Source organism: Flavobacterium sp. KKT103 (assembly GCF_055640565.1).
Genome location: NZ_CM145766.1, coordinates 2768229 through 3690974, shown reverse-complemented (window position 1 = coordinate 3690974; position 922746 = coordinate 2768229). Strand labels below are relative to the sequence as shown.

Genomic DNA, 922746 nt, shown 5'->3' with positions numbered 1-922746 from the left:
GTTTGTTCAATAATTACTTCTACTTGTCAAATGGAAGTACTACTTTAAAATATTTTAAGGACACTGGCTAAATTGCAAGAGGTATACATCTAATTGAAGCACGAATTGGTTGATTCTATTATTCAAAGTCTAACGGAGTGGTTTAATAGTGTGTTATTATGTAGTTGGCTGCATAGTGACAAAAATAAAATACCCCAAGGAATTTAATTTCTTGGGGTATTTTTATGATGTTATTTTATAAAATCTATTTGCAAAACATTTTTTTGTTTTGAACTGCACTTTGGCTTCCTAGCTTTATTGCTGCTGCAAAGTCGGCACAGGCGTTTTTCTTGTCGTTTAAGCGATTGTATGACAATCCTCTTAAATTATATGATATGTAATCTTTAGGATTGATAGAAAGTGATTTGGTGCAGTCACTGACTACGCTTTTGTAATCATTAAGTTTATAATTGATGTTGGCTCTTGTCGTATAAGCATAGGCCAATTCAGGATTTAATTCTAAGGTTTTGTTGACGTCAGCTAATGCACCTTTAAGATCATTTAAACTTAGTTTAGCAAGTCCTCTATTTAAGTAAGCCTCTTCAAAAGCTGGTTTTTTATTTATGGCTTTGGTAAATTCAGCAATTGATCCTTTGGCATTTCCAGCATTTGATTTACTCATTCCTTGATCGAAATAATCTTCGGCTGTTTGACTGTATCCAAAAGCAGTGATTAGTAGGAAGGAAAATAATAATAATTTTTTCATTAGATAGTAGATTGGGTTATGTAAAATTAAGTCTGTTAAAAAACAGTTGGGGTTATAAAACTACTAAATTTAATCAATTTTTGAGCCAAAAAATTAATATTTTTTAAAATTCCGATATGAGAATAGGATAGAATGTGGGGAATTCGTTTTGCTGACTATCGATTTAAATTGGATCAGGAAAAAGGAAAAATGGATAATTTTAGTGCAATTATAAAATAAAAAAAAACATTAAACTACTGTTTGTTAGTAGTTTAATGTTTTTAAAGTGACCACGGCGGGATTTGAACCCGCACGCCCTTGCGAGCACCAGCCCCTCAAGCTGGCAAGTCTACCGTTTCTCCACGTGGCCTTAAAATAAAAAAGGTCATTCGCGATGGCGAACAACCTTTTGTGACCCGACTGGGGCTCGAACCCAGGACCCCATCATTAAAAGTGATGTGCTCTACCAACTGAGCTATCGAGTCAATGCTTCAAGGAAATTATGTGTTGATCACTTTAATTGTGACCCGACTGGGGCTCGAACCCAGGACCCCATCATTAAAAGTGATGTGCTCTACCAACTGAGCTATCGAGTCATATTCTTTCCTTGAATGCGGGTGCAAATATAAGGACTTATTTTTAATTTTTCCAAGCATTTTTATTATAAATTTGTCTTTTTTTATCAATATATCTTAACGTCTTAATTTATAAGGTTTTATTCTATGTCAAAAATTGTGTTATTAGGTTATATGGGTTGCGGAAAGTCGACTATTGCGGGAAGATTGTCAAAAAATATCAATGTTCCCTTTGTGGATCTTGATCAATATATTGAAGAAAAAACAAAATTGTCCATAAACGACATCTTTGAACAACGAGGTGAGATCTATTTTAGAAAATTAGAGCATGAGCTATTTAAGGAACTATTGGCATTGCCGGATTCCCTTATCATAGGTTTAGGAGGAGGGACGCCTTGTTATGCCAATAATCATCAGTTCTTGCAACAAGATGACGTAGCATCTTTTTATTTAAAGGCATCTATAGATACTTTGTTCAATAGATTGTCAGTAAATAAGAGTAAAAGACCTTTAATTGCTAATAAATCGAATGAGGAGATGAAGGAGTTTATAGCTATGCATGTTTTTGAGCGTAGCTATTTTTACAATCAGGCTAAATATACGATCAGTGTCGATCAAAAATCTGCGGAAGAAATCTGTAATGAAATTACGATTCTACTAACTTAAATAAGCGTAACTCGTATTATCGGGTTCAAAAACTACCTGAACATGCTCTAGTAGGGAAGTTGATAGCGATATTCCTTTAAAATCGGCTTTAACTGGATACTTTTTGTGATTTCTATCTACAAGTACCGCCGTTTTGAATTTTTTCAGAGGAACCTCTAAGAAATGACGAACGGCGTATATCAATGTTGTTCCGGAGTTTAATACATCGTCAATTAATATAAGTCCTTTATTAGCGTATTCTTCTTTGCTTAATGAAGTGGAAATCGGAAGTTCTGGCTGCTGCTTATTGATCTGTACTTCGCATAAGAGAACTTCGAGAGTTGAAATGCTTCGTAGTTCAGCTGCTATTTTTTCGGCAAAAAGAAAGCCATTATTAGCTATTCCTGCTAGAACTACTTCTTTCTCATCTATAAAAGTCTCATAAATTTGAAAAGCAATTCTTTTTATTTTATGTTCAATTTCTTGATTGGTTAAGATGATGTTTTTATCCATAGCTTTTAATTTTAGTTATTTGGTTTTGCTTTTTACAAATCGTCCTCATCTGAGTGAATTTCATTTCCAAATTCATCAATATCTCTTCTGTCTTTCTTGGTAGGTCGCCCTGTACCGTTTTTGCGATAGTGGTCTTTTGAAAGTTTTAATAGTTCCAAATGTTGGTACACTTCTGCAGGCGTGTCATTGCGACGGTAAATATCAACCAGCTTTGCACTGACCCTATTGTCCGGAATGTCAAGAACGGTTATTATTTGTGTGATTTGATCTTTTCGAAACGTTATTTTATCCGTTGGAAAAACTTCTTTCGATGGTTTGGCTACATTGCCATTAACGGTAACATGATTCTTTTTACAAGCTTCTGTTACCATATTTCTTGTCTTGTAATATCTTACGCACCATAAATATTTGTCTATTCTCATAAAATTTCTAAAATAGGAGTTAAATTGTTTACAAAAATAAATCAATATTGTATCTTGCGCACTTAAAAATCAGCAATAATGAACAAATTTAGGTATTATTTTATTTTATTAATTACAACAGTCTCTTTATTTTCGTGCTCGAAAAGTGATACTCCAGAAATTACCCCTCCAAGGGAATATAGTGTACAATATGCTACTGATCTTGCAGATATCGAAGAATACTTAAATAACTATTATATAACAGTTACAAATAATCCTGGTGCGCCTGACGATCAGGATGTTGTTTTTACTAAAATTCCTGCTGGAGGAACGCAAGACCCTATTATGTCTTATAAAGACAAAACTACCTTTCCTAAATTGTTGAGTAGAGAGGTAAAACTTCATGACATTACTTATAAATTATATTATTTAGTTTTAAGAGAAGGAGTGGGGGAATCTCCCAGTAATGTGGATGAAGTGTACACAACCTATAGAGGAGAATATTTAGAAAATAAGGCAGTAGATGGCATTTCAACGCTTACTACAACTAAATTTGAAGAATGGAAATTTGAACCACAGAGAGCAAATTTAATTGGTTATATTAGAGGTTGGAAAGAAATATTTCCTCAATTTAAAACAGGAACTTATACCTCAAATTCGGATGGTTCAATTTCTTATTCAAATTTTGGAGCAGGTGTGATGTTTATACCTTCGGGATTAGCTTATTATGCTGCAGGAAATAGTAGTATTCCTGCTTATGCTCCGTTAATATTTACTTTTAAACTGTACGAAATTCAACGATTGGATCATGAATTTAATATTTCAAATAATACGCCTACCCCTGACGGAATTCTGTCATATCAAGAAGACTTAGATGGAGATGGATATATGTGGACTAAAGGAGAATTACCTACAGGTGCAGTGAATCCAGATGACACAGATGGCGATGGAATTCCAAATTTTCTTGATGTGGATGATGATGCAGACGGTATTGGAACTAGAAAAGAAATTTCGGCAGCTGATGGTACAATTATTCCTTTTGCAATTATTCCTGATTGTAGTGGTAATACAACCAGTACAACTAGAGTTAGAAAACACCTAGATAAGAACTGTCACTAATACGGTATTTTTATAAAATAAAAATCCCATTCACTTTATTGTGAATGGGATTTTTTTATGTCTGTTGCAAATAAAAGCGATCTGGTTTTGTTAGTTTTGTTTCAAATAGTTTTCGCCACAGACTTCAAGAAAGTGGTGGCAGTTTGATAAAGCGGTGCTGACTTTAATTTAAAATCTAAATTATTATCTTCGAAAAATCAGCTTGCAATGTTTTTCATGTAGATTTTTGCAGATTTGGTAGATTTTCAAAAGAGTTAGGTAGAATTAGAAAGGTGAACAGGATTAATAGTTCAGTTTTTTTTAAAGGAAAATAAAACCTTCTATTATTGAGTTTAAATGTGTTTTTTTTGTCAAATGACGCTAATAAAAAAGCCGTTAACTTTATCAGTTAACGGCTTTTTTTATTTGGATAGAAATATTATTTTCTTTTGATCACTCTTTCTACAGCTTCAACAATGGCTTGATTGTTTAGTTTGTATTTTCCCATTAATTGGTCTGGTGTTCCAGATTCTCCAAAACTATCATTAACAGCAACAAACTCTTGTGGAGCTGGGTTGTTTAATGCTAATACTCTAGAGATGCTTTCGCCAAGACCTCCAAGGATATTGTGCTCTTCAGCAGTAACTACACATTTAGTTTTAGCCAATGATTTTAGAATTGCTTCTTCGTCTAATGGCTTGATAGTATGAATGTTGATTACCTCGGCAGAGATTCCTTTTGCTTCTAATGCTTCAGCAGCAATAAGTGCTTCCCAAACTAAATGTCCTGTAGCAACAATAGTTACATCAGTTCCTTCGCTTAATAGGATTGCTTTTCCTATTACGAAAGGCTCGTCTGCTGGCATGAAGTTAGGCACTACTGGACGTCCAAAACGCAAGTAAGCTGGACCATGGTGATCAGCAAGTGCAAGTGTAGCTGCTTTAGTTTGATTGTAATCACATGTGTTGATTACAGTCATTCCAGGTAGCATTTTCATTAATCCAATATCTTCAAGGATTTGGTGTGTGGCTCCATCTTCTCCTAATGTTAATCCAGCATGTGAAGCACAGATTTTTACATTTTTATCAGAGTAAGCTACTGATTGACGTATTTGGTCATAGACTCTTCCTGTAGAAAAGTTAGCAAAAGTTCCAGTAAAAGGAATTTTACCACCAATAGTTAATCCTGCTGCGATTCCAATCATGTTTGCTTCAGCAATTCCAATTTGGAAAAAACGCTCTGGGTGATTTTTTTTGAAATCATCAAATTTTAGTGATCCAATTAAATCCGCACAAAGGGCAACAACTTTTTCGTTTTTTTGACCTAATTCAGTCATTCCCGCTCCAAAACCTGAACGAGTATCTTTACTTCCTGTATTTGTATATTTTTTCATTTTCTGTATTGAAAGATTAAAAAATTGAAAGATTTTGAGTGGTAATTCAAAATTTGCAATTCAAAATTTAAAATTATTAATAGTCGGCTAAAGTGGATTGATTTTGCTCTAATGCATTTTCTAACTGTGCATCGTTAGGAGCTTTCCCATGCCATGCATGCGTGTGCATCATGTAATCAACGCCATTCCCCATTTCGGTATGTAATAATACGCAAACTGGTTTTCCTTTTCCTGTTTTGGATTTGGCTTCGTTCATTCCAGCTAGAATAGCCTCTAAGTTGTTTCCTTCTTTGATGTCAATTACATCCCAGTCAAAAGCTTCAAACTTAGCGCGAATACTTCCCATTGCTAGTACTTCATCAGTAGTTCCGTCAATTTGTTTTCCGTTCAAATCAACAGTTGCGATTAAGTTGTCTACTTTTTTAGCAGAGGCATACATAATTGCTTCCCAGTTTTGACCTTCTTGTAATTCACCATCACCATGAAGTGTGTACACTAAATGACTGTCATTATTTAGTTTTTTTGCTTGAGCAGCACCAATTGCAACAGATAACCCTTGTCCTAATGAACCCGATGCGATTCGAACTCCAGGTAAATTATCATGCGTAGTTGGGTGTCCTTGTAATCTCGTGTTGATTAAACGAAAAGTTGCTAATTCCGAAACTGGAAAATACCCGCTTCTTGCTAAAACGCTGTAAAAAACAGGAGAGATGTGTCCGTTTGATAAAAAGAATAGATCTTCTCCAATTCCGTCCATATCAAATCCCTCTTTGCGCTCCATCAAGTTTTGGTATAAAGCGACTAGAAATTCAGTACAGCCTAATGATCCTCCAGGGTGTCCTGAATTTACAGCATGTACCATTCGAAGAATGTCTCTTCTTACTTGGATAGTTAAATCGTTTAATTGTTGTGTGTTAGGCTTCATTTTGTGTGTAAAAGTTAAACTATTGCAAATGTAATTTTTATTTTTTCGGAACACAAATGAAATGCAATTTAGTTATCAGGAAACAAGCTAAGTTATCCGCCTGCATTGGGAAGAGACTGGTAGTTACATTTGGTTTTAGAGACTAAAATTTTTAAAATAGATTGCTAATTATTACCTTGCAACTATGTATGAACAATTGGCTAAAAGCATCGGTGAAAAAGTAGTATTGAGCACATCTGAGTTGGAACTGTGTAAAACTTTTTTCATCCCTAAAAAGCTGCGTAAAAAGCAAACTTTATTATTAGAAGGCGACGTTTGTTCGTACAATGCTTTTATCGAGAAGGGGGTTTTACGCTCTTATTCGACTGATGAAAAAGGTAATGAACATACCATGCAATTCGCTTTTGAAGGCTGGTGGATTAGTGATTTGTCAAGCTTTTTATTAGGAAGTGCCTCGACCTACACCATTGAAGCACTTGAAGATGCTGAGCTGTTATTACTAACCTATAACGCTAGGGAAGAGCTGATGCAGCAGGTACCTGTATTTGAACGCTATCAAAGAATATTGCTTCAAAATGCGTTTATAGCTTTACAATCAAGAATTAACGGTGCATTGAATGCTTCTGCTGAAGAAAAATATATCAATCTCACCATTTCCTATCCGGACATCATTACTCGTGTGCCACAACATATGATTGCTTCCTACCTTGGGCTAACTCCTGAAACACTTAGCAGGGTGCGCAAGCAAATTAACCTACGTAAATAAATACTGATCACTTTTCTTGATGTAGATCAATACCATTTCTTATTCCACGTCAAGGAGGTTTGGTAGTCGGTAGTTGTAGTTTTGCCTTATCAAAATCATAAAAATGCAAAACGTAAAAACAATTGCCGTTATTGGAGCCTCTGACAAAAGAAATTTTGCTGTGCTAAATGAGCTAGCCACTCGTTACCAAATGTTATTATTTGATACTAATGAAAAAGCGCTGAACGAAATTTATCAAGCACTGCTCATTCAAAATCGATACGCTACGATTGAACAAATGCCTTGTGCTGTCAATGCTAGTTGGGAGGCTGACATTATTATTCTTTCGGGTTTTTGTACCAATGATGCCGATACCGTTCAAAAAATTAAAAAGGTAGCTACTGCTAAAACGATTATCATCATGGAAAATGATGATGAGTTTACCAAATCTATCAATTACCAAGTGAGTTTTGATCTTATTTTTCCACATTCGAAGATAGTAGAAGTCATAAACATTAATAGTGATGACAGTCAGGAAAAGGAATTTCTTTTAGAGGGTCACGATTCGAGTGCGTTGGATACCGTTTCACACATTTTTGAAGGAATTGGTTTCAATACCTATGTTTCACAAATTAACTAGTGAGGTGTTTTACTGTTTCTAGTACAAACTTAAACTGCTTACTTATTTTAGAATGAGATTGAGATAGCGTTATTATTGGTGATGCAATGCAATAACGATTTTAAAATCAAAATCTCATTAATAACAGAAAAGCCTCAACATACCGTTGGGGCTTTTTGTGTCTGTATACCTTTTTTCAGGATATTTTATTTTTTAGGCTAGTCCAGCCACCTCCATTAAAAACATTTTGAAAGCCATTTGATTGCAGGATACCTTTTGCGGAAGCACTTCGCATACCTGAGGCACAACAGGTGATAATAACAGTATCTTTTTTGAATTTTGTTACCTGAGTATTTAATTCGTTCAAAGGGATGTTAATTGAGTTTTCAAGATGTCCTTGCTTGTATTCTTGAGGAGAACGAACATCTATAATAATGGCGCCTTGCTCAACTAATGCTACGTAATTAGTGGCAGGGCCAATTCCGAAAATTTTTTTAATGAGGTTGATCATTGCTGCTTTTTATTTTGATTTTAGATAATTTACTTCAAGCCAGGATCCGCCATTGTAACACTCAATGCCATTTTGCGTAAGAAATTGTTGCGCTTGACCGCTGCGATTTCCTGAAGCGCAACACAAAATTAAGGGTGAGGCTAATTTTTTTATCTCTTCAAGTCGCTCTGGGATTTCATTTAGTGCAATGTTTATAGAATCTACCACATTGCCTCCCATGAATTCAGTATAGGAACGAACATCTATGACGGTTCCTTTATTTTCTTTAATTAATTTTTCTATTTCCATTTTAATTTAGATAGTTGTACAACAAACAGTTGTTTTTTTTACAAATTTAATACTGAAAATTTGAAAGGACTGTAACATTTGTTACCCACAGCATCGATTGATAGGAATTAATTGAATGATAATGTACTGGAAGTGATAAAATGTACTAGCACTACTGATTATGTTATCGTAACTGCATCAATCTTTTTGCTTTTGATCATCCATTTGCTGCAGCAGTCTTATAATTTTATCTAATTTATCAACTTCAATCGAATTTAGTTTGGATGTAAGTGCTTCGATCTCAAGTTTGGCATCAATATTCGTTTGATAATCAGCTTGCGCTTGCATTCTATCTCTTTCATTTTGTCTGTTTTGAGACATCATAATTATCGGTGCGGCATAAGCTGCTTGGGTCGAAAAAAGTAAGTTCAGTAAAATGAAAGGATAAACGTCCCAATGCTTAACATAGGCAACCATGTTTAAGACCATCCACAAGGTTACGAGAATAGTTTGAATGATTATAAATCGCCAAGAACCCATTCCTTTTGCTACAGCATCGGCTAGTCGACTTCCAAATTCAAGTGTTTCAAAATGGCTTTGATGCCAGTTTTTAGTTTTGCTCATGATTCTGTTTTTTAAGTTGTTTGTTGTTTTTGTTGCATTAGATGAACTAAATCCTGCATTATTTGCTGTCCTTCATCCCATAATCCCAAATTTGATGCTGCATTGATATGCCCTTTGTCACCTATATTAACAAAAGCGCTTTGCCATTTTTCTGCTAGAAACCTTGCTTTATCTATTGTAATATAAGGGTCATTAGTACTAGTTATTAAAATTGAGGGGAACGGAAGCGGTTCAAGCGGTATTGGTGCAAAGTTCCAAGTTTCGGGAGGCGTATGATCACAAGAATCTACATCTGCAGGAGCGACTAATAATGCTCCTTTTACTTTTGGGTCATAGCGGTGTTTACTCCAATGGGTTATTAAAACTGCCGCAAGACTGTGTGCGATTAATACTATTGGACCTTCTACCTGTGCAATTGCGCTATCAAGGCTATTGAGCCAATCTTGCAAGTCAGGTAAATTCCAGTTTTTTTGATTCACTTTTTGCGTATTGGGCAGTTGTTCCAGCCAGTGATTTTGCCAATGTCCCGGAGATGAGTCACCTAATCCAGGAACTATTAATAAGGTATGCGTCATTTTAATTTATCTTAGTAGCGAAAACAAGTTGTACAAAGCTACACAATAAGAGTCTCTATTTTAATATAATTTATGCTTTTTACATAGCATATAAATCAATTTTTATTTGGCTTTAAGTCAATGCATAAATATTAGTTTTATCTTTGGTAAAAAAAGTTATGCGCTATTGTTATCCATTTATGTTTCTTCTTTTTGTTTTTACAATTTATAGTTGCAGTACAAAAAAAATAACCGATGTTTCCTATTTACCTTCCTCAAAATCGGCTGTTGCAGCTACACCTAAATTAAATGTTTTCGTACCGAGAAAAAGCAAGAAGGAATCTCCAATCTTGATTTTTGTGCATGGTGGATATTGGAATAGTGGACGAAAAGGTACCTATGATTTAATGGGACGTAATTTTGCTCGAAAAGGAGTAGTCACCGTTATACCGGATTACACTTTGAGTCCCAATGCTAGTTACGAAGAAATGACTGCTGAAATTGCAGCCGTGATCAAATGGGTTCAATTAAACTGTAAGGATTTTAACGGAGATCCTAAACAAATCTTTATTACCGGACATTCTGCCGGAGGTCACTTAGCGGCTTTAGCGGTTATGAATCCTAAATATGGTATTGAAGTCAATGCAATTTCAGGAATTATACTGAATGATGCGGCTGGTTTAAATATGAAAGATTACTTAGAAAAAAATCCACCAACCGAAGCCTATAATTATATCAGCACATGGACCACAAGTCCTGAAAAATGGAAAGATGCTTCTCCTATTTATTTTATAGATAAAAATACGCCTCCATTTTTAATTTATGTCGGAGAGCAAACCTACGGTTCTATAAAAACAGCAAATAAACAGTTTTTAGAAGCTTTAAAGCCGTTTCAACCCAATGTAAGTCCGATTTACATCAATAAAAAGCATGTTCCAATGGTAACACAATATTTTTATCCGTGGAATGATCGTATTGATGAGGTGATTAAATTTATGGATATGCAAATTAATAAAAAGTAATAGCAGAAGGAGGTAGGGTAAATTTCTTTTGAGTTGTCTTACTTATAGATTGAGAATAAAAATGTTAATCTATAAAACGATACAGTTATGAAAACGATACAATCCTTATTTCTAGTGTTAGCCTTTACTGTTATGACCACGGCCGAGGCGCAAACGACTAAAGTAAATGCTAAAACGCAAGTTGAAGTTAAAAACACTACTGCGTATTATCAGCAAAAGGCGAGAGAAGATGCCCGAATAGAACAAGAATTTAGAGCTGAGAGTAAACGAGAAGAAAAGGCTTTTTGGAAAGAACAAAAAGAGTATGAAAAAAATTTAAAGTCACAAGACAGGCGCGCCTACCGTGTGTATATTGAGGCCAAGAACGATGCGTATGCAAACCATTATCATACTTGCAATGGTAGTTGCCCTCATTCTGATTACTATTACCAGCAAGCGGGATATTATTATTATGAGTACCGTCAACCTCGATATAGCGGTACATCAACTAGAGCAACAATCAATACCAATATAGGAGTCAGTACACCTGCAGTTAGATTGGGATTATAGTACGATAGAGCGGTACAATCGAGAGAAATCTGCTTGCATAGTTTGTGCAAGCAGATTTTTTTTGTTTAAAAGTAAATCAATTGAACACTTATTATAAAAATAGAATTAAGCTTACTTGCTAATTCTTATATAAATTTTAGGCTGTTCTAATTTTCAAGTTGCCTAATTAAACTATCTTTGCCCACTGAAAAAAGCAATTATGAAGTTTGATTTATTACATAAAGACCCGCTATCTAAAGCTAGGGCAGGAAGCATTACTACAGATCATGGGGTGATCGAAACTCCAATTTTTATGCCAGTTGGAACGGTAGCCTCTGTAAAAGGAGTGCATCAACGAGAATTAAAAAACGATATTAACCCTGATATTATTTTAGGAAATACCTATCATTTGTATTTACGTCCGCAAACTGAAATTTTAGAAAAAGCGGGTGGATTACATAAATTCATGAATTGGGATCGTAATATCTTGACAGATTCTGGAGGATATCAAGTGTATTCCCTATCGGCAAACAGAAAAATAAAAGAAGAGGGAGTTAAGTTTAAGTCTCATATCGATGGTTCTTACCACTTTTTCACACCCGAGAATGTAATGGAGATTCAGCGTACCATTGGTGCTGATATCATTATGGCTTTTGACGAATGCACGCCTTATCCATGCGACTACAATTATGCTAAGCGTTCTATGAAAATGACGCACCGATGGTTAGACCGTTGTGTGAATCATTTAGAAAAAGTGCCGGTAAAGTATGGTTACGATCAAGCCTTTTTTCCAATCGTACAAGGAAGTTGTTACAAGGATTTACGTCAACAATCAGCTGAATATATCGCAAACTCCAACCAAGTTGGAAATGCAATTGGTGGACTTTCAGTAGGGGAACCTGCCGAGGAAATGTATGCTATGACTGAGGTAGTGTGCGAAATATTGCCTGAAGACAAGCCTCGTTATTTAATGGGTGTTGGAACTCCAATCAATATTTTAGAAAATATCGCGCTTGGTGTTGATATGTTTGATTGCGTGATGCCAACTCGAAATGCTAGAAACGGAATGTTATTTACCGCAAATGGTACGATTAACATCAAAAATAAAAAATGGGAAGATGATTTCTCTCCAATTGATGAAATGGGAATTACCTTCGTCGATACAGAGTATACGAAAGCGTATTTACGCCATCTTTTTGCAGCCAATGAATTTTTAGGAAAGCAAATTGCAACCATACACAACCTTGGGTTTTATATGTGGTTGGTTCGTGAGGCTAGAAAACATATCTTAGCGGGAGATTTTAGACCATGGAAAGAGATGATGGTTAAAAACATGAATCAACGATTATAAAAAAAACGTTTAAAGTTGTTTTGTTCAAAGTTGATAAATGGTAGTGCTAAAGCATTGCATTTTAAAATTTGAATTTTGAGCTATTAAACCTCATACCTTACACTTTTTTATATGTTAACAATAATAGACCGGTACATCCTAAAACGATACTTAGCCACATTTGCCGCTATGTTATTGATGTTTATCCCTATTGGGGTAATTATTGATGTTTCTGAGAAAATCAATTTCATGATTGAGAATAAAATTCCTTTTCTTGATATTGTAGTTTATTATTATCACTTTACCATTTATTTTGCGAACAGTCTATTTCCTATCTTTTTGTTTTTATCCATTATTTGGTTTACCTCCAAGCTAGCTAATAATACTGAAATCATTGCAATTTTAAGTTCAGGAATTTCATTTACACGGTTTTTAAGACCCTATTTAATTGGTGCTTCGATAATATCGGCTTTCGTTTTGCTGATGGGTTTTTATGTAGTTCCGGTATCTAGCGAAGGTTTTAATAATTTTAGGTATACCTATTTAAGAACCGGTGGAAAAGAACAAATGCGCGGTAAAAGCACGGATGTATACCGACAAATTAACGATAATGAATTTCTCTATGTGAATAGCTTTAATGCGGAGTCGCAAGTGGCTTTTCAATTTGCTTTAGAGAAATTTGATAAAGAAAAATTAGTTTCCAAAATTACGGCTAGCAGAATAAAATGGAATCCAAAAGACAGTACCTACACGATGTATGATTACACTAAAAGGACTGTGGGAGTACTTGGAGATAAAATCGAAAAAGCCGCAGAGAAAAAAACAAAGTTTAGTTTTGAATTGGAGGATTTAACACCAGTTATTTATATTGCTGAAACGCTAAGTTTAAATAAACTAATCACCTTTATTGATAAAGAAAAGGCTAGAGGTTCCTCGAATATCAACATTTATATGGTGGTGCTTTATAAAAAATTTAGTGTACCTGTGTCAGCATTTATTTTGACGATAATTGCGGTTTCAGTATCAGCCATGAAGCGAAGAGGAGGTATGGGAATGAATCTAACGATTGGTATTGCGGTGGCTTTTGGTTTTGTCTTTTTTGACAAAATTTTTGGTGTGCTAGCAGAAAAATCTACTTTTTCTCCCTTTTTAGCCGTTTGGTTTCCTAATTTTGCTTTTGGAATACTAGCGATATTTTTACTACGCAATGCAAAACGATAATCTCAAAAGTTATTTAAACCTACATTTAATTGTATTTATTTGGGGTTTTACGGCCATATTAGGAGCGTTAATTACCATTAGTGCCGATGCTATCGTTTGGTACAGAATGCTTTTTGCGGCATTGTTTTTAGGATTTTTTCTTCTGTTTAAAAAGAAACCTTTTCGCATTCCAATTCGCTCTTTTTTGAAACTAATTTTTGTTGGATTACTAATTGCGTTACATTGGATTTTCTTTTTTCATGCTATTCATGTTTCCAATGTATCGATAACTTTATCTGTTTTTTCCCTAGGAGCTTTTTTTGCTTCCATCTTAGAGCCTTTGTTCTATGGCAGGAAAGTGCTGTGGTATGAGGTTTTTTTTGGGTTAATTATAATTGCAGGCCTTGCTTTAATTATGAATGTTGAGGTTAGCTATTTTGCGGGAATGCTCTATGCTCTTGTATCCATTATTTTAGGTGTTTTGTTTACTTTGATGAATGGTAAATTAATTGAGAAACACGATTCAGCTATTATTGCATTCTACGAATTTTTATCGGGAGTGTTCTTCATAACTATCTATTACTTGTTTCAAGGGAAATTTTCGGTATCTTTTTTCCAGCTAACATTCAATAACTGGATGCTTCTTTTAATCTTGGCGTCAGTTTGTACCGCCTATGCTTTTACCGCTTCTGTGAAAGTAATGGAAAAATTAAGCCCGTACACCGTTATGTTGACTACTAATTTGGAACCCGTTTATGGAATTATTTTAGCTTATTTTATCATTGGAGGAAAAGAGAAAATGAGTGCCTCTTTTTATATTGGAGCTATAATTATTATAATCACTGTAATCTTAAACGGAGTCATAAAACATCGACAGAAGAAAGCTTTAAATCGAGTGCAGCAGTAACTATCGATCAATAATTTAGGACGTTATAAGTACCCTTATTCAGCTATTAGACCAAGCGTCAATTTTTGAAATAAATGTGTCAAGTTTTACTAATTAAATACGTATACCATGCAAAAACATTTGCGATTTAACGAATATAAAGTATTGTTGTACAGACTCTCACTTGCTTATTTGTTTTACTTTATTGCCCGAGTATTGTTCTATTTATACAATGCAGACTTGTTGCGGGTAGAGTCTTTCTCTGATTTTATGGCATTGAGTTATTATGGATTAGCATTTGATACTACGGCAATCCTTTATGTGAATCTGTTATTTATTGTTTTCTCTTCGCTGCCGTTGTGGATAAATACTAATAAAGGGTATCAAAAATTTCTTTTTTATTTTTACTTTGTTACTAATTTACTGATCTATGCGACTAATTTTATAGATTTTATATATTACAAATTTACCTTTGCAAGAACAACGATTGTAGCCTTAGATGTAATCAAGCATGAAACTAACAAGTCTAAATTGTTTTTAAACTTTCTTTTTGAGTATTGGCATGTTTTTATTTTGTTCATCATAAGCGCTATTTTATGGATTTATTTGTACAAAAAAGTTACCGTTAAAAGCTTTAAGCCTGTCAAAATAATACCTTATTTTGGTTTCTCAATAATTGGTTTTTTAGTAATTGCGCTATTGACCATTGGAGGAATTCGAGGAGGTGATTTTAAGAAGTCGACTCGTCCAATTAATTTATTAGATGCCAGTCGTCATGTGAAAAACATCGTACACTCCGACCTAGTTTTAAACACACCTTTTGCCATTTTTAGAACGTTATTTACTAATGGTTTTGCAAAAGTTAAGTACGAAGGAGTGAATCAACAGGTTATTGATCGTGTGGTACAACCTATAAAAACCTATACTAATAACCCAAAAACTAAACCGAACATTGTTGTTTTTATTATCGAAAGTTATGGACGAGAATACATAGGAGCTTTTAATAAAAATAGTAATATCCCCAATTATAAAAGTCATGCTCCGTTTATAGATTCCTTAGCACAGCACAGTATGATTTTTACAAATGCGTATGCTAATGGTAGACAGTCTATTCATGGGATGTCATCTGTACTTGGGGGAATACCTTCGTTTAAGGATGCGTTTACTTCTTCGCCGTATCCTAAACAAAAGATTGAGTCGTTAGTCTCAACGCTGAAGGGTGAAGGCTATGATACCTCATTTTTTCATGGAGCTGCTAATGGTTCTATGGGATTTTTAGGCTTTAGTAATATTTTAGGCATTGATCATTATTATGGAAGAACTGAGTTTAATGATGATTCACAGTTCGATGGGTTTTGGGGTATTTGGGATGAGCCTTTTTTACAGTACATGGAAAAAACATTAGATAAAAAGAAAACACCTTTTTTCGCTTCTGTTTTTACGGTTTCTTCGCACGAGCCGTATAACATTCCTCAAAAATACAAGAGCCGCTTTAAAGAAGGTGGCGTTCCCATTCATAAATGTGTTGAGTATACTGATTTTGCTCTGAAACGTTTTTTTGCGGAAGCGAAGAAAAAGCCATGGTTTGAGAATACTATTTTTGTTTTGGTAGCGGATCACTGCAACCAAATTTTCTATGATGAATATCAAAAACCAATGAATAGATATGCAGTTCCTATCCTAATATATAAGCCTGATAGTAAATATGTAGGTGTAGATAACGATTGGGCACAACAAATAGATATTTATCCAACTTTGCTTGACATGATTGGGTACGACAAGCCTTTTAGAAGCTGGGGTCGCAGTTTGTTTGATAAAAAATCAAGTCAGCCATTTGTAATTAATTCTACGGGAACTATTTATCAGTTTGCAAAAGGCAATTATATCTGTACTTTTGATGGTAAAAATGTACTTGGCTTCTATGATAAAAATGATAAAGCACTGAAGTTTAATTTGATTAAAAATCGAAATACCGAAATGAATGAAATTGAATTGCATTGCAAAGCATTTATCGAAGACTATATGAATAGAGTAATGGATAAAAAACTCACAACTAACTAACAATCGTTTTTATAGGTAATAAGCTTGATTTTAAGCACTTTGAACCTTGTTTATAGTGCTTTTAGTTAAATGTAAGTTGTTACTTTTGCTTTAGTTAAAGATGGCCAAACGTATCAGTTGATAGTTAAATTAAAAATAAAGGGTTGCAAACGATTTAAAATTTTATATTTGCAGTTCCGAATAAAACAAACAAAACGCACAGATCCTATGGAATATTTAGATTTTGAGCTTCCAATAAAAGAGTTAGAAGAGCAATTAGATAAGTGTCTAGTTATTGGACAAGAATCAGATGTTGATGTTACAAATACGTGTAAGCAAATCAACAAGAAGTTAATTGAAACCAAGAAAACTATTTATAAAAACTTGACAGCATGGCAACGTGTTCAACTGTCTAGACATCCTAACAGGCCGTATACCTTAGATCATATCAATGCGCTTTTTGGAGAAACGTATCTAGAACTTCACGGGGATAGAGGTTTCAAAGATGACAAAGCAATGATCGGTGGTTTAGGAAAAATAGGAGGTCAGTCTTTTATGATTATTGGACAACAAAAAGGGTACAATACTAAAACACGCCAATATCGTAATTTTGGTATGGCTAATCCTGAAGGATACCGCAAAGCTTTGCGTTTAATGAAAATGGCAGAGAAATTTGGTATACCTGTAGTAACCTTAATTGATACTCCTGGTGCTTATCCTGGACTAGAAGCTGAGGAGCGTGGACAAGGAGAAGCAATTGCAAGAAATATTTTTGAGATGGTGCGTTTACAAGTGCCAATAATTACCATAATTGTAGGTGAAGGTGCTTCTGGTGGAGCTTTAGGAATAGGAGTTGGAGATCGTGTGTACATGTTAGAAAACACTTGGTATTCAGTTATTTCTCCGGAATCTTGTTCTTCTATTTTGTGGAAAAGTTGGGAGTACAAAGAGCAAGCTGCCGAGGCTTTGAAATTGACTTCTACCGACATGAAAAAACAAAAATTAATTGACGATATTATACCAGAACCATTAGGTGGAGCGCATTACGACAGAGCCACTACCTTTAAAACTGTAGAGCAATATATTTTAAAAGCGTATGATGAATTAAAAGATTTATCAACAGCTGATTTAATAGCTCAAAGAATGGATAAATACACTAAAATGGGTGAGTTTAAAGAATAATCATTCAAAACAGAAGATACAATCCGAAGCCTCGCCGTTTCGGATTTTTTTTTGGTTATGAACAAAAAAACAATACTTATAAACAATATTTTGTAATAACTCAACACTGATTTTTTTTAATTTTGTGTTACTTTCGCTCTATGGAAAACTTCAAAAATATAAATCCGGTTAAGGTAGATAAGTCTACGATTATAAGCCTTGAAAAAGGAAAATTACAACCTCAAGCTATCGAGCTAGAAGAGGCCGTTTTAGGCGCCATGATGATTGATAAAAAGGGAGTTGATGATGTAATAGATATTCTGCAACCAGATGCTTTTTACAAGGAAGCACACAAACATATTTTTGAAGCGATTGTGCAATTATTTACAGATACACAGCCAATCGATTTATTGACAGTTTCCGCACAATTAAAAAAGAATGCAAAATTAGAATTAGCTGGAGGTGACTTTTATTTGATTCAACTAACACAAAAAATATCTTCATCTGCCCATATTGAATTCCACTCGCGTATCATATTACAAAAGTTTATTCAAAGAAGTTTAATCCGAATTTCATCTGAAATTATCGAAGATTCCTATGACGAAACTACAGATGTATTTGATTTGTTGGATAAAGCAGAATCGAAATTGTATGAAGTAACGCAAGGAAATATCAAGCGTAGTTCAGAAACGGCTCAAAGTTTAGTTTTACAAGCTAAAAAACGAATTGAGGAAATTGCAGGACAAGAAGGTTTAAGTGGTGTTGCAACCGGTTTCGATAAACTAGATAAATTAACCTCAGGATGGCAACCTAGTGATTTGATCATTATTGCGGCCAGACCTGCAATGGGAAAAACTGCATTCGTATTATCTATGGCTAGAAATATGGCCATAGATTTTAATATGCCTGTGGCGTTGTTTTCTCTAGAGATGGCATCAGTACAACTAATAACACGTTTGATTTCATCAGAGACCGGACTGTCTTCAGAAAAATTGCGTACCGGTAAACTAGAAAAGCACGAATGGGAGCAATTGAGTACTAAAGTAAAAAATTTAGAAAAAGCACCCCTTTTTATTGATGATACGCCGTCTCTCTCTATATTTGATTTACGTGCTAAAGCCAGACGTTTAGTTTCTCAGCATGGAATTAGAATAATAATTGTCGATTATCTACAGTTGATGACAGCCGGAGGTAATAGTAAAGGTGGTGGAAATAGAGAGCAAGAGATTTCGACTATTTCGCGAAATCTAAAAGCGTTAGCCAAAGAACTAAATGTCCCTGTAATCGCACTTTCGCAGTTGTCTCGTGCCGTTGAAACCCGTGGATCTAGTAAACGTCCTTTGCTATCTGACCTTCGTGAATCTGGAGCTATTGAGCAAGATGCCGATATTGTTTCCTTTTTATACCGTCCTGAATATTATAAAATAGATGAATGGGATGATGATGAAGCTTCGCCTACTGCCGGGCAAGCTGAAATAATGATTGCTAAACACCGTAACGGAAGTATCGAAAATGTTCGATTGAAGTTTATTGGTCACCTGGGTAAGTTTGATAACTTAGATGATTATGGTAGTAGCTTTGATGATTTACCCTCTTCAATGAATCAAGATGAAAGCGCATTTATTACTAAAAACTTACCGTCGGCTCATGATGCATTTGGAAGTAATTTTAATGATGATGAGGATGATGACGAAATGCCATTTTAACAATTTCGTTTATGATTATCAAGTGTTTACCTGTTATGTTAGTAATTTAGTTCGATAAAAGGGTTATGAAAAGTTAAATTTTTGTAGTTTAGCCTTACCTACTGTTTAATTTTTAAAGACTAACCAACAAAACCAAAAAAATGGCAGAAGAAAATATACCACAAAATGTAGCAGTACCTTTAAAAACTGCTAAACAATGGACGAAAAATCATAGAGATAATCTTGAACTTGAGGGTACGAAAAAAAAAGTGAATTCGTACTTAATTACTAGAGAAACTTTAGAAATGGTTTTAAAACTGAATACCACTAAAGTGAGAGCCTATGTAGGTTTGACTGATAAAAACGAGAATACACTAATTTTTGTGGGAGCTGAATTAGAAGAAGGAAGTACTACGTACCGTGATGTTTTTGGCACTGAATTTTTAGGATCAGATCCAGATGAATCGCCTGTTGTATATGATTTTTCAGAACCTAGTCCTCCTGGAAAGCCGGATGGGTTAAGTCCACTATCTTAATTTATAAAATTGCACGAGTTTATAGTCAATACCGGATATATCATTTTATTTATTAATGTGGTGCTTTACTTGAAAGATTTTCTCCAGAATGGTAAGTCTTACAAAATATTTACTTTTTATCTTATCGGAACAGGTTTAATTCAAATACTTTCAAAAATATTTTTGAACTTGTATGCCAATAATTTATTTCTATCACATTACTATTTTATTGGTCAATTTATCTTATTGAGTTTGTTCTTTAAGAGTTTGTTTACTAACCGAATTCAAAAATCGGTAGCCAATTGGATTTTAATAATTGGATTGATCCTTTTGGTCATTCAGTATTCCATAAATCCAGCCGTTTTTTATAAATTTAATTTATTTGAAATATTTGTAACCTCTTTTTTAAGTATCATTTTGGCAGCGATGCATTTGTATAATTTATTAGCAGAGGAAAAAGTATTTTATTATACTACTATAGGCATATTGCTTTATTTAAGCGGGAGTACTATTCTTTTTTTTGTGGGTAATATCACAGCCATTTTAAGTGAAGAATATCAATTTTTACCTTGGACACTCAATGCCTTTTTGGTAGTTATATACCAGCTTTTTATTTTATTTCAATGGAGAAAAATAAGCGACTCTAAGAAAATTATAACTAATAATGAGAATAAACCAATTTAATGAGCAAGAGATCGTTACAATCATTTTGTATACGTCGCTTTTTTTTACAATTATTGCTATTGGAGTAATTGTGTTTTTCTATTTTTCAAGAAAAAAAATCGTTCAAAAAGAGCTAGAGAAAAGAGATCTTGAAATAAAACACCAAAAACAGCAATTACGAGCTATACTTATTACGCAAGAAGCAGAACGGCAAAGAATTGCACAAGATTTGCATGATGATATTAGTTCTAAACTTAATATTGTATCTTTAAACAGTCATCTTTTAACTCGAGCTGGATTATCAGAAAATGATATTATGGAAGTCACAACTAATATTATCAATATGACGGATAAGGCTTTACAAAGTACACGACGTATTGCTCACGATTTATTACCACCAGTTTTAGATAAATTTGGTTTAGATGCTGGTATACAGGAGCTCTGTTCTGAGTTTAATAGTAGTAAAGCTGTGAGAGTAGTGTATGCCAATACTATTAATTTTGATGAATTAGGAAAAGATAAGAGTTTGCATCTATTTCGTATCCTGCAGGAGTTAATTAATAATTCTATTCGACATGGTTCAGCAAAAAACATTTCGATTGCATTTGATGAAGCTACGGGGAATAGATTGTGTATATACAGTGATGATGGTCGTGGCTTTGATATGAATAATAGCGATAATCAAAATGGTCTTGGTATGAAAAACATCCAAAGTAGGGTGGATTTTTTGGAAGGATCAATTGTAATTCAGTCTAAGTTGGGTGGTGGTATTAATGTGAATTTATCTTTTTAAAGTATGAGTGATCCTATAAAAATAGTTCTGGTAGATGATGAAGTGCTTTTTCGAAAAGGTATTTTGTTTTTGTTACGCAGTCAAGAAACTTTTGAAGTAGTTCATGAAGCATCTAATGGCTTAGAATTGATGGAATATTTACAAAAAACCGCTACTTTACCGGATATTGTTATGACTGATTTAAAGATGCCCTTGCTAGATGGCGTCGAAGTCGCTAGAATTATTCATAAAGACTTTCCTTCAATAAAAGTAATAGCGCTTACTAGTTACGATTCAAATAGTTTTATCGCTAATATGATTGATATTGGGGCAGCTTCTTATGTACTTAAGAACGCTACTCCAAATGAGTTGATTAAAACAATTAATGAGGTAGCATCTAAAGGCTTTTATTACAATGAAAATGTTGTAAAAGTAATTCATGAAAATGGTGTAACTAATAGAGTTAGTAAAAATAGTTTTACTAACCATTTTTTGACAAATAGAGAAATAGAGGTATTGCAATTGATTTGCGAACAAAAAACCACCGTTGAGATTGCTGAAACCTTATTTATAAGTCCAAGGACTGTTGAGGGACATAGAAACAATCTTTTACTAAAAACAGAATCTAAAAATATTGCAGGACTTGTATTTTTTGCAATTCAAAATAATATTGTAACTGTTTATAACTAATATGCTATTAGTGTCTTATAAAATAGATGGCCATTATATAGTAGGCTACTATAGATACTATTAGTACGCAAATTCCAATTCGTTTTAATGTAGTCATGGCACTGTTATTCATTTTCGGTTATTCTTTGCAGTTATTTTATATTCCGCTAAGCTATAGAAATCATACAACCTAGATAAGAGTAAAAACACTTGGTTTCGTAGTTTTTTTACAATAATTTTCCACAGTTTTTTTCTTGGAGTAGGCTACAATTGCTTACCTTGTTTGCAATTTTAGGAAATGGACACTTTTCAAATATTCTAAAATATTTACTTAAAAATCTATGACAAACTACAAGAAAATATTGCTTTTGCTACTTCTATTGAGTACTACCCTAACACGAGCTTCTTTTATTTTGTTGCCAATGGATGAATCGACGCAACAAAATCATTTAAAAGCATATGGAATTACTTTTTGGTGTTTAACCAAAGAATATAAAGCAAGCTGGTTATTAAATTATCGTGGTGGTTCATTTTTACTTCCGGACGTAGCCGAAATTAGAAAAGAATGTCAAATTCGAGGGGTTAGCTACGAGGTACTATCTAATGCCGAGGAGGAAAATATACTCAATTTAATAGCGAGTCCTTCTCAAAATATGGAAACGGTCATTCTCGAAAAAGCGCCAAAAATAGCGGTTTACACCCCAAAAGGGAAAATGCCTTGGGATGATGCCGTTACCTTGGTTTTGACCTACGCTGAAATTCCATTTACTGCAATTTATGACGAGGAGGTTTTAAGTGATCAACTCATTCTCTATGACTGGTTGCATTTACATCATGAAGATTTTACTGGTCAGTATGGTAAATTTTTTGGATCTTACAAGAATGTACCTTGGTATATAGAACAAAAAAAAGAGAGCGAGAATTTAGCCGCTAAATTAGGCTTCTCTAAAGTATCACAGGAAAAAGGTGCTGTTGCAAAAAAAATTCGTGACTTTGTTATTGGAGGCGGTTTTATGTTTGCGATGTGTTCAGCAACGGATAGTTTTGATATTGCCTTAGCTGCAGATGGTGTAGATATCTGCGAGCCTATGTTTGACGGAGACGCAAGTGATCCTAATTACCAAGCTAAAATTGACTATAATAACTCCTTTGCTTTTAAAGATTTTATATTAGAGCGCCGACCTGAAAAATACGAGTTTTCAGATATCGATATGACCGAAGTTAGAAAACTACCTATGGAGAAAGACTATTTTAGTTTAATGGAATATTCGGCAAAATGGGATCCTATACCTTCTATGTTGTGCCAAAATCATACTCAAATTGTAAAAGGATTTATGGGGCAAACCACTTCTTTTAATTCTAATGTCGTTAAATCTAATGTACTAGTTATGGGAACATGCGAGTTAAATGGTGAAGCACGTTACATTCATGGTGAAAAAGGAAAAGGTATGTTTACCTTTTATGGAGGGCACGATCCTGAGGATTACCAACATCAAGTGGGAGATCCAGCAACCGTTTTAGATTTACACCCTAACTCACCGGGCTATCGACTTATTCTGAACAATGTTTTATTTCCTGCAGCGAAAAAAAGGAAGCAAAAAACCTAATTCTCACTTAGCTATTTTCTAATCAATATTTTATAAAAGAATGAAATTTGCCTCTGTTTTAAATGAAATTCAAAAAGAAATACAATCATATCCCTCAACAGGAGCCGTTACTACCACTATTCCAGAGTTGGCGAAAGTAAATCCAGATAAATTTGGTATTCACTTAACAACAATCGATAATGACAATTACCAGGTAGGGGACAGCCAAGAACGATTCTCTATTCAAAGTATATCCAAGGCGCTTACCGTAGCTTTAGCCTTTTCATTTTTAGATGAGAAAGTTTGGGATAGAGTGGGAGTTGAACCTTCAGGGACTGCATTCAATTCATTAATACAATTAGAATATGAAAAGGGAATTCCAAGAAATCCTTTTATTAATTCGGGCGCTATTGTTATCGCGGATATACTTTTATCTTGTTTAAAAAACCCTAAAGAAGATTTTTTAGATTTCATAAAAATGATTTCAGGGAGTTCAGTTATAAGGTATAATAATGCTGTTGCCGAATCTGAAAAAGATAATGGTTTTAGAAATGCAGCTTTAGCTAATTTTTTAAAATCTTTTGGTAATATTAAAAACGATGTAGACCAAGTGCTAGACTTTTATTTTCACCAATGTGCGATAGAAATGAATTGTGAAGAGTTAGCCAACTCTTTTTTCTTTCTAGCAAATGAAGGTAAAACAAAGGCTGGACAGCAAATCTTAAATAAAAGTCAGGTTAAAAGGTTAAACGCTTTGATGCAAACCTGTGGGTTTTATGATGAGTCAGGAGAGTTTACTTATAAAGTAGGTTTGCCAGGAAAAAGCGGAATTGGAGGTGGCATAGTAGCACTTTATCCTAAGCAATTTGTTGTTGCTACTTGGTCACCAAAGTTAAATAAAAAGGGAAATTCAGAGTTAGGCATGTTTGCTTTGGAAGCACTAACAACTAAAACAGGACTGTCTGTTTTCTAGTTTGATACTTTTTTTAAAAAGTAAAATGGTTGTTTATTTTAAAGGCTAGATTTTAAATGTATTGCGGTAAGCAATTTTTAAATTAAAGCTACTTATTAGTGCTATAAATTAATTTGTCTAACTTCTTTATTTAGCATCAATACTGCTGTAAAAACTAGTTAATGTTTGTTTATGGTTAGGCGATAGAGATAGCCGTATTCGTCTGTAGCTATGATTAGTTTTTTAGTTGGTGACCACTCTGCAATTATTTCAACTGTAGTACTATCTGCTCGCTTTAGGGAACCAAAGCCCGCTTTTCCTTCAATTAAAACTTCTCCCTTAACTAAGTTTCCATCTTCATCTGATCCTGCTACGGTGTAGTTAGTATGGTTTTTCACCTTATATTTATTTTTTTTAGTTTTTCTTTTTGTAGGTACTGTGTCTGTAGTAGTGTTGTCCATAGTATGATGAGCAATTTCATCTTTAGTTTTGGTGTATTTATATAGTGTTACTTCCTTAGATTTGTTTTTGCATCCTAATAATCCAATCACCAAAAATACGGTTAGAAATGAATATCGTAAGGTTTTCATGTATCGTAAATAATAACAAGCAGTACTAAATTGCTTTAGTGTATGAGTTGTATTGTAGTTGTACATGGATTCAAAGTTGAGTTGACTAGTGTTAGTAGCTTAAATTTTCACCCAATTGCTAGCTATCCATTCAGCAAGTTTTTCTTTGTTACTTTCGTTTTCGATTGTAGTATGCTGTAAAAAAGCTTCTACTTTCTGAAAGCTAGATTTGGTTTTGGGAACTTTAAAGTCCAGTAGGAACTGATTGCAAAATTGGATAACTTCTATTTCTTCCAGCTTATTAATAATTTTGCTGTGGCGAATAGACTCTTGTTCTGCTTTATCAATTGTAGTTATAGTTTGGTAGTAACCGGAATATGCTAAATCTTCATTGTTAAATTTGTACATCGTTTAGGAGTTTATTGGTTCTATTGAGCAAATTTAAATAGTTTTAATTTCATTTCATTACGGTAAACCGTAACGAGCAATGTTTTTTAAATTAAGATTTTAGTATTTATTATAATGACAAAAAAAATCCCAATCGTTAGATTGGGATTTTTCTATAAGTAAGTAAGCTTAAATTGAGTTGATAAAACGTTTATTTTACTTTATTAAGTACTGCTTTGAAAGCTTCTGGGTGGTTCATAGCCAAATCTGCAAGAACTTTACGGTTCAATTCGATATTGTTCTTTTTCACTTTACCCATGAATTGAGAATAAGACATTCCTTCCAATCTAGCTCCAGCGTTGATACGTTGAATCCATAAAGCACGGAAATTTCTTTTATTCACTTTTCTGTCACGGTAAGCGTAGCACATTGCTTTCTCTACCGCATTCTTAGCAACTGTCCAAACGTTTTTACGTCTACCAAAGAAACCTTTGGCTTGCTTCATTATTTTTTTTCTTCTTGCTCTTTTAGCAACTGAATTTACCGATCTTGGCATAATTTTTATGTGTTTTTGTAGCAGGCGGCTTGAATTAAATCAAAAGCACTTAATGGCCATACTCCAAGGTTATTTAAATTGTTTTAACCTAAAGAATGTCTTTAGTCTAAGGTTTGAAAGTCACATGTCAAAAGTCTAAGACTTTCTAACTTTCAGACTTTCTAACTTTCGACTTATTAGATAATTCTTAATTGTTGTTTGATGCTTTTCATATCTGTTTTGTGAACTAACGCTGAATGTGTCAAAGCTAATTTACGTTTTTTAGATTTTTTAGTCAAGATGTGACTTTTAAAAGCATGCTTTCTTTTAATCTTTCCAGAACCAGTAACTTTAAAACGTTTCTTGGCGCTAGATTTGGTTTTCATTTTAGGCATTTTTTCCTAGTGTTTTAATTTATTCTTACTTACTTATCTTTTAGTCTTAAAGTCGAAAGTCTTATAGTCATAACGTATAAACTTTAGACAATACAACTTTCGACTTTGGACTTAATTATTTCTTCTTCTTCGGAGCAATGAACATAATCATTCTCTTTCCTTCAAGAACAGGCATCGCTTCTACTTTACCATACTCTTCTAAATCAGTTGCTAATCTTAACAATAAGATTTGCCCTTGATCTTTATAAATGATAGAACGACCTTTAAAGAAAACGAATGCTTTTAATTTAGCACCCTCTTTCAAGAATTTTTCTGCGTTCTTTCTTTTAAATTCGTAATCATGCTCATCTGTTTGAGGTCCAAAACGAATCTCCTTAACAGTAACCTGTGTAGATTTAGCTTTCAGGATTTTATCACGTTTCTTTTGCTCGTAAACAAATTTCTTGTAATCCATGATTTTACAAACTGGCGGCTCAGCATTTGGTGAAATTTCAACTAAATCTAGTTCAAATTGATCCGCTAAACGTAAAGCTTCCGAAAGTTTAAAAACTCCTGGCTCTATGTTTTCACCTACAAGACGTACTTCTTGCACTCCACGAATAAGATTGTTTATTCTGTGGGCATCCTTTTTTTCTACGCGAGGTTGATAACCTCTGTTGCTTCTTATTGCTATGACTTTATAATTTAAGTTAAACTGTAAATACTTTTAATGTTTTTTTGATCTCTTCATCCACTATAGCAGCGAATTCTTCAATGGTAACGGTAATATTGCCTTTTCCTTCTTGGCCATGTCTACGGATAGATATAGTTCCATTTTTCTCTTCTTCTTCACCTACAATCAGCATAAAAGGGATTTTTTGCATTTCGGCATCCCTAATCTTTTTACCAATAGTTTCACTACGGTTGTCAATGAGCCCGCGAATTTCGTGATTTTCTAGCAAATCTAAAACTTTTTTGGCATATATTTCATATTTCTCACTCAAAGACAATATAATAGCCTGTTCTGGCATTAACCATAGTGGGAAATTTCCTGCTGTGTGTTCTAAAAGTATTGCTATAAAACGTTCCATAGATCCAAATGGCGCTCTGTGAATCATCACAGGTCTGTGCAATTCATTGTCTGATCCTTTGTATGTCAAATCAAAACGTTCTGGTAAGTTGTAATCTACCTGAATCGTACCTAACTGCCATTGTCTTCCCAAAGCATCTTTCACCATGAAATCCAACTTAGGACCGTAAAAAGCAGCTTCACCGTACTCAATTACCGTGTTTAAGCCTTTATCTGCTGCAGCGTTGATAATTGCGTTTTCTGCTTTCTCCCAGTTTTCGTCAGTACCAATGTATTTTTCTCTATTCTCTTTGTCTCTTAATGAGATTTGAGCAGTAAAGTTTTCAAATCCTAAGGAACCAAATACATAAAGGACCAAGTCAATTACTTTTTTGAACTCTTCATCTAGTTGTTCTGGAGTACAAAAAATATGCGCGTCATCTTGAGTAAACCCACGTACACGGGTTAAACCATGTAATTCTCCACTTTGTTCGTATCGGTAAACAGTACCAAATTCAGCATAACGCTTAGGTAAATCTTTATATGACCAGGGTCTTACATTATAGATTTCACAGTGGTGAGGGCAGTTCATTGGTTTCAATAAAAACTCTTCTCCTTCATGTGGTGTGCTTATCGGTTGGAAACTATCTGCACCGTATTTAGCATAATGTCCTGAAGTTACGTATAATTCTTTCTGACCAATATGCGGTGTAACCACTTGTTCGTATCCCGCTTTCTTTTGTGCTTTTTTCAAGAATTGCTCTAAACGTTCTCTCAACGCGGCTCCTTTTGGTAACCATAACGGCAAACCTTGACCCACTTTTTGAGAAAAAGCAAACAATTCTAATTCCTTACCAAGTTTTCTATGGTCTCTACGTTTTGCTTCTTCAAGCAAAAGTAAATATTCAGTTAAGTCTTTTTGCTTAGGAAACGAAGTTCCGTAAACACGGGTCAATTGCTTGTTTTTTTCGTCTCCTCTCCAGTAGGCTCCCGCAACGCTCATTACTTTCATGGCTTTGATAATTCCGGTATTCGGAATATGACCACCGCGACATAAATCAGTAAAGGTATCGTGATCACAAAAAGTAATCGTACCATCCTCAAGGTTGGAAATCAGCTCTGTTTTGTAAACATTGTCTTTATATATTTCTAGAGCTTCCGCTTTAGATACCGGGCGCAAATTAAATTCATGCTTACCGCGTGAAATTTCAAGTACACGATCTTCAATTTTCTTAAAATCTGCTTCCGTTATTTTTTGATCTTCAAAATCTACGTCATAATAAAACCCATTGGCTATGGCAGGTCCAAGAGTCAATTTAATACCAGGATACATTTCCTCTAAAACTTGAGCCATTACGTGCGAAGTCGAATGCCAGAAAGCTTTCTTTCCACCTTCGTCATTCCAAGTATATAAAACAAGACTACCATCCGTTGTCAAAGGAGTGGTCGTTTCAATGGTGGTACCATTAAATGATGCCGAAATCACGTTTCTAGCAAAACCTTCGCTAATGCTTTTAGCCACTTCCATCGGAGTCACATCTGCTGCGTACTCTCTAATTGACCCATCGGGTAAAGTAATCTTAATCATTGTTTATTAATTTAAGAATGCAAATATAAACCATTACAAAAACACATCCAATATATATGTGTGGATTGTTTCATTATTATTAGGTTACGATGCAGTATGTTAAATGTGGTTTTGGTATTGGTAGAAAAGGGTTGCTTTTTGGAGCTATTTCCTGCTATTCGTTTCAATCTTTTACGGGGATAAAAATCCCCATAAAAGGATTTCCACTGCTATCAGGGCTAGGAGAGTAGCGGTGTAAGTGATAATCTGTTTAACAGACGAACAGCTCTAATTCATTCTTGGAATCTAGTTCATTCTTTCCATAATATAAAAGGAACAAATATGTGTGATCATAACCGAAGAACACACTACAGCAGTCAATCTGAAGAAATCTGTATCATCTGTGCGCCAATAAAATCCAATTATAATTACAGTATATATAAGAATAGCAAGAAGTAGAATACATATAAACAGTAAAGCCTTCAAATCCGCGTCATCCGCGTTCCAATAAAATCCAAGTACAAACATTATATATAAAAGGTACAATTGATAGAGTATACATAAACAGTAAATCCGCTAAATCCGTGTTATCCGCTTTCCACTAAATTCCAAATACAATTACATTATATATAAGAGGTACAATTGATGGAATACACATAGACAGTAAATCTGCCAAATCCGTGTCATCCGCGTTCCAATAAATTCCAAATATAATGACAGTATATATAAGATGAACAATTGATAGAATATATATAAGCAGTAAATCCGCCAAATCCGCGTTCCACTAAATTCCAAATCCAATTACATTATATATAAGAGGAACAATTGATAGAATACACATAAACAGTAAATCCGCCAAATCCGCGTGCCAATAGAATCCAAACTTAACCACAACCTACATAAATAAGAATAGTTATAACAACAGCTCACGGTAAAAAGTAAATCTGCATCATATGCGTTCCAAATAGCTCCAAACTCCAAGAACAATTGAGTAAAACCCCAAACAATACCTTGTATTTGCTCATTCTGTATTCCTTTTTTCCTACAATTATAAATTGTATCAATTCTTTGGTAGTTGTAATAATATTGTTTTCAGTGTTTTAAAATATAAGGTAATAAAAAGATAAAAAAAAAATGGTTGTAAAGTATTGTTTAACGCTAAAGACTCACTACTTTTGCACCCGCAACAACGAAGATGTTCACTGACAGACTGACAAGTAAATGAGATATTAAGAGGAAGAAATTTTTCAAAAAAAATATCAAATAAAGCTTGTGAGATTAGAATTTACGTTTTACATTTGCATCCCGCAAAACACGGAAAGTTCCTTGAGATACTGGTAAGAAAGAAATAGAAATTAACAGAAATAAAATTCTAAAATAATTTTAAATTTTTCTTGCGAGTTCAAAAAGAAGTAACTACTTTTGCACCCGCTTCGAGAGTCACGATAAGTGATGAAGGAGAGGAAAAAAAGATACACACGTTCGTAGACATATTGAATTGACAGCCGTTTTAAGAGAAATCTTGAAACAAAAGAATATGAGTAATGAGATCGAGAGATTAAAAAATGAACCGATAGATCTTCAGTCAAAAATAAATAGCTTAGTAATAAGCAAATAATATACGATGAAGAGTTTGATCCTGGCTCAGGATGAACGCTAGCGGCAGGCTTAACACATGCAAGTCGAGGGGTATAGTTCTTCGGAACTAGAGACCGGCGCACGGGTGCGTAACGCGTATGCAATCTACCTTTCACAGAGGGATAGCCCAGAGAAATTTGGATTAATACCTCATAGTATTATAGAGTGGCATCACTTTATAATTAAAGATTTATCGGTGAAAGATGAGCATGCGTCCCATTAGCTAGTTGGTAAGGTAACGGCTTACCAAGGCTACGATGGGTAGGGGTCCTGAGAGGGAGATCCCCCACACTGGTACTGAGACACGGACCAGACTCCTACGGGAGGCAGCAGTGAGGAATATTGGACAATGGGCGCAAGCCTGATCCAGCCATGCCGCGTGCAGGATGACGGTCCTATGGATTGTAAACTGCTTTTATACAGGAAGAAACCACTCTACGTGTAGAGTCTTGACGGTACTGTAAGAATAAGGATCGGCTAACTCCGTGCCAGCAGCCGCGGTAATACGGAGGATCCAAGCGTTATCCGGAATCATTGGGTTTAAAGGGTCCGTAGGCGGTTTAGTAAGTCAGTGGTGAAAGCCCATCGCTCAACGGTGGAACGGCCATTGATACTGCTAGACTTGAATTATTAGGAAGTAACTAGAATATGTAGTGTAGCGGTGAAATGCTTAGAGATTACATGGAATACCAATTGCGAAGGCAGGTTACTACTAATATATTGACGCTGATGGACGAAAGCGTGGGTAGCGAACAGGATTAGATACCCTGGTAGTCCACGCCGTAAACGATGGATACTAGCTGTTGGGCGCAAGTTCAGTGGCTAAGCGAAAGTGATAAGTATCCCACCTGGGGAGTACGAACGCAAGTTTGAAACTCAAAGGAATTGACGGGGGCCCGCACAAGCGGTGGAGCATGTGGTTTAATTCGATGATACGCGAGGAACCTTACCAAGGCTTAAATGTAGATTGACCGGTTTGGAAACAGACTTTTCGCAAGACAATTTACAAGGTGCTGCATGGTTGTCGTCAGCTCGTGCCGTGAGGTGTCAGGTTAAGTCCTATAACGAGCGCAACCCCTGTTGTTAGTTGCCAGCGAGTCAAGTCGGGAACTCTAACAAGACTGCCAGTGTAAACTGTGAGGAAGGTGGGGATGACGTCAAATCATCACGGCCCTTACGCCTTGGGCTACACACGTGCTACAATGGACGGTACAGAGAGCAGCCACTGGGCAACCAGGAGCGAATCTACAAAACCGTTCTCAGTTCGGATCGGAGTCTGCAACTCGACTCCGTGAAGCTGGAATCGCTAGTAATCGGATATCAGCCATGATCCGGTGAATACGTTCCCGGGCCTTGTACACACCGCCCGTCAAGCCATGGAAGCTGGGGGTGCCTGAAGTCGGTGACCGCAAGGAGCTGCCTAGGGTAAAACTGGTAACTAGGGCTAAGTCGTAACAAGGTAGCCGTACCGGAAGGTGCGGCTGGAACACCTCCTTTCTAGAGCCTTAATTGTTAGTTGATTTATCAACACGTTAGGGAAAAAGACGAAAAGAGCTAAAGGTTTTTTAGTTTTAAGATTTTATTACTCTTGCTGTTAATTTATAAAAAAATTGAATAAAAGAATTTAAGAATAAGAGTGTCTCGTAGCTCAGCTGGTTAGAGTACTACACTGATAATGTAGGGGTCGACAGTTCGAGTCTGTCCGAGACAACTATTTACCTTAAATAAGGAAATTCTAGAGTTGAAAAGCAACAAAAATTAGTGCTAGTCACTAATTACTGTTCACTAGTCACTCATGAAATGGGGGATTAGCTCAGCTGGCTAGAGCGCCTGCCTTGCACGCAGGAGGTCAACGGTTCGACTCCGTTATTCTCCACGAATTTGGTCATAAAGTCCAAAGTCGATAGTCCAAAGTCCTAGACTTTAAGACATTTGACTTTACGATTTTAGACTAAATAAAGTTCATTGACATATTGAGATAAGAAAAATATTAAAAAGTAGAAAGCATTTTACTTGTTTATCATTAGGCAAGTAGAAAGAACGGCATTCTTAATTGAATGTTGGTACAATAAGCAAAATAAGGGCGTATGGGGGATGCCTTGGCTCTCAGAGGCGATGAAAGGCGTGATAAGCTGCGAAAAGTTACGGGGATTGGCACACACAATATGATCCGTAAATACCTGAATGGGGCAACCCACTAGATTGAAGATCTAGTACACCGATAGGTGGGCAAACCCGCTGAACTGAAACATCTAAGTAGGCGGAGGAGAAGAAAACAAAAGTGATTCCGTAAGTAGTGGCGAGCGAACGCGGATTAGCCCAAACCAATGTTGTTACGGCAATGTTGGGGTTGTAGGACCACGACATTTTATGTATGAAGAATTAGAATCTACTGGAAAGTAGAGCCATAGAAGGTGATAGCCCTGTATAAGTAATGAATATAATAGATAGTGGTATCCTGAGTAGGGCGGGACACGAGAAATCCTGTCTGAATTTGGCGGGACCATCCGCTAAGGCTAAATACTCCTGAGAGACCGATAGTGAACCAGTACCGTGAGGGAAAGGTGAAAAGAACCGTGAATAACGGAGTGAAATAGATCCTGAAACCATACGCTTACAAGCGGTCGGAGCCCTTTCGTGGGGTGACGGCGTGCCTTTTGCATAATGAGCCTACGAGTTAACGTTGCTGGCAAGGATAAGTGGTTAAGCCACGGATCCGTAGCGAAAGCGAGTCTGAATAGGGCGCTTTAGTCAGTAGTGTTAGACGCGAAACCGTGTGATCTACCCATGGGCAGGATGAAGCGCTGGTAACACAGTGTGGAGGTCCGAACCGGTTGACGTTGAAAAGTCTTCGGATGACCTGTGGGTAGGGGTGAAAGGCCAATCAAACTCGGAAATAGCTCGTACTCCCCGAAATGCATTTAGGTGCAGCGTTAGTTATAAAGTTATATAGAGGTAGAGCTACTGATTGGATGCGGGGGCTTCACCGCCTACCAATTCCTGACAAACTCCGAATGCTATATAATGTTCACTAACAGTGAGGGCTTGGGTGCTAAGGTCCAAGTCCGAGAGGGAAAGAACCCAGACCATCAGCTAAGGTCCCCAAATATATACTAAGTTGAAAGAACGCGGTTTGTCTGCATAGACAGCTAGGATGTTGGCTTGGAAGCAGCCATTCATTTAAAGAGTGCGTAACAGCTCACTAGTCGAGCGGACGAGCATGGATAATAATCGGGCATAAGTATATTACCGAAGCTATGGATTTACAATTTATTGTAAGTGGTAGGGGAGCATTCTATCAGGGTAGAAGGTGTGTTGTAAAGCATGCTGGACTGGATAGAAAAGAAAATGTAGGCATAAGTAACGATAATGCGGGCGAGAAACCCGCACACCGAAAGACTAAGGTTTCCACAGCTATGCTAATCAGCTGTGGGTTAGTCGGGACCTAAGGCGAACCCGAAAGGGACAGTCGATGGACAACGGGTTAATATTCCCGTACTACTGTTAACTGTGATGGGGTGACGGAGTGATGAAAGTGCCGCGAACTGACGGAATAGTTCGTTGAAGTACCTACCTATAAGGCCCGCAGGCAAATCCACGGGCTTTGGGGAAATACGATAGTACTCGGCGTCTTCGGACAAAGAGATAGTGCACCTAAGGGCTTCCAAGAAAAACCTCTAAACTTCAGGTTAATAGTACCCGTACCGCAAACCGACACAGGTAGTCGAGATGAGAATTCTAAGGTGCTCGAGAGATTCATGGCTAAGGAATTAGGCAAAATAGACCCGTAACTTCGGGAGAAGGGTCGCCAGCAGCAATGCTGGCCGCAGTGAAGAGGTCCAGGCGACTGTTTATCAAAAACACAGGGCTCTGCAAAATCGTAAGATGAAGTATAGGGCCTGACACCTGCCCGGTGCTGGAAGGTTAAGAGGAGATGTTATCTTCGGAGAAGCATTGAATTGAAGCCCCAGTAAACGGCGGCCGTAACTATAACGGTCCTAAGGTAGCGAAATTCCTTGTCGGGTAAGTTCCGACCTGCACGAATGGTGTAACGATCTGGACACTGTCTCAGCCATGAGCTCGGTGAAATTGTAGTAACGGTGAAGATGCCGTTTACCCGCAGTGGGACGAAAAGACCCTGTGCACCTTTACTATAGCTTAGTATTGACCTTGGATAAATGATGTGTAGGATAGGTTGGAGACTGTGAAGTGGCGTCGCTAGGCGTTGTGGAGTCATTGTTGAAATACAACCCTTTGTTTATCTGAGGCCTAACCCCGCGATTGCGGGGGACATTGCTTGGTGGGTAGTTTGACTGGGGTGGTCGCCTCCAAAAGAGTAACGGAGGCTTCTAAAGGTTCCCTCAGTACGCTTGGTAACCGTGCGAAGAGTGCAATGGCATAAGGGAGCTTGACTGAGAGACATACAGGTCGATCAGGTACGAAAGTAGAGCATAGTGATCCGGTGGTTCCGCATGGAAGGGCCATCGCTCAAAGGATAAAAGGTACGCCGGGGATAACAGGCTGATCTCCCCCAAGAGCTCATATCGACGGGGGGGTTTGGCACCTCGATGTCGGCTCGTCACATCCTGGGGCTGGAGAAGGTCCCAAGGGTTGGGCTGTTCGCCCATTAAAGTGGCACGCGAGCTGGGTTCAGAACGTCGTGAGACAGTTCGGTCTCTATCTACTGTGGGCGCAAGAAATTTGAATGGATCTGATTCTAGTACGAGAGGACCGAATTGGACTAACCTCTAGTGTATCTGTTGTCACGCCAGTGGCACCGCAGAGTAGCTACGTTGGGAAGGGATAAGCGCTGAAAGCATATAAGCGCGAAACCCACCATAAGATGAGATTTCTTTTAAGGATCGTGGGAGATGACCACGTTGATAGGCTATAGATGTAAAGGCAGTAATGTCATAGTCGAGTAGTACTAATAATCCGTAAGCTTATGTACACTTTTCCTGCGGGGTAACCCGCAGGGAGAAACTTTCTCCCTTCGACTTCGCTCAGGGCAAGTCAAGATTAATACTTTTTTCTTTATCTCAATGTGTTAAGATATTATGTAATGTTAATTAGCAAATAGCTAATTTACCCATTGCAAAACGACCTTAAGGTGGTTATTGCGGCGGGGCTCACCTCTTCCCATCCCGAACAGAGTAGTTAAGCCCGCCTGCGCAGATGGTACTGCAGTTATGTGGGAGAGTATGTCGTCGCCTTTCTTTTTAAAAACCCTGATTCAATCGAATCAGGGTTTTTTATTAATTTTTTATACAAAAATTAAGGTACCTTAGCTCAGATGGTAGAGCAATGGACTGAAAATCCATGTGTCCCTGGTTCGATCCCTGGAGGTACCACATCATGCTCGGATGGTGAAATTGGTAGACACGCTGGACTTAAAATCCAGTGAACAGCAATGTTCGTGCGGGTTCAAGTCCCGCTCTGAGTACTAGAAACTTCAATTAGTTAATTCTAATTGGAGTTTTTTTTTATCCCACTGTTAACGATGAAATTGTTCTTTTTAAAAAAGTAGTGTACCGTTTTCTCTTTATCGGAAATATGTAGTTGTTTTGTTTGATTCTCTTAGAGTTTTGCATAAGTTATTTTCGTGAAATTATTTTAAATGTTGACTTATAGATTTGGCGGTTATAGTATTAGAAATGCTTCAAGTTATGTAAAAAGATATTTACTCCTTCATTGGCTCTTTTTTATTACACTTTTATAGACAAATTTTGGCTTTTTATTCTGCTTTGGTAGGTTGCTGACCTTATTTTATGTGATGCTATGGATATCAAAAATTTGATTTGTTCCCCTCGATTTGTTGTATTGTGTAGTTTTTATCGTTGTATTAATTTAACGTTAAATGCATTTTCTTTTAAGATTTATTTAAGCTATGTTTCTATTTTCCCATATAATAATCCTTATTTTTGTATTCAAAAAATAATTTAAATGAAAAAACTTATTTTGTTTTTGGCAATAGCGATGTTGTCAAATTTACAAGCGCAAGAAAGACCTAAATTGGTCGTTGGTATCGTTGTGGATCAGATGAAAATGGAATATTTGTACCGATTTTCAAATGATTTTTCAAATGATGGTTTCAAAAGGTTATTGGGGAATGGATATACGTTTCAAAATATGCATTACAATTATATGCCAACGTATACTGCCCCAGGACATGCTTCTATTTATACAGGAACAACTCCATCAGTTCATGGAATTGTGAGTAATGAATGGTTTAGTAGAAAACTAGGTAAGGAAATGTACTGTACTGATGATGCAGATGTTACCACCATTGGAGATGGAACGAAGGATGAAGGTGAAATGTCTCCAAGAAACTTGTTAACGACTACAATTACTGACGAGTTAAGATTGGCTACTAATTTTCAAGGTAAAGTTATTGGCATTAGTTTGAAAGATAGAGGTGCTATTTTGCCTGCTGGTCACTTTGCTAATTGGGCTTTTTGGTATAGTAAGACAGGTGCTTTTATTTCTAGCTCTTTTTATGGTCAAAAATTACCTGATTGGGTTCAGAAATTCAATGACGAAAAGCATTATATGCCATACATTAATAAAGGATGGGACTTATTGAAGCCAAAAGCTACTTATAATGAAAGTTTGGAAGATAATAATCCGTATGAAGGAAAATTATACAATAGTGCTGCTCCTGTGTTTCCTTATGATTTGAAAGATATGTATGCAAAAAATGATGCTGGTGTCATACGATCTACGCCTTTTGGAAATAATCTTTTAGCTGAATTTGCTATGAAGGCAATCGAAAAAGAAGAATTAGGAAAAGACAATATAACCGATTTCCTTACAGTTAGTTTTTCTTCAACAGACTATGTAGGTCATTTATTAGGTCCTAGATCTATGGAATTGCAAGATACTTATTTAAGATTAGATCAAACCATAGCTGAGTTTTTGAATTATTTGGATAAAACGGTAGGTAAGGATAATTATTTGTTGTTTTTGACTGCCGATCACGCAGGGGCGGAAAATGTAAATTATTTGAAGGATAACAAGTACAATGTTAGCAGTATAAACCCAAAGGATATTCGAACTAATTTGAAGGATTTTAGTATGAAAACTTTTGGAGCTGATCTAGTTTTAAATTATTCGAGCTTTAATTTATTTTTCAATAAAGACATTATCAAAGCTAAAAACTTAGACTTAGCTGTAGTAAAAGCAAGTTTTAAGTCGTACTTGATGACTCAAGATTATGTTAAAAGAGTATACACTGAGGAAGAGGTATTGAACTCGACTGGTAATGATTATTATTTAAATTTTATTGCAAAGGGTTATGATGTTACTCAAAATGGTGATTTAATCATTTTGGATAAACCAGGGTATATTGAATATCAAGGTACCGGTACGTCACATGGTACGACTTATACCTATGACACTCATGTTCCAGCCATTTTTTACGGATGGCACATTAAAAAAGGAGAGTCTTATGCTAAAAAAGCAATAACAGAAATAGCGCCAACCATTGCTCAAAAAATTAGAGTAGCGCTTCCAAACGGTACTGAAGCTCAAGTTTTAGAGGAAATTTTGAAAGATTAATTATTTATAGGACGAAAAAAAAGGTGTATTTTAAAAATACACCTTTTTTGTTTTTATACTTGAGCAGTTGCAGGTAATGGAATTTGATTCTTCAACAAATCTTCAAAAGTTTCGTGGGCTCTAATTAAATGGCCTTGTCCGTTCATCCATAAAACCTCTGCTGGTTTGTATCTTGAGTTATAGTTCGAAGCCATTGAATAACAATAGGCTCCTGCATTTCTAAAACTTAAAATATCACCCTCTTTAATTTCCTGAATTCTGCGGTTATTAGCGAAAGTATCTGTTTCACATATATATCCAACTACGGAGTAGAATCGTTCCTTACCCTTAGGGTTTGAGATGTTATCAATATGGTGTTGCGAACCGTATAACATTGGGCGAATTAAGTGATTAAAACCGCTATCTACCCCAGCAAAAACTGTTGAAGTTGTTTGTTTAATAACGTTTACTTTCACTAAAAATGAACCCGCTTCGCTTACCAAAAATTTACCTGGTTCGAATATTAAGGTTAGGTCTTTACCGTACTCCACGCAAAAAGCATTAAATCTTTTAGATAGTTTTTTACCTAATTCTTCAATATCTGTTTCGATATCGTCTTTTTTGTAAGGTACTTTAAATCCGCTTCCGAAGTCTAGGAACTCTAAGTTTTTGAAGTTTCTTGCTGCATCAAATAATATTTCGGCTGCATACAAGAACACTTCAATATCAAGAATGTCAGATCCTGTGTGCATGTGGATACCCACAATATTCATTTTAGTGTTTTCAACAATACGTACAAGATGTGGTAGTTGGTGAATTGAAATTCCAAACTTACTATCAATGTGTCCTACAGATATATTAGTATTTCCTCCCGCCATAACGTGTGGGTTGATGCGTATACATACAGGAACATGAGGATGTTTTGTTCCAAATTGTTCTAGTATCGAAAGGTTGTCGATATTGATTTGAACTCCCATTGCATGTACCTCTTCAATTTCTTCAAGTGATACACCATTAGGTGTATAAAATATTTTTTCTGGATCATATCCTGCGTGCAATCCTAATTGGACTTCTTGAATAGATACGGTATCTAGTCCTGAACCCATTTCTTTTAGTAACTGTAGTATTGCCACATTTGACAATGCTTTCATTGCATAATTAATACGCAACTTTTCCACCTTAGAAAATGCTTTTGTTAATCGGTTGTACTGCGATTCTATTTTATCGGCGTCATAAACATATAATGGACTGCCAAATTGTTCTGCTAATTGTAGAAGGTCTTTTGATTGCATTGTATTTAATTTTAAGCAAATTTATCATTCTTCAGTTGTATTCACAAGTTAAATGGGTATATCTAACAAAATATAACAATAAGTTACAAATTAAACATTAGGTATGGTTTAAGTCTTGTTTTCGGGTGAGGGATGGCAGCGTATAGCCCACAGTCCCGTTTTTTAGGGACGAGGACTTGCAGCGAACAGCCCGACCATACAAGAACGCTAGTGGCTGTATGGGCACCTCCAAAAACCAAAAATGACTGTTTACTAGTTTAGTTGAACAGTCATTTTTATTTTATAGACTAGGTAAGTCACCAGTGCCTTTGGTTGGTAAATTGGTCGATCCCATTAAATAAAGGTCAACGGCTCGTGCGGCTTCTCTTCCTTCAGAAATTGCCCAAACTATTAGTGATTGTCCGCGTCGCATATCACCAGCAGTGAATATATGAGGTACATTTGTTTGGTAATTTGTTGCCTTATAGTTACTTCTTGGATCGAGCTCAAGTCCTAATTGATCGCTTAGCGTTTTCTCTGGTCCCGTAAATCCTAGTGCTAATAAGGCTAGGTCACAAGGCCATATTTTTTCGGATCCTTCTTTTTCTACTAATTCTGGTCGGTTTCCTGCTGTCATTTTCCAAGCTACCTCTACTGTTTTTAGACCTACTAATTCTCCTTTATCGTTGGCGATAAATTCTTTGGTATTGATTAGCCAGTTTCGTTCGCATCCCTCTTCGTGTGATGAAGATGTTTTTAATTGCAAAGGCCAATAGGGCCAAGGCGTACTATCGCTACGTCCTACAGGTGGCTTAGGCATTATCTCGAAATTGGTAACTGATTTAGCACCGTGACGATTGGATGTTCCGATACAATCTGAACCTGTGTCACCACCTCCAATAACGATTACATCCTTGCCGGTAGCTTTTATTTGATCAGCTATAGTTTCTCCATATAATACTTTCGTTTGCTGACTTAAGAAATCCATTGCTTGAACTACGCCTTTAGTTTCTATTCCTTTTGTAGGCAAGCTTCTTCTTTCTGTAGAACCACCGCATAGCACAACAGAATCAAATTGATTGAGTTCTTCAACAGTGTAGTTTACACCAACGTTCACATTAGTTTTAAAAACAATTCCTTCGGCTTCTAGGATGGCTACACGCCTGTCGATGATTCCTTTTTCTAATTTAAAATTTGGAATTCCGTATCGTAACAATCCACCAATAGCATTGTCTCTTTCAAAAACGGTAACCGTATGTCCTGCTCGGTTTAGTTGTTGTGCAGCCGCTAATCCTGCTGGTCCTGAGCCAATAACTGCCACTGTTTTACCCGTGCGTTGCACAGGAGGTTGTGGTTTAATCCATCCTTCAGCAAAACCTCTTTCGATTATATTTTTTTCAATATTTTCGATAGCTACAGGTTCTTTTATGATTCCCAATACACATGATTTCTCACAAGGTGCAGGGCATAAGCGACCAGTGAACTCAGGAAAGTTATTGGTAGATTGCAAAATGGCTAATGCATTCTCCCATTCCTCCTGATGCACCATATCATTGAAATCAGGAATCAGATTCCCCAATGGACAGGAGCTATGGCAAAACGGAATTCCGCAATCCATACATCTCGATCCTTGTTCTTTAATTTCGTCTTTTGCTAAAGGAATGGTAAACTCATTATAGTTTGAAACCCTTTCCTGAACTGCTATATTATCTTCGTTTATTCTATCGTATTCTTTAAATCCACCTATCTTTCCCATAACTATGCTATTAGTTCTTCAATTTTCTTTTCTTCTGCTAATCGTTGCAATGCGATTTTATAATCTCTTGGCATTACTTTAATGAAATGCTTTTGCTGATTATTCCAGTCTTCCAAAACGCGTTTTGCTAATGGGCTATTGGTATACATCGAATGATTTTTAATCAATCGTCTAAGATGTGTGATGTCTTCTGAATCTAATGTTTCTAAGTCCACCATTTCCATATTGCAAAGTCGGTTTTCAAATTGTTTCTTTTCGTCAAAAACATAGGCAATTCCTCCGCTCATTCCAGCGGCAAAGTTTCTACCTGTTTTTCCAAGAACCACTACTGTTCCGCCCGTCATGTATTCACATCCATGATCTCCAATTCCTTCTACAACAGCTGTGGCACCTGAATTACGGACACAAAAACGTTCACCAGCTATTCCATTAATGTACGCTTCACCAGTGATGGCGCCATACAATGCCACGTTACCAATGATAATGTTATCTTCGGGTTTAAAGGTAGCAGTAGGAGGTACCTTAATAATTAGTTTTCCTCCAGAAAGACCTTTTCCTAAGTAATCATTACAGTTTCCGTGGATTTTGAACGAAAGACCATTGGTCGCAAAAGCACCAAAACTTTGTCCTGCAGAACCTTCGAAATCGACCAGAATAGTGTCCTCAGGTAATCCTTGCGCTCCATAAATTTTAGAGATCTCGTTACTTAAAATAGCACCTACAGATCGATCAGTGTTCTTAATTTTGAAGGTTACTCTCGTTTTTTCTTTTCTGTAGATGGACGGTATAGCTTCTTTAATAATTTGGAAGTCAAGAACATTTTCTAGTCCGTGATCTTGAGTGGTTGTATTGTGATTAGGTACCGTTTTAGCTTTTTCTGGTTTGTATAAAATCGTTGATAAATCTAAACCGCTAGCTTTGTAATGCTTTATCGCTTTATTGACATTTAGTTTTTGCGATTGACCTACCATTTCTTTCAAAGTTCTAAAACCTAACGAAGCCATGATTTCTCTTAGTTCTTCGGCAATGAAATACATGAAATTAATGATGTGCTCCGGTGTTCCTTTAAAGTTTTTTCTTAATTCAGGATCTTGAGTTGCAATACCCACTGGGCAAGTATTCAAATGACAAGCACGCATCATGATACAACCGGAAGCAACCAAAGGTGCAGTAGCAAAACCAAATTCTTCTGCTCCAAGCAAGGCAGCAATTGCTACGTCTCGACCTGTTTTTAACTGGCCATCACATTCTAAAACAACGCGACTCCTAAGGTCATTTAAAATTAAGGTTTGTTGTGCTTCAGCAAGACCAAGTTCCCAAGGAATACCCGTATGTTGCAAAGAAGTTAAAGGTGCAGCACCTGTACCTCCATCGAATCCAGATATTAAAATCACATCGGCTTTTGCTTTGGCAACACCTGCGGCGATGGTTCCTACACCAACTTCAGAAACTAGCTTTACGTTTACACGAGCTTCGCGATTGGCGTTTTTTAGGTCGAATATTAGTTGAGATAAATCTTCAATAGAGTAAATATCGTGATGTGGTGGTGGTGAAATTAGACCAACGTAGGGCGTTGAATTTCTTACTTCGGCAATCCATGGCACTACTTTTTCTCCAGGAAGTTGCCCTCCTTCACCTGGCTTAGCGCCTTGTGCCATTTTTATTTGAATCTCTTTGGCACTAGTTAAATAATTAATTGAAACACCAAATCGGCCAGAAGCCACTTGCTTGATAGCACTATTTTTGGAGTCTCCATTGACTTCTTTTTGAAAACGTCTTGGATCTTCTCCTCCTTCACCAGAATTACTTTTACCACCAATTCGGTTCATGGCTATGGCAAGGTTTTCATGAGCTTCTTGACTGATGGAACCGTACGACATGGCACCCGTTTTGAATTTCTTTACGATTTCTGTCCAAGGTTCTACTTCATCAATTGAAATTGGATCCAAGTTATTGAACTCAAAAAGCCCTCTAATTGTCATCAATTTTTCACTTTGGTCATTGACCATATTAGAGTACTCTTTATAACTTTCAGGACTATTCAAGCGAACTGCTTGTTGTAACTTAGCTATAGTTGTTGGGTTGAACATATGTTTTTCACCTGTTCGTCTCCATCTGTAAATACCTCCAATTTCAAGGGATAGTAAACTAGCTACCTTAGAATTTGGAAATGCTTTTTGATACCTCTTTTTGATTTCCTTTTCAACTTCAGTTAAGCCTATTCCTTCAATTCGAGAAGGAGTGTATGGGAAGTATTTAGTCGTAAATGTTTTGTTTAATCCTAAAATCTCAAAAATCTGAGCCGCTCTGTACGAGTGTAGCGTCGAGATTCCAATTTTATTCATAATCTTTAATATTCCTTTTGCAATTGCTTTGTTGTAATTAGCAATGGCATAGTCAGGATCAATATTAGTGATGTGTCCCGTCGAGACTTGTTCTCTAATGATTTCGTTTACCAAATAGGGGTTGATAGCACTTGCTCCGTATCCGAAAAGTAGAGCAAAATGATGCGGCTCGCGGGGTTCAGCAGATTCAATTATGATTCCGAATTTAGATCGAACCCTTAAAATGTTTAAAGAGTGGTGAATGTACGAACACGCTAGCAACATAGGAATTGGAGCCATCTTGTCGCTCACACCTCTGTCTGAAAGTATGATGATATTGTGTCCTTCAGAAACCGCTTTAAAGGTAGCTTGCACACATTGTTCCAAAGCTCTTTCTAAACCGTTTACACCTTTATCAATCTTGTAAAGCGTTGATATTGTTGCTGCTTTAAAGTCAGGATGATCAATATTGCGTATTTTATCTAAATCTTCTTTAGAGATAACTGGATTTTGAATTTTTAGCTTTTTACATTGCTTAGATTCTATCTCAAAAATATTGAAGTCACCACCAATTGCAAGACTAATATCAGTGATGATTTCTTCACGAATACCATCTAACGGCGGGTTGGTAACTTGCGCAAATAATTGTTTGAAGTAGTTATACAATAGCTGTGGTTGATCTGATAAAATAGCTAATGGAGTGTCATTCCCCATGGAACTAATCGCCTCAGCACCTTTTGCTCCCATTGGGGTAATGATCGTTTTAAGATCTTCGATGGTATAACCAAAAAGGCGTAATCTAGTTTCGTAATCTAGGTTTTCAGTAGGTGTAGTATTATTGGTATACGGAATTTTAGCTAATTGTAATAAGTTCTCGTTTAACCATTGTCTGTAAGGGCGTTTGGTTACAATAGCATTTTTAATTTCGTCATCTTCAATAATACGACCTTCATTCATATCTACTAAGAACATTTTTCCTGGCTCCAAACGACCGTGCTGAATTACATCTACTGGATCTACATCGAGCACTCCAATCTCTGAAGACATGATTACAAATCCGCTTTTTGTCAAAGTATAACGGGAAGGACGCAAACCATTTCTATCTAATAATGCTCCAATAACATTACCATCAGTAAAAGGAATCGAAGCGGGTCCGTCCCAAGGTTCCATAATGCAAGAATTAAACTCATAGAAAGCTTTCTTGTCATCTGACATGGTTTGGTGCTTTTCCCAAGCCTCAGGAACCACCATCATCATGGCTTCGGGTAAAGATCTTCCTGTCATTAATAGTAGTTCGATAACCATATCCATCGACGCTGAATCTGATTTTCCTTCTAAAATAATTGGAAATAATTTTTTAATATCGTCACCAAATACGTCGCTTTGCATTAACTCTTCACGAGCACGCATTCTGCTTATATTCCCACGCAAGGTGTTAATTTCTCCATTGTGACACATGTATCTAAACGGCTGTGCTAATTCCCAAGACGGAAATGTATTGGTAGAAAAACGCTGATGTACTAGTGCAAGCCTAGTCACTAAATCAGTATCGGTTAAGTCAGTGTAATATCTACTGATGTCTTCCGGCATCAATAATCCTTTATATATTATGGTTGTTGTAGAAAGGCTTGAAAAATAAAAACGATGGCTTTCGGATATTTTAGAATTGATAATGGCATGTTCTCCTATTTTACGGGCCGCGAATAATTTAGCATTAAATTGTTGCTCTGTCAATTCTAAACCATTTTTACCAATGAAAACTTGCTTTACTGTAGGCTCTTTTTCTGCCGCAATTTGTCCCAAATTAGAAATATCAACAGGTACATCTCTCCATCCTAAAACTTTTAGGTTTTGGTCACTTACCGCTTTTTCAAAACTGAGGATACAAAAATCTGTTTGGTTTTTTTTCTTTGGCATAAAAACCATACCGACAGCATATTCTCGAACTTCGGGAATTTCGAAATCGCATACTTTTTTAAAGAAGTCATGCGGAATATCAAAAAGTATCCCTGCACCATCTCCTGTTCGTCCGTCTGCACTTACGGCACCACGATGTTCTAATTTTATTAAAATATCTAATGCTTTATGAATAATGTCATTAGATTTAATTCCGTTTAAATTACAAATGAATCCTGCGCCACAATTGTCATGTTCAAATTCTGGCAAATAAAGGCCTTGTTCTTCTACTTTCATGCTATTGTTTTTTTTATACAAAAATAAAGATTTCGTTATGTATAATGCATCAAAAACAGACTAAACACTAAATTTTTACGGTAATATGATATTTTTAGTAAATAAATGATAATACTGTTGTGGATGCGCTAGTGAATTGTCGATTTACTAATTTGAGCTTTATAATAGTAGTGTAACGGAATAACAGCAAGGCAGTCGATTGTTATATTAATCAAGTTTACATCGTTTTCGTTGTTTTTTATTCTAATCTTGATTGGAATTGTTAAATCCGCTTTTTGTGTTTTCAACTTGTTTGGTTTCATTGTTTATATTTTAGAATTTTAAATAGATAAAACATTTCTCAGTTTAGATGAATTTTGTTATTTTTGCGGTACTTATATTCTGAAATAACTTCAGGATTCAGACAAATTCTATATTATGAACATACACGAATATCAAGGAAAAGAGATTTTAGCTAGCTACGGAGTTCGCATTCAACGTGGAATCGTTGCTAATAACGCGGTTGAAGCTGTTGCTGCTGCAAAACAATTAACTACTGAAACGGGAACGAGTTGGTATGTTGTAAAAGCCCAAGTTCATGCAGGTGGACGTGGAAAAGGTGGAGGAGTAAAATTGGCCAAAAACTTGCAACAAGTTGAAGAGATTTCTGAGCAAATTATTGGGATGCAATTAGTTACGCCTCAAACATCTGCTGAAGGTAAAAAAGTACGTAAAGTGCTAATCGCTGAGGATGTTTACTATCCTGGGGAATCTGAAACTTCTGAATTTTATGTTTCTGTTTTATTAAATAGAGCTAGTGGTCGCAATATGATTATGTATTCTACTGAAGGTGGAATGGATATCGAAGAAGTTGCTGAGCACACTCCTGAATTAATTTTTACTGAAGAGGTAGATCCTTCTGTTGGACTTCAAGGTTTTCAAGCAAGAAGAATTGCTTTTAACTTAGGTCTTTCTGGAAATGCTTTTAAAGAAATGGTGAAATTCATCGATTCTCTATACAATGCTTACGTTGGATCTGATGCTTCAATGTTTGAAATTAACCCAGTATTAAAAACATCTGATAATAAAATTTTAGCTGTTGATGCTAAAGTTAATATTGACGATAATGCTTTATACAGACAAAAAGCATACGCTGAAATGCGCGATGTTTTAGAAGAAAACCCAATTGAAGTTGAGGCTAAAGAAGTAGGATTGAACTACGTTGATCTTGATGGAACAGTTGGATGTATGGTTAACGGAGCTGGTTTAGCAATGGCAACTATGGATTTAATTAAGTATGCTGGTTTTGAGCCTGCTAACTTTCTTGACGTAGGAGGAACTGCTGATGCAAAACGTGTTGAAACTGCGTTTCGTATTATCTTAAAAGATCCTAATGTAAAAGCAATTTTGATTAATATCTTTGGTGGTATCGTTCGTTGTGACCGTGTGGCTCAAGGAGTTGTTGATGCTTACAAAAATATGGGTGATGCTATTAAAGTGCCAATCATTGTTCGTTTACAAGGTACTAACGCAGCAATTGCAAAAGAATTAATCGATAATTCAGGAATGCCAATTTTATCTGCTGTTGAATTTCAAGAAGCAGCTGACCAAGTAAAAGCAGCACTTTCTTAATTTAAGAGCTATTTATATATTAAAAAATCCTGAGTGTGAGCTCAGGATTTTTTTATGTCTTGTTGTGAGTGATTATTCATTCACCAAATGAATTTTAATACTAGCTCCCTAATTGTTGCAGTGCATCCGATTCATAAATGGCAAAACCTTTTTTGTTTTTTTGTGCCAAAGCAAAAAGAGCCTTCGCAACTGTATTTCCTTGAATGGGCTTGTATTTTTTTAAGTTTCCCAAAAGTAAAAATGAAAACGTTTTCATTAGAACTGCTCCAATTCGTTCGCCAAATCTGAATTCTTCCCTATCTCCTAATAATAATGAAGGCTGAACAATAGAAACACTTTCGAAATCTGAATTTTTAAGAAAGGACTGAATTTCACCTTTGGTTTTTAGATAAAAATTAGATGAATTTTCGTTAGCACCAAGTGAAGATATCAGTAGAAACTGTTTTACACCATTTTCTATTGCAATAGTCGCAAATTGTCTAGGGTATTGGTAATCTACTTTTCTAAACGCTTCTTTGCTTCCTGCTGTTTTAATTGTTGTACCGATAGTACAATAGAAATCATCCCCTTTTATAAGGTCTTGATAGCTTTTAGGCTGATCGAAATCTACTATATGTTGCCTTAATTTTGGATGTTTTATTCCACTATCGCTTCTTACAAAAGTGACTACATTATTATAGTTTTCACTTTCTAATAAGATTTCTAATAGATGTCTACCAATTAATCCAGTGCTACCAATAAGTAAGGCAGTTTTCATAGACTATTTATTTTTACCAAAATTAAATTTGACTTTTTCTACCACCTGAACTTTATTATTTCCTTTTGGGAATTGTTTTTTCGAAGGTTTCTTTGCAGGTGATTTAGATTTTGTAGGAGCTTCATCGCCTCTAGCTTTCTCTGCATCTCTTGGTTTAGCCTTAAATTCGGGTCTTTCTTTAGCTCCGTCTTTAGCAGGAATTTGTGCTTTATGCTTTGCTAAAACATCCTTAGGGTTTTTAGGGTTTTCCTTAGTTCCTCGTAAATGAATAACTAGCCCGTTAAGGAAGTTACGCAAAACTTGGTCACCACATTCCATATAGTTTTCATGCTTTTCGTCGCGGAAGAAAGCACCTAATTCTGATTTTGTAATTCTAAAGTCTACAAGCTCTAAAATTTCAACTATTTGATCATCACGTAACATTAGCGCTACACGAAGTTTTTTAAAGATATCGTTATTTGTCATGGATTTATTTTTTACAAAGGTACGTTTTTATAGTAATTCAGCAGTTAATTATTTAAGATGCTTAGTGTAGTCGTACTCCAGTGCCGTTAACGTCAGTATATTCTATTTTACCGTTTGATATGGTAACACCTTTTGCAATGTCTTCCTTTAGTAGTAAAGCGCCATCCATGTCAACATAATCAAGTAAAGGAAGCAAATGCGCAATTGCCGATATACCCACAGTTGACTCGGTCATGCAGCCTACCATGGTTTTTAGTCCAAGTTGGCGAGCTTGTTCAATCATTTTTTTTGCAGGTGTAATGCCGCCACACTTCATTAATTTGACATTGACACCATGAAAGTGGTTGTGGCATTTAAGTACATCTGTTTCGATAATACAACTTTCGTCTGCTACTATGGGAAGAGCTGATTTTTTAAAAAGTTCTGCATGTCCATCCCAATTATCTGCTGGTAGTGGTTGTTCTAAAAATTCTACGCCTAATTTTTTTAAGGAAACGGAATTTTCCAAGGTCTGTTGTACTGACCAACCACAGTTTGCATCAATTCTAAAAATGGCGTCGGTATGCTTTCTTAGTTCGGTTACAATTGCCAAATCATCTGTAGTGCCTAGTTTAATTTTATAAATTGGCCATGGTTTCTCCTTCATTTTTTGGACCATTTTTTCGATGGTATCAATCCCTATTGTATAATCTGTCAAGGGATTGTTATGAATAGAATAGTTCCATAGTTGGTACAATTTCTTATTTTGCCTACGAGCATATAAGTCTGTAAACGCTACATCTAAGGCGCACAAGGCAAAAAGATTATCCGTGAAATGAGGTTGCATTGTATTCCAAAACTCCTCTGGTTTACAATTAGAACTAGCGGCTATTATCGTCTGTACTTTTTCTAAATCGTTTACAATTCGTGCTGTAGTTATATTGTAATACGGATTAGAAGTTGCTTCGCCATATCCTGAAATACCGTCACATTTTAATTCCACAATAACTGTGGGCTGTATGTCGATTGATTTTCTAGAAATGCTAAAGGTGTGTTGTAGCTTTAAGTCGAAAGTCCTAATGATTAATTCCATGCTATTATTTACTTTGTTTTAATATTTTAGCCATTGAATAGCTTGAACGAAGCCATCGCGCCAAAGTTTTTCATTATGTTGTCCCCCTTTGACAATTTTCTTCTCATTGAGGTTTAAGCAATAGCATCTTTTTGAATTTAGTAGCGTTTCCATTTTATTTAAATCGGTCACCATATCATCACTTTCTTTATCGCCACACATGAAATAGATTTTACTCCTGATTTTATTCTGGCTTTGTGTATAATTATAAATTTCATTTGAAAACCAAAAGGAAGGAGAGAACACTCCAGCTTTTCCAAAAACTTTAGGGTATTTTAAGGTTGCATAAAAGGACACTAATCCTCCTAATGAACTTCCCATGATGATGGTGTTTTTTGCCGCAATTTTGGTTCTATAGGTAGAATCTATATGAGGTTTTAAAGTTGTTACGATAAAATCTAGGTACTCATCTGCCTTTCCTCCTCCATATTTATCATTTTTGAAAGGGGTAAGTTCCTCCATTCTTTTTTCGTTTCCATGCTCAATACCCACTACAATAACTTGTGCTTGCAAACTATCTAATTTTTCATCTACATTCCATTCACCAGCATAAGATGCTTTGGCATCAAATAAATTTTGAGCGTCGTGCATATAGATGACACTGTATTTTTTATTGGAAGCAGTATAACTTTTAGGAAGATAAAGCCATATTTTTTTAGTGGTATGTAATTGTGGTGCATTAATGGTAAAAGTAGCTACTTGCGGACTTAGTTGCTGTTTTTGTGCAGTGACAGTCGTAGCAAATGCTAAAAGGAAGAATAAAATAATGTTTTTAATGCTGCGCGGTTTTTGTAAATTCATTTAGAAAAGGATATTTTAGCTAAAAATAGCAAAAACATGGATATTGAAGAAGAAAAAAAGAGCTTACTTTTAGAAATGATTGCATTTGCAACGGTTGATGGTCACTTGCATAAAAAGGAATATGACTTTCTTTTTTTGATAGCGAATACATTAGCGATCAAAAAAGGGGAGTTTAACGATTTATTCCATCAAGAAGCACCACAAAAAGTCTTGCAATCGGAATTTAAACGAATTCAACATTTTTACAGATTAGCTCTTTTAATGCATAGTGATGGTGTTTTGCACGAAAAGGAGGTAACAACAATTTATCAAATAGCATTAGCTATGGGGTTAAACCCTACCGCGACTAAACGTGTTTTAGAAAAAATGAAAAGGGCACCTTACACTACAATTGAGGCAGGCGAGCTGCTACAAATATTTAAAGAACAGCATAATTAACTAAGCTGCTCTTGTAGTTTTTTGATATCGTCACGTAATTTAGCAGCTTGCATGAAGTCCAATTCCTTTGCTGCTTTTTCCATTGATTTTCGCTTTTCGCGAATGATTTTCTCAAGCTCAGGTTTAGACATATAAGCAGTTTCTGGCTCAGCAGCAGCATCTACATTAAGGCCTAGTTCATATTCTACCAAAGGATTTTTGATAAAGGCACTCTCAATTTTTTTGTTAAGTGCTTGAGGGGTTTGGTTATTAGCTGTGTTAAAGTTGATTTGCTTCGTACGACGGTATTCTGTTTCGTCAATAGTTTTTTGCATGCTGGCTGTTATTTTATCAGCATACATAATTGCTTTTCCATTGATGTTTCGCGCTGCTCTACCAATAGTTTGTGTTAACGAGCGATGACTTCTAAGGAAACCTTCTTTATCTGCATCTAAAATCGCTACTAATGAAACTTCGGGTAAATCCAAACCTTCACGAAGCAAGTTCACACCAATTAAAACATCAAAAATTCCTTTTCTTAAATCCTGCATAATTTCGATACGCTCCAAGGTATCCACATCTGAGTGTATGTAGCGGCATCTGATATTAACTTTTGTCAAGTATTTTGCTAATTCTTCGGCCATTCTTTTGGTCAAAGTGGTCACTAGAACGCGCTCATCCAGTTCACAGCGAACTTGAATTTCTTCAATTAAATCATCAATTTGATTTAGACTTGGTCGAATTTCGATTACGGGATCTAATAATCCAGTAGGTCGAATGACTTGCTCTACAACGACACCTTCTGTTTTTTGTAGCTCATAATCAGCTGGTGTTGCAGACACATATATTACTTGATTTTGCATCGCCTCAAACTCTTCAAATTTTAAAGGTCGGTTGTCCATGGCGGCGGGTAACCTAAAACCATACTCTACTAAGTTTTCTTTTCGGCTTCTGTCACCTCCATACATGGCGTGTACTTGCGACAGTGTGACATGGCTTTCATCGACAACCATTAAATAGTCTTTAGGGAAATAATCTAGCAGACAAAAGGGTCTGGTACCTGCTAAGCGTCCGTCAAGGTAACGGGAATAATTTTCGATTCCCGAACAATAGCCTAATTCCCGAATCATTTCTAAATCAAAATTAGTGCGCTCTTCAAGTCTTTTTGCTTCAAGATGTTTTCCTATTTCTTTAAAATAATCTACTTGCTTAACTAAGTCTTGTTGAATTTCCCAAATTGCACCTTGAAGGACATCGGGAGAAGTAACGAACATATTGGCAGGGTAAATCGTTAGTTTTTCAAATTTTTCAATTACTTGAGCTGTTTTTACATCAAACGATTCAATTTCTTCAATTTCATCACCAAAAAAGTGAATTCTAAAAGCATCATCAGCATAGCTAGGATATACTTCAACTGTATCGCCTTTAATTCGGAAATTTCCGGGAGTAAAGTCGGCTTCAGTTCGAGAGTATAAACTTTGCACTAAGCTGTGTAGTAATTTTGTTCTAGAAATCGTTTGATCTCTTTCTATTGCAATAACATTTTTTTGAAATTCAACTGGATTACCAATACCGTATAAACAAGAAACAGAAGCAACCACTAAAATATCGCGACGTCCAGACAGTAGGGAAGAGGTGGTGCTTAATCGCATTTTCTCTAGTTCCTCGTTAATGGATAGATCTTTTTCAATAAAAACTCCCGTAACCGGCATGAAGGCTTCGGGCTGGTAATAATCGTAATAGGAAACAAAATACTCTACCGCATTATTTGGGAAAAATTGTTTGAATTCTGAATACAATTGCGCTGCCAAGGTCTTGTTGTGAGCTAAGACTAAAGTTGGTCTTTGCACTTCTTGAATCACATTGGCAACCGTAAAAGTTTTACCTGATCCCGTTACACCTAGAAGGGTTTGGAACTGATCGCCATCGATAATTCCTTGTGTTAATTTCTCGATCGCTTGTGGCTGATCTCCTTTGGGTTGGTAATCGGATACTACTTGAAAATTCATGTTTAGGGAGGCATTTTTAGTCCTACAAAGTTACGAAGTTTATCTTCATTAAAATAGGAAAGTAAATGCCAAAAAAAAAACCATTCGAGTTAACGAATGGTTTTAAAAATTTAATGAAGTATTTATCTAGAAACTAAAACTTAATCTAGCAAAAACAAATCTTCCGTTTTGACCAAATTGAGATACGTTTCTTGAATACGTAAATTGATTTGAATTAGATAAATCGATAGTTGTGGGAGCAGCAGTATAATCAATTGCTCCGTTTACTAATCTAGGTCTGATCGCAGTTGTAGGACCAAAATTGGTATCAGGATAAATATCCAAGATATTATTGGCACCAACAACAATTTTTGCAGATTTGGTAAAGTTGTATGCAACAGATAAGTCTGTTATTACTTTTCCTCCCCAAACTGGATGTTCTGTCTCCACAACTTGTCCATTAATTATGGCTCCGTCTATTTTCCCATCTCCATTGGCATCAACGGTGTTTGGGTCAGTAACTGCTCCAAAGTATACATTTCTCAAAAAGAAGTCAAACTTTTTAACTGAAAGGGAGTTGGTTAAATTTGCTTTTACTCTAGGAACGGCCTCTTCAAGATATACTCTACTAGTTTCAGAATAATATCTATTAATTTGACCATTAGCCTCTAATATTGGAGAAGCCTTAATAGCGCCTACTCTTCGTGTATTTGAGATTGTACCTGATAAATCAGTTTTTAACGTTAATCCGTTTCCAATAATTCCTTTGTGGCTAATTACAACATCCAAACCTTTTGATTGTGTGTCAATTGCATTCGCGAAAAAAGTAGCGGCAGTTGCATTGGCAGAATCAAACAAAGCATTTAATTGAGCAGCTGGAGTTCCAGCAGCTGGAGTTCCTCCGGGTCTAGAAAACTGATCAGTAAGTACCACTCTATCATTGATTTTTACAATGTAAGCATCTGCTGTTAATGTAATTTTCGCTTCTGGAATTTTCGCCGTGAAACCAATACTTGCGCTTTGAGACTCTTCTTGTTTCAATTGCGGAATTCCTAATAATTTAGCTGCAGGAGAATCGTTACTGAAAGTTCCTACTTCAAAAGGTACACCACCTACGAATTGAGTAGCAGTCGAATTAAAGTAAATTTGGTGTAAGGAAGGTGCTCTAAATCCTGTTGAAATTGCTCCACGAATATTTACATTGTCAGTTACTTTGTAACGAGAAGCTAATTTGTAATTAGTTGTTCCACCAAAATCAGAATAATTTTCATATCTCAATGCTCCGTTCAATAACCATTTTTCAGTGACATCATACTCTAAATCGGCATATATAGCACCACTGCTTCTTCCTTTATCAACTGCATTGGCTGGTTTGAAACCGGGGAAAACTTGAGATGCCCCTGGGCGAAGTTCTCCTGCATTTGATCCGGTATAATAAAATGAAGAAACTTTAATGTTGTTTGGAGTAGCTGCAGTAACCACATTTCCGTTAATATCGTAAGTATTGTAAGATTCTGGTTGTCCTTGATTGATTTGAAAATTTTCATGTCTGAATTCTGCTCCAAATGCTACGTTCAGTTTGTCAAACTTCTTACTGATATCGAAATTAGTGGTGTTTTGAGAAAAAGCTAAACCTCCAGCATCAAATTCCGTTGGTGAATTTTCTCTTAACGTCGCGTTGGATGTATTTTGAATGTTATAATCAAATGCATTTCTTCCAAAAGTATTACTCAAATCAAAATTCCAAGATTCAAATATCTTACCTCTAAGTCCAGCTGCTGCTGATACATCGTTTATTGTAGAGTGTATTTCTGGTAAAAATCCATTTGGATATAAACCAGTGTAAGCTCGAGATTGGTTTGGTCTTCTGTAAAATCCTGCCGCTTCACCAGCTCTGTAACTAGTTCCTCCAAAAGCATATACTTCTAGGTTTTCATTGATAGGGTAGGCTGCATTTACAAAAAATTGTGCGCTTTGTAGCGAGGATTGCCCAACTTTCATGTTAAAATCACTTCGCTGTAATTTTCTGTAAGCTAATTCTCCATCAGTTGCATCAAAATTTAAAGCAGTTTGCATCGCTCCAATAGTCATGGCGTTGCTAATTGCTAATTGTTGTGCTGGTGAAAAATAAGTAGGTACGTTGCTTTTGATTAACGTTAATATTTGAGCTGAATTAGGAGTATTGTTTATATTACCAAACAAGGCATTAATATTAGTTCCTCCTTCAATAGCTCTTTGTTCAATAGCATTGTAAGCATTAAATATATTTCCAGTTGCATCTTTGGCTCTGCCTGTTTGACCTCTTACTTGGAAACTCGCTGTAGCATTGATAAAACTTTTTTCTTTTCCAAGACTAGTTCCATAGTTTAAATCAATTTGGGCATTATTACCATCATTACCACCTCTATGATCGTTTGCCCCTTTTGAAAAATGGCTACCACTAAACAAAGCAATGTCAAATTTGTTTGTTGCTTTTTTTACATTGATGTTAATTACACCCGCAATAGCATCAGAACCATATTGAGCTGAAGCACCGTCTCTTAAGACTTCTATTTTGTCAATAGCAAAAGCAGGGATTGCATTTAAATCAGTACCAACAGCGCCTCTACCTGGCGAACCGTTAATATTTACAAGAGAAGAAGTATGTCTTCTTTTTCCATTCACTAAAACTAAAACCTGATCAGGACCAAGGCCTCTTAATTGTGCTGGGTCAATATGATCCGTTCCATCAGCAACTGTTGCTGTGTTTGAAGTAAATGAAGGAGCTACCATATTTAAAATTTGGTTTAGATTCACTTGTGCCCCTTGTGATGCTATTTCCTTCATACTAATGATATCAATAGGCACCGCTGATTCAGTTACAGTTCTTGGCGCACTGCGCGATCCAAGTATAACCACATCTTGTAGTGTTTCGCCATTTCCTACTAAAACTACATCTATGGTTTTTCCGGTAACTTTAATTTCTTTTGTTTTCAAACCTACATATGAAAATTGTAAGGTTGCTCCAATGTCAGTTGAGATTGTATAATTTCCATCAATGTCCGTAGTAGTACCTTTATTCGTTCCTTTTACGATAATAGTTACCCCAGGAAGTGGTTGTCCATTTTCATCAAGTACTCTACCTTTGATAATTTCAGCATCAGTACCCGTAAAATAGTAGTTTGCTTTGTTGCCTTCCTTTTGTAAAACAATTTGATTGCTTACCTCACTGTAATTAATTTTAAGCGGTTTTAAAACTCGAGTTAGGACGCTAGATAAGGCTTCGTTTTCAGCAAATAAATCTACTTTTTGGTTCATCTGTGACATTCTAGAATTGTATGAGAATTTCACATTTGATAGTTTTTCAAGTTTATTTAAAACAACATCTAAGTTCAAATCAGTTACTGAGATGGTGATCTTAGTATCTAGTTTTTTTTGACCTCTAATCGCACTTGCAAAAGTCACTGTAGAAAAGACAAAAGCTAAGATAAATTGGAATAAAGTTATTTTCATAATTTGAATAAATAGTCGTTGGTTTAAGACGGTTTTTTTCATAGTTTTGGTTAGTTTTTATTAATACTCGTTAGTTGGGTTAAAGAAGAACAAAGCAAGCACTCTTTACAGGGAGTGAATTGCATTATTTAATGGCGTCGAGGATGTTACAGCATCTTCGGCGTTTTTTTTTAAATTAATAATTCATAGGCATTCTTTTGTTAGTTGCATCCATTGGATAATATTATAATTTGATTTCCATTCATTTCGTAGCTTGTGTTGTTTCCGAGACTTCTGCATATAATTTTTAATTTCTCGGGCAAGGGTTGATCATTTAATGAGGTCGTTAAATAGCAGTCTTTTAACTTGGCTTGTGGATAATCGATATTTACTAAATAGGCTTGTTCAATAGTTTTAAAAATTTGAGATACCGGAATATCAGTGAATTCAAACCCTAACTGTTCAATATTGCTCGTTGAGCTGATTAGAACTTTGTCTAAAGTAATATCAACGATTTTGTTAAAAGTTGCATTTTTACGAACAAATCGCATGGCTTGATTGGGTAAAAGAACGATCAACTTATTTTTTTGATTTGTAATTTGTTCATTAGGCATCACTTTTACTTTTCCAGTGCGAACAACCACTTCCACATTTGGTTGGTCAGCATAAGCTTTTACCTTAAAACTCGTTCCCACTACTTTGGTCACAATTTCATTTGCATAAACAAAGAATGGTTTTTTAGGATTTTTACTTATTTCAAAAAAACCTTCTCCAGACAGATATACTTTTCTTTCATTGCCTAAAAATTCTTTTGGATAGCTAAGTTTACTATTGGGTTGCAATAGCACAGAACTTCCGTCAGACAACGTTATGATTTGTGGTTTATTTGAGTTATTTGCTTGCTCTACTAAACCATCAGCATCACTTTCAATTAATTTATTATAGATCAACGGACTATTGTTGTAGTTCGTACTGCTTTTGTAAACAAAGCCAATTGCGAGACATAAAACTAGTAGTGCTGCGACTCTGCCAATCCAATTGCTTTTCCACGGCTTAAGCTGCATTGATAATGGCGCTTTAGCCTCTTTTTTATCTATTTTATTCCAAGTAGCATCTAATGCGTCTTGAATATCAGTTGAAGGAATATCAGTTGGGGCTACGTGCATGGCCAGTACCCATATACGTGCCTCCGCTACCAATTTAGCTCGGTTAGGGTTTTCTAATGTCCACTCTTCCCATTGATCCTGGTTTTTGTTGGTACAAACCCACAATCGGAAGGACTCATTAGCAATTAAATGCTCTATTTCGGTGTATTTATTTCGATCTTGCATTAAAAAATATACTGTTACAATTATATAGAGGACCCTTTTATCAAATGATACTCACTTAAAATTGATTATTTTCAATATTTTTTTTAATTACAAAAAAACCTGTAGTAAAAGGAAGAGAATAAGAGTGCCGTTTTTAAAACCTTCGCGCATGCTAAGGATTGCGCGATGAAGTAAATTATTGGCTGATTGGTAGTTAATACCTAGGGTAATTGCTACCTGTTCGATAGGGAGATCTTGATTAAAGCGCAAATAAATGGCCTCTTTTTGACGCGAGGGCAGTGCATTAATTAAACGGTTTAAATGCGTTACTTGACTTTTGGATATTTCATCAATTATGAGATGATGTTCAATAGAAAAATCAATTAAAAATGGAATGTTGTCAACTGAACTACCAAATGTAAAAATTTTGTCTCGTACTTTTAGTTTTGTAATTCTTTTGCGAACGCATGATAGTAGATACGCTTTAACTACTACATCTTGATTTAAATTGTCACGGTATAACCAGATATCTGTAAACACATCTTGAATGCAATCTTGTACTTTATCAGGAAACGGATTAAAAGAATTTCCGTAGACTACGAGTTGCGCATAATGTTTTTTAAAAAGGAGTGAAAAAGCATTTTCGTCACCTTTTAATAGACTTTTCCATAATTTGGTGTCATCTGGGTTTTCGATATGTAAACGCTGTTTTTGCACAGATTACTTGGTATTTATTGACGGCAACAAAAGGCTGATTATTAGTCAAGGCATCAAATTCTCTCTTTGCTCAATACTAGAAAATATATAGATAGTACCTTTCTTTCGGTTGTCTGCGACAATCTACTTTGCTTTTGGACTGAAATTGGACTCTATTTTGTTCTTTAATTTTTGCTTCTCGGGCTTTTAATGTTTTATCAAACGTACATAATTTTAAGTTAAAAATTAATTTTAAACTGATAAAATTTAATTTTAAGCTAATTATTGTTAAGTAATAGCGTTATTTTTAGAATTATGTTTTAATTTTTATTTTAATTTGAGAATGTAATAAAATAGAAAGAGGCTCCTCCCTAAATAGTGTACTATTTAGGTGGTTAAAAAATAAGCTATCCTGTGGTAGGATTCAGAGGTGGATTAAAAAAGGATTCAGTAGCTTCTATAAAATTAAAACTTCCATTCTTTTTGCTGGGTTTCGCTTAAAAAAGTCCAGGCAACGATACGGCTAATTTTTTGGCCTTGAGCCATATCTATCGTTTTAATCGCTACCACATTTACTTTGTTCAGTGTTTTGTAAATACTAGATAAATGGGATTGCTTTGAAACTAGTGTTGTAAACCAAAAACATTGTAAAGGATATTTAGCACTTTCGAATATCATTTGAGTGATAAATCCAAGCTCGCCACCTTCACACCATAATTCGGCATTATGACCTCCAAAATTCAGCACTGGTTGTGTTGTTTTTTTGCTTTCTAAATTTGAGATCTTTCTGATTGTTCCCTTAGTAGCTTCTTCTAATGATTTATGAAATGGCGGATTACAAATGGTAAACGTAAATTTATCCTCCCTAGTGATAATATTCTTAAAGATAAATCTTGATTCAACTTGTTGTTGTAAGCTGATGGCGTCAATTAATTGTGGATTGTTTTCGATGATACTGCTGCAATTTTCGATTGCCTTTTCATCGATATCAGTTCCTAAAAAGCTCCATCCATAAGTTGTGTTGCCAATAAGTGGATAAATACAATTGGCACCAACTCCAACGTCAAGACCAACTACAGTTTCTCCAAGTGGAATAACACCGTGGTTGCTGCTTGCTAATAAATCTGCTAAATAATGAATATAGTCTGCTCTACCAGGTATAGGAGGGCACAGGTAAAAAGGCGGGATATCCCAGTTTTTAATATTGTAATAGCTTAAAAGCAATGCTTTATTTAATGCTTTAACCGCATCAGGATTACTAAAATCAATAGTTTCGATTGCGTGCTCGTTGATAAAAACAAATGGTTTTAATTCAGGTGAATTTTTTAATAAAAATTCGAAATCATACCTAGAACGGTGTTGATTTCTTGGGTGTAGGTTCGTTTTCTCTGTAAGCTGCTTTGACATTGATTTTATTATTTCTTGACAACATTAAATGCTACTTTGTCAAAATTTGTTGCAAGTTATATAAAAAGAATGCTTTACTCTATTTATTGTGCGGTAGTTTTTACTTATTTTGTTAATCGTTGCATTCCATAAGTAATAAATCACCCTCGAGATGTTCTATGACGACTAGGCCATCTTTAGCAACGTGATTACTACTTCCTGTTTGATAGCCTATCGTAAGGGTGTCATTTGACAAAGGATAAAATAAATTTTCAGATCGAATGCCGGTTACTTGACCGACAGGGATTAAAGATATAGGAGTCGTTGCGGTATACCATTTTTCAAACTTTTTTGGTAACAAAAATACTTTAGAATGATCATCTAAAATGACGATTTTAAGCTTTTCACGATATCGAACGATATTTGTGAGATTAGTTATGGTATGATCGGCGCGTTTTCCAGTTGCCCAAACTACATTTACCGCTGGAATTTTCCTTTCGATTAAATAATCAAAAGCTTTTTCTAAATCTGTTTTATTTTGGTCTGGCGTATGGACAATTTCTAACGGATATTGTTGAATTTGATACACACTAGGATCGAAATCACGATCAAAGTCTCCTAGTAAAACATCAACTTTAATGTCCAATTTCATGACACGCTCCATTGCCGAATCTAAAACAATAACAACTGGAGACCATTCTAATAATTGTCCTAACAATTCAGGATTACAGGAGGAACCATTGGCAATGATTAATGCCGGTTCTTGATCATCGCGAACAATGTGGTGTGAAGACAAATTGATTGATTTTTTAAGTTAACAGTTGTGCGGTAACAAATATACTGATTGTTTTATAGTTTCAATAGTAGTTGTCGCTGTCTAATAAGTGTTCATTCGATTTATTGAATGGTATATTCTCTTTTGTCTGTTTCGCCTAGAGAGAAATACCCTAAAGGATAATTATCAGGATTTTGCGCATTGATAATATTACCGCGAACAGTAGCTGGAGGACTTTGAAACGGACTTCCTCCTCCATTATTGGCAATACTTAATAAAACACTCAAATAATTATAGTATGATTTAGAAATACCAAAATGGGTTACATTGATCTTGTCTCCTTTTTTGACTTTATCGCTAAGTGATACGCTGAAAAAACGATTCCCTTGATAGAAAGTGTCTTCATCTACATAAAAATTTTGGAGTACTTGACTAAAATAATTATAGTTGTAGAGGTAGTAATTACTTTCATTTGGAGGATCATCAAAATAGGTTTTGATTTCGATATTATTCCCCGTAAAACCTCCTTTGTTGTTTTGAATTATTTCCACAATAGGCGCTACTGATTTTAAGACTTCAGTTGCAGTATAGGTCTGACCATTACTCGTAACTGTCAGCGTATAGGTTTCGTTTAATTTAGGTACGAAATTCGTGCAAACATATTCTCCGGTCCCAGTTAGTTCCGTAAAGATAAAGTTGACATTTGAGCTGTTTTTTACAATAACAGTTGCTCCAGAAACAGTAGGAATTACAGTATTGTAAAATCCCGTTGTGGTAGTTAACTTTATTTTTTGGAAGTTTCCGGTGGTTCCTTTTTGCCAGTTAATGGATGCCTCAATAACAATCCTTGGTGCTGCGGTAGGTAGATCGAGTTGTACTACCTCTTCGCAACTGCTTAAAAATAATAGGGAAAGAAATAGTACAAGTAAATGTGATTTTTTCATGATTTTAGAATTTGAAATTATAACTAACAGCCGGTACAATTCCGAAAATTGATGTTTTTACTGCCTCATTTGCTCCTGTGTTTTCATTTTGTCTAAAATTAATTGAAGCAGCATTTTTTCTGTTATAAATATTATAGATGCTAAATACCCATTCTCCTTTCCAGTTTTTACCCTCGTTTTTAGTAGGGGTTAATGTAGCCGAAACATCTAAATGATGGTAAGCAGGAAGTCGGTTTTCGTTACGTAATCCATAACTAGGAACTGCTATTCCTAAATAGGTGTATTGGCCATTAGGATAGGTAACTGGTTGCCCAGATTGCAATGCAAAATTACCACCAAAAGACCATTTTTTGTTGAGGTTGTAGCTCGTGGTTACCGCTAAATTATGCAATTTGTCATAAACAGAGTTGTACCAGTTTCCGTTGTTAATTCCGGATTCGGTTGCCGTTCTTCCCGGAGTTCGTTGCTCTGATTTTGAAATGGTATAAGAAACCCATCCATTAAAGCGTCCTTCATTCTTTTTTAACATTAATTCTAAACCATAGGAACGTAATTGTCCATTCAATATGATTTGCTCAATAGCTTCATTTGCAATCAAATCCGCACCATCGATATAATCTAATCTATTTTTCACTTTCTTGTAATAGGTTTCGACTTCTAGTGAATAAGTGTCGTCTTTGAAGTTTCTAAAATAGCCAATCGCAACTTGATCCGCTAATTGTGGTTTGATGTAATTGTCAGCAGGTAACCACACATCCAGTGGAGTGGGAGATGAGGTATTAGAAATTAGCTGGAGATACTGTGACATTCTGTTATAGCTAGCTTTGATAGCTTGGTTGTCATCTAACTGATAAGCTACGGCTAGTCTAGGTTCTAGGTTTTTGTAGGTTTGTATGACTTTGTTTTTGCCAAAAAACTGAGTAGAAGTAGGAGTCGCTTTTTCGTATAACTGTAAGTCATCATTAAATGTAACAGGATTATTATTGTCGTAATAATTTACAGTAGAAGCACCAAGTCTATAAAACATGCTGTATCGTAAGCCGTATGTAAGGCTTAGTTTATCAGTTACATTTTGTTCTGCACTTAAATAGGCTGATGGTTCAAAAGCATATTTTTTATCGAGTTGATCAAAATTAATTCCTGAGGTGGTGTTTGAAGGTCGAATAGTTCCCGGATTAAATTCGTAATAAATTCCGTTTACACCATAACTAAGTTTGAAACTATCAGAGATATAGTTTTTGAAATCATACTTAATATTGTAGTTCTTGATTCCGGAGTCCCATTGAAATCCTACAAAGTCTAGATTAAGTCCATAGTAGTAATCACTATATATTAAGGAGAGGTTCGAAAATAATTTGTCTGAATACAAATGGTTCCATCTTAAATTTAAAGTAGTGTTACCGTAAATATTGGTAAAGCTATTGTTCAACGAAAATACATCTCTACCAAAATAGCCCGATAGATAAACGCTGTTATTAGCGTCGAATTTATAATTTAACTTCATGTTTAAATCATAAAAGTAGGCTGCATTATTTTTTTGTTCTTCAGATAATTTTAAAAAAAGATGAGCGTACGAGCTGCGTCCACCAATTAAAAAAGCACCTTTGTCTTTTACTATTGGACCTTCTACAAGAATTCGGCTTGAAATTAATCCAATTCCACCATTGGCATGAAACTCTTTACTGTTTCCATCTTTTTGATAAATATCTAATACAGACGATACACGACCACCATAATTGGCGGGTATTCCTCCTTTGTACAATTTTAAATCTTTGATAGCGTCCGGATTAAAAACAGAAAAGAACCCGAAAACGTGGGATGAATTAAAAATTGTGGCTTCATCCAATAATATTAAATTTTGATCAGCACCACCTCCACGAACGTTAAATCCGGAAGCTCCTTCACCAGCATTGGTTACTCCGGGAAGTAGAAGCAGCGATTTAAGAACATCGACTTCTCCAAGAACGACTGGCATTTTTTTTATCGATGAAATAGAAAGTTTGTTTAAGCTCATTTCCGGTGAACGAATGTCAGTGTTGTATTTTTTATCGGTAATGATGACTTCTCTAAGCTCTTGTCCGTCTATATTTAGATTTATATCTAATTTTTTGTTGTCAAAAAGTTCAATTTGCTGGGAAGCCGTTTGGAATCCGATGTAACTAAATAGTGCCTTGTAGGATCCAGTAGGGAGAGTTATGGAGTAAAAACCGTACTCATTAGTTGTGGTACTCGATTTTAATTCAGGGAAATAAATGGTAACCCCAATAAGTGTTTCATTATTACGACTGTCAGATACAGTACCGCTAACGGTGAATTTCTTTTTTGTCGTATCTGTAGTGTTTTTTTCCTGCGAAAATGCAGTAACTGCTGATGTTAAACAGAGCAACAAATAAATGATTTTTTTTAGGGACATGTTTTTTATTTAGATGTGCAAATTTGATTAAAAGATATAGAAATAAGGTTTAAACAAAATTTAAATATACGTTAATAAAAAAAGACAACCAATTGAGGTTGTCTTTTTTAGAAGTATTGTCTTGAATAGCTTATGCTATTTTTGCTAGAATTGCATTGAAAGTTGCACTAGGACGCATAGCAACACTTGTTAAAGCAGGATTAGGTTGGTAATAACCGCCAATTTCTTGTGCTTTACCTTGTGCATTAATCAACTCGGCATTGATTGCAGCTTCGTTAGCATGGAATTCTTGAGCTATAGGACTAAAAGTTGCCTTTAATGCTGCATCTTTATTTTGTTCTGCTAAGGCATCAGCCCAGTACATCGCTAAGTAAAAGTGAGATCCACGATTATCTAGTTGACCTACTTTTCTAGCTGGAGATTTATCATTTCTTAAAAATGCATCATTTGCCTGATCTAAGGTTTCTGATAAAACAATCGCTTTAGAGTTGTTTAAAGATTGTCCTAAATGTTCTAGAGAAGCACCTAGTGCTAAAAATTCTCCAAGAGAATCCCAACGAAGGTAACCTTCTTCAGTAAACTGCTCTACGTGCTTAGGAGCTGATCCTCCTGCGCCAGTTTCAAATAATCCACCACCATTCATCAAAGGAACGATTGATAGCATTTTAGCAGACGTTCCTAATTCTAAAATTGGGAATAAATCTGTTAAATAGTCACGCAATACATTTCCAGTTACTGAGATCGTATCTTCTCCTTTTTTGATGCGCTCTAATGTAAAACTAGTAGCTGCAATAGGATTTAATATACGAATGTCCAGTCCAGTCGTGTCGTGATCTTTTAGGTATAAATTTACTTTTTCAATTAATTGTCTGTCGTGTGCTCTGTTTTCGTCTAACCAAAAAACAGCTGGTGTACTTGATAGACGTGCTCTGTTTACAGCTAGTTTTACCCAGTCTTGAATAGGAGCGTCTTTTGCTTGACACATTCTAAAAATGTCTTTAGCTTCAACTGCTTGTTCCATTAAAACAGTTCCTTTTGTGTCAACAACACGAACAACACCGTTAGATGTCATTTGGAAAGTTTTATCGTGAGAACCATATTCTTCTGCTTTTTGAGCCATTAGTCCCACGTTAGGAACGCTTCCCATTGTTGTTGGGTCAAAGGCACCGTTCTTTTTACAGAAATCAATTGTAGCAGTATAGATTCCAGCATAAGAACGGTCTGGAATAATAGCTAACGTATCTTGTGATTTTCCATCTTTATTCCACATTTGTCCTGATGTACGTATCATAGCAGGCATTGACGCATCTACAATAACATCAGAAGGAACATGAAGATTGGTAATTCCTTTATCAGAGTTTACCATAGCAAGAGCTGGACCATTTTCAATTGCTTGCGCAATGGCTGCTTCAACTTCAGCTTGTTCAGGACGTCCAGCTATTTTAGCATAAACATCACCTAAACCGTTACGAGTATCAACTCCTAAGTCTGCAAATAAAGTAGCGTATTTTTCAAAAACTGCTGCGAAGTAAACTTCTACAATAGCTCCAAATATAATTGGATCTGATACTTTCATCATTGTTGCTTTCAGGTGAACTGATAACAAGATGTTTTTTTCTTTTGCCTCAGCAATGGCTGTTTTTACAAATGATTTTAAGGCCTGTAAATGCATTACAGAGCTATCGATGATTTCGCCTACTTTAAGCGGAGTGCTTGCTTTTAATACGGTAGTTGTACCATCTTCTCCAACAAATTCTATTTTAACATCCGTTGCTTCGGCAATAGTAACTGATTTTTCACTTCCGTAAAAATCACCACTTCCCATGGAAGCAACTTCTGTTTTTGATTCTGATGACCATGCTCCCATAGAATGTGGGTTTACTTTAGCATAGTTTTTTACTGCTTTTGGTGCTCTACGATCAGAGTTTCCTTCACGTAAAACAGGGTTTACAGCTGAACCAAGTACTTTTGAGTATTTTAATTTTGTTTCCTTTTCCACATCAGTTTGTGGGTCTTCAGGGAAATTTGGTATTGCGTATCCGTGTGACTGCAATTCAGCAATGGCTTCTTTTAGTTGTGGTACGGATGCAGAGATATTTGGTAATTTAATAATATTAGCTTCTGGTGCAGTTGCTAATTTTCCTAATTCAGAAAGAGAGTCTTTTACTCTTTGTTCTTCGGTTAAAAATTCTGGGAAATTAGCCAGAATTCTTGCTGCTAAAGAAATGTCTTCGGTAGTTATTTCTATACCTGCTGTAGCTGTAAAAGCTTGAACAATAGGTAAGAAAGAGTAAGTCGCTAATAAAGGTGCTTCATCTGTTAAGGTGTAAGCAATTTTTGATTTCTGTGTCATTATTACTATTTTATAATCGTATCCGTAGTGTCTAGGATGTAGAATGTATGTTTTGCTAAAAATTAAGCCTCGCAAATATATGAAAATCACACTAAAAACGAATAGCGTTTGGGTGACAAAATAGGGAATAAGTTAAGAACTAACGAGATATTAGTAAATTGTGATTTTTAAACTTAATTTTTAGGCATAAAAAAAGGTCCCAACAGTGTTGAGACCTTTTATGATAAAGAGACAGTAAACTATCTTCTTTTGTCTTTGATTTTTGCTTTCTTACCAGTAAGTTGTCTGAAGTAGAAAATTCTAGCTCTACGAACTGAACCTTTTTTGTTGATTTCAACTTTTTGTAAAGCTGGCAAGTTCACAGGGAAGATACGCTCAACACCTACTGCACCTGACATTTTACGGATTGTAAAAGTTTCAGTACTTCCAGTACCTCTTCTTTGGATTACAACTCCTTTAAAAAACTGAGTTCTAGTTTTTTCACCCTCTTTAATTTCGTAGTACACAGTGATAGTATCACCAGCTCCGAATACAGGGAAATCTTTTCTTGTAACAAATTCGTTATTAACGAAATCTACTAAATTTGCCATTTTAAATGCTAATTATGGTTTTTGAATTAGAGCAACATTCACGGATCTCGCCAGAGGTTAGTCTAAAGTGGGTGCAAAAGTAATTAAAAAAGTTTAAAGATTAAAGTTTTTTTGTTTAAAGTTAAAACTCTATTCCTCTAGTAAGTCCGGTCTTCTAGTTTTAGTATGCTCATACGCCATGTCTTCACGCCATTTGTCAATTTTAGCAAAGTTTCCACTAGTTAAAACTTCTGGAACTTTCCAACCTTTGTAATCAGCCGGGCGTGTGTAAATAGGTCCTGATAGTAAGCCATCTTGAAAACTATCCGTCAAGGCTGATGTTTCATCACTCAAGACACCAGGGATTAACCGAATTAATGCATCAGATAATACTAAAGCTCCTAATTCTCCGCCAGATAATACATAATCGCCTATCGAGATTTCCTTAGTAATGAAATGGTCTCTCACACGCTGATCCACTCCTTTATAATGACCACATAATATGATGATATTCTCATACATCGACATGGTGTTGGCCATTTTTTGATTTAGCGTTTCACCATCAGGAGACATATATATAATCTCATCGTAGGTTCTTTCACTTTTCAAATGGGTAATACATGCATCAATAGGTTGCACTGTCATAACCATTCCCGCTCCGCCGCCGTAAGGATAATCATCAACGCTTTTTTGTTTGTTAGTCGTATAATCTCTTAGGTTGTGAAAATGAACTTCTACCAATCCTTTTTCTATGGCGCGTTTCATAATAGAAGCTTCAAAAGGACTCCTTAATAATTCAGGTAAAACGGTAACAATATCAATGCGCATAATTTTTAGCTCTAAGTTTTAAAGTGCCAAAGGTACAAAGTTTTTTAATGGGAAATTCCGAACTACGATAGGCTATAATAGGAACTAGTTTAAAATAAGTTAGCCTCCAGAATTTAAATTCCAAAGGCTAACTAACTTTTGTGTCGTGATGCAGTTTTACTGCTTTTACATTAATTTACTAAAGAATACAGCATTCCAAAGTAATTTTTCAGTTCCTAACCAAAAGGCTCTAAAATTAGTGTTGTCCGTAAAAATGATTATTTTTCCGCTTCCTTTTCGTATCGATTGAAAAGGAACAGATTCCTTTAACAACGCCAAATTAGGATTTGAAATATAGCCGCTTATTAGTGGCGATTTAGTGTATTGAATAGGGTTTTCATAGCTGTTTTTATTAGGCTCGATCATTATGGAACTGTTTCTAAATACAGGAAGAGTGTTTCTAGGCATTCCAAAGTTAATTGGATGAGACAAATCTAATTTGGTTTCAAAAATAGCACCTGCTACCAATTGTGCTCCTCTAAAATCATCCTTTTGTTCAAAGCTTATGTTTTTAGCCTCTTCTTTATTCGTTTTAAACGTAAGTTCAATTACTTTAGCAGTATTGAGCCATTTTATGGCATCTTGATACGCAATTAGTGTACCTCCATTTTGTACCCACTGTTCTATTTTAGTAGTCGTGTCTTTCGATAATCCACCATAATTACCATTCACTAGAATTAAGGTATTGTAGCGGTTTAAATTCACATTTGGTAATTGATCTACATCTAATTTGGTCAATGGCATTGCTGCTTTTTGATCAAACATATGCCATATTTCTCCGGCATCGGCAGGATCAACACCTTTACCAACCAACATGGCAACCTTTGGGGTTTCTAATGTTTCAAAATTGGGGTTTCCTAGATTTATACCATCAGTAAAACCAGTTTCTACAGCTGTAATGTTAAAGGTGTACTCGCTAATGATTTCGTTCAAATAATTGTTTATTTCGGTCGAACTCATGTCTTGATTTTGAACAGGGACAAATAAACTGCCATATCCAAACGCTTTTCCTTTGTGTATAAATGGTTTTGAGGTAGTTTTTACTCGTAAGCCTTTTGATAATAATTGATTTAATAATTTGGGTGATTTATGGTCCGTCCATTCGATTAAGTAGCCAATATCACTTTTAGCATTTACAGTTCCAACTTTTAAAGTCGGTTCATATTTTGCGCCTGCTGCAGCAAGTGAATTTACTCCTTCAAAATTCACATTGAAAGCCAAATCGAAACTCCAAGCCGAAATATCATAAAATAAACTGTCTTTAAATTTAGTTTGACGATCAAAAATAGCATTGATCAGTTTTGTGTTTTGCTGCTCAACAGGAATGATGTAACTCAAGTCCTTTTTGAATTTTTTATTGTTGATGGTGATGTCGTTATTTAAAGCTAGCATTTCTATTTTATGCTGACTTAAAATTTTCGCCAGTTCATTTACTCTTGTAGCATCTTTTTCGTCTCCAACCACATAACCTTTGAATTTACTTTTTTTGCTTTCAGCTCTAGCATTGTTGTAAAAATCACGTTGGTATTCTAGCAAATCAGTACGCATCTCTGAGGTTGCTTGCAAAGTAGATAAACTAGTGGTGAATTGATTTCGAATCGTAAACGGAAAAGTGATAATTCCGTTAGCACTTTCTTGGGCATGACCTCTCGAACTCGCTTGCTCAAATAAGATTCCTACCGAGCCGTTGATGTCTGGGTAAGAAGATCCTTTTCCGTAATAAAAATCATCGTAGTTTTCTTCAATAAAATACGAACTACCTATTTTGTCTAAAGCTTTAGCATGGTAACTTGCGATTTTCATCGTCAATTTCTGATTCAGTTCTGGAGTCAAAGGATTGGTTCTTGTAGGTTCTCCAGGCTGAAAAAAATAGGTCGAATTGGTTCCCATCTCATGGAAATCACATAAAACGTTGGGCATCCATTTTCTAAAAGTCTTGATGCGTGCTTGACTTTCGGGTAGCTGTACCGGAAGCCAGTCTCTATTCATGTCAAATAAATAATGATTAAATCGTCCGCGTGGCCATCCCTCATTAAATTCACGATCATTTGAATCCGTAACAAGATTCGTGCTTTTGTTGCTGTTTACCCAAGTTGAGAAACGCTGAATTCCATCAGGATTAAAGCAAGGATCTAATAAAATCACCGTGTTTTCTAATGTTTTTTCAAGCTCAGCACTTTCGCAAGCCGCTAAATAATACGTTAATGCTATTGCCGCTCCTGATCCACTTGATTCGTTTCCGTGAATGGAGTAGCCTAAGTAAACTACGATAGGCATGTCTGCAATTTTGGTTTGGTTGTTCCCAGTCAAATTAGCTAGATGTTGCTCATTAATTTCTTTTATACGTGCTAAATTTTTTGGACTCGAAATAGTCAACAATTGCAAAGGGCGGTTTTCAAAAGTATAGCCCGTAGTTTCAATAGCAATTCGATCAGATACTTTGGCTACTTCTTTCATGTAGTAGGCTAGCTGTGTATGATCAGTATGCATTTCGCCTAATTCAAAATTGAAGATGCTTTTAGGAGTGGGGATGTTTTTGTTGTAGGTTACATTTTGAGGTAAATAATAGTCTAATGTAGGTTGCTTTTTTTGCTGCGCACCAGCGATAGCAGCGATTAAAAAAGTAAAATAATAGAGATACTTCATGGTTATTGGTATTGATTTGGTATTAGTTATATATTAAATTGTCTCAGGTGGTGATCCATGTGATTCCACATTAATTTATTCCAGTCTTCATACGTCAGCTTACCCCAAAAAGGATGATCCATAGTTCTAACAGATTCGGTTCCTTTTTCAAAACGTTTAAAATTACGAATCAATTCTGATTTGGCATTTTCAAAGTCGTACGGATCTACAAAAATAAATTCCTTGGCAGTAGGACTGTTTTTTTTAAACTCAGAGTTGAAGACCTTGTTTTTCATCATTCGGCCTAAAAGTCTAAAGACGAAATTCACTTTGACCTCTTTTTCTCCAAAAGCGACCAAGATAGCGGCATTGGTATGTTGGCACATTTGAGTAGCGTTCATTTTACCCCAAACAGCTTTGCTATCTGGTCGTAGATTTGAAATCCTAGCAATCATGGCTTGGTTTTCAGTTGGATCAAAAATGGATTTCATAGGAACTCTTTTTTAGAGAAAAACAAATATAGGACTAATTTCCGTACTATTAGAATTCTTGAAAAAGCCCAGCTTACTGCCAAATATTAATTAGACTACTGTTTTCACAAACCTATTTTTTGCGTACTTTTATGGCGAAAATTAAATCAATCTAATTTATGAAGGCTTTTTCAAAGATAATTATATCTGGTAGCGTGTTGATGGCAGTTGCATCGATGCAAACAGTCCACGCTCAAAATAAAAATGTAAAAATGACGAATCCGTTGTTACAAAAAAGTACGTTGCAATACCAAGCACCGCCCTTTAATCTGATAAAAGATACAGACTTTAAACCTGCTTTCGAGTATGGTCTAGCGGTGCACGACAAGGAAATCATGGCGATTGCTAACAATCCAGCCAAGCCTACTTTTCAAAACACCGTATTGGCATTCGAAACTGCAGGTGTTGACCTAAAAAGAGCCACTAGTCTTTTTTACAATTTAACAGGTTCGAATACCAATCCTACTTTACAAGCATTGCAAGCGGAATATGCTCCTATATTCTCTGCTCACAGCGATAAAATGTACTTGAATACTAAATTGTACAAGCGTTTTAAAGCAATCGATATAAACGCACTTAAAGGCGAGGATAAAAAGCTTACGCAATACTATTTAACAGAATTTGAATTGGCAGGAGCTAATTTATCTGATACCGATAAAGAAAAAATGAAAGCCATTAATGGAGAACTAGCCAGTTTAGGAACGGAGTTTGGAAGCAAGCTTTTAATCGCTCGTAAAAACGGTGCTGTTCTTTATGACAATGCTTCTGACTTAGATGGATTAAGTGCTAACGAAATTGCAGCTGCCAAGGCCAAAGCTACTGAAGCCGGTCATGATGGAAAATATTTAATAGGATTATTGAATACAACACAACAACCTTTGCTGCAAAGCATGACCAACAGAGCTTCTAGAGAAAAATTATTTAAAGCATCTTGGACTCGCGCTGAGAAAAATGATGATGGCGATACGCGTTCTGTATTAGAAAAAATGGCCAGACTACGTTTGCAAAAAGCAAATTTAATGGGCAAGAAAAATTTTGCTGAGTGGAAAATTCAAGATCAAATGGCACAAACGCCAGAGCGAGCTATGAATTTATTAGCAAAAATCGCTCCTCCAGCTGTTGCTAAAGCTAAAGTAGAAGCTAAAGAAATTCAGGATCTAATTGATGCTCAAAAAGGCGGATTTAAATTAGAGCCTTGGGATTGGAATTTTTATTCTGAGCAAGTGCGTAAAGCCAAATATGATTTGGACGAAAGTCAAGTGAAACCCTACTTTGAGTTAACAACCGTTCTTGAAAAAGGAGTTTTCTTTGCTGCTAAAAAAATGTACGGTATTACTTTTAAAGCGCGTCCAGATTTACCAGTATATCACCCTGATGTTGTGGCTTACGAAGTTTTTGACAATGACGGAAAATCAATGGCGATCTATTACCTAGATTTCTATACGAGAGACAATAAAAATGGTGGTGCATGGATGAGCAACTTTGTGGATCAATCGCATTATCTAAAGCAAAAACCAGTAATTGTTAACGTATATAATTTTGCAAAACCCGTAAACGGAAATCCATCTTTAATTAGTTTTGATGATGTGACGACTATGTTTCATGAGTTTGGACATACCTTACACGGTTTATTTGCGAATCAAAACTATACCAGTCTTTCAGGAACAGCCGTACCTCGTGATTTCGTAGAATTTCCTTCTCAAATCAATGAGCATGCCGCTTTAGACCCTGAAGTATTGAAAAATTATGCGATCCACTACCAAACTAAGGAAGTGATTCCGCAAGAGTTAATCGATAAAATTAAAAAAGCCGATACGTTCAACAAAGGATACGATGTGACGGAGCTTTTGGCTGCAGCGACTTTAGATATGAACTGGCATACCGTTGCGAATGAAGCCGATTTTAAACCAACATTAATTTTTGAAAAAGAAGCTTTAGAAAAATACGGATTGTTAGTTAATGAAACACCTACACGATACCACACGCCTTACTTTGCACACATTTGGTCAGGCGGCTATTCAGCAGGTTATTATGCTTACACTTGGTCAAAAACACTAGATTACAATGTGTATGACTGGATGAAAGCTAACGGCGGTTTGACAAGAGAAAACAGCGAACGTTTTAGAAAATACATTCTATCAGTTGGGAACAGCGTCGATTTAAACCAAGCCTTTAAAGAATTTATTGGCCACGACATGGAAATCGAACCGTATTTAAGAAACGCAGGACTTTTAGCCAAATAGCATCTTAGTAAACTATTAAAAAATGACATTCGTAATGGATGTCATTTTTTTTTGGAGCAATTCCAGCTGTACACTATATCTATCGTGCCGAACCCCGGCACAATAGGATGCCGTTTCCATCTGGGCTAAAAACAAAAGTAGAATACATACCAAATTGGGTTGTAAATTGGCAATTTGGTTTACCAGAATTACAAATTTTATAACCTTTTCATGAAATTTTGAAACTACATTTTGGGTTTAGCAATCGTACCTTTGTCTTACACATTAAAAAAGAAGAAATGAGTTTAGAAAATACGATCAGTTTACAAGAAACTTTAGATAAAGCAAAAAATGCATGGGAAGCTAAAGCACCCGATCAAATCAAGGAAATATATGCTGAAGGAATAGCGGATGTAGTACGTCAAAACTTAATTGCGACCGCCAAGAAAAATGACGACATCGCACCTGAGTTCGCTTTAACAAATGCAACAGGTAAAGAGGTTAAATTAAGTGATTACCTAAAAAAAGGACCAGTGGTATTAACCTGGTACCGTGGTGGATGGTGTCCGTATTGTAATATGACTTTGCATTATTTGCAAGAGCAATTACCAGCGATTCAATTAAAAGGAGCAAATTTATTGGCATTAACACCAGAGTTACCCGACAAATCCATGTCGACTGCTGAGAAGCACCAATTACAATTTGAAGTACTAAGCGATGTAGGGAACAAAGTTGCAAAGGACTACGGAATCGTTTTTAAATTAACCGATGACGTGGCTACTTCATACCAAAACGGATTTGATTTGCACGGTTACAACGGTGATGAATCGAATGAATTGCCATTGGCAGCAACTTATGTAATTGGCCAAGATGGTACTATTGTCTATACTTTTTTAGATGCTGAATATCGCAATAGAGCAGAGGCAACTGAAATTTTTAAAGCGCTAGACAGTTTGCAACAATAAGGTATCAGTAATAAATAGGTCAAACCTCATTAGTGACAATCTAATGAGGTTTTTACTTTAATCTACTTTTATAGAATTATTAGCTTTTGTTTAGAATAAAATATTGTAAAACACGACTTACTTTTGCAAAATGGAATTATCAAGAAAAAATGTCCTGTTTATGGCCGTTGCAACAGGACTAATTGTTGCCAATTTATATTATTGTCAACCCCTTATCATATTAATCGCTGACGAATTCAAAATTCCACATGCCGATGCGGGTACAATTGCCTACCTCACGCAAGCGGGCTACGCCATTGGCTTGTTTTTTATGGTTCCCCTTGGTGATAAATTAGAGCGAAAAACACAAATCCTCTACACTACATTCGCCTCAGTTATCGCTTTGATAATCGCGGCAACTGCTCAAAGTTATCTTATATTAGAAATCGCCTCCCTTTTAATCGGAATCACTTCAATTGTTCCTCAACTTATTTTACCACTAGCTGCGTCTCTAAGTGCTCCTGAGAATAGAGGTAAAGTGGTTGGAACGATCATGAGCGGACTCTTAGTTGGGATTTTACTGTCACGAACATTGAGTGGTTTTATAGGAGAAGTACTGGGTTGGCGCGCCATGTTTTGGATTGCAGCAGGGCTTTGTATGTTGCTGTTTTTTATAATCAAAAAACAATTTCCTTACAATAAGCCTGTTTTTCAAGGATCTTATGGTAAGCTAATCGGTTCGCTATTTACCTTAATTAAGGAACAACCATTGCTTCGTGAAGCTACATTGATCAACGTTTTTAGTTTTGCGCAATTTGGTGCTTTTTGGACTACGATGGTGCTATTATTATCTGCTGAGCCTTTTAATTTCAATAGCGCGACTATCGGTTTATTTGGAATCGTGGGTGCCTCGGGAGCATTAGCGGCTCCTTTAGTAGGTAAGTTGGGAGATAAAGGAAGTTCGAGAGTAGCCGTTGGATACGGTTGTGCTTTAATTGCTTTGAGTTTTATTGTTTTTTACTTTTCAGCGGTAAGTGTTGTCGGGATTGTTATCGGAATCGTACTTATTGATATTGGTTTACAAGGAGTTCATATTTCTAATCAAACAAGAGTGTATTCAATCATGCCCGAAGCTAGAAACAGAATGAATACCGTTTTTATGTCGTTTAGCTTCTTAGGAACAGCGGCAGGTTCGGCATTTGGATTGTTTTTGTGGCAATTTGGAGGTTGGCATGCCGTAGCTTTAGGTTGTTTGTTGTTGTCCTTTTTGGCATTCTTAGTATATGCTTTTACCTATAAAGCCAAAGCAAAACGGGTAGAAAGTGTAAAGGGATAAAAAATTAATTTGTAAATTTGCAATTCAATAAAAATAATTAAAGATGGAAAACGGAATATATGCTAAATTCAACACCTCAAAAGGGTCAATTTTAGTAAAATTAGAGCATGAATTAACTCCAGGAACTGTAGGTAATTTTGTAGCTCTTGCAGAAGGAAACATGGAAAACAAAATTAAACCTCAAGGACAAAAGTTTTATGATGGTTTAAATTTCCATAGAGTTATTCCTGATTTTATGATCCAAGGTGGTTGTCCTCAAGGTACAGGTACTGGTGATCCAGGATACAAATTTGATGATGAATTTCACCCAAGTTTGAAACATGACAGACCAGGAATTTTAGCAATGGCGAATTCAGGACCAGGTTCAAACGGATCACAATTTTATATTACACATGTACCAACTTCTTGGTTAGATGGTAAGCATACTGTTTTTGGACATGTTATCGAAGGACAAGATGTTGTTGATGCAGTTGCTCAAGGAGATAAATTAGAATCTTTAGAGATTGTAAGAGTAGGTGCAGAGGCAGAGAAATGGAATGCAATTGAAGCTTTTGTAAGTTTAAAAGGAGCACGTTTGAAAAAAATGGCAGCTTTAAAAGCAGAATCAGAAGCTAAAATGGAAACATTAGCTGCTGGTTTTGAAAAAACAGAAAGTGGATTGCGTTACCAATTCATCCAAAGAGGAGAAGGAAAACAAGCCGAAGCTGGTAAAACAGTAGCGGTTCACTATGAAGGTTCATTAGAGACTGGAAAAGTATTTGATTCTTCTTACCCAAGAAAAAAACCAATCGAATTCAAATTAGGTCAAGGTCAAGTGATCGAAGGATGGGACGAAGGTATTGCTTTATTGAAAGTTGGAGACAAAGCTCGTTTTGTTATCCCTTCTGATTTAGGATACGGACCAGCAGGTGCAGGAGGAGTGATTCCGCCAAACGCTACTTTGATTTTTGACGTTGAATTAATGGACGTTAAATAAGAATTACTTTTATTTTAATTCTATTGTAAAAACCGTTTCAAAATTTATTTTGGAACGGTTTTTCAGTTTTTACCAGTTAAGCATTCGCAAAGTGAACGAATAAATCGTAATGGAATTTATATCGCACGGTGATTTTAATAGTGTTTTGTTCAGTTGGTTTACGCTACCGTTAAATAGGTGTTATTTGGCAGTTTTTTACCATCAATTTTAATAGTAGAATAATATTGTCTTAATTACTAAAAATGGAATAAAAAATACTTTTGGACATAATAATTATTAATCCAAATTCCATTTAAAATGAATATTAAGTACTCTATTGCACTACTGTTTTTGTTTGTTATTTCGATTGTCAATGGTCAAACTAAAGGTAGTTTACGAGGGACTATTGTCTCAGATCAAGGAAAAAATATTAAGGGTGTATTGGTAACAATCAAGGGCCAAAAGCAAAGCGCTTCTTCAGATAGTAATGGAGAATTTGTTCTGTCTGATTTAGAAGCCATGACCTATCAAATTTTATTAGCGCGTGATGGATATCTTCCATTAGAGAAAGAAATTCAGATATCTGCAGGTTCTAACTCCGTTAAATTTGAATTAGAGGAAATGCCTGCCATGTTAGAGGGTATCACGGTAACCGCTCAAAAAAGAGAACAAAAAAATAAAGATGTTCCCATTGCTATAACTTCTTACGGAAGCGATTTTATAAATAAACAAGGTACTTTCGAATACGATGCCTTATCAGACTACGTTCCGGGATTTCAAGTTCAAATTCAAAGTGTTAATAATCCTGGTGTTGTAATTCGTGGTATAACGAGTGATAGTGGAGATTCTCGAGTGGAGCCTAGAGTTTCTATTTTCCAAGATGGAGTTTCAATTAGTAAATCAAGAGGATCTGTAGTAGAGCTTTTTGATGTAGAACGAGTTGAGGTTTTAAAAGGTCCGCAAGGAACATTATTTGGTCGAGGAGCACAAATTGGAGCCATGCACATTATCCAAAATAAAGCCAAAAACGAAACCTCGGGCGCGGTAAAATTAGGATATGGCAATTTTGAGCAAGTTTTAGCTAATGCTTATGTCAATACCCCACTAATTAAAGATAAACTGTTTTTCAGAGCTTCAGGAATCTATAATGCTCGTGAAGGATATATTAAAAACCTTTCTGGCGGGAACTTAAATGGAAAGCAAACACTCGCTTTTAGAGCCGCTTTTAAGTATGTTCCTTCAGAAAAAACAAAGATTGATTTAATTGCCAATTGGCAACACGATACACCTCCCGGCACTTCGTTCAAAAGTGGTGCTTATGCTCCAACAGGCGGAGATACAAATCCAAACACCTTTGCTGATTTAGAACGTGGAGAAGAATTGGGAGTGGATCGAACTGTAAAAGGAATTACTGCGATTGTAAATCATGAATTTAATTCTAATTGGAATTTAACCGCGACAACTGCTTACCGTGATTTTGATTCTAATGAGGCTTTTGACGCAGATGGGACAGCAGCACCTGCTTTGTATTTTAGAGAAATTGCCAAAGGAGAACAGTTTAGCCAAGAATTGCGTTTTAACTTTGATACTAAATCAAAATTTAGAGGATTTTTTGGAACTAATTTCTTTGCCGAAAACGGAAGTCAATACGTCCCTTGGGAGGTAAATGAGCAAAGTTTTGCGATGTTACTATTAAGCCCTGCTACTTTTGTAGTAAACGGTCAGCCTCAATATTTACCTAGCGTACCTAATAATCCAGCAACTTTTGGACCTTTGGCTGGAGCACCATTTAATCCGAGTAATTTTGAATCCAACACCAATTATTCACGTAATTATTCAGGAGATATTTTTGCAGATGCATCTTATGATTTATCGTCTAAGTTTTCAGTAACTGCTGGTTTGCGCGGTACATGGGAGAATGCAAATGCAGGTTACGAAGTGAGAGACGCAACAACGCCATCTAATGTTGGTTATTTGACAAGAGTCTATCCAAATAATTTGTTTGCTACTACAAACAATCAAAGAATTGTAGCTAGTAAAAACTTTACCTCGATGGTAGGTCGTTTTGCTCTAAATTACATGGTAAACGATAATATTACGTTATTCGCAACCACTTCAAGAGGGCGAAGACCTAATGTTATAAATATTACAGCAGCGCGAACAAAAGTCCTAGCTAATGAAATTGTATGGTCCTATGAATTAGGAGCTAAATCATTATTTTTAAATAACAAATTACAATTTGATTTTAGTGCTTACATTTATGATTATTCTAATTTTCAAACAAGTGTAACTTCCTTTGTAAATGGTATCTTTACAACAGCAACGCAGGATAGTGGTAATGCGTCATCGTTTGGTTTTGAGACGGCTTTTCAATATGCAATTAATAAAAGCACTAGTTTTTTCGCTAACTATGGCTATATAGATGCTTCGTTCGATGATGTAGATTCCAATGGAAATCCACAAGCTCTAGCTGGAAATACTTTTAGATTAACGCCTAAGCACTCTATTTCTGCAGGATTTGATGTTACGCCAAGAGTAAACAACAGATTAGAATTGTTTTTTAGACCATCATTTACATATAAATCAAAAGTGTTTTTTGAGGAAACTAATTTGCCAAATATTTCGCAAGCGGGATACGGAATTTTAAATTCTAGAATTGGAGTAATCATAGACAAAAAATATGAATTAAATTTTTACATGAATAACGTAGGAAATAAACAATTTATCGTAGATGCTGGAAATACAGGACAAGCTTTTGGTATCCCAACTTTTATAGCAGGTCCACCACGATTTTTTGGTATGCAAGTTTCAGCTAAATTTTAGTAACCACAATCTAATCTCTAAAAGATGATAATTAAAAACATAAAGAATACAGTACATGCCTTGCTATTTGCTGTTGCTTATTCACTTACAACAAACGCTCAGCAAACTGCAGTTAAATACGATTTAAATTCAATCGATGAGGTGATTTCTAAGCAAGAAGCAGTTGTGTCAGGAATCAAAGCTGGAAACGAAGCTGCAGTAACTTGGGCAAATCCTAATTCTCATCAAAAAACAAAAATTGCATTTGTTTATTTACATGGTTTTGGAGCCAGTAAAAGAGAAGGGCAACCGGTAATGAAAATGCTATCTGAAAAATATGGTGCTAATGTTTACGAAGCCCGATTAAGTGAACATGGAATTGATAGAGTCAATGCATTTGAATACCTAACTCCAGAGAATTATGTAGCTTCTGCTAAAGAAGCTGTTGCTATTGGTAAAATGTTAGGTGAGAAAGTAATTGTAGTTAGCACTTCGACTGGTGGTACATTGAGTCTTACTTTGGCTGCAGCCGATAAAGAAATTGCGGGTCTGATACTGTATTCCCCATTTATAGATGTACTTAGTCCTCAAATGGAAGTTTTGTTAACAGTTGAAGGTAAGGCTGCTTTTGTTAAAATGAACGGGAGCGAAATTCAAAAGCAAAATAGACCAGCAGAGGAAGCTAAATTTTGGTCGACATCCTATCATGTAAATGGCTATGCGGCTTTGATAAAAATGCTGAAAGACAATATGACAACGGCGACGTTTCAAAAAGTGAGTTGCCCTGTTTTTGTAGGCTATTATTATAAAAATGAGCAAGAACAAGATAAGGTCGTATCTGTCCCAGCTATTCTAAAAATGTACGATAGCTTAGGAACACCACAAAATAAAAAAGAGAAAGTTGCTTTCGCAGAGGTTGGAAATCACGTGATCGCATGTGATATGAGATCTAAAGATTGGGAATCGGTTTACAGTGAAACAACTCATTTTATTGACTCACAGTTACTAAATAAATAAGTATGAAAATAGCACGATTTATTCTAGGAGCGCTACTTATTTCGAATTTTGGCTATACCGTAGCGCAATCGAAAAAAACAACCACTATCGCGCAGCCTATCACTTATGATTTTGATTTGCAAGGGCACAGAGGTGCACGAGGTTTGGCTCCTGAAAATACCATCCCTGCATTTAAAAAAGCATTGGAGCTTGGGGTCAACACTTTAGAACTAGACGTCGTGGTTTCTAAAGACAAACTACTAGTGGTTTCTCACGAGCCTTGGTTAAACGATCAGGTTACTTTGGATGCTAATACTAAGAAAATCAGTAAAGAAGAGGGCTTAGCTTACAAGATTTTTGAACACACTTACCAAGATCTTAGTTTGTACGATGTTGGAAGCTTAGGAAATGCCTTATTCCCACAACAAGTAAAAGAGAAAGTAAGTAAACCTTTGCTTAGCGCAGTGATTGCTTACGCAGAAGCGATAAATCCTAAAATCAAGTACAATATTGAAATTAAAAGTACTCCAGATGAGGAAAAGAATGGCTACCAACCCAATATTGAAGAATTTGCTGATTTGCTAGTGAAAGAACTGAAAGCGACATTACCAATAAATCGTGTAATAATTCAAAGTTTTGATCCAAGAGTTTTGCAATATCTCCATAAAACTTATCCTGAATATACGTTGGCCTACTTAGTATTTGAGAACGATTACAAGAAAAACAGTGCTGATTTAGGGTTCATACCTCAAATCTACAGTCCTTATTATGCTTTGCTTACTCCAACTGAAATAGCAACGATGCATCAAAATGATATGTTAGTGATTCCGTGGACGGTAAATGAGCCCGAAGATATGAAGCGCTTACTAGCGATGGGTGTTGATGGTATTATTACTGATTACCCTAACTTAGCATTGCCTTTTAGAAAGTAGCATTTCTAAATACAAATAATCAATATAGCATAACGCCTCAGAATTAATTTCTGAGGCGTTTGCTTTTAAAACGCTATTTTTATTTCCATTTGATACCACAGCCAATACTGGGTTTTTGGTTAGGATTTATAGTTCTGTTGTACACGATTCCATCAATGGCTCCTCTCAAGTCGCTTCCACTTAGCGGGATTCCGTTTCCGGGACGGCTATCATCTAATTGTCCTCGGTACACTAAGCTATCTTGATTGTCAAATAAAAAGAAATCGGGTGTACAAGCTGCAGTGTACGCTTTGGCCACAGCCTGACTTTCATCATATAAATAAGGAAATTCAAAATTATTCTCGAAAGCATATTCCGTCATTAAAGCAGGACTATCTTGCGGATAATTTTCGACATCATTACTAGATATGGCGATAATACCCAAACCTTGAACTCGATAATCGTTAGCAATCATCACCACTTCTTCAATTACATGATGGACAAACGGACAGTGATTACAAATGAAAAATACTAGAGTTCCTTTTTCACCACGAAGGTCAGCAAACGAGAAAGTTTCCTTACTCCAAGTCCGATCGGGTAAATGAAAATTAGGAGCTTTTGTTCCAAGTGGTAACATGTTTGAAGCTGTTTTAGCCATTGCAAATTGGAATTTGTGGGTTGAACCTTAAAGTTAGTGAAAAAGACTCGTTTTTATGGAAAAAGGATTATTTTAGTTGGCAATAAGTTCAAAAGAGAAAGTGATGGAAAATAATTTAAGTTGGCAAGAGTTCGAAAAAATCGAAATGCGCGTTGGAACCATTCTATACGTCAATGATTTTCCCGAAGCAAGAAAACCCGCCTACCAACTGACCATCGATTTTGGAGAAGCTATTGGAGTTTTAAAAACATCAGCTCAAATTACAAAACGATATACCAAAGTGGATCTAGTCGATCGCCAAATTGTTGCTGTTGTAAATTTTCCTAAAAAGCAAATTGGGAAGTTTATGAGTGAATGTTTAGTGCTTGGTGCCGTAGGCGAGGACGGTGATGTGATTTTACTCGCACCCGATTTTAAAATTCAAAACGGACTGCGAATTGGATAGTGTTGTAGTTCCTAATGCAAACTAATAACTTTTGCAATGCGCCATTTTTCATTGGTCAACTGCCACATGATAATGAATTTACTGGTTTTTGAAGGAGTTCCTGTAGGTTCCTGATTATTATGAAATTTATGCAGTCCAATTTCGACAGCTCCGTACCCTTGTATGGGATAAACTTCGATGCTTCCTGCAACCAATTCTCTGGTTACTTTACCACAAATATTTTTTTTAGTTCCGTCCAGTACCTCTTGTTTGGAAGTCATTAAACCTCCTTGATCGTGATAGAATTCAAGTGAATCAGCATAAATAGCAGCTTGCTTGTTCATATCACAATTGTTGTAGGCATCAAAAAAAGTACTGTCCATTGCAATAATCGCATCGTATAGCTGTTGGTCTTCGATCGCGTATTTGTAGGGAGTTTGTGCTACGGTTTCTTTTTTAAGAGCGCAGGAGGTGGTAAATAAAATGATAATCAAGTAGATAGGTAGTATGTGTCTATTCATTTTTCCTTGTTTTTGATGTTTAAATTTTAAATTTAATTCACTATATAAATTAGTAATTAAGCCTCATAGTCAATTGATTACGATTAAGACTCCTTTTGTGCTTTTTCAGAAACTTGCCATATTTTTATTTTAATTCGGGTACTAAAGCCTAATTTCTCATATAATTTTACAGCACCAACATTGGCTTCAGCAACATGTAAAAAAGGTGTTTTTTGCTGTTCGAAAATAACATTTGTAGTATGAGCTACTAATTGTTTAGCATATCCTTTACCAATATGGTCCGGATGGGTAATAACCGCACTTACTTCTATAAAGTTATCCATTTGCATGCGTTCTCCCGTTATGGCTATTAATTGGTTCTCCTTAAAAATCCCGTAATAATTACCTAAATCGGCTGTTTTAGATTTGAAATATTCTGGATAAACCATTCGCACCAATTGTAGTAGTGCTGCTCTATGGCTTTGATCTAATTTTACAATTTCCTCCGTATATGTAATTGCTATTCTGTCTCGAATGATCATTTGTAAGCATAGTAATTCGTGCTTGATTTGTAATGATTTTGGAAGTTTTGGTTTCACACCAAAAACAAAAAAAGAGGGAACCGACTTGGCATAAGTCAACAAATCAGATTCGTTGTTTGAAGGCGCATTAAACACTGCAAAAGCACAATACTCGGGATTATAAAAATGAGTTGTACCAGACTTTAAAACAAGGTTTTTATGGCTTTCAGCCAATGAGTACCAAACAGGATTATCAAGTTTATATTCTGTATTCATACTAAACGTTTAATTTTCTATTGGCAAGCTATCACTTTGTCCCCATTCGGTCCACGATCCATCATACACTGCTCTCGCATTTGTGGAACCAATTATTTCATAAGCAAGATAATCGATGCAAGCAGTGATTCCTGAACCGCAGCTAAAAATTATTGGTTTCTCTTGATTAGGTAAAATAGTTTTTAATTTTTCTTTCGATAGAAAATATCCGTTTTGAACAAGGTCAGTATAAGGAACGTTTATGGAACCAGGAATATGTCCGCTACGCAGTCCAACTCTAGGTTCAGGAGTTAGTCCTAAAAAACGATCATTGGAGCGCGCATCAATTAATAATGCATCTTGAGTTTGAATATTAGCTAGTACATCTGCGGTATTTTTGACCATGGCTGGATTAAAATTGGATTTAAAATCACCTTTTGGATAAATTTTTATCTCATTTTTTTCTATGGGGAGGTTGGCTTTTACCCAAGCAGGTAGACCGCCATCGAGCACCCATACGTTTTCGTGCCCCATGATTTGAAATAACCACCACGCCCGCGGACTAGAATAGATACCCAAACTATCGTAGACTACAATTTTACTTGTGGAATTAATGCCTAATTTTTGAGCAGCATTCTCAAATGCTTTTGGTTCAGGGAAGGTGTTAGGCAAAGGATTAGCGGTATCGCTAAAATCATTTTTTATATCAAAAAAGCGAGCTCCTTCAATTTGAATATCGGTGAATTCAGGAAGGACGTTAGCTTGATTAACTTGTTGGCTCGCATCCAAAATAATTAAATCTTTATCTTGAAAGTTATCGCTGAGCCATTGTATAGAAACGATTGTGTTTTTCATAAGTGCTATTTTAATGTGATGAGGTACGTCTTTTATTCCATTTATAAATTTCAATCCAAAGAACTGAAATTAGACTGACTGCTATACAAATCATAATTTGAGAAATAGAAAGTGGTTCTACCTCAAAAAAATCAGCTATTGGACGTATGTAAATTATCATAGCGAGCATAATCAAGGTAATGGAATTCACAAATACCATCATATTGTTTTTGTTTTTCAAAGAACTGAAAACCGAATAAAAGAAGGAACGATTGACCAAAGAGAGAATCACATTCGAGAAAACCAAAGTTGAGAAAACCATCGTTCGAGTTTCAATTTCGGATCCACCATTTTGCACTGTCAATTGATAAATAAATAATATTCCTAGCGTAATTACTATTCCTTGAATAATACTAATAGCCATTTCTTTTAAGGATAAGAAAGTTGATCCTAACTGTCGTGGCATTTGTTGCATGCTGTTTTTTTCAGCAGGTTCATTTTCGTAAACGATAGAGCACATGGGTCCCATTACTAATTCTAAAAAGATCACATGAACTGGTGTGAAAATATCGGGATAGATCCATCCGAGAAATAAGGGTAAGGATACTGTAAGAATGATAGGAATATGAATACTCACAATATATTGAACCGCTTTTTTAAGATTCGTATAGATGCGACGTCCAGCAGCTACGGCTACAATCATTTTTGAAAAATCATCATCAACCAGAATTAAATCAGCAGCTGATTTTGCGATTTCAGTACCTTTTTTTCCCATAGCGACGCCTATGTGGGCCGCTTTCAGCGCGGGTCCATCATTTACACCATCTCCAACCATGGCAACGATTTGATTGTCTTTTTTAAGTGCATTGATTACCGCTAATTTTGCCTCAGGAAACATTCTTGTTAACAAAGTTGTTTCATGAATGGCTTGGATCATTTCATCTGATGGTAAAGCCATGATTTCTTCTCCCTCTAAGCAGCGATTGGAATTTTTAATTTCAGCTTTTGCTGCAATTGCAGTTGTCGTCGCGCTATTGTCTCCGGTAATGACTTTTACATCCATTCCTGCTTCATAAAATTGTTTTATGATTTTTTGGATATTTGCTTTGGGAGGGTCGTAAAAAACAACAAGCCCAACAAATTCAAAAGGTAATTGAGTTTGCTTTTCAGGAAAAGTTGTTTCGCTAAAGTCTGATTTGGCGACAGCTAGGATGCGGTATCCTTTTGCGGCTAGATTATTACTGATGGTTTGTATTTTATCCGACTTTGTTTCGCTAAGATGTGAAACTTTTAAAATAGCTTCAAGAGCTCCTTTGGCAGCAATTATTCTCTGACCGTTTTCACTTTGAAAAACGTGAGTCATCATTGGTGGTTTCCCTTCTAGCGGGTATTCGTGAATCATTTGAAATGAAGAGCGAACATCAGTAGTAGACGTTTTTTTATAAACAGTATGAAGGGATTTTTCCATTGGGTCAAACGGAACTGGTTCGCTAGCCCACATTGCGATTTCGATGACTTTCTCTGCTGATGGGTTTTTCCAATTTTCTTGCTCATACAATGTATCGGATTCGAATGAATAAACCGATTGTAGGCTCATGGTGTTCTCTGTAATTGTCCCAGTCTTATCGGTGCAAATTACCGTTGCGCTACCAAGCGTTTCCACTGTTCTTATTTTTTTAACGATTACACCTTCTTTCATTAAGCGATAAGAGCCTAGTGCCATAAAAGTAGTAAAAGCGACAGGGATTTCTTCGGGCAGGATTGACATAGCGAGCGTCAAACCTTTGAGTAAACTGTTTAGAATGTCCTGCGTTTTATAGTAGTAAACACCCCAAACCATTAAAAAAATAATGATTCCGATAACAGCCATTCCTTTTACAAATTTTTCTATTTGAAGTTGCAAAGGAGTAGCCTCGTCTTTGATGTCAAGGATTGATTGGCCCAATTGCCCAATTTTAGTCTTGGGCCCGATTTGTGTGACTTTGTATACCGCTAATCCTGACGCTACGAGCGTTCCGCTGTATACTTTGTTGTCCTTGCTTTTGTCTGATTTAAAAACAGCATAAGGCTCACCGGTTAGCGATGATTCATTAACCGAAAAATCATTACTATGTACTATTTCGCCATCAGCATTAATTGTATTGCCTTCCTCGGCGATTACTAAATCATGGAGTACGATGGCAGTCGTAGCGATTTTTTGAGCAAGTCCATTTCTATAAACAGTACTTAAGGGTTCATTAAGTTTTTCTAGTGCTTCTAACGCTTTTCTGCTTCGATTGTCTTGGTAAAAAGAAATTCCTGATACGGCTACAATGGCCGCTAACATAAAATAAGCTTCACTGTTTTCGCCTAAAATAAAATAGATAATAGCAACTGCAATCAGTAGAATTAGCATTGGTTCTTTGAACAGTTCTAAAAGAGCCGTCCACCATTGATAAGTGGGCTTGTGTACTTGTTCATTAGTGCCCGATTGTTTTCTTGAATTGATGACTTCTCCATCCGTAAGGCCTACGATAGCATCAGGTATATTTATTTTTTTTGACATTGGGCGGCATATTTTGGATCCTAATCAAATATACTGCTTTTAATTAATTTGCTAAAGCAGTACTGGGCCTAGTTTTGCAAGAATGATTCTATTTTAGCAAGCTGTCAAGATAAAAAAAAAGTCTACAAATCAATTGATTTACAGACTTTAAGTAAATTGTTTTTTATTTTTTATGCTTTTTCAGCGGTATCAACTATTTTAGTAGCAGTAGCATTGTGCAGTACTATTTGTGGAAACGGAATTTCAATTCCTTCGTTATCAAAAGCGACCTTCAAACGCTTCCGCAATTCACCGCTTACTTCCCATTGTTTGCTGGGTAATGTCTCCCCCAAAATCTTTAGCATAATAGCCGAGTCAGCAAAATCATTGACACGTAAAAATTGAGGAGCGAGTAAAATAGCGGACTTCCACTCTGGGTCATCTGCCAATGTTGTTCCAACCTTGTTAATTACGGTTATGGCCTGTTCTAAATTCGTGTTGTAGCTTACACCAATATCGAGATTGATTCTAGAAAAATCTTTGGATAAATTAGATACTTTTTTGATCTCTCCATGCGGAATATGGTGTACCGTTCCGTCGAGGTCTCTCAAGGTAGTTTTGCGTAAGCTAATTTCTTGAACAGTTCCACTAGCGTTATCAAAACTTACCACATCACCCACGCGGTATTGATTTTCTAGAATAATAAAAAGACCCGAAATGATATCTCTGATGAGGTATTGCCCTCCAAAACCGAAAGCCAAGCCAACTATTCCGGCTGCAGCCAAAATGGGTGCGATTTCTACACCAAACTCCTCTAAAACCATTAATGAGGCAATAATAAGTAAACCTATTCGTGCCGTGGTATTAAAAATTTGGATCAAGGTATTCTCTCTTTTCTCTTCTGCATCTTGAGACGAAATCCCGTCTGGTCGAACGGCAATTCGTACTGCTTTGGTTATAAAACCTGCTATGACTTTGTTGAGAATTAAAGTGCCTATAACAATAAATATTATTTTCACGCCACTAGTTAAAACCCATGGAATAACAAGTTCAGCATATTTATCTACGTATTTATGTACGATTTCATTCATGTATAATTCGTTTTAAAATATTGATAAAAGTAAAAAGTCCAAAAATCAATTGATTGTTGGACTTTTAGTTAAGTAAGAGCTTTAATTTATAGATTATAAATTAAATATCGTCAAAATCAATATCAGTGAAACTAGATGTTTGCGGTAAAGCTTCCTCATCCGAAACTACTGTTTCAGCTGCATATTCCTTTTTAAAATCTTTTTGATGTCTTTCTGAAATTACTTCTTCTCCTTTGTGGTTTAAAACATAAGAAGTCATGTCCTCTAGAATTTCTGCGAAAGCAGCAAAGTCCTCTTTATACAAATAGATTTTATGTTTTTTGAAGTGAAAAGATCCGTCCTCTTCAGTGAATTTTTTACTTTCGGTAATGGTAATGTAATAATCGTCGGCTTTAGTTGCTCTTACATCAAAAAAATAAGTTCTTCTTCCTGCGCGTAAAACCTTAGAAAAGATCTCTTCTTTTTCTAACATGTCATGTTCTCTCATAATCCGTTCTCTCAATTAAATGGTTGTTAATTAGTAACCAAAAATCTTAAAAATATATCTATTATCCAACAATTAAAGCAATTCTTTTTCTGAAAGTTGCTTTAAATACAATGACTTGTAGTACCCTTCTTGATTTATTAACTGGTTATGAGAACCTTGTTGAATGATTTTTCCGTCTTCAAGAATTAGTATGGTATCCGCATTTTTTGCGGAGGATACGCGGTGGCTAACAATCAAGGTTGTTTTGTCCTTGCAAATTTCAAATAAATTATTCAATATAGCTTCTTCTGTTTCGGTGTCAACGGCTGATAAACAATCATCAAAAAGCAAGATTGGAGGGTTTTTTATGATTGCACGAGCAATGGATACACGTTGTTTTTGCCCACCTGAAAGAGTAATTCCCCTTTCGCCTAAAACCGTATCATATTGTTTGTTGAAGCCCATGATGTTTTTATGAACTACCGCACTTTTAGCAGCAGCCTTAACTTCTTCTTCAGTAGCGTTTTCTTTACCAAATTTGATGTTGTTTTTGATACTGTCAGAGAATAAAAAAGCGTCTTGAGGCACAATTCCAATGCTGTTTCTTAGGTCAAAAAGGTTTAAAGAACTAATCTCTTTTTGATCTACTTTGATCGAACCAGATGTAGTATCATACAATCTTGAAATCAACGATAGTAGGGAGGATTTTCCAGAACCTGTTTTACCTAGAATTGCAATTGTCTCTCCTTTTTTGATCGTAAAACTGATGTCTTTTAAAGCCTCAATTTTAGTATCGTTATAGGTAAAACTTACGTTCTCGAAAGCGATCGAACCTTCTATTTCTGACTTGTTTGTGTTGTTGTTTTTAATTTCAGGTTCAATTTTCAAGAATTCATTTAGTCTTTTCTGAGATGCTTCGGCCTCCTGCACCATCGAAGACACCCAACCTAAGGAGGCAACAGGCCAAGTTAACATATTGACATATAAAATAAATTCAGCAATGGTACCAATACTTTTAATGGTTCCGTCGATATACATGATACCTCCAAAATAAATAACGACTAGGTTACTAATCCCGATTAAAGCAATCATTAAGGGTCCAAATAACGATTGTACTTTGGCTAGATTTAAGCTTTTGTTTTTGCTTTCTAAAGCCAAATTTTCCATGTTGTTTTGGTGCTGTTCCTCAAGAGAATAAGCTTTTATGACACGAACACCTGAGAATATTTCTTGTGTGAAACTAGATACTTTCGATAAATATTGCTGAAAAATGGTACTTCGTTTATTGATTTCGGAACTTAGTTTAAAAATTCCATAGGATAGCAAGGGTAACGGAAGTAAGGTGTATAAAGTTAGTCGTGGCGAAACATTGTACATATATACAATGACAATCGTAAAACGAATAATGGTGTTGATAGAATACATTACTGCCGGACCTACATACATACGAACTTTGGACACATCCTCGCTGATGCGATTCATTAAATCGCCAGTTCTATTTTGTTTATAGAAATTTTGAGAAAGGTTTTCGTATTGTTTAAAGACTTCATTTTTTAAATCGAACTCAATATGGCGCGACATCACGATTAAGGTTTGGCGCATAAGGAAGGTCAAGAATCCTGCAATTATCGTCGTTGTAATGATGAGCAAAATATTAGAAATTAATTCGTCTTTTATCACAGCTGAACTGATGCTTTTGTCTTTAGAAAAAGTTTCAATAACCTTAAAAGACTGGCTAATCAATTTAGGAGTGAACAACATGAAAATTTGTGCAATAATGGTAAATACAATTCCTAGTGAAAAGCTGTATTTGTATTTGACGAAATATTTATTTAAATAACTTAATTCTTTCATTATAATCAGGATATTCGTTTGTGAATATCTTATTTTTTTGGGGTTAATCGTTGTTTTTTATGCTGCTTTTTAAAAGATAATTTAATTTCCAATCTGACGATAACATAAATAATTGGAACTAAACTTCAATATATTCATTTTTTATGTATTTTTGACTCGTCTTTTTGACAAATTCATAAAATTAATATTATAAAAATTAGCACTATGGATGCAACTTTCGCAACTGGAAAGGAACTTCAAAAAATGGATCCCGTTTTTGGACAGTTATCATTTGATGATCACGAACAAATTGTATTTTGCAATGACAAAGATACAGGTTTAAAAGCAATTATTGGTATTCATAATTCGGTTATGGGACCTGCCTTGGGAGGAACTAGAATGTTCGATTACGCTAATGAATGGTCTGCTTTGAATGACGTTTTACGTTTGTCAAGAGGAATGACTTTTAAAGCGGCAATCACAGGTTTAAATATTGGTGGTGGTAAAGCCGTAATTATGGGTGATGCTAAAACACAAAAAACACCTGAATTGATGCGTAAGTTTGGTGAATTTGTACATTCGTTAAGCGGAAGATACATCACTGCCGAAGATGTAGGGATGGAAACGAAGGATATGGATACAGTTCGTGACGTTACTCCTTATGTTACTGGAATTTCTATTGAAAGAGGAGGAGCAGGGAATCCTTCGCCTGTAACTGCTTTTGGAGTTTACATGGGAATGAAGGCTGCCGCTAAACATAAATTTGGATCAGATTCTCTTGCCGGTAAAAAAGTATTGGTTCAAGGTATTGGTCACGTAGGAGAAACTTTAGTTGAATATTTGACTAAAGAGGGTGCTATTGTTACTATTGCTGACATCAACGAAGAAAAATTATACGAAGTAGGAGCTAAATACAGTGCTACTATTTACACAGGAGAGGATTTATATACTGCCGATGTAGATATTTATGCACCTTGTGCTATGGGAGCAACTATAAATGATGGTACTGTACATAAAATTAAAGCTAAAGTGATCGCAGGAGCGGCTAATAACCAATTAGCAAATGAGGATGTTCACGGTGCTATTTTACAAGAAAGAGGAATTTTATATGCTCCTGATTTCTTAATTAACGCAGGTGGAATTATCAATGTATATGCTGAACTAGCGCATTACGACAGAGCTGAAATTATGTCTAGAACAGAGAATATCTATAATACGACATTGGAGATTTTAGATTATGCTGTTGCAAAAGGAATAACAACGCATCATGCAGCATTGAATATCGCTCAAAATAGAATCGATCAAAGAAAAATAGAAAATAGTAAAAACTAATTTCGTCATTTAAATACAATAGCCATAGTTTTCGATTTCCATTGAAAACTGTGGCTTTTTTATGATTATATCATTTAAATAAGAGGGTTTGCTTTTTTTGTAATCGTTTAATTTTATTTTGAAAAAGGAAATTCTTATTTTTGCAGTCTAATTTTATAAAAGTTCTTACAAGGTGGTAAACAGAAGACACATTCGCGTTAAGGTTATGCAATCCATTTATGCGATGCATCAAAATGGTTCAGATAATTTAGAAAAAGAAGAGAAGTTTCTTTTTCATAGTATCGATAATATTCAGGATTTATACCTTACAATGATTTCTTCCTTAATGGAAATTTGCAAAAAAGAAACTGAGTTTTTGCATAAATCAAGTTTAAAACATCTTGCAACTCCTGCAGAGCGCAAGCCAAACGAAAAATTTATTAAAAATCGTATTTTCGAAATTCTTGCCGAAAATAACTCTTTAAGTATTGCTTTAGAAACACGCAAAATCGATGCTTGGCACTTGCACGAGGATTACATCGCCTTGTTGTTAAACGCAATTAAAGCAAGTACTTTTTACCAAGAGTACATGAGTAATCCATCTAGCTCTTTTGAAGAAGACAGACAACTAATTGGTGATTTGTTCACGGAAGTTATTGTTCCAAACGAAAAACTATATGAATTTCTTGAAGACGATAAACTAACTTGGATAGACGATATCCCAATGGTAAACACACATATTATCAAACAATTGAGAGGGATGAAACCAATCGAAGATGATAATTTTAGAGTGCCTAAATTGTATAAAGACGCTGAGGATAAAGACTTTGTAAAAGATTTGTTTAGAAAAACAGTCTTGAACGAAGCGGCTTTAGCAAAAGAATTTGAAGATAAAACACCCAACTGGGATAGTGATCGTATTGCTGAGGTGGATACTATTATTTTAAAAATGGCTATTTGCGAATTTTTAAAATTCCCTTCTATTCCTGTAAAAGTGACGTTGAATGAATATTTAGAATTAGCTAAAGAGTATTCTACTCCAAAAAGTAGTATTTTTATCAACGGTATTCTAGACAACTTGGTAAAAGAATTAGAAGCCAATAAAAAATTAATTAAAGCCGGTCGCGGTTTAATGTAAGACTAATAAATAAAAAAGAGAATTTAAATTATGGAACAATTAACTCAATTTGCACCGTTTTTATTAATGTTTGTGGTAATCTATTTCTTTATGATTAGACCACAACAAAAAAGAGCTAAAAACGAAAAAGAATTCGAAAGCGCTTTAAAAGTAGGTGATAAAATCGTTACTAAAAGTGGTCTTCATGGTAAAGTTGCTGAACTTGCTGAAACGACTGTAGTTATTGAAACAATGGCTGGAAAGTTGAAAATGGAGCGTTCTGCGATTTCTTTAGAAATGAGTGCAGCAGTAGCTAAGAAATAATTTAGCGTATAAATAGCATAAGAAAGTCCCGTTAATAACGGGACTTTTTTTATTTGTATTTGTCGTTCAATCCTTGGTTTTGTAAGATCAGAGGTTTAATTTTTTCAAAGCGAGAGTGTTTTGTTTCTGCTCTCTTTGCACTAACAATATATTCAATAAATTCTTGCTGTTTTGAAATTGTAAAGTTTTGAAAGGCTGTTGCCAAAGCAGGATCATTACTTAATTCTAAACTAAGCTCTGGCGAAACTAGTTTGGTCTTTTTTTCGGGTTTGCTACTGATACCTGAATTTTCATTAGCAATGGCTTCCTTAATATAGAGCAAAATAGTGGCTTCGTCAACTTCTTTTATGTTTTGAAATCGCCATTGACGCAGTGATTTTGTTACTCCTTCCTGCGCATTAATTAAAACATTGAGTTGGTCTTTTAAAAATACGCCATTGTAAAACCAAATACCAAAATAACTTTTAAAGCCTCCGATACCAAGAACATTTTTACCGTTTAAAACATAAACGGGTCCTCCCCATTTAGTAGTTTCTACTAACTCAGTTTTAGCAATAATAGCTTTAAGTAAGTCTAGCTCGGCTGTCCAATTATTGTTTTTATCCCAAATATGTTTTTTAGGCTCGGAGGTTTCCATTTATTTTTTTCTTTTCGAAACGGCTAAACCGTAGTTTGGTAAAGCAGTTAATTCGGCAATTTTTACAATTACTTCTACCGCTTTTTGCATACTTTCTACAGGTACGTACTCATATTTACCGTGAAAGTTATGTCCACCAGCAAAAATGTTTGGACAAGGCAATCCCATGTAGGATAATTGACAACCATCAGTTCCACCACGAATGGGTTTGATTAAAGGTTTTATGTTCACTTCTTTCATTGCTTTTTCAGCAATGTCTACAATATGTTTGACAGGAACTACTTTTTCCTTCATATTATAGTATTGGTCTTTGATCTCTGTAATTACGATATCTTCTCCAAATTGCTTAGCAAATTTTTTGTTGATTTTTGCTGTAATTTTTTCGATTAATTCCTTACGTTTTTCAAACTTTAGTTTGCTATGGTCTCTGATAATCAGTTCTAAGACCGTTTCTTCAATACTTCCAGTTAAGTGATGTACGTGAAAAAATCCTTCATAGCCTTTAGTTTCCTGTGGCGTTTCTTTTTTAGGCAAGGCGTTGATAAAGTCATTTGCAATTAGCATCGAGTTGATCATTTTGCCTTTGGCATAACCCGGATGCACGCTTTTACCTTTGAAAGTAATTTTGGCTCCAGCTGCATTAAAGTTTTCGTACTCTAATTCTCCAATTTGGCTTCCGTCCATAGTGTAGGCCCATTCAGCGCCAAATTTAGCAACATCAAAATGGTGTGCTCCACGACCAATTTCTTCATCAGGAGTAAAACCTACTCTAATTTTTCCGTGCTTGATATCTGGATTATTGATTAAGAATTCCATTGCCGTCACAATTTCGGTGATTCCAGCTTTATCATCTGCTCCTAATAATGTAGTTCCGTCAGTTGTAATTAAGGTTTGCCCTTTGTATTGCAATAAATCCTTGAAATAGGTAGGTGATAATATGATGTTTTGTTCAGCATTCAATACAATATCTTTTCCGTCGTAGTTGGATACGATTTGCGGTTTTACATTCGCACCTGTGAAATCTGGAGTAGTATCAAAGTGCGATACGAAACCTATTGTAGGTACTTCGTGCGGTACATTACTAGGTAGAGTTGCCATGATATAGGCTTTATCATCGATGGTAACATCTTGCATACCAATCGCTTTTAATTCTTCAACCAATTGATTCGCTAAATCCCATTGTTTTGCAGTACTTGGGGTTGTAGTCGAGTTCGAATCTGATTCTGTGTCAACAGTTACGTAACTGATGAAACGATCAATAATATGTTGCATAAATTTGTTTTTTTATTAAGGCTATAAAGGTACTATTTAAGACTGAGGTTTTAAAACGCTAATTTTCAATAGCGAGGTCTTTTAGTTTTTGGTGCTATTATTCAGTTTTTGTTGCTGGCTTACTTTTAGCTCCATATTTCATGGCTCTTACTTTCGTATTGCCATTTGCTTTAAGCGTAACCAAAAATAAGTTGTCGTAGTCTTCGTCTCCAATTGAAGCGAACGGTTTTAAACCACCAGCCGCTTCGATAGTTTCTAGGATGGTATTAGAATGACCTACGATCAAGATGGTTTTTCCTTGGTTGCTTTTTACAATTGTCGGAATTGCTTCTTTCAAATTTCTGGAATCATAGGACTGGATGTTAAGCTTTTTATTAGTTGCTGTTGGTTGTGCAGTGGCTTTCGTACGCTTATAATCGGTAGAGTAAATAACATCTATTTTCTTTTTTTGCAGGATTTGTGCTAAAGCATCTGCTCTTTCGAGTCCTTTTGTCGTTAGTAGTGGATCTCTCTCTTTAGGATTATCAGTCATTTTTTCGGCATGACGCACGATATATATTTTAGTTGCTTTTTTGCTTTGAGCAAAAAGAGATAGAGAAAGTAGTAGTAATAGTAAGAAGATGTATTTTTTCATTGTTTTTTATTTATAGCTGCTAATTTATTGCTAAATATTCACAAAATAGCGATTCAAAACGGCTTTAACAGCTTCTTTAATTTTTGAGTATAATTATTTATTTATCGGGTAGATAGTTCTATTTTTGCATAACACAACTACTACACCATGTATAAACAGCTTATTCGTCCGTTATTTTTTCTTTTTGACCCTGAAAAAATACATTATTTCACCTTTTCATTAGTTCGTTTTACTTCTAAGATACCGGGATTGGCATCTGTTTTTCGTTCGTTATATTTAGTAAACGATACCCGATTAGAAACAGAAGTTTTTGGTTTAAAGTTTAAAAATCCTGTTGGTTTGGCTGCAGGCTTTGATAAGGATGCCAAATTGTACAAGGAGCTGTCTAACTTTGGTTTTGGTTTTATTGAAATCGGAACGTTAACACCCAAAGGACAAGAAGGAAATCCTAAAAAACGCTTGTTTCGATTAAAAGAAGATTCGGCAATCATTAACCGAATGGGTTTTAATAATGGTGGAGTTCTCGAAGCAGTTGAGCGATTGAAAGCAAATAATGGTGTTTTAATTGGAGGAAACATTGGTAAAAACAAACTAACACCTAACGAAGAAGCAACCTCTGATTATGAAATATGTTTTGATGCGCTTTATGATCATGTAGATTATTTTGTGGTGAATGTGAGTTCGCCTAACACCCCTAATCTACGCGCTTTACAAGACAAAGAGCCGCTGACACAATTGTTGCAAACTTTACAGAATAAGAATTTGGCTAAGCCAAAACAAAAACCAATTTTGCTAAAAATAGCACCTGATTTAACCGATGAGCAGTTGTTGGATATTATCGATATCGTTGCCGATACTAAGATTGCTGGGGTTATCGCCACTAATACTACAATCTCTCGAGAAGGTTTGCAGTCAGTGAACAAGTCGGAAATGGGTGGGCTTTCAGGAAAACCGTTAACGAAGCGCTCGACGGAAGTGATTCGGTTTTTATCTCAAAAAAGTAATAAAGCCTTTCCAATTATTGGAGTAGGCGGAATCCATACTGCCGAAGATGCAATTGAAAAATTAGAAGCGGGAGCGAGTTTGATTCAATTATATACAGGCTTTATTTATGAAGGTCCTGCTTTAGTTAAGGCAATTAATAAAAAGATTTTGAAAGGAATGTAAAATACAGATTTTAAAATTGATAATAAAGCGTACTTCTTATTGCAGAATACGCTTTTTTTATTTGTTTAAATTTTCATAATCATAACCTTTGCCTATTTATTTGTTTTCTTATCTTTGAAAATATATGAAGCCAGTAAAAATTATAGAATGTCCGCGCGATGCCATGCAAGGCATTAAGCCATTTATTCCTACCGAAAGGAAAGTTGCTTACATACAATCCTTATTGCGTGTGGGTTTTGACTCCATCGATTTTGGAAGTTTTGTTTCTCCAAATGCGATTCCGCAAATGGTGGATACAGCTGAGGTTTTGGCGCAACTGGATTTATCGCAAACCAGCAGTAAACTTCTAGCCATTATTGCAAATACTAGAGGTGCTGAATTAGCAAGCCAACACCAAGAAATACAATATTTAGGTTTTCCGTTTTCTATATCGGAGAATTTTCAGATGCGAAATACGCATAAAACAATTGCAGAATCGTTAGTAACTTTGACCGAAATTTTAGAGATAGCTGATCAAACGAATAAAGAGGTCGTAGCTTATCTTTCTATGGGATTTGGGAATCCATACGGTGATCCATGGAATGTAGATATAGTAGGAGAGTGGACGGAGAAAATGTCCAACATGGGCGTTAAAATTCTGTCTTTATCTGATACCGTAGGAAGCTCAACTCCCGATGTCATTAGTTATTTGTTTTCTAATTTAATTCCAAAATATCCTGATATCGAATTTGGAGCGCACTTACACACCACTCCTGATAAATGGTTTGAAAAAATCGATGCTGCCTACAAAGCCGGTTGTGTTCGATATGACGGCGCAATACAAGGTTTTGGCGGCTGCCCAATGGCCAAAGACGATTTGACAGGAAACATGCCTACCGAAAAATTACTATCGTATTTTACAGCAAATAAAGTAGAGACTAATTTGAATCCGTTGAGTTTTGAAAGTGCATACAATGAAGCTTCCAAGTTATTTGGAGAGTTTCACTAGTTGCAGTTTTAGCTAGCGAGTCAAGTAACACAATAACAATGCAATTCATTCGTTTTTATACAAGAAACTCCCTATTTATTCAATTTTATAGTTAGATGAAATACTACCGCATTGTTGTCTTTTTTGCCTTTTTAAGTTCCCTTTTTTTGGTGAGCTCTTGCTCAAGTGAATTGGATTTTAACCAAGTTAACGATGCGAAGCTCGAGCCTGTCTTTATAGCTAATCTCTCTTATTTTGATGTGCAACCTAAAGATTTTTTTGTCAGTGGACAAGAGCAAGCCATTGCATTTGATGCCGAGAATTTCGATGTTTTTAGAGATAAATATTTTAAAAGTTACTTGCGAAAAGCCGACTTTTATTTTGAAGTCGAGAATACTATTACAAGATCTTTTAGTCTTGATATTGTTCTATTCGATCAAAACGATCAAGTGCTTTATATAAAAACGCTTGCTATTCCTGCGTACACGGGCACAACAATTAGAGTAACTGATACCGATATTTTTGAAAATGCTAAGTTAGACTTACTTAAAAGAACGACTAGATTAGGATTTGGTATTGTAAAAAATGCAGGCACACCATTAACTGTAAATAGCCCAGGTAATTTAATATTGCGATCTACTGCAACAGTATATTTAGTAATACAATGAGAAAAATCTATATCACACTACTTCTTTCGTGCTTTGTTACTTCCTTTTCTCAAAACAAGCAATTATTGTATAACTTCACCGCCATCCCGCAGTCCTTGATGACTAATCCGGGAGCTGATGTCAAATATAAATATTATTTTGGTGTTCCATTGCTCTCTGCTATATCCGTGCAAGCGGGCTCTTCGGGATTTTCAGCTTATGATTTATTTGCTAACAATGGTATCGATTTCAATACTAAATTACGTAACGTAGTTTACAATGCATCTCGCAATGACATACTAACGATTAATGAGCAAATCGAACTATTTAGTGGCGGTTTTAAGCTAGGCGATTGGATGAAAAACAAAGGCTATATTTCCTTTGGTATGTATCAAGAGTTTGATTTTGTTAGTTATGTTCCTAAAGATATAGCCATTTTGGCGCTAGATGGTAACCAAAATTACTTGGGTCGTCCCTTTAATCTTGGTGATTTGAGCTTAAAAACAGAAATGGTATTGGTGTTGCATGTAGGCTATCATAAAAATGTAAGCGACAAATTAATTCTAGGAGCTAGAGCTAAGATTTATTCTAGTCCTTTTAATGCTACATCCACTAAAAACTCCGGTTATGTACTTACCACTCCTGGTGCGACTACGTTTTATGATCAGGTTATTTACTCGGATATGCAGTTAAATACAAGTGGAATTTCTAAATATATTGCTAAAGGATACGAGGGAGACGCCGCAGCCGATTTTCAGAAAAAAGCACTTTTTGGAGGAGACTTAGGGTTAGGGCTTGATCTTGGGTTTACGTATTACCCTCAAAAAAACAAACAGCTTACGGCTAGTGTAGTGGATCTGGGTTTTGTGTCACACAGTAAGGATGTGCAGTCATTTACGTATAAAGGAGTTTATCAGTACAAAGGAATAAATCCAAATTTCAACGGAACCACCACGCCTGAAAATGTGTACCAAGAATTCAATGAGGCTATTCCGCTTGATACCTTATACAATAAATACACTACTTTGCGACCAATAAAAATCAATGCTTCCTATCAATATTCGTTTAATGATGATCGAGGAGGAGAGGATTGTAGTTGTACTACCAGCGCATCTGCTTATAAAACAGCCGTAGGAGCGCAACTATTCATGATGTCCGTACCGCGGGCACCTTTAATGGCGTTGACAGGATATGTAAAGCACCGTCTTATCAATGGTCTAGACCTGAAAGCGACCTATACGGTGGATTCCTTTTCTGCTAAAAACATTGGTTTGGGCATGGCAATAAATGCTGGTAAATTCAATATGTATGTCTTGGCGGACAATTTGTTGGAATATCGTGATTTGTCCAAAGCTAATAGTCTATCCTTTCAATTTGGATTCAATTTCGTGTTCAAAGACAGCAATGACCCTCCTTAATTCATGTTGTAGGAGCTTTTTCCAGCTCTCCATTTCAAGCACACTATCACAATCCTCTTTTTAAATACTTGTAAAAGAGCTTCCTTTGGTCGCTTTTTACAAGCAATAAAAAGGTAGGATTCTAATTAGTGTGGCTTTCCATTCCTATCTGGGCTATGAACATCCCGCCTTAAAACACTATTCGAGAGTGGTCTATCTTGATAATCCAAAATGAAAGTAGAACTATTCAAGATAATTTTGTATATTTGCACGCAATTCAACAAGAAATTGCACCATGATAGCACACAACTCCAAGATTATCGGCGAAGGACTAACTTACGATGATGTTTTATTAGTACCTAACTACTCTAATGTGCTTCCCCGCGAAGTAAGTATCAAATCAAAATTTTCACGAAACATAACGCTTAATGTTCCAATTGTGTCCGCAGCTATGGATACCGTTACGGAGTCAGCTATGGCTATTGCTATGGCACAAGAGGGCGGAATAGGTGTTTTGCATAAAAACATGACGATCGAGCAACAAGCTGCCAAAGTACGTAAAGTAAAGCGTGCCGAGTCAGGAATGATAATCGATCCCGTTACTTTACCATTAACTTCTACAGTAGCCGATGCAAAAAGCGCTATGAAAGAATACGGTATTGGCGGAATCCCAATCGTGGATGAAAATAAAAAACTAAAAGGAATTGTTACCAATAGAGATTTGCGTTTTGAAAAAGTAAATTCAAGACCTATTGTTGAGGTAATGACCAAGGAAAACTTGATTACAGTTGCTGAAGGTACTTCATTGGAACAAGCCGAAGTAGTACTACAAGGATACAAAATTGAAAAATTACCAGTTGTAAATGATGATTATAAACTAGTGGGTCTGATCACTTTTAGAGACATCACTAAATTAACTCAAAAACCTATTGCTAACAAAGATGTTTACGGGCGTTTGCGTGTTGCAGCTGCTATAGGTGTTACAGGTGATGCAGTTGAACGAGCGGCAGCACTTGTAAAAGCAGGTGTAGATGCCATCATTATTGATACAGCTCACGGTCATACGCAAGGTGTTGTCAATACACTTAAAGAAGTAAAAACTAAATTTCCTCAAATAGATGTTATCGTAGGTAATATTGCAACTCCCGAAGCAGCTAAATTTTTAGTAGAAAACGGAGCTGATGGCGTAAAAGTAGGAATTGGACCGGGTTCAATCTGTACTACGCGTATCGTAGCAGGTGTTGGTTTTCCTCAATTCTCAGCTGTTTTAGAAGTAGCTGCAGCCTTAAAAGGCACAGGTGTTCCTGTTATTGCTGATGGTGGAATTCGTTACACTGGTGATATCCCTAAGGCTTTAGCCGCTGGTGCCGACTGTGTAATGCTAGGTTCATTACTTGCAGGTACAAAAGAGTCTCCAGGAGAAACTATTATTTTTGAAGGTAGAAAGTTCAAATCGTACCGCGGAATGGGTTCTGTTGAAGCAATGGAAACCGGTTCAAAAGACCGTTACTTTCAAGATGTAGAAGATGATGTTAAAAAATTAGTTCCAGAAGGAATCGTAGGTCGTGTTCCTTACAAAGGAGAACTAAACGAAAGTATGCTGCAATTTATTGGTGGACTTCGCGCCGGAATGGGGTATTGTGGTTCAAAAGATATTCCTACTTTGCAAGAAACAGGACGTTTTGTTCGTATTACTGCTAGTGGAATCAACGAGAGTCATCCGCATAACGTAACGATTACTAAAGAAGCGCCTAATTACTCAAGATAAGAAGGTTCTAAATACATAAAAAAGGCTGTCTAAATTCTATTTAGACAGCCTTTTTCAATTTGAGGTGCAATCATTTTATTTTTTAAATATTTTCTCAAAAGCATCATAAACAGCTAAATGCAAAGCATCGCCATGATTTTGCTTTTCAAAAAAGGAGTAGAAAACCGTCGTATTGCTCTTTTTTTGATTGTTGATTTTATCATACAAAGCGCTAGCGGTTCGTTCCATAATAGCGCCTTCTTTTCCTACGGCAATATAAATTGATTTTTTCGAGCTGTAGGTCGCGGGTTGTACTGCTAGAAGTGACTCATTATCCCACCATAAACTTGGACTCACAATGATATAATTGTCAAATAAATTCGGTTTTTTAAACAAGATTTCAGTGGCTAAAAGACCGCCTAGGGATTGCCCGATTATTGTTGTTGGGCCTGAAGTTTTATAATTTGTAGTTATATACGGTTGCAATTCTTTTTCAAGAAACTGAATAAAATTAGCCGATTTACCTGAAGTAGGTAAATCTGTTTTATCCTGCTTATTGGTTGTAGGATAAGTAAAATCTTTTTTTCGGTCAGTGTTTGCAATCCCAACAATAATAGATTCAGGAACCATATTAATCCACGAAAAAGAACCAAATTGCACTATGCCCGCAATATGTATAAAGTCTTCATCTAAGGAACCGTCAAGTAAATATATGACAGGGTACTTCTTGCTTGCATCGGTGGAATAGTTTGGTGGTAAATAGATATTCAGAATTCGGTTTTCATTCAGGATATCCGATTTCAATTCAACCGTTTCGCCCAAAGTGATGGGATTGGATGTATTGAGTTTGAGTTCTACTTGTGACCAAGTAGATTGACTCAAAAGCAGAATAAAACAAATCGCAAGTACTTTTATTGGAGCCATTCCTTTAATTTTTTTTAAAATGTTATAATTCACTGATCTATTATATCAGGTGTTTTTGATTGTACTAAAGCTAATGCGCTTTGTCAATCACGATTTTTTCTCTTTATTAAAAAAGGGAAATTCAAATAAAAGTAATCCCACTCCTATAGCGCAAATCGCACCAGCAATAAATCCAGAGGCTGTAAAGTCAATTGCCGAAAAGTTGAGGATCAGTCCTATGAGCAATAAAATTACTCCAATTATTTTGTTTTTAGTCATTTTGCTTTAGTTTTTCACGTAAAAAAAGCGGATTTTTCAAATTAGAAAAACCCGCTTGAATGTGTGCTGAATTGCACTTAGATAATTTTTAATAAACTTGTAATCAATAATTAGTACTTGTAAAAGAACAGTGTACTATTTAAAAATCACTTTGTTTTCGACCCTAAAGTGAAGTTCTAGAAATTTCAATTCCGGCTGGAAAAGAGATGTTCCCTTGTTCCTCTGCTGTAATATAAATTTCTTTTACTTTGAATGGCGTTGTTGCTTTTAAAACGGCTTTGCTTCCGTTTTTACTATTCAGTTGTCCTAAGTTTTTAGTCCCATTATCTTCCGTACTGATCCATACAACATAACTGCTTCTGGGTGGAGTCAATCTTTCGGCACTAGCTAAATTTTTAGCTGTAACTTCGATTATGGTGTTCTTATTCTTGTCTGTTTTAGTTTTTGCTACAATTTCTGCGGCTGGTGTAATTACCGATGTTGGGAAAGTCGCTGTTGATGCACATGAAGTTAATACTAGTACTAATGCTCCTGCAACTAAATGTTTTATTTTTTTCATTTTTTATAATTTAATTATTGTTCAAATTTAAAGGTCTTGAAACACTACCTTGGTTTGTTTTTTAGGCTGAATCATCGCTATTTTTTAGAGAGAAAATACTACTTTTTTATCGCATGAAATAGTATGAATCGCCTTGTATAAAGATAAGAAATATAACTGACAATTCCTAAAAATCTGGGACTGTTTCATTGGTTATGACGCTGTAAATTCTGGTTTTTATCACGATACCCAACGGGCTGCTTTTTTTTGAAAGTGATTAGATTGAAAGATCGTGAATTTCGGTCTGTTTTGCGTGAGGGATAGAAGTGGAGCTCTTTGTGTTTTCGTTTGTAAAACGAAAATACAAAAGCGGGAACGCATAGCCCGACCTTTACTAAAAACAGGACATGCAATCCTGTTTTTAGTAAAGGTCACGCCCAAAAAATAAATTAGAAATTGTTATACCAGCAAAGTGTAGTTGACTTTTTATTCTTTAAATAGATTAGCCATCAGTTTTTTGTTACCAACGATCCACAAAATATCATTTCTTTCTAGAATAATATTCGATTCGGGATTCAGTAAGCGTTTACCGTTTCGCTCGATTCCTACTACCAAACCGTTGGTTAGTTCACGTAATTTAGACCTACCAATACTTAAACCAATAAAATCTTCGTTTTGAAGTTCGATTTGCTTTAGTATCACCTCGTTATTAACTTTCTTGGGGATTTCGATTTCGTGCTTTCTTAAAAACTCCGCAAATTCTTTTACTTGCTCATCTGATCCAATAACGCAAATCTCGTCACCGGGGAACAACCGTTCGGTTTTATTGGGCACTTCAATCATGATTTCCCCACGTTTTATAAAAGCAATATTTACGCCTACTAACTCTCTAATACGGACTTCTCGCAAGGTTTGTCCAGCTAGATTAGATTCCTTCGCGATGGTAAATGTACTCATGTGCCCGTCCCAAGGCGTCAGGTTCGCATAGCGGCGGTCAATTTTCTTTTCTTCTCTATCGTTGAGGTTTTTCAAGAAATGACTTTCTATTTTATGGTATTGCTTGTGTAGTTTCTTAGGGAAAAAGAAATAAATAAGTAGCGCAATTACCAATGCAAAAAAGGCAACAGTAGGGGAGAAAAAGATATTTAGCAGAAAACCAATGTAAAATACCGCTAGTCCCATCCTAAAAAAGATAAGCATCAAGATTGGTCCGCGGTACTTTCGTTCCTTGTACAAAATCTCAACCTCCTTTACCGCAACACGGCGTAAAGATAATGCCCATAAAAAGGGTGAAATCACAATGATGGTAATGAGTGCTGCAATTGCATTTCCGAATTTTGATGATTCTACCAAGGGCAGAATGTATTTGCTCGAAATTAAAATGATCGAAGTAATGATAATTGTATGTAGCACAATTTGCAATAAATGCGTTCTTATAACAATTTGCCATGTACTTACGGATCGTATTGCTTGTGCATTTGAACTGTATCGCTCGATGCGTTTGGTCCATTTTCGGGGTAACGCTTTTTCCAAATAGCTAGAAAACGGAACCGCCAATTTAACCATAAACGGAGTCGTAAACGTGGTAATTGCTGATACCGCCACTACAACAGGATATAAAAAGGAACTGGTTACATTCATGGTCATTCCTAGCGTTGCAATGATAAACGAGAATTCCCCTATTTGCGATAAACTCATTCCGGTTTGTACGGATTGCTTTAAGGGTTGTCCTGAAATTAAGGCACCAATTGTAGAACTTATAGACTGTCCAAAAATGGTCACTAACGTCAAGATAAATACAGGTACGGCATATTCAACAAGAGTTGTTGGATCGATTAACATACCTACTGATACGAAAAACACAGCCCCAAATAAATCCTTTACGGGTTTGATTAAGTGTTCGATTCGCTCTGCTTGTGTGGTTTCTGCAATGATAGATCCCATTATAAACGCACCTAAGGCAGGAGAAAAACCAACATTAGAAGCCAAAATTACCATCATCAAACACAAAGCCAGTGAAATTATAAGTAGCATTTCATCAGTCAATAAATCCTTTGCTTTTTTTAATAAAGTGGGAATAAAAAAGATACCACCAATAAACCAAGCGGTCAGGAAAAAGATTAGTTTAAAAACCGAATACAGCAATTCACTACCCGAAAACTGCTGGCTAACAGCAACCGTAGACAGTAAAACCATCATTAAAATCGCAACAATATCTTGCACGATTAGCGAGCCAATCACGATACCGGCAAATTTTTGGGCTTTCACACCCAACTCATCAAAAGTTTTTAAAATTATAGTGGTCGAGGAAACGGATAAAATAACGCCTAAAAATATAGAATCCATTTGTTTCCAACCCATCCAACTCCCAATTAAAAAGCCCATCAGGACCATGACAATAATTTGGGTGACGGCCGTAATCGAGGCCGTTCCACCCACTTTCATGAGTTTTTTAAAGCTAAATTCGAGTCCAAGGCTAAACAGTAATACGATAACACCAATTTCAGCCCACACTTCAACACTCTTAATGTCCTTGACCGAGGGGAAAAAATGAAAATGATTTCCAGCCAGGAACCCAGCAATCAAATACCCAAGAACGAGTGGCTGTTTAATTTTTTTAAATAGTAGCACGGCAATCCCGGCAGTCATTAGGATCAATCCTAAGTCGCTTATTAAGGGTTCTAAATGGGTGGTAGCTTCGGCTACGGTTGCTGCAGTACTCATAATTTTTATAGGGAGCTAATCCAGCTTTTCATTGCAAGCTTTTAGTCAAAAATCTTTTTTATTAGGCTCTGGCAGGAGTTTCCTTTGGTCACTCGGCCATGAGCCATAAAAATAGATTTTTTTCCTGCAAGGCTTTTCATTGCAATCTGGGCTATGTTTACGTTACTATTAAATTTCTCGGTGGCAAATCGTTTTGCCATTCATAAAAAAAGCTATCCATAAAGATAGCTTTTTTTACGAATTCTAATCTGTTTTTTAGATTCCTAAAAAGTTGCTAGGTGTAATTTGTAATAATTCGGTTTTAATAGCTTCTGAAACGTCTAGCGTTCCAATAAACTCGTGAATCGATGCTTTAGTAATGGCCTCGTTCGTTCTTGTCAACCCTTTTAAGGCTTCATACGGATTTGGATATCCTTCACGACGCAAGATCGTTTGAATCGCCTCTGCAACTACTGCCCAGTTTTTTTCTAAATCTTCATGAAACTTAGATTCGTTAAGCAATAATTTATTCAATCCTTTCAAGGTTGCTTCAAACGAAATGATAGTGTGTCCCATGGGTACACCGATATTTCTTAAAACAGTACTGTCAGTCAAATCACGTTGCAAACGAGAGATGGGTAACTTAGCCGAAAGGTGTTCAAAAATTGCATTAGCAATTCCTAAATTTCCTTCTGAGTTTTCAAAATCAATAGGGTTTACTTTATGTGGCATAGCCGATGAACCTATTTCACCTGCTTTTATTTTTTGTTTGAAGTATTCCATCGATACATAGGTCCAAATGTCTCTGTCTAAATCAATAATAATGGTATTGATTCTTTTTAAGGCATCAAAGAATGCTGCAAAATGGTCGTAATGCTCAATTTGTGTTGTTGGGAACGAGTGGTGTAACCCTAAAGTGTCTCCCACAAATTTTCCTCCAAATTCTTTCCAATCAATTTGTGGATACGCTACATGATGCGCATTGTAATTTCCGGTTGCTCCACCAAATTTGGCGGCAAAAGGAACGTGAAACAACAAACGCATTTGCTCTTCTAAACGTTCTACAAAAACACCAATTTCTTTACCTAAACGCGTAGGTGAAGCGGGTTGTCCGTGTGTACGGGCAAGCAACGGAATGTGTGCCCATTCTTCACTTAATTCTTTTAATTTAGCGATCAATCCAATTAATGATGGCATATAAACGCTCTCAAAAGCTTCTTTAGTCGAAAGCGGAATCGCAGTATTATTGATGTCTTGTGATGTTAATCCAAAATGGATGAACTCTTTGTATTGTGATAATCCTAATTTTTCGAATTTATCCTTGATAAAGTATTCTACCGCTTTTACATCGTGGTTGGTTACTTTCTCAGTTTCTTTGATCCAGAGCGCATCTTCGGTGGTGAAGTTTTTGTAAATAGCACGTAAACTTTCAAATAAATCGGTATTTACAGTCGCTAGTTGTGGTAACGGAAGTTCGCACAAAGCAATAAAATATTCAATTTCAACTAATACTCGGTATTTTATTAGCGCTTCTTCTGAGAAAAAAGGCGCCAGTGAAATGGTTTTACTTCTATATCGTCCGTCGATAGGCGAAATAGCATTCAATTCGTTTAAAGTAGTCATTGTTGTGTTATTTGTTGTAAAAGCACAAATATAAAGCATTAAGGGCACAATCGAAAAGGAATAGTTTTTTAAATCAAGTCCATCAGCTCCTTTTGTAATTGTTGCATTCCTTTCGAAGCAATTTCGGGAATTAGGTGCAAGGGATTCCTTAAATTCGGTATTTTGATGGGTTTAGGGTCTATGTAGTAAACGGGAGTTGTCGCTTTAGTGAAATCGATTAAACCAGCTGCTGGATATACTTGTAAAGAAGTACCAATAACAGCGAAATAATCAGCAATTTCAGTGAGTTCAACCGCTCTTTCTAAAGCGGGAACTTCCTCACCAAACCACACAATGTGCGGACGCAATTGATTTTGGTTTTCATCAAAATCTCCAAAGTTTAAATCTTCGCTCCAATCTAAAATGTAATTGGGATTTACCGTGCTTCGAACCTTTAGTAATTCACCATGCAAATGCAATACCTTCGTGCTTCCTGCGCGTTCGTGTAAATCGTCGACATTTTGAGTGATGATTTGAACATCAAAATCACGTTCTAGCTCAGCCAAAAGGATATGTGCTGCATTAGGAATCACTTCTTTCAGTTGCTTTCGTCTTTGATTGTAGAAATCGAGAACTAAAGCGGGGTTTTTGTGCCAGCCTTCTGGTGTGGCAACATCGAGTACATTATGCCCTTCCCATAAACCGTCGCTATCGCGAAACGTTTTTATACCGCTCTCTGCACTAATTCCTGCTCCGGTTAGTACCACTACTTTTTTTTTCATTTTCTTGTAATTTGGGCGTGTTCGCCGCGGCGAACGGGCTTTCTGCTTTATCTTTATGGGGAAAAGAGCCCATAAAGGATGACGCGGCAATCCCTCACGCGAATTCGATATACATTGTTGATTTGCAATACAATAAAGTCAATCTTATTTTGAATGCTTCGATTATCTCTATTAGAGTTACGAATTTATGCTTTTATCGGACTGTATTTTATAAATTTGGGTTAAAATTACTTTTAAAACAAAGTGTGATGAACAAAGTAGGTGTCCTTTTCTTATTTATGTGCAGTTCGGTTTTATTTTCTCAAAGCACTAAGTCTCCTCAGCAGGTTGTAAAATTTGAGGATGATTCTTTAGATTTAAATTTCAGTCCTTTTAAAGTCAATGGACTAACCTATGATTTTTCGAAACGAGATACGCCATTCTCTCTTTATCATCCCATGCCGGGACTAAATGTTATGAGCCTTAATTCAAGGTATTATTATTCGATGGACAATACAAGTCGGTTACTGGGAATTGAAATGAAGGAGTACGAGAAAGAACCTATTTTTCCCGATGTAAAAAAAACAACTTTGGGCGAAGCGGTATTTTTACAAGTGATGAATTCGTTGTTTGATAAATAAAACTGATTCTTTTTGCTAGTTTTGCAGCAAATAAAAACAAATATGATTGACTTAAAGTATCTTGAATTTCTCGAAAACATTTTAACAGACAACCGAAAGGAACGTTTTTTAAATGTACTGGAAAACCGAACGAATCATTTTACGATTGCTGTTGAGGATATTTTTCAAATGCACAATGCTAGTGCTGTGATGCGGAGTTGTGAGGTTTTTGGAATTCAAGAACTTAATGTTATCGAGGAGCGATACGGAAAAAGTATTGATAAAGAAATTGCCATGGGTGCCCAAAAATGGGTCGATATCAATACATTCGATTCTGTTAAGAGTTGCCTTGATTCTATAAAAAGTAAAGGATACCAAATCATAGCCACTACACCACATGACAATGATTGCTTACTTGAAGATTTTGATATTTCGAAACCGAGTGCTTTGTTTTTTGGTACGGAGCGCGACGGATTATCTGAGGAAATCATGCAGCGCGCTGATGGTTTTTTAAAAATTCCGATGGTGGGTTTTACCGAAAGTTTGAATATTTCAGTTTCGGCAGCGATTATCATTCAGAATCTTACCAATAGATTGCGACGATCAACGATTGATTGGCATTTATCTGAGGAGGAAATGCTGGTTAAAAGATTGGCTTGGGCCAAAAGTTCGATAAAAGATATCAAACGAATCGAAGCGCGTTATTATGAAGAAAATCCGCGATAAGAATTGTATTTCGTTTGCTGCCCCAGATAGTAGCGGTAGCCCTGACTGCAAAAGCAGTTTTTTATGGGAACAGTAGAGCGACCAAAGGAAGCTCCTACTGTGACCTAATAAAAAAAGCTTTTTAAAGGAAGGCTTTAGCGTATAGCTGGAATAGGCACATTTTAATAGAAAGAACCTTTAACTAGTTATTGTAACTACTTATTATGGCATATAAAAAATCCCCAACTACAGTTGTAATTGGGGATTTTTGGATTAGTATCAACTTAAAAAAGGTTGTTTATTTTGCATCAAAGCGATCTGCGTTCATCACTTTAGTCCAAGTGGCTACGAAATCGTGAACAAATTTCTCTTTGTTGTCATCTTGCGCGTATACTTCAGCGTAAGAGCGTAGGATAGAGTTCGAACCAAAAACCAAGTCCATACGAGTGGCAGTCCATTTTACAACTCCTGTTCTACGGTCACAAATGTCGTATAAACCAGGTGTTGTAGGTTTCCAGCTGTTACCCATATCGGTTAGATTCACAAAGAAATCAGTCGTTAAAGCACCTATTGTATTCGTGAAAACACCATGTTTAGTATTACCAAAATTGGTACCTAACACTCTCATACCACCAACAAGAACTGTCATTTCTGGTGCGGTCAATCCTAATAATTGGGTGCGGTCAAGCATTAATTCTTCTGGACTAACTTCAAAGTCTGCTTTGGTATAGTTACGGTATCCATCTGCGATTGGCTCAAGTGGCTCAAAAGATTCGGCATCGGTCATTTCATCAGTAGCATCTCCACGTCCTGGCGTAAATGGTACCGTCGTTGGAAAACCGGCTGCCTTCGCTGCTTGTTCCACTCCTAAGTTACCAGCTAAAACAATGGTATCAGCAATACTAGCTCCAAATTCAGCAGCGATAGGCTCCAAAACTGAAAGCACATAAGCCAATCGTTGCGGTTCGTTTCCGTGCCAATCTTTTTGAGGTGCTAGACGAATTCGTGCTCCGTTAGCTCCACCACGCATGTCCGATCCACGGTAGGTGCGAGCACTATCCCAAGCGGTATTGATCATGTCTTGTATTGATAAACCTGAAGCAGCTATTTTACTTTTTAATGCATCGACATCGTAATTTTTATTTCCAACCGGGATTGGGTCTTGCCAAATTAAATCCTCTTGAGGTACATCAGTACCGAAGTATCTCGCTTTTGGTCCCATGTCTCTGTGCGTTAATTTAAACCAAGCACGAGCAAAAACATCAGAGAAATACTGTTGGTCGTTCATGAATTTCAAAGAGATTTCTCTGTAGATTGGATCTACTTTCATCGCCATATCTGCATCAGTCATAATAGGATTCAAACGGATTCCTGGATCTTCAACATCAACTGGCTTGTCTTCATCTTTAATACTTACGGGCTCGTATTGCCAAGCACCTGCTGGGCTTTTTACTAATTCCCATTCATGGTTGAATAACATTTCGAAATAGCCACCATCCCATTTAGTTGGGTTTGTTGTCCAGGCTCCTTCGATTCCGCTAGTTACTGTATCACGTCCTTTTCCGGTTCTTGTAGGATTGCTCCATCCAAAACCTTGCTCTTCAATAGCACCGCCTTCAGGTGATTCGCCTAAGATACTTGCATCACCATTTCCGTGTGCTTTACCTACGGTATGACCTCCAGCTGTTAATGCAACAGTTTCCTCATCATTCATTGCCATTCTTAGGAATGTTTCACGAATATGAGCAGCTGTTTTTAATGGATTTGGTTGGCCGTTTACTCCTTCTGGGTTAACATAGATCAATCCCATGTGAACTGAAGCCAATGGTTTTTCCATAGTTGACGGGTCTTCTAAATCAGCGTAGCGTTGTTCACTTGGAGCAAGCCATTCTGTTTCAGATCCCCAGTAAATATCGATTTCTGGGCTCCAGATATCAGGACGTCCAAAAGCAAATCCGAAGGTTTTTAAACCCATATTTTCGTAGGCGATTGTCCCAGCAAGTACCATTAAATCAGCCCAACTTAATTTATTTCCGTATTTTTTCTTGATAGGCCATAACAATCTTCTTGCTTTGTCTAAGCTAGCGTTATCAGGCCAAGAGTTTAATGGAGCAAAACGTTGATTTCCTGTTCCACCTCCACCACGACCATCATAGGTACGGTAGGATCCTGCTACGTGCCAGGTAAGACGAATCATTAATCCTCCATAGTGTCCCCAATCAGCAGGCCACCATTCTTGACTGTCCGTCATTAAAGCATGCATGTCTTTTTTAAGAGCTTCAATATCTAATTTCTTTAACTCTTCAGCGTAATTAAAGGATGTACCAAGAGGGTTTAATTTAGTGTCATTTTGATGTAAAATGTCTAAGTTAAGCGCATTTGGCCACCAGCTTTTTACAGCTCCTTGACTTCCTGTATTGGAACCGTGCATAACCGGACATTTGGCTGCTGCCGCAGAATTATTTCCTTCAACTATTGTTGTACCATCTGGAGCAGGAGTTTGTCCGTGGTTTACGGGACATTTACCTTGCTCGTTATTTGTGTTATTTTCCATATTTGTTTTTTTAGTTTGTTATTATCGTTGCATACAAATTTAACCTAATTGTGAATGTAAAAGCGCTGTCTCTAATCTTGATATTTTATAAAACAATAAAGAAAAGCTATTATAGATTTTTATTTAATAGTCTACTTATATGATTATAAAAAAGACATTCTCTCAAAAGTAACGAAAATTGATGAATTTGGAGTTACGATAACGTTAGGAATTGCAGCTGTTTTTATTTTAGAGGCATCAATCTTGTAAGCTTTAAAAAGGAGAGGTGGAGCAATAGGGTTCAACCTAATTATCGTTTTACTAGCCCTGACTGCAGCGGAAAGCCTACGCAGGTTAAAAACTACTTTTTTCTAGTGGTGGCAGAGCGACCAGCGGAAGCTCCTGACAGGGCTAAGAAAAAGAGTTTGAAACCAAGTAGCTTGAAGTGAAAGGCAGGAGTAGCTACAAATAAAAAATCCCCAACTACCATAGTAATTGGGGATTTAGCGTTTTATAAATGAGAAGTGTTATTTTACAACAACCCATTGTCCGGTTGCTACTAATGCTTCTGCTTTTTTATATTTCATTTCTTGCGTTTGACCGTTAGCAACATTTTGAATAGTTACAGTATCGTTGCGATTGATTTTAGGCATATCTCTAACGATTGTCTCTGTTACTTGACGTTGCTGTGTTTCCCCAGCTTCGCGATTCATGTTTTCGCTGTTTGGAATTTCGTCTTTGCTTAGTTGTAAGTTTTCTTTTGGACGACTTACTTCTCTCGCTTCTTGAATTTCAGGAGCTGTTTGTTGCGGTAAATCTCCTTTGAACAAGAAGGAGATTACCTCTTTATTAATACCATTAAGCATACCGTTGAATAAGTTGAACGCTTCGAACTTGTAGATAAGCAATGGATCTTTTTGCTCGTGAACGGCTAACTGAACTGATTGTTTCAATTCGTCCATTTTGCGTAAGTGTTTTTTCCAAGCTTCATCAACTATTGACAAGGTGATGTTTTTTTCAAAATCAGCGATTAGTTGCTTTCCTTCAGTTTCATAAGCACGTTTTAAATCAGTAACTACGTTCAATGATTTTACACCATCGGTAAACGGAACTACGATACGCTCAAATTGATTGTCTTTGTCTTCGAAAATGTTTTTGACGATAGGGAAGGCTTCTCTAGCGCTACGCTCACATTTTTCGTTGTAATATTTCAATGCTTCTTTGTATACTTTTCCAGTTAGCTCCATTTCTGTCGCTTTTGCAAATTCACCTTCGCTAACAGGAGAGGTGATTGAGAAGTAACGAATTAAATCAAATTCGAATGTTTTAAAATCATTGACCGCTTTTGTATTTTGAACGATTAATTCGCAAGTGTCGTACAACATGTTGGCGATATCTAATTTTAGACGCTCTCCAAACAAGGCATGACGACGACGCTTGTACACTACTTCACGTTGTGCGTTCATAACGTCATCATACTCTAATAAACGTTTACGAACTCCAAAGTTATTTTCTTCTACTTTTTTCTGAGCGCGCTCGATAGACTTAGTCATCATAGAATGTTGAATTACTTCTCCTTCTTCTAATCCCATTCTGTCCATTACTTTAGCAACTCTTTCAGAACCAAATAAACGCATTAAGTTGTCTTCAAGTGAAACGTAGAATTGTGAACTTCCCACATCTCCTTGACGTCCTGCACGTCCACGTAACTGGCGGTCAACACGACGCGAATCGTGACGCTCCGTACCTATGATTGCTAATCCACCTGCTGCTTTAACTTCAGCAGATAATTTAATATCGGTTCCACGACCCGCCATATTGGTTGCAATAGTTACAACTCCTGGCTTACCTGCATCTTCAACGATTTGTGCTTCTTGCTTGTGCATTTTAGCATTCAATACGTTGTGAGTAACGCCTCTCATCTTAAGCATACGGCTTAATAATTCAGATATTTCAACAGAGGTTGTTCCAATTAATACTGGACGACCTGCTTTTGATAATTCAGTTACATCTTCGATAACAGCGTTGAATTTTTCACGTGTTGTTTTATAGATAAAGTCTTCTTTGTCTTGACGCGCCATTGGTCTATTCGTTGGAATTTCAACAACATCCAATTTATAGATTTCCCAAAGTTCTCCAGCCTCAGTAACCGCTGTTCCAGTCATACCACCTAATTTGTTGTACATTCTGAAATAGTTTTGCAAGGTTACCGTTGCAAATGTTTGAGTAGCGGCTTCAATTTTCACATTCTCTTTAGCCTCAATCGCTTGGTGTAATCCATCAGAGTAACGACGTCCATCCATGATACGACCTGTTTGCTCATCTACAATCATGATCTTATTGTCCATGATTACATACTCTACATCTTTTTCGAATAAAGCGTATGCTTTAAGTAACTGTGTCAAAGTATGGATACGCTCACTTTTGATACTGAAATCTTGAAACAAAACTTCTTTTTCTTCCGCTTCAGCGTCTTTGTCTAATTTTTTCTTTTCGATGTTAGCTATCTCAGTACCAATGTCTGGTAAAACGAAAAAGTCAGCATCAGTATCTCCTGAAAGGTGCTTAATACCGTTATCAGTTAACTCTACTTGATTATTTTTTTCTTCAATGACAAAATACAACGCTTCATCAATTTTATGCATTTCACGGTTGTTGTCCTGCATGTATTGATTTTCTGTTTTTTGAAGCAATTGCTTGATTCCTTCTTCACTTAAGAACTTAATTAAAGCTTTGTTTTTAGGCAATGCTCTGTATGCTCTTAACAATTGGAAACCACCTTCTTTAGTGTTTCCTTCTTTTATTAATTTTTTAGCTTCGGTTAAGAAACCAGTCGCAAGTTGACGCTGTAAACCTACAAGATTTTCGATTTTTGGCTTCAACTCATTAAACTCGTGACGGTCTCCTTGAGGAACTGGTCCAGAGATGATCAAAGGTGTTCTTGCATCATCAATTAATACCGAATCCACCTCATCGACAATGGCGAAGTTGTGTTTTCTTTGTACTAAATCAGCTGGTGAATGTGCCATGTTATCTCTAAGGTAATCAAAACCAAATTCGTTATTGGTACCGTAAGTGATATCAGCATCGTATGCTTTTTTTCTACCTTCAGAGTTAGGTTGGTGATTGTCAATACAATCTACCGTTAAACCATGAAATTCAAATAATGGAGCTTTCCAAGTACTATCACGTTTAGCTAAGTAATCATTTACCGTTACTAAATGCACACCATTTCCAGTTAAAGCATTTAGGTATAATGGTAAGGTTGCCACTAAAGTTTTTCCCTCACCCGTTTGCATCTCTGCTACTTTACCTTCGTGAAGTACCATACCACCAATTAATTGAACATCGTAGTGGATCATGTCCCAAGTAATTTCTTTACCTGCGGCGTTCCATTTGTTGTGCCAAATTGCAGTATCAGCTACAAGTGTAACGTACGGTTTAGTAGCTGAAAATTCACGGTCAGCAGCAGTAGCAGTAACAGTGATTTCTGAATTATCTTTAAAACGTCTCGCTGTTTCTTTTACAACTGCAAAAGCTTCAGGAAGAATATCCATTAATGTTTTTTCTGAAACAGTATAGGCTTCTTTTTCTAAAGCGTCGATTTCACTGTAAAGATCTTCTCTTTTGTCAATGTCTTCGATTCCTTCAACTTCTTTTTTAAGAGCTGCAATTTTAGCATCAACACCTGCTCTCGCTGTTTTGATTGTTTCTTTAAAGAAAACCGTTCTACCTCTTAATTCATCATGAGATAAAGCGATAAGCGTGTTTTCAAAAGTTTTAATTTTGTTTAAGTAGGGTTGCAAAGCCTTTACGTCCTTCTGGGATTTATCTCCTACAAAGGCTTTAATTATGCTATTTATGAAACTCATAATATTATATATTTCTAATTAGTGTATCTCGTTGTAAATTTAACCAAAAAAAAAGCCTCTTTTGAGACTTTTTCTTGGTTGTTTTTTTTTAATATTCATCCTCATTCCAAAGATAATCTTCGTCAGTTGGGTAATCTGGCCAAATCTCTTCCATTGATTCGTATATCTCGCCTTCATCTTCAATAGATTGTAAGTTCTCTACTACTTCTAGTGGAGCTCCTGCACGTATAGCGTAATCAATAAGTTCGTCTTTGTTAGCAGGCCACGGTGCATCACTTAAGTAGGATGCTAATTCTAATGTCCAATACATCTTTTGTCGATTTAGTTTTGTGCAAAAATAAATTTTTTACTGAAAAAGACAAGTAAAAAATCATTTATTTTCAAAAAAAGTTAAGAACGTTTTTTTTTAGTGGTTAGTATTCCGTGTTACGTCATCAGTATTCAGTTCAAAACGGAACACTTTTATTGCAAACAGTATACTATTTCCTTGGAATCCATTTCACTTCCTCGGCTTTAAGGTCAAAAGACAACTTTCGTGCCAATACAAAAAGGTAGTCAGAAAGTCGGTTTAGGTAAGTAATCGCTATCTCAGCAATGGGCTCATTATGGTTCAAATGAACAGCTAAGCGCTCTGCGCGGCGACATACACAACGAGCTATATGACAATGTGACACAGTTGTATGTCCGCCTGGAAGTACAAAATGCGTCATTGGTGGCAAATCAGCTTCCATTTTATCAATTTCGTTTTCAAGAAGTTCGACATCTGAATCTAAAATGCCTAATTTTTGCAATCGAAGTTCTCCATTTTTCATGACTTCTTTTTCCTGTGGTGTTGCTAAAATAGCTCCAATAGTAAAAAGGCGATCCTGAATTTCAGCTAATATGGTTTTATAGTGTGGATTCATTTCTTGATCACGAACAAGTCCTATGTACGAATTCAATTCGTCAACGGTACCATAACTTTCAATTCTGATGTGGTCTTTAGGGACACGCGTTCCGCCAAAAAGTGATGTCGTTCCTTTGTCTCCTGTTTTAGTATATACTTTCATTTGTTTTTTATTGCGTTTCTAGACTATAGCTAGTTGTTTCTTGATTTCTAGGATTTATTGGGGTACAATCACTTGCATTTCATCTTTTGGAAGGCAAGTATGATTTTTGTTTTTAGAACATAAAAGAATCAACCTTTCCATTTGCCTCCTTTATTATTCGCCTCAAAGATAAAGTATTGGTGCGGAAAGAAAAAAATCATTTCCATGTATATCGTTTCCTATTAACAAAAAAGCCATTCTTTCGAATGGCTTTTTGACTATGTAGTTTAGATAGTTAGTATCCAAAAATTTCTTCTAATGAAAGTTTTTTTACTTCTCCTAGCTTTTGCATTTCTTCCAGCGGGATGTTTTTTTCCGAAGCAACTATCGCGTAGGTGTATGGTTTTTTAGAGATATTTTTACTTTGAAATTCAACAATATCATTCATGTTGATTTGATCTACTGTACTGTAACTTTCTTTACGAATGTCTTCGTTTAGTCCAAGTTCTTTAGCTGCTAAGTAGCTAAAGATAATATTGTCTTGAGTTATTCTCTCTGTTTCAATATCTTTTTTTACCTGCGTTTTAGCTAATGCTAGATTATTCGTTAATTCAGGCATTGTCGTTAACAATTCATTCATGCTGTTAGCAGCATCTCTAAATTTATCAGCTTGACTTCCAACATAGCCCATGTAGTAATACGAATCATTTTTCTTTTGAGGAGTAATGTAGTATCCAAAAGTGCTATACGCTAATGCTTTACTTTCTCTAATCGTTTGGAATACGATTGATCCCATTCCGCCACCAAAATAATTATTAAAAACGGTAACTATAGTACTTTGCTTTGGATCGTATTTGTCCGTGTTTCTGATCCATCTTGTTTCTGCTTGTACCATATCGTAGTCAGCAAAAAGTACTTGGTTTTTAGTTTGTACTGCTTGTTTGAATTCTTTTGGTGCTTCAGCCACTGCAAATTTTGCTGGGATCGTATGTATTTTTTCTAATTCGCTTACCAAAGATTTAAGATCTTTTGGACCATAATAAATTACCGTTTGTTCGTAATTGTTTATGTTTTTGATTTTTTGAATCAACTCAGCAGAAGTAACAGCGGCCAATTCTTGGTTAGAAAAACTGTTGTTGAATTTGTTCTTTGGTCCGTACATTGCATAACTTGTCAAACCTTGTAGGATAGCATTTTTATTTGCTTTTGCATCCGTTCTTGATTTGGTGATTCGTGCTAAAAGTGCTTTTAAAGCCGCTTCATCGGGTTGAACGTTATTAATAACTTCTTCGTACAATTGTACGGCTTTACCAAAGTTTTCTTGTAAACCTTCAATTGAAACCGTAGTGTATTCCTCATTTGAACTTACATTAAAGCTACAAGCGATAGTATAGAATGCTTTTGCAATCTCTTCAGATGATTTTTTATCGGTACCTAAAAAACGAATGTATTGAGTCGCCAATGATTGCTTTAAATCATTTAGAGTTCCTATTTTATATCGGTATTTTAGACGAAAAATTTGATTATCAGTATTTGGAACGTATAAAACAGTAGCAGCTCCAATGTTCGATTTTTGGATGTCTTTATCAAAATTAATAAAGATTGGTTTGCTAGCATTGCTTGGCATTGCATCTATTCCTTTTACAAATGGAGACTGCTTGTCTGCATTAGTTGCAACAGGCGTAATTTGTGGTTTTTCGATTTTCTCAGCAACTGTTTTTTCTCCTTTTCTTTTAAAGATAGCCGCATAGTTGTCTCCAAGGTACTTATTTGCAAATGCAACAATGTCCTCTTTCTTAATTTTAGATAGGTTATCAACGTATGCAACCTGATCTTTCCAATCTTGTTCTGCAGTAAACGCATCCATTAGGGTGCTTGCTCTATCAGAATATTTTTCAGTTTCGTAAATTTTCTCCTTTTTGATATTATTGATAATAGAGGTAATCAATTGATTGTCAAAATTTCCTTTTTTAAGGTTTTCGATTTCAGCTAAAACAAGCGTTTTTACTTCTTCAAGTGATTGCCCTGTAGTTGGTGAAGCTGATAAATATAAAATTCCGTGATCGATTAAAGTGTAGGTAAAGGCACTTGCATTTAGTAACCTCTGTTTTTTAACTAAGTTTAAATCCATTAAACCGGCTTTACCGTTAGTCAATATTTTACCAACTAAATCAGCTAACAATACATCTTTGTCTTTGTTTCCCGGTAACCTGAAACCAATTGTTAAATTCTCAGCATCAGGACCAACAATTTCTTTAATGATTGGAGCTGTGATAGGTGCTTCATTTTCAAACGTATATTTTTGAAATGGTTTTCCTTGCATTTGACCAAATGTCTTGTCAATTTTAGCAATTACTTCATCAGGATTAAAATCCCCCGACATTATGATTCCCATATTGTTAGGAACGTAGTATTTATTAAAATAATTTCTGATTTCAACTAACGAAGGGTTTTTTAAATGCTCAACTGTTCCAATTGTAGTTTGAAGACCATAATTATGTTTCTTGAACAAACTAGCAAATAATTCTTCAAAAACCTTACTGCCGTCGCTGTCTAATGATCTGTTTTTTTCTTCGTACACAGCTTCTAATTCTGTATGGAAAATTCTAAAAATAGGATTTCTAAAACGCTCTGCTTGCACGGCTAAGTATTTGTCTAATGAGCTACTTGGAACATCATCCGTATAAACGGTTTGCTCAAATGAAGTAAAGGCGTTAGTACCTTGAGCTCCCATTGCACTCATCATTTTATCGTATTCATTAGCAATAGAATATTTACTTGCAACACCTGATATAGAATCGATCGCTTGGTATATTTTCTTTCTTTTTGCTTCGTCTTTCGTTTGGTTGTATTGCTCGTATAGGTCTCCAATCTTATCCAACTCAACTTTTTCTTTTGGCCAATCTTGGGTTCCGTATTTGTCAGTACCCTTAAACAACATGTGCTCCAAATAATGCGCAAGTCCAGTGTGAGTAGCTGGGTCAGTTTTACTTCCTGCTTTTACTGCTACATAAGCTTGGATTCTTGGGTCTTTGTTTGTAGGACTTAAAATAACTGTAAGGCCATTTTTCAGCGTATAAAAACGTGCTTTTGCCGGGTCATTTGATACATATTTGTATTCGTACCCATTACTTTTTTGCTTTTTCCATTCAAATGGACTTTGAGCTACTGATACAATACTTATAAGTAGAGTGATCAAAATTAGAATTGTTTTCTTCATTGGTTTTTTATTCTTGATTGTTGTTTGTAATCGTATTTAATTAGGTGTTCTTTTAAATGGAATTCGATTGCGCTATTTGCTCCACGATACTTTCGGCAAATCGATCCAAAGCACCTTGAGACAATTGAAGGTACAAATCAGGTTCGATACATTCCACTTCCATTAAGTGTAGCTGCTCATTGATTAGGATACCATCTACTCTCGCATAGAGTAAATCATCAGGGAAGCGATCGACTATTTTTTGAGCTTGGGCAATCAAATGGCTATCTGGGTGAATCAAAGTGTAGATGCCACCAAATTGTACCTGAATTCTAAAATCGCCATCGACTGGTTTTTTATTTACTGCATGCGAGAATCTCTTATTGAAAAAAATAAAAGAAGTCTCTCCTAATGTCTGAATTTCAGGCATGAATTCTTGTAGCAGCAATTCTTTATCCGATGCAATCTCGCTATATTTTTTACTAATAGGACCAAGTTGATTCGTGTCAAAAACTTCTGTTAGATACGAACCCGCCGAAAATGCGGGTTTGATTACCGCTTTTTTCCAATGGGAGGGAAGTAGGCCTTCCAAATTCAAAGCAGCAGTTTTATTAACGAAAATAGTGGGAAGGATCCGAACTCCTTGCCTTTCCATTTCTTGTAAATAGAATTTGTGTTTGTTTTGCTTTATGATCGCAATGGAATTCAACGTTTTAATTCCTAATTTTTCAATTTGATCAAGCCAAGAATTAAATTGGGCTTCTTTTTCAAAATAATCCCAAGTGTTCCTAAAAATTAGAAAATCAAAATCAGTCCAATTTGTTTTAGGTTCATCCCAAACCATAGGAATAGCTGTGATATTATGTTTGGCTAACGCCGCAATTAGGGGTTGGTCAGGTAGGTTTAAATCGGGGAGTTGACTACAAGTTAGGATTGCAATTTTCATGGATGCGATTTGCTAATTATTTTTCTTTTCGTGTGTCACTTTCTACTACCCCATCACGTAATCTAATAATTCGATGCGCATACTCAGCGATTTCCTCTTCGTGGGTAACTAAAATAACCGTATTACCATTGGCATGAATTTCATTGAACAGTTTCATGATTTCTACCGAGGTTTTACTATCCAAGTTTCCAGTAGGTTCATCGGCTAGAATAATTGACGGTTTATTGACTAAGGCTCTTGCTACTGCAACCCGCTGCCTTTGTCCTCCTGATAGTTGGTTCGGATGGTGATCCATACGATCGGCTAGTGCCACTTGAGTCAGTACCTCTTCTGCTCTTGCTTTTCGTTCGGATTTTGAATAGCCTGCATATATCATTGGTAGGGCTACATTATCTAAAGCAGTTGTTCTAGGCAATAAATTAAAAGTTTGAAATACAAAGCCAATTTCTTTGTTGCGAATTTCAGCAAGTTCATCATCTTTCATCTTGCTGACATCTTTGCCATTTAAAATGTAGCTACCAGATGTAGGTGTATCTAAACATCCTAAAAGATTCATCAGAGTCGATTTTCCCGATCCAGATGGGCCCATTAAAGCAACATATTCTCCTTTATTAATCTCTAAATCTATTCCCTTAAGTACATAAACAATTTCTTCTCCTAGAACAAAATTTCGTTTAATATCGGATATTTTAATTAATGGCTTTTCCATTTTTTAGGCTAGTTAATGATTTATTACTGTAGACTTTCTTAAATGATAAAGTACGTCTTCTGTATATTAGTTGTGGGATTTCATTTTTTGTTACAATTTTTACCGTTTTTTTTACTTACAACTTATAAGATAGTTGCTACAAAAGCAATTAGAAGAAGGATGGGCGTTTTGGTACTAACTGTGATTCCGATTTTTTTCTTGTTCCTTAATTTTATAATTACACTATTTTAATTAAATGTTATAAAATTATAATATTTAACTCTGTTTATCATAATTTTATCAATTATTTACAACATTGTAATGTTTGTATTGAATATAATTGAATTCGATGTACATTTGAATAATATTAACCTTTAAATCAACAAATATGAAAAGTAGTAAATTAATTTTAGGAGTAGCAGTGATTGCATTAAGTTTTACATCTTGTAAAAACGAAAAAGAAAAAGAAGCAGAAAAAACAGTAGAAAGCTATGTTGTATATGTGGATTCATTAGGGTCAGTTGCACCAGCTGACGCAAAAATGAACTGGGAATCAATCGATGCGACCTACACTGTGAAAATGAATCAAGCTGAAACAGCTTTGATGGATATTAAAGAAAATAAAGAAGCTACTGAGAAATTAGAAGCTAGTAAACTAAAATATGAGGCTATGAAAGCGTCAGTTCAAGCTCAGCTTGCTGCTGAAATGCCAACCCCTAAACAAGCCATGCGTAATGCTTTATTTGGAGAAGGAAAAATTGGTGAAGACATGGATTTTTCATGGGTAAATGCATCTAATATCTTAGGGGTTTATGATCAATTCGTAAATACTGTACAAGATAACAAAGACAAGTATTCACGTGAAGACTGGGATGAAATTAAATTAATGTATGAAGCATTAGATAGTCGTAAAAATACAGTTGAAAAAGAAGGTCTTACCTCTTCGGATAACAGAAAAATTGCAGGCTTGAAATTGAAATTTGCTCCTATGTATACTTTAAATAGAATGGGCGCTAAGTCAGAAGAAATGGAAAAAGCAAAACTGTAATATATTGGTTTTAATTCATGAAAATGACAGTCAGAGATGGCTGTCATTTTTTTTGTGCTATACTCTAATGACAAAATGTTCTTTGGGCTGTTCTTTTCTGAAAAAAACGAATCCCCATTGAAAAGTGTCAATTGTCACCGTAACTAACGGATTATCTTGAATTATTTCCCAAGCTTCTTCCATTTCTACTGACCAGTGGATGTCATCAAATATCCAAACTGTATCGTTTGTTATAGTGGGTACTAATTTTTCAAAATAATCCAATGTTGCCTTTTTTGCATGGTTACCATCAAAATAAATCAGGTCAAATTTTTGTTGCTGCAGCGTAGGCTGTTCTAAATACAATTCAAATGCTGTAACAGCCGAATGAATAGTACGAAGCTCAAAATTTTTAAATTGTTGTTGGGCAATTCGAGCTGTCTCAGGACAACCTTCAAGGGTAGTAATCGCCGCCTTTTTGTTTCCTAAAGCGAGTGATGCCGTTGCTAGCCCTAACGAAGTACCAATTTCTAAAACAGCTTTAGGCTGAAAATAATTCGTAACTCTTAAAAGTAATTCTGACCGTTTTTGACTTATCCCTGCTGTTTTTGCGATTTGAGCAATTGGTCTATAATTCGATTTGAAAACTTTGGACCCTGCACCAAAATCCATTACCGTAATGGAATCAGAATTAGTCAAAAGTGATTTTCTATATTTTTTTAGAATGGAATACTCAGGTTTACTTTTCTTGTCGTAAAAACATTTAGTGATTAAGGTAAATACAAATGGGGAATGAACTGCATGTTCATTTTTAGAATACCAAAGGAATTTTAAGTAGGATTTAATCTGAAATAACATAATAGGGTGCTTCGAATGCACAAAGGTACAAAGATTATGATGTTTACTTAGCTAGATTTTGAAGTTAAAATAGAGTGTAAACTTGAAAATGAAGTCCTTCAAAAAAAACTATATTTGCGCTCTTAAAATAAATAGATACGATTTCAAAAGATAATGAACGAAGAACAAATAGATGAAGTAGGAATCACATCGGATGAAATTAACCGTTGCATTGCCATCCTTTCGCAATTAAACAGCGATACTGATCAAATTTTTAATATCCCTAAAGAGCAGCGTACCGCTTTGATTAAAGCCGCAGGTCAGTTTTCAAGACCGGATCGCGATGAATTAGCACGACGTAAAAAAGATGGTGTAAAAGCGAATAAACGCAAAATGGAGAAGCGAGATCGCACGGCTCGTAAGGAAACCGGAATTCGTTTTGCTCGGGAGTCAGCGGTATTTATGGCGCCCAAATTATTGGCTGCAGCTGAACTAGAAAACAAAGAGACCTTAGAGTTGGAAACTCCAAGGCAATGCTATGTGTGCAAAATTGATTTTACCAAAATGCACCATTTTTATGATACCATGTGTACAGACTGTGGCGATTTTAATTATGCTAAACGCTTCCAAACTGCTGATGTAAAAGGGCAGGTTGCTGTAATTACGGGGTCACGATTAAAAATAGGATATCATATTACCTTGATGTTGTTGCGTGGTGGAGCCACTGTTATAGCCACTACTCGTTTTCCGGTGGATTCGGCTTTGCGTTTTGCCAAAGAGCCTGATTTTATGGATTGGGGCGACCGTTTAAAAATCCATGGTTTGGATTTACGACACATTCCTTCGGTAGAGATTTTTTGTAATTTTATTGAACAAAAATACGATCGTTTGGATATCTTAATCAATAATGCAGCACAAACTGTGCGGCGTCCTGCTGGGTTTTATACCCACATGATCGAAAATGAAGAACGACCAATTAGTGATTTACCAAAGCAAGCGCAAGAGCTGTTATTGGATCATTTAAATTGCCTAGATGAATTAAAAGCGTTGACCTCTGGCGCTTCTTCAAATGACAATATGCCCGTAACTTGGCACGGACCCGAGCCTGGAATTGGTTTAAGGGCTTCCGCCAAATTATCTCAAATTCCGTATTCATTTGATAATGCGTTAGTAGCAACCGAAGTTTTTCCGGAGGGAGAACTCGATGCCGACTTGCAGCAAGTAGATTTGCGAAAGACAAACAGCTGGAGATTAAAGTTAGGACAAATCGAAACTACGGAAATGATCGAAGTACAGTTAGTCAATTCGGTTGCGCCTTTTGTACTCTGTAATCGCCTATCTGAAGTGATGAAGAAAGACAATACTGGCCAGAAGCACATCATTAATGTTTCGGCCATGGAAGGGAAATTCCATCGTTTTTTTAAAGAAGCGAGACACCCACATACCAATATGGCTAAAGCAGCCCTGAACATGTTAACGCACACTGCTGCGGGAGAATTGGCAAAATCAGGAATTTTCATGAATGCCGTTGATACGGGCTGGGTAACCGATGAAGATCCTGCTGAATTGGCCAAGATGAAGCAAGAACAACAAGACTTTCAACCACCATTAGATATTGTTGATGGAGCCGCACGTGTAATGGACCCTTTATTTGACGGAATAAATACAGGAAAACATTGGTGCGGAAAATTCTTGAAAGATTACGGTCCGATTCCCTGGTAAAATTATAGACAGCGGTCTAGTGTAGTATATCAAAAGAAAACCACAGCTTAACTTTAGTTTTGCTGTGGTTTTTTAGTTTGCTGTAGAAAATCAGACTAATTAGCTGCTTTAAATCGTTTCATCTCCTCGAGAGGTTCAATGGCATTATAGTCCTTCCAAATTTTTGGATCGTATGATTTAATTGTGATATACTTGAAATCATCTTCTTTAATTTTTGTGATTTCTGATGCCGCAATTGGAGAGCGGGAAAGATTTAAAAATTCTGTTTTCGAACTCGAATTCCCTTCAACTTTAATATCTAATGACAGTACATCTTTGTCCTCGCGAGTTAATTCAATAAATTTTAAGGGTCGATTTATATAGAAATATTGTCCTCTTTCAATGGTAGCATACTGCAAGTAATAACCGTTTCCTTCCTTTTTTTTCTTGTAAATAATCGTTCCTGTACTTTTATTTTGGGAGGCTTTTATTCCTAAAAGTAGTTTTAAATTTAGGCTATTTAGTTTTTCACCTTCGTCCAGGGTGTAATCCGCTCGCAAGACGGCATAATCATTTTCAGAAACATATAATTTACCAACGTATTTCGCTTTGCTTCTTCGAGGTTTAAAACTAAGAATGTACGCAAATTCGTTTTCGGCAGTATAAGTAGTGCCCTCATAGGTGTAGTCATAAAGTTCGGGTCTTTTTATAAAACTATATTTCTCACTCTGTGAAAAATTATTCCCTATCAAAAATGAATTCAGATTGTTTTTAGTTACGGTTAATTGTGTTTTGACTTCCTTATTCTTTTTTTGATCTCTCTTTTGATTCCAATCTTTTCGCATCGAAATCGAGTCTCTAGATCCAAAAAGACCACTTTTAACACGGTAAAATTTTGTAGAATCTAAATGTTGTAGCATCATGGTCATTGCCTTTTTCTCTAAATCTTCAGATGAAACTGCGCTTCCTTCTTGTTTAAGTTTAGTTGCTTTCAACACATCTAATTTGGATAGAAATGATGTTTTGGTGTCTTTCTTAACGTTAGTAGTGTAGTAATTGCAAAGGATATCAGTAAATTCCTTAGGAGGATTACGAATCATGCCATTAGAGAATGATTTAAGATCTGAATTCACTTTTACAAGGGCTTGCTTTGTAAAACCGGTAGATTTATCAATTTCGACCTCTATTATTTTTGGGTTAAAAGATTCTGAGTTGCGATAGAACAACACATCTTTTGAAGGACTGCCATCGCTTACGTAATTGTTAGATAAATTGGCCTTTACATTCGCCATGATTTCATAAGGATTTGGTTTTTTGTTAGAAACATTTACATCATTAAGTTCAAAAATGCTTGGTGTTAGTGCAACTATATAATCATTATTTTTTAAAGTAGTTACGGTTATTTCTTGGTTTGCATAACCTAGGTAGGATACCAAGAGTAAGGTGGAGTCGAGACTGTTTTTTTCTGAAAGTGTAAAATAACCCTCTGCGTTAGAGATCAAACTTTCGGATTTATTGATTAGGATATTGGCATAGGGAATGCTCTCTTTCGTGTTAATATCAATTATTTTCCCTTTGATGTTTTGCGCTAAACTAAATTGCAGTGATAATACAAGTAATAGTAAGCTGATGCTGATTTTTTGCATTTGTTAAAATGTTGATTAATGATAGATGATTTATTTAAAAGATTGTTTTTATTTCGGTTTTTAGAAAAAAAAACGAACCTTTCGAGATTTCAAATATATATGATATTCCACTATTAATCAGAGCCTTTATGCTAATTTGTTGTTAATTTCTTACGGTCTTAAAATTGGTAATTTGTGATAAAATAGCAATCCCTACTACTTTAGTTCTTTATTGACTATAGGTAGTAGGGATTACAAAGTTGTATTTTAGAATAAGTAAGGAATGCTTATCCTTCCATCTTAGCGCTTAGTTCGAACCAGCGTTCTTCTTTAGCTTCCATTTTATTGATGAGGTTTTGCAATTCATTTCCTTTTTTCTCGATATCGGCCTCAGCCACTTTGCCTTCTGAGAATAAAACTTCGATTTTAGCTTTTTGCTCTTCTAGGTCTTTGATTTCTCGTTCTAGTTTTTGGAATTCTTTTTGTTCATTGAACGTTAAATTTCCAGTAGGGTTGTTTTGCTTCCAATCTTTCTTTTCGGCTTTGTTTTCTTCTTTTTGAGCCACATCAGCACTGTCTTCATAGGCTCTAAAATCAGAGTAGTTTCCTGGGAAATTCTCCACAACACCTTGACCTCTAAAAATAAATAAGTGATCCACGATTTTATCCATAAAGTAACGGTCATGCGATACTACTAAAAGGCAACCTGGGTAATCTAGCAAAAAGCTTTCTAGTACATTTAACGTTACAATATCGAGATCGTTAGTTGGTTCATCCAGAATTAAAAAGTTGGGATTCTGAATCAAAACCGTACATAAATATAACCGTTTTAATTCACCACCACTTAATTTCTCAACATAATCGTATTGCTTTTTAGCATCGAACAAGAAACGTTCTAACAATTGAGAAGCCGAAATCATTCGCCCTTTCGAAAGCGGAATAAATTCTCCGTACTCCTTAATGATGTCAATAACGCGCTGTCCTGGTTTTGGATTGATTCCGCTTTGAGTATAGTAACCTATTTTAATAGTGTCACCTACAATCACTTTCCCGCTATCAAGAGGTAAAGTTCCGGTTAGTAAGTTTAAGAAAGTAGATTTTCCTGTACCGTTTTTACCAATGATTCCGATACGTTCGCCACGCTGGAAATCAAATGTAAAGTCGTTCAGAATTACATGATCTTTGAATTTTTTAGAGATTTTGTGTAGCTCGATAATCTTGCTACCCATGCGCTCCATGTTTATTTCAAGCTCTACTTTGTTTTCTTTACGGCGGCTTTGCGCTTTTTCCTTGATATCGTAAAAATCGTCTTGACGCGATTTCGATTTCGTTGTTCTCGCTTTAGGTTGGCGACGCATCCACTCTAGTTCTTTTACAAAAAGGTTCTGCGCTTTGTCCACACTTGCGTTTTCAGAAGCGATTCGTTCTTCTTTTTTCTCTAAATAATAAGAGTAGTTTCCTTTGTATTGGTATATTTTTCCGTTGTCTAATTCGATAATTTCATTACATACGCGCTCTAGGAAAAAGCGGTCGTGCGTAACCATAAACAAGGTAATGTTTTCTTTAGAAAAATAGCTTTCTAACCATTCAATCATCTCTAAATCCAAGTGATTGGTAGGCTCATCCAGTATCAATAAATCAGGTCTATTAATCAAAATAATAGCCAGTGACAAACGTTTTTTCTGACCTCCTGATAGGTTTTTAACCTTTAATTTAAAATCTTCAAGTTTTAACTTAAAAAGGATTTGCTTGTATTGCGTTTCAAAATCCCAAGCATTATGTTGGTCCATTCCGTCAAAAGCTTTTTGATAGGCTTCCTCATCTTCGGGGTTTTCCAGTGATTTTTCGTAGGCTTCAATTACTTTCAAAGTTTCGTTGTCAGAAGCAAATATGCTCTCTTCAATCGTTAGTTCGTCTTGCAGGTTATTATCTTGCGATAAAAATGCCATTCGAATGCTTTTACGCAAGATAACTTGTCCCGTATCAGGTTCATCAAATCCATTTATGATATTCATAATGGTGGTTTTTCCTGAACCATTTTTGGCAATAAAAGCAATTTTTTGGTCTTTGTTAATTCCAAAAGACACGTCTTTGAAAAGCGTACGTTCTCCGAACGACTTTGAAATATTCTCTACTGAAAGGTAATTCACAATACTAATTTTTTGCAAAAGTAAGACTTTAAATATCGATTACCGAATTGTTTAAACTAATTGGTGGTTTTCTAGTTAATTAATTTAAGATGTTAGGATAAGTACCTTAAAATATTAGTGTCAAATCAATTAACTCTTTATCTTTGGTGCATGCAATTATCAGTAGTTATTCTCAATTATAATGTTCGCTATTTTCTAGAGCTTTGCGTGCTAAGCGTGCAAGATGCTCTGAAAGGTATCGATGCCGAAATCATAATAGTGGACAACAATTCAAGTGATGGTAGTTGCGAAATGCTAAAAAATCATTTTCCAGATATTAAACTAATTGAAAATTCAGAAAATGTTGGTTTCCCAAAAGGTAATAATATAGGAGTCGCTGTCGCTAAAGGGGAGTATGTTTGTATTTTGAATCCCGATACCGTTGTTGCCGAAGATACTTTTAAAAAAGTGCTGGCTTTCGCCAAAGAACAAAAGGAATTAGGAATAGTAGGAGTAAAGCTTGTTGACGGTTGCGGTTCGTTTTTACCAGAAAGTAAGCGCGGTGTTCCAACACCATTTGTTGCTTTTACTAAAATGGCTGGTTTATATAAAATGTTTCCTAACTCAAATTTATTTGGAAAATATTATGCACAACACTTACAGCAGGATCAGTCAGGCGAAGTTGAGATACTCGTAGGTGCATTTATGTTGCTGAAAAGAAAGTTATATCAAGATCTACAAGGTTTTGACGAAAACTGTTTTATGTATTCGGATGATATTGATCTCTCTTATCGAGCAACTTTACTAGGTAAAACTAACTTTTATTATGCAGGAACTACTGTCATTCATTTTAAAGGAGAAAGTACACTTAAGGACGGCGTTTATATGCAGCGATTTCAGGACGCTATGCAGTTTTTTTACAAAAAGCATTTTAAAGTTTCGGTACTTTTTTCGCTCTTTATGAAAGTAGGAATCTTTTTGTTTGCACTTAAAAAGAAACTAGAAGGCAAGCAAAAATATAAAAGAGAGGTAGCAACTTGGCATTTGTATTCCAATAATGAAGATGTTGCTAAAAGTTTATCAAAATTTGAACGTAAAAAAGTCGTTTTTCATGATTTGAAAACAGAAAAAATGGTAATTTCGTCTAGTGTAATAAACGATGCTAGTGCTCAAATTGTGATTGATACCCATGCTGTACAGTTTAAAGAATGTATAGCTTTTGTGGAATCTGTAAAAAACAAAGGATTAACATTTAGAATTTTACCAAAAAGTACTAATTTTTTAATAGGAAGCGATAATTCTAACGAAAGAGGAGAGATTATTAAAATATCGCGATAAATTATATTTACTGTAATTTATGTTTAAAAAATTTAGTAAATTCGCAAACTGAAAACATAAATCACCTGATAGGGTAACAATATGGCAAGATTTGAATTAAAACTTCCTAAAATGGGAGAAAGCGTTGCAGAAGCTACAATTACTAATTGGCTTAAAGAAGTTGGAGATAGAATTGAAGCGGATGAGGCAGTACTCGAAATTGCAACTGATAAAGTAGACAGTGAAGTTCCTTCTGAGGTTTCGGGAGTATTAGTTGAGCAGTTGTTTGGAAAAGACGATCTAGTTCAAGTAGGCCAAACTATTGCTATCATTGAAACAGAAGGTGGAGAAACTACTTCAACTGCTAATAATGCGGTTGCAGAAGCGGTTGCTGCTGTAGAGCAAACGGTGGAAACTGCTAAAGATACAGTTGCTGCACCCGTAGCTTCAAGTGATTTAGATACTTCAAAGTCAGATAAATTCTTTTCTCCATTGGTAAAAAATATCGCTGCTGCAGAAGGAGTATCGGTTACTGAATTGGACGGAATTTCTGGTACCGGAAAAGAGGGTAGGGTTACTAAAAACGACATTTTAGATTACGTAAAAGATAGAGCAAGTCAACCTGCTGTTAAAGCTGTCGAAACGCCAAAACAAGCTCCAGCGGCTGCGGCTCCAGTAGCTCAAAAAGCAGCTCCAATTTCCGTTAACGGAGGAGATGAGATTGTTGAAATGGATAGAATGCGTAAGTTGATTTCGGGTTATATGGTGGCTTCGGTGCAAACTTCGGCTCACGTGCAATCCTTTATCGAGGTAGATGTTACCAATATCGTTAAATGGAGAGAGAAAAATAAAAATGCTTTTGAAAAAAGAGAAGGAGAGAAGTTAACGTACACTCCAATTTTTATGGAAGCAGTGGCAAAATCATTGAAAGATTTCCCAGGTTTAAATATCTCTGTTGATGGAGATTACATCATCAAAAAGAAAAATATAAATTTAGGAATGGCAGCCGCTTTACCTAATGGGAATTTAATTGTTCCCGTAATTAAAAATGCAGATCAACTGAATTTAGTTGGGATGGCTAAGGCAGTTAATGACCTTGGAAATCGTGCTAAAATGGGTAAATTAAAACCAGACGATACACAAGGAGGAACTTATACGGTAACGAACGTAGGTACTTTTGGAAGTGTTTTTGGAACACCTATTTTAAATCAACCACAGGTAGGTATTCTAGCTCTTGGTGCTATCAGAAAGGTACCAGCAGTTATCGAAACTCCTGAAGGAGATTTCATAGGTATTCGTCAAAAAATGTTCCTTTCTCACAGTTATGACCACCGTGTCGTTGATGGAGCTTTAGGAGGTGGTTTTGTAAAAAGAGTTGCTGAGTATCTTGAAGCATTTGATGTAAATAGAGATTTGTAGATCAAAACGATAATTATTTAGAACCCGATAGAATTTAAGATCTATCGGGTTTCTTTTTTTAAATTGAAAATCAAAGAAATTTGAGACTGCTTTTAAGTAGATTTATTCCGTGATTTTTGCTCTAAAATTAAACGCAAACCTATATATTTGTAATCATACAATATTTTAAAATGGAATTAAAACTCAATAAACCAATTTGCTTTTTCGATCTTGAAACTACAGGAATCGATATTGGAAAAGATAGAATTGTCGAAATATCAATATTTAAAGTGTTTCCTAACGGAAATAAAGAAAGTAAAACGTGGTTAGTGAATCCTACGATTCCTATTCCTCCACAAACGACGGCGGTTCATGGTATAACCGATGAAAAAGTGGCCAATGAGCCTACTTTTAATGAATTAGCTCCGGCAGTTTATAATATGATTAAGGACAGTGATTTAGCTGGTTTTAACTCGGATCGATTTGATATTCCTTTATTAGCAGAAGAACTACTTCGCGCTGGTGTTGATTTTGATATGAAAAATAAGGTTTCAGTTGATGTGCAAACTGTTTTCCATAAAATGGAAGAACGTACATTAAGTGCTGCTTATAAATTTTATTGTGGTCAAAGTCTAGAAAATGCACATTCAGCAGAAGCAGATACCATGGCGACTTACGAAATATTGAAAGCACAATTGGATCGTTATCCTGAGCTGGAGAACGATATGAAGTCATTGTCAGAGTTTACCACACGCAAGAAAATTGCTGATTTTGCAGGAATGATTGCTTTTGATAAAGATGATGAGGAGATTTTTACTTTTGGTAAACACAAAGGGGTAAAAGTGAATACGATTTTAGAGAAAGAACCGGGTTATTTCAGTTGGATACAAAATGCTGATTTCCCGTTGTATACTAAAAAAGTATTGACAGCAATAAAGCTCAGAAAATTAAATACGAAATAGGGTTCTAAGGATATAAGTTAGCAAGATTCTAAGTTTTTTAATTTTGGTATAGTAACTTAGAGACGCTACAACCCAGCAACGATAAAAAAATGAAAATAATTTGCATTGGTAGGAATTATGTTGATCATATAGAAGAATTGAAAAATGAACGTCCGGCGGAGCCTGTTGTGTTCATCAAACCGGATTCGGCTATTCTTTTAAAACAACATCCGTTTGTGATTCCGGAGTTTTCAGAGGATATTCACCATGAAATCGAAATCATAGTTAAGATAAATAAGGTAGGTAAGTATATCGAACCTAAGTTTGCTCATAAATACTATGATGAAATTAGTGTAGGAATTGACTTTACTGCCCGAGATTTACAAGCAAGCTTGAAAGCAAAAGGATTGCCGTGGGAAAAATCAAAAGCATTTGATGGATCGGCTGTGATTGGTGATTTTTTGCCAAAAGAGCAGTTTAGTTCGTTAGAAAAACTTACTTTTGAATTAACTAACAATAATAAGGTTGTTCAGAAAGGAGATTCGAGTTTAATGTTGTGGAATGTAGATGAGTTGATTGCTCATGTTTCTCAATATTTCACACTAAAAATTGGAGATATTATTTTCACAGGTACTCCAGCTGGTGTTGCAGCAGTGCAATCAGATGATGTTTTAGAAGGATTTTTAGAAGGAAACAAACTATTTAGAATACAAGTAAAATAATGGCTTTAAATTACAACCTTTCCAAAGTGTACGCGCTTTCGGATAACGATCCAGAATTTGTAAACGAAATTCTAACTTTATTCGTAACTGAGGTTCCCGATGATTTGGCTCAAATCAAAGAAGGAATCAAAAAGAAAGATCACAAGCATGCTTATGCTTACGCGCATAAAATTAAACCTACTTTAGATCTTTTAGGTATGAATGTTGCTTTTGAGGAAATTCTTCAAGTTGAGGCATGGACTAAAATTGAAGGTCGCCGCAGAGATATTGAGCACACTTTTGATAGCATTAAAACTCAAATTAAAGAAGCAATTAAGGAAATCAAAAAAGATTTTGATTTGTAAAGCTATAACTGAAAAGAATAAAATATAAATTCAACATCCTGATAGTCGGTATGTTGAATTTTGTTTATATAACAAATCCTATTTTTAAGTAGCCATGAAAGCAACCATAATAACTATCGGTGACGAGATTTTAATTGGGCAAATTGTTGATACTAATTCGGCTTTTATTGCCAAATCACTAGATAAGATCGGGGTAGAGGTCACGGAGATGATTTCTATTAGCGACGATAAAAATCACATTTTAGACACTTTTGCAAAACTGCAAAACAAGGTTGATTTAGTTTTAATTACCGGTGGTTTAGGGCCAACAAAAGACGATGTGACCAAAAAAACTTTTTGTGATTATTTTGAAGATGAGCTGATTGTTGATCAAAAGGTTTTGGAACATGTAACAGAGTTGATTGAAGGAATTTTTAAAAGGCCAATCAATCAAATGAACAAAGACCAAGCGCTTGTTCCCTCTAAGTGTACCGTGCTGCACAATGCTGTAGGAACCGCTCCTGGAATGTGGGTAAAAAAGGAAAATACTGTATTTATATCCTTGCCAGGAGTGCCTTATGAGATGAAATATTTGGTGGAAAACGAAATTATTCCAAAAGTAATTCGTGAATATGAACGACCATACATTATTCATAAAACAATTTTGACCCACGGACAAGGTGAGAGTTTGGTAGCGGAGCGAATAGAAGAATGGGAAAATAGCTTGCCTGCATTTTTAAAATTAGCGTATTTACCTGCACCTGGTAGAGTGCGATTACGACTTTCGGCTAGAGGCACTGATAAGGCTTTTTTAGAAAACGCCATAGAGGAATATGTAGTTTCGCTAGATGCTATAATTAACGATATAATTGTAGGATTTGAGGAAGAGAATACAATTGAAGTAGTTGTTGGAGAATTGCTTACAAAACAGCAAAAGACAATTGCTACAGCCGAAAGTTGCACGGGAGGTAGTATAGCCTCGCTTTTATCTTCGGTTCAGGGCTCTTCTTCGTATTTTAGAGGAAGTATTGTGTCCTATGCCACGGCGGTAAAGACAGATGTATTGAATATTTCAGTGGATTTAATAGGTGAATTTTCAGTAGTTAGTGCTCAGGTCGCGTCAGCTATGGCATTGAGCGTAAAACAATTGATGAAAACTGATTATGCAATAGCGACCACTGGTAATGCGGGACCATCAAAAGGAGATTCTGATGCAGCAATTGGGACGGTTTTTATCGCACTTGCTACACCAAATGATGTAATTGTGGAAGAATTTAATTTTGGCCAACCCCGTGAAAAAGTGATAGATAGAGCTTTGTATAAGAGTTTGGAAATGTTACATAAAGAAATTTTAAAAAAACAGTCGTAATTTTTTTGCTTCATCCGTTTATTTTTCTTTTCTTTGCACCCTGATTTTGAATAACGATAAAAGATAAGTATAATGTCAAGAGTTTGTGACCTTACAGGTAAAAGAGCGATGGTAGGAAATAACGTTTCTCACGCTATGAATAAGACTAAGAGAAAGTTTTCTGTAAACTTAGTTAAAAAGCGTTTTTATCTTCCAGAAGAAGATAGATGGATTACTCTTAGAGTAGCAGCATCTACGATAAAAACAATTAACAAAAATGGAATTGACGCTGTTTTGAAAAAAGCAAAGTCTGAAGGATTTATTAAATAATCTTTTTCCAAAATAAATATATAGCAAGATGGCAAAGAAAGGTAATAGAATCCAGGTAATTTTAGAATGTACAGAGCACAAAACTTCAGGTGTTGCAGGTACTTCAAGATACATTACAACTAAGAACAAAAAAAATACTCCAGACAGATTAGAGATTAAGAAATTTAATCCAGTTTTGAAAAGAGTAACTGTTCACAAAGAAATTAAATAATAACAGCATTTTAATTAAGGTCTTACAGTAGTTTTACTGAAGATTTAACTAAAATACAAATAACATAGAATCATGGCAAAGAAAACCGTAGCATCGTTACAGACATCTTCTAAGAGATTATCAAAAGCCATCAAAATGGTGAAATCTCCAAAAACTGGTGCATATACATTTGTGGAAACAATTATTGTACCTGAATTAGTTGATGAATTTTTGAGTAAAAAATAATTCATTACAGCAGTATATAGATTAGCTACTTTCTTTCGAAAGTAGCTTTTTTATTTTTATCTTTACCCATTAGAAATACTATTGGATTCTTATTTCCAATACTTCATTTTTTATACCACTGATACAATGAGTTTTTTTAAAAGAATATTTTCATCAGAAAAGAAAGAAAGTCTAGACAAAGGTCTAGAAAAAACTAAAACAACTTTTTTCTCTAAGTTAAGTAAAGCAGTTGCCGGAAAATCTAAAGTCGACGATGATGTTTTAGATAATTTAGAAGAAATCTTAGTTTCTTCGGATGTGGGCGTTAATACTACTTTAAAAATTATAACTCGAATCGAAGAACGTGTCGCAGCAGATAAGTACTTAGGAATTGATGAGTTGAATCGTATCTTGCAAGAAGAGATCGCTTCTTTGCTTTCTGAAACGAATACTGGAGAAGCGACTGAGTTTGTTATTCCTGTTACCACTAAACCGTATGTATTAATGGTGGTAGGTGTCAATGGTGTGGGTAAAACAACAACCATAGGTAAGTTAGCCTATCAATTCAAGAAGCAAGGATATAATGTAGTGCTTGGTGCAGCTGATACTTTTAGAGCCGCTGCAATTGACCAACTACAAATTTGGGCTGATAGAGTAGGTGTTCCTATTGTAAGACAAAATATGGGTTCTGATCCTGCTTCAGTAGCTTTTGATACTTTGCAATCAGCTGTAGCTCAAAACGCAGATGTCGTTATTATCGATACTGCAGGTCGTTTACACAACAAAGTGAATTTAATGAATGAGTTGACTAAGGTAAAGCGTGTTATGCAAAAGGTAGTTACCGAGGCTCCTCACGACGTACTTTTGGTTCTTGATGGTTCTACAGGTCAAAATGCCTTTGAGCAAGCGAAACAATTTACTGCTGCTACCGAAGTGACAGCATTAGCTGTTACTAAACTTGATGGTACTGCTAAAGGTGGAGTAGTAATTGGTATTTCTGACCAATTTAAAATCCCAGTAAAATATATAGGAGTTGGTGAAGGAATTGAAGACCTACAGGTTTTTAATAAATTCGAATTCGTAGATAGTTTTTTCAAATAATACGCCGTCTCATGAAGAATGTAAGTCCAATTCAATTGTATTTTATCAGTCTAATTTGCTTTGTTTTAGCAAATGTATTACGCGATAAACTTGATTTTGCCTATGGAGCCTTTTTAGGAGCCGGCCTAGTTTTGTTTTTGTTGGGTGTTTACAAGAAAATTAGCGCTAAATAATTATTGATACAAAGCATTTATTTTCTCCCACAATGTTTTGTCAAAATCAGACAATGCTAGATTTACACTGTCTGCAGCATCGCCCATTCGTATGACTACCATTTTTTTACTTGGTATTACGTAAATTTTTTGGTCGTTTTTACCTAAAGCCATGTACATGTCATTAGGTCCTGTTGGGATCAGGCTTCCCGGAAATTCTAACTGGGACTGTGGAAGGTGGTAACTTGATTTACCGTTTAACCACCATAAATAGCCGTAACTGTTGTTTATGTTTTGTGAAGTTGTTGTAGCAGCCGCGCAATAATCCTGGTTGATGATTGTATTGTTTTCCCATTTCCCGTTGTTCAGCATTAGTAATCCAAAACGTGCCATACTGCGTGTCGTGCTAAAATACACGCTATTGTTGTCGATTGTAAGCCAAGTACCATCCATTCCTATTTTGTCTCTTAATTTAGTATTAAAGTAGTTAGACCAAGTTTGCCCGCTGGCTTGAGCCACTACGTCTTGTAGTTTGACGTACACATTGTGGTACGCCCATCGTGTACCGGCATCAGCTTTGTATAGTAAATTGCTAGGAGTTACACCGTCACCATTTGTGATGTCTTCAATTCCTGAGGTCATCGTAAGCAAATTTTTGCAGGTTATTAGGTTCTCTTTGGCTAGCGGTTCACTCGTCCAGCCTGTTCCTAGATAGGTAGCTACTTTTGCATTTAGATCAATACTATTTTCTTGTGCTGCTATGCCTGTCACTGTACTTGTTAATGTTTTTCCCGCGCTTGCCCAATACCAATTAGTGGTAGCGGTATGGGAATTAAAATAGTTTTCCATTACGATACGGCCGTTTACTAAAACGATAAAGGATTTAGTGTGTTTTTGATCGAGGTAGTCAAGTAGAGGTTGTACAGCAGCTTGTTTCCAATTTAAACTTGCTATTGTTTTAGTCTCCCAACTGTCTGATCCTATTGGAGGAAAGTACATGCTCTCCGTACTACTTTCTGTTTTTAAAGGTTCCTTACTACAGGCGAAGCAACAAAGTAGGAATATTAGTATTGCAGTATATTTAGTCATGATAATTGTAGTTGTTTGATGGTTAGACCAAAAATAGCCAAAATAGTTTACTATATTTTTCTTTTGCTTTGCCTTTTTTAAGAGTAACTTTGTAATAAGGAGAAACGTGTTATAAACCGAAATCCCCTAGCCCCGATGGTAGCGGCATCCCGAGTATATATTGCGGAAGAATGGAGCAATTTATGCGAGGATATAGCGAACAGCGGGAAATAGCTCCTAAAAACCAAATGTCTTTTATTTAAATACAGTTCCAATGAAAACTAGTTTTAAAATTTTGTTTATTTCCTTATTGTTTGTGGCTTGCAAACAAAAAATTGAACCCGCAGATATCGCTAAAATTAACGGGTATTGGGAGATTGAGAAAGTTGTTTTTGACAAAGGAGATGATAAGGATTATTCGATGAATGAAACCTATGATTACTTTGAAATTAAAGACAATAAAGGCTTTAGAAAAAAGGTAATGCCACAATTAGACGGTACTTTTTTAGTAAATGATACGCAGGAAGCGGTGGCAGTACGTTTTGTAGATGACAAGGTGTTTTTGGACTATAAAACACCGTTTATGAAATGGAGCGAGGAAATTATTGCGCTTACTGATGCCGAATTAGTAGTTGTAAATGCCGATAAAAAAGAATACCATTACAAGAAAACAGAAGCAATAAATTTATTAGGAGATGGCGAAAAGAACAAGTAATCAAAGTACGATTGGTGATGTCCTGAAACAAATTATTCAGGTTAATAAGTTACAGCCCGGCATGGATCAAATTGATGTTAAGGATGCTTGGAAGAACTTGATGGGTAATGGCGTTAACAGTTATACGCGTGACGTTATCTTGAAAGGGAGTACGCTTTATGTAGAGCTGACATCGGCGGTTTTAAGGGAAGAGTTGAGTCATGGTAAATCAAAAATTATTACGATGATTAATGAGGAATTACGCCGTGATGTGGTAAAGGATGTAGTTTTGAGGTAAAATTTAATATACCGTAGAGTCATAAAAAAATCCCGTCATGCTTATGCAGACGGGATTTTTAGTATGGTTGATTTTTAAATTTAAGTTTAAAAATCGTGTATGTTAGCAATAAATTAGAACTGCTCTCTTCCTGCAAAATGGAAAGCACCTTCGATAGCTGCGTTCTCATCACTATCAGAACCGTGAACTGCATTTTCTCCAATTGAAGTTGCGTATGCTTTACGGATAGTTCCTTCAGCTGCTTCAGCAGGGTTAGTAGCTCCAATTAAAGTTCTGAAATCTTCAACTGCATTGTCTTTTTCTAAAATAGCAGCAACGATTGGTCCTCTTGACATGAATTCAACTAATTCTCCGTAAAAAGGTCTTGCAGCGTGAACAGCGTAAAATGCTTGAGCATCAGCAACTGTAAGTTGAGTTAATTTTAAAGAAACGATTTTGAAACCTGCATTAGTAATCATTGCAAGAATGTTTCCGATGTGTCCGTTAGCAACAGCATCAGGCTTGATCATTGTAAAAGTTCTATTCGTAGCCATTTTTTATGTTTTTTTATATTTTGTGCAAAAATACTATTTTTTTATTAGAATTGTTGTAAAAAGAGCTGATGAAATTACAGAATTGTAATTGTAAAATTTTGATCTAACGGTTTTAACTGCTCAAGTAAGGTTGGAATCAGCTTTTCGCCGTATTCTAAATAAAATTCAGAGAAATTCGTTTGGCGCTCCTGCAGACTTTTATTTGGGAAAATTTCGTTTTGTAAGTCGGTAACGCGCTCCAAAACATCGGCTAATTTGCGTTTTTGAGCGCTAAGTAGTCGTTTTTCTAAATTATCTAAGCCTTTAATTTGTTTGGTCTCTTGTGCTTTTACCGCTCCTGCAAAAGATTCGTCTGTGTGTTTTGTTATCGCATGCAGTGCTTCAAACTGATATTTCAACTGCTCTTTAAGCGGAGACATATCGATTGAAAATTCAGATAACTGTTTGGTTTGGTTCTCAATTAGCTGCAATTGTTTCGCAAATAAATCAGACCAGGTTAAATGCAATTTAGCTGCTTTTTTAGCTTGCTTTTCGGTTACCAGTACTACTGAGTTTCGGACCAACAGCATCGGAAAAGTAACATTTACAGCATCAAAAAACGATTTAAGTTCCAACCAATAAGCGATTTCACCACCGCCGCCAATGTAGCATAAGTTGGGTAAAATTACTTCTTGATACAACGGACGCATAATTACATTAGGACTAAAACAGGCTGGATTGCTCTCTAGAAGTGCTAAAATTTGATCGGTTGTAAATTCGATTTTGGTATTATTTACTTTGTAAATACCGTTTTCTAGAATAATACGTTCCCTGATCGTGTCCTCGATATAAAATAGGTTTATTTCGCGAGGGTTAACTTGGACGTTGTATTCTTGAAGTTTTTCGGTCGTTTCTAGTACGGCCTTATGTGATGTTTGTTTTAGTAATTCTTCTTTTATGTACGGAATGAAATTACGTTTTAAGTCTTGATTATCGGCATCTAGGATTACTAGTCCGTGCTGTCCAAAAAGGGTATTAGCCAAGTAACGTGTGGCATCAGCGAGATTATCATGATCTAAATACGACTGCGTGAATACTTTTTTTAGGTGTTCAGCATTTGTGCTCGTGCCGAGCTCTTGCTGGTAAATCTCAAAAAAGTCAGCTAAGCCCTCAGTCGCAAGGCGTCCTACTGGACCGGTACTGTTTTTATTCCAACGGAATTTTTTCCCTTTAAAATTAAAGTAATTTATTTCCTCAAAATCATGGTCTTCAGTAGCCATCCAATACACGGGTACAAAATTGTGGCCAGGATGTTTGACTTTTAATTCCTTGGTGAGATTAATAGTTGAAATGATTTTATATAAGAAATACAAAGGACCGCTGAACAAATTGAGTTGATGTCCAGTTGTTACTGTAAAAGTAGTATCGGATTTTAATAGTTCAATGTTTTGCGCTGTCAAAGGCGAAATCTCGATTTTCGAGTACTGTTTTTGAAGTACATTTGCAAGAGCTACTCTATTTGCAGGAGCAAAATTGGCTGCTTTTTCTTCGATTTGTTTTTCAAAATTTTCTAGAACAGGAAATCGGTTATATAGTGTGTGTAGCGTATCTTTTTGATTCAAATAATCATTCATCAATGGGGAGAAATATCCAGAATCTTGATAGCTGATACAGTCTGTTGGCATGTGTTATTTTGTTTTTGTAAAAATACCAAAAATATTGGAACTAAATGTTTGTTGATTTCATAAATAAAAGTCAATTTTGAGACTACTAATTAAACCACCTTTATCCAATGAAAGAGGATCCTAAAAAAACAAATTCGGTAAAGCATGTACTTTTTGGCAGCTTAATTGGTACAACGATAGAGTTTTTTGATTTCTATATTTATGCCAATGCAGCAGTATTGGTGTTTCCACAATTGTTTTTCCCCGGTACTGATAGTTCGTTAGCTACATTGCAATCCTTAGCTACATTTTCGATTGCATTTTTATCGCGACCGCTGGGCTCAGCATTTTTTGGACATTATGGCGATAAAATTGGACGTAAATTTACGTTGGTTGCCGCATTGCTCACTATGGGGATTTCAACTGTAGTGATAGGATTGCTTCCTAGTTATGCGAGCATTGGCGTGGCTGCACCTATACTTTTGATGGTGTGCCGTTTTGGTCAGGGAGTAGGTTTAGGAGGAGAGTGGGGAGGCGCTGTATTGCTAGCTATTGAAAATGCACCTCCTAATAAAAGAGCTTGGTATGGTATGTTTCCGCAATTGGGCGCTCCAATAGGATTGTTGCTTTCTGGGGGAACTTTTTTACTGTTAACAGATAATTTGAGTCCTGAAAATTTTCTTGATTATGGATGGAGAATACCATTTATTGCTAGTTCATTGCTCGTGATTGTTGGTTTTTATATTCGATTAAAAATCACTGAAACTCCTGCTTTTGAGAACGCAAAAATTGCAAAGGAAAAGATTAAAGTGCCATTTCTTACAATAATAAAATCGTATAAAAATCAATTGATTTTTGGTACTCTTGCTGCTATAACAACCTTTTTAGTGTTTTATTTAATGACCGTTTTTACTTTGAGTTGGGCAACATCAGACTTAGGTTACTCCAAAAGAGATTTTCTACTAATGCAGTTATTTTCGGTTTTGTTTTTTGCGCTTTTTATACCTATTTCGGCAGTATTAGCAGATAAAGTCGGTCGTCGTAAAATGTTGATAACTGCTACAACAGCCATTGCCATTTTTGGTTTCAGCTTTTCTTATTTCATGAATTCTGGAAGTCCTGCAATGATGATTTTCTTTTTATGTACCGGTATGACTTTGATGGGGTTTACCTATGGTCCTTTGGGTACGTTTTTGTCTGAGCTGTTTCCAACTGCTGTTCGATACTCTGGCGCCTCATTGACTTTTAATTTAGCAGGTATCATCGGTGCTGCTTTTGCACCGATGATTGCTATTTGGTTAGCCACGCATTACAGCTTGACTTATGTGGGCTTCTATTTGACTTTTGCAGCTATTATTTCTTTGTTTTCTCTATTAGTTATTAGTAGAAAAGAACATCAATTTTAAAATTATATCCAACGGTACAAATCGCTAAAAATAGGGTTAGTCGTCTACCGTTTCATACTAAAATGGCCTTTATATTCTTTACCGTCTGCTCTCGTTACAATAAACCAATAATCGGTTGAGGGTAATAATTGGCCATTGTAGGTTCCGTTCCAACTTTCGTTTTGATTTAGGGTAGTTATTAATTTGCCATAGCGGTCGAGTATTTTTACATTTAGTTGCGGTTCATTTTCAGAAAAGCGAATACTCCACGTATCATTAAAGTTGTCGCCGTTGGGTGTGAAAAACTTTGGATACATCAATAAGTAAACTTCATCTGCAACTGTACCACAACCATTTTTATCTTTTACATAAACAGAATATTGCCCGCTAATTATGTTTAGGAATTCATTGCTATCTTGAAATTTACTACCATCAAGTGAGTATTCATAATCACCTTCTCCAGTTACAAACACCTTTATCATATTTTGATTATCGGTCCAATCTCGTGTTTCGATGCTAGTTATAACGGCAGCAGTAGATTTATTTACAATAAATTTTTTAGTACTAGAACAAGAAATAGTATTGTAGTTATTAGTAACCATTACCGAGTAGTTTCCAGGATTGTGAATTAGGATTGTAGCCGATGTTTCACCGGTGGACCATAGATAATTGTCATAACCCTTTCCCGCATTTATTGTAATCGAACTTCCTTCGCAAATAGGCATTAGATCTTGAATAGGAATAATAGGTTTAGTATACAATATTAGATTTAATTCTACCACTTGATGGCAACCATTTTGGGAGTCGACACGGACAAATAAGGTTTGTGGACCTGTTGGTAAAATATAATTAGTAATCGAATTGATTCGACTATTTATAATTTGATTTTCAGCGGCCACAAAAGAACTATAATAAGAAAAGTTATTGCCTATAGGATTTGCAATTAAGTTTTGGTTGTAATTTGAAAGATTTATTGTTTCTTTTCCATCGTTACCCTCATCACAAAATTCTACCGAGTAATTTGTAGCATTCAACGTATTGATTAAAAATGTGTTTACTGCTAGCTTATTGACACTCTCGCAGCTGTTCACTGTTTGTGAAGCATAATAAGTAGCATTATCAGCTATTAAAGAGGTGTTTGGTAATTCATTATTGGATACATCGTACCATTTTATATTCGCACCTGTAATTTCAATGTCGTTCAATGTTGCACTTTGTGTACTACAAAAAATTTGATTAGCATCTCCTGTTGGTGTAGGTGTATTTTGAATAGTAATTAAAATAGGAGTTCTTTCACTTTCGCAACCATTAATCGTTTGCGAAGCGTAATAAGTTATTCCGCTTTGTAGTTGAGTTGTGTTTGGTAAATCCGTTCCATTCGTCAAAGCATTAAACCATTTTATGCTTTGGCCCGCAATTGTAATGTCGCTAATTGTTGCATTTTGTTCGATGCAAAAGGTTTGTGATGAAGTAGCTGTCGGGTGTAAAGTATTGTAGACGATTACCGGAATCGGTCTTCTTTCACTTTCACAACCATTAACAGTTTGGGATGCAAAATATAATGTCGTATTTTGAAGTACAGTTGCACTAGGGATATCTGATGAATCTGTTAAGTTTTTATACCATTTTAAGTTTTGACCTAAAATAGAAATGTCTGATAATTTAGCATTTTCATTTAGACAAAATTCCGCATTTAATAATGTTGGCGCTTCTGGGCTCGGTATAATATGTGCTGTAATTTCTAATCGGTCAGTACTTTCTGGACAGTTTCCATTTTTTTGCGTTGCATAATATTTTTTATTATTAAGTATAGGTGTTGTGCTTGCAAGTGGCGTAGTCGAATTTGCAGAATCATACCAGATTATTGAACTTGAGTTTGGACTAATAGAACGAATTGTTGGATTGGAGGCCGAACAAAATGTTTGGTCAATATCTCCAACAACCTTAGCACTATTACATGGCCCAAGTTTTAAAATAAATCCATCATAATTTATTGTGGAAATATTTATTGTATTAAATGTATATTGATTTGTTATTGAAGGGTCAAAATCACAAATCCACATGAAATCTCCCATTAAATAGTTATTATTGTTTACTATTTTTATTTTTTTAATTCTCAAAAATTCACAATTATTATAGGGACTTAGTTTTGGGTTTTCGTCTCCTAATTTAATAGCACTATCAAAATTTCTATTTGCATCAAGTTTTAAGTAAAAAGCTTCCCCTTTATATCCATTAGATGTTAGATTATATGTACTAATGGATGGGTTCATATCCAAAGTGTTGCTAAAAGTTCCTCCAAAGAAGTAATTGCCATTACTATCAGTTGTGACCGCAGTAAATGTAACGTCACCATCTGTAGGTTTATGAAATAGCTTTACATCAACAAAATCTCCATTCAGATTTAAAAAGGTAATAAAACAGTTATTTGCTGAAATACTTAATACATTAGGAGAGGGGTCTACATCAATTGTATCATAAGAGTTTTTTTCACCAAGAATTACAATACCATTATTGGAAACATGAAATGTTTTTAGTCTTTGATTTTTGAAATCTTTTTGCCAGATGATTGAGCTGTTTATGTTGTCTATATTGTATAAAAAACAATCATTAGATTTTTTTAGAAGCAAATTGATGTTTCCATCAGGTCTGACAATAACTTCATTATTTGAATTGCTATTTGTATTAAACTGTTTTACCCAGTCAATCTTACCATTATTATTTATTTTAAGAAGATAATCATCAACACCATTTGAATTTAAATTCGAGTTTGGGTTACTTGAATCAATAGTGAAATTACCAAAAAACCAACCACTGATAAAAATATTGTTTTGATTATCTAAATCAAATGAATAAACATACAGGTTATTGCTGTTTCCATAATTTTGGGGGATCGATATTGTTGATAGAATCACGCCATCTGGAGAAAGTTTTATGATTTTAATAAATGAATTTGTAATATTTGAAGTACTACTAAGTTCTTGCAAAGTTAATAAAGCATAAATATTTCCATCAGTACCTATTTTAACATCAATTCCTTCGTTATTTCCTTGGAAGGGACCTTTGCTTAGGTCAAAAGTCAACCCCCAAATATAATTACCGTTTACATCCGTTTTAATTAAATAAGCTCCTTTAAAACTACTGTTGGCATTGGTATAATCAATAATTTCTTCTCCTGATTGAGTTGGGTCAAGATCAAATAATGGAGAATTAGTGCTACCAATAGTATATGTGTTTTCAGCGCTATCAACCGCAAGTCCATTTGCAAAGTCATTATAGTCAGTAGTAATACCTTTTATTTGTCTAGCCCATTGAAAATCTTGCGCAAATCCAATAATTGAAAAATTTAAACTAAAGAATAAATAAAGTAAAGTTTTTTTCATAAAATTTTTCTTGCTAAGCAAATATATAAATCTCAAGTGGGAAATTAAGATATGAAAGGTGTTAAAATTGAATTACTTTTGCACAAAACATTCCCTATTGAAAATAAAACTCTTCTTAATAGCACCGCCTTTTACGAAACTGAATACGCCTTAATCACCAGCTTGTAGAAAAGGGTATCTCATCGAAATAGATCTAGATTCTTAAGAAGCTGACTAGGTATCGAAATTATTTTAAAGTTATCCTAAAAAAATGTTCAAAAGTAATATTCCTAGTAGCTTACCAACTAGAAGAGATCTCCCCTAATTCCAAACTGTTTATCGCTTTTAAGAATAGTATTTAAGAACCATTGATCATTTAATTACCATTCTGCTCGGCAAAAATCTAATTTTGGAATGACAATTATCTTAAGAAAATCAGTTGCTATAAGCTCCTATTTTTTGTGCTTAGAAGATTTAACTTAGACTTTTATAATTCTTCTGCTACCAAAGTGATAAATAGTGGTTGTATAATAAGGAAATTACTTTTTCGTAATGATCATAGTCTATCGTTTCATACTAAAATGGCCTTTGTATTCTTTTCCGTCAGCTCTCGTTACAACAAACCAATAATCGGTTGAGGGTACTAATTGGCCATTGTAAGTTCCGTTCCAACTTTCGTTTTGCTTCAAAGAGGCTATTAATTTGCCATAGCGGTCGAGTATTTTTACAGATAGTTGCGGTTCATTTTCAGAAAAGCGAATACTCCACGTATCATTAAAGTTGTCGCCGTTAGGTGTGAAAAACTTTGGATACATCAATAAAAAAACAGTATTTGTAGTAGTTCCACAACCATTTTTATCTCGAACCTGCACCGTGTAGGCACCACTTAGCAAATTAGTAAATTGGTTGCTACTTTGATAGTTCTCGCCATCGATTGTATATTCAAAATCACCTGTACCCGTTGCATAAACCGTAATCATGTTGCTGTTATCGGTCCAGTCTTTAGTTTCGATAGAGGTGACGGTGGCAATTGACGATTTTTTTACGATGAAATCTTTAGTGCTAGAGCAATTAATTGTTCCGTAATTTTTAGTGACCGTAACCGATAAGTTTGCAGGATTTGTAACAACTATTGATGGTGTTGTTTCTCCCGTAGACCATAGGTAGGAATCGTAACCTGAACCAGCATGGATGGTTATGGAGGTGTTCGCGCAAATTGGGACAGTGTCAGCGATTGTAATAATTGGTTTAGCAACTACCGTTAGTTTTAAAACAGCTATAGCATAACAAGCGGTAGCAGAATTAATTCGAACATAAATAGTAGTGGTTCCTAGGAGTATTTTGTAGGTGGTAGGATTCACTATTTTGCTATTGGCTAGTTCATTTTCGGCTCCATTCAAAGTAGAATAATAGGAGAAGGAATAGCCTGATGTTGATGTAATTAAATTGGTATTATAAGAACTAAGATCTACGATTTCTTTAGAATCGTTTAAATCATCACATAACATTTCATCATGATTTTTAGCTGGTAAAGTTGTGATTAGTACTGCTTGTACCGCCAAACGATTTACACTTTCGCAACCGTTTTCAGTTTGTGTGGCATAATACGTACTGCCATTTTGCAGCAAGGTAGTGTTAGATAGTAAAGTTCCATTAGCAGCAGCATCGTACCATTTTATTGTAGATCCCGTCGCAGTAACGTTTGCTAGAGTAGGATTTTGACTACTACAGAAAGTTTGATTTGTATTACCAGTTGGAGCAGCCGTGTTTTTAATTGAAATTGAAACAGGAACTCTTTCGCTTTCACAGCCATCAATAGTTTGAGAAGCGTAGTAAGTAATTCCATTTTGTAATGGAGTAGCATTTGTTAAAACAATTCCAGCTGTAACTGTATCATACCATTTGATATTTTGACCCGCAATGATGATGTTATTAATTGTTGCATTTTCCTGAATGCAAAAGGATTGCAGGGCAGTTGCTGTGGGTTTTGCTTTAGCAGTGATTATAACAGACTGATTTTGTGAGCTACTATTTCCGTTACCATCATTATAATTCCATATTACAGTATATGTTCCGGCTACACTATATGAAAGTGGGCTTGATGTAGTTGCCGTAATAGAACCGGCACACTTATCTGTAGCAGTTGGTATTATTGTTATCACAGTGTTACAATCCCCATTAATTACTGGAAGAGTCGCAAGATTAGGAATGGGTGCTTCAATGTCTCCTATAACAACCTTTACCTTTTTAGTATCATCGCATCCGCCCGTACCCGTAATGGTGCAGTAGTAATCGCCGCTATTGGCAATTGAGGTATTTGTTATTATTGGGTTTTGATCTGATGAAGTAAAACTATTTGGACCTGTCCAAGCATAAATTGTTCCACCGGAAGCTTTTAGTTCTAATGTTTCGCCAATGCAAATAGGGGAGTTACTCGATGCGATAGGATTTGAAAGGCAATCTTGGAATTTAGCAATAAAAGTGTTGCCTGCAGTCAAAGTTGGATTCTGAGTGCCTGAAGTCCCAAGGTTAATGCTTCCTGTTGTTACTCCAATAACATATATTTTTCCATCGGCAAAATGTATGCTTTTTATATAATCTTGATAAGAGCCTCCGTAGTACGTTCCCCAAGTTTGGTTCCCGAAAGTGTCAAATTTAGCAATGAATCCTTCATCAGAGCCGTTATTTGCTGATTGAAAACTACCTACAGTTGCTATTTTTGTTTGACTTCGAGTATCGCCAGCAACAAAAATATCTCCGTTTTTTGCAACGGTACTTGTGACTCCATTATCAATACCTTGAAACTCGTCAGAGCCGTAATAAGTTCCCCATTCTCTAACGCCTTGAGAAGTAAATTTTGCAATAAAAGTATCTACACCTCCTACGGATTGGTTTTCTTTAAATGATCCTATAGTCGAAATGTTATTAGTACTATTGGTTATTCCAGAAATGTAAATGTTATCAATAGCATCTACACCTAGACCGGTTATTCGATCATAATAATCATTTACAGAAATGCCAAAGGAAGCATTACCACCGTAATACGTACACCATATTCGTTGTCTAGTGGCATTAAATTTTGCAACATATCCATCCATGAAATTAATTTGTGTTTGATGTGCTCCAGGACTTGAAATGTCAGGTTGATTAGAATCCAGAATTTGGTATTGACCTGCAATAATTAGATTATTAGCACTATCAATCGCGGAGTAATTTACTTTAGCTGGAAAGTAGCTTCCAGAAACTCTAATTCCCAATGGAGAGAAAGTAGCAAAAAAACCACAACCACGAAATGCATCATTGTTTGCAGACTGATATGCTCCTGAAGTTGCGATCTCCTCAGTACTATTTGTTTCTCCCGCAATCACTGCATTTTGTTGGTTGTCAATACTTATCGTATTAATGATATCGTTGGATATTCCCCCAAAAAATGTTCCCCAAAGGCGTTGACCATTTGAATTAAATTTAAGTAATATGCCGTCTGTTGAAAAATTAGGGTTTGTCGTTTTATGAGTACCAGCTGTGGCAAGGTTGTCTCCATTGGTATAAAAAACAGATCCTCCAAGATATATTTCATTAGTTGTATTAATTGCTAAGTCAAATATTCTAGCACTATTTACATATGTTCCCCATAGTCTAACACCATCAGGTGTAAATTTAGCAAGAAAAGAGGAATCCCAAATTGAGGCTATGCTACTTTGAAACGCTCCTGTAGTAGCTATATAATCTGCACTTGATGTTTCACCCGAAATAATAACATTTTCGAAGGTATCGGTTTTTATTTTTTTATTTAAACTTGAAGTACCACCTCCATAATAAGTTCCCCATAACCGTATTGGAATAGGATCAATAATTACTGTTTTATTGGAGAAATTATTGTTTGATTCAAAACCATAAATATTATTTTTTATTTTTTTGTAACTGATAGCAATGTCTTTTTTGCCTGTTTTATCTTCTGTCCAACTCGATGGTAAGGTTTCATCCATCGCACCAAAACGAACATTCATTCGGATTTTATTATCAATTATTTCTGTTTTGGCACCATTAAATTGGAGCTGAATGTCGGATATTTTTCCTTTTGGATGCACTACGAAATTGTATTCGACTGTTTTTGTAGCATCTGCTGGGATAGTGAAAACGACGTCAATATTGGGATAAATGTTTTTGTATGTTAATTGTTTGAAGCTGTGAACTCCTAGTACTCCTTCGGGAATGTTAGGGATATTGTAATAGTTATCAAAATCTTTTGATTCTTGTTCTTTAATAAATACAACATTAGAATTTGAATTCACAAAATCGATATCAACCCGATGAAAAACACGTTCGATAGTGCCTTCAGTTTCTTTTTTTTCTTTTTCAGGAATTCGATTTAAAGTTTGAAAAGGTACCGAAGGTGTTTTTTTTACTTCATAAATATCATAGGAGAAGCCGTTTTTTCTTAATTGTACGTTTAAACCATTCGAATTCAAAAGGAACTTTACCGCAAGGTTTGATTTTCCTTTTTGGTCAATAATCTGTCCTTTATTTTCCATAAAACCAATAGATTGGTTTGTCGATTGAGAAAATACCGAACTGATAAAAAGTAAGCATAAAAAGAAAAAATATTTTTTCATAATGATCATAGTCTATCGTTTCAAACTAAAATGGCCTTTGTATTCTTTTCCGTCAGCTCTCGTTACAACAAACCAATAATCGGTTGAGGGTACTAATTGGCCATTGTAAGTTCCGTTCCAACTTTCGTTTTGCTTCAAAGAGGCTATTAATTTACCATAGCGATCAAATATTTTTACAGATAGTTGCGGTTCATTTTCAGAAAAGCGAATACTCCACGTATCATTAAAGTTGTCGCCATTTGGTGTAAAAAACTTTGGATACATCAATAAGTAAACTTCATCTGCAACTGTACCACAACCATTTTTATCTCGAACTTGCACCGTGTAGGCACCACTTAGCAAATTAGTAAATTGGTTACTATTTTGATAATTATCGCCATCGATTGTATATTCAAAATCACCTGTACCCGTTGTGTAAACCGTAATCATATTGCTGTTATCGGTCCAGTCCTTAGTTTCGATGGAAGTAATTGTTGCTATAGTTGATTTTTTAACTACGAAATCTTTGGTGCTAGAGCAATTAATTGTTCCGTAATTTTTAGTGACCGTAACCGATAAGTTTGCAGGATTTGTAACAACTATTGATGGTGTTGTTTCTCCCGTGGACCATAGGTAGGAATCGTAACCCGCTCCAGCATTGATGGTTATGGAGGTGTTCGCGCAAATTGGGACAGTGTCAGCGATTGTAATAATTGGTTTAGCAACCACCGTTAGTTTTAAAACTGCTACAGCATAACAAACGGTAGGAGAGTTGATTCGAACATAAATAGTAGTGGTTCCCAGGAATATTTTGTAGGTAGTAGGATTCACTATTTTGCTATTTGCTAGTTCATTTTCGGCTCCAGCCAAAGTGGAATAATAAGAAAAGGAATAGCCCGCGGTTGATGTAATTAAATTGGTATTGTACGAACTAAGATTTACAATTTCTTTAGAATCATTCAAATCATCGCACAGTATTTCCTCATAATTAGTAGCTGGTAGCGTTGTGATTAGTGTTATTTGTACTGCCAAACGATTGATACTCTCACAACCGTTTTCAGTTTGAGTGGCATAATACGTACTGCCATTTTGCAACAAGGTAGTGCTAGATAGTAAAGTTCCATTAGCTGCAGCATCGTACCATTTTATAGTAGTTCCTGTAACTGTTAAATTAGACAAAGTTGGGTTTTGACTGCTACAGAAAGTTTGATTTGTATTGCCAGTTGGTGCAGCCGTATTTTGAATCTGAATTGTTACTGGGGCTCTTTCGCTTTCACAACCATCAATAGTTTGAGAAGCGTAGTAAGTAATTCCATTTTGTAATGGAGTAGCATTTGTTAAAACTGTTCCAGCTGTAACTGCATCATACCATTTGATATTTTGTCCCGTAATGATGATGTTATTAATTGTAGCGTTTTGCTGAATACAAAAGGATTCACGAGCAGCTGCAATAGGCTTTGGAGTAAAATTTGTAAATGGAATTATCTTAGCGGTACTACTATTGGAAGTACAACCAATGCTACTTTTTACTTTTATCAAATAATCCCCTGGCGCGAGGTTTGTTTTTGTGGGGTTTGTTGTCCAAGTTATTCCATTATCGAAGCTGTACGCTGAAGCTACATCAGTAATTGTAATAGCTCCCTTAAGATTATTACAATCAGGTTGGGTAGTAGTAAAATCAGGATTTTTAGGGTAATCGGTAGGTGCTTCAATTTTTATTGACACTGCGGTAGAAGCACAGTCATTACTGTTTTTTACGCGTACCAAATAAGTTCCAGGAGCAAGATTTCCTGAAAATGGGTTGGTTGAATAAGTGACGCCATTATCAAAACTGTATTTTGCAGCCGTACTTGAAATCGAGATTGTTCCAAAAGGATTGCTACAACTTACAGGTTGGGTACTATTTAAGGTTGGTGGTTGCGGTGCGTTTGGTGGTTCATTAATATTTGCATTGTATGGATTAGAAGCGCAACCATTGATTGATTTTATTCGGATTGCGTAATTCCCAGGTAGTAAACTAGCCGAATTGCTACTGCCCCAAGTTACTCCGTCATCAAAGCTATATAATTCTGCAACAGTTGAAATTGCTATTATTCCTTTAGCTGTGTCGCAACCGGAGGGATCTTTTACGATTACTTGTGGAGCTAACGGAATTGTTGGAGCTGTTTTTATAGTTACAGGAGCGCTAAGAGAAATGCAGGCCGAATTGTATTTAATCTTTAAATTATAAGTCCCTGCAGATAAATTAGTTTTCGTGTTAGCTGTTCCAAATGTTAATCCATCATCGAAGCTATATTGATCAGCTACTGTTTCAATTACTATCGAACCAGTAAAAACGTTACAGTCCGGCTGCACCACCTTATAAGTAGGTGCTGGAAGTGCTGTAGGTAGTGAAATAGTCACTTTAGCAGCTTCGGAAATACAGCCTGATGCACTTTTAATTTTTACAAAATAGATTCCGGGGGATAGATCTGTTTTTGTATTCGAATAAACATAAGTTAAACCATTATCATAACTGTAAGTTGCTGCATTTGTCGTGATTGTAATAGCACCTTTCGATGTGTTGCAATTGGGTTGTACTTCAGTAAATGTAGGAGCGGCAATTGTAGTTCCGGAACTTAAATTTACAATAGTAGTTGCCGATTCGCAACTATATGCATCGATTTGGATTTTAATAATATAGGTACCTTCTCCAATATTTATTTTTTTTGGGTTTGTCGTCCAACTATTTCCATTGTTAAAGCTATAATTAATACCTTTTGTTGTTATCGTAATGCTACCGTCAGTAGCAGCACATGATGAGGGCTGAACAACAGTAACAAGGGGAGCGGCTGGAATATAGGGAGGATTATAAATATAAACAGATCTGCTATTGGAGACGCAACCTAAATTATTTTTGATCAATATATTTTGATAGCCAACTGCTACATTTTTTTTCACAGGATTAGTAGTCCAAGTTAATCCGTTATCAAAACTATATTGATCGGCTAAACTACTTACTATTATTGTTCCCAAAGGATCGCTGCATGTAGGCTGTATGACTACTGTGTTAGGTGTAGGTAAGAAGAATTTATCTATCTGATACATTTGTGATCGTGATTGACATCCAAATACATTTTTAATCAAAACTGTATAAGTTGCTGCTGTAGGATTTAGTAGTATAGGATTAGTGGTCCACGTTTTTCCACCATCAAAACTATAAGTATCAGCAGCTGTGTTAATTGTAATACTTCCACCATTTCCACAAGATGGTTGAACGACGGTTACTTTTGGACTAGTCAAATAATATGTATTAATTTGTAATGGGATAACAGCTGATACGCAACCTAATGCATTTTTTATAATTATATTGTAATAACCTGATGTTAGTCCTGAAAGCTTTGGGTTTGTTGACCATGTAGTCCCATTATCAAAACTATAGGAACTAGCTACTGTTGCAATTGTGATACTACCATTTGTTCCGCAAGTTGGTTGAACAATTGTAAAATCGGGGTTTGGTAAATAGAACACATCTATGAAAGTGGTCAAATTATAAGGATTAGAGGTACATCCAGTACTGTTTTTAATAGCTATTCGATAGTAACCAGGATTAAGATTATTAAAAGTTGGATTAGTGCTCCAAGTGATACCGGCATCAATACTGTATTCGGCTGCTGAAGTGGTAATTGTGATACTTCCCCCATTTCCGCAGGTGGCTTGAGTAGTGGTATAAGTAGGTAGTGGCAAATAAAATTGGTCAAGTCGAACACCAATATAGCTAGAAGTACATCCTTGAGTATTTTTTATCTGCGGGTAATAATAGCCATCAGAAAGGTCGCTAAAAACGGGATTTGCCGTCCAAACTTGGCCATTTATACTGTATAATGCAGCAGGAGTTGTTATTGTTAAACTACCTTTTGTACCACATGAAGGTTGTACTAGGGTGTACTTTGGTAGTGCTAAATTATCAGTACTTAAATAAACGCTTGCTATTTGAGATTCACAGTTTAATTTTTTGACAAGTAAATAGTAATTTCCGCTACTTAAATTATTGAATATAGGATTTGTACTCCACGTATTACCATAATCGATACTGTAGAAATCTGCTGTGGAATTAAATGTTATATTACCAATTTTTCCACAACTTGGATTCGTTACGGTATAATCTGGATCCGGAAAATTAGGAGTATTTATTGAGACACCCACATAATCAGATATGCATCCTAAATTATTTTTCAATGCAATATTATAGTATTTGAAAGAAGTGAGATTGGAAATAGATGAAGTGGTTCCCCAAGTATTACCACCATCAAAACTATAAAAATCTGCGATCGTATTTATTGTAATACTTCCTGCGGTAGTACATGTAGGCTGTATAAGAGTGTAGGTAGGAGCTGCTATTTTTGGATTATAAAGATAGATAGTAGTAGGATAAGAAGTGCAGCCAAGGCTGTTTTTTACAATAATAGTGTAATATCCAGCTGCTAATGATTTAGAATTTAAAGTTGTCCAAGTAACTCCATTGTCAAAGCTATAAAAATCAGATAAAGTGTTAATTGTTATTTTTCCATTGGTACCGCAGGTTGGCTGAATACTGCTAATTATTGGTGAATTTAAATAGGGCTTGTACAAGGTAATATAATTTGCAGCGCTAATGCAGCCCGCACTATTTTTTGTTTTTATTGGATAGGTTCCATCTGGTAGATTTGCGGTGTTATTGGTTGTCCAAGTAACTCCATTGTCAAAACTGTAAAAATCAGAAATAGTAGTAATTGTGATGTTTCCATCACTTCCACAAATTGGTTGTTCTGCACTATATTTAGGGTATAGATATTCGTAATCATTTAAATATACATAACTGAAATATGAAGTACAACCCAATGCATTTTTGATGCCTAAAGAGTAGTTACCTGCTTTTAAATTATTTGATTGGTTATTGGTCACCCATGTTACCCCACCATCAAAGGTATAAAAATCAGAAACGGTCGTAATAAGTATACTTCCCAGTTCACCACATGCCGGCGGAGTTACTTCGTAAGTTGGATTTACTAGGCTGTTACTACTAATTAGTACATTGTTAGCTGCAGAAATACAGCCTTGTGCATCTTTGATTCGAATTTTATAATTGCCAGAAGTTAAGTTGTTAAATGTGGAATAAGTAACCCAGGTGGCTCCATCATCAATACTGAAAAAAGCAGATGAGTTGGTAATTGTTATGCTACCGACATCTCCGCAATACTGTGGATTAGTATAGTTGTAATTGGGAAATAAATTAGAGGCTCCTGAAATTAATACTTTTTGGGAGTACGAGGTGCAACCATTAACAGTTTTTATCATCACTAAATAAGTACCAGGAGATAAATCAGCTTTAGTGTCATTTGTACCCCAAGTTACTCCATTGTCAAAACTATATTCTGATGCTGGCGAAACTACTTTTATGCTTCCTGTGATACTAAAACAAGAGGGTTGGGTTATTTCTAAAACAGGTAAAGGAGCAGTTTGACTCGGTTCGATTGTCGCTGTAGCCTCGCTACTACATCCAAAAGAATCAGTAACGACTACTGAATAATTTCCGGTAGCAGTCACTGTTATAGTTTGAGTTGTTTCTCCATTATTCCATAAGTAAGAATTTCCAGAAGAAGCAGTTAATTTAGTACTCCCAGAACAGACATTTAATATACCTTTTATGTTGGCTGTAGGGTTTCTTACCTCCAGGCCTACAGCAATTATTTTATAACAGCTGCTGTTTTTGCCTACCCTAACATAAATGGTTGTGCTTGAACTTGGATAATTTGTAAAATTTGCAATAGCGTTTAAGTTTGCTTGTGCATCATTGTAATTAGAGTAATAACTAAAATTTAAACCAGTTGAAGATGCAACTACTAGTGTACTAAATTTAGACAGATCAAAATTTTCAGTTCCGTCACGATTGGTATCGCATTGTGTGATTTTTGCAGTAGTCAAATTAATGGCACAACTAGCGTCACAGTTTAAAAAAGAGATATCCCAACCTGGATTTGCATCAGTATCTGAGGCAGAATTAACTGTAGTCCCGCCACACGAATTTCCAGCAATTTCATAATCTACTTTTACACCAACATTATAATTTGCGCTTGTACTGTTTGGAAAAGCAGCTGTATCTAATGAGAAACAAAACTTTTTATTAATGGGATCTAAACTTGAAGTGGTTGACGTACTGTAAACAACCGCATTGGTACTGTCATAAACCGTTAACGTTATTTTTTTGACCGTAGCAGCAATTCCACCTGAATTAGGAATCGTGTAGGTCCCGCATACAGCAACAGGTAAAGTGGGGCAAACTTTGTTCAATGGTTCCAATTCAACTGAACCTTGAAAATTTTCCTCGGAATGTAATAAGCAAATATCATCTATATACATGTAGCCAAAATGCCCTCCTAATCCACATCGGGATGCCATAAATTCAACAGTAAATTCTTCGTTATTAGGTATTGATGAAATATCTAAAAAGCCAGATTGCCAATTAGCGGTGTATAAAGTAACATAATTTGAACTTTGTGAAGGTACTCTTGTAAAAATGCAATTTTTTTCATCTCCTACTAAACAAAATTCATTTACAACGACTCCGTTTTTATTAATAATCCGCGCTTTTACGAAAGCTTGATTATCGGCATGGCTATTATCATAAACACTTTGTAGTACAGCCTTGTAATTGAATTTCAGGTAATTTTCATTGTTAGTTTTGAATCTTTTACCTTGAACAATAGAACCGTAGGTGGAAGAACTTTCATGATTTATTTTTAAAGCATATTGATCAAAAGAGTTAATATTTCCTGCATAGTTATCAATATGATTCGATGAAACTCCCGTTGCCATCAAATTGGTATCATTAGGGTTGTAGCTATTGATTGGAGTATCGGCAGTATTCGAAATACTACGACATTGGGTTGGTCCTGCAGGATCACCAATGGTATATAAAAAATTCTTGATGTAGCTGCTGCCGCTTACAGTTTCTAATTGCTCGAAACCACCATTTGTACATATTTCAACCGCTTTTTGAGTAGCTGTTGTTTTTGAATTTAATTTAGCGCTTTTTAAAAACTGATTTTCTTTTTTACGTAGCTCCTCACGAATTTTTAAAAACTCAATTTGTTCGGCTTTACTTTGAATTAAATGGCCATTACTGTCTTCCAATAAGTTGCTATTACTAGAATTGCTTTGTGTATCTTGTGACATAACAGCAACTGACTGTTGTAATAGTATAAAAAGGAGTAGAGTTTTAAGCTTCACAGTAAAAATTTAGGAAACAAATGTAAAAAAAATTATACAATCTTTAACGTAAATTATTTCGTTTTTGTCTGAATTTTACATTTAATAAAAAAATGATATTTAGGAAACAAAAGGGTAGTTTAGCCCTTGTTTTTTCTTTTGTTGGAGATTAATTTAAAGAGATGTATTGCGAAAATACTTATGTTGAACTTTAGCAAATATCCCTTATTTTTGCACAAAACAATTCCCTCTTGAAAACAAAACTCTTCTTAATTACACCGCCTTTCACACAACTGAATACACCGTATCCAGCTACGGCATACATCAAAGGGTTTTTGAATACCATTGATGTGGAATCAGTTCAAGCGGATTTAGGTATTGAGGTGATTTTGAAATTGTTTTCGAAAGAAGGGCTTATAGATTTGTTTCAAATTGCTAAGGATACTAGGGAAGTCTCACCTAATTCCAAGCGAATTATGGCACTTCAAGAGGAGTATATCAAAACTATTGATCCAGTCATTGCTTTTTTACAAGGCAAAAACCCCACATTGGCGCTACAAATATGTCAAGAAGATTACTTGCCTGAAGCCTCTCGTTTTGCACAGTTGGAAGAATTAGATTGGGCTTTTGGAACCATGGGAACTCAAGATAAAGGGAAGCATTTGGCGACGTTGTATCTGGAGGATATCTCTGATTTTATTGTCGAATGTGTGGATCCTAACTTTGGCTTTAGCCGATATGCGGAACGTCTTGGTAGATCCGCTAATTCTTTTGATGAATTGTATGAAGCGCTACATCAGGAACCAACCTATATCGACTCTGTTTTACTTTCGATTCTAAAAGAAAGAATTGAAACTGTAAAACCTACCATATTCTTGATTTCAGTTCCGTTTCCGGGTAATTTATATAGTGCTTTTAGAGCAGCACAATGGGTGAAACGCAATCATCCCGAAATTAAAGTGTCCATGGGTGGCGGTTTCCCTAATACCGAATTACGTTCCTTATCGGATGCGCGAGTTTTTGAGTTTTTTGACTATATCACGTTAGACGACGGAGAAGCGCCAATCGAAGAACTTATAAATGCTGTCAGTTCGAACGCAATTGAGAAGCAGTATAAAAGAACTTTTCTTCTGGAAGAGGGAAAAGTAGTTTACAAAAATAATTCTCTAAAACCAGATTACAAACAAGCCCAAGTTGGTACTCCTGATTATTCGGATTTAGTGTTAGATAAATACATTTCGGTTATCGAAATCGTAAATCCAATGCACCGCATGTGGTCTGATGGTCGCTGGAACAAGCTCACCATGGCACATGGTTGTTATTGGGGGAAATGTACGTTTTGTGATATTTCGTTAGACTATATTAAAATCTACGAACCTGTGGCAGCTAATTTGCTTTGTGATCGAATGGAAGAAATGATGGAGCAAACTGGTGAAAATGGTTTCCATTTTGTTGATGAAGCGGCACCGCCTGCTTTAATGCGCGCTTTGGCATTGGAAATTCTTCGCAGAAAATTATCAGTTACTTGGTGGACGAACATTCGATTTGAAAAAAGTTTCACTGCTGATTTGTGCCTACTATTAAAGGCTTCTGGTTGTATTGCTGTTTCTGGGGGACTCGAAGTAGCCTCAGATCGATTGTTGAAATTAATCGATAAAGGCGTTACGGTGGAGCAGGTAGCTAAAGTCACGCGTAATTTTACGGAGGCTGGTGTAATGGTTCACGCATATTTAATGTATGGTTATCCTACGCAAACCGTTCAGGAAACGGTGGATAGTCTCGAAATGGTACGACAGTTATTTGAAGCTGGCGTATTACAATCAGGTTTTTGGCATCAGTTTGCCATGACGGCGCACAGTCCCGTAGGTTTGTATCCGGAGAAATTTGGTGTTGTCAAAGAAACCGAAGCTGTTGGAACCTTCGCCAATAATGATATCAATTACAAAGATAAAACAGGTATCGATCACGACAAATTTAGTTTCGGGCTCAAAAAAGCTTTGTTTAATTTTATGCACGGCATCTGCTTTGATTTTGATTTGCAGGAGTGGTTTGATTTTAGAATTCCGAGAACTACAATCAAGGATGATTTCATTGTTAACGCGCTTGAGGAAGCTAATGATTTTAATATCAAGCCTACAGCTAAAATCGTTTGGTTAGGCGGAAAGCCTGCAGTAGACTATTTTACCAAATCTAAAAAAGGAAATTCTTGGGAAATGGTATCGCTTACCTTTCATGACAAAAAAGAAAGTTTTACCATTCAAACTAATAAACTAGAAGGCGAGTGGTTGGTAAGTATGTTATCTAAAATGGCTGTTTCTTCGGCTAAAACCTATACTTTTCAGGAACTAAAAACTGATTTTGAGACTCAATTTGAAGATTTTGAACTGTTTTGGTACGCAAAGCCTATTCATACTTTGAGAGAATTTGGATTATTAGTCCTTTAAAATAATTTCAAAGTAACTATAGTAAATTAGCATAAAACTTTGGTTTTTAGTTTACGAAAACGTTTTCTTTTCCCTATTTTTACATTTATAAAAATTACACTAATGAGTGATAACTATAAAGTAAAAGTAAACGAGTCGCTTTCCTTCGATATCAACAAGGAATCAATTTTAAAATTAGATGCAGTTCCAACAGAGGCAAACCATTTGCACATTCTGCATCAAAATAAACCTTACAAAGCCGAAATTGTTTCAGCTGATTTCAATCAAAAATACTACACGGTCAAGGTAAATAACAACACCTATACTGTTGCTATTGCCAATGATTTAGACCAACTTATCAAAGACTTAGGTTTTGAGGTAGGCCTTACTAAACAAGTCAATGCAATCAAAGCGCCCATGCCAGGTTTAATTCTAGAAATTAATGTAGAAGTAGGTCAAACTGTAAAAGAAAATGATCCTTTATTAATTCTAGAAGCGATGAAAATGGAAAATAGTTTTCTTTCGCCTCGCGATGGTGTAATCAAATCGATTGCTGCTAGCAAAGGAGACGCTGTAGATAAAGGACAATTGTTAATTGAATTCGAATAAAGGATGAAAAAGATATTAGTTGCCAATAGAGGAGAAATAGCCATTCGTGTTATGAAAACTGCCCAAAAAATGGGTATTAAAACTGTAGCGGTTTATTCCACTATTGATAGAAATGCACCGCATGTAAAATTTGCTGATGAAGCAGTTTGGATAGGAGAAGCGCCATCGAATCAGTCTTATTTATTAGGAGATAAAATAATTGAAGTAGCCAAAGAGTTGGGCGTGGATGCTATTCACCCTGGTTATGGTTTCTTAAGTGAGAATGCCGATTTTGCTGAAAAAGCAGAAAAAAATAATATCATATTTATTGGTCCAAAGTCCAAAGCGATCCATATAATGGGTAGTAAGCTTGCGGCTAAAGAAGCGGTAAAACAATATGATATCCCAATGGTTCCTGGTTTAGATCACGCGATAACCGATATTGCCGAGGCTAAGGTTGTTGCCAGTGACATTGGATTTCCTATTCTGATAAAAGCCTCTGCCGGTGGTGGTGGAAAAGGAATGCGTGTGGTTGAAAATGAAGGAGAGTTTGAGTCGCAAATGAATCGAGCGATTAGTGAAGCTTTAAATGCTTTTGGTGACGGTTCCGTTTTTATTGAAAAGTATGTAGCTTCTCCTCGTCATATCGAAATTCAAATTATGGCTGATAGCCATGGAAATATTTTGTACCTGTTCGAACGTGAATGTAGTATTCAGCGTCGTCATCAAAAGGTAGTTGAAGAAGCTCCTTCATCAGTTTTAACTCCTGAGTTGAGAAAGAGAATGGGAGAAGCAGCTGTTTTAGTTGCAAAATCATGTGATTATTTGGGAGCAGGAACGGTTGAGTTTTTGTTAGATGAAAATAATAACTTTTATTTTCTGGAAATGAATACGCGCTTGCAAGTGGAACACCCAGTAACCGAATTGATAACTGGTTTGGATTTAGTCGAAATGCAAATTAAAGTGGCAAGAGGCGAAGCGTTGACCCTGCAACAATCCGATTTGAAAATAAAAGGACATGCGATGGAATTGCGTGTTTATGCTGAAGATCCTTTAAATGACTTTTTACCGAGTGTAGGCCATTTAGATGTGTATCAATTACCAGAAGGAAAAGGAATACGCGTTGATAATGGTTTCGAGCAAGGCATGGATATTCCTATTTATTATGATCCAATGTTGGCTAAATTGATTACTTATGGCGAAACGCGTGAGGAAGCAATTGAAATTATGATTAATGCAATCGATAATTACCTTGTAGAAGGGGTGCAAACAACCTTGCCTTTTGGAAAGTATGTAATGGAACACGATGCCTTTAGGTCAGGGAATTTTGATACGCATTTTGTGAAAAAGTACTATAATGCCGCTTCTTTGCAAAAAGGAATGGAACAAGAAGCTGAAATTGCAGCTTTAGTTGCATTGCAGCGTTATTTCGAAGATCAAAAAATAGTGCGCTTGCCCAATTAACGAAGCACAGATTGTGATGTTAATAAAGGGAGCCAAGTAAGCATTAAAAAATAGTAAGATGAAAGATAAAATAGAAATATTAAACGATAAAATTGCTCAAGCTCATTTGGGTGGAGGTCAAAAAAGAATTGAAAAACAACACCAAAAAAAGAAATTAACCGCTAGAGAACGTGTTAATTATTTGATGGATGAAGGTTCATTCGAAGAAATTGGAATGTTGGTAACACACCGTACTACTGATTTTGGTATGGAGAAAGAACAATATTATGGTGATGGAGTAATTACAGGCTACGGAACCATAAACGGTCGATTAGTGTATGTTTTTGCTCAAGATTTTACTGTTTTTGGAGGAGCGCTATCCGAAACGCATGCAGAGAAAATTTGCAAAGTAATGGACATGGCTGTAAAAATGGGAGCTCCTATGATTGGGTTAAATGACTCAGGTGGTGCTCGTATTCAGGAAGGAGTTCGCTCTTTAGGAGGATATGCGGATATTTTTTATCGCAATGTTCAATCAAGTGGAGTGATTCCGCAAATCTCAGCGATCATGGGACCGTGCGCTGGTGGTGCGGTTTATTCTCCGGCTATGACTGATTTTACCATGATGGTCGAAGATACGAGTTATATGTTTGTTACAGGACCTAATGTGGTAAAAACGGTAACAAATGAAACGGTGACCTCTGAAGAATTAGGAGGCGCAAGTACGCATTCGACTAAGTCTGGTGTGGCGCATTGCACTTCGGCTAATGATATAGAATGTCTTGAAGATGTGAAACGATTGTTGAGTTATTTGCCACAAAGCAATAAAGAGACGACACAAAAGTTGCCTTACACTTTAAACGATGAGGTTAGAGAACAATTAGAAAGCATTATTCCAGATAATCCTAACAAGCCTTATGATATGCATCATGTTATTTCGGGGATTATCGACGAAGATTCTTTTTTCGAAATACATAAAAACTACGCAGAAAATATAATAGTTGGTTTTGCACGACTTGGTGGCAGAAGTATTGGTATCGTAGCCAACCAACCGATGTTTTTAGCAGGATGTCTGGATGTAAATAGTTCAATCAAAGCTGCTCGATTCACTCGTTTTTGTGATGCCTTTAATATTCCGTTACTTGTATTAGTAGATGTACCAGGGTTTTTACCGGGAACTGATCAAGAGTGGCAAGGAATTATTGTGCATGGTGCTAAATTGTTATATGCTTTGAGCGAAGCTACTGTACCAAGAGTTACGGTTATTACGCGAAAAGCGTATGGTGGAGCGTATGATGTAATGAATTCAAAACACATAGGTGCCGACATGAATTTTGCTTGGCCTACAGCCGAAATCGCTGTAATGGGTGCAAAAGGAGCATCTGAAATTATATTCAAGAAAGAAATTAGCGAAGCAGATGATCACGAAGCTAAGCTAGGAGAGAAAGAAAAAGAATATGCTGATTTGTTTGCAAATCCTTATACTGCGGCACAACGCGGATTTATTGATGAGGTAATACTGCCTCAAGATACAAGACGAAAGTTATTAAAAGCCTTTAGTATGCTTGAAAATAAAGAGACTGTAGTACCTAATAGAAAACATGGTAATATTCCGCTTTAAGAAGAGTTCTATTCTAAATGGATGACCTTTTGGAATAATTTTTTTTAATTAGATTTTTAAATCAAACGCTTAAAAGCCCGATAGTTCATCGGGCTTTTTTTTGTGCCCTACTATTGCTGTATAGCTATACCATTTTGAAAAGGCATTCCTTTCATTTTGCTTCTTTTAAAAATACCCCACAATAAGTTGGGTTTTTTTTAATTGTTATTCTCAACACCCCTACTTTTAGCAGGGGTGTTATGTTTTTATTTGTAAAATTTGGTAAAAAATAGATACAAATTACAATTTTGAAGCACATATTGTTGTTTTTTATAGGGGTTTATCGAAATTTAGTATAAGAATATTTTAAATATTAGTTCTCAAAAATAGAGAATAGTTATTTTATTAGACTGTTTTTTGGTTATCAATAATTCTGCGCTTCTATTGGTAAAAAAGCAGTTTTAAATTATTGAGCTTGGATAAAAGTTGATAAATTCGTCTCAGAAAAATAAGTATTTATTTGTCTATTTATGTCTTTTTAAAGGCTTTAAAAGTTAAAATTAACAAATTAAAATCATAGATATTTACTTTTTTATGAATATAATGTAATAATGTGCTAGTGATGAATGTTGGAATATACTTGAATAATAACACAAAATAGCGAACCAATTAACTAACTACCAAACTAAATAAATTATGAAAAAAGTACTTACATTACTAGGATTGATTTTTACCACAACTGCCGCTTTTGCACAAGATAAACCATTAGAGATTACAGGATCGGCAGATGTGTATTACAAGTATGATTTCGCCAAAACAGGAAATATTAAGACTAGCTTTGCTTCTGATCAAAATTCTATTTCTTTGGGGATGCTTGATATCGCCATAAAAAAAACAACGGGTAAAACATCTTTCGTGGGAGAAATTTCTTTTGGGCCTAGAGGACAATTTCAATCGATTCCTAATGGTGATGGAACAGATCTCAATTCTTTTCACATTCAAAATTTATATGCAACTTATGCTGCAACGGATAAATTGAGTTTTACAGCAGGGTATATGGGTACTTTTATAGGTTATGAGGTAATTTCACCGCTGTCTAACTTTCATTACTCAACTTCCTATTTATTTACAAACGGACCTTTTCAAAATGCAGGTGTGAAATTAAATTATGCAATTTCGGATAAAGTGGGTATTATGGTTGGCGCTTTTAATGATGCATGGAACTCCTACAAAGCTGATCCAATTAAAGGATTAAATGCCTTTGGAGCACAATTATCATTTGCACCTACTGAAAATATTAGTACGTATTTAAATTTTATGGATGGATCCGTTAGTGGTACAATTGTCGATTTGACCGCCAATTTTCAATTGTCTACTAAATTTAAATTAGGTTTAAATGCCGCTGATTTTTCTAATAATGGTAATGTAGGATATACGGGAGTTGCACTATATCCGGGATACAGTGTAAATGATAATTTTTCATTAGGGCTTCGTGCTGAATACTTTAAGTATAAACTAGGATCGGGTAACACTGATTTAACAGCTTTTACCTTTTCGGCAAATTTAAAAGCAGGTGGTCTTACATTTATTCCTGAGTTACGACTGGACAGCAATTCGGATAAAGTATTATTCGTAGATTCGGCTGCTTTACCAGCTACATCAGCTTCTCAAGTTTCACTTGCAATGGTATATGGATTTTAAGTGATTTTGAAGGAGCTACTTACCACATATTCAAGAACCGTTTTTTTTTTTTTTTTTTTTTAAACTGTCAAAATTCTGTAAAGGAAGTTGGCAGTTTTTTGTGCTTGTAATGCTATATATTAAATGAAAAACGTCCTGACTTTTAGGAAGACAGGACGTTTTAAATCTATTATAAACTTGTATTATATTTTTTTGTAGATATTGTAAATCATATTCACTGTCTTTTCATCAAGTGTTGGCGTAGTATCGCTTTGGATATAATGCAACTTGAACGCCTTAATAGCAGCAGATAGATTTTTAGTGTCATACCCAATGATGCGCAAAGCTAATTCAGGGTTAAAGCCTTCTGGAGTGGGTGCTAAAGTGTCATCGGCCCAAATCCCAAAACCATTTTCCGCCAAGGTTTTCCATGGAAATAATGCGCTTGGATCAGACTTTCGAGATGGAGCGATATCTGAATGCCCAATAATGTTTTGTGCTGGAATTCCATATTGTTTTTGAAGTTTACTCAGCAAAGCCATTAAACTCGTAATTTGCGTTTCTGAAAACGGTTCACTACCATTATTGTCTAGTTCAATTCCAATCGAAGAACTGTTAATGTCAGTATCGCGTCCCCACGATCCTTTGCCGGCGTGCCAAGCTCTAAGATAGTCATTAAGCATTTGAACTACTGTACCGTCGTCAGCAACGATGTAGTGAGCACTAACTTGTGTTCGGGTTAATGAAAACGTTCGAATAGTTTGCTGAAGAGAGTCTTGTGCCGTATGGTGAATGATAATAAAGTTTGGTTTTCGTAAATTAAAATTTACAGTTCCAACCCATTCCGTCTTTATTCCGTTTTGCAAATCCTTTGGATTCATTCTAGATATTGAATCCTTAAAAGTATAGAGTTGCTTGGTATAGACACTGTCAATACTTATAATTGTCTTAGTGACAATGGGTAAAGGTTCGGGTTCTTTCCTACTAATTACCTCTCTAAAAGTGTTTAATTTCGAATCGTATTCTACTTCATTGGCTTTGCGAGGCTTAGAAGCACAAGACGCTATCATTAAAGCAAGTAGGAGGTAATAATAAATTTTATTCATATTTTATTTTATCTTTTCGTCGAAAAGAATGCTTAGTTATCTCTTCTTCTTGATTTTTTCTTCTCTGGCTTCTTTCTTCCAGTTGCACCAGCAGCGATCAAGTCTTTGTATTTTAGTTTTTGATCTTCGTTCAAAAACTCATTAATTTTTCTATTGGTAGTTTCAGATAGCGCTTGTAATTCTTTCGATTTTTGCTCTTGATTAGTTTCTGCTTTCAACAAGATTCCTTGCTCTCTAATACTCTCCGTAACTACGTTAGTAATCGCTATTTCTTGTAATTGATCTAGCTCTAACTCACTTTTGATATTAACCATTATTTTGGCTACCGTTTCTTCAATTGGTATTTCACGTGGTTTAGAGGGAGTCTGATTTTGATTCATCTGACTCATTTGATTCATTCTTCCATTTCCGTACCCATTGCCATATCCGTTTCCGTACCCATTACCGTATTGAGCAGTAATTGTGTTGGAAATCAATAAAAGTAATGCTGTAATAAGAGTTGCTTGTATTTTTTTCATTTTTTTCTGTTTTAATAAAATGAAATATAAAGATATCAAAAAATTAAATCGGTTCTCCGTATAAATCAAATTCTGTTGCTTCAATAATTTTTATCATTGCAAATTCGCCTGTTTTTACGTAGTGTTTTGATGCGTCAATCAACACTTCGTTGTCCACATCTGGACTGTCAAACTCTGTTCTACCTACAAAGTGACCACCTTCTTTTCGATCAATAATGCATTTGAATACTTGACCTACTTTTTCTTGGTTTAAATCCCAAGAAATTTGTGATTGTAGTTCCATGATTTCGTTAGCACGGTCTTGTTTTACGTTGTCCGGCACATCATCTTCTAATAAATAAGCGTGTGTGTTTTCTTCATGAGAATAGGCAAAACAACCCATTCTATCAAACTTCATTTCTTGTACAAATTCTTTTAAAGTCTCAAAATCTTCTTGCGTTTCTCCGGGGTATCCTACAATCAAGGTCGTACGAATTGCCATACCTGGTACTGCAGCTCTAAAATCTTTTAACAATTGTGTTGTTTTAGCCTGTGTAGTTCCACGGCGCATGGATTTTAAAACAGAATCAGATATGTGTTGTAAAGGGATGTCAATGTAGTTACAAATTTTAGGCTCTCTTTTCATAAGCTCTAAAACATCCATTGGGAAACCAGTAGGAAAAGCATAATGCAAACGAATCCATTCAATTCCTTCTACTGCTGCTAAACCTTCAAGTAATTCGGCTAAATTTCTTTTTTTGTAAATATCTAAACCATAGTAAGTTAAATCTTGAGCGATTAGAATCAATTCTTTTACCCCATCTCTAGCCAATCCTTCTGCTTCTTTAACTAATTTTTCAATAGGTTGCGAAACGTGTTTTCCTCTCATAAGCGGAATAGCACAAAAACTACAAGGTCTATCACAACCTTCTGCAATTTTTAAATACGCATAGTTTTTAGGCGTAGTTGTCAATCGTTCACCTAGCAATTCATGTTTGTAATCAGCACCTAATGCTTTTAGCAATTGAGGCAACTCAGTAGTACCAAAAAACTGATCTACATTCGGAATTTCTTTTTCCAAGTCTGGTCTGTAACGCTCAGACAAACATCCGGTTACAAAAACTTTGTCAACAAGTCCACGCTCTTTTTTATCGGCATATTCTAAAATCATATTCACTGATTCTGCCTTAGCATTATCGATAAATCCGCAAGTGTTAATAACGATAATGTTACCTTCACTTTCAGCTGGAGCTTCATGTTCAACTTCCTTACCACTTGCACGGAGTTGACCCATTAATACTTCACTGTCGTATATGTTTTTTGAACACCCTAGAGTGATTACGTTGATTTTATTCTTTTTTAAAGACTTGGTTCTCATAGATTTGTAAATTGGAGTGCAAAATTACGCTTTTTTATTCAAACAGCGCTTGTTTCCTTTTCTTTTAGTTTCTTTTTATGGAGCTAATCCCGCTGTACGCTGCAATCTCCCTCAGGATTGCTGTGTTCCTCGCTAATCCGTCGGGAGGATTTTCGCTGCCATCGGGGCTAAAAAAAACCGTCCCAATATCGAAATACGAGACGGCTAATTGTATGTTTTTCGATCTATTACAGTTCAAATAATAAAGTGAAAGAAACAGTGTTGTTGATTGTGTTTATTTGAGCTCCATCGGTAAAGCCTTGAGAGAAAAAGGCTTGCTGCGTATTTCTTTTTGCGTAAGCATAGGACACATCTAATTTAGTTGAGCCAAAATTATAACCCAAACCTCCTGAATAACCTGTCAAATCACCTATTGTAGTATTGTTTTTGTATGGGCTTTGTTCGTATCTATAACCTCCGCGCAGACTTAAACGCTCAATTTTATATTCGGCTCCAATTCGCAATTCTGCCGCATTTTGAAGTGAGTTGCTCATTTGCGTATTCAAACTCTTAAAATAAGGGTCACTATTAGGCTTGAATTTAGTATTAGAATAGTCTTTTACTGCATAATCAACACTTAACAAACCTACTTTTCCAAAAACATAGGCTAAACTACCAGTTACTTTACTAGGTGTTTGCAGTTTATAAGGAGCGTATATATTAGTGTAATTAGGGTCAACAACATCTGAGGGTAAAGATCCTGCATTGTTGGTACTTACAGCAATTAGTCTTTGTGATAACTCATCATTTACTCTATACCAAGTAGAGGACTCGTAGGTTAGACCCGCTCGAAGTTCTTTGTTTACTTTTGCAATAGCACCTAATTGAAATGAAAATCCACTTCCGTAGGTATACAAATCATTATTAAATTGCAATCTAGTAACTTTGTAATTGGCATCAAGGGGATTCGTATTTTCCTCATAAAAAACGCTCGATTGTCTCAAGTCGATAAAATGAGAGTTTAAGTTTAAACCTATGTATAATTTATCTTTGTATGAGGTAGAACCGTTGAAAGATAATTTACCACTGTATCCTGAATTAACTACTGTATTCTCCTGATAATAATTCCCTCCTGCAGCAACGTTAGAAGTGTAAGGGGAGTTGTTATTGTTACTATTTACTGCATTGATAACATATCCTTGATATCCTAGCATAGCTTGTTGTGCGGCAAAGCCATTTAATTGCGGAAATTGGTTGTTAGGTAAATTAGTTCCCAAAAATGAATATAAGCTTCGAATAGATTCACCAGGTTCTGTGTTTACGAACCCTTGCGGAACGGGTGCTCCGTTATTTCCGGTATTAGCATAGCTCAAAAAATAATTACCAACTGATCTTGTAGGGTTTGTACCTGCTGAAAAAAGAGAGTTATTGAAATTATTAGTGTTTTCAAAGTTCAGTCCTATTGCGATTTTTTTCCAATTACTATCAGGATTTTGATTATTAAATACAAATACGCCACCAGCCTGATTCAATTCTAATGAGTTATCTTTTTCAGTAGTGTTCGTTCCAAAATAATTAGAATCATTTTTTTTAACCGAATTGCTTACCGTAAACCCCACTTGGTTATTGACAAATATAGAAGATCCGGCAGGATTTATTCCAATAGCTGATAGATCACCACCTAGTGCGCCAAATGCGCCACTCATAGCTCTAAATCGCGCTGTTCCCGTAGTATTATCTTGGGAGTACCTTAAAGCATCTTTAATTTCTTGCGACTGAACTACACCGCAAGTTAGCGCTAGTAATAAGGCAAGGGATATGTTTTTTTTCATTGTAAGTTGAATTTAGATATTTAAAAATGGGGGAGTCACTTATCTACCACCTCTTCCACCAGATGATCTTCCGCTGCTAGATCCGCCCGATGATCTTCCTCCACCAAAGTCACCTCCTGATGATCTTCCGCTATTTGAAGATGGCGTGTATGATCTAGTTGGAGCCGAGTTGTTAGTAGGGGTATATGATCTTTCTGATCTTGTATTAGTTGATCTTCCTTGAGTACTTGAATTCTGGTTATCGGATCCTCCTCTTCTAAAAATAGGGGTATTAGTTCGTGAGCTTGGATTATAGCTATTGTTTCTTGAATAAGTACCGTTGTTGTTGTTTCGGTTGTAATCGCTACGGCTTATCTGATTGTTGTAGTTATTGTTTCTTGAGCTAAATGATCTATTGGTGTTAACAGTATTGTTGATTGAACCTCTGCGACCAGCATTGTAGGAGTAATTTCTAGTGTATCCTTGTCCGCCATAAAAATTGTTGTATCCGTAAAAGGCATTATTCCATCCAAAACCACCGAATCCAAATCCGTAAGGATAGCCCCATCCAAATCCACTACCGTAAAAGGCGTTATTCCATCCAAAACCACCACCGTAAAAGCCATTGTTCCATCCAAAACCGTTATTCCAACCAAATCCATTGTTAAAATAGGGGTTGCCCCATCCATTGTAACCAAGACCCCATCCCCAATTATTACCAAAGTTATTCGAGTAAATATTGATATCAGTTTGAGTGTAATTTGATCCCCATCCACCATAGTTTCCGCCGTTTTGTCCAGCATCATTAGGATTTTGGTAATCGTTATAAGAGTCTATATCGGTAAAAATCTCTGCAGACTGATTGTCTTCCTGCAATGAACTAAAATAGTTTTCGTATCGATTGTCCGTGTTGTCTACTCGTTGTCTTTGTGGCTTTGGGTTTGCAGTGTCTCCATATATTCCGTCTCCGTAATAGGAACTATTTTGATAGGATCCACAGGACACCATCAAAACACTTAAAACGACGATTACGCTAAAAAGAGCTGTTTTTCTGGATGAAAAAGTATTTGTTTTCATATCTATTTCTTTTTTTATTGTTGCACATTACAAAAATAGTTAGTTTTGCGGAACTATTTAGTTAAAATAATTAAAACAAAATTTGTGCCAAACTATTCATTATGAGCAAGAACCTTACTACCCGATCCGAAGATTATTCAAAATGGTATAACGAACTGGTTGTTAAGGCTGATCTAGCCGAAAATTCAGGAGTTAGAGGCTGTATGGTGATCAAACCTTATGGTTACGCTATTTGGGAAAAAATGCAAGCTGAGTTAGATAGAATGTTTAAAGAAACGGGTCATCAAAACGCTTATTTCCCTCTTTTTGTTCCGAAAAGTATGTTTGAAGCAGAAGAAAAAAATGCAGAGGGATTTGCAAAGGAATGTGCTATTGTAACACATTACAGATTAAAGAACGATCCAGACAAGCCAGGGAAATTAATGGTGGATCCTAATGCTAAATTAGAGGAAGAGCTAATTGTTCGACCTACAAGTGAGGCTATCATTTGGTCTACCTATAAAGGTTGGGTACAATCGTACAGAGATTTACCATTACTTATTAATCAATGGGCAAATGTGGTTCGATGGGAAATGAGAACACGTTTATTTTTGCGTACAGCAGAATTTTTATGGCAAGAAGGCCATACCGCTCATGCTACAAGAGTGGAAGCTGTTGAGGAGTCCGAGAAAATGATGAACGTTTATGCTGATTTTGCTCAAAACTTCATGGCAATTCCAGTTGTTAAGGGGTTAAAAACCGAAACGGAGCGTTTTGCTGGAGCAGAAGAAACTTATTGTATAGAAGCGTTGATGCAAGACGGGAAAGCATTACAAGCAGGTACTTCGCACTTTTTAGGACAGAATTTTGCTAAAGCATTTGATGTTAAATTTGCAAATGCCGAAGGAAAACAAGAATATGTATGGGGAACTTCTTGGGGAGTTTCAACTCGTTTAATGGGTGCTTTAGTTATGACGCATTCAGATGATCAAGGATTGGTGTTGCCACCTAATTTAGCGCCAATACAGGTTGTGATTGTTCCTATCTACAAGACAGATGAGCAATTGTCTGAAATTGCAGCTGCTGTTTCTGTATTGACAGCTGATCTAAGAAAATTAAATGTTACGGTTAAGTTTGACGATCGTACAACTCAAAAGCCAGGATTTAAATTTGCCGAATGGGAATTGAAAGGAGTGCCGGTTCGTATAGCTGTAGGTCCTAAAGATTTAGAAAACGGAACTTTTGAAGTAGCGAGAAGAGATACGTTAACGAAAGAAGTTAAGCCTAAAGAAGGTATTGCAACCTATATTAAAGAGCTGTTAGAACAAATTCAGAATGATTTGTTTAATAAAGCATTGGAATATAGAAATACACACATTACTGAGGTTGCAGATTTTGAAGAATTTAAAGAAGTTTTGAATAATAAAGGTGGTTTTGTTTCCGCTCACTGGGATGGAACAGCAGCTACAGAAGAGAAGATAAAAGATTTGACTAAGGCTACCATTCGTTGTATTCCTTTAGACGCGAAAGAAGAGGAGGGAACTTGTGTGCTTACAGGTGCTAAATCTACGAAGAGAGTATTGTTTGCTAAGGCTTATTAAATTTTTTTATTTTTTTTAGTTTAGGTATTGCACTTCTCGAAAATAGTTGTATTTTTGCATCCGCAATACAGAAGCAGGGCCCGTTCGTCTATCGGTTAGGACGCATGGTTTTCATCCATGTAAGAGCGGTTCGATTCCGCTACGGGCTACTATTTTTATTGTATTGCAGTGTTCCTTAACTTTAAAAGGAAAATGGCCCGTTCGTCTATCGGTTAGGACGCATGGTTTTCATCCATGTAAGAGCGGTTCGATTCCGCTACGGGCTACTACTTCAATCCTTGGATTGATAAAAACTTAGAGGAATGATGGTCCGTTCGTCTAGGGGTTAGGACGCCAAGATTTCGTCTTGGTAACAGGGGTTCGATTCCCTTACGGACTACTAAAAATTAGTAAAAGATAAAAATATAATAAAATGGCAAATCATAAGTCAGCTCTAAAGAGAATCAGAAGTAACGAAAAGAGAAGAGTATTAAACAGATACCAACACAAAACTACTCGTAATGCTATCAAAGCTTTAAGAATAGCTACTGATAAGGTAGATGCTACTGCAAAATTGTCAAATGTTATCTCAATGATTGACAAACTAGCTAAGAAAAATATCATTCATGATAACAAGGCGTCAAACCTAAAATCTAAATTAACTAAATTTGTTGCTACTCTATAGTCAACTTCTTTAGAATCATATAATAAAAAACCTCTTAGAAATAAGAGGTTTTTTTGGTTTTGTACCTTTTTTTGAGGTTATCCTTTTATTGCATCTTAGAACTCAAATATTCAAGCATATTTACGCTTATAGGTTTCGATAAGAAATCTAAAACCATAGGGTAGGTTTGTGATTTTTCTAAATCCTGAGGGTCTATTGTTGATGTTAGTACTACTACTTTTATATCATGAAATTTATGATAGCTTGGAGCGTTAAAAGCATCTAGGAATTCCCAACCACCCATGACTGGCATGTTAAGGTCTAGAAAAATTAACTTCGGTAAATCGATTGTATTCAAGTCAGTATTTTGTAAGTCGTCAAAATATTGCAATGCTTTTTCTCCGTTTTGAGCAGTAATTATTTCGTTTGAAAACTTAGTTTTAGCTACTACTTTTTTACAAAGCATCAGCGTTATAGGATCATCATCAATACATAAGATTCGATCTAACATGTTATTTATTTTTAAAAGTTAACGTAAAAGTGGTTCCTTTATTGACCTCACTTTGAATGCTTATACTACCTCCCATGGCTTCTACTTGTGATTTTACAAGATACAGTCCTAGTCCTTTACTGTCAGGGTAATCATGGAATCGTTGATAGAGTCCAAATACTTTTTCTTTATTTCTTTTTAAGTCGATACCAATTCCGTTGTCAGAAATGGTGATTATAGTGTTGTCTTTTAGTTGAATTGCTTCAATTGCAATGGTCAATGTTTTGTTTTCTGACTTGTATTTAAGAGCGTTAGTTAGTAGGTTTGATAGTATGCTTTCTAAGTAGGTTTTATTTATTAAAAGAGACGGTACAGTTTCAAGTTTAATTGATAATACAGGTTGGCTCGTTTCTATTTGAAAGCTAAGTTGTTTACATACGTTTTCGAATGATTCTGTAATGTTAACTGCTTCTTTTTGCACAGATGTTCTATCTTTTATGATCATCACCTTTGTTAAATCGTTTATCGTTTCGTTTAACAAGTTTGTTGATTTTTTAAAACCTTCTAATATTTCGGCTAATTCGATATCATCAATCATGATGTCTTCAATCAATAATAATAGTCCGGTTAGATTGGATATAGGTGCTCGTAGGTTGTGCGATGTGATGTAAGAAAATTGTTTTAGGTCCTTGTTGTTTTGAGTCAGTTCGCTAATTAATTGTTCTTTTTCCTTTTCTTGTCTTTTTTCCTCTGAAACGTCTTTTTGCATCGAAACCCAATGGGTAAGCTCGTTTTCACTATTGTAAATAGGGATCATAGAAAAACGCAGCCAAAATTGTTCCCCGTTTTCACGAATAGAGATGGTTTCAATTAGAGTTTCAGTTTTGTTTTGAATCGCATGAAGCATTTTTCGTTTTGCGCTGTAGTTGGCTTTTTGGCCTTGAAATAAGTCTGGTGTTTGTCCAAGTACTTCGTATGCAGTAAATCCTGTCATGGATGTGAATGCCGGGTTTACGTAAACAATTTTTGGAAATTTTTGATTACTTGTTTCTGCTTCTGTAATCATAATCGATTCCTTTGTTTGGACGATTACAGTTTCTAATAGTTTAAGTCTTAGTTCTTCTTCCTTTTGCTTGGTTATATCTTGGATAGCTCCAATCATTCTAACTGCTTTGCCGTCTTCGTCCTTTAATAAGAATCCTCTATCGAGTACGTATTTATAAGTGTTGTCAGCGCATCTAAAACGATATTCATCCTGCCATTTTTCTGTTTTTTGTTCAATAAAGGAATAGAGTTTAATAGACATTTTGATGCTGTCTTCGGGATGAATATTTTCAAACCACCAATTGGATCCAATACCAATTTTTTTTGGGTCGTACCCATAAACTGCATTAATACCTTTGCTCCAAATCATTTCGTCTTCTTGGATTTTCCAATCCCAAATAGTGTCACTTGTTGCTTTGGCAACAATGTCGTATTTTTCGTTAGACTCCTTAATGTCTCTATTGGTTTGTTCTAGTTTATTAAAAAAATCATTATTCCTAGCTTCGTTTTTGCTAAAAATGTATTTGAAGAGTAGTGCGGTTGAAATAACGAATAATATATCTTTACAGAAGTTTAAAGTGGGGTACTTCGTTGTTAATGAGAAGTGTACTTCAATTTTATGAAAAATCACAACCACAAACAATGCTGCCAATAAGTAGATTACAATGATTTGGGTAGTTTTATTTTTCATTACTCAAATATAATTAAATATTGTTAATATCAAATGATAGCAATCAACTTATTTTGGCACTATATATATGTCTAAAAGGTTAATAATAGGTAAAGTATTCGTGAAACGTTTTTTATATGAAAATAAAGTGTACCTTTGCAGCCATTAAAAATCACAGATGGAATCTATTAGAAACATTGCAATTATTGCCCACGTCGATCACGGTAAAACAACTTTGGTTGATAAAATTATGTATCACTGTCAGTTATTTCGTGACAACGAAAACACAGGTGATCTAATCCTTGATAACAACGATTTAGAGCGTGAAAGAGGTATTACCATTACTTCTAAGAATGTTTCTGTTCAGTATAAAGGAACAAAAATTAATATTATTGATACTCCTGGTCACGCCGATTTTGGTGGTGAGGTAGAGCGTGTATTAAATATGGCTGATGGAGTATGTCTTTTAGTAGATGCTTTTGAAGGTCCAATGCCACAAACACGTTTTGTATTGCAAAAAGCAATTGATCTAGGTTTGAAACCTTGCGTTGTTATCAATAAAGTAGATAAAGAAAACTGTACTCCTGAAGAAGTTCACGAAAAAGTTTTTGACTTAATGTTTGAATTAGGTGCGAAAGAATGGCAATTGGATTTCCCAACTGTTTACGGTTCGGCTAAAAATAACTGGATGTCTGACCATTGGGAAAACGTAACTGATAATGTTGAAGCATTATTAGATATGGTTATCGAAAATGTACCAGCTCCTAAAGTTTCTGAAGGAACTCCACAAATGTTGATTACATCTTTAGATTTCTCAGCATTTACAGGTCGTATCGCTATTGGTCGTCTTGAAAGAGGTGTTTTGAAAGAAGGAATGCCAATTTCACTAGTAAAAAGAGATGGTACTGTAACTAAATCTCGTATTAAAGAACTTCATACATTTGAAGGTCTTGGACGTAAAAAAGTTACAGAAGTAATCGCTGGAGATATTTGTGCTATTATTGGAGTAGAAGGATTTGAAATTGGTGATACAATTGCGGATCATGAAAACCCAGAAGGTTTAGCATCTATTGCAATTGATGAGCCAACGATGAGTATGTTGTTTACGATTAACGATTCTCCTTTCTTTGGAAAAGAGGGTAAATTTGTAACATCTCGTCATATTCGTGAAAGATTAACTAAAGAGTTAGAGAAAAATTTAGCCATGAAAATGGGTGAAACGGACTCAGCTGATAAATTCATGGTTTTTGGTCGTGGTGTACTTCACTTATCAGTTCTTATTGAAACAATGAGAAGAGAAGGGTATGAGTTACAAATCGGTCAACCACAAGTTATTATCAAAGAAATTGATGGTAAAAAATGTGAGCCAATTGAAGAGTTAACAATCGATTTACCAGAAACACTTTCAGGTAGAGCTGTAGAGTTTGTAACTATGCGTAAAGGTGAAATGTTAAGCATGGAAACTAAAGGAGAACGTATGATTGTGAAATTCAATATTCCATCTCGTGGAATCATTGGATTGCGTAATCAGTTACTTACTGCAACTGCTGGTGAGGCAATTATGTCACACCGTTTCATTGGATATGAGCCTTTCAAAGGAGAAATTGCTGGACGTAACAAAGGTTCATTAATTTCTATGGAAAAAGGAAAAGCAATTCCTTACTCTATCGATAAATTACAAGATCGTGGTAAGTTTTTCGTTGAACCAAATACTGAAATTTATGAAGGTCAAGTAATTGGTGAGAATTCTCGTGCTGATGATATGTGTGTTAACGTAACCAAAGAGAAAAAGCAATCTAACGTACGTTCATCAGGAAATGATGATAAAGCAAGAATTATTCCTCCAATCATTTTCTCTTTAGAAGAAGCTTTAGAGTACATTCAAAAAGATGAATATGTAGAGGTTACGCCTAAGTCTATTCGTTTAAGAAAGATTTACTTAACTGAAACTGATAGAAAAAGATTTAAATTCTAATATTTAAGTTTTATATATAAAAGCCATTCTCACGAATGGCTTTTTTTATGGTCTATTACTACAGTAGTAATTAACTGCATACTCATGCGGATGTGGTTGCAAATAAGGGAGAGTAATTTAAGTTACGATTTGCTCATGTAACTATTGCAAGTGTTGTTTATTGTTACCTAATCTTTATGGGATTGTTACTTGGTGTTCAATGTTTTTCGGCATAAAAAATGCCCCATTAAGTTTGTAACTTGATGGGGTATTTTTTTTAAAATTAGTCTTTATCTTTAATTTGAGTTTATCTTTTTAGTGCGAAATGTCCTTTTGCCTCACGGCCATCTTCCAATTTGACGGTGTACCAGTAGTCATCTGCAGGTAATGGGCGATTGTTAAATGTACCATCCCATCCTGGACCAGCTGGATTTAATTGGTTTAATAATTTACCGTATCGGTCAAATATATAAATGATTGCTTTGGAATTAAATATTGCGTTGGCACCTTTTAATTTCCAAAAATCATTAAAACCATCTCCATTAGGCGTAAAGAATTTAGGTAGTCCTAAAATGGCAACTGATTTAGTAACTGTTCCGCAGCCGTTTTTATCTCTAACAAATACATCGTGTATTCCAGGAGTTACGTTATCGAAAAAATTAGAATTTTGGTAAAAACCAAATTCATCGTCTAAAGAGTATTCATAGTCTCCTTGGCCTGTAACTGTTATGGTAATAGTATTATTATCTGCTAGCTCTTCAACTTGTACATCGGTAATTAATGCTTTGTCTGAAGCTACAACGTTTATTGTTCTAGTTCTGCTACAACTTCCCCCTGCGGATGTTACCGTTACTGTATATTCACCTTCGGCATTAACGTCTAATGTTGGTCCTGTTTGACCATTGATTACTGCGCTGTTCTTTGTCCATACATAAGTATAATTGCTAGTAGGGCTTCCGTCTTGTATGCCTGCATCAAGTTGAACAAAAAAGGAAGGTAAATTAGAACAAACTAATTGATCGTCTTCATGATCATCGTTGGTGTCAATATCTGGTTTCGAGTTGACCACCAGCCTTATATGTGGTCCTAATCCGTAGCAAGCATTGTCTTGATTGCTATCTACTCGTACCCAAATTATTTGTTGATTTGGAGAATTCGTATTTCGATAGCTTGCTGGATTGGGTATCTTGTTTAATTCGGCTAATGCGTCCGCTTCATTCTCGTAATACGTAATTGTATATAGAGAACTAGGACTAGGCAACAGACCCAAGATTTCGGTATTTATGGCACTAAAATCAAATGTTGAAACGCCATCTTTATCATCATTTGCTGCATCAATATAATCATCACATAAGGCGATTGTTCTGCTAAAAGAGGCTGGTATCTGGGTTGTGGAAACTACTAATTTTAGTTCAGCTACGCTTGTACATTTGTTACTATTTTCTACTCTTGCCCATACCGTACTGTTGCCAGTGGTGTAACTGAGTGGATTGTTTATTAAAAAAGTACTATTATTTGCATTTGCTCCTGCCAATGATGTAAAATAAGTGAACTTCATAGCAGTAAAGTCAGGTGTGATTGTACTGTTTTTTTCGGTTAAATTAAAGTTGGAGATTCCGTCAGTGTCATCATCACATTGTACTAATGTAACTGGCGAATTTAAAATTGGTAATGTGTATACTGTGAGTGTAGCAGGATTTGAAGTCAATCCGCAAGTATTTCCAACCTTGCTTAAGGCTGCGCGGTATTTGTAACCATTCATAGCGTTGCTAATACTATTTATTTGTAAAGTAGCTGTAGTAGCACCAGTATATGTTGCGTTATTTACAATCGAGTTCCAATTTGTTCCATCTATTGAAACCTGCCATTGATAAGCTGTTATTGCATTTGTAGTAATACTAAAAGTTGCTTGATTAAGATTACATTCGAATTGATCTTTTGGTTGGTCATTTATTACTATCAGTGCTGCAGTAATATAGTTGTTGTTAGGAGTTGTATAGCCATCAATTCCACTTGTTACAAGTCCGTTATTATTTACGGTAATTGGATTATTTCCTAGTATACCATCATTATTGTTGTCAGTAAAGCCTGCTTCAGTAACATCGAAACAAGTATCAGCATCGCTATCTAAATCTATATAATTATACCAATTATCACTATCTGTATTTACAACTGTATAGTTTATTTTACCTGATTCAGGGCTAGTTTCTAAGCTATTGGAAAGTCCGTTTGCGCCAAAACTTGCTGCTAGGCCATCAATACGTCCGTCAGCATTAGTATCGATTGCTGAACTACCGGATTCTTTCAAATCATAAATTCCGTCGTTATCACTATCTAGATCTAAATAATCTTTGTGTGTATCGGCATCAGTATCAATAGGAATGAGTCCGGGTTCAAATGCATTATCCAATCCATCTTTATTGGTGTCAACGCCCGAATATTTTTTTAGTTCATTTCCTTGAGCTTCAATGGTATCAGGAATTCCATCGTTATCACTATCTAAATCTAGTAAATTTGGTATTCCATCACCATCGGTATCAACTAATTGATAATAATCTATTTGAAAAGTAGCTCTGTTAGCAATGGTTTCGGATAGATTTTTATGTGTTACTGTTACAGCATCAGTCAAATACGATTGGAATTTGAACGTTCCTGCGCCAGGAGCTAAGGCAACCGTACTGTTTAGTCGAAAGCGAATTTCAAATGAAGAGAATTCCTTTACCCCTGTTTCATATTGACCGTCATAATTAGTATCAATTAAAAGTTGACCGTTAGGGTCTGTTACAGTAATTGTTCTATTAGAGGGTACTTTAATGATAAAATCGCCATCACTTTTTAAATAATCTGCTGCAGGAGTATTTTGGCTTGCATTATCTTGACCAATATAATTGAAGGAGATGGAGTAGGGTTGGTTAAAATTTAAAGTGTAGCTACTGCTGTTAGTAATCCCTGCTGGTACTTCTGTCACAAAACCGTATGAAGGTTTTCCTGTGATTGTCCCTGTTCCTGTCTGCGCTCCTGAAAACTCTGTCCCAAGGAAAGGGTTGGATTGATTGAGTTGAATTTTGCTAGACTCTTCCGTATTGAGCAACCCATCATTGTCTAAATCGATATCGATATTGTTATTTGTTCCATCATTGTCAGTATCCTCTGCACATGTACTTACCGGAATCTTATCCGAAAAAATAGGAACAGTGCTTGGACAATTTACGATACTTCCTTGTACTTGGTAATAGCCTGGTTGAGTAGGTGTATACTGATTTGTAATTGCTCCCGGTATCGCTACATCATTAAAATACCACTGAAAAGTATCATAGGAGGACAGCGTACTAATTTTTAATTTGACATTTGGAATACAGGCTGAGTTTGCTACCGTAATTTTATCCATTACGATTTCAGGTTTGGTATCGAAGCCAGAATAATATCCACCATAAGTCGCATTATTATTCGTTCCAAAATAAGAAACATACACTTGTCGGGTAGATTTGACTGCAATGTTTCCTGACAAATTACTTACAGTGTAGCGCACAAAACCAGGGTTTCCTTTTACTGGTTCTGGAGTACTACTAATTGCATTATTGTTTATAGATACCGTTGCTCCTGCCTCAGTGACGATATTTAAACTTCCAGTATAGGATGTGCTTCCAATGGTTTGAATAAACGGAATATTGTCTACGATATTAGGAGTTGAACAGTTCAAGGGCGGAACAAAAAATAAATTTTGGTTTGCAGGACTGTCGGTTCCTGCAATACTTTGGTAAGCAGAAACATTTTTAGTCGTTCTTACATACAAATTTTTATCAGTAAATTTACTACCATCGATGTCAGCAAATTCTCCTTTATTTAATGTTTTAAATAGGGTGGTTCCATCTAAATATACTTCAGTATTGTCTTCACTGGCAATTAATTGAACACGCTCAATTTCGTCAGTACCAATACCTTTTACAAAAATATACTCTTTACCTGTTTTTTCTAATGGCACAATTTGGTCAAAACCAATATCTCTACCTATTCCTTGACCTGTATTACTAACTAATGTACTATTACTTCCTCCAAATGAGCCAGAATTTACCACGACAGGCTTATCAGATTCCACAAGGGCACCAATCATTTTTGAACTATTAGAAGGGGAGCTTGCAGAATTTTCTAAAGCTAAAACATAGCTTTCATTTTTATTAAGGGTAACTGTGATGTCCCCTGTTGTTACGACTCCGTTAGTTAAAACGGTTCCTACGGGGATGTTGGAAATTGTGATTTTAGTACTGTTTTCTGTGGCTAAAATGGAAGCAAAATTTAATAAACTACTATCATTAAGTGGATTTAGCATGGCGCCTAATCGGAAATTCTTACCAAGTGCACTATTTCCTTTGGAAACTAGTCCTCCAGCATGTGCATAGGTACTGCTGACAGCACTAAAGGCAGCATTTAAACGAACACTAACGTAAATCAGATCTTCAGCCTCTACAATAAATCCTTTTTTGGTTACTATGCCAATATTGGTTTTTGGAGTAATTAAGGTTGTGTTATTACCTTGCCCAATAGGAAAAGCAATAGGAGAGGTATTAGAAACTGTTCCACTTGAAATTGTAATCCCATTACTTGTAATTATATAATTAACATTGGTAACGGTTGGTGTTGAGATGTATAAATATTGGTCAGCTACTCCTATGTTATTCGAGCAACTCAACGGTGGTATGTAATGCGTTTTGCTAAATTGACTAAAAACAGAAAACGTAGCAAAAAGAAAGAATAATAATGTAATTTTTTTCATGGGCTAAAAATATAAAAATATTTTCTATCTCTTATCCCAAAATAGCTGTTTAATTAGTTCTCTTATTGTTAAAGTTTAAAACTATGTGTAATTTCTGTTTTTTCTCCCTCTGACTTTTAGTTTGATATTTCAAGAATTTATGCTCGCAATTGCAAATGTTTTCCCAAAAGGGTAAAAAGGCCTTATTGCAGCAATCAACGTTAATAAATAAGAAACGTATAGCTGATTATTATAAGTCTCTTTTTTTAAGCAGTTTATAGGAAAGTGCCGTAAAAATAAAAGACCAAGCTAGCACAATTACTATTGCAGAAAAAGGTACGCCATAATCTTTGATATCATCCACACCAAGTTGTGTTCCTATATTTTTAATCAAATTTAATCGCGTAAAAGGCTCTACAATAAGATTAGACATTGATTCCAAAGGAAAGAACTGTGTTATATATCCTCCTATTTTGCTATCTGGAAATATTTGAAAGACTAAAAGACCTTTAGCGATGCTTTCTATGATTCCCCAAATGAATAAAAATCCTATCGCAAAAGCAGAGCGTTTCACAAGAATTCCTAAAAATAAACAGAAGGAGAAAAAACCAACTAGCTTTACAAAAAAAGCGATGATGTATTCCAAGCTCGAAAAGACTATACTTGTTTCTGTATAGGATGAAAAACTATATCCGAGTAGTAAACTTAAAATGAATACAAAGATTGTCGAACACAGGGCGAAGACAATTATAGTGAGGAATTTAGAAAGAATAAATTCTTTTTTACTCATTCCGTCAATTAAATTTTGCTTTAAGGTTCCATAGCTATACTCATTTGCCATCATTGATACAATTACAATAGCAAGAAAGAATTTTAGCCATGCAGCAATATACGTGTTAAAATGCCATATAAAAGGGAAGTTAAAGATCCCCATTTCGGCAAAATGTAGTTTTATTGCACCAATTTCAAATTTTATGGAAGCTATTAAAGCAATAAATGATAGTAAGATAAAGTAGCATAGAGTTAGAACTTTGCTAGCTTTATTCATCCATATCTTTTGCAATTCTATTGATAGTAATCGTTTCATGAATTAGTTTTTATTATTTGATTTTGATTGGTTTGTCAATTCTAAAAATTGCTCTTCGAGACTGTTTTTACGTTTTACTAAGTAACTAAGGACGATGCTGTTTTCAAACAGAAAGCGGTTTAGTTCAGCAGCTTCAAGTGCAGCATTTAGGTAAACGTATAACTTGTTTTCTTCTTCTTTGATACTATCCACCGCAGGATGTTTAAGTAACACTGCCTTTAAAATTGCATTGTCATCGGCCTGTAGTTCAAAAAAACCTTCGTTAGCAGTCATTTCGTGAACGCTTCCTGCGTAGAGTACTTGACCTTTCCTTAAAACTAAAACATGAGAGCAAACTTTTTCGACTTCGTCTAATAGGTGAGAGGCAAGTAAAATGGTTGTTCCTTGTGAAGCAATTTTCTTTATAATATCTCTAATTTGATGAATTCCTTGCGGATCTAATCCATTAGTAGGTTCATCTAAAATTAAAATTTCGGGATCATTAAGTAATGCAGATGCAATTGCTAATCGTTGCTTCATACCCAATGAAAAAGAACTAAACTTACTGTTTTTTCGTTCTTGTAAGCCCACCAATTCTAGTTTTTCTTCAATTTTAGCGTAAGATATGTTTTTGATTTTACATACTAATTTTAAATTCTCAACCGCTGTCATGTAGGGATAAAAGTTAGGTCTTTCAATAATCGCCCCTACTTTTTTTAGAGCTTCGTGCGTTTCTATTTTGCCACCAAACCAGCTGTATTCGCCTGAGGTTTTATTGACTACGTTTAGAACAATCCCTAATGTTGTTGATTTCCCACTACCATTCGGCCCTAAAATACCGTAAACGTGACCTTTTTGTATATCAAATGAAACATCTTGCAGTGCTTGTAGACTGCCGTAACGTTTATTGAGGTTTTTAATTGAAAGTATTGTTTCCAAATTTTTGTCTTTTAGTTTTAAGTAAGACGAGTGATCGTACTAATTGTTACTATCATATGTAAACTTGGCTTTTTTTTGCTTTAAAATTCGGGACAATTTTAGCACAATACTAATCGTTGGTTTGCAATTCAATTTAGTACTACTATCTATAAATGATAATTTTAAGTTAGTTGATCCTTTTTTTTTGGAAATAAGTAGTTGGGTATTTATTCTTTTTTGGTTGTAAATTGGCGTAAATTTGCATTTTATACTATTTACCATGAGTGATTCTAATATACTTTTTAAAAAACCATCTTATCCAATAAACAAGTTACTTTTTGATTACCTAGAACGATTTGATCGTATCTCCAAGGTTTCAGTTTGTTATGATGATTTACTGCGGTTTTCAGGAGCTATTAATGTTTATGATAAAAATGATCAGGACACCTTGTGGGCAAGAGTTTTTTACAATGAGTTTGAAAGAAATGAAATTGACCTTAATCTTAAAAAAATATACTCGTTGCTTCACTCAGATGGTAATGTAGATATTATTAAGTTTTTGAATGTCGATGCGATTGATTACTGCACCTTTGGGAATTCAAAACCCTTTAGAGTAAAAGTGAGAAATATTCTAAATGATAATTACACCCATTTTTATGTCAAAAAAGCTGATGCTTCTCGTATTTATGGATTAGAATTAGAACATATTTTATCTCCTGATAAAATAAACTTTTTAGTGTACGAGGACACATTGATCGAAGAGCACATTATTGGTATTCCGGGTGATGTATTTATGGAAACGCTTTTAACGAGTTGTACAGAATCTGAGAAAGCGCAAATTGCCAAAGAGTTCGTTAAATTTAATGAACGTTGCATGATTAGACTTTTGGGAGATATGAGAGCTTACAATTATGTAATAGTTCCTATTCACGATTTTGATCAAGTGGTTTATAAAATACGCCCCATTGATTTTGATCAGCAGTGCTATGAAGGGAATTTTAAGATTTACAGACCTCAGTTTTTTAAAGAGAACTTACCAATGGTTAAGCTAGTTCGCGAAAAATTACAAGATAGTTCTATTGAGCAGTATAAAAATGAAGAGCGTGCTGCGCTAGCAAAAAGAATTATATCTGCTGAAAACCGTATCAAGAGAATTTTGAGAATTATGGGTCAGGATAATATTGCTCCACCAGAGCATATAGAACAACTTAAAATGGATTTATACCGTTACACTAACGATATGAATTTTAAAAATGCGAAACGAATGGGTAATGTATTAAGTGCAGCATTTAAGTTTATTACTAGAAACTACAAACATGCAAATCCATTCAAACCTGGTTTTTAATTGGTATGATTTAGTAAACAGCATTTCTAATAACAAATAAACTAGAGTAATGAGATTCCCCATTTTACTATTATTGTTAGTTTCTTTACTTTCATGTAAACAAGAGTCTATCATTTTGACTAAGCGTTTTGCTTTACCCAAAAAGTTAAAGGAAGTTTCTGGAATTATCTTTTCAGATAAGTCAAAACTTCTTTATGCTGTGGAAGATAGCGGTAATGATCATGTTATTTATGGCTTGAACAGTGAAGGTAAGCTTCAACACAGTATCAAGGTGGTCGATGCAACTAATGTCGATTGGGAAGATATTACTAAAGACCAGCTAGGCAATTTATATGTTGGAGATTTTGGTAATAATGACAACGAACGCAAAGATTTGTGCATTTATAAAATAGCTAAAGATTCCTTGGGCAAAACCGAAACTTTTTCGACCTACAAAATCTCATTTGCTTACCCGGAACAGACTAAGTTTCCGCCTAAAAAGAAGGAGTTATTTTATGATGTAGAAGCATTTTTTGAGCACAAAAATAATTTCTACCTTTTTACTAAAAATAGGAGCAGTTCATTTGACGGAACCTCTTTTCTCTATAAAATTCCTAATAAGGCAGGTTTTCACCAAGCCCAATTAATTGGAAAATTTAAAACGGGAGGCAGTTTTTCAGAAAATGCTATAACTAGTGCAACTCTTAGTCCAGATGGAGCAACCGTAGTTTTATTATGCCATGCTAAAGTATGGTTGTTTACCGATTTTATTTCAGATAATTTTCTTTCGGGGAAGGCAACTGAATTTCAATTAAATCACTTTTCACAAAAAGAAGCAATTTGTTTCAAGGACAACTCCACTTTACTAATAGCTGATGAAAAGACCAAAAAAATTGGAGGTAATGTCTATGAAGTTACCTTGCAGCAATTAAAAACCCAACCCTAGGCCAAAGGTAATACGAGCCTCATCATCAGCACTTTTAAAATAAGTAAGTCTAGCAGTTAATTTATTTAAACTGTTTAGCCATAAGCCGCCACCTACTGATTGGTGCCATTTATTTGAAGATTCTCCATCAAGCCAAACTCTACCGTAGTCATAGCCGCCAAAAACACCAAAAGACATTGGCACGAGGCTATTGTTTATATTGCCTAAGGAGTATCTTATGTCAGTTGATTGAAAAAAGGATTGATTACCTAAAAAGCGTTGGTTTCTAAAACCTCTTAGATCATAATCACCTCCTAAACTTGCCCCTTGATAAAACTCATAATTACTATTTAAAATGGCTTTCGCTTTCAATAAAGTGGCCACAATAAGTTTTCCTTTTGAATCAATTCGATGGTTAAAATTAAGCTTAGACTCTATTGTTGCAAAGTTGCGCTTGGTATCTTTTAAATTGATTTTCCAACCTCCATCTATAGAAAAACCCATACCCAAAGTAGGCAAGGAGGGATTGTCATAATTTTCGAAACTGTATTTTAGACTTGCTCCTGCAAATTGTTGGCTGTTAAAAACATCGGGTGATACTTGGCCAGGTATCGCAATAAAACGATTCATCGTTTGTTCAACATCATAACTTTCGAAACTCGTTTTTAAAACTACTGTACTTCCGTAAAGTCCTATTTTTTTAAGTTGAGGTTCGGCTTTCAGAATTCTAATTCGAACGCGGTTATAGTCCATTCCTTCTGCTTCCTGCGGATTAATTGTATTATTACCGTCTCCAAAGTAATTAATAGCAAAATTAGGACTCGTCACCTGTGTGGCTAAATCTAGATTCCACTGTCCTATTATTTTAGGTATTTGTAAGTTGTATAATAATTCGAACCCTCCTGTAGCAAAATAATAATTCCCTTTAAGGATGTGCTTCATAGTGTAAGGGCTTTGCTTAAAATGGTTGACGGTATAGTTTACGCTTGCGATAAATTTTAAACCATCATCAGGATTAAAGCCAATGGTAGGTATGCCAGAGAAAGCGTTGTACTTTGGCTTTTTGTAGTCGTATAAATTAGTAAGGTAATCATCAGTCAACAATTTTTTAGTTTTAGAATCGACATTGAAGGTATTATCTTTCGATTTAAAATCAATTATTTGAGTTTTTTTTCCTTTTGCGACAGTGTAAATATCATTATTTTGTCCCCCAATAAGTTTAATGTTGAAGTTTGATTTTGAACTTCCTGTTATTTCAAACTCATCATCATCATCTAAACCATAAATCCAAATGTGTTTAGTATTTGAATGGTTCAATTCCTTAGTGTACGACAACACATCTCCTTCTTTTTTTATACGATAAACGCTAACGATACTGTTGTTTTTTGAGAGATGATTGATGCTAAATTTATCTTTTTTATTAGTTCCAACAATAATAGCCGTTTTTAAAAGTACCTTGTTGTATGCAACTGCATATTTAGGCAATTGCGCTCGCCTTTGTTTTAAATTCAGTTTAATTTTTGAAATCGTATAATCCTGAACCTCTTTAGGAATATTGTCGAAGGCATGATCAATTGTCTCATTAGATAAATGATCTTGAATATACTTTGCTTGAGTTAACCAATCTTTTTCGGTACTATTTTTCAATAATGCAAGGTCGAGAGAATAGGCTTCTCTATTAAACCACTTCACGTTTTTTATATCCTCCTTAAAGGTTTGCATGTGTCGTAAAGCCGGAATATTCATTAAAACAGATAACAGTGCTCCATCAAATTTTGAAAAGGCTTGATCGCGATCTCGAGGGATTGGTTTGTAGACTACTTGATCTCCTTTTTTGTACTCAGCCCAGCGCCATTGATCATAATGTCTGTCCCAGTCTCCTATAAGTATGTCAAACAGCCTCGCTTTAATATATTCATCTTGATCGATAACATATTTTTCATCTTTATGAAGGTTTTCTAATACATCTTCAGTACTTAGGATTGCATCCGGTTTTCCGAAGGCTGTGAGGTCTTTTTGTCCGTCAGATGGTCGTTCTTCTACTAAATATAGCTCATCACCAAATTCATTATTAAATTCAACTAACCCTTTTTGTTTAGGAATATAGAGTAACTCAGGATTAGTATGTAAAACACCTATTTCTTGGGCAAGATTACCTACTCCAAGTGGGGCATAAGGATGAGCTGTGGTGTAAAAGTCATATAAGAACCCTTCGGCATAGGTATTCCTGAAATCGTCCTCGACATATTGATCCTTGAAAGCAACGCTTTGTAAAAAGCGGCCAACGCTCTTTTTTACAGCTCTCATGACATATTCTTTGCCTACAGAATCAACTAATCGCAATGATCTTGATTGATGGCCTCCTCCCGCTCTTACAGGGGTTAAGCCACCGTAAATGGTGTCGAGTCTAACAGTTTTAACATTGATGGGTAACCCGTAGTAGGCTCTGTAATGAGTTCCGAAAAGCAAACGGTAAAAACCACTTTTTTTGATCATTTCAGGAGTATAGACCGCACTTTTAATGGTAGATTTGATCGTGTCAGGATAGGTAATCACTACTTCTTTTTTAGGAAAAAATATTCTTTTTTTAAATAGTAGTTGCGTTTCTTTGGCTTCTCTACCAAAAAAAGAAACATTGGTTTCGCCGCTTTCGTAGACATCTACTATTGCGTAACCATTTTTACCATAGGAGAAATCATTTTCATTTATTGCTCTTGCTGCCTCAGATTTAGACCCAGCACCGCTAATTATTTGCTTAATATTTTCTTTCTCAACGTATTGTAAATTATGATCGTGTCCCGAAAAGACTACTACATTGTTATGACTTTGTAAAATAGTTTTTATACGCTTTGCGTACGTGTTGTATTGTTTATTTTGTAAATCTTGCGGGCTAATTCCAGATGTTTTTCTTACCAGGTTAATGATTGATCCCACAACTGGTAATGGTATGTTTTGTTCTAAAGGGAAAAGTTGTTTTCTAAGCGAGAATTGTCCTCCGTGAGTACCATTACTCATTAAAGGATGGTGCATCGCAATGAAAACTATTTTGTCTTTATTTTTAGTTAGTACGCTTTCTAATTCTTCAAAAAAAGCTTCTCGACTTTTTATAGGGCAATCATCATTTATTGTGGGTGATTTATCCCAATCCTCTAGAAACCATTGACTGTCTATCGTAACTAAGCAAATGTTGTCAGAGACAGCTTCATCCTCGATTGCACAACCGTTACGTGGCGAAAACGCTTTCTTTTCGTCTAAATAGGTTTGGACAATTTTCTCTTGTCTTTCTAAACCTTTAATCCCACTGTACCAGTCGTGGTTCCCTGGGATAAAAACAGTTTTTCCTTTAAAACCAGTTGTGATTTGCAGTTGATTTTTTAATTTGTTTAAAGCAATCTCGTAGTTTGCTTTGTCTTCCTCTGGAGGAACTCCTTTTGGGTATACATTATCACCTAGAAAAAGTAAGGTGCTTTTTTTTCCTGCTTTACTTAGTTTATCTTGTAATGATTGTAGTAATAGTTTGCTGTTTACTTGATCAGCGTTACCCGCATCACCAACTAAATAAAAGGTATGTGCAATTTTGGAGCTGTTACTTTCGTTATCGCTATTCGAGTTTTTATTGTTTTTACCAAGTTGCACCTGATTAGTAGCGCATGATTGCAGTAATAGGGTTGAGAAAGTGAAAAGAAGGGATATATTGCATTTGAAGATTCGATTAATTGGAAACAATTTCATATTTTAGTTGCGTAAAAAAAATTTAATGAATCTAATAGAACAAGCTGAAATTTTCGTTTGTAATTTACTCAAAGATAATCTTTCTGTTTCATATACCTATCATAATTTCAGTCATACTTCTGAAGTAGTGAATGGGGTAAAAAAGCTTGCTGTTGCTGAAAATCTCAGTGAATTAGATTTAGAGATGGTGCTAATTGCAGCTTGGTTTCATGATACAGGTTACACGAATGGATGCGATAAACATGAGAAGTCAAGTGCAGCTATTGTGACTGAATTTTTAAAAGAAAAAGAGAAATCAGCTGTATATATTTCTACCGTTTGCGATGTAATCGAAGCTACAACTTACGATCATATTCCTACTACAGTTCTCGCCAAAGTAATTAGAGATGCCGATTACCATCATTTTGCATCCAAGGATTATTTTGATTGTTGTGAATTGCTAAGAGAGGAATGGCGTATAATGCGTAATTTAGAATTTAGTGATTTAGAGTGGGCAAAGGAGAATTTAAAGGTTTTAAAAGACAATCATATCTATTACACTGCTTACGCAAAAACACATTGGGAACCGTTGAAACAAAAAAATATCCGTTTGATCCAAGAGAAAATAGAAAAATTAGAAGTGAAAAATAATAGTATTTCAAGGGTTGAAAAAGGTAAGAAAAAGAAATCTAAAACAATAAAGCCTGACAGAGGAATCGATACTTTGTTTAGAGTGACCTTGAGTAATCATACGCGACTAAGCGGAATTGCTGATAGTAAAGCAAATATTTTGTTATCGGTTAATGCGATTATAATTTCAATTGCTTTATCATCTATTATTCCAAAATTAGATAGTCCTAGGAATTCGCACTTAATTATTCCTACTTTTATTCTTTTGATATTTAGTGTGGTGTCTATTATTTTCGCTATCCTTTCTACAAGACCTAAGGTCACAAAAGGAGTTTTTACGAGGCAAGATATTGAAGATAAAAAAGTGAACCTTTTGTTTTTTGGTAACTTTTATAAGATGCCTCTGGAAGAGTACGAATGGGCTGTAAATGAAATGATGAAAGACAATAAATACCTATACAATTCCATGATAAAGGATTTGTATTTTTTAGGTATTGTTCTAGAAAGAAAGTATAAACTATTACGAATTACCTACAATATATTTATGGTAGGGCTTATTGTTTCGGTGATAGCTTTTGTCATAGCGTTCAACTCTTCAAGTATTTAGTTTAGTTCATCTAATAGTTCTTGATACGAATATTTTTTATCAGAGATTTGCTCTTTTGCATTAGCAACTTTTATTCTAATTGCTTTTAAACCAGAGACTCCTTGCAATTCCTCGACGTCAAATTGTTCAATTTCAGGTTCTAATATTTTTTTGAATTGTAGAAACTTAATATATTTTAAGTACTCAGCTTGCTCAAATGTATGAGAATAAACAATGGTTATTTTTTCTGATTGTGTAATTCGTTCTTGAGTACCTTTAATATGTGCTTTATCGATGCGTTTTTTTACGACTTCATAGCGCGCATTGTAAGTTCCATCTACATCAAATCGCTTTTCATCCATTCTGAAACGGATAGAAATTGGAGAGCTAAAAACAAGAATTAATGATGTCACATCTAGATTATAAGGTAAAGCTGATTTAAGTTGATGATGTTCCAACTCCATTTTACACATTGTTTGTAATTGCCATAACCTCAAATTATTTAAATAAAGTAAATCAAAAGGCTGTGTAGGTGTTATAGAGGCGCCTATGTACATGTTGTGCTCGACACCATCGGTTTTGAAACGTTCAAAATAATGCGGAAAAATAGTTTGTGCCGCAACTTGCTCTCGATCTATAATGCTGGACATTTTTTTATTGATAATAGACATAGCATCATCAAACTTTTTCCTAGAATGATAAAATAGCGCTGTTTTTGGATCTAAGTCATTAAAATATGCAGAAATTAACGGCAAAATTTCCTGGTCATCCTGATAAGTGGTTATAATAGGATGTATTTGATTTTTAATATAATTTTGAATCTGTTGTTCGGTATCTGCTTGTAATTCGGTCTCTAAACTGGTGATATAGGAATGCATTTCAAACTTTCTTTGCTCTATGATAGAAAGTTCATTAGTTGTTTTTAAAGTTTTAAAAATTTCCAATAGGCGCTCTAATTGTTGAATTAAATCCGTTTTAACGGTTTCATTTCGATGCTCGGAGGAGCTTTTAATATCAATCTGTCCGTAAAGAGGATATAATTCCTTGAAAACTATTTCTTTAAAAATGTATTCTTTATTAGATACATTATTTTGCAAATACTTGTCGACTTCTGTTTTAAATTTCCAATACACACTAGAATGAATAGCAGTATATTCTCTCTGAATTATGGCTTCGACTTGATTTTTTAAGTCACTATTGTATCGTTCTAATGTATCAACTATGTAAGGTAATATTAAGTCTAAGTTGTTTGCATTTAGTGAATTAAGTTCGCCTATTTGAGACGAAACTAATTCCATTATACCTAAAAGTTTGTTGCCTTTTATGACAGGTGCCAAAATGCAGCTTTGAATGCCTTGTGATAGTAAATGCTGTGCAAATCCTTGATTGCTTTCGGTCAGTCCAAAAGTCGTTACATTCGAAATGCTAAACGGCTTTTTAGACTCTAAAATGTTTTTGAGAGAGCATCCAAAAGTTGTGTTCTCACAATTAATTTCCTCATTATCGTTCAAAATAAAGCTTTCTATAGCATTACTATTAAATGGTGGCTTGGTAAACTTGTTGTCTTCCTTATTGTACATAATTAGACCCACCCTTAGATCAGGAATTTTAAAAATAGATCTAAAAATATCTTGGGTATTTTCGTCGATTTCGTTTTGCTGCTGCTCCGTTTTTAGTAAACTGCTTTTTAAATTTGAAACGGCACTTTCGACAGTTGCATTAAATAACGTTACAATTCCAAATCCCTTTAAAATCCAACTGTCTTGCGGAAATTTTTCTTTCCACAAATTTATATTGTCATAATTATCCCGAAGTAATTCAATGTCTTCTTTAGTTAATGCTACTGCTTTATCAGTGGGCATTATCTCTATAAAATCTACGTTATATAAAATTCGAAAATGTTTGTGGATACCATTAGCATCAGGAATGTCATAGAAAAGAGGTCTGCTAATATCGAAATGTTGCTTGTAGCAAGTGTTAAGAATTAGTATACAGCTCATGATATAAAATTCGTCACTGCTAAAATCCCTAATTGTCATGTCGAAAGAATCTCCAGCGTCTTTTAGAATTGTTTTAAACCTTTCCGTAAAATTAAATGTTAGGTTTTGAAAAGGAATGGTAACAGCCTTAATTTCATTATTGGTTAAAGCTGTAGGGAATAAATCAGCAAGTAAATTACGAATTAGATCCCTGTGTTGCTCTATTGTCGACAAGTCAGAAATTCCTGTCCTGAACTCAGGGATCGGCTCAATTTTAGCAAGTAGCGCTTTGGCGTAATTAGAACGATAATCAACATCAGATTCGGCAATGCTTTCCATAGACTCAATGAGTTTGTGAAAAGAAATCAGCGTTTTAAATGGACTTTCTTTGAATATATTGATGTTCATGGTAGGGAAATGTGGCTGCAAATTTACAAATAAACCAGCGTTACAGGTCTATGAAAGATACAAAAAAATCCCCAATTAAATTTTAATTGGGGATTGAAGTTATTACTAGTGTAGTTAATACAAAATGGTTTTTATGAATTAGTTTTTTTCTTCTTTATTGAAGTAAACTAGGTAATAATACATTTGTTTTTCCTCGTCCCAGCCTTTTTCAACATATTTCTCAGCACTTTCAGGATTGATAAAATCCATCTTGATCTGAATATTAGTATCCAAGTTGATTACATTTTTAATAGACTTACGCGCATCAGATACGGCTGCGTTTGCAATAGGAAATGATGTTACATCTTCGATACTGTATTTCTCACCTTTATCGACTTTATAGTTTTTAAACTCCGGAATCAAATCAGGATTGTCTAAGACTTCATTCAAAAAGTTAGTTTCTTCGAATTGATCGTTCTTTGCAAAATAATTTACCGATCGGTTCATGAACATTACTTCTTCTTTCTTGTCTTCAGCAGGAAAAACAACGTCTTTGGCAAAGTTTTGACAAAATTTCAAATACTTTTTAGTAATAAAATTTTCATCCTCAAAAGCATCTACTGATAGGAAGTGTTCTAACCAATAACGAGCATCATAACGGTTACTGTCAACAGTTAGGATTTTATAACCTTCCTCTTTTTTGTGATTAAAAATGATACAACCTTTGTCTAATTTACTCAAGTTTACCCCTTGTTGTAAAATCATTTCTAGGTGTGTTCCTTTCTCTTCAAACTGTAAAAAGTCGGCTTGTAATTCACTTTTAAAAATTCCGATAGCGTCTACTGGATTATTATCAATGTTTACATTTGTTAAATAAGTAACATAAACTTCTCCGTTTTTGATATGTGGATGGTTCGATTGCTCAAACAAATGCTTCGTGATTTTTTTTGACGTTTCATGCAAAGCAGATGGATTATCAAAAATTTCAGATGCATATTTAAACATGTCGTTGTAGTCTAAATCGACTTCATGAGCAAACTGATAGTAGTTTTCTTCTTTCTCTCTAAAAGGTTTCAAGAAAAATTCCTTCATCAATGGAACAATTTCGTCATTAAGACTAAAAGGTTGTTCTGATAAAAAAATAGCTTCGTTACGGCTTTTGTTTCCCACTCTGTGGATAGAAAGCGTCTCGATGTGCGTGTTAAATAGGTTGATCATTTGTTTATTAGTTTCAAAGTTTCAAAGTATCAGAGTTCCAGAGTTTCAAAGTGGTTTCGCTGTGCAGAATAAATTCAATTATAAAGTTGTTTTTATTTTCCGCGAAAAAGCACTTATCATTCTTTCAATTTCCCTACTGTCTTCGTATAATTTGTTAAATTGTGTTTGGTCTATATATTTTAAATTGTATGCAATTTCTATTTGCGTTTGCATTTCAAATAACGACGCAATAGCTATATTCAAAAATTTTAAATAATCTTTGTTTCCATGTCGACCATAACCTTCGGCTATGTTGCTTGGAATTGAAATTGCACTTCGCCTCAACTGCGAGGTGAGAGAATAGATTTCAGATTTAGGGAAATTATTAGTTACTGCATAAATATCAGTTACAACTAACATTGCTTTCTGCCAAATTAATAAGTCTCTGAAGGTTCCCATATATTCTTATCTACTTTGTGACTTTGAAGCTATGTAGCTCTGAAACTGTTCTAAGTCTAATTCCAATTCTCCTCAAACCCATAATCCTCAAAACTATCATCACCTTCGAACATATCTAGATCATCTTCATCTAATCCATCTTCATAATCGTTGGCATAGTCATCGGCATTATCAGCTTCAAAGTTTTTTTCCATGGCTTCATCAGGCATTTCACCATGTGAAAACAAAGTTTCAGGATAAAAATTACCCGCTTCTTCCTCTTCGATAGCAGCAAGTTCAACAAGGAATGTCCACATATTGATAAAATCATAAACGTAGATAATCTTTGTATTCTCGTCGTCTAAAATGTCCGATAATTTATAATCGCTCATTATTTTTTGTTCACCTAGAACATCTCCGGTGTCAAAAAGCGAAATTTCATCTTCCTGATTCCAAGTTTCATCACAAGTGTAAAAAGAGGCCACTTCCATACCGTCAAATCCAAATGAATTGAAGATCGCATTGTGTAAGTCTTCTAAAGTGTCTTCAGCAAGTATCGCGATATCTCTAAAAATATCTTCTTCGGCATCTAGAATAACTCTGAATTTGTAAACCATAATCTTTGTTTTTAATGAGAGGTCAAAGGTAAAATTTAATTTTAGATTTTACTTTTGGAATTGCGTTTTGTTGATAAGATTTTCTCTTAAAAATTCTTTTCGAACAGCCAATGGCTAATCTTACCAACTTGAATCTCATCGCTTTTTTTAAACGAAATAGTAGTAATTTATGAATGATTATTTGGCAACATAAAGCATCAAAAAAGCCTAATCAACTGATTAGGCTTTACTATTATTTTTTTGACTCTGAACAAAGTCCTACTATTTCATGAAACACATCATGCATTTCAGTTAGTTCTTTCACAATGCTTTCATTAGATCCATTACCCATAATTAGAGCATTCAAACCAATACTTTGTAATTTTAATTTTTCACTAGCTTCTAGGATTGCTTTTGTTTTAAATTCTGCAGGCTTGGGAGCGGTCAATAAAGCAGCAGCTTTGGTCATCATTTCTTCTGATCGTGCTTTTATAGGAGCTAAATTTCCTTCCTCAGCAGGATGAAAGGTGGCTGACATTACATCATGAAATTCTTTTATTGCGGGCCATTTATCAAATGTAGATTGTGCCGAAACCGAATTAGCCATGACAACTAATGCCAAAATTAAGAGTACTTTAAGCTTTTTCATTATCTTTTATTTAAGTTGAACATTGGATAACAAATATAGCACATTTTAGTTTTCTATATCATTAATTATTCAACCTCCGAATCACTTTTGCTGGATTGCCCACAGCAAGCACATTTTCAGGAATATCCTTCGTAACCACTGAGCCAGCACCTATAACTGATCCTTTTCCTATCGTAACTCCGGGACACAGCACCGTATTGCCACCTATCCAGCAATCATCTCCTATTGTTATTGGTAGTGCATTTTCTAGTGTTCGTCGCAAATCAGCCTCCAACGGATGCGTAGCCGTGTACAACTGCACATTTGGCGCAAAAAACACATTTGAGCCTATCGTAACCGGAGCAGAGTCCAGCACAACGCAGTTCACATTAAAATATACATTGTCGCCACAAACGATATTGTAGCCGTAATCACAATGAAATGGCGGTTCGATATACAAATTAGAGCCTGCGTTTGCAATCAATTCGGTAATGATTTCTCTCGCTTTTTTCGTAATTCGGTACTCCGTCACATTCAATCGGTGCAATAAATTCTTGGCACGGCGGCGGTCTTTTAGTAATGTCGCATCTCCTGAATTGTAGTATTCTCCAGCAATCATTTTATCTTTTTCAGTCTTCATTTTCTAATTTTATTTTGGGCATGCCCTCCGCAACCCCGATAGCCATCGGGGTCGGTCGCGCTATCCGTTTCAATCTTTTTTTCGGCTACAAGCCTCATAAAAGGATTTCCACTACTATCCCTCATGCAAACGAAGGCAGTAAACTAGCACGATTCGTTGTAAATATAATCTAAAATTAAAAGTGCAACAACTCATCCTCTTAATTCAACAGTTTAGTTTCATTAAATTTCACGAGAGTTGGTTTGCTATTACTTTTGGACAATCAAAATCAAACCAAATGAAATCACTTTTTACCTTTACCATTTTACTTTTTGCTTCAGCGGTTTTTGCCCAATCGACCCTTTCAGGAAAAACAGTCGACAAAAAAGGGAAACCTATCGCAGGAGCCAACATCTACATTGACGGTACTTACGACGGGGCAACTACTGATGAAAATGGACAATTTTTATTTACAACCACGGCAGTTGGACAGCAAACATTGGTGGCAAGCTTTTTAGTATATGAAACCACAAGAACAGTTATTAACGTTACTGATTTTAAAAACCAAACGATTGTTTTAAGAGAAAGTAGCAATACGCTCGATGCCGTTGTTATCTCTGCAGGAACCATGGAAACTGGCGATAAAGCGCGAGTAGCTGTTTTAAAACCATTAGATATAGTAACAACTGCAGGTTCAGCAGGTAACATTATTGCCGCGCTACAAACCTTACCAGGAACCCAAAGTGTAGGTGAGGACGGACGCCTTTTTGTGCGCGGTGGCGAGGCTAATGAAACCCAAACATTTGTTGACGGCATTCGCGTAGCGCAACCGTACAATGCGACAATTGGCAATGTGCCTACGCGAGGGCGTTTTTCTCCCTTTTTATTCAGTGGAATTGCGTTTTCAACGGGAGGCTATTCAGCTGAATATGGCGAAGCGCTTTCGAGTGTACTGCTTTTGAATACTTCGGATAATCCAGATCAAAACAAAACCGAAATTTCTCTTATGACTGTAGGTTTAGGTCTAGGAAATACCCAAAAATGGAATAAAAGCTCGCTAAGCATTAATGCTTCCTACATAAACCTAGCGCCCTATCAAGCCGTTATTCCTCAAAATGTGGACTGGAACAAACCTTTTCAGTCTTTGTCAGGTGAATCGGTTTATCGGTATAACTTCAATAACGGAATCTTAAAAGTTTACGCTGCTTTTGATTCTTCAAAATTGGATATCAATCAAGACAACATAAATACACCTAACAAAATAAGAGTTGGAATCAACAATGACAACTTTTATTTCAATACGTCATACAATGGGCGTTTTGGAACCGGATGGCAAGTGGTTACGGGTTTAAGTTACGGTTACAGTAAGAACCAAATAGGGCTTGATTTAGATAATGTAGTAAACGATGAGAATGCGGCACATTTAAAATTAAAACTAAAAAAGAACTTTTCTAATTATTTTAAACTGTCTTTTGGAAGTGATTATTTCATCACTAAATTCGACGAAAATTTCAAACCTAATTTAGGTACAGCAGCTAATACGGGGTATAATTCCGCTATTGGTGCGGTTTTTACGGAGGCAGATATTTTGTTTTCGAAAAAAGTAGCTGCTAAAGTCGGTTTACGAGCTTCGTATAATAACTTACTTGATGAAACGGCTGTAGCGCCAAGAATTTCGATGGCGTATAAAGTGTCAAAAAACAGTCAGTTTTCGCTAGCTTACGGAGATTTTTTGCAAAGTCCAAGTGTAGATTATATCAAATATTCAAAATGGCATCAGTTCGAAAGTGAGCGAGCGTCGCATTATATTCTTAATTTTCAATACAGTAAGGACAGTCAAACTTTTAGAGCCGAAACCTATTATAAAGCCTATGCTAATTTAGTAACATACGATACCCCTTCGATTGCTTTCAACTCCCTGTTTACAAATAATGGATCGGGCTATGCCAAGGGATTGGATTTGTTTTGGCGCGATGGAAAGTCCATAAAGAATTTAGAATATTGGCTTTCCTATTCGTATATCGATACCAAAAGAGAGTACAGGAATTTCCCAACGGCAGCCACACCTAGCTTTGTAGCAGATCATTCTTTGTCATTGGTTACCAAATATTTCATTACTGATTGGCGTTCTCAAATTGGTTTTACGAATTCCTTTAGCTCAGGTCGTCCCTACAATAACCCAAACGAAACCCAATTTATGAACGGAAAAACGAAGGCCTACAACAACCTAAGTTTTAATTGGGCCTACTTAATCAGTCAGCAAAAGATTTTATATTTCTCGGTATCTAATGTATTAGGAACTCAAAATGTTTTTGGGTACGATTATGCTCGAAATCCGGATAGTAATGGTTTTTACAATCGTAAAGAGATAATCCCAACCGCTGATCGTTTCTTTTTTGTTGGTTTCTTTTGGACAATAAGTAAAGATAAAAAAGACAATCAGTTGAAAAACTTATAATAAGTCTCAAGCCTAAAAGTCTTTAAGTTTATAAAGTGATAGTGCTGGCTTTATGACCTTCAACTTTACCAATTTTGACTTACTAAGCAATTCATCCTCAAAAACCGACAGTTCAGTACTGTTAAATTTATTTAGAGCTATAACGGGATTACTTTTGAACTATAAATAAATAACGTTTCAATCATCACAAAATAATTAATCAATCTTAAACCAAGAAATCATGACAAAATTAATCACTGCATTCACCGTATTTATGATCACTTTTATTTCGGCTCAAGGCCAACAAGCAATTGCTCCAGCAACTCCAGGACAATACGAACAAGGAATGGGAAAAGCATTCGGACTTTGGAAAGAAGGTAAAAGTACTGAAGCTTCCGATTTATTCGAAAGAATAGCTGCTGCTGAACCTACCAAATGGTTACCAAATTATTATGTAGCTTTGGTAAACACAACAACTGCTTTTGGTACAAAGGATAAAGAAAAAATCAACTTATTACTAACCAAAGCACAAAACGCATTGAGTTTAGAATTAGCTAAAGATCAAAATAATGCCGAGCTTATAGTGATGCAGGCCATGATCAATACCGCTTGGATTAGTTTTGATCCTATGACTTACGGACAAAAACTGTCGGGAGCAGTAATGGAGCTATACGGTCAAGCAGCAGCAATAGCGCCAAACAATCCAAGAGTTGTTTTTGGTAAAGCTGAGTTTGAAATTGGAGCAGCGCAGTTTTGGGGAACCGACACGAAACCGATGTGTGCGCAGATAGAAAAAGCTATTGGACTTTTTGCTACTTTTAAACCCGAAACGGCTTTTTCACCAACTTGGGGATTAGATAGAGCATTGGCAGCACAAGCTAAATGCAAATAACAAATAACAAATTCGATATAGTAAACTTTTGTTGGCTTAGTTCGAAAAATTAAAAAATTAGTAGTAATGCATACAGGAAATAAAGAACTTAGAAGAGCCTTAAAATTAACTTTAATTGTATTTGTCGTAATTCAACTTGTAAATATAATTCAAGGAAGTAAAGTTTCTTTTGGACCACAGTTATTCGTGCACTTTGTTTTTACAGCTCTCTATACTTTTTCATTGTATGGCGCAAATTATTATTTGTTTCGAAAGCTAGATTCAATTTTTATCGATAGATTCTCAATAAAGAGAATAGTAGTTGGTTTTGTAGGAACATTTATTGTATCTCTAATAGTTATTTTTTTAATGCACGTTTTTGAAGAAGTGCTATACAGCAAAAGATCTTTTGAAGAATTCTTAGCCACGGAGCGACCAATCAATTACCTACCCGCAATAATAATCACCTTTTTTGTTACGCTATCGATTTATGCAATTTCGTTTTACAAAGCCTATAACGAGAACAGGATAAAAGAACAGAAAATAATTGCTGGGACTGCAAATGCCAAATTCGAAAGCTTAAAAAACCAAATTGATCCTCATTTTTTATTCAATAGCCTCAACGTATTAAGTTCTCTCATAGAAGAAAACCCAGATAATGCACAACGGTTCACCACCTCATTGTCAAAGGTATATCGCTACGTTTTGGAACAAAAAGACAAAGAGCTAGTCTCGATTGAGGAAGAATTGGCTTTCGCCAAAACCTATATGAATCTATTAAAAATGCGTTTTGAAGACAGCTTGGATTATGAGTTGCAAGTAGTGAATCCTGATCCTGAAGCCAAAGTAGTGCCGCTGTCCTTACAGCTTTTATTAGAAAATGCAGTAAAACACAATGTAATCAGTGCTCAAAAACCATTACAAATTCGGATTTATATCGAAAACGGATTTTTAGTTATTCAAAACGACTTTCAAAAAAAGGAAGTGCTACAAGATAGGCAAGGGGTAGGATTACAAAATATTATTAATCGCTATGCGATAATCACGCGACGAAAAGTGATGATAGAACAAAATGAAAAAACATTTACGGTCAAAATACCTATTTTAACGAAACAAACTACTGTTATGGAAACAACATCAAATTACAATGAAAACAACGCTTATTTTAAAGCGAAGAAAAGAGTAGAAGAACTAAAGGGGTTTTATGGAAACTTAATTTCTTATTGTTGCGTGATACCGTTCTTAATTTTTATAAACCTAAAATTTTCGCCTCACTTTCACTGGTTTTGGTTTTCGGCTATAGGATGGGGATTTGGTTTGACGATGCATGCGCTACAAGTTTTTGGGTACAGCTCCAATTGGGAGGAACGAAAAATAAAAGAAATTTTAGAAAAAAATTCAACTAATAATAAATGGAAGTAATCATGAAAAACATAGATCAAGACGAACAACGATTTTATAATGCTAAAAAAAGAGTTGAGGAAATAAAGGGGTTTTATGGTAATTTAGCATCTTATATTTTGGTAAACCTAGGGCTTTTAGCACTAAATTTATGGACATCACCTAATCATTTATGGTTTTATTGGCCACTGTTTGGATGGGGAATTGGAGTTGTAATTCATGGTTTGAAGGTGTTTAATTACATGCCTTTTTTTTCTCAGGATTGGGAAGAACAAAAGATCAAAGAATTCATGGCTAAGGAAGAAGAAGAGAAAAGGTATAAAACAGGAAACAACTAATAAGTAAACAAGATGGGACGATATAGAAGAAGAATGTTTGACAATTACCAAGAAGAAGGCAACAGTCCTGACGAATTATATAACTTAGCGTACAAGCGTGTCAAAAGAATAAAAGGATTTTATATTCATGCACTGATATATTTACTTGTAAATGCAAGTGGCATATTTGTTAGAACTAATGGAGAACTTTTTCTTAATCCTCGTAATTTTTGGAGCTGGGAAACATGGGATACTACGATATTTTGGGGTATTGGTTTAGTAGCACATGGAATGTCAGTTTTTGGGCGAGATTTATTTTTTGGGTCAGACTGGGAGCAAAAAAAAATACAAGAGTTTATGGATAAGGACAAAACTAACAAGTGGGAATAGTGAATTTTTTCACTGCAAACCACTTAGAATAAACAAATAACGCACCTATGACCACAATCATAATCGAAGACGAAAAACCAGCTGCAAGATTATTGCAAAGAAAATTAGAAAAATTAAATATCGAAGTAGGAGTGATGCTACACTCTGTCGAAGAAGCTGTAGACTGGTTTTCGACAAACGAGCATCCAGACTTGATCTTTTTAGATATTCAATTATCAGATGGGTTGTCTTTTGAAATTTTTGAAAAAGTCGAAATTAAAAGCGCAATTATCTTTACAACGGCTTACGATGAGTTTGCTTTGCGTGCTTTTAAATTAAACAGTGTTGATTATCTTTTGAAACCAATAGATGAAGATGATTTAGAGTTGGCAGTTGCCAAATTTAAGGAGCGATTACCCAAGCAAGAGAAACTACAACTTGATTTTGACGAAATAAAGAAAATGCTTGCGAATCCTTTTGAAAAGGAATTTAAAAAACGATTTACGGTAAAAATAGGCCAGCATTTAAAGGTCATTGCAGTAGAAGAAATTGAATGTTTTTACAGCGAAAATAAAGGAACTTATATTCACACTTTCGATAATAGAGATTATCTGATCGAGACTACTCTAGAGGTCTTAGAGCAAGAACTAGATGCAAAGGATTTTTATCGCATTAGCCGCAAGTTTATCGTCCCTTTGAGAGCAATTAAGGAAATTGTAGTGTACAGTAACTCGAGATTGAAAGTGATTTTGCCATCGTATAAAGAGGATGAGGTCATTGTAAGTCGAGAAAAAGTAGTACACTTTAAAGATTGGCTTAGTAAATAAATAAGTCTAAAAATACAGCCGCCTCAATCATTTTAAAAATAATTGAAGCGGCTGTTTTGATTAAATTACTCGAATTTATTCAAATAAGGACAAAATCTCTTTTTTAGTTTTACCTAATTTCTGTTGCAATTTACCCCACATTTCGTCGTCTTGACCTTCTTCGAATAGCAAGTCGTCATCAGTGAGTTCAGCAAATTTTTGTTTTAAATTTCCTTTAAGTTCATTCCAGTTTCCTTTAATTTCTTCTGAATTTGGCATAATGTATAGATTTAATGATTACTAAATGTCTTCTACAAAGATGCCACTATATAATGCGAAAACTGTTACAGCTTTTTCGGGAAATGTTTCAGTATTTTCAGATTTTACTTCTGATTATCTAGCTTTTAATCTTAAAAACTGTTTTTCTAATAGCAATTAAAACAAAGATTAAAATCGAATACCCTATAAAGAACGGTATAATGTAGGCTACTAAATTAAGGGCTAGCATTACGGCAATAATCAGTAATTGAAAACCTAGACCATAGAGAGAAACAACTGTCATAAACCAGTTGGGAAACGTTTTTACTTTGTATGCATTGCTATCCATTAAGTGGATTATTTTATCAAAACCGCCGTACACCACGGTATAAATATTGAATAAAACATTAACCGCTTTTTGGCTCTCATTACCTAGTGCTTTTGGTGACTTGTATTCAAAAATTTTACTAGTTGTATCACCTCCAACCGATTTATTTCTCAAAATCACATAATAGTAGTTGTATAGCGTTCCTTGCAATTGGATACAAAAAAAAGCGCCTAAGGTCATTATAATCGAAGTTTCAGTTACGTACCAAATAGTCAGCAAAAAAAGAAAATTCAGAATAATATCAAACACACTATCTAAATAGCGTCCGGTATAAGAAGGCGTGTTTTTAATTCGGGCTAATTCACCGTCGGCAGCATCAATACCTGATTTTAGAATGATAAAAAACCCGGCTAAATAGTAGTGGTTTTCTAAAATACAGTAAATAGCTAATAACCCAGAAACACCAAAAAGTAATGTAACATGAATAGGAGTAAAGCGTGTGTTTTTTAATAGATTAGCGAGCAGAGTCCCAAAAGACCTTCCGTAATCTGATAAGTCAAGAAATTTATCTTGAGCAGCAAGTTTTGACATTTTAAGTTAATGAACGAGGAAATGCGACAATATAGTCAGTTGTATAAATGCGTTACAAAAATACCTTTTTGCTTTTAGCTTCTAAAATTAAATAAAATTGAATTCCAAATAAAAGTGTTGCCAAGACCACATGAATGGTTTGTGTTCCAAAAGGGAAATCAAAATAGTACATACTTATTCCGGATAAAATCTCAATAAATAGTAGAAATATAACCCAATTTAGTTTTGTGAAACCCAGCACTAATTTACGATTTAAAGAGAATAAATATAGGTTTGTAAGTAGCACAATGATAGAAAAGGAACGATGGATATAAAAGGCAATCGTCGGGTTTTGAAGCCACATGATTTCGGGAGCACCAGTTTCTGATATGTGGTCAACATGCTCACGAACAGTTGTTCCTAAAACGATTTGGATGATTGTTAGTGCTAATGATCCAATCAAAATCCAATTGAATTTTTGATTGTTTAGAAATGGCTTTCTGTCTTTTTGTACCGCGTAGATCACAATCAATTGAAAAGCAACAATCAAAAGCGCTGCCAACATATGGGTTGTAATTTTAAATGGATTTAAAACAGAATCGACCACGGTTTTCCCCAGCCATGCTTGGAATCCCATCAATACACAGATGAAAAAAGTCAAGAGAATTAGCTTTTTCTTTTCTTTCCAATATCCAAATGATAGGGCAAATGTAATCACGCACGCAATACCAGCCAATGCACCCACCAAACGATTGATGTATTCCACCCAAGTATGTAAAGGGTTGAAGATCGCATAGTCGTGCTTGGTATATTTATCCCAATTGGCATGGTCAAATTCCGTTTTCGCAACAAAGTCCGTCTTTGCAACTAAAAGAGCCTCGTCTTTTATAATCACTTGTCCTTTATCATATTCTTTTCCAGCCGTAAATAACAGTTCGCTTTGCTCGGTAGGCGGAATGTAGTATCCAAAGCATTTAGGCCAGTCAGGACAACCCATTCCAGAGCCTGTAAGTCTTACGAATGCGCCCGCAAAAATTACAAGGTATACAAGGACTAATGCTATTTGAGCCGATTTTAAAAAGTACTTTTTCACTGGAACTATTTTTATGTAAAATTATCTGTTTTAGACTGGGAAATAAAATGCACAAAAGTTAAACTTTCTTTAATCCTAACTTCTCTGCTTTGATAACCATGAAATCATAAGCTGCTTGGTATTCGTTTGGAATATCACCTTCTAATATCGCTTCTTTTATCGCTTCTTTTAATATTCCAATTTCTCTACAAGGTTGTAAATTATAAACCGCCATAATCTCCTCTCCCGAAATAGGAGGTTGAAATTGACGGACATGATCTCGTTCCTCTACTTCAACGATTTTCTTGCGAACAATATTAAAGTTATTATGGTATTTTTTGAATTTAGACGGATTTTTAGTGGTGATATCTGCCTCGCAAAGTGTCATTAAATTTTCAACATCTTCGCCAGCGTCAAATACTAAGCGACGTACCGCTGAATCCGTAACTGTATCTTGAGATAAAACAATAGGGCGCGAGCTCATGATGACCATTTTTTGAACAAATTTCATTTTGTGATTCAATGGCATATGCAAGCGTTCAAAAATTTTCTTTACCATTTTTCCACCTAAAAATTCATGACCGTGAAAAGTCCAGCCTTGCTTTTTGTTAAAGCGTTTGGTAGGCGCTTTTCCTATGTCATGCAGTAAAGCGGACCATCGCAGCCAAACATCATCCGTATTTGGACAGATGTTATCGACTACTTCTAGTGTATGGTAAAAATTATTTTTATGTGTTTGTCCTTCTATTTCTTCTACATTGTTTAAAGCAGTAAGCTCTGGCAAAAGAATATCGAGAAGTCCAGTTTTATATAAAAGTAAAAACCCAATTGATGGTGTGTCAGTCGAGAGTATTTTGTTTAATTCATCAACAATGCGCTCTCCTGAAATGATTTTGATTCGCTCTGCGTTTTTAGTGATTGATTGAAGCGAATTTTCTTCGATTTCAAAATTAAGTTGATTCGCAAAACGAATGGCACGCATCATACGCAATGGATCATCTGAATAAGTAATATCAGGATCAAGAGGTGTTTTTAAAATCTTTTTTTCAATGTCTGCAAGTCCATCAAAAGGATCAAGCAATTCCCCGTAGTTTTTGCTATTCAAAGAGATTGCTAAGGCGTTTATGGTAAAGTCTCGACGATCTTGATCATCTTGAAGTGTACCATTTTCGACCACAGGATTCCTGCTTTCAAAATGATAGGACTCTTTACGAGCACCTACAAATTCGATTTCAGTATCTTCAAAACGCAGCATAGCGGTACCATAGTTTTTAAAAACTTGTACTTTGGGTTTGTTAGGTAGGAGTTTAGATACTTTTAAAGCTAATTCGATTCCGCTTCCTACTGCGACCACATCGATATCTTTTTTAAAAGTTCGACCTAGAATTAGATCTCTCACAAAACCGCCAATTACATAGCTGTCAACATTCAGTTCTTGAGAGGCTTGGGAAATGATTTTAAATATAGGATTATGTAAGGCTTCTTTGTAATTCATAATTTTTACCGCAAATTCGCAAATTATTTTTTTGAATCTATTATGCGTTTGTACTCTAATGAAACTAAATTGAAATTAGCTAGAATTGCCAATTTGTTTTTAGAGACTTTTAAGTAATTTAAACATTGGTTATAGTGACTATTATTAAAACAATCCACAGTTTTTATTTCAAGAATTATTTTATCGTAAACAACAAAATCTGCATAAAACTTATGTTTTAGAGTTGTTTCTTTGTAGTTAACAGCAAACTCTTTTTCTCGCTGATAGGGTATGTTTTTTTGTTGAAATTCATACTCAATAGCATCTTTATAGACAATTTCAGAAAATCCTTTTCCGAGATTCTTATGTACTTCAAATAGAATTCCTACTATCGTATAATTTTCGTCTTTATAAATGTATTCTTCCATTCAATTAAAAAAATTAATTTGCGAATTTGCGGTAAAAAGTTACTTTCTTATCACTTTTACTTGAGAATCATTTGTCAACTTGATTATTGTTGAAGGTTTTCCAGCTATTTTATCCTTATGCAAATTTACAACATAGTCTACACCCTTTATAATTTCAGGACTTATTTCTTTAAAACTTTTAGGCGTAGGTTGGCCTGAAATATTTGCTGAGGTCGAAACAAGCGGTTTTTTCATTCGCTCCAATAATTTAAAGCAAAAAGGTTCCTTGATGATGCGGATTCCTAGTGTTTTATCAGACGCGATTAAATTTGGAGCCACATTTCTTGGATTATCAAGCACTAAAGTAGTGGGATTTTCAGAGAAATCCATAATCTGCCAAGCTACTTCTGGTACCTCTTTAAATACATTGTAGATCATCTTTTCTCCGTTCATCAGGACAATCATACTTTGCGTTTCAGCTCTTTGCTTCAATTTATAAATTTTGGCAACAGCCTCTGCATTGGTAGCATCGCAGCCTATTCCCCAAACCGTATCGGTAGGATAGAGGATAATACCTCCTTCTTTAATGACCTCGTATGCTTTTACTATTTCGTCTTGCATTGTAATTGTTTATATTTGCAAAGATATTAAATCAATACTATTCTAGCTTTATAAAAATCAATGCAACTTCTCCTCTATATATTAGTTTATCCGCTTATTTTAATTATTTCATTGTTACCGTTTCGACTGTTATACCTACTTTCGGATGCGATATGTTTTGTCATCTATCATGTGGCTCGATATCGTCGAAAAGTGGTTCGTGATAATATTGCCCTTGCCTTGCCGCATTTGTCCAAAGAGGAACGAGCGGTAATTGAAAAAAAATCGTACGAGCATATGTGCGATATGTTTCTTGAAATGGTCAAAACGTTATCGATTTCTAAAAAGGAAATGGAAAAGCGAATGGTGTTTAAAAATCTAGAAGCCTACTTAGACTTAGAGAAAAAAGGTAAAAGTATTGCTATGATGTTGGCTCATTATGCCAGTTATGAATGGGTTATTTTGATGAATTCAAAAATAACATATGAGGGTTACGGTATCTATAAAAAAATTAATAATATTTACTTTGATCGTTTGGTAGGCACAATACGTTCTAAATTTAATACGCATTTAATACACACCAGCGAAAGTTCAGCAATTATAGAGCACAACAGTCAAATAGGTAAAAAGGTAGTTTATGGATTCGTGAGTGATCAATCACCAATGGTTAAGCCAAAAACACATTGGGCACCATTTATGGGTGTTGAAGTTCCTGTGTATACTGGAGTTGAATATTTGTCCAAAAAGCTAGATATGGCAGTAATTTATTTGAAAGTTAGTAAGGTGAAAAGAGGTTATTATGAAGCCGAGTTTGAAATTATAGCCGAATCTACTCAAGGGATTCCTAATTATGAGCTTACTGATATCTTTTTAAGAAAAGTTGAAGCTCAAATAGTAGCAGCGCCCGAGTTTTATTTATGGACGCATAAACGTTGGAAACACAAGGACCGCAAGCCACAGTAATACACACATTCTAAAGATTTAAATTATGGAATCTAAAATTTCAGTAGTTATTATCACATTAAATGAAGAGCGAATCATTGAAAAATGTTTGTCGAAACTGTCTTTCGCTGACGAAATAATTGTGATTGACTCCGGTAGTCATGATGCCACTGTTGCCATCTGCGAAAAATTTGGAGCGCAAGTTTTCTATAATAAATTTGAAGGATACGGTGCACAGAAGCAATTTGCTGTTTCCAAGACGAAAAATAATTGGGTTGTATCACTTGACGCCGATGAAATCTTAGATGCTGATTTAATTGCTGCCATCCCAAAGGCAATCCAAAATGATAATGGCAATACTGTTGCTTATTATATCAAGGGGCAACATGTTTTTTTAAATAAAAAATTTAAATACGGAAGTCAAAGTAACCGCTATTATTTAAGGATGTTTAATAAAATTCATGGAAATTTTAATGCCAATACTGTCCATGAAAGTATTATTGTTAATGGAAAAACGAATAAGTTAAAAGGGAGTTTCTTGCATTATAGTTATGAATCTCTTGAGGACTATTTTACTAAATTTAACCGCTATACCAGTTTGTACACAAAAGGCAAGGCAGAAAAAAATAAAAAGTATTCTTTCCTTCAAATCATTTTAAAATCAAAATTCGAGTTTTTTAAAATTTACTTTATCGATCGCAATTTCATGAATGGTAAAGAAGGTTTTTATTGGTCCTATTTCTCATCAGCTTATACGATGACTAAGTTATTAAAAGCTAATGAACTTCATATTGGGAAGAACTAGGCTTTAGAACATTTAAAGTCAGAATTATTTCGTGTCTTTTTTTAAAAAAAAACCAACGGAATGATTAGTTACAGCTCATATTCTCTAATTTTCCATTTTCTAAAAGTTGTTAATTTAATTTGCATTTTTTCAATAAAGGATGCGTTTTTATACTGTAATTTTTCTGCTCCTAAATATTCTGGATTGATTTTAGTGTAGAGAGTAAGCAGCTCTTCATAAGTTCGATCCTTATAAGTTGTAAAAAAATCGGTTAGGATAGCTCTAAATTCTTTAAAGTACCAGTAATGGTGAATCAAGGGTTCGGCTTCGATAATAGCATTGCTTTTATTTTGTAGCAAATAGCTAAAAGCAAATTGCTCTACCACATGCGAGGGATTTTCAGGATAAATAGCATCTGTAATTGCTAACGCTTCCGCAAAAAGAGGATCGTTTTCCTGCACATTTGTACCTATTATACCGGCATTATACATAAGAACGTCTTCATTAAAACGGTATGTTTTATTACCAATAATGAGCTTGTGATTATTTTTTGTAAAGTAGAGGTGGAAATTTTTTAAATGCCTCATTGTACTGGCATTTATAGCGCCTTCTTTTATACTCATTACTGGAAATCCAGCCTGGATATTTTCAAATAAAGTAGAAATATTAGCCCTAAAGTAAGTATCACTATCTAAATACAATACGTTACCGGAGAACCGATTAGCAAAATCTTTTAGTAATTCTATTTTTGCGCGGTGTACAAAGTTAATGCTACCTTTCCATTTTTGAATCAGTTCCTTATCAAGCGAAATATAGGTTATACTTTGGGGTAACTTGCTTTTAAAAAACAAAATATTATCGGTGTACAGTACCACTTTATTTTCTTCTTCTTTGTGATGTCCATAATAGGAAAGCAATGCAAATAGGGCTTCATTCAAGAACTCATCACTACCATGAGTAAAAAATAAAATATAGTTCTGACTGTTCATGTTTTTAAATTGAGTAGAAATAGTAAGCGAATCTATGATAAAATTAATTAAAGAATGGGTTAAACGAATGAAAATATAGTGTAAAAAAACTATGGTATCGATTGTTACGGTTAAAGCAAAATAAGTTTGGCATGACAACTATGTACTAAGTACCTCTTTGTAAACTTCACAATACTCTTGAGCTGCTTTATCCCAGGTGAATTGCTCTGACCACGTAATACTTTCTAGTGCTTTTTCCTTTTGATAAAAATCAACAAGACCATCTTTTAATACGTTCTGCATGTGTTGAGGTTCAAAATTTTCAAAATAATAGGCAATTGTGCCTCCCACTTCGGGCAAGCTAGTTAAGTTTGATAGAAACGTTGGTTTACCCATTCTCATTGCCTCGATTGGTGGCAGTCCAAACCCTTCTGAAAGAGAAGGAAAAACGAAAGCTTCACAATTTTTATACAACCAATATTTTTGCTTATCACTAACAGGTCCTGTAAAGAATACTCTTTCGTGCACATTATACTGTCTTGCCGATTCAATAATTTTCTCTTTGTATTTTTCGTCGGCAATTTGTCCTGAAATCACTAAATATAGGTCGTTGTCTTGCAAAAGAGGAATACAAGTGTGAACATTCTTTTTTTCAGCAACAACACCTAAACTAAATAAATACTTTTGATTGAAATCAAAAGGCATTTCTTCTACGGTTAGTGCTTCAAACTTTTCTACCGCTACTCCGTTATAAATAATTCGGTATTTTTTATCAATTAGGTTCAGTTGCTTTTTAGCATCCTGATAGGCAAAATTAGAGATGAACGTTAGATAGTCAGCTCGATCGCAATTTTTTTGAATGGATCGCAAAGTGCGTTTTTTTTTCCAGTTGGGCTTGGAAGTGTATAAAAAGTTTAAATCATGAATAGTATAGACTAATTTGATCGATTTTAAGGGGATTCGTTTCGTTAATTGACTGGTGCTATGCCACAAGCTGAATTGAGCTTTAGGTTTTAAAAAAAATATATCCCACCATTTAATGTCTATAGTTTGCAGCTGTTCAGGTAGTTTAGTTTGTTTATGCTTGTAAAAATAAAAGTCGAAATCGTTACTTTTTACTAAATTTTTATAAAGATGCAAACAAAATTGATGCATTCCAGTAAAGGGATATTTTAAGCGGTCTACATCAACTATTATATTGTTTTTTAGCTTACTTTTCATCACGTACAACTTTTTCGTAAAGGGTCATTATTTCGTTTGCAATTAACTGATCATTGAATTTTTGAACAAATTCAAAACCTTTTTCGGCAATTTCGTTTCTTAAAGAAGCATTGCTTAAAAGCAGGTTAATTTTTTCCGCTAGTTCACTAGCATTATTGGGATCGATATATATACTGTTTGGACCACCAGCCTCAGGGAAAACTCCAAATTTGTTTGTTATTACGGGTACTTTAGAATACAAAGCCTCAATAATTGGGATTCCAAATCCTTCAAAGATTGAGGGATAAACAAATACTGTAGCCAATTGGTAGGTTATTGCTAGCTCTTTACTACTTAAACCTTTGAGGAAAATAACCTTATGACTGATATTATTTTCTTTACAATGCTTTTTGATGTCATCACTATATTTAGTCTCTTTTCCTACTATTACTAGAGTTGTGTCAAGGTTTTGAATAGCTTTAACAATTAAGAGTGCATTTTTTCGTTCTTCAATCGTACCTACATTTAATACGAATTGTTGGGGAAGGTCATATTTTTTAACTACTTCATTTTTCGCTTCGACTGTGTAATCGTTTTTAAAAACGTCTTGGCAGCCTTGGTATATCACTTCTATTTTTTTAGAATCAATACCCAAATAGGTGATTATATCTTTCTTCGTTTGTTCACTTATAGCGATAATTTTGTCGGCTGCATTCGCTGCTTTTTTGAATTTCATAAAATGAATCTTTCTATCAAAAAAGGAATACAAATGAGGATAACGTAGGAATATCAAGTCGTGGATTGTTACAACACTTTTAATATTGTTTGCTTTTAATCCCATAGGTAATTCTCCAGAAAGTCCATGGAATAGTACGATTTTATCTTGTAATAAATCTCTTATTATTCCTTTTTGACGCCAATAATTTTTGAATTTTTTATGAAGTGTATTTTCTGGGAACTTTTCGATTACGGACTTATTATTTGCTGTAAATAGTTGTGTTTTAGCTTCTTTTGGATTGTACAAATAGTAAGTATTATCAGTGAAATAATTACTTAATCCCTTGATAATGTCACGACTATAGTTTCCTAATCCGGTCCGATTATGAAAGACTCGTTTTGCCTCGTATCCAATTTTCATATTGTTTTTGGTTTTGCTTTTTTACTTCGAATATGCTAAAAAAAGAGATTTTTTTTTACAGTTAATTTATTTAATTGCAAACTAATTGAAATATATATTAATTTTAACTTTTTATTATCAAAATTAATAATTTTTAATAAATTCTACTGATGCCAAAACGGTTTTTGCTGCCAATAATGATGTACCACAGTATAGTTACTGATTGCAATCAAAGTGTTGATTTATCGATTTCGTTGAAAAAGTTAGAACAACAATTAGAGTACTTAGTGGATCAAAAGTTCACAACATTTCATTTCTCAGAATTAGAGCAATTAAAAAAAATACCTCCAAAAAGTGTTATGCTAGTTTTTGATGATGTGACTGAATGTCATTTAAAACATGCTTACCCTTTATTGAAAAAATACAATTTAAAAGCCACATTTGCTGTTCCTTTTAAATATATCGGTCAAACTGATAAATGGAATGACGGAACCAAGAATATTATGTGCTTGGAACAAATAAAAAGTCTAGATGCTACTATTGTAGAACTTGCTCAACATTCCTATGAACATCGCCCTTATAGTTCCCTAACTAAATTCGAAATCGATGAAGATTTCGCTAATTCTAATTCAGTTATTTCGAATGAACAATTAAAAGTAGCTCCTGTTTTGGCCTATCCTTATGGTAACTTTCCAAAAAAAGGACTTGCTAACCAAGAATTCAAAAAGTCGTTAGAAGAACATAATATTAAATTTGGACTTCGAATTGGCAACCGACCTAATTTTTTTCCTTTTAAGGATAATTATGAGATTAAACGAATAGATGTCAAAGGTCAGGATAGCCTACTTGCATTCAAAATAAAATTAAGAATTGGAAAAATAGGTTTGTTTTAAACTAAAAAGGATTTGGAGTTAACCAAATCCTTTTTGGATTTTTATGGTTTTATACCGCTACGTCGTATTCGCGTAACGCGTTATTTAATGAGGTTTTTAGATCAGTAGAAGGTTTGCGCGTACCGATGATCAAAGCACAAGGCACTTGAAATTCGCCAGCAGCAAACTTTTTAGTATAACTTCCTGGAATAACCACTGAACGAGCAGGAACAAACCCTTTCATCTCCACAGGTTCATCACCAGTTACATCAATAATTTTAGTAGAAGCTGTCAAACATACATTAGCACCTAATACTGCTTCTTTTCCAACATGAACTCCTTCAACTACGATACAACGAGAACCAATAAAAGCACCATCTTCGATAATAACTGGAGCTGCTTGCAAAGGCTCTAAAACACCACCAATACCAACACCACCGCTTAAGTGAACATCTTTACCAATTTGAGCACAACTACCTACAGTTGCCCATGTATCCACCATTGTACCGGCATCAACATATGCACCAATATTCACATAACTTGGCATCATGATAACACCACTTGAAATGAAAGATCCATAACGTGCAGATGCACCTGGAACCACACGAACACCTTTTTCAGCATAGTCTTTTTTCAACAACATCTTGTCGTGATATTCAAAAATTCCTGCTTCCCAAGTTTCCATTTTTTGAATAGGGAAGTACATTACCACCGCCTTTTTTACCCATTCGTTTACTTGCCATCCATCACCAACAGGCTCAGCAACGCGTAACGTACCTGCGTCTAAAAGTGCAATAACTTCTCTAATAGCATTAGTTGTAGTTTCTTCTTGTAGCAAAGCTCTGTTTTCCCAAGCTTGCTCTATAATTGTTTGTAATGAATTCATTTTTTTAAGATTTTTGACAAAGATATGTTTTTTAAGCAAAAGCAAAATAGAGATTTGTTTTGAAAATGTTAGAAATGTAACTTTAAACGACTATTGATTCTACCAGCTTTTCTTTTCAGGGTAGTAAGTTGAATTGTTTAAATGCTTAATTTAGCAGTCTCTAAAACAAAATAAATGCCAAGAATTCTCGCTATTGATTACGGACAAAAACGAACTGGAATTGCGGTTACTGACGAAATGCAAATTATTGCCTCAGGACTAACAACAGTTCCCAGTGCAACAGCAATTGCTTTTTTAAAAGACTATTTTTCAAAGGAAAAAGTTGAGGCTGTATTGATTGGTGAACCCAAACAAATGAATGGGCAGCCATCAGAAAGTGCTTCGATAATCAAAGGTTTTGTTACTCATTTTACCAATCATTTCCCAGAGATGAAGGTAATTCGTGTCGATGAGCGTTTTACTTCTAAAATGGCATTTCAGTCGATGATAGATAACGGGATGAAAAAAAAGCAACGTCAAAACAAGGCGTTAATTGATGAGATTTCAGCTACTATTATGCTACAAGATTACTTAAACAGAAAACCATTTTAATTCCGATTTAGTAGATAAAAATAACTACAAATATTTTTTTGTTAAATCTGTTTTAAACCACACTTTTATACTTTTTTTTGGAACTATATAAAGTATCTTTGCATTTTAAAAAAATGTGCTATGCCTGATACAATTATTCGTTCAAATACTGATGTCATTCTAATAGGAGCCGGAATTATGAGTGCTACTCTAGGACTGATGCTAAAAGAGTTACAACCAGATATTAAAATCGAGATTTTTGAGAGATTAGATATTGCAGCTGCCGAAAGTTCGGATGCTTGGAATAATGCAGGAACGGGGCATTCAGCCTTTTGTGAATTAAATTATACACCTGAAAAAGAGGACGGTTCTATTGATCCTAAAAAAGCAATAAGTATCGCCGAGTCTTTTGAAGTATCTCGTCAGTTTTGGTCTTACCTTGTTCAAGAAAATAAAATTACTGCACCTGAAAATTTTATAAAAAGAGTGCCGCATATGAGCTTCGTGTGGGGAGCTGAAAATGTAACTTTCCTAAAAAATCGTTTTGATACCTTACAAGCCAATCCTATTTTTAAAGAGATGACTTTTAGCACTGATTTTGCTCAATTGAAGGAGTGGATGCCATTAGTTATGGAAGGTCGCCCAGAATCAGGAGAAGTAGCAGCAACCAATATGCCTATTGGTACTGATGTAAACTTTGGTGAATTAACGCGCAGTATGTTCAATTACTTAACTAGTTTAGACGGTGTAACCATGCACTTTCACAACGAGGTTAGAAAAATTGACAAACGTGATGATGGTAGATGGAGACTAAAAGTAACCGATTTATCGTCAGGTGAAAAGAAAAAAATATATACAAAGTTTGTTTTTATAGGCGCAGGTGGTGGTTCTTTGCCATTATTAGAAAAAGCCGATGTTCCTGAAGGAAAAGGGTATGGTGGTTTCCCAGTAAGTGGGCAGTGGCTTAAATGTACCAATCCAGAGGTGATTGCTAAGCACGAAGCTAAGGTTTATGGTAAAGCAAGTGTAGGCGCACCACCAATGTCAGTTCCGCATATTGATTCTAGAATGATCGATGGTCAAAAAGCGTTACTTTTTGGACCTTTCGCGGGATTTTCAACTCGATTTTTGAAAAATGGATCCTATTCAGATTTACCGTTATCAATCAAACCCGATAATATTTACCCAATGATTGTTGCCGGGATTAAAAATATTCCGCTTACAAAATATTTGATTCAACAAGTAAGACAGTCTCCTAAAGACCGTATAAATGCACTACGAGAATATGTTCCAAGTGCTCGATCTAAGGATTGGGTTTTAGAACGCGCCGGCCAAAGAGTACAAGTTATTAAAAAGGATGAGAAAGAAGGTGGAATTTTAGAATTTGGAACGGAGGTAATCAATACTGCTGATGGTAGTTTAGCTGTTTTGTTAGGAGCTTCGCCAGGTGCTTCAACAGCGGTGTCTATCATGGTGGATTTAGTGGATCGCTGTTTCAAGGCTCAATTAGCAACTCCTGAGTGGCAAGCAAAAATGAAAGCAATGATTCCTTCATTCGGCCAAACTTTAAATGATAAACCAGCACTACTTGCTGAAATCAGAAATCATACAGCTACCGTTTTACAATTAAATAAGTAATTATATCATGAATCCCAATATTTTATTGGGATTCATTTTTTGTATCTAATAGTACTCTCGTAGTCTTTAAAATATTTTCAGATAAACTCGTTAGCCAAATCAACTGTTCGATTACGAGTTGAGCTTCCTCCATTTTTGATTTTATATCGGTTTTACCATCTGCTGAAGCTGTTGTTATTTCTTCTTCCCTAATAGAATTAAGTTCAATGAAGCGCTTTTCTGAATTAGTAGAAACAAGATCCAATTGGGATGGGGCTATAATCTCATTATTTAAAATCATAATCGCCGTATCTAAGTTGCGAGTAACAGCATCAACAACTTCATTAAATGCGGCTGAGGCTTCTGTCGTTTTATGTGATTGCATGTAGGTACCTAGCGAAGCAAGCGATGATAATAAAGAGTGATTCAGTACTGTTAGTTTATAAATCTGCTGTAATCTATTTTGCTTTGATTTAGGTTCTTGAATCATTCTTTGAAACGATGCCATTAAATTTCCTATTTCGACAAATGCTTCCTTTCGTGCTAATCGATAAGCGGTTGTAACCTCTCCTTTCTTGTTGTATAAAATCGAAATTTGATGCAAGTACGTTCTGTTTGCCCCGATGGCTTTACTAATGTAATTTGGCACATTTAAAAATTCCCAAGAAGGCCAAATGAAATAATTCGCAAAAAATGATAGTAAGGCACCAACAACGGTGTCTAAAATGCGATACTGAATGACATCAGTAATATTAGGCGTTAATATAGCGTAGATAAAAACCACATAAATGGTAACGAAGGTAGCTCCAATTTTATAGTTGCTAGGAGTATAAGTAAAACCCAAAAGCATGGCCAAAATCGCCAAACTAACGGTCACCCTGGTATCTTGAACAAATAAAAGTACTCCAAAAGCAATAGCACCTCCTAATAAAGTGCCAAATATGCGGTGGTAAGTTCGCTGTTTTGTTAGGCCGTATCCGGGACGCATAATCACCACAATGGTTAGCAAGATCCAGTAGGTATTTTGAAAAGGTAAAAATTGGCCAACAATAAAACCAATTAATATGGTAATTGTTAACCGTAGGGAATGCCTAAATACGGTCGAGGAAAAGCTTATGTTTTCGATTAAAGTACTCCACAAATAGGTGTTAGGAGCAATAAATTTCTCTAAATCTTTATCTCGGCCTTTTAGTTCATTTAGTGGGATGCTTTCTAAAAATGCACGCTCGATCGTTTTAATTTTTTCGGCTTGTTTTTCGGCATAATGCAACATATTCGTTAGCATTAAAGCTCCTTCTGCTACATCCTCAAGCTGTGACTGCTTTTCATATTCGGTTATAGCAAGCTGTAATTTTTGCAATTCCTTTAGTAAATTATGCTTAGGGGTATACTGGCTATTATTTTCCATGCTTTTACCTATTTTTTTGAGGCAAGAAGCGAGTTTATACGCAAGATTTTGATAGGTTTCTAAAACTTGAGGATGTGCATCAAATTTTTGATGTAATTTGTTATGATCAAATGAGGTGGCAACAGCTAATTCCATTATTTCCACAAGAGAAATAAAGGAGATAAGCATTTTTCTGTTTTGATTTGAAGAGCCTACATTGGTTCGGTTTCTTATCAAAACTTCTCTAATATTTTCGTGAATAGTATTTAATTCAACTTGATAAAATAATTGTTTTTTGGTAATGGCTTTTCGATCCGAGTTCAACTCCCACAAGTCGCCTCTTAATTTTAAATATTTAGCTGTTAATACGATGCCTTGTGCTATTTGGAGTTGGATATAACGATGGGGCCTTAGATAAAAAAAAGCCAATGAAATTAAAAGGTAAAATAACCCACCTAAAAGTAATAACCCAGAGTATTGCAGCATTTCCCAGCCAGTATGCAAATGTGCGAAAGCAAGCGATATTGCCAGTAAACCCGAAAAAGAAACCATAGTTGCGCGTTGACCATACACCGAAATCATAGACAACAGAAATAGGAGAACTGCTAAAACAGGATAAAAAACCCATGGGTAAGGCTGTATCAAATTAATGATAAGATTCATAGTAGCAACGGTAAAAGTAGCTACTAACATGCCGTTTCGTTTGTGTTTTAAACTACTAGGGATGTCACTAGGATAAGTCAAAATCGCTCCTAAAGCTATCGTGAATCCAGTAGCAAAATTACCAAGGTAGCTAAATAGTAAAGCGGGTATAACTGCTGAAAAAGTTACTTTTAGTGCATTGGTAAAATGAGTACTGTCAATAAATTTCTTGATATTGGCAATCATAGGGTAAAGATTATTTTCAAAGGTACGGATTGTGCGATTTATCCATAATAAAATTGGCAGTTATTATAACCTATTAACAAAAAAAGACTAATTGTTAAAGATCCGATTATTCATTCTCTAAAATTTTACTATTTTTGCGCACCATATTTTAGGCAGTAGTGCTGTTATTTATGGCAAATAAATCTTAATACAAGAATAATGATTTTACCAATTGTAGGTTATGGAGATCCAGTTTTGAGAAAGGTAGCAGAAAATGTATCTGTTGAGTTCCCTGACTTGAAAGATACTATCGTAAATATGTACGAAACCATGTATAACGCTAATGGCGTTGGTTTAGCAGCTCCACAAGTTGGGAAAGCGCTTCGTATATTCGTAATAGACACGACTCCTTTTAGCGATGATGAAGATCTAGATTCAACGGAGCAAAAACAATTAAATGGCTTTAAGCGCACTTTTATCAATGCTAAAATGATAAAAGAAGAAGGTGAACTATGGGCTTTCAATGAAGGTTGCCTTAGTATTCCAGATGTTCGTGAAGACGTTTATAGAAATCCTACAATTACTATCGAGTATTGCGAGGAGGATTTTGTAATGAAAACGGAAGTTTTTGACGGACTGATTGCCCGTGTTATTCAGCATGAATACGATCATATCGAAGGGATTTTGTTTACAGATAAGATTTCGTCCTTAAAAAAACGATTGATCCAAAAAAAGCTTAAAAATATTATCGAAGGGAAAACATTTCAGGATTACCGCATGAAATTTTTCGGTAAAAAAGGGAGATAGGAAAGGAGTCGGTACAGTTTTTGGAGCAGAACACAAATATAATTCAAATTGAATTCTTAATAAAATAAATAAAATGAATTTAGAAAAAATATTATCCATTTCAGGAAAGCCAGGTTTATATGTTTTAAAAGTACAAACGCGTACTGGTTTTGTTGCAGAATCATTAGCTGATGGAAAAAAAATATCAGTAAGTCTTAAAAGCAACGTAAGTTTATTATCAGAGATTTCAATTTATACGTATGAAGGCGAGAAACCTTTAGTAGAAATCATGAAAAACATTGCTGCTAAAGAAAGTAACGGGCCAGCTATCTCTCATAAAGAAGATAATGCTACTTTAATGAGTTATTTCAGAGAAGTGTTAGCTGATTTTGATGAAGAAAGAGTTTATCCTTCTGACGTAAAGAAAATTTTAAATTGGTACAACACTTTGCAAGCAAAAGGATTAGTTGTTGCAGAAGAAGTTTCTACTGACGCTGTTGTCGAAGAAGCTACAGAAGAAGTTGCTGCAAAACCAAAAAAAGACAAAAAAGTTAAAGAATAATTTTTCTTGAAACGATTAAAAATCCTGCTTTCTATACCGTTTAGAAAGTGGGATTTCTTATTTTTACCCAATAGCGAAATACCTAAAGATTTAAATTAAAACGACATGACCACAAGACAAAAGCAACTGGAAGCCTTTGGCAGATTATTAGATATCATGGATGATTTGCGCGAAAAATGTCCTTGGGACAAAAAGCAAACCATGCAAAGTCTGCGTCATTTAACAATCGAAGAAACCTATGAGTTAGGCGATGCCATTTTAGATAATGATTTAGTCGAAGTAAAGAAAGAGCTAGGTGACTTAATGTTGCACCTTGTGTTTTATACTAAAATAGGAAGCGAAACGAATGATTTTGATATCGCAGATGTTTGCAATGAAATATGTGAAAAACTAATACACCGCCATCCTCATATTTACAGCGATACTGTAGTAGCTGACGAGGAAGAAGTAAAGCAAAATTGGGAAAAGCTAAAATTAAAAGAAGGCAGATCTTCCGTTCTTGAAGGTGTGCCTAAAAGTTTACCAGCCTTAGTAAAGGCCAGTCGCATACAGGAAAAGGTACGAGCAGTAGGGTTTGATTGGGAGCAACCTGAGCAAGTGTGGGAGAAAGTTCAGGAGGAATTAGATGAGTTTCAAGTGGAAGTCAAGGCCGGAGATCAGGATAAAATGGAAGCAGAATTTGGCGATGTATTATTTTCGATGATAAACTACGCTCGTTTCCTCAAAATTAATCCCGAAGATGCATTAGAGCGTACCAATAAAAAATTCATCAACCGTTTTCAGTATTTGGAAAGTAAAGCTGGAGAATTAGGCAAACCTTTAATGGACATGACTTTAGAAGAGATGGATGTTTTTTGGGAAGAAGCGAAGCGGCTTCCCAAAAAATAGGAATCAGAAAATCTATGATTTTCATATGCTCTAAATTGGGAAGAAGCTAAAAAACTATAAGTAGTTATTTTTTAAAATTAGATTAAAATATAAAATGTCAGAAAACAAAACCGAATTAAAACGTTCATTAGGATTAATCGACGCTACAAGTTTAGTTGCGGGTTCCATGATTGGTTCCGGGATTTTTATTGTTACCTCGGCCATGGCGAGAGACATCGGGTCAGCGGCTTGGTTGCTAGTTATTTGGTTGGTAACAGGATTAATTACGGTGGCAGCGGCGCTTAGCTATGGCGAATTAGCAGGAATGATGCCTAAAGCGGGAGGACAGTTCGTTTACATCCAGCGTGCTTACGGTAGGTTGGTCTCTTTTTTATACGGCTGGACTGTTTTTACAGTCATTCAAACAGGGGTAATAGCAGCTATAGCGGTCACTTTTGCCAACTACTCAGCTATATTTTTCCCACGACTAGATGATGTTATTTTTACCGTTGGAAATAGCTTTGTGTTTACGAATAGTAAACTATTTGCTGTTTTTAGTATCATTTTACTTACTTATATCAATACTCAGGGTGTTCAAAGCGGAAAAACAGTCCAGTTAATCTTAACTTCAGCTAAGTTAATTGCGCTTTTTGCATTGATTGTTCTGGGATTGTATGTTGGTTTGCAAACCGATATTCTCTCAAACAATTTTGCTACTATGTGGGAGGCGAGTAAAACAGTTGTAAACCCAAACGGTACTATAACAGTTACTAAACTTACCGGTATGGCATTGTTGGGAGCAGCGGGAGCCACCATGATTAACTCTTTGTTTTCAAGTGATGCTTGGAACAACGTTACTTTTATCGCTGGAGAAATTAAGGAACCGAAAAAGAATATTCCGCGTAGTTTATTTCTTGGAACACTGATAGTAACGATTATTTATGTCTTGGCAAATGTAGCATATTTGGCTTTGTTACCGATGCAAGGAAGTCCAGGCGCAACAAAAGCATTTGAAAACGGAATCATGTTTGCCAGCAACGATAGAGTAGGAGCGGCGGCAGCGGGAATGATTCTAGGAAATGTGAGTGTATTTGTAATGGCTGCCTTGATCATGGTATCTACTTTTGGCGCTAATAGCGGATTGATATTGTCTGGAGGTAGATTGTTTTACGCTATGGCAAAAGATGGATTGTTTTTTAAACAAGCTACGGAGCTAAATAAGAATCAGGTTCCAGCAAAAGCATTATGGGTTCAATGTATTTGGGCAAGTGTATTAGCTGTTTCGGGTAAGTTTGGCGATTTGTTAACCTATGCTACTTTTGCTTCTTTATTATTTTATATTTTAACGATAATTGGAGTCTTTGTTTTGAGAAAAAAAGAGCCTAACATGGAACGTCCTTACAAAGCATTTGGTTACCCATTTATACCTGCAATCTATATTTTAGTTACGGTTGCTATATGTGTTACTTTACTAGTTTACGATACCTTCAATACCGGTTTAGGTTTAGGAATTGTGGCGCTAGGAGTTCCAGTATATTATTTAGTTATGAATAAAAAGTAAGTATCAGTCGGCTAGTTTTTTCAGCATGTTGTGATCTTTCAAAGCTATTTTCTTTCCGATTAAATCGATCAAATTACTTTTCTTGAAATCAGATAAAAGTCGAATACAACTTTCTGTAGCGGTACCAATCATGCTTGCTAATTCATCCCGAGATAGTTGAATTTTTAATGTGCCATCTGTGTTTGTACCAAAAGTGTTTTCTAGATATAATAAGGTTTCAGCAAGACGTTGCTTAACGGTTTTTTGAGCCATATTAACCATATGTCCGTCGGCATCTTTTAAATCACCGCAAATAGTTTTCATTACATTCATTGAAAACTGATTGTTTGTGTCAAAAAAACTCATGACCTCCGCTTTAGGAATAAAGCATACTTGCATATCCTCTAACGCCACTGCGCTTAGGTTAACAGGCTCTTCGCTGATCATAGAACGCTGACCTAATAATTCACCTTTAGTTACTAATTTGACAATTTGGTCTTTACCATTGGGACTTAATTTGGTTAGTTTACAAACACCGTCTTTTATGCAAAAAATACCATTAACATTTTCTCCTTCCTCAAAAATCACTTCTCCTTTTTTGATAACACGAGACGTTTTGCAACCAGCTAAATGAACTAATTGATCTTTGTTTAAAGCTTTTAAAGAACTAAATTCTCTAACAATACATTGTTCGCATTTACTCATTTTAAAGAAAATTTTTATTGTATCACAAATTTAGAGCTTTAATATGATATAAGTCATATATTTTTTAACAATCGTTTAGGTTCTTTGCGTTAGGTAAATGAGCAAAAGTATGGACACACATAACTGTTTCCATTGTGGATTAGAGAGTATAAAATCAGAAGAAATTATTTTTGATGATAAAATATTTTGTTGCAACGGTTGTAAAACAGTGTACGAAATTTTTAGTGTCAATGATATGACCTGTTATTATGATTTCGAAAATTCCCCTGGAAGTACACCACTAGACATAACTGGTAAATATGAATTTTTAGATAATGCAGCTATTATTTCCAAATTATTGGATTTTCAAGAAGCTTCAACCGCTGTGGTTTCACTTAGTATTCCTCACATTCATTGTAGCTCGTGTATTTGGATTCTGGAAAATTTACAACGTCTTCAAGAAGGAATAAGTACTTCGCAGGTTAATTTCCCTGAAAAAAAGGTTCGTATTACTTACAATCCTGAAGCGGTTTCTCTAAAAACGATAGTGTATTTATTAAGTTCCATTGGTTACGAACCTTACATTAGTTTGGAAAATTATGAAACCGGAAAAGAAAATGTTGATCGAAGTTTAACTTATAAACTAGGAGTTGCCTTCTTCTGTTTTGGGAATATTATGCTGCTTTCTTTCCCAGAATATTTCGAGGTGAAAGAGTTTTGGTTAGACAGTTTTAAGCCTTTTTTTAGAGCTTTAATCTTTGCATTATCACTCCCTGCGTTTTTCTATTCTGCTTCCGATTATTATGTTTCGGCTTATAAAAGCATAAAATCACGAATGCTAAATATCGATATTCCCATTGCATTGGGGATTATTGTCATGTTTATTAGGAGTACGGTCGATATTTTATTCGATTATGGATCAGGCTTTTTTGATAGTTTAACGGGTTTGATCTTTTTCATGCTTCTAGGGAAAATGTTCCAAATTAAAACGTATAGTTTTTTAAGTTTCGAAAGAGACTTTAAATCCTATTTTCCAATAGCAATTACTAGAATCAATAGTGATGCTTCTGAAGAGAGTGTGCCCATTTATGATATTCAAAAAGGAGATCGATTATTAATTAGAAATCAAGAACTTATCCCTGTGGACGGAATATTAATTAGCGATAAAACCGCCATTGACTATAGTTTTGTCACCGGAGAAGCAGACCCTATCACTAAAAACTCAGGCGATAAAGTGTTTGCTGGAGGAAAACAAATGGGCAAAGTCATTGAAATGGAAGTCTTGCATTCAGTTTCGCAGAGTTATTTAACCCAATTGTGGAGCAACGATGTTTTTCAGAAAAAATTTGAGAGAAACCACAAAACAATAACTGATACGATTAGCAGGTATTTTACTCCAGCATTGTTGTCTATTGCTTTTTTAGCCTTTGGTTATTGGATTTTTATTGATACTAATACCGCTTTTAATGTTTTCACCGCCGTGCTCATTGTCGCTTGTCCTTGTGCGCTGGCGCTGACCGCTCCGTTTACTATGGGAAATGTACTTAGAATAGTAGGCAAGCAGCAGTTTTATCTTAAAAACGCCTTAGTTATTGAACAATTAGCTGCAATTGATACGATAGTTTTTGATAAAACGGGAACGATTACGACTAATAAGAAATCAAACATAGTCTATGAAGGAGAGGCACTTTCGAATAAAAACATTGTACTGTTGAAAAATGTTCTTCGAGCGAGTAATCACCCTTTGAGCCGAATGTTATATGATCATTTGCCAGAGAGTGCAAAAATAAAAACTACTCATTTTGAAGAAATTACTGGACAAGGGATTCTAGCGACAATCGAAGGAGTTGAGGTGCAAATAGGTTCAGGGATTTTTGTCGAAAATAAAACAGAAACTAATAATTTACAAACAGCTGTTCATGTGAAAATTGAAGGTATTTACTTGGGGAAATACATTTTTAATAATCAGTATAGAGAAGGCTTAGAGTTGCTGTTTAAAAACCTTAAAGCGCATTATCAAATCAAAGTTTTATCAGGTGACAATGAAGGAGAGCGAGGGATTCTAGAAGAATTGTTACCTAAAGGGACAGAACTTATTTTTAACCAAAAACCTGAGCAAAAATTAGAATTCATCAAAGAACTTCAAGATAGTGGTCGCAATGTGATGATGGTGGGCGATGGATTAAATGATGCTGGAGCTTTAGCACAAAGTAATGTGGGAATCTCGATTTCTGAAAATGTCAATGTTTTTTCGCCAGCCTGTGATGCTATTCTCGAAGCCAAGCAATTCGAAAGTTTAGATTACTTTTTAAAACTTTCGAATAAGGCGATGCTAACAATTAAAATGAGTTTTGTGCTCTCGCTTTGTTACAACATAGTAGGATTGTCGTTCGCTATTACCGGAAAACTCGACCCATTAATAGCTGCTATTATCATGCCGTTGAGTACGATTACCATTGTGAGTTTTGTGACTGCAATGAGTAATTATTATGCGAAGAAATTAAAACAAAAATAAATTGCTAGAAAGAGCGGTTTTAGAGGTTAGTATGATAATTATCATATTTAGTACGGGAGTAACAAACTAATTTTGTTAACATAATTTTAAGGTATGAGTGTTATTTATTTATTGATAGGAATTAGCATCTGTGTCGCAATTGGTTTTTTTGTAGCATTTATTATTGCTGTAAAAAGTGGTCAGTACGACGATGATTACACGCCTTCAGTACGAATGCTATTTGACGACGAACTCAAGAAAACACCCAAAACAGAAATACAAACAATAAAAGAAAAACAAATTTAATTATGGAAATGCAGCAGTTTTATTATGACAACAAAATTGTAAAGAATTTCATTTACGCCACCATTCTTTTTGGTGTCGTGGGAATGCTTGTAGGGCTTACGCTTGCTACGATGTTTCTTTTTCCTAACTTGACTGACGGTATTTCCTGGTTGAGCTACGGAAGATTAAGACCTTTACATACCAATGCCGTTATTTTTGCTTTTGTAGGAAACGCATTTTTTGCAGGAATGTATTATTCGATGCAGCGTTTGTTAAAAGCGAGAATGTACAGCGATTTTTTAAGTAAGCTTCACTTTTGGGGATGGCAATTAATTATTGTAGCCGCTGCAATCACATTACCTTTAGGCTATAGCAGCTCAAAAGAGTATGCTGAACTGGAATGGCCTATTGATATTGCAATTACTTTTATTTGGGTAGTGATGGGTATCAATATGATAGGAACCATGATTAAAAGGAGAGAGCGTCATTTGTATGTAGCAATCTGGTTTTACTTAGCCACTTTTGTAACTGTTGCAGTGTTGCACATCTTCAATAACCTGGAGATACCCGTATCTTGGTTTTCAATGAAAAGTTATTCTGTATATGCAGGTGTACAAGATGCTTTAGTACAGTGGTGGTACGGTCATAATGCCGTGGCCTTTTTCTTAACGACACCATTTCTAGGACTGATGTATTACTTTATTCCTAAAGCAGCAAACCGCCCGGTATACTCTTATAGATTGTCTATTGTGCATTTTTGGTCTTTGATCTTTATTTATATATGGGCAGGACCGCACCACTTACTCTATTCTGCTTTACCTAACTGGGCTCAAAATTTAGGAGTTGCTTTCTCGATAATGTTACTTGCTCCATCTTGGGGAGGTATGATTAACGGATTGTTGACTTTACGTGGCGCGTGGGACAAAGTGCGTGTGGAACCAGTACTTAAATTCTTTGTAGTAGCGATTACAGGTTATGGTATGGCCACTTTTGAAGGACCAATGTTATCACTTAAAAACGTAAATGCTATTGCGCATTTTACAGACTGGATTATTGCTCACGTACACGTAGGAGCTTTAGCTTGGAACGGATTTATGGCTTTTGGTATGATTTATTGGCTAGTTCCAAGAATGACTAAAGGACCTTTATTTTCTACTAAATTGGCCAATTTCCATTTTTGGATAGGAACATTAGGAATCATATTATATACGTTACCAATGTACGTTGCCGGTTTCTTACAGGCTTCAATGTGGAAACAATTCAATCCAGACGGAACGTTAACTTACGGTAACTTTCTTGAAACTGTAACGCAAATTATGCCAATGTATTGGATGCGTGCAATAGGAGGTACTTTATACCTTGCAGGAATGCTCGTATTAGTTTATAACATTACCAAAACGATTATGGCTAATGAAACTATTGAAGATGAATTAGCTGAAGCGCCTGAATTACAAAAAATTAGTAGTAGTCGTATTAAAGGTGAAAAATTCCACCCTTGGTTAGAAAGAAAACCAATTCAATTAACCATTCTTGCAACAATAGCCATATTAATTGGAGGGGTTATCCAAATTGTACCTACGATTATGGTAAAATCAAATATACCTACAATTGCAAGTGTAAAACCGTACACTCCTTTAGAATTAGAAGGTCGTGATTTATATATTAGAGAAGGTTGCGTGGGATGTCACTCGCAATCAGTACGACCATTTCGTTCAGAGGTGGAACGTTATGGACCACAATCTAAAGCAGGAGAGTTTGTTTACGATCACCCGTTTTTATGGGGATCAAAACGTACAGGCCCTGACTTGTTAAGAGTAGGAGGTAAGTACAACGATAACTGGCACTTTAACCACATGTGGAATCCTCAAAGCACATCAGCAGGATCGATAATGCCAGGCTACAAATGGCTGTTTGATAATGAGCCGTTGGATATATCTGATATCGAAGCTAAAATGAGAGTCATGCAAACATTAGGGGTTCCTTATAGTGATGCTGAGGTTGCTAATGCTAGAGTTGCTATTAAAGAGCAATCTCAAAAAATTGAGGACAATCTAAATGCTGATCCTGATTTCGTGAAAAGCTATGCCGACAGCAAGAAGAAAGCTGCAGCAAAAGGAGAAGAATTTGTTCCAATGCATCAACGTGAGATTACAGCTTTAATTGCTTACATCCAGAGGTTGGGTACTGATATTAAAGTAAAAGATAAAAAGTAATTTACTAAACGTTCTAAGACTTTAAGGTGGCGAGTCGCTAAGTAGCTGCAATACCTCAGAAAATTAGAGTCTTAGGACCTAAGTAACTTAAAAACTAAAAATATGTTCGAACAAGTTAAGCACAACATGGAAACAATCTCGGGAGTAGAAATTTACCCGGTCATTTCGTTACTAATTTTCTTTAGCTTTTTTGTAGGTCTGGCCTTTTGGGTGCTTTCTTATAAAAAGGAAAAGATAGATGAAATGAGTCATATTCCTTTTGAAGAGAAACTGTAATGACCTAATCATTAGAGTTGAAAACCAAAACATAATTTAAATAAATAATCAAATCTAGTGGTAGTTTGCCTTTTAAATAGCTACGACCGCCCTAGATTTCAAAACAATTAATATGAAAAAATTAATCCCACCATACGTAAGAGTACTCGTAATCTTCTTTTTCGTATTTGGCGCAATGGAGTATTTCATAGATTCAGGCGAACAACCGGCATTTATTAGGTATCCTATGGTTTCTTTATTCTTATTCGTATTTCTATTTCTACTGATAGCGGTCGAAATTACACTGCAAGCTATTGAAAACATACTGTATCAAATGCTAAGTGAGGAAGAAAAAGAAAAAGCAGCACTAGAGGCTATGGCAAGTTATAAGGATAGTGCATGGTTTAAAAATTTGATGCAAAAACTAACTAGAACCGAACCTATCGAAAATGAACTTGATATTTTGTTGGATCATGATTATGACGGTATAAAGGAGCTAGATAATAATTTACCACCTTGGTGGGTGTATCTTTTTTATGCAAGTATTGTTTTTGGAGCAGTTTACTTAATTCGATTCGAAATCATGGGAGCAGACAACCAAGAAATGGAGTTGAAAAAAGAGTTGGCTCAAGCCAAAATTGACGTTGCAGAATACATGAAAACAGCTCCAGATTTAATGGATGAGAAAACAGTTACTGTCCTCACAGAAGCAGCTGAATTAGCAGAAGGAAAAACTATTTTCACTACTAATTGTGCTGCTTGTCATAGAGCAGATGCAGGCGGACAAATTGGTCCCAATTTAACCGATGATCGTTGGATTTTAGGTGGTGGCATAAAAAACATATTTCATACAATTACCAATGGAGGTCGAGACGGAAAAGGGATGATTGCTTGGAAAGGAACCTTGAAACCAAAAGAGATTCAAAAAGTAGCCAGCTATATTTTGTCCTTAAAAGGTAGTAATCCCGTTGATCCAAAAGCGCCAGATGGTGAGGTTTGGGTTGATGAAACAGCTACAACTCCTGCTGCTAAATAAGAATAGCCTCATTTGAACATATAAGTCATGTAAGTTTTTTGAACTATTTTGTTAATAATAAATAGTGATAAATATTTGAATAAGTTTCTTAGTAGTAAAAGTAAATCGCTTTAGAGGGCTTACAAGACTTATATGTTTTAAATTAAATACCAATCAAAATGTCAAAATTACCAGACGAAGCGTTTAGAGATACCATCGGAACCATTGATGAAGAGGGTAAAAGAAAATTTGTTTTTCCAAAAAAACCTTCAGGTAAATTTTATGATTACCGTAAGTGGGTTAGTTATTTTCTATTAATTATTTTAGTAGCTAATCCGTTTGTAAAAATTAACGGAAACCAGTTCATGATGTTTAACATCTTTGAACGCCGTTTTAATATTTTTGGTTTTCCTTTTTGGCCACAAGATTTCTACATTTTTGTATTATTCATGATTGTAGGCGTTGTTTTTGTGATTTTGTTTACGGTCATTTTTGGCCGCATTTTTTGTGGGTGGATTTGTCCGCAGACTATTTTTCTAGAAATGGTTTTTAGACGCATTGAATATTGGATCGAAGGAGATCGTGGTGCTCAAATCAGGTTATCAAAACAAGAATGGAATGCCGAAAAAATAAGAAAGAAAGGAGTCAAATGGTTTATCTTTCTAATTATTTCTTTTGCTATTGCCAATGTGTTTTTAGCCTATATTATTGGTAGTGATGCGCTCCTACAAATGATTGAAGAAGGACCAACAACCCACCTAAGTACCTTAGTTGCTTTGTTACTATTTACAGCTGTATTCTATTTTATTTTTGTGTGGTTTAGAGAGCAAGTGTGTATTATCGCTTGTCCTTACGGAAGATTACAAGGTGTTTTACTAGATAATAAGTCGATAAATGTAGCTTACGACTTTGTCCGTGGCGAAAAAGAAGAAGGTCGTGCTAAATTCAATAAACAAGAAGATAGAGCTAGTTCAGGAAAAGGGGATTGTATTGATTGTAAGCAATGTGTTAATGTATGTCCTACTGGTATTGATATTCGAAATGGTACACAGTTAGAATGTGTTAATTGCACCGCTTGTATTGATGAGTGTGATACAATTATGGACAGTGTGGGTTTACCTAAAGGGTTAATTCGTTATGCTTCTGAGGATGAAATTGAAAAAAATGAGCCTTTTAAGTTCACTGCTAGAATGAAAGGATACTCCGCAGTATTGTTAATTCTAATTGGCATTTTGTCAGGATTGTTGTTTCTACGAACAGAAGTTGAAGCTGTTATTCTTCGATTACCTGGTCAGTTGTTTGAGCACAAAGGCGAGAACATTAGTAATGTTTTTACTTACAAGGTGATCAATAAAACGGATAATGATTTTAATGATGTTCATTTTAAACTTGTTGGGATTAAAGGAACTTTAAAACTAGTTGGGAACCAACATTTCAAGGTCGTAAAACAAGGGATGACTAGTGGTACTATATTTATCGAAATCAACCAATACCTACTCGAAGAAGATAAAACAAAATTAAATATTGAATTGTATAACGGCGACAAAAAAATCGAAACTAGTACAACGAGCTTTTTAAGTCCGCGTAGTTTTGATTAGCACTACAAAAAAGACCAAAATACACTAAATCCAAATACAATGGAAAAGAATACAAGCAGTCAAATTAAAAGTCCGGAGGCTAGAAAAGGTTTCAAAATTAACTGGGGTGGTGGTATTGTCATTGCAATCGCGCTTTTTATGAGTTTTATACTCTACTTCGTTATTAAAGTGCAAATGAATTCTAAGTATGATAACGAATTAGTTGTTGAAGAATATTACAAGCACGACGCTAAATTTGGTGATGAGATGGTCCTAGTACAAAACGCTCATGATCTTGCTCAAAAACCTGTCGTATCCCAAACTAATGAAGGCGTAACTATTGTTTTCCCAGTAATTTATAAACCGGAAGCAATTAAAGGAAAAGTATCCCTATATAGACCGTCTATGAAAAATTTAGATTTTGAAATTCCTATTTCATTGTCTAATCCAACTTTGCTCATACCTAAATCAAGATTGGTAGGCGGTCGCTGGGATATTAATATGGAATGGCATTATGAAGGAAAAGCATACTTAACTAAGGAGACTATTTACATTAATTAGTGGCTAGTAATTAGTGAAGAGTAATTAGTAATTAGCGATTGGTAATTAGTAAATGAAGTGGGTTATAATTTAGATAAAAACATTTTGTTGACTTTCGATTTTCCGACTTCCAAGCTTTAGACTTAAAATATGTTATACACTGCTTTTATATTTGGATTGATTAGTAGTTTGCACTGCATTGGTATGTGCGGACCTATCGCTATGATGCTTCCTGTAGATCGTAATAACAAAGCCAAAAAAACGATTCAAATCATGACATACCATTTGGGCAGATTGACCGCTTATGGTACTATAGGGTTGGTTTTTGGTTTAGTGGGAAAAGGATTTTTTATGGCTGGATTACAACAAAAGATGTCCATTTTTATTGGAGTTGCAATGATTCTAATAGTTATAATTCCGGAAAGATCATTTGCAAAATATAATTTCTCGAAACCTGTTTTTCGATTACTATCAAAAATTAAACAAAATCTTGGAAGGCAGTTCAAAAACAAAAGTTATAAATCACTATTTACTATTGGTCTATTAAATGGCTTTTTGCCCTGCGGAATGGTTTATGTTGCCTTGTTTGGAGCCATTGCAATGCAAAGTGCTAGTTTAGGCGTGTTGTATATGGTTTTGTTTGGATTAGGAACAGTGCCTATGATGAGCGCAGTAGTTTATGCTAATTCATTTATTACACTACCTATTCGGAATAAAATTCAGAAAGCAATACCGTATGTAGCTGTCGTTATTGGTTGCTTATTTATTTTAAGAGGACTAGGATTAGGCATTCCCTATGTCTCACCTTCTACTATGAGTTTGTTTATACAAGCTAATCCCAATTGTCATTAAAAAAAAATTATTCAATTTAATAAAAACTAGATAAAATGGAAAGACACGATCTACTGCACGAATTCCCAGAATACACTGAGAAAATTCATGAAATGAAACTAAGCAATGCCCATTTTAGAAAATTATTTGATGAATACCATGAATTAGAACATGAAGTACACCGCGTTAATACAGATAATGAGGTGGTGACTGATGGGCATGCGCACGAATTGAAAGCGAAATTATTGTTTCTAAAAGATGAGCTGTACGCTATTTTGACTAAGGAGTAAATCGAGGACTTGCTTTTATCTCAGAAAGATAAGAAACCGCAAATTCACAAATTAGAAAGCTACTTAAGTATGCTAAATTTTCGAATTTGCGGTTTTCTTTTACAGTTATTTTCTTTTTAAAAGTAGATCAAATGCCATACCGAGTTTCTAAAATAAGGCTTACTATTTTTAAATTACTAATATTAAAAGATCAATTGTTTGGTAAATTAATCAAGCAAGCAATAGAGCGAAGGTTGAGCTACAGATAAAATTTAAAACCGCAAATTCACAAATTATAAAGCTACTTCAGTATGCTAAATTTTCGAATTTGCGGTTTTCTTTTACAGTTATTTTCTTTTTAAAAGTAGATCAAATGCCATACCGAGTTTCTAAAATAAGGCTTACTATTTTTAAATTACTAATATTAAAAGATCAATTGTTTGGTAAATTAATCAAGCAAGCAATAGAGCGAAGGTTGAGCTACAGATAAAATTTAAAACCGCAAATTCACAAATTATAAAGCTACTTCAGTATGCTAAATTTTCGAATTTGCGGTTTTCTTTTATTGTTATTTTCTTTTTAAAAGTAGATCAAATGCCATACAGAGTTTCTAAAATAGAGCTTATTATTTTTAAATTACTAATATTAAAAGATCAATTGTTTTGTAAATTAATCAAGCAATAGAGGGAAGGTTGAGCTAATGATAAAATTTAAAACCGCAAATTCACAAATTATAAACCTACTTAATTATGCTAAATTTGCGAATTTGCGGTTTTCTATTACCGTTATTTTCTTTTTAAATATACATCAAAAATCATACAGGTAATAGGCACAGGAAGTTTGCTAAATTTGCGGCTTACTATTCAATCTAAATAGTCATCGAAAATAAAGATGTTTCAGGCGCTTTTCTTTTCAAAAGAACATCAAAAGCCATACAGATATTACGAACATAAGGCTTGCCATTTTCAGTTACTTGTATACTGTCTTTCCTCAGGATTACCAAGCCGTCTCTTTCCATTTCTTGCAACTGAATTAGTATATCAGGAATCTCTTCAAAATAATTGTTTTTATTTTCCCATGAAGTTTCAAATTGACACATTAAGTTTAAAATATGTTTTCTAATAATCAAGTCTTCATTGGTTAAAAGATGCCCCCTGTAAATAGGTAGTTTGTCCCATTCTAACAGTTGATAATAATCCTCTAGACTCTTCTCGTTTTGAGCAAAACTATACCAACTGTCACTGATGGAAGAAACACCCAAACCAATCATTAGTTTCGTTTTTGAAGCACTATAACCCATAAAATTACGATGCAAGGAGCCACTTTTTGAAGCTTCGAATAAGCTGTCAGTTTCAAGAGCAAAATGGTCCATTCCTATTTCGTGATACCCATTTTTTAGTAAGAGCTCTTTTCCTATTTGGTACAATTCTCTTTTTTCTTTATCCTTTGGAATATCTTCATCTTTAAAACCACGTTGCCCGTTTCCTTTGATCCAGGGTACATGTGCATAACTATATAAAGCAAGCCTATCGGGTTGTAGCGACTTTGTTTTTTCAATGGTATCAATAATATCAGTACTAGTTTGAAAAGGAAGTCCAAAAATAAGATCATGACTTATGGAAGTATATCCGATCTCTTTTGCCCAAAAACTTACTTTTGCCACATTGTGAAAAGACTGTTCGCGATGAATTGCCTTTTGGACAATTGGTGAATAATCTTGCACACCAAAACTAACTCTTCTAAAACCTAGTTCATGTAATTTTTGTAGATGCTTGTATGTTGTGTTATTAGGATGGCCCTCAAAACTGAATTCGTGATTTGGCGCAATTGTAGCATAAGCCAAAATACCATTTATTAAATCTTCTAGATTTTTATTCGAAAAAAATGTTGGTGTTCCACCGCCCAAATGGATTTCTTTAATCATGGGCTTTTCCGGTAGCATTTTGCAATAAAGAGACCATTCCTTTAAAACAGCTTCGATGTAGGGATTTTCTACATCATGATTCTTAGTAATTCGCTTATGGCACCCGCAAAAAGTACACATGCTTTCGCAAAAAGGAAGGTGAATGTACAAGCTTATACCATCAGCACGATTACTTTCGTTGAATGATTTTTTTAATGTATCGATCCAGTTTTGATACTCAAATTCGGTTTCATTCCAGTAAGGGACTGTAGGGTAGCTAGTGTACCGCGGTCCTGGAACGTTATATTTTTGAATCAGGGATTTTTGCATGATCTATCTTTTTACTTCCTTCAAAAGTACTAGCATTACGCTAGATGTAAAATGATAATTATCATATTCAGTTGTTCCTATTTAGGTTGATCGTTTGTTTCAAGGCACAAAAAAAGCCTCAAACTACAATTAGTTTGAGGCTTCCTATTTTAAATTGAATCGTTTACTCTTGATTCAAACTGCGCAATTGCTTTAGCTTTTCTTTCCAAGTTTCTAAACTTTCTTTGTGAATAGCAATGTTCTTACGAACCTCTAAAACAATTGAATTCTCTTTTTTTGCATTTCTAGTATTAGTGAAAAACTGAATATTATTTTCCAATTGAAAAATTTCGTTTTGCACTTCCTCAATTTTACGCATGATAAATATTTTCTCGCCTTCTAATTTGCGCGTATCATTATTATCAGCTAAACTGTCGATTCTATTTGCAAAACGCATCATATCCGAATCTTTCTTACTCAAACTTAATTTATCAAAAAGAGCGTCTAATATTTTGTTGAATTTCCCTTCGATATGTCTTTTAGGAAACGGAACCTTTCCTATGTTTTTCCAGTTCTCAATATGCAATTTTATAGCATCAAGATCGGCTTTATGTTCTCCAACAAGTTGAAAATCTCTTATTTGTTCTAGGTATGCTTTCTTTTTTTCGAAAGCTTCCATTTCTTCCGCGTTATCTTCAGTTCTTTGTTCTTTCAGCTTATCAAAATAACCATTACAGGCCGCTTTAAATTCGCCCCAAACCTTATCAGAGTATTTGCGAGGAACGTGTCCTATTTTTTTCCAATCCTCCTGAATTTTTTTCATTAAAGGAGTAGTGGCAGCAAAGTCATCGCTCTCTTTTAACTCTTGTGCTTTAGCAACAAGCGCATTTTTTTTAGCTAGATTGTCATTTTGCTCTTTTTTAATATCCTTATAAAACGAGTTTTTAAAAGAATTGAAGTTTCTAACCGCCGTTTTAAAGGCGTCCCAAGTTGCTTCATTAACCTCCGCTGGCACTTTTCCTGCTTCAAAAAATGCCGTTCTTAGGGCTTCTACCTTTTCAATTTGTCCGAGCCATTGAGAGTGCGCATTAACTTTAATAGTAGCTAAGTTCTCAATTTGACTGATGATTTCTTTTTTCTTGGCTAAGTTTTCCAATTCAGTCCCTCTCATTTTTTCAAATAAAAGTTCTCTCTTGTCATGCATTTGCTTAGTCAAATCACTAAACTGATTCCATATTGCATCACGATGTTCACGTGAAACGGGACCTATGTCTTCCTTCCAAATTTTATGTAAATCTTGCAATTCTCTAAACGCCTTATTGATATCAGTTTCTTGAACTAATTCTTGAACGCGAGCAACAATCTTTTGTTTTAACTCTAAATTATGTTTAAAATCCAAATCTCTTGCTTCCCGGTCAAGGTGCAAGTAATCATAAAAATTCTCCACATGAAAATGGTAATTGTTCCATACGTGGTTGTACTTGTCCTTTGGAATCGGACCCGCATTTTTCCAACGCTCTCTTAATTCATTAAAGTGTTTTAAGGTGTCTTTAATGTTTTCATTAGGATTTATAAGCTCTTTCATCTCCTCTACAATTGCTAATCTGTTTTCTAGATTAGTTTGCAAATTGGATTGTAAACTCTTGAAATGCGCATTCTTATTGTCTCTATATTTTGAGTACGTTTGATCAAATTTTATTTTAAGAGGCGAGTGGTAGTGAAAATCCTCTGTAGTATCGGGGTTTTCAGCATGAAATTCTTCTTTTTTCTCTTCGATAAAATGATTGAATTTTGCCAGAAAAGCCTTTTTTATCTCCTCAACATGTTCCTTAATCGATTGTACTTTATCCGTAGCCACAAGCTCTTGTAATTCGTCAACTAGCGCTTCCATAGAAAGCGTTTCATAGGCAAGCATCGGAATTTCATGACGTTCTCTAAGGCTAGCATCTTCGCCTTCCTCAGCATTCGAATCGTCAATTGCAGTCAATGCTTTTTGATTCTCGTTTTCAACAACAGTAGTGGCATTTGCTACGTTTTCGGCAGTACTCGCTTCCGTGTTTACAACTTCTTCAGCAGTTATAGCATCCTCTTTTACAGCGTTTTGAGTTGGAACAGCTTCCGTCGATTCGCTTACTAAATTTCCATCTGCTTCGTGCAGGTTATCATTCGTTTCTTCTAACATTTTGTCAATGTTTAAGGTTTGTACTCAATTATAGGTAGCGAAAGATAGTAAAGCGGCAGGAACTTACAAAATAATTCCTTTATTTATAGTTGATATACACTCGTGCTCAGTGGTTTTTGGAGCTGTTTCCTGCTATCCACTGTATTCCCGATAAATAAAAACTACGGCTGAAAAAAGCCTTGTTTTATTAATATCGGGAGATGCCGTTCCTATCAGGGCTATGGGATAGTGCTGGAATGTACTTTTGGAGTTTTATAAAATGAAAAAGTCCCACCGAAGCAGGACTAAAGATTTTCATCTACGGCATATAGCCTTATTGTGATAAGATTAAAGATTAGAAATTTTAATCAGTTACAAATATATATAAATAAAGTTATACTGATTTACGGGAAACCGTAATTATCCTATTTATTTTCTTACTATTTTTAAACTTTCGCAAAAGGATATAGAAAGATGGCAAAAATATTAGGATTAGATTTAGGAACAAACTCGATTGGCTGGGCTTTAATTGATGATGCCGCAAATAAAATACTTGGAATAGGAAGTCGCATATTTCCAATGGGAGTCGAGAATTTAGGTGATGGAGATAATGAAATTTCTAAAAATGCAAGTCGTACAGGCGCAAGAGGCGTGAGAAGACAGTTTTTTAGAAGAAGGTTAAGAAAAAAGATTTTGTTAAAAGCACTTTCTGAGAATCAAATGTGCCCAATGACTACAAATGATTTTGAAAATTGGAAGCAAACAAAACAATTTCCTTCGGATAAGTTGGCTACTTGGTTTGCTTTAAATCCTTACGAATTGCGAAATAAAGCAATAAACGAAAAATTATCTTTAGAGGAAATAGGTAGAGTTTTTTATCATTTAATTCAAAGGAGAGGCTTTTTGAGTAATAGTAGAAAAGGTGGCTCAGACGATGGAGCTATTTTTAAAGGAAATGCCAAAGAAGGTAAAATCGGAATTACAGAAACATTAGAAAGTATTGAAGATAAAACATTAGGTTCTTATTTGTTTGAGATTTATCCTAAAGAAAACCAACCGTTCCAAGATGGCTTAGAGCGAATCAGAAACCGCTATACAACGCGTAAAATGTATGTAGACGAATTTGAAATGATCTGGGAAAAGCAAAAACAATTTTATTCTGAATTAAATGATGACTTGAAACAATTAATTGGAGGTCGAAAATTAGATGGTTACAAAGAGGACGGTATTTTATTTCATCAAAGACCTTTGCGTTCTCAAAAGCATTTGGTAGGAAATTGTTCCTTTGAACCTACGAAAACTAAATGCCCTCTGAGTGCCATACCATTTGAGCAATTTAGAGTTTGGCAATGGGTAAATACTGTGGAATATAACGGAAAGAAAATTTCACAAGAAGAAAAAGAAAAAATTGCGTTGTTTTTATATACTAATGAAAAACCTGATTTTAAAAAGATCAGAAAAGCCATTGGTAAAGAAAGTGCCGAGTTCAAATTCAATTATAAAGATGACGATAAAATAGTCGGTGCATACACGATTTCTAATTTATCTAATAAAAAATATTTTGGAAGCAAATGGTTTGAGTTTTCCGAAAAGAAACAAGAAGATATTTGGCATGTACTGTATTTCTTCGATAGTAAATCAAACTTAAAAGAATACGCTATTAAAAATTGGGGTTTTAATGAAGACCAAGCCATCGCTATTTCAAAATTCAATGTAAAAGATGGTTATTCTAGTTTAAGTCGAAAAGCAATTTTAAATATTTTGCCTTTTCTTCAAATGGGTTTTACGTATGATGTAGCCGTAGTTTTAGGTGGTGTAAAAAACACATTTGGTACCGATTGGGAAAAATTATCAGAGGAAAAACGAAATTATATTACCGATAATATTGAAGGAATTGTTCGTTCTAAAACGAAAGGAGGATTTATCGAAATTATTAAAGGAATTTTACGAGATGATTATGGTATTTCAGATAATCAAATGCGAAAATTATACCATCATTCCGCTACTATTGATAAAAATGAACTTTTAGAGAAATTACCAATTGGGAAAGAGGCGGATAAGGATATTCAAAAAATCAGAAACCCGATTGTTATTACGGCTTTGTTCGAATTGCGAAAGTTAGTAAACGAAATAATTGATGAACACGGTTCATTAGATGAAATAAAAGTTGAAATGGCTCGTGATTTAAAGATTTCTAAAACGCAAAGAAATCAAATTCGTAGAGATCAGAAACGCTTAGAAAGAGAAAATGATAGAGTAAAAGAACGTTTGCTTGAAAATAGTGTCAGGATAACGCATGATAATCTTTTGCTCTATAAGTTGTGGGAGGAATGTAAAAAAACATGTCCTTATACAGGGAAAGCAATTTCTATTACACAATTATTTTCAGGCGAAGTACAAATAGAACATATTCACCCATGGAGTAAATCATTAAATGATAGTTTTGCTAATAAAACGCTGTGCTATGCAGATGAGAATAGGAAAAAAGGAGATAAAACCCCTTTTGAGTTTTACGGTAGTGATGAATTGAATTGGTCTGGTATAAAAGAAAGAGCGTTAAAGTTATTTTCAGATACTAGGGAATATCCCAAAGCCTATCAAAAATTTAAACGCTTTGTTCAAGTGAAATTCGATGATGATTTTTCTTCGCGTCAGCTAAACGATACCCGATATATTAGTAAGGAAGCCAAAGATTATTTAACATTGGTTTGCAAAAAAGTGAATGTTTCGCCAGGTCAAATGACCGCTAATTTGCGACAAAAATGGGGATTAAATCATATATTGAACACTGAAGATGATTCTAAATCTCGCGCAGACCATCGTCATCACGCTATTGATGCATTAGTAATGGCTTGCGGAAAAACAAGCTATTTACAAGAATTATCAAGATGGAACCGATACAATAGAAAACCAGAACTTAAAAACTTTCCGTTGCCTTGGGAGGGATTTAATTTTGATGCCGAAAAAGCAGTTGAAAAAATCCTTGTTTCTTATAAACGAATTGCTAATGATATAACCGTTCGTTCTCACAAATGCGAGAAAAACGGAAAATCACATATAAATGTGGGTGTTGCTGCACGTGGGCAATTGCATAAAGAAACTGTTTTTGGCAAGAGAGATTTTAATGGAGAAGAAGCTTTTCATGTTCGTAAAGCAATAGATAGTTTAACCACGTTAAAGCAAATAGAAAAAGTTGTTGATGAAAGTACAAGAAATTTAATTCTAAAAAGAATTCAAGAATTGGGAGGCTTCGTCAAAGACAAAGTGCCTGCAAATACTTTTTTCATCGTTGATGAAAGAGGTATAAAGCAACCTCAAATTTTCTTGCCAAATAAAAATGGAGCTCCAGTTCCTATTTTGAAAGTTAGAATGAAAGAAAGTATCGGGAGGGCAGAAAAATTGAAAGAGAATGTCAATCAATGGGTAAATCCTAGAAATAATCATCATGTTTTAATTTACAAAGATGATAAAGGGAATCTAAAAGAAGAAGTAGTGACTTTTTGGACTGTTGTCGAGCGAAAACGTCAAGGTTTTCCAACTTATCAATTACCTCTTGATGGAAAAGAAATCATAACTACCTTACATACAAATGACATGTTTCTAGTAGGATTAAAAGATGATGAAGTTATTTGGGATAATCTAGATTATAGTATAATTAGTGAGAAATTATATAGAGTGCAAAAAACATCGAAAAAAGAGAAGGCATTTGAATTTAATTTTAGGGCAAGTATTGCTTCTTCTCTAGATAATAAAAATCAAGAAATTTCAGTACAGAGTTTTAAAAAATGGATTGAAATTAATCCAATAAAAGTAAAAATTTCAGTTTCAGGAAAAATTCACAAAGTGTAATTTAATTTGTCATTCCAACTTCTTTGTCATTCCGACGAAGGAGGAATCACATAACGAAAGCCTTGCATTAAATTTAATCTAAAAATTGTAATTATGAACAACAATATGATAGAGTTCAACGAGGGTTATCATACGTATTATGTTTATATAATTACCAATAAATACCGTTCCACATATTATATAGGAATGACTAATAATTTGGGTAAGCGATTACTTCAACATAAGGAAAATATAGAAAAAGGAATCAAAACTTTTGCATCTAAATACAATATTGAGTTTTTGGTATTTTACGAAAAGTTCACTTGGGTTCAAAAGGCAATCGAAAGAGAAAAAGAATTAAAAGGTTGGAGAAGAGATAAGAAGTTAGCATTAATTCGATCCTTTAATCCTCAATTTGAATTTTTAAACGATCGGTTTATGACTAAAAATAATCTATAATTTTGTCATTCCGAAGAAGGAGGAATCGCATAACAGTTGGAATTTGGTTCTTTTCCATTAAATTATAGTAAGACACTGTGTTGAATTTACTGGTAAAATGGCAAATTATATAGTGGTTTGTCATTGCGACGAAGGAGGAATTGTATAACAGTTGAAATTTGATTCTTTTGCATTAAATCATAGTAAGACACTATGTTGAATTTACTGGTAAAATGGAAAATTATGTAGTGGTTTGTCATTCCGACGAAGGAGGAATCGCATAACGTGAGCAACTGATGTGATTCCTCCTTTGGTCGGAATGACAAAAAAGAAAAGTTCTTTGACATAAAGTTTTGCAGTGTCTTAAACATCCAAACCACAACTGAAAGTTATGGAGTCCGCCCATCTGGGACGCGAGAACTTTCAGTTGTGGTTTGATTAAAGATTAGAAAACACGATATTTTTCAAAAAAACGTTATTAAAAACCTTCCAGTTGTGGTTTGATTAAAGATTAGAAAACACGATATTGTAGTTCAACAGTTTTCGTCTACTTGGACTGTTGTGGTTTGATTAAAGATTAGAAAACACGATATTGCTATTGAATGCTTCAAACGTAATGGCTGGTTGTGGTTTGATTAAAGATTAGAAAACACGATATTTTATTAAAGGTCAAAGTGGTTCAGATACTAGTTGTGGTTTGATTAAAGATTAGAAAACACGATATTGGACACACTGTAATACCATAGCTATGAACAGTTGTGGTTTGATTAAAGATTAGAAAACACGATATTACGGTGCTATCGAATCATGGGAACGTATTAGTTGTGGTTTGATTAAAGATTAGAAAACACGATATTATTAAAAACCTATTATGATCAAATGTTAGAGTTGTGGTTTGATTAAAGATTAGAAAACACGATATTCATACATGCCACCGATATACTTTGATAATTGTTGTGGTTTGATTAAAGATTAGAAAACACGATATTAAAACAATGCTGAAATAAAAGTTGCTCAACGTTGTGGTTTGATTAAAGATTAGAAAACACGATATTCCTGGGGATTTCCATCCCAAAGCTGTTTTCCGTTGTGGTTTGATTAAAGATTAGAAAACACGATATTTGAAGCCTATTGTTTTAGACGACAATATGAGTTGTGGTTTGATTAAAGATTAGAAAACACGATATTTTTAATTATAGTTCCAAATTCTCCTTCATAGTTGTGGTTTGATTAAAGATTAGAAAACACGATATTTATTTGTAGCAACAAATGCAAACATTCTGGGTTGTGGTTTGATTAAAGATTAGAAAACACGATATTGATTTACTTAATGGTGTAGTCGCAGGACAGTTGTGGTTTGATTAAAGATTAGAAAACACGATATTGAGATCAAGTTGAGCCAATAGGTCGCTAGGTTGTGGTTTGATTAAAGATTAGAAAACACGATATTAAAGATTTTCGACTTAAGCAGCTCTTTAGAGTTGTGGTTTGATTAAAGATTAGAAAACACGATATTGATAGGAAAATGATTCGCTATAAACGGAATGTTGTGGTTTGATTAAAGATTAGAAAACACGATATTTCGCCCCATATCAATTTCATTGCCTGGTTGTTGTGGTTTGATTAAAGATTAGAAAACACGATATTGAAATAGCTTCCGGATAATCAGGAGTTCTCGTTGTGGTTTGATTAAAGATTAGAAAACACGATATTTGCTCGTTTTGTTTCCAACCTTACCTACGCGTTGTGGTTTGATTAAAGATTAGAAAACACGATATTTCGTGGAAAGCAAATGAAAAACTACCACCAGTTGTGGTTTGATTAAAGATTAGAAAACACGATATTTCAAAGAGCTTTTAATGAATTATCAAAAATGTTGTGGTTTGATTAAAGATTAGAAAACACGATATTCTCCTTTCGTTTTTCCTGTAAGTAGCTCATGTTGTGGTTTGATTAAAGATTAGAAAACACGATATTAAGTTCGCATCAATAGTGGTGCGTGGAGTAGTTGTGGTTTGATTAAAGATTAGAAAACACGATATTAGAAGACAGAAACAAATCTCCTTGATCATTGTTGTGGTTTGATTAAAGATTAGAAAACACGATATTATTTAGCAACGACGCCCGTAGCTGGTAGGCGTTGTGGTTTGATTAAAGATTAGAAAACACGATATTATAAGAAAGACTCTAGTCGCTGCGGTTGCGTTGTGGTTTGATTAAAGATTAGAAAACACGATATTTTTGGCGTTTATGGTAAACAAAAGTTTTACGTTGTGGTTTGATTAAAGATTAGAAAACACGATATTGGAAATTATTAGTGTAGTAATGGCTATAAGGTTGTGGTTTGATTAAAGATTAGAAAACACGATATTCTTAGAGGAAATACAAAGGGGCTACTTAGCGTTGTGGTTTGATTAAAGATTAGAAAACACGATATTTAAAAACTAATTTGATATAATGGAAAACGAGTTGTGGTTTGATTAAAGATTAGAAAACACGATATTTCGCTTAGGTGCAACGATGAGCACGCTGTGTTGTGGTTTGATTAAAGATTAGAAAACACGATATTAAACTATAAGCGATCCGTCTGTTATGACGAGTTGTGGTTTGATTAAAGATTAGAAAACACGATATTTTTACAAGCAAAATAAATGGCTTCCAAATGGTTGTGGTTTGATTAAAGATTAGAAAACACGATATTGCCGTACGTATGGAATCGCTGAGGTTATCGGTTGTGGTTTGATTAAAGATTAGAAAACACGATATTAGTTGGCTTATTACCTTCTGATTTTCATAGTGTTAAAGGTGAATATCGTATAAAAAAATGCCTCTTTATTGGTTTGATATCCCAATATTGAGGCATTTTTTTGTTTCTAGTCCTAAAAAAGTTCTAATTGTGTGGGTTGAGGTGCTTTTGGTACTTCGGCTTTGCCCCAAAAATTTTGAATATTTCCAAATTGTTTGTCCGTTATCCTCAGTACACTTACTTTTCCTAAAGGTGGGAGTAGATTATGAATGCGTTTTTCGTGAACATCAGCACTTTCGCTGCTTGCACAATGCCGCACATATACAGAGTACTGCATCATCGAAAATCCATCTTTTAAGAGATTATTCCTAAACTGCGATGCATTGCGGCGGTCTTTTTTGGTTTCAGTTGGCAAATCAAAAAAGACAAACAACCACATTATTCGGTATCCGTTAAGTTCCATAATTTTGGATATTTTATTTTCTTACGATTTCCTGCATAGCATTGTTGCAGTGAGCTAGCCGTTTTTTGTAAAGCAACCATCAACGGACTCTTTTCGTTTTTAAAATAAACGGTTTGTGTCAAAACCTGTAATAGTTCTGCTTTAATAGCTGTGTTCAACTCTTGCTCTTTGTAGTTGAGCATAATTTGATGAACTTTCTCATCAATAAGAGGCCTAAAAGGTTCCATAATATCATCTGCTAGAGCAAAGGCATTGTACTTGCTTTTATGATGAATTCCTAAGGTATTCAGTAGTCCGCTACCTGATAACGCTCGTGCTGTCGCTGCTCGTAGTATGGCATATCCATAGTTTAGGAAATTATTAGGATAGGAACCGTAGCGTTCTCTTTTTATACCATCATTATCAAGATTAGGCTGCGGAAATTGTTTCCAGTATTGCTGTGCAGCAACGCCTTCCATATTGCTAGTGTCACCACTTAATACCTTGCTTGCTAGAAAAGATAAACTGTTTTTGGACTCAGTTAGTTTTTCAAGTAGTTCTCCTTGATTTTTTATTTTTTCAACAATAGTTTGCTGCCACAATTGTTTCTTTAAAGGTGCTGAGGCGTTGATTTGGTTTTTAAATATTTCTTGCTGAATATGGTGACTATTTAAATTGAGAAATAAGCCATTGGGTAAATGGTTTGTATTGCAAATGATAATTGCGGTATTATTTTCAATTAATAAATTGAGAGCTGGAATGCTAATATAAGTTTCGGGATGGTCAAGCACTAAGAATCCAATATCTTCAATTGGAATGGTACTTTCTTTACTCTCAGATTTCAGGACAAGCTGCAAATTCTTTGTGGTAATGGAGAATTTGTTTTCGATTAAAAGGGTTCTCTTTAGCATAATTTATTTTATTAATGATTTGGTAATCAGTTAATTTAAATAAATTGCACCTTTTTGTTTTACGGTAAACCGTAAATCTGAAAAAAAACTAAAAAAAACCCTGTTACAACCACGCTAGCATGCTAGTGCGGTTGTAACAGGATCAACTATTTTTTAAGCGAAATCTTATTTATTCCAAATTTTCCAAGATTTTTCGGCTTGGTATACGAGCATATCGTATCCATTTTTAGTAGTAGCGCCTTTTGCTTTTGCTTGACGCAAAAATTGAGTTTCCTCAGGATTATAAATTAAATCGTAGGCAATGTGTTTGCTTGTAAACAAATCGTACGGTATCGCTGGCGATGCGTCAATGGCAGGACTAGTACCAATAGGCGTGCAGTTAATTACAATTTGGTAATTCTCAAAAAGGAGTGCGTTGAGGCTGGAGTAGGCGATCGTGTTTTCTTTAGTTCCTCTTGAAACAAAGTTATAGCTTATGCCAAGTTCCTCCAATGCAAAGGCCACACCTTTCGATGCGCCGCCAGTTCCTAAAATAAGAGCGCGTTGATGATGCGGTTGCAAAAGCGGCTGCAAGGATTTTTTAAAACCATAATAATCGGTATTGTAGCCTTTAAGTTTTCCTTTCTTGGTGATTTTTATCGTGTTTACTGCACCTATTCGTGTCGCTTTTTTAGATAAAGAATCTAAATACGGAATCACTTCCTCTTTGTACGGAATAGTAACATTGATTCCTTTGATATCCTTACCATTAGCTATTGTATCAGGGAATTCACTAATATCGGCCAGATCAAAGTTTTCGTAGGTACAACCTTCGATAGCATCGTTTTTAAATTTTTCAGTAAAATAGCCTCTTGAGAAGGAGTAACTAATATTACGACCTAATAATCCAAAGCGTTTTTTAATTTGTTCGATCATTCTACCTTTTTATATTTGGCTATATACGTCTGAACGGCTTTATTGGTCCATACCACTGGGAATAAGTCTTCAATAAGCACGTAATTCTCGAATTTTAAACGCAAACCATTGCTTAAATGAAATTTAGCTTTGGTGTTATCTTGCATCATAAAATAGATTCCGGCCAAGCGGTATTCGACTTCGTTTTCTTCAGGATAAAAATCTGTCGCTTGCAATAACGTTTGTATTGCGCTTTCAAATTCTCCCAAGAATTGCAGAATATCTACCCAAAACAACCAGGTGTCTAATTCGGTGTCACCAAATTCAACCGCTTTTCTGAAACCAAATTCGGCTTCCTCAAAAAAGTTCATTTGTTTATTTATGGTTGCATAGCGCTTCCAATACAAGCAATTTTGGTTATCAATGGCGAGTGCTTTATTGACATAAAACAACGCTTTTTGATAGTTATTTTGACGTACATAAAAGTCAGTAATGGCAATCCATCCTTTGTCAAGCAAAGGGTCTTCATGTACAGTTTGGTTGTAAAACTGTAAGGCAAGAGCAGTATTGCCTTGTTTTTCATGGCATTTTCCAATGCGTAATAACGCGTACGAAGTAGCGTCATCTAGCTCTATAGTTCGAGTGTAACTTTCAATAGCCTCTTCGTGGCGACCAAGTCGTTCGTAGGCTTTCGCTCTTTCCATGAAGGCACCTAAAAATTCATCATCAATCAGTGTTGCGTAGTCAAAGGCACGAATGGCATTTTCATAATCTTTTACACCATAATATAAGCGTCCCATTTGGTGCCAAGCAATCTCACTGTACGGGTTTTTATCGATATAGGTATTTAGAAAAGCAATGGCGTCTAAATTTTGATCTAAAAACTCATAACAGTACACCACATTATACAAAGCCGATTGGTCTTCTAAATCTTCCTCAAGGCATTTAATGAAGTTCTGTTTTGCTAATTCAAAATCATCCATGAACAAGTACTCCATGCCTATTAAATTATAAACATCAGCGTAATCATCCGTAAATTGTAGCGCTATTTTTAGTAATTCAACCGCCTTTTCGTGTTGGTCTCTTTTCGAGCAAATATTAGCCTTTTGAATGTATATTTCTTCGTTATTAGGTTCAATTGCGTACAGTTCGTTTAAAAGCTTTTCGGCAATTTCTAATTTATCGTCATATACCAGCATCTCTACTTGTACCAGTTTTAGTCCAGTAGATTTAGGGTGTTGGTCAAGAGCTAGTTTCAGTGCTTTTTTGGCTAAAGCGGCCTTTCCCATGTCGAGATAATGAAGAATTATTTCTTCAAACTCTTCTGAGTCAAAAAAGAGTACTTTGTTGGTTTTCAACATAGACTCAAATTTGATTAGGGATTTGTTGTAATCTTCTTCTTCGTTGCTTAATTGCATACCTTGTTTTTTTGAATTTAGCCTACTTAAAGGTAGGTATCCTTACTATTTTTGAGAAGAAAAATTTTTATTGTTGTGAACAATTTAATTAACAATATTTTAAAGTCAATTGGTAGTGTTCAGCGTATTTATTTTTCAATCGTCATTAGGACTTCGTCCATCACTTCTATTATTATGGCGCAACCTTCTCTAATTTCTTCTTCAGAAATTGTTAATGGAGGAGTAATCCGAATGGCGCAACCTTCAAAAAGGAGCCAAAATAAAATAAGACCGCGGTCTTGGCATTTTAAAATAACTTCATTGGTAATATCAGGGCTGCTAGTCATTGCGGCTAGCATTAGTCCTTTTCCTCTTATTTCTTCTATCAAAGGATGTACCAAAAGAGATTTAAAAAGTTTTTCCTTTTCTATCGCTTGTTGCATTAGGTCAGTCTCGGTAATTTCCTGCAAGGTAGCAAGACATGCTGCCGCAATGACAGGGTGTCCGCCAAAGGTTGTAATATGTCCTAATTTTGGGTTATCACTTAGTAAATCCATCATTTCTGCCGAGGCTGTAAAGGCGCCAACGGGCATACCGCCGCCCATTCCTTTACCCATAGCTATAACATCAGGAACAACATCGTAGTTTTGGAAACCAAATAATTTTCCGGTTCGCCCAAAACCAGGTTGGATTTCATCTAAAATCATCAAGGCGCCTACTTCCGTACAGCGTGCTCGAACTTTCTTTAAAAAATCATTATGGGGTTGAATAAATCCTGCACCACCTTGAATGGTTTCCAATAAAACGCCAGCCGTTTTAGTAGTTATTTTTTCTAAATCAGCTTCGTTATTAAAGGTGATAAAATCGACATCAGGAATTAAAGGTCTGAAAATTTGCTTGCGTTCTTCGAATCCCATTACACTCATGGAGCCCATTGTGTTCCCGTGATAAGCGTTATGACAAGAGATTAATTGGCTGCGACCTGTAACGCGACGCGCTAGTTTTAGTGCGCCTTCGATGGCTTCGGTTCCTGAGTTAACCAGGTATGTTTTATCTAAAGGTGCCGGCAGCAGGGAAGCCATTAGTTTGCAATATTCTACTGCTGGACTTTGCGAATATTCGCCGTAGACCATCACATGCGAGTACTTGTCTAATTGATCTTTTATCGCTTGGTTTACTCTAGGAGGTTGGTGCCCTAGGGTGCAAGCGGATACTCCTGCAACAAAATCGAGGTATTTTTTGTTGCTTGTGTCATAAATATACGAACCTATCGCGTGTGAAACTTCCATTCCCAATGGGTATGGTGATGTTTGTGCTTGGTATTTTAAAAAATCGGTATTCAATTGTACTAAATTTAGGATTTTAGTGGTGCTTTTGCTTTAAGCAAATGCGTTGCTATTATTTAGGCTTTTTCTTCTTGTCATAGTCCGTAGTTTCTTTACGAACTTTCATTGGAGTATTTTTTTTGGCAGACTCAATTTTTCCCTCTTTGATCAATTTATCATTGAGTTCGTTTTCTTCATCAGAGAAGATGTCGTCTTTGGATTTAATGCGCTCACTACCTCGCCAAGCCAACCCTCTTAAAACCCTACCGGTTTCGGGTAATTCGGTTTCTGGAAAAATATCACCGTCAACTTGGTTGAAAAAAGTGATGGTTTCTATGGCTTTATTCTCAAAGATGAGGTTTATTTTACTACTCTTGTTTTTGTTGATTCCTATCAGTTCCTTGTCGTCATTGCGCATAAAGTAAACTACTTCTGTGTTTTTAACTATATCTACATCATGCAGTTGTCCTTCCTTAAACTTACCATAAAGGTTGAGCCCTTTGACTTGATTGTAGCCTGTGCCTAAGGTGTCCCGCGAGACGAGAAAGGTGTTGTTCAGCACTTTCAAGGAATCCAGTTCTCTTGTTGTGTTATTACCAATTAAGTGCATGAGATCACCTGTAATTTGGTTTTCACCATTCCATAAAATTGGGTTTCCAATCAATTTGGTCAAGGCATCTTTAGCGCTAGAGTGGATCGAATCACATTTTCCGCTCATGTCGGTTTTGTAAAAACGAACATTATTATATGCTCTAATGATGCGGTTATCTTCTTTCCCAGTTACCATTAATCGTCTTCCGTGAATGTAAACCGAATCATTTTCGACAAAGTTGATGGCTACTGCTCTTTTCGTGACAAACATGGAATCTTTTTGCTTGTAGACTTCGGCATAATGTCCTTTTACAATTCCTCTATTAATCGAGTCCGTGATTTTTACGTTGCGGGTTGCTGATGCAAATTCTCGGTTACGATCATAATACAAGCTGTCGCCTTGAATGAGTCGGTCATCATATTTTATATAGGATTTCCGCAGAAAATGGGCAAGGTTTTTTTTAGTATCATAAAAACCTTTTTCAGTATAAATATAATTGGATTTGCTCGTAATAGTCGATGGACCAAACAAGTAGGAATGACCTGAATTCGTATAATAATCCAAATGATTGGATTTAATAACATAGGTTTTATTAGTGATTGTTACCGCTGTCAAAAATTGAAACTTTTTTTGGGTCACATAATATTTCCCTGATTTACTAACTAAGGTATTCTCTTTATTAACGATCGTCCCTTTAGTGTTATAGTATACTTCTTGTGTGTTTCGGTCAAAATTAATAGTGTCTGTAGCCAAGGTTGCATCAGGTGAACTCATAAAAGCGTCACCGGTAGCAAATGCTTTTTTAGCATTACCGCTGTACTCAGCGTATTTACTGTTTAAGAAAAGTGTATCACCTTGTACCAATTGTACATTTCCAAAAGCTTTTATATAATTCTCCTTCTGAAAATAATACGCTTTGTTACAAGTAAGTACCACACCATCATGGTTAACGCGTACATTTCCGGTTAACAAAATGGCATCTGGAATGGCAATTTGATTGACATCAAAATAGTCTGAATGCTCTACATTAATTTTCTTAGGCGCTTGCGCAAAAGTGGATTTGCTGGCTAGTAAACTCAGTATAGCGGTAAAGAAAAAAACGAACTTCTTCAATGGATTTATTTTTTGTCAAATTTATGAAAAAGGAAACAATCCTACTCGATATTAGGATTTATTTATGGATGTTAGGAGGTTGGTCTTGTTATTTTACGAATTTGAAGCCTACAACTTATAAACATATAATAGTACTCACACGTTGTAGTACGCAAATACCATTTATTTGCCTCAATTTTAAAAGTACTAGTGCCTCTCATTTTAAAAAAATACATTAAATTTAAAAATTGGTTGATTCGGCTAACCTTAAGTAATGGTTGGGCAGAGATACTAATTTTGAAAACAAAAGGGAGTAATGAGGAAAAAAATTGTGATTGGAGTGCTGTCGCTAGCACTACTGCAGATAGGGTGTAAAATGAAAGATTTGAAAATGAAGGACCAAAAAGACAGGATAGGAGAAAAAAAAGTAGTAGTCTACCAAGTATTTACGCGACTTTTTGGTAATAAAAACACAACCAACAAACCGTGGGGTACCATTGAAGAGAATGGAGTAGGGAAGTTCAATGATTTTACACCGCTCGCTTTACAAGAAATAAAGGACTTAGGAGTTAATTATATTTGGTTTACAGGCGTTCCGCATCATGCCGTGATACGGGATTATACAGCGATTGGAGTTTCTAATGATGATCCTGACGTTGTAAAAGGTAGGGCAGGTTCACCATACGCAGTAAAGGATTACTATACAGTTAATCCAGATTTAGCAGTCGATCCAGCACATCGTTTGGAAGAATTTGAGTCTTTGATTGCTAGAACGCATGAAGCAGGAATGAAAGTTATTATTGATATCGTTCCTAATCATATTGCCCGTAAATACGAGGGTAAAAATAATCCCGAAGGTGTAACAGACTTTGGTGCTAACGACGATAAAACGGTTGAATACAAGCGTGACAATAATTTCTATTATATTCCGAATGCCAAATTTGAAGTACCTGATACGGCCCAACCTCTTAATGGAGAAACACATCCTTTAAGCGATCAAAAGTTTGATGAAAACCCAGCGAAATGGACAGGTAATGGTTCTCGTTTGGCGAAACCGGATAAAAATGATTGGTACGAGACGGTTAAAGTAAATTATGGCATTCGACCAGATGGTACCAAAGATTTCCCCGAGTTGCCTGCTGATTTTAGCACCAAGTCGGTTCAGGAACATTTTGAATTTTGGAAAGACAAAGAGGTTCCTGATTCTTGGAAGAAATTCAAATCGATTGCTTTGTATTGGACCGCTAAAGGGGTTGATGGGTTTAGGTACGATATGGCCGAAATGGTTCCTTATGAATTTTGGAGTTATATGAATTCAGCAATAAAAATGGCTAATGAAGATGCTTTTTTATTGGCTGAAGTATACAATCCTGCGGAGTACCGTAATTACATTCACCTTGGTAAAATGGATTATTTATATGATAAAGTTGAGACTTATGACAAGCTCAAAGAGGTGATTCAAGGTAAATCATGGCCAGATGATTTGACTCACATTCAAAATAATATGAAGGATATAGAGCATCACATGCTGCATTTTCTTGATAATCATGATGAGCAACGCTTGGCGAGTCCGGAGTTTGCTGGCTCGGGTGCAAAAGGCAAGCCCATGATGGTCGTTTCGGCAACAATTAGCACATCACCTACTATGATTTACTTTGGACAAGAAGTAGGAGAAGCAGGGAACGAAAACGCGGGTTTTGGTACTCATTCCAGGACCTCCATTTTTGATTACATAGGTGTCCCAGCTCATCAAAGGTGGATGAATGAAGGGAAATTCGACGGAGGTCAACTTTCTGATGGAGAAAAAGAATTGCGTGATTTTTACAAGCGACTCCTTAATTTTACTATTAATAGTTTAGCCTTGATGGGAGTTTATGAAGATTTACAGTTTTACAATCGACCAATTACAGCCAATTATGATCCGATGATTTATTCTTTTGCTCGTTGGTCAGAAGATGAAAAACTATTGATTCTCTCTAATTTTTCATCGGACAAAACAAGTGATTTTGAATTGAAAGTACCCGCATCACTTATTCAAAAATGGAGTCTTGCTGATGGTCGATATGTGCTTGTGGACCAATTGTATAAAGAAAGCAAAGTTGTTTTAGAGGTTGTAAATGGAGTAGGACTAGTTCAAGTTCATATTGCACCACTAGAATCTTTTATTTACCAATTAGAAAGCAAATAATTAAAAATGCAAAAAGCTGGTATCTGAAAAGAATACCAGCTTTTTAATAAGAAGTAGCAGCTAATATTTTCTTCGGATAGCTGCTTCGTAATTTTCGTTGATTTTTTTCCAATTGATTACTTCAAAAAACGAATCGATGTAATTGCGACGTCGGTATTGATATCCTAAATAATAGGCGTGTTCCCATAGATCAAGTGCTAAAATTGGAGTTCCAGGGACTAGGGCATTTCTCATCAAGGGATTGTCTTGATTTTGGGAACTAGTGACTTTTAGTTTTCCGTATTTGTCCACTACTACCCAAGCCCAAGCTGAGCCAAACTGCTTAGTTGCTTCCGCTTTAAAGCTGTTAACAAAATTATCGTAAGAACCAAAGTCTCTAGTGATGACAGCAGCTAAGGTATCCGATGGTACACCACCTGCATTAGGCGCCATAGAACGCCAGTACAAGGTATGATTGTAATAGCCACCTGCGTTATTGCGCAATTCAGTGTCGTTAGGATCTACTTTAGATAAAATATCTTCGATAGATTGATTTTCATATTCGGTTCCTGCAATTGCCTCGTTCAGGTTATTGGTATAAGTAAGATAATGCTTTGAATAATGCACTTCGAGTGTCAATGGCGATATAGTTGGCGCCAATGCGTCGTACGGGTAGGGAAGCTTGTCGAGTTGGAAAGAACCTTCCGCTGCCTTAACGTCATCAGGAAATCCAATGGTTACCTTTTCCTGAGCGGTTGGTAAAGGAACTTCTACCACTTCGGTCAGTTTTTTATCATTACAAGAACTTAAAAAACTAATTAATACAAGGCTTGTTAATGCTAAATTAATTTTTTTCATGGTGCTTGTTATTTCTTTAAGATGGCATTAATAATTTCAATATAATTTTCTTTAGCTTCATCGGGCGTAAAATGACTGATTTGCATCCAAGCGTTGATTTTAAAGGCATCTCTCAAATGATAAGCGGCGCTTTGCTGTAAGTCTACATGACCAAAAGTTGCTTGCTTGTAAAAGGCATAGAGACGCAATTGTACATCTTGCGGTAGGGATGCTTGTGTCATGAGGGAAGCCTTAGCTACTGCCTCTTGAAAGCGGCTATCTAAATCAGTATTAGTCATTATTTTTTACTGCGATTATTGTTTTACCTCCAATTGCTTTTTGGTTTAAAACAACATCAACTTTAGTTCCTAGTGGTAAAAAAAGGTCTACTCTTGAACCAAACTTGATAAAACCTGCATCAGTACCTTGTACTACTTGCATTCCTTCTTCGGCATAATTCACAATTCGTCTTGCTAGTGCACCCGCAATTTGGCGGTATAAAATCGCTCCAAAAGTATTGTTTTCAATTACTACAGTTGTTCTTTCATTTTCCTCACTTGCTTTAGGATGCCAAGCAACTAAAAACTTTCCAGGATGGTATTTACTAAACTTGATTATACCGTTCATTGCATAACGAGTTACGTGTACATTGATTGGTGACATAAAAATAGACACTTGTAAACGCTTGTCTTTGAAATATTCTCCTTCAAACACTTCTTCAATTACCACCACTTTACCATCAACAGGTGCTAAAATATGATTTTCATTCAGAATGAAAGTTCTTTTTGGGTTTCTGAAAAACTGTAAAATAATTATTAAAATCAATACTCCGCCACCTTGTAATAACCATTTAAGCCATTCGGTAGTGATAAAACGATCGGATAATAATAATACTGCTACAGTAAAAATCATTCCTAAAAAAATAGTCTTGGTTCCTTCTTTATGAAACATAATTTAAAATTTGGTAAAATAAAAATATTATTGGTGCTACAAATATAACACTATCTAGACGATCTAGTATGCCTCCATGGCCTGGCATTATTTTTCCGCTGTCTTTAACTCCAGCTATTCTTTTAAATTTGGATTGAACCAAATCTCCTATAGTTCCAAAAACACCTGCTAATAAAGCGATTACTGTCCAAATCAAAATTGATTTTTCGCTAAAACTAGGTTTAGGTTTAATATATAATTTAGATATCAAGTATCCTGCAAATACCGCGAATACTACTCCTCCTACAAATCCCTCTATTGTTTTCTTCGGTGAAATACGTTCAAAAAGTTTGTTTTTTCCAATTGACTTTCCTACGATGTAAGCAAAAGTATCGTTTGTCCAAATAATAATAAATAAACCTATGATAATTTTGGGATTGTAATCCTTAATACCAAAGGAAATCTTGGTAATAAATATAAAAGGCAACACGATATAACCTAGTAAATACAGATACTTTGAACTTGGGGTAATGGATTGTACTTTGTCATCAAATAAAAAGAAAAGACATTTAATTGATACAAATAGTGTTATGAATAGCAATACATTATTGAGTAAAGGAATATCGCAATCTAGTCTAGTATTAATTCCGAAATTTTCGCTCAAACATAATTCTGTTTCTAGTCGATAATAACTTATTAGTACAATAGCGCTGTAAAATAGAAAAACGATGGTAATGGGTATGATTTTTCTAACCTGAACTAAGGCACAAAACTCATAGGTGGCAATAAGTAGAAACACCCCAAATAAAAGTATAAAGCTTTCAGTCGAAAATAAGATGGAGGCGATTAATAAAATGATATATACAGCGCCTGATATCGATCTCTTTAACGTTTCATTCATTTTAAAGATCTTCTAAAAGCAGCAAATAAAGGTTTTTAGCGGAACTACCATATTGGGTAAAGTCCTCTTCTTTTGCTTTTTCAAAATATTTGATTGCTGTAATGTTAGTTGGGTAATTTCTTTCGTATTTTCTTTTGATAGCACTCAAGCTGTCGCTTTTCATGGCTAATATTTGGCTTGTTGTAGCATATATGATTATGTCTACAGGTAGCTCATTGGGCTTGTTTTGCTTAATTTGATTAGAGGAAAATAAAATAGATCCTTCTTCGGCAATTAAGTTTTCGCAAGATGAAAATAAAAATTTAGGATTGCGAACTTGCTTATAGATAAGCTTGTTTTCTTCTAAAATAGGGTAAAGTGTCGGGTCAAAACAAAGAACTTCACTTTCAAACCAATCGTTTTCTTCTAGTATGTTTTCGAATTGTTCTTTTACTTCAGCGACGTTTTCACAATATAAAAATTTACCACCATTTTTCTTAAAATGATAGATAAACTGTTCGTCTATAGACATATTGATTTCGGATGCAGCACCGTTACTTTCCTTTTCTTTCTCTTCATCTGAAGCAGAAATACTAGAACCAAAAATTTTTTTAAAAAGACTCATATCTTATTAAGGTACTTTATATGTGATTTGAAAACGTTCAAAGATAAAAAAATCTTAATTCAAAAGTAGCTTTTGAATTAAGATTTTATAAATATTGCAAAAAAGGACGTGTTATGACACCACTTCTTCAAGATTTTTATCGAAAGTACGTTTACCAAAAATGGCTTCTAAATCATCTTTAAAAATTACCTCTTTTTCAATTAGTATATCGGCAAGTTGATTTAATTTATCTTTGTTTTCTTCCAAAATGGTAATCGCTCTTTGATATTGGCTTTCGATTAAAGCTGAAATTTCCATGTCAATCACCTTAGCCGTTTCTTCTGAGTACGGTTTAGAGAAACTGTATTCGCTTTGTCCTGTTGAATCATAATAGGTTACATTACCTATTTTATCATTCAGTCCATAAATCGTAACCATAGCTCTCGCTTGTTTGGTTACTTTCTCTAGATCACTTAGGGCACCTGTTGAAATGCGATTAAAAGTTACTTTTTCAGCAGCTCTTCCTCCCATAGTAGCACACATTTCGTCTAGCATTTGGTCTGGACGCACGATTAGGCGCTCTTCAGGTAAATACCAAGCTGCTCCAAGACTTTGACCTCTTGGTACAATTGTTACCTTAATAAGCGGCGCTGCATGTTCTAGCATCCAACTTACTGTTGCGTGACCCGCTTCGTGAATAGCAATTGCTTTTTTCTCTTCGGGTGTAACAATTTTATTTTTCTTTTCTAAACCACCAACAATTCTGTCAACAGCATCAAGGAAATCTTGTTTGTCAACTGCTGTTTTGTTGTATCGAGCTGCAATTAATGCTGCTTCGTTACATACATTAGCAATATCAGCTCCAGAGAAACCAGGTGTTTGTTTTGCTAAAAAGTCTAAATCTAGACCTTCTACTTTTTTCAAAGGAGCAAGGTGTACTTTAAAGATTTCGGCTCTTTCTCTAATGTCTGGTAGGTCAACGAATATTTGTCTGTCAAAACGACCGGCACGCATCAACGCTTTGTCTAAAACGTCCGCTCTGTTTGTAGCAGCAAGTACGATTACGTTTGTATTTGTTCCAAAACCATCCATCTCAGTTAATAACTGATTTAAAGTGTTTTCTCTTTCGTCATTACCGCCTGACATATTGCTTTTTCCTCTAGCTCTACCTACTGCATCAATTTCGTCAATGAAAATAATTGCAGGCGATTTCTCTTTGGCTTGCTTGAATAAGTCACGTACACGTGATGCACCTACACCCACAAACATTTCGACAAAATCAGAACCTGATAATGAGAAAAACGGAACTTGTGCTTCTCCAGCTACTGCTTTAGCTAATAATGTTTTACCTGTTCCAGGAGGTCCTACGAGTAGTGCTCCTTTCGGGATCTTACCTCCTAAATTGGTGTATTTCTCGGGGTTTTTCAAGAATTCTACAATTTCTTGTATCTCTTCTTTCGCTCCTTCAAGTCCGGCAACATCTTTAAAAGTAGTTTTAACATCGGTTTTTTCATCAAAAAGTTTTGCTTTTGATTTTCCAATATTAAAAATTTGACCACCACCACCAGCGCCACCACCTGACATTTTACGCATTATGAAGATCCAAACTCCAATAATGATAATGATTGGTAATAAGCTAATGATTAAATCAGACCAATTGCTTTTAGCTAGGAAATTAAAATCTTTCAATTTTCCGTCCGCAACTGCTTTTTCCAGTTTTGTTTGAAAAATTTGATCGTTACCAATTTCAAACGTGTATTGAGGTCCTTTGTTAGGACGGTCAAAAATGTCTTTGGCAACTTGTTTATGTTCTTTCTCCTTTAGTGCTTCCGGTTTTAAGAAAACCTCTGCTTCTGTCTTGTTGTAAACAATTACTTTTTCAATTTGACCTTTTTCTAGGAATGTATTGAATTTAGAAGAGGTTAATTGGGCAGGCTCTTGCAAGCTTGAACTGCCAGTTATAAAGCTAATAAAAAGAAAAATTAGTAAAATGGCTGTATACACTAACCATGGACTAACTTTAAATTTATTAGGATTCGGATTATTTTCTTTTGCCATTCTATTTTTAGTATTTGTTAGCTATTGTGGTAATTTTTGCATCTCCCCACAAGCTTTCGATGTTGTAATATTCTCTAATTTGTTTTTGAAAAACGTGAACTACGATGTTTACATAATCCATAAGTACCCATTCTGCATTGTCAGATCCTTCCACATGCCATGGTTTATCTTTTATTTCTTTCGAAACTACTTTTTGAATTGAATTAACGATCGCGTTTACCTGTGTATTGGAGTTTCCATTGCAAATTACGAAATAGTCACATACAGCGCTATCAATCTCTCTTAGGTCGAGAATATCTATATCATTTCCTTTTACTTCTTCGATTCCCTTTATAATGTTTGCCAAAAGGTCATCATTATTTATTGTCTTTTTTGCCATGAAAAATTTTTATATAAGTTTGTAAAGTTACCATTTTTTGTCATTATTTTTGAACCTTAACATATAATTAAATTATGTTTAAAAATAACAACTCATGAAGTTAATCAAACTCGATGCCATAGATTCAACAAACGAGTTTATGAAAGAGCTCTCGAAATCCCAACAACTAGAAAACTTTACCGTGGTAACCGCCGAAAATCAGACCAAAGGTAAAGGTCAAATGGGTTCAATTTGGGATTCAGAAATAGGTAAGAATCTAACTATGAGTGTCTTTGTTAAGGAAACAATTTTAGATATCAACCACATTTTTACCTTAAACATTGCGGTAGCTTTAGCGATTTACACTGCTTTAGAAACAGTTAATATACCTGCTTTATCTATTAAATGGCCTAACGACATTATGTCATATAATTTCAAAATAGGTGGCGTTTTGATCGAAAATAACCTTAGAAGTGACGGATCTATAATTTCCATCATTGGAATTGGTCTTAATGTTAACCAAACTAATTTTGAAAATTTACCTAAAGCTTCTTCCTTAGCTGTGGTATCTAAAAAGGAACACAATAAGGAACAATTATTGTTTTTGATTGTGGAAAACCTCAAAACTAACATTAAACTAATAGAAGTTAATCCTCAAACGCTTTGGGATTTATATGCTAATTGTCTTTTCAAAAAGGGTGTTCCTATGCCATTTAAAGGAGGGGATACTAAAAATTTTATGGGCATTATTCAAGGTGTTTCCGCCTTGGGGAAGTTGCAAGTGGTTCTAGAAGATGATTCCTTGGTAGAATACAGCATTAAAGAAGTGCAAATGCTGTATTAAGACACTGTTTTTATCTCAAAAAACAACTTTTAGTACGATTGAAAAACAAAATTATACCTTAGTTAACAGTGCAATAGCGTCTATTTTCGCTCTCCAATTTGCTGTCTCCACATAGCATAATACAGTCCTTTTTCATCAATTAAATCGAGATGCTTTCCTTGTTCGATGATTTTTCCTTGCTCTAGAACAAATATTTTGTCGGCATGCATAATTGTTGATAATCGATGTGCAATTAATACGGTGATTTGATTTTTTTGAGATGAAATACTTCGGATTGTTGCGGTAATTTCTTCTTCAGTAATAGAATCTAGGGCCGAAGTAGCTTCATCAAATAAAAGCAATCTCGGCTTTCTCAAAAGTGCTCTTGCAATCGACAAACGCTGTTTTTCCCCACCAGAAACTTTAATTCCGCCTTCTCCAATAGTGGTATTTAAACCATTCTCTGCTCGTACTAATAAATTTTGACAAGCCGATTTTTGTAAAACATCATTAATTTCCTCATCTGTAGCATTCGGTTTTACGAAGAGCAAATTGTCTTTGATAGTTCCCGAAAACAATTGTGCATCCTGCGTTACAAAACCCAATTGTTGTCTCAGTTCAGTCAAATCAATTTCGTTGGCGTTTTTGTCATTGTAAAAGATTGCGCCATCAGCAGGTTTATAAAGCCCAACAAGCATTTTTACTAAGGTCGTTTTACCACTACCTGAAGGACCTACAAATGCGATTGTTTCGCCAGCTTTTGCTTCAAAAGAAATGTCCTGAACAGCATAACTAGATGCTGATTGATGTTTAAATGAAATATTTGAAAAACGTAAATGGTCTATAGCACCAATTGTTTTTGGATTAGTCGGAATCTCTTCACTTTTTGAATTCATTAAATCGGCAAAATTGTCCATGGACACTTTTGTCTCATTATAGGTAGCGATTACGTTTCCTAGTTCTTGTAATGGATTGAATAAAAAGAAAGAGAAAAACATCAAAGTGATTAGATCGCCAGGTAAAATAACCCCTTGGAAAATAAACATGTACAAAGCAAATACTAATCCAGTTCGCATAAAATGCACCGTTGTCCCCTGAATGAAACTTAAGGAACGAATAAAACGGATTTTTTTTAATTCTAAGCCTAATATTTTTATGGTAGTGCCATTTAAACGGTCTACTTCTTGATCCGTTAAACCTAAGCTTTTTACTAGTTCAATGTTTCGCAAAGACTCAGTAGTTGCTCCAGCCAATGCTGTTGTTTCTTTTAAAATATCAACCGATACTTTCTTGATTTTTTTACCTAAAAAAGAGCTAATTACAGCGATTACAGGTACCGTGGCTAGAAAAATAGGACCTAATAACCAGTGAATATTGACGGCATAAACGACCACAAAAATAATTCCTATTAGGGTTTGAAAGACCATGGAAATAGAAAGTGTAATGTATTTTTCACAATCAGATTTTACTTTTTGCAATCGACCTAGTGTTTCACCACTTCGTTGGTCCTCAAAGTCTTGAAAGGGTAATTGCAAAGCTTTTTGGATTCCTTCTGTGTACATTTGTGCACCCGTGCGCTGAATAATGATATTGGTAAAGTAATCTTGGAAATTTTTTGCTATACGAGAGATCATTGCTGCTCCTAATGATAAGCCTAACCAACCTAAAACTGCCTTAGTGAAATTGCCATAATTTCCATTGAAGTTGGCGACTCCTACACCACATTGATTGAGGAGTTTTCCAATAATTATGGAATCGAATAAAGAGAAGCATTGGTTAATTGCGGCTAAAAAAAGAGCCAAAAACAATAAAGGTTTGTGGGCTTTTAAATAGGTATATAGAATTTTCATCGGTATTTTGTATTATGGAAGTGCAAAACTACGACTATTGAATTCAAATAGAATTATCTAATTTAAAATTTAAGATAAATTAACAAATGTCAAAACTTATCTCATAACAAGATAGGTAAGCTCGTATTGGGTTTAGTAATTTTAGACTAAATAGTATAAGTAACGGAAATGATGCCATCCAACAGGTTTTTTAATAATCATTCTAATTTTCAATTGAAATAGTTTTTAACTCAAAATTAACTAGATTTTGTAAAATTATATTGCGCACAATATATATCTTTGTCAAAGTTTAAAAATAGCACTATGGATGATCTTTTAAAATTGGATGCTCAAGTTTGTTTTCCTGTATATGCGTTATCTCGTGAGATTACAAACTTATACCGACCGATATTAGAACAGCTTGATTTGACGTATCCGCAATATTTAGTTTTACTTGTGTTGTGGGAAAACAACACGCAAACAGTAAATCAAATAGGAGGTAAGTTGCAGTTAGACAATGGTACTTTAACACCATTATTGAAGCGATTAGAAGTAAAAGGCTTGGTTAATCGAACCCGCAGTAAGCTAGATGAAAGGGTTGTAGATGTGTCTTTAACAGTTGCAGGAAATGCTTTAAAAGACAAAGCTAAATGCATTCCTAAAGAGGTTCTGGAGGCATTAAATGTATCTGTAGGCGATTTACAACAGTTAAAAGATGCAATAGAGAAAATAGTAAATAGAAATAAATAATAAAATACACAAAATGAAAACATTATATACAGCAGAAGCTACTGCAACCGGCGGTAGAAACGGTCACGTTAAAAGTAGTAACGGAGTTTTAGACGTACAAGTAAGAATGCCAAAAGCATTAGGTGGTGCTAATGACGACTATACAAACCCTGAAATGCTTTTTGCAGCAGGATATGCCGCATGTTTTGACAGCGCTTTGAGTTTAGTAATCAAGCAGGAAAAAATTACAACAGGTGAAACGACTGTTAATGCAAAAATCAGTATTGGTCAATTAGACAATGGTGGTTTTGGTTTAGCTGGAGAATTAGCCGTAAATGTACCAGGAGTCACTCAAGAAAAAGCACAAGAGTTAGTAGAAAAAGCACACCAAGTTTGTCCTTATTCTAACGCAACTCGCGGAAACGTAGCAATTGATTTAATAGTAACTAATAACTAAAATTAAGTAAGATGGCATTAATAGACGATTTAAAATGGCGTTACGCTGCAAAGCAATACGATCCAACAAAAAAAGTAAGTCAAGAGAATGTAGATAAAATTGTTGAAGCGGCACGTTTAGCGCCTACATCATCAGGTTTACAGCAGTTTAGAGTTTTGGTTGTAAGTAATCAGGAAATTAAGGAGAAATTAAGCGCTAAAGTGCTTAACCCAGAGGTGATGGTAGATTGTTCTCACGTTTTAGTGTTTGCTGCATGGGATAAATACACTGCGGAACGCATTGATACCATTTACAATAAAACAACTGATGATAGAGACTTACCTAGGGGTCGCTTTGATAGTTACACGGATAAGATAAAAGGGATTTACTTAAATCAGACTGCCGAAGAAAATTTCGAACACACGGCTCGTCAATCCTATATAGGTTTTGCTATGTCTATCGCGCAGGCAGCTGAGCTAAAAGTTGATACAACACCTGCTGAAGGTTTTGACAATGCCTTGGTAGATGAAACATTAGATCTTGCTTCATTAGGTTTGCGAAGCGTAACTTTATTATATCTAGGATACCGCGATGCCGAAAAAGATTGGTTGGCTGGTATGAAAAAAGTACGTAATACTACGGATGAATTTGTAATCGAAATCAAATAATACAATCATTGCTACCGCTTTTGGGTTAGCCATGAATCATAAAAAGCCAAACTGGAGCAATCCAAGTTTGGCTTTTTATTTTTTTGTACAGTACTAAAATCGTGGACAATCCTTTACTTTTATTCAAAAATGTTTTGGGACAAAAAGACAACGAACTCCTATTTTTCTTTAAATAGAAATCCCAGACCCATACTTTTGAGCATTTTTTTTTCAAACTTCCAAAAGAATGTAAATTGTCCAAAAAGGGTTCCAATGGCTACAAGCAATACTTGGTAAAGCGGAAAAATAATCAACAATCGGATCAATATAAACCAACTTCCAAAATCTGCAGCAGTGATTCCTAGCCACAAACAAACAGGCTTTGAAATCCAAGCTGAAGTAGAGCCTGTAATAGCAAAAACGATAAATATAATGGCAAGCTGCAGGTTTGATTCAATTCCCCAGCGTTTCTTTAATTTCTTCATCCTTATAAATAATGATTACAAAGATAGCAAGTTTATCTAGAAGGAACATTGCCAAACAACCGTTGATTATTGGTATTTTGAAAATAAATCATGTAGTTGTAAATCAAGTAATTTACCTCATAACCATAATTCACGGTATAATCGTAGTTAATAGTCATTTCATACAAATTAGGGCTAAATCGATTTGGTTGAAGCACGCGACTGTTCCACTCCGTAATATACATTCTGTTTTTATTTTCTAGGAAAGTTTGCGAATGATAGCCTCTAGGGAAGGCGCGGGAGACGAGCCAACTTGTAAAGCCAGGATCTATAATGATAACCTCATATTCTAATTCTTCATTAGCAATTCTGATCGTATCTCCATGTATTGCTTTATTGTTTTCGGGAGTGTTGACCGCTTTTTTAGTTGTCGTACAGCTGATAATAATCAGCAAAATGAGGATCAACACATAAGTATACTTTCTCATAAGTAGTTGTTTTACCCTAAAGTTACAAAATATTAACTACCTATAACTCCCACAATAGTTAAATGTCTTTCTGTTGGTTTTTGGCCAGCCATCAAAAAGAAAGTGGTTATTCCTGTTTAGAAATAACCACTTATATATAAAACCGTGTTTTCCATGAAGGAATCACTGTTGGTTTTTAAAACGTTCTTTAGAATTATTTTATTTTCCAAAAAGACCACCTAGCATTCCGCCCAATCCGCCTCCTTTTTTAGTAACGGCATCCATTGCATCACTCATATCCACTTTTCCATCACCATTTTGATCTAAACCAAATTGCCCACCATATTTAGTGATTGCATCCATGATTCCTGCGTTCTCACCACCACCTGAAATAGCACCAATAATATCTGAAATTTCAAAACTAGAATCTTTAGGGTCTTTTGCTTTACCTACAAGGGAAGCTAGGATCTTTGGAATAATGCTGGAAGCAACTCCTGCAGCTGCACTACTATCTATTCCTAGTTTTTCACTTAAATTTCCTGAAAGTTGTTGGGTCAATTTTTGCACCGCTGGGTTTGAAGCATCCTTTGCATTATCTCCTTGAAAAAGAGCTGCTAATTGTGAAAGATCCCCATCTGCAACCATTTTTTGTAATCCTGTAACTACTGAAGAGCTAGCTTCATTAATTACAGCTTCATTTTTTTCGTTGGGAACCGCTGGATTATTTACTACAGTGTCTACTCCAAATTGTTGTGCTAATTGTGTTAGTTGTTCGAACATATATAATTTTTTTCGTTTTCTTAAAGGTACAAAAAAAAGTGGATTTATTACGTTTTTTTGTAACAAATCCACTTTAAAAGGGTAAAAAAATAGCTTAGTTAACCAATCAAGCTAATGATTTGCGAAGCTAATTCCGTTCCAATTCTATCTTGTGCTTCTCCAGTTGCAGCGCCAATATGTGGTGTCAACGAGATTTTAGGATTCATTAAAATTGGCATTTCTGGAGTTGGTTCGTTTTCAAAAACGTCAAGACCAGCAAACAATACTTTTCCGCTGTCTAATGCTTTTACTAACGCAACTTCGTCAATTACACCACCACGAGCGCAGTTTACAATACCTACATCCTTTTTCATCATAGCCAGTTCTTTTTCACCAATAATGTATCCATCTTGAGCAGGAACGTGCAATGTGATAAAGTCACTTTCTTTAAACAATGATTCTAAAGATTGAGACACAATTGTAGTAGTGATCGATTGTCCGTCAAAAAATTCCACTTTAACATCTACCTGAGGGATAAAACTGTCTGCAGCAATTACCTTCATACCTAACCCAAGAGCCATCTTTGCAGTAGCTTGACCAATACGACCAATACCAACGATACCAAGGGTTTTTCCTCTTAATTCAACACCATTTGCGTACGCTTTTTTCAAACCGTCAAAATTAGTGTCGCCTTCAAGAGGCATATTTCTGTTTGAATCATGCAAGAAACGCACGCCTGAAAACAAGTGAGCAAAAACCAATTCAGCCACTGATTCTGATGAAGACGCAGGTGTGTTAATCACGTGAATCCCTTTGCTTTTAGCATAATCCACATCAATATTATCCATACCAACACCACCACGACCAATTATTTTTAGTCCAGGACAAGCGTCGATAATATCTTTCCGAACTTTAGTAGCACTACGAACAAGAACAACACTAATGTTATTTTCGTTCACATAATTAGCCACCTGTTCTTGAGCTACTTTTGTAGTTATTACTTCAAATCCACCTGCTTCTAAAGCTAGAATTCCACTTTTAGAAATTCCGTCATTTGCTAATACTTTCATTTTTTATTTCATTGCGAGGAACGATGCAATTCCGCCCTCATATTACTTTTTTATTATTTTGTTAGGAGCTATTTCCTGCTATTCGTTTCAATCTTTTTATTTTTTAAAGAAAAAAATAAAAAGGATTTCCACTGCTATCAGGGCTAGGAATCCGCACGTTGAGGTGCTTTTATGCTACTTGTGACTCTAGATCTTTCATAACATCAACTAATACCTGTACACTCTCGATAGGCATGGCGTTGTACATAGAGGCTCTATAACCACCCACGGAGCGATGTCCTGGAAGACCGGATATACCGGCTGCTTTCCACATAGCATCAAATGTTTCCGCATGAGCAGCATCATTCAATAAGAAAGTAGCATTCATGCTTGAACGATCTTCTACAGCGGCAGCTCCTTTAAACAATGGGTTTCTATCAATTTCAGTGTAAAGCAATTCTGCTTTTGCCGTATTCAATTTTTCAACAGCTGCAATTCCACCTAAGTTTTTTAACCATTGTAAGGTAAGTAATGAGGCATACACAGGAAAAACAGGCGGTGTATTGTACATACTTTCTGCCTTGATGTGTTTCTCATAATCTAAAATGCTCGGAATCGTTCTTCCTGATTTTCCTAGAATTTCTTCTTTAACAATTACTAATGTTGTTCCGGCAGGTCCCATATTTTTTTGAGCACCGGCATAAATAATATCAAATTTTGAAAAATCTAAAACTCTAGAAAATATATCCGAACTCATATCGCATACAATAGGCATGTCAAGTGACGGAAATTCTTTTATTTGAGTCCCAAAAATAGTGTTATTACTAGTGCAGTGAAAATAATTAGCATCAGCAGGAACTGTGTATCCTTTTGGAATATGATTGTAGTTTTCCTCTTTTGATGAAGCAACAACAACTGTTTCTCCAAAAAATTTAGCTTCTTTTATGGCGCCACTAGCCCAAGTTCCGGAGTCTAAATAAGCTGCTTTACCCCCTTCTTTCATCAAGTTATAAGGAACCATTAAGAATTCCAAGCTCGCTCCACCTGATAAAAATAAAGCTTGGTATCCTTTTCCTTCCAATCCTAATAATTCTAAGGCAAGCGATCTAGCTTCATCCATTACGGCAACGAAATCTTTACTTCTGTGTGATATTTCTAAAATTGATAATCCCGACCCATTGAAATCCAGTATCGCTTGTGCCGATTTTTCAAAAACTTCTTGTGGTAAAATGCAAGGTCCTGCGCTGTAGTTGTGTTTTTTCATGGTGTAGTTTTGTCCAAAAAATTAAAAGGCAAATTTCGTCATTAGTACATTAAAAAGCGTTAATTTTTTCGGAATTATAAGGCTTATTTTTGTCATATTGTTAACAAAAACGATATCGTATCCACATTATCTGCGTAATCCCATAATTTGGGTTTTTGAGTTTGACCAAAAGGAATACTACTTTCCATTAGGTTGTTGCTAACTATGCATTGAAGTTGCTCGTTTTCAGACACTAAACGTTCTTCTAATTCGACTAATGTATCATAATATTCGTAAAAGACACTGGAAATAGGAGAGGCATGACTGGTATCCTCTTTTAACGTCAAGAAACCATTATCCAGTAATTTAAAATTACTCATTAAAAAAACGGCCTTGTTGTAGTCGTAATTATTAGCATATTTTTCATAATGAATCACATCTTGGTACTCAAAAATAGCTTCGAAAAAAGCATCAAACGAATACCCTTTAGGAACAAATAGCTTGGAAACATTGCGACATCCTAGACCAAAATACCTGAAAATATCTTCTCCTAGCGCAGTCAATTGGGCTTTAGTTTCGTTTCCGTCGAGCACTGCAACTGAATTTCTGCTTTTTCTAATAATAGAGGGTTTGTCCTTAAAATAATACTCAAAATAACGGGCTGTATTATTACTTCCTGTTGCTATTACAGCGTCAAAATTCTCTAATTTCCCTTCAACAAAGGTGATTTTATCGCTAAATTCCGGCGCTACTGCAATTATATATTTTGCCAAAAATGGCAGTAAATGTTGGTCGTTGGATGACGTTTTTATTTTAACATTATGACCAGCAATCAATACAGATAAAAAGTCATGAAAACCTACCAAGGGTATGTTGCCAGCAAGAATTAAAGCTACGGTTTTATTGGAATCCGACTTTAAATCGTACTTATTCAACCATTCAGTAAGTTGGTCTTCAGTTAAAGCAGCAGCCCACGATTGAATCGAAAAGTAAACCTGCTCGGGCGTGTACCAGCCATTATGTGATTGAGATAAGGCAATAAGGTCTTCGAATGCATCAAAGAACAAGTCATTGTGCAATACGCCAGCTATTTTACTGGAATTGTTTTCCGAAAATTGACTTAAGAATTTGCCTAATGCAACAAAAACACTTTTTTTTGTTTCTAATGTCATAATGTTTGCTTATGAATTGTTTTGATTGTAATTTTGCACAAAAATAAGCTTTAATAAGTCGAAAGTCAAAAGTCTTAAAGTAATTTGATTTGGTTTTTTTAACGCACAACATTTAATAAAAAGTAAAATGGCAATAATAATAACTGACGAATGTATTAATTGTGGGGCTTGCGAACCCGAGTGCCCTAATACAGCAATTTACGAAGGAGCTGATGATTGGAGATATAAGGATGGAACAAAGTTAACTGGTAAAGTAATTTTGCCGGATGGTACTGAAGTAGATTCTGATGAGGCACAAACGCCAATCTCTGATGAAGTATATTATATAGTTCCGGGTAAATGTACGGAATGTAAAGGTTTTCACGACGAACCACAATGTGCAGCGGTATGTCCAGTAGATTGCTGTATCCCTGATGATAATCATGTAGAATCAGATGAAACCTTGTTAAATAGACAAGCCTTTTTACATAACGAATAAAGGTCAATATCTTGTAAAATAGTAATCCCGAGTTTATAGCTCGGGATTTTTTTATGTCGTTGTTGTACATAGGACAAAAAAAAAAGGGACATCAATTGATGTCCCTTTTAGTATATTCTATAGGTCTTAGAATTTATAGTTCATTGATAAACTAAACATTCTACCTAACTGGCTAAATTGTGATCCATCATAACTAGTTATTGGATAACGGCCATTAAATGTGATGTTATTGTACTCGTTTTTAAGTGCTGCAGGGTTGTTAACAATTGCGTTTGCAGATGCTGAACCATCAGACTTAATCGTGAATTTAGGAACTACATTAAACATGTTATTCATGTTGAATGAGATTGTAACCTCTTTAGAAGCAGTCCATGTCACTCCTAAATCAGTAACTTGAGCTGTTTTAAAAGTTGTGAATAATCCAGGATTACTAAAGTCAGCTTGTTTGAATTTAGTAGAACCAAATGTGGTGTTATTCAATGAAATTCCGAAATCATTTATTTCGTAGTTTACACCTATAATATTTTTGAATTTAGGTCTAGAAGTAAACATTAAAGCATCCTGAGTCGCGTTAAATACAGTTTGACCAGCTAAAGCTCCAGTTAAAGCAGTTACACTTGCCGGGTTATTTACAGCACCATCAATTTTGTTTTGAATCGTGTAGTTACCAGATAAGTTAAATCCTAATTTACCTTCTCCAACAATAAGGTTTCTGTATTCAACTACATAGTCAATTCCGGATGTAACAGAGTTAATACCATTTACGAAAAATGCATTTCCACCTGTACCAAAATCAACTAGGTTTCCTAATACAATTCTATCCTTTACTTTGATAGTGTAATAATCTACTGTTAAGTTTAAGTTTTTGATTGGTCTAGCTCCAAATCCTAAAGATACATTTGTTGATTTTTCAGGTGTTAATTTAGGAACTCCATAAGCTCTAGCTGTTGTAGAAACGTTGTTTACAATTCCAGTTACTGCAATGGCACCACCTTGGAAAGTAGATTGTGATTTCTCAGTATAGATTTGGTGCAAAGAAGGAGCTCTAAATCCAGTTGAAACAGATCCTCTAAAAGTTAATTTATCGTCTTCAATGGCGTTTACGCTTGTACTTAATTTCCAAACATTAGCAGCTCCAAAATCACTATAGTTTTCATGTCTTGCTGTTCCGTTAACCAACCAACCTTTAACAACATTTGCACTAATATCAGCATAGAAACCAATATTGTATCTATTAAATTTTCCTGAATTCGCTGGAGTATTTCCTTGAAAAGAATCGGCTCCTACACCTGCATAGGATTGAAAATCACCGGCTAATATTTCAAAGTTTTCTGTTCTGATTTCTGATCCAAAACCCACAGATACATTATCTGAAACTTCTTTGGTAATGTCTAAATTCCCCACAATGTGGTTGAAACTAGTTCCACCTGGTTTAAAATTGTTTTGTCCAGTATATCTCGTTTGACTCGCATCAGTGTAAACAAAATCGTTTGGAGAGTGACTTCCTAAACCACCTACCGCTTGTAGTTGCTCCGGATTTAAATCACTATATTTCGATCTATTATGAGAATTAGTTACTGTATAAATTTGTGAGTTACCACCTATTGTTACAGAAGCGTCAGAAGTCCAACCATTTTTACTTGATTTGAACCCTAAAGTAGCATTGTAATCATTTAAATCTCCAATGAATGTTGGTACATATCCAACATAAGAAGCCGCAGTTCCATTACCAAATAATGATGGTAAATAAGGGAAATCAGAGGCTTTTCTCCAATATGGAGCTCTGTAATTAGCAAAAGAGTTTACTTTTTTGAAAATATAAGCAGCATTGTAATACATCTCAGTGTACTCACTTAATTGTGAACCTCCGTTTATTTCAAATTTAGCTGCAGCAGTTTCAGGTGCTCCGTTAACGTTTCCACCATCTGGTTTTAGGTTCAAGAAGGCTTGAGTAGTTGCTAATGGCACTCCCCAATAAGAAGCTTCGTCAGCTGCACTTAAAATACCTGGTCTATTCGCTAATGCTGTTTTTGAGAAATCAACAGTATAGTTTAAAAAACCTTTTTCACCTACAGTTGTTCCGTTGTTTACACTCACACCGTACATTTCACCATCTCCTTTTCCAGTGATTCCAGTACGTAAGGTTACAGATCCTCCGTTAGTACTTTTTTTCAAGATAATGTTCATTACCCCAGCAATCGCATCTGATCCGTATTGTGCTGATGCACCATCACGTAAAATTTCAACTCTCTCAATTGCGTCAGTTGGTATAGCTGAGATATCAGCACCAGTTTCACCACGTCCAGGAGAAGTTTGCGTATACACAAGTGAACTCATGTTTTTACGTTTACCGTTGATTAATATTAAGGTTCTACTTGGTCCCATATTTCTAATTTCATAAGGGTCAAGTAAAGAAGTTGCGTCATTCACAGGCGTTTGCACGGTGTTAAAAGACGGAATTTTGTATTGTAATGCTTTATCAAATGTAGCTTGTCCTGTCGAAGCTAGATCTTTAGAAGATAATACATCAATAGGTAGTGCCGAAGTTGTATTGCTTCGTGGAGCCGTTCTCGACCCTACAATTACAATCTCGTTCAATGCTTGTCCACCTTCTTCAGCAAGGACAACATTAATTGTTCCTTCGGTTGCTGCTTTTTCTACTTTGGCGTAGCCAACATAACTAAAAACTAATGTTGCGCCTTCTTTAACTTTGATCTTGTACGCTCCGTCAAGATCGGTTGAAACTCCATTTTGAGTTCCCTTTTCAACGATGTTCACTCCCGGTAAAGGAGCTCCTGAGTTGTCTTTTACTACTCCAGATACTTGTTTTTGAGCAAACAAAAAACTGACGTTTAATAGCAAAAATAACAGTGTGAATTTTTTCATAAATAATTTGGTTTTGTTTTGTAATATTACTTTGTTAGTTGGTATTATATCGCCAAATATAGTGAGTTTTTAACAAAATATTAGCTATTTATTGTGTTTTTATTTTAAAAGTAAAAGTAAACTGTAAAATATTTACTTTTTTATTGAATAAATAATATAGTTGCTTTTCGTTGCGATAACCGCAATATATTTTAAATTGCAGTCTGCTAATATTAATGGAATGATTTTGCATTCTACCTTATTTTAAATGGTATATTTGCACTTTTTTAAGGGAATTATTTAAAAACTCTTGGCAGGAAACTGCTACTTGTAAACTGAAATATATGAAAGCAGGAATTGTAGGATTACCTAATGTTGGAAAGTCAACATTATTCAATTGTTTATCAAATGCAAAAGCGCAAAGTGCTAACTTTCCTTTTTGTACTATCGAGCCTAATATTGGAGTGGTAAACGTACCAGATCCTCGTATCAATAAATTAGAGGAGTTAGTGAAACCAGAGCGCGTGCAAATGGCAACGGTGGATATTGTGGACATTGCTGGTCTTGTAAAAGGAGCTAGTAAAGGAGAAGGATTAGGAAATCAATTTCTTGGAAACATTAGAGAGTGTAATGCAATCATACATGTATTGCGTTGTTTTGATAACGATAATATTGTGCACGTAGATGGAAACGTAAATCCTATTCGTGACAAAGAAACAATTGATATCGAGTTGCAATTAAAAGATTTAGAAACAGTTGAAAAACGTTTAGAAAAAGTAAATCGTGCAGCCAAAACTGGAAACAAAGAAGCAATCACTGAGAAAGCACTTTTAGACCGTATTAAAGAAACGTTGTTGCAAGCAAAATCAGCTCGAACAACTGTTCCTCAAAACAATGACGAAGAGCTTTTAATGGAGGCGTTCCAGTTAATTACTGCAAAACCCGTTTTATATGTTTGTAATGTTGATGAAAATTCAGCGGTAAACGGAAACAAATATGTAGACCAAGTAAAAGAATTAGTGAAGGATGAAGATGCCGAGGTGATTATCCTTTCAGTAGGAGCAGAGGCGGATATCACCGAATTAGAAAGCTACGAAGAGCGTCAAGTTTTTCTAGAAGATATGGGATTGACTGAGCCTGGTGCTTCTGTATTAATTCGTGCGGCTTACAAATTATTAAAGCAACAAACGTATTTTACCGCAGGTGTAAAAGAGGTTCGCGCTTGGACCATCAATATTGGATCTACTGCACCACAAGCAGCTGGAGTTATCCACACTGATTTCGAAAAAGGCTTTATCCGTGCTGAGGTGATTTCATACGAAGACTACGTAGCTTACGGTTCAGAAGCGAAAGCTAAAGAAGCTGGTAAATTTAAAGTAGAAGGAAAAGAATACATCGTAAAAGATGGTGATGTAATGCACTTCCGTTTTAACGTGTAGTTCAATATAAATTAAGACATACAATAAAGGAAACCTGTAAATGTAAATTTTGCAGGTTTTTTTGTGTTTACTAATGACCAAGCTCTGCCAACTTTATGTAAGGACCTAATCCTGCTTTCCACTACAAGATTTTTCCATCTTCCCTTTTTTTCTAAGTCAAAAAAGGAGCTTCTTCTAGTCGCTCTTTTTTGCCAAGAAAAAAGAGGTAATCTGTTCAAAATGCTTTTCGTTTCAATCAGGGGTAAAAAAGTAAAATACAACTTGATTTTTTATGTTTTATATTTTTATGTACCTTTAAAATAAAAATAATTCTATGAAAATTATAGCCTTTGGCGCAAGCACCAGCAACAATTCAATTAATAAAAAATTAGCAACCTATGCAGCATCGCTTTTTGAAACTGCTATTGTCGAAGTTTTAGATTTAAACAAGTATACTATGCCTCTTTTTGACGTAGATCTTGAGATGACAATTGGAGAGCATGAGGTGGCGCAGGCTTTTTTAGATAAGATTAAAGAGGCTGATCTTCTGGTTGTTTCTATGTCTGAGCACAATGGGAATTACACTGCGGCTTTCAAAAATATTTTCGATTGGAGTACCCGAATCAATGCCAAAGTCTTTCAGGATAAACCCATGCTTTTAATGGCTACATCTCCTGGCGCTAGAGGAGGAAGCTCTGTTTTAGAGATTGCTAAAAATGCATTTCCAAGATATGGAGCACTAGTAAAAGCAACGTTTTCGTTACCTAGTTTTAATGAGAACTTCGATATGCAAAAAGGACAAATTTCTAATAACCAATTGGATAATGATTTAAGAGGAATCGTTAGTTTGCAGTTTTAGCGTCCTGTTTTTCCTTAAATAGCTCTTAATTAAGGTTGTCAATATCATTCTTAATAACTTTGGTGGTTGCTGCTTTTAAAATATATCGAGATATGCTATATTAGCACGAAATCCACAAAAATCAAATGTCAGATCAAAATCAATATACCGAAGATAATATTCGGTCACTCGACTGGAAAGAGCATATTCGCATGCGCCCTGGTATGTATATCGGGAAACTAGGTGATGGTTCTTCTCCTGATGATGGTATTTATATTTTACTTAAAGAGGTGCTCGATAACTGTATCGATGAGTTTGTCATGGGTGCAGGTAAAACGATCGAAGTTTCCATAAAAGACAAAACCGTTGCCGTACGCGATTACGGTCGTGGTATACCATTAGGAAAGGTGGTCGATGTGGTTTCTAAAATGAACACAGGAGGTAAATACGATTCCTTAGCCTTCAAGAAATCAGTAGGTTTAAATGGTGTTGGTACTAAGGCGGTGAATGCCTTGTCTAACTATTTTAGAGTAGAGTCGGTTCGTGAAGACAAGCAAAAAGCGGCAGAGTTCTCAGCAGGAAATCTAGTACTCGAAGAGGATATTATTGATACAACCAAGCGTAAAGGAACTAAGGTCACTTTTACTCCTGATGAAGCCATCTTTAAAAATTACAAGTTCAGAAATGAGTATGTAATCAAAATGCTTAAAAACTATTGTTATCTAAATACGGGATTAACAATTATATACAACGGTGAGAAATATTTTTCAGAAAATGGATTGAAAGATTTATTAGATGAAAATATTGCAATCGAGGACATGGTGTATCCTATCATTCATTTAAAAGGGGATGATATTGAAATAGCCATGACACATAGTAAGTCGCAATATAGCGAAGAATACCATTCCTTCGTAAATGGTCAAAATACGACTCAAGGTGGTACGCATTTAGTAGCATTTAGAGAAGCAGTTGTAAAAACGATTCGGGAATTTTACAATAAAAACTTTGAGCCTTCGGATATTCGTAAATCGATTGTAAGTGCTGTTAGTATCAAGGTGATGGAACCTGTTTTTGAGTCACAGACGAAAACCAAATTAGGTTCTACTGATATGGGTTCAGAGCCAGGAATGCCCTCAGTACGTACGTTTGTGAATGATTTTGTGAAAACAAAATTAGACAACTATCTGCATAAAAATCCTGAAACGGCTGATTTGCTATTGCGTAAAATTCTGCAAGCGGAGCGCGAACGTAAGGAGCTTTCAGGTATTCGAAAATTAGCGAAAGACCGAGCTAAAAAGTCGAGCTTACACAATAAGAAATTAAGAGATTGTCGTGTGCATTTGGGTGATATCAAAAATCCAAGATATTTAGAAAGCACTTTGTTTATTACCGAGGGAGATTCGGCTTCGGGCTCGATTACTAAATCGCGTGATGTGAATACACAAGCGGTTTTTAGTTTGCGTGGTAAGCCTTTGAATTCTTACGGAATGACAAAGAAAATTGTGTACGAAAACGAAGAATTCAACTTGTTGCAAGCGGCTTTAGATATCGAAGACGACATGGAGAACTTGCGGTACAACAACATCGTAATCGCAACCGATGCCGATGTCGACGGGATGCACATTCGATTATTATTGATAACGTTCTTTTTGCAATTTTTTCCTGAATTGATAAAGGATGGACATTTGTACATTTTACAAACACCATTGTTTCGCGTTCGAAATAAAAAAGAGACCATTTACTGCTATTCTGACGAAGAAAAACGAAATGCAATTGAAAAGCTAAAACCAAAGCCCGAGATTACCCGATTTAAGGGATTAGGAGAAATTTCGCCAGATGAGTTTCAGTTTTTTATTGGCGAAGACATTCGGTTGGAACCTGTAATGTTAGATAAAGCTACTTCTATTGAGAAATTATTGGAGTTTTACATGGGGAAAAATACACCAGACCGCCAAGAATTTATCATCAGAAACTTGAAAGTCGAGTTGGATGTAGCTGAGAAAGAATAAAATAAAAATAAAATAGCATGCTAAGTAAAAAACAAATAATATATGTGATTGCTGCCTTTGTTGGAGGTTTTACGGTTGCTTATTTTGTTATTAAATATTTGAAATCGTAGTTAGTTTGTAACATGGAAAATCAAGATATTCGTTGGAAACAAAGATTTGAACATTTCAGAAATGCCTTTAGACAATTAAAAAATGCTAAGGTGATTCAAAAGGAAAGAGCTTTCTCTGAATTGGAATTACAGGGCGTTATTCAGGCTTTTGAGGTTTCACAAGAATTGTCCTGGAAGGTGATGAAAGATTTTCTGGAGGAGCAAGGAAAAACGGATTTGTTTGGTAGTAAGAACGCTGTAAAAGAAGCTTTTAATGTGGGGATTATTTCTGATGGTGCAATTTGGTTAGATATGATTAAAAGTCGAAACTTGACTTCACATATCTATGACGAAAATGAAATTTTAAAAATCCTAGAAGTTATATTAAATGATTATATAGCTGTTTTTACAGATTTTGAGAATAAAATGAAAACTCTTTTGTAATGTTCGGATTGTATCCCCAAAGCTATAAAGAAATTATAGAAATCATTGAGAATTGCTTGTCGATTGATGAGGTAATTGTTTATGGGTCACGTGCCAAAGGAAATTATAGAGAAGGTTCAGATATTGATATTACCATTTTGGGCGAACCTGAAAAAGCGGATGTTAGCAAATTATGGCACGATTTAGATGATAGTTATATTCCTTATAAATTTGATATCTCTGTTTATAATAATTTGCAATCAGAGAGTTTAAAAGAGCATATACAAAGAGTAGGTCAGGTTTTTTATAAAAGAAAAAACTGAAATAAATTCAGATAAATGAAAGACGAAGAAGAAGACGATAACATTCCTAACTCAGACGACGAAAATAGCGCTGAACAACAAGCTACACCCGAAGGTCAAGAGGAGGAAATTATAAAAGTAGACGCCAAGAATTTTGAAGGTGGTCACTTTTATGACAATACTAATGATGAAGCAGATACCATTACCAAAGTCACAGGAATGTACAAAGATTGGTTTTTGGATTACGCCTCCTACGTTATTTTGGAACGCGCTGTTCCTGCGATTGAGGATGGGTTTAAACCGGTGCAACGTCGTATCATGCATTCTCTTAAAGAACTAGATGATGGTCGTTACAATAAAGTAGCCAACGTCGTTGGGCACACCATGCAGTATCACCCTCACGGAGATGCTAGTATTGGTGATGCTATGGTGCAAATTGGTCAAAAAGATTTGTTGATTGACTGCCAAGGAAACTGGGGAAATATTTTAACTGGAGATAGCGCAGCGGCATCAAGGTATATTGAGGCTCGTTTATCTAAATTTGGATTAGAAGTATTGTATTCTCCAAAAATTACCGATTGGGGTGTTTCCTATGATGGTCGTCGTGCCGAACCCAATAATTTGCCTGTAAAATTCCCGCTATTACTTGCACAAGGAGCAGAAGGAATTGCAGTAGGACTTTCGACTAAAGTTTTGCCTCATAACTTTAATGAGTTAATTGATGCTTCGATTAAAATACTAAAAGGAAAACCGTTTACTTTATATCCCGATTTCTTAACTGAGGGAATTGCTGATGTATCCAATTACAATGATGGCTTGCGTGGTGGTCGCGTGCGTGTACGTGCAAAGATTGCCCAATTAGATAAAAATACGCTGGTGATTACTCAAATTCCGTTTTCAACCAATACGACTACCTTAATTGATAGTATTTTGAAAGCCAATGAAAAAGGGAAGATCAAAGTCAAAAAAATCGAGGACAACACGGCTGCCAATGTAGAGATTTTGATTCATATGTATCCTGGAATTTCACCGGATAAAACAATCGATGCTTTGTATGCTTTTACAGCTTGCGAAACCTCTATTGCGCCTTTGGGCTGTGTTATTGAAGACAATAAACCGTTATTTATAGGTGTTTCTCAAATGTTGAAAATTTCCACAGCTAGAACACAAGATTTATTGCGTCAAGAGCTCGAAATTCAGTTAGAAGAGTTAAAAAATAAATGGCATTTTTCTACGCTCGAAAAAATATTCATTCGTGAAGAAATGTATATTGATTTCAAATTGTATTCGGATAGAGAAGCCTTGTACAAATACATGTACGATCGTTTTGAGCCTTTCTCGAAATCATTTGTACGTGCTATAACAGATGAGGATTTGCAACGATTAACGCAAATCCCGATGATTCGTATTACTCGTTTTGACTCGGATAAAGCCGATGACTTGATTGCGAAATTAGAGGAGGAAATGCGCGAAGTCGAGCATAATTTAGCAAACTTGACAGATTTTGCTATTGCTTATTTTGCAAAATTAAAAGAGAAATACGGAAAAGGACGCGAGCGAAAAACCGAACTTCGTGTCTTTGATGACATCGAAGCTACTAAAGTGGTGTTGCGTAACACCAAATTATATGTCAATAGAGAAGAAGGATTTGTAGGTACTAGTTTGAAAAAAGACGAGTACGTTACCGATTGTTCGGATATTGATGATGTCATTGTTTTTCTGCGTGATGGTAGTATGATGGTGACAAAAGTGGATGCCAAAACCTTTGTTGGAAAAGACATCATTCATATTGCCATTTTTGATAAAAGCGACAAGCGAACGATTTACAATATGATCTACCGCGATGGAAAATCAGGGCCGTCTTATATTAAACGATTCAATGTTTCAGGAGTGACGCGCGACAAACCCTATGATTTAACGAACGGAACTAAGGGATCGCAAATACTGTATTTCACTTGCAATCCTAACGGAGAAGCAGAGGTAATTACTGTTTTATTGCGCCAAGTAGGAAGTATTAAGAAATTGAAATTCGACATCGATTTTGCTAAATTGGCCATAAAAGGACGCGCTTCTAAAGGGAATGTAGCCTCTAAATATCCAATCAAGAAAATCGAAATTAAAGAGAAAGGTATTTCGACCTTACTTCCAAGAAAAGTATGGTATGACGAAACCGTGCAACGCTTAAATGTTGACGGAAGAGGAGAATTACTGGGTGAGTTTAGACCAAGTGATAAAATTTTAATTGTCCAGCAATCCGGAAAATTGAAAGTAGTTATACCCGAATTATCAACGCATTTCGAGTCTGATATGGTAGTTTTAGAGAAATGGGTTCCTAAAAAACCTATTTCGGCCATTTATTACGATGGCGAAAAAGAACGCTATTATTTAAAGCGCTTTTTAGTGGAAACAGAAAATAAAGAGGAATCTTTTATTACGGAACACCCTAATTCACAATTAGAAATCGTTTCAACTGATTACCGACCTGTAGCCGAAATTATATTTCCAAAAATCAAAGGCGTACAAAAGGATAGTATTACCATTGATGTTGCTGATTTTATTGCTGTGAAAGGATTTAAAGCCCTAGGAAACCAGTTAACTACTGATAAGATCAAACAAGTAAATATGCTTGATCCTTTGCCTTACGAAGTCCCTGTTGAGGTTGTTCCTGAAAAGAACAGCAATCCTGACGGAGATGATACTGATATACAACTGGATGAAGATGGCCAAGTCGTATTGTTTTAAAATAAAAAAAGCTCCCTCAAGGAGCTTTTTTTGTCTTTAGTTCTTCTTTTTATTAGCTTTCATATTCAAAACCTCGACCAATAGTGAGAAGGATATGGCAAAATACAAATACCCTTTAGGCACCGGCGTTACATGACTACCAAATACTAATGCATCAGCTAAATGTGCACTCTCGGTGATTAGCATAAAGCCAATCAAAATCAAAAACGATAGTCCTAAAATTTGAATTGACGGATGTGTATTTACAAATTTACCCACAGGAACTGCAAATTGCATCATGATTAAAACAGAAATTACTACAGCTGTAATCATGATGTATAAAGCGCCAGGAACGCCATTTGTCATTCCTACTGCAGTCAAAATACTATCAAATGAAAATACCAAGTCAATAAGAATAATTTGAAAAATGACGCTCCCAAATGACTTAGTTGCTGCTTTTCCTAGTTCTTTCTCTTCATGTCCTTTTTCATCTACTTTCTCTCTTATTTCATTGGTGCTTTTGTAAATCAAAAACAAGCCACCTAACAATAAAATAATACTCTGTCCGGTAACTTGTGCACTTAACCAACTAAAATTTATTGAAAACCAAGGCTCTTTCATGGCAATCAAGTACGAAATCCCTAGCAACAATGCGATTCGCATAAACATGGCTAAAAACATACCTATTTTAGTCGCTTTTTTGCGGCTTTCTACAGGCAATTTTCCCGTTGCGATAGAAATAAATATAATGTTATCAATTCCTAAAACAATTTCAAGAAAAGTCAATGTTAACAGTGCAATCCAAGCATCAATATTTAAAAATACTTCCATATTCAGTTTTTTTTAGTCGCGACTAATTTAGTTAGTTATCTATTTTTGTTACGGTTCCTCTTTGTTTCTGGTCGGATCCAATCATTCCAAACTCAAAAGTGTAAGTATCACCTGAAGTGCTAAGTATTTTCATTCCAATCGATTGCTCCTCGGCCTTATTTTTTGGGTGAAGCTTCTTTAAAACATATTCACAATCGCTAATCCATCGTATCGAAGCGGTGTCAATTTTTCCTTCAAATGTCTCAATTTCAATGCTATCATTGCGCTCAAAAAGTGTGGTTTTTTTCACACCATCGACCTCATATTCAAATTTAAATTTTCCCGTTTTAAAGTCTTTACAATTGTGTTCCTTGGTATAGCAGGAAGCTACAAGTAAAATAAGCGGCAGTACAATCAGTTTTTTCATTTTGTTTTTGGAGCTTAATCCTGCTATTCGTTTCAATCTTTTTATCCTGAAAAAAATCAGGATAAAAAGGATTTTCACTACTATCAGGGCTAGTTTACAATCGGTTTTTAATGGCTATTGAATTTTTATATCATATTTGTCCAGCAATCCTGGAATTCCTTCTGTTGAGAATTTTGCCTTGCGCATCGGGTTAAATTCGGGATCAATTTTGTAATTGTAAGCCGTCAAGAAATTGACTTCTTTCAGTTGCGTATCGTTAAAAATGGCGTTTTCTAAATTGCAATTTTCAAACGAGGAATTAGATAAATTGGTACCTATAAAACTTACTTCTTTTAGCGAACAAGAGGTAAAAGTTGTTTTAGGCATTTTTTTATTGGCAAAAGAAGAATAATCTAAGATGCAATCGTTAAAACTTACCCCAAACATAAAATCAGCACAGCTAGAAAACTCAATGCCTAACAACTTGCAATTCGAAAAATGAACGGTTTTTAAACTCGTATTTTCTAAACGGGTCATGGAGAGATTACAGTCGATGAACTCACAATCCATAAAACTATTAGTGGAGAAATTGCTATTCGAGAAATCGCAGTTTTTAAAAACACAGTCTTCAAACTCCCGATTACTGACTTTTTTGTCAATAAAAGCAACTTTTTCAAATGTTTTTTGAATATGAATCAGTTCGTCCATCAGTCGTTAAATAAACTTTTCATAATTATTTTTAATCCTTTGTACATGAAGTACATGGCGGCTATACAGGCAACAATTCCAATTCCTAAAATAAGGTAATGCCACACATTTTGTTGATTCATAAAAGCATTATAAATCAACGACGGACCAATAAATAGTAGGGGCAAAGCGCCTGCTAAATTTTGAATACCTTTCGATAGTAATTGTTTATTTGTTCCCATAATTAAAATGATAGTTGCATCCCTATCCCATTTTTGTTGGAAAGAATATTGATTTTCTCTATGTGGAAACCTACTTTATTGGGTGAGATCGCTTCGTTATATCCATCAATGGCTTTGTTTATTTTTTTAGAATGGCCTATTATTACTGGAATCGAGATAGCCGCTGATGCTAAACCAATAAAAGTCAAAGCAGATGGGTATACTTTATCTTGCGATAATCCAGTAGCTAAGTCAACTAAAACAAAACCAGTTCCAAAACCTAATAGAAAACCTCCTACAGATGCCTTTGTTTGACCTGCACTGTAACTCGCTAATAGTTCTGGTTTATCGCTAAGTAACTCCTTAACTTGAGAATTGGTTAGTTTAACATTGTTGTCATTGAAAACGCGTCCTTTTTTATAAGTTAGTTGCTGACTAAAAGCAAATGAGCAAAGGAATAGAAAGAACAAGGTGGTTAATTTTGATTTCATTTTTTATAAATTTAGATAAGTGGTTTATTGTTGTTGGTAAAAATCGACTGCTTTGCGCACACTGCCGTGCGTTGCGAGTAAGTCAGCAGCTTGGTCGTAATTCACGGGAATCTCACCCATGATCATTTTTATGCCACGATCGACTAGTTTGCTGTTGCTCAATTGCATATCGACCATTTTATTGCCTTTTACTTTCCCAAGCTGAATCATAGTAGCGGTCGAAATCATATTTAACACCAGTTTTTGTGCTGTTCCTGCTTTCATTCGAGAGCTTCCAGTTACAAATTCAGGTCCTACCACCACATCAACGGGAAATTGTGCCGTTTGCGACAGCGGACTAGCAGCGTTACAAGAAATGCTACCGGTAATGATAGTATTGTCGTTACATGCTTGTAACCCACCAATTACATAAGGCGTCGTTCCTGATGCAGCAATTCCTATAACGACATCGTTTGTATTTATGTTGTATTCTTGTAGGTCTAACCAAGCTTGTGTGGCATTGTCCTCGGCATTTTCAACCGCTCTACGAATTGCAGTGTCTCCACCAGCAATAATACCGTTTACTAAATCAAATGGCACTCCAAAAGTAGGAGGACATTCAGAAGCATCAACAACACCCAAACGGCCTGATGTTCCTGCACCAATATAAAACAAGCGTCCGCCTTCTTTCATTTTTGTAACCACTTGTGCTACTAAAACTTCAATTTGAGGTAATGCTTTTTCTACGGCAAGCGGTACAGTCTTATCTTCTTGATTGATATTAGAAAGCAATTCCTGTACGGACATTTTTTCAAGATGCTCATATTTAGACGGTTGCTCGGTAGTTTTTGTAAATGCCATTATTGTTTGAAGTTCAAGTTTTGAAGATTCAAAGTTACAAAGTTTTATCCTTTTGAAGGTTGTAAAAAGAAGACATTTAAGGATTTATTTTAGTGATTAAATCTCGTAATTGGTAATTGGAATCGATAGAGGAGAAGGAATTTAAAAACAGTGTCATTCTTGCGGGCACAAGTAGGAGGATTGCTAAAATATATTTTTTATGCCATCCTTTAATGCAGTTAGTACCCAAATTGCTGCAGGTAGAAAAACCCAGAACAAAGTAAAGTAAAGTCCAATTTTAAACATTTTTGGTCCGTAGGTAACAGTACGTTTTACAAATAGTTCTGTAATCCAACCCAAAGTATAGCCTATGTTACATAAAATGGCAAAAATCGGAATCATTATTGGTTCGTACAAATCTTCGCCTGCTACTAATTGAACTCGACCCGAAGCTGCCTTTGTCATAATAATTATACTTAATATACCGCCAATGAGAACAATGATATTGTATAAAATTCGTCTGATTTCCCACCAAAAAATTATTTGAAAGAAGGTTCTTTTTTCTGTTTTAACGGATACTAATTTATTTAAATACTTCATAGTAATTGTACCTCGCGGAATTAAGTTAAATTATATTGCGTTTTGCTTTTGTTATTATTTTGACTTCAATGATTTGGCTCCAAAATACAGGATAGGAATAAAAATCAAACCCATTGTCAGTGGCAGAAACCAGACTCCTAATCCTTCGGTTTGACCGTTAGCGTTTCTAATTGTTTGAAAAGCAATCAGGCCAAAAATAATAATAACGATTAGTTTTAAATAGCGCATTAAACGTGTTGCATTCGTATATTGATCCAGTGCATTTTCGGCGGTTAGTACGGTCGAGTAATTAAATAGATGAGGAAATCTATTTAGTATTGTTAATGCAATATAAAGAACTGTTGCAATGCACGGAAGAGTGAAAATCATCCACTTATCCCCAAAACCGTCAGCAACTCCAGCTCCATTAAAATGTGTGGGAATGGTTTTGGGTAAGTTGTCATAGTGGCTATACACGAAAATCCAAATGGCGAAAATCAAAAACAAACTACCAATTTCAACGGCTTGGTCGACTGGAGTTCGTTTTATGGTCAATTTTGGTCTTTCTTCCATGGATTTGAATTTAAAAATGGATCAAGTGTGGGTTCTAAATTATGAAAATTAGAGCAAATGTAGTACTACTGAGCTGCTTTTTACTGTCGGTTGGCTACAACTCACAGAATTCACACTATTTATCGACTAAGGTAACATGTAAATCTAGTTTCAGTTAATTTATTGTGCTGTCACTATTCTTCAGTTTTGCATAAATGTCTAAACTGATAAATTTTCCGTTTTTGATTTCACATTCTCTCATTGTGCCTTCAAGGTTAAAGTTTAGTTTAGCCATTGCTTTTTTACAATTTGTGTTTTTGGTTTCTACGATACCTTCAATTCGATGTAAACCCAGTTTGTCAAATCCATAATCGCATAGGAGCGGCATGGCTTCGTTCATTATTCCTTGTCCCCAAAAATCAGGTAGTAGCCAAAAACCAATTTCTGCTTTTTTATGTTCTTTATTTAAATTGTTTAAACCACCTGCGCCATAAAATATTTGATTGTCTAAGGAACAAATTGCCCACCAAATTCCGGTTTCTTCTTTTTCTAGGTCCGCAAAAAAATCCATCTGCTCTTTGGTTGCTTCTATTGTTTGATAACTTACACCGTAATACTGGATAATGTCAGGGTGAGAAAGTCCTTTGAATACATTTTCAATATCGCTGGCAACAAATTGTCGAAGTAAAAGTCTTTCTGTCTTAAGCGTCGGAAATTTAGCTGTCATCGCGTTTGTTTTATAGTAATTAGTACAGTTGATTTTAGCTTCTCTACCCTTAATTATAAGTTTTTTAGAATTGTTTTGCTTGAATGCAACTATCTCTACTTAAAAAATAAGCTTGCAAAGCTTGGTAGCATTAAAAAATAGAACTACCAATTTAAAACTTTTAAAGTAGATGGTAGCTTTTAATAACTAGATTTATAATCGATTGCAGGAGTTTAGTTGTGGTAGCCTGTTAGATCGCCATCAATTATTTTTGCTGTTGATAAAAGTACTTATCAAAGAAAAACGCGATATTACCACATATTTGGCAATCTCTTGAAACCGCTGTCAGCGGTTGTTTTATCTTATGTTCCGCTTTATTTCTGTTTTCATTTTTTCAAGTGTTGCATTACTAATCGCATCAGAAAAATGTCGATGAATATAAATGTTTTCGTGTTGATTTAACTCGTTTATATTCATTTTGCTTTTGTCTATTCCTGCTAATTTTCTGAATAATCCAGTTTTTATATTTAAAAATTTAAAATCTTCAAGTAAACCCCAAGCTACAAATATTGTTTTTTCAGAGTTACTTAAAAATTTGTCCAATTCGATTAAGTGCTTTCCATTTTCTGCGGAAATTAAATATTCTAAAAAGATTTTGTTGTTCGACTTTGCCATTCCAGTTGTCGGAAATCCAATAAGTTCAACAAATGAAATTTTGCTTGCCAAATTACTTTCTACGTTTAGTTTCGAGAAAATTTTATGATAACGTTTTCCATCTCCTTTATAATTCGGCAATAAAAATGGGTGATGAATATTGTAAGTTTCCCAAAAAGTTATTCCGTCAGATAAATATTCAGAAACGTAATTAAACATTTCTTTAGTTTCAACGTCAATTGCCCAATTGGGATCTCGTCCTACAAATAAAATTTGTGCATCTAAAGGATTTGCTCCTTGATAATTTCTTTTTGAATAAAGTTCATTAAGCAGTTTCGATGGATGCTTTTCGAATATAGATTTTTCCATTTTTCAATTGTCGTTATTTCTTTAAAAGTGCTGAATTCACTGGGATTATCAAAAAAAACCACTAACGGTTCACCACTACGAGATGGCTGGAATTTCGTAACCGCTCAATTTTCGGCTTAACGTAAACTTGATGCGAAACGTTAATTCCACTACATTCCATCTAGCTCAAAATGGCTGTTGGGCAATCATATTTATGACATATCACAATTGTTAGATTTGTAATAAACGCCATTATTCTTCAATTTAAAGTTTCCAATTGAGTCTATTTCGACTTTTATAGATTCCTTTGTTACGGGGCAACCTTTAGCTTTCATCATATATAATTCATATCCCTTAGCTGTCTTTTTAAATGAACCCGCTTTTTTTTCCTTATGGTCAAACCACAAATCATACATTTCTAAAATTAGAATTGCTTCTGCAAGATTATCAATTTTGCCAATGAATTTTTTCATTTCTGTTTCATCTGTGACGTAATGAACATCATCGTTTTCAATATATGTAACATATGAAAAACAAGTCCCTGGTAAACATTCATTAAAGAAACCTGATTGAGGAGGATAAAAAGTATAACTATTTCTAATTAATGTATCACCATATTTTCTAATCACCTCTTTTTTATTTTTATATAAATCGGGTCTGAATGTAGCATAATCCCAATAGATATAATCTTTATTTGGTTTTATCTGTTCGATTAGTTTATTTCTATCTAGATATTCATCGTTAATTTTAGTAAAACCATTTTCAATTCGGACAAAATTCGTACTACAAGAAATTAGACTAAAAAAAATTAATATTGATACTTTTTTCATTCCATTTTGGTTTAATATGTTGCCCAATATCTTGACGCCTGCCGAGGTTGGGGACTTTCGAAGCCGCGTATTTTCAGGTTAGTGTGAGTGTAGTAAAAAAGCTTTGATTATACTAAATTCCCAACCGTTTACAAACGGTCGTTAGCGGATGTTTTTTTAATTCCAAACTTTATCATAAGCTAATTTTGCAATTCTTTTAGATCTGTTATTAATATCAAAATCTATCCATTCTTGTTTTTGAGAGTTATGAAGTAAAAAATCTTGTACAGTCTTGAAGTTTGATTTTTGGTACTTAATTATTTTGTTTTCAAAAGTGTCATCTCCACAATTTTCATTTATTGATTTAGATAAAGGAAGAAGGTTACCTATTTGTGCATTTTGTTCAGTTCCATTATCATTGGCAATGTGTTCTATACTTAACTCGTTAATTAATAATTCTTTATTGTTTTGCTTTTCATATTCGATTCTTTGTAAAATATAATTGACAATACTTCGATTGCTTTTTAGATCATTATTCTTATGTGAATACCCTTTTATTATAAAATTTCTTTCAAAAATATCAAAAGTCGGTTTTTTACTTTCAAGTTCTTTAAAAAATGTTTCTAAAACTTCTTTTGAAAATTTATGTTTGATAATTGAAGGATATGTATTGTAAGTTTTCTCAATTCTATTTGCAGGAGTTGATGTAATTGCTGAGAATATAAAATGAAAGTTTTCTAATCTCCTCGTGTATTTTAATAGTTGAGCATCTGTAATTTTTCCGCAATTTCTATTATGATATAATGACAGCAAAATTGGTCTTACTTGTCTGTTTCTAAATATTTTAAAACTGTTTAGTGTAAATTCAGTTTCGTTTGTTATTTTATTTGAATTTGATAATGTTATTTCTTTATAATATTCTGAATTTTTTTCAAGATCATTTAAAAAATCCACTACGATGTCTTTATTTATTTGTGTTTTAAAATAGTAATAAATTTCATCTTCATCTTTTAACTTTTCATATGTTGAAATCCAATAGTGATTTAAAAAATCAGTAAAGCTGTTTTCACTTTTAGATACATCTTCAATGTTTTTTCTAATTTTTTCCCATTTTGCTTTTGCTTGATCTGTAGGAAAAGTTTTTGGAATTCTTTTTAAAATTAAATTCTTCATCCTATCGCCTAATTGTAATTGTTTACCTTTTGCATTGAGAATTTCAAAAACAGTATAACCATCTATTTCATTACTCACTGAAATTTCTATGACTTTTAAATTTAATAATTGATTCCTAAAGGCAATTAAGTATTCTATTTTTTCTTCTTTTGTGATACAAATCTTTATTTTCCTTCTTAAGAAGTCTTTAAAAAATATAAATGATTTTTCAACTCTTTTTTGTTGCTCATTTTGAGGTAATATAAAATCTCTTGTTTCTGATTTAAATAAAATAACTTCAGAATAATAAGGATCTAAATTCTCATTCTCAATTGAAAAATATTGATCTCCATCATCATTCTTTTTATATAAATAGGAATAAATGCCTTCGAATAATTTATTTTGATCAAGCTCTTCAAACAAATCATACAATACTGAAAGTATTATCGTTATTGTTGTCAATCTTTGCTGACCGTCAACAATGTATTCAATATCTTTTTTATGCTTCTCCAAGACACAACTACCTAAAAAATATTCAGTATTTTTATATTGATTTTCAGATTGATTAAATTCAATACAATCAACTATATCATTGGCTAATTCCTTCCATTGTTTTTCTTCCCAAACGTAATCTCTTTGATTTCGCGGGATCTTGAATTTTATTTCTTTTTTAGATAATATATCTCTTATTGTTCTTTCTTCTGCTTTGAATAATTCCATCTTATCCTCTTTTTTTAAATATTAGCTAAATCGGTAATAACCCCAAATATACACCTCTTTTTCAATGATTTTCGATTATCACTAGGTTTTTTCTGTCTTTTTTATTTTTGGGTAGGAGTAGTGGGTTGCGTGAGGGATAGCAGCGAAAATCCTTTTATTTTTTGAAAAAAAATAAAAGATTGTAGCGCATAGCCCGACCCGCTTTTTCGCGGGGCACGCCCAAATAAACTATAAAAAGTAAGCGAGCAGGATTCCGAGTAGTATCATCGAAACTTTGGCGATGTTGAATTTATGTCCTTCGCTGCTTTCGAAGATGATGGTAGAGGAAATGTGAAATAAGATTCCGATTACGACAGCGGTGATTTGGGTGGTGTATTGGTTGAATATTGGGGAATAGTCGGATACGAAAGTCCCTAGTGGTGTCATTACTGCAAAGGTGATCATGAATGCAAAAATAGCTTTGGAATTCAGCTTTGAGTTAATGAAAAAGGTCGTTAAGATTATAGCAATTGGCAGGTGGTGTATTGCGATTCCTATGGCGAGGTTGTCATCATGATGCCCTACGGGGAAACCTTCGAGAAAGGCATGAATACACAGGCTTATGAACAATAACCACGGTATGTGGGTCATGTTTTCCTTGCCATGTACGTGCCCGTGCTCAGCGCCCTTGGAGAAGAACTCTAGTATGATTTGAAATAAAATCCCTAGCATGATAAAAATCCCAAAAGATTCGTTCTTGCTTTTGTACACATCAGGAAGCAGGTGCATGACAGTTAACGACAACAGAAACGAACCACTAAAAGCCAAAAGCAGCTTAAGGTTGGTTTTTTTCTTTGGTTTAAGCACTAATGCAATGATATAACCTAGCAGTACAGAAAGTAGGGGTAAAAGGTAATTCATGATGTATCGTTATGATCGACGGTCGTATTGCTGCTGGAGACTGTTTACTTAAAAATTAAAATTAAACGCTCGCTATCGAGTTTATGGAATTTTTTTAGTTTGTAATCTCCAAAAATATCCAATAGGTATATACCGGCTTCTTCCATTAAGGCTTCAAAATCTTGTAAGGTTAGGGCTTTTACTTTTTCGAAAAAAAGATAGTCTTTGCCTTGATCCTCAAAAGCGATTTCTTTGATGATATGACCGTCCTTTAAGTAGCGTTTTAGGTTGAACGTGATGCCATCGACTACTTTAGTCTCTTCGGGAACTAGCGTGTGGAGTACGTTGTTTACGTTCATAAAGTCAATTACTGCAAAACCATATTCTGAAAGGCTTTCTTTGATTGCTTTAAGCGTTGTTAGGTTGTCCTCGTCGTTTTCGAAATAACCAAAGCTCGTAAACAGGTTAAAAATAGCATCGTATTTTTCCTCAAAAGGCTCGCGCATGTCGTGTACCTTGAAGTGTAAGCTGCTGTTGGCGTTTTTTTGTGCTTCGGTAATGCTGTTTTCAGATAAGTCAGCACCTAATACATCAAAACCTAATTGATTGAGATAAATAGAATGTCTCCCTTTACCGCAAGCTAAATCCAATACTTTGGCCTTTTCAGGTAAGTTTAAATAATGGGTTATGTTATCCATGAAAACCTGCGCTTCTCTATAATTGCGTTCCTTATAAAGAATATGGTAATAGGGCGTATCGAACCAGGAACTGAACCAAGTTTCCCCTGGTTGCTCTTGATTTATTGCATTTGGTTTTTGTTCTTCAGACATTTATCTTTTTCAATTTATTCTATCCAGCAAATTTAGTGTATTTTTGCAGAAAAATAACCATAAGCTAGAGATACAAAGCGAATCGAAGCGAGGAAGGTGTATTTTTAAAGCAAATTAAACTCGAAACAGGGAAGGGCTGTTTCATTTGACACAAACAAAATGGAAAATAATTTTAAGATGATTGCCAAAACCTTTTACGGTTTTGAAGAAATATTAGCAAAGGAATTACTGCAGTTGGGCGCACAAGACGTGGAACAAGGAGTAAGAATGGTGAGTTTTAAGGGTGACAAAGGATTTATGTACAAAGCCAACTTATCGTTGCGCACGGCATTAAAAATTTTAAAACCTATTTATTTTTTTAAGGCAAACAATGAGCAAGCTTTATATAAAGGAGTAGCCGGTGTGAACTGGTCAAAATACATTAATGCAAACCAAACATTTGTAATTGATGCTACGGTACACTCGGATAACTTTAATCACTCTGAGTTTGTATCTCAAAAATGTAAAGATGCAATTGTAGATCAGTTCAGAGAGCGAACGGGTCAACGTCCAAGCATTGATAAAGTACATCCTGATTTACGAATCAACATTCATATTGATAGAGACCAAGTTTCGGTTGCACTAGATACATCGGGTAACTCGTTGCACCAACGTGGGTATAGAACTGCTACTAACATTGCACCAATAAACGAAGTTTTGGCTGCGGGAGTTTTGTTACTTTCAGGTTGGGACGGACAAGGTGATTTTTTAGATCCAATGTGTGGATCAGGAACTTTCCTTGCTGAGGCAGCGATGATTGCTTGTAATATTCCGGCTAACATTAACCGCAAAGAGTTTGCTTTTGAAAAATGGCACGATTGGGATAATGAATTGTTTGACAATATCACGACTAGTTTGCTAAAACGCGTTCGTGAGTTTCATCATACCATTACCGGTTATGACAAAGCACCATCAGCGGTACAAAAAGCAAAGGATAATATTAAAAATGCCAACCTAGACGAGTACATCAAAATCGAAGAACGCAACTTTTTTGATACGGAGAAAACTACCGAAGGCAAATTGCATATGGTTTTTAATCCACCGTACGATGAGCGTCTAGACATTCACATGGAAGAGTTTTACAAAAACATTGGAGATACCTTGAAGAAGAATTACCCTGGAACGAACTCTTGGTTTATTACAGGAAATCTAGATGCCTTAAAATTTGTTGGACTTAGACCTTCTAGAAAAATAAAATTATTCAATGCAAGTATCGAAGCACGTTTGGTAAAATACGAAATGTACGAAGGTAGCAAGCGCACGAAATTTCAAGTAACCGAAGGCGATACTGAATAATACGGAAAGCAATAAGTGAAGTAAGAAGCATTAGAGCCGTTATTGTGGTACTTTAGAAAAGAATATGCCAACTGATAGCCATTATGACTTTTTACTAATCACTATTCACTATTCACTAATCACTAATCACTAATCACTAATTACTTTTGACTTTCGACTTTTGACTTTCGACTTTCGACTTTCAACTTTGGACTTTCAACTTAACTAACTTAAAGACTTAAATACAATGACAAGATTACAAATAAGAGCTTTTTTATACCAATTGGGATGCTTTGCTTCCTTGTTTATTTTGGCGCGTTATATAGTAGAACGCTATTCAGGTTTAACGGGTTTTTGGGTTCCTTTTATTGCGTTTGTGATTGGTACTTTTTTAGCACCAAAATTTCAAGCTGTGAAAACCAAAGACGGTGAGAAGTTATATATGAAATGGATTTTTATAAAAAGTGTAAAAGAAATAGGGTAGTGGTTTGTTAGTTGTAATGCAACGCTACAATTGAGGGAGTACGATACCTACATCATAAAAAACCGCAAATTCACGAGTGAATTTGCGGTTTTATTAGTTTTAGCCTGAAGCTAATTATTTTTTAGGAACCACCTTTTTTACCACTGGCGCGATTTTGACTTTCTTTTTATAAATAGGAAGGAAATACGAAACCGTGTAATTGAATCCAACACCAAAACTACCATTGTAGGTTTTGTTAAAGCCAGGAATGTATAAATTGTCAAAATTGTCCGGTTTTTTGTTGGTTACGAGTTGGTTTAATCTCAAACTAAACCCCATAAAAACATTATTAAAAACTTTGGCTTTAATTCCGGCTACGACTTCAATCCAACTAGCGGATAAGCCAGAGTAGGTTTCGGTAGAAGGATACGATGGTTTTTCACCAAAATAAGGATTGGAATTGTAAATCTTAAACGAATTCAAATCTTGACTAAAGGTACTAAAGCCATAACGCAAACCTATTGAGATGACGTTTTCCATATCAAGCCAGTTTTCGTAGGCATTATAGTCAAATCCCACTTTAAGGTACGATCCTTTGGAGGTGAAATTCAGTCGATCGTCGTCAGTTGTTTTGTTTTCATTACCTAATTCGGCAGCAAGGAAATACTTTTTAGTTAAGCGATAGTCACCTACAAGTTCAATGCCTTTGTATCCCTTGTCATAAAACGCTTTTGTCAAACGAAAAATATCAATACCTACTCGTAAACCGTAGCGGTCTGTCTTAACAGGTAGTGTATCAACGATTGCTACTGCTGCATTATTTATTGCTGCTGCGGGAAGTATGCCTTCGGATTCTGGTGCGTTTTTAGGTGTTTTCTTTTCTTGCGCCGCAACGACAAAAAAACAGAAAATCAAACAAATGCTAAAAATATATTTCAAGGTGTGTTTCATTTTCGGTTTCTATAGTATTGGTTTTTACGGCAATTGCGTTAATCCATTTGCCATCTGCAGGTACGACATCCGTATGGACAAAAGGCGTGATTGGATCAAGTAAGTAGGTGGTTTTAAAGCCACAAGCACGCGAAACAAATTCGTTTTTTCGGGTATAATTGAACTTGATAATGTCTTCATTAATGACCGCAGGATTAGCATTACCAAAATTCAAAATAAATCGAAAGGTAGTAGCGTCTAAATCGGTTTGCAACGGAATAGAAACAGTACTTCCATTAATCAAAGTGCTGCCACTAAACGTGATTCCTGTTGTTTTTCCTTCTCCTATAATAGTAAGATTCGTAACATTCTTGGCTACCGATGCGTTGTTTACATCATAAAAACGAATCACCAGCCGCGGTGTAGTGCTAGTGTTAGCATCACAAATATCATCCTTCTCGCAACTGGAGAAAGCGGAAGCCATGATTAATACTAGCAGAATTATTTTTTTCATATCTTTTTTTTGAAGTAAACGGTATTTAGTAATTAGTGAATAGTAATTAGTGAATAGTAATTAGTAACTAGTAAAGAGTAATTAGTAATTGGTAAACAGTAAAAATACTGTTCTTAAGACTAATCACTAAGCATAAAACAAAAATCACAAATCTTATCACTAATCACTAATCACTAGTAACTTATCACTAGCAACTAAACTAATCACTAATCACTTGTAACTAATCACTAATCACTAGTAACTAAAAACATTCTATCTCAATTCAAGAAGAACTACATTTTCAACGTGATGTGTTTGCGGAAACATATCTACAGGACGCACACGAGTTACTTTGTATTTCTCATCCATTAAGGCTAAATCTCTCGCTTGTGTAGCTGAGTTACAACTTACGTAAACCACTTTGGCAGGCGCAATTTTCATGATTTGTTCAATCACGTCTTTGTGCATTCCGTCGCGTGGTGGATCAGTGATAATAACGTCTGGTTGCCCGTGTTGCGCAATAAAGTCGTCATTAAATACTACTTTCATGTCTCCTACAAAGAACTCACAATTGTCAATATTATTACGCACAGCGTTTGCTTTTGCATCTTTAATCGCATCAGGAACACTCTCTACACCAATTACTTTTTTTGCTTTTTTAGAAACAAACTGAGCAATAGTACCTGTTCCGGTGTATAAATCATAAACGATTTCCTCTCCAGTTAAACCAGCGAAATCTCTAGTGATTTTATATAATTCGTACGCTTGATCGGAGTTGGTTTGGTAAAACGATTTAGCGTTAATGCTAAATTTTAATCCTTCCATTTCCTCTAGGATGTAGTCGCGTCCTTTGTATAATTTAATATCCGTATCATATAAGGTATCATTCGCCTTACTATTCACCACGTATTGCAGCGAAGTAATTTGAGGGAATTTCTCGTAAAGGTGATCCAAGATCAGCTCTCTATTGGCTTTATCGTTTTCAAAAAACTGAATCAAAACCATGATTTCACCAGTCGATGCCGTACGCAACATCAACGTTCGTAGTAAACCAGAATGTTCTCTTGGGTTAAAAAAGGTAAGTCCGTTAGCGTTAGCAAAATCACGAACTTCATTTCTAATCGCGTTCGATGGATCTTCCTGTAAATGACATTTATTGATGTCTAGAATTTTATCCCACATTTTCGGAATGTGAAATCCTAGTGCATTACGGTTTCCTAAATCTTCGGTACTCGCAATTTCCGCTTCGGTTAACCAACGGCTATTCGAAAACGAAAATTCCATTTTGTTGCGGTAAAAAAACTTTTTCTCTGAACCCAAAATCGCTTCGAATTCAGGTAATTCAATTTTTCCAATGCGCTGCAAGTGATTTTTGACCTCATTTTGTTTAAAAACAAGTTGTTGGTCGTAATTCATATTCTGCCATTTACAACCTCCACAAACACCAAAATGCTCGCAAACAGGTTCCACACGATGCTCTGAGAATTCATGAAAATGAACTGCTTTACCCTCGTAATACGCCTTACGTTTCTTAAATGTTTGCACATCTACCACATCGCCAGGCACGACATTAGGGATAAAAACAACCTTACCATCGGGAGCCTTTGCTACCGAAACGCCTTTTGCACCAGCATCAAGGACTTTTATTTGATGAAAGACAACTTTGTCTGTATTTTTCTTAGCCATGGCGCAAAAATAAGCGTTTGTAAACTTTTATAAATTTAATTTACCAAATATTTTCAAAAAAGGCTGTTTTTTATCTGAGCCTATTCCTGCTTTCCGCTTCAAATCCTCGGTTTGCAGGCAATAGCCCTAAGCTGTTGCAGGAGCTTCCTCCGGTCGCTCTGCAGCAGCAAGGGCTAGTAGGCCTGCCATCCTGCGGGTTTTCCGCTGCAATCAGGGGCAATGGATGACGGGGATTGCAACCCTTGTGCATCGATCACATAAATGAGATAATTATTTTTTGTAACTTACCATAAAATACAACTTATGAAAAACATACTTTATACACTACTGCTAACCTATGCACTTGGAAGTACATTGAACGTTAACGCTCAAAATAGGGGAAGTTCGAGAGTAGACAAGAACATTCCGTTAGTGGTTTCTGAAAGTTTCAATGCGATGTATGCAGAGAAAGATCCCGTTTGGTTTTCCAGATATCAAGGCGAAGGAGATCAAACGTTAGTGTACATTGCTAAATTTATCTTTGACAAACGCTATTGTCAGGCTATTTATGGAATCAACGGCAATCAAATTGCTTTTGCTGCCACAGTTGAATATAAGGAGTTGCCAGATGCTGCTAGAAACTACATGACGCAAAACTATCCTACTTTTGCCATTGCGGATGCCGTTTTAGTCACTGATGCTAATAAAAATGTTACTTATGAAATAGGGATTTATATCGAGGGTGATTATGTAATCCAAGTTTTCTCAAAGGAGGGTACGTTTATTAAAAACACAAAAGCATAATGGCAATGGTAGGCACTTTTACTTAACAACCAAGTTGTTGCTTTATTTTCGAGAATAGGAAGCCGTTTTAGCTAACAGTGTAGAGCTACATTTTCTTTTTTAGCAATTCATAATTTACAATGGTAAAAAAGTAAAAAACAACATCGGCAGTAATTTTACCAATAATCACTCCCGTTAACGCATTGCCTGTAAGCATAGGAAAGGTGTACATGCAAAAGGGGCGCACTACCAACAAGTCTAAAACTACGGGATAGCCAAATTCTAGAACTAAATTTTTAACCATTGTTACGGCTTTTCTCCAACTGTTAGTTGGTATTAAATTAGCGTTTGTCTTGTTTAGTTGCCTGTAGTTGATGCGTACAATAACGATATAAAAAGCAACATACTCCGCAAAAGTGATGTAATAGGCAGCAGTAATAGGATTGAAACCTTTGAGCAATTGTGAGCACAACAAAGCGGTTGAACTAGCAGCTAGTTCAGCATATTTGTAGCGGTTAAACCATTCCTTAAGTCGGATTTTATAGCGCATCTTGCTTTGTACAATTGAATAGCTAAAGTACGTTTTTGAATTCACAAAATGATAGCTAAGTAAAAAAGGAATTTCTTTTAATTTACGAAGGCGTCGGTTTTTCTTTTTTGCATTAGGGATAGTAGTGGCATCCTTTAGGGCATCGTTTTTTTACGATGCCCTAAAGATATAACGTATAGCCCGCCCTTATGCCAAACGGGATGGTGTTTTGGATTTTAGGGTTCTGGCATAAGGGAATGCCCAAAGCAAAAAAGTACTAATTTTTGAATAGTAATTTTAACGGCAAAAAGTAGGAATAAATCATAAAATATAAAGATAAAGGCAATATCTTTACGGGATTATTATTAAGCATTCTGTTTTATGAAAAAATTACTTTATCTATCGCTTTTATTTATTTCGGCGACGCTTATGGCTCAAGAAAATAAACCGAATTATGTTGCCGATAATTATACCAAAAAAGAGGTACACATTAAAATGAGAGACGGAGCAGAATTGTTTACCGTAATTTACTCTCCAAAGGATGTTTCTAAAAAATATCCAATCATCATGCAACGTACGCCCTATAACGCGGCTCCTTATGGTGCTAACGATTTTAAACGTAGTATAAGCCCAAGTGAAACGATGATGAAGGAAGGCTACATTGTAGTGTACCAGGACGTTCGTGGTCGTTGGATGAGTGATGGTTTGTACGATAATATGCGTGCTTTTATTCCGAACAAGAAAACGAAAAAAGATATCGATGAAGCATCAGATACTTACGATACCATTGATTGGTTGGTGAAAAACACACCAAATAATAACGGAAATGTTGGTGTTTGGGGAATTTCTTACCCTGGATTTTACTCGACTTATTCGTTGTTGAGTAACCACCCAGCTTTGAAAGCGGTTTCGCCACAAGCTTGTATAAGTGATTTTTTCTTTGACGATTTTCACCATAACGGCGCTTATTTATTGAGCTACTGGAAAGCAACACCTTTATTTGGAATCCAAAAAACAGAACGTACTACTAAAGCTTGGTACCAAATGCCAGAATTAGGAACTAAGGATGATTATCAATTTTTTCTTGATGCAGGACCTTTGTCAAACTTAGATAAGTATTACGGTAAGGATAATGAGTTTTGGCAACAGTTAAAAGACCACTCTAGCTACGATGATTTCTGGCAAAAGAGAGGGATTTTACAACACCTAAAAAATATTAAACCTGCTGTGATGACCGTTGGAGGATTTTTTGATGCAGAGGATTTATACGGACCATTAAATACCTACCAAGCAATAGAGAAAAGCAGTAAAAACTACAATACTATTGTTATGGGACCCTGGAGTCATGGAGACTGGGCAAGAAACTCAGCGAATGCTACTATTGGAAACATTAATTTTGGAGACAGTATCTCAGGTTTTTACCAAAAGAATATTGAAGCCAACTTTTTCCGCCACTTTTTGAAAGATAATGGTAAAGGTGAAAATAAATTGCCAGAAGCCTATATGTTTGATACCGGAGCTAAAGAGTGGAAAACCTATGATGCTTGGCCTCCTAAGAATACGGAAAAACAAGATTTTTACCTTCAAGGAACTAAATTATCTCGTCAAGGACAACGTAACTTTGCTTTTGAAGAGTTTGTAAGTGATCCTAAGAAACCAGTTCCTTTTACAGAGGATATTAATCAAAGAGGAATTACACCTAGAAAATACATGACCGATGACCAGCGTTTTGCTGCGCGTCGTCCAGATGTACTTGTTTTTGAAACTTCGGTTTTAGAGGATGATACTACGCTTGCTGGAGATATTTTAGCGAAGCTGCAAGTAGCAACTACAGGAACGGATGCGGACTGGGTTGTTAAAGTAATTGATGTTTTCCCTGCTGATGCAAAAGAGAATCCAGAGATGGCGACTTATTTAAAAATGAGTAATTACCACATGATGGTACGAAGCGAAGTAATGAGAGGTCGTTTTAGAAATAGTTTTATTACTCCTGAAGCTTTTGTTCCTAACGAGAAAACAGCTGTGACAATTAAATTGCAAGACGTTATGCATACGTTCAAAAAAGGACACAAAATCCAAATTCAGGTTCAAAGTACTTGGTTTCCTTTGATTGATTTGAACCCGCAAACTTTTGTAGATAACATTTTCTATGCAAAACCAGAAGATTTTAAAAAGCAAACGCACCGTGTTTACAATGATTCGACGATCGAATTTACGGTATTGAAGCCGTAATTGTAACTCTAAGTAATTATATTGCTCAAGAACCCCAATCCGTTTTGATTGGGGTTTTTTATTGGCGAATGATCAAGCAGGTTGTGATGGAGTTCGATTTTTGATTTCATACTGCAATCAAATTCAATTTCCCTTTAATTTAAATTTTAGTTAAATAAACGACTTCGATTTAATTCCCTTTTTATAATTCGTTAAATTTGGATGTAATCAAAAAAACTAATTATGAAAAGAAATGCAACCGCAGTATGGAATGGTTCCTTAAAAGAAGGAGCAGGAAAATTAACAACTCAAAGTACTACACTTAACAATACGCAATATTCTTTTGGTTCTCGATTTGAAACAGGAGTAGGCACAAATCCAGAAGAATTAATAGCAGCAGCACATTCAGGATGCTTTACCATGCAACTATCTGCCTACATTGGCGAGGCTGGGCACGAAATTGACAGTATCGAAACAAAGTGCGTGGTCGATTTCCAAGATGGTAGCGTAGTAAGCTCTCATTTGTCAGTGCATGCCAAAGTACAAGGAATTAGCGAAGCTGATTTTCAGGAATTAGTAACGAAAGCGGAGACAAATTGCCCGATTTCAAAATTGCTCAATACTAAAATTAGTTCAGAAGCGGTTTTAGGCTAGGTTTTCATCAGAATCGGGTTTATCCTGAATTTCAGATTAACGATAAACAAAAAAGGAGCTTAACACATTGTCAAGCTCCTTTTCTGTTTTTTTTAAATAGATTTTTGTTGTTAAAGCAGCTTATTTGCTTTCCTTAAACGTAATTTGAGAATGCTCGTAATTCATTTTACGCTTTTTTAATGTTAGTCCGTATTTTGCTTTTAGTTGTTTTTGTGTTGTTTCAAAATTAGCTAGAGAAAGCGTCAAGTCGTAAGTCGCATCATCATTTGTTTTATTGAAAAAGATATTTTTCCCATCTTTATTGAGGGTATAAACAAGTACTTCTATATTGCAATTTTTTAGGATGAGTTTCTCTTTACTGATGAAAATCTCATTTCCTTTTGGATTACCTTTAGATTTGTATTTAGCGAGCAAACTAGGATTTGTAATCTCTAAATCCCACACAGTAGTGGGGATTGCTTTTTTAGAAACAGCAAAGTTGTAGCCTTTCATCAACTGTTCTAATGCCATGCTTTTAATCTTTGTAGTATCCTTTGTTTTGTTTTTAAAATGAAAGTCTAATCGAGAATCCAGTCTATCGCTATTGTTTGTTTTTAGCAAACTTTCATTTGTATTTAGTAAATACGCGATAGTCGTTTTTAAAGTGGTATTTTCATAGGCTAAACTATCGGGATAGTCTCTGATGGCACTATCGCCGTGCTTGTCAAAGGTCTCCTGAATCGCAACAACATAATCCTTCGTACTCCTATCAACTTTTACAGCGCTTTGCGACATAGCTAATAATCCTATACCAACAAATACCGCATTGTGTAATGCGTGCATGAAAAACCCCATCTTAAAACCATAACGTACACGTAAATAACCAATAATAGATCCTAAAATGATTTGTGGAGCTACTAAAATTGGAGAAAGTAATAAAATGGTAAGAGAAAAAGGGAAATTAGCCAAATGCACAAAACCAAAAAGTAGTGCAGAGAAGTAGAAAATATACTTGTATCGTTTTATCCAAAAGGAATGTAGACTGCTAGCTGTTTTTTCGCGGTTAGTAGGCCCCCCTAGCGAGGCTAGTCCAATAATTGTTGTAAAAATGTAGTTGTGGCGGTATCGTAAGTAGGAGCGAAACAATATTTCTTCGAAGAAAGGAGCGACTATTACAGCGACAAAAAAGAAAACTGCAACCGGCATGGATTGCATTGCTTTTAGAACAGAATGGTCATTACTGTCAATCAATTTTAGGGATTCTAGGCCTTCCAAAAGAAGAGTAAAAGCTAGAACAAAAGGAATTTCAATAGCGAGTAACGAAAAGAGTAGTTTGATTTTTTGTTTCCAGGAAATTGATTCTCCAAGTTCGTCAATTGGATTTTTTAAAAATGAAATAAGATCAGTGCAGGCTGCTTTTATTGTGGGTGTCATAAATAAGTAGTTTAATTTACTCGTTTTCAAATATAGTATTAAGGTAAGATTATAACTATTTTTTTTGACAAAGAAATTAATAGCAATAAAAAAAGGCGTTACAGTTTGTAACGCCTCTGATGGTTATATTTTTTTCTGAAAGCAAACACTATCTTCAATTCCAATGTATTGACCGTAGTTGTCACTGATTTCAAAGCCATTTTTTAAATATAGCGCGATCGCTTCGGGATACCTTTGTCCAGTTTCAAGGATGCAACTGGTAAAATGATTTTCTGCTGCCCATATTTGTAATTGAATCAAAATTTGAGTTGCAATTCCTTTTCCGCGACCCTCGGGTGCTACATACATTCTTTTAATCTCAGCAGTTGCGTCTTGGTACAACTTAAAGGCACCACAACCCAAAGCTTGATCGTCTTCGTACGCTACAAGCACGTGCTTGATATGATCTGTTTTATTGAATTGAGCATAAAAAGTATGTTCCTCTCCATCTCTAATTGCAATGTCTCTATCGAGCGCTTGAATCAAATGTATAAAATCAGGATTATCGGCGGTTGTTCTAACAATTGTTATCATTTAGTCAAATAAATCAGAGGATAAATAACGGTCTCCGCGATCGCAAATAATAGCTACGATTACGCCTGATTCCATTTCTTCGGCAAGTTTCACAGCTGTAGCTACGGAGCCGCCGCTACTCATACCTGCAAAAACACCTTCTTCTAGTGCTAATCGTTTGGTCATGGCGCGAGCCTCAGCTTCGCTAACTTCGACAACGCGATCTACTTTTGAGGAATCGAAAATTCTAGGTAAATATTCTTGTGGCCATTTTCTAATGCCAGGAATTTGAGACCCGTCACTAGGTTGCGCACCTACGATTTGGATATTTGGGTTTTTCTCTTTCAAATAAGTAGACGTTCCCATGATTGTTCCTGTTGTTCCCATGGCTGCAACAAAATGCGTTACGGTTCCTTCGGTGTCATTCCATATTTCTGGACCAGTTGTTTTATAGTGTGCTTTCCAATTGTCATCATTGGCAAACTGGTTTAGCATTATATAGCCTCCCTCAGCCACTTTTTTATCAGCATAATCCCTAGAGCCCAAAATTCCTTCTTTGGCTGGCGTAAGGATCACAGTAGCGCCATACGCTCTCATAGTCTGCGTTCGTTCTTTAGTAGAATCTTCAGGCAGTATCAATTCGATTTCGATGTTCATTAACTGCGCAATCATCGCTAAAGCAATTCCAGTGTTTCCGCTGGTGGCTTCGATTAATTTATCGCCTTTTTTGATATCGCCACGTTCTAATGCAGAAGCAATCATATTGTAAGCAGCTCGGTCTTTAACGCTACCTCCAGGATTATTGCCTTCGAGCTTTAATAGTAATTTTACATTTTTATTTTTAACCAGGTTTACTGATTCTACTAATGGGGTGTTACCTATTAGGTTTAAAATATTTTGAGGTTTCATATTATTTGATCTCTTTAATTTTTACTTCTGTTGTTGTGGTGTTTAAAACCATAGATTTTGCAGGAATGGATTTGGTTACCCAGGCATTTCCTCCAATGATGCTTTTGCGACCAATAACGGTAGTTCCGCCAAGAATGGTTGCATTTGCATAAATACATACGTCTTCTTCTACTGTTGGATGTCTTTTTTCATCCTTCATATCCTTGCTTACACTAAGTGCTCCAAGCGTAACTCCTTGGTAGATTTTGACATTTTTAGCAATCACAGCGGTCTCGCCAATTACGATTCCGGTGGCATGATCAATGAAAAATGGCGATGCAATTTGGGCACCTGCATGGATATCCGTTCCTGTGATGCGATGCGCATACTCACTCATGAGCCTAGAAAATAGCAGCAAGTCTAGCTTGTACAACTCATGACTCAATCTATAGATTGCAATAGCATAAAATCCAGGGTAGGCCAAATAAACTTCTTCGATGCTGTTGGAAGCAGGATCGTTCTTGAGAATATAAGTTGCATCTTGATTGAGCTTTTCAAGAACTGAGGGTAGTTTTTCAAGAAAGCTATCCCAATACGAATCACAAAGAGCATTCGGTTTTTTGCAAGCGATAGCTGATATGTCCTTGAATTGTTTTTCTAATTCGTCAATACTTTGTTGTAAAGGGGCATTACTATCGAATAAAGTGTAGAATAATTTCTCAGTAAAAACTTCTGTCTTTGTTTTGATACTGTAATTAATTGTCGAGTGGCTTTTTAATAAACCAATATTTTTAATAATCAGATCTTTTGTCATGATTATGGGGTTGAAATGTTAGTAGAAATTGAAAATGGTGCTCTTTTTATTCAAACAATAAGTATTCCATCGGTCATTGAGCCCGTTATTTAATTTAGTGGTGGCAGGAATGGCAGATGCTTCTTTTTTTATTACAGAGTGAAACAAAGATACCGAACTCTTTTTAATATTGATTCAATTGTCGATTCTGATTTTAGGCGCTTTTCTATGAAAGGGTAATCATTGGAAGCATAATGATTTTTCGTTTTTTGAGACCTATGAAGTTTATTGGAAATTGGATTAGGTTTGAGATTTTCGATAATGATGCCAAACGGAATTTTATCGATCCCGATGCGCTGCACTTTTGAAAATACAGGAACCTCATATCCTATTGAAAATATTTTTTCAGGAGCACTAATGATGCTTAAAAATGTATCCCGCAATCATGAAAACAACATTGATCATCCCTAAAATCAAAACTAATTTTTGAGAAAAAATACGTTTAAAAAGGAAATGAAAAGGAATGGAAAGAAGGAAAAATAAGGAGGTAAAAATGGCGGGATACATTTGAAAAGAACGCTCAAAATCTCCTGCCAAAAGGAGTAGGAGTGACCGCTGAAAACCACAACCCAAACACTCCATTCCAAAGAGTGTTTTGCTTAAGCAAGGCAACATGTATTTTTCTAAATTCAAGCTATTTATTTTGGTCTAAAATTACAAAATATTTAGAAACCTTTTTTGATTAAAAACGAAGCCAATTTTAAATTTGTTACTTTTGGAATCTGATACAAATAGAAATGAAGAAAATTGTAATTTTAATAATGGTTGTTGCGATCATTGTTGCTTTTTATGAGCAGGTGAGTCCCGATAAAAATGTCTATGTAACGGTAGTTGCTATTGTTGTTTTTATGTATGGAATGATGCAACTGAGTGCCAAAACACCAAGTAAGAACCAAGAAAAAGAAGAAGATGATGATCAATAAAGGAGATAAAGTTTCAGTACTAGATGAGGCGGTAAACGGAATCGTAATTGCTACCAAAGGAGAAGAAGTAACCATTGAAACAGAGGATGGATTCGTGATGACATTTTTTGTCAACGAGTTGCTTAAGATAAACGATTCCAGTAATTTAATGGATTCTATTAAAAGAATTAATATAGATGAAATAAAAAAGGAAAAAGAGATTCCAAAACCACGTAGTTTTGTAAAAGAACGTAAAGATAAGCACGAAGTTTCGGTACCAGAATTCGATTTACACATCGAAAAATTAGTTCCTAATAAACGCGGAATGTCAAATTATGATATTCTGACTTTACAATCCGAAACTGCTAAACGCCATATTGAATTTGCGATAAAAAACAGGATCCCCAAGATTGTTTTTATTCATGGAGTTGGCGAAGGCGTCTTGAAAGCCGAGCTTGATTTCTTGCTAGGCAGGTACGATAATATTGATTTTAAAGAGGCCAATTATCAAAAATATGGTCAAGGTGCTACCGAGGTTTTTATCAAACAAAGTAGTCGATAACTAGACGTTTTAGTCAATAAAAAAGCGCTCATTTGTTTGTACAAATGAGCGCTTTTTTTTTGATGATTTGGAGGCGTTTTTTTTACCGTTTAATTGGTGGTTAAGAGGTCGCCAAAAACATAAATATCTCCTAGTAAAAAGTCATTATTTCCCTTCTTGAAAGTTACCTTTTTTAATACAATTGTATGCTTAAAAGTAGTAGGTCCACTAGTAGTTGTTGTGACCTCAATAATACCACTTGCGCCACTTACTCCGGCAACTGCATTCCACTCTTGACTCACTGTTGGACTCGTTGGAGTAAAGGTGTTACAAAAGTAGCTATTGGTCAAAACTCCACCGGTAAATAAACGATAAGTTAAGCTGTTAGTGGTAGCTGATATTAGCCCGGTTCTGGGTGTATTCAAGGGAGTAACTGCATTTGCAATCAGACTAGGATCGATATTAAGTTGCATCGCTTCGCTACTTGTAAAGTTGTAAACTTGATTAGATGTACTGCATTTATCTAAGGTTTGATCGAATAAAAAAGGCAAGGTTGTAGCGGTGGTTTTGTAATCTCCAAAGAGAAATGTTTCGTACTTTTGGTCTCCATTGCTTTTTTCAAAAGTCACATTTTTCAAAACGATATTATGATTGTACCCAGTTATGGTAGTACCATTGGTTGTAGTATTGGTTTCTTTGTTAGCGCTGGTGGTTATCACTATTTGGCCTTTGGTAGCTGTCCATTGGTCTGTTACAATAGGCGATGCTGGCGGAATAGTTTCGCAAATAGTGCTTGAAGTAACTACGCCGTTATAAAAGCGATAAATTACTCTGTTTGTAGTATTAATTTCAAGCGTTGTAGTAGACGTTTCATTGGTGAATGTAGTTGCCGGAATATCTAGAAGTAGCGCTTCTTTGTCTTTTAATTTGTAAATTATACCATTTGTACAACTTTCTGTAGCTTCGATATCTTCGAAACTAATATTTTCTTGTATTAAGTTACCATCATCACAACTGTTGATTGCGAAGGCAATACATAATAAACCTATAACTCTTTTCATGTTTTTTATATTTGTAACAAAAATAGAATTTTTAAGTGGTATCAAATGCAGTAGTACCTAAAATTGGTTATTTTAACAATTTATTAGTTATTAAATATGAAAAACGACGCAGTTGTACTGTTGATGCGATCCAACAAAAAGAACTGAAATCACTATCTTTGCCCCAGATTGAAATCGTATTCAAACTTTAATTTTTGATGTTGATTTCAATTTTGAACCTTTAATACCTATCCATGAGTAAAGTATATTTAGATAATGCAGCCACTACAGCAATTCATCCCTTGGTGATTGATGAAATGACTAAGGTAATGACCAATGATTATGGTAATCCTTCGTCTACTCATAGTTTTGGAAGAAATGCCAAGAGTATTTTGGAGTTGTCTAGAAAATCAATTGCTAAGCATTTTAATGTTTCAGCTCAAGAAATCATTTTTACTTCGGGTGGAACCGAATCGAATAACTGGATCCTTAGATCAGCCGTAGTAGATTTAAAAGTGAAACGAATTATAACTACTAAAATTGAGCACCATGCCGTTTTAGAAACGGTTTTAGCTTTGCAAAAGGAGTTTGGGATTCAAGTTGATTTTGTTTCGGTTAAACCAAATGGAGCAATAGATTTGACTAATCTAGTGGAATTGTTAGCTCAGGAGGTGAAGACATTAGTTAGCTTAATGCATGTTAATAATGAAATAGGAACCGTTTTAGATCTTGAAAGAGTAGGAGTGATATGCAAGGAGCATCAAGTACTTTTTCACTCGGATACGGTACAAGCAATTGGTAAAACGCCTATCGATTTACAAGTAATTCCCGCTGATTTTATCGTTGCCAGTGCGCACAAGTTTCACGGACCTAAAGGAGTTGGTTTTGCTTTTGTTCGAAAGAATTCGGGATTACAACCTCTTTTTCATGGTGGAGAGCAAGAAAAAGGAGTGCGTGCAGGAACTGAGGCTTTGCATCAAATTGCGGGTATGGCGAAGGCCTTATCACTATCTTATGAAAATCTAGAGCAGGATAAGAACTATATTTTAGGTTTACGAGCGTACTTGCTATCCCAATTAGATATTCATTTTACTGGTTATCAAATTAATGGTAGTAGAGACGGGTTTTACACTATGTTAAATGTAATGCTTCCTTTTTCCAGTGATAAGACGGCAATGATTTTATTTCATTTAGATATGAAAGGGGTTGCAGTTTCGCGAGGTAGTGCCTGTCAAAGTGGTAGCATCAGACCATCGCATGTTTTGGAACAAATGCTTACAATAGAAGATGTAAATAAACCGAGCTTGCGCATTTCGTTTAGTCAGTTCAATACTAAAGCAGATATCGATCAATTAATTAGTGCTTTACAATCGATTTAAAAGCTTTTACCTTTGATAATGTAAAAGGTGGTTCTTTTTGGTTCGATTATTAAAGAAAAGCAGCATTGTTTTTAAAATTAGTTTGATCTTGAATTAATTTTATGTTGACAATAGGAAATAAAAAAATCCGTTAGAAAGTACATTACTTTTTAACGGATTTTTCATAAAATTTAGTCTAAGATAGCTTCTTCTTGCTCTCGTCGTCTCTTGCTTAAGAGTGTTTCTCTTCTTTTTGCAGTTACCATTAGTCCAATCATCATTATAATGGCAGTTAGTAAAATAACCTGAATTATAAGGGACTTATTCACAATATCAATGGTGTGTTCAGGGGTAATTGATAAAAACAATAAAATGGTTATCAAACCTCTTGGAGCCACAAAAAGGAGCGGAGATAGCGGTATTTTAGAGATTTTCAATTGTATGAATCTCAGTATAAAAAGAATAGCAACAATAATCGCAGCCCATCCCAGCGTATCGGTATTGATTATCTCAGCCGTTTTAATTAAGTAACCAAATAGTAAGAAGAATAAGGCGCGTACTAAAAAGGTCGCTTCAATTATTAGCTCTTTAAATTTAGCAACCTCTTTATTTAGTAAATCCAAACGAAACCGTTGTGTCCATTGATACCCTTTTAATTCATCTAAATTCCCTATTGATAATCCAAAAACTAAAATAAAGATTAGAGCCGGAAGGTGGAAGATTTTAGAAACCTCGTAGATCAAAATTATTAATAAAATGATGGGTACGAACTTGATGTGATGGTCAATTTTATTCAGTAAAAATGATAATAAGATAGTTGCCACAAATGAAATCACAACTATTATAAGGATCTCAAGGCAAAAGTATCCAAACGTTTCTAATCCAAAAGTAGCATTAAAAGCAACAAAATTAAAGAAGATTACACCAAAAATATCCGATAAACTGCTTTCGTAAATAATAAATTCTTTTTGGTTTTTAGTTAAATTTCGCACACTCGGAATAGCAATTGCACTACTGATAACACAAAACGGAATCGCATTTGTTAAACAATCCTTGAAAGAATAGCCACCATAATAATGTAACATATAAGCTAAGGAAAATGCTAATACAATCAGCGGTAAAAAAGCCCCTAAGGATGATTTTTTTATCAATAAGACCTTTGATTTATTAAGTTCTAATTCTAATGAACCTTCTAATACGATCAATATTAATCCAATAGTACCTAAAATTGGCAAGGTAGCGCTTAAATCAGGCAGTTCGATATCCAGTAATAGTGTTGTTTCTCGAACAAACCATCCTAAAACAAGCAATAATATTACTGAAGGTATTTGAGTACGGGAGGCAGTTAAATCGAATAAATAGGCAATAAGAAGTAAAAGACAAAGTGCAATTATGATGGTCATAAAAATTTTTTTGTGATTTTGTAGATTTCCACTAGCGTTTTGATAGAAATCTTTTATTTGGGTTGTATTTCAGGCTCAAAATACAAAATAAACTGCTGCTTTAAAAGAATAAAATAGGTTGTTGTAAATTTTACTGATTCTTCTAATTTTTAATTTAGTAAGCAATAGGTGTTTATTCGTTTTTCAAGTCTAGTATATTCCATGTTTTTAGGGGTAAATGTACTATTTATTGTTGTAAACTTGACTTTTTTTTACGGACTTACTGCTGTTTTTTAGATCAAAATAAATTTGTGAGTAAAAATTATTTCATGAGTTGAGGCGTCATTACTCTAGTTTTTACTGGAATTAAATCATTATTATAAGTATTGATGGAATTTTTTTGAAATTACTAGTAGTTACTTAGGATACTATTTTCGTTTAATTATTTATCGAGCAATTTAGTTCATGCTTTAGTTCCTTTTCAATTTAATTGAAGTAATATTGAGAAGGTTTAGTTTTGTACACTAAAAAGTTCTGTTTCATTATTTTGAGCAATAAAAGTGTTTTTTATAGGAAAATCACACAAATGAAATCAACTACTAAATACTAAATTTGATTGTGATTTTCTAGAATTTTTTGCAGCTCACCATTGGTAATTGGTTTAACAATGTATCTATTTACTTCGTCGTATTTTTTAGCTTTTTCGACATCAGCGGGATCAACTGAGCTAGTAATAATATAAATAGTAATAGGATAGTCGTTAGGAATTTTAGTAAACTCTTCTAAAAACTGCCAACCATCCCAAACAGGCATGTTTAAGTCGAGAAAAATCACGTCGGGCTGAGGTTCATTAGCTAAAATAGTGTTTTTTAACTTGTCATAAGCCTCTTTTCCGTTTTCGTAAACGATTACACTTTCGCTAAAATTTGATAATTGCATGATTCTTTTTGTACCAAAAACAAAGATGGGATCGTCATCTATAATGCAGGCTATGTTAATTCTTTTCATAGTTAAAATATATTTTAAACGTGGTTCCAACGTTGACTTCGCTTTCGACTTCAATCTTACCATTCATGGCTTCTACCTGATTCTTACTAATAAAAAGTCCAATTCCCCTGGCATCTTTATTATTGTGAAATGTTTTGTACATTCCAAATAATTTGTCACGATTCTTCTTCAAATCAATCCCTATTCCATTGTCTTCTACGTGCAATACAATGTACTCGTCTTCGGTGGTAGTGTATACTTTGATGAAGCTATCAACCTTATTAGACTTATACTTTATACCATTTGTTACAAAATTTAACAAAATACTTTCTAAATAAGCAGGGATGACCTGTATGTTTAAAGAATCATCAATTGTGTTAATGATTTCAATTTGAGCATGCATTGCAAGACCTGCTACATTTTTAATGGTTTGTTCCATAAAATCATTTAAATTGACGTCTTGTAAATTTTCGCTTGTTGCGGTATTCATTAAGACAACTTCATTTAAATGAGTAATCGTGTTTTTTAAGTTACTGGAGGCCATCGTAAGCATTTCAATAAATTGATTGCTTTCAAGCTCAGGATATTCCTGTACATATAAATCTAGCATCATGGCAATATTACCGGAGTGTGATCGTAAATTGTGCGATACGATATGAGCAAAGTTTTTCAACCGTTCGTTTTGGTCTTTGGTAACTTCTAGTAAAGACTGAATTTCTTTTTCTGTTTTTTTGATATAACTAATGTCAGTCGCTATACCTAAATAACCATTCACTACATTATCCTTTTTTACAGATGTTACTGTAAGTTGCACGGGAAATTGAGTACCATCTTTTTTTACATATGTCCATTCGCGGGTATCAAATTCATTTTTATTGGCACCGTAGGTAAAAACGTCAAAGCCTTGAACGATTTCATTATTTTTCTCCTGAATTTCTCTTGATCTTTCTTCAACTTCTGAGGTAAGGTGAATGATTGCGGGAGTTTCCACATGTAGTATTTCGTCTTTGTTATACCCTAGAAGGTTTTCAGCTCCTTTGTTAAAAGTCCGGATGAGACCAAATACATCAGTTTCAATCAAGGCTACTTGGGTACTCGCTTCAAATAGCGCTTTCATTTTAGAATTATTGTCCTCTAATTGTTGCTCCGCTTTCTTTTGAGCCGTGATATCTATAATTTGAGAAATGAAATATAAAATTTCGTCGTCTTCTCCTCTTGCTGCCGATACCCCTAAAATGATGTTTATGATTTCGTTATTTTTTGAAAAATATCGTTTTTCCATGTGGTAATACGACCTTTTTCTGTGAATTAGCTCTTTTAGTAGTTCTAAGTCTAAATTAAGATCGTCTGGATGCGTAATGTCTTGAAACGTTTTAGTGAGCAACTCCTCTGATGAATAATTAAGCATTTCACATAATCGCTGATTGACCTTAAGCCATTTGCCCGTTTTATCAAGAAAAGCCATTCCGATGGCAGCATTTTCAAAATTTTCTCTAAAAGTTTGCTCGCTGATTTTTAACTGTTCCTCGGTCTTTTTTCTAGCGGTGATATCAGATGTAAACATTAAAAGTCCTCCAACCGTTCCGTTATCATTATACCACGGTTTTACAGACCAAGAAATCCATTGCACACTGCCATCTGCTCTTACAAATTTTTCTTCGTCTTTTTCTTCTGATTGGCCAAGAAGGCAGTTTGCGTGTATTTCTTTCCATTCATCGCTTATTTCTGGAAATAATTCATAATGCGATGTGCCAATGATTTCTTTGTCGGTTAAGTTATAGTCCTCTTGCCATTTTTTAGACGCAGCTAAATACTTCATGTTAGTATCCAACATAGCTATCGCGGTTGGAGTATGCCTAATGAAAAGTAAATTGCGACGTATGGATTTTTTTTGTTCGGTGATGTCGGTATGAATTCCATACATCAATAGTGGTTTACCATCAGGAGTCCAACTAATTATTTTTCCTTTATCAAGCACCCAAATCCAACTCCCATCTTTATGTTTGAGGCGGTATTCGGCCTCGTAGTATTCTAATTTTTTATCAAAGCAGTCTTGCATTTTTGAATTAGTATGTTGCAAGTCATCAGGATGAATTAAACTTTGCCACTTTTCAGTAGTTACTGGGGCTATTTCATCAAGTGTATACCCTAATATTGCAGCCCAAATTTCGTTGTGCACCGTTTCATCCGTTTGGATGTTCCATTGCCAAGTGCCAGAATTAGTGGACTGGATTATGCTTTGTAGTTTTTCTTTTTCTTGTTCTAAGGCTAGGCTAGCTTCTTTTACGACGGTAATATCTTGAAATGTGCCATATACTCTTTTACAAACCCCTTTTGAAAAAATGGCTTGACCTATTGATCGTACCCATTTAATGTTTTTTTGTAAAGTAACTATTTGAAGCTCTAAATTAAATGGAGTACCTGCAGTAACACAATTGCCAAAGGCTTCTTCGATTGTATTTCGGGAATCTCCTTCTAAATAAAAGTTTAACGCTGTTGCTACATCGGGTTCAAAATCCACCTCTGCCTCGTGAATTATCTTGGTTATGTGGCTCCATTCCAGCTTTGCTTTTACAATGTTTAAATCCCAATACCCAATTAAAGCTGCCTCATTTGATTTTTCAAGGAACTCTTCTTGCTTTTTTAGTTTTTTAAGGTATTTTTTTTCGTTATTGTTTAGTTTTGACTTTGTATAGCAGTTGATATAAGCAAGGGGAGTTCCTTGATTATTTTTGATCACTCTGCTTTTACATTGCATGGCAATCTTTGTACCGTCATTGTGCTGAAGATAAACTATGCCTTGTTCATCACTAGCAGTATCTATACCTAAGGGTTTTATTTGTTTTTGAGTGCTTTTGGTTGCGGTATAAAAAACTTCGGACTCATAACCTAAATTAAGCCAAAGTCTTGGATTAATCCATTGCTCTTTTGGATTTAAAGCATTTTTAAAGTGCAATCCATCGATAGCCCATTGCTGAATGAAATCAAAAATTGATTCATCATTTTTTATGTACTCTAAAAGCTGTTTCTTAGGGTTACTCATTATTACTACTTTACGACTTGAATATACTTTGATTCGTTTTTAATCGGTAAAAAATGGGATCATGTCAGTCCTGATTTTTTTTTACCACTAAAATGACTACAAGGTAATAAAATATTTTGAGGTTATCCGTAATTGTAAAAATATGTCAAGAATTAAATTTAAACACAACTAACTATTTGTATATGAGTTATTTTGGTCAATTGTTTGATTGTGATTGGATCGATAGTAAATGTTTTATTTAACTGACTATTAATGGGTTTGATTTTTAAAACGAAATTGATTTTTTTATCATATTTTGCTCTTATCGATGGGCAATTGTGCTCAATCCACAACATTAAAGTATTTTTATTGTAAATGTATTATTGTTACTTGATAGTGCTTTAAAATGTCCTATGGTTCTGTTTTGTGTTTTTTTTGAAGCGTGGTGGTACTTCAGTTCACATAGGGGCTGTAATTTTTATAAAAATTTTTGTAATAAAAAAACCGCCAAAATTGCTTTTGGCGGTTTGAATTTAATTATTTAAAAATAGTAGGGAAGTAAATTTTACTTTTTAATTAAGAACTTTACATCTTGTACTTTACCATTCACAATTGTTTTCAAGAAATAATTTCCTTTTGCTAAGTTTGATAATGTTAGAATTAGATCAGAATTACCACTTTTTACATCATGTGAAGTTTGTTGCATTACTTGTCCATTAAAATTGTAAACTACAAGTTCAACTTTTACATTTATTAAACTGTCAACAGTAACAGTAACAGTATTCACAAAAGGATTTGGGTATATAACAACATCCGTAAAAGTTGTTCTTTGATCAATTTGTGCGGAACAATTACCAAGTGTATCGCCATGCGCTAAATGGCTTGCAACTGCATTTTCATCAATGCAAATTGTTTTTCCATTATGACAGATCTCTACTTTAGGGTTTTTCGGGTTATTTCCGCATTTCACGTCGATTACTGTCACTGTTTTTTCCGTAGCAGATATACAACCATTGGCGTCTTTTACTATTAAAGTATAAGTAGTTGTAGTCTCCGGACAAACAGTTATACTTGGAGTTTTTGCTCCATTACTCCATTCGTAGGTATACGGTTTAACACCTCCAGTTACCTCTCCTGCAGCGAGTGTAGTACACGCATTTTTAGCGTACCCATAATATACTGTTGCATTAGCAGTAGTTGGAATTGAAAGTAACGTAGGTTCAGTGATCGTAAAACTAGCTGTTTTTTTATTGTTTAAAGCATCTGTAATTTCAACCGAATATTGTCCCGGATTTAGACCTGTCAATTCGCTTGTTTTTGCTCCTGTACTCCAAGTGTAAACATAAGGAGCGATTCCGCCTGATACAGTTACTTTTGCTGTTCCATTGGCCTCACCTTTGCACGTTACATTGGTGGAAGTTATAGCACCTAATGTTAGTGCCTTTAGTTGCAATCTTGCTGAAACAGGGAAGTGATCTGAAGCTGTTTTGGTATAATTAGCATCAAAAAACTCATAATGAACTCTTGCTGATCCGTCAATATAAAGGTCGGCTAGTTCATTAGATACCGTAATATGATCAATCATGTTTTCAAAAGTTGCATACGATCTAAATCCTTGTTCGCTTAATGTTTTAGTCAGAATTCTATATCGAGCAGTGTCCTTTACATAAGCGTCAAAAGTCGAGACTGTTGTTGGAACATTCGATACAGTAAAGTCTACATCATCGTTATAATCCCCTAACAATATCAAGTTTGCAGTCGGATACTGAGCATCTAGTGTGTCTTTCAATACTTCGACGTCAAATTTACGCATGTCATACTTACCTTGTTCACCGCCGCTTGTATTGGCTCTGGCATGTAAGTCAATTATGTTAATCTGTTTGGTTTCTCCACCAATGGTTACGTCAGCGATCATCATAAAAGGTAATCTTCCACTAGCAAAAAATCTTGATTTATCAGCATCTGGATAATTCGCTATAGCAGTTGTACTACCTCCATTGTAAAATGGATGAATTGTTTCCAATAAAACTTTAGTTTTCACTGGTTTCACTGTTTTATTTTTGTAAATAAAACCTACTTTCTGCTTTGGACTAGTGTTATCGCTAGGATATGAGGTCGCTTCTGATAAAACAAAACTATAATCGTTCATTTCACTAACCATTTGAGCGAAAAGTACATCATCAGATACTTCTTCTACAGCGTAGATATCAGCGTCAAGTTGCTGCAATACATTTTTAACAGCTTCTTTTTGGATCGCATCTGAATTTGGTTTTCCTTTTGCTGGTGAATTTGTTTCATCACCAAACCAGGCTACGTTCCAAGTTGCTACATCAAAAGTTTTATCCATTGAAATACTCAAGTCACTTCCTGTTTGTTGGTACTTATTAGCACATGGGAAGTCTGTTCTCATTCTTGGGAGTATTTGCTGGGTAGCGAAATAATTTGAAACAACACCTATAATCTCATTGCAGTTTGCAGGTTGTGCAAAGCCTACAAGTTCACTTACATCTGCGTCTAAACGCAATTGAGCCGTTCCACTAGCATCAGTAATATTGATACTAGAGTTTCCAAACATCATTTCTCCTGGCTTAGGGAAAGTAGTGTTTACAATTCGAACCAACTCCGCTGGGTGGTTTACCATTTCGTTTAACGTAATTGTTTTAACCTGTATTGGATTACTTGAAGGTCCGTTGTTAGTTACAGCACTTACCGGACTAATTTGAACTTGACCTGTAAAAGTACTTCTTGTTCCCGTGATAGTAACAGAATCTCCTATTTTGAACAAGCCCGCACCATGAACTGTTTTGTCAAATACAGCAATCGCACCTGTGGCATCTTGAATGTATGCGCTACCTGCAAATTGGTCTGAAACAGTCAATGTTCCTGTCACAGTTACAATTTCTCCATCGGCTTTTGCTCTAGCCTCAGCAATTGGTAATACTACAATTATTTCGCTTGCATTTCCAAAAAACTGTCCTTTGTTAATAGCTCCGTAAGTAGAATTTGCGGCTTGCCAAGTAAAATCAGCATAAGTAAACCCTGCTCCCGTTAATTGAAGTGAAGTTCCTAAAAGTGCAGTGCTGGCTTCAGCAATACCTATATCAGTACTTGTTAATCCAATCGCTGGTCCATTGGTAGCAGTAAAACTACCTTCGTAACTTAAAAACTGAATTACTTTTCCATTTGGATCTACTAATGCGATTCCGTCAGGAGATCCGTTTTGTAGATTAGGGATAGGGCTAAAAACAGTTCCGTAGCCATTTAATTGATCTGTTATAACACCAGATAGGTTTATAATTGGAGTGTAACTTTTTCCGTCAGATCCATTGTAAGGAACAAGGCTCCATCCTGTTAAATTAATACCGGCATATCCAGCTATTTCTACTCCTTCACCAACATCTGTTCCAGCGTTATCGTAATGAATTTCATTGATGAATATTAAATCACCAAATTTTTGTCCTTTATTGGTTTTACCAAAGGTGCTTACCGCAGCCTCCCAAGTAAAATCGCTATATTTTGTTCCTCGGCCAATTAACTGAAGTGAATTTCCAACTGTTGCCGTACTCGCTTCTGCAATTCCAATGTCAATACTAGTCTTACCAATCGCTGGTCCGTTAGTAGCCGTAAAACTACCTTCATAACTCAAGAATTGAATTACATTATTATTAGCATCAACCAAGGCTACACCATCAGGAGAACCGTTTTGAAGTCCAGGAATAGCTACTGATATAGTACCGTAACCGTTTAATTGATTTGGTATAATGCCTGATAAAGTTCCCACAGGATTGTACGTTTTACCGTCAGCACCGTTATAAGGAATAATTTTCCATCCTGTCACATCGATTCCAGCGATTCCAGCAATTTCGACACCTTCCTCAATGTCAGCACCTGCGTTATCATAGTGAATTTCATTTATAAACACAGCCCCCGCCGTTACAGGTATACTATTATTCAAGGTTTTTACAGCCACAGTATTGCTAGCTGCGGATGTGTTATCATCAGCATCTAAAGCTACTACTGTAAAATTATAGTCAGTATTTGCAGTTAAAGCAGTAAAAGTGAACGTAGTGCTTGTTGTAGCTGCAACTAATGTGGTTCCATCATAAATTTCATAAGATACTGCGGCAGCTACTGTATCCCAAGATAGGGTAGTGGTCGTTGCGGTAGTATTTGTAGCCACAGCATTTGCAGGAGCAGTTAAAGGAATTTTGATGGTCGAAAAAGACTGTCCAACATTGATAGCTCCATAGCTACTTGCGGTCATAGCTTGCCAAGTAAAATCACTGTATTGGGTCCCTTTTCCTTTTAATTGTAAAGATAAACCAACAGCTTCTGTACCGTTTTCTACAACTCCAATATCAATACTAGTCATACCGTTGGCAGGACCGTTTGTAGCAACAAATACTCCTTCATAGCTTAAAAACTGCACTGCTTTACCTGTAGCATCTACAAGAGCTATACCATCAGGAGATCCGTTTTGTAAACCAGCAATTGCAACGAAAACAGTTCCAAAACCATTTGATTGATTAGGGATTGTACCTGATAATGTTCCAATTGGAGTATACGTTGCGCCAGAACCTATCGCTCCATTGTACGGAACAATTGTCCATCCTGTTAAATCAGTACCTGCTGTTCCAGCGATTTCTACTCCCTCACCTACATCTGTTCCCACATTATCGTAGTGAATTTCGTTAATAAAAACGACTGAGGTTGTTGGAGCGGGCGGTGGTGTACCAGCCAACGTTTTAACCGCTACACTATTACTACTACCTGAAATATTTCCTGCAGCATCAAATGCTTTTACCGAAAAAGTATAATTAGTGTTAGCAACTAAATCTGTGAAAACATAATTTGCTGTTGATGAAGATGCTATTAATACGGTTCCGTTATAGATTCGGTATCCTAAAACCCCAACATTATCTGTAGATTGTACCCAACTTAATGAAGTACCAGTAGCTGTAGTGTTTGTAGCAAAAAGTGTTGCTGGTACAGTTGGAGCTTGAGTATCAATTTGAACACTACCATCAAATCTATTTTGCGCTTGAGGTCCGCCCCATATAGCTGTTGCAAAGGCGGGATTGTCAATAAAAGGATTACGATTACCTTGCACACCCTCCAAAATTGTATTTCTATTAAGCTCTACTTGAGATACTGGATCTTCAGCATTCCACTGTAAAAGCACATCAGGGATATCAGTACTAAAAGTTTGTGGTCCCACAGCAATCACATTGGGTAAACATTGATTACCATAACGCACATACATATACATTACCATTCGAGCTACATCACCTTTCCATTCATCACCTGGATACCAGTAAGTTCCGTTAATTAATTTAGAATTTCCAGTTCCAGCTCCAAAAGGGTAGTTGTTTCTTGTAGCATTTAAAGTAATGTCCGATGCACGCAAATGGTGCGCATCACTTCCAGGTCCTTCACTACCTAAATTAGGATTACCTAATGATCGTGCATAAACATGCTCTCTGTTCCAATTTCCTTGATTTCCCCCGTTAGCATCTTTTGCTCGAGTTCTATCATTTGTGATATCGGTATCGGTATCATTGTAACCATAAATCAACAATACCTTAGTAGGATCAGTTGGATCTAAGTCGGTTTGCTTTAAAGCATCCCATACTCCAGGAGTGTAGTTTAAATTTATGGTATTGCGACTTATTAAGGTAGCAAGGCTAGTTTTTAAAGTGTTTCCATTTTGGGTAATGTTGGTTCCGTTGTAATAAGAGGGAATTTGACCAAACGAAATGACACTTAATAGAGAGAATACAGCAATAAAAAATGACTGTCTTTTTAAGTAAAATTGCTTCATAGTTGAGGTATAAATTAATCGACCGTAAATATATTCATTATCACATCTTATTATGATAGATAGTATTAACAAATTGTTAAAATTATTAACAAAAAGTCTCCGTAAAAAATAGATAAATCAGTAAATTGAATAAATCAATAAGTATTTATGTATAAAACCGTTTGTTGAGCAGTTTGACTACTTCACTTTGACCGTCAATTTAAAAGATATACATTTGCAGTTGGATATCGGGAAAACTTCTATTTTAGTGTCTAGTTATGCCTTTGAAGCTGTTTATTTTACCATTGTATTATGGTAGTAAACAGTAGTAATCCAGCTATTACGCACTCGTCTTTTTTTTCAAAGCTTTTAATTCTACAAATGAAACAGTATTTTAACTTATTTGATTTTTCACAAAAAGTAAACTTTAAAACAGAAATCTTAGCAGGCTTAACCGTTGCTATGACTATGATTCCTGAATCACTTTCGTTTGCAATTTTAGCAGGTTTTCCACCATTAGTAGGACTATATGCTGCTTTTATTATGGGACTTGTAACCGCTATTTTTGGTGGTAGACCTGGATTGGTCTCCGGAGGCGCGGGAGCAACAGTGATTGTTTTGATTGCTTTAATGAAATCAAACGGATTAGAATATGTTTTTGCAGCGGTCGCTTTAGCCGGTCTAATCCAAATTTTAGTAGGACTATTTAAATTAGGTAAATTCATTCGGTTAGTTCCACAGCCCGTAATGTTCGGTTTTGTAAACGGCTTAGCTATCATTATTTTTATGTCTCAATTAGAGCAGTTTAAAACTATTGTAAATGGGGAGACAGTTTGGTTATCTGGGAATCCATTATACATTATGATTGGGCTTGTCGCATTAACAATCGCTGTTGTGCTATTATTTCCGAAGGTCTCAAAAGCAATTCCGGCCTCTTTGGTAGCGATACTCATAGTGTTTGGTTTGGTCTTAGGATTGGGAATACAAACTAAAACAGTAGCGGATATTGCTTCGATTAGTGGTGGTTTTCCACCTTTTCATATTCCAAATATTCCTTTAACTTTTGAAACACTACAATTAATTTTTCCTTATGCTTTAATAATGGCATCTGTAGGTCTTACCGAAGGCTTATTGACTTTGAATTTAGTAGATGAAATTACAGGTACCAAGGGAAAAGGCAATAGAGAATGCATTGCACAAGGAAGTGCTAATATTTTAAATGGTTTTTTCTTTGGTATGGGTGGTTGCCCTATGATTGCGCAAACTCTAGTTAATCTTTCTGCTGGTTCAAGAGCCCGTTTGTCAGGAATCGTTGCAGCATTTACCATTTTAATTATAATCCTATTTGGAGCTCCTGTTATCGAAAAATTACCAATTGCCGCTTTAGTAGGAGTAATGGTTATGGTTGCCATTGGTACCTTTGAATGGATTAGTTTCCGAATTATCAATAAAATGCCTAAGCACGATATTTTTGTTGGAATTTTAGTTGCTATCATAACCATTATGTTGCACAATTTGGCTTTAGCCGTATTAATAGGTGTAATTATATCAGCTCTTGTCTTTGCATGGGAAAGCGCCAAGCGTATTCGTGCCAAGAAGTACATAGATGACAATGGAGTGAAGCATTATGAAATATATGGACCATTATTTTTTGGTTCAACCACTGCGTTCGCTGAAAAATTTGATATTGTAAATGATCCAAAGGAAGTTATTATCGATTTTAAAGAAAGTAAAATAGCCGATATGAGTGCGATTGATGCTTTAAACAAAATTACAGAACGTTATGCAAAGATTCATAAAAAGGTACATCTAAGACACCTAAGTGCTGATTGCCGCCAGCTTTTACACAATGCCGAAGAAGTGATCGAAGTCAATATTATAGAAGATCCAACTTATAAGGTAGCAGTTGATTAAATAAAAATAGGCTTTGAATTTTTCAAAGCCTATTTTTATTTCTATTCTATTTTCGAGTGTTGATAATTGCAGATAGGACCTTTTCAAAAGGTACTCAATTCTGGTACTAAAATAGTAACTCTTTGGCAATAATATAAATCCCCATTACGAGTACAAACCAACCAAATGCGGGCTTTAGCTTACGACCGTCTATTTTTTTGGATAGGTAAGTACCAATTGCTAATCCTAATATGGCCATGGACGAAATTATGCCAAGAAAAGTATAATCTACTTCAATACCGCCAATAATATCGCCAGTAAAGCCAATCATCGAATTAATAAAGATGATAAATAGGGAAGTCCCAATGGCTTGTTTCATAGGTAGATTTCCAAAAAACAGGAGTGCTGGAATGATTAAAAAGCCGCCACCTGCACCTAAAAAGCCTATTATCAAACCAACCAACAAGCCAACGATTCCTAGTTTAACGAAATTAATTTCAGGAGATTCAATGGGTTTTTTTGATTTTTTTATCATTGAATACGAGGTTGCAATCATAAGAAAAGCAAAGACGACCATAATTAATAAATCCTTGGTTATGACAAAACTATCTACGGTTGCAAGTGTTGAAGGCAGCAATGGTAGCATTATTTTTCGAATGAATAAAAGAGAAATTATGGATGGGACAGCAAAAATTACCGCTGACTTCATTTTTAAATTACCTAATTTATAATGTCCAATGGAACCTATCATAGCTGTGAATCCTACAACAAATAAAGAATAGGTTGTCGATTGCTCGGGACTTATTTTAAACAAATAAACCAAGATTGGAACAGCAAGAATAGAACCCCCACCACCAATGAGTCCTAGAGAAAGACCAATAATAATTGATGCCAAATAACCTATATATTCCATTTCTACTTTTTTTTACAAAGGTTGCATGTATCTCAGCGGTATACAGTAACAATTGTCACACAAACACAATTTAGTGCAGGAGTTCGATGTGGTTGCGATGTAAAAGCACTAATCCTCTTTGCTCCATTTTTTTTAATAGGCGAGAAATAACTTCTCTGGAGGTATTCAATTCGGTGGCAATATCTTGGTGCGAAAATAGCAGATCGCGGCATTTACAAGCGTCGGCATGTCGTTTTAAATAAAATTCTAGTCGTTCATCCATCGCTCTAAAAGCAATGTTATCGACAACCTCTAAGACTTCCTCAAAACGTGTTCGATAGGTAAATAAAACAAATTCATACCAAGAGCGATGTTCCATCATCCATTTCTCCATCAGGGTAAGTGGTACCATGATAAGTTCAATATCCTCTACCGCTTTTGCCATGATATGACTAACCTGACTTTTACTAGCGCAAATCATTGATACGGCGCAAGCTTGCCCTGGTTGAATGTAATACATAAAAAATTCTCCACCATTTTCACCCTCTCGATAAATTTTTATTTGGCCTTTGGTCAGTAGCATGGTGTTGTTAATGTATTGACCTGTTCGCATGATTACTTCGCCTGCTTTAAAGCTATGAATTTTGGCATATGCTTGTATTTCATTCGATAGCTCTTTTGAAAAAGTGGGAAATAAGTCGCTTATGATTTCTAGCATCTTCTAATTTTTTTATTTTTTCGACAGATTTAGTGTAAATATACAGTAAATAAGGTTCTCATTTAAGTTGGATTTGAAAGCAGTTTGGTAAATCCTTTTGCCTTTTGATAATTATTGTATTAGCAATTATCCTATCGTTTTTGTAGACTATTTTTGATAATTGTTAAAACAATTTATAAAATGCTGATTATTAGTAGTGGTCGAAATCGTTTTCTCTTAAAAATTATTTAATTCGTATTGTAGCGTTTCTAACTTACCCAAAATCTTCGTATTTTTACAAAAAAGAGAACTATGAACTTATCACAAGAAGATTGGATTGCGCAACTTAATGCGGATGAAAATGCGGTACTATTAGACGTACGAACTGAAGAGGAATGCAACGATGGTATCATTGAAAATGCTAAAATTATAGACATTCATCAAGGTCAGGCTTTTATAGATGCTATTGAACAGCTAGATAAAACTAAAAATTACTATGTATATTGTCGTTCTGGAGCTCGCAGCGGAAAAGCATGTGAACTATTGAACGAAATAGGAATTGAAAATGCATACAACCTGACTGGCGGAATGCTAGCATGGGAAGGTGAAGTGGTACAACCATAAATAGAAGAGGCGCAAGCCTCTTTTTTTAATTAACTAAACGAAATAAAATGAATATCATTCCAGAAGAATTTCAAATTAAAGATTTATTAAATCAAGATACCTACTTACTAAATGGAGAATTAAAGAAATGGGAAGGGCAAACTTCTCCTGTTTTCTCAACCATTTCTTCTGCTGAAGAGTACATACCAACTATCTTAGGATCTATTCCTTTTATGGGCGAAAAAGAAGGCCTAGAAGCGGTTCATGCCGCTGATGCTGCCTACAATAACGGTCAAGGGTTGTGGCCTACTATGAGCGTTAAAGATCGTATTAAATGTATGACTCGTTTTGTAGTTCAAATGGAAGGAACTCGCGATGAGGTAGTGAAATTTTTAATGTGGGAGATTGGAAAATCTTTGGGTGATTCACAAAAAGAGTTTGATCGAACGGTCGAATACATTTATGATACAATCGAAGACTATAAAAAGTTAGATCGTGATAGCGCTAAATTCACCAAGAGTCAAGGTGTGAATGCCATGGTGCGTCGTGGTCCATTAGGTGTTGTATTGTGTTTAGGACCGTATAATTATCCTCTAAACGAAACCTTTGCTTTGCTAATTCCAGCCTTGATCATGGGGAATACAGTGGTGTTTAAACCAGCAAAGCATGGTGTCTTGTTACTATCTCCTTTGATGGAAGCCTTCCGAAATAGTTTTCCTGCTGGTGTCATCAATGTTGTTTACGGTAGAGGTCGAGAAGTAGCTTCGCCAATAATGGCATCCGGAAAAGTAACTGTATTGGCTTTGATTGGAAATAGTAAATCAGCAATAGCATTACAAGACCAACACCCAAATAAAAATAGACTGCGTTTAATTTTAGGGCTCGAGGCCAAAAACCCCGCGATCATATTACCGGATGCGGATCTTGATTTAGCAATTCAGGAATGTATTGCTGGTACCTTGTCATTTAACGGACAGCGTTGTACCGCTTTAAAGGTTTTGTACGTTCATGAAAATATAGCAGTGGAATTCAATAAGCGCTTTGCAGCAAAAGTGGATGCATTGACTTTTGGTAATCCTTGGGAAAAAGGAGTGATGTTAACGCCACTGCCAGAAAAAGAGAAACCAGCCTACATCCAAGAATTAATTGATGATGCGGTTAAACATGGAGCTAAAGTCATAAACGAAAAAGGAGGAGAGCACAGCGCAAATTACATCTTCCCAGCAGTTTTGTATCCTATTAACAAGGAGATGCGTGTGTATCATGAAGAGCAATTTGGACCAGTGGTACCTATTTTGACTTTTAATGATATTCAAGAGCCCTTGAACGATATGGCAGAGTCTAATTATGGTCAGCAAGTAAGTTTGTTTGGAAAAGATATCAAAACATTGGCTCCACTAATTGATACTTTAGTGAATTTAGTGTGTCGTGTGAACCTAAACAGTTCATGTCAAAGAGGACCCGATATTTATCCATTTACTGGACGTAAGGACTCCGCAGTAGGAACTTTAAGTATCCACGATGCATTGCGTTCGTTTTCAATTAGAACATTTGTAGCATCAAAAGACAATGAATACAACAACGAAATTTTACAAGCATTGTTAAATAGTGCTGAATCTAATTTCATTACCACTGATTATATTTTGTAAATAAACGTCAGCTCATAACTAGACCGCCCTTCCTTTTGGATTAGGCGGTTTTTTTATGCTTAAATCTTTCTTAGTATTTATTATAGAACGAGTTGATGCGGCTAAAGAAGGAATTCGTACAAGGTCCATACGGTTGTTTCCGCAAACATTTATATATTTACTGTATAGTTTCATTTTTTGATGCTATAAATGCTGATTTATTACCTAAAAACAACTAAAATATGAAAAAAATTATCGCGTTATTGTTTTTGTTTCAACTGCAGTTTATTGTGGCTCAAAACGGTACAGAACCTGTTTTGCTTACCGATATGTTGAAAATAAAAACGGTGAACAATGTCAGTTTAAGTCCCGATGCTAAGCTAGCTGCCTTTACAGTCACCTCAATTGAAGAGGACGATAAAAGTAAAATTGATTATAAATACAAAACACATATTTATACGGTAAGCACCACCGGAAAAGGTGCACCAAAGCAATTAACCTATGGAACTGATAGTGCAACTAGGCCTGTTTGGAGTCCTGATGGAAAAACAATTGCATTTAGTCGTGTAGTTGGTGAGAAAATGCAAATTTTTCTATTATCAATGGAGGGCGGTGAAGCCAAACAAATTACAAAATTCAGATATGAGGCAGCGAATCCCAAATGGTCACCTGATGGAAATAGCATATTATTTTCAGCTAGTATTCCACTGAAAGATCTTGTACGCGACTCAATTTTGAATCCAGCTAAATCAATTCCGACTTGGAAAATGGAGAAACCAGGTTTCGAAAAAAATGAACATGTAAGCGCCTCTACTGCAAAACCAAATCCCAATGGTTCGTTATCAGAAATTAGAGCTTTCTTAGAGAAAAATGCTGATGACAAAAAGGCTTTGGTATTGAACAAACTTAATTTTCAAAGTGAAACGAATTTGTCTTCGGACATCAATTTTAATCATTTTTTTGAAGTAAGTATTGGGAACAATACCGAACCAAAAGAGATTACAAAAGGGTTTTATAGTTTTAGTACGGCTGATTACACCCCTGATGGCAAGCAAATTATTTTATCAGGTGATGTAGATGAGGTTGAAAATGCAGATCGATCACAAGAAACTGAGATTTTTATGGTGGATGCCAATGGTAGTAATTTTAAAATGTTATTGGGAGAAGCTGGTAAAAGGTTAAGCGGAGCTACTGTGTCAAATTCAGGTAAGTGGATCGTGTTTTTAGCAAGTACTACCTCATTTGTTACCATACCTACTTTATCCCTAATGCCCATTGATGGAACTTTAAAGGACATTGTAACAGTTCCTTTTGATCGCAATATTTCCGATCTTACTTGGAGTAAAGATGACAAGTTTTTATATTTCACTGCTCAAATGAATGGTGGTAATGTATTACACAAATTAAATATTGCAACTAAAAAAATTGAAGTTTTATCCACCGTAGACGCGGGGATAACTAGCTTTGATGTAAATAATAATACACTAGTTTTTTCTAAAACTCAAGTTAGCAATCCTTCCGAATTGTATTTTGCCGATGCTAATGGTAAGAAAGAACAAAAATCAAGTAATTTTAATGATTGGGTTCTCTCTAAAAAATTATCATTCCCAACTAAAAAGACCTTTACCAATGAACAAGGTATGGCAGTAGAATATTGGGTAATGCCTCCTTCCAACTTTAAAACCGATCAAAAATATCCATTGCTTTTAGAAATTCATGGCGGACCTTCAGCAATGTGGGGACCGGGAGAGGCGAGTATGTGGCACGAATACCAATATTTTTGTAGTAAAGGGTATGGAGTGGTTTATAGCAATCCAAGAGGTTCTGGAGGTTACGGATTGGATTTCTTGAGAGCCAATATTAACGATTGGGGAACAGGACCTTCAAGCGATGTTTTAACTGCTCTAGATAAAACAGTTGCTGAAGGATGGGCAGATAAATCGAAGCTATTCATCACAGGAGGGTCGTATGCGGGCTATCTTACCGCTTGGATTATTAGTCACGATAACCGATTTAGAGCCGCATGCGCACAACGAGGAGTCTATGACTTAAACACCTTTTTTGGAGAAGGTAATGCCTGGAGATTGGTGCCTAACTATTTTGGAGGATATCCTTGGGAACCGAAAGTAAAAGAAATTTTAGCAAGGGAATCGCCTATAAACTATGTGCAAAACATAACCACTCCCTTTATAATTTTTCACGGTGGAAACGACAGAAGAACGGGTTTTATTCAGGCCGAAATGCTATTTAGAAGCTTAAAAGTTTTAGATCGCCCTGTTGAGTTTGTAGTTCATCCTGGAGCGACGCACGAAATTACAAGAAATGGAGATAACCGCCAACGCATGGATCAAATGCTGCGAACCTATGAGTTTTTCCAACGTACTTTAGAAAAATAAAAATAGTATTTTCTAATAGGATGCAATCCAATTAGAGGAAAATACCTTTTGCTATAAACGACAAATCCCTGCCGAATTCGGTAGGGATTTGTTGTTTTATAAGAGTATTATCTTTATTTTTCGATACACTCGGTAGTCGTGAATTTGTATTTTACATTTTCAAAATCAATTGGTTCTCCTTTTGCAAAATAAGAAGCACCTAATGAGAATTCGATTTTCCCATTACCTAAAATTAGTTCATCGCCGCTTTTCAAAAAAGCCATCGGGTTTTTAAAGGTCTTTTTTTCATTACTACCTTGAATAAAAGTATAGCTTGCAAATAAGGTATCTCCACGAAATTCTCCCACAATTTGACCTAATTTTGTTGGCATATTTTCGATTTTCATCTCGAGATCACCAGTAATTTTACCTTCTTTCAGTGTATTAATTTTTAGATTAAGAGTGTCTTGCTCGTAAATGGCTTTATAGCATTCAGTACTCACAGGGGTTTCGATTGCCGCTTTCGTAGCTTCGTCTGCTTTTTTACTGGCATCATTTTTACAACTGGTCAGTCCTATAACAGCTAGGAATAAGCCCATAATAGTAGCATTTTTCATAATAGTGTCTCTTATTAATTAATGATTTTAATAGTATTTTAGCTAAGATACAAATTTATTAAATGCCAAGCTATATGTATAGGACCAAAACTTTTTTTAGATAATCTGTAAAACACCTATCAAATCTCCTTTTTTACCAATGAATCTCTTTTTTTGAGTTTAGAGGTCATTGTTGACCCAACGGATGCGATAACTACGCAAATCACCGCTATAATTTCGTTAGGTGTCAAATATTCCTGTAAAAAAAGCAGACCGCAAACTGAGGCTGCCGCAGGCTCTAAACTCATTAAGATACTAAAAGTGCGCGCCGGTAATTGTCCTAATGCTTGCATTTCGAGTGTAAACGGAATAGCGCTGGACAGTAGAGCAAGTGCAATACCTAGATATAAAAAGTTAGGAATCATATGCTGAAATCCGTTACCTAAAATTCCAAAGGGTACTATTAATAAAGTTGCAAAAAGCATTCCTACTGCAACCGCTTCGCCGCCTTTCATTATTTTAGATATCTTTCCGCCTAATACAATGTAAGCAGCCCACAGTGCGCCTGCAAGTAAGGCAAATAAAACACCCAAAAGATCTACACCATTATCAGACCAGGGTGCTATTAAAACGATTCCTGCTGCTGCTAAAAGAACCCATAAATAATCTAATATTCTCTTTGAACCTAAAACCGCAACGACTAGCGGACCTATAAACTCTAATGTAACCGCTAATCCTATAGGAATGCGTTCTATGGCTAAATAAAATATCAAGTTCATTGCGCCTAAGGATAATCCGTAAGGAATGACCACTTTCCATTGTGGACTAGTTATCTTCAATAAATTGGGTCTGTAAACTAGCCATAGTAATAAAGCTGAAATTCCGATACGCAAGGAAGCAGTTGCCGCTGCGCCAAGTGCAGGAAAAAGTGTTTTCGCAATGGCAGCTCCTGATTGAACACTGATTATAGCAAAAAGAACAGCAGGTATGGGGAGAATGTTAAAAGTAATTTTTTTCACCTAGTCTTGTACAAAATTAAAATGTAAAACTACGAAAAATTGAATTAGCTAAGTAAGTTTTAAAGTGTTGGTATTCTGAATGTCACTTCATAATTTTCCAATTGCAATGGCATAATGCGGTTTTGTGCGCTTCAATTTATCTGTGTTTTGCTTACATTTGAAAAAAAGAAGGTATATGAGTTTCAAACAGGTCTTCAAAGCTAAATTAAGCTGGCTTCTAAAGGAGGAATCGACTTTTGCTACAGCAAAAAAATATACAAAAAGTCATTCTGTAGCAATTGAAGGGAAAGAGCTCTTGCACGTTTCCGCAGCGAAAGCGTTTAAAGGCGACCCAAGCTTGTACAATCCTGAAGACCTGCTACTAAGCAGTATAGTTTCCTGTCACATGATGTCGTATTTGTATGTATGTCAGCAAAACGGAATTGAGATTTTGTCCTATCAGGATGATGCAGAGGCCACTTTAGAGGTTTTAGATACTGGAGGAGGCCGATTTATTGAAGTTCGATTGTTTCCTACCGTTATTGTAAAAGAAAAAGAACAAATTGAACAAGCTGTACTGCTACATCAAAAAGCAAATGAACTCTGCTTTATAGCTAATTCTTGCAATTTTTCTATCGTTCATCAGGCCAGTTGCAATGCAATCTAGTACTTGTTTTTGATGTAAGAAGGGCGGTTAACAGAAGAATGTTTCCATTATTCAGAACGTAATTATAAATGCTTGCTTCCATTTTATTGATTGAAAGCAAACACCGTTTATTTTTTTGTTACTTTCACGTGCAAAGGACGGTTTACTTTCAACGAAAAATCACTTAAATATTTTTCCCATTGCTGCTTATTTTGAAACGGACTCCCTTTTTTCCATGCAAAACCCGCATAGTAAGCGATTTTATTGCTTTTAACAGCGATTGATCCGTATAAATTGCTCAAATCGGGCACAGTTGTTACATAGTGATCGAAACGGGTCATTTTTTTATTTGGTACCACTAATCCGCTTCCTATTTCGGAATCATCAATTGGTTCCCAATAACTTAACCAACCTTCCTTTACGTTGGTTCCTATGGTCCCTTTTTTATCATGAAGTGTAAGTCCAACTGCAACTTGAGGTGTACCAGTTATTGCTATGGTAAACTTGGAAAGATAACTACCCAAGTCGAGGGAAATAGTTTTAGTTTCGCTAATTTCTTTTCCGTTAGCATCCCAATTTGCATAGGTTAAAATGAAACTAGTTCGAATAGGTCCCGTAGTTATTGTTTTGTAGGATGTAAAGTTTTTTGAAAAATAGTAAGTCGAATCTTGTTGCACTGCGATTCCGCCAATACCGCGGGAACTCCCTACGTGAAAATTATCTAAACCTTCACCAGAATCAATATGGTAGGAACCAGTACCATTGGTTGTTTTTTTATACCATTTATTGATGATTGGGTAAGGAACGCGCTTAAGCCAAGCGTCAATACCGCTTGATAAAGTGCCTCCTTTGATGTTTTTTTCTATCATTTCTTGTGCGCGAGGGCCATAAGTACGAAAAGCTACTTTGTCATTTTCCCAAGCGTAGTCATCTGTTCGCTCTGGAACAAACCGAGAATAACAGCTGATGCTATCAACTACGGTTTTTTTATGTGAAACCAATTCTAAAATTGTGGTGCTCGACGCTTTAACAAATGGTTGAACCAAAAGCACATCCATTTCGCCATCTAAATTTTCATCAACGACTTGCGTTACTAAGAAAGAGGAATTTCCTTTTTCTTTGATACCAAAGTCTTCTAGTTTATCTGATTTTTTAAGTTGCAACTGCTTTTTTGATAAGCTGATGGTTTCAAAACTACGCGCAATTGGCAAGCTATTGGTGATGCTAATGGTTCTTTGCGTACGATCGTTTTGAGCAAGAGCAAACAAGGAACTAAAAAATACAGCGTAAACAAGCGACTTTTTCATCTTAATTTTCATTTGAAGGTTTGCCAATAGTGGCAAGAATACCACCATCAACATAAAGAATATGGCCATTAACAAAATTACTAGCGTTCGAGGATAAAAAAATGGCAGCACCCGCAAGGTCACTTGGATCACCCCATTTATTGGCCGGTGTGCGACTAATAATAAAATCATTAAACGGATTGCCGTCTACTCGAATAGGCGCGGTTTGTTCCGTGGCGAAGTATCCCGGACCAATTCCGTTGACTTGTATATTGTGCTTTCCCCATTCTGTTGCCATATTTTTAGTAAGCATTTTTAAACCGCCTTTTGCAGCAGCATAAGCACCTACACTGTTGCGACCTAGTTCACTCATCATCGAGCAAATATTTATTATTTTACCACTGTTTCGGTTGATCATTCCTCTTGCTACTTGTTTAGAAACGATAAACGGACTCACTAAATCAATATCGATTACCTCTTTAAAATCAGCTACTTCCATTTCTATCAATGGTATTCTCTTGATGATTCCCGCATTATTAATTAGGATGTCAATGGGACCAACCTGCTCTTCAATAGCAGCAATTGCTTCTTTTACATGTGGTTCATTAGTCACATCAAATTTAAATCCAAAAGCTTGAATCCCTTCCTTTTGCAAAAGGGAAACGGCGGCATCTATTTTAGTTTGCGATGAGTTGCCATTTACAATTATAGTTGCTCCAGCCTGACCTAAACCTCGAGCCATGGCCAATCCTAATCCGTGGGTACTTCCTGTTATAAGAGCAATTTTTCCTGATATATTAAATAATGAATGTTCCATTTTTAGTTATTTTAGGTCGGTTATCTTCGCAACATCCATATCAGCATAATCTAGATTCTCTCCTGCCATACCCCAAATAAAAGTATAGTTAGATGTTCCTGCACCGGAATGGATTGACCAAGGCGGAGAGATTATAGCTTGATGGTTATGCATCCAAACGTGTCTTGTTTCTTGAGGTTCTCCCATAAAGTGGCACACGGCTTGATTTTCGGGTATGTCTAAATAAAAGTATACTTCCATACGACGATCGTGTACATGCGCTGGCATGGTGTTCCATACGCTTCCCGTTTTTAACTCTGTCATTCCCATTTGCAATTGGCAAGTAGTTACGATTCCGCCTATTATCATTTGGTTGACAGTTCGATGATTAGCGGTTTCGACTGCACCTAATTGCAATTTGTTTGCTTGCTCGACACTCACTTTTACCGTTGGATACGTGGTATGTGCAGGTGCTGAATTTAAATAAAATTGCGCCGGATTAGTTGCGTCATCACTTGTAAAGACTATTTTTTTATTTCCTGATCCAATATATAAGGCATCTTTATGAGCCAGCTGATATTCGACTCCATCCACAACAACGGTTCCAGAAGCTCCCACATTAATAATTCCTAATTCACGTCTTTCTAAGAAATAATTGGATTTTAATGGGTCGATGGTTTCTAGTACTAAATCTTCTAACGGGACCGCTGATCCAGCGATGTACCTATCATAATGGGAGTAAGTAAGGTTGATTTGTCCTTTTTGCATTAAATTTTCGATCAAAAATTCAGTGCGTAACTCGGTTGTGTCGTATTTTTTTACAGCGCTTGGGCTGGAAGCATATCGCGTATCGTAAGTGGTTGCCATGATTGGTGTTTTTAAAATGTAATGGTTCTATTTTTTATTCCTGTTCAATTTGTTTTTAGTAGTAGGCTAATGTAAAGGAATTTGTAAAAATTCACCTTTAAAATTTTGATTCAAGACGGTCATTTCAATTGCTTTGCTATTCTCATCTGGAACAACCTCTATGGATGCTTTGCCATTAGCCATTTTTATCGCTTCAGTGCCGGTAGGCGTTCCTTGGTTTTTCATGGTTTTACCACCACTCAAACATTGAAAATAAATGCGATCTTCATAATCCAAGCATCTTAAATTTTTATCATCAATAGCCGTGGCCGTGACCAAGTAATTGCCATTAGCTAACTTTTCTGAGGATAATTGTAAGGCTGTTGCATTGGAATTCTTTTCAAACCTGTAATTTACAACAATAGTATCTTTTACGATGGTTCCTTTCAGATTTTTTCCTTCAGCAATAAGTATATTTTTACCCTCTGTAAATGCTACATCCCAAGTTAATCCACTAGCAGGAAAAAGCTTTATATCTCTACTTTTTTGACCTAAGCTTTTCCCGTTATGATACAAAGTGACTTGGTCGCAATTACTATATACGCTCTGAACTCTCGACTTTCCTTTTTCGCCTTGTCTTTCGGTCCAGGTATGAGATTCGATATAGGTAAATGGTTCTTTACTCCAATAACTTTTAAAAACGTAATACGCATCCTTGGGGTTTCCGGCGCGATCCATTATTCCTTTTTGATTCATGTATGGAATATCATCTTCTGGGCGCAATGGTGTTGCAAAATCCTTAAATGCCCACTGAACATTACCAACGAAATCAGGGTCATTTTCAGAGATATGTAGATGCCAATCAAATAAATCTACGATGTAATTTTCACTCCAATCACCAATTTGGGCAATGTTGGCCACTTTAGTTTGTACTATGGCTTCTTCCCATCCTTCTGCTTGAATTAAGCCTTCGCCAGTAATAGGTTTTTCGCTGTGACGGCCTACATGACTATCACCACCATATTCAGCGTGGATAAAATGCTTGTATTGTTTTTTATAAATATCTATTGCTTTTTGATAGCTTTTATAACTACCGGAATACCAACCAGACCAAATAGAAGGTGAAAAAACATCGACTATTTCAGCACCTTCATAATACTTTCTGACCGCTGTTTTCCGAGAGGGATCTAATTGATGGGCAATCGTGTTTAATTCGGTTAAAAAACTATTAGTTTTTTCAATATTGCCACCATCTTCAAAATCAGGTAACCAGTTCATCTCATTGCCTAACGACCAAATAATAATACTAGGATGATTGTAATTTTGATTAATCATTTCCGTGAGCATATTTTTAGCGTTTGTTTGCCAAGTTTCATTTCCTATTCCACCGCGACACCAAGGCAATTCATCCCAAACTAAAAGTCCTAATTCGTCGCAAGCTTTATAGATTTCAGGATCTTGCGGATAATGTGCAAGGCGAACAAAATTTGCTCCCATTTTTTTTATGGCTTCCATATCAGAGCGGTGTTGTTGATTGGACATCGCTGCTCCCACGCCAGCATGTTCTTCATGACGGTGAGTACCTCTAATCAATAATCGTTTACCATTCATATAAAACGGACCATGATCTTTGAATTCAAACCATCTCAAACCTACTTTCTCTGTTTGAGAATCGACTGACTTTTTATTGACCAATAATTGTGTTTCTACAACATATAAATTGGGATTTTCAGTATCCCACAGCATAGGATTATTGATTTTGCTAAAGGTTACACTCGCTTCTTTATTGCTAACAGCTACAGTTTTCGTAGCGATTATTTTTCCTTGCGGATTTTTCAAGGTCGCTTTTAATTGCGCTGTTTCATCATTTGTAATCACCGCCTTAATTTGAACGGTTGCTGTTGTGTTAGAAACTAGGGGAGTCGTTATTTTTAAATCTTGAACATGGGTTTTGTTAATTTCTATCCACCAAACATCTCTCGTTATCCCACCATAAATGAAAAAATCACTTTTTTGAGAAGGAATAATTTCTTTGTCATAACTGTTATCAACCCGTACCCATATTTCATTGTCTCCTACTTTAAGAAAAGAAGTTGCTTTTATCTTGAATCCAAGGTAACCGCCTATGTGCGTTCCTGCTAGTTGGCCGTTGATATATATTTTGGTTGTAATATTAGCCCCTTCAAAATACAAATAATAGTCCTTTGAGACATCTATTTTTTTAACTTCAATATTTTTTTGATACCAGCTCGCGGCCCTGCGGTAGCCCGGCTCTAAATCGGTTACATCTTCGCTATTCCATGAATGAGGAAGATTGATGTTTTGGGGAACTGTATTTTTTTTGATGGTTAAATAATCAGCTGTATTGTTTTCATAATACAACCAATCGTTATTAATGTTAGTGGTTTTTCTGCTAGTGCTGTTTGTGATTTCCTGAGCAGCAGCTAGTGAAAAAGAAAATACTAGGAAATAGAAAAGTATTATTGGCCTTAGGTTTGAATTCGCTGTTTTAATCATGATTTTATAAGTTTTTTAAACGTAATAATGCCTCTAAAAAGTAATAATCAGCATACACGATTGGTTCATCGATCTCGTCGTCTTTAGGTTTGTTTCCTGTGCTGTGACCTAAAATAAATGGTCCTTTTACCGAAGAATCAAGTACATACTTTGGCGTATTAAAAGCAGCAAGTACCTTTTTGGCATAGTTTAGATAAGCCGGATTTTGATCATATTGATACAATTCGAGTAAAGCGGAACTCATCACTGCCGCTGCGGAGGCATCAGTGGGAGCATTAGGTATCGTAGGGTCATTAAAATCCCAATACGGAATCCCGTCATTTGGCATGTTTTTATGATTAATGAAGAAATTAGCAGTGGCTTTGGCTTGTTTTAAATAGGCTTTGTCCTTTGTAAAGCGGTAAGCCATTGTAAAACCATATACAGCCCATGATTGACCTCTTGCCCATGAGGACGCATCATTGTATCCTTGATGGGTAACTTTCATTTTCGGCTTGCCGCTAATTGAATCATAAACAATGACGTGAAACGTACTGTTGTCCGGTCGAAAATGATTTTGTAAAGTTGTATTAGCATGGTTTATAGCTATTTTTTTATAGGTGTCATCGCCAGTTATTTTAGATGCTTCAAACAGAAGTTCCAAATTAATCATGTTGTCTATAATTACTGGAAACTCCCATATGTCGGCATTAAAATCCCAAGAACGTAGCGCTTTAACTTTTGGATTGTATCGCGTAATTAAAGTATTTGCACTTTCAACGATAACTTTTTCATAGGCTTCCTTATTTTCTTTACGGTACAAAATTCCTTTGCCGTAGCTACAGAAAATTTTAAATCCCATATCGTGTGTCGTGCGATTTAATTTTTCTTTTTCCATATACTTATTCCAAACTTCGGCTTTGTCCTTAAATCTATTTTCACCTGTCAAGGCATAGAGTTGCCATAAATTGCCAACAAAAAAGCCGCTAGTCCAATCTTTAGACGGTACTTTTTTTACTTTATTAGTTTGTAGGGACATGCTTCTAGGAAAGGACATTGAATCAGCTGAATATTCAACTAAGGAATTGTACCGTGCTTCATACAAGGGTGCTGTGGTTTTTAGACCCAAAGCGGTTTTATTAGTGTTGTTAATTTTACAAGAAACGAATAGCAAAACCATCGGAATAGTGGTAAGCAACATTCTAAATTTATGCATATTGATTATTTTTTGAAGATGGATTCCAATACGAATAGGACACATTTGTTTTTTATTTTTAGTGATGTTTTGTTTTTAAAAAGCAGCGATTGGTAATCGTAATCACTTAGTCACTTTTGTAAAAATTCAAATAGTATGTACCATTATTTTATGCCTACAAAAATCAGCTGTAGGACAAATTTAAAGGTTTTCGAGGTTGTGAAAATTCAAATAAAAGGGTACAATTGTACATTTATTAGGCTTTAGAGCTAATAAAATCAGTACTTGGAGTAATTAATCAATATCGTGATGAAATTTATCAGCATATTCCGTTGGCGTGATGCCATATTTTTTTTGAAAACATTTGGCAAAGTATTTCGGATTATTAAATCCTACTTTGTAACTGACCTGCGATACAATAATTTTATTGCGTTCTAACATTTGAGCTGCGGTCTTTAGCCTAATTTCATGAATAAATTCATTTGGAGTAAAAGTCGTAGCTGCTTTAATTTTATTGAATAATAAGGTTCTACTAATTCCCAGCTCAAGGCAAAATTTAGGAATGTCAAATTGCACATTCGAAATGTTTTCTTCGACTACTTTAAAAGCTCTTTTTAGCAAATCTTCATCTGATGAGGTTAGATTTAATTCTTGCGGCACAAAACCATCGGCACTGCTAAATTTGGTTTTTAAGCGGTTCGTGGCATCAAGGATGTTTTTTAGTCGGAGTTTAAATTCTTGTAGGTTAAAGGGCTTACTAATATAGTCATCGGCACCGCTGCTTAGTCCTTCAAATTTGTAGATCAGTGACGATCTAGACGTGAGTAATACAACAGGAATATGCGATGTTTGCGGATTTTCTTTAATTTTAGCACATAATTCTGTTCCCACCATTTCCGGCATTATTACGTCGCTAACTATAATATTAGGCATGAATTTCAGTGCTTTTTTCAAACCTGTTTTACCATTATCAGCGGTGAGTACATTGTAATCTTCTTTTAAAAAGTTTTTAATAAAAGAACGCAGCACCTTATGGTCTTCGACAATCAGCACTGTAGGTTTTGATTCGTCATAAACCAAGTCAGCTACATCATCTTGAAATACAATCGCATCTTGCTTTTTTAATTGCGACGTATATTGCGAAATATCGTCACTGATTTTAAAGTCCTTTATGATGTCGCTCTCTTTTAGATGTTTTTTGCCTTTTGGCAGAAACAAAGAAAAGACAACTCCTTGCTTCTCCTTATTGCGAACAGTTATACTGCCGTGATGCAGTCCAACGATATTTTTAACTATCGAAAGTCCAATTCCAGAGCCTTTAGAAATGTGGTGTGCATCTTGATTGTGTAGCGGTACTTCATAAAAAAGTTCAAATATTTTAGAAATATGCTCGGGAGCAATTCCCACACCTGTATCCTCGATATCGAAACGCATTCCCTCTTGCTCCTTACTCATACGAATAGTAATAGTTCCGCCAAGCGGCGTATATCGAAAGGCATTTGATATTAAATTATAAAAAACACGCTCTAATTTATAGCGATCGAAATAAATATAAATTTCATCATCAGTAGATTCAAAAGTATACGTATAGCCGCCATCCTTAGCAAACTCGATAAAGGAAAGGTAGATCTCTTTAGTGAATTTTACAATGTTACCTTTGGCCGCCTCGAGGCTGGTTTGATTGCTTTCTAATTTCCTGAAATCCATCAAGCGGTTGATCAAATCTAGTAAATGCGATGTACTGCTCTCTATCACCAAAAGCTTTTTGTACATTTCGTTTGTACCATTGTACTCGGCTAATATTTGCTGTAAAGGACCTGAAATCAGCGTTAGAGGCGTTCTGAATTCATGAGAAATATTGGTAAAAAACTCTAATTTAGCTTGATTGCTTTCTTTTATTCGCTCTGTTTCTTGGTACTCTAATTCTAATTTTTGCTTGAGCTTTTCTTTAGAATTAAAAATCCAAATTACAAGGTAAATTGTGCCTGCTACAACTAAAAAATAGAGTAGGTAGGCCCAAATGCTTTTCCAAGGTGCAGGTGTAATTTCAATTTGCAGTCGGGTAGGTTTGGTGTTCCAAATGCCATCATTATTAGCACCATATATTTCTAAAATGTAAGTACCTGCATTTTGAATAGCGAAGGAAACTTGAGGGTTTTTTGTAGTGGTAAAGCTGTTGTCTAATCCCACAAGACGGTAGCGGTATTGATTGTTTTTGGAACGAATGTAATTGGGAATTGCAAACGTTATGGTGAAATTAGATTGATCGTAGCGCAATTTTATTTTATCCGTGTACAGTAAATTTTTCGATAAAATTTCAGAATTAGGATCAGGTTTTACAAGCTCATTTTTGATGGATAAACTCGTAAGTAGGACTTGTGGAACGTAGCTGTTAAGTGCTAATTTTTTACTATTGAAATAGGTAACTCCCGAGGGTCCTCCAAAATAGTACTCCTCCTTGTTTATTTGTAGTGCCGCATTATCATTGAATTCATTACTAGCAACCCCGTCTTTTTGATCGTAGGTGATCATTTTTTTTGAAACGGTATTGTACTTAATTATTCCCTGATTGGTGGTAAGCCAAAGGTTGTGTTTGTCATCTTCAAGAATAGCATGAACGGCAGTAACGACCTCAGTTTTGGCGTTTATTTTTATGTTTTTAAACTGCTTACCATTAAGGATAAATAAACCTTTGCCTTTCGTTCCTACCCATATATTTTGTTGATGATCAGCAAAAAGGGTTAAAATATCATCTCCTGAAAGTGTTTTTGAATCGAAAAAATAGTTTGAGCCTATTTTCTTATTTCCAGAAGTTTTATTGGTGCTGAATAGTGTCAAACCGTTTTGTGTTCCAACCCAAACTTTGTCTTTTTGAACCAATACGGTTCTAATTCGGTTATTTGTCAAAGAAGAATTCTCAGTGGTATAGACACTAAATTTGCCTGTTTTGCTGTAATAGCGAATTAGTCCTTTTCCAAAGGTTCCAATCCAATACACACCAGCATCATCTTCGGTAATTGCATAAACGCCTGTGTCTTCTAGTACGGCTTGTAATTCGGGACTTATGGCTTTTGTATTTTGACTCTTGGTCAACGTGTTGTAGGCCATCATACCACTCGAAAATGTTCCAATCCACAGTGTGTGATCGTTAGAGTAGTGTAATGATTTGATATCGTTGCTAGCTCCTTTGGCTCCTGAATTTAAAAAAAGGGACTTGGTTTTGTCACTATTTTGGTCAAAAACAGTTATCCCGCCGCCTTCTGTTCCAAAATAGATAGTGTTGTTTTCATCTTTTGCGATCGAACTAACGACATCGAAACTTAATTTTTTTACGGTTGTGTGTTGGTTGTAGTTGATGAAATTCCCATTGGATGCATCCCATAAATTAATCCCCTTGTAGTAACATCCCATCCAAATAGAGCCATTGCGATCAGCATAGAGCGCTTTTACTTTATCAATGTTGGGGTTGGATTCATTGCCAATAGTTTCGATTTCGTTCTTACTATTTACTATTGCAATTCCGTTATAAGTACCAATCCACAACGAATTGTTGCGATCAATAGTTAAGGCTCTAATATCCATTCCGATTGAACTATTCGTGTTTTGGAAAGGGGTCAACTGTTCCGTACTGGTATTAAAATAGTGTAACCCTTTGTTTTTAGTACCAATCCATAAATTTCCTTTTTTATCTATTTGGGTGGTTTGAATAAAAAGGGCGGCTGCTTTACTTTTTTCTTCGGTTTTAAAAGTGTACCCTTTCTTTGTATTTGGAATAGCTTGGCAAAGACCTTTGGAAGTTCCAATCCATATTTTACCATTCGGACTGGTATTAATATTCAAAATGTAATTACTCGTAATAGTTGAGGAGTCTTGATTTTGATGGTAATAGTTACGAAATTGGTTTGTTTTTTTATTTAGAATAGCTAATCCTTTGGAGGTACCAATCCAAATTTCATGCTGAATTTCTTTAATCGACCAAATGGCATTGTTGCTTAAGGAATTTGGTTTTTGCGTATGAAAATAACGTTGAAAAGTATCAGTAGCAGGATTGTATTTGTTTAAGCCGTTGTAGGTGCCTATCCATAAAAAAACCATCTTTATCCTCAGTGATACATAAAATGTCATTGTTACTGATAGAACTGTTGCTGCTATCAGTTCTATAAACCGTAAACTTGCTACCGTCATATTTATTGAGGCCGTCACGTGTACCAAACCACATTTGGCCTAGTTTATCTTGGTAAATAGTAATTACTGCTGATTGCGACAGCCCGTCAGCTGTGGTAATATTTTTAAATCGGTAGTTGCTATTTTGTCCTATTGCACTAAAAACGAAGCACAGTAAGCAGCTAATTAAAAATATTCTTTTCATGTATGAGGTTGGCGCTTGATTAAAAGGGAAAGTTAAAAAAAATAAATTGATTTTAACGGTTCTTTTTAAAGCGTAGCATTTATTTAGTTCTCGCCTGTAGCTGGTAATCGTATAGCGATGGAACTGCAATCATTTCTTGATTTGTTAAACTAATTGTTGCATTTGGCTCGTATGAAACAGTATAAGTAGCATTACCATGTACGCCAATTAAAGAGGCAAAAGGCCCGTCTTTTAACCCATTTAAAACGATCGTTTTGTCTTTAAAACTTTGTGGAACTTGTACATTTAAATTCCAAAAGGCACTAAAAGCAGCATGTGACGGTTTCCAATAATCAGCTCCGCCACCTCCAAAAACAGGGTAACTATTGGAGCTATTAGGTTCAATATAAACGGTCGTGGCATCAAATAAATTTTGATGATTGAGTCCTGAATGCTGATCTAAAATTGGCGATTTGTAAACCGTGCAATACTGATAAACGTTTTTAGTCGAAAAAGTGTTGAAACTTAAAGGATGAACCGCCTCATTGTACACTTTTAAGTTTTTGATTAATATATTGTGAACGCCTCCCAAAGCTACTGTATAGTGGGCTAGATTTGTACCTTCGGTTGTGATATTTTCTAGGGTAGTGTTGGCGATTTCTTCGGTTAAAATTCCACTATCTGCGTTGTGGATTAGGACGTTTTTCACCCAACTATTAAATAATCTTGTTAAGAAAATACCGTTGTAACCCGGCTCCACATGATGTGCAACTCGTGGCGCATCAGGAAAAGTAATTCGGAAATTTTCGATTCCAACTTCCGATAGGTGTTTCCATTCGACTAATTGACCCGCATAGGCAGCCTTAATATCAATCATTAAGGGATCTTTTAACGTAATTTTATTTCCTTGGACCGCTACAACTTCGACTTGTTGTCTTACAAGTGGCAGCGTTGGAAATTGCCAATGATGGGAACCCGGTGTTACGGCTGCATTGTTGTATAACGCTTTTATAATCTCTCCGTTTTGGCCGTCTTTGTTAAACAATTGTAATTCGACTACATCTCCTTTTTTAATCGAATTGATGTCAGTGGCGGTAATGGTAAAATCACCTCTTTTTCCAGCGGTGATTTTAGCCAGGACATTGAGCTGAGGGTCGTATTTTTCTAAGTAGGATTTTACGCGTTCCCCAGGAATTTGAGTCCAAATCATTCCGCCTGACCAAGCGTATTGCGAAAACGGTAAATCGATGTTGTTCTCCTTTTCTCTTTGTCTTTTGTCAAAAGTAAGCAGGTATTCTCTCAACTCTGTCAATGATTCAGGATCTTTTAAATACATCATTGGTCGTGGACAATAGATTTCGGTACCATTTTGTTCAGTACCTGCACCGCGCAAAATAAAATTACTTCGTTCAATGTACAGGATGCTGCTTAGAATTATCTTTCCCGCTGGTAATTGCAGGACCACGTTTCCCGCAAGCGATTTACAGGATTCAATAGCTTTGAGTAAGGCTTTTGAGTCATCAAGATTGTCATTAGCAATAACACCAAAATCAGTTGCATTAACTATTGTGGCTTGTGGATTAGGAATTGATTTTTCGCCATATTGATAACCCGCGTAACTGAAATCAGGAATGTAAGTTCCAGAATTCTTTGCGAATAGTTGCTTCAAGTCGCTTTTGGATTGTGAATATCCCTTTAGTGTTAGTAGCGAGAGTACAACCAAGGCAAGCAAAAGTATATGGTTATTTCTTTTCATTTTAACTTTTTTAAAACGTATTTCCACTAGCCGATTTGGGTAATCGTTTTGCATTTATTTGATACTAAATTTAGAAATAGAATCCATTATAAATCTTGAACTGCTACGTAATTAGGAACTAACGTTTTCATAACACACCAAGCGGCAAGGTAAGCAACAGAGCAAATAACAAACATAATTGTATAACCCGTTTGAATATGGCCTAACATTTCATAATAATCAAAAAGGGCTCCACCTAGTTTAGATACTAATACACCACCAATTCCCCCAGCCATTCCTCCAATTCCTATAATGGAGGCGATTGCTTTTTTAGGGAACATGTCAGATACTGTGGTGAAAATATTAGCTGACCAAGCCTGATGAGCGGAGGCACCTACACCAATTAAGAGTACTGGAATCCAATAGGTGATGGCTCCCAAAGGCTGCGCTAAAAGCACAACAAGAGGAAATAATGCAATGATAAACATCGCTTTCATGCGGCCTTCGTAAGCATTATAGCCTTTGTTGATGAAGTACATAGGAAAATAACCACCATAAATACTACCAATCATGGTCATGCTGTATAAGACCGAAAGCGGCAAAGCAATTTCTGTTTTTACCAATCCAAATTGTGCTTCTAAATATTTTGGTAACCAAAACAAGAAGAACCACCAAATACCATCGGTCATGAATTTACCACAAATAAAGGCCCATGTTTGTTTGTATTTGAGCAATTTAAGCCAAGAAATTTTTTCTTTTTCGGTGTCTTGAGCTACTATTGGCTCTACAGTTTCATCTTCTAAAATATAATCCAATTCGGCTGCAGACAATCTTTTTTGATTCTCTGGTTTTTCATAGAAAAAATGCCAGAGAAACATCCACACAAATCCGATGGCTCCAATTATGATAAATGCACTTTCCCATCCCCAATGTTGAGCGATCCAAGGTACGGTAAGTGGTGCTAAAATCGCCCCAACGTTTGAACCTGAATTAAAGATTCCGGTAGCTAAGGAACGTTCCTTTTTAGGGAAATATTCGGCGGTAGCCTTAATAGCAGCAGGGAAATTACCAGATTCTCCAAAAGCTAAGAAAGAGCGTGAGAACATAAAACCCAATATAGATACCGGAACAGCTCCCAATCCCACCCAAACAAAAACAGCATTCATCGAACTACCAATTGGAATGGCATACGCATGCATGATTGCACCAATGGACCAAAGCGCTATCGCTAAGGAGTAACCCATTTTAGTTCCTATTTTGTCGATTACTCGTCCCGCGAAAAGCATTGAAATAGCGTAAACGAATTGAAATATGGCAGTAATATTAGCATAATCGGTATTGGACCAATTGAATTTCTCAGAAAGGGTTGGAGCCAAAAGACTAAGTACCTGACGGTCTAAATAATTTATGGTTGTGGCAAAAAAGAGTAGTGCGCAGATGGTCCAACGATAATTTCCAATGGTTTTATTTTGGGTATTCATAATTGATGGTTTAGTGGTTAGTGCTGGTTTTGATCATCTTACTCTTTGGTAAAACCAAAATAATCTACAGCGTTTTGACTGCATATGTTGGTAACTAATTCTCCTAGAAGCGCCATGTCATTTGGCAATTCTCCTTTTTCGACTTCCTCACCTAGAACATTACACAGTATGCGACGAAAATACTCGTGACGTGGAAATGATAAAAAACTTCTAGAATCGGTTAACATGCCTACGAACCGACTCAATAGTCCGAAATTAGATAGTACGTCAAGCTGTTTTTGAATGCCATCTTTTTGATCTAAAAACCACCAAGCTGCTCCATATTGCATTTTGCCTGCACTAGAACCATCGTTAAAATTGGCTATCATGGCAGCTACTACTTCGTTATCACGAGGGTTTAAATTGTAAACAATTGTTTTAGCCAAAGCATTTTCGAGACTTAATCGACCAAAAAATCGACTCATGTTTTCAGCAATAAGTTCATCACCAATAGAATCAAATCCTTGATCAGGCCCTAAAAGTTCCATCATTTTAGCATTATTATTGCGAATGGCTCCCACATGAAATTGCTGTACCCACCGTTTCTTGTGGTTCATGGTTGCCATTTTATTCAAGATGGATGATTTGTATTTTTCAATTTCTAATGGAGATAGCTGTAGTAACTGTAATCCTTTTTTGAATATAATAGCCACTTCTTCATCGGTAAACGGTGAGCCGTAGTAATTAGAATGTCCGTGATCCGATATCCTGCAACCTGCTTCATGGAAATAGTCGTGACGCGACTCAATTGCCTGTAAAAAGGTTACATAATCAGTAATTTCATAACCCACAACCGCTTCTAGCTTTTGTACCCAAGCAAGAAAAAGAGGTCCTTTTTCAATTTCAGTAGCCTTGTCGGGTCTAAAGGTGGGTAAAACTTTTATTTCAAATTGGGCTGATTTTAATAGTTTATGGTACTGCAAATCATCGGTTGGATCATCTGTAGTTCCAATCATTTTAACATTCATTTTAAGTAATAAATTACGAACGCTGTATGCGGAGGTTTGTAGTAATTCATTACAAGTATGATATATTCTTTCTGCTGATTCAGAGTTAAGGAGTTCTGTTATACCAAAGTAATTTTTAAGCTCTAAATGTGACCAGTGATATAAAGGATTCCTTAAAGTATAGGGTAGGGTTTGGGCGTATTTTTTGAATTTTTCTAGATCAGACGCATTTCCAGTGATGTATTTTTCATCAATTCCGTTGGCGCGCATGGCTCTATACTTGTAATGATCTCCTGCGATCCATAATTGCGTAATGGTTTCGAATTGGCGATTTTCGGCTATGTCTTTTGGAGACAAATGCGAGTGATAATCGTATATGGGCTGTGCTTTGGCATAGTCGTGAAACAGCACTTTTGCTGTTGCATTGTGGAGCAAAAAATCGGCAGTTATGAAAGTTTTTGACATAAGGTTTTTTTAAAGGCTTCTTTTTATTCCCATTTCTAATCCACGTAGTTCAGCTAGTCCACGCAAGCGGCCAATACCTGAATAACCGGGATTCGTTTTCTTTTTTAGATCATCAAGCATTTGATGGCCGTGATCAGGGCGCATAGGGATGCTTTTGTTATTTTTAATTTCAATCGCTATAATTTCCTTTACTACGGCATACATATCTACATCACCTTCAAGATGGTTAGCTTCATAAAAATTTCCTTGTTCGTCGCGTTGCGTGCTGCGTAGGTGTATGAAGTTCATTTTATCGCCGTGGCGTCGTACAATTCCAGCTAAATCATTATCAGCTCGCACACCATAGGAACCCGTGCACATGGTAAAACCATTGGAAGGAGAATCACAAGCAGCCATTAGCTCGATTAAATCTTGTTCCGTACTAACCACGCGGGGTAGACCTAATATTGGATATGGTGGATCATCCGGATGGATTGCCATAAGAATGTGGTGCGCTGCAGCAACCGGAATTATTTCTTTTAGGAAAAAGAACAAGTTGTTCTTCAGTTTTTGGCTATCAATACCTTCATACGCTTGTAATGTGAGCAGGAAGTCATCAACTGAATACGCTTCTTCGGCACCAGGTAATCCCGCTAATATATTTTGTTGGAGTTTCTTTTTTTCGTCTGCTGTCGCATTTTCAAAATAATGCGTTGCAGCGGTTATTTGATCAGCAGTATAGGACTTTTCAGCCGATGGTCTTTTTAAAATAAATAATTCAAATGCTGCAAAAGCAGTTATATCAAATCGCAATGCTTTTGAACCGTCGGGCAATTCGTAAGCTAAGTCCGTGCGAGACCAATCTAAAACAGGCATAAAATTATAGCATACCGTACGGATACCACATTGCGCTAAATTGATGATACTTTGTTTGTAGTTTTCGATATATTGTAAGTAATTACCGGTTTGTTTTTTTATATCTTCATGAACAGGAATACTTTCAATAACGGATAAAGTCAGACCTGCAGCTTCAACCTCTTTTTTACGCTTCATGATCTCTTCCATCTCCCATACTTGCCCGTTTGGAATATGGTGTAATGCAGTTACCACTCCAGTGGCTCCTGATTGAGCGATATCTTGAAGTGAAACGGGATCATTGGGTCCAAACCATCTCAGTGTTTGTTGCATGTTGTCTATTTTTAGCTATTATAGTTTGGGTTAAATACTTGAGGCACTAAATCCGCCATCTACTTTTAGGATTGTACCGGTTACAAATTGGGATAAATCACTACATAAAAATAGTAAGGCACCATCTAAATCTTCAGGATTCCCAAAACGTCCCATGGGTGTATGAGCTATGATTTTCAAACCTCGATCAGTTAGTTCACCATTAGGTTGTAATAAAAGTGCTTTGTTTTGCTCTCCAATAAAAAATCCGGGTGCAATGGCATTAACACGTATGCCTTCGCCATATTTTGATGCTAGTTCAACAGACATCCATTTTGTAAAATTATCGATGGCCGCTTTTGAAGCCGAGTAACCTACCACTCTTGTCAAAGGACGTTCTGCTGATGCTGATGAAATATTTATGATTACGCCATTTTTTTGCTTTGCAAAAATCTCTGAAAACACTTGTGAAGGCAATACCGTTCCTATGATGTTTAAATCGATTACTTGTTGTAAATCGGCTGTTTTTAAATCGTACATGTGTTGATCTGGACCTACGGTAGCACCCGGCATATTGCCACCTGCTGCATTGATTAAGATGTCTAGGCGTCCATATTTTTCTAGGATAAAATCTCTTATATCCTCCATTTCTTTTTGGTTCAAGACGTTTCCCTTTATGGCAAATGCTTTTCCGCCTTGTGACTCGATTTGGGTAACCACTCCTTGCGCTTTCTCCATATTTTGCCCAATGATACCTACTGTAACGCCTTCTTTAGATAAAACTTTGGCCATACTGCTGCCTAAAACGCCTGCACCGCCAGTAATAAGTGCTATTTTATTGTTTAAATTAAATATTGTATTCATGTTTTTTTAATGGTTTTGAAATCGATTTTTTTTCTTTAAAAGAAAGTAGTTTGATAATAATTGGAAATGAATAGTTGTCAAAAACCGAATTAATTAGGACGGAATGGTAAGTTTCCGAAGTCGAAATATGTTGATGATTAAATCATTAGGTAGTACGCTACTCTAACTTTATTAAAAAATGCTTTTTATAGCCTATCGGTTCTTAGGGTTTACATCACATTTATTTTTGCTGTTTCGCTGCTATTAGCAAGTGAATTGGTTGTAGTGATTCCCCAAATAAAAGAAAAAGATGTAGTTCCAAAACCGGAGGACACTCCTTTAGAAGAGGCAATAACTGCTTGATGATTTTTAATCCAGATGTGGTTCATTTGATTGTCACATTCTGTAAAATGGCAAACCGTTTGATTTTCGGGTACGTCTAGATAAAAATAGATTTCGGTTGTGTCTTTTTGTTCTTGGTATGGTTCTCTATTCCATATATCTGCTTTTTCTAATTCTGTTATTCCCATTTGTAATTGGTGCGTTTGAATGGTTCCTCCAATTAGGATTTGGTTGTTAGAATCGGGTAGTTCGTTATCAAATGATTTTTCGGCAGCAGATACAAGATTGGCATTTTTGTGGGTTGGATAGGTCGTTGGTGTTGTTGCAGCATTAAAATAAAACAAAGCTGGTTTGTCGATTGTTTCGCTGTGAAAAATAATCTCCTTAGTACCTGATCCAATATACAAAGATTCTTTAGGTCCTAATTGGTACGCTATACCATCTGCTACAACGGTTCCGTTTGCACCAATATTTATAATTCCGAGTTCATGTTTCTCTAAGAAATACCCAGAGTCCATTTGGTTATTTTGTTCTAGTTTTAACGGAGATAATGGTATGGCTGACCCAACAATAAAGGTGTCGTTTTCGTTAACAGTAAAGTTGATTTCTCCCACCTGCATGAGGTTACTAATAATAAGGTCAGTAGCCACTTGAGAAGAATGATGTCTTTTAACTACTCTAGAGGTTGTCGTAAATGGGTTTTCAATAGTTGTAGGCATGACGATTGGTTTTAGTTTTTGGCTCGTTATAGTTATTGTTATGCAACTAACTTACTGTTCTCAAAGTTATCGCTAATTAAAAATAACTGCTAGTGTAGCGGCATGAATAATTGTCCATATTTAGGTGTTTAAAAATACAAGTAGCTGATTACTAGTTATTTGTATTTATATTTAAGTACGGATAATAGAAGTTAGACTATTGGTAACAAATTTTAAAAATACTATTTGAAGGTATTGATGCAGTATTGTTTTTGAATTGTTCTTGTCCGACAATTTTCAGATTGTAGTGATTCAACTTAAATTGCAAAAGAACAGTTCAGTGTTTTCCTTATTCTAAATTCCGAATCAGGTATTAATTTTTAATTTCAATTAAGAGGCAGAATGCTTTAGTTGGAGTAAAAAGTGGAGTTTCCGTTTTAAAATTTTACTTCGAATATAAAGTATCAAATAGGAAGTGATTCCGAAAAATAAAGAACAGAAACACTGTCATAATTTTAAGATATGCTTTCGATCAGTATAGCTTTTGTGGCAGTAATTAAAGTTATTTCTAATTAGTTTTCAGGCGAGGAGTTATTTTTTATCATTTTTATTGTGGTATTGTTTTTGTTAAATGTTTTCAAAGAGCGATAAGGATGTACTCTTAATTCGAATTCAAGGAACAGATTAAAAACATTTTTTATGAAAAAAATTCTTATTATAGTATTGCTGCTGCTGTCAAGTATTTCTTTTGGTCAAAACAATAACTTTATCGTAGAGGATAGTCTTATCATTTGGCGTAAAGTGTATGTAGGTGTTGAGAATTTTTCAGAGTTAAAAAATAATCCAAGATTAGATTTCAAGACGGATAGTAGTGGATTTATAAAAAAAACTAATTTCGGTAATGATAGGTTGTATGAACTCGTTGGCGAATTCCGAATTGAATTTAAAGAAAACAGATATAGAGTATCTATTTTCAATATTCGTTTTTATAGAATTGGGTCGAATACAGTAGAGAATGCCAAGGACCTGGAAACCACCACTGATTTTTCTATTGAAAAAGTAGCACTTAAAAGAAACGGAACCGTGCGAGAGTATACCGTCACGGAGGAATTAAATCACCATTTTATAAATTTATTTACAATAAAGGCAAAAGATAAAACTGATTGGTAGCTTTTATACCAATGAGAATAGTACAGTCACCGATTAATCATTGTTACCTTTCGGATGGGTTCATTTTATATCTTGGTAAATTAATCTCATGTGCTTGCGGATAAGGTGCTCTTTGTGTACTACTCACATCTTCCTTCATGCGTTGTTGGGTGATAAATTGATGGTCTTTCGAATCCGAATATCTTGGGTCGGGCACAAAAGGGAGTTTGGCCATTTTTAAGATGGTAAGCGTTGGAAAATGATAATCGACTTCAACAGTACCTAGTAACAAATAGCAGCCACCACCCTGAAAAGGATATTCGATCAAGTTATCCGGAAAATGAGTGGTATCAAAATAAGTACCTTCATAGTCGATCCAAGTACCAAAATACATCGTGCCTCTAGCAGTAGGAACTTGTTTTCTCGAAATTAAATAGGCCAACATTCGGACCTGTTTTTTATGATGTTGTATTAAATTCTGCGCCATTACGCTTCCGCGAAAAGACGTCTGTAACAAGTCAAAAGGCGTAAACGAAGTGGGAAAACCCAAGAGCTCTATTTCGTCAAAAGCATCTTCAAATCGAGAACGCTCCAATTTAGGTAGTTGGTACTCCTTAACCGATTCTTGCAACAAGAGCATTTGATGATCTGCTGGAGCCGAATTAAACAGTAAACTCGCCAGAATGAGCAATTGGTTTTTGGTTTTGCCTGTTTCGCGAAAAGCACCTATAAAAATCAATAGTTTCAAACTTTCTAATCCGATTTTTACGCGATTACAAAAATCTTCCAAGGACAAATAATCGCCTTGCAATTCTCTTTCTCGCACAATTTCTCCCGCCAATTTTTCTGCTAAACCTTGTAAATGCATAAAACCCAAATAAATGTCATTGCCGTATAAAGTGGTAGTTAATTCGCTTTTATTCACACAAGGATTATGAATCGTTCCGCCCGCCATTCTCGCTTCGTGCACGTAGACTTCCGTGCGATAAAAACCACCTTGATTGTTGATGACCGCCACCATAAATTCAACCGGATAATAGACTTTGAGGTACAAACTCTGGTAACTCTCCACTGCATACGAGGCCGAATGCGCTTTGCAAAAGGAATAACCCGCAAAGGATTCTATCTGTCGGTAAATTTCTTGACTCAGCGTTTCGGGATGTCCTTGCTGGGCACAACTGGCAAAAAAATGGTCTTTTACTTTTTGTAATGCCGCCAACGAACGTCCTTTGCCACTCATTGCACGACGCAAAATATCACCATCGGCAGCAGGCAAACCACCGTAGTGCAACGCAATTTTAATCACATCTTCTTGATAAACCATAATGCCGTAGGTTTCGCCTAATTGCTCTTCGAATACTTTATGGAAATATTCAAATTGAGAAGGATTGTTATGCCTGAAAATATACTCTTTCATCATACCCGACTTGGCCACACCGGGACGAATAATAGACGAAGCCGCCACCAATGTTTTATAATTATCACATTGCAATCGGCGTAGCAATCCACGCATAGCGGGACTTTCGATATAAAAACAACCAATGGTTTTTCCTTGAGCCAAAAAAGTATTGGCCAATTTTTCATTTTTCGAAAGGGAAGTGTCTCGAATATTAATCTGAATCCCTCTATTTTTGGCGACCAATTTTACCGTATCATCAATGGTCCCAATACCACGCTGGCTCAGAATATCGAATTTTTCGAAACCAATCGCCTCGGCTACATGCATATCAAAAAGCACAATCGGAAAACCTTTTGGGGGCATTTCTAAAGGTGTGTAATTGGTAATGGGTTCTTCGGATATTATAATTCCGCACGAATGCATGCTGCGTTGGTTGGGATATTTTTCTAATAACATGCCGTATTCTTGAACCTCTTTGACCACGCTATTGCTTTGCTGCAACCGCATCGGGTTTTTGGCCAAATGGTCCAATTCTTCTTTAGGTAAACCAAAAACTTTACCGACTTCTCTAAATATCGAACGGTATTTGAACTCGACATTCGTACCACAAAAAGCTACATTTTCGTATCCGTAACGATTGAAGATGTATTCCAAAATCACATCACGTTCTTGCCAGCTCCAGTCAATGTCAAAATCGGGTGGACTCTTGCGGTTTTCATTCAAAAAACGCTCAAAATACAAATCGAGTTCTATCGGGCAGATATCTGTAATTCCAAGGCAATAGGCAATAATCGAGTTGGCACCACTTCCTCTGCCAATATGCAAAAAACCACGACTGTTGCTGTACCGAATAATATCCCAAGTAATCAAAAAGTAACCGCTAAACTGCAATTCGTGAATCACTTTGAGCTCTTTTTGCACTCTTTCTAGAGCAATTTTATCCTTTTTTCCGTACCGCCATTCCATGCCTTGATGCGCGAGAGTAGTGAGCAACGCAATATCACTCTCGCTCGAATTGGTGTAATGTTTTTTATTTTTTGGAGTCGCAAAATCGTATTGAAAATCACAACTATCCATAATCATTTGGGTGTTGGCAAGCAATTGTGGATAGTCTTTGTAAACAGCTCGCAAACGCTCCTCTTCCACCATGACTTCATAGGGCGTTGCAATAGCTTCAGGAGTTAATTTGGACAACAAAACATTGTTATCAATCGCTCGTAGAATTTTGTGGAGTTGGTATTCTTTTTTAGTTCGAAAAGTCACCGGTTGTAGCACCACCATTTTATCCAGACTTCCTTTGTAACCAAACAACTTCCCCACTTCTTCTGGGCGGATACCTATATATTCATTGGTTTTAAGTACCATTGGCGCTTTCGCGAAAGCGTAAATAACCATCACCGCTTCAAAGGCAGGAGCTTCAATAGGCAAAGGAGTTTTATCGAAATTGTGCTTGGTCAAAAACCGATTCATCTCTGCCAATCCACTCGCGTTTTTGGCTAAACCGATGTATCGAAATTCATTATCCGAACGAAAATCAATTCCGATTATTGGTTTAATACTTACCTTTTTACATTCGATAATAAAATCATAAATTCCCGTAACGGTATTGATATCGGTCAATGCCATAGCGGTAACACCTGACCGAACAGCCTTTTCGATCAAATCGTCAAGCGGAATCGTGCCGTAGCGTAAGGAATGAAAAGAATGACAATTGAGGTACATAATAGGTATAAAATGATATTTGTAATTTTTATTTAACACAGATTCCACAGATTTTCTCAGATAAATTGGGAAGAAATTCTGTTTTTGAAATGCTTCGTTGGGTTTGGGTTTTCGTCCGTCAGGTAATACTTGATTAATGCTTTTATTTCACGTTTATGAGTCAAGAAAAAATCTGCGAAAATCTGTGAAATCTGTGTGCTAATTTTTTTATTAAATAGCTACTTCATCATGATTACTATTTTTTATTTCACGCAGATTTAGCTGATTTTCGCAGATAAGTTTACTATATAATCTGTGTTCCAATTTATTTTAAAGTATTTCATTGAGAAAGGTTTTGCGTTTTATTGAAACGCTATCATTGTTGTTTTTTAGTAAAGGAGCTTCGACAAGCTCAGCCTGACAAACGATACTTGATTGATACTTTTTATTTCACGTTGATGAGTCAAGAAAAAATCTGCGAAATCTGTATAAATCTGCGTGCCAATTTATTTTTTACTTCTATTAAATAGCTATTTCATCCTGTTTAATGTTTTTTATTTCACGCAGATCTAGCTGATTTTCGCAGATAGGTTTACTATATAATCTGTGTTCCAATTTCTTTTAAAGTATTTCATTGAGAAAGGTTTTGCGTTTTATTGAAGCCTATCATTGTTGTTTTTTAGTAAAGGAGCTTCGACAAGCTCAGCCTGACAAACGATACTTGATTGATACTTTTTATTTCACGTTGATGAGTCAAGAAAAAATCTGCGACAATCTGCGAAATCTGTGTGCTAATTTTTTTATTAAATAGCTACTTCATCATGCTTACTGTTTTTTATTTCACGCAGATTTAGCTGATTTTCGCAGATAGATTTACTATATAATATGTGTTCCAATTTATTTTAAAGTATTTCGTTGAAAAACGTTTTGCGTTTTATTGAAGCCTATCATTGTTGTTTAGTAAGTAGGGCTTCGACAAGCTCAGCCTGACAAACGAAACTTGATTGATGCATTTTATTTCACGTTGATGAACCAAGAAAAAATCTGCGACAATCTGTGTAAATCTGCGTGCCAGTATGTTCTATATTTTTATTAAATAGTTATTTCATCATGTTTACTATTTTTTATTTCACGCAGATTTAGCTGATTTTCGCAGATAGATTTAATAAAAAATCTGTGTTCCAATTTATTTTAAAGTATTTCGTTGAAAAAAGGTTTTGCGTTTTATTGAAGCGCTATCATTGTTGTTTGTAAATAGGACTTCGACAAGCTCAGCCTGACAAGCGACACGTTATTTCATGGTATATTTTTATTAAAGGGGCTTCGACAAGCTCAGCCTGACAAACGATACTTGATTGATGTATTTTATTTCACGTTGATGAACCAAGAAAAAATCTGCAAAAATCTGTGAAATCTGCGTGCTAATTTTTTTATTTCACGCAGATTTAGCTGATTTTCGCAGATAAGTTTAATATATAATCTGTGTTAATCTGTGAAATCTGTGTTTAAATTTTAATCTGAATAAATCCATACGACAAACTAAAAATTACGTTTTAAAATGGTATTCTTCATATTCGGTTTTAAAGCGGCACCTGCACACCGCATCACCGCATCAAACCCATACCTACTTTTCATTTTATCCATAGCAGCATAAAGCGAAAGCATTTCCTGTGTGTCTTCAAAAAGGTCTATCTGATAGGTTCCGCGTACCAAACCACTAAAACGGACACCTACCAGTCGCAATCGCATTCGGCGTTGGTAGAGCACCTCAAACAAGCTTAAAACTTTCTTCGTCAGTAAATGATCGGCTGAGGTGTAGGCTATTTTGCATTGCTTGGTTTCGGTGTCAAAATTGGCGTACCTAATTTTCACTACTACTGTTGAGGTTAGCCACTCTTCGGATCGCAATTGGAAAGCCAGTTTTTCGACCATACCGCACAAAATTGCTTTGAGATGTGCCATATCAATCGTGTCTTGCACAAAAGTATGTTCGGTGGCAATCGACTTTCTTTCTGTATAGGGTTCGACAGGATTATTGTCGATTCCGTTGGCTTTTTTCCAAATTTCGACACCATTTTTTCCAATCATGCGTTGCAAAACTTCGGCTGGCATTTCGGACAGTGTTTGTATGGTTCGAATACCAATACGCGACAACGTCTGGAAAGTCACATCGCCTACCATGGGGATTTTCTGAATTGAAAGCGGATTCAAAAATGCCCGTACTCGATCTTCGGGAATGTCTAAATGCCCTTTGGGTTTTCCTTCGCCTGTGCCAATTTTCGAAACCGTTTTATTAATAGATAAGGCAAAACTTATGGGTAATCCAGTTTCTTTTACTACTCGTTCTGCGAGTTCATTCGTCCATTGGTAGCAACCATAAAAACGATCCATCCCGGTGATGTCCAAATAGAATTCGTCAATACTCGCTTTTTCCGTAATAGGTGATTTTTCTTGAATTACTTCGGTCACTGTGTGCGATAATTGCGAATAGCGTTCCATATCGCCTTTGATCACTTTGGCCTGTGGACACAATTTGAGCGCCATGGCTGTAGGCATCGCGGAACGCACCCCAAAACGCCTTGCCTCATACGAGCAGGAAGCCACAACACCACGATCACCACCACCAATTATTAACGGAATTCCTTCCAATTGAGAGTTGTTCAATCGTTCACAAGACACAAAAAAAGTGTCCAAATCCATATGTACAATTGCGCGTGCCATTTCGTTTTATTTTAGGTTACAAAATTAGCACAGATAAGAACATTTTTTAGTATATTTGTTGTTACAAATTATAACAAAGTTGTTATGTCCTTATTTTCAGACAATATCAGAGCCTTGCGAGTAAAGCACAATATCTCGCAAGAAAAAGTAGCCGCAAGCCTTTTAATTACAAGGGGTCGCTACGTAAAATACGAAGACGGAACCTCAGAAGCCCCCTATGAGATTCTGAAGAAAATCGCGCAATATTACCAAGTAAGTATCGACTTATTGTTATCGGTGGATATTCGGAAAGTAGAGGTCAGCGATTTGTTAAAACTCGAAAATAACCGACTCATTTTACCCATTCAAGTGGATCAAATGGGAGAAAACCGTATCGAAGTTGTTACCCAAAAAGTAAAAGCAGGTTACTTAAGTGGCTATGCTGATCCAGAGTATATCGAGCAATTGCAGCAAATATCTTTGCCGTTTTTGGGTGTGGGTAAATACCGTGGTTTTCCTGTTGAAGGCGATTCGATGCCGCCACACCAAAATGGCGATATTATAGTTGGGCGATATGTAGAACGCTTGGGCGAAGTACTCGATGGCAAAACTTATATTTTAATCACGAGAAGTGAGGGTATGGTGTATAAGCGATTGAATAAAAATAAAAAGAATGCCTTAGTGGTAGCCTCTGATAATTATTTTTATCCCGCTTATGAAGTGAAAGCTTCTGATATACTTGAAATTTGGGAATACCAATGTAGCATCGCTCGTTCTGATAAAAAAACAGAAGAGTTAGAAAGCACAACAATCAAAAATATGTTTGTTGAATTGAAGAAAGATATTTTAGAGGTGAAAAAAAATATCGGCCTGACAACCTAATAGTAGTTCAAAATCATTTCGACTAAAAAGCACAAGCATTAATTTAATAGCTGTTTTAGACTTGGAATAAACAAATTAAAAATGAGAAGGAATATATATAATAAATCAGATGTTTTAGGAATTATTGCGAGAGTTGAAATGCTGTCTTCAGATTCAGAAAGACTTTGGGGAAAAATGAATGTCGAACAAATGTTAGCACATTTAAACGCATTTCTTGAAACCGCATTGCATATTAATTCACCTGAGAGACTTTTTATCGGGAAAATCATTGGAAAGTTTTTTAAATCGAGATACATCAGTGAAAGACAATTTTCTAGAAATTCACCAACACATAAAAAATACATATTTATTAATGCTCAAGATTTAGAGAATGAAAAGCTACGATCGGTTGAACTACTTAAACAATTTTTTGATGGAGGAATCTCAAAATGTACTACTGAACCGCATCCGTTTTTTGGACACTTAACACCCGAAGAATGGGGAATTGTACAATGGAAACATTTTGATCATCATTTAAGACAATTTGGAGTTTAAAATTATAAACTTTAAAAATGTATGTTAAAGAAAGTACTCAAAAAGTACTAACATCTTATTGAAAGCTTCGGATATTCTTGAAATTTGGGAATACCAATGTAGCATCGCTCGTTCTGATAAAAAAACAGAAGAGTTAGAAAGCACTACAATCAAAAATATGTTTGTTGATTTGAAGAAAGATATTTTAGAGGTGAAAAAAAATATCGGTCTGACAACCTGATTCGGTTTGCGATCTTCTTTTTAGTAGTAAACCAAACCACGATCATCAAAGTCCACAAGGCTGAAGTGTAAAACAATAAAATTAGCCACTGATTAAATTGATTTCCACAGATTAGATTCTTTTTATCAGAATAAGATGTGGTAAAAGTTTTTTGAAACGATTTGCATCAAAAGGCATCGTTTCAGTTATAATTATGAACAATGAAAAACCAAGAATACGCAATAGTCGATATCGAAACTACCGGCGGGAATGCCACACACAGCCGCATTACGGAAATCGCTATTATCATACATGATGGCGAAAAAGTAATTGACCGTTGGGAAACGTTAGTAAATCCCGAAAAGGATATTCCGCCTGCTATATTTGCCTTAACAGGAATCACAAATGAGATGGTTAGTGATGCGCCTGTATTCGATTTAATTTCAGATAAAGTATTTGAGTTACTGTCGGACCGAATTTTTGTAGCACACAATGTAAATTTTGATTACTCCTTTGTTCGCCACGAACTAGAAAGAGCGGGTTTGAAATGGACTGCCAAAAAACTGTGTACCGTTAGAGCAGCTAGGAAAATCAGACCTGGATTACTTTCTTACAGTTTGGGTAGGCTTTGTGATTCTTTAGATATTCATCTCGACAACCGTCACCGTGCTGGTGGTGATGCCGATGCTACCGCTATCTTGTTCAGTCGTTTACTAGAATGGGATACCGATAAGGAAATGGATAAAATGATCAAAAAAACGGCTCCTGATCAGCGATTACCGCCTAATTTACCAAAAGAAGATTTTGAACTCTTGCCTGAAAAATCGGGTGTGTATTATTTTTATGATGAGCATAATAAGGTTATTTATGTAGGCAAAGCAGTCAATTTAAAAAAACGAGTAGCCTCGCATTTCAGCGGTCATAAAATCACGCCACAGCGACAAAATTTCCTTAGAGAAATTTATGCGATTACCTTTGAAGTATGCGGCACCGAGTTAATGGCCTTGTTGCTAGAATGTACCGAAATCAAAAAATTATGGCCCGTTCACAACAAAGCACTAAAACGCTTTGAACCTAAATTTGGCTTATTCGAGTACGAAGCGAGAAACGGTTATCGGTATTTAGCTGTAGGTAAACTAGCCAAAAATCAAAGTTGTATCGAAACCTTTGACACTATTTATGGAGGCATCAACTTATTGCAGGATCTCTCAAAACAGTTTGATCTCGATCAGCGATTTTGTAAGTATGGTAGTTTATCGGAAGGTGTTTTTTCAGCACAATCGGAAATTATACCCTTGCCAGAAATGGAGTATCATAACGACCAAGTACAAGCTGCAATTGATTTTCATGTTAACAATAGATCTAGTTTTGCTATTATCGACAAAGGTCGAAATAATGACGAGCGTAGTTGTATCTGGGTCGAAAAGGGACACTTTTACGGAATGGGTTATCTCGATACGGATGTAGCGATTAATGACCTAACTGAAATTAGGGATTATGTTACACCTTATCCTTCCAATCAATATATCACGGAATTGCTTTGTTCTTTTGCACAAAAATATCCTGCTAAAGTCCGAATTTTAATTGAAGAGTCTCATTGATTCTAAAGTAGTTATGCTGTTGCTTACATTGTTTATCACGCATTTAGTACTATTTTGGCTTACAAATTACCATTTTGCTCAAACTATACTTCGCTTACTTACGTATTTATAAAGTAGTTTAATGTTATAAATAATTTTAAGCTGAATGTCAGTTTTAATAAAGCCCTTCGTCTAACTAATCATGAGTATAATAAAGCATCTCCCTTCGCGAACAGCCATCCTTCTTTTTGCTCAAAGTGCTTCATTAGAAAGTACGGTAAAACCAATTGCTCATAGTAAAAAGCAGAATGACTTGTTGTGGAGTAAAATGAATCAAAAAGTTTTACAAACGATTCATAAAACAAAACTACCTTTCTTCATTTCTAATGAAACTGTCCAAGAGGGAAATAGTTTTGGCGAGAAACTAAGTACTGCTCTTGAAGCCGTTTTCAATCAAGGATTTGAAAAGGTAATTATCGTAGGAAATGATAGTCCGGGACTAACTGCAGCACTTATTCAAAAAGCGAACGTTTCGCTAGACCATAACGAACTTGTCTTGGGACCCAATTACAAAGGAGGTGCTTATCTTATAGGAATTTCTAAAGGTGTTTTTGATAAAGACTTGTTTGCTACTTTAGATTGGAAAACGTCGAAAGTATTTCAGCAATTAAAAGCATTATCAACTGAGCAATCCTTTATTTTAAAGCCTTTATCAGATTTTAATTCCTACGCTGATTTTAGCACAGTTACTATTGGTCTTTCCTATTTAAGCAAAATTAAAGACATCGTATTGTCTTTACTATTTTACCAATTATTCTTAAATCGATTTATCGATACCGCATACACTTATAATGTTCTTGGATTTAATTTTAACAAAGGCTCACCTGTTTTAGAATAATTACAAACCTTTTTTTAAAATTATAATTCAAAAACACACTTAAATGAAACAATTTTTCTTGTTTTTATTGCTGAGCATCACCACAATTGGGGTAGCTCAAGAAGACGTATCAGTCTCAATTATCGATTTCAATACACAAAAACCACTAGCTGATTTACAGGTTTTGCTTGTCAATAGCTCTCGTAACAGCAGTGCAAAGCAAATTTCAAATAGCCAAGGTAAAGTTACTTTTAGAGGCGTTCCTGCTTTAGATGGATACCAAGTAATTTTTGAAGGAACAGCTGTTTACGCCGCTCAAAAGTCGGACTTGATCAGTGTTCGTTCTAATCAAGCACCATCAGTATCCTTATTATTGATGCCTAAAGAATCCAATGAATTAAATGAGATTGTGATCACCAAAGGAGCTACAGCACAAATTAATCGTCGGGATGCCGAAGTTTCTTTTGAAATGAAAGCAGCCGAAATTCAAGAAATTCCGGTTGAGGGTCGCGATATTACTAGAGTTTTGTTTCGCTTGCCTAACGTGTCTCAAGCCACTGGGTTTTTTCCCGAAGCTGCCAATGTGAGTATCAACGGAGCTAGCTCAGGATACACCTCGTATTTAATTGACGGTTTAGATAATAATGAACGTTTTTTAGGAGGACAAAAATTTGCCATTCCGTCTGGATTTGTAAAAGATGTAACGGTTTTAACAAGCAACTTTTCAGCAGAATATGGAGTAACAGGAAGTGGAATCATCAATATTACGCCTCGATCTGGTTCTAATGAAACCACTGGCGAAGTTTTTTTCGTTAGTAGACCCGGTCCAGCAATTGACGGAAAGTCTAGTTTTGCTCAAAGAGATTTATCAGGAAATCAAGTTAAAAATGGTTTTGCGCGTTATCAAGTAGGTGCAGGAGCTGGTGGTGCGATAACCAAGGACAAAACGTTTTACTATGTGAATTTTGAGCACACAACGGATATAAAAGATAATTTACTGAATGTACCCCAATTAGGCGTTACTGAAACGGTTCGAGGAACGAATACTTTTGATTACTTTTCGACTAAAATTGATCAAATTTGGAGTCAAAACTTCAACTCTTCTTTGCGTGCTAACGTAGGTAGAGTGGCTATTGAGCGCCAAGGTGGTGGACTAGAAGGAGGTTCTACTTTTGCGTCAGCGGGAAATACCCAAGACCGTAATAGTATTTTATTGGCTTTGAAAAACAGCTATAAATTCGGGAATTTTTCAGGAGAAAGTAATGTGCAGTACAGCCGTTTTAGATGGAATTATGCTAAACCATTCAATCCTAATACGTCACAAGTAACTGTTTTGGGCGTAAATGACGAAACAATAGGGGTGATAGGAAATCCAGGTTATGTTTTTGATGCTATCGAAAACACGGTACAATTGCAACAAAAAGTGAAATATTATAAAGAGAATCATACTTTTAAAGCGGGACTGAATTTTATTAGAGCCGATCATCAATTGTATGGCGGAGGAAATCCAGTTGGAAATTATAAAGTGAAACTGAATCAAAGTCAAATAGATGCCATTAAAAATAGTGGAGTAGGTGGCGCTTTAAATGTGAATGATATTCCGCAAGATGTACAAGTTATAGATTATGTTGTCGAATTAAGACCGACCTCTTTTGGTACCAATCAAGATATATATTCGGCTTATATAGAGGACTTATGGTCGGTATCCAATAAATTGAATCTTACTTTAGGTTTGCGTTATGATTATGACAATTTGTCCAAAGGAGGAAGCGATAAGGGAGATTATAACAACCTAGCACCTCGTTTTAACTTTAACTACAAACTTAACAATGACAGCAGTTTGCGTGGTGGATTTGCGATTTCCTACGATAAAGTAAATTATGCATTGTACAGTGACGCTTTGCAGTATAACACGAATTCTCAAAGTTATAAGTTGCAATTAGAAGAGTTGAAGCGTTTAGGAATTTTACCAGCTGATACCAATATTGATAGAATAACTTATAACGGAAACTTAGCAGCTACTGTAACAGGCGTTAATTATTTACAAGGACCGTCAGCGACTGATTTGCAAGGACAAAGAGAAAATATATTTTCGAGAGAGCGACGAATCTTAAATCCCAATGGTTACAAAAATGCATATACTAAGGAATTTGCCCTAGGTTACCAATTGCAATTATCAGATGAGCGCATGTTTTTTGTGGATTTAGTTCACAATCGCGGACAAAATTTAACTCGTTTGCGAAATTTAAACGCTCCTGCAGAATATCCTATCGATCCTAATAATGTAGTTATTAGAACAGAAGATGAAGCAGATGCTACTCGACCAATTCCTATTTCGAATTTTGGTGCGACTATTAATGGTCAAAGAGTTACAGGAATAGCACGTAGCGTAATTGTGAGTGAAAACGAAGGAAAATCAACGTACTATGCAATGAGTTTGAATTACCAAAAAACAAGAGGTACTGATGATTATTCGTACCGCTTAAATTATACGTTGTCATCAAGTAAAAATGACACTGATGGAATTAACTTTAGAGCTTCTGATGGGAATAATTTTGCGAATGAGTGGGGACCATCAGTAAATGACAGGACACACAATATTAATGGTATTTACAGTTACTATCCTTTTAAAGGAACTACGGTTACCCTTGCAGGATTGTTACAAAGTGGCCAACCTATAAATAGAATACCACTTGGTTTTGGAACCACTGACTTAAATGGCGACGGAGCTAGCTTTTCCGATGCTTATCAAGGAAACAGTGATCGTTTCCCGGGAGAGAGTAGAAATAGCGACCGTTTACCATGGAATACTACCTTTGACTTAGGTATCCAACATCAAATTGCCATTGCAGGAAATAATAAGATTGAATTACGCGCCGACATTTTTAATGTATTGAATGCCGAAAATTTAAGTGGATACAGCAACAATGCAACACAAAGTAACCAGATTCAAGGTGGCTCAAGTGCAAGCGGATTGTTTACCCAAAGAAACGCTTCGCCACCAAGACAGTTTCAATTTAGCGTTCGTTACTTATTTTAAATAAAACAAATAGGGATGGAGGTATTCTCTTGAACTATGTATAAATTCGCGTTAGGGATAGCAACGGCATCTCCCAAGGCATAAAACAGGGCTTTTTTCAGCCTTGTTTTATGTCCATTGGGAATACAGTGAATAGCCCGACCCTTGTGGTAACGCCCAACTAAAAAATAAAATATGTTTGTACTAAATGCAAATGAGCCTACTGAATTAGCTGCTTATTTACAATCCCAAAATTGGATTGAACCTACGGAATCGATTGTTTCTATTTCTAAACCAGGAGAGGGAAATATGAATTGCGTCTTGCGAGTAAAAACGGCTGCGCGCTCCTTTATTGTTAAACAATCGAGAGGCTATGTCGAGAAATATCCGCAAGTAGCGGCGCCTGCTGAGCGTGCGATTACGGAAGGGGCTTTTTACGAAAAAGTAGCTACAGTTGCTGCAATTCAAAGTATAATGCCTAAGATTTTAGGGCTCGATCCTAAGTCTAATGTCATTGTTTTGGAAGATTTAGGAGAATCTAGCGATTATACCTCTTTGTACCAATTAGACCAAAAACTGGAAGCGGCCCAACTTACGCAATTAGTAACGTATTTGAATGGTTTGCACCAAAGTTTTCAAAAAACAGTCGTTGATGATGAGCTGGAAAATAAGGAGATGCGCAGCTTGAACTACGAGCACATATTTGAGTATCCGTTTCGAATCGAGAATGGGTTTGATTTGGATGTTATTCAGCCTGGTTTAAAAGCTTTGGCGTTAACTTATAAAAACGATGAGCAGTTAAAGCATAAAATAGGTACGTTAGGCTCGTTGTATTTATCGAAAGGAAAGTACTTACTCCATGGTGATTATTATCCTGGGAGTTGGCTTAAAACGGGAGACGGAATAAAAGTAATAGATCCCGAATTTTGTTTTTACGGCTTGCGCGAATTTGATTTAGCGGTTATGTTGGCCCATTTGTACATCACGCAGCAGGAAGAAGGAGTGATCGCATTTGTAAAAGAAAATTACAGTCAGTTTAGCGAGTTGAATTCGACTATTTTGAATGGTTTGATTGGAACTGAAATCATGCGCCGATTGATAGGATTAGCACAATTGCCATTGCAAATGGACTTAGAAATGAAGGCAGATTTACTAAGGTTTGCCAAAACTTTAATTTTAGAACAAGATGAAAAATAAAATAGTCCTTTTTGCTTTTTTGCTTACGGCAGCACTGCAAGCCCAAACAAAAGTTTGGTTCGACACTGATTTGATGATTGGAATGCCTGATAAAACACCACGTGAGGTCGATGATGGGATTACGCTAATCATGGCTTTGAAGCAACCGCAAATAGAAATTGTAGGGATTAGCTCCATTACTTACGTTGATTACAGTTACGATGTAATTCATAAAATATTGAAATGGCACAACAAAGGAGCTGCAATTCCAGTATACAAAGGTTCTCCAAACGCTGATGATATAGGTGTCGAGAATGATGGAACGAGAGCATTGTATGAGGCTTTGAAAAAAGAGAAGCTGACTATATTAGCTTTAGGACCAATGACTAATATTGCGACCTTAATCAAAAATCACCCCGATATTATTCCGCAAATCGAAAAAATATCTATTTGTGCTGCACGTACTCCTGGACTGCCTTTTAATCCAGGAAACGGAAAACTAAATGTGTTTGATTACAACTATGAGTTCGATTATAAATCGATGGATATCGTTTTAGAGTCGGCTATACCTTTAGTATTTGCAGGTTATGAACCAAGTTCGTACACCTTTATTGGGAATATCGATTTGGCTAGCTTAGATCAAAACGAAGAAGCGGATAAATGGTTATTCGATATCGTGCAGCCTTGGATGGAGAAAAACGAAAAGTTTTTTGGCGTTCGCGGCTTTATTCCTTTTGACTGTTCGACCTTAGGCGTTATTACGCATCCTGATTATTTTACCTATTACAAAGACATTCCTATTAAAGTCAATTATCGAAAAAATGATGCTTTGACTGTACAGCCTACCGTACCCTACAAAAACTTTTTAGAGGTGTCCTATAAATACAAGACAAAAAAGAAGGTTGATTATGCCATTAGAGCTTTGCAAGGTTTTGAAGAGAAGATTTTAGAAACGCTATCTGTCAAAAACTAACAAAACTTTAGGATTTGTTTGAAAACCAAGCTTGTGTAATAGTCGTAAATTACAAAATAGAAAGGCAGGTTACTTTATTGCAAAGCACAAAGACCTTTTAATCAATTGATAACTAATAGTAAACAGTATAAAATGAAAATAGTAAGTTACTTATTCGTGTTCTTTACAGTGATCAGCTGTACGAATGCACAAACAAAAAAATTGTCATTAGAACCTAAAAAAGGACAAGCAGTTGCTGTTTTTGCCGAAGGATGTTTCTGGTGTAGTGAACATGTTTTTGAAGCTGTAGTAGGTGTAAACGAGGTGATCTCTGGTTACAGCGGTGGGACAATGAAAAACCCATCATATGAGCAAGTTGGATCGAATAGAACAGGTCATGCGGAATCAATTGCTGTTTTTTATGATCCAAAAGTAATCTCGTACAAGGAGTTAGTAAATGTATTTTTTGCATCTCAAGATCCTACGACACCTAATCAGCAAGGACCAGATAAAGGGTCGTCCTATCGTTCCATTGCTTTTTATAAAGATGCGAATGAGAAAAAAATCATCGAGGATAAAATCAAAGATTTGACCGCTAAGAAAGTATTTCCAAATCCGATTGTGACAGAGGTAAAGCCAGTTAGTGATTTCTACGAAGCCGAAGATTACCATCAAGATTATGTAAAAAACAATCCCAATCAGCCTTATGTAAAGGGAGTTTCGGTTCCTAGATACAATAAGTTTAAAACAACTTATAAAGGAAAGTTAAAACCTAAAAGCTAAAATTATGAAACGATACCACCAATTAATTGCCACGATATTAATTTCCTTTAGTTTTATTGCTTGCCTGCAAGCAAGTAAAGGAAAGAAAGAAGCTGCAGCGACCGATAACAAAGTAGCAGTAGCGCAACAAGCTACTCTTTCGCTCTCAGACACTATTTTGAAAAAAGTAGTAAAAACGGATGCGGAATGGAAGAAGGAGTTGACTCCTAATCAATATTATGTATTACGTGAAAAAGGTACTGAGCGTCCTTTTCAGAATGAATACCATGACAATCACAAAAAAGGAACGTATTACTGCGCCGGTTGTAACTTGCCGTTGTTCTCCTCAAAAGCAAAATTTGATTCAGGTACAGGATGGCCTAGTTTTTATGATGTTTTAGACAAAAGTAGGGTAAACGAGGTAGTAGATAAAAGTGCAGGAATGGTGCGAGGAGAGATTGTATGTGCGCGTTGTGAGGGACATTTAGGACATCTTTTTGATGATGGACCTGATCCTACGGGATTGCGTTATTGCATGAACTCAGCTTCATTGAAATTCCAAGAAACAAAATAATGATTTGGTTAATTATTCGAAAAAAGGGCGTTTATTTCATCTGAAATAAACGCCCTTTTGGGTTGGTTACTATTTGATAGTATACAAATGTTGTGAGCTTCGTAGGATTTAGAAAACGTTAGAAATAGGCTTGGATCCCAAAAGATTGGTAATTTTATAAATGGCAGTTGTAGGCATTACTTTATTGTTATTTCATTGATTTTTTCCTGTTCTTCATGTCAACAGTTTTCTGTTTAATCCATTCAATCGAAAGGGCAAATGGTGCTGTGTTGTCGCTTGATGCTGTATTGTGTCCTAAGGTTGGGAACAAAGCGTATTCAAATGTTTTACCTTGAGCTTTGAGTGTATTTAATTGCTCGATACACATCTTAACGGGAATTTGGATGTCCTTTTCTCCAAAAAGCCATAGTCCGGGGATAGAAAGGGTATTCAGCGTAATTTTAGGATCAGTTGCAGTAAATTGATACTTGTCTTGGTCGAACAGGGTGTGTTCGCGAGCATCGGCATCCGTATGGTTTTCCCAAAAAGTAGTATTGCCGTTCGTGTAAAACTGAAAGCGAAGCTGCTCTAAAGTCGTAATCGTAGGGCAACTAAACAGAACCATAAATGCTACTTTTGGATTTTTGGTTGCTGCAATGGGAATAATCCATCCTGCTTGACTGAATCCAACTAATCCAATGGATATTTTTTTATCCTTCAAATGGGTGCGAAGCGTTTCTACTGCTTCGCTAGCATCCATGGCTAATAAAGTAAGATTACTATTTTCGATATTGTTGGTCCCAACAGATGGACCTACATATACACCTCCAGATGCTCCAACTCCGCGCTTGTCATAGGTCAAAACAGTAATTCCTTGTTTAGCTAGACGTTTAGCAAACTCCATTTCCCTTTTTACAGGATCCGACCCGTGAACAATAACGACTGCGGCAAACGAATTTTTAGGCTTAAGTATGGAGCCAGCTAAGGTTACGCCTTGACTTTTAAATTGTATCTCTTGAATAGTATAAGTATCCGATTGGGCAATTGCTATTTGTGATACTATAACTAATGACAACCAAAGAAGTAAGTTGGGAATAAAGTTGCTTTTCATTTGGTTTGAATTTGAATTATCTATTCAAGGGTATCACTTCTGTTGTTTTACTTTCAACGTCTTGGCACTATACGGATTTGGGGATTAAAGAGGCGAGTTTTTTCCATAAGCCAAATGCCCCGATTTCGTGTAACGGCTGTGCTTGTTGCACAACTGGCTTTTTGTTTAATTTTGGTTAGGTTTGATAAATACTTAATTTATAAAGTACTACAAATCAGTTGAATATAATTTTTAAATTTTACATTTTTTGACCAACATTACTTATTATTGAGTTGTGCAACAAGCACGGCTGTTACCAGCTGTTTTTTTAAAATTTCAATAAGACTTTTATATCTTCGGGTATTTGCTCTTTGTTTTCAATTTGTCCATAAAGCTTAAAAGCTTTCTGTTTCATTTTTTCGTCATTCTTAATTTCAGAAACTTTGAGTAAGCACAATGAATAATGAATTTTAAAGTTTTCATCTTTTTTGTATGTTGAATAACATTTTTCTAAATACTCTAAACCTTCATCGTATTTTTTGTTTTGAGATAACAAAATGCCTTTTAAGAATATAACTTCATCGTTTAATTTCGGATTTAATAATTTATATTTTTCAATTGCAATATTTATATTTTCTAATCCTTTATCTGTGTCTCCAAAAATAGGAGAGGTTAATGCAAATCCATAATAACCTTCAGGATTTTCAGGAAATAAAGTAATTAATTCATTGTATTTTTTTCGAGCAATTTCTAATGATTTTTCGTTACCAACTCTTAACCCTTCGGAAGCTAAATTTATTTTAAATTCTAATGTTTTTTTTGACAAACTATCTGCCATAATATAACAAGCTATTGCCTTTTCGTCATTTAATAATCTCAAAGTGTATCCTGTAAAAAAAATTGCATCACAAAAAGTAGTGTCAGCTTTATAAGCCTTAAAGAAAATATTTGAAGTTATTTTGAGGTATTTTTGGTCTAAAGATTTATTTAAATATAATGTTTCAATACCTAAATTAAAAAGCTTCATAGCTTCGGGATTTTCAGATTTGCAATACAATCTTTTGCCTTCAAAATAATCTTGTGAAAAAGTTAAGTTAGAGCTGATTATAAATAATGTTATAAAGATTTTTTTCATATTTATTTATTTAATTTCTGTGATTTTTTGGCAAAATAGCTGGTAATGTCCTGGCGCTACAAGATGTTTGGGATAAAAGACGCGAGATTTTTCCATTATGCACAAGTTTTCAAAGTACAAAACCATTTTCCTACTGCGCAAAATGCCCAAAATGTTTTGTAATGGCTGTTGGGGGATTTTTTTTATAGTTTTTTTTCTAATACATTTATTAATTTAGTGAAATTTGATAATGTTTCTTTCGAAAAGTTGAATTTCTTGTCTTGTAAATAAAGTTCTTGTAAACTTCGATTAAATAGACTTTTTGTAACGTTTGGTTTTTCTTCGCTAGGATATAATTCTCTAATCAAATTTTGACGTTCATCATCTTTAAACATTTTTTCCATTTCGTAATTTTCCCATTTATCGTCAATGTCAGCGTAAGTAATTATCAAGCTTTCAACAGATTTTCCAAATAAATCGATATATCTTTTCTTTTGTTTTATTCCTTCTTTATCAGAATCTAATAATATTAAAAAATTTGCTCCCCAACCCAAGTATAGGCTGACTAGAGTTTCAAGATTACTTGCACTAGTTCCTGGTACAATTTTTAATAATTTTTTTCTTTTTAATTGTATTTCTTGCATATACATCAGAGTATAGAAATCATTTTTACCTTCTGTTATAATTACCTCTGGAACCATTTCTAAACTTGATGGTTTATAATCTAAAACTTCAAGTATAGGTTGGAAATAATTATTTTGATTTGGATACTTTACTGCAAATTCTCTGTATTTATGAATTGAAATCTTAGTGTTTTTTGAATTGTAATTTTCTTCATTATCATAATCTATAGATTCATTTTTTATTACAAAAGTACTTTCTAACCATTTTGGATTTATCAAATAATGACTATGAGTTGTGTAAATTACCTTTGGTAATTTTTCAAAGCTTTTTAACAATTCTGTTTGAGCTGAAGGATGTAAATTTGACGCTGGCTCATCAAATAAGAAAAATGCATTTTTATTTACAGTTCTATACTCTCTAAATTGCGTTAATAAGATGTAAACGAAAAACCATCTAAATCCTAGAGAACGTTCAATAATTCGATATGTATCAACATCGTCTTTTATATTGAATTCTATATATGTTCCATTGACATCTTGCCCTGTATATAGTATAATCTCAGTTTTTGAGATTTCTTTATTGAATATTTGATTCCATTTTTTAAAAATAACTTCAGTAAGTTTTTTTTGCATTTTACCAATTAGACTATTAAGATTTCTCTTCTCTGATTCATCTGTAGAAACAATCCTTTTTATCAAATGATCATCAATATTTAAGTCATTTTCAAGCGAATCTAAAATATCTTGTATTATAGTTTGATAGAATAAATGTTTTTTTTCAGATAGTAGATTGTCAAGGTAAATTCGTTCAGGAAATTCAAATAAAAAATTTGGAAAATAAAGTATGCTAGGCATATTTTCTTTTATATATCTAAAAACAAATAACGCATCAGTATTATCTAACTTTTTAGAAATTTTTGCTTTTTTCTTTTTTCCAGATATCCTATATTCCCATAAATATTTGTCATTATCTTTTTGATGGATAGATTTTTGAAAGTAGTATTCTTGAGTAAATGAAATTTTATTATCAAAAGAAGTTATTGAAATACCTTCTTTAGCAAAGTCTTTGGTTAAATTCAAAATTTCTTTATCGTCTAGTTCAATTGTAGCAGAAATTAATATTTTACCATTAAAGTTATCACGCTTATTTATAGGAATTAAACTATGTATATCTTCAACTTGGTAGTTGTTTAGTTCGAGAGCATCCAAACGTTCTGGTTTGTAAGCAAAATAATTTATAGCTTCTAATATAGTAGTTTTTCCACTTTCGTTTAATCCAACTAAAGTATAAATATTACTTTGAGGATTTTTACTTAAATCAAGAGTTTGGTTCTCTATACCTTTAAAATTTTCGAATTTAAATTTGGTAAACTTCATTTTATATATTTGATTATAAGTATTTTGTGAGTTTAAATATCTGCCAACTTGTATATATCTTCTTAACGCCTGTAAGGTATTGTATTTGTTGGTACTCCTTAATTTTTAAAACCCTATAGTACAACATAAGTACAACAAATCAGAATACTTTTACTTGACTATAGATCCCAATATTATCAAGCTGTGCTTGGCGGTTCATCGTTTGATATTCTGCTAACTTGCCACAATAATATTGTTGGGTTGCTTTAGCATACCCATTTTGTAAAAGTAATTCATTTAAACATAATCCACTAGGCAAAATTACATACCCTAATTGCCTGTTCCAGTAGTCGTAATAGTTCTCCTGTTCCGTAATGATAGTTACAACCGTTTTAGGCGGTGCAACCGACAAAACGAAGTGCAAGGATTGCAAACCAAATTGGAGCAATAATTGGGCAGGCAAACTGCTTTTCTCTTCATCCTCCATCATCTTCCTATTTAGTTTTACTTCTGGTGCATCCAAGCCATAAAGACGGATTTCTTTTTTCATTTGAGTGAAACGATTGCAAATGATTATGCTATCTCCGTCAAGGACTTCTTCAATTTGCCAATGGGTTTCCACTATGTACGGTGCTTTTGCGTTGTATTGCATTGATTTTCAGTATTTTAAGTTATTGATAATCAAAGATAATACTTGAAATTTGTCTTATGAATTTTATCTAATTATTAATCCATTAAAACTTAAAAAAATGGCAAGACAGAAAGGTGTTATCAAGTATGTTGGAACTCTTGGAGATATCCGACATTTTAAAATTAAAGGTCAAGAAGGCTACTTTGCCGGAATGGTTGGTGGTCCAACTGGTGACCAAGTACTCTCAGCTCCAGAGTTCGAAAGAACTCGTGAGAATATGAACGAGTTTGGCGCGAGTGCCAAAGCCGGGAAATCGGTTCGAACTGGTTTATCTCAAGTGATGAAACAAATGGCGGACAGTCAAGTAACTGGAAGATTAACTTCTATTATGAAGAAAATCAATTTGGAAGACCAAACTGAAGCTAGGGGTTACAGAAAAATCGAAATCTCTACACAACGAAATTACTTGAAAGGTTTCGAGTTTGACAAAAACTCTTCCTTCAACGGTATTTTCAACGCTCCTTACTCCTTAACCCACGCGGTTGACAGAGCCAGTGGAGAGTTTGTAGTTGATGCGTTTAATCCAGCGAATTTGGTGAGTGCTCCATCAGGAGCAACACATTTCCGTTTGATTAGTTCTCTTTCCGTGGTTAGTGATTTTGAATACAACGCCACCACCAACAGCTACGATCCAATGGATGCAGCTTTGAATGAGGTAAGTGACATTCAATACAGTGACTTTTTGGACTTGTACGCTCCAGTTCCTGCCACTACAATTTCTGCAACATTACCAGGTGGAGTTCTTCCAACGGTAAACACCACAGTTTTGCAGTGTATCGGAATTGAGTTCTACCAACAAGTGGGACCAAATTACTACTTGTTCTCCAGTGGTAATTGCTTGAAAGTTGAGGATGCTTTTTAGAAAAACCTTCCGAAAATCCCTCACCAAAAGTGAGGGATTTTTTGTTTAATCTCAAATCTATCAAGACTATGGAAAGCAAAATAATAAGAGTAGCCCAGGGCAAAGAAAGCACATTGAGCCAGCTATACATTAACGGAATATTTCAATGCTATTTGTTAGAGGATAAAATTAGAGAAGTAAAAATAGCTTCTCAAACTGCCATTCCAAAAGGTGTTTTTAATTTGAAGTTGAACACTCACGGAGCTAAAAATGTGGATTACAAAAAAGCATTTGGAAAGCTTCACGAAGGAATGATTGAAATTACTGGTTTGCCAAATTTCAGCTTTGTTTATATCCATACCGGAAATACTATCAAAGAAACTGCCGGGTGTCCGCTTTGTGGTTTTGGTTTCCAATTCGTTGATGGCAATTTTCAAGTTACTCAAAGTGTTGCAGCTTACAAAATGATTTATCCAAAATTAGTAGCACTGGCAAAAGTTGAAAACAATGTAATAACTATTGAAAATAATTTTCAATTCTAAAAAGGCCAAAAAATGGAAAATATCAACATCATCGCCACACTTTTTGGAACGTTAATCACCTTGTTACTCTCGATTGTGGCTTATTTTATCAAGCAATTACACACTGATTTCAAGAGTATGGAGAAAGATTTGATTGAAGTAAAAACGATGGCTTTAATCATCAAAACAGAGTTCAAAAGTGGTAACGATTTATTGAACCAGAAAGTAGAATACATCGAAAAAAGAGTACACAATTTAGAATTATCAATATTTAAAAATCCAGATTATGAAAAATAATAAAATGAATTTAGTAGAAAGAACCTTGGCACCAACACCAAAATGGTTTAAAATTCTTCGCACTGTTGGAATTGCTTTGGCAAGTGTTGGCGGAATAATCATCGCTTCGCCTATTGCTTTACCTGTTGGATTGGTTTCGGCTGCTGGTTACTTGGTTCTGGGTGGTAGTATTATTTCAGTAGTTTCTCAAACTGCTGTAAAATCGGAAGAAGAACCGAAAATAAACCCTTAAAAACGGTTGAAAACAACGTTGAAAGCTCCATTTATTGGAGCTTTTTTTGTTTTTAGCAGTCAATAAAAGTAGATTGCTTTGCTTTTCTTCGGTTTATTTAAGTGGTGCAATCATATTGCACTTATGCGTTGGTTTGCTTGGGAATAAGGCGCAATCAATCCTAGTCCAGTTGGACCAGGATTGTTTTATTTTCTACAATAACGGTATAAAATGGCTCTACGAATGTCATTTATGAGCATCATATCCTCTTTGTATTGTTTTTCTTTTTTCTCCAGAAGTTTGAGAGCTGCAACATTTTTTTGGTGCTGCTCGTGCTCCACCATCATCAAACTGGCTTGTGGATTGAATTGTTTTTTGAAATCTGGAAGACGCAAAAACGAAATAACCGAACCTACTAAATACTGATGCCAGAATTTTGTTTGCCATAAACTATACGCAATGAAAAAAAGGCTTTCGCAGTCCTCTTCTTTTTGAAAAATGATAACAAAACCGTTAGTAAATGGCGTTTTTTGTGGCTTTCCGCTGTTCATCCCCTTGTTAAGTACAAATAAATGGGGTTTTGTGTAAATGGTGTCTTTTCGGTGGGTCTTGATGATGAAATTTAGCATAGCATTCGGCTTTAAAAATTGGTTAGATTTTCAATTTTCCACAGGGTTTCGGTTGAAAGACCAATGTGCTTCGCTACGCTCCGCCCATTAAATTTTTCAAAAGAAAAAAAAGGAAAAAAAAGAAAGCCATTCGTTCAAGTGGAGGGTTTCAAAAAAGCAAGTTTTTTTGATAAAATACTACCCGATACATCTTCGGAAGTGTAGGCGTGAAGGTTGAACAGAGTGTTGTTGCGAACCGTTATGGGTGGAGATTTTATCAAAAACCGGAGGCTTGAACTTGCTTTTTTGCAAACCTGGAACTTACCTTTGCTCTCTTTTTTTTTATTTTTTGTTTTGATTTCATTTACCAATCGTCATCGTATAATCGGAAGCTTTGCTAAGGAAAGGGAGTTGATTTAGAAGAGGATGGTTTTCGGAAAGGGTGTGGATTTTTAAAACAGAAAAAAGAAATATAAACACCATTCCTATTATTTTTCTGTTTTAAAAATCCATACTCTTTCTTGGACTTGATTTTGTGGGTATTGAAAATCACTTTACGGAGATTTTTAATTTTATAGCACAGGTTTTCAAGTGATTTTCAATACTTACAAAAACAATGAAAAAATAATACCTAGTGCGATGGGGCAGTAGCGCGGGCAAGTGTGTGGTTTTTTATTTGCTTACTGGGGTGGTTTTGATTGCTTTTGTGGAAAAGTCGATGCCATAGACTTGAAAGAAAGACAATGCTTCGGGCTAGTCAACATTATATTTAGGAACGGTATGGCATCGGCTTTTCCGCTGAAGCAATTACTTCTTATTTTCTGGCAAATAAAAAACCACACTCTTGCTGGCTTCTCTTGATTTTGTGGGTGTCGTCAATTGCTTATTCCTATGTCGTGAATGTTAGAAATGGAGGTGATAAGCGATTTGCGACACGCACAAAAACAATGCAAACACTTACCGCTTTAAACATCAAGTTGCTAAAAACAGTGACCGTGAACGTTCTTGAAACTAGGTAGTTCAGTAAAAGTTCTTATGAAATGGCGAACGTTGTTAAGGACAGTGGCGAAGGATGGTCTTTTTTATTGCAGGCCGGTGCGAGGAAGCAATAAAAAAGACTGTCCTGGAGCCACTGGCTAGCGCGTTGGGTGTGGCGGCTGTTTTACATAAATGATATTATAGCTTCATTGCAAAAACCAAAAAAACAATATAAAAGCTTTGTAATGAACTATAATACTCAATTATGTAAAACAGCTTGGGAAAAAAAATTACTGGCGCAAGTTGCGAAGCGTACGTGTTTTTGATAAAAACTGTGCCAGTAATTTTTTTTGGAGCGTTGGCAAAGGAGTGGCAACTGAAATGTAAAACGTCCTTTTACCACCGAACGAAAAAGAATGTTCTCGTTATTGGAAACGGAATTAACGAAATGAAGCAAACAAAGATGTGAGTTTAGGAATACTTGGACTAAACGAGGATTTTGTGCAGCTGAATGAGGTAATGACTTTGTTTTTATATAAAAAAGGATATTTGTTTTGAAAAACAAATATCCTTTGATAATTAAATACGCTAACTTCAGGGTTTTACAATGTCAATTTCAACGCATCGTTCAATCGCAATGCTACATTATCCCAATTGATGATATTAAAAAGGGCATCTACAAAATCAGTACGTTTGTTTTTGTATTTCAAATAATAGGCGTGTTCCCAAACATCAATAACCAATATTGGAATTGCACCCCATTGTGTTAGTTTTTCGTGGTTTTCACATTGTAAAATTACCAGACTATCACTATAAGGTTGGTAAGCTACAATACCCCAACCATTGCCATCAACATTTTTGGCAGTTGCAGCAATTAGAACTTTTAATCTGTCGAAACTACCAAAGCTTTTCTCAATTCGTTTCAGTAAATCTCCTTTTGGTAAGTTACTTTTATTAGTAAGATTTGTCCAAAATATGGAATGCAAAATATGAGACGAAAAATGATAGGATAGCTTTTTTGTCCAAAAATCAACTGTTTCCAAATTGTTTTCGTCCAAAGCTTTTTTTATCATTTGCAAATCTTTGTTTGCTCCTTTTACTGCTCCACCGTGATGAAAAGTATAGTGTAGATGTAAAGTTTCAGCATCCATATAAGGCTCAAGAAAATTTTCGCTATACGGTAATGTTTGATGAATATAATTCCCATTGGCATCAACCAATTTATCAATAGAATTGTCTGCTAAATTGTTAGCAAAAGCATTCGTAGTAGGAAGCACTAATGCTGCGGCTCCAAATAAGGTGCTGGATTTTAAGAAATCTTTTCTGTTCATAATACTAATTTTATAACAACCCCTACAACTGCTGCAACAGCAATAATATAAGGTTCTTGAATTTTCTTGATATAAAGTAAAGCAAAAATTGTTGCAATAGCTATTAGTGTTGTTGGAATATCCAAAATACTTCTAGTTGCAATTACACCAACTGCTCCCACCAAAGCCCCAACAACAGCAGCAGTAATCCCATCTACAAAAGCTTTGATAGATTGATTTTGAGCAATTTTTTTAAAGGATGGAGCCAAAGCAATCGTAAATAAATAACACGGTAAAAATGTGGCTAAAGCAGCAACCAAAGCACCCGGGAAACCAGCAACTAAATAACCAATAAAGCCCACAGTAATAACAACGGGGCCAGGTGTAATCATTGCCACCGCAACCGCATCAACAAATTGATGCTCCGTTAACCATTGGTTTTCTACTACGACTCCTGAATGTAAAAAGGGTACAATTGCCAATCCACTACCAAATACAAATGCTCCCGCTTTGGCAAAAAAGAGGGCAATTTTCATCAGAGTAGAATTGTCATAGCTCCAAAAACCAACTTGTAATAGGACAATAGAATTGGCAGTTTTACCATTAAACCATTTTGGTGGTGCTTTGACAAACATATATATAATTCCAGCCAACACAAATAATAAAACTTGTTCCTGTTGCGTAACCAATGTTACGACTATGGCAACTATAAAAAACAGCCACAATAACCAATTCGTTTTAAAAGAGGTTAAATTAAATTTGCCGATAGATTTTACCGTCAGCTTATAGGAACTCATTACAATAATACCAATAACAGCCGCACCTACGCCATAAAAAACGGCTTGTATCCAAGACAATCCTCCGTATAATTTATAAACGATTCCTAAAAGCACCACCATTATAAAAGAAGGTAAAACAAAGGCAACTCCTATCAACGTTGCTCCTAAAAAACTATAATGTACAAATCCAAGGTAAATCGCCAATTGCGCCGCTAATGGGCCTGGTGCTAATTGTGCTAAAGCTAAACCTTCTTTATATTCTTCTTCTGAAATCCATTTTCTATTTTCGACTAAATCTTGGTGCATATAGCCAACTAATGCTACTGGACCACCAAAACCAATTGTACCTAATTTTAGGAAATAAAGAAGTAATTCTTTTAAACTGTATGTTGGGTTCTCTTTCATATTTTTTTTTTAAAAGGCAATACCAAGTTGAATACCTGAAGTAAATGTAGCGGGATGATCATTGCCAAAACGTATTGGAAATGGAAGAGAAACATAAAAATTGCTGTTTGTATTTTTTATTACCGTTTTGGTTATTACTGGCGTAACACCAAATCTGCCACTAGTTTCAAAGGCGGCTCTTCCTGCAAAAGTGTAACCGTGTCCTAATGCTACCAATACTCCAGGATGAAACAATACACTATTCACTTTGCTTATTCCGTCTTCGGTTCTTACACTAGGAGCTATTTCAAAAGAAAATCCAATTTTGGCACTTTTCCAAATATTGATTCCTGTTGGAAAATTAACCGAATAATAATCTCTGAAATTTACAGCAGTTTCCTCGCTACTTATAGTGACTATAGGATGCATCACAGAAAAATATCCTGTTATTTTCGGATAAGTAGTTTGAGAAAAAATAGGGGAAGCAATTGCTAATAAAGCAAAAAGAATAGCGCGTTTAATTTGTATCATATTGTTTTAATTTATGATACAAAACTAATTATACTAAAAAGGTATAAATAGTATGCTGTTTACCTTTTGTATCTGAATTACTTTTCAGTGATTTTTTTTCGGTAAGAGGAAGGATTTTTGCCTGTACTCTGCTTGAATATTCTCGTAAAATGACTTTGATCTGAAAAACCAGTCATATAGGCTATTTCGGTAAGTGTATAGGTCGAATTTTGAATAAGAGTAATGGCTTTTTCGATTCGTAGTTTTCTAACATAATCTCCAAAATTGAGGTCTTCAAAATATTTGGAAAACTCTCTTGATAAATAGGAAGGATTAAGTTCTAAATCATTAGAGATTTTCTTTAGATCAAAAGTAAATTGGGTATCTATTTGATCCTGAATCATTGCTTTTAAATCTTTAACCCAAGCAGGCGTTTTCTTTTTATTTGTTTTTTCTTTCTTTAAAAATTTATGATAGACTTCGTGCAAGAGATTTTCAAAAGGACTGTTTTGTAAATGATTCTGTTTGTATAAATGGGTTGCCCAACTGTATAGCGCGTCATAAATAACCATTCCGCTTTCTAATAATTTATAGTCGTCCGTAATGTTATAGGAAAGCCCCGCTGAAATTGCCCAAAGTCCCGCAGATTCTTTTGCGATATCGTGCCTGTCTGTGTCAGCACCTCGAACAATATCCGCTATAATTAAAATAGCAGGGTCTTTAATCTCATACTTTTTCACGATATAGTCAAAAGTACTTTGCTCTTCGTAATGTGTGAATTCTACATTGGGAATATCAAATGGAATAGCATCCAATTCTTTTGATTTATCCAAAACTTCGCTAAATGGGACATAGATAAATTCAGCGTCTTCGTCAACAAAGTTTTTTATCAACCAAGGGGAAGCTATTCTATCAATTTTAGGTCGTTCTCTGGTAATCCATTTCATCTATGATTCTTCTAGGTGGTTTAATAAACTAATTGTGTTATATTCATTTACAAGGGTTTAGTTTGATACGTTCTTTTGCTTTACTAAACTCAATTTTTTCGGTTTTATTCAATTTTTGCAAAATATAGTTGTAGTCATAGTTTTGATTATCTAATTCTTTTTGTAAACTGTCAAAGATAGTCTTATGTTTTTCTTTTAGAATCGCAGCAATTTTAGCAACTTGTGTGTTTATTTTATTTTTTTTTGCAACTAATTTATTATAAGTTTCATCCTTGTTTAATTTTGATTTTAAAATTGTTATTTCATTCTTTAAAACTGCAATTTCAATATCACTTTTTTTAGTAATCTGGTCTTGTTTTTTCTCAAATTCAGGTGTGCTATTGTGCCCATATATCATTTCGTGAGCTTCAGAAACTTTACGACTTTCTTCAAGATATTTTATGGTATTTTTCCCTATTCTGCTTTCAAGTATTGCTATTTTATTTTCAATAGGTTTACTGATTTTATGAATCTCTTTTTTTAATGAAATTAAATTAACACTTAAATTTTCTAATTGCTTTATGCTGTCAGATTTATATTTTATATCAACTGTATTCCAAGCACATTTTGTGTTTTGATATTCTTGTAACCAACTTTCTCGATTATCAATACAAGACGTAACTAACAAAAAAGTGAATAAAATTAAAATTATTTTTTTCATTAGGCCATTAATTTAAGAAGTACATTATCAGGTTAGCATAAGTGAATTAGTGAAATGAAGCAAACAAAAATTGGCTATAGGAATACTTGGACTAAACGAGGATTTTGTGCAGCTGAATGAGGTAATGACTATTTTTTGCAGAAATCTCTAAAATAAATGATTTAGTAATTTTTCCTTTTGATTGATATGTTTATTTAATACGCGTAATAAAACTTGACACCTTTTGAACTTTATTTCCATACTGTGTTAATCTGTTTTTTGGATAGGTTAAATAAAGAAATCTTTCTGCTCTAGTTACTGCAACATAAAATCCATTTTCTTCTGATTCAAATTCGTTACCTCCTTTTTGAACTGCTCTAAAATCAGGAAAAGCACCTTCTGTTAAACCAATAATAAAAACTATTGGATACTCCAAACCTTTTACTGAATGTACTGTTCCCAATGTAATACCGTTTTGGTTATTACTAATATTAGTTATACCTAAAGCGATTTGAGTTTTGAAATGTTGTAAAGATTTTAAATCAACTTTTGTATTTCTTGAATATGTATTCCAGAGATCTCGAAAAGATTTAATATCAAATAGTATTTTATCTAATTCATTAATAGCTTCGTCTTTTGAATTTTCATATTTAAGAATAATATTTTCTTCAAGATTCTTTATTGCAGCTGAAAAATTATTAATCTCTTTATCTATTAATTCCCAAGCACTAAGTAAGAATAAGAAATATTCCTTGTTATCCTCTTTTAAAATATTATCATAGATTCGTTTAAGATTAGAAATCCCATTATTTTTATCAAGTAATTGAATGTCCTCTATTTCTAATATTTTTTGAATTTTCGAATAATGGATTAAGTCTTGAGAGTTTGTCAAAACACTTAATCCTAAATCAAATAGCGTAATGAATTCGCTACCGAAGTCTGTAACATCAGAACCTTTTTTATAAAAATAATTTAATTTCTTACCCTGTAAATTCCTTTCGTTTAGTTCTTTTTCAACACCTTGAAATAGGTATTTATTTCTAGCTAAAACAGCTATTTTATTTAAAGAGATATCTCCTTCAATTTCTTCATATTCTTTTTGCAGTAAAAATTCTTCAATTTTATCCACAATCCATTTAGCTTCTTCTTCAACATTAGCAAATTCTTTTATTTCAAAAATACCTTCTGGTGTTTTTTCATCAATTGATACCGAATTTGGTTTTATTTTATTTGCGATTTTTAAAACTGCTTTTGAAGAACGATAATTTGTTTTTAATTCTTTTTTTTCTGCCTCAAAATCAGTTAAAAACAATGAATTCATATATTTAATATCGGAACCATTAAAATGAAAAAGTGATTGATTAATATCTCCAACCATTAATACGTTTTTATGCTCACCATTACATAAAATCTTAATAAACTCATATTGTGCAAAATTCAAATCTTGAGCCTCATCTACAGAAATATATTTATACAATCGTCTATAAATTTTTGCAATCGAAGGACGTTTAGCAAAAATTTTACAGGCTAAAAAAATAACATCATCAAAATCAATTGCATTTTGTTTTTTTAATAGTTCTTGATATTCCCAATATATATAGCCAAGAGCATCGCTACTTTTTTCAATAGGGTCTATTAAATTTTTTTTCTGCTTACTTATATAATCAAGAACTTCATATATGAAATTTCTTTTTTCATTATCATTCTTGTTTAAGTAATGATTTCTCAAAGTAATATTATTTTCAAATACTTGAATTAACAATGCTTTTCTATCTTCTTCCTTATCGAAAAAATGAGGCATTTCATTTATACCTATTGAATATCCTTGTTTATTAATGATTTCTAGGCAAAAACTATGAATTGTACCAATAAATGAACGCTCCTGAATACCTTCAACATCTTCAAGTCTAGCTGCCATTTCTTCGGCTGCTTTGTTTGTAAATGTTAAGGCTAAAACGTGATATGAACCATCTTTAAGTAGATTTTTAATTCTTTCAGTTAACACTCTAGTTTTACCACTACCAGCTCCCGCTAATACTAACAAAGCTCCCTCTTTATGCTGTGTAATTTGGGTTTGAATATTTGATAATTTAACTTCCATATTATACTTCTTTTATGATTTTCAATTCTTCATTTATTAAATCGAATAAAGTTTTTATTTTTTTTGGAATTTTACTTTTATCGCCATCTTCGGTTATCGAAATTATATTTTCAGCTATTTGAGTAGCGTATTTTGTCTTTCCTCCTCTCAAGCAATCTATCAAAGCTCTTTTTATTCCTTCGTCTCCATTATAATCTCTCACTTTATTCTTTGATAAATTTTCCCCATTTAATTCTGGAATATAATTACTTACTAAATAATTATCGGTCATTTCAATGATATCAATGGCTTTATTTAATTCATCTATATATCCTTCATTAACAAGATAGCTCTCAAAATCATTTCCATTTTCTAAATCAAATAATTTATGTTCAAAATTAGTTTTTCCAAATACATCCTTGATTTGGTCTTTTACTTTTTTTACAGTATCCCCATCAGCATCACTCAATATATACCAAGGAATATTTAAAAATTTTGCTATTGATAAAAAGGGAGCATAATTGTTTTTTCCACCAACTCCTATAAAATTTAATCCTATCTCAAATGGATATCTATCTCCAAAATACTTTTCAGCAAATATTGGTAATGCTTGTTCTTCTGTTTCTCCTTCAAACAAAATAATAGCTTTAGCAAAAAGTAATTCGCCTCTTGTATTCATTACTTCTCTTCGTATCTTTCTAACTTGCTCCGAATTAATTTTACCTATTCTTTCTTTTTTTAATTCATTAATAATAGGAAAGTTTTTTCTTTTTAACTCTTTATTATCATTATCGCTTTTAATTTCTTCTAAAAGTACGCATATTTGATTATCTATTAAATCACTTAATTCTAAAGCCCCAATTTTTAAGCCATCGTCATCTTTATAAAAATGTCTTAAATCTGTTAATTTACATTGAGCAGCAATAAAAGGTGAATGGGTACTTATTATTTTTTGCCCTTTGATTTCATCTAACTGCTTATATAGATGTCTTTGTGCATTTGGATGTAGATGGGATTCAGGTTCTTCTAATCCTATGATTGGAAAAAAAGGATCTTTTACATTCTCATTTTTAGGATTCTCATTCCAAGAGATAAAAGCATTTAATGTGAGTACAGAAGCCCAGCTTCTTGTTCCCATACCGTGATAATCTAATGGTAAACTTTCCTTATCAGTATCTTTGAAATTTATGTTTAAATTTCTGCCAATATCCCTAATTTTTTTGTTGATTGGAGATATTTCTACACCGGTCCCTTGAGAATTTACTGTTTTATTTAGTTCTTGTAATGTTACTTTTAGATGTTCTAAAATTGGGCTTTCATTGACAATGTCAGAATTTATTTTATTTAGTTTACCTTCAATCTCTTTTATTTGAGCATCTTTTATTTCTAATCTTTCAGTAAGCTTACCTAAATATGAAGATCTATCTTTTAAATCTATTTGAATATCTCTTTGAGCATCAATAAAAAACAAAGGAATTGCTTCTATTTTTGGAAATTTAATTTTAGCAATTGTATTTTTCCAAGAACTAATAACTTCTTTGTCATCATTTAATGATACATAAGGTTCCCAGTTTGCCAATTCTAATGTTTCAAAAGAATATCCTTTTAATAAATCATAAAAACCTTTTGTTCTATAACAAATAAATTCATTGTCATCACTGTCTGTTTTTATATATGAGCCAAAGACTTTTTCTGCCCAATTGTCACTGAATACAGATATTCTTTTATTATTTTCAAAATCGAAAGGCACAATTCTAATGTCAATTAAAATATCTTTACTATCCACTTTTTCATTAGAACCATCGTCGTGAAAATCTTCTTTTGAAATACTTCTTCTATCAGCACCTAAAGCTAAATGCAATGCTTTTAGGAAAGATGTTTTACCAGCATTGTTAGCTCCTACTAAAAGTGTATTTGGTGCTAAGCTAACTTCTACCTCTTTAATTCCCCTAAAATTTGCTATTCTTACTGTATCAACAAGTATTGCCATATAAAAAGTTGTTTTATTTTATTTCTATTTTTAAAATATCATTGATTTTAACTCAAAAACAAAAATCATCTTTATTTTCGATTAAAAATATCTTACAAAGCTCCAATAATATCCAAGAAGTTTTTAGCAGTGTAACAACCTTCTACATTTTTACTTTCATAAACCATAAAATATTTATAGTTGTTTCCTGATTTTTCAGCCCATTTTTTACCTAAAACATTTTTTGCTTTGCTTTCGTCATTGTCCAGAAAATCGCCCTTGGTTTCTACTAAAATGATATTTTGCTTTTGCGTATAAAGAATGAAATCGGGGTAATGATTGTTGCTAAAACCGTTTAAGTAAAAACCTTTGTCTTTGGTTACGGAATTCCTGTGCCAAAACAAAACATTTTCTTGAGAAGCAATATCCATTATTAAACGTTGTTCAAAATTATTCATATCGCCTTCACGCTCATAAAGTGATTTGTCAATTTTGGCTCCTTCTTTGGTGTGAATTAATGTTTCCTTGAACTTGAAAGTTGGTTTCACAATAATTTTATTGGTATCCAACAATCTGCCGAATTCTTCTTTGGCGTGCTGGTTTGATAATTCTAAAATCTTGGCTTTTATTTTGTAAACGTAGTTGTATTCATTGTTTACTGCATCAATTATCTCTTCTGTGGAGAACTCGCTAAAGATGCGCTCGATGTATTTTTTGATTTCCTGTTCTGCAATTGGTGTCATATTACCAATTTTGCTTACCATTATACTTGTGATTTCTTTGACTTGTTTTTCTTTTGGTTTGGCTACAATGGTATCAATTAATATTTTTTTGGCTTGGACACTAAATTTAGAAATTACGGCATCTTTTCGAGCTTCATCGTAATCAACTTTTACAATTTCGGCACTAACACTGTTAAAGTCAATTTCAATATCCTTTGAAGACAATTTGAATGTGCTTAATAGTTGATCTCTATTCAAGAAAACTTCTCCTTGACTTAATTCATCAAAAACCAATTCACGACTTAACACATCGGTTTCTAATTTTTTGTAAAACTGTGGTAGCTCGATACTTTCTGCTACTTGATGAAAGTGTTCGACAATTTTGTAACGCTTTGGTTCTTTTCCCATTTCTCTTAAAAGGTATTCGGTACTATCTCCAGTATCTTCTGTTAATCTTGTCTCAAAAGCAGCTCCTTGTTCGATTGCTTTTTGTGTAATTTGATTGATTGTAGTATTTGCAACTGGTACAAATTCTTTTGCCATAGGATCGAATTCTATTGCATCAATATTGATATTTGTAATGTCATTATCATCAAACTGTTCAACGGTTTTATTTTCTTCTGACGAACCAAATAAATCCCTGTTTAAAGCTTCTTTGTCGGATATTGGAGCAACACTATTTTCTGTTATAATTTCTTCGGCATAATAGTCTTTATTACTAAAACCTGCGTCTTGTAATCCTCTGACAATATTGTCCAAGGTTTCGTTGAATTTAGCGGAAGCCGTTAAAACAAAAGACAAATTCAATAATGGTTCTTTGTGCTTTAAAACATAAGGCTGACGCAATACTCTACCTAAAATTTGTTCTACTTCTACTGCCGATGATTTGTCTGCTAATGATGCTAAAATATAGGCAAATGGGCAATCCCAACCTTCTTTTAAAGCATTGATGGTTATGATGTATCGAACAGGGCATTTTTCGTCCATTAAATCAATTCCTTTTAACTCGTCTAAACCACTAACTTTGATTTTGATTTGCTCTTCCGGAATTTTCAACTCTATCAATTTTTCTTTAATCTTGATGTAGGTTGTATTATCGCTACCCTTAATATTGGATTGTGCCTGGAATAAAATGATTGGTCTTATTTTTTTTCCACCTTCCAAGCTTTCTTGAATTGCCAGTTGTTCTAACTGTCTTTGCAAATGTAAAGCACTATTGATTACTTCCTCTTTTCGGCTGTGGTTGTAAACTATCACTGGTAGTTTTACCATATGCTCCTTTTTCAATTCAATAGCATTGACATAGCTTACAATATTGCTGTTCTTTTTGGGTGTAGCGGTTAAATCCAATACGAATGAAGGATTCAAATTTTGCAACATTTCTACACTCAAATCACTTTCGGCATTATGACTTTCATCAACAATAACCAAAGGATTTAGGCTGCGGATAATGTTTATCAAAGCACTTTCGTCAGTATCTGGCAAAACTAAATCTTGCTCTACAACTGTATCTCTAAATGCTTCCAAAGAACCGTTTTGTTGGTATATTTTTCGGTCGTCTTTTTTCTTGGAATTAATCCTTAAACTGCTAAAATTGAAGACGAAAATGTTTAACTGTTCTGAAACTGATGTTGGATTAAAATTAGCTCCTTGCAACAAACTTTCTTTTTCGTACACTTCTACACTATGATTGAATAAGGTGTTTAATTTTTGACGATACGGATGTGAAGCATCTGATAAACTTGAAGCGGTTTGTTGTAACAAATTGCTCCACGGCACTAACCAAACTACCGCTTTTGGTCGGCTGCTGTCGTAAGTGCTGAAAATAGAATGTATAGCGTTGCAGGCAATAAATGTTTTTCCTCCGGCTGTTGGTACTTTTATTGCAATGTGTGGGGTATTGAGAATGTTGTCTTTGTATGGCACCATTCCGCTATAAGTACCGTCAAGTTTTAATTCATAAGGACCAACTTTGTCTTCCCAATATTGCTTGAAAGCCGTTGCTGGTTTAGGATACTTTTGGAGGTATTCTAAAAATAATTTTAAATCTGTGATTACTTGTTGCTGGTAGGATTTTAACTCCATTTATGTTTTTTTATACTATTTATTTCAAAATTCAATGAAATTGAATTGTTTATATATGTTCTAGATCATCAATCCATTTGTTAAATCGTGGACATTTTGCTCTTATCTTATTTATTCCAATATCTTGTGCTATTAAACAACCGTGAGTTATTTTAGAATAGTCTTTGATTATTTTCAACAATCTCTTTGATGGTGCAGTAATACTACTGTCATTTATTAATTCTGGATTTTGATTGTCGTTTAAGGTTTGTACCAAATAATTATAATCAAGAAACTCATTTTCCTCAAAACCATTATCGAAAACATTAATGTCACAAAACAATAAGCCTTCAAATTCGTGTAACTGAATGTAAGGAATAAATCTTTGTTGGAATTGAGCAGGAATACTTGCAAGCATTCCTTGTTCCATTAAATCCATTCCAATGTTTTTATTGTTATGTTGATTAGCTTGTAACCAATTTGGATAATTATGATTGGCGTGAATTCCGTAAAAATCTATTAAAGTTGTAACAAATGCCGTTGGGTCTTGTTTTAAATGTGTTTCAATTTGATGTTTTAAAGAAGCCCAATTTACAATACCTCCCGCTGTTTTCTTTATTGTTGGATTTTGAACTACAATTCCAAATTGGATTAAATGTGGTTGTAAAATATCATTACAAAATTCTTGTTCTGTTTGACCTTCACAAACTATAATTAAACGTGCCATACTATACTTTTATAAAAGGTTGACCAGAATTAATAATGTTTCTTTCCCATAAGTCGCCCAATGTAAATTCTTCTAACCAAATTTTTAAATCTTCAGAATTTAATCTGCTAAAAACCGTTTGATTTTCTTCTATACTTCTGTCGATAACCACAACATCTTCTGGATTGAATTTTGCAATTAATCCTGGTGATTGTGTTGCAACAATTATTTGAGATTTACTTGAAGCTGACTGTATCATACCAGCTAATTTTCCTATTGCAAAAGGATGTAAACCTAGTTCGGGTTCATCAATAATAATTACTGATGGTGGAGTAGGCTGCATTAATAGAGCAACTAAAGCAATAAATCGTAAAGTTCCATCTGATAGTTGGTATGCTGAAAAATTACTTTCAGTATCGCCTTTATCTACCCAACGCAAAGCGATTTCATTTTCATCAAGTCGGCTTGGTTCAAGTATAAATTTTTCGATATAAGGCGCCACTGTTTGAATAGTTTTTTCTATCCGAATATAAATTTTAGGATGGTTGACTTTTAATAAATAGAGAAAAGCTGGAAGATTTCTTCCATCTTGTTTTAGATATTGATTGTCATTTATATCACATTCTCTCCTTAAAAAAGAAGTAGTAGAAGTATCGTGAAAATGGAATACTTGAATGTTTTTTAAATGTTCCCCTAAATAATTATTTCTATAAGAACCATTTTTAGGTATATTACTTTCTTCTAAATTGTAATTTATATAATAATTATTACTCAAATCTTCCCTCTTTACATTATATCCAGAAGCTTCTTTACCGAAGAACAACCCACCTTCTTTAGTTTGAATTAAATCGAAATAGTAAGCGTTATTGTTTCCTTTACCACTATTGAAAATTAATTTACCAAATAAACTTTCCGTCGTTTTTCTACCAAAATAGAGTAAGTTATCTGCTTTTTCTTCTTGAACGAATTTTTGTAATCTTAAATTGAAAATTGCATTTATTAGTTTGAAGAATGAAACAAAATTACTTTTCCCCACACCGTTACTCCCTATAAGAATATTGATTGGTTTCATTTCCAATTCTAAATTCTTAATAGATTTATATCCTTTTATTTCTAGATAGTCTATCATAATAATACTGTTTTAAAATCTTGTTATATCTCTTGGTATTTTTTTGAAAATGATGTGATGTTTTAGCATAAAAGCTGCATCGAGTAAGCAGTTGTCTGCGTAAATGATATACTGGCTGGCTTTGTGTTTTATTTTAGCCATAAAATCATAATCTACCGTTGTAACCGCATCTTTGGTGTAATAAAAATAATAATCGGTTTGATCTTTTGAACCTATGCGATAGTTTTCTTCCACAAGTGAATGAGCTGCTGGACTGTATGAAGTTCTAGTTTCGGAATACCAAATGTATTTTAAAATATTTTCTAATCCCACAGCTTCATTAAGTACATCATCTTCCAGAAACAAAGGTTCGCCTAGTTGGTAATAATTGAAACTACCTCCTGTGCCTTCGGTTTTTAAACCACTTTTTGAAGATTCTGAATTATCATAACCTTTTATTACCCTTTTTATTCTTTCTGCTGTGACAGTATTGGCGTAATCCTCCATTTCTATGAGAATGTATTTTCTGTTGCCACCATCTTCTTTGTTTAGATTTAATGCAGCGTGTGCAGTTGTGCCTGAACCTGCGAACGAATCTAATATGATATCATTTTGTGAACTAACAGATCTCAAAACTTCTGTTATTAGTTCTAATGGTTTGGGATAACTAAAAGCCTTTTTGTTAAAAACATCACTTAGCAAAGTTGTTCCATTTACTGAATAAAATGATTTTTCTATCCAAATTGTAGGTATTTGACCTCCAACAGTTTTATTATCTCCAAAGACTAGTGTTGGCACTCCTGCTTCACTTCCTGTTATCTCTAAAACACCACTTTCAATTTTTGTGATAACGCCACTTGGTAAGTATTGAATACTATATTCATTCAGACCGTTTATTGTTTTATTCGGACTAATTTTGATATATCCTTTATTCCAATCACTTACAAGACGAGATGGTATCAATCTCCAAACACATTCTTTACCCTTGCTAGTAATTGGCCATATTGCAACTGTTCCTTGAGGGGCTTCTTCATAGTTAAATTGAAAATCTTCTAAATTACCATTGTAAAAGCCACTTTTTATGCGCTCTTGTAAAGACTTACCAATTCCAAAAAGGCTGCCATCTTTTTTGTTTACATAAATTGGATATGTTTGATTAGGTCGCTGTGTTTTATCAAATGTTGCAAGTGTGAGTCCTTCATAAGGAGATCTAGTCTTACCTCCAGAAAAAAGTAAAGGATTTGGTGTAAAATCGTTAGGGACTATAAAAATTAAATATTCCTGCTGAAAGTTGAAACCTCCAGAAGGTTTGCCACCTGACGTTTGAACAGTAACGGTTATAATTTGTCTATTACCAAAGATTTCATTGCAAGCAAGTACTAAATTGGATACTTCGTGATATCCAATACTAATAACCAGTGCTCCATCCTTTGCCAAGAGTTTGTTTAATAATTTTAGTCTTGGGTACATCATACACAACCATTTGTCGTGGCGTGTTAAATCTTCTCCGTCTTTACCCACCACTTCGCCCAGCCATTTCTTGATTTTTGGATGGTTTACGTTATCGTTGTACACCCAACTCTCGTTTCCGGTATTGTATGGAGGATCTATGTAAATACATTTTACTTTGCCTTCGTATTCCGGCAATAAGCTTTTTAAGGCTTCGAGATTATCTCCGTGAATAATCTTGTTGCCGCTGTCATTAGGTTCGGATTGTTGTTCTCCATCAGCAAAGCCGTATTGAGGCTCTAGTATTTTGTAAGGTACGTCTTGGTGGTGATTGATTACTTTTTCTTTTCCTATCCAGTTTAATGTTGGCATTGCGAGTAGCTAGTTTTATTATGATTTTATTGTATTTGAATTGTGTTTACAGTGTCGACACAATTCAATTTTTTTCTTACAATAACATATTTTGCAACTTAGTTGCAAAATATGTTATTACCAATGAACAAACATACAAAAAAGCAATTTAATGTAAGTGGGTGTTTTTGGAATATCGTGGATAGGATAACCAAAAAAAGGATAAAACATATTTTTATTTTTTCACGAAATAAAAAACGGATTCAAGTGGCTGTTTGAGTGCAAATAGGTTGTAGTGTTTTATTGATTTGCTTTATTATTGGCTTATGTTACCCGATTGTTTAAAACTAAAAAAAGTAGTTTATGTTTTAGGTGTTTTTTGGTTATCCTATCCTATCCCTTATTTTAATGAAAAAAGGTGCAATTTGCACCTTTTTGACATTGTATTGATTTAATTGGAATCTTAGAAAGGAGTGTCGGATGAATTGCCTGTATTTTTCTCGTCTACTTCTTCATAAGTGAATTCTCTAATGGCGTAAACATATCCTGTTTTTATGCTGATTCTGATAAAGTTGTGTTTTTTGAGCGCTTTTCCAATTTTGTTTATAGTTCCATCATTGATATTTATTTTTGCTTTTTCTGCTAGTTTGGCTGCTATTTGAGAAGCGTTTAAAAATAGTGTTGCGTTTTCTCTTTCGATTGGTTCAAACCACGTTAAAAGCAATTCTTCCTCTGGGCTTCTTAGTTGGTATTGTTCGTTATTTTCGGTAATAGATTTAATTTCTTCCTGGTCAAACCAATGTCTAAAACCACTTTTGAAAAGAAACAATGCTTGTGAAAAAGCTAAATTAATATCAACATTGTGCTGGTATTGTATGTCTACTAACTCAAAACAAAGAAACCTTCTGCTTCCTGTACTGTCGTTTAAAAACTGTGCGGTATTGACACTTCCGGCAAACGATGCCCTTCTGGGCATTGTTTCGTTGTTATGTCCGTAGGCTTTTCTCATTCTTATTTGAGTTTTGGTGATGATTTCTTTAAGTGATCCAATTTCGGAACGGTTCAAGTTTTCCAACTCGTCCAAATTAATCAACATACATTCCGCCAGTTGGACCAAAGTATCTTTATTGTTTGGGTTTATGGTTCCAGAAAATAAATACTCTTTCAATTGCTTTGGAACGAGTTTCTCCACCCAGGTTGTTTTTCCTAATCCTTGTTTGCCACTAAAGACAATAACCGTGTGATTTATAACTTTTTCATCGAGAACACACCCAACCATTGCTACTAACCATTTTTTGAAACATTGCTGCCAAAGGTCTTGTTTTGTTGTGGTTATTGTATTGGCTAATTCGGTAATATAATCCGTCTTTTCGTCATAAGTAGGCAAATTAAAAAAGTAATCTTCGAATGGATTAAACAGCTCACAAAAATCGGAATACAATAAGTTTCGTAATGAAGATAAATTGGTTTTAATTCGACCTTTTAAACATTCTCGAAGCATTGAATTTTCTATAAAATCATTCATTACATTCCACTTCTTTTTACCGAAATACTGGAACTCTAATTTGCCTGAAACGATATTGTGCCGAAATACATATCTAGTTGATAAAAACAACTCTAAACGGTCTATTTGGGTTGGTTTTGGTTTGTCTTCGTCATCTTCATCTTCAGAAAAAGGTGTTGGGTTCTGGGTTTTAGGTTTTGGACTTTTTGAGTTTATTTGTTTTTCATTTTTGCCAAACTCTTGAATATTACCGTAAGCACTGTTGACCGCTTGTGTTACTTCTTTTTCGTCATAGCCAAAATCGATTAATATATATCCCAAAGCTTCTTGAAGTGAAACACCTTTTCGGTTTAGGTTACAGGCGAGTTGATGTACAAATACGTTGCGACTGCCTTCCACGAATTGTACTTTTTTTTCGGTGAATTTTATGCAGTGGTTGTAAATAGCATATTTGTCTTCGACTGGTTCTGGTTTTTGGTTTTTGGGTTCAGGTTGTGTTTCGGTTAAAGGCATTTCGACTGCGCTCAATGTGACAAATGTGGAAGCGTTTTCGTTTAGATATAGATTTTCATCCCAGGAATAAAAACATAGTCTTGTTACATCTTTGCCTGATTTGTCTATTTCCAGTTTTAAAAAGCTCTCGTAATGTGCTTGCACTAATAGAAACGCTTCTTTGTGATTGGCTTTTTCGGTATTAATTTTTACTAAAATTTTTAATCCGTTACCAGATGGACTTATGAAGCTTGCAAAAGTAAATTCACTTTGATTGGCCAAATGCTTTGCATTTTGCAAATCAGCAGCACTTAATTTGTCAATATCCAAAATGATACAATTTGAATAATCCGATAGGAATTCCAATTTACGACCACCAACAAACTTTCCTGAAGGCGTGAATGCTGGAAGTGATTTTTTGGCTTTGTTGTAAGCTTCAGTTTTGTTTTCGGCAAGTGATTTTCTCAAGTAAATTATGCCCGGTCGGTACTTTCCTGTTTTGATTTCTTCTAAAATTGTTGAAATTGTTTTGTGTTCAACAACCTCGTTGAAATTCTTGAAAATGGTTACCATATTTTTAATTTAATGGTTAATAGTTGGCGGTTGTTGGTTCTCGTTTATGTGAGTTTTGCAATCGCAAAACTCACAAGTTCCGTTGCAGCTGCTCATACTATCGTCCTTTAAAAGATTTGTTGTAATGCTCCGTAAGGAGCTTTTCAACATCAGAAAGTTTGTAGTAGATTTTGTTTCCAACTTGGCTAAATGAAATTTTGCCTTCGTCTCTCCAGGTTTGAGCTGTACGTTTTGAAATTTTCATCAGAAGCAGGAATTCTTGATTGTCCAGAAAGGTTTCTTTCTTAGGATCAGCCTTGATAGAGATTTGGCTTTGAATTGTGTCTAATTTGCTCATTAGATCTGTGAACTGGTCTTTTGTGAAGATAATTGCATCCATTTTTAAAAGTTTTAAATTGTTATGGTGCAAATGGAAGAAATAAAAAAAAGTCCGATAAGTACTTTTTAGTCCGATAAGACTAAATAGTTTGTAAGGTGTTGATTATTATATGTATTACAAATAGTGGGTTTTTACAAAATCGGACTAAAATCTAACTTTGATGTCATTGTTGGGGTCTTTGTCGGTGCGATTTGGTGAAAGATAGGTTTGAACAGTGGCTTGTGAAAGCGGTTCGCCTTTTTCATCATCAAATATTAGGCATATAATTTGACTAATATCTTTGATTTTTCCTTGAATATAAGGTTTGCCATTTGGTTTCACATCAACCATCATTTGTTTAAAAGCATTTGTAATTATGTTAGTTGGACCATTTAATTTGATTTTTTGAAATGGAATATTTGAACTGTTTTCAGTAGCTTGTTTTTCTTGATTTTCTTTTTCAAAATCGTTTTTAACCTTACGCATTATTTGTAATTGCTCAATTAATTGGGTGCATTGTTTGTCGTAAGGCTGCAACTTATTATTAAGAGAAACGATATCCGCTTGGTTGTATTCAAAGATTTCATCCATTAAATAAATAATCTTGTCGTTAAAATTATCTAATGAATTTATATAGCTTTTTGCTTCAAAAAAAGAAAAATACCTATCGTCAGTATCTGCGTTAATTTGTCTTTTTGTAGCTTTTATTTTTGTGCCAACTACTCTTAAAGATTGCAGTTCTGTTCTTTTTTTATCAATTAAAATGTATAATTTATTGTATCTACTCATTGCTGTTTTGGAGCTGAAAAAGGCTTCATTATTGGCTAATAATTTTTCGAGTTTACAAATCCATATCTCTGGGTTCTTCACCTGGTTAAATTGATAATCGATAAATGCAGGAAATTGGGATTGTTTGAGTTCTAGAATTTTTGCAATTAAAGCATTGCAATAGTTTTGAATGTTGATTTTGTCTTCAACGATTATATCAAATAAAGGATTTTTGGCCAGAGCCGCAGGCACTGCCAATAATTCTACAAACGGAGCTGTTTGCATATTTTGATCCTTTGAATTCAAATTTTAGTATGTTTTTTTTGGTATTCATTTAGTATTGAAAGGTAATTAAAAGCTGTTTTTTATTTGTTGCTTTTTGGAAGTCCTAGTGTTTTCAACTAGAGTTCGTTTATCACTCGTTTCGAATGCTTTAAAAATTACTTGTTTACTCTGATGTAAAGTTATAAAATAAAAAAAATCCTTGTTAAAGGATTTTAGTTGAAGTTATTAACAATCGTTTAAGGTCAATAGAATAAGCACTTGACAGATTTTTTAAAAAATATAGTTGTCTACTGCTTTGTCCAGTTCTTCGCTGATGATTTTAGCATATACTTGCGTTGTGCTGATGTCTCGGTGGTCCATAAGTTTAGAAACGTGCTCAATTCTCATTCCATTATTTAACGCATTTGTCGCAAAGCTGTGTCTTGATAAATGGAAAGAAAGGTCGAAAGGTAAATTTATTTTTGTACCCATTTTTTTAAGATGCCAGTTTGCCAATTTATTGAAAGCTGCTGTTTGAAAATAACGTTTTGCTTCGCTATTCAAATAGCCTTCTTTGTCCATAATAATCGGAAAGATAAAATCATCGTGATTGGCATTTACTTTTTTGTATTTTTCTAAAATATCGATAGCCACTTTTCCAATTTTGAACTGGTGTACTCTTCCAGTTTTACGAATGTGTTTGTTGATTTTATGTTCAGCTTCATTGTAATTGGAATATTGCATTTCGATAACATCACTAAAACGTAATCCTCCGGCATAAATAGAGAAAAGGAATAAATCTCGCCACATCATAGCTTTTTTTCCTTCTATGAGCTTTAAATTGGTTAAAGCATCAATCTGTACTTTATTAAGAAATAATCTTTTAGAAGAGCTGATTTTGAGGGTTATTTTGCTAAAAGGAAACATTGTTTCTGGAATTACTTCTTCACGAATAGCATCTCTGAATATGGTTCCAAGCACAATTATGGAAAGGCGTTGAGTTGTATCTCCGTTGCCTAAAGTATCTCCTAAATGAAATTTATAGTCGTTTAATAGTGCTACGGTAATTTCATCAAAATACACATCCTTTGTTCCCATATATTTTTCAAATTTATCAACCTGGGAGGTGTATGCTCTGTAAGTGGAATAAGAAACAGTACTTTTGATTTTCTCTAATCTCTTTCTTGCATATTCAAAAAAGTTTGGCACTTCTTTTCCCTTTATGGCTTCTTTGAGCTTTTTAACGGACACCGTTTTTATTTTGCGTTCCATATCTGCAACCTGACCTTCAGCATCTGCAATCTTTTGAGATAATGCAGCATTCATTCTGGCACTATTGGAATGGTTCTTTTTTACTTTCTGCTTTACTTCATCCCACTCGTTCTCTTTGAGCTTCACTCCAGCAGTGATAAATTTCGTTTTTCTATCTTTTATAATTCGGATATACAAAGGGCTGTGTCCGGTTTGGTCTACCTGATGTGTTCTTAAAATTAGTTTTACTGATGCCATAATAATAGGAATTTAGAAATGTTATACTACTTTTGTAAATTAATGCAAACGAGTGAAAGTGTTGTAAATAAAGGGTTTTCAATTGGGTGCATCGTGAGACGAAGGTACAACATTGGGTACAACAAAACAAGTATTTCGTTGCTTTTTGTTGCTTAAAATTGCATTGTTCATTTTTATAAAGTCAATGAATACAACACTTTAAGTGCAAATGGGAGGGTTGAATGAAAAGTTGTAGATAACTTGTATATATGAGCTACAGCGTAGAGCCAATCTACATGATTTTGTTTGTAAATGCGCTACTTTATAGCGCAGTACTAACAAATATATAAATAATAATTTTATTACAAATCATCAATAAGATATTTTAATTCTTCGACCAATTGATACATATCCATAAGTGAAAAAACTTACTGCATTTCCAGTAATAAATGTAGATTACTTTATTAAAATTGATAGTATGAATATAAAACTTAACTCTTAAAAGTCTTTTCAAACGAGGATTTTCAATGGATTGCTTGTTTTTCCGCGTGAGGGATAGCAGTGAAAAGCCCACAAACAAGTGTAGCGCTAGCGGAACTTGTTGCGGACTTGTAACGTATAGCCCGACCCGCTGCACCCATGAAATAAGGGTGTAGCGGGTCACGCCCAAAGTAAAAAATGATACATTAGTATGCGGCTACTAATTGCTCCGCCATGGCCAGAATATCGGCGGCGATAAAATTAGGTGGTGTTGCTAAGGAATAGATCGATTGTCCTTCGCGGGTGATGAAACCAGTGGCCAAGCCTGCCTGTGCCGCACCTGCGATGTCCCAACCGTGCGCCGCTACCAAAAGCATTTGCTGGGGTTGTACTGCCAATTTTTCGGCTGCCCATAAATAGGTTGCTGCGTCGGGTTTGTATTTGGATATGGCATCGATGCTGAGTACTTGCTCAAAATAATGCGTGAGTTGTGAGTTTTTTAGTTGCTCCTGCAAAGCGGCATCAGGGGAATTGGTTAAGGTGATTAATCGGAAACCGTGGTCCTTTAATAATTGCAATCCCTTGATAACATCAGGGTAGGTTTGCAAGGATTTTATGATGGATAAAGTGTCTTTTATTTGGTCCTGCGTAACGCTTACGTTTAGCGATGTGGCAGCCATATCGAGCGTTGCCGCGGCGATGGTGGTGAAATTATGGTATTGATTGATGCTGTTAGATACGGTGGAATAGTGGAGTAACATCCCAAACCAAATCCGGAAACCTTGCTCTTCTTGTAAAAGAGCATTGATGGCTTTTTTTAAGGGCGTCATATCGAGTAGGGTTTCGTTTACATCGAATACGATTACGGGCTTAGTGGTAGTAGGAGTCATTGTGGGGTGCTTTATTTATTTGTACCATTTTTTGATGGTTTCCAGTGCTGGCTTGCCTTGGGGCGTGTAATCGATATTGTTTTTCTTTTGTTTGTGGTACTCATCGGCATACCATTTCCAGGCAAATCCGCCAGCAAACCACGATTTTTGCGATAGGGTTTGAAACAACGATTCGTATGCATTGGCTTGCGCCAAATTGTTGGCCGTGTTTTGGCTTTCGGTCCAAGGCTCTTTGGCGGCTTGATCTGAATTGCGGTAGCCAAACTCGGTAAAAAGGATTTTCTTTTTGATCTTAGCTTGTAGTTTTTCCATTTTTACGATATGTTCTTTCCACGCTTTATTGAGTTCGGCAACAGTAGGCGTCACAGCATCAGACAATGGGAAATAGGCATCGATACCGATATAATCGAGTTCGTTCCAGAAAGGGACTTTATCAAAATCATCCCAGTTGGCAGCATAGGTGAGTTTACCGGTATATACTTTTTTTATTTTTACAATTAGTTGTGACCAGTACTGCGGACGCTTAGCAATGGAGTTGCCTAGCTCGGTTCCAAAACAGAACAATTCCATTTTCTCGGATTGTGCCAGTTGGGCATAGTCCAGAATGTATTTTTCATAATCGGCTTCCCATTTTACCCATTCGGCATCCGTTTTAAAATCCAGATTTCCGGTATAGAAGCCATGATTAATCCATAAATGCGGTTTGAGCATGACGGTCATTTTATAATCGTGTGCGAGTTTGTTGCTTGCGATAATACCCTCAGTTCGTTCGCCCCACCATTGTCGTTGATTATTGTACCTAATGGCAGCATTGTCTACATCGACAAAAGCATAGGGAATTAAGGAAACGGCGTTCACATTATTTGCTTGTAACTCCTCGAGTGTGGTATTTTTTAACTCTTTAATGGGAGCTACTAAGTTCATCCCTTTGTACTCTATCTTGACTGCACGAGGCAATACCGGCTTTGCGGTGCTAAAGTGAAAAAAGGCATAGCTACTACTAATAATTAATAGCGCTAAGGAAAGTAGGACAGCATTTTTTTTCATAAAAGTAAAGTTACTTATTTTAAAAGCCGAAACTAAATTATTGCCGAATTTTAAGATTTATTTAAAATACAATGCGGTTATGGTACCCATTTATCGCTAGGTTAGCGTGTTTTTTTATCAGATGTCGGTTTCGAATCTTGTAAGTTATATGATTTCAGTAGTTTAAAAGGTAGTTGTAGTCTTTGGCATTAAACAAAATTTTCTAAATGCGTTTCCCAACTATAGTTTGAATACTTGATTTTATAGGGAGTCGTATCTAATTCTAGTACTTTAGTCAGTATTTGCTTTATGCCCTTTGTTCCGCCAAAATCAGCTCGGTACCAAAGCATTAATTTTGAGGTTGTAATGGTTTTAGTGGGATGATCTACAGTTGTTTCTTGCTCAAGAAAGGAGTACATGGCATTATCGAGCTGCTGTTCTATTTTTTCGAAAGTGTAAAAAGCGATAGGAGGACAGCTCTTGGCACCGCAGTTTAAAGCAAAGTGAATGCGAAAATCGATTTTTTGAACTTCTAAATCTTTTAAAAGGTTGGATGCAAACGGATTTCGTAGGTAACCAAAACTCCATTTCCAACGGTTTTTTCTTAAAATTCCGTGCTCAATGTCGTCAAGGCTAAAATAGTTATGTGCAATGCGAATCACTTTAGCACTAAAAATGGTTTTGCGGTTGGCTGTTGCTTTGCTCGCTTCTAATTGATAAATAGCATTGTAGATATTGATCCAAAAGGTTTTTTTAGCTTGGTCCGATCGAAGCACCGTTTTGAGGAGCGCAAGGTTTAGGGTACTTAAAGTTGCTATTTCAGTAGTAGCATCACTATTCATTTTTACGTTTAGTAATAACTTTTCAGTTAGCAAAAGTGCCGTACTATCTGTTTCCATTGATGGCTTAAAATTAAGGTTAGTGTTATGCGAAACAATACAATACAAAGTGCTACTAGTGCCGTTTAATACCTTTAAAATAGCAACTAATCGATGAAATTCGAAGGGTTGGGTCCTACTTATAAATTGAAAACTGAATCATTTTGCAGCCGATAAAAGCTAAATGTAGTGCCACTAATGGTTAATTTAATGTTCTTTTCCGGTAGCTTCTATTTTTTAAACTAGGATCGTTGTGGTTTATCATTTAAAGAGCTAACACTAATACTAGAAAGGATAAAGTATTAAAGCGTATTGATTTTTTCTATGATTTTTACTTTTCTGTCTGCTGCTAATTCGCTTGCTTCAGTAGCATTCACACCAAACCACGAACCAATGAACTTATCAATTAGTTTAGATTGCTGCTCGTAGGCTTTACAGGTACTGCACATCGATTTGTGTACGAGTAACTGTGTTTTTTCTTTTATGGATAGGGTAACAATCTCTTGTTTATCGATTAATTCGGTAGTTTTATTACAGGAGTTTACCAATAGATTCATTAATTTTTTCGTCACCATTATGATCTGTTTTTAGGTGTTAAGCCCATTTTTCTTCTAAGCATTTTTTCATTAACAGTTTTGCTCTGTGTACTATTTGCCAATAATTAGACACTGTAATTGCTAATTCCTGACAAATAATAGCTGTTTTTTTATCAGATAAATATTTTGATAACAAAGCTGTTTTCCATTTTTGAGGTAAACCTTCCATACAGTCGTCCATCAAGGCGTTGAACTCTGGGTTGTCGAGTAACTCTACCTCATGCTCCCAAAACGGATTGACCTCAAAATTTTCCCAGCAGCCCGTTTCTCTAAAAACAGCATCAGATAATTCATAGGCACTATTTTCATTAATACTAAAGGTTTGCTTTGTAGTTTTAGCACTTTTGCGATAATAATCGATTATTTTATTGTTTAAGATGGCAAACAACCAAGTTTTAGGCTGACTCTTACCTTCAAATGACTCTATTTTATCGAAGGCAGCCAGAAAAGTTTCTTGTACTAAGTCCTCAGCCGTTTCTCTTGAAGTGGTTTTATGAAAAGCCCAAGCGTACAGTCCATCACTGAATTGATTAACCCATTCCTCTACTACTTTTTTAGTGTTTACTTGTGCCATTGTGATGCTTTTAAAAGGCTACTATTTAAGTTTTCAAATATACCTTTTTTTAAAACCTAAAAAATATTTTTTTTCGTGCAACACGTACAATACTACCGCACTATATTCAATTGCTATAAGCCAGAAGTTCTCTTTAAATTCTGGAGTTGCATACGCAATGTAGCTCAGGAAAATCGTTGCACTCCAAACCACAGGAAAGTTGTATTTTGTGAAAACACCAATCAAAATTAAGTTGGTGATATACCAAGGATGCACTGTTGTTGAGCAAAAGAAGTAAACGGTAAGCACTAACAGGAAGCTGTTGAAAAGCTGTACTGTATTGCTCTCTTTTTCTTTTAAACTTTGGTATCCTATAAATAAAATAATACAAACCGGTATAATTTTGCCAGTGATGTGAATAATGTTATAGCCCGTAATCCAAAACCCGATTTCTCTAATTATGTAGTAAATACTAGCATTGAATTCAAAATTCGTAAACCATAAACCAATAGTTTCACTGTAATTTTGAATGAGCGCATTGGAAAGAAAAGGCAGAAAGAGGAATAGGTTAACTCCTATCACTATGATATAAAAAAGAATGGCTTTGGTCCATCCTAATTTTTTAAGGAACAAGGGGAGTAACAATAGCGGCAATAGTTTTACCGATATGGATAGCGCCAAAATTACAGCAGCCGTTTTCCATTTATTTTGCTCTAGCAGATACATAGACCAAACGAAGAAGAAAAGCATCACGCCCTCAAAATGTAAATTTCCTGTAAGTTCAACGAGCACTAACGGATTTAAAATAAAGTAGAAAATGCGGTGTTTTTCTATTCCTAGGCGAACGAGTATTTTAGTTCCAAAGTATAGGGTTCCTAAATTGGCTGCGATTATAAGTAGGCGCATGGCAACAACGGTACTTAGTATGGAAGTACCACTACAAAAGGCTGCTATTGCAAATAAAAACTGGTTTACAGGCGGATAGTTAGAGTAATGCTCCGCGCTTAAACTTCCCATGCCATTGTATAAATCTTGCGCGTTAGGGATATTGAGATTCGGTTGTAAAATAAGGTCTTTAGGCAACTGCAGATACGGATTCATCTGCTGAATTAGCAAATGTCCATCCCAAATGAACCTAAAATAATCTTGTGACAAATTAGGCGAAGCCAAGAGAAACAAAAACTGAAATCCAACAGCCGTTAGAGTGAGGAATTTGAAATTGTCTTTTTGTATTTTTATAATTTCTAGAAAACAATAAAATAAAATACCAACAGCGATTATCAGGTGAAGGAATTGGGAACGATCTAGAAAATAAGCGATATACGTATACGCAAGAAGACTTATGATTGTTAAACCATAAGTCTTCTTGTAATTTAGATTAGACACCATTACTTGTTACCCAATATTGATTTAAAAAATACAAACCCAAAACCTAAAAATAACATTAAATGTAAGGCAATCAAGCTGTAATCGTCAAGACGAATGGCACTGTACATAGCAAAAAGGAAATAGAGGATAAGCATCCCTTCGGCAATGATGTTTTTAGAAATGGTTTTCGAGATGTAGGTATTTTGCTTCCATTTATCTTTTAACGCTTCGATATTTAATTTTGGAGTTCGGACAAATTCACTTTTTTTACCCCACAAGCCTTCTAAAACGGCAATAGTATTGTGAAAAGAGAAGCCCATTGCTATGGTGTAAAAGGTAATGAACAATCCCATATAACTTAAGAAGTTTTTAAATCCGCCGCCGTGAATACTTTTATAAGTTGCCCAATAACTGATAAAAAATAGGATCGAAGTGATGATAAAGAAGATAAGGATATCAAACACTTTACTAAACACACTGTATTCATTTTTGATATACAGCATCGGCACGCTTAAAATCGCCATGGTAAAAATCGCCAGAAACATCGTGCTATTGAGCAAATGCAACATACCGTGGGCTTTGGTTTTAAAACCTATTTCCTTAGATTGTAATACACGGGAAGCATTTTTGCTAAAATTTTCGGCTCCACCTTTATTCCATCTAAACTGTTGCGATCGAGCCGCACTAATTATAGCGGGAAGTTCAGCGGGAGTCACTACATTTTCTAGGTATTTAAATTCCCAGTTTTTTAATTGCGCACGGTAGCTCAAATCAAGATCTTCAGTTAATGTGTCACTTTCCCAATTTCCTGCATCGATGATGCATTGCTTTCTCCAGACACCAGCAGTACCATTAAAGTTAATGAAGTGTAATTTTGAATTTCGTCCTACTTGTTCCAGAGTAAAGTGTGCATCAAGTGCAAAAGCTTGAATTTTAGTTAAAACCGAATAATCGCGGTTCAAATGGCCCCAACGGGTTTGGACAACACCAATTTTTTGATTTTTAAAATAAGGAATTGTCAAGTAAAGCCAATTTTTTTGTGGCACGAAATCAGCATCAAAAATAGCTATAAATTCGCCCTTAGCAGTCGTTAAACCTTCCTTTAAAGCGCCGGCTTTATATCCAGTTCTATTCGTTCTTTGAATGTGTTTAATATCTAAACCTGTTGCAGCAAGCTGTTTAATGAGTGCAGCGGTTTCTATGACACTATCATCAGTACTATCATCTAGCACTTGAATTTCTAGTTTGTCTTGGGGATAGTTCATTTGCGCAATCGTAGTCAACAAGCGTTCAACTACATACTTTTCGTTAAAAATGGGTAACTGAATAGTAACCAAAGGTGTTTCATCAGGATTTTCAAGATTGTATTGCATAGAGGAATCCTTTTGTTTTTTACTTTTAAGGTAATTTAGCAAAAGGTTAAAGTGCGCTAAACTATATAAAAATAAGAGAACAATAGAGATGCTGTAAAGTAGGACTATGATATATGAAAGTTGTAACATTGTATTATTTAAAGGTGTATTTAAAGATCCAGCCTATTATTTTTAGCCCGGCCATTATGGTGCCCTTGACCGTTCCAGATACTTTTGAGACACCAATTCGGTTTTTATAGCGAACTGGAATCTCGATATAGCTCATTTTTTGCTTCAAGACTTTTAGTTGCATTTCTACCGTCCAACCATAGGTCTTGTCTTCCATTTTTAAAGCGAGTAATTTATCATATTTTATGGCTCGAAACGGACCTAAATCGCTGAATTTAGCTCTAAAAAAGTATTTCATTAATGTTGTAGCTAACCAATTTCCAAAAACTTGCTGAGGAGTCATCGAATGTTTTTCTCTCAAACTAGCTACTCGCGCACCAATTACAAAATCAAGACCTTCATTTTGAATTGGGGCAATAATTTTTAGTAATTCCTCAGGATAGTCGGAGTAATCACCATCTAAAAACACAATAATATCGGGTTTTGAGTCGCTGTTCGCGATATAGTCCATACCTTTTAGGCAAGCATATCCATACCCTTTTCTGCTTTCAGATAGTACTGTTGCGCCAGCTTTTTTAGCCACTTCAATCGTATTATCCGTCGAATTGTTACTGATAACAATAATTTCGTTTACAATGCTTGGTATTTCTTTAATTACATTCCCTATGGCTTTTTCTTCGTTATAAGCAGGAATAATTACTTTTATATGATTCATTAGAAGCTTAATTTATTGTCTTTTCTGAATTCTGAAAGGGACGTCCATTCTTTTATTTTTTTGCCCATGTCGTATTTTTCGGCTCTAATGATATTATTTTTTTTGTAAATTAAAGAAAACCCATTCAATTGATCGTTTTCGAATTCACTTTTTTTATCTAATTCTTTATTTGACTTATAAAAAATCCACCACTTACTTCTTTTATTGGCCTCGTAATGACCTTCTTCTTTTTTAGTACCGTTTTCATAATAGTAAAACCAGTAATCTACCTTTTGATTTTGGTTCAACCAACCTTCAGACTGCATTTTACCATTTGGGAAATAGGTTTTTTGATATGTTTTTTGAGCTGAAACTTGTAAAAACAAAAACAAAAATAGCAGATTAAATACTTTTTTCATTTTATTTTTTATTTAATAAATCCATTAAATTAACGTCGTTCCCAAGTAGAATTTCGTTTGCATTGATACGACCTTCAGGAGAGTCGTTCTCCAATTTTAGTACACCTCTAGGACAAACGGCAGCACAAATACCACAACCTACGCAAGAGGAGCGCACAATGTTTTCTCCTTTTTGCGCATAGCTACGTACATCAATTCCCATTTCGCAATAGGTAGAGCAGTTACCACAAGAAATACATTGCCCCCCATTAGTGGTGATTCTAAATTTAGAAAACAAACGTTGTTGCAATCCTAAAATTGCCGCCATAGGACAACCAAAACGACACCAAACACGGTTTCCCAAAATAGGGTAGAACCCAACTCCAACTACTCCGCTAAAAGCAGCTCCAATAGCAAATCCATACCATTCACGTAACGAATTTCCATCAATAAAAAGGATATTTCGGTTGCCTGAAAAATAGTTGATTAGCAAGGAGATAATGATGATTGCTACCAACGAAAGCATGGTGTAAATGGCATCTTCATCCAGATCTTTTCGTTTAAAAATGTATAAAGCACCCGTAAAAACAGTCAGGAAAATTACAATTCCCCAGATAAAATGATCTTTGGTGATAAAACTAATTTCAGGATTGTCAGATAAAAAGGTGAATAGCACGGCAATTGTCATCACAAATGAAAATACTAGCACCGAATGAATCATCCATCTTTCTATTTTCCATGCCGTTGTAGAGTTATTAGATAATTGCCTAAAACTGTCACCAGCGGTTTCAGCTAAGCCACCACAACCACAAACCCAAGAGCAATACCATCTTTTACCATAAAAATAGGTTAGGATAGGGGAGATGATAAAGATTAATGCTATTCCAAAAATCAACATGAACATCCCTAAATTGCCTCCCTCAAACATGGCTTTTAAATGCCAATCATTGAAAAAATAATAATTAAGCGGCCACATGTTTTTTAAATCTTTTGCAAAATAAGCTTTCTCAGGATTTAGTTTTTCTAAGATTTCAGGTATTAAAAAAGCAAATCCTAATTGGAAAAACATAACAGATAAAGTGCGGAAAAGTTGGTACTTATTATGACGGTATTTTAAAATAAATTTATAGCCAAGACCAAGAATAGCAATGGTGTACAAGGTTCCATAGACAAACCACTGGCTTGCTGCTTTACCATTTAAAACGACACTAAGCGGATCGAAAAAACCAACGATCCCCGTATTAGCTGCTCCGTCTTGACCCAATCCTAAATATTTAGGAAACCAATACAAAACAATATAAAAAGAGGTCAAAATAATACCTGTCATCCATGCCCAACTTCCTTTACTAGTGAAATCGTTGTGCCAAACGCCATTGTTTTTTATTCCTTCCGGTTGGTTTAAATAGGTTCGATTAGCATAAAGTACAATTCCAGCTAAAATCGCTACAATTGACCCTGCTAACCACAAACCTTTGTTAGGAAAGGAGACATTAAATAAGGCCAAGGCCATGATAAAAAGCCCAACTAATCCTAGTGTAATTCCTGCTTTTTGGACACTATCCATCTGCATGTTTTCATGAGAGGCGATAGATATATTTTTAATTGATTTACTCATCTTTTATATTTTTATAGCAGCAAATTCGCTGTTGAATTGTTGTTGGATGGCTTGGGTATACGAAGTATATAATTCAGGATCAAAGTTGGCAGCTTTTAAATTTGCAACCACATAATCTATTGATTCTCTCTTTGTTAATACAGCATCAAAAAATTCATGGCGCATTCGAATTCCAAATGTATTGATTCCTAAAAAGGTTCGGTCATTTTTATCAAATACCAAGCGGATTGCTTTTTTACCCAAGGTATGTTCCCAGTAAAAATGTTCTTCATTTTCCTTTGGCTTAGCCCAAACCCATCCATAAGTTTGGTATTCAATATCTAAAAATTTAGCCGAATTAAACCAATGTCCTGGTTTGTATTGTGTAGGTGTTCCCGTTAAAGTTTGCGCAAGTGCTTCGCCCATCATGCGGCCAGTGTACCAAACGGCTTCAATAGGTCGGCGTTGGTCAATAGCTTCGTGTTGCTCAGCACAATCTCCAATGGCATAAATATCTTTAATATTAGTTTCTAAAAAGCGATTCACTTTAATTCCTCTACCTAGTTCAATGCCAGAATCTTTTAAGAAATCTATATTAGGAGAAACGCCGGCGGTTAAACCTACAATCTCACATTCGATAGTTTCTCCTTTATCGGTAAGGATTGACTTCACATGACCATTTTCATCGGAAGTGATTTCCACTAAATTAGTGTCTAATCGCAGGTCGATGTGGTGTTCTAAAATATGACGGTTGATCATTTGGCTTTCGCCAGAAGGCAATACACCACTCCAAAACGAAGTTTCTCGTACTAAAAAAGTAACGGCAATGTCTCTAGAGCGAAGCATTTCGGCTAATTCAATACCTATTAGACCACCACCAACGATTACTGCTCGTTTAGTTGTGGGAGCCCATTTCTCTAGAGCTTCTAAGTCTTGTTTGTGGTACAGGCCTGTTACCCCTTTTAAATCTTGTCCAGGCCAACCGTATTTATTGGGTTTTGAACCTGTTGCTAAAACTAATTTGTCAAAATTTATGGTGGAATTGTTTTCTAGATGAACGGCTTTATTAGCAGTATTTACAGCAGTTACTAGTCCTTGAACTAAATTGATATTATTTTTTTTCCAAAAATCAGTTTCGTACGGTTGCGTATGCTCGAATTTCATGTGTCCCATGAAAACATACATTAAGGCTGTTCGAGAAAAGAAAAACTCATGTTCGGCTGAAACAATTGTAATTTTAGTATCTGATTTTTTTCTGATGTGTCTTGCTAGCGTAACGCCAGCAATTCCGTTTCCAATAATAACAATATGTTCCATATAAGTTGTTTTGGGTTGTTTTTTGACACCAAATTGTGTCCTTATTAATACGCTAAGGTGTTAGTTTTGTTGTCCTTTTTTAGATAGACTTAAAGTCTGAACCCGGTTTAAAATAGTTAGAGTCTACTTTAATAAATTGGATGTTTGATAAAGTTGCATGTCCCAACTCATCAGTTAAACCTTTCCCTTCTTTCCATCCATAAAACACCCATTTTGAGGCGATTGGAATACCGCTGATATTTTTATAATCTAGATATTGTATAGCATGTGGGTTTTTTTCTGCTTCTGCTTTTTCTGATTTTAAGGTAACGATATAGGCTGCTTTTTCTATTAAATTAGTTTTTGCATTGGCGTAAACAACATACCAATCATCAGGTGCATCGCCGGTGCCCGAAGTAAAAGTTAATTTTTCAGTAAGGTAGTTTTTGCTGTCTTTTTCGGTATTGTTGTAGGCTGTCCAAATGGTACCTTTATCGGCTACTTTATAAGGAAACAAGAAAAAATAACTCCAGGTGTAGGCATCAAATCGCACGGCTTCGGCATTAGGAAGGTCTTTAGAATAAAAAACTTTATCTTGATCAAACAGTATTTTTGCACCATTTGCATATTCAATGCTACCTTTGCTAGAGTTGGTAAGTAAAGTCATTTTAGCATTAACTCTCTCGGTTCCACCAAATTCTAATTTCAAATCAAATTGAATAGCTTCCTTTTCTAAAAAATCTTTAGTTTGGTGTGCTTTAGCAATTTGATCTGTAAAAACTAGTTTTTCTTCTTTGGGTTTACAACTAGAAATAACGAGCACGAAGGTGCATAAAAGTAAAGTTTTTATATTCATTTTTAAAGTAATTAAAATCTTGTTAATAAATTATTTTTTTATGGCTTAAAATACGTTCTATCTTGTGGAATACTACTGCAATTTTGAACTTTAACAAATATAATATTTAGTTGCCCTAGTACCTTAGAATTGTTGTTAATTATTTACTAATTTCCCTCTAAAATGGCTCTCTAAAATGGATGTATCTAGTAATGTTTTAGTTAGAAAAAATGAATTTAAAGTTTTGTTAGTCAATTGATTAGTTTAAATTGAATCGAGAGTAAAGTTTGGCAATAGGAGGTATGTTTTTTATAAAAAAAAAACAGTCGCAAAATAGGGTTTGCGACTGTTGATTTTAACAACCAAAAAGACGATCTCGGTTAGTGTTACATTAATTTACAAAAGTTTTATGGTACTAAAACTTTGTCTATGATGTGAACAACACCGTTCGTACATTGAATATCAGGAATTACCATATTTGCAGGAGTTGTGATTCCGTTACTTTTTACTGTAAATGTTCCGTTATTGAAAGCACTGTAAGTAAGAGTACCACCACCTGCAGTCATTGCTGTTAAAGCCGTTTGTTCAGATGTAAATTTTCCACTACCGATAGCGTGGTTCAATAAAACAGTTCGTAAAAAACCTGCGTCAGCTGCTGATACTGCTGCTGCATTTGGGAAACCTGCTGCAATAAACGCTGCATCAGTTGGAGCATAAATTGTGAAGTTTGCATTAGGATCAGAAAGAGTTCCCGCTAATCCAGATTTTACTACTGCTGCTACTAAAAAGGTAAGTTCTGGTTTTTTAAATACACCACCACCAGCAACTGCTTGTGCAGATGCAACGATGTTAGCACCAGTTGCAAGCATCACTTTGTCAATTGCATGAACCGTACCATTGCTAGCAGACACATTTGTCAAAATAATTTTTGAACCATTAATGTATAAGTCATTTCCTCTTGCAACGAAACGTCTTGTTAGACCTTGTAAAGCAGAACCTGAAGTTCCACCAGCCATAAATTGAGCAGAAAGAAAGTTTCCGTTTGAAACATGGTAAAGTAATGTGTTAGTTAAAAAGGTATTGTTTAATGCACCTAGGCTTCCTGCGTCAACTAAACCTAATCGTGCAAATGCATCATTAGTTGGAGCAAATACGGTAAAGTTTCCTGCCGCATCACCAGCATTTTTGTTACTCAATACTACTGCTACACCACCTTGGATAGCTGCTGCTTCAAGCGTACTGAAAGCTGGATTTGTTACTGCAATATTTGCAATAGTTGGTTTTTGGTCAGCATAATCGTTGTTACATGATACCAATGTTGCTAGTAAAGTAAATGCTAATAAAGCACTTTTTATATTTGAATTTTTCATGTTCTTAATTTAAATGTTCTTAATTAAAATTTATAGACTAAAGCACCGTAGTAACCTGTTGCTTTTCCAATATTTCTACCTTCTATAATAGTGCTTGCTCCACCGGCTACACCTATAGATTTGTAAAGAGGTGCATATAAATTCACACCCACTTTAGTGTAGTCTACTCTAGTTGCTGGAAAAAATCCTTGAAAACCTTCAGCTAAGATATCAACTCCACCGTTCGTTTTTTGGCCAGCTATATAAGCATCACCGTAAAATTTAGAAGCAGCATATCCTAATTTTAGTTCTGATGTTAAAGAATAAGGAACATCATTTGAAGCTAAATTGATGCCAAATTGTCCAGAAGCAAAAATTCCAGAATCCATTTTGAACATGGCAAGTCCAAGAGCATTAACAGTTGTACTTCTGTTTCCAATCGCGATAATCGACTGCAAACCTTCGTCAGCTCTGTAAGCGCTTATTGGTGTTCTCAATCCTACAGCACCAATTAATCGTAAAGAAGATTTTCCGAAGTTATGGTAGTAAGGGTTGTACTTTAAATAAAATGAAACATCTTGAAGACCACTTCTTTTATTTGAAAAATTAAGATTATTTAATACTTCTTGTGAAGCATTACCTTCAGCTGAAATGTAAGGAAGTGAGAAAACAAGATCTAATTTGTCAGATACACCATAAGTGGCATAAATGTTCGTACTGTTTATTTGAACTTTGTTAAAAACAGGAACTCCTTCTGTTTCCATTGGTACTAAATAAACTTTGTCGTATTGTTCCGAACTGTAAGAAACCGATATATTACCTTTTCCTTTTCCTTGCATAAATCCGCTAATAGGACTTTGAGAATGAGCTGTGTTCACATATCCAAATGCCGTCACTGCCAAAATGAATAATAGTTGTTTTTTAATCATAATATTTAATTGTTTTGTTATACTTACTATCATTTACGTGAATTAAATAGTCTTGGTTTTAAAAAAGATAAAAAAAAGATAAATATTTACTAAATAATTGTATTTCAGTAGTTTAAATATCGATTAAAATGCAACAACAGTTGTTTTAATAATTAAAAAGCAAATCAGTATCGGTGTTTTAACCTATTTGTCTAACGTACCAAACACTCATTTGTTTACTGATGTGCATTTCTATAAATTATGTTGGACCTGTAACTTAATTGGATGTAAAGTTTACAACTTAGTTGAAAAGCGGTTTGCAAATAAATTGTAGTATAAACCATTCCTGTATTTTTTATAATTGTTAGTCGCTCCCAAAAAAAAGTAAGACTATAAGCATGTTATAGTCTTACTTGAATTAGGTAAGTAGCAAAATGCAAATTTTTTGTAGGACATAAATTTCATCAGTCTCTTGATAAATCAATATTGATTTGTTAAAGGGCATAAAAATTTATTCATTCAAGTTCCAATTGTACTCTTTAAATGTTACTTGAGCGTTACTGCTGATTTTCGTACTACTAGATTGGTTCAGAAAATCGATTACGCCACCTTTGCTTTTGAAATCACCAGCAAACCAATCAAATATTTTTGAAACTTCGATTTTACTAGCTGTGATTGTATTTTTAGATTTATCATTGATAAAACTTTTAGTAGCAGTTTTTAATTGTTGCTCTAGTTTACCTTCAGTATAGGCTTCGTTTAGTAAGTTAGGGCAAGATACAGATGCACAATTAATAGCAAAGTGAATGCGAGGTTCGTCCATTTTACGAAGAATTTCATTCTCTATCCCCTCTAGGCTGTATTTTTTACCTTCTAGTGTAATAAATTTTTTACCCCAAGGATCATTGATGTTTTTGATACTTTTTGTAGGATAGTTATCAATTATTAATTTTACTGTAAATGCATTATAGGCATTAATCCAGTAAGCAAGAGTTGCACTACGTGACCAAGATTTAGTAGGTACAGCTGCTGCTAACTCACTTAAATAGGCTGATAGAGCTTTACTATCTTTTTGAAAACCCTTATAATTAACTGTTCCGTTTTTCGAAACATTTTTTTGTAGCAAACTATTCCAATTAGCATGGTTGATGGCTGCTGCTTCCATTTTTGATTCCGCAACCATTGTTTTAGTTTTTGCAACTGCAGCTACAACCGCTTCAGGTGCAGTTTTTTCAGTTATAGTAGCTGCTTTTTCAGTAATAGTAGTAGTTGCAGTTCCGTCTACTACTGCCGTCGTTACGGTTGCAGTATCTATTGTACTAGCTGTTGTTGTATCTGCGGCGGTGTAAGTCTCAGTTGCTGTAGGAGCCTCTGCTGCGTTATCTTTGGTTTTTCCACAAGAAAGGAGTGGTAAAAAAGCTATAGCTAAAAGTAAATTTTTCATAGGTTATTTTTTTATTAATGTTTAAAAAGAAAGAAATTGGTTTCTTGCTTAAGGGTTTTATTTTTTTAATGGATATAATTCTTGTTCAAGGAAATTTTGTGGAAATGTGGTTTCATCTTTAAAACCAAGTTCAATATCTCTACCGTTGGAAGGAATATAGTTGGTGTTGAAAATGTAATCCCAAATACTTAATGATATTCCAAAATTCACTCCGTATTTATTTGGTATTTCTTTACTGTGATGCCATATGTGCATTTTTGGATTATTGAATAAATATTTAAAATACCCATAGTCCCAACCTAAATTAGCATGATTTAGATGTCCGATAGCTATTGTTATGAAATGTACGATAAAAACGTCTTCAAGGTTTACGCCTCCTATTAATATAATTGGAATGTAGAGTAGCGATTTGTACACTATTGGTTCCATCCAGTTGTATCTAAAATGGGCTGCAAACCCCATTTCCTTGACACTGTGGTGCGTTTTATGAATTTTCCATAAGAAAGGTACACTATGCAATAATCGATGTACATTCCATTGTAAAAAATCGCTAATGATAAAAAATAAGAGCAAAGCCATTGGTTTAGACAGAGATGAAATAGAAATCAATTGAATGGACGCTAGTTCAAGACCAAAGCTTTTAAGAACATCATTAATTATTTCCTCTGTAACATTAGATAAAGCGATCAGAAGGATTAAGTTCAACAGAAAAAAGTTGAAAAACAGGTAAAACAAATCCAACCAAAAGTCCTTCCTAAAGATCGCTTGTTCTTTTCTCCATGGAAAACTTATTTCTAAAAGCCAAACTACCAGTGAAATGGCAATCAAACCATAAAAATAATTATCCCATTTCCAATACAAAACCTCGGTTTTTAAGTAATTGAAATAACCGCTGTACGAATTTATAAATAGCTCACTGTATTTTTCCATTTTTTGATATCTTAGCTTTGCTCTTGCTTGCTGCTTGTTTACTATTAAAGGATTTTACTACTTGTAAATTAAAAGTATTGCAGCTTAATTCTCATAAACTTTAATCCCTTTTTCTAAGTATTCACTCCATCTTTTATTGTAGGTATGAACACTGTCAGTCACTTTATTGTTGTTGTTCACTAAAGTACCTCCAGAATTTTTATACTCAAAAATTCCTCCGTATAAGTTGTAAACATTGGTATAACCTAATTTTACTAATTTTTCGGCAATTCGCTCGCTACGCACTCCAATAGAGCAATATACAACTATGGGAGTATTTTTATTTTCGATCTTTTTAGTAATCTTGGTTTTATCAAAATGGTTAAAACCAACATATATAGCATTCTTTAAGTGGCTGGTATTGTATTCCTTTTTTTCTCGAGCATCGACTACAATAGCTTTTGGTTTTGCTTGCAATTCCTGAACAGAAATGTAAGGAACCGAATTTTTGTTGAGTCTTTCTAGCTCTTTCCCAATCGTATTTTGAGCGGAACAAAATCCAGCAAGCAGGAGGGCAAATAAGGTTATTGTATATTTCATAATTGTTTTAGTTGTACGAACTGTTAGTATAGACGAAGGCTTTTATTAAAACTGACAACTACCTATAGTTTTTTTTTGCTTGCGCAAAATTATAGCAGTTGGAAGTACTCCTTCTTTTTTGAAATAGCTCTTTTTTTATAAGCTAGTTACTTTGTACAAAATTACGTTAAACTATACTGCTAAAGTGAGTTGAGTAGGAAATATTTAGAAGTTTAAATAAAACAAGGTCAAGCTGCCTCTTGTTTTTTTTCTTAAAATTTTCTAGTGCAAAGCGTTTAACAATATCGAATGATTTTAGTTTCTAAATGTCTATAACTAAGATACGAAATTGTACTAGCTTTAGTTTTGAATAGGTTTTAACTATCAGTAGGGTAATTAGTTCTAGTTGCTCGAAAAACTATGATGGTACGATATGAAATTGATAATAATAGTATTGTGGAAATAGAGTAGGGTTGGCTAAATTGATTCTAATAAACAAACGGCAAGAGTTTTCAAATTCAGGTGTACGAACATTTAGTTATTTATAATTGGAAGGATAGAATGCTGCTTTCCTATTGCTAGAATTGATCGCTCGTTTTATTTCAAACGAAATATGGACTCTTTGTGAGTCCAACTTGTTTTAATTGTTGTGGTTGTAAATTTTGGTTCTGATTTAGTTTCAGCTACTGTGCCTCGAATCTTTTTGCTGTTTCAGCTAAAAAAATCGCTAGCTTGTGGCTGAATTTTATTTGTCTTGTTGCTAGGCTTCAATCTGGAGGTTATTGATGATTAAGTTTTCATCAGTAGTAGCGTACTGAGATTAATTTCTTAGTTCCGGATTGTAGAAGTAATGATGTTTGAAAATAGGGATCGCTCAATGCAATTTATAATTAATGAGATGACCACTAATCATCCCAATTCCTCCAATTAAAACGAGAGGCGAATTGATAGTAAAAAATGCTTCTAGAATGACACCTACAATCACTGTAATTATGGAGCAACTTAGTAGCACTTTCACAAGTAGTGGACTCGTACTAAAAATTATTTTCACGACCACACAAAACGAGATAAAGGCAAAGAAAAGATCCAAATAATGATTACCAGTAAAGCCCATGGGCAATATTATTAAAAGCGGGAAAACCAGGCAATGTATTAAGCATAAGGTTGCGCTGGATATTCCTAAAAGATCAAAAACGATAGTTGATTGTTTTTTCATGACTGTTTTATAATAAGCACGCGGCGTAATTTGCCGCATGCTTATTTTTTAAAAATTAATGTGCAGCACTGTTTTCATGACCAAATAAGGTGATGCTGTATGGTGTTGCCGAAGTTTTAATCTTCGTGGTACTTAGTGTCGAAAGGTTGACTTGTAATAACTCTCCCGTTGCTGGCGATGTTATGTACACAAATCGCTCGCTTAAAACAAGACTTGGTTTTTGAGTTGCCGTTTCTGATAAAGCTGGAATTACATTTCCATTTTTTACGGTCTGTAAAGTTTTCAAATCAAATAAAAGGAATTCACCTGAATAGAGTAAAACACCCAGTTTTGATTGATTGTAACTTGCTTTGCACTGTACGATTTTAGTACTTTCGATTAAAGGGGTGATACTGTTCGAAACTACATCAATCATGTAGGCTCCTTTAGCAGCAGTGTATCCAACAAATTTTCCGGTTGTAGCTGTTTCTAAAATAGTTCCAAACCATGCGGTTCCAAAATTAGTGGGATGCGGAATTAACTTCTGATTTCCGTTACTTTCTACTACCAAAATTCCGCTTGCTGATCCAAATACAGAATACGTACCGTCAGATGCATTTCCGTGAATACCATTAGTGGTAACTTTTGCAGAATAGAGCGTTTTTCCAGTACGATCGATCACTTTTACTTTTTCGGGTAAGCTTCCCTTTATAGAATTATCTTTTTCAGTTACAGCATAAGTTCCATTACTAAAAGTTGCCATAGCTCCGTGATGTGCTAATAAACCTGCGTTAATAGTTGTAAAAGAAGCATTTGTAGCATGCACATCTGATTCTTTAGCTAATGATAGCGTACCGTCACCATCATTGAAAGTTAGGATTTCGCCTAACTTACTTTTAAAGTGGGTAGGTAACAGAGCGCTTCCGGTAAGTGAACCAAATTTAGGAGTACCTTTTGTGTCCACATGATCTCCGTGGTATTCAAACCCGCTATCAAAAGTTTCCACTGTATTGTTGGCTCTGTGAATAATTCCTGCATATCTCCCAGACTCAGTAGTATATAAAGCTGATTTTGCAAATTTCGCATCAAAGAAACTCGCTGTACCCTCTCGCGGATTGATTAAAGATAACTGCTTAGTAGTTTCATCAGAAACTAAAACTCTTAAATATTTATACTCTTGTGTATCTTCGAGCGCAACTTCGTCTACAGCATCATCATTGCTACAGGAATATAAAAGAGGAGCTAAAGTAAATAAAAAGAATAATTTATACAATTTGATTTTCATTGTTTGGAGGGTTAAATTGTTGGTTACTTACTAATTTATAAAACAGAGATTGGGAATGTAACTTCAGCATCTGTGCTTCCACCCGCATTGGTAATATCTCCTGAAGCGACATTGCTAGCAGACTTATTTGGTTGGTGACGCAAAGTAATTTTCAATGTTCCAGAAGCGGCATTTGTTGTTGTAAATACAGATTGTAAACCTACAGGCAGTCCGTTTGCATCTAAATTACTAGCTGAAGTACCGTAAGTAAAAGCATTTAAATTTCCTGTTTTTTGATAAAATACTTGATGATCAACCCCTTCTTCAATAATTTCGAGAGTAATATCATCTACAGGATTAGCTAATTCATTTTTAAAGGTAAGCACCCCATTGTAGGTTTTGTTTTTTTCGAAGCTACTAGACACAGTAATAATGGGAGCATTGGCACCTTCGCCATCTAAATCTTTGTACTGCAAGGTAATTGCTGTTCCGCCACCTACTGGAGTATAGATCGCTGTTACCGTTGTGATTAACTCTTCCTCGTTTACAGGTGCGTCAGTACTATCATCATTACTACATGAAGAGAAGGCTACAACTGTTGCCACGATAAGTGCATACGATTTCAACTTGTTTAATTTTTGCATTGTTTTCATTTTGTTTGAATTTAAATTAATGTTTATAAAGTTTAATAATTGAATTTGAGTTGAATTTGGAAGCTTCGGCCTATTTCATCAGCAAAAAAGCGCTGACGGTTTAGGTAGTCTCGGTACGAAACATCCATAATATTTTGAACAGAAAACGCTACTGTTGTACTCACTTTTTTAAAGCTGTTGAATTTCATCTCTGAATAGAAATGCAGTAAGTGGTAAGCGGGTGGAGGCGTACTGATATCTACAATTACAGATTGAAACTCATTGTTATTGATGATATTAGTACTAAAATTATTGTTGGCGTACCTATTTTGTCTCGTTACAATCTCGCTCTTAAGTTCTAGTAATAGTTCGTGCCATTTTTTCTTAGAAAAGGTAATTTTATTGTACAAGTTAAGCGGCGGCATGTCAATCAAAGGTTGGTTTTCAGTGCGATCATCTCCTTTTACATACGCCATAGCAAAACTATGCTGCCATGAATCGTTGATTTTCCATTGTGTTTGAAGGTCTATTCCAAGTAGTTTAGCATTTGTTTGCTCGTATTCCCAGACCGGAAAAGCGCCGCGAATTGTTGTCTCAAAACCCACAGGTTTTAGATAAATGTAATTTTGAATATAATTGATATACGGGTTTAGTTCGATAGAAAACTGATTGATTTTTTTTCGAATAGTTAGCGATAATTTGGTAGACTGTTCCTTTTTTAAATTCAAATCGCCTAGTTCGATTACTCCTGTTGAGTGGTGCAATCCATCACTAAAATATTCAGAAGGGTTAGGATTTCTTGAAGCAAAACTCGCATTGGCAAAAAAGTGCCAGTTAGTAGTAGTTTTCTTTTGAATCCCAGCACTTGCGGATAGATTGTGAAAAGTAAAATTCGGTTTTGTCAACCATTGCGTACCAAAATCTTCAGTTATAAATTCCGGAAACGTGCTATCATAACCGCGTTCTTCCCATCGTGATTTTTGGTAGTACTTAGTTGCATCAATTTTCGAAAAGTCATATCGCAAACCACCATCAATAGTAAAATCATTAGCCAAGTGGTAAGTTGCAATTCCGTAGGCACCTAAATCTATTTTATCATAATTAGGGATCAGTGGGCGTATTCCAGTTGCGGGATTAGCATAGTTGTTTTGAAAACTACCTGTAACACCCGTTTTTAAGTTCCAGTCGTGTGCTTTCTTTTGGAAATCTAAGGAAAGTGTGCTTGTTTTTAAATCCAAATCTAAGGCTGCGGTGGTATTAAACTGGGCGCGACGCACATCAAATTCCAATCTTCTGTTGTATTGATATGCATATTGAACCGCTAAGGAAGCCGATTCGTTAAAATAGTAATTGAAATTAATTTTGGCGATGTGGTGCGTTACATCCTGTTTTGGATTATTAATAGTATAAGAGAAATCATTTATAATCGCAGGAATTTTGTTGTTGATTGATTGGTAAAGATCATTCACATTTCCGGTATGGGAAGCGCTTAAAATTCCAATAACCGATTTGAAATAACTATACGATGCACTCACATTATACTTTATGGCGTCGTATTTAATATCTCCCGAAAAACTAGCTCCACGATTTGCAGTATTCGATAAAATATAATCAGGCGCTGTTTTGTCACCAATGTATTTAAGGGTAGTTAGTGCGTTATAGCTCCATCCGCTGTTATTACCTTTATGGATACTCGAACTAATCGAACCTCCTTTTCCATTGGTATCATAGTTCAGGATTGTTTTACCAAATAAAGTATCCTTCTTACTGCTAACAGGTTCAATTAGTACTAGTCCGCCAATAGCATCACCGCCATATTGTAAGGCCGAAGCTCCCTTAATGACCGTTATTTTATTAGCACTGTTAATGTCAAAATTGGGCGCATGTTCAGAGCCCCATTGTTGGTCCTCCAGTTTTACATTGTTATTTAAAATGGCGACTCTGCTGCCATATAAACCATTAATTATTGGTTTTACGACTGCGTTTCCAGTCTTTAGAGTAGATACACCAGCCACTTCAGATAAGGCATCTCCTAGAGATTGATTGCTGTATTTTTCTATCGTTTGTAGGTTGACAAGCTGAGCAGGGTTTGAGCTGTTATCCGTTTTTGCTTTTGCCTGAACAACAACCTCGTTTAATTTAGTGGTATTGATTTGAAGCCTAAAATTAAGGGTTAAACTGCTTTTCAAATCAACAATAGTATCTAAATTTTGGAAACCCAAGTACGATATCGAAATAGCAGTTTTTCCGAGAGCTAAATCGTCAATTACATAACTACCCGATAAATCGGTTCGCGTTGTTTTGTTACCAATATGTACATGGATATTTGAGGCATTTGATTGCCCTTCTAGCGTTATTTTTCCACTGATAGCGTGCTGCGAATAAATGGTATTGCAAAAAAGTATCAGCCAGAAAAAAATCAAAATTTTCTTTGACATTTGTTCGTTTTAAAATAGATAAAGCCGACCTACCTTGGTGTAAGGAGATTTGTTTTGTGTTATTTTAAACAGCTGGTGGTGCCCTCAAAGAGAAAAGACTACCGGTAAAGAAGGTGAAATTTTGAGTGGAGACTACTGCGTTAATAGTGTTGATAGCAGTAGTTTTAATAAACTGAAATAAGAAGAAATCAGTAGTGGTAAAGCAGCTAAACTGAAAATCACAAGCAGCACATTTTAAATCAAGTGTATGATTGTGTGTTACTTCAGCTTTGTTTGTAGAAGCTTTTTGGTTTGCAAATTGCTCTGTATTGATTTCAGATTGGTGCACATAAGAATGTATCGACTGAAACAGTACCGAAAACAGCACTGTAAGCGAGAGTACAAAGTTAATTATGGCAATTTTCTGTTTCATTAATCGTAATGCAATACTTTATTGGTGGTACATTTAAGTGAAGTTTTCTAACTACCTACTTTTAGCTTACCTTTGCTTAATGCAATTATGTTGCAAATATATAAATCTTATTCTTAAATGCAACCTTGTTGTGTTTAAATTTATATTCAAATGAAAAATACTAGAAACACCACAGCGAAAGCGGCAATTTTTGAACTAATAAAAAATTCAGAAGTTGCTTTATCACACGCTGAAATACAGGGCCTAAACCAAGATTCGTGTGATAGAGTGACGATTTATCGCATTTTAGACCGTTTGACTGCTGAGGATGTTATTCATAAAATTGTAACACCATCGGGTACTGTCAAATATGCTGCCTGCCATCATTCTGACCATAAAGAACATCACCACATTCATAATCACATGCATTTTAATTGCGAAGTATGTCAATTGGTTACTTGTTTAGAAAACGTAGAACCTGCTTTTAAACTACCAAGTAGTTACCAAGTAAAGCAGGTGAATTTTACAGTTACGGGAGTTTGTCCTTCTTGCAATGAAGAAAAAAAATAATATTTTTTTATTGTTTTTTAAGGAAGATGTAAGCGGGTTTTCACTCAACAGACTTGTCTTATTTTAAAATAACCATAGACAAGTACCATTTTAAAAAGGTAAATATTCCCATAAAAACAAAACCCGTGCAAACAGTGCGTTTTCAAGGGTTTTTTAAGGTACAAAATGGGGTTGTAAAAGAACTTTACATTTTTGTTATCAAATTTAAAGAAGGCTTTTACGGGAGAACTACTGTTTTTTTATCTGATATTCTAACAAAGTTTAGATTTATATAACGCAAAATGTATTTTTTGAAGACTGCAAAAATCTGATAAACAAATCGATACGTAATTAATTTTTAGTTAGGGGAGTTCCTGTTAGTAGTAACTATTTTATCTGGGCGGTAGACTGCCTTTGTATCAAACTTGTTTTAATGATTTTCGTCGAAAACTCGAATTCTGTTTTACTTTCCAACCTGTCAACAAGCATTTTTGTGGCCGTTTCGCCAATAAATTTCCCATGCTGACTTATGGTGGTTATGGTTGGGGTAACGTGCTGCGGTAATTTTCCGTTGGTAAAACAAATTAAGGACATTTCCTGAGGTATTTTATAGTTCATTGCTTTAACGAGTTCTAATGACTGTATGGCTGAACTTTCCTCTAAACACAACAATCCATCAATTGATTTATCAGCAAGAACGATTTTCATAGCGGTTTCTAAATCTTCATTTTTGGCAAGACGAACAATGATTTTTTCGTTTACGGGAATATGGTGATCTGTTAGTGCTTTTTTATATCCTTGAACACGCAGTTTTCCCACGCTTAAATTATCAATTACTGACACAACAGCAATATTCTTGCAGCCTGTTTTGATTAGGTGTTCCGTGGCATGGCGGGCTCCTTCAAAATCGTTAACGATTACTTTATCACATATGATTTCATCAGCAATCCGATCAAAAAGTACGATTGGAACCCCTTCATTTATGGCGTCAATTAAATGAGAGAAGTTTTCATTGACCTGTGTTTCCTCGGCAATCGAAATAATAAAGCCATCGATAGTACCACTTTTTAATAATTCAACGGTATGGACTTCCTTCTCATACGACTCGTTCGAAATGCATGAAATCAAGCTATAACCCAGTTCAGAGGCTTTTTCTTCGATACCTACAAAGACCTCGGTAAAAAAGCTATTCATAATATTCGGAATAATAATGCCTAATGTTTTTGTTTTTTTATTCAAAAGACTCAATGCTACTTTATTGGGTTTGTAGTGATGCACTTTGGCAAATTCTTGAATTTTTTCCTTGGTTTTTAAACTGATGTCGTGGCTATCGTTTAGCGCTTTAGAAACCGTTGCAATAGATACATTAAATTCGGCTGCGATTTGTTTTAATGTAATTTTTGGTATCATTTCGGATTGGTATTGGTTTTAAAAGCTGTGCTAATTTAGAATAAATTATAGTCATTTTCAATAATAATAAGTTGTTTTTATATCCTCTTTTCTTGCGTTAAACTAGTTGTACAAGAAAGTTACTTAAACCTTTACGTAACCAGCTCGTCCTTTCTCTTTTTAATTAAAAATAGCTGTATATCTAATGATATCAACAGTTTACATGGTTTTGGTTTTTGAGGTTTGTCTTGGGGTAAAATCGCAACTAAATTGCTGATAATGTATTTTTATACCTAAATAGTAATGAATAATATATTTTTGATAGCATAAAAAAAGAGATTAAATAATTATAATAGGATATAATTTGTATTACATAGGATTTGATATTGGAAGTTCATCAATAAAAGCAGCTATTGTAGAAATTGCTACCGGAAAAAGTATTGGTGTAGTGCAGGAGCCGGAAACAGAAATGGAAATGGTGGCCTTAAAAAACGGTTGGGCAGAACAAAAGCCAGAAGAATGGTGGATGCATTGCTGTAATGCCGTAGCCAAATTAAAAAAGAAATATGCTATTTCTAGAACGCAAATCAAAGGAATTGGGATTTCGTACCAAATGCATGGTTTGGTTTTGGTAGATAAAATTGGAAACCCTTTGCGCAAATCAATTATTTGGTGCGACAGTAGGGCGGTTGCCATTGGTAATGAAGCTTTCAATACCATTGGTACAGAAAAATGTAGTTCTCATTTACTAAATTCTCCTGCTAATTTTACGGCTTCAAAATTGAAATGGGTAAAGGACAATGAACCTGAAATTTACAGTCAGGTTTATAAATTCATGCTTCCTGGTGATTATATCGCTTATAAATTTTCGAATGTAATCAATACGACGATTTCGGGATTATCTGAAGGGATTGTGTGGGATTTTAAGAAAGATACTGTTGCTGCTTTCTTATTGGAGTATTATGGTATTGACGCTGCTTTGGTTCCAGATATTGTAGAGACTTTTGGATTACAATCTAAAGTTGACGATAAAGGAGAGCAAGAAAGTGGTTTGGCCGCAGGAACTCCTATTTTTTACAGAGCAGGTGACCAACCAAACAATGCTTTATCGCTAAACGTATTTAATCCTGGAGAGGTGGCTGCTACAGGAGGAACTTCAGGAGTTGTTTATGCTGTTACTGATAACTTGTCAGGAAAAGAAAGTACTCGTGTGAATAATTTTGCACACGTTACCTATTCAAGAACGAACCCTAGAATTGGAAAATTACTCAATATCAATGGAGCTGGAATTCAATACCGTTGGCTACTAAATAATTTGGCGGTTAGCTCTTACGAGGAAATGAATTTGCTGGCTGCTGAAATTCCAGTAGGTTCTGATGGAGTTTGCATGCTTCCTTTTGGGAATGGAGCTGAAAGAATGTTAAATAACAAAGATATAGGCACACGATTACTCAATATCAATTTAAACAACCATAACAAAGGACACTTATGTCGTGCAGCCTTGGAAGGAATTGCATTCTCCTTTGTCTATGGAATGGAGATTTTAAAAGGTGATGGTGTTGCCGTACATGTTTTGAGAGCAGGAAACGATAATTTATTTCGGTCTGAGATTTTTTCGAATACAGTTACGACCCTTATTGGTCATGAAATAGAAATTTATAATACGACCGGAGCAATAGGAGCAGCGAGAGCTGCAGGACTTCACGAAGGTGATTTTGATACATATGGAAAACTCATCATGGACAACGATCATGTGATGACTTACATGCCTTTTAAAGATAAGACACCCTATTTGGCAGCATTCGAACGTTGGAAAAAAGAACTAGAATTAATAATTAATAATTAATAAATAAAAGATAACATGGCGACTTTAGGAAATAAAGAATACTTCAAAGGGATAGGCGAAATCAAATTTGAAGGTAAAGAATCAGACAATCCATTAGCCTTTAAATATTACAATCCAGAGCAGATGGTTGCAGGAAAAACAATGCGAGAGCATTTTAGGTTTGCCATTGCATACTGGCATACCTTCTGCGGACAAGGTTCTGATCCGTTTGGACCAGGAACGCAACGTTTTGAGTGGGATAAATCAACTGATGCCGTTCAAGCAGCTAAAGATAAAGCAGATGCCGCTTTTGAATTTGTTACTAAAATGGGATTTGATTACTACTGTTTCCATGATTATGATTTAATAGAAGAAGGAGCAACTTTTAAAGAATCTGAAAAACGAATTGTTACTATTACTGAATATCTGAAGGAGAAACAAGCCGCTTCGGGTGTGAAATTACTTTGGGGGACAGCAAATTGCTTCTCAAACCCTCGCTATATGAATGGTGCGGCAACTAATCCTGAATTTGATGTTTTAGCACGTGCAGGCGGACAAATAAAACTAGCTCTTGATGCTACAATTGCTTTGGGTGGTGAGAACTATGTGTTTTGGGGCGGACGTGAAGGATATATGTCTTTGTTAAATACTGATATGGGAAGAGAATTAGACCATATGGGACAGTTTTTGAGAACGGCTCGCGATTATGCTCGTGCTCAAGGTTTCAAAGGAAACTTCCTTATTGAACCTAAACCAATGGAGCCTTCGAAGCATCAGTACGATTTTGATACCGCTACAGCGATAGGCTTTTTACGTGCTCAAGGCTTAGAAAAAGATTTCAAAATTAATATCGAAGTAAATCACGCAACACTGGCGCAGCATACTTTTCAACACGAACTTGACGTTGCTGCTCAAGCAGGGATGTTAGGTAGTGTGGATGCGAATAGAGGAGATTACCAAAATGGCTGGGATACTGACCAGTTTCCAAACAACATTCAAGAAACGACTGAGGCGATGTTAGTATTTCTAAAAGCGGGTGGTCTTCAAGGAGGAGGTGTTAATTTTGACGCTAAAATCAGAAGGAATTCAACTGACTTAGAAGATGTTTTTCATGCACACATAGGTGGAGCAGATACTTTTGCAAGAGCATTATTGACTGCTGATCGAATCATCACTTCTTCTGCTTATGAGAAAATGAGAAAGGACAGATACAGTTCATTCGATTCCGGAAAAGGAAAAGAATTTGAAGAAGGAAAATTATCAATGGAAGATCTCTATAAAATAGCACATGAAAACGGAGAACTAGCTTTAAAAAGTGGAAAGCAAGAATTATTCGAAAATATAATTAACCAATATATTTAATTTTTAGAAGCAACCTACAAGCATGGAGAGGTAGTTTACTGTACTGCTTCTCGATGCTTTTTTTAAGATTTAGTAAGCCAATCAAACCGATTTAAATTACTATAATACAACCAATTTAACTAACCATAAATACAAATACAATTATGTCTACAACTTCTAATTCGGCCTATTTATGGCGACTTACTTTGGTAGCAACGCTAGGAGGACTGCTTTTTGGATACGATACTGCAGTTATTTCAGGAACGGTAAGCTCGCTAGAAAAGTTTTTTGTTCTTCCTTTTGGACTGTCCGAGGCAGCGTCGAATGCGCGATTAGGCTTTTTAGTTTCTAGCGCATTAATAGGTTGTATAATTGGAGGTGTTTTTGGAGGTGTAATAAGTAAAAAGTTTGGTCGTAAAAACGGATTAATTTTAGCTGCAGTTTTATTTTTGATTTCAGCTTTGGGTTCAGCGATGCCGGAAATGTTTGTTCGACCAATAGGGCAAGCTGATCAATCTTTTTACACTCTTTTTATAATTTATAGAATAGTAGGAGGAATTGGTGTGGGACTCGCTTCGATGTTATCACCTTTATACATATCTGAAATTGCGCCTGCAAGCAGCCGTGGTAAGTTGGTTTCGATGAATCAATTTGCAATCGTTTTTGGGATGTTGGTGGTTTATTTTGTGAATTATTTCATTGCTCGTCAAGGAGATGCAAGTTGGTTAAATACCATCGGATGGAGATGGATGTTTGCTTCAGAAGTAGTTCCAGCGGTGTTGTTTTTAGTGTTTTTATTTTCAGTTCCGGATACTCCTCGATCATTAGTTTTACAAAACAAACCTCAAAAAGCGCTAGATGTGCTTGTAAAAGTAAACGGATTGGAGGCTGCGCAAATAATTCTGAAGGATATTGAAAATACTGTAGCCTCGCATTCTGGTAAATTATTTTCATATGGATTACCAGTGATTATTATTGGTATTCTTCTCTCTGTTTTTCAGCAATTTGTAGGGATTAATGTTGTGCTGTATTACGCACCAGAAATTTTTAAAAGTATGGGCTCGGGAACGGATACGGCACTATTGCAAACCGTTATTGTGGGAGCTATTAATTTAATATTTACCATTTTAGCGATACAAACGGTAGATAAAATTGGACGTAAACCATTAATGATTATTGGGGCATTAGGAATGGCAGTTGCTATGTTTGCACTGGGTACTTCGTTCTTTACACATTCTTTGGGCGTTTTTGCATTAATTTGTATGCTGGTATATGTGGCAGGATTTGCCATGAGTTGGGGTCCTGTAACTTGGGTGCTACTCTCGGAGATTTTCCCTAATAATATCAGAGGGAAAGCATTGGCAGTAGCTGTAGCAGTTCAGTGGGTAGCTAATTATTTAGTCTCTTGGACGTTTCCTATTATGGATAAAAACAGTGATTTAATTGCACTGTTTAATCATGGATTTGCTTATTGGGTGTATGGAGTTATGGGAATCTTGGCTACGCTTTTTGTATGGAAGTATGTTCCAGAGACTAAAGGTAAAACTTTAGAGGAAATGAACCAACTATGGGATAAAAAAGACAGTACTATTTAAACCAATCAACAATGCACTTTTAGGGTAATTGATGTAATTGCGAAACTGTTTTTTAGTTAATTAAGAAACAGAACAAAAATAGAACCTACGATTAAAGCAACTATGCCTAGCACAAAAAAAACAGACTATGATGGCTTCTGCAGAATTATATACAATCAAGAATAACATAGGAATGGAACTTGAAGTTTCAAATTATGGCGCGACAATTTGTAGTTTGAAAGTCCTAGATAAAAGGGGGATTCCAACCAATGTTGTGGTGGGTTTGGATCAAATGGAGGACTATTTTGATAGCGCTTATGCTGAGGCAAATTTGTATTTAGGCAGTAGTATTGGTAGGTACGCAGGGCGCATCTCTAAGGGTGGTTTTACGATTGAAAATGAAAGTTATAGTGTAGAAAATACAGATGGAGTTCATTTACATGGCGGTATAGGTTTTGATAAAAAGTTATGGGCCTTAAAAAACAAAACGGCTAATTCATTAATTTTAACCTACACAAGCCCACATCTTGAACAAGGTTACCCCGGCGCTCTTTCAGTTGAGGTACTATTTGAATTAAATGATGAGAATTGCTTTACGGTAGTTTATTCAGCAACTACAACTCAAGCTAGTCCGGTTAATTTAACGTGTCATCCTTACATTAACCTCAATGGGCATGGGACAATTTTAGAACATGAATTATGGATCAATAGTTCCCATCATTTAGAAGTAGATGAGAAACTATTACCAACTGGCACTATTTTAAATTCTACAAACACAGCATTTGATTATTCGAAAGCCTCAACCGTAAACAAGTCAAATTTCACTGGTTTAGACGATACTTTTGTTATGAACGAGGGCAATTTAAAGGCGAGACTAAGCGCGCCACTATCGGGAATAACAATGGCGGTATATCACAATCAGCCAGGAATGGTCCTTTATACTCCTAAGGAATTTCCGGAACTAAAGTTTAAAAATAAATTAGGATTAGGCCCTTTTCCTGCTATTTGTTTCGAACCTCAAAATTTTCCTGATGCACCCAATACTAGTACTTTTCCAAATTCAATTTTGCATCCTAATGCGGTTTACAAGAACAAAATTGTTTTTCAATTTGATGTAGTCCATTAGGATAGTAGGAGCTGAAACAATTTGTGGTAGTATGAATACGTTTCTACATAGAAACGTATGTCTTTTTAATTTTAAGGATAAACGATCTAGTTTTACATCAATTGTTGCTAAATATGCTTCAAATGTGGTTGTTGGTATCTGCTCCTCAGCCTTATATTTACCACCATGTATTTGTGTTTTTACTAAAAATTTGCTTTTATAATTATGATTTTATAAAATTTTTATATTTTTTACTGCGGATAGTGTTTTTACTAATAGGAAACTACAGTGCAACAAGTAAATTATAGTCAAAATAGCAATACATGTTGCATTTTTAGCTTCTTACGAGGGAGAAGTCCAGAGTTAGTAGGGTTTAATGGTAACTGATTTGATTTTAAAACTAAAGAATAATAAACTAAACTATAAACGAATGAATAAGCAAGTTCATACACTTGCGTTTGCCATGCTTTTTGTCTTGTCAAACGGAATTGCACAATCGAAAAAACATTTGGACACATCCAAACCAATTGAAGAGCGTATTACGCTTTTAATGAAAGAAATGACCTTAGAAGAAAAAGTAGGTCAAATGAATCAGTACAATGGTTCGTGGGATTTTACAGGTCCAAAACCGGTAGGCGGCTCTGAGGAAGAAAAATACATTCATATTAAAAATGGTTGGGTAGGTTCTCTTTTAAGCGTGCGTGGAGTTAAAGAAGTACGTGCAGTTCAAAAGATTGCAGTTGAAGAAACTCGCTTAGGGATACCTTTGCTTTTTGGTTTTGATGTAATTCATGGTTATAAAACATTAAGCCCAATTCCGCTGGCCGAGGCCGCAAGTTGGGACTTGTTAGCGATAAAAAACTCAGCTCGTGTTGCTGCTGATGAAGCAGCATCGTCCGGATTAAACTGGACTTTCGGCCCTAATGTAGACATTGCAAATGATGCACGATGGGGACGTGTAATGGAAGGTGCTGGAGAAGATCCCTACCTAGGAAGTGAAATCGCAACTGCCAGAGTAAAAGGTTTTCAAGGTGATCGATTGGACGATTTTACAACCATTGCTGCCTGTGCTAAACACTTTGCTGCCTACGGATTTGTAGAAGCTGGAAAAGAGTATAACATTGTCGATATGAGTAATTCTAAATTGTACAATTCGGTTTTACCACCTTTTAAAGCGGCTGTGGATGCAGGTGTACGTACTTTTATGAATTCATTTAATACCTTAAACGGAGTTCCAGCAACTGGAAACAGCTTTTTACAAAGAGATATTTTGAAAGGTGCATGGGGTTTTAAAGGTTTTGTAGTTTCGGACTGGGCTTCCATTGCTGAAATGGTTACACACGGATATGCTGCAGATGGAGCAGATGCTGCCAAAAAAGCGGCGATCGCAGGATCTGATATGGATATGGAATCACATATTTATGTGACGGAGTTGGTTTCTTTAGTAAAAAAAGGATTGGTAAAAGAGTCTGTAATTGACGATGCTACACGTCGCATCCTACGTGTAAAATTCGAATTGGGTTTGTTTGATGATCCTTATAAATATTGTGACGAAGCACGTGAGAAAGCAAGTATTGGAAATAAAGCACACAATGATGATGTCTTGGATATGGCAAAGAAGTCAATTGTTTTGCTTAAAAACGATAAAAATCTATTGCCATTGAAGAAATCAGGAGTAAAGATTGCTTTGATTGGTGCATTGGCTAGTGATAAAAATAGTCCTTTAGGTAGTTGGCGAATAGCGGCAGATGACGATACGGCTGTATCTGTACTTGAAGGAATGCAACAGTACAAAAACAATAGTTTGGTTTATGCTAAAGGAACAGAAGTTTCTACTAACAAGCAAGTTTTTGTAAACGAAGTCGAAATAAATTCTACTGACTTTTCTGGATTTGAAGCAGCAAAAAAAGCAGCAAAAGAAGCAGAGGTCGTGGTGATGGTTTTGGGAGAAATTGGTTTTCAAAGTGGTGAAGGTCGTAGTAGAACAGAACTTGGTTTGCCAGGGAACCAACAACAATTATTAGAGGAGGTTTACAAAGTGAATCCTAATATCGTATTAGTTTTAAACAATGGACGTCCTTTATCTATTCCTTGGGCAGCTGAAAACATACCAGCTATTGTTGAAGGATGGCAATTAGGAACACAATCGGGTAATGCGATTGCACAAGTGCTTTATGGAGATTACAATCCAAGTGGAAAATTACCGATGTCTTTCCCTAGAAACGTAGGACAGTGTCCTATCTACTACAATTCATACAGCACAGGTAGACCAGTAGATAAGGATAAAAATGTTTTTTGGTCCCATTATAGTGATGTCGAAAAAACACCTTTATATCCTTTTGGTTTCGGTTTGAGTTATACCTCATTCGAATATAAAAACTTGAAAATGAACAACAGTTCATATAAAAAAGGAGACAAGATTGAATTGTCAGTTGAGGTAACTAATACCGGTAGTGTTGACGGAAAGGAAGTAGTTCAGTTGTATATTAATGATGTTGCGGCGAGCATTGTTCGACCAGTAAAAGAATTAAAAGGGTTTGAATTAGTAGCTTTGAAAAAAGGAGAAACCAAAACGGTAAAATTCACATTAACAGAACAAGAATTAGGATTCTATGACAACCAAGGAAACTATTTAGTTGAACCCGGAGTATTTAATGTAATGATCGGATGGAATTCTAACGAGGGACTTACAAATAAATTTGAACTAAAATAGTAGTTAGAAAAGCACTTTGAACCGCTTATGGTTTTCAAAGTAGCTTGCCTACTACTGCAAATTATAACCTGGGCGCGATTATTTGTAATGTAAATAATCGAGCTCAGGTTTTTGACTTAAATGTAGATTTGGTATTTATTTTTAAACGAATTACTGTTTTTATATACAATATCGTTTTGCATCTTTTATTATTGTTATTTTCGAACAAAATTTAGACACTTACCTACCTATGACCAATAAATTACATTACGCTATTTGTACGCTATTTTTATTTGTCTCTGCATTAGTAGCCTCACAAAATAAATTTGAAAATTATCAATTTCAAAGTATCCCCGAGGCTAATTCGCAAAGGGCTATTTCATCTATTAATCAAGATGAAAATGGTTTCATTTGGGTGGGGACGAATGGTGCTGGATTATATCGTTACGACGGTGTGCATTATTACGGCTACGAATACAGTGCAAAAGTAAACGGGACAATCAATAGCAATTTAATTTATGCGACCTATGTTGATCGTAATAATAAATTATGGATCGGTACTGATGAGGGTTTATGCCTATACAATCGAGACCTGGATAATTTCACTAAAATAAATATTCAGGACGCTGTGGCAAAAGACTATGATGAGCCTATATCAGTCAAAACTATTGTGGAGGATAACCACGGAAATTTGATTTTAGGGACCTACGGTTTTGGTGTTTTTAAGTTAAATACTAAAACACTGCAAGTGGGTATCCTTAATTCAAGATTGCTAAAACAAAAAAATCTCCAAGTCAATTATTCTATAAAAAACAAGCAAGGAACAATATTTTTAGGTACTGGATTTGGCCTTTATTCCATTGATTCAAGCGGGAACGTAGCACAAGTCTACAAAGATAAGTTCAAAAAAGAGCCTATCAATTTCGAAATTGAAACATTGGCCTTGGATAGTTATGGTATGTTATGGGTGGGTACAACAAATCAAGGTTTGTTAAAAATTCAAACCGACATGGATAACTTTCATTACGATAACTATCTTGTTAGTAAAAATAAGATACTCTCCCTGATACAAAGTAAAAACGGAGATATGGTTTGTGGTACTGAAAATGACGGGCTACTTATCGTTAATCACAAAGGGCAAGTTGTAAAGCAATACTTGTATAGTAAATACAATAATTTCAGTCTCAAATCCAATTCTGTTTGGTCTTTGTACCAAGATAAAGAAAACCGACTGTGGTTGGGGTACTACAACAAGGGCTTAGGTGTTTTTGCTAAGCCAAACAATAAATTTAAAGCAGTTGAATCACTCTTAAATAATGAAAACTCATTACAAACTAGTTTTGTAACGGCAGTTGTGCGTGATAAAAGCGGAAAATTAATTATTAGTACAGAAGGAGGCGGTTTGGATATTTATGATCCAGCGACAAAAAAAATGATTCATGTTAACCAAAAAAACCAAAGCTATTATTCCGGATTATCTTCAGAGGATATACAGACTGTTTTCATAGATAGTAAACAAAATATTTGGGTTGGTAGTTGGAGCGGTGGGATCTATTTGCTAAAAAGCGGAAGCACTCGATTTATAAATTACAATACATCCAATACAGCAACATTGCGGTCCAATCGAGTATTTAGTTTCTCTGAAGACGCCTCTGGACGTATATGGATTGGAACTTTTATCAAAGGATTGCATTATTACGATCCTACCAATAATAGCTTCGTACATTGCGATACTAAACCATTTGTAGCCAGTGGACTTGATGTAGCTTACGTTCGAAAAGTATTTGTTGATTCAGATAACGATGTTTGGGTGGGTACTATTTTAGGATTATATAAAGTTCATGTTGAGAAACAAAATAGTTTTGTGGTTACATCCATGCGTGAGGCTATGATTAAGAATAGGACTAAACACAATAGTATTCAAACTATATTATCAGTGTATGAATCACGTGATAGAACGATTTGGATTGGTACCGATGGTGGTGGCTTGTTTAGTTACAATAAGAAATCCAAGTTGTTTTCCAACTACGATGATTTTCCAGGTTTTAAAGAGCGATCTGTACGTGCTATCATCGCTGATAATAGCGGTTGTTTGTGGGTAAGTGGTGGTATGGGCTTGACGAAACTCGATTTTAAAAATAAAAAAAGCACTAATTTTAACAAGGACGATGGTTTGATCGTTAACGAATTTAATAATAACGCAGTATTCAAAGACGATAGCGGACAGTTATATTTTGGAGGGTATGAAGGGATGAATTACTTTAAGCCCGAGCAAATTAAAAAAACGGATATATCGCCAACTTTGTATCTTAGTGACTTTCGAATTTTTAATAAATCGATTAATCCAAATGATGAGGATTCCCCTTTGTCGAAAGTGATCTCCCGTACCAAGGAAGTGATTCTTAACTACACGCAGTCAGTTTTTTCGATTGAATACGTGGGTATCAACTATAACTTTTTAAAGAAAAATCAATATGCTTATTACCTAGAAGGTTTTGAAAAAGACTGGAATTATGTCGGTAGCAATCGAGTGGCAACCTATACCAACTTAGCAGCTGGCACCTATGTTTTCAGGGTAAAAGCGGCCGATGCTGATGGATCGTGGTCAAAAAAACCTTTGGAATTAAAAATCAAAATATTGCCACCTTGGTGGAAAACAATGTGGGCTTACCTAATCTACTTTTCGATCATCGTGGGCATTGTTATCTATCTCAATAAAATTTACCAAAACCGATTCAAAGCCAAGCAAGCGATTGTATTCGAAAAAGAAAAAATCCAACAGTTAGAAAAATTAAACACTAAAAAACTACAATTTTTCACTAATATCTCGCATGAATTTAGAACGCCATTGACCTTAATTATTAATCCGTTAGAGGATTTGTTACGAACAAAAAAGTTACCTCCTGAGATTCACAGCAAGTTGGTTACCATCCATAAAAGTTCCGATCGACTTTCGAGATTGATTAATGAGCTGATGGATTTTAACAAGTTTCAATTCAATAAAGTGTTCTTACAAGTCAAGAAAATCGAACTCGTTGCTTTTACTGAAGAGGTAATTAGCTATTTTGATGAAGAGGCGATTGCTCGCAATATTACTATCGAATTTCATCCTTCTGTAGAGCGATTAGTCGATTGGTTGGATCCAAAAATGGTAGAGAAAATTATCTTTAATATTCTATCTAATGCTTTTAAATTCACACCCGATGATGGTTTTATCCGAATCGCAATAGATAAAGTAGAACCCGAAAACTTTTTGATTATTGATGGTGAAAAGGTACCCACTATTGCAATAACGATTAAAGATACAGGTTCAGGTATTCAGAAAAAAGATCTTAACAGAATCTTTGATCGCTTTTATCAAGTTAATAGCTTGAACAAAGTGTATTACGGCAGTACAGGTATTGGCTTAGAAGTTGTAAAAGAATTTGTAGAATTGCACAAAGGGTCTATTACTGTAGAAAGTCAAGTAGGTGAGGGGACGCAATTTACAGTTTGTTTTCCTTTAGGGAATTCTTTTTATTCCGATGCAGAGATAGTGGACGAAACCTATGTGATCGAAAAGCAAGCTTCAAAAAGGATATTAGCACCACTGACAAGTGATGAGGATGAGGAGAATGAAGAAGAAGAGATAGTAGAGAAAGTGTATACGGTTTTAGTAGTAGAGGATAATGCAGAGTTGCGAAATTATTTAAAACAAGAGTTAAGTAAAACCTATAAAGTGCTCGTGGCTTTAAATGGAAAAAAAGGATATGAAATAGCTGTTGAAAAACTTCCTGATTTAATCGTTACAGATGTTATAATGCCCGTAATGGATGGATTACAATTGTGTAAAAAGATTAAAGGGGATCTTAAAACAAGTCATATTCCGCTTTTGATGCTATCAGCAAAAGCAATGGTAAAAGACCGTTTAGAAGGTATTGACTCTGGAGCTGATTTGTATTTAAGTAAACCGTTTGAGATGGATATTTTGAAGTCAAGCCTTGCACAATTGATAACCAGTAGGCAAATCATGTTTAAAAAATTCTATAGCGGAATTACAAATAAAGGAAAGGAAAAAACGACCACATTGGATAATGAGTTTATTCAAAAGACATTGCAAATCATAACGGAGAACTTAAGTGATTCTCAGTTAAGCGTGGAGTTTTTATCGGCTAAATTATTCTTAAGTCGCAGTCAGCTGTATCGAAAAATAAAAACATTAACAGGAGTTTCAGTAAACGAATTTATCAGAAACGTGCGCTTAGAAAAAGCCAAAGAAATTATGACTAAGGGCTATTCGAGCGTTAGTGAAGTAAGTTATACAGTAGGTTTTACCTCACCATCCTATTTCACCAAATGTTATAAAATAAAATACGGCGATTTTCCTAAAAGGAGCTAAAAACACTCCAATCGTACCGATAGTAAAAAGGGTTTTAAATTTAATTTTAAACCCTTTTACTTTATATAAATATTACGAATCATTATAATTTAAGCCTGATAAAGTAAGGGTAATGAAAAAATAACACTCTTTTTTTTTCATAATGCTAATTTTAGCACTTTATTATCGAATATTATTGTCTTTCAGGTGCTTATCTTTTTGTTTTGAGCTGTTTATGCATCAAATGATTGTAAAAATGCATCATTTGTTGTTGTTTGAGGTATGGGTTTACAGTAATTTGCTTAAGAAATAAGTAGGATACTGTGTGCAGGCATCAGGTGTGTTTTAGCCTTGCAACCGCACAGTGAAAATTAATTCAAAACCAAACTAAAATAAACAGTAATCAAAAAGTAACCAATTTTATGAATCAAAAATTATTTAAAAAATTAGTACTACTAATTGTAATAATGTCTGGAAACTTGTTTTTCGCACAAACTATTAAGGGGGTAGTAACAGCGAATGGAACCACTTTACCAGGAGTGAGCGTTTTTGTTGAAGGAAGCAAGAACGGAACAAGTACTGACGCCAATGGAGCATTTGAATTAAATAATGTGGCCCTTAAAAGCACGCTAGTATTTAGTTATGTGGGATACAAGAATGTTGCCGTTAAAGCTAGTGCAACTATGAATGTGGTAATGGTTAGCGAATCTCAAAATTTAGAGGAAGTAGTTGTAATTGGATACGGAACATCGAAAAAGAAAGATGTGAATGGTGCCATTAGTTCTATTAAAGCTTCTGAGATAAAAGATAAGCCATTTACTTCAATCGATCAAGCATTAATTGGAAAAGCAGCAGGGGTAAATGTTACGCAAAACTCGGGTACACCAGGTGGTGGAATCTCTGTTCAAATTCGTGGAATCACTTCTATTAATGGAAATGAGCCTTTGTATGTAATTGACGGAACACCGGTATTTGCAGATAGAAACAATGACTCGTTTTCGTTTAGTGCATTGGGAGGTGGAAGTGGGCAAACGAAAAACTCTGCCTTATCTAATTTAAATATCGCCGATGTTGAAACGATAGATATCTTAAAAGATGCTTCGGCTACTGCTATTTACGGTGCCAATGGTGCCAATGGTGTTGTATTGATCACTACGAAAAAAGGAAAAAGAGGAAAATCGATCATTAGCTATGAATCTTACATTGCTTCTCAAGAAGCGTCGAAGTTTGTAGATGTTTTAAATTTGCCTGATTATGCTAGATATCAAGCTAAAATTTATCAATTAAACGGAGAACCAGTTCCGTTTCAATATCAAAGTCCTAGTCTTTTGGGTCAAGGAACAAATTGGCAAGATGCTCTTTTTAGAAAAGCGGCTATGTACAATCATCAATTATCGTTTTCAGGAGAAAAGGATGGAACAAGATATTATACCTCATTAAATTACTTTAACCAAGAAGGGATAGTCTTGAATTCTGATTTCAACAGATTGTCTATGCGTTTAAATGTAGACTCGAATGTAAAGTCTTGGTTGAAAATAGGAAACAACATGTCTATCAGTAAATCATCGCAACAAGTAGTTAGAAACGATGATAGAGGTGGTCTAGTAATGAATACGTTGAGACAGTCTCCTGAGTTACCGGTTCGATTTCCTGATGGTTCTTTTGCTGGACCAACAGGTAATGTAGGTTCATCGGCTAACGAAGCTACTAATCCAATTGCGTTATCACAATACAATAATGCTACTACTGAAAGATATAAAATAAACGGTAACATGTTTGCAGACTTTACACTGCTTAAAGGTTTAGTTTTCAGATCAGAAGTGGGTTATGACTTAAATTTTGGAAAAAATAGTGCCTTTGTACCTAAGTATACGCTTGGAAATGTAACAGAGTTGCTAAACAAATCCTTCAAACAACAAGATCAAAGTTATTATTGGAACGTAAAAAACTACGTAACGTATAATAAAACAATTAAGGATAACCATAATTTTACTGTTTTGTTAGGTCAAGAGGCTCAAGAAAGTAGGTACGAATATCTAAGCGGTTATAGAACTGGAGCTTTCTTAAACTCTGATTTCACTAATTTAGATTTGGGAGATATTGACACAGCATTAAATGGTAATGGTTCAGGTCGCTGGTCTATGGAATCGTACATATCACGATTAAATTATAGCTTTTCAAATAAGTACTCTTTTTCAGCTTCATTACGAGCAGATGCTTCTTCTAATTTTGGCCCTAACAATAAGTGGGGTTACTTTCCTTCATTCTCAGGAGGTTGGACAGTAAGTAATGAAGAGTTTTTTGAGCCGTTGGCAAAAACAGTAAACTATTTAAAAGTAAGACTAGGATACGGTGCAGTTGGAAACCAAAATATTCCAGCAAACAGGTACCAAACAATTTTGTCTCTATCTGCTTCACCATTTGGAGGTACTTCACCAACAATTGATAATTTAGGAAATCCAGACATCAAATGGGAATCATTAAAATCTTTGAACGCAGGATTTGAAGTTGGATTAGTTGACAACAAAGTTAAACTTGACTTTGACTATTACATCAAGAGATCATCAGATTTTTTAACGAAACAAATTAATGATGAGTCGAATCAAAGTGCCTTAAATTTCTTTTTGAATACAGGTGAAATAGTAACTAAAGGAGTTGATATTAGCTTAAACACTACTAATATTGAAACTACTGATTTTAGTTGGAACAGTTCAATAATATTCTCAAAGTATAATAATGAGCTTACTAGCTTTCAAGGCTTAGGTAAATCTTTACTAGGAAAAGTTCAATTCGACTTGTACACTATTACTAGAACAACTGAGGGTCAGCCCGTAGGTCAATTCTATGGGTATATCACCGATGGGATTTTTAGAAATGCCAAAGATTTGCAAGAAGGGCCTATACAAGAAGCTGGAACTGGGATAGGAGATATTCGATTTAAAGATCTTGATGGTGATGGAGAAATTACAGCTAGAGATCAAGCGCCTATTGGTAGTGCAATTCCTGATTTTACTTATGCCATTACAAACAACTTTAAATATAAGAATTTTAATCTTTCTGTTGTTTTACAAGGAAGTCAAGGAAACGAAATTTACAATTTTACCCGTCATTACATTGATGGTATTTATCCCGGTTTTGGAGATCGATATGGTAATGTAAGCACTCAAGTAAACAACGCTTTTGAGGTGGGTGTGAATGAAAACACGAATGTACCTCGAATTACACTTAATGACCCTAACGGAAATGGTAGGATTTCAGATCGTTTTGTTGAAGATGGCTCTTACTTAAGAATTCAAAATGTTTCTTTTGGATACGATCTACCTACTGAGATATTTGGTAAATCTATTTTTACTAAGGCTAAGATTTATTTAAATGTTCAAAACTTACACACCTTCACTAAATATTCTGGATTTGATCCTGCCTTAGGGAATTTAGATCAAAATGTAATTTTAAGTGGAATTGACTTAGGAAGGTACCCAGTTCCTAGAACAACATCAATAGGAGTTAATTTAGAATTTTAATAAAATAACCATAAAAAATGATTTTAACGTTAAAATAATAGTTATGAAAAAGCAATTTAACCACATTGTGATAGTATTACTGCTGGCAATAGTATCATTTACTTCTTGTACGAATGAGTTTTTAGATGCTCCGTCCGAGAATCAATTAACAGCCGCTGATTTACCGGAAGGAATCACTCCTTTTGATGGTATTGCTGAGAGCTTATATTTCAAGCCTTGGTTTACCTTTAATGACAAGTTTCTTATTGCGGTGGGAGACATGTATGCGGGAAATGCCTTTACCTTTGATGGAGCTTATTCTCAGTTTAAAGATGGACAAGTAACGTCACAAAATCCAATACTTACAGAGGGATATGTTTCTCTATTTTCAGTTGTTGATCAATCGAATAATTTAATGAAACTAGTCGAAGAGAGAAAAAGCGATTTACCGGAGGCTTCCTATAAAAATTCAATCGCCATTTCTCGATTCATGAGGGCGAACGCTTACTTTTATTTAGTCCGCACTTTTGGTGCAGTTCCAATCGTTGACAGAGCAGGAACAGCAGCGCAGCCAAAGAGGAATTTAGTAGCTGATGTTTACAAATTTATAAAGTTAGACTTGCAATATGCAATAGAGAACTTGCCAGAAACATCTGCTAAAAAAGGGTATGTAAACAAAACAGTCGCTATGGGAATCATGGCTAAAGTTCATTTGACTTTGAATGAATTTGTTGAATGTGCCGCTTTGACGCAACAAATTATGGGACGTCAATATTCATTAGTTCAAGATTACTCAACTTTGTTTAGTAGCCCTGAAAATAATAATAGTAGCGAGAGTATGTTTGCCTTACAGTGGAAAGCAATCGCAACACAATGGGGTACTCAAAATACAAATCAAGCCTATATTGTTCCTGCAAATTCAGGTATTACTGGTGGAGGAGATGGTTGGGGAGTATACTTGCCTTCGGTATCGTTAATTTCTAATTTTGAACCTAATGACGCTAGGAAAAAAAGTACGATCATGACCGATGGGGACTTTTATCCTGAATTACTAAAAAATAGTGGCGGATTCACCTACAAGAAAGTGTTGTCTTCTACGGGAGCTAATTTTAGAAAGTATATTGTAGGATCAGCAGCTGAAAGGAATGATGTGTTTTTTATGAGAACTTCGCAAAACACAAATATACTTCGATATGCTGATGTATTATTGATGCATGCCGAAGCGGTTTTAGCAGGAAACTCTTCTACCACTGTTGGATCAGCTTTAAATGCGTATAATGAAGTGAGAAAAAGAGCTGGTTTACCTACAAAAACAATACTTACAAGAGATGATTTGTTCAAGGAAAGAAGAATTGAATTTGCTCTTGAAGGACAGTACTTTTTTGATTTAAAACGTCGTGGATTAAGTGAAGCCTCTGCTATTGTTTCACAACAAGAAGTTGGTTTTTATTCTGATGATGCTAGAACTGATTTAATTTCTAGAAAAATCACACCAGGAGCTAACTATTTTGTTTTACCTCTTCCTCAATCGGCAATAGATACAAATCCTTCTTTGCTAGAAGCTCCAGTTCCTTATAACTTCAACTAATTCAAACACAATGATCAAAACAATTAAATATACCTTACTATCACTTTTTGCTTTTTCTGTTTTTACAAATTGTCAAAAAGACGATGTAGTCATAGCTGAAGTAGAGGCTATGGTTTCTGAGCCTGGAGATCTACTTAATCAAACCTTTCCTCTAAATAAAATTAGAGTAGAAGGAAACGGTTTGGAAGGCTTACAGAAAATTACACTAGACGATAAGATAAATGTGAGTTTCAACCCAACTTATAATTCTGATAAATCATTTATTTTCACGATTCCATTTGATGACAAATTAGGTAGTCGATTTGGAGTTCAACCGATAACATTTGTTACTGGAAAAGGATCAGTTACTAAGAATATCGAAATCTTGCAACCTGTTCCTACTATTGTAAAAACAAATCCAGCAGTTGCTAAACCAGGTTTCAGTTTGGAGATTGAGGGAACTTGGTTTTATAACGTTAGCGCAGTAAAGTTAGGTGGAACTTCGATACAATACGCAGTTGCTTCACCTAATACGATAATTATTAACCTACCTGCAAATGCAGTATCAGGCTCAGACCTTGCTATTACCACTCCAGGTGGAACCGTTAAAAAAACAATCCAATTCGAAACAGTCGTTCTTGTTGCTGATTTTGATGGGAACGGTGTGAGACCAGGTTCAGGATGGGGTGCTTATGGAGATGTTGCAACATTTAATGCAAGTACTGCTGGTGGGCCTACAGGCAACTTTGCTTCATTGTCTTGGACTGGTCCAGCAGTTAATTATTACAACGGTAGTAGCGGTGGAAATGGCGGTGGCAACGGAGTTAGTTTCTTACTTGCGACTAACAAGGATGCAAACAGAGCTTTCCTAGATATTAGCGTAAGTGCAGATGTTGTAGGTGCTCATTTTGCTATTCAATTAAATACAATTGATAACGAAAATTACGCCTATAATTTTAAAATTACCGATGTAAACTGGACAAATAAAACAATAAAAATTTCAGATTTCAAAGATAATTATGGATATGGTGGCAAAACAGCTGTGGGCTTAGATGCTTCTAAAATTAACGACATTAAAATTGGAGTTGTTCAAGGAGATACACCCACTCCTACCACTATTAAATTCGATAATATTAAAGTACGTTATCAGTAAGTAGCTTGACGGTAATGATTCTCTTCAATAGAATAGCAAGAAATGGAGCTAATTAGTTCCGATCCAAAAGTTGATCTACTGATTTGAAATAGTTTAGAAAAATAAAATAATTGTATGAAAAATAAATTTTTACTAGTTGTAACTAGCCTTTTCTTCTTCCTAAATTCCTGTGCTAAGGATGATAAATTAATGGAAGCAAATTTAAGTAACCCAATTGCAAATCCGGCAAAGGACATAACTGATGGTGGTTTTCGTGCCAAATGGAATTATGTTTCTACGGCGCCAAAATATCTTTTAGACGTATCAAAGTCGCCAAATTTCACTGATTTTGTTACCAACTATAATGCAAAGGTAATTACGGATCTTAATGAGTTGGTTGTAGGATTAACTGCAGGAACCCGTTATTACTACCGTGTTCGTGCTCAAAGAGATTTGATGATCTCAGGGTACTCCAATGTAATTACCGTGATCACAACAGGAACGAGTAGTACTCCAGAAGATCCCACTTTCTTGAAGGTTAAAGCAAATAAATTAGCCAATCCTTTTTTAATTGGAATGGCGATAAAGGCGAATCAGTTAAATGCGGGGAGCCAATACGACCTAATATTGAGAAATGAATTCAGTAGTATTTCAGCTGAGTACGAAATGAAAATGGATCAAATTTCGACAGCTAGTGGCGTGTACAACTGGACAGTTGCAGACAAAATTGTTGCTTACGGAAATACAAACGGAATCAATGTACACGGTCATGCACTTGTGTGGCATAACTCTGTTCCGTCATGGCTAGCAAATTATACTGGTACTGATGCGGCATTTGCTTTAGAAGTGAAAAAATACATTACTGATGTGGTAACACATTATAAAGGAAAAGTAAAATCATGGGATGTTGTCAACGAAGCTGTAGAAGATGATGGTACAATGCCTAATACCGTTTTCTTAAGAAGAATGGGACCTAATTACGTTAATGATTGTTTTAAATGGGCTCGTGAAGCAGCAGTTGCAGCAGCAGATACACAATTGTTGCTTTTTTATAATGATTATGCAACATCAGATAACATCAAAAAGCAAAATGCTGCCTATACAATAATTGATGGTTTGGTAGCAAATAAGTTGATTGACGGAGTTGGCTTTCAAATGCATAATACCATTTTTGCACCAAGTAAATCACAAATAGAAATAGATATCAATCGCGCCGTTTCAAAAGGACTTAAAATTCATATTTCGGAGTTAGACATGCAAGTAAATCCAGGTAATGCACCATCTAATTTAACGGCAACTTTTACCAATGAACTGCGATTTGCTCAAAAAGATAAATACCAAGAAATCGTAAAGATTTATAATGCACTTCCTGCAGCTAACAAATACGCTTTAACGGTATGGGGAATGAAGGACAATGAATCCTGGATTCCATTCAATGCTGAATTGAATCACCCTGGTAATGATTGGCCTTTATTGTATGATGCTAATTTTGGACTTAAAAGTGCTCATACTGGTTTTTTACTAGGTTTAGATTAATTAATTAAAAAAGATAAACAGCCTATTCATTAGGCTGTTTTAATTCCCCTTATATTTTAAATTCCCAATTATGATAATGAGAAAGAAGTTCGCTCTCGTATGTCTCTCTGTATTGGCATTTGCATGTCATAGTACTAAAGTAGCTGTTCACAAAGACGTAAATAAATCATTTGAAGAAAGAGCAAAATACATCGTTTCTCAAATGACATTAGAAGAAAAGGTATCTCAAATGAGTTATACCTCGCCAGCAATTGACCGTTTAGGTATCCCTGAGATGAACTGGTGGAACGAAGCTTTGCATGGGGTTGCAAGAGCAGGAACAGCGACCGTTTTTCCTCAAGGAATCGGGATGAGTGCGATGTGGGATCGTAGTCAAATGTTTCGAAATGCCAATGCAATTTCAGACGAAGCACGTGCAAAGCACCAAGAATTTGTGAGCCGTAATAAAAGAGGAATCTATCAAGGTCTGACTTTCTGGACACCCAATATCAATATTTTTAGAGATCCAAGATGGGGACGCGGAATGGAAACCTACGGAGAAGATCCTTATTTAACGGGTGAACTTGGTGTGCAATTTGTAAAAGGGTTACAAGGTGACGATCCAAAATATTTGAAACTGGTGGCTACTGCAAAACATTTTGTTGTACACAGTGGACCAGAAGGAGAACGTCATAGTTTCAATGTTAATCCAACCTCTTTTGACATGCTGAATACTTACAGTCCGCAATTCGAAAAAGTGATAAAAGAAGGACATGTATATTCTGTTATGTGTGCTTACAACAGTTTTGAAGGCTTGCCATGTTGCGGAAACAAACAGTTAAGTGATTTGTTGCGTGAAAAATGGGGTTTCAAAGGATATGTAGTTTCGGACTGTTGGGCTGTAAAAGACTTTTATGACAAAGGAGCTCACGAAGTGGTTTCTACCCGTGAAGAGGCAGCTGCCATGGCTGTAAAAGCAGGAACCGATTTGAACTGTGGCGATTCTTATCCTGCATTAGTAAAAGCGGTGGCGCAAAATTTAATCAGTGAGGCAGAACTTGCTGTTTCTCTGGAACGATTGGTTGTGGCTAGAATGCGATTGGGACTTTTTGCTCCAAAAGGTGCTGTAAAATTTGAAAGTATTCCGTTTAGCGTGGTGGATTCAGAAACCCATAGATTGTTAGCTTTAGAATCAGCTAGAAAGTCAATGGTTTTATTGAAAAACGAAAATAATGCGTTACCATTAAGCAAAAACCTTAAAAAAGTGGCTGTCATAGGACCAAATGCCAACGATATTGATGTGCTTTTGGGTAATTATAATGGGTATCCATCCAATGGAATTACGCCGTTTATGGGAATCAAAAACAAACTTCCAAATGCCGACGTTAAGTTTGCACAAGGTTGTAGTGTTGCTCAAGGTTTACCAAATTTAGAGGCTGTTCCTGCTTCGGTTTTATTTACAGATCAATCGCTAAAAGCCAATGGTCTGCAGGCAGAATATTTTTCGAATACAAACCTTGAAGGTACTCCTGTACACACACGTATTGACCAAAACATTGATTTTACTTGGAAAATTACTGCACCATTTACAGATATGGCTTATGATAAATATTCTGTACGTTGGACAGGATATATGTCGGTGCCAGAATCAGGACAATATGCTCTTGGTGGCGAAGCGTTCTCTGGAATGAAATTGTACTTAGACGGTAAATTAATTACAGAAAGAGAAGATGTTCACGAACCAAAAAAGATCTATGAATTTGTAACGCTTGAGGCTAAAAAAGTGTACCAAATCAAATTAGAATACAAGCAAGACAATACCGAGCGTGCTATTATGCGTTTCTTGTGGGACACACCATCAAACAGTCTAGAAGCTGAAGCAATAGCTTTGGCCAGAGAGTCGGATGTGGTTGTATTGTGCATGGGTTTAAGTCCAATGCTTGAAGGTGAGGAGATGAAAGTAAAAGTAGACGGATTCTCTGGTGGAGATCGTTTGGATATAAAATTACCAGCATCTCAAACCAATTTGATGAAAAAAATCAAAGAATTGGGCAAACCAATGGTCTTGGTGATGTTAAACGGTAGTGCCGTAGCGATCAATTGGGAGAACGATAATATTCCTGCAATCTTAGAAGCATGGTATCCAGGACAAGCGGGAGGAACTGCAATTGCTGATATTTTGTTTGGTGATTACAATCCTTCAGGACGTCTGCCTTTGACTTTCTATAGAGATATTAACGATATTCCTGCCTTTAACGATTATAGTATGAAAGGTAAAACATACCGTTATTTCCAAGGGAAACCATTGTATGATTTTGGTTTTGGATTGAGCTATACTACTTTCGAATATACTAATTTGAGTGTGCCAGTTGAGAATCCTACGACTAAAAATATTGATTTTACAGTAGATGTAACCAATACTGGTGCGGTAGCAGGTGATGAGGTGGTTGAGGTGTATTTTACAAATCCTCAAGGAGATCAATTGAGTACCATTCGTACATTGATCAATTTTGATCGCGTTGCTCTTAAAGCAGGTGAAACTAAAAAAGTATCGTTTTCAATTCAGCCAAAACAATTGGCGCAATTAAATGCGAACAATAGTTTTCAGCTTTCGGCAGGTACGGTCAACCTATCTGTTGGAGGTATGCAAGCAAGTCCGGAACGTTTGCAGGCTAAAAAAGTAATCGAAAAAAACATTAGAATAGTCGGTCAAACTGTAGTTTTTTAGACTCGATCGGAATAAATACTGTTGAACAGCTAGACTAGTTTGTTTTTATTTTTGAATAGTTATTAAAATGGCATTTGCAAAGAAATTTTGCAAATGCCATTTTTTTTAATTTTGCTCTTTATCGAGGGATACTTTCGTCTTTAAATAAAAAACCCTTGTAAATATTGCATTTACAAGGGTTTTTGTGGAGTCGCCGGGAATCGAACCCGGGTCCAAACAAGCAACTAAAGAGCTTTCTACACGTTTATTTCCTGATTAGATTTTCGATAGTGAGCTAGGCCAGAAACAGCCACACACTACTTATCTTCTTAATTTTGAAATCCACCCGAAGCTTATGGAAATCTAGGTTTATTTTTACGGTTCCCCTGAATAGAACGCCACAAACCAAGGCTTTCAAGGAGAATCCAGCTTTCCTATCTGATAGGAACGTGGCGTAATCGTACTATAATTCGGATTATGCAGCTAAAGCGTAGTTATTTTCGCCGTGTAAAATTGTAAGATCTTATATTTACGAGCAAGGTCTCAATGCTCGACGTGCTTACTGTTCAATTCGACTTGCTGTCAAAACCAGTCGACCCCAAATTTATTCAAAACTGATAAAAAATTTTGAGTGTGCAAAAATACAATTTTTAACTTGAATATTTGCAATTTATCTACTAAACCAATTACAAATATTATTCCGCTTTCTCGTCGTCCTCTAATTTAAAAGGATAATCGCCAAATAACTTCGATAGCTTACGCACTTGATAGGTCTTGGTGGTAAACTTATTAGATAAGGCAATTATAGTAACTTTCTCTTTTTGTAATGTTATATAGGAGGAAGTATTTCCGTGCCACCAGCCATTGTGAAAATAGAAATTTTGACCCGTTTTCCAATTGATAATTCGGATTCCTAGACCATAATTTTTTTCACCTGGATGCTCATTGCTGTATCCAGTATACACTAATTTTAAAAGTTTCGGATTCAAAAAATCAGGGGCATTGCGCGCTAGATCAAATTTTAATAAATCACGTGGCGTAGAATAAATGTTTTTATCGCCATACACCGCGTCTAGGTAGTCCTTGCCAATTTCTACTTTATTTCCTTTATAGGAGGTAACTGCCGTATCTTTATCGGTTTCGTAGTCAAAAACATAGGTGTTTTTCATCTCTAAAGGCTTGAATATCATGCGTTCCATTGCCTTTTTATAACTCATATTCGTTACCTTTTCTATAATAAGTGCTAACATGGCGTAATTAGTATTGCAATAACTAAAGCGCGTGTCAGTCTTAAATTCAAGACCAATGTTTTTAGTAGCCATTAATTCCAATATATCCTGATTGGTTAAGATTTTGTGTCTGTCCCAAATACCATCTTTTTTATCTGTAAAATAGGCATAATTACGCATCCCTGATCGGTGGTTCAAAAGTGTTTTAATCGTGACCTCAGGGTAAGGAAAGGTTTTTAAAATGGTATTTACCTTTTGATCTAATTTTATTTTATCAGCATCGATTAATTTTAAAATCGCTGTTGCGGTAATTACTTTACTAACTGAAGCAAGATGAAGTGGAGTAGTAGCGGTAATAGGTGTTTTATCTCTAAAATTAGCCATTCCTTCGTAATTCTCATAAATAATTTGGCCGTTTTTCGCAACCAAGAGACTGCCATTCATGCTGTTGTTAGGCCACGTTTTATTATAAAAATGGGTAATTGCATTTTTTTTAGTGCGCACATAATTAGCATCTAATTGCGCTTGTTTTTGAACCGCCTCCTCTAAATGTGGCATCGTATCTTGAGGCGCGTCTGAAGAAGTACCTGATTTATCATTATTATTGTCTTTGCAGGAGCCTAAAACTAAAAGTAGTAGTAGTAATTGTAGTATATTTGCCTTTTTTCTTAAAATCATCGTCATTGTGCTAGATTGGCAAATATATAGAATCAATCGGTTTTGGTATTGATTTTCAAAAATGTTAACAGTATTTTGTCAAGCACAGCCTGAAATTTGTATCATTTTGTTTATCAGTCGGTACCCATTTTTAAAAGACGATTTTTAATAAAAAAGGACTATAAAAAGGCTTAATTTGTTATATTTGTAACAATAAAATAGCTTTAAGTTAAATTAATTCATCTATTAGTATCCAGAAATTATGAAATTCGGCATTTTAAAAGAAAGAAAGAGTCCACCAGACAGAAGAGTTGTGTTTTCACCTGAGGCATTGGTGCAATTACAACAATCTTATCCATCAGCGGAACTGAAAGTTGAAAGTTCAGATATCAGAATTTTTACTGATGACCAATATGTCGCTGCAGGTATTGAAGTTGCGGATAGTCTTGTTGATTGCGATGTTTTATTTGGCGTAAAAGAAGTGCCTGTTGCTAGTTTGATTCCAAATAGAAGTTATTTCTTTTTTTCTCATACCATTAAGAAGCAACCTTATAACCAAAAGTTATTGCAGGCAGTTTTAAAAAACAATATCGAATTGTACGATCATGAAACAATCGTCGATGCTAATAACAGAAGGTTAATTGGTTTTGGAAGATATGCCGGTATGGTTGGGGCTTATAATAGTATTCGTGCATTTGGGTTAAAATTTGAATTGTTTAAATTACCTAAAGCCGAGACCTTAGCCGGAAAAGACGAAATGGTACGCCATTTAAAAAGACTTGTTTTACCTCCCATTAAATTTGTAATTACGGGAACTGGAAAAGTGGGTGGAGGAATAAAAGAAATTTTAGACGCCATGAAGGTCAAGCAGGTTACGGTTGATAATTATTTAACTAAAAATTATGCACAAGCAGTCTACGTACAAATAGATGTGATGGACTATAACAGGCGAATCGACGGTCAAGTTATAAATTGTAAAGACTTTTATACGAATCCAAAGCAATACGTTGGTGATTTTGAACGTTTTACCAAAGTGTCAGAAATAGTGATAACCGGACATTTTCATGCCAATGAAGCACCGGATATTTTAACTAAAGAAATGTTGCAAAGCAAAGACTGCAAAATTAAAGTAGTGGGAGACGTTTCTTGTGATATTAACGGACCTATTGCTTGTACCCTTAGACCTTCAACTATTGAGAGTCCTATCTATGGTTATTTAGCTTCTGAGCACAAAGAGGTTGATGTATTTCACCCTGCTGCGATTGTGGTAATGGCAGTAGATAATTTGCCTTGTGAAATACCTAAAGATGCTAGTGAAGGTTTTGGAATTATGTTTTTAGAACATGTTATTCCTGCTTTTTTTAATAATGATAAAGATGGCGTTTTGGCTCGTGCTAAAATGACCGAAAATGGGAAGTTGACACCTAGATTTAGCTATTTACAAGATTACGTAGATGGTAATTAATAAATAATTAAACAGACTTATAAATACTGAAATATCGATTAGGTATTCATTATTTATAAGTCTGTTTTTTTATACCATGTTTTCTGGTTTGACCCAAGCGTCAAAATCTGCTGCTGTGACGTATCCTAATCGTACAGCTTCTTCTTTTAATGTAGTTCCGTTTTTATGTGCCGTTTGCGCAATTTCCGCGGCTTTATAGTAGCCTATTTTTGGATTCAAAGCAGTTACTAACATTAAGGAATTGGATACCAATTCTTCAATTCGTTTGTAGTTAGGCTCAATTCCTTGTGCACAATGTAGGTCAAAAGAAGCACAAGCGTCAGCTAACAATCTAGCAGATTGTAAAAAATTTGCAGCCATGACGGGTTTAAATACATTGAGTTCATACTGCCCCTGCATTCCGCCGACTGTTATGGTCATATCATTTCCTATTACTTGCGCACATACCATGGTCAAAGCTTCGCATTGCGTGGGATTGACTTTTCCTGGCATAATTGATGATCCCGGTTCGTTTTCAGGAATGTGGATTTCACCAATGCCTGATCGCGGGCCTGAAGCTAACATTCGGATGTCGTTTGCTATTTTATTTAACGAGACAGCAATTTGCTTTAAGGCGCCGTGCGCTTCCACAATAGCATCATGAGCAGCAAGAGCTTCAAATTTATTGGGTGCAGTTATAAAAGGATGCCCTGTGAACTGTGCGATATAGTCCGCTACTTTTAGGTCATATCCCGTAGGTGTATTTAATCCGGTACCAACTGCGGTTCCGCCCAATGCGATCTCAGATAAATGAGGTAGCGTGTTTTGTAACGCTTTGATTCCGTAACTTAATTGTGCTGCATATCCTGATATTTCTTGTCCTAAGGTAATGGGTGTAGCATCCATAAGATGTGTACGACCTATTTTGACTATCTTCTTGAATTCATTTGCTTTATTAGCTAAAGTATCCCTAAGATTCTCTAGAGTGGGAAGCGTAAATTCTACTACCATTTTATAGGCAGCGATGTGCATGGCAGTAGGGAAGGTGTCGTTAGAAGATTGAGATTTGTTGACATCATCATTCGCTTTTACAAATGTTTCTCCTTCACCAAGTGCAAATCCTTGTAAAACATGGGCACGATTGGCAATTACTTCATTCACGTTCATATTGCTTTGCGTTCCTGATCCTGTTTGCCAAATCACCAAAGGAAATTGATCTAATAGTCCGCCGGCTAGTATTTCATCGCAAACTGCTGCGATAGCATCTCGTTTTTCAGGAGACAATACACCCAAGTCACAATTGGTGTAAGCGGCGGCTTTTTTTAAATAAGCAAAACCTTCAATTATTTCATGAGGCATCGACGCTGCGGGACCTATTTTAAAATTAGTACGGGATCGTTCCGTTTGTGCGCCCCAATATTTATCAGCTGGGACTTGGACCTCGCCCATAGTATCTTTTTCTATTCTGAATTTCATGTTTTGATGGATTTAAAATAATGAATTGCATTGAAGCGTGAAAGGAATTGGAATGCCCTAGCCCAGATAGCAATGGAAATCCCACGCTTTTTAGCGTGGATTGTAATGGATAGCTGGATAAAGCTCCAAGATAATCTCAAATTTACGGATTAATTGTATTTTATAAAAATTGGATTGGTTTTTTATTGCTATAAAAAAATATTACGCTTATATTTGTGGCTACATTCAAAATTCCGGAAAACATGTTTGAATTTTCACAGTATTTAGGCTTTTTACTTTTTTTAACGATCCTTACCATAGGATTCTGGTTAATGTTTTTTCTAGTTAGTTTCGTATCCTACTGGGTAGGTGGAGCGACTTGGGAAGCTTACAAAGAGAAGAAAGCTAAAAAGAAAGAAGAGCAATCAGCATAATTTGATTGTTTGATAGAAAAAGGACTCGTAATTACGAGTCCTTTTTTTTATGGCTATAAACTAAATAGAAAAGGACCCATTTTCATGAGTCCTTTTTGTTATTGTAAAATTATCCAGGAAATCCGCCACCATCATCTTCACGATTGGTTGGAGCATTTTTGTCTTTATCTGTTTTCTTTTTATTGATACGGTAAGTAAACGATAAGTTAAACTGTCTTCTTCTCCATTGCATTTCGCTTGTAGAGCTTACACTTGGCAAGTTAACCAGAGATCTCATTTTTCTTGAGTTGAAGATGTCACTAATGTTAAAAGCAATTGTTCCTTTATCTTTTAATACATCTTTACTAAGTGACGTATTGATACCGTACATTCCTAAGCTTCGTCCTTGCGCTGTTCGGCTAGGACCGTTGTAGGTTCCGCTCAACTGCCAATCGATTTTATATGGTAAAGTATATCTTGAGTTTACTCTTGCGAACCAGTTTGTCGCTTGGTTGTCTAAGTTTTGGGTAATAACTACATTATCTGAATTCAAATAAGTAAAATCTCCGGTAGTTTTAGAATTGAACAAGTTAAAACTACTGTTTAGTTTCCATTTTTTCGTCGGGCTGTAATTTAAAGTAAATTCAAGACCAAATTTTTGCTCTTTACCAATGTTAATTGGTGTACTTAAAATTACTGGGGTTCCTGTGTTATCTATTGGATCACCATTTATATCTAGGTCTGGATTTACAAAATCTCCATTTTCGTAACGTACAAATGAGAATACATTTTTAGTGTTTTCGACATACATCGAAGTATTAAAAGTTACCTTATCCCAACGATTAATGTATCCAATATCAAATTTATCAGTTAAAGAAGGATCTAAGTCGGGATTACCTTTGAAAATATTAATATTACTTGAGATGTTAGGGGTAGGGTCAAGGAAACGTCCTCTTGGTCTTGATAAACGCTTACTATAGCTCAATGATACGCCACTTTTGTCTGATATTTCATAATTGATAAAAGCACTTGGGAAAAAGTTATTGTACTTTTTATTGTTGAAATTATTTGCATTAAGTAAATTAATATCAATATTGGTGTCTTCCCATCTTAAACCAAACAAGTACGATATCTTGTTGACTTTAAATCCGTATTGGGTATAAATAGCATTGATTTTCTCTTTGTATTCTAAAATATCGGGACTAATTGTTCCAATTGTTGTTCCTGGAAAACTAAAATCCTTAGATAAGTCATTAAAGTTTCCTTTATATCCTGCCTCAAATTGACTTCCTTCTCCAATAGGTAAAACATAATCAGCTTGAAATTGTAATTGATTTTGTTCACTTATGTTGTTTGTGCCACCAGTGGTGTTTCTGTCAGGGAATGTATTATTGATGCCAATAATAGTAGAGTTATCAACATCGTCCTCCTTAGAGTACAAACCATCTAATGTTAATTTATGACCTTTGTCATTAAAATTTTTGATAAAGTTGGAAGCGAACTCAATACTTTTTCCACTAGCTGATCCAATATTAGAACGTGAACTAGAATTAGTAAAATTTCTATTTGCGTCAAAATTGTTGAAGTTAACTAAATCATCTGTAGTACCATTATTATCTCGGTAACTTACGGAGTTAGTCCAAAAAGTATTTGGAGTAATCGACCATTCAAAACCAGTTTTAGTGCTGATTCCTTTTCTTAATCTCTCTGTATCACGGGTTTCATCAATGAATCCAGTTGTAGAGCGATCTGTTGCAAAATACTGTGAATTTGTTTTACCACCTCCTTGATTCACTCTATAATTGTATCCTGTAGTTGTAAAATAATTCATTTTCTCGGTTTTGTAGTTGATATTTCCACTTAAACCGTAGGTTTCAGGATATCCTGTTGAGGCAATGAATGTTCCGTTTATCCCTTGATTTTTACCTTTTTTAAGGATGATGTTCAAGATACCAGCTCCACCTTCTGCATCGTAACGTGCAGATGGATTTGTAATTACTTCTACTTTATCAATTGCATCAGCAGGAATTTGGCGTAAAGCCTCAGCCATATTTAAAGCGTTAGAAGGACGACCGTCTATAAAGATACGAACGTTGTCACTTCCTCTTAAACTCACATTTCCTTCTACATCCACGGATACAGAAGGTACATTTTCTAGTACATCGCTAACAGTACCACCTTTTACAAGCATGTCTTGACCTACGTTGTAGACTTTCTTATCTAGTTTGATCTCCACTGTAGATTTTTCAGCTCTAATAACAACTTCATTTAGTTGTGAGATGTCTTCAACGAGTCCTAAAGTACCTAGATTAGTGTTTTCTACTAACTTTCGTTCTTTTAGATTTATTGATTTAAATGAAATAAACTCAATAATGATGTTGTACGTACCAGGAGTGACGTCAATATTGAATTCTCCTTTTGGATTTGTAATTCCGCCCGCAATCATTTTAGGGTTTTTACTGTTTATTAAAGTTACAGTAGCATACTCAAGTGGTTGCTTGGAAGTTTTTTCGATAATAGTTCCAGTAATTTTTACTTTTTCTTTAGCTGCAGTTGCATCCTGTGCAAATCCTGCTGAAAAACTAATAAATAAACTTAATGTTAAAAGGTACTTTAAAAAATTTTGCATTGGTTTTATGTTTTTTTTAGGATAAGACGCCAAAAGGTCTTTTTAGTTTAATAGACAATTCATAAATAATTGTTAAAAGAAATAAGGTTCTATCCAAGAAAAGCTGTAATCTTGTCTAAGTCCCTAGCCACAATGGCTTTAGACTCTTTTATTAGAATGGGTCTTTCGATTAAAATAGGGTGTAAAACCATAGTTTTTATGATATCTTCATCGGATAAAGGGTTGTTTTTATAATTTTCTATCCATATTTTTTCTTTTTGTCTTACTAATTCTATTGGCTTTAGGTTTAGTTTTACCAAAAGAGATTTCAGTTCTTCAACCGTAGGTGGATTGTCAAGGTATTTGATAATAGTATATTCTTTGGCAGTAGCTTCTACTAGCGCTAAAGCATTTCTTGATTTTCCGCATCGTGGATTATGGTATATTTGTATCATTGTAAGAAGGAATAAGGTATTTTTATTTTACAAAAGTAGCGGTTGAAAAGAGAAAAGTAGAAGAATAATTAAAATTTATCAGATGTTTATAGAACAAGGGGTGCGTAAAACTAATTATTTTAGGAAGTATTTAGTGGGATCGTTCTTAATTTTTATTGCCTCAATAATTGGTCAAGTACCTTTAATTTTGGCGGTTGAATATGAAACGGTAACTAACGGTCGTGAATTCCCAAAAGGTGACGCTTTAATGCATTTTTTTGAACCCAACCTCACACTGTTTTTATTACTTATTAGCTTTGTGTTTGCTTTATCTGCACTGTATCTTGTAGTCAAACATTTGCATAAGCAAACCATGTTATCGGTAACTACCTCAAGGGAAAAAATAGATTGGTCTCGAATATTTTTTGCTTTTTCAATCTGGAGCTTATTGACCGTCTTGTCAACAGTAGTCTATTATTATATTGCTCCTGAGGATTTTGTGTTTACTTTTAAACCTGTACCGTTTTTGATTTTAGTGGTTATTGGAACTTTGCTTATTCCTATTCAAACAAGCACTGAAGAATATGTGTTTAGAGGCTATTTGATGCAAGGTTTTGGTAATTTATCGCGCAATAAATGGTTTCCACTTCTGATGACTTCTTTGATATTTGGGGGAATGCATTATTTTAATCCCGAAGTGACCAAAATGGGGAATATCATTATGATTTACTACGTAGGAACCGGATTGTTTTTAGGAATTTTAACGCTGATGGACGAGGGTTTAGAATTAGCATTAGGTTTTCATGCAGCCAATAATTTATTAGGTGCTTTGTTGGTGACCTCAGATTGGACTGTTTTTCAGACGCATTCGATCTTGAAAGATATTTCAGAACCAGAGGCGGGAATGGATGTGCTCCTGCCGGTAGTGATTGTGTACCCAATTCTTTTGTATATCTTTAGTAAAAAATACCAATGGACCCATTGGAAAGAAAAACTAACTGGAAAAATTAAACCTATTACTACCAATTAAATGGTAAAACCGTACTAACATGGAAAAAGTATCCTACAAGAATGTTCACAATCGTTTTAAGCTAAATGGCGTTCATTTAAATAAGCAGGATTTATGCAGTTTATCCTATGCCTTGATCAAAGAAGGCGATGTTTTTGAGAAATCAATAGGTGATTTTTTATTAGATTGGTTTGACGAAAATTCATTTATCGACTTGCAAACCTCGGGAACAACGGGAGCTCCTAAATTAATTAGGGTGAAAAAGAAGAACATGGTGAACTCTGCATTGGCGACAGGAGATTTTTTTGATTTACAACCTGGTGATACCGCCTTATATTGTTTGCCAACACGCTATATTGCTGGAAAAATGATGTTAATCCGAAGTTTTATTTTGGGATTGGAAATCGATTTTGTCGCGCCTAGCTCGCATCCATTGGATAAAAATACCAAGCGCTTTGATTTTGTTGCCATGGTACCTTTACAAGCGCAAAATTCCTTGAAAGAGCTTAAAAATGTAAAAAAATTGATCGTAGGAGGTGCCAAAATGAGCAAAACACTCGAAAAAAGTTTGCTTAAAGTACCAACAGCGGTGTACGAAACCTATGGTATGACCGAGACAATTACGCATATTGCTGCCAAAAAGATAGGAGAAAAAGCATTCTCTATCTTACCCAATATTACCATTTCTCAAAATGATCAAAATTGTTTGGTTATCGACGCGCCCAAAATAACTGACGAACATATCGTTACCAATGATCTAGTGGAATTAATTAATGACCATCAATTTATTTTCCTTGGGCGTATCGACAATGTTGTGAATAGTGGCGGCATTAAATTAATTCCGGAACAGATAGAAGAACAATTAGCCGCTCATATTTCTGCTCGCTTTTTTGTGGGAGGAATTCCTGATACCGACTTAGGCGAGAAATTAGTACTTGTAATTGAAGGGGAGCAAACGGTTTTACCGGAAGCTATTTTCGAAAGTTTGGATAAGTACCAAAAGCCAAAAGAAGTTTATTATATCTCTAAATTTGTAGAAACAGATAATGGAAAGATTAAAAGGAAGGAAATGCTCGAGAGTCTTTAATTTTTCTTTACATCACAACTAAAAAAAGCATCACGATTCTAAGATCATGATGCTTTTTTGTTAGATGCAGTTCTTAATTTAACTTACTTTCTTTTTGGGCGGCATTCGCTTTATTGATTTCATTTACAATCCACTCTAGCTCGGGATCTTTACCGTCTATTTTATCTTGAAGTGTAGGTAGGATTTCCTTATCAGGATAAATACCGTGACCTAGGACGGGTGTTTTGTAGTACGGAACTACATTCATAACACCTATCCTTACTATTAATTGAGAATTGGGTAGTTTAAGTTCAGGCATGAATCCGGCTACTGTTCCGTTATAATCGCCTCCTGTTTCTTGGCCTACAAAGGTCGCTCGCCCGGATCCTTTTAAATTAGAGGAGATAATACTAGAAGCCGAGAAGCTTCCACCATTAATTAAAACATAAATCTTTCCTTTAAAAGCGGTTGCCTTTGGTTCCTTAACCTTAGTAAATGATTGGGTGTAATATTTCCCATCTTTCTCTTTTTTCACCTCGAACAAAGCATAGGTGTAAGCAAGTGGTGCAAAAATTATTTTGATTATTTTCTCAGGAATTGAATTAGTTTCAAAATAGCTACCTCTAAGTAAACTAGCTCTTGAAACTACTTCTGATTTATCCAAGAAAACAAAACTCGAGTCGGCTAGGTAGGAATACAACTCGGCGATTTCAGCCAATCGGCCACCACCATTATAACGGAGGTCTAAAATGAGTGTTTTCGTTTTACTATCCTGCAATTGCTGAAAACTTTCTTTGTAGAATGTTTTGTAGCTTTTGTTTTTAAAGCCTCTAATTTTCATTAGCGCCACACTGCTGTCTTTTGCAACAAAATTAAAGTTACGGGTAAAGTTTTGAGCGTCTTTATTATAGCCGTTAATTCGTTTTTTTCTTTTAAAGGCTTTTTGTGCTTCTTTTTGTGCTTGGGTTACAATTGGTTTTACTGTTGGAGTTTTTTGTTTTAAGGAATCCTGTTTTGGTTTTTCAGGATTTTTTCTAGCAATGGTACTACTTTTGATACTGTCCTTAAATTGAAACTGATAGGCTATACTGTCTTTAATACCTTGTTCAGCGGTGAAATAGGAGACTATTTTGCGGCTAGCAACATTAGTTTTATACGTAGTATTAAAGCCATCTGAGGTAAAATAGTGGTCATATTCGGTATTTAAATCCATAGGATTAAGTCCATTCATACTAATGATTTCGCTTCCTGCTTGAATCGATTTATCGTACGATTTGTTTTTAATAACATACAGTTTGTTATCAATGACATCCAACTCGAATTGCGAAATAGGACCAGTGCCCTTTTTTTCTAAAATTTTAGCTTCTTTTTTAGTAAATTTCTTGGTAGGAATATAAACTTGGGAATGTCCTTGACGCACTGCTGCTACCAATGGACTCAGTTTTTTGTAAAAGCCAAGCGGTTTTAACGGACTAGTAATTGTTTTTTTTACGCTATCGAATTTGTAGTCTAAAGCAGCTTTGTCGATGTATCCGTATAAATTAGGATGTAAACGTTGTAGTTGTAGATAAGTGTAATCGACATCTTGCTTCATTTTTTCCACTGAAATAAGTGTGTCTAGTTGAGCATTGTATTTTTTAACCGAGGAGCATTGTATGAACAACAGCACAGTTAAAACTAGCAGTAGTATTTTCTTCATATTATCCATTTTTTGAGAGTACTTTTTCATAGGCTCTTCGGGCGCTACCTCTAAAATAAACTTGTCCGCAATACTGGTAGCCTAGTTTTTCAAATACGGCTATCATTGCGAGATTATCAAAATTCGTGTCGGCTTTGACACTAACAATTCTATTCGCTTTTGCAAACTCCTCAATGTGTTGTAGTAGTTTTTTAGCGAGTCCTTTTCCCAATTGATTTTCGGCTATGGCGACTCTATGAAATACGACAAAATCACCATTGGTCAACCATTCGCCTTCAATATTGGCATATTCGAGTTCATCGTTAATTAAAAGTGCTACGTAGCCTACAATAGTATCGTTATCGGTAATCACATAGCCTGCATCTTTAGTAATATCGCTTTCAATCACGGTTAGGTTAGGGTAGCCGTCTTGCCACTGATTGCTTCCATCTGCTTTCCTGCGGGCGATGGCTTGTTGCAGTATTTCCCAAATCGCGGGAATTTCTTGAGTGGTGGCTTGTCTAAATTGGTATTGCATATTTTTAAATAAGTCCTAAAAGTAAGGAGATTAGGATTGGATTACTCTTTCTTATTTTTATTTGTTTTCATTCTTTCGTAAAAGAAATCAATTATTTTATTTTTCAAAGGATAATTTTCGTCCAAACAATCTTTATCATTAGCATCAACAATTATAAAACAGGCATAATAATCATTCCTAGTTTCTGTACCATCTGCTACGATACTAAATACTTCTTTAGTATTAAAAAGTGCTATATCGTTCCAGATTTTTCGATTAATATTATTTTGATGCAGTCCTTTGTCTTCCATAGTGCAAGGTCCAAAATCTAGAAACATGGATTTCATGGAATCCGAAGCAGAGTTAACGTTGTAAAACCGCAATTCATTGTAAGTGATCGTGTCTTTCTCAATAATTTTTGAGGATGTAGCAATTTTCACATTTCTGTATGCTGTTTTAGTTAGTGTTTCATGAGATGCCACTTTTGCGGTGCTACATGAAAACATGCTAAAAATTAATAGTAGTGCCAGTGGTACAGATTTCCAAAAAGAATGTTTCATGTTTTTATGTATCGTTTCTACATTTCAAAAATAAACTTAATTTATAAGATAAAAGATATAAATTTTACTGTTTTATTGATAGTTATTGATTTCTGAAAATTAGTAGTGTGTTGGATATGAAGAGACAGTAAGTTTTAGTGAAGAAAAATCTATTTTTTTTCAGCTCAGAAACTACTTGTGGGAATATTTTTAGATACTATTATATCAGTAGCTGTTTGCAATTACTTTCTTGAAATAAATGATATTGGGATTATTTGTTATGAGTTTTAATAGTAAGTTTGTTTTTTAAAACATATAATAACAGTACTTTATGATTCATAATGCAATTGAGTCTATTTTATTTTGTTTAGTATTTTTATCAGTTTGTGATCGGATATCTAGGTCTAAACTTAGGAATAATCAACAATATAAAACAGTTTGCTTTGCTTTTAAACTTGGGCGACCTCTTGTTATTCTTTAATACAGCGTACACCAGAGCCTATTCGGATAGAATTGGCAGTATACATAATGTTTTCATTGTCAGAAAGCTGAAGCAGGATTCTAGTTCTGGATCCAATAGGAAGGCTATTATTGACATTTGAAGTTGCCCAAGTACAGATCCCTTGCCCTAGCGTTGGACCTCCAAACACATTGATATAGCCATTTGGCAAACCATTGAATCCAATTGCATTCGTTCCGTTACCAGAACTAGGAAGCCAGCCTGTTGCTGATTTTAATGCCGAAGACTTCTTGCTATCAAACCCATTTATGGATAAGTAATTTTCTAACTCTTGAAAGTCTGTTTGAGAAGGGATCCGCCACCCCTTTGGTGCTAATTTCCCAGATTCGATTGCCCAATGGTTGTACATTGCTCCATAAAAGTCGAATGCTAATTCTTCGGCTACCACATTGTTTAAGTCGTTGGTATCTGCCCATTGATATTGAGGGTTTTGATTTGGTAAATCTGCCCAATCCATGCCAAATTTAAATTGCGTTATGGGTGTGCCATCGTTAAAGGTTGTAGTCTTGAGGTTTTCCAACATCCAAATTTGTTTTCCTATTTTGATGGTTTTGTACGTGTTTCCATCTGAGTCGACCACTGTTAAAACAGTTTCTGGATTGGTTATTTTTTCATCTTTGGAGCAACTAAAAAGTGAAGTAACTACTAGTACGAGAATCATTAATTTTTTCATAGTTTTTTTTAAAAAATTAGTTTTCACCAGTCTACTAGTACTTTGGATCTCGGATCACTGCTTTGAGATGGCTGAACATCGCAAATGCCTACGTTGCAATTCTAGTAAATATAAGTAAAAAGAGGCGATTTTACAAAACAACACCTATTGCCTAACTATTTTAAAAAGAAATGTATCGACTAATTAGCCTATTTTGAGTAGCTATTACAACTATTAGTATGGGTTTCATTTTATTTTTAATGTAACGTAAGGAAGTGCATTTATTCCATTACATCAATTTTGTAACCAATACCGACGTCGAGAATGGGATAGTCTTTATTTTTAAAATAGATACTCGGTTTTTCAATTTGTTTCCACTTGGGATTTTCTATATAATTAAATCGATACCAGGTTGTGGTCTCCTTTTGGCTCTCTACAATTGGAATGTTAGGTAAAATAAATTTCCTGAATTTTGCGTCCGGAAACTTCGAATTAACGTCATAAGGCATTTCAAAAATTAGGAAGTTGTTTTCATCAACTTTCCCAATAAATGTAACGGCAACATACAAACCGTTTTCGGGAATTTTAATATTTTTTTCAAAATTTGAAGTATAAGAATCTCTTATTAGTTCAGAGTTAATTACTTCATAGTTACTATAGTCATATAAGTTTTCACCCGGCATATCATTTACAGATTCTAACAGTTCTACTTTTATTAGCGTTTTATAGGGGTATTTTTTTTCAGGATAGATTGTCTTTGTTGCGTCATTTGACTTTGTAAATAAAGGAATCTCGATACTTTTTAAGTATTTTATTTTTTCATCATCAGAAGTAATCTTAAAGGCAAAAGTCAAACCTATTGCACTGTAATACATCATCTTGTAATCATGATGACTTTTCGGATTAGTCTTCAGTGTTTTAACTACCTTTAATTTTGAATTTGTTGCAATTGCTACATCATTTAATGCTATTATTTTTGGTTTTAAAAGCACGACTAAATCGGTTGTTTTTTTTAAGTCTATTTTTTTAGATTCATAAGAAACATGAGATATTTCTATAGACTTAATATTTCCGTCAGTAAGGAGTAAGCTACCGTCTTCACTCGAAAAAACACCAAACCCATTTAGGAAATCGATATTAGCATATTTAACTGGAAAGCTTGATATGCTATCCAAAATAATAATTTTTCTTTGCTGAGCATAGGAACTAGTAATTGTTAGTATTGTTGTTAATATAGAGATCAAGAAACTTTTCATGTTTTTTATTTTGGGTTGCGGACTGTGTAGAAAAAATGTTTTATTCGTTTCGAGCTAGATATAAAGCAGTATCTACTTGGTTTTAGGCTTAACAAAAATTTGATATTACCTATTAATTGTAAAAATTTTCAGTTAGTTCAAAACAGGTTTTTAAGGTATTTGCTATTGAATTGCTCTTATGAATTTTTTCATCTCGTCCATGGTGCCTACTGTAATTCTGGTCCATTTACCTTCTTCTTCATATATTCTTCCTCCTTCGATAGTATGCTCTTCTAATAATTTGAAATAGTCTTTGGTGTACTTTGCAAGAGAAAAATAGATGAAATTTGTATTAGAATCAATACAGTCGCAATTCAATTTTTTGAGTTCGTTGCTTGTAAATTCTTTGACATTGCCATTTAGGGAGTAGCAATTTGAGACAAATTGATCATCTTTAAGGGAAGCGATTGCAGCAAGTTTTGATAGTACGCTAACGCTATTATTGGTATTGGACTGTAAATTCATTAAGCTCTCAATTATTGTTTTGTTGGCAATGGCATAGCCAATACGCGCTCCAGCTAAACCATACATTTTAGAAAATGTTTTTGTGATAATTAGATTTTTGTGTTCGTTTACAAGACCAGCTAGCGATTGTTGTGGAGTAAAGTCCAAATAGGCCTCGTCAACTAGGATTACTGTGTTTTGCGGAATCTTACTGATAAATTCAATTAATGCTGTTCTTTCAAGGATTGTTCCCGTTGGGTTATTGGGGTTACAAATATAAATAAGTTTTGTTTCCTGATTTACAGCCTTGAACATCTCTTGTAAATCAATTTTCTTATCGGTTGTAAGCGGTACTTTATTTTTGACTAAACCAAAATTATCCAATGTATCGGTCCAATAATCATAGCTTGGGTCGGCGATCACGTAATTTCCTTTGTTAAGTGATACGAGTTTGGCAATCAAATCTAAGATTTCAGTTGAGCCAGCTCCTAGCAGTATGTTTTCAGTGGCAACACTATTTTTGTTTGCGAGGTCAGAAATTAGTTGATCTGCAATATCCCAATTGTAGCGGTTGCTGCTACTAGCATGGTCAACAAAAACTTTGCGGGCTAAAGGTGATGGTCCGTAAGGGTTTTCGTTGGAGCGCAGAAAAATTAAGTTGTTATTATCTGCAATAGATAAAATCTCCTGTGGAAAAGTAGGTGATGCATACGATTTTACGTTTGCTAATCCAATGCTTGCAACGCTTAATCCAACTTGTTTCAGCCAAAGTCTTCTTCTCTTTTCCATACTTCTTTTTTCTATTAGACTTTATATAGAGATGCTTTGTTACAGTTGTCAACTGTTAAAGTTGTAAGTATGGGTTTACTGCTTGAATGAGGTAATTTGCGTAAATAAATTTTTGTGTAGATACTAATTTTTGATCTAGCATGTTATTAAATTTAAATTTTGTGAAGACTTATCGCGTTTGCTACACCTTAGACAATTCAGCTGTATTATTATTTGTACTTTTCTGACAGTGAAATAGTAGTTTATAGTTGTAATAATTAATTGTCACTTTTTTTTAAAATCTTAAAACTTATTTTATGATGATCTTTTGTGAATAGGTTTTGCCACCAATCGTAAAGTTAATAAAGTATAGCCCAGTTGGATAACCAGTAAGATTGATGCTTTTCAATCCGTGTGCTTTAGAATTTTTGAAAAGTGTTTGGCCTTGAATCGTAGACACCGATATTGATTCTAAATCTTCAGTTGATTTAAAATTGAATATACCATTTGATGGATTTGGATAAATACTAAAATTGTTATTTTCAATTTGACTGGCAATGCCTAATGTGCCTCCAAATTCATACGCACCAATATCAATTGTACCTATAATTCTTTGATATCCAACGACATCTTTAGTTGGGAAATTTATTGTCTCTCCACGGAGTCCCTTCCAAGACAAAGGAAATATTGAATTGTTTCCTGCATTTATAAGCGGTGAATTCGTCTGTAATCTAAAATCATTAGATAATAAATCTGCAAATAAAGGATCAACATTGAGATTGTCTTTGTAGATAATTGGATTTCCTTCACTATGAACATTTAAGAGGCCGCCTTGTACATTACAGTTTTGGATTGTTTGGGTCCAATCTAATACAGTATTGAAAGTTTTAATTTGTGAACCAAGTGGACTTACATTATTCCAAAAAATGCTATTATAAATTTCATGTGAGGGTTTAAAAATGTACAGACCTCCACCAGCTGTTTCCGCGGAATTATTAACCACATTATTATTGAAAAATTTACCATAACCACTGTAATCCATATAAATAGCACCACCATACCATCGAGCGGTGTTGCTATGAAACACATTATTGATTAAATATGATGTACCATTTAAGTACACAGCCCCACCATTTCTTGAGCGATTTCCCGAAACTATATTATTAAAAAAAGTTAAATCATAATTAGACGAATTTATTAAACATCCCCCTTTGTATTGAGCATAATTGTTTGTAAAACTATTGGAGAGAATCTTTGGACTTGAATAAGCCTCTATTTGAATAGCGCCACCTTCGCCCCAGTGCAGCGCGTGCCCTGTTGCTATGTTATTTGAAAATTCATTTTCTCTTATAGTTGCATGACTATAATGCAAAATCATTGCGCCGCCACTGTAAGCTGCATTGCTGATAAACGTGCAATTTTCGATTAATGGATCGCAATTTTGAATGTACATTCCACCTCCAGAGCCTTCGGAATAATTTTCTTTTATAATACAGTTGCGCATCGTAAAACTGCCACCTGAAGTTTGAAATATATATAACCCACCTCCATTAAGAGCTCCACTGCTTGATTGTGCATATCCTTTGGTTATTGTTAATCCATCTAGAATTGTATTTTTATCTATATTGACATATTCACAAGTAATTACATGAATTAGATTGTCTTTTAAGTCATTAGGATTTCCTATCTCACCACTCAATATTGTTGGATTTGCAACCCAATCTCTCTGTTTTAAATTGGTTTCGACGCCGCTAAAGCCTCCATAAATTGCAATGTTTTTTTTTAATTTGAAAGTCTTGAATGTTGGATCTTGAGGAATCTCTTCATTTACATCTGTTGATGGGAAATAAGTACCAGCCGTAACCCAAATTTCTCCCGTTGCGGTTGTGTTTATGGCTGTACTTAAATCTGTAAATGCATCTTGCCAGCTTGATCCATTATTTAAACCAGTTGCATTTTGTTTAACGTATACAATCTGTGCAAAACTGTTCACACTTAAAACTAAAAATAGTATTATTAAAAGTAATTTTTTAGTCATTATTTGTTTTTTAAAAATTTTAAAATTTATTTTATGCAATTAATTTGATGAATAGTTTCGATTCTAAGCAAGCATTTGCAATATTGGTTTACATTGGTTCGAACCTCATAAATTAACTTTTATTAGTATTCAATATCTCATTAAAGATATTATTTGAGAATCTTTCAACTCAAAAAATTTCAGTGCCTAATTTTAGTGTGCTTTTACTCTATTCATTAAAATTATTTTTTGTCTCATCAAACGTTTTATTTTTGTAATATAAAATTTATTACAATTGATAAACTTGAATTCACCACATGTTTTGTCATCGTTCTAAATCTTTGTTCATAGTAGTTTTTTTTTGCTTAATCACTTTTGGGATTTCATCTTGTCTATATTCTCCATATTTTCTAATGAATTCACCATTAGGTTTTACAATAATATAATTTCCGCATCTTCTTGCGTTAGTGAAAACCAATTTTCTAATAAAATCATTTTTGTCTTCGATTACTTTTCTGTTTTTATAAACATACATTTTTTCTGAAATGAAAAACTGAACTATATCTTTATTCTTTTTTATAAATCGCTTATAAGCATAATCATTAGTATAATAGTCAATACATGAACCATTCAGTTCAGTTTCTGGTTTAATATAAAAATTCAAAATTAAAATTTTGGTCTCGTCAATTTTAACTCCAGAAAGAGTAGATAATTCTTCAATTAAGTTACTCTTGTCTTCAGAACTAATTTTTCCACTATCGATTTTTTGAGAGTAGAAATTTACAGAGAATATTAATAATGTAAAGAATATAACTTTTTTCATTTTTTTTATTTTGATTATTGAATTCTTCGATTTTTTGTGAAATTACCGCTGCCTAGCATACAACCCCAAATATACACGATTCTCCTCAATTTGTAAGAGAATAGTGTGAAAATTTAAGACGCTGTCACTTAGCCCCGATAGCAGCGGCATCTCCCGCCTTTTTTGGCGGGAATACAGCGTATAGCGGGAGAGATGCTGAACTGAAAAATAGGGTTCTGCTCCTAAATAAGAATAAAAGTGAATTAAACCTGAATTACGCCTAGGTTAAATGGTTTTTCGATAGGGGCGTGGTTGGCGGCTTCGATACCCATAGAGATCCAAGTACGGGTGTCTAGCGGGTCAATGATCGCATCCGTCCATAAGCGGGAGGCGGCGTAGTAAGGCGAAACCTGCTCATCGTAACGGGCTTTGATTTTAGCGAATAGCGCAGCTTCTTTTTCGGCATCGACTAGTTCACCACTTTTTTTCAAGGATGAAGCTTCGATTTGAGCCAAAACTTTGGCGGCTTGTGTTCCTCCCATTACGGCTAGCTCCGCGCTTGGCCAAGCAAAAATTAATCTTGGGTCGTAGGCCTTACCACACATAGCGTAGTTTCCGGCACCGTAGGAGTTCCCTACAATCACAGTGAATTTAGGCACTACGGAGTTACTTACGGCATTTACCATTTTGGCACCATCCTTAATGATTCCGCCTTGCTCTGATTTTGACCCTACCATAAATCCGGTAACGTCTTGTACAAATACTAATGGAATTTTCTTTTGGTTGCAATTCGCGATGAAACGAGTGGCTTTGTCAGCACTATCGGAGTAGATTACACCTCCAAATTGCATTTCGCCCTTTTTGGTTTTCACGACTTTTCGTTGGTTGGCCACAATTCCTACTGCCCAACCGTCGATGCGAGCGTAACCGGTAATAATCGTTTGTCCGTAACCGTCTTTGTAGGCTTCAAACTCTGAGTTGTCTACCAATCGATTGATGATGTCCATCATATCGTATTGCTCGTTACGTGCTTTCGGAAGGATTCCGTATAATTCTTTTTCGTCTAAAGCTGGTTTTTCGGCTTTCACACGGCTGAAGCCAGCAGTGTTGTAGTCTCCAATTTTATCAACGATATTTTTTATTTTGTCTAAGGCGTCTTTGTCGTCTTTGGCTTTATAATCCGTAACACCTGATATTTCGCAGTGTGTTGTTGCGCCACCCAAAGTTTCGTTATCGATGGTTTCGCCAATAGCGGCTTTTACCAAATAGCTTCCGGCAAGGAAAATACTTCCTGTTCCTTCTACAATTATGGCTTCGTCGCTCATGATAGGCAAGTAGGCACCACCAGCCACGCAGCTACCCATGATAGCCGAAATTTGGGTGATTCCCATGCTGCTCATTTGCGCATTGTTTCTAAAGATGCGTCCAAAGTGTTCTTTGTCTGGGAAAATCTCATCTTGCATTGGTAAATACACTCCAGCACTATCTACTAAATAAATGATGGGCAAGCGGTTTTCCATTGCGATTTCCTGTGCACGCAAGTTTTTCTTGGCGGTAATAGGGAACCAAGCACCTGCTTTTACTGTGGCATCGTTAGCAACGACTACGCATTGCTTGCCACGGATAAATCCTATTTTTACCACAACACCACCTGATGGGCAGCCACCGTGTTCTTTGTACATTCCTTCGCCTACAAAAGCACCAATTTCAATGGCTTTGGCTTTTGGGTCTAGCAAATAATCGATGCGCTCTCTGGCGGTCATTTTTCCCTCGGCATGTAATTTTTCAATTCTTTTTTCACCACCGCCTAATTTAACTTTAGAAAGGTTGTGTTTTAACTGTGATAATAAAAGTTTATTGTGATCTTCGTTTTTGTTGAAGTTTAAATCCATGTTGTAATAAGGTTATAAATAGTTGGTGCTAAATTACAAAATCAATCGAAATAATTTTTATTATTTAGAACCGATTCTAAAATATTTTCGCTTTAAACATAAAAAAACAGAAGCGAACTTCTGTTTTTTTATGAATATGATAAATTCTAGTGGTTTATTTCTTAGAATCATTAACTAGTCTTTTTAAAATGGCCCATTGTTTCAAGGCATCTCGTGCTTCGACTGCAGGATATCCTAAAACCGTTTTACCGGCTGGAACGTCACTTACAACGCCTGAGCCTGCACCAATTGTGGCTCCACTGCCCAAAGTGGTATGGTCTTTTATAGAAGCGCTTCCGCCAATGATAACGCCATCGCCTAAGGTTACTGATCCTGCTAAACCGCTGTGTCCTGCCATAATGCAAAAACGACCGAGTTTACTGTTATGTCCTATTTGTACTAAATTGTCAATTTTACAACCATCACCCAATACGGTAGAGCTGAATTTCCCTCTATCGACGCAGGAGTTAGCTCCAATTTCGACTCCGTTGCCTATGATTACGTTTCCTATTTGCGGAATTTTAACCAAACCTCTTTGCTGGCAAGGTCTGAAACCAAAACCATCTGCACCAATCGTTGCATTAGGATGGATGATGCAATCGTTACCAATATGACAACGCTCTCTAACCACACTACTGGACCAAATAACGGTATTGTTACCAATAGTAGAAGCATCCAGAATCGTAACATTTGGATAGAGAATAGCATTAGTACCAATTTTTACGTCAGGACCAATGTAACATCCGGCACCAATTTTAGCACCTGCACCAATTGTAGCTGTATTATCGACTACTGCCGAAGGATGAATATCCACAGCAAATACAGGCATAGGATGTGCAAATAACTCTAGCACTTGCGACATGGCTAAATCTGCATTTTTTACTTTAATAAAAGCTTTGTTTTCTCCAGGTTCAATGGAGATGTCTTCATTGACCACGGCAACGCATGCCTTAGAGGTCGCCCATATTTTTTCGTATTTTCTGTTTCCAATAAATGAAATTTCAGTTTCAGCTGCTGCTTCTAATTGTTCAGGAGCAGTAACAAGATGTGAAGTGTTACCAACAATTTCTCCTTTTAGGACTTCATTAATTTCTTGGACAGAATACGATTTCATAGGTGGTGTGGTTGTAAATAGTTTAATTGAATTCAAATAAAAGAAATAGAAACTAGTTTTCCAAATCCTTTACGAATACTAAGGCTAAGATTAACTAAAAATAGGTTTTTGGTTGTTTTTTTGGGAATAAATTACCGTCGTCCGTTTGTACTTTAGAATAATTGGTAAGCTAAATAGGGTCAACCGTAGCCGATAATAAAAAACCCGACAAGAATTTGCTCTTGTCGGGTTGTAAACTATTCGATTGAAAATAAAGTTGGGCAAAAATAATTAGTTATTCTTCTTCTTTTTGTCCCATCATCATTAAGTAGGCTTTTAGGAAGTCATCAATTTGTCCGTCCATCACACCATCTACGTTGCTAGTTTCGTGTCCGGTTCGAACATCTTTCACCAGTTTGTAGGGTTGCATGACGTAATTCCTAATTTGGGAACCCCATTCGATTTTCATTTTACCCGCTTCGATATCGGCGCGCTGTTCTTGCTTCTTCTTCAATTCGATTTCGTACAACTGAGAACGAAGCATTTGCATAGCGCGTTGTCTGTTGTCTTGCTGAGAACGCGTTTCTGAACACTGAATCTGAATTCCGGTTGGTTTATGGTACAATTGTACTTTAGTCTCTACCTTATTTACGTTTTGTCCACCTGCTCCACTAGAGCGTGAGGTCGTAATTTCGATATCGGCAGGATTGATTTCGATTTCGATACTATCATCCACCAACGGATAGACATAAACAGAAGCAAAGGACGTATGACGCTTGGCATTGCTATCAAAAGGAGAAATACGCACCAAACGATGCACACCATTTTCGCCTTTTAGATACCCAAAAGAATAATCCCCTTCAAACTCGAGCGTTACGGTTTTGATACCGGCAACCTCTCCTTCTTGGTAATTTAATTCTTTGATTTTATAGCCGTACTTTTCGCCCCACATCATGTACATGCGCATGAGCATCGATGCCCAGTCGCAACTTTCAGTACCACCGGCACCAGCCGTGATTTGCAAAACAGCACTTAAACTATCACCTTCATCGGATAGCATGTTTTTGAATTCAATGGCTTCCAGGTGATTTTCAGTCGCTAAATGTTGCTCATCGAGTTCCTCAGCAGTGAGTTCTCCTTCCTTATAAAACTCATAAGCAAGTTGTAATTCATCCGTAAGTTCGATGGCTTTATTGTAGTCCTCGATCCATTTTTTCTTATTTCTAAGATTCTTTACAATTAGTTCTGCTTCTCTGGCGTTATTCCAGAAATCAGGAGCAAAAGTTTTTTCTTCCTCGTTAGAAATTTCAATTAGTTTGGCATCAACGTCAAAGATACCTCCTCAACGCACCAAGGCGCTCTACAATACCTTTAATTTGTTCGGTAGTTGTCATAAATTATGTAATTTTGTAGGCAAAAATAGAAATTTTTTAGGTCAGACCAACTTTGAGTTGTTTATTTAAATAAAACATATGGAAATAAATTTAGTTAGCGATACGGTTACTAAGCCCTCATACGAAATGTTGCAGTACATGTTCAACGCCCAAGTGGGTGACGATGTGTACAAGCAAGATCCCACAGTTATTGAATTAGAGTCAAGTTTAGCGGCTATGTTTGGCATGGAAGCGGCCTTGTTTTTTCCTTCAGGGACAATGGCCAACCAAACCGCTTTGAAGTTACACACCCAACCAGGAGAGCAAATTATAGCCGACAAATATGCCCATGTGTACTTGTATGAAGGTGGAGGAGCATCGTTTAATAGTGGGGTTTCTTTTTGTTTATTAGATGGAAAACGCGGCATGATAACAGCAGAGCAAGTTGCTGGTGCGATTAATGATCCCGAGTTTTACCACAATCCATTGACCAGTTTAGTAGCGGTAGAAAATACAACTAATAAAGGCGGTGGTGCTTGTTATGAATTAGAAGATCTTAGAGATATTAAAAAGGTTTGTGTTGCCAATAATTTGAAATTTCATCTTGATGGAGCCCGAATTTGGAATGCGCTTGTGGCCAAAAAGCAAGATCCGAAAGAATTCGGTAAAATATTCGATACGATTTCTGTTTGTTTGTCGAAAGGATTAGGAGCACCGATTGGTTCTGTTTTATTAGCTGATAAAGCGACCATTCACCGTGCCTTACGAATCCGAAAAATATTTGGAGGTGGAATGCGCCAAGTGGGTTATTTGGCTGCAGCCGGAATTTATGCGCTGAATAATAACATCGAACGCCTAGCCGAAGATCACCGGAGAGCAAAAGAATTAGGAGCAATGCTAAGCTCTAAAAGCTGGGTTGCCAAAGTAGAACCAGTAGAAACAAATATCCTGATATTTACACTTGCACCCTCCTACGACGAAAAGGTTTTGATCGAAAAGCTCAAAAACAAAAACATCACCATTAGCTCTATGGGACAAGGGAAGTTGCGTATCGTTACGCACCTGGATTACAGAGAAGTGATGCACACCTATGTGTTGGAAACGCTATCGAAGTTTTAAGAAAAAAGCACATAAAAAAATGAGTTACAACAATTAGTGTAACTCATTTTTTTTGTTTTAAACGGTAGGTTTTAGGCTCTCTATTTAAATAAATTATCCATGCCTAGAATCATTGTTCGTCCAAATCATCCTGTGTACTGTGAAACTATTTTATTTAGTTAGCTGTTTTTTCTATGATAACCGTATTAGAACCTCCATTTACAGGTACAAACTCTGTTGCGTTTTTTAGAATATCGTATTTTAAAATGCCTGACTTGTTGTTTTTATTTGCAATAGTAACATATTGGTTATTTGCAGAGTCAATAAATCCTTTACCGAAAGGGCTATCTATACCATAAGTTTCATTTGGCAAAATAGCAGTGTAAATGTTGCTTTGAAGGTCGAACTTGACAAGGCTAACACCATTGAAAGATCCAGTCAAGGCTTGCAAACCATACAAAATATTGTTTGTGGTTACAGCAGCCCTTGTAAAGGGAATAAAGTTGTTAGTAGCGTTAAAAAAGAGAAAAGTAGAAGTATAGTTTTCTAAATTAATTTCAACTGCATAATCGTTGTAAGAAGAACTATATAATTTTGTACCATTTAAAGCAGTTGAATAAGAACCTGTTTGGTTGAAGGAAAGCCCTGTTTTAATGACCTCAAAGGTTGTTGGATTAATAGTGACTAAATAGTTTATTGATTTAGAATTATCTTTATCTGCTTTTATTATTCCAAATAATAAGCTTTTCGAATCATTCCACTGCAAACTTATGATAGCAGATCCTTGCTCAGTCAAAGGAGTGGGGTAAACTAGAGGTGACGAACTTGTTACTTTAGTTTTTTTGTCAAAAATAAACAGTTTATCCTTTCCTAAATTTTCCACTAAATAAATTTTATTTGCATTTGAAGTAATTGTACTCAAATTCAAAAATGCAGCAGTATTAAAGCCACTAAATTCTGAGTAAGATGAAATGGCACCAGTATTATTTCCAATATAATTAATCTTTCCTGTGGAGTTGACAGTTACATAGCTAAAGTCGTCTTTGACCTGAACTTGTTCTACGACTGTCGTTGATTCACTGCTACAGGAAATCAAAAAAATGGCGCAATTAAGCGCCAATAGTCTTTTTACAAATTTCATATTTTACTTAAATAAGTTGTCCATGCCTGGAATCATTGGCATGTCCATTTTAGCCACTGCATCAAGTTCGGCTTCGTTTACTTTCGTCGCTTTTTCGATTGCTTTATTCAGCACTAAAATCATATAGTCTTCTAATTGCTCTTTGTCTTCTAAAAGTTCATCTGCAATAGTAATCGATTTTACTTTTCTGTTGGCAGTTAGTGTTACTTTTAGTAATCCATCTGTACTTTGCTCATCAACGAGAACAGTATCTAAGCGCTTTTTTGTCTCTTCAATTTTATTTTGGGTCTCTTTTAACTTACCCATCATTCCCATTAAATCCATTTTTGTTCTTTTTAAGTTATTGAATACGAAATTACTGTTTTTAGGGCAATAAGCAATGTAAAATATTCATAAAAAGGGGAATCTAAGTCCCGTTTGTGTTATTTTTGCAGCAGCTTACACAAATATGAAAGTCCACAAAATGATAGAAAAAATACAGCCGCCCGTTGCTAAAATTATACCAACCACCTTTGAGAAATTTGATGATGTTAGAGTCGATAATTATTTTTGGTTAAATGATAGAGAGAATCCTGAAGTTATTGATTATCTGAACAAAGAAAATCAGTATTATCAAGATAGGACTGCGAATCAAACAGGTTTTCAAAAAGAATTGTTTGAGGAAATGAAAGCCCGAATTAAGGAAGATGATGAGTCTGTTCCTTACCTGTATAACGGCTATTACTATATTACCCGCTTTGAAACCGGTAAAGGGTATCCTATTTATTCTCGAAAAAAAGGCAGTCTCGATGCAGCCGAAGAAATCATGTTTGATTGCAACGTATTAGCCGAAGGACATAAATATTTTAAATTAAGTGGCCTAAGTATTAGCACTGACAATCAATATGCAACTTACGCGCTTGATTTAGTAGGTCGCCGCATCTATACCTTGCACGTTAAAAATCTTTTCACGGGCGAAATCTTAAAAGATACGATTGAAAATGCTACGGGAAATTCGACTTGGGCAAACGACAATTCGACAATTTTCTATACCAGACAAGACGAAAAAACATTGCGTTCGGACAAAGTGTTTAGACATAAAGTCGGAACTGATACCGCCGAGGATGTATTGGTTTACTTTGAAAAGGACGATACCTTTAATGTAGGTGTTGGAAAAGAAAAATCACGAAAATACATTTTGATTAGTTCTTCTAGTACTTTAACAACCGAGTTTCAAATCTTGCCAGCTGATGTTCCGGAAGGGAAATTTAAACTGTTTCAAAAACGAAAGCGTGGACTAGAATACAGTATCTCTCATTACGGAGATAGTTTTTACATTGTAACCAATAAAGACGAAGCGATCAATTTTAAATTGATGAAAACGCCTGAGATCGCCACTACCATTGAAAATTGGGAAGAAGTGCTGATGCACCGCGAAGATGTTTTATTAGAAGATATTGATATTTTTAAGGATTACCTTGTAATTTCTGAGCGTTCTAATGGATTGAACAGAATCCGTATTAGGCCTTGGAGTGGAGAAGGGGAGTATTACCTGCCTTTTGAAAGCGAAACTTATACTGCTTACACTTCTACTAATGTTGATTTTGATACCGATATCCTGCGTTATGGCTATCAGTCTATGGCTACGCCATCCTCTGTAATCGATTTTAATATGAAGACCAAGGAGAAAGTCGTATTAAAAGAGCAACAGGTTCTTGGAGGAAAATTTGATAAAAATAATTATATCGAAGAACGTGTTTGGGCTACGGCTCAAGATGGTACCAAGATTCCGATTTCTATGGTGTACCAAAAAGATATTGTGATGAATGGCGATAATCCGTTGTTGCTTTATGCTTACGGTTCGTATGGTCACTCTATGGATGCTTATTTTTCGACTACTCGCTTATCGTTGCTAGACAGAGGCTTTATTTATGCTATTGCTCATATTCGAGGAGGAGAAGATTTAGGAAGACAATGGTATGATGATGGTAAATTATTGAAAAAGAAAAACACTTTCACGGACTTTATCGATTGTTCCAAATATGTGATTCAGCATCAATACACTTCAGCAGAACATTTGTATGCCGAAGGGGGATCAGCAGGAGGATTGTTAATGGGTGTAATTGCCAATGAAGCTCCTGAATTGTATAACGGAATCATTGCGCAAGTCCCTTTTGTGGATGTAATGACGACGATGTTGGATGATACTATTCCGCTTACGACAGGGGAATACGATGAGTGGGGAAATCCAAACAAAAAGAAGTATTACAATTACATGCGTTCGTATTCACCTTATGATAACGTAAAAGAGCAGAATTACCCTAATATGTATGTCTCCACGGGACTACATGATTCTCAAGTGCAGTATTGGGAGCCGGCTAAATGGGTGGCTAAGTTGCGTACCATGAAGACAAATGATACTGTTTTATATTTAGATACGAATATGGATGCGGGCCACGGTGGAGCATCGGGACGATTTGAAGCGCTAAAAGAATTGGCGAAAGAATTCACGTTTTTATTCGACTTAGAATCGATAACTAAATAGAACGAGTTGTAAATAATAAAAAATCCCATTTGCGTAAGCAAATGGGATTTTTGAGTTTTATAAGAATAGCAAGTACTTAATCGAGTAAGTGCGGATTGTTTAATATTAATTCCATCTTTTTTATGGTGATGGTAATTTGACTCATTTGCAATTCAATGTTTCTGAAAAACAGACTGATGTCTCTGTTTACCCAACTTTCTGAAATAACTCTAGAGCCTAAACTGATACGTAAAATAGCACTCTCGATATCATTGCTGTACTTAACGTTTACGGCTTGACCGATATGGCATTTTTGAGCTGCTAATCGGATAATTTCTAAGGAAGCTTCTTCAAAATGTTCTGATAAATCAGAATTTAATAAGGTGTATAATTTTTTTACTTTGTCAACGGATAAAGGTTGGTTGTTTAAAGTAATGAAGAAAGGAAAAATAGTTCGGATGTTTCGAATACCGAATTCCTTACTATTATAGCTTTTCATTTTAGTTTCGTCCCCGTAAATAGGTTCTAGGAAACTCGCTTCCTGAATTGATTCTTCAACAAAATTGCAAAACATCTCAATTCCCATATTTCGGTATAAAACGGGCGTTTTGAAGTAGCGATCCATTTCGACTATCGCAGCATTCCATCGCATGTACGAACCATAGTTGTAACCATCTGATAGTTTTGAAGAACAAAACCATGAGGCAGGCCAATCCGAATTATTGAAATATTCCGTCAAGCCTTTCGGCAAAGGTTTGGTAGCAGAATGAATCAGCTTCGTAACATTTTTTGGCAGAATTAAAGCTCCTGCATAAGGAGGTCCTGTAAAAAACTTACTTCCCGTAACTGTAACGATATAGCCTTTATTTACGTAATTTTGAATGTCTTTAGGGTCTAATCTTAGTTGCGAAGCATCAACGATGATTTGCATAGAAAGATTCTCTAACTTATTTAATTTTTTGATTAAAGAATCGCTAGGGGATTGGTATCCCAATTTTGATTGGTCCATGGTGTGTAAAACAACATGTCTTCCTTCTTCATTGGTTTTAGAAACGGCAGCAAATACTTCTTCATCCAATTGCTTGGTTGATTTTAAGGCACCATTTTCATCTCGAAACGGAATTTCAATCAAATTCACATCTCTGAAACCTTCAATGCGGTCTCCTTTTTTAATTGGAAAATTTAAGGCTGTTGTGTTTTCAAAATGACAACCACGAAGGGCTGCAGCAACTCCGCTTCCAGTTTCATCAGAAGCTACCAATATATGAGTGATTTCTTGTGAAGAAATCGTTTGGGTAATAGCAGCGATTTGCAATGAAGAGTCGGTTCCTGAAGGTGAAAATATGATCTCACATTCTTCATTTATTTTGAAATTTTTTCTTAGACTGCTTTTAAGCATTTCAGAAAATTCAATCGTCGTTTTCTTGAAGCCGTATTTTAAGCTATTGCGAATTAAAATACTTCTTACTTTATCCGTTTTATCGAAGGCAAAATTAGAAACACTAGAAGCCGTTGAGGAAGCAAAAGTAAAGGCTTCGGGTCTAGGAAAAGGGCGGCAACCATATTTATTCAGTAGGTTGATCTCATCAATATTCAATCTAAGATCACCACCATCCATCAATAGATATTCGGTCGGTTTGGCTAAATTAGCTACTATTGCTTTCCAAGAGGTATCAATAGCTGCGTTAGCTGTTGGTAAACCATGAAAAGACTGCAATTCTTCCCGAATTGAAGTTGATGCTGTTTCTAAATTAGCATTGCTGTTAATCAAATTAATCAAAGAAAAATCAAGATTTTCTAATTTCTCTTTATCGTCTTTTGGTAATAAGTTATAAAATATTTTAATAACCTCCAGCGCTGCAATGTCGCATAAAGCGATATCTTTTTTATCGTTATTTAGTGCTTTGTACCATAATTGCCATTCAATACCATAACGTAAATATAGCAACGCTAAAATAGGTTTGTCTAAAAAAGAAGATCCTATGATAATCGATTTATTGGGAACAATTTTAAATACTGTTGGCTCACTAGTCGAGGTGATAATATTAATGTTGTTTACTTTAGGTACGGTGTTGAATCTTTTTAAGATGCGTACTAGATAATTGACATTCTCTTTTTCAAATAAACTTGTTCTATTGTATTGATTTTCAATTAGAATATTGTTTGTCATAAAGTATTTTTATTTAAGCGTTCCTTTGAACGATTTTAATCTAGTTCGATCACTCTATAAGTTAGGAACTTACTATTGTTAGCCGCCTTTTTTAAGCTAAAATTGTATTGTATGGGTTTGTGTATTAATTTAATTTTTTTGTTAATAGTAGTTTTACACGGTAAAACAGTGCTATTGCCTTTATTTACTTTTTTAAACAAGTAACGTAAACCACATTAAACGGCATCTTTTTAAAGCTTTTTGAGGCTTAAAAAGTAGGCAAATATAATGAACTTAGGGGCTTATAAAAAACATATCTCTTTTTTATGAGCGATAAATGATTCATTAATCAGTGGTTACTATTTTTAGCACGAAAACAAACGTACTTTTATCAAAGTTTATTAAACTATAAAACTCTTTATTACAGTGTTTTATAGCGCATTTAGTAGCCTAGTTGCGATATGGTAATTAAAATGATTGCCGCTAATGCAATAACGAGGCCTAGGTAATTTTTAGCATTTAGTTTTTCTTTAAAAACTAAAATACCGACTAAGCTCCCTATAATGATTACTCCCATATTCATTGCTGCAAATACCGTCGACGGATTTTTGGCGAAAGCCTGATGCGCTTTGAGGTAAAATAAAATATTGCTGAAATTAAAAATCCCTACCAAGGCTCCTAGCCCTAGATTAATCGCTGTAATTTTTACTTTTTTGATCACAAGCTCGTGCAATACAACTGCTATCATAATTGCAAGCGAAATACCAAACACAATAAATAAGGACGTGGTAAAGGGCAGGCTAGTCGCTAAAGCAATTTGCTTAAACAAAATATCGATGACACCAAAACCAACGAAAACTATGGTGGGGTAAATCCAATTGTTATTTTTGTTTTCTGTCTTTTTACCTAGGATTAGCAGTAAAGCGGGAAGTGCTATTATAAAAGCGATTACTTTTAAGGTTGTAAATTCTTCATGAAACAGCAGCCAAGCCGCAAGAAGCGGAATGAACAGCGACAAGCGTTGTGCAGCATCTGTTTTTACAATTCCCATGTGTTTTATAGACGCAGCTAGAAACAGAAAAATGGAAGGCAACAATACTCCAAGCGGAATATAAATGCTCCAAGGTGCTGTTGCGTCTATGGTACTAATGTCAGGACTAAAAATGAAATAGCACAGTAGCAAAGCAAAAACATAATTCCAACCTACAATTTGCGTAGTATTGCTACTGTATTTGCGGCTTATCTTAAAAATAACACCTACGATAACGCTGCTTAAAATACTTAAAATAAGGAATAACATGCCGTTTAGTTTTAATGGTACAATTTGTAAACAAAAAAAACTCTAGCCTAAGCTAGAGTTTACTATTTGGACTGGATGAAGTCTTATGCTTCTTCCATGGTGTGATACACATTCATCACATCGTCATCTTCTTCTAGTTTTTCAATCAACTTTTCTACGTCGGCCATTTCGGCTTCGGTAACTTTTTTAGTGATTTGCGGAATTCTTTCAAAACCAGACGACAAAATTTCGATATTTCTAGTCTCTAATTCCTTCTGGATTGTTCCAAAGCTAGTGAATGGAGCGTAGATCAATATTCCGTCTTCGTCTTCAAAAACTTCTTCAGCACCAAAATCGATCAATTCTAATTCCAACTCTTCAGCATCAAGACCTTCAGCCGGAATTCGGAAATTACAAGTATGGTCAAACATAAATTCAACTGATCCTTGTGTTCCCATGGTACCGTTGCATTTGTTAAAGTAACTTCTCACATTAGCCACCGTACGGTTGTTGTTATCAGTAGCCGTTTCGATCAAAAGCGCAATTCCGTGTGGAGCATAACCTTCAAACAAAGCCTCTTTGTAGTTGGCAGTATCCTTATTGCTGGCATTTTTAATAGCACGTTCTACGTTATCCTTAGGCATATTCGCAGCCTTCGCATTTTGTATTACCGCTCTTAATCTAGAGTTGGCATCTGGATTTGGACCTCCTTCTTTCACGGCCATCACAATATCCTTACCTATTCTAGTAAATGTTTTGGCCATTGCTGACCAACGTTTCATTTTTCTACCTTTTCTAAATTCGAATGCTCTACCCATTTCTAATTATTTTTTGAATCGATTTTTCACCTTTTACGATGAGAAATCAATGTTTTGTATTTTTTAAGTCTGCAAAAATAACGCTTTTCATTTTAATTCAAAAAAATAAAACGTGCTATGCAACACTAGTTCTGTTACTTCTTGTAAAATGGCAATTTCACCACCTTAGCAGGGACATCATTTTTACGAATACGAATATAAATGTCTCCATCTACAGCAGCATTTGCCACAGTAACATAACCTAAACCAATTCCTTTGTTCATAGAAGGAGACATTGTCCCCGAAGTTACAATTCCAATAACTGCTCCGCTTGCATCTACAATTTCGTAATCGTGTCTTGGCACTGCGCGTTCTTGCATTTCAAAAGCAACTAGCTTTCTAGTAACACCTGCTTCTTTTTGCTTTTTTAGGTTTTCGGAGTTGGTGAATTCTTTGGTGAACTTAGTAATCCATCCTAAACCAGCTTCAAGCGGCGAAGTCGTATCGTTGATATCGTTTCCGTAAAGACAAAAACCCATTTCCAAACGCAACGTATCACGAGCAGCAAGTCCTACCGGTTTGATCCCAAAAGCAGCTCCCGCTTCAAAAACTTTATTCCAAATCGTTTCTACTTGGTCATTTTTACAATAAATTTCAAATCCGCCTGATCCAGTGTATCCCGTAGCAGAAATAATTACGTGTTCGAAACCAGCAAAATCAGCTACTTCAAAATGGTAATACGGAATCGCGCTTAAATCAATCGATGACAACGCTTGCATCGCTTCCACAGCCTTAGGTCCTTGAATTGCTAATAAGGAGTAATCATCCGAAAGGTTTTTCATCTCAACACCCAAATCATTTTGAGCCGAAATCCAATCCCAGTCTTTATCAATATTCGAAGCATTTACAACTAGTAAATACTGCTCTTCTTTCATTTTATAAATGATCAAATCATCCACAATTCCACCATCATTGTTCGGTAAACACGAATATTGCGCTTTACCAACTGTCAATACTGACGCATCATTAGAAGTTACTTTTTGAATCAAAGCCAAAGCATTTGGTCCCGAAAGTAAAAATTCTCCCATGTGAGACACATCAAAAACCCCTACCGCCGTACGAACCGTCTCGTGCTCAGCATTAATTCCTTCATAAGTAATGGGCATATTGTATCCCGCAAACGGAAGCATTTTAGCTCCCAAACCTTCGTGTATGTGCGTAAGCGCAGTATTTTTCATTGTATTTCGATATAAAATTTGAAGTGGCTAATTTATTTAAAAATTATCATATTTAACCCATTATTTATGATTAATCCATATATTTTGAAGCCATTTCCTGCTGTACATTACAAGTCCTCATCCTGTAATTTGTTTTTATAAAGGAGCACGAGAGCTTCTTGCAGTCGCTTCGTGTTCCTAATAAAAACTAAATTCCAGTATTCCGGGCTTTTCATTGCCATCAGGGCTAGGAATAAAATCATCTCCGAATGGTATCTAAATCAAAAACGACAAACCAAGCATGCTCGATTTGTCGTTTTTACTATTAAGTTGATCTAAAAATTAATACTTAGCAGCTTGTCCGGGTTTAGGAATCGATGCTTTAATAAATTCTCTGATATCTTCATTAGCTGTTTCTAAGTCTTGCTTTCTCAGGTACATCATGTGTCCGCTACGGTATCCTTTCCAAGACATTTTATCTTTCAGCTTTCCGCTTGGATCCATTTGCCACATATTGTATTTTGCATTAAAGTAATCACAAGCACCATCGTAATAACCGGATTGTACTAGTAAATGCAAATACGGATTTTGTGCCATTGCCTGTCTCAGGTTTTCTCCCGTATTGTCATTCGAGTTGTCCCATGGGCGCACCGGTCCAAACATATTATAGGTGAAATCGGTTTTATACTTCAATTCATTACGCAAGTACATGTTTATAGCTGGCGTAAAGGAATGCAACCACGAAGTTAATTCTGCATTAAAATCGACACGGTCACCAGCATCTTTTTTATCGATACCTTTGTAACGAGAATCAAGCCTTCCCACTGTAAATCCTTGGTCTCTTAATAATTCCTTCCAGAAATATCCTGTAGGTACATCCAAATTGTTTTGTAAAATCACTTTTTCTGACATGCCAGAGTAACGCGCTATTTTTGCAGCAATTTCTTTTCTTTTTCCGTCTTCAAGTGCGCCTCCTTTGCTCATAGCTGGTAAGAGTTCGTTCATAGTAAATTCCTCTACTTCGGGTAACATTTCATTTAAGTCTTTGCTTTGCAAGTCTGCCGGTAGCATTTTATGGTACCAAGCAGTAGCAGCAAAATAAGGTAGTTTCAACGCACCATCAGTAGCAACTCCGCGATTAATTCCTAAAGTGGTAGGAGAAACTAAAATCACTCCGTTTAAGTACATCCATTGTTTTTCTTGAAGCTCTAGCGCAAGACCTGAAACTCTAGTCGTTCCGTAGCTTTCTCCAATAAGATACTTAGGAGAAGCCCAACGGTTGTTTCTCGTTACAAAACTTCCAATCCAGCTTGCCAAATATTTAACATCAGCATTTACACCAAAAAAAGTAGATTTAGGAGTGTCTTTGCTTATGGCTCTTGAGTACCCTGTATTGACTGGGTTCACAAAAACTATATCGGCTACGTCCAGAATCGAGTACGGATTTTCTTTTATTCCGTAAGGTTGTACCGGATAGCCTTCATCGTCAATTTTCAATAAAGTTGGTCCTGTATAAGCAATATGCATCCAAACTGAAGCCGAACCCGGTCCGCCGTTAAACGAAATAACTAATGGTCGCGATTCGTTGTTTTTAATGTCAGTTCGCTCATAATAAGTATAAAACAAACCCGCAATTGCTTTTCCGTCTTCATCCCAAACAGGCATCGTTCCGGTAGTGGCTTTGTACGGTACTTTTTGCCCTTTAATAGTGGTGACGTGATCGGTTACAACATTTTGATCTGGATTAAAAACGAGACTACTTTCAGATTTTTTTTCGCTTTTCTCGTTTGAATCTGCTTTTTGTTGCCCTATTATACTGCCAAAGCTGGTGATTGCAAGAAATATAAATAGTGTTTTTTTCATAAATTGTGGTTTAGAGGAATGGTTTTAATCGTTAATTTAAGATTACTAAAGTATGATTTTTTGAGATAATAGTAAACATACAGCCTGCCTTTTTAGTTGATTTCACAACAAAAAGCTGAAATGATAGTTATTTGTATCCTCATAAACTAAATCTCAATTTCTAATTAAGTATTTTTTGGATCGGGTTCAATTCCAAAAAATCTAAGTAAATTTTCGATTAAAAACGATATCTCATAACTGCAGACTATTGAATAATTCAATCAGTGCAATATCTGACGGTTTAGGAGCAGCAGCCTTTATGATATTCCCTTTGGGATCAATAAGAATGAATCGTGGAATTGCAGTAATACCATATGCTTGAATAAAATCAGAGTCGAATTGTTGATCAGCTAACAATTGAATACCTCCTAAATTATTTTGGATAACGAAAGAATTCCATTTATCGTGATCTTTAGCTGCGTCAACCGATATGCTTACAAAAGCGATGTTTTTATCTTTAAATTGTTCTTCAATTTTTTGGAGATATGGATTTTCTTGAATGCAAGGTCCGCACCAAGTTGCCCAAACATCAATATAAATATATTTTCCTTTTAGACTTTCTAATGATGTTTTTCCCCCTTTTTGGTTTTCATAATTAAAGAGCGGTGATGGCATATTTGTTTCGACTGATTTAGCATTGTTGTATAATACCGTTAGGTTTTTAATTAACGCAGGATCATCTGTAATTGAAATATAGGCTTTATAGATTTGCTCAAAATTTGTAAATTCACTTGAAATCTCATAAGAATGGATTTGTACTAACTGATTTTTTAGGCTTTGACTTGTAAGTGCTTTTAAATTATTAATTTTTTTTATGTCGCTGTTTTGGTTTGTAGCCGTTATACGCTCATTTTCATTGAACTTTTCAATTGCTAAGAGTTTGTAATCATTAGAAAATAAATAATCCTTTTCATTGTCATAATCAATTCGTGTATCAAGATTTGGAAATTGTTCCGAAACCTGATAGTCGGGTAAACCAGTTAAAAATGAGCGATAATTTCTATAATAGAGTAAGTGTTTTTGCTCCATATAATGAATGTTTTTTGTTTCAGTTTCTCGAAATGAAGCAGCGGTAAATTTTGTTTTATTAGCTAGGGATGTGATCGATTTTTTGATTTCTTCCACTTTTATCAAAAAGCTTTTTTCGGGTAAAGAGTATAATTCTTTGTCCGTAATTTGACTTACAATAACTGCTTTTTGTACTAAATATTGATTTTCAACGCTTCCTTTTCCGCTATATTTTAAGGAAGAGAGAAACTTTTTATTATCCGTATTTAAACTAAGTTTTGTTCCATTTGCTAAAAAAAGTGGCACGGCATTTTTATCGGTCTCAAGGCTGTAGATGCCATCGTAAGGAATAAATATGAATTCTGAAAAAGTTCCGTCAGTATTTAACTTGATTTCTTTTTCGAATGAGGTTCCTTTTATCCAAATAATTCCAGTATCGGAATTGGTAATTTTTCCTGAAATCGTTATTGGCTCTTTTGACGTTGTAAAGGAGGCAAGAATAATAATAAGAAAGAGGAAGATAGTTCTTTTCATTTATTTATTTTTTTGAGTTATTCAAATATAGCTAATTTCTGATATTAAAAAATTGTAATTTTAATGGTCGTAATAAAATTTATTTAATTCGCTTATCATTAAACAAGTTCTATTAGGGAAACCAAGAGAACTAATTTGTAAATTTGTACCTCAGTAAATTCCGATTATGACAACTAACCCCAATCTACGTACCGTAAATGTAACGCGGTACATCACGCCATTACGCGAGGGCGGCTCTTTGCCTGCTTTGGCGGAAGCCGATGACGATTTTAAATATGTACTCAAGTTCAAAGGGGCAGGGCATGGAGTAAAAGCCTTGATTGCCGAATTGTTAGGAGGGGAAATAGCCCGCGTTTTAAAGTTAGCCATTCCTGAATTGGTGTTTGCTAATCTAGACGAAGCTTTTGGTCGTACGGAAGCCGACGAGGAAATTCAAGACCTTTTGCAGGGTAGTCAAGGGTTAAATTTAGCCTTGCATTTTTTATCAGGAGCCATCAATTTTGATCCTGTCGTAACAGTCGTTGATGCTAAAATGGCTTCGCAAATTGTTTGGCTTGACGCTTATATTACCAATGTTGATCGTACGTTTAGAAATACGAATATGCTACTATGGCATAAAGAGCTTTGGTTGATTGATCACGGAGCCAGTTTCTATTTTCATCATTCTTGGACCAATTGGGAACAACATGCTAATAGTCCATTTAAGCTCATAAAAGACCATGTTTTGCTGCCGCAAGCGAGTCTAATTCAAGAGGCTGATGCATTGTTTAAAACTATTTTAACTCCAGAAACAATAAAAAATATTGTTCAGCTAATTCCCTTAGATTGGTTGGAATGGCAAGACACAGACGAATCTCCTGAAGCGATTAGAGAAGTGTACTACCAATTTTTACTGACCCGATTAAATCATTCTGAAATTTTCATAAACGAAGCACAAAATGCAAGAGAAGCACTTATATGAGTATGCCGTAATTCGGGTTGTACCTAGGGTAGAGCGCGAAGAATTCCTAAATGTAGGGATCGTACTTTTTTGCAAAAAAGCCAAGTTTATCAAGATGATGTATACGGTGAATGAAACAAAACTGAATTTGTTCGCGACCGATTTTGAATGGGAGCAATTACAGCTCAACTTGGATTCGTTCCAAAAAATTGCTCACGGTACCAAGGATGGCGGACCTATCGCACAATTTGATATTCCGTCTCGCTTTCGTTGGTTAACTGCTTTGCGAAGTTCAGCGATTCAAACCTCACGACCACATCCAGGATTATGCGATGATCTAGAAATAACAATCAATCGTTTATTTGAAGAAATGGTATTATAGATTAATTTAAATCAATCATTTTTTCAAGCACCACGAAATCTAGAGTTTTGTTTCCTAAAACTGAGTGCAGATGACTTTCGGGAAATGGTGCTTTTAGGCCAGTGTCTGCATATCCTTTGCGGATGTAGTAGGCTATCAATTCTGATCGAATAGAAATTACTGTCATCACAATTTTAGGTAAACCTAGTTGTTTTGCGTGAAGGTCAGCTTGCGCCAACAGTTTCGTGCCAATGCCGCTATTCTGAAGTTGAGGTGAAACGCTCAGCATTCCGAGATACAATTGATTTTCTTCGGCTGTTAATAAAACGCAGCCTAAAATTTGGTCGGCTTCGACGTATTTTAAGAGTGTGTTTTTAGGATCTGATAGAATTTCGGTTAATTCCGTTTCGTCCGTTCTTTGTCCACCTAATAATTCGGCTTCGGTTGTCCATCCTGCTTTAGAGGCTTCGCCTCGGTAAGCACCATTAATTAAGGATTGTAATGAAGGGATATCTCGAAGAGTAGCTTTTGTAATCATTATTTTTGTCTTGGTAGGCATTTTATTTTTGGTAAAGATAGAAAAACTGTATTTACTCTTTAGTGAGATTTGCATATTTTCCTAATAGTATGAAGTACCTTATCGGAGGTTTTATTTATTGTAAAGTGCTCTTAATATGGGTCTTTTTATTTATTAAAATTGGAGTTATAATTAATCCAATCATGAAAGAAGCTAAAAAATTTGCAATGATGTTTCCAATCAGTGTTGTGTTTTCTCCAATCTCTATTCTTGCAAAAAAACTACAAGAGGTTATTAATGTTACAAATAACCAGTATTTTAAATTTATCTTAACTTCATAAAGCGCTGTTTCAGGAAGTTTATAAATAGTATGTAAAATTATTAATCCACCAAATAGAGTACTAGTATGTTGTAAAATTTTTAGATATTTAATTTCTTTTCCAAATAAATCTACAGAATTGGATAGAAAAGATACATTACTAACAAAATAGCCTCCTTCATGGGTAAAACTATCCCACAGTAAATGCGAAATTGTCCCTATGATTATCGAAACAATTACAACAATCCAGTTTTTAGAAAAGTAGTTATTCCATTCAAGCATTTCAATATTTAAGAATCTTGATTTAAGTTGATTTGGTAGATTTTGAAACAAATCATTTTTTACAATGTTGTGAAAAATGAAACTTAGTAAAATAGCTAATGGCAGATCAAAGTATAATATTCCCAAAATCGTATGGCTATAATTACTCTCAATTTTCATTCTTATAAAATATTCAAAATCGGGTGTCAGACTTCCAATGATTAAGCCTGTCATTGAGAACCATTTTTTCGGCAAATAATTTAGAGGTAAAATTAAAGCAGGATGTGAAAAAGTAAATGGCATATATTTTATGATTTATGTGATTTGTTTTTCAATAGTAGCTATTTAATTGTTGCTTTATACAGTCAATTTTTGTAAGCTTTGCAAACTTTTAAAACAAAGTAAGCACCACCCATAATGCCATGGACGAAATCAGTAACCAAAGCGCTACTCCTTGCAGTAATGGTTTATAGCCAACCGAAGAAAGTACCTTTTTAGACAAACCACAACCAATAAGGAAAAGCGTTAAGGTCAAGCCCGATTTAGCAATTGAAGTCAAATAAAAACTGATATCTTGAATAAAAGGCAGGTAGGTGTTAGCAATCATCGCAAGGACGAACAACCCAATAAAATAAGGAATCTTAACTTTTGTTTCTTTGTTTTTGAATAGAAAGGTCGATAGAAAAGCAATAGGAATAATCCATAAGGCACGCGCTAATTTTACGGTTGTCGCTATTTCTAGCGCTTGCGGTCCGTACTTGCTTGCAGCACCTACGACGGAGCTCGTGTCATGAATGGCTATAGCGCACCAGAGTCCGAATTGCGTTTGCGATAAGTTGAGGTAGTGACCAAGGAAAGGGAATAAAAGCAGGGCTACCGAATTAAGAATAAAAATCGTTCCCAAAGCCACTGAGATTTGCTTTTCTTCGGCTTTAATGACTGGCGCTATGGCCGCGATAGCACTACCACCACAAATAGCAGTTCCCGCAGATATTAAATAGGATGTTTTTTTATCTATTTTTAATGCTTTACCTAACAGATAACCAGCCGTTAGCGTAATTAATATGGAAGCAATAGTAAAAAGGAGTCCGTCTTGTCCCGCTTGTAAGGCGCTATCTACATTCATCCCAAATCCAAGTCCTACCACTGAAATTTGCAATAACAAATGGGTTGCCTTATGGTTGAGGTGTAAATAGGGATGTCCTATAAACTGCGCGATAATTAGTCCCATTAGCAAGGCAATAGGCGGCGTAATAAACGGTGACAAACAAAGCACAAAGGCTACTAAAAAGATTAACTCTCGCGTAGTGATGCTTTTGTCTAGTATTTTTTTCTTGTTGGGTTCTTGCTCTGCTGTTGGCATTGTTGAAAATGTAATCGTTTTTTAAAGCAGTACAAAGAACTACTTTATTTACAACAATAGGAAATTGTATTTTGTAATCAAGTATAATTTTTAGTTATACTTGATTTTAAATATAGTAAAATGTTAGTCCTTATTATTTTCCCTTGTCCACTCCTTTTATAAATTGAATAACGCCATTCATAAATACTTTTTGATCATCCCACATCGCTAAGTGACTTCCGTTGGGACAATACAAATAACTACCGTTTTGAACCAGTTTACTTTGCTCTTCCATTGCTTTTGGATCCATCGTATCGTATTTTGCTCCAACCATTAAGGTTGGTACAGCGATTTCTTTGAGTCTGTTTTTCACATCCCATTTAGCAAGTCGGCCGCCAATTCCAAATTCCGATGGACCTTGCATCAAAGTGTAGACTTCGTTATTAACGTGCTTAAAAGAACGATTTACTGCATCTGGCCACTCGTCTAAACGGCAAAGATGCTCTTTATAGAAATTAGGTAATAATAATTCCATGTAACGAGGGTTGGCAAAATCCTTTTTTGCTTCTAGCGCTCTAATTTCGCTCAAAACTTCTGGTTTCATTTGCTTGGCTAATACCTCATTGGCGTAAGCACCATATTCCGTTGCACTTGCCATCATATTACCAATGACTAATCCCTTTAGGTTTTTTTGGTATTTTAAAGCATATTCCATTCCGAGTATGCCTCCCCAAGAATTTCCTATAACGTAAAAGTTAGAGCTATCGGCGCCAATGGCTTTACGTACTTGTTCTACTTCCTCTACAAATCGTTCGGTAGTCCATAAAGTGCTATCCTTTGGCTGGTCGCTATAATACGAACCTAGTTGATCGTATTCATAAAATTCAAATCCTTCTCTTTGAAAAAAAGTTTCAAAACATTCCATGTACTCGTGCGTCATTGCTGGGCCACCGTGCAATAATAAAATTTTTATTTTTGGGTTGGTTCCAAAACGCTTGGTCCACACTTTGAATTCGCCTACCGGAGTTTGAATTGGAATCATTTTTACACCTGCAGTTTCCAGCGAATCACCATAATTGAAATAATTAGAAACTAGGATCTCATTGGAATTTGATTTTTCCTTGCAGGAAGTAAGTAGTAGAAAAACGAGTAGTACCGATAAATAGCGCATGGTAGTTTGATTTAGTTTTGAAAGAACTAAGGTAGCGAAAATGACCTACTTATGGATAGGCTTGAAGGAATATTTTTCTGTTGCACAGTCACAACAATTACAATCGAATTTGTCCAGAATGGTAGTAGTAAACGGAACGTTTTTAGTTCTTATCTTTGGTCCAATATGTAATCTTAAATATAAAAATCATGGTCGTAACGCAATCATTTGTTCTAGAAGGTGCTTTGCAGCATAAGTTTGCCTTAGATTTAAGTTATTCCGAAGCTCAAGATCAAAAAGGAGTAGTAATTTTTTGTCATGGTTTTAAAGGTTTTAAGGATTGGGGTTGTTGGCAAATGATTGCCGATGATTTCGTGGACAATGGTTTTGCTTTCTTGAAGTTCAACTTTTCACATAATGGATTGGGACTTGAAAATGCTGCTGGTTTTGACAAACTAGATAAATTTGCTCTGAATACCTTAGGAAAAGAATTGGAAGACATAAAAAGTGTCGAGCAGTTTGTGGTAAGCGAATTACCAACTGTTTTACCTATTATTAATACGGAAAACATTTTTATTATTGGGCATAGCAAAGGAGGCGTTGCTGCTTTGCTGTATTGTTCGCAGTATGAAACTAAAATTAAGAAGGTCTGTACCTGGGCGAGTCCGTTTGATTTTCACCGTTCGTGGAATTTAAAATTCAGAACTAAATGGAGAGCCGATGGTGTTCAGTACATTAAAAACGCAAGAACGAATCAAATGATGCCTTTGGATATCTCCGTTTTGGATGATTTAGAGACTAATGAGGAAAAATATAGTTTGGCCAATGCGAGTAAAAAACTGTCTATTCCGTATTTGATAATCCAAGGCACAGACGACCAAGCAGTAAAAATGGAAGAATTTAATTTATTGAAAAAGCATTTTACAAAAGCAGCTACACATATTATAGCCGATGCTAATCATGTTTTTGGAGGTTCACATCCTTATTTCGAAAAAGAATTGCCAAAGCATACTCAAGAATTAGTCAAAGAGACAAAGGCGTTTTTTCTAGTGTAGCATTATGCTCATTTGACAACCTATTGTCTTGCGTAAAGGATAGCAGCGGCATCCTTTTATGAAATGAAATGGAATAAAAGATAGAGCGAATAGCCTGACCGTACTGCAACGGAGTGGAAGTAGGGTTACGCCCAAATAATCATTGTAAAGCGGAACGACCACCTATTCCTCAGTAAATTCAGGAATTGGTGGTCGTTTTTTGTAACCTATTATTTCAGTTTTCCTTCGGCAAAAAGGCGACGGATTTCTTTTTTATCAAATTTACCGACGCTTGTTTTTGGGATTTCATCCAAATAGACATAATCTTTTGGGATTTGGTATTTTACAAATTCTCTATCGAGAAAGGCTATCAATTCATCATCTGTAGTGGCTTGCTCCTTATTTGCTAATACAATAGAAGCCAAAGGTTTTTCGACCCATTTTTCGTCAGGAATAGCAATTACGGCCGCTTCGCGAATGTTGGGGTGCGCCATTAAAGCCGACTCCAAGGCGACGCTCGAAATCCATTCGCCACCGCTTTTAATTAGATCTTTGGTTCGGTCTTTGATTTCCATATAACCATCAGGATCGATGGTGCTCACGTCACCTGTTTTAAACCAACCATCGGCAGTAAAATTTTCTTGATTATTGGTTTTAAAGTACGAATTGATTACCCAAGCACCTCTGATTTGGAGCTCACCCATCGTTTTTCCATCTGAAGGCGCTACTGTACCTTCATCAGTCATGATTCTGATTTCGACACCCGGAAAAGCAATTCCTTGCTTGGCGCGGATATTGAGTTGCTCACTTTTTGGTAAGTCATAATGCTGCGGTTGCAATCTCGATACGGTACCAAGGGGAGAAGTTTCGGTCATTCCCCAAGCTTGGACTCCTTTGATGCCAAAATCGGTATCAAATCCTTCGATTAGGCTTTTAGGAAGAGCAGAGCCGCCAACTAGATATTCAGTAAGCGCGAGTTTTTCCTTGGGAGGATTTTGTTTCATGGCGTGATACACACCTAACCATATTGTAGGTACGCCATTGGCTTTTGTGATTTTCTCTTTTTCGAGTATGTTGATAATGGCTTCGGGTTGTAAATTAGAAGAGGGTAATACCATATCCGAGCCCGACAGCAGACATAAATACGGGAATCCCCATGCCATAACGTGAAATTGAGGCACAATTAAAAGGAGTCTGTCCTCGTTGCTAAAATTACCTGCGTTGGGCGATATAATGTTCGAAGCATGCAAATACGTTGAGCGATGTGAATACAAAACCCCTTTGGGTAAACCCGTTGTCCCGCTCGTATAACACATTCCACAAGCGTCATTTTCGTTTAAAACCGGCAATTCATATTCTGCTGATTGATCAGAAAGTAAGTCTTCGTAACGAATGGTGTTTTGTAATGTTGTTTTAAAATCTGCAGGAGCATTTAATAAAATATAACATTCTACTGTTTCAAGCAACGGTGCTACTTTTTCCAATAAAGGAACTAGTGTAGCATCAATAAAAATAACACGGTCTTCAGAATTATTGATGATGTATTCCGTTTGTTGGCTCGATAACCGAATATTTATAGGATGGCACACAGCGCCAATTCCTGCAATTCCGTAATAGAGTTCAACATGGGCAGCATGATTCCAAGCGAAGGTTCCAACAATATCTCCTGCTTTGATTCCTAATTTGTGAGTCAAGGCATTCGCTAACTTTTTACATTGTTTGTATAGATCACTAAATTGATATTCATGTCGCTTTCCATCAGGCAAATAGGTTATTATCTTTTTATTAGGATACACGCTGTTCCCGTATTCAAGAATAGTGGTTGTGGTAAGCTGGTAATTCATCATTAAGCTATTCATACTACAAATATTAAAAGATTAGGTAAAATTGTACTGCTGCAGCAAAAAAACATGCCTTTTGCTAATTTAGTGATTTTTAGGGAAGTTAATAAGGTCTGAGTATGATTTGATCTTAAGAAATAGTTAAAAATGTGGTTAATTCTATTTTAAAAATAAAAAATTTCTTGAACTGATGAAAGATTAAAGTTGATTTGTAGTTGAGCTTAAACTGCGTAAAGGATAGCAGCGGCATCCTTTTATGAAATGAAATGGAATAAAAGATAGAGCGAATAGCCTGACCGTACTGCAACGGAGTGGAAGTAGGGTTACGCCCAAAACAGAAAATAAAAAAAATCCGATTAGCTGATGCCAATCGGATTTTATATTGATATAGTAATTAATACTATTAATTGTTTATTACAAGTGAATTACTTCGCCGTAAGCATCAGCAACCGCTTCCATAACCGCCTCACTCATTGTTGGGTGCGGGTGAATAGCTTTCAGGATTTCATGCCCTGTCGTTTCTAGTTTACGCGCTACAACTGCCTCAGCAATCATATCGGTAACACCAGCACCAATCATGTGGCATCCTAACCATTCGCCGTATTTAGCATCAAAAATTACTTTTACAAAACCGTCAGGAGTTCCAGATGCTTTTGCTTTTCCAGATGCTGAGAACGGGAATTTACCAATTTTTAATTCGTATCCTTTTTCTTTAGCTTGTTTTTCAGTTAAACCAACTGATGCAATTTCAGGAGTAGCGTAGGTACAACCCGGTACGTTTCCGTAATCGATTGGTTCTACATGCATTCCTGCAATTTTTTCCACACAGTTAATTCCCTCAGCAGAAGCTACGTGTGCTAATGCTTGTCCTGGTGTAACGTCACCAATTGCGTAGTATCCGGGGATATTAGTTGCATTGTAAGCGTTTACTAAGATTTTATCTTTATCAGTAGCGATACCTACTTCTTCTAATCCTATATTTTCGATGTTAGTTTTGATTCCAACAGCCGATAATAGCATGTCTGCTTCCAGAACTACTTCACCTTTAGCCGTTTTTACATACGCTTTTACGCCTGCACCGCTAGTATCGATTTTTTCTACTGATGAGCTGGTCATGATTTTCACCCCTGCTTTTTTCATAGAACGCTCCATTTGTTTAGAGATGTCTTCATCTTCAACAGGAACAATGTTAGGCATGAATTCTACAATAGTAACTTCTGTTCCCATTGCATTGTAAAAATGTGCAAACTCCACTCCAATTGCTCCTGAACCAACAATAATCATTGATTTAGGTTGCGTAGGTAATGTCATTGCTTGACGGTATCCAATTACTTTCGTACCATCTTGTGGTAAGTTGGGTAACTCACGAGAGCGCGCTCCAGTAGCAATAATGATATGGTCAGCGCTGTATTCCGTAACTTTATTGTTTTTAGCTGTAACATCCACTTTTTTGCCTGGTTTTAGTTTTCCAAAACCATCAATAACGTCGATTTTATTTTTTTTCATTAAAAATTGAACTCCTTTGCTCATGTCAGAAGCAACCGTTCTACTTCGTTGTACTACAGCAGGGAAGTCTTTATCAAATGACGATACTGTTAAACCATAATCAGAGGCGTGTTTTAGATAATCAAAAACCTGAGCTGATTTTAGTAATGCTTTGGTTGGGATACATCCCCAGTTTAAACATACACCACCTAGGTTTTCTTTTTCAATTACGGCTACTTTAAAGCCTAATTGTGATGCTCGTATGGCAGTTACATATCCACCTGGTCCACTTCCTAAAACTATGATATCGTATTTCATTGTATAAGTTTTCTAAATTATTTGATTTGGCGAATTTAAGGAATTATTCTGTTTCTTAAAGCATAAAAAAGGTTATTGCCTATTTTTTTTGTGAAATAGTAAGGTTGTTTACAATTGTGTTTTAGTACTGCCGCAATTGTGTTATCATTAGAGGAACTTTTTTTGAACGATCATGACATTAAAGCTGTTTTTATTTTTGTTGATGGTGTAGCATTAAAATTTTTTTAGCAAATTTTTTAAAAATAGGTTGTAATTCTTGTAGTTTGTATTTGTAAAATAGTTACTTTAGTATTGTGTTTTAGCAAATTGTTTGTGAGGATCAAGAGCAATAGTTCCCTGTTTTATATAAATCTTTGCTGATAATTAATAAGATCGTTTAAAAGCAATAAATCAAGTTATTTATGGTAGTAGAGGTAAAGGATAGATCTAATTTCAATGTTATTGGTATTGGGACTAGTGCAGGAGGATTGGAAGCATTGAAGATCTTCTTTGACAACGTCCCCTCTGATTGTATTCATAGTTTTGTGATCATACAACATTTATCTCCCGATTATAAATCTTTAATGAAAGATTTGTTAGCCAAAAATACGACCCTACCAATATTTGAAGTGGTAGATGGTGTCGAAATTGAGGCCGGGAGTGTCTACCTAATTCCGCCAAAAAAAAACATGACCATTAAGGATGGGAAATTACATTTGATGGATAAGCCGCAAGAACATGAATTGAATTTGCCAATTGATATCTTTTTCACTTCTCTAGCCTTAGAGAAAAAGGAAAATGCAATCGGAATCATTTTGACAGGAACAGGTAGCGACGGTACGCGAGGTTTTCGATCCTTAAAAGAAGAAGGCGGAATGTTAATGGTGCAAAGTCCAGATACGGCAAAATTTGACGGAATGCCTTACAGTGCTATAAGTACAGGTTTGGTTGATTTGGTTTTACCGGTAGAGCAGTTACCAGGAGAATTGCTTAATTTTTTGGATCATCCAAAGGGTGGCACGGATACCGAAATGCTCGTTTGGAACGACGAAGGTACTTTGATGAAAATTTTAATGCACATTAAAAGTTGTACCGATCTTGATTTTACATTATACAAACGACCTACACTTGTAAGACGTTTGGCGAGAAGGTTAACCATCTGCAAATGTATTACTTTGAAGGATTACCTGAATTTTCTCTATGAAACTCCACAAGAAGTTCAGATTATTTATCGAGAATTTTTAATAGGTGTTACCAGATTCTTCAGAGATCAAAATGTATGGGAACAGGTTGAAAACGAAATTGTTCCTAAACTTATAAGTCAAAACTCAGAGACCAAAGCCTTGAAAATATGGTCTATTGCTTGTAGTACTGGTGAAGAGGTGTATTCGATAGCAATCGTAATTAGAGAAGTACTTGAAAAAGCAAACTTAAAGTTCAATGTTAAAATATTTGCAACAGATATAGATAATGAATCGCTAGAAATTGCAGGAAAAGGAATTTATCCTGAAAGTATTATTGCAGATGTTTCCTTAAATAGAATTCAAAAATACTTTGTAAAAAAGGACGATAAATACCAGATTAGAGAAGAGATTAGAAGAATGGTAATTTTTTCTCACCATAACATTGTTTCAGATCCTCCTTTGAATAAAATGGATATGATTTTTTGTCGAAACATGTTGATTTATATTCAGCCTATTGTACAGAAAAAAATTATGGGTTACATCCATTTTTCTCTAAATCTAAATGGTTACTTGGTTATGGGATCAAGTGAAACGGTGGGCGATTTAAACACTGTTTTTGTTGAAATAGATCGTAAAAATAAAATCTACCGAAATTCTGTGCAAGCACGAAGTCTAGGCGGTGATTTATTAAAGTATACCGACTCAAAAAAACAATTATCAATTAAAACACCGCTAGGATGGCACAATAGCAGAAAGACTAATATTCAGCAAAAAATGACCGAAGCTTTAAACCTGCTTTTGTTAGAGCATTTAGGAATTACTGCCGTTTTTGTGGATGACAATTATGATATTATTCATGCCTTGGGCGATTTTAAAAAATATATCGAATTTCCTGACAGTGGATTTTCTATCAATTTACTGAAAATGGTTCCTGATAATTTGTCTGCAATTATCGCGGCCTCTTGCCGAAAATCAATTCAAGATACGAGTGTATTAATCAAGAAAAAAGCAACGTACTTTAAAGGCACAACAAAATTCAGTCTTAATATTATTGTTAAACCTTACTTAGTCGAAGCCGTTACGGGTAAATTCAGTTACTTAATTACTTTTTTAGAAGAGTCAAAAGTCAATGTTGAAAGCTCAGAGATTCCCATGGAAAGTATTGATATCTTGACAGCAAATAGAATTTTAGAATTAGAAGAAGAATTGCTCGAAAGTCGCGAAAATTTACAACTTACGGTAGAAGAGGTAGAGACTAGTAACGAAGAACTGCAGGCTACTAATGAAGAATTATTGGCTTCAAATGAAGAATTACAAAGTACCAACGAAGAACTCCAAAGTGTAAATGAAGAGTTACACACGGTAAATGCAGAACACTCTTTTAAAATTGATGAACTCAATTCATTAAATGCCGATATTGATAATCTCTTCAAAAGTATCGAAATCGGAACGGTTTTCTTGGATAATGAATTACGCATTAGAAAATTCACGCCAGAAATTAAGTCTCATTTCAATTTATTAGAAAAGGATATTGATCGTCCTATTGAAATTTTTAGTACTTATTTGAGTAATGCCAATATAAAAGAGGATTCTCTACATGTTTTGCGAACTGGAATTCATTTTGAGAAAGAAATTCAGAATAATGAAGGTATTTGGTTTCTACAAAGAATTTTACCTTTTATTGATAATTACGGAGAAACCAAAGGGGTTGTAATTAGTTTCATTGATATTACAAAAACTAAAATAGCAGAATTACAATATAGAAATATCTTTAATCTAACTGCTTTACCATTATGGGAGGAAGATTTTAGCGATGTTAAAACAGAGATTGACGCATTAAAAGAATCCGGTGTCGAAGATTTTGTTGAATATGCTCAGGAAAATCCCGAATTTGTTTCGAAATGCGCTTCGTTAATTAGGCTAGGGGATTTGAATCCAGCAGCCAAAAAATTAATGAATATTGAAACTAAGGTACAAAATAGTTTCAGTTTTAGAGACGAAAGTATGCTGGCTTGCTTTACTAAAGAACTCGAAGTAATTTTTAATGGCGGTGGATTGTACATGTCGGCGCAACGAGAAATAACTTCAATCAGTGGGAGTAAGAAAGTCGTTATAATTTATGTTAAGTTTCCACCCGCTACTAATAACTATAAAAACATCATTGTTTCTGCAGTTGATATTACCGAATTACAAATCGCCAAAAATGATTTAGAAAAAGTAAACACGGAGTTGAAACAATTTGCCTATTTAGCTACTCACGATTTACGTGCGCCGCTAACCAACTTAATAGGATTAACGAATTTGTTTGAGGGAAATAATCTAACAGAGGAGGATGCTTTTATATTCGACAAAATAAAACAAAGTACAACAAGATTGAATGAAACGTTAGATGACCTTATCAAACTGATAACGATAACAAAAGACGAATTAGAAGAGCCTTTTAAAATTAATCTTGCAAAAGAAGTGGAGCAAACTCAAGAAGCACTTCAAGCTAGCTTAGATCTTGCTAATGGGAAAGTCAATGTTAATTTGCAAGTAACCGAGATTGTTTACATTCGATCCATAATTAAAAGCATTGTTCAAAACATGATGACAAATGCTATAAAATATAAAGATCCATCAAGACCTCTTGTGTTAGATGTATCCTCTCATCAAGTGGATGATTTTATCATTATCAGTTTTAAAGATAATGGTAGAGGAATAAATATGAAAAAACACGGAGACGCTATTTTTAAGATTTATAAACGATTTGATACAAAAGATGAAATTGAAGGAAGAGGTATTGGATTGTATATCGTAAAAGTACAACTGGAGCGCATGGGGCATTCAATAACCGTAGAAAGTGAAGAAGGGGTAGGAACGGAGTTTATTATCAAATTAAAAAATCTTAAATGATTAAAAAAGTACTTCTAATAGATGATGATCCAATCACTAATTTTGTCAATTCAAAAATTATTAAAAATTTGAAATTGTGCGAGCTAGTTGAAGTTAAAGCCTCGGGTCAGTTGGCCTTAGATTATCTCTATGGATTAGATGCTGATGTGCCAGAATTGATCTTGCTGGATATCAATATGCCAATAATGAATGGATTTGACTTTTTGGAAGAATATTATAAGTATGGTTTTAATTGTAACAAAAGCCGAATCGTAATGTTAACATCATCCGTATTTGAGTTTGATAAAATCAAAGTATGTCAATTTGATAAAGTGATTTCATTTGTCTCAAAACCATTAACGGATGAAAAAATTTTAAGCATTTATAATTTGCTTACGTAGCTTTTAGCTAGGCAACCGAAAACTGTGAGTCATACAAGTTCTTGTAATAACCACCTTCACGAAGTATTAACTCTTGATGCGTTCCTTGCTCTACGATCAAGCCTTGGTCCATTACCACAATTTTATCAGCATTTACAATAGTTGCCAAGCGGTGCGCAATTACAATCGAGGTTCTGCCCTTAGTAATGGTTTCCGTGGCACGCTGAATCATCTCTTCAGAATAACTGTCAATCGATGAGGTGGCCTCGTCCAGAATCAAAATACTAGGATTACTTACATAGGCTCTTAAAAAGGCAATCAATTGTCTTTGTCCTGAAGATAGCATTACGCCTCGCTCCTTAACGTCAAAATCGTAATTATCAGGTAAACTCATAATAAAATCGTGTACACCAATGTCTTTGGCTGCCGCTAGAATAGCATCTCGAGTAATTTCTGGATTGTTTAGCGTGATATTATTGTAAATGGTATCAGCAAACAAAAAGACGTCTTGTAATACTACCGCAATTTGTTTTCGTAAGGAGTCCAAAGAATAATTTTCGATATTTTCATTATCTATGCAAATGGTTCCGCTGTTAATTTCGTAAAAACGATTTAGTAAGTTAATAATCGTAGATTTTCCTGCGCCGGTAGACCCAACAATAGCTACAGTTTGTCCTGCTTGTACTTCTAAATCAATCCCTTTTATCACTTCTTCATCAGCGATATAGCTAAAACGAACGTCTTTAAAACTAATATTACCTTCAAACAGTGGTGCTTCAATTTTACCGGTATCTTGAATTTGATCTTGGGTATCAATAATTTCAAATACGCGATTGGCAGCAATCATTCCCAATTGCATTTCATTGAATTTATCAGCAATTTGGCGCAAAGGGTTAAACAACATGCTGATAAACATGGTATAAGAGAACAAATCTCCAAAAGTGGTAAAAGTATCGCCATTTAAAATTTTCATACCACCATAGAGTACAATAAAACCAAGGGTTAAAGACGAAATAATATCAGCAATAGGAAAAAATATGGAGTTGTATAAAATGGTTTTAATCCACGCTTTTCTATGTTTATCATTGATTTCTCTGAACTTATTAGCCTCAATTACTTCTCTTGTAAAAAGTTGTACAATCTTCATTCCGGTCACACGCTCTTGTACAAACGAATTCATATTCGAAATTTGATTACGTACTTCCTCAAAAGCGACTTGCATCTTGCGCTGAAAAATGCGAGTAATGAATACCAAAATAGGCATCGCTACAATTACAATCCATGTTAAAGACCAATTCATGTAAAACATAAAAGCCAGTACAACAATCATTTTCATCAAGTCGCTGATAATCATAAAAAGTCCTTGACTAAAAATACGTGCAATCGCCTCGATATCTGACACGGAACGAGTCACTAATTGCCCCACGGGAACAAGGTCAAAATACTTCATTCTAAAACTCAGGATGTGTTTAAACAACTTGATTCGGATGTCTTTTACAATATCTTGTCCCAACCAGTTGGCCCAATACACAAAATAAAATTGCGAAAAAACCTCGGCTAGCAATACGACACCCATCAAGGAGATATACAATAAAAGACCTTTGGCGTCTTCGGTTTGAATGTAGCCATCAACTGTTTGCTTCAATAAATACGGACGTAAGGCCGCAAATACCGATAGCGAAATAGCAAAGGCTATTACGCCATTAAAGCGCCATTTATAGGGTTTAGTGTAGTATAATATTCGTTTAAATAATCGAGTGTCAAATGCTTTTGCTTTCATTTTATGGCTGATCTTATTTCAGTATTTTTTAGGAGCTTGGTCCTGCTGTTCATTTCAATCTTGCTTGCCGAACCCCGGCAATCAAGGATTTCCATTGCCATCAGGGCTAGGAAATTGAGTTTTATATCAAATTAATCTTTTTCATTCTCTAAAAAAGGATATTCGATTTTAGTTAAATAAAGTCCGTGTGCCGGTACTGAGAATCCTGCTTTATCTCTGTTCTTACTTTCGATAATAGTATTGAAATCAGCAACGGTAATTTTTTTTAAACCAACATTTACTAAAGTTCCCACTATGGAGCGCACCATATTTCTCAAGAAACGATTAGCCGAAATTGTAAAAACTAATTTATCGTTTTCTTGCTTCCAGTAGGCCTCGTAAATGGTACAATCAAAGGTGTTTACATCCGTATTGACCTTTGAGAAACTCTGGAAATTAGTGTGATGAAACAATAATTGTGAAGCCTCGTTCATGGCCTCAAGATCTAAATCTTGGTGAAAATACCAACTCAGCTCTTGCGAAAAAGGATCCTTGAATCGGTTAATATGGTATTCGTAGGTTCGCTTAGTTGCATCAAATCGCGTATGTGCTTCGTCAGCGACTTGAAAAACCTCATGAACCACGATGTCTTTGGGTAAGTACGAGTTTAGTTTGTGAACTAATTGCTTGTTATCTATGTTTTTGTCATAATCAAAGTGCGCATACATTTGCGATGCGTGAACTCCAGTATCCGTTCTGCCGGCTCCCATAATACTTATATCAGTGTTAAGCAAGACAGAGAAAGCTTTATTCAAAACTTCTTGTACTGAGGAGGCATTGGGTTGGTATTGCCAGCCATGGTAAGCGGTGCCGTTGTATGCTAATTTTATAAAATATCTCAATGGTACTTTTTCTTTTGAAACTAATGCGATAGTACTATAATAAGTCGGCCTTAGTTTGAAATACAAAGATACTTATTAATTATTTTTGAAGTAGGCGTATTGTGCTAATGTTTTTTTTGTGCCACAATTTTTTTTAATTGGAAGCAGAATCTTTAATTTTACCGAAATGCCCTAGCCCTGATAGCAGTGAAAATCCCACGCTTTTTAGCGTGGATTGTAACGGATAGCAGGAAAAAGCTCCAAATTAATTCGTACCTGCTAATGACACCATTAATATGAAAAAAATACTTTTACTTTCTGATACGCACAGCCACATAGACGACACCATCATGAAATACGTCGACCAAGCGGATGAAGTTTGGCATGCTGGTGACATTGGAGATTTGGTGGTGACTGATACCATTAAAAAAGTAAAACCTTTGCGGGCCGTGTACGGAAATATTGATGATGATAAGGCGCGCATGGAATTCCCTTTGAATAATCGATTTTGGTGTGAAGGTGTTGACGTTTGGATTACTCATATTGGTGGTTATCCGGGTAAATACAATGCTAAAATCAAAACCGAGTTAGAGACGAATCCGCCACAACTTTTCATTTGTGGGCATTCACATATTTTGAAAGTGATGTTTGATAAAAAAAACCATTTTTTACATATGAATCCCGGTGCTTGTGGTAAAAGCGGCTTTCATCAAGTGCGAACCATGCTGCGTTTTGTAATTGATGGCGACAAAATAAAGGATCTTGAAATCATCGAAATCGAAAAGCGCGTTTAGGCCTTTTTGTGCTTAACAGGCGTGGTAATCGTAATTGTAGTCCCCTTTTTTTGATTTGATTTAATCATAAGCTGTCCGTTGAGGCGGTTAATTCTAGCTCTAATTTGATGCAAACCAAAGCCTTCAATTGTTCGAAGGTCGTTCATGTCAAAACCACGGCCATTATCAGCAACAATTACAGTTAATTCTGTTTCATTCTCAATCAAAGTAAGCGTAGCTTCCTTGGCATGGCTGTGCTTCATGATGTTGTTAAGCAATTCCGTGATCATGAAATACATTTTCATTTCAAACTCTTCTTGGTACCTTGTCGCAGTTGAAACATCACTTATATATTCAAAATTGATATTGGCATTCGAGTTTTTTTCACAAATATCTTTTAAAGCATAAAACAAGCCAAAACGGGCAAGCAGTGAAGGCAACAGTTGGTGAGACAAATCACGTATTTTTTCATGTGCATCGTTCAAAATAGCCTTTGTTTTGTCAATTTCCTTTGATTCAATTTTATGTATAGAATTAAATACGCTAAGATGTAAACCAGCCGTGGTAAGCAAAGCGCTAATGTTATCATGCAAAAAAGAAGCGATTTTTTTACGTTCCATTTCCTGCCCATCAATTGAGGCGTTGATTATGTTTTGCTGTACCTTACTTTGTATGTTTTTTATATTGTTTTTTTGTTTCAGTTGATTATTCTGAATGTAAAAATAGAACAGGATGATAATAAGCAAAAGCGCTGTTATGATTAAAAGGCTAATTCGCTTGTTTTTAGATTGTTTTTCGAGTAAAATTTGTTCTTTAGACTTGTATTTTGATTCAATTGTATCGATTTCCCGTTTGTATTCATCGATTTGTAGGTTGATACCTGCGACATTGATTTTCTTAAGTTTCTCAGCGTAATTTAGTTCGGCAGTAATTGTGTTGTAAAGATTTAGATATTGATAGGCTTCCTTAAAATCCCCTACTTTGAACAAATATTTAGAGTATTCAAGATAAGAATAGGATAAATCCGATTTTTCATCCCATTTCTTCCCAAGCTGAATGGCTTTCTCAAAATAATAAACGGTTTGTTGATTGTTATTTATGTAGTTGCTGTACATACCATTTAGCATGCTTAAAGCAACGACAGTAGAGCTATCACCAAACTTAGGGTGGTATTTATTAACGAATTTAAGGTAAGGTGCACCTTTTGAAAAATTCCCAATATCAAAATAAGCCCAAGTGATATTAAGTTTGGTAAAAACTATTTCAGTTGAATCCTTAATTTTAGAACTGTATTCTAAAGATTTTTTATAGTAACTAATGCCTTTTTCATATTCTTTTTTGTCAAAGCAATAAATGTTACCAAGGTTATTGTACAGCCAGTTTTTTAGCTGGTGGTTGGTTGTTCGTTCAGCAAATACAAGTCCTTTTTTATAATAGTAAAAAGCCTTATCGTACTCTGATAGCTCATCAAAATTGGCTCCTATTGTATTGTAGGCGATTGCAATTAAATTGTCATCTTCGGCAGCAATGGCATATTTTAACGCTATGCGGCCTTTAATTAGCGATTTTTCATAGTTTTCAGCCCGCATTAATAAGGTAGCCTCATTATTAAGTTTGGCTATTTTTTCAGTAGAAAGTTTTTTTACTTGGGAAAATGCAGGACCATTTATTACTTGAATAATTAGAAGAAGGAGTACATAAAATCGTCTTGTAATCATGAACTGAAAATTAATAATTACGATTTTATGAATTTATTTTTGATGGCATATTTCACTAAGCTAATCGAATTTTTAGCTTTTAATTTTTTCATAATGTTTTTGCGATGTGTTTCAACGGTATTTGTACTTATAAATAAGCGCTCGCTAATTTCTTTTCCGCTCAATTCTAACGCAATAAGTGTAATGATTTCGATTTCTCTTCCTGATAGAAAGATTTTGCTTTGCGGTTTTTCCTTATTCAGTTTGCCTAGGTTCTCTGTGGCATTATTAAAAATCTTTTCTCTTACGGTATTACAAAAGTATTCCTCTCCATCCGAAACTACTTGAATGGCTTCGACAATATTTTCACCTGCGCACTGTTTGGTTAAATAACCGCTAGCACCTAGTTTCATAACTTCTTGAATGATCTTTACATCATCGTAACTAGATAATACGATTACCTTACATGGAAAACCTTTTTTTGAGAATTCTTTTATCACTTCAATGCCATCTTTTTCAGGCATGTTGATGTCTAAAACAAGAATATCGGCTCTATTGGTGATAACCTCATTAAAAATATTGGCTCCATTGAAAGAATGGCCAACTACTTCGTAGGTAGGAACGGTGTGCAATAAAGTACGCATACCATCTATGAGTACTTGGTGATCATCTGCAAGGTGAATTCGAATATTTTTTTCCATGGTTTTTTAACTCAATTCAAATTTATAAAAAATAAACGAACTTTCTTTATCGGATTTTGTTTATTAAAAATATAAGTACCATCATAAAAAAACCCGAAATGTTACTTTCGGGTTCTTCTCGCACTAATAAATTAAAATTTATAGGTTTACCTCAACCTATCCACTGATTTTACAAGATCTTCATCCTTTTTGATTGCCTTATTTGCTAAAACTAGCAAGACAACCGTTGCAATAGGTAGAAACATCCCAATACCTTTCTCAGAGACTGTTGAAGTCCCTCCAGATAAATTTAGTGAACGATATACAAACAATCCTAATAAAATCAAATTTAATAACATGTTCAATCTGCCAATGACAAATTGATTTTGTCTTTTATTATAGGAAATGATACTCCATACAGTTAATGCAGTACTAAGTCCAAAAAGGATTACATAGATTTGATCATACATAAAAAAATATTCTTTGCCATCATTCGTTGTCCACAACGGAAAAACGAAAGGTAAAATTCCAGTCGCTACAAAAGCGAGTAGTAGATATATGGTTTGAATTCTTTGTATCATTTTATTGTCAATTGTTCTACAAAAATATATTTTTTTTTTCTAAAATACTATTGTATCATTAAATTTTATTCGTATTATTGCAGGACAATACCGTAAGCACTTCATACTGCGGTCAATTCGAAATTATTTAATACTACCTATCTTTTCACTGTATTACCAAATTAATTAAAATCAAAGAACATTCATGTTTGATATTTCTGCATTAAAAGAAATGAAGCTTTCTGAGCTTCAAAATATAGCTAAATTAGCAAAAACAATAAAGTTTAATGGTGTCAAAAAAGAAACCTTAGTAGGTTTGATTTTAGAGCATCAATCAGCTACTGCTCAAGCAGGACCTAGTTCTAATGAGGCGTCTGAAGCAGATGATAAGCCGAAAAGAGCCCGCATTGTCCCTGTGAAAAAAGCAGCAATCCAAAAAAATGCAAAAGTAAGTAATGCAGAGAACAGCCAAGAAGTTGTTCAAACTACTATAGATTTATCCTCGGATACAGAACCAGTAGCGACTGACAGTGTTGAGCAGAAGCCTGCGGAAAGAAAAGGTCCTAAAATTGTTAAATTTAGTAAGTCTGCTTACGAGAAAAAATTAGCTTTAAAGAAAGATAAGGAACTTGCTAAAGAAGGAGAGAAGCAAGAGGGCAATGATACTGTGGAATCTGTACCAACGGAGGAAGAAACTAGCACTGACGCAACTGAAAAAGTAGCGCCTGCTAAAAAAATTAATCCAAATCAGTTAAACAAGCAAAATCAACAAAATCAAAACCCAAATTTCAAAAACAAAAAAAATAATTTTGCCCATTCTGATTTTGAATTTGACGGAATTATAGAAAGTGAAGGAGTGTTAGAAATGATGGCCGATGGGTATGGTTTCTTGCGTTCTTCGGATTACAATTACTTAGCTTCTCCTGATGATATTTATTTATCGACTTCTCAAATCAGACTTTTTGGTTTGAAAACTGGAGATACGGTAAAAGGAGTGGTTCGCCCTCCAAAAGAAGGAGAGAAGTTTTTTCCATTAGTTCGTGTACTAAAAATTAACGGACATGATCCTCAAGTGGTTCGTGACCGTGTGTCATTTGAACATTTGACACCCGTTTTTCCTTCTGAAAAATTTAAATTAGCTGAAAAGCAAAGCACAATTTCAACTCGTATTATCGATTTGTTTTCTCCAATTGGGAAAGGACAGCGTGGTATGATCGTCGCTCAGCCTAAAACAGGTAAAACGATGTTGCTTAAGGAGATAGCTAATGCAATTGCTGCCAATCATCCTGAAGTATATTTAATCGTATTATTAATTGATGAACGACCAGAGGAGGTTACGGACATGCAACGTAGTGTGCGTGGTGAAGTAATTGCCTCAACTTTTGATAGAGAACCACAAGAACACGTGAAAATTGCCAATATTGTTTTAGAAAAATCGAAGCGATTGGTTGAATGTGGTCATGATGTTGTAATTTTATTGGATTCGATTACGCGTTTGGCAAGAGCCTACAACACGGTACAGCCTGCATCAGGTAAGGTATTAAGTGGTGGAGTAGATGCCAACGCACTTCAAAAACCAAAACGTTTCTTTGGTGCTGCTCGTAATGTCGAAAACGGAGGATCGTTAAGTATCATCGCTACTGCTTTGACTGAAACGGGTTCTAAAATGGACGAGGTGATCTTTGAGGAATTCAAAGGAACGGGTAACATGGAATTGCAGTTAGACAGAAAAATTGCTAACAAGCGTATTTTTCCAGCCATTGATTTAACATCGTCTAGTACGCGACGCGATGATTTATTATTAGATCAAAAAACATTGCAACGCATGTGGATTATGAGAAAATACCTTTCGGATATGAATCCAGTTGAAGCAATGGATTTCATCAATGATCGTTTCAAGAAAACTAGAAACAATGAAGAGTTTTTGATTTCAATGAATGACTAAAATCAATAACTTCGTTTAAAAAGGAGATAAAAAAAACCTCGAAAATAGTGTGATACTAATTCGAGGTTTTTTTGTGACAAGTAGAAAATCAAATTATTCTATTGCGTCTTATTTTTCTTCTTCAACTTTAGGAGCTTTGATTTCCCTAGGAGCAACAACTGCTTCTTTTCGCTCTAAAAGTGCCATATAAAATCCGTCAAAACCAGATTCTGATGCTAGAATTTTTTGATCTTTAATAAAGGTAAATTGTTGACCAATTTCAGTTGTTAAAAAACGATTTACTTGATCTTGGTTTTCAGAAGGCAAAATCGAACAAGTTGCATACACCAATTTTCCACCTGGTTTTACAATTTTCGAATAGCTCTCCAGGACTTCTGACTGTACTTTTCGAATATTATCAATAAATTCAGGGCGTAACTTCCACTTCGCGTCAGGATTTCTTTTCAAAACTCCTAAACCACTACAAGGGGCATCAATTAAAACACGATCTGCTTTTTCATGCAGTTTCTTGATCACTTTAGTAGTGTCAATAATGCGATATTCAATATTAAAAGCGCCATCACGTTTGGCTCTAATTTTCAATTGCTTCAATTTACTTTCGTATAAATCCATAGCAATTAACTGTCCTTTGTTTTCCATTAAAGCAGCAATGTGCAATGTTTTTCCTCCGGCTCCTGCACAAGTATCTACAACACGCATTCCAGGCTTAACGTCAAGGAAAGCTGCAACTAATTGTGAGTTGGCATCTTGAACTTCAAAAAAACCTTGTTTAAAAGCATCTGTCATGAAAACATTTGCTCTTTCCTTAAGCACTAAAGCATCCGGTTGGTCTTTTAAATATTCCGTCTCAATATCTAAGTCCATTAAGATGGCTCTCAATGTTTCTTTATTGGTTTTAAGTGTGTTTACCCTTAGGATCACTTTAGCAGGTTGGTTTTGAGCTGTAATTTCGCTCGACCATACTTTCTCGCCTAGTTCTTTTACTCCCAATTCATCCATCCAATCTGGAATAGATTCTTTCAAGGCTCTTACTTTTGATAGTTCATCAAAGCGTCCTTTTATTTTTCGTTCTGGTGTTCCTTCTAATTGTCTCCAATCCGGAATTGGATACCCTCTTAAAACTGCCCAAACCGAAAACATTCTCCAAAGGTTATCTCTATCAAATGGTTCTTTTACTTCGGCAATTTCACCGTATAATCTTTTCCATCTAACGATTTCATAAATCGTCTCAGCGACAAATTTCCTGTCAGAACTTCCCCAACGCTTGTCTTTTTTTAAGGCTCTTGCAACCACTTTATCCGCATATTCTCCTTCGTTAAATATTGCATTTAAGGAGTCAATGGTGGTATAAACTAAATTTCTGTGTAATCTCATTTTTATTAATTGAGGTGCAAAGGTACTATTAATTGATTGAAAGTTAAATTTTTAATAATGAATGTTGCTTTTATATTTTTTCATAAAAAAAACACTGCTGTATGGAGCAGTGTTTTTCATGTTGTCTATGTTAGGTTTAGTCTATTTTACTCTAGTTAACCCCATTCTTTCTGGTATATGTAATACCATTGGGAATTTTTCAATTTTAACCGAGCTACTATCAAGACCAAAGGCACTTTCCTCAGAAAGGCATATTTTTTTAATAGCAAAATAAGTACTCATGATGATGTTTTCATGCCATTTTAAAACGTTGTCGTTAGATAAGAATTTCTCAGATAAAACAAATTTAAAGTCTCCGATGATATTGTTTTTATTAAGTGATTCATAACGACTTGTGATATCTACTTCACCATTTTTCACCATATCTTTGATCACTTCTCTAAAGAGTAAGTTAATCTTAGTTGGTTCCCTAAAACCTAAATTAAAGTCTACACGGTATAAATCATCTTTCATTATTTCAGTAACACGGTATTCAGTCTTATAAGGTTCAGATAAAATATTAACGTGAACAAACCAATAAATATCAGCGCGTTTCGGTCTTTTTTGTAAAATAGAGTACATCACTTTTTCTTCTATTTCATCGGCTCTACCTGCATTAGTCATATACACTAAATGCGTAGCGTATTTAGGGATACTTAAATCAGCACTAAGCTCGCTTAATACTTTTGTGTAGTCGTTTATTTTAACAATTTTGGTATAGCTTTTATTTATTTTTTTAGCGGTAAACCAAATAGACATAACTGTTATGAGCACCAATGCAATAATTAGGGTTACGTATCCACCTTCGGTAAACTTTGTAATATTAGCGGCTAAAAAACTAAACTCGATTAATAGGTATATCGTGATTAGTGGAACCATAAAGTACAATTTCACTCTTTTCATTATTAAATAGAAATTTAATAAAATGGTGGTCATGATCATGCATAAAATAATAGCTAAACCATAGGCATGCTCCATATTGCTTGATTCTTCAAAATGCAAAACAATTCCGACACAACCAATAAAAAGCAACCAGTTGATAGATGGGATGTACAGCTGACCTTGTACTTCTGTTGGGTATTTGATTCGAACTTTTGGCCAAAAATTCAAGCGCATCGCTTCATTTATAAGTGTAAAAGAACCACTTATTAAGGCTTGAGATGCAATTACTGCAGCCATTGTGGCTACAATAATTCCGAAGGGCTGAAACCAATCGGCCATGATAAGGTAGAAAGGATTACCATTTTCTCCACCTAAAGAAACTAAAGTTTCACCTTCATGATGAATTAAAAAGGCAGCTTGACCGAAATAATTTAGTATCAAAGCTGTCTTTACAAAAATCCAGCTGATTCGAATGTTTTTTCTCCCACAATGTCCCATGTCTGAATACAAAGCTTCTGCTCCTGTAGTACACAAGAAAACAAATCCTAAAACGAAGAATCCATCGGGATGAATACGAAGCAATTGGTAAGCGTAATATGGATTAATAGCCTTGAAAACTTCGGGATGTTGTACAATTTGAAGCAGTCCTAATATACCCAACATGCTAAACCATAGTAACATCATTGGTGCAAAAAACTTCCCAACGAGTTTGGTTCCAAATTGCTGAATTACAAAAAGAATGAATAAAATTCCAATCACGATTGGAATGGTGTTGATCTGTGGGTAGTAGGTCCTAATACCTTCAACTGCTGATGAAACAGAAATTGGTGGGGTTATAATTCCGTCCGCTAATAAGGCACTACCACCAATAATAGCGGGTACAATTAGCCATTTTATTTTGGTTTTTTTTACCAAAGCATAAAGGGCAAAAATCCCCCCTTCACCATGATTGTCTGCGCTTAAGGTAATTAGAACGTATTTGATCGTTGTTTGTAAAGTAAGAGTCCAAAAAACCGCTGAAATCCCTCCCAAAACTACTTCTGCATTTATAATGTGTGTACCAAGTATGGCCTTCATTACATATAATGGCGAGGTTCCAATGTCACCGTAAATAATACCTAAAGAAATCAATAAACCTCCAAGTGTCCACTTAGAATGCAGGTTTTTATGCGATGCGCTCATGTACTTTTTTTAAAAACTTGTCAAATTTACTGATTTAAAATAAAATAGACTTCTTTATTTCGAAAAAGCATAAAAAAACACGGCTATTTAGACCGTGTTTTAATTTGAACCTAAAATTAGGTATTTCTATTTCCGTTTCGCGAGTTGCTATTATCGCGACCGCCTTGAGGACTACTCTTTTGAGCCTCTTGTCTTTGCGTTGGAGCAGTCATCCTTGGGCTGCTACTTCTGCTCTGAGAATTCTCTCTTTGAGGTGTTGCACGCTGTTGTTCATTTTGTCTGCTTGTACTACCTCTATTTTGAGAATAGTCTCTTTGTGGCGCTGCAGATCGCTCCGCTCTTTGACCATTACTTTGGTTATTGGAACTACTTCTGTTTTGAGAGTAGTCTCTTTGTGGAGCTGCAGTTCGTTCGGCTCTTTGCCCGGTACTTTGGTTGTTGGAACTACTTCTGTTTTGAGAATAGTCTCTTTGTGGCGCTGCAGTTCGTTCCGTACGTTGACTACTGTTATCTCTAGATGAGCTTGATCTGTTTTGAGAGTAATCTCTTGAATTGGTGGTGCTGTAGGGTGCACTTCTTCTAATTTGGTTATCATTAGAACTTGAAGAACGAGAATTACTGTTTCTTTGTTCATTAGAAGAGCGAGAAGTTACGCCTCTGTTTTCTGAATAATCTCTTCCTGTTCTTCGTGAAGCGATATCTCTGCTACTATTGCTATTGCTACTTCTCGAATAGCTTTCACTATACCTGCCACCTCGTCTTTGATCTAATTCGTAACGATTCGCAACTTGTGAATTTCTTCTAGAAAAAGAGTAATTAGGATGCTGTCTTTCATAACCGTTAGATCTTCCGCTGTTGTAAACTACTACGGCACGAGAGCTTCTTCTCACATTTACATAGTTGTATGAATTGTAAAAATTTAGGTTGATGTTAATGTTACTTCTATATCTAAATACAGGGTATGGGTTCCAGGCCGTGTAATAAGTGGGATAATAATTCCAATACCAATTTGAAACATAAGGGCGGTAATTAGTAGACCAAAATGAAGCATAAATTATAGGAGTACTGTAATATACTGGTTCATAAATGTAGTTTGCACCGTACATGAATTCATTTCCAACAATTTGAACTTGCACATTGTTTGATCGGTTTCTTTCAATATCAATAGTGGCAACATCTTGGTATACATCTCGAGCTAAGACAGATTGGATGATCACAACATGTGTATTTCCCTCCACGGTTTCGATTACCCGTAAATAATCGACTTCGTTATCATCATTCAAATCTAAGTTTGAAATTTGATATTCAGGGTCATTCAATCGTCGTTCAAAATCAGCTAGATCTTTCGAGTCACCGAAAATATCGGCAACAGCTCTCAAATCTAAATTGTCGCTGATGTCGTTTGTCATCGCGTTTACTCTTGTCCCACTTTGGGCTTGCATTTGCAAACCTATAAAGGCAGTCAATAGACTTAGTATTAATAATTTATTTTTCATATCAGGGGTTGTTTATTTGTTCTGATTTATAATATCCAATTACTGTGCCAATAAAATATAAGAAGTATTGTAGGTCTAATTTATAATTGTAAATTGCCTTTATATCTAAACTAATAAATATGAATAATAGTATGCGAGTACTGATAGTTTTTTTATTGCTTAATTCTTTTCAAAGCTCTGTTTTTAGCCAAAAATCGGCCCCTGACAGGAGGTTTAATTCAGTCGTAATTGATACTTTATTTCAAGATAATATTAGTATAAGAGCAATAGTTGTGGATGCTAATAAAATTTGGTACGCTGGTACTAATTCTCGTTTTGGCTATTTTGATTTAGCTTCTAAAAAGAAAATAGAGCATACAATTGAGAAAGGCGATGCAAAACTAGAGTTTAGAAGCATGGCCGACAATAAAAAAAACGTTTTTGTCCTTAATGTGGGTAATCCAGCTTTACTATACAGCGTAGATAAAACAACACTACAGCCATCAGTTGTTTACCAAGAAGCGCATGAAAAGGTGTTTTATGATAGTCTTAGTTTTTGGAATACCAAAGAGGGTATTGCAATAGGTGACCCTATCGATGGTGTATTATCTATTATCATTACTCGTGATGGAGGAAAGAGTTGGACTAAAATCCCTGCAAGTAGTTTACCAAAGGTAGCAGCGGGAGAAGCTGCTTTTGCAGCTAGCAATACGAATATTGTTACCAAAGGACCCCATACTTGGATTTTCTCAGGAGGAGTACAATCCAGAGTTTTTTATTCTCCTGATAAAGGCAAAACGTGGACTGTATTTACTAGTCCAATTATTCAAGGTAAGGCAATGACTGGTATTTTTACAGGAGCTTTTTATGACAGCAAGAACGGTTTTATTGCTGGAGGCAATTATGATGTTTTGGGGCAAAATTTCGGTAATAAAGCACGTACTGTCGATGGTGGTAAAACTTGGCAGTTAATGGCTGAAAATAAAGGCTTTGGATATGCTTCGTGTGTTCAATATGTGCCAGGAAGCAAAGGTAAAGGACTTGTTACTGTGGGAGCATCGGGGGTGTTTTATTCTAATGACAGTGGAGCAACTTGGGAACAACTATCAAAAGACAGCTCTTTATATACCCTACGATTTCTAAATAAGCAGACCGCAATTGCAGCTGGGAAAAATAAAATGGTACGAATTCGCTTTAAGTAAAAAAAAGCCTAATTCATAAAAAGGAATTAGGCTGATTTTTTTGTTTATTTTTTAGAGCGATATTGTTGCAATAGTTTTCTATTAAAGTCCTCTTCGGCTTTTTTAAGTTTAATAATTTTTACTGCTGAGATCACTTCTTTTAAATCTTTTGAGAATTTATTTCGAAGGTTGAAAAGTTCTTCTTCGCTATCTTCTATTTGGGAAAGTAATATACTTGCGTCTCTTTCACTCATTTTATTTAAGGTAGCATCATTCATGCGACTTTTGTACATTCTCATTTTTTGATGTCTGATCTCAAACTGTTGATCGTCAAAAGTATTGTAAATTGGCCAAAATTTTTCAGCTTCTTTTGTACTTAGGTCTAGTTCGGTAGTTATAAAAGATACTTTCAAAGCTTTGATTTGCTCTTTCTTATCTTTCATGCTTTCGCCTTGTGCATAAAAGCTCATAGAGGCAAGCAAACATAATAGTGAAAATAATTTCTTGATATTCATGGTTTTTGAAATTTTAAATATAATTTTTAGATCTGTTGTCTTTTGCTTTATTCAATTAATAAGTGTTCGAGATTCCCATTAGATACTAAGATATCTTCTATAGTTTCGCTCTCTAAGTTGTTGCTTTCTTCAATCGCTACATTCTGCTTTATTGTATTGATATCTTCTTCATCCAAACCATTGATCAAATCATACTGGCTAATATTGGTTTGATAACTTAAATAGTTTTCTAAAGTTGCGCTGTCTATTTCCTTTGTAATTGTTGGCTGACTATTAAAAATAGGCACTATGAATAGGAATGCTATTACAGCTGCTGCAATCAAAGCAAATACCTTGCGTTTTTGAAAAAGTGGAATTACCTTGGGTTCTTCTTTAGGTAATTGTTCCATCATTTGCTTTGCAAAATTTTCAAAATAGCCGTCAGGAGCTTTAAATCCTGTTTCTATTTTTGATATGTTATCTAGTTTAAATTTTTTCATGATACTGTTTAGACTCTAATATTTACAAAAGGTTTAATCCTGTGTTACAATTGCTTCAATTTTTTTTACTGCGTGATGATAAGATGCCTTTAATGCACCAACTGAAGTGCCCAATATTTCGGATATTTCTTCGTACTTCAATTCTTGAAAATACTTCATTTTAAAAACGAGTTGCTGCTTTTCGGGTAAGGTTGCAATTGCTTTTTGCAACGCTAGCTGTATGTCATTACCGTCATAATCAATATCGGCTTGTAAATGATCGATTGCCTTTTGTTGTGTTTCTTCTGAAGTTACACCCCCTTTTTTAGCTTTTTGATTTAAAAATGTCAAAGCTTCATTTGTAGCAATGCGATACATCCAGGAAAATAGCTTGCTTTCGCCCTTGAAATTTTTTAAATTTTGAAAAATCTTAATAAAAGTATTTTGCAAGACATCATCAGCATCATCGTGACTAATCACAATCGAACGGACATGATGGTAGAGCTGCTTTTGATAGTCCAACAAGAGCTTTTGAAACGCTTGATTTTGCGTTTTCGGATGAAGTAGCTGTTGTATAAATTCTTTTTCTTCTACCAAAATGCGTATTTATATATGTTAGAATAGAATTTATCGATTTGGTTTAATTGGCCCTTAAAAATAATTAGAATTCGGATTCCTCCTCAACGGGTTTGGGAGTTACTACTTTTTTAGGTTCCAGTTTTTTAATGATCTTCACTGGCTCAGGTGTTTTTACTGGTGCCGGTTTTGTAATTATTTCTTCTGCGGGCGCTGCTAGTACTGGTGCGGGCGCTGCAACTGGTTCGACTACTACTTTTGGCATTAAAGGAATGTAGACCTCCGTGCTCCATTTAGATGCATTTCTAACCTCAGATTTGCCGGTTTTATATACTGCAATAAAAGAATATTTTGGGTCTTTCTTTAGTTGCTTTTGGTTTAAAAAAGCGGTGGCCTTACTAAAAGCTTGTTCTATATGCGAATAGTCTCCAAGCAATGTTGTTTGCACTGCCTCATATGCATTTATTTTACCCGAATTAATGTCACTGCCTTCGCTAAGAAAAATTTCACTTTGGATAGGTAGTGCAATAGAAATATTAGCCAGCCCTGATTTTAAGTCGTAAGTATGGTAGATTATAAAAGGGCTGCCATTGATGGTTATATTATTGTCGTTACAAAAGGTCGTAATCTTAGGTAATACAATTTTGAAATTCTTAATTATCTTAGCAATTTCTGTTGTAAAAGACTGAGCGATATAATATACTTCTGGTTTAGTTACTAGGCCGTTGCTTTTTATAGAAAATGTCTTAATCTCATAGACTAAGTTTTTGTCCAGTTTACTCAAACTTTTTTCGTACATCGTACCTATTACCTTGTCTACACCGCCGCTAACTGCACTGTATATCTTGAAAAAAAAGTCCATTTTACCTTTAGTACTCCAAGTTACTTTTGTTCCTCCTATAGTATCCTTGAATTTCCAATTGACAACTGATGTAGCTCCATCTATTGTCATTTTCTGTGCGATACTATCATTTTCTTTAGTAAAAACAGTAGTCATGCTACCATTACCGTCTTTTCCTTCCCAAGAGTAAAAAGCGCCTTTACCTACGGTATTTTCCGGATAGGTAAATTTCATGTTAGCATCATCATCTGACCAAGATCCAAAGTCTTCCCAATTTCTATAATCGTTCACGTAATTATAAACAGAGTTAGAAGGAGAATTAATTATTCTACTTCTTTCTATAAAGTATTCGCCTTTTTGGGTAGCAATAAAAATCGAAAGTGCAACTAAGCTTAATAAAAATAAAAGTAGGAGATACTTTAAAATTCTCATAATAAATGGATTGTTAGGTGCGGTAAAGTTAAAAATTTTATTAATATCCTTGGCAATGTAAGGGAAATTTATAAATTCTACTGATTTTTTTTAAAACGCAGTTTTAATCGAAAGTAGTTTTCCATATTTTCTATCGATTATCTGCTTAAGCCAAGTGCTGAAAACCGCTTTGTGAAGTAAAAGTGCGTCCTGTTATCTTACTTGATTTAAAGGGATCGTATCTTTAATAGTTAATACACTATTATTTTAAATCAATCATTAACATCGGCATTTTATGCATTGACGTCTAATCAGAGCAAATGCTCTATCGTTTAAAAAAGATTTTGATAACAAACAGGATTGCAATAAAAATAAAAAATCCAAGTAATATTTTATAATTCCCTTTATAAAATTGTTTGTGAATGGTAATATCCTTGCGATAGGAGTACACCATTGCTATAACAAATGCAATAAAAAAACAGCCTGCAAATATAAGTTGTCCTAGACTAAACATAGTTTGAAAATTTTAATACAAAAGTAGGCATTTGTTTAATAATAGTTACTAATTTAAGGGCTCATTTAAATAAATTATAACGTATGCAAAAGCAAATAAATGCAGTCAAGGAATTTCATACTGCTTTCAAAATTGGTCATAGCGAAACGCCCATCGCAAATTTAGGTGATGCTAAAAAGATATTACGTTTTAACTTAATGAAAGAGGAAAATGAGGAATACCTCGAGGCGGTCCAAAACAACGATTTAGTCGAAATTGCCGATGCCTTGGGTGACATGCTCTACATTCTATGTGGAACTATTATTGAACATGGACTGCAAGATAAAATTGAAGCAGTTTTTGACGAAATTCAGCGCAGTAATATGAGCAAGCTAGGGGAGGACGGAAGCCCAATTTACAGAGAAGACGGAAAAGTGATGAAAGGGCCTAAATATTTCAAACCCAATTTTTCTGCTATTCTCAAGGAATAACGGGATATAACTAAATAAAAAAGCGATTTCTGTTTTTAGAAATCGCTTTTATCGTATGAGTAATGCTGTTTATTGCACTTGAACAGTCCAGCCGTAGGTATCATCAGCTAACTTATTTTGAATATTAGTAAGCTTTTCTTTTAGTTGTTCCGCATATGAATTCGTTACTTTTGGTAACTCGTAATATTTTTCTTGATATGAAAAACCTGCAATTGGATTTACAACTGCCGCGGTTCCAGCTCCAAAAATTTCTTTTAGACTTCCGTTTTTAGATGCCTCTACCAATTCAGAAACTAATACCGGACGAACATCAACTGTAATCCCTTCGTTGATAGCAATATCAATTAAGCTTTTTCGGGTGATACCATCTAAAATACGTTCACTTGTAGGAGCTGTAAGTAAAGTATCATTGATTCTAAAGAAAACATTCATGGTCCCTGCTTCCTCTAACTTCGTGTGAGTAGCATCATCAGTCCATATAACCTGTTGGAAACCTTGTTTATTCGCCAAGTTAGTTGGGTAAAATTGCGCAGCATAATTACCAGCAGCTTTCGCAGCTCCAATTCCGCCATTAGCAGCCCTACTGAAATGTTCAGCGATAAGTACTTTTACTTCACCAGAATAATAGGATTTAGCTGGAGACAAAAGTATCATAAATTTATATTGATCAGATGGATTCGCGATTACGCCAGTTCCGGTAGCAATCATAAAAGGACGGATGTACAATGAATTTCCTTTTCCCTTAATAATCCAATCATTGTCCATTTTTAAGACCTCGTTTAACCCTTCCATAAAAATAGCTTCAGGAACCTCTGGCATTGCCATTCTTGTAGCTGAGCTATTGAAACGTTTGTAGTTTTCATCAGGTCTAAAAAGCCATACATCATCATTCTTGTCTTTGTATGCTTTCATTCCTTCAAAAATAGCTTGACCATAGTGAAAAACTCGAGCCGATGGATCTAAAAGTAACGGTGCATAGGGCTTGATAACTGGCGTTTGCCATTCTCCATTGATACAGTCACATTCTAACATATGATCGGTAAAAACAGATCCGAAACTTAGATTTTCAAAATCTACTTCATTAATTTTACTAGTTGCCGCTTTTTCAACGTCTATTTTTATAGATTGAGTGGTGCTCATAATGTGTTATTTTATATTTTTTTTGAGTTACAGCAACGAAACTACTCTAAAAATTAGATTGAAACGAAAAGGACTGTAGTATTGGCGGTAAAATTAAATAAAAAAGAGCAAATTTAGGTACTAAAAAAATATTAATCGTCGATTTAATTGTTATTTAATTGCGTTTTTTGAATTAGAAGGATAAACTAATTGCCTTGGTGAAATAGCTAGATTTTAGTAATTTTAACAACTAATTGTAGTAGTTTTGTTTCAATTGGTATCACGACTCCAAATAATTGTTAATTCAGCTAAAATATTTTGAAAAGAGAAATTATACAAACCCTAGACGGTTCCACCACGATACATATCAAAGATTGGGATGAATGTTATCATTCAAAACACGGAGCCATACAAGAAGCTGAGCATGTGTTTATAAAAAATGGGCTTTCCTTATTTAAGAATAAAAGTATTTCAATTTTAGAAATAGGATTTGGGACTGGCCTAAATGCGTTTATTACTTTTTTGAAAGGAAAAGAATTTAATCAAGTGATTGATTACGTTGGTGTCGAAGCCTACCCCATAAACGCTGACGAGCTGGCGTCAATGAATTATGTTACCGAACTGAATGCTGAAGAAAACAATGCCATTTTTGACCAAATGCATCAAATAGAGTGGGAAAATAGATCAAAACTCGATCAGCAGTTTTCGCTAACGAAGAGAAAACAGTTTTTTGACGAAATAGTCGATGAAAACCGCTTTGATTTAATTTATTTTGACGCTTTCGGCTATCGCGTGCAACCCGAATTGTGGAGTACCGCAATTTTCAAAAAAATGTATGATGCCTTAGTTCCCAATGGTGTTTTAGTGACTTATGCTGCTAGAGGTGTTGTAAAGCGTAGTATGATTGAAGTGGGATTTACAATTGAAAAATTAGCAGGTCCGCCAGGGAAAAGAGAAATGTTTAGAGCAACAAAATAGTGATAGTGTGCGCTTTATTTGTAGCAAGACTAAACTTTTAGTTCAATTGTTCACAATAAAAAATTTAAATCTAAGTTAAATAGTAAAGTATTGATACAAAAATATGTATTTTTACATTTGAAAATACTAGCAAATTACCAAAATAAAAACTTAATTAATTATGTCAAAAGTTATGTTTGATTATACAAAATCAATTCTGGAAAGAGTTAGTTTTGATCCTAGACTTTTTTGTAAAGAATTAGAGAAAGCAATTAATGTCTTATTGCCCTACGAGATGGAACAATTAAGAGAATGGCTTTTAAGTTTTACAATGGAAAAACCAGAATTAAAGCAATGTTTGTTACTCGTGAACTCATAAATAAGTAAGGATTCTATTAGAATCCTTTTTTTTGTTTCCTAGTTTTGGAGATTTAATATAAATTTCTGATAAATAAGCACTTTATCGGTAAAATATACACTTTAACGATATTTGTGCATTGAATATTGATTAATTTGTAATATATTTACAAAGCATTAGTGTTTAATAATTTAAAACTTTTTAGCTATGTCGAGAATGATTTATAATTACACCAAAGAGGTACTAGAACGAGTAAGTTTTGACCCCGTTAAATTTAATAAGGAATTAAAGAAGGCTGCTAAAATCCTACTTCCTTATGAGATGGAACATTTGAAAAATTGGCTTCAATTTTTCTCTGCTGAGAAACCAGAACTAAAGCAATGCATTTTAATTGTTATTGAAGAGAACAAGAAATAAAAAGAGGGAATCTATCGATAGATTCCCTCTTTTTATTTCTTATTTAATGGACTTATAATTTGAACATTTTGAAATACAATAGCACCTTTAATTACTCCGGCTATTGTTGATCGTAACGCATCGATAATTTGGATTTTAAGTTCACTTTTTGGAAAAATAAGGCTGACCTCTCGTGCGGGTTTAGGCTCGACAAATTGTCTTAGTTTTAATTGGTCTGATTCTTTTAAATCTAAAGTATGTAAATAGGGTAGTAATGTGGTACCAAGACCTTCATCGGCCAATTTTATTAATGTTTCAAAGCTTCCGCTTTCGATTTGGAAATGATTATTTTCGCTATTATTACTGTTTTTGCATAAATTCAAGATTCCATCTCTAAAGCAATGACCATCTTGTAGCAGTAAAATTTCATCAATATTTAAATCGCTAATTTCAATTTCTTTTTTATTAAAAGTATGATGATTTTCAGGGATGTAGGCTACAAATGGTTCGTAATACAGTACAATTTCTTTTATTTTTTCTTCAACTAAAGGCGTCGCAGCTATGGCAGCATCCAAATGGCCATTATTAAGTTTTGTAATTATTTCATCCGTATTTAATTCCTCAATAATCAGTTTTACTTTTGGATATTTTTTTATGAAATTATTTAAAAACATCGGAAGTAGTGTGGGCATGATCGTTGGAATGATTCCCAGTCTAAATTCGCCGCCAATATATCCTTTTTGTTGCTCTACAATATCTTGAATTCGGTCAGCTTCATTGACTATGTTTTTGGCTTGAATTACTATTTTGTGCCCAATATCTGTCAATTGAATAGGTTTTTTTGTCCTATCAAAGATTTGAATACTCAACTCTTCCTCAATCTTTTGGATTTGCATGCTCAAGGTTGGTTGTGTAACAAAGCATTTTTCTGCGGCCAACGTAAAATTTTTATATTCGGCTACCGCTAAAACGTATTTAAGTTGCGTAATTGTCATTTTATAGTATTTGTTGATACAAATATAAAAACAATCAATTTAATTTATGGCTTAAATTCAATCTTTCCCAACACAAATTCATTAAAAGACTTAAATTGTATTCAAATACACTCGAAAAATCAAGTCCGTTAATCAAAATTAGATTTGAAAGTTGGCTTTAGTATGAATGATTTTTAATGTTCTAAACTGATCTAGCTTACTAGTTGCCGAAATTGTAATTTATTGATTTCGATCTGGTTAAAAAGGAGCTTCTTGATGTAGTACTGAAGTGTTGCTAATTGTTTTATTGACACTGATAACGAAACAGTTATCGATTTCTAGACATAGAAAATTTAAGTTATTTGCATCTGTACACCTTTATAAATTCAAGTTAAAGTCGTACTGGTTTCTTGATTTTTGAGGTGGGTAATTATTGATTTCACAATGTAAATAGTATTTTTTTTAGCTTCTTTTTTGAAAAAAAGACTAAAAATTGGTTTTTCGCAGGATTTAACACCTATTTTTGTTAGTAATGAAAATTTTAGCAGCTACTCTTTTACTTCTTTTTACCGCTTTTTTAGCAATGCCCACTATTGTGACATTGATAGAGAAATCAGCTACTACTGCTTTGTTATTGGATGTAAATGAGGAAGGGCAAGTAAAGAAAGAGGTAATTTTTTTTAATTATAGTATTGATTTTGAAGAAGTAACACTCCTTCAAAAGTATAAGAAAACGAAAAAGATCCCTTGTGAAAAGTTATTGAAATTTGATACAATATTTAAAAATATTTTTTCTCCTCCTCCTGATATTAAGTATTTTACATATTTTGAATCTTTTACGAACTAGCCTACATCAGGTGATGTAAGCTTTTAATTTTATACCTTTTTTAGTATTATGTCAAAAAAAATTAATCTTTTTTCCGACTTTAAATCCGATTTTGCTTCGGGATTAGTTGTCTTTTTAGTTGCTCTTCCACTATGTTTAGGAATTGCTTTAGCGTCAGGAGCGCCCTTGTTTTCAGGTATTATTTCTGGAATAGTGGGTGGTATAGTAGTTGGGTATTTGAGCACGTCTCATTTAAGTGTTTCTGGTCCTGCTGCTGGTTTAACAGCCATTATTTTAACAGCCATTTCTGATTTAGGGGCATTCAATATTTTACTTTTAGCTGTTTTTATAGCCGGATTAGTGCAACTAGCATTAGGATTCTTGAAAGCAGGAACGATTTCAAATTACTTTCCGAACAATGTAATCGAAGGAATGTTAGCGGGTATTGGTTTGATTATCATTTTGAAACAAATTCCACACGCTATAGGATTGGATTCCGATTTTGAAGGAGATCAAGCTTTTTCTCAAATGAATGGTGAAAATACCTTCACAGAGTTATTTTCCATCTTTGACTATTTCCAAGTTGGATCTATAATTATCACCGCAGTTTCCTTAGCTATTTTGATTTTATGGAACAAAATTTCGTTTTTGAAAAAACTAAAAGTAGTACCAGGAGCTTTAGTTGCCGTAGTAGTAGGTGTTTTATTAAACGAGTTTTTTATTCAATCAGGTAGTAGTTTTGCTATTAGTAAAGATCACTTGGTAAGCTTGCCTGTACCACAAAATTTTGATGAGCTGAAAGCGATTTTTGTTTTACCTGATTTTTCAGCAATTACTGATTCTAAAGTTTGGGTCGTTGGTTTTACTATTGCAATCGTAGCTTCTATTGAAACTTTGTTATGTATTGAGGCTGCTGATAAGATGGATAGTCAAAAGAGATTTAGTGATACTAATATTGAATTAAAAGCCCAAGGAATTGGTAATATGATTAGTGCTTTGCTTGGTGGTTTACCTATGACGTCAGTAGTAGTTCGAACTTCGGCAAATAATGCGGCTGGAGCCAAATCTAAGTTGTCTGCCATTATTCATGGTTTATTGCTGCTGATAAGTGTTTTAGCTATTCCAACTCTTTTGAATAAAATACCTTATGCAACCCTGGCGGCAATTCTTTTAATGGTCGGATATAAATTAGCAAATCCTAAAACAGTAATGCATTTTTGGCATAAGGATAAAATTTATCAATTTATTCCATTTATTGCTACTTTTGTATTTGTCGTGCTGACTGATTTATTAAAAGGAGTAGGTATTGGTTTAGTTATCAATATTATTTTTATTTTAATTGGAAATTCTAGAAGAGCGTATAACTTTAGAAAAGAGGAATATCACGACGGCGACATCATTCATATTGATTTAGCTCAAGAGGTTTCGTTCTTAAATAAAGCGTCAATAAAAGCTACTTTAAGTGATATTCCTGATAATTCAAAAGTAATTATTAATGCGAGTGAAACAGCTTATATCGCGCATGATGTACTAGACCTAATTAATGACTTTAAGAAAATCCAATCTAAGGAAAGGAATATAAAAGTTAAGTTAACAGGTTTTAAGAATGCCTACAATATTGATGATACGGAGCCGTTTAAAAATTCAGTTTCATTTGAACATTACGACGTATTGAAAAGAAAAGTGGTTACCGTAAATAAAGATAAAATATAATTAAATAAAGAGTTTATGAGCGATTTTTATAAAAAAATATTAGATAATAATAAAGTTTGGGTTGAGAAACAACTAGCTTTAGATAAGGACTTCTTTAAAGATTTAGCTGTGGGACAAACTCCACCACTTTTGTGGATCGGATGTTCGGATAGTCGCGTTCCAGCTAATGAAATAATAGGAGCCAAATCAGGAGAAGTGTTTGTGCATCGTAACATTGCCAATATGGTTGTTCATACGGATATGAACATGCTAAGTGTGTTAGATTATGCTGTAAACGTGCTAAAGGTAAAACACATAATTGTATGCGGACACTATGGTTGTGGTGGTGTAAAAGCCGCTATGGGTAATGACTCTATTGGACTTATAGACAACTGGATCAGACATATTAAGGATGTTTACCGTTTGCACGAGCATTATTTAAATTCTATTGAAGATCCAACAGAGCGATTTAACAGTTTTGTTGAAATTAATGTCAAAGAACAAGTGTATGATTTATCCAAAACCTCTATTGTACAAGGTGCGTGGAGAAATGGTCAAGACTTAACAGTTCATGGCTGGGTATACGGTTTGAATTCAGGATATGTTACTGATTTAGAGGTAAACATGAGTTCTAATGCTGATTTAGACGAAGTATATCAATTGAAATTCTAAGCTATCGTATTTAAGATAATAGAATAATAGATAGGCATTCCTAAAGTTATATTAAACGGAAAAGTAATCGCTAATGCCATTGGCAAATACAAACCGGGATTAGCTTTAGGGACGGCTATTTTTAGAGCAGCTGGAACAGCAATATACGAAGCACTCGCAGCTAAAATGGCAAATATAAATCGGTTACCAATCGAATCAGTTATAAAGTGACTACCAGCGGCAACAATACAACCGTTAATCAACGGGATTGCAATTGCAAAGAGCACTGCAAACCAACCACTTTTAATAAAATCCTGAAGCTTACGTCCGCTGACAATTCCCATATCTAGTAAAAAGATTGCTAAGAATCCCTTGAACATATCTGTTGTAAAAGGTTTTATGCCCATCGCTTGTTCGTCACTTGCTAAAAAGCCAATAACTAAACTCCCCAAAATAAGTAAAACACTACCATTAGTAAACGAATGTTTTACTAAAGACGATATAGCTGTTTTAGGCTCTTGCTGTTTGTTAAATAAACGGATTAATATTACTCCAATAATTATCGCAGGTGCTTCCATTAAAGCCATTACGGCAACCATATGTCCGCTAAATTCTTGGTTTTGTATTTCTAAAAAACTAGCAGCAGTTACAAAAGTCACTGCACTAACTGAACCATAAGCAGCTGCAATAGCGCCCGAGTCGTAGCTATTAAATTTTCGACGTAATATAAAATAGGAGTAAAAAGGAATGGCTGTTGCAATACCAATTCCAAACAGCACTGACCAAAGGATTTCTAAATCAAAATGGCTGTGAGCTAATTCTTGACCTCCTTTGAAACCAATCGAGAACAATAGATAGAGCGCTATAAATTTCGAAGAATTGGGTGGGATTTCAAGGTCGCTTTTCAAGCGAACGGCAATAATACCTAAGAGAAAAAAAAGTAGGGCAGGATTAGTTAAATTATCTAAAAGTAGATTTAAGTTCATTTTGTTAATTTTTTGTTGCGCGTAATAAGCGATCGTTAATTGTGTTTCCTAGTTGATTGTTGGGGAAATAAGAAGCGATAATCAAATCTAAATTTAAGGTATCCAGCCTGTGCATAGCTGCGTACAGGTTAGTGGTTGCTTCTTTTAAATCTCCCTTTTCTGATAGGATTTCTATTGCTGTTATTGTACTGGGTACATTTTGATTAGTGAAACTAATAATTCCAATTTTGGCATTGGGATAATCGTTGATACTTGCTGCTAAGTTGCTTGATAAAATAATTTTTGTTTTGGGAGCATAATGTTTAGATAGCATTCCAGGTGCTTCAGGAGTTTTATCATTTTTATTTGCTATTGCTACGGGTCCAACAATTGCTTCAATTTCCTCTAAAGCAATGGCACCTAAGCGATACAAAATAGGTTCACCATTCTCAAAACCTATAATAGTAGATTCGACACCATTAGCACACGATCCACCATCTAAAACCATTTCTAGAGTAGAGGGAAAGTAGTCCGCTACGTGCTTGGCAGTAGTTGGACTTATAGATCCAAACGGATTGGCGCTTGGAGCAGCCAGCGGGAAGTCGAGTGATTTGAGTAGCTCAAGTGTTAATGGATGATTGGGTACGCGTACAGCTACAGTGTTTTTACCAGCTGTGATGCTATCCGGAATTGTAGCTTTCTTTTTTAAAACTAACGTCAATGATCCTGGCCAAAACGCATTTGCTAGAATGGTTGCTTTTTCAGGTACTTCACATGCAATTTGATCTAATTTGCTTATTGAATCAATATGCACAATCAGAGGATTGAAAAAAGGTCTTTTTTTAGTTTCAAATATTTTTTTTATCGCCGTTTCGCTGTAAATATTACCAGCTAGTCCATAGACTGTTTCTGTAGGTATTGCGACTAATTCTTCTCTTTCTAGGATGTTTTTTGCGTCTTGGACTGACGTAGCTATTTGAATCATTTAATCAAGGGTTACAATTATCACAATAGGTTGGATCTTCTTCCGTTTTTTGTTTAGGATAGAATTCCTCTTCTACATGATTACATATTTGGCATTTATAAGTACAACTAAGGATGGAGCGAGTAGGAAATGCGCAATTGGCACAAGGCAACCCACTATTTGCTTTGACAACATCAAAACCAGGTGTAGCACAATGCGGACATCTTTTATTAATTTTTTCAATTAGTTTTTCAACTGTTTTCGAGATTACTTGCATACGTGTTGGGTTGTACCTGGCCCGCATATCAGTTTCGGCGTAAGCACATCCGTAGGTCGCTTTTAATTGTTTAAATTTTTGAAGTAACAGCACTTTATTTTGAATACCTTTAAAAACGCATCGTTTACGACTTGGACTATCTTTTAAAATAATAGCATGAGAAGGAAAACCCACTTGTTTTGCAAAGGCGAGCAACTGCTCTTCGTTTTCTATTATCGCTGCATTTAAATTAGTGTGTACACTAATTTCTCTCGCCACTATTTCAATATTATTTTTGTAATCCTTTAGCATGATCAATTCATCATCTGCATTAGCAAAAAATAAAGAGGGATGGCCACCAAAAGAACCTTCATTAGCAATAACCAAATCACAATTTGAAAAGGCTCTTCCTTGATCACATTTTGTTCTTACTGTTGTAAGTGGATCGTTTTTTCTTCTAATTTCGCCAGAGAATGTTCCTAAATTATCAGTTTCAAAGTCGGGTAAAGTAAAACATTCTACACCCATGTTTTGCTCAAGCAAGGGTTTAATAACGTTTTCTTTTTGGTGCTTTGTAGCTATAAATAGTTTTCTATTGGCAAACATGTCTTAGGCTTCAACAGTGATTTTTATTGTACCGTCAATTTTAAAATTTAACTTTCCGTCATTGGCTTTATTCAATAGCGATTGAAGTAAATCTTTAGATTCTACAAGTTGTGCAATTCTTTTATTAGAATGCTCCGGGTTTTTGTTAAAACGGATGTGGTTGCTAAAATCCTCTCGATTGTGGTAATCTATTTTGTAATTAATTAAAGCAGTTAATACTTGAGTAGCCTCTTCGGCTGTAAAAAGACCATCTATTAATTTAAATTCGTTTAAATCTTGCATTTTTTTTTAGTTTTTAGTTTGACTTGCAGCTAGCAAAATGCCTGCTCCTAGTATTCCATTGTTAAGTACTGAATTGTCTGTGATGGCAAGATATAATCCTACAATTAATAGGGAAAATCCCAACGCAAATTTTGCTTTTTGAAAGGCTTGTAAAAATGTTGTCTTATTCATAGTTTTATGTGAATTTAGCACTAGATTCAATTTTTTATTTATTTGATTAACTGCTTAGTGGATTTTAGATATTTCATTAAGTAAACTCCTTATTAATTTGAATTACTTAGTTGTCCAAAACCGATAGGACAAAGTTGCTTATTTGTATTCATATATTTTTATTTATATTTGTAATGATATATATAAAATATTTTTATGAATTATACGCTTCACCAACTGCATGTTTTTTTAAAAATAACACAAACTAAAAGTATTACTAGAGCGGCCGAAGAGTTACATCTTACGCAACCCGCAGTATCGATACAGCTTAAGAACTTTCAGGATCAATTTGAGATTCCTTTGACTGAAATCATCGGTAGGCAGTTGTATGTAACTGATTTTGGAAAAGAAATTGCAGTTGCGGCTAGTACAATTTTAGATGAAGTAAATGCCATTAATTACAAAACAATGGCTTTTAAAGGACAACTATCAGGTCGTTTGAAGCTAGCGGTAGTATCGACGGGTAAATATGTTATTCCTTATTTTTTATCTGATTTTTTGAAAAGAAATACTTCTGTTGAGTTAGAAATGGATGTGAATAATAAAACAAAAGTGATTAAAGCATTAAAAAATAATGAAGTTGATTTTGCCTTAGTCTCTGTACTACCCAAAGATATAGCTATTGAAAGCGAGGTTTTATTAGAAAACAAACTTGTTTTAATTGGAAATGCAAACGTAAAGCCAACTACTATTAAAGGTCTTCCTGATTTATGGAATACTACTCCTTTGTTATTTCGAGAAACAGGATCAGCTACTCGAATGGCAATGGAAGGATATATCAGTCAAAAGAAAATTCAATCTAAAATGGCGATTCAGCTAACCTCCAATGAGGCTGTTAAACAAGCCGTTATTGCTGGTCTTGGCATTTCGATTATGCCCATTATTGGGTTGAAAAATGAATTAGATCTTAAAGAATTAAAAATCATTCCAAGTAATGGATTGCCACTAACGACTAATTGGCGTTTGGTTTGGCTCAAAGGAAAAAAAATGAGCCCGGTAGGGCAAGCTTTTTTAGAATTTTTGCAAAAGGAGAAAGAAGCGATTATTCAAGAAAAATTCTCGTGGATTACTACTTATTGATCTTCTAAGTTCTCATTGAACGCTGAAGGTAGAAGCGTTGGTATAAATTTTATCAAAATAGGCAACAGTAAACTTCCTCCTGGCAGCAGGAAGATCGTCAAAGAAGGGATGGTTTTACAAATATCCAACAACTGCTTTTTTACTTTCTTTTTTTCTTTTTCATCTAAATCTCTACGAGTAGAATAGGCTAGGAGCACCACTAATTCTTTGCTTTGCATGATTTCCTTAACCAATCGGTTTTTATTGCGACTCACTAGCGTAATTACTGATTGCGTTGTTTGGTCGTAAAAATGCTTTACTGGGTTGCTATAATTGAAATACGGAATCTGTTTTTTATGTGTATTGATGAAGTCATCCGTATCAGTAATGCTTTTTACCACAAATGAATCGCTTACGCCAATTATTTCGGCAAGTTTATGTAAAAAGTAGGCTTCTTCATTCTCAATTTTTCCATCGCTCCACATGGCCATACCAGCCATATCTATAATGAAGTATTTTTCTAAATCAGATTGAAAGTAAGCTAATGGCAACTCTTCTAAATGCAGAACACTTACTTTAGAGAATTTACTATAGCGCGCAGATGCTTCAAAAAGTTTAATTAACAAATCATCGTATTTGGTTTTTTGTGATTTGGTTTTCAAGGCAAGCGAAACGATACTCAGCACTGTTTCTTCAATTTTTTTTAAATATTTTTCAGGAATAGTTCCATGAAGTAGATACTGTCTAAATGCTAATACATCAATAAAAAGTAGCGCGTTGGTTACTATGTGCGAGAAATTTTTACTGATGATATCAATGTTCGTTTGCACGCGATCATCAATCATCTTTTCTAAATTAAGAGATGGTGCACCAGTGGGCAACACTTTTTTGAATAAGTTGAAACCTTGTGGATTCATTTCATTATAAAACGAAAGGGCTTCTTGAATAAAGTTTTCAGGATTGTTGTCTAAGTTGGTATTGCAGTAAATGGAATATAAAGTACTTAAAAGCGCTACTTTTGGCAATTCATTTTGTACCCAATCATCAGATTTTATTGGAGTAGCCGTTTCAAAAGATACGATGTGACCATAAATGAAACCCGTTTTTCTAATTTTTTGATAAAATAGGTCATCACTCATTGCTACCGCATGATCGGAACGTTTTTGCTTCGTAAAATATTTAGCGATCCATCCGGGTGCTGAAGGGTTAATCATGATTGCGTTTTAAAAATGCAAAGCTAAGTTTATTTCTGTGTTTATTATAAAGCCAGGTTCAATTAATAATTAAATTAAGATTAATTTCTTGATTTAAGATTAGCTTCACAGCAGGATAGTATTTCGTCAATTCTTTTTGTTCTTGTTTCTTCGCGTTTAGCTTGGTTAAGCCAGTACAAATAGCTTTTTGATAGGAAGGGCTAAAGTTGAGATAATTCTCATAGGCCATTCTATTAATAGTAAAAGCAGCTTGCAAATCAGTAGGAATAATTAAATCTTCTACTAGACCTAGAGAGGTCCAAGATCCATTTTCTTTAGCAGCTTCAATTTTTGCTAGTCCGCTTTGATGCATTAAATTATCCTTAGTAAGCTGCTCGATATACGATTTATTGAGTTTACTCCAAACACTTTTATCTTTTCGTGGTGTGAAGGATTGCCTTCGAGACAGGTCATCGATTTTTTTTACGGTAGAGTCGATCCAACCGTAACAAATAGCGACCTTAACCGCCTCTTCCCATCGCATACTTTCCTGATCACTAGCTACTTTATAAAAAAGCAAATTAATACCAGATGAAATGGCGTAATTTTCATGAAGCCAATTACGCCATTCTACTGCATTTTTAAAATATAAAAGACCTGCTTCTTTCAAATTATTTGATGATTGCCGAGCAAGCTACTCTAGCACCCGCGTTTCCGGAAGGTTGAGAAGTGAAATCATCAGCTCCTTGATGTACAATCAAACCTTTTCCTAAAATATCTTTAGTTGGGTCGCCTGATCCCATATTCCACTCATCTGTAGTTAAGGTAATCGATCCGTTTCCTTTTGCGTCAGCTGTAAAATTACCTATATCTCCTTTATGGTATTCGCCAACGCCCCATTTTCCGTGATTTTTAAAAGTAGGGTTCCAATGGCCTCCTGCTGAGGAACCATCTGCGGCGGAGCAATCCGATTTTTCATGGATGTGTATAGCATGTACACCTGGCTGTAAACCTGATAATGTAGCTACAAAAGTTACTTTTCCGTTTTTTTCTACAAAGGTAGCAGTTCCAGATACCTTGCTGTTGCTTTTAGCTTCAAAGGCAATAGTTAATTTTTTAACATTAGAGGAAGTGCTTGATTTACATCCTACTAATACAGCAATCACAACAGCTATGGATAGAATTAATTTTTTCATTATTTTTCAATTTAGATTATTCATTAAAGTTACTAAAAATTCAGCTAGGAGTTAAAATTTTTGGTGATTTAAATAGAAACAGTCATACGCTTTATGTAGTATGGCGTCGTAATTTAAAATTGCAGATATAACAAAGGGAAGCTTTCGCTGCATTTATTGGTTATGCATGCTATTCAACAATTGGTTTAGACCAAAAAAAAACCGCAACGTCTCTCAACAATTGCGGTCATTAACAAATAATCAACTAAAAACTATCTTTTGTGCTTAAAAACAGTATTCGTTTTCAGCAACTAATTTTGATGTAATCGTTTCTTTCAAAGCCACAACATTTGGCATGTTTGTGTATTTGGTAAAACGTCTTAAACCCATGAGCATCATACGTTGCTCATCTCCTTCTACGAATGAGATAATAGCTTCTTTACCTTTTTGAGTCACAATATCAACTGCTTGGTATAAGTACAATTGTGCCATTGCAATTTGCTCTTTTACTTTATCAGCACCTTCTTTCTTAGCTAATTTCTCAGTTCTAAGAATAGTACTTTCAGCCATGTAAATTTCGATCAACATGTCTGAAGCTGACATCAATATTTGTTGGTGAGAGTCTAATTCAGTTCCGAATTTTTGAACTGCACTACCAGCAACCATCATGAACGCTTTTTTCAATTTAACGATCAAGTCTTTTTCTTCAGCAAATAATTCCGAGAAGTCTGGAGTATCAAATGAAGGAATACCCATTAATTCTTCACCTACTTTTGTAGCAGGTCCTAATAAATCAACGTGCCCTTTCATTGCTTTTTTAATCAACATACCTACAGATAGCATTCTGTTGATTTCGTTTGTACCTTCGTAGATACGAGCGATACGCGCATCTCTCCAAGCAGATTCCATAGGAGTATCCTCAGAGAATCCCATTCCACCAAAGATTTGAATACCTTCATCAGAACAGTTTTGAACGTCTTCAGAAACAGCTACTTTTAAGATAGAACACTCAATAGCGTATTCTTCAACTCCTTTTAATTCTGCATCTTGATGAGTAGATCCTTCTGCTTCACGAGCGATGATTCTATCTTCGATATTTTTGGAAGCTCTATATGTTGCACTTTCTCCAGCATAACAGCTAGTTGCCATATCTGCCAATTTAGAACGAATAGCTCCAAATTGAGCAATTGGTGTGTTAAATTGCTGTCTTTCGTTTGCGTAAGCAACTGCATTTGTTATTACTCTACGTTGTGCGTCAAGACAAGCCGCAGCAAGTTTAATACGTCCAACATTTAAAGCATTCATTGCAATTTTGAATCCGTTTCCTCTTTCTGACAACATGTTCTCAGCAGGAACTTTAGTTTCGTTGAAGAAAACCTGACGAGTAGAAGAAGCTCTGATCCCTAGTTTGTGCTCTTCTTCGTTCATTGAAATTCCATTTGCAGGATCATTTTCTACGATGAAACCAGTAATGTTTTTATCATCACCAATACGTGCAAAAACGATGAATACGCTACAGAAACCTGCATTCGAGATCCACATTTTTTGTCCAGTGATAGAGTATGTTTTACCATCTTCAGATAAAACAGCTTTCGTTTTTCCTGAGTTAGCATCTGATCCAGCACCTGGTTCAGTCAAACAGTAAGCACCAAACCACTCACCTGAAGCTAATTTAGGTACGTATTTCTGTTTTTGTTCTTCACTACCGTATAAAGTAATTGGCATAGTACCAATTCCTGTGTGTGCTCCAAAAGCCGTTGAGAACGATCCCGTTGCTCCAGAGATGTAATCACATACTAAAACGGTGTTTACAAATCCCATTCCCATTCCGCCATACGCTTCAGGAACTGCTACACTTAAGAAACCTAAGTCACCCGCTTTACGCATTGTTTCTTCAGTTAAAGCATAGTCTTTCTTTTCGAAACGGTCTTTGTGAGGCCATAATTCTTTATCTACGAACTCTTTTACAGAGTCACGCATCATTATTTGTTCTTCATTGAAGTCTTCGGGAGTGAAGATATCTTCGCACTTTGTTTCTTTTACAAGGAATTGTCCTCCTCTAGTTACGTCGCTCATTTTTTTGTTTTTTAGATAAAAGATGAAAGAATCAAGAAGAAAGACTAGCGTCTAACTTACTAATGAATCCTGTAGTCATCTTTTGAAATTCAATTATTTTGTTTTCTATTTCTTCAGTTTTATCCTTCGACAGATATTCGTTTTGGCAAGCGATCAATAATTGAGTTTGTAATTCAAACGAAGAACCTAAACTTATATTCAAGTAATGTTGAAAATGTTTATTACTTCTATTCGAACCTTCTGCAATATTTGATGGCATCGAGACAGCGGAACGATTCATTTGACTTGTTAAACCATAGACCTCGTTCTTTGGAAAAGTTAGACACAACTTATGTATGTCAGATGTAATTTCCATCGATAAACTCCAAATTTTTAGATTCTTAAAGTTGTGTCTCATTTATCATTCAGCCGTTATTTAAATATGACCTCGTTTCTCGCAAATCTTGTGTCTTGTCTCTTGCTTCTTTATTCTATACTAAAATTATAGCAGCTCATAAACCCCAGCACTACCTTGACCTGTACCTACACACATAGATACAATTCCGTATTTGCTACCGCGGCGTTTCATCTCGTCAAATAATTGAACGGATAATTTTGCTCCTGTACATCCTAGTGGATGACCTAAAGCTATGGCACCACCGTTTACGTTGATGATATCAGGATTTAAGTTTAGCTCGCGAGTTACTGCTAATGCTTGTGATGCAAATGCCTCGTTTAACTCAATTAAATCGATATCATTGATTGACAATCCCGCTTGTTTCAATACTTTTGGAATTGCTTTTACGGGTCCGATACCCATGATTCTTGGTTCAACACCAGCTGAGGCAAAATTTACTAATCTTGCAATTGGTTCTAGGTTTAATTCTTTAACCATTTCTTCGCTCATGATAAGTACAAAAGCAGCTCCATCACTCATTTGTGACGAGTTACCTGCGGTTACGCTTCCGTTAGCTTCAAAAACGGGTCTTAATCCTGCTAAAGCTTCTTTCGAAGTTCCGGCTCTAGGTCCTTCATCTTTGTTTACAACATAAGATTTTGTTTCTTTTTTACCATTTTCATTCAAGAAGGTTTGCTCAACAGTAATAGGAACAATTTGTTTGTCAAATTTCCCTTCAGCTTGCGCTTTCAAGGCCTTCATGTGTGAGTTGTAAGCAAACTCATCTTGGTCTTCTCTAGAAACTTTAAACTGCTGTGCTACGGCTTCGGCTGTTAAACCCATTCCCCAGTAGTAGTCTTCGTTTCCTGCTTTTGCAACAGCATAATCCGGAGTTGGTTTGTAACCACCCATCGGAATAAAACTCATGCTCTCAGCTCCACCTGCAATAATACAGTGTGCCATTCCTGATTGAATTTTGGCTGTAGCCATACCAATCGTTTCTAAACCAGATGCACAGTAACGGTTTACAGTCACTCCAGGAACATCCTCTACTTTTAATCCCATCAAAGAGATTAAACGAGCAACGTTAAGTCCTTGTTCTGCCTCAGGCATCGCGTTACCTACCATGACGTCGTCAATACGAGTCTTGTCAAAATCAGGCAGTTCATTCATCATGAATTCGATGGTTTCTGCGGCTAATTCATCAGGTCTTTTAAATCTAAAAACTCCTTTTGGTGCTTTACCAACTGCAGTTCTGTATGCTTTTACTATATAGGCTGTTTTCATATTTTTTCTTTTAGAGATTTTTAGAAGAAAGAGACAAGAAGAAAGAGGAGAAATTTAGTTCAGCATCTTGCTTCTTGTATCTTGGCTCTATTTTCTTAGTTACGTAGCGGTTTCCCTTTGGTTAGCATAAATTGGATTCTTTCTAATGTTTTTCTTTCTGTACATAATGACAAGAAAGCTTCACGTTCCAGATCTAATAAATATTGTTCGCTAACTAATGTTGGCTCAGATAAATCACCACCAGCCATAACATAGGCTAGTTTGTTAGCAATTTTCTTATCGTGCTCAGAGATGTATTTACCCGCTTCCATTTGGTCTGTTCCAACTAAGAACATTCCTAAAGCTTGTTTTCCTAATACTTTTACGTCTGTTCTGCGAATAGGTTGTGTGTAACCTGCTTCGGCCATAAGTAAAGCATGTTTCTTAGCTTCGGCAATTTGACGGTCTTTGTTCACTACAATAACGTCTTTACCATGTTGTAATAATCCAGTGTCAAATGCTTCGTAACCAGATGTCGATACTTTTGCCATAGCAATAGTCAAGAAATACTCTTGTAAAACATTTAGCTCTACGTCATTTTTATGGAATAAGTCTGATGCACGCAATGCTAGTTCCTTAGAACCACCACCACCAGGAATCACACCTACACCAAATTCCACTAATCCCATGTATGTTTCTGCGGCAGCAACAACTTTATCAGCATGTAAGCTCATTTCGCATCCACCACCAAAAGTCATTCCGTGTGGTGCTACAACTACTGGAATAGAAGAGTAACGCACACGCATCATGGTGTCTTGGAACATTTTGATTGCCATATTCAACTCATCATATTCTTGCTCCACAGCCATCATAAAGATCATACCAATGTTTGCACCTACAGAGAAGTTTCCGGCTTGATTACCAATAACTAAACCTTGGTATTCTTTTTCGGCTAAATCAATTGCTTTGTTGATCGCTTGTAAAACGTCACCACCAATTGTATTCATTTTTGAAAGGAACTCTAAGTTGATGATTCCATCTCCTAGATCAGTGATAACTCCACCACTGTTGCTCCATATTTTTTTGCTTTCGCGAATGTTGTTCAGGATAATAAAATCATCTTGTCCAGGAACTTTAACTTGTGCTTTTGCAGGAATGCTGTAAAAGTGAGTTGCACCATTTGCAACTGTGTAGAAACTTTTGTTTCCAGCAGCTAGCATTTCAGTTACCCAAGCAGCTGGTTCAAGACCTTCTGCTTTCATGATTTCAATTCCTTTTTCTACTCCAATAGCATCCCAAATTTCGAATGGTCCGTTTTCCCAACCGAAACCAGCTTTCATAGCATCGTCGATTTTGTATAATTCGTCTGAGATTTCAGGAATTCTATTTGAAACATAAGCAAACATTCCAGAAAAACTTTTTCTGTAAAATTCACCTGCTTTATCTTTTCCTTTTACAAGAACTTTAAAACGGTTGATTGGTTTGTCGATCGTTTTCGTTAATTCAAGTGTTGCAAAAGAGGCTTTTTTAGCAGCTCTATATTCTAAAGTATCTAAGTCTAAAGTCAGAATTTCTTTTCCTTCTTTTTTGTAGAAACCTTGTCCTGTTTTACTACCTAACCATTTATTCTCCATCATTTTGTTTACAAACTCAGGAAGTTTAAATAAGTCGTGTTGCTCATCGTTAGGGCAGTTTTCATAGATTCCGTTAGCAACGTGCACTAAGGTGTCTAATCCTACAACGTCAACCGTTCTAAAAGTAGCCGATTTTGGACGACCAATTACTGGTCCAGTCAATTTGTCTACTTCTTCAATCGTTAATCCCATTTCTTTTACCAAATGAAACAAACTTTGGATTCCGTAAATTCCAATACGGTTACCAATAAACGCTGGAGTATCTTTAGCAACAACCGAAGTTTTTCCTAAAAATTTCTCTCCATATATAGTAAGGAAGTCCAAAACCTCTGATGAAGTTTGTGGGCCAGGAATAATTTCAAATAATTTTAAGTAACGCGCTGGGTTAAAAAAGTGAGTTCCACAAAAGTGTTTTTGGAAATCTTCAGACCTTCCTTCACTCATAAAGTGAATTGGAATACCTGAAGTGTTCGAGGTAATCAACGTTCCTGGCTTACGGTATTTTTCAACTTGTTCAAAAACTAGCTTTTTGATATCTAGCCTTTCAACTACAACCTCAATGATCCAATCAACGTTTGCAATTTTTGCCATGTCATCAGTCGTGTTACCTGTCGTGATGCGATTGGCAAATTTTTGACTGTAAATAGGAGAGGGCTTTGATTTTAAAGCATTACCTAAATGCTCATTTACCAAACGATTGCGTACTGCTTTGCTTTCTAATGTCAGTCCTTTTTTAGCTTCAGCTTCAGTAAGCTCTCTAGGAACAATATCTAGAAGCAAAACTTCGACACCAATGTTAGCAAAATGACAAGCAATTCCAGATCCCATTATTCCGGATCCAATTACTGCTACTTTTTTAATTGTGCGTTTCATACTTTTTTTTATTTTATTTTTTTTGATAGAAAAAAATTTCGTTTCTTGTTTCATCATTTTGGATGGAACTTGTCGACTCTTTATTTTTCCGTATTTTCTGTTTGATGCGCCATTTCATTGGCAGCTGAGTTAGTAAAAATATTTTTCTCTAAAATGAGTTCATTTATAATTTCCGAAACTTCAATAAAATGTTGCAGTTTTTCCTCTGAAATATTATGTTTTACAGCTTCATTGAATTTCAAGACCGTATTTTTAGATAAGTCTCTTTTTTCCTTACCAAAGGGGGTTAGGTATATTAAAACACCACGACCATCTTCAGGATTTTTTTTACGAATGATCAGTCCTTTGTCTTCCATTGATTTTAAAGTTCGAGTCAAACTCGTGGCTTCCATTCCCATTTTAGGACCAAGAGCCGTCGATGGTGTCCCGCCCTCCTTGTCAATACTTAACAAAGCAAAACCGGTAGCCATGCTAGCATCATATTTAGAGGCTTCTTCGTTGTACATGCGTGCAACTGCTTGCCAAGTAGCTCGAAGTATGTAATCTATAGTTTTGTCTTTCATATTTTCGCAATCGATTTCAAATATACTAAAAAAATACTATGCATGCATAATAAATTGAAATAATTTTTTGTTAATAATACCTAAAGATAAAAAAACTAATCGTCGTTTGCTGAAAAGCAGCTTCTTTTTGATTGTTGTTAAAGTTCTAGTTGATAGGAATTAAAGCTGTTTCAGAAGTAAAAAGGAGGGATTTTTAAACAGTTCAGTTCTTTTCAATCGTAAAAGCAGTACTGTATAAGGGTTGAATTAGATTATCCTGTAGATATTACATTTACAAGCAAAAGGGCTATTTAAAATTTTTTGCATAAAAAAACCACGAATAAGAATTCGTGGTTTACTATGATTGCTACTAGTTGTAAATTTTATCAAATAAATTTTCATATATTTTCAAGATAATCTTTCTCTTTAATTTAAGGGTAGGAGTTAAATGTCCTCCTTCAATTGACCAAACATCTGGAGTAAGTTCAAATCGTTTGATTTGCTCCCAATGACCGAATTTTGAATTTATTTGGTCGATCTCTTCTTGGATTCGGGCAATTACCTTTTCGTTAGTAGTGATTGCTTCGTTAGTAGATCCAATGTCAAATTTGTGCAACGCGGCCCATTCTTTTACAAAGTCAAAATTAGGTTGAATAAAGGCAGCAGGCATTTTTTGACCTTCACCGATTACCATTATTTGTTCGATAAAACGAGATTGTTTCATCATGTTTTCAATCATTTGAGGTGCAATGTATTTTCCTCCGGATGTTTTAAACATCTCTTTTTTACGATCTGTGATTTTAAGGAAGCCATCTTTATCAAATTCTCCTATGTCTCCAGTATGAAAATAACCATCTACGATTACTTCACTTGTTAACTGCTCATCTTTAAAGTAACCCATCATAACATTTGGTCCTTTGCAAAGAATCTCACCATCGGCTGCAATTTTTACTTCAACGGTATCAATTACTTTACCTACCGTTCCAACTCTAAAACCGTTGTTGCGTAAATCATTTACTGAAATTACGGGTGAAGTTTCGGTTAAGCCATATCCTTCCATTACTGGAATTTCGGCAGCAGCAAAAATGCGAGTTAATCGTGTTTGTAACGCTGCACTTCCTGATACCATTAGTTCTAAATTTCCACCCAAACCTTCTTTCCATTTGCTAAAGATTAGTTTTCGTGCAATTTTCAACTGAAATTCGTACCAAGCGCCATTAGCTCCGTAGGGTTCGTAACGTAAACCTAAGTCGATAGCCCAGAAAAATAAGCTTTTCTTGATTCCAGTTAGTTCTGTTCCTTTTGCATAAATTTTATCGTATACTTTTTCCAATAATCTTGGTACAGCAGTAATCACAGTTGGTTTTACCTCCTTGATGTTATCGCTGATTTTTTCGATTGATTCCCCAAAGTATATGGAAACACCATAGTATTGGTATAGGTACAAAATCATTCTTTCAAAAATATGGCAAACAGGTAAAAAGCTTAATGCACGACTGCTTCCAGCTTCAAATGGAATTCTAGGGGCACTATTTAATACATCCGAAACGATGTTTTTATGCGATAGCATAACTCCTTTTGGTTTTCCTGTTGTACCTGAGGTATAAATAATGGTTGCCAAGTCCTCTGTATGGACACTGTTTTTGCAAGCTTCTACTTCATTTTGATTGCTTTGATCTTCACCTAATTCTAATACTTTTTTCCAATTTTTACAGTCAGCAATCGAATCAAAGCTATATACTTCTTTTAAATGAGGTACTTTAGATCTAATCAAATTAATTTTGGCTAGAACTTCTTTATCAGAAACAAAACAATAACTTGCCTCAGAGTGGTTTAATATATACTCATAGTCATTTTCGGAAATTGTTGGGTAAATAGGTACAGTTTGCGCACCAGTTTGTAGTACCCCAATGTCCATTATATTCCATTCAGTTCTATTATTTGAAGAAATAATAGCGATTTTGTCCCCTTTTTTAACTCCCATTCTCAAGAGCGCTCTCGAAACAGTGTTGGCTTTTGCGATATATTCTTGGGTTGAAGTTTTTACCCAAACTCCATTAACTTTGCTTACCAAAGCATCAGGAATAGTAGTGTATTTATCTTGTTGATAATATGGAAAATCAAAGAGGCGTGTTATCGAAGTCATTATAGGGGATATTGAATTTATTCGCAAATTAAATAAAAATTAGTGATATTTTTTAATTTTTAAAAATTAAATGGTAAAAATAAATAGAAAAGAAATTTTTTTACAATATCGATTTCGTATTCAGAAGGCAATGCATTTTGTACCCTTGTAATAGAAAGACTAAATCCTGTTTTGTTTAACAGCGCTTTTTATTGTCTACATTTAAATCAATTCCTAATTTTGGTAGATTACTTTCATTTGAGAAAAATGGGGTACTTTCAATGAATGGCAGTTCTATTATTTTTTCATATCTTTCAAATAAAAATATCGATATGAAAAAAAGATTTCTTTTATTGACCGTCCTCATAACTACCGTTTCATTTGCTCAAGATACGTACATCCAATGTGGGAAAATTATTGATACCAAATCGGGGAAAGTGTTAACCAACAAAACAATTATCGTTTCTAATAAAATGATAAAAGCCGTTCAAGATGGTTTTGTAGTAGGTAACAATCCACAAGACAAAACTATAAATTTGAAAGAACAGACCGTCATGCCCGGTTGGATTGACATGCATGTTCATGTTGAAGAAGAGACAAGTGCAACGCATTACGCTGATGAATTCACACTAAATGATGCAGATATCGCATTTAATTCTTTAGGATTTGTAAAAAGTACTTTAATGGCTGGATTTACAACAGTGAGAGATTTAGGGGGAACAGGAATTAATGTGGCTTTGCGAAATGCTATCAATCAAGGAAAAGTTGTGGGTCCAAGAGTTTTGACAGCCGAAAAAGCATTGGCTTCAACAGGTGGACATGCAGATCCTACCAATGGCTATCGCAAAGATTTAATGGGTAATCCTGGGCCAACTGAGGGCGTAGTAAATGGTGTAGATGATGCTAAACAAGCAGTAAGGCAACGGTATAAGAATGGCGCTGATTGGATTAAAATTACGGCAACTGGTGGTGTTTTGTCTGTAGCTAAAAGCGGAACTAATGCGCAGTTTACTCAAGAAGAAATGGATGCTATTGTAAAAACAGCCAAGGATTATGGATTACAAGTAGCAGCACATGCACACGGAGATGACGGAATGCAACGTGCTATCAAAGCCGGTGTAAAAACCATTGAGCACGGAACCGAAATGAGTGACGCTACCATGGATTTAATGATAAAAAACAATACATTTTACATTCCAACACTTTCAGCTGGAAGCTTTGTTGCTGAGAAAGCACTGATTCCTAATTATTATCCGGCTATTGTAGTACCAAAAGCGTTAGCCATTGGACCAAGAATCAAAGCTACTTTTGCTAAAGCATATAAAAAAGGTGTTCCAATAGGATTTGGAACTGACGCAGCTGTTTTTCCTCATGGTGAAAATGCTAAGGAGTTCATATTAATGTATGAGGCTGGAATGCCAGCTATGAAAACGATCCAAGCGGCAACAATTGTAAATGCCGGTATTTTGGAGATGGATGATAAAATAGGTGCTCTAGAACCTGGGTTTTTAGCAGATATTGTTGCGACAAATGATGATCCAACAAAGGATATTAAAGCAGTTATGAATGTTGTTTTTGTAATGAAAGACGGACTAATATACAAACAAGAAGCAGCAAAATAGTAAAATTACCGCTTGTTTTTACTTTTTAAAAAGGTAGCAGTACGCATCGTTGTTTATGTAAGCACGATTTGTACTGCTATTTTTTTGGTAGGTTACAAATCCGAATTATAATTGAACAAGTCTTTAAAGTATCGATTGTCATATTACTTTATTTCTTAACTAAGGTGAATAAATACAGACGAGATTGTTTGTTTGGTTTTAATGCATTGTTATAGAATCTAGTTCAAGTTCAAATTGTTCCGTTTTTTTGTTACCAATTAAAAAACTGATTTCTTCTAGAGTTTCTTTTGCAAAATTAGGTTGAGTGAGTTTTCGGCCTCTAAAGGAAGGATAAAAATTTTCAAGTGGCATAGTAATGTTTTGCCATTCCCCTGTGGTTTTAAAAGTTGCTACATAAGAATAATATTCATTTATGTTGGCTTTAAGCCTCAACTGATAGTCCTTGCCATCACCTTTTAATCGCAGGCGAATTGTTGAAAATTGTTTGATCTGTTTTTTTGGAAAGCGATACCGCACAGAGGCAAAGCCACCATTGTTTTCCAATGAAACTTCGCCCCTAAAGACAGCGTTTCCGTCGTTGTTTAGTGCGAACGAACTGCTTGAGGCACCACCCATAACGACGTCATTTACGACCATCCAATTTTGAATATTACTATTAACGGTAAAGTCAAAAATTACATTTGATTGTAAAGAAGCAAATAAAAGTATCATACTAAAAAAGTGTTGCATTTGTTTAAAGGTGCAGTTTTGTTGTCTGCTAAATATAATAAAATTACTTTTAAGGAACAACTACTACTTCATACTATCCTTGGTTTTTATAAAGTTAAGTACTGGTTTTAGACTCTCCAACGGACTTTCTTCCATTGGAGTGTGACCTGATTTTGAAACGATGTGCATTAAATTGTTTGGAATGTCTTTATGGAATTTTGTTGCATTTGATACTGGAATTAATAAATCTTCAGCACCCCAAAGAACCAAGGTAGGTTGCGTTATTTGTTTTATTTTTTTGTACGCTAAACTGTCTTTTATGACAGTAAAACGATCAATGAATGCCTGGCGGTTCCCAGCTCGAAGCGTAAGTTCGTAATAACGATCAATTAAGGAAGAAGTTACTTTAGACTTGTCAAAGTAAATATTCTCAATGCTAGCCTTTACAATAAAGCGAGGTGTAATGTAGGTTAAGACCTTATTGATAATAGGAGTTCTTCCTATTTTAAAAGCAATAGGCACACTTTTAGAAAGTAGGGGGTAACCTGCCGCATCTATTAGTATCAATTTTTCAACCATTTTTGGTTGCTCTAGTGCGTAATTCCAAGCAATTTCGCCTCCCAAGGAATTACCTGCAAGTATGCATTTTTCAACCTTTATTTTATCCAAAAACTGTTTTAAAAACTGGGTATAATGCTGTATTGAATAATCTCGATTAGCAAAAGGTCCTGTGAGTCCGTAGGCAGGTAAGTCCATTCGAATCACACGATGATTTTTGGTAAGTTCGTTGGTCCAAGCATCAAATGTATGCAAACTAGCGGCCGTTCCATGAATTAAAACGATAGGAATAGTATCGTTTTTGTCCCCTTCGTCGCGAAAATGAACATCCATGCCTTCTACCGCAATAAAAGAAGAATTGCTATTGGCGTACTTAGCCTTTAATTCGGTTAAGGGGAGATCACGATGACCAAAAAGTAGTAGTGTTGTAATTAGAAAAATCACTACTAAACCGCCTATGGCCAGTAGTATTCTAGATAAGTATTTCATTAGTGGTTGTTTCGTGTGTCGTAGCTTTAGTAAGCGTTTTTTTAGGCGGAATTTGGTTCATGGCATGCTCCGCAATTGCAGTAATAGACAAAGAAGGATTTACTCCTGGATTAGCTGAAATCATCGAGCCGTCAATTACATGGAGGTTTTCATATCCAAATACTTTATTGTTTTTATCAATAACTCCCTCGTTGGCGTTGGCTCCCATAACGGCACCTCCTAATATGTGTGCAGTGGAAGGTATTCCCGCAATGGTTTCAACAGCAAAGGAGGTACTCACCCCATTTACTGCTTCACTGTATTCTTTGATTAATTTAACAGATTCAGGAATAAATGGAGATGGTTTTTTTCCAGAACTCACGGTAGAATTCATGAATCCAAAAAAGTTAATTTTAAGTTTAAGGGTGCTGTCTAATGTTTGCATAAAGAGCAGTACTACTGTTTTTTTTGCCCAGCTATTTTTTATATAGACATGAAAGTATTTCAAAGGGGATTGAATTAGCGACCCAAGTACCTTTGCTATACGTACGAAAGCATTGCTTCCGGTAACGTAAGGTAAATGAATGAGTTTCCATGCATTTGACCCTTCGGAATAGCGGCATATTTCTAAGTGGCTATTTTCGTCGGTATCTAAAATACTTCCTATTGCAACCCCTTTAGAAAAGTTTTTGTCTTTATCCAAAGTCGATACACTTACTAGGGTTTCATTGTTAGTTCTGATATCTTCTCCTAATCGATCAGAAATACGAGGTAATGATTTACTTTTTAACTGTAAAAGCAGTTTAACAGTTCCTAAAACTCCACCTGAAAAGATAACGCCTTTACTTTTTAATTTTATCTTTTTAGAAAATAGCGTTGTACTAGACTTTATAGAAACTTCGTAGCCATCAGCTCCGTTTTCAGCTTTTATAGGAGTTACATCATAAACCTCTTGCTCCGCCATTATTTCCGCACCATATTGTTGCGCTAAGTGCAAATAGTTTTTATCAAGAGTGTTTTTAGAATTATTTCGGCATCCAGTCATACAAGCTCCGCAAAAATTACAGCCGGTGCGCTCCGGTCCCAAGCCATCGAAATAAGGATCGTTTACTGTTACATTTTCTTCTCCAAAATATACAGCGACTGAGGTGGCATCAAATTTATCTTCCATTCCCAATTTTTCCGCTACTTTCTTTAGTCCAAGGTCACCATCAAATAATTTTGGGTTTTTAGCGGCACCAAGCATTTTTAAAGCTTCCTGATAAAATGGAGCTAGTTCTTTTTCCCAGTCCTTTAGCGAACTCCAACTTCCGGTCTTAAAAAAGGTAGTTTTCGGAATCGGCAATGTATTGGCATAGACCAAAGAACCACCTCCCACACCTGTACCGGAAAGTACAGCAACATGTTTAAAAACTGTTAATTTCATTATACCAAAAAACCGCAGACTAGGTAGCCACAGCCATTTTCTTAAATTCCAATTGGTTTTTGGGAAATCCTCCGCTTTAAACCACTTTCCTTTTTCAATAACGGCCACTTTATATCCTTTTTGAGATAAACGTAGGGCACTTACGGAGCCACCAAAACCACTGCCAATAATAATATAATCGTATTCCATTGTGTCAAATAAATGCTGTTTGTGTACTTTTTTCATCGCTAAATCAATAGCCGCTGTTCTAAGACTGTACTTTTTTAGGAGTGTTTTTTGTTCGTATAAATAACATTGCAACAGCAGTCGTTATAATTCCCATTACTAAGGCACTAATTGCTCCTTGAATGGCATAATTTTCATAGTTGAAATTAGACTTTGCTTCTTCAATCGTGCTGAAATATCCTAATTCCACAGATCGCGAAATAACAGTAGTGAAATAATCAGGAGTTATAAGGTAGGTTGTAATGTATTGTGTAATAGGACTAATAAGCGCAATAAGTAGACTTAAGATAGTACCCGAAATGAACCCTTGCATATAGGTCATTTTACCATTATAAAAAGTATTCTTTTTTTCTTTTAGCGCCAAGACCATCATTGTTATAGCGGGAATAGCAAAGAGGTTGGTTAAGTAGATATGGTAATCAATATAACGATCATGTAAACCGCTCAATTTCTCTACGACCATCCAAAGAAGTCCGACCATTGAAAAAATTATTGCCCATTTGATTTCTGTTTTAATTGATCCCATATTTGTCTTGTAAAAAATTAATAGCTCAAGTTATCATTTTCTTAAGTATTTTCAAATCAATATTATTTAATTTTTTGAAATAAATGTGATTCCTCTTTTTTTAAAGGCGCTAAGATGGGCTAGTGGTTCTTTTTGTTTTCAGGTAACTCTATTGATAAAAAGAAAGTACTATTTATGCTTTCGCTCTTTTTGACTATTTTTCGATCTAAAAAGTAGAAACTAAAAGCAAAACCAACCATTCTCCATTCTATTTAGTTTAGATGATATCAAATTACTTTTTTATTCATATTTTAAACTGGCATAGCCTACCCAGTGTTTTTGCGTAGCTATTGCTGTAGTTCCCATTCCTAAATCTTCTACTATTATAAGAGCATGGTCTATACTTGATTGATAGTCAATCAATTTTCCATTTAAAGCTTTATTAAAAATGGCCTTATTTAATTTATTAGCAAAGTTTAATCCAAAAGGTACCGAATATCGCCCGCACCAAACCCATTTATATTCTTTGTAATCATTCTTTTGAACGGTATATTCGGTGAATGTTTTTATCTTTTCGGTAGTAATTTCGTTCACCAAACAATTAGTAATGATTTCTTTATCTAGTGCTCTCGCTTTTTGGGTTCCCTCATCATCAACTCCAAAAGGAGCTAAATCGCCACTCCACTGTTCATTACCATAATGCACGGCATCATTTGATATGACTACTGCTATATCTTTTCCGTATTGCAATTTCTTCTCTTTTAGAATTTTAGACACTACATCAGAAAGTGCACTGCTACTGTCATCAATCATCGCAAAGTTGAGATATGGAACCAAAATTGGGATAATTTCAAGGTTTTTATTTTTGCGATGTAAAAAAGGAACAATAGCTTCTAATGAATGTTCTAGCTCCTGCATATCATTATGGACAACATACGACGTTTGCGGAAGTCGTTCCATCATTTCAGTATTTAGAGTCGATACTTTTAAATTACCATAGGGTGATTTCCAATGTGTAAAATCTCCAAAAATGATTTTGTCTTGAAGGTTAAAGTTACGAGCGCGATGTGCAACGCCAATTAAAATTATGGTGTTGGCATTAATTCCCTTTAGAGATTCATAGTATAACCGACCTGCATACTTATAATCGTCATGTGGACATATGGCAGCTTTCCATTGTAAGTTGTTTTTAACATCTTTTATCCCCAGTCGGTTATAGATAGAGTCTAATTGCCAATCGTATTTTGTAAATCCAATTGTATCATGCACTTGTCTAATGTGTTTTTCTGAAGCCGTATTTTTTAGTCCGCTTTTGGCAGGTTTACAATTAAGGAAACACAAACAGATTAAAAGTAGAAGTAGTCGCATATGTTATTGGTTTAAGATGGTCTAAGCAATTTATACTAAAAGGGATAAAGTGATTTTGTAACTATTTTTAGTTAAATTGAGATTATGAGTTCAACAGTTTGGTATATAGTAAGGTTGGCGTCATCGAACTTCTTCCAATGTAGTTGATTTTAGTCATTTTTGGTTTATTACTTTTAGTGATTTTTAATTTTAGACTGATCTTAGATTAAAAAATTTTGGTCAAATACGCTTTTTTATACGAACGGCAGAGCCTAAGTATTCCAGCATAATATAAACTAAATTGGTCTGTTGCCATTTTCTTTATTGTCAATTTTTTTCCTTTATTATGCAAAGCTTTATTAGTACAAGGAAAGCTAAGATACTATTTCTGCAGAAATTAGTTAATTTTTTTTATGGATTTTTAAAGATGGTCCTACTTAGGATAAAGTTGGGTATGTTGTGATTTTAATCGTCTAAACCTTTGCCACTAAGAATTTTTGGGATTGATTTCTGTATTCTGGTGTCCCTCGTCTTGGATTGTTTAGCAGAGGAAAAATACAATAGATACGCCTTCTGTCTCCCTGTAGTTAATTTATTAAATGCTACTTTCAAATTGATTATTTCATTTAATGCTACTTGAAATTCTTCGGGAATTTCAAAGTCACTTATTTTTTTCATGTGTACTTCAACACCTGACTCTTCAATTTCGATCGCATTTGTAATGTAGCTTTTAATAACTGATTTTAGATTAATTATTTCTTCCTGTTTTGTAAATCTAATTTGTCTAGCTGATTGTACATTTTTTGTTTGCTGAACTAAAATATTTTGTGGATCATTGATAAGAACTCCTTTCATAAATAATAAAGCACAGTATTCCTTGAAGCCGTGAATTAAAACTATATTTTTTTTTTTCAAAAGTATAGCAGGGGCATCCCCATTTTGCTTCTTCGGTCAGTTTCAATCCAAGTAAAATTTCTCTCAGTTCTTGGTAGGATGCTTTTCATTTTGTAGGTTTTTCAAAAAACCATTCTATACCTGTAATCATTTCTTTAAATGTGTTATGACTTTTCGGGAGGATGACTTTGTAACTATTATGAGATGATGCCTATGGGGTAGGTAGTATATTTAATATGTGATGGTGACCACATAGTATATCCTAAGATAAAAGTTCTTGCGTAAAATAAACGTGAATTTACCACATATTTCGCCATTTTTGCAAACCGCTGTGCTTGTTGCACAACGCTCAAATATACCTAAAAAATTTTGCATAAAAACAGCCAATTTTGTATTTTTAAACATGCAAGGAAAAAAGAATTTTACGCCCCAATTATTCGTTTCGGTTAATCTTATCGACCTAGTTCCAGCGGATAATTTTTATAGACAAGTAGGTAATGAACTTGATTTACAATTTATACGAAAAGCCACAAAAAAGTATTACGGAAAAGAAGGTCAAGAAAGTATTGACCCAATTGTTTTCTTTAAAATATTGCTTGTAGGTTATTTGAACAACATCAATTCCGACAGGAAATTAATAGCTTTTTGTAGCGATAGTTTATCCATTCGCCTGTTTTTAGGCTATGATATTCATGAAGCCTTGCCATGGCACTCAACGATCAGTAGAACCCGTCAATTGTATGGAGAAGAAGTGTTTTTGACCCTTTTTAAAGAAGTCTTGCAAATGTGCGTAAGCAAGGGTATGGTTCGAGGCAAACGCCAAGCCATTGACAGCGTTTTTATCAAAGCCAATGCATCATTAGACAGCTTGATAGAAAAAGAAGTATTAGAAGACGCTAGTGCATTTGTCAACGAACTCGAAGAGAACAGTGAATTTAAAACTACAAGTACAAGAAAAAAGTTAGTAGAACAACATCATGATTGGAAAAAAGAAGCCTATAAAGACATGCCCAAGGGAAGTCAAAAAGGCGATAAAACTGATGAGCATGGCAACTTAATTAGACCTAAATATTTATCAAATCATACGCATTATTCACCTACAGATCCTGATGCAAAAATAAGTGTAAAACCAGGCAAAGCCAGACAACTCAATTACTTTGGTCAAATAGCCGTTGACGATGCGCACCATGTAATCACAGGAGCCTGTTCGGATTTTACAGACAAAAGAGACTCACAGTGTTTAGAGCAAATAGTAGAACTTACAAAAGAGAATCTTGAAGAAAATGATATTGAATTAGAAGAAGTTTTAGCCGATGGCGGTTACAGCAGTGGCGAAGCATTGAGTTATCTCCACCAAAACCAAATCAACGCATTTATTCCCAACTTCGGACAATACAAATCCGAGCGAGAAGGATTTATTTTTAACAAAGAGCTTCATCAATATGAATGTATAAAAGAAGGCGGAAACAAAGCCATTCTTAGTTTTAAAGGCGAGAAAACCGATAGTAAAGGGTACACCAAACGCACGTATCGCAGTAGCGAAAGCAGTTGTAAAAACTGTCTACTACGAGAACAATGCTGCGGTAAAGTCACAAAATACAAAAAGATAGATGATAGCATCTATAAAGAGCATTACGACCGAATGCACCAAAAGCTCAATCAAAACCCAGCATACACCAAAAAGATGATCAGAGTGCGTAGCAAAACCGTAGAGCCTGTCATAGGAACACTAATCAACTTTACCAACATGAAGCGCGTCAATACCCGAGGAATAAAAAATGCCAACAAACACGTTTTAATGGCATCATTGACCTATAATTTGAAGAAATACTTACGCTTTGTTGTCAAAAAACCAACACTTGAACTTCAAAGAATGCAACTAAAAGTAAGCAAAGCAGCAATCTTATGTAAAACCTATTTATATGAACCCATAACAAGGTTTTTAGACTGTCTTATTTTTATAAATAATTATAAAACCAAAAAAAATAACCTTCTTTAAATCGCTTTAAAAAAGGTTGTTTTCTTATGATTGCTGTGGGAACTCATTTTTTGTAGCCGTTGTGCAACGGCTACCGCTGTTATGGTACGTTTTTTATTTCATTTTTTTTAATGTCAAAATATGTTGCAAAATCCGTTATTGGGTTTCCTTTTCTGTCAAAATGAACGATTATTTTGTCACCAATAATTGTTAAAGTATCTGGAATAAAGTTGTTACTATATCGCTTGTCTTTAAAAATTATTTTGTTATTTTCAAGTAAATATTTTCCTTTAAAAACTTCTTCACTGAACATATTTGATGAGACAACTTCGAAGCTATTGTCGGCTCTTAGAGTCAGATGAATCGCAGTCAAATCGTCCATTAAAGTTGCTTCTAACAATTTTCTGCTTTTAAAAATTTCTGAAGTGACTAATCCGTAAACAAAAAAAGTTCCAAGAATTACCAGTCCGATTAATATTCCGTTTCGATTTTTGGTAGTAATTGTTAAAATAAACATTCCTACAAAAGTAATTCCTAATAATACTAATGGTATAACTGAAAAAAGCCAGATTTTTTCCCAAAGGAAGTCTCTTAGAAAGTAGGAAGTTAAAAAGAGTGTTCCTGCAACTAATGTTAATAAATCGTATTTAATTTTTCTGTGCGTCATATTAAAATGTACCATAACGTTCCCACGCTTTGCGAGGTTGCGAGCTTCGTAACTGAGTATTTTCTGTTACTACTAAATTTCTTGCGAACGATAAACGTGAATTTACCACATAATTCGCAATCTCGCAAAACGTGTGTTGGCAGCTGCCATTATCTAATTTTCTATACGTAATATATTAATTTTGTTATACTTGGTAGCAATACTTTAAATAAAAAAAAGCATTATTAAATTTTTTATTACCAAAGACTGCTTTTTAAAAAATTTATAATATTCTTAGAAATACAACGGAATGTTCATTTTGTCTTTATAAACTTGTTATTTGTTAACATTATTTATTTTAATAAAATTCAGATTTAAAAGGAACAAATTCACCTAATTTAGGTAATTGTGAAATTTTGTGAACTTCTAAGCTAATTATTGGTTTTTTATTGTCCTCTTCAATTTTTTTCTTTATTTCTCCTGTTATTAAATTGTACTCTATATCTTCCAGATAATCAGCACTGCCTATTACTCGTTTAACACTTATAAGTTCAAAAGAATTATTTTGAAATTTATATTTATGTGTGTAATAACCTCTTTGCAAAACACAATTAAATGAAATTATTCCATCTTTAAATTCAACTTTATCAAATTGCTCTCCTGAAAAGAATCTATCATCTATGGTTTCAGCATCAGGAAAATCCGGTTTAATTGCTTTTTCAGTTGAAAATACTTCATACTTATTTAGATTATTTATTCTTGATAAGATTATTTCCACTTTGTAAACAGCTTTAGGATTAATTGTATCTTGATATACTTTTAAAACATCTTTAATATTATCAAAATTAAAATCACCCTCAACAATTTGTTTTTCAAAAAAATTGCCTTTTGCTTTAGTATCTAAAGTTGTGGAAGCAATAGATAAATCTACGTTATCATTTTTATTTATCACATTTAATTTTGCGTATTCAACTTCATCATAAATTACACCATTTGCAATATCTTTTTTCAAATAAGAATCGTATTCATAATAACTTGAGTTGCCATATCCTTGAAACTCTGCTTTAGCCTCATTTCGATTGTGTTTTTTACTAAAATAAGTTTCGTTCATAATTACGCTTCCTTTTAACATAAATTCATACCAATACAATAATTCTATACTTGCAATGTCATTAGAATTTTGTAAGTATGCTTGCCAAATGAAAGCATATGGAAATGCGGTATAATCATTTTTTGAAATTTTATCAATAAAGTTTGTTTGTTTAAAGTAATATATTTCTGGTGTTCCGCTGAACGTAATTTTTCTATCGGTTGATGATTTATCCCAGTGTGTATTTTCGTTAGTTAACTTATTATATTCTACGGATCTTAAAAATATTATTTTTCTTAAATCATTTGTAACACCAGTACTTTTAGAATTCATTAGACTTTTCAAATTTGCATTATCAGGCGTAACAGCATCCATATTACCGATGATGTCGTTTTTATAATAATAGTCATTTGTCAATTGCACAAAACCACTAAAAGGGTTAAATACAAGTGTTGGCTGTGGATGATTAACAATTGTGTTATCATATAAAAATGTAGAATTTTTTGAATCATCTTTATTAAAGGTTATACTGTCAATAAAAACTTGTGTTTCATTGTTTCTTTTTGGCAACATTATTTTCGAATATTGTAAGGGTTTACCATTTTTAAACATAGCTGAATGCACAATTTTTCTATCATCGCGTTCACTATTTGAAGTTAGACCATAATGTACAGTTTTAAAATATAATTGTTCACCATCTAAAACACCGTTTTCGTTAAAATTCATTACAGATACTAAATCATCTGAACCATCATTTTTTTCATATAAAATTTGTGTCTTTTCGGAAAAATACCCAACCTTTATTTGATGCATACCTTTTAATCTAAAATTAGAAATTTTTAGTTTTGCATAATTACATTTAGAAAGATTATTTACAATTTTACTATCATCATAATTTTTCAATGGAATCCTCTGATTATTTTGGTTTTCATAAACAATAATTGGCTGATTATTATTTGCATATGATGTGCTAATTTTATTTTTAGATACAAAAATTTGATTTTTGTGATCAATATACCAACTACTCTCAGTAGTATAATTCGATACAATTTCAATGTAAAGAATTTCACCACTTTCCAACCTACCGTTTACATAATTACCAAAGCCATAAATTTTATGGTAAAATTTTCCATTTTTAATTTTACCACCTGGTAAATATTCAATGCTTTCATACAAAGAATTATCTTTGAACTTTTCAACTTTGACAACTTCTAAATCGTTATTTAAATGGTTTTTTAATGTAAAGTCACCTTCTTTTTTTTCTTCAATAATTTGAGAATTAACATTAAAAGAAATAAATGTTATTAAGAATGATAAATAGAATTTAATTTTCATATAAATTATAAGTTTAAAAAATGATTATAATATCGTTGTCTGTAATTTGTATTCGTTTCTGCTTTCAATTGTGGAAAAATTTCACGAGCCCAATTCAAACTCATTAGACCGTTTCTAGATGGTGAAATTAAAATTACTATTTTAGGAATTCTAGTTAAGGAAGGAAATATTTTTGTGCAAAATCTTTCTTGAACCCATTTACTCGTAAAGTATATTGTTTCAATATTATTATTTTCTAAAATTTCTTTGATGATTTTTATATTCCATTCGGTAACTATTAAATCTTTGTCCAACGCATTTTCAACTTTTCGAGTAGTTTTTAAAATAATATCTGAAACTATCCAATTATTATCGATTAAATAATTTTTTAATTTTTCGGGATATAAACGCCAATTATAATTTAAATCTTTGCTAACACAAAACATTTCCCAAAATTTATTATCTGAACTTCCATAGAAAAAACTTATGTCATTTTCTAGTAAATTTTCTAGGTTCATTGTAAATCTTTTAGGCGGAAAACTACCTAAAATTAATTTATTTCCTTTTCTATTTTCAGGAAAAACATTCCACGGATGTTGTTCTTCATTCATAATTTAGGTGGTTTTTTTAATATGGTTGCTGCCAACGTTTTGTGGCTTTGCGAGGTTTGGGGAAAGCCTTCCCAATTTTTAATTTTTTCACTAATGTTTCCAAGCACAAGACCGATTTTAAATTTAACCTAAAGCCCAAATCTTGCAAAACCGCTGTTACCTGCTGTTTATATTCTTTGCAATTTAATAATAATATTTTATTATATTTGATTTAAAATTTTATAAAAATGATTGAAATTAAATTATCCGACTATCCTGATAAATACCAAACTATAGTAAGATTTTATTGTGCAACTACATTAAATGACATTCTCAAATCAGTTTCTGAAAGTAGTATTGATAATACTTATTCTTTGCTTAAAAACAGATTAAGAAGTTCTGTTAAACTCAAGTCAGAATTTGATACTCAATCTATTGAAATTAAGAATTATATAGAAATGGAACTAAGTAACTACGATATACTTTTAGAATCTCTTTTAAGGAAATCTAAAAAATCTCTTATTTGAAAAGTGACTAATGTAGTAAAAGGCACTTTATTCTCTTTTGTCCATATTTCAATCTCTTTCATTTTTTCTCTAAGCTCTATCCATTTTTCCAAGTTAAGTTCAGCTTTTTCAATATCACTATGTGCTTCCCCAAACTCTTCCATAGTTATAGGATTTTCATATTTATCATAGCCTAATTCTACTAATCTATCTGTTAAATTCCAAAACTCTTTATTCACGTTAGTTTTATATTTTTAGAACGTCATTTTCTGCGGATTTTCTGTTAAAATAGCAGGTAACGTTTTGCTGCTTTGAGATGGTGGGGAATTCGTAACCTTTCAACTTTCTGCTTTGCAGAAAAGTCGATGCGAAACGGTAATTCCACTAAAACCCCACTATATCAAAACAGCTGTTGTGCGTTCGGCTTTTTTGTCGGTTTAGTTGTTTTTTACGTGTTATCTTGATTTCGGTATAGCTCAAATTGTTCACTTGCTGGTAATACAATATAATTTAAAGACCATAAAAATCCTGATATGATTATTAGTTCGCAAATAATCCAAAAACTATATGTTTCAGGAACTTTACAAATTCTTACAATATTATAAATTGTGTTTGCAATAGTTACTATATAAACTATAAATTGAGAGGATTCTGTTCCGTTTATTTTTTCAAAAATAAACCCACCAAGTATTGTTGTTGTTCTTTGAATAAGTGTTAGTAATACGTAGCCAATTCCACCACCAATTACTAAAGCTAATATTTTGTAAACAAAATGAAACGCATTAAACGGGATAAAAATATTTATAAATACAAAACGTAAAAAATAATATAGTCCAATATTCATCACGTACAAGATAATTAAAACTACGATAATATGGATAGTACCTTTAAATATTGATTTCATAGTTATAATAAATTATGTGGTTAATCATTCCGCCACTTTAAAGGAATGAAAGTTTAAATTAATAAAAATGTCAAATATTTTAATGAATAAAACGATTAAATCTAGTAAAAAATTAGAACATAAAATTCAAAAAATCATAACTGATTTTGAAGCCAAAACAAAAACTATAGTTCTTTTAGATATTAAAGGGAATAAATTAAAAATAGGTCTTGCTGTAGACATTGATAAATCAACTCTTTAATTCTTTGTATAAAAAATTAGACATATATTGCCATAAGGCGTAAACTTTAAATTTCGAATTTTTGGAGTAAGCTTTAGCTGAATTATCATCGAATTTAATTTTCACATAGTCGGCTAAATATTTAGACAAATCTTTTTCGTCATAAGGGACAACAAATACTTTATATTTCAAATCTTGTATTTCAATAGTTTCTCCAATTTCTAATTTTGATTTAAGGGCTTCGTCAAATGTCATATTTATCTAATTTAAATTTTAGTCGTCATGTTCGGTTCTCCAAGCTGACGCACAACGTTTTGCGGCTTTGCGAAGAAGCGGATTTCGGAGCATTAAACTGTCAACATAGCACAAAAGTTGATGCGAGGTAGAATGTTCAATTAACCACTGAACCCGCTTTTTTGCAAAACCGCTGTTACAAGCTGGCCTTCTGTTTGTCGTTGCTGTGTTGTCCATTGTTTGCAGTGTCTTTGTGCGTTGGCTTGGTGGCTCTTTTGGATTTTTTTAGCGTTGGTCTGTGCGTTGGAAAAAAATACAAATGTGCCACCAAAAGCGTTGGCTAAATTTATCTAATTGTCTCTAGTATTTTGTCCGTTCCTTTGATTAACCAATATTTCCATCCATTAATGTTCGAGCCTACACCGAATTTGATTGCTCCACTTGGAGATAAAAATTCAATAGGCGTGTTAATAGTCCATTTATCGTTTTTAAATTCACAATGTTTCTTTTTTAATTTATTTCTGTCGGCTTTCTCTTTTGGAGTAAAACTAGGAACTACGTCATTCGCAATAATACTCCCAGATTGTAATATTGTCTTTGTTGTGTCAGCATAAAAATGAGCAGTTAAAACTGTCCCTCTACGTTTTGTGTAAATTTCAATAAAGTCCGCCTTTGGTGCAGGTTCAACTATTTCTATAACCTTTTTCGTTTCGCCTTTTTGAGGCGTTTTAATCAAACCATTTCTATAGGTTTGGATTTCTGATATTAATTCAAAAAGCCTTTTGAAATTTTTAAAATCATCTTTGTTAAATGTCTTTGAGTTTTCACTCATTAAATTTTTAGCATCATTAAGAACGTCTTCTGAAAATGTTTTAATTGACTTGTTAGAAGTTTTTCCAATTGTGTTTTGAACAGCCTTTTGATATGCTTCTTCCCATTTCGAATAGTCATACATCATTTCAATAGAACAGTCACATTTCTTATCTTCAAGTTCAGGCAGAGCAGTAACAAAATAATTCGTATTAGGCTTATCACTTTCTATTATTTTAAAGTAGTCTTTGCCATCAATTTTTGAGTAGTTCTTGGGGTTTTTAAAATCATTTAAAATTTTAGCTTCTCTATCAAATAATCCAATATATATTTTGGTGTTATCAAATTCACTTTCATAAAGACCCCTCAAAAATGGTTGAATATTTGTTTCGGTATTTAGTTTAAATATTTCAAAATCTAGAGTTTTGAATTCATCTTTCAATTCTTCAAAGGCGTTTGTTATATGCTCTTTATCGTGTTTTCCTTCAACTAATAATATGATTGGTTTTTTAGAAGCAATAAAGGAGTTTTGCTGAAATTTATTCCAAAATTCACCTGATACATTTTCTAGTATTTCTTGCTTTTTACTTGGGACAAGTTTTCCAGTATTCAGCATATATAAACTATCATCTTCCAATGTATCTGTAAGTGTCGGTGAATGCGTAGTAAGAATAACTTGTCTTGTGTCTAAGTATTCCTTGAAAACATTCTTAATTTGAATTTTATTGCTCAAATGTATGTGTGCATCTGGTTCGTCAAGCAAGAACAAACTGTCTTCTAAACCAGCAAATTCGAGTGCTGCTTTTATCAGCAGCATTTTCTTTTCACCTTCACTAAAGTCTTCAATATCTAAATTTTCATCATTATACTTTATCGTAATGTTTTCTAACATTTTCTTTTTGTCAGGTGTAAAAGCCAAATAGAGATATTTGAAAACAATGTCTAGTGAATATGGACTTTCTGAAATTATCTTCCTTAACTCGGTTATGGTGTAGTCGTTTTTTGTGTCAATTAAATTTATAAACGACTTTACAGCACTATCACTATAATTTGCATAGTTTGTAGTATTGAAATCAAATTTTATGGAGTTAATTTTATTTATACCTAAGGTTTCCTCACAGAATTTTTTAGTATCAAGTGCATCGGAAAGAAGTAAACACAATAATGAAATATGCCAATAAAATTTATTGATATAAAGCATTTTCGGCACAATTGAATAATCACCCAAACCACTGGTTTCAGATTTGTTTATATTGCTTATGTATGCCATATAAAGTGGTTGATATGATTTCAACCACAGCCTGTTTTCTTCACCGCTATATAATGCAACAATTTGTTTCGGTAAATATTGTTGAATGTCAGCATAGTGCTTTTCCTCTACCATAAAATTTATTGTAGAGTTCTTCTTTTCAATTAAAACATTTTGATTACCCCGTATGGTATATTCAAGTTTGAAATTAAAAGGAATATCTTTTTCTTTCTTGTTATAAACATGAAAAAATATAGTGCTTATTGCTTCTAAAATATTACTCTTTCCACTACCGTTATTGCCAATTAAAGCAATAATGCTTGAACTATTATTGAGTTCAATACTTAGGTTTTTGTAGTTATAAATGTTTAGTGTTGTTATTCTCATAGCCTAATTATTGAATATTGCTTTTTCAAATTCTTGTTCGGCTTCAATTCTAATAGATGCAATTGAAGATTTGTTGTTTAAAATATTTTCCTTTTTCAATTCAATTAATGTCATAATCTCTTTTTGAATATCAACATCAGGGAAAGGAATTTTAATTTCTTTTAGTTCGGGTTCTGTAATTGCAGGATAAAGCCCTCCAGTCATTTTGTTTTTGAGTTGTTCAATACCATAAGTGCATTTTAGAAATTGATGCAAATATGGCAAATGATACTCCTTTGAGGGTTCTATTATACTGAAGCCCGATGAACAAACATCATTATTGTATTCCTCTGTAACGATTGCAAACTTCTTTAAATAAGGTCTTGTTGTTCCAATTATCAAATCACCTTCATTTACAATTTGTGTTGCTCTGCTTGGTGCTTTTTTAAGTGCAACTTCTTTAGCGTGGAGAATTCCTTTTGTTGGGTCAATTGCTCCAATTTCTATATACTTAAAAGTTTCCTTTTTATATTGTCCTTTATTAAAACTTCGTTTTGCAAACCGAAAGGATTGACCAATTGAAGTTAAAGTGAATTTTGATTTTCTTAGTTCAATTGCAATTCTAGTGTCAGTTGAGAAGAAATCCCATCGGTCTAATGAAGCATAGTCTGTTGTTTGAAGACTTGTTATCTTTTCTTTTAAGCTAAATGGTTTTAATCCTAATTGTTCTAAAAAATATTTTTCAATTTCGCCTTCCAGGTCGCTTGCTTGCTTTATTAAATTATCAGCTATTTCAATTTTATTGAAATAATTATTTACAATTATTTCTTGTTCAGATACTTTTGGCAAGGGTATTTTGATTTCATTCAATAGTTGTTCTGGTCTTATATACTTTCGGTTTGTTGTTCCAGTAACAAAACTGTCCAAGTATTGCATTACTCCTTTACTTCTAAAAAGTAATTGAAGAAAATCAACGTTTATTTTAGTAGTATCAATTTCAGCAAAAGTCATATTGCTTGATGCAACACCGTCTGCCAAATCTTCTTTAATAACACCGAAAGCACCATTTTTTGTATCTACCTTACACCAAAATAAATGATTGTTTTTTGCTTTTTGATATTCACGCATTTTTAGCGTTTTCCCTTTTACGGTTCTATTTGCAAAAACTCCTTTACCATAAGACCGTACACCTAAAATCTTATATTCATCTTCATCATTTATTTTTATCTTTTCAATATTTGGCTTGTTTAAGAACTCACCAAAAAGTACAAGTGGAAATGATGGATTAAAAGTATTTGATTGACTTAAATATGCTTTTACATCCCAACTAAATAAGCCAAGGAAATCAATTGTATTAATGTATTTACTTTGAGTTGCTTCCATTAATATTTAGATTTATTGTAAAACGCTTCGGGTTCAGAAACTACACCATCTAATATTCTAACTCTTCCAATTTCATCGTCTGCAATTTGGTAGTTAATTTCTTTGATGTAGTTTGTCCAAAGTTTATTCTTTTTACGATATTCTTTAAACTCTTGGGCTAATGGCTCAAGTTCATTTTCTATTTGCGAGCCAGTACTGCTAATTCCGGCTTTTTCTACTTCTGCAATTGGAATTTGATAATTGAATTCTTTTTTGATTTGAGCTTTAATTTCAAAAAGTATTGTTTCTTCAATTTGCTTTAATTCTGCTCTTAGTTTCTTTTTTTCTTCTGTATTAGGTGCTTCTTTACCTTTCAATTCAAGTTTTGCAAGAATTGGTTTTGTTTTGGCTCGTACTTTTTGGTAACATCTCTTTCTGCTTTTGTAGAAACTGATTTCCATTGTTTTACTTCATCTTCTGTAAACTTTTTGAAGAAAAGTAAACTTGGTTTCACAGTTGCACCACTTGCAATGAATACATCTTGAGGAATTGAAGTTATGAGCAAAATTTTTGCTCTGCTTTCCACAAAATCCCTAATCTTTTGCAGGTTTGTATTATTCAAAACTCCTTCGGGTAATACAATTCCCATTCTTCCGCCTGGCTTCAGTAAATTCAAACAGCGTTCTATAAATAAAACTTCTGTAAGTGTACTCATACTGCCAGTTTCGTATAAGTCTAACAATGGCTTATCGATATTGTCATTCACTTGTTTTAAAGCTTCATCATAAGCACTACCGTATCTTTTTTGGTATTTTCTTATTCTATCAATATCCGTGTATTTGTCTGCTTCTGTAATTTTTAATGATTTTTCAACTCTGCTTCCAAATGGTGGATTTGTGAGGATAATGTCAAAACGATTTTCAAAAATTCCATTCACGTTTAAAAGTCCGTCATTGTGATGTACACCACCGTGACCGTCACCGTGCATAATCATATTCATTTTTGCAGTTCGGCTCATTCTTGGGTTTGCATCAGTCCCAAAAATGCAGTCATAACTTAATTCTCTAATTCGGCTTTTCGGATTGTTGATGTCCAATTCTGCATTGAGTTTAGAAAATAAATCATTAACCGTTTCGTCAACTTCGGCTTTCTTTTTGTCACTTAGTTTTTCGTATGCTTCGTTATAATAATCAAGTTTGATTTTCTCTTTAGCCAAATGGATTTCATTTTCAATTTTTGCTCTTACATATTCAAAAGCTTTTATCAAAAACCCACCGCTACCACAACAAGGATCGCAAATAACTTCGCTTTCTTGTGGGTCTAAAACATCTACAATAAAATCTACGATTGTTCGAGGTGTGAAGAATTGACCTAACTCTCCTCGAAATGTTTTACCAAGGAATTGCTCAAAGGCAATACCTTTTACATCATCAGATGTAGTCGAAAGGTTGTAAATTTGTAATTCTTCTACGATTGCCTCAAAACTATTTTCTCTTACTCGGATAATTTCTGTTTGCTCAAAAAGGTCATCATCTTTGAAGTCTTCTTTTGTTTGCTCAAACAAAAATTGATAGAAGTCTTTGCCGTCTTTTGGCTTATATTTCTCATAACTGGCTTTATCATTCTTGAAAGCTTCCTTTGAGAAAATTTGATTTTCGGAATTACTTCTTTCGTAACGAATTTTAATGAAAAGGATTTTGCTTATTTCGTCAAATGCCGCTTCTGGTGAAAGTTTGTCATTGTTACGAATAATGTTGTGACACTTGAAAAGTAGTTTTGAAAATTCATCTCTTGTAAATGCTTTTGTCTGCTTTAATAACTCGTTAATTTTCTTCTCGTCATTAACAGTTTTAGCATCAGGAATATTTACAACTTCTTCAAGTTTCTTTGGGATTTTACCTTTAACAACCTTGAAAATTCTTGTTTCTTTTAAATTGGTTGTTACGAAAAAGTCAGCACCTGCCCAAGATGCGTAATTGTAACCTTGAAAATAATCTTCTTCACGAACTGTAATATGTTCAGCTTTACATTCAACAACTATTATTGGGCTGTTATTTTCTCTTTTGTCTTTTACGTTTTTCCAAATTACAATGTCCGCCATTGCTCTACCTTGTCCACGTTGAGAATTGCTCACTTGGATTTCTTGAGCCATTTGCTCTAAGTCAAAGCCATAATTATTTACAAGTCTGCAAATGTATTCTTGACGAACTTGTTCTTCGGGTTTGAGAACTAACCATTCGTCTTTGCCTTTCAAAGGCACTCTTATTTTATTGTTTTTGATTTCTACTTGCATAATTACTTTGTCGTTTTTGTTGAGTTAATTAATTCTCTTACATCAACTTTTAAGAGTGAAGCAATTGCCACAAGATTGTCCATAGAAGGCTGAACTTCATTTGTACACCAACGAGAAACAGTCGTTTCGTTTTTGTCTAATTGCTCTGCAAGCCATTTGTTTGTCTTGCCTTGTTCAGCTAGAACTGCTTTTAATCTGTTAATTGCTTTCTTACTCATATTAATCGGCATTTGGTGCAAATATATCAACTTTTTATTACTATTTCACTATTTCGGTTTGGTTGTCTGTCAAAATGAAATTTTCACTGTCCACTTATAGGGTGGTGGGTGGGCTTGGGTGCGGTTGGGCAAAATTAAATGTGGTGTTTTTGTGTCGGAAATTGCGTTGGCAAAACACCTCTTTTAATTTTGCGAAGCGTTGGCATTTTGTTTCTCGTTTCTGTTCGTTTGTTGTCAGTCGTGTCGGTTTTTTTAGGCTTGCTTGTAACGTTTTGGGGCTTTGCGATGGTGGGGCAATCGAAGCACAAAATTTCAATTTTGCACAAAAGTTCAATCGAAGAACAACCGTTGAACTTTGCAGTTTCGCCCCACTATTGCAAAACCCTTGTTAGTGGCAGTACTTATTTTTTCCATACTGTTTTTGCTTGTTCGTACAAATCGTTTGCTCGTTCTTCAATAGTCTGTTCGTTCCATTCTGGAAGTTGCAAATATTTTGAAATTGTCTCAAGTCCGCCAGAATACTGTAACAAACCTTTTTTGTCGCCCTTTCCTTTTTTCTTTGTCGCCCAACTTGAATCTCGGATTGTTGCGTTCAAAGATTGAGTGATAATTGTCAAGTTTCCAAGCGTTAAAAGTTTTCTGTTTCTTTTAATTCTGTCTTCTTGATTGCTTAATTTTCCCCAATGGTTTTCCCATTTTTTTGGCATTAAATGCTCTAAACTGTATTTGCTAATTCCTAAAACTTGTGTCGATTGTAAACTTCTATTTCTGATTTTCGATTCAAGTAAATACAAAATACCTGCGGATTGCTTGTTTACTAAAATTTCTGAATGAAAACCGTTTTTCAGTTCATCGTCTGTTGGAAAAAAGTTAATTCTGTCAGATTGTGTTTCTAAAAAGTCTGTAAATTCTTGTTTTGAAAGAATTTGATGAGAAATTAATCGGTCAGTAAATAATTGGTTGTAATTTTTTGTATTTGCGTGAACAACCATTCTTCGCATTATGAAACTTTCCAAAAACTCAAACAATTCTTTTTTCGTTTGTTGGTCTGTTACGTTTTTCAAAACATATAAAACGTAAGGAATTAAGGTAGAAGTTTCAAGTCCGAAAATAATTGCATTAATTCTTTCAACGCCATATTCGTCTGTCAATTCATTTTCGATGATGTCGTAGTCGAAACTTTCTTGGAAAATCAACGCATATTCTTTTAGTTCTGCAAGAATTGCGTTTTTGTCGTTGTTCAAATATTCCTTTATGAATTTTTTGTAGGATTCAAAAAGTTGCTCAACTTTTGAAAATTCTATTTTGTCTTCGGTTTTTACCGAAAACGTGTTTTCTTGAATTTTGATTTGAAGATATGAATAGAAAAATAAGTCAATGAAAGTTCTTTTTAAACGACCAGTTGTAATTTCTCTATCCCAATAATTTTTGGTTTCGTCATCTTTTTCAAAGACGTTTTTCCAATAAACATTATATGAATTTATTTCTGTGCGATTGAAAAAATAGTTTTTCAATAATTCGGCAGTTGTCAATTTAACGCCTAACGAATTTATGGTGTCAAAAATTTGCTGTTCGTCTTCGTTTTCGTCAAGGTCGATTCCTACGAATAGAATTTTAGAAAGTATGTTTTGAAAATTGAGTTTTGTTGGGTCAATATTTTTTGAGAAATAAGTGTAAGCTTTGGTTATACTGTCTTCTCCAGCTAAATCTTTTTCTTCGGTCAAATTCAAAATAACTTCAAACGCATCAATGTCGTTGTGATTGTGTTTTAACGCAATGTCATTGCTGATAAGTTTAAAAATTCGTTCAAAAGTTGAGTTTTGATTTGTCTTTAAACACAAAACTTTGAAAAAAATATTTAGAGTTGTTAAACGCTGTTGTCCGTCAATTAATGTTCTAATGTCGCCAACTTGATTTCCTGTGTTTGTCGGTTGTTGTTTTAGAATTACTGAACCTAAAAAATATGGTTTGTTAGATAAACTTACGTTTTCCATATCCTCCAAAAGTCTTTCCCATTGGTCATTTCCCCAAACATAAGCTCTTTGAAAAAATGGAATTTCTAAAATTCTGTTTCCGTTAAAAATGTCGTTAATTGTTCGTTTTCCTGCGTCCATATTTTATTTTGTGTTCTTGTTTTGCGGTTTCGTGATAGTATTGCCACTAACGTTTTGCAGCTTGGCGAAGTGGCGGATTTTGAAGCACTTACTTTCAATTTAGCACTAAACTTCATTTGAAAACTGAATGTTCATTTTAGCACTGAACCCGCCATTTTGCCAAACTGCTGTTATGTGCCGTATTTTTTAATTATTTCTTGTAATTCCATTTCTGTTAGTATTTTAATTTCTGTTTTTTTGTTTTCATTAAGGTCGTTTATTTTTTGAATTTTTGACCAACCATAATCTTCACCAATAATTACAAAGTTTATTTTGCTTGTAATTCCGGGTTTTAAAATACCTCCTTTTTTCAATATGAAATTCTCTACATTTTCTCTTCCAAAAGCAAATTTTCCTGTTACAACAAAATTGTTGTCTTGAATTTCCATTTCGTTTAGTTGTGCTGATGAAATTTTATATTTATTAACAAAATCCACGTTTTCTGATTTCACTTCTTCAGTTGCTTGTTTTGCAAAATAATTGTCAACGGCTGAAATAGATTTAAAGTTGTTTAATGTTCTTACTAAATCTTTATGTTTTGGATAAATATCAATAAGTTCATTATAAATCATTGCACAGGCTTTTGCGTCTGAGATTGGGTCGTGATGATTTTCTATTTCAATACCAAATTTTTCGGCAAGTTCGGTTAGTTTTTTTGGATTACCACTTTTTTCTGCTAGTTGCATAGTGTCAATATAGTCAATGTCAAAGTTTTTAATTGAAAAATGTTCAAACAAGTTTTTTAAAATACTTAAATCCATACTTGCATTATGTAATACAATTAAATTGTCATTAAAGTATTTTGAAAATTCATCTTCCCAAAGTTCTTCAAAAGTAAAACTGTGTTCAACGTCTTCTTCATAAATTTTATGAATGTTGGAATGGAATGATGAAAATTCTTCACCTTTTGGTGGTTTTATAAAATGTTTTTTTGAAAATACAATTTTGAAGTCTTTGATAAAAACTAAACCAATAGCACAAGCACTAATTCTATTTTTGTTTGCAGTTTCAAAGTCAATTGCAATAAAATCAAATTTATTTTCAAAATACTCTGGAAATGAATGAGGATTTTTAAAGTTATTGTATTTCACTTTTTGTTGAATTGCATATTCATATTGAGGTTTAAATTTCAAACCTGTCTGTTTTGCTTTTTCAAACCATTTTTCTAAATGCGGTGCATATTCTCTTTCTACGAAATCATAAAATAAGAATTCGTTTTCTGTTTGAGGATTAATTCCCGTTATTGAAATCTCGATTGGATTTTCAATTCCTTTTTCTTTTTTAAACCAATTAAACATAGTTCTTTACGTTTTCGTTCTAGTAATATGGCACATAACGTTTCGTGGCTTTGCGAGGTTGCGAACTTCGTAACCGAGATTTTTCTGCTAAGATAAAATTTCTTGCGAAAGATAAACGTGAATTTACCACATATTTCGCAATCTTGCAAAACCGCTGTTAGCAAATCGGTTTTTTTATTTACTATATACTTTTCGAATTTTTTCTTTCATTGAATATGCTATTTTCAGATTCGGACAAGGTGCATTTTTTTTATTTACGTGAATTAAAGTGTCATTTCTTATATAGAATTTTTCATTTTCAAAAATTTCATAACTTGAATCTCGACCGCTTGGTTCACAACCTTTTATTGTTTTATTATTTTCAAAATAACTATTGTCACCAACAATTATACAAAATCCAAATTCGTGCTGAAATAAACAACCTTTCAGTTTAATACTTTTTAATATTATAGTATCATTTTCTATTTTCCACGTTCCGTTACTTTTAGAACCATCTTGACAAGCGCGACTTGAAAATTCAAAAGTTTTATTTTCTTTAATAATCAATTTTTCTTTTAAAGGCATTCCTTGAACGGTGTCAAACCAAGTTCTTACAAACTTTAGATTATCTTCTTTTTTCGGTGCAGATTTATTGCAACTTGATAATAAAATCAGGAATATCGATAATATTAAAAGAATATTTTTCATTTTTAAGATTTTGTTCTGTTGCGCACGACCAAACTGTTTGCTAACGTTCCGCCGCTTCTCGTCAGTTGCGAACTTCGGAACGAATTATTTTCTGTTAAAGATAAAAATTCTTGCGAAACGTGAACGTGAACTTACAACAAAATTCGCAATTGCGAGAAACGGCTGTTACCAGCTGCTTTTATACATGGCAATTCTCTTTCCAAATTTTTTGATTCTTTTTTAGATTTTCAGGCGTCGAATACAATGTGTTATTTTCAACTTGAATTTCAAGTCCATTGATTGTGAAAATTTCAATTTCTCCAACATTTCTAATATTACAGCAAACTTCTTCATCCCAAATGTTTTTCCAAATTTCGGAAAGAATAAAATGAGCAATGATTCCTCTGTTTTGGCTGTCTAAAATTTTAATTAATTCTGGAGAAGCAGTTTTTCCAATTTCGATAATTCTTTTAGCGTTATTTCCTTTTACTCTTGGTGAAGTTGTTTTTGTTAAAACAATATACGCGTCTTTATTGTCTATTTTCTGAATCAGAGAATCTACTTCTTTGTTTTGAGCATAAGTTAAATTCAAGCTGAAAAAAACTAAGAAGAGAGCAATTTTTTTTAAGGATTTTGTCATTTTGTAAGATTTCGGTTAAAGTTGCTGGTAACGTGTCGCGGCTTGCAGAAGTGGCGAACTTCGTGACCGATTATTTTCGGCTAAGATAAAATTTCTTGCGAAAGATAAACGTGAATTTACCACATATTTCGCCATTTTTGCAAACCGCTGTTGTGCGTAGTGTTTTTATTTATCAAGGTCAGTTAACAAATCCGATATATATTTTAAAAGAGAAATTACTTTTAAACTATTAATTTTTGTTCCATAGTCAGTATTAATTCCGTGTAAAATTTCGTGTCGATTTAGATGACAAGGGAATTGATTAATGTCTTTTTCTCTTACCATAATTGGAGTTTGATTTTGTAGAGGAGATAAATATAAATCTAAAAAAGTATCAACTGATTTTTCTAATTCAGAAGTAACTTGTGGTAAAAAATTGTTGTTTTTTTCTTTGATAAAAAATTTCTTTTTTGTAAAATCAAAACATATTCCATCGACTTGTGTCAACACAGTAGGAATTAGTAAACTGTAGTTTTCCGATTTAAAAGCACTTAATGTTTGTAATAAAATTTGTTCTCTATTTGGATGCCTTCTTTTCAAACTTTCAAAGATTTGTTCAAGATTTTCAGTATAATATTCTACAAGTAACTTATTTGCATTTTCTATATTGCCGTTCAGTATTTCGTGTGCAACTTTGGCAGGTAAATTAAGGTGACATTCTAAATCTATAAACCACCCATTTTGAGCTATTAATAGGAAATTTTCGGGAGTCTTTTCTGTGTATTCTTTAAGTCTTTCGCCGATTCCTTTGAATGCTTCCAATTGTTCTAAAATTGGATTTTCAAATTTTGGTATTTGAATGTAAATCTTATTTATCTTCTCAAAAGATTTTTCAAATTTCAATAAAGTTTCGTTTATACTTTCTTGAAATTTTATTGTAGGCTCAAATACTTTAGGAATAGAGAAATTTGGAAGTTGATTTTGTATCTTTCTAATTGGTTCAGTCATCTTTTCGATTTCTCGATAAGGTTTCAACATTTGTTCGATATTTTTTCTAAAGTTTTCCATTTCTCCGATTTTTTGGCAACATTACGCACAACGTTTACGCTACTTTGAGATGGTGGGGGTAACGGAGAGATATACTTTCTGTTTTATAGAGTTTCGTTGCGAAACGGTAATTCCACTAAAACCCCACTAACTCAAAATAGCTGTTGTCATATCGGTTTTATGGGCGGTTACACTTTCCATTCTGCTGATTAATACTTAAACACTATGTTTTTAATCCACAATATTTTAGTTGATAAATATAAGTTTGTATTGGATGAAAATCACGATGGATTTTTACAATATAATCACGATTTAGGAAATGATAACTATGTGCAAGTTCAAAATTTTGAAGAAGAACATATTTTTAGTCTAACCTATTTTCTTTATGGAGAAAGAATTGTAATTGCAGACAGATATGAATGTAATACGGAAGCAGAATTAGAATTTATTTTACTTAAAGGTCGTTGGGGGGATTATTTTCAAAATCTGAAATAACTTTCATAATATCGTATATCGATTCTTGTTTGAATTCATCGATAACATATCTTTTCATTTTGTCACTCCCTTTTGAATTATATTTTTTTAAGATTTTAATATCTATTTGTATATTTTTATTTTTAGGAAGTTTTTCAGAAAGCTCCATTGCTAATTCGGTAGCATCATAATACGCTTTGTCTGTTTTATTTACATGAGAAATATTTTCAATTTTACGTAATAAAGATTTTAATGTTGCTAAATCAATCATAATTATTTGGTTTTCTATTTCGGTTTCTATTTTTTAAATTAAGAGAGGATGATTATACTTGATAATGTAATTCTGTTTTCGGCGGTAATTAGAACCTCCAATTACGTTTAAGCTCTTTTGCAACAACCCTTGTTACCCAAGCTTAAACAAACAAATATTACTTACTAAGCACAAACATTGGGTTCCTCCCTTTTTCTTTCAAAACCCTATCATCACACGGTAGGGTTTTGTGTTTCGTACTAAACTGTATGACAACGTTCCCACGCTTGGCGTCAGTTGCGAACTTCGGAACTGATTATTTTCCACCAAGATAATATTTCTTGCGAAACGTAAACGTGAATTTACCACAAAATTCGCAATTGCGCCAAACGTGTGTTAGCAGCAGCTTTGTTTATTGATTTATCACTAATAAACAATAAATCTGTAGTTCTGCTATGGTATAATATCGACAAAATGAATATAAATATGTATGGCATTAGTTTCTTTAAAGATTATTAATTATGGCACAACTTAAAAGTTGTTTAATTTTCAATTCTTGATTTGAGCTGCTTTTTGCTCCCATTTTTCAGCTTCAACTTCACTAGCTGGAACACCTACTCCATTGTTATAACACATTGCAACTAATAGCATCCCTTGCTTGTAACCAATTTTTGCCGATTTCATAGCTAATGCAAATCCTTCTTCTTCTTTGACACTTGTAGCTTGTCCTTGCGAATACATAATAGAAAGAATGCATAAACCTTCAGCAGAAAACATTGATGCGGCTTTGGTCATACTAATCAATGCATTAGGTAAATCACCTTGCTCGTATTGTTTCATTCCTTTTTCATATATTTTTCGACACTCTTTTTCATAATAGGCATTTAAAAACTGTAATGGAATTACATGCATTTTATGTGCACCTTCAATTAATGCATTAAGAATGTTTTCATTATTTTTAAAGCTATTCCATGGCTTTATATTGGCTAAGTCGAAATATTTAAAAACACCATTTTCTTGGTACACTACCATATTTTTATAATAACCTATTAGATAACGATATGCTTCTTCATTATCTAAACGCGCTGCTTTTATTAGCCAATCTACTTCTACTTGTGCTTTAGCTTCTAATTCATTATTTAGTTTTGAACCTTTTAAAAGTTGCCATTTGTTAGCAATTATAAGTCTGGTTAATTGAGCCATTCCTATCATGCCGAGCATGCTATTATTATCGTTTGCTGATTTTGTATACCATTTTTCTGCAGATACATAATCATCTAATTGCATATATGCAGTTGCTAGCTTAATAATTGCACTATTTTCACCTGCTTCTGCTAGTTTTATATTATCATTGATGATTGCTAATCGTTCCAATTTTACTTTTTCTTTTTCTGCTTCAATTTTTTTTCTTTCTTCTTCCTTTTTTACTTCTTTTTTATCTCTGCTTGCTCTATTTGTTGCCAAGGCGTTTCCAACTAAACCTACAAATTCGGTTGCATTTTCAACAAATTCTTCAGAATTTGCTTCTTTTTGTTTATTCATTTCTACAAAACGCTCTTGCTTTTGACTCGTAGATTCGGCAGGAGGAATAGAAGAATTGGCTGAAGTATTAGTAGATGATTTTGAATTACTTTCATTTTTAGACAAATCTTTAAAATTTGTAACCGTACAACTTATGTTTTTAACTGTATGCCCCTTACCTTTTTGTGTTGGACAACCTGTATAGACTGATTGAAAATTACTTTCTCTCTGTCCAGCTTCTGTTCCGTATGAACTCCATGATCCAGTGTGTGATTTCCCACAATTATCAGTAATTGTATAATTAACAGTAAAAGATATTTTAGAATTAGATTTATTATCTGCATAAAATACAAAACTTTCTGTTCCGTTACTTTCTCCGTTATTAGAGCAATTGAGATCAATGTAGGAGGAGTAATTGTGATAAGAATTTAAATTCCATTGATTTTGTGCATAAAATTTTGTACTAAAAAAACATATTAGTGCTATGTAAATTACGCTTTTAATTTTAATATTTTTCATTAAGTTCTTGGTTTTAAGCGATTTGAATTTAAGTTGCTGCTAACGTTTTGCGGCTTTGCGAAGTGGCGGATTTTCAGCACAAATGTTCATTAGAATTCCGAATGTTGAACCTTGCACTAAACTGTCATAGAAGCACTGAACCCGCCATTTTGCAAAACCGCTGTTACCAGCTGCCCTTCTGTCTTTCGTGGTTTGCCTGTCCGCTGTGTCGCTGTGTCTGTGCGGTTGGAAAGGCATACTCTTTTGCAAGCTTTGGCTCGTGGGCTGGCTTGTGTGGCTTGCAAATGTGTATGACTTTAGCGTTGGCATTTTATTAGTTTTTTACAAAATGGTCTTCTATTGCTGATTGTATTAATTGCATTGACAATTCATTGTGTTCAATAAGTTTCGCTTCGATATTTTTACATTTATCCATTAAGTGCTTAACTCTTTTAACTATTTCTAATTGCTCTGCGTTTGTAGGAATTGGAACGATTAAATCTGTCAATGATTTAGAATTAAAAGTTTGACCCATCAATACTTTTTTAGAAATAGAAAGTTTTGTAACGATAGGTAACAAGTAAAATAAATAATCTCTTTCAATGTTTGTGTATGGATAAATTGAGATTATTGCTTCATTGTGGTAGGTTGCTATTTTTGTAATAGACATCTTCCCAATAGTTAATTTAAAACTCATTAATAAGGTTTCAGCAGGACTTGGTAGTTGTCCGTTAAAAACTTCCTTAACAGCATCTTTTGTGATTTTTTTTGAAGTATGTAATATCGAACCATAATGTTCCATGTCGCCAATGCTTAGCCAATTGAATTCGCCTTGCGACCAATATTCCATTTGTTTTGTTGCTGGTGTTTTTCCAATTTGAAAATTTGAAATATCATTAAAGTAGGCAAACTGCCATTCATTTGGAATTTCGTATGGTATTATTGATTTGTCGATAGTTCTTTTTTCTTTGTCAGGTTTTATTTGTTTGTCTTTAATTTTTTTATCCTTTTCTAATTTTACCTTTTTCAGTAATTCAATTACGGATTCTTTGCTTTTGTTTTTTTCTCGCCAATTAGAAGTCAATTTACCCGTTATCGCTTCAAGTAAAATAGCGTCACGAAGAACCGAAACAGATTCTTTTGTTTTGAATAAATCTATATTTTGACTAACTAATGATTCCAAAATACCTGTTGGTTTTTCTAGTATTTCATTTGTAAGTTCTTTTATTTCATTATTTATGTTGATTTGGGATTTTTCAAATAAAGAAAATAATTGTTTTGGAGATTTTTTAACGTCTTCCTTTTTGTTGGGATTTGTTACATTTAAATCCCATTCTTTTAAATCCTCAATATTTATCTTGTATGCAAATTCAGTTTCAACACGATTATCCCACCATTCAATAATTGGATTAAATTCTTCAAATCGAATCGGTTTTAATTTTGAATAGCTTTTTTGTCCTTCGGGTAATTTATGTTCATAATACCATATCTCTTTGGTTGGTGTTCCCTTCTCAAAAAATAATAGGTTTGTTGAAACTGTTGCAGGGAAAAATGTGCTTTGCGGAAGTCTTATAATCGTATGTAAATTGCAGTCCGATAGTAATTTTTCTCGTATTCTAGCTTTGATACCTTCACCAGTTATAGAACCATCGGGCAATACGATTGCACATTTTCCATTGTCTTTTAAAAGCTGAATCATTAATACAATAAATAAATCAGCACTTTCTTTGCATCTATAATTTGCAGGAAAATTTGTTTCTACACCGTCAGCTATGCTTGCACCGAATGGAGGATTAGCAAGTATTACATCTACTTTGTCCTTTTTGCCAATACTATTGTATTCCTTTTTTAAACTGTCAATATAATGATAGTCGGGCAAATCCATTTCGTGAAGTATTAGATTTGTCAAACCTAAAACATAAGCTACTGGTTTTAATTCCCAACCTGTTATTGAGTTTTGCAAAATCGCTTCGTCATCAACTGTTTTCACAAAATGGTCACGAACATGGTCAATTGCTGCTGTTAAGAAACCGCCAGTTCCAGCGGCAGGGTCTAATACTTTATCACCTAATTTAGGATTGGTGAGCATTGTCATTAATTGAGTTACTGCTCTTGGAGTATAATATTCGCCTTTGTTACCTGCATCTCTTAATTCCTGTAAAATAGTTTCGTAAATATTTCCAAAAACGTGTTTGTCCTCTGATTTTGTAAAGTCAATTTCATTAAGTTTATTAATAACTTTTCGTAATTCATATCCCGACTTCATGTAATTATTATTACCCTCAAAAACCTCTTGAACTAGAATTGCTCTTTTACTTGCATTTTTTTTAGTTAAATTCCGTAAAGCAGAAAACAGACCTTTTTCATTTTCTTTTTCACTGTTATTATCAATAAAGTTTAGCAATTCATCACCTGTTATTCCTTCAGGGTCAGTTGCCCAATTTCTCCATTGGAATTTTTCAGGAATTACTGAAACATAATTGTCTTTTATAACTTCTAACTCTTTGTCTTTGTCGTCCATGATTTTAAGAAACAACATCCAGCCCAATTGTTCTAATCGTTGAGCATCGCCAGAGATACCTCTGTCTTGTCTCATTATATTTCTTATACCGTTTACTACTGCACCTACATTTGCCATTTTTTATGCTGCTTTATAAAGTTCGTTTTCCAATTCTTTTAATGCTTGTATGTAATTTTCTTTTCCACCAAAAGCATTAATTATTTCAAGTGGCGAACCTAATTTGTTTAATGGGTCAAGTTTTAAAACATCTAAACTTTCAATAGTCAATAAATCATCATCTGCGTATTTGTCAAGTAAACTTTTAATAACAGATTGTGCTTTTTCTCCATATTTCGTAAAGTAGTTTCTTTTCTTTACGTTGTTTGCTCGTTCTTTTCGTGTCAATGGTTTTGCTTCAAAAGCAACATGACAAATCAAATCAAAAGGGTCAAAGTCTTTTCCGATTTCTTCCTTTAAGGCTTCAAAGAAAATTCCTTGTTGTTCTAACGCTTCAACGATTGCTTTTTTCTTGTCAGCGTTTTTCCATGAATTCAAAAACGTTTCAAGCGTTGCGTATTTTTCTATTACATTTTTCTTGGTGTAATCTTTTAGACTTTCAGTTATTATTTGTCCGTCTCCTCCTAAATATTGAACTCTTTCATTAACAATTCTAACTTCAACTCCGTTTACTCTTATTTTTTCTCTTGGATTTGGAGGGTCGGTTATTGTGCCACCGCCTGTTATTGTTGGTGGTTCAGGAGTGGGAAAATCAACATCACCGCCATCAACTACATCAACTATTGGTTCATCTGTTATTTCATCATCTGTTCCAGAAATATCATCATCTTCTGTAACATCTTTAATCATTACAGGGTCGCCATCAAAATTAGGGTCTGCAAAAAGATTGGTTACATTTCTAAAATCCATAATGGTAAAATACGTTTTTCCGTATTCTTCATTAATTCTTGTTCCTCTGCCAATTATTTGTTTGAACTCTGTCGGTGAACCGATATTACTATCCAATACAATTAGTTTGCAAGTTTGAGCATCAACTCCAGTAGTCATTAATTTAGAAGTTGTCGCAATAACTGGATAGCGTTCACTTGGATTTATAAAACTGTCTAACTCTCTCTTTCCCTCTTCGTTATCGCCAGTAATTTGCATTACATACTTATTGTTTTGAGCAACCAAATCGGCATTGGCGTTAGCCAATGCGGTTCGCATGCCTTCGGCATGCTCAATATCAATGCAAAAAACAATTGTCTTTGCAAAACGGTCATTTCCTTTAAGAAATTCTGTTATTTTTCTTGCAACTAATTCTCTGCGTTCATCTACAACAATGTTTTTATCAAAATCGGTTCTGTTGTAAATTCTATCCTCAACGGGGTTTCCGTTCTTATCTAAAAAGCCTTTTGTTGGTCGCCAACCTTCGGCATCAATGTCAAGTGTTACTTTGATTACTTTGTAAGGAGCAAGAAAACCATCGTCAATACCTTGTCTAAGTGAATAAGTGTAAACTGGTTCACCGAAATAATGAATGTTTGAAGTTTCGGTTGTTTCCTTTGGTGTGGCTGTCATGCCCAAATGTGTTGCGGTTTTGAAATAATCTAATATTTCACGCCACTTGCTATCTTCTTTTGCACTTCCTCTGTGGCACTCATCAACTACGATTAAATCAAAAAATTCTGGACTGAATTGTTTGTAAGCATCATCTGATTTGCTGTCTGACAAGCCTTGATACAATGCTAAATATACATTGTAAGCTGTGTCAATTTGCTTGTGTTTTATGATTGTCATTGCATCTTTGAAATGCCTAAAATCTCCTCTTGCAGTTTGGTCAATAAGTGAAGTTCTGTCTGCTAAAAACAGAATTCTTTTTTTTGCTCCACTTTTCCAAAGTCTGTAAATGATTTGAAAAGCCGTGTAAGTTTTTCCAGTTCCCGTTGCCATAACCAAAAGAATTCTGTCTTGTTTTTTCGCAACTGCTTCAATGGTTCTGTTAATGGCAATTTGTTGGTAATATCTTGGGGAACGACCAGAGCCGTCTAAAAAATAGTCGGTTGAAATTACGTTTTCAACTTCTTTGTCTTCTATGCCTTTATATTTTTTGTATTTCTCCCATAGTTCTTCAGGACTTGGGAATTCGTCATTTGAAAGTTCGGTTTCTATGTTTCCGCTTGTAACGGTCTTGTCGTGAAAATAAAAGCCGTCTCCGTTGCTACTAAACACAAAAGGAATGTCCAACGTGTTGGCGTAACCTAATGCTTGTTGAATGCCAGCCTTTACAGAATGGTTGTTGTCTTTTGCCTCAATGATTGCAATAGGAACGTTTGGTTTGTAAAACAGAATGTAATCTGCAAATTTTCGTTTACCTCTTGCTGTAATTTTACCTTTCACATAAATGCGTCCGTCAGTAAAAAATATTTCCCGTCCAAGTTGAGCGTGTTCGTCCCAACCTGCCTTTGTAACAGCAGGAGTGATAAACTTCTCTTTTATGTCGGCTTCTGATAAGTCTTTTTTGTTCATGTTCTACTTTTTATTGTCTGTCGGTGCGTTGGCAAAATTTAGCTCTTTTGGTTTTGCGAAGCGTTGGCTTGTGTGTCGGGCAAAACCAAATGTGCTAAATGTGCGGTTGGCTTTTATGTCGTTTTTCTGTCTGTTCATGTTTAGCACTGTCGTCTTTTAGGGTTGCTGGTAACGTTCCGCCGCTTCTCGTCAGTTGCGAACTTCGGAACGAATTATTTTCTGTTAAAGATAAAAATTCTTGCGAAACGTGAACGTGAACTTACAACAAAATTCGCAATTGCGAGAAACGGCTGTTACCAGCTGCTTTTATACATGGCAATTCTCTTTCCAAATTTTTTGATTCTTTTTTAGATTTTCAGGCGTCGAATACAATGTGTTATTTTCAACTTGAATTTCAAGTCCATTGATTGTGAAAATTTCAATTTCTCCAACATTTCTAATATTACAGCAAACTTCTTCATCCCAAATGTTTTTCCAAATTTCGGAAAGAATAAAATGAGCAATGATTCCTCTGTTTTGGCTGTCTAAAATTTTAATTAATTCTGGAGAAGCAGTTTTTCCAATTTCGATAATTCTTTTAGCGTTATTTCCTTTTACTCTTGGTGAAGTTGTTTTTGTTAAAACAATATACGCGTCTTTATTGTCTATTTTCTGAATCAGAGAATCTACTTCTTTGTTTTGAGCATAAGTTAAATTCAAGCTGAAAAAAACTAAGAAGAGAGCAATTTTTTTTAAGGATTTTGTCATTTTGTAAGATTTCGGTTAAAGTTGCTGGTAACGTTTGGCCGCTTGGCGATGTGGCGGATTAAGAAAGCCTAAACTTTCGGTTAATGACTAATTTTTCAAGTACAAAACCATCTTCAAATTAAGCCTAAACCCGCCATATTGCCAAACGGCGGTTATGGGCTGGTTTTTGTAGGCGGATTTAATAAATTCACTTTATGATTAAAAAAATTGATGCCATTTTAATCATAAAGCGAAACTTATCATTTCAAATAAATTTTATTTTCGAGCATCGCTCATTCCTCTTCGATACCCATCATTATACCCATCTCTATATGAATCAGATGATTTTGGATATGCTGGATAAGGTGCATATGGTGCGTAAGGACAGTATGCGTTTTTTCCTTTCTCTTCTTTCCAACCTTCGCAATGTCCGTCTTTCCAACCTTCTTCATATTTAGTTGTAACAGTAGTTTCCTTCGCAACAAGTATTTTGTTCGAATTGATAGTAGTAAATGCACACAATGTGAAAAAACTAAAAATTAGTGCGATTTGTAAAAGCTTTTTTTTCATAATATTAATTTTTTTGTTTCTAAAAATATGGTTTTTAGAGTTGACCTCGTTTTTTTAGTGGTTTCTGAACTCCACTTTTGTTTTAGCTAAATTAAAGTTAGTATTTGGAATCATTTTACGGTTTTCCACATTTACTCAAATTATTTTCGACTTGTATTTTCTAAATGGGTTTCTTTTTAGCAGTTTGTTGCTCGAAACTAGCCCATAACGTCTCGTGGCTTGGCGTCAGTTGGGGATTTGGTTAGCCAAATGTATAAATTAAAGACCGAACTTCCAAGTACAAAACTAACTTTGAAGTTTGCCTAAAACCCCAATTGCGCCAAACCGCTGTTGGTGGCTGCACTTCTTTTTCAGTACTAAATTTCTATTTCAAAGAGGTTAACAGTTCCCTTTCTGCGGTTGCTATAATTCTTTTGGCGGTTGTTGTATTTCTTTCTGCGGATATCATATTTCTTTTGGCGGTTACTATAATTCTTTTAGCGGTTGTTATATTTCTACTTGTGGTTAATATATTCTTAATAGCGGACATAATAAAACTTATTGCGGTAGCAATAAGTTTTATTGATGTTGCTCTATTTCTTTTAGTTGTAGCAAGATTTCTTTTTGCGGTAGGTTTATATTTTTGGTTTCTTGAACTCTATTCCTTTTACCTGTGCAAATTGTGGACTGCTTGCTCCGAATACTGATTTAACGTATTTCTTTACTTCGTTGGCGGTTTCAACTAATCCTGTGGTTGCAGAATATAACGTTTCGTTTCTTGCAATTCTTGAATTGCTTATACTTGTGTATGCTGTTGCAACGGCTGTATTTTTTGCGGTCAGTTCGGCAATTTTAGTTTGGATGGTGGCTACCTGTAAATCTGTTTCGTTTGGTGTGTAGCTTGGTTCAGCATCTAAAACGGAGTTTAAGCCCGCAAGATGTTGTATAAGTTGGTCGTAAGATTGTTGACTTGTAGAAATTGTTGTTGGTGCTGGCGTGTTTGGGTCGGTTGGCGTTTGCGAAGCAGACGCTTTTTTGCCTTGTAGCTTTCTATTAAAAGTTTTTGCGTTGCCAACTGTTTCTGGTGTTGCATCGGTTGTTTGTAAAGCGTTTACTAAACGAGTAGAGTAGGCTTTCAAACCGCTGAAAGCGGTGATGCGTTCGTTTACTTTATTGTTGTAGTTTGTGTTTTTTGTAATTACGTCTGCTAAATTGCTTTCGGCAGATGCTTTTAATGCGATAAGTTGCGGTAGTTTTAAACTTGCTTTTGATGGATTGTAAGTAGTTCCATAACCTGTAACGAATTCAATTAAATCTTGAAAGTTAGCTACGTTTTTTGCGTGTCCTGTTTCTGTTGTTGATGCCATAAGTAAATAGTTTTTGAATTAATAATCTTTCAAAAATATATAATAATACTTAAAAATAAATTATGTTATCAACAATATTAACAAAAAGTCTATAAAACAATATGTTTTATAGACTTTTTGTTATTTCTAAAATTATCGGGAAGTTTTAACTGCCTCAAACTCTAATTCTAATTCTTTTTTTATTGCGTCTAATTTTGTTTTTCTTAAAGATTTTTTTAAAAATGCTTCTTCAAGAATATCTGATATAATATCTCTGTCCTTTTTTGGTAATATAGGTATTTTAGTTTTTAGTAAGTTTTCAGGTCGTAGATGCGGTATTGTAGATGCAATTACAGTTCTCTTTTTTGCCTGAAAATTTCCAATTTCTGGAATTGAAAGTGCACAAAATATATAAAAAGGACTTATATCCACTTCCTCTTTTTTTCTCAATATCAGAAAACCCGAACCAATAATTACTTTGTCTGCTTCTGTTAGCATTGCTATATTTCCAATACTGCCATCTTTTGAGAATATTATATCAAGTGGTTTTATTTCTTGATTAAGCTCTTGATATATTTCGTTTGCAATGAAAAAATCTGGGTAATTGTCAACTTCAAAATTTACTATGTCTGATGTTCTAATAAATGGTATATCAGATTCGATTTTATCAGTATAAAGATTGTAATTAGCACTACCAACTTCAGAACCTTTAAATGGTAATATTAATTCACTTAATGATTTTGTTTCAAATTTATCAAGTGCATTTATTGTTTTATTGTATTGTGGATTCGCAAATTCAGGAGAAAAGAATGATTCAGCCTTAACTTCTTTTAAAGTTGTTGTAAAGGTAAATTCTCTTTGTATTGATTTAAAGTCAATTTTTAATTTTTCATAAAAAATAGACTGCGCCTTTTTTACTAATTTATATGAATCATCTTCTAGTATCGAAAGTTCTGTAACTTCATTTGCAAAATAACGCATTCTATCCTCTGAAAGAAGCGGAATTTTTAAACCTCTTATATCTGGAAGAGTTAACTTATTTTGATTATGCTGTTTACTAACTCGTAATATTTGATTAATAGCTAACGGAGTAGTAAGGTATAAAAAAACATACTTTCTTAAGTAGTCTTCGCAGTCAAAAGCAACTCCAATTATATTCTGACTGGTGTTTACTTCTTCAAAACGTAGTGGTATTTGTGCAATTTTGCCTAAATACTTCCCAATTTTTGATAATGCTAAATCGCCTGGAACTAAAATTGTCTTACTTTCTTTTTGATGATTTTTTAAGGGAATGTAAACCATTCCTTTTTCATCTAGAGTATATGACATTAAATTTGATATTCTTATAAACGGAATACCTGACGATTGATATAATTTTGAATTTAAGTCAAAAATACCCTTTCGTATTGCTTTAGAAAAATACGAAATAGGATGAGTTTCAAAACGAGATAAAGTTTTATCTAATATTTCACCTAAATAATAATATTTGCTATCGAAACGATTACTCTTACTGACTTCAACAAACGTTGCGTTTTCTACTACTTTAATCATTTTCTATTAACCATTTTTTATATTCTTCTGAAACTAAACTAATATCGTCGCTTTCTATTTCTTGTCCTCTTCGGTTGTGTCCACACGTTTCGCAGATGCACATAAAAATTTTATAGTCTTCTAACACTTCACCTTTATTTAGTTTTCTTAAAATTAAAATACTTGTTTTAGTAGAAGTATAAGGCATAAAAGTTTCAATAGGAACATCTATTGCAGCTAAAATTTGTGCTTTGTCTAATATCCATTCTCGCAAATATACAAGACTGTCGTTACCTAAAATACCATCAGGTAATACTAATGCTAATTTGCCATTTGGTTTTAATAATTGTAAGCATCGTTCTATAAATAATATTTGTGGTGTTTCTTTTTGCTGAAGTTTGTCTTTTGTATATTTTCCAGTTTTTTTATCTTCTTTAAAACTATGTCCTAAATCATACTGTTTCAATATATCTTCACCCTTGACAGGTATTTTTGAACCAAAAGGAGGATTTGTTACTACAACGTCAAAGTACTCCATTTTTACTTCATCTTTTGTTTTTTTGTTCCAATGGTCGGGATTTTCCAATGAGTTTTCACAAAAAACGCCACCTCTACCGTCGCCAAGTAACGCCATATATGCTTTAGCTACTTTACTTAAGAAATAATCTTTATCTATACCTCTAATATTCTTAATTGCAATTTTCTGCTTTTCAATTTCAATTTCGTGTTTTGGCCAACCCAAACCATCAAATTCAATTTCAGCTTTATTCCAAATATATCTTAAACTTTCTACAAGAAAACCACCACTTCCACAAGCTGGGTCAATAATTTTTTGTTCGTGTGTTGGGTCAATTAACTCAACAACCATTTTTACAACATTTCTAGGAGTAAAAAACTGACCTTGACCACCTTTTAAAGCGTGACCTATAAAGACTTCAAAAGCGTCACTAACTGCATCCCTTGAAGATTCAAGTATTGAATATTGTTGAAGTTCACCAACAATATATGTAAGTGAATATTCATCTAAAATAATTTCGTCAGAATTATCAATTACATCATTATAATTTTTCTTAACCTTATTGAATAATTCTAAAATTCTGTCTTTTACTTCTTTAGACTTTTCATCGATACCTGCACGAAATGCAACCATTTCATCTGGCTTTGTAAATTTTTCATCATATATTTTACAAAAAATTAAGTTTATTAGTTGTTGAGCAAAAACTTCATCTCTTGTTGCACCAACCACGTTACCCGCAAGGTAATTACGCATTGCTTTAAATACATTTTTAAGATTTGTAGCTGGCTTTAAATCTTTTCTTTTAAATTTACCTACATCTTCAATTCTTTGACCATATCGCGGTATGTTAGGTATTTCTTCAAATAATACTTTGCCATCTTTTTCTATTTTTTTTAAAAAAAGTCTTTCCTCTCCGTTAAACCAAACTCCTAATGGAGATTTAGAAAATCGTAAATAATCTTGCAATTGTGTTTTACCATCTTTTCTGTTTTTTTTCTTGCACTCAACAATAATAAGAATGTCATCTTCATCTTTTTTATCATTAGTAAACACAGCAATGTCAGTTGGATATTCTTTTTTTGTATCTGATGGTCGTACTTTTACTCTATGTTGTGGATGTGTTGCTATATGGGATTTGGGATAGCCATAATCTTCTACTAAAATTTTTGAGTAAACCTGAACTGCATCAATTTCCTCTGGAGTTGCTTTTACTTCATTTCCTGAAATGTAGTCATATATGTAACCATCCTTAAGTTCTTTCTTCTCTGTCATTGCTAATTATTTTAAAAAAAGCAAAAGTAGTTAATTTTTTGCGATTTGAAATATTCAATCTTTCGCTAAAATAAAAAGAGTTTTGCGTGAGCAAAACTCTTTAGTATTTTCTGTTTTTTTAAGCGGTTTTCTTTCTGCGTTGCTATCGTCATAGTGTTGCCACCAACGTCCCGGCGCTTGGCGAGGTTGCGAACTTCGGAACCGATTATTTTCTATCAAAGATAAAATTTCTTGCGAGAAATAAACGTGAATTTACTACAAAATTCGCAATCTTGCCAAACGCCTGTTAGCAGTTGTACATTCTTTTAATGATAAGTTTCATTTCTAATTACAATTTCTTTTTTCAATAGATATTCTTTCATTTTTGTCCAAGTTGAGTCTCTTAAGCTGCCAGCTTGATAAATTTTTGAATGAAAATCATTTGTTATTATTCTTAATGAAGTTGATTGTTTATGTGGCGTTTCAATAACTAATTCCTTTATGTTTTCTATTTCATAAACTTTATTAAACCAAAACCATATGCTATTTTTTACAATAATATACTTTTCAGTAATAATAAAATAGTGCATTTTAAAACTAAATATTCCACACATTACTATTCCAACTGTAAGTATAAAAAATAAAGCTTGGTAATTATTTATCATTTTTGTTGGGTTTTGAAAAAACATATATAATATGAAAACAATAAAACCATAAAAAAGCAAACCATTAGCAGAAAGAAAATGATTTCCATTAAACTCAATCTTGTTTTTGAAATTTATCTGATTTGAAATTTTCAGATTTCTGTTTATATTAAAATCAAGAAAATTTATTTCAGTTCTATTTTCAGAAAGTATTTTTTCAGCCCTGTCTAATAAAACTCTAATTTCAGAAATATTTGAATAATTATCAGCCCAAATGTTTTTTTTCTTCCCATTTTTTAAATTTAAAGTTGTTGCTTCAAATGGCATTGAAGTAAATAAAAATTTAAGATTTTCTTTTCCAGTGATTTTAATGTTTTCAATTTCATTCCAGTCATAAAACTCTTTTTTAAAATATGTAGAAAAGTTAATTCCAGATTTTTCTATAACTATTTTAGGGAAATTATTTACAATGTGTTTTAGTAAATAAATGATAAATACTAAAATTAAAAAAGGAAAAACTAAATTTTCCCAAGTAGTTTTATTTTCTGTTTCTAATTTCTCGAAGAATCTTAACACCAACATAATTCCAATTCCAACAAATATTCCAATGCTTATTAGAATTATAATTATATTTGGAAATATGTTTAATTTACTTGCTATCTTTTCTTTCATATTGTTTTTTCGTCATTTTTGGAGTATAACTGCTAACTAGTATATAACATCAAATATATACATCTTTTTTGATTGTTTTCACTCCTCGCTCAGTTTTTTCTTATTATTTTCCTGAACCAAGCGATCCAGCGGACTCGCGATCTTATCAGTAGCCATCTTAGATACATGAGTGTAAATAGTGGTGGTTTTAATACTAGCGTGTCCCAGGAATTTTTGAATATAACGAATATCGGTTCCACCTTCCAATAAATGAGTGGCAAAACTGTGACGTAACGTGTGAACCGTCGCTTTTTTAGACAAACCCGACTTTTTCAAGGCCGTACGCATCACCTGCTGAGCGCTACCCGTACTATACGGCTCGCCAGCGAACTGACCTTCAAAAACATATTTATTAGGCTGGTACAACTTTTTATACATCTCCAGTGAGTTAACAATCGAGTAGGGCAGCATTACCATTCGGTCCTTTTTGCCCTTCGCGTTCTTAATGTGAATTTTATACTCCGAAAACAGAATATCGCGCCACTCCAAAGTAACAATTTCACTCACACGCAAACCAGCGCCATAACCTACCAGCAGTAACAATTTATGCTTGGGGTTATCCACAGCTCTAAAAATCTCTAAACACTCTTCCATCGTTAATACTGCCGGAAGTTTCTTTTCGGTTTTCGGTCGAGGCAAATGCAGTTCAAACCCTTTTTGTAATCCAATTTGTTGGTAGTAAAACTGCAACGCATTTACCATGCTGTGACCCGAAGCCGCTGATAGTCCGCGTTCCATTAAGGAAGCCAAATATTTAACAATCTCCTTTTGGGTAATTGTTTGCGGATCTCGGTATCCATGATCACGCAAAAACTTCAAAAAAGCACCCACATACGTACGCATCGTAGAGCTACTGTAATTCAGCGCTAAAATCGTATCCACCATAGCGGTAACATGCTCATGTGCAGCAGCAGGCACCTGGTTAAAGAGCTGCTCTTTGGTTTTAGTTAAATCCAATTGCTTTCGATTAGGTAAATTTTGCAATTGCAAATACCCCTTCGGTAACTGTTTGCTAATTAGTATTTTGTTAGGTTCAAATTGCATGACAATCGCTTCATATACACTTGGAGCTGCTGGCAACAAATAACACTCTTTGATGGTACTGAAACGAGCCATCGAAAAACGCTTAATTTTTTCACGCAAAACAAGGTGAGCTGGAACATAAACTTCCATCCATTTCACATCCTCTGGGTGTGGTTTTAAAACAATCGATTCGCCCTCAAATGCCGTCTCGGCTTTATAAAAATCCCTTTCAGGAAAAAAGGAAGGGACATCCAACACTTTTTCAACCTTCGATTTCACATTAGCTTGCCGTAAAACCATGTAAACCTTATAATTAGCATTCCAATAAATTCCCTTTATAGCCAGTAATTGCTTGCTTATAACCTGATTATAAGGCATTTTAAAAACCCAATATTTCCCTAAATTAGGAAGTAATTCTAATCGCAACGGGGATTCTAACGGTTTAGGTGCCGTTATATGTTCAGGGTTATCAGGCACAGGTGCAGGATCTAACTGAAAATCGCTTGTAGCTATGGCTGGAAGGTCACGGCTTATGGTAGAGCCGGCCAGCGATTGCGCAGAAATACTTTTGGGGTTTTCAATGAGCAAATTAGGAAAGTTTTGACTAATCATTTTATAACTAGCCGCATTGTAATCAAAATACCAGCACCGCAACGACTGACTGTACGATCCACCCAGCTTTCGAGCCAAGGAAATCGTAGTCGTGTCATACGGAAAAAACAGACCTATTCGGTCCGCATCGCGATGCCATATCTTTTTTACAATGATCTGCATAAGAGGAGTTTGATGGTACTAAAATACTACTTTATTTACAATTACAAGGAGGATATCGTATTTATTTTCGCTTACGCAAAAGTGCATCACGTCAAGAGTGGCGGTATTGATTGTATTGTCCCAATTGTTTTCAGGTAGCGAACGCTACGAACCAGATGCAACTGCAATTTTAGAAGTTGATCGTAATAAAACACCAAAAAATAGAGATTTCAAAAACAAGCACAGAAAGTTCCCAAAACGGGAAAAATCATATCTTTTAAAGGGTTTAGCGAGCACTGAAAACTTTATACTGGATACTGGAAGTAAGTCGTAAAGAATTAATCTTATTATTTTAAAACATAGGTTTTAACTGTGTTATTGTGATAATGAAAAAAGAAGATAACTTGATACTATTACCAAAATTTGGTAACTTTACTTAAAAATTAAAATCATGGGACGAAATACATCGGTTTCTTTAGGTGATTATTTTGAAAGTTTTGTTGATGACAGCATTTCAAAAGGTAGATTTCAAAATGTAAGTGAGGTCATCCGCGCGGGATTAAGATTGCTAGAAGAAGAGGAAAGTAAAATTATGGCTTTAAAAAAGGCTATTAATGATGGAATTGAAAGTGGAATAGCAAACAATTTTAATGCAGAAAAACATCTTGAATCTTTGAAAGCGACCAAAAGAAATGGCTAACTACATTTTTACAAATAAAGCTGTTGAAGACTTAACCCAAATTTGGGATTATACGTATGAAGTTTGGTCGGAAAGTCAAGCGGATAAATACTATAAAGAAATTCTTGAACATTGTCGATACATAGCTGAAAATCATAATTCCGGGAAGAAGTATCATGAAATCAGCACAGAAATTTTTGGCTACAAATCAGGCCAACACATACTATTTTATAGAATAGTAAACCCAAAACAAATTGAAATTACTAGAATTTTACATTCAAGAATGGATTTAAAAAATAGGATGCAACAATAATACAAAAGTAAACAGCGCTAAGTTTAATGGCGAAATAAGTGAAAAATTTACTTTTATCTTTCGCAAAATTTTTATCTTATTTAAACAGCTCAATTACGATTCTTAGACCCTGACGCTACTGTAATGAAATGTAACTACCGGCACGCCCAAAACTTAAAAATGATTTTATTGTACAAACAAAATCCTACTTTTTAGGCAAAACACAAGATGTTTCTAGAAGAGGTTAGAACCCAAAAAAGTTCATTTTAAACTGAATTAAGCTGCTACCAAAGGGTTTCGCGTGAAGGATGGAGGCTTTGTCTGAGCGCTACCTATTTTTTTCGGGAAGCGAGTGCCGAGAGCCTGACGCTCCTGCAATGAAATGGAAGTAGCGGCACGCCCAAAACTTAAAAAGAGGTTAATTGTACAAACGAACTACTATCTTTTAGGGAAAATACAAGCTGTTTCTAAAAGAGGTTAGAACCTAAAAAAGTTCATTTTAAACTGAATTAAGCTACCGCAAAAGGGTTTCGCGTGAAGGATGGAGGCTTTGTCTGAGCTCTCCCGATTTTTTTCAGGTAGCGAGCGCCGAGAGCCTGACGCTACTGCAATGAAATGAAAGTACCGGCACGCCCAAAACTTAAAAATGGGTTAATTGTACAAACGAACTCCTACTTTTTAGGCAAAATATAAGCTGTTTCTAAAAGAAGTTAGAACTTAAAAAAGCTCATTTTAAACTTAATTAAGCTGCTGCAAAAGGATTTCGCGTGAAGGATGGAGGGCTTTGTCTGAGCGCTCCCGATTTTTTTCGGGAAGCGAGTGCCGAGAGCCTGACGCTACTGCAATGAAATGGAAGTAGCGGCACGTCCAAAAACCTAAAAATGGGTTAATTGTACAAACAAACTACTATCTTTCAGGGAAAATACAAGCTGTTTCTAAAAGAGGTTAGAACCTAAAAAAGTTCATTTTAAACTTAATTATGCTGCTGCAAAAGGGTTTCGCGTGAAGGATGGAGGCTTTGTCTGAGCTCTCCCGATTTTTTTCGGGAAGCGAGTGCCGAGACCCTGACGCTACCTCAATGAAATGAAAGTAGCGGCACGCCCAAAACTTAAAAACAGGTTAATTGTACAAACGAACTCCTACTTTTTAGGCAAAATACAAGCTGTTTCTAAAAGAGGTTAGAACCTAAAAAAGTTCATTTTAAACTTAATTAAGCTACTGCTAAAGGGTTTCGCGTGAAGGATGGAGGCTTTGTATGAGCTCTCCCAATTTTTTTCGGGAAGCGAGTGCCGAGAGCCTGACGCTACTGCAATGAAATGGAAGTAGCGGCACGTCCAAAAACCTAAAAATGGGTTAATTGTACAAACAAACTACTATCTTTCAGGGAAAATACAAGATGTTTCAAAAAGAGGTTAGAACCTAAAAAAGTTCATTTTAAACTTAATTAAGCTGCTGCCAAAGGGTTTCGCGTGAAGGATGGAGGCTTTGTCTGAGCTCTCCCGATTTTTTTCGGGAAGCGAGTGCCGAGAGCCTGACGCTACTGCAATGAAATGGAAGTAGCGGCACGCCCCAATTTTTAAAATTCACAAAATAAAATACAAAGATACAATTAACAATCGGCCATGTTTACGGCTATAGCAAGTCCGCCTTCGGAGGTTTCCTTGTACTTGTTATTCATATCTTTGGCCGTTTCCCACATGGTATTCACAACTTTGTCTAACGGTACTTTGGCGTTTTTCGGGTCGGTTTCAAGCGCTAGTTCAGCCGCATTAATCGCCTTGATGGCACCCATGGTGTTGCGCTCGATACACGGAATTTGAACTAGTCCGCCAATAGGGTCGCAAGTCAATCCTAGGTGGTGCTCCATAGCAATTTCGGCCGCCATTAAAACTTGCTCCGGCGTACCGCCCATGAGCTCACACAAGGCTGCAGCTGCCATCGAGGAGGAAACGCCAATTTCGGCTTGGCAACCGCCCATCGCTGCTGAAATAGTAGATCCTTTCTTGAAAATACTGCCTATTTCGCCCGCAACTAGCAGGAATTGCTTGATTTCTTTTTCGCCCGCTTGGTGGTTTTCGATAACCAAATAGTACATTAAAACCGCCGGAATAACCCCTGCGCTACCGTTAGTAGGCGCCGTAACCACGCGTCCTAATGCTGCGTTTACCTCGTTTACCGCTAGGGCAAAACAAGAAACCCATTTTAAGATTTGGCGGAATTTCACCTCGGTAGTTCGAATTTCTTCCAGCCAGGTTTGCGGACTGTTGTAATTCGATAATCCAATTAAATTTTGATGCATATCAAAAGCTCTACGACGCACATTTAGACCACCAGGTAAAATCCCTGAGGTGTGACAACCAATGTACATGCACTCCAGCATGGTATGCCAAATACGCAACAATTCGCTATGAATAACTTCCTCCGTTCGCATGGATTTTTCGTTTTCATAAACGATTTCTGATATTTTTTTGTTTTCGCTTACGCAAAAGTGAAGTAGTTCTGTCGCTTTTTCTATTTGGTACGGAAAAGCACATTTAATAGCTATTTTTTTCTTGGCATTAACGCGTTCTTCTTTGACTACAAAACCACCACCAATGGAGTAGTAGGTAGCTGTATGTTTTTTTCCCTCTTTGGTGTAGGCGGTAAACGTCATACCGTTAGAATGAAACGGAAGAAACTCTTTATTAAAAACGATTTGCGTAGTAGGATCAAACGGAATCAAGCATTCGTCTCCCAATTTAATTTGCTTGTTTTCTTTAATGGTTTTGATGATTCCATCGATATTTTCAACGGGAATATACTCCGGATCTTGGCCACTAAGTCCTAGCATTACGGCAAGGTCAGTAGCATGTCCTGTACCGGTCAACGATAACGATCCATAAAGGTCGATACGTACTTGATTAATGGTCGGAAGCAGGTTTTTTTTACGTAATTCTTCAAGGAAGCGTTCGCCGGCACGCCACGGCCCGAGGGTGTGTGAGCTTGATGGTCCAACACCTATTTTAAGCATATCAAAAACAGAAATACATTCTTCCATAGTACATTAATTTGGTTCCAAAGATAATTGAAATAAGCAATAAATAGGCTTGATTTTAAGTCAAAACCGATGAATTGCTTGTTTTTATTATTGGATTATAATTATTTCGTAAAGATAATAGTAATTTTATTTTTTTCGGTTTGCCAAAATTAAACTGCTAATGGACTCGTTTTAAAACGGATATCCAATGGCAAGGTTAAAAACGAGGTTGTCCTTGCGCCAAGAACTATTTCCAAAACTGACCTGATCAAGTACCCAACGATTACCATCAGCTAAATAGGGTTTCCGAATAGGGAAGGCCAAATCAGTACGCAGCACTAAAAACGAAAAATCAAATCGCAATCCCGCTCCAACACCCACAGCCAGCTCTTTCATAAAATCTTTAGATAATTTAGCACCGGGTTTATCAGGGTTGTCCTTTAATAACCAAATATTACCAGCATCTAAAAATACAGCGCCTTTAACCAAACCGTAAATTTGTCCGCGGTACTCTGTATTGAATTCCAGCTTAAAATCACCGGACTGATCCGCTAGGAATCCTCCGCTATTGGTTGCTGAGCCGTTAAAGGTTCCGGGACCAATAGATCGGGCTCTAAACGCTCGAATACTATTCGTTCCTCCATTAAAAAACTGCTTGATAAAGGGCATTTCAGTTGAATTACCATAAGCTAAACCTGCGCCTACAATCACTCTACTAGCTAATTGTGATTCTTTACTTAGTTTGAGGTAATGACGCAGCTCACTTTCGACTTTAACAAATTGACTAAAAGGGACATTCAAGATTTCTTTGGTTTTGCCTGCATTCGTATTAGCGCCCGTCACTAATCCGGTTACATTGCCTGATAAATCCAAGCTTCCTTTGTAGTAGAAAGTATGTTTTTTACGGTTTTGCATCGTATTTGTAAAAGTGTAGGAGTAGGTAGGACCAAAAATCAATTGCTTTTCAATTACTTTTCCTAATGAAGCATTAGCATCAATTTGTTCTTGGTACAATGCCGTCACATTTTGCGGACTGGCATAGGTGATTTCAGTTAGGTTCAATAAATGTTCCTTGCGCTCGTTCTCTTTCCATAAGTAACCAAAGGATCCTTTAAAGGTTTGTAAGGAGTAGAGCTTGGTTCGGTTTTGGTATTCATAGCCCAAAGTAGCTTTGGTCTTAGGAACAAAACCACTAGCCGATTGAAATTTAAAAGGAGCAATGATGCGCGGCCAAATCATGTTAGCTTCGGTTCCAAAACGATAGACATTAAAACCATTATTTTGCCCTGAAACTTGTACCTCAACACCTCCAAAAGCAGATATGGTTAGCTGTTCCGCACCTTTTAATAAATTGCGATTGCCCCAATTCAGATTCAATTCGGTTCCGGTATAATTGGCTGAGTTGGTTTTAGCTAATAATTCCAATCGGATGGATTTTTTTGGTAATGGTGTTAAATAGTAGTAAGCATCTAGATAATTTCCTGTTGTGTCCGCTACCTTAAAGGAGTTTTTTACAAATTTAAAAGTCCCCAAGTTGACCAAGCGATTTAAAGATAAATTATGATCAGTTCGGTTGTATAAATCGCCTTTTGTAAAGTAGAGCGTACGGTCGAAAATTCGCGGTTTAAAAAGATTATCAGGATCAATAATCGTAAAATCTTTGTATCGAACAATGCTATCACTTGTGGTAGTCAATTGGTCTGAATTGATGGCGTAATTAGGATAGACTATTACTTTGTTGATTTTGTATTGCTCTTCTGCCAACTTTGGTGTTTCGTCTTTTATTTTGACGATTAAATCGACTTTGTGGTCAGCAACGGTGCTATCAACCTGTACTTTGATGTAATCGGCATTAAAATAATAGAACCCTTTTTCTTTGAGTCGGGCATCGATTCGTTCACGCTCTTCTTTTATAGCGTCGAGGCTGTAGCCAGCACCTACTTTTAGTACGCTTCGTTTTTCCGATGTACGAATAGTGCTAGCAAGCAAAGAGCTGTCTTGAGGAAATTGTACGGAACGAATCGTGTACTGCTGCTTGGGAATCACGGTATAGGTCGCATAAGCTGTTTTACCGCGTCGAGTAGAATCAGCAGAGGCTTTGGTATTAAAATAGCCATTGTTTTGGCTGTAATTCTCTAGTACTTTTTTAGTGTATTCTAAATCTACTTTGCTATATAAAACAGGCGGTTCACCGACTTTGTTTTTCAACCAGTAGCGAAATCCTTTTTCTTTTTTTGGCGTTCCAGCCAAATTATAAAAAAACAATTTGGGTCTGATTCCTAAAAAGGAGCTATTCGGCTCGGGACGTGTCAATTCTTCTAATGCCGCTTGAATTGCTTTTCGTTCACTTTTAGGAGTAGCAACGCCTTCTACTTTAACTTTAGCTCCGGTGTATAGGAGTTCGCCTTCGGGCAAATTTTTGGTACCACCACAACCGTAAAAAAATAGTGTAGCAAGTATTAAATAGGGAATAGGGGTTTTGATTTTCATACTATTGATCGATCTCCTTATTTCTTTTTTGATTTTGATTTTTCTTTATCAGTTTTACTTTTTTGAAACAGTTCTTTGAATTTATTGTAATCCAATGTCAAAATAAAAGCAACTCCCGTTTCAATTACTTGTCCTTGCAAAGCCACTTGGTATTTATTTAAGCGGTAGGCTTTTAACTTATAACGGCCGTCCTGCGATAATTGATATTCTACAGCTACATCTCCGGCGATATTATTGGTAGTTTCATTCGCTTGCTGTGGTCCTTCAAGCCCAAAACTGCTTCCCACAGTAACCTTTAAGCGGTCGTTCAAAAGCTTTTTAGAAACCCCCACACTGAGGTCGGTTTTATTTTCTACTTGTCCCGTAGTGTAATCTTGAGCAGTATTTAAGTCAAAGTTCAATTCGACGCCACTAATCAAGTTACCAGCAAGGTTGTTTAGCTGTTGCGACAATATTTTACTAGCACTTTCTCGCGCAATTGAAGCTACTGAGCTACCGCCTGCTTCACTAGCAAACGGATTTTCGCCAATGAATCGGTTTAGTAAAAGCAATGCAAATACTTGCTTGTTCAATTCATCAGGTTGCTGACGCAGTTGCGTTAGTTTGGACTGGGTGGTATTGATCACTTCAGCCGAAACACTGTTGTTCCCGTCTGGTAAAACGATGTCGAAACTAATATTCGGTTTCATCAAATCGCCCTGCATTTTTAATTCGGTTTCAAAAGGAATTTTTTGCTTGTACGTATTTCTTACCGCATCAGTAGTACTGGCCAGTTGGTCATTAACTAAATCGATTGGTGCCGCTAGATTTTTGTACACGGCTGTTATATTGACATCGGCGGCGGTTGGTTCACCCGTCCAAAGAATGTAGCTTCCTTCTTTAATATCAAATTTACGTTTGATGAAATTAAAGTTCATTTCATAAGCTCCTTGGTTCAATTCATAGCGACCGGTAAGCGTCGTTTTTCCAGATGGATCGATGCCACCATTTAGCTGTGCTTCTCCTTTTAATTCAAGGAAATCACCATTGGCTTTATCGATAACAATACTTAGAGACGCATCTTTGTCTACTTCGATATTTACCGAAGCATTGATACCAGTAATGCTAGTTTGACTTAAACTTTCATCGACAGCAATTTTAGTAACAAGTACGGGATTGTCTTGGTCGATGAATTCCACAATACCTTCGCGATCCGCAATCGACGGATCCGATTGCGGCATCACGATGGTAAATTTAGTGTCTTTATTGACCTTGATATTTCCTTCAACTACAGGACTGTTTAAATCTCCCGAAATCCTTAAATTATTATCAAGGTACATCTCGCCGTAAAACAAATTATTGTCTTTTTCCTTCGAATTCAACGCTTGAAAATTAGTAGCATCGACTGTTAATTGAAAACCTGGATTTGATAAATTACTAGTATTCAAGGTTCCGTTAATTGTTAGGTCGTTGTTCTTTTCGTCCTTGATTGTAAAACGATTAAATGTAACCAAGTCATCACTGAAACGAATTGGATCGTTCATCGATTGAAAGGCAGCATTTAAGGTAGTAACCGTAAATCCGATATCGTTTAATTTTAAATCCCCGTTCAGTTTAGGACTGCTGCTGTTTCCGGTAATAGTAAATTTTCCGTTAAAGTACCCTTTACTGTCCTTGATGCTCCCAAAAGTAAAACCTTGAATACTTTTCAGGTTTAATTTGGCAAGGTCTAAATTGAGCGCTAAGGCACCATTATCAATTTTATACGTTCCCTCTAAATCGACTTGATTTCCTTGTCCCGTAATGTTGATGTTGGTATTTAAAGTATTGGCCGTTGCATTGTCAATTTGGATTTTAATATCCCCAACTGTATCTTTTTTGAAAGCAAACTCAGTTATATCAAGGTGTGCGGTAAAAACAGGACTAGTACTCAAATTTTTAACCAAAGCATCTCCGTTGATGTTTCCGTTAAATTGCAAGTCGCTTTTTTCGACCATGCTACTGATTGTTTCAATTTTGAAATCTTTGAAATCAATAGCCAATGGAGCGTTTTCTTGGTTGTTTTGCGATTGAATTTTAATACTACTACCGGATTTGCTCAACTCAAAATTTGAGGCGTTAATTCCTTTAGCACCCAAAAGGATCGTGTTTTCAGGGTCCACAGTCCAAGATTCGTAATTAAGTAGCAAGTTTTTAGGATCTAACTGAATTTCAGTTCCCTTATTGCTTGCTTTGAGGACTCCCGAAAGAGTGTAACGATCCTTGTCCTTGCCGTCTTTTAATAGCAAGTCATAAGCAAGAACGTTATTTTGCACCGTACCCGAAAGAGCGGTAAAAGGCAATTGAAATTGCTCATTTTGAATATCGTCTATCGTTACATTATAAAGCAGTGCCTTATCCTGCGAATCCACTTTTACGGTTGCATTGGTAATGGTATTGGTTCCGTAAACCAACTTTGGTAAAGCTCCATTTAATACAATCGAGTCATTAATGCTGTTGTAACGTCCGGATATAGCTATTGGTTCCAAACTTTTTAGTTCTGGAATCAATTTGATTAAAAGCGGACTGTCGGCAATTTTTACGTCAAAACGTAATGATTGGTTTTCACTGTTTTTTTGTTTGGAAGGCGCTCCTGTCGCATAGTAGGATGCAACTGAATTAGAAATGGCATCGCCTATTTTCGACAGTTTGTATTTCCCATCTACGGTAGCATTTAGAAATGGAGATTTAAAAACTAAACTGTTCTTTGCAGCATCATTAGTTGCGATTAAGGTAATCGAGTCGGTTACAAATTGCTCTTTGGCATCAGCCACAGTCAAATTCAAAATACTAAATGTACCATTGAGGTAGTCAATGTCAGCCGATTGAATATCAGCAACTACATTCCCTCTTATTTTTAAAGGCCCTGCATGCAGGTTTAATTTTTCAAGATCGGCAATATCAATATTCAAATCAATTTTACCTTTGGGATATTTGTCTTTAAATCCACCACTCGCAACCAAATCAAAACTGAGATTAGGATCCGTACTGTTAGCAGTTGCTTGGAACAAACCATTGTTTATTTTGCCGTTTAAAGCGAGATTTTGGTAGGTGTATTTGTTGTAATACAATTGCTTAATTGTTCCGTTTAACGTCGCATTAGCTGTTTTTGGAGCTAAGCCAGTTCCTTTAATGCTAGTTTTTAGACTCAATTTTCCTACCTCTGGATTTTTAATCAGTTTACCAAGATCAAAATTTTGTAGCTCGGCTGTAGCATTATACTTTTCTCTGTTTTTGACTTGTTGGTTGAACTGTCCTTTAATTTTGGCACCACCATACGAACTACCTAAAACAAGGTCCGTGTAAAAATCTTGGATGCTCCCTTTAAAACTCCCTTTAAGATTAAAAGTAGTTGGCAGCTGAATGGTATTTGGAATAGTGTTTTTAGGTACAAACGAATTCAAGTCTTTTGCAGTTGATGAAAAATCGTTAATAACCAAGTCAAATTGCGCCTTGTCTACGTCAGGTAAGCCGGTTATTCTTCCGCTAGCGCTCACCTTGGTTTTACCAATGCCACTAATTTCAAACTTAGGAATCGCTATGTTTTTTAATTTCCCACCTACTTTCGTGTCAATATTTAGGATAGCATTTGGGTTGTCTTTAAACGGATTGGTATCGGCTAAAGTGGGAACAAAAACTAAAATGTCTTTAAAACCAATTGTACTTTTTTGCAAATTAGCATTAATACTCAAATCACCTAAATTTTTAGAAATGCTCTCTATTGAAGGATAACCAATTTCAATTTGGTTTTTAAGTAACGTTTGTGGTGTCTTTAAATACAAATTCTTAAAGAAGGCATTTTTGCGACCATAGAAAACATCGGCTGTAAAGGCTTGTATGTTAAGACCCGTTTGCTCTTTTACTTTTAAGGACATAACAGTTGCCGCAGTACTAATACTGCTATAATGGATATCTTTTATCTGAGTACTTAAACGAGAAAGCTTGAGGTGGTTGTAATCGATTCCTTTTGGCGCTTTGGGAGCATTGTTATCATCAAAATCAAACCCTAAACGATCTACATTCAGTTGTTTTATCTTTACTTCCCAGTTGTTGGGCTCGCTATTGGCTGCAGTAGTTTCAGCAATTACTTTTTGGATTTTTCCAAAGGCGAGTTTCCCTTGCGCATCAGCAAGAGCGATTTCATTGATTAAAATAAATTGGTTACTTAAATCGGTTTTATCAAACTTTACAAATAACTTCTTAAAATCGACCGCTGTTTGTAAGCGACTTTTTTCGTCTTTAAAAGCGATGTTGATTTTAGAAAGATCTATTTCGCCTAAAAGTAGTTTTAGATCAGGTGCGTTAGTTGTTGCCGAAGGTTGAGAAGTATTTGCTACTATACCTTGCTGATAATTTAAATTAAGCCCTTTTATTTTTATTTTAGGCACTGCAAAGTCCATTTGCTCTAAGTCAAAATTTTCTATTCGGGTATCAAGATGCTGCAATTGTACAGCCAGGTTCCTTTTTGCGAAAGCATCATTATAACGAATAGTGATTGTATCAAGATTGATTTTGCCTAAAGTAATAACGAGCGGTGGGCTAGCGGCGGTCGTGTCTTTTTGGGGCGAAGCAAAAGCTTTAATGAGATAATCAAAGTTAAAGGTGCCTGCTTTATTTCGATTTACAGTGGCGCTGACACCATTTAAATCAATAGTACTGATGGTAAGTTCATTACTTATTAAGTCCAATAAACTGATGTCTACGGCTATTTTTTTTCCAGCTAAAAGGGTGTTTTTCTCTTGGTCTTCAACCAATACGCCTTCTAAAATGATTTTATGAGGAAACTCTATTTTCAGTTTTTTGATGTCAACCTTGGTTTTCACCTTAGATTGGACATAAGTAACAATTTTATCTTTGGCAAAATTTTGAACTGCAGGAAGTTGAATAGCAATAAGTACGACCAATAGCAGTACAACAAGGGTACCTATTAGCCAGGAAAGTATTTGTAAACTCTTTTGTAAGTATTTTTTCAAATGGTAATTATTTTTTTAAATATAATCGATTGTAATTCTGGCCTATTTTTAGAATTGAATACAAATATCAAACTTTATATTCGTTTTAGCTTACAAAATTTAGCTTAAACCTTCTAATTTAATGATTAAGAAGGATAGATACTATTCTTTAACGTGTGATCATACTTTTAATTATCTTTAGGATGGAACATTCAAAAATAAAGGAAAGTAAAAACGTAAATTTAGGACCTTTTTATAAATTATTTGTAGAGAATTAAAGAGACATGGTACTAGAATGGTATTGTTTTCCTAGCGAACCGTTTTCGGACGGAATTAGTTCTAAAATTGCCGTAGGATGCAAGTTGGTTTCGATTCTGTGAGAAACATACAATAAAGTCATTGTAGTTTTTGAAACTATAGTGTTGATTAACCGAATGACTAATTGGCTGTTTTCATCGTCTAGACCTTCTAAAGGCTCGTCTAAAATAACTAAAGGAGGATGTTTTAAAACAGCACGAACAATCAGTACTAAGCGCTGCTGACCAATGGATAGCTGCTTAAAAACAGTATTTTTTAAATGACTCATTTCGATTAAATCGAGCCACTGACTCGCTACTTTTATTTGTGCAGTAGTGGGTTGGACGTACAAGCCTATCGAATCGTAAAAACCAGATAGAATCATTTGTTCAAGAGTATGGTCTTTTTGATACAAATCGGCCATTGCAGTCGAAAAATAGCCTATGTTCTTTTTTATATCCCAAATGCTTTCGCCACTACCTTTTTTACGACCAAATAAGTACAGGTCTTGTCCGTAGCCTTTAGTATTCTCGCCCGTTAGCAAAGATAAAAGGGTGCTTTTTCCTGAGCCGTTAGGTCCTGTAAGTTGCCAAAATTCTCCTTTTTTAATCGTCCAATCAATAGCGTTTACAATTTTCTTATCCTCATACGATACAGATACTTGGTTCATTTGAATCAGAATAGTCTCCTCAAATGAAGTACTTTCCAAGGGAGGCGGAATTGCTAAAGGATAGTTGTTTTTAAGAATGTCCTTTTCTAGAGCAATTGGGCGTAGCGCAAAGGAATCTGAATACACTTCTAGGTTATTATCGATGAAAGGCAACAAATCTGCTTTACGATTCACAATCTGAATGATAATCAAGCTTGATGCTAATTGTTTTAAAGTTAGGAGCAATTCGGACCGTGTATTTTGATCAAGATGATCCAACGGATTATCTAATAAGATATAGTCTGCTTTTTGCTGCAAGCAGTAACGGAGGTACGCTTTTTTTTGCTCGCCAGATGACATGCTGCTTAATTTTCGTGTAGCAGAGACATCGAGGCCTTGATAGTCATATTGATATTCTTTTTTGATAAAATCTTTTATGGCGATATCCGAAAACAAGAGCCCATTTAACTCGTTCAAATAAGACAATTCAGCGGGAGCATCCTGTGAAAGAATGCTTTTAATGAATTTTTTCTTATCGACAGTGTTGGATAACAATAAGTTGCAATGGGCACTAGTTTTCATGGAATCGATGCTATTACTATTTTTACGGCTCACCGAAATGGCCTTCCGATAAAGATTGAGAACGTAACCTATTGTTTTTGAATACGATCACATTTATTTAGTTCTAAATCTTCTATTTGATATCATTGCTGCATTTATTTATCAGAAGCTTTTTCTCTTGAAAATGTACTCCTAGAGTGTGCATTCTTGAAAAAAGCGGACTAATTTTCTATACTATTTTTGTCAGTAAAAGTAATCCTATTGCTGTTTGATTTACAGCTTTTCTTTTTTCTGATTTCGGTCTACTAATTCTGTTAGCGGTTAGATCTCAAAATAAAATGGCGTTTAAACTATCGTAAAACTAGCCGATTTAGGAATATTATTCATGGCATCGGTAGCCATTTGTGGAACTGGATTAGCTAATTTGCGTAATTGGGTATCCATCCAAGCACCATCTACTGTTATTGTCGCACAAACCTGGTCTTCGGCATTTTTAAATTCATGTACAATGGTCCATCTTGAAGCATCGGCAGTCATTTTAGAAATGGTGGTATGCAAGAAAATTACATCGGATAATTTAAGTTCTTTTCGGAAAACACATTCCTCTCTAAAAAGAATCGGTCCAAAGTGATGAATCTGAAAAGCTTTCATGGTCAAGCCTAAGCTTTCTAAAATTTCAATACGGTGTTGTGCACCAAAGTCGTAATAGGCACTGTGACGCACATGAAAATTTGGGTCTAAATCAGACCAACGAAAAGATAATTGTTTGCTAAAAGCTGTCATTGGGGTGTTTTTTAAATTGTATTGGGGTAAAATTAGGGAATTGAATTCGGAAATTCTTTAACATGTCATTTATTTAACGGAAAAAAGCGGCATTTTGCGTTCCGTTCGAATAACGATGATTGTGCCACCATAGGTGCTTTATAAAGGAATGTTTTCTATTACAATAGGATGGTTATTGGTATCCTTATAGGTGCAAGTCATTTCCAAAATATCTATTTGCCAGCTAGCAATACCGCATTGCGCAGCCTGTTGGCAAAAGGTATAATAATCAGTTTGGCCGTCCTGATGCATTACCAAGTATTCGATAAAACGCTCTTTGTTAGCAGAAGCTGCAATTGGTAAGGCTTCATATTTTTTATCAGTGCTAGCTTCATTAGTGGCGTCGCCATAATAGCGAACGCGACCATCAGCGACAATTGTGTCATAGCCTTTAACGCCAAGTTGAATTAATTCCTGAATGTAATTGGGGAAATCAGCTCCTGTTTGTACTTGATCGTACGCTGCTTTGATTTTTTCTAGGGTAAACATCATGTATGGTTTTGAATAGTATTCTTTACGGGATAAAGTTACGCAACTATTTGAATTGGACAAGAGGTTAGGAGGAGCAATAAAAAAAGGAGCTCTTAAAAAGAACTCCTTTAGGTTTTATGTTTTATCTTTTGTTTTCATATCGGTAACGATCATTTGAAGCGTACCTTCTCTCTTTTTCTTTTTTGTATTTTACCTTTTTGTAAACAACTTGGGAGGGTTGTCCTTTGTAACCTCTATAGTATCTTGTTCTATCTTGGTTAAAGTTACGGTACGGTTGGTTTCCATGGTAATCATTGATGGCTACACGGTACCCTGAACGAACATTGTAATTACGGTACTGTACAGGTAAGTAGGTAGTACGTCTCCAATTGCCACGCTCTTGGTAGATGTATTGATTGTGTCGTACATCGAAATAGGTTTGAATGTCTGGCAGGTAATAGTAATCTGTAACTACTACGGGTGCTATACGCTGCACTGGAGTCCCTACATTAATGTTTACTGATAATTGAGCATTTGAGGTTGTTGTTCCGAGTAAAATTATTCCAGCGGCTATAAGTTTTAAAGTTTTCATATCGTTTGAATTTAAATGTTATTGTTAAAAATTGTAATCTAGTTGTATATACGATTACAGTAAATCCAACAACTGTGCCATAGCGCTATATTGGTATGCTATTGGCTCTTTACAGTACCAATAGCTAGTGTTTTTTAAAGTGTAATTAATTGTAATTTAGAGAGTTGTTTGTTTTTGTTTGAAAAAGTTAAAACAAAGTTAAGGATAGGTAAAGCCCATGAGAATACCGTTTTTTGATACCTGTTGAGTACGGAGACGAAAGCTAAAGAGCTTCATACAATAGGTGCTTCAGTTACTTTTTACAAATAAAGACGGTCTGCCCAATGTTGCATTTGAATAGAAACTTAAGCAAGGTGTATTACTACTTTTTATATCAAACTAACTCCATTGGCATCCGTGGTTAAAACGATACTCAGATAATCAAAAAAGGGACGAACATCTTGAAAAAGTAAATCGATAGTGTGTAGAAAGTCGGGTTGCAGGATTTCTTGATCGGTAAAATGGTGTTTTACTATAAATTGTTTGTACCTGATTAAATCGATAGCTTCATGCTCTTTTGGAAAACCTTTTGGGAAAGTAGGTACTTGGTTACCGGTAAGTGTTCCAAAACTTTGCTTTATTTTTTTTGAGTCCAAAATTTGCCTCCAAGTTGCTGGATTTTGTTCGATGTCTTGACGGATTCTTTTGAGATCGGCAGGATTGGGACTAAAAAAGCCGCAAGCCAAAAAGTTATTGCCAGGTTGTAGGTGTACATAATAACCTCCGCGTCGTTGAGCAGAGGCGCGCTGGAAACCAAAAGCAAATCGAGGTTTGTAAGGCGCTTTGTTGGCACTAAAACGAACATCATTATAAATGCGATACAAGCTTTTTTTGCCTGACGGTGTTGCGAGTGCATCATGCTTGCTCATGGTGTGAAGTAACTCCTCTACGAAAGTAATCATGTTTTCGTGTGCGCTGGTGTACCGGCTTTTATTTTCGGCAAACCAATCGCGGTTGTTGTTTTGGGCTAGATCGCTTAAAAAAGTTATGGTGGAAGGATGTATAATAGGTGTACTCATAGAAGCTGAAAAATAATTTAAAATAGGAGCAAGATGCAAGATGTTGAACTCTCAAATTTAGGGAAGTTTTTTATCGTTGTTGGTTGATTGCTGTTAATTTTTTTTAATCATTCGAATGGGAGACGAGCTGTGAAGCTATGATTCGTTTTTTTTAGCCCTGATAGCAGCGGCATCCTTTTTATTCGCCGCTGCGAATAAAAAGATAGAGCGAATAGCAGGAATAAGCTCCTAATAGAAAGTAAAGTAGGTAGGTGAATGCGGGAATTAAGCCTATGACAGCTAGTTAAAATGTCATGTTGGCAGATGTTTTTCCGCCATTTTAACAAAAACTGACAATTAATAGAGGGGTTTTAGCTTGGCACAGAGATTGCTTTTAAGACAGCAAGTAGTAAAAACGAATATACAATAAATTAAATATATTAAAAATGGGTAAAATAATCGGAATTGATTTAGGTACTACAAACTCTTGTGTTTCTGTAATGGAAGGTAACGAAGCAGTTGTTATTCCTAACGCAGAAGGAAAAAGAACTACACCATCTATCATCGCTTTTGTTGAAGGTGGAGAAATTAAAGTAGGAGATCCTGCAAAAAGACAAGCAGTAACTAATCCAACTAAGACTATTGCTTCTATCAAACGTTTTATGGGACAAGGTTTTGGTGAAGTTTCGGCTGAAGCAAAAAGAGTTTCTTACAAAATTGTAAAAGGAGATAACAATACGCCACGTGTTGACATTGATGGTCGTTTGTATTCTGCTCAAGAATTGTCAGCAATGACTCTTCAAAAAATGAAAAAAACTGCTGAAGACTATTTAGGTCAAACAGTTACTGAAGCAGTTATTACTGTTCCTGCTTACTTTAATGATGCACAACGTCAAGCTACGAAAGAAGCGGGTGAAATTGCAGGTCTTAAAGTTATGCGTATCATCAACGAGCCAACTGCTGCGGCATTAGCTTACGGATTAGACAAAAAAGGAACAGATCAAAAAATTGCTGTTTACGATTTAGGTGGAGGTACATTTGATATCTCGGTTCTTGAATTAGGAGACGGAGTTTTTGAAGTATTATCTACAAACGGAGATACTCACTTAGGTGGAGATGATTTTGACCACGAAATTATTGACTGGTTAGCTGACGAATTCAAATCAGAAGAAGATATTGATTTACGTTTAGACCCAATGTCATTACAACGTTTAAAAGAAGCTGCTGAGAAAGCGAAGATTGAATTATCATCTTCTACTGAAACTGAAATCAACTTACCATACGTAACTGCTACAGCTTCAGGACCTAAGCACTTAGTTAAAAAATTAACTAGAGCTAAATTTGAGCAATTAACTGATTCATTAGTAAAACGTTCAATGGCACCAGTTGCTAGAGCGTTGAAAGATGCAGGTTTATCTGTTTCTGATATTGACGAAGTAATCTTAGTAGGTGGATCTACACGTATGCCAAGAATTGCTGACGAAGTAGAGAAATTCTTCGGTAAAAAAGCGTCTAAAGGAGTTAACCCTGATGAGGTTGTTGCAATTGGAGCAGCTATTCAAGGTGGAGTTCTTTCTGGAGATGTAAAAGATGTATTGTTATTAGACGTTACACCTTTATCTTTAGGTATCGAAACTATGGGTGGAATCATGACTATCCTTATCGAGGCTAACACGACTATCCCAACTAAAAAATCTCAAGTTTTCTCTACAGCTGCAGATTCTCAACCAACTGTTGAACTACACGTTCTTCAAGGAGCTAGAGCAATGGCTGCTGATAACAAAACTATCGGACGTTTTAACTTAGACGGTATTCCACCAGCACCAAGAGGAGTTCCTCAAATTGAGGTTTCTTTTGATATTGATGCAAATGGTATCATCAAAGTTTCGGCTACTGATAAAGGAACTGGAAAATCTCATGATATCCGTATCGAAGCTTCTTCTGGATTAACTTCTGAAGAAATCGAAAGAATGAAACAAGACGCTGAAGCTAACGCTGAGTCTGACAAAATTGCTAGATCTAGAGCTGAAAAATTGAACGAAGCAGATGGAATGATTTTCCAAACTGAAACGCAATTGAAAGACCTAGGAGATAAATTAGCTGATGATCATAAAGTTGCTGTAGAATATGCATTGACTGAATTGAGAATGGCACACCAATCTCAAGATCTTACTGCAATCCAAACTGCTCTTGATAACATCAACGCAGCATGGAAAACAGCTACTGAAGCAATGTACGCTCAAGGAGAACAAGGTCAAGCTGCGGCTGAGCCTCAAGCTGCTGAAGGTGATAACGTTCAAGACGTAGATTACGAAGAAGTAAAATAATTATTTCCCGTAACAGTGCGCTTCGCACTGTTACTATAAATACTAAAGCCGTTCACAATTTGTGAACGGCTTTTTTTATTTTATCAAAATTACAAAATGAGTATTATTGGGGGGTTGATTTGGTTTTACTTTTTTCTAAAAAGTCTTTTAAAAAAGGAGGGCTTTTTTACATAAAGGACTTCACCTAATAGCATTTGCTCACTAGGATTTAAAATAATTTGAAGGTTCAAACTATTTTTAATTTCAACGGTTTTTTGTTCATATCCAAGGTAGGAAATGAGTAATTCGTCTGATTTTTTCGCTTGGATGGTGAAGTGACCATTATCATCAGTAGTAGTAGCTATTTTAGTTCCTTTTACCTGTACGTAAGCTCCGGGGAAGGGATGTTTCATTTCATCCTGTACCGTTCCGGTTATATTGGTTTTACCTAGTGCATCGTTTGTTTGGTCCGGACTTGCTTTTTTTAAAACAGGCAATTGTTCAGTTGGTGCTAGTGATTGCTGTGCATTAGCGGTTGGAGTACCTAAGCCAATTATACTTAGTAGTGAGGCAACAATCCAGATTCTAGTCGGATTCGGCTCCGTTGGGTTAATTAAAGCTCGATTGAGTTGATTAGTAGAAAGACGACCACAAATGGAATTATTTGTCTGCAGTGCGCTTAAAATAACCGCATCTGATGCCGAACTAAAGTCAATTACAGTTTTCTGGCAGCTTGCGCAGTACTTACCTGTTTCATTGTATTCCATTTCTTCCCATCGCTGCTGGCAAGGTTGTGGGATGCTAAGGGTAGTATTGTTTTTCATAGGAAGGCTGTTTTACAAGCTCATCTTGTTCTCAAATCTAACTATAATAGACGACTTTTTAAAAAGTATTTTTGTTTAATAAATTTATTTAATTATTAGACACTTAATATTTAAAAGTGCCATTACGAATTATGTAATTTTGTCCTCCTCTTTATTATGCATCATATTTAAGATTACCAGCACATGAGGAAAAGTAATCGCTGCCAAGAAGGAGAAAAATAAGGCATTGAAAATTTCCTGATCATTGAAGAGTAAATAGAGTAGCGCAATTCCTAAAATTGAGGCTAACCAGTACATAAATCCATTTTTTATATAGGTTTTAAAATGTTGTGCGGTTACGGAACCGTACATGAAATTCATCTGTTCAATAATTGAGGGAACACTATGCCAAATGATGAAATAGATTGCAAATCCCCATAGTAAAGTCGAAGTCTTAAATATAATTGCAAATACAAGGAGATAAAATAGTTCTTCTATAATTCGTGATCGAAAAGAGTTGAATTGGATACCAAAGTAAGCAGTTATGCTTAAGAATAGTAAAATTGTAGTTAGCAGTATTTCAGATATATATAAAGTAGGTACTTGAAATCGTAGTATAGCCGAAACTATAGTGTTCACTTCCTCAGCATGGAAGAAAAATAGCAGAAACAGAATTAATATCCCATATAAAAAAGGGTATAAAGCTAGTAGAATAGCCGAAGTATTGAATTTAAAGTACAATCCTTGTTGGTCTCCAAAGTGAAAGGCGCTAACAATAATAAAAAGCAGTAACGCCAGAATGGGTATAAAATAAAACAGTAGTAAACCTAATAACACGACTATAATATAATAGACTAGGTTTTTTTGAAACGAATTGGATTTTTTGCTGTTGTTTGAGTTCTTAATTAGGATTAAATCATTAGCTCCATGCAGGATTCCGATGGTAAAAATGAATGCAAACGCAATTATTATTTCAGTTTTTTCTGTAAAAAACGAATTTAGCCATAAACAGAAAAAGCTTGCCACTATTGCGAAATGTGTATATTTTAGCATGTTCAATTATATTTTTCATAAAAATAGTAAAAAAAAAAGTTATCAAAAAATTTCTAGTTTGTTTAATTATTATTACATTTACTTAAACAAATATATTTAACCCTTAATTATTTATTATGACAAATTTTATGTTAGTTGCAGGTTCGATTGCTAAGTTGTCTCCAACAGACTACGTAGGTTTTACTTTTTTTGTAGGTTGTATGGCGATGATGGCAGCGTCAGCATTTTTCTTTTTATCATTGAGTCAATTCGATAAAAAGTGGCGTACTTCCGTTTTAGTTTCCGGTTTAATTACATTTATTGCAGCAGTCCATTATTTCTACATGAGAGATTATTGGGCTTCATTTGGAGAATCTCCAACGTTTTTCCGTTACGTCGACTGGGTATTAACAGTGCCGTTGATGTGTGTGGAGTTTTATTTAATTTTAAAAGTAGCAGGTGCTAAGCAATCCTTACTTTGGAAAATGATCATTTATTCAGTAATCATGTTAATCACCGGATATTTTGGTGAAGTGGTTTACACGGATATGGCTGCTTTCTGGGGATTTGTTTCTGGTGTTGCTTACTTTGCTATAGTTTACGAGATTTGGTTGGGTTCAGCTTCAAAATTAGCTGCTGCAGCTGGAGGAGAAGTTTTAAAAGCACACAAAATCTTGTGTTGGTTCGTATTAGTTGGATGGGCAATTTATCCATTAGGATACATGATGGGAACAACAGGATGGTACAACGGTATCGTACCAGCTGGTAACATTGATGTTGCTTACAACATTGCTGATGCAATCAACAAAATTGGTTTTGGATTAGTGATTTACACATTAGCAGTGAAATCACAAAAAGATTAACCTACTTTTTTTTAATAGTTTTTTTAGAGGAAGAACCGGGCTATATTTAGCTCGGTTTTTTTTTGTTTTCATCTTTTCTATTTGCGGAAGAAACTACAGTTGTACTTTATATAGTGTGTAGATTTTTGTAGGATAATAAAATAGCGAATAGTATTTTAAGTATTCTAGTTTTTGCGACTTCATTTATTATGTAACTCGATGATTACATTTGGTTTCTAATAATAAGTTCAATTTATTGCATTCTTATTCTTAGCAGTTATTTAATGACTACATTATTTCTCATAGATGCTGCGTGCTTATGTTTACGCAAACGGGTAAAACCGCTTTGATACTTTTATTTTACCTAGTTATTCGCTGTTTGATGAATGAAAAAATCCGTTTCAGTACGAGACTGAAACGGATTTTAAAAAGATCTTATAAACTACTTATTACTTCGGATCTAATGCTTTCTCAATACGGAAAGCTAAATCTTGTAAATGCAATTTTGATAATTTGTCAGTAGACTGTGCAGCTGCTACTTTCAAAGCGCTTTTCAGACTAATTAACTGTCCTCTAGTTATAGATGGCAAGTCGGTTTCATTTAAGTCTAATTGTCTAGTTCTTGGTCTTGAAGAAGATCCAACCGGATTTGAACGTACTGAAGTGTTACCTGGAGTAAGCAAATCACACAATTTACCAACATATAATTTTTGTAAATTACGACGGTAAATGTCGATAGGAGCATTGGTTTTTAACTCTGTGAAAATACCATTTCTTAAATCGCTCATTAAATCATCTACTGAGTAGTACTGTTTCCCTTGAGAAGAAGCTTCCATTAGGCGTACCATTCTGTCTCCAGCCAAAACACTATTCAAAGTTGATTTTTGGATTTCTTTTATGGCTTCAACACCATTATCAGGGCTAATTTTAGAATAGATATTTTGATCCATTAACCATTTTGGAGTTGCGAACAATTGAGTGTTTAAAAAAGTTACTGCTTCCTTTTGCGTAGCTTTAGGTACAATTTCAAATTGATTTCCTCCCATGTCGTAAGTAGTTGGTGTATCATAAATACCACCAATATTCTTAGTTACATGTCCCATATACCTTCTAAATTGTCCTGTTAAAGCACTGTACATGTCGTCAAGTTCAGAATAACTTTCTCCTTTTTCAGAGCTCCATTCGATCAAATTAGGAAGGATTCGTTGCAGGTTTTTAATTCCGTAAGCCGAAGCTTTCATAGCATTATCTCCAATATCTTCTGTTTGATATCTTGGATCGTAAGGACTTGTTTCAGTTCCAAACCACAAACGACGGTTTTTGTATGCTTCTTTAGTCATTTCATTCAAGATTCCTTTTTCTTCCTTCTCAGTTTTAGCTTCTGGGAAATAAGAATAACCCCATTTGATTGCCCATTTGTCGTAATCACCAATTCTTGGAAAGAAATTAGTTACCCCATCTTCTGGCTGTGCAACATAGTTAAAACGAGCGTAATCCATGATAGATGACGTGTGTCCGTTTTTAGCTTGGTAGTCTTTGTCTCTTAGTTTTTCTACTGGTGTAGCTGAGCTCGCTCCCATATTGTGACGAAGTCCTAAAGTATGTCCCACCTCATGAGAAGAAACAAAACGAATTAGTTCTCCCATTAAGTTATCATCAAATTGTTTTTTTCTTGCTGAAGGATCAACAGCAGCAGTTTGGATCAAATACCAGTTTCTCAACAAACTCATGATATTGTGGTACCAACCAATATGACTTTCTAGAATTTCTCCCGTTCTAGGATCATGTACGTTAGGTCCGTATGCATTTTGAATATCAGCCGCGAAATATCTTAAAACAGAAAAACGGGCATCCTCTAAACTCATTGTAGGATCATTCTCTGGCCAGTATTCTCCACGGATAGCATTTTTCCATCCAGCCGCTTCAAAAGCAACTTGCCAGTCATCAATTCCTGCTTTGATGTATTTTTTCCATTTGTCAGGAGTTGCTGGGTCAATGTAATAAACAATTGGTTTTGCTGGTTCGATTAGCTCGCCTCTTTTTTGTTTTTCAGCATCTTCCGCATTTTTAGGCTCCAATCTCCAGCGTACCGCAAATACTTCTTTTTCTGATTTTTGAGACTCTTCTTCAAACACATCATATTGGTTTGCGAAAAATCCAACACGAGGATCAAAAGTTCTCTTGCGCATTGGCACTTTAGGCAAAGCAATCATCGAAGTATTCAATTCTACTGTCAAAACACCTGAATCTAATGCCGAAGGTAAGTTGGTACCAATTCTTGGCGCCGGACTTAACGAAATTAAATTAGGAGTTGTTGCATACGTTTTTACCGTTTTTATTTCCGTGTTGATTGGGAAACTGCTCACTTTTTGAACAAAAGAGCGGTCTTTTTGAAATGCTTGGATGCTTAAAGATTGTTTTTTCATTGGATCCAATGAAAAAGTTTGAACATCTCCCTCAAAAGTAGGTGTCATGTCAATCACATAAGCTGTTTCTTTTTTCCCACCGTCTTCTTTTTTAATAGCTAATATATCATAGCTACCAATAATTGGATCAGTAGAAGAATTCTTAACCGCTTGTGCCATTGGTTTTCCTTCGTCAGGAGACATAATCACATAGGTTACTGAGCGTAATAAAATGGTATTGTTTAGCCCTTTTTCAAACTTGATTACTTGTCGGTTTACCTCTTCACCACCAAAAATTCCTCCACCAGCAGGTGTTTTGGAGAAACGGGTAATAGTCATGATTTCAGTGTCAATTAGGGCAGCTGGGATTTCAAAAAGGTATTTGTTATCCACTTTATGAACATCAATTAATCCTTTTTGCGTTACCGCAGTCGAGTCAATTACCTTTCCATAAGGTTTTGGCCCTTTTTTTTCTTCTTTTTTAGGTGCTACTGCGGCAGTAGCAGGCTCATTTTTCTTTTTTCTTTGAGCAAAAGTTTCCGTTGTATTACAAGTACAGAGTGCAAGTGCAGCTAGTACTGTAATTTTAAATTTCACCATATTGGTTAAAAGGTTAGGGGTTAGTATTATAGTTTTAGCATGTTATGCTTCGTTTTGCTGTAAATTTAAATATTATATTTAGAATTATCAACAGATTGTTAGCAAGTATGCAAGAAACTATGAGTCGTTGTAAATTGTTTTTGTTACTGTTTTTTTTCTGTTTTTTTTTCGATAATTAATTTCTGCTTTCCTAAAGCCTGATACTGTTTATAATTGTAGCCAAAGAATAGCGAAATAAAGCTTCCTAAATTTCAAACAACTCCTTAATTTTAATGTTTAATTTGGGAATTAATGCCAAAACTATTTTGTATTATTACTAAACATAATAGGGATATGAGAAAAATCAAATATAAAAAAGGACGTAAAACCACGCCCAATCATTTAGAATACACGGGAAGCCACAAGCAGTCGCAGTCTCACATGCAATTATTTGTGTACAATGATACTGAATTTGCAGAATATCAAGAGATTGTACCAAATGACTTTAAAAAATGTATTGATGGCACCCAAACTAATTGGCTAAATATTCACGGCTTAAACGATATTCCGGTAATTGAAGCTATTGGAGCCTTTTTTCAGATCGATAATTTTTTACTCTCCGATATCTTAAATACGACTCGAAGAACCAAACTCGAGGAGTCAGCAAATAGTCTTTTTTTTAATATCAAATCGATATTGCCAGCAGAAAACTCAGATAATATAAGTATCGAGCAAATTAGTTTTTTAATTAAGGAAGGTGTTTTGATTTCGTTTCAAGAAAAGAGGAGCGATTTTTTTACGCATATCAGAGAACGCATTAGAACGCACACGGGAATCATCAGAACTAAAAAGGCTGATTTTTTACTGTACTTTTTGTTAGACGCCATAATTGAGAACTTTTTTATTACCATTGAAAACGAGGAAGACAAAGTAGAGGAATTGATAATTTTATCGAAAGCCAGTGCAGACCCCAATATTTTAATCCGCATTGAAAAACACCGTGATAATTTCAGTTTCTTAAAACGTTCTATAATTCCGCTTCGTGATTCGCTTTATGGCATCAAATCCCTACGTGAAGATGACTTATGTAATGTGATTGAAAACGAAACCTATGTTTATTTTTCTCGTTTGCATCAAAAATGTTTGGAACTTTTGGAACAAATAGAAAGCGATATGGGAATGCTCGAAAGCGCTTCTAATTTCTTTTTTTCGTCACAGTCTCATAAAATGAATGAGATCATGAAGACACTAACAATCGTATCAGCTATTTTTATTCCTTTGACGTTTATTGCAGGAATATATGGAATGAATTTCCAACATATGCAGGAGTTAAGTTACCATAATGGTTATTATACGGTCATTACTATCATGTTTTTAATAGTTATTGGAATGATAATTTATTTTAAAAAGAGAAGGTGGTTTTAGCTTATACTTAATAGAAAATTAAATTGTTTGAATAAATGTAAGCAAACCAACGAATAAAAAAAAGCACTTTAACGCTCTGATTTTAAGAAAATAAAAATATAGAAATGAATAAAGCAGTTTATATAGCAACAAGTGAACATAATAGTGGTAAATCCATAATCACATTAGGACTGATGAGCATTTTAATTGGTAAAACAGCTAAAGTGGGCTATTTTAGACCAATTATAGAAGATTTTGATGATGGCAAAATTGATAATCATATCGAAACGGTCATTTCTCATTTTAGCTTAGACATCGCCTTTGAAGATGCCTACGCTATTACTAAAAGCAAATTAATCAAAAAGAAGAACAAAGGTAAGATTGGCGAAGTACTCGATCTTATTATCGAAAAATATAAGAAATTAGAAGAACAATTTGATTTTGTATTAGTCGAAGGAACCAGTTTTAGCGGTGAAGGTACCGTTATCGAACTCGATATGAATGTATTGATTGCTAAAAATTTAGGCATACCTACTATCATTGTTGGCTCAGGTGTAGGTAAAACACTCGAAGAACTTATCGATAGTTTGTATTTAGCCTACGACTCTTTTAAAGTTAAGGAGGTTGAAGTGTTGGCAATAATTGCAAATAAAGTCCAATCAGAAAACATTAAATTAGTAACAAATGGATTAAAAGGAAGTTTGCCAAAAGAGGTTTTAGTTAATGCAATTCCTATAATATCAAGTCTAAATCACCCTACGATCAAAGAAATAGTAGACGAGCTAGATGCTAAAGTACTTTTTGGTGATGCATTCTTAAATAATGAAATAGGTAATTTTAGTGTTGGAGCTATGCAATTGCGTAATTACTTGTTGCATTTAAAAGAAAATGCTTTGGTAATAACTCCCGGAGATCGAGCAGACATTATTTTAGGAGCTTTGCAAGCTAACGAATCGGCAAATTATCCTTCGATAGCAGGAATAGTACTAACAGGAAATATAGTTCCAGAGGAAAGTATTTTAAAATTGATTGAAGGACTAACCAGCATAGTGCCTATTATTTCAGTTGAAGCCGGAACGTATCGTATTACGAATAGTATTGGGAATATAAAGTCCAAGATCTACGCAGACAATACTGTGAAAATTGAAACTTCGATTAATACCTTTGAAAAATATGTCGATGTCGATGATTTATCTGCAAAGTTAAGTGCCTTTGAAGCCGAAGGGATGACTCCTAAAATGTTTCAGTACAACCTTGTCAAAAGAGCGCGTAAACACAGGAAACATATTGTTTTACCTGAAGGCAACGATGAACGAATCATAATCGCTGCCTCTAGATTACTTACAATGGATGTTGTTGATATAACTATTATTGGCGATAAGAAGCAAATAGAAACTAAGGTAGCCGAGTTAGGATTGGCATTTGACTTTTCGAAAGTAGCCATTGTTAACCCTAGAGAATCGGAGCACTATGATGATTATGCTGATACTTATTACCAGCTTCGCAAAAATAAGAATGTTAGTATTACCATGGCAAGAGATTTAATGGAAGATGTTTCATATTTCGGAACCATGATGGTGTATAAAGGTGATGCTGACGGAATGGTTTCGGGAGCAGCACATACTACCCAACATACGATTTTACCAGCTTTACAATTTATTAAAACAAAACCGGATGCAGGAATTGTATCTTCTATATTTTTCATGTGTTTAGAGGATAGAGTATCGGTTTTTGGAGACTGTGCAATTAATCCCAATCCTACTGCAGAGCAATTAGCTGAAATAGCAATATCCTCAGCTGATTCCAGTATGGCTTTTGGTATAGAACCAAAGATAGCAATGTTATCCTACTCTTCAGGAACATCAGGAAAAGGGGATGAAGTTGATAAAGTGCGACAAGCCACTCAAATTGTTCGAGAAAAGCGACCTGATTTAAAAATTGAAGGTCCAATTCAATACGATGCGGCAGTCGATATGACTATAGGTAAAAGTAAAATACCTAACTCAGAGGTTGCAGGACAAGCAAGTGTACTTATTTTTCCGGATTTAAATACGGGTAATAATACTTATAAAGCGGTCCAGAGAGAAACAGGAGCGTTAGCAATTGGTCCTATGTTACAAGGTTTAAACAAACCTGTAAATGATTTAAGCCGCGGCTGTACGGTTGATGATATCATTAATACAGTAGTAATTACGGCAATACAAGCTCAAGGACTGTAAAACAGTTGCAGTATGCAAGGTTGCTACGTACATAGTAACGGAATGGTAAAGCTTAAAAAAATAGATTTTAATAATTCATCAAATATAAATATGAAAGTCCTTATTATAAATTCAGGTAGTTCATCAATAAAATACCAACTAATAGACATGCCAGAGCAAAAGGTTATTTGCAATGGAATGATTGACAGAATAGGATTAGAAATTTCAAATTTAACGTACACTACAGATGCAACCAAGCTAGAGGAGCGCTTATTAATTCCTAACCATAAAACAGGTTTGTTAAAAATTGCCAGTTTACTACTCAATGAAAACATAGGTGTTATTAACTCTACTGACGAAATTAATGCTGTTGGACATCGAGTAGTACATGGAGGCACCTTTTTTTCGAATACTACTATTATTGACCAAGACGTCAAGGACAAGATAGAGGCTTTATCAGTCTTAGTTCCATTACACAATCCAGCCCATTTAATAGGTATTAATGTAGCCGAGGAAATATTTGCTAAAGCAAAACAATTAGCGGTGTTTGATACCGCATTTTATCAGTCGATTCCAAAAGTGGCGCATAAATATGCGATTCCAAATGAGTTTTATGACAAAGATAAAATACGTCAGTATGGATTTCATGGAACAAGTCACAAATATGTTTCTGAGAAAGCGATTGCTTATTTGAGTAAAAGCAATAAATTAATTAGCATTCACCTAGGTAATGGTTGCAGTATAACTGCTATAAAAGACGGAAAAGCGGTGGATCATTCAATGGGCTTTTCTCCTTCAAATGGACTAATTATGGGTACCAGAAGCGGTGATATCGACCATTCTTTAATTTTCTATTTGATTAATACCTTAGGTTACAGTAGTACAGTAGTCAATGATATCTTGTTAAAGAAAAGCGGAATGCTTGGCTTAACTGGATTTAGTGATTTAAGAGATATTGAATCCGAGGCCGAAAAAGGTAACGTAGATTGTCAACTCGCACTAGCGATGAATGCCTACCGAATCAAGAAATTTATTGGTTCGTATACAGCGGTATTGAATGGTCTTGATGCTATTATCTTTACCGCAGGAATAGGAGAAAACTCCTCCTTTATCCGAAAATTAGTTTGTACTGATATGGACTATTATGGTTTGTATTTAGATGACGCTAAAAATGAAATACGATCTAAAGAGCTGAGAGAAATAAATAGCGAAAATGCAACTACTAAAATATTGGTCATCCCAACAAATGAAGAAATGGAAATTGCAATTCAGGTGCAACGTTTTTTTAATAATGATGCTTTATAATGTGATTTTTGATTGCAAGTGGAGCTTCAAAGGTAACGAGTACGGGCAATAAAAAGTAGTTAGTAGTACCATTAAGTTTATATTTAAATTAATAAAAACCAGTCTGAGCTAAACCAGACTGGTTTTTCTTTTTAACATTGGATTAATAATAAATTTCTACTTTTTTGTAAATAAAAAATATTTAATAAAAAATAGTTTATTGATAAAAAAGATGAAGAATAATTAAAATTGTCGCTATATATTCGCGGAATTAACTAATTAAAACTTAATTTTTAACCAATGAAGAAACAATTACTTTCATTCATTTTTGCTCTTTTCGCTTGTATAGCGTGGTCTCAGGGCAACAATGACAAGGATTTTTCTGTCTCCATTAATGGAAATAGAATTGCGACGACAGCTAATTTTAAGCAACAATTTGAAGTGCTTAAGAAAAATGCTAATAAGCAAAGTAGAACAACAGAGTATACTTTGTTACAGTTCTCAAAAACGCCTTCTTTAGAAGAGCAAGCTGAACTAAAAAATCAAGGGATTACCTTGATTAGCTATTTGTCTAATAATGCCTATTATGTGGCTTTAGATAATAAGTATTTTAATCAAAGCACCGTCTCAAAAAATATTCGAGCGATTGTGCCAATTGAGTCTAAATTTAAAATTGATCCAAGCATTACCGCTGGAACAATTCCTGATTATGCTGGAAATTCTCAGTCTGTTAAAGTAATTGTAAGTTATTTTAAAGGAATGAATGCGGCTGATTTAACTAAGGATCTAGTAACTTTGGGGATAAAATCACCCAAAAATATCACCAATTTTAATCAAGTATATCTACAAGCTTCTATTGAGAAATTGAATGATATTGCTAAATTAAATTGGGTACAGAATATCGAACTTATCGCTGCTCCAGTGGAAAGTGATAACCTACCAGGTATCAATTCACACAAAGTTAACGTATTGAGTTCCTTGATTCCAGGATTAGGCTACAACCTAACAGGGAAAGGGGTTAAAGTGGGTATTTGGGATGGGAATCTTGAAAAACACATCGACCATACAGGAAGAGTTACAAACAGAGAGTATGAATCACCATCATCTCACGGGGAACACGTTTCAGGTACGGTAGGTGGTGCTGGAATTTTAGATCCTCGTGCTAAGGGAATGGCTCCAAATGTGCAAATGTTTGGGTGGAACTTCAATACGCAATCGAATGGTTTGCCGGTTTATGTAGAAAGAGAACTTGCATTCCTAAATGATGATGTGGATCTTACGTCTAACTCTTATGGTGTTTTACTTTCATCAGGATATAATTTAGTGCGATACAATGCAAGTGATAGAGGAGATGATGATGTAACGGTTAAATATCCATCACTTTTAAATATTTATTCGAACGGTAATGCACAAGCAGCATATGCAGGTGGTTTTAACACAAGTACAAAAGCTTCTAAAAATGCATTACACGTAGCTGCAAATGAACCTACTGATGTCATAAGCTCTTACAGTAGTTTTGGACCTACCTTAGATGGTCGTCTTGTTCCACAAATTGCTGCAGTAGGATCAAGTGTATATTCATTAGATTATAACAATTCCTATCAAATAATGAGTGGAACCTCTATGGCAACTCCTGGAACTTCTGGAACAGTAGCTTTGTTATATGAAAGATATAAAAACATTTATGGAGAGAAACCTTTAGCTTCTTTAATGAAAGCTTTAGTTTCTAATACCGCTAAGGATGTTGGAAACGCTGGACCTGATTATAAATATGGTTTTGGAAACTTAAACGGTCTAAGAGCAGTTAAGGTTTTAGATAACAAAATGTTTTACACCGCTTCAGTTGCAAATGCTGCCTCTTTTGAAAAAGAAATTGTAGTTCCAGCTGGACTGGTTTCTTTAAAAGTAATGCTTGCTTATTCTGATATTGGAGCAACTCCAGGTGCTACAAACGTTCAGGTTAATGATTTAGATATCAAATTAGTTCGCAACGGACAAACTACTTTACCTTGGATTTTAAATCCTGCTCAACCCAATGCAGTGGCTACAAGAGGAGTGGATAATTTGAACAATATTGAACAAATTACGCTTGATGCACCTGCTGCAGGAACCTATAAAATCATTGTTACTGGTACATCCGTACCTTTAGCAACACAAGAATTTTCAGTGGTTTACAATTATGTTGCTCCGGAATTGGTTTTAACGTATCCAATTGGTGGTGAAAAATTCAATCCTGATGCAACAGAATACATTCGTTGGGATTACGAAGGAGAAGAACGCCTTTTTAACATAGAATATTCTAATGATGGTGGAAATACTTACACTACCATAGCATCCAATGTTCCAGCTGCTGCTAGAAATTTTGCTTGGAAAGTTCCTACCGAAATAGTTCCAAATGCTAAAATTAGAATTACTGCAGGAAGTAGAGTATCTAGTTCTACGGAGACCTTTGCGATCATGTCCGAACCTAAAAATTTAGTGATTACCCCTGCATCTTGTGGTATAGCTTCTTATAAAATGGATTGGACTGCCATTCCAGGTGCAAAATACGAGGTATTACGCTTAAACGGATTTTCTTTTGATGTAGTCGCTACGGTTACGAGTCCAACGTATACCTTTACTAATTTAACAGTTGGAGAAAATAATTGGTTTACGGTTCGTGCTATAGATATCAACTCTGGTTTAGTATCAGAAAGAGCTAGAGCAATTAATGTGGAGCCAATAAGCAAACCAGTTTTAACAGCATTAAATTTACCATTTAAAGAAAATTTTAATGATAGAAAACCGGTGAATTATACCTTATCAAAAGCTAGCACTGCGGGTTCGATAGGCTATGAGTCACAAAGTTTAGAGAGATTAGACGCTGTAAAAATGTCAGGGTCTACAGTTGCTGGATCACCACTTTGGGCAGCTACTACAGCAGCAAATGCATTTACAGCTAATCCAAATTATATCAAAAGGCTTTCTTTTTGTGAAATAGATGCTAGCAGTTTAGCTGGAAAAGCCATCCGTATGAAATTTGACGTGATTATGCAGAATAGTGTGACTACGAACAAAAACTTTTTTAGAGTTTTAGTAAATGGAGTTGCTGTTGCAAGCACGGAAGGTACTTCTGTTTATACGGGAACTACTACATCAACCACTAGAACATTAATGTATGATTTAGCAGCTTTTGCAGGAGCAAAGATTGATTTAACATTCGAAGGAGTGATGGATAATGATGCCTCTTCTACGCCAACGTACAACACGATTTTTGTTGATAACGTTGAAATATACGAAGCGAAATCTAACGACTTGGCCCTTACTTCACTTACTCCTAATGCAGGCTTGTCAGCTTCAGAAACAGTAATCGCTAAAGTTTATAACTTCTCTCCAGTAGCAGTAAGTAACGTTCCTGTTTCTTATCGTATTAACAATGGAGCAGAGGTAGTAGAAATGATCGCTGGACCTATCGCTCCATTGACTGAGGTTACTTATAATTTTGCTACGAAAGCAAATTATTCTGTTGGTGGACTTTATACGGTTGTTGGTAAAATTACACCAACAGAGGACTCCGATGCGACTAATAATTCACTTACTAGAACGGTTGCCAATAATGGTTCAGATATTTTAATGGGGAGTACAACTCTAAGTACGACTTGTTCTGCTACATTCACTGATAGTGGATCTAGGTATGGTAATTATGCCAATAACCTAAGTCAAACCATTACATTTAAACCTGCAGTTACAGGAAATAGTATCAAAGTTGATTTTACAGAATTTGCTGTAGAATCAGGATATGATTTCTTGTATATCTACAATGGAACTTCAGCAACTTCACCTTTGCTAGGAGTATTTGATGGTAATACACTACCTCCGTCATTTACTTCAACTGCAACAGGAGGGGAACTAACGTTTAGATTTACTTCTGATACAGAAGTGGTAGATAAAGGATGGGTTGCTACTATTGCATGTGTGACTAAACCTTTAATTAGAGATACTGAGATTACTTCAATAGTAGCGCCAGACTTTTTAGGTAAAAAATCAGCAACGACTGCAATCACGATTCGTGTTAACAATGTTGGACCAACTACTCGTACTAACGTGCCTGTTTATTTTCAAGTAAATGGTGGAGCTAAAGTTACGGGAGTAGTTCCTACGATGACTTCAGGCGTGTCTGTATTGTACACATTCCCAACTACAACTGATATGACTGCATTAAATGGAGTTTTTACCATTAAAGCAGGAATTGATGAAGCTGATGATAATTTAGCTAACAATAACTTAGAAAAAGTAGTTTACAATAAATTTGAACTTCCTAAGAATACCAATACCAATGGTTTTGCAATAACCTCATTGAAATGGGATAATATGGTAAACAATTCAGGTACTACGGCATACTCTGATTTTAAAAACATTAAAATTCCAGTTTACGCAGGTTATACGTACCAACCACAAGTTACTATTTCTAAACCAGAAAGGCCTATTACAAGAGATTTAACAACTAATCCTGGTGTTTTCACTATGATGGTTATAGATTTAAATGGTGATGGTAATTTGACTGATGAATTTTATGCTGGTACTTTTTGGGTAAATACCTTAAACACAGCAACTTCACCCGCGGTTGCTTCAACTACTAGTACACATAATTTTAGAAATAATTTTACTTTGGTAGGAGGTTTAACTATTCCTACAACAACAACTCCTGGAGAAAAGTTAATGCGTGTTATTCACATGTTCCGTTCTCCTAGTGAGTATTTTAATGTGGTAACAGGGCCTACTTTTGATAATTTAACAACTTCAAGAGAAGATTTTGAAATCGAGGAATATACCATTAACGTACTTCCTTTTACAGCTGCTGATGCTAGTATTGAAAGTATTAGTGCACCAACTAAATTGGGTAAAAAACCAGTTACAGTGAGTGCAGTTATTCGTAACTTCTCTAATGTGGCCATTTCTAACTTTCCAGTTGCTTATAAAGTGAATGGTGGTACTGAAGTGTCACAAACTTTTACTGGATCGATTGCTGCAGGAGCTTCTGCACCAGTAACATTTGTAACGCAAGCTAATTTAGGATTGCCTAACAATTATATAATCGAAGTCTATACAAAATTGGCAGGCGATTTAGATCCTTCTAATGATGCTAAGTCAATTTCTTATACGCATGTAACTAATGCAACTACTAATGCAGTAGGAACTTTTGACGGATTAGATGATTATGTTAGAGTAGATGCTAATACAAACTTAAATTTAACAAATACCTATACATTTGAAGCTTGGGTAAACAGAAATAATCCAACTATTTTTGGTAGAATTTTTGACAAATCAGTGGTCAATTTGTTTGTACATACAAACAATAATGCGACTTATAAGGAAAACAGTTTAGTTTTATCGATTACTACAGGAACTGGATCTTATATTCTTAACACTGGTTTAAATTCAGTACAACTAAACAAATGGCATCATATCGCTTATACGGTAACTGCTGGTAATGTCTATACCATTTATATCGATGGTGTTGTAGCACCATTTACTTCAACTGGTACTGCTGGCGCTGCTACTGCAAACGCTACTACTCCAGCCTATATTGGTGGAAATCCAACAGCAACTCGCGGATTAGACGGTAGTATTGATGAGGTTCGTATATGGAATGTTGTTAAAACACAGGCTGATCTTGTCTTAAATGCTACTACTAAATATACGGGTACCGAACCAAATTTAGTAGCTTATTATGCTTTTAATGAAGGCAATAAGCAGTTTGCTTTTGACACGACAAACAATGACAATACTGGAGTTGTTGTAAATGCAGACACAGAAGGAATGGGTTCAGGGAAATTCTGGAAAACCGCTGTGCTTTTGCAAAGTTTGGAATTGAAAGATCAACTTTCAGCTACTTATGATGCTGCAACTAAAACGTACACAATTCTTCTTAAAGACGGTATCGACATTAGAACTGCTGTTCCTGTTTTTACAGTAGGAATGAATTCTATAGCTAAAATCGGTACGGTAACTCAAGTTAGTGGTGTAACTCCTAATAATTTCACAAACGCTCTTACATTTACTGTAGAAGGAGTTGGATTTAACCAAGGTATCGTTGAAAACTATACAGTTAAAGTACTATCAGGATTAAGCGATAAATCTAGTTTAGTTGCGTATGACTTTAAAGTAGCTTCTAACCCAGGATTGGTTCAAGAGATAAATAGTGCAATTGTTGGCGAAAATGCAACTGCAACTGCAGCTTTTGGTGTTAATGTCACAAAGTTGAAGGCTACTTTTAGTATCTCTCCAGGAGCAGAGCTTTTTATTGATGGTGTGAAACAAACATCAGGAGTGACTGAGATTGATTATACTAATAGTGTTTTAGTAACAGTAGTTTCTGAAAATAAATTGTCTAGAACAAATTATATAGTAACGATCAATGCTAAAAACACGGAAGCTAAATTGGTAAACTATAGCGTACCAAATCAAATTGGAACGGCTGTTATTGATGAAGCGCAACGTACTGTTAAAATACAAGTTAATAATAATGCTAACTTAAATGGATTGATTCCTGTTTTCCAGGTTTCTACTAATGCAGTGACGCGTATTGGCACTTATTTACAAAATAGTGGAGTTACTACCTTGCGATATGCAGGACCTGTAGCTTACAATGTAATGTCTGAAAGTGGTTTGTTTAAAAACTACACCGTAACAATAGAAAGAGCGAAACCAGTTATCACCTTAACAGGTAATGCAATTGTTTCAGTACCTCAAGGTTGTACCTATACTGAGCCAGGATTCACAGCGACGGATAATTTAAATAAAAATATCACTACAGCTGTTGTTATTTCAGGTACATTAAACACAACTACAATTGGTCAATACACTCGTACGTATACGGTTAAAGATGAATTGAATAATGAGTCTTTTGTTACAAGAACTATTAATGTAGTTGCTAATCAAAAACCAGTAATTACGGCCGCAGCTAACATTAAAGTTAATAGTAGCTCAACTTCATGTGGAGCAACTGTAACAATAGTTGGAGCAACTGCAACCGACGACTGTTCAGTAGGAGCACCTACTGGAGTAAGATCAGATGGTTTAGCATTAACTGCGGTTTACCCAGTTGGAGTTACGACCATAAAATGGAATGTAATGGATAATTCAGGAATCGCTGCAGTTGAAGTACTGCAAACTGTTACTGTTGAAGACAAAACAATGCCAATAGTTTTAACTAAAAACATCACTGTTCAACTGGATGCATCGGCTAATATCACGATAACTCCTGCTAGTGTAAACAATGGATCAACTGACAATTGCGGAATTGCATTGTTAGAATTGGACAAATTAACGTTCAACTGTTCTAATGTTGGAGTGAATACAGTTACTCTAAAAGTTACGGATATAAACGGGAATATTGCTACTGCAACTGCAATTGTAACAGTTGAAAATAGCCGTCCAAATTTAATAAGAAAGCATTTTGATAATGTGATTTTCTTTGACAATAGTTCGAACAGTTTCAAAGCGTATAGCTGGTATAAAAATGGTGTATTAGTTGCCGGACAAAACAGTCAGTACTTTAAAGATACTGCTGCATTAAACGGAACTTACTATGCAGTTGGTACTCGATTGGATGGATCATTAGTGACTTCTTGTCCTTTGATTTTTTCATCTTCAATTGTACAAGACGTAATCAATATTGCACCTAATCCAGTAAAAGCAAATGCAACGTACCAATTAACGACTAATGTTGCTACCGGTAATCTTGCAAATGCTCGTGTAACGGTAATAAGTATCCTTGGAACAGTATTAACTGATAAGGTTATGGATAAAAGTTCAATTGATCTAATTGCACCAAGCGTTGAAGGTATTTATATTGTGAAATTAACTTTGACAAACGGTAAATACTTTACTAAAAACCTATTGGTTAAAAATTAATAAAATGATTTAGAGTATGAAGTCCTCATTCAATAAGAATGAGGATGGATTATTCTGATAGTAAAAACAAAACACGTATGAAATTTGATATTAAATATATCCTTGGATTGGCAGTATTGTTACTGTCTACAGGAATGAATGCCCAATTTTATGTTGGTGTACAATCGGGAATTGCAAATTTGCAATCGGATGCAAAAGGTACGGTAGCAGGCAATAGATTAGGTGGCACCTTAAAAGCAGGTTATATCTATGGTTTGACCAATCATATTGGTATTGGTGCTGGTGCTGAAATCGCGCAGTACCGACAAGAAGTTTCTTTTGGTAGAGCAACTGCTACCTTAACTAATTTTGAAGTGGATCAAACTGGCTCGGCTTTTGGTTACAATGTAAGCTCTGTTAATTATAACGAAAAGCAAACAGTAACTGCAGTTCAAATACCACTTTTTTTGCAATACAAAACTACTATTAATACAGGAGTTGATTTCAATTTTAGAGCCGGTGTGAAATATTTTCTGCCTCTGAGCTATAAGATTGAAGCTTCGGCTGCCTCTGTAAGTGGTACAGGATACTATCCTGATGTAAACTTAACTATTGATAATTTGCCAGAATTTGGTTTTGGAACTCAACCTAATTATGCTGCTTCTGGTGAGTATAAAACTAAAGGTGTCTTGATGAGTACTTTTGAACTAGGATTTACTTTTAAGTTATCTGAGAAGAATGCATTATACACCGCTATGTTTTTAGACAGTGGCTATGGTTCGATACTTGATCAAAAGCAAAATGAATCTTACATAGGTTACAATCCTTCTGCCGTTACTAATAGAAAAGCAAACGGATTGTATAGTACAGATAAAAATACTACTGTAAAACCAGTTGCATTTGGTCTTACGGTTGGATTGAATTTTCAATAAAACTAATTCTTAGCTGCTTTTTTTAAAGCGTTTAAACTTAGTTTGAAAATACTATTAATTAGAGACTACCTATTTTAGGTAGTCTCTTTTTTTATACAGCAATTCGAAAGCAGGTATTTTTTAAACTTCCGAATAACACAGAAATTGAAATTTTAAGTTTTGGAATTTCCAATTAATGATAGGCAATTTAGTAGCTCTATTTTTTACTCACTTTATCAGTTGTATTTCTTTATTTATTCCGAAATTGCAGCAATAACCAAAATCAAACCAGTAAGGACATGAAAAAAACAGTATTACTAGCTATACTATTAAACGGTTGTTCCCTTTTTGCACAAGTGAGCGAAGAACAAACAATCAAAGGAATTTACAAATCAGCCTTGACAAATGGAAAATGCTATACTTGGCTAGACCATTTATCTAATCAAATAGGATCTCGTTTATCAGGGTCTACGAACGCAGATAAGGCAGTTGTTTATACCAAAGCACAATTGGAGTCCCTAGGTTTCGACAAAGTGTATTTGCAAGAAGTTATGGTGCCTAAATGGGTTAGAGGCGAAAAAGAAACGGCCTATATCTTGAACAATAAAACCAAAATTAATGTACCAATATGTGCCTTGGGAGGATCGATTGCTACTGCTAAAAACGGACTAACGGCTGAGGTGATCGAAGTACAAGGAATAGAAGAATTAGCACGCTTAGGCAGTCAATTGAAAGGTAAAATTGTTTTTTACAACAGACCCATGAACCCTGAAAATATAGCAACATTTACGTCGTATAGTGGTTGCGTAGATCAACGTTCTGCTGGTGCTCGTGAAGCGGCTAAATACGGTGCTGTGGGTACGATCGTACGTTCCATGAATATGAGATTGGATGACTTTCCACATACAGGAGCAATGGGATATGGCGATTTGCCAATGTCTGAATATATTCCTACCGCCGCAATAAGTACTAATGGTGCCGAATTATTATCGAAAACGTTAAAATCAAATCCTAATTTAAAGTTTTACTTTAAACAATCTTGCCAGCAGTTGGAAGATGTTTTGTCGTATAATGTAATTGGAGAAATGACAGGAACGGAGCATCCCGAAAATATTATGGTTGTAGGTGGGCATTTAGACTCTTGGGATTTAGCAGATGGTTCGCAAGATGATGGCGCTGGAGTAGTGCAAAGTATGGAAGTAGTTAATATTTTTAAAAACATAGGCTACAAACCTAAAAATACCTTACGAGTGGTGTTGTTCATGAATGAGGAGAACGGAAATAGGGGAGGTATCAAATACGGTGAGCTAGCTACTAAAAACAAGGAGAAGCATATTTTTGCTTTAGAGAGCGATTCAGGCGGATTTAGTCCGCGTGGGTTTTCTTTGGAATGTAATGATGCTAATTTTGACCGGATTTCAAGTTGGAAATACCTTTTTGAACCGTATTACGTGCATAGTTTCGTAAAAGGCCACAGTGGTACTGATATTGGACCAATAAAAGGCAACCCATTAGTAAAAGCGGGCTTGCAACCCGATTCTCAACGTTATTTTGATTACCATCATGCAGCCAATGATACGTTTGAATTTGTAAATAAAAGAGAATTGGAATTAGGCGCTGCTACTATGGCTTCACTAATTTATTTAATTGATCAAAACGGTATTGTGGAGTAAGCAGTGTTAGCAATATATTGAAGGTGTTACCCTCACAGTTTATTCTCGTTTGAAAGAAATTGTGAAAGTAGCACCTTCATTTATTTTACTTTCTACCTTTATTTGCCCACCTAAACTAGTGATGTGATTGTAAACCAAATATAATCCAATACCATTACTATCTTGGTTATTATGAAATTTTTCATAAAGCCCAAATATTTTATCTTTTACCAAATCCATATCAAATCCTATTCCCTCATCTGAAAATAGGAGCTGTTTTATTCCATTAACTAGTGTAGTTTTAATCGTAATTACAGGAGCGCTATCGGATTTAGCATATTTAATAGAGTTGGTAATCAAATTTAAAAACACACTTTGTAAATAACTCGGATTGAAATTAATGGTATCAAATGCGCTAAAATCAACGTTGATTATTGCTTTTGAGTCCTGTACAAGTGAGTTGATTGAGCTTAAAACAATGTCGAGAGCATCTTGCAAGTTAATGACCTCAATTTGTGTATTCAAACTATCATTTTCAATCAGTTGATCAATGGAGTTGTTAAGCGTGTGTTTTAAGTTTTCACTCGTAAGTTTTAAAATATTTACTAATTCTAGCGTTTCGGGATCTTGGATGGTTCCTACATCAATGAGGCTAAAAACGGACAGCATATTATTCACTGGTGATTTTAAATCATGTGATGTTTTGCGCGAAAATAAGGTAAGTTCTTTATTGATTTGTGTTAATTTGGTTAAAAGGAAATTGCGTTCCTCTTCAATTTTCTTTTTATGCGTAATATTTTTGGCAATGGCATAGACTAACTTTTCTGATTCTACAGGCATCGAGGTCCAAGACAACCAAACAATCTCTCCTTTTTTAGTAAGGTAGCGATTTTCAAAATTTAATAGTGGATTGTTCTTGTAGACTTGCTCTCTAGTTTCAATTGTAATTTTTAAATCTTGTTCGTAAACAAAACTACTTATTGGTCTGGAATAAAGCTCCGCTTCAGTAAAACCTAAAGTTTGGGAAACAGCGGGATTTATTCTCTTGAAGTATCCATCAAATCCAGCGATACAGATAAAGTCAGCTGAAATATTAAAGAAATTATCAAAGTTGTAATCGAGCTCGGGTTCAGTAGTGTTTTTAGTTTTATTCATTTAAAAAAGGGGCTAATTACTGTTAAAAATAAAAGTTAATTTATTGACTTTGTAAATGATAAGTAAAACGGTACAAACAAATTTAGTCAAATCTAACAATTTATTTCCAATTTAAAATTGGATATAAAAAATAAATAGATTTGGGAATTGACATAAAAAAGGCCGTTGTAAAACAACAGCCTAATAATTTGTAAGGTAGTAATTTAAATTTTAAAAATCCCTCCAAATGCGATAAGTCTTTGTAAAAAGAAGAAGTCTTGTGAAGCCTTGTCATCATTGCTTTTGGTCGTTTTAATATCTTGCATATTGATATATCCTCCTTTTATTTCACCTTGTACATAAAAATGCTTGAAAAAAGTTAGATTTAAACCCGCTTTTAATGAGGTTCCAAAACCAGAAACGTGAAAATCATCATGCCTTTCTTTTCCTAATAGCGTTGCATTAGTCTTTGGATATAGCAAGCCAAAACCAACACCCTCAGTCAGGTTCACTTGAATTTTATCTGTATTCGTTATTCTAAAAAGTGATGAAATATCATCATGTCTAGAAATCTCCGTATTCACGTAGTTCAAACCGTCAGTATGTTCGAATTGCAAGAATTTGTCGGTTATTTTAATACTATTGGGTTGTCCTACGATTAACTCATCATAGGTACCAGGGTTGGGATAAAAGCCATTGATTTGCGCTACTTGATCTTGTTTTAGTACATATTTCATGTGATCCACTCCAATAGCGATGCTGTAATGATCGTTTACGAAATATCCCATTCTAAAATTAGTTTGTGGGATTGTCATTCTTGCAGGATTAACATAATCAATGTGCCAACCTTTAGGTTTGTCTTGAGCAACGGCATTTTCAAGTGTAAAATTATAATCCTTACCCGTAAAGGTAATATCTGACTTGCTATAGCTTTCTCGATTTCCTCCCCATGACACGAAAAACTTTCCTTTGTTATGTGCCGTGTATCTTTCTTGTATTTTGATTTCTTCTTGAGCCACCATACTATTTGAAACCAATAGGGCTAGGAATGCTGCGTATGTAAATATATTTTTCAATGAATGATTGATAAGAAATTAAAACTGATTTATAGTTTGTCTAATAGCAACTAGTTTTTTCATTAAGGATTCAAAATAATCTAAGTGAAGCATGTTAGCACCATCACTTTTTGCATTAGCGGGATCAAAATGAGTTTCTATGAATATACCGTCTACACCTACGGCGATTCCTGCTTTGGCCACCGTTTCAATCATGTCAGGGCGTCCACCAGTTACACCTATCGTTTGGTTGGGTTGTTGTAGCGAGTGTGTTACATCTAATACCGTAGTTGCATATTGTTGCATGGTTGGGATGCCACGGTAATCTACGATCATATCTTGGTATCCAAACATGGTACCACGATCCGTAACCATTACATTCTCATTCTGGCAATCTAAAACTTTTTGTACGGCGTGTTTCATACTTTCCGGGCTCATAAATTGCCCTTTTTTTAAATTCACCACTTTTCCAGTGTTGGCAGCAGCCACTACTAAATCAGTTTGACGTACTAAAAAAGCAGGAATTTGAAGAATGTCCACATATTGTGCAGCCATCGCAGCATCTTCATTAGTATGAATATCTGTCACCGTTGGCACATTAAAAGTTTCTGAAACTTTTCTCAAAATTTTTAAGGCTTTCTCGTCACCAATACCAGAGAAACTATCAATTCTCGAACGATTTGCTTTTTTGAATGAGCCTTTAAAAACGAAAGGTATTTTTAAATCATCGGTAATACCTACCAATTTTTCGGCAATTCGCATTGCCATTTCTTCACCTTCAATGGCACAAGGACCTGCTAATAAAAAGAAATTACCGCTATCTGTGTGTTTAATTTGTGGAATATGTTGTATGTTCATAGTGTGTTATTTTGGAGTTGCAAAGGTAGTTATGATTTACGATTTACCCTTTACGATTTAACTTTTTTTATAGAGAAGGAGTTAGTTGTTAGGAGCTCTTTCCTGCTATCCGCTTGAATCTTGCTGTTTTTAAAGAAAAAACAGCAAGGATACCGCTACTATCAGGGCTAACTACACAGTAAAAACGCGTCTTATTTTTTTATGGTAAGCCCCACAGGTACTAGCAAAGCACCTTTTTCATAACAGTTCATATACAGTTTAATTGCATTTTTTTGTCCAACCCATTGTATTTCATAAACATCAAGAAATCCAGCTCCCATTTCACTTCTTTTAGTCGGAAAAGGGCAACAGCTTTCAACTTTAGTATAGGATATTTTTTCGCCATTAGGTCCAGCCAAAGCATTTAAAAAACGCGCTTGATTAATAGTATCGTTCCGCGTGCTCATAAAAAAAACATTAATTGGATAATCTTTGTCGTAGCCGTATTTTTTATCTTTACTATATTCACTAAGTAAAAAAGTGCTGCTATTAATCAATCGGGGAGTTGGTGCATTGTCATCTATATTTTTAATAGAAGATTTTGTACTTACACAAGAAGCAGTAAGTACTATAAGAGAGAGAAACGCTATTATTTTTTTCATTTTTAGTTTGTTTATTTCGCAGTAGTTAGTTCAACAATTCCTTGGGTTGAAAAGTTTAAAGAACAAATATAGTTAGAACTTTATTGCTTCAGTTGGAACATAAAAAAAATCTTTAAATTTTGACTACTAAATAAAAAAGGAAGGTAAATAATAGGTTCGTAAGCTTCTTTTAAATTGTCTCGCTATATATAATTTAATTTCTGTACTATTTTAATTATAATAATGGTTGTCTTTTTCAAATTTATATTATCTTTAGTAAACATTTAATGTAAGCAACGATTTGTGACTTATAATACTGATTATGGAAGAAAAAAAGCTCTCTTATGAAGCTCTAGAAAAGAAAGTAACAGCCTTGGAACAGGCTGCAGCTGCCTTGGAGTTGGATAGAACGGATTTGGAGAGTGTCAATGAGCCAAAGGATGTAGCTATTCAAGAAGACATCCATTTCTGTATTTTCGAAAGAATTACTGATGCTTTTATAGCGCTTGATGCCAATTGGTGTTATACGTACATGAATAAAAAGGCAGCCGAATTGTTGGGCTGCAATGCTAATGATGTCTTAGGTAAATGCGTGTGGGATGTATTCCCAAAGGCTGTAGACTTAGAGTTTTACGATGCGTATCACAAAGCATTTGAAGACCAAGAATACATTTGTATGGAACAATATTATCCAAATTATGAATTATGGTTTGAAAATCACATCTATCCTTCCCCCAATGGTATTTCTGTTTTCTTTAAGGATATAACTGAAAAGAAGACTGTATCTCAAGAATTAGAGCGTAGCGAACAAAAATTTAGAGCTTTGGTCAAATACAATCAAGAAGTAATTTCAGTATTTGATCGCAATAAAGAAGTAATATTTAGGTCAGAAGCTGCCTTAAAAATTACAGGATATTCCGCAGAGGAGCTTAGCGTTTTATCATTGTCAGCATTTATTAATCCTCCTTTTTTAGAATATTATAACGATAAATTCCAAGTTGCATTTGATAAGCCAGATGAAGTAATTAGTGTTTTACTTCAAATTATACACAAACAAGGACATTTAATTTGGTTAGAAGGTACCTTAGTCAATAAACTGCAGGATCCCGCTGTGCAAGGAGTAATTTTGAATTGTAGAGATGTTACGGCTCGAATTGAGGCAAAGGAAATTTTATTTGCTGAGCGAACAAAGTTTTTAAATATAGCAGCTACCTCTCCTGGAATGATTTATTCGATGCGACAAAAAAAGGATGGAACTTTTTGTTTTCCCTATGCTAGTAGCGCCATGAAAGCCTTGTGTGGTTATACTTTTGAAGAAGTAGATAAAGATCCTAACTTAGTATTTTCAAGTGTACATTTTGAAGATATTTCGCTTTTGTTAGAAAAAATCATTACTACAAAAACTAAGTTTGTCCCCTTACAACATGAGTATCGTTACAGACACCCAAAAAAGGGACTGATTTGGCATGAAGTAAATTCGCTGCCTGTACGTGAGCCTGAGGGTACTGTTATTTGTCATGGGGTGATAACGGATATTACCGATAAGGTAAATGCAAATCATAAGGTTTTAAAAGCAAATAGATTGTATCAATTTATTAGCCAGATCAATCAAATGATTGTAAGGACAAAAGATCAAGAGACGTTATTTAAAGAAGCGTGCACAATTGCTGTAGACTTCGGTAAATTTAAAACGGCCTGGATTGGCCTGGTAAATCCAACTACCAAAAAGATTGATCATGTAATGATTGCAGGTGACGATGAACAATATTTGGAACAAGTACCCTTGACCGAAAATTACATCAATCAATTTGGTACTGGTCCTTGTTTTACAGCCATAAACAGTGGGAAATATGTGGTAAGTAATGACATTGAGACCGATGCAGTTATGGCGCCATGGAGTACAGAAGCGCAGAGTAAAGGTATTAAATCTATGATTGCATTACCAATCATCACATTTGGACGTGCGATTGGTTCTTTTGCCTTTTATGCTGAAGAAAAAGATTTTTTTGATACTACCGAAATCTCATTACTAAGAGAAGCTACAGGTGATGTAGCTTTTGCTTTGGAAATTTTCGAAAAAGAAAGGTTAAGAAACGAGACAGAAAAAGAGTTGGTAGAAAGCGAACGTAGGTATCACACGTTAGCAGAAGTTTCTCCTGTTGGAATATTCCGTTCTGATTATTATGGTAATATCACTTTTGTTAACTCGAATACAGTAAAAATTCTGGGGTTGAGTCATGTCGAAATTATTGAGCAAGGTTGGTTTCATGCGGTACACGAAGCTGACCGCGAAAATTTACGCGTGCTGTGGGATGAGCTAATTCGTACTGGGGCTGAACAACATATTGAATTTAGATTTGTGCAGCCTAATCAAAATTGCATTTGGGTTTTAGGTACTGCCGTAGCCGAAAAAGATGCAAGTGGTACAGTGGTGGGTTATATTGGTACAATGACTGATATTACCATTCATAAAATTATTGAGCAAGAATTAAGAGTATCTAATGAGCGATTCGAAAAAATTGCTTCTACCACAAATGATATTGTTTTTGAACTTAATTTGGAAGATGGTACAAGTTGGCATAACAAAAGTTACAATGAGATTTTAGGTTTTTATGATGATGAATCCTCTCCTGCTGAAAATCAAAAGTTGTGGCGTTCTCGTTTGCATCCTGATGATAAGAGGAGAGTTATTGACTCATTTGAATTAGTTGTTGCTGAAAAGAAAAATTATTGGGCGGCAGAATTTAGATTTCTAAAAAACGATAATACTTATGGCTATTTTTATGAGCGAGATATCATTATTCGAGACGAAAATTTAGTTCCGATAAAGATATTGGGTTCCATGTTAGATATTACCGAAATCAAAAAAGCTGAGGAAGAGTTCAAGAAAGTAAATACCAGATTAAAAGGGGTGTTTGATGCCTTACCTGATTTACTATTTGAGATTAGTGGTGAAGGAATAATCGTGAGTTATCATTCTCACAGTGATAACTTATTGACGACACCGTCTAAATATTTTATTGGAAAAGAGTATAGAGAAATTTTGCCTTTACATGCTGTGGAAGTGATAGATTTAGCAATAATCGAGGCATATGATAAAGGAATTTCAACCGGCAAGCAATATTGGTTAGAGTTGGAATCAGGTATCCATTGGTTCGAATTATCGATTTCAAAATTAGATGCTAAAAAGTTTAAGGAAACGCTGTTTATTTGTTTGTCAAGAGATGTAACAGCGACCAAAAATATTGAAGAATCATTACTGAGAAGTAAAAAAAGATACCGAGGATTATTAAGCAATCTTGAAGCGGCAATAATTGTATACAGACCAGATAAAACAATATTGACTAGTAACGATAAAATACTAGAGCTCCTTAATACTACCATTGATAACAAAGATGATTTAAAGAACTTAATCGAAAGCTTAACTTATGTAGATGAAAATAAGAAGAAAATCCTAACCGATGATCATGTAGTCAATCAAATTCTTCGTACTAATGAGCCAATTAAAAACTTAACTGTTGGTATCAATGCCGGAAAAAGTAAAAAAACTATTTGGGTTCAAATGAACGGTTTTCCGCTTTGGGATGAAAACGGAACTATTGTTGAAATTGTATTAAGTGTGATTGACATTACGAAGCAAAAAGTAATGCAAAATGAAATTAGAAAGGCTAAGGATCAAGCTGAATTTGCTAATAAAGCAAAAACACAATTTTTGGCTAACATGAGCCATGAAATCCGTACGCCTCTAAATGGTATTATTGGGTTTTCTTCTTTGTTGAAAGAAAAAAATCCTAAAAAGGTTCGAAAACAGTACATCAATACGGTCAATGAGTCTGCCAATAGTTTAATGCGAATCGTAAATGATGTTCTTGATTTTTCAAAAATTGAATCGGGTACTGTTGAACTAGATATCGAAAAAGTTAACCTATACGATCTTTGCAACAAAGCAATTAATTTGTTTATGCAACAAGCAGCCCAGAAAAAAATAGTCCTTTCCTTCGAATTTGATAAAGAGATTCCGGAATGGGTGATGGGTGATGAGGTAAAGCTGAAACAAATAATAGTAAATTTAGTAGGGAACGCACTTAAATTTACGGAACGAGGAGAGGTTTTATTTACTGTCAAACTAGTTCCAAAAAGCAACGAAGATCAGGTACAAGTATTGTTCTCTGTAAAGGATACCGGAATCGGAATCAAATCTCACAGTAATAGCAAAATTTTCAAATCCTTTGTTCAAGAAGATAATTCAACGAGTAGAAAGTTTGGAGGAACAGGTCTAGGTTTGTCTATTTCCAATCAGTTACTTGATTTAATGGGTAGCCAATTAGAGCTGAAGTCAAAAGTAGGTGTTGGTAGTGAATTTTTCTTTACTGTCGCATTTAAAAGTTTTTTAAATGCGACAAGTACAGCTGTAGGTGCAACTATTATTAACGATCCAATTGCTTTACAACTTTTAAACGTTAAGACTGTTTTGTTGGTGGAAGATAACAAAATCAATATGTTACTTGCTCGTACTTTACTAAAGAAAATAATGCCTAATTGTGAAATACATCAAGCCTTAAATGGTGAATTAGGAGTGGAGAAATGTAAGTTGGAGAAAATTGATGTTATTTTTATGGACATACAAATGCCGGTCAAAAACGGTTATGAAGCAACAGCAGAAATTAGGCAGCTTGAAGGCTACAAAAATGTGCCTATAATTGCTTTAACAGCTGGGATCCTAGTAGGAGAGAAAGAAAAATGTTTTGAAGCTGGTATGGACGATTACCTTTCTAAACCAATTATTTTTGCCGACTTGGAGCGAGTGGTTTCTAAATGGTGTTCGGTATAATTCAGGTGTTGATTAGTCAAATAACAAATTTGAATGCACCACGTCTCTGTCCGTTTTTTGCAATTCTTAGCTGTTTGGGTTTGTCTTTAATTTGTTTTCCATTTTAGTATTTCATTTTTGTGCGCCAACCTCTTCCGCTTCGTTTTGGTAACTATTCATCAGTTATTTTTTTATATTCGGGTATTCCCATTTTTAATTCGGCTATAATGGAACAACCATGATTTTTGGCACTAGTTTTCTGAATTGAATTATGATTTAGTTTGTACACTTTTCGATTTCTATTTCGGCTATGCTATTAAAAGGTAAAAACACAATAATACCAACAATTCCAATTAGGAATCCTATTTAATAAGTAGTAAATTTTCATCTATTCTATTTTTATTTTTTTTGAAGTTAAAATTACCGCTGGCACATTTATAAAATGAAATAGGAACAACTTAGTTTCTTGGTTAAGATTTCAGCTATTTTCTACGATGCATTTCACTTTAGTTCACAAATAAGAACAGTACTTGATCGCAAATACATTTTTTTTCAACTAATATAGCAATAAATGTTTTGGCTTGAAATGAGAGCTTTAGCAGCTACATGTGAAGGCGATTTATACTTGAATTTTTAGTTGAAAGCTCGAAATGTAACATTTCTCACATTCAGAAAAATATAACTGTCCTATCTTTGCCGTAAATAAAATATAATTATGGATTTAATTTATCAAACATGGCCTTGGTACGTATCGGGTTTTATAATTGGTTTAATCATGCTAACCCTAACTTATTTCGGTAAAAGCTTCGGAATGTCGTCTAACCTTCGTTCTATGTGTAGTATCATGGGTGCGGGAAAACGAACTGCTTTTTTTGACTTCGATTGGAAATCACAACGTTGGAATTTACTAGTAGTCTTGGGTGCAATGCTTGGAGGTTTTGTAGCCGTGAACTTTATGAGTGACCCATCTAACGTAGCCATAAACCCGAATACTATTGAGCAATTAGCTGCCTATGGAATTGATGCTCCTAATGGTAAACTTGCACCTGATTTACTTTTTGGGCAACAAGTTTTTGAATCTCCAAAAGGACTTATCATCTTGCTTGTTGGTGGTTTACTAATTGGTTTTGGTACGAGATACGCTGGTGGTTGTACTTCAGGGCATGCGATTTCGGGCTTGAGTAATTTACAACTCCCTTCCTTAAAAGCAGTTATTGGCTTTTTTATTGGTGGCTTACTTATGGCCTACTTAATTTTCCCCTTAATTTTTTAAACTATGAAAGTAATAAAATATATACTAGTAGGTTTTGTATTCGGAATCGTTTTAACAAAGTCCGAAGCTATTTCGTGGTACCGTATTTATGAAATGTTTCAGTTTCAATCGTTCCATATGTACGGTATCATTATGACGGCTGTAGTTACAGGAGTAATCGGTATTCAAATTATAAAAAGAAACAATATCAAAGATATCGATGGTTTACCTATTGTGATAGCAGATAAAGAAAAAGGAAATGCGCGCTATTTAATAGGAGGTACACTCTTTGGTTTAGGTTGGGCTTTAGTAGGTGCTTGTCCAGGACCCATTTATATTTTAATTGGTGCCGGATTTACAAGCGTTATAATTGTATTAGTAGGCGCTTTACTTGGCACCTACATTTATGGGGTTGTGAAAAGTAAATTACCTCATTAAATCCCTATCGACTAGCTTACTGCCTAGCATTTTCTAGAAGGAAAATGCTAGGCATTTTTATTTAAAAACAATACTCCTTTAACGATTAAATATTGCGCTACCAAGTACGTAGACATTATTAGGATGGAACTTAGTTCTAATTTTTGATAAAACTTATCGAATGCTAAGATGCTATCCGAAGCCACAAAAATAACTGCTCCTATTAAAATGGAATATGCTGCCTTTTTGTCCCAAAGAAAGAAGCCTTTGAATGCAAATAAAAGCATTGTAGATAGCACTAAAGCGTACACAAATACTGGAATTTTTAAGTCACCTAAAGTGGGTATCAACAGGAATAACATCATCATTAAGTAGCTAATTATAACTGTAACTCCAATCCAAAAAACAGCTGTAGTTTTCGTGTTTTCTCTCTTTATTTGTTTGGTGAAAAGCAGTATGTACACCAAATGAGAGACTAGAAAAGAGACTAATCCTATGATAAAATAGATTTCAGCGCGATCAGCAAAAAGTAATACACCATCTCCAATCCATGAAAAAAACAAAGCAGTAAGTAAAAATTTTTTGGTCTTAAAATGAGCAGCTTTCCAGACTGCTAGTATCAAAAAAGAAATTAAAAACGGCTTCATAAACCACGCAATTTCGGTTTGACCTAGCACTATTAGTAGCAGGTAAAGGATACTTATTCCAATATAAGTTTGTAAAAGTGATGTAGATTTCATGATTAAGTAGTACTAATTGATACTAGTGTTTCCTTTTCCTTAAATTCAGTAGTTACAAAATAAAGAGAAACAGCAAATGAAAGCAGTAGATAAGTTGTAATTACATAATTAGATGCTTGGAATAAACTGTTTAAACCAAACCAATCTCCAAAATAGAATAAGATACCTAACCCTAAAAAGAGACGTAAAGTTTCCCAGTAAATAGCGTATTTACTTTTATCCATTAATTCGGTATAGCTGTAAATCGTTAAGAAAATAAAAAAGCCGTAAACGAAAAGGTTGGGCACTCCAATGCTTCCAATATTGCTAAACAAGTACGCTGCAAAGGCCAATGTGATTAAAGATTGAACCACAGCCCAAACGGTCATTTTAGTTGAATTTTCAGCGCCATACTTCTGAAAATTATACACATCGCTAATTTTATTCACGGGATATTTAACTTCAAAGTTCTCAGGTCTCCAACCGGTAGGTTTAAACCAAATAGTAAATTTGTCTTGCCATTTTTCAGCTCTCCATGCATCAGATAGGAGGAGTCCAAGATGCTGAAAATTGATTTTAATAGGATTCCATGTTGCTGCAGGTCTCGTAATACCATATACGGGAGGAACAGCTTCTAATTCGTCTTGAAAAGTTCCAAACCATTTATCCCAAATAATGAAAATTTGCGAGTGGTTTTTATCGATATATTCTGGATTTATAGCATGGTGCACTCTGTGGTGGGAAGGAGTAACAAGAATGTGCTCTAAAACCCCCAGCTTTTTGATGTGCTTCGTGTGGTACCAAAATTGTAGAAAAAGTTGAATGAGAAGCGTAATGATGATCACTTTTGCAGGTACTCCAAGTATAGCTGCAGGAATGAGTATAAACGTAAATAAATTAACGAAAGTAGATATAGATTGTCGTAAAGCGCAAGCCAAATTAAATTCTTCACTACTGTGATGTATGGCGTGCTTATTCCAGAAAAAATTAACTTGATGTGCAATGCGGTGATTCCAATATCCGTAAAAATCAATGATTATAAAAGCTAGGATATAGGTGTTAGCATTTGATTCTAAACTAAACAATGCTATTTTTGACACCATCCAATCATAGGAGATAAAAGTAATACTAAGTCCCATCACATCTTTTAATGCATTGGTTATTCCTGAACTTACACTTGACACGCCATCCATTAAAGGAACGCTATCCTCGCCTTTATATTTACCGTATATTTTTTCGATAATAATTAAAAGCAGGAAAACAGGCATGGCAACAACGAGTATTTTACCGTATTCTTCCATAAAAAAAACATTCTAATTTATTCAAATATAGAATAAAATAGAATGTTTTTAAAGTATCGACTGTTATAATGCCTATAAATCCTAAAAAAACAGTGTTGTTTAGATTATCTCTGCACTTAATCCAGCTTGTAGCAATGAGGTACATTGCGGTTTTAATTTGTCTAAAGGTCCCGTTTTTACGGTACACTTCCCGTTGTAGTGAACAATTAGTGAACATTGCTCTGCTTGCTCAGGTGTGTGCTCACATACGCGCATGAGCGTGTCAATTACATGATCAAATGTATTGACATCATCATTGTAAACTACAATTTCGTTATTAATAGTAGGTACTTCTCTAGTACTTACCTTTTCTCTTATTTTTTCTTTAGTACTCATCTTTTAGGTTTTTGTACTTTGGTTATTAATAAAAAGTTATACGCTAATTTACGTATTTTAATGATGTCCAGTTGTTTCTTACGAACTTTTTAACATACGTTAATCCCTTGTCAGTGCAACACGCATCAATTGCAGGAATGTCTTCCTCATAAAATCCACTTAATAAAAGTGTTCCTTTTGGATTTAAGCAGTTAACATAGCTTTGCATATCCTTCAAAAGGATATTTCGGTTAATGTTAGCAATTATTAAATCATATTTTTGGTCAACTAATAACGAGGCATCGCCTTCGTAAACCGTCAGGTGTTTACAATTATTGCGTTCTCCATTTTCGATTGAATTCAAGTAGCACCAATTATCTATATCAATGGCGTCAATAGGTTGGGCTCCTTTCATTTCAGCTAAGATTGCTAAAATTGCAGTTCCACATCCCATGTCTAATGTTTTCATTCCAGTCACATCTGTTTCTAGTAAATGTTGAATCATCATGTGTGTAGTTTCATGATGACCTGTACCAAAACTCATTTTTGGCTCGATTACAATATCAAATTCAGCTTCCGTTTTTGGATGAAAAGGAGCACGCACATGGCATTTACCATCTACGTCAATAGGTTCAAAGTTTTTCTCCCATTCTTCATTCCAATTCACTTGTTCAATTTCGGCAAAGGTGTAATCGATTGTAAATTCTTCCGATTGTAAAATTTGGATATGCTCCAGAATATTTTCATCCCACAACTCCTTTTGTACAAAGGCAGAAATACCGGTTTCTGTCTCTGTAAAGCTTTCAAAAGCAGTTTCCCCTAGTTCAGCAATTAATATTTCAGAGCCCATTTCTCTTGGCTCAATGTTAAAATGATAACCTATATAGCTATTTGACATGTATTATTTTTTTGCAAAGGTAACAATCGCTATTTAAATCGCATTTGTAATTTATATTTTATTTTACATTTGCATTACAACACTAGCCAAATGAAAAATACATACGTACTTCTGTTTTTACTATTCTTTACGGTTGGATTTGCTCAAGTGAGCATCAAACCGACTAAACACGACAATGACTTAAAATTATCTGCATTGCCTTATTACAGTTTTGGAAAAGGTATTGGGATTACGTCTCCAGATAGTTTGTACCAATTAAATATTCGTTTCAGAATGCAAAATCGGGTTACTTATATCCAAAACGAAGATGATCATGCGGCTTATGACGGTCAAATACGACGTTTACGATTGCGGTTAGATGGTTACGTAGGAAATCCCAAATTTCTTTATGCTGTCCAATTGTCTTTCGCTCCAGGAGATGTAGGAGAGATCAAGGAGGGCGAAAATATTAATATTATTCGTGATGCCGTTGTTTTTTATCGACCAAACAAACATTGGAATTTAAGTTTTGGACAAACTAAATTGCCAGGAAACCGTCAGCGTGTCAATTCATCTGGCGGATTACAGCTAACTGATCGTTCGATCAACAACGCAAAATTTACAATTGATCGAGACTTTGGGTTTCAGGTTCACAATATTAATGAATTTAAAGATCGATTCTCGTATAATTTTAAAGCAGCACTTTCCACAGGCGAAGGACGAAATTTTACTAATAATCCGGATGCTGGTGTTGCCGTTACGACTAAAGTTGAGTTAATGCCGTTAGGAGCTTTTACAAAAGACGGAACCTATTTTGAAGGTGATATTGTTAGAGAGCAAAAACCCAAACTGCTTATTTCAGGTGCTTTTCAGCAAAATAATCAAGCCAAACGGGCACAAGGGCAATTAGGAAATGACTTGTTTGAAGCTCGTACCATGAAATCGCTGCTGTTGGATGCAATGCTAAAATACAACGGTTGGGCAGCAATGTCAAGTTATATGTCGAGAGTAACGCCAAAAAATGCTGTTACTGTTGATCCCAACGATAGTACCCAATCGAATTTTGTTTTCGTAGGAGCTGGTTTTGATCATCAGTTGAGTTATATTTTTCCTTCTAATTATGAAATCATCGGTCGTTATTCTACTCAAACAGTAGGGAAGGACATCAGAGCTTTGGCACCTAATACCAAACAATATTCGTTTGGTGTTACTAAATACATTTGGGAACACACCTTTAAATTACAAACAGAATTAACTTTTGATACTCTGAGTTATATCGACGGTTCAAAAAAGAACAATTGGTATTTGCGTTTTCAAGTTGAGATAGGGATATAAAAAAAGCGGTGATAATTCACCGCTTTTTATTTGCTATAATTTATCGTTTAGATTGCTGTTACAATTGCAACGAAATCATCTGCTTTTAGTGCTGCTCCACCTATTAATCCACCATCTACATCGGGTTTCGAGAAGATTTCTTTGGCGTTTTCAGGTTTTACACTTCCACCGTAAAGTATCGATACGTTTTCGGCAATGTCTTTACCAAATGCTTTCAAAACGGTTTCTCTAATGAATTCGTGCATTTCTTGTGCTTGATCTGGAGATGCTGTTTCACCTGTTCCAATGGCCCAAACCGGTTCGTAAGCTAAAACGATTTTATCCCAATCTTTTGCCTCAATATGAAACAAACCATCTTTTAATTGGTTTTCAACTACGTTAAAATGATTTTTAGATTGACGGTCTTTTAATTCTTCTCCAAAACAAAAAAGAACAGTCATTTCATGTTTTACAGCGGTATTTACTTTATCTGCAATTAGCGCATCTGTTTCATTAAATAGCGCTCGTCGCTCTGAGTGACCTAAAATTACGGTGTTTACACCAACACTTTTAAGCATGTCAGCCGAAATTTCTCCTGTAAAAGCACCACCTTCTGCTTGGTGCATGTTTTGGGCAGCGACAGCAATATTAGTAAACTCTAAATGAGCAGCAGCCGATGCTAAATTTACAAAAGTAGGGGCTACAATTACTTCCACAGTGGTTTCAGTAGGTATTTTTGAAATTAGATCATTTAATAAATCTTCTGTTTGCTCTGCATTTTTATGCATTTTCCAGTTTCCGGCTACTATTTTTTTCCTCATTATAACTGATCTTAAATTAGTTTGTTCTCGTTGTTGTTTTTTATTTTAGTTCTGCTAATGTTTTGTTGATTGTTTCAAAATCAGTTTCGATCGCTCTATAAAGAACAATTTTACCTGTTTTATCTAGAATGATATACCTAGGAATCCAATCTAAATCAATTGCTTTTGCAAAAACACCTTCCATTTGATCATTTGCCATATAATGATCACCTTGTAGGGCATGTTTTTCCATTCCCGTTTTCCATTTGTCGACAGCTTTGTCCATGGATACGAATACAAAGTCTATATCTTGGTTATTAGCTTGTAGTTCTTTGGTCTTTGGCATTGCCTTTACGCAGTCACCACACCAAGAGGCCCAAACTTCGATGACCACAGTTTTACCTTTGTGTTTTTCGATTATATCCTTAAAACCAACTTGACTTCCATCTGCTGATAAAAGGGTTTCAGCTAATGCTTTTTCTGAAAATTCTGTTTTTTGATCTTTACCTTTTGAACAAGATAATGCTACTAGAGCGAATAAAAGTGCTATTGTTTTTTTCATTTTTTTCATTTTAACAAAGTTAAGGAAAGAATTTGAATAGACTTTAAAGTTTGTTCTTTTTTGATTTACAGCTTTATTTTTACTAAATCATTACTTTTTTGATACACATACAACAATTCAATCGTAATAGTTTTTGTTCTCATTGCAGGTTTTTAGTATTTTAACGCAATTCGCTATACATACGATAAGTAGAACACGGATAGTACTATTCTAAAAAGATAAAATAATTTGGAAAATGTGTTTAAAATAAAAAGTCCCACTGTTATTGTTTACAGTGGGACTTTTAAGTTGATATAAAACGCTTTACAGCTTTAAATCTTTTAAATCATTATAATGAACCTTTTGTACGATTGTTCCTTTGTCAAGTATGACAATGCTTGGGTTCGCTCTTTCGATGGTTTTCAATGCTATCGCATCGCAAGTGTAAAAGTCAAAGGTAAAACCATATTTCTTTTTTGCTTTTTCAATTTGTTCGACAGTCGAGTTGGTCATTCCAATCACTTTATACCCTTTTGCTTTAGCATCTTGGTTTAACTTTTCCATTTTTTCCATTCCGCCTACTTCTGCAATGGCAATATCGTAGGTTACTATCATTACAAGTTTTGGTTCCAACAAAAGTTCCTCTTTGTAGTCTGAACCGTCTTTCATCATAGTAAAATCATGAATAGGAGGTACGTATCCTTCGGTAATCACTTTGTCTTTTCTATCGACAAATTCTGCACCTTCTGGAAGTTTCATTAAGTCATCTTCTGTAAATTCTTGATCTACTCCATTTACTTTGTAAATAAACGTCATCGCTACAACGGACTTGGGTGCACCTTCGGGAATTTCCATTCCTTTTTGGATATTATTACCTACTTTGAATGGTCTGAAATCGATTAATGGTAAATGGTTCAATACCCAAACACCCATGAACATACATAAAACAATGCTGGCATAGGTTAAAACATTTTGTACTGATTTTTCAAAAAGAGGCTGAATGAGTTGCTTGTTAAAAAAGATAATCAGAATAAAGAAAAGCAACACAACGTCCTTCGTGAAAGATTGCCAAGGTGTTAGTTTTAAAGCATCTCCAAAACATCCACAGTCTTTGACCACGTCAAAGTAAGCAGAATAGAACGTAAGGAAGGTGAAAAATACAATCATGAGTAATAAACTCCAAATAGTGAATTTAGCTTTGTATCCTATTAGGAGCATAACACCTAAAACTACTTCAACAACTACTAAAAACAGCGCAATTGATAAGGCAGCAGGTACAAGAAACGGCAAGTTGAACACAGGCTCGCTAAAATATTCGGCTAGTTTATAAGAGAAACCTATTGGGTCATTTAATTTAATTAAACCTGAGATGATGAACACTATCCCAACGAATATTCTAGAAAATTGAGTAATTATATTTTTCATTTATTGTTTGTTTTGATGACCGAAGCCCATTAAAATTAGTGCAAAAATCGAGTAGTTGATCATGTCTTGATAATTGGCATCAATACCTTCTGAAACGATAGTTTTTCCTTTGTTATCTTCGATTTGCTTTACGCGAAGGAGTTTTTGCAAAATTAGATCTGTTAACGAACTAACGCGCATTTCTCTCCAAGCTTCGCCATAGTCATGATTTTTTGCTTCCATCAATTCCTTGGTAAGCTGTATTTTAGCATCAAATAAGGATGTTGCTTTTTTTACTTCTAAATCAGGTTGATCGACAACTCCTAGCTCAAGCTGAATTAATGCCATGATAGAATAATTGATAATGCCGATGAATTCTCCTGACTCGTCTTCATCAATCTTTCGAACTTCGTTTTCTTGTAAACTACGAATTCGTTGTGCTTTGATATAAATTTGATCGGTTAGGGAAGGCAAACGCAAAATGCGCCAAGCACTCCCATAGTCGGTCATTTTATTGGTAAAAAGGGAACGACAAATCGCCACCACAGTATCATATTCTTGAGAAGTATTCTTCATTATTGATGTATATTTGTCTAAAATTTGCTCAAAAATAGGGATAAATTTTAAAAAATTTTGAAGTTTAAAGCGTAAAGTTGCTTCTAAATTGTCTTTAAACTTTTGAAATAGCCCAAATATAAAATCGGAAATAGTAAACAAAGAAGGTATGACTATAAATTGCAAAGGACAACTTATTGATTTATCACAACCTAAAGTAATGGGGATTTTAAACATAACACCCAATTCTTTTTATGACGGAGGTAAATTTTCAAATGAGCAAGAAATTCTAGCACAAGTAAAAAAAATGCTAGAGGACGGTGCCACTTTTATCGATGTTGGTGCGTATTCCAGTAAGCCAGGCGCTGATTTTGTTTCTCAAGAAGAGGAGATAAGTCGGATAGTCCCTGTTATAAAATTAGTTTTAGATCATTATCCTGATGCACTTATTTCTGTCGATACTTTTAGAAGTGCTGTCGCAAAAGTTGCTCTAGACAAGGGCGCGGCCATAATTAATGATATTTCAGGAAGTCATCTAGATGCCGCTATGTTAGGAGTTATTGCGGCTTACAAAGTTCCCTATATCATGATGCACATGAGAGGCACTCCACAAACTATGCAAACGTTAACTGATTACGAAGATGTAATAAAAGAAATGCTTTTGTATTTTTCAAAAGTTGTGGCCCAAGCGCGTGCTTTAGGAATCAATGACTTGATTATAGATCCCGGCTTTGGCTTTGCCAAGACCTTGGATCAAAATTATGAGATACTGCGCAATTTAGAATTGTTTCAATTGTTAGATTTACCAGTTTTAGCTGGGATTTCAAGAAAATCGATGATCTATAAACTTTTAGGTACTAATGCCAACGAAGCTCTCAATGGCACCACTTTTTTAAATGGTGTGGCTTTATCAAAAGGAGCTGCAATTTTAAGAGTTCATGATGTAAAAGAAGCAGTCGAAGCGGTTCAATTATATTTAAAATTAAAAAAATAAGATGAAATACTACAGTCTAATTACCTTATTTCTTTTGCTTTCCTGCGGAAAAAAAGAAGCTGTTTTGTTGCCTAAATCAGATGTAACTCTTGTCGCTGATGTCATTGATCATTCGCCTATTTATATTTTCTTTAGAACGAAAGGAAAAGATACCGTAGCAGATGTTAACCGCAAGAACAGTATAATTTCGACCAATTGGATTTTGAATATTGATAAGCGCTTGCCTTTACGATTAGTTATTCCTGAGGTAATGAAACTGCAACAAAAAAAGCGAGAGGAGAAAGCACATAAAAATGAAAAGGCCGAGAATTTTTACGCTTACGCTGACAGTATTGGTAAAAACATGGCATTTATTCCTTTTACTACGATTTATTATAAAATCGAAAAACCTAATGGGCGTTTCATTTATTTCAATAAAAGTGGTGAAATTCTTTTGGAAAATAATATTGTTCCAAGAGAAAAAGTAAAGGAGTTGCTTAGTAGCTTTTTATCTAATGAGCCAGGGAATCATTATGTTCTTATGTTTGATAAAAACATGAGCTATGAAATCTATCTCCAGAATAAGATTTTTATCGAAAGTTTGAAATTAAACACAACAGATAGAGAAGAGTTTATTTACTAAAGAAAGGGTGTTAGGTTATTTACTTTTATTGATGATGATAAGGCTCATTTTTTAAGATCGTAAATCCGCGATACAATTGCTCAATAAAAAATAAACGTACCATTTGATGCGAGAAGGTCATTAGCGATAGCGATATTTTTCCTTGAGCTGTAGCATAGACCGTATCCGAAAATCCGTAAGGACCTCCAATTACAAATACTAATGTTTTAATACCAGAATTCATCTTTTTCTGTAACTCCTCTGAAAATCCTACACTAGAGAAATTTTTTCCGTTTTCATCCAACAATATGAGTTGATCAGTAGCCGTAATTTTAGATAGGATCAATTCACCTTCTTTTTCTTTTTGTTGACTTTCTGATAAGTTCTTTACATTTTTGATGTCGGGAATAATATCCAAATCAAATTTGATATAAAACGACAAACGTTTCGTGTAATCATCGATTAAAGTTTGTAATGCTTTATTGTCAGTCTTACCAATGGCAATTAATTTAATATTCATCTGGTTTATTTTAAAGGAAAATTAGCTTCGAACGTAGCAAACCTTTGGTCTAAATTTTTTAGTAGCTCTTGTTTCACTTTAGCCTCCTTTATGAAACTATAATTTATACTGTTATAGACGTATTGTTTAATATCAGCGTAGCTTACATCAGGATACCTTTTAGCTAACAAAACGTATTGTTCGGTTAAATTAGTTCTTAAAATCCCAGCATCATCGGTACTAATAACGATAGGAACATTAAATTCTCGGTACAATGAAATAGGATGACGGTTCTCTTTGACTTTCAAAATAAATTCGTTGCTCCCTAAATTAATTTCGATAGGAATAGCTTGTTTGGCCATATACTTTAATAAGGCATAGGAATTTTTTTCATAGGCGATATCTACACCGTGACCAATACGGTTTGCACCCGCCACATAAACGGCGTCATTGATATGAAAAGTCAAGTCTTCTGGTTGTACTAAACCCAGCGTTAATTCTCCTGCATGTAAAGCATATTTAACAGAAGGGAAAACACTATGGCAATACTTAAACATAACCATGTGTAGCCAATAATCTTTCATTGAGGTTTCGGCATCTTCAGGAGAGACAATATTTACGCCAACCATTAAATCACTAGAGTTAGTAGACATAAATGCAATAACTAAGTTTTTAAATAAGTCAACAGGCTCCATGAAGCGCAAAACAAAGTTTTGGTAGCGCATAGTAAAACTAGCATCGTCTATTTTCAAGTCCTTGTGCATTTTTGCAACAAAATTAATATTGAAATTTAGTGCATCCTTTTGTGCATCTCTTTTTTGAAATGTTTTAAATAGCGATTCCAATATTTTTTTTACCGCTTTTTCGTCTTTTTGAGCTGCAGCTTGCCTAAGCAAACTATTAAATTCTACCAAATCCGTTGTTTGAAGGTCGGATGGAATCGTAGATAATTGCGTTTCAATATAGCTTACATTTTCAGATAGGGCTCGGTTTTTTAATTCTAATAAACCTTCTGCAAAATGACCTGGTATCGTAGGGCTAAATTTCCCAAAGGATTCAAAAAACAATTTATCTGATGGGTAGCTTACGCCGTTATAATCTTTAGCCGACCATTTTTCCATGATCTTTTGCTTGTATGCATACAACTCTCCACGCTTACTTATTGTTGAAAATTGCTCCCAATTGCCTGTACTAGGTTTATCTTTAAGAACCTCCATAGTGGTTGTGTTCAAGTAAAAGTCTTCCTTTATAGCGTCTTCCAGCATTGGCTCCGCATAAATAGATCCACTAAAATGATGGTGTAAATCACCTCCTTTAGGCATTTGACTGAAAAAAGCAGTTAATTCAGCTTCGTTATTTCTTATTTTTTCAAAGTAGGTATTTGCGGTTTGTCCGTAGCTACAGTTTAGTATAGCCGAAAGTAGTAAAACAAAATATAGTTTCATAGAATAGTTTTAGTATGGTAATAAGTAAGGTTCTAGAAATGAAATGCCGTAGGCGTTTTGAAGTAAGGCCAACATTTCACTGTAAAACGCGACAAAGGTAATGGATTATCAGTTAATAAAAAACTAGTAGCTTTAAACTATCCTGACTAGTTAGTGCTAAATAATACATAAATCTTAGAACTTTCGTCACAGTGTTCTTTTTGACAATCATTCGGCTTTTTTTATGAGGACGATTTTACGAGGGGATACTAGACATAGTTTTCTTTTGTAATGTAATTAGATCCGCAGGGAGCGACATGGTTTGCTCAGCTCTTGAATAAGCCTCTAAAGAATGATAGGTAGCAGCTTCGGCCATGCCGTCATGGTTTATTTTTGAAATTGTTCTAAGCGCTTTTTGAAGCCTGAGCATTACCTCAATATTAGCTGCTCCATCTCTTGCAATGGGTCTAAAGGCGTCTTCAAACAAATCAGATATTACTAATTCAGGTACAGCAACCCGATTGTAAATTTCGTCTTTGCATTCTTTTTTAGTTTGTGGTTGATTGTAAAGCGAAAATAGTCTCACATGGCTGCTAATAATTTGAATTGCAGTTCCGGGATCATTTACTGCGGGCGAAAGTGCTCTGCTCGCAATTTCTGACAAAGTAATAATACCAAATCGAGGGTCTTCCTCAAAAAATCGCATGTCATTGATGGTAAAGCAATTTATAATTTCCTTTGTGTTAATCGCTTTGGTTTTATTGGTTCGGTTGGCATCAATATAAAGTAAAGGCTGGTCTAAGGAAACAAATTTACCCGGAATGGCATTGAGAATTAATGTAATATCTAAGCTTTCGGCAATTTCTTGAAGTTGTGCCATGTTGATCGTCACAACGTAACCCGCACGTTCGCTAAAGACTTCCATTCCTTTAGTCATATCAGGACTAATTTTTATACCTTGGAGTGTAGGCGAATTAATGCGTCTGCAAATAGCGTGGTGCGTTGCATCTTCAATCAGTTTAATTGTGTGGCCCATCCTGCCCAATCTTGAAATGCGTTCGACCCAACGTAAAAAAGTTAATATGACTAAGGTGAAAAATAGCAGCGTCAGTACAAATAAGGTAAAAAGTCCAGCTTTACCGTAGTAGCCATTTTTTAAAGCTACTAACGCGACAATACTAAAAATAAATGATCCAATAAATGCTGATAATGAATTTCTAGAAACATCATCGGTAATAATAAGATTGAAAGAACGCGGGGTGGCTGTATTGCTCGCTGCCGCAAATGCTGAAATCATTGATCCTACCGTAAAAGTAGCAATGACAAGCATGCTCGATGAAATGATATTTAATAATTCGGTTATCGATTCTGTTTTGATATTAGGAACTAATTCATGTAATTGAGTATTATCTGCGACTTGAGCTAATAAGGCACCCAATAATGAGATAAGACAAAAAATTACGGGTCTAAACCAAAGCTTATCCTTGATGCGTTGAAAAGCAAAGAAGATGTTTTCTTTCATGAATTTGAGTTTGGGTCTAAAATACTATTAATTAAGGTAAATTACTAATGATGTATAGAACTAGAAAATCTATCCTATAGATAGTGGTTCCCTCTTCAAGTAGTCAACAGTATCTCTTTTTTAATTGTTTCATTAATTTTCAATTGAAAGAGCAACAGTAACCTTTGTATGTGGTGCCTTCTGAAAAAACAAATTTTTAATTGCATAAAATAAATTCTACATTAGCACTATAAAAAAATCTCAAAAAAAATGATTAGCGCTGAACAATTTAAAAATGAGTTAGAAATTCTGATTGCCAATGCAATTCGGGAGGATGTAGGAGATGGTGATCATAGTTCGTTAGCCTGTATTCCGGCTATCGCTCAAGGAAAAGCAAAATTATTAGTAAAAGACAATGGTATAATTGCAGGCGTAGCTTTTGCTAAAATGATTTTTCACTATGTTGACCCTTCGTTGGAAATTGAAACTTTTATTGAAGATGGGGCAGCAGTCAAGTTTGGTGATATCGTTTTTCATGTTTCAGGTAGTTCACAATCTATTCTGAAGGCTGAAAGACTGGTTTTAAATTCAATGCAACGAATGTCCGCTATTGCAACCAAAACCAATAACTATGTCCAAATGTTGGAAGGCACAGGGACAAAGATTTTAGATACACGTAAAACCACACCCAGTTTTAGAGTTGCTGAGAAATGGGCTGTAGCCATTGGAGGAGGCGAAAATCATCGATTTGCATTGTACGATATGGTGATGTTAAAAGACAATCACATTGATTTTGCGGGCGGAATTGCATTGGCTATTGCCAAAACGAAAGCGTATTTGAAAGAGAATAATAAAGACTTAAAAATCATTGTTGAGGCCAGAGATATAGCTGAGGTTAAAGAAATTATAGCAGCTGGCGGTGTGTATCGCATCCTATTGGATAATTTTGATTTCAATACGACTAAAGAGGCTGTTGCATACATAGGAGACCGTTGTTTAACGGAATCTTCAGGCAATATCAATGAAGAGACAATCAGGCAATATGCGGACTGCGGGGTTAATTACATCTCTTCGGGAGCTTTAACTCATTCGATATACAATATGGATTTGAGTTTAAAGGCAATTTAAATTGCAAACTTTAAAATAGGCTACTTGTTTTGTTACTTTACCAATTTGTTAAACAGTTGAATTAATGTCAGAAGAAATTGAGCAAAGAATAGATAAAATTCCAGTAATCCGTAATATGGCTCGTGCATTAAAAAAAGTGCAGTTGCCTCGGCTTGAAGGATTGACTTTATATGATCTATTAGAATTGTACGGAATAGGAATCGCTGAAGGGGCTTTGTCTAATCGAGCGGGAGCAATTGCTTTTAGCTTTTTTATGGCACTATTTCCTTTTGCTTTATTTATACTTAACTTAATTCCCTACATACCAATTGCCGGTTTTCAGCAAGATTTTCTAAAATTTGTAGAGGAGGGTGTGCCTCCCAATACTTTTTATGCAATTGAAAATATCATAAACGATATTTTACATAACAGTCATTCAGGGCTTTTATCAACGGGTTTTTTATTGTCTATTTTTTTAATGGCTAATGGTTTGAATGCTATTTTAGGTGGTTTTCAAAATTCAAAGCACGTCTTAGTTAAACGAGGTTTTTTTACACAATATTTTGTTGCAGTAGGGATGTCAGTGGTTTTGTCATTACTATTGATTGTAACTGTGGCAACAATAGTAACCTTTGAAATTTTTATTCAAAAATTAAATGCAAGTCAGGTTCTAAATGATAAAATTCCTTTGATGGTTTTTGGGCGCTACGGATTTTTGATTTTAATGATATTAATTACCACTTCGATCTTATTTAAATTCGGTACCAAACACGATAAGAACCGATCGTTTATATCAGTAGGGTCAATTTTCACCACTGTTCTTACTATTATTATCTCTTATTTTTTTGGAATTTGGGTTATCCGATTTTCTAGATACAATCAATTGTATGGTTCGATAGGAACCTTGTTGATTGTAATGTTTTATATTTGGATTAATTGTATGATTTTATTGCTTGGTTTTGAGCTAAATGCATTAATTCATAAATTAAAAAAGAAAAATAACATAGAAATTAGCTAATAATAATTGGACTCTTGGCAGAGTCTTTGTAGTTTAGCAAGGTATTAGAAACTAAAAATAAATAATATGAGAAATACAATTACAGCTGCTTTGCTTTTTATGACAACAGTATTTTTTGCTCAAAGTCAAGGAGTAACGGGTAAATGGAAAACTATCGATGATCAAACTGGCGAAGCAAAATCAATCATTGAGATTTATGAAAAGTCGGGTAAAATTTATGGTAAAGTAGTCGATATATTGAATCCTGCTCGTAAAAAAGGTTTATGTCAAGATTGTTCTGGAGAAGATAAAAACAAACCAATTCTAGGTTTAGTTATTTTAAAAGGGCTGTCTAAAGATGGCGATGAGTACAATGATGGAAAAATTTTAGATCCTCAATCAGGTAAGGTGTATAAGTGTTTGATTACTCTTGAAGAAAAAGATAAGTTAAAAGTAAGAGGATATATTGGCTTTGCTTTGATTGGTCGTACGCAATATTGGTACCGAATCAAAAGCTAATTAATTGCTGTTTTATTTTAAGTTGTGGACAATAGTATGGTTTTAAAATTATATTATTGTCCACTTTTATATTTCTAAAATTTTTATAATGTATTTTGTCGAAGTAATTTTACCTCTTTCTCTAGCTAAAACATTCACTTATGAAGTGTCAGTTTCGGAATATAATTATATAAAAAAAGGAATGCGTATCGCAGTTCCCTTTGGCAAAAACAAAATCTACACTGCTTTAGCTTTGGACCTACATCAAAACAAACCCACTTTGTACGATGCCAAAGAAATTAATCAAATTCTTGATGAAAAACCAATTGTAACTGAAATTCAGCTTTTGCATTGGCAATGGATTGCAAGTTATTATATGTGTGCAATAGGCGATGTGTATCGCGGTGCCATGCCTTCGGCCTTATTGCTTGAAAGCGAAACCGTTATTGCGCAAAAACTAGGGCATTTTATTAATGAAGCAGACTTGTCCGATGAGGAATTTTTAGTGTATCAAGCGCTGCAGCTGCAATCTTCGTTGAAAATTCAGGATATTACCAGTATTTTAAATAAAAAAAATATTTTTCCAGTTATCCAAAAGTTAATTGATAAAAATGTTGTTGTTCTACAAGAAGAAATTCAAGAAAGTTATAAGCCAAAGTTAGTTCGATACATTCGGTTACAGTCTCAATATGCGTCTAATGAAGGCTTGATGGAATTATTGGAAATACTGAAGAATGCGCAAAGACAAAAGGAAATTATTTTATGTTATTTTCAATTGTCGGCTGTGGATAAAAACCCTATTGCAGTTAAAAAATTAGTGGAACAAGCAACGAGTACTACAGCAGTTGTAAAAGCATTAATTGATAAGGGGATATTTGAAGAATATTATATTCAGCACGATAGAGTAAATTTTGTTGGGTCAAACGAAGAAAATGACTTACAATTAAGTCCCATTCAAGAACAAGCTCATTTAGATATTAAGTCTAGTTTTAAGGAAAAAGAAGTTTGTTTACTGTACGGAGTAACCGCTAGTGGAAAAACCGAAATCTATATTAAACTAATTGAAGAATATTTAGCAGAGGGTAAGCAAGTTTTATACTTGTTGCCTGAAATAGCTTTAACTACGCAATTAGTTGGACGATTAAGAATGTATTTTGGTAATAAAGTAGCTGTTTTTCATTCTAAATATAGTAATAATGAACGTGTTGAGGTTTGGCAACAAGTGCTACATGCAAGTGAAAAAGCGCAGATTGTCATAGGAGCAAGGTCGGCCTTGTTTTTACCCTTTACAAACTTAGGTTGTATTATTGTTGATGAAGAGCATGAGCAAACATTCAAGCAAATGGATCCTGCGCCTAGGTATCATGCTCGTGATACTGCGATTGTTTTAGCAGCTTATCATAAAGCAAAGGTACTTTTAGGGTCGGCAACTCCAAGTATAGAAACGTATTTTAATGCCAACTCAAATAAATTTGGATTGGTAACAATTAAAGAGCGATACGGTAAAGTATTGATGCCTGAAATTGAATTGGTCGATTTAAAGGATAAGTACTTTCGCAAACGCATGAATGGCCACTTTAGCGATACTTTAATAGAAGCTATTACTACCGCAGTTTCATTGGGAGAGCAAGTGATTTTGTTTCAAAATAGGAGAGGATATTCTCCTTTACTCGAATGCATGACCTGTGGACATGTTCCTCAGTGCCAGCAGTGTGATGTTAGTTTGACGTACCACAAGCATAAAAACCAATTGCGCTGCCATTATTGTGGATACTCAGTTGCAAAACCTACACATTGCCATAGCTGCTCTAGTGTTGATCTTACCACTAAAGGTTTCGGTACGGAGCAAATTCAGCAAGAATTAACGATGCTGTTTCCGGATTATAAAGTGGGGCGAATGGATCAGGATACGACTCGAGGGAAATTTGGCTTTGAGAAAATAATAGATAGTTTTAAAAATCAAGAGGTATCTATATTAGTGGGAACACAAATGCTAGCGAAAGGTCTCGATTTTGATAACGTCAGTCTGGTTGGGATTATGAACGCAGATAATATGTTGTACCACCCTGATTTTAGAGCTTTCGAACGTAGTTTTCAAATGATGACTCAGGTAGCTGGACGTTCTGGGAGGTCTGCAAAACAAGGTAAAGTGATTATACAAACCTACAATCCGGATCATAATACCATACAGCAAGTCACCACTAATAATTATGAGGCGATGTACAAGGAACAGTTGTATGACAGACAAATTTATAAGTACCCGCCTTATTTCCGAATTATAAAAATAACATTAAAACATAGGGATTACAATAAATTAAAAGAAGGATCTAGTTGGCTGTATCAAGTATTACAACCTAATTTAGGTATGCCGGTTTTAGGCCCTGAAGAGCCAGCAATAAGCAGGATAAGAAATGAATACATTCGTACTATAATTATTAAAATTCCTGTGACGGTGTCAATTGTAAGCACAAAAAAAACTATCCAAAAAATATTGAATAGTTTTGATGCTGTTGCTCAGTATAGAGCTATTAAAGTTTCAGTAAACGTAGATTTTTACTAAAACAGTATTACGCAAATGACAATGCTTTTACTAAATCTTCTTTTTTGTTTCGACTTAGCGGTATTTTTGTAGGACCTATTTCAGCAAATTTGCTATTGAATCGTTCTACTTTGTCAATGTTTATAATGTAGGATTTATGAACTCTAACAAATTTGTTCTTTGGTAAATCATTTTCAAATGATTTCATAGTAGATAATACTAGATTACTATCTTCTTCGGTAACAACTCTAACGTAATCACCAAAAGCTTCGATCCATTTGATTCTAGCAGTGAAGATTTTTAATTTTTTCAAATTACTTTTGATAAAGATATGTTCTCCTTCTTCTTCTTTAGTGTCCATTTTAAGCAAATGTAGGTCTATTGCTCTTTTGACAGAAGAATTAAAACGATCTATCGCGATTGGTTTTTGAAGGTAATCAGTAGCATCGTAATCAAAAGCTTTCATGGCATACTCCGCTTTAGAAGTAATGAAAACAATTTGAGGTTTGGTTTTCAAACCATCAAGGAAATCAAAACCGCTAATTACAGGCATTTCAATATCTAAGAAAATTAGATCAACGGAATGCACCGACATACAGCTTCTCGCTTCGATTGCATTCGAAAAATCCCCTATTAAATGTAAATTAGGGTGATTATTGACTAACTTTGCGATGATCATTCTTTGTATAGAACTATCGTCGACTACTACACAATTTAGCTTCATAATTAAGTATTTTAAGATTTGGAGTAGTAAAAATACATTGTTTTATTCGGAAAAACTAATCTTTATCGGATTTTTTTACCTTACAACGAATAAAAGTAGTTTTTCGTTGTTTTTTAAAAAATAATGATTACTTTCGCAGCCAAAATAACAAATAAATACATATTTATGAATCATTATGAAACTGTTTTCATTTTAAATCCCGTTTTATCTGATGTTCAGGTAAAGGAAACAGTAAGCAAATTTGAAGATTTTCTTACTAGTAGAGGAGCAGTAATGGTATCTAAAGAAGACTGGGGTCTTAAAAAGATGGCATACGAAATCCAAAACAAAAAATCTGGTTTTTACCATTTGTTCGAATTCACTGTACCAGGTGAAGTACTTATCGCTTTTGAAACTGAATTTAGACGTGATGAAAGAATTATGCGTTTCTTAACTGTAAGTCTTGACAAACATGCTATCTCTTGGGCTGAAAGAAGAAGAGCAAAACTTAAATCTCAAAAAGCTTAATTATTATGGCAACATTACAACAATCTGCTTCAGGAAAAAAAGACGGAGATATCAGATATCTTACTCCTTTAAATATAGAAACTAACAAACAGAAAAAATACTGTCGTTTCAAAAAATCTGGAATCAAATACATCGATTATAAAGATGGTGATTTCTTATTAAAGTTCGTAAATGAGCAAGGAAAAATTCTTCCTCGTCGTTTAACTGGAACTTCTTTGAAATACCAAAGAAAAGTATCTGTAGCTGTTAAAAGAGCACGTCACTTGGCTTTAATGCCGTACGTAGCTGATTTATTAAAATAATATTAAAAATAAAGTTGTTGTCCCGATACTAATCGGGACTAACTTCTATAACAAAGGACAACAACATGGAATTGATTTTAAAACAAGACGTTCAAAATTTAGGATTTAAAGATGACGTAGTAACTGTAAAAAACGGATACGGTCGTAACTTCTTAATCCCACAAGGATTTGCTCAATTAGCTACTGTTTCTGCAAAGAAAGTATTAGCTGAAAACTTGAAGCAAAGAGCGCACAAAGAAGCTAAAGTAGTAGCAGATGCTCAAGCATTAGCTGAAGCTTTGAAAGCTATCGAAATTAAAATTACTGCAAAAGCAGGAGGAGAAAAATTATTTGGTTCAATTACTAATATTGACATCGCTGATGCTTTAGCTAAAGGTGGTCAATCAATTGACAGAAAATTTATTACTTCTGGAATTGTAAAACGTACAGGTAAATATACTGCTAACGTAAGACTTCACAGAGATGTGATCGTTGAATTAGCATACGAAATCGTTGCGGAATAATACAGTATTGTTAACGCTTTGTTAATAAAACTTTAAAAATCACTCTTAGGAGTGATTTTTTTTTGCCTAATTTTGACCCATACAAACACATACTAAATAAAAATGAAAAAAATTTTCGCATTATTGATGTTTTTTGTTGGATTTCAAACAATGATAAGCCAAACAACAACATCAAGTATTAAGGGAACAGTGAAATCTTCGGATTTACAATCATTACCTGGAGCTTCAGTATTGGCAGTGCACACGCCTACAGGTTCCAAGTATTCAGCGATGTCTAATGAAGACGGAAGATTCAATATGTTAAACATGAGAGTTGGAGGTCCTTATACAGTGACTGTTACTTTTGTGGGATTTCAAACTCAAACGTACAAGGAGGTTTATCTTGAGTTAGGAAAGCCTTTAAATTTAGACGCTATCTTGAAAGACGACAGCACAGAACTAAGTGAAGTGAAAATTACTGGTGCTAAAAGTAAAGTCTTTGGAAGCGGTAGAACTGGAGCGGAAACTACTATTGGTAGAAAAGAGCTTACAGCGCTACCTACTATTTCAAGATCAGCTGAGGATTTTACACGTTTAGAGCCTTCAGCTAGTGGGGGATCTTTTGGTGGAAGAAACGATCAGTACAATAGCTATTCCTTAAATGGTGCGGTATTTAATAATCCTTTTGGATTAGATGCTGCTACTCCTGGTGGTCAAACGGGTTCTCAGCCTATTTCTTTGGATGCTATTGATCAAATTCAGGTTGCTACGGCTCCTTACGATGTTACCTTGTCTGGTTTTACGGGTGCTTCGGTAAATGCGGTTACTAAATCAGGTACTAATGAATTTCATGGAACGACTTATGCATTTTTTAGAAACCAAGATCTAACAGGAAGTAAAATTAATGGCGAGAAAATCTTTGTTCCTTCTCTAGAGCAAACTCAAGCTGGTTTTAGTATTGGTGGTCCAATTATCAAAAACAAATTATTCTTTTTTGCCAATTATGAAATTGACAAAAGAAGTGATTTAGGATCTAACTTTACTGCTAACAATGGTGATGCTGTTACTGGGATTAATGAATCTAGAGTCTTAGAGTCTGATTTAATTGCAGTTTCAAGTGCTTTATCAGGATTAGGATATAACACAGGATCTTACCAAGGATTTAAGCATAACTCTGATTCAAATAAAGGTATTATCAAATTTGATTGGAATATTAATGATAACAATAAATTAGCTGTTATTTACAATTTCTTAGATGCTTCTAAAGATAAACCAGCGCATCCAAGTGCTCTTGGTTTTAGAGGTCCAAATGCTTCTATATTACAATTTCAAAATTCAGGATACCAAATTAACAATAAATTAGATTCCTTTTTAGTTGAACTAAATTCAAAAGTTAGTGAAACGGTTTCAAATAAATTACAAGCGGGTTACACGCATTTTAATGATTTCAGAAACCCGTTTTCTACTCCTGCGCCTGTGATTAATATTCAAGATGGGCAAGGTTCTAATTATATCATTGCTGGACATGAACCGTTCTCAATCAACAATACATTAGATCAAAAAGTATTTCAAATCACTAATAATTTAACTTACACTACAGGTAGTCATGTTTTTACTTTTGGTGGTTCATTTGAGAAATATCAATTTAAAAATTCCTTTAATTTAACAGCGTTCGAAAATTTTGGAACTTTTGGAACTTTAGGTAATTACAAAGGGTTGTTTAGTCCTTACGCAAGCGTTAACGAGTTTTTAGTTGATGCGAGTAGACCATTAGCGACGAGTTTTATTAAGCAAAACCTTCAATATGCTCAAGACAGGTTTAACTCTTTGAATTCATTTGAAGTTGGTGCTGATCAAGGTTGGAAATTAGCAGAATTAAACGTGGGACAAGTAGCATTTTATGCACAAGATGATTGGAGTGTAACTGATGACTTTAAACTGACATTAGGTCTAAGAGCAGATAAACCTTTGTATTTTAATACTGCTTCTTTAATCCAAAAGTACATTGATACAGATAACGGTGCTTCAAGGAACAACAATACAGATTATTTTGATCCTGAAACTGGACAAGCAGTTAAACTTAATTCAACTACACTTCCTACAGACAAATTGTTATGGTCGCCAAGATTAGGATTCAACTGGGATATTACAGGTGATAAGGTGACTCAATTGCGTGGAGGTACAGGAATCTTTACCGGTAAACTTCCTTTTGTTTGGTTAGGTAATCAAGTAAGTGGTGCTGATGACGGATTTTTCCAAATTATGGACAAAGACTTTAAATGGCCTCAAGTATGGAGATCTAGCTTAGGATTAGATCATAGGTTTGATAATGATTACATCGTAACTCTTGACATGTCTTATAATAAAGATATCAATGGTGTCCATGTTCAAAATTGGGGATTGAAGGCTCCAACTGGAACTTTAAGTGGTGCTGATGGAAGGTTGATCTACAGAGCAGCAGACAAAGGTTCGAATAGCGCGTATGTTATGACAAACTCTAATAAAGGGTATGTATACAACACATCCATTAAGGTTCAAAAGAATTTTGCTAACGGCTTATTTGCGAGTCTAGCTTATAACTATTTAGTTTCAAAAGATGTTAACTCGATTGAAGCTGAAATTACTGGTGATGCTTTTGCATTTAATCCTGCAGTAGGAAACGTAAATAACGCGACTTTATCTAATTCTAAATATGGAGATAAGAATCGTTTTATTGGAGTAGCTTCTAAAAAATGGAGTTATGGTGAGAATAAAAAATGGGCTACAACAGTTTCAACTTTCTTTGAATACGCTCAGGGTGGTCGTTTTAATTATATTTATGGTGGTGATATCAATAATGATGGATCGGCTACAAATGATTTGATCTATGTACCAACCACTGCACAATTGCAAACAATGGTTTTCAATCCTAGTTCTTCACTTTCGCCTGCAGCGCAAAGAACAGCATATGATAATTTCATCAACCAAGATAAGTACTTAAGTGGAAGAAGAGGTCAATACGCAGAGCGTTATGGAGCTTTATCTCCTTGGAGAGGAAAATGGGATATGAAATTAATCCAAGATTATAATTTTAAAGTAGCTGGTGGAAAAACTAATTCTATCCAATTTAGTGTTGATATTTTAAACTTAAGTAATTTATTAAATTCTAATTGGGGTTTAGTACAAGTACCTACAAGTATTCAGCCAATTGGGGTTTCTGTTGATACTGCTACGAATATTCCAACCTATACATTTAATGGGACACAAACTAAAACATTCAATTACGATGCTAGTTTATTGTCTAGATGGCAAGCACAATTTGGAATTAGATACATTTTCTAATCCTAATTAATATTAATTTTAGAAAAGCCTTCTTGTAAAAGAGGGCTTTTCTGTTTTTATATTTTAAATTTGCACTTTCTTTACTGAATAATGTTTTGGTTTAAGATTTTAATAAAAATTAGAAAATGAAATATACAAGATTAACAAAAGAGCAGTTTGAAGAATTAACCCAAGAGTTTACTAACTTTTTAGCAACTCAAGCCATCGACAAAGCGGAATGGGATACGATAAAAGCAGAGAAACCTGAAGTAGCAGAACAAGAATTAGACGTTTTTTCGGATTTAGTTTGGGAAGGAGTTTTAACGAAAGCAGAATATCTTGAACATTTTTCGAAAAACCATATCTTCCTTTTTCGTTGTTTTGACACTTATGTTAATTCAATTGTACTTAAATCACTAGTGCCTGAAGTTGACTTTTTAACTAAGGATGGTTTGCAATGGTTAAGCGACAATATGTTCACAGATACTATCGAAATGAAAACCGGTAAAAAAGAATTTACTGAGGAGCGCAATAGTTCACTCTTCGCCTTAATCCAACAAGGTGCATTTTTAAGTGATGGTCAGTTATATACACAAATAAATACGATTATAGAATCATAGATTGTTTTGGTCGAAGGGTAAAAAGGTTGTTTTAGCAAATGTGAGAAGTTTGCCAAAACAACCTTTTTGTTTTGTCCTCTTTTGCGCAACACTGCTGCTTAAGAAAAAACAGGAATTTTAATCGAGATTTTCTCGACTAAAAACTACGTCAAATGCTGTGTTTTTACGTTTTTATCCACTATTTTTATACCTCAATTGATCGATCTTAATCTATTTTTATGAGCATTTTAAAAACCATCGAAGACCTACGAACATTGCTGAACGAGCATAATTATAACTATTATGTCTTAGATAATCCTACCATATCTGATTATGATTTTGATCTAAAATTAAAAGAGCTTCAAGAATTAGAGAATAGTCATCCAGAATTTTTTGACGAAAACTCACCGACACAGCGTGTTGGAGGAACGGTAACTAAAAACTTTGAAACCATTCCACACGACTACCGCATGTATTCGTTAGATAATTCTTATTCTAAAGAAGATTTAAAGGATTGGGAAACACGAATCCAAAAAGTATTAGGTAATGTCGAATTATCCTACACTTGTGAATTAAAGTATGATGGAGCTTCAATCAGTATTACTTATATTGATGGTAAATTAAATCGTGCTGTCACTCGTGGAGACGGTTTTCAGGGTGATGATGTTACTAATAATATAAAAACAATTCGGTCAATTCCATTAGCGTTGAAAGGAGATTTTCCAGCTGAATTTGCAGTGCGTGGCGAAATTATTCTCCCTTTTGAAGGATTTGAAAAAATGAATCAAGAGCTAATTGAAATTGGTGAAACACCCTATTCTAACCCTCGTAATACGGCTTCAGGTAGCTTAAAGTTGCAAGATAGCGCCGAAGTAGCTAAAAGGCCTTTGGATTGTTTATTGTACTTTTTAATTGGAAATAACCTTCCGTTTCAAACGCAATATGATGGTTTAGAAGCAGCCAGAAAATGGGGTTTTAAAGTTCCAAAAGAAGCTAAGCTAGCCAAAAATCTAGCGGAAGTGTTTGAATTTATTGAATATTGGGACGTCCATAGACACGAATTACCCTATGAAACTGACGGTGTAGTGATCAAAGTAAATAGCTTACAGTACCAAGATGAATTGGGATATACAGCTAAGTCCCCTCGATGGGCAATGGCATACAAATTTAAATCTGAGCAGGTATCAACCATTTTAAATTCGATTTCATACCAAGTAGGACGTACAGGGGCAATTACGCCAGTTGCTAATTTAGAAGCAGTGCAACTCGCAGGCACTATCGTAAAGCGTGCCTCACTACATAACGCTGATCAAATAGAAAAGCTAGGCATTCGCGTAGGCGATACAGTATTTGTAGAAAAAGGAGGCGAAATCATACCTAAGATCATTGCAGTAGACTTAACTAAAAGGAGTTTAGTGTCTGAGCCTACCATTTATATCACGAATTGTCCAGAATGTCAAACAGCTTTAGTAAGAAATGAAGGGGAAGCGAATCATTACTGTCCTAATTTTTATGGTTGTCCTCCGCAGATTATAGGGAGAATACAGCATTTTATTTCGCGTAAAGCGATGGATATTGAAGGTTTAGGTGGAGAAACAGTTGCTTTGTTGTACGCCAATGGTTTAGTGCATACGTATGCCGACTTGTACACACTCACAGTTGAACAAATTTTGCCCTTGGAGCGTATGGCTCAAAAGTCAGCAGAAAACTTGGTCAAAGGAGTGGAGAGCTCTAAAAATATACCTTTTGAACGTGTTTTGTATGCTTTAGGAATTCGTTTCGTTGGGGAAACAGTTGCTAAAAAACTGGCTAAACATTATAAGAATATAGATGCTTTGGCACAAGCAACGGTAGCCGACCTTGTTTTGGTTGATGAAATTGGCGAACGCATCGCACAAAGTGTAGTTGACTTTTTTGGGAATGCTGCTAATATCGTTACAATAGAGCGCTTAAAAGAATACGGACTTGCTTTTGAAGTTATAGAAAAGATAAATTTGAACGCTACTGATAAGTTATCAGGGAATATATTTGTTGTTTCGGGAGTATTTGAAAAATTTTCTAGAGATGATTTGAAAAAAGCGATCGAAGATAATGGAGGTAAAGTAGGAAGCTCTATTTCTGCAAAAACAAATTTTGTTATTGCAGGGGATAATATGGGGCCAGCAAAATTAGAGAAAGCGAGTAAATTGAATATTCCAATTTTAACCGAAGATGGCTTTATTAAAATGCTAAATGAAAAGTAAAATTGCGCTAATTGTTTATGTAATCTCCTGCCTCTTCTGCGTTGTATCGAATACAATTGGCTTTAGAGATGGAATGTTATGGTCTAAAGTGACCATTGTTCCAACCATTGCGGTATATTACTTACTTAAAAGCAATTTTAAAATAAATATTTTAATAAGTGGTGTGTTGCTCAGTTGTTACTTAGGTGATATCTATATTTTGATTAGTCCAAACGATCATACCACAGTCGAGATCTTATCCTTCTTAACCGCCTACCTGCTGCTAGTTTTTTATCTTTTGCCTAATTTTTTAAAAATAAAGTGGAAATACAGCGAAAATGGGAACTTACTACTAATCACTTCGGTAGTCTTGGCTATTCTAGCGTATTCTATTCTCGCTTTAAAATTTGAGAAAATAGGCACTGGACTTCCGGTGCTTATTTTCTATGGTATTACACTTTCGTTCCTATTACTCATATCTATTATTGAGTGTTTCAGAACCCACAGTAAGGCTTCCATGCATTTGGTAGTAGCATGCATCTTATTTTATTTCTCAGATAGCTTTTACATTATCACCAAGTTTTATCTTGCTTTTTCAATTTTAGATTTCGCGCAATTAGTAGCTCAGGTGTTGTCCTATTATTTTTTGGTACATTTTTTTATACTCAATGAAAAAAACCGATTAAATTATACTACAATCGATTTCCCTTGAGTCGTTTTACTTTTATCGGAGTCTAAATAAAAATCAATTCGTCCTAGATTAATTCCGTAGCATCCTACTTGGTTTACAAGTACATCTTGATTATCTAAATTTTTCACAACAGTTGGTTTGTCTAAAAAAGTATGAGTATGACCACCTATTATAAGATCGATATCTTTGGTCAGTGCTGCTAATTTCAAATCCGAAATTTTGTTTGGCTCATTCTTGTAATTGTATCCTAAGTGCGACAAGCATATTACAATGTCGCAACGCTGTTCCTTTTTCAAAATACGTACCATTTCCTGAGATGCCTCCACAGGATCACTGTAAACCGTTTCTAGGTACATTTTTTTGTCAACTAGGCCGTTTAATTCAATTCCTATTCCAAAAACGCCCACTTTTATTCCGTTTTTATTAAAAATTTTATATGGTTTTACTAAACCATCCATGACCGTATTTTTAAAATCATAATTAGCCGAAACAAATTCAAATTTGGCGTGGGGCATTTGAGCATATAATCCTTGCAGTCCGTTATCAAAATCATGATTTCCAATAGTCGAAAGATCATATTGCATCATGCTCATTAACTTAAATTCAAGTTCGCCACCATAATAATTAAAGTAAGGCGTTCCCTGAAATATGTCACCCGCGTCTAGCAACAGCACATTAGGATTTTCGTTTCTAACACTTTCGATTAAGGCTGCTCGTCTCGCTACACCACCCATATTTGCGTTTCGGGGATCATCAGCAGGAAAAGGATCAATGTGACTGTGAACATCATTGGTATGCAAAATCGTTAAGTGCTTTACTCCTGAACTTTGAAAACTACTCAAGGAGCCACTAATTCCCAATAATGCAGTACCTGCAGCTGTTTTTTCTATAAAATCTCTTCTTTTCATGTTTGTTTATTTGGAGCTATTTCCCGCTATTCGTTTCAATCTTTTTTATCTTTTTGCAAAAGATAAAAAAGGATTTCCACTGCTATCGGGGCTATAAAATGATCGTTATTGTACTAAAATTCGGTTGTCAGGAGTTGCAGTAACAGTATCAACCGCTGTGAAATAATCAATTAAAATATTTCTTAACTTATAATTCAAATCATAAGTATGCTCGCCTTTACTAAAAAAGGACATATTATCGCCACCATTAGCTAAATAATCGTTGGTTCCAACATAATACAAGCTGTCATCCATCAATTCTTTTCCTTGAATTAAAATACTGGTCGCTTGCTTGTTTTTATCAATTTGAAACGTCAAACCCGCTAAAGGATGTGCTTGCTGTTCTTTTATAAAGTAGGCGATTAACTCACGAATTTGAACACCTCTTAAAGCAATAACGACTAAGCTGTTTTCAAAAGGCATGATTTCAAATGCGTTTCGGGCAGTTACGTTTCCTTTTGGTAAAATGGCTCTAATACCGCCATTATTAAGGATACAAACAGAAATGCTTTTGTTTTCTCGCTTCTGAAATACTTTATTGCCATAAGCTAAGACAACATCAGCCATCATGTTTCCAATTGGTGACTGTAGGTTCGTCGCTTTTTTGTCCAATGTAACAGGGCAGTAGGCAAGCACGCTATCAAGATCCTTGTTGATGCGGGTGCGGTACGGAGAAATATAATTCTCGTAGGTAGTTGTAATTGCTGTGTTGTTGGCTTCAGCTGTCTGGGATATCGGAAGTTGTTTTGCCACGACCTTAGTAACATGGTAGGTAGAAGGGCTACACGATTGAATCGAGTAAAATGTTAAGAATATAACAAAAAGTTTGAAAACGTCGTTATACTTTTTTAGATTTACCATTTGGAATGTAACTTAATTAATTAATTTTGTAACCGAGTAAAAATACTATGTTTTTAAATTATATAAAAGACTTTTCTGTAAAAAGAATATTAAAAAATAATTTTCAAAATACTAGGAGTAACGAGGGTTCAGGCGTTGTTAAAACGGTAGGACTATTAGTTGATGAAAGTTATTTTTTAGATACCAAAGCCATAGTATCGTCTTTAGTAGCTAAAGGTATTTTAGAGCACAATATTGAAGTTTTACGCTATAATGACAAAATAAAAAAAAACAAGGTTGATAATTATCCTGCTTATAATGCTTCGGAACTAAATTGGAATGCTACGTTAAATTCCAAAGTGGCAAATGAATTTATGGACAAGGAGTTTGACTTACTGATTAATTATTATGAACTCGAAAAAGCAGCATTAGTAGTTGTTAGTCGTCATTCTAAGGCAAAGTTTACAGTTGGCTTCTCAACAGTTGATAAGCGACTTAATGATTTGATAATTAAAGCTACTGCTGAGGAGCATCTCGTTTTTATAAACGAAACTTTTAAATACTTAAAAATATTAAACAAAATATAATATCATTTAACATGCAATCAATAATTGGTACCGGTGTTGCGCTAGTGACACCTTTCAAAGCTGACTTTTCTGTAGATACTGAGGCTTTACGTAGAATAGTGAATTTTTGTATCGACGGAGGTGTAGAATACCTTGTTGTTTTGGGCACCACCGCCGAGAATGCTACCCTTTCTCAAGAGGAAAAAGAACTTGTTATTTCTACCGTTGTAGCATGTAACAACGGGAGATTACCGCTAGTATTAGGAGTAGGAGGTAATGATACGATGAAAGTGGTTGCCGAGTTAGAATCAAGAGATTTCTCCGCTTTTGCTGCTATTTTATCGGTTTCTCCTTATTATAATAAACCAACACAAGAAGGGATTTATCAGCATTTTAAAAGAGTAGCTGAGGCATCTCCAATTCCTGTAATTATTTATAATGTTCCTGGAAGAACTTCTAGTAATATGTTGCCTAAAACTGTTTTACGCTTAGCTAATGATTTTAGCAATATTGTGGCTATAAAAGAAGCAGCAGGTGATCTTGTACAAGCAATGCAAATTTTAAAAGACAAGCCTAAAGATTTTCTAGTAATTTCAGGTGATGACATGATTGCCTTACCGATGGTTTTAGCTGGTGGAGCAGGTGTGATATCTGTAATAGGGCAAGGATTTCCAAAGGAATTTTCAGAAATGATACGTTTAGGAATAAATCGAAAAGTTGATGATGCTTTCAAAAAGCACTACCTTTTAGCTGATTGTATTGATATGATTTTCGAACAAGGTAATCCTGCAGGAATCAAAGAAGTGTTTCAATCACTTGGTATAGCTGATAATACAGTTCGTTTGCCACTAGTTACTGTCGATGAATCTTTAAGTCATAGAATTGCTGATTTTGTAAAAAACAATGACAAATAGCAACAAAAAAGTAGGCTTTTTTTTAAGCAAAGAAATATTTTGTAGTAGCTAAATTAATACCTAAATTTGCCACCGAAACTTTAGTTGGATTTACTGTGTTTAAAAGTAAGTGAACGAGGTTTTAAAAAAAATAAATAAATGAAAAAAATAGTATCTCTATTAGTTCTTATCGTGTTATTTAGTTCTTGTAATGAGTATCAAAAAGCACTGAAAAACGAAGATGTTGCTGCAAAATTTGAAATTGGTACTAAAATGTACGAAGCTGGTAAATATTCGAAAGCCATTCGTTTATTTGAACAAATAGCACCACAATACAGAGGCAAGCCGCAAGCGGAGAAATTATTTTACATGTTTTCACAGTCTTATTATAAGACGAAACAGTACACTTTATCAGGATATCAATTTGAAAGTTTTGTTTCAGGTTATCCAAAAAGTGAAAAAGTACAGGAAGCGGCTTATTTAGGAGCTAAAAGTTATTCGATGTTGTCGCCTGAATTTAGTTTAGACCAAACCGATACTTTTAAAGCAATAGAAAAATTGCAAAATTTTATTGATACTTACCCTAATTCTGAATATTTAGGAGAAGCCAATGAAAGTATGCGTATTCTATCAGATAAAATAGAAAAGAAAGTCTTTGAAAACGCAAAAGGATATAACACCGTATCGGAATTTAAGGCTGCTATTGTAGCGTTAGATAATTTTATAATCGATTTTCCGGGTACAAAATTCAAAGAAGATGCCTTGTTTTTAAAATTCGATTCAGCTTACCAACTTGGTATAAATAGTGTACCAGCTAAAATGGAGGAGAGATTAAAAGTGGCAAAAACAGCTTATACAGGATTAATGAAGTATAATGCTGAAACAAAATACAAAGAGCGCGCTAACGAAATGCTAGCTCGAGTTGAAACAGATTTACAAAAATTTACTAAATAATTAAAGTGATGGATTTAAAAAAGACGAATGCTCCAGTAAACACAATAACATACAACAAAACAGTTATTGAAGAACCTACTGGTAATGTGTATGAGGCAATAACCATTATGGCGAAAAGAGCGAACCAAATTAACTCTGAAATCAAAAAAGAATTGACTGAGAAATTAGAAGAGTTTGCTACATACAATGACAGTCTTGAAGAGGTTTTTGAAAACAAAGAGCAAATCGAGGTTTCAAAGTTCTACGAAAAACTACCTAAGCCTCACGCTTTAGCAGTTCAAGAGTGGTTAGATGGTAAAATTTATCACAGAGATTCAAATAAATAGTACTACAATGTCAGTATTAAGCGGAAAAAATGTTTTACTGGGAGTTTCTGGTGGAATCGCCGCTTATAAATCGGCATCATTAGTTCGACTTTTTATAAAAGCAGGTGCACATGTCCAAGTGATAATGACACCTGCTTCTAAGGATTTTGTAACCCCACTTACATTATCAACTTTGTCTAAAAACCCGGTTTACTCGAGTTTTTACAATGATGAAGCACAAGAAGCAGAATGGAACAATCACGTTGATTTGGGACTTTGGGCTGATTTACTGGTTGTAGCGCCTGCCACAGCCAATACTTTGTCAAAAATGGCAACCGGTACTTGCGATAATTTATTGATTGCAACTTATCTATCTTCTAAATGTCCGGTTTACTTTGCTCCAGCAATGGACTTGGATATGTACATTCATCCTACAACAATAAATAGTTTTGCAGCTCTCAAAAAGTTTGGCAATACGATTATTCCTGCTGAAAGCGGTGAACTAGCTAGTGGATTATCTGGTCAAGGTCGTATGGCAGAGCCAGAGCATATAATTGCTTTCCTAGAAGCCGATTTAGAAAGTAAACTACCCTTAAAAGGAAAAAAAATACTAATTACTGCTGGTCCTACATACGAAGCGATAGATCCTGTACGTTTTATAGGAAATCATTCTTCGGGTAAAATGGGATTTGATATAGCAAAAAGTGCTGCTAACCTTGGTGCTACCGTTTTTTTAGTATCAGGTCCAACACATTGCAAAGCAGTGCATTCCTCGATTAAAGTAATTCCGGTGGTTTCAGCACAAGAAATGTATGATGCTTGTCATCAGTATTTTGAAGGTGTAGATGTTGCGATTGCAGCAGCAGCCGTTGCTGATTATAAGCCTAAAGTAGTGGCGCAGCAAAAGATAAAAAAAGCAGATGCTAATTTTACAATTGAACTGGATAAAACCAAAGATATTCTGCTTTCATTAGGAGAACTTAAAAAACAACAGTTTTTAATAGGGTTTGCCTTGGAGACTGAAAATGAAATTGACAATGCAAAGGCTAAAATCCAGAAAAAAAACTTAGATTTGATTGTTTTAAATTCGTTGCAAGATGAAGGTGCTGGATTTAAAACAGCAACCAACAAAGTTACTTTTATCGATAAAAATTTTAAAGTAGAGCCCATGGTTCTTAAGTCGAAAGAAACTGTAGCCGATGATATTATTAATAAAGTAATAGCCCATTTTAATGCGTAAGATCTGTATTGTTTTAGTTTTTTTGATTTTTGGGTTGGCACAAGCACAACAGCTCAACTGCACCGTATCGGTTAATGCAGAACGTTTACCCAATTCGAACCAACAAGTCTATCGAACTTTAGAGAATTCATTAAATGAATTTGTAAATAAAACAGATTGGACAGGGCAGGCTTTAAAGCAAAATGAAAAGGTTAATTGCTCTATGTTTATTACTATATTGTCTAACAATGCAGACCAATTTACCGCAAGCATTCAAGTGCAATCGGCTAGACCTATTTTTAATTCTTCCTATTCTTCTCCGGTTTTAAATTTTAATGATAAGGACTTTTCCTTTAGATATACTGAATTTGAAAACTTGATTTTTAGTCCAACGGCATTTGAATCTAATTTAGTTTCAGTTTTATCTTTTTATAGTTATTTGATTTTAGCTTTAGACGCCGATACATTTGAATTAGAAGCTGGAAGGAATAATTTTGAAATAGCGCAAAATATCGCCAATGTGGCGCAACAAAGCGGATCAAAGGGCTGGAGTCAAAACGATGGTAATCAAAACAGGTATTTTTTAATTAATGATATGTTGTCTCCAACTTATTCAGCAATTCGTAAAACAATGTTTGAATACCATTCCGGTTTGGATCTGATGACTAAGGATGTGAAAACGTCTAAGGAAACCATTAAAACGGCAATTCTTGGCCTTGCTAAATTAAATGCTACGAAACCCAATGCATTTTTGACCAGAACTTTTTTTGATGCCAAATCAGATGAAATAGTTTCTGTTTTTTCAGGTGGACCTAGTATCACAATAGCTGATTTAGTTAATACTTTAAATACCATATCTCCTTTGAATTCGAGTAAATGGACAAATATTAAGTATTAAAACTTGATCTTCTTTTTTACACCAAATCAATTTTACTATTTAAACACTAATTAATGATAACTGCACTATCAATTAAAAACTATGCCTTGATTGAGAAATTAGCTATCGATTTCTCCCAAGGATTTTCTATTATTACAGGAGAAACTGGTGCCGGTAAATCGATAATTCTTGGAGCACTAGGTCTGGTTTTAGGAAAAAGAGCTGATTTATCTTCTTTGAAAAACAAAGAGGAAAAATGTATTATCGAAGCCCATTTTGATATTTCTAAATACAACTTAGCGCCATTTTTTGAAACTAATGATTTAGATTACGAAGAAGATACAATTATTAGAAGAGAAATTTTGCCTTCAGGTAAATCTCGTGCTTTTATTAATGATAGCCCAGTCAACCTTCAAGAGTTACAAGATTTAGGGACTTTTTTATTAGATATTCATTCGCAGCAGCAAACTAGAGAATTGTCAGATGAAAGTGTTCAGTTTGATATTTTAGATGCTATTGTAAGTAATCATAGTGATATAGCAGCATATCAAACGTTATTGCAATCCTATAAAGCAGATAAAAACAAACTCAATATTTTAATCAAGAAGCAATCCGAAGGTGCTAAAGAGCAAGAATACAATACCTTTTTACTTACTGAATTAAACGATGCAAAGCTCAAGGCAGGCGAACAGGAAGAGCTTGAAAGCGAGTTTGAGCAATTGAATAATGTTGAAATTATCAAAGAGGCCATTGATAAAGCGCTTGCAATCACTAATGATGAGCAAGTAGGAGTGGTGCAAAACTTAAAAGAGATCAAAACGACCATCCAAAAAATTGCTCCTTTTTCAACGGATTATCAAAACCTGTTGGAACGTCTCGTTAGCGTAACTATTGAGCTAGATGATATTTCGCAAGAATTCAATCGCTCTGCTGAAAAGCTCGTGAATGATCCCGAGCGATTGGCTTTAGCTAATCAAAAGTTGCAATTGATTTATACCTTACAAAAAAAGCATCAAGTAGCAACTGTAGAAGAGTTACTGGAAGTACAGCTTCGTTTATCTAATTCGGTTTCAGAATTAGGTACTATCGCGGAGGATATAGAATTATTGACAGTTGCTATCCAAGAAAAAATGACTGCTTTAGATGCATTGGCTCAAACAATACATGATCATAGAGCAATTGCAGTACCTTTATTAACCAATCAGCTGATTGCTATTTTAGATACTTTAGGAATGCCCAATGTTCGTTTTGATATTCAAGTTCGCTCGACTGCTACCTATTTTAATAATGGTAAAGACGAGCTTCAATTTTTGTTTTCAGCCAATAAAGGAACCGATTTTGGTTTGTTGAAAAAAGTAGCCTCTGGCGGTGAAATGTCACGTATTATGCTTGCTGTCAAAGCAATTTTGGCTAAGTATTCTAAGTTGCCTACTTTGATATTTGATGAAATAGATACGGGAGTGTCTGGAGAAATTGCAATTAAAATGGGAGAAATAATGAAAGAGATGAGTAGTACCATGCAAATTTTTGCCATTACCCATTTGCCACAAATTGCTGCAAAGGGGAATGTTCATTTTAAAGTTTCCAAATCTACCGTGGGTGACGACACGCAATCAGAGTTAAAAATATTATCAGCAGAAGAAAGGATTGTAGAAATTGCACAGATGCTGTCTGGAACAGTCATTTCTGATTCTGCTCTAAATCACGCCAAAGCCTTGCTGAACTAGAATTTTGGGTTATATTTGTGAATACAATGCATAAGGCATACAAGTGGACAAGCCAAAAATAAAATAATTGAATAAATAGTATAGAAATGATCATAGAACCAAGAATGAGAGGATTTATTTGTTTGACATCACACCCTGATGGATGCGAGCAAAATGTAAAAAATCAAATTAAATACGTACAATCAAAAGGAGCTATTGCAGGTGGTAAAAAAGTTCTTGTTATCGGAGCTTCTACAGGTTTTGGTTTAGCTTCAAGAATATCAAGTGCTTTCGGATCTGATGCAGCTACCATTGGTGTTTTTTTCGAAAAACCACCAACTGAAGGAAGAACAGCTTCTCCAGGATGGTACAATTCAGCAGCTTTTGAAAAAGAAGCACATAAAGCAGGTTTGTATGCTAAGAGTGTTAATGGTGATGCCTTTTCTGACGAAGTTAAAAAGCAAACTTTAGATCTTATCAAGGCTGATTTAGGTCAAGTAGATTTAATTATATACAGTTTGGCATCTCCAGTACGTTTGGATCCTAAAACAGGAGTTTTACACCGTTCGGTTTTGAAACCTATTGGTGATACGTTTACAAATAAAACAGTTGATTTCCATAGCGGAAAGGTATCAGAGATTTCGATTGAGCCTTGTAGTGGTGATGATATTGAGAACACCGTTAAAGTAATGGGTGGCGAAGATTGGGAAATGTGGATCGATGCTTTAAAAGCAGAAAACTTATTAGCTCCAGGAGCAACAACGGTTGCTTATTCTTATATTGGGCCATCATTAACAGAAGCAGTTTATAGAAAAGGAACAATTGGTAGAGCAAAAGACCATCTAGAAGCTACTGCTTTTACCATTACAGATAGTTTGTCTTCTATTGGAGGAAAGGCTTATGTGTCGGTAAATAAAGCTTTGGTTACACAAGCAAGTTCTGCAATTCCTGTAATTCCATTGTATATCTCACTTTTGTATAAAATAATGAAGGAAGAAGGTATTCATGAAGGCTGCATTGAGCAAATTCAACGTTTATACCAACAAAGGTTGTATACAGGAGCTGCAGTTCCAGTAGACGACAAAGGTAGAATTCGTATTGATGACTGGGAAATGAGAGCGGATGTACAAGAAAAAGTGGCTAAATTATGGTTAGAAGCTACTACAGAAAACATTACGGATATTTCTGATTTAGAAGGATACCGCACTGATTTTCATAACTTATTTGGATTTGGTTTTGACGGAGTAGATTACAAAGCAGAAGCAAACGAAATGGTACAGGTACAAAGCATCGTTTAATGCGGTACGTATTTATAAAAGCACGCTGATTTTAAAATGTTGTATAGCATTTCATAATCAGGGTGCTTTGTCTTTTATTCTTAATATTAAGTTTTACGTAATTACTTTTGTTTAATTAACACCTTTTTGATAGCCATGTTTTTTTCGTTAATCATTCCTGTTTACAACCGTCCTGAGGAGCTAGCTGAGTTATTAGAAAGTCTTTCAAAATCCAACTATTCTAAAAATTTTGAAGTGGTGATCGTCGAAGACGGCTCTAGTTTAAAATGTGATACCGTCGTAGCACAATATGAATCAAAACTAACAATTTCCTATTTTTATAAAACAAATTCGGGTCCTGGAGATTCTAGAAACTTCGGAATGAAACATGCTAAGGGAGATTATTTTATAATTTTCGATTCGGATTGTATAATACCACCTAATTATTTAGTCGAAGTAGAGCAATCCTTACATAGTCAGTACGTGGACTGTTTTGGTGGTCCCGATAAGGCACTAGAAAGCTTTTCAGATATTCAAAAAGCCATTAATTTTGCGATGACTTCTTTCCTTACCACCGGCGGTATTCGTGGTGGTTCCGAAAAAATAGATAAGTTTCAGCCGAGGAGTTTTAATATGGGGATTTCTCGTGCCGCTTTTGAAGCTTCAAAAGGGTTTGGAAATATCCATCCTGGTGAAGATCCTGATCTTTCTATCCGACTATGGAATTTAGGTTTTGAAACTAAACTCATTCCTTCTGCGTATGTATATCATAAGAGGAGAATTGATTGGGACAAGTTTGCAGTCCAAGTTAATAAATTTGGTAAAGCAAGACCGATACTGAATAGTTGGTATCCGCAGCATAACAAACTTACATTTTTCTTTCCTTCTCTATTTATTTTGGGTTTTGGCTTAGCTGTCTTACTATTAGTGTTTACAATGGACTATTTATTGAAAATGTATTTTATATATTTTTTGGTCTTGTTTTTAGTGTCGGCATTTCAAAATAAAAGTATAAAAATTGGGTATCTGTCAATTATTGCGGTTTGGAAGCAGTTTTTTGGTTACGGAACCGGATTTATAGAGTCTTATTTGAAAGTGATTGTCTTCAAACAAAAGCCTGAAGAAGCGTTTCCTGAATTATTTTTTAAGATATAAATGGCAAAGCTGATAGGATTAACAGGAGGTATTGGTAGTGGTAAAACAACCATCGCTAAGTTCTTTGCAGAAAAAGGGATTTCGATTTATATTGCTGACCACGAAGCGAAGCAATTGATGGAAAGTGAAACAGTGCAGGAAAAGGTAAAATCTGTTTTTGGTCAGGAGGTTTTTACTAACGGTCGAATAGATAGACCTAAGCTAGCTGCTATCGTATTTAACAATCCAGAAAAACTAAAGAAACTAAATGAAATTGTTCACCCTGTTGTTCGAACTCATTTTAAAAATTGGGTGAATGAACATCAAAATGAAGAGTTGCTTATTTATGAATCAGCAATTTTATTTGAGAGTGGTCATTACAAAGATTTTGATTGTATTATTACAGTTACAGCTCCGCTCGAGTCAAGAATAGCAAGGGTTTTGAAGCGAGACGAAACGAATAGAGCAGAAATTGAAAGACGAATAAACGCGCAATGGACTGATTCCGAACGTATTGTTAATAGTGATTTTGAAATCGAAAATACGGATTTAAAAGCAGCAAAGGATAAAGTAAGTGATATTCTTAAAATTTTGAAGATTAAACAAAAGGAATAGTAGATGTTAATGTTTGGTTAATAGATTATCATCCATACTGTTAAAATGTTAATTTTGAGGCGATGAACAAACTTTTTTTTAGATTACTGATTGTGTTGATGAGCTTATCGCTCATAGGGATTATACTTGTACAAGTTTATTGGTTCAATTCTTCATTCAAAAATAACGATGAACAGTTCAAGTTTCACGTTACCTCGGTGATTGATAACGTAGCTGAAAAATTACAAAAACAAGAGGCGTATAGTTTTTACGACAGGTACAATCATATTAAGGATAGTACCGGTAAGATTCCGAAGAAAGAAGATTTGATGGAATTTTATTATGTTCAGAAAAACCCGAGAACCAATAAGACTATTGTGTACTCGTCAGGGATTGCCGCCGAAGATTATAATATATCACCTACGCTCTTTGATAGAAAATTTAGTAGTGAAAGATTTAAAAATTTTAGTGCTAAGCGTACAACAGAAGTCTATAACAATAATGGTATTGATAAATCGTCATTACAACAGACAGTTATTCCTGATGTGAAAATTGAAAAATCGGGGAACTTAGACATTCTAGACAATGCACAATTTGAGATTTTTTTCAAAGATATTGCTTCGGCAATGCCTTTGCAAGAGCGAGTATCTAATCAGACGTTGCAAAAACTAATTAAAAAAGAGTTAGAAGAGCACGGTGTAAAAACGAAATTTGAATTTGCTATTTATAACAACGGAATCGCAACCAAAATAAAGTCAAACGAATTTAAGTACGATAAAGAAGCGACGTATGCTATTCCTGTTTTTACAGATAATGAAGGAAACGAGAAATATAAGTTGCTAGTTACCTTTCCGCAGAAGAAGAAGTTTTTACTATCACAGTTGGTAAGTATAACTGTTTTGTCAATTGTTTTTACGTTAATTATTATTATTACCTATTCTAGCGCTTTAAATCAGCTAATTCGTCAACGACAAATTTCTGAAATTAAAACCGATTTCATCAATAATATGACGCACGAGTTCAAAACGCCAATTGCTACTATTAATTTAGCATTAGACGCCATTAAAAACCCGAAAATCATTGAAGATAAAGATAAGGTCTTTAAATATTTGCAAATGATTCGTGACGAAAACAAGCGAATGCATGCCCAAGTTGAAAATGTGTTGCGAATTTCTAAGCTGGAAAAGAAAGAGCTAGATATCGAAAAAGAATCTAGTAATGTCGAAGAGGTTATTGAAGATGCTATTGAGCACGTGAACTTAATTTTAGAAGACAGACAAGGAAAAATTACTACCAATTTTGATGCTTTGCGAAAAACGGTTTTAATTAATGAAGTTCATTTTACAAATGTGTTGGTTAATATTTTAGAAAACGCGATTAAGTACTCTCCTGATTTACCAGAGATTGATATTTACACTGAAAATATTAAAGACATGATCCTTATCAAAGTTAAAGACAAAGGATTAGGAATGAGTAAGATTGCTCAAAAGAGAGTTTTTGAGAAATTTTATAGAGAACATACAGGAGATTTACACAATGTAAAAGGACATGGTTTAGGTTTAGCGTATGTGAAAAGAATTGTAGAAGACCACAATGGTCAAGTTTATGTAGAAAGCGAAAAAGGGAAAGGAAGTACCTTCATAATAAAAATGCCACTAATAAATTAGTATATGGAAAATATAAATAAAAAAATTCTTTTAGTTGAGGATGACCTTAATTTTGGAGCAGTTCTAAAAGATTATTTAATGCTAAACGACTTTGAAGTAGTTTTAGCTAAGAATGGAATGGAAGGTTTTGAGAAATTTAAGAAAGACACTTATGATTTGTGTATTCTTGACGTAATGATGCCTTACAAAGATGGATATACTTTAGCTAAAGAAATTAGAGAGAAAAATAGCGAAGTGCCTATTATCTTTTTAACGGCTAAATCAATGAAAGAGGATGTTTTAAAAGGATACAAAGCTGGTGCTGATGATTATTTAAACAAGCCTTTTGATTCTGAAGTTTTATTAATGAAAATCAAAGCGATTATTCAAAGAAAATCTGCAGATATTAAAGCAGAACAAATTCAATTTGAATTCAACATAGGTAAATTTCATTTGAACTCTAAATTAAGATTCTTGAGTTTTAATGGTGAAGAACCAATCAAACTATCTCCTAAAGAGAATGAATTGTTGAAAATGCTAATTCTTCATGAAAACGATTTAATGCCGAGAGAATTGGCGTTAACTAAAATCTGGAGAGATGATAATTACTTTACATCAAGAAGTATGGATGTTTACATCGCTAAATTAAGAAAGTATCTTAAACTAGATGAAGATGTGGAAATTCTTAATATTCACGGTGAAGGTTTTAGACTTGTCGTAAAAAATAGATCCTAATTAAACATAAAAAAACAGCTTTAGAAAATTCTAAAGCTGTTTTTTTTTATCTGGGTATTCCTTACCAGTTTAGTTGTAAAGCGAAACAGGTTTTATCCTCTTTAGTGATACTAAAAATGGTAGAGTCAGCAGACTCATTTTCGTGAATTATAACTCGGTCTTGAATGGATAGTTCTTTTAAGAAATTCATTTCGAAACTTTTTATTTTTTGCTCCAGCAAAAGATTTGAATCTACTAGATCAAGGCACCATTCTAAATATTTGACATTATTTACATGATTTACAATATCTAAATCAGAAAGATTGACTTGACGTTCAAATAATAATTCTTTTTCAGGACTACAGTTTATCTTAGAGAAACCTTCGTTAGTTGCTCTTAATTCAGGATAGAGTTCAAAATGGTCGTAAGGAAGTCCAAGTGCTTCAGGACGTCTTTTTTGGGTATTAAAAACAGCCCAAAACGTTTCGCAACCAATTATTTTTTTACCGTTTAGATACATTTCTAATGCCCTTACAGATCTAGAATTTTCGAGTGTGTTGATCCAAGTTTTAACGGTTACGATATCACGCCATTTTGGTAGGGCTTGCACTTCGACACGCATTCTACTCAATACCCAAGCTTGGTCGAATTCCTGCATATCCGAAAAACTAATACCACCCACATCAGAATGTGCTGCAGCAGTTAATTGTAAAATATTGCATAAATCAGTGTATTTAAGATAGCCACTAGGCAGACATTGGGTAAAATTTATTTCCCAATCCTTACTGAAAATAGAGCTAAAATTTGGACTTATTGGCATTGAATTATTTTTAAAGTATTAGAGTGATACTAACTGTCAAGTTAATTATTTTATTGTGTTTTGGTCGTGATGTAAGCAATGATGGTAGGAATTGGCGTTTGAAAATCGAACCATTTCGTATTTTCATCCCGCTTGAACCAAGTAAGTTGGCGTTTGGCGAAGCGACGGGTGTTTTTCTTGATTTCTTCAATTGCGAATTCTAAAGTTATCTCTCGATCAAAGTAACTGAAGAGTTCTCTATAACCTACCGTTTGTAGTGCATTTAGTTCACGTTGCGGATACAATTTTTTTGCTTCTTGCAGCAAACCTTCGTTCATCATGAGGTCTACCCGTTGGTTGATACGCTCGTACATCAGTTTTCTATCAGCTTCTAAACCAATAAGAATTGGCGTAAAATTGCGCTCATTAGTCTTTTTATTTAGAAAACTAGAGTAGGGTTGTCCTGATCCGATGCAAACTTCGACAAATCGCATCATGCGCTGCGGATTCATTAGCGTTTGCGGATTTTCAAGGGTTATCTTTTTGAAATAAACGGGATCAAGATTTTGCAATTGTTGTTGCAAATAGTTGATGCCTAGTTTTTCATATTGTGCTGTTACCGTTTCCCTAATTGCAGCAGGTATTTCAGGAAATGTATCGAAACCTTTTAAGACTGCATTGACGTATAAGCCTGATCCGCCTACTAGGATTACGTAGTCATTGGTTTGAAATAATTTTTCAATTGTTGCGACAGCTTCTTTTTCATAATCGCCTACGGTGTAATGCTCATCTATCGACTTATTTTGGATAAAATGATGTTTTGCTGCATCTAACTCCGCTTGAGTAGGAACAGCTGTTCCTATTGTCATTTCTTTAAAAAATTGACGGCTGTCACAAGATACAATTTCGCATTGGTAATGGTTAGCCAATAGAATACTAAGAGAAGTTTTCCCGATAGCTGTAGGTCCGATAATAGTGATTAGGTATTTCATAGTGATTGTAGCCCAGATAAAAACGGAAACCCCGGACGATTGCAAGTTAGTATTTCTTAGTGTAAAAGAGCGACCTCAGAAGCTCCTTTTATGCGCTAGAAGTACAATTTGCAATAGGAGGAGTTGTAGTGGATAGCTGGAATGGCTTCTAGTTTTTATTTTTAGTGAAAGACGTTCCACAATTAGAGCAAAAATTGGCTTTTTCAGGTTGATCCATAGCTCCGCAGGAAATGCATGTAATACTGTTTGAATTTTTGTCGTTTTTAGGTATGCTTTTGGCAATTTCAGCAGTTACGATTCCGGTGGGAACTGCAATGATGCCGTAACCCAAAATCATTACAAATGAAGCGATAAATTGTCCTAAAGGGGTTACTGGTGAAATGTCGCCATAGCCAACGGTGGTAAGTGTTACAATGGTCCAGTAGATGCTTGCCGGAATACTTGTGAAACCGCTTTGCTCTCCTTCGACTAGGTACATTATGGAACCAATAATTATGGTGCTAATTAATACAAAGTAGATAAAAACTACTATTTTTCCCCTGCTGGCTTTTATTGCTTTACTTAATTGAAGCGATTGACTCGTAAATTGCGGATTATTTAAAATTTTAAACAGTCGCAATAATCGAAGTGCACGAACGACGGAAAAAATGCTTGTACCCGTAAAAAAGATTGATAAATACATTGGTAAAATGGCAAGTAGATCAATTATACCATAAAAACTAAAAATGTAACTCCAAGGTTTTTTAATACTTATAATTCTAAACAGGTATTCAACAGTAAACAATCCAGTAATTACCCATTCAATAAAAACCAAATTATCGTGGTACTTGTCGTCAAATCCTTTTACAGTCTCCATCATTACGAGGAGTACGCTCACTACTATTAATGCAAGTAAAATGAGATCAAATAAGCGTCCCGCCTTAGTGCTGGTGCCATAAATGATAACATGCGTTTTGCGCCTGAAAGTACTGTAATTCATTTTTACACCATTCATAAAAGTTAAATTAGATTTAGATTAAAACTTGATAATCTTATGCATTTTATTTCTTCGAAGGTGATTTTGAATTATATTTCGCGTGTCGCGGTTGTTTTGCATTGGAATGATGATCGTTTTTAAAATGTCTATTTTATGTACTTGATAGTTCAAATCATAAAAAGTATAGCCTTTATAGATTCCGTTTTCGATCAAAACAGCGCTGCGCTCATTGATCGTGCGTCCTTTATCAAGGATAATCATATTCTGGTTTTCAAAACTATTTTTAGTAATGAATTCGTTGACTCTCAGGTTGTATTCAAGTGCAGAAATTGCTCCAATACAAGCACCATCACACTCTTTTATGGTGTACTGAAAACATTCTTTAGTAGTTTGATATAAGCCAGTAAACTTTTGACATAACTTGTATTCAGCGGTGATTCTAAATAGGGCATTTTTACCTTCTTGCAAGGTTGAAAATGAGGTTATTTCTTTTTTGCGACCATCCGCTTTTTGTAATTTAAGATTGATGTAACCGTTTTTATCTAATTCAGCATACAATGCCCATTGAAAAATACTTTTTCGTTGTGCTCTGTTTAATATGGGTTTATTGACCTTGATTTCTTCGCTTTCTTTAAGTAAGGCTATCAGTTCGCTACCCGTTTCCTCGTAGGTTACGCGAAAAACTTGGGCTTGAATTTTTTTAGATTTGGCGTTGGTTCCCGTAAAATGCTGGTTGAGTCTTTTTTTTATGTTTCGGCTTTTGCCAATGTAGATTAGGTTTCCTTTTTCGTTGTGAATGTAATAAACTCCGGTTCGCGAGGGCAAGCCAGCTATGATTTCCGTTAATTTAGGTGAGATTCCTTTTTCTATTTCGGTTTTGATATAATCTGTGATAATCGTTTTTTCGAGATCTTTTTCAAGTAGCATTTTAAACAGTTTCACCGTCGCAACGGCATCTCCGCTGGCGCGATGCCTATCGGCCATTGGGATTCCTAAAGCACGAACAAGTTTACCCAGACTATAAGAAGGTTGGTCCGGTATTAATTTTTTTGCCAGTTCAACTGTACACAAGGTTTTAGCCTCAAAATTATAGCCTAAACGTCTAAATTCTGTTCGAAGGATTCGGTAATCAAAAGATGCATTGTGTGCTACGATGATACAATCAGTGGTGATTTCTATAATACGTTTGGCTACTTCAAAAAACTTAGGAGCAGAGACTAGCATGGCATTGTTGATACCTGTTAGCTTAACAACAAAGGGTTGAATAGGGATTTCAGGATTGACCAGACTTATAAATTGATCGACAATTTCGTGTCCATCAAATTTATAAATGGCGATTTCAGTTATTCCTTCTTCGTTGAACTGACCACCTGTGGTTTCTATATCTAGTATTGCGTACAAATTATTTTATTTAAAATGGGGTTTACTATTGGGGACTTCTATTAAAAACTAGTTTCGGCCACCAAAGATACTGCTACCAACTCGAACCATAGTGCTGCCACACTCAATTGCTAAAGGATAGTCGCCTGACATACCCATAGAGATGATGTTCATCTCGCAATTAGGTACTTTTTGCTCGGCTGCTTTGTCAAATATACTTTTTAAAAGCATAAATTCTTTTTTAATTTGGTCCTTATCATCTGTGAAAGTTGCCATTCCCATTAAGCCTACAATTTTTATATTTTGCATTTCTTGTAGTTCGACAGAGTTAAAGATAGCAGCTAATTCTTCTTGGTCTAAGCCAAATTTTGTTTCCTCTTCGGCGATGTGTATTTGAAGTAAGCAATCAATAACGCGGTTGTTTTTTGCAGCCTGCTTATTAATTTCTTGCAAAAGCTTTAAACTATCTACGCCGTGAATAAGCGCTACAAACGGTGCCATGTATTTCACTTTGTTAGTTTGTACATGACCAATCATGTGCCACTGAATGTCTTTGGGCATTTGCTCCCATTTATCAGCCATTTCCTGAATTTTATTCTCGCCAAAAATGCGTTGGCCCGTTTCATAAGCTTGCATTAAATCCGATACCGGTTTGGTTTTTGAAACCGCTACTAGTGTTACGTTTTCAGGAAGTGTCGCTTTGATTGTTTTTATATTGTTTGCTATTGCCATTTGGTGCTGTTTTAAATATTTTTGCCTTATAGTTCGTAAATAACTATTCCGCTTCTAAACTTAGGTTCAATATACGTACTTTTTGGAGGCATAATTAAATTAGTATCTGCTAATGCCTTTATTTCGTTGATATTTGAAGGATAGAGGATAAATCCAACTTGAAATTCGCCTTCGTCTATTTGTTTTTTTAATTCTAAAATCGATTGTTTACCTGATACGTATTCGATTCGTTCATCATTTCGTAAATCTTCAATGTTTAAAATAGGAAGTAGGATAGTGTCAAACAGAATTTGGGTATCGAGGTTTTCTAAAGCATTAGCCGAATTTTTTACCCTTTTGCGAAGTTCAAGCTGGTAAAACTCATTGTCCAAATACATACCAAATTCATGATTCGTGACAGGCTGATAGGGTTGTTGGTCCTTGCTCTCGACAATGAATTTTTCATTCAACTTGCGAATAAATTCCTCTTTACTTAATCCATTTAGGTCCTTTACAAGTCTATTAAATTCGTAAATTTTAATATTATTTTCGGCAATCAAGTAGCTTAGTAGATGGGCTTTGTTCTCATCTTGTGGATTTTCTTCGGATAATAATCGGGCAGCCTCTGAACGGTGGTGACCATCAGCGATGTAAAGAGAATCAATTTTAGCAAACGTATTTTGAATCCATTCAATCTCTTCAGTATCATCAATTTTCCAGAGATAATTGATTTCTTTCTTGGTCGTCGAAAACTCAAAATCAGCTAATTTTTGTGTTTGGCTAAAAATCCAATTTTCGATTTCCTCATTGTCAGGATAGGTCATCAATACAGGCTCTGTGTTAAATTCAGAGTGGTGCATGTATTCTTTTAGCAGTCGAACTCTAAAAGCGAGCGTTTCTTCATGCTTTTTGATTTTGTTGTTTTTATAATCGGCTATGGATGTACCAACGATTATGCCTGTATATGATTGTGTTTTGGTTACAATTTTATGAATGTAAATGGATGGATTTTCATCCTTTACAAGGATATTCTCAATTTTAAAATCGTGGTACTTTTGATGTACTTGACGGTATCTTTTTTCAAAGGTAACCGATTCTACATTGTTGTAGGCCGGTTTTATGACATGTAAAAACGATAACGGATTAAAATCTAATTGAGCAGCTAACTCCGCTGTTACGTACTCTTCATAGGATCGGCAGGTTACCAAACAAACTTTGTCTCTAGTGGGGCGAACTGCTCTAAATGGAATTATTTTTGCCATATCACTTTTGGTTTAAAAACAGAAAAGCAGCAAGAAACATCGCGATGCTCTTGCTGCTTTTAAATTATTTAAACTAGATAAATTGTTTCGAAATTTTCTCTGCTTTTTTACTTTCGCTATAGTCATAAAAACCTTCTCCTGATTTTACTCCTAATTTTCCAGCACGAACCATATTTACTAGTAGTGGGCAAGGAGCATATTTAGGATTTTTGAATCCGTCGTACATAACATTTAATATAGCCAAACATACATCTAAACCAATAAAATCAGCTAGTTGAAGTGGTCCCATTGGATGTCCCATTCCTAATTTCATCACGGTATCAATTTCATATACACCAGCAACTTTGTTGTATAAGGTTTCGATAGCTTCATTAATCATTGGCATTAAAATACGATTAGCCACAAAACCAGGATAGTCGTTTACTTCGACAGGTGTTTTACCTAACTTTTCAGATAGTGTCATGATCGTAGCTGTTACCGCATCGCTAGTATTGTACCCGCGAATGATTTCAACTAATTTCATGATAGGCACTGGATTCATAAAGTGCATTCCAATAACACGTTCTGGATGTGACACTACCGCTCCAATTTGCGTAATTGAAATGGAAGAAGTGTTTGTTGCTAAAATAGTATCATGAGAACAGGCATCATTTAATTGTTTGAAAATGTTTAGTTTAAGCTCTACGTTCTCAGTCGCAGCTTCAACTACTAAATCAGCACCAACAACACCATCTTTAATATCTGTGTAGGTGATTATATTGGTTATTGTTTTTGCTTTGTCCTCTTCGGTGATGGTTCCTTTAGAAACCATTCGGTCTAAATTGGCAGCAATAGTGGCCATTCCTTTATCCAAAGATTTCTCTGAAACATCTATTAATTTAACGGTAAATCCGCTTTGCGCAAAGGTATGAGCGATTCCGTTACCCATAGTTCCTGCACCAATTACAGCTATTATTTTCATTTAAGGTATATTTAATTTTAAAGTCTTCTCGTTTAACTTTTAAATTCGAATTTGTATTTTATTTTTTGAAGCAATCAATAATTTGATAAGCAACTTTTAATGCTTCTGTTGCTTGTTCTAAGGTTACAATTGGGGTCGAATCGTTTGTAATAGCATCAGCAAATGTCTCCAATTCGTCGAGAATAGCGTTGTTTTGCTCTACTTCAGGATTTGAAAAATAGATTTGTTTTTTAACACCTTCCGCATTTTGTAAAATCATATCAAAATCACCTGGAACTTCAGGAGCGTCTTTCATTTTTACAACCTCACATTTCTTTTCCAAAAAGTCAACTGAGATGTAGGCATCCTTTTGAAAAAAGCGTGTTTTACGCATGTTTTTCATCGAAATTCGGCTAGCAGTAAGGTTGGCCACACAACCATTTTCGAATTCAATTCGGGCATTTGCAATATCCGGTGTGTCGCTAATAACAGAGACACCACTGGCGCTTACATTTTTTACTTTAGATTTCACTACACTTAAAATCACATCAATATCATGGATCATTAAATCTAAAACTACAGGTACATCAGTACCACGAGGATTAAATTCAGCCAATCGATGCGTCTCAATAAACATAGGATGTTCGATCATATCTTTTGAGGCGATAAAAGCAGGGTTGAAGCGTTCGACATGACCCACTTGACCCTTTACCTTGTATTCATTCGCTAAAGCAATTATTTCTTCGGCTTCTTCAAGAGTATTTGAAATAGGTTTTTCGATAAAAACATGTTTACCTGATTTAATGGCAACTTTGGCACATTTATAATGGGAAAGAGTGGGAGTAACAATGTCTATAACATCTACAGCAGTCAAAAGAGAAGCGATTGTGCTAAAGTGTTTGTATCCAAATTCCTTAGCTATTTTATCAGCATTTTCTTGATTGGGATCGTAAAATCCAACTAATTCATATTTCTCAGATTGTTGTAATAAACGCAAATGTATTTTTCCTAAGTGACCAGCACCTAATACTCCAATTTTTAGCATAATAATGTTCTTTCCACAAAAATAGCAATTAAAATTAAATTTCTGTTTTTTAGAAACCTAAAATCCATTTTAATCTATTAATAACTTCATTTGAATTTTGCAACTTGTTTTTTGCCATTTTAACTTCTAATTTTACAAAAAAATAAAATAATAATTTTGAAAGATACAGCAAAACATCAAGGCCTTAGAAATCAATTAGTAAGTGTTTTGCAGCAGAAAGGAATTACAGATATAAATGTCCTAGAAGCGATAAAAAAGATACCAAGGCATCTATTTTTAAATTCTAGCTTTGAAGATTACGCTTACCAAGATAAAGCATTTCCAATAGCGGCCGGGCAAACGATTTCTCAACCTTACACTGTTGCTTTCCAATCAGAACTGTTACAGATAAAGAAAGATCATAAAGTTCTAGAAATAGGTACGGGATCCGGTTATCAAACGGCTGTTTTGTGCCTAATGGGAGCTAAGGTGTATAGTGTAGAAAGGCAAAATGAATTGTTTAAACAAACCTCTGTTTTACTGCCTAAATTGGGTATTAGACCCAAACATCTGACTTTTGGAGATGGTTACAAAGGATTGCCTACTTATGCTCCGTTTGATAGTATTATCGTGACGGCTGGAGCACCTATGATTCCGCAACCATTAATGGCACAATTAAAAATAGGAGGAAGGCTCGTTATTCCGTTAGGCGAGGATGTTCAAATTATGACGTTGTTAATTCGTATAAATGAAACACAATTTGAAAAACATGAGTTGGGCGAATTTCGATTTGTTCCACTTTTAGAAGATAAAAACTAATTTATAAACTATTCCTAATCAGAATGGTTTTTTATTGGGCAATTTTGCCTATGTAGCGTTCTAAACTGTCTTTAGCAGTTTGTGCGATGAGTAAAAGAAATGCTTCCTTATCGCCTTTATTCACTGTGTTTTCATACCTCAATTTGTTGTCATGATCCCCTTTGTTATTGACGATAACATAGCCTTGTTGTAGCAGTATTACATTTTGCACCAGTCGGCTTGTTTTACCATTATTAGTGGTAAATGGTTGAATGAGTTGTACTTTTAAATGTGCTTCTGCAGCTAAAATTAAAGGGTGAACGGTATTTTTATGATTTTCGTACCAATTAAAAAAATCGTCCATATCCTTTGCTAGTTGGTCAGGTTGTGTAGATTTTAGATCAATCAAAGCGGTTTTGCGGTATTTCCCCGCATCATCTAGTTGAATTCCTCTTGCTAAGAAGTGATGAATGGTGAGTAATTCTTTTTCAGAAAAAGGAGTATTTTTTTCCGTTAAACTTTTTACATATGAAATGGCTTCAACATGATTTATTACTTCTAAATGCTCTTTCATGGTTTTACCCGCAATAGTGATTCCTTGGTTAATCACTAGTTCAGTTTCTGCTAGAGAAAGCGTATTACCGTCAAGCCGATTACTCTCAAAAATAAATTCTAATTCAAGTGCCTTCAGCACAGTATCAGATTCAAATTGGCGGAATCTTTCCCGCTTTGATTTTAATAAATCTACCTCGTCTAAAAGCTGTTGTAATTCTTTTGAAACCGAATTTGAAGAATTATTTCTTAGACTTTTTATTTCTTCTTGCGCTTCTGCTAATGCTTGAAGGGCTAAGTTTTCATCACCAATTTCATAAATTATTTTTTCTTTTAGCCAAGTAATCATGATGGTTTCGTAGTCAATTTCTAGAATTGCCGCTAGTTTGATTACTTGCTCTTTTGTAGGTTTACGAGTTCCGCTTTCAAACTTACTAATGAGTGCTTGGTCAATACCAAGTAATTGTGCAAGTTCTCTCGTTTTTAACTGCTTCAGTTCACGAGCATTTTTAAGTAATGTTTTCATGATATAGTTAAAGGATGTCTTGACAATTTTAGTCAATAATTAATCTGAAAAAAAAAGTACTTCGATTGCAAAGTACTTTTACTATTTAATTGTTGAATACCTTTTTGATGCGGTCTAAATCGCGCTTGGTATCTTGTTCCTTCAAAGATTCTCGTTTATCGTAGGTTTTTTTACCTCGGCAAAGACCAATTTCTAATTTAGCCATACCTTTTTCATTCGTAAACAATTTTAAGGGCACAATTGTCAAACCTTTAGCTTGCACGCTTCGAGCTAAGCTTTTTAATTCGCGTTTGTTCAAAAGTAGTTTACGTTCACTTCGTGCTTTGTGATTGAATTGATTCCCAAAAGTATACTCCTCAATATAAGTATTGATGGCAAATAACTCATTATTACTAAATTCACAAAAGCTTTCCGTAATATTTGCTTTTCCTAGTCGGATAGATTTGATTTCTGTACCGGCTAAAACGATTCCAGCAGTAAATTTCTCGATGATTTCATAATCGAATCGAGCTCTTTTATTTAATATGTTGATTGTTTTAAGCATAGAATGCAAATGTAGGAACAAATCAATAAATGAACACTATTTTTTGTAAAATTGATTTAAATTTGCCAAATGGAAAATCAAGTTTCAAAAGATCCGTTACATGGACTTACCCTTAAATTTATTTTAGAACGATTAGAAGCTCATTATGGTTTTGACACCTTGGGTGAATTAATCAATATTAAATGTTTTAATGATAATCCTAGTGTGAAATCAAGTCTTACTTTTTTGCGCAAAACCGATTGGGCTAGAAAAAAAGTAGAGGAGTTGTATATTAGTTCCATTTCTAAATTTCAAAACTAAAACAGCACTGTTTTATTCGCTTTGAAAGATGCTATTTAAGCTTGTACCTAAAAGTATTTAATGTCCTTTGTTTAATAGGCCATATACCGCTGCATCTAAAAACCGACCTTCAAAGTATTGGTTTTCTTTAAAAAGTCCTTCTTGTACAAAGCCATTTTTCTCCAAGACCTTGGCCGATGCCTTGTTTTCAGGTGCTATAACTGCTTCAATGGAATGTAAGTTCATTGTAGAAAAACCAAACTCAATTAGATGTTTAACTACCTCTGAAATTATTCCTTTACCACTTTGCGATGGGTGTAAAATATAACCAATTTCAGCTCGGTGATTTTCAGGGCTAATTCTATAAAAACCGGCAACACCTATCAAAGTATCGTTGCCTTTTAGTGTAATTCCCCAATTTATTCCTTCTGAAGATTCGATTTTTGCATCAATGCTTTGAATATGTTCGATTGCTTCTTCAAAATTGGTTACTAGCGGTCTTGGAATGTATTTCATTATTTCGATATCCGAACGAAGAACAAACATCTCCTGAACATCAGCTTCTGTTACTCTGCGCAGTACTAATCGTTCCGTACTGAGGATAGGGAAGGGATTGAAATTTAAATGGACCATTTTAATTTGATTTATAGTATTTCTATTGAAAAGGCTGTTTGAAACTGTGTATTTGGTTTTAAAACCTGAATACCTTCTTTCTCAAAAAGATTTCCGGTACTGTTTTTTGTATCAGAATAACCAAACCAGGGTTCAATGCAAAGAAAAGGAGCGTTAACCTTTGTCCAAAGACCCAAATGTGGAAAAGTAGGAAATACGACCTTTACAAAAGGCAAATTGTTTTTTAGAATTGTAATTGCTTTAGATTGTAATTGTTTAAATATGAGCGCATCATTTTTAAATAAGTCATAATCTAACGGAACGATTTTAGTAGTTGCTTCTAAAATTGCGGTTGTATCCACTAGTAAATTATCTTCAAGTAAATGATAGGTTAGTGTTTCCTCGGTTTCAAATTCGATTGCATAGTCTTCGAAATTTCCCGCTAAAGCAATTGCGGGATGCGCACCAATGCTAAAGGGCAATTCTGATTCCCCAATATTTAAAACGCTATAGCTAGTATTTATTCCGGTTAATTCTAACGTATATTTTATTTGTAATTCGAACTTAAAAGGATAAACAACCATAGATGCCGCTGTATCTTTTAATGAAAATGTAACGCTATTTTCGGTCTTATTGGTAACTTCAAAAACAGTATCTCTAGCAAATCCATGTCTAGGTAAGCTATAAGTTTTTCCCTTATACTGATAACTGTCATTTTTTAGGGTTCCTACAATGGGAAAAAGAATGGGAGCATGCTTTCCCCAAAAAGCAGGATCGCCCTCCCACATATACTCAAAATTGGTCTCTATGTTTTTTAAAGAAAAAAGTTCAGCTCCTAGATGTTTTATAGAAGCACTCATTGAACCATTAGTTATTGTTGTTATCAAAGGAATCGTTTTTAGGTCTTGTTCGGAATCAAATGTAAAGCTATTTTTTAATTTTTTAAAACAAATGCTCTCCGTTGTAACTTTCCTGCAGTTAGAGCAACTTATAGGTAGTAGTACTTGCGTAAAAATTGTAATGTGGTGCTACTTAATTTTTGTTAATTTGCCATATAAACATTTCTACTTATGAAAAAATTTCGCTTCAAGGCTATTTATCAAATGGCTTTATTATTGGGAGTAACTTCCCTTTGGGCGCAACAAACACCGGCTAACACAGCAGTTGCTCCCGTTTCTAATTACAATTACCATGACGCTTTTGCTCCTTTTTTCTACACTAAAAATGGAACATCAACACGATCTGCAAGTGGACAGCCTGGAGCTGAATATTGGCAAAACAGAGCTGATTATGTTCTTACAGCCAAATTAAACGAGGCAAAGAATGAGATTGTAGGTACTGATGTTATTACCTATACGAACAACAGTCCAGATCAAATGAATTTTGTTTGGATGAATCTTGACCAAAATTTATTCAAAGACGATTCCCGTGGTAACGCCGTTGTACCAATGACAGGAAGCCGTAATGGTGCTAGAGGAGAAGTTTTTGACGGAGGTCACAAAATCAAATCGGTAAAAATTGTATCAACTTACAAAGGGAAAGTTTCCGAAACTGACGCTAAATACGTCATTACTGATACAAGAATGCAGGTTTTTTTACCTGAGGTTTTGAAAGCTAAAGGTGGATCTGTAAAAATTAAAATAGATTTCTCTTATATTTCTCCAAAAGAAGGTTCAGATAGAACAGGAGTTTTAGATACGAAAAACGGAAAGATTTTTACAATTGCACAGTGGTACCCGCGCATGTGTGTGTATGATGATGTACGTGGATGGAATACGAATCCTTACTTAGGAGCTTCAGAATTTTATTTAGAGTACGGAGATTTTGATGTTAATATTACAGCGCCTGCAAATCATATCGTGGTATGTTCAGGAGAATTAGTTAATCCAACAGCGGTATATTCAGCAACAGAACAAACAAGATTAGCACAAGCTAAACTAAGTGATAAAACAGTTCTTATTCGTACTGCTGACGAAGTAGCTGCTCTCGCAAAAACAACTGCTACAGCTACAAAAACTTGGCATTATAAGTTGAAGAATGCAAGAGATTTGTCTTGGGCTTCTTCGGCTGCCTTTATTCTAGATGGTGCAAAAATTAATTTGCCAAGCGGAAAAAAATCATTGGCGTTGTCAGCCTATCCTGTGGAAAGTGATGGTAATGATGCTTGGGGTAGATCATCAGAATATACGAAATATTCTATCGAAAATTATTCTAAAAGATGGTTTGAATACTCGTATCCAGTTGCAACTAACGTAGCAGGTAATGAAGGCGGAATGGAATATCCTGGAATTGTTTTTTGTAGTTGGGAATCTAAAGGAGAGGATTTATGGGGAGTTACTGATCACGAATTTGGTCACAACTGGTTTCCTATGATTGTAGGATCTAATGAGCGTTTATTTGCATGGATGGACGAAGGTTTCAATACTTTTATCAACTCATTAAGTTCGAATGACTTTAATAATGGTGAGTACAAGCAAGGTCCAGCTGATTTGCATCGAATGGCCGAAGTGTATACGAATCCTAAACTAGAAACGATAATGAGCTCTCCTGATAATATGAAGGAAGCTAATATTGGACTTTTGTGCTACTCTAAACCAAGTGCAGGATTGATTATTTTACGGGAACAAGTATTAGGAGCAGAGCGATTTGATTATGCGTTCCGTACCTATGTTGAACGTTGGGCTTTTAAACACCCAACTCCAGATGATTTCTTTAGAACTATGGAGAATGTGGCTGGTGAAGATTTGAGTTGGTTTTGGAGAGGTTGGTTTGAATACAACTGGCGTTTTGACCAAGGAATTAATTCAATCAAATATGTAAAAAATGATCCTAAGCAAGGTGTAGTTATTACAATTGAGAATTTCGAAAAAATGCCTATGCCAGTAGTTTTAGATATTAAATTAAAAAGTGGTGGTGTCGAAAGAGTGAAATTACCTGTTGAAGTTTGGCAAAAAAATAAGTCTTGGACTTTCAAACATAATTCTACTGAAGAAATAGAAAGTATTACATTAGACCCAGATCGTGCTTTCCCAGATAGCAACGAAGCTAATAATGTATGGTCAGCAGCTAAGAGTACGCTGGAGAAAGATGTTATTTTAGATGGTTATTTAGGCGTGTTTAGCACAGCCAAAGCACCGATGAAAATTACGTTTACCGAAAAAAATAGTGTGTTAAGCGCTGAGATTTCAGGTTATCCTAAATTCAATCTTGAAGTAGCAGCGAAAGACTTGTTTGAATCAAAAAGAGCTGGAGTTAAATTTCAATTTAATGAAGATAAAACTGCTCTAGAAATGATAATTAGTGATGGTCAAAAAATCCCTTTTACCAAGGATAAATAAAAGGTCCAATCCATTATAAATAGAAAAAACCAGCTGTACTAGCTGGTTTTTTTGGTTTTATATTACGCTTCTGAATTCTTAGTTCTAAAAATAGTCCATTGTAGAAACGAAGATAAAATGACGGTAAGCATGGCTCCTATAAAATTCAGCCATAAATAGCCTAGTTTTTCTTGACCACTAGGATAAATATAAATAGCATAATAGTAAATGATAAATATGGTTATTTGACTAACCAATGCGCTGTAAAATATAGCTTTGGCTTTTACATATTTAATATAAAATCCAACTAAAAATATACCCAATACTGTACCGTAAAAAATGGACCCTATTATATTTACTAGCTGAATCAAATTTTCAAATAAGGTACCAACGCAGGCAAATAAAATTGCAATAATTCCCCAAAACAGGGTGAAAAATTTAGTTGCGTTAAGGTAATGCTTGTCTGATTTTACAGTTTTTAAATTCCGTTTATAAATATCTATTGCAGTGGTCGAGGCCAAGGCATTTAGTCCTGAAGCAGTCGACGACATAGCTGCTGACATAATAACGGCGAGTAGTAAACCAATCAGTCCTTTGGGCAAATAATTGAGAATAAAGTGAAAGAATACATAGTCCTTATCGTTAGTTTCGCTGCTACTATCGGCTTTTAAAATGATTTCCTTTGCTCGGTCTCGCAGCTCTTTTTCTTTAGTAGATAAGGCTACTAATTCCTTACGCAAAATAGGATTATCGTAATCTTGATTTAGTTGGTCGATATACAGTAAGTTGATTACTTTTTTGTCTTCGGATAAAGCATCAAGTTTTTTCTCTAAAACATGATACTCCTCTTTATAGGTTGATTTTTCAATAGTTACCTTGTTATTTGGATTGAAATTTAACGGAACTGGATTAAATTGAAAAAAGACAAATACCATTACTCCGGTAAGCAAAATAAAGAATTGCATCGGAACTTTAAGCAAACCATTCATGATCAATCCCATTTGGCTTTCTCGAACTGATTTTCCTGATAGGTATCGACCTACTTGTGATTGATCCGTTCCAAAATAAGCTAAGGCTAAGAAAAAACCACCAGTGATACCACTCCAAAAAGTATATTTCTCCTCGGGATCAGTAGAGAAATTTACAATATTCATTTTATCATTGGCACCAGCGATATGAAGAGCATTGCTAAAAGTCATGTCATTAGGTAAGAAATGCAGAATGAGGAAAAAGGTAATCAACATTCCAGACATGATGACAAACATTTGCTGTTTTTGAGTCACGTTTACGGCTTTGGTTCCGCCCGAAAAAGTATAAAATATTACTAGGACACCAATAGCAATATTCATGTAGGTAAGATTCCACCCTAAAATAGCAGACAAAATAATAGCGGGAGCATAAATGGTCAGTCCCGTTCCTAAACCCCTTTGGAATAAGAAAAGGAAGGCAGCCAGCGATCTCGTTTTCAAATCAAATCTTTTTTCTAAGTATTCATACGCAGTATAAACTTTGTATTTATGATAAATAGGGATGAAGGTTAACGAAATTACGATCATAGCAATTGGAAGTCCAAAATAAAACTGGACAAAGCCCATTCCATCATGATACGCTTGCCCTGGTGTAGATAAAAAAGTAATGGCACTGGCCTGAGTTGCCATTACAGATAAACCAACAGTGTACCATGGCGTTTCGTTGTTTCCTAAAATAAAATCTTCTACATTTTTACTTCCCTTGGTTTTCCAAGAACCATACCCTACAATAAAAAGTAATGTAACGATAAGTACAATCCAATCAAATAGCTGCATAGTTTAAGAGTATAATTTCATAATTAAGCAAAATATCAATATATAAATGGCATTTGCCACGAGAACTAAAGTGTAGTTCTTTTTCCAAATTCTAGTTTTTTTAGTTTCCATGGGCCTAATTTATGGTTTTGTATTTTGATTACTGTCTTGTTCCTTTTTTTGAAGGGAAATCATGTTTGAAAGTAAGCGGTAGGCTCCTGATACACCTTCGGGTAGTTCTCTGAAAAAACTTAATCCTGTATAAACATAAAATCCTTTTCCGTAGGGAGCTACTAATAGCGCACCATTTTTAGGACTTTCGCCTGTGTCATTGGATGATAGAATAGGAGTAAAGGCAGCATCAAATACATTTGGATAATACAAACCTTGTTCTTGTGTCCAACCTTCAAAATCTTTTGAGGTGATTTTATTCGGATAATTTAAAACGGGATGGTTTGGTGCTAAAAACCGAACTTCAGCATTTTCCTCCGTAACTCGGTCTCTTGAAATAGTGAGCGGATACGGTGCGATATTGGCCGTACTAGCACCTTCGGGCGTGTTGTACTGCACGATCATCGTTTTTCCTTCTTTGATAAAATCAAAAAGTATTTGTCGTTTTGCCTCCATAGCAGGTACGACATTGTAAGCACGGATACCTGTAATGATGACATCCAATCCCTGTAATTTTTCCGCCGTTATTTCCTCCGGATTTAATAAGGTCACTGAGTAGCCCATTTGCGTTAAGCTCTCGGGAACTTCATCACCAGCTCCCATAATGTAGCCAATGCGTTTTGAGTTCACTTTTAAATCTAATTTTATGAATTTTGCTTCCGCAGATTTTAGAACTTGTTGCTTGGTAATATGTGGATATTCAATAACCATTTGATCTTTGTCAAACGATTTATTAGCAACGGTAGCAATTGATTTTACGATTACTTCCGAACTTGATTTTGGCGGTGAAACTTCAAAATAAACTGTTTTCTCCATGCCTTTCTTTTCAAAACTAAACGGAATTGAAGCAGGAGAAACGGACCAAGTTGCAGGTAAATCTAGTTTTACAAATCCAGAAACAGTATCGCTTCCTGCTTTTACCTTAACACCAACTGACTTGGTACTTCCCGTAGTAAAAAAAGCTACTTTGTTGATGATTCCTGTTGTTACTTCTGGGACAATATCTAAATAGTTGTACATTTCACCTTTTACATTGTCATTGTACTTGTAAATAATGCTGCGTTCGAACGGAATTGAAATTCCGTTTATTTCAATAGTAAAAACGACTTTTGCTTCTCGGATAATGTCGGGAATACCAATCTTTTGTTGGTCTTTTACCGTATACATACCAACTGTTCCTTTATCTTCCAGCCAATACGGTTGCGTATAAGAAATAGTTTCAGGCAGTGTAAGATCGATAATCGTGTTTTCGATACGGTTATTTTCCAATACTTTAGCAATCATTGTTGTTTTTTGCATTGGCAAAGTGGTAATACTCACTAGACGAATGGGAACAGCAGAACGATTAATGGCTTCAATTTTTAACTTTAGACTGCTGCTAGGGCTTGCTTCTTGAGTAGTTGCAGCCGCTTCTAAGTATAAACCTGCACAAGCAGAAATGATGTTTTTGATTTCGGTACTTTTTATTGCTTTCCAATGTTCATCTGATAATGCTTGAATTAGCGTATACGCTTTAGTTAAATCACCTAAACTAGCTGAAGGATTTGAAAAATCATACTGCATTGCTATTTTAGAAATGAGATCGCCAATTGCTTTTCCACCCGCAACGCGATTCCAGCTTGTATCAATTCCTTCAAAAATATTTTCTTTATTTGATAAAGGATCGCCATTGAGAAGTTCAAGGTAATCTACATCCTCACCGCGGCTACCGCTGCTACCAAAACCTTGTGATTGATGACTAGACCTACTTAAAGCAGCAATTTCTTGATTGGACTTTCCTAAATTAGTATAGTAGGTTCCTGTTTTTAGGGTAGTTAATTTAGTCTTGTCAGCAGCATCAAATTTTTCTTGGCTTCCATAAAACCACCATGAGGTGTTGAAAAATTGGCGTTTAGGTTGCCATGGCTTTACATATTTTAATTGTTCTGGAAAAACAGCTGGATTATTGGCTAAATTGAAGCTCTCTACGCTTAAAATTGCCGATGAAGTATGATGGCCGTGCGTGGTTCCTGGCGAGCGGTGATCAAATCGATTAATAATGACATCAGGTTGAAATTTTCGGATGGCCCAAACTACATCGGATAATACTTGTTGCTTATCCCAAATAGATAATGTTTCATCAGGGTTTTTTGAAAAACCAAAATCATTGGCACGAGAAAATAACTGCTCTCCACCGTCAATTTTTCGGGCTTCCAATAATTCTTGCGTTCGAATAACGCCTAATAATTCTCTTAACTGTGGCCCAATTAAATTTTGACCACCGTCTCCTCTCGTAAGAGAGAGATAGGCTGTTCTTGCTTTTTTATCGTTAGCTAAGTAGGAAATGAGTCTGGTGTTTTCGTCGTCAGGATGGGCTGCAATATATAAAACAGAACCTAAGAAATTAAGTTTTTGAATTTGATTATAAATTTCAACTGATGTTGGTTTAGCTGGTTTTTGCGCCCAAACCGATTGGATGGAAAAGGCAAGGAGTACTAAAATAGTAACTTTGGTTTTTAACATTGTAATAGAATTTTATTGCGGTAGCTTCAAAAGTAGTAATTAAATAATTTTATAGATGTATTAAAAACTAATTTAACAAAAAGGCTATTTAAAGTAAAAAAGAGAACACCATTTCTGGGTTCTCTTTTAATGTAGCACTTTGGCTGTTAGTCTCTATCGTGTCGATTGCCTCCGTGACGGTTATCACGCCCTTTGTTTTCGTGCTTGTTATAATTCCTTCTGTTATCAGCATATCTACGATTATCGTCATATCTGTTGTTTCGGGAGTAAGAAGGTCTTTGTTCATATCTTGGTTGTGCAGTTCGATACCCTAAATTGTTTTGATGTTGTCCTCTATATCCAACGCTATAGGTTCTACGGTGGGTATTAAAATTATTATATGGCCTGTGACCATGGTAGTTATTTAATACAACTTTATAACCGCTATATAAATCATAGTTGCGGTATTGTCTAGGAAGGTATCTAGAGCGCACCCAAGAGCCTCCACCAAAATAGATAAATTGAGATGCTCGAATATCGTAATAGGCTTCTACATCAGGTAAGTAATAATAATCCACATTAGTATATCCTGCTGGTCCCCAAGCCGGTGCCGTTCCTATATTTAAACTTACTGAAACTTGTGAATTTGAAGCGTGAGATGCCAAAAGTAAAAGTCCTGCTGTTATTAGTTTTAATGTTTTCATGATTTCTAATTTTTAGGTATGTATTTATTTTATTTAGGGTTCTAAAGATGAAATTCAATTACTGTGCCACTAAAAAATATTTAACATTTATTTAAGAACTTAATTAGCATTTAAACAAAAAAAAGAAACGCGATTTGCGTTTCTTTTTTTCTATTCATTTAGGTGTTAATGCTTGCTTTTACCATGGCCTTTTTTACCCATATTTTCCTTAAAATCTTTTTTATTACTATAGTTTTTATAATTTGAAGATTTGTTGTTTTTGTATCCAATTGTTTTTTGAGGTTTGCCTTTATACCCTTTGTAATATTTTACTTTATGGTTTTTAAAATAGGTATAAGGGCTTCTACCATGATAATCGTTCAATACAACCTTATATCCACTATACAAATCATAATTCCTGTAAGGTCCTGGTAAATATCTGTTTCTGATCCATTTACCGTTACCAAAGTAAATAAACTGAGAAGCCCTTATGTCATAGTAGGCTTCTACATCAGGTAAATAATAATAATCTACATTTGAATATCCTACAGGTCCCCATGCTGGAGGTGTTCCTATATTTACATTAACTGCTACTTGCGCTTGTGACTGTCCAACTGAAAAAAACAGTAGACCTAACATTATTAATTTTAAAGTTTTCATAATTTTTATTTTTAAATTTTAAACAACTTTTTTTTTTGCTTTAATAAGCGTTTTTTTTTACTTGTAATCAAAATCAATACCATAATTATTTTATTAACATTAATTTAAGTTTGTTGCAAATAAAAAGAGAAAGATTATTTTAAATAATCTTTCTCTTTTTGATTAACAAACAGTTTAAGATTTATAATAACAATATCAATAATAAAATGATTATTATTATCGCACCAACTGATAGATAAACACCGTTACCTGTTGATTTTAATTCGGCTTTAATTTCTTTAACTTCAGTTCGAAGTTCTTTCTTTTCAGCGCGACTCATGTCTGATTTATCCATTTCTTTAATTTCCTCTAAACGATCCAATTTCAATTGAATTTCAGCAGGAACTTCTTTTGAAGTTGCTTCCATTGTGATTGGAGCTTTTTCATTAGCAAACATAGTCGATGGAAATACAGTTAATGACAATACCATTATCATTAAGAAGAAGTTTAATTTTTTCATGTGTTTTTGGTTTTAATTATGATTATTAATTTTAATAAAGGTAATGACTATTTATAGATAAGGTTTGTACTTTTTTAAGTAAAAATTATAAGATTCCCATTTGTATAATTAAAATTAATTGAACCACTTGAAATTTCACTTTAGACCTCCTTTTTGGTCTAACTATCTATATAAGATTGTTTTGGGTTTTGCTAATTCAAAGGTTTGAAAGCCAAAATCGCCTGTTTGGAAAGCATTTGTTCTAAGAACTGAATCTCCAACGTTAGGAATGGTAGGATAGTAGGAGAGGGAGAGTTGAAAAGAACTAAAAACTAAATAATCATTGCTAATTATAAGGCCAATGCCAATTCTTGAATAAGACTTATTCTTGTGTGAACCATTTTCTTTGACATCAAGAAGTGCAAACGAGTAGTTGAAAAAGGGATTAAGTCTAAATCCTGCAATTTCTTTGGGTGCATATGATTGAGTTTGAAAAGTCAAAATCATTTTATTATTTCCAAAGAGGTTACTATTAAAACCTTGTATGCCATTTTCTCCATTAATATTTAGTTGGTCTCCTTGTGAATTTTGACGATTAATACCCAAAAGGATTTGCGGTTTTATAAATTGTCTAAATTTCCAATTCCCTAAGTCAAACAGATTGGTAAAGTAATTGGCTTGAAATGAAAAGGTAGTTTGCTCCGTTTTGCCATCCTTAAAATAGGTTCCTAATTCAAAGTTTGAACTCAAAAAACCCCATTTATGGAAAGTTCCAAAAGAAAACTGAGAACCAATATAGGGTCTCCAATGGTTGTTTTTTAATTGATATCCTGCAGTTATCCCGTAAATACTTCCTATCGGGACATCTTCAACGATTCCATTCCTAAAAATATAACGGTCTTGTACAAATTCCCTACTGTTAAGTCCAACGCCCATTAAAAATAATTTTTCCGAGGAATAAAAATTTATTGGATCTAGTGCTGCGGTAGGGCTTTCATTATATTTTATATTTAAGTAACGACCAGTAAGTATTAAATTAGTGGTATTGGCTCCTTCATAATTTCCTTTAATCACATTAAAAGCTTTCCCTAGCCAAATATCATGCGTACTGAATTTGAAATTTTGTATTTCATATTCTTTAATGGTATTAATTAAACTATCTCGTTTAAATTGTTGCCCAATGGTTATACCGCCAGCCCATTTGGTCACAGGAGAATAAAAAGGGCGCTCTATTATGACGCTTTTACTATAGTAATTATCAAGATCAATGGCATATTGAGCAGTTGTTCTAATAAAACTATTTTTAAAATTAGGAATTGAATAGGCGATGTCGTTTGCATTTTTGCCATCACTAAAGCGATTATTGAATTTATAATCAAGTTGATGGCCGTATCCAAAAATATTTCGATCCCTAAAGCCTATTCCAACACGAGCACTCGAGACAGAAAATCTAGGAATGGAGCTCCAAGTATCCAATACTCGGATAAAAACATCTACTGAATCAGATTCAGGAGCCACTAATTTTTCAGTTATAGTGACTCTATTTACAAAGTTTTGCGCTCTAATGATACGCTCCGTTTCTTTTATTTTAAATAGATCGTAAACGCTATTTTCCTTAAATAACAAAAAGTTTCTTATGGCAAATACTTTAGTTTTTAAGTGAAATTTATTACCAGTCCTTTCTCCCCAATTTTTAGGGCCAGCTGTACTATCAGAGTCAGAATAGCCAAAAGGATCAAGTGTTACGATTTGTATTTTACGGATAATTTTACCGTCAGCATTTAAGTGGGGTTTGGGTTCCACTATTTTTTCGCTTTTTGTTGTTGCCGAAGCGCGGAAAATTAATCCGTGTAAAAACTTGGTGTATTTATGTTTGGTTGAAAATTGCTTGATGTTATTGTACATGATAACGCTATCTTTTTCGGTTTTCTTAATTTGCGAAAAAGACAATTGCATTGCCAAAAGAGCTAGAAAAACAGTAATTTTCATTTCTGTCGAAATTTTAAAAAAATGGTGAGCTCAGAAATTGAAACTTTTACATCTACATACTACTAAAGCAGTGCAATAAATATAGCGAATTCTTCTACTACCTTTAATCAACAGTTGGAATAATTATATCATCATTGTCCCCTGTACTGTTAGATTCACCACTTCCTTTTTTTGTTTTTTCCTTGGTTTTAGTTTTCCAAATAAAGGTTTTAGGTACATCATCTCCCATTAAATAGCCCCAAGCTTCGAGGTTTTCGGTCTTGTCAAAAATTATTTTTATAATAGCTAAAATTGGTATCGCTAGGAACATTCCGGCTATTCCGGCTAGTGCTCCGCCAATTATAATTCCAACAATAGAGACTAAGGCGTTAATTTGTACTTTTGAACTGATTATTAGAGGTACAAGTATATTATTATCAATTAGCTGCACAACTCCATTTACAATAAGAATCCCAACGATTATAGAAATATCTGGTGTGGCAGTCAAGGACGCAATTATAGTTAAAACACCTGCTACAATGATTCCGATGTAAGGGATCAAATTCAAAATACCAGTAAGTATACCTAGTAAAATAAAATATTTTATTCCAAGAAGGTAAAGTCCAGCACCGGTTAAGATGGCAACAAAGATCATTTCGATAATCAAACCAGCGATATAACTTTGCACAGATGCTTTTATCTGACTTAGGATTTCACGCAATTGAGAATGGTATTCCTTTTTAAAAAGCTTTACTAAAAACATGATGAAGTGGGTGCGGTATAGTAAAATCAAAAAAGTATAGATAGGAATTAAAGTCAAATCGATAAGGGTTCCTGAAACTGAAATTAAAGTAGTTCCTATGGTTTCTTTTCCTTTTTTAACAGAATCTTCGGCTACGTCATTGATGTACTTACGCTGTTCCCAAAGACTGATGTTAAAATTGGTACGGATTTGCTTCTGGATATCAGTAATGAAGATATTGGCATTTTTATTTATTTTGTCAAAATCAGTCGCAATATCATTGATTTGATAGGCTAGTACGGCTAAAATCGCCAAAAAGAAACAAATGAAAATAATAACTGTGAGGGAAACCGATATAGTGTGTGGTAAACGAAGTTTTTTATTTAAAAAAAGATCAATTGGCAGTAATAAAACGGCGAATAAAAACGACATTAATATAGGAGTCAAAATCGTTTGACCCATATAAAAAATAAATGTAATACCAATTAAACTAAGGAGAGTACATGTTAACCTAAAATAGAAAGGATATTTAATAGAATGGCTCATATCGTTTTGGTTTAAAGTGGTTACGGTTTGTTTAACTTAATTAGCTAGGCAAAAATGAGTTTAATTTACAACTTAAACATTATAGCTTAGCTTTTAAATTTTATATAATTACCATTTCAATGCTTAAAAATGATGCTATTGTATATTTTGGCTTTTTATTGGACTAGTATAATCTGCTAGCTATTAACAATCAACTTATTGTTTTACTATGGAAATTCCTTTCTGAAAAAGTAAATTATTGGGATAAACAATCATTTCGCCATCTGCGGTTATCAATGAAACATGGAATGCACGGATATCATCGATTTCGGCTGTAATAGGAAAATCCTTATCGTGAATTTTGATTGTGTCTCCAATTTTAAACGGAAAAGAAAAAAACAAAATCACGCCTGAGGTAATATTGCTTAAAATAGACCATTGTGCAAACATGGCAACTCCAACAACAGTAGTAACGGAAGATACGGCAATAAAAATATCTTTTGGATGTACGCCCCAAATGATTATCAAGGCAATTAGTCCCAAAATATGAGTTAGCAAATGAAGGTATTTTATAACGAGATTTGTGCGGTGTTCTAATCTTATTGTAGTTTTCGCAAATCGTTTTACTAGTTTGGTTGTTATTATTCGCAAGCAAATAACTACTAGGAGTAAAATACCAGATGCTATTAATTCCTTTGTGAATTCATTTATGAAAGTCATGTTAAATTTGTTTTAGGGTAGCTTATTCAAATATTCATATACTTTATCAACAGGTAATCCCATTACATTTGGGTACGATCCTTCAATTTTAGCAACGCCTATAAAGCCAATCCATTCCTGAATACCATAAGCTCCCGCTTTATCAAATGGTTTGTATTTTTCGATATAATAGGTAATCGCTTCTTGGCTTAAAACATTAAATGTAACGGTGGTAACTTCAAAAATAACATCTGTTTTACTATTGCTTTTAAAACATACAGAGGTTATTACTTCGTGTGTGGAATTAGATAGTGAGGTTAAAATCGCAAATGCATCTTCCTTGTCCTTCGGTTTACCTAGAGCTTTGCCCTTATGCCAAACGATGGTGTCGCTGGTGATTAAAAGTTCATTATCAGCTAGCGTTCCATCAAAAGCGTTTGATTTTAAAACAGCTAGGTAATTAGTAATTGCTTCCCGCTTTAATTCTGTTGGATGTATTTCTTCGATTTCTTTCAATCGGATTTCAAAATCCAAATCCAAGTCTTTGAAAAATTGTTGGCGTCTAGGAGAACCCGATGCCAATATTAGTTTGTAATTTTTAAGTTTATCGTGTAGCATTGTATTCTATATTTAAAGTGATGATAACAATGGATACAATCCCGAAGAATAAAATCCATTTTAAAAGGCTGCTTAGAGCGTTAAAGTCTGTTTTCGTTTCAGCTTTAAATGTTTTTACACTAAAGTACACTAATGGCGCTAAAACGAAAATAAAAGTATAAGCTGTAGCGATGAATAATCCATTAGTTACAAAGTAGGTATTTACGTAAAAAAACAGAACCATGATTGGAATTAAGCTTAAAGCAAAAACTAATTTGGTAGTTTTTTCAGTGCCAATTAGCACTGCTAGTGTTCTTATTCCTTGCTGATTATCGCCTTTTACATCCTCTAAATCTTTAATTATTTCACGTAGCAAATTAATCATAAAAGCAAAAATAGCATAATCTACAAGTACGGAAAATAAGTTAGCCATTCCGCTCTGATTTTCAATTGAAGTGGCAGGATATATATCAAAAACTCCAATGATAATAACACTCATAGAAAGTACTAGTGCTACTATTATGTTGCCAATAACTGCCATTTGTTTCAAGCTAGTAGCGTAAATATATAAGGTCGCTGCAATTAAAATAAATACGGTTGCAAAACTAGGTTTCATGATCACATTGGATAAATAAAACCCAATACAAACTCCTGTAATGTTTAAACCTGCATAAATAGAGTAGGCGTTATTTTCGCTAATACTTTTACCAACAATTATCTTTTCGGGTTTGTTTATCTTGTCTGTATCTTGATCAAATATGTCGTTAATGACGTATCCAGCAGCCGCAATTAAAACGGTGCTTAAAACAAGTAAAGCATATTGAAAATTTGTTAACGCTAATGGAATGTGTCGTAATAGTACAAAATCCACACGAAAAAGGAGCTGCATAAAAGCAAGCATCAATAGGTTTTTGTACCTTATTAGATTGAGGAATTTCATACGGAGTTTAGAGTTTAAATGTGTACTTAATCCAATTTTCCATTAAAGGATTCCATCCATTTACCTTGCACTTTCATGACTTGTTCTATCACATCGCGAACAGCACCTTTACCGCCATTTTTGTGTGAAATGTATTTGGAAATCCCTTTGATCTCCGGACAAGCATCCTGCGGACAAGTAGGCAATCCTACTAGTTTCATCACATGATAATCGGGGATATCGTCACCCATGTACAATACTTGCTCGTGCTTAATGCCATATACATCCGTATATTCATCAAAGGTGTCGACTTTATTTGGAGATCCTAAGTGAATATCTGTAATACCAAGGTTTCTTAAACGAACTCGTACGCCCTCATTACTTCCTCCTGAAATAATACATACATTATAACCACTATCTACGGCTGCCTTCATAGCATAGCCGTCTTTAATATTCATGGTACGGTGCATTTCTCCTTCGTTACTAATAAAAACCGAACCATCAGTAAGAACACCGTCTACATCAAAAATAAAAGTGGTGATCTCGTTCATTATTTCTTTATAACTCTTTGCCATTGTTTTGTATTGCTTGTGTTAGTATTTTATAAATGTGTAAGTGTTCCTCATTAGAAAGGAAATCTTGATGAGCCGCAATTGTTTTTTCATCCTGTCGAATTGCAGGGCCTGTTTGTGCTTGACTAGGTGTCAAAGATGCTATTTTTTGCGCAGTTTCATTGATTAAAGGATGTAAAATGGCAAACGGAATTTGGTTTTCATCACAAATCGATTTTCCTATTTGGTACATGTGATTTGTAAAATTATTCACGAAAACAGCGGCTACGTGCAAAGCTCTTCGCTGTTGCGAATTGATAGCGAATACTTTAGGCGATATTAGTTTAGCTAACGCATCAATAAGTTGGTAATCTGTTGCGTTCTCTGCCTCAAGGCAAATGGGAATCTTGGTAAAATCGACTGCTTTGTTTTTTGTAAATGACTGCAGTGGGTAAAAAACTCCTTTTCTATTAGTATCTGCTATGACATCCACGCTAACGCTCCCTGAGGTATGAACCACGAGTCTGTTTTTAAACGGGAGTTGCTGTGCGACCGAAGCGATGGCATCATCCGAAACAGCTATAATATAGATATCTGCTTCCTTTAAGTCATTTATACTTGTAGTAATTTGGTCTTGTTCAAGTAAGTGAGTAACAGTTTCTTTTTTTCTTGAATAGACCTCTACCAATTCGAGTTTAGCACCCGCTTTTTGAACTGCCTTAAATGCGCTTATCAAGTGTTGCGCAACATTTCCTGAGCCTATAATACTTACTTTAATCATGAAGCAAAATTAACAAAAAAAAATGGAGTAGGGTCCCGAAAAACTAGCGGCATAAAATAAGTAGTATGGCTACTGCTAATGAATGAACTTGTGTTTTAATCCAGAAGTCCTTTTTGGTGTAAAAAATCGAATATTAGTTGATCTACTGCTGAGATTTTGTCTTTGTCGGCTGATGTAAGCCAGATTATTTCTTCAATTTCGGAACTAGGTTTTAAATTCCCACTATATTGTGCAGCATAACAGGTCATTTTTACGGATACATTCGTCTCGTGTCCGTGTGCATGCGCTTCAAAAACACCTATAAAATCTAGACTTTGAGTATCTAAATCTACAGACAATTCTTCTTTGATTTCTCTGGTTAGTGCTTGCGAATCGGTTTCAGTACCTTCTCGCTTCCCGCCAGGGATGTAGTATTTATCTTTCCCGAAGGATCGTGTAGAAAGAATTTTTTTATCTTGAATTTCGATCCAAGCTAATTTATCTATTTGTGGCATTTTTATTTTACTCCAAAGGGTTTTATGCTAAGATCAATTAACCAATTCTCGCCATATTTTGCGGTTAAATAGTTGGCAATAATTTGGTTATTTTCAGTTGTTTTTTGAACCGTAATCGGGTCAAGAACACAATTTTCTCTTTTGATGCTTATGCCATATTTTTCTTGAAAAGCAATATACTCCGCTGGAATAGCATTGTCAAGACCATGTGTAATAAAATGTACCTGTCCTTCCGCTATGAGCTGTTCGATTTGTTCACTGCTTAGCTTTTGAGCATTGCTTAGTAATTTTGAAGGCGCAATTGTAGTGCTAACTACCTTCTTCTTTTCTGTTTTCTCAAAAAGTTTAACTGTTATTGTATTTTTTCGCTCATTGATCGTTACGGGGTAAAAAGTATAAGTTTCAAAATCAGCAGAATAGAAGGAGAAGATGTATTTGCCTTTTTCAGGTAGCGTAATGTTAAAACTATCTAAAGTGTTGATTTCCATTTTTTTGTTGGCTTCAGAAATGTAAAACGCACCGCTATTAAAAGCTTTTCCGGTGGTGTTTTCAAAAACTACTGTGGCGATGATTTCTTTAGTAGCAGCTTTAAGTACGGTTATTGGTAGAGAGAGCAGAAGGATTAGCGCTAGTTTTTTCATAATAGTGTGTGGTTATGGTTTCGACTGTGTAGCTAAAATAGTATTTTGAACGACAACTTGCAGGTAATTATTGTTTTTTTATGAATTGGAGTACTAGTTATACGGCAATCTCGCGTGAGGGGTAGCAGCGGCATCTCCCGCTTTATAAAACAAGGCTGAAGCCGTAGTTTTATTAGCGGGAATATAGCGAATGACCCGACCTTTTCTTGGTATTTTCACCAAGAAAAGGGCACGCCCAAAAAACAAGATTTCCGACCCTTTAATTGGCTTAATTTTGGTTTAAATTAACAATTGTGTCGCAATTATAGTCAACATTTTTAAGTACTTTTGTGTCACTTTTAAAAAATATAATTCCTTACAAATGGATAAAAAAATACTGTCCTTTTTATTTTCTACACGCTTAATGGCGGTTCTCTTTTTAGGTTTTGCAATTGCAATGGGTGTAGGTACCTTTATAGAAAGTAAATACAATACGGATACGGCGAGAATAATGATTTACAACGCTTGGTGGTTTGAGGCTATTATGGGCGTTTTTGTTATTAATTTTATTGGAAATATTAAGCGTTACCAATTGTTGAAAAAAGAAAAGTGGGCTACTTTATTGCTGCATTTATCTTGGATTTTTATCATTTCAGGTGCTTTTGTGACCCGTTACATTAGTTACGAAGGGATGATGCCTATTCGTGAAGGAGCTGCTGAGAACCAATTTTACTCCGATAAGACATTTTTGACTTTGTTTGTAGATGGCGAATATAAAGGCGAAATGAAACGCAGGGTTTTTGAAAAACCAGTGTTACTCTCTCCGGTGACAAATAATGATTTTAGAATCGCAGATAAATTTGCTGACACTCCATTTGAAGTAGAGTACAAGAACTACATCATGGGCGCTAAGGAAATTGTGAAGCCAGATCCTAAAGGAATTTTATATTTCAAATTGGTAGAAGCTGGTGATGGAGGTCGTGAGGAACATTTCTTGAAAGAGGGCGAAGTTCAAAATATTCATAACGTACTTTTTGCATTGAATAAATTTACGGATGGTGCCATTAATATTACGATTGATGGTGATAAGAGTACCATTCAAACACCATTTGAAGGGAATTTTATGCGCATGGCTGATAAGCTAGAAGGTGCAGTTCAAAAAGATATAGTGCAGCCCTTGATGATGCGCTCTTTGTACAGTATTGGTGAAAAACGTTTTGTTTTTCCGGATCCCGCTGTTAGAGGTGTAATTGATTATGAATCGAATAATGATTACAAGGCAAAAACACACCAAGACGCGCTTGTGTTAACGGTTAGAGCTAATGGACAGGAAAAAGAAGTAACTGTTTTGGGATCTAAAGGTTCTATTGGTGAGCCAAAAACGGTAAAAATAGGAGACATCGAGTATTCTGTATTTTACGGAAGTAAAGCCTATGTTTTACCATTTAAAGTGAAATTAAACGATTTTATTGCTGAGAAATATCCTGGAACGGAGAAAAGCTATTCGTCGTTTGAAAGTAAAGTTACGGTTATGGATTCTACTGAGAATTTTGATGCGCGAATTTATATGAACAATGTTTTAGACCATAAAGGATACCGCTTTTTTCAATCGTCATTTGATCCAGATGAAAAAGGAACAGTGTTATCCGTAAACCACGATTTTTGGGGAACAGCCATTACTTATGCGGGCTATTTTATGTTGTTTTTCTCGATGATGGCCATTATGTTTACCAAAGATGCTCGTTTTGCCGATTTGAAAAGAAAATTAGACGTTGTGAAACAGAAAAAATCAAAATTGATAACCATTTTAGTGTTTTTCATTAGTATGAGTGGCTTTTCGCAAGCACACAATCATGAACATGATGCTAATGGGAATCATGAGGATCATACCGAAAGCGCTGCTCACACCCGTGTGGCTCCGACTGAAAAACAATTGGATTCATTATTAAATAAATTCAAGGTAAAAGAGGAGCATGCAGCTAAGTTTGGCCGTTTGATTATTCAAGATGCTGGCGGAAGAATGAAGCCTATTAATACGTTTTCATCTGAGTTGTTGCGAAAGGTGAGTCATGCCAATGATTATAAAGGTATGAACTCGGATCAAGTTTTCTTGTCGATGTCTCAATATGCTCAATTTTGGATTGAAATACCGTTGATTTATTTACGATCCGGTAATGATAGTATTCGCAAAATAATAGGTGTAGATGTCAAAGCAAAAACGGCACCCTTCATTGCTTTTTTTGATGCTAAAGGGAATTACAAGTTATCACCTTATTTAGATGCGGCTTACAAAGCGGCAAATCCTAATCAGTTTGAAAAAGATTTTATCGAAACGGATAAAAAGGTGAATTTAATGGAATCTGCCTTGAGCGGAAGAATTTTAAAGATTTTCCCAATTCCGAATGATCCCAATAACAAATGGGTATCTTCATTAGAATTGAATGAAGCTGGACTTAAGGGAATGGATTCGACCTATACTAAAAGCGTCCTGCCCTTGTATTACGGCTCGTTAAATAGTGCTTCGCAATCGGATGATTATCAAAATGCCGATGATTTAGTAGAGAGTTTGAATGGTTTCCAAAAGAAATTTGGAAGTAAAGTACGACCTAGTGAAGAAAAAATCACAGCCGAAATACTCTACAATAAGTACGATTTATTACAAAAATTGCCTTATGCCTACTTAACGGCGGCTATTTTAATGTTATTATTTACAATTGTTCAAATTTTTAAAGAGAGCAAAACCATTACAAGGTTGGTAAATAGTATGCACATTTTAATTGCATTTTTGTTTGTATTGCATACCGTAACACTAATTGCACGTTGGTATATTTCAGGTCATGCACCATGGAGTAATGCGTATGAAGCGATAGTGTATGTGGCATGGGCAACGATGTTTTTTGGATTGGCTTTTGATATTAAATCGAAGTTAACGGTAGCATCAGCAGCCTTTGTTACGGCTATGATTCTGTCTGCGGCGTATATGAACTGGATCGATCCAGAAATTGCAAATCTGCAACCTGTACTAAATTCGTATTGGTTAATGATTCACGTGGCAGTGATCGTGGCGAGTTACGGACCATTCGCATTGGGAATGATACTTGGGTTTGTTGCTTTATTATTGATCTTTTTCACGAATGAAAAGAACAAGAAGAAAATGGATTTGAACATTCAAGAGATCACTTACATCAACGAATTGGCTTTAACCGTAGGATTGATAATGCTAACGATAGGTAACTTTTTAGGGGGTCAATGGGCTAATGAAAGTTGGGGACGCTACTGGGGATGGGATCCTAAGGAAACTTGGGCCTTGATTAGTATCATGGTGTATGCCTTTGTTATTCACGCACGCTTCGTGCCTGCTTTGAGAGGTAAATGGATTTTTAACCTAATGAGTATGTTTGCTTTCGTATCGATCTTATTCACGTACTACGGAGTTAATTTTCACTTGGTAGGTTTGCACTCATATGCAAGTGGTGAGGCGCATTCGCTAAGTTGGATTTGGTATTCACTAGGAACTATTTCGCTTATAGGAGCATTAGCTTATCCTAAATACAAGAAGTTTTATAAAAAATAATAGTACAAATAAATAGTCAATACAAACCCAATCTACAAGATTGGGTTTTTTTTATGCCTTCCAAAATTTTATAAGTAATAATTTACAAAAAATAGTAAAACAACATAATTTTGTGTAATTATTGTATTTAATCGGATTTATATGCTTTTTATCTATATCTTAGTTTAAGATTTTACTTAGTTTTACAGTGTGAAATGGAATTAATATCCGCTATGTTCTTTTTTAATCTTAAAAATAGTGCCTATGAAGTATTTACTTTTACTTTTTACCGTGACGTTTCACGGACAAGTTTTACACCACCAAATGATAGGATCTCAAGGCGACTCCAAAACGTTATCAAGTGGGATTATAATAAGTCAATCCATAGGACAGCAAAGTGTTGTTGGAACTTCGGTTAATGGCCTTACTGTGCTGCAAGGTTTTCAGCAAAACTATTGGGCAGAATACATTTTGCAAAGTGATTTCAACAAGATTGTTACAACTACTTATCCCAATCCATTTGTCCGAACCTTAAATTTCGAGTTTTCTGCTGTAATGAATCGAATAGTGGAAGTGTCTATTTATGATTTTGTAGGTCATTTAGTTTTTAAAAAAGAGCAGATGGTCGAAGATAAATTATTGACATTCAACTTAGATTTAATTTCAGGTCAGGAGTTTTTAGTAAAATTAAGTGCGACCAATTTTGTCCACTTTACGAAAATCATCAAACAATAATTAACGGTATAAAATAAAATAAATATGAAGAAAATTACTTTACTTTTTATATTCTTTTTTGCAGTAGCAAGTTACTCGCAAACTAAAGGAATTACATACCAAGCAGTTTTATTAGATCCTGCTGGGACTAAAACTAGGGGTGTAGGTCAAAACCTTCCTCTTATGGATAAGCAAATTTGTATGTCATTTAAATTTATAGATGAATTTTCAAATGTAGAGTACCAAGAAGTGGTACAAACAAAAACAGATTCCTACGGTATGGTGAATCTGATAATTGGTTCTGGAGAACAAACGGGTGGATATGCTAGCTCATTTAACGATATTAGTTGGTCGACATTAAACAAGAAGCTAGCTGTTGGTATTAATACAAATGGTAGTTGTACTACATTTGTTGAGATTAGTAATCAGAATTTTTCATTTGTTCCTTTCGCTCATGCCGCTACAAATGCTGAAAATGTGACTGGAGTTGTTTCTATTGAAAATGGAGGGACCAATGCTATTACAGTTTTAGGAGCTAAAATTAATTTGGGATTAGCGAATGTAGAAAATACTACAGATTTAAATAAACCAATTTCGACTGCTACTCAAACCGCTCTTAATTTAAAAGTAGATAAAGTAACAGGGAAAGGATTATCAACTGAAGATTATTCGACAGCGGAGAAAACTAAACTAGCTGCTATATCAGGAATTAATACTGGAGATCAGGATTTGAGTAGTTTTGCTACAACTACAAATTTGGCTTTAAAAGTAGATAGAGTAACAGGAAAAGGTTTATCAACTGAAGATTATTCGACAGCGGAAAAAACAAAACTAGCCGCTATATCAGGAACTAATACCGGAGATCAGGATTTGAGTAGTTTTGCTACAACGACAAATTTGGCTTTAAAAGTAGATAAAGTAACAGGAAAAGGTTTATCCACTGAAGATTATTCGACAGCAGAAAAAACAAAACTAGCCGCTATATCAGGAACTAATACTGGAGATCAGGATTTGAGTAGTTTTGCTACAACTACAAATTTGGCTTTGAAAGTAGATAAAGTAGCAGGAAAAGGTTTATCCACTGAAGATTATTCGACAGCAGAAAAAACAAAACTAGCCGCTATATCAGGAACTAATACCGGAGATCAGGATTTGAGTAGTTTTGCTACAACTACTAATTTAGCTTTGAAAGTAGATAAAGTAGCAGGAAAAGGTTTATCAACTGAAGATTATACGACAGCAGAGAAAACAAAACTAGCCGCTATCTCAGGAACAAATACCGGAGATCAGGATTTGAGTAGTTTTGCTACAACTACTAATTTGGCTTTGAAAGCAAATATTGATTCGCCTACATTTACGGGTATACCTGTTGCTCCAACAGCATCTGCTTTAACAGCATCGAAACAAATTGCAACTACCGAGTTTGTTTCTGATGCAATTGCTACGTCTTCAAGTAAATTTTTACCATTAACTGGCGGTACCTTGTCAGGAGGTATAATAGGAACGAGTGCAGAGTTTAATTCTAATGTAAAAGTATCTTCTCTGACACTTTCAGGAAGCCGTATATGGGAGTTGGCTCCATTTGGTACAGGCGTAACACTAGTTCAAGGTGGATGTTGCAGAAGATTTACAATTGATGAAGAGGGACGATTTGCAATTGGTGCTAATTACGATCCTTCTTTTCGATTAGATGTACAAGGTGACGGTCGTTTTACCAGTGATGTTACAGCTACGGCATTTAAGATTTTAAATGGTACCGCTTCTCAATTTCTTAAAGCAGATGGTAGTGTCGATACTAGTACGTATTTGACTTCTACTGCTGCAGGTAATTTTGTAGATTTATCAGGAGATCAAAATATCAATGGCGATAAGCGTTTTACAAATAATATCTTTGTTCGGGGAACGAGTGTAGGCGCTTTTGGAGCTCCGGATACAGGAAATATTGGATTTGGCATTGCTAATTATGTTTATGGCGATACTAGTACGATGCAAAATAATACTGCAATAGGAAATTTTGCTTTCACATCGTCATCAGGAAGCAATAATACAGCCATAGGAACAAACGCAATACGTCAGGGAGACGGTGGTTCAGGTGATGAAAATACGGCTGTTGGAACTGCTGCCTTAACCAATGCGCAAGCTGGGAATAAAAACACAGCTGTTGGAGTGTATACGATGACACAATCTGTGGGTTCAGAAAACACTGCAATTGGTAGTTTAGCAGGAATGAATATAAGTACGGGAAGTAACAATACCTTCTTAGGTAGTGGAACAGGTATTAATTTAGAAGAAAACGGCTCAATAAATAATGCAACTGCAATTGGTAGCGGGGCACTAGTTTCCACAAGTAATACGATTCAATTAGGAAATGCTGCAGTAACAGATGTCATAACTAGTGGTAAAATAACGGTAGGAGCGATTACTATCCCAAATACTGATGGTGATGCTGGTCAAGTCCTTACTACTGATGGATCTGGTGTAGTTTCTTGGAGTACTCCATCTACTATATCTACTAGTGGTTTTGTCAATGTTACTGATGATCAGTATATTGATGGAGTGAAGAATTTCAAGAATGATATTCAAATTAATGGTTTAACAGTAGGTAAAGGTGCTGGAAATGGGGATCAAAATTTAGCAGTTGGAACAAATTTAGGTACTGGTACAGGATATAGAAATACGGGTATTGGTGTTGCAGCCTTAAACTCTTTTTCAGGTACTTCGTTCGGTAATAATACTGGCGTAGGTTATTTTAGCTTAGTAGGTTTAACTACTGGTTATGGTAATACTTCTATAGGAGCTGAAACGATGTTTAAAGTTGGTAGCAATGACAATAATACTGCATTAGGAAATCAGTCTTTAATCAATGCTGAATCATCTGACAATACGGCTGCAGGAGCAAATGCGGGTTCTAATGTAACTACAGGCGGAGGAAATACTTTTATTGGTAGAGCGGCAAATGTTTCGGATGGCGGTTTTTCTAATAGTACTGCTATTGGTAAAGAAGCTATAGCAACTGCTAGTAATACTATTCAGCTTGGAAATGATGCAGTATCTGATGTGAAAACTGCCGGTGTAGTTACTGCAGCAGGATTTAAAACGGTAGGAGGAACTTCGTCTCAATTTTTAATGGCCGACGGAAGTACATCAGGAGTAGCAGTTACAGAGTATGCTTACGGAAGTATATCAGTAAATGCTGTAAATCGTACAGAAAGAATTTCTAATATTACGTCAAGTGGAATTTCTATTTCAAATAATCAAATACACCTTAATGCAAATAAAACATATTTAATTAATGCCACTTTATATTTGTACAATTTTGATGAAAATGAAACCTTTGGTTATCGTTTTGAAAATGTAACTTCTGCAGAGCCAGTGTCAGATCAAACTTACTGGGGAAATCCCAATGGTTTTAACAAAGTTCCTAATTATGTTACACAAGCGTTCACTTTTATAATTAAAACAACTGAAAATTCAGATATTGAATTAAGAATGACTGATGGTCCAATTGGCAATACAAGAGCTTCTTCTGGAAGAATAACTGTTACGGAAATAAAATAGTTTTCAAAAATTTATAATTTAATTAATCTAAAATAATAATAGTTAATACTCAAAACAATAGACTGGTTTGTATTACTTTATAAAATTTACTAACAAAACTTATTTAAAAAAAAGAGTATAATCTCAAATTATACTCTTTTTTTGTTTTTAAATGAAACGAGATAAATATCTATAAATTTAAAAACTAGATACTATTTAATAGAATTAAAAACGCTCAGCCTTAAATATTTCAGCAACCGCTGCTTCGTAGTTACGAATGCTTTTTGCTTTTTTTATCTTCTTGTGTACCTTATGTGGGTCTTTGAATATAACAGAGAAGTACTCCCATAAATGGTGCATTTTTAGTAAAATATGCGTTGCACCTGATAAGGACTCACTATAACCGGCATATAAAGTATCATGAAATTCACTAAGAAGGTCTACTTTGTTTTTAGGATATTCAATCGTATCATTTTTAATCATTGTTGGTAAGAATGGATCTGCAATTAATCCGCGGCCTATCATCCAATGGTCGATAGTTGGAAATCGATCCTGCATTTCTTTGAACTTTGTTACCGTGGTAATATCGCCGTTGTAATATAATTTTACGTTGCTTTGGTCTACACAGGTTTGGAAAGCGTCTAAATGAACGCCCCCTTTATAGAGCTGTTTACCCAATCGAGCATGAACAGCGACATTTTTTACTTTATATTTTTCTAAAATAGGTAAAACTTCTAAAATCTCGTCGGTAGTATCATAGCCCAATCTCATTTTCATGGATACAATAATGTCCGATTCGTTTTGTACTTTATGTAATATCTGTTCAATTTTTTCTGAATTTTTAATCAATCCAGAACCCATGCCGCATTTAGTAACCATAGGGTAGGGACAACCTAAATTCCAATTTAGTTCCTTATAACCTAACTCTTGCACATATTTTGAAACAAACAAAAATTCATCAGCATCATTAGTGATGATTTGTGGAATAAGTTCAGTAACGGTATTGTTTTCAGGTAATAAATCTCTTTGGTAAGAAGATTTGATAATTAATTTACCATTCAAGCGGATGTAGGGAGCATAATAAGTATCGATGCCGCCAAAGAACTTGTGTTGGGCGTTTCTAAATCGGTAATCAGTAAAACCTTGTAAAGGTGAAGATAATAGGGTATAACTCATGAAAAATGTAATTGTGCAAATATAGTCATTGCAATTTAGAAGTAGCATAAACCAAAAAAGACTTTCAGAAGAAAGTCTTTTTTAGATAAAATGGTCTAATTTTTTATACTTTTCCCAAAGTATATAGTTGTTCCATTGTAGGTGATAAACTTCCTCCTGCTGGTTCAAGTGTGATTCCAAAAGCTTCAGCATCGCCGGTATTGCTCACGGCAAACATGCGTTGGGTGTTGCTATCAAACTTATCCAATAAACCAATACTTGTAGGTGTTAGTGGATTCAGTTTTAAGGCCCAAACTTGGTATACCATTCCTTTTGGAGGTTCCGGTAAACCTGCAGCATCCACATATACAACTTGTGTTTCTTTGTTCCAATACACTTTGGCAGAAGACTCTGGTGCAACAGCCTGTCCGCCTAACGCTACAACAGTGTTGTTAACATCCCTGATGATCGCTAAACTAGTCTCTGCTGCCTTATTTTGTAACGTCAAGGTGTTTAACTCTTGCTCTAATTTTACTTTTTCAGCTGTCGAACTAGCTACTTGTGTAGTAGTTTGATTTAATTGGGTGTATTGAAAACCAATACCTACCAATAAAACTACTGCTGCTGCCCAACCTACGTACTGTACCCACGAGGATTTAGTTTGCATTGGGATTACCTTAGCGTACTTTAATTCTAATTTTTCTCTGACTTTTTCATAATTTTCTACGGATAGAAAAGGTGAAAAACTGGATGACAGTGATATGATAGATTTTTCGATTGCTACAATTTCACTGTTAATTTGTGAATTTTCTTTTGCTTTTAGCGCTACTTCTTGGTTTTCGGCTTCTGAAAGTAGTCCGTAAACATAAAGTTCTAAAATTCCTGATTCTATATATTCTTTTGTTTCCATTATACGTTTAGATAATTTCTTAAATCATTTATACAATTACGATTGTGTGTTTTTACCGTTCCTAAAGGAATCGCTAACTCATCAGAGGCCTCTTGCTGAGTGTATCCCTTAAAAAACAATAAATCAATAATTTGTATACACTTTGGTTTTAATCTCTTTACAAAATCTTGCAAGCCAATTGTGTCTACTTTGTCAACGAGCTTGTTTGTCTCGTCAAATAGATTTACGAAATTATCTGTGGATAGGTTTTTTTGGCTGTTGTTAAAGTTCTTAGAACGTAATTTATCAATGGAGGTATTCCTAGCAATATTTAGTATCCAGGTATAAAACCGACCTTTACTTTCATTGTAAGAATCAATGTTTTTCCAAATTTTAACGAACACCTCTTGGAGTACATCTTCTGCTTCCTCCCGATTTTTGACTAATACATTAATCACCGCAAACAAGCTTTTTGAATACATATCATATAGATGTGTAAAAGCCCTTTCGTCTTTTTTATATACTAATTCTAACAATTCCTCTTGTGTCATATACTTTTATTTACAAATTGCAGTCAGGTGAACCCCCTCAACAAAGGGCTAAATTTACTAAATATCTATTACATTTTGTCTACTCTATTTATTAATTGTATTTAAAAAATGGATCTTACTATTTACAAGATAAAAAAATGTAAAATTTACGATTAAAATAAAACCAATAGTCTACTAATATCGTAAATATAAAAAGGTGCCTAGGTGGTAAAGCTGACTTATGGCTAGTTTTATGTTAATAACGAGATCTTAAAATGTTGGTTTAGTTTTAATTGAACTAAGATTTTGCTTAAAGAAAATTAACTCTTGTTTTGTAGAAAGCTTTTAAGCACTACTTATAAGAAGTATTGCATTTGGATAGAATTGATTTTGGTAAGCGCACATTTTGTTAGCAAAGGGGATTTTGTATTCGCAAAATGTGTTGTCTTCCCAATAGAAATAAAATAATAGTACTCAACGATACCCTAAGAACGTATTGCGTTTTGATAGCTGCTATTTGTTTTCCAAATCATGAGATAATTTGGATTAACACCACAACAAATAGCAGTTACAAAACCAGAGTTGAAATAAAGATTTATCGTGGGATTTATAAATTTGAAATCCCAAATTGCGGCAAATAAGGTAATCTATATGTTACGCTACCAATTTTATTGGTTACAAAGTACCACACCAGAACGGATTGTTTGTTTTGTTAGTTGAGCCTAACGTTCCTCATTGAACGTTGGGCTTTTTTTTAACTATTGTTTGACCTGAAAAAAGCTATTATTGCCTGTCTATTTATTATCAATTAGTTTAATTTTGTTAAAAGAAGTGAAATGAAAAATGGACTTTTAATTGTTGTTCTTTCAATACTATTGTTAGGTTGTCAAAACAAATCGAAAACCAATAAAGAAATTAAAAATAAAACAGAACAGACTATGAATAAAGAAAACCTACATCAATTTAAAGTAGTAGACTTGTCAGGAAATGAATTTGATTTCTCTACTTTAAAAGGTAAAAAAGTGATGATTGTAAATACAGCTTCAAAATGTGGTTTAACACCACAGTATGAAAGTTTAGAAGCAATTTACAAGCAATATCAAGATCGGAATTTTATTGTAATAGGCTTTCCAGCAAATAACTTTGGAGCACAAGAACCAGGAACTAATACTGAAATAGCAGCTTTTTGTAAACGAAACTATGGTGTTAGCTTTCCAATGATGGAAAAAGTATCTGTAAAAGGGGACGATATGTGTGCTGTTTATCAGTTCTTGACTAAAAAAGCAAAAAACGGTGTTGCGGATTCAGATGTTGAATGGAATTTTCAAAAATATTTGATTAATGAAAAAGGAGAGCTCGACAAGGTTATAAAACCACAAGTCGCACCAAATGATCCTGTAATAACCAATTGGATCGAAGGATCCTAAGGTTTAAGATTTTAAAAATGGCTTTTCTAAACAGAAAAGCCATTTTTCTATTCCAGCAGTAACTGCACAAAAACAGAGTGTAACCAACGGTCAAATTTATATCCGGATTCCTTAATGATTCCAACGGTTTTAAAACCAAATTTTTCATGGAAATCAACGCTGCTTTGGTTTTCTGCGTCAATGACTCCAATCATCGTATGTAATCCTTGCTTTTTAGCAATTGCAATTAACTCCGTTAGTAGCAACTTACCAATCCCTTTTCCGTTATGTTCTTTTTGGACGTAGACCGAATGTTCGACAGTAAATTTATAAGCTTCTCTAAAACGAAACTCACTGTACATTCCGAAACCTACCGCCGCTCCATCAAGTTCCGCTATTATTACCGGAAAGCCTTTGGTAATCTTATCGTCTAGGATCGCTTTTTGCTGTTCAAAACTCCTTGTATTGTAATCATACAAGGCTGTAGAGTGTAAAATGTTATAGTTGATGATGTCTAAAATAGCTTGCGTGTCCTCTATTTGGTAAGGTCTAATTTTTATTTCCATTACAATCGTAAATTTTGCTTTCAAATTTAAGAAAACTATTTAAGAATAAGGAAAAACCTTTACATCTTTGTATCTTTGTAGGACAGAAAAAGACACGATGATTTACCCCAAAATACCTTTAGCGCAAAGCATTATACAAATTTGCGAAGCCAAAGGAGTACATACCATAATTATTTCTCCAGGTTCTAGAAATGCGCCGCTAACTATAGGGTTTGCCAGTAATCCCGCTTTCAAAAGTTACAGTATTGCTGATGAGCGCGCTGCTGCTTTTTTTGCTCTTGGAATTGCGCAACAAACAAAGCAGCCAGTGGCATTAGTTTGTACTTCGGGATCCGCATTACTGAATTATTATCCAGCTTTTGCGGAAGCATTCTACAGCCAAATCCCGTTAATTGTAATTTCAGCAGATAGACCTCAAAGCAAAATTGATATTGGTGACGGGCAAACCATTCGACAAGAGAATGTTTTTGCTAATCATTCCTTATTTAATGCAAACCTTACTGAAGATGTTTCCGTTGATAACGATTTAAAAATAAATCAAGCCATCAACACAGCGGTAGCTAAAAAAGGTCCTGTACATATCAATGCGCCTTTTGAAGAGCCATTGTATGAAACGGTACAGGAGTTAGCCGTGAAAAGCATTATTACCGAGTTTGAAACCGTATCACAATCCATTTCAATTGCTGAAGTAGAAGAATATGCCGCGATATGGAATCATTCGCCTAAAAAATTGGTACTTGTAGGCGTAGCCGACCCGAATATATTGGATGATAAAGTGGTGGAGGCATTGGGTAGCGATCCTTCTGTTGTCGTTTTGACTGAGACGACCTCTAACTTGCACCATCCTACGTTTATAAACAACATCGATACGATAATCACGCCTTTTACGGATGTTGATTATGCCTTTTTTCGTCCTGACATTTTAATCACTTTTGGCGGAATGATTGTATCGAAAAGGATAAAAGCTTTTTTAAGAAAGTACCAACCCAAGCACCACTGGCATATAGATTCGCTACGAGCTTATGATACGTTTAATGCGTTAACCAAGCATTTTGAAGTAGAACCCAATGTGTTTTTTAGTGCCTTTTTACCTTTAACAAAAAACGTTGACAGTGATTATTTTGAAACCTTAGATGCTGTAAAAGCACTGAGAAGAGACAAAGGGGAAGCTTATTTAGCTAAAATTCCTTTTTCTGATTTTACGGTTTTTGATCGTGTAATTTCGAATTTACCTAAAAATTCTCATTTCCAAATAAGCAATAGTTCTGCTATACGCTATGCTCAATTAATTGAAATCGATCCTTCAATTGAGGTCTTTTGCAACCGCGGGACTAGCGGTATCGATGGTAGTACTTCTACTGCGATTGGTGCGGCAGTAGCAAGCGGCAAACTGACTGTTTTTATCACAGGGGACATTGGCTTTTTATACGATAGCAACGCTTTGTGGAATAATTATATTCCGAAAAACTTCAAAATCATCTTGATTAATAATGGAGGAGGAGGTATTTTTAGAATTTTACCGGGTCATGAAGAAACTCCCGTTTTTAATACTTTTTTCGAAACTTCACATTGCCTGACCGCAGCACATTTAGCTAACATGTATGGCTTAGATTACACAATTGCTAGTGATGAAGACAGTTTGCAGAAAGGACTGACTGCTTTATATGCGCAAAATGAAAAACCGATGATTTTAGAGGTATTTACTCCTACACTGCTTAATGATGCATTATTATTACAGTTTTTTAAAGAATTGGTATAATCTATTACCACAATTAAACATAAAAAATGCCCCAAATAGTGAGATACTAATTGGGGCATTTTCATTTCCAAGATCTATTTTTATTTTTGTTATCGAATAGGTTTTGGAAACACCGCCAAACTAGGATGTCCTAATTCATCGACTGCTTGTACTGCAAAGAAAAAATTATCTTTTGAATAGGCAATTTCAGCTTTGGTGTCCTTAACAAAAATTGTTTTTTGCCATTGAGAATCGGCAGTGCTTCTAATCAGGATTTGGTATCCATAAGGCGCTTTCCCTTCTGGAGCTTCCCATACTAAAGTAGAGAAATTTGTTAAATCTTTTACCTCAATTCCAACATTTCGTGGAGAACGTGGTGCTGAAGCTAAATTGGATAAACTAGCTAAATTGGCTGCTGTTGTTTTACGTAAGTAGTCAAAATCCATAAATTCAGGTAAATCGCCGTATTTTACCCCTTTTTCAGTTCGTAAGTCTTGGTGCTGGTGATCGTAGTTTTCATTCATTTCGCACATACGAATAGCTGTAAAACCATTTTGACTAAAAGGAGTATGATCTCCACCACGTAAAAAACGATCATTTCTATACACCAATTCTACTTCTAATTGCGGAACATATTGCTCCGTAGCTGTTTTGATATAGCGAGCCAATTGTCTTGACGGACTATCATTATCACTGTTAATTGATTTACGCATTCTGGCCTCTTCTTCGGTTTCTAAATACGGAATCGTTTCACTAAATACACGGACCTTGGTATTGTTGCTTAAACGTGTACCACTTGATAAGCTGTTTCCAATCATATCATTGTTCAACATAGCAACGATGTTCCATTTTTCAGCTTTAGCCATTTCAGCTAAATGTCGGGCCCCGTATAATCCTTGTTCTTCTCCAGTAACTGCTACAAATATAATGGTGCAAGGATAAGAGCGCTTGCTCATGATTTTTGCCAATTCCATCATAGCAGCAACTCCTGATCCATCATCATTAGCTCCAGGAGCATCGGCGGTCGTATTCATTACATCTGTCACACGAGAATCGAGATGTCCGCTGATAATAAAAATACGATCATCTGTAGGATCTGTTCCCTTTAAGGTAGCCATTACATTTCCAAGTTGGCTGTCAACAGCAATTCGGCGACCATCGGCTTTAATAGTAAAATAATCTATTTTAGATGTTAATCGGCCATTAGATTCTAAAGCGTATTTATCAAATTCAGATTTAACCCAAGCTTGGGCAGCACCAATTCCGCGTGTTTTGCTTTTAGTGTCGCTTAAGGTGTGTCGGGTTCCAAAAGATACTAGTTTAACGACAGTATTTTCTAAACTGGACGCTTTGATCTCACTTACCATCTTACTGATTTCGGGATCATTTTGTAAAGCTTGCGCATTTATTACGGGAGTAAAAAGTACTAGTGGTAATAGGTACAGGATTTTTTGTAGTTTCATTTTAAAAATTTAAATGTTTTTGGTTAGCTCAAATTTAGTGAAAATTAAATAAAATATTCGATTTCTTTCAATGATATCATTTCGTTCTAATTCCTATTTTCAAAGTTCGTACCTTTGCACTTTAGAAAATTAGAATAACATGATTGAAATAGGAAAATACAATACGCTTACCATACTTCGTGATACCAAAGTTGGTTTATTTTTGGGTACACCAGAAACGGATCCAGAAGGAATTCACGATATCCTTTTACCTAACAAATATGTTCCCAATGAATTTGAAATAGGAGAAGAACTTATTGTTTTTGTTTATTTAGATCATGAGGAACGTCCAGTTGCTACAACATTGGAGCCTTATATTTTGTTGAATGAATTTGCGCTTTTAAGAGTGAATTACGTGAACCAAGTAGGTGCTTTTATGGATTGGGGAATGGAGAAAGATATCTTAGTTCCGTTTAAGGAGCAAGCGCGTCCTATGGAAAAAGGAAAGCGTTACCTTGTGTATCTTTACATAGATGAGAAAACAAACCGACTAGTCGCTTCTAGTAAGACGAATCAGTTTTTGAAAAATGATAACATTACGGTTCAAAAAGGTGAGGAAGTTGATTTAATTGTATCACACATTACGGAGCTTGGTATAAATGTCATTATCAACGAACAATATAAAGGTTTGTTGTATAAAGATGAGGTTTACGACGATGCTATTCGTACCGGTGACCGCATGAGAGGTTACATTAAAAATGTACGTCCTGATAATAAAATTGACGTTTCGCTTCAAATCCAAGGATACGAGAGTATTGAGCCCAACGCCGATAAAATTTTAGATGAATTACGCGCTAGTCGTGGTTTTTTAAGACTTAACGATAACTCACATCCTGAGGACATCAAGACTGTTTTAAAAATGAGTAAAAAGACCTTCAAGAAAGCTATTGGAGCCTTATATAGAGAAAAATTGATTGAAATAAAAGACGACGGAATTTATCTTATTACTGATCAATAAAGTACAGCATTTACTATGTAAATAAGACTAAAAGCCAATCATTTGATTGGCTTTTTTTTGCTTTAGAATTTTTCAATATGTTCATCTTCCTGATTGCTAAACTCGGACTTAAGTACAATGTCCTTTATAATGGTATCGAGTTCATTACTAGAAATTAAAATGTTTTCAATCAAAAAATCTTTCTCAGTTTCCGTAATATCGCGATCTTTTAATAAATCCGTTAGCGCCATTAACCGTGATAAAGGAGTTCTAACCGTATGAGATTGCATCCAAGTAATTTCGCGCAACGTTTTGTTTTGGTTTTCAATTTTCTCGATGTGTAAAATTCGTTGCTTAATGCTATCATCTAACCCTTTAAATAGTTGCGGAATAAGAAAACAGACTAGGAAACTTAAAAATATTAAATTACCAAAAACAGCCACTAATTCGGTAGTGGAGATGGTATCACTTTTTAAATGGACAAGATCGAAGGAGTGAAGAGCAACATAAACACAGGAAAGTATTGTGTTTACAATGGCCGGAATGTATTGATTTTTAAAAGGATAAATGAGAACAGCAAGAACACAAATGATTAAAAAATAAAGTGTACTGTTTAATCCCACATAGTAAAGCAGTACGAAACTTAAAATATAAATTGTTGCGATGAAAAGTAATTTGCGATGCTTAATATGAATTCCTTTCTTAAAGCTAATAAGAAACATAATTGCTAAACTCCATAAATCAATAAAGGCGATACCATAATAACTAGATTGGATTGCCCAAATGAGAGAAGGAATCAACGCGATTAAGCTTACAGGTACGATAAACATCATGGTATTAGTAAACATGTCGTCACGCCAAAAGCTTAGATCTTTGTAAGAAGTGAAAGATGCAGAAGTATTGGTTTTTATTAGTGATGCATATTTTTGTAATAATGTCATAGAAGACTACTTTTCGGTTTAACGATTTGGTAATCAGATACTGAGGTTAGTAAATATAATAAATTAATAATAGAAATCCTAAGTGCTTGATAGCATAGTTTTCTAAAATAACTTTTTCTTAACAGATAGAGGACGATAATGATTAGACCTTTGCTAATGTATTGGTGAGAGAATTATAAAAAGTCTTAAAAATGCACTAATTTTACGGTATACTAATTTAAACCCATAACAATGGATTGGATAACAGCAAAAGAATACGAAGATATCACTTATAAAAAATGCAATGGTGTTGCAAGAATAGCGTTTAATCGACCTAATGTGCGCAATGCTTTTCGTCCTAAAACAACAGCAGAGCTTTACAATGCGTTCTACGACGCACAAGAAGACACCTCAATAGGCGTTGTCTTATTGTCAGCTGAGGGTCCTTCAACCAAGGATGGTGTCTACTCTTTTTGTAGTGGTGGCGATCAAAACGCCCGCGGTCATCAAGGATACGTTGGTGATGATGGTCAACATAGATTAAACATTTTGGAGGTACAACGATTAATCCGTTTTATGCCTAAGGTGGTCATTGCAGTAGTTCCAGGTTGGGCTGTTGGTGGTGGGCATAGTTTGCATGTAGTTTGCGACATGACTCTTGCGAGTAAAGAGCACGCTATTTTTAAACAAACAGATGCTGATGTAACGAGTTTTGACGGGGGTTATGGATCTGCTTATTTAGCGAAAATGGTGGGACAGAAAAAAGCAAGAGAAATTTTCTTTTTAGGACGTAACTATTCAGCTCAAGAAGCAATGGATATGGGAATGGTAAACGCTGTAATTCCGCATGACGAACTAGAAGATACCGCTTACGAATGGGCGCAGGAAATCTTAGGAAAATCACCTATGGCTATCAAAATGCTAAAATTTGCCATGAACCTGACTGATGATGGAATGGTAGGACAACAGGTTTTTGCTGGCGAAGCGACTCGTTTGGCGTATATGACGGAAGAGGCTAAGGAAGGAAGAAATGCTTTTCTAGAAAAACGTAAACCGAACTTTGAAAAAAAATGGTTACCATAAAACAGTTTTATGTTAAAAGAGTAAAGTGGTTTGAAACACTTTAAACGATTAGGCTTAAAACATTAAACTAAAATAATTAAAATGAAACATTGGATTGAAGCCGCACGATTGCGCACATTACCATTATCTGTGTCTGGTATTATCGTAGGTAGTATTTATGCATTAGCACATCCTACAGAGGAAATTTTAACACCTACGGATGTTTTTAACTGGAATATCTTTGGTTTTGCAATATTAACTACACTTGGCTTACAAATACTTTCAAATTTTGCTAATGACTACGGCGATGGTGTAAAAGGAACTGATAACGAAGATCGAGTAGGCCCTAAGCGTGCTATTCAAAGCGGTGTAATTAGTCCCGCTGCCATGAAAAAAGCCATAATTATCACCTCATTTTTGACCTTATGTTCAGCTATGGCGTTAATATATTATGCCTTTGCAGATACTAACTTGTTTTATTCTTTGTTTTATTTGGTATTAGGAATTCTAGCAATTTTCTCCGCAATTCGTTACACTGTTGGTAATACCGCCTATGGTTATCGTGGTTTTGGAGACTTGTTTGTGTTTGTCTTTTTTGGATTAGTAAGCACTTTAGGTGTAAACTTTTTGTTTTCTAAGCAAATAGACGCAGTACTATTATTACCTGCTATGGCTATTGGCTTATTAAGTGTAGGGGTGTTAAATCTTAATAATATGCGTGATGAAGCATCAGATAAAAAAGTGGGTAAAAACACAATCGTTGTAAAAATAGGTGGAGCAAAGGCAAAAAAATACCATTACTTTTTGGTGAGTACAGCCATGATGTTGATCGTGCTTTTTGCTGTTTTAAGCAATTATAGATTGGATCAATACCTATTTGTTCTAGCATTCTTCCCTTTAGTTAAGCATTTAATTACAGTGTATAAAAACCAAGATGCGAGAGCTTTGGATCCCGAATTAAAAAAACTAGCCCTTAGCACTTTTTTCCTTTGTATCTTATTATCGGTCTGTATGGTATCATTATTGTCTGATATCGTTGTTAATCTATTTTTAGGAGGTCGTTAACCTTCAAAAACAAGAATTATATAAAATCAATTCACTTATAAAATCAATAAAATGAAAATTACTTTTTACGGACACGCATCGTTAGGAATTGAAATAGGTGGAAAACACATTATCGTTGATCCATTCATTTCTGCCAACCCACTTGCCAGTGCTGTTGATATCAATACACTGCCAGCCGATTATATTTTGTTAACCCATGCTCATGGCGATCACGTTCTAGACGTTGAGGCTATCGCTGAGCGCACTAAAGCAACTATCGTATCTAATGCTGAAATCGCAACTTATTACAGCAACAAAGGCTTTAATGCGCACCCAATGAACCATGGCGGAAGCTGGACTTTCGACTTTGGAAAAGTGAAATATGTAAACGCGATTCACTCTAGCTCTTTTCCTGATGGGACAAATGGCGGTAATCCAGGTGGATTTGTGATCGAGGGAGAGCATAAAAATATTTACATAGCTGGTGATACTGCTTTGACTATGGACATGAAACTTATTCCAATGCGCACCAAATTAGACTTGGCAATTTTACCAATTGGAAATAACTTCACCATGGATGTCGAGGATGCAATCATCGCAGCTGATTTTGTACAATGCGACAAAATCTTAGGCTACCACTTTGACACTTTTGGTTACATCAAAATCGATCACAAACAGGCTATTCAGCAGTTTTTTGATAATGGAAAAGATTTAATGCTACTGGAAATAGGAGAAAGCATCGAATTATAAGTTGAAGCTTCAGTTTGTTTAATTAGGAGCTTTTCCTGCTATTCATTACAATAGTAAGTGCCCGAAACCCGGGCACTTACTGATTTTCATTGCTATCAGGGCTATGAATTGGATCATTAATACACGACTATTTAAATGAAGAAAAATATTGCTTTATTGTTATTAGGTATTTTTTCATCTGTGGCTTTCGGGCAGCAGGATGGTTACTGGGACAAAGAAAGAGCTACGACCAAGGAAATTATTGTATCGGCTAGAGATCGTATTGTGATCAAAACCGATGATTTTCCTGTGGGAACAACAGAGTTAATTTATAGAATTACACTGCTTGATAATAATCAACAATTGGCTAGTAGTCTGGTTTCGGTGCTTAAAGCCATACCTGATCCTACAGGAATCAGTCAAGGTTCAGCTGGAGCCGTTTTTTTACTGTCCAAGGTTTCAGGCGATGATAAGTCGAAATATGCTATTTTTTCGGCAAGTGATTTAGCTACTGCCTACCAAAAATCGGGTAAAACTTATGATGCTTGCTTTGTTCAAGACGAGGCGATTAGCAAAGACGCCAACCGTCTTTCGATTGATAAATCAGCTTGCCTAAAAACCAACACCACTAATTTATGGTTTGGATTTGAGAGTAAGAATTGGATCATGAAGCAAAAAATTGTTCTGGAAGTCGTGCCCTGGGTCGATAGAAAATTAGCGCGAGGCTGGTCTACCGAAAACCGAAAATACATTATCAATCAATGTAAAACGTCTGCAGTAGCACGCAACATGCCAAATTCTGATGATTTTTGCATTTGCTTACAGCAAAAAATCCAGAAAGAATACACCTTTCAAGAGTTTCAAAAGTTGTTGCCTATCGAGCAAGCTAAAGTGTATAAAGATTTTGGTGCTAGTTGTGTAACAGAAACAAATGTAGCCAAAGGAGTCACTACTGATATGCGAACCTTGGCAGCGAAAGCAGTCGTTAAAAGTGATTTTGCGACAGCCATAAAGCAATATACTTCTCTAGTATCGAAGTCGCAGGCTACCGCTTTAGATTATAATGGTCTTGGCTATAGTTATTTGATGACTAAGCAGTATGGTAAAGCTATAAAAGTGCTAAAAGAAGGCGAAAGTAAAGATAATACAGAATTATTGATTCAGTTAAATCTTGCACATGCTTATTTGTTAAATGGTGATTACCGTTCAGCGAAAGCCATATATAAAGAATATCAGAACCAAAATGTTACAGCTAATCTTAGTTGGACGCAAAAGATCAAAGAAGACTTTTCTGTGTTTACAAAAGCAGGTTTGCCAAGCAAAGATTTTGATCGTATCTTAAGGATGACGGACTGATATCTACAAAATAAATTCTAATAAATTAGAAAATAAAAACACTGGTATGAAAACTACAATCAAAATTACACGCTATTTTGGATTGTTTATCCTTTTAATTGGAATACTGCTTAATCTTAAAATGTATTTTTTTGAAGAACCAGGAACATTGGTGTACCTACTACTTTGTTTTTTCGGAATAATACTATTTGGATTATCGTATTTAATGAGAATTAATAAATAGCTGCAATCAACAATCCTAGTACAACAATGAAAGCAACCTTCCACAAATACATTCTGGATTTTAAAAGACCATCAGGTACTTCTCGTGGTGTTATGACGACCAAAGAAACCTGGTTTATTGTTCTTGAAGCAGACGGAAAGAAAGGAATAGGAGAGTGCGGTATCTTGCGTGGATTGAGCGCAGACGACCGACCTGATTACGAGCAAAAGTTACAATGGACTTGTGCTAATATTCATTTGGGAAAAGACGCACTTTGGGAGGCTTTAATCGAATTTCCTTCGATTCAATTTGGAGTCGAAATGGCCTTTCAATCGTTGGCTAGTGAAACCCCTTTTTTACTCTTTCCTTCAGCCTTTACAAAGGAGCAAAAATCAATTCCAATTAATGGTTTGATATGGATGGGTGAACCCGCTTTTATGAAGCAACAAATCGAAGAAAAACTAGCGGAGGGATTCAACTGCGTAAAACTGAAAATTGGTGCTATTGATTTTGAAAAAGAACTGGAATTATTGCAGTTCATCAGGGCTAATTTCGATGAAAAGCAAATCGAAATCAGAGTAGATGCTAATGGTGCTTTTGAGTTAAATAAAGCTTTAGATAAATTATCACAACTGTCTGAATTTAAATTACATAGTATTGAGCAACCTATTCAAAAAAACAACACTGACAGGATGGCAGAACTGTGTAAAACAACTCCTTTTCCTATTGCTTTAGATGAAGAGTTGATTGGAGTGTATAAACTGGAAGATAAAGAAGCTTTATTGGTTAAAATCAAGCCACAATATATCATTTTGAAACCTAGTTTTGTAGGCGGTTTTAAAGGTACTAAGGAATGGATTTCATTGGCTGAAAAGCACAATATCGGCTGGTGGATTACCTCTGCTTTAGAGAGTAATATTGGTTTAAATGCCATAGCACAATGGACTTTTTTACAACAAAATTCTATGCCACAAGGATTGGGTACAGGAGCACTTTATACCAATAATTTTGATTGTCCATTAGCGGTTTCTAAAGGACAATTATGGTATAGAAATAATCAAAAATGGGAGTTTAATTTTGATACTTTACAGTAAAAATCACAACAATATTGATAAAAAAACCAATTTCTAGTCCGCTAGAAATTGGTTTTTTTATTGAATTTACTTGTAGTATGCTTCTATAATTTAGCGTAAACTGCAAAATTAATTGTAGGAGCTAGAGGTGCATTGTTGTTTCCAAAAGCACCAAAAGCAGCGATATTGGCTCCGTATTTGTCTGCACTAAATTCGTAATTAAATTTTAGGCCAACTGCATTATAGGTTTGACGATCTAAGTAGGAAGGCCATCTAGAGGCATTAGATAAAAAAGCATTTTCTTTTGCAACTGGATTTTTAGTATCTAGAGCTAAGATCAAATGTCCTTTAGGGATTACTAAATAACCTACTTCAGCACCGATTCTCAAATAATCCGAATAATCATTGGTCATATATCCATAGCCTATGTTTCCAAAATAGTACCATTTACCTTCACTAGAACCAGCGGTTACGTATGGGATAAAGGTATTGGCGTTAAAACCAGTGCTTAAACCAGAGCTTGCATTGTTCTTAGCAGAATTGGCTTGGTATTGCAAACCCGTACTAATTTTCCATTTTTGGTCATAAATTTTATACTTTAAACCTAAAGTAATATTCCCTAATCCGGATAACTGATCAGTACCACCTCCGCTATTGGCTTTAAAACTAGCTGATTTAACGGGTAAAATAACTAATGCTTCAAGATTATTGGATAATCCATATTCACTATAGATTTGTGTTGTGACATCGCTATAATCCCCTCCAAAAGTTATTTTTTGATCGTTTATTTGTGCTGTGTTGTAAAATAGACCGGTTACACCTAGTTGTACATAGGCTTTCCCTTTTTCTTTTGTCCATGGACTTTGAGCATTAATTGTTCCTGCTGAAACTAATAAAAGTAAGAGTATGTATTTTTTCATAATTGTTATTTCTATAATAGTCGCTGTTTTTCTATTTCCTGACATTTTTTACTAAAAAAAATGAAAAAAGAAGTGCTAGCTGTTATCGTAAGATGTAATGTTCACTACTATTATTGCATTTTTTTAGCAAACTTTCCAATCGTTAATCCCTGTACTAAAATGGAGAAGCAAACAATGACGTACGTAATTGTTACCCAAATATCTTTGTTATACTCTGGATTGATTGATAGCGCCAAAGCAATGGAGATACCGCCTCGTAATCCACCCCAAGTCAGAATTAATATTGTTTTTTGATTGATACGTTCCTTTAAACGCACAGCGATTGAAGGGATATAAACCGAAATGTATCTGGTTACTAAAGTGATCAAAAGGATTAAAATGGCTGCAAAAACTATTTTTTGATTGGTTTGTATAATTAATAATTCGAGTCCAATTAATACAAATAATAATGCGTTTAAAATTTCGTCAATGAGCTCCCAAAACTTATCTACGTATTCCGCTGTGGTGTCTGACATTCCTAGCGTTTTTCCATGATTACCAGTGATTAGTCCTGCTGCAACCATCGCTAATGGTCCAGAAACATGTGTATAATGTGCCAAAGTGTATCCACCCATAACCACTGCGAGAGTGATTAAAACTTCTACTTGGTAATTGTCTATGCTAGCAATTAATTTGTATCCAATATAACCGATAACAATTCCTAAAACTAAACCGCCTATTGCTTCTTGTCCAAATAAAAGTAAAATACTGCTGATATTAATATCAGTGCCTGGTTTTGCTAATTTTAATATGGTAATAAATACAACTACAGCTACACCATCATTGAATAGAGATTCACCTGCTATTTTAGTTTCTAATGATTTAGATACTCCTGCGCTTTTCAGAATACTTAAAACTGCAATAGGATCCGTAGGGGAAATCAAGGCGCCAAAAAGCATCGCATGTATCAGTTGAACTGGAATACCCATGTAGTTTAAAAGGTAGTAAGAAGCAAATCCAATGATGAACGTACTTATTAAGACACTAATGGTTGAAAACAATAGAATGCTTAATTTCTCTTTGTTTAAATCTTTGAACTTAATATGTATAGCACCTGCGAATAACATGAAACTCAGCATACTCTCTAGTAATAATTCACTAAAGTTGATACTATCCATTTTCATAGCAATATCTTCCTTGAAAATAGGGAAGTAGTGCCCCATGATTATAATGAAAAACGAAAATACTAATGATACTAGCATTAATCCAATCGCATTGGGTAATTTTAATACTCTAAAATTGATGTAAGCAAATCCTGCTGATAGGACGATGAGTATCGAGAAAAGATGAAATAAGTCCATAGTTATTTTTTAATGTTGATGTTTAAGTCGGGAGCCTCTACTAATTGGAATGTTGCTGATGCCATTTTGACTTCTCCTTTGGTTGCTTCTATAGCAGTCAGAATTTTGGTAAATAACTCCGTCTTTGTAAAACGTCGTTTTTTGTAGCCTACAACATAGCGCAGGGTATATTCGGCCCAGTTGTCGTTAGCAATAAGAGATAGCATTGGTTCTGTTTGTGCATCTTCTAGTCTGTATTTATTTTGTAAAGAATGCCATTTTTGCTTTGATTGAATACTTAATTCCCCAGCAACTTCGTTTCCAGCTTGCAAAATAATTGCTTTTGCTAGTTCGTAATTGCTTCCGTATTGAATCGGTATTTTTATTTCATCCCATAAAAAAGGAAAGTCACCTGAATAATTAAAAACAGGTTCTTTAAATACATAGCTATTAGCAATTAATACAATGCGTCCATTATACAAATCACCATCAACCCATTGTCCCGTTTCCATTATGGTAGTGCGCAATACACCAATATCCATAACATCTCCTTTAACACCACCAAGTTGTACACGATCACCCGTGTCATAAAAGTCCCCAAACATAATGGCTAGCCATCCTGCAAAGGAAGCGATAACTTCTTGAAGGGCAAAAGCGATCCCAGCTCCAGCTACTCCAAAAGCGACAGTTAGGTTTCCTAATTTAGAACTAAAGACGATAGTTAAAAGGATGATAGACAGTAAATAGCCCACAAATACGCTAAACTTGTTGGCTTTATAACGGTTTTTATTGTCTTGAATTTTAGAAAAAACTCTTTTTTGAATGACTTTTAACAGAATCCAAATAACAGCCACACCGATGAAAAAAGTCGCGATTTTACCAACGGTGGGATTGTATAGATAAGCAATTATTTCTTCTTCCATATTTTATTTGTTTAGATGAACGACCCTTTGAGGAAAAGGTATCGTAATAGTATTGTCTTTAAAAAGTTCGAAAATTTTAATTCTTAAATCACTTTTTATATTTTCGACTCTAAACAATTCCTCTGACCAAAAAATAATGGAGAAATTTAGTGATGAGTCACCAAAATCAGTAAATCGAACGAACGGTTTAGGTTCTTTAAGCACTGCATCTTGGCTTTCAACCGCTTTCTGTAGTATCTCCATTACCTCCTTAACATCGGATGCATAGTCAACGCCAACCGTTACCTCAAAGCGGGAAGAGCGTTCGCTATGCGTCCAATTAATCAATTGATTCCTTGTTAAATCAGTATTGGGTAGAATGATATATTTGTCATCTCTTGTTAAAACAATTGAGGTGCGCAAATTAATTTCTTGTACCGTACACACCATTCCGTTTAGCTCTATGACATCATGTACCTTTACCGATGAATCTAACAAAAGTATGATGCCTGAAATAAAGTCACTAAATAGATTTTGTAATCCTAAACCAAGTCCTACCAATAAGGCGGCAGATCCTGCAACAAGTACTGATAAATTAAATCCAAAGAGTTGCAAACCCGTTAAAATAGAAATAAATATTACAAAATAACGAACTAAATTGTATAAAGAATACTTCTTACTGACATCGATTTTATCGATTTTGTAAATTGTTTTTCTAATTAACTTAAGTACAAATAAAACAGCAACAATAAAAAGCATTGATTTAATAATGCTAATCACTTTTACATCAATAGCACCTTCTTTAAAAAGGGTATAATCTATTATTTCGTTCATACAGTAAGTTTCTGGCAATCATTTAGTACTACTCGTAGCTAGAGTGGGTTTCGTATTACATAATCAAGCGTACTCCGCCCAATTCTGATACTCGGTAAGAGAAACGATCGCCTGGTGAGCCTATGAACATAAAGTTTTTAGGAATGTTCCATTTGGTCGATAATTCATCGATAATTTCGGGTCCAAAGACTCCTTCAAGTTCAATAAATTCAATATCAATTTCAGGATACGCTCGGTCTAATACTTTAAGGTCTGAAATTAACAAGTCGTTGTTTTCATTATCTTTATTGATATTGACAATTTTTAACTTCTTAGTCGATTCATTGTTTTCAACGTATTGCATTACCTTGTTGATAATAGCTACGTCATCTCCTTTAGTAAAAAACACAAATTCCTGCGATTGTATCTTAATGTTCATTTTAGATAAATAGCGGTTACTCGTAATCACCATTCTACGAAGTGGTTTGTAAAAATACTCTAAAGCATCGATCAGAAGGCGAATGATCAAGGAACGGTTGAGCATGATAGCTACAAAACCAAAGGCAGGTACCAAGTACTGTAAAAACGTGTAGAACGAATTAATGTTCAACTCCATATTCCCAATGAAAGCGGTAACAATTAAGGCTACGGCAACAACTACTGATATACCGCGTGCTTTCTCAGGTCTAGGTAATTTTTTTCGTTTGAATTTTAATAATAAATTTCCAATTCCAAATAATCCCATTACGGCTAAAAAGGAGAAGGTATATACTCCTGCTAAGGCAACGATTTCACCTTTGGTTACCAATAAAACAGAAATACACAAAATTAGAAAGCTTATAATGATACGGTAATTAGAACCTCTTTTATTTTGCTTTAAAAAGTAATTAGGTAAAATTCTATCTAAGGTCATACGATTTAATAATCCAGAAACTCCCACGAATGAAGTTAAAACAGCACCACAAAGTACCAAAACGGCATCAACGGAAATTAAATACGCTAACCAGGATCCTCCAGTAGTTTCTCCCAAAAAGGCAAGTAAGGATTCTTGATGCTCTCCAACTTGTGCCATTGGGATGATACAAATTAGCAACAAAGCAATAACGGGATTGAAAAAACTAACGATTGCCCACATGTTACGCAATGTTTTTGGGAAAACACCTTGTTTTTGTTCTTCGACAAAATTGGCCGAGCTTTCAAAACCGGAAATTCCTAACATTGCTGCTGAAAACCCTAGAAACAATGCATTGACTATGGTTCCAGATGTAATTGGCAGATTCCAGTTCATGTTGAATACATCCAATCCATTCATAAAAATGAACCAAACCGAAGCTAATACTAATAAACTTAGTGTTGTTAAGTGCGTAATAAAGATGACTACCGCAACAATTGCCGATTCTCCAATACCTACAATGGCTAGACCAGTAAAAATTAAAAGGACGATAACGGTCGCAATTGCGATATTGATATTGGGTACAATGTTATGTAAGTAATGCATTCCCTCTGAGGCGGATATTACAGCTGTGGCCATATAAGACAAGACTGTAAGCGTGGCTGCTACTGAAGCCAAACGTTTAGAAGAAGTGTTTAAAAGTACGTTGTAGGCTCCACCATTTAAAGGAAGTGCACCAACGACTTCGCCATATATTTTTCTGAATAAAAACAATACTACACCAACAAGTAATAATGAAATCCAGGCGTATTGACCAGCATACATAATAGTTAATGCGGATACATAGAGGCAGGAAGAGCTAATATCATTACCACAAATGGCAGTTGCTTGTAATTCGTTTAATTTTTTGTGTACGACTTCTTTCATTATTCCTTTTTTATTTTAAGTGGTAAGAACACTCGCAAGATAAGGAATTGAAGTAAATTGCCCAATTTTATACTTATTCTATTTTATTATTTGTTAAGAAGTATTTGTTAGGATTTAACTTAGAAATCCAATATGTAGTCAAAAACTAATACCACTGTGCTTTTTAAGTGGTGCTATCTAACTGATTTTTATTTATTTATTTGAAGTTTCATTAATCAAGAGAATCACTTGACTTTTGGAAAAATTGGAAGTTTGCCAAGTTCAATAAAAATCTCTTAAATAGTATTAAAAGTAAGATTTATAGGAACTAGGACTTTGATTTGCTGTCGTATTACTTTGTAGTTGCGATATACTTTAGATTTCTTTATAGCTATTCAAAGACATAATAGCTTTCTCTTGGATTTTACTTTGCATATATCCCGTCCATCCAAATAGCCAACCCGTTATTCCAAATGCTTGTTTCGCCCATTTCCAAATATCGAAACTATCTGTCTGTTTGATGATTAATCCATCTTTAAAATGAAATTGAGAGTAGATTTTATTAACCACTTTTCGATTAGTTTTGCTAAAGGTATAGGTGGCTATCCAGTGAGCAGAACCTTTGTACTCATCTGCTTTGACATCGTAAAACTCAATTTTTAACTTACCCTTGCTGTTAGCGAGTAGCATTTTCCACATTTTAGGAACGTCACGGTCCTTTAATGATCCAAAGGCAGGGTCATGGAAACGGACTGACGAAGCATAAAATTCACTCATTCGTTTAGAATCGCCGTTGGCAAATGCCGTATAAAATTGATGTAAGATCGTTTCGTTTGCAGTCATGGGATTGGTTATTTATAGTAGTAAAAGTAGTATTTAATTTCGTGCCAACACATGAAATTATCATTTTTTATTGAAATAATCTGGTAAAAGTGTAAAAGAGTTGTTTTTTAAACGAACTCGATTAAAGAACTGATCGTTAAAATTGGTAGGTATTCACTATCAGCGAAATAGCGTATTCAGCGCTAAAAAAGCCATACCGTGAAGCATTTTATCGTGCTTCATTTGGTATGGCTTGGTAGGGAAAGGATTAAATTCTAAATTAGTTTTTAGCATTTTCAATTCCGTTGCTTAATTGTTCTTTGCGATCAGCTAAGTATTTCATTCCGTCTGCTTTCATATTATCGTATTTTTGTGAAAGAGATTCTAAAACATCTCCTGCTTTATCTTTAGCATCAGTTGCGTATTTGCTACTTTTTCTTTTAATTTTTTTTCTGGTATTGCTTCCTTTATCGGGTGCGAATAGTATTCCTAATAATGCACCGGCAGCTAAACCTCCTAAAATTCCTATTATTGTTTTATCTGTTTTCATCTTTTAAAGTTTTAAAGTTTTCTTCCTTGAATTAATCTTAATAATATCGATATTACAGCTATTACTAATAAGATGTGTATGATTCCTCCTGCGCTGTATGCAAAAAATCCGATAGCCCAAAAAATAACTAATATAACTGCTAGGGTATAAAGTAAATTGCTCATAATTATTTGTTTTTTATTGTTAGTTTTTCGGTTGTTTTCGTTGTATTAATTTAATGCGAATCCTACGTAGAAATTAAGAACGCTATTTTTAGCATCTGGATAGGTGTAGGTCGTTCCTCCAAAGTTTCTTTCCTTACCAATTTTGGTTAAACCATAATTATAACGAACTCCAAAATTTAATAACTCAAAATCCAGTCCGATTCCAGCTGCGATACCTGCATCAAATCTTTCAAAATCATTCGTATCTAGAGTAGTTTGTGAGCTTGAAAAGTTAGAATCATTGGTTGTTTTTCCGCTTACCATATAGGCAGCGTAAGGACCTGCATGGATGTTCAAATTTTCAGTCAAATTAATAACTGCTAAAATTGGCACTTCAATATAATTAACATTGAATTTAGCTACTCCGGATGCAAATGCATTGTTGTAGGTTTGTTCCGCTCCTTTGGTGGTATAATAAATCTCAGGCTGAATCGCGAAGGATTTGGTAACGGGTAATTTGGCATACAAACCAGCGTTGAAACCAGTTAAAACATTTTCGTCGTCTACTTGATCTGAATACAAATTAGAGAAATTAATTCCTCCTTTGAAACCAAAAGTGGCTGGTGTAGCGATTGCATCTTGCGCTTGCATATTAGTAAATGCTCCTAGTGCCATTACTAAACTTGTGATGACTAATTTACTTGCGTTTTTCATGTTCATTATTTTTTATTTGTTTGTAATTATTTTGTTAATTCAAAGATAGATTAGTTCTAAACCTTAGGTGCTATGTAACTTTCTACAAAAGTTATATGATTTACATTTTTTGAAATTTTACTCTCTGATTCGAATTTTATCTCGTTTTATACAGCTGTAATACTGTTGTATTTGTACTAGTTGTCAGTATCAAATTGCTTAATTGAAAGTTCAAAGTCTTTTAGATCTTTATTGATTTCAGTTTTAAAATTGTTCCAGTCTTTAGTAGTTTTATTGGTAAACGTATTGAGCTTGGATTTTATAATTTGATTTTTTTCTTCAAGAACTTTAATTTGGTAGCGAGTTGTACTGTCAACTTCTTTTTTACCTTTTTTCGCTTTCAACTTAAATTCGGCTATTCGGATATCGTTGGTATTAATTGTGCTGTCTAAGGTGATTTGGAATTTTTCCCACTCTTGCTTTTGAACATTGCTTTCAATCATTATGGATTTTCCTTCATCTTCAATGTTGGCTGCTGCTGTTTTTTGAGTTGGTTCCTGTTTGCAAGCAAGGAACGACATTCCTATTATGGAAAGTAGGGTTAATTTGAATAGGTTTGATTTTTTCATGCGAATAGATTTTAATGATGTTAGCGTTACAAAGGTCAGTTTAGATGGCACTAATTCTATTACAATACTTTCGTCATATTTTATAACATTTTAAGTAAGCATAGTTTGAAATAGTGCCAAATAAAAACACCCTCAGCTTGTTAGGGCTAAGGGTATACTGTTTTTTATAAAGAGTTGGATTGTACCTTTGAGTAATTACTTTTTTTCAGTTGCTTCTTCCTTTGCTTTTTCTAGTTCTTCTTTTTTCTTAGCTGCTTCTTTTTCTTTTTTCTTAAAGTAACCACGCAGTAAAAAATTATGTTTTGCTGCTTCCATATTTTCATTCAAGCCTTTGGTGCTTTTTTGCAAATTAGTCATTGTTTTATCCAAACTATTAGCGAATTTTTCATCAGTCATGAACTTCGAAAGGGCACCATTTCCGTTATTCATGTCGTAGGTGAATTGGGCTAGTTCTTGAGTAATTACGCTGGCGTTTTCCATGGTAACTTTTGCACTACGCATTATGTCATCCATTTCTATAGCTTCAACCGAGCCTATTTTTCCATTTTCTTTTATTATTTTCTTAGAACTAGTTCCTGGAGAAATCATTAGTACTTTATCACCCATTAATCCATCAGATCCAATGCTTGCGGTAGCATCTTCTTTAATGAATTTTTGAACTTCTTTTTCAATAGTCATGCTGACAACAACTGCAGAATCAGAGACTAACCGAATTTCATCAACGGTACCTATATTTATTCCTGAAAATCGAACATTGTTCCCTACTGTAAGACCACTTACATTTTTAAAATTAGCTTGGATGGTAAATGTTGATCCAAACATATTTTGTTGTTTACCAATAAAAAAAATGGTTGCGGCAAATACAATTAATGCTCCTATGACGAACATTCCTAATTTTCCAATTTGATTTGATTGCGTATTCATAACGTTTTGCTTTTGATTAATAAGTTATATAAAAAAAGAACGAATCCATTCATCCTCACTATTTTCTAATTCAGTATAGGTACCTTCAGCATAGATAACGCCGTCTCTAAGTATTACTACTCGATCAGCAGTCATTTTTGCACAAGGCATATCGTGCGTGATGATTATTGAGGAGGTTTTACGCTCTTTTTGAATACTGAGCATTAGCTCACTGATTTCTTTAGAGGTAATGGTATCGAGTCCAGTAGTAGGTTCATCGTACAGAATAATTTCAGGCTTAAGAATTAAAGTCCTGGCCAGTCCAATACGTTTACGCATACCTCCGGATAATTCAGATGGCATTTTATCAATGGCTTCCGCCAAACCTACACTTTCTAAAACAGAAAGTATCTCTGCAGTAATTTCATCTTCGCTCAATGATTGGAAATGTCTGCGTAGCGTAAAGTCTAAATTCTCTCGCACCGACATGGAGTCATATAATGCAGCATTTTGAAATAAGAAACCGATCTTAACTCGAATAGCATTTAGTTCGTCAGTGTTTAAAGTGGTGATATCTTGACCAAAAACTTTGATAGAACCTTGGTCAGCTTTTATTAAACCCACAATACACTTAATGGTAATGGATTTCCCAGTTCCTGATTTACCTAATATAACTACATCTTCTCCTTTGTTTACGGTCAAATTAACGCCTTTCAAGATATGGTTATCTTTACCAAAAGTCTTATGTAAATTTTTGATTTCAATTGTTGCTGTAGCTTCAGCCGTTGTCTCCAGTGTGGTTGTTGGTTCTTTCATCTTAAAATAATAAGTCGGTTAATTGAACAGCTAGCATATCAATAATAAAAATACTTAGTGAAGCGCTAACTACTGCTGAGTTAGCTGCTAGTCCTACGCTTTCTGTTCCGTTGCTAGCATTATACCCTTTGTAGCAACCTATGATTCCTATGAAAAATCCAAAAAAGAATGTTTTTATGGTGGCAGGAAATACATCTGAGAAGGTGAGTATATCAAAAACCTTAGTAATGTACAAATACAAACTTGCGTCTCCACGAATATTAAAACCAATGTAGCCACCAAAAATTCCAATTAAGTCTGCTAGAATAACTAGTAAAGGAATCATGAACGTAGTTGCTAATACTCGTGTAACTACTAAGTATTTAAAGGGGTTGATTGCGGCTACTTCCATAGCGTCTATTTGTTCTGTCACTTTCATAGATCCCAATTCAGCTCCAATTCCTGAAGCCACTTTACCGGCACAAATTAAAGCAGTAATCACTGGAGCAATTTCTCTGATTAAGGATAATGCAACCATGCTTGGTAACCAAGACTCCGCACCAAAGCTGGCAAGGGTAGGGCGGGATTGGAGTGTAAGTACTAAACCCATTATAAATCCAGTTATCGCAACTAAAGGGATTGATTTATATCCTATTTTGTAGCTCTGCTTTAGGAACTCTTTAAATTCATAGGGAGGAGCAAACGCTTCTTTGAAAAATCTACCGATGAACAGTGTCATATTGCCCACGTCATCGAAGGTGCTTTTTAAGGATGTAGTCACGATAGTAGTTTTTTAAGATTAATAATAATGATTTAGAGATAAAAGGTTTACTCGAAGAGGGTGTGTTTATAGTTAGAGGTATTTTGCTTGCTCATTATTTAAAAACAATAGTTTTAAATTATGGTTTTCAAATAATTGTACAATTAGCAGTTGTTTTCTGTATGTACTGTAGTTTTAACAATAAAACATCAGTAAATAATAAGCAACTGATTACGTAGTTTAATCTAAATCAAAGTTGCGCATTTTTAAGGGAAAGACAGTTGTGATACTTTTAGAAAAACTTATAAAATTAACAGTATTTGGAAAAAACAGAATGGCCTTTTTTCTATATATTTTCCGTGTTTACACTGCTTCATGTAGTAGGATGAAACTGAATTCAAATCCACAATCAGAAGTATTAGTTTTTAATAAAAAAGGACTGCCTAATAATTAAACAGTCCTTACTAAAATCAATCTAACCTATTTCAATCGAATACTAGTTATGTACGGTCACTAATTGTTCGATTAATTTTTATAATTAGCTTAAATACCTTCTTAATATCCAAGCAGTTGATTCATGTTCTAAAAGTAATGCGGTAAGAAAATCAGCGGTTCCTACATCGTCATTCTCATCTTCAGCTGTGCCAATGTCTTTTCGAAGTTGCACCACAACGGTTTCATGATCAGTCAGCAATTCTTTAATCATCGCTTTACTTTCAGGATAAACTGTTGGAGCTTCTTTTAATCTAGTTTTTTCAGTAAACTCAGCCATTGTTCCAATGGTTTTGCCTCCTAATTTGCTAATTCGCTCGGCAATTTCATCAATATTTGCTTCAAGTTGTTTGTATTGACCCTCAAAAAGTTTGTGTAACTCCATAAAGCTCTCCCCAGTGACATTCCAATGAAACTTTCTAGTTTTAGTATATAAAGTCATCGCATCCGCTAAGGTTGCAGATAGTAAGTCTATACTGCTTTTTAAATTTTTATCTGTAATTCCAATATGTGGTTTCATAAATTATTATTTTATAATTGATTGTGAGTAAAATGTATTAATTATTTTTTGTCTTTAATGACCAGAACTGCGCCACCTACGATTAAAATAACACCAATAATAGGAGACCATTGAACGGGATGGTTTTCTTTTTTGTTGATTTCAATTGGTCCAATATCAACTACTTTTTCTTCGGTTACATAATTAAATCCAGTGTAAAACACCATTAGAACTCCTATAACAAGTACTGCGATTCCGATTGATTTTGATTTCATTTTTTACAATTTAAAAGGTTAGTTGTTTTCAGTTTTTAAACTTTTTATTAAATTTCAATGCTGCACTTTAATTGATTTGTTATCAAATTCAAATGTCATTTGCATCTATTTCAAAATTAAGAAATTAGTGTGCATTCTATTTTACAGGATTATTCATAATTGTTACAGTATTCACAGTTTTGCTACTTTTTACTTTAAATTCCTTCCCAAAAGCATCAAGAATAATGCATTAGCTCGCTACTTTGTCATAGCATGCAATCTGCTATCGTTTAGCTAATTCGGATTAGTTTTTTATTTACAAACTCATGAATTCCTTGTTCGGCTAATTCTCGGCCATATCCAGATCGTTTCGTTCCTCCAAATGGTAAATCAGGTTGAGAAGCGGTTGGCTGATTAATAAAAACCATACCAGAATCGATTTGATCTGCTATTTTTATCGCTCGTTCAATATTTTTCGTATAAATCGATCCTCCAAGTCCAAAAGGGGAGTCGTTAGCCAATTCAATTGCTTCTTGTTCATTTTTTACACGATAAAAAGAGGCAACAGGTCCAAAAAGTTCTTCATAAAAAGTAGGTTCCCCTCTTTTAAGATTGGTTAATAAAGTAGGTTGAATGTATGCACCTTTTTCAAAAGCTCTTTTTCCGCCTGTAGCTATTTTTGCGCCCGCCTTTTCAAATCGACCTACTTGATCGAGTAAATCAGTAAGTGCTTGTTCACTACTTAAAGGCCCAACTTGTGTTTCAGGGTCCATAGGATCGCCGACTTTTAGGTTAGCGATAGCAGCGGTAAATTTTTCTAAGAACTCATTAGCAATAGCTTCTACTGCGATAAATCTTTTTGAAGCAACGCAACTTTGACCGTTATTGTTCATTCGGCCTATGATAGCCATTTCAATTGTTTTATCAATATCGGCATCTTCTAAAACTATAAAGGAGTCGCTTCCTCCTAATTCTAAAACTGATCGTTTTAAGTTTTTCCCAGCAGCTGCAGCAATGCTGGCACCAGCACCTTCACTTCCTGTTAAGGAAACGCCCATGATACGGCTATCATCAACCAGAGAAGTGCTTCTTTTACCCGATATCATTAAATTGGTATACAAACCTTCAGGAGCGCCTGCTTCATCGAACAAGGATGCGATAGCAATGGCGCACTGTGGAACGATCGATGCATGTTTTAGTAAAATTGTATTCCCTACCATAATATTTGGCGCTGCAAATCGAACAACTTGGTAGAAAGGAAAATTCCATGGCATAACTCCAAATAGTACTCCAATAGGACTACTTCGAACAAAGGCTTCCCCCGAATCAGGAAGTAGTTTTTTATCGGCTAAGAAGGTTTCGGCATTGTCAGCATAATAATCTATAATATTGGCACTTAAATCAATTTCACTTTCAGATTGACTAATAATTTTACCCATTTCTAAGGTAATTATTTTTGCTAAAGCTGCTTTCTTTTCGCGCATTAATTGGGCTACTTTATGCATTAGTTTGGCTCTTTCGCTAAAGCTTGTTTTTTTCCATTTTTGAAAGGTAGACGCCGCTTTTGCAACAGCTGCATCTACTTGTTTATCGGTCATTTCTTCAAATGTTTGAACTACTTTGTTAGTAGCTGGATTTGTTGTTTGTATTGACATGATTTTTGTTTTTAAATGTTTTAAATTTTGGCGGTACTCTTTTGACTTAAAGCCGACAAATAAATTAAGATTTATATAAAAGATGGGCTGTTATTTAGTTTGAGAAATAACAGGAATCGATATTGAATTGGAATACCATGATATGATTTTTGACAGTATCCCTTAAAAAGTAAGCAGTAAAATTAAAAAGGAATAGTAATGATGGACTGCTGCCTTAGTTGGAGTTCGTGAAAAGGAACTCTATAACGTGGGGAGAAAGCCTTTGAAAAAAAGTTGTCTAACTTTCGTATTTTGAGTAGCATTAAATTTTTTCTATTTAGCTAAGCTAGTAGTGCAAAAAAGCGCTAATTTCAAAATTTAAAAAAAAAGACCACATGAGTTATTCTATAGTATAAAACAAATCATGTGGCTAAAGTAGTAGTATAGATTAGTGTTGTTTGTCTGTGCTACCTATGTTTGTAGTATTTATTTACCAAGCTTAGATTTTCCTTGAGCAATTAACTCTTTTCCTTCTGCTTTTAAAGTTTCGTATTTTTCAGTGAAGGTGTCCAAAAGGTCAGCTGCTTTATTTTTAGCATCCTCTGTGTAGTCAGCTCCTTTTCTTTTTATTTTTTTGCGGGTTCTACTTCCTTTATCTGGTGCATATAGTACGCCAAGTAATGCTCCAGCGGCAACGCCGCCTAAAAATCCTAAAAGTGCTTTATTGTTTTTCATAATGTAAATTTTTTATAGTTTTTTTCCTTGAATAAGTCTTAGTAAAATAGCTATGATAGCGATTACTAATAAAATATGAATGATAGATCCTGCACTGTAGGCAAAAAATCCAATTGCCCAAAAAAGTACCAAGATAACAGCGATGGTGTAAAGTAAATTGCTCATAATATATGATTTAAGGATTGATATGTATTGAAAAAGGCAACAGTAATAGCTTTACCATTTCTTCTTTACAAAGTTCGCTAACTTAGAAGAGGTATATCTTATAGTACTTTTTGCAAATGTTATAATATTTGCACATTTCGACAGAATTGCACCAATGTTTTCTGTAACATTCTCTTAATTCCAAATCAAAAAAGGACTGCTGATTAACTCAGCAGTCCTCACCAAAACCAAAACCAAATCTAAAATGTGCTTATAAAAGCATCACTTTATTCTATATTTTTGAGATGTACTCCGTCTTAATTGTACAATAAATGATCGTAAATTAAGCTTCGTCTTTAGTAGTTCGAACTAAACTAATCCCCGAACTGAAAAAGATAAGACCCAAGACACCATAAATTACTAACGATTTAATATCTTGATGACTTCCTGATGTACTACTAAATACTACTGCATCATATATCAAAAGCGGCTATCCCTAACGTTGTTAAAATAGCTCCAAAAATTCTTTTAAGATTCATAATTTTATATTTTTAATTATTGCTATAAAATAGTTATAACAAGAGTAATGGTTTGAATTATTGTTTACTTAGTTAAGCTCACAATACCTCTAAAGTTTGTAAAAACCATATTATAATGGCTATAGCAACTGCAGTATTAAATATTTTTTTTAAAACACCATCAAATGGTAAATAGGTATTGATAATCCACAGCACTAAGACAGCTACAATAACAACGGCTAAAATGCTTAGAAAAAACATGATTGACTTTTTTTTGAATTTCTATAAATCAAAGGTAAGTCATCCTTAAGCATACCGTTTTATACAATTATTATAAAAAGTTATACTATTTACTGTTTTGGGTTTTGTGCTACATTTGAGGTAAAAAGCAGTCTATAGTAATATATAAACTGCTATGGGATTTATTGCATTAGTTAGGGTACTAGAGCTGCAATTTCCATTTTGGTTGGAAAGCTGGTAGTATGATCTGACTTATAATTGGTGGTATAGTAACTTTGTTTGTTTATTGCCGTAAAATTTCCAATTTGGCTGCTAAACTTGTTGTTTTTTCCAACAATGTTGTAACGGATTGATTGGATGTCATATTTTTTCAAAAGTTGCATTTCACTCGAAGTGAAATTAAAATAGGATGCAATTTGATCACCAGTATTTTCAAAGTTTCCTTTATCTGTGCAGGTCAAAATAGTATTGTTAGTAAGATAAATGTAAACGGTACCTTTAATAATAAATTCAGGGTTGGTCGAAAGCGCACTCAGTTTTAATAAGCCTCCGTTTTCTGTTTTTGCAACTTGTACATTGAGCTCGCCACTTAGCGCATAGTTGGGACAAATAAAATTCCAACTTGAGGTTGCTGGGTATGCTTTTCCGCCTTTTACAGACATGGTATTTTGACCAAAAAAAGCAATAGGAAATAGTAAAAAAAGAAGGGCTATTTTAGAATTCATTGCGTTGTTTTTAAAAGGATTCTTTCCAATCCATTGTTTTGATAGCCGATAACTGGTTTGCATTATTCATAAAAACACGTAGCTCTTTATTGGCTACTTTTTTACTGTATAAGGCTTTAAAACGAAATATTGTACTTTGGTCATTTGGGTCTTGGTACACTTCGACTAATTTTAAATCTTGGAAAGTACCATACCATTGTCTGTATTTACTACAGGTTTTACTGAGTTTGTCTAATGTTATATTATTAATAACCGATTGCGTTGCTTCAGCAATAGTAAATGGCTTAAATTTAGAGGTATTACAGGTCATTAAAATTCGCTTACCAAGGTCGTAGGCTTTGTCTTTTTGAGTAGAGCTGACAGAGGATAGCGCTAATTGCACTGTTTTAAGTTCTTCAATTTCGACCGTTTGTACTGGTTTTTTGGATTTACAACCTACCAAAACAATCAACGTAAGTAAGACTACTATTTTTTTCATTCCTTCTAATTTATTTTTAGTAAAAGATTTGGATCTGGACAATTTTCTAAATAAAAAGCTAAGTTAGATTGGCTGCATACTCCAGGATAATCTCCTTTGTATTCGCCCATGTCATTAATAATTTGAAAATGGAGGTGAGGAGCATAATCTCCGTTTACAGCGGCTGCACCAAGAGTTGCAATAACTTCTCCTTTTTTGAATTCTTGTCCTATTGCACTATTTGTTATACTTTCTAACGACAAATGGCCATATAAAGTATAAAAAGTGTGATTTTCGACTTGATGCTCTAGAATTAGAGTGGGACCATAATTACCCAAGCTGTCATTGTTTTGAAAACTATGCACTTTACCATCTAAAGCAGCTAAAACGGTGGTACCGGCATCAATCCAAAGATCGAGTCCGATATGGATATTGCGCTCTTCGGTTTCATCATCCTTAAATACAGTGCTACGTTTGTATAAATTACGCTGTTCATTGTAACCGCCGTAGGCTACCTTAGCATTATTAGTACTTAAATAAGCACTAATAAACTGCTCGTATTCATTTGAATTAGATAAGGGTATGGTTTGTAAACTAACGTTACCACTACTTAAGTCCAACGGATAATAAGAACTGTAAGGAATGTTTTGGTCAATAACTTTAACGTCTTTTATGTTTTCTAGGATGGTATGTAAGGTTGTCATTCTTGTTTAATTTTGTTTCAGCCTTAAAATAAATAAAAAAAAACCAACATAAAAAATTCATGTTGGTTTTATAACGTTTTGTTTAGAGTTTTATCCTTTGCTTAAGCAAAAGAGTCTCTTAATAATAAAGTGATACCGCAATAAGTGTTTACTTCACAGCTAGAAGATCAACAAATTCAATAACGGGGTCAGAAGCTAATAAATCGCCTGCATGTTCCATTAACTTGGCTGCAATTTCACCTTCTAAATGAGATTTTCTACCTGCTTCAGTTTCAAAAGTATCAAAAATTCCAAAAGTAGAAGGTCCTATTTGCCAACCGTACCATTTTACTGTTTCTTGTTCTTCAACCGCAATTGGCAAGGCACTTTTTAAAAAGGCTGCTACTGCTTCTTCTTTCCCTGGTTTAGCTTCTAAGCGAGCTAGTAATGCGTATTTTTCCATAATGTAATGATTAATTTATAGTTACATAATCTTGTGATCATTTAATAAAATCACCTGTTTACTTTACGAAAGATACTTGATTAACTAGAAGCTTCATGTTAAACAACTAACAAAAAAAAGCCAATATATAAAAAATACTGGATATCAAGGGAGTGTTGTAATCCTTTACCTTTATTTTTTAATTTCTACCTTAGATTCTTTACCTCCACCGACAGAAATACTCGTTGAGTTTGTTCCTTTAGAGGTATTAATATCTACGCCATCAGATCCAATTTTAATAGAAGTACTGTCTTTAGCTGGTTCCACCGCAGGAGGACTAACTTCAATTGTTTGTTCGATTGTAGTAGGTTCTGCTTCTTTGTCTTTGCACGAAACAAGAGCTACTAAACATAATCCTGCAACTAATACCGTTGATTTTTTCATATTTTTTTCTTTAGTTTATTAAATAACTAGAAATAAGGTACGCCATTTATTGGTATAAAAAAAATCCTGCTCAGCGTTGAGCAGGATTTCTCCGTATATTCTATTGTTATTTAGTATAAATTCGGAAACTGAGTTGGGTTTGTTTCGTGCATCATTGCATATATTTTCTCATAAATATCCTCAGCAGATGGTTTTGAGAAGTAATCTCCATCAGTACCATACGACGGTCTGTGTGCCTTCGCGGTTAAAGTTTGAGGTTTACTATCTAAGTACTGATAACCGTTCTGTTTTTCAACTATTTGTTGCATGATATAAGCTGATGCTCCACCAGGTACATCTTCATCAATTACTAATAATCGGTTTGTCTTAGCAACACTTTTTACAATCTCTTCATTAATATCAAAAGGAAGTAAGGATTGGACATCTATGATTTCACAATCGATTCCTATTTCAAATAGTTCTTTTGCGGCTTGCTCTACTAATCTTAAAGTTGATCCGTAAGAAACTAGCGTAATGTCTTTTCCTGTTTTTAAGGTTTCAATAACTCCAATAGGTGTTTTGAACTCGCCATAGTTAAGTGGCATTTTCTCTTTTAAACGGTAACCATTCAAGCATTCAATCACTAAAGCTGGTTCATCACATTCTAACAAGCTGTTGTAGAATCCTGCTGCCACAGTCATGTTTCTTGGAACTAATACATGAATTCCTCTTACGGCATTAATGATCATTCCCATTGGAGAACCCGAATGCCAGATTCCTTCTAGTCTATGACCACGAGTTCTAATAATTAGTGGCGCTTTTTGTTTCCCTACGGTTCTATATTGCAGTGTCGCTAAATCATCACTCATGATTTGAATAGCATACAGTAAATAGTCTAAGTACTGAATTTCAGCAATAGGGCGTAAGCCACGTAGTGCCATTCCAATCCCTTGACCAATGATAGTGGCTTCACGTATTCCTACATCGGCTACACGGAGCTCACCATATTTCTCCTGCATTCCTTCTAGCCCTTGATTCACATCGCCAATTGCTCCTGCATCTTCTCCAAAAATTAAGGTTTCAGGATATTTAGTAAATATAGCATCGAAGTTATCTCTTAAAATCATGCGACCGTCAGTATCTTCAGTAGCATTCTCTGGATAAATAGGCGCAACTGCAGCTACTTTGTAGACATTGTCAGTAGATTGAGAATATAAATTGCTTCCAAATGAATATTCATTTTTCGTCGTATACTTCTTAATCCATAAAGCTAGCTCTTCCTGTCCAGCTTCGTTTACCAATAAGCGTAATGATTTTCGAGCGGCAATTAAAATCTCTTTTTTCAAAGGATCTTTGATACCGTTAATTTGAGCTACTTGCTTTAAAATAGCTTCTTTATTCGTACTAGTTTGAGCTACTTTTTCTAAAAGAGCTACAACTTCTTTCTGTTCTTCTACTATTGGAGCAATAAAATTAGCCCAAGCTGCTTTTTTACCCTCTACAACCTCTTTTTTGGCGCTAATATCAATTAGTTCTAATTCTTCTTGAGAAGCGATATTGATGGCAATCATCCATAAACGCATTTGTCTAATACAGTCAAAATCTCTTTCCCATGCTAAGCGATCTCCATCTTTATAACGTTCATGTGATCCCGAAGTGGAGTGTCCTTGTGGCTGTGTCAATTCATTTACGTGAACTAAAACAGGAACGTGCTCTTCTCTTGCAATGGTCGCTGCTTTTTCATAGGTTGCAATCAAATCAGTATAATCCCATCCTTTTACTCTTAAGATTTCATACCCTTTGTGTTCGCTATCACGCTGGTATCCTTTTAAAATCTCCGAAATGTTTTCTTTGGTAGTTTGATGTCTAGCATGCACTGAGATTCCGTATTCATCGTCCCAAACACTTACAATCATTGGAACTTGTAATACTCCTGCTGCATTAATGGTTTCAAAAAACAACCCTTCGGATGTACTTGCATTCCCTATGGTTCCCCAAGCCACTTCATTTCCATTAACTGAAAAATTAGCTTTATTGGTGATTCCTTTTACTTGTCGGTATATTTTAGATGCTTGCGCTAAACCTAATAAACGAGGCATTTGGCCTGCAGTAGGAGAGATATCAGCACTAGAGTTTTTTTGTTCTGTTAAGTTTTTCCATGACCCATCTGCATTTAAACTGTGTGTGGCAAAGTGACCACCCATTTGTCTTCCCGCTGACATTGGTTCCTGTTCAATCGAAGTATTCCCGTACAATCCAGCAAAAAATTGCTCAATTGTCAACTCCCCAATTGCCATCATAAAAGTTTGATCTCTGTAATAGCCTGAACGGAAGTCACCATTTTTGAAAAATTTAGCCATGGCAAGTTGTGGAACTTCTTTACCGTCACCAAAAATTCCGAACTTAGCTTTTCCAGTCAAAACTTCGCGTCGCCCTAATAAACTGCACTCGCGACTTATCATTGCTAATTTGTAATCCTTTAAAACCTCAGTTTTAAAATCTTCAAATGTTAACGGTGAACTTGCTTTTTCTTTGATCATAATTTAAAGGTATAACTTAGAGTCGCAAATTTAATTAAAAACTAGTAATTATCATAATTCCATGAAAAAAATATAATTTAATTATCGACAAAAAATAATAATTTTAAGAACATATTTTTTTAATATTCTTATTTATACTGCTAAAAAATTACGAATAATTTGATTTAATTTTTATTTTTCTTCAGATTAAAACCATTTTCGATTAAATAAGTTAATTAATATTTTAGGGGATAGGGCAACAATAAAACGTATTTTTTCGGTGTAACGAGGCTGTCCTACTTCCCAACCATTGCTGGAATAGACCGGAAGATACAATTCTAAGTAGTCAGTGACCAAATTTAATCGTAAACCACTATCGAAAGCAAATTGTTCTCTTTGGTTTCTACTCTTTAAAAAACCGGCATCGCCATAGACTTCGATCCAGTTCCAAACGGTATAACTGGCATTAATAGTTGTCATCCACTGATTTGCAAACGGGTTGGCTAACTTGGATTTAAAACCACCTTCGGCAATGATTAGTTGCTGGCTAAACAAGCCGCTATCCTCTGACCGACCGTAATAGTTGTAGTCAAACAAATAATCTGTTGGTCTGTCTAGGGCAAAACTGTAATAATTAGAATTGGTTTTATTGTACAAAAAAGCACCAGCATACAAGCGTAAATTAATCTGTCGGTTATTTTCGAATAAGTTTCGGTATCCAAATTCACTCGCTATTTTCCCAAAATTATTGGCTATTTGTATGTCGTTCAAAAAAGCCGTATGCTTGGTTACTTCGGTCCTTGAGTTGAAGTACTTGGCGTTAAAAACCGAATATTTATTCTCTCCCGTATTGGTAACGAAGGCACTTTTTTCTTTATTGACAAAAACCTGTCGGAACAAAATGGTTTGCTTTTTATTATCTCTAAAATCATCTTCTCTGATTTTTAAAACAACAGAAGGAGTGACAGAAGTGTAAAAAGCATCAGGAGCATAATGAAAATAAGTACCCGATAACAAGTACCTAACATTGAATAATCTACTTTCTCGATAATTTTGATTGACGGCGAAATAGCCGGATCCCGAAAGATTTTTGGTTAATGTCGAGTAGGACGGATTTACATCAAAAGTAAACGGCTTTTCAAGTAAGGTTTTGTTATGCAAACGCATTCCCGGGATTAATCCGTCGTACAAATTGTAGGTTAGAGTAGGAACGTACAAAATTTGGTTGTAATAAGGATCTTCAATATCCTTCATAAAAGCAAACTTAATGGGACGGTTATTTGGAAAAAAGCCTTTTAACGACTTCCAATTGTTCCTCAGGTTGTACTCCGGAACTTCATTTTTATAATTTAAAACTAGTTTGTCAGCACCTTTTCGCTCTAGGGAATAGAGTTGATCATCTGTCTTTGGCTCGAGCCATTTTTTAAATACTATTTCGCCTTCATGAACACCATAAATAGGAATTGGGACATATAATCCTGTCTTGTTTTTTAAGGTAAAGGAAACCGAATCAGCCGACTTCGACACCGAGGCTATTTTATAATCCACAATTTGTCTCGACTTGATGATGGAGTTGAAAAACCAGTCGATATTTTGCGTACTTTTTGTTTTTAATATGCTTTCAAAATCTTTGGCTGTGGTCTGCTGGGTAAGGTTGAGTTCATAAAAGTTCCGAATACTATTAGGCACCACTTGCTGGCCTAAATAACTGTCTAAGTAACGCAGGCTAAGACCTGAACGGTATTTACTAGCAATTTGTTCGTTGAACTTTAACAAGGTGTTTTTATTGTCTTCCAGCGGTTGATCTAGGTTTTTTCGGGCCATGATCATGTAAAAATAGCTGTACTGTTCATTAAAATCGAGCTGTGCTAAATTAAAACTTTTAAGCAGTTTAAATGAGGACGCGCTACCTAACATTTTAGTGTTTGGATGATTTTTTTCGATAAACTGCATCATGGCATATACTTGAATTCCATCTAAAACCCAGCTGTCTTTCCTTTGGTCAATTTGTAAACTATTTTTTAGAAAGGCATTCAAATAGGTTTTTAAAAATTTCAATTCATAGGTGAACTCATCCGAAAAAGGTCGAATAAAACTTGGCAATTGATTCAAACCGTAAAAAGGATTGCGGTCATAATCAGTTTGGGAAACAATTAATTTTTTATGCGGATAAGTACCTATCAAATCAGTTACAAATTGCGACACACAATCAATGACCCTTGCTTGCTGAATGGTACTTAAATTTTCATCCTTTAAATTGGTTACCACTTCGACCGAATTGGTTTTAAACGAATAAAAACTAGCTTTGGGTTCTAGGAAGATGCTAAAGTCGGTTCTGTTTTCTCCCGTAAAACGATTCAAATTTTTTAGTCCTTGATTGGTAACCGAAATCGCATTAAGATCAGTACTGATGTTTAGTTTTTTATCAACTAGTAGCTCCAAATCCAAGTCAGAAGGCGCATTGGCGCTATCATCTAGATTTTCGTTGCTGTAGCTTACAAATTGATGATTTTCGTAACGTGCAGGCGTCAGAAACCAATTCTTGAGTACCATTGTACCCGTATTGCTGTATCCATATCTAGTAAATTTATCACTTGGAATTTTCACAGTATAAGTCAGTGACAACTGAATTTTTTTTCCTGCTTCAAGCTTTTGTGGTAAGGCTAACGTTATTACATCTGGATGATCGGCACTTCTTTGCCAAGGTAAAACAGTTTTATTAGGACCAATAATTAAAATCGGACTTGTATTGCCTTTTTCGTCGCTGCTAGAGAGGTGAAACCCACGGTAGAATTCATCCGAAAAGCGTTTGGCCAAGGGCGAATTAACATTTGCGTAAGCGTTATTCCAATCGTTTAAAACAATCTGATCGAGGCTATCACCCGTATCGTTAACAAAATAAAGTTCCTGCTTCACCTCCAAGCTGTGGGTCTTGTCATTAACAGTTACAAAAAGTTGAGAACGATGTTGCCCGTACTGTTTTATTGAAGCCAATAAAGCAATACATAAAAAGGTCAAAATCCGAATCGTTCTCAATGAATAGTAGGTTTAAAGTCGTATCAATACATACGTATAAAAGTTATGAGTAGCCTATGGATAGCTAAAATAACAAAAAAGAGCTGTCGTAAAACAGCTCTTATAGTTAAAAATTAGGTTTCAAATTGTATTTCTTATAAAAAGCGTCCAACACCTCGACTACTTCGTCCTCAGTATCTACGATTTTAATGAGTTTTAAGTCATCCGGACTCACTGTTTTTTCCTGTTCAATCAAGACCGTTTTAACCCATTCGATCAAACCTGACCAGTAGGATGTACCCACTAAGATGATAGGAAAACGAGCAATTTTTTTAGTTTGGATCAGGGTAATGGCTTCAAACATTTCGTCTAAAGTTCCAAAACCACCTGGCATTACTACAAAACCTTGCGAATATTTTACAAACATAACTTTGCGAACAAAAAAGTAGTCAAAATTCAGATTCTTGTCATGGTCAATATATGGATTAAAGTGCTGCTCAAAAGGCAACTCAATATTCAATCCTACTGATGTTCCACCGCCTAGATGCGCACCTTTGTTACCGGCTTCCATTATTCCGGGACCACCACCAGTGATTACGCCGTAGCCTGCCTTACTAATTTTGTAGGCGATACGCTCCGCTAATTGGTAATATTTATCCTCGGGCTTAGTACGTGCCGACCCAAAAATGGACACACACGGACCAATACGTCCCATAGTTTCGTACCCATTTACAAACTCCGCCATGATTTTAAAAATCGCCCAACTATCGTTTGTACGTATCTCATTCCATGTTTTTTGCTTCAATCGATCTTGGATTATTTTATCCTCGTCATTGTCAAAATCTTCTAATCTCATTTCTTTATTATTTTAAATTATTCTTATGGTGCCATTTACTTCGTCAGATTGCTTCGCTCGTGACTAGCTCTCCGCTCTATTTCCTATCGCGGAAACCGCCGTAAGGGTTTGTTTCCTCACTGAGAAGATGTCGCTGCAATCTGTGCTAGGGACCAAAATACTAAAGTAGTCTATTTTTAAAATAAAGCAATAGCATACTCATTAATTTTTAAGATTTGTTCTTTACAATTGAAAAGGCTAGGAGCGGAGTACTACTTTTTTAAATAAGAAAAAACTTAATGTAGTTCTCGAAAATTTGAAAAAGAGGTGTATATTTGATGTTATATATGAGTTACCAGCAAATTGTGAAAACGACCACGTTAACATGAAAATTATTAGATGAAAATAGAAATAGAAATTTCCGATGACAAACTTCAAAATCTTAGTCCTACAGCGAAAACTGAGATAGGAAAAGTTTCGAAATCATATATAGAAGAAGTACTTGACGAAGCAAGCAGGATTGAAGAGAGTCGAAGAACAACAAATGGAAATCCTGAAATTACTGCCGCTATAATTAATGATGCAGTTGTTTTTGCTAAAAATTACGGCATACGAAAAAAGAAACCCAAGAAACAGATATTTATGCAAATTCTTGCATTTGTAGCTTCTACTTTCACAGGAGGTTTATTCGATACTGACAAGTTTAAAGATACAGGTTATGTTATTCTTTTTTTACTAATTTTTTTAGTTGCGGTAGTAGCAACTGTTTACTTAATTCTTAACGACAATAATAATGATTAACGAAAATATATACTCCAAACTAACTCCTTCAGCTAAAGAAGCATTAAACGAGTTAACCGAAGATTTTAGAAATAGTTTAATTGAAAAAGCATTTACAATAGCTAACGATAGAAATACTGCTAATCGTGAAATATCGCTAAGAGATATTTTGGAAGCGCAACAACCTTCACAACAAACTATTGAAAAGCAAAAATATATTGACTATCGAAGAAGACGTTGGACAATGTTAATTTCATTTAGCGGAGCGATTTACGCAATTGCTGGTATATTATTGTATTTATTTCAAAACAAAAAATTTTCAATTGAAAACGATTTAGGTTTAATAATAGCTATAATTGGAGTTTTACTAACTTTATTAGCCTTTATATATGGTCAACTTCTAACTAAAAGACAATATTTTTCTTCTCAAATATCTGCTGGTTCATACACCGAAATAGATAGCTATGATATTGTCAAAAGATGGCAAATCATTGAACAAATGACTGTCTCAATAATGAAAGAAAACAACATAAGTGATTCAAAATCTAATTCTGTAAATCAAGTTATTAAATATTTGACGGATAATTTTACTAATTCAGAAACAGATTATCTAAATATTAAAAGATTACTACAAATAAGAAACAAAATATTACACGAAGGATATAATTTAAGCGATGAAGAAAAGAAAAATAATATTGAAATTGCAGATAGTTTAATTGAAAAACTTGAACGTGCAAAGAATTAAATCTGCTGCTAACAGCGGTTTTGCAAGATTGCGAAATATGTGGTAAATTCAAGTTTATCTTTCGCAAGAAATTTTATCTTAGCCGAAAAATCTCGGTTACGAAGTTCGCAACCTCGCAAAGCCGCGAAACGTTGTACGACACCTTATTACGACACTTAAAAAACTTAAAAAATGACAATAAAACCTTTTAAATTAGAACGATTTTATACCGTTCACGAATTTACAGCAAAATATATTTTGTGTAGTTCCGACTGCGAAGCCATGACAATAGGCGACTTACTTTCGTTAGAAAACGGTGCTACAGAAAAATTCCATAATCATTGGTTAGGCTATACCGAAACCAAAGGAAATCCAGAATTACGAAATGAAATTATAAAAATTTATTCCGATATTTCAACCGAAGATTTATTGGTATGTTCGGGTGCACAAGAGCCAATTTTTCTTTTTTCACAAGCAGTTTTATCTTCATCAGATGAGGTAATAGTTCAGTTTCCTTGCTATCAATCTGTACATTCCATTCCTGAAAGTTTGGGTTGTAAGGTTTCAAATTGGACAGTTAAGTATGAAAATGGAGTACCCAATTTTGATATAAACGACCTAAAAAAACTAATTACACCTAAAACAAAAGTCTTATATCTCAACACGCCACACAATCCAACAGGATTTCACTTTACCAAAGATGAACAACAAGCAGTCGTTGAATTGGCAAGACAAAACAACATTATTATTTTTTGCGATGAAGTATATAGAGAATTAGAACATAAGCCAGAATTTCTTATTCCAGCATTTGCCGATGTTTATGAAAATGGCGTTTCGGTAGGCGTAATGTCTAAATCTTATGGCTTGGCAGGATTAAGAATTGGTTGGGTAGCGACAAAAAACAAAGCGATTTTAGAAAATATTGCCATTTTGAAAGAATATACAACTATCAGCAACTCGGCACCAAGCGAATTTTTAGCCATTGTTGCATTAAGGAATAGGCAAGTAATTTTAGAGCGAAATCTCAAAATAGTTGAAACAAATTTACCTTTATTAGATAATTTTATCAATAAGTATTCAAACTTATTTTCTTGGCATAAACCAGTAGCAGGACCGATAGGCTTTGTAAAAATGAATTGGAAAGAAGATGATTTGACTTTTGCAGAGCGAGTTGTGAAGCAAAAAAATGTACTCTTATTGCCAGGAGAAATTTATGATTATCGTGGGTATTTTAGAGTAGGTTTTATCAGAAAAAGTATGCCCGAAGCGTTAAATATGTTTGAGGAGTTTGTTGTAGAAAATTTAATGAAATGAGAATTATAAATTTTAAAGAGATAGCGAAGTCAATAAAAATCGAAGACTTATTTGAGCCTATCAAACAGGTTTTTATTGATTATTCTTCGCCGAAATTAGTTGGTATTCCTGTAAGTTTACTTCACTTAGCAGATAATGCTGATGCTCATATTAAAATTTCAGCCATAAACGGTTACGCTTATTTCTCGGTAAAAGTGGCAACAATGTTTCCAAAAAATAAGGCTAAAAATTTACCTATCAATAATGGAGCAATCTTTCTTTTTAATGCAGAAACAGGCGAATTAAAAGCCATTTTGAATGACAAAGGATTATTAACAGACATGAGAACTGCGGCGACAGGTGCATTGATAACGGATTTTCTTGCACAAAAAAATGCCAGTGCTGTTGCAATAATTGGGACAGGTTATCAGGCATTTAGTCAAGTAGAAGCATTGAGTAAATTGAGAGATAATTTTTCTGTTCAAGTTTACGGTAGAGATTTTGACAAATGTGAAACCTTAATTAAAAAACTAAAAAATATTTGCCCTAATCTTAATTTCAAATTGGCAAAGTCAGCAGAAGAAGCCGTAAAAAATTGCGAAATTGTAATTACCACTACTTCCAGTAAAGAACCAATCATAAATGGAGAATGGTTGCAAAAAGGACAACACATAACAGCACTTGGAGCAGATGACACTTTTAAAAATGAATTAAGCCAAAACGTTTTTGACATAGCAGACCACATTTATTTGGACAGCATAGAACTGAATACAAAGTATGGAGAATATAGTAAAGCATTAGCTTCAAATCATAATCTCATCGACAAGACAACAGAGTTTGGAAATATTTTTCAAAATTTAGACTTTATTGCCGACACCAATAAAATAACTGTAGCTAAATTAGTTGGGGTTGGTGTACAGGACTTAGCAACAGCAACACTTGTATTTGAACAGACTCAAAAATAAAAAATTAGAAAACCCAAAAAAAAAGGCGGCGTACAACAGCGGTGCTTGTTGCACAACTCAATAATAAGTAATGTTGGTCAAAAAATATAAAATTAAAAAATTATATTCAATTGATTTGTAATGCTTTATAAATTAATTATTTATCAAACCTAACCAAAATTAAACAAAAAGCCAGTTGTGCAACAAGCACAGCGGTTTGCAAAAATCACGAAATAGGAGGTAAATTCGTATTTATCTTTCGTAAGAAATTATATCTTAGCTGAAAATAGTTGGTCATGATTCTGATTGCTATTGTGACAGCAGTTAAGCAAGTCGTGAAAGGTAGTTGAAACCCGAAAAAAACTAAAAATAAATTTGAATTGTATAAATGAAAAAAAGCTACTTATTTATTATCATTTTATTTTGCTTATCCAACAACACGGTTGCACAAGATTTTCAATGGGTTGGACAAATAAACGGGATTGAAGACAAGACTGAAACAGCAAATTTTATTGAAGTAGATAAAAATGGAGATTCGTACACGTTAGGAATGTCGCATTCAAGTACGTTTGATGTTGATCCAACAAAAAATGGTGTTAAATTAATTAATAATCAGAGTTCTTTTTTTCCTAATCCAAATGGTATTTATTTAACTAAAGTAAATACCAACGGAGGTTTTATTTGGGGGAAATCATTAAGTACTCTTAAAGATGAGGATAAAGTTCTTGGCTTAAAATTGGATTCTAAAGGGAATATTTATGTTTTGGCTTTTATTTCAGAATTATATCAAAACCAAACGTTGATTTATGGATATGGTTTTATAAATGTTATTAAAATGGATCCTAATGGTAATGAACTTTACAGGCGTAAATTTCAAAATTTAGGAAATATTAACGCTGGTAAACTTTATGCAAATGCCTGCTTTGATTTGGATTCCGCTGACAACATATATGTTTCTGGAACATTTCAAAATACAGTAATACTAGATTCAAACTCTCAAAATAATCTTACCGCAAATGGAAATTCAACTTACCTATTTAAACTAAATCAAAGTGGTACTATTTTATGGTCTAAAAATTTAAATTATTCCTTGTCAGGTAAGATTGTATTAAAAATGGACTCTAATGATAAAATTACTTTAGTTTTTAATAGCTTTGGTAGCGGGAATAATGATTATCCACTAAATGTGCTAAAGTTGAATAGTACAAACGGTAATCAAATTTGGTTAAAATCTATTGTGAATGCCGTTCTAAGTAATTTTTCATTGGATGTAAACGATAACTTTGTAATTTTAGGGTATGCACCTAACAGTAATTTAGTTGATCTAGATCCTGACCCAAACCAAACGATTCCTATTCAAGACCAGAGTTTTATATTGTTTTTAGATGCGATTGGTACGTACACGGACTCAAAACTATTTGATTCGCTCTTACTATTTACAACTATTGACATTGACAGTCTGAACAATTATCATTTTGGGGGTGTCTATACAAGCACCGTAGCAGGTTACATTGCAAGCACTAGCGTGGATCTTGATCCCTCTTCAAATGATTATTTCTTAACGACAACAGCAACTTTCAGTGATGGATTTTATTTAAAACTTGATGCTACTAGATTGTTTTCTCAAGCGTATATTATTGGCTCTTCTCCGGTAACAAATACAACCTGTTACTATTCCGGAGTTAACGAATTAAAAGTACAAGATGAAAATATTTTTATAGCAGGAAATTTTGGTGGGCAATGTGATTTAGACCCTTCATTACTAACTTCATATTTGTTAAATTCTTTCAATCAAAATGTTATTAATGTTGATGGATTTATTTTAAAAATAGCAAACTGCAACAGTTTAGCTCCAGTTGCTCCTAGTTCTCAAACATTTTGTTCGGCACAAAATCCATCGATTAGTGATTTACTTCCAAACACTACTGGTATTAAATGGTACGATTCTGAAACAAGTACAAATCAATTAAACACTACAATTCCCTTATTAAATGGACAAATGTACTATGCATCAAAAGAAAGTGGTAGTTGTCCTGCAAGTTCTAGAGTAGCAATAACGGTAGCAGTGACTCAATCTCCTGCTGCTCCAATTGCGACAAACCAACAATTTTGCAAAGACGTAAATGCTACAATTTCAAATTTAAATGCTACGGGTCAAAACATACAATGGTATTCATCGCTTACTGATCCGGCTAGTTTACCAACCGATACTTTGTTGCAAACCAACACTAATTATTATGCTACACAAACAGTAAATGGCTGTGAAAGTAGTAGATCAGTAGTAAACGTAACTATCAATTCCGTTCCATTACCTGTTTTAACTTCACCACAAACCTTTTGCGTGCAACAAAATGCTGAGATAAATACTATCGTTGTAACTGGACAAAATATCAAGTGGTACGATGCAGCTACAGGTGGAAACGTACTTTCAACGAATTCTAGTTTAGTAAGTGGGCAAACATACTATGCCTCTCAAACAACTAACAATTGCGAAAGTTTACGTGCTCCTGTTTTAATTAACATTCAAAATACACCAGCTCCAACAGGAGGTTTAATCCAAAGTTTTTGTTCCACTCAAAATCCAACAGTAAATGATATTGTTATAAATGGGACCGATATAAAATGGTATGGTTCCAATGCAAGTACAGTAGCAATTTTAAATACAACGCAATTAGTAAATGGTAGTACTTACTATGCTGCTCAAGTTGTAAATAATTGCGAAAGCATCAGTCGATTACCGATTACAGTAAATTTAATTAGTAATCTTAATGCTAATGACTATTCTGAAACAATATGCGATAATTTAAATGATGGTTTGGAGATAATTGATCTAGCAAATTACAACTCTAGTTTAATTGCAAACCCCACAAATTGTACTTTTGAATACTACAGCTCTTTATCGAGTGCGACAAATCAAACCATCACTGATTTAATTACGACCATTTCAAATTATAAATTAGCGACCGGGAGTACTACTTTTTTTGTTAGAATTATTTCCTCTAATGGTTGCCATCAAATTGTTAAATTAAGTTTAGCATTAGTTAGCAAACCAATTATTGCTATCAACGATATAGTACCTATTTGTGCGAATCAAAATACTACTATTGATGCAGGTTCAGGTTTTGATAGCTACATTTGGTCAACAGGATCTAATGCGCAAAGTATTACGGTAACCCAAGAAGGAAAGTATTCAGTGACGGTGACAAAAAACTACGGAACAACAACTTGTTCCTCTACAAAAGATTTCAATGTTGTTTTGTCAAATGTTGCAACTATTTCGAATATTGAGACACAAGATTGGACCGATAACGAAAACAGCATAACTGTGTTTACAAGTTCCAATAGCTACGGTAATTATGAATATTCACTTGATGGAATTAATTACCAAGATAGCAATGTTTTTTCGGGATTAATTAGTGGAGCCTATACTGTTCATGTTCGTGATAAAAATGGTTGTGGAATTGCTAAAGATGACCTTTTTTTACTCATGTATCCAAAATTTTTCACTCCAAATCAGGATGGAATTAATGATACATGGGCCATACAATTTTCAAATAACGAACCAAACTTAAAAGTAGCTATTTTTGATCGATACGGTAAACTTTTAAAAACATTAAATAGTACAAATTCTTGGGATGGTAAATTCAATGGTAATGAACTTCCTTCTACTGATTATTGGTTTGTAGTTACTCGAGAAAATGGAAAAGAATATAGAGGTCATTTTACTTTAAAAAGATAAAAGTAGTTACTGTTTGCCGTGTAGGAAGATTAGGAAATTAGAGTAAATGCCATTTTAATATTGCATTTGCTTCAAGCCGAAAATATGTGGTTCCGTAACTCTTAAATTATAGCAAAAGTACGGACGCTGGCATAATAAAATTATAATAAAAGCGATAGATTAGCATTTAAAAACAACAAATTAAGAACTAAATATGGAAGTCAAATGCGTAAAGGATTTAAAAATAAAGATTGGACTCTTACCATCAGATTTCAAATGGTTGTTTTGGTTTTCGGTAGTGGTAGTTGTACCTAGTATTTCTATTTTAATATTTGCTCGAGAACAGTTGTATGAATTACTAATTCCGTATACAGGATGGTCTCCAGGTTTGATGTATTTTGTGCTTATAACAATGTTAATTTCGGCTCCTCCAACTTCTTTAAAAACGGATGCGAATAGCTTCAAAGGTTCACTGAATATTAGATACAGAATTATTTTTCTCTTAGGTATTTATTTGATTTTGGGAATTTATGATTGGTTTGACTCAGCACCTGAATACTATACACATACAAATCCCTACTTACGATATGATCCTCTTAGACCAATTTTTGCAATCGTATTTCCTTCCTTCTGGATGATACTAATAGGTTTGCCGATAGCTAAAGAATTTTTAAGCAAACAGTTAAAAGTTGCTACTAAATAAAATCTACTAGTTCGAGAAAGGCAGTTATAAATAGTAAGTGCTAAAAATAGTATAATTAGGATTGTAATTCACGTCTAGCATTTGCAAGAAATTTTATCTCCATAGAAAATAAGTAACAATGATTTCTCCAATATTCTTGCTTTATTCGCTTTGGAGCGTTGACGTTTCATGAAATAGAGTAGTAGTTGGTTAACTGAAAATTTTAAAACTAAATAGTGCTCTTTTATTTAGTCTTTATTTAACGCGTTTTTTGGAGGTATTTAACATCTAGTAAATAGAATTACCATAGGTTTGTCCTAACTAACCAATTGAAAATTCTGATGAAAATTAGCTTCTTACCATTTGTATTTTTGTTTTCTTTTTGCGCCATTAATGCTCAAAATAAGGCCGCTGAACTAGATAATTTAATGAATCAAGCGCACGCAAATGGCGTTTTCAACGGAAGTGTTTTAGTTGCTGAAAACGGAAAAGTTATTTATCGCAAAGCTTTTGGCTATGCCAATAAAGAGACGGAACAACAACTAACACCCGAATTTTCTTTTGATTTAGCTTCGGTATCAAAGCAGTTCACGGCTATGGGGATTATGATTTTAAAAGAGAGAAAACTACTTTCTTATGAGGATAAAATAACCAAGTTCTTTCCTAATTTCCCTGCCTATGGCAAAGAGGTTACCGTCAAAAACTTACTCAATAATGTTTCAGGTATGCCAAAATACGAGCCGTTGGCATCCAAGTTCAATCTTTCAAATGCAGAAATTTTAGAAATTATCGAAAGCCAGTCTGCATTAGATTCTGAAATTGGAGCAAAATTTGTCTATAATAATGGCGGTTATGTTATGTTGGCTTTAATAATTGAAAAAGTTTCAGGCTTAAGTCTAGCTAATTTTTTGAAAGAAAACATTTTTAAACCTTTAAAAATGAACAACACATTGGTTGGTGATAGTCAATTGCTCAATATTAAAAATCGAGCTATCGGTTACACTGCAATTGGTGAACGTGATGATTATCAAGTTTCACACACAGGATCAACAAGTATGTTTTCAAGGGTTGCTGATTTGTTTCTTTGGGATCAAGCACTTTATACTGAAAAGCTAGTCAGTAGGAATACAATTGCCGAGGCTTTTACGCCAGTAATTCTTGCTGATGGCTCCGATTCTAATTATGGATTTGGATGGTTTCTTACTCCTGAAAAGCATGCTGTGAATCATTCGGGAAGTGACTTTGGCTACCGAACCTTTATATTTAGAGATTTGGCCAAAAATAACACTTTTATATGGCTTACTAATGGAGGAAACGCAATGTTAAAAGACGAGATCAATGCAGCTATCGAAAATATTTTGGCTTCAAAGCCTTATAAAATACCCAAAATCACTCTTGTTTCTGCGCTTCAAAAGGACTTATTAACACAATCTGTAGATGATGCTATTAACAGTGTCAACTCACGTATACAGCTCAATCCTGCAGATTATGCCATGAATGACGAACATGTGAATGAACTGGGGTATAAGTATTTAAATGAGAATAAAGTGGCAGAAGCATTTTCTATTTTTAAATTTAATGCATTCCATAACCCAAATTCTGCTAATGTGTATGATAGTCTTGGTGAAATATATTTGCTTCAAAAAGATTCGGTTAATGCGATCAAAAATTATAAAAAATCAGTAAGCTTAAATCCAAATAATGCAAATGCGGTAAGCGCTTTGAAAAAATTAAAGGTTGATACCACTGAATTACTTACTAAAGTTGCGGTTTCTCCAGAAGTTCTTAAAACATATGTTGGAAGATATCAGTTAAACGAAAATTATTCCTTTACTGTAACTGAGGATAGTGGAGTGCTTCATATTCAAGGAACTGGAGAACGATTAACTACGGTAATCCCAATGAGTGAAAATAAATTTTACAGTACAGTAGTGACTGCTCAATTTACATTTAACAAGAACGAAAAAGGTACTGTTGATAGCCTAACCTTAAACATGGGTAGAGATGTCACTGCTAAAAAGGTGGAGTAAAACAAGCGTTGAAATTCAAAGTCAATTTGGAGCTCAATGGTGAAGCAAATGATTTTTTTGAAATTGAATTGAACCTTGATGAAGGAAATAATAATTTTACATCTTCAAATGAAATCCACCTATTTTCTTTTTTAGATTGTCTGCTACATTCGCTTGTTCAGCATATTCGTACCAATTGGCAACGGTGGCACTAATTTGCTCAATGATGGTATTGGCTTTTTTAATATTCATGTTTTTAGCAATACGTAAAAGATCGTCTTTAGTAATATCTTTTCTTTTACCATTGATACTTAGATTGTGCTGGCTCACCCAATCACTATCTGGGCGGTAAGCAAAGCAAATATCATAAGCAGGTGCTAATTCCCAATTACCTTCTTTTTTAAGGCGGAAAGCAAAGTTTTTAGTATGGTCGTCACAGTTTCTAGCGATTACATTAAAGGCCATCCTTCTAAATAGTTGTTCCGCTTGCGGGTAGGGAAGGCGTAACATACGCATGGTTTGAAACAACTGTTCGTAGCTAAAACTAGTAATTTGGCTGAAATCGTAGTGCTGCATCGCGCACAAGGTTTGTACATGGTGCTTCTCGGCTCCACCTTCACGATCAAAACGTTTGGTCATAAAATGGGCTCTACCATTTTCCTCCATTAATCGGGATTCCATCATTTCAATTCCGCAGGCAGTTGCCATAAGGTAATAGGCCATTTCAATCCGACCATAGCCCGTACTTTCACCAAATTGAACATCGCTTACGGTATCTAGTTTAATTAACCAATGTTCAAAACCTTTGGGTGCAATGGTTTGCCCGGACTTTACTTGTCCCGTTTTTTCATTATAGGCAATAATCGCTTTGGGGCGCGCACCACCAGCCGAAGTTCCTATTTTCAGAATGTCCAGCATGGCATTTTGATCGTTCTCACTAACATTAGTTTCAAAGCCTTCTCTTTTAGAAAGCATTTTTTGCGAAAGGCTAATTAAATTGTCTATTTCTATATCAAAAGCTTTTTTGGTTACCGTCAGTTGCGAGGGTTCAAATTCTAAAGCGCCCATACCGCGCGTCCCAATGAAGCAGAGGAGTTCAACCGGATTCATACTGTTCTCAGGTCGGCCATTTTGCGCAAGCCAACTGTTGATTAATTGGTTTCCGTAGTCATCAGGCAGCACATCAGCGAGTAAGCCGGGTAACCCTCTAAATGTTTTGACATCTCGCAATTCAGGGAATGAAAAGATACGGTTGGCACTAGTACGTATTGGCATTTTTAGTGGTGCCAAATCTACGGTAGACTTTATGAATTTGGGGTCGTATTCAAAACTGGCCACAGCGGTTTGAGCATTCCAAGCGACGGCGCCAATTGTTTCTCCCCATATTTTTACAAAAGCGGTTGTTATCATTACCAGTCGGATTGATTGAAGTTTGTAGTTGAAGTACTGCTAGCACGTTGCCTCTTATTTTGCTCTTGTTTAGCGAGTTCTAAAGGACTAATCTCCTGTTTTATAGTAAAGCCTTCTAGTAAGTATAAAAGATCTAAAGCACGTAAGATTTGAATTAAGGAAAGCAGCGTAATAGCTTCACCGTTTTCAATTTGGCCCAAAGTCCATCGATTAACACCTGCTTCTGTAGCTACTTGTGCTTGCGTTTTATTGATCTTTAGCCGTTGATCTTTAATGAATGCTCCTATGTTTTGTATAATAGCGAGATCACTCATTACTGTCCAATTATTGTTGGTATTTTCCATCTTTAAATTATTAAATTACATTTTAAGTTGGTAGTTACCAACAAATATACAAATTTTAATGAAGTAAATCTAGTTTAGTTTTATTATGTTTGTAAAAACAATCTTTAAGGTGTTTATTTGTAATTATAGTTGGTATTTACCAACTATATAGTCTGAAATATTTTATCATGAATCCGTCTTTTTTGACATCCTGACCGCTAAAGGATACAATTTAACAAAGCATCATCTCTTTTCTTAATGCTCCTACTGAGGAATTATCGAATGGGATTGAAGTAGAAGGCACGCAATATACACAAGTCGATTCGCCTATAAAAACAAGTTAAAACAATTCGTTTATTCAATGAAATTAAACCATTTTATCACCATCGATTTTTCCTGGTATACAGGGAATTTAGGACTCTATTTTTAAATACACGAATCATCGGAATATGTAGTACATTTGGTTGTAATTATTCAGACTGTAATTTTAGTTGTAAGCAGCAACATAATTGAACAATAAAAGACAAACGGAATTGAGACCGTAGTTCTTATTTGAATTTTTTAAACGTAAAAATGAGTAAAAAAGTAATTTCTAAAAATACCAATAGGTCTCTCGAAATCGAGAATAACCAAAATATTGCTGCTAAATTAATTATAGCGAGTGAAAAATTAGCGTTGCAAGTTATTGAAACCGAAAAACGCTAGCTCCAATTAATTCTTGTCAACAAAGAGCTTGAAGCTTCGAACAAGCAACTCGCTATTCAGAATGCCGAAAAGGAGGAGCATGCAGCTGAATTAGTTATTGCTAATTCCGAGTTGGCTTATCAAAATAATGAAAAAGTAAAACGAGCTGATGAGCTGGTTATCGCTAACAGAGAATTAGCATATCAAAACTCAGAAAAGGAGAAGCGAGCTGATGAACTGCTCATTGCTAATAAAGAATTGGCATATCAAAACGCAGAGAAAGAAAAGTGAGCCGAAGAATTAATAATCGCTAACAAAGAATTAGCGTATCAAAACTCAGAAAAAGAAAAACGGGCCGAGGAATTAATAATCGCTAACAAAGAATTAGCGTATCAAAATCAAGAAAAAGAAAAACGAGCGCAAGAACTGATACTTGCCAATACAGAATTAGCCTATCAAAATATTGAAAAGGAGAAGCGCGCGCGAATTGTTGATTGCTAACAAGGAAATAGAATCTTTTTCCTATATTTCTAGTCATGATTTACAAGAACCACTAAGAAAAATCCAAACATTCTCCGGCAGAATCTTCGTAGAGGAATACGACAATTTATCTGCCATGGGGAAATATTATGTAGAGCGAACCAAATTATCCGCTTTGCACATGCAAACACTTATTGATGATTTACTTGCTTATTCCCGAACTAAAACTACTCAAAGAAAATTCGTGAATAGCAACCTCAATATAATTGTAAAAGAGGCTATTAAAATGCTAAAAGAGGAAATAAAGGAAAAACAAGCCATTATCGAAGTGCAGGATCTTTCAGAAGTAAATGTTATTCCTTTTCAATTTCGACAATTATTGCAAAATCAATGGTATAATTACAGCAACTAGTACAGTAAATAATGGTGCCCGATTTGATATTTATATTCCTGCTATTCAGGTTCATTAATTTTCGGTTACTGAAATACTACCATTAGGACTGTATTGCTAAAGCTTTTACCTCGAATCCGCTGCTGCGGAAGTGATTACTGAAATAGTTCAATAGTCTTTTTCAAAACACAAGTTGTTTACTAATTCAGCACGATAAGTTTTAGATGTTTGCAAAAGGAGCAACGGTCCTAAATGCTTTTTCTACTTTATACGAGTAGCATCTTTGCAATCCACTTTATAATTCGTATTTTCGAACAGCAAAACAACCTTGAATTTGGTTTTTTGCTGTTTTTATATTCAGTTCAATCAGTCCTGAGGTGATTCAAAACGGATCTTTTGCCACAAAATAGTTAGTTATGAAAAATACCATTCTCGCCTTTATCATTGGTCTTAGTTTTACACTGACACATGCACAAACCAATTACTATCCTGATAAAACATGGCAGGTAAAAACTGCTACCGACCTAAAAATGAATCCTACACTTTTAAACGATGCGGTTACTTTTGCTCAAGCAAATGAGAATAAAGTAGAGCGCGATTTACGAATAGCAGTGCTGAAATCCTATGCTCGCGAGCCCGACTATAAAATTGTAGGTCCAATGAAAGAACGCGGTGGTCCTGCCGGATTAATCATCAAAAATGGGTATATCGTTGCGCAATGGGGAGATATCGATAGGGTAGACATGACTTTTAGTGTTACTAAAAGTTTTCTGTCTACAACTGCCGGCCTGGCTATAGATAACGGACTTATAAAGAGTGTCGCTGATCCTGTGCAAAATTATGTTTGGGACGGTACTTTTGATGGCAATCATAATTCTAAAATTAGCTGGGATAATTTACTAGATCAATCCTCTGATTGGAGCGGAACCTTGTTTGGTTTACACGATTGGGCTGACAGACCATCGAAAGAAGGTGGTATTGACGATTGGAAAAACAGAAAGTTAAACGAACCTGGAACTTTTTTTAAGTACAATGATGTTCGCGTGAATGTGCTGGCTTATTCTTTGCTGCAGGTATGGAGAAAAGCACTACCAGTTGTGTTGAAAGAAAAAATAATGGATCCCATAGGCGCTTCTACCACTTGGAGATGGTACGGATACGAGGATTCTTTTGTAAATATTGATGGTGCAATGACACAATCAGTAAGTGGTGGAGGTCATTCAGGTGGCGGAATTTTTATCAGCGCTATAGATCAAGCTCGATTTGGATTACTTTTTCTGCGAAAAGGGAAATGGAAAAACCAACAATTGATTTCTGAAAAATGGGTCAATGATGCACATCGTCCTTCGGCTGCTAATAAGGAATACGGTTATATGTGGTGGATGAATACCACCGAAAAATGGGCTGGAACTTCGCCCGAAGTCTATTATGCTGCTGGTTATGGCGGTAATTATATTGTGATTGATAATGCTAATGACCTAGTGGTCGTTACCCGATGGATGGATGATAGCAAAATGGGGGAATTTATGAAACTAGTCAATCAGTCAATAAATAATCCAACAGCCAAAAAATAAGCATGATGCAATAGACAAAATTAGCGCAAAAAGTGACTATCAAATCGTTTTTGCGCTAAGCTTAAATTTCTTTTTTTATTCCAATTCTTTTTTCAAGAACTTGGCAGTGTAGCTCTTTTTGTTTTTAGCTACTTCTTCAGGAGTTCCTTTGGCTACAACTTGTCCGCCACCTTTTCCTCCTTCAGGACCTATGTCAATAATATAATCTGCTAGCTTAATAACGTCCATATTATGCTCGATTACCAAGATCGTATTTCCTTTATCAACTAATTTATTAATGACATTCATAAGCACTCTAATGTCTTCAAAATGCAAACCAGTCGTAGGCTCATCTAGAATATAAAAAGTATTACCAGTATCTTTTTTAGATAATTCTCCGGCTAGTTTTATACGCTGCGCTTCTCCACCAGAGAGTGTTGTGCTTTGCTGTCCAAGAGTAATATAGCCTAAACCTACATCTTGAATCGTTTTTACTTTTCGGTATATCTTCGGAATCATTTCAAAAAACGGAACCGCTTCATCAACCGTCATGTTCAACACATCTGAAATTGATTTTCCTTTATAGCGAATCTCTAACGTTTCTCTATTAAAACGTTTTCCTTGGCAAGTTTCACATTCTACATATACATCAGGAAGAAAATTCATTTCAATGGTACGCACACCTGAACCTTCGCAAGTTTCGCAACGACCACCTTTTACATTAAAGCTAAAACGTCCCGCTTTGTACCCTCGAATCATACTTTCGGATGTCATGGTAAACAATTTTCTAATTTCGGTAAAAACTTCCGTGTACGTAGCTGGGTTCGAGCGAGGCGTGCGACCTATCGGACTTTGATCAATATCAATCACTTTATCGATGTGCTCAAGCCCTTCAATTTTTTTGTACGGTTGTGGTTTTTTGACCCCATTAAAATAAAAGGCATTCAAAATAGGGTAGAGGGTTTCATTGATCAATGTAGATTTTCCGCTTCCAGATACTCCTGTAACACATATCAGTTGCCCTAACGGCAACTCAATCGAAACATTTTTAAGGTTGTTTCCAGTCGCTCCCGTAAGCTTCATGAATTTCCCATTTCCTTCACGGCGTTTAGAAGGAATTTCTAACTTCATTTTTCCGTTCAAATACTGCGCTGTAATCGTATCCGTTGCTAAGGTTTCAGCAGGCGTACCAATACTTATGATTTCGCCTCCATATTTTCCCGCTTTCGGCCCGATATCAATCACATAATCGGCGCGTTCAATCATGTCTTTATCGTGTTCGACCACAATAACCGAGTTGCCTATATCACGTAATTGTTCTAAAGAATGAATCAGTTTTTCATTGTCTCTTTGGTGCAAACCGATGCTGGGTTCGTCTAAAATATAAAGAACACCAACGAGCTGTGATCCGATTTGAGTTGCTAATCGAATGCGTTGTGCTTCACCACCTGAAAGTGATTTCGAGCTTCGGTTTAAAGCCAAATAATCCAAACCTACATTCATTAAAAACGCCAACCGATCCTTAATCTCTTTGATTACTTCTGAGGCGATACGCTGCTGCTTATCAGATAGTAAAGAATTTAAATCATTAAACCAAGTTGTAACATCAGAGATGTCCATATCACACAATTCGGCAATATTTTTTTCATTGATTTTAAAAAATAACGCTTCTTTTTTCAGGCGTGAACCTTCACAAACAGGACATTTAATTTCGTCCATGAATTCCTTAGCCCATCGCTTTATTGTTGTTGATCCACTTTCATCAAATTGATTTTTGATAAAATGAGAGATCCCTTCAAAATCAATTTTGTAGTCTCGGGCAACGCCTAAATCTTTGGAGTTAACAGTGAATTTTTCCTTACCACCATTCAAGATCATTTCCATCGCTTCGGCTGGAATCGTTTCAATCGCATCGGTGATTTTAAAACCATATTTTTCACCAATAATTTCTAATTGCTTAAAAATCCAAGATGATTTGTATTCGCCCAAAGGTGCAAATCCACCTGCTTTAATAGATAATTTAGCATTAGGAATAATCTTTTTTACATTGATTTCATTTACTGTTCCTAGACCATTGCAATTCGAGCAAGCTCCTTTTGGGGAGTTGAACGAGAATAAATTTGGTTCTGGATTTTGGTACGAAATTCCAGTTGTAGGACACATCAAGTTTCGGCTAAAATAGCGCACCTCATTCGAATCTTGATCTAAAATCATCAGTACGTTTTCACCATGGTGCATGGCGGTATTAATGCTTTCGCTTAATCTTTTTTCATTGTCAGCCGTAGCTTCCACAACCATTCGGTCCACTACTATCTCTATATCATGTGTCTTATAACGATCCAACTTCATACCTGAAGTGATGTCGACCACATGACCATTCACACGTACTTTTAAGAAGCCTTGCTTGGCAATTTGCTGGAATAATTCGCCATAATGCCCTTTACGAGCCCTAATTACAGGAGCGAGTATGTTGATTCGCTTGTTGCTAAAATCTTGGATTATAAGGTCTTTGATTTGCTCGTCAGAGTAGGAAACCATTTTCTCACCCGTGTTGTAGCTGTAGGCATCAGCACCACGCGCGTACAGCAAACGCAAAAAGTCATAAATCTCCGTAATCGTTCCCACGGTAGAACGCGGACTTTTACTAGTAGTTTTTTGTTCGATAGCAATAACAGGAGATAAACCATCGATTTTATCCACATCCGGACGTTCTAAACCGCCTAAAAACTGGCGCGCATAGGCAGAAAATGTTTCTACATAGCGGCGCTGTCCCTCAGCATAAATGGTATCAAATGCCAAAGAGGATTTCCCAGAACCCGAAAGACCAGTGATAACCACTAATTTTTCTCGCGGAATCGAAACATCTATGTTTTTAAGGTTGTGAACTCTAGCGCCTAGAACTTCTATCGTATTGTCTGTATCTAACATAAGTTTTTGCTGATTGCTTCATTTTTAATCGCAATGACAGCAAAGTTACTCTTTTGATTTATTCTTTCCATAGAACAGTTTAGAACTTTGTGTTAAAATGGGAATCCAAAAAGCGCTTAAAAGTGCAATAAATAATAGGAGCAGCTTGATTCATTTTGTCATTAACGATTTGTCCCGCTTTACGTTGCAATCTTGTACGGCAAAAAACTTGCCTTACAAGGATTTACACTTCAATCGGGGCTATAATGCTCGTATCATTTTTATAACAGCGTTTTCGTTTTCTATTATTCATATAGTTCTCAATGGCCTCCCGAGTTGTAAGCCAATTGCGTCCCTCTTTGTAAGCATCAATTTTACCGGTCCTTGCTAGTAAGCTGATGTACTCCTGACCGTAAGGCATATTGGGTTCTTGAACTAAATTTGAAATTTCAATATAATCCTTATCGTTATCCGGTAGCGCATTCAAATAGATATTTAAAGTACGTTCTAATGATTGGCACATCAACAAAGTTAACTTTTGATAATTACCTCCATTAGCTTGATTTAATGCTTCGTAATATTTTTTACGGTCATTTTTTAAGATAATCGCTGGCGGAAAACCAGATCGCATTAAAATTAAATTCATAGCAAGCCGTACCGTGCGCCCATTGCCATCAAAGAAAGGGTGAATCCAAACCAATTTATGATGAAAAACGGCAGCAAGCTCGATATCATTGAGCCCTAATGGGTTCGTGTTGATAAAATCAATCAATTCATCGAGTAAATCAGTTACTTTATTAGCGTTAGGCGGTGTAAAATTAGCTCCTGTAATGCGTACCCCTCCGTTGCGGATACGACCCGCAAAATCATCTTCGATAGAACGCAAGACTAAACCATGTAACGAAAGAATATCGATGCTGCGTAAGCGATAATTTTCACTAACAATACTGTATAAATAATCGATGGCTTTGTCGTGGTTGTGCGTTTCAAAATGTTCTCTCAGGGACTTGCCTTTTACAGTTATGCCTTCTTGAATGACCATTTGAGTTTCACGTAGACTTAATGTATTGCCTTCGATACTGTTAGAGTTGTAGGTCCACTCAATAGAAAGGCTTTCTCTAATTTTATTTATTGCAATAGCAGGTAATGGCCTACTAGTATGTAGTACTTGCTTTTTTTCGTACAATCGATCAAAGGTTGCTTGAAATTCTTCTCTGTATTTTAAATCTATGTTCCACATAGCCACAAAGATACAATTATTATCGGATAGTACTCAATTTTTATCTATCCGATATTAATTATTCAATAATCATTGATTTTAGTTTAGAACGGTACGCCTCTAATGCTACTGATTTTGAAATAAAACCAAAATATTTTTCGTCTTTTATAACGGGTAAAAAGGCCATTTTAGATCGTTCAAATTTGTTCATAACCGTCTCCATACTATTAAACGGATAGATAACTTCGGCAGGAATAGCCATAATGTCTTTTACCAATGTATATTTTACACGGTAAGTATTAAAAATGATTTCACGAATGTTGTTAAAGTGCACAATTCCAAGTAAATGCTGCTCTTTATCTACAACTGCAAAAATTACTTGATTGGAGTGTGAGATCAAATCGACTAATTTTTCTAAATTTTCATCAGGAGTAACGGTTAAATAATCGGTTTGTATGATGGAATTGGTATCTAGGGTCGAAAGTACATTTGTGTCCTTATTACTAGTAAAAGCATGTCCTTTTTGTGCCAAATCTTTAACGTCCATCGAGTGCTTTTCAAATCGTTTAGATATAGCAAAACTAATCGAGGAAACGATCATCAGCGGTAACATCAAACTGTAGCCTCCGGTTATCTCAGCGATTAAGAAAATAGCTGTCAACGGTGCGTGAAATAAGCCGCTTAGTATTCCGGCCATTCCCACCATGGTAAAATTACTTACTGGAAGTTGTGTTAGACCAGTAAAATTTATCGCTTTTGAAAACAGAAACCCTACATAAGACCCTAAAAATAGGGAAGGAGCAAAATTTCCTCCGTTTCCACCTGATCCCAGTGTGATCGCTGTGGCAAAAACTTTAAGCATCATAGTGAGACCTACAAATGCAAGAAGTACCCAAGTATTATCTTTGAATTTACTAAATAAAGTGTTTTCTAGAATTTCTCCCGGATTTTTATCAGCGAGTACTTTTATACTTTCATATCCTTCGCCAAATAGCGTTGGAAATACAAAAATTAGTACTGCTAAAATACTCGCACCTAGAAGTGCTTTTTTATACGGATTCAGTTTAAGTCTTTGAAAAAAATGTTCTGTTCTTCTGAAATTTCTAGTGTAGTAGATTGAAATAAATCCGGTCGCAACACCTAACAAAACATAAAATGGGATTTTATGGTAGTCAAATTCTTGTTGCTGTTTGAAATTTAGTAAAATCGTTTCATCAAGTGCAATTACGGATACCAATGCGCCCGTTGCGGCAGCGATCATGATGGGTGTAAATGCAGATATACTAACGTCTACCAATAAAAATTCAATGGCAAACAATACTCCTGCTATTGGAGCATTAAATGCAGCTGCTATTCCTGCAGCCACGCCACAACCTATTAAAAGAGTTCGGTCTTTATAACTGAGTTTGTATTTTTGAGCATAATTGGATCCAAATGCAGCACCAGTTACAACAATAGGACTTTCTAAACCTGCTGATCCTCCTAAGCCTACTGTCAGGGAACTTGTAAATATTTGGGCATACATTTGTTTCTTCGGAATGATGCTCGCTTTTTTCGCTACAGCATACAAAATTTGTGGTGTTCCTTTTTCAATAGATCCTCCAAGAAAGCGTTTCACCACAAACACCGTTAGTAGTAGTCCCGCAATGGGTAAGATACTATTGATGAAGCTTAATTTTAAAATTCCGTTGATGTAGGTTGCAAACGAAAAAACCCAGTGCGCAAAAGTTTTTAAAACAATAACGGCAAATGCTGAAGTAATACCAACTAAAACACTGGATAAGAATATGAATTGCTTTTCAGTCAATATTGATTGAGACCAAGCAATGATAGCTTCTAGTTTAGAAAGATATTTTTTGAACATTTTTTTTGTTTGAATAGGCTAAATTACTACTATTTTAAGGAGGAGAAAAATTTTGGCTAGGTTCTTTTTTTGTCTTTTCAATTTAACCTTACTACTTCAAAGTGAACTTTTGGGTTTGAAAAAAGCAGTAGTAATAGGCAGAATTAGTGTTAAAATCCTGCCGCTGTATCATCTCCTCTAAAATCAGCTCCCCCTTCTAATTTTTTATTTGCAAGTACCAAAATAGCATCAACCTTACCAATTACAGGCGTATTTTTTTCGTTAATGAGATAGTTTTTACTTTTTAATTTCGAAAGTGTGGCCGAGCTAAAAGCATTAGGCTCAAAGGTGATTAAATCAGGTAACCACTGATGATGAAAACGAGGAGCATTCACCGCTTCTTGCATACTCAAATTGAATTCATGTACATTCAAAATTGTTTGTAAAACAGAGGTGATAATGGTGGAACCGCCTGGTGAACCAACAACCATATACAATGCACCATTTTTTTCAACAATAGTAGGTGTCATTGAACTCAACATTCGTTTGCCGGGAGCGATACTATTGGCTTCATTACCTACAAGTCCAAACATATTGGGAACTCCAGGCTTAGCGCTAAAATCATCCATTTCGTTATTAAGCATGAAGCCCAATTCGTCACAATAGTATTTAGATCCATAACCAGCATTTAGTGTTGTGGTTGCTGAAACGGCATTACCAAATTGATCAACAATAGAGTAGTGCGTTGTTTCCATACTTTCAGAGTCGTTGACTGTTCCCGCTTGTACATCTGATGAAAGAGTAGCTTTTTTAAAATCGAATGTCGCCATACGGTTTTTTATATAAGTGTCGTCCATTAATTGTTTGATTGGCATTTTTACAAAATCAGGATCGCCAAGGTGAAAATTACGATCAGCGTACGCTCTTCTTTCGGCTTCAACAATAATTTGGATGGCTTCAGGGGAGTTATGACCCATTTTAGCCAAATCATAAGGACCAATCATTTTAAGAATTTGCGCTACAGTGATTCCGCCACTACTAGGAGGAGGCATGGAGATAATCTTTAAATCTTTGTAATTAAACGTTAGTGCTGTTCTCCATTTGGCCTCATATTTTGCTAGATCTTCTAGGGTTATAATACCGCCTTTACTTTGAAGGTAGTTAACTAGTTTTTTAGCTGTTTCTCCTTTGTAAAATTCGTCACGGCCGTTTTTAGCGATTCGTTTTAATGTCGCAGCTAAAGCAGGATATTTGATGTATTCATTTTCTTTGTATTCCTTTGATAGCACAGAATTAGGTCCGTTGTATTTAACCAAAACTTCATGGTACTCGTGTAATCGTTCCTCTTGTTTCTTCGTTACGATTACTCCTTTTTCTGCTAATGCAATTACGGGTTCTAAAATTTCGGCAATAGGCAACGATCCTAGTTTTTCATGGACTGCAAAAATTCCTGCAATGGTTCCTGGTACTCCAATTGCTAGAGCAGTCTCGGTGCTTTTTCCAGGAATTACATTTCCTTTAGCATCTAAAAACATATCTTTTGATGCGGCCAATGGTGCTTTTTCACGGTAATCTAATGTACCCACTTCACCATTTGCCTTACGGTATACCATAAATCCGCCACCTCCAATGTTTCCGGCATAAGGATAAGCTACAGCCAAAGCTAATTCGGTGGCAACCATAGCATCAAAAGCATTTCCGCCTTTTTTCATTATGGCTACACCTATTTTTGATGCTTCTTCTCTAGCGGATACGACCATCGCTTTGCTTGCTTGTAATCCTGTAGGCTTATTTACAGCAACTTGCGATTTACAGCCAATACTAATGACAAATAGAAATAGAATGAGTTTTTTCATTATAATAAGTCGTTTTAAGTTTTTTTATATTTGCGAGAATTCTTTTTGTTTCTCGAGTACATGTGCTCTCAATTCTTCAAAAAACAGGGTGAATTCGTTTTCAAATTCAGTGTAAAATTTTTCCAGTTCTTCGGTAGCAGTCCGCATTTGGGATTGATTTTTTGTTCGTCGGTCCATTTGAGTCAAAATTTTATCTATGCCTTCAATAGTTCTATAACTCCATAACCAGTTTTCTCTAAACATGACTTCCATAAAGCCTGCTGTTCTTGGACTCAAAATAGTGGCATTATCTTTTAATGATTGATAAAAACGTTCAATAAAATCCGCTAGATTTTCGTTAGAATACGTACTCCAATTTTTTGCTAAGAAATGATCATAAAAAACATCGACGATTACCCCAGCGTAATGATGGTATCTCGCATGTAATTTTTTAGTACTTTCTCTAAAAATAGGATGCGCATCAGTAAAGGTATCAATGGCTCGATGTAAAAAGATTCCCTTTTGAACCTCTGTAGGATAGGTATCAAATTGATTTCCCCGAATACCATCAGCCATAAAATTCCCTATTTTCAATAAGTCACTGTCGCCTGAAAGATAGATGTGTGCTAAAAAATTCATATCGTCTTAATTGTAAGATATCAAATATACAAAGTTTGAAAACGACGACCATTAGGAATAGGGAGAATAAAAAAAGTTTCTTTGTTTCGGTTTTCTAACCAATGAAAATTATATTTGTATCGAAACTATAGAAAAACTTAAAAAATAACGCATGACTTTAATAAAATCAATATCAGGAATTCGTGGAACGATTGGCGGTAAAGTAGGGGATAACCTAACTCCGGTAGACGCAGTAAAGTTTGCTTCGGCTTATGGAACTTGGCTAAAAAAATATTCGGCTAAAAGCAAACTTACGGTAGTTGTGGGTCGTGATGCCCGTATTTCAGGACCTATGATTCATAATTTAGTGGTGAATACACTAATTGGACTTGGAATTAATGTAATTGATTTAGGATTGTCCACAACCCCAACTGTTGAAATTGCAGTTCCACTTGAATCAGCTGATGGCGGAATAATTTTGACTGCTTCTCACAATCCAAAGCAATGGAATGCACTTAAATTACTTAACGAAAAAGGAGAATTTTTGAACGGTGCAGCCGGAGAGCAAATTTTAGAAATAGCGGAAGCTGAGGCCTTTGATTTTTCGGATGTAGATAGTCTAGGTGAAATCACAGAGAATGATGCTTACATGGATATTCACATCGATGAAGTTTTAAATTTACCATTAGTTGATGTGGATGCTGTAAAAGCAGCTCAATTTAAAGTTGTGGTGGATGGTGTGAATTCATCAGGCGGAATTATTATTCCTAAATTATTGGAATTAATGGGCGTGGAGGTCGTAAAGTTGTATTGTGAGCCAAACGGACATTTTCCGCATAACCCAGAACCGCTTAAAGAACATCTAACCGATATTTCAGAATTAGTAGTAAAAGAAAAAGCTCATTTGGGAATTGTAGTCGATCCAGATGTAGACCGTTTGGCTTTCATTTGTGAAGACGGTGAAATGTTTGGTGAAGAGTATACACTCGTGGCTTGTGCTGATTATGTTTTAAGTAAAACACCAGGAAATACGGTATCTAATATGTCATCTTCCCGTGCTTTGCGTGATGTAACTAATAAGCATAACGGAACTTATGAAGCAAGTGCTGTGGGGGAAGTCAATGTGGTGGAGTTGATGAAAAAGAATAATGCAATTATTGGAGGTGAAGGAAATGGTGGTATCATCTATCCGGACTCTCATTATGGTCGTGACAGTTTAGTAGGTGTGGCTTTGTTTTTGACGCATTTAGCGAACAAAAAAATGTCGGTTTCAGCATTGCGAGCTTCGTATCCTGAATATTATATGAGCAAGAATAAAATCGAATTAACACCTCAAATAGATGTAGATGCTATTCTGGTAGCTATGACTGAAAAGTATAAAAATGAAGACATTACTACAGTTGATGGTGTGAAAATCGATTTTGAAACTAACTGGGTTCATTTGCGCAAGTCGAACACGGAACCAATTATTCGTATTTACACCGAAGCGCCTTCGCAAGAACAGGCAGATGCGTTGGCAAAGCGTATTATTGACGAAATTAAAGCTATTGTAGGTATTTAAAAATTGGAATACTTAAAAATATAATGCCCTTTTAACCAGAGTTAAGAGGGCATTTTTTTATCTAAAAATAAAAATTTAATCCCAAGCAGAAGTAGCTGAAACAGCAAATTTACCGCCTCCTGTAAAAAACAAAGCAACTGCTCCAAACAAATACAGTCCTAGCAATTCAATGGCCCATCCTCCATTTTCGTTCAATGAAAATATAGCATTGGCATGCACTAAGAAGATGATAAATAAGATTCCGAATACATAGGCAATAGCAGCTAAACGCGTTCTAAAACCTATTAAAATTAGAAGTGGAGCAACTATTTCGGTTAGGTATACACCATAAGCCATGATAGCAGGAAGACCTTTATCAGCTAGCATGCCTTCAATAAAAGTTGTCTGTCCAATTTTAGCGATTCCATGCAATAACATCAATGCACCTACAGCAATACGAACAAATAATAATCCTAAATCAGTATTTTTATACATAATTAACATTTTTAGTGAATAGCTAAAGTACTTAAAACAGTGCAGTAAATAGAGAATCAATTATTTAAGGTGGAATTCAGCTGTTTAAAAATTAACTCTAAAACTGATGTTAGGTGTAATACCCAGTGATTTATTATCTACTTTAACCGCCTTTGATTTGTCATTTGGATCAACCTTGTAGTAGCGGTTAATGGTATTATTTTGATTGGTGAAATTAATCACACCCGCACGCAATGCTGCTTTAATCGCAGGACTGAAATTAAATCCATAGCTAATGGAAGCATCTAATCTCATGAAATCATCTAGGTTTTTACTATTTGGAGCTCCATAATTGACCATTGTAAAACTGCCATTTTGCTTCGTTTCATTGCCTGTAACGGGTTCTGAAAAAGGTTGCCCATTACGCCACATTCCGCCAAGTGATACTTTGAATTTTTGCGATATATCATAGTTAAACCCTAAAGAAGCAGAATGCCGGATATCTACATTGTTAGGGAAGGTAGCAGGTGTGAAAGATTCGAATTCGTAATCATTGGTGCTAAAAGTATAGCTCAACCAGAAACTATAGTTGGCGGCAGTTGTATTAGCCAAAACCTCAACACCTTTAGCGGTATAGTTTCCAGAAGCCTTACTGTATTGAAAATTGTTGTAGAAGCCTTGGTTGGAAGCTGTAATTCCGTCAACAAATTTGTAAAAGCCAGTTAGATCTAAAGTAAACTTGTTTTTTGCTAATTCAATTCCAAAAGAGGCTTGTTTACTAGTGGCAATAGGGATGGATTGATTATCTACAAGAACCCAGCGTCTTTTTTCTACGCCTAAAAAATCATCTTGAAAATCAATAATTTGCGTAGACGTTTGATTTTTAAATTCGCCTTCCAGTTTAAGTGCGAACAAATTGGAAATTTTTTGTCGAATATTGATTCTAGGTTCGATAAGAAATTTATCAAACTTTTGGAAATAGTTTAATCGTACTCCAAAACGCATAAAAGTTCCGTTTTTAGAATATTCCCCTTCAGAAAATAAGGCCTGAGTTAATAAAACATTCTTTATCGTACTTGAAAAAGATGGATTTTTAACAGTAGTTTGATTAAGCATTCCCGTTTCAGTTATTTGATACCCACCTAAAAATTTGAAATGAGGATTGATTTTATAATTGGTATTGAACTTAAATCCAGTCTCTAAAACCTCATTTGCTTCTGTTAATCGTTGGTCATTTGCTACTCTTACATCTAAAGCATTAATTGTATATTTCGAAAAATAGGCATTGGCTTCAGTTTGCAAACGATCGCTCCATTGCGCTTTCCAATTACCACCATATCCAATGTTTTTTTGTTCTAATCTGCTTGTTTTTTCTTCGGTATTACTATTGTCTACCTTGAATTCGGCATAATTCAAATCATTATTAATACCGATTACCGTGGCGCGCAATTGGTGTTTATTGCCTAAATCAAATAGTAGCTTGGCAGTATAATCGTAGAAATAGAAATCGGAATTGGTGTTTGCTATTTGATTATTTATTTTTATTTCAGAGTCTTGAAAGCTACGATCGAAATAATTACTATAAGTGGGTGTGTTGACCAAATCAGTGATGGCACGACGACCTGAAATATCAAGTTGTAGGTTTCGGGCTAGTGGAATTTCGAGGAAAGCATCCGCACTAATTAGATTAACGCCCAATCCTCCTTTAAATGCGTTCCCAACCTTATCATTAGTTGCCATGTTAATGGTACTAGAAACTCCATCGCTATAAGCGGCACTAGTTCCATTTTTGCTCACAATTACTTTGTTAGTAACATTGGGATTGTACGCTGATATTAAGCCAAAAAAATGTCCAGAGTGGTACATTTTGATATTGTCCCAAAACATGGCATTTTGGTCGTTAGTTCCGCCACGAACATTGATATTAGCGATACTTTCGTTTGTACTTTCAACTCCGGGCAGCACTTGAATCGACTGTAATATATCGGGTTCAATTAAACCGGGTAAAATGCCAAACTTTTTGGTGTTTAAAACTGTGCTTCCGTCTATGTATTTCTCCAATCCAGTGGTCAAATACTTGGTAATTAATACTTGGCTTAGTTCTTCATTACTGGGTTTTAGACGGATTGTTTTACAATTGTTATTCTCTGAGAATAATTCTTTTGGAGTAAATTGTTGGTCTTCGTATCCAATAAAAGAGACTATAATAGTAGCACTTAAAGGGACATTATCAATGGTGAAAGTTCCAGTAGCATTTGCAACAGCACCTCTTGAGCTTCCTAACAACCTAATACTTGCGCCTGGCAGCGTGGTTTTGGTAGTTTCACTATAAACGGTGCCGCAGACTCTAACGGTCTTGTTTAAAAGTGAAACGGTTACGTAACGGTCATCAATTGCTTTGAAGTTTAATAGTACTTTAGCATTTAAATAGGCAATTACCTCTTTAAAAGTTAAAGATGCATTAGGTGCTTCGATGCGTATGTTTTTTACGTCTTCAACTGCATAGGAAAACTTTACATTATAGCGTTGTTCCGTATTTTGTATAATTGTAGAAAGTGGTATTACTGCAGTGGATTGTTGACTGTAACTATTGAAACGGATCAACAACAGCAACAGTACGATCCATTTATTTTGTAGCATAATTGTAAAATATAATAGTCTTGTCCTCTACACGGTAACTCAATTGTAGCGGTATTGTTACTGCTTCCAGAGCAACTTGTTGATTATCATTTGCGAATGTTCCCGTAAATAATTTAGTGGTGTCAACGCCTTTTGTCACGATTTTTATTTTGTACTGACGCTCCAATTCGGCAATGACTTGAGCTAATGGAATGCGATCGAATGTAGATTCCTTTTGCAACCAAGAAGGTCCTTGTACTACAAAATCTTCTACGGCTTCTATCGTATTGTTAACCACTCTAAAGGTTTTTCCGGGTGGTAATTGTACCGTTTTATTGTTGTAGGTTACACTAACAAGTCCTTCATAACACTTTACTTCGTAATAGTTGTCACGTTGCTTTACATTAAAGTGTGTGCCTAGTACTTGAACAATTCCATTTTGAGTATTTACACTAAACTTCTGTCCTTTTTCAACCTGAAAATACGCTTCCCCTTCTAAAGTCAAACTTCTATCCTTTTTCCAATTGTTTTTATCAAAAGTTATTTTCGAGCTTGCATTCAAAGTAACTTCCGATTCATCGGGTAGTTGAAAAGATTCCGTTTGTGCGATCGCTGTTTCGAAAGTAGTTATACTATTAAAAAACAAAAAGTAAGAGGACGTAAACACTACGGCAATAGCTGCAGCTACTTTAAAGAAGGCCTTGTAATTCAAAGGAATCACCTTACTTTCTTTTTTCTCCATCTTACGCTGCTTGAATTGCGCTAGTACTGCTTCAGCGTCTATAGTAGGTGCTTGAAGCTGTGCTGAATAATGCATGATTTTTTCCAATATAATATCATCTTCGGACTGTTTTAAGTCTTGGATTTCTTTATCGGATAAATCACCATTAATCCATTCTAATATTTTTTTTTCGTCTTTCATCTTTAAGAGATTACATAAATAAGACAACTTAAACTAAAATTACCCTACTTGCTATCAGTAATTTATATGTTTTCTATTTGTGTTTTTAAAATTTTTAAAGCAGCTGACATTCTTTTTTCGACTGCTTTTTGAGATATATCGAGTAGCTCCGCTATTTCTCGGTATTTTTTACCATCAATTCTATTCATTAAAAAAACTTCTCTTTGTGCTTCGCTTAATGATGCAATTGCGTTTTGAAGTTTTATTTTGAATTCTTCTTCTTCTAATAAGTACTCTGGACTTTGATTGGTGCGATCTAGGTTCGGACTTTCTTTGGCATAAGCCAAAACCACTTTTTGGTGCTTTATAGTATTTAGAAATAAATTATTGACGGTGGTAAATAAATAGGTTTTTACTTTAGCAAATTCAATTTGCGAACAGTGTTCCCATATTTTTGCAAACGCATCTTGAACAAGATCTAGGGCAACATCTCTATCTCCACACTTATAGTAGGCAAAGTTCGTTGCCGCTTGGACATTCGACAAATAAGCCTTGTTAAAGGAAACTTCTTCGCAAAGGGTTTCGTTTTCATTATTCATAGGGTAACGGATGTTTTTTGTTTGTAAATGTAAAATATTTTTTTGAGAAGAGTACAGGATAGTACTTGCTCCTCATTTTTAAAATAGTTAGGCTACACTATATTGACTTCAAATTACTTTTATACGGTAATGATTAAAAGAATGGTCCATATATAATATTAGTACGGCTCTATTATATAACAACAATTAACTTGATTTCTTATATTTTTGTACTTACCAAAATAAAAATAAAATTTTTTTTTAAAATGTGGGTAGGGTAAAAATAATATCAGTTGTCTTACTAACAGAACGGCGATACAATAGCCATTAAAAAAAAATAAAAACATAAAATTTAAAAAAAATGAAAACATTAAAAACTATCACAGGAATCGCACTAGTTGCATTATTAGGATTTACTTCTTGCCAAAGTGAAGTAAACGAAGTTGACGGACAAAACCCAAACACTAACGCTGCAAATTCTACAGCTACAACTAATTTTAAGCGTACTGCAATGTTTGATGGTTCGGCAGATGATATGATAGATGGTACTTCTTGTTCTTCAATTGTGTTGCCAGCAGTAGCTACTGTAAATGGAATTAGAGTTTCTTTATTTACACAAGCAGATTACCAACAGGTAATTTCTATCTTAGGACAATTTAATAATGACCAAGATACGGTTGTTCTTCAATTTCCTTTGAAAGTAAAAACAAGTAATTATACTGAAGTTGCTGTTAATAGTCAATCAGAATATAATGCGATAGTAAACGGATGTACTTCTGCTCAATCTTCAGGTCAGAGTGCTATTTCATCGGTAAAAATCACATTCCCAATGACGATTTTGACTTACAACACAAGTTTTCAACAAACCGGAAGCTTAGTGTTTACATCTAATCAGCAATTATATACGTACATGTCAAATATAAGTAGTACCGAGTTGTTTTCAGTTAAATACCCATTAGCATTAACCTTAATTGATGGTTCAAAAACAAACGTATCTAGTGATGCTGAGTTCAAAGCTGCGATTGAAGCTTCTTTAAAAACGAAAGCTACCATGGAAGCTGCAGTTCAAAGTAGTAAGCAAATGGAAACGATTTTAGTTAACGGAATGTTTAAAGTACAGTCTTTTGTTAATTCAGGGGTGGATTCAGCTACGACTTATAAAGATTTTTCAATAGATTTCGCTAATGATATGTCTATTAAAGTATTCAATGGTTTAACTACTGCTGCAAATGGTACCTATGCTGCAAGTTCACAAACAGATGTATTTTTGAAATTAACTTTTTCAGGAAACGCTTCAATGAGTTTATTGAATAATACATGGAAAGTTACAAGTTTTAATTCAACATCAATTAACTTGCAAAGTTCTACAAATGCTGCTGTAACCTTAGTGTTAAGACAGATATAATCAGAATTGGTTTAGAATTGGTTTTCTAAATTAGCCATCCGAAAGGATGGCTAATTTACTGTAATGTTTAAATTATAAAAATGAAAAAATTAGGTTTAGTACTCCTTTTGGTAGGATTGTTATTTTCGTGTGCTCAAGATGAAACTATGGCTGAGATGTCTTCAAGTGGGTTCTCAGTTAACAATAATAAAAAAGCTACAGGAAGCTCAGCAAATGACTTGCTTTCGGATGCCACATTTAAGAGTATGGTGATAGAAATTGTTTACGTGCAAGGTTTTGAGCCAACGGCTACTGCGGTTAACGATTTCGTTTCTTTTTTGAATGCAAGAACGAACAAATCGCAAGGAATTACGGTTGTTAAAAGAGCTATCGCTTCACCAGGAAAAACGGCCTATTCTATTGATGATATTAAGGCAATCGAAGATGCAAATAGAACCAAATACAATACTGCTAATCAAATTGCAGTTTGGGTTTTCTTTACTGACGCAGGTTCCACAAGTGATTCAGGGAACAGTTTTGTAATTGGAACAGCGTACAGAAACACTTCTATAGTTATTTATGAAAAGACGGTGCAATCGCTTACTGATAGCCCATTTAAACCCAATAGAAGTTTAGTTGAGTCCACAGTTGTTAGTCATGAGTTTGGTCATATCTTGGGATTAACTAATTTAGGCACTACAATGCAAACAGATCACGAGGACAAAGAACATGCGAAACATTGTACAGAAAAAACATGTTTGATGTATTGGCAAGCCGAGTCGGGTAGTGGACTTAGTAATATGGTTTCCGGAGGTTCTGCTCCAAAACTAGATGCACAATGCTTAGCTGATTTAAAGGCAAATGGAGGAAAATAAGACGAATAAATAGTAATTAATAAAACAATCAAAATGAAAAAAATTAAATTAACATTGGCTTTATTTTTTGGATTAGTAGTTTGTACACATGCGCAAGACAGTGCTACTTCTAAATCTAATGGAGGTATTAAAGGAGGATATAATTTAGCTTCGGTGAACTTTGATGGTAACGGAGAAACGGATCAGCGTCACGGTTTTCACGTTGGTTTTTATGGAGAGTCGTTTATTAGCGATAGCTTTTCTATTCAACCGGAATTGATGTACTCCCAACAAGGATATCAAATAAAAAACGGAAATACAACCTTTACTCAAAAATTAGATTACATCAATCTACCGATAATGTTGAAGGCGTATCCCTCAAAAAACTTTTTTCTAGAAGCGGGACCGCAAATAGGGTTAGCCATTACTCATAAAGAGGTTTACGAAGGATTTTTTACTACAACACAAGAGTACGATCCTAACAAATTTGATTGGGGTATGAATTTTGGCGCAGGTATTAAAACTGATGCTGGAATTAGCTTAGGAGTAAGATATCATCTAGGTTTAGGAGATCTTTACGACTCTAACGACAAAGCTTTTAATAGAGTGTTACAATTCTCTTTAGGATTTGATTTGTAAATTCTAGCTTAACAATTCAGTCCCTTTCAAATATAAATTTGAAAGGGATTTTTTTTATGCCAAAAGTGTTTTATTTAGGCGTTTAGTTATCAATTGAATAGCCGCATCAGTTTAAAAATTCGAAGGATTAAATACTGATACATTCCTTAAATTTAAATATCTTTGGTGCAAATTGTTAGAGAATGACTACTATTGAAAATCAGACAGAACTCGAATTGTACTTTCAAAAATTCCGAAAAAATATTATCGGAATTGATCAAGAATTCACCTCTCCTTTTGGCGTAAAGCAAATTCTTTACACGGATTGGACAGCAAGTGGGCGTTTATACCGTCCTATAGAAGAAAAATTGATGAATGAGTTTGGTCCTTTTGTGGCAAATACTCACACGGAAACTACTGTTTCAGGTACAGCAATGACTAAAGCCTATCATAAAGCGAGACATATTATTAAAGATCATGTTAACGCTGATGCAAATGATATTTTAATAACGGATGGAACCGGTATGACCGGGGTTGTGAATAAATTTCAACGTATTTTGGGACTTAAAGTACCTGAAAATTTAAAAGATTTTATTACCATTCCAGCAGAAAAAAGACCTATTGTTTTCATTTCACATATGGAACATCACTCTAATCAAACCTCTTGGTTGGAGACTATTGCTGATGTTGTTGTGATTCCAGCTACCGAGGATGGCCTTTTTAGTGTTGAGAACCTTGAAGTATTACTAGCACAATACGATCACCGACCTTTTAAAATTGCCTCGATAACTTCTTGCTCTAATGTCACGGGGATTCGAACGCCTTATCATGAGGTTGCAAAATTAATGCATCAACATAATGGTCTTTGTTTTGTCGATTTTGCTTGTTCAGGTCCGTATGTTCCTATTGATATGCATCCTGCAAATGATGACGAAAGTTATTTAGACGCGATATTCTTTTCACCACATAAATTCTTAGGCGGCCCTGGAACCTCTGGCGTGCTTATTTTTAATAAAAAATTATATCAGAATTTAGTTCCTGATAATCCTGGTGGAGGAACCGTAGCTTGGACCAATCCATGGGGAGAACATAAGTTTATTGATAATATTGAAGATAGGGAAGATGGCGGTACTCCGGGTTTTATGCAGGTCATCAAAATTGCTCTTGCCATTCAATTGAAAGAGGAAATGGGAATTGATAATATTTTGAAGCGAGAACATGAATTGGTAGATTATATTTTTGCTGAATTAGGTTCTGTTCCCAATATCAAAATATTAGCGGGACAGCATCAAGATCGTTTGGGAGTAATTTCCTTTTATATTGATGATTTACATTTTAATTTGGGTGTAAAAATGCTAAATGATAAATTTGGAATTCAAACGCGTGGCGGATGTAGCTGTGCAGGAACTTACGGCCACTTTTTATTGCACGTTGATCAAGAAACGTCCAATCAATTAATTGACGAAATAAGCCTAGGCGATTTGATTAGAAAACCAGGTTGGATTCGAATGTCAGTACATCCAACGACTACCACAGCTGAGATCGAAATGGTTTGTGAAAGCATAAAGGCTTTAGCAGCAAATCATGAGACTTGGGCTTTGGAGTATACTTACAATAAAAATTCAAATGAATTCGTGCATAAAGATGCTAAACCTTTAGAGGACGAATTGGTTAAAAGTTGGTTTTCATAATACAACTATCTATAAAATGAATAAGAGCCATTTACAAATTTGTAAATGGCTCTTATGTTTTTAGGAATATTAAGAACTGCAGGACAGCATAGAACTTCCGATTTTTTCTCTCGCCCAATCGGGTCTTTTAGCAAACCATTTTGAATACTTATCTTGTTCTTGGTATGGATTTTTCAATAAAAGATGTAATTCTTCAATTAAAGAGTAATCCTCTTTTTCAGCGGCTTCAATGGCAAGCTGCGCCATATAATTACGCAAAACATATTTAGGATTGGTGCTGTCCATCGCTATTTTTCTGCTTTCATCAGAAGTTGCTTCTAATTGAAGGCGGTTGCGATATAACGTAAACCAATACAACCATGATTCTTTTACTTTTTCGACTACCTCTGTTGATTTATAAAAAGCGTCAAAAACGATTTCTAATGCTTTTTCTTCTGATTCTTCTTTTTTAAACAGACTCAGATTCCTGAAGAAAATGGTCATATCAGTTTCGGTTAACTGAAGGTTTTCGGTTAGAATGGCGATTAATTGGTCGTCATTGTCATCAACTGTAGTCAATCCTATTTTAGCTAACATCATAATGAGGTACTCTTTTTGATAGCTATTTTGAAAATCTTCAAGAATCTGTTCCAGTGGTGCAGCTTCGTCAATAAGTGGATACAAGGCATTTGCGAGTTGATACAAATTCCATAAAGCAATTTCAGGTTGGTTACCAAAACGGTACCTGCGATGTTCTCTATCGGTGGTGTTGGGAGTCCAATTAGGGTTGTAATCCTCTAGCCAGCCATATGGACCATAATCAATTGTCAAGCCTAAAATAGACATATTATCAGTATTCATGACACCATGAACAAAACCCACGCGTTGCCAATGCACAATCATTTCTCGCGTTTGATTGGCGACTACTTGAAGCAAGGCGACATAACTTTCTTTACTATTTCCCTCTATTTCTGGAAAATAATATTTGATCGTAAAATCAGCTAGTAATTGTAACGTGGTCAAATCATTTTGAGACGAAAAAAGTTCAAAATTCCCAAAACGAATAAAGGAAGGAGCCACTCTACACACCACCGCGCCCTTTTCGTAAGCAGGATGACCGTCGTACATGACATCACGTAAAACTTGATCTCCAGTCAAAATTAATGATAACGATCGGGTAGTGGGAACGCCTAAATGAAACATAGCCTCGCTGCATAAATGCTCTCTAATCGAAGAGCGCAATACGGCTAAACCATCTGCTCTACGGGAATAGGGAGTCATTCCAGCGCCTTTTAACTGTAATGTATAATTAGTAGTGTTGTTTACATCAATTTCTGTTAGAACAATTGCTCTACCATCGCCCAATTGTCCTGCCCAATTACCAAACTGATGCCCAGCATAACTCATTGCGTAAGGCTTGGTTCCGGCTAGGACTGTTTTACCCGAAAACACATTTACAAATTCTTCAGAATCCAAATCTTTTGGATTTAATCCAATCAAAGTAGCCACTTCCTCTGAAGCATGCACCAGAGAAGGATTTGATGCTTTAGTAGGTGTTACAAACGAAAAGCAAGCGTTTTTTACTTGTCTCGTTTCATTAGTTTCATCGGGATCAGCAGGGAGCTCACTGCTAAATCTATTATTGATTTTTAAATTCATTTTTTTTCGTTTTAAGACCTAAATAGAATATTTTTTAATTCCTGCTGCTAGTCTAATCGGTGTTTCCATCGTCGATGGGTCCAAAAATAATATTCTGGAGCCTCTAGGATTTGCTGTTCGATTGCCCTTAGGTATTTAGTGGTAAGTTCATAATTAGGAACTGATTTTGAATCATCACTAATCGGGACTAAAGTACATTCATAAAAACCTCTTTTTACCTTAGTCACTTTGGCGTAAAGCACATTTAAATTGTATTTTTTAGCTAATGTTTCTGCCCCAGTATGCACAGGCACGCGGATTCCCATAAAACGGTCATCATAAAATACTTTATGTAACATAGGAGATTGATCGCTAGGAATACCATAAATCGACAGGATTTGGTTTCTTTGGTTATTAGCAATTAAAGGAATGGTCTCGTTGTTTACCACCAAGGTTGTATTGTACTTCGATCGTATTTTTTTTACCAGTCGATCAAAATATTTATTGTTGACTTTTTTATAGACAGCAACTCCTTGAAAGCGAACTTTTTTGTTCAACACCACTAACCATTCCCAACTCGCATAATGCGAAACCAGCAGCATAATACTTTTGCCTTTTAACTCGTACTCTTGTACTAAGTCTAAATTAGTAATGACAAATCGTTTATTGATTTCTTTTGATGAAATACTCATTGTTTTTACCATTTCTAAAAATAGATCACAAAAATGGTGATACGACTTTTTTTCTACTTCAAGTCGTTCCTTTTCAGTAAGATGTGGTAAGGTCATGGCCAAATTATTCCGAACTACTTTTTTACGATAACCAAATACGGTGTAGATTAAAAAGTACAAGCAGTCGGATACAGCATACAATATTCGGAAGGGTAATATTGAAATTATCCACAGAAAAGGATAGACTAATAGGTAAACAATAAATTGCATTCTGAATTTTTTACAAAGATAAGCCAAAATTGATTAGCGCATTAAAGGCTGCTACTCCTAAAAGATAACAAACAGAATTACTACCTTTACATTTCACAGTAAATTAAATGTATGAATACTATTTTGATTGCGATTATAGTTGCCAATGTGCTCGTTAGCTATAAAGGTTTTAATGATATTTCTTTTTTCAGAAAATACGAATTTCATATGGGAAGCGTACGAGCAGGAGATCAAATCCGAATTTTATCATCGGGCTTTCTGCATGCTGATTTTGGACATTTGATTTTTAATATGATTACTTTGTATTTTTTTGCTCCTGTCGTAATCGCTTACCTAGGAAGTATTTCGTTTTTAATTATTTATTTCGGAAGTTTGATTTTTGGAAGTTTACTAACGATTGTTTTCCACAAAAATGATTACAACTATCGAGCTATTGGAGCATCAGGTGCCGTGACAGGCGTTCTCTATTCGGCCATACTTTTGCAACCGGACATGATGCTTGGAATCTTCTTTATTATTCCAATGCCTGCTTACGTTTTTGGTATTCTGTATTTATTGTATTCGATTTACGGAATGAAAGCTAAAAATGATAACATCGGTCACACGGCTCATTTTGGTGGTGCTATTGGTGGTTACATCATAACTTTGGCTACCAGCCCGCATTTATTAGTAGATAACACAATGATGGTTTTGTTACTAACGTTCCCAATAGTCGTATTATTTATTATGGCGAAAATGGGTAAAATTTAGTGGCACAGCTTTTGAATACATAGTTTAAAACTATTAAAAAAGTACAGAAAATGAAAAAAGCACTATTAGTTCTCTCGCTATTGATAATGGCAGTTTCATACGGTCAAGAGGTAAAACAAATTCCCCAAATCAATGTTAACGGTGAAGGTAAAATTAAAGTGGTTCCGGATCAAGCCACTATTACTGCAACAGTAGATACCAAAGGGAATAATGCTAAGGACGTAAAAAGGCAAAATGATAAGCAAATCGACTTAGTGTTGAAATTGATTAAAAAAATGAATTTGGCTCCTGCCGATTATAAAACGAAGCGCGTTTCATTGAATCCGATTTATGATTATGAAAAAAAGAAAACTACGTATAATGCTACGCAAACCATCGAAATTCTGCTAAGAGATTTATCCAAATATGATGAGTTAATGGAAGGTCTTGTAGATGAAGGCATCAATAAAGTAGACAATGTCGTTTTTCAGTCTTCAAAATTAGAAGAATACCAGTCCGAAGCGAGAAAAATGGCAATGAAAGATGCTAAACAAAAAGCAAATGACTACGTATCGGTTTTAGGGCAGAAAGTCGGTAAGGCCTTGACCATATCTGACAATTCACAAACGTATTATCCGCAACCTATGTATGCAGAAATGCGTATGACCAAGAGTAACGACGATGCTCCTAAGGAAACCCTAGCTGTTGGTGAAATCAATATTGTGGCTAACGTTAGTGTTAGTTTTGTCTTAGAATAACAATTGTAAAACAATAAAAACAGAAACTCATTGTCACTAGACAGTGAGTTTTTTTTATGTGATGAAGTACGGTTTTTGTGTACTACAGCAATTTGTAGCAAAGAAAAACCCTCCAATAAACTAGTTAGTAGAGGGTTGATTATTAAATTCTATTTTTATTTTAGCAACATCCGCCACCGTTATAGTGGTAGGTACTTTCGCTAATATAAATGTCACTTCTGTTTAAAGCAGCCAGAGCAGCAGCAGTTTTATCGCAAACAGCTAATGGTTGGTTTTTTAATAAAGTATGACCGTTTTTATCATCAAAAAAAGTTTCTTTACCGTAGTAAATAGCCGCTTTTCCTGTAAAGACGCAAGGACCATCAGCTGGCATAGCATCTTTAATAGCACAAACTTCGATACTTTCAATAAAGATTAGTTCGTCTGTAGGATAATTTTCGGTATCTAAAATTCGGTACGGACGACGTCCTCTAATTTCAATAGTACCAAAACCTACATCGGTTAACGCTTTTATATAATCCGCAATTGGAATACTTCCGCTTAAGCAAAGTGCACGCAAGTGATCATCATTACGCAAGGCTTCGTTCATTTCTTGCTCACAAGTAGGATCACTCATTACTAAGCGTCCACCTGGTTTTAAAACGCGGTACATTTCTTGCAATGCCTTTTTTAAATCTTCGGTTTTAAAAATGTTGAACAAGCAGTTTTGAGCAGCAATATCAATACTTTCATTTTCGATAGGCAAGTTAAGCGCATCTCCTTTTTTCAGTTCGACAAATTCGCTTTTGAACCATTCATTTTGCTCTTCGGCAACTAAGAAGTTTTTGCGTGAAGCTTCTAACATTTCATCCACTACATCCACACCTACAACACCTCCTTTTTGACGAGAGAAGTATGCAAATTGTAATAATTCCATTCCACCACCAACACCTACATATAGTACTTTAGGGTTGTTGATTAGATCTTGTGCTGAGATTGTACTTCCGCAACCGTAGTTCATTTCTTGCATGATCATAGGTATTTCCAAACCTGGGAATTTCCAGATTGGAGTAGTGGTACAGCACAATCCAACATCGGGAGTTAAGGCTGCATTTTTGTACAAATCGTTTGTTGCATCTAAATAGCTCATTTTTTTGGTTTTTTAAATTAATATATTGTTATAGTTGGCTTACTAAAGCCTTGAATAGGATAATCATTTTTGGTTCTGCTTCGCCAGCAATAGCGATAATCTCGGGAATATTAACCGGTTTTAAGTTTTCAGGATCACATTCGTCAGTAAGGACAGAGACCGCGATTACTGGAAGTTGTAAATGATTGGCTACAATCACCTCTGGCACCGTACTCATTCCTACAGCGTCTGCTCCAATAATTTTTAAATAACGGTATTCCGCTCTCGTTTCTAATTGTGGTCCTACTACTGAGGCATAAATTCCTTTGTGTAAAGTAATAGCATTTGCTTTGGCTATTGCCAACATTTTATCGTTTAAAACAGCATCATAAGGAGCGCACATATCCGTGAAACGCTCGCCAAAATCCGAAACATTTTTGAACGCTAGGGGAGAACCTCCTTGTAGATTGATGTGATCATCTAATAACATTAAATCACCTTTTTTATAGGATAAATTAATAGCGCCTGCTGCATTAGAAACTAATAAACTAGTAATTCCAAGTGCTTTTAAAACACGAACTGGAAACGTAATTTCTTGTAGCGTATAGCCTTCATACAAATGAAAACGCCCTTGCATGATGATTGTCTTTTTTCCTTCTAAAGTTCCATATAGCAATTTCCCCGAATGAAATTCTACCGTTGAAACGGGAAAGTTGGGAATATCACTGTAATTAACGGCTACTTCTAGCTCTAAATGGTCGACTAATTGTCCTAATCCTGTACCTAGAACGATCCCAACTTGTGGGTTAGTAAATCCTTCTTCTTGTAAAAAAGCTACGGTTGTATGTATTGTTTCTTCTGTCATTAGTTGGTGTATTTGTTAAAAAAAGGAATGTTTTTTATGTCTTCGTAAGTATCTATATCATTTTTTTCTTCAAGTAAATGGTAGTTTAAACTGGCTATATCCAGCAAGGTATCTTTTAAAACAGTATCCGTTCCCCATTCTTTGTTCTTAAATATATTATCAGGAATATTTTTCATTCCAAGTAGGTAGTAACCACCGTCTTCGGCAGGACCTATAACAACATCATTATGGTCTAGTTTTTGCATCGCCTTATCAATATCAGCACTTTCCAGCGCAATTAAATCGGAACCAATAATGACAATTTTCTCGTAACCAGCATCAAATCCACCTTGAAAAGCGTTGTGCATTCTTTCCCCTAAATCTGCTCCAACCTGCAATTTTTTCTGAAAAGCAGTTGCCTCCCACATGTCGTCATGATTAATCGCAACGGAATATAAAACTTGTCGGTCATAGGATGTTTCTAAAGCTACTTTTTTAGTATGTTCTAATAGTTGTATGTAAATTTCTAAAGCATTTTCATCGCCTATGGTAGCCGCCAAACGAGTTTTGACCTTACCTAGTTCCGGGTTGCGAGTAAATATCAGAATTAAATTTTTGTTCATCTTACAATTGTATTTGTTGTCCTTGCCTATGCAATTCTATTTATTTCATTGCGTGCACAGTTTATTTTCTTAAGTCTTTATTATGTAATTAAGAACAAGTTGTCTTTACAAAAAAACAGAATACTTCTCCCTATTTTTGAAGCCAAGTCCAACCACATTCTGTGTTAAAAGCAAATTCATAATCTGTCATTAATTTATAACTAAGAGCATTCAGGTAAATAAACCTCGCATGAAAATGAATTGAGGGCGCTTTTATTACATATCGATTACTGTGCTATCCATCCTAGTTTCTGAATAGGTTATACCCAATAGAATTAGCTAGTTTAGATATTCTTGAATTGTTATTACACCACTGTTTCTATTGTTGAAATCAGAAATAGTAACGAGTTAGATCGCCAAGCAGGGAGAGCCTTTGTTGGAATATTCAGAATGAAATAAATAGGATGTAGGTTGTTCTAAAGCAGCTCGTACTGCTCGGGCTTGTGATAGAATAAGTAGGAATAATTGAAATAACTTTTGATAAACTGCTTTAAAGTTGCAGAAAAGTATTTTGAGATCTTCAATTGAATCAAGGTCCCGAAGTCGCTCTAAATAGCAAGTTTTAAAGCCATTGACCTTGCATAACTTCAATAATGCTCCGTTTAAATTTTGGCTTTGCCAAGGTAAATTCAAAAATAGCTGTTCATCAAAATGTTGCTTTTTGATTCCTAAAAGGTAAAAACCACCATCAACTGATGAACCTATCACAAGGTCATTTGTTACCAATTTTTGGTACGCATTGCTAATGTGATGCTGTGTTAGCTTGGGCGAGTCATTACCAATAGCAATTACAGAATCGTATTTTAAATCGTAAATAGCTTGTATAGCATTTGTAAAGCGTTCGCCAAACGTGTTTCCTATTTGTTCTTTTTCGGAAATAATAAAATAAGGCAATTTACTTTTTTTAGCTAAGGCTAACATACGTTGGTTTAATGACTCAAAAACTTCTTTCGAATGAAAAAACGGTTTTACAGTTGCCTCATGCTCGGCAGAGTAGGCAAATAGTAATATCGCTGTTTTTGAATCTATCATATAAATATTAAGCTACAACTCCTTGACAACTACTTCCAGCTCCCGCAGTACAGCCATAGCAATGTTGCGAAACGATAATATTTCGATCTGTCAATTCGGCTTCATTAAAACTAGAAATATGCTTCGATTTCGATGCTACTTTTAAATCCAACATTTGATTAAAATCACAATCATACAACCAACCGTCCCAACTTACCGATACCGTGTTGGTACACATTACATTAGCAACGGCGGCAGGATTATAAGCTTCCACTAGCGAATACATATAATCTTCGTAATTGTCTGAAGCGATTAGGTAATCTAAAAATCGAGAAATAGGTAAATTAGTAATGGCAAAAAGATTATGAAATTGAATATCAAAATCTTCTTTTAACGCTTTTTTAAAGTCTTTTTCTAACGAAAACTGGTCACCAGGTAAGAAGGCACCTGATGGATTGTAAACCAAGTCTAATTTTAGACTACTTCCTGGCATTCCATATCCTACGGCGTTTAATTCTTGTAAAGCTTTAATTGATTTATCAAAAACACCGTCACCTCTTTGAATATCCGTTTTACCTTTTGTCCAGTGCGGCATAGAACTAACGACGTGAATATTGTATTTTTTAAAAAACTCAGGCAAGTCGTAATATTTTTTATTCGCTCTAATAATAGTTAGGTTGGAACGAACAATAAAATCTTTAACTCCAATTTTAAAGGCTTCTTCAACGAACCATCTAAAATTAGGGTTCATCTCAGGAGCACCACCAGTTAAGTCTAAAGTAGTGACCTCAGTCGTTTTTAAAACATCAAGTATCTGTTGCATGGTTTCAATAGTCATTATTTCTTTTCGATCAGGACCTGCATCTACGTGACAGTGTGCACACACTTGGTTACACATATAACCCACATTAATTTGTAGGATTTCAATTTTCTTGGGACGAAGAGGGAATTGATTTGTTTTTTTTATTTTGGCAGCAAACGTATCTAAAGAACCATCTTTAAAAATTCCGTTTGATAATATGTCTAACTGTTTTTCAGTATTAGATAAAGGGCTATCAGTAGCCTGAAGCGATTTTAACATAGTGTTTTAATTTTTCAATTTTAGTTTTGAACTCACTTTTTTGCGCCGTTTATTAACGCAAAAAACAACTAGTAAATCTATATACGAAAAAACTACATGGATAGTTTGTTGTATTTGTTCATCATTTGTACTCCATGTACTAAAGCAGCACCTCCTTTTATAGCGGCAGTAACATGAACTGCTTCCATCATTTCTTCTTTAGTAATTCCTCTTTTTAAACCGTCACCGGTGTAAGCATCAATGCAATACGGACATTGAACGGCATGAGAAACAGCTAACGCAATAAGTGATTTTTCGCGTGCAGAAAGGCTTCCTTCTTGGAAAACTTTACCGTAGTATTCAAAGAAACTATTTCCTAAATCTTCACTCCATTCCACTATTTTACCAAATTTTTTTAAATCTGCTGGGTCGTAATATGTTTTTTCCATTTTTATTTTTTTATGATATAACTAGATTTTTTACTTATTGTTAATTTCAATGGTTAACTGCAATTGAAAAATAGGGTACTTTTTAAGCCGGTGCTAACTCCCATAATGCTAAAATGATTTCAATGCGGCGTCACCATTACGCAACTAAGATACTGTTTTTTTGATATTTTTGATTTCAATAATTATTTTAAAGTATTCGTTTACCTAACCTTAACAATTGTTTTACATACGAGCTGTAGTTGGTTTTGGATTAGAAAAACAGAGGATAATTATTCTAATTAGCGCTGAATTGCCTGCTGTATTAGAATAAAAACGAAAGGACTTTACAGCAATAGAAAAAGAACTTAGAAATGCAGCTGCCCTATAGTTAGTGTAATGATAGGAGTTTATCACTGTTTTTAGCGAAATAAAAATAACTACAAATAATATAGTTTATTTATCATTTTTGTAAGTTGGAGTAGTATTTTAAAAATAAATTATAAATAGTCTTCGATTAATTGTTTTATTTGAAGATTAAATTTTTCTCCTCCGTAGTCAGCAAATCCTTGATGGTGCATCCTTACTATTCCGTTTTTGTCTACAACTACTGTCGTAGGTAAGGCACCAGAATAAATTTCTTTTGGCAACTGAGATGTAGCTTGAAAAATAGGTAAAGAGTATTTTTTTTTGTCTAAAAACTGCTTTCCAATTTCAATATGGTCGTCCATGTTAATCATTAAAAATACGATGTCCTCATTTGATTTGTATTTAGAGTACAATTTTTCAATAGAAGGAAATTCAGCAATGCATGGTGGGCACCAAGAAGCCCAAAAGTTGATAAATAGTACTTTCCCTTTTAGGTCTGCAGTATTCATTTTATTGCCTTCATAATCTCTAAAATCAAAATGATTGCGGACCGCATTGTCTGTGGAATTAATAGATGAAATTTCAGCATCGAAAAGTCCAGTAAACATCAATTGCTTAATCAGAAAAGATTTTGCATCAGGACTAAATAGGAGCACTGCCATTAGAACTACAAATAGAATTGTCGAAAGGTGTTTTTTAATCATTTTTAAATTAAGTAATCCACTTGTTTTATTCTCTTGGTTGCTATTTTCGATCATTGATTTATATGTTTTGTTTTGGTGTACTGTGAATTTGCCACCAAACTAAATGAATTAAAGCTAAAGGTATCAACTTGGATTTACTTTATGCAAAAAATTAACGTAACTCTAACCCAAAGGTAATTAAATCAAAATGTGAAATGCGGCAGCTTTTTGATATTGCATTTATGCTATTATAAAAAATTATGGCTGATGGTTGCCTACCATTTCATGCCACCTAAAAAAATATTAATTAATAAGCAAAATGACCTAATCCAACACCTGAGCAAGCCCACCTAGTTTGTCATTCTGCAAGAATGGCACTCACGCATTTGCAACGATCATTCGTAATCAAGGTCATTGCTAGGAGCGCGGCAATCACGAACGGTGGGTTGTTTTTTATTGAGGTGTAAATTTGATTTTAAAGGAATAATATTGGTGCTTTCTGTGGTCTAGTAACGGATTTAGTTTGCGGGCACAGAATACAATTCTGCGCTAACGAACCGCTGAAACTACAGTCATTCATATCCGAGTGAAGGCAAAGCTTATAAGCAATAGATTTTTGGCCTTTTCGATCCCAAAAATTGAATTAAAAGGAGGTGGTTTGATGGATTTTGCTAAATTGTGCACAAATTGAAAAGAGAGTCAACAACACTTTTACATTCGATTGGGGAAAAAACAATAAAAACAAGGCTTAAAATGGAAGAGTATCTACAAAAATTTAATCTATTTACCAGTCAAGAAATAACACAATTCTTAGCGTTTTGTGAATACAAAACGATAAAAAAGAATGATTTTTTCTTGCAACAAGACGAAATTTGCGACAATCTATCTTATGTGGTGTCGGGGATTTTTCGGTCATTTTATTATTCGAATGCTGACGACCAAATTACCTATTGTTTTACTTTTCAAAATAGTTTACTAATGGCGTACTCGTCGTTTATATCTGGAAACAAATCTCAGGAAAACTTGCAAGCTATTTCTGATTCTGAGATTATTTCGATCCCAAAAAGGAAGTTGGAAGAGTTAGCCAAGTCAAATACCAAATGGTTGGAATTTTTAAGAATCATTGCAGAAAAAGAGTATGTTGATCTTGAGAGTTGGATTTTCAACCATCAAAAAGATAAGGCACAGCAACGTTATTTAGATTTATTGAACAAGCAACCCAAATTAATACAAGAAATACCTTTGCATCACATTGCTTCCTATTTAGGAATTACCCAAAGGCATCTAAGCCGCATTAGGGCCAATATTACTTATTAGACAAATGTCCTAGTCCTACTCTTTACGTCCTTCATAAATTTGCATATAATTTTAAAACAAAAAATATATGAAAACGATAATCTTAATTGGAGCAAACGGAAAAATGGGACAAGCAGCATTAAGCGGCTTAGGAAAACATAAAGTAATCACTGCAGGACGTTCGGCTGCTGATTACGATTTTCAAGTAGACATCACAAGTATGGCATCTTTGAAAAACACAATAAAATTTAATTATTAATTAAGTATTATGTTTTTCTATAAAAATGGTTAATTTTGGCCATTGAGATGAAAAATTTAAAGCATTTTATAGTCACTCTTTTTATCACTTTGATTCTATTATTCAAAGTGGCGGGCTTGCATGCGCTCAGTCACGAGTCAAATGATACTGATATTGAGCACTGTCAAATTTGTGATATTGTAACTGCGGCCAATTTTACTCCGCTTCTACAAACAAAGGCTATTGATTTTCCTCAATTTGAATCTTTCCCTACTGTAAAGGAACAATCTACCAATACAGTTTACGTTGTTTATAACAACCAGCATCTCGACAACTTCCTCTTTACTAGACCACCTCCACAATTCCTATAGTCCGTTTTTAAATGATTTTAGCTTACTTATACCACAGCTATGTCCAATTTATGCGTTTTTGCCTCTGTAGCTTTAGTTAATTTTTAAGCTCAGTAGGTTAATAATGCTATACTTACTAGTTACCATAAAACGGTCTTCACACTCTCAACAGTAGATTCTTCTACACAATTGCGGCTACAATTTATTGTGTACACCACTCGTGTATTTACAATAATATTAACTATTTACAGATATTAATTATACAATACTTATGCTTAAAGCAATCAATATAACCAAGGCTTACAATGGTAAAAGCGCCTTAAAATCAGTTTCTTTTGAAGTTTCTAAAGGAGAAATATTCTGTTTACTAGGACAAAATGGAGCTGGAAAAACAACAACAATAAATATATTTTTAGGCTTCATTAAAAAGGATGGCGGCCAAGCTTTTATTGGTGATAAGGAAGTTGGCGTAGACAACACTAATCAACTAACAGCCTACATTCCTGAAACTGTGCAATTATACGGCAACCTTAGCGGCATTGAAAACTTGAATTTCTTCAGTCGATTAGCTGGGTTTAGCTATACTACAGTCGATCTAGAAGCTTTCTTATCTAAAACTGGACTTCAGGCCGATGCACAACACAAGAGATTAGCTACCTACTCAAAAGGGATGCGCCAGAAAGTAGGTATTGCTATTGCACTTGCTAAAAATGCTGAAGTGATTTTTATGGACGAACCCACATCAGGATTGGATCCAAAGGCTACAGCAGAGTTTACTAAAATATGTAAAGAACTTGCCAGTATGGGCAAGGTGATTTTTATGGCAACGCACGATATTTTTAACGCTGTTGAGCTAGGCACCACTATCGGAATCATGAAAGAAGGGGTACTTGCTCAGCAAATTAAAGCGAGCGAAATAAATGCCAATGAATTAAATCAACTTTACTTAGACACTATTTAAAAAATGAAAAATTATTTTATACTCCTACTGACTTTTTTCGGTATTCAAGCAGCATTTGCACAAATTGAAATTACTGGAAAACTTATCAATACTCAGGGACAAGCCATCTCTGGAGCTACTATTTCTTGCTTAGATAAAGAGTCAAACAAATTAAATGGAACCAACACTCAGGAAAATGGTAGCTTTATCCTATCAATTGCTTCTACAGGAACTTACAAAATACAAATACGACATGTAGGGATGACAGATGTAATGCTACAAAAAACTTTTAATCAAGTTAATAAATACGATTTAGGTACTTTACTGCTAGAAGAAAATTTAGAACAATTACAATCTGTAGAGGTTGTAGGTAGAGTGCGAAAAGACTACAATAGCGACTATTCTTTTTCGGCCACCAAAGTAGCTATTAAAAATAGAGAACTACCGCAGGCCATAACCTCTGTAACCAAAGAATTAATAGCCGATAGGCAAGCGTTTCAATTATCTGATGCAGTAAAAACAGTTAGTAATGTCACAGCAACCGGACAGTACAACCATTTTAGTATTCGAGGAATTACGCAAACAGAAGATGGCCAAATTGTAAATGGTATGCGTACGCGACAATATTATTTTCTGCAGCCTATCACGGCACACATTGAACGCGTCGAGGTGATAAAAGGACCATCATCAGTTACTTTTTCGAGTGCTGATCCTGGCGGAACCGTAAATATGGTAACAAAAAAGCCATTGTTTGAAAAACGTAGTGAGCTATCACTAGCTACAGGTAGTTATGGAACCCTGCGCGCAACTGCAGATTTCACGGGACCATTAAACGAATCTAAAACGTTACTATACCGTTTTAATGCCGCTTTTCAAGATGCGAATTCGTTTAGAGATTTGGTCCAAAATAACGCTTTCTTGATTACACCATCATTTAGTTACATCCCTAACAAAACTACCGCTTTAAATGTAGAAATGATTTATAGTAATGGCGTAGGAAACTTAGATAGAGGGCAGCCTATTTTTGGTAATCTAAATGGGAATTTTGACCTAAAAAGCACACCTATATCTTTAAATGTAGGAGCATCTAATGATTATTTTAAATCGAAAGAGTTTATCCTAACTACCAACTTTAGCAAGAAAATTACAGACAATCTGGGATTCAACGCTACCTACATGAAGCAAACTTGGGCAGAAGATTTGGCCGAGCATAGAACAGAAAATACTGCTGCGGTAGACATCGATGGTAATAAAATTCCAACATTAGCTGCCATGCGTTATGTAGAACGCGAGCAGTTTTGGAAAACAGACAATTTTAGTGCCTTTTTAAATTTTGATGTCATTGGAAAAAAAATAACTAACAAATTTTTGGTCGGTTTTGATGGTACGCGTTGGGAAAGAACAACGGGCGGAAAACAAAATTCTGCCAGACGCTATTTAAAACTAGACGGCTCTGCTGCTAACTTTACTGTTGCTACTGCAGATCAATTTCAAACAATGGAGGTAAACGGTGTCACTGTACCGGTTCCTAATGTGCCCCACTTTGATTTAAAAAATCCAAATTCTAACGCTAGAGCCACTGATGATTATATTATTTCTGACTTTACAATTCCTGCAAATCTATCTACATCAAGTGCCATTTATTTTCAAGATCAATTTAAAATAGGGAAATTTTCAGCTTTGATAAATTTAAGGTATGAATGGTTTAAAGATATATATGATTATGAAAACAACGAACAAGAATTTACAAATCACATCCTTATTCCTCGTTTTGGTTTAACCTATGAAGTAACCAATAATATTAGCATTTATTCTACCTATTTAGAAGGGTTTCAACCGCAAACCAACACAGTATCATTATCGCCAGCAACAGAGGGTTTCTTCTGGTCAGGTTCGCCAGGTGAATTTGCTCCATTAGAAAGTAGTTTGAAAGAATTTGGAGCAAAAGGAGCGTTTTTCAATGGAAAATTAGTGATGAATTTTGCCCTGTTTGATATTACACAAAAGAATATCTTAATAGGAGACACTTTTGATGTGGAGAGTCTTACAACAAGAGGAAAACAACGAAGCAAGGGATTTGAAACCGATTTTTCGGGTTATATAACTTCAAATCTTCAAGTGGTTGCTTCCTATTCTTTTACAGATGCAGTCATTGTTGCCGATGATGATGCTTCTTTAATTGGTCTACGCGTTGGAGGTACACCAAAACACAGTGCTAACTTATGGGCGAAATACGATTTTAAAAACAATCTATTAGAGAATTTCGGTTTGGGTTTTGGTATGCAATATAGTGGTGACAAATATTCGTGGTATGCTGATCGTTTACTACTTCCTGACTACACTGTTTTTGATGGCGCTATTTATTATAAACCAAAAAGATCAGGCGTTCAAATTACTTTAAAAGGAAATAATCTATTGAATAGAACGTATTGGTTAGGTGCATTAAATACGTATCGTTTATCCCCTGGAACGCCAAGAAATGTTTTATTAAATGTCACTTACAAATTCTAGTTATGAGAACTACTGTTATTTATTTATTAGCACAGCAAGTTTGGAAGGATGCCTTTAGGTCTAAAGTGATGCTAGTTGCCTCCTCTTTAATGCTATTTTTAATTGCTTTTGCCTCATATAGTAGTTGGGAAAATTATCATGATCAAAATCTCATTCGAGAAAAAATCCAGCATGAAGTACAGGAAAGTTGGGAAAACAATCCAGATAAGCACCCGCACCGCATGTCTCACTATGGATCTTTTGCCTTTAGAATAAAACATATTCTTAGCACTTTTGATTTAGGTTTAGAAAACTTTGTGGGTAATGCTATCTTTTTAGAAGCACATAAACAAAACACCGTCAATTTCTCTGAAGCTAGCATGTCTACTGGGCTTTTACGCTTTGGAGAAGTTAGTTTGGCCATGCTATTAAAGGTAATTGTACCGCTATTACTATTCTATTTAGGCTATGCATCCATTGCTCAAGAACGCGAAGATGGAACACTAAAATTATTAATAGGACAAGGAATCAGTAGAAAAGAGATAGTATTAGGTAAATGGTTGGGATTATTAAGTTTATCAATCCTCTTTCTTTTAGCTGTTTTTATTGTTTTAGGGCTTTTAATCAGTACTGATGCACAGGGAAAGTTTGACAGTAGTGGTATACTTCGATACGCTGTCCTATTCCTATCCTATTTTCTATATTTTACTATTTTAAGTGCAATTACAATAGTAGTTTCCGCTTTTAGTGCTACTGCAAAAACAGCTCTAGTCAAACTTTTAGGAATCTGGTTGTTGTTTGTAATTATTGTGCCAAAATCGCTACAGGCTATGGGATACTATTTTTATCCTACCCCATCTAAAATAGAAATGGAAACAGCGGTGGAACATGATTTAATACGATTAGGTGACAGTCACAACCCTAATGATGCTCATTTTAAAGCTTTAAAAGATTCAGTACTTATCGCAAATAAAGTGGACGACGTGGCTGATTTACCCTTTAACTACGCTGGATTTGTTATGTCAAAAGGAGAAGCTTTAAGTTCAAAAGTCTATAAAAAGCATCAAGATGCTTTGTATAAAGTATACGGCAAGCAAAATAATTTAGAACGTTTTTCTGCTTTTATAAATCCTTACACAGCAATTAAAAATTTATCAATGGGTTTTTCTGGCACCGATTTCAACTCTTTTTTACATTTTAAAGGCGAAGCAGAAGCATACCGTTATAAAGTCACTCAAGAAATGAACAAGTTGCAAATGGATTACATTCCGAATGAAGGAAAAGAGGGTCCCAACACGCTTTCTAGTAAATACTGGAAAGATACAAAGCCATTTCAATATGCGTCTTTGAGTGTGCAAACTGTCTTCATTAACGAATTCATATCGATAATAGCGCTCCTACTGTGGACTGTCTTGGCCATGTTCGGACTTCTAAAATTATCTACTAACTTAAAAGCTATGTAAATGTATAAATTATTATTCAAATCGTTTTTTAGATCGAATATTTTCTTGGTGAGCCTTATTTTATTAATGAGCGTTGGTGTTATTAGTATTTTAATTGGTAAGCAATATTTAATCAAACAAGAAAAAAATATTGTAGCAGCACAAAAATTTCAGGAAGAAAGTATTAAAAATAATGTAGCACATCACGGTGAAGATTTAGGTTTACTACTTTATTATCTTCGTTTTACACTAATCAAGGAGCCAATAAATATTAGTGCCATTTCCATTGGCCAGAGTGACGTTAATCCGTCACTTCAAGCCGTTACTATTAGAGCTCTTGAAGGTCAAAAATACGACGCTGATTTTGAAAACCCATCTTTGTTAATGTCTGGTAATTTAGATTTAGGTTTTGTTATCATTTATTTATTTCCGTTGGTCTTGATTGCCTTGACTTTTAACCTGTACTCTGAGGAAAAAGAACTGGGAACATGGCGAATCTTAGCATCGCAAACGGCTAACAAGTCTGGATTTTTATTTAAAAAATTACTCATTAGGATTTTGTTCGTACTTGTTTTGTTGATTACGCTGTTGGTTATTGCGATTTTAGTGCTACAAATACCTTTAAATCAGAACTTTTGGGCCCTATTTCTTCAAAGCATCGCGTACTTATTGTTTTGGAGCGCTCTGTGCTTTTGGATGGTAACACTGTTAAAAAGTTCAAGTTTTAATGCTCTTGCCCTATTGTCTGTATGGGTTTTGTTAACGATTTTATTTCCAGCAATTGTAAATAATTATGTGCTGAACAAATACCAAGTTCCAGAAGCATTAGAGGCTATGGTCGAACAGCGTGATGGTTACCATGAAAAATGGGATTTAGAAAAAAATGCCACAATGGTTGGCTTCTTAGAAAAATACCCACAGTTTAAAAGCTACCCCGTTCCCGAAGATAAATTCAGTTGGATTTGGTATTATGGTATGCAATACATGGGTGATCTTGCGGCAAAAGATACTAGTGAAGAGATGACCGATAAGATTATGTCGCGTAATACAGTTAGCGAAAAAATAGCGCTTCTCATCCCCACAATGCATGCACAATTAAGCTTTAATACCTTAGCAGGAACCGATATGATTAGTCATTTAGAATTCTTAAATGCACTAGCAGTCTTCCATGAAGATTTACGATTGAGTCTTTATACAAAAATCTTTGATGCACAATCGGCTGATACAGTAGATTGGACCAAGTACGAGGCAAAATTCTACTCCACTAAGCCCCATTTTGACTGGATGTATTTAATGTTGCCAACCCTTCTCATAACATTAATTATTAGTGCGTTTGGGGTTTTAAATCTCAGGAAATTATAAATGAAAAATGGGGCTTTTGGACCATGTATTCACACTGGTACCAAAAGCTCCATTTTCACATTAAATATGTATTTGATTATGCTAACATAGTTTGTATTACGTTCCATATTAAAACTTAAAAGATTATTAGCCGCGCTATATGGGTAGGCTTTTTTAAGCCATTTAAATTTTTATCTCCTTTGAGAATTATAAACCATTTAAGAAATATAAGATCATATAAGCTTTGGCGCTTTAATGCACCCCACGAAACGCAAAGTAAATCCAACCAGTTTGTCATTCTGCAAGAATGGCACGCACGCGTACACAACGAGCATACGTAATCAAGGTTATTGCTAGGAGCGCGGCAATCACGAACGGTGGGTTGCTTTTTATTGAGGTGTAAATTTGATTTTAAAGGAATAATATTGGTGCTTTCTGTGGTCTAGTAACGGATTTAGTTTGCGGGCACAGAATACAATTCTGCGCTAACGAACCGCTGAAACTACAGTCATTCATATCCGAGTGAAGGCAAAGCTTATAAGCAATAGATTTTTGGCCTTTTCGATCCCAAAAATTGAATTAAAAGGAGGTGGTTTGATGGATTTTGCTAAATTCTGCACAAATTGAAAAGAGAGTCAACAACACTTTTACATTCGATTGGGGAAAAAACAATAAAAACAAGGCTTAAAATGGAAGAGTATCTACAAAGATTTAATCTATTTACCAGTCAAGAAATAACACAATTCTTAGCGCTTTGTGAATACAAAACGATAAAAAAGAATGATTTTTTCTTGCAACAAGACGAAATTTGCGACAATCTATCTTATGTGGTGTCGGGGATTTTTCGGTCATTTTATTATTCGAATGCTGACGACCAAATTACCTATTGTTTTACTTTTCAAAATAGTTTACTAATGGCGTACTCGTCATTTATATCTGGAAACAAATCTCAGGAAAACTTGCAAGCTATTTCCGATTCTGAGATTATTTCGATCCCAAAAAGGAAGTTGGAAGAGTTAGCCAAGTCAAATACCAAATGGTTGGAGTTTTTAAGAATCATTGCAGAAAAAGAGTATGTTGATCTTGAGAGTTGGATTTTCAACCATCAAAAAGATAAGGCACAGCAACGTTACTTAGATTTATTAAACAAGCAACCCAAATTGATACAAGAAATACCTTTGCAACACATTGCATCCTATTTAGGAATTACCCAAAGGCATCTAAGCCGCATTAGGGCCAATATTACTTATTAGACAAATGTCCTAGTCCTACTCTTTACGTCCTTCATAAATTTGCATATAATTTTAAAACAAAAAATATATGAAAACGATAATCTTAATTGGAGCAAACGGAAAAATGGGTCAAGCAGCATTAAGCGGCTTAGGAAAACATAAAGTAATCACTGCAGGACGTTCGGCTGCTGACTACGATTTTCAAGTAGACATCACAAGTGAGGAATCATTAAGAAAATTATACAAAGATGTAGGCCATTTTGACGCCGTAGTAAATACTGTTGGAGTTTGTGAATATGCTAATTTCACTGAAATGACCGAAGAACAATGGATGACTACCATTATGAGCAAAATGATGGGGCAAATTAATCTTGTACGTATAGGTCAAGAATATATTGCTGATAAAGGTTCGTTCACGCTAATTACAGGGATTTTAAATACAAAACCAATTCCGTTTGCAATTGCCGATGCAACTACAAGTGGTGCAATAGATACTTTTGTAAAATGTGTTGCTTTTGAAATGCCTCGTGGTATTCGTATCAACTCTATAAATCCAACGGTTCTAGAAGAAGCTTGGGATGTATATGGTGAAATGATGCCTGGATTTGAACCTGTTCCTGGTAGATTAGTAGGAAAAGCTTTTGAGCGTTCAGTTGATGGTTTCATCACTGGTCAAGTACTTTTTGTTGATGCTTATTAAGCAATATTGAAAATAGAAAAAGGCGTTTGATAGTTATCCAAACGCCATTTTATGTTTTCTTTCAATTTCAGAATTAATTCAGCTGATTTTTATAATCAAAAGCAATCATACTTTGTACTCTAACTATAATTATAGAGAGGCTTTCGATCAATAATACTGCAATTTTCTAATGGACAATGCGAACTATCCCAAAGTGACAATCACTTTTCCAACAGTTCTTCCTAATTCTACCTCTCTATGTGCATTTGCCATATCTTCGAAAGCAAAAGTTTTATAAATGTTAGGTTTGATAGTTCCATTTTGTTATTTCTCATCAACAATTTTACTTGTACTAAGGTCTTTTGGCAATGAAAAAGATTCAATTTTATCACTGAAAAGAATTGGAGCATATAGCGTATTCCCTTGAATACTTATATCTGCTAAACCTTTTGGAAAAGTTCCTATTTTCTTTCTAGTTTCATCATTAACAAAAAACAAATAACTTACGGTACCACCTGTAACCAAATAACTCGCTGCGCAAATGTCTCTGACTTTGCGCCCACAATAATGAACAACAAAGCGAATTAAAAATTAAGTACGGTATTTTTAAAATCTGTAAATTGCTTATTAATTTTCAATAAAAAGCAATGAAAGAAGGCTATGTAATAAGAGACCAAACCAAAGCACATTTTATTACAGCAACTGTTGTAGATTGGGTTGATGTTTTTTCTAGAAAAATTTACAGAGACAATGTGATTGATTGCCTTAATTTTTGCGTCAAAAACAAGGGTATGATTGTATATGGCTATGTAATTATGAGCAATCATATTCATTTAGTTATTCAATCAAGTGATGGTACGTTATCGGATCTATTACGTGATTTTAAAAAATTTACAGCCAAGATTATTTTAGAACAAATTCAAACTGAGCCAGAAAGCAGGCGCGAATGGATGCTAGAACGATTCAAACTAGCGACCCAGAGTCATTCCCGTAATAAGAATTATCAGTTTTGGCAATACGGTAATCATGCTGAGGAGATTTATACGGCTAAATTTATGTGGTCAAAATTAGACTACATACACATGAATCCTGTTCGAGCAGGAGTTGTAGAAAGCGCCTCAGATTATATTTATTCGAGCGCTAGTAATTATGTATATGATAGTGGTTTAGTTCAGATAGAAAAAATGGACAATCCTATAGTCGATGTTTTGAAATCTTGGTCATTTACAAAATATAATAAGTATTAGCTACTGCAATTGTCAATAGGAATGGGCGCAAAGTCGGAGACATTTGCGCAGCGTTCACGATGTAGTTACAGTTTGAAAATTGAATTGTGAATTTTAGTTTACAACTGGTCATTTACAAAATATAATGATTATTGGCTATTGTAATTGTCAATAGGAATGGGCGCAAAGTCGGAGACATTTGCGCAGCGTTCACGATGTAGTTACAGTTTGAAAATTGAATTAGGAATTATACTTTGCGGAGCGGGGTACGAAGTCGCAAACATTTGCGTAGCGATAGCGATGCAATTGTTATTTGAAAATAGAATTGGGAATTATACTTTGCGGAGCGGGGCAAAGTCGGAGACATTTGCTCAGCGTTCCCGATAGAATTGTCGTTTTAAAATTGAATTGTGAATTTTAGTTTACAACTGGTCATTTACAAAATATAATGATTATTGGCTATTGTAATTGTCAATAGGAATGGGCGCAAAGTCGGAGACATTTGCGCAGCGTTCACGATGTAGTTACAGTTTGAAAATTGAATTAGGAATTGTACTTTGCGGAGCGGGGGACATTTGCGCAGCCTTCATGATGGAATTACCGTTTGAAAATTGAATTAACAATTATACTTTGCGGAGCGGGATTATACTTTGCGGAGCGAGGAGTTCACGATGTAGTTACAGTTTGAAAATTGAATTAGGAATTATACTTTGCGGAGCGGGAATTTTCGTTTGAAAATTGAATTGTGAATTATACTTTGCGGAGCGGGATAATATTTTTCTATATCCATTTTTTTTATAATTGCCACTAACGTCAGACTGTGTCTAAAATCAAAAAAAACCTCCTGAGAATCGGTTGTATGAAATTTTTCTCCGAGAGGTATCCGAATACCTTTTCTTTTTAACTTAGTTTTTTCACGGACTGACGTTTGGTCGCTTGGCGATGTGGCGGACTAAGCAAGCGTAATCTTTCGGTTAATGACTAATTTTCCAAGTACAAACCCATCTTCAAATTAAGCCTAATCCCGCCATATTGCCAAACGACGGTTGGCAGTAGGCTTTTATTCTTGTGTAGTTAAACTTTTGATTTCTTTGGTATCAAAAAAAATCTGCATTTCTGATATTGCAGTAAAAGGATTTTCAAAGTCTAAACTTTTTAGCTTTTTTGCATTAATAATTGCATTGCTTAAATTCGATTTAAGTTTTAAATAAATATCGTCATCTTGTTTTGTGAAGTATGAAAGGGTTTTTTCATAATTCGGCAAATATTTTTTCAATTCTTTAGTAGCACCGTCACAATTGTCAAAATATTTTGATGTTGCTTGAAAATGTAATAATATCCAATATTCTAAACAAGGATTATTGATAATTATGTATATGTTTTCAAAACGTTTTTCGATATCTATATAGTATTTTTTGAATTCTTGCAAAGCAGTTTCTTTTCCTTTTTTTGCTTTGCGTGTTTCACTAATTATAACGTCAAAATCTATAATCCAAAATACTTTGTCATAGTCATTTGAGAGCTCAATAACTTTTGTATATTGGTCTATAAGTTTTTTTCTTTGAGGAATTTCGGGTTTTAAATCAACACTAATTTGTCTTTCATTCCTTTTTAACATTTGTATATACCAAAATTCACATTCGCCATCAACAACAAATGCAAATTTTGGTTTACTCTTTAAAGGAATATTTCTATTTTTTCTCATTAGTAATTTCAATATAATAGTCTCCCAAATTTGGAACTCCACCCAGTTTTCCTATTTTGTATGCATTGTAAATATTACTTGTATCTCTTATTACAGAACTGTCAAAATCTGTCAATGAATATAATTCAGTTTCACAATTTTCATTTTTATCTGTAAACCAAATAGCATCATTTCTGAATATATCTTTATTGTTTAAAATTTCTCTATTATGAGTTGTAGCAATAATTTGGGATTTTTTTGAATTTACTAAAAAGGAAAGTAAAAAATGGACAAATAAATCAGGATGAAGTGATGCTTCAAGTTCATCAATCGGAAAAGCAACCGAGTTTTTAATTAATAAACTTAAAATACCAGCAAAGCCATAATATCTTTTTGTCCCTTGTGATTCTGAATCAAAAGGTAAGGTGTATTTTTTGTGGTTTACTAAATGTTCAAATTCTAATTTTATAGAAGTAATTTTACCCCGATTCTTTATTTCATCTAGTTTGTCACTTGAAGCTTTTACTCTTTTCTCTAAAAACTCAATTAATCCATCAGGAATATCTTCTTCTTCCTCTTCAATTAGAATATTTGAAATATTGAAATCAGCTTTTTTAAGAATATTTACAACATCATCTTTTGTTATTTCGGAATTGTTTATCCTAGATGTTACATATCCATCAAGTTCAGTTTTTGTTAAAATCAGTGGTTTTAGATATTTTGAAAACCAATCCGTTGCATCTTTTAATTCCTTTGAATTAATATTAGTTTTAAGGAATCCACCTAAAACAGTATTGTTCCAAAGTGTATTTGATTCTAAAGTTTTCTCAAAAGTTTTATCTTTCTTTATTTTACTACCAAAAGAAATCTCTGTAAATTGATTATCAATATCAGTTGTTCTTTTAAAAACATTAGATTTTGTTGGATTATAATGATTTAATATTTCTTTAATTATTGCCTTTTGATTAAATTCAACTTCATAGAAATATCGTATTTCGTTTTGAATGAATTCAATAGAAATTATTGTATTAAGATTTGTTGATGTTTTGTCTAATAAAAAAGGCTTAAATTCTAGAGGTTCTGTTTTTTTTTCTTCGGGCTCTAAAACTAAATCTCTTAAAAATTCGAGAGCATTAAGAATAGTAGTTTTTCCTGATGCATTAGCACCATATATCAATCCTAACTTCAATAATCTTAATCCATTAGTTTGTATAACGTAATAATCTTCAAGCTGACTCGATTTGTCTGCCTCAAAAGAAAGTGTTTGTTTTTCTTTTATAGAGCCAAAATTTTGAATGCTAAAATTAACTATCATTTTAATTGAAATTTGTAATTCATTTACAAAAATACGATTAAAAAATATTAATAAAATTTATTTTAACTATAATTTTGTAAATGAACTGCAAAATTTGATTGTTTACGCAGTTTTTTAAGCTTACTGCCAACTCGTTTATATGTATCATAAAACCATACTAAGCCACCCAATTATAGGTGCAGTATGTATCACAACTATGAAACTTCATTCATTATGCTAATGTAAGATAAAACAATGAAAAAAATTACATATAAAATGTGCAAAGAAAAGTTATGTAAAAAAAATAATCCTCGCATCCCCAAAACCCCTAGCCCAGACCTGCCTGCCGGCAGGCAGGTAGAAGTGGAGCTCTTTTTAATCTTGCCTTTTTCGGCAAGATTAAAAAAGCGGGAACGCATAGCTGGAAATAGCTCCAAAAATAACTACTATCTTCAAACTATAACCCAAAAATAAAAGAGCTTTTGGACCATGTATTCACATTGGTCGCAAAAGCTCCATTTTCAAATTAAATATTGTATTACTTATGCAAGCATAGTCATTTTATTCACTGCAAATTCGGCAATAGCATCTTTGGCCGCAGTTTGGAACGCTACGTAATGAGGCGTGGCAGCGTGTAAAGTAAGTGCCTCTGCATCTTTCCAGTTCTCATACATTGTAAATGTATTGGCGTCGTCATTGTCTTGAAGGCAGTTGTAGTTGATACAACCCGCTTCTTGAACACTACTGGCAACTAGTTTTAGTAATTCAGTTTTAACCAATTCTCTTTTTTCTTCTTTGGCTACAATTTTGGCCACAACCGTTATTTTGCTCATGATTTGTCTCTTTTTATGGTAACAAAATTACAGCTTTAGGTTGGCTTTGCTGCCTAATTTAACGTTCTGTTATTGTTTGTGGTGGAATCTTTTTGTTGCCAATACATAAAAAACCTTCTAGAACAGTTTCACCTCTTGCTTTTTCTGTTTCCAAGAAGGCATGGGTTTTACGGAGGTTTTCGGTGTTGATGGTTCTAAAATTCTCAATAAATACGAAAATATGACAATGCAGCATTTTAAAAGAGCTGATGTTCGATTTAATGTTAGATAATCCTATAAAACAACAAACCCAATTGCGTTACACAATCAGGTTTGTTTGTTTATATAAATGCCTCGATTACTACAAATCGAAACCTAATTTCAGGCTTAATTTATTAGAAACAATTGATTGGAAGTGCAACTTTACAGCAAAAATTAGAATTTCTCTGGACGAGCACTATCTTGATGGAGCGACAAACAAGTAAGGAAAATAATAAAGGGAATAGTAGTTTTGAACTATTGATTTTTTTTAGGGATAGAAAAGGTAAAAGTACTACCTAAACCGAGTTCGCTTTCTACTGAAATATGTCCTTGGTGGTAGTCAATAAAATCTTTGCATAAAATAAGACCAAGTCCGGTGCCTACCTCGTTATTGGTTCCTACGGTAGAGTAGGTGCTGTCTATCTCGAAAAGTTTAGAAAGATTTTGTTTATTAATTCCGATGCCACTATCAGCTATTGCTACATCAAATTCATTCTGTTTTTCACTACTACGAATACTTAGTTGACCCTGGTTAGGAGTGAATTTAATAGCATTAGAAATCAAGTTTCGCAAGGTAGCTTCGATCATCGATTGATCTACATATTGTTCCTTCTCTAAGTTCAAATCTAGTGTGATGGTAATGTTTTTTTGCTCCGTCAAGGTTCTAAAGAGTACCAAGGTTTCCTTTATTAAATCATCGATTTTAACCATCTTAGGTTGAAATGCAATTCGGCCCGTTTGAGAGCGAGTCCACTCCATTAAATTGGTGAGCAAGTTCATGGCATGATGCGAAGAGCTGTTTATTATTTCGGCATATTCTAGGATTCCGTTATAGTTGTTTTCTTGAACTTCCATCTTTAGCAAATCAGTTAAACCAATTATACCATTGAATGGACTTCGCAAATCATGTGCAATTATCGAGAAAAATTTATCCTTGGTGGCATTAAGTTCTTTTAGTGATTCTTGGTTTTCAATAAGTTTTTGTTCTGCTTCTTTTTGAATCGAAATGTCATTTATGGATGAAATCATGCACTGCTCGTCATTGATTGTAATGATTTGGGCGGTTATCAAACCGGAGAAAAAGTCACCATTTGCTTTTTTAAATACATATTCGTGGTTTTTTACCATCTTGTTTTTTAAGAGCTCAGCGATGAATTGGTTGCGGTCACTAACTTCTTTCCATAAATTCAAATCACTGGCTTGACGACCAATCAAATCGGTTGGTTTGTAGCCTGCAATTTCCTCAACACTTTTGTTTACTTCAAATACTTTACCATTGGTAATATTTGATAAAACAGTGATGAAAGGGGTTGTGTGAAATGCTTTCGAAAATTTATTTTCTTGAGTATTGAGATCCGTAATTAACCGCTTGTTGTACATAAGCGATATGCTGTAGGCAAGAAAAATAACGATAATTTGCCAACTCAGTATAAAAAGCGATTCGGTAGAATCACCTTTAAAGAAATCGTCATTATTATTTTGATTTCTTGCTAAATAAAGCAGTCTGGACAATTGAATGCCAGCTATCAGTATAAATATAATCCCGATGTTCCTTGTAATTTCTTTAGTATCATCCGATACTTTCTTGAGCATAAGGTATGCAATTTGCGTAGCTAGTACGACATATACAGAAGCAAGATTGATCATTCTGAAATACAAACTAGGTTTTTGGAAAGTAAAGTAGCTATGTATTAGAATAAAGAGCGTTAAAAGTACAATATTATGAATTTGATTACTTTTCCTATTCGAAAATTTCTCAAAGCCAACCAATAAAACCACGCAAGAGGAAACAATTAAAAGATTACCTACCGGAATTGAAAGCCAATCAGGAATTAGTGTTCGAAGAAAAACTAATATGTTACCCACAGCACTCATTATAAAGCTAAATAGAATTAATTGCGTTCCTGGAAATCTTTTTTTAATTTGGAGGTAGGTCAAAATCATTAATATCAGATTGATAATATTAATGAGAACAATGCTTAAGTAAGTAGTGCGAATATCAATAGGAAACATAGGTTAGCTTAATATTTAAAGTACTGCAATTAGAAACAGTGCATTGTAATTGATTATGAAACGCAGCAGCAATGAAAATTAGTTGTAAGTACAAATGTACTAAAATGTTACTGAAACTATGAGGATTTTAGATAAATGTAGCTTTTTTAGCATTGAATATCAGCGCTTATAGACCAATTTTCATTTTATGACTATATACACTGAGACAACTATCTATTTAATTTAGTCTATGATAAGAATTTGAAAATCTAGAAACCAATGAAAATCTAAGGTTTTCATAATAGCTTTGCATTTTTAAATAGAAAGAAGCTAATCTGTTCGCTGGCATGAGCTATTAGTACCAGGTGGTAGTAGTGGAGTCCGAAAAATTGATTTCTTCTTGTTTAGATTATCTACTCTTTTTGCTTAATCCCTACCTATTGAACTTGATCCATATTGACAATAGAAAGGGATAATTTGAAAATGAAAAAAGCTGCAAAAAATTTGCAGCTTTTTTTAGTGGGGAGAGTAGGATTCGAACCTACGAAGACGTAGTCAGCAGATTTACAGTCTGCCCTCGTTGGCCGCTTGAGTATCTCCCCGAGGCCTTTGATAACAACGTTTGTTGTTGTTGTTAGCGGTGGCAAATATAGTAACAGTTTTCGTTTCTGCAAATTAATTTCGCACTTAATTTTGGATTATTTTTTAATCTCTTGGTATTGAATAAAATAAAAAAATCTCCACGAGGGAGATTTTTTATTTTGTTCTAAAAGAACTATTTTTTTGCTAGTAATTCAAGAATTTTAGCTCTTAATTCAGGACCTCTTAAGTCGCGTGCTACTACTTTTCCAGATGCATCTAAAATAAATGTCGCGGGAATTGCTTCTACTTTATATTGAGCCGCAATAGGATCTTCCCAAAACTTTAGATTTGAAACTTGCGTCCAAGTAAGATTGTCTTTAGCAATTGCTTCTTTCCATTTTGATTTATCCTTATCTAAAGAAACACCAATGATGTTAAGACCTTTTGAATGCAATTCTTTATAAATCGCTACAACATTTGGGTTTTCTTGTCTACATGGTGCACACCATGATGCCCAAAAATCGACTACTGTAACTTTTCCTAAACTTTCCTTAAGTGAAATTACTTTACCTTCAGGGTTAGGAGCAGAAAAATCAGTACTTCATTTAGCGTCACCATTAGAAGGAGCAGTTGCTCCAACTGAAGGCGCTTTAATTTCAGCAAGTTTTGTTTTTACGGCTTTACCTGGTTTCGTATTTTTAATAGTTTCATCTAAACCATTGTAAATCGTTTCCATTTTCTTTACATCAGTAGATGGATCCATTAATAATCCTTGAACAATCAAAGCGGTAATGAAAGATTTTGGGTGATTTTCAGCGTATGAAAGGTACTTTGCTTTAGAAGCAGTTCCTACTTCTTCTTGAATAGAAGTGTACTCTTTCATTAATTTATTAATTACAACCGTATCGTTAGTTTGTTGTGCAGCAGTCATTGCTTGCATGTTACTCTTTTGAAAAGTCATTAGTTTCTTTTGAACAACTTTAATCTCGTCGTTAAATTTAACGTACTCATCATTGTTGTAAGTTCCTGAAACTTTTGTGTTTTGAATACTATCTTTATCAATAACGATAGCAATTTCTCCACTTTCTAAAATAAAAGGCACTTTTGAAGCAGCAGCTTCTAATTGAATAGTATAAAATGCAGGTTCAGTAACTTTACCTTTGATTTCAAATTTACCGTTTTCAACTTTTACGGTATCAACAGCAACAAAGCCCATTCCTGATTCGTCTTGCTTTTCTAAGATAATCGTTTTACCGTTTTCAACACCTTTTGCTGTACCAGAAATGATGTATTCATCTTTTCCAACTTTGCTGCAAGAGATTAGAACAACAGCTGCAGAAAGTAATAAAATTATTTTTTTCATTATAAATGAGTTAATTGAGTTAAGTCGCAAAAGTATTTAAAATATTATTGCTTTAACAATTTTCTGAGCTAAAATTTTGTTATTATTTGCTATTTTTTTTAGATTTTTTATCAACTGTGGCGTCTGTTTTCTTTGATACTACTAAATACACTTTAATGCCGTTAATTTAGTAGTGATTCTGCTTTTTTAGATTGCTTACGCTAAGCATGATTGAGACCAAAATATATTTTTTTGGACTAAGGTGTTTAAAGAGTTGATTATCATTTCGTAGGAAAGCAAAAGTGCTATTCAATAATCTGTTGTAAATAGTATGGTATCGAAGTGTTATAAAGCTGCAGTAAAACCACAAACGCAGTAGGGTAGGGCTATTTGCTAAAAAGGGAGCATTGGATAACGAACTGCTGGTAGAATGATAATCCTACTACTTTTAGTTGGAAACTGTTTCAAAGATGAAAACAGTTACGGTTTTTGTGTAAACAAAAAAAAAAGCACTCGGTTAAGAGTGCTATGATGTTTTAAATCTAATCTTGGTTGGTTGTTTTTCTCCAAGTAAAAGAATTTAAGATATGTCTTTTAGCAAAACGCCCTGGTGAATCAGCGTTAACCATTTTCACGTAAGTTGCTTTAGGTACACTAATGTATTCGTAAACACTTCCGTTAGAAAAGTTTATAATTAATCTACCTTCAACAAATTTATAATCAGTAATGGTTGCAGTACTAATTGTCTCTGTATATTCAGGTAAATTTTGTTTGATCGTTTCTGGATTGATGCTAACTAAAAAATGGTAAGCTTCAATAATTTTTTTACTGTTTTCTTCAGCAGCTTTTAAACCAGCTTCGTCACCTTGAAATTTATCAGGATGCGATTCTTTCATCGCATTGCGATAAATGGTTTTTAAATCTTTTAATTCTGCAGTTTTGTCTACGTTCAGCAGTTTGCGGTATTCAACTATTTTTTTCATAAATAAGGTAACTACTTGTCTTTTAATTAGAAAATTATTCTACTAATTTTAAAAAACAACAATTTTTTGCAAAGGTACACTTTTTTTTAAGCTTTTAGTTGGTCGGTAAAAAAAAAATGGAAAATCACTATTTTAACCCTATTGCTTAGCTATTAAAAGGGGTTATTGCTGTGGTTTATGATTTGCTTTGTCAAAGTTTTTAGACTTTTTAGGATACTTGTTGTGGCTAATATCGCTTGGATTTTCAATGACAGATTTAATTGTTACTAAATCGCCTAAAACGTGTTTTGCTACAACCATCTTGTAATCTAAAAGATAAACACCACAAAAAAAGTTGTTGTTTTCATCTTTCTCGATTATTCCGGTATAAACTCCTTTTTGTAACATTTTTTCGTCTGAAGTTTTTGTCATGATTTTTATTTTTGAGATTAAAACGGCAAAGTTAGTCATTTATTCGTTGTTTTCTATTTTCTATAATCTGATTATATTTGTACATGGAAAAAAATATAAAACCTGCACCTAATGCTTTTAAGAATACTTTTTGTGTTTTTGAAGAAGTTGACAGTAGTAGAATTAAAGGCCTAAAAGCGCAATTCACTAGCAAGGCAGGTAGTACCTATTATTATACTGATAAAGGAATGTATCGTTTGTCACACCATTGGGGACGTTTGGCTAATAGCAAATGGAGATTAATTGCTTTGGATATTCCGTCAGCCTCTAAAACCAAGTTAGGCTTTGCTCTTTGGGAGTCATTTTATCCTGATAATGCTATTGAAAAACTGTACTATTTAGCTGCGGATTATGAAAACCGAACTGTTACTTACGAGCATAAAAACAACCCAAAATTTGATCAAAAGGCAATTGTAAGAACTAGTTTTGAAACGACTAAGATAATTAAGCAAATTCGAAATTTATTTGAACTAACCTCCTGGGCCAAGCATTATGACTATGAAGATTTAGATGTGCTACGTAAAACGATCATCGATCAATTAATTTTTACCGAGAAAAGCTTGGAAGAAATTAAAAGTAGTTTGCCAACTTAATTAAAATCAGCGATTAACCTAAGATCATCAATCGTAATTGGTTTTGACATATATCCCACAATATTCGGATTATTTTTAGCCTTTAATTTGTCTTCTATTGCAATTGAGGAACTCGAAATATAGATGATAAGGCGCTGTGGTATGCTCTCTTTTATTAAAGCTATTTCTTCCATAAAGCCCCAACCGTCCATTACTGGCATTTCGATATCAAGCAATAAAATATCAGGTAATGTGTCTTTATTCGAAATCGCATCTTTCAAAGCATTGATAGCTTCTTTTCCATTAGAAAAAGTTGTTGTAGCGCTGAAAATAGCCGATTTATCGATTATTTTTTTAATTATTGTCTTGTAAATTAGATCGTCATCTACGACCCATATTTTCTTTTGGTTCATGCTAGTTGTATTTTAAAAGTAGTTCCTTCCCCTAATGTGCTTTCCACTGTCACAGTACCTCCCATAGCCTCGATTTGGTTTTTGGTTATAAATAATCCAATACCTTTTGAATCCACGTTGTCTGTGAATGTTTTATACATACCAAATATTTTATTTCCATTGCGATTCAGGTCAATACCAATTCCGTTGTCACGAATAGTGATATACTTTTTCCCATCTTCACAGGAGTACGTTATGTTTACTTCACTTTGACGGTTTTTATCACAATATCGAACAGCATTTGAGATCATATTGTACAGTATGCTTTCTAAATAAGCAGGGTTGTATTGAATTTCAATATCTTCAGAAACATTGGAAATGATAGCTATTTTGTTAGTTCTTATTTCGTTGCGTAATACGGTTAATGTGTTGTCTAAATGAGGTTTAAGCTTAATATTCTCAACTAGTAAATTTAAATTAGTTTGTATATTAACTACTTCGTTTAAGTTGTAAAGCGTATCGTTGAGTGCATTACTTACTTGTTTAAGCAGCTCAATTAGTTCATCTTTTTCCTCTGTTGTTTCTGCATGCAGAATTAAATCTGTCAATGAGGTGATGTTACTTGTATGAGAGCGCAAGTTGTGCGAAACAATATATGAAAAATTGAGCAAACGTTTATTTTGTTCACTTACAAGATTAAACGAGCTTTTTAAATCACTTTCGATTTCCTTTGTTTTGGTAATATCGATCATAATACCTCTTAAATTTTGTAACTTCCCGTTGGCATTGAAACTAAGGTTGACGATATCCCTGAGCCAAATAATACTACCATTTTTAGCAATCATACGGTATTCAAAATCATGATCCATGTTGGCGGCTGTTTGCGCCATACAAAAACTAAGCACAAATTCTTTGTCTTCTTTATAAATGTGATCTACCCAAAACGTTTTTGATGAAAGCCATTCTTCGCTTGTGTAGCCTAAAATTGCTTCTACTTTCTTACTGATAAAAGTAAAGTTTACATCTGCATCTGTTTCCCAAACGATCCCATCGATAGTATTTATTAAAGATTGTACTTTTTGTTGAGAATTACTTATTTCCTTCTCAGCATTCTTGCGCTCAGTAACGTCTTCAGTAGTTACAATGGTTTTTTCTAAACTGTTTTCATACCCTTCAATCACATTCCATTTATAGGTAATGTAACGTAAGGTATTGGTTTTATCAATGATACTGGTGTCTATTTCAAACCTTTGTTTGCTTGTTGCGATTGCAACTAATAATTTTATAAAATGATCTGATTCAATTGTGTGTAGGTTGTTCTTTCTAAATTCAATTAATTGTTCTTTAGATTGAACTTGATAAAGAGTTAGACAAGCCTTGTTTACGTGATTTATTTTGATCAGATTTCTTATTTTTTCGAGGATTAACGAGTGGTTGGATAAGAATATCGTAATATCATTCTCCGATTTATTAACAAGCCCTAGCAATTCCAATTCGATTTTTACATTCGAGTAATCTTCTTCTTTGATTGGCAAGGGAGAATCGTCAAAAAGTGCTTTGAAATGATTTTCGTTTCTTTTGATTGTATTTTCATTTGCTTTTCTAGCGCTTATGTTTTCGATAATTGCAATTGCACTAATTTGTTTTTTATCCTGGTTTAAAAGAGGAGTGACATTTAAATTTCCCCAAACAATATTTCCATCTTTCGATAAGTATCTTTTTTCTAAGGTATAGGCATCAATTTCGCCTTCTTTTAATTTTTTTACATTCTTGATGTCTTCAGTGAGGTCATCAATGTGAGTGATAGCTTGAAATGTGTTTAATTTCATTTCTTCTTGTGTGTATCCAAGCATTTTGCAGAAGTAGCTGTTAACTTCAATAAATCGGCCAGTTTTAATATCTACATTAGCTATACCTACTGCTGCTTGATCAAAAATAGTTTTAAATTTAATTTCGTTATCTCTAATATTCAAGGCTTGTTCTTCTACTAATATTTTTAACTGCGTCGCTCGATTTAAAAGTAAAATAGTAAGCATTGCAAATACTAGCGCTAGAAGCAGTCCTAAAAATAGGCTAACAATTAAATTAATTAGCAAACGATTCATTTGTTTGTCAATTAAATAGATATCCCATTGTCCCTCAGGAATACTCCTTTTTACAAAATTATCATCTGTGAATTTGGTTTTTTGAAGCACAAAAAGATCTGTTTTACCTGTGCGATAATTTTTCTTGGATAATTGAAATTCATATTTTGTAGTATCAATAATGTTTACCCCAGCGGCAATAAAAAATTTATCTAATTTAATTATTACAGCTGAAAAGCCCCAAAATTTCCCTTTAATGTAAACCGGTAATCTACCTACGATAGCTCTGCCGCCTTGCCTAAGAACAAGAGGTCCTGAAAAAACCATTTTATTGAATTTCATGGATTTTAGCGCATCTTCCTTTGTGTCGACTGTCTTAAGAATGTTTAAATTCATAGCAGCTTCATTTCCTTTAGCAGGGAAGGTGTATTTGACTATTCCGTTTGGAACAAGTTGTACAGCACTTAAACTCGCATTTGAATTCAATAATTTTTGGGCTATTCCTTCAAAATCCTCAGGCACGCCGTCATCACCTATAGTAAGAGCGAGCGTTAATGTACTTATATAGGCATTTTTTAAAGATTGCTCAATATTTTGATTGATAACCTCTAGTGTATTAGCTCTTTTGGTTTTTTTTATTTCTTTTTCAATAGTGAATTGTCGCACTGCCGTTAAAGAAAAAATGGTTGCAAGCACTATAAATACAATTAATCCAATAAACTTAGGATTAACGATGTACCAATATAGGATTTTGGACCAATTAGTTTGTACTCTCATCAATTGCCAAGTTTGCGGTTTGCGTTATTGTTCTTACCAAAATAAAGGTAAGAAAATCATTTAAGATAGAATTCAGTTTTGCAAAAAAAATACTAAATGATTGCACTATTTAGATATTTATAAATATTTAGTATTGATTACTACTAATCCTATAATCATTTTCTGTAAAATAGTTTACTATAGTCATTTGTAGAATCTGCGCCCTATTTGTTACTATTGTTGGATAAAAAAAACGAACTTTGCATCAAATTATGTGCATATAACTGCTGCCTTTTCGAGGTGGCTTTAAAACGCCAATAAAGTACCACAGTATGAGTAGAAATAATGAAAGAAATATAAAGAAGCACAATGATAAACTGCACAAGGCACAAGACAAAGCCAAGCAGGCAGAAAGAGTCCGAAAGGAAAAACTGAAAGAAATTGTGAAAAAATTTAATGATACCAAAACTTCAGATCAATAAATAAACCAGCTATGAAGCAAGAGGATAACTACGCCTTACTTAAGGCCAATGTACAAGAAATCATTGATTTGATTGTTGCCAAGGATGCAACAGAAGCTAATGCTAAACTAGTGGAAGTGAGCGAACAATTGGATGATATTTTAGATCATTCGGATGATGATGATGATTTAGTAGAGCTGAGTAAGTACCAAGTTTTACTCAATCAATTGCATCAAAAAATTGTTGCTTTAAACGGTTAATTCCAACTATATGACAACTCCTTGTTATTGCGGATCAGGCGTTACTTTTGATTTATGCTGCCAACCCTATATTTCAGGACAGGCAGCGGCACCTACTGCCGAGAAATTGATGCGCTCTCGATACAGCGCGTATGCGACCCACCAAGCTGATTACCTTGTTGCTACTACGCATAAGTCAGCACAAACAAGCAATTTAAAACAAGATTCATTGCAATGGGCTATTGCGAACCAATGGCAAAAATTAGAAGTTTTGACTGCAAGTACTACCGTTGTAGAATTTAGAGCCTATTATATCGATGCTTCTAAAAATCCGCAAATACATCATGAACGCTCTACATTTGTTCAAGAGGATGGATTGTGGTACTACGTTGATGGGACTTTTTATTAATTAAGTCGTCTAGCACTACCTTATTATGTTTTTACCGCCTTTTTCGCGTGAGTGATGGCAGCGGAAATCCCGTGCTTTTTTAGCACGGATTGGGAGTGGACAGCACGACCTCGTTGATTCGGCTTATCCGCTGAAACGAATGGTTGTGAACGAGGGCACGCCCAAATGGTTTGTACCTTAAAAACTTGTTTTAACTAAAAATTAATAATCGTTTTTTGAGAACCGCTTTAAAAAGACCTAATTTTATAATTATGAAAAACGATTATAAAAAAGGATTTTATTTTAAGCAATATGAGGCGCCGTTTCAGTCTCCTTTTGATCGGCTTTTTGGAATTTTTAAAGAGCTAATCACCCATACCTCAGGGGATTTTGATGAGGCAATTGATTGGTTGCGTGAACTAGATAAGGAGTATAAATTGACCGATGCTAACTATACCATCGAGGACTTTATTGAAGATTTAAAGAAGAAAGGCTACATTAAAGACGAGGTCAGAGAAGATGGAAGTGGAGGTTTAGGAATTACCGCTAAAACAGAAAGAGCGATACGTCAGGCTGCTTTAGACCAAATTTTTGGCAATTTAAAGCGCTCCGGAAATGGGAATCATAAAACCAAGCACGCAGGTAACGGCGATGAGCACACGGGAGAGTTTAGAGAATTTCATTTTGGTGATGGTCTTGAACGCATTTCCTTGACAGAGAGTTTGCGAAATGCTCAAATTAATAACGGTGTGGCTGATTTTATGCTGACTGAGAATGATTTGGTTGTTGAAGATACGCAATACAAAGCCCAAATGAGTACGGTGCTCATGATCGATATTAGCCACAGTATGATTTTGTATGGTGAAGACCGAATTACGCCTGCGAAAAAAGTAGCGATGGCACTTGCGGAACTTATTACGACCCGTTACCCTAAGGATACACTCGATATTTTGGTTTTTGGGAACGACGCTTGGCCTATTGCCATTAAGGATTTACCGTATTTAAAAGTGGGTCCGTTTCACACGAACACTGTGGCTGGATTGCAATTAGCCATGGATTTATTGCGTAGAAAACGAAATACCAACAAGCAGATTTTTATGATTACGGATGGTAAGCCGAGCTGTGTGCGCGAAAAAGACGGTTCCTATTATATGAACAGTAACGGCCTCGACGAGTACATCGTAGATAAGTGCTATACGCAGGCACAGCAAGCTAGGAAGTTGCATATTCCTATAACGACCTTTATGATTGCAAATGATCCTTATTTGCAAAAATTTGTCAATAAATTTACCGAAGCCAATCAAGGGAAAGCATTTTACACGGGATTGAAAGGTCTTGGAGAGATGATTTTTGAAGATTACGAAAGTAACCGTAAAAAGAGAATTAAATAATAGTAAAAGAGCGATACAATTAGTCTGATAGTAAAATAGACTACAAATTTGCCCCTGAGGCACTAAATTAAAAACATGAAAATAGAAAACATAAAAACTTTAGGCGAATTAAAAGCCGCAGGTTACCAATCTCAAAGTATTAAAGAAGAATTACGCAACAATCTTAGAGATAAAATTAAATCAGGGAAACCTACATTCGAAGGAGTTCATGGTTTTGAAAACACCGTGATTCCGGAGTTAGAGCGTGCTATTTTATCGCGTCACAATATTAATTTATTGGGTTTGCGTGGTCAAGCCAAAACGAGATTGGCCCGCAAGATGATTGAGTTATTAGACGAATACATTCCGTTTGTGACCGGTTCAGAGATTAATGACGATCCGTTTCATCCTATTTCTCGCTTTGCCAAAGACTTGATTGCGGAGCAGGGTGATGCAACACCAATCTCGTGGTTGCACCGTTCCGACCGCTTTTTTGAAAAATTAGCGACTCCTGATGTTACTGTAGCTGATTTAATTGGGGATATTGATCCCATTAAAGCAGCGAATTTAAAGTTATCGTATGCTGATGACCGGGTGATTCATTTTGGAATGATTCCGCGTGCCAATCGCAGCATTTTTGTAATCAATGAACTTCCGGATTTACAAGCGAGAATCCAAGTTGCTTTGTTTAATATTTTGCAAGAAGGAGATATTCAAATTCGTGGTTTTAAATTGCGTATGCCGTTAGACATGCAGTTTGTATTTACAGCTAACCCTGAGGATTATACTAACCGTGGAAGTATTGTTACGCCATTAAAAGACCGTATCGGTTCTCAAATTCTTACGCATTATCCAGAGACAGTTGCGATTGCAAGAACTATTACGTCTCAAGAGGCTAAGTTAGATCCATCGCAAAGTGACACTGTTTACGTGCCATCATTAGCTAAGGATTTGCTGGAGCAAATCAGTTTTGAAGCTCGTGATAGCGAGTATATCGATAATAAAAGTGGTGTGAGTGCGCGTATGAGTATCACGGCCTATGAAAATTTATTGAGTACAGCTGAACGTCGTGCATTGAAGGCAGGAGTAGATAAAACTACCGTTCGTTTATCCGATTTTATGGGAATTATTCCTGCTATTACTGGTAAAGTGGAGTTGGTGTATGAAGGAGAGCAGGAGGGAGCTGCCTTTGTAGCACAGAATCTTATTGGATCAGCGATTCATACTTTTTTCCCAGGATATTTTCCTAAGATTGAAAAATTAGAAAAGCCGAATGAAAAAACAGCATATTCCGATTTAATAGAATGGTTTTTTGCTGAAAGCGGATTTGAATTGTTAGACGATAGCTCTGATGAAGAATACGAGCGCATTTTAGGTGCGATTGTACCCTTAGAGATTTTAATCAAAAAGTACCAACCTGAATTGCCTAAAGAAGATCGATTTTTCATGAAAGAATTTATTTTGTGGGCACTAGTTGAATACAATAAATTAAGTAAAGACAGAATTTCTGAAGGATATCAGTTTAAAGACATCTACGGAAGTTATATTAGTAAATTGTAACCCATTAAAGTTGCTTTTAAAAAGGATTCAGATTCATTTTTGGATCCTTTTTTTATGCAAATGCTTTCTTTGTACTAACTATATTTAGCAAACAGTCCTTTCTAATTCTTTTTCGTCTACCTTGCCCTGTTGGCATCACTTTCGGCCAACGGAAATTCCATGGAAAACAGCTTTGAAGCTTTGATTGCCTCTTATTTAGAGAATAAGGTAGGGATATGCGAACATTTTTTAAGCGATGAGCTAGCCAATAATTTAAAGAAACACCTAATAACCTTACAAAAGCAAGATTTGCTAGTCGAAGCTGGCACTGGGAATTCGAATGTCATTGCGTATGATAGTGCGGTGCGAAGTGATTCGATTTATTGGTTGGATAAAAACCACAATAACGAATTCGAAAATGCTTTTTTTGTCCAAATTGAAGCTTTTATTGCCTATTTAAATGAGAGCTGTTATACCGGAATTACGGGTTATGAATTTCATTATTCGTTATATGAAAAGGGAGATTTTTACTTAAAGCATTTGGATCAATTTCAAACCAACTCTAGCCGAAAATATTCGATGATCAGTTATTTAAATCAAGATTGGAAACCAGCAGATGGTGGCCAATTGCTGATTCATCAATTAAACAACAACCAGATGATTGCTCCCACACAGGGGAAGACCGTTTTTTTTAAAAGTGATGAATTAGTTCATGAAGTTTTAGTAACCCAAGCGACTCGTATGAGTATCACGGGCTGGCTAAAATGTGACTAATACTATGAAAGACGCTAGGTTAGTGAATCGTTTCTAATTGCAAGTACAGGCGATTCAATTCGCTTTCTAGGTCGTCAATTTCTTTTTTCAAGACTATTAAGGCATTTTGGGCTGCACTAATTTGATCAGATTTAGCTTCTTCGGATCGAAATATTTTGAATTTTTTGGTTGCTGTTAAATCGGCATCCGCAGCGGTGAGTTCTCTTTTCTTTTCGATCAGTAAGGCTTTAACCTCAACCAATCGGTTGTTAATAGAATCTTTTTTAAAAGTTTTGTTGTTTTCTGCAGCTATTTTATTTTGAATTTCATCCTGAATGCGTTGCTCAATGTCGGCTTTTTGCTCCACTTGTACTTTTTCGTTGGCAAGTTCAGTTTGGCGGTTTTTTTCTTCTATAATGCTTCTTCTATTATTCTGAATAATAGTAAGTACAACAATAAATAACATGATAGCAACAAACGCTACGACTAAAACAAAATGACTTTTTTTGAGTCCTAGGATAGATCTGGCTTCTGTAATTACAGGAGAACTTGTCGCTTGCAATGGCTTAATGGGAGGGGGAACAACCTGAAACAGAAATTGTAATTCTGCCATTTCTCCAGCGTATTTCCATTCATCCATGCCATTGTACCACACTAAAGTCGCTCGGCTTATATCCTGCAACTTCAATTCTTCAATCGTAAATGGACCTCCATTTTCATTTCCGTTGTTTATATAGTAGGATATCATTCTCTTTGCTGTTACTCTAAAATTGTACTGCGTAAAATTACAACAAAAAAATATTTTTTAACAACTTGCTTAACTTCGTTTTATAGCATTTTATAGTATACTTTTGTTATGAAATTTCCATTTAAGAAGTCAGATGAATCAATTTGGCTTTGCAAAATGGCTCCACTCAAACTTCCTTCTAATAACAGTTGTGCGGCTTGCGCCAAAGGTGCTGCTGTCGTAACTTGAATAGCTCGTAATGTATGAGTACCTACCTTTTGTGGTACGATCGTTTTAGCTATTTCATTTCGCCTTAATACTCCCGAACTGTCTTTGCCTTCCACTGCAGCATACAGTACAATTTGGTCCTCCTCAATATGTGGAATACATTCTTGCATTTTTTGCTGTAAAGCTGCAATAGTTGGTACAGTGTCAGATGCTTTCTTTATTTGTTGATCGATCCAATCGTAATGACCAGGGAAACGTAACGTTTTGTAGTCTAATTTTTTTACTTTTCCGGCTAAAGCGTAAGGCAAGTCAGCAGAGCCGCCAGAGGTTAAGTCTTCTTCGTAGGTCAGTCCATTAATTATTATCGTCGCTCTTTCAGAGAGGGAGGGAAGCGTGGTAGTTTTGAAATCTCGAATAACGATAGTTTCCTCTATGTACTCGGTTGCAACGCCAATAGGGCTCCATGTAAAACCATAAAAATGAGGAGCTAAAGCATTTTTAGTTAAGGCACCAACTTTGAATTCTAAAGCTTGAACTTTGCTAACATTATGATCTAAACAAAATTTTTGAAACAATTTGTGCGCTACTAAATTAATATATCCCGGTGCAAGGCCAGTTTGCAATAAAAAACCAGTAGTGGCATTTTTAGCCAATGCAATAATTTCGTTTGTTTCAGTTACATATTCAGTAAGGTTAGCGTAATGAAGATTGTGTTTTTTTGCAAATTGAGCAATTCGGGGAGCGGCATTTCCTGGTAGGCAATCTAAAATGATATCTCCTTTCTTAAAAATGCCACTCATTTCGTCTGTCTCAGCAGTTTCATTAATTGTAAAATCAATTACAGTACATGGTTTACTGCAACCTTCGGTAACCCATTTAGCTACTTTATTTGCTTTATGCTGATTTCTATCCCCAATAAAAAGGGTAGGTGTAATAGTGCTCCATTCTGCTAAAATTAGGGCAACTGCCTCAGCAATTCCGCCAGCACCGGCAATTATTATATTGAAATGTTTTTCCATTTATTAAAGTTAGTGAATTTTAGATAAATAGTTGATTTCTATGTCTTTATTTTAAAGTGGATTAATCATAGGTATTAACTTTTTAGCTCTACTATCAAAAGCTATATAGAAAGAAAAGATGTCTGTGCATTGTGATTTAATAATACAATCTGAAGTCCAGTAATTTGCACAAGGCATAATGCTTTTGGTGCAACTCTTCGACAATGGCAACCAAATCATCATCTTCTTCGCACAAGCTAAAAAAGGCTTTGTCAAGATGAATACTGCTCAGTGTATGTAGCGATTCGCCATAACCGGATATCGCTTTGGCATTCGTCACATCAAGAAAATATTGTGCTTCGTCTTGGCTTAAATCCAGTACTTTTTTATTAGAAAAATGAACAATTTTACCTCGTAGTTTCCCTTCAAACAATTCGGCTATTTCTTCCAGGCTATAATAGTAGTCATGCAAGCAAATATTATTTTCTTGGCCTGGCATAACCAAATAAATGATGACATAATCCTTAAAACTATGATCGTCATACAGCAAAGCGCCTAAACTTTCCTCCAGTCCCTCGATGGTGTCACAACTTTTGTAAATACTGGCTATATTGTGATCAACTGCTAGTATTTCTAGGTTTTTGACCGTTTCGGTTTTGGTATTAACCTCGATATCTGGAACTCCTTCTAAACAGAAAATAAAATTTTCTTCTTCCATTCTTTTGTAATTGGTGCGTACTGTTTGATCACAAAAATAAAATAATAAAACGGAAACAGCTGTTCAACGAACCAAAGAAGTATGTTAAATTATTGGAAGCAATCCCGCGCTGCTTCTTATCAGTTTGATGGAATCAGTGCAGCTGCAAAACAGTAATTTTAAATAAGTGTAGGATGTTTTTAACTATTTATCTTTAAATTTGAGAACATCTAGTGCTCCATCATTTTAAAAAATCAACTATGTGTTTCCATACCATTCAAAACAAACTCTCGAAACAAATTGAAAAGCGTTTCAAAGCTACAATTAGTGATAACAGTCTGTTTGCCACTAGCGAACACAACAATGGTTTTACCTTTCCGAAAACTCCTATTATAACCAATAAAAATCCCGAAAGTATTGAGTATTACAATTGGGGTTTGATTCCTAGCTGGGCCAAAGACGATCAAATCAAAGCCATGACGCTCAATGCCCGAATTGAAACCGTGGCAGACAAGCCTTCATTTAAGGATGTGATCAACCAGCGTTGTTTAATTATTGCCACTGGTTTTTATGAATGGCAATGGCTTGACGCCAAAGGGAATCGTAAAGTGAAATACCAAATAGGAATTGAAAACGATGCCCTTTTTTCGTTTGCCGGCTTGTACTCGCATTGGACCGATACCCGAACGGGAGAAATCAAGAAGACCTACACCATGCTAACTACTGCGGCTAATCCTTTAATGTCCGAAATTCATAACCATAAAAAGCGAATGCCTATTATTTTGCAGCAAGAGGATGAGCATCGTTGGCTTGATAATGCGCCCATTCAAGATTTTGCTTATCCGTATGAGGCGGCTTTAGTGGCACGGAAAATAGATAATGATTCGGCTCCTTTATTGTTGTTTTGAATTGTGGTTAAAGACGTTCAAGTTAATATTACGTTATTTAAATAAAAGATCAGCCGATTATTTCAAGTATAGTGAATTACTACTAAATAGTACTCTAATTGAGGAAAACCGTAACTTTTTTAAGGCACTACTACTTACTTTTGTTGATACAAACATGAAAACAAGTTTCTTTGTTTACTAAATATATGCTTTAAAATTACTACGTTTGGTAAAAGCATTTTTTAGCACTTCTATAATTTATCATGCCAATTTATAGTGCATTATTTCATAAGCTAAATAGCTTAATAAGAACAATATGAGTACAGATAGAATTACCCTTTCCCAATTAGAACAATATTTATCAAGAGCAGCATGGATTCTAAAAGGTCCTGTTGATGCTTCTGATTTTAAAATATATATTTTTCCGTTACTTTTTTTCAAAAGACTTTCAGATGTTTTTGACGAAGAATACCAACACGCTTTAGAAGAATCAGAAGGAGATTCAGAATATGCGCTTTTACCTGAATTTCATCGGTTTATAATACCTGAGGGTTGCCATTGGAACGATGTAAGAGAAACTACGACAAATATAGGTCTGGCAATTGAACAAGCCTTACGAGGTATAGAACAAGCCAATCAAGAACACTTATATGGTATTTTTGGTGATGCGCAATGGAGTAATAAAAACAAACTTTCGGATCGTTTGTTAACGGATTTAGTTGAGCACTTTTCTCAATATTCATTATCCAACTCAATGGTGGATCCAGATATTTTAGGACAAGCCTACGAGTATTTAATCAAGCACTTTGCCGATTTAACTAATAAAAAAGCGGGTGAATTTTACACACCTCGTTCGGTTGTTCATTTGTTGGGATTAATATTAGATCCTCATGAGGGAGAAAGTATTTACGATCCTGCTTGTGGAACAGGAGGGATGCTGCTGGAATGCGTAGATCATTTAAACCACAATAAAGAAGATTACAGAACCCTGAAATTATTTGGTCAAGAAAAAAACCTGACTTCGAGCTCTATTGCCAGGATGAATATGTTCTTGCACGGTATAGAAGATTTTCAAATTTCTCGTGGTGATACCTTGCGTAATCCTGCTTTCTTTGAAGCCGATGGATTAAAAACATTTGATTGTGTTATTGCCAATCCTCCTTTTTCACTAAAAGATTGGGGAGCTGATTTATGGGTTAGCGATCCTTACGGTCGTAACATTGCAGGTGTGCCGCCGCAAGGGAATGGAGACATGGCTTGGGTGCAACACATGATTAAGTCTATGAATGCTACAGGACGAATGACAGTCGTTTTACCTCATGGAGCTTTATTTCGTAAAGCGGCCGAAGGTCGCATTAGAGAAGAGTTGTTAAAGCAAGATTTACTAGAAGCCGTTATTGGTATTGGTCCTAATATTTTTTACGGTACTCAATTGGCTGCTTGTGTGATGGTCTTTAAACAACAAAAGGAAGCACACAAGAAGAACAAAGTATTATTTATTGATGCCGCCAACCAAGTTCGTGTGGGTAGAGCTCAGAATTACTTAGAACCAGAACATGTAAACCAAATTTTTGATTGGTATAATGGATACAAAGATGTAGAAAACCATGTAAAAGTGGTCACTACAAAAGACATTAAGGAGAATGATTTCAACTTGAATATTCCTTTGTACGTGGAGAAAATCATTGAAGACAACCTTCCTTCAGTTGAAGAAGCTTTGGTTGACTTGAAAACAGCATGGGAAGCAAGTTTACTTGCAGAAGAAAAGTTTAAAACGATTTTAAAAGAGTTTTTATAATGAGCACAAAAATGCCTTCTAGCTCTGCACAAGACAGACAAGTATCCGTTTGGTTTCAAAAAATTCAGAATGGAGAAATTAAATTACCCCGATTTCAAAGGCCTCAAGCCTGGGATAGAAATAGAGTGAGTAGTTTATTAGATACAGTGACAAAAAACCTGCCACTTGGAGTAACCTTATTACTTAATGTTGATAAAGAACAATTCGTTTCTCGCTATTTAGTTTCGGCTCCAGAAACTGGTGGCCGAGTAACAGAACATTTATTAGATGGTCAGCAACGTTTAACTGCATTATGGAGATCGCTTCACAACAATTATAATTTTTCTAAATACTTTTTATACATAAAAAAATATGATAAGTATGCAGATAATACTGTTGAAGAATACCAAGATGAATCAAGCATACATTGCAGAACACGTTGGATAAACAAAAACAACATATTAATGCCTTTGTGGGCAGATATCCCTTCAGATAGTTTAAATAGAGGATTGATTCCTTTGGAACTTTTGCGTCCTGGCGATATAGCTACCGAATACGAAAATTGGGTTAATACTGCTTTGGCTTCTGCTAAACCTGCAAGCGGAAAAGAAAATTACGAAGAAGCGCTCTATGAATGGATGAATTTGAAAACTGAAATTCTCAATGTAATCCGTGATTACAGAGAAACGATTTCACATTTTAATTTACCATATCTCGCTTTGCCTGCTCAAACTGATAAAGAAACAGCATTGCATGTATTTATAAATATGAATACCAATAGCAAGCCATTATCACAATACGATATCATTAGAGCTGAAATTGAAGGTGTTAAAGGAATTTCTTTAGATGATTATCAAAGTAAATTAAATGTTAGCTATCCAACAATTCATTATTATTTTGAATTACCTTATTTAATTTTGGCAACATCCGCCTTAATTCAAGATAAGCTACCCAACCAAAGAGGTATGTGGGATATGAAGAAAGATCTAATGGTCGAAAATTGGGATAAAATGGCATTAGGACTATCCAAAATGGCAAATTTTATGGAAACCCAAGGTGTTTATGACCAAAATAGATTGCCTACAAATGCGGTTCTTTCTGTTATTGCAGCTTTATACACTTATATTCCTGAAAATTTAGATGCGAGAGGGGCTTTTGAAATAATATTACGAAAATACCTTTGGTCAAGTTTCTTTACGGATCGCTATGAAAACTCGGCAGCTACGAATGCTTATAATGACTTTATAGCTTTAAAAAATATAATTACTGGTAAACTTAAAGAGAACGGCCAAAAGTACGTAGAATCAGATGTACCAGTTTTAGATAGAAAAAAGTATAGTTTAGCAACCGAAGAAGAATTACTAAAAATAGGTTGGCCGAAAAGAGAAAATATTAGGGCACGTGGTATCATGGCTGTATTTACCAAGCTAGGCGCTTATGATTTTGCCGATGGTACACAGTTGAATAGACAAGTATTACTAGAAAGCAAACGTCATTACCATCATGTTTTTCCTGACGCTTTATTGAAAGAAGCCGAGGTTGAAAGTTATTTGGCTTTAAACTGTTCTTTAATTACAGATAAGACAAATTTAAACATAAGTAATAAAGAGCCGTACAAATACCTTTCGGAACGTTATGCCTGGACAAGTGAAGATATTGTTCATTCTCGTCTAAAATCACATTTAATCCCTATTCAAGAATTAAAAAATGGTGGTTACGAAGGGTTACTGGCAGAGGAAAAGCACAGTAAAATAATAGCTGACTTTGACCTGTTCATTGCGAAACGAGCCAAATATGTCGTAAAAGCAGTAAATGAATTAGCCCAAGGAAAAGACATTTCGGCTAATGATATTATTAATGAAGTAGAATATAATTAAAATGACAATCCTGAACTCAATTTTTCTAGCAGCTGATGCTACTGTACCTCCCAATAACATTGATTATAAGTTAATAATGACTGTCATTTCAGCATTATCAGGTGCCATAATTGGAGGTTTCGTTACTACTTGGCATAAAAGACAAGAAATCAAAATTTTATCAGACAACTTAAATCTTCAATCTGAAAACTTAGATCTTCAAAAACAAGTGTTTGAAGAAAATAGTAGAAATAACGAACTAAAAATTAAAGCAGAATTAATCCGTCTTGAAGATTTAAATAGACAATACCGATTAAATTTACAAAAACATGATTTTGAACATTTATCTAAAGTTCTTGAATTTGCAGGTGATTCTAATGAGAAAGTAAAAATGCTGAAATATTTTGCTGAAATATTAAAAGAATATAAACCTAACGCTACGTATCACTCTGATAAAAGTGAATATGAAGAATATGTAATAAATCATGTTTATTATAAGCTAGATTTCATTGAAGAGAAAATAAGTAAATTATTATCTGAATTCCCAAATGTTTTCAATACCCTTCATAAAGACTTTACAAATGTAAAAACTGATGCAAATTATTTGATAACCTACGCTAATGACATATCTTTTTCTGTAGATAATCCTGAAGATGAATATATAATTACTCAACTTTCATCAAGTCTTTTAAAACTTCATGAGAATTTTTATAAATTACTTGATAAAATGAAACAAGAATTTCTTGAACTCGATACTTTGAAAAAACAATATATTAGAAGTCAGTTTGATAAAAGAGTTGAAGAAAAAACAGAATAAAATGACCCAACAACAACTAGAAAAATACCTCTGGGGTGCGGCAACCGCTTTGCGCGGAACCATTGACGCTGGAGATTACAAACAATATATTTTTCCACTGCTTTTCTTCAAGCGCATTTGTGATGTGTATGACGAAGAGTTCGAAAAAGCATTACACGAAAGTAATGGCGATCTTGAATACGCCTCTTTTGCCGAGCACCATCATTTTTTGGTTCCTGAACAAGCCCATTGGAAAACCGTTCGTGAAACAACTACAAACGTAGGAGTTGCGATTCAGGATGCGATGCGTGAGATCGAAAAAGCCAATCCAGAAACTTTGTTTGGAATTTTTGGAGATGCGAGTTGGACCAACAAAGACCGACTTTCAGATGCTACTTTGGTGAACTTGGTAGAGCATTTTTCGCAACACACGCTAAATGTTAAGAACGTTCCTGACGATCAATTAGGAAATGCTTACGAATACCTAATTAAAGAATTTGCAGACGATAGCGGCCATACCGCAGCCGAGTTTTACACCAACAGAACCGTTGTAAAACTAATGACCATGATAATGGACCCACAACCAGGCGAAAGCGTGTACGATCCTACTTGTGGCTCTGGTGGTTTGTTATTAAATTGTGCTTTACACCTCAAAGAAGAAGGTAAAGAATACCGAACGCTTAAATTGTACGGACAAGAAATAAACCTTATTACCTCGGCCATTGCACGTATGAACATGTTCATGCACGGAATCGAGGAATTTGATATTGTACGTGGCGATACCTTGGCGCAACCAGGACTGTTAGAAAACGACGAATTAAAGAAGTTCAATGTCATTCTAGCCAATCCTCCGTATTCTATAAAATCATGGGACAGAAAAAGTTTTGAAACCGATCCTTACGGACGTAACCTTTGGGGAACGCCACCGCAAGGTTGTGCCGATTATGCTTTTCAACAACACATACAAAAGAGTTTGGATTTAACTAACGGTCGTTCTATTTCCTTATGGCCGCACGGAATTTTGTTTCGGGATTCCGAAGCCGAAATGCGACGTGGCATGATCGAAGAAGATTTGGTAGAATGTGTCATTGGTTTAGGACCCAACTTGTTTTACAATTCCCCAATGGAAGCCTGTTTGCTGATTACCAATAATAATAAACCGAAGAATAAAAAAGGAAAAATTCTTTTCATCAATGCGGTTGACAAAGTAAAACAAGAGAAAACAATGTCGTTTTTAGAACCACAGCACATTGATTCTATTTTTGAAGCCTATAAAGCCTTTACAGATATTGAAGCATTTTCTGTTGTAAAAAAGAGTGCTGATATAATTGCTAATAAAGGTAATATGTCTATTAGTTTATATGTTCGAACAAATGAATTGAGTTCTCAAGAAATAGAACTTTTTGAAGATGTTTATACCAATTGGGAGGACACTTCATTAGATTTAAAAAATGCTATGAATGAACTTTTTCAAACTCTTGAAAAATAATGAATAAAGATTTAAAAATAGATAAAACTAACTGGAAGTTAGTGAAATTTGGTGATGTCGTTTTTGAGCCAAAGGAAACTATGAAAGACGCTGCTGCAGAAAATGTACAACATGTTGTAGGTTTGGAACATATTGATACAGGAGATATTCATTTAAGAAAATCGGCTGGCATCGGTGAAAGCACCACATTTACAAAAAAGTTTAGTAAAGGTGATGTCCTTTTTGGACGAAGAAGAGCCTATTTAAAAAAAGCTGCTCAAGCGGATTTTGATGGTATTTGTTCTGGCGATATTACAGTTTTTAGAGCCAAAGCCAATTTGCTTTCTGAATTACTTCCTTTTGTGGTCAATAACGATAAGTTTTTTGATTATGCCATAAAACATTCTGCTGGTGGACTCTCACCAAGAGTGAAATTTGTTGATTTGGCCAATTATGAATTCCTATTGCCTCCCAAAGACCAACAAGCCAAACTAGCCGAATTACTTTGGGCTATGGATGAAGTGATTGAGAAGGAGAAAGAGGTTATGAACGAATTGGAAGTACAAAAAGCAACATTATTTAATGAACTACATAAGTTAAGATATAATTCATTCGTTTTACTTAAAGATTTATGTTTGACAATTTCATCTGGTGGAACACCAAGTAGACTAAGAGAAACGGAATTTTTCGGAGGAGATATAAATTGGGTAAAAACTAAAGAATTAAATGATTGGATTATTGATAATACAGAAGAGTCAATAACTACCATAGGATTAAAAAGTTCAAGTGCTAAATTATATCCTCCAAAAACTATTTTACTTGCAATGTATGGTGTGACCGTTGGTAAAATTGGAATTATTAAAACAGAAATGACTTGTAATCAGGCTTGTTGTGCACTAATAGTTGATGATGCTAAAATAGATAATTGGTTTTTATTCTATTATTTAATTGCATTGAGGAAAAGGTTAATAGATCTTTCAGTAGGTTCTGCACAGCCAAATATTAGTTCTGGGATAATTAAAAATTTAAAAATACCTAATGTCCCAAAAAGTGAACAGGAATTTTACTCTGGTAAATTGAAAAAATTAGATGAATTAAAATTTAAAATTTCTTCAAAAATAGTAAGCTCACAAATACTCCAAAAAAGTTTAATCAATCAAGTGTTTTAATTATGATCTACGCTATTAAACACAATAAAGTCAATCGGGCTATTTTTAAGGCCAATGAAGATGCTTTGACCTCTTCTATATTTGAGCGGTTGCTGTATCTGCCACAAGAATTACTGCATCATATTTTTACCACTGCTTTGTTTGATACCATTGAAGGTTTGGAGTTGCATCAAATAGAAAAAGTTGAATTCTGGCCCAATTGGAGTGCCCAAGATACCACAAATACTTCACGTGTGGAGCCTGATGTTTTTATTCGAACGAGTAAACAAGATATTATCATTGAAGCAAAACGCTATGATAAAAAACAACAAAGTAGGTCACAATGGGAAAATGAAATTCAATCTTATTATAATGAATATGCAAAGATTAAAAACCATTAGTGTTTATTGCTTTAGCTGGTTTACATACTCACGACACTCAAACGGTTACAGTAAATGGTGTTCAGCACAATGTTTATATGTGTAGCTGGAAAAGCATTTTAAATACTATACAAAACATTGTTCACGATATGGAATTGTCTACTAATTATACCAATAACTCGATAGCGATTACAAAAATCTTAAAAGACATGCTGTTGTGTTTTGAGCTCTTTGGGTTTTCAACTTCATTATGGTTAGAACGTTTTATAAAAGCACCAAAAATTCAACAGCAATCTATTAATTATTTTTCAAGTTCATGGACAAATTAAATCCCTCCGAAATTAACGAAGCTTTAAAAGACGTAAGAAATGCGTACCGCTTGTTGGCCTTATATCAAAAGAGAATTCTTGATATCGTTAAATACGTATCAAACAACTACAATGTGAACTTTGGTAGTGGTTGGTCTAAATTTACTAACGCAGCTTCTCACGGCAATAGAGCAAGTATTGATAAATCATCATGGGATTGGCTTTCCTTATATCTTTATGAATTTAATCTAGGAGCCATAGAATTTGGTACAGATAAATACAATTTCAAAATTGTACATCAAGCAGATACGGTTTTTTTTGATGCAGGTGCTAATACTAAATTTCCGAGAGAAAATGCTAAGCAGTTTGCAGATGTTAATAACGCAGTGACACGATTATTTTTTGTAATCAGTAAAAACGAAAATGGTTGCCCGATGCAAAATATTTTGAATGGTCATTTAAAAGCACAAGATAATAGCATAATTAAAAAAGGAAACTGGTTAGCAGTACCTTTCAATTTGCAACGTTTTTCAAGTCAAGCGTTAGCAGATTCTGTTTTGAATGAGTTTAATGGTATTTGTGAAGAGAAATTTGGGGTAAACATAATGGAGCAAATAACGAAAGCGACATTAAACTAATGACTTATTCAGGACCGTATCAATATTCATTGCTACTGCATGGAGCAGTAGAACGTAGTATCAAACAAATATTAGATCATTTGGGTAATACTGTTGTTACTTTTAGTAGTCCTGTAACCAAGGATAAATGCCCTAAAATTTATATTCTAAAGAAAAAGGAATTTATCGTTTATGTTGGCTACACAGGACAATCAGTGTCTAATCGCTTGCGGACGGGTATAAATCCTAAACACAGTAAAGGGTATTATGGCTATAAATGGAAAGAAGAAGAACAAATTGAATTATTTGTGTTCGTATTTGATCAAAATTTAAAGGGAAACCAACACGAAGATGATAAACAATATATTTTATTGGCCGAAGCAGTAGAAGCCGAATTGGTTTATAAAGTCCGAAATGAAACAGGAAGGTGGCCAGAATTTCAAAATGAAATTCATTTTAATAATGAGTCTATAGAGGAAGCAAAAGAAATTGCAAACAAAATGTTTAAGTTAATTTGTCAGTAATGAAATGGTATGAACCTGATGAACGTTGGGAGATTTTTGGTATAAAATCCCGAGAGCAGTTTTTAGAGCAATATGTCGTAGTAGGCAAATTTCATGATATGGTGCCAGAGGATGTTGTAAGTTCATTTGAAACAGTGACATATTTGATGGCGCATTCCTATTATCATTGGCCCATGCAAGATGAAGCAATGAGTAAGGCGTTACTTATTATGGAAATGGCGGTAAAGTTTAAAGCTAAGAAGTTAAACGTTGATCTCTATAAAACACTAAAAAATGGCAAGAAACTAGGAAAGAAATTAGTCGAATTAATTGATGATATTTGCCTTGTAGGCCAGCTCGATTTTTTAAAACCTGATTTTGATAGAGTAAGACAATTAAGAAATAGTAAAATGCATCCAGGGCGACATTCATACATGGGAGCTACTGGCATGTCAATAGGAAATATTAAGTTATTCATCAATGTAATTAATCAGCTTTTTTTTGATAAAAATAGTATCCAGACATTATTAGAAAAAAGAAAAGAAATAGCAGGTAAGTTAGCGGTTTTTAATAATGGGAATTTTGTTTTGGAGTATAATAGCAGTAGGATTTTGATGGACATCGTTCATTATCATAAATATGTTAAGTTTGGTGATAAAGAATTACTGATGTTGATAGTAAATCCAGTGCTCAAAAATGCGTATCAATACATTACTGATCAAAAGTTTGAAAATCCAATTGTTATTGCCCTGAAAGAATCTAAAATTAACGGTTTAACTCTTGGAGGCGTAGATTTGAATGGTGGTGAAGTAAAAATAGAAACTACTTATAAAGAAGAAAATATGGAAAAATTTCTTTTGTATAATGAAGAGTTGAAAAGAGTTTCAGACCACAATATTTCTATTTATAATGCTTTTCGATCTGGAAAGGCATTGTGGAGGATGGAAGAAATGATTTATGAGAATTGTTGGAAGTAATTATTATTTAATACATTTAGATCTTTAATATTATAAATGGCAGTACCTGAAATCACAAATCTTTATCGAATGGTCCATTGGCAAAATGTGGAGTACATTTTGCAAAATGGCTTGTGTAGTAGGGAACATCCTAATATGGATCCTGATTATATCAATATTGGCCATCGTCAATTAATTTCAGATCGTCATGTACATCCTGTTCCTTTTGCCAATGCGGGTAATCTAGGTGAATATGTTCCATTCTATTTTGCAGGTCATTCGCCAATGTTGTACTTAATTTACAATGGGTATCAAGGAGTATCCCAATTACCACAAAAGGACATTGTTTTTGTGATTTGTAAATTTCACGACATTGAAAATTCAGGTGTAGAGTATGTATTCACAGATCGAAATGCCAAAATATCAGTAGCTAATTTTTATACTCAAAAAGCCGATTTTGATAAATTACATTGGAATTGTATTCAAGCAAAAAATTGGAAAAATGACGCAAACAATTTGTCTCGTCAAGATTATAAACAAGCAGAGTTTTTAGTTAGGCATCAAGTCCCCGTTGAACTTATTGCAGCTTTGGTCGTGAAAAACGAAGAAAGAAAAGCTTATTTTGAGGATTTAATAACTAAATTAGCACTAAATATTACCGTGCACATTGATACTAATAATCTTTTGTACTACTAAAATATGATACATTATATAAAAGGAAATTTGTTGGAGGCTACTACCGAAGCTTTAGTCAATACCGTGAACACTGTTGGTGTGATGGGTAAGGGAATCGCATTGCAATTTAAAAACAGATTTCCACAAAATTATAAAATATATAGGGAAGCTTGTAAGGAAGGAACTTTCCATATAGGTGAAGTTTTAGTCGTTCGAGAAGGCGATTTATTAAACCAAAAAGTTATTATTAATTTTCCAACCAAAGCCCATTGGAAAGCCGATTCAAAATATGAATACATAAGTACTGGGTTAGTAGCGTTGAAAACGGCAATTATAGAAAACGATATAAAAAGTATTGCTATTCCACCTCTAGGTTGTGGTAACGGTGGTTTAGATTGGGATCGTGTAAGAAGTATGATGGAAGAAGCGTTGGCGAATGTGAATTGTGATATTCATATTTATTCTCCAAATAACGAAATCAAGTCGTTGTTGCAAAAAGAGAACCAGGTCAAAGAAGTGAAGTTAACTACTGCTAGAGCGATGTTGCTTTATTTATTGTTTCAATACGAAACTTCGGGTGAGCAAAGCAGCTTATTTGTTGCTAATAAGTTGGCCTATTTTTTACAAAGAAGTGGTGAGAAATTGCGTTTAAATTTTGAAGCACATCATTATGGACCATACACGGTACAGTTAAATCATGTTTTGATGCATCTAAATGGTGTTTACTTAAAAGGAATGGAGCAAAATGAAGCCAAACCTTTTGAACCTTTATGGCTTAATTATGATAAATATTCTGAAGTAGAAGAGTATCTAAAAAAGAATATAAATTTTGAACAAAGAGAACGAATTAAAGATGTTTTGAAACTACTTCAAGGGTTTAAATCCACTTTTGCACTAGAATTATTAGCTACAGTAGATTTTGTTAGTAATACAGATGATCATAATACAATTGAGTGTGTTCAAAATTCAATTGCTTCTTGGAGCAATAGAAAAGCAAATCTTTTTGAAAACAAACAAATCGAAATTGCATACAACCACCTGAAAAACCATTCCGAAAATTTATTCGAACTACAAAATTAGTATTTCAAAAATCCTTATTGAAAGCTAAAAAATATTTAATATCCGAGTCTTTATATGTCATTTAACGAACTGAACAGTGTAGAAAATTATATTATTCATCAATTAAGTGGTGCCAATTTAAATAGTGGTATTGTATCTGAACCAAAATCTAATTATGGTGTAAAGTGGCAATACAAATCACAATCAGATTTAAACAGAAGCGTTAACGAAGTTTTGCTTGAAAGTGAAATTACAGCAGCTTTAATACGGTTGAATCCTGAAATTCAAGCAAAAAATGAACTAGCGGACGAGGTTATTTATAAACTTCGGGCTATTTTACTTTCGGTAAATCAAGTAGGACTAGTAAAAGCAAATGAAGAGTTTTTCAATTGGATGATGGGTGACAAGACCATGCCTTTTGGCGAAAACAACCGTCATGTTCCCGTAAAACTAATCGACTTTGAAAATTTAAGTAACAACTCTTATGTCGTTACCAATCAGTATCGTATACATCATCGTGAAACCAAGATTCCTGATGTTGTATTATTGATAAACGGTATTCCAGTGGTAGTGGGAGAAGCCAAAACACCTATAAGACCATCTGTGAGTTGGCTGGATGGAGCTCACGAAATTCATGATATTTACGAAAATGCAGTTCCTCAATTATTCGTACCTAACATTTTATCTTTTGCTACCGAGGGGAAAACCTTTTACTATAGTGGTATTCGAACACCTTTAGAATTTTGGGCACCATGGCGCTTGGAAGGAGAAGATGAAGATTTAGCCAAACAATTAGGTTTAGGTGAAATAGGCAAAGAAATGTCCGATTTATTGCAACCTAAGCGGTTATTAGATATTCTACTCAACTTTTCTCTTTTCACGAGCAATAAAAAGAAACAACGAATAAAAATATTATGTCGTTTCCAGCAATACGAAGGAGCGAATAAAATTGTAGAACGTGTAAAAGAAGGAAAGATTAAGAAAGGTTTGATTTGGCATTTTCAAGGATCTGGAAAATCGTTATTAATGGTTTTTGCTGCGCAAAAACTGAGAAGAACCCAGGAATTAAAAAGTCCAACGGTTATTGTATTAGTCGATCGTACCGATTTGGATACCCAAATTACAGGAACGTTCAATGCTGCCGATGTAGCCAATGTGATAACAACTGATAGCATTTCCGAATTAAATACGTTACTCGAAAGAGACACGAGAAAAATTATCATTTCGATGATTCATAAATTTAGGGATGCCAAACCTAATATGAATACTCGTGATAATATAATTGTTTTGGTAGATGAAGCGCACCGTACGCAGGAGGGAGAACTAGGGCGTCAAATGCGTGCTGCTTTACCTAATGCGTTTTTGTTTGGTCTAACAGGAACACCCGTAAATAAAGCAGATAAAAACACCTTTTGGGCTTTTGGCGCCGAAGAAGACAAAGGAGGATATTTGTCAAGGTATACTTTTCATGATTCGATACGAGATGGTGCTACGTTACCTTTGCATTTCGAACCTCGATTAGTTGATGTGCATGTAGACAAAGAAACGATAGACGAAGCTTTTAAACTGTTCAAAGACGAGGCAGCATTAACTGATGAAGAGGCGGATGCATTGAATAAAAAGTCGGCTAAAATGGCTGCTTTCTTAAAATCGCCCGAACGGGTTTCTAAAATAGTTGGTGATATTGCCAAGCATTTTAATGAAAAGGTAAATCCTCATGGCTACAAAGCGATGATTGTAACACCAGACCGCTATGCTTGTGTGCAATACAAAGAAGAACTAGATAAATATTTTGAACCTGAAGCTAGTAAGGTAATTATATCTACATCTGCAAACGATGATTTTGATTTTAAGCAAAAATGGGGAATAGATAAAGGTCAACAAGAGAAAATTCTTGATGAGTTTAATAGTTCTAGTTCAGATCTAAAGGTTTTGATTGTTACGGCTAAACTTTTAACTGGCTTTGATGCGCCCATACTGCAAACCTTATACTTAGATAAATCAATCAAAGATCATACGTTACTGCAGGCTATATGCAGAACAAACAGACTGTTCCCAGGTAAAAACTTTGGTCGAATTGTGGATTATTTTGGTGTTTTTGATGATGCAGCCAAAGCCTTAGAATTTGATGAGGAAAGTGTAAAGAAAATAATAACTAATTTAAATGAATTTAAAGAGCTATTGCTACCAGCATTGGAAAAAGTATTGCATCATTTTGAAGGTGTGAATCGTAAAGTAGATGGTTTTGAAGGATTAGAATTGGCTCAAAATGCCATTAATACCAATGAAAAGAAAGATGCTTTCGCACAAGATTTTAAATATCTAGCAAAGCTTTGGGAATCCTTGTCTCCTGATAGAATTTTGGACCAATACCAAAGTGACTACCGTTGGTTATCACAAGTTTTTGAATCGGTTAGGCCAGCTTCGGATCATATTGGTAAATTGCTATGGTTTTCTTTAGGAGCCCAAACAACTAAGCTTATTCATGAAAATATTCATGTTGGGGATGTACATCAATTGGAAGAGTTTATTTTAGATGCTGATGTAATTGAAAGTATTTTTAACAATCCAGATCCAAGTAATGCCAAGAAGATTGAAAAAATATTAGTCAAGCGATTCAAGAAAAATGCGGGCAACCCTAAGTTCAAAAAATTAAGCGAATTGCTAGAAGCCTTGCGAGACAAAGCCGAGCAGGGATTGATTACTTCAATAGAATTCGTAAAGGAACTATGTAAGTTAGCTAAAGAAACATTATTGGCCGAAAAAGAATTAGAAGTGGAGCTTCAAGAAAAAACACCCCAAGCAGCACTTACGGAACTATTTTTAGAACTCAAAAATGACCAAACACCTGCTGTAGTAGAGCGCATTGTTACTGATATAGATGCTATTGTAAGGCACGTTCGTTTCCCTGGTTGGCAAAAGACAGCTTCTGGTGAACGTGAAGTTCAAAAATCATTGAGACAAGCTTTGTTGAAATACAAACTGCACAAGGAGCAGGTTTTGTTTGATAGAGCGTATGAGTATATTAAGGAGTATTATTAACATCTAAATCATGGCGTATAAATTATTCTTAGATGATATAAGAACCGTTGATATGGTTTATGAAAACTGGACTGATCAGGATTTTGTGATCGTGCGGAACTTTGATGACTTCAAGAAAGTGATTTTAACTAATGGGCTTCCTGAGTATATAAGCTTTGACAACGATTTAGGTTTAAATAATGAGGGCGTCATAGCTCCCGACGGTTACGCTGCTAGCAAATGGCTTGTTTATGAGTCAGGATTAAATCTAATTAATCTTAAGTTTTATGTTCACTCTGCGAACCCTGTGGCTTCTCAGCAAATTCAGAGTTTGTTGAATAATTATATTAAACATTTAAAAAATGGAAATTGATATTTAGAGCATTAATTAGTTATAGCTGATTGATTTGTAGTATTTAAATTTTCACTTCTCTCTGCCTAGAATAGTAGTGAAAATCACGCAAAGGAAGAACCCTTAAAAAACAAAACCCAAAGCAGTGACCACCGGAAGCTCGTTTTGGGTTTATGTTTTTTGGGTGATGACTGCGGACTTGTAGTGAATAGCAGGAATTGGTAACCAAAAAAAGTTTAAAGTTTAAAGTTCTAGGTTGAAGTAAGTTTTTTACTTCCCAATACAGAAAATAACTTTCCTTACTTTAATAGAGTTTTAAACTTCAGTGGTACAATTATGGTACAATTTAAAGCAAAATATCGCAAAATAAAACAAAGATATCCTTATCAAGATAACATAACTCATGGGAGTTGTTTATACAAAAATAGTTATAAACTTTGAATATTGATTATAACACTGACATAAAAAAAAACTAAGTGATGTATGATTAGAGTACTTATAGATGGAGGTTAAAAAGTAAAAGGTCAAAAATCTAAATATTAGATTTTTGACCTTTTTTCAATATCATTTTGGATTTCTAAATAAGTTTTTACCCGACCTGACTTAATCCATTTCATTAACTCATGTCTATAAAAATAAATACGTTTACCTTGTTTATTAACTGGGATTTCCCTTTTACATACTTTACTATAGATTGTTGATACCGATAGATCTAAAAGTTTTGATGCTTCTTGAATGTTTAGAACTTCTTCTTTATTTTCTTCTACATTAGAGATTCTTATAATAAGTTTTTCCAAATGCTCTAATTTATCATGAATTTTGTTCATCATTACGGGTATTTGGTCGAAAGTAAATGGCTTCATGGCGATCTGTTATTTAAATCTCATGTAAAAGTATTTAATACCAACATTGGAGATAATACATGTCCTTTAAAGGGGGAGTTTGGCTTTTAATTTCCAATGATTACTGGTTAAAGGACTATAAGAAATCTAATCCATTAAGGAGAAATGTTGGTTCGAACTGTTCGGTCAAGTAGCCCCGTCCAAACAAATGTCGAACTATTTTATTGAAGATTTGGAAAAATTAGAAAATATTTCCAAGTAAGTATTTCGAATTTAAGTTATAGATTCAATCCTTGATTCATGTTAATAATTAATTGTAAAATAGCTATACCAAATTAAAACTTCATTCGCTGTATTCTAACTGCATTCAAAATAGCTAATAAAGCCACACCAACATCGGCAAAAACAGCTTCCCACATGGTGGCTAAACCTCAGGCACCAAGAACCATTACAATTGCTTTTACTGTGAATGCCAACCCAATGTTTTGCCAAACGATTTGTTTTGTTTTTCTACCAATATTTATTGCTGTAAAAATTTTCGTGGGCTGGTCGTTTTGAATAACAATGTCGGCAGTTTCGATAGTGGCATCGCTTCCTAAATCTCCCTTGGCAATTCCTGCATCGACCAAAGCGATTACTTGTGCATCATATAGAATTGTAGTCGCGTTTTTCATATTAAAATTTAACTAGCACAACAGCTCAATTTGGCAACATCTTTTCCGAAAGTGATGGCTGCTAGTTTTATGCCTTCGCCTAATGTTAAATAAGGATAAAAACTTTCTGCCAATTCTTTTACGGTTATATTATACTTGATAGCCATACTCAATTGCTGAATGAGTTCGCCACCTTCGGGAGCAACAATTCTAGCACCAATCAATTTATCGGTTTCGGTATTTCGTATTAATTTGATAAATCCTCTTGTGTCATTGGCTGCAATAGCTCTTGGAACGTTATTTAATTCTAATTTGCTTACTTCAAAAGGAATGTTTTGGACTTCTGCCTGTGCTTCGTCCAATCCTGCTCCTGCTACTTGTGGATCGGTAAAAACTACCCAAGGCAAGGAAGAATAATCGGCTTCATTATTGGCTCCCGTAAAAGCATTTTCTACGGCAATTTTACCTTCAAAGGCTGCCGTGTAAACAAATGCAGGCGTGTTGGTAACATCGCCTACTGCATAGATGTTAGGTAAATTGGTTTCCATTTTTTCGTTAACCAAAATGTGCCCTGTTTTAGCAAGTTCCAAACCAATATTTTGCAATCCTAATTTTTGCATATTGGGTGTTGTGCCAGATGCCACTACAACTTTTCCTTTTTCGATAATTTGTGTAAAAGAACCGTCAGGGCATTTGCAATGGATAATGGTTTCATTTCCTTTTTTATCAAATTTTACTGCTCTAAAATTTGGCAGGATTTCTATACCTTCGTTACGCATTTGTGTTTCCAAGGCTTCACTGATGTCGGGCGTTTGTGTTCTCAACACACGATCAGTAAACTCGATGATACGCACTTTTACGCCCAAACGATTGTAAGCCATAGCAATTTCTAAACCAATATAACCAGCCCCCATAATGGTCATGCTTTCGGGTTTTTCTTCTAAATCAAAAAGCGAAACGTTGGTAAGAAAACCTACTTCGTTTAGCCCTTCAATAATTGGAATATTGGTAGTTGCTCCTGTGGCAATGATAAATTTTAGAGCCGTATATTTTACTTTACCATCGACCACAATGGTTTTAGTATCTAAAAATTCTGCCCAACCCGTTAGCATTTTCAGGTTATGAAAATCACTTACCACGTCCATATATTTTTTCTTCTGGAGCGTGGCTACCAATTGTTTTTTGTCTTTAATTACTTGAGCAAAATCTATAGCAACACCTTTGGGTTTGATGCCCGAAAAATTGGAATGTGTTGCGTGATAAGCTGTTTCCGCTGCACGAATAAGGGTTTTAGAAGGGACACAACCTACGTTTACACAAGTTCCGCCAAAGTCTAAACCACCGTTTACCATTAAGGTCGATAATCCTAAACTTTCGGCCTTTATAGCTGCCGAAAATGCCGCCGAACCACCACCGATGATAATTAAATCGAAGTGGTTTGCGTTTGTATTACAACATTTAGTTTCAGCAGTATGAGCTACTTTATAATTTTTTGTGCTGTTAATAGTATTGATAATTTCTTCTTTACTAGTTTTAGAAGGGTCGAAAGAACATTCGCAACTGCCGTTTTGATAACTCACTTTTACTTCTGTTACTCCTTCATTTTTGGTAAGCATTTTTTCAATGCCTGTGGCACAATGGTCGCAGGTCATTCCTGCGATATCGAGTTTTATATTTTCTGTTTTCATTTTCTTATTTTAATTAAATGCTTAATAATAGAGTCAAAAAAATTATTTGCAACCGTTTAGACCACAAACGTGTCCAGTTTGTCAGTGTGGAGGATTTACGGATGTTGGTACTTCTCCTGATACTTTGTAACCTGTGGTATTAATAGCTTTTATGATAGCCTCTTTGTTCGTTTTACTATTGTCAAATTTTACAACTGCGATTCCTTCGTTGCTATTAGCAGAAACGGTTACAATTCCCGGTAATTTGTTTATTTCATTTTTAACGTGATCTTCGCAACTGGCACAAGTCATTCCACTCACATTAAATTTTACTTCTTGTATATTATCAGAAGAAACAACAATTAGCTGTTTGTCCGCTTTTGGATAAAAAACTTGTCCATAGTATGGGAAAGCCATCATTAAAAAAGTAAACACCGTTACAATGCCTAAAAACTTTTTAGTTTTCACAAATGGTATTTTATCCTCTTCTTCACAAGTACATTGTATTTCTTCGGTCGTTCGTGGTTTTAGTTTTTGAGTCCAAGCAAAGCCCAATACCAAAACAGTTATTCCAATTAAGTAAGGGCGAAAAGGTTCTAACCACGAGAACGTTGATGCTACGCCAGAAGCTCCAGAAATAAGAGCTAAAACGGGCGTTATGCAACAAAGTGATGCTGTCACTGCTGATAAAATACTTGCTACAGCAAGTTTTCCTGATTTTGAATTTGTGTTCATATGAGTTCTAAATTTGAATTTTGACTAATAATGTATTTAAAAAAGGGACGAAGTATTTGTAATTGTTCTGATTTTAGAGAATAAAAAATAGTTTGGCCAGACCGTCTTGCTTCAATAACATTTCCGTCTTTCATTTTGCGTAGATGTTGTGAAACGGCAGGAATACTCATTTCTAAAATATCGGCAAGGTCGCAAGGACAAAGTTCATTTTCTTCTTCAAGAAGAAACATTATTTTTAGTCGTACTTCATTGCCAGCTAATGCTAATAAACCACTCAATTGTTCAAAAGCGTTGCTGTTATTTTCTAATTTGTTTTTACAGGTATTGATTTGATTTTTATCAGCCAAAACTCTTATACACGTTTGATTATTGTCCATTGTTGTAATTGTTTAAATTGAATACTAAACAAATGTAGTTAATTGTTTTATTATTTAAGCAAATGCTTAAATAATAAAAATAAGTTTAACATTTTACTTTGAAATGAATACTTCAATTTTTAAAGTAAATGATTTAGTATTGCTTTTCATTCAAACTGTACTCAAATTACCATCGGTAAATACTTTGACTTGAGTCATTATAAGCATTGACAAAGTGTTATTAGAGAGAGGTGACGGTAATGGCAGGATGGAAAGATCCTAAAACTCGTAATCGTTTTATGAAGTTAATCATTCCTACAGCATGATATATATTATTTATTTGTGGAAATAAAAAAATAAAAAATTCCAAGTTACATACTTAAATAAATCGTAAATTTATATTAAATCACTGAAGAATAGTGTTTTATATCTAATTCAAGTGTTTTTTAGTAAAAAGTATCGAGAATTTGTATTTCGTTGATGGTTTAATTTAAAAACTAAAACAGAACTATGAAAAAATCTAAACAATATGGTGAGTTCTTCAGTCACACTCTGTGTAAACTGCTCCGAACTGCCAAAATCGAGTTTGTAATCATTACCGCATTGATGTATGCACTGCTGATGCTTACTTCTTGCCGAAATTCCGAAAAAAACCAAGAACAAATTGAACAGAACCACCCTCAACAAAAGGGAGAAGAAAATGACAACTATGGACATAGTGGGCATTCACAACAAATGAATGAAACGCGCAAATGGTTAAAACAGGAATTGGGCGAAAAATATAATCAGTCCGTATCTCTCGGCACAGAGGAACAACTTGCACAAGGTAAAGACATATTCACAAAATATTGTCTTACTTGTCATGGAAGTGGCGGTAAAGGCGATGGTCCTGGAGCAGCAACATTACAACCAAAGCCAGCCGATTTTACTGACCCTGAACATTCATCATTTTATTCAGATCAGGGGCGAATATACCTCATAAAAAAAGGAATGAAGGGAACTGCAATGGCAGCATGGGAAAACATTTTAAGCGAAGAAGAAATCCTTTCGGTTTATGTTTATGTAAATTCTCTGAAAAATTCAGGCGAAATGATGGAACACCAAGGGCAAAATCATTAGGAAAATGAATGAAAAAAACATAAATAATTCAAATGATAATAACCGATTCAGAAAAGCAATTACATACAAATATATTTCGCAATTAAGCAAAAAGTAATGGCAAAAATTCTAAAAACAGTATGGATATGCACTATAGTATTACTACTATGGAGCTTTTCAGCTAAGGCACAGCAAAGATACCGAACCCGGGAAGGAAGTATAGAGGTTATTGGCTCGTACAGAGATTCCATAATAATAGCCTATAGCAATCGTTTGTTTGTTTTAATCAATTATGAAACTGCTGTAATGGAACTAACGTTTAATCCAGCTATTTTACGTACTAAAACAGATTCATTGAATGTGAAGCTTATCAACTCAAACATGGGGCAGGTAGTCCTGAAAGGACAACTGAACATTCCTTACGTGGAGACATTACAACATCCAGATCACAAACTAAATTTTGAAGCTGAGTTGCATTTGAATGGAAAGGCGAAAAGAATATATATAAACGGATTGCTTATACACATTGCAAGTAACGAAACCATTTCCTGTTTACTTACACTCAACTTTAAATTGCGTTTAAGTGATTTTGGGATCGATTTGCCAGAAGGATGGAACAATGAAATAACGATACAAATTTTTCAGACTGTACTTAAGAAATCAAACTAATGAAATCCATTCAAATCAAATAACAATAGCTTCACTAAGAAAGTGTTGCATAAAAAAATAGAAACATGAAAACACATAGAAAATTATTTAACTATTTAATTGGTCTTCTTTTCCTCGCTATTGCCGGATGCGGGGTTTATACGAAAATCACTTCCGATTATGATCGCAGTGTTGATTTTACAAAATACAAAACGTTTGCGTGGCTACCGAATAAAGACACAGCTCAAGGCGAATACAATAATCAGATTATTCGCAACAATACACGCAACTATTTCACTCATTGCATGGGAGAGAGAGGATACAAAATAAGCATTGATACACCGGATGTTTTTTCTTGACTTAGTTATCACTGCCGTTAAAAAGGAGAAATCAGTCAGTACTCCTGGTTACACTTATCCTTCGGGTTGGTATTATCACAACCCCTATTACTATCATTATCCCAGCAATCACTATTACCTCCATCACTATAATTACAACTATACCACTTATGTAACCCAAAAGGTCGAATATACAGAAGGCGCAATCACGCTGAATATAATTGACAGGAAACTGAATAAACTTGTATGGACAGGAACTGCTAAAGGGGATTTATATGACCCATCTTATATTGGGGATAACTTACATCCTGCTGTGTATGACATTCTTGATAATTATCCCATAAAACCTATTAATGGACACAAGCGTCCGAAAAAAAATTAGATTCTCTATTGGTAATGAATTAAACAACAGACCAAGAAAAATTAATGAATATAAATCTTTTTCACAATATATTTTCAGTAACGAACTTACATTAGGTTCTTAAATCTAACAGTAAGTTCAATAATACCGTACTACAAAATGGAAATGTGTTTGTCCATTGTTAAGTTTTTTATTTACGAACAATTTCTACCGAACATTTTGCATGTAACGCAACTGAATGCGAAACAGAGCCTAAAACAAAACGCTCGATTGCTCCATATCCGTGTGAACCAACTATAATCAAATCGGCTTTAAATTTTTCGGCTTCGTTAAGTATTACACTTTTTGGTGAACCTGCAACTATTTTTGTGGTTACTAACAGATTTGGATTTTTATTTTCAAGAATTTCGGCTGCACTTTTTGCATTTTTTTCTGCATTTTTAAATGCGTTTTCATCAAATTTCGCATTGTATTCGTGAGAAACACCCATTGGTTCTAAAGTGTTTAAAATGGAGGTAATTTCATATGCGGCAAGAATGCACACTTCGGTTTTGGGCGGAAATGGCCTGTTGGCAATTTCATTAATTGCTGTTTTACTATATTTTGAACCATCGGTTGCTAGTAGAATTTTCATTCTTTTTTCTCCATTAAATTCATTCCGCATTTGGGACATTTTCCGGGTTTATCCGAAGTAACTTCTGGGTGCATGGGGCAGGTATACGTTTTTTGAGTTTCCATTTTTTTTATATTTTAATGTTGTTTGTATTTGTATTATTTGGACATATCCATATTTTTATCCATTCCAGTCATTTTGTGTGATTGCATTTTTTTATCATTCATCATATCCATCATTTTAGGATTATCCATCATCGATTTACACATTTCAGACATCATCGTAGTATCTGTTTTAGATGCTTCCATCATTTCGGTCATCATTCCTTTCATCATAGCTGGATTATCCTTCATCATTTTCATCATATTTTCGTGATTTGTCATCATCATTTTTCCTTTACTACTGTTCATCATTGCTTGCATCATATCTTTAGACATATCGCTATTGTTAGCAATAGTATCCATAATTGCCTTTTTTGTATCTGAATTTGAAAGAATTTGATTTACATCAGTTTTGGATTGGCACGATGTAAACAAACCAATCGATACAATAATTAATGTGATTTTTTGTAATGTTTTCATAGTTTATAATTTTGATTGTTTAAAATCTCTTAAATAATTCCTCTAAACGAAACTTTATTTAAGAGATTGAAATACTCACATTTTACTCATTTTACGGTGCTTAACTTACTCATATTACTGCACTCAACAGCACATTTTCGACAGGATTCCGCACAATTTTTGCAATGCTCCATGTGTGCATGTTTTTCACATTCTTCGGCGCAAGCTGTACAAATTTCGGCGCATAATTTGCAGATTTTTTCCGTAAACTCACTTCCGCTTGCCATAGCCTGCATTGCAAATAAACAAATAGCTGCACAATCATGATCTAGTTTTATGCAACGCGCTAACATTTTTACGTCTTGCTCATTCAAGCATTCACTTTCGCAATGCGAACATTCTACTGCACATTCTGAACATGCATCGATACAATCTTTAAATTTTTGATGACTCATCTTTTTTAAATTTAAATTGCGAATTAATTTTCGCAGTTTAAAGGTAGCTTTTTAACTTGAAAAAGTATTGTGAAATTCTAATAAAAATTATATAATTCACACATTATCAGGAATGTATATTGGTTTGTAAAAAATGTAATTGCAAAAAAAGGACGCTTGTCTTTTAGAACAAGCATCCTCCATACAAATTTGAAATTTGAGTTTCTTAATAATTAAAAGTAGCACCTAATCCCATTCCCATATCACTATCATAGTGTGTAGTGATTCCAAAGTTTCTTTTGACAATGTAGCGTAAACCTGCCATATATTCTTTGTCGGTATTCCACATTAAATTCATTCGTAGTCTTTTTGAAACTGGAATGTCTTTTCGTTCAAACTGTAAACGTACATTTCCGTCGGTAAAAACTTCGGCTTGAGCGACTATAAGCATTGGTAATGTGTAATTAACCCCTGCACTAAAAACAGCTCTGTTGTCTTTGGTATTGGTTTGCCCAAAAAGATTTCTTTCTTGATTGTCTATTCCCCCTTTTCTATATCTCCAATCAAAACCAATGAAAGGCATTAGCCATTGCATTTTACCAATATATCGACCTATGTGGGTTTCGGTTTCGTAACCGTGCATATCATTGTATCCTAATCTCCATTCTGTTCCAATACTCCAACGTGTACTTTGATACATAGCTTCTCCATCGTTTCCGTTTGTTGCAAAATCATTTTCTGCCATAAAGTGAAAAGCTCTATCGTCAGCAAACAATTTTCGTCGTGCTAATTTAGGATCTGGTATTTCGGGATTTGGTGCTTGGTTTTCATAACTAAAAACCCTGCCCATTCCGCTCATCATGTGATACAAAATATGACAATGGAAAAACCAATCGCCTTCTACATTGGCATTAAATTCGAATACATCGGTTTCCATTGGCATTATATCCACAACGTTTTTTAGAGGAGCATAATCCTCTTGACCATTTAATAGTCTAAAATCGTGACCGTGCAAGTGCATTGGGTGTCGCATCATAGAATTGTTGTGAATTGTGATGCGAACATTTTCGCCTTTTTTAATTAATATTTTATCCGCTTCGGAAACCACTTTGTTGTCTAAACTCCAAACATAACGGTTCATATTTCCTGTCAATTCAAATTTTAATTCTCTTACTGGTGCATCTTTAGGAAGTATCGTTTTAGTTGGCGATTTTAACATTGCATAATTTAAGGTAGTAATATCCGAAAGCGCATTACTATTATAATCGGCTTCGGTCATTTTCATATCCTTCATTTTTTTATCGCTTTTCTTTTTTTGTTCTCCGGTAATTTCTGGGTACATTACTACATTCATATCCATTTGATTGTAGGACATATTCATTCCCATATCGTCTAAATCGCCGTTCATTTTCATCATCCCATTCATCATTTTCATTCCCTCAAAATATTTAAGCTTGGGAAGAGGTGTAATAAGTTGTTTGATACCATCCCCAATAAAATAAGAAGCTGAATACAATCTATCTTCGGTGGTGGCTAAAAATTCAAAAGCAGTTTTATCGGCAGGAATAGTAACTAGAACATCGTAAGTTTCAGAAACACCAACAATTAATCGATCTACTTCTACAGGTTCTACATCGTTACCGTCATTTGCAACTACCGTTATTTTTCCACCGGCATAAGTAAGCCAAAAATAGGAAGAAGCCCCACCATTAGATACGCGTAAACGTACTTTATCACCTGCTTTTAAAGGTTTTCCATCAATACTTTTCACATCCGTACTTTGCTTACCATTCATAAGGATTTTATCGTAAAATACATCGCTTACATCCATTGCATTCATCCTTTTCCATTCATTTTTTAATTTAACACCTAAATAACCTTGCTTTATGGCTTCTGTATAACTTTGGGTTGTTCCTTTTTTGATTGCTGGATAATCGTTTGCGTTGTGCAACATTCTATGTACATTTTTTGGATTTAGATCTGTCCATTCGCTCAATACTATAGGAACGGTTGGCAAATCATCAATACCCTTTCTAAAAGTTAGATCATCCGTTTTTTTATTCATAATAAATGAACCATACATTCCGATTTGTTCTTGCAATCCTGAATGGCTGTGGTACCAATGTGTTCCTTGTTGGATAATCGGAAATGTATATTTGTGTGTCGTGTTGGGCTTTATTGGCATTTGTGTTAAGTTTGGCACACCATCTTCTTTGTTAGGTAAAAACAAACCGTGCCAATGCAACGATGTTTCTTCATCCAGTTCATTATGTACATAAATTTCAGCGGTATCGCCTTCGGTAAATGTAAGTGTAGGCATCGGTATTTGTCCGTTTACAGCAATGGCTCTTTTAGGTTTACCTGTAAAATTTACGATGGTGTCTCGCACATATAAATCGTAACGCACTGTTCTTGGTGGTGTGTTGTTTTCAATTTTAGTTACGGTTTCTAGAGTTGCTTTTGTCATATCCATAATGCTCATATTATGATTTTGATGTGAAGCATTAGCATCCGTTTTCATATTGTCCATGCTACCCTTCTTTTCAGAAGTCTTTTTCATGGGAATTTGCATTTCATCATGCTTCTTCACCACCGTTTTTTTACCCGTTTTAGCTTTCTCCTTTATCAACGTCATTCCGCATTTAGGACATTTTCCCGGTTTGTCAGCGTGAATTTCGGGGTGCATTGAGCAGGTATACGTTGTGGGCTGCACCTTTTGCGCCTTTTCCTTTTTTGACATATCCATACCTTTCATATCCTGTGCATGGGCAAAGGAATAAATAGACATGATGAATATTAATACTATAATTTTTTTCATTTTTTTAAGTTTAAAATTGATTTACAAATTATTTTGGAGTTATTTATCTAATTCTTTAAGCTTTGCTTTCATTTGTTCAATTTCTGCCTGTTGGCTGGTAATAATATTTTTAATTAATTCCTTTATTTCAGGGTCGGTAACCGATGACTCTTTTCCCATTAATATTGCTGCGGCATGGTGTGGTATCATTGATTTTAAAAATTCTTTATCCCCAACTGCCGTCTGTTGCCTAATACCTGCAAAAAATAGAATCAAAGCAATAAAACCAGTGACAAGCAGTGAAATATTTAATTTCTTATTTCCATACATGCTACCCATCACTAGAAGTTCAATTATGAGCATCGGCATGGTCATCAGTCCAGCCATGTAAAATTGGTTTATATTGGGTATTACATTGGCAAAAACATCTACCATTGAATACATTAGTATGTACATCGCTATAAATGATAACACTATCATAATCGCTAATTTCTTGTACATAGTCAAACTTAATTCTTTTGAATGCTCTTCTGTTGTGTGTTTCATTTCCATATTTTTTTTTTTTAAATTAATTATTTTTTCAATAGTAACTCTAACTCTAAAATTTGTTTTTTAAGTGATTCAACACTTTTCATTTTTTTTAATTCTGCTATTGATAAAGCTTTTTTCCCTGCTTCAATTGCACTTGGATAGTCTTTTAGTTCCGTTGCTATTTTTTGTCTCAAATTAGGATAGTAAAAATTCTGCGGATCTAATTTTTCGGCTTCAATTAGCCAAGCTATTGCTTGTTTGGAATCTCTGTTTGTACTGTAATAATAGTTTGCCGCTTGAAATAATAAATTAGCATCAAGGATTTTTTCTTTAATAATGTTTTTATCTATTACTGCTAAAATAGTTTCATCTGCTTTGCTTTTTAATGGTATTTTTATTGTAGTATTTTCCCATATTAGTTTTAGAAATCCCTCCCCTTTGCTGTTAATGTCATTTATTTCGATTGTAAATGTTTCATGAAAATTGGGTGTACTTTCTACTGGAACTGTAAGACGAAAAACATCTTTTTTATCATCATATCCAGTTTCGCCGTGTAATGTTGTATCTGTATTTATAATTATTGTCCACTCCTTTTTTGAAGGTATTGTGAATATTGAGTAACTACCCATTTTTAAAGTAGTATTTCCAAACACAATATCTTCATTGGTAGTTATTGTAGTACAATCACTGGCGCCAGTTCGCCAGAGTTTTTCAAATGGCACTAATTCACCGAATATTTTACGGCCTCTTGCTAGTGGTCTGCTGTAAGAAACTTTGATTATTGTGCTTCCCAATTCTTGTTCAAACGATGCGGATGGACTTGGAGAAGTTAGTTTTATTTGAACTTTTTCTTGTGCCGAAATTATTAAAGCTTGCAAAATAAAGAAGTGTATTAGAATTACTTTTTTCATGGTTTTTGATTTTAAATTGATTTTACTGTTTTTTATTATTTTAAATTATTTTTTTATTTTCCTCCAAATTTTTCTAATAGTAGGCGATGAGATATACCAAAGTAAAAAACCACTTAAAACGGTTATTAACCCCAATAATGAAAAGACTCTTAACACAATATTATTCATATTGTCTCTACCCTCATAATCCATAGTATGGGTCATCCATAAAAAATCAAACCATCTCCAATCGCGGTGTCTAATCGTTTGAAAAGCACCATCATTTGCCGAAATATAGACCTTTAAATTATTCGGTTCCTGATAGGATATAACATAGGCTGGCAGTAAATGCTCTCTATATTCATGATGTTTCCCTACTTCTTTAATGAGTTGTATCTCTTTTGCTTTTAAACCTGATACAATATTTTTATCTGCAATTGCCAATGCTTCTTCTTTAGTGATACCCTTTTTTAATTTTCCCGTCTTGGCATTATAAAGCATCTTCCCATTAACCCAATAAAAAGGGTTCTTATTAAACTCCCTTAATTCTATCGATTGGATTGCTATTGAAGGATGGAGTAGGGAAGGGCTTATTAAACCCGAAAACGACTGCGCAACAATTCCTTTTTTATGAAATTGCATGCCATGAATGTCATCAATATTGGTCCAACTAAAATACAGACCACTAATGGTCCACATTAAGAACTGAAGACCTATAAATATTCCTAAATATCGGTGAGACTTTCTAATCCATTTTGCTTTTTTTCCTTTAATCATTTACCTTTTAATTTTTTTTTTAATTGTTAAATAAACTGAACCAACCTTAAAAATCGCATTAAAATTTCACTTATTTAAAACAGAATATATTTGAATATTCATAGCTTAATTTTCTATTCCATTCCGCCCGTTTCGGACAAATAACTTATACCATTCGGTTTTTTGCCTACTGCAATTGTATTAATTACTTTTTGAGTTGCCACCTCTATTACTGAAACAGTATTGTCACCACTATTGGTTACATAAACTGTTTTTCCGTCTTTGCTAATCACTACACCATGCGCTTTATTGCCTACGGTTATCGTTTTAATAACTTTGTTACTTGTTATGTCAATTACAAAAACTTTATTTGAAACAGGTCTACCCATTGTTTCCCCTTGATCGGCTACATATAACAATTTACTGTCTGGCGTGGCATATAATTGAATTGGACCTTGCGCATCATTTGGCAATTTTATTCTTGTTATTTGAGCATTTTTAATATCATATTTTACTACTTCTTTAGTATCATACAAACTCGCAAAAATAAATTTTTCATCTTGTGTAGTTGCAACTTGCACAGCCACTCCTCCCAGTGGAATGTCTGTTATTGTGCCATCAGAAATAGTAATAATCGACATACTTTTTGCATCCATATTTGCAACATAAAGTTTTCCGTTTTGATGTCTAAAACCGTGTGGTAAATATCCTTTTCCTAACTCAAATTTTTGAGTTATTTTATATGTTTTAGCATCGACTTGAAATATCTGATTTGTTTCATTTGCAGTTGCATAAGCATATTCAGATTTATTATCTAAAACTACATGAGCCAGATGTAAATCCTTACCAAGTTCAATACGCTTTTTTATTGAATTAGTGTTTGGATCGATTACTATCAATTGGTTTGTTGCTGTACTATCCATAGGTATTGCCGTCACCCAAACAGATTTTCCATCAGGTGCAACTTGTACGTTATGAGCCATAAACATCATTCCTGAAGAGTCACTAATTGATATTTCTGTATTTTTTGTGCTGTCCTGAAGGTTTATAACAGAAATGCTACCTCCATCCTCATTAGCTACGTATACTTTTGCTAATTGCATTGGTTCTTTAGGATTATTGCAGCTGCCTATTATTAAGCCAGTCACTACTAATACTACCATAATCTGAATTTTTTTTAGTACTGCAAGATTTTTCATTTTTTTATTATTTAAGTTGATTTTGCTATTTTTTCCATAATGGAATAATCTGAACCAAACTTGCAAATCGCATCACATTGACTTCGCAATTCAGAAAATAGTATGTATTTGATATTCATTTTTGAATTTTTAATAACAGGTCTATTCAATTGTTGTATCACATCTTTTTCGCGACTGTCCGGAATGATGATATAAAATACCTCTTCGCCATTGGAAATACTAAAATACAAGTCGGAAAGTCTTAAAATTCCAGAATAAATACTGGTGCTTTTTTCCACTTCAAATGCTCCAATAATATTGTTTGTCCCTTTTTTAAACCAAAGTACATCAATGAGTTTAATCGTATTTTGGGTGTCTTTATCTGTTGGTAATTCAGGAAATTTACTAATTGATATAAACGAAAAACTTTGACCATTGAATGCTTTGCTTTTATCATTACTGGCCGGAGTAACATCGTAACCTAATGAACTGCCAATTTTTAACAAATGGTATTGCATTTCGTTATGAAGGTTTTCTGCTAATTTTTCTTCCTGAATTTCTTTTTGGCGTTTTAGTATATTCTTTTCGAACTTTGTGCGTTCGTCTTCGCTTAAATATTCATCGTTACCAATTAGCATTTTTTGTGTTCCAATCTCAAAACACAATCCGGCAATCGCTCCTAAATCGTTAGATAATTCTGCTTTGTGTTTGCTGTTAGTTTCAATTAATGTTTCTCGGATTTTTAAATATTCTGTCCAACTTCCTAACTTCTTTTTGTCTTTGAATAAAAAATTAAATCCGTTGAGAATTGCCGTATTGAATGGCGGAAACCAAGTGGGGTGCAAGAAATATAAAATACTGGCTACCGCCGGACCTAAACCTTTTATTTTTAACTCATCCAATTTAACAATCTCTTTTATAATCTGTTCTTCGGTTTTGGCATTGATGCAGTTTTCGAGAAATTGGCCGAAAGCAATTTTATTGTTTGGATTTTCGTAAATATCTGGAATTCTTAATTTTGGTTTCCAATAAAAAGGATGTGCCACACCTACAAAAATTTGTTTTTGTTCTGCAATACAACTCAACACAAATTCTAAACTACTCCCTTTAAAATCATTTGGAAAAGTCTTGTCTTTGATATCGTCAATAACTTGTAAAATTCCTCTACGAATGGTTCGAAATGCTTTTAGCCTTTGGTCGTTATCGACAAACCAAGTATTATAAACACTTTCGGCATCGGTTTTGTATTGTTGGACTATTTGAGTAAGGTTATTCATTTTAATTTACCATATAAATTTCTATTCACATTTTCTAAAGTTTCAAACGTCTTAATCTTAACGCATTTACAATTACGGATACTGAACTAAAACTCATTGCCAAAGCTGCTATCATAGGAGAAAGTAAAATCCCGAAAAATGGATATAAAACTCCAGCTGCAATTGGCACACCTAAAACATTGTAGAAAAAGGCAAAAAACAAATTTTGTTTAATGTTACTCATTACTGCGTGGCTCAATTTTTTGGCTTTCACAATACCTTGTAAATCGCCTTTTACTAAAGTTATTTTAGCACTTTCTATCGCCACGTCAGTTCCGGTACCCATGGCAATTCCGATGTCTGACTGTGCTAATGCAGGGGCATCGTTGATGCCGTCTCCTGCCATCGCGACAATTTTTCCGAGGGATTGGAGGCGCTTAATTTCATTTAGTTTGTCTTCGGGGAGGGCTCCTGCGATGAATGAACTAAGATCGAGTTCGGCAGCGACGGCTTTTGCGGTGTTTTCATTGTCGCCCGTTATCATTATTACTTCAACACCCTGACGCATCAGTTCTTTTATTGCTTCTTTGCTTGTTTCTTTTATCTTGTCTGTAATGGTTACAAAACCCAAAGCAACCCCATCGATGGAAATATAAGAAACTGTTTTTCCTAGTTTTTGTTCGGCTACAATTTTATTTTCCAATTCATCAGAAACTGTGGCGTTCACTTGTTCCATTAGTTTTTTATTTCCGAGTGCCACTTTTTTATTGGTTACCGTCCCAATAACTCCTTTTCCAGCAATGGCTTCAAAATCGTTGACTTCGATTAATGAAATATTTTTTGCTTTTGCAAAATTGACTACGGCTTGCGCCAATGGGTGTTCGCTGTACTGATTTAAAGAAGCGATATTTTGCAATAGCCCATTTTCGTCATTTTGTAAGGAGAACACTTTTTCGACAGAAGGTTTTCCTTCGGTAATGGTACCTGTTTTATCAGTTATCAGAACATTTACCTTGTTCATATTCTCTAATGCTTCAGCATTTTTTATCAAAACACCTGATAGTGCTCCTTTACCTACGCCGACCATTACCGACATTGGTGTGGCTAATCCCAAAGCACAAGGACAGGCAATTATTAATACTGCAATGGCATTGATAAAACCATAGACTAGGGCAGGTTCCGGTCCAAATTTTGCCCAAACAAAAAAGGTTAAGACAGAAACTACAACTACAATCGGTACAAAATATTTTGCAATGCTATCCGCGAGTTTTTGAATGGGTGCTTTGGATCGGCTCGCATCATTTACCATCTTAACAATTTGCGAAAGCAAGGTTTCCGAACCAACTTTCTCGGCAATCATAACAAAGGATTTATTTCCGTTTATGGTTCCCGCTATAACTGAATCATCAATCTTTTTATCAACAGGAATAGGCTCTCCTGAAATCATAGATTCATCTATAGTACTTTCTCCATCAGTAATTTTTCCATCTACTGGAATTTTATCTCCCGGTTTTACTCGTAATAAATCTCCTTTTTTGATGTCGTGAATCGAGATTACTTTGTCCCCTCCTTCGATAACCAAAGTCGCTTCGGTGGGCGCTAATTTCAATAATTCTTTTATGGCACCGCTAGTTTGACTGTGTGCTCTTGCTTCTAATAATTGGCCTAACAAAACCAAGGTTAATATGACCGTTGTTGCTTCAAAATAAAGTAACACTGTGCCGCTTTCGGTTTTAAATTCATTTGGAAAAATATCAGGAAAAAACATGCCAACCAAACTAAACAAGAAAGCTACTCCAGTACCAATTCCTATCAGCGTAAACATGTTGAGATTCCAGGTAACAATTGACTTCCAAGCGCGAACAAAGAACATCCAACACGCATAAAAAACCACGGGAAGCGTCAAAATCAATTGTACCCAATTCCAGTATGAAATGCCCATTATCTTTTCTAACGGATTATTTGACATCATTTCTATAGTAGCTATTGCGAAAACAGGAATTGTAAAGGCTGTTGCTACTTTCATTTTCTTAAGCAAATCATTGTAAACCTTTTTGTCTTCACTATCTGTAGGTTCCATTGGTACTAAATCCATTCCGCAAATAGGGCAGGAGCCAGGTTCTTCTTTGATTACCTCCGGGTGCATCGGACAGGTGTATAATTTTTTAACCGCACTTAATTCATGAACTTTTTCTAAATTCATTCCGCATACTGGACAACTCCCGGGCTTATCGTAAACCTTGTCTCCTTCACAATGCATCGGACAATAGTATTTGCCTTGAGCATTACTTAGTGAAGGTATTGTATCCATGTTATCACTAGTTTTAGTACTGCAACACGATTTTGTTATTGGCTCATTGACAGTTTTGTGAGTTGTATCGTTAGCGCTACTCATTTCTATAGTGTACTTTCCAACGGTTGTTAATGCCTCTTGAAATTGATCCAGTGGAATGTGTTTTTCCATTGTTATAGTTGCAATTGGAGGATTCAAAGTAACCGTTGCTTGAATTCCATCGATGGCATTCAATGTTTTTTCCACTTTAGAACGACAGCTATCGCAAGTCATTCCGGTAATTTTATAGGTATGTATCATATGTTTTTTAAAATAAAATTTACTCTTTCATTTGGTGTTAATAATGGAACAAAAATGACTGGAAAACTTAATAAATTGTAAACCTCGAAAATTAATCTATGAATGGTTTTTTGTGCTTCTTCGTCTTCTGTTCTTGCATAGTCTTTTGTAAAAGGTAATCGGTCTAAAATAAAAATCTTTTTATAAGACACCCTCTTAATGGCATTAAGTAATTTTTCGTCATAATCAAGATTTAAAAACTGATAATAGGCCATCGCATCAGGAATAGCCCTGTCAAGAAAAACAGTTTCAATAGGTGATAATTCCGCTTCTTGTTCAATTTGCATATCTAGCACAGCTAATTGAAATTGTCTTTTATTTTCTCTTATTTCTTCTAGACTTTTACCTTCTTCCCTCATGCTATCAATGTAATGTCTGGCGTGTTCAATAGTTGTTTTGTAGCCCCTTTTCGATAACATATCAATTACTGTTGTTTTACCTGTACTAGGTCCACCTGTAATAACATACCAATTGGTATCTACTTTTTGATTGTCCATTTTCATCACTTTTAAAATTGCAAGTAGAACATAATTCATTCATACTAGTTTCAATTCGTTTTCTATTTATTATGGTTTTCAACCTTTGGCTATGATTTTTGCAAAGCACGCAGATCGAATATAATATTATTTTTGAACACGTGCCGTCTCAATAATACTATAGGTATGTGTCATTTCTTGCTAAACACTACATTTTCATTCCCTCCATAGGATCATTTCCTTTTCGGAATTTATATTCGCTATTTATGGCATACGCTCCAGTAATGACTACTTTTTTAGATGGATCCATTTCTGATTTAATTTCAATCATCCCATTGGTTTCTACTCCTGTTTCCACCATTATGCTTTCAAATACTCCTGGTCTTTTTTCAATCCAGATGTAAGAAGCATTTTCTTCCCTGATGACAGCATCAGTAGGTATGAATACTCCTTTTATATTGGATTGTGTCAATCTTGCAATTGCCTGCATTCCGGGTTTCAACAGCAAGTTTTGATTGGGCACTTCCATTCGAATTAAAAGCAGTCTGGTGTCTGGATTTATTTCAGGATTTATAAATGAAATTTTTGCGATTATAGTTTTATCAGGATAATCAGTAAATGAAACTTTGGCGTTTTGTCCAAGGTGCATGCTTTTTGCATAATTTATATTCACCTGTGTTTCGAGCCAAAGACTATTTAAATTTGCCAATTTAATTATACCAGTACCCTCCATTGCATAACTGCCTTCTGTTGCTATTATCTCCGAGATAGTTCCACTGCTATTACTATAGAAAATAGTGTACGGAGAAATCTCTTTACTCGATTTTATAGTTTCAATTTGGGCATTGGATAAACCAAAGAATAATAGTTTTTGTTTGGCAGCAATGAGCATCGTACGTGCATTTTTTCCAAAATCACCTGGCATGGTAAGTTGTTTGTATGCTGTGAAGTAATCTTGTTTGGCTATGGCAATATCTTCACTATACAATTGATATACTGGTTCGTTTTTAGCAACATAATCTCCGACCGTTTTGAAGTATAACTTTTCAATTCGCCCCATTGCTCTAGCAGAAATGGTGTTAATTTTTTCTTGATTAATTGTTAAAACCCCTGTATAATTTTGTTCTAAACTGCTTTGAGTTGTTGCGACAGTTTGCGTGATGATGTTCCCCAATTGGAGCTGCTGTTTACTCAAGCTTATCTCGTTTGCAGCTGTGTCGTCACTTTTTATTGGAGTTAACTCCATGTGGCAAATGGGACATTTCCCAGGCTTATCCTCCTTTACTTGAGGATCCATAGAACAAGTGTAAAAAACAGTTTCTTTACTTTTATGTGCGCTATGGTCTTCTTTGTTTTTAGTATTACAAGCTATACATACAGTAAGTAGTATTGATAGAATTCCTATTATATTTATCGTTTTCATAATTATTCGGTTTTAATAAAGCTTTCGCTATCAATTAAATATTGTGCATTTTTAGCAATAGTATCCTCAACGGAAATTCCACTGATAATTTGAATAAAATCATCTATTTCAATTCCTGCTTTTATTGCAGTTGCTTTAAAGCCATTATTCTTTTTTATAAAAACTATTCTCTTGTTGCCAATACTCACTAATGCTTGTTTTTGCAGCCAAACCCCTTGTACTGAATTTGTTTTCACAATTCCTTGTAATCGCAGACCTATTGGGAATTTTAGTTTAATGTTGTTTAGGTATACCCTAATTCTATTGGATTTATCTGCTGGATTAAATTGAGTTTCAATAAAATTTATTTTTGCATCCATGAATTCATTTTTGTCTAATTCTGTAGCAATTTTGATAGCTTGATTGGTTTTGATTAGACTATTGTACCCTTGACTAACATTAAAGATACCCCATACTTTATCTGTATTTACTAATTTAAAAACGACTTCTCCCTTTTTTATGTAGTTACCTTCCTTTATATTTAATATTTCTGTATTATTACTTGTACTTTGCATCGTCGAATTGCTTGTATTATCCATTTTTTCTGTTCCTTGAATAATTCCAGAAGCTGGACTGTAAATTGAAACTTGAGGATTTACTTTTTTGGAGGAAGACAATGAATTTATCTGATTTTTAGTCATTCCATAAAGCAATAATTTTTGCTTTGAGGCTTTAATAATTGAGGTATTATCGGAATCATTGGAAACTAAATAAATAAAATTTTGCTGTTCTGTCAATAATTCAGGGCTGTATAAATCAAATAATTTCTGTCCTTTAGCTACTTTTTGGTACTTATAATTGACATACATTTTTTCTATTCTTCCACTTATTCGAGCAGCAATATTTACTGATGAATTTGGATCATAAGACACTATTCCAGGTAAGTCTACCTCACTGCTTAATGTCGTGTCTTTAGCTGTTGTAGTTTGATAATTCCCGACGATAAAATTATCAGTAGGTTTCAAAAGATTATCAATAGAATTGTCTTCCTCAGCTTGGCTTTCTGTTATTTTTTTTATCAAAGTCATTCCGCAAATAGGACAATTGCCAGGTTTGTCGCGAATAATTTGGGGATGCATAGAACAGGTGTATACTTCTTTTTGATGTAAATTCTCCAAGTGATTGTCTGATTTTATTGGAAAGAAATAGATAGCAAATCCTATACTAGAAATTACGATTAAAACCAAACTATATTTTAAATATTTATTCATAATTATTTGATTTCTAGTTGTTTTTCGATTTCTACTTGTGTGCTTAAAATATTTTGCAATTTATCCACAGCATCAATTTGTGCCATATTTAACGCTTCCCAAGCATCCAATACTACAAATAAATCTCCCGTATTATTCTGCCAAGCCAATATTGCAGTATCATAGTTTCGTTTTAAGGCAGGAATGATATTTTTTTCAGCAATATCATATTGTTTTTTTAGGTTTATCAATTCTGTATTCATACCCGAAATCATTCCTGCTGCTTCATTCAAAATCATTTGCTTTTGCCAGTTGAGACCTTCATTCTTGATTTTAAAACTGTTGATATTGGCTTTATTCATTTTTGTTGACCAAGGCATGGGAATAGTAATCATTCCCATTAAAGAGAATTGTTTTGGCTGTTCTCCAAAGGCAAACATATGGTCATATTTGACACCAAATTCTGGTAATAATTTTGCTTTTTCGGTTTCAATTTTTAATTGATTTAATACCATTGTTTTTTCAATAGCTTTAACATCACTTCGGTTTTGGGAAAGTGAGGTTGTATCTGCTTTTATGGTATCAAAATCATTTAATTTATAGGTTTCATCTATTTCAAACAAAGTGTTTTTATCTCTAGCCATCAAGGTATTTAGCATAATTCGCTTCTGGGAAATATCGTTTTGTAACATTACAATCATACTTTGTAATGCACCGTATTGCGATTTTGCTTTGTAATAGGTTGGCAATTTATCCATATTATACTGATAGCGTATTTCCATACTTTTTATCATATAGTCTAAGAGCAATAAATTATCATCCGCAATTTTTATTTTTTTATTTAATACCAGCCATTGGTAATAATTCGTTTTTGCCAGTGCCTTTAATTGATTAATTGTATAACCTTTATTCTCTTTTTCAACAGATGACATTGCATTCATGTAATTGAAATCAGACTTAAGTTTTCTAGCATTCGGTATCATTTGTGTAACACCAACCATGTAAGATCCCATACCAGGCCCCATTTCATCGGCTTTCCATAATTTACTATTGTAAGGCGTCATAAAAAAACCCGTTTCCACTTGCGGAGGCATCCAACTTTTTGCTCCTTTTGCTGCTGCATCCATACTTTGAATATCAGCATCATACATTTTTAGTTGTGGATTATTTGTTTTGATATTCGTCAAAACAGCATCCAACGAAAGTGTTTGCGCCGCCATATTAGCAGTACTTAAAATCAAACAGCTTATTGCGATATAACAGTTATTCTTTAACATCTATAAGTTCTATTTTGCCTTTTGTTTTTAATTCTCGAAGTTTTACCATCTCAAAAACTATAGGAGTTACTAATAATACATAAATTGTTGAGGTAATTGTACCCCCAATGAGTGGAACCGTAATTGGCAACATCACATCGGCTCCAGTTCCTGTTGCCCAAAGGATAGGGATTAATCCAAATAGGGAAACGGAAACGGTCATCAATTTTGGTCTTAATCTTTTGGCAGAACCGTCAATAATGTACTGTTTCAAAATTGCTTCTGTGATTGTTGCTGCACTGTTCCCGTGTTTTTCTACCATTTTGTTCATCGCTTCATTCAAATAAATAGTCATTAACATAGCGGTTTCGATTGCCATTCCAAACAATGCTATAAAACCAACTGCAACGGCTACGGATAAATTTATTCCATAAAAATAGACCATAAAAATTCCTCCAATCAAAGCAAACGGTACGGTTATCATTGTAATCAGTGCTTCTTTCATAGAATGATAGGTGAAGTACAGAATGAGGAAAATAATGATGACAACTATAGGTAAAATCATGCTTAATGTTTTATTGGCTCTGATTTGGTTTTCCCATTGTCCGCTCCACTCCACATAATAGCCTTTTGGCATTTTAGTGATCATTGCATTCAATTTTTTTTGCGCTTCTTTTACCGTACTTCCTAGATCACGCTCTCGCACATTAAACAGGACACTGCCTCGTAGCATTGCATTTTCGCTATTTATCATTGGAGGACCATCGCTTATTTTTACATCGGCAACGGCTTCTAATGGAATAGGACCAAACTCCATTGTTTGAACTTGGAGTTTTTTCAAGGCCTCAATACTATTTCTGTATTCTTGAGCATATCTTGCATTTACAGAAAATCGTTGCCTTCCCTCAATGGTTGTAGTAAGTTTCATTCCACCAATAGACGCTTCTACCACATTGTTTATATCATCTATTGTAAGTCCGTATCTGCCAATGGCCTCTCTTTTTGCCTCGATATCGATGTACTTTCCGCCAGTAATCGGTTCCGCATATAAATCTTTTACGCCAGAAGTACCTTCAAGGGCTTTTTTTATTTTTTGAGATAAAACATTGATAGTGTCTAAGCTTGCTCCGTAAATCTTTATTCCTACATCGGTTCTAATACCAGTAGAAAGCATGTTAATCCTATTAATGATGGGCTGTGTAAAACCATTCGTAACTCCTGGAATTTGAAGTTTATTATTTATTTCATTAACAATATCGGCTTTCGTTTTGTCTTCTCTCCATTCGTTTTGGGGTTTTAGTAAAACAATCGTTTCAATCATGCTTATTGGACTATTGTCGGTTGCTGTATTAGCACGTCCGGCTTTTCCTAAAACATGAGCCACTTCGGGTATCGATTTTATCAATTTGTCTTGCACTTGTAAAATTCTTTTCACCTCAGAATTGGATACGTCTGGCAATGTTACAGGCATAAAAAGTACGGAACCTTCGTCTAAAGGTGGCATAAATTCTGTGCCTAAACGGGTAAACATTAAAACACCAATCAGGAGCGCAATTATATTAATGCCTAATACTGTTTTCCTCCATTTTAAACAAAAAATTAAAATAGGAGTATAGATGCTTTCCAGTTTTTTGTTAATTGGATTTTTGTTTTCTGGACGAAGTTTGCCTTTGAGCAGAAAACTAATTAGAACAGGAGTAAGGGTAATGGCTAAAAAAGCATCTACTATAAGTATAAACGATTTTGTCCAAGCCAATGGGCTGAATAATTTACCTTCCATACCCGTGAGAAGAAATACAGGTAAAAAGGAAGCTATCACAATGAGTGTTGAATAAAAGACACCTGGACCAACTAATTTTGAAGACTTTTCTATAAGCTGTAACTTTTCTTCAGAAGATAAGGGGTCATGTTCTTTTTTGAATATATTTTTTATTTTATCTTTCATTTTATTTCTGAATTATTTTGATTACTCTCCATCTCTTCCTGTTTCTCCGAAATTGTCCTATACGCATTTTCCACCATTACAATTCCGTCATCGACGACAACACCTATAGCTAATGCAATTCCAGTTAATGACATAATATTAGATGATATCCCAAAGGCTTCAAGCAAAATAAAGCCAATAGCCACAGATATAGGTAATTGTATTAAGATAATTAAAGCACTTCGCCAATGAAAAAGAAAAAGTAGTATAACAATTGAAACAACAATCATTTCTTCTATTAAAGTACCTTTAACAGATGCGATTGCTTTTTCTATTAATTCACTTCGGTCATATGACGTTTTAAAAGTAACGCCTTCAGGCAATCCTTTTTCAACTTCTTTCATTTTTAATTTAACTGCCTTTATAACTTTATCTGCATTTTCACCATAACGCATGACTATAATTCCTCCTACAACTTCACCTGTTCCATTTTCGTCAAAAATTCCCAAACGTAAATCTCCACCCATTTGTATCGAACCAATGTCTTTTACCTTTACTGGAACTGAATTATAATTTTTAATGGCAATGTCTTCTACATCTTTTATGTTTTTTATGTACCCTAAACCTCTTACTATGTAAGACATATTACTCATCTCAAATTTTCGACCACCAACATCATTGTTATTTGCTTTGACTGCATTCATCACTTCCATCATACTCACATTGTAGTACTGCATTTTCAAGGGATCTAACACTAATTGGTACTGTTTTTCAAAACCCCCAAATGATGCTACTTCAGCCACGCCGGGAACCGTTTGTAATGCAAATTTCACGTACCAATCTTGTAAAGCTCTTTGTTCTCCCAAGTCCATACCGTTAGCCTTTAAATGATACCAAAAAACATGGCCAACTCCAGTACCATCTGGTCCTAATGTGGGCACTACATTTTGAGGCAATAATCGTTGGGCATAATTCAACCGTTCCAACACTCGAGTTCTTGCCCAATACACATCTACATTATCTTCAAAGATGATATATACGAAACTCATCCCAAACATAGATGCACCGCGGATATTTTTAACTTTTGGTATTCCTTGCAGGTTTGAAACCAAAGGGTACGTTATTTGAGCTTCTATAACCTGTGGACTTCTTCCCATCCATTCTGTAAATACAATAACTTGATTCTCGGACAAATCCGGAATGGCATCTATGGGGTTTTGTTGTACGCTATAAATACCCCAAGCTAATAAGCAGGCCGAAACGAGAAGGACAACAAATCTATTCTTTAACGAGAATGATATTAATTTTTCTACCATGACATTTAGTTTTCTAATGAAAGACTATCTTTTATTTTATTTATCCAATTGATTACTTCCTCTTTTTGAGCAGGTGTTACTATTGCATTTTTATGAAGTAACGTGTAAGACGCTAAGGGCATTTCATCAGACTTTATTTGTTTGATGATAGCTTCTAATTTGTTTTCTTGTTTTCGCTTGGAGTACTTTCCAAACTCATTAAAGTTCAAATCCTTCTTACCATCTTTAATGTGTTCCTCCATAAAAAACCGTGCTGGCTGAATGTAAGAATATAATGGATAATTAGTATTGTTACTGTGACAATCGTAGCAAGATGTCCGTAAAATAGTTTCAACATTTTTAGGAACATCGTACATTTTTGTGAAATTTGCAGTTAATTCCTGCTCATAACTTTCATTACGAGCAGGTTGATATAACTGCATCAACAAAAAAATAACAAACCCGATTATGAGTATTTTCTTGATGATTTTTTTCATTTTATAATTGTTTTTTCATAGAACCACAAGTAAGCATTTTCGAACCGTAGTATGGATTTTTTATTTCTTTGCTTTCACTTATCCAAATAGCCCCTTTTCCTTCATTATACATAGGACAAAAATCTTGATATAGTTTTTGTTTTGCTCCAAATATTTTTATCAAATCATTCACATCTTTACTCAACATCGCAAAATGTTCTCTTTGGTGGTCAATTTTCCCACCATTATCACCAATGTGTTCTGCCTGTTCTTTAGCATCATCAGAAATATCAATATATTCTGTTTTCAATTTTGGATCTATTGCATTGGTATTGACTTTATTGAAAGTTGCATATAATGCTTTACCCGCATTGGCTGCTCCTTTTGTATCGTCTTTTGTGAGTGCGTTTTTGAGTTTTAAATAGCCAGAGATTATTTCGCTTGTTGAAAATGTTGTTTGGGTAACCGATGTAGCTTCAGTATTAACTTCAACTGTTGTTGTATCATTATGACTATGACTACCATCAGTATGATCATGAGCTGCTTCATTTTGTACAACTGGTTCGGTTAATTCCATTCCACATTTTGAACATTTTTCACCTTTTTTTCCTGTAACCTCTGGGTGCATAGGACACGCGTATAATTGCGAGGTACTCTCTGTTGTTTCCGAATTAGTTGTTGCAGCTTCTTTATTTTTTTGATTACAAGAAACTAGTACAAATGCCATCGCTATGGCTGAAAGGATTAGATTTTTCATTTTATTATTTTTTTTAATTGATATTGTTGGTATTTGCAACATTTTTTGATGAATATTTTTTTGAAAACCCATTTTTATATAGAAATTAATTTTTTCGTTTTATAGGGTCATTAAAATCATTGCATCCTTATTATTGGTATCATGTGCATTGAATTAAACTAAAAGGAAATTTAAAATTTATGCGACTGGATTATTTTTTCTTACCCTCCGTTTTAGTCATTTCCATTCCACATTTAGGACATTCCCCCGGTTTGTCAGAAGTTGAGCCATCCATTGGACAAACATATTTTGTTACAATTTTAGTTTTAGGTTGACTGCCTTTTGTAGCGTGAGTATCTATCTTTTCGGTAATTTTTACCATTCCAGTTCCACATTTAGAACATTTCCCTTCGGTATCAGAAGTTGAGCCGTCCATTGGACAAACATATTTTGTTACAATTTTAGTTTTAGGTTGACTGCCTTTTGTAGCGTGAGTATCTATCTTTTCGGTAATTTTTACCATCCTAGTTCCACATTTAGAACATTTCCCTTCGGTATCAGAAGTTGAGCCGTCCATTGGACAAACATATTTTGTTACAATTTTAGTTTTAGGTTGACTGCCTTTTGTAGCGTGAGTATCTATTTTTTCAGTGGTTTTTACCATTGTCATTCCACATTTGCTACATTTTCCTTCTATTAAACTCACTTCTTCTGGATGCATTGGGCAAGTATAAGTTGTTTTTTGAGCTTCCTTTTGCGAAGATTTTGTAGCTTCTTGAGCTGATGCTACTGTGCTAACTGCTAAGAATACGCTTAGTACGATAATTAGATTTTTCATTTTTTACAGTTTTAATTAATTGTTTATAATATTAACACTGATCAATTGCAAGCCATTTTAATCGTTTATCAAATTTACATTTGATATTTTAGAAATTAATAGTTTACATTTTTATTACAACCCCATTTGGTTTTTTACCAACATTGATTGTTTTAGTAACGGTATGATTGGTAACATTTACAACAGAAACTGTATTTGCTGTTTGGTTGGTTACATAGGCAGTGTTTCCGTCCATAGTGAAAGAAATTGCGTGAGCACCAGCACCCGTATTAAAAGCGCCACCGTGGATCCACATCATCATACCAGCATCCCAAGTCCAATAATGTACTTTTCCATTCATTGGATCTGAAACCCATAATTCGCTTTTTGTTCCGTTGTGTGAGGCAATTCCGGGCATAAATCCTAAAATAATAGTTTGGTCAACGGCATTTGTAGCTACATTTATAACAGAAATAGATTGTCCGTCTTCGTTATCAACATACATTTTACCATCTGTACCAGTCCAAGCTCCAACAGGATTGTTACCAACTGTAACCGTTGCAACTACTGATTTTGATGCTACATTGATTACTGAAACGTTATCATCATCGCCATTAGCAACATAGGCTTTTGTCCCGTCCGAAGAGAAAGTTAATTCTGCAGGCATCATACCTACAGTAATTGTACTTTTCAACGCATAAGTTGTAGCGTCATACACCAATACTTTTCCGTTCATATCCATTTGAGGCACCCAAATTTCTGTACCATTTGGAGAATAAATAGTATTGTGGTTCATTACAGGTAAACCCATTTTTTTAACAATTGAACCAGTTGTTGCATCAATAACAACAAGTTTACCCGACATAGTTCCTGTCACTGCGTGTCCTGCGCTTAAATCCATTCCCGGAACTCCAATTGCAAGATGATTTGAATGTGAAGAAATATGGTGTGGCCACATTATCATATCTGTATCGGTTCCCATCAATGGAATAGTTCCTGTAACTTCATTAGTTGATAATTTGATTACTGAAATTGTTGCATCTTCACCATTGACAACATACGCTGCTGGATAATTAACGTTTAATGCTGCATTTGTCATATCCATATTATCATCTTTATTACAAGATGATAAAAGTATTGCTCCAATTATTGATGCGGTAAAAGATATATTCTTCATTTTTTAAAGTTTTAATTTTATTATTTTATTGTTTCTACTGTTTTACCACAACTCAACATTTGTGATCCGTAGTAAGGATTTTTAATTGTATTTTCTTTACTTAACCAATTGGCATCTTGCATCGGGCAATATTGATAATAAACCGGTTCAGTAAATTTTGAAACTTTTATCAACTCATACGTATTTTTAGATAATGATTTGAAAAGTTCTCTTTGCTTTTTGATATCCTGTGTTTCAGAAATATTTTTTGCATCAGCAGTTAAATCTTTATAAACTTTCATCCAAGTCATATGTACATCCATTTTCAATGTTTCCATTTTTACGACAGTGATTGCGGTTAATAAATCTTTTGACTTTGCAGAAGCCATTTTACTATCTGTTTTTACCAAGGCATCTTTCAATGAAAAATAATTATCGAAAACTGGTTTTAGTTGGTCTGTTCCTTGGTTTTCAGTCATTGTAGAATGGTCGTTCATTTCCATTTTAGTTTCTTCGGATTTTGTTTCCGTTTTTACTGCAACTTTTGCTTCACGATCGTATTGACAACATCCCGGAAGTTTTGAATATGCAGCATCTGGAGCAAGGAATTTTTCGCTATCATAACCCGCAAGTGCAATACGTTTTAAGATTTCATCTTGATTGGTTTTTTTAGCATCATAAGTAAGCGTAGCCATTTTGGTGTCTTTATTCCAATCAACATTCGCAATTTTCTTGAGACTTCCTGCTTTTTCTATGGTGGTTTCGCACATTCCACAATTCCCGAATATTTTTACGGTTTCAGTTTTAGCGTTTTTGATTTGCGCATTAGACACTGTGAATGATAGCAATAGAGTTATTGCCATCACTATTTTTTTTAGTGATTTCATTGTAAAATAATTTTAAATTGAATTAGTTAAACAAGAACAAAATGACAGCACAACAAAGCCAGCCTTTTGAAAATGAAATTAACTGAGAAAGTAAATGATTTAAAGCAATAATTGCTTTTGATTTGACACAATTATGGCTATCAAATTTAAAATTTAGCCTATTTTTGGTATAAGCCATAAAGAATTGAAACCAGAAGAAATGGAGGTTTCGTAATTGTAAAAATTTTGTTTTTCTGAAAAGAAATTAAAAATATTTTTATTAAAGTTCAATTCATTAATAGAAACAGATGTGTTGCAAGAAGAAGCACAACCACATTTAGAATGGCTGCATTTTCCTCCACAACCTTTATGATTTTTATTCTTCGAATGATTATCACCTTCGCAACAATCTTTTTTATCTGTTTTAGAAGAGATTTCTTTTTTGCAAGATTGTTTTTCTGAATTGTTTCCACACGCAAAAGTTACCATTGGTATCAAGAAGAAGCCAAGTACAACGATTAATAAAATGTGAAACTTTTTCATTTGTATAGAAAATCTAATATTGGACAAAGTTAGAGAAATAATCTTAATTTTCAATAAAGACTTGTTAAAAAAATTTCATCACTACTATTTTGTTTTGATTTATATTCTCATTAAAAGTATTATTAGGGAAGCAAATAGATGAAGACTAAACTACTTAAATCTTTGTTATGAGTGTTAATCTCATCTATGTAAAAATTTAAATCATATAAATGGATTAATTCCTCATTATTATCTGGTATTTGAGCCAGTTGATATAAATTTTAGTTTTTCAGGAAAACTATTATATCGAAATTTTGAGTTTTCTCATCATAATCTAAAGTTAGAAATTTGAATTCACTAGCTTTTAATGTAATTTCATGGAAGATATATGACTATTCAAATCCATCGATAATTTTATCAATTCTTTCCGTTTGTGGAATAAAAGCGATGAATTTCCAGTTCTTCAGTTGGGATACGTTATCAATTAACTGGTTTCATAATCAACAATTATATTTCTTTTAATTTGTAAAAATTACTAATCTACATGTTACAAGTGTTCAGTAAATTAAAAACGATCTTTTAGTCCTAAAAACAAAAATACTGATTATCAATTAATTAAACTGTTTTTATTTCAGCGGGGTGTCACTAAACATAATTGAAGAATCAATTATAATAGAACATTTACAAAAAAATTAACATTCGAGTCAGCTAATAAAATTGTAGATTTGTGCCCAGTATGACAAAAAAGTTCTACATATTGCTACTCGTTATGCTTGGTTTTCTTTTGGGACCAACGCTTACTTATGCGCATGGGACAAAAAAAGAAATGCCATGTTGTAAAAAAGAATTTACAGTAAAAGACTGTTGCAAGAAAAAAGATTCTAATAAGAAAGAACACAATTGCGATAATAGCTGTGTAGGTAATTCTTGTGGTTGCCCAACTGCTTACTGCGGTTATTCCTCGATACTTTCTTTCCAAACAGAAAATAATTCTCTTTTTAGTTTTTCAGAAAGGAAACAAAATTACTATTATTCAGAAATCTTTATTTCTTCAGATTTCCGTTCTATCTGGCTTCCACCTAAAATAAGCTAGATTCATTTCCTGACAGTTACAAATCTGTCTAATCCAAAGCCTGTTTTATGGCTTAAAAAATCATTAAATATTAATCCAATCAACGCTATTCATAGCTCTAAATACTATGGTTTCTGTCATGCTCTAGGATTAATTCATTCAAAATTATAAAAACAATGAACTCAATAAAAAAATTATTGATGGCAATGACTCTATTGCTATCAGTCACTTTCGCCAGCGCGCAAATAAAAAACAAAACAACTGAAACCGTAAAAATCAATGGTAATTGTGGCATGTGCAAAAAAACTATTGAAACGGCTGCAAACATTGATAAAGTTGCCAAAGTAAATTGGGACACGAACACCAAAACCGCTACAGTTACCTACGATACTAAGAAAACCAATCTTGATGCCATACTAAAACGTGTTGCAGATGCTGGATATGACAATGAAAAATTTAGTGCCCCAAATGCTGTTTACGATGAATTGCATGGATGTTGCCAATATGATAGAGAAGCAAGTCCTAAAAAAGCGGAGTAATCATAATCAATCATTTAAATTAAATTTCATGTTCAAAATAAAAAATATAATCACATTACTCTCCCTGATAGCAACTGTTTCTATAGCAAGTGCACAAATAAAAATAGGAGATTCTTTTCCAGATGTTCAGCTTCAAAACAATAAGAACGCTACAGTTAAACTAAATACTTTTAAAGGAAAAACAGTTTTGGTAGATTTTTGGGCATCATGGTGCGCACCTTGCCGAATGGCTAACAAAAAATTGGTAAAAATGTATGACCAATACAAAGGTCAGAATTTTGAAATTGTTGGAATTTCAATTGATATCGATAAATCAAAATGGTTAAAAGCCATTGAAAAAGACAAAATGAAACACCAGCAATTAATCGACCCGAAAGGTTTTGATGCCAAAACGGCTGTGGCTTTTGGAGTTGAAGCACTGCCTGAAACCTATCTTTTTGATGCATCAGGAAAACTGATTGCCATAAACCCAACCGAAGCACAAATAATTGCTCAAATCAAAAAAAACAAAAAATAAAATGAAAACATTACATATAAAATTCGTAGCCGCTACACTTTTAGTATTATTAACTGGTGTAAAATCATATTCTCAAATCACTAAAGCCGAAATAATGGCAACAGGATTAACTTGCTCTATGTGTTCTAATGCTATAAACAAACAGTTAAAATCCTTAACTCAAGTTGATAGTATTGGTACCGATTTAAACACCAATACCTTTACTGTTTACTTTAAGAAAAACAATACATTACAACCTAAAGTGTTGAAAAATGCGGTTGAGAAAGCTGGTTTTTTTGTAGGTTCTATGGTCTTGACCGCAAAGTTTGATACTCCAAAAATTGAAGATAATGCAACAGTAAAAATCGATGATGTTACGTATACTTTTATAGATACTAAAAACGCAGTAGCTGATACAGAAGCAAAATTCAGAGTTTTGGATAAAGGTTTTGTAACCCAAAAAGAGTATAAAAAACTAATTAAATCATATTCAAAATATCCTGGTTATGCCACGGAAAATGAAAATGATTATTATTTAAAAGCCTTATAAAAATGAAATATCTATCAATTGTTTTCTTATTACTTGTTTCATTCAAAATAGATGCACAGGAATTATTTGTAGTAACCGAACCCGCTAGTAATGTTCCGGCGGGTTCTATTGGGGTTCGGGTTGGTCAATCTCTTATGAAAAATCAACTGGAAAGTGGGTCTATGTATAATTTAACGCCCGAAGTTACTTGGGGAATAAATAAAAATATCATGGTTCGTACCTCAGCTTTTCTTAGTAACCAAGAAAATGGATTGGGACTTAAAGGTGGCGGTTTTTATGCTAAATACCGATTTTTTTCCGTAGATGATTTACAAAGTCATTTTAGGATGGCTGCCTTTGGACGATACAGTTATAATAACTCTTTTATTAATCAGGAAGCTATAGACTTAATGGGAGGAAACTCTGGTTACGAAGCTGGTCTGGTAGCTACTCAGTTAATCCATAAAGTTGCCATAAGTTCTTCTGTAAGTTACGCGCGGGCACTTAATAACAGTGATTATAGCTTTCCGGATTTTTTGGGTAACAGCGCAGTAAATTATACGTTCTCAGTAGGGAAATTAATGTATCCAAAAAATTATACAAGTTTTAAACAAACCAACATCAATGCGATGCTGGAATTTACTGGACAAACGATAACCGAAAACGGAAAATCATATCTGGATGTAGTTCCTTCGATTCAGTTTATCATTAACAGTCAGGCGAGAATTGACCTTGCATACAAAAAAGAATTGTATAGCTCGATGCAACGTGCCACATCTGATGGTGTTTTCTTAAAACTGGAATATACTTTTTTTAATGTGACCAAATAAATTACTTCGCCAAGATTTTAATTTAAATCTAAAGTTCATAAAATAAGTGTTTCGATGGCAAAAGACCATCGAAACACTTCCTATGGCTTATCGGGAAATGACACGTGTAAAATCAAATTATCACCAGAACAAATCGTTCTGATTAAACTTATAAAATGAAGAAAATCTTTTATTTATTACTCTTGGGCTTTGTTTTTGTCAAAGTCCAGGCACAGATTATAAATCCTGTGAAATGGGAACCTAGAATCGAGAAGAAATCCACCTCAGAATATGTACTTACTTTTAATGGTAATATCGAAGCAGGTTGGCACGTATATTCTCAATTTACACCTGAAGATGGTCCTCTTCCTGCCGAATTCATTTTTCATGATAACAAAAGCAATTATGAATTTATTGGAAAAGCAACCGAAAGTGAAACCAAACGAGAATTCAATGAAATCTTTGGTGTCGATGAAATCTTCTTTTCCGATAAAGTTACTTTTACCCAATTAATCAAACAGATTAATCCAGAAAAGGAAATTATACAAGTGGAGCTTTCTTACCAAGTTTGCAAGGAAAACTGTATTAGCGAAACAAAATACTTTGAGTTTAATCTTAAAACGCTTGAAGCAAAAGAAATCCAAGCTGCGGATATTGTAAATGAGAAAACTACTAAAACTGATGCGAATTCCACAATAGAAAAACAACCAGAATCGAAAGAATCTGATTCGAGTTTATATATGATTTTCTTTATCGCTTTCTTATCTGGTTTTGCAGCCTTGCTTACTCCTTGCGTATTTCCTATGATTCCCATGACGGTAAGTTTCTTTACAAAACAAAGCAAAAACAAAGCCAAAGGAATTAAAAATGCCATTATCTATGGTATTTCAATCGTCTTGATTTATGTATTTCTAGGAACTGTAATTACCTTAATTTTTGGTGCCGATGCACTAAATGCATTATCAACCAATGTATGGTTCAATGTTATTTTCTTTGTGTTATTGGTTGTATTTGCATTATCGTTTTTAGGCGCTTTCGAAATTATGTTACCTAATTCCTGGGCAAATAAAGTGGACCGTCAAGCAGATAAAGGTGGAATCTTAGGAATCGTTTTCATGGCGCTGGCTCTTGCAATAGTTTCCTTTTCTTGTACAGGACCAATTATCGGAACATTATTAGTCGAAGCAGCTTCCAAAGGTGGTATAGCACCAATTGTGGGGATGTTAGGTTTTTCTTTTGCTTTAGCATTACCCTTTATGTTATTTGCCATGTTCCCAGGTTGGTTAAATACATTACCAAAATCTGGCGGATGGTTAAATACAGTAAAAGTATTTTTAGGTTTTATAGAATTAGCTTTAGCATTTAAATTCTTGTCTAATGCCGATTTAGTATTGCAATTGCACTGGTTTGAAAGAGAAATATTTTTATCCATTTGGATTGCTATATTTGGAACTTTGGCATTCTACTTATTCGGAAAAATAACCTTGCCACATGATTCTCCTTCGTCTTCAATTTCAGTAGGAAGATTATCTGTTGGACTAGTGGTATTGGTATTTGCAATATATCTTATTCCGGGTTTATGGGGTGCTCCATTAAAATTAATAAGTGGCTTTCCTCCACCTATGACCTATAGTGAATCTCCATACGGTGTAGGCGGCTCAAACAGAGAATCTACATCAGCAATAGTATTACCAGACGGAGCACATAAAGGACCACATGATATTATGGCTTTTACCGATTATGAAAAAGGATTGGCTTATGCCAAAAGTGTAAACAAACCTATTCTCTTGGATTTTACAGGATTTGCTTGTGTAAATTGCCGAAAAATGGAAGATTATGTTTGGTCGGATCCTCGCATTTTATCTATTTTAAATAATGAAGTAGTTCTTATTTCACTATATGTTGATGACAAAAGAGAATTGCCTATCGAGGAACAATATGTCTCTAAAGAAACTGGCAAAAAGATAAAATCAATAGGAAACAAATGGAGTGATTTCCAAATCACTCGTTATAAGGCAAACGCTCAGCCGTATTATATCATATTGGATACAAAAGAGAAAAGTTTAAACCAACCAGTTGGATATATGCCAGACATTACTGAATATGAACAATGGCTGAAATATGGCATTAAACAGTTTCAAAAATAGAAAAAAGCTGTCTAAAAATGATTTGGACAGCTTTTTTTATAACGCAATATTTTTAGGGTTAAAAATAATAACTTTTAAAATACTTTGATTTTATTGGGTAATGGTTCTAGTCTCTAATGAGAAAAAATCTTGTAGTGTAGATGGTTCTTGTTGTGCAGGAGGAAAAGCACCTCCAAAAAAATCATAAATATTTTAAAGAGCGTCCCTATTAATGGACGCTTCTTATTAATATCAGATTTAAAACTTCATTCGCTGTATTCTAACTGCATTCAAAATAGCTAATAAAGCCACACCAACATCTGCAAAAACGGCTTCCCACATTGTAGCTAAACCTCCTGCACCAAGAACCAAAACAACTGCTTTTACAGCGAATGCTAATCCAATGTTCTGATACACTATTTGTTTTGTTTTTTTACCAATATTTATAGCTGTAAAAATTTTTGTAGGCTGGTCATTTTGAATAACAATATCTGCAGTTTCAATAGTGGCATCGCTTCCTAAACCACCCATTGCAATTCCGGCATCGGCAAGGGCAACTACTGGTGCATCGTTTACACCATCACCCACAAAAGCAATTTTTAGGTTTTGTGATTTAAGTTCCTCTACTTTTTCTACTTTGTTTTCAGGTAACAAATCGCCATAGGCTTGATCGATATTTAATTCTTTTGCAACAGCATCTGCAACGGCTTGTTTATCTCCCGAAAGCATTACGGTTTTGATGTTTATTTTATGCAAACTTTCGATAGCTGTTTTTGCATCTTCTTTTATTTCGTCAGCAATTAGAAAGTATCCTGCATATTTTTGATTGATGGCAATAACTATTATTGTAAATGGTGTGTTGTCGATTTCAGCATCGTAACTGATATTGAATTTCTTCATTAATTTTACATTTCCTGCCAATATTTCTTTTCCTTCTACATTACCTTTCAATCCGTGTCCTGCAATTTCTTCGACATCGGTAACGGTTACCTCTTTTTCTGAACCTTTGGCATATTCAATGATAGCAGTTCCTACCGGATGTGTGGATTTGGTTTCTAATGCTGCTGTGAATTTTATTAAATCAGCTTCAGGAATATCAACGGCTACCACTTTTTGAACTTTAAAAACGCCTTTGGTCAGCGTTCCGGTTTTGTCCATAACTACTGTTTGAATAGATGCCATTATATCTAGAAAATTCGAGCCTTTTACTAAAATTCCATTTTTACTTGCTGCACCAATACCTCCAAAATATCCCAAAGGAATAGAAATTACTAACGCACACGGACAGGAAATTACCAAGAAAACTAAAGCTCGGTACAACCAATCGTTGAAGATATAATTTTCGATGAATACCATTGGAACTAAACAAATACAGATTGCCAAAAACACAACTATTGGGGTGTATATTTTAGCAAATTTTCGAATAAATAGTTCGGTAGGTGCTTTTTTAGCCGTGGCATCTTGCACCATCTCAAGGATTTTTGACAACTTACTATCGGTGTAAGCCGTTGTCACTTCGACTTGAACAACTGTATTCAGGTTAATCATTCCTGCAAGAACGGTTTCTCCTTTTTGTTTTGTATCTGGTTTGCTTTCTCCTGTTAATGCTGCTGTGTTTAAGGAAGCATTATCTGAAAGTAATTTTCCGTCGAGTGCTAATTTTTCTCCTGGGCGTAATTGGATTATTTCTCCAATGACAATTTCAGCTGCTTTTTTATCAATAGTATTGCCCTCTTTGATAACTGTAGCGGTATCTGGTCTTTGATCCAACAATAATTTGATGTTGTTTTTTGCTCTTTGAACTGCCAGTGTTTGAAATACTTCGCCAACGGCATAAAATAGCATTACGGCAACACCTTCGGGATATTCACCAATAGCGAATGCTCCGATTGTAGCAATACTCATTAATAGGAATTCTGAAAAGATTTCGCCTTTACGTATGCTTTCAAAAGCTTCTTTTATTACCGGAAAACCAACAGGAGCATAAGCTACTACATACCAAGAAATACGGACCCAGCCAGTGAACCAAGTTTGTGGAAAATAATTATCAAAACCAATAGCAATGAGTAATAGCACAAAACTTATAACTGCTGGCAAGAACATTTGAAACGTCGTTTGATTACCGCCTGAATGGTCGTGTCCGTCATCATCCGAATGCTCATCGTGATTGTGCTGGTCCTTTACTATTTTTTTAGCCTTTGTATCATCGTGTTCGTTGCTACAACAGCTTTCTTTTTTAGTTTTCTTTTTTACCTGCTTATCTGCCATTTTATTTATTTTTTCTTCTTGTGAACAGCAAGTCATTTTACCTTGAGCATCATAAGTGTGCTTGTGTTTTGGATCTGTATTTTTCATTTTTTAATCATTTTAAATTAATTAAGAATATTTTATTTAATCATTTTCGTTTTCCTTACCGTGTTTTATTATCATATTTTGCTTCCATTTTATATACCATTTTTGATGGTGTAATGAAAGTAGAAAATACAATGCGCAAGCACCTATTATAGCTATAATAAACATATCTAATCCTACCGCAACACCAACTGCTGATGTACACCATACGGTTGCTGCTGTTGTTAATCCGTGTGATGTTCCTGCAGTAGAATTGCGATAAATAATTCCAGCACCTAGAAAACCAACGCCTGTTACAATATTTGCAATTACTCTTGAAGTATCCGCTGGGTTATTTACCAAATGGGCTGTAATAGCTGTAAACAAAGTTGCGCCAATACATACGGCTGCATACGTTCTTATTCCTGCATCTTGACAGTGTTTTTCTCTATCTAAACCAATAAATCCTCCTAATAAAAAGGAGACAATCAGTTTGGAAACAATAATTAATTCTGCATTTATATCCATAATTTATATATTACATTATATAAAACGATTTTGGCTTTTCTACAATTGGTAAATCTGTATCGCCTATCAATTCTTTAATATTTATTTCTATTGTTATTGCAAGACTTGTCATTGGAATGTCGGTTGTTACATTTTCGAACGGATCTTGTAATATAATTGCCGTTCGTTCTATGGCTATAAATATTATAGGTATCAAAGCTGTTAAAAATATTTCTACTAAAACATATTTATCATCTAACCCAAATGGTAAAAGCGTGGCAAAAACATAAATAAAAAAATGTACCAATAAGCTGTATGATTTTGGAAAAACGGTGTTTTTAATACGTTCGCATTTTCCCATAGAGTCGCACAAGCGACTTAAAGTACTGTCAATCTGTATTTGCTTGAAATCGCTAATTTCTAGTTTAGATAGTGCTTCACTATGTTGATTAATTATTGCATTTGGGATGTTGTTTTTTGATAATTTATGTTCTTTAACATAGTCGTATACTTTTTTTGAATACGATAATTTTCGCAACGATTCTCCTAAAACATAACACCAAATTATTTGACGGTACGCAAAATCCTGCACAATTTTAGTGTCTTTTTCTGGTAAAAATTGCTTTACTTGACGTATTAAAGTTCTTGAATCGTTTACTATTGCACCCCAAATTATTCTTGCTTCCCACCATCTTTCATAAGCTTGGGCTGTTCTAAAAGCCAGTAATAATGATAATGCAGTTCCGATTATGGCACTCATAGCAATTGGTATTTCTATTTTTGACAGAAAACCGTACTGGTCAGCAATTCCTACTACTATAGCATAGATTAGAATGGCAGTTATGTCAAATTTTATTTGTTTCAAAAATGTGAATATTGATATTCTTTTATTTAATAGCATAAATTAATTTTTTAATTATTTAGACAAAATCCATCTAGAACAAAAACATAATCATTTATAATTAATTACTTTGTTTCATCTTACCATTTTTGAATCGTTCACTCGCAGTTTGGTAATAAGAAACAGTTAATTTTTCTAAATCAATTAAATTTTTATTTTCTATTTTTTTCATTATTTTCTTTTCTGCATCCCATATATAATTATTTACTTTTTTTCGGTCATTTATTTCTGTAAAATATTTATTCTTTAATAATCCTAATGTTCTATAATTTCCAATTAAAGCTCTTTCTTCATTAGGTTTCATTATATTAATATCTTTGCCATAAAGTTCTGTTTGATAATTCCAATTCAAATATCCAAATACTGTTGGCATTAGGTCAATTTGCGATACAAGTTTATTGATTTTTTGTTTTTGATTATTCAAATTGTAAATCATTGCTGGAATATGATGATTTTCAATATTTATTTCCCATTTACCAGCACTATTGGCACAATGGTCAGCAACAATTACAAAAATTGTATTTGAAAACCAAGGTTTTGTTTTCACTTTTTTGATATATTGTCCTAAAGCAAAATCAGTATATTTTACTGCACTTTCTCTACTTCCTTGTACCATATTTATTCTTCCATTAGGAAATGAATAGGGTTTATGGTTAGATGTTGTCATTATAAATTGAAAAAAAGGTTTGTTTTTTTTTGAATTTATATTGGCATATTTTATAGATTGAGTATAACTATCTTCATCACAAATTCCCCAAGCATTTTCAAATGTTACTTCGTTGTCTTCTATTGCAAATCGTTTTGTTTTAATATTATCAGATAGCGGATTTCCTCTGTTTCTATCTATTATATTAAACCCTTGACCGCCAAAAAAAGTGTTCATATTATCAAAATAGCCATCGCCTCCATATATAAAACTTAAATCATAATTTTTCTTTTTTAATATCGTAGCTATTGAAAATATACTTTCATTATTTGGTCTTCTTACAATACTGTTTCCTGGTGTTGGTGGAACGCAGAGAGTGAGTGCTTCCATACCTCGAACAGTTCTTGTACCTGTAGCATACATATTAGTAAAGAATATGCTGTTTTTTGCTAATGCTTCATAATTAGGTGTTAGATTTTGTTGGTTTCCAAATTGTTTTAAAAAATCGGCACTAAAACTTTCAATAGCAATTAAAACTATGTTAGGGGCTTGTTCTTTTGAGCCACTTACGTTTCTTGTAATCGCATCTTTTTCTTGATTTGTAAATTCTTGATTGTTTTGAAGCAATTCCTTTTTTACTATTTTATATGCTTCTTTGTTAGGCAATGTTTTATAAAATGTTGTATAATCTAACTCGTTTGAATGCAATGCTGAAAAAAAAGAGAAAACACCATTTTTGCTTAATTCATTTTCATAATTATTGATGCTCCATTCTGCAAGTTTATTTTTTGCAAAAAAAGCGAAAAGTAATGTTACTAGTAATAAAGGTAAAACATTAAAAAGCCTTTCTTTAAATTTTGGTTTTTCTGTGAATGTTTCCCTAAAAACATTTTTCTTCTTATAAATGACATATATAATGAAGATTAAAGTAAATAGAACCAAAATTATTAATGGGATTGGATAGGATTGATTTATATTTTCAAAAACTTCGTAAGTATATATTAAATAATCAACAGCAATAAAGTTAAACCTTGTATTGAATTCCTCCCAAAATGGAAATTCCGCAACAAAAGAAAAAATACTAATGAATAGTAAAATACCCATTAAAAAATAAGTAATTACCTTATCAAGTATGCCACCGACAAGTTTTGAAGGTAAAGCAAGTAGATATGAATAATAAATTGTAGAAAAAAACAAAGCTACTGATAGGTCAAAGAAAAATCCTAAACTGAAAATTTTGATAATTGAAATAAGAGAAAAATCAATATCATCAAATGATAAAGCATAAAGGGAAATTCTTATCCCGAAAGAAATCAGAACATAAGTTGATATAAATGAATATAGTAATGAAAATCGTTTGTTAAATATATTTTTCATTTTTTTAAATTGTATTTTTAGTTATGAGAATCCAGAGACCATTTCTCCTTCATCTTTTATTAAAAGAAATGTACTTCCTAAAAGCATTGCCTAATCGGTTCTACTGCCTTGAAATAGTTTTCAAAATCATCAATGATACTGGCAGTTTGGGATAGGTTTAAGTTTTTTAAAGACTTCATTGCAGATGTTGGGTATTTCTTTCGTTTTAGAATGTTTGTAACCTTTTTATTTTTACTATATATAAAACATAAGTATTTGATTTTAAATAAAAAGAACTATTTATTCCCAAAGTTGTGGGATTTTTTTCCTCTGTTTTTTATTAACCCATTTATTCAATTTATAGGAAAGATAAGCTGATCCGCTTCCTATGATTGCGCCAGCTAACACGTCACTTGGATAATGAACACCCAATACCATACGAGAATAGCTTACTGCACTTGCCCACGCAAACGAAGGAGCAATAATGTACCATTTTGGATACGCCATACTCAAGGAAGTGGCAGTTGCAAAAGCTAAAGAAGCGTGCCCTGATGGGAAAGAAGGTCCGGTTGCTGTTGTAACTTGCTCAATATCTGGATAAGTTACAAATGGTCGTTCTCTATTTACTGTTTTTTTTAAAGCAAATGTTATAAATCCTGAAGCCAAAAAGGCTTCTCCAATAAAAATAGCTTTCTTTTTGACTGTACTATCTTTCATTATCAATCCGACAGAGTACATAATAATTGGAGTTCCAATACTTACAGGAGCTAGACTATTTGTAATTCCTTTTGATGCTGGATCCAGTGATTTGTTCCTATTATGATTTATGTTTCTTAAAACATCAATGTCTAAATTCTGGGCATTTGCAAAGTTTATGCAAAAAAACAACACCGCTAAATTGGTTATTTGTAACAAATTTATTTTGTTTTTCATTCTTCTGTCTTTTTAATCAAAATTTTTATAATGCAAATGGATACAGAAAACAATACTCATTTATGTTCTACTTTTTAATGCTTGTGCTCTAGATCGTGCGAACAGCCGTTTTATTTATCTTCGGCAGACATTTCTTTCGCTTTAGCGTTTATGAACATCATCAGAATGATTTTCTGAATCATTGTGAATAGAACAACCTGATTGTTTGTTTGGTGATTTATTTTTTCTTCCTGTCTGCACCAAAGCTGTTTACTGTTTGCATCATATTTGTGTTGGTGTTTCTTTTTTAGTTATTTATGATTATGTTCTAAATGGTTTTTATTTTCTTCGTGTTCAATTTTTATTAATGACATTTTGCAAACAGGACATTTTCCAGAAATGTCATAAAATTTCCCTTTTTCACATTTCATAGGGCATTCGTAGACTATCTTATGGGCTTCTGCCTTTTTGTGAATATGAACCTTTTGTACTTTTTTCTCTTCTTTACAGGAAAAAACAATCGTCATTATTGCAATATTTATAATTCCTAGTATGATTAATTTTTTCATCAAATTAGATTTAAAATGTTTCTTAAATTATATAAAAGAGAGTGCAAATAGGAATTATTTAAAACCCTAATTTGATCCTTCGTTAATGTTATTATGAAAAAATGGTAGCCATTCCAAGCAAACCTGAAAGCATTAATACACACTTCCAACAATTGAGTCTTTTGTTCATTTTCTAAATTTTTTATATTAAATAGTTATTTAAAACTGGCAATACTATTAATAGTCAGTGCCACAATAATTGTATTGAACGCAAATGAAATTAGACTGTGCAACAAAACAAATCTTCTGATAACCTTTGAGCTTACTTGGACATCTGAAACTTGAAATGTCATACCAATTACGAATGAGAAATAGGCGAAATCAATATAATCAGGCTCCTCCTTACAAGGAAATTTGATACCTCCAACATTACTACCCGTTTTTAATTGATTATGGTCGTGATATAAGTGTGCATACCGAATTGTAAAAATTGTATGAAGCAATGTCCACGACACTAAAATGGGCGATAATGAAACGATTGCATCAAATATTCTGTTAAAGGACGATTCTTCTGTACCTTTTAAAAGAAGTAAAGTACCAAACAAACTAACACAAACAGCAATGAGCACTATCGTAAAAATCACTTTAAGTCCATCATCCTGACGATCTACCACCTCACATAGATCTTTATTTGTGGTAGTAAAAAACAATGCCCAGCTAAATATAATTAGAGAAAGACAAAAGATATCCCAGGATAAAATTATCCTGTTTTTAATATCAATTTTAAAAAACAGTAAAATGAAATACAACAATAATGATAAGGTAAGACAAATTATTATCTTTTTTATTCCGCTAGTATTTCGCAGAAAACTATATTTTGTTGTTTTCATATTCAGCAATTAATGATTTTTCTAATATTATTTTGGGGGCATAGTCTTCATCAATTAATTTACTATCACAACCGCCAATACAAATAATACTAGCGGTTTTAGATAGTCTTAAATTTTCTAATTGCCCATAACGTTTTAGGATATTTTTTATCACACTTCGTTCGATTCGAGCTATTGTTGTGAATAAAATTTACTAATGCTTCTTAAACTACTTATTAATGTGTATGCTCACCGCCACCTTTCATAGCAGACAGTAAATAAAAAGCTCCTTTAATTACAATTTTTGCATCGGCAGGAATTGCTTCAACAAATTTCACTTCGGTATACCCTAAATCTGTTGTTCCTGGTACAACTTCTATTGCTTTGAAATGTACTTCGTTGTGTCCTTCTTCCTCGCCAACAGCTTCTTCAGAATGTGCTTCGCCTTCTTTGTGTTCGTGAGCTTCTGCTTTTTTACCTGTGGCTTTTTCTTCGTGTTCTTCTTGGATATAGACAAAGTATTTATCTCCATTTTTTACAACAGCATCTTTGGGTAGGGCAGGGACGGTTGCATTTTTAATATTGATATTGGCAGAAACATACATTCCAGAAATTAAATCTTTGGAATCAGCTGGATTAATTTTGGCGTGAACAGCAACGGTTTTGCTTTCATTTGAAAAGGATTTATTGATACCAAATATTTTTCCTTTAATGGATTTGTTTCCTTGATTAGTCAAAATAAAGTCTATCGTTTGCCCCACAGAAATTGATTCCAAATCTTTTTCATAAACGTTTAAGTCCAAGTGCATCTGGCTATTATCCACGACTTCAAAAAGGGTTATTCCTGTTTCGGCAAATGCTCCTTTGGCAATGCTGATTTTTCCAACATAACCGGATATTGGTGAAACTATCGGTACCAAACTTGATCCGCTTGTACTCATATTCAGGGCTTGCAATTTGTTTTTTGCAGCTTTTGCTCTGGCTCTTTCAACAGCTAGTTTTGATTTTACTTCCTGAAGTACTTTTCTAGGGTTTACATTTTCATCAGTTAATGTCTTCTGGCGATTGTATTCTAATTGCAGGTATTCAATATTGGCAACAGCCGAATTATAATCTTCCTGCATTCCAACTACTTCTAAATTTTGAATAGTTGCCAGTACTTTTCCTTTGTTTACATACGTGCCTTCTAAAACAAAAATATCCTTAACCGTTCCTCCAATTAAGGTTGAAATGTTAGCCATATTTTGTGGTGGAACTGTCGTATATCCATTGGCTTTAATCACTAAATTAAGATTCCTGTTTTCTACAGAACCTGTTTGAATACCAACTGTTTTGAATTGTAAGGCTGTTAATGCTACTTCGTTTTCTGATTTTTCTTCTTCGTGACCTGCTTCTTCTGTTTTCTTTTCTCCACAAGAGGTGAGAAGTAGTAAGAATAAAGTATTAAGTATTAAGAAAATTTTGAATTTTGAATTTATATTTTTCATTTTGAGAAATTTTATTTGTTAGAAATAGATGGAAATTGCAATTGAATAGCACTTTGATTATAAGCATTGGTAGCTTCGGCATTTTGCTTTTTGATGTCGATAGCCTGATTCAAAAAACTGATGTAATACCAATAACTCATATCACCATTGGCATAACTTTTTTGAGCCGTTGCAATTATTTGTTCTGCATATAGCAAACCTTCCTTTTGATAATAATCTAATGCTTTTTGTTGCTTTTCGAAATCATTTTTCAATTCCTGCATTTGTAATTTCAAAGTCAATTTATTTTTGTCTAATTCTAATTGGGATTGCGAAATACTGATAGCAGATGCTTTAGCTTTAGCTGAATTTACCCCACCAAATAAAGGAATTTGTAAACCTGCCGTAAACCCTTGAAAATAAGATTTGGTATCAATGGTTTGTCCAAAATAACCTAATCCTAATTTTGGTGTTCGCAATGCTTTAAAAGTATTGGCTTCTTTTTGATACACCGAAATTTGCTGTGTATAATAATCGGTTACCAACGTTTCTACTTTGGATTGGTTTTCATTCGGTTGAAATGAATATTGCATTGGCGTTGTACTATCGGGTACAATATTCTCTTCCGTTTGAATAAAAAATTGTAATTGTTTTTGGTAAATTGCCAAATCAAATTCGAGTTGCGCTTGCTGTGTTTCTATTTCTTTTGACTTTGCTTTGGCACTGATTACTTCAATTTTTCCGCTTTCGCCTGTTTCAAAACGTAGTTCTGCATTCTTTAGGAATTTAGAATAAATTTCCAATAAATCTGCATTTAGTTTTTGTACAGAAACACCATATAAATATTGATAGTAGGCGATTGTTACTGCTTTTTCGATTTCATATTCGGATAATGCTTTTCGTTTTTCAGCTAGTTTCACCAATTCTTCCTGCAATTGACGATTGGCTTTTGTAATTCTTCCAATTGGAAAATACTGCTGTATCGAAACATTGCTATCATAATATTTACTATTGAATTGCCCACCCTGATATTGCACTTGCAAAGGATCTGCTTGAAATGCTGTCTTTTTCAGAACCGTTTGTTTCTCAATTTCCTTATCAGCAATCTTTAAATCAATATTATTGGTTTTTGCAATTTCGATAGCTTTTTGTAATGAAATAGGCTGGCTATTTTGAGCAAAAGAAAAACTACTTATCAATAAAACTATTAGGGTAACGATTGGTGTTTTTATTTTTCTTCTTGCTTTAATTCCTTTTTCAAACAATAAATAAAGTATTGGTAAAACAATCAACGTCAATAATGTAGCCGATAATAATCCTCCAATAACAACCGTTGCCAATGGTTTTTGTACTTCAGCTCCACCGCTGGTGGATAATGCCATTGGCATAAATCCTAAAGACGCAACAGCAGCTGTCATTAAAACAGGTCGTAACCGTGTTTTTGTACCCATTAAAACTCTTTGTAATGGATCGGTTATTCCTTCAGATTTCAATTGATTGAAATAAGAAATCAATACAATTCCGTTTAACACTGCGATTCCGAAAAGGGCTATAAATCCAATTCCTGCCGAAATACTGAAAGGCATTCCCCTCATCCATAGTGCGAAAACACCTCCAATGGCTGATAATGGGATGGCGGTAAATATTAGCAAAGATTGTTTCATACTATTGAAAGTAAAATATAGCAGCACCATTATTAATGCTAATGCAATAGGTAAAGCAACCGAAAGTCTTTTAGTAGCTTCAATCAAGTTTTCGAATTGTCCTCCATAAGTAACATAATAACCTGGGGGAAGTTTGAAATCTTTATCAAGTTTAGCCTGAATTTCTTCGACAACGCTTTTTATATCTCGACCACGAACGTTTAATCCAACAGTAATTCTACGTTTACCATTCTCACGAGAAACCTGAACAGGGCCTTGCTCATAAGAAACCGTTGCTACTTGTGATAGTGGTACTTGTTGTCCGTTTGGTAAAGGAATAAATAGATTACTCACATCTGTAATATCTGTTCGGCTAGCTGCATCCATTCTCACCACTACATCAAATCGTTTGCTTTCTTCATAGATTTTACCTGCGCTTTCTCCTGCAAATGAAGAGCGGATGATTTGGTTGATATCGGTAATATTCAAACCATATAATGCAATTTTATTGTAATCGTATTTTACAGTAATTTGCGGTAAGCCTGTTACTTTATCTGCTTTTAAGTCTCCAATGCCTTCAATATTATTGACTTTAGCAATCAATTCTTTGGCTTTAGTATCTAAAATTTCTAAATCATCACCAAAAATTTTAATGGCTATATCACTTCGGCTTCCGGTCATTAACTCGTTGAATCGCATTTGAATTGGTTGTGAAACTTCAATATTAGCACCTGGAATGGCTTCCATTTCTTCTTTCATTGCATTGGCTAAATCTTCCCAATTGTCGTAATCACCTGTCCATTCACTTTTGTCTTTAAGTACAATAATCATATCCCCACTTTCTATAGGCATTGGATCCGTTGGAATTTCACCACTTCCAATTTTGGTTACTATGGTTTTAATTTCGGGAAATTTAGCTTTTAGAATTTTTTCATATTCTGTGGTTGTTTTTACCATTTGCGAAAGCGAACTTCCGGTCATAATTGTAGCATTTAAGGCTAAATCTCCTTCTTCAATTGTTGGAATGAATTCGCCACCCATATTTTGAAAAATTACTAGCGCCAATACAAATAGACCTAATGAAATTGCCAAAACTGCTTTTTTGAAACGCAATGCTTTTTCTAAAAACGGGGTATATATTCCCTCGAACCAAGCCATCATTCTATCACTAAAATTGGTTTTGTGTTCTGTATTTTTGGATAAGAACATCGCACTCATCATTGGTACATAAGTTAAAGACATAACAAATGCACCTATTACTGCAAATCCTACTGTCATTGCCATTGGTCGGAACATTTTACCTTCTGTGCCAACTAATGCCAGGATTGGCAAATACACGATTAAGATAATTATTTCCCCAAAAGCGGCACTGTTTCTAATTTTGGAAGCCGATTGATATACCTCTTCATCCATTTCAGATTGGGATAAATCTTTTTTTCTTTTGAGTTTTTGCAAATGATGCATTGTTGCTTCGACAATTATAACCGCACCATCGACAATAATTCCAAAATCGATTGCTCCTAAACTCATTAGATTTCCGCTTACTCCAAAGGTATTCATCAAAATCACAGCGAAAAGCATTGATAATGGAATTACAGATGCTACAATTAGTCCTGCACGAAGATTTCCAAGAAATAAGATCAATACAAATATTACTATTAATGCACCTTCCAATAGGTTTTTAGTAACAGTTCCTATGGCACTATCTACTAATTTTCCTCTATCGATAAAAGCTTCAGCAACCACTCCCTCTGGAAGAGTTTTGTTGATCTGATCCATTTTTTCTTTTACTCTATTGACAACTGCACTTGAATTTTCTCCTTTTAGCATAAGAGCCATTCCACATACAATTTCTCCTTTTCCGTCTTTAGTAGATGCCCCATAACGCAGTGCTACACCTTCTCGAACTTCGGCTACATTTCGAACTAAAATAGGTGCTCCGTTTTTATTTGCAACCACTATGTTTTCTAAATCTTTGATGCCTGTAGCCATACCGACACCACGAATGAAATAAGAGTATTGGTCTTTTTCAATATAAGCACCACCTGTATTTTGATTGTTTTTTTCGAGTGCCTCAAAAATATCGGTAATGGTTATTCCTAAACTATTTAGTTTATTTGGATTAATAGCCACTTCGTATTGTTTTAATTTTCCTCCCCAGGTACTGACTTCGGCAACACCTTCAATACCCTGTAATTGTGGAGTGATAATCCAATCCTGAATGGTTCGTAATTTTACGGCATCGTATTTATCTTCATAGCCTTTTTTGGCATATACATCGTATTGATATATTTCTCCTAGACCTGTAGAAATAGGTCCTAATTCTGGAGAACCTGCATATTTAGGTATGTTTTCTTCAGCTTGCTTTAAGCGTTGAAAAATTTGCTCTCTTGCCCAATATATATCTACATCGTCTTTGAAAACAACAGTTACCACAGATAATCCAAAACGAGAAATGCTTCGTAATTCAATTACTTTTGGAATCGTTTTTACAGCTTGTTCGAGTGGATAGGTAATTAATTGTTCTACTTCCTGACTTGCTAAAGTAGGGGCAGTAGTAATTATTTGTACTTGATTATTAGTTACATCTGGCAAGGCATCCAGCGGTAAATTTTTAATAGAATAACTTCCCCAGGCTATAAGCACAAGGATAAATAAGAGTATAATGAACTTGTTCTTTATACTAAATTGTATGATTTTGTCTAACATTGAAATATTATAATGAATTAGAAATCAGCAAATAGAATATTTGCCATTATTTGTGAAAAGGTCACAATTTTCTAACCCGAAATTACTCGGGCATCATTATGCTATTTGAGGCGGTTGCCAAATACTTCCGAAGAAATTGGAAGCAAAAATAGATTTATAGAATGGCTCTTTGGTTTTTATAACTGCAGAAATTAAAGGAAAATCGAATTTAATTGGAAAATGACTTAATATTTGCACTCCACAACAATTGCAAGCGCAGAAAGGAGAACACAAATCTTTTTCTTTATTGTGGGAATGGTTTTCTTTATAGGAGGAAAGTTCCTTTGATGTATGTACCAAACTATTTACTTCCAAATCAGCACAAGGCAAAAATGAAAGTGCTGTTAGATAAATTGATAGTATGAGGTTCATCCATTTCACTAATACAAAAGTAACAATAAAATTTATATGATTTAGGGATTAATTAATTTTTATTATTATATTTTTATTTTTATTTAATACGAAATATTTATTTAGCTTTGCCTAAAATTTAATTTATGCAAATGAAAACAATACACTTTTTTTTTGGGTTATACCAATACTCTTGATCCTGTTATTCACATCTTGTGATGAAAATTATACTGAAATTCCTGCTGATGATGAAGTTTTAGATGGAACCGTTGAAGGGCTCTCCCATGAAGAGTTAGCACGTTTCTTAAAAGGTGATGCGGCATTCAATGAGGTTTTTACCCGTGAAACAGGACTTGGTCCTACCTTTGTTGCGTCAAGCTGTATCAGTTGTCATGCTGGCGACGGTAAAGGACACCCCTCTACCACACTTACCCGTTTTGGACAAATTGATGAAACAGGAAACTTGTTCCTAAACCAAGGTGGCCCACAATTACAAAATAGATCGCTACCCGGATTTTTACCCGAACAAATCCCATCTGGAGCTACTTTTGCTAAATTTACGCCACCAGCAAATACAGGTTTAGGATTTTTAGAATCTGTTACAGATGCAACTATCCTGGCAATGGCAGATCCTAATGACGTTAATGGCGATGGAATATCGGGTGTTCCAAACTGGATAGACATTCCTGACTTTGTAATCCCAACATCAAATGCTGTTTCTCAAAACGGAAAATATATAGGCCGTTTTGGCAAAAAAGCCGCGGCTTTTGATTTATTGCACCAAACCGTAAATGCTTACAACCAAGACATCGGAATTACCTCTATATTCAATCCTATTGACGTTTATACTAATCTGGAAATTGATCCTGAAATTGCGACAAGTACCGTAAACGACGTTGTTTTTTACTTGCAAACATTAAAAGCACCAATTCAACGCAATCAAGGTGATGCAGTTGTTAAACAAGGAGCAACCATTTTTAACCAAATTAATTGCGCAAGCTGTCATAAATCTGAATTGAAAACAGGTTATTCACCTATTAAGGCCCTTTCAAATAAAACATTCGCTCCTTACACCGATTTGTTATTACACGATATGGGAAGCGGTTTAGACGATGGTTATACTGAAGGAAGCGCAAAAACTTACGAATGGAGAACACCACCACTATGGGGAATAGGGCTTTCTGAAGACGCACAAGGAGGGAACTATTTCTTAATGCACGATGGTAGAGCAAATAGTATTGAAAGTGCCATTTTAATGCATGGTGGCGAAGCAAACAACAGTAAAACAGGCTATCAAAATCTTTCACAATCAGACAGAGAGGCATTACTAAAATTTATAAAATCATTGTAATTATGAACAGAAAAGATTTTTTAAAAACATGTGGTTTTGGTTGTTTAGCAGGAATTTCAACTCTTACTTTATTACAAAGCTGCAGCACATCTAAAATTTTGGAAAAAGAGATAAAAGGTTCAGATATTCTAGTTCCATTGACTGATTTTGAAATCAAAAATAAGGGAATCATAGAATATAAAAAATACGTAATCATACAAAACGAAAAACTGACCCATCCTATTTGTGTTTATCGTTTTGACGCGAATAATTATAGCGCACTATTTATGCAATGCACTCATCAAGGAGCAGAACTGCAGGTTTTTGGAGATAAATTACAATGTCCGGCACATGGAAGTGAATTTAGCAACAAAGGAAGTTTAGAAAACGGCCCGGCTGATAGAAATTTACGAAATTTTCCGATCATAATAGATAACGGCACCCTTAAAATATCATTAAAATGAGACTAAAACTCCTATGCATAACATTTTTATTTTCTATAAATTTCTATTCACAAATCGACCCTGTTTTACTAAAAAGGACGTCTAAAGACAGTACAAAACAAGCTTTAAATATGGATGCTGTTTATAATCGTCCTTTTTTAAATATTGGAAAAACACCCATAGCCGTTGGAGGTTATCTGGAAGCTAATTGGCAACGCCTTTCCACCGATGGCGTTTCCGAAGGACATCAATTTCAAGCCAGACGATTAACCATTTTTATGTCATCGGCAATCAGCAAACGTGTGAAATTTTTAAGCGAGATCGAATTTGAAGAAGGTGGAAAGGAAATCGCTATAGAATTCGCCTCTGTGGATGTTGAATTTAATCCCTTGGTTAATTTTAGAGGAGGAATAATCATGAATCCTATTGGGGCTTTCAATCAGAATCATGATGGTCCAAAATGGGAATTTACCGACAGACCCATTTCAGCAACACAAATGTTACCGAGTACTTTTAGTAATGCTGGGGCTGGGCTTTTTGGAAAAAAATACTCGAAGAATTGGATGATTGGCTATGAAGCTTATTTCTCAGGAAGTTTTGATAACTCGATAATTGAAAACACAGAGAACAAAACTTTTCTGCCAGCTGCCAAAAACAATCCAGAACGTTTTGAAGAAATAAATAGCGGATTACCTTTATTTACTAGTAAAATCGCTATTCGAAACAGTAAAATTGGTGAATTAGGACTCTCCTATATGGGGGGCGTTTACAATAAATTTCAAGATGAAGGAATAATTTTAGACAAAAAACGACGTGTCGATATTTATGCATTAGACTTTAACACAACGCTTCCTAAAATTAAAACGTTTACAACTTCAGAATTGGCATGGGTTAAAGTAGATGTTCCGGAAACGTATGGCCAACAATTTGGCAATAAGCAATTTGGAGGATTTATCGATATCGTTCAACCTTTACTTACAAAAAATGTTTTAGGTTGGGAAAATGTTGTGTTAAACTTAGCTTGTCGACTGGAATATGTTGATTGGAACGTTGGAACCTTTAACGAAACTAGTGGGAATATTGCAGAAGATATTTGGAGCATCATGCCTGCGTTAAGTTTCCGTCCTACCTCACAGACTGTTTTTAGACTAAATTATCGCTTTCAGAAACAAACCGATATTTTAGGAAACCCACCGGCTACTACCGATGGATTTAGTGTTGGAGTTTCAACTTATTTTTAGGGATTTTTATAGACTAATTCTATCTATCGACAATTATAAATAATATAAACCAGAGGCTGTCCGAAAAGTAATTTTCGGACAGCCTCTGGTTGCTTAATTTAAGGATTAGTGCGTCCGAAACTTTATTGAAAAATTCCAAACAAAGATTAAAAGTCGATTGCGTGCTTATCTGTCCTGTGCTAACCATCAAATAGAGGTTAGTTTGGCTTCATCATCTTTTGTTAATTTTGGATATTTTGGGAATACCCAGTGACTGCATTGTACGCGCCGAACGCTGCACCTTTATAGTATTCATAAGTTGTGTGGGATAACTCATGGCATATCCAAAACACTATCTACCATATTTGTAAAACAAGTGGAAAGTTAATGTCCCCTCTTGTATAGTTTTTATTACCTGTTTATTAGGAACTAGCGCAGACAGTTTCAGTTTTTTCACTTCGTGGTCTGTTCTGTGAAATGTTCTATTAAGTTGGGTAATTTTAATAATTGTCCTTTTTCTGTGTTGACATACAGAAATATAAACAGGAATATTATTTCTACTTATGAGCTTTTTTTATACCATCATTAATCTAATTATTCCAAAAAAGTTTAATTTTAAACGCACAGTAAAGGAGGTAGAGGAGAGAGAGAATTCTATTCACGATGAGAAATAAAATCGATTTATTCAATTTTTTTTTTAACCGTTAGACTGAAATGAGTTAAAGGATATTTTGCGGTTTTACCATTCTTGCCCATATTCATAAAAATTTACTTTTCATTTATAGGCTGAAATCTAATAACTTTTTGTAATTTGTAGTACTTTTACTTTCTTTAGGAAGTTTTGCAAATTAATATTTTAAAGCTTACAATATGTTTAGAGAGTTACACTTATAGCATGAAATCAATTCTTCAGTTTCTGATAAGTTTAAATGCCAAATTGATAAGTTTTTCATACCGCCATAAAACAGAAAAAGATGCTTAAGCATCTTTTTTTGTGTTCGTTTTTAAAACAAAATCGTCATTAATCTTAGAACCATATTGTTTTTCAATCAATTTGAAAAATTCAGATAATTCAATTTTTTTGTAAAAGCAGATAATTGCCAGTGTTGATAAAGGTATTCGGTAGCCATCATCATTTTTAATCTTAGTTAGAACATGAGGATGTATTCCGAGTTCTTGACTTTGAGATAGATTTGATTTTTCATCTGAAATCCATTCTTTTTTAATGTAGTTACAAACAAATCTATCGAGCAAAAATATTTTTGCTTCATTACTTTTGTTGCTATTACTTTTATTATTAACCATTACGGCAAAAGAAAATATTTTTCATGAATTTTATTGGCACGATAGTGCTAGTTTTGAATAACTTTGTTATATTTGTAACATAATTAATATATTTGCGATTCTTCATATAAAATATTTGAAGCATTCGCTTAGAATCTCGTATCAGAAAATTGGCGTTTTATAACCACGAGATGATAAGTAAGATGCTCACGTCCCATGGCGTGGGCTCACTTATTTGTGGTTAAGGTATGCCAATGCCTCTGATGCAATAAGCTGAGTTCCATGCCATTTTTTATGCGCAAAAGTTACTCCCTTTTATTCTTAGCTAATCTTCTTTTTTACAGTATCGTAAATCAATCAATTAATTGAATTAGTTTGTTTGGAAACGCACTGCCTGAGTTGGGCTGCAACTGGCAACGGCAGTGTACTTTCCTAAATAAACAATATAAATTCAAAAGCCTTTGCATCCAAAAAAGAGTGCTCTCAAGATCTGTGGTAATAGCAATAGTGCAAATCGAAATAATAAATTGAAAAACAGCAAACAACAACGAAAAGATGAAATACTATAAAACTATAAAAGTTACTTTAATTCTAGCTTTCATTACGCTGATAATTTGTTGGCTTTATGGTTCCGATGCTTTTATATAAATAGCAATAACTAAGAAAAATAACTATTTATTTTCACATCACACAGCGTGCTTAGATGTAATAACACCTAATAATATTCAGATAACGCCTATGACTTAAAAAATAAAAATCTATGCCTTAGCGCTTTCGAGGCTAATCACAAAAAAAGGCCCTCTAACTCTTCTTGGCGGACGAATAGAGGACCAAAGCAAACTAAACCGAAGTCTCATTTAACCAATTCAAAAGTATGAAAAAAAAATCATTTTTGAAGTTTTGGACAACAACACAACTGTCCAAACTGTACTGCATCCTTTTCCTGTGCTTCTTTGCAGGATTAAATGCTCAAACACGATCTATTAAAGGCAAAATCACCGATGATACCAGCACAGTTCCTGGCGTAACCATAAAGGTTAACAATAAGCCAACAACAGCATTTTCTGATGAAAATGGAAATTACACAATACTAGCAGCTGAGAATGATGTTTTGGTTTTTTCCTATCTAGGCTATAAAACGATTCAAATTGTAGTTGCAAATCAAGCAACTATTAATGTAAAATTGACTGAAGATGCAACGACTTTAAAAGAAATCGTAATAAATGCTGGATATTATTCTATTAAAGAAAAAGAGCAAACCGGTAGCATTGCAAGAATGACTGCGAAAGACATCGACAAGCAACCTGTCACAAATGTATTAGCCGCAATGCAAGGAAGAATGGCAGGTGTCAATATCATTCAAGATGGGGGAACTCCCGGCGGTGGTTTCCAAATTAAAATTAGAGGTCGTAACAGTATTCGCCTTGATGGAAATGAACCATTATACATTATTGATGGAGTTCCCTATTCAAACGAGTCCATAGGAAGTGCGAACACATCAACGGCATTACCAAGCCAAGCCAGCCCGCTCAACAGTATTAATCCCAATGATATAGAAAATATCGAAGTATTAAAAGATGCCGATGCGACTGCAATTTACGGCTCAAGGGGAGCAAACGGTGTGGTCTTAATTACTCGAAAAAAAGGAAAGTCAGGTAAAACAAACATTTCAGTAACTGCCTCAACAGCCGTTGGTACAGCGACTAAATTTGTAGATCTGATGAATACGGAGCAGTATCTGTCGATGCGTAAACAAGCATTTATCAATGATGGAATTCCAATATCGGATACTGATTATGATGTAAATGGAGCTTGGGATCAAACTCGATATACCAATTGGCAAAAGGAATTATTAGGCGGTTCAGCAACAATTAATGACTTTAGAACCAGTATCTCTGGTGGTAGTGAAACAACACAATTCTTGATGAGTGGGAACTACAGAACCGAGGGAACAGTCCTTCCGGGAGATTTCAGGTACATTAAAGGAGGGATTCTTAGCTCAATAAACCACACTTCTTTAGATAAGAAATTCAAAATCTCTTTTTCGGGAAATTACACGGCACAAGACAATCTACAAGCAGCGACAGATTTGACATTAACAGCGCGTTATTTGGCACCAAACGCTCCCGCACTCTACGATTCAAATGGAAATTTAAACTGGGAAAATGATACCTTCGAAAATCCTTTGGCACCTCTAAAAAGCACCTACCGTGCGAACACCAATGACTTGGTGGCCAACAGTGTGTTGTCATATGAACTAATTCCAGGTTTAGAAATAAAATCAAACTTTGGTTTTACCGATTTAAAAACCAAAGAAGTGCGAACGATACCATCCACCATTTACAATCCCGTTTACGAAGTTGGGAGTGACAATTCCTTAATGTACTTAAACCTTACCAGCAGACAATCATGGATTATAGAGCCACAACTAAGAGGTTTCAAAAATTTTGGAAACCACAAATTTGATGTGCTACTGGGGATGACTAGCCAACAGCAACGTACAGAACGCCTATTCCAATCGGGTATTGGTTTTGCAAACAACAATCTGATTAACAACTTAGCTTCTGCAATTACAAAAAACACAACCAATAGCGATACTTTTTTATACCGTTATCAAGCTTTTTTTGGTCGCATCAATTACAGTTACGACGAAAAATACTTTTTAAACTTTACAGGTCGTCGGGATGGTTCCAGCCGATTTGGACCAGGCAAACAATATGCTAATTTTGGTGCTATTGGTGCCGCATGGATTTTTAGCAAAGAAAAATTCAATCCAGAAAACAGTAAAATGAGTTTTGGAAAACTCCGTTTTAGTTATGGAACTACGGGCAATGATCAAATTGGAGATTATCAGTTTTATGATACCTACGGTACAACTGGTGCTAATTATCAGGGCATAATTGGGTTACAACCTACACGACTTTATAATGCCGATTTTGGATGGGAAACCAATCGTAAACTAGAATTAGCTTTAGAAACTGGTTTTTTTAAAGACAGAATTTTTAGTACGCTAGCGTTGTATAGGAATCGTTCGTCGGATCAATTGGTGGGTATTCCTATGCCAGCTACAACAGGTTTCTTGTCATTGAATGCGAATCTTGATGCTACCGTTGAAAATTCAGGTTTTGAATTTTCCGTACGAACCCTAAATATTGATTCAAACTCTTTTAAATGGTCAACAAACTTCAATGTGGCCGTTTCAAAAAATAAATTACTTTCTTTCCCGAATCTTTCAGGTTCCACTTTTGCAAATCGGTATGTGATTGGACAATCAATTGATATTGTAAAATTATACCAAAGCAAAGGTGTTAATCCACAAACAGGATTATACGATTTTGAAGATTTAAATGGGGATGGAAGCATAACAGCAGGCGACAAGCAAATTATTAAGGACTTATCTCCTAAATATTTTGGAGGCATCCAAAACCAATTGGACTATAAAAATTGGCAATTGGATTTTTTATTGCAGTTCGTAAAAAGAGACAATTACGATTACATTTCAAATGTTCCGGGAGGTGGTCAAGTAAACCAAAGCAACACTATTGGCGATGCTTGGCAGCAAATTGGGAATCAAAGCAGTTCGCAACTGCATACTACGGGACTAAATGGTGCAGCGGTAAGCACCTATTATAGGTACATAGAAAGTGATGCCGTAATTACAGACGGCTCTTTCATCAGACTAAAAAATATATCACTTTCCTATGATATTCCGTTACAAGCGACCACTAATGTAAAATGCAAACTTTTTATTCAAGGTCAAAACCTACTGACATTTACATCTTACAAAGCAGGTGATCCCGAGTTTAAGTTCTCAGGATTCCTCCCTCCGCTAAAAGTGATCAGTGGCGGAATGACATTAAACTTTTAATCCTCAAAAAAATAGTAATATGAAAAATTTACAATTTATAATGGTACTAACAAAGCCATTCCAGCTGTATCGCATTCTTTTGGTTTTGGCACTAATACTGTCTTCAAGTTCCTGTAGTGATTTTGTCGAGGTTCCATTACCTAATTCTCAGCTTACAGGAACTACAGTTTTTGAAAGTGAATTGACAGCAAATGCAGCAATGGCACAAATCTATGCACAACTTCGTGACGGCGGCATCCTATCTGGATTACCTACTGGTGCATCTGTTAGAATGGGATTGTACGCTGATGAATTACAAGATTATACCAACTCTACAATTTCCTTACCTATTTACAACAATGCGCTTACGGCTGACAATGCTACTGTGGCGTCACTTTGGACTTCAAGCTATAGTCAAATATATAATGCAAATTCAGTTATTCAAGGTGTTGAAAATTCGACTGGGTTACCTATTGCGGTTAAAAACAGAGTGTCGGGTGAAGCACTATTCGTTCGTGCTCTAGTGCATTTTTATCTGTTGCAAATTTATGGTAGCATCCCCTATATTACAGGAACCAATTATGAAATTAATAGAAAAGTTACACGTAGTGCTGCTGATGAAGTATATGCAGCAATCGCGAAGGATTTAGAAATTGCCAGTTCTAGATTGCCTGAAAATTATAGTTCTTCGGATCGTGCAAAACCCAATAAAATGGTGGCCAAAGCCATGCTGGCGAGAGTATATTTATACATGAATAAAAATACAGCAGCAGCAAATGAAGCAACTACTGTTATCAATAGTCCGCTTTATGCTTGGGAAACGGATTTAAACAAGATTTTTCTAAGAAATAGTAAAACTACTATCTGGCAATTAGCATCAGCAACAGCGGTACGAAATAGTAATGAAGGTACAACTTTTATTTTCGTATCAGGACCGCCACCAGTTTGTGCGCTTCGTACGGATTTTATGAATGCATTTGAAACAGGCGACCAACGCAAAGTGAATTGGACAAAGTCAGTTACCACCGGACTAAATACTTGGAATCATCCCAATAAATACAAACTACGTACTGCAACAACAAGTTCGCAGGAATATTCTATTGTGTTGCGCTTAGCAGAACAATATTTGATCAGAGCCGAGGCAAGAGCAAAACAAGGCGATTTAGCGGGCGCAAAAGAGGATTTAAATAAAATAAGAACGACCGCTGGCTTACCAATAACTACATCATCTATCGCCACTGAAATTTTGTCTGAAATTCAAAAACAACGAAGATTTGAGTTTTTTACTGAACACGGCCATCGCTTTTTTGATTTAAAGCGCAGTGGAACAGTCGATGGAATACTATCTGTTTCAAAACCAGGCTGGAACAGTTCAGATATTTTGTGGCCTATTCCAGAGCTAGAATTGAACGCAAATCCTAATTTACAACCACAAAACACAGGTTATTAAAGTCATGAAGTTATTAAAAAACAATAGTACTATCGCTTTCAGTTATTCTTGTAAAAAAACAATTTTGACAATTTGGATAGTAATATCCTGCTCTATTTACGGGCAGGATAATTCCAAAAAGAATATTGCTGTAGCAGAGTATGAAAGGTGGGGCAAATTAGAAAACAGAGCTATTTCCCAGAAAGGAAACTGGATATCATTTGATATGCAGTACAGCAATGGTTCAGATACACTCTTTGTAAAACATACCCAGAAAAATATTGTATTTAGTTTTCCACTAGGAACACAAGGCAAATTTGGTGGTGAAATTGCATTTGGTGCCTTTCAAGGAGATAAAGTAATAGTAACCAACTTAGAAAGTAGTGAAAGTACTGTTATAGCGAATAGTGCTGCTTTTGAATTTGCCAACAGCGGGAAAATTATCGTGAGCTATTCCAATGATGGGGAATTGATAGTAAGGACCATCAAAAATAAAGAAATTATCCAACTTCCAAATGTAATAGAATACCAATTGGACCAGCTTAATAATATCCTGACTTATCTAAGTAACCATAAAGGGAAAAGTAGTTTCGGAACAATAAATCTTAGGACAAACCAAAAAACTGAATATCACACAACGCAAAACAAATTATCTGGTCTGACATTAGCAGAATATGGAAAAGGTGTTTTTTGGCTCGAAGAGGGCATCAACGGGAAATACACAAAACTGAATTTCTACAAAACCCAAGATAAAAGTATTCAAACCTTTGAACCAAAATCATTCTTAAATTTTCCAGAAAAGCATGAAATTGTTACCACAAAGTCTTTCAAAATTTCAAGTGATGGTAAAAGGGTGTTTTTTGGAATCGCGAAAGTCAAAGAAGAGGCAACACCAAAAAAAGACGATGTCGAGGTTTGGGATACAGAAGATTTATGGATTTATCCAAAAGCAAGTAGGGAAAATTTAGAAGGGTATTCCACTTTATCGGTTTGGTTTATTGAAGAAAAGCGCTGGAATACGATTACAAGTAAAGAATTTCCTTTTGTACAGCTTAACGGCAGTAAATCAGTTGCATTACTTTACAATCCAACTGCATATGCGCCTCATTTTAAACGCTATGGTGAGGTTGACTATTTCTTGTACAATCTGGCTGATGGTACCAAAAAGTTATTTTTAGAAAAGCAACCTGGCGAAAATTACTTATTGTCTTTTTCCCCAAATGGAGCGTACATATGCTATTTTAAAGATAAAAATTGGTGGCTGTACAATATAAAAACACAATCTACAGTGTCAATTGTGCCACCTACAGGTTCCGAATGGGTTTCAACTGATTTAAAGTACATAACAAGACCACATGTTTTTGGAATGAAAGGATGGAGTGATAATGGAGAATACCTTTTGCTACAAGATGAATTCGATATCTATCAATTTCACATCAAAACAAATAAACTAAAACGCATTACAAATGGACGAGAAAGTAGTACTCACTTCACTGTAGAGGGTTCAAACATCAAGCAAATAGGAAATGATAATTACAATGGTTGGGCTCTTACTGAAATTAATGCGACTACTAATTTAATCGTTTCATCAAGAAATTCGACTACCAAAGCACAACAATTCAAATTAGTTTCTACATCCAACACTTTAATTCCAGTAGCAAACAATGATACAAAATCAGATGAATTGCGTAGAGTCAATAATGAAGTGTATGTCTATCGAGAACAATCGCATAATGAGTCTCCAAGAATTGTATTATTTAAAAACGGTGTAAATAAGGTTCTGTTTGAAAGCAATACCCATGATAAAAAATTTAATCAAGGAAAGGTAGAACTAATTTCATTTTCGAATTCAAAAGGAGACAAACTGCAAGGTTTATTATACTATCCTGTAAATTATGAAGCAGGCAAAAAATATCCGATGATAATCAATGTGTACTCTCAAATCACTAACTCATTGCATGAATATTGCATTCCGACTTTATACAACGATACCGGTTTTAATGTAAAGCATTTTGTGCAACAAAATTATTTTGTATTATTACCAGATGTGAAATATTATGAAGGAGAAACCGGAAATAGTGCACTGGATTGTGTTGTTGCTGCAAACAATGCCGTTGTAAAAACAGGAATGATTGACATAAAGCATATTGGCTTAATAGGGCATTCTTTCGGAGGTTATGAAACAAATTACATTATTACAAAATCGAATATTTTTGCAGCGGCAGTATCGGGTGCAGCAATTTCAGACATGGTAAGTTGGTATTTTAGTAACTCAAAAAGTCTCAATATCCCAGAATTATGGCGAAGTGAATCGCAACAATGGAGAATAGGAAAATCTATTTTTGAAGACAAAGAGTTGTACCTAAAAAATTCACCAATACTTTATGCAGATAATATTACTACACCATTACTGTCTTGGGTGGGTAAAATGGAGACTAATTTACCCTACGAACAGAGTTTACTTTTTTATAATGCATTGAGAAGAGCCAAGAAGAAGAATGTTTTATTGGTATATCCAAAAGACCAGCATGTAATTGTAATCAAGGAGAATAAAATGGACCTTACAAAACGAATTACCGATTGGTTTGACCGATATTTAAAGGAATAAAATAAATAAGTGCAGTTTGAAAAAACTGCACTTATTCGTTAATCTACGGATTAACAGTTCTAAAAAGCGGCGTAGAACAGGTCGTTTCACTATCTTTATCGAATACTTGTGAAGAACCACTCATACAAAAAGCATTTCCAGTAACATCGCAATCTACGTTTACCAGTTTACAACTGGAAGGGAGTGGTGAATGGATATAACCATTAATAATTGCAGTAGCCGTTTGGCTTTCTTTAGCCGTACTAGTGGTTACAGCAGCAGCACTAGCCAATGAGAATGCTACCATTGGAAGCACCATCAATTTTAAAAAATCTGTTTTCATAATAAAAAAATTAATAATTATTATTTCGATCTACTCTTTTCTACAGGTTTTCGATCTTACCCCTGATACCGGCCAGTATATCTTTCATTTTATTTTTTTAGTTGCGTTAACATTGGGGTCCCAAAAGTATATTTTACAATTTGATGTCCTACTATTGCATACAAGGCCTTTTCAGTTATCAATAAATCACTCATTTTCATTTTATTTTCGTGGTAGATGTAGAAACTGAATAAATAGATTTTATTCGTAATATCATAAACATCAATTATAGAAGCATGGTCCCAGTTTTTTTTACTTTCGTAACGACCACGAAGCCCTGATTGATTAAACAAAAGTTCATTAAAGGCAGCACTTCTTAAATTAACAGTATAAGGCGGAGCTGCAAGTTTACTATCCCCTGATTTTTTGACTCTGACTACTTTTAATTTAGCTCTGGTAGTGGTATCTATAGTCGTAACGTGATGGACAAGTTGCAAAGCTGTATCGGCTACAATAAATTGATTCCGATAGAAATACGTATAAACGATTTTCTTTAAACCCTCACTGTAAGTCAGGGTTCCGTCCGTGTCAAAAATACCGTCTATTTGTTTTTGTAATAAGTGCTTTTGCTTTCTAATTTTTAAAGAATCATCTAAAGCTATTGTACCCAATATATTTTCGTAAGTACCTAATTGTTGCCCTCTAAATACACAAAGAGTAGAATCAATTGGCTGTAATGTAGTAAAGTAAGGTTTTTTGGTAACCCAAATGGTAGCTTTCCAATCAGAAACTAAACCCCGATAAATGATAGGAATAGAACCATCATAAAGAAAAAAATGAGCACCCAAAATTTTTGTTTTAACGGCTCTAAAAGGTAAAGTATCCGGAGTAAGTTGAATAGAATATTGTTTTTTATGTTGCAATGTGCTGTCAAACTCAATGATAGTTAAAGGAGAAATGGTATTTCCTAAATAGATATTTCCTTTAGAGTGGCCGGCAAAGTAAAATCCATAATTATTTAAGTTTTTTGTTAAAGTCCTTGATGCAACGTTAGGAGTAAATCGACGAATAAATGGATTTTGCTTCTTCATAGTATCCTCTGATGATAGAAATAAAAAAACAACGAAAAGCACACTTGATACTACTATTAATAACAGTGAGATAATCCCTTTTTTATCATATTGATGAAGCAACAGACTACAACTACCTATGAAAATGAAAAAAAGGTTGAAAATCAAGTGTTCATTCCATCCTAACTTTTCTAAAATTCCACCACAAGAGCATGGAATAAACGAACTAAAATTCAAAATCAAAATAATATATGTAGTAAAAACAGTCATTAAGCCCACTGATAAATAAAGGGCCTTTATTCGACTTACTCGCAGAGATAAAGCAACTACTAGTCCCAATTCCGCAAAAATTACAAGAAACGAGATAGAAGCAGCATAAGCACTTAAAAGTGGAGACTGGCCTAATTGTGTTTGAAAGTTTTCAAAATCAATTAGTTTACTGATTGCAGCATACGTAAACAAAATGATATACAGGAAGCAGACCATCTCTAAAAATACATTTTGTAATTTAATATTCAGTTTCATAGTACTTTTTATTTAAAGCAAAATTCTGAATTATAAAATGACTATAGTTGTCTTTTTGGGAGTAAGAGATGACTAAAACGGATAACTTTAATCCTCAACTGACGAAATAAAACCAACTTCATTTCGCTTTAATTCGTTGGGAGAAAAACCAAATTGTTTTTTAAATGATTTTGAAAAATTTGGATAATTATTAAAACCATTCATGACAGAAATATTTTTTAACGGTATTCCAGTATGTTCAATCATAAAGAAAGCTCTTTTGAGACGCTCTTGATTATAAAACTGATAAATACTAGTCTTAAAAAAATGGCGAAAACCATCTTTTAATTTATGTTCATTAGTACCAAATTTAGAAGAAAGCACCTTTAAGGAGGGAAGGGGTTCTTCAAGGTGTGCTAAAATATAATCATAAAGTTTTTGAATCAATAACGCATCTGCCTTTCGAGTTTTATTATGTTTCTCGTTTTCATTCCCATACAGTAAAGGACTATAAGTATCTTGACGTGCAGGAGTAACCAGATTTATTATAATTTCCGAACCATTAACCAACCTTACAATGTTACTGGCAACCGAAATAGGTAAATGTTCTTTAGGTGTAAAATCTAATGTAATAGTTGTAGGCAAAGTACTATTTGCATCAACTACTTCTTGAAGTTGTTCAAAAGAAGCTGTAGTAATAATGTCCGCCAAAGATAGGTTGATCAACTCAGATTCGGAATGACCCAAAAAGGAAGTAACTTCAGGAGTAAAGCTCTTGATTAAAAAAGACGAATCTAAAACAAATGTGCTTATAGCTGTAACTTGAAGGGTCTTATGTGTATTAATGTAACCAATTTGAAAAACCGACTCCTGCATTTCTTCCGCTACCATATTAATTAAAACAACTAGCGTTTCCAATTGTTCATCATTTGAACTTAAAGGAATGCGCGTGTTGAAATTGCCACGTGCCATCTCAAATAACATTTGATGAATTGTAACAATACGCTCTTCGTTGTATGTTTTATTCATAAGATTCAACTTTTAATTTTTTATCTTATAGTAAACGCTAAACAAACCCTTTTAGATAAATTAAAGCGTCATCTTCTTTCGTGAAAATTTGAGTAGGTACAGAGGGCTTACTAATCTCTACATAAAAAGTACTAATAATCAAGGAAAGTTTTTCATTTACAATAAGTGCTACTGCTTGCGTCAAAATAGAGCCCGACTGTGCTAAATGATCTCTTCCAGCTTTCTCAGTAGCAACAACACCCCTAATATCACATAAAATAGGATAAGTACATTCGTTTTGAAAATGAATTCTATCGGTTACAACGCACTGGGCTACCCTTAAATCAATAGTAGTATTAGGCTTGTATTCAAAAAAGAGAATGCCCCCAGAGATCCAAAACCTAGCAAAATCATTCTCATAAAAATCATGTGCTGCAATCATGTTTTACGAATTTAATTTTTCTAATTTAACAAAAATATAAACATCTATTAATAAGACACTTGCCAATTTGGGATTATTTGTTGCAATTTGGAAGTTTTAGTTGTCAATTCGGGACTTTGACTTGTTATATCGGGAGTATTGAGGTATTGGATGAAATAACTTTCAATTTTTATGATGAATTTTAGATATCTAAATTTTTAAAACAACTTAAACAATTTAAAAATGGCAAAAATTAAGCACAATAATTTCATAGACACAGTTGATGAGGTTTTATCAGGAGCAAAAAAAGAAGGATTACTACATCTATATGCAGAAGACAAAAAATTGACAGGTAGGACAATCCAAGTTAAGGGAAAGGAAATGTTTCATTTTGGTACAACAGGTTACTTGGGACTCGAACAAGACATTCGGTTGAAAGAGGCTGCAATAGCAGCCATAAACAATTATGGTACACAATTCCCACTTTCAAAGTCATATATTTCGCATCCGCTTTACAGTGAACTAGAGCAAAAAATTGAATTAATGTATGGTATACCACCCATTATAACAAAGAACAGTACATTAGGACATTTAGCTGTTATCCCGACATTGATAAGAGATGAAGATGCCGTAATAATGGATCATCAAGTACATTGGAGTGTACAAAATGCGTGTCAGCTTTTAAAGCTACGGGGAATTCCAGTGGAGATGATCAGACATAGTAATTTGGAAATGTTAGAAGATAAAATCAAACAATTAACTACCAAATGCAATAAAATCTGGTATATGGCTGATGGTGTATATTCCATGTTTGGTGATTATGCACCTATCCCAGAATTATTGGCTTTGACTCAAAAATATTCTCAGCTTAATCTCTATTTTGACGATGTTCATGGTATGAGTTGGCGAGGTAAAAATGGAACTGGTTTTATTTTTGATATGATAGAAGAACTTCCAGAAAATTGTATTGTGGTGAGTACATTAAGCAAAACCTTTGGAGCCAGTGGTGCGACGGTATTTTGCAGGAATCAGAAACTAAGAGATAAAATCAAAAATTTCGGCGGTCCATTAACTTTTTCCGCTCAGTTAGAACCTGCATCTGTAGCAGCAGCAATCGCTTCGGCAGACATTCATTTATCTCCTGAAATAGAATTGAAACAAAAAGTGCTAGCGGATAAAATCGATTATTTTAACCAGTTATTATCAAACGGAAACCTCCCCATAATTTCAAAAAATGATTCGCCAGTGTTCTTTTTGGGTATGGGTACGCCTGCAACAGCTTATAAGTTTGTGCATCGCCTATTTGAAGAAGGATTTTTTCTGAACTTGGGAATTTATCCAGCAGTTCCAATAAAGAATACAGGAATCAGAATAACATTATCGAGCCACAATAAGCTAGAAGATATTACAGCCTTAGCTGATGCAATGGAATACCATTTTCCCAAAGCTTTGGAAGAAACAAATAGTAGTGAAATCAAAATCAGACGGGCTTTTGGAATGGACAATAAAAAAGCAGAAAATATTTCACAATCAAAAGAGCAGGAGCTTTTTATCGAAGAAAAAAATACCATTCAAGATATTGAAAAATCAGCATGGAATCAATACATGGGAAAACAAAATATTTTCGATTGGGATGGAATTGTTTATTTAGAAAAAACATTTAGTCAGCATCCAGACCCGACTAACCAATGGGATTTTTACTATTATATCATTAAAGACAACAAAGGTATCATAGTATTAATGACCTTTGTTACCTACGGTCTTTGGAAAGACGACATGCTGGCTACTGAGTCGGTTTCTATCCATTTGGAAGAAATAAGAAAGACTAATCCTTTATACCTCACCTCAAGAGTATTGGGTATGGGCTCTCTATTTACCGAAGGAGAACACTGCTTTATCAATCAGGAACATCCTTTGGCAGAAAAAGCATTGAAACTATTATTGGATAAGCTAGAAGAAAAATTCAATGACTTAAATGCAGACATGTTAGTTTTAAGAGATTTCGAAAAAGACAACAGCTACAACAAAATAATAGTAGATCAAGGTTATTTCAAAATAGACATGCCGGAATCCTGTGTAATTGAAAATCAAGTTTGGCATTCACACGAAGAGTTTACAAAAACATTATCGTTGCGTTCCCGTAAACATTTCAATAAAGAGATAGAACCTTATGAGAAGTACTATGATGTTGTAATAAAAGATAAATTGAGCAAATCAGAAATAGGAAGAGCATATCAACTCTACAACAATGTAAAAGACAATAATTACGCTATCAATACATTCCGATATACCCAAAAAATTTTCGAAAACATGAATGAAAGTCCCAACTGGGAATTTATAGTATTAGCCCTGAAAGTAGAGCCTGAAAATCCATTTGTAGGAGTTATGTTTTGCTACAAAAATGACAATCATACCTATGTACCGGAATTAATAGGTATGGATTATAAATGGGCGAAAGAATACCAACTGTACAGGCAATTGTTATTTCAAACCATAAAAAGAGCTAATGAGTTGCAACTTCAAAAGATAGATTTTGGAGTGTCAGCCTCATTTGAAAAAAGAAAATTAGGAGCTAGGATAATTCCAAAAGTAGCCTATGTTCAGGCAAGAGACAATTACGCAATGGAACTTATGAATACTTTGCAAAATGATTACAAATCAATTGCAAAATGACGAAAGATATTGACAACTAATATTTAAAAAGATGTTTGAAAAAGCGATTGAATCATTTAATGCTGTCTGCAATGAAATTTTAGAGGCAAACGATACAATGCAAAATAAGGCTTGCAATGGAATTGTATTGTGTAATAAAACATTAACGAACTTAAAAGAGATAGTTGATAAAAATGATTTCAACACCGTTCCGGAGGAGATCGATTTTTTCAAAAATATCAAACCCGTTCCTATGAGTTTATTGATCTATTTTACAGAAGTGCGTTCCTGCGAGCTAAGAATGCCAAAAGCGGGAAACACTTATAAAGTCGAATTCCTCCAAAAAGAATTGCGGAAAATTAATAAGTTCTTTTACAGAAATGCCGATTTTGTGCATTATATGGAACAAGGATACAGTTATCTGGATCATCAATTCTTTACTCGAAACCATCGCGATAATTTTCCCTTTACACCTATGACTGATTATTACCAATTTCCGGAATTTTCAACATCGCAAGACATGCTCTGGGCAAAAGTAAAGGCGATGTATCGATTTATTCATTACATCCGACAAGCACTAAAAAGACTAAAAGTGGATGATTCTGATATTTTTGAAGAAAAAAAGCATAAAGTATTGGTATGGACAGGGCCAAAAACAGCTTTGACAGAATTAATCTACGCCTTGTTTTCTAATGGAACAATCAATCATGGTGCGGCAGATATTAATATGATAACGACATCATTTGAAGATTTTTTCAACATCAAACTAGATAACATTTATAAAACCTATACTGAAATTAAAGCACGTAAAAGCAGTAAGACAAAATTTCTGGAGGAATTAACGCTAAACCTACAGCAAAAAATGTATAGAGAAGACCAAGAATAAAGCCTTAACCACTATGCCCACAAGCAGTAAATCCTGATTTTAAAAGGATATACTGCTTTTTTTTATGCCAGAATCAATCAAAGAACAATTATCAGAAAAATTAAGGTTTTTACTTTTTTCATACTACGAAAGCCATGGGGATAAAATCCAATAAAAGCTGCTGAATTTTATAAAAACATACTAAACAGTACTAATCTAAAAACAGAAATCATGGTTTCACTCATTTTTCATGAGAAGATCACTCAAATAATTGGAGCCTAAAAAGAGAATATTTTAAATCGAATAAGAAATCATCATTTTATGGAGAATTATTTTCCAGTAAAACCAAGGCTTTAAGAATTTTAAATGTTAAAATTTTTCAGTACTACGAAAGCCATTGGGATAAAATCCAACAAAAGCAACTGAATTTTGTAAAAGCATTTTAAACAGTACCTCTATCTGGAAGAATTGCTACATACTGCGTATTGAACCTAAATTTTTGATTATGAATATCGACAGAATAGAATTTATGGCTTGGATGGAGCGAATAATGGAGCGATTTGACATCCTTATGGAATTGGCAAGTGGGACTAAAAATCAACATGCGATTATTGATGGAGAAGAGCTGTTGGACAATCAGGATATTTTACAAATACTGAAGATAAGCCCACGATCCTTGCAGCGTTACCGCTCTTCCGGTAAGTTACCCTATTATACTATTAGTGGAAAAATTTATTATAAGCTCTCAGATGTGCACCAGTTCATCAGAGAAAGCTTTACCTCTCCCTTGTCCAAAGCAAAAGTCAACGGCTGACAAATGATGTCAATTAAAGCCAACCAAAGAGAAACAGTGGCAGCTTCTTTACTTTCGGCATAGAAATAGAAAATATTCAGATTATGAGCGAACAAACTTTAGATACACCAAAATCTCCCGAACAATTATCTGAGATATTATTGGTACTGGATAAAGAGAAAAAGAAAATTCAGGCTGTAAAGGGCATTGATAAAAATGGCAAGCTGGAAACCGTTGAACCTATAAAGAAAAACCAGAACCAGTTTATGCGGGTGGATAAGAATGGCGATTTATTTTCTAACTTTTTTTCTAATTTTTTCAGCCAATTAAAGGATCCTACTCGTTTTTCCTTTTTCAAAGTTACTGAACCTGTCGCTATTGATATGGCAAATGAAATGCAAAAACAGATGGATAGACCAACTCCCGAAGTAGAACAGCTGATGAAGCAACACGAAGTGAAAGCAGAACCTGATAAAAATAATAATAAACAAGAAAATAGAAATAGTATGGAAACAACACAGACAACATCGGAAACAGGTGGATACCGTTACAAACCAGAACAGATTGACTGGGAAACAATGAACAATCTAGGATTGAATAAAGAAAAACTTGAAAAGATGAACCTCCTTGATCCTTTATTGAGAGGTTTTAAAACCAATGAGCTTGTACCAGTAAGCCTTAATCTCGGCACTGCCGTTACTCGGATGGATGCACGACTGTCTTTACAACAAAATGATGAAGGAGCGGTTGTGGTTGCTATTCATGGTATCCGCAAAGAACCTAATCTGAATTTTGCTTTTTTCGGTCATGAGTTCAGTAAGGAAGATAAAGAGAACCTGCTCCAAACAGGCAATATGGGGCGTGTGGTCAATCTGATCAATCCTAAAACTAATGAGACCATTCTCTCTATTGTCAGCGTGGATAGGCTGACTAATGAGCTTATTGCTCTGCGAACAGACAAAATCAAAATCCCTGATGAGATCAAAGGCGTGAAACTGGATGATGTACAAAAGCAAACCCTTATGGAGGGTAAGCCGCTTCATATAGAGGGTATGACTTCCAAAAAAGGAACTTCGTTTGATGCAGAGGTACAATTCAATGCCGACAAACGTTTTGTAGAGTTCTTGTTTGACAGGAATAATACCAATAAGCAGGTACAAGGTAATGAGAAAAAACAATCGCTGGAAACTCCGAAAACTTTTAGAGGTAAAGAACTAGATGATGAGCAATATCAAAAGTTCAAAGACGGTCAGACTGTTTATGTTAGTGGATTGGTGGATAAGAAAGGTAAAGAATACAATGGCTACATTACTTTCAACAAGGGGACAAACAAAACAGATTTTTCTTTTCAAAACCCGAACAAAATCAAAGAAGAGGCAAAACCTACTGAAGCTCATAAAACACAGACGGCAGTCAATTCTGAAGGCAAAACCAATGAAGCGACCAAGAATATCAAAGAGCCTTTAAAATCAGGACAAAAAAATCCCGACAGCAAGGAACAGCTGGAGGAACAGGAAGCAGCCAAAGCGCCGGCCAAATCTAAAGGACGTAAAATGTAATGTGTCATGAAATGCCTTTTGCATTCCATGTGACAAATAAAAAACAGTAAAAAAAAACACATGAAAGTAGTTATTGCTGAAAAACCAAGTGTAGCAAGGGAAATAGCCAGCCTGTTGGGAGCCTCCGAAAAAAAGGACGGTTATCTGACAGGTAACGACTATTATGTTACGTGGGCTTTTGGACATTTGGTTGGATTGGGTATGCCGGAAGATTACGGCATTTCCGGGTTTCAGAAATCGTCCTTGCCGATACTTCCCAATCCTTTTTTATTGACCGTCCGAAAAGTCAAAAAAGACAAAATCTATATAGCAGATACAGGAGCGTTAAAGCAGTTAAAGGTAATTGAACATCTCATTAATCGTAGTGAAAAGATAATTGTTGCAACCGATGCCGGGCGTGAGGGTGAACTGATATTCCGCTATATCTATGAATACCTCAAAAGCAACAAACCCTTTGAACGTCTTTGGATTAGTTCGCTGACCGAAAAGGCAATCAAGCAGGGCTTTGACAACCTAAAACCTGGTAGCGATTTTGACGGATTATATCAGGCAGCGCAGTGGAGGAGCCGAGCTGATTGGCTTTTGGGCATCAACGCTTCTCAGGCATTAAGCATTGCTGCAGGCAACGGGATTTATTCGCTTGGAAGAGTACAGACACCTACACTTGCTTTAATATGCAGGCGTTATCTGGAAAATAGAAATTTTTCGGTACAGCAATACTGGCAAATACAGGTGTCCCATACAAAAGAGTTCATAGACTTTAAAAGCCTTTCCAAAAACAAATGGCAAGATAAAAAGCTGGTGGAAAATATATTAAAGTCCATGGAAAGAAATGGCAATACAGTTACGGTCACCACTGTAGAAACCAAAAATGTGACGGAACAACCGCCTTTGCTGTTTGATCTGACTGGCTTACAAAAAGAAGCTAATAAAAAGTTGAATCTGACGGCTGAAGAAACCTTGAACATTGTCCAAAGCCTGTATGAAAAGAAATTTATTACTTACCCACGCACTGGGAGTAAGTATATTCCTGAAGATATGTGGGCAGAGATTCCAAATCTTATCAGGGCTTTGCAGGAAATGGTAGCCTTCAAGCGAGCAATAACCAAAGTGAAATGGGGGCATTTCAATAAACGTATCGTAAACGACCTTCGTGTTACAGATCATCATGGTCTGCTGATTACGGACAAAATCCCTTCGGCATTAAAGGCAAAGGAAAATGCCGTTTACAATATGATTGCCTTTCGACTACTTGAAGCAATTTCACAAGCCTGTACAAAAGAGATAACCGATATTACTTTACAGGCTTTGCATTATGATTTTGCCCTGAAAGGCTGCAAGATATTGGAACCAGGTTGGCGGTCCATCAAAGGCAGTTTTTCAGATAATGATACTGGACCTATGCAGGAATTACCCGAACTAAAAAAAGGTGATGAACTCAAAATCAAAGATGCTTCGGTTTTGGAAAAGAAAACCAGACCACCTGTGCTTTATACTGAGGCCGGACTTTTATCAGCTATGGAAACGGCAGGAAAGGAGATTGAAAATGAAGAGGAGCGAAAAGCAATGCAAAACGTAGGTATTGGTACACCAGCCACAAGAGCCGCCATTATTGAAACCCTGTTTAGCCGTAACTATATCCAAAGGGAAAATAGATCCCTGATACCTACCGGTAAAGGATTGCAAGTCTATGAACTGGTCAAAGACAAGAAAATTGCCGATTTAGCAATGACCGCAGAGTGGGAGCTGGCTTTGCAGAAAATTGAAAACAACGAAAGTAATGCGGAAGCTTTTCAAAAAGAAATGGAAATCTATGCCACATCTATTACCAATGAATTGCTGCAAACGGCCATTGCACAAGAAAACACGCCTACCCTTGTTTGTCCTAAATGCAAAAAGGAGCAACTGATTATTAGGGATAAAATTGTTAAATGTCCTGATGAGGTCTGCAACTGGGTACAGTTCCGAAATGTATGTGGTGTGCATGTAAGCATAACTGATATAGAAAGTCTTGTCAATACTGGCAAAACTTCTCTTATAAGAGGAATGAAAAGTAAAGCTGGAAAGAAATTCGAGGCCTATATTGTATTGAATGAAAAAGGGGAAAGCTCCTTTGAATTTGAAAAATCTAATTTATCAGGTAGAAACTAAAGTCTTTAATCAGGCTGTAAAGCGGAATATAGACCGCTTTCCTGAAAACTTCCGTTTCCAGTTGACCCAAGATGAATTTGATACTATAACCTTGAGGTCACAATTTGTGAACTCAAGTTTGAATTATGCGGGAAGGCGTTATCTGCCTTATGCTTTTACCGAACAAGGTATCGCTATGCTCTTATCTGTGCTCCGCAGCTATACTGCCGTAAAAGGATGACCACGACCGTTTTCTCATAATTATAATACCGAACTCTATCATATTGGAGTATCATTTAAAGATCTGGGTAAAAAATGGTTTGCCTTTTCAAGAATGGATATTGAGATTGGCAGAATGCTTCAAATTTTATCCGTTTAGCAAAATTATAAACAAAATATAGTATGGAAACACATCAAAAAGACCTGTCTTATTTCAGGTTACGACTACAAGAATTATTGACTACAAGCTTTCCCGAAAAAACGTATGATGTTAAATTTATTGCCCAGCGTTCAAGTTGGGCTTCCAATGCTTATGAAGGAGCATTTCGGGCAGGAAACCCCGTCAGTCAATGCGATCATATTGCTGATTATGTTTTATTTGAAGGATTGTACTTCTCCAGATTTGATACCGTTTTTCAGGTGGTTTGCAATGAGTTTGATACTACAATGGCAGACGAAGAACTACGACCGTTTGCCTTAAAGATGTTGCCTGTTTGCGACCCTGTTTTTACAAACTACAAATTGGAGGATGACTTTGCCTATTCTTCGGAGTTTGACCTGCTCTATACTGAACTGACTGGAACTATAGCCATTTGGATAGAAGAAAATGGGCTTCAGTAAACGTCAACATCTCCAAAGGAATATTGATGCCTTACGAATTGCTTTTGAACTGGAAAGGGAGAAACGGAAAGCCACGATAGGCGAAAGACTGCTAATGATTCAATACAGCGGATTTGGCGGTCTTAAATTCGTGTTGAACCCTGCCCAAAACCCGATAGACATTAACCATTGGAGGAAAACTGAACACGAACTCTTTCCTCTTACACAGGAACTCCATCAGCTACTAAATGAAAATGCCGCTGATGAAAAGCAATACCGAAGTTATGTGGATAGTATGCGCAGCTCCGTACTTACGGCATTTTACACGCCGCCTTTGGTGATTGATGCCATTTCCACTTCTTTACAGGAGAGCGGTGTAAGCATCCAAAAATTTCTGGAACCTTCTGCCGGTATTGGCTCTTTCATACAATCTTTTGCCGATAGAGACTCACCCCAGGTTACCGCTTATGAAAAGGATTTGCTTACAGGAAAAATTTTAAAGCAGCTCTATCCCAACAGTGCTGTCCGAATAAACGGTTTTGAAGAAATACCAGAAAGAGAACTAAATAGCTACGATATAGTAGCCAGCAATATCCCTTTCGGTGATACTTCCGTTTTTGATCTTTCCTATTCCAGAAGCAAGGATACTACAAAAGTACAGGCGGCCCGAAGCATACACAATTACTTTTTCATGAAAGGAACCGATATGCTCCGAGAAGGAGGTGTGCTGGCTTTTATCACTTCACAAGGGGTACTGAACAGTCCGAAGAACGAACCTATACGCAGGACATTGATGCAGGATAATAATCTGGTTTCAGCAGTTCGATTGCCAAACAACCTATTTACTGACTATGCCGGTACGGAAGTCGGTAGCGATTTGATAATCCTTCAAAAAAATTCTGCAAAGAAAAGTTTGACCCAAGCGGAAGAACTGTTTTGTCAAAGCGAAATAGCGGAATACAATAAACCAAACAATGCCTTGTTTCAGGATAACGTAAGGATTGTCCATACTACACGTGTGCTTGGAACTGATCCTTACGGACAACCTGCATTTATCTATACGCACACGAATGGTGTGGAGGGAATTGCCAAAGATCTAAAGCAAATGCTATCGGAGGATTTTAGAAAACATCTTGATATTGGTTTGTATAAAGGTGAACGGAACGATTCGTCTGTTGTACAAATTCCGATAAAACCAACGGTTACACCTGCCGTTTCCGGGCCCGTAACCATTACATTCAAAACACAGACTCTATCTGCTTCAACAACAAATAAGGACATTGTCAAAGAGGAAAGGCAACTGAGCATTTTTGATCTCTTTGAAAATTTAGAAGAACTGAAGGCTGTTGCCGCTCCTGTTAAAGCAGTTGCAACAACAAAACAACCAGCCAAAAGAAAAAGAACTGTGAGCGGATATCAGGGAAACCTGTTCAGCGGTTTGATGCAGCAACCTCCTGTTACTATTTCTCCAGTAAATAATAATACTCCAAGTGAAAGTAATGCGGAGGAAGTTATTGGCGATTTGTTTTCAGTAGTGAGCAGAAATGGTCTGATCGAAAAGATTACCGCAGAGAAAACTATTCCCGAACCTGCAATTTATACCAAGGGAATACAGTCTTTTCATCGTAACGATAGCCTTGCATTGGATAACGGCTGGGTAGGTTATCTCAAAGACTTTGAAAGTGAAAAGAAGCAGGCAATGTTTCACCCTCTGCAATTATCTTCCTTGCAGAAAGCAAGGGCTGAAGCCTATATTTCTGTACGGGATAGCTATCTCGATTTATATCAGAAGGAAGCCAAACTGCAAATTGAACATAAAGAAGAGAGAGAAAAATTTAATAAGGCTTACGATGCCTTTGTAAAAAGCTACGGCAACCTAAACAGTGCTGATAATATCAAGCTTATCAAAACAGACAGTTCCGGTAAGGAAATCCCTTATCTGGAACGTGTGGTGGGCGGTGTGGTACATAAGGCAGATATCTTCCACCGTCCGGTAAGCTTCTCCATTACAACATTGACTGCTGATAATCCTGATGAAGCATTAGCCGCATCGCTGAACAAATACGGCAGGGTTGATCTGGGTTATATGTCCAAAATCAGCGGTATGCTATCCGACAATTTGAAAGAGGCATTACACGGGCGTATTTTTTACAATCCTTTGGAAAAGGAATATGAAATAGCTGAAAGATGGATTGCTGGCAATGTAGTGGAGAAAGCCACAGCAGTAAAAACCTACCTCGAAAGCAGTCCCGATGATAAGCAGTCCGAAGAAAGCCTTACTGCTTTGGAAGAAGCCAGACCAAGAAGTATCGATTTTGAAGAGTTAGATTTCAATCTTGGTGAACGCTGGATACCAACTAGAATCTATGCTCTCTTTGCTTCTCATCTTTTCGATACGGAGGTGCGCATTCAATATTCTGAGACTTCTGATGACTTTTCTATAAAATGCGACCAGAAAAATGTACATATATGGGATAAATATGCCGTCAAGTCAGAAAGTCGAACATTTGACGGGATTGCTCTGCTGAAAAATGCATTAGTTAACACCACTCCTGATATTACTAAAAAGGTCATAATTGATGATAAGGAGATCAAGGTACGGGATATGGAAGCCATACAGATAGCGAATACCAAGATTGATGAAATTCGTACAGCATTTACCGAATGGCTTAACGCCCAAAATGATGAGTTTAAAAAAAGACTAACCAAACAATATAACGATACCTTTAACTGTTTTGTACGACCGCAATACGACGGAAGTCATCAGGAATTTCCTGGACTAGACAGAAAAGGCTTAGGTATTAATGACCTGTATTCGAGCCAAAAGGACACAGTATGGATGATCAAACTGAACAAGGGTGCGATTTGCGATCACGAAGTTGGAGCAGGAAAGACATTGGTGATGTGTACCGCAGCACAAGAGATGAAACGCTTGGGAATGGTTCACAAACCTATGATAATAGGATTGAAAGCCAATGTTCATGAGATTGCAGAAACGTACCGTGAAGCCTACCCACACGCTAAAATTATGTATCCTGGTAAAGAAGATTTTACCCCACAGAAAAGGCAACGGATTTTCGGAGATATTAAAAACAACGATTGGGACTGTGTGATATTGACCCATGACCAGTTTGGCATGATACCTCAGTCGCCAGAACTGCAAAAGGAGATCCTGCAAGTTGAACTCAACAGCGTGGAGGATAATCTTGCCGCCTTAGAAGCTCAGGGCAAAGAGATTTCAAGGGGAATGCTCAAAGGTGTAATCATCAGGAAACAAAACCTTGAAGTTAGACTGAAAACCTTGGAATACGACATCGAAAACCGAAAAGATGATGTAGTGGACTTTAAGATGATGGGCATCGACCATTTATTTGTTGATGAAAGCCACCAATTCAAAAATCTGATGTTCAATACCCGCCATGACCGGGTTGCAGGCTTGGGCAATATGATGGGAAGTCAAAAAGCCATGAATCTGCTTTTTGCCATCCGCACCATTCAGGATCGCATACAAGGAGATATGGGCGCTACCTTTCTTTCGGGAACAACTATCAGCAATTCCTTAACCGAGCTATATCTATTATTCAAATATCTGCGTCCAAGAGCATTGGAAAAACAGGGTATCAATTGTTTTGATGCATGGGCAGCTATATATGCAAGGAAAACAACCGATTATGAGTTTTCAGTCGCCAATAATATTGTGTCAAAAGAGCGCTTTCGTTACTTTATCAAAGTGCCGGAACTGGCACAGTTTTATTCGGAAATCACAGATTACAGAACCGCTAAGGATATTGGTATAGATCGTCCGGAAAAGAACGAGGTGCTTTATAATATACCGCCTACACCGGATCAGGTAGTATTCATCCAGAAATTGATGGAGTTTGCAAAATCAGGTAATGCGATCTTATTAGGTAGACCTCCGCTGACAGATCGGGAAGAAAAAGCAAAGATGTTGATTGCTACAGATTATGCCCGTAAGATGTCGCTCGATATGCGGATGGTAAGCGGAAAATACGATGACCATCCCGATAGCAAAGCTTCTCATTGTGCTGCCTACATAGCTAAATATTACCAAAAATTCCATTCGCAGAAAGGAACGCAGTTTGTCTTTTCAGACTTAGGTACTTACAAACCTGGAGAATGGAATGTCTATGGAGAAATAAAACGTAAACTTGTAGAAAATCACGGCATACCACCACATGAAGTCCGTTTTATACAGGAAGCTAAAAATGATAAGCAACGTAAAGAGTTTATCAGTGGAATGAATGATGGAAGAATCCGTGTTCTGTTTGGTTCTACAGGTATGTTGGGAACTGGTGTAAATGCACAGAAAAGAGCAGTTGCTGTCCATCATTTAGATACGCCGTGGCGGCCAAGCGATCTTGCCCAACGTGACGGAAGGGCCGTTCGTAAAGGCAATGAAATTGCCAAATTCTTTGCCAATAACAAGGTAGATGTAATTATCTATGCTGTAGAAAAATCACTAGACAGCTACAAGTTTAACCTACTGTACAATAAACAGCTTTTTATTGACCAGCTCAAAACTAACAATCTCGGAAAGCGTACCATTGACGAGGGAAGCATGGATGAAAAATCGGGAATGAATTTCTCGGAATATGTAGCTATCCTTTCAGGGAATACAGATTTATTGGAAAAAGCAAAACTGGAAAAACAGGTCGCTGGATTGGAAAGTGAGAAGCAGGCATTTAATCGTTCCAAATTCAGTTCCAAGTACAAACTGGAAGACAGTATCACTACACTGGAGTCTGCTAGGTCACGATTGGAAAGAATGAGTCTCGATTGGGAAAACCTGCATCAGCGTCTACAAAAACGACAGGATGGTACGATACTTAATCCTGTACAGCTTGATGGATTATCACCCAATGCAGATATGAAAGAGATTGGAGCCAAGCTTAATCAGATTGCTGATAAAGCCCGTACTGGAGGTCAGTACGAAGAAATAGGCAGCCTGTATGGGTTTACGTTATTGGTTAAAACTGAAATGTCTGAAAAAGAGGGTGTTGATATTAGGGTCAATCGTTTCTTGGTACAGGGTGAAGGCAACATAAAATACACCTATAACAATGGTTTGATTGCTAATGACGTAAAGCTTGGGTCAATGAATTTTCTTAGTGCTTTGGAAAAAATACCTGGCTATATCGAGCAGGAGCAAAAGAAAATTGCCGATCTGCAAAAAGATATACCTGTACTTCAGGAAGTTGTCAACGGTACGTGGAAAAAGGAGAGCAGGTTGAGTGAACTAAAAACCGAACTCGCGGCCATTGACAGGAAAATCCAATTATCTATTGCTCCTGACTCTAATGAACAGATAGTTGAAGAGCAGAAAGAAACAATTAAAATAGATGATGTTCAGGAAAGATCTTCAGTACGTTTAAAGACAATCTAAATCTGGAACAAAATAAAAAGCTACATTTATTTGTTGCTTTTTTTTGTATTATCCTTTTGTACCAAATGTTGTAAATCAGGATCATTTTTAATACGCTCCAATTCAGTTTCAATAACCTGAATAATATCCAATTTTATCTGTCTGTAATTAGCTTCGATTTCCTGCTTCATCATATCTTCTCCTGCCTCGTTTATGAAAGATAGTATTTCCGGTATTTTTTGATAGTCTTTGGTTTCAGCAGCTACTTTATCATTGTCCACAACAATTTCAGCATGGAAGATTTTCTGTTCGATACGTTCATCAAAATTGTCTGATACAGCCCCTACAAAAACACCTTGGGTCAATGTAGAAATTTTAGATGCAGGAATGAGGCTGTCCAATTGTGTGGAAATGGATGTCGACGTATCATTACGGTTGATTGACAAACTCTGCCTTTTCTGCAACACCTTACCAAAACGTTCCGAAAGGTTTTTGGCAGTTTCTCCTACCACCTGACCACTAAATATATTACCCACGGTATTTTGTATAACCTTACTTTCTTTGTCTCCATAATCACGGGTTAATTGCGAATAATCCTGAAACCCCAAACAGACGGCAACCTTATTACTTCTAGCGGTGGCTATCAGATTGTCTAATCCACGAAAATAAATGGTAGGCAGCTCATCAATGATAACTGAACTTTTAAGTTGTCCCTTTTTATTGATGAGTTTCACAATTCTTGAATTGTATAAGCCCAATGCTGCGGAATAGATATTTTGACGGTCAGGATTATTGCCTACACATAATATCTTCGGCTCTTTCGGGTTGTTGATGTCCAGTGAAAAATCATCTCCGGTCATAACCCAATACAATTGCGGTGAGATCATTCTTGACAAAGGAATTTTAGCTGATGCAATCTGTCCCTGTAACTGGTCTTGTGCGCCGCCTTGCCAAGCATCCATAAAGGGTGATAGATAATTTTCCAGATCAGAATAGGATGTCAGAATAGTAAATATATCTGAATACTTTTTGTTTAGTAGTTCAATGGCGTGAGGGAACGTACAATATTTGCCGTTTTCATAGATTTTAAGAAACCAAATAATGGCAGCCAATAAGATGATTGGAGATTCTACAAAGAAATCCCCCTGCTTCTGTATCCAGCTCCTGTTAAGATTCAGCATAATGGTGTACGCCGATTCGTAAGCATCGGATATATCGGTCATAAAATCGGGATTTATCGGGTTGCAACGGTGGCTCTTTCTTGGGTCATCAAAATTAATGACGTAGAATTTCGGTTTTACCTTGTACTTATCCGTGTGTTTTAGCAAATGGTTATAGGCAATTGTAGATAGGTCGTCGAATTTAAAATCATAGATATACATTGAAAAACCTTTCTCAATATGCTGCTTGATATAGTTGTTTACAATAGCATACGATTTACCCGAGCCAGGCGTGCCCAATACAATGGTTGCCCTAAAAGGGTTTACAATATTAATCCATCCGTTATGCTGTTTTTTGTTGTACCAAAATTTGGTGGGTAAGTTTACGGAATATTCATTTTGCATTAGCTTAGTTTCCTGCATAAAACTTTCATTCTCGTTGTTGAAAACATCGTCCATCAGGTTGTTGTTTAGCAAACGGTGCATCCATACACCTGCCATTAGCAAAGCAATATATCCTAAAGCCAATGTTACTATATAAAGGAATGTTCCTATAATTGGCGATAACTTTAACAGTGGCGTATTTAGAAAGAACAACGCAAACCCAATTCCCAAAGCCACATAAATTTTAGACCAGGTTATTTTCTCATTCTTCACACCTTTGCTTCCCAGACAACTTAAAGCCAACAGAACTATGGTAAATACTTTGGTGTAAATCGTGTGTGAAAACAAACTAGCGGTCCGTTGGAAATTGACCAATATCTTATTGATAACTTCCAATGTCCATCCTCTTTCAAGAAAAAAACCGTAACAGTACCAGTATAAGTGCATCAGCACTATCAGAATACTCACGGCTCTCATAAATGCCATAATCTTGGCAAGTCCTCTTAAGTCGTCTTCTCCCTGCATTTTAAAAATATTAAAGTTCAGCCGTGAATTTAAAGGCTGTAAAGATTGACTGTAGGAAAGTGGCAGTTGATGGCGGTGAGTGGCAGTATTTGGCTATCTTTTACTTTTGACCACTGTTGCGTCTTCTTTTCTTCTTCATTTTATTGGTAAAGTCCTGTTCTTCGTAATCTTCTCCTTGTGCCTCAGGCAACAGTCCTCCAAAACTTTCCATCATACTAGTTTCATTTGTGCTTGAAGCGGTGATTTCTTTGTTTAGGAAATCGAATAATTCATGGGGCTTTTCGGCTGGTAGATCTTTCATTGCGTTGTGCTGAGATATTTTTGGATGAGGTTCGTTAAGCCTTTTTATTTCCGGTTTTATATTATTGTTCCAATAATCATTAAAGGTATTGGCCGAAAGCTCTTTCCCCAATCTGGAGCCATTCCAAACGGTTCTGGAATTGTGGTCGATAAACGTAATGCCATAAATACGTCCTGTATCATTTCTACGAACAATTACATTTACTCCCTGTTCCGCTAATTGCTTCTTAAAGTTCTTTTCATCATTTGTCGATTGGAAGGCAATTTCAATCGAAGCTTTGATGGTGAGTTTTGCTATATGGTTTTTTAAGGCTTGCTTGGATTCTTCAAAATGTAATTCCAAAGCCGGAATCCCTGCATTTTTACCGAATAGGGAAGCCTTGAGTGGATGCCCGGCTTTTTCTCCTTTTTCATTTAAAGAAAAGTATAATAAGCCTTGCTTGATTTTTCCTTGTAGTTCTCCCTCTATTTTTTCAGTGGTAATATTGAACAGGGAAAGCAAAGCATTATATTCCCCCAATGTCTGGAATTTATAATACTTAGGCAGATATCGGACAACCGAAGCAATCTGGCTTTTTATATCTCCTGTTTGGTAATTAACGGGACGAAAAATCTTGTCATTCTGCCGATGTCCTTTCTCCGTAGCCGCTAGTAATCCATATTTGTTTTCGAGTTCACGGCATACATTCATAGACCGTCTTTTTTCAAACTTATCCGAAATCTTTTTGCCTTCTTCATCCACACAAACCGATACGATATGGATATGTGTGCGGTCAATATCCGTGTGCTTGAATACTACAAAAGGTTGTTCTCCATAACCCAGCTTCTGCATATATTCCTGAGCCATCAGTTTGAATTTTTCATCACTTAAATTATCCTTCGGGTCAGGATTGAGTGAAATATGCAAAATTGGTTTTTCAGTATTGCGGTTGGCTATCAGATAAGGTTCGAAAGATTGGACCAATTGAGCAACGGAATACTGCGCATTAGGTGTTTCAATTATTCTATTGGTAAACAGAATTTGCCCGTTTTCTTTCTCCAATTTGAGCTGATTGTATGCCAAAGCGCCGTATAAATTGCTCCCTCTTCCGATTTTTGCTATCATTTCAACACTATTTTTTCAAATGATTTGCTTCAAATTCTTCTGTGAGCTGAATGATTTTTTGACATAATACCGCCATTTCGGCTGTCTGCTTTTCCAATTTGTAGAGATAAGCTGCTGCTTTTTTCTCCGAAAAATTACGGTACAACAGTTTTACAACCTGATTATAATTCACGCCAACGGAGCGGAACTGACTGTGAAAAGACGTTAACCTCATATAAAAATCCAACATAGCTTTGTCAATTTTAACCGTTTTAATCTCTCTTCCAAACAGTACGGAAATGATAAATTTTGCTTTATTGTTCATTCCAGATGCTTCAAAAAGCGATAATAATCTCGCGTTTTCTTCGTCCGTAAGGCGAAAAACGTGGCGGTGAATACTTGGATTGTTCTTGGGCGTCCGTCCGCCTTTATTCTGTTTTCTGTTATTGTTTTCGTTCATCATCTATCCATTTTTAACTTTAGCAAAAAGCCTGACTTCGGAAGGCTTTTCAGGCCCCAGCAGGGCAAGTTGTTTTGAGGCACGAACTCAGTTTCGAGTGCCTCAAAACACAACTTGCCGTGTTCTGGTGAACACAAAAATCCGCCCTTCGGGACGGATTAAATAAAGCAGGGATAAACGGCTTCGGGCCGTTCACTTTCTTACTTGATATTTCATAATATTTTTGCATAAGTCCGTTAATAAAAATCACTTTACAAAGTAAACTCCTCTTCAGTAGAGCATTGAGCTATGTTGCAGTGCCAAACAGTGCCAATGAACGCCAATTCGTTCCACCTTTGAATAAGGACGTATATATCTGCATTTCTTTGTACCTGCAAGCGGATGTAAACAGATAACTATGTTGGTATGTAGTTCCTTAATTATGTATGTAGTCACTTGTGTATGTAAAAGCGTCCGGATGTGGATAGATGCAGTTGAGGATATGAAATCATATAGTTGTATATGTGCATATTTACAGACTTGGGTTTGCATATAACTAGGTCTGATGATACAAACCTATATGTATAGGTGCCTAAAAATAGAGGTACATATGTTAGTATTCAAGCAGAGCAATACCTACTTAAATGACCACATAGCTTTCTACAAAACTGCATATGTATAGGCAAAAGCAGATAAGTATCTACCAACGCAACGATATAAGTAAATAATTAAATACAGTTAAAAATGAAAACAGAACACAAAACAGTATTCATTGCTTTTTCTTCCCAAAAGGGAGGTGTAGGCAAAACCACCTTTACGGCACTTGCGGCCAGTACGCTGCATTATCGGCTGGGCTACAATGTAGCCGTATTCGATGTTGATTTTCCACAACATAGTTTAATGAAAATGAAGATTCGTGATTTGGCTATGGTGATGGAAAATGAGTTTTTAAAAAGGGTGGCATTCAAACAATTTACAACCATTAACAAAAAAGCTTATCCTATCATCCAACATAAAGCTGAAGGGGTATTGGAAGCTGCGCATGATTTTTTGGAATCCGCTTCCGTTCCGGTTGATTTTATCTTTTTTGATCTTCCGGGTACAGTAAACACTCCCGGTATTTTGAAAGCTCTGGCGGGGATGCACCATATTTTCACACCTATTATAGCAGATCGTCTAGTTATGGAAAGTACGCTCATTTTTACCCAGTTGATGAAGGATGTTATTATGAAAAAAGGAGAAACCTCCATTGAAACCATTAACCTGTTTTGGAATCAGGTAGATGGTCGTGAGCGTTCGCCTTTGTACGATGTTTATAATAAATTGATAGATGAATTGGGATTAAGTCTGATGCAATGTCAGATTAAGAACAGCACACGTTTCCGCAAGGAAAGCGAAGCTGGTGCCAAGACTGTTTTTCGGTCAACTTTAATGCCTCCCGATGAACGTTTGATGAAAGCTTGCCGCTTAGACCAGTTTATGACGGAATTTTTAAGAATCGTTCAATTATAATAGTATGGAAAAAGACAATAAGAAAAAAGCTATTCCTGAAATCAACGAAGAGCTAATGATGAATTTAATGGTAGATGGAGTAAAAAAGGA

The 922746-nt window shown here is 34.9% G+C and carries 765 protein-coding genes, 11 tRNA genes, 3 rRNA genes, 1 other RNA gene, 3 pseudogenes and 1 CRISPR repeat array (1 of these 784 cut by a window edge); of the genes and pseudogenes, 308 read left to right on the top strand and 475 right to left on the bottom strand.

Features of this window, described 5'->3' with window-relative positions; all coding sequences use genetic code 11:
• Positions 1-244 precede the first annotated feature (244 nt).
• The 4 genes from ACZ2G0_RS15805 to ACZ2G0_RS15790 form a co-directional block, all read right to left on the bottom strand.
• Positions 245-745, bottom strand: a complete 501-nt coding sequence (locus ACZ2G0_RS15805; protein WP_470308442.1) for a tetratricopeptide repeat protein — start codon at positions 743-745, stop codon at positions 245-247.
• A gap of 266 nt (positions 746-1011) precedes the next feature.
• A tRNA-Leu gene (locus tag ACZ2G0_RS15800) sits at positions 1012-1094 on the bottom strand.
• 42 nt (positions 1095-1136) lie between these two features.
• A tRNA-Lys gene (locus ACZ2G0_RS15795) sits at positions 1137-1209 on the bottom strand.
• A gap of 38 nt (positions 1210-1247) precedes the next feature.
• A tRNA-Lys gene (locus ACZ2G0_RS15790) sits at positions 1248-1320 on the bottom strand.
• A gap of 126 nt (positions 1321-1446) precedes the next feature.
• Here ACZ2G0_RS15790 and ACZ2G0_RS15785 point away from each other — a divergent pair.
• A complete protein-coding gene (locus ACZ2G0_RS15785) occupies positions 1447-1965 on the top strand; it encodes a shikimate kinase (protein ID WP_470308441.1) in 519 nt (172 codons plus the stop codon).
• On the opposite strand, the gene ACZ2G0_RS15780 is transcribed toward ACZ2G0_RS15785, so the two are convergent.
• Together ACZ2G0_RS15780 and ACZ2G0_RS15775 are read right to left on the bottom strand one after the other, a co-directional pair.
• Positions 1957-2457 carry a phosphoribosyltransferase domain-containing protein gene (locus ACZ2G0_RS15780; protein WP_470308440.1) on the bottom strand — a complete coding sequence of 167 codons (501 nt, stop codon included), beginning with the start codon at positions 2455-2457 and terminating at the stop codon, positions 1957-1959. The genes ACZ2G0_RS15785 and ACZ2G0_RS15780 overlap by 9 nt on opposite strands.
• 32 nt (positions 2458-2489) lie before the next feature.
• Complete coding sequence (locus ACZ2G0_RS15775; RefSeq protein ID WP_300285389.1) at positions 2490-2879, bottom strand: RNA-binding S4 domain-containing protein; 390 nt, start codon at positions 2877-2879, stop codon at positions 2490-2492.
• A 78-nt stretch (positions 2880-2957) separates the two neighbouring features.
• Between ACZ2G0_RS15775 and ACZ2G0_RS15770 the strand changes: the two genes are divergently transcribed.
• Positions 2958-3977 (top strand): FKBP-type peptidyl-prolyl cis-trans isomerase, encoded by a 1020-nt coding sequence (locus ACZ2G0_RS15770; RefSeq protein WP_470308439.1) that lies wholly within the window; start codon positions 2958-2960, stop codon positions 3975-3977.
• Positions 3978-4395: 418 nt separating this feature from the next.
• On the opposite strand, the gene ACZ2G0_RS15765 is transcribed toward ACZ2G0_RS15770, so the two are convergent.
• Both ACZ2G0_RS15765 and ACZ2G0_RS15760 read right to left on the bottom strand, forming a co-directional pair.
• The gene (locus ACZ2G0_RS15765) at positions 4396-5349 is read right to left on the bottom strand and encodes a transketolase family protein (RefSeq protein WP_470308438.1); all 954 of its coding nucleotides are present in this window, start codon (positions 5347-5349) and stop codon (positions 4396-4398) included.
• Between the two features lie 76 nt (positions 5350-5425).
• Entirely contained in the window at positions 5426-6274 is an 849-nt protein-coding gene (locus ACZ2G0_RS15760; RefSeq protein WP_300285380.1) for a transketolase, read from the bottom strand.
• A 184-nt stretch (positions 6275-6458) separates the two neighbouring features.
• Here ACZ2G0_RS15760 and ACZ2G0_RS15755 point away from each other — a divergent pair, with 184 nt between their 5' ends.
• A complete protein-coding gene (locus ACZ2G0_RS15755; RefSeq protein ID WP_470308437.1) occupies positions 6459-7040 on the top strand; it encodes a Crp/Fnr family transcriptional regulator in 582 nt (193 codons plus the stop codon).
• A gap of 103 nt (positions 7041-7143) precedes the next feature.
• On the top strand, positions 7144-7659 hold the full coding sequence (locus tag ACZ2G0_RS15750) for a Rossmann-fold NAD(P)-binding domain-containing protein (protein WP_470308436.1): 516 nt from the start codon (positions 7144-7146) through the stop codon (positions 7657-7659).
• A gap of 175 nt (positions 7660-7834) precedes the next feature.
• Here ACZ2G0_RS15750 and ACZ2G0_RS15745 read toward each other — a convergent pair whose 3' ends face one another.
• The 4 genes from ACZ2G0_RS15745 to ACZ2G0_RS15730 all read right to left on the bottom strand — a co-directional run bounded on the left by ACZ2G0_RS15745 (position 7835) and on the right by ACZ2G0_RS15730 (position 9615).
• On the bottom strand, positions 7835-8149 hold the full coding sequence (locus ACZ2G0_RS15745) for a rhodanese-like domain-containing protein (protein WP_470308435.1): 315 nt from the start codon (positions 8147-8149) through the stop codon (positions 7835-7837).
• A 9-nt stretch (positions 8150-8158) separates the two neighbouring features.
• Complete coding sequence (locus tag ACZ2G0_RS15740) at positions 8159-8437, bottom strand: rhodanese-like domain-containing protein (RefSeq protein WP_470308434.1); 279 nt, start codon at positions 8435-8437, stop codon at positions 8159-8161.
• A gap of 177 nt (positions 8438-8614) precedes the next feature.
• Positions 8615-9040 (bottom strand): DUF1003 domain-containing protein, encoded by a 426-nt coding sequence (locus ACZ2G0_RS15735; protein WP_300285365.1) that lies wholly within the window; start codon positions 9038-9040, stop codon positions 8615-8617.
• An 11-nt stretch (positions 9041-9051) separates the two neighbouring features.
• Positions 9052-9615 (bottom strand): RBBP9/YdeN family alpha/beta hydrolase, encoded by a 564-nt coding sequence (locus ACZ2G0_RS15730; protein WP_470308433.1) that lies wholly within the window; start codon positions 9613-9615, stop codon positions 9052-9054.
• A 158-nt stretch (positions 9616-9773) separates the two neighbouring features.
• On the opposite strand from ACZ2G0_RS15730, the gene ACZ2G0_RS15725 reads away from it, so the two are divergent.
• The 14 genes from ACZ2G0_RS15725 to ACZ2G0_RS15660 all read left to right on the top strand — a co-directional run bounded on the left by ACZ2G0_RS15725 (position 9774) and on the right by ACZ2G0_RS15660 (position 24624).
• Entirely contained in the window at positions 9774-10616 is an 843-nt protein-coding gene (locus ACZ2G0_RS15725; protein WP_470308432.1) for an alpha/beta hydrolase, read from the top strand.
• Between the two features lie 87 nt (positions 10617-10703).
• Positions 10704-11165 carry a hypothetical protein gene (locus tag ACZ2G0_RS15720; protein ID WP_470308431.1) on the top strand — a complete coding sequence of 154 codons (462 nt, stop codon included), beginning with the start codon at positions 10704-10706 and terminating at the stop codon, positions 11163-11165.
• Between the two features lie 199 nt (positions 11166-11364).
• Positions 11365-12495 (top strand): tRNA guanosine(34) transglycosylase Tgt, encoded by a 1131-nt coding sequence (gene tgt, locus ACZ2G0_RS15715; protein ID WP_470308430.1) that lies wholly within the window; start codon positions 11365-11367, stop codon positions 12493-12495.
• A gap of 111 nt (positions 12496-12606) precedes the next feature.
• A complete protein-coding gene (locus ACZ2G0_RS15710) occupies positions 12607-13695 on the top strand; it encodes an LptF/LptG family permease (RefSeq protein ID WP_470308429.1) in 1089 nt (362 codons plus the stop codon).
• Positions 13682-14581, top strand: coding sequence for a DMT family transporter (locus ACZ2G0_RS15705; protein WP_470308428.1), 900 nt, complete (start codon positions 13682-13684; stop codon positions 14579-14581). Before ACZ2G0_RS15710 ends, ACZ2G0_RS15705 begins: the two co-directional genes overlap by 14 nt.
• 108 nt (positions 14582-14689) lie before the next feature.
• On the top strand, positions 14690-16621 hold the full coding sequence (locus tag ACZ2G0_RS15700; RefSeq protein WP_470308427.1) for an LTA synthase family protein: 1932 nt from the start codon (positions 14690-14692) through the stop codon (positions 16619-16621).
• 207 nt (positions 16622-16828) lie between these two features.
• The gene (locus tag ACZ2G0_RS15695) at positions 16829-17782 is read left to right on the top strand and encodes an acetyl-CoA carboxylase carboxyltransferase subunit alpha (RefSeq protein ID WP_470308426.1); all 954 of its coding nucleotides are present in this window, start codon (positions 16829-16831) and stop codon (positions 17780-17782) included.
• Positions 17783-17922: 140 nt separating this feature from the next.
• Positions 17923-19467 carry a replicative DNA helicase gene (dnaB, locus tag ACZ2G0_RS15690; RefSeq protein ID WP_300285341.1) on the top strand — a complete coding sequence of 515 codons (1545 nt, stop codon included), beginning with the start codon at positions 17923-17925 and terminating at the stop codon, positions 19465-19467.
• Between the two features lie 140 nt (positions 19468-19607).
• Entirely contained in the window at positions 19608-19982 is a 375-nt protein-coding gene (locus ACZ2G0_RS15685) for a hypothetical protein (protein WP_470308425.1), read from the top strand.
• 9 nt (positions 19983-19991) lie between these two features.
• Positions 19992-20645: a hypothetical protein gene (locus ACZ2G0_RS15680; protein WP_470308424.1), complete on the top strand. Its 654-nt coding sequence runs from the start codon at positions 19992-19994 to the stop codon at positions 20643-20645.
• Positions 20626-21417 carry a sensor histidine kinase gene (locus ACZ2G0_RS15675; protein WP_470308423.1) on the top strand — a complete coding sequence of 264 codons (792 nt, stop codon included), beginning with the start codon at positions 20626-20628 and terminating at the stop codon, positions 21415-21417. Before ACZ2G0_RS15680 ends, ACZ2G0_RS15675 begins: the two co-directional genes overlap by 20 nt.
• A gap of 3 nt (positions 21418-21420) precedes the next feature.
• Positions 21421-22086, top strand: coding sequence for a response regulator transcription factor (locus ACZ2G0_RS15670; RefSeq protein ID WP_470308422.1), 666 nt, complete (start codon positions 21421-21423; stop codon positions 22084-22086).
• Positions 22087-22406: 320 nt separating this feature from the next.
• Positions 22407-23672, top strand: a complete 1266-nt coding sequence (locus ACZ2G0_RS15665; protein WP_470308421.1) for an asparagine synthetase B — start codon at positions 22407-22409, stop codon at positions 23670-23672.
• Positions 23673-23712: 40 nt separating this feature from the next.
• Positions 23713-24624, top strand: coding sequence for a glutaminase (locus tag ACZ2G0_RS15660; protein WP_470308420.1), 912 nt, complete (start codon positions 23713-23715; stop codon positions 24622-24624).
• A gap of 158 nt (positions 24625-24782) precedes the next feature.
• Here ACZ2G0_RS15660 and ACZ2G0_RS15655 read toward each other — a convergent pair whose 3' ends face one another.
• The 6 genes from ACZ2G0_RS15655 to thrS all read right to left on the bottom strand — a co-directional run bounded on the left by ACZ2G0_RS15655 (position 24783) and on the right by thrS (position 29125).
• The gene (locus tag ACZ2G0_RS15655; protein WP_470308419.1) at positions 24783-25193 is read right to left on the bottom strand and encodes a hypothetical protein; all 411 of its coding nucleotides are present in this window, start codon (positions 25191-25193) and stop codon (positions 24783-24785) included.
• Between the two features lie 99 nt (positions 25194-25292).
• On the bottom strand, positions 25293-25580 hold the full coding sequence (locus tag ACZ2G0_RS15650) for a hypothetical protein (protein ID WP_470308418.1): 288 nt from the start codon (positions 25578-25580) through the stop codon (positions 25293-25295).
• 190 nt (positions 25581-25770) lie between these two features.
• Complete coding sequence (gene rplT, locus ACZ2G0_RS15645; protein ID WP_108740913.1) at positions 25771-26115, bottom strand: 50S ribosomal protein L20; 345 nt, start codon at positions 26113-26115, stop codon at positions 25771-25773.
• 176 nt (positions 26116-26291) lie between these two features.
• Positions 26292-26489, bottom strand: a complete 198-nt coding sequence (gene rpmI / locus ACZ2G0_RS15640; RefSeq protein ID WP_022827375.1) for a 50S ribosomal protein L35 — start codon at positions 26487-26489, stop codon at positions 26292-26294.
• 115 nt (positions 26490-26604) lie between these two features.
• Complete coding sequence (gene infC / locus ACZ2G0_RS15635) at positions 26605-27102, bottom strand: translation initiation factor IF-3 (RefSeq protein ID WP_470309855.1); 498 nt, start codon at positions 27100-27102, stop codon at positions 26605-26607.
• Between the two features lie 76 nt (positions 27103-27178).
• Complete coding sequence (gene thrS / locus ACZ2G0_RS15630) at positions 27179-29125, bottom strand: threonine--tRNA ligase (protein WP_470308417.1); 1947 nt, start codon at positions 29123-29125, stop codon at positions 27179-27181.
• A 1600-nt stretch (positions 29126-30725) separates the two neighbouring features.
• On the opposite strand from thrS, the gene ACZ2G0_RS15625 reads away from it, so the two are divergent.
• The 8 genes from ACZ2G0_RS15625 to pafA all read left to right on the top strand — a co-directional run bounded on the left by ACZ2G0_RS15625 (position 30726) and on the right by pafA (position 38299).
• A 16S ribosomal RNA gene (locus ACZ2G0_RS15625) occupies positions 30726-32239 on the top strand.
• A gap of 140 nt (positions 32240-32379) precedes the next feature.
• Positions 32380-32453: transfer RNA gene (locus tag ACZ2G0_RS15620), tRNA-Ile, on the top strand.
• A 91-nt stretch (positions 32454-32544) separates the two neighbouring features.
• A tRNA-Ala gene (locus tag ACZ2G0_RS15615) sits at positions 32545-32618 on the top strand.
• 190 nt (positions 32619-32808) lie between these two features.
• A 23S ribosomal RNA gene (locus tag ACZ2G0_RS15610) occupies positions 32809-35693 on the top strand.
• A gap of 155 nt (positions 35694-35848) precedes the next feature.
• Positions 35849-35958 (top strand): 5S ribosomal RNA (gene rrf / locus ACZ2G0_RS15605).
• Together the 16S, 23S and 5S rRNA genes with 4 tRNA genes alongside form the textbook arrangement of a ribosomal RNA operon.
• 62 nt (positions 35959-36020) lie before the next feature.
• Positions 36021-36093 (top strand) — tRNA-Phe (locus ACZ2G0_RS15600).
• Positions 36094-36099: 6 nt separating this feature from the next.
• Positions 36100-36185: transfer RNA gene (locus tag ACZ2G0_RS15595), tRNA-Leu, on the top strand.
• A gap of 500 nt (positions 36186-36685) precedes the next feature.
• Entirely contained in the window at positions 36686-38299 is a 1614-nt protein-coding gene (pafA, locus tag ACZ2G0_RS15590) for an alkaline phosphatase PafA (RefSeq protein ID WP_470308416.1), read from the top strand.
• 53 nt (positions 38300-38352) lie between these two features.
• Here the strand turns inward: pafA and lysA are convergent, their stop codons facing one another.
• From lysA to ACZ2G0_RS15570, 4 genes are all read right to left on the bottom strand, one after another.
• Positions 38353-39570, bottom strand: coding sequence for a diaminopimelate decarboxylase (gene lysA, locus ACZ2G0_RS15585; RefSeq protein WP_470308415.1), 1218 nt, complete (start codon positions 39568-39570; stop codon positions 38353-38355).
• A 280-nt stretch (positions 39571-39850) separates the two neighbouring features.
• On the bottom strand, positions 39851-41305 hold the full coding sequence (locus tag ACZ2G0_RS15580; protein WP_470308414.1) for a glutamate synthase subunit beta: 1455 nt from the start codon (positions 41303-41305) through the stop codon (positions 39851-39853).
• A 2-nt stretch (positions 41306-41307) separates the two neighbouring features.
• The gene (gene gltB / locus ACZ2G0_RS15575; RefSeq protein ID WP_470308413.1) at positions 41308-45822 is read right to left on the bottom strand and encodes a glutamate synthase large subunit; all 4515 of its coding nucleotides are present in this window, start codon (positions 45820-45822) and stop codon (positions 41308-41310) included.
• 128 nt (positions 45823-45950) lie between these two features.
• Positions 45951-46124, bottom strand: coding sequence for a hypothetical protein (locus tag ACZ2G0_RS15570; protein WP_470308412.1), 174 nt, complete (start codon positions 46122-46124; stop codon positions 45951-45953).
• A 115-nt stretch (positions 46125-46239) separates the two neighbouring features.
• Here ACZ2G0_RS15570 and sucC point away from each other — a divergent pair, with 115 nt between their 5' ends.
• Entirely contained in the window at positions 46240-47433 is a 1194-nt protein-coding gene (sucC, locus tag ACZ2G0_RS15565) for an ADP-forming succinate--CoA ligase subunit beta (protein ID WP_470308411.1), read from the top strand.
• Between the two features lie 100 nt (positions 47434-47533).
• Here sucC and ACZ2G0_RS15560 read toward each other — a convergent pair whose 3' ends face one another.
• The 4 genes from ACZ2G0_RS15560 to ACZ2G0_RS15545 all read right to left on the bottom strand — a co-directional run bounded on the left by ACZ2G0_RS15560 (position 47534) and on the right by ACZ2G0_RS15545 (position 50567).
• Positions 47534-48190 carry an NAD(P)H-binding protein gene (locus ACZ2G0_RS15560; protein WP_470308410.1) on the bottom strand — a complete coding sequence of 219 codons (657 nt, stop codon included), beginning with the start codon at positions 48188-48190 and terminating at the stop codon, positions 47534-47536.
• 3 nt (positions 48191-48193) lie between these two features.
• Positions 48194-48655: a DUF1456 family protein gene (locus tag ACZ2G0_RS15555; protein ID WP_300288239.1), complete on the bottom strand. Its 462-nt coding sequence runs from the start codon at positions 48653-48655 to the stop codon at positions 48194-48196.
• A 61-nt stretch (positions 48656-48716) separates the two neighbouring features.
• Complete coding sequence (locus ACZ2G0_RS15550) at positions 48717-49727, bottom strand: dipeptide epimerase (RefSeq protein WP_470308409.1); 1011 nt, start codon at positions 49725-49727, stop codon at positions 48717-48719.
• A gap of 18 nt (positions 49728-49745) precedes the next feature.
• Positions 49746-50567 carry an alpha/beta hydrolase gene (locus tag ACZ2G0_RS15545; protein WP_470308408.1) on the bottom strand — a complete coding sequence of 274 codons (822 nt, stop codon included), beginning with the start codon at positions 50565-50567 and terminating at the stop codon, positions 49746-49748.
• 36 nt (positions 50568-50603) lie between these two features.
• On the opposite strand from ACZ2G0_RS15545, the gene ACZ2G0_RS15540 reads away from it, so the two are divergent.
• Complete coding sequence (locus ACZ2G0_RS15540) at positions 50604-51005, top strand: excinuclease ABC subunit B (RefSeq protein WP_470308407.1); 402 nt, start codon at positions 50604-50606, stop codon at positions 51003-51005.
• On the opposite strand, the gene uvrB is transcribed toward ACZ2G0_RS15540, so the two are convergent.
• The 13 genes from uvrB to ACZ2G0_RS15475 form a co-directional block, all read right to left on the bottom strand.
• Entirely contained in the window at positions 51002-52993 is a 1992-nt protein-coding gene (gene uvrB / locus ACZ2G0_RS15535) for an excinuclease ABC subunit UvrB (RefSeq protein ID WP_470308406.1), read from the bottom strand. The genes ACZ2G0_RS15540 and uvrB overlap by 4 nt on opposite strands.
• 126 nt (positions 52994-53119) lie before the next feature.
• Positions 53120-56506, bottom strand: a complete 3387-nt coding sequence (locus tag ACZ2G0_RS15530; RefSeq protein WP_470308405.1) for a TonB-dependent receptor — start codon at positions 56504-56506, stop codon at positions 53120-53122.
• Positions 56507-56664: 158 nt separating this feature from the next.
• Entirely contained in the window at positions 56665-57774 is a 1110-nt protein-coding gene (locus ACZ2G0_RS15525; protein ID WP_470308404.1) for a FecR family protein, read from the bottom strand.
• An 87-nt stretch (positions 57775-57861) separates the two neighbouring features.
• Positions 57862-58470: an RNA polymerase sigma factor gene (locus ACZ2G0_RS15520; protein WP_470308403.1), complete on the bottom strand. Its 609-nt coding sequence runs from the start codon at positions 58468-58470 to the stop codon at positions 57862-57864.
• 444 nt (positions 58471-58914) lie between these two features.
• The gene (rlmF, locus tag ACZ2G0_RS15515; protein WP_470308402.1) at positions 58915-59856 is read right to left on the bottom strand and encodes a 23S rRNA (adenine(1618)-N(6))-methyltransferase RlmF; all 942 of its coding nucleotides are present in this window, start codon (positions 59854-59856) and stop codon (positions 58915-58917) included.
• A gap of 112 nt (positions 59857-59968) precedes the next feature.
• Positions 59969-60631, bottom strand: coding sequence for a thiamine diphosphokinase (locus ACZ2G0_RS15510; protein ID WP_300288835.1), 663 nt, complete (start codon positions 60629-60631; stop codon positions 59969-59971).
• 101 nt (positions 60632-60732) lie between these two features.
• The gene (locus ACZ2G0_RS15505) at positions 60733-61554 is read right to left on the bottom strand and encodes a DUF4249 family protein (RefSeq protein ID WP_470308401.1); all 822 of its coding nucleotides are present in this window, start codon (positions 61552-61554) and stop codon (positions 60733-60735) included.
• A 4-nt stretch (positions 61555-61558) separates the two neighbouring features.
• Positions 61559-63967 (bottom strand): TonB-dependent receptor, encoded by a 2409-nt coding sequence (locus ACZ2G0_RS15500; RefSeq protein ID WP_470308400.1) that lies wholly within the window; start codon positions 63965-63967, stop codon positions 61559-61561.
• A gap of 130 nt (positions 63968-64097) precedes the next feature.
• A complete protein-coding gene (locus ACZ2G0_RS15495; RefSeq protein ID WP_470308399.1) occupies positions 64098-66320 on the bottom strand; it encodes an NADP-dependent isocitrate dehydrogenase in 2223 nt (740 codons plus the stop codon).
• Positions 66321-66559: 239 nt separating this feature from the next.
• On the bottom strand, positions 66560-66910 hold the full coding sequence (rplS, locus tag ACZ2G0_RS15490) for a 50S ribosomal protein L19 (RefSeq protein ID WP_300289056.1): 351 nt from the start codon (positions 66908-66910) through the stop codon (positions 66560-66562).
• 129 nt (positions 66911-67039) lie between these two features.
• Positions 67040-67717 carry a tRNA (guanosine(37)-N1)-methyltransferase TrmD gene (gene trmD / locus ACZ2G0_RS15485; protein ID WP_187010858.1) on the bottom strand — a complete coding sequence of 226 codons (678 nt, stop codon included), beginning with the start codon at positions 67715-67717 and terminating at the stop codon, positions 67040-67042.
• Between the two features lie 165 nt (positions 67718-67882).
• The gene (locus ACZ2G0_RS15480; RefSeq protein WP_470308398.1) at positions 67883-70402 is read right to left on the bottom strand and encodes a M14 family metallopeptidase; all 2520 of its coding nucleotides are present in this window, start codon (positions 70400-70402) and stop codon (positions 67883-67885) included.
• A 26-nt stretch (positions 70403-70428) separates the two neighbouring features.
• On the bottom strand, positions 70429-70872 hold the full coding sequence (locus ACZ2G0_RS15475) for a DUF1569 domain-containing protein (RefSeq protein WP_470308397.1): 444 nt from the start codon (positions 70870-70872) through the stop codon (positions 70429-70431).
• A 158-nt stretch (positions 70873-71030) separates the two neighbouring features.
• On the opposite strand from ACZ2G0_RS15475, the gene ACZ2G0_RS15470 reads away from it, so the two are divergent.
• The 7 genes from ACZ2G0_RS15470 to ACZ2G0_RS15440 all read left to right on the top strand — a co-directional run bounded on the left by ACZ2G0_RS15470 (position 71031) and on the right by ACZ2G0_RS15440 (position 81098).
• On the top strand, positions 71031-73154 hold the full coding sequence (locus ACZ2G0_RS15470; RefSeq protein WP_470308396.1) for a M3 family metallopeptidase: 2124 nt from the start codon (positions 71031-71033) through the stop codon (positions 73152-73154).
• 278 nt (positions 73155-73432) lie between these two features.
• Positions 73433-74098, top strand: coding sequence for a peroxiredoxin-like family protein (locus ACZ2G0_RS15465; protein ID WP_470308395.1), 666 nt, complete (start codon positions 73433-73435; stop codon positions 74096-74098).
• Positions 74099-74228: 130 nt separating this feature from the next.
• Positions 74229-75413 (top strand): MFS transporter, encoded by a 1185-nt coding sequence (locus tag ACZ2G0_RS15460; protein WP_470308394.1) that lies wholly within the window; start codon positions 74229-74231, stop codon positions 75411-75413.
• Positions 75414-75456: 43 nt separating this feature from the next.
• Positions 75457-76389, top strand: coding sequence for a peptidylprolyl isomerase (locus ACZ2G0_RS15455; RefSeq protein ID WP_300287400.1), 933 nt, complete (start codon positions 75457-75459; stop codon positions 76387-76389).
• Positions 76390-76686: 297 nt separating this feature from the next.
• The gene (locus tag ACZ2G0_RS15450; protein WP_470308393.1) at positions 76687-79191 is read left to right on the top strand and encodes a TonB-dependent receptor; all 2505 of its coding nucleotides are present in this window, start codon (positions 76687-76689) and stop codon (positions 79189-79191) included.
• 24 nt (positions 79192-79215) lie between these two features.
• On the top strand, positions 79216-80187 hold the full coding sequence (locus ACZ2G0_RS15445) for an alpha/beta hydrolase (protein WP_470308392.1): 972 nt from the start codon (positions 79216-79218) through the stop codon (positions 80185-80187).
• Positions 80188-80189: 2 nt separating this feature from the next.
• Entirely contained in the window at positions 80190-81098 is a 909-nt protein-coding gene (locus ACZ2G0_RS15440; RefSeq protein ID WP_470308391.1) for a glycerophosphodiester phosphodiesterase family protein, read from the top strand.
• A 79-nt stretch (positions 81099-81177) separates the two neighbouring features.
• Here ACZ2G0_RS15440 and ACZ2G0_RS15435 read toward each other — a convergent pair whose 3' ends face one another.
• Positions 81178-81735, bottom strand: a complete 558-nt coding sequence (locus ACZ2G0_RS15435) for a thioredoxin family protein (protein ID WP_470308390.1) — start codon at positions 81733-81735, stop codon at positions 81178-81180.
• 103 nt (positions 81736-81838) lie between these two features.
• Here ACZ2G0_RS15435 and ACZ2G0_RS15430 point away from each other — a divergent pair, with 103 nt between their 5' ends.
• A complete protein-coding gene (locus ACZ2G0_RS15430; protein ID WP_470308389.1) occupies positions 81839-82180 on the top strand; it encodes a tRNA-binding protein in 342 nt (113 codons plus the stop codon).
• 11 nt (positions 82181-82191) lie between these two features.
• Here ACZ2G0_RS15430 and ACZ2G0_RS15425 read toward each other — a convergent pair whose 3' ends face one another.
• The 7 genes from ACZ2G0_RS15425 to ACZ2G0_RS15395 form a co-directional block, all read right to left on the bottom strand.
• On the bottom strand, positions 82192-82680 hold the full coding sequence (locus tag ACZ2G0_RS15425) for a nuclear transport factor 2 family protein (RefSeq protein ID WP_470308388.1): 489 nt from the start codon (positions 82678-82680) through the stop codon (positions 82192-82194).
• Positions 82681-82763: 83 nt separating this feature from the next.
• Positions 82764-83456, bottom strand: coding sequence for a GNAT family N-acetyltransferase (locus ACZ2G0_RS15420; RefSeq protein ID WP_470308387.1), 693 nt, complete (start codon positions 83454-83456; stop codon positions 82764-82766).
• Between the two features lie 9 nt (positions 83457-83465).
• The gene (locus ACZ2G0_RS15415) at positions 83466-84290 is read right to left on the bottom strand and encodes a sulfurtransferase (RefSeq protein WP_470308386.1); all 825 of its coding nucleotides are present in this window, start codon (positions 84288-84290) and stop codon (positions 83466-83468) included.
• Positions 84291-84300: 10 nt separating this feature from the next.
• Positions 84301-86814 carry a cation-translocating P-type ATPase gene (locus ACZ2G0_RS15410; RefSeq protein ID WP_470308385.1) on the bottom strand — a complete coding sequence of 838 codons (2514 nt, stop codon included), beginning with the start codon at positions 86812-86814 and terminating at the stop codon, positions 84301-84303.
• 170 nt (positions 86815-86984) lie between these two features.
• A complete protein-coding gene (locus ACZ2G0_RS15405) occupies positions 86985-87884 on the bottom strand; it encodes a mechanosensitive ion channel family protein (RefSeq protein WP_470308384.1) in 900 nt (299 codons plus the stop codon).
• Positions 87885-87984: 100 nt separating this feature from the next.
• Entirely contained in the window at positions 87985-88371 is a 387-nt protein-coding gene (locus ACZ2G0_RS15400) for a PUR family DNA/RNA-binding protein (RefSeq protein WP_300287428.1), read from the bottom strand.
• A gap of 72 nt (positions 88372-88443) precedes the next feature.
• A complete protein-coding gene (locus ACZ2G0_RS15395; protein WP_470308383.1) occupies positions 88444-90204 on the bottom strand; it encodes an ABC transporter ATP-binding protein in 1761 nt (586 codons plus the stop codon).
• Positions 90205-90408: 204 nt separating this feature from the next.
• Between ACZ2G0_RS15395 and ACZ2G0_RS15390 the strand changes: the two genes are divergently transcribed.
• The 3 genes from ACZ2G0_RS15390 to yajC all read left to right on the top strand — a co-directional run bounded on the left by ACZ2G0_RS15390 (position 90409) and on the right by yajC (position 92935).
• Complete coding sequence (locus ACZ2G0_RS15390; protein ID WP_470308382.1) at positions 90409-91515, top strand: Glu/Leu/Phe/Val family dehydrogenase; 1107 nt, start codon at positions 90409-90411, stop codon at positions 91513-91515.
• Positions 91516-91720: 205 nt separating this feature from the next.
• Positions 91721-92632 (top strand): transcription antitermination factor NusB, encoded by a 912-nt coding sequence (gene nusB / locus ACZ2G0_RS15385; RefSeq protein ID WP_470309854.1) that lies wholly within the window; start codon positions 91721-91723, stop codon positions 92630-92632.
• Positions 92633-92662: 30 nt separating this feature from the next.
• Positions 92663-92935, top strand: a complete 273-nt coding sequence (yajC, locus tag ACZ2G0_RS15380) for a preprotein translocase subunit YajC (protein WP_300287419.1) — start codon at positions 92663-92665, stop codon at positions 92933-92935.
• Between the two features lie 49 nt (positions 92936-92984).
• Here the strand turns inward: yajC and ACZ2G0_RS15375 are convergent, their stop codons facing one another.
• From ACZ2G0_RS15375 to ACZ2G0_RS15365, 3 genes are all read right to left on the bottom strand, one after another.
• Positions 92985-93572, bottom strand: a complete 588-nt coding sequence (locus tag ACZ2G0_RS15375; protein ID WP_470308381.1) for a YdeI/OmpD-associated family protein — start codon at positions 93570-93572, stop codon at positions 92985-92987.
• On the bottom strand, positions 93573-94844 hold the full coding sequence (pepT, locus tag ACZ2G0_RS15370) for a peptidase T (protein ID WP_470308380.1): 1272 nt from the start codon (positions 94842-94844) through the stop codon (positions 93573-93575).
• Between the two features lie 97 nt (positions 94845-94941).
• Positions 94942-95478, bottom strand: a complete 537-nt coding sequence (locus ACZ2G0_RS15365; RefSeq protein ID WP_470308379.1) for a phosphoglycerate mutase family protein — start codon at positions 95476-95478, stop codon at positions 94942-94944.
• A 147-nt stretch (positions 95479-95625) separates the two neighbouring features.
• Here ACZ2G0_RS15365 and ACZ2G0_RS15360 point away from each other — a divergent pair, with 147 nt between their 5' ends.
• The 5 genes from ACZ2G0_RS15360 (at position 95626) to guaB (ending at position 101424) form a co-directional block, all read left to right on the top strand.
• On the top strand, positions 95626-96645 hold the full coding sequence (locus tag ACZ2G0_RS15360) for a quinone-dependent dihydroorotate dehydrogenase (protein ID WP_470308378.1): 1020 nt from the start codon (positions 95626-95628) through the stop codon (positions 96643-96645).
• Between the two features lie 124 nt (positions 96646-96769).
• Positions 96770-97633: a hydroxymethylglutaryl-CoA lyase gene (locus ACZ2G0_RS15355; protein ID WP_470308377.1), complete on the top strand. Its 864-nt coding sequence runs from the start codon at positions 96770-96772 to the stop codon at positions 97631-97633.
• 95 nt (positions 97634-97728) lie between these two features.
• Positions 97729-98280 carry a hypothetical protein gene (locus tag ACZ2G0_RS15350; RefSeq protein WP_470308376.1) on the top strand — a complete coding sequence of 184 codons (552 nt, stop codon included), beginning with the start codon at positions 97729-97731 and terminating at the stop codon, positions 98278-98280.
• Positions 98277-99677 (top strand): DUF5723 family protein, encoded by a 1401-nt coding sequence (locus ACZ2G0_RS15345; protein WP_470308375.1) that lies wholly within the window; start codon positions 98277-98279, stop codon positions 99675-99677. Before ACZ2G0_RS15350 ends, ACZ2G0_RS15345 begins: the two co-directional genes overlap by 4 nt.
• A 274-nt stretch (positions 99678-99951) precedes the next feature.
• A complete protein-coding gene (gene guaB, locus ACZ2G0_RS15340) occupies positions 99952-101424 on the top strand; it encodes an IMP dehydrogenase (protein WP_470308374.1) in 1473 nt (490 codons plus the stop codon).
• A 75-nt stretch (positions 101425-101499) separates the two neighbouring features.
• On the opposite strand, the gene ACZ2G0_RS15335 is transcribed toward guaB, so the two are convergent.
• The 6 genes from ACZ2G0_RS15335 to ACZ2G0_RS15310 form a co-directional block, all read right to left on the bottom strand.
• Entirely contained in the window at positions 101500-102327 is an 828-nt protein-coding gene (locus ACZ2G0_RS15335) for an alpha/beta hydrolase (protein WP_470308373.1), read from the bottom strand.
• Positions 102328-102414: 87 nt separating this feature from the next.
• Entirely contained in the window at positions 102415-102585 is a 171-nt protein-coding gene (locus ACZ2G0_RS15330) for a hypothetical protein (protein WP_470308372.1), read from the bottom strand.
• A gap of 163 nt (positions 102586-102748) precedes the next feature.
• A complete protein-coding gene (locus ACZ2G0_RS15325; protein WP_470308371.1) occupies positions 102749-103144 on the bottom strand; it encodes a hypothetical protein in 396 nt (131 codons plus the stop codon).
• Positions 103145-103609: 465 nt separating this feature from the next.
• Positions 103610-105847 carry a cation:proton antiporter domain-containing protein gene (locus ACZ2G0_RS15320; protein ID WP_470308370.1) on the bottom strand — a complete coding sequence of 746 codons (2238 nt, stop codon included), beginning with the start codon at positions 105845-105847 and terminating at the stop codon, positions 103610-103612.
• 255 nt (positions 105848-106102) lie between these two features.
• Positions 106103-107449, bottom strand: coding sequence for an adenylosuccinate lyase (purB, locus tag ACZ2G0_RS15315; protein ID WP_470308369.1), 1347 nt, complete (start codon positions 107447-107449; stop codon positions 106103-106105).
• 68 nt (positions 107450-107517) lie between these two features.
• Positions 107518-108210 (bottom strand): SIR2 family NAD-dependent protein deacylase, encoded by a 693-nt coding sequence (locus ACZ2G0_RS15310; protein ID WP_470308368.1) that lies wholly within the window; start codon positions 108208-108210, stop codon positions 107518-107520.
• A gap of 248 nt (positions 108211-108458) precedes the next feature.
• Between ACZ2G0_RS15310 and ACZ2G0_RS15305 the strand changes: the two genes are divergently transcribed.
• Both ACZ2G0_RS15305 and ACZ2G0_RS15300 read left to right on the top strand, forming a co-directional pair.
• Positions 108459-108830 (top strand): hypothetical protein, encoded by a 372-nt coding sequence (locus tag ACZ2G0_RS15305; protein WP_470308367.1) that lies wholly within the window; start codon positions 108459-108461, stop codon positions 108828-108830.
• Positions 108831-108872: 42 nt separating this feature from the next.
• Complete coding sequence (locus ACZ2G0_RS15300; protein ID WP_470308366.1) at positions 108873-109535, top strand: TrmH family RNA methyltransferase; 663 nt, start codon at positions 108873-108875, stop codon at positions 109533-109535.
• A 277-nt stretch (positions 109536-109812) separates the two neighbouring features.
• On the opposite strand, the gene katG is transcribed toward ACZ2G0_RS15300, so the two are convergent.
• The 7 genes from katG to ACZ2G0_RS15265 form a co-directional block, all read right to left on the bottom strand.
• Positions 109813-112068 (bottom strand): catalase/peroxidase HPI, encoded by a 2256-nt coding sequence (gene katG / locus ACZ2G0_RS15295; protein WP_470308365.1) that lies wholly within the window; start codon positions 112066-112068, stop codon positions 109813-109815.
• Between the two features lie 506 nt (positions 112069-112574).
• Positions 112575-115919: a preprotein translocase subunit SecA gene (gene secA / locus ACZ2G0_RS15290; protein WP_470308364.1), complete on the bottom strand. Its 3345-nt coding sequence runs from the start codon at positions 115917-115919 to the stop codon at positions 112575-112577.
• A gap of 88 nt (positions 115920-116007) precedes the next feature.
• Entirely contained in the window at positions 116008-116229 is a 222-nt protein-coding gene (locus ACZ2G0_RS15285; protein ID WP_007138072.1) for a DUF2795 domain-containing protein, read from the bottom strand.
• Between the two features lie 169 nt (positions 116230-116398).
• Positions 116399-116968: a cob(I)yrinic acid a,c-diamide adenosyltransferase gene (locus tag ACZ2G0_RS15280; RefSeq protein WP_470308363.1), complete on the bottom strand. Its 570-nt coding sequence runs from the start codon at positions 116966-116968 to the stop codon at positions 116399-116401.
• Positions 116969-117242: 274 nt separating this feature from the next.
• On the bottom strand, positions 117243-120167 hold the full coding sequence (locus ACZ2G0_RS15275) for a M16 family metallopeptidase (RefSeq protein ID WP_470308362.1): 2925 nt from the start codon (positions 120165-120167) through the stop codon (positions 117243-117245).
• Between the two features lie 52 nt (positions 120168-120219).
• Entirely contained in the window at positions 120220-121092 is an 873-nt protein-coding gene (locus ACZ2G0_RS15270) for an ATP-grasp domain-containing protein (RefSeq protein ID WP_470308361.1), read from the bottom strand.
• A gap of 16 nt (positions 121093-121108) precedes the next feature.
• Positions 121109-121801, bottom strand: a complete 693-nt coding sequence (locus ACZ2G0_RS15265) for an ABC transporter ATP-binding protein (protein ID WP_300283838.1) — start codon at positions 121799-121801, stop codon at positions 121109-121111.
• Positions 121802-122168: 367 nt separating this feature from the next.
• Between ACZ2G0_RS15265 and ACZ2G0_RS15260 the strand changes: the two genes are divergently transcribed.
• Positions 122169-122828, top strand: coding sequence for a hypothetical protein (locus ACZ2G0_RS15260; RefSeq protein WP_470308360.1), 660 nt, complete (start codon positions 122169-122171; stop codon positions 122826-122828).
• Positions 122829-122885: 57 nt separating this feature from the next.
• On the opposite strand, the gene ACZ2G0_RS15255 is transcribed toward ACZ2G0_RS15260, so the two are convergent.
• A complete protein-coding gene (locus ACZ2G0_RS15255) occupies positions 122886-123665 on the bottom strand; it encodes an O-methyltransferase (RefSeq protein ID WP_470308359.1) in 780 nt (259 codons plus the stop codon).
• A 153-nt stretch (positions 123666-123818) separates the two neighbouring features.
• Here ACZ2G0_RS15255 and ACZ2G0_RS15250 point away from each other — a divergent pair, with 153 nt between their 5' ends.
• Positions 123819-125366: an SDR family NAD(P)-dependent oxidoreductase gene (locus ACZ2G0_RS15250; protein ID WP_470308358.1), complete on the top strand. Its 1548-nt coding sequence runs from the start codon at positions 123819-123821 to the stop codon at positions 125364-125366.
• 95 nt (positions 125367-125461) lie between these two features.
• On the opposite strand, the gene ACZ2G0_RS15245 is transcribed toward ACZ2G0_RS15250, so the two are convergent.
• Together ACZ2G0_RS15245 and ACZ2G0_RS15240 are read right to left on the bottom strand one after the other, a co-directional pair.
• Complete coding sequence (locus ACZ2G0_RS15245; protein ID WP_470308357.1) at positions 125462-126991, bottom strand: carboxypeptidase-like regulatory domain-containing protein; 1530 nt, start codon at positions 126989-126991, stop codon at positions 125462-125464.
• A 266-nt stretch (positions 126992-127257) separates the two neighbouring features.
• The gene (locus ACZ2G0_RS15240; protein ID WP_470308356.1) at positions 127258-129120 is read right to left on the bottom strand and encodes an ABC-F family ATP-binding cassette domain-containing protein; all 1863 of its coding nucleotides are present in this window, start codon (positions 129118-129120) and stop codon (positions 127258-127260) included.
• 150 nt (positions 129121-129270) lie between these two features.
• Here ACZ2G0_RS15240 and ACZ2G0_RS15235 point away from each other — a divergent pair, with 150 nt between their 5' ends.
• The 10 genes from ACZ2G0_RS15235 to ftsY all read left to right on the top strand — a co-directional run bounded on the left by ACZ2G0_RS15235 (position 129271) and on the right by ftsY (position 136994).
• Entirely contained in the window at positions 129271-130437 is a 1167-nt protein-coding gene (locus tag ACZ2G0_RS15235) for a glycosyltransferase family 2 protein (RefSeq protein ID WP_470308355.1), read from the top strand.
• A gap of 81 nt (positions 130438-130518) precedes the next feature.
• Complete coding sequence (locus tag ACZ2G0_RS15230) at positions 130519-131835, top strand: dihydrolipoamide acetyltransferase family protein (RefSeq protein WP_470308354.1); 1317 nt, start codon at positions 130519-130521, stop codon at positions 131833-131835.
• Positions 131836-132005: 170 nt separating this feature from the next.
• Positions 132006-132776, top strand: coding sequence for a 3'-5' exonuclease (locus ACZ2G0_RS15225; protein WP_300284752.1), 771 nt, complete (start codon positions 132006-132008; stop codon positions 132774-132776).
• 89 nt (positions 132777-132865) lie between these two features.
• Complete coding sequence (locus ACZ2G0_RS15220; protein WP_470308353.1) at positions 132866-133477, top strand: fumarylacetoacetate hydrolase family protein; 612 nt, start codon at positions 132866-132868, stop codon at positions 133475-133477.
• Positions 133477-133821: an Hpt domain-containing protein gene (locus tag ACZ2G0_RS15215; RefSeq protein ID WP_300284758.1), complete on the top strand. Its 345-nt coding sequence runs from the start codon at positions 133477-133479 to the stop codon at positions 133819-133821. Before ACZ2G0_RS15220 ends, ACZ2G0_RS15215 begins: the two co-directional genes overlap by 1 nt.
• A 94-nt stretch (positions 133822-133915) precedes the next feature.
• A complete protein-coding gene (locus ACZ2G0_RS15210; RefSeq protein WP_470308352.1) occupies positions 133916-135169 on the top strand; it encodes a CinA family nicotinamide mononucleotide deamidase-related protein in 1254 nt (417 codons plus the stop codon).
• Between the two features lie 72 nt (positions 135170-135241).
• Positions 135242-135478, top strand: coding sequence for a 50S ribosomal protein L28 (gene rpmB, locus ACZ2G0_RS15205; protein WP_187010808.1), 237 nt, complete (start codon positions 135242-135244; stop codon positions 135476-135478).
• Positions 135479-135506: 28 nt separating this feature from the next.
• Positions 135507-135689 (top strand): 50S ribosomal protein L33, encoded by a 183-nt coding sequence (rpmG, locus tag ACZ2G0_RS15200; protein ID WP_016988713.1) that lies wholly within the window; start codon positions 135507-135509, stop codon positions 135687-135689.
• 72 nt (positions 135690-135761) lie between these two features.
• Entirely contained in the window at positions 135762-135914 is a 153-nt protein-coding gene (locus ACZ2G0_RS15195; RefSeq protein WP_187010807.1) for a DUF4295 domain-containing protein, read from the top strand.
• Positions 135915-136040: 126 nt separating this feature from the next.
• The gene (gene ftsY, locus ACZ2G0_RS15190) at positions 136041-136994 is read left to right on the top strand and encodes a signal recognition particle-docking protein FtsY (RefSeq protein ID WP_300284778.1); all 954 of its coding nucleotides are present in this window, start codon (positions 136041-136043) and stop codon (positions 136992-136994) included.
• Between the two features lie 173 nt (positions 136995-137167).
• On the opposite strand, the gene ACZ2G0_RS15185 is transcribed toward ftsY, so the two are convergent.
• On the bottom strand, positions 137168-138235 hold the full coding sequence (locus tag ACZ2G0_RS15185; protein WP_470308351.1) for a serine hydrolase domain-containing protein: 1068 nt from the start codon (positions 138233-138235) through the stop codon (positions 137168-137170).
• A gap of 253 nt (positions 138236-138488) precedes the next feature.
• Here ACZ2G0_RS15185 and ACZ2G0_RS15180 point away from each other — a divergent pair, with 253 nt between their 5' ends.
• Both ACZ2G0_RS15180 and ACZ2G0_RS15175 read left to right on the top strand, forming a co-directional pair.
• Positions 138489-138929 (top strand): lipocalin family protein, encoded by a 441-nt coding sequence (locus ACZ2G0_RS15180; protein ID WP_470308350.1) that lies wholly within the window; start codon positions 138489-138491, stop codon positions 138927-138929.
• Entirely contained in the window at positions 138910-139206 is a 297-nt protein-coding gene (locus tag ACZ2G0_RS15175) for a DciA family protein (RefSeq protein ID WP_470308349.1), read from the top strand. Before ACZ2G0_RS15180 ends, ACZ2G0_RS15175 begins: the two co-directional genes overlap by 20 nt.
• A gap of 113 nt (positions 139207-139319) precedes the next feature.
• Here ACZ2G0_RS15175 and ACZ2G0_RS15170 read toward each other — a convergent pair whose 3' ends face one another.
• Entirely contained in the window at positions 139320-139739 is a 420-nt protein-coding gene (locus ACZ2G0_RS15170; protein ID WP_072941331.1) for a nucleoside-diphosphate kinase, read from the bottom strand.
• Between the two features lie 74 nt (positions 139740-139813).
• Entirely contained in the window at positions 139814-141403 is a 1590-nt protein-coding gene (gene bshC / locus ACZ2G0_RS15165) for a bacillithiol biosynthesis cysteine-adding enzyme BshC (RefSeq protein WP_470308348.1), read from the bottom strand.
• Between the two features lie 107 nt (positions 141404-141510).
• Between bshC and ACZ2G0_RS15160 the strand changes: the two genes are divergently transcribed.
• Positions 141511-142788: an MFS transporter gene (locus ACZ2G0_RS15160; protein WP_470308347.1), complete on the top strand. Its 1278-nt coding sequence runs from the start codon at positions 141511-141513 to the stop codon at positions 142786-142788.
• 44 nt (positions 142789-142832) lie between these two features.
• Here the strand turns inward: ACZ2G0_RS15160 and ACZ2G0_RS15155 are convergent, their stop codons facing one another.
• From ACZ2G0_RS15155 to ACZ2G0_RS15145, 3 genes are all read right to left on the bottom strand, one after another.
• On the bottom strand, positions 142833-146150 hold the full coding sequence (locus ACZ2G0_RS15155) for a T9SS type B sorting domain-containing protein (protein ID WP_470308346.1): 3318 nt from the start codon (positions 146148-146150) through the stop codon (positions 142833-142835).
• 542 nt (positions 146151-146692) lie between these two features.
• Positions 146693-150742 (bottom strand): DUF7948 domain-containing protein, encoded by a 4050-nt coding sequence (locus tag ACZ2G0_RS15150; RefSeq protein WP_470308345.1) that lies wholly within the window; start codon positions 150740-150742, stop codon positions 146693-146695.
• Between the two features lie 12 nt (positions 150743-150754).
• Positions 150755-157915 carry a T9SS type B sorting domain-containing protein gene (locus ACZ2G0_RS15145; RefSeq protein WP_470308344.1) on the bottom strand — a complete coding sequence of 2387 codons (7161 nt, stop codon included), beginning with the start codon at positions 157913-157915 and terminating at the stop codon, positions 150755-150757.
• A 284-nt stretch (positions 157916-158199) separates the two neighbouring features.
• Here ACZ2G0_RS15145 and ACZ2G0_RS15140 point away from each other — a divergent pair, with 284 nt between their 5' ends.
• The 5 genes from ACZ2G0_RS15140 to ACZ2G0_RS15120 all read left to right on the top strand — a co-directional run bounded on the left by ACZ2G0_RS15140 (position 158200) and on the right by ACZ2G0_RS15120 (position 165703).
• Entirely contained in the window at positions 158200-160392 is a 2193-nt protein-coding gene (locus ACZ2G0_RS15140) for a B12-binding domain-containing radical SAM protein (protein WP_470308343.1), read from the top strand.
• 102 nt (positions 160393-160494) lie between these two features.
• A complete protein-coding gene (locus tag ACZ2G0_RS15135) occupies positions 160495-160980 on the top strand; it encodes an acyl-CoA carboxylase biotin carboxyl carrier protein subunit (protein WP_470308342.1) in 486 nt (161 codons plus the stop codon).
• A gap of 3 nt (positions 160981-160983) precedes the next feature.
• Complete coding sequence (gene accC, locus ACZ2G0_RS15130; RefSeq protein ID WP_470308341.1) at positions 160984-162423, top strand: acetyl-CoA carboxylase biotin carboxylase subunit; 1440 nt, start codon at positions 160984-160986, stop codon at positions 162421-162423.
• A 58-nt stretch (positions 162424-162481) separates the two neighbouring features.
• Complete coding sequence (locus ACZ2G0_RS15125; RefSeq protein ID WP_470308340.1) at positions 162482-164023, top strand: acyl-CoA carboxylase subunit beta; 1542 nt, start codon at positions 162482-162484, stop codon at positions 164021-164023.
• 675 nt (positions 164024-164698) lie between these two features.
• A complete protein-coding gene (locus tag ACZ2G0_RS15120) occupies positions 164699-165703 on the top strand; it encodes an outer membrane beta-barrel protein (RefSeq protein WP_470308339.1) in 1005 nt (334 codons plus the stop codon).
• A 182-nt stretch (positions 165704-165885) separates the two neighbouring features.
• Here ACZ2G0_RS15120 and ACZ2G0_RS15115 read toward each other — a convergent pair whose 3' ends face one another.
• The 5 genes from ACZ2G0_RS15115 to ACZ2G0_RS15095 all read right to left on the bottom strand — a co-directional run bounded on the left by ACZ2G0_RS15115 (position 165886) and on the right by ACZ2G0_RS15095 (position 171530).
• Complete coding sequence (locus tag ACZ2G0_RS15115; RefSeq protein ID WP_470308338.1) at positions 165886-166788, bottom strand: N-acetylmuramoyl-L-alanine amidase; 903 nt, start codon at positions 166786-166788, stop codon at positions 165886-165888.
• A 32-nt stretch (positions 166789-166820) separates the two neighbouring features.
• Entirely contained in the window at positions 166821-167306 is a 486-nt protein-coding gene (locus tag ACZ2G0_RS15110) for a hypothetical protein (RefSeq protein ID WP_470308337.1), read from the bottom strand.
• Between the two features lie 43 nt (positions 167307-167349).
• Positions 167350-168663 (bottom strand): 30S ribosomal protein S12 methylthiotransferase RimO, encoded by a 1314-nt coding sequence (gene rimO, locus ACZ2G0_RS15105; protein WP_470308336.1) that lies wholly within the window; start codon positions 168661-168663, stop codon positions 167350-167352.
• A 227-nt stretch (positions 168664-168890) separates the two neighbouring features.
• Complete coding sequence (locus ACZ2G0_RS15100) at positions 168891-170474, bottom strand: OmpP1/FadL family transporter (protein WP_470308335.1); 1584 nt, start codon at positions 170472-170474, stop codon at positions 168891-168893.
• Positions 170475-170513: 39 nt separating this feature from the next.
• On the bottom strand, positions 170514-171530 hold the full coding sequence (locus ACZ2G0_RS15095) for a hypothetical protein (RefSeq protein ID WP_470308334.1): 1017 nt from the start codon (positions 171528-171530) through the stop codon (positions 170514-170516).
• Between the two features lie 101 nt (positions 171531-171631).
• On the opposite strand from ACZ2G0_RS15095, the gene proS reads away from it, so the two are divergent.
• The 5 genes from proS (at position 171632) to rpsT (ending at position 173774) form a co-directional block, all read left to right on the top strand.
• On the top strand, positions 171632-173110 hold the full coding sequence (proS, locus tag ACZ2G0_RS15090; RefSeq protein WP_470308333.1) for a proline--tRNA ligase: 1479 nt from the start codon (positions 171632-171634) through the stop codon (positions 173108-173110).
• 77 nt (positions 173111-173187) lie between these two features.
• Positions 173188-173259, top strand: a tRNA-Glu gene (locus tag ACZ2G0_RS15085).
• Between the two features lie 45 nt (positions 173260-173304).
• Positions 173305-173376: transfer RNA gene (locus tag ACZ2G0_RS15080), tRNA-Glu, on the top strand.
• A gap of 41 nt (positions 173377-173417) precedes the next feature.
• A tRNA-Glu gene (locus ACZ2G0_RS15075) sits at positions 173418-173489 on the top strand.
• Between the two features lie 33 nt (positions 173490-173522).
• Positions 173523-173774 (top strand): 30S ribosomal protein S20, encoded by a 252-nt coding sequence (rpsT, locus tag ACZ2G0_RS15070; protein WP_300288326.1) that lies wholly within the window; start codon positions 173523-173525, stop codon positions 173772-173774.
• A gap of 85 nt (positions 173775-173859) precedes the next feature.
• Here rpsT and ACZ2G0_RS15065 read toward each other — a convergent pair whose 3' ends face one another.
• Both ACZ2G0_RS15065 and ACZ2G0_RS15060 read right to left on the bottom strand, forming a co-directional pair.
• Complete coding sequence (locus ACZ2G0_RS15065; RefSeq protein ID WP_470308332.1) at positions 173860-174264, bottom strand: response regulator; 405 nt, start codon at positions 174262-174264, stop codon at positions 173860-173862.
• Between the two features lies 1 nt (position 174265).
• On the bottom strand, positions 174266-175978 hold the full coding sequence (locus ACZ2G0_RS15060) for a PAS domain-containing protein (RefSeq protein ID WP_470308331.1): 1713 nt from the start codon (positions 175976-175978) through the stop codon (positions 174266-174268).
• Positions 175979-176135: 157 nt separating this feature from the next.
• On the opposite strand from ACZ2G0_RS15060, the gene typA reads away from it, so the two are divergent.
• Positions 176136-177932: a translational GTPase TypA gene (typA, locus tag ACZ2G0_RS15055; RefSeq protein ID WP_470308330.1), complete on the top strand. Its 1797-nt coding sequence runs from the start codon at positions 176136-176138 to the stop codon at positions 177930-177932.
• A gap of 286 nt (positions 177933-178218) precedes the next feature.
• Here the strand turns inward: typA and ACZ2G0_RS15050 are convergent, their stop codons facing one another.
• The 3 genes from ACZ2G0_RS15050 to ACZ2G0_RS15040 form a co-directional block, all read right to left on the bottom strand.
• The gene (locus ACZ2G0_RS15050) at positions 178219-182682 is read right to left on the bottom strand and encodes a T9SS type B sorting domain-containing protein (protein WP_470308329.1); all 4464 of its coding nucleotides are present in this window, start codon (positions 182680-182682) and stop codon (positions 178219-178221) included.
• Between the two features lie 229 nt (positions 182683-182911).
• Positions 182912-183748 carry an ABC transporter permease gene (locus ACZ2G0_RS15045; RefSeq protein ID WP_470308328.1) on the bottom strand — a complete coding sequence of 279 codons (837 nt, stop codon included), beginning with the start codon at positions 183746-183748 and terminating at the stop codon, positions 182912-182914.
• A 3-nt stretch (positions 183749-183751) separates the two neighbouring features.
• Positions 183752-184666 carry an ABC transporter ATP-binding protein gene (locus ACZ2G0_RS15040; protein WP_470308327.1) on the bottom strand — a complete coding sequence of 305 codons (915 nt, stop codon included), beginning with the start codon at positions 184664-184666 and terminating at the stop codon, positions 183752-183754.
• A 259-nt stretch (positions 184667-184925) separates the two neighbouring features.
• Here ACZ2G0_RS15040 and ACZ2G0_RS15035 point away from each other — a divergent pair, with 259 nt between their 5' ends.
• Positions 184926-185990: a hypothetical protein gene (locus ACZ2G0_RS15035; protein ID WP_470308326.1), complete on the top strand. Its 1065-nt coding sequence runs from the start codon at positions 184926-184928 to the stop codon at positions 185988-185990.
• 49 nt (positions 185991-186039) lie between these two features.
• A complete protein-coding gene (locus ACZ2G0_RS15030) occupies positions 186040-186915 on the top strand; it encodes a hypothetical protein (RefSeq protein ID WP_470308325.1) in 876 nt (291 codons plus the stop codon).
• Here ACZ2G0_RS15030 and ACZ2G0_RS15025 read toward each other — a convergent pair.
• Positions 186898-190626, bottom strand: a complete 3729-nt coding sequence (locus ACZ2G0_RS15025) for a metallophosphoesterase (RefSeq protein ID WP_470308324.1) — start codon at positions 190624-190626, stop codon at positions 186898-186900. The genes ACZ2G0_RS15030 and ACZ2G0_RS15025 overlap by 18 nt on opposite strands.
• Before the next feature lie 25 nt (positions 190627-190651).
• Here ACZ2G0_RS15025 and ACZ2G0_RS15020 point away from each other — a divergent pair, with 25 nt between their 5' ends.
• Positions 190652-191842: a Pycsar system effector family protein gene (locus ACZ2G0_RS15020; protein ID WP_470308323.1), complete on the top strand. Its 1191-nt coding sequence runs from the start codon at positions 190652-190654 to the stop codon at positions 191840-191842.
• Here ACZ2G0_RS15020 and ACZ2G0_RS15015 read toward each other — a convergent pair.
• The 6 genes from ACZ2G0_RS15015 to ACZ2G0_RS14990 form a co-directional block, all read right to left on the bottom strand.
• Positions 191839-194208 (bottom strand): GAF domain-containing protein, encoded by a 2370-nt coding sequence (locus tag ACZ2G0_RS15015; RefSeq protein WP_470308322.1) that lies wholly within the window; start codon positions 194206-194208, stop codon positions 191839-191841. The genes ACZ2G0_RS15020 and ACZ2G0_RS15015 overlap by 4 nt on opposite strands.
• A gap of 138 nt (positions 194209-194346) precedes the next feature.
• The gene (locus tag ACZ2G0_RS15010; protein WP_470308321.1) at positions 194347-195405 is read right to left on the bottom strand and encodes a nucleoid-associated protein; all 1059 of its coding nucleotides are present in this window, start codon (positions 195403-195405) and stop codon (positions 194347-194349) included.
• A 78-nt stretch (positions 195406-195483) separates the two neighbouring features.
• Positions 195484-195843, bottom strand: a complete 360-nt coding sequence (locus ACZ2G0_RS15005; RefSeq protein ID WP_470308320.1) for a four helix bundle protein — start codon at positions 195841-195843, stop codon at positions 195484-195486.
• A 56-nt stretch (positions 195844-195899) separates the two neighbouring features.
• Complete coding sequence (locus ACZ2G0_RS15000; protein WP_470308319.1) at positions 195900-196439, bottom strand: IS1096 element passenger TnpR family protein; 540 nt, start codon at positions 196437-196439, stop codon at positions 195900-195902.
• Between the two features lie 232 nt (positions 196440-196671).
• Complete coding sequence (locus tag ACZ2G0_RS14995; RefSeq protein WP_470308318.1) at positions 196672-197067, bottom strand: hypothetical protein; 396 nt, start codon at positions 197065-197067, stop codon at positions 196672-196674.
• Between the two features lie 61 nt (positions 197068-197128).
• Positions 197129-197686: a sugar O-acetyltransferase gene (locus ACZ2G0_RS14990; RefSeq protein ID WP_470308317.1), complete on the bottom strand. Its 558-nt coding sequence runs from the start codon at positions 197684-197686 to the stop codon at positions 197129-197131.
• 277 nt (positions 197687-197963) lie between these two features.
• Between ACZ2G0_RS14990 and ACZ2G0_RS14985 the strand changes: the two genes are divergently transcribed.
• The 6 genes from ACZ2G0_RS14985 (at position 197964) to ACZ2G0_RS14960 (ending at position 203887) form a co-directional block, all read left to right on the top strand.
• Positions 197964-200123: a TonB-dependent receptor gene (locus ACZ2G0_RS14985; protein WP_470308316.1), complete on the top strand. Its 2160-nt coding sequence runs from the start codon at positions 197964-197966 to the stop codon at positions 200121-200123.
• Positions 200124-200343: 220 nt separating this feature from the next.
• Positions 200344-200994, top strand: coding sequence for a hypothetical protein (locus tag ACZ2G0_RS14980; RefSeq protein ID WP_470308315.1), 651 nt, complete (start codon positions 200344-200346; stop codon positions 200992-200994).
• A 66-nt stretch (positions 200995-201060) separates the two neighbouring features.
• Positions 201061-202395 carry a histidine kinase gene (locus ACZ2G0_RS14975; protein WP_470308314.1) on the top strand — a complete coding sequence of 445 codons (1335 nt, stop codon included), beginning with the start codon at positions 201061-201063 and terminating at the stop codon, positions 202393-202395.
• A 2-nt stretch (positions 202396-202397) separates the two neighbouring features.
• Entirely contained in the window at positions 202398-202712 is a 315-nt protein-coding gene (locus tag ACZ2G0_RS14970) for a 2TM domain-containing protein (RefSeq protein ID WP_470308313.1), read from the top strand.
• A gap of 12 nt (positions 202713-202724) precedes the next feature.
• A complete protein-coding gene (locus ACZ2G0_RS14965) occupies positions 202725-203081 on the top strand; it encodes a 2TM domain-containing protein (RefSeq protein ID WP_470308312.1) in 357 nt (118 codons plus the stop codon).
• A 47-nt stretch (positions 203082-203128) separates the two neighbouring features.
• Entirely contained in the window at positions 203129-203887 is a 759-nt protein-coding gene (locus ACZ2G0_RS14960; protein WP_470308311.1) for a LytR/AlgR family response regulator transcription factor, read from the top strand.
• 75 nt (positions 203888-203962) lie between these two features.
• Here ACZ2G0_RS14960 and ACZ2G0_RS14955 read toward each other — a convergent pair whose 3' ends face one another.
• From ACZ2G0_RS14955 to ACZ2G0_RS14930, 6 genes are all read right to left on the bottom strand, one after another.
• Entirely contained in the window at positions 203963-204145 is a 183-nt protein-coding gene (locus ACZ2G0_RS14955) for a CsbD family protein (RefSeq protein ID WP_470308310.1), read from the bottom strand.
• 118 nt (positions 204146-204263) lie between these two features.
• The gene (locus ACZ2G0_RS14950) at positions 204264-205043 is read right to left on the bottom strand and encodes a CDP-alcohol phosphatidyltransferase family protein (protein WP_470308309.1); all 780 of its coding nucleotides are present in this window, start codon (positions 205041-205043) and stop codon (positions 204264-204266) included.
• Between the two features lie 52 nt (positions 205044-205095).
• The gene (locus ACZ2G0_RS14945) at positions 205096-206115 is read right to left on the bottom strand and encodes a COX15/CtaA family protein (protein WP_470308308.1); all 1020 of its coding nucleotides are present in this window, start codon (positions 206113-206115) and stop codon (positions 205096-205098) included.
• 58 nt (positions 206116-206173) lie between these two features.
• On the bottom strand, positions 206174-207589 hold the full coding sequence (locus ACZ2G0_RS14940) for a CCA tRNA nucleotidyltransferase (RefSeq protein WP_470308307.1): 1416 nt from the start codon (positions 207587-207589) through the stop codon (positions 206174-206176).
• Between the two features lie 23 nt (positions 207590-207612).
• A complete protein-coding gene (locus tag ACZ2G0_RS14935; RefSeq protein WP_470308306.1) occupies positions 207613-207996 on the bottom strand; it encodes a GxxExxY protein in 384 nt (127 codons plus the stop codon).
• A 39-nt stretch (positions 207997-208035) separates the two neighbouring features.
• Positions 208036-208596, bottom strand: coding sequence for an L-threonylcarbamoyladenylate synthase (locus ACZ2G0_RS14930; RefSeq protein WP_470308305.1), 561 nt, complete (start codon positions 208594-208596; stop codon positions 208036-208038).
• A 60-nt stretch (positions 208597-208656) separates the two neighbouring features.
• On the opposite strand from ACZ2G0_RS14930, the gene ACZ2G0_RS14925 reads away from it, so the two are divergent.
• Together ACZ2G0_RS14925 and ACZ2G0_RS14920 are read left to right on the top strand one after the other, a co-directional pair.
• Entirely contained in the window at positions 208657-209538 is an 882-nt protein-coding gene (locus tag ACZ2G0_RS14925; protein ID WP_470308304.1) for a lysophospholipid acyltransferase family protein, read from the top strand.
• 25 nt (positions 209539-209563) lie between these two features.
• Positions 209564-210322 (top strand): glycosyltransferase family 2 protein, encoded by a 759-nt coding sequence (locus ACZ2G0_RS14920; protein WP_470308303.1) that lies wholly within the window; start codon positions 209564-209566, stop codon positions 210320-210322.
• Positions 210323-210390: 68 nt separating this feature from the next.
• Here ACZ2G0_RS14920 and ACZ2G0_RS14915 read toward each other — a convergent pair whose 3' ends face one another.
• The 3 genes from ACZ2G0_RS14915 to ACZ2G0_RS14905 all read right to left on the bottom strand — a co-directional run bounded on the left by ACZ2G0_RS14915 (position 210391) and on the right by ACZ2G0_RS14905 (position 213607).
• Entirely contained in the window at positions 210391-211290 is a 900-nt protein-coding gene (locus tag ACZ2G0_RS14915) for a glycosyltransferase family protein (RefSeq protein WP_470308302.1), read from the bottom strand.
• A 138-nt stretch (positions 211291-211428) separates the two neighbouring features.
• A complete protein-coding gene (locus ACZ2G0_RS14910) occupies positions 211429-212490 on the bottom strand; it encodes a glycosyltransferase family 4 protein (protein WP_470308301.1) in 1062 nt (353 codons plus the stop codon).
• A complete protein-coding gene (locus ACZ2G0_RS14905; protein ID WP_470308300.1) occupies positions 212480-213607 on the bottom strand; it encodes a glycosyltransferase family 4 protein in 1128 nt (375 codons plus the stop codon). The genes ACZ2G0_RS14910 and ACZ2G0_RS14905 overlap by 11 nt, the downstream gene beginning before the upstream one ends.
• A gap of 149 nt (positions 213608-213756) precedes the next feature.
• Between ACZ2G0_RS14905 and ACZ2G0_RS14900 the strand changes: the two genes are divergently transcribed.
• Positions 213757-214479: a polysaccharide deacetylase family protein gene (locus ACZ2G0_RS14900; RefSeq protein ID WP_470308299.1), complete on the top strand. Its 723-nt coding sequence runs from the start codon at positions 213757-213759 to the stop codon at positions 214477-214479.
• 49 nt (positions 214480-214528) lie between these two features.
• Here ACZ2G0_RS14900 and ACZ2G0_RS14895 read toward each other — a convergent pair whose 3' ends face one another.
• Complete coding sequence (locus tag ACZ2G0_RS14895; RefSeq protein ID WP_470308298.1) at positions 214529-215344, bottom strand: 2,3,4,5-tetrahydropyridine-2,6-dicarboxylate N-succinyltransferase; 816 nt, start codon at positions 215342-215344, stop codon at positions 214529-214531.
• Between the two features lie 174 nt (positions 215345-215518).
• On the opposite strand from ACZ2G0_RS14895, the gene ruvX reads away from it, so the two are divergent.
• Together ruvX and ACZ2G0_RS14885 are read left to right on the top strand one after the other, a co-directional pair.
• Positions 215519-215935 carry a Holliday junction resolvase RuvX gene (ruvX, locus tag ACZ2G0_RS14890; protein ID WP_300289070.1) on the top strand — a complete coding sequence of 139 codons (417 nt, stop codon included), beginning with the start codon at positions 215519-215521 and terminating at the stop codon, positions 215933-215935.
• Between the two features lie 120 nt (positions 215936-216055).
• On the top strand, positions 216056-217552 hold the full coding sequence (locus ACZ2G0_RS14885; protein ID WP_470308297.1) for a malate:quinone oxidoreductase: 1497 nt from the start codon (positions 216056-216058) through the stop codon (positions 217550-217552).
• Between the two features lie 22 nt (positions 217553-217574).
• On the opposite strand, the gene ACZ2G0_RS14880 is transcribed toward ACZ2G0_RS14885, so the two are convergent.
• Positions 217575-219806 carry an FUSC family protein gene (locus ACZ2G0_RS14880; protein ID WP_470308296.1) on the bottom strand — a complete coding sequence of 744 codons (2232 nt, stop codon included), beginning with the start codon at positions 219804-219806 and terminating at the stop codon, positions 217575-217577.
• Positions 219807-220004: 198 nt separating this feature from the next.
• Between ACZ2G0_RS14880 and def the strand changes: the two genes are divergently transcribed.
• From def to ACZ2G0_RS14860, 4 genes are all read left to right on the top strand, one after another.
• Positions 220005-220592 (top strand): peptide deformylase, encoded by a 588-nt coding sequence (gene def, locus ACZ2G0_RS14875; RefSeq protein WP_470308295.1) that lies wholly within the window; start codon positions 220005-220007, stop codon positions 220590-220592.
• Positions 220593-220665: 73 nt separating this feature from the next.
• Positions 220666-221133 carry a DUF5606 family protein gene (locus ACZ2G0_RS14870; protein ID WP_470308294.1) on the top strand — a complete coding sequence of 156 codons (468 nt, stop codon included), beginning with the start codon at positions 220666-220668 and terminating at the stop codon, positions 221131-221133.
• Between the two features lie 105 nt (positions 221134-221238).
• The gene (mazG, locus tag ACZ2G0_RS14865) at positions 221239-222021 is read left to right on the top strand and encodes a nucleoside triphosphate pyrophosphohydrolase (RefSeq protein WP_470308293.1); all 783 of its coding nucleotides are present in this window, start codon (positions 221239-221241) and stop codon (positions 222019-222021) included.
• Positions 222022-222115: 94 nt separating this feature from the next.
• Positions 222116-223561: an APC family permease gene (locus ACZ2G0_RS14860; protein WP_470308292.1), complete on the top strand. Its 1446-nt coding sequence runs from the start codon at positions 222116-222118 to the stop codon at positions 223559-223561.
• 3 nt (positions 223562-223564) lie between these two features.
• Here ACZ2G0_RS14860 and ACZ2G0_RS14855 read toward each other — a convergent pair whose 3' ends face one another.
• Positions 223565-224245: a Crp/Fnr family transcriptional regulator gene (locus tag ACZ2G0_RS14855; protein WP_470308291.1), complete on the bottom strand. Its 681-nt coding sequence runs from the start codon at positions 224243-224245 to the stop codon at positions 223565-223567.
• A 109-nt stretch (positions 224246-224354) separates the two neighbouring features.
• Here ACZ2G0_RS14855 and ACZ2G0_RS14850 point away from each other — a divergent pair, with 109 nt between their 5' ends.
• The 9 genes from ACZ2G0_RS14850 to ACZ2G0_RS14810 all read left to right on the top strand — a co-directional run bounded on the left by ACZ2G0_RS14850 (position 224355) and on the right by ACZ2G0_RS14810 (position 233724).
• A complete protein-coding gene (locus tag ACZ2G0_RS14850) occupies positions 224355-226739 on the top strand; it encodes a heavy metal translocating P-type ATPase metal-binding domain-containing protein (protein WP_470308290.1) in 2385 nt (794 codons plus the stop codon).
• A 93-nt stretch (positions 226740-226832) separates the two neighbouring features.
• A complete protein-coding gene (gene ccoS / locus ACZ2G0_RS14845) occupies positions 226833-227024 on the top strand; it encodes a cbb3-type cytochrome oxidase assembly protein CcoS (protein WP_470308289.1) in 192 nt (63 codons plus the stop codon).
• 2 nt (positions 227025-227026) lie between these two features.
• Positions 227027-229216: a cytochrome-c oxidase, cbb3-type subunit I gene (gene ccoN / locus ACZ2G0_RS14840; RefSeq protein WP_470308288.1), complete on the top strand. Its 2190-nt coding sequence runs from the start codon at positions 227027-227029 to the stop codon at positions 229214-229216.
• A 102-nt stretch (positions 229217-229318) separates the two neighbouring features.
• Positions 229319-229492: a CcoQ/FixQ family Cbb3-type cytochrome c oxidase assembly chaperone gene (locus ACZ2G0_RS14835; protein ID WP_470308287.1), complete on the top strand. Its 174-nt coding sequence runs from the start codon at positions 229319-229321 to the stop codon at positions 229490-229492.
• A 112-nt stretch (positions 229493-229604) separates the two neighbouring features.
• Positions 229605-230507 carry a cbb3-type cytochrome c oxidase N-terminal domain-containing protein gene (locus ACZ2G0_RS14830; RefSeq protein ID WP_470308286.1) on the top strand — a complete coding sequence of 301 codons (903 nt, stop codon included), beginning with the start codon at positions 229605-229607 and terminating at the stop codon, positions 230505-230507.
• Between the two features lie 158 nt (positions 230508-230665).
• On the top strand, positions 230666-232084 hold the full coding sequence (gene ccoG, locus ACZ2G0_RS14825) for a cytochrome c oxidase accessory protein CcoG (protein WP_470308285.1): 1419 nt from the start codon (positions 230666-230668) through the stop codon (positions 232082-232084).
• Between the two features lie 39 nt (positions 232085-232123).
• Positions 232124-232624, top strand: coding sequence for a FixH family protein (locus tag ACZ2G0_RS14820; protein ID WP_470308284.1), 501 nt, complete (start codon positions 232124-232126; stop codon positions 232622-232624).
• 129 nt (positions 232625-232753) lie between these two features.
• Entirely contained in the window at positions 232754-233455 is a 702-nt protein-coding gene (locus ACZ2G0_RS14815) for a sulfite exporter TauE/SafE family protein (RefSeq protein WP_470308283.1), read from the top strand.
• A 35-nt stretch (positions 233456-233490) separates the two neighbouring features.
• Positions 233491-233724, top strand: a complete 234-nt coding sequence (locus ACZ2G0_RS14810; RefSeq protein WP_470308282.1) for a YdcH family protein — start codon at positions 233491-233493, stop codon at positions 233722-233724.
• Positions 233725-234571: 847 nt separating this feature from the next.
• Here ACZ2G0_RS14810 and hemN read toward each other — a convergent pair.
• Positions 234572-235936, bottom strand: a complete 1365-nt coding sequence (hemN, locus tag ACZ2G0_RS14805; RefSeq protein ID WP_470308281.1) for an oxygen-independent coproporphyrinogen III oxidase — start codon at positions 235934-235936, stop codon at positions 234572-234574.
• 163 nt (positions 235937-236099) lie between these two features.
• Positions 236100-238097 (bottom strand): DUF349 domain-containing protein, encoded by a 1998-nt coding sequence (locus ACZ2G0_RS14800; RefSeq protein ID WP_470308280.1) that lies wholly within the window; start codon positions 238095-238097, stop codon positions 236100-236102.
• A 453-nt stretch (positions 238098-238550) separates the two neighbouring features.
• Between ACZ2G0_RS14800 and cas9 the strand changes: the two genes are divergently transcribed.
• Both cas9 and ACZ2G0_RS14790 read left to right on the top strand, forming a co-directional pair.
• Positions 238551-241925: a type II CRISPR RNA-guided endonuclease Cas9 gene (cas9, locus tag ACZ2G0_RS14795; protein WP_470308279.1), complete on the top strand. Its 3375-nt coding sequence runs from the start codon at positions 238551-238553 to the stop codon at positions 241923-241925.
• Positions 241926-242018: 93 nt separating this feature from the next.
• On the top strand, positions 242019-242363 hold the full coding sequence (locus ACZ2G0_RS14790; RefSeq protein ID WP_470308278.1) for a GIY-YIG nuclease family protein: 345 nt from the start codon (positions 242019-242021) through the stop codon (positions 242361-242363).
• Between the two features lie 405 nt (positions 242364-242768).
• Positions 242769-245109: a CRISPR direct-repeat array (repeat unit 36 nt; unit sequence GTTGTGGTTTGATTAAAGATTAGAAAACACGATATT).
• Positions 245110-245221: 112 nt separating this feature from the next.
• On the opposite strand, the gene cas2 is transcribed toward ACZ2G0_RS14790, so the two are convergent.
• The 6 genes from cas2 to ACZ2G0_RS14760 form a co-directional block, all read right to left on the bottom strand.
• Positions 245222-245551: a CRISPR-associated endonuclease Cas2 gene (gene cas2 / locus ACZ2G0_RS14785; RefSeq protein ID WP_300284637.1), complete on the bottom strand. Its 330-nt coding sequence runs from the start codon at positions 245549-245551 to the stop codon at positions 245222-245224.
• On the bottom strand, positions 245527-246441 hold the full coding sequence (gene cas1 / locus ACZ2G0_RS14780; RefSeq protein WP_470308277.1) for a type II CRISPR-associated endonuclease Cas1: 915 nt from the start codon (positions 246439-246441) through the stop codon (positions 245527-245529). Before cas1 ends, cas2 begins: the two co-directional genes overlap by 25 nt.
• A gap of 165 nt (positions 246442-246606) precedes the next feature.
• Positions 246607-247356: a shikimate dehydrogenase family protein gene (locus ACZ2G0_RS14775; RefSeq protein ID WP_470308276.1), complete on the bottom strand. Its 750-nt coding sequence runs from the start codon at positions 247354-247356 to the stop codon at positions 246607-246609.
• Positions 247353-248753, bottom strand: a complete 1401-nt coding sequence (locus tag ACZ2G0_RS14770) for a tetratricopeptide repeat protein (RefSeq protein WP_470308275.1) — start codon at positions 248751-248753, stop codon at positions 247353-247355. Before ACZ2G0_RS14770 ends, ACZ2G0_RS14775 begins: the two co-directional genes overlap by 4 nt.
• A gap of 128 nt (positions 248754-248881) precedes the next feature.
• Complete coding sequence (locus ACZ2G0_RS14765; protein WP_300288730.1) at positions 248882-250075, bottom strand: aspartate aminotransferase family protein; 1194 nt, start codon at positions 250073-250075, stop codon at positions 248882-248884.
• Between the two features lie 55 nt (positions 250076-250130).
• A complete protein-coding gene (locus ACZ2G0_RS14760; protein ID WP_470309853.1) occupies positions 250131-251729 on the bottom strand; it encodes an OstA-like protein in 1599 nt (532 codons plus the stop codon).
• Positions 251730-252057: 328 nt separating this feature from the next.
• Here ACZ2G0_RS14760 and ACZ2G0_RS14755 point away from each other — a divergent pair, with 328 nt between their 5' ends.
• Positions 252058-253929, top strand: coding sequence for an alpha-amylase family glycosyl hydrolase (locus ACZ2G0_RS14755; protein ID WP_470308274.1), 1872 nt, complete (start codon positions 252058-252060; stop codon positions 253927-253929).
• 60 nt (positions 253930-253989) lie between these two features.
• Here the strand turns inward: ACZ2G0_RS14755 and ACZ2G0_RS14750 are convergent, their stop codons facing one another.
• The 7 genes from ACZ2G0_RS14750 to rsfS all read right to left on the bottom strand — a co-directional run bounded on the left by ACZ2G0_RS14750 (position 253990) and on the right by rsfS (position 259596).
• Positions 253990-254766, bottom strand: a complete 777-nt coding sequence (locus tag ACZ2G0_RS14750) for a superoxide dismutase (RefSeq protein WP_300288301.1) — start codon at positions 254764-254766, stop codon at positions 253990-253992.
• Positions 254767-254774: 8 nt separating this feature from the next.
• Entirely contained in the window at positions 254775-255044 is a 270-nt protein-coding gene (locus ACZ2G0_RS14745) for an acyl-CoA-binding protein (RefSeq protein WP_470308273.1), read from the bottom strand.
• Positions 255037-255696 carry a phosphatidylserine decarboxylase family protein gene (locus ACZ2G0_RS14740; protein WP_470308272.1) on the bottom strand — a complete coding sequence of 220 codons (660 nt, stop codon included), beginning with the start codon at positions 255694-255696 and terminating at the stop codon, positions 255037-255039. Before ACZ2G0_RS14740 ends, ACZ2G0_RS14745 begins: the two co-directional genes overlap by 8 nt.
• Positions 255686-256576, bottom strand: a complete 891-nt coding sequence (locus tag ACZ2G0_RS14735) for a phosphatidate cytidylyltransferase (protein ID WP_470308271.1) — start codon at positions 256574-256576, stop codon at positions 255686-255688. The genes ACZ2G0_RS14740 and ACZ2G0_RS14735 overlap by 11 nt, the downstream gene beginning before the upstream one ends.
• Position 256577: 1 nt before the next feature.
• Positions 256578-257180, bottom strand: coding sequence for a lactate utilization protein B/C (locus ACZ2G0_RS14730; protein WP_470308270.1), 603 nt, complete (start codon positions 257178-257180; stop codon positions 256578-256580).
• A gap of 111 nt (positions 257181-257291) precedes the next feature.
• A complete protein-coding gene (gene ftsH / locus ACZ2G0_RS14725; protein WP_470308269.1) occupies positions 257292-259217 on the bottom strand; it encodes an ATP-dependent zinc metalloprotease FtsH in 1926 nt (641 codons plus the stop codon).
• Positions 259218-259224: 7 nt separating this feature from the next.
• Positions 259225-259596 carry a ribosome silencing factor gene (gene rsfS / locus ACZ2G0_RS14720; RefSeq protein ID WP_187010715.1) on the bottom strand — a complete coding sequence of 124 codons (372 nt, stop codon included), beginning with the start codon at positions 259594-259596 and terminating at the stop codon, positions 259225-259227.
• Between the two features lie 94 nt (positions 259597-259690).
• On the opposite strand from rsfS, the gene ACZ2G0_RS14715 reads away from it, so the two are divergent.
• The gene (locus ACZ2G0_RS14715) at positions 259691-260419 is read left to right on the top strand and encodes a biotin--[acetyl-CoA-carboxylase] ligase (protein WP_470308268.1); all 729 of its coding nucleotides are present in this window, start codon (positions 259691-259693) and stop codon (positions 260417-260419) included.
• 80 nt (positions 260420-260499) lie between these two features.
• Here the strand turns inward: ACZ2G0_RS14715 and ACZ2G0_RS14710 are convergent, their stop codons facing one another.
• A complete protein-coding gene (locus tag ACZ2G0_RS14710; protein WP_470308267.1) occupies positions 260500-262248 on the bottom strand; it encodes an ABC transporter ATP-binding protein in 1749 nt (582 codons plus the stop codon).
• Positions 262249-262551: 303 nt separating this feature from the next.
• Between ACZ2G0_RS14710 and ACZ2G0_RS14705 the strand changes: the two genes are divergently transcribed.
• The 3 genes from ACZ2G0_RS14705 to ACZ2G0_RS14695 are packed head-to-tail and all read left to right on the top strand — an operon-like array spanning position 262552 to position 264060.
• Complete coding sequence (locus ACZ2G0_RS14705; RefSeq protein ID WP_470308266.1) at positions 262552-262977, top strand: MarR family winged helix-turn-helix transcriptional regulator; 426 nt, start codon at positions 262552-262554, stop codon at positions 262975-262977.
• A gap of 13 nt (positions 262978-262990) precedes the next feature.
• A complete protein-coding gene (locus ACZ2G0_RS14700) occupies positions 262991-263413 on the top strand; it encodes an organic hydroperoxide resistance protein (RefSeq protein ID WP_470308265.1) in 423 nt (140 codons plus the stop codon).
• 11 nt (positions 263414-263424) lie between these two features.
• Positions 263425-264060 (top strand): nitroreductase family protein, encoded by a 636-nt coding sequence (locus tag ACZ2G0_RS14695; protein ID WP_470308264.1) that lies wholly within the window; start codon positions 263425-263427, stop codon positions 264058-264060.
• A 158-nt stretch (positions 264061-264218) separates the two neighbouring features.
• Here ACZ2G0_RS14695 and ACZ2G0_RS14690 read toward each other — a convergent pair whose 3' ends face one another.
• The 6 genes from ACZ2G0_RS14690 to ACZ2G0_RS14665 all read right to left on the bottom strand — a co-directional run bounded on the left by ACZ2G0_RS14690 (position 264219) and on the right by ACZ2G0_RS14665 (position 269193).
• Positions 264219-264524, bottom strand: coding sequence for a DUF6787 family protein (locus tag ACZ2G0_RS14690; RefSeq protein WP_470308263.1), 306 nt, complete (start codon positions 264522-264524; stop codon positions 264219-264221).
• Positions 264525-264556: 32 nt separating this feature from the next.
• The gene (locus ACZ2G0_RS14685) at positions 264557-264991 is read right to left on the bottom strand and encodes a DUF6146 family protein (RefSeq protein ID WP_470308262.1); all 435 of its coding nucleotides are present in this window, start codon (positions 264989-264991) and stop codon (positions 264557-264559) included.
• Positions 264992-265189: 198 nt separating this feature from the next.
• Positions 265190-265750 (bottom strand): hypothetical protein, encoded by a 561-nt coding sequence (locus tag ACZ2G0_RS14680; protein ID WP_470308261.1) that lies wholly within the window; start codon positions 265748-265750, stop codon positions 265190-265192.
• Between the two features lie 98 nt (positions 265751-265848).
• Positions 265849-266799, bottom strand: a complete 951-nt coding sequence (locus ACZ2G0_RS14675) for a D-2-hydroxyacid dehydrogenase (RefSeq protein WP_470308260.1) — start codon at positions 266797-266799, stop codon at positions 265849-265851.
• Positions 266800-266968: 169 nt separating this feature from the next.
• Entirely contained in the window at positions 266969-268042 is a 1074-nt protein-coding gene (serC, locus tag ACZ2G0_RS14670) for a 3-phosphoserine/phosphohydroxythreonine transaminase (RefSeq protein WP_470308259.1), read from the bottom strand.
• Positions 268043-268134: 92 nt separating this feature from the next.
• Entirely contained in the window at positions 268135-269193 is a 1059-nt protein-coding gene (locus ACZ2G0_RS14665; protein WP_470308258.1) for an acyl-CoA reductase, read from the bottom strand.
• A gap of 127 nt (positions 269194-269320) precedes the next feature.
• Here ACZ2G0_RS14665 and ACZ2G0_RS14660 point away from each other — a divergent pair, with 127 nt between their 5' ends.
• The gene (locus ACZ2G0_RS14660; RefSeq protein WP_300287943.1) at positions 269321-269671 is read left to right on the top strand and encodes a 4Fe-4S dicluster domain-containing protein; all 351 of its coding nucleotides are present in this window, start codon (positions 269321-269323) and stop codon (positions 269669-269671) included.
• A 126-nt stretch (positions 269672-269797) separates the two neighbouring features.
• On the opposite strand, the gene ACZ2G0_RS14655 is transcribed toward ACZ2G0_RS14660, so the two are convergent.
• A complete protein-coding gene (locus tag ACZ2G0_RS14655; protein ID WP_470308257.1) occupies positions 269798-272557 on the bottom strand; it encodes a TonB-dependent receptor in 2760 nt (919 codons plus the stop codon).
• A 323-nt stretch (positions 272558-272880) separates the two neighbouring features.
• Here ACZ2G0_RS14655 and ychF point away from each other — a divergent pair, with 323 nt between their 5' ends.
• The 6 genes from ychF (at position 272881) to ACZ2G0_RS14625 (ending at position 280357) form a co-directional block, all read left to right on the top strand.
• Positions 272881-273975, top strand: a complete 1095-nt coding sequence (gene ychF / locus ACZ2G0_RS14650; RefSeq protein WP_470308256.1) for a redox-regulated ATPase YchF — start codon at positions 272881-272883, stop codon at positions 273973-273975.
• Between the two features lie 313 nt (positions 273976-274288).
• A complete protein-coding gene (locus ACZ2G0_RS14645) occupies positions 274289-274813 on the top strand; it encodes an NADPH-dependent FMN reductase (RefSeq protein ID WP_470308255.1) in 525 nt (174 codons plus the stop codon).
• A gap of 125 nt (positions 274814-274938) precedes the next feature.
• A complete protein-coding gene (locus ACZ2G0_RS14640) occupies positions 274939-276801 on the top strand; it encodes a DNA topoisomerase IV subunit B (RefSeq protein WP_470308254.1) in 1863 nt (620 codons plus the stop codon).
• Between the two features lie 122 nt (positions 276802-276923).
• Positions 276924-277334, top strand: coding sequence for a nucleotidyltransferase substrate binding protein (locus tag ACZ2G0_RS14635; RefSeq protein WP_300283627.1), 411 nt, complete (start codon positions 276924-276926; stop codon positions 277332-277334).
• Positions 277334-277636 (top strand): nucleotidyltransferase family protein, encoded by a 303-nt coding sequence (locus ACZ2G0_RS14630; protein WP_470308253.1) that lies wholly within the window; start codon positions 277334-277336, stop codon positions 277634-277636. Before ACZ2G0_RS14635 ends, ACZ2G0_RS14630 begins: the two co-directional genes overlap by 1 nt.
• A 15-nt stretch (positions 277637-277651) precedes the next feature.
• Positions 277652-280357, top strand: coding sequence for a DNA gyrase/topoisomerase IV subunit A (locus tag ACZ2G0_RS14625; protein WP_470308252.1), 2706 nt, complete (start codon positions 277652-277654; stop codon positions 280355-280357).
• 36 nt (positions 280358-280393) lie between these two features.
• Here ACZ2G0_RS14625 and ACZ2G0_RS14620 read toward each other — a convergent pair whose 3' ends face one another.
• From ACZ2G0_RS14620 to ACZ2G0_RS14555, 14 genes are all read right to left on the bottom strand, one after another.
• Positions 280394-281167 carry a TerC family protein gene (locus ACZ2G0_RS14620; RefSeq protein WP_470308251.1) on the bottom strand — a complete coding sequence of 258 codons (774 nt, stop codon included), beginning with the start codon at positions 281165-281167 and terminating at the stop codon, positions 280394-280396.
• Positions 281168-281198: 31 nt separating this feature from the next.
• Complete coding sequence (locus ACZ2G0_RS14615; RefSeq protein ID WP_470308250.1) at positions 281199-281573, bottom strand: DNA topoisomerase IV; 375 nt, start codon at positions 281571-281573, stop codon at positions 281199-281201.
• Between the two features lie 114 nt (positions 281574-281687).
• Positions 281688-282260, bottom strand: coding sequence for a pentapeptide repeat-containing protein (locus tag ACZ2G0_RS14610; RefSeq protein WP_470308249.1), 573 nt, complete (start codon positions 282258-282260; stop codon positions 281688-281690).
• The gene (locus ACZ2G0_RS14605; protein WP_470308248.1) at positions 282260-282481 is read right to left on the bottom strand and encodes a DUF6095 family protein; all 222 of its coding nucleotides are present in this window, start codon (positions 282479-282481) and stop codon (positions 282260-282262) included. The genes ACZ2G0_RS14610 and ACZ2G0_RS14605 overlap by 1 nt, the downstream gene beginning before the upstream one ends.
• Before the next feature lie 2 nt (positions 282482-282483).
• Positions 282484-282951, bottom strand: a complete 468-nt coding sequence (locus ACZ2G0_RS14600; RefSeq protein WP_300285820.1) for a hypothetical protein — start codon at positions 282949-282951, stop codon at positions 282484-282486.
• Positions 282952-282975: 24 nt separating this feature from the next.
• Positions 282976-283791: an N-acetylmuramic acid 6-phosphate etherase gene (murQ, locus tag ACZ2G0_RS14595; RefSeq protein WP_470308247.1), complete on the bottom strand. Its 816-nt coding sequence runs from the start codon at positions 283789-283791 to the stop codon at positions 282976-282978.
• Between the two features lie 183 nt (positions 283792-283974).
• A complete protein-coding gene (locus ACZ2G0_RS14590; protein WP_470308246.1) occupies positions 283975-284370 on the bottom strand; it encodes a hypothetical protein in 396 nt (131 codons plus the stop codon).
• A gap of 54 nt (positions 284371-284424) precedes the next feature.
• Complete coding sequence (locus tag ACZ2G0_RS14585) at positions 284425-284922, bottom strand: DUF1648 domain-containing protein (RefSeq protein WP_470308245.1); 498 nt, start codon at positions 284920-284922, stop codon at positions 284425-284427.
• A 154-nt stretch (positions 284923-285076) separates the two neighbouring features.
• On the bottom strand, positions 285077-285628 hold the full coding sequence (locus ACZ2G0_RS14580) for a GNAT family N-acetyltransferase (protein ID WP_470308244.1): 552 nt from the start codon (positions 285626-285628) through the stop codon (positions 285077-285079).
• Between the two features lie 336 nt (positions 285629-285964).
• Positions 285965-286630, bottom strand: coding sequence for a hypothetical protein (locus ACZ2G0_RS14575; protein ID WP_470308243.1), 666 nt, complete (start codon positions 286628-286630; stop codon positions 285965-285967).
• A gap of 191 nt (positions 286631-286821) precedes the next feature.
• Positions 286822-287439 carry a hypothetical protein gene (locus ACZ2G0_RS14570; protein ID WP_470308242.1) on the bottom strand — a complete coding sequence of 206 codons (618 nt, stop codon included), beginning with the start codon at positions 287437-287439 and terminating at the stop codon, positions 286822-286824.
• Between the two features lie 156 nt (positions 287440-287595).
• Positions 287596-289290 (bottom strand): DUF262 domain-containing protein, encoded by a 1695-nt coding sequence (locus tag ACZ2G0_RS14565; protein WP_470308241.1) that lies wholly within the window; start codon positions 289288-289290, stop codon positions 287596-287598.
• A gap of 228 nt (positions 289291-289518) precedes the next feature.
• Positions 289519-290190, bottom strand: a complete 672-nt coding sequence (locus ACZ2G0_RS14560) for a ZIP family metal transporter (protein ID WP_470308240.1) — start codon at positions 290188-290190, stop codon at positions 289519-289521.
• Between the two features lie 44 nt (positions 290191-290234).
• Positions 290235-290999, bottom strand: a complete 765-nt coding sequence (locus tag ACZ2G0_RS14555) for a class I SAM-dependent methyltransferase (RefSeq protein WP_470308239.1) — start codon at positions 290997-290999, stop codon at positions 290235-290237.
• Positions 291000-291158: 159 nt separating this feature from the next.
• Between ACZ2G0_RS14555 and ACZ2G0_RS14550 the strand changes: the two genes are divergently transcribed.
• Positions 291159-292334 (top strand): THUMP domain-containing class I SAM-dependent RNA methyltransferase, encoded by a 1176-nt coding sequence (locus tag ACZ2G0_RS14550; protein WP_300287056.1) that lies wholly within the window; start codon positions 291159-291161, stop codon positions 292332-292334.
• Between the two features lie 226 nt (positions 292335-292560).
• The gene (locus ACZ2G0_RS14545) at positions 292561-292797 is read left to right on the top strand and encodes a hypothetical protein (protein WP_470308238.1); all 237 of its coding nucleotides are present in this window, start codon (positions 292561-292563) and stop codon (positions 292795-292797) included.
• A gap of 114 nt (positions 292798-292911) precedes the next feature.
• Here ACZ2G0_RS14545 and ACZ2G0_RS14540 read toward each other — a convergent pair whose 3' ends face one another.
• The 3 genes from ACZ2G0_RS14540 to rlmD all read right to left on the bottom strand — a co-directional run bounded on the left by ACZ2G0_RS14540 (position 292912) and on the right by rlmD (position 295885).
• On the bottom strand, positions 292912-293727 hold the full coding sequence (locus tag ACZ2G0_RS14540; protein ID WP_470308237.1) for a DUF6048 family protein: 816 nt from the start codon (positions 293725-293727) through the stop codon (positions 292912-292914).
• A complete protein-coding gene (locus ACZ2G0_RS14535; protein WP_470308236.1) occupies positions 293699-294220 on the bottom strand; it encodes a DUF6452 family protein in 522 nt (173 codons plus the stop codon). The genes ACZ2G0_RS14540 and ACZ2G0_RS14535 overlap by 29 nt, the downstream gene beginning before the upstream one ends.
• Before the next feature lie 252 nt (positions 294221-294472).
• Positions 294473-295885, bottom strand: a complete 1413-nt coding sequence (gene rlmD, locus ACZ2G0_RS14530) for a 23S rRNA (uracil(1939)-C(5))-methyltransferase RlmD (protein ID WP_470308235.1) — start codon at positions 295883-295885, stop codon at positions 294473-294475.
• A gap of 303 nt (positions 295886-296188) precedes the next feature.
• Between rlmD and ACZ2G0_RS14525 the strand changes: the two genes are divergently transcribed.
• Entirely contained in the window at positions 296189-296668 is a 480-nt protein-coding gene (locus ACZ2G0_RS14525) for a hypothetical protein (RefSeq protein WP_470308234.1), read from the top strand.
• A gap of 85 nt (positions 296669-296753) precedes the next feature.
• Here ACZ2G0_RS14525 and ACZ2G0_RS14520 read toward each other — a convergent pair whose 3' ends face one another.
• Complete coding sequence (locus tag ACZ2G0_RS14520; protein ID WP_470308233.1) at positions 296754-297197, bottom strand: hypothetical protein; 444 nt, start codon at positions 297195-297197, stop codon at positions 296754-296756.
• Positions 297198-297557: 360 nt separating this feature from the next.
• On the opposite strand from ACZ2G0_RS14520, the gene ACZ2G0_RS14515 reads away from it, so the two are divergent.
• Both ACZ2G0_RS14515 and ACZ2G0_RS14510 read left to right on the top strand, forming a co-directional pair.
• Positions 297558-299408 carry a CocE/NonD family hydrolase gene (locus tag ACZ2G0_RS14515; protein ID WP_470308232.1) on the top strand — a complete coding sequence of 617 codons (1851 nt, stop codon included), beginning with the start codon at positions 297558-297560 and terminating at the stop codon, positions 299406-299408.
• A 222-nt stretch (positions 299409-299630) separates the two neighbouring features.
• Positions 299631-300041, top strand: a complete 411-nt coding sequence (locus tag ACZ2G0_RS14510; RefSeq protein ID WP_470308231.1) for an OsmC family protein — start codon at positions 299631-299633, stop codon at positions 300039-300041.
• Between the two features lie 120 nt (positions 300042-300161).
• Here the strand turns inward: ACZ2G0_RS14510 and ACZ2G0_RS14505 are convergent, their stop codons facing one another.
• The 5 genes from ACZ2G0_RS14505 to ACZ2G0_RS14485 form a co-directional block, all read right to left on the bottom strand.
• Positions 300162-301454, bottom strand: coding sequence for a lysostaphin resistance A-like protein (locus ACZ2G0_RS14505; RefSeq protein ID WP_470308230.1), 1293 nt, complete (start codon positions 301452-301454; stop codon positions 300162-300164).
• A 123-nt stretch (positions 301455-301577) separates the two neighbouring features.
• Positions 301578-302027 carry a GNAT family N-acetyltransferase gene (locus ACZ2G0_RS14500; RefSeq protein ID WP_470308229.1) on the bottom strand — a complete coding sequence of 150 codons (450 nt, stop codon included), beginning with the start codon at positions 302025-302027 and terminating at the stop codon, positions 301578-301580.
• Positions 302028-302915 carry a cysteine synthase CysM gene (gene cysM, locus ACZ2G0_RS14495; RefSeq protein WP_470308228.1) on the bottom strand — a complete coding sequence of 296 codons (888 nt, stop codon included), beginning with the start codon at positions 302913-302915 and terminating at the stop codon, positions 302028-302030.
• Position 302916: 1 nt separating this feature from the next.
• On the bottom strand, positions 302917-303708 hold the full coding sequence (gene epsC / locus ACZ2G0_RS14490; RefSeq protein WP_470308227.1) for a serine O-acetyltransferase EpsC: 792 nt from the start codon (positions 303706-303708) through the stop codon (positions 302917-302919).
• Between the two features lie 393 nt (positions 303709-304101).
• Positions 304102-304380 (bottom strand): DUF2752 domain-containing protein, encoded by a 279-nt coding sequence (locus ACZ2G0_RS14485; protein ID WP_470308226.1) that lies wholly within the window; start codon positions 304378-304380, stop codon positions 304102-304104.
• A gap of 104 nt (positions 304381-304484) precedes the next feature.
• Between ACZ2G0_RS14485 and ACZ2G0_RS14480 the strand changes: the two genes are divergently transcribed.
• A complete protein-coding gene (locus ACZ2G0_RS14480) occupies positions 304485-304670 on the top strand; it encodes a hypothetical protein (RefSeq protein WP_470308225.1) in 186 nt (61 codons plus the stop codon).
• Positions 304660-305211, top strand: a complete 552-nt coding sequence (locus ACZ2G0_RS14475; RefSeq protein WP_470309852.1) for a Smr/MutS family protein — start codon at positions 304660-304662, stop codon at positions 305209-305211. The genes ACZ2G0_RS14480 and ACZ2G0_RS14475 overlap by 11 nt, the downstream gene beginning before the upstream one ends.
• An 89-nt stretch (positions 305212-305300) precedes the next feature.
• Here the strand turns inward: ACZ2G0_RS14475 and ACZ2G0_RS14470 are convergent, their stop codons facing one another.
• The gene (locus ACZ2G0_RS14470) at positions 305301-306251 is read right to left on the bottom strand and encodes a hypothetical protein (RefSeq protein WP_470308224.1); all 951 of its coding nucleotides are present in this window, start codon (positions 306249-306251) and stop codon (positions 305301-305303) included.
• Between the two features lie 233 nt (positions 306252-306484).
• Here ACZ2G0_RS14470 and ACZ2G0_RS14465 point away from each other — a divergent pair, with 233 nt between their 5' ends.
• Positions 306485-307609, top strand: a complete 1125-nt coding sequence (locus tag ACZ2G0_RS14465) for a cysteine desulfurase family protein (RefSeq protein WP_470308223.1) — start codon at positions 306485-306487, stop codon at positions 307607-307609.
• Between the two features lie 170 nt (positions 307610-307779).
• On the opposite strand, the gene ACZ2G0_RS14460 is transcribed toward ACZ2G0_RS14465, so the two are convergent.
• The 4 genes from ACZ2G0_RS14460 to ACZ2G0_RS14445 form a co-directional block, all read right to left on the bottom strand.
• A complete protein-coding gene (locus ACZ2G0_RS14460) occupies positions 307780-308991 on the bottom strand; it encodes a cation:proton antiporter (protein WP_470308222.1) in 1212 nt (403 codons plus the stop codon).
• A gap of 585 nt (positions 308992-309576) precedes the next feature.
• Complete coding sequence (locus tag ACZ2G0_RS14455) at positions 309577-309978, bottom strand: response regulator (protein ID WP_470308221.1); 402 nt, start codon at positions 309976-309978, stop codon at positions 309577-309579.
• On the bottom strand, positions 309965-313000 hold the full coding sequence (locus ACZ2G0_RS14450; RefSeq protein WP_470308220.1) for a PAS domain-containing protein: 3036 nt from the start codon (positions 312998-313000) through the stop codon (positions 309965-309967). Before ACZ2G0_RS14450 ends, ACZ2G0_RS14455 begins: the two co-directional genes overlap by 14 nt.
• 544 nt (positions 313001-313544) lie before the next feature.
• A complete protein-coding gene (locus ACZ2G0_RS14445; RefSeq protein ID WP_470308219.1) occupies positions 313545-318800 on the bottom strand; it encodes an endonuclease in 5256 nt (1751 codons plus the stop codon).
• A 360-nt stretch (positions 318801-319160) separates the two neighbouring features.
• Here ACZ2G0_RS14445 and ACZ2G0_RS14440 point away from each other — a divergent pair, with 360 nt between their 5' ends.
• Positions 319161-320693: a SulP family inorganic anion transporter gene (locus tag ACZ2G0_RS14440; RefSeq protein WP_470308218.1), complete on the top strand. Its 1533-nt coding sequence runs from the start codon at positions 319161-319163 to the stop codon at positions 320691-320693.
• Between the two features lie 106 nt (positions 320694-320799).
• Here ACZ2G0_RS14440 and ACZ2G0_RS14435 read toward each other — a convergent pair whose 3' ends face one another.
• Together ACZ2G0_RS14435 and ACZ2G0_RS14430 are read right to left on the bottom strand one after the other, a co-directional pair.
• Positions 320800-321585: a sulfite exporter TauE/SafE family protein gene (locus ACZ2G0_RS14435; protein WP_470308217.1), complete on the bottom strand. Its 786-nt coding sequence runs from the start codon at positions 321583-321585 to the stop codon at positions 320800-320802.
• Positions 321586-321655: 70 nt separating this feature from the next.
• Positions 321656-322282, bottom strand: a complete 627-nt coding sequence (locus ACZ2G0_RS14430; RefSeq protein ID WP_470308216.1) for a Crp/Fnr family transcriptional regulator — start codon at positions 322280-322282, stop codon at positions 321656-321658.
• Between the two features lie 291 nt (positions 322283-322573).
• Between ACZ2G0_RS14430 and ACZ2G0_RS14425 the strand changes: the two genes are divergently transcribed.
• Together ACZ2G0_RS14425 and ACZ2G0_RS14420 are read left to right on the top strand one after the other, a co-directional pair.
• Entirely contained in the window at positions 322574-322885 is a 312-nt protein-coding gene (locus tag ACZ2G0_RS14425; RefSeq protein ID WP_470308215.1) for a rhodanese-like domain-containing protein, read from the top strand.
• A 47-nt stretch (positions 322886-322932) separates the two neighbouring features.
• Entirely contained in the window at positions 322933-324513 is a 1581-nt protein-coding gene (locus ACZ2G0_RS14420; protein ID WP_470308214.1) for an NADP-dependent glyceraldehyde-3-phosphate dehydrogenase, read from the top strand.
• An 18-nt stretch (positions 324514-324531) separates the two neighbouring features.
• On the opposite strand, the gene ACZ2G0_RS14415 is transcribed toward ACZ2G0_RS14420, so the two are convergent.
• On the bottom strand, positions 324532-324687 hold the full coding sequence (locus ACZ2G0_RS14415; RefSeq protein ID WP_470308213.1) for a hypothetical protein: 156 nt from the start codon (positions 324685-324687) through the stop codon (positions 324532-324534).
• A 47-nt stretch (positions 324688-324734) separates the two neighbouring features.
• Between ACZ2G0_RS14415 and ACZ2G0_RS14410 the strand changes: the two genes are divergently transcribed.
• Complete coding sequence (locus ACZ2G0_RS14410; protein ID WP_470308212.1) at positions 324735-326888, top strand: S9 family peptidase; 2154 nt, start codon at positions 324735-324737, stop codon at positions 326886-326888.
• A 113-nt stretch (positions 326889-327001) separates the two neighbouring features.
• Here ACZ2G0_RS14410 and ACZ2G0_RS14405 read toward each other — a convergent pair whose 3' ends face one another.
• Positions 327002-327484, bottom strand: a complete 483-nt coding sequence (locus ACZ2G0_RS14405; protein WP_470308211.1) for a hypothetical protein — start codon at positions 327482-327484, stop codon at positions 327002-327004.
• 119 nt (positions 327485-327603) lie between these two features.
• A complete protein-coding gene (locus tag ACZ2G0_RS14400) occupies positions 327604-328482 on the bottom strand; it encodes an EamA family transporter (RefSeq protein WP_470308210.1) in 879 nt (292 codons plus the stop codon).
• A gap of 175 nt (positions 328483-328657) precedes the next feature.
• Between ACZ2G0_RS14400 and ACZ2G0_RS14395 the strand changes: the two genes are divergently transcribed.
• Positions 328658-329128, top strand: coding sequence for an OsmC family protein (locus ACZ2G0_RS14395; RefSeq protein ID WP_470308209.1), 471 nt, complete (start codon positions 328658-328660; stop codon positions 329126-329128).
• A gap of 107 nt (positions 329129-329235) precedes the next feature.
• Here ACZ2G0_RS14395 and ACZ2G0_RS14390 read toward each other — a convergent pair whose 3' ends face one another.
• From ACZ2G0_RS14390 to ACZ2G0_RS14330, 13 genes are all read right to left on the bottom strand, one after another.
• Positions 329236-330414 (bottom strand): DUF4861 family protein, encoded by a 1179-nt coding sequence (locus ACZ2G0_RS14390; protein WP_470308208.1) that lies wholly within the window; start codon positions 330412-330414, stop codon positions 329236-329238.
• Between the two features lies 1 nt (position 330415).
• Positions 330416-331210, bottom strand: coding sequence for a gluconate 5-dehydrogenase (locus ACZ2G0_RS14385; RefSeq protein WP_470308207.1), 795 nt, complete (start codon positions 331208-331210; stop codon positions 330416-330418).
• Between the two features lie 6 nt (positions 331211-331216).
• Entirely contained in the window at positions 331217-332056 is an 840-nt protein-coding gene (gene kduI, locus ACZ2G0_RS14380) for a 5-dehydro-4-deoxy-D-glucuronate isomerase (protein ID WP_470308206.1), read from the bottom strand.
• A 66-nt stretch (positions 332057-332122) separates the two neighbouring features.
• The gene (locus ACZ2G0_RS14375; protein ID WP_470308205.1) at positions 332123-334552 is read right to left on the bottom strand and encodes a glycoside hydrolase family 2 protein; all 2430 of its coding nucleotides are present in this window, start codon (positions 334550-334552) and stop codon (positions 332123-332125) included.
• Between the two features lie 4 nt (positions 334553-334556).
• Complete coding sequence (locus tag ACZ2G0_RS14370; protein ID WP_470308204.1) at positions 334557-335747, bottom strand: glycoside hydrolase family 88 protein; 1191 nt, start codon at positions 335745-335747, stop codon at positions 334557-334559.
• A 273-nt stretch (positions 335748-336020) separates the two neighbouring features.
• Complete coding sequence (locus tag ACZ2G0_RS14365; RefSeq protein ID WP_470308203.1) at positions 336021-339821, bottom strand: hybrid sensor histidine kinase/response regulator transcription factor; 3801 nt, start codon at positions 339819-339821, stop codon at positions 336021-336023.
• Positions 339763-340095, bottom strand: a complete 333-nt coding sequence (locus ACZ2G0_RS14360; RefSeq protein WP_470308202.1) for a two-component regulator propeller domain-containing protein — start codon at positions 340093-340095, stop codon at positions 339763-339765. The genes ACZ2G0_RS14365 and ACZ2G0_RS14360 overlap by 59 nt, the downstream gene beginning before the upstream one ends.
• Before the next feature lie 79 nt (positions 340096-340174).
• Positions 340175-341830 carry a hypothetical protein gene (locus ACZ2G0_RS14355; protein ID WP_470308201.1) on the bottom strand — a complete coding sequence of 552 codons (1656 nt, stop codon included), beginning with the start codon at positions 341828-341830 and terminating at the stop codon, positions 340175-340177.
• Positions 341831-341916: 86 nt separating this feature from the next.
• Positions 341917-343290, bottom strand: coding sequence for an MFS transporter (locus ACZ2G0_RS14350; protein WP_470308200.1), 1374 nt, complete (start codon positions 343288-343290; stop codon positions 341917-341919).
• Positions 343291-343328: 38 nt separating this feature from the next.
• Positions 343329-344741 (bottom strand): glucuronate isomerase, encoded by a 1413-nt coding sequence (uxaC, locus tag ACZ2G0_RS14345; protein ID WP_470308199.1) that lies wholly within the window; start codon positions 344739-344741, stop codon positions 343329-343331.
• Between the two features lie 9 nt (positions 344742-344750).
• A complete protein-coding gene (uxuA, locus tag ACZ2G0_RS14340) occupies positions 344751-345908 on the bottom strand; it encodes a mannonate dehydratase (protein WP_470308198.1) in 1158 nt (385 codons plus the stop codon).
• A gap of 30 nt (positions 345909-345938) precedes the next feature.
• Positions 345939-346751 (bottom strand): SDR family oxidoreductase, encoded by an 813-nt coding sequence (locus ACZ2G0_RS14335; RefSeq protein ID WP_470308197.1) that lies wholly within the window; start codon positions 346749-346751, stop codon positions 345939-345941.
• Positions 346752-346960: 209 nt separating this feature from the next.
• Positions 346961-347791: a 5-dehydro-4-deoxy-D-glucuronate isomerase gene (locus tag ACZ2G0_RS14330; protein ID WP_470308196.1), complete on the bottom strand. Its 831-nt coding sequence runs from the start codon at positions 347789-347791 to the stop codon at positions 346961-346963.
• A gap of 678 nt (positions 347792-348469) precedes the next feature.
• Between ACZ2G0_RS14330 and ACZ2G0_RS14325 the strand changes: the two genes are divergently transcribed.
• On the top strand, positions 348470-348940 hold the full coding sequence (locus ACZ2G0_RS14325) for a hypothetical protein (RefSeq protein ID WP_470308195.1): 471 nt from the start codon (positions 348470-348472) through the stop codon (positions 348938-348940).
• A gap of 43 nt (positions 348941-348983) precedes the next feature.
• On the opposite strand, the gene ACZ2G0_RS14320 is transcribed toward ACZ2G0_RS14325, so the two are convergent.
• The gene (locus ACZ2G0_RS14320; RefSeq protein WP_470309851.1) at positions 348984-352040 is read right to left on the bottom strand and encodes a DNA polymerase III subunit alpha; all 3057 of its coding nucleotides are present in this window, start codon (positions 352038-352040) and stop codon (positions 348984-348986) included.
• Between the two features lie 1518 nt (positions 352041-353558).
• On the bottom strand, positions 353559-354740 hold the full coding sequence (gene dinB / locus ACZ2G0_RS14315) for a DNA polymerase IV (protein WP_470308194.1): 1182 nt from the start codon (positions 354738-354740) through the stop codon (positions 353559-353561).
• A gap of 84 nt (positions 354741-354824) precedes the next feature.
• Between dinB and ACZ2G0_RS14310 the strand changes: the two genes are divergently transcribed.
• The 9 genes from ACZ2G0_RS14310 (at position 354825) to msrB (ending at position 365274) form a co-directional block, all read left to right on the top strand.
• Complete coding sequence (locus tag ACZ2G0_RS14310) at positions 354825-355601, top strand: XRE family transcriptional regulator (protein ID WP_300288701.1); 777 nt, start codon at positions 354825-354827, stop codon at positions 355599-355601.
• 81 nt (positions 355602-355682) lie between these two features.
• Positions 355683-356135 carry a DUF1569 domain-containing protein gene (locus ACZ2G0_RS14305; protein WP_470308193.1) on the top strand — a complete coding sequence of 151 codons (453 nt, stop codon included), beginning with the start codon at positions 355683-355685 and terminating at the stop codon, positions 356133-356135.
• 420 nt (positions 356136-356555) lie between these two features.
• Positions 356556-357935, top strand: coding sequence for an exonuclease domain-containing protein (locus tag ACZ2G0_RS14300; RefSeq protein ID WP_470308192.1), 1380 nt, complete (start codon positions 356556-356558; stop codon positions 357933-357935).
• A gap of 181 nt (positions 357936-358116) precedes the next feature.
• A complete protein-coding gene (locus tag ACZ2G0_RS14295; RefSeq protein ID WP_470308191.1) occupies positions 358117-358812 on the top strand; it encodes a TIGR04282 family arsenosugar biosynthesis glycosyltransferase in 696 nt (231 codons plus the stop codon).
• 43 nt (positions 358813-358855) lie between these two features.
• Positions 358856-361831, top strand: coding sequence for a TonB-dependent receptor domain-containing protein (locus ACZ2G0_RS14290; protein WP_470308190.1), 2976 nt, complete (start codon positions 358856-358858; stop codon positions 361829-361831).
• A 174-nt stretch (positions 361832-362005) separates the two neighbouring features.
• Positions 362006-363007, top strand: a complete 1002-nt coding sequence (locus tag ACZ2G0_RS14285) for a phosphotransferase (protein ID WP_470308189.1) — start codon at positions 362006-362008, stop codon at positions 363005-363007.
• On the top strand, positions 362997-363959 hold the full coding sequence (locus ACZ2G0_RS14280) for a nucleoside hydrolase (protein ID WP_470308188.1): 963 nt from the start codon (positions 362997-362999) through the stop codon (positions 363957-363959). The genes ACZ2G0_RS14285 and ACZ2G0_RS14280 overlap by 11 nt, the downstream gene beginning before the upstream one ends.
• A gap of 132 nt (positions 363960-364091) precedes the next feature.
• A complete protein-coding gene (gene msrA, locus ACZ2G0_RS14275; protein ID WP_470308187.1) occupies positions 364092-364721 on the top strand; it encodes a peptide-methionine (S)-S-oxide reductase MsrA in 630 nt (209 codons plus the stop codon).
• A 4-nt stretch (positions 364722-364725) separates the two neighbouring features.
• A complete protein-coding gene (gene msrB, locus ACZ2G0_RS14270; protein ID WP_470308186.1) occupies positions 364726-365274 on the top strand; it encodes a peptide-methionine (R)-S-oxide reductase MsrB in 549 nt (182 codons plus the stop codon).
• Between the two features lie 187 nt (positions 365275-365461).
• Here the strand turns inward: msrB and ACZ2G0_RS14265 are convergent, their stop codons facing one another.
• The 4 genes from ACZ2G0_RS14265 to ACZ2G0_RS14250 form a co-directional block, all read right to left on the bottom strand.
• The gene (locus ACZ2G0_RS14265) at positions 365462-366364 is read right to left on the bottom strand and encodes an alpha/beta hydrolase family protein (protein WP_470308185.1); all 903 of its coding nucleotides are present in this window, start codon (positions 366362-366364) and stop codon (positions 365462-365464) included.
• Between the two features lie 307 nt (positions 366365-366671).
• Positions 366672-367478 carry a tetratricopeptide repeat protein gene (locus ACZ2G0_RS14260; protein ID WP_470308184.1) on the bottom strand — a complete coding sequence of 269 codons (807 nt, stop codon included), beginning with the start codon at positions 367476-367478 and terminating at the stop codon, positions 366672-366674.
• 182 nt (positions 367479-367660) lie between these two features.
• Positions 367661-369457 carry an ATP-dependent nuclease gene (locus tag ACZ2G0_RS14255; protein WP_470308183.1) on the bottom strand — a complete coding sequence of 599 codons (1797 nt, stop codon included), beginning with the start codon at positions 369455-369457 and terminating at the stop codon, positions 367661-367663.
• A 139-nt stretch (positions 369458-369596) separates the two neighbouring features.
• Positions 369597-370088 (bottom strand): thermonuclease family protein, encoded by a 492-nt coding sequence (locus ACZ2G0_RS14250; protein ID WP_470308182.1) that lies wholly within the window; start codon positions 370086-370088, stop codon positions 369597-369599.
• Between the two features lie 97 nt (positions 370089-370185).
• On the opposite strand from ACZ2G0_RS14250, the gene ACZ2G0_RS14245 reads away from it, so the two are divergent.
• The 4 genes from ACZ2G0_RS14245 (at position 370186) to ACZ2G0_RS14230 (ending at position 372018) form a co-directional block, all read left to right on the top strand.
• Positions 370186-370989 (top strand): hypothetical protein, encoded by an 804-nt coding sequence (locus ACZ2G0_RS14245; protein WP_291251718.1) that lies wholly within the window; start codon positions 370186-370188, stop codon positions 370987-370989.
• Positions 370990-371057: 68 nt separating this feature from the next.
• The gene (locus ACZ2G0_RS14240) at positions 371058-371510 is read left to right on the top strand and encodes a DUF5675 family protein (RefSeq protein WP_035671712.1); all 453 of its coding nucleotides are present in this window, start codon (positions 371058-371060) and stop codon (positions 371508-371510) included.
• Between the two features lie 12 nt (positions 371511-371522).
• Positions 371523-371786 carry a hypothetical protein gene (locus ACZ2G0_RS14235; RefSeq protein ID WP_035671714.1) on the top strand — a complete coding sequence of 88 codons (264 nt, stop codon included), beginning with the start codon at positions 371523-371525 and terminating at the stop codon, positions 371784-371786.
• Positions 371776-372018, top strand: a complete 243-nt coding sequence (locus ACZ2G0_RS14230; protein WP_238567369.1) for a hypothetical protein — start codon at positions 371776-371778, stop codon at positions 372016-372018. Before ACZ2G0_RS14235 ends, ACZ2G0_RS14230 begins: the two co-directional genes overlap by 11 nt.
• Before the next feature lie 185 nt (positions 372019-372203).
• Here ACZ2G0_RS14230 and ACZ2G0_RS14225 read toward each other — a convergent pair whose 3' ends face one another.
• The 38 genes from ACZ2G0_RS14225 to ACZ2G0_RS14040 all read right to left on the bottom strand — a co-directional run bounded on the left by ACZ2G0_RS14225 (position 372204) and on the right by ACZ2G0_RS14040 (position 417307).
• Positions 372204-372626 (bottom strand): DUF6943 family protein, encoded by a 423-nt coding sequence (locus ACZ2G0_RS14225; RefSeq protein ID WP_470308181.1) that lies wholly within the window; start codon positions 372624-372626, stop codon positions 372204-372206.
• 1559 nt (positions 372627-374185) lie between these two features.
• Positions 374186-374914: a superoxide dismutase gene (locus ACZ2G0_RS14220; RefSeq protein ID WP_470308180.1), complete on the bottom strand. Its 729-nt coding sequence runs from the start codon at positions 374912-374914 to the stop codon at positions 374186-374188.
• Positions 374911-376077 (bottom strand): chromate transporter, encoded by a 1167-nt coding sequence (locus ACZ2G0_RS14215; RefSeq protein WP_470308179.1) that lies wholly within the window; start codon positions 376075-376077, stop codon positions 374911-374913. Before ACZ2G0_RS14215 ends, ACZ2G0_RS14220 begins: the two co-directional genes overlap by 4 nt.
• Before the next feature lie 9 nt (positions 376078-376086).
• Complete coding sequence (locus tag ACZ2G0_RS14210; RefSeq protein ID WP_470308178.1) at positions 376087-376587, bottom strand: hypothetical protein; 501 nt, start codon at positions 376585-376587, stop codon at positions 376087-376089.
• A 77-nt stretch (positions 376588-376664) separates the two neighbouring features.
• Positions 376665-377513 carry a chromate resistance protein ChrB domain-containing protein gene (locus ACZ2G0_RS14205; RefSeq protein ID WP_470308177.1) on the bottom strand — a complete coding sequence of 283 codons (849 nt, stop codon included), beginning with the start codon at positions 377511-377513 and terminating at the stop codon, positions 376665-376667.
• Between the two features lie 43 nt (positions 377514-377556).
• Positions 377557-378213 carry a hypothetical protein gene (locus ACZ2G0_RS14200; protein ID WP_470308176.1) on the bottom strand — a complete coding sequence of 219 codons (657 nt, stop codon included), beginning with the start codon at positions 378211-378213 and terminating at the stop codon, positions 377557-377559.
• A 190-nt stretch (positions 378214-378403) separates the two neighbouring features.
• Positions 378404-380293, bottom strand: a complete 1890-nt coding sequence (locus ACZ2G0_RS14195; protein ID WP_470308175.1) for an ATP-dependent helicase — start codon at positions 380291-380293, stop codon at positions 378404-378406.
• Between the two features lies 1 nt (position 380294).
• Entirely contained in the window at positions 380295-382262 is a 1968-nt protein-coding gene (locus ACZ2G0_RS14190; RefSeq protein WP_470308174.1) for an AAA family ATPase, read from the bottom strand.
• A gap of 92 nt (positions 382263-382354) precedes the next feature.
• On the bottom strand, positions 382355-385048 hold the full coding sequence (locus ACZ2G0_RS14185; protein WP_470308173.1) for a DEAD/DEAH box helicase: 2694 nt from the start codon (positions 385046-385048) through the stop codon (positions 382355-382357).
• A 49-nt stretch (positions 385049-385097) separates the two neighbouring features.
• Positions 385098-385754, bottom strand: a complete 657-nt coding sequence (locus tag ACZ2G0_RS14180; RefSeq protein ID WP_470308172.1) for a DUF4276 family protein — start codon at positions 385752-385754, stop codon at positions 385098-385100.
• A gap of 1 nt (position 385755) precedes the next feature.
• Entirely contained in the window at positions 385756-386862 is a 1107-nt protein-coding gene (locus ACZ2G0_RS14175) for an AAA family ATPase (protein WP_470308171.1), read from the bottom strand.
• Between the two features lie 12 nt (positions 386863-386874).
• On the bottom strand, positions 386875-388662 hold the full coding sequence (locus tag ACZ2G0_RS14170; protein WP_470308170.1) for a site-specific DNA-methyltransferase: 1788 nt from the start codon (positions 388660-388662) through the stop codon (positions 386875-386877).
• Between the two features lie 442 nt (positions 388663-389104).
• Entirely contained in the window at positions 389105-391210 is a 2106-nt protein-coding gene (locus tag ACZ2G0_RS14165) for a VapE domain-containing protein (protein ID WP_470308169.1), read from the bottom strand.
• A 97-nt stretch (positions 391211-391307) separates the two neighbouring features.
• Complete coding sequence (locus ACZ2G0_RS14160) at positions 391308-391589, bottom strand: helix-turn-helix domain-containing protein (protein ID WP_011964270.1); 282 nt, start codon at positions 391587-391589, stop codon at positions 391308-391310.
• Between the two features lie 144 nt (positions 391590-391733).
• Positions 391734-392642 carry a hypothetical protein gene (locus ACZ2G0_RS14155; protein ID WP_470308168.1) on the bottom strand — a complete coding sequence of 303 codons (909 nt, stop codon included), beginning with the start codon at positions 392640-392642 and terminating at the stop codon, positions 391734-391736.
• A 249-nt stretch (positions 392643-392891) separates the two neighbouring features.
• Entirely contained in the window at positions 392892-394109 is a 1218-nt protein-coding gene (locus tag ACZ2G0_RS14150; protein ID WP_035671753.1) for a site-specific integrase, read from the bottom strand.
• Positions 394110-394774: 665 nt separating this feature from the next.
• Positions 394775-395458 (bottom strand): haloacid dehalogenase type II, encoded by a 684-nt coding sequence (locus ACZ2G0_RS14145; protein WP_470308167.1) that lies wholly within the window; start codon positions 395456-395458, stop codon positions 394775-394777.
• A 15-nt stretch (positions 395459-395473) separates the two neighbouring features.
• Positions 395474-396505: a glycoside hydrolase family 113 gene (locus ACZ2G0_RS14140; RefSeq protein WP_470308166.1), complete on the bottom strand. Its 1032-nt coding sequence runs from the start codon at positions 396503-396505 to the stop codon at positions 395474-395476.
• A 188-nt stretch (positions 396506-396693) separates the two neighbouring features.
• Complete coding sequence (locus ACZ2G0_RS14135; protein WP_470308165.1) at positions 396694-397383, bottom strand: DUF547 domain-containing protein; 690 nt, start codon at positions 397381-397383, stop codon at positions 396694-396696.
• 281 nt (positions 397384-397664) lie between these two features.
• On the bottom strand, positions 397665-397937 hold the full coding sequence (locus ACZ2G0_RS14130; RefSeq protein ID WP_470308164.1) for a hypothetical protein: 273 nt from the start codon (positions 397935-397937) through the stop codon (positions 397665-397667).
• Between the two features lie 19 nt (positions 397938-397956).
• Entirely contained in the window at positions 397957-398532 is a 576-nt protein-coding gene (locus ACZ2G0_RS14125; protein WP_470308163.1) for a sigma-70 family RNA polymerase sigma factor, read from the bottom strand.
• A gap of 33 nt (positions 398533-398565) precedes the next feature.
• Positions 398566-399900 carry a polyprenol phosphomannose-dependent alpha 1,6 mannosyltransferase MptB gene (gene mptB, locus ACZ2G0_RS14120; RefSeq protein WP_470308162.1) on the bottom strand — a complete coding sequence of 445 codons (1335 nt, stop codon included), beginning with the start codon at positions 399898-399900 and terminating at the stop codon, positions 398566-398568.
• Positions 399900-401381: a cellulose synthase family protein gene (locus ACZ2G0_RS14115; RefSeq protein ID WP_470308161.1), complete on the bottom strand. Its 1482-nt coding sequence runs from the start codon at positions 401379-401381 to the stop codon at positions 399900-399902. The genes mptB and ACZ2G0_RS14115 overlap by 1 nt, the downstream gene beginning before the upstream one ends.
• A gap of 4 nt (positions 401382-401385) precedes the next feature.
• Complete coding sequence (locus tag ACZ2G0_RS14110) at positions 401386-402075, bottom strand: glycosyltransferase family 2 protein (RefSeq protein ID WP_470308160.1); 690 nt, start codon at positions 402073-402075, stop codon at positions 401386-401388.
• Positions 402075-402473: a toxin-antitoxin system YwqK family antitoxin gene (locus tag ACZ2G0_RS14105; protein WP_470308159.1), complete on the bottom strand. Its 399-nt coding sequence runs from the start codon at positions 402471-402473 to the stop codon at positions 402075-402077. Before ACZ2G0_RS14105 ends, ACZ2G0_RS14110 begins: the two co-directional genes overlap by 1 nt.
• Before the next feature lies 1 nt (position 402474).
• Positions 402475-404067, bottom strand: a complete 1593-nt coding sequence (locus tag ACZ2G0_RS14100) for a 4Fe-4S binding protein (RefSeq protein WP_470308158.1) — start codon at positions 404065-404067, stop codon at positions 402475-402477.
• 3 nt (positions 404068-404070) lie between these two features.
• The gene (locus ACZ2G0_RS14095; protein WP_470308157.1) at positions 404071-405363 is read right to left on the bottom strand and encodes an NAD(P)/FAD-dependent oxidoreductase; all 1293 of its coding nucleotides are present in this window, start codon (positions 405361-405363) and stop codon (positions 404071-404073) included.
• A gap of 79 nt (positions 405364-405442) precedes the next feature.
• Positions 405443-406198 (bottom strand): hypothetical protein, encoded by a 756-nt coding sequence (locus ACZ2G0_RS14090; protein WP_470308156.1) that lies wholly within the window; start codon positions 406196-406198, stop codon positions 405443-405445.
• Positions 406199-406584: 386 nt separating this feature from the next.
• A complete protein-coding gene (locus ACZ2G0_RS14085) occupies positions 406585-407547 on the bottom strand; it encodes a fasciclin domain-containing protein (RefSeq protein WP_470308155.1) in 963 nt (320 codons plus the stop codon).
• 23 nt (positions 407548-407570) lie between these two features.
• Positions 407571-408488 (bottom strand): hypothetical protein, encoded by a 918-nt coding sequence (locus tag ACZ2G0_RS14080; RefSeq protein ID WP_470308154.1) that lies wholly within the window; start codon positions 408486-408488, stop codon positions 407571-407573.
• 457 nt (positions 408489-408945) lie between these two features.
• Positions 408946-409878: a DUF547 domain-containing protein gene (locus tag ACZ2G0_RS14075; protein ID WP_470308153.1), complete on the bottom strand. Its 933-nt coding sequence runs from the start codon at positions 409876-409878 to the stop codon at positions 408946-408948.
• A gap of 57 nt (positions 409879-409935) precedes the next feature.
• Positions 409936-410808: a sterol desaturase family protein gene (locus ACZ2G0_RS14070; RefSeq protein ID WP_470308152.1), complete on the bottom strand. Its 873-nt coding sequence runs from the start codon at positions 410806-410808 to the stop codon at positions 409936-409938.
• 84 nt (positions 410809-410892) lie between these two features.
• The gene (locus ACZ2G0_RS14065; protein ID WP_470308151.1) at positions 410893-411387 is read right to left on the bottom strand and encodes a rhodanese-like domain-containing protein; all 495 of its coding nucleotides are present in this window, start codon (positions 411385-411387) and stop codon (positions 410893-410895) included.
• Positions 411388-412240: 853 nt separating this feature from the next.
• Positions 412241-412582, bottom strand: a complete 342-nt coding sequence (locus tag ACZ2G0_RS14060) for a MerC domain-containing protein (protein WP_470309850.1) — start codon at positions 412580-412582, stop codon at positions 412241-412243.
• Positions 412583-412637: 55 nt separating this feature from the next.
• Positions 412638-413846: a hypothetical protein gene (locus ACZ2G0_RS14055; RefSeq protein ID WP_470308150.1), complete on the bottom strand. Its 1209-nt coding sequence runs from the start codon at positions 413844-413846 to the stop codon at positions 412638-412640.
• A 35-nt stretch (positions 413847-413881) separates the two neighbouring features.
• A complete protein-coding gene (locus ACZ2G0_RS14050) occupies positions 413882-414469 on the bottom strand; it encodes a type 1 periplasmic binding fold superfamily protein (RefSeq protein ID WP_470308149.1) in 588 nt (195 codons plus the stop codon).
• Positions 414470-414510: 41 nt separating this feature from the next.
• Positions 414511-416895 carry a TonB-dependent receptor gene (locus ACZ2G0_RS14045; protein WP_470308148.1) on the bottom strand — a complete coding sequence of 795 codons (2385 nt, stop codon included), beginning with the start codon at positions 416893-416895 and terminating at the stop codon, positions 414511-414513.
• A gap of 64 nt (positions 416896-416959) precedes the next feature.
• Positions 416960-417307 (bottom strand): hypothetical protein, encoded by a 348-nt coding sequence (locus tag ACZ2G0_RS14040; RefSeq protein ID WP_470308147.1) that lies wholly within the window; start codon positions 417305-417307, stop codon positions 416960-416962.
• A 150-nt stretch (positions 417308-417457) separates the two neighbouring features.
• On the opposite strand from ACZ2G0_RS14040, the gene ACZ2G0_RS14035 reads away from it, so the two are divergent.
• Positions 417458-417856 (top strand): Fur family transcriptional regulator, encoded by a 399-nt coding sequence (locus ACZ2G0_RS14035; RefSeq protein WP_470308146.1) that lies wholly within the window; start codon positions 417458-417460, stop codon positions 417854-417856.
• A 366-nt stretch (positions 417857-418222) separates the two neighbouring features.
• On the opposite strand, the gene ACZ2G0_RS14030 is transcribed toward ACZ2G0_RS14035, so the two are convergent.
• A complete protein-coding gene (locus tag ACZ2G0_RS14030; protein WP_470308145.1) occupies positions 418223-419245 on the bottom strand; it encodes a LacI family DNA-binding transcriptional regulator in 1023 nt (340 codons plus the stop codon).
• Positions 419246-419588: 343 nt separating this feature from the next.
• Between ACZ2G0_RS14030 and ACZ2G0_RS14025 the strand changes: the two genes are divergently transcribed.
• The 11 genes from ACZ2G0_RS14025 to ACZ2G0_RS13975 all read left to right on the top strand — a co-directional run bounded on the left by ACZ2G0_RS14025 (position 419589) and on the right by ACZ2G0_RS13975 (position 442560).
• Complete coding sequence (locus ACZ2G0_RS14025) at positions 419589-421070, top strand: xylulokinase (protein ID WP_470308144.1); 1482 nt, start codon at positions 419589-419591, stop codon at positions 421068-421070.
• Positions 421071-421085: 15 nt separating this feature from the next.
• Positions 421086-422411: a xylose isomerase gene (gene xylA / locus ACZ2G0_RS14020; RefSeq protein ID WP_470308143.1), complete on the top strand. Its 1326-nt coding sequence runs from the start codon at positions 421086-421088 to the stop codon at positions 422409-422411.
• A 143-nt stretch (positions 422412-422554) separates the two neighbouring features.
• A complete protein-coding gene (gene xylE / locus ACZ2G0_RS14015; RefSeq protein WP_470308142.1) occupies positions 422555-423985 on the top strand; it encodes a D-xylose transporter XylE in 1431 nt (476 codons plus the stop codon).
• 130 nt (positions 423986-424115) lie between these two features.
• Complete coding sequence (locus tag ACZ2G0_RS14010) at positions 424116-425090, top strand: aldose epimerase family protein (protein ID WP_470308141.1); 975 nt, start codon at positions 424116-424118, stop codon at positions 425088-425090.
• 409 nt (positions 425091-425499) lie between these two features.
• Positions 425500-427782: a beta-glucosidase BglX gene (gene bglX, locus ACZ2G0_RS14005; RefSeq protein ID WP_470308140.1), complete on the top strand. Its 2283-nt coding sequence runs from the start codon at positions 425500-425502 to the stop codon at positions 427780-427782.
• Positions 427783-428011: 229 nt separating this feature from the next.
• On the top strand, positions 428012-432139 hold the full coding sequence (locus ACZ2G0_RS14000; protein WP_470308139.1) for a hybrid sensor histidine kinase/response regulator transcription factor: 4128 nt from the start codon (positions 428012-428014) through the stop codon (positions 432137-432139).
• A gap of 401 nt (positions 432140-432540) precedes the next feature.
• Entirely contained in the window at positions 432541-435639 is a 3099-nt protein-coding gene (locus ACZ2G0_RS13995; RefSeq protein ID WP_470308138.1) for a SusC/RagA family TonB-linked outer membrane protein, read from the top strand.
• Between the two features lie 43 nt (positions 435640-435682).
• The gene (locus ACZ2G0_RS13990; RefSeq protein WP_470308137.1) at positions 435683-437206 is read left to right on the top strand and encodes a RagB/SusD family nutrient uptake outer membrane protein; all 1524 of its coding nucleotides are present in this window, start codon (positions 435683-435685) and stop codon (positions 437204-437206) included.
• Positions 437207-437216: 10 nt separating this feature from the next.
• On the top strand, positions 437217-438338 hold the full coding sequence (locus ACZ2G0_RS13985) for a hypothetical protein (protein ID WP_470308136.1): 1122 nt from the start codon (positions 437217-437219) through the stop codon (positions 438336-438338).
• Positions 438339-438452: 114 nt separating this feature from the next.
• Complete coding sequence (locus ACZ2G0_RS13980; protein WP_470308135.1) at positions 438453-439853, top strand: endo-1,4-beta-xylanase; 1401 nt, start codon at positions 438453-438455, stop codon at positions 439851-439853.
• Between the two features lie 76 nt (positions 439854-439929).
• On the top strand, positions 439930-442560 hold the full coding sequence (locus ACZ2G0_RS13975; RefSeq protein WP_470308134.1) for a glycoside hydrolase family 3 C-terminal domain-containing protein: 2631 nt from the start codon (positions 439930-439932) through the stop codon (positions 442558-442560).
• Between the two features lie 182 nt (positions 442561-442742).
• Here the strand turns inward: ACZ2G0_RS13975 and ssrA are convergent.
• Both ssrA and ACZ2G0_RS13965 read right to left on the bottom strand, forming a co-directional pair.
• Positions 442743-443139: a transfer-messenger RNA gene (gene ssrA, locus ACZ2G0_RS13970) on the bottom strand.
• Positions 443140-443234: 95 nt separating this feature from the next.
• Positions 443235-444452, bottom strand: coding sequence for a serine hydrolase domain-containing protein (locus tag ACZ2G0_RS13965; RefSeq protein ID WP_470308133.1), 1218 nt, complete (start codon positions 444450-444452; stop codon positions 443235-443237).
• Positions 444453-444687: 235 nt separating this feature from the next.
• On the opposite strand from ACZ2G0_RS13965, the gene ACZ2G0_RS13960 reads away from it, so the two are divergent.
• Complete coding sequence (locus tag ACZ2G0_RS13960; RefSeq protein WP_470308132.1) at positions 444688-445890, top strand: NAD(P)-dependent oxidoreductase; 1203 nt, start codon at positions 444688-444690, stop codon at positions 445888-445890.
• 69 nt (positions 445891-445959) lie between these two features.
• Here the strand turns inward: ACZ2G0_RS13960 and fumC are convergent, their stop codons facing one another.
• Entirely contained in the window at positions 445960-447345 is a 1386-nt protein-coding gene (fumC, locus tag ACZ2G0_RS13955) for a class II fumarate hydratase (protein ID WP_470308131.1), read from the bottom strand.
• A 242-nt stretch (positions 447346-447587) separates the two neighbouring features.
• Between fumC and ACZ2G0_RS13950 the strand changes: the two genes are divergently transcribed.
• Entirely contained in the window at positions 447588-447758 is a 171-nt protein-coding gene (locus ACZ2G0_RS13950) for a hypothetical protein (RefSeq protein ID WP_300286974.1), read from the top strand.
• A 109-nt stretch (positions 447759-447867) separates the two neighbouring features.
• On the opposite strand, the gene ACZ2G0_RS13945 is transcribed toward ACZ2G0_RS13950, so the two are convergent.
• Positions 447868-450366 carry a TonB-dependent receptor gene (locus tag ACZ2G0_RS13945; RefSeq protein ID WP_470308130.1) on the bottom strand — a complete coding sequence of 833 codons (2499 nt, stop codon included), beginning with the start codon at positions 450364-450366 and terminating at the stop codon, positions 447868-447870.
• Positions 450367-450455: 89 nt separating this feature from the next.
• On the bottom strand, positions 450456-450800 hold the full coding sequence (gene arsC / locus ACZ2G0_RS13940; protein WP_470308129.1) for an arsenate reductase (glutaredoxin): 345 nt from the start codon (positions 450798-450800) through the stop codon (positions 450456-450458).
• 82 nt (positions 450801-450882) lie between these two features.
• On the opposite strand from arsC, the gene ACZ2G0_RS13935 reads away from it, so the two are divergent.
• Positions 450883-451809, top strand: a complete 927-nt coding sequence (locus ACZ2G0_RS13935) for a lysostaphin resistance A-like protein (protein WP_470308128.1) — start codon at positions 450883-450885, stop codon at positions 451807-451809.
• A gap of 19 nt (positions 451810-451828) precedes the next feature.
• Complete coding sequence (locus ACZ2G0_RS13930) at positions 451829-452875, top strand: AMP-binding protein (protein ID WP_470308127.1); 1047 nt, start codon at positions 451829-451831, stop codon at positions 452873-452875.
• 73 nt (positions 452876-452948) lie between these two features.
• On the opposite strand, the gene ACZ2G0_RS13925 is transcribed toward ACZ2G0_RS13930, so the two are convergent.
• The 11 genes from ACZ2G0_RS13925 to prfB all read right to left on the bottom strand — a co-directional run bounded on the left by ACZ2G0_RS13925 (position 452949) and on the right by prfB (position 466504).
• Complete coding sequence (locus ACZ2G0_RS13925; protein WP_470308126.1) at positions 452949-454553, bottom strand: S41 family peptidase; 1605 nt, start codon at positions 454551-454553, stop codon at positions 452949-452951.
• A gap of 1 nt (position 454554) precedes the next feature.
• Positions 454555-455070, bottom strand: coding sequence for a GNAT family N-acetyltransferase (locus ACZ2G0_RS13920; protein ID WP_470308125.1), 516 nt, complete (start codon positions 455068-455070; stop codon positions 454555-454557).
• A gap of 41 nt (positions 455071-455111) precedes the next feature.
• Entirely contained in the window at positions 455112-455609 is a 498-nt protein-coding gene (locus ACZ2G0_RS13915; RefSeq protein ID WP_470308124.1) for a hypothetical protein, read from the bottom strand.
• 449 nt (positions 455610-456058) lie between these two features.
• On the bottom strand, positions 456059-456781 hold the full coding sequence (locus ACZ2G0_RS13910; RefSeq protein WP_470308123.1) for a fibrobacter succinogenes major paralogous domain-containing protein: 723 nt from the start codon (positions 456779-456781) through the stop codon (positions 456059-456061).
• A 260-nt stretch (positions 456782-457041) separates the two neighbouring features.
• Positions 457042-458016, bottom strand: coding sequence for a hypothetical protein (locus ACZ2G0_RS13905; protein WP_470308122.1), 975 nt, complete (start codon positions 458014-458016; stop codon positions 457042-457044).
• A 162-nt stretch (positions 458017-458178) separates the two neighbouring features.
• Complete coding sequence (locus ACZ2G0_RS13900; RefSeq protein ID WP_470308121.1) at positions 458179-459288, bottom strand: pyridoxal phosphate-dependent aminotransferase; 1110 nt, start codon at positions 459286-459288, stop codon at positions 458179-458181.
• Between the two features lie 289 nt (positions 459289-459577).
• On the bottom strand, positions 459578-461305 hold the full coding sequence (locus tag ACZ2G0_RS13895) for a T9SS type A sorting domain-containing protein (protein WP_470308120.1): 1728 nt from the start codon (positions 461303-461305) through the stop codon (positions 459578-459580).
• 304 nt (positions 461306-461609) lie between these two features.
• On the bottom strand, positions 461610-462107 hold the full coding sequence (locus tag ACZ2G0_RS13890) for a hypothetical protein (protein ID WP_470308119.1): 498 nt from the start codon (positions 462105-462107) through the stop codon (positions 461610-461612).
• Positions 462108-462349: 242 nt separating this feature from the next.
• Positions 462350-463978 carry an acyl-CoA carboxylase subunit beta gene (locus tag ACZ2G0_RS13885; protein WP_470308118.1) on the bottom strand — a complete coding sequence of 543 codons (1629 nt, stop codon included), beginning with the start codon at positions 463976-463978 and terminating at the stop codon, positions 462350-462352.
• 154 nt (positions 463979-464132) lie between these two features.
• The gene (gene lpxD / locus ACZ2G0_RS13880) at positions 464133-465131 is read right to left on the bottom strand and encodes a UDP-3-O-(3-hydroxymyristoyl)glucosamine N-acyltransferase (RefSeq protein WP_470308117.1); all 999 of its coding nucleotides are present in this window, start codon (positions 465129-465131) and stop codon (positions 464133-464135) included.
• Positions 465132-465405: 274 nt separating this feature from the next.
• Positions 465406-466504, bottom strand: a protein-coding gene (gene prfB / locus ACZ2G0_RS13875; RefSeq protein ID WP_470308116.1) for a peptide chain release factor 2 whose coding sequence is annotated in 2 segments (ribosomal slippage) — positions 465406-466440 and positions 466442-466504 — 1098 coding nt in all. Because the reading frame shifts where the segments join, the coding sequence is not laid out codon by codon here.
• Between the two features lie 78 nt (positions 466505-466582).
• Between prfB and ACZ2G0_RS13870 the strand changes: the two genes are divergently transcribed.
• Entirely contained in the window at positions 466583-467602 is a 1020-nt protein-coding gene (locus tag ACZ2G0_RS13870) for a threonine aldolase family protein (protein WP_470308115.1), read from the top strand.
• A 154-nt stretch (positions 467603-467756) separates the two neighbouring features.
• On the opposite strand, the gene ACZ2G0_RS13865 is transcribed toward ACZ2G0_RS13870, so the two are convergent.
• A complete protein-coding gene (locus ACZ2G0_RS13865; protein ID WP_470308114.1) occupies positions 467757-468722 on the bottom strand; it encodes a hypothetical protein in 966 nt (321 codons plus the stop codon).
• Positions 468723-468725: 3 nt separating this feature from the next.
• Positions 468726-469046, bottom strand: coding sequence for a YbaB/EbfC family nucleoid-associated protein (locus ACZ2G0_RS13860; RefSeq protein ID WP_187010569.1), 321 nt, complete (start codon positions 469044-469046; stop codon positions 468726-468728).
• A 139-nt stretch (positions 469047-469185) separates the two neighbouring features.
• Between ACZ2G0_RS13860 and ACZ2G0_RS13855 the strand changes: the two genes are divergently transcribed.
• Positions 469186-471246 carry a S9 family peptidase gene (locus ACZ2G0_RS13855; protein ID WP_470308113.1) on the top strand — a complete coding sequence of 687 codons (2061 nt, stop codon included), beginning with the start codon at positions 469186-469188 and terminating at the stop codon, positions 471244-471246.
• A gap of 76 nt (positions 471247-471322) precedes the next feature.
• Here ACZ2G0_RS13855 and ACZ2G0_RS13850 read toward each other — a convergent pair whose 3' ends face one another.
• From ACZ2G0_RS13850 to ACZ2G0_RS13825, 6 genes are all read right to left on the bottom strand, one after another.
• Positions 471323-473395, bottom strand: a complete 2073-nt coding sequence (locus tag ACZ2G0_RS13850) for a hypothetical protein (RefSeq protein WP_470308112.1) — start codon at positions 473393-473395, stop codon at positions 471323-471325.
• 421 nt (positions 473396-473816) lie between these two features.
• Entirely contained in the window at positions 473817-474674 is an 858-nt protein-coding gene (locus ACZ2G0_RS13845) for an EamA family transporter (RefSeq protein WP_470308111.1), read from the bottom strand.
• 83 nt (positions 474675-474757) lie between these two features.
• Entirely contained in the window at positions 474758-475471 is a 714-nt protein-coding gene (locus tag ACZ2G0_RS13840) for a YebC/PmpR family DNA-binding transcriptional regulator (RefSeq protein WP_300283887.1), read from the bottom strand.
• Between the two features lie 134 nt (positions 475472-475605).
• Positions 475606-476688, bottom strand: coding sequence for a glycine cleavage system aminomethyltransferase GcvT (gcvT, locus tag ACZ2G0_RS13835; RefSeq protein WP_470308110.1), 1083 nt, complete (start codon positions 476686-476688; stop codon positions 475606-475608).
• A gap of 321 nt (positions 476689-477009) precedes the next feature.
• The gene (locus ACZ2G0_RS13830; RefSeq protein WP_470308109.1) at positions 477010-478530 is read right to left on the bottom strand and encodes a S10 family peptidase; all 1521 of its coding nucleotides are present in this window, start codon (positions 478528-478530) and stop codon (positions 477010-477012) included.
• 231 nt (positions 478531-478761) lie between these two features.
• Entirely contained in the window at positions 478762-480111 is a 1350-nt protein-coding gene (locus tag ACZ2G0_RS13825) for a TlpA family protein disulfide reductase (RefSeq protein WP_470308108.1), read from the bottom strand.
• Between the two features lie 166 nt (positions 480112-480277).
• Here ACZ2G0_RS13825 and ACZ2G0_RS13820 point away from each other — a divergent pair, with 166 nt between their 5' ends.
• Both ACZ2G0_RS13820 and ACZ2G0_RS13815 read left to right on the top strand, forming a co-directional pair.
• Positions 480278-481072, top strand: coding sequence for a HipA family kinase (locus ACZ2G0_RS13820; RefSeq protein ID WP_470308107.1), 795 nt, complete (start codon positions 480278-480280; stop codon positions 481070-481072).
• Positions 481050-481433 (top strand): DUF3037 domain-containing protein, encoded by a 384-nt coding sequence (locus tag ACZ2G0_RS13815; RefSeq protein WP_470308106.1) that lies wholly within the window; start codon positions 481050-481052, stop codon positions 481431-481433. The genes ACZ2G0_RS13820 and ACZ2G0_RS13815 overlap by 23 nt, the downstream gene beginning before the upstream one ends.
• Before the next feature lies 1 nt (position 481434).
• On the opposite strand, the gene ACZ2G0_RS13810 is transcribed toward ACZ2G0_RS13815, so the two are convergent.
• The 4 genes from ACZ2G0_RS13810 to ACZ2G0_RS13795 all read right to left on the bottom strand — a co-directional run bounded on the left by ACZ2G0_RS13810 (position 481435) and on the right by ACZ2G0_RS13795 (position 485022).
• On the bottom strand, positions 481435-481950 hold the full coding sequence (locus ACZ2G0_RS13810; protein ID WP_470308105.1) for a GNAT family N-acetyltransferase: 516 nt from the start codon (positions 481948-481950) through the stop codon (positions 481435-481437).
• Positions 481951-482065: 115 nt separating this feature from the next.
• A complete protein-coding gene (locus ACZ2G0_RS13805; protein WP_470308104.1) occupies positions 482066-482812 on the bottom strand; it encodes a DUF4184 family protein in 747 nt (248 codons plus the stop codon).
• A gap of 88 nt (positions 482813-482900) precedes the next feature.
• Positions 482901-483872, bottom strand: a complete 972-nt coding sequence (locus tag ACZ2G0_RS13800; RefSeq protein ID WP_470308103.1) for a YeiH family protein — start codon at positions 483870-483872, stop codon at positions 482901-482903.
• Positions 483873-484005: 133 nt separating this feature from the next.
• Positions 484006-485022, bottom strand: coding sequence for a proline iminopeptidase-family hydrolase (locus ACZ2G0_RS13795; RefSeq protein WP_470308102.1), 1017 nt, complete (start codon positions 485020-485022; stop codon positions 484006-484008).
• Between the two features lie 188 nt (positions 485023-485210).
• Between ACZ2G0_RS13795 and ACZ2G0_RS13790 the strand changes: the two genes are divergently transcribed.
• On the top strand, positions 485211-486056 hold the full coding sequence (locus ACZ2G0_RS13790) for an alpha/beta hydrolase family protein (protein ID WP_470308101.1): 846 nt from the start codon (positions 485211-485213) through the stop codon (positions 486054-486056).
• Positions 486057-486265: 209 nt separating this feature from the next.
• Here ACZ2G0_RS13790 and ACZ2G0_RS13785 read toward each other — a convergent pair whose 3' ends face one another.
• Together ACZ2G0_RS13785 and lpdA are read right to left on the bottom strand one after the other, a co-directional pair.
• The gene (locus ACZ2G0_RS13785; RefSeq protein WP_470308100.1) at positions 486266-487894 is read right to left on the bottom strand and encodes a long-chain fatty acid--CoA ligase; all 1629 of its coding nucleotides are present in this window, start codon (positions 487892-487894) and stop codon (positions 486266-486268) included.
• Between the two features lie 396 nt (positions 487895-488290).
• Positions 488291-489679 carry a dihydrolipoyl dehydrogenase gene (lpdA, locus tag ACZ2G0_RS13780; protein ID WP_470308099.1) on the bottom strand — a complete coding sequence of 463 codons (1389 nt, stop codon included), beginning with the start codon at positions 489677-489679 and terminating at the stop codon, positions 488291-488293.
• Positions 489680-490080: 401 nt separating this feature from the next.
• Here lpdA and ACZ2G0_RS13775 point away from each other — a divergent pair, with 401 nt between their 5' ends.
• The gene (locus tag ACZ2G0_RS13775; protein ID WP_470308098.1) at positions 490081-493737 is read left to right on the top strand and encodes a CheR family methyltransferase; all 3657 of its coding nucleotides are present in this window, start codon (positions 490081-490083) and stop codon (positions 493735-493737) included.
• The gene (locus tag ACZ2G0_RS13770) at positions 493734-494117 is read left to right on the top strand and encodes a response regulator (protein ID WP_470308097.1); all 384 of its coding nucleotides are present in this window, start codon (positions 493734-493736) and stop codon (positions 494115-494117) included. Before ACZ2G0_RS13775 ends, ACZ2G0_RS13770 begins: the two co-directional genes overlap by 4 nt.
• A gap of 7 nt (positions 494118-494124) precedes the next feature.
• Here ACZ2G0_RS13770 and ACZ2G0_RS13765 read toward each other — a convergent pair whose 3' ends face one another.
• Positions 494125-495876: an ABC transporter ATP-binding protein gene (locus ACZ2G0_RS13765; RefSeq protein WP_470308096.1), complete on the bottom strand. Its 1752-nt coding sequence runs from the start codon at positions 495874-495876 to the stop codon at positions 494125-494127.
• A 131-nt stretch (positions 495877-496007) separates the two neighbouring features.
• Positions 496008-496757 (bottom strand): tRNA pseudouridine(38-40) synthase TruA, encoded by a 750-nt coding sequence (truA, locus tag ACZ2G0_RS13760; RefSeq protein WP_470308095.1) that lies wholly within the window; start codon positions 496755-496757, stop codon positions 496008-496010.
• A 275-nt stretch (positions 496758-497032) separates the two neighbouring features.
• Here truA and ACZ2G0_RS13755 point away from each other — a divergent pair, with 275 nt between their 5' ends.
• Entirely contained in the window at positions 497033-497530 is a 498-nt protein-coding gene (locus tag ACZ2G0_RS13755) for a metallophosphoesterase family protein (RefSeq protein ID WP_470308094.1), read from the top strand.
• Here the strand turns inward: ACZ2G0_RS13755 and ACZ2G0_RS13750 are convergent.
• The 3 genes from ACZ2G0_RS13750 to ACZ2G0_RS13740 form a co-directional block, all read right to left on the bottom strand.
• A complete protein-coding gene (locus tag ACZ2G0_RS13750) occupies positions 497527-499227 on the bottom strand; it encodes a tetratricopeptide repeat-containing sensor histidine kinase (protein WP_470308093.1) in 1701 nt (566 codons plus the stop codon). The genes ACZ2G0_RS13755 and ACZ2G0_RS13750 overlap by 4 nt on opposite strands.
• A 17-nt stretch (positions 499228-499244) precedes the next feature.
• Positions 499245-499907 carry a response regulator gene (locus tag ACZ2G0_RS13745; protein WP_470308092.1) on the bottom strand — a complete coding sequence of 221 codons (663 nt, stop codon included), beginning with the start codon at positions 499905-499907 and terminating at the stop codon, positions 499245-499247.
• A gap of 146 nt (positions 499908-500053) precedes the next feature.
• Entirely contained in the window at positions 500054-500467 is a 414-nt protein-coding gene (locus ACZ2G0_RS13740; protein ID WP_470308091.1) for a DUF4293 domain-containing protein, read from the bottom strand.
• Between the two features lie 184 nt (positions 500468-500651).
• Here ACZ2G0_RS13740 and rho point away from each other — a divergent pair, with 184 nt between their 5' ends.
• Positions 500652-502391, top strand: a complete 1740-nt coding sequence (gene rho / locus ACZ2G0_RS13735) for a transcription termination factor Rho (RefSeq protein WP_470308090.1) — start codon at positions 500652-500654, stop codon at positions 502389-502391.
• Between the two features lie 108 nt (positions 502392-502499).
• Here the strand turns inward: rho and ACZ2G0_RS13730 are convergent, their stop codons facing one another.
• From ACZ2G0_RS13730 to ACZ2G0_RS13720, 3 genes are all read right to left on the bottom strand, one after another.
• Entirely contained in the window at positions 502500-503765 is a 1266-nt protein-coding gene (locus tag ACZ2G0_RS13730; RefSeq protein ID WP_470308089.1) for an RsmB/NOP family class I SAM-dependent RNA methyltransferase, read from the bottom strand.
• 141 nt (positions 503766-503906) lie between these two features.
• Entirely contained in the window at positions 503907-505868 is a 1962-nt protein-coding gene (locus ACZ2G0_RS13725) for a KUP/HAK/KT family potassium transporter (protein WP_470308088.1), read from the bottom strand.
• A gap of 116 nt (positions 505869-505984) precedes the next feature.
• Positions 505985-507364, bottom strand: a complete 1380-nt coding sequence (locus ACZ2G0_RS13720) for a hypothetical protein (protein ID WP_470308087.1) — start codon at positions 507362-507364, stop codon at positions 505985-505987.
• A gap of 119 nt (positions 507365-507483) precedes the next feature.
• Here ACZ2G0_RS13720 and ACZ2G0_RS13715 point away from each other — a divergent pair, with 119 nt between their 5' ends.
• On the top strand, positions 507484-508545 hold the full coding sequence (locus tag ACZ2G0_RS13715) for a sialidase family protein (protein WP_470308086.1): 1062 nt from the start codon (positions 507484-507486) through the stop codon (positions 508543-508545).
• Positions 508546-508589: 44 nt separating this feature from the next.
• On the opposite strand, the gene ACZ2G0_RS13710 is transcribed toward ACZ2G0_RS13715, so the two are convergent.
• The 4 genes from ACZ2G0_RS13710 to ACZ2G0_RS13695 all read right to left on the bottom strand — a co-directional run bounded on the left by ACZ2G0_RS13710 (position 508590) and on the right by ACZ2G0_RS13695 (position 511346).
• Positions 508590-509039 carry a sensor of ECF-type sigma factor gene (locus ACZ2G0_RS13710; RefSeq protein WP_470308085.1) on the bottom strand — a complete coding sequence of 150 codons (450 nt, stop codon included), beginning with the start codon at positions 509037-509039 and terminating at the stop codon, positions 508590-508592.
• A gap of 47 nt (positions 509040-509086) precedes the next feature.
• Positions 509087-509518: a hypothetical protein gene (locus tag ACZ2G0_RS13705; protein ID WP_470308084.1), complete on the bottom strand. Its 432-nt coding sequence runs from the start codon at positions 509516-509518 to the stop codon at positions 509087-509089.
• 33 nt (positions 509519-509551) lie between these two features.
• Complete coding sequence (locus ACZ2G0_RS13700; RefSeq protein WP_470308083.1) at positions 509552-510094, bottom strand: RNA polymerase sigma factor; 543 nt, start codon at positions 510092-510094, stop codon at positions 509552-509554.
• A 64-nt stretch (positions 510095-510158) separates the two neighbouring features.
• The gene (locus tag ACZ2G0_RS13695; protein WP_470308082.1) at positions 510159-511346 is read right to left on the bottom strand and encodes an SRPBCC family protein; all 1188 of its coding nucleotides are present in this window, start codon (positions 511344-511346) and stop codon (positions 510159-510161) included.
• 576 nt (positions 511347-511922) lie between these two features.
• Here ACZ2G0_RS13695 and ACZ2G0_RS13690 point away from each other — a divergent pair.
• The gene (locus tag ACZ2G0_RS13690; protein ID WP_470308081.1) at positions 511923-512309 is read left to right on the top strand and encodes a pyrophosphohydrolase domain-containing protein; all 387 of its coding nucleotides are present in this window, start codon (positions 511923-511925) and stop codon (positions 512307-512309) included.
• 69 nt (positions 512310-512378) lie between these two features.
• Here the strand turns inward: ACZ2G0_RS13690 and ACZ2G0_RS13685 are convergent, their stop codons facing one another.
• Complete coding sequence (locus ACZ2G0_RS13685; RefSeq protein ID WP_470308080.1) at positions 512379-513449, bottom strand: branched-chain amino acid aminotransferase; 1071 nt, start codon at positions 513447-513449, stop codon at positions 512379-512381.
• A gap of 297 nt (positions 513450-513746) precedes the next feature.
• Here ACZ2G0_RS13685 and mnmC2 point away from each other — a divergent pair, with 297 nt between their 5' ends.
• The 3 genes from mnmC2 (at position 513747) to ACZ2G0_RS13670 (ending at position 515160) form a co-directional block, all read left to right on the top strand.
• Positions 513747-514406, top strand: coding sequence for a tRNA (5-methylaminomethyl-2-thiouridine)(34)-methyltransferase MnmC2 (gene mnmC2 / locus ACZ2G0_RS13680; protein ID WP_470308079.1), 660 nt, complete (start codon positions 513747-513749; stop codon positions 514404-514406).
• A gap of 160 nt (positions 514407-514566) precedes the next feature.
• Positions 514567-514764 (top strand): hypothetical protein, encoded by a 198-nt coding sequence (locus tag ACZ2G0_RS13675; protein ID WP_470308078.1) that lies wholly within the window; start codon positions 514567-514569, stop codon positions 514762-514764.
• A gap of 186 nt (positions 514765-514950) precedes the next feature.
• Positions 514951-515160, top strand: a complete 210-nt coding sequence (locus ACZ2G0_RS13670; RefSeq protein WP_470308077.1) for a hypothetical protein — start codon at positions 514951-514953, stop codon at positions 515158-515160.
• Between the two features lie 32 nt (positions 515161-515192).
• On the opposite strand, the gene ACZ2G0_RS13665 is transcribed toward ACZ2G0_RS13670, so the two are convergent.
• Positions 515193-516134: a LysR substrate-binding domain-containing protein gene (locus tag ACZ2G0_RS13665; RefSeq protein ID WP_470308076.1), complete on the bottom strand. Its 942-nt coding sequence runs from the start codon at positions 516132-516134 to the stop codon at positions 515193-515195.
• A 511-nt stretch (positions 516135-516645) separates the two neighbouring features.
• Between ACZ2G0_RS13665 and ACZ2G0_RS13660 the strand changes: the two genes are divergently transcribed.
• From ACZ2G0_RS13660 to can, 3 genes are read left to right on the top strand one after another with little or no spacing between them, the layout of a single operon-like run.
• Positions 516646-516960 (top strand): hypothetical protein, encoded by a 315-nt coding sequence (locus ACZ2G0_RS13660; RefSeq protein ID WP_470308075.1) that lies wholly within the window; start codon positions 516646-516648, stop codon positions 516958-516960.
• Positions 516961-517008: 48 nt separating this feature from the next.
• On the top strand, positions 517009-518652 hold the full coding sequence (locus tag ACZ2G0_RS13655; RefSeq protein WP_470308074.1) for a SulP family inorganic anion transporter: 1644 nt from the start codon (positions 517009-517011) through the stop codon (positions 518650-518652).
• Positions 518653-518667: 15 nt separating this feature from the next.
• Positions 518668-519303 carry a carbonate dehydratase gene (gene can, locus ACZ2G0_RS13650; protein WP_470308073.1) on the top strand — a complete coding sequence of 212 codons (636 nt, stop codon included), beginning with the start codon at positions 518668-518670 and terminating at the stop codon, positions 519301-519303.
• On the opposite strand, the gene ACZ2G0_RS13645 is transcribed toward can, so the two are convergent.
• Genes ACZ2G0_RS13645 through ACZ2G0_RS13625 form a run of 5 tightly spaced genes read right to left on the bottom strand, consistent with a single transcriptional unit; the run spans position 519300 to position 522526 of the window.
• Positions 519300-520268 carry a sodium-dependent bicarbonate transport family permease gene (locus ACZ2G0_RS13645; protein ID WP_470308072.1) on the bottom strand — a complete coding sequence of 323 codons (969 nt, stop codon included), beginning with the start codon at positions 520266-520268 and terminating at the stop codon, positions 519300-519302. The two genes, can and ACZ2G0_RS13645, sit on opposite strands and share 4 nt — an antisense overlap.
• Before the next feature lie 4 nt (positions 520269-520272).
• The gene (locus tag ACZ2G0_RS13640) at positions 520273-521232 is read right to left on the bottom strand and encodes an L-threonylcarbamoyladenylate synthase (RefSeq protein WP_470308071.1); all 960 of its coding nucleotides are present in this window, start codon (positions 521230-521232) and stop codon (positions 520273-520275) included.
• A gap of 4 nt (positions 521233-521236) precedes the next feature.
• Complete coding sequence (locus ACZ2G0_RS13635; RefSeq protein WP_470308070.1) at positions 521237-522073, bottom strand: DUF6671 family protein; 837 nt, start codon at positions 522071-522073, stop codon at positions 521237-521239.
• A gap of 3 nt (positions 522074-522076) precedes the next feature.
• The gene (locus tag ACZ2G0_RS13630) at positions 522077-522355 is read right to left on the bottom strand and encodes a hypothetical protein (protein WP_470308069.1); all 279 of its coding nucleotides are present in this window, start codon (positions 522353-522355) and stop codon (positions 522077-522079) included.
• A 6-nt stretch (positions 522356-522361) separates the two neighbouring features.
• Positions 522362-522526: a hypothetical protein gene (locus ACZ2G0_RS13625; RefSeq protein WP_470308068.1), complete on the bottom strand. Its 165-nt coding sequence runs from the start codon at positions 522524-522526 to the stop codon at positions 522362-522364.
• Between the two features lie 195 nt (positions 522527-522721).
• On the opposite strand from ACZ2G0_RS13625, the gene ACZ2G0_RS13620 reads away from it, so the two are divergent.
• Positions 522722-523645 carry a LysR family transcriptional regulator gene (locus ACZ2G0_RS13620; RefSeq protein WP_470308067.1) on the top strand — a complete coding sequence of 308 codons (924 nt, stop codon included), beginning with the start codon at positions 522722-522724 and terminating at the stop codon, positions 523643-523645.
• Here ACZ2G0_RS13620 and ACZ2G0_RS13615 read toward each other — a convergent pair.
• The 9 genes from ACZ2G0_RS13615 to ACZ2G0_RS13575 all read right to left on the bottom strand — a co-directional run bounded on the left by ACZ2G0_RS13615 (position 523639) and on the right by ACZ2G0_RS13575 (position 534905).
• Positions 523639-524838, bottom strand: coding sequence for an LETM1-related biofilm-associated protein (locus ACZ2G0_RS13615; protein WP_470308066.1), 1200 nt, complete (start codon positions 524836-524838; stop codon positions 523639-523641). The two genes, ACZ2G0_RS13620 and ACZ2G0_RS13615, sit on opposite strands and share 7 nt — an antisense overlap.
• A 58-nt stretch (positions 524839-524896) precedes the next feature.
• Positions 524897-525487 carry a YdeI/OmpD-associated family protein gene (locus ACZ2G0_RS13610; protein ID WP_470308065.1) on the bottom strand — a complete coding sequence of 197 codons (591 nt, stop codon included), beginning with the start codon at positions 525485-525487 and terminating at the stop codon, positions 524897-524899.
• Position 525488: 1 nt separating this feature from the next.
• The gene (locus ACZ2G0_RS13605) at positions 525489-526013 is read right to left on the bottom strand and encodes a superoxide dismutase family protein (RefSeq protein WP_470308064.1); all 525 of its coding nucleotides are present in this window, start codon (positions 526011-526013) and stop codon (positions 525489-525491) included.
• Positions 526014-526277: 264 nt separating this feature from the next.
• Entirely contained in the window at positions 526278-528068 is a 1791-nt protein-coding gene (locus ACZ2G0_RS13600; RefSeq protein ID WP_470308063.1) for an acyl-CoA dehydrogenase family protein, read from the bottom strand.
• 31 nt (positions 528069-528099) lie between these two features.
• The gene (locus tag ACZ2G0_RS13595) at positions 528100-528465 is read right to left on the bottom strand and encodes a four helix bundle protein (protein ID WP_470308062.1); all 366 of its coding nucleotides are present in this window, start codon (positions 528463-528465) and stop codon (positions 528100-528102) included.
• 84 nt (positions 528466-528549) lie between these two features.
• On the bottom strand, positions 528550-529731 hold the full coding sequence (locus ACZ2G0_RS13590) for an acetyl-CoA C-acyltransferase (RefSeq protein WP_470308061.1): 1182 nt from the start codon (positions 529729-529731) through the stop codon (positions 528550-528552).
• Positions 529732-529826: 95 nt separating this feature from the next.
• The gene (locus ACZ2G0_RS13585; RefSeq protein WP_470308060.1) at positions 529827-532217 is read right to left on the bottom strand and encodes a 3-hydroxyacyl-CoA dehydrogenase NAD-binding domain-containing protein; all 2391 of its coding nucleotides are present in this window, start codon (positions 532215-532217) and stop codon (positions 529827-529829) included.
• A gap of 80 nt (positions 532218-532297) precedes the next feature.
• Entirely contained in the window at positions 532298-532780 is a 483-nt protein-coding gene (locus ACZ2G0_RS13580; RefSeq protein ID WP_470308059.1) for a MarR family winged helix-turn-helix transcriptional regulator, read from the bottom strand.
• A gap of 349 nt (positions 532781-533129) precedes the next feature.
• Positions 533130-534905 (bottom strand): AMP-dependent synthetase/ligase, encoded by a 1776-nt coding sequence (locus ACZ2G0_RS13575; RefSeq protein WP_470308058.1) that lies wholly within the window; start codon positions 534903-534905, stop codon positions 533130-533132.
• A gap of 311 nt (positions 534906-535216) precedes the next feature.
• Here ACZ2G0_RS13575 and ACZ2G0_RS13570 point away from each other — a divergent pair, with 311 nt between their 5' ends.
• Complete coding sequence (locus tag ACZ2G0_RS13570; RefSeq protein ID WP_470308057.1) at positions 535217-536506, top strand: metal-dependent hydrolase family protein; 1290 nt, start codon at positions 535217-535219, stop codon at positions 536504-536506.
• 198 nt (positions 536507-536704) lie between these two features.
• On the opposite strand, the gene ACZ2G0_RS13565 is transcribed toward ACZ2G0_RS13570, so the two are convergent.
• The 6 genes from ACZ2G0_RS13565 to ACZ2G0_RS13540 all read right to left on the bottom strand — a co-directional run bounded on the left by ACZ2G0_RS13565 (position 536705) and on the right by ACZ2G0_RS13540 (position 542658).
• Positions 536705-537217 (bottom strand): CIA30 family protein, encoded by a 513-nt coding sequence (locus tag ACZ2G0_RS13565; protein ID WP_470308056.1) that lies wholly within the window; start codon positions 537215-537217, stop codon positions 536705-536707.
• Between the two features lie 81 nt (positions 537218-537298).
• Positions 537299-538261, bottom strand: a complete 963-nt coding sequence (locus ACZ2G0_RS13560; protein WP_470308055.1) for an alpha/beta fold hydrolase — start codon at positions 538259-538261, stop codon at positions 537299-537301.
• The gene (locus tag ACZ2G0_RS13555; RefSeq protein WP_470309849.1) at positions 538245-539855 is read right to left on the bottom strand and encodes a GMC oxidoreductase; all 1611 of its coding nucleotides are present in this window, start codon (positions 539853-539855) and stop codon (positions 538245-538247) included. Before ACZ2G0_RS13555 ends, ACZ2G0_RS13560 begins: the two co-directional genes overlap by 17 nt.
• A 58-nt stretch (positions 539856-539913) precedes the next feature.
• Entirely contained in the window at positions 539914-540417 is a 504-nt protein-coding gene (locus tag ACZ2G0_RS13550; protein WP_470308054.1) for a DUF4199 domain-containing protein, read from the bottom strand.
• A 279-nt stretch (positions 540418-540696) separates the two neighbouring features.
• The gene (gene amrB, locus ACZ2G0_RS13545; RefSeq protein ID WP_470308053.1) at positions 540697-541764 is read right to left on the bottom strand and encodes an AmmeMemoRadiSam system protein B; all 1068 of its coding nucleotides are present in this window, start codon (positions 541762-541764) and stop codon (positions 540697-540699) included.
• Between the two features lie 444 nt (positions 541765-542208).
• A complete protein-coding gene (locus ACZ2G0_RS13540) occupies positions 542209-542658 on the bottom strand; it encodes a YdeI/OmpD-associated family protein (RefSeq protein WP_470308052.1) in 450 nt (149 codons plus the stop codon).
• 382 nt (positions 542659-543040) lie between these two features.
• Here ACZ2G0_RS13540 and ACZ2G0_RS13535 point away from each other — a divergent pair, with 382 nt between their 5' ends.
• Positions 543041-544636 carry an IS1182 family transposase gene (locus ACZ2G0_RS13535; RefSeq protein WP_470308051.1) on the top strand — a complete coding sequence of 532 codons (1596 nt, stop codon included), beginning with the start codon at positions 543041-543043 and terminating at the stop codon, positions 544634-544636.
• A gap of 79 nt (positions 544637-544715) precedes the next feature.
• Here the strand turns inward: ACZ2G0_RS13535 and ACZ2G0_RS13530 are convergent, their stop codons facing one another.
• From ACZ2G0_RS13530 to ACZ2G0_RS13510, 5 genes are all read right to left on the bottom strand, one after another.
• Positions 544716-545297: a hypothetical protein gene (locus ACZ2G0_RS13530; RefSeq protein ID WP_470308050.1), complete on the bottom strand. Its 582-nt coding sequence runs from the start codon at positions 545295-545297 to the stop codon at positions 544716-544718.
• A gap of 322 nt (positions 545298-545619) precedes the next feature.
• On the bottom strand, positions 545620-547686 hold the full coding sequence (locus ACZ2G0_RS13525) for a hypothetical protein (RefSeq protein WP_470308049.1): 2067 nt from the start codon (positions 547684-547686) through the stop codon (positions 545620-545622).
• A gap of 5 nt (positions 547687-547691) precedes the next feature.
• On the bottom strand, positions 547692-548276 hold the full coding sequence (locus tag ACZ2G0_RS13520) for a uracil-DNA glycosylase family protein (protein ID WP_470308048.1): 585 nt from the start codon (positions 548274-548276) through the stop codon (positions 547692-547694).
• A 451-nt stretch (positions 548277-548727) separates the two neighbouring features.
• Positions 548728-549000, bottom strand: coding sequence for a hypothetical protein (locus ACZ2G0_RS13515; protein WP_470308047.1), 273 nt, complete (start codon positions 548998-549000; stop codon positions 548728-548730).
• Positions 549001-549209: 209 nt separating this feature from the next.
• Positions 549210-549665, bottom strand: a complete 456-nt coding sequence (locus tag ACZ2G0_RS13510; protein ID WP_470308046.1) for a hypothetical protein — start codon at positions 549663-549665, stop codon at positions 549210-549212.
• 67 nt (positions 549666-549732) lie between these two features.
• Between ACZ2G0_RS13510 and ACZ2G0_RS13505 the strand changes: the two genes are divergently transcribed.
• Positions 549733-549906: a hypothetical protein gene (locus ACZ2G0_RS13505; protein WP_470308045.1), complete on the top strand. Its 174-nt coding sequence runs from the start codon at positions 549733-549735 to the stop codon at positions 549904-549906.
• Here the strand turns inward: ACZ2G0_RS13505 and ACZ2G0_RS13500 are convergent.
• From ACZ2G0_RS13500 to ACZ2G0_RS13455, 10 genes and pseudogenes are all read right to left on the bottom strand, one after another.
• Complete coding sequence (locus ACZ2G0_RS13500) at positions 549895-550140, bottom strand: hypothetical protein (protein ID WP_470308044.1); 246 nt, start codon at positions 550138-550140, stop codon at positions 549895-549897. The two genes, ACZ2G0_RS13505 and ACZ2G0_RS13500, sit on opposite strands and share 12 nt — an antisense overlap.
• Before the next feature lie 325 nt (positions 550141-550465).
• Positions 550466-552565: an AAA family ATPase gene (locus ACZ2G0_RS13495; RefSeq protein ID WP_470308043.1), complete on the bottom strand. Its 2100-nt coding sequence runs from the start codon at positions 552563-552565 to the stop codon at positions 550466-550468.
• 3 nt (positions 552566-552568) lie between these two features.
• Positions 552569-553927 (bottom strand): restriction endonuclease subunit S, encoded by a 1359-nt coding sequence (locus tag ACZ2G0_RS13490; RefSeq protein ID WP_470308042.1) that lies wholly within the window; start codon positions 553925-553927, stop codon positions 552569-552571.
• Positions 553927-556199 (bottom strand): annotated as a pseudogene (locus ACZ2G0_RS13485) (N-6 DNA methylase). Before ACZ2G0_RS13485 ends, ACZ2G0_RS13490 begins: the two are co-directional and overlap by 1 nt.
• A 2-nt stretch (positions 556200-556201) precedes the next feature.
• The gene (locus ACZ2G0_RS13480; protein WP_470308041.1) at positions 556202-556417 is read right to left on the bottom strand and encodes a helix-turn-helix transcriptional regulator; all 216 of its coding nucleotides are present in this window, start codon (positions 556415-556417) and stop codon (positions 556202-556204) included.
• Positions 556418-556818: 401 nt separating this feature from the next.
• On the bottom strand, positions 556819-558531 hold the full coding sequence (locus ACZ2G0_RS13475) for a DUF262 domain-containing protein (RefSeq protein ID WP_470308040.1): 1713 nt from the start codon (positions 558529-558531) through the stop codon (positions 556819-556821).
• Between the two features lie 170 nt (positions 558532-558701).
• Positions 558702-559868: an exonuclease domain-containing protein gene (locus ACZ2G0_RS13470; protein ID WP_231836600.1), complete on the bottom strand. Its 1167-nt coding sequence runs from the start codon at positions 559866-559868 to the stop codon at positions 558702-558704.
• Between the two features lie 174 nt (positions 559869-560042).
• Complete coding sequence (locus tag ACZ2G0_RS13465) at positions 560043-560555, bottom strand: hypothetical protein (RefSeq protein ID WP_470308039.1); 513 nt, start codon at positions 560553-560555, stop codon at positions 560043-560045.
• Positions 560556-560733: 178 nt separating this feature from the next.
• Complete coding sequence (locus ACZ2G0_RS13460; RefSeq protein WP_470308032.1) at positions 560734-561174, bottom strand: hypothetical protein; 441 nt, start codon at positions 561172-561174, stop codon at positions 560734-560736.
• A gap of 165 nt (positions 561175-561339) precedes the next feature.
• Entirely contained in the window at positions 561340-562221 is an 882-nt protein-coding gene (locus ACZ2G0_RS13455; protein WP_470308038.1) for a hypothetical protein, read from the bottom strand.
• A 204-nt stretch (positions 562222-562425) separates the two neighbouring features.
• Here ACZ2G0_RS13455 and ACZ2G0_RS13450 point away from each other — a divergent pair, with 204 nt between their 5' ends.
• On the top strand, positions 562426-562695 hold the full coding sequence (locus ACZ2G0_RS13450; protein ID WP_470308037.1) for a hypothetical protein: 270 nt from the start codon (positions 562426-562428) through the stop codon (positions 562693-562695).
• Here the strand turns inward: ACZ2G0_RS13450 and ACZ2G0_RS13445 are convergent.
• From ACZ2G0_RS13445 to ACZ2G0_RS13395, 11 genes are all read right to left on the bottom strand, one after another.
• On the bottom strand, positions 562655-562945 hold the full coding sequence (locus ACZ2G0_RS13445; protein WP_470308036.1) for a hypothetical protein: 291 nt from the start codon (positions 562943-562945) through the stop codon (positions 562655-562657). The genes ACZ2G0_RS13450 and ACZ2G0_RS13445 overlap by 41 nt on opposite strands.
• Positions 562946-563473: 528 nt before the next feature.
• The gene (locus ACZ2G0_RS13440; RefSeq protein WP_470308035.1) at positions 563474-564964 is read right to left on the bottom strand and encodes a tetratricopeptide repeat protein; all 1491 of its coding nucleotides are present in this window, start codon (positions 564962-564964) and stop codon (positions 563474-563476) included.
• A 313-nt stretch (positions 564965-565277) separates the two neighbouring features.
• Positions 565278-567581 (bottom strand): N-6 DNA methylase, encoded by a 2304-nt coding sequence (locus ACZ2G0_RS13435; RefSeq protein ID WP_470308034.1) that lies wholly within the window; start codon positions 567579-567581, stop codon positions 565278-565280.
• Positions 567582-567584: 3 nt separating this feature from the next.
• On the bottom strand, positions 567585-569969 hold the full coding sequence (gene hsdR / locus ACZ2G0_RS13430) for an EcoAI/FtnUII family type I restriction enzme subunit R (RefSeq protein WP_470308033.1): 2385 nt from the start codon (positions 569967-569969) through the stop codon (positions 567585-567587).
• 306 nt (positions 569970-570275) lie between these two features.
• The gene (locus ACZ2G0_RS13425; protein WP_470308032.1) at positions 570276-570716 is read right to left on the bottom strand and encodes a hypothetical protein; all 441 of its coding nucleotides are present in this window, start codon (positions 570714-570716) and stop codon (positions 570276-570278) included.
• A gap of 255 nt (positions 570717-570971) precedes the next feature.
• Positions 570972-571265 (bottom strand): hypothetical protein, encoded by a 294-nt coding sequence (locus ACZ2G0_RS13420; protein ID WP_470308031.1) that lies wholly within the window; start codon positions 571263-571265, stop codon positions 570972-570974.
• 614 nt (positions 571266-571879) lie between these two features.
• Positions 571880-572611 (bottom strand): hypothetical protein, encoded by a 732-nt coding sequence (locus ACZ2G0_RS13415; protein ID WP_470308030.1) that lies wholly within the window; start codon positions 572609-572611, stop codon positions 571880-571882.
• Positions 572612-572743: 132 nt separating this feature from the next.
• Positions 572744-574141 carry a restriction endonuclease subunit S gene (locus ACZ2G0_RS13410; protein WP_470308029.1) on the bottom strand — a complete coding sequence of 466 codons (1398 nt, stop codon included), beginning with the start codon at positions 574139-574141 and terminating at the stop codon, positions 572744-572746.
• Positions 574134-575909 (bottom strand): N-6 DNA methylase, encoded by a 1776-nt coding sequence (locus ACZ2G0_RS13405; protein ID WP_470308028.1) that lies wholly within the window; start codon positions 575907-575909, stop codon positions 574134-574136. The genes ACZ2G0_RS13410 and ACZ2G0_RS13405 overlap by 8 nt, the downstream gene beginning before the upstream one ends.
• 305 nt (positions 575910-576214) lie before the next feature.
• A complete protein-coding gene (locus ACZ2G0_RS13400; RefSeq protein WP_470308027.1) occupies positions 576215-577204 on the bottom strand; it encodes a hypothetical protein in 990 nt (329 codons plus the stop codon).
• Positions 577205-577282: 78 nt separating this feature from the next.
• Positions 577283-579040: a tyrosine-type recombinase/integrase gene (locus tag ACZ2G0_RS13395; protein WP_470308026.1), complete on the bottom strand. Its 1758-nt coding sequence runs from the start codon at positions 579038-579040 to the stop codon at positions 577283-577285.
• A gap of 97 nt (positions 579041-579137) precedes the next feature.
• Between ACZ2G0_RS13395 and ACZ2G0_RS13390 the strand changes: the two genes are divergently transcribed.
• The 3 genes from ACZ2G0_RS13390 to ACZ2G0_RS13380 all read left to right on the top strand — a co-directional run bounded on the left by ACZ2G0_RS13390 (position 579138) and on the right by ACZ2G0_RS13380 (position 580011).
• The gene (locus ACZ2G0_RS13390; protein ID WP_470308025.1) at positions 579138-579353 is read left to right on the top strand and encodes a hypothetical protein; all 216 of its coding nucleotides are present in this window, start codon (positions 579138-579140) and stop codon (positions 579351-579353) included.
• A gap of 117 nt (positions 579354-579470) precedes the next feature.
• A complete protein-coding gene (locus ACZ2G0_RS13385) occupies positions 579471-579719 on the top strand; it encodes a type II toxin-antitoxin system ParD family antitoxin (RefSeq protein ID WP_470308024.1) in 249 nt (82 codons plus the stop codon).
• Positions 579712-580011, top strand: a complete 300-nt coding sequence (locus ACZ2G0_RS13380; RefSeq protein WP_470308023.1) for a type II toxin-antitoxin system RelE/ParE family toxin — start codon at positions 579712-579714, stop codon at positions 580009-580011. Before ACZ2G0_RS13385 ends, ACZ2G0_RS13380 begins: the two co-directional genes overlap by 8 nt.
• Positions 580012-581599: 1588 nt before the next feature.
• Here the strand turns inward: ACZ2G0_RS13380 and ACZ2G0_RS13375 are convergent.
• The 8 genes from ACZ2G0_RS13375 to ACZ2G0_RS13340 form a co-directional block, all read right to left on the bottom strand.
• Positions 581600-583027, bottom strand: a complete 1428-nt coding sequence (locus tag ACZ2G0_RS13375) for an L-serine ammonia-lyase (RefSeq protein WP_470308022.1) — start codon at positions 583025-583027, stop codon at positions 581600-581602.
• Between the two features lie 171 nt (positions 583028-583198).
• Complete coding sequence (gene tamL / locus ACZ2G0_RS13370) at positions 583199-585496, bottom strand: translocation and assembly module lipoprotein TamL (protein ID WP_470308021.1); 2298 nt, start codon at positions 585494-585496, stop codon at positions 583199-583201.
• A gap of 17 nt (positions 585497-585513) precedes the next feature.
• Positions 585514-590487, bottom strand: a complete 4974-nt coding sequence (locus ACZ2G0_RS13365) for a translocation/assembly module TamB domain-containing protein (RefSeq protein WP_470308020.1) — start codon at positions 590485-590487, stop codon at positions 585514-585516.
• Between the two features lie 253 nt (positions 590488-590740).
• Positions 590741-591994 (bottom strand): ABC transporter ATP-binding protein, encoded by a 1254-nt coding sequence (locus ACZ2G0_RS13360; protein ID WP_470308019.1) that lies wholly within the window; start codon positions 591992-591994, stop codon positions 590741-590743.
• A 324-nt stretch (positions 591995-592318) separates the two neighbouring features.
• Positions 592319-592756, bottom strand: coding sequence for an acyl-CoA thioesterase (locus ACZ2G0_RS13355; protein ID WP_300285626.1), 438 nt, complete (start codon positions 592754-592756; stop codon positions 592319-592321).
• Positions 592757-592894: 138 nt separating this feature from the next.
• Positions 592895-593287, bottom strand: a complete 393-nt coding sequence (locus ACZ2G0_RS13350) for a DUF1398 domain-containing protein (RefSeq protein ID WP_470308018.1) — start codon at positions 593285-593287, stop codon at positions 592895-592897.
• A gap of 121 nt (positions 593288-593408) precedes the next feature.
• Positions 593409-593858 (bottom strand): hypothetical protein, encoded by a 450-nt coding sequence (locus ACZ2G0_RS13345; protein WP_470308017.1) that lies wholly within the window; start codon positions 593856-593858, stop codon positions 593409-593411.
• A gap of 368 nt (positions 593859-594226) precedes the next feature.
• Complete coding sequence (locus ACZ2G0_RS13340) at positions 594227-594916, bottom strand: DUF2461 domain-containing protein (protein WP_470308016.1); 690 nt, start codon at positions 594914-594916, stop codon at positions 594227-594229.
• Positions 594917-595341: 425 nt separating this feature from the next.
• On the opposite strand from ACZ2G0_RS13340, the gene dnaK reads away from it, so the two are divergent.
• Complete coding sequence (gene dnaK, locus ACZ2G0_RS13335; protein WP_470308015.1) at positions 595342-597222, top strand: molecular chaperone DnaK; 1881 nt, start codon at positions 595342-595344, stop codon at positions 597220-597222.
• Between the two features lie 125 nt (positions 597223-597347).
• Here the strand turns inward: dnaK and ACZ2G0_RS13330 are convergent, their stop codons facing one another.
• Positions 597348-598025 (bottom strand): carboxypeptidase-like regulatory domain-containing protein, encoded by a 678-nt coding sequence (locus ACZ2G0_RS13330; RefSeq protein ID WP_470308014.1) that lies wholly within the window; start codon positions 598023-598025, stop codon positions 597348-597350.
• 129 nt (positions 598026-598154) lie between these two features.
• Complete coding sequence (locus ACZ2G0_RS13325) at positions 598155-599057, bottom strand: Brp/Blh family beta-carotene 15,15'-dioxygenase (protein ID WP_470308013.1); 903 nt, start codon at positions 599055-599057, stop codon at positions 598155-598157.
• Positions 599058-599173: 116 nt separating this feature from the next.
• Here ACZ2G0_RS13325 and ACZ2G0_RS13320 point away from each other — a divergent pair, with 116 nt between their 5' ends.
• A complete protein-coding gene (locus ACZ2G0_RS13320) occupies positions 599174-599899 on the top strand; it encodes a bacteriorhodopsin-like (RefSeq protein ID WP_300285732.1) in 726 nt (241 codons plus the stop codon).
• A 428-nt stretch (positions 599900-600327) separates the two neighbouring features.
• On the opposite strand, the gene ACZ2G0_RS13315 is transcribed toward ACZ2G0_RS13320, so the two are convergent.
• A complete protein-coding gene (locus tag ACZ2G0_RS13315; protein ID WP_470308012.1) occupies positions 600328-602883 on the bottom strand; it encodes a zinc-dependent metalloprotease in 2556 nt (851 codons plus the stop codon).
• Positions 602884-603216: 333 nt separating this feature from the next.
• On the opposite strand from ACZ2G0_RS13315, the gene corA reads away from it, so the two are divergent.
• The 6 genes from corA to ACZ2G0_RS13285 all read left to right on the top strand — a co-directional run bounded on the left by corA (position 603217) and on the right by ACZ2G0_RS13285 (position 618207).
• A complete protein-coding gene (gene corA, locus ACZ2G0_RS13310) occupies positions 603217-604287 on the top strand; it encodes a magnesium/cobalt transporter CorA (protein ID WP_470308011.1) in 1071 nt (356 codons plus the stop codon).
• Positions 604288-604391: 104 nt separating this feature from the next.
• Entirely contained in the window at positions 604392-606485 is a 2094-nt protein-coding gene (pta, locus tag ACZ2G0_RS13305) for a phosphate acetyltransferase (RefSeq protein WP_470308010.1), read from the top strand.
• Between the two features lie 90 nt (positions 606486-606575).
• Positions 606576-607769, top strand: coding sequence for an acetate/propionate family kinase (locus ACZ2G0_RS13300; RefSeq protein WP_470309848.1), 1194 nt, complete (start codon positions 606576-606578; stop codon positions 607767-607769).
• Between the two features lie 279 nt (positions 607770-608048).
• Positions 608049-615644 carry a S8 family serine peptidase gene (locus tag ACZ2G0_RS13295; protein ID WP_470308009.1) on the top strand — a complete coding sequence of 2532 codons (7596 nt, stop codon included), beginning with the start codon at positions 608049-608051 and terminating at the stop codon, positions 615642-615644.
• 77 nt (positions 615645-615721) lie between these two features.
• The gene (locus ACZ2G0_RS13290) at positions 615722-616555 is read left to right on the top strand and encodes a hypothetical protein (RefSeq protein WP_470308008.1); all 834 of its coding nucleotides are present in this window, start codon (positions 615722-615724) and stop codon (positions 616553-616555) included.
• Positions 616556-616833: 278 nt separating this feature from the next.
• Positions 616834-618207 (top strand): M28 family peptidase, encoded by a 1374-nt coding sequence (locus ACZ2G0_RS13285; RefSeq protein ID WP_470308007.1) that lies wholly within the window; start codon positions 616834-616836, stop codon positions 618205-618207.
• Between the two features lie 39 nt (positions 618208-618246).
• Here the strand turns inward: ACZ2G0_RS13285 and ACZ2G0_RS13280 are convergent, their stop codons facing one another.
• The 4 genes from ACZ2G0_RS13280 to ACZ2G0_RS13265 all read right to left on the bottom strand — a co-directional run bounded on the left by ACZ2G0_RS13280 (position 618247) and on the right by ACZ2G0_RS13265 (position 621874).
• Complete coding sequence (locus tag ACZ2G0_RS13280) at positions 618247-619341, bottom strand: PAS domain-containing sensor histidine kinase (protein WP_470308006.1); 1095 nt, start codon at positions 619339-619341, stop codon at positions 618247-618249.
• Positions 619342-619544: 203 nt separating this feature from the next.
• Positions 619545-620396 carry a hypothetical protein gene (locus ACZ2G0_RS13275; protein WP_470308005.1) on the bottom strand — a complete coding sequence of 284 codons (852 nt, stop codon included), beginning with the start codon at positions 620394-620396 and terminating at the stop codon, positions 619545-619547.
• Between the two features lie 18 nt (positions 620397-620414).
• Positions 620415-621233 (bottom strand): 3-deoxy-8-phosphooctulonate synthase, encoded by an 819-nt coding sequence (gene kdsA / locus ACZ2G0_RS13270; RefSeq protein ID WP_470308004.1) that lies wholly within the window; start codon positions 621231-621233, stop codon positions 620415-620417.
• Positions 621234-621424: 191 nt separating this feature from the next.
• Positions 621425-621874, bottom strand: a complete 450-nt coding sequence (locus tag ACZ2G0_RS13265; protein ID WP_470308003.1) for a 2-dehydro-3-deoxyphosphooctonate aldolase — start codon at positions 621872-621874, stop codon at positions 621425-621427.
• Between the two features lie 301 nt (positions 621875-622175).
• Here ACZ2G0_RS13265 and ACZ2G0_RS13260 point away from each other — a divergent pair, with 301 nt between their 5' ends.
• The 3 genes from ACZ2G0_RS13260 (at position 622176) to ACZ2G0_RS13250 (ending at position 628353) form a co-directional block, all read left to right on the top strand.
• Positions 622176-626684 carry a PAS domain S-box protein gene (locus ACZ2G0_RS13260; protein ID WP_470308002.1) on the top strand — a complete coding sequence of 1503 codons (4509 nt, stop codon included), beginning with the start codon at positions 622176-622178 and terminating at the stop codon, positions 626682-626684.
• 694 nt (positions 626685-627378) lie between these two features.
• Positions 627379-627936, top strand: a complete 558-nt coding sequence (locus ACZ2G0_RS13255; RefSeq protein WP_470308001.1) for a YeeE/YedE family protein — start codon at positions 627379-627381, stop codon at positions 627934-627936.
• Positions 627937-627939: 3 nt separating this feature from the next.
• Entirely contained in the window at positions 627940-628353 is a 414-nt protein-coding gene (locus ACZ2G0_RS13250) for a DUF6691 family protein (RefSeq protein WP_470308000.1), read from the top strand.
• Positions 628354-628400: 47 nt separating this feature from the next.
• On the opposite strand, the gene ACZ2G0_RS13245 is transcribed toward ACZ2G0_RS13250, so the two are convergent.
• From ACZ2G0_RS13245 to prmA, 4 genes are all read right to left on the bottom strand, one after another.
• On the bottom strand, positions 628401-629072 hold the full coding sequence (locus tag ACZ2G0_RS13245; protein ID WP_470307999.1) for a lysoplasmalogenase: 672 nt from the start codon (positions 629070-629072) through the stop codon (positions 628401-628403).
• Between the two features lie 2 nt (positions 629073-629074).
• Positions 629075-630352, bottom strand: coding sequence for a sterol desaturase family protein (locus ACZ2G0_RS13240; protein WP_470307998.1), 1278 nt, complete (start codon positions 630350-630352; stop codon positions 629075-629077).
• Positions 630353-630451: 99 nt separating this feature from the next.
• Positions 630452-630727 carry an ATP-dependent Clp protease adaptor ClpS gene (locus tag ACZ2G0_RS13235; RefSeq protein WP_470307997.1) on the bottom strand — a complete coding sequence of 92 codons (276 nt, stop codon included), beginning with the start codon at positions 630725-630727 and terminating at the stop codon, positions 630452-630454.
• Positions 630728-630770: 43 nt separating this feature from the next.
• On the bottom strand, positions 630771-631604 hold the full coding sequence (gene prmA / locus ACZ2G0_RS13230) for a 50S ribosomal protein L11 methyltransferase (RefSeq protein WP_470307996.1): 834 nt from the start codon (positions 631602-631604) through the stop codon (positions 630771-630773).
• A gap of 90 nt (positions 631605-631694) precedes the next feature.
• On the opposite strand from prmA, the gene ACZ2G0_RS13225 reads away from it, so the two are divergent.
• Positions 631695-632918, top strand: coding sequence for a porin (locus tag ACZ2G0_RS13225; RefSeq protein WP_470307995.1), 1224 nt, complete (start codon positions 631695-631697; stop codon positions 632916-632918).
• Positions 632919-632965: 47 nt separating this feature from the next.
• Here the strand turns inward: ACZ2G0_RS13225 and tpiA are convergent, their stop codons facing one another.
• From tpiA to ACZ2G0_RS13205, 4 genes are all read right to left on the bottom strand, one after another.
• Positions 632966-633718, bottom strand: a complete 753-nt coding sequence (gene tpiA / locus ACZ2G0_RS13220; RefSeq protein ID WP_470307994.1) for a triose-phosphate isomerase — start codon at positions 633716-633718, stop codon at positions 632966-632968.
• 40 nt (positions 633719-633758) lie between these two features.
• Entirely contained in the window at positions 633759-634259 is a 501-nt protein-coding gene (locus tag ACZ2G0_RS13215) for a TlpA family protein disulfide reductase (protein ID WP_470307993.1), read from the bottom strand.
• A 303-nt stretch (positions 634260-634562) separates the two neighbouring features.
• A complete protein-coding gene (locus tag ACZ2G0_RS13210) occupies positions 634563-635663 on the bottom strand; it encodes a BT_3928 family protein (protein WP_470307992.1) in 1101 nt (366 codons plus the stop codon).
• Positions 635664-636218 carry a DUF1599 domain-containing protein gene (locus ACZ2G0_RS13205; protein WP_470307991.1) on the bottom strand — a complete coding sequence of 185 codons (555 nt, stop codon included), beginning with the start codon at positions 636216-636218 and terminating at the stop codon, positions 635664-635666.
• 148 nt (positions 636219-636366) lie between these two features.
• Here ACZ2G0_RS13205 and folP point away from each other — a divergent pair, with 148 nt between their 5' ends.
• A complete protein-coding gene (gene folP, locus ACZ2G0_RS13200) occupies positions 636367-637191 on the top strand; it encodes a dihydropteroate synthase (protein ID WP_470307990.1) in 825 nt (274 codons plus the stop codon).
• 1 nt (position 637192) lies between these two features.
• A complete protein-coding gene (locus ACZ2G0_RS13195) occupies positions 637193-637813 on the top strand; it encodes a hypothetical protein (protein WP_470307989.1) in 621 nt (206 codons plus the stop codon).
• 25 nt (positions 637814-637838) lie between these two features.
• On the opposite strand, the gene rlmH is transcribed toward ACZ2G0_RS13195, so the two are convergent.
• From rlmH to ACZ2G0_RS13180, 3 genes are all read right to left on the bottom strand, one after another.
• The gene (rlmH, locus tag ACZ2G0_RS13190; RefSeq protein ID WP_470307988.1) at positions 637839-638312 is read right to left on the bottom strand and encodes a 23S rRNA (pseudouridine(1915)-N(3))-methyltransferase RlmH; all 474 of its coding nucleotides are present in this window, start codon (positions 638310-638312) and stop codon (positions 637839-637841) included.
• A 5-nt stretch (positions 638313-638317) separates the two neighbouring features.
• A complete protein-coding gene (locus ACZ2G0_RS13185) occupies positions 638318-639736 on the bottom strand; it encodes an amidohydrolase family protein (RefSeq protein WP_470307987.1) in 1419 nt (472 codons plus the stop codon).
• Between the two features lie 235 nt (positions 639737-639971).
• The gene (locus tag ACZ2G0_RS13180; RefSeq protein WP_470307986.1) at positions 639972-641237 is read right to left on the bottom strand and encodes a DUF2254 domain-containing protein; all 1266 of its coding nucleotides are present in this window, start codon (positions 641235-641237) and stop codon (positions 639972-639974) included.
• A 249-nt stretch (positions 641238-641486) separates the two neighbouring features.
• Here ACZ2G0_RS13180 and nadC point away from each other — a divergent pair, with 249 nt between their 5' ends.
• From nadC to priA, 4 genes are all read left to right on the top strand, one after another.
• Complete coding sequence (gene nadC / locus ACZ2G0_RS13175; RefSeq protein ID WP_470307985.1) at positions 641487-642344, top strand: carboxylating nicotinate-nucleotide diphosphorylase; 858 nt, start codon at positions 641487-641489, stop codon at positions 642342-642344.
• Positions 642345-642408: 64 nt separating this feature from the next.
• A complete protein-coding gene (locus ACZ2G0_RS13170) occupies positions 642409-643341 on the top strand; it encodes a YihY/virulence factor BrkB family protein (RefSeq protein ID WP_470307984.1) in 933 nt (310 codons plus the stop codon).
• Positions 643342-643407: 66 nt separating this feature from the next.
• Entirely contained in the window at positions 643408-643839 is a 432-nt protein-coding gene (locus tag ACZ2G0_RS13165) for a DUF2147 domain-containing protein (RefSeq protein ID WP_470307983.1), read from the top strand.
• Positions 643840-643927: 88 nt separating this feature from the next.
• Positions 643928-646378 carry a replication restart helicase PriA gene (gene priA / locus ACZ2G0_RS13160; protein ID WP_470307982.1) on the top strand — a complete coding sequence of 817 codons (2451 nt, stop codon included), beginning with the start codon at positions 643928-643930 and terminating at the stop codon, positions 646376-646378.
• A gap of 7 nt (positions 646379-646385) precedes the next feature.
• On the opposite strand, the gene ACZ2G0_RS13155 is transcribed toward priA, so the two are convergent.
• On the bottom strand, positions 646386-647081 hold the full coding sequence (locus tag ACZ2G0_RS13155) for a LytR/AlgR family response regulator transcription factor (protein WP_470307981.1): 696 nt from the start codon (positions 647079-647081) through the stop codon (positions 646386-646388).
• Positions 647082-647246: 165 nt separating this feature from the next.
• Between ACZ2G0_RS13155 and rpsF the strand changes: the two genes are divergently transcribed.
• From rpsF to ACZ2G0_RS13120, 7 genes are all read left to right on the top strand, one after another.
• Positions 647247-647588 (top strand): 30S ribosomal protein S6, encoded by a 342-nt coding sequence (gene rpsF / locus ACZ2G0_RS13150; protein ID WP_470307980.1) that lies wholly within the window; start codon positions 647247-647249, stop codon positions 647586-647588.
• A gap of 5 nt (positions 647589-647593) precedes the next feature.
• The gene (gene rpsR / locus ACZ2G0_RS13145; RefSeq protein ID WP_073017581.1) at positions 647594-647890 is read left to right on the top strand and encodes a 30S ribosomal protein S18; all 297 of its coding nucleotides are present in this window, start codon (positions 647594-647596) and stop codon (positions 647888-647890) included.
• 65 nt (positions 647891-647955) lie between these two features.
• Positions 647956-648393 carry a 50S ribosomal protein L9 gene (rplI, locus tag ACZ2G0_RS13140; RefSeq protein ID WP_470307979.1) on the top strand — a complete coding sequence of 146 codons (438 nt, stop codon included), beginning with the start codon at positions 647956-647958 and terminating at the stop codon, positions 648391-648393.
• 102 nt (positions 648394-648495) lie between these two features.
• Positions 648496-651693, top strand: a complete 3198-nt coding sequence (locus ACZ2G0_RS13135; protein WP_470307978.1) for a TonB-dependent receptor — start codon at positions 648496-648498, stop codon at positions 651691-651693.
• Positions 651694-651818: 125 nt separating this feature from the next.
• On the top strand, positions 651819-652292 hold the full coding sequence (locus tag ACZ2G0_RS13130) for a DUF6495 family protein (protein WP_470307977.1): 474 nt from the start codon (positions 651819-651821) through the stop codon (positions 652290-652292).
• Positions 652293-652510: 218 nt separating this feature from the next.
• Positions 652511-654514 carry an NAD-dependent DNA ligase LigA gene (ligA, locus tag ACZ2G0_RS13125; protein WP_470307976.1) on the top strand — a complete coding sequence of 668 codons (2004 nt, stop codon included), beginning with the start codon at positions 652511-652513 and terminating at the stop codon, positions 654512-654514.
• Complete coding sequence (locus tag ACZ2G0_RS13120) at positions 654504-655205, top strand: lysoplasmalogenase family protein (RefSeq protein WP_470307975.1); 702 nt, start codon at positions 654504-654506, stop codon at positions 655203-655205. Before ligA ends, ACZ2G0_RS13120 begins: the two co-directional genes overlap by 11 nt.
• Here ACZ2G0_RS13120 and ACZ2G0_RS13115 read toward each other — a convergent pair.
• Both ACZ2G0_RS13115 and ACZ2G0_RS13110 read right to left on the bottom strand, forming a co-directional pair.
• Positions 655181-656092, bottom strand: a complete 912-nt coding sequence (locus ACZ2G0_RS13115) for a bifunctional metallophosphatase/5'-nucleotidase (RefSeq protein WP_470307974.1) — start codon at positions 656090-656092, stop codon at positions 655181-655183. The genes ACZ2G0_RS13120 and ACZ2G0_RS13115 overlap by 25 nt on opposite strands.
• Before the next feature lie 105 nt (positions 656093-656197).
• On the bottom strand, positions 656198-656992 hold the full coding sequence (locus ACZ2G0_RS13110) for a 5'-nucleotidase C-terminal domain-containing protein (protein WP_470307973.1): 795 nt from the start codon (positions 656990-656992) through the stop codon (positions 656198-656200).
• Positions 656993-657039: 47 nt separating this feature from the next.
• Here ACZ2G0_RS13110 and ACZ2G0_RS13105 point away from each other — a divergent pair, with 47 nt between their 5' ends.
• The 12 genes from ACZ2G0_RS13105 (at position 657040) to ACZ2G0_RS13050 (ending at position 668877) form a co-directional block, all read left to right on the top strand.
• Positions 657040-657558 (top strand): DUF6913 domain-containing protein, encoded by a 519-nt coding sequence (locus ACZ2G0_RS13105; protein WP_470307972.1) that lies wholly within the window; start codon positions 657040-657042, stop codon positions 657556-657558.
• An 11-nt stretch (positions 657559-657569) separates the two neighbouring features.
• The gene (gene dapA, locus ACZ2G0_RS13100) at positions 657570-658451 is read left to right on the top strand and encodes a 4-hydroxy-tetrahydrodipicolinate synthase (RefSeq protein ID WP_470307971.1); all 882 of its coding nucleotides are present in this window, start codon (positions 657570-657572) and stop codon (positions 658449-658451) included.
• A gap of 138 nt (positions 658452-658589) precedes the next feature.
• Positions 658590-659384 (top strand): outer membrane protein assembly factor BamD, encoded by a 795-nt coding sequence (locus ACZ2G0_RS13095; RefSeq protein ID WP_470307970.1) that lies wholly within the window; start codon positions 658590-658592, stop codon positions 659382-659384.
• 8 nt (positions 659385-659392) lie between these two features.
• Entirely contained in the window at positions 659393-659710 is a 318-nt protein-coding gene (locus tag ACZ2G0_RS13090; protein WP_026709525.1) for a DNA-directed RNA polymerase subunit omega, read from the top strand.
• A gap of 7 nt (positions 659711-659717) precedes the next feature.
• Positions 659718-660929 carry a bifunctional phosphopantothenoylcysteine decarboxylase/phosphopantothenate--cysteine ligase CoaBC gene (gene coaBC / locus ACZ2G0_RS13085; protein WP_470307969.1) on the top strand — a complete coding sequence of 404 codons (1212 nt, stop codon included), beginning with the start codon at positions 659718-659720 and terminating at the stop codon, positions 660927-660929.
• On the top strand, positions 660922-661806 hold the full coding sequence (gene porD / locus ACZ2G0_RS13080; RefSeq protein WP_470307968.1) for a type IX secretion system protein PorD: 885 nt from the start codon (positions 660922-660924) through the stop codon (positions 661804-661806). The genes coaBC and porD overlap by 8 nt, the downstream gene beginning before the upstream one ends.
• A 53-nt stretch (positions 661807-661859) precedes the next feature.
• Positions 661860-663512, top strand: a complete 1653-nt coding sequence (recN, locus tag ACZ2G0_RS13075; protein ID WP_470307967.1) for a DNA repair protein RecN — start codon at positions 661860-661862, stop codon at positions 663510-663512.
• A gap of 86 nt (positions 663513-663598) precedes the next feature.
• Positions 663599-664789: an enoyl-ACP reductase FabV gene (fabV, locus tag ACZ2G0_RS13070; protein ID WP_470307966.1), complete on the top strand. Its 1191-nt coding sequence runs from the start codon at positions 663599-663601 to the stop codon at positions 664787-664789.
• Between the two features lie 135 nt (positions 664790-664924).
• Complete coding sequence (locus ACZ2G0_RS13065) at positions 664925-665923, top strand: glycosyltransferase family 2 protein (protein ID WP_470307965.1); 999 nt, start codon at positions 664925-664927, stop codon at positions 665921-665923.
• Complete coding sequence (coaE, locus tag ACZ2G0_RS13060) at positions 665924-666517, top strand: dephospho-CoA kinase (protein WP_470307964.1); 594 nt, start codon at positions 665924-665926, stop codon at positions 666515-666517.
• 62 nt (positions 666518-666579) lie between these two features.
• Entirely contained in the window at positions 666580-668163 is a 1584-nt protein-coding gene (locus tag ACZ2G0_RS13055; protein ID WP_470307963.1) for a sensor histidine kinase, read from the top strand.
• A 3-nt stretch (positions 668164-668166) separates the two neighbouring features.
• Positions 668167-668877: a response regulator transcription factor gene (locus ACZ2G0_RS13050; protein WP_470307962.1), complete on the top strand. Its 711-nt coding sequence runs from the start codon at positions 668167-668169 to the stop codon at positions 668875-668877.
• A 61-nt stretch (positions 668878-668938) separates the two neighbouring features.
• Here the strand turns inward: ACZ2G0_RS13050 and ACZ2G0_RS13045 are convergent, their stop codons facing one another.
• From ACZ2G0_RS13045 to ACZ2G0_RS13010, 8 genes are all read right to left on the bottom strand, one after another.
• A complete protein-coding gene (locus tag ACZ2G0_RS13045; RefSeq protein WP_470307961.1) occupies positions 668939-669676 on the bottom strand; it encodes an acyl-[acyl-carrier-protein] thioesterase in 738 nt (245 codons plus the stop codon).
• Positions 669677-669726: 50 nt separating this feature from the next.
• Positions 669727-670647: a tRNA (adenosine(37)-N6)-dimethylallyltransferase MiaA gene (miaA, locus tag ACZ2G0_RS13040; RefSeq protein WP_470307960.1), complete on the bottom strand. Its 921-nt coding sequence runs from the start codon at positions 670645-670647 to the stop codon at positions 669727-669729.
• Positions 670648-670795: 148 nt separating this feature from the next.
• Positions 670796-671641 carry an ion transporter gene (locus ACZ2G0_RS13035; protein ID WP_470307959.1) on the bottom strand — a complete coding sequence of 282 codons (846 nt, stop codon included), beginning with the start codon at positions 671639-671641 and terminating at the stop codon, positions 670796-670798.
• 21 nt (positions 671642-671662) lie between these two features.
• The gene (locus ACZ2G0_RS13030; protein WP_470307958.1) at positions 671663-673024 is read right to left on the bottom strand and encodes an exonuclease domain-containing protein; all 1362 of its coding nucleotides are present in this window, start codon (positions 673022-673024) and stop codon (positions 671663-671665) included.
• 48 nt (positions 673025-673072) lie between these two features.
• Complete coding sequence (locus tag ACZ2G0_RS13025; protein ID WP_470307957.1) at positions 673073-673735, bottom strand: YggS family pyridoxal phosphate-dependent enzyme; 663 nt, start codon at positions 673733-673735, stop codon at positions 673073-673075.
• Positions 673736-673761: 26 nt separating this feature from the next.
• A complete protein-coding gene (locus ACZ2G0_RS13020; RefSeq protein ID WP_470307956.1) occupies positions 673762-674976 on the bottom strand; it encodes a DUF1015 domain-containing protein in 1215 nt (404 codons plus the stop codon).
• A gap of 73 nt (positions 674977-675049) precedes the next feature.
• Entirely contained in the window at positions 675050-675937 is an 888-nt protein-coding gene (locus tag ACZ2G0_RS13015) for a 3-hydroxyacyl-CoA dehydrogenase family protein (protein ID WP_470307955.1), read from the bottom strand.
• 58 nt (positions 675938-675995) lie between these two features.
• On the bottom strand, positions 675996-676961 hold the full coding sequence (locus ACZ2G0_RS13010) for a Gfo/Idh/MocA family protein (RefSeq protein ID WP_470307954.1): 966 nt from the start codon (positions 676959-676961) through the stop codon (positions 675996-675998).
• A gap of 156 nt (positions 676962-677117) precedes the next feature.
• Here ACZ2G0_RS13010 and ACZ2G0_RS13005 point away from each other — a divergent pair, with 156 nt between their 5' ends.
• The gene (locus ACZ2G0_RS13005; RefSeq protein ID WP_300287733.1) at positions 677118-677759 is read left to right on the top strand and encodes a protein-L-isoaspartate(D-aspartate) O-methyltransferase; all 642 of its coding nucleotides are present in this window, start codon (positions 677118-677120) and stop codon (positions 677757-677759) included.
• A gap of 31 nt (positions 677760-677790) precedes the next feature.
• Here ACZ2G0_RS13005 and ACZ2G0_RS13000 read toward each other — a convergent pair whose 3' ends face one another.
• The gene (locus ACZ2G0_RS13000) at positions 677791-678816 is read right to left on the bottom strand and encodes a Fic family protein (protein ID WP_470307953.1); all 1026 of its coding nucleotides are present in this window, start codon (positions 678814-678816) and stop codon (positions 677791-677793) included.
• Between the two features lie 85 nt (positions 678817-678901).
• On the bottom strand, positions 678902-679360 hold the full coding sequence (smpB, locus tag ACZ2G0_RS12995) for an SsrA-binding protein SmpB (protein ID WP_300287730.1): 459 nt from the start codon (positions 679358-679360) through the stop codon (positions 678902-678904).
• A gap of 69 nt (positions 679361-679429) precedes the next feature.
• On the opposite strand from smpB, the gene ACZ2G0_RS12990 reads away from it, so the two are divergent.
• The gene (locus tag ACZ2G0_RS12990; RefSeq protein ID WP_300287729.1) at positions 679430-679660 is read left to right on the top strand and encodes a VF530 family protein; all 231 of its coding nucleotides are present in this window, start codon (positions 679430-679432) and stop codon (positions 679658-679660) included.
• Positions 679661-679717: 57 nt separating this feature from the next.
• Here the strand turns inward: ACZ2G0_RS12990 and ACZ2G0_RS12985 are convergent, their stop codons facing one another.
• Positions 679718-680272: a GNAT family N-acetyltransferase gene (locus ACZ2G0_RS12985; RefSeq protein WP_470307952.1), complete on the bottom strand. Its 555-nt coding sequence runs from the start codon at positions 680270-680272 to the stop codon at positions 679718-679720.
• Positions 680273-680283: 11 nt separating this feature from the next.
• Entirely contained in the window at positions 680284-681138 is an 855-nt protein-coding gene (locus tag ACZ2G0_RS12980; RefSeq protein ID WP_470307951.1) for an aldose 1-epimerase family protein, read from the bottom strand.
• Between the two features lie 183 nt (positions 681139-681321).
• Here ACZ2G0_RS12980 and ACZ2G0_RS12975 point away from each other — a divergent pair, with 183 nt between their 5' ends.
• Entirely contained in the window at positions 681322-683589 is a 2268-nt protein-coding gene (locus ACZ2G0_RS12975) for a M1 family metallopeptidase (protein ID WP_470307950.1), read from the top strand.
• A 62-nt stretch (positions 683590-683651) separates the two neighbouring features.
• On the opposite strand, the gene ACZ2G0_RS12970 is transcribed toward ACZ2G0_RS12975, so the two are convergent.
• The 14 genes from ACZ2G0_RS12970 to ACZ2G0_RS12905 form a co-directional block, all read right to left on the bottom strand.
• Positions 683652-685373, bottom strand: a complete 1722-nt coding sequence (locus ACZ2G0_RS12970; protein ID WP_470307949.1) for a sodium:solute symporter family protein — start codon at positions 685371-685373, stop codon at positions 683652-683654.
• Positions 685374-685493: 120 nt separating this feature from the next.
• Positions 685494-688025, bottom strand: coding sequence for a PIG-L family deacetylase (locus tag ACZ2G0_RS12965; protein ID WP_470307948.1), 2532 nt, complete (start codon positions 688023-688025; stop codon positions 685494-685496).
• A 146-nt stretch (positions 688026-688171) separates the two neighbouring features.
• Positions 688172-688708, bottom strand: a complete 537-nt coding sequence (locus ACZ2G0_RS12960) for a hypothetical protein (protein WP_470307947.1) — start codon at positions 688706-688708, stop codon at positions 688172-688174.
• 165 nt (positions 688709-688873) lie between these two features.
• The gene (locus ACZ2G0_RS12955) at positions 688874-689347 is read right to left on the bottom strand and encodes a hypothetical protein (RefSeq protein WP_470307946.1); all 474 of its coding nucleotides are present in this window, start codon (positions 689345-689347) and stop codon (positions 688874-688876) included.
• A 181-nt stretch (positions 689348-689528) separates the two neighbouring features.
• Complete coding sequence (locus tag ACZ2G0_RS12950) at positions 689529-689846, bottom strand: hypothetical protein (protein ID WP_470307945.1); 318 nt, start codon at positions 689844-689846, stop codon at positions 689529-689531.
• Positions 689847-690008: 162 nt separating this feature from the next.
• Positions 690009-691814 (bottom strand): hypothetical protein, encoded by a 1806-nt coding sequence (locus tag ACZ2G0_RS12945; protein ID WP_470307944.1) that lies wholly within the window; start codon positions 691812-691814, stop codon positions 690009-690011.
• Positions 691815-691917: 103 nt separating this feature from the next.
• Complete coding sequence (locus ACZ2G0_RS12940; protein ID WP_470307943.1) at positions 691918-692997, bottom strand: AI-2E family transporter; 1080 nt, start codon at positions 692995-692997, stop codon at positions 691918-691920.
• Between the two features lie 279 nt (positions 692998-693276).
• Complete coding sequence (locus ACZ2G0_RS12935) at positions 693277-693780, bottom strand: mechanosensitive ion channel domain-containing protein (RefSeq protein ID WP_470307942.1); 504 nt, start codon at positions 693778-693780, stop codon at positions 693277-693279.
• Between the two features lie 12 nt (positions 693781-693792).
• Complete coding sequence (locus ACZ2G0_RS12930) at positions 693793-694377, bottom strand: Maf-like protein (RefSeq protein WP_470307941.1); 585 nt, start codon at positions 694375-694377, stop codon at positions 693793-693795.
• Positions 694364-695296 carry a geranylgeranylglycerol-phosphate geranylgeranyltransferase gene (locus ACZ2G0_RS12925; protein WP_470307940.1) on the bottom strand — a complete coding sequence of 311 codons (933 nt, stop codon included), beginning with the start codon at positions 695294-695296 and terminating at the stop codon, positions 694364-694366. Before ACZ2G0_RS12925 ends, ACZ2G0_RS12930 begins: the two co-directional genes overlap by 14 nt.
• A 26-nt stretch (positions 695297-695322) precedes the next feature.
• Positions 695323-695850, bottom strand: a complete 528-nt coding sequence (locus ACZ2G0_RS12920; protein ID WP_470307939.1) for a KdsC family phosphatase — start codon at positions 695848-695850, stop codon at positions 695323-695325.
• On the bottom strand, positions 695834-696607 hold the full coding sequence (locus ACZ2G0_RS12915; protein WP_470307938.1) for a Rossmann-like and DUF2520 domain-containing protein: 774 nt from the start codon (positions 696605-696607) through the stop codon (positions 695834-695836). Before ACZ2G0_RS12915 ends, ACZ2G0_RS12920 begins: the two co-directional genes overlap by 17 nt.
• Positions 696608-696702: 95 nt before the next feature.
• On the bottom strand, positions 696703-697101 hold the full coding sequence (locus ACZ2G0_RS12910) for an NUDIX hydrolase (RefSeq protein WP_470307937.1): 399 nt from the start codon (positions 697099-697101) through the stop codon (positions 696703-696705).
• 2 nt (positions 697102-697103) lie between these two features.
• On the bottom strand, positions 697104-697742 hold the full coding sequence (locus tag ACZ2G0_RS12905) for an FEKKY domain-containing protein (protein WP_470307936.1): 639 nt from the start codon (positions 697740-697742) through the stop codon (positions 697104-697106).
• Positions 697743-698103: 361 nt separating this feature from the next.
• On the opposite strand from ACZ2G0_RS12905, the gene ACZ2G0_RS12900 reads away from it, so the two are divergent.
• From ACZ2G0_RS12900 to ACZ2G0_RS12890, 3 genes are all read left to right on the top strand, one after another.
• On the top strand, positions 698104-701295 hold the full coding sequence (locus ACZ2G0_RS12900) for a cytochrome c biogenesis protein (RefSeq protein ID WP_470307935.1): 3192 nt from the start codon (positions 698104-698106) through the stop codon (positions 701293-701295).
• A 243-nt stretch (positions 701296-701538) separates the two neighbouring features.
• The gene (locus ACZ2G0_RS12895) at positions 701539-702009 is read left to right on the top strand and encodes a T9SS type A sorting domain-containing protein (RefSeq protein WP_470307934.1); all 471 of its coding nucleotides are present in this window, start codon (positions 701539-701541) and stop codon (positions 702007-702009) included.
• A gap of 24 nt (positions 702010-702033) precedes the next feature.
• Positions 702034-705546, top strand: coding sequence for a beta strand repeat-containing protein (locus tag ACZ2G0_RS12890; protein ID WP_470307933.1), 3513 nt, complete (start codon positions 702034-702036; stop codon positions 705544-705546).
• A 204-nt stretch (positions 705547-705750) separates the two neighbouring features.
• On the opposite strand, the gene ACZ2G0_RS12885 is transcribed toward ACZ2G0_RS12890, so the two are convergent.
• The 3 genes from ACZ2G0_RS12885 to ACZ2G0_RS12875 form a co-directional block, all read right to left on the bottom strand.
• Positions 705751-706701: a tRNA dihydrouridine synthase gene (locus tag ACZ2G0_RS12885; RefSeq protein ID WP_470307932.1), complete on the bottom strand. Its 951-nt coding sequence runs from the start codon at positions 706699-706701 to the stop codon at positions 705751-705753.
• Between the two features lie 103 nt (positions 706702-706804).
• The gene (locus ACZ2G0_RS12880) at positions 706805-707590 is read right to left on the bottom strand and encodes an anti-sigma factor (RefSeq protein WP_470307931.1); all 786 of its coding nucleotides are present in this window, start codon (positions 707588-707590) and stop codon (positions 706805-706807) included.
• A complete protein-coding gene (locus tag ACZ2G0_RS12875) occupies positions 707590-708120 on the bottom strand; it encodes an RNA polymerase sigma factor (protein WP_470307930.1) in 531 nt (176 codons plus the stop codon). The genes ACZ2G0_RS12880 and ACZ2G0_RS12875 overlap by 1 nt, the downstream gene beginning before the upstream one ends.
• Before the next feature lie 815 nt (positions 708121-708935).
• Here ACZ2G0_RS12875 and ACZ2G0_RS12870 point away from each other — a divergent pair.
• On the top strand, positions 708936-709526 hold the full coding sequence (locus tag ACZ2G0_RS12870) for a glutathione peroxidase (protein ID WP_470307929.1): 591 nt from the start codon (positions 708936-708938) through the stop codon (positions 709524-709526).
• 47 nt (positions 709527-709573) lie between these two features.
• Here ACZ2G0_RS12870 and ACZ2G0_RS12865 read toward each other — a convergent pair whose 3' ends face one another.
• Positions 709574-710071 carry a GNAT family N-acetyltransferase gene (locus ACZ2G0_RS12865; RefSeq protein WP_470307928.1) on the bottom strand — a complete coding sequence of 166 codons (498 nt, stop codon included), beginning with the start codon at positions 710069-710071 and terminating at the stop codon, positions 709574-709576.
• 97 nt (positions 710072-710168) lie between these two features.
• Here ACZ2G0_RS12865 and menD point away from each other — a divergent pair, with 97 nt between their 5' ends.
• The gene (gene menD / locus ACZ2G0_RS12860; protein ID WP_470307927.1) at positions 710169-711830 is read left to right on the top strand and encodes a 2-succinyl-5-enolpyruvyl-6-hydroxy-3-cyclohexene-1-carboxylic-acid synthase; all 1662 of its coding nucleotides are present in this window, start codon (positions 710169-710171) and stop codon (positions 711828-711830) included.
• Positions 711831-711919: 89 nt separating this feature from the next.
• On the opposite strand, the gene ACZ2G0_RS12855 is transcribed toward menD, so the two are convergent.
• The gene (locus ACZ2G0_RS12855) at positions 711920-713272 is read right to left on the bottom strand and encodes a M20/M25/M40 family metallo-hydrolase (protein WP_470307926.1); all 1353 of its coding nucleotides are present in this window, start codon (positions 713270-713272) and stop codon (positions 711920-711922) included.
• Between the two features lie 139 nt (positions 713273-713411).
• On the opposite strand from ACZ2G0_RS12855, the gene ACZ2G0_RS12850 reads away from it, so the two are divergent.
• Positions 713412-714269 (top strand): CvfB family protein, encoded by an 858-nt coding sequence (locus ACZ2G0_RS12850; RefSeq protein WP_470307925.1) that lies wholly within the window; start codon positions 713412-713414, stop codon positions 714267-714269.
• Between the two features lie 62 nt (positions 714270-714331).
• Here ACZ2G0_RS12850 and ACZ2G0_RS12845 read toward each other — a convergent pair whose 3' ends face one another.
• Positions 714332-715189, bottom strand: coding sequence for a hypothetical protein (locus tag ACZ2G0_RS12845; protein WP_470307924.1), 858 nt, complete (start codon positions 715187-715189; stop codon positions 714332-714334).
• 231 nt (positions 715190-715420) lie between these two features.
• On the opposite strand from ACZ2G0_RS12845, the gene ACZ2G0_RS12840 reads away from it, so the two are divergent.
• The 6 genes from ACZ2G0_RS12840 (at position 715421) to ACZ2G0_RS12815 (ending at position 720655) form a co-directional block, all read left to right on the top strand.
• Positions 715421-716251: a 1,4-dihydroxy-2-naphthoyl-CoA synthase gene (locus ACZ2G0_RS12840; protein WP_300287066.1), complete on the top strand. Its 831-nt coding sequence runs from the start codon at positions 715421-715423 to the stop codon at positions 716249-716251.
• 81 nt (positions 716252-716332) lie between these two features.
• Positions 716333-717295, top strand: coding sequence for a 1,4-dihydroxy-2-naphthoate octaprenyltransferase (menA, locus tag ACZ2G0_RS12835; RefSeq protein WP_470307923.1), 963 nt, complete (start codon positions 716333-716335; stop codon positions 717293-717295).
• Between the two features lie 51 nt (positions 717296-717346).
• On the top strand, positions 717347-718024 hold the full coding sequence (locus tag ACZ2G0_RS12830; protein WP_470307922.1) for a metal-dependent hydrolase: 678 nt from the start codon (positions 717347-717349) through the stop codon (positions 718022-718024).
• Between the two features lie 135 nt (positions 718025-718159).
• Positions 718160-719359, top strand: a complete 1200-nt coding sequence (locus tag ACZ2G0_RS12825) for a tetratricopeptide repeat protein (RefSeq protein WP_470307921.1) — start codon at positions 718160-718162, stop codon at positions 719357-719359.
• Positions 719360-719405: 46 nt separating this feature from the next.
• Positions 719406-719582, top strand: a complete 177-nt coding sequence (locus tag ACZ2G0_RS12820; protein ID WP_470307920.1) for a hypothetical protein — start codon at positions 719406-719408, stop codon at positions 719580-719582.
• Between the two features lie 26 nt (positions 719583-719608).
• A complete protein-coding gene (locus ACZ2G0_RS12815) occupies positions 719609-720655 on the top strand; it encodes an o-succinylbenzoate synthase (RefSeq protein ID WP_470307919.1) in 1047 nt (348 codons plus the stop codon).
• A gap of 83 nt (positions 720656-720738) precedes the next feature.
• Here the strand turns inward: ACZ2G0_RS12815 and ACZ2G0_RS12810 are convergent, their stop codons facing one another.
• The 27 genes from ACZ2G0_RS12810 to ACZ2G0_RS12680 form a co-directional block, all read right to left on the bottom strand.
• The gene (locus ACZ2G0_RS12810) at positions 720739-721599 is read right to left on the bottom strand and encodes a transporter (protein ID WP_470307918.1); all 861 of its coding nucleotides are present in this window, start codon (positions 721597-721599) and stop codon (positions 720739-720741) included.
• A gap of 65 nt (positions 721600-721664) precedes the next feature.
• Positions 721665-722894, bottom strand: a complete 1230-nt coding sequence (locus tag ACZ2G0_RS12805; protein WP_470307917.1) for a cation:proton antiporter — start codon at positions 722892-722894, stop codon at positions 721665-721667.
• Between the two features lie 2 nt (positions 722895-722896).
• Positions 722897-723796 (bottom strand): mechanosensitive ion channel family protein, encoded by a 900-nt coding sequence (locus ACZ2G0_RS12800; RefSeq protein WP_470307916.1) that lies wholly within the window; start codon positions 723794-723796, stop codon positions 722897-722899.
• A 3-nt stretch (positions 723797-723799) separates the two neighbouring features.
• Positions 723800-724609, bottom strand: a complete 810-nt coding sequence (locus ACZ2G0_RS12795; RefSeq protein WP_470307915.1) for a mechanosensitive ion channel family protein — start codon at positions 724607-724609, stop codon at positions 723800-723802.
• 55 nt (positions 724610-724664) lie between these two features.
• Positions 724665-726407 (bottom strand): APC family permease, encoded by a 1743-nt coding sequence (locus tag ACZ2G0_RS12790; protein ID WP_470307914.1) that lies wholly within the window; start codon positions 726405-726407, stop codon positions 724665-724667.
• Positions 726408-726761: 354 nt separating this feature from the next.
• Positions 726762-727229, bottom strand: a complete 468-nt coding sequence (locus tag ACZ2G0_RS12785; protein WP_470307913.1) for a nuclear transport factor 2 family protein — start codon at positions 727227-727229, stop codon at positions 726762-726764.
• A gap of 259 nt (positions 727230-727488) precedes the next feature.
• On the bottom strand, positions 727489-727758 hold the full coding sequence (locus tag ACZ2G0_RS12780; protein WP_470307912.1) for a YtxH domain-containing protein: 270 nt from the start codon (positions 727756-727758) through the stop codon (positions 727489-727491).
• A gap of 11 nt (positions 727759-727769) precedes the next feature.
• Positions 727770-727922: a lmo0937 family membrane protein gene (locus tag ACZ2G0_RS12775; RefSeq protein ID WP_470307911.1), complete on the bottom strand. Its 153-nt coding sequence runs from the start codon at positions 727920-727922 to the stop codon at positions 727770-727772.
• Positions 727923-727967: 45 nt separating this feature from the next.
• Positions 727968-728615, bottom strand: coding sequence for a porin family protein (locus ACZ2G0_RS12770; RefSeq protein WP_470307910.1), 648 nt, complete (start codon positions 728613-728615; stop codon positions 727968-727970).
• A gap of 176 nt (positions 728616-728791) precedes the next feature.
• Positions 728792-729223, bottom strand: coding sequence for a hypothetical protein (locus ACZ2G0_RS12765; protein WP_470307909.1), 432 nt, complete (start codon positions 729221-729223; stop codon positions 728792-728794).
• 195 nt (positions 729224-729418) lie between these two features.
• Positions 729419-730147: an MlaD family protein gene (locus ACZ2G0_RS12760; RefSeq protein ID WP_470307908.1), complete on the bottom strand. Its 729-nt coding sequence runs from the start codon at positions 730145-730147 to the stop codon at positions 729419-729421.
• Positions 730148-730171: 24 nt separating this feature from the next.
• Positions 730172-730942, bottom strand: a complete 771-nt coding sequence (locus ACZ2G0_RS12755; RefSeq protein ID WP_470307907.1) for an ABC transporter ATP-binding protein — start codon at positions 730940-730942, stop codon at positions 730172-730174.
• Position 730943: 1 nt separating this feature from the next.
• Entirely contained in the window at positions 730944-731702 is a 759-nt protein-coding gene (locus ACZ2G0_RS12750; RefSeq protein WP_470307906.1) for an MlaE family ABC transporter permease, read from the bottom strand.
• Positions 731703-732219: 517 nt separating this feature from the next.
• Positions 732220-732693 carry a Dps family protein gene (locus ACZ2G0_RS12745; RefSeq protein WP_470307905.1) on the bottom strand — a complete coding sequence of 158 codons (474 nt, stop codon included), beginning with the start codon at positions 732691-732693 and terminating at the stop codon, positions 732220-732222.
• Between the two features lie 41 nt (positions 732694-732734).
• Positions 732735-732947, bottom strand: a complete 213-nt coding sequence (locus ACZ2G0_RS12740; RefSeq protein ID WP_300284651.1) for a YidH family protein — start codon at positions 732945-732947, stop codon at positions 732735-732737.
• 269 nt (positions 732948-733216) lie between these two features.
• The gene (locus ACZ2G0_RS12735) at positions 733217-734581 is read right to left on the bottom strand and encodes an NAD-dependent succinate-semialdehyde dehydrogenase (protein ID WP_470307904.1); all 1365 of its coding nucleotides are present in this window, start codon (positions 734579-734581) and stop codon (positions 733217-733219) included.
• A gap of 465 nt (positions 734582-735046) precedes the next feature.
• A complete protein-coding gene (locus tag ACZ2G0_RS12730) occupies positions 735047-735295 on the bottom strand; it encodes a YtxH domain-containing protein (protein ID WP_470307903.1) in 249 nt (82 codons plus the stop codon).
• A gap of 12 nt (positions 735296-735307) precedes the next feature.
• Entirely contained in the window at positions 735308-735460 is a 153-nt protein-coding gene (locus ACZ2G0_RS12725; RefSeq protein ID WP_300288624.1) for a lmo0937 family membrane protein, read from the bottom strand.
• A gap of 596 nt (positions 735461-736056) precedes the next feature.
• The gene (locus ACZ2G0_RS12720; RefSeq protein ID WP_470307902.1) at positions 736057-736218 is read right to left on the bottom strand and encodes a Thivi_2564 family membrane protein; all 162 of its coding nucleotides are present in this window, start codon (positions 736216-736218) and stop codon (positions 736057-736059) included.
• 173 nt (positions 736219-736391) lie between these two features.
• Positions 736392-736922, bottom strand: coding sequence for a hypothetical protein (locus ACZ2G0_RS12715; RefSeq protein WP_470307901.1), 531 nt, complete (start codon positions 736920-736922; stop codon positions 736392-736394).
• 10 nt (positions 736923-736932) lie between these two features.
• Complete coding sequence (locus ACZ2G0_RS12710) at positions 736933-737400, bottom strand: hypothetical protein (protein ID WP_470307900.1); 468 nt, start codon at positions 737398-737400, stop codon at positions 736933-736935.
• Positions 737401-737405: 5 nt separating this feature from the next.
• The gene (locus tag ACZ2G0_RS12705) at positions 737406-738083 is read right to left on the bottom strand and encodes a peptidoglycan DD-metalloendopeptidase family protein (protein WP_470307899.1); all 678 of its coding nucleotides are present in this window, start codon (positions 738081-738083) and stop codon (positions 737406-737408) included.
• Positions 738084-738231: 148 nt separating this feature from the next.
• Entirely contained in the window at positions 738232-738525 is a 294-nt protein-coding gene (locus ACZ2G0_RS12700) for a putative quinol monooxygenase (RefSeq protein ID WP_300288618.1), read from the bottom strand.
• A 171-nt stretch (positions 738526-738696) separates the two neighbouring features.
• Positions 738697-738948: a hypothetical protein gene (locus tag ACZ2G0_RS12695; protein WP_470307898.1), complete on the bottom strand. Its 252-nt coding sequence runs from the start codon at positions 738946-738948 to the stop codon at positions 738697-738699.
• A 110-nt stretch (positions 738949-739058) separates the two neighbouring features.
• Entirely contained in the window at positions 739059-741467 is a 2409-nt protein-coding gene (locus ACZ2G0_RS12690) for an alpha-ketoacid dehydrogenase subunit alpha/beta (RefSeq protein ID WP_470307897.1), read from the bottom strand.
• Between the two features lie 186 nt (positions 741468-741653).
• A complete protein-coding gene (locus tag ACZ2G0_RS12685) occupies positions 741654-744482 on the bottom strand; it encodes a gluzincin family metallopeptidase (RefSeq protein WP_470307896.1) in 2829 nt (942 codons plus the stop codon).
• Between the two features lie 106 nt (positions 744483-744588).
• Positions 744589-745317 carry an LOG family protein gene (locus ACZ2G0_RS12680; RefSeq protein WP_470307895.1) on the bottom strand — a complete coding sequence of 243 codons (729 nt, stop codon included), beginning with the start codon at positions 745315-745317 and terminating at the stop codon, positions 744589-744591.
• Positions 745318-745695: 378 nt separating this feature from the next.
• Between ACZ2G0_RS12680 and ACZ2G0_RS12675 the strand changes: the two genes are divergently transcribed.
• The 7 genes from ACZ2G0_RS12675 (at position 745696) to ACZ2G0_RS12645 (ending at position 755467) form a co-directional block, all read left to right on the top strand.
• Complete coding sequence (locus ACZ2G0_RS12675) at positions 745696-746097, top strand: hypothetical protein (protein WP_470307894.1); 402 nt, start codon at positions 745696-745698, stop codon at positions 746095-746097.
• Positions 746090-746821, top strand: coding sequence for a hypothetical protein (locus tag ACZ2G0_RS12670; RefSeq protein WP_470307893.1), 732 nt, complete (start codon positions 746090-746092; stop codon positions 746819-746821). The genes ACZ2G0_RS12675 and ACZ2G0_RS12670 overlap by 8 nt, the downstream gene beginning before the upstream one ends.
• A 171-nt stretch (positions 746822-746992) precedes the next feature.
• A complete protein-coding gene (locus ACZ2G0_RS12665) occupies positions 746993-748114 on the top strand; it encodes an aminotransferase class I/II-fold pyridoxal phosphate-dependent enzyme (RefSeq protein ID WP_470307892.1) in 1122 nt (373 codons plus the stop codon).
• Entirely contained in the window at positions 748111-749058 is a 948-nt protein-coding gene (locus ACZ2G0_RS12660; protein ID WP_470307891.1) for an ornithine cyclodeaminase family protein, read from the top strand. The genes ACZ2G0_RS12665 and ACZ2G0_RS12660 overlap by 4 nt, the downstream gene beginning before the upstream one ends.
• A 367-nt stretch (positions 749059-749425) precedes the next feature.
• Entirely contained in the window at positions 749426-752776 is a 3351-nt protein-coding gene (locus ACZ2G0_RS12655) for a T9SS type B sorting domain-containing protein (protein ID WP_470307890.1), read from the top strand.
• Positions 752777-752969: 193 nt separating this feature from the next.
• On the top strand, positions 752970-753458 hold the full coding sequence (locus ACZ2G0_RS12650; RefSeq protein WP_470307889.1) for a hypothetical protein: 489 nt from the start codon (positions 752970-752972) through the stop codon (positions 753456-753458).
• Positions 753459-753778: 320 nt separating this feature from the next.
• Positions 753779-755467, top strand: a complete 1689-nt coding sequence (locus ACZ2G0_RS12645; protein ID WP_470307888.1) for a serine hydrolase — start codon at positions 753779-753781, stop codon at positions 755465-755467.
• Between the two features lie 96 nt (positions 755468-755563).
• On the opposite strand, the gene ACZ2G0_RS12640 is transcribed toward ACZ2G0_RS12645, so the two are convergent.
• A complete protein-coding gene (locus tag ACZ2G0_RS12640) occupies positions 755564-756856 on the bottom strand; it encodes a type II toxin-antitoxin system HipA family toxin (RefSeq protein ID WP_470307887.1) in 1293 nt (430 codons plus the stop codon).
• Positions 756856-757200 carry a helix-turn-helix domain-containing protein gene (locus ACZ2G0_RS12635; protein WP_470307886.1) on the bottom strand — a complete coding sequence of 115 codons (345 nt, stop codon included), beginning with the start codon at positions 757198-757200 and terminating at the stop codon, positions 756856-756858. Before ACZ2G0_RS12635 ends, ACZ2G0_RS12640 begins: the two co-directional genes overlap by 1 nt.
• 552 nt (positions 757201-757752) lie before the next feature.
• Here ACZ2G0_RS12635 and ACZ2G0_RS12630 point away from each other — a divergent pair.
• The 3 genes from ACZ2G0_RS12630 (at position 757753) to ACZ2G0_RS12620 (ending at position 760308) form a co-directional block, all read left to right on the top strand.
• Positions 757753-757884 carry a hypothetical protein gene (locus ACZ2G0_RS12630; RefSeq protein ID WP_470307885.1) on the top strand — a complete coding sequence of 44 codons (132 nt, stop codon included), beginning with the start codon at positions 757753-757755 and terminating at the stop codon, positions 757882-757884.
• A gap of 442 nt (positions 757885-758326) precedes the next feature.
• Positions 758327-758755, top strand: coding sequence for a sensor histidine kinase (locus tag ACZ2G0_RS12625; RefSeq protein WP_470307884.1), 429 nt, complete (start codon positions 758327-758329; stop codon positions 758753-758755).
• Positions 758756-759150: 395 nt separating this feature from the next.
• Complete coding sequence (locus ACZ2G0_RS12620; RefSeq protein ID WP_470307883.1) at positions 759151-760308, top strand: serine hydrolase domain-containing protein; 1158 nt, start codon at positions 759151-759153, stop codon at positions 760306-760308.
• Positions 760309-760383: 75 nt separating this feature from the next.
• Here the strand turns inward: ACZ2G0_RS12620 and uvrA are convergent, their stop codons facing one another.
• The 5 genes from uvrA to ACZ2G0_RS12595 form a co-directional block, all read right to left on the bottom strand.
• Positions 760384-763215 (bottom strand): excinuclease ABC subunit UvrA, encoded by a 2832-nt coding sequence (uvrA, locus tag ACZ2G0_RS12615; RefSeq protein WP_470307882.1) that lies wholly within the window; start codon positions 763213-763215, stop codon positions 760384-760386.
• 223 nt (positions 763216-763438) lie between these two features.
• The gene (locus ACZ2G0_RS12610; RefSeq protein WP_470307881.1) at positions 763439-764434 is read right to left on the bottom strand and encodes a Fic family protein; all 996 of its coding nucleotides are present in this window, start codon (positions 764432-764434) and stop codon (positions 763439-763441) included.
• 58 nt (positions 764435-764492) lie between these two features.
• The gene (locus ACZ2G0_RS12605; RefSeq protein ID WP_470307880.1) at positions 764493-766277 is read right to left on the bottom strand and encodes a chloride channel protein; all 1785 of its coding nucleotides are present in this window, start codon (positions 766275-766277) and stop codon (positions 764493-764495) included.
• Between the two features lie 149 nt (positions 766278-766426).
• A complete protein-coding gene (gene ggt / locus ACZ2G0_RS12600; RefSeq protein ID WP_470307879.1) occupies positions 766427-768112 on the bottom strand; it encodes a gamma-glutamyltransferase in 1686 nt (561 codons plus the stop codon).
• Between the two features lie 24 nt (positions 768113-768136).
• Positions 768137-768730, bottom strand: a complete 594-nt coding sequence (locus ACZ2G0_RS12595; protein WP_470307878.1) for an acyl carrier protein phosphodiesterase — start codon at positions 768728-768730, stop codon at positions 768137-768139.
• Between the two features lie 151 nt (positions 768731-768881).
• Here ACZ2G0_RS12595 and glmM point away from each other — a divergent pair, with 151 nt between their 5' ends.
• Positions 768882-770270, top strand: coding sequence for a phosphoglucosamine mutase (gene glmM, locus ACZ2G0_RS12590; RefSeq protein ID WP_470307877.1), 1389 nt, complete (start codon positions 768882-768884; stop codon positions 770268-770270).
• Positions 770271-770345: 75 nt separating this feature from the next.
• Here the strand turns inward: glmM and ACZ2G0_RS12585 are convergent, their stop codons facing one another.
• The 4 genes from ACZ2G0_RS12585 to ACZ2G0_RS12570 all read right to left on the bottom strand — a co-directional run bounded on the left by ACZ2G0_RS12585 (position 770346) and on the right by ACZ2G0_RS12570 (position 774842).
• The gene (locus tag ACZ2G0_RS12585; RefSeq protein ID WP_300285402.1) at positions 770346-770744 is read right to left on the bottom strand and encodes a DoxX family protein; all 399 of its coding nucleotides are present in this window, start codon (positions 770742-770744) and stop codon (positions 770346-770348) included.
• Positions 770745-770828: 84 nt separating this feature from the next.
• Positions 770829-773363: a TonB-dependent receptor gene (locus ACZ2G0_RS12580; protein ID WP_470307876.1), complete on the bottom strand. Its 2535-nt coding sequence runs from the start codon at positions 773361-773363 to the stop codon at positions 770829-770831.
• The gene (locus tag ACZ2G0_RS12575) at positions 773350-774264 is read right to left on the bottom strand and encodes a FecR family protein (protein WP_470307875.1); all 915 of its coding nucleotides are present in this window, start codon (positions 774262-774264) and stop codon (positions 773350-773352) included. The genes ACZ2G0_RS12580 and ACZ2G0_RS12575 overlap by 14 nt, the downstream gene beginning before the upstream one ends.
• A gap of 62 nt (positions 774265-774326) precedes the next feature.
• The gene (locus ACZ2G0_RS12570) at positions 774327-774842 is read right to left on the bottom strand and encodes an RNA polymerase sigma factor (protein ID WP_300286584.1); all 516 of its coding nucleotides are present in this window, start codon (positions 774840-774842) and stop codon (positions 774327-774329) included.
• Positions 774843-775182: 340 nt separating this feature from the next.
• Between ACZ2G0_RS12570 and ACZ2G0_RS12565 the strand changes: the two genes are divergently transcribed.
• From ACZ2G0_RS12565 to ACZ2G0_RS12550, 4 genes are all read left to right on the top strand, one after another.
• On the top strand, positions 775183-776226 hold the full coding sequence (locus ACZ2G0_RS12565; RefSeq protein WP_470307874.1) for a hypothetical protein: 1044 nt from the start codon (positions 775183-775185) through the stop codon (positions 776224-776226).
• A gap of 80 nt (positions 776227-776306) precedes the next feature.
• A complete protein-coding gene (locus ACZ2G0_RS12560; protein ID WP_470307873.1) occupies positions 776307-777080 on the top strand; it encodes a membrane metalloprotease in 774 nt (257 codons plus the stop codon).
• Between the two features lie 33 nt (positions 777081-777113).
• Positions 777114-777698 (top strand): porin family protein, encoded by a 585-nt coding sequence (locus ACZ2G0_RS12555; RefSeq protein ID WP_470307872.1) that lies wholly within the window; start codon positions 777114-777116, stop codon positions 777696-777698.
• 182 nt (positions 777699-777880) lie between these two features.
• Complete coding sequence (locus ACZ2G0_RS12550; RefSeq protein ID WP_470307871.1) at positions 777881-779368, top strand: aminotransferase class V-fold PLP-dependent enzyme; 1488 nt, start codon at positions 777881-777883, stop codon at positions 779366-779368.
• A gap of 69 nt (positions 779369-779437) precedes the next feature.
• On the opposite strand, the gene ACZ2G0_RS12545 is transcribed toward ACZ2G0_RS12550, so the two are convergent.
• Together ACZ2G0_RS12545 and ACZ2G0_RS12540 are read right to left on the bottom strand one after the other, a co-directional pair.
• A complete protein-coding gene (locus tag ACZ2G0_RS12545; protein ID WP_470307870.1) occupies positions 779438-781006 on the bottom strand; it encodes a protein adenylyltransferase SelO in 1569 nt (522 codons plus the stop codon).
• A gap of 47 nt (positions 781007-781053) precedes the next feature.
• A complete protein-coding gene (locus tag ACZ2G0_RS12540) occupies positions 781054-781926 on the bottom strand; it encodes a lysophospholipid acyltransferase family protein (protein ID WP_300286571.1) in 873 nt (290 codons plus the stop codon).
• Positions 781927-782037: 111 nt separating this feature from the next.
• Between ACZ2G0_RS12540 and ACZ2G0_RS12535 the strand changes: the two genes are divergently transcribed.
• A complete protein-coding gene (locus ACZ2G0_RS12535; protein WP_470307869.1) occupies positions 782038-782676 on the top strand; it encodes a rhomboid family intramembrane serine protease in 639 nt (212 codons plus the stop codon).
• A 50-nt stretch (positions 782677-782726) separates the two neighbouring features.
• A complete protein-coding gene (locus ACZ2G0_RS12530) occupies positions 782727-783413 on the top strand; it encodes an SIMPL domain-containing protein (protein ID WP_470307868.1) in 687 nt (228 codons plus the stop codon).
• Positions 783414-783573: 160 nt separating this feature from the next.
• Here the strand turns inward: ACZ2G0_RS12530 and arsM are convergent, their stop codons facing one another.
• From arsM to ACZ2G0_RS12495, 7 genes are all read right to left on the bottom strand, one after another.
• A complete protein-coding gene (gene arsM, locus ACZ2G0_RS12525; RefSeq protein WP_300284709.1) occupies positions 783574-784542 on the bottom strand; it encodes an arsenosugar biosynthesis arsenite methyltransferase ArsM in 969 nt (322 codons plus the stop codon).
• 28 nt (positions 784543-784570) lie between these two features.
• Positions 784571-785386 carry a purine-nucleoside phosphorylase gene (locus ACZ2G0_RS12520; RefSeq protein ID WP_470307867.1) on the bottom strand — a complete coding sequence of 272 codons (816 nt, stop codon included), beginning with the start codon at positions 785384-785386 and terminating at the stop codon, positions 784571-784573.
• The gene (locus ACZ2G0_RS12515) at positions 785386-785988 is read right to left on the bottom strand and encodes a TIGR04282 family arsenosugar biosynthesis glycosyltransferase (protein ID WP_470307866.1); all 603 of its coding nucleotides are present in this window, start codon (positions 785986-785988) and stop codon (positions 785386-785388) included. Before ACZ2G0_RS12515 ends, ACZ2G0_RS12520 begins: the two co-directional genes overlap by 1 nt.
• Before the next feature lie 387 nt (positions 785989-786375).
• Positions 786376-787059, bottom strand: coding sequence for a TIGR04282 family arsenosugar biosynthesis glycosyltransferase (locus ACZ2G0_RS12510; protein ID WP_470307865.1), 684 nt, complete (start codon positions 787057-787059; stop codon positions 786376-786378).
• Positions 787060-787066: 7 nt separating this feature from the next.
• Positions 787067-788119 (bottom strand): arsenosugar biosynthesis radical SAM (seleno)protein ArsS, encoded by a 1053-nt coding sequence (gene arsS / locus ACZ2G0_RS12505; protein ID WP_470307864.1) that lies wholly within the window; start codon positions 788117-788119, stop codon positions 787067-787069.
• A gap of 92 nt (positions 788120-788211) precedes the next feature.
• Positions 788212-788547: an arsenosugar biosynthesis-associated peroxidase-like protein gene (locus ACZ2G0_RS12500; RefSeq protein WP_470307863.1), complete on the bottom strand. Its 336-nt coding sequence runs from the start codon at positions 788545-788547 to the stop codon at positions 788212-788214.
• A gap of 476 nt (positions 788548-789023) precedes the next feature.
• Entirely contained in the window at positions 789024-789650 is a 627-nt protein-coding gene (locus ACZ2G0_RS12495; RefSeq protein ID WP_470307862.1) for a TlpA family protein disulfide reductase, read from the bottom strand.
• 678 nt (positions 789651-790328) lie between these two features.
• Between ACZ2G0_RS12495 and ACZ2G0_RS12490 the strand changes: the two genes are divergently transcribed.
• The 9 genes from ACZ2G0_RS12490 (at position 790329) to ACZ2G0_RS12450 (ending at position 799604) form a co-directional block, all read left to right on the top strand.
• Entirely contained in the window at positions 790329-790892 is a 564-nt protein-coding gene (locus ACZ2G0_RS12490) for a Crp/Fnr family transcriptional regulator (protein WP_470307861.1), read from the top strand.
• Between the two features lie 67 nt (positions 790893-790959).
• Entirely contained in the window at positions 790960-791130 is a 171-nt protein-coding gene (locus tag ACZ2G0_RS12485; protein ID WP_470307860.1) for a hypothetical protein, read from the top strand.
• A gap of 47 nt (positions 791131-791177) precedes the next feature.
• Positions 791178-791480 (top strand): hypothetical protein, encoded by a 303-nt coding sequence (locus tag ACZ2G0_RS12480; RefSeq protein ID WP_470307859.1) that lies wholly within the window; start codon positions 791178-791180, stop codon positions 791478-791480.
• A gap of 250 nt (positions 791481-791730) precedes the next feature.
• Complete coding sequence (locus tag ACZ2G0_RS12475; RefSeq protein WP_470307858.1) at positions 791731-792420, top strand: ABC transporter ATP-binding protein; 690 nt, start codon at positions 791731-791733, stop codon at positions 792418-792420.
• 3 nt (positions 792421-792423) lie between these two features.
• On the top strand, positions 792424-794910 hold the full coding sequence (locus tag ACZ2G0_RS12470) for a TonB-dependent siderophore receptor (protein ID WP_470307857.1): 2487 nt from the start codon (positions 792424-792426) through the stop codon (positions 794908-794910).
• Positions 794911-794912: 2 nt separating this feature from the next.
• On the top strand, positions 794913-796352 hold the full coding sequence (locus ACZ2G0_RS12465) for a DUF3526 domain-containing protein (protein ID WP_470307856.1): 1440 nt from the start codon (positions 794913-794915) through the stop codon (positions 796350-796352).
• A complete protein-coding gene (locus tag ACZ2G0_RS12460; RefSeq protein WP_470307855.1) occupies positions 796353-797693 on the top strand; it encodes a DUF3526 domain-containing protein in 1341 nt (446 codons plus the stop codon).
• A 668-nt stretch (positions 797694-798361) separates the two neighbouring features.
• Positions 798362-798925: a Crp/Fnr family transcriptional regulator gene (locus ACZ2G0_RS12455; RefSeq protein ID WP_470307854.1), complete on the top strand. Its 564-nt coding sequence runs from the start codon at positions 798362-798364 to the stop codon at positions 798923-798925.
• 67 nt (positions 798926-798992) lie between these two features.
• Complete coding sequence (locus ACZ2G0_RS12450) at positions 798993-799604, top strand: short chain dehydrogenase (protein WP_173857027.1); 612 nt, start codon at positions 798993-798995, stop codon at positions 799602-799604.
• Between the two features lie 183 nt (positions 799605-799787).
• On the opposite strand, the gene ACZ2G0_RS12445 is transcribed toward ACZ2G0_RS12450, so the two are convergent.
• Positions 799788-799856 carry a hypothetical protein gene (locus tag ACZ2G0_RS12445; RefSeq protein WP_470309847.1) on the bottom strand — a complete coding sequence of 23 codons (69 nt, stop codon included), beginning with the start codon at positions 799854-799856 and terminating at the stop codon, positions 799788-799790.
• A 374-nt stretch (positions 799857-800230) separates the two neighbouring features.
• On the opposite strand from ACZ2G0_RS12445, the gene ACZ2G0_RS12440 reads away from it, so the two are divergent.
• A complete protein-coding gene (locus ACZ2G0_RS12440; protein WP_470307853.1) occupies positions 800231-800830 on the top strand; it encodes an REP-associated tyrosine transposase in 600 nt (199 codons plus the stop codon).
• Positions 800831-801869: 1039 nt separating this feature from the next.
• On the opposite strand, the gene ACZ2G0_RS12435 is transcribed toward ACZ2G0_RS12440, so the two are convergent.
• Entirely contained in the window at positions 801870-802514 is a 645-nt protein-coding gene (locus ACZ2G0_RS12435; RefSeq protein WP_470307852.1) for an RloB family protein, read from the bottom strand.
• Positions 802501-803808, bottom strand: coding sequence for an AAA family ATPase (locus ACZ2G0_RS12430; protein ID WP_470307851.1), 1308 nt, complete (start codon positions 803806-803808; stop codon positions 802501-802503). Before ACZ2G0_RS12430 ends, ACZ2G0_RS12435 begins: the two co-directional genes overlap by 14 nt.
• 234 nt (positions 803809-804042) lie before the next feature.
• On the opposite strand from ACZ2G0_RS12430, the gene ACZ2G0_RS12425 reads away from it, so the two are divergent.
• Positions 804043-804261 (top strand): hypothetical protein, encoded by a 219-nt coding sequence (locus tag ACZ2G0_RS12425; protein ID WP_470307850.1) that lies wholly within the window; start codon positions 804043-804045, stop codon positions 804259-804261.
• Positions 804262-804329: 68 nt separating this feature from the next.
• Here the strand turns inward: ACZ2G0_RS12425 and ACZ2G0_RS12420 are convergent, their stop codons facing one another.
• From ACZ2G0_RS12420 to ACZ2G0_RS12390, 7 genes are all read right to left on the bottom strand, one after another.
• On the bottom strand, positions 804330-804620 hold the full coding sequence (locus tag ACZ2G0_RS12420) for a putative quinol monooxygenase (RefSeq protein ID WP_470307849.1): 291 nt from the start codon (positions 804618-804620) through the stop codon (positions 804330-804332).
• 495 nt (positions 804621-805115) lie between these two features.
• Positions 805116-806873 (bottom strand): sensor histidine kinase, encoded by a 1758-nt coding sequence (locus tag ACZ2G0_RS12415; RefSeq protein WP_470307848.1) that lies wholly within the window; start codon positions 806871-806873, stop codon positions 805116-805118.
• Positions 806874-807372: 499 nt separating this feature from the next.
• Positions 807373-807454 (bottom strand) — tRNA-Tyr (locus tag ACZ2G0_RS12410).
• A 173-nt stretch (positions 807455-807627) separates the two neighbouring features.
• The gene (locus ACZ2G0_RS12405) at positions 807628-807996 is read right to left on the bottom strand and encodes a TlpA family protein disulfide reductase (RefSeq protein ID WP_470309846.1); all 369 of its coding nucleotides are present in this window, start codon (positions 807994-807996) and stop codon (positions 807628-807630) included.
• A gap of 39 nt (positions 807997-808035) precedes the next feature.
• Complete coding sequence (locus ACZ2G0_RS12400) at positions 808036-808797, bottom strand: DUF4369 domain-containing protein (RefSeq protein WP_470307847.1); 762 nt, start codon at positions 808795-808797, stop codon at positions 808036-808038.
• A gap of 521 nt (positions 808798-809318) precedes the next feature.
• Positions 809319-809759, bottom strand: a complete 441-nt coding sequence (locus tag ACZ2G0_RS12395; protein ID WP_300288987.1) for a KTSC domain-containing protein — start codon at positions 809757-809759, stop codon at positions 809319-809321.
• 162 nt (positions 809760-809921) lie between these two features.
• Entirely contained in the window at positions 809922-810170 is a 249-nt protein-coding gene (locus tag ACZ2G0_RS12390) for a hypothetical protein (protein ID WP_300288986.1), read from the bottom strand.
• Positions 810171-810253: 83 nt separating this feature from the next.
• Between ACZ2G0_RS12390 and ACZ2G0_RS12385 the strand changes: the two genes are divergently transcribed.
• Positions 810254-810802, top strand: a complete 549-nt coding sequence (locus ACZ2G0_RS12385; protein ID WP_470307846.1) for a hypothetical protein — start codon at positions 810254-810256, stop codon at positions 810800-810802.
• On the opposite strand, the gene ACZ2G0_RS12380 is transcribed toward ACZ2G0_RS12385, so the two are convergent.
• Positions 810799-811194 (bottom strand): response regulator, encoded by a 396-nt coding sequence (locus ACZ2G0_RS12380; protein ID WP_300288984.1) that lies wholly within the window; start codon positions 811192-811194, stop codon positions 810799-810801. The two genes, ACZ2G0_RS12385 and ACZ2G0_RS12380, sit on opposite strands and share 4 nt — an antisense overlap.
• Positions 811191-814034, bottom strand: a complete 2844-nt coding sequence (locus ACZ2G0_RS12375) for a PAS domain S-box protein (RefSeq protein WP_470307845.1) — start codon at positions 814032-814034, stop codon at positions 811191-811193. The genes ACZ2G0_RS12380 and ACZ2G0_RS12375 overlap by 4 nt, the downstream gene beginning before the upstream one ends.
• Before the next feature lie 311 nt (positions 814035-814345).
• Here ACZ2G0_RS12375 and ACZ2G0_RS12370 point away from each other — a divergent pair, with 311 nt between their 5' ends.
• From ACZ2G0_RS12370 to ACZ2G0_RS12345, 6 genes are all read left to right on the top strand, one after another.
• On the top strand, positions 814346-814495 hold the full coding sequence (locus ACZ2G0_RS12370; protein WP_470307844.1) for a hypothetical protein: 150 nt from the start codon (positions 814346-814348) through the stop codon (positions 814493-814495).
• 11 nt (positions 814496-814506) lie between these two features.
• A complete protein-coding gene (locus ACZ2G0_RS12365; protein WP_470307843.1) occupies positions 814507-814734 on the top strand; it encodes a hypothetical protein in 228 nt (75 codons plus the stop codon).
• A gap of 10 nt (positions 814735-814744) precedes the next feature.
• The gene (locus ACZ2G0_RS12360; protein ID WP_470307842.1) at positions 814745-815122 is read left to right on the top strand and encodes a YchJ family protein; all 378 of its coding nucleotides are present in this window, start codon (positions 814745-814747) and stop codon (positions 815120-815122) included.
• A 251-nt stretch (positions 815123-815373) separates the two neighbouring features.
• The gene (locus tag ACZ2G0_RS12355) at positions 815374-816492 is read left to right on the top strand and encodes a vWA domain-containing protein (protein ID WP_300288252.1); all 1119 of its coding nucleotides are present in this window, start codon (positions 815374-815376) and stop codon (positions 816490-816492) included.
• Between the two features lie 75 nt (positions 816493-816567).
• Positions 816568-818031, top strand: coding sequence for an AAA family ATPase (locus ACZ2G0_RS12350; RefSeq protein WP_300288251.1), 1464 nt, complete (start codon positions 816568-816570; stop codon positions 818029-818031).
• A gap of 159 nt (positions 818032-818190) precedes the next feature.
• Positions 818191-818784, top strand: a complete 594-nt coding sequence (locus ACZ2G0_RS12345; protein ID WP_470307841.1) for a 2OG-Fe(II) oxygenase — start codon at positions 818191-818193, stop codon at positions 818782-818784.
• Positions 818785-818803: 19 nt separating this feature from the next.
• On the opposite strand, the gene ACZ2G0_RS12340 is transcribed toward ACZ2G0_RS12345, so the two are convergent.
• The 3 genes from ACZ2G0_RS12340 to ACZ2G0_RS12330 all read right to left on the bottom strand — a co-directional run bounded on the left by ACZ2G0_RS12340 (position 818804) and on the right by ACZ2G0_RS12330 (position 821434).
• Positions 818804-819511: a DUF4339 domain-containing protein gene (locus ACZ2G0_RS12340; RefSeq protein WP_470307840.1), complete on the bottom strand. Its 708-nt coding sequence runs from the start codon at positions 819509-819511 to the stop codon at positions 818804-818806.
• Positions 819512-819591: 80 nt separating this feature from the next.
• Positions 819592-820737, bottom strand: a complete 1146-nt coding sequence (locus ACZ2G0_RS12335; protein WP_470307839.1) for a saccharopine dehydrogenase family protein — start codon at positions 820735-820737, stop codon at positions 819592-819594.
• A gap of 136 nt (positions 820738-820873) precedes the next feature.
• Positions 820874-821434, bottom strand: coding sequence for a DUF6642 family protein (locus ACZ2G0_RS12330; RefSeq protein ID WP_300288247.1), 561 nt, complete (start codon positions 821432-821434; stop codon positions 820874-820876).
• 239 nt (positions 821435-821673) lie between these two features.
• On the opposite strand from ACZ2G0_RS12330, the gene ACZ2G0_RS12325 reads away from it, so the two are divergent.
• The 15 genes from ACZ2G0_RS12325 (at position 821674) to ACZ2G0_RS12255 (ending at position 837237) form a co-directional block, all read left to right on the top strand.
• Positions 821674-822321 carry an SOS response-associated peptidase gene (locus ACZ2G0_RS12325; protein ID WP_470307838.1) on the top strand — a complete coding sequence of 216 codons (648 nt, stop codon included), beginning with the start codon at positions 821674-821676 and terminating at the stop codon, positions 822319-822321.
• A 295-nt stretch (positions 822322-822616) separates the two neighbouring features.
• The gene (locus ACZ2G0_RS12320; RefSeq protein WP_470307837.1) at positions 822617-824098 is read left to right on the top strand and encodes a type I restriction-modification system subunit M; all 1482 of its coding nucleotides are present in this window, start codon (positions 822617-822619) and stop codon (positions 824096-824098) included.
• Positions 824098-825954 (top strand): GmrSD restriction endonuclease domain-containing protein, encoded by a 1857-nt coding sequence (locus ACZ2G0_RS12315; protein ID WP_470307836.1) that lies wholly within the window; start codon positions 824098-824100, stop codon positions 825952-825954. The genes ACZ2G0_RS12320 and ACZ2G0_RS12315 overlap by 1 nt, the downstream gene beginning before the upstream one ends.
• Position 825955: 1 nt before the next feature.
• Entirely contained in the window at positions 825956-826750 is a 795-nt protein-coding gene (locus ACZ2G0_RS12310) for a hypothetical protein (protein WP_470307835.1), read from the top strand.
• Position 826751: 1 nt separating this feature from the next.
• Positions 826752-828218, top strand: coding sequence for a type I restriction-modification system subunit M (locus ACZ2G0_RS12305; RefSeq protein ID WP_470307834.1), 1467 nt, complete (start codon positions 826752-826754; stop codon positions 828216-828218).
• Positions 828218-829366 (top strand): restriction endonuclease subunit S, encoded by a 1149-nt coding sequence (locus ACZ2G0_RS12300; protein ID WP_470307833.1) that lies wholly within the window; start codon positions 828218-828220, stop codon positions 829364-829366. The genes ACZ2G0_RS12305 and ACZ2G0_RS12300 overlap by 1 nt, the downstream gene beginning before the upstream one ends.
• 2 nt (positions 829367-829368) lie before the next feature.
• A complete protein-coding gene (locus ACZ2G0_RS12295) occupies positions 829369-829746 on the top strand; it encodes a hypothetical protein (RefSeq protein WP_470307832.1) in 378 nt (125 codons plus the stop codon).
• Positions 829746-830054: a hypothetical protein gene (locus ACZ2G0_RS12290; RefSeq protein ID WP_470307831.1), complete on the top strand. Its 309-nt coding sequence runs from the start codon at positions 829746-829748 to the stop codon at positions 830052-830054. Before ACZ2G0_RS12295 ends, ACZ2G0_RS12290 begins: the two co-directional genes overlap by 1 nt.
• A complete protein-coding gene (locus tag ACZ2G0_RS12285; protein WP_470307830.1) occupies positions 830042-830671 on the top strand; it encodes a hypothetical protein in 630 nt (209 codons plus the stop codon). The genes ACZ2G0_RS12290 and ACZ2G0_RS12285 overlap by 13 nt, the downstream gene beginning before the upstream one ends.
• Complete coding sequence (locus tag ACZ2G0_RS12280) at positions 830671-831174, top strand: hypothetical protein (RefSeq protein WP_470307829.1); 504 nt, start codon at positions 830671-830673, stop codon at positions 831172-831174. The genes ACZ2G0_RS12285 and ACZ2G0_RS12280 overlap by 1 nt, the downstream gene beginning before the upstream one ends.
• Entirely contained in the window at positions 831174-832130 is a 957-nt protein-coding gene (locus ACZ2G0_RS12275; protein ID WP_470307828.1) for a hypothetical protein, read from the top strand. The genes ACZ2G0_RS12280 and ACZ2G0_RS12275 overlap by 1 nt, the downstream gene beginning before the upstream one ends.
• 36 nt (positions 832131-832166) lie before the next feature.
• Positions 832167-832805 (top strand): type II toxin-antitoxin system toxin DNA ADP-ribosyl transferase DarT, encoded by a 639-nt coding sequence (gene darT, locus ACZ2G0_RS12270; RefSeq protein ID WP_470307827.1) that lies wholly within the window; start codon positions 832167-832169, stop codon positions 832803-832805.
• 3 nt (positions 832806-832808) lie between these two features.
• Positions 832809-833864, top strand: a complete 1056-nt coding sequence (gene darG, locus ACZ2G0_RS12265; RefSeq protein ID WP_470307826.1) for a type II toxin-antitoxin system antitoxin DNA ADP-ribosyl glycohydrolase DarG — start codon at positions 832809-832811, stop codon at positions 833862-833864.
• 54 nt (positions 833865-833918) lie between these two features.
• Positions 833919-836885, top strand: coding sequence for a type I restriction endonuclease subunit R (locus ACZ2G0_RS12260; protein WP_470307825.1), 2967 nt, complete (start codon positions 833919-833921; stop codon positions 836883-836885).
• 10 nt (positions 836886-836895) lie between these two features.
• A complete protein-coding gene (locus tag ACZ2G0_RS12255) occupies positions 836896-837237 on the top strand; it encodes a cyclic-phosphate processing receiver domain-containing protein (RefSeq protein ID WP_470307824.1) in 342 nt (113 codons plus the stop codon).
• A 518-nt stretch (positions 837238-837755) separates the two neighbouring features.
• On the opposite strand, the gene ACZ2G0_RS12250 is transcribed toward ACZ2G0_RS12255, so the two are convergent.
• The 5 genes and pseudogenes from ACZ2G0_RS12250 to ACZ2G0_RS12230 form a co-directional block, all read right to left on the bottom strand.
• On the bottom strand, positions 837756-838079 hold the full coding sequence (locus ACZ2G0_RS12250) for a helix-turn-helix domain-containing protein (RefSeq protein ID WP_099715361.1): 324 nt from the start codon (positions 838077-838079) through the stop codon (positions 837756-837758).
• A gap of 314 nt (positions 838080-838393) precedes the next feature.
• Positions 838394-838705: pseudogene (locus tag ACZ2G0_RS12245) on the bottom strand (heavy metal translocating P-type ATPase); the annotation flags it as partial.
• Positions 838706-838740: 35 nt separating this feature from the next.
• Complete coding sequence (gene merA, locus ACZ2G0_RS12240; RefSeq protein WP_132067384.1) at positions 838741-840399, bottom strand: mercury(II) reductase; 1659 nt, start codon at positions 840397-840399, stop codon at positions 838741-838743.
• Between the two features lie 81 nt (positions 840400-840480).
• Positions 840481-841113 (bottom strand): mercuric transport protein MerTP, encoded by a 633-nt coding sequence (gene merTP / locus ACZ2G0_RS12235; protein WP_099715363.1) that lies wholly within the window; start codon positions 841111-841113, stop codon positions 840481-840483.
• Positions 841110-841490, bottom strand: a complete 381-nt coding sequence (locus tag ACZ2G0_RS12230) for an ArsR/SmtB family transcription factor (RefSeq protein ID WP_099715364.1) — start codon at positions 841488-841490, stop codon at positions 841110-841112. Before ACZ2G0_RS12230 ends, merTP begins: the two co-directional genes overlap by 4 nt.
• 489 nt (positions 841491-841979) lie before the next feature.
• Here ACZ2G0_RS12230 and ACZ2G0_RS12225 point away from each other — a divergent pair, with 489 nt between their 5' ends.
• The 4 genes from ACZ2G0_RS12225 to ACZ2G0_RS12210 all read left to right on the top strand — a co-directional run bounded on the left by ACZ2G0_RS12225 (position 841980) and on the right by ACZ2G0_RS12210 (position 843935).
• Positions 841980-842588 (top strand): c-type cytochrome, encoded by a 609-nt coding sequence (locus ACZ2G0_RS12225; protein WP_086452968.1) that lies wholly within the window; start codon positions 841980-841982, stop codon positions 842586-842588.
• 96 nt (positions 842589-842684) lie between these two features.
• Positions 842685-843236 (top strand): hypothetical protein, encoded by a 552-nt coding sequence (locus ACZ2G0_RS12220; RefSeq protein ID WP_086452969.1) that lies wholly within the window; start codon positions 842685-842687, stop codon positions 843234-843236.
• A 65-nt stretch (positions 843237-843301) separates the two neighbouring features.
• Positions 843302-843574 carry a DUF4136 domain-containing protein gene (locus ACZ2G0_RS12215; RefSeq protein WP_086452970.1) on the top strand — a complete coding sequence of 91 codons (273 nt, stop codon included), beginning with the start codon at positions 843302-843304 and terminating at the stop codon, positions 843572-843574.
• Complete coding sequence (locus ACZ2G0_RS12210; RefSeq protein ID WP_086452971.1) at positions 843561-843935, top strand: DUF4136 domain-containing protein; 375 nt, start codon at positions 843561-843563, stop codon at positions 843933-843935. Before ACZ2G0_RS12215 ends, ACZ2G0_RS12210 begins: the two co-directional genes overlap by 14 nt.
• Before the next feature lie 169 nt (positions 843936-844104).
• On the opposite strand, the gene ACZ2G0_RS12205 is transcribed toward ACZ2G0_RS12210, so the two are convergent.
• From ACZ2G0_RS12205 to ACZ2G0_RS12095, 23 genes and pseudogenes are all read right to left on the bottom strand, one after another.
• Positions 844105-844548 (bottom strand): universal stress protein, encoded by a 444-nt coding sequence (locus ACZ2G0_RS12205; protein ID WP_158234602.1) that lies wholly within the window; start codon positions 844546-844548, stop codon positions 844105-844107.
• Positions 844548-844640: pseudogene (locus tag ACZ2G0_RS12200) on the bottom strand (heavy metal-binding domain-containing protein); the annotation flags it as partial. The pseudogene ACZ2G0_RS12200 and the gene ACZ2G0_RS12205, both read right to left, overlap by 1 nt.
• Before the next feature lie 45 nt (positions 844641-844685).
• Positions 844686-845108, bottom strand: coding sequence for a membrane or secreted protein (locus tag ACZ2G0_RS12195; protein WP_099715366.1), 423 nt, complete (start codon positions 845106-845108; stop codon positions 844686-844688).
• Between the two features lie 86 nt (positions 845109-845194).
• Positions 845195-845542 carry a four-helix bundle copper-binding protein gene (locus ACZ2G0_RS12190; RefSeq protein WP_099715367.1) on the bottom strand — a complete coding sequence of 116 codons (348 nt, stop codon included), beginning with the start codon at positions 845540-845542 and terminating at the stop codon, positions 845195-845197.
• Between the two features lie 205 nt (positions 845543-845747).
• Positions 845748-848339, bottom strand: coding sequence for a multicopper oxidase domain-containing protein (locus tag ACZ2G0_RS12185; protein WP_220485218.1), 2592 nt, complete (start codon positions 848337-848339; stop codon positions 845748-845750).
• 39 nt (positions 848340-848378) lie between these two features.
• On the bottom strand, positions 848379-848864 hold the full coding sequence (locus tag ACZ2G0_RS12180; protein WP_225872940.1) for a DUF305 domain-containing protein: 486 nt from the start codon (positions 848862-848864) through the stop codon (positions 848379-848381).
• Between the two features lie 26 nt (positions 848865-848890).
• Positions 848891-849760: a DUF2911 domain-containing protein gene (locus ACZ2G0_RS12175; RefSeq protein WP_086452976.1), complete on the bottom strand. Its 870-nt coding sequence runs from the start codon at positions 849758-849760 to the stop codon at positions 848891-848893.
• A gap of 45 nt (positions 849761-849805) precedes the next feature.
• Positions 849806-850516, bottom strand: coding sequence for a PepSY domain-containing protein (locus ACZ2G0_RS12170; protein WP_113634458.1), 711 nt, complete (start codon positions 850514-850516; stop codon positions 849806-849808).
• Between the two features lie 113 nt (positions 850517-850629).
• Positions 850630-851694 carry a YncE family protein gene (locus ACZ2G0_RS12165; protein ID WP_417980978.1) on the bottom strand — a complete coding sequence of 355 codons (1065 nt, stop codon included), beginning with the start codon at positions 851692-851694 and terminating at the stop codon, positions 850630-850632.
• 11 nt (positions 851695-851705) lie between these two features.
• Positions 851706-852950: a hypothetical protein gene (locus ACZ2G0_RS12160; protein ID WP_417980980.1), complete on the bottom strand. Its 1245-nt coding sequence runs from the start codon at positions 852948-852950 to the stop codon at positions 851706-851708.
• A 34-nt stretch (positions 852951-852984) separates the two neighbouring features.
• Positions 852985-855522 carry a heavy metal translocating P-type ATPase gene (locus tag ACZ2G0_RS12155; protein ID WP_099715373.1) on the bottom strand — a complete coding sequence of 846 codons (2538 nt, stop codon included), beginning with the start codon at positions 855520-855522 and terminating at the stop codon, positions 852985-852987.
• Positions 855519-856097 carry an AAA family ATPase gene (locus ACZ2G0_RS12150; protein WP_470307823.1) on the bottom strand — a complete coding sequence of 193 codons (579 nt, stop codon included), beginning with the start codon at positions 856095-856097 and terminating at the stop codon, positions 855519-855521. The genes ACZ2G0_RS12155 and ACZ2G0_RS12150 overlap by 4 nt, the downstream gene beginning before the upstream one ends.
• A gap of 148 nt (positions 856098-856245) precedes the next feature.
• Positions 856246-857460 (bottom strand): efflux RND transporter periplasmic adaptor subunit, encoded by a 1215-nt coding sequence (locus ACZ2G0_RS12145; RefSeq protein ID WP_099715374.1) that lies wholly within the window; start codon positions 857458-857460, stop codon positions 856246-856248.
• A gap of 2 nt (positions 857461-857462) precedes the next feature.
• Entirely contained in the window at positions 857463-858710 is a 1248-nt protein-coding gene (locus tag ACZ2G0_RS12140; protein WP_099715375.1) for a heavy metal-binding domain-containing protein, read from the bottom strand.
• 2 nt (positions 858711-858712) lie between these two features.
• On the bottom strand, positions 858713-859966 hold the full coding sequence (locus ACZ2G0_RS12135; RefSeq protein ID WP_470307822.1) for a TolC family protein: 1254 nt from the start codon (positions 859964-859966) through the stop codon (positions 858713-858715).
• A complete protein-coding gene (locus ACZ2G0_RS12130) occupies positions 859953-861890 on the bottom strand; it encodes an efflux RND transporter permease subunit (protein WP_131910594.1) in 1938 nt (645 codons plus the stop codon). Before ACZ2G0_RS12130 ends, ACZ2G0_RS12135 begins: the two co-directional genes overlap by 14 nt.
• The gene (locus ACZ2G0_RS12125) at positions 861887-863185 is read right to left on the bottom strand and encodes an efflux RND transporter permease subunit (protein WP_131910595.1); all 1299 of its coding nucleotides are present in this window, start codon (positions 863183-863185) and stop codon (positions 861887-861889) included. The genes ACZ2G0_RS12130 and ACZ2G0_RS12125 overlap by 4 nt, the downstream gene beginning before the upstream one ends.
• A 5-nt stretch (positions 863186-863190) precedes the next feature.
• Complete coding sequence (locus ACZ2G0_RS12120; protein WP_131910596.1) at positions 863191-863661, bottom strand: heme-binding domain-containing protein; 471 nt, start codon at positions 863659-863661, stop codon at positions 863191-863193.
• Between the two features lies 1 nt (position 863662).
• On the bottom strand, positions 863663-864397 hold the full coding sequence (locus ACZ2G0_RS12115) for a DUF3347 domain-containing protein (RefSeq protein ID WP_086453000.1): 735 nt from the start codon (positions 864395-864397) through the stop codon (positions 863663-863665).
• A gap of 190 nt (positions 864398-864587) precedes the next feature.
• The gene (locus ACZ2G0_RS12110; RefSeq protein ID WP_086452986.1) at positions 864588-865214 is read right to left on the bottom strand and encodes a heavy metal-binding domain-containing protein; all 627 of its coding nucleotides are present in this window, start codon (positions 865212-865214) and stop codon (positions 864588-864590) included.
• A gap of 103 nt (positions 865215-865317) precedes the next feature.
• Positions 865318-866370 (bottom strand): YncE family protein, encoded by a 1053-nt coding sequence (locus ACZ2G0_RS12105; protein WP_086452987.1) that lies wholly within the window; start codon positions 866368-866370, stop codon positions 865318-865320.
• A gap of 20 nt (positions 866371-866390) precedes the next feature.
• On the bottom strand, positions 866391-867236 hold the full coding sequence (locus ACZ2G0_RS12100) for a DUF3347 domain-containing protein (protein WP_086452988.1): 846 nt from the start codon (positions 867234-867236) through the stop codon (positions 866391-866393).
• 153 nt (positions 867237-867389) lie between these two features.
• Entirely contained in the window at positions 867390-867758 is a 369-nt protein-coding gene (locus tag ACZ2G0_RS12095; protein ID WP_470307821.1) for a hypothetical protein, read from the bottom strand.
• A gap of 1227 nt (positions 867759-868985) precedes the next feature.
• On the opposite strand from ACZ2G0_RS12095, the gene ACZ2G0_RS12090 reads away from it, so the two are divergent.
• The 5 genes from ACZ2G0_RS12090 to ACZ2G0_RS12070 all read left to right on the top strand — a co-directional run bounded on the left by ACZ2G0_RS12090 (position 868986) and on the right by ACZ2G0_RS12070 (position 873329).
• On the top strand, positions 868986-869348 hold the full coding sequence (locus ACZ2G0_RS12090; protein WP_086452991.1) for a heavy-metal-associated domain-containing protein: 363 nt from the start codon (positions 868986-868988) through the stop codon (positions 869346-869348).
• 28 nt (positions 869349-869376) lie between these two features.
• Positions 869377-869865: a TlpA family protein disulfide reductase gene (locus ACZ2G0_RS12085; RefSeq protein ID WP_113634453.1), complete on the top strand. Its 489-nt coding sequence runs from the start codon at positions 869377-869379 to the stop codon at positions 869863-869865.
• Between the two features lies 1 nt (position 869866).
• Complete coding sequence (locus ACZ2G0_RS12080; protein ID WP_225876014.1) at positions 869867-870394, top strand: heavy-metal-associated domain-containing protein; 528 nt, start codon at positions 869867-869869, stop codon at positions 870392-870394.
• Positions 870395-870396: 2 nt separating this feature from the next.
• On the top strand, positions 870397-871203 hold the full coding sequence (locus ACZ2G0_RS12075; protein ID WP_113634451.1) for a hypothetical protein: 807 nt from the start codon (positions 870397-870399) through the stop codon (positions 871201-871203).
• Between the two features lie 155 nt (positions 871204-871358).
• A complete protein-coding gene (locus tag ACZ2G0_RS12070) occupies positions 871359-873329 on the top strand; it encodes a protein-disulfide reductase DsbD family protein (protein ID WP_470307820.1) in 1971 nt (656 codons plus the stop codon).
• A gap of 237 nt (positions 873330-873566) precedes the next feature.
• Here ACZ2G0_RS12070 and ACZ2G0_RS12065 read toward each other — a convergent pair whose 3' ends face one another.
• The 11 genes from ACZ2G0_RS12065 to ACZ2G0_RS12015 form a co-directional block, all read right to left on the bottom strand.
• Positions 873567-875663: a heavy metal translocating P-type ATPase gene (locus ACZ2G0_RS12065; RefSeq protein WP_417982900.1), complete on the bottom strand. Its 2097-nt coding sequence runs from the start codon at positions 875661-875663 to the stop codon at positions 873567-873569.
• A gap of 36 nt (positions 875664-875699) precedes the next feature.
• Positions 875700-876167 carry an MgtC/SapB family protein gene (locus ACZ2G0_RS12060; RefSeq protein ID WP_086452997.1) on the bottom strand — a complete coding sequence of 156 codons (468 nt, stop codon included), beginning with the start codon at positions 876165-876167 and terminating at the stop codon, positions 875700-875702.
• Positions 876168-876177: 10 nt separating this feature from the next.
• Complete coding sequence (locus tag ACZ2G0_RS12055) at positions 876178-877047, bottom strand: bestrophin family protein (RefSeq protein WP_131910601.1); 870 nt, start codon at positions 877045-877047, stop codon at positions 876178-876180.
• Positions 877048-877108: 61 nt separating this feature from the next.
• A complete protein-coding gene (locus ACZ2G0_RS12050; protein ID WP_131910602.1) occupies positions 877109-879070 on the bottom strand; it encodes an LTA synthase family protein in 1962 nt (653 codons plus the stop codon).
• 279 nt (positions 879071-879349) lie between these two features.
• Entirely contained in the window at positions 879350-879982 is a 633-nt protein-coding gene (locus ACZ2G0_RS12045; RefSeq protein WP_086455356.1) for a phosphatase PAP2 family protein, read from the bottom strand.
• 290 nt (positions 879983-880272) lie between these two features.
• The gene (locus tag ACZ2G0_RS12040) at positions 880273-880530 is read right to left on the bottom strand and encodes a heavy metal-binding domain-containing protein (RefSeq protein WP_024981664.1); all 258 of its coding nucleotides are present in this window, start codon (positions 880528-880530) and stop codon (positions 880273-880275) included.
• A 194-nt stretch (positions 880531-880724) separates the two neighbouring features.
• Positions 880725-881399: a DUF1345 domain-containing protein gene (locus ACZ2G0_RS12035; protein WP_086454894.1), complete on the bottom strand. Its 675-nt coding sequence runs from the start codon at positions 881397-881399 to the stop codon at positions 880725-880727.
• Positions 881380-881553: a hypothetical protein gene (locus ACZ2G0_RS12030; RefSeq protein WP_165930050.1), complete on the bottom strand. Its 174-nt coding sequence runs from the start codon at positions 881551-881553 to the stop codon at positions 881380-881382. The genes ACZ2G0_RS12035 and ACZ2G0_RS12030 overlap by 20 nt, the downstream gene beginning before the upstream one ends.
• 61 nt (positions 881554-881614) lie before the next feature.
• Positions 881615-882865: an efflux RND transporter periplasmic adaptor subunit gene (locus ACZ2G0_RS12025; protein ID WP_024981662.1), complete on the bottom strand. Its 1251-nt coding sequence runs from the start codon at positions 882863-882865 to the stop codon at positions 881615-881617.
• An 11-nt stretch (positions 882866-882876) separates the two neighbouring features.
• The gene (locus tag ACZ2G0_RS12020) at positions 882877-887196 is read right to left on the bottom strand and encodes a CusA/CzcA family heavy metal efflux RND transporter (protein ID WP_417982906.1); all 4320 of its coding nucleotides are present in this window, start codon (positions 887194-887196) and stop codon (positions 882877-882879) included.
• A 96-nt stretch (positions 887197-887292) separates the two neighbouring features.
• A complete protein-coding gene (locus ACZ2G0_RS12015) occupies positions 887293-887607 on the bottom strand; it encodes a DUF6660 family protein (protein ID WP_225872936.1) in 315 nt (104 codons plus the stop codon).
• Between the two features lie 172 nt (positions 887608-887779).
• On the opposite strand from ACZ2G0_RS12015, the gene ACZ2G0_RS12010 reads away from it, so the two are divergent.
• Genes ACZ2G0_RS12010 through ACZ2G0_RS12000 form a run of 3 tightly spaced genes read left to right on the top strand, consistent with a single transcriptional unit; the run spans position 887780 to position 890600 of the window.
• Entirely contained in the window at positions 887780-888937 is a 1158-nt protein-coding gene (locus ACZ2G0_RS12010; protein ID WP_222616915.1) for a di-heme oxidoredictase family protein, read from the top strand.
• Positions 888938-888939: 2 nt separating this feature from the next.
• Positions 888940-889380, top strand: a complete 441-nt coding sequence (locus tag ACZ2G0_RS12005; protein ID WP_086455349.1) for a QcrA and Rieske domain-containing protein — start codon at positions 888940-888942, stop codon at positions 889378-889380.
• The gene (locus tag ACZ2G0_RS12000; RefSeq protein WP_470307819.1) at positions 889377-890600 is read left to right on the top strand and encodes a hypothetical protein; all 1224 of its coding nucleotides are present in this window, start codon (positions 889377-889379) and stop codon (positions 890598-890600) included. The genes ACZ2G0_RS12005 and ACZ2G0_RS12000 overlap by 4 nt, the downstream gene beginning before the upstream one ends.
• Before the next feature lie 957 nt (positions 890601-891557).
• On the opposite strand, the gene ACZ2G0_RS11995 is transcribed toward ACZ2G0_RS12000, so the two are convergent.
• Entirely contained in the window at positions 891558-891884 is a 327-nt protein-coding gene (locus ACZ2G0_RS11995; protein ID WP_086452575.1) for a helix-turn-helix domain-containing protein, read from the bottom strand.
• A gap of 853 nt (positions 891885-892737) precedes the next feature.
• On the opposite strand from ACZ2G0_RS11995, the gene ACZ2G0_RS11990 reads away from it, so the two are divergent.
• From ACZ2G0_RS11990 to ACZ2G0_RS11980, 3 genes are read left to right on the top strand one after another with little or no spacing between them, the layout of a single operon-like run.
• Complete coding sequence (locus ACZ2G0_RS11990; protein WP_182650438.1) at positions 892738-895731, top strand: SusC/RagA family TonB-linked outer membrane protein; 2994 nt, start codon at positions 892738-892740, stop codon at positions 895729-895731.
• Between the two features lie 19 nt (positions 895732-895750).
• Positions 895751-897160 carry a RagB/SusD family nutrient uptake outer membrane protein gene (locus ACZ2G0_RS11985; protein WP_255493188.1) on the top strand — a complete coding sequence of 470 codons (1410 nt, stop codon included), beginning with the start codon at positions 895751-895753 and terminating at the stop codon, positions 897158-897160.
• Positions 897161-897164: 4 nt separating this feature from the next.
• Positions 897165-899747, top strand: coding sequence for a S9 family peptidase (locus tag ACZ2G0_RS11980; protein WP_417982760.1), 2583 nt, complete (start codon positions 897165-897167; stop codon positions 899745-899747).
• Between the two features lie 43 nt (positions 899748-899790).
• Here the strand turns inward: ACZ2G0_RS11980 and ACZ2G0_RS11975 are convergent, their stop codons facing one another.
• From ACZ2G0_RS11975 to ACZ2G0_RS11960, 4 genes are all read right to left on the bottom strand, one after another.
• Complete coding sequence (locus ACZ2G0_RS11975; protein ID WP_086452579.1) at positions 899791-900069, bottom strand: DUF6520 family protein; 279 nt, start codon at positions 900067-900069, stop codon at positions 899791-899793.
• 89 nt (positions 900070-900158) lie between these two features.
• Positions 900159-901643 (bottom strand): MauE/DoxX family redox-associated membrane protein, encoded by a 1485-nt coding sequence (locus ACZ2G0_RS11970; protein ID WP_086452580.1) that lies wholly within the window; start codon positions 901641-901643, stop codon positions 900159-900161.
• A gap of 87 nt (positions 901644-901730) precedes the next feature.
• The gene (locus ACZ2G0_RS11965) at positions 901731-902651 is read right to left on the bottom strand and encodes an AraC family transcriptional regulator (protein WP_132067398.1); all 921 of its coding nucleotides are present in this window, start codon (positions 902649-902651) and stop codon (positions 901731-901733) included.
• A gap of 37 nt (positions 902652-902688) precedes the next feature.
• The gene (locus ACZ2G0_RS11960; protein ID WP_086452582.1) at positions 902689-903072 is read right to left on the bottom strand and encodes a DUF7793 family protein; all 384 of its coding nucleotides are present in this window, start codon (positions 903070-903072) and stop codon (positions 902689-902691) included.
• A gap of 222 nt (positions 903073-903294) precedes the next feature.
• On the opposite strand from ACZ2G0_RS11960, the gene ACZ2G0_RS11955 reads away from it, so the two are divergent.
• The 8 genes from ACZ2G0_RS11955 (at position 903295) to ACZ2G0_RS11920 (ending at position 917273) form a co-directional block, all read left to right on the top strand.
• Positions 903295-905724: a bifunctional aminotransferase class I/II-fold pyridoxal phosphate-dependent enzyme/GNAT family N-acetyltransferase gene (locus ACZ2G0_RS11955; protein ID WP_086452583.1), complete on the top strand. Its 2430-nt coding sequence runs from the start codon at positions 903295-903297 to the stop codon at positions 905722-905724.
• Between the two features lie 31 nt (positions 905725-905755).
• Complete coding sequence (locus ACZ2G0_RS11950) at positions 905756-906589, top strand: RteC domain-containing protein (RefSeq protein WP_113667154.1); 834 nt, start codon at positions 905756-905758, stop codon at positions 906587-906589.
• A gap of 484 nt (positions 906590-907073) precedes the next feature.
• On the top strand, positions 907074-907382 hold the full coding sequence (locus ACZ2G0_RS11945; protein ID WP_086452585.1) for a helix-turn-helix domain-containing protein: 309 nt from the start codon (positions 907074-907076) through the stop codon (positions 907380-907382).
• Positions 907383-907465: 83 nt separating this feature from the next.
• Positions 907466-908920 (top strand): DUF3945 domain-containing protein, encoded by a 1455-nt coding sequence (locus tag ACZ2G0_RS11940; protein WP_417982763.1) that lies wholly within the window; start codon positions 907466-907468, stop codon positions 908918-908920.
• A gap of 60 nt (positions 908921-908980) precedes the next feature.
• Positions 908981-911071: a type IA DNA topoisomerase gene (locus ACZ2G0_RS11935; RefSeq protein ID WP_417982765.1), complete on the top strand. Its 2091-nt coding sequence runs from the start codon at positions 908981-908983 to the stop codon at positions 911069-911071.
• A complete protein-coding gene (locus ACZ2G0_RS11930) occupies positions 911013-911291 on the top strand; it encodes an ORF6N domain-containing protein (protein ID WP_086452588.1) in 279 nt (92 codons plus the stop codon). The genes ACZ2G0_RS11935 and ACZ2G0_RS11930 overlap by 59 nt, the downstream gene beginning before the upstream one ends.
• A 161-nt stretch (positions 911292-911452) precedes the next feature.
• Complete coding sequence (locus ACZ2G0_RS11925) at positions 911453-911890, top strand: DUF1896 domain-containing protein (RefSeq protein ID WP_132067529.1); 438 nt, start codon at positions 911453-911455, stop codon at positions 911888-911890.
• Positions 911877-917273 (top strand): N-6 DNA methylase, encoded by a 5397-nt coding sequence (locus ACZ2G0_RS11920; protein ID WP_132067530.1) that lies wholly within the window; start codon positions 911877-911879, stop codon positions 917271-917273. Before ACZ2G0_RS11925 ends, ACZ2G0_RS11920 begins: the two co-directional genes overlap by 14 nt.
• A gap of 26 nt (positions 917274-917299) precedes the next feature.
• Here ACZ2G0_RS11920 and mobC read toward each other — a convergent pair whose 3' ends face one another.
• The 3 genes from mobC to mobA all read right to left on the bottom strand — a co-directional run bounded on the left by mobC (position 917300) and on the right by mobA (position 921165).
• Complete coding sequence (gene mobC / locus ACZ2G0_RS11915) at positions 917300-919321, bottom strand: conjugal transfer protein MobC (protein WP_132067531.1); 2022 nt, start codon at positions 919319-919321, stop codon at positions 917300-917302.
• A gap of 100 nt (positions 919322-919421) precedes the next feature.
• Complete coding sequence (gene mobB, locus ACZ2G0_RS11910) at positions 919422-920726, bottom strand: conjugal transfer protein MobB (RefSeq protein ID WP_417982771.1); 1305 nt, start codon at positions 920724-920726, stop codon at positions 919422-919424.
• 7 nt (positions 920727-920733) lie between these two features.
• Entirely contained in the window at positions 920734-921165 is a 432-nt protein-coding gene (gene mobA / locus ACZ2G0_RS11905) for a conjugal transfer protein MobA (RefSeq protein ID WP_132067545.1), read from the bottom strand.
• 723 nt (positions 921166-921888) lie between these two features.
• On the opposite strand from mobA, the gene ACZ2G0_RS11900 reads away from it, so the two are divergent.
• Complete coding sequence (locus tag ACZ2G0_RS11900) at positions 921889-922656, top strand: ParA family protein (protein WP_132067533.1); 768 nt, start codon at positions 921889-921891, stop codon at positions 922654-922656.
• A gap of 4 nt (positions 922657-922660) precedes the next feature.
• Positions 922661-922746 carry the start of a DUF3408 domain-containing protein gene (locus ACZ2G0_RS11895; protein ID WP_131910619.1) on the top strand. It continues 331 nt past the right edge of the window, so 86 of the gene's 417 nt are visible here — the first part of the coding sequence; it begins with the start codon at positions 922661-922663; the stop codon falls past the right edge of the window.

Bases quoted from the DNA above. Each gene is read 5' to 3' on its own strand.
- ACZ2G0_RS12465 (WP_470307856.1), top strand. From the start codon at position 794,913: ATGAGAACTACTGTTATTTATTTATTAGCACAGCAAGTTTGGAAGGAT.
- ACZ2G0_RS13105 (WP_470307972.1), top strand. From the start codon at position 657,040: ATGTTTTTAAATTATATAAAAGACTTTTCTGTAAAAAGAATATTAAAA.
- ACZ2G0_RS12845 (WP_470307924.1), bottom strand. From the start codon at position 715,189: ATGACATTATTACAAAAATATGCATCACTAATAAAAACCAATACTTCT.
- ACZ2G0_RS12100 (WP_086452988.1), bottom strand. From the start codon at position 867,236: ATGAAATCACTAAAAAAAATAGTGATGGCAATAACTCTATTGCTATCA.
- ACZ2G0_RS14480 (WP_470308225.1), top strand. From the start codon at position 304,485: ATGAAGAAAATTGTAATTTTAATAATGGTTGTTGCGATCATTGTTGCT.
- ACZ2G0_RS14680 (WP_470308261.1), bottom strand. From the start codon at position 265,750: ATGTTCGAACAACTAACACAATTAGCACAACAATTTGGAGTAGACACT.
- ACZ2G0_RS12950 (WP_470307945.1), bottom strand. From the start codon at position 689,846: ATGAAAAAATTAAACTTCTTCTTAATGATAATGGTATTGTCATTAACT.
- ACZ2G0_RS13425 (WP_470308032.1), bottom strand. From the start codon at position 570,716: ATGACAAAATCCTTAAAAAAAATTGCTCTCTTCTTAGTTTTTTTCAGC.
- ACZ2G0_RS12305 (WP_470307834.1), top strand. From the start codon at position 826,752: ATGACCCAACAACAACTAGAAAAATACCTCTGGGGTGCGGCAACCGCT.
- msrB (WP_470308186.1), top strand. From the start codon at position 364,726: ATGAAACGATACCACCAATTAATTGCCACGATATTAATTTCCTTTAGT.
- ACZ2G0_RS12765 (WP_470307909.1), bottom strand. From the start codon at position 729,223: ATGAAAAAATCAAACCTATTCAAATTAACCCTACTTTCCATAATAGGA.
- ACZ2G0_RS14065 (WP_470308151.1), bottom strand. From the start codon at position 411,387: ATGAAATATACAATAACCTTATTTGCCCTCCTGCTTGCTGGATTTTGT.
- ACZ2G0_RS13405 (WP_470308028.1), bottom strand. From the start codon at position 575,909: ATGACAGAGAAGAAAGAACTTAAGGATGGTTACATATATGACTACATT.
- ACZ2G0_RS15455 (WP_300287400.1), top strand. From the start codon at position 75,457: ATGGAAAACGGAATATATGCTAAATTCAACACCTCAAAAGGGTCAATT.
- ACZ2G0_RS14435 (WP_470308217.1), bottom strand. From the start codon at position 321,585: ATGGAATATATAGGTTATTTGGCATCAATTATTATTGGTCTTTCTCTA.
- ACZ2G0_RS13235 (WP_470307997.1), bottom strand. From the start codon at position 630,727: ATGAGTACTAAAGAAAAAATAAGAGAAAAGGTAAGTACTAGAGAAGTA.
- ACZ2G0_RS13850 (WP_470308112.1), bottom strand. From the start codon at position 473,395: ATGACAAACAATATTCTAATTGAAAATCAATACAATAGAACAAGTTTA.
- ACZ2G0_RS14210 (WP_470308178.1), bottom strand. From the start codon at position 376,587: ATGATACAAATTAAACGCGCTATTCTTTTTGCTTTATTAGCAATTGCT.
- ACZ2G0_RS12595 (WP_470307878.1), bottom strand. From the start codon at position 768,730: ATGAATTTTTTAGCACACATCTATCTTTCAGGCGACAGTGACTTATTG.
- rlmD (WP_470308235.1), bottom strand. From the start codon at position 295,885: ATGGCTAAGAAAAATACAGACAAAGTTGTCTTTCATCAAATAAAAGTC.
- ACZ2G0_RS12455 (WP_470307854.1), top strand. From the start codon at position 798,362: ATGGAAGAGTATCTACAAAGATTTAATCTATTTACCAGTCAAGAAATA.
- priA (WP_470307982.1), top strand. From the start codon at position 643,928: ATGTATTTTGTCGAAGTAATTTTACCTCTTTCTCTAGCTAAAACATTC.
- ACZ2G0_RS13460 (WP_470308032.1), bottom strand. From the start codon at position 561,174: ATGACAAAATCCTTAAAAAAAATTGCTCTCTTCTTAGTTTTTTTCAGC.
- ACZ2G0_RS12990 (WP_300287729.1), top strand. From the start codon at position 679,430: ATGGAAAATCAAGTTTCAAAAGATCCGTTACATGGACTTACCCTTAAA.
- ACZ2G0_RS11940 (WP_417982763.1), top strand. From the start codon at position 907,466: ATGAGCGAACAAACTTTAGATACACCAAAATCTCCCGAACAATTATCT.
- ACZ2G0_RS13930 (WP_470308127.1), top strand. From the start codon at position 451,829: ATGGAAAAAGTATCCTACAAGAATGTTCACAATCGTTTTAAGCTAAAT.
- ACZ2G0_RS12495 (WP_470307862.1), bottom strand. From the start codon at position 789,650: ATGATCGAAAATAGCAACCAAGAGAATAAAACAAGTGGATTACTTAAT.
- ACZ2G0_RS14330 (WP_470308196.1), bottom strand. From the start codon at position 347,791: ATGCCTACAACTATTGAAAACCCATTTACGACAACCTCTAGAGTAGTT.
- ACZ2G0_RS13205 (WP_470307991.1), bottom strand. From the start codon at position 636,218: ATGAAGAATACTTCTCAAGAATATGATACTGTGGTGGCGATTTGTCGT.
- ACZ2G0_RS12125 (WP_131910595.1), bottom strand. From the start codon at position 863,185: ATGGTAGAAAAATTAATATCATTCTCGTTAAAGAATAGATTTGTTGTC.
- ACZ2G0_RS13925 (WP_470308126.1), bottom strand. From the start codon at position 454,553: ATGAAGAAAATACTACTGCTAGTTTTAACTGTGCTGTTGTTCATACAA.
- ACZ2G0_RS13805 (WP_470308104.1), bottom strand. From the start codon at position 482,812: ATGCCATTTACTTTTTCACATCCTGCTTTAATTTTACCTCTAAATTAT.
- uxaC (WP_470308199.1), bottom strand. From the start codon at position 344,741: ATGTCAAAAACTTTCATAACTGCCGATTTTTTGCTCCACAATGCAACA.
- ACZ2G0_RS12910 (WP_470307937.1), bottom strand. From the start codon at position 697,101: ATGCCACAAATAGATAAATTAGCTTGGATCGAAATTCAAGATAAAAAA.
- ACZ2G0_RS12610 (WP_470307881.1), bottom strand. From the start codon at position 764,434: ATGTGGAACATAGATTTAAAATACAGAGAAGAATTTCAAGCAACCTTT.
- ACZ2G0_RS14705 (WP_470308266.1), top strand. From the start codon at position 262,552: ATGGATGATCTTTTAAAATTGGATGCTCAAGTTTGTTTTCCTGTATAT.
- ACZ2G0_RS12730 (WP_470307903.1), bottom strand. From the start codon at position 735,295: ATGAAAAACAATAAAGCACTTTTAGGATTTTTAGGCGGCGTTGCCGCT.
- ACZ2G0_RS13590 (WP_470308061.1), bottom strand. From the start codon at position 529,731: ATGAAAACAGCCTATATAGTAAAAGCATACAGAACTGCAGTTGGTAAA.
- ACZ2G0_RS14260 (WP_470308184.1), bottom strand. From the start codon at position 367,478: ATGAAAAAAATCTTTATAACATTATTTATAATCAGCTCTAACTTAACT.
- ACZ2G0_RS12705 (WP_470307899.1), bottom strand. From the start codon at position 738,083: ATGACAACCTTACATACCATCCTAGAAAACATAAAAGACGTTAAAGTT.
- ACZ2G0_RS12260 (WP_470307825.1), top strand. From the start codon at position 833,919: ATGTCATTTAACGAACTGAACAGTGTAGAAAATTATATTATTCATCAA.
- ACZ2G0_RS12915 (WP_470307938.1), bottom strand. From the start codon at position 696,607: ATGATTAAAGTAAGTATTATAGGCTCAGGAAATGTTGCGCAACACTTG.
- ACZ2G0_RS14075 (WP_470308153.1), bottom strand. From the start codon at position 409,878: ATGAAAAATTTACTTTTAGCTATAGCTTTTTTACCACTCCTTTCTTGT.
- ACZ2G0_RS12620 (WP_470307883.1), top strand. From the start codon at position 759,151: ATGAAAAATACCATTCTCGCCTTTATCATTGGTCTTAGTTTTACACTG.
- ACZ2G0_RS15050 (WP_470308329.1), bottom strand. From the start codon at position 182,682: ATGAAAAAAATTACATTATTATTCTTTCTTTTTGCTACGTTTTCTGTT.
- ACZ2G0_RS15100 (WP_470308335.1), bottom strand. From the start codon at position 170,474: ATGAAAAAAAACATATCCCTTGCCTTATTACTAGCGCTAACTTGCGGT.
- menD (WP_470307927.1), top strand. From the start codon at position 710,169: ATGATTTACCCCAAAATACCTTTAGCGCAAAGCATTATACAAATTTGC.
- ACZ2G0_RS12050 (WP_131910602.1), bottom strand. From the start codon at position 879,070: ATGAAAAATATATTTAACAAACGATTTTCATTACTATATTCATTTATA.
- ACZ2G0_RS14935 (WP_470308306.1), bottom strand. From the start codon at position 207,996: ATGGAAGAATACATTTATAAAGACGAAAATTATACGATAGTAGGAATT.
- lysA (WP_470308415.1), bottom strand. From the start codon at position 39,570: ATGCAATCAAAAGACCTTCTACAATTAGCAGAACAATTTGGCAGTCCA.
- ACZ2G0_RS13900 (WP_470308121.1), bottom strand. From the start codon at position 459,288: ATGGAAAAGAGAAGAAGACTTTGGCTGAAACAAGTTGGATTAAGCGTT.
- ACZ2G0_RS14175 (WP_470308171.1), bottom strand. From the start codon at position 386,862: ATGATAGACTATCTAGAAATAAAAGGATATAAATCTATTAAGAATTTA.
- rplS (WP_300289056.1), bottom strand. From the start codon at position 66,910: ATGGCAAATTTAGTAGATTTCGTTAATAACGAATTTGTTACAAGAAAA.
- ACZ2G0_RS13905 (WP_470308122.1), bottom strand. From the start codon at position 458,016: ATGAAAAGTTTCTTGATCTCTATATTAACAACAATACTAACAATTACT.
- ACZ2G0_RS12140 (WP_099715375.1), bottom strand. From the start codon at position 858,710: ATGAATAAATATTTAAAATATAGTTTGGTTTTAATCGTAATTTCTAGT.
- ACZ2G0_RS13755 (WP_470308094.1), top strand. From the start codon at position 497,033: ATGAAAAAAATACTTTTACTTTCTGATACGCACAGCCACATAGACGAC.
- ACZ2G0_RS12000 (WP_470307819.1), top strand. From the start codon at position 889,377: ATGAGACTAAAACTCCTATGCATAACATTTTTATTTTCTATAAATTTC.
- ACZ2G0_RS15355 (WP_470308377.1), top strand. From the start codon at position 96,770: ATGAAGCCAGTAAAAATTATAGAATGTCCGCGCGATGCCATGCAAGGC.
- fabV (WP_470307966.1), top strand. From the start codon at position 663,599: ATGATCATAGAACCAAGAATGAGAGGATTTATTTGTTTGACATCACAC.
- ACZ2G0_RS13325 (WP_470308013.1), bottom strand. From the start codon at position 599,057: ATGCTAAAATATACACATTTCGCAATAGTGGCAAGCTTTTTCTGTTTA.
- ACZ2G0_RS15245 (WP_470308357.1), bottom strand. From the start codon at position 126,991: ATGCAAAAAATCAGCATCAGCTTACTATTACTTGTATTATCACTGCAA.
- ACZ2G0_RS12160 (WP_417980980.1), bottom strand. From the start codon at position 852,950: ATGAATAACCTTACTCAAATAGTCCAACAATACAAAACCGATGCCGAA.
- ACZ2G0_RS13120 (WP_470307975.1), top strand. From the start codon at position 654,504: ATGAAAAGTAAAATTGCGCTAATTGTTTATGTAATCTCCTGCCTCTTC.
- ACZ2G0_RS14770 (WP_470308275.1), bottom strand. From the start codon at position 248,753: ATGCAATTAAGCAACGAAGAAGAAGATTACAACAAATCCCTAATCAAA.
- ACZ2G0_RS13395 (WP_470308026.1), bottom strand. From the start codon at position 579,040: ATGCAGATCATTGTAAAAAAGATATGGCATCGCGATGCGGACCGAATA.
- ACZ2G0_RS14085 (WP_470308155.1), bottom strand. From the start codon at position 407,547: ATGAAAAATTCAAATATAAAAAGTGCTTTATTAGCATTTACTTTACTA.
- ACZ2G0_RS15360 (WP_470308378.1), top strand. From the start codon at position 95,626: ATGTATAAACAGCTTATTCGTCCGTTATTTTTTCTTTTTGACCCTGAA.
- ACZ2G0_RS13385 (WP_470308024.1), top strand. From the start codon at position 579,471: ATGGGACGAAATACATCGGTTTCTTTAGGTGATTATTTTGAAAGTTTT.
- ACZ2G0_RS14990 (WP_470308317.1), bottom strand. From the start codon at position 197,686: ATGAAGACTGAAAAAGATAAAATGATTGCTGGAGAATACTACAATTCA.
- ACZ2G0_RS14775 (WP_470308276.1), bottom strand. From the start codon at position 247,356: ATGATCGAACAAATTAAAAAACGCTTTGGATTATTAGGTCGTAATATT.
- ACZ2G0_RS14885 (WP_470308297.1), top strand. From the start codon at position 216,056: ATGCCTGATACAATTATTCGTTCAAATACTGATGTCATTCTAATAGGA.
- ACZ2G0_RS12340 (WP_470307840.1), bottom strand. From the start codon at position 819,511: ATGATATCCTACTATATAAACAACGGAAATGAAAATGGAGGTCCATTT.
- bglX (WP_470308140.1), top strand. From the start codon at position 425,500: ATGAATAAGCAAGTTCATACACTTGCGTTTGCCATGCTTTTTGTCTTG.
- ACZ2G0_RS12040 (WP_024981664.1), bottom strand. From the start codon at position 880,530: ATGAAAAAATTAATCATACTAGGAATTATAAATATTGCAATAATGACG.
- ACZ2G0_RS13410 (WP_470308029.1), bottom strand. From the start codon at position 574,141: ATGATTAAAGTAGTAGAAAACGCAACGTTTGTTGAAGTCAGTAAGAGT.
- purB (WP_470308369.1), bottom strand. From the start codon at position 107,449: ATGACTACTTTAAACGAATTGAATGCTATTTCGCCTATCGACGGACGA.
- ACZ2G0_RS12345 (WP_470307841.1), top strand. From the start codon at position 818,191: ATGGAAAACAGCTTTGAAGCTTTGATTGCCTCTTATTTAGAGAATAAG.
- ACZ2G0_RS13315 (WP_470308012.1), bottom strand. From the start codon at position 602,883: ATGGTGAAATTTAAAATTACAGTACTAGCTGCACTTGCACTCTGTACT.
- ACZ2G0_RS11995 (WP_086452575.1), bottom strand. From the start codon at position 891,884: ATGGTTAATAATAAAAGTAATAGCAACAAAAGTAATGAAGCAAAAATA.
- ACZ2G0_RS14565 (WP_470308241.1), bottom strand. From the start codon at position 289,290: ATGGAATTATTCAAAGCAGAAGAAAGAACAATAAGAGATATATTATCT.
- ACZ2G0_RS12755 (WP_470307907.1), bottom strand. From the start codon at position 730,942: ATGAAAGAACCAACAACCACACTGGAGACAACGGCTGAAGCTACAGCA.
- ACZ2G0_RS14245 (WP_291251718.1), top strand. From the start codon at position 370,186: ATGGCAAGACAGAAAGGTGTTATCAAGTATGTTGGAACTCTTGGAGAT.
- ACZ2G0_RS14640 (WP_470308254.1), top strand. From the start codon at position 274,939: ATGTCAGATCAAAATCAATATACCGAAGATAATATTCGGTCACTCGAC.
- ACZ2G0_RS12325 (WP_470307838.1), top strand. From the start codon at position 821,674: ATGTGTTTCCATACCATTCAAAACAAACTCTCGAAACAAATTGAAAAG.
- ACZ2G0_RS13585 (WP_470308060.1), bottom strand. From the start codon at position 532,217: ATGAAACGCACAATTAAAAAAGTAGCAGTAATTGGATCCGGAATAATG.
- ACZ2G0_RS13255 (WP_470308001.1), top strand. From the start codon at position 627,379: ATGGATTTAATTTATCAAACATGGCCTTGGTACGTATCGGGTTTTATA.
- ACZ2G0_RS13020 (WP_470307956.1), bottom strand. From the start codon at position 674,976: ATGGCAAAAATAATTCCATTTAGAGCAGTTCGCCCCACTAGAGACAAA.
- arsS (WP_470307864.1), bottom strand. From the start codon at position 788,119: ATGTTAAAATCGCTTCAGGCTACTGATAGCCCTTTATCTAATACTGAA.
- ACZ2G0_RS12105 (WP_086452987.1), bottom strand. From the start codon at position 866,370: ATGAAGAATATATCTTTTACCGCATCAATAATTGGAGCAATACTTTTA.
- ACZ2G0_RS14055 (WP_470308150.1), bottom strand. From the start codon at position 413,846: ATGAAAATCAAATTGTATAAATTATTCTTTTTATTTACTTTAGCTCCT.
- ACZ2G0_RS11970 (WP_086452580.1), bottom strand. From the start codon at position 901,643: ATGAAACTGAATATTAAATTACAAAATGTATTTTTAGAGATGGTCTGC.
- ACZ2G0_RS15155 (WP_470308346.1), bottom strand. From the start codon at position 146,150: ATGAAAAAAACTTTACTTTATTTATTCTTTAGTTTAAATTTTTCAATT.
- ACZ2G0_RS14675 (WP_470308260.1), bottom strand. From the start codon at position 266,799: ATGAAAGTATTAGCAAATGACGGAATTTCTAAAAGTGGAATTCTAGCT.
- arsC (WP_470308129.1), bottom strand. From the start codon at position 450,800: ATGATACAAATATACCATAATCCACGATGCGGAAAATCAAGAAATGCT.
- ACZ2G0_RS14560 (WP_470308240.1), bottom strand. From the start codon at position 290,190: ATGAATTACCTTTTACCCCTACTTTCTGTACTGCTAGGTTATATCATT.
- ACZ2G0_RS12840 (WP_300287066.1), top strand. From the start codon at position 715,421: ATGGATTGGATAACAGCAAAAGAATACGAAGATATCACTTATAAAAAA.
- miaA (WP_470307960.1), bottom strand. From the start codon at position 670,647: ATGAAATACCTAATCACTATTATCGGACCTACAGCTATCGGGAAAACT.
- ACZ2G0_RS12640 (WP_470307887.1), bottom strand. From the start codon at position 756,856: ATGATAACAACCGCTTTTGTAAAAATATGGGGAGAAACAATTGGCGCC.
- ACZ2G0_RS13350 (WP_470308018.1), bottom strand. From the start codon at position 593,287: ATGATGTTTACCCTAGAAAAAATCAAAGCAGCGTACGATCAAGTACAA.
- ACZ2G0_RS14810 (WP_470308282.1), top strand. From the start codon at position 233,491: ATGGAAAGACACGATCTACTGCACGAATTCCCAGAATACACTGAGAAA.
- ACZ2G0_RS14305 (WP_470308193.1), top strand. From the start codon at position 355,683: ATGAGAAGGAATATATATAATAAATCAGATGTTTTAGGAATTATTGCG.
- ACZ2G0_RS13740 (WP_470308091.1), bottom strand. From the start codon at position 500,467: ATGATACAAAGAATTCAAACCATATATCTACTACTCGCTTTTGTAGCG.
- ACZ2G0_RS12130 (WP_131910594.1), bottom strand. From the start codon at position 861,890: ATGAAAGATAAAATAAAAAATATATTCAAAAAAGAACATGACCCCTTA.
- ACZ2G0_RS14965 (WP_470308312.1), top strand. From the start codon at position 202,725: ATGGGACGATATAGAAGAAGAATGTTTGACAATTACCAAGAAGAAGGC.
- ACZ2G0_RS13820 (WP_470308107.1), top strand. From the start codon at position 480,278: ATGACAACTAACCCCAATCTACGTACCGTAAATGTAACGCGGTACATC.
- ACZ2G0_RS14000 (WP_470308139.1), top strand. From the start codon at position 428,012: ATGACCAATAAATTACATTACGCTATTTGTACGCTATTTTTATTTGTC.
- ACZ2G0_RS12935 (WP_470307942.1), bottom strand. From the start codon at position 693,780: ATGACTTTCATAAATGAATTCACAAAGGAATTAATAGCATCTGGTATT.
- rlmF (WP_470308402.1), bottom strand. From the start codon at position 59,856: ATGTCAAAGCAGCTTACAGAGAAAACGAACCTACACCCAAGAAATCAA.
- ACZ2G0_RS12440 (WP_470307853.1), top strand. From the start codon at position 800,231: ATGAAAGAAGGCTATGTAATAAGAGACCAAACCAAAGCACATTTTATT.
- ACZ2G0_RS13450 (WP_470308037.1), top strand. From the start codon at position 562,426: ATGTTTTTAATCCACAATATTTTAGTTGATAAATATAAGTTTGTATTG.
- ACZ2G0_RS15550 (WP_470308409.1), bottom strand. From the start codon at position 49,727: ATGGAATTAATCATTAGGACTTTCGACTTAAAGCTACAACACACCTTT.
- ACZ2G0_RS12015 (WP_225872936.1), bottom strand. From the start codon at position 887,607: ATGAACCTCATACTATCAATTTATCTAACAGCACTTTCATTTTTGCCT.
- ggt (WP_470307879.1), bottom strand. From the start codon at position 768,112: ATGAAAAAACTCATTCTATTTCTATTTGTCATTAGTATTGGCTGTAAA.
- ACZ2G0_RS14815 (WP_470308283.1), top strand. From the start codon at position 232,754: ATGTTATACACTGCTTTTATATTTGGATTGATTAGTAGTTTGCACTGC.
- ACZ2G0_RS13885 (WP_470308118.1), bottom strand. From the start codon at position 463,978: ATGGATTTAAACTTCAACAAAAACGAAGATCACAATAAACTTTTATTA.
- ACZ2G0_RS15435 (WP_470308390.1), bottom strand. From the start codon at position 81,735: ATGGCTAAAACAGCTTCAAACATGTTACCACTTGGAACAAAAGCTCCT.
- ACZ2G0_RS14095 (WP_470308157.1), bottom strand. From the start codon at position 405,363: ATGGAACATATTGTTATTATTGGAAACGGAATTGCTGGCGTTACGCTA.
- ACZ2G0_RS14070 (WP_470308152.1), bottom strand. From the start codon at position 410,808: ATGGAAAAATACAGTGAGCTATTTATAAATTCGTACAGCGGTTATTTC.
- ACZ2G0_RS13765 (WP_470308096.1), bottom strand. From the start codon at position 495,876: ATGAAAGCAAAAGCATTTGACACTCGATTATTTAAACGAATATTATAC.
- ACZ2G0_RS15060 (WP_470308331.1), bottom strand. From the start codon at position 175,978: ATGAAAAATAAAACTACCCAAATCATTGTAATCTACTTATTGGCAGCA.
- ACZ2G0_RS12285 (WP_470307830.1), top strand. From the start codon at position 830,042: ATGGACAAATTAAATCCCTCCGAAATTAACGAAGCTTTAAAAGACGTA.
- ACZ2G0_RS15405 (WP_470308384.1), bottom strand. From the start codon at position 87,884: ATGAATGAAATCGTACATAAATACGTAGATAAATATGCTGAACTTGTT.
- ACZ2G0_RS12335 (WP_470307839.1), bottom strand. From the start codon at position 820,737: ATGGAAAAACATTTCAATATAATAATTGCCGGTGCTGGCGGAATTGCT.
- ACZ2G0_RS14585 (WP_470308245.1), bottom strand. From the start codon at position 284,922: ATGGAAGAAAGACCAAAATTGACCATAAAACGAACTCCAGTCGACCAA.
- ACZ2G0_RS13340 (WP_470308016.1), bottom strand. From the start codon at position 594,916: ATGAGTACACCTATTATACATCCTTCCACCATAACTTTTTTAAGCGAT.
- ACZ2G0_RS15730 (WP_470308433.1), bottom strand. From the start codon at position 9,615: ATGACGCATACCTTATTAATAGTTCCTGGATTAGGTGACTCATCTCCG.
- ACZ2G0_RS13245 (WP_470307999.1), bottom strand. From the start codon at position 629,072: ATGAAATCTACATCACTTTTACAAACTTATATTGGAATAAGTATCCTT.
- ACZ2G0_RS11935 (WP_417982765.1), top strand. From the start codon at position 908,981: ATGAAAGTAGTTATTGCTGAAAAACCAAGTGTAGCAAGGGAAATAGCC.
- ACZ2G0_RS14470 (WP_470308224.1), bottom strand. From the start codon at position 306,251: ATGAAAAGAGTTATAGGTTTATTATGTATTGCCTTCGCAATCAACAGT.
- ACZ2G0_RS14510 (WP_470308231.1), top strand. From the start codon at position 299,631: ATGAAAAGAAATGCAACCGCAGTATGGAATGGTTCCTTAAAAGAAGGA.
- ACZ2G0_RS15365 (WP_470308379.1), bottom strand. From the start codon at position 95,478: ATGAAAAAATACATCTTCTTACTATTACTACTACTTTCTCTATCTCTT.
- ACZ2G0_RS13375 (WP_470308022.1), bottom strand. From the start codon at position 583,027: ATGGAAGAATGTATTTCTGTTTTTGATATGCTTAAAATAGGTGTTGGA.
- ACZ2G0_RS12045 (WP_086455356.1), bottom strand. From the start codon at position 879,982: ATGAAAAACAAAATAAATTTGTTACAAATAACCAATTTAGCGGTGTTG.
- ACZ2G0_RS14140 (WP_470308166.1), bottom strand. From the start codon at position 396,505: ATGAAAAAAAATGCTGTCCTACTTTCCTTAGCGCTATTAATTATTAGT.
- ACZ2G0_RS14105 (WP_470308159.1), bottom strand. From the start codon at position 402,473: ATGAAAAAAGTATTTAATCTGCTATTTTTGTTTTTGTTTTTACAAGTT.
- ACZ2G0_RS15000 (WP_470308319.1), bottom strand. From the start codon at position 196,439: ATGGTTTACAAATTCAGAGTTATTCTAGATGCCGAAGAAGATATTTTT.
- ACZ2G0_RS15035 (WP_470308326.1), top strand. From the start codon at position 184,926: ATGAGTGATTCTAATATACTTTTTAAAAAACCATCTTATCCAATAAAC.
- tgt (WP_470308430.1), top strand. From the start codon at position 11,365: ATGAAGTTTGATTTATTACATAAAGACCCGCTATCTAAAGCTAGGGCA.
- ACZ2G0_RS15765 (WP_470308438.1), bottom strand. From the start codon at position 5,349: ATGAAAAAATATACAAATACAGGAAGTAAAGATACTCGTTCAGGTTTT.
- ACZ2G0_RS14035 (WP_470308146.1), top strand. From the start codon at position 417,458: ATGAAAAATACTAGAAACACCACAGCGAAAGCGGCAATTTTTGAACTA.
- ACZ2G0_RS12650 (WP_470307889.1), top strand. From the start codon at position 752,970: ATGGAAGTCAAATGCGTAAAGGATTTAAAAATAAAGATTGGACTCTTA.
- ACZ2G0_RS11920 (WP_132067530.1), top strand. From the start codon at position 911,877: ATGGGCTTCAGTAAACGTCAACATCTCCAAAGGAATATTGATGCCTTA.
- ACZ2G0_RS12425 (WP_470307850.1), top strand. From the start codon at position 804,043: ATGAAAAAAATTACATATAAAATGTGCAAAGAAAAGTTATGTAAAAAA.
- ACZ2G0_RS12945 (WP_470307944.1), bottom strand. From the start codon at position 691,814: ATGAAAATTACTGTTTTTCTAGCTCTTTTGGCAATGCAATTGTCTTTT.
- rsfS (WP_187010715.1), bottom strand. From the start codon at position 259,596: ATGGCAAAAAAGACAATAAATAATGATGACCTTTTGGCAAACATTATA.
- ACZ2G0_RS14220 (WP_470308180.1), bottom strand. From the start codon at position 374,914: ATGAACAGAAAAGATTTCTTAAAATCCAGCACCTTATTTGGAGCCGCA.
- ACZ2G0_RS14265 (WP_470308185.1), bottom strand. From the start codon at position 366,364: ATGAAAAGCAACTTTATTCCCAACTTACTTCTTTGGTTGTCATTAGTT.
- ACZ2G0_RS14820 (WP_470308284.1), top strand. From the start codon at position 232,124: ATGGAAAAGAATACAAGCAGTCAAATTAAAAGTCCGGAGGCTAGAAAA.
- gcvT (WP_470308110.1), bottom strand. From the start codon at position 476,688: ATGAAAAATACTGCGCTTACGCACATACACGAAGGTTTGGGAGCTAAA.
- ACZ2G0_RS12800 (WP_470307916.1), bottom strand. From the start codon at position 723,796: ATGGAAGAAGAAATAATTGCTTATCTATACAATCCCACCGTTGGTAAA.
- ACZ2G0_RS12275 (WP_470307828.1), top strand. From the start codon at position 831,174: ATGAAATGGTATGAACCTGATGAACGTTGGGAGATTTTTGGTATAAAA.
- ACZ2G0_RS12780 (WP_470307912.1), bottom strand. From the start codon at position 727,758: ATGAAAACAGATAAAACAATAATAGGAATTTTAGGAGGTTTAGCTGCC.
- ACZ2G0_RS14225 (WP_470308181.1), bottom strand. From the start codon at position 372,626: ATGCTAAATTTCATCATCAAGACCCACCGAAAAGACACCATTTACACA.
- ACZ2G0_RS13280 (WP_470308006.1), bottom strand. From the start codon at position 619,341: ATGAATAAAACTAAAAACACTACTGAACCCGAGCTCGATTACAACTTT.
- ACZ2G0_RS15705 (WP_470308428.1), top strand. From the start codon at position 13,682: ATGCAAAACGATAATCTCAAAAGTTATTTAAACCTACATTTAATTGTA.
- rho (WP_470308090.1), top strand. From the start codon at position 500,652: ATGTTTGATATTTCTGCATTAAAAGAAATGAAGCTTTCTGAGCTTCAA.
- ACZ2G0_RS12255 (WP_470307824.1), top strand. From the start codon at position 836,896: ATGGCGTATAAATTATTCTTAGATGATATAAGAACCGTTGATATGGTT.
- ACZ2G0_RS13815 (WP_470308106.1), top strand. From the start codon at position 481,050: ATGCAAGAGAAGCACTTATATGAGTATGCCGTAATTCGGGTTGTACCT.
- ACZ2G0_RS13240 (WP_470307998.1), bottom strand. From the start codon at position 630,352: ATGGAAGAATACGGTAAAATACTCGTTGTTGCCATGCCTGTTTTCCTG.
- ACZ2G0_RS15320 (WP_470308370.1), bottom strand. From the start codon at position 105,847: ATGAGTACTGCAGCAACCGTAGCCGAAGCTACCACCCATTTAGAACCC.
- ACZ2G0_RS12805 (WP_470307917.1), bottom strand. From the start codon at position 722,894: ATGGACTTATTTCATCTTTTCTCGATACTCATCGTCCTATCAGCAGGA.
- ACZ2G0_RS14230 (WP_238567369.1), top strand. From the start codon at position 371,776: ATGAAAAATAATAAAATGAATTTAGTAGAAAGAACCTTGGCACCAACA.
- ACZ2G0_RS14955 (WP_470308310.1), bottom strand. From the start codon at position 204,145: ATGCCAAATTCAGAAGAAATTAAAGGAAACTGGAATGAACTTAAAGGA.
- ACZ2G0_RS12190 (WP_099715367.1), bottom strand. From the start codon at position 845,542: ATGAGTCATCAAAAATTTAAAGATTGTATCGATGCATGTTCAGAATGT.
- ACZ2G0_RS14525 (WP_470308234.1), top strand. From the start codon at position 296,189: ATGAAAAACATACTTTATACACTACTGCTAACCTATGCACTTGGAAGT.
- ACZ2G0_RS12825 (WP_470307921.1), top strand. From the start codon at position 718,160: ATGAAGAAAAATATTGCTTTATTGTTATTAGGTATTTTTTCATCTGTG.
- ACZ2G0_RS13440 (WP_470308035.1), bottom strand. From the start codon at position 564,964: ATGAAAAATATTAAAATTAAAAGCGTAATTTACATAGCACTAATATGT.
- ACZ2G0_RS15425 (WP_470308388.1), bottom strand. From the start codon at position 82,680: ATGAATAGACACATACTACCTATCTACTTGATTATCATTTTATTTACC.
- ACZ2G0_RS15265 (WP_300283838.1), bottom strand. From the start codon at position 121,801: ATGGAAAAGCCATTAATTAAAATATCCGATATTAAACGAAATTTTGTT.
- ACZ2G0_RS14325 (WP_470308195.1), top strand. From the start codon at position 348,470: ATGAAAAAAATTCTTATTATAGTATTGCTGCTGCTGTCAAGTATTTCT.
- ACZ2G0_RS13090 (WP_026709525.1), top strand. From the start codon at position 659,393: ATGGATTTAAAAAAGACGAATGCTCCAGTAAACACAATAACATACAAC.
- ACZ2G0_RS14050 (WP_470308149.1), bottom strand. From the start codon at position 414,469: ATGCAAAAATTAAACAAGTTGAAATCGTATGCACTTATCGTGGCAACA.
- ACZ2G0_RS13965 (WP_470308133.1), bottom strand. From the start codon at position 444,452: ATGACGATGATTTTAAGAAAAAAGGCAAATATACTACAATTACTACTA.
- xylE (WP_470308142.1), top strand. From the start codon at position 422,555: ATGTCTACAACTTCTAATTCGGCCTATTTATGGCGACTTACTTTGGTA.
- ACZ2G0_RS15415 (WP_470308386.1), bottom strand. From the start codon at position 84,290: ATGAAAAACACAATCGTTTCTATACAATGGCTCAGCGATAACTTTCAA.
- ACZ2G0_RS14635 (WP_300283627.1), top strand. From the start codon at position 276,924: ATGGAAAATCAAGATATTCGTTGGAAACAAAGATTTGAACATTTCAGA.
- ACZ2G0_RS15695 (WP_470308426.1), top strand. From the start codon at position 16,829: ATGGAATATTTAGATTTTGAGCTTCCAATAAAAGAGTTAGAAGAGCAA.
- ACZ2G0_RS14395 (WP_470308209.1), top strand. From the start codon at position 328,658: ATGAGTTTCAAACAGGTCTTCAAAGCTAAATTAAGCTGGCTTCTAAAG.
- ACZ2G0_RS15400 (WP_300287428.1), bottom strand. From the start codon at position 88,371: ATGAGAGAACATGACATGTTAGAAAAAGAAGAGATCTTTTCTAAGGTT.
- ACZ2G0_RS13475 (WP_470308040.1), bottom strand. From the start codon at position 558,531: ATGGACGCAGGAAAACGAACAATTAACGACATTTTTAACGGAAACAGA.
- ACZ2G0_RS13355 (WP_300285626.1), bottom strand. From the start codon at position 592,756: ATGACAGCTTTTAGCAAACAATTATCTTTTCGTTGGTCTGATTTAGAC.
- ACZ2G0_RS15660 (WP_470308420.1), top strand. From the start codon at position 23,713: ATGAAATTTGCCTCTGTTTTAAATGAAATTCAAAAAGAAATACAATCA.
- ACZ2G0_RS15330 (WP_470308372.1), bottom strand. From the start codon at position 102,585: ATGACTAAAAACAAAATAATTGGAGTAATTTTATTGCTCATAGGACTG.
- ACZ2G0_RS13750 (WP_470308093.1), bottom strand. From the start codon at position 499,227: ATGATTACAAGACGATTTTATGTACTCCTTCTTCTAATTATTCAAGTA.
- ACZ2G0_RS12820 (WP_470307920.1), top strand. From the start codon at position 719,406: ATGAAAACTACAATCAAAATTACACGCTATTTTGGATTGTTTATCCTT.
- ruvX (WP_300289070.1), top strand. From the start codon at position 215,519: ATGCCAAGAATTCTCGCTATTGATTACGGACAAAAACGAACTGGAATT.
- ACZ2G0_RS15125 (WP_470308340.1), top strand. From the start codon at position 162,482: ATGAAAGATAAAATAGAAATATTAAACGATAAAATTGCTCAAGCTCAT.
- mobB (WP_417982771.1), bottom strand. From the start codon at position 920,726: ATGATAGCAAAAATCGGAAGAGGGAGCAATTTATACGGCGCTTTGGCA.
- ACZ2G0_RS15225 (WP_300284752.1), top strand. From the start codon at position 132,006: ATGGAATTAAAACTCAATAAACCAATTTGCTTTTTCGATCTTGAAACT.
- ACZ2G0_RS14195 (WP_470308175.1), bottom strand. From the start codon at position 380,293: ATGGAAGTTAAATTATCAAATATTCAAACCCAAATTACACAGCATAAA.
- ACZ2G0_RS14365 (WP_470308203.1), bottom strand. From the start codon at position 339,821: ATGGTTTTTTTATGGATAGGCACCTACAACGGCTTAAACAAATACAAT.
- ACZ2G0_RS15530 (WP_470308405.1), bottom strand. From the start codon at position 56,506: ATGAAAAAAACCGTCTTAAACCAACGACTATTTATTCAAATTATGAAA.
- ACZ2G0_RS12460 (WP_470307855.1), top strand. From the start codon at position 796,353: ATGTATAAATTATTATTCAAATCGTTTTTTAGATCGAATATTTTCTTG.
- sucC (WP_470308411.1), top strand. From the start codon at position 46,240: ATGAACATACACGAATATCAAGGAAAAGAGATTTTAGCTAGCTACGGA.
- ACZ2G0_RS15570 (WP_470308412.1), bottom strand. From the start codon at position 46,124: ATGAAACCAAACAAGTTGAAAACACAAAAAGCGGATTTAACAATTCCA.
- ACZ2G0_RS14715 (WP_470308268.1), top strand. From the start codon at position 259,691: ATGAAGTTAATCAAACTCGATGCCATAGATTCAACAAACGAGTTTATG.
- ACZ2G0_RS14090 (WP_470308156.1), bottom strand. From the start codon at position 406,198: ATGAATATAAAAACTTTACTTTTATGCACCTTCGTGCTCGTTATTTCT.
- ACZ2G0_RS13285 (WP_470308007.1), top strand. From the start codon at position 616,834: ATGAAAAAAACAGTATTACTAGCTATACTATTAAACGGTTGTTCCCTT.
- rpsT (WP_300288326.1), top strand. From the start codon at position 173,523: ATGGCAAATCATAAGTCAGCTCTAAAGAGAATCAGAAGTAACGAAAAG.
- ACZ2G0_RS12020 (WP_417982906.1), bottom strand. From the start codon at position 887,196: ATGTTAGACAAAATCATACAATTTAGTATAAAGAACAAGTTCATTATA.
- ACZ2G0_RS14045 (WP_470308148.1), bottom strand. From the start codon at position 416,895: ATGTCAAAGAAAATTTTGATTTTTTTCTGGCTGATACTTTTTTGCAAT.
- ACZ2G0_RS12420 (WP_470307849.1), bottom strand. From the start codon at position 804,620: ATGAGCAAAATAACGGTTGTGGCCAAAATTGTAGCCAAAGAAGAAAAA.
- cas9 (WP_470308279.1), top strand. From the start codon at position 238,551: ATGGCAAAAATATTAGGATTAGATTTAGGAACAAACTCGATTGGCTGG.
- ACZ2G0_RS13895 (WP_470308120.1), bottom strand. From the start codon at position 461,305: ATGACTAAAAAATTACTTTTAATAATACTATTTTTAGTTTTAAGTGTG.
- ACZ2G0_RS12110 (WP_086452986.1), bottom strand. From the start codon at position 865,214: ATGAAAAATCTAATTATCGTACTAAGCGTATTCTTAGCAGTTAGCACA.
- ACZ2G0_RS15500 (WP_470308400.1), bottom strand. From the start codon at position 63,967: ATGTCCCTAAAAAAAATCATTTATTTGTTGCTCTGTTTAACATCAGCA.
- ACZ2G0_RS13960 (WP_470308132.1), top strand. From the start codon at position 444,688: ATGAAATTCGGCATTTTAAAAGAAAGAAAGAGTCCACCAGACAGAAGA.
- rplT (WP_108740913.1), bottom strand. From the start codon at position 26,115: ATGCCAAGATCGGTAAATTCAGTTGCTAAAAGAGCAAGAAGAAAAAAA.
- ACZ2G0_RS15270 (WP_470308361.1), bottom strand. From the start codon at position 121,092: ATGAAAATTGCAATCCTAACTTGTAGTCAACTCCCCGATTTAAACCTA.
- ACZ2G0_RS12350 (WP_300288251.1), top strand. From the start codon at position 816,568: ATGAAAATAGAAAACATAAAAACTTTAGGCGAATTAAAAGCCGCAGGT.
- ACZ2G0_RS13490 (WP_470308042.1), bottom strand. From the start codon at position 553,927: ATGGAAGCAACTCAAAGTAAATACATTAATACAATTGATTTCCTTGGC.
- ACZ2G0_RS14125 (WP_470308163.1), bottom strand. From the start codon at position 398,532: ATGGCACAAGTAAACACTAAAAAAGTAGTAGAGGAATGGGTTAATCAA.
- ACZ2G0_RS13670 (WP_470308077.1), top strand. From the start codon at position 514,951: ATGTCGAGAATGATTTATAATTACACCAAAGAGGTACTAGAACGAGTA.
- hemN (WP_470308281.1), bottom strand. From the start codon at position 235,936: ATGCAAAAATCCCTGATTCAAAAATATAACGTTCCAGGACCGCGGTAC.
- ACZ2G0_RS14555 (WP_470308239.1), bottom strand. From the start codon at position 290,999: ATGTCTGAAGAACAAAAACCAAATGCAATAAATCAAGAGCAACCAGGG.
- mobC (WP_132067531.1), bottom strand. From the start codon at position 919,321: ATGCAGGGAGAAGACGACTTAAGAGGACTTGCCAAGATTATGGCATTT.
- ACZ2G0_RS13320 (WP_300285732.1), top strand. From the start codon at position 599,174: ATGACAAATTTTATGTTAGTTGCAGGTTCGATTGCTAAGTTGTCTCCA.
- nusB (WP_470309854.1), top strand. From the start codon at position 91,721: ATGCAATCCATTTATGCGATGCATCAAAATGGTTCAGATAATTTAGAA.
- ACZ2G0_RS13605 (WP_470308064.1), bottom strand. From the start codon at position 526,013: ATGAAAAAATTAATTCTATCCATAGCTGTTGTGATTGCTGTATTAGTA.
- ACZ2G0_RS15480 (WP_470308398.1), bottom strand. From the start codon at position 70,402: ATGAAGTATCTCTATTATTTTACTTTTTTAATCGCTGCTATCGCTGGT.
- ACZ2G0_RS13520 (WP_470308048.1), bottom strand. From the start codon at position 548,276: ATGAATGAAGAACAACATCCGTGGAATGTTTTTCCTGAAAATAGAAAA.
- tpiA (WP_470307994.1), bottom strand. From the start codon at position 633,718: ATGAGGAAAAAAATAGTAGCCGGAAACTGGAAAATGCATAAAAATGCA.
- ACZ2G0_RS14130 (WP_470308164.1), bottom strand. From the start codon at position 397,937: ATGGTGACGAAAAAATTAATGAATCTATTGGTAAACTCCTGTAATAAA.
- ACZ2G0_RS15555 (WP_300288239.1), bottom strand. From the start codon at position 48,655: ATGACAAATAACGATATCTTTAAAAAACTTCGTGTAGCGCTAATGTTA.
- ACZ2G0_RS12770 (WP_470307910.1), bottom strand. From the start codon at position 728,615: ATGAAAAACGCAAGTAAATTAGTCATCACAAGTTTAGTAATGGCACTA.
- ACZ2G0_RS14145 (WP_470308167.1), bottom strand. From the start codon at position 395,458: ATGACTCCTACTACCACTAAGCCCGTAATCGTATTCGATGTAAACGAA.
- ACZ2G0_RS13995 (WP_470308138.1), top strand. From the start codon at position 432,541: ATGAATCAAAAATTATTTAAAAAATTAGTACTACTAATTGTAATAATG.
- ACZ2G0_RS14900 (WP_470308299.1), top strand. From the start codon at position 213,757: ATGCCAAAACGGTTTTTGCTGCCAATAATGATGTACCACAGTATAGTT.
- ACZ2G0_RS15215 (WP_300284758.1), top strand. From the start codon at position 133,477: ATGGCTTTAAATTACAACCTTTCCAAAGTGTACGCGCTTTCGGATAAC.
- ACZ2G0_RS14205 (WP_470308177.1), bottom strand. From the start codon at position 377,513: ATGAAATGGATTACCAGAGAACGACCTAAAATTGATAGAATAGCTTCC.
- ACZ2G0_RS15495 (WP_470308399.1), bottom strand. From the start codon at position 66,320: ATGACACAGAAATCAAAAATTGCTTACACCTTAACAGATGAAGCACCT.
- ACZ2G0_RS15675 (WP_470308423.1), top strand. From the start codon at position 20,626: ATGAGAATAAACCAATTTAATGAGCAAGAGATCGTTACAATCATTTTG.
- ACZ2G0_RS14895 (WP_470308298.1), bottom strand. From the start codon at position 215,344: ATGAATTCATTACAAACAATTATAGAGCAAGCTTGGGAAAACAGAGCT.
- ACZ2G0_RS13985 (WP_470308136.1), top strand. From the start codon at position 437,217: ATGATCAAAACAATTAAATATACCTTACTATCACTTTTTGCTTTTTCT.
- ACZ2G0_RS13445 (WP_470308036.1), bottom strand. From the start codon at position 562,945: ATGATTGATTTAGCAACATTAAAATCTTTATTACGTAAAATTGAAAAT.
- ACZ2G0_RS15770 (WP_470308439.1), top strand. From the start codon at position 2,958: ATGAACAAATTTAGGTATTATTTTATTTTATTAATTACAACAGTCTCT.
- ACZ2G0_RS12870 (WP_470307929.1), top strand. From the start codon at position 708,936: ATGAAAAATGGACTTTTAATTGTTGTTCTTTCAATACTATTGTTAGGT.
- ACZ2G0_RS15450 (WP_470308393.1), top strand. From the start codon at position 76,687: ATGAATATTAAGTACTCTATTGCACTACTGTTTTTGTTTGTTATTTCG.
- ACZ2G0_RS12390 (WP_300288986.1), bottom strand. From the start codon at position 810,170: ATGACAAAAACTTCAGACGAAAAAATGTTACAAAAAGGAGTTTATACC.
- ACZ2G0_RS12250 (WP_099715361.1), bottom strand. From the start codon at position 838,079: ATGAAGCCATTTACTTTCGACCAAATACCCGTAATGATGAACAAAATT.
- ACZ2G0_RS12150 (WP_470307823.1), bottom strand. From the start codon at position 856,097: ATGAATTATGTTCTACTTGCAATTTTAAAAGTGATGAAAATGGACAAT.
- ACZ2G0_RS12655 (WP_470307890.1), top strand. From the start codon at position 749,426: ATGAAAAAAAGCTACTTATTTATTATCATTTTATTTTGCTTATCCAAC.
- ACZ2G0_RS13265 (WP_470308003.1), bottom strand. From the start codon at position 621,874: ATGAAAAAAATAATAGCGTTTCTCTCTCTTATAGTACTTACTGCTTCT.
- ACZ2G0_RS14620 (WP_470308251.1), bottom strand. From the start codon at position 281,167: ATGGAAGTATTTTTAAATATTGATGCTTGGATTGCACTGTTAACATTG.
- ACZ2G0_RS13035 (WP_470307959.1), bottom strand. From the start codon at position 671,641: ATGAATGGTGTAAAAATGAATTACAGTACTTTCAGGCGCAAAACGCAT.
- ACZ2G0_RS12930 (WP_470307941.1), bottom strand. From the start codon at position 694,377: ATGCTACACGATAAACTTAAAAATTACAAACTAATATTGGCATCGGGT.
- ACZ2G0_RS13130 (WP_470307977.1), top strand. From the start codon at position 651,819: ATGAAATATACAAGATTAACAAAAGAGCAGTTTGAAGAATTAACCCAA.
- ACZ2G0_RS15430 (WP_470308389.1), top strand. From the start codon at position 81,839: ATGGAAAATAATTTAAGTTGGCAAGAGTTCGAAAAAATCGAAATGCGC.
- ACZ2G0_RS12735 (WP_470307904.1), bottom strand. From the start codon at position 734,581: ATGTCAATACAAACAACAAATCCAGCTACTAACAAAGTAGTTCAAACA.
- ACZ2G0_RS12435 (WP_470307852.1), bottom strand. From the start codon at position 802,514: ATGAGAAAAAATAGAAATATTCCTTTAAAGAGTAAACCAAAATTTGCA.
- ACZ2G0_RS13660 (WP_470308075.1), top strand. From the start codon at position 516,646: ATGAAAATTTTAGCAGCTACTCTTTTACTTCTTTTTACCGCTTTTTTA.
- ACZ2G0_RS12205 (WP_158234602.1), bottom strand. From the start codon at position 844,548: ATGAAAATTCTACTAGCAACCGATGGTTCAAAATATAGTAAAACAGCA.
- ACZ2G0_RS13845 (WP_470308111.1), bottom strand. From the start codon at position 474,674: ATGTTATTCCTTATTTTAAGTATTTTAAGCAGCGTTATCGTAGGTGTT.
- ACZ2G0_RS12170 (WP_113634458.1), bottom strand. From the start codon at position 850,516: ATGATTAAAGGAAAAAAAGCAAAATGGATTAGAAAGTCTCACCGATAT.
- ACZ2G0_RS12220 (WP_086452969.1), top strand. From the start codon at position 842,685: ATGGCAAAAATTCTAAAAACAGTATGGATATGCACTATAGTATTACTA.
- ACZ2G0_RS13580 (WP_470308059.1), bottom strand. From the start codon at position 532,780: ATGAAAGACAAAACTATAGATTACATACTTCGAGCTACTTGGCAAGCA.
- ACZ2G0_RS12300 (WP_470307833.1), top strand. From the start codon at position 828,218: ATGAATAAAGATTTAAAAATAGATAAAACTAACTGGAAGTTAGTGAAA.
- ACZ2G0_RS14750 (WP_300288301.1), bottom strand. From the start codon at position 254,766: ATGAAAAAAATTAATTTAGCATTAACAAGCCTTGTATTAATTAGTTTT.
- ACZ2G0_RS13380 (WP_470308023.1), top strand. From the start codon at position 579,712: ATGGCTAACTACATTTTTACAAATAAAGCTGTTGAAGACTTAACCCAA.
- ACZ2G0_RS13640 (WP_470308071.1), bottom strand. From the start codon at position 521,232: ATGATTCAAATAGCTACGTCAGTCCAAGACGCAAAAAACATCCTAGAA.
- ACZ2G0_RS15220 (WP_470308353.1), top strand. From the start codon at position 132,866: ATGAAAATAATTTGCATTGGTAGGAATTATGTTGATCATATAGAAGAA.
- ACZ2G0_RS13745 (WP_470308092.1), bottom strand. From the start codon at position 499,907: ATGGAAAAAAATATTCGAATTCACCTTGCAGATGATCACCAAGTACTC.
- ACZ2G0_RS12025 (WP_024981662.1), bottom strand. From the start codon at position 882,865: ATGAAAAATATAAATTCAAAATTCAAAATTTTCTTAATACTTAATACT.
- ACZ2G0_RS15280 (WP_470308363.1), bottom strand. From the start codon at position 116,968: ATGAAAGTATATACTAAAACAGGAGACAAAGGAACGACATCACTTTTT.
- ACZ2G0_RS12490 (WP_470307861.1), top strand. From the start codon at position 790,329: ATGGAAGAGTATCTACAAAAATTTAATCTATTTACCAGTCAAGAAATA.
- ACZ2G0_RS13225 (WP_470307995.1), top strand. From the start codon at position 631,695: ATGAAAAATACATACGTACTTCTGTTTTTACTATTCTTTACGGTTGGA.
- ACZ2G0_RS13535 (WP_470308051.1), top strand. From the start codon at position 543,041: ATGCAAGGAAAAAAGAATTTTACGCCCCAATTATTCGTTTCGGTTAAT.
- ACZ2G0_RS14255 (WP_470308183.1), bottom strand. From the start codon at position 369,457: ATGAAGTTTACCAAATTTAAATTCGAAAATTTTAAAGGTATAGAGAAC.
- ACZ2G0_RS12400 (WP_470307847.1), bottom strand. From the start codon at position 808,797: ATGAAAAAAATAATTTTATTACTTTCTGCAGCTGTTGTTCTAATCTCT.
- ACZ2G0_RS13915 (WP_470308124.1), bottom strand. From the start codon at position 455,609: ATGAAACATTCTTTTTGGAAATCTGTACCACTGGCACTACTATTAATT.
- ACZ2G0_RS12475 (WP_470307858.1), top strand. From the start codon at position 791,731: ATGCTTAAAGCAATCAATATAACCAAGGCTTACAATGGTAAAAGCGCC.
- ACZ2G0_RS13595 (WP_470308062.1), bottom strand. From the start codon at position 528,465: ATGAGACACAACTTTAAGAATCTAAAAATTTGGAGTTTATCGATGGAA.
- coaE (WP_470307964.1), top strand. From the start codon at position 665,924: ATGGCAAAGCTGATAGGATTAACAGGAGGTATTGGTAGTGGTAAAACA.
- ACZ2G0_RS15110 (WP_470308337.1), bottom strand. From the start codon at position 167,306: ATGAAAAAAATACAAGCAACTCTTATTACAGCATTACTTTTATTGATT.
- ACZ2G0_RS13555 (WP_470309849.1), bottom strand. From the start codon at position 539,855: ATGGAATACGATTATATTATTATTGGCAGTGGTTTTGGTGGCTCCGTA.
- ACZ2G0_RS13840 (WP_300283887.1), bottom strand. From the start codon at position 475,471: ATGGGTAGAGCATTCGAATTTAGAAAAGGTAGAAAAATGAAACGTTGG.
- bshC (WP_470308348.1), bottom strand. From the start codon at position 141,403: ATGCCAACAGACTGTATCAGCTATCAAGATTCTGGATATTTCTCCCCA.
- ACZ2G0_RS13800 (WP_470308103.1), bottom strand. From the start codon at position 483,872: ATGCCAACAGCAGAGCAAGAACCCAACAAGAAAAAAATACTAGACAAA.
- ACZ2G0_RS12670 (WP_470307893.1), top strand. From the start codon at position 746,090: ATGATTAACGAAAATATATACTCCAAACTAACTCCTTCAGCTAAAGAA.
- ACZ2G0_RS13345 (WP_470308017.1), bottom strand. From the start codon at position 593,858: ATGAAAACTTTAAAACTTATAGCCGCTGGAATAATTTTACTCGGAACA.
- ACZ2G0_RS14930 (WP_470308305.1), bottom strand. From the start codon at position 208,596: ATGCAAGACGAAATAGTAAAAGCATACGAGGTCATTAAAGAAGGAGGT.
- ACZ2G0_RS14975 (WP_470308314.1), top strand. From the start codon at position 201,061: ATGCATACAGGAAATAAAGAACTTAGAAGAGCCTTAAAATTAACTTTA.
- serC (WP_470308259.1), bottom strand. From the start codon at position 268,042: ATGAAAAAACACAACTACAGCGCAGGACCTTGCATTTTACCACAAGAA.
- ACZ2G0_RS12955 (WP_470307946.1), bottom strand. From the start codon at position 689,347: ATGAAAACTTTAAAATTAATAATGTTAGGTCTACTGTTTTTTTCAGTT.
- ACZ2G0_RS12500 (WP_470307863.1), bottom strand. From the start codon at position 788,547: ATGGAAAAAACATATTACGACCCAGCAGATTTAAAAAAATTTGGTAAA.
- ACZ2G0_RS13770 (WP_470308097.1), top strand. From the start codon at position 493,734: ATGATTAAAAAAGTACTTCTAATAGATGATGATCCAATCACTAATTTT.
- rpmB (WP_187010808.1), top strand. From the start codon at position 135,242: ATGTCAAGAGTTTGTGACCTTACAGGTAAAAGAGCGATGGTAGGAAAT.
- ACZ2G0_RS12665 (WP_470307892.1), top strand. From the start codon at position 746,993: ATGACAATAAAACCTTTTAAATTAGAACGATTTTATACCGTTCACGAA.
- ACZ2G0_RS13570 (WP_470308057.1), top strand. From the start codon at position 535,217: ATGAAAAAAAGATTTCTTTTATTGACCGTCCTCATAACTACCGTTTCA.
- ACZ2G0_RS13785 (WP_470308100.1), bottom strand. From the start codon at position 487,894: ATGAATAGCTTAATGATGAATTACCAGCTTACCACAACCACTATTCTT.
- smpB (WP_300287730.1), bottom strand. From the start codon at position 679,360: ATGCTTAAAACAATCAACATATTAAATAAAAGAGCTCGATTCGATTAT.
- ACZ2G0_RS12850 (WP_470307925.1), top strand. From the start codon at position 713,412: ATGATTGAAATAGGAAAATACAATACGCTTACCATACTTCGTGATACC.
- ACZ2G0_RS15065 (WP_470308332.1), bottom strand. From the start codon at position 174,264: ATGTTAGATCGAATCTTATGTATTGATGATGATCCTATAACGCTGATG.
- ACZ2G0_RS12180 (WP_225872940.1), bottom strand. From the start codon at position 848,864: ATGAAACACACAACAGAAGAGCATTCAAAAGAATTAAGTTTGACTATG.
- ACZ2G0_RS14605 (WP_470308248.1), bottom strand. From the start codon at position 282,481: ATGGGAACAAATAAACAATTACTATCGAAAGGTATTCAAAATTTAGCA.
- ACZ2G0_RS15735 (WP_300285365.1), bottom strand. From the start codon at position 9,040: ATGAGCAAAACTAAAAACTGGCATCAAAGCCATTTTGAAACACTTGAA.
- ACZ2G0_RS12315 (WP_470307836.1), top strand. From the start codon at position 824,098: ATGAGCACAAAAATGCCTTCTAGCTCTGCACAAGACAGACAAGTATCC.
- ACZ2G0_RS13620 (WP_470308067.1), top strand. From the start codon at position 522,722: ATGAATTATACGCTTCACCAACTGCATGTTTTTTTAAAAATAACACAA.
- ACZ2G0_RS12690 (WP_470307897.1), bottom strand. From the start codon at position 741,467: ATGATCAAAGAAAAAGCAAGTTCACCGTTAACATTTGAAGATTTTAAA.
- ACZ2G0_RS14420 (WP_470308214.1), top strand. From the start codon at position 322,933: ATGAATATCATTCCAGAAGAATTTCAAATTAAAGATTTATTAAATCAA.
- ACZ2G0_RS12320 (WP_470307837.1), top strand. From the start codon at position 822,617: ATGAGTACAGATAGAATTACCCTTTCCCAATTAGAACAATATTTATCA.
- katG (WP_470308365.1), bottom strand. From the start codon at position 112,068: ATGGAAAATAACACAAATAACGAGCAAGGTAAATGTCCCGTAAACCAC.
- ACZ2G0_RS14995 (WP_470308318.1), bottom strand. From the start codon at position 197,067: ATGAAAAAGCTTAAAGTACTCTTAATTTTGGCATTAGTTGTCATGGCT.
- ACZ2G0_RS12550 (WP_470307871.1), top strand. From the start codon at position 777,881: ATGACTACTATTGAAAATCAGACAGAACTCGAATTGTACTTTCAAAAA.
- ACZ2G0_RS14295 (WP_470308191.1), top strand. From the start codon at position 358,117: ATGAGTATAATAAAGCATCTCCCTTCGCGAACAGCCATCCTTCTTTTT.
- ACZ2G0_RS14700 (WP_470308265.1), top strand. From the start codon at position 262,991: ATGAAAACATTATATACAGCAGAAGCTACTGCAACCGGCGGTAGAAAC.
- ACZ2G0_RS12880 (WP_470307931.1), bottom strand. From the start codon at position 707,590: ATGGAAACAAAAGAATATATAGAATCAGGAATTTTAGAACTTTATGTT.
- mazG (WP_470308293.1), top strand. From the start codon at position 221,239: ATGACCACAAGACAAAAGCAACTGGAAGCCTTTGGCAGATTATTAGAT.
- ACZ2G0_RS14695 (WP_470308264.1), top strand. From the start codon at position 263,425: ATGGCATTAATAGACGATTTAAAATGGCGTTACGCTGCAAAGCAATAC.
- ACZ2G0_RS14950 (WP_470308309.1), bottom strand. From the start codon at position 205,043: ATGTCAAAACTTGCTGCTCAAGATAAATTTCTTGACTTATCAGATTAC.
- ACZ2G0_RS14170 (WP_470308170.1), bottom strand. From the start codon at position 388,662: ATGCCAACATTAAACTGGATAGGAAAAGAAAAAGTAATCAATCACCAC.
- ACZ2G0_RS15755 (WP_470308437.1), top strand. From the start codon at position 6,459: ATGTATGAACAATTGGCTAAAAGCATCGGTGAAAAAGTAGTATTGAGC.
- ACZ2G0_RS12385 (WP_470307846.1), top strand. From the start codon at position 810,254: ATGGAAAAAAATATAAAACCTGCACCTAATGCTTTTAAGAATACTTTT.
- ACZ2G0_RS12060 (WP_086452997.1), bottom strand. From the start codon at position 876,167: ATGGATATAAATGCAGAATTAATTATTGTTTCCAAACTGATTGTCTCC.
- ACZ2G0_RS15185 (WP_470308351.1), bottom strand. From the start codon at position 138,235: ATGACTAAATATACTGCAATACTAATATTCCTACTTTGTTGCTTCGCC.
- ACZ2G0_RS12070 (WP_470307820.1), top strand. From the start codon at position 871,359: ATGAAGAAAATCTTTTATTTATTACTCTTGGGCTTTGTTTTTGTCAAA.
- ACZ2G0_RS12545 (WP_470307870.1), bottom strand. From the start codon at position 781,006: ATGAATTTAAAAATCAATAATAGATTTAGCAGTGAGCTCCCTGCTGAT.
- ACZ2G0_RS15235 (WP_470308355.1), top strand. From the start codon at position 129,271: ATGCAATTATCAGTAGTTATTCTCAATTATAATGTTCGCTATTTTCTA.
- ACZ2G0_RS13630 (WP_470308069.1), bottom strand. From the start codon at position 522,355: ATGCAAGATTTAAACGAATTTAAATTAATAGATGGTCTTTTTACAGCC.
- ACZ2G0_RS14440 (WP_470308218.1), top strand. From the start codon at position 319,161: ATGAAACAGTATTTTAACTTATTTGATTTTTCACAAAAAGTAAACTTT.
- ACZ2G0_RS15440 (WP_470308391.1), top strand. From the start codon at position 80,190: ATGAAAATAGCACGATTTATTCTAGGAGCGCTACTTATTTCGAATTTT.
- porD (WP_470307968.1), top strand. From the start codon at position 660,922: ATGCGTAAGATCTGTATTGTTTTAGTTTTTTTGATTTTTGGGTTGGCA.
- pta (WP_470308010.1), top strand. From the start codon at position 604,392: ATGAATAAAGCAGTTTATATAGCAACAAGTGAACATAATAGTGGTAAA.
- ACZ2G0_RS14740 (WP_470308272.1), bottom strand. From the start codon at position 255,696: ATGTTTCATAAAGAAGGAACCAAGACTATTTTTTTAGGAATGATTTTT.
- ACZ2G0_RS14150 (WP_035671753.1), bottom strand. From the start codon at position 394,109: ATGGCATCAGTAAAACTAATTTTAAGAACACATCAGGTAGACCAAACC.
- ACZ2G0_RS14060 (WP_470309850.1), bottom strand. From the start codon at position 412,582: ATGAAAAAACAATCAACTATCGTTTTTGATCTTTTAGGAATATCCAGC.
- ACZ2G0_RS15180 (WP_470308350.1), top strand. From the start codon at position 138,489: ATGAAAACTAGTTTTAAAATTTTGTTTATTTCCTTATTGTTTGTGGCT.
- ACZ2G0_RS12415 (WP_470307848.1), bottom strand. From the start codon at position 806,873: ATGTTTCCTATTGATATTCGCACTACTTACTTAAGCATTGTTCTCATT.
- ACZ2G0_RS13790 (WP_470308101.1), top strand. From the start codon at position 485,211: ATGGTCGTAACGCAATCATTTGTTCTAGAAGGTGCTTTGCAGCATAAG.
- ACZ2G0_RS12570 (WP_300286584.1), bottom strand. From the start codon at position 774,842: ATGAATAATGAAAACGAAACCCTTTGCGAAGAAGTTTCCTTTAACAAG.
- ACZ2G0_RS11975 (WP_086452579.1), bottom strand. From the start codon at position 900,069: ATGAAAACAGATTTTTTAAAATTGATGGTGCTTCCAATGGTAGCATTC.
- ACZ2G0_RS14235 (WP_035671714.1), top strand. From the start codon at position 371,523: ATGGAAAATATCAACATCATCGCCACACTTTTTGGAACGTTAATCACC.
- epsC (WP_470308227.1), bottom strand. From the start codon at position 303,708: ATGACAAAAGATCTGATTATTAAAAATATTGGTTTATTAAAAAGCCAC.
- ACZ2G0_RS12790 (WP_470307914.1), bottom strand. From the start codon at position 726,407: ATGAAAGAAGTCGTACACAAAAAATTAAACGAATTACAAGCAACTGCC.
- ACZ2G0_RS15300 (WP_470308366.1), top strand. From the start codon at position 108,873: ATGATTGACTTAAAGTATCTTGAATTTCTCGAAAACATTTTAACAGAC.
- ACZ2G0_RS12680 (WP_470307895.1), bottom strand. From the start codon at position 745,317: ATGAGATTAGAAGATTTTGACAATGACGAGGATAAAATAATCCAAGAT.
- ACZ2G0_RS12090 (WP_086452991.1), top strand. From the start codon at position 868,986: ATGAACTCAATAAAAAAATTATTGATGGCAATGACTCTATTGCTATCA.
- ACZ2G0_RS13935 (WP_470308128.1), top strand. From the start codon at position 450,883: ATGTTTATAGAACAAGGGGTGCGTAAAACTAATTATTTTAGGAAGTAT.
- mobA (WP_132067545.1), bottom strand. From the start codon at position 921,165: ATGAACGAAAACAATAACAGAAAACAGAATAAAGGCGGACGGACGCCC.
- ACZ2G0_RS15010 (WP_470308321.1), bottom strand. From the start codon at position 195,405: ATGATCAACCTATTTAACACGCACATCGAGACGCTTTCTATCCACAGA.
- ACZ2G0_RS12560 (WP_470307873.1), top strand. From the start codon at position 776,307: ATGAAAAAATTAGGTTTAGTACTCCTTTTGGTAGGATTGTTATTTTCG.
- ACZ2G0_RS13510 (WP_470308046.1), bottom strand. From the start codon at position 549,665: ATGAAATCAATATTTAAAGGTACTATCCATATTATCGTAGTTTTAATT.
- ACZ2G0_RS12165 (WP_417980978.1), bottom strand. From the start codon at position 851,694: ATGAAAAATCTTGCAGTACTAAAAAAAATTCAGATTATGGTAGTATTA.
- cas1 (WP_470308277.1), bottom strand. From the start codon at position 246,441: ATGCTAAAGAGAACCCTTTTAATCGAAAACAAATTCTCCATTACCACA.
- proS (WP_470308333.1), top strand. From the start codon at position 171,632: ATGAGCAAGAACCTTACTACCCGATCCGAAGATTATTCAAAATGGTAT.
- cas2 (WP_300284637.1), bottom strand. From the start codon at position 245,551: ATGGAACTTAACGGATACCGAATAATGTGGTTGTTTGTCTTTTTTGAT.
- ACZ2G0_RS13470 (WP_231836600.1), bottom strand. From the start codon at position 559,868: ATGTTTAATTGGTTTAAAAAAGAAAAAGGAATTGAAAATCCAATCGAG.
- folP (WP_470307990.1), top strand. From the start codon at position 636,367: ATGACTATAAATTGCAAAGGACAACTTATTGATTTATCACAACCTAAA.
- ACZ2G0_RS13170 (WP_470307984.1), top strand. From the start codon at position 642,409: ATGTCAGAAGAAATTGAGCAAAGAATAGATAAAATTCCAGTAATCCGT.
- ACZ2G0_RS13185 (WP_470307987.1), bottom strand. From the start codon at position 639,736: ATGAAACTATATTTTGTTTTACTACTTTCGGCTATACTAAACTGTAGC.
- ACZ2G0_RS14915 (WP_470308302.1), bottom strand. From the start codon at position 211,290: ATGAACAGTCAGAACTATATTTTATTTTTTACTCATGGTAGTGATGAG.
- ACZ2G0_RS14390 (WP_470308208.1), bottom strand. From the start codon at position 330,414: ATGAAAAAGTCGCTTGTTTACGCTGTATTTTTTAGTTCCTTGTTTGCT.
- rpmI (WP_022827375.1), bottom strand. From the start codon at position 26,489: ATGCCTAAAATGAAAACCAAATCTAGCGCCAAGAAACGTTTTAAAGTT.
- rlmH (WP_470307988.1), bottom strand. From the start codon at position 638,312: ATGAATATTAAATTAATTGCCATTGGTAAGACTGACAATAAAGCATTA.
- trmD (WP_187010858.1), bottom strand. From the start codon at position 67,717: ATGCGCATTGATATTGTTACCGTTTTACCTGAATTATTAAGGAGTCCT.
- ACZ2G0_RS12605 (WP_470307880.1), bottom strand. From the start codon at position 766,277: ATGTTCAAAAAATATCTTTCTAAACTAGAAGCTATCATTGCTTGGTCT.
- ACZ2G0_RS12585 (WP_300285402.1), bottom strand. From the start codon at position 770,744: ATGTATAAAAATACTGATTTAGGATTATTATTTGTTCGTATTGCTGTA.
- ACZ2G0_RS12630 (WP_470307885.1), top strand. From the start codon at position 757,753: ATGAGTAAAAAAGTAATTTCTAAAAATACCAATAGGTCTCTCGAAATC.
- ACZ2G0_RS15475 (WP_470308397.1), bottom strand. From the start codon at position 70,872: ATGAAATCCATTTTTGATCCAACTGAAAACCAAGCCATGATTGCTAGG.
- corA (WP_470308011.1), top strand. From the start codon at position 603,217: ATGAGAAAAATCAAATATAAAAAAGGACGTAAAACCACGCCCAATCAT.
- ACZ2G0_RS12555 (WP_470307872.1), top strand. From the start codon at position 777,114: ATGAAAAAAATTAAATTAACATTGGCTTTATTTTTTGGATTAGTAGTT.
- ACZ2G0_RS13495 (WP_470308043.1), bottom strand. From the start codon at position 552,565: ATGAGAATAACAACACTAAACATTTATAACTACAAAAACCTAAGTATT.
- ACZ2G0_RS14710 (WP_470308267.1), bottom strand. From the start codon at position 262,248: ATGAAAATTCTATATACCTATTTAAAAGCCCACAAACCTTTATTGTTT.
- ACZ2G0_RS13465 (WP_470308039.1), bottom strand. From the start codon at position 560,555: ATGAAAAATATTCTTTTAATATTATCGATATTCCTGATTTTATTATCA.
- ACZ2G0_RS11960 (WP_086452582.1), bottom strand. From the start codon at position 903,072: ATGATTGCAGCACATGATTTTTATGAGAATGATTTTGCTAGGTTTTGG.
- ccoS (WP_470308289.1), top strand. From the start codon at position 226,833: ATGAGTGTTATTTATTTATTGATAGGAATTAGCATCTGTGTCGCAATT.
- ACZ2G0_RS12175 (WP_086452976.1), bottom strand. From the start codon at position 849,760: ATGAAAAAAGTAATTCTAATACACTTCTTTATTTTGCAAGCTTTAATA.
- ACZ2G0_RS12225 (WP_086452968.1), top strand. From the start codon at position 841,980: ATGAAAAAATCTAAACAATATGGTGAGTTCTTCAGTCACACTCTGTGT.
- ACZ2G0_RS13975 (WP_470308134.1), top strand. From the start codon at position 439,930: ATGAGAAAGAAGTTCGCTCTCGTATGTCTCTCTGTATTGGCATTTGCA.
- ACZ2G0_RS12540 (WP_300286571.1), bottom strand. From the start codon at position 781,926: ATGCAATTTATTGTTTACCTATTAGTCTATCCTTTTCTGTGGATAATT.
- ACZ2G0_RS14200 (WP_470308176.1), bottom strand. From the start codon at position 378,213: ATGAAAAAAATAATTTTAATTTTATTCACTTTTTTGTTAGTTACGTCT.
- ACZ2G0_RS13990 (WP_470308137.1), top strand. From the start codon at position 435,683: ATGAAAAAGCAATTTAACCACATTGTGATAGTATTACTGCTGGCAATA.
- thrS (WP_470308417.1), bottom strand. From the start codon at position 29,125: ATGATTAAGATTACTTTACCCGATGGGTCAATTAGAGAGTACGCAGCA.
- ACZ2G0_RS13810 (WP_470308105.1), bottom strand. From the start codon at position 481,950: ATGATTACAAAAGCTACTCTTCGAGATATCCCTTCATTACAATCCTTA.
- ACZ2G0_RS13725 (WP_470308088.1), bottom strand. From the start codon at position 505,868: ATGAGCGCATCGCATAAAAACCTGCATTCTAAGTGGACACTTGGAGGT.
- ACZ2G0_RS12900 (WP_470307935.1), top strand. From the start codon at position 698,104: ATGGATAAAAAAATACTGTCCTTTTTATTTTCTACACGCTTAATGGCG.
- ACZ2G0_RS15045 (WP_470308328.1), bottom strand. From the start codon at position 183,748: ATGAAACGATTACTATCAATAGAATTGCAAAAGATATGGATGAATAAA.
- ACZ2G0_RS15015 (WP_470308322.1), bottom strand. From the start codon at position 194,208: ATGAACATCAATATATTCAAAGAAAGTCCATTTAAAACGCTGATTTCT.
- ACZ2G0_RS12120 (WP_131910596.1), bottom strand. From the start codon at position 863,661: ATGAAAAAAATCATCAAGAAAATACTCATAATCGGGTTTGTTATTTTT.
- ACZ2G0_RS15785 (WP_470308441.1), top strand. From the start codon at position 1,447: ATGTCAAAAATTGTGTTATTAGGTTATATGGGTTGCGGAAAGTCGACT.
- ACZ2G0_RS13635 (WP_470308070.1), bottom strand. From the start codon at position 522,073: ATGTTTGCCAATAGAAAACTATTTATAGCTACAAAGCACCAAAAAGAA.
- ACZ2G0_RS13715 (WP_470308086.1), top strand. From the start codon at position 507,484: ATGAATAATAGTATGCGAGTACTGATAGTTTTTTTATTGCTTAATTCT.
- ACZ2G0_RS15390 (WP_470308382.1), top strand. From the start codon at position 90,409: ATGGATGCAACTTTCGCAACTGGAAAGGAACTTCAAAAAATGGATCCC.
- ccoN (WP_470308288.1), top strand. From the start codon at position 227,027: ATGGAAATGCAGCAGTTTTATTATGACAACAAAATTGTAAAGAATTTC.
- ACZ2G0_RS12645 (WP_470307888.1), top strand. From the start codon at position 753,779: ATGAAAATTAGCTTCTTACCATTTGTATTTTTGTTTTCTTTTTGCGCC.
- ACZ2G0_RS14610 (WP_470308249.1), bottom strand. From the start codon at position 282,260: ATGGACGAACTGATTCATATTCAAAAAACATTTGAAAAAGTTGCTTTT.
- ACZ2G0_RS13045 (WP_470307961.1), bottom strand. From the start codon at position 669,676: ATGCCAATAAGTCCAAATTTTAGCTCTATTTTCAGTAAGGATTGGGAA.
- ACZ2G0_RS15120 (WP_470308339.1), top strand. From the start codon at position 164,699: ATGAAAAAAGTACTTACATTACTAGGATTGATTTTTACCACAACTGCC.
- ACZ2G0_RS11945 (WP_086452585.1), top strand. From the start codon at position 907,074: ATGAATATCGACAGAATAGAATTTATGGCTTGGATGGAGCGAATAATG.
- ACZ2G0_RS14910 (WP_470308301.1), bottom strand. From the start codon at position 212,490: ATGAAAAGTAAGCTAAAAAACAATATAATAGTTGATGTAGACCGCTTA.
- ACZ2G0_RS13920 (WP_470308125.1), bottom strand. From the start codon at position 455,070: ATGCAATACCAATTTAGACAAGCCACCACTCAAGAAATTCCCGCGATT.
- ACZ2G0_RS14405 (WP_470308211.1), bottom strand. From the start codon at position 327,484: ATGAAAAATGCTACTATTATGGGCTTATTCCTAGCTGTTATAGGACTG.
- cysM (WP_470308228.1), bottom strand. From the start codon at position 302,915: ATGAAACCTCAAAATATTTTAAACCTAATAGGTAACACCCCATTAGTA.
- ACZ2G0_RS12215 (WP_086452970.1), top strand. From the start codon at position 843,302: ATGAAAACACATAGAAAATTATTTAACTATTTAATTGGTCTTCTTTTC.
- ACZ2G0_RS13775 (WP_470308098.1), top strand. From the start codon at position 490,081: ATGGTAGTAGAGGTAAAGGATAGATCTAATTTCAATGTTATTGGTATT.
- ACZ2G0_RS13500 (WP_470308044.1), bottom strand. From the start codon at position 550,140: ATGACATTTGACGAAGCCCTTAAATCAAAATTAGAAATTGGAGAAACT.
- ACZ2G0_RS14290 (WP_470308190.1), top strand. From the start codon at position 358,856: ATGAAACAATTTTTCTTGTTTTTATTGCTGAGCATCACCACAATTGGG.
- secA (WP_470308364.1), bottom strand. From the start codon at position 115,919: ATGAGTTTCATAAATAGCATAATTAAAGCCTTTGTAGGAGATAAATCC.
- darT (WP_470307827.1), top strand. From the start codon at position 832,167: ATGGCAGTACCTGAAATCACAAATCTTTATCGAATGGTCCATTGGCAA.
- lpdA (WP_470308099.1), bottom strand. From the start codon at position 489,679: ATGAAATACGATATCATAGTTTTAGGAAGTGGACCAGGTGGATATGTA.
- ACZ2G0_RS13195 (WP_470307989.1), top strand. From the start codon at position 637,193: ATGAAATACTACAGTCTAATTACCTTATTTCTTTTGCTTTCCTGCGGA.
- msrA (WP_470308187.1), top strand. From the start codon at position 364,092: ATGAAAATAGTAAGTTACTTATTCGTGTTCTTTACAGTGATCAGCTGT.
- ACZ2G0_RS14425 (WP_470308215.1), top strand. From the start codon at position 322,574: ATGAACTTATCACAAGAAGATTGGATTGCGCAACTTAATGCGGATGAA.
- ACZ2G0_RS14920 (WP_470308303.1), top strand. From the start codon at position 209,564: ATGGAATCTAAAATTTCAGTAGTTATTATCACATTAAATGAAGAGCGA.
- ACZ2G0_RS14080 (WP_470308154.1), bottom strand. From the start codon at position 408,488: ATGATAGTAAGTATAACAAAACAATTAAATATTATGATTAAAAAACAA.
- ACZ2G0_RS12795 (WP_470307915.1), bottom strand. From the start codon at position 724,609: ATGAACGAAATAATAGATTATACCCTTTTTAAAGAAGGTGCTATTGAT.
- ACZ2G0_RS13625 (WP_470308068.1), bottom strand. From the start codon at position 522,526: ATGAATAAGACAACATTTTTACAAGCCTTTCAAAAAGCAAAATTTGCG.
- ACZ2G0_RS15250 (WP_470308358.1), top strand. From the start codon at position 123,819: ATGAACGAAGAACAAATAGATGAAGTAGGAATCACATCGGATGAAATT.
- ACZ2G0_RS14215 (WP_470308179.1), bottom strand. From the start codon at position 376,077: ATGAAAGAGAACCCAACATACAGTTTAAAAGAATTACTTCTTTATTTC.
- ACZ2G0_RS14240 (WP_035671712.1), top strand. From the start codon at position 371,058: ATGGAAAGCAAAATAATAAGAGTAGCCCAGGGCAAAGAAAGCACATTG.
- ACZ2G0_RS14625 (WP_470308252.1), top strand. From the start codon at position 277,652: ATGAAAGACGAAGAAGAAGACGATAACATTCCTAACTCAGACGACGAA.
- ACZ2G0_RS14505 (WP_470308230.1), bottom strand. From the start codon at position 301,454: ATGACACCCACAATAAAAGCAGCCTGCACTGATCTTATTTCATTTTTA.
- ACZ2G0_RS15725 (WP_470308432.1), top strand. From the start codon at position 9,774: ATGCGCTATTGTTATCCATTTATGTTTCTTCTTTTTGTTTTTACAATT.
- ACZ2G0_RS14520 (WP_470308233.1), bottom strand. From the start codon at position 297,197: ATGCGCTATAAAATCCGACTTAAGGAATGGTTTAACCGCTACAAATAT.
- ACZ2G0_RS12365 (WP_470307843.1), top strand. From the start codon at position 814,507: ATGAAGCAAGAGGATAACTACGCCTTACTTAAGGCCAATGTACAAGAA.
- ACZ2G0_RS13550 (WP_470308054.1), bottom strand. From the start codon at position 540,417: ATGGGATCAATTAAAACAGAAATCAAATGGGCAATAATTTTTTCAATG.
- ACZ2G0_RS12210 (WP_086452971.1), top strand. From the start codon at position 843,561: ATGTTTTTTCTTGACTTAGTTATCACTGCCGTTAAAAAGGAGAAATCA.
- ACZ2G0_RS13950 (WP_300286974.1), top strand. From the start codon at position 447,588: ATGTTTGAATTTTCACAGTATTTAGGCTTTTTACTTTTTTTAACGATC.
- ACZ2G0_RS13115 (WP_470307974.1), bottom strand. From the start codon at position 656,092: ATGAAAAGAAGAGATTTTATAGAAAAAACAGCTGCAGGTACTGCATTA.
- ACZ2G0_RS15560 (WP_470308410.1), bottom strand. From the start codon at position 48,190: ATGAAAACTGCCTTACTTATTGGTAGCACTGGATTAATTGGTAGACAT.
- ACZ2G0_RS13135 (WP_470307978.1), top strand. From the start codon at position 648,496: ATGAAAAAAATTTTCGCATTATTGATGTTTTTTGTTGGATTTCAAACA.
- ACZ2G0_RS15210 (WP_470308352.1), top strand. From the start codon at position 133,916: ATGAAAGCAACCATAATAACTATCGGTGACGAGATTTTAATTGGGCAA.
- ACZ2G0_RS12905 (WP_470307936.1), bottom strand. From the start codon at position 697,742: ATGAAAAAACTAGCGCTAATCCTTCTGCTCTCTCTACCAATAACCGTA.
- ACZ2G0_RS13860 (WP_187010569.1), bottom strand. From the start codon at position 469,046: ATGGATTTAATGGGAATGATGGGTAAGTTAAAAGAGACCCAAAATAAA.
- ACZ2G0_RS13155 (WP_470307981.1), bottom strand. From the start codon at position 647,081: ATGAAGCTAAATTGTGTAGTAGTCGACGATAGTTCTATACAAAGAATG.
- ACZ2G0_RS14665 (WP_470308258.1), bottom strand. From the start codon at position 269,193: ATGACATTAGAAACAAAAAAAAGTGTTTTTGTTGCATTAGGCAAATTC.
- ACZ2G0_RS13050 (WP_470307962.1), top strand. From the start codon at position 668,167: ATGGAAAATATAAATAAAAAAATTCTTTTAGTTGAGGATGACCTTAAT.
- ACZ2G0_RS12470 (WP_470307857.1), top strand. From the start codon at position 792,424: ATGAAAAATTATTTTATACTCCTACTGACTTTTTTCGGTATTCAAGCA.
- ACZ2G0_RS12370 (WP_470307844.1), top strand. From the start codon at position 814,346: ATGAGTAGAAATAATGAAAGAAATATAAAGAAGCACAATGATAAACTG.
- ACZ2G0_RS13705 (WP_470308084.1), bottom strand. From the start codon at position 509,518: ATGAAAAAATTTAAACTAGATAACATATCAAAAATAGAAACAGGATTT.
- ACZ2G0_RS14980 (WP_470308315.1), top strand. From the start codon at position 200,344: ATGACAAAATTAATCACTGCATTCACCGTATTTATGATCACTTTTATT.
- ACZ2G0_RS13480 (WP_470308041.1), bottom strand. From the start codon at position 556,417: ATGAGTAAGAAAGCAATTAACAGATTAAAAGCAGTTCTAGCTGAACAA.
- ACZ2G0_RS14540 (WP_470308237.1), bottom strand. From the start codon at position 293,727: ATGAAACACACCTTGAAATATATTTTTAGCATTTGTTTGATTTTCTGT.
- ACZ2G0_RS12580 (WP_470307876.1), bottom strand. From the start codon at position 773,363: ATGCTACAAAATAAATGGATCGTACTGTTGCTGTTGTTGATCCGTTTC.
- ACZ2G0_RS12085 (WP_113634453.1), top strand. From the start codon at position 869,377: ATGTTCAAAATAAAAAATATAATCACATTACTCTCCCTGATAGCAACT.
- ACZ2G0_RS13870 (WP_470308115.1), top strand. From the start codon at position 466,583: ATGGAAATAAATTTAGTTAGCGATACGGTTACTAAGCCCTCATACGAA.
- ACZ2G0_RS14180 (WP_470308172.1), bottom strand. From the start codon at position 385,754: ATGGCACGTTTAATTATAGTTTGTGAAGGTCAAACAGAACAAGAATTT.
- amrB (WP_470308053.1), bottom strand. From the start codon at position 541,764: ATGCGACTACTTCTACTTTTAATCTGTTTGTGTTTCCTTAATTGTAAA.
- ACZ2G0_RS14430 (WP_470308216.1), bottom strand. From the start codon at position 322,282: ATGCTAGAAATCATAAGCGACTTATTTCCCACTTTTTCAAAAGAGCTA.
- ACZ2G0_RS12760 (WP_470307908.1), bottom strand. From the start codon at position 730,147: ATGAATACGCAATCAAATCAAATTGGAAAATTAGGAATGTTCGTCATA.
- ACZ2G0_RS13455 (WP_470308038.1), bottom strand. From the start codon at position 562,221: ATGGAAAACTTTAGAAAAAATATCGAACAAATGTTGAAACCTTATCGA.
- ACZ2G0_RS14110 (WP_470308160.1), bottom strand. From the start codon at position 402,075: ATGAATCATATAAAAGTAATTATTCCTGCTTATAACGAAGAAAAAGCC.
- ACZ2G0_RS14600 (WP_300285820.1), bottom strand. From the start codon at position 282,951: ATGAAATCAAAATTAACCACCTTGTTCTTTCTATTCCTTTGCTCATTT.
- ACZ2G0_RS14970 (WP_470308313.1), top strand. From the start codon at position 202,398: ATGAAAAACATAGATCAAGACGAACAACGATTTTATAATGCTAAAAAA.
- ACZ2G0_RS12745 (WP_470307905.1), bottom strand. From the start codon at position 732,693: ATGAAACCACATATTGGAATTACAGATAAAAATTTAAAAAGCAGTATA.
- accC (WP_470308341.1), top strand. From the start codon at position 160,984: ATGAAAAAGATATTAGTTGCCAATAGAGGAGAAATAGCCATTCGTGTT.
- ACZ2G0_RS15685 (WP_470308425.1), top strand. From the start codon at position 19,608: ATGGCAGAAGAAAATATACCACAAAATGTAGCAGTACCTTTAAAAACT.
- ACZ2G0_RS15260 (WP_470308360.1), top strand. From the start codon at position 122,169: ATGAAAAGTAGTAAATTAATTTTAGGAGTAGCAGTGATTGCATTAAGT.
- ACZ2G0_RS15775 (WP_300285389.1), bottom strand. From the start codon at position 2,879: ATGAGAATAGACAAATATTTATGGTGCGTAAGATATTACAAGACAAGA.
- ACZ2G0_RS15335 (WP_470308373.1), bottom strand. From the start codon at position 102,327: ATGGCTCCAATAAAAGTACTTGCGATTTGTTTTATTCTGCTTTTGAGT.
- ACZ2G0_RS14730 (WP_470308270.1), bottom strand. From the start codon at position 257,180: ATGAGTCTTTTTAAAAAAATTTTTGGTTCTAGTATTTCTGCTTCAGAT.
- ACZ2G0_RS12195 (WP_099715366.1), bottom strand. From the start codon at position 845,108: ATGAAAACATTACAAAAAATCACATTAATTATTGTATCGATTGGTTTG.
- ACZ2G0_RS13685 (WP_470308080.1), bottom strand. From the start codon at position 513,449: ATGAGCACCACTCAATCTATAAAAATAGACGTTGAAAAAGCGGCAACT.
- ACZ2G0_RS13415 (WP_470308030.1), bottom strand. From the start codon at position 572,611: ATGGCATCAACAACAGAAACAGGACACGCAAAAAACGTAGCTAACTTT.
- ACZ2G0_RS15700 (WP_470308427.1), top strand. From the start codon at position 14,690: ATGCAAAAACATTTGCGATTTAACGAATATAAAGTATTGTTGTACAGA.
- ftsY (WP_300284778.1), top strand. From the start codon at position 136,041: ATGAGTTTTTTTAAAAGAATATTTTCATCAGAAAAGAAAGAAAGTCTA.
- ACZ2G0_RS15465 (WP_470308395.1), top strand. From the start codon at position 73,433: ATGAGTTTAGAAAATACGATCAGTTTACAAGAAACTTTAGATAAAGCA.
- can (WP_470308073.1), top strand. From the start codon at position 518,668: ATGAGCGATTTTTATAAAAAAATATTAGATAATAATAAAGTTTGGGTT.
- ACZ2G0_RS12005 (WP_086455349.1), top strand. From the start codon at position 888,940: ATGAACAGAAAAGATTTTTTAAAAACATGTGGTTTTGGTTGTTTAGCA.
- ACZ2G0_RS11925 (WP_132067529.1), top strand. From the start codon at position 911,453: ATGGAAACACATCAAAAAGACCTGTCTTATTTCAGGTTACGACTACAA.
- uxuA (WP_470308198.1), bottom strand. From the start codon at position 345,908: ATGCAACAAACACTGAGATGGTTTGGACCCAATGATCCCGTTTCACTT.
- ACZ2G0_RS12920 (WP_470307939.1), bottom strand. From the start codon at position 695,850: ATGGCAAAGAGTTATAAAGAAATAATGAACGAGATCACCACTTTTATT.
- ACZ2G0_RS14010 (WP_470308141.1), top strand. From the start codon at position 424,116: ATGGCTTCTGCAGAATTATATACAATCAAGAATAACATAGGAATGGAA.
- ACZ2G0_RS12565 (WP_470307874.1), top strand. From the start codon at position 775,183: ATGAAAACATTAAAAACTATCACAGGAATCGCACTAGTTGCATTATTA.
- tamL (WP_470308021.1), bottom strand. From the start codon at position 585,496: ATGAAAATCAAAACCCCTATTCCCTATTTAATACTTGCTACACTATTT.
- ACZ2G0_RS15150 (WP_470308345.1), bottom strand. From the start codon at position 150,742: ATGAAAAAATATTTTTTCTTTTTATGCTTACTTTTTATCAGTTCGGTA.
- typA (WP_470308330.1), top strand. From the start codon at position 176,136: ATGGAATCTATTAGAAACATTGCAATTATTGCCCACGTCGATCACGGT.
- ACZ2G0_RS14790 (WP_470308278.1), top strand. From the start codon at position 242,019: ATGAACAACAATATGATAGAGTTCAACGAGGGTTATCATACGTATTAT.
- arsM (WP_300284709.1), bottom strand. From the start codon at position 784,542: ATGAGCTATTTAGATGCAACAAACGATTTGTACAAAAATGCAGCCTTA.
- ACZ2G0_RS12295 (WP_470307832.1), top strand. From the start codon at position 829,369: ATGATCTACGCTATTAAACACAATAAAGTCAATCGGGCTATTTTTAAG.
- uvrB (WP_470308406.1), bottom strand. From the start codon at position 52,993: ATGAATTTTCAAGTAGTATCCGATTACCAACCCAAAGGAGATCAGCCA.
- ACZ2G0_RS15170 (WP_072941331.1), bottom strand. From the start codon at position 139,739: ATGGCTACGAATAGAACTTTTACAATGATCAAGCCTGATGCTGTTGCT.
- ACZ2G0_RS14615 (WP_470308250.1), bottom strand. From the start codon at position 281,573: ATGAAAAAACTGATTGTACTGCCGCTTATTTTACTTGTAGCTTCCTGC.
- ACZ2G0_RS14590 (WP_470308246.1), bottom strand. From the start codon at position 284,370: ATGAAGTATTTAAATAAATTAGTATCCGTTAAAACAGAAAAAAGAACC.
- ACZ2G0_RS15255 (WP_470308359.1), bottom strand. From the start codon at position 123,665: ATGTTATTTCAGATTAAATCCTACTTAAAATTCCTTTGGTATTCTAAA.
- ACZ2G0_RS14870 (WP_470308294.1), top strand. From the start codon at position 220,666: ATGAATTTAGAAAAAATATTATCCATTTCAGGAAAGCCAGGTTTATAT.
- ACZ2G0_RS13290 (WP_470308008.1), top strand. From the start codon at position 615,722: ATGAAATTTGATATTAAATATATCCTTGGATTGGCAGTATTGTTACTG.
- ACZ2G0_RS14165 (WP_470308169.1), bottom strand. From the start codon at position 391,210: ATGGTAACCATTTTCAAGAATTTCAACGAGGTTGTTGAACACAAAACA.
- ACZ2G0_RS12985 (WP_470307952.1), bottom strand. From the start codon at position 680,272: ATGGTCCATTTAAATTTCAATCCCTTCCCTATCCTCAGTACGGAACGA.
- ACZ2G0_RS13300 (WP_470309848.1), top strand. From the start codon at position 606,576: ATGAAAGTCCTTATTATAAATTCAGGTAGTTCATCAATAAAATACCAA.
- ftsH (WP_470308269.1), bottom strand. From the start codon at position 259,217: ATGGCAAAAGAAAATAATCCGAATCCTAATAAATTTAAAGTTAGTCCA.
- ACZ2G0_RS12895 (WP_470307934.1), top strand. From the start codon at position 701,539: ATGAAGTATTTACTTTTACTTTTTACCGTGACGTTTCACGGACAAGTT.
- ACZ2G0_RS14580 (WP_470308244.1), bottom strand. From the start codon at position 285,628: ATGACAGCTAAATTTCCGACGCTTAAGACAGAAAGACTTTTACTTCGA.
- ACZ2G0_RS15505 (WP_470308401.1), bottom strand. From the start codon at position 61,554: ATGAAAAAATCACATTTACTTGTACTATTTCTTTCCCTATTATTTTTA.
- ACZ2G0_RS14415 (WP_470308213.1), bottom strand. From the start codon at position 324,687: ATGAAACTATACAGTAAATATATAAATGTTTGCGGAAACAACCGTATG.
- ACZ2G0_RS13360 (WP_470308019.1), bottom strand. From the start codon at position 591,994: ATGAAAACTAGTGCCCATTGCAACTTATTGTTATCCAACACTGTCGAT.
- rpmG (WP_016988713.1), top strand. From the start codon at position 135,507: ATGGCAAAGAAAGGTAATAGAATCCAGGTAATTTTAGAATGTACAGAG.
- ACZ2G0_RS12970 (WP_470307949.1), bottom strand. From the start codon at position 685,373: ATGCAGCTATTTGATTGGATTGTACTTATCGTTACATTACTTTTTATT.
- hsdR (WP_470308033.1), bottom strand. From the start codon at position 569,969: ATGAACAAAAAAGACTTATCAGAAGCCGACATAAAAGAGAAGTTTATC.
- ACZ2G0_RS13695 (WP_470308082.1), bottom strand. From the start codon at position 511,346: ATGAGAATTTTAAAGTATCTCCTACTTTTATTTTTATTAAGCTTAGTT.
- ACZ2G0_RS14320 (WP_470309851.1), bottom strand. From the start codon at position 352,040: ATGTACCTCAATTGTCATTCTTTTCATTCCTTACGCTACGGCACGATT.
- ACZ2G0_RS14250 (WP_470308182.1), bottom strand. From the start codon at position 370,088: ATGCAATACAACGCAAAAGCACCGTACATAGTGGAAACCCATTGGCAA.
- ACZ2G0_RS15720 (WP_470308431.1), top strand. From the start codon at position 10,704: ATGAAAACGATACAATCCTTATTTCTAGTGTTAGCCTTTACTGTTATG.
- ACZ2G0_RS12715 (WP_470307901.1), bottom strand. From the start codon at position 736,922: ATGAATTCTAAAATAGCCCTTCTTTTTTTACTATTTCCTATTGCTTTT.
- ACZ2G0_RS12695 (WP_470307898.1), bottom strand. From the start codon at position 738,948: ATGAAAAAATCAACGGTATTAGTTGCAGGATTATGTTTAGTAGCTCTT.
- ACZ2G0_RS15345 (WP_470308375.1), top strand. From the start codon at position 98,277: ATGAGAAAAATCTATATCACACTACTTCTTTCGTGCTTTGTTACTTCC.
- ACZ2G0_RS15305 (WP_470308367.1), top strand. From the start codon at position 108,459: ATGAACAAAGTAGGTGTCCTTTTCTTATTTATGTGCAGTTCGGTTTTA.
- ACZ2G0_RS15095 (WP_470308334.1), bottom strand. From the start codon at position 171,530: ATGAAAACAAATACTTTTTCATCCAGAAAAACAGCTCTTTTTAGCGTA.
- dapA (WP_470307971.1), top strand. From the start codon at position 657,570: ATGCAATCAATAATTGGTACCGGTGTTGCGCTAGTGACACCTTTCAAA.
- mptB (WP_470308162.1), bottom strand. From the start codon at position 399,900: ATGGTGTCTAATCTAAATTACAAGAAGACTTATGGTTTAACAATCATA.
- lpxD (WP_470308117.1), bottom strand. From the start codon at position 465,131: ATGAAATCGTATTCTGTCCAAGAAATTAATGAAGTCCTAAAAGGAGAA.
- ACZ2G0_RS14445 (WP_470308219.1), bottom strand. From the start codon at position 318,800: ATGAAGCAATTTTACTTAAAAAGACAGTCATTTTTTATTGCTGTATTC.
- ACZ2G0_RS12965 (WP_470307948.1), bottom strand. From the start codon at position 688,025: ATGTTAAAAACCAAAGTTACTATTTTAGTACTCCTTGCCTTTTCCATC.
- ACZ2G0_RS11950 (WP_113667154.1), top strand. From the start codon at position 905,756: ATGTTTGAAAAAGCGATTGAATCATTTAATGCTGTCTGCAATGAAATT.
- ACZ2G0_RS15665 (WP_470308421.1), top strand. From the start codon at position 22,407: ATGACAAACTACAAGAAAATATTGCTTTTGCTACTTCTATTGAGTACT.
- ACZ2G0_RS13095 (WP_470307970.1), top strand. From the start codon at position 658,590: ATGAAAAAAATAGTATCTCTATTAGTTCTTATCGTGTTATTTAGTTCT.
- ACZ2G0_RS12095 (WP_470307821.1), bottom strand. From the start codon at position 867,758: ATGAAAAAGTTTCACATTTTATTAATCGTTGTACTTGGCTTCTTCTTG.
- ACZ2G0_RS15020 (WP_470308323.1), top strand. From the start codon at position 190,652: ATGAATCTAATAGAACAAGCTGAAATTTTCGTTTGTAATTTACTCAAA.
- ACZ2G0_RS14385 (WP_470308207.1), bottom strand. From the start codon at position 331,210: ATGGAACATTCATTATTTAATATATCAGGAAAAATTGCTCTTATAACA.
- ACZ2G0_RS14685 (WP_470308262.1), bottom strand. From the start codon at position 264,991: ATGAGAAAGTATACTTATGTGTTGATCCTCATTTTGCTGATTATTATC.
- ACZ2G0_RS15410 (WP_470308385.1), bottom strand. From the start codon at position 86,814: ATGTCAAAAAAAATAAATATACCTGATGCTATCGTAGGCCTTACGGAT.
- ACZ2G0_RS14745 (WP_470308273.1), bottom strand. From the start codon at position 255,044: ATGACTAATACTGATTTAGATAGCCGCTTTCAAGAGGCAGTAGCTAAG.
- ACZ2G0_RS14030 (WP_470308145.1), bottom strand. From the start codon at position 419,245: ATGATACCAAAAATTACATTAAAACAAATCGCAGCCGAATTTAATGTA.
- ACZ2G0_RS14860 (WP_470308292.1), top strand. From the start codon at position 222,116: ATGTCAGAAAACAAAACCGAATTAAAACGTTCATTAGGATTAATCGAC.
- guaB (WP_470308374.1), top strand. From the start codon at position 99,952: ATGATAGCACACAACTCCAAGATTATCGGCGAAGGACTAACTTACGAT.
- ACZ2G0_RS14135 (WP_470308165.1), bottom strand. From the start codon at position 397,383: ATGGAAACAGATAGTACGGCACTTTTGCTAACTGAAAAGTTATTACTA.
- ACZ2G0_RS15445 (WP_470308392.1), top strand. From the start codon at position 79,216: ATGATAATTAAAAACATAAAGAATACAGTACATGCCTTGCTATTTGCT.
- ACZ2G0_RS13720 (WP_470308087.1), bottom strand. From the start codon at position 507,364: ATGAAAAATAAATTATTAATACTAAGTCTATTGACTGCCTTTATAGGT.
- ACZ2G0_RS15285 (WP_007138072.1), bottom strand. From the start codon at position 116,229: ATGTATTGGACATTAGAATTAGCATCCTACTTAAGTGATGCACCGTGG.
- glmM (WP_470307877.1), top strand. From the start codon at position 768,882: ATGACTTTAATAAAATCAATATCAGGAATTCGTGGAACGATTGGCGGT.
- ACZ2G0_RS14465 (WP_470308223.1), top strand. From the start codon at position 306,485: ATGAGTAAAGTATATTTAGATAATGCAGCCACTACAGCAATTCATCCC.
- ACZ2G0_RS12700 (WP_300288618.1), bottom strand. From the start codon at position 738,525: ATGGAAAAATACGCATTACTAGCTCGCTTAGAAGCTAAACCAGGGAAA.
- ACZ2G0_RS12155 (WP_099715373.1), bottom strand. From the start codon at position 855,522: ATGATACATACCTATAAAATTACCGGAATGACTTGCGATAGCTGTCGT.
- ACZ2G0_RS12185 (WP_220485218.1), bottom strand. From the start codon at position 848,339: ATGAAAAAAATTATAGTATTAATATTCATCATGTCTATTTATTCCTTT.
- ACZ2G0_RS15005 (WP_470308320.1), bottom strand. From the start codon at position 195,843: ATGGGAACCTTCAGAGACTTATTAATTTGGCAGAAAGCAATGTTAGTT.
- ACZ2G0_RS12330 (WP_300288247.1), bottom strand. From the start codon at position 821,434: ATGGAAGAAGAAAATTTTATTTTCTGTTTAGAAGGAGTTCCAGATATC.
- fumC (WP_470308131.1), bottom strand. From the start codon at position 447,345: ATGAAATTCAGAATAGAAAAAGATACTATGGGCGAGGTCCAAGTCCCA.
- prmA (WP_470307996.1), bottom strand. From the start codon at position 631,604: ATGTCAAATAGCTATATAGGTTATCATTTTAACATTGAGCCAAGAGAA.
- ACZ2G0_RS13215 (WP_470307993.1), bottom strand. From the start codon at position 634,259: ATGAAAAAAACAATAGCACTTTTATTCGCTCTAGTAGCATTATCTTGT.
- ACZ2G0_RS13165 (WP_470307983.1), top strand. From the start codon at position 643,408: ATGAGAAATACAATTACAGCTGCTTTGCTTTTTATGACAACAGTATTT.
- ACZ2G0_RS12660 (WP_470307891.1), top strand. From the start codon at position 748,111: ATGAGAATTATAAATTTTAAAGAGATAGCGAAGTCAATAAAAATCGAA.
- ACZ2G0_RS14880 (WP_470308296.1), bottom strand. From the start codon at position 219,806: ATGATTGCCAATATCAAGAAATTTATTGACAGTACTCATTTTACCAAT.
- ACZ2G0_RS12135 (WP_470307822.1), bottom strand. From the start codon at position 859,966: ATGTTAAAGAATAACTGTTATATCGCAATAAGCTGTTTGATTTTAAGT.
- ACZ2G0_RS15460 (WP_470308394.1), top strand. From the start codon at position 74,229: ATGGAATTATCAAGAAAAAATGTCCTGTTTATGGCCGTTGCAACAGGA.
- ACZ2G0_RS15780 (WP_470308440.1), bottom strand. From the start codon at position 2,457: ATGGATAAAAACATCATCTTAACCAATCAAGAAATTGAACATAAAATA.
- ACZ2G0_RS13675 (WP_470308078.1), top strand. From the start codon at position 514,567: ATGTCAAAAGTTATGTTTGATTATACAAAATCAATTCTGGAAAGAGTT.
- ACZ2G0_RS14350 (WP_470308200.1), bottom strand. From the start codon at position 343,290: ATGAATACCCAAAATAAAACCATTGGAAATTATCGTTGGACCATCTGC.
- ACZ2G0_RS12535 (WP_470307869.1), top strand. From the start codon at position 782,038: ATGAATACTATTTTGATTGCGATTATAGTTGCCAATGTGCTCGTTAGC.
- ACZ2G0_RS14450 (WP_470308220.1), bottom strand. From the start codon at position 313,000: ATGAGTAACCCTAAGAAACAGCTTTTAGAGTACATAAAAAATGATGAA.
- ychF (WP_470308256.1), top strand. From the start codon at position 272,881: ATGAAAGCAGGAATTGTAGGATTACCTAATGTTGGAAAGTCAACATTA.
- ACZ2G0_RS14545 (WP_470308238.1), top strand. From the start codon at position 292,561: ATGACAAGATTACAAATAAGAGCTTTTTTATACCAATTGGGATGCTTT.
- ACZ2G0_RS14455 (WP_470308221.1), bottom strand. From the start codon at position 309,978: ATGAAAAGAATTAACATAGCCTGCATTATAGATGACGATCCCATCTTT.
- kdsA (WP_470308004.1), bottom strand. From the start codon at position 621,233: ATGAACATACAACATATTCCACAAATTAAACACACAGATAGCGGTAAT.
- ACZ2G0_RS14410 (WP_470308212.1), top strand. From the start codon at position 324,735: ATGAAAAAAATTATCGCGTTATTGTTTTTGTTTCAACTGCAGTTTATT.
- ACZ2G0_RS14515 (WP_470308232.1), top strand. From the start codon at position 297,558: ATGAAAAAATTACTTTATCTATCGCTTTTATTTATTTCGGCGACGCTT.
- ACZ2G0_RS11930 (WP_086452588.1), top strand. From the start codon at position 911,013: ATGAAAAAGGGGAAAGCTCCTTTGAATTTGAAAAATCTAATTTATCAG.
- ACZ2G0_RS15230 (WP_470308354.1), top strand. From the start codon at position 130,519: ATGGCAAGATTTGAATTAAAACTTCCTAAAATGGGAGAAAGCGTTGCA.
- ACZ2G0_RS14630 (WP_470308253.1), top strand. From the start codon at position 277,334: ATGTTCGGATTGTATCCCCAAAGCTATAAAGAAATTATAGAAATCATT.
- ACZ2G0_RS12925 (WP_470307940.1), bottom strand. From the start codon at position 695,296: ATGAAATTCCTCAATCTAATAAGGTACAAAAACCTATTGATGCTTGCT.
- ACZ2G0_RS14645 (WP_470308255.1), top strand. From the start codon at position 274,289: ATGAAAATTATAGCCTTTGGCGCAAGCACCAGCAACAATTCAATTAAT.
- menA (WP_470307923.1), top strand. From the start codon at position 716,333: ATGAAACATTGGATTGAAGCCGCACGATTGCGCACATTACCATTATCT.
- ACZ2G0_RS14375 (WP_470308205.1), bottom strand. From the start codon at position 334,552: ATGATTAAAACAGCGAATTCAAACCTAAGGCCAATAATACTTTTCTAT.
- rimO (WP_470308336.1), bottom strand. From the start codon at position 168,663: ATGAGAACCAAGTCTTTAAAAAAGAATAAAATCAACGTAATCACTCTA.
- ACZ2G0_RS15025 (WP_470308324.1), bottom strand. From the start codon at position 190,626: ATGAAATTGTTTCCAATTAATCGAATCTTCAAATGCAATATATCCCTT.
- ACZ2G0_RS15135 (WP_470308342.1), top strand. From the start codon at position 160,495: ATGAGTGATAACTATAAAGTAAAAGTAAACGAGTCGCTTTCCTTCGAT.
- ACZ2G0_RS14925 (WP_470308304.1), top strand. From the start codon at position 208,657: ATGCAACTTCTCCTCTATATATTAGTTTATCCGCTTATTTTAATTATT.
- ACZ2G0_RS13645 (WP_470308072.1), bottom strand. From the start codon at position 520,268: ATGAACTTAAATCTACTTTTAGATAATTTAACTAATCCTGCCCTACTT.
- ACZ2G0_RS13015 (WP_470307955.1), bottom strand. From the start codon at position 675,937: ATGAAAATAATAGCTGTAATTGGTGCAGGAACTATGGGTAACGGAATC.
- ACZ2G0_RS13010 (WP_470307954.1), bottom strand. From the start codon at position 676,961: ATGCTAAAAATTGGAGTATTAGGTGCTGGTCACTTAGGAAAAATACAT.
- ACZ2G0_RS13795 (WP_470308102.1), bottom strand. From the start codon at position 485,022: ATGCGCTATTTATCGGTACTACTCGTTTTTCTACTACTTACTTCCTGC.
- ACZ2G0_RS13600 (WP_470308063.1), bottom strand. From the start codon at position 528,068: ATGAGCGACGTAACTAGAGGAGGACAATTCCTTGTAAAAGAAACAAAG.
- ACZ2G0_RS14185 (WP_470308173.1), bottom strand. From the start codon at position 385,048: ATGGAGTTAAAATCCTACCAGCAACAAGTAATCACAGATTTAAAATTA.
- ACZ2G0_RS13400 (WP_470308027.1), bottom strand. From the start codon at position 577,204: ATGAAAGAAAAGATAGCAAGTAAATTAAACATATTTCCAAATATAATT.
- ACZ2G0_RS13295 (WP_470308009.1), top strand. From the start codon at position 608,049: ATGAAGAAACAATTACTTTCATTCATTTTTGCTCTTTTCGCTTGTATA.
- ACZ2G0_RS15420 (WP_470308387.1), bottom strand. From the start codon at position 83,456: ATGAATACAGAATATAAACTTGATAATCCTGTTTGGTACTCATTGGCT.
- ACZ2G0_RS15195 (WP_187010807.1), top strand. From the start codon at position 135,762: ATGGCAAAGAAAACCGTAGCATCGTTACAGACATCTTCTAAGAGATTA.
- ACZ2G0_RS14800 (WP_470308280.1), bottom strand. From the start codon at position 238,097: ATGTTAGAAGAAACGAATGATAACCTGCACGAAGCAGATGGAAATTTA.
- ligA (WP_470307976.1), top strand. From the start codon at position 652,511: ATGAGCATTTTAAAAACCATCGAAGACCTACGAACATTGCTGAACGAG.
- ACZ2G0_RS14940 (WP_470308307.1), bottom strand. From the start codon at position 207,589: ATGAATTACAAAGAAGCCTTACATAATCCTATATTTAAAATCATTTCC.
- ACZ2G0_RS12940 (WP_470307943.1), bottom strand. From the start codon at position 692,997: ATGGGTCAAACGATTTTGACTCCTATATTAATGTCGTTTTTATTCGCC.
- ACZ2G0_RS15350 (WP_470308376.1), top strand. From the start codon at position 97,729: ATGAAATACTACCGCATTGTTGTCTTTTTTGCCTTTTTAAGTTCCCTT.
- ACZ2G0_RS13890 (WP_470308119.1), bottom strand. From the start codon at position 462,107: ATGAAAAAAGTTATATTCTTTACATTATTAATATTCTCTGTAAATTTC.
- ACZ2G0_RS14960 (WP_470308311.1), top strand. From the start codon at position 203,129: ATGACCACAATCATAATCGAAGACGAAAAACCAGCTGCAAGATTATTG.
- ACZ2G0_RS12485 (WP_470307860.1), top strand. From the start codon at position 790,960: ATGAAAACGATAATCTTAATTGGAGCAAACGGAAAAATGGGACAAGCA.
- ACZ2G0_RS15750 (WP_470308436.1), top strand. From the start codon at position 7,144: ATGCAAAACGTAAAAACAATTGCCGTTATTGGAGCCTCTGACAAAAGA.
- ACZ2G0_RS14755 (WP_470308274.1), top strand. From the start codon at position 252,058: ATGAGGAAAAAAATTGTGATTGGAGTGCTGTCGCTAGCACTACTGCAG.
- ACZ2G0_RS14335 (WP_470308197.1), bottom strand. From the start codon at position 346,751: ATGAATACAATATTTAATTTAAACAATAAAATAGCACTTATTACTGGC.
- ACZ2G0_RS14830 (WP_470308286.1), top strand. From the start codon at position 229,605: ATGAAAAAATTAATCCCACCATACGTAAGAGTACTCGTAATCTTCTTT.
- ACZ2G0_RS15275 (WP_470308362.1), bottom strand. From the start codon at position 120,167: ATGAAGAAAACAATTCTAATTTTGATCACTCTACTTATAAGTATTGTA.
- ACZ2G0_RS11985 (WP_255493188.1), top strand. From the start codon at position 895,751: ATGAAAAATTTACAATTTATAATGGTACTAACAAAGCCATTCCAGCTG.
- ACZ2G0_RS12035 (WP_086454894.1), bottom strand. From the start codon at position 881,399: ATGAAAACAACAAAATATAGTTTTCTGCGAAATACTAGCGGAATAAAA.
- ACZ2G0_RS13505 (WP_470308045.1), top strand. From the start codon at position 549,733: ATGTCAAATATTTTAATGAATAAAACGATTAAATCTAGTAAAAAATTA.
- recN (WP_470307967.1), top strand. From the start codon at position 661,860: ATGATAACTGCACTATCAATTAAAAACTATGCCTTGATTGAGAAATTA.
- ACZ2G0_RS13825 (WP_470308108.1), bottom strand. From the start codon at position 480,111: ATGAAAAGAACTATCTTCCTCTTTCTTATTATTATTCTTGCCTCCTTT.
- ACZ2G0_RS13435 (WP_470308034.1), bottom strand. From the start codon at position 567,581: ATGGCAAATGTAGGTGCAGTAGTAAACGGTATAAGAAATATAATGAGA.
- ACZ2G0_RS14735 (WP_470308271.1), bottom strand. From the start codon at position 256,576: ATGAATGAAACGTTAAAGAGATCGATATCAGGCGCTGTATATATCATT.
- coaBC (WP_470307969.1), top strand. From the start codon at position 659,718: ATGTCAGTATTAAGCGGAAAAAATGTTTTACTGGGAGTTTCTGGTGGA.
- ACZ2G0_RS11900 (WP_132067533.1), top strand. From the start codon at position 921,889: ATGAAAACAGAACACAAAACAGTATTCATTGCTTTTTCTTCCCAAAAG.
- rpsR (WP_073017581.1), top strand. From the start codon at position 647,594: ATGGCAACATTACAACAATCTGCTTCAGGAAAAAAAGACGGAGATATC.
- ACZ2G0_RS13525 (WP_470308049.1), bottom strand. From the start codon at position 547,686: ATGAAAATTAAATTCTATTTATCATTCTTAATAACATTTATTTCTTTT.
- ACZ2G0_RS13420 (WP_470308031.1), bottom strand. From the start codon at position 571,265: ATGAAAAAAAAGCTTTTACAAATCGCACTAATTTTTAGTTTTTTCACA.
- ACZ2G0_RS12740 (WP_300284651.1), bottom strand. From the start codon at position 732,947: ATGAAATCAAAATCAATCGGAATCGCAGTACTTGTTATAGGAGTTCTA.
- ACZ2G0_RS15760 (WP_300285380.1), bottom strand. From the start codon at position 6,274: ATGAAGCCTAACACACAACAATTAAACGATTTAACTATCCAAGTAAGA.
- ACZ2G0_RS14855 (WP_470308291.1), bottom strand. From the start codon at position 224,245: ATGAGTAAATGCGAACAATGTATTGTTAGAGAATTTAGTTCTTTAAAA.
- merTP (WP_099715363.1), bottom strand. From the start codon at position 841,113: ATGAACACAAATTCAAAATCAGGAAAACTTGCTGTAGCAAGTATTTTA.
- ACZ2G0_RS13000 (WP_470307953.1), bottom strand. From the start codon at position 678,816: ATGAAAACATTACTTAAAAATGCTCGTGAACTGAAGCAGTTAAAAACG.
- ACZ2G0_RS13615 (WP_470308066.1), bottom strand. From the start codon at position 524,838: ATGATTAACCCTTCAGCACCCGGATGGATCGCTAAATATTTTACGAAG.
- ACZ2G0_RS12975 (WP_470307950.1), top strand. From the start codon at position 681,322: ATGAAAAAATTTCGCTTCAAGGCTATTTATCAAATGGCTTTATTATTG.
- ACZ2G0_RS13330 (WP_470308014.1), bottom strand. From the start codon at position 598,025: ATGAAAAACAATACTACCCTTAGCATCCCACAACCTTGCCAGCAGCGA.
- ACZ2G0_RS12310 (WP_470307835.1), top strand. From the start codon at position 825,956: ATGACAATCCTGAACTCAATTTTTCTAGCAGCTGATGCTACTGTACCT.
- ACZ2G0_RS12430 (WP_470307851.1), bottom strand. From the start codon at position 803,808: ATGATAGTTAATTTTAGCATTCAAAATTTTGGCTCTATAAAAGAAAAA.
- ACZ2G0_RS15650 (WP_470308418.1), bottom strand. From the start codon at position 25,580: ATGTACAAATTTAACAATGAAGATTTAGCATATTCCGGTTACTACCAA.
- ACZ2G0_RS11990 (WP_182650438.1), top strand. From the start codon at position 892,738: ATGAAAAAAAAATCATTTTTGAAGTTTTGGACAACAACACAACTGTCC.
- ACZ2G0_RS11965 (WP_132067398.1), bottom strand. From the start codon at position 902,651: ATGAATAAAACATACAACGAAGAGCGTATTGTTACAATTCATCAAATG.
- pafA (WP_470308416.1), top strand. From the start codon at position 36,686: ATGAAAAAACTTATTTTGTTTTTGGCAATAGCGATGTTGTCAAATTTA.
- ACZ2G0_RS13560 (WP_470308055.1), bottom strand. From the start codon at position 538,261: ATGAAATACTTATCTAGAATACTACTGGCCATAGGCGGTTTAGTAGTG.
- pepT (WP_470308380.1), bottom strand. From the start codon at position 94,844: ATGCAACATATTATTGATCGTTTCATCAGTTACGTAACTGTTGACACA.
- ACZ2G0_RS13180 (WP_470307986.1), bottom strand. From the start codon at position 641,237: ATGAAAGAAAACATCTTCTTTGCTTTTCAACGCATCAAGGATAAGCTT.
- ACZ2G0_RS13065 (WP_470307965.1), top strand. From the start codon at position 664,925: ATGTTTTTTTCGTTAATCATTCCTGTTTACAACCGTCCTGAGGAGCTA.
- ACZ2G0_RS15160 (WP_470308347.1), top strand. From the start codon at position 141,511: ATGAAAGAGGATCCTAAAAAAACAAATTCGGTAAAGCATGTACTTTTT.
- ccoG (WP_470308285.1), top strand. From the start codon at position 230,666: ATGTCAAAATTACCAGACGAAGCGTTTAGAGATACCATCGGAACCATT.
- ACZ2G0_RS14280 (WP_470308188.1), top strand. From the start codon at position 362,997: ATGAAAAATAAAATAGTCCTTTTTGCTTTTTTGCTTACGGCAGCACTG.
- ACZ2G0_RS12450 (WP_173857027.1), top strand. From the start codon at position 798,993: ATGAAAACGATAATCTTAATTGGAGCAAACGGAAAAATGGGTCAAGCA.
- ACZ2G0_RS13980 (WP_470308135.1), top strand. From the start codon at position 438,453: ATGAAAAATAAATTTTTACTAGTTGTAACTAGCCTTTTCTTCTTCCTA.
- ACZ2G0_RS14285 (WP_470308189.1), top strand. From the start codon at position 362,006: ATGTTTGTACTAAATGCAAATGAGCCTACTGAATTAGCTGCTTATTTA.
- ACZ2G0_RS14370 (WP_470308204.1), bottom strand. From the start codon at position 335,747: ATGCATAAATTTAGAATGTTGCTTACCACTATTCCGATGGTTTTGCTA.
- rpsF (WP_470307980.1), top strand. From the start codon at position 647,247: ATGAATCATTATGAAACTGTTTTCATTTTAAATCCCGTTTTATCTGAT.
- ACZ2G0_RS14460 (WP_470308222.1), bottom strand. From the start codon at position 308,991: ATGACCATCATAATTGCACTTTGTCTTTTACTTCTTATTGCCTATTTA.
- ACZ2G0_RS14300 (WP_470308192.1), top strand. From the start codon at position 356,556: ATGAAAAACCAAGAATACGCAATAGTCGATATCGAAACTACCGGCGGG.
- ACZ2G0_RS15740 (WP_470308434.1), bottom strand. From the start codon at position 8,437: ATGGAAATAGAAAAATTAATTAAAGAAAATAAAGGAACCGTCATAGAT.
- ACZ2G0_RS12785 (WP_470307913.1), bottom strand. From the start codon at position 727,229: ATGACTGCAAACGAAACGATCTTACATCAATTTTATACGGCATTTGCC.
- ACZ2G0_RS14905 (WP_470308300.1), bottom strand. From the start codon at position 213,607: ATGAAAATTGGATACGAGGCAAAACGAGTCTTTCATAATCGGACCGGA.
- ACZ2G0_RS14040 (WP_470308147.1), bottom strand. From the start codon at position 417,307: ATGAAACAGAAAATTGCCATAATTAACTTTGTACTCTCGCTTACAGTG.
- nadC (WP_470307985.1), top strand. From the start codon at position 641,487: ATGATTAGCGCTGAACAATTTAAAAATGAGTTAGAAATTCTGATTGCC.
- ACZ2G0_RS14835 (WP_470308287.1), top strand. From the start codon at position 229,319: ATGTTCGAACAAGTTAAGCACAACATGGAAACAATCTCGGGAGTAGAA.
- ACZ2G0_RS13260 (WP_470308002.1), top strand. From the start codon at position 622,176: ATGGAAGAAAAAAAGCTCTCTTATGAAGCTCTAGAAAAGAAAGTAACA.
- murQ (WP_470308247.1), bottom strand. From the start codon at position 283,791: ATGGCATTTACAAAAACTACCGAGCAACCGTCTAAATATGAGCATCTT.
- ACZ2G0_RS12675 (WP_470307894.1), top strand. From the start codon at position 745,696: ATGAAAATAGAAATAGAAATTTCCGATGACAAACTTCAAAATCTTAGT.
- ACZ2G0_RS12280 (WP_470307829.1), top strand. From the start codon at position 830,671: ATGACTTATTCAGGACCGTATCAATATTCATTGCTACTGCATGGAGCA.
- ACZ2G0_RS12075 (WP_113634451.1), top strand. From the start codon at position 870,397: ATGAAATATCTATCAATTGTTTTCTTATTACTTGTTTCATTCAAAATA.
- ACZ2G0_RS13055 (WP_470307963.1), top strand. From the start codon at position 666,580: ATGAACAAACTTTTTTTTAGATTACTGATTGTGTTGATGAGCTTATCG.
- ACZ2G0_RS14115 (WP_470308161.1), bottom strand. From the start codon at position 401,381: ATGTTACAACTTTCATATATCATAGTCCTACTTTACAGCATCTCTATT.
- ACZ2G0_RS12575 (WP_470307875.1), bottom strand. From the start codon at position 774,264: ATGAAAGACGAAAAAAAAATATTAGAATGGATTAATGGTGATTTATCC.
- ACZ2G0_RS12775 (WP_470307911.1), bottom strand. From the start codon at position 727,922: ATGAGCAATTTACTTTATACCCTAGCAGTTATATTAGTTATTTTTTGG.
- ACZ2G0_RS13910 (WP_470308123.1), bottom strand. From the start codon at position 456,781: ATGAAAAAATTAATGATTCTCGTACTAGTAGTTACTTCACTTTTTAGT.
- rplI (WP_470307979.1), top strand. From the start codon at position 647,956: ATGGAATTGATTTTAAAACAAGACGTTCAAAATTTAGGATTTAAAGAT.
- ACZ2G0_RS14310 (WP_300288701.1), top strand. From the start codon at position 354,825: ATGTCCTTATTTTCAGACAATATCAGAGCCTTGCGAGTAAAGCACAAT.
- ACZ2G0_RS15655 (WP_470308419.1), bottom strand. From the start codon at position 25,193: ATGAAAACCTTACGATATTCATTTCTAACCGTATTTTTGGTGATTGGA.
- yajC (WP_300287419.1), top strand. From the start codon at position 92,663: ATGGAACAATTAACTCAATTTGCACCGTTTTTATTAATGTTTGTGGTA.
- ACZ2G0_RS12875 (WP_470307930.1), bottom strand. From the start codon at position 708,120: ATGACACAAGAGGAATTGTTAGAATTAGTATATAAAAAAGACGAAAGG.
- ACZ2G0_RS13210 (WP_470307992.1), bottom strand. From the start codon at position 635,663: ATGAAAAATATAATTACTCAATTTTCTAGAATATTCGTTGGGATAGTG.
- ACZ2G0_RS14850 (WP_470308290.1), top strand. From the start codon at position 224,355: ATGGACACACATAACTGTTTCCATTGTGGATTAGAGAGTATAAAATCA.
- ACZ2G0_RS13530 (WP_470308050.1), bottom strand. From the start codon at position 545,297: ATGGTACATTTTAATATGACGCACAGAAAAATTAAATACGATTTATTA.
- ACZ2G0_RS12115 (WP_086453000.1), bottom strand. From the start codon at position 864,397: ATGAAAAATCTAATCCTTTCAGCCATAGCGATGGCATTTGTACTAGTT.
- ACZ2G0_RS15375 (WP_470308381.1), bottom strand. From the start codon at position 93,572: ATGGAAACCTCCGAGCCTAAAAAACATATTTGGGATAAAAACAATAAT.
- ACZ2G0_RS15030 (WP_470308325.1), top strand. From the start codon at position 186,040: ATGAGATTCCCCATTTTACTATTATTGTTAGTTTCTTTACTTTCATGT.
- ACZ2G0_RS12960 (WP_470307947.1), bottom strand. From the start codon at position 688,708: ATGAAAACATTAAAACTAATAACAGCAGGACTTTTACTTTTGGCATCT.
- ACZ2G0_RS12145 (WP_099715374.1), bottom strand. From the start codon at position 857,460: ATGAAAACGATAAATATAATAGGAATTCTATCAATACTACTTACTGTA.
- ACZ2G0_RS14360 (WP_470308202.1), bottom strand. From the start codon at position 340,095: ATGAAAAGAATATTTTTAATTAGCTGCTTACTGTGCTTCGTTTTTAGT.
- merA (WP_132067384.1), bottom strand. From the start codon at position 840,399: ATGAAAACAGAAAATATAAAACTCGATATCGCAGGAATGACCTGCGAC.
- ACZ2G0_RS12855 (WP_470307926.1), bottom strand. From the start codon at position 713,272: ATGAAACTACAAAAAATCCTGTACCTATTACCACTAGTACTTTTTACT.
- ACZ2G0_RS14475 (WP_470309852.1), top strand. From the start codon at position 304,660: ATGATCAATAAAGGAGATAAAGTTTCAGTACTAGATGAGGCGGTAAAC.
- ACZ2G0_RS12890 (WP_470307933.1), top strand. From the start codon at position 702,034: ATGAAGAAAATTACTTTACTTTTTATATTCTTTTTTGCAGTAGCAAGT.
- ACZ2G0_RS13855 (WP_470308113.1), top strand. From the start codon at position 469,186: ATGATAGAAAAAATACAGCCGCCCGTTGCTAAAATTATACCAACCACC.
- ACZ2G0_RS12720 (WP_470307902.1), bottom strand. From the start codon at position 736,218: ATGTTTTTTCTAAGCATTTTAGCCGTTGTTATTGTAGCTGTCTTAGTG.
- ACZ2G0_RS12360 (WP_470307842.1), top strand. From the start codon at position 814,745: ATGACAACTCCTTGTTATTGCGGATCAGGCGTTACTTTTGATTTATGC.
- ACZ2G0_RS14500 (WP_470308229.1), bottom strand. From the start codon at position 302,027: ATGATAACAATTGTTAGAACAACCGCCGATAATCCTGATTTTATACAT.
- xylA (WP_470308143.1), top strand. From the start codon at position 421,086: ATGGCGACTTTAGGAAATAAAGAATACTTCAAAGGGATAGGCGAAATC.
- ACZ2G0_RS15115 (WP_470308338.1), bottom strand. From the start codon at position 166,788: ATGAATAAAATTTATTATTACCTCCTACTTGCTTTAATGATAGCGTCT.
- ACZ2G0_RS14575 (WP_470308243.1), bottom strand. From the start codon at position 286,630: ATGGAAAAATCTATATTCGAAAAGCATCCATCGAAACTGCTTAATGAA.
- dinB (WP_470308194.1), bottom strand. From the start codon at position 354,740: ATGGCACGCGCAATTGTACATATGGATTTGGACACTTTTTTTGTGTCT.
- ACZ2G0_RS13730 (WP_470308089.1), bottom strand. From the start codon at position 503,765: ATGAGATTACACAGAAATTTAGTTTATACCACCATTGACTCCTTAAAT.
- ACZ2G0_RS13575 (WP_470308058.1), bottom strand. From the start codon at position 534,905: ATGACTTCGATAACACGCCTCTTTGATTTTCCATATTATCAACAAGAT.
- ACZ2G0_RS13865 (WP_470308114.1), bottom strand. From the start codon at position 468,722: ATGAAATTTGTAAAAAGACTATTGGCGCTTAATTGCGCCATTTTTTTG.
- ACZ2G0_RS14660 (WP_300287943.1), top strand. From the start codon at position 269,321: ATGGCAATAATAATAACTGACGAATGTATTAATTGTGGGGCTTGCGAA.
- ACZ2G0_RS12065 (WP_417982900.1), bottom strand. From the start codon at position 875,663: ATGAAAAATACAGATCCAAAACACAAGCACACTTATGATGCTCAAGGT.
- ACZ2G0_RS12080 (WP_225876014.1), top strand. From the start codon at position 869,867: ATGAAAACATTACATATAAAATTCGTAGCCGCTACACTTTTAGTATTA.
- ACZ2G0_RS14100 (WP_470308158.1), bottom strand. From the start codon at position 404,067: ATGAGTAAATCAATTAAAAATATATCTATCGCCTCTCATGAAAACATG.
- ACZ2G0_RS15395 (WP_470308383.1), bottom strand. From the start codon at position 90,204: ATGAAAGAATTAAGTTATTTAAATAAATATTTCGTCAAATACAAATAC.
- ACZ2G0_RS13565 (WP_470308056.1), bottom strand. From the start codon at position 537,217: ATGATACTTTTATTTGCTTCTTTACAATCAAATGTAATTTTTGACTTT.
- ACZ2G0_RS12510 (WP_470307865.1), bottom strand. From the start codon at position 787,059: ATGATAGATTCAAAAACAGCGATATTACTATTTGCCTACTCTGCCGAG.
- ACZ2G0_RS15710 (WP_470308429.1), top strand. From the start codon at position 12,607: ATGTTAACAATAATAGACCGGTACATCCTAAAACGATACTTAGCCACA.
- ACZ2G0_RS11955 (WP_086452583.1), top strand. From the start codon at position 903,295: ATGGCAAAAATTAAGCACAATAATTTCATAGACACAGTTGATGAGGTT.
- ACZ2G0_RS15470 (WP_470308396.1), top strand. From the start codon at position 71,031: ATGAAGGCTTTTTCAAAGATAATTATATCTGGTAGCGTGTTGATGGCA.
- ACZ2G0_RS15325 (WP_470308371.1), bottom strand. From the start codon at position 103,144: ATGAAAAAAATAAAACATTTAGTTGCAGGAGCATTAGTACTAGTATTA.
- ACZ2G0_RS12530 (WP_470307868.1), top strand. From the start codon at position 782,727: ATGAAAAAAGCACTATTAGTTCTCTCGCTATTGATAATGGCAGTTTCA.
- ACZ2G0_RS13830 (WP_470308109.1), bottom strand. From the start codon at position 478,530: ATGAAAAAAACACTATTTATATTTCTTGCAATCACCAGCTTTGGCAGT.
- gltB (WP_470308413.1), bottom strand. From the start codon at position 45,822: ATGAAAGTAGAAGAACAAGGCCTTTATTTGCCAGAATTTGAACATGAC.
- darG (WP_470307826.1), top strand. From the start codon at position 832,809: ATGATACATTATATAAAAGGAAATTTGTTGGAGGCTACTACCGAAGCT.
- ACZ2G0_RS15745 (WP_470308435.1), bottom strand. From the start codon at position 8,149: ATGATCAACCTCATTAAAAAAATTTTCGGAATTGGCCCTGCCACTAAT.
- ACZ2G0_RS12355 (WP_300288252.1), top strand. From the start codon at position 815,374: ATGAAAAACGATTATAAAAAAGGATTTTATTTTAAGCAATATGAGGCG.
- ACZ2G0_RS12520 (WP_470307867.1), bottom strand. From the start codon at position 785,386: ATGACAGAAGAAACAATACATACAACCGTAGCTTTTTTACAAGAAGAA.
- ACZ2G0_RS13945 (WP_470308130.1), bottom strand. From the start codon at position 450,366: ATGCAAAATTTTTTAAAGTACCTTTTAACATTAAGTTTATTTATTAGT.
- ACZ2G0_RS15525 (WP_470308404.1), bottom strand. From the start codon at position 57,774: ATGCAAGATCGAAATAAATACACCGAAATAGAGCATTTAATTGCTAAT.
- kduI (WP_470308206.1), bottom strand. From the start codon at position 332,056: ATGGCAACCACTTACGATACGCGATATGCTTCCAGCCCAAGCGCTGTA.
- ACZ2G0_RS13710 (WP_470308085.1), bottom strand. From the start codon at position 509,039: ATGAATATCAAGAAATTATTTTCACTATTATGTTTGCTTGCCTCTATG.
- uvrA (WP_470307882.1), bottom strand. From the start codon at position 763,215: ATGTTAGATACAGACAATACGATAGAAGTTCTAGGCGCTAGAGTTCAC.
- ACZ2G0_RS13690 (WP_470308081.1), top strand. From the start codon at position 511,923: ATGCAAAAGCAAATAAATGCAGTCAAGGAATTTCATACTGCTTTCAAA.
- ACZ2G0_RS12230 (WP_099715364.1), bottom strand. From the start codon at position 841,490: ATGGACAATAATCAAACGTGTATAAGAGTTTTGGCTGATAAAAATCAA.
- ACZ2G0_RS11980 (WP_417982760.1), top strand. From the start codon at position 897,165: ATGAAGTTATTAAAAAACAATAGTACTATCGCTTTCAGTTATTCTTGT.
- ACZ2G0_RS15310 (WP_470308368.1), bottom strand. From the start codon at position 108,210: ATGAAAAAAAAAGTAGTGGTACTAACCGGAGCAGGAATTAGTGCAGAG.
- ACZ2G0_RS14160 (WP_011964270.1), bottom strand. From the start codon at position 391,589: ATGGATGCAATTATCTTCACAAAAGACCAGTTCACAGATCTAATGAGC.
- ACZ2G0_RS12725 (WP_300288624.1), bottom strand. From the start codon at position 735,460: ATGAGCAATTTACTTTACACCATCGCTGTTATCTTGGTACTTTTTTGG.
- ACZ2G0_RS12395 (WP_300288987.1), bottom strand. From the start codon at position 809,759: ATGAAAAAAATAGTTGAATACCGCAAACTGCTGAACGTAGACAAAACT.
- ACZ2G0_RS15805 (WP_470308442.1), bottom strand. From the start codon at position 745: ATGAAAAAATTATTATTATTTTCCTTCCTACTAATCACTGCTTTTGGA.
- ACZ2G0_RS14535 (WP_470308236.1), bottom strand. From the start codon at position 294,220: ATGAAAAAAATAATTCTGCTAGTATTAATCATGGCTTCCGCTTTCTCC.
- ACZ2G0_RS12810 (WP_470307918.1), bottom strand. From the start codon at position 721,599: ATGTCAGGAAATAGAAAAACAGCGACTATTATAGAAATAACAATTATG.
- ACZ2G0_RS12815 (WP_470307919.1), top strand. From the start codon at position 719,609: ATGAAAGCAACCTTCCACAAATACATTCTGGATTTTAAAAGACCATCA.
- ACZ2G0_RS12710 (WP_470307900.1), bottom strand. From the start codon at position 737,400: ATGAAAAAAATAGTAGTCTTACTTACGTTGATTGTTTTGGTAGGTTGT.
- ACZ2G0_RS15145 (WP_470308344.1), bottom strand. From the start codon at position 157,915: ATGTCACAAGATACACAAAGCAATTCTAGTAATAGCAACTTATTGGAA.
- ACZ2G0_RS15670 (WP_470308422.1), top strand. From the start codon at position 21,421: ATGAGTGATCCTATAAAAATAGTTCTGGTAGATGATGAAGTGCTTTTT.
- ACZ2G0_RS12380 (WP_300288984.1), bottom strand. From the start codon at position 811,194: ATGAACCAAAAGAAAATATGGGTCGTAGATGACGATCTAATTTACAAG.
- ACZ2G0_RS12515 (WP_470307866.1), bottom strand. From the start codon at position 785,988: ATGAACAAAAATTTAATTCTGATATTTACTCGCAACCCGGAACTAGGT.
- dnaB (WP_300285341.1), top strand. From the start codon at position 17,923: ATGGAAAACTTCAAAAATATAAATCCGGTTAAGGTAGATAAGTCTACG.
- ACZ2G0_RS15545 (WP_470308408.1), bottom strand. From the start codon at position 50,567: ATGAATTTACAAAAACCGCGCAGCATTAAAAACATTATTTTATTCTTC.
- ACZ2G0_RS12055 (WP_131910601.1), bottom strand. From the start codon at position 877,047: ATGCTATTAAATAAAAGAATATCAATATTCACATTTTTGAAACAAATA.
- ACZ2G0_RS13250 (WP_470308000.1), top strand. From the start codon at position 627,940: ATGAAAGTAATAAAATATATACTAGTAGGTTTTGTATTCGGAATCGTT.
- ACZ2G0_RS14655 (WP_470308257.1), bottom strand. From the start codon at position 272,557: ATGAAAAAATTCACACTGTTATTTTTGCTATTAAACGTCAGTTTTTTG.
- ACZ2G0_RS12830 (WP_470307922.1), top strand. From the start codon at position 717,347: ATGAAAATTACTTTTTACGGACACGCATCGTTAGGAATTGAAATAGGT.
- ACZ2G0_RS15175 (WP_470308349.1), top strand. From the start codon at position 138,910: ATGGCGAAAAGAACAAGTAATCAAAGTACGATTGGTGATGTCCTGAAA.
- ACZ2G0_RS13025 (WP_470307957.1), bottom strand. From the start codon at position 673,735: ATGGCAATAGCAAACAATATAAAAACAATCAAAGCGACACTTCCTGAA.
- ACZ2G0_RS12865 (WP_470307928.1), bottom strand. From the start codon at position 710,071: ATGGAAATAAAAATTAGACCTTACCAAATAGAGGACACGCAAGCTATT.
- ACZ2G0_RS14550 (WP_300287056.1), top strand. From the start codon at position 291,159: ATGGAAAATAATTTTAAGATGATTGCCAAAACCTTTTACGGTTTTGAA.
- ACZ2G0_RS12885 (WP_470307932.1), bottom strand. From the start codon at position 706,701: ATGAGTTATACCCTATTATCTTCACCTTTACAAGGTTTTACTGATTAC.
- ACZ2G0_RS15580 (WP_470308414.1), bottom strand. From the start codon at position 41,305: ATGGGAAAGATAGGTGGATTTAAAGAATACGATAGAATAAACGAAGAT.
- ACZ2G0_RS14690 (WP_470308263.1), bottom strand. From the start codon at position 264,524: ATGAAGAAATTAAAGAAACGCTGGGGAATTGAATCAAACCTGCAGCTT.
- dnaK (WP_470308015.1), top strand. From the start codon at position 595,342: ATGGGTAAAATAATCGGAATTGATTTAGGTACTACAAACTCTTGTGTT.
- ACZ2G0_RS14190 (WP_470308174.1), bottom strand. From the start codon at position 382,262: ATGGCAATACTTGTTGATACAGTAAGAATAGCAAATTTTAGGGGAATT.
- ACZ2G0_RS13655 (WP_470308074.1), top strand. From the start codon at position 517,009: ATGTCAAAAAAAATTAATCTTTTTTCCGACTTTAAATCCGATTTTGCT.
- ACZ2G0_RS13665 (WP_470308076.1), bottom strand. From the start codon at position 516,134: ATGACAATTACGCAACTTAAATACGTTTTAGCGGTAGCCGAATATAAA.
- def (WP_470308295.1), top strand. From the start codon at position 220,005: ATGATTTTACCAATTGTAGGTTATGGAGATCCAGTTTTGAGAAAGGTA.
- ACZ2G0_RS15540 (WP_470308407.1), top strand. From the start codon at position 50,604: ATGGATATTGAAGAAGAAAAAAAGAGCTTACTTTTAGAAATGATTGCA.
- ACZ2G0_RS14570 (WP_470308242.1), bottom strand. From the start codon at position 287,439: ATGAAAAAAGTATCAATATTAATTTTTTTTAGTCTAATTTCTTGTAGT.
- ACZ2G0_RS12635 (WP_470307886.1), bottom strand. From the start codon at position 757,200: ATGGAAAATACCAACAATAATTGGACAGTAATGAGTGATCTCGCTATT.
- ACZ2G0_RS12375 (WP_470307845.1), bottom strand. From the start codon at position 814,034: ATGAGAGTACAAACTAATTGGTCCAAAATCCTATATTGGTACATCGTT.
- ACZ2G0_RS13110 (WP_470307973.1), bottom strand. From the start codon at position 656,992: ATGGTAAATCTAAAAAAGTATAACGACGTTTTCAAACTTTTTGTTATA.
- ACZ2G0_RS14355 (WP_470308201.1), bottom strand. From the start codon at position 341,830: ATGAAAAGAAATAACCATATACTTTTGCTTGCCTTGGTTGTACTCTCG.
- ACZ2G0_RS14985 (WP_470308316.1), top strand. From the start codon at position 197,964: ATGAAATCACTTTTTACCTTTACCATTTTACTTTTTGCTTCAGCGGTT.
- ACZ2G0_RS12480 (WP_470307859.1), top strand. From the start codon at position 791,178: ATGAAAAATTTAAAGCATTTTATAGTCACTCTTTTTATCACTTTGATT.